Annotated in this window: 858 protein-coding genes, 15 tRNA genes, 2 pseudogenes and 2 riboswitches (2 of these 877 only partly in view); of the genes and pseudogenes, 483 read left to right on the top strand and 392 right to left on the bottom strand. The window is 70.0% G+C overall.

From position 1 onward, the window contains the following. Together ACR3ZA_RS05715 and acs are read right to left on the bottom strand one after the other, a co-directional pair. Window positions 1–696: the 5' portion of an endonuclease domain-containing protein gene (locus ACR3ZA_RS05715; protein ID WP_473661002.1), read on the bottom strand. The gene continues 237 nt to the left of window position 1, outside the view; only the first 696 of its 933 coding nucleotides appear in the window; it begins with the start codon at window positions 694–696; the stop codon falls past the left edge of the window. A gap of 282 nt (window positions 697–978) precedes the next feature. Next, the gene (gene acs, locus ACR3ZA_RS05710) at window positions 979–2,958 is read right to left on the bottom strand and encodes an acetate--CoA ligase (RefSeq protein WP_473661000.1); all 1,980 of its coding nucleotides are present in this window, start codon (window positions 2,956–2,958) and stop codon (window positions 979–981) included. Between the two features lie 506 nt (window positions 2,959–3,464). Here acs and ACR3ZA_RS05705 point away from each other — a divergent pair. From ACR3ZA_RS05705 to ACR3ZA_RS05670, 8 genes and pseudogenes are all read left to right on the top strand, one after another. Further along, window positions 3,465–4,475 carry a TadA family conjugal transfer-associated ATPase gene (locus ACR3ZA_RS05705; RefSeq protein ID WP_473660998.1) on the top strand — a complete coding sequence of 337 codons (1,011 nt, stop codon included), beginning with the start codon at window positions 3,465–3,467 and terminating at the stop codon, window positions 4,473–4,475. Then, entirely contained in the window at window positions 4,472–5,380 is a 909-nt protein-coding gene (locus tag ACR3ZA_RS05700) for a type II secretion system F family protein (protein ID WP_473660996.1), read from the top strand. Before ACR3ZA_RS05705 ends, ACR3ZA_RS05700 begins: the two co-directional genes overlap by 4 nt. A 66-nt stretch (window positions 5,381–5,446) precedes the next feature. Next, a complete protein-coding gene (locus ACR3ZA_RS05695; protein WP_473660994.1) occupies window positions 5,447–6,721 on the top strand; it encodes a HupE/UreJ family protein in 1,275 nt (424 codons plus the stop codon). Beyond that, window positions 6,718–7,422, top strand: coding sequence for a hypothetical protein (locus tag ACR3ZA_RS05690; RefSeq protein ID WP_473660992.1), 705 nt, complete (start codon window positions 6,718–6,720; stop codon window positions 7,420–7,422). Before ACR3ZA_RS05695 ends, ACR3ZA_RS05690 begins: the two co-directional genes overlap by 4 nt. A 101-nt stretch (window positions 7,423–7,523) precedes the next feature. Continuing rightward, window positions 7,524–11,786 (top strand): metallophosphoesterase, encoded by a 4,263-nt coding sequence (locus ACR3ZA_RS05685; protein WP_473660990.1) that lies wholly within the window; start codon window positions 7,524–7,526, stop codon window positions 11,784–11,786. Window positions 11,787–11,969: 183 nt separating this feature from the next. Then, window positions 11,970–12,209, top strand: coding sequence for a DUF4244 domain-containing protein (locus ACR3ZA_RS05680; RefSeq protein WP_473660988.1), 240 nt, complete (start codon window positions 11,970–11,972; stop codon window positions 12,207–12,209). Beyond that, on the top strand, window positions 12,187–12,534 hold the full coding sequence (locus ACR3ZA_RS05675; RefSeq protein WP_473660986.1) for a TadE family type IV pilus minor pilin: 348 nt from the start codon (window positions 12,187–12,189) through the stop codon (window positions 12,532–12,534). Before ACR3ZA_RS05680 ends, ACR3ZA_RS05675 begins: the two co-directional genes overlap by 23 nt. After that, a pseudogene (locus tag ACR3ZA_RS05670) lies at window positions 12,441–12,809 on the top strand (Rv3654c family TadE-like protein); the annotation flags it as partial. The gene ACR3ZA_RS05675 and the pseudogene ACR3ZA_RS05670, both read left to right, overlap by 94 nt. Window positions 12,810–12,919: 110 nt before the next feature. On the opposite strand, the gene ACR3ZA_RS05665 reads toward ACR3ZA_RS05670, so the two are convergent. Further along, window positions 12,920–14,368, bottom strand: coding sequence for an InlB B-repeat-containing protein (locus ACR3ZA_RS05665; RefSeq protein WP_473660984.1), 1,449 nt, complete (start codon window positions 14,366–14,368; stop codon window positions 12,920–12,922). 178 nt (window positions 14,369–14,546) lie between these two features. Here ACR3ZA_RS05665 and topA point away from each other — a divergent pair, with 178 nt between their 5' ends. The 10 genes from topA to ACR3ZA_RS05615 all read left to right on the top strand — a co-directional run bounded on the left by topA (window position 14,547) and on the right by ACR3ZA_RS05615 (window position 26,174). Further along, window positions 14,547–17,288 carry a type I DNA topoisomerase gene (gene topA / locus ACR3ZA_RS05660; protein WP_473660982.1) on the top strand — a complete coding sequence of 914 codons (2,742 nt, stop codon included), beginning with the start codon at window positions 14,547–14,549 and terminating at the stop codon, window positions 17,286–17,288. A gap of 1 nt (window position 17,289) precedes the next feature. Beyond that, complete coding sequence (tmk, locus tag ACR3ZA_RS05655) at window positions 17,290–17,910, top strand: dTMP kinase (RefSeq protein WP_473660980.1); 621 nt, start codon at window positions 17,290–17,292, stop codon at window positions 17,908–17,910. A gap of 9 nt (window positions 17,911–17,919) precedes the next feature. Further along, on the top strand, window positions 17,920–19,059 hold the full coding sequence (locus ACR3ZA_RS05650; RefSeq protein ID WP_473660977.1) for a DNA polymerase III subunit delta': 1,140 nt from the start codon (window positions 17,920–17,922) through the stop codon (window positions 19,057–19,059). Then, complete coding sequence (locus tag ACR3ZA_RS05645; RefSeq protein WP_473660974.1) at window positions 19,056–20,588, top strand: alpha/beta fold hydrolase; 1,533 nt, start codon at window positions 19,056–19,058, stop codon at window positions 20,586–20,588. The genes ACR3ZA_RS05650 and ACR3ZA_RS05645 overlap by 4 nt, the downstream gene beginning before the upstream one ends. Before the next feature lie 67 nt (window positions 20,589–20,655). Further along, window positions 20,656–20,731: transfer RNA gene (locus ACR3ZA_RS05640), tRNA-Thr, on the top strand. A 316-nt stretch (window positions 20,732–21,047) separates the two neighbouring features. Beyond that, window positions 21,048–21,875, top strand: coding sequence for a hypothetical protein (locus tag ACR3ZA_RS05635; protein WP_473660972.1), 828 nt, complete (start codon window positions 21,048–21,050; stop codon window positions 21,873–21,875). Window positions 21,876–21,983: 108 nt separating this feature from the next. Beyond that, on the top strand, window positions 21,984–22,967 hold the full coding sequence (locus ACR3ZA_RS05630) for a Gfo/Idh/MocA family protein (RefSeq protein ID WP_473660970.1): 984 nt from the start codon (window positions 21,984–21,986) through the stop codon (window positions 22,965–22,967). 91 nt (window positions 22,968–23,058) lie between these two features. Then, window positions 23,059–24,639, top strand: coding sequence for a D-alanyl-D-alanine carboxypeptidase (locus ACR3ZA_RS05625; RefSeq protein ID WP_473660968.1), 1,581 nt, complete (start codon window positions 23,059–23,061; stop codon window positions 24,637–24,639). 9 nt (window positions 24,640–24,648) lie between these two features. Continuing rightward, on the top strand, window positions 24,649–25,227 hold the full coding sequence (locus tag ACR3ZA_RS05620; protein WP_473660966.1) for an isochorismatase family protein: 579 nt from the start codon (window positions 24,649–24,651) through the stop codon (window positions 25,225–25,227). A gap of 143 nt (window positions 25,228–25,370) precedes the next feature. Further along, complete coding sequence (locus ACR3ZA_RS05615) at window positions 25,371–26,174, top strand: TrmH family RNA methyltransferase (RefSeq protein ID WP_473660964.1); 804 nt, start codon at window positions 25,371–25,373, stop codon at window positions 26,172–26,174. Between the two features lie 82 nt (window positions 26,175–26,256). Here ACR3ZA_RS05615 and ACR3ZA_RS05610 read toward each other — a convergent pair whose 3' ends face one another. Continuing rightward, window positions 26,257–28,134: an ABC transporter transmembrane domain-containing protein gene (locus ACR3ZA_RS05610; protein WP_473660962.1), complete on the bottom strand. Its 1,878-nt coding sequence runs from the start codon at window positions 28,132–28,134 to the stop codon at window positions 26,257–26,259. A gap of 118 nt (window positions 28,135–28,252) precedes the next feature. Between ACR3ZA_RS05610 and ACR3ZA_RS05605 the strand changes: the two genes are divergently transcribed. The 3 genes from ACR3ZA_RS05605 to ACR3ZA_RS05595 are packed head-to-tail and all read left to right on the top strand — an operon-like array spanning window position 28,253 to window position 30,812. After that, window positions 28,253–29,179, top strand: a complete 927-nt coding sequence (locus tag ACR3ZA_RS05605; RefSeq protein WP_473660960.1) for an ATP-binding cassette domain-containing protein — start codon at window positions 28,253–28,255, stop codon at window positions 29,177–29,179. Continuing rightward, a complete protein-coding gene (locus tag ACR3ZA_RS05600; protein WP_473660958.1) occupies window positions 29,176–30,000 on the top strand; it encodes an ABC transporter permease in 825 nt (274 codons plus the stop codon). Before ACR3ZA_RS05605 ends, ACR3ZA_RS05600 begins: the two co-directional genes overlap by 4 nt. Continuing rightward, window positions 29,997–30,812, top strand: coding sequence for an ABC transporter permease (locus ACR3ZA_RS05595; protein ID WP_473660956.1), 816 nt, complete (start codon window positions 29,997–29,999; stop codon window positions 30,810–30,812). The genes ACR3ZA_RS05600 and ACR3ZA_RS05595 overlap by 4 nt, the downstream gene beginning before the upstream one ends. 37 nt (window positions 30,813–30,849) lie before the next feature. Here ACR3ZA_RS05595 and ACR3ZA_RS05590 read toward each other — a convergent pair whose 3' ends face one another. The 10 genes from ACR3ZA_RS05590 to ACR3ZA_RS05545 all read right to left on the bottom strand — a co-directional run bounded on the left by ACR3ZA_RS05590 (window position 30,850) and on the right by ACR3ZA_RS05545 (window position 40,654). Beyond that, entirely contained in the window at window positions 30,850–32,238 is a 1,389-nt protein-coding gene (locus ACR3ZA_RS05590) for an MFS transporter (RefSeq protein ID WP_473660955.1), read from the bottom strand. Between the two features lie 167 nt (window positions 32,239–32,405). Next, window positions 32,406–32,888: a 6,7-dimethyl-8-ribityllumazine synthase gene (ribH, locus tag ACR3ZA_RS05585; protein WP_473660952.1), complete on the bottom strand. Its 483-nt coding sequence runs from the start codon at window positions 32,886–32,888 to the stop codon at window positions 32,406–32,408. 2 nt (window positions 32,889–32,890) lie between these two features. After that, a complete protein-coding gene (gene ribA, locus ACR3ZA_RS05580; RefSeq protein ID WP_473660950.1) occupies window positions 32,891–34,156 on the bottom strand; it encodes a GTP cyclohydrolase II in 1,266 nt (421 codons plus the stop codon). Beyond that, the gene (locus ACR3ZA_RS05575) at window positions 34,153–34,782 is read right to left on the bottom strand and encodes a riboflavin synthase (protein WP_473660948.1); all 630 of its coding nucleotides are present in this window, start codon (window positions 34,780–34,782) and stop codon (window positions 34,153–34,155) included. Before ACR3ZA_RS05575 ends, ribA begins: the two co-directional genes overlap by 4 nt. Window position 34,783: 1 nt before the next feature. Further along, on the bottom strand, window positions 34,784–35,857 hold the full coding sequence (ribD, locus tag ACR3ZA_RS05570; protein ID WP_473660946.1) for a bifunctional diaminohydroxyphosphoribosylaminopyrimidine deaminase/5-amino-6-(5-phosphoribosylamino)uracil reductase RibD: 1,074 nt from the start codon (window positions 35,855–35,857) through the stop codon (window positions 34,784–34,786). A gap of 81 nt (window positions 35,858–35,938) precedes the next feature. Beyond that, a riboswitch (FMN riboswitch) is annotated at window positions 35,939–36,068 on the bottom strand. A gap of 237 nt (window positions 36,069–36,305) precedes the next feature. After that, window positions 36,306–37,028, bottom strand: a complete 723-nt coding sequence (locus tag ACR3ZA_RS05565; RefSeq protein WP_473660944.1) for an HAD-IA family hydrolase — start codon at window positions 37,026–37,028, stop codon at window positions 36,306–36,308. Beyond that, complete coding sequence (locus ACR3ZA_RS05560) at window positions 37,025–37,597, bottom strand: GNAT family N-acetyltransferase (protein WP_473660942.1); 573 nt, start codon at window positions 37,595–37,597, stop codon at window positions 37,025–37,027. Before ACR3ZA_RS05560 ends, ACR3ZA_RS05565 begins: the two co-directional genes overlap by 4 nt. Then, complete coding sequence (gene trpS / locus ACR3ZA_RS05555) at window positions 37,594–38,598, bottom strand: tryptophan--tRNA ligase (protein WP_473660940.1); 1,005 nt, start codon at window positions 38,596–38,598, stop codon at window positions 37,594–37,596. The genes ACR3ZA_RS05560 and trpS overlap by 4 nt, the downstream gene beginning before the upstream one ends. 111 nt (window positions 38,599–38,709) lie before the next feature. Then, window positions 38,710–39,543, bottom strand: a complete 834-nt coding sequence (locus tag ACR3ZA_RS05550; protein ID WP_473660938.1) for an exodeoxyribonuclease III — start codon at window positions 39,541–39,543, stop codon at window positions 38,710–38,712. Between the two features lie 10 nt (window positions 39,544–39,553). Further along, window positions 39,554–40,654 (bottom strand): YhjD/YihY/BrkB family envelope integrity protein, encoded by a 1,101-nt coding sequence (locus ACR3ZA_RS05545; RefSeq protein ID WP_473660936.1) that lies wholly within the window; start codon window positions 40,652–40,654, stop codon window positions 39,554–39,556. A 217-nt stretch (window positions 40,655–40,871) separates the two neighbouring features. Between ACR3ZA_RS05545 and ACR3ZA_RS05540 the strand changes: the two genes are divergently transcribed. Further along, complete coding sequence (locus ACR3ZA_RS05540) at window positions 40,872–42,455, top strand: sigma-70 family RNA polymerase sigma factor (protein WP_473660934.1); 1,584 nt, start codon at window positions 40,872–40,874, stop codon at window positions 42,453–42,455. Window positions 42,456–42,630: 175 nt separating this feature from the next. On the opposite strand, the gene ACR3ZA_RS05535 is transcribed toward ACR3ZA_RS05540, so the two are convergent. The 5 genes from ACR3ZA_RS05535 to ACR3ZA_RS05515 all read right to left on the bottom strand — a co-directional run bounded on the left by ACR3ZA_RS05535 (window position 42,631) and on the right by ACR3ZA_RS05515 (window position 47,314). Then, window positions 42,631–43,395 carry a succinate dehydrogenase iron-sulfur subunit gene (locus ACR3ZA_RS05535; RefSeq protein ID WP_473660932.1) on the bottom strand — a complete coding sequence of 255 codons (765 nt, stop codon included), beginning with the start codon at window positions 43,393–43,395 and terminating at the stop codon, window positions 42,631–42,633. After that, a complete protein-coding gene (gene sdhA / locus ACR3ZA_RS05530) occupies window positions 43,395–45,179 on the bottom strand; it encodes a succinate dehydrogenase flavoprotein subunit (protein ID WP_473660930.1) in 1,785 nt (594 codons plus the stop codon). Before sdhA ends, ACR3ZA_RS05535 begins: the two co-directional genes overlap by 1 nt. Window positions 45,180–45,182: 3 nt before the next feature. Beyond that, on the bottom strand, window positions 45,183–45,617 hold the full coding sequence (locus tag ACR3ZA_RS05525; protein WP_473660927.1) for a succinate dehydrogenase/fumarate reductase transmembrane subunit: 435 nt from the start codon (window positions 45,615–45,617) through the stop codon (window positions 45,183–45,185). Further along, the gene (sdhC, locus tag ACR3ZA_RS05520; RefSeq protein WP_473662283.1) at window positions 45,617–45,952 is read right to left on the bottom strand and encodes a succinate dehydrogenase, cytochrome b556 subunit; all 336 of its coding nucleotides are present in this window, start codon (window positions 45,950–45,952) and stop codon (window positions 45,617–45,619) included. Before sdhC ends, ACR3ZA_RS05525 begins: the two co-directional genes overlap by 1 nt. A gap of 207 nt (window positions 45,953–46,159) precedes the next feature. Next, on the bottom strand, window positions 46,160–47,314 hold the full coding sequence (locus ACR3ZA_RS05515) for a glycosyltransferase (protein ID WP_473660925.1): 1,155 nt from the start codon (window positions 47,312–47,314) through the stop codon (window positions 46,160–46,162). Window positions 47,315–47,415: 101 nt separating this feature from the next. Here ACR3ZA_RS05515 and ACR3ZA_RS05510 point away from each other — a divergent pair, with 101 nt between their 5' ends. From ACR3ZA_RS05510 to ACR3ZA_RS05480, 7 genes are all read left to right on the top strand, one after another. Next, window positions 47,416–48,540 (top strand): sugar phosphate nucleotidyltransferase, encoded by a 1,125-nt coding sequence (locus ACR3ZA_RS05510; protein ID WP_473660923.1) that lies wholly within the window; start codon window positions 47,416–47,418, stop codon window positions 48,538–48,540. A 191-nt stretch (window positions 48,541–48,731) separates the two neighbouring features. Further along, a complete protein-coding gene (locus tag ACR3ZA_RS05505) occupies window positions 48,732–49,832 on the top strand; it encodes a BMP family ABC transporter substrate-binding protein (RefSeq protein WP_473660921.1) in 1,101 nt (366 codons plus the stop codon). Between the two features lie 96 nt (window positions 49,833–49,928). After that, a complete protein-coding gene (locus ACR3ZA_RS05500) occupies window positions 49,929–51,443 on the top strand; it encodes an ATP-binding cassette domain-containing protein (RefSeq protein WP_473660919.1) in 1,515 nt (504 codons plus the stop codon). Then, window positions 51,440–52,723 (top strand): ABC transporter permease subunit, encoded by a 1,284-nt coding sequence (locus ACR3ZA_RS05495; RefSeq protein ID WP_473660917.1) that lies wholly within the window; start codon window positions 51,440–51,442, stop codon window positions 52,721–52,723. Before ACR3ZA_RS05500 ends, ACR3ZA_RS05495 begins: the two co-directional genes overlap by 4 nt. Then, entirely contained in the window at window positions 52,720–53,997 is a 1,278-nt protein-coding gene (locus tag ACR3ZA_RS05490; protein WP_473660915.1) for an ABC transporter permease subunit, read from the top strand. The genes ACR3ZA_RS05495 and ACR3ZA_RS05490 overlap by 4 nt, the downstream gene beginning before the upstream one ends. A 2-nt stretch (window positions 53,998–53,999) precedes the next feature. Further along, window positions 54,000–54,404 carry a cytidine deaminase gene (locus ACR3ZA_RS05485; protein ID WP_473660913.1) on the top strand — a complete coding sequence of 135 codons (405 nt, stop codon included), beginning with the start codon at window positions 54,000–54,002 and terminating at the stop codon, window positions 54,402–54,404. Further along, complete coding sequence (locus ACR3ZA_RS05480; RefSeq protein ID WP_473660911.1) at window positions 54,401–55,696, top strand: thymidine phosphorylase; 1,296 nt, start codon at window positions 54,401–54,403, stop codon at window positions 55,694–55,696. Before ACR3ZA_RS05485 ends, ACR3ZA_RS05480 begins: the two co-directional genes overlap by 4 nt. Before the next feature lie 121 nt (window positions 55,697–55,817). On the opposite strand, the gene uriH is transcribed toward ACR3ZA_RS05480, so the two are convergent. Beyond that, window positions 55,818–56,756 carry a uridine-preferring nucleoside hydrolase UriH gene (uriH, locus tag ACR3ZA_RS05475; protein WP_473660909.1) on the bottom strand — a complete coding sequence of 313 codons (939 nt, stop codon included), beginning with the start codon at window positions 56,754–56,756 and terminating at the stop codon, window positions 55,818–55,820. Between the two features lie 66 nt (window positions 56,757–56,822). On the opposite strand from uriH, the gene ACR3ZA_RS05470 reads away from it, so the two are divergent. From ACR3ZA_RS05470 to ACR3ZA_RS05460, 3 genes are read left to right on the top strand one after another with little or no spacing between them, the layout of a single operon-like run. After that, window positions 56,823–57,935 carry an adenosine deaminase gene (locus ACR3ZA_RS05470; RefSeq protein WP_473660907.1) on the top strand — a complete coding sequence of 371 codons (1,113 nt, stop codon included), beginning with the start codon at window positions 56,823–56,825 and terminating at the stop codon, window positions 57,933–57,935. Next, a complete protein-coding gene (locus tag ACR3ZA_RS05465) occupies window positions 57,935–58,417 on the top strand; it encodes a PTS sugar transporter subunit IIA (protein WP_473660905.1) in 483 nt (160 codons plus the stop codon). Before ACR3ZA_RS05470 ends, ACR3ZA_RS05465 begins: the two co-directional genes overlap by 1 nt. Further along, the gene (locus ACR3ZA_RS05460; protein ID WP_473660904.1) at window positions 58,414–58,686 is read left to right on the top strand and encodes a PTS sugar transporter subunit IIB; all 273 of its coding nucleotides are present in this window, start codon (window positions 58,414–58,416) and stop codon (window positions 58,684–58,686) included. Before ACR3ZA_RS05465 ends, ACR3ZA_RS05460 begins: the two co-directional genes overlap by 4 nt. Window positions 58,687–58,942: 256 nt before the next feature. On the opposite strand, the gene ACR3ZA_RS05455 is transcribed toward ACR3ZA_RS05460, so the two are convergent. Together ACR3ZA_RS05455 and ACR3ZA_RS05450 are read right to left on the bottom strand one after the other, a co-directional pair. Then, a complete protein-coding gene (locus ACR3ZA_RS05455) occupies window positions 58,943–60,550 on the bottom strand; it encodes a phospho-sugar mutase (RefSeq protein ID WP_473662282.1) in 1,608 nt (535 codons plus the stop codon). A gap of 38 nt (window positions 60,551–60,588) precedes the next feature. After that, window positions 60,589–61,425, bottom strand: a complete 837-nt coding sequence (locus ACR3ZA_RS05450) for a purine-nucleoside phosphorylase (RefSeq protein ID WP_473660902.1) — start codon at window positions 61,423–61,425, stop codon at window positions 60,589–60,591. A gap of 55 nt (window positions 61,426–61,480) precedes the next feature. Between ACR3ZA_RS05450 and ACR3ZA_RS05445 the strand changes: the two genes are divergently transcribed. Further along, window positions 61,481–62,917: an NAD(P)H-quinone dehydrogenase gene (locus ACR3ZA_RS05445; RefSeq protein ID WP_473660900.1), complete on the top strand. Its 1,437-nt coding sequence runs from the start codon at window positions 61,481–61,483 to the stop codon at window positions 62,915–62,917. A 199-nt stretch (window positions 62,918–63,116) separates the two neighbouring features. Beyond that, a complete protein-coding gene (locus tag ACR3ZA_RS05440; RefSeq protein ID WP_473660897.1) occupies window positions 63,117–64,085 on the top strand; it encodes a hypothetical protein in 969 nt (322 codons plus the stop codon). Window positions 64,086–64,137: 52 nt separating this feature from the next. On the opposite strand, the gene ACR3ZA_RS05435 is transcribed toward ACR3ZA_RS05440, so the two are convergent. Together ACR3ZA_RS05435 and ACR3ZA_RS05430 are read right to left on the bottom strand one after the other, a co-directional pair. Beyond that, complete coding sequence (locus ACR3ZA_RS05435; RefSeq protein WP_473660896.1) at window positions 64,138–65,898, bottom strand: ATP-binding protein; 1,761 nt, start codon at window positions 65,896–65,898, stop codon at window positions 64,138–64,140. A gap of 70 nt (window positions 65,899–65,968) precedes the next feature. Beyond that, window positions 65,969–66,640 (bottom strand): Maf family nucleotide pyrophosphatase, encoded by a 672-nt coding sequence (locus ACR3ZA_RS05430; protein ID WP_473660894.1) that lies wholly within the window; start codon window positions 66,638–66,640, stop codon window positions 65,969–65,971. 21 nt (window positions 66,641–66,661) lie between these two features. On the opposite strand from ACR3ZA_RS05430, the gene ACR3ZA_RS05425 reads away from it, so the two are divergent. From ACR3ZA_RS05425 to ACR3ZA_RS05410, 4 genes are all read left to right on the top strand, one after another. Then, entirely contained in the window at window positions 66,662–67,972 is a 1,311-nt protein-coding gene (locus ACR3ZA_RS05425; RefSeq protein WP_473660892.1) for a class I SAM-dependent RNA methyltransferase, read from the top strand. Between the two features lie 85 nt (window positions 67,973–68,057). Next, window positions 68,058–68,765 carry a response regulator gene (locus ACR3ZA_RS05420; protein WP_473660890.1) on the top strand — a complete coding sequence of 236 codons (708 nt, stop codon included), beginning with the start codon at window positions 68,058–68,060 and terminating at the stop codon, window positions 68,763–68,765. 70 nt (window positions 68,766–68,835) lie between these two features. Beyond that, entirely contained in the window at window positions 68,836–70,038 is a 1,203-nt protein-coding gene (locus ACR3ZA_RS05415) for an ATP-binding protein (RefSeq protein WP_473660888.1), read from the top strand. Continuing rightward, on the top strand, window positions 70,035–71,093 hold the full coding sequence (locus ACR3ZA_RS05410; protein ID WP_473660886.1) for a hypothetical protein: 1,059 nt from the start codon (window positions 70,035–70,037) through the stop codon (window positions 71,091–71,093). The genes ACR3ZA_RS05415 and ACR3ZA_RS05410 overlap by 4 nt, the downstream gene beginning before the upstream one ends. 403 nt (window positions 71,094–71,496) lie before the next feature. Here ACR3ZA_RS05410 and ACR3ZA_RS05405 read toward each other — a convergent pair whose 3' ends face one another. The 3 genes from ACR3ZA_RS05405 to ACR3ZA_RS05395 are packed head-to-tail and all read right to left on the bottom strand — an operon-like array spanning window position 71,497 to window position 74,160. Further along, window positions 71,497–71,718: an acyl-CoA carboxylase epsilon subunit gene (locus ACR3ZA_RS05405; protein WP_473660884.1), complete on the bottom strand. Its 222-nt coding sequence runs from the start codon at window positions 71,716–71,718 to the stop codon at window positions 71,497–71,499. After that, the gene (locus tag ACR3ZA_RS05400; RefSeq protein WP_473551431.1) at window positions 71,715–73,313 is read right to left on the bottom strand and encodes an acyl-CoA carboxylase subunit beta; all 1,599 of its coding nucleotides are present in this window, start codon (window positions 73,311–73,313) and stop codon (window positions 71,715–71,717) included. Before ACR3ZA_RS05400 ends, ACR3ZA_RS05405 begins: the two co-directional genes overlap by 4 nt. Window positions 73,314–73,323: 10 nt before the next feature. Continuing rightward, window positions 73,324–74,160, bottom strand: coding sequence for a glycosyltransferase (locus ACR3ZA_RS05395; protein ID WP_473660882.1), 837 nt, complete (start codon window positions 74,158–74,160; stop codon window positions 73,324–73,326). Between the two features lie 68 nt (window positions 74,161–74,228). Here ACR3ZA_RS05395 and ACR3ZA_RS05390 point away from each other — a divergent pair, with 68 nt between their 5' ends. Genes ACR3ZA_RS05390 through ACR3ZA_RS05380 form a run of 3 tightly spaced genes read left to right on the top strand, consistent with a single transcriptional unit; the run spans window position 74,229 to window position 76,891 of the window. Further along, window positions 74,229–75,035 (top strand): biotin--[acetyl-CoA-carboxylase] ligase, encoded by an 807-nt coding sequence (locus ACR3ZA_RS05390; RefSeq protein ID WP_473660880.1) that lies wholly within the window; start codon window positions 74,229–74,231, stop codon window positions 75,033–75,035. Beyond that, window positions 75,032–75,529 (top strand): PH domain-containing protein, encoded by a 498-nt coding sequence (locus ACR3ZA_RS05385; protein ID WP_473660878.1) that lies wholly within the window; start codon window positions 75,032–75,034, stop codon window positions 75,527–75,529. Before ACR3ZA_RS05390 ends, ACR3ZA_RS05385 begins: the two co-directional genes overlap by 4 nt. A 48-nt stretch (window positions 75,530–75,577) precedes the next feature. Beyond that, a complete protein-coding gene (locus tag ACR3ZA_RS05380) occupies window positions 75,578–76,891 on the top strand; it encodes a nucleotide sugar dehydrogenase (RefSeq protein WP_473660876.1) in 1,314 nt (437 codons plus the stop codon). Here the strand turns inward: ACR3ZA_RS05380 and ACR3ZA_RS05375 are convergent. Beyond that, window positions 76,790–77,401, bottom strand: a complete 612-nt coding sequence (locus ACR3ZA_RS05375; protein ID WP_473660874.1) for a GtrA family protein — start codon at window positions 77,399–77,401, stop codon at window positions 76,790–76,792. The two genes, ACR3ZA_RS05380 and ACR3ZA_RS05375, sit on opposite strands and share 102 nt — an antisense overlap. A 140-nt stretch (window positions 77,402–77,541) precedes the next feature. Between ACR3ZA_RS05375 and ACR3ZA_RS05370 the strand changes: the two genes are divergently transcribed. From ACR3ZA_RS05370 to ACR3ZA_RS05360, 3 genes are read left to right on the top strand one after another with little or no spacing between them, the layout of a single operon-like run. Then, window positions 77,542–78,633, top strand: a complete 1,092-nt coding sequence (locus ACR3ZA_RS05370) for a 5-(carboxyamino)imidazole ribonucleotide synthase (RefSeq protein ID WP_473662281.1) — start codon at window positions 77,542–77,544, stop codon at window positions 78,631–78,633. An 8-nt stretch (window positions 78,634–78,641) separates the two neighbouring features. Continuing rightward, window positions 78,642–79,151: a 5-(carboxyamino)imidazole ribonucleotide mutase gene (gene purE, locus ACR3ZA_RS05365; RefSeq protein WP_473660872.1), complete on the top strand. Its 510-nt coding sequence runs from the start codon at window positions 78,642–78,644 to the stop codon at window positions 79,149–79,151. 13 nt (window positions 79,152–79,164) lie between these two features. Continuing rightward, window positions 79,165–80,514, top strand: coding sequence for an LCP family glycopolymer transferase (locus ACR3ZA_RS05360; RefSeq protein WP_473660869.1), 1,350 nt, complete (start codon window positions 79,165–79,167; stop codon window positions 80,512–80,514). 19 nt (window positions 80,515–80,533) lie between these two features. On the opposite strand, the gene rfbD is transcribed toward ACR3ZA_RS05360, so the two are convergent. The 5 genes from rfbD to ACR3ZA_RS05335 all read right to left on the bottom strand — a co-directional run bounded on the left by rfbD (window position 80,534) and on the right by ACR3ZA_RS05335 (window position 85,863). Then, window positions 80,534–81,379, bottom strand: coding sequence for a dTDP-4-dehydrorhamnose reductase (rfbD, locus tag ACR3ZA_RS05355; RefSeq protein WP_473660867.1), 846 nt, complete (start codon window positions 81,377–81,379; stop codon window positions 80,534–80,536). An 8-nt stretch (window positions 81,380–81,387) separates the two neighbouring features. Further along, complete coding sequence (gene rfbB / locus ACR3ZA_RS05350) at window positions 81,388–82,383, bottom strand: dTDP-glucose 4,6-dehydratase (protein WP_473660865.1); 996 nt, start codon at window positions 82,381–82,383, stop codon at window positions 81,388–81,390. Between the two features lie 22 nt (window positions 82,384–82,405). Beyond that, complete coding sequence (locus ACR3ZA_RS05345) at window positions 82,406–83,728, bottom strand: hypothetical protein (protein ID WP_473660863.1); 1,323 nt, start codon at window positions 83,726–83,728, stop codon at window positions 82,406–82,408. Between the two features lie 150 nt (window positions 83,729–83,878). Beyond that, window positions 83,879–85,345 (bottom strand): hypothetical protein, encoded by a 1,467-nt coding sequence (locus tag ACR3ZA_RS05340; protein WP_473660861.1) that lies wholly within the window; start codon window positions 85,343–85,345, stop codon window positions 83,879–83,881. Next, window positions 85,342–85,863: a hypothetical protein gene (locus ACR3ZA_RS05335; protein ID WP_473660859.1), complete on the bottom strand. Its 522-nt coding sequence runs from the start codon at window positions 85,861–85,863 to the stop codon at window positions 85,342–85,344. Before ACR3ZA_RS05335 ends, ACR3ZA_RS05340 begins: the two co-directional genes overlap by 4 nt. 133 nt (window positions 85,864–85,996) lie before the next feature. On the opposite strand from ACR3ZA_RS05335, the gene ACR3ZA_RS05330 reads away from it, so the two are divergent. Then, window positions 85,997–86,941: a glycosyltransferase family 2 protein gene (locus tag ACR3ZA_RS05330; protein ID WP_473551397.1), complete on the top strand. Its 945-nt coding sequence runs from the start codon at window positions 85,997–85,999 to the stop codon at window positions 86,939–86,941. 10 nt (window positions 86,942–86,951) lie between these two features. Here ACR3ZA_RS05330 and ACR3ZA_RS05325 read toward each other — a convergent pair whose 3' ends face one another. The 3 genes from ACR3ZA_RS05325 to ACR3ZA_RS05315 all read right to left on the bottom strand — a co-directional run bounded on the left by ACR3ZA_RS05325 (window position 86,952) and on the right by ACR3ZA_RS05315 (window position 90,274). Continuing rightward, complete coding sequence (locus ACR3ZA_RS05325; RefSeq protein ID WP_473551393.1) at window positions 86,952–88,187, bottom strand: polysaccharide pyruvyl transferase family protein; 1,236 nt, start codon at window positions 88,185–88,187, stop codon at window positions 86,952–86,954. Between the two features lie 80 nt (window positions 88,188–88,267). Then, window positions 88,268–89,218: a lysylphosphatidylglycerol synthase domain-containing protein gene (locus ACR3ZA_RS05320; RefSeq protein WP_486179543.1), complete on the bottom strand. Its 951-nt coding sequence runs from the start codon at window positions 89,216–89,218 to the stop codon at window positions 88,268–88,270. A gap of 33 nt (window positions 89,219–89,251) precedes the next feature. Continuing rightward, window positions 89,252–90,274 carry a nitroreductase family protein gene (locus ACR3ZA_RS05315; RefSeq protein WP_473660855.1) on the bottom strand — a complete coding sequence of 341 codons (1,023 nt, stop codon included), beginning with the start codon at window positions 90,272–90,274 and terminating at the stop codon, window positions 89,252–89,254. Between the two features lie 185 nt (window positions 90,275–90,459). Here ACR3ZA_RS05315 and ACR3ZA_RS05310 point away from each other — a divergent pair, with 185 nt between their 5' ends. The 7 genes from ACR3ZA_RS05310 to ACR3ZA_RS05280 all read left to right on the top strand — a co-directional run bounded on the left by ACR3ZA_RS05310 (window position 90,460) and on the right by ACR3ZA_RS05280 (window position 98,142). Next, a complete protein-coding gene (locus ACR3ZA_RS05310; protein ID WP_473660853.1) occupies window positions 90,460–91,389 on the top strand; it encodes a class I SAM-dependent methyltransferase in 930 nt (309 codons plus the stop codon). Between the two features lie 77 nt (window positions 91,390–91,466). Further along, the gene (gene rfbC / locus ACR3ZA_RS05305; protein WP_473660851.1) at window positions 91,467–92,069 is read left to right on the top strand and encodes a dTDP-4-dehydrorhamnose 3,5-epimerase; all 603 of its coding nucleotides are present in this window, start codon (window positions 91,467–91,469) and stop codon (window positions 92,067–92,069) included. A 59-nt stretch (window positions 92,070–92,128) separates the two neighbouring features. Next, complete coding sequence (locus tag ACR3ZA_RS05300; RefSeq protein ID WP_473660849.1) at window positions 92,129–93,421, top strand: glycosyltransferase; 1,293 nt, start codon at window positions 92,129–92,131, stop codon at window positions 93,419–93,421. A 71-nt stretch (window positions 93,422–93,492) separates the two neighbouring features. Continuing rightward, on the top strand, window positions 93,493–94,362 hold the full coding sequence (gene rfbA / locus ACR3ZA_RS05295) for a glucose-1-phosphate thymidylyltransferase RfbA (protein WP_473660847.1): 870 nt from the start codon (window positions 93,493–93,495) through the stop codon (window positions 94,360–94,362). Next, window positions 94,352–96,511, top strand: coding sequence for a glycosyltransferase (locus ACR3ZA_RS05290; RefSeq protein ID WP_473660845.1), 2,160 nt, complete (start codon window positions 94,352–94,354; stop codon window positions 96,509–96,511). Before rfbA ends, ACR3ZA_RS05290 begins: the two co-directional genes overlap by 11 nt. Before the next feature lie 69 nt (window positions 96,512–96,580). Beyond that, window positions 96,581–97,399, top strand: coding sequence for an ABC transporter permease (locus tag ACR3ZA_RS05285; protein WP_473660843.1), 819 nt, complete (start codon window positions 96,581–96,583; stop codon window positions 97,397–97,399). Next, entirely contained in the window at window positions 97,396–98,142 is a 747-nt protein-coding gene (locus tag ACR3ZA_RS05280; protein WP_473660841.1) for an ATP-binding cassette domain-containing protein, read from the top strand. Before ACR3ZA_RS05285 ends, ACR3ZA_RS05280 begins: the two co-directional genes overlap by 4 nt. Before the next feature lie 6 nt (window positions 98,143–98,148). Here the strand turns inward: ACR3ZA_RS05280 and ACR3ZA_RS05275 are convergent, their stop codons facing one another. Next, the gene (locus ACR3ZA_RS05275) at window positions 98,149–99,051 is read right to left on the bottom strand and encodes a glycosyltransferase (RefSeq protein WP_473660839.1); all 903 of its coding nucleotides are present in this window, start codon (window positions 99,049–99,051) and stop codon (window positions 98,149–98,151) included. 43 nt (window positions 99,052–99,094) lie between these two features. Between ACR3ZA_RS05275 and ACR3ZA_RS05270 the strand changes: the two genes are divergently transcribed. From ACR3ZA_RS05270 to ACR3ZA_RS05260, 3 genes are read left to right on the top strand one after another with little or no spacing between them, the layout of a single operon-like run. Continuing rightward, window positions 99,095–100,132 carry a glycosyltransferase gene (locus ACR3ZA_RS05270; protein ID WP_473660837.1) on the top strand — a complete coding sequence of 346 codons (1,038 nt, stop codon included), beginning with the start codon at window positions 99,095–99,097 and terminating at the stop codon, window positions 100,130–100,132. 33 nt (window positions 100,133–100,165) lie between these two features. After that, window positions 100,166–101,524: a glycosyltransferase gene (locus tag ACR3ZA_RS05265; protein ID WP_473660835.1), complete on the top strand. Its 1,359-nt coding sequence runs from the start codon at window positions 100,166–100,168 to the stop codon at window positions 101,522–101,524. Further along, window positions 101,521–103,032 carry a DUF2142 domain-containing protein gene (locus ACR3ZA_RS05260; protein ID WP_473660833.1) on the top strand — a complete coding sequence of 504 codons (1,512 nt, stop codon included), beginning with the start codon at window positions 101,521–101,523 and terminating at the stop codon, window positions 103,030–103,032. Before ACR3ZA_RS05265 ends, ACR3ZA_RS05260 begins: the two co-directional genes overlap by 4 nt. Here the strand turns inward: ACR3ZA_RS05260 and ACR3ZA_RS05255 are convergent. The 3 genes from ACR3ZA_RS05255 to ACR3ZA_RS05245 are packed head-to-tail and all read right to left on the bottom strand — an operon-like array spanning window position 103,029 to window position 105,268. Continuing rightward, window positions 103,029–104,159: a glycosyltransferase gene (locus tag ACR3ZA_RS05255; protein WP_473660831.1), complete on the bottom strand. Its 1,131-nt coding sequence runs from the start codon at window positions 104,157–104,159 to the stop codon at window positions 103,029–103,031. The two genes, ACR3ZA_RS05260 and ACR3ZA_RS05255, sit on opposite strands and share 4 nt — an antisense overlap. Before the next feature lie 6 nt (window positions 104,160–104,165). Beyond that, a complete protein-coding gene (locus tag ACR3ZA_RS05250; RefSeq protein ID WP_473660828.1) occupies window positions 104,166–104,537 on the bottom strand; it encodes a DUF2304 family protein in 372 nt (123 codons plus the stop codon). Window positions 104,538–104,566: 29 nt separating this feature from the next. Further along, window positions 104,567–105,268, bottom strand: coding sequence for a glycosyltransferase (locus ACR3ZA_RS05245; protein WP_473660826.1), 702 nt, complete (start codon window positions 105,266–105,268; stop codon window positions 104,567–104,569). 40 nt (window positions 105,269–105,308) lie between these two features. Here ACR3ZA_RS05245 and ACR3ZA_RS05240 point away from each other — a divergent pair, with 40 nt between their 5' ends. Further along, window positions 105,309–106,469: a glycosyltransferase gene (locus ACR3ZA_RS05240; protein WP_473660824.1), complete on the top strand. Its 1,161-nt coding sequence runs from the start codon at window positions 105,309–105,311 to the stop codon at window positions 106,467–106,469. Here the strand turns inward: ACR3ZA_RS05240 and ACR3ZA_RS05235 are convergent. Next, window positions 106,444–107,349 (bottom strand): glycosyltransferase family 2 protein, encoded by a 906-nt coding sequence (locus ACR3ZA_RS05235; protein ID WP_473660822.1) that lies wholly within the window; start codon window positions 107,347–107,349, stop codon window positions 106,444–106,446. The two genes, ACR3ZA_RS05240 and ACR3ZA_RS05235, sit on opposite strands and share 26 nt — an antisense overlap. Next, the gene (locus ACR3ZA_RS05230; RefSeq protein ID WP_473660820.1) at window positions 107,346–108,644 is read right to left on the bottom strand and encodes an oligosaccharide flippase family protein; all 1,299 of its coding nucleotides are present in this window, start codon (window positions 108,642–108,644) and stop codon (window positions 107,346–107,348) included. Before ACR3ZA_RS05230 ends, ACR3ZA_RS05235 begins: the two co-directional genes overlap by 4 nt. Window positions 108,645–108,786: 142 nt before the next feature. On the opposite strand from ACR3ZA_RS05230, the gene ACR3ZA_RS05225 reads away from it, so the two are divergent. Together ACR3ZA_RS05225 and galE (ACR3ZA_RS05220) are read left to right on the top strand one after the other, a co-directional pair. Continuing rightward, entirely contained in the window at window positions 108,787–110,550 is a 1,764-nt protein-coding gene (locus ACR3ZA_RS05225) for a cell wall-binding repeat-containing protein (protein WP_473660819.1), read from the top strand. A 19-nt stretch (window positions 110,551–110,569) separates the two neighbouring features. Next, window positions 110,570–111,529 (top strand): UDP-glucose 4-epimerase GalE, encoded by a 960-nt coding sequence (gene galE, locus ACR3ZA_RS05220; protein ID WP_473660817.1) that lies wholly within the window; start codon window positions 110,570–110,572, stop codon window positions 111,527–111,529. Window positions 111,530–111,536: 7 nt separating this feature from the next. Here galE (ACR3ZA_RS05220) and ACR3ZA_RS05215 read toward each other — a convergent pair whose 3' ends face one another. The 4 genes from ACR3ZA_RS05215 to ACR3ZA_RS05200 all read right to left on the bottom strand — a co-directional run bounded on the left by ACR3ZA_RS05215 (window position 111,537) and on the right by ACR3ZA_RS05200 (window position 116,502). Then, complete coding sequence (locus ACR3ZA_RS05215; protein ID WP_473660815.1) at window positions 111,537–112,835, bottom strand: O-antigen ligase family protein; 1,299 nt, start codon at window positions 112,833–112,835, stop codon at window positions 111,537–111,539. After that, window positions 112,832–114,103, bottom strand: coding sequence for an O-antigen ligase family protein (locus tag ACR3ZA_RS05210; protein ID WP_473660813.1), 1,272 nt, complete (start codon window positions 114,101–114,103; stop codon window positions 112,832–112,834). The genes ACR3ZA_RS05215 and ACR3ZA_RS05210 overlap by 4 nt, the downstream gene beginning before the upstream one ends. 10 nt (window positions 114,104–114,113) lie before the next feature. Next, complete coding sequence (locus ACR3ZA_RS05205) at window positions 114,114–115,241, bottom strand: glycosyltransferase (RefSeq protein ID WP_473660811.1); 1,128 nt, start codon at window positions 115,239–115,241, stop codon at window positions 114,114–114,116. A gap of 82 nt (window positions 115,242–115,323) precedes the next feature. Continuing rightward, complete coding sequence (locus tag ACR3ZA_RS05200) at window positions 115,324–116,502, bottom strand: acyl-CoA dehydrogenase family protein (protein ID WP_473660809.1); 1,179 nt, start codon at window positions 116,500–116,502, stop codon at window positions 115,324–115,326. Between the two features lie 109 nt (window positions 116,503–116,611). Between ACR3ZA_RS05200 and manA the strand changes: the two genes are divergently transcribed. Beyond that, the gene (gene manA / locus ACR3ZA_RS05195; protein ID WP_473660807.1) at window positions 116,612–117,712 is read left to right on the top strand and encodes a mannose-6-phosphate isomerase, class I; all 1,101 of its coding nucleotides are present in this window, start codon (window positions 116,612–116,614) and stop codon (window positions 117,710–117,712) included. A 13-nt stretch (window positions 117,713–117,725) separates the two neighbouring features. Here the strand turns inward: manA and ACR3ZA_RS05190 are convergent, their stop codons facing one another. Next, entirely contained in the window at window positions 117,726–118,679 is a 954-nt protein-coding gene (locus tag ACR3ZA_RS05190) for a helix-turn-helix domain-containing protein (RefSeq protein ID WP_473660805.1), read from the bottom strand. Between the two features lie 207 nt (window positions 118,680–118,886). On the opposite strand from ACR3ZA_RS05190, the gene galE (ACR3ZA_RS05185) reads away from it, so the two are divergent. The 4 genes from galE (ACR3ZA_RS05185) (at window position 118,887) to ACR3ZA_RS05170 (ending at window position 124,916) form a co-directional block, all read left to right on the top strand. Further along, a complete protein-coding gene (galE, locus tag ACR3ZA_RS05185; RefSeq protein WP_473660802.1) occupies window positions 118,887–119,867 on the top strand; it encodes a UDP-glucose 4-epimerase GalE in 981 nt (326 codons plus the stop codon). A 130-nt stretch (window positions 119,868–119,997) separates the two neighbouring features. Next, a complete protein-coding gene (locus ACR3ZA_RS05180; RefSeq protein ID WP_473551313.1) occupies window positions 119,998–120,327 on the top strand; it encodes a WhiB family transcriptional regulator in 330 nt (109 codons plus the stop codon). Between the two features lie 94 nt (window positions 120,328–120,421). Further along, window positions 120,422–123,268, top strand: coding sequence for a glycosyltransferase (locus ACR3ZA_RS05175; protein WP_473660800.1), 2,847 nt, complete (start codon window positions 120,422–120,424; stop codon window positions 123,266–123,268). Between the two features lie 94 nt (window positions 123,269–123,362). Then, on the top strand, window positions 123,363–124,916 hold the full coding sequence (locus ACR3ZA_RS05170; RefSeq protein WP_473660798.1) for a DUF5719 family protein: 1,554 nt from the start codon (window positions 123,363–123,365) through the stop codon (window positions 124,914–124,916). A 38-nt stretch (window positions 124,917–124,954) separates the two neighbouring features. Here the strand turns inward: ACR3ZA_RS05170 and ACR3ZA_RS05165 are convergent, their stop codons facing one another. After that, window positions 124,955–125,398 (bottom strand): metallopeptidase family protein, encoded by a 444-nt coding sequence (locus ACR3ZA_RS05165; RefSeq protein ID WP_473660796.1) that lies wholly within the window; start codon window positions 125,396–125,398, stop codon window positions 124,955–124,957. 42 nt (window positions 125,399–125,440) lie between these two features. Between ACR3ZA_RS05165 and ACR3ZA_RS05160 the strand changes: the two genes are divergently transcribed. Together ACR3ZA_RS05160 and ahcY are read left to right on the top strand one after the other, a co-directional pair. Further along, window positions 125,441–125,656, top strand: coding sequence for a DUF3499 family protein (locus tag ACR3ZA_RS05160; RefSeq protein ID WP_473551298.1), 216 nt, complete (start codon window positions 125,441–125,443; stop codon window positions 125,654–125,656). A gap of 55 nt (window positions 125,657–125,711) precedes the next feature. Further along, window positions 125,712–127,193 (top strand): adenosylhomocysteinase, encoded by a 1,482-nt coding sequence (ahcY, locus tag ACR3ZA_RS05155; RefSeq protein WP_473660794.1) that lies wholly within the window; start codon window positions 125,712–125,714, stop codon window positions 127,191–127,193. 18 nt (window positions 127,194–127,211) lie between these two features. On the opposite strand, the gene ACR3ZA_RS05150 is transcribed toward ahcY, so the two are convergent. After that, on the bottom strand, window positions 127,212–128,084 hold the full coding sequence (locus ACR3ZA_RS05150) for an RDD family protein (RefSeq protein ID WP_473660792.1): 873 nt from the start codon (window positions 128,082–128,084) through the stop codon (window positions 127,212–127,214). A gap of 19 nt (window positions 128,085–128,103) precedes the next feature. Between ACR3ZA_RS05150 and ACR3ZA_RS05145 the strand changes: the two genes are divergently transcribed. Beyond that, window positions 128,104–129,099 (top strand): stage II sporulation protein M, encoded by a 996-nt coding sequence (locus tag ACR3ZA_RS05145; RefSeq protein ID WP_473660790.1) that lies wholly within the window; start codon window positions 128,104–128,106, stop codon window positions 129,097–129,099. A 74-nt stretch (window positions 129,100–129,173) separates the two neighbouring features. Here ACR3ZA_RS05145 and ACR3ZA_RS05140 read toward each other — a convergent pair whose 3' ends face one another. The 6 genes from ACR3ZA_RS05140 to ACR3ZA_RS05115 form a co-directional block, all read right to left on the bottom strand. After that, entirely contained in the window at window positions 129,174–129,878 is a 705-nt protein-coding gene (locus ACR3ZA_RS05140; protein ID WP_473660787.1) for an aquaporin, read from the bottom strand. A gap of 71 nt (window positions 129,879–129,949) precedes the next feature. Next, the gene (locus ACR3ZA_RS05135) at window positions 129,950–131,263 is read right to left on the bottom strand and encodes a DUF58 domain-containing protein (protein ID WP_473660786.1); all 1,314 of its coding nucleotides are present in this window, start codon (window positions 131,261–131,263) and stop codon (window positions 129,950–129,952) included. A gap of 4 nt (window positions 131,264–131,267) precedes the next feature. After that, a complete protein-coding gene (locus ACR3ZA_RS05130; RefSeq protein ID WP_473660783.1) occupies window positions 131,268–132,227 on the bottom strand; it encodes an AAA family ATPase in 960 nt (319 codons plus the stop codon). Between the two features lie 5 nt (window positions 132,228–132,232). Continuing rightward, a complete protein-coding gene (locus tag ACR3ZA_RS05125; protein ID WP_473660781.1) occupies window positions 132,233–133,456 on the bottom strand; it encodes a DUF4350 domain-containing protein in 1,224 nt (407 codons plus the stop codon). Next, entirely contained in the window at window positions 133,453–134,118 is a 666-nt protein-coding gene (locus ACR3ZA_RS05120; protein ID WP_473660779.1) for a DUF4129 domain-containing protein, read from the bottom strand. Before ACR3ZA_RS05120 ends, ACR3ZA_RS05125 begins: the two co-directional genes overlap by 4 nt. Window positions 134,119–134,121: 3 nt before the next feature. Then, window positions 134,122–135,315 carry a DUF7847 domain-containing protein gene (locus ACR3ZA_RS05115; RefSeq protein ID WP_473660777.1) on the bottom strand — a complete coding sequence of 398 codons (1,194 nt, stop codon included), beginning with the start codon at window positions 135,313–135,315 and terminating at the stop codon, window positions 134,122–134,124. Between the two features lie 134 nt (window positions 135,316–135,449). Between ACR3ZA_RS05115 and mtrA the strand changes: the two genes are divergently transcribed. The 6 genes from mtrA to secA all read left to right on the top strand — a co-directional run bounded on the left by mtrA (window position 135,450) and on the right by secA (window position 143,971). Beyond that, window positions 135,450–136,130, top strand: a complete 681-nt coding sequence (mtrA, locus tag ACR3ZA_RS05110; protein ID WP_473660775.1) for an MtrAB system response regulator MtrA — start codon at window positions 135,450–135,452, stop codon at window positions 136,128–136,130. Window positions 136,131–136,140: 10 nt separating this feature from the next. Further along, entirely contained in the window at window positions 136,141–137,757 is a 1,617-nt protein-coding gene (mtrB, locus tag ACR3ZA_RS05105; RefSeq protein ID WP_473660773.1) for an MtrAB system histidine kinase MtrB, read from the top strand. Then, window positions 137,754–139,424, top strand: coding sequence for an LpqB family beta-propeller domain-containing protein (locus tag ACR3ZA_RS05100; RefSeq protein WP_473660771.1), 1,671 nt, complete (start codon window positions 137,754–137,756; stop codon window positions 139,422–139,424). The genes mtrB and ACR3ZA_RS05100 overlap by 4 nt, the downstream gene beginning before the upstream one ends. A 62-nt stretch (window positions 139,425–139,486) precedes the next feature. Further along, entirely contained in the window at window positions 139,487–140,203 is a 717-nt protein-coding gene (locus tag ACR3ZA_RS05095; RefSeq protein ID WP_473660769.1) for a phosphoribosyltransferase family protein, read from the top strand. A 153-nt stretch (window positions 140,204–140,356) separates the two neighbouring features. After that, window positions 140,357–141,034, top strand: a complete 678-nt coding sequence (gene hpf / locus ACR3ZA_RS05090; protein ID WP_473660767.1) for a ribosome hibernation-promoting factor, HPF/YfiA family — start codon at window positions 140,357–140,359, stop codon at window positions 141,032–141,034. Between the two features lie 117 nt (window positions 141,035–141,151). After that, entirely contained in the window at window positions 141,152–143,971 is a 2,820-nt protein-coding gene (secA, locus tag ACR3ZA_RS05085; RefSeq protein WP_473660765.1) for a preprotein translocase subunit SecA, read from the top strand. Here secA and ACR3ZA_RS05080 read toward each other — a convergent pair. Then, on the bottom strand, window positions 143,968–144,417 hold the full coding sequence (locus tag ACR3ZA_RS05080; RefSeq protein WP_473660764.1) for an Rv3235 family protein: 450 nt from the start codon (window positions 144,415–144,417) through the stop codon (window positions 143,968–143,970). The two genes, secA and ACR3ZA_RS05080, sit on opposite strands and share 4 nt — an antisense overlap. 148 nt (window positions 144,418–144,565) lie before the next feature. Between ACR3ZA_RS05080 and ACR3ZA_RS05075 the strand changes: the two genes are divergently transcribed. Further along, entirely contained in the window at window positions 144,566–145,165 is a 600-nt protein-coding gene (locus ACR3ZA_RS05075) for a hypothetical protein (RefSeq protein WP_473660762.1), read from the top strand. Here ACR3ZA_RS05075 and ACR3ZA_RS05070 read toward each other — a convergent pair. Continuing rightward, window positions 145,159–145,434 (bottom strand): helix-turn-helix domain-containing protein, encoded by a 276-nt coding sequence (locus ACR3ZA_RS05070; protein WP_473660761.1) that lies wholly within the window; start codon window positions 145,432–145,434, stop codon window positions 145,159–145,161. The two genes, ACR3ZA_RS05075 and ACR3ZA_RS05070, sit on opposite strands and share 7 nt — an antisense overlap. 123 nt (window positions 145,435–145,557) lie before the next feature. Between ACR3ZA_RS05070 and ACR3ZA_RS05065 the strand changes: the two genes are divergently transcribed. The 3 genes from ACR3ZA_RS05065 to ACR3ZA_RS05055 are packed head-to-tail and all read left to right on the top strand — an operon-like array spanning window position 145,558 to window position 148,956. Next, window positions 145,558–146,181: a CpaB family protein gene (locus tag ACR3ZA_RS05065; protein ID WP_473660759.1), complete on the top strand. Its 624-nt coding sequence runs from the start codon at window positions 145,558–145,560 to the stop codon at window positions 146,179–146,181. Continuing rightward, complete coding sequence (locus ACR3ZA_RS05060) at window positions 146,178–147,455, top strand: CpaE/TadZ family protein (RefSeq protein WP_473660755.1); 1,278 nt, start codon at window positions 146,178–146,180, stop codon at window positions 147,453–147,455. Before ACR3ZA_RS05065 ends, ACR3ZA_RS05060 begins: the two co-directional genes overlap by 4 nt. Window positions 147,456–147,459: 4 nt before the next feature. After that, window positions 147,460–148,956: a histidine kinase N-terminal domain-containing protein gene (locus ACR3ZA_RS05055; protein WP_473660753.1), complete on the top strand. Its 1,497-nt coding sequence runs from the start codon at window positions 147,460–147,462 to the stop codon at window positions 148,954–148,956. 21 nt (window positions 148,957–148,977) lie between these two features. Here the strand turns inward: ACR3ZA_RS05055 and ACR3ZA_RS05050 are convergent, their stop codons facing one another. Next, a complete protein-coding gene (locus tag ACR3ZA_RS05050) occupies window positions 148,978–149,226 on the bottom strand; it encodes a WhiB family transcriptional regulator (RefSeq protein ID WP_294179310.1) in 249 nt (82 codons plus the stop codon). Window positions 149,227–149,431: 205 nt separating this feature from the next. On the opposite strand from ACR3ZA_RS05050, the gene ACR3ZA_RS05045 reads away from it, so the two are divergent. Continuing rightward, the gene (locus ACR3ZA_RS05045; RefSeq protein ID WP_473660751.1) at window positions 149,432–149,824 is read left to right on the top strand and encodes a hypothetical protein; all 393 of its coding nucleotides are present in this window, start codon (window positions 149,432–149,434) and stop codon (window positions 149,822–149,824) included. 12 nt (window positions 149,825–149,836) lie between these two features. Here the strand turns inward: ACR3ZA_RS05045 and bcp are convergent, their stop codons facing one another. Further along, window positions 149,837–150,316: a thioredoxin-dependent thiol peroxidase gene (bcp, locus tag ACR3ZA_RS05040; protein WP_473660748.1), complete on the bottom strand. Its 480-nt coding sequence runs from the start codon at window positions 150,314–150,316 to the stop codon at window positions 149,837–149,839. Window positions 150,317–150,405: 89 nt separating this feature from the next. On the opposite strand from bcp, the gene ACR3ZA_RS05035 reads away from it, so the two are divergent. Continuing rightward, a tRNA-Lys gene (locus ACR3ZA_RS05035) sits at window positions 150,406–150,478 on the top strand. Between the two features lie 73 nt (window positions 150,479–150,551). On the opposite strand, the gene ACR3ZA_RS05030 is transcribed toward ACR3ZA_RS05035, so the two are convergent. From ACR3ZA_RS05030 to ACR3ZA_RS05015, 4 genes are all read right to left on the bottom strand, one after another. Next, window positions 150,552–151,313 carry an alpha/beta hydrolase gene (locus tag ACR3ZA_RS05030; protein WP_473660746.1) on the bottom strand — a complete coding sequence of 254 codons (762 nt, stop codon included), beginning with the start codon at window positions 151,311–151,313 and terminating at the stop codon, window positions 150,552–150,554. 28 nt (window positions 151,314–151,341) lie between these two features. Continuing rightward, a complete protein-coding gene (locus ACR3ZA_RS05025) occupies window positions 151,342–152,025 on the bottom strand; it encodes a hypothetical protein (protein WP_473660743.1) in 684 nt (227 codons plus the stop codon). A 125-nt stretch (window positions 152,026–152,150) separates the two neighbouring features. Continuing rightward, window positions 152,151–152,342, bottom strand: a complete 192-nt coding sequence (locus ACR3ZA_RS05020; RefSeq protein WP_473660740.1) for a hypothetical protein — start codon at window positions 152,340–152,342, stop codon at window positions 152,151–152,153. A gap of 26 nt (window positions 152,343–152,368) precedes the next feature. Further along, on the bottom strand, window positions 152,369–153,271 hold the full coding sequence (locus tag ACR3ZA_RS05015; protein ID WP_473660739.1) for a TIM barrel protein: 903 nt from the start codon (window positions 153,269–153,271) through the stop codon (window positions 152,369–152,371). A 127-nt stretch (window positions 153,272–153,398) separates the two neighbouring features. On the opposite strand from ACR3ZA_RS05015, the gene otsA reads away from it, so the two are divergent. The 12 genes from otsA to ilvC all read left to right on the top strand — a co-directional run bounded on the left by otsA (window position 153,399) and on the right by ilvC (window position 167,197). Then, a complete protein-coding gene (gene otsA / locus ACR3ZA_RS05010) occupies window positions 153,399–154,856 on the top strand; it encodes an alpha,alpha-trehalose-phosphate synthase (UDP-forming) (protein ID WP_473660737.1) in 1,458 nt (485 codons plus the stop codon). Next, entirely contained in the window at window positions 154,853–155,638 is a 786-nt protein-coding gene (gene otsB / locus ACR3ZA_RS05005) for a trehalose-phosphatase (protein ID WP_473660735.1), read from the top strand. Before otsA ends, otsB begins: the two co-directional genes overlap by 4 nt. A gap of 71 nt (window positions 155,639–155,709) precedes the next feature. After that, complete coding sequence (locus ACR3ZA_RS05000; RefSeq protein WP_473660733.1) at window positions 155,710–158,640, top strand: Na+/H+ antiporter subunit A; 2,931 nt, start codon at window positions 155,710–155,712, stop codon at window positions 158,638–158,640. Beyond that, entirely contained in the window at window positions 158,637–159,107 is a 471-nt protein-coding gene (locus ACR3ZA_RS04995; RefSeq protein ID WP_473660732.1) for a Na(+)/H(+) antiporter subunit C, read from the top strand. The genes ACR3ZA_RS05000 and ACR3ZA_RS04995 overlap by 4 nt, the downstream gene beginning before the upstream one ends. Further along, entirely contained in the window at window positions 159,104–160,666 is a 1,563-nt protein-coding gene (locus tag ACR3ZA_RS04990; RefSeq protein WP_473660729.1) for a Na+/H+ antiporter subunit D, read from the top strand. The genes ACR3ZA_RS04995 and ACR3ZA_RS04990 overlap by 4 nt, the downstream gene beginning before the upstream one ends. 10 nt (window positions 160,667–160,676) lie before the next feature. Next, entirely contained in the window at window positions 160,677–161,231 is a 555-nt protein-coding gene (locus ACR3ZA_RS04985) for a Na+/H+ antiporter subunit E (protein WP_473660728.1), read from the top strand. Next, window positions 161,228–161,524 carry a monovalent cation/H+ antiporter complex subunit F gene (locus ACR3ZA_RS04980; protein WP_473660727.1) on the top strand — a complete coding sequence of 99 codons (297 nt, stop codon included), beginning with the start codon at window positions 161,228–161,230 and terminating at the stop codon, window positions 161,522–161,524. The genes ACR3ZA_RS04985 and ACR3ZA_RS04980 overlap by 4 nt, the downstream gene beginning before the upstream one ends. After that, on the top strand, window positions 161,521–161,898 hold the full coding sequence (mnhG, locus tag ACR3ZA_RS04975; RefSeq protein WP_473660726.1) for a monovalent cation/H(+) antiporter subunit G: 378 nt from the start codon (window positions 161,521–161,523) through the stop codon (window positions 161,896–161,898). The genes ACR3ZA_RS04980 and mnhG overlap by 4 nt, the downstream gene beginning before the upstream one ends. Window positions 161,899–161,942: 44 nt before the next feature. Then, complete coding sequence (gene ilvD, locus ACR3ZA_RS04970; protein WP_473660724.1) at window positions 161,943–163,664, top strand: dihydroxy-acid dehydratase; 1,722 nt, start codon at window positions 161,943–161,945, stop codon at window positions 163,662–163,664. A gap of 60 nt (window positions 163,665–163,724) precedes the next feature. Beyond that, window positions 163,725–165,536: an acetolactate synthase large subunit gene (locus ACR3ZA_RS04965; RefSeq protein ID WP_473660723.1), complete on the top strand. Its 1,812-nt coding sequence runs from the start codon at window positions 163,725–163,727 to the stop codon at window positions 165,534–165,536. A gap of 3 nt (window positions 165,537–165,539) precedes the next feature. Next, window positions 165,540–166,049 carry an acetolactate synthase small subunit gene (gene ilvN, locus ACR3ZA_RS04960; protein ID WP_294181318.1) on the top strand — a complete coding sequence of 170 codons (510 nt, stop codon included), beginning with the start codon at window positions 165,540–165,542 and terminating at the stop codon, window positions 166,047–166,049. Between the two features lie 122 nt (window positions 166,050–166,171). After that, window positions 166,172–167,197 carry a ketol-acid reductoisomerase gene (ilvC, locus tag ACR3ZA_RS04955; protein ID WP_473551126.1) on the top strand — a complete coding sequence of 342 codons (1,026 nt, stop codon included), beginning with the start codon at window positions 166,172–166,174 and terminating at the stop codon, window positions 167,195–167,197. A 222-nt stretch (window positions 167,198–167,419) separates the two neighbouring features. Here ilvC and ACR3ZA_RS04950 read toward each other — a convergent pair whose 3' ends face one another. Further along, window positions 167,420–168,193, bottom strand: a complete 774-nt coding sequence (locus tag ACR3ZA_RS04950; protein ID WP_473660722.1) for an FAD-binding oxidoreductase — start codon at window positions 168,191–168,193, stop codon at window positions 167,420–167,422. A gap of 7 nt (window positions 168,194–168,200) precedes the next feature. Then, window positions 168,201–168,794, bottom strand: coding sequence for a molybdopterin-dependent oxidoreductase (locus ACR3ZA_RS04945; protein ID WP_473660721.1), 594 nt, complete (start codon window positions 168,792–168,794; stop codon window positions 168,201–168,203). An 89-nt stretch (window positions 168,795–168,883) separates the two neighbouring features. On the opposite strand from ACR3ZA_RS04945, the gene moaA reads away from it, so the two are divergent. Both moaA and ACR3ZA_RS04935 read left to right on the top strand, forming a co-directional pair. Then, window positions 168,884–169,951 (top strand): GTP 3',8-cyclase MoaA, encoded by a 1,068-nt coding sequence (moaA, locus tag ACR3ZA_RS04940; protein WP_473660719.1) that lies wholly within the window; start codon window positions 168,884–168,886, stop codon window positions 169,949–169,951. Continuing rightward, the gene (locus ACR3ZA_RS04935) at window positions 169,948–170,205 is read left to right on the top strand and encodes a MoaD/ThiS family protein (protein WP_473660717.1); all 258 of its coding nucleotides are present in this window, start codon (window positions 169,948–169,950) and stop codon (window positions 170,203–170,205) included. The genes moaA and ACR3ZA_RS04935 overlap by 4 nt, the downstream gene beginning before the upstream one ends. Window positions 170,206–170,209: 4 nt before the next feature. Here the strand turns inward: ACR3ZA_RS04935 and ACR3ZA_RS04930 are convergent, their stop codons facing one another. From ACR3ZA_RS04930 to ACR3ZA_RS04910, 5 genes are read right to left on the bottom strand one after another with little or no spacing between them, the layout of a single operon-like run. Further along, window positions 170,210–170,923: an SDR family oxidoreductase gene (locus ACR3ZA_RS04930; RefSeq protein ID WP_473660716.1), complete on the bottom strand. Its 714-nt coding sequence runs from the start codon at window positions 170,921–170,923 to the stop codon at window positions 170,210–170,212. Window positions 170,924–170,967: 44 nt separating this feature from the next. Continuing rightward, entirely contained in the window at window positions 170,968–171,417 is a 450-nt protein-coding gene (locus ACR3ZA_RS04925; RefSeq protein ID WP_473660715.1) for a molybdenum cofactor biosynthesis protein MoaE, read from the bottom strand. After that, on the bottom strand, window positions 171,410–172,486 hold the full coding sequence (gene moaCB, locus ACR3ZA_RS04920) for a bifunctional molybdenum cofactor biosynthesis protein MoaC/MoaB (RefSeq protein ID WP_473660713.1): 1,077 nt from the start codon (window positions 172,484–172,486) through the stop codon (window positions 171,410–171,412). Before moaCB ends, ACR3ZA_RS04925 begins: the two co-directional genes overlap by 8 nt. Beyond that, the gene (locus ACR3ZA_RS04915; protein WP_473660712.1) at window positions 172,483–173,697 is read right to left on the bottom strand and encodes a molybdopterin-binding protein; all 1,215 of its coding nucleotides are present in this window, start codon (window positions 173,695–173,697) and stop codon (window positions 172,483–172,485) included. The genes moaCB and ACR3ZA_RS04915 overlap by 4 nt, the downstream gene beginning before the upstream one ends. A 2-nt stretch (window positions 173,698–173,699) precedes the next feature. Then, window positions 173,700–174,794 (bottom strand): ThiF family adenylyltransferase, encoded by a 1,095-nt coding sequence (locus tag ACR3ZA_RS04910; RefSeq protein ID WP_473660710.1) that lies wholly within the window; start codon window positions 174,792–174,794, stop codon window positions 173,700–173,702. A gap of 305 nt (window positions 174,795–175,099) precedes the next feature. On the opposite strand from ACR3ZA_RS04910, the gene ACR3ZA_RS04905 reads away from it, so the two are divergent. The 10 genes from ACR3ZA_RS04905 (at window position 175,100) to ACR3ZA_RS04860 (ending at window position 184,520) form a co-directional block, all read left to right on the top strand. Further along, on the top strand, window positions 175,100–175,513 hold the full coding sequence (locus tag ACR3ZA_RS04905) for a TOBE domain-containing protein (protein WP_473660709.1): 414 nt from the start codon (window positions 175,100–175,102) through the stop codon (window positions 175,511–175,513). After that, entirely contained in the window at window positions 175,510–176,316 is an 807-nt protein-coding gene (modA, locus tag ACR3ZA_RS04900; protein ID WP_473660708.1) for a molybdate ABC transporter substrate-binding protein, read from the top strand. Before ACR3ZA_RS04905 ends, modA begins: the two co-directional genes overlap by 4 nt. After that, window positions 176,306–177,118, top strand: coding sequence for an ABC transporter permease (locus ACR3ZA_RS04895; RefSeq protein WP_473660707.1), 813 nt, complete (start codon window positions 176,306–176,308; stop codon window positions 177,116–177,118). Before modA ends, ACR3ZA_RS04895 begins: the two co-directional genes overlap by 11 nt. Then, a complete protein-coding gene (locus tag ACR3ZA_RS04890) occupies window positions 177,115–177,852 on the top strand; it encodes an ATP-binding cassette domain-containing protein (RefSeq protein WP_473660705.1) in 738 nt (245 codons plus the stop codon). Before ACR3ZA_RS04895 ends, ACR3ZA_RS04890 begins: the two co-directional genes overlap by 4 nt. Window positions 177,853–177,988: 136 nt before the next feature. Then, window positions 177,989–179,047, top strand: a complete 1,059-nt coding sequence (locus ACR3ZA_RS04885; protein WP_473660703.1) for an acetamidase/formamidase family protein — start codon at window positions 177,989–177,991, stop codon at window positions 179,045–179,047. Beyond that, window positions 179,044–180,585 carry an AtzH-like domain-containing protein gene (locus ACR3ZA_RS04880; protein WP_473660702.1) on the top strand — a complete coding sequence of 514 codons (1,542 nt, stop codon included), beginning with the start codon at window positions 179,044–179,046 and terminating at the stop codon, window positions 180,583–180,585. The genes ACR3ZA_RS04885 and ACR3ZA_RS04880 overlap by 4 nt, the downstream gene beginning before the upstream one ends. A 55-nt stretch (window positions 180,586–180,640) precedes the next feature. Then, window positions 180,641–181,867, top strand: coding sequence for an aminotransferase class V-fold PLP-dependent enzyme (locus tag ACR3ZA_RS04875; protein ID WP_473660700.1), 1,227 nt, complete (start codon window positions 180,641–180,643; stop codon window positions 181,865–181,867). Continuing rightward, window positions 181,864–183,156, top strand: coding sequence for an allantoate amidohydrolase (locus ACR3ZA_RS04870; protein ID WP_473660699.1), 1,293 nt, complete (start codon window positions 181,864–181,866; stop codon window positions 183,154–183,156). Before ACR3ZA_RS04875 ends, ACR3ZA_RS04870 begins: the two co-directional genes overlap by 4 nt. Before the next feature lie 102 nt (window positions 183,157–183,258). Continuing rightward, the gene (locus ACR3ZA_RS04865) at window positions 183,259–184,173 is read left to right on the top strand and encodes a hypothetical protein (protein ID WP_473660697.1); all 915 of its coding nucleotides are present in this window, start codon (window positions 183,259–183,261) and stop codon (window positions 184,171–184,173) included. Beyond that, window positions 184,170–184,520 carry a GntR family transcriptional regulator gene (locus tag ACR3ZA_RS04860; RefSeq protein WP_473660696.1) on the top strand — a complete coding sequence of 117 codons (351 nt, stop codon included), beginning with the start codon at window positions 184,170–184,172 and terminating at the stop codon, window positions 184,518–184,520. The genes ACR3ZA_RS04865 and ACR3ZA_RS04860 overlap by 4 nt, the downstream gene beginning before the upstream one ends. Before the next feature lie 79 nt (window positions 184,521–184,599). On the opposite strand, the gene ACR3ZA_RS04855 is transcribed toward ACR3ZA_RS04860, so the two are convergent. After that, window positions 184,600–184,914, bottom strand: coding sequence for a hypothetical protein (locus tag ACR3ZA_RS04855; RefSeq protein ID WP_473660694.1), 315 nt, complete (start codon window positions 184,912–184,914; stop codon window positions 184,600–184,602). Between the two features lie 3 nt (window positions 184,915–184,917). Next, complete coding sequence (locus ACR3ZA_RS04850) at window positions 184,918–185,544, bottom strand: methyltransferase domain-containing protein (protein WP_473660692.1); 627 nt, start codon at window positions 185,542–185,544, stop codon at window positions 184,918–184,920. Between the two features lie 50 nt (window positions 185,545–185,594). Here ACR3ZA_RS04850 and ACR3ZA_RS04845 point away from each other — a divergent pair, with 50 nt between their 5' ends. From ACR3ZA_RS04845 to ACR3ZA_RS04815, 7 genes are all read left to right on the top strand, one after another. After that, window positions 185,595–186,287 (top strand): hypothetical protein, encoded by a 693-nt coding sequence (locus ACR3ZA_RS04845; RefSeq protein WP_473660691.1) that lies wholly within the window; start codon window positions 185,595–185,597, stop codon window positions 186,285–186,287. A 51-nt stretch (window positions 186,288–186,338) separates the two neighbouring features. Next, window positions 186,339–186,743, top strand: a complete 405-nt coding sequence (locus ACR3ZA_RS04840) for a DUF6855 family protein (protein WP_473660690.1) — start codon at window positions 186,339–186,341, stop codon at window positions 186,741–186,743. A 292-nt stretch (window positions 186,744–187,035) separates the two neighbouring features. Then, entirely contained in the window at window positions 187,036–188,097 is a 1,062-nt protein-coding gene (locus ACR3ZA_RS04835; protein ID WP_473660688.1) for a substrate-binding domain-containing protein, read from the top strand. Further along, the gene (locus tag ACR3ZA_RS04830; protein WP_473660686.1) at window positions 188,094–189,752 is read left to right on the top strand and encodes an FAD-dependent oxidoreductase; all 1,659 of its coding nucleotides are present in this window, start codon (window positions 188,094–188,096) and stop codon (window positions 189,750–189,752) included. Before ACR3ZA_RS04835 ends, ACR3ZA_RS04830 begins: the two co-directional genes overlap by 4 nt. Window positions 189,753–189,762: 10 nt before the next feature. Then, window positions 189,763–191,046 (top strand): extracellular solute-binding protein, encoded by a 1,284-nt coding sequence (locus ACR3ZA_RS04825; protein ID WP_473660685.1) that lies wholly within the window; start codon window positions 189,763–189,765, stop codon window positions 191,044–191,046. Next, complete coding sequence (locus ACR3ZA_RS04820) at window positions 191,046–191,999, top strand: ABC transporter permease subunit (RefSeq protein WP_473660683.1); 954 nt, start codon at window positions 191,046–191,048, stop codon at window positions 191,997–191,999. The genes ACR3ZA_RS04825 and ACR3ZA_RS04820 overlap by 1 nt, the downstream gene beginning before the upstream one ends. Continuing rightward, window positions 191,989–192,888, top strand: coding sequence for an ABC transporter permease subunit (locus ACR3ZA_RS04815; RefSeq protein ID WP_473660681.1), 900 nt, complete (start codon window positions 191,989–191,991; stop codon window positions 192,886–192,888). Before ACR3ZA_RS04820 ends, ACR3ZA_RS04815 begins: the two co-directional genes overlap by 11 nt. A gap of 105 nt (window positions 192,889–192,993) precedes the next feature. On the opposite strand, the gene ACR3ZA_RS04810 is transcribed toward ACR3ZA_RS04815, so the two are convergent. After that, window positions 192,994–193,563 (bottom strand): NTP transferase domain-containing protein, encoded by a 570-nt coding sequence (locus ACR3ZA_RS04810; RefSeq protein WP_473660679.1) that lies wholly within the window; start codon window positions 193,561–193,563, stop codon window positions 192,994–192,996. A gap of 16 nt (window positions 193,564–193,579) precedes the next feature. Between ACR3ZA_RS04810 and uraD the strand changes: the two genes are divergently transcribed. After that, window positions 193,580–194,089, top strand: a complete 510-nt coding sequence (gene uraD, locus ACR3ZA_RS04805; RefSeq protein ID WP_473660678.1) for a 2-oxo-4-hydroxy-4-carboxy-5-ureidoimidazoline decarboxylase — start codon at window positions 193,580–193,582, stop codon at window positions 194,087–194,089. Continuing rightward, window positions 194,086–194,412 carry a hydroxyisourate hydrolase gene (gene uraH / locus ACR3ZA_RS04800; protein ID WP_473660676.1) on the top strand — a complete coding sequence of 109 codons (327 nt, stop codon included), beginning with the start codon at window positions 194,086–194,088 and terminating at the stop codon, window positions 194,410–194,412. The genes uraD and uraH overlap by 4 nt, the downstream gene beginning before the upstream one ends. A 5-nt stretch (window positions 194,413–194,417) precedes the next feature. On the opposite strand, the gene ACR3ZA_RS04795 is transcribed toward uraH, so the two are convergent. From ACR3ZA_RS04795 to ACR3ZA_RS04740, 12 genes are all read right to left on the bottom strand, one after another. Beyond that, window positions 194,418–194,915, bottom strand: coding sequence for a deaminase (locus tag ACR3ZA_RS04795; protein WP_473660674.1), 498 nt, complete (start codon window positions 194,913–194,915; stop codon window positions 194,418–194,420). A gap of 89 nt (window positions 194,916–195,004) precedes the next feature. After that, window positions 195,005–195,922 carry a factor-independent urate hydroxylase gene (gene pucL, locus ACR3ZA_RS04790; RefSeq protein WP_473660672.1) on the bottom strand — a complete coding sequence of 306 codons (918 nt, stop codon included), beginning with the start codon at window positions 195,920–195,922 and terminating at the stop codon, window positions 195,005–195,007. Between the two features lie 12 nt (window positions 195,923–195,934). Continuing rightward, a complete protein-coding gene (allB, locus tag ACR3ZA_RS04785; RefSeq protein ID WP_473660670.1) occupies window positions 195,935–197,290 on the bottom strand; it encodes an allantoinase AllB in 1,356 nt (451 codons plus the stop codon). Further along, window positions 197,287–198,315, bottom strand: a complete 1,029-nt coding sequence (locus ACR3ZA_RS04780) for a methylenetetrahydrofolate reductase C-terminal domain-containing protein (protein ID WP_473660668.1) — start codon at window positions 198,313–198,315, stop codon at window positions 197,287–197,289. Before ACR3ZA_RS04780 ends, allB begins: the two co-directional genes overlap by 4 nt. A 211-nt stretch (window positions 198,316–198,526) precedes the next feature. Beyond that, window positions 198,527–199,123 carry a pyridoxamine 5'-phosphate oxidase family protein gene (locus tag ACR3ZA_RS04775; protein ID WP_473660666.1) on the bottom strand — a complete coding sequence of 199 codons (597 nt, stop codon included), beginning with the start codon at window positions 199,121–199,123 and terminating at the stop codon, window positions 198,527–198,529. Next, window positions 199,120–199,908 (bottom strand): creatininase family protein, encoded by a 789-nt coding sequence (locus tag ACR3ZA_RS04770; protein ID WP_473660664.1) that lies wholly within the window; start codon window positions 199,906–199,908, stop codon window positions 199,120–199,122. The genes ACR3ZA_RS04775 and ACR3ZA_RS04770 overlap by 4 nt, the downstream gene beginning before the upstream one ends. Beyond that, window positions 199,905–201,242, bottom strand: a complete 1,338-nt coding sequence (locus ACR3ZA_RS04765) for an FAD-binding protein (protein ID WP_473660662.1) — start codon at window positions 201,240–201,242, stop codon at window positions 199,905–199,907. The genes ACR3ZA_RS04770 and ACR3ZA_RS04765 overlap by 4 nt, the downstream gene beginning before the upstream one ends. A 26-nt stretch (window positions 201,243–201,268) precedes the next feature. After that, a complete protein-coding gene (locus ACR3ZA_RS04760) occupies window positions 201,269–202,015 on the bottom strand; it encodes an SDR family oxidoreductase (protein WP_473660660.1) in 747 nt (248 codons plus the stop codon). Window positions 202,016–202,062: 47 nt separating this feature from the next. Beyond that, complete coding sequence (locus tag ACR3ZA_RS04755; protein WP_473660658.1) at window positions 202,063–203,235, bottom strand: substrate-binding domain-containing protein; 1,173 nt, start codon at window positions 203,233–203,235, stop codon at window positions 202,063–202,065. Between the two features lie 64 nt (window positions 203,236–203,299). Continuing rightward, window positions 203,300–204,124, bottom strand: coding sequence for an ABC transporter permease subunit (locus ACR3ZA_RS04750; RefSeq protein ID WP_473660656.1), 825 nt, complete (start codon window positions 204,122–204,124; stop codon window positions 203,300–203,302). After that, window positions 204,121–204,894 carry an ATP-binding cassette domain-containing protein gene (locus tag ACR3ZA_RS04745; protein WP_473660654.1) on the bottom strand — a complete coding sequence of 258 codons (774 nt, stop codon included), beginning with the start codon at window positions 204,892–204,894 and terminating at the stop codon, window positions 204,121–204,123. Before ACR3ZA_RS04745 ends, ACR3ZA_RS04750 begins: the two co-directional genes overlap by 4 nt. A gap of 2 nt (window positions 204,895–204,896) precedes the next feature. Next, window positions 204,897–206,147 carry an amidohydrolase family protein gene (locus ACR3ZA_RS04740; protein ID WP_473660652.1) on the bottom strand — a complete coding sequence of 417 codons (1,251 nt, stop codon included), beginning with the start codon at window positions 206,145–206,147 and terminating at the stop codon, window positions 204,897–204,899. A 208-nt stretch (window positions 206,148–206,355) separates the two neighbouring features. Between ACR3ZA_RS04740 and ACR3ZA_RS04735 the strand changes: the two genes are divergently transcribed. Next, window positions 206,356–206,958, top strand: a complete 603-nt coding sequence (locus tag ACR3ZA_RS04735) for a helix-turn-helix domain-containing protein (RefSeq protein ID WP_473660650.1) — start codon at window positions 206,356–206,358, stop codon at window positions 206,956–206,958. Between the two features lie 35 nt (window positions 206,959–206,993). Beyond that, the gene (locus tag ACR3ZA_RS04730; RefSeq protein WP_473660648.1) at window positions 206,994–207,953 is read left to right on the top strand and encodes a 2Fe-2S iron-sulfur cluster-binding protein; all 960 of its coding nucleotides are present in this window, start codon (window positions 206,994–206,996) and stop codon (window positions 207,951–207,953) included. Window positions 207,954–208,122: 169 nt separating this feature from the next. Here ACR3ZA_RS04730 and ACR3ZA_RS04725 read toward each other — a convergent pair whose 3' ends face one another. Then, window positions 208,123–209,418: an amidohydrolase family protein gene (locus tag ACR3ZA_RS04725; RefSeq protein WP_473660646.1), complete on the bottom strand. Its 1,296-nt coding sequence runs from the start codon at window positions 209,416–209,418 to the stop codon at window positions 208,123–208,125. 38 nt (window positions 209,419–209,456) lie between these two features. Between ACR3ZA_RS04725 and ACR3ZA_RS04720 the strand changes: the two genes are divergently transcribed. Then, the gene (locus tag ACR3ZA_RS04720) at window positions 209,457–210,425 is read left to right on the top strand and encodes an XdhC family protein (RefSeq protein ID WP_473660644.1); all 969 of its coding nucleotides are present in this window, start codon (window positions 209,457–209,459) and stop codon (window positions 210,423–210,425) included. Between the two features lie 266 nt (window positions 210,426–210,691). Here ACR3ZA_RS04720 and ACR3ZA_RS04715 read toward each other — a convergent pair whose 3' ends face one another. Continuing rightward, on the bottom strand, window positions 210,692–213,379 hold the full coding sequence (locus ACR3ZA_RS04715) for a molybdopterin cofactor-binding domain-containing protein (protein ID WP_473662280.1): 2,688 nt from the start codon (window positions 213,377–213,379) through the stop codon (window positions 210,692–210,694). Between the two features lie 2 nt (window positions 213,380–213,381). Beyond that, window positions 213,382–214,224 carry an FAD binding domain-containing protein gene (locus ACR3ZA_RS04710; RefSeq protein WP_473660642.1) on the bottom strand — a complete coding sequence of 281 codons (843 nt, stop codon included), beginning with the start codon at window positions 214,222–214,224 and terminating at the stop codon, window positions 213,382–213,384. Window positions 214,225–214,280: 56 nt separating this feature from the next. Here ACR3ZA_RS04710 and ACR3ZA_RS04705 point away from each other — a divergent pair, with 56 nt between their 5' ends. Both ACR3ZA_RS04705 and ACR3ZA_RS04700 read left to right on the top strand, forming a co-directional pair. Beyond that, the gene (locus ACR3ZA_RS04705) at window positions 214,281–214,790 is read left to right on the top strand and encodes a hypothetical protein (protein ID WP_473660640.1); all 510 of its coding nucleotides are present in this window, start codon (window positions 214,281–214,283) and stop codon (window positions 214,788–214,790) included. Next, window positions 214,787–215,092: a hypothetical protein gene (locus ACR3ZA_RS04700; RefSeq protein ID WP_473660638.1), complete on the top strand. Its 306-nt coding sequence runs from the start codon at window positions 214,787–214,789 to the stop codon at window positions 215,090–215,092. The genes ACR3ZA_RS04705 and ACR3ZA_RS04700 overlap by 4 nt, the downstream gene beginning before the upstream one ends. On the opposite strand, the gene ACR3ZA_RS04695 is transcribed toward ACR3ZA_RS04700, so the two are convergent. Next, entirely contained in the window at window positions 215,085–217,898 is a 2,814-nt protein-coding gene (locus tag ACR3ZA_RS04695) for an FAD-linked oxidase C-terminal domain-containing protein (protein ID WP_473660636.1), read from the bottom strand. The two genes, ACR3ZA_RS04700 and ACR3ZA_RS04695, sit on opposite strands and share 8 nt — an antisense overlap. Window positions 217,899–217,947: 49 nt before the next feature. On the opposite strand from ACR3ZA_RS04695, the gene ACR3ZA_RS04690 reads away from it, so the two are divergent. The 8 genes from ACR3ZA_RS04690 (at window position 217,948) to ACR3ZA_RS04655 (ending at window position 227,720) form a co-directional block, all read left to right on the top strand. Next, window positions 217,948–218,598, top strand: coding sequence for an FCD domain-containing protein (locus ACR3ZA_RS04690; RefSeq protein WP_473660634.1), 651 nt, complete (start codon window positions 217,948–217,950; stop codon window positions 218,596–218,598). A gap of 76 nt (window positions 218,599–218,674) precedes the next feature. Next, entirely contained in the window at window positions 218,675–219,946 is a 1,272-nt protein-coding gene (locus ACR3ZA_RS04685; RefSeq protein WP_473660632.1) for a RuBisCO large subunit C-terminal-like domain-containing protein, read from the top strand. Then, a complete protein-coding gene (locus ACR3ZA_RS04680) occupies window positions 219,946–221,181 on the top strand; it encodes a four-carbon acid sugar kinase family protein (protein WP_473660631.1) in 1,236 nt (411 codons plus the stop codon). The genes ACR3ZA_RS04685 and ACR3ZA_RS04680 overlap by 1 nt, the downstream gene beginning before the upstream one ends. A 13-nt stretch (window positions 221,182–221,194) precedes the next feature. Next, window positions 221,195–223,189 carry a beta-L-arabinofuranosidase domain-containing protein gene (locus ACR3ZA_RS04675; RefSeq protein WP_473660629.1) on the top strand — a complete coding sequence of 665 codons (1,995 nt, stop codon included), beginning with the start codon at window positions 221,195–221,197 and terminating at the stop codon, window positions 223,187–223,189. Between the two features lie 29 nt (window positions 223,190–223,218). After that, on the top strand, window positions 223,219–223,869 hold the full coding sequence (locus ACR3ZA_RS04670; RefSeq protein ID WP_473660627.1) for an aspartate/glutamate racemase family protein: 651 nt from the start codon (window positions 223,219–223,221) through the stop codon (window positions 223,867–223,869). An 8-nt stretch (window positions 223,870–223,877) separates the two neighbouring features. Then, window positions 223,878–224,846: a sugar-binding domain-containing protein gene (locus ACR3ZA_RS04665; protein ID WP_473660625.1), complete on the top strand. Its 969-nt coding sequence runs from the start codon at window positions 223,878–223,880 to the stop codon at window positions 224,844–224,846. A gap of 117 nt (window positions 224,847–224,963) precedes the next feature. Further along, on the top strand, window positions 224,964–226,556 hold the full coding sequence (serA, locus tag ACR3ZA_RS04660; protein WP_473660624.1) for a phosphoglycerate dehydrogenase: 1,593 nt from the start codon (window positions 224,964–224,966) through the stop codon (window positions 226,554–226,556). Between the two features lie 159 nt (window positions 226,557–226,715). After that, window positions 226,716–227,720 carry a hypothetical protein gene (locus ACR3ZA_RS04655; protein ID WP_473660622.1) on the top strand — a complete coding sequence of 335 codons (1,005 nt, stop codon included), beginning with the start codon at window positions 226,716–226,718 and terminating at the stop codon, window positions 227,718–227,720. A gap of 24 nt (window positions 227,721–227,744) precedes the next feature. Here ACR3ZA_RS04655 and ACR3ZA_RS04650 read toward each other — a convergent pair whose 3' ends face one another. Beyond that, window positions 227,745–227,960, bottom strand: coding sequence for a DUF6458 family protein (locus tag ACR3ZA_RS04650; RefSeq protein ID WP_473660620.1), 216 nt, complete (start codon window positions 227,958–227,960; stop codon window positions 227,745–227,747). A gap of 216 nt (window positions 227,961–228,176) precedes the next feature. Between ACR3ZA_RS04650 and ACR3ZA_RS04645 the strand changes: the two genes are divergently transcribed. From ACR3ZA_RS04645 to gltX, 5 genes are all read left to right on the top strand, one after another. Beyond that, window positions 228,177–229,229, top strand: coding sequence for a 3-isopropylmalate dehydrogenase (locus ACR3ZA_RS04645; RefSeq protein ID WP_473660619.1), 1,053 nt, complete (start codon window positions 228,177–228,179; stop codon window positions 229,227–229,229). A 70-nt stretch (window positions 229,230–229,299) separates the two neighbouring features. Beyond that, window positions 229,300–230,403, top strand: coding sequence for a branched-chain amino acid aminotransferase (locus ACR3ZA_RS04640; RefSeq protein ID WP_473660617.1), 1,104 nt, complete (start codon window positions 229,300–229,302; stop codon window positions 230,401–230,403). Window positions 230,404–230,409: 6 nt separating this feature from the next. Further along, a complete protein-coding gene (locus tag ACR3ZA_RS04635) occupies window positions 230,410–231,198 on the top strand; it encodes a fumarylacetoacetate hydrolase family protein (protein ID WP_473660616.1) in 789 nt (262 codons plus the stop codon). Next, window positions 231,195–232,451 carry an MFS transporter gene (locus ACR3ZA_RS04630; RefSeq protein ID WP_473660614.1) on the top strand — a complete coding sequence of 419 codons (1,257 nt, stop codon included), beginning with the start codon at window positions 231,195–231,197 and terminating at the stop codon, window positions 232,449–232,451. Before ACR3ZA_RS04635 ends, ACR3ZA_RS04630 begins: the two co-directional genes overlap by 4 nt. Window positions 232,452–232,462: 11 nt before the next feature. Then, window positions 232,463–233,977 carry a glutamate--tRNA ligase gene (gene gltX / locus ACR3ZA_RS04625; RefSeq protein WP_473660612.1) on the top strand — a complete coding sequence of 505 codons (1,515 nt, stop codon included), beginning with the start codon at window positions 232,463–232,465 and terminating at the stop codon, window positions 233,975–233,977. A 7-nt stretch (window positions 233,978–233,984) separates the two neighbouring features. Here gltX and ACR3ZA_RS04620 read toward each other — a convergent pair whose 3' ends face one another. The 5 genes from ACR3ZA_RS04620 to ACR3ZA_RS04600 form a co-directional block, all read right to left on the bottom strand. Then, window positions 233,985–234,893 carry a cytochrome b/b6 domain-containing protein gene (locus ACR3ZA_RS04620; RefSeq protein ID WP_473660611.1) on the bottom strand — a complete coding sequence of 303 codons (909 nt, stop codon included), beginning with the start codon at window positions 234,891–234,893 and terminating at the stop codon, window positions 233,985–233,987. 29 nt (window positions 234,894–234,922) lie between these two features. After that, window positions 234,923–235,342, bottom strand: coding sequence for a pyridoxamine 5'-phosphate oxidase family protein (locus ACR3ZA_RS04615; RefSeq protein ID WP_473660609.1), 420 nt, complete (start codon window positions 235,340–235,342; stop codon window positions 234,923–234,925). After that, window positions 235,339–235,797 (bottom strand): BON domain-containing protein, encoded by a 459-nt coding sequence (locus ACR3ZA_RS04610; RefSeq protein WP_473660608.1) that lies wholly within the window; start codon window positions 235,795–235,797, stop codon window positions 235,339–235,341. Before ACR3ZA_RS04610 ends, ACR3ZA_RS04615 begins: the two co-directional genes overlap by 4 nt. A 66-nt stretch (window positions 235,798–235,863) precedes the next feature. Next, window positions 235,864–236,493 carry a response regulator gene (locus ACR3ZA_RS04605; protein WP_473660606.1) on the bottom strand — a complete coding sequence of 210 codons (630 nt, stop codon included), beginning with the start codon at window positions 236,491–236,493 and terminating at the stop codon, window positions 235,864–235,866. Beyond that, the gene (locus ACR3ZA_RS04600) at window positions 236,490–238,229 is read right to left on the bottom strand and encodes a GAF domain-containing protein (protein ID WP_473660604.1); all 1,740 of its coding nucleotides are present in this window, start codon (window positions 238,227–238,229) and stop codon (window positions 236,490–236,492) included. Before ACR3ZA_RS04600 ends, ACR3ZA_RS04605 begins: the two co-directional genes overlap by 4 nt. Window positions 238,230–238,324: 95 nt before the next feature. Between ACR3ZA_RS04600 and ACR3ZA_RS04595 the strand changes: the two genes are divergently transcribed. Next, entirely contained in the window at window positions 238,325–239,215 is an 891-nt protein-coding gene (locus tag ACR3ZA_RS04595) for a universal stress protein (RefSeq protein WP_473660603.1), read from the top strand. Beyond that, window positions 239,212–239,409 carry a hypothetical protein gene (locus tag ACR3ZA_RS04590; protein ID WP_473660601.1) on the top strand — a complete coding sequence of 66 codons (198 nt, stop codon included), beginning with the start codon at window positions 239,212–239,214 and terminating at the stop codon, window positions 239,407–239,409. Before ACR3ZA_RS04595 ends, ACR3ZA_RS04590 begins: the two co-directional genes overlap by 4 nt. Window positions 239,410–239,603: 194 nt before the next feature. On the opposite strand, the gene ACR3ZA_RS04585 is transcribed toward ACR3ZA_RS04590, so the two are convergent. From ACR3ZA_RS04585 to ACR3ZA_RS04560, 6 genes are all read right to left on the bottom strand, one after another. Then, window positions 239,604–240,725 carry an acetate/propionate family kinase gene (locus ACR3ZA_RS04585; protein ID WP_473660600.1) on the bottom strand — a complete coding sequence of 374 codons (1,122 nt, stop codon included), beginning with the start codon at window positions 240,723–240,725 and terminating at the stop codon, window positions 239,604–239,606. Beyond that, window positions 240,722–242,827 carry a phosphate acetyltransferase gene (pta, locus tag ACR3ZA_RS04580; RefSeq protein ID WP_473660598.1) on the bottom strand — a complete coding sequence of 702 codons (2,106 nt, stop codon included), beginning with the start codon at window positions 242,825–242,827 and terminating at the stop codon, window positions 240,722–240,724. The genes ACR3ZA_RS04585 and pta overlap by 4 nt, the downstream gene beginning before the upstream one ends. Before the next feature lie 18 nt (window positions 242,828–242,845). Continuing rightward, the gene (locus ACR3ZA_RS04575) at window positions 242,846–245,362 is read right to left on the bottom strand and encodes an FAD-dependent oxidoreductase (protein ID WP_473660596.1); all 2,517 of its coding nucleotides are present in this window, start codon (window positions 245,360–245,362) and stop codon (window positions 242,846–242,848) included. Between the two features lie 128 nt (window positions 245,363–245,490). Then, the gene (locus ACR3ZA_RS04570) at window positions 245,491–246,192 is read right to left on the bottom strand and encodes a CAP domain-containing protein (RefSeq protein ID WP_473660594.1); all 702 of its coding nucleotides are present in this window, start codon (window positions 246,190–246,192) and stop codon (window positions 245,491–245,493) included. A gap of 99 nt (window positions 246,193–246,291) precedes the next feature. Beyond that, window positions 246,292–247,059 carry a M48 family metalloprotease gene (locus ACR3ZA_RS04565; RefSeq protein ID WP_473660592.1) on the bottom strand — a complete coding sequence of 256 codons (768 nt, stop codon included), beginning with the start codon at window positions 247,057–247,059 and terminating at the stop codon, window positions 246,292–246,294. 5 nt (window positions 247,060–247,064) lie between these two features. Then, complete coding sequence (locus tag ACR3ZA_RS04560) at window positions 247,065–247,427, bottom strand: BlaI/MecI/CopY family transcriptional regulator (protein ID WP_473660590.1); 363 nt, start codon at window positions 247,425–247,427, stop codon at window positions 247,065–247,067. A gap of 172 nt (window positions 247,428–247,599) precedes the next feature. On the opposite strand from ACR3ZA_RS04560, the gene ACR3ZA_RS04555 reads away from it, so the two are divergent. The 6 genes and pseudogenes from ACR3ZA_RS04555 to ACR3ZA_RS04530 all read left to right on the top strand — a co-directional run bounded on the left by ACR3ZA_RS04555 (window position 247,600) and on the right by ACR3ZA_RS04530 (window position 254,765). After that, a complete protein-coding gene (locus ACR3ZA_RS04555; RefSeq protein ID WP_473660588.1) occupies window positions 247,600–249,168 on the top strand; it encodes a cytochrome ubiquinol oxidase subunit I in 1,569 nt (522 codons plus the stop codon). A gap of 22 nt (window positions 249,169–249,190) precedes the next feature. Next, window positions 249,191–250,237: a cytochrome d ubiquinol oxidase subunit II gene (gene cydB, locus ACR3ZA_RS04550; protein WP_473660586.1), complete on the top strand. Its 1,047-nt coding sequence runs from the start codon at window positions 249,191–249,193 to the stop codon at window positions 250,235–250,237. A gap of 5 nt (window positions 250,238–250,242) precedes the next feature. Beyond that, window positions 250,243–251,607: pseudogene (locus ACR3ZA_RS04545) on the top strand (ABC transporter transmembrane domain-containing protein); the annotation flags it as partial. Between the two features lie 384 nt (window positions 251,608–251,991). Beyond that, window positions 251,992–253,686, top strand: coding sequence for a thiol reductant ABC exporter subunit CydC (gene cydC, locus ACR3ZA_RS04540; protein WP_473662279.1), 1,695 nt, complete (start codon window positions 251,992–251,994; stop codon window positions 253,684–253,686). Between the two features lie 33 nt (window positions 253,687–253,719). After that, window positions 253,720–253,791: transfer RNA gene (locus ACR3ZA_RS04535), tRNA-Gln, on the top strand. A 149-nt stretch (window positions 253,792–253,940) separates the two neighbouring features. Beyond that, entirely contained in the window at window positions 253,941–254,765 is an 825-nt protein-coding gene (locus ACR3ZA_RS04530) for a TSUP family transporter (RefSeq protein WP_473660584.1), read from the top strand. Window positions 254,766–255,088: 323 nt separating this feature from the next. Here ACR3ZA_RS04530 and ACR3ZA_RS04525 read toward each other — a convergent pair whose 3' ends face one another. Genes ACR3ZA_RS04525 through ACR3ZA_RS04500 form a run of 6 tightly spaced genes read right to left on the bottom strand, consistent with a single transcriptional unit; the run spans window position 255,089 to window position 260,747 of the window. Beyond that, complete coding sequence (locus ACR3ZA_RS04525; RefSeq protein WP_473660582.1) at window positions 255,089–256,102, bottom strand: ABC transporter substrate-binding protein; 1,014 nt, start codon at window positions 256,100–256,102, stop codon at window positions 255,089–255,091. Window positions 256,103–256,154: 52 nt separating this feature from the next. Next, the gene (locus ACR3ZA_RS04520; RefSeq protein ID WP_473660581.1) at window positions 256,155–256,976 is read right to left on the bottom strand and encodes an ATP-binding cassette domain-containing protein; all 822 of its coding nucleotides are present in this window, start codon (window positions 256,974–256,976) and stop codon (window positions 256,155–256,157) included. Next, window positions 256,973–258,043: an iron chelate uptake ABC transporter family permease subunit gene (locus tag ACR3ZA_RS04515; RefSeq protein WP_473660579.1), complete on the bottom strand. Its 1,071-nt coding sequence runs from the start codon at window positions 258,041–258,043 to the stop codon at window positions 256,973–256,975. The genes ACR3ZA_RS04520 and ACR3ZA_RS04515 overlap by 4 nt, the downstream gene beginning before the upstream one ends. Further along, complete coding sequence (locus ACR3ZA_RS04510) at window positions 258,040–259,098, bottom strand: iron chelate uptake ABC transporter family permease subunit (protein ID WP_473660577.1); 1,059 nt, start codon at window positions 259,096–259,098, stop codon at window positions 258,040–258,042. Before ACR3ZA_RS04510 ends, ACR3ZA_RS04515 begins: the two co-directional genes overlap by 4 nt. Beyond that, on the bottom strand, window positions 259,095–260,075 hold the full coding sequence (locus tag ACR3ZA_RS04505; protein WP_473660575.1) for an SIP domain-containing protein: 981 nt from the start codon (window positions 260,073–260,075) through the stop codon (window positions 259,095–259,097). Before ACR3ZA_RS04505 ends, ACR3ZA_RS04510 begins: the two co-directional genes overlap by 4 nt. Window positions 260,076–260,114: 39 nt before the next feature. Then, entirely contained in the window at window positions 260,115–260,747 is a 633-nt protein-coding gene (locus ACR3ZA_RS04500; RefSeq protein ID WP_473660574.1) for an MBL fold metallo-hydrolase, read from the bottom strand. A 34-nt stretch (window positions 260,748–260,781) separates the two neighbouring features. Here ACR3ZA_RS04500 and ACR3ZA_RS04495 point away from each other — a divergent pair, with 34 nt between their 5' ends. The 6 genes from ACR3ZA_RS04495 to ACR3ZA_RS04470 all read left to right on the top strand — a co-directional run bounded on the left by ACR3ZA_RS04495 (window position 260,782) and on the right by ACR3ZA_RS04470 (window position 266,155). Further along, window positions 260,782–261,750 carry an acetylxylan esterase gene (locus ACR3ZA_RS04495; protein WP_473660572.1) on the top strand — a complete coding sequence of 323 codons (969 nt, stop codon included), beginning with the start codon at window positions 260,782–260,784 and terminating at the stop codon, window positions 261,748–261,750. Between the two features lie 52 nt (window positions 261,751–261,802). Further along, entirely contained in the window at window positions 261,803–262,084 is a 282-nt protein-coding gene (locus ACR3ZA_RS04490; RefSeq protein ID WP_473660570.1) for a metal-sensing transcriptional repressor, read from the top strand. A gap of 1 nt (window position 262,085) precedes the next feature. Then, window positions 262,086–264,173 (top strand): heavy metal translocating P-type ATPase, encoded by a 2,088-nt coding sequence (locus ACR3ZA_RS04485; protein WP_473660568.1) that lies wholly within the window; start codon window positions 262,086–262,088, stop codon window positions 264,171–264,173. Window positions 264,174–264,386: 213 nt separating this feature from the next. Then, window positions 264,387–265,310: a diacylglycerol kinase family protein gene (locus ACR3ZA_RS04480; RefSeq protein WP_473660566.1), complete on the top strand. Its 924-nt coding sequence runs from the start codon at window positions 264,387–264,389 to the stop codon at window positions 265,308–265,310. A gap of 52 nt (window positions 265,311–265,362) precedes the next feature. Continuing rightward, a tRNA-Glu gene (locus ACR3ZA_RS04475) sits at window positions 265,363–265,438 on the top strand. Between the two features lie 84 nt (window positions 265,439–265,522). Next, the gene (locus ACR3ZA_RS04470; RefSeq protein ID WP_473660565.1) at window positions 265,523–266,155 is read left to right on the top strand and encodes an SOS response-associated peptidase family protein; all 633 of its coding nucleotides are present in this window, start codon (window positions 265,523–265,525) and stop codon (window positions 266,153–266,155) included. Window positions 266,156–266,161: 6 nt separating this feature from the next. On the opposite strand, the gene ACR3ZA_RS04465 is transcribed toward ACR3ZA_RS04470, so the two are convergent. Continuing rightward, complete coding sequence (locus ACR3ZA_RS04465; RefSeq protein WP_473660563.1) at window positions 266,162–266,464, bottom strand: 2TM domain-containing protein; 303 nt, start codon at window positions 266,462–266,464, stop codon at window positions 266,162–266,164. Between the two features lie 178 nt (window positions 266,465–266,642). On the opposite strand from ACR3ZA_RS04465, the gene ACR3ZA_RS04460 reads away from it, so the two are divergent. After that, window positions 266,643–267,698: a TerC/Alx family metal homeostasis membrane protein gene (locus tag ACR3ZA_RS04460; RefSeq protein ID WP_473660561.1), complete on the top strand. Its 1,056-nt coding sequence runs from the start codon at window positions 266,643–266,645 to the stop codon at window positions 267,696–267,698. Here the strand turns inward: ACR3ZA_RS04460 and ACR3ZA_RS04455 are convergent. The 3 genes from ACR3ZA_RS04455 to ACR3ZA_RS04445 are packed head-to-tail and all read right to left on the bottom strand — an operon-like array spanning window position 267,695 to window position 270,551. Then, the gene (locus ACR3ZA_RS04455) at window positions 267,695–268,738 is read right to left on the bottom strand and encodes a hypothetical protein (RefSeq protein WP_473660560.1); all 1,044 of its coding nucleotides are present in this window, start codon (window positions 268,736–268,738) and stop codon (window positions 267,695–267,697) included. The two genes, ACR3ZA_RS04460 and ACR3ZA_RS04455, sit on opposite strands and share 4 nt — an antisense overlap. Then, window positions 268,735–269,892 (bottom strand): ATP-binding protein, encoded by a 1,158-nt coding sequence (locus tag ACR3ZA_RS04450; RefSeq protein WP_473660558.1) that lies wholly within the window; start codon window positions 269,890–269,892, stop codon window positions 268,735–268,737. The genes ACR3ZA_RS04455 and ACR3ZA_RS04450 overlap by 4 nt, the downstream gene beginning before the upstream one ends. After that, a complete protein-coding gene (locus ACR3ZA_RS04445) occupies window positions 269,889–270,551 on the bottom strand; it encodes a response regulator (RefSeq protein ID WP_473660556.1) in 663 nt (220 codons plus the stop codon). Before ACR3ZA_RS04445 ends, ACR3ZA_RS04450 begins: the two co-directional genes overlap by 4 nt. A gap of 236 nt (window positions 270,552–270,787) precedes the next feature. Between ACR3ZA_RS04445 and leuC the strand changes: the two genes are divergently transcribed. Genes leuC through ACR3ZA_RS04425 form a run of 4 tightly spaced genes read left to right on the top strand, consistent with a single transcriptional unit; the run spans window position 270,788 to window position 275,096 of the window. Further along, window positions 270,788–272,326: a 3-isopropylmalate dehydratase large subunit gene (gene leuC, locus ACR3ZA_RS04440; protein WP_473660554.1), complete on the top strand. Its 1,539-nt coding sequence runs from the start codon at window positions 270,788–270,790 to the stop codon at window positions 272,324–272,326. Beyond that, on the top strand, window positions 272,326–272,931 hold the full coding sequence (gene leuD / locus ACR3ZA_RS04435; RefSeq protein WP_473660552.1) for a 3-isopropylmalate dehydratase small subunit: 606 nt from the start codon (window positions 272,326–272,328) through the stop codon (window positions 272,929–272,931). The genes leuC and leuD overlap by 1 nt, the downstream gene beginning before the upstream one ends. A gap of 33 nt (window positions 272,932–272,964) precedes the next feature. After that, complete coding sequence (gene murA, locus ACR3ZA_RS04430; protein WP_473660550.1) at window positions 272,965–274,347, top strand: UDP-N-acetylglucosamine 1-carboxyvinyltransferase; 1,383 nt, start codon at window positions 272,965–272,967, stop codon at window positions 274,345–274,347. A gap of 2 nt (window positions 274,348–274,349) precedes the next feature. After that, entirely contained in the window at window positions 274,350–275,096 is a 747-nt protein-coding gene (locus ACR3ZA_RS04425; protein WP_473660548.1) for a 1-acyl-sn-glycerol-3-phosphate acyltransferase, read from the top strand. A gap of 71 nt (window positions 275,097–275,167) precedes the next feature. On the opposite strand, the gene ACR3ZA_RS04420 is transcribed toward ACR3ZA_RS04425, so the two are convergent. Further along, window positions 275,168–275,983, bottom strand: a complete 816-nt coding sequence (locus ACR3ZA_RS04420) for an EI24 domain-containing protein (protein ID WP_473660546.1) — start codon at window positions 275,981–275,983, stop codon at window positions 275,168–275,170. Window positions 275,984–276,076: 93 nt separating this feature from the next. Here ACR3ZA_RS04420 and ACR3ZA_RS04415 point away from each other — a divergent pair, with 93 nt between their 5' ends. Continuing rightward, window positions 276,077–277,150: an NAD(P)H-dependent glycerol-3-phosphate dehydrogenase gene (locus ACR3ZA_RS04415; RefSeq protein ID WP_473660544.1), complete on the top strand. Its 1,074-nt coding sequence runs from the start codon at window positions 276,077–276,079 to the stop codon at window positions 277,148–277,150. Next, window positions 277,150–278,241, top strand: a complete 1,092-nt coding sequence (locus ACR3ZA_RS04410) for a D-alanine--D-alanine ligase (RefSeq protein ID WP_473660543.1) — start codon at window positions 277,150–277,152, stop codon at window positions 278,239–278,241. Before ACR3ZA_RS04415 ends, ACR3ZA_RS04410 begins: the two co-directional genes overlap by 1 nt. Before the next feature lie 9 nt (window positions 278,242–278,250). On the opposite strand, the gene ACR3ZA_RS04405 is transcribed toward ACR3ZA_RS04410, so the two are convergent. Beyond that, complete coding sequence (locus ACR3ZA_RS04405) at window positions 278,251–278,790, bottom strand: DUF3515 family protein (RefSeq protein ID WP_473660541.1); 540 nt, start codon at window positions 278,788–278,790, stop codon at window positions 278,251–278,253. Window positions 278,791–278,813: 23 nt separating this feature from the next. Here ACR3ZA_RS04405 and ACR3ZA_RS04400 point away from each other — a divergent pair, with 23 nt between their 5' ends. Next, a complete protein-coding gene (locus ACR3ZA_RS04400; protein ID WP_473660539.1) occupies window positions 278,814–279,797 on the top strand; it encodes a thiamine-phosphate kinase in 984 nt (327 codons plus the stop codon). Window positions 279,798–279,848: 51 nt separating this feature from the next. Beyond that, window positions 279,849–280,784, top strand: coding sequence for a DUF4862 family protein (locus ACR3ZA_RS04395; protein ID WP_473660537.1), 936 nt, complete (start codon window positions 279,849–279,851; stop codon window positions 280,782–280,784). Here ACR3ZA_RS04395 and rsmD read toward each other — a convergent pair. Continuing rightward, complete coding sequence (gene rsmD, locus ACR3ZA_RS04390; protein WP_473660535.1) at window positions 280,744–281,337, bottom strand: 16S rRNA (guanine(966)-N(2))-methyltransferase RsmD; 594 nt, start codon at window positions 281,335–281,337, stop codon at window positions 280,744–280,746. The genes ACR3ZA_RS04395 and rsmD overlap by 41 nt on opposite strands. Window positions 281,338–281,458: 121 nt before the next feature. Here rsmD and ACR3ZA_RS04385 point away from each other — a divergent pair, with 121 nt between their 5' ends. Both ACR3ZA_RS04385 and coaD read left to right on the top strand, forming a co-directional pair. After that, window positions 281,459–283,666 (top strand): DEAD/DEAH box helicase, encoded by a 2,208-nt coding sequence (locus tag ACR3ZA_RS04385; protein ID WP_473660533.1) that lies wholly within the window; start codon window positions 281,459–281,461, stop codon window positions 283,664–283,666. Window positions 283,667–283,708: 42 nt separating this feature from the next. After that, window positions 283,709–284,197 carry a pantetheine-phosphate adenylyltransferase gene (coaD, locus tag ACR3ZA_RS04380; protein ID WP_473660531.1) on the top strand — a complete coding sequence of 163 codons (489 nt, stop codon included), beginning with the start codon at window positions 283,709–283,711 and terminating at the stop codon, window positions 284,195–284,197. 12 nt (window positions 284,198–284,209) lie between these two features. On the opposite strand, the gene glpK is transcribed toward coaD, so the two are convergent. After that, on the bottom strand, window positions 284,210–285,721 hold the full coding sequence (gene glpK / locus ACR3ZA_RS04375) for a glycerol kinase GlpK (protein ID WP_473660529.1): 1,512 nt from the start codon (window positions 285,719–285,721) through the stop codon (window positions 284,210–284,212). Between the two features lie 104 nt (window positions 285,722–285,825). After that, window positions 285,826–286,794 carry a sugar-binding domain-containing protein gene (locus ACR3ZA_RS04370; protein WP_473660527.1) on the bottom strand — a complete coding sequence of 323 codons (969 nt, stop codon included), beginning with the start codon at window positions 286,792–286,794 and terminating at the stop codon, window positions 285,826–285,828. A gap of 107 nt (window positions 286,795–286,901) precedes the next feature. On the opposite strand from ACR3ZA_RS04370, the gene ACR3ZA_RS04365 reads away from it, so the two are divergent. The 3 genes from ACR3ZA_RS04365 (at window position 286,902) to ACR3ZA_RS04355 (ending at window position 291,102) form a co-directional block, all read left to right on the top strand. Beyond that, window positions 286,902–288,611 carry an FAD-dependent oxidoreductase gene (locus ACR3ZA_RS04365; protein WP_473660525.1) on the top strand — a complete coding sequence of 570 codons (1,710 nt, stop codon included), beginning with the start codon at window positions 286,902–286,904 and terminating at the stop codon, window positions 288,609–288,611. Between the two features lie 203 nt (window positions 288,612–288,814). Continuing rightward, window positions 288,815–290,665, top strand: coding sequence for a dienelactone hydrolase family protein (locus tag ACR3ZA_RS04360; RefSeq protein WP_473660523.1), 1,851 nt, complete (start codon window positions 288,815–288,817; stop codon window positions 290,663–290,665). Window positions 290,666–290,802: 137 nt separating this feature from the next. Continuing rightward, complete coding sequence (locus ACR3ZA_RS04355; RefSeq protein ID WP_473660521.1) at window positions 290,803–291,102, top strand: YciI family protein; 300 nt, start codon at window positions 290,803–290,805, stop codon at window positions 291,100–291,102. A gap of 13 nt (window positions 291,103–291,115) precedes the next feature. Here ACR3ZA_RS04355 and ACR3ZA_RS04350 read toward each other — a convergent pair whose 3' ends face one another. Together ACR3ZA_RS04350 and ACR3ZA_RS04345 are read right to left on the bottom strand one after the other, a co-directional pair. Beyond that, on the bottom strand, window positions 291,116–291,349 hold the full coding sequence (locus tag ACR3ZA_RS04350; RefSeq protein ID WP_473660520.1) for a DUF4287 domain-containing protein: 234 nt from the start codon (window positions 291,347–291,349) through the stop codon (window positions 291,116–291,118). A gap of 73 nt (window positions 291,350–291,422) precedes the next feature. Further along, window positions 291,423–291,854, bottom strand: a complete 432-nt coding sequence (locus tag ACR3ZA_RS04345; protein ID WP_473660518.1) for a nitroreductase/quinone reductase family protein — start codon at window positions 291,852–291,854, stop codon at window positions 291,423–291,425. Between the two features lie 63 nt (window positions 291,855–291,917). On the opposite strand from ACR3ZA_RS04345, the gene fgd reads away from it, so the two are divergent. Further along, the gene (gene fgd / locus ACR3ZA_RS04340; RefSeq protein WP_473660516.1) at window positions 291,918–292,940 is read left to right on the top strand and encodes a glucose-6-phosphate dehydrogenase (coenzyme-F420); all 1,023 of its coding nucleotides are present in this window, start codon (window positions 291,918–291,920) and stop codon (window positions 292,938–292,940) included. A 36-nt stretch (window positions 292,941–292,976) separates the two neighbouring features. On the opposite strand, the gene ACR3ZA_RS04335 is transcribed toward fgd, so the two are convergent. After that, the gene (locus ACR3ZA_RS04335) at window positions 292,977–293,408 is read right to left on the bottom strand and encodes a winged helix-turn-helix transcriptional regulator (protein WP_473660514.1); all 432 of its coding nucleotides are present in this window, start codon (window positions 293,406–293,408) and stop codon (window positions 292,977–292,979) included. A 108-nt stretch (window positions 293,409–293,516) separates the two neighbouring features. On the opposite strand from ACR3ZA_RS04335, the gene ACR3ZA_RS04330 reads away from it, so the two are divergent. Then, window positions 293,517–293,882 (top strand): DoxX family protein, encoded by a 366-nt coding sequence (locus ACR3ZA_RS04330; protein ID WP_473660512.1) that lies wholly within the window; start codon window positions 293,517–293,519, stop codon window positions 293,880–293,882. 7 nt (window positions 293,883–293,889) lie between these two features. Here the strand turns inward: ACR3ZA_RS04330 and ACR3ZA_RS04325 are convergent, their stop codons facing one another. Further along, window positions 293,890–294,360, bottom strand: coding sequence for a GNAT family N-acetyltransferase (locus tag ACR3ZA_RS04325; RefSeq protein ID WP_473660510.1), 471 nt, complete (start codon window positions 294,358–294,360; stop codon window positions 293,890–293,892). A gap of 171 nt (window positions 294,361–294,531) precedes the next feature. On the opposite strand from ACR3ZA_RS04325, the gene ACR3ZA_RS04320 reads away from it, so the two are divergent. From ACR3ZA_RS04320 to ACR3ZA_RS04295, 6 genes are all read left to right on the top strand, one after another. After that, entirely contained in the window at window positions 294,532–295,569 is a 1,038-nt protein-coding gene (locus ACR3ZA_RS04320; RefSeq protein WP_473660508.1) for a TIGR03557 family F420-dependent LLM class oxidoreductase, read from the top strand. Then, entirely contained in the window at window positions 295,566–296,357 is a 792-nt protein-coding gene (locus ACR3ZA_RS04315; RefSeq protein WP_473660507.1) for a coenzyme F420-0:L-glutamate ligase, read from the top strand. The genes ACR3ZA_RS04320 and ACR3ZA_RS04315 overlap by 4 nt, the downstream gene beginning before the upstream one ends. Before the next feature lie 110 nt (window positions 296,358–296,467). Then, window positions 296,468–297,799 carry a DUF222 domain-containing protein gene (locus ACR3ZA_RS04310; RefSeq protein WP_473660505.1) on the top strand — a complete coding sequence of 444 codons (1,332 nt, stop codon included), beginning with the start codon at window positions 296,468–296,470 and terminating at the stop codon, window positions 297,797–297,799. A 251-nt stretch (window positions 297,800–298,050) separates the two neighbouring features. Continuing rightward, entirely contained in the window at window positions 298,051–298,971 is a 921-nt protein-coding gene (locus ACR3ZA_RS04305; RefSeq protein ID WP_473662278.1) for an AAA family ATPase, read from the top strand. Window positions 298,972–298,984: 13 nt separating this feature from the next. After that, window positions 298,985–300,277 carry a DUF58 domain-containing protein gene (locus ACR3ZA_RS04300; RefSeq protein ID WP_473660503.1) on the top strand — a complete coding sequence of 431 codons (1,293 nt, stop codon included), beginning with the start codon at window positions 298,985–298,987 and terminating at the stop codon, window positions 300,275–300,277. Window positions 300,278–300,350: 73 nt separating this feature from the next. Beyond that, window positions 300,351–302,516, top strand: a complete 2,166-nt coding sequence (locus ACR3ZA_RS04295) for a transglutaminaseTgpA domain-containing protein (RefSeq protein WP_473660501.1) — start codon at window positions 300,351–300,353, stop codon at window positions 302,514–302,516. On the opposite strand, the gene ACR3ZA_RS04290 is transcribed toward ACR3ZA_RS04295, so the two are convergent. The 4 genes from ACR3ZA_RS04290 to ACR3ZA_RS04275 all read right to left on the bottom strand — a co-directional run bounded on the left by ACR3ZA_RS04290 (window position 302,513) and on the right by ACR3ZA_RS04275 (window position 306,926). Further along, window positions 302,513–303,337: an ATP-binding cassette domain-containing protein gene (locus ACR3ZA_RS04290; RefSeq protein ID WP_473660499.1), complete on the bottom strand. Its 825-nt coding sequence runs from the start codon at window positions 303,335–303,337 to the stop codon at window positions 302,513–302,515. The genes ACR3ZA_RS04295 and ACR3ZA_RS04290 overlap by 4 nt on opposite strands. After that, window positions 303,334–304,329, bottom strand: a complete 996-nt coding sequence (locus ACR3ZA_RS04285; RefSeq protein WP_473662277.1) for a putative F420-0 ABC transporter permease subunit — start codon at window positions 304,327–304,329, stop codon at window positions 303,334–303,336. Before ACR3ZA_RS04285 ends, ACR3ZA_RS04290 begins: the two co-directional genes overlap by 4 nt. 98 nt (window positions 304,330–304,427) lie before the next feature. Further along, window positions 304,428–305,468, bottom strand: coding sequence for a putative F420-0 ABC transporter substrate-binding protein (locus tag ACR3ZA_RS04280; protein ID WP_473660497.1), 1,041 nt, complete (start codon window positions 305,466–305,468; stop codon window positions 304,428–304,430). A 138-nt stretch (window positions 305,469–305,606) separates the two neighbouring features. Then, on the bottom strand, window positions 305,607–306,926 hold the full coding sequence (locus ACR3ZA_RS04275; RefSeq protein WP_473660495.1) for an aminotransferase class I/II-fold pyridoxal phosphate-dependent enzyme: 1,320 nt from the start codon (window positions 306,924–306,926) through the stop codon (window positions 305,607–305,609). A gap of 133 nt (window positions 306,927–307,059) precedes the next feature. Here ACR3ZA_RS04275 and ACR3ZA_RS04270 point away from each other — a divergent pair, with 133 nt between their 5' ends. The 12 genes from ACR3ZA_RS04270 (at window position 307,060) to mutM (ending at window position 318,231) form a co-directional block, all read left to right on the top strand. Next, entirely contained in the window at window positions 307,060–307,908 is an 849-nt protein-coding gene (locus ACR3ZA_RS04270) for a nitrilase-related carbon-nitrogen hydrolase (protein ID WP_473660493.1), read from the top strand. A 19-nt stretch (window positions 307,909–307,927) separates the two neighbouring features. Beyond that, on the top strand, window positions 307,928–309,364 hold the full coding sequence (gene hydA, locus ACR3ZA_RS04265; protein ID WP_473662276.1) for a dihydropyrimidinase: 1,437 nt from the start codon (window positions 307,928–307,930) through the stop codon (window positions 309,362–309,364). Window positions 309,365–309,367: 3 nt separating this feature from the next. Continuing rightward, window positions 309,368–310,396, top strand: coding sequence for a TIGR03842 family LLM class F420-dependent oxidoreductase (locus ACR3ZA_RS04260; protein ID WP_473660491.1), 1,029 nt, complete (start codon window positions 309,368–309,370; stop codon window positions 310,394–310,396). Further along, on the top strand, window positions 310,393–311,304 hold the full coding sequence (locus ACR3ZA_RS04255; protein ID WP_473660489.1) for an ABC transporter permease subunit: 912 nt from the start codon (window positions 310,393–310,395) through the stop codon (window positions 311,302–311,304). Before ACR3ZA_RS04260 ends, ACR3ZA_RS04255 begins: the two co-directional genes overlap by 4 nt. Beyond that, window positions 311,301–312,119, top strand: a complete 819-nt coding sequence (locus tag ACR3ZA_RS04250; RefSeq protein ID WP_473660487.1) for an ATP-binding cassette domain-containing protein — start codon at window positions 311,301–311,303, stop codon at window positions 312,117–312,119. The genes ACR3ZA_RS04255 and ACR3ZA_RS04250 overlap by 4 nt, the downstream gene beginning before the upstream one ends. Further along, a complete protein-coding gene (locus ACR3ZA_RS04245) occupies window positions 312,116–312,886 on the top strand; it encodes an ABC transporter permease subunit (RefSeq protein ID WP_473660485.1) in 771 nt (256 codons plus the stop codon). The genes ACR3ZA_RS04250 and ACR3ZA_RS04245 overlap by 4 nt, the downstream gene beginning before the upstream one ends. A 51-nt stretch (window positions 312,887–312,937) precedes the next feature. Then, window positions 312,938–314,101 carry an ABC transporter substrate-binding protein gene (locus tag ACR3ZA_RS04240; RefSeq protein ID WP_473660483.1) on the top strand — a complete coding sequence of 388 codons (1,164 nt, stop codon included), beginning with the start codon at window positions 312,938–312,940 and terminating at the stop codon, window positions 314,099–314,101. Window positions 314,102–314,355: 254 nt separating this feature from the next. Beyond that, window positions 314,356–315,690 (top strand): aminotransferase class III-fold pyridoxal phosphate-dependent enzyme, encoded by a 1,335-nt coding sequence (locus tag ACR3ZA_RS04235; RefSeq protein ID WP_473660481.1) that lies wholly within the window; start codon window positions 314,356–314,358, stop codon window positions 315,688–315,690. A 61-nt stretch (window positions 315,691–315,751) separates the two neighbouring features. Continuing rightward, window positions 315,752–316,270, top strand: coding sequence for a YceD family protein (locus ACR3ZA_RS04230; protein ID WP_473660479.1), 519 nt, complete (start codon window positions 315,752–315,754; stop codon window positions 316,268–316,270). A gap of 63 nt (window positions 316,271–316,333) precedes the next feature. Further along, complete coding sequence (gene rpmF, locus ACR3ZA_RS04225; protein ID WP_473660477.1) at window positions 316,334–316,537, top strand: 50S ribosomal protein L32; 204 nt, start codon at window positions 316,334–316,336, stop codon at window positions 316,535–316,537. A 95-nt stretch (window positions 316,538–316,632) separates the two neighbouring features. Then, window positions 316,633–317,334, top strand: coding sequence for a ribonuclease III (rnc, locus tag ACR3ZA_RS04220; RefSeq protein WP_473660475.1), 702 nt, complete (start codon window positions 316,633–316,635; stop codon window positions 317,332–317,334). A 6-nt stretch (window positions 317,335–317,340) separates the two neighbouring features. Then, on the top strand, window positions 317,341–318,231 hold the full coding sequence (mutM, locus tag ACR3ZA_RS04215; protein WP_473660474.1) for a bifunctional DNA-formamidopyrimidine glycosylase/DNA-(apurinic or apyrimidinic site) lyase: 891 nt from the start codon (window positions 317,341–317,343) through the stop codon (window positions 318,229–318,231). On the opposite strand, the gene ACR3ZA_RS04210 is transcribed toward mutM, so the two are convergent. Further along, a complete protein-coding gene (locus ACR3ZA_RS04210) occupies window positions 318,232–319,065 on the bottom strand; it encodes a methyltransferase (RefSeq protein ID WP_473660473.1) in 834 nt (277 codons plus the stop codon). Further along, window positions 319,062–320,138: a GNAT family N-acetyltransferase gene (locus ACR3ZA_RS04205; RefSeq protein WP_473660472.1), complete on the bottom strand. Its 1,077-nt coding sequence runs from the start codon at window positions 320,136–320,138 to the stop codon at window positions 319,062–319,064. Before ACR3ZA_RS04205 ends, ACR3ZA_RS04210 begins: the two co-directional genes overlap by 4 nt. 115 nt (window positions 320,139–320,253) lie before the next feature. Between ACR3ZA_RS04205 and ACR3ZA_RS04200 the strand changes: the two genes are divergently transcribed. Then, window positions 320,254–323,943 (top strand): AAA family ATPase, encoded by a 3,690-nt coding sequence (locus ACR3ZA_RS04200; RefSeq protein ID WP_473660471.1) that lies wholly within the window; start codon window positions 320,254–320,256, stop codon window positions 323,941–323,943. Here the strand turns inward: ACR3ZA_RS04200 and ACR3ZA_RS04195 are convergent. After that, the gene (locus ACR3ZA_RS04195) at window positions 323,940–324,503 is read right to left on the bottom strand and encodes a histidine phosphatase family protein (protein WP_473660470.1); all 564 of its coding nucleotides are present in this window, start codon (window positions 324,501–324,503) and stop codon (window positions 323,940–323,942) included. The genes ACR3ZA_RS04200 and ACR3ZA_RS04195 overlap by 4 nt on opposite strands. Window positions 324,504–324,650: 147 nt before the next feature. On the opposite strand from ACR3ZA_RS04195, the gene ACR3ZA_RS04190 reads away from it, so the two are divergent. The 3 genes from ACR3ZA_RS04190 to ftsY all read left to right on the top strand — a co-directional run bounded on the left by ACR3ZA_RS04190 (window position 324,651) and on the right by ftsY (window position 329,119). Beyond that, window positions 324,651–327,044, top strand: a complete 2,394-nt coding sequence (locus tag ACR3ZA_RS04190) for a cell wall-binding repeat-containing protein (RefSeq protein WP_473660469.1) — start codon at window positions 324,651–324,653, stop codon at window positions 327,042–327,044. Between the two features lie 72 nt (window positions 327,045–327,116). Next, complete coding sequence (locus tag ACR3ZA_RS04185; protein ID WP_473660467.1) at window positions 327,117–328,217, top strand: cell wall-binding repeat-containing protein; 1,101 nt, start codon at window positions 327,117–327,119, stop codon at window positions 328,215–328,217. A gap of 32 nt (window positions 328,218–328,249) precedes the next feature. After that, window positions 328,250–329,119, top strand: a complete 870-nt coding sequence (ftsY, locus tag ACR3ZA_RS04180; RefSeq protein WP_473660465.1) for a signal recognition particle-docking protein FtsY — start codon at window positions 328,250–328,252, stop codon at window positions 329,117–329,119. On the opposite strand, the gene ACR3ZA_RS04175 is transcribed toward ftsY, so the two are convergent. Next, on the bottom strand, window positions 329,120–329,755 hold the full coding sequence (locus ACR3ZA_RS04175) for a hypothetical protein (protein ID WP_473660463.1): 636 nt from the start codon (window positions 329,753–329,755) through the stop codon (window positions 329,120–329,122). It lies immediately after the preceding gene. 7 nt (window positions 329,756–329,762) lie between these two features. Further along, window positions 329,763–330,290: a DapH/DapD/GlmU-related protein gene (locus tag ACR3ZA_RS04170; RefSeq protein WP_473660461.1), complete on the bottom strand. Its 528-nt coding sequence runs from the start codon at window positions 330,288–330,290 to the stop codon at window positions 329,763–329,765. 124 nt (window positions 330,291–330,414) lie between these two features. Between ACR3ZA_RS04170 and ACR3ZA_RS04165 the strand changes: the two genes are divergently transcribed. The 3 genes from ACR3ZA_RS04165 to ACR3ZA_RS04155 are packed head-to-tail and all read left to right on the top strand — an operon-like array spanning window position 330,415 to window position 333,154. Next, window positions 330,415–330,735 carry a hypothetical protein gene (locus ACR3ZA_RS04165; protein ID WP_473660459.1) on the top strand — a complete coding sequence of 107 codons (321 nt, stop codon included), beginning with the start codon at window positions 330,415–330,417 and terminating at the stop codon, window positions 330,733–330,735. A gap of 20 nt (window positions 330,736–330,755) precedes the next feature. Further along, entirely contained in the window at window positions 330,756–332,318 is a 1,563-nt protein-coding gene (gene ffh / locus ACR3ZA_RS04160; protein WP_473660457.1) for a signal recognition particle protein, read from the top strand. A 44-nt stretch (window positions 332,319–332,362) separates the two neighbouring features. Beyond that, complete coding sequence (locus ACR3ZA_RS04155) at window positions 332,363–333,154, top strand: LLM class F420-dependent oxidoreductase (RefSeq protein WP_473660455.1); 792 nt, start codon at window positions 332,363–332,365, stop codon at window positions 333,152–333,154. Between the two features lie 2 nt (window positions 333,155–333,156). Here ACR3ZA_RS04155 and ACR3ZA_RS04150 read toward each other — a convergent pair whose 3' ends face one another. After that, window positions 333,157–334,416, bottom strand: coding sequence for a glutamyl-tRNA reductase (locus ACR3ZA_RS04150; protein WP_473660453.1), 1,260 nt, complete (start codon window positions 334,414–334,416; stop codon window positions 333,157–333,159). A gap of 67 nt (window positions 334,417–334,483) precedes the next feature. On the opposite strand from ACR3ZA_RS04150, the gene hemE reads away from it, so the two are divergent. The 13 genes from hemE to rimM all read left to right on the top strand — a co-directional run bounded on the left by hemE (window position 334,484) and on the right by rimM (window position 346,238). Continuing rightward, window positions 334,484–335,566: a uroporphyrinogen decarboxylase gene (gene hemE / locus ACR3ZA_RS04145; protein ID WP_473660451.1), complete on the top strand. Its 1,083-nt coding sequence runs from the start codon at window positions 334,484–334,486 to the stop codon at window positions 335,564–335,566. Between the two features lies 1 nt (window position 335,567). Then, window positions 335,568–336,791, top strand: coding sequence for an FAD-dependent oxidoreductase (locus ACR3ZA_RS04140; RefSeq protein WP_473660450.1), 1,224 nt, complete (start codon window positions 335,568–335,570; stop codon window positions 336,789–336,791). Between the two features lie 62 nt (window positions 336,792–336,853). Beyond that, window positions 336,854–337,540 carry a hydrogen peroxide-dependent heme synthase gene (hemQ, locus tag ACR3ZA_RS04135; RefSeq protein WP_473660448.1) on the top strand — a complete coding sequence of 229 codons (687 nt, stop codon included), beginning with the start codon at window positions 336,854–336,856 and terminating at the stop codon, window positions 337,538–337,540. Beyond that, entirely contained in the window at window positions 337,537–338,748 is a 1,212-nt protein-coding gene (locus ACR3ZA_RS04130; protein ID WP_473660446.1) for a ferrochelatase, read from the top strand. The genes hemQ and ACR3ZA_RS04130 overlap by 4 nt, the downstream gene beginning before the upstream one ends. Then, window positions 338,745–339,686: a hydroxymethylbilane synthase gene (gene hemC, locus ACR3ZA_RS04125; RefSeq protein WP_473660444.1), complete on the top strand. Its 942-nt coding sequence runs from the start codon at window positions 338,745–338,747 to the stop codon at window positions 339,684–339,686. The genes ACR3ZA_RS04130 and hemC overlap by 4 nt, the downstream gene beginning before the upstream one ends. Next, window positions 339,683–340,492, top strand: coding sequence for a uroporphyrinogen-III synthase (locus ACR3ZA_RS04120; protein ID WP_473660442.1), 810 nt, complete (start codon window positions 339,683–339,685; stop codon window positions 340,490–340,492). The genes hemC and ACR3ZA_RS04120 overlap by 4 nt, the downstream gene beginning before the upstream one ends. Then, a complete protein-coding gene (hemB, locus tag ACR3ZA_RS04115; protein WP_473660440.1) occupies window positions 340,489–341,463 on the top strand; it encodes a porphobilinogen synthase in 975 nt (324 codons plus the stop codon). Before ACR3ZA_RS04120 ends, hemB begins: the two co-directional genes overlap by 4 nt. Beyond that, a complete protein-coding gene (gene hemL, locus ACR3ZA_RS04110) occupies window positions 341,451–342,803 on the top strand; it encodes a glutamate-1-semialdehyde 2,1-aminomutase (protein ID WP_473660438.1) in 1,353 nt (450 codons plus the stop codon). The genes hemB and hemL overlap by 13 nt, the downstream gene beginning before the upstream one ends. A 77-nt stretch (window positions 342,804–342,880) precedes the next feature. Beyond that, a complete protein-coding gene (locus ACR3ZA_RS04105; RefSeq protein ID WP_473660436.1) occupies window positions 342,881–343,699 on the top strand; it encodes an LLM class F420-dependent oxidoreductase in 819 nt (272 codons plus the stop codon). A 46-nt stretch (window positions 343,700–343,745) separates the two neighbouring features. Continuing rightward, window positions 343,746–344,693 (top strand): EamA family transporter, encoded by a 948-nt coding sequence (locus tag ACR3ZA_RS04100; RefSeq protein WP_473660434.1) that lies wholly within the window; start codon window positions 343,746–343,748, stop codon window positions 344,691–344,693. Window positions 344,694–344,872: 179 nt separating this feature from the next. Continuing rightward, window positions 344,873–345,313 carry a 30S ribosomal protein S16 gene (rpsP, locus tag ACR3ZA_RS04095; RefSeq protein ID WP_473660432.1) on the top strand — a complete coding sequence of 147 codons (441 nt, stop codon included), beginning with the start codon at window positions 344,873–344,875 and terminating at the stop codon, window positions 345,311–345,313. 5 nt (window positions 345,314–345,318) lie between these two features. Then, window positions 345,319–345,558, top strand: coding sequence for an RNA-binding protein (locus ACR3ZA_RS04090; RefSeq protein ID WP_294179190.1), 240 nt, complete (start codon window positions 345,319–345,321; stop codon window positions 345,556–345,558). Beyond that, on the top strand, window positions 345,555–346,238 hold the full coding sequence (rimM, locus tag ACR3ZA_RS04085; protein WP_473660430.1) for a ribosome maturation factor RimM: 684 nt from the start codon (window positions 345,555–345,557) through the stop codon (window positions 346,236–346,238). Before ACR3ZA_RS04090 ends, rimM begins: the two co-directional genes overlap by 4 nt. A 164-nt stretch (window positions 346,239–346,402) precedes the next feature. Here rimM and ACR3ZA_RS04080 read toward each other — a convergent pair whose 3' ends face one another. Beyond that, window positions 346,403–347,287 carry a type IV toxin-antitoxin system AbiEi family antitoxin domain-containing protein gene (locus ACR3ZA_RS04080; RefSeq protein ID WP_473660428.1) on the bottom strand — a complete coding sequence of 295 codons (885 nt, stop codon included), beginning with the start codon at window positions 347,285–347,287 and terminating at the stop codon, window positions 346,403–346,405. Between the two features lie 280 nt (window positions 347,288–347,567). Between ACR3ZA_RS04080 and trmD the strand changes: the two genes are divergently transcribed. After that, window positions 347,568–348,272, top strand: coding sequence for a tRNA (guanosine(37)-N1)-methyltransferase TrmD (trmD, locus tag ACR3ZA_RS04075; protein WP_473660426.1), 705 nt, complete (start codon window positions 347,568–347,570; stop codon window positions 348,270–348,272). On the opposite strand, the gene map is transcribed toward trmD, so the two are convergent. Then, complete coding sequence (gene map / locus ACR3ZA_RS04070; protein WP_473660424.1) at window positions 348,269–349,039, bottom strand: type I methionyl aminopeptidase; 771 nt, start codon at window positions 349,037–349,039, stop codon at window positions 348,269–348,271. The genes trmD and map overlap by 4 nt on opposite strands. 207 nt (window positions 349,040–349,246) lie before the next feature. Here map and rplS point away from each other — a divergent pair, with 207 nt between their 5' ends. The 10 genes from rplS (at window position 349,247) to ACR3ZA_RS04020 (ending at window position 357,165) form a co-directional block, all read left to right on the top strand. Continuing rightward, entirely contained in the window at window positions 349,247–349,594 is a 348-nt protein-coding gene (gene rplS / locus ACR3ZA_RS04065; protein ID WP_473550619.1) for a 50S ribosomal protein L19, read from the top strand. 255 nt (window positions 349,595–349,849) lie between these two features. Beyond that, entirely contained in the window at window positions 349,850–350,596 is a 747-nt protein-coding gene (lepB, locus tag ACR3ZA_RS04060; RefSeq protein ID WP_473660422.1) for a signal peptidase I, read from the top strand. Between the two features lie 9 nt (window positions 350,597–350,605). Then, a complete protein-coding gene (locus ACR3ZA_RS04055) occupies window positions 350,606–351,298 on the top strand; it encodes a ribonuclease HII (RefSeq protein WP_473660420.1) in 693 nt (230 codons plus the stop codon). A gap of 18 nt (window positions 351,299–351,316) precedes the next feature. After that, window positions 351,317–351,640, top strand: a complete 324-nt coding sequence (locus ACR3ZA_RS04050) for a DUF2469 family protein (protein WP_473550611.1) — start codon at window positions 351,317–351,319, stop codon at window positions 351,638–351,640. A 6-nt stretch (window positions 351,641–351,646) separates the two neighbouring features. Next, window positions 351,647–351,790 carry a hypothetical protein gene (locus ACR3ZA_RS04045; protein ID WP_473660418.1) on the top strand — a complete coding sequence of 48 codons (144 nt, stop codon included), beginning with the start codon at window positions 351,647–351,649 and terminating at the stop codon, window positions 351,788–351,790. A 173-nt stretch (window positions 351,791–351,963) separates the two neighbouring features. Next, on the top strand, window positions 351,964–352,329 hold the full coding sequence (locus tag ACR3ZA_RS04040) for a YraN family protein (protein WP_473660416.1): 366 nt from the start codon (window positions 351,964–351,966) through the stop codon (window positions 352,327–352,329). Next, on the top strand, window positions 352,329–353,864 hold the full coding sequence (locus ACR3ZA_RS04035) for a YifB family Mg chelatase-like AAA ATPase (RefSeq protein WP_473660414.1): 1,536 nt from the start codon (window positions 352,329–352,331) through the stop codon (window positions 353,862–353,864). Before ACR3ZA_RS04040 ends, ACR3ZA_RS04035 begins: the two co-directional genes overlap by 1 nt. Further along, window positions 353,861–355,153, top strand: coding sequence for a DNA-processing protein DprA (gene dprA, locus ACR3ZA_RS04030; RefSeq protein ID WP_473660412.1), 1,293 nt, complete (start codon window positions 353,861–353,863; stop codon window positions 355,151–355,153). The genes ACR3ZA_RS04035 and dprA overlap by 4 nt, the downstream gene beginning before the upstream one ends. A 35-nt stretch (window positions 355,154–355,188) precedes the next feature. Further along, window positions 355,189–356,157, top strand: coding sequence for a metallophosphoesterase (locus ACR3ZA_RS04025; RefSeq protein WP_473660410.1), 969 nt, complete (start codon window positions 355,189–355,191; stop codon window positions 356,155–356,157). A gap of 99 nt (window positions 356,158–356,256) precedes the next feature. Continuing rightward, complete coding sequence (locus ACR3ZA_RS04020) at window positions 356,257–357,165, top strand: tyrosine-type recombinase/integrase (RefSeq protein WP_473660407.1); 909 nt, start codon at window positions 356,257–356,259, stop codon at window positions 357,163–357,165. A 21-nt stretch (window positions 357,166–357,186) separates the two neighbouring features. On the opposite strand, the gene ACR3ZA_RS04015 is transcribed toward ACR3ZA_RS04020, so the two are convergent. Then, entirely contained in the window at window positions 357,187–357,672 is a 486-nt protein-coding gene (locus tag ACR3ZA_RS04015) for a MarR family transcriptional regulator (RefSeq protein ID WP_473660405.1), read from the bottom strand. 60 nt (window positions 357,673–357,732) lie between these two features. Here ACR3ZA_RS04015 and ACR3ZA_RS04010 point away from each other — a divergent pair, with 60 nt between their 5' ends. Next, the gene (locus tag ACR3ZA_RS04010) at window positions 357,733–359,874 is read left to right on the top strand and encodes an MMPL family transporter (protein WP_486179546.1); all 2,142 of its coding nucleotides are present in this window, start codon (window positions 357,733–357,735) and stop codon (window positions 359,872–359,874) included. Here ACR3ZA_RS04010 and ACR3ZA_RS04005 read toward each other — a convergent pair. Continuing rightward, window positions 359,807–360,274, bottom strand: coding sequence for a peptidoglycan DD-metalloendopeptidase family protein (locus tag ACR3ZA_RS04005; protein WP_473660401.1), 468 nt, complete (start codon window positions 360,272–360,274; stop codon window positions 359,807–359,809). The genes ACR3ZA_RS04010 and ACR3ZA_RS04005 overlap by 68 nt on opposite strands. A gap of 327 nt (window positions 360,275–360,601) precedes the next feature. Between ACR3ZA_RS04005 and rpsB the strand changes: the two genes are divergently transcribed. Continuing rightward, a complete protein-coding gene (gene rpsB / locus ACR3ZA_RS04000; protein WP_473660399.1) occupies window positions 360,602–361,558 on the top strand; it encodes a 30S ribosomal protein S2 in 957 nt (318 codons plus the stop codon). 94 nt (window positions 361,559–361,652) lie between these two features. Further along, window positions 361,653–362,480 (top strand): translation elongation factor Ts, encoded by an 828-nt coding sequence (gene tsf / locus ACR3ZA_RS03995; RefSeq protein ID WP_473660397.1) that lies wholly within the window; start codon window positions 361,653–361,655, stop codon window positions 362,478–362,480. A 56-nt stretch (window positions 362,481–362,536) separates the two neighbouring features. Here the strand turns inward: tsf and ACR3ZA_RS03990 are convergent, their stop codons facing one another. Next, window positions 362,537–363,448: a CPBP family glutamic-type intramembrane protease gene (locus ACR3ZA_RS03990; RefSeq protein ID WP_473660394.1), complete on the bottom strand. Its 912-nt coding sequence runs from the start codon at window positions 363,446–363,448 to the stop codon at window positions 362,537–362,539. Window positions 363,449–363,594: 146 nt separating this feature from the next. On the opposite strand from ACR3ZA_RS03990, the gene pyrH reads away from it, so the two are divergent. The 9 genes from pyrH to ACR3ZA_RS03945 all read left to right on the top strand — a co-directional run bounded on the left by pyrH (window position 363,595) and on the right by ACR3ZA_RS03945 (window position 369,609). Next, entirely contained in the window at window positions 363,595–364,323 is a 729-nt protein-coding gene (gene pyrH / locus ACR3ZA_RS03985; protein WP_473660392.1) for a UMP kinase, read from the top strand. Then, complete coding sequence (locus ACR3ZA_RS03980; protein ID WP_473660389.1) at window positions 364,320–364,658, top strand: hypothetical protein; 339 nt, start codon at window positions 364,320–364,322, stop codon at window positions 364,656–364,658. Before pyrH ends, ACR3ZA_RS03980 begins: the two co-directional genes overlap by 4 nt. Beyond that, entirely contained in the window at window positions 364,651–365,523 is an 873-nt protein-coding gene (locus ACR3ZA_RS03975) for a DUF3097 family protein (RefSeq protein ID WP_473660387.1), read from the top strand. The genes ACR3ZA_RS03980 and ACR3ZA_RS03975 overlap by 8 nt, the downstream gene beginning before the upstream one ends. A gap of 66 nt (window positions 365,524–365,589) precedes the next feature. Beyond that, on the top strand, window positions 365,590–366,144 hold the full coding sequence (gene frr / locus ACR3ZA_RS03970; protein WP_473550551.1) for a ribosome recycling factor: 555 nt from the start codon (window positions 365,590–365,592) through the stop codon (window positions 366,142–366,144). After that, on the top strand, window positions 366,144–367,187 hold the full coding sequence (locus tag ACR3ZA_RS03965) for a phosphatidate cytidylyltransferase (protein WP_473660384.1): 1,044 nt from the start codon (window positions 366,144–366,146) through the stop codon (window positions 367,185–367,187). The genes frr and ACR3ZA_RS03965 overlap by 1 nt, the downstream gene beginning before the upstream one ends. Window positions 367,188–367,233: 46 nt before the next feature. Further along, complete coding sequence (locus ACR3ZA_RS03960; RefSeq protein WP_473660382.1) at window positions 367,234–367,779, top strand: DivIVA domain-containing protein; 546 nt, start codon at window positions 367,234–367,236, stop codon at window positions 367,777–367,779. A gap of 115 nt (window positions 367,780–367,894) precedes the next feature. Further along, entirely contained in the window at window positions 367,895–368,512 is a 618-nt protein-coding gene (locus tag ACR3ZA_RS03955) for an aggregation-promoting factor C-terminal-like domain-containing protein (protein ID WP_473660380.1), read from the top strand. A gap of 33 nt (window positions 368,513–368,545) precedes the next feature. Then, window positions 368,546–368,845: a hypothetical protein gene (locus ACR3ZA_RS03950; protein WP_473660378.1), complete on the top strand. Its 300-nt coding sequence runs from the start codon at window positions 368,546–368,548 to the stop codon at window positions 368,843–368,845. A gap of 8 nt (window positions 368,846–368,853) precedes the next feature. After that, complete coding sequence (locus ACR3ZA_RS03945; protein ID WP_473660376.1) at window positions 368,854–369,609, top strand: alpha/beta hydrolase; 756 nt, start codon at window positions 368,854–368,856, stop codon at window positions 369,607–369,609. On the opposite strand, the gene ACR3ZA_RS03940 is transcribed toward ACR3ZA_RS03945, so the two are convergent. Then, on the bottom strand, window positions 369,606–370,667 hold the full coding sequence (locus ACR3ZA_RS03940; protein WP_473660373.1) for an AI-2E family transporter: 1,062 nt from the start codon (window positions 370,665–370,667) through the stop codon (window positions 369,606–369,608). The genes ACR3ZA_RS03945 and ACR3ZA_RS03940 overlap by 4 nt on opposite strands. Window positions 370,668–370,784: 117 nt before the next feature. After that, on the bottom strand, window positions 370,785–372,653 hold the full coding sequence (locus ACR3ZA_RS03935) for a coiled-coil domain-containing protein (RefSeq protein ID WP_473660370.1): 1,869 nt from the start codon (window positions 372,651–372,653) through the stop codon (window positions 370,785–370,787). A gap of 310 nt (window positions 372,654–372,963) precedes the next feature. Between ACR3ZA_RS03935 and ACR3ZA_RS03930 the strand changes: the two genes are divergently transcribed. Further along, window positions 372,964–374,715 carry a DUF8094 domain-containing protein gene (locus ACR3ZA_RS03930; protein ID WP_473660368.1) on the top strand — a complete coding sequence of 584 codons (1,752 nt, stop codon included), beginning with the start codon at window positions 372,964–372,966 and terminating at the stop codon, window positions 374,713–374,715. Between the two features lie 38 nt (window positions 374,716–374,753). Beyond that, on the top strand, window positions 374,754–375,722 hold the full coding sequence (locus ACR3ZA_RS03925; RefSeq protein ID WP_473660366.1) for a tetratricopeptide repeat protein: 969 nt from the start codon (window positions 374,754–374,756) through the stop codon (window positions 375,720–375,722). A 13-nt stretch (window positions 375,723–375,735) separates the two neighbouring features. Here ACR3ZA_RS03925 and glgB read toward each other — a convergent pair whose 3' ends face one another. Further along, complete coding sequence (glgB, locus tag ACR3ZA_RS03920) at window positions 375,736–377,904, bottom strand: 1,4-alpha-glucan branching protein GlgB (RefSeq protein WP_473660364.1); 2,169 nt, start codon at window positions 377,902–377,904, stop codon at window positions 375,736–375,738. After that, the gene (locus ACR3ZA_RS03915; RefSeq protein ID WP_473660361.1) at window positions 377,904–379,928 is read right to left on the bottom strand and encodes a maltotransferase domain-containing protein; all 2,025 of its coding nucleotides are present in this window, start codon (window positions 379,926–379,928) and stop codon (window positions 377,904–377,906) included. Before ACR3ZA_RS03915 ends, glgB begins: the two co-directional genes overlap by 1 nt. Window positions 379,929–380,361: 433 nt before the next feature. Between ACR3ZA_RS03915 and ACR3ZA_RS03910 the strand changes: the two genes are divergently transcribed. The 11 genes from ACR3ZA_RS03910 (at window position 380,362) to ACR3ZA_RS03860 (ending at window position 395,416) form a co-directional block, all read left to right on the top strand. Then, window positions 380,362–380,862: an alternate-type signal peptide domain-containing protein gene (locus tag ACR3ZA_RS03910; RefSeq protein WP_473660358.1), complete on the top strand. Its 501-nt coding sequence runs from the start codon at window positions 380,362–380,364 to the stop codon at window positions 380,860–380,862. Between the two features lie 141 nt (window positions 380,863–381,003). Further along, on the top strand, window positions 381,004–381,537 hold the full coding sequence (locus ACR3ZA_RS03905) for a hypothetical protein (RefSeq protein WP_473660355.1): 534 nt from the start codon (window positions 381,004–381,006) through the stop codon (window positions 381,535–381,537). After that, window positions 381,534–383,552: an RICIN domain-containing protein gene (locus ACR3ZA_RS03900; protein WP_473660352.1), complete on the top strand. Its 2,019-nt coding sequence runs from the start codon at window positions 381,534–381,536 to the stop codon at window positions 383,550–383,552. The genes ACR3ZA_RS03905 and ACR3ZA_RS03900 overlap by 4 nt, the downstream gene beginning before the upstream one ends. Beyond that, a complete protein-coding gene (locus tag ACR3ZA_RS03895; RefSeq protein WP_473660349.1) occupies window positions 383,549–384,388 on the top strand; it encodes a hypothetical protein in 840 nt (279 codons plus the stop codon). The genes ACR3ZA_RS03900 and ACR3ZA_RS03895 overlap by 4 nt, the downstream gene beginning before the upstream one ends. Next, window positions 384,385–385,050: a signal peptidase I gene (locus tag ACR3ZA_RS03890; RefSeq protein WP_473660347.1), complete on the top strand. Its 666-nt coding sequence runs from the start codon at window positions 384,385–384,387 to the stop codon at window positions 385,048–385,050. The genes ACR3ZA_RS03895 and ACR3ZA_RS03890 overlap by 4 nt, the downstream gene beginning before the upstream one ends. A gap of 41 nt (window positions 385,051–385,091) precedes the next feature. Next, window positions 385,092–387,644, top strand: a complete 2,553-nt coding sequence (glgP, locus tag ACR3ZA_RS03885; RefSeq protein ID WP_473660345.1) for an alpha-glucan family phosphorylase — start codon at window positions 385,092–385,094, stop codon at window positions 387,642–387,644. A 256-nt stretch (window positions 387,645–387,900) separates the two neighbouring features. After that, the gene (locus tag ACR3ZA_RS03880; RefSeq protein WP_473660342.1) at window positions 387,901–389,100 is read left to right on the top strand and encodes an ROK family protein; all 1,200 of its coding nucleotides are present in this window, start codon (window positions 387,901–387,903) and stop codon (window positions 389,098–389,100) included. Between the two features lie 38 nt (window positions 389,101–389,138). Next, entirely contained in the window at window positions 389,139–390,503 is a 1,365-nt protein-coding gene (locus tag ACR3ZA_RS03875; protein WP_473660340.1) for an extracellular solute-binding protein, read from the top strand. 116 nt (window positions 390,504–390,619) lie between these two features. Continuing rightward, window positions 390,620–391,444: an ABC transporter permease subunit gene (locus ACR3ZA_RS03870; protein WP_473662275.1), complete on the top strand. Its 825-nt coding sequence runs from the start codon at window positions 390,620–390,622 to the stop codon at window positions 391,442–391,444. After that, a complete protein-coding gene (locus ACR3ZA_RS03865) occupies window positions 391,441–392,328 on the top strand; it encodes an ABC transporter permease subunit (RefSeq protein ID WP_473660338.1) in 888 nt (295 codons plus the stop codon). The genes ACR3ZA_RS03870 and ACR3ZA_RS03865 overlap by 4 nt, the downstream gene beginning before the upstream one ends. Before the next feature lie 61 nt (window positions 392,329–392,389). Then, the gene (locus tag ACR3ZA_RS03860; RefSeq protein ID WP_473660336.1) at window positions 392,390–395,416 is read left to right on the top strand and encodes a glycoside hydrolase family 38 N-terminal domain-containing protein; all 3,027 of its coding nucleotides are present in this window, start codon (window positions 392,390–392,392) and stop codon (window positions 395,414–395,416) included. Window positions 395,417–395,432: 16 nt separating this feature from the next. On the opposite strand, the gene ybaK is transcribed toward ACR3ZA_RS03860, so the two are convergent. From ybaK to glgX, 3 genes are all read right to left on the bottom strand, one after another. Next, complete coding sequence (ybaK, locus tag ACR3ZA_RS03855; protein ID WP_473660334.1) at window positions 395,433–395,900, bottom strand: Cys-tRNA(Pro) deacylase; 468 nt, start codon at window positions 395,898–395,900, stop codon at window positions 395,433–395,435. A gap of 8 nt (window positions 395,901–395,908) precedes the next feature. Further along, on the bottom strand, window positions 395,909–396,439 hold the full coding sequence (locus ACR3ZA_RS03850; protein ID WP_473660332.1) for a DUF2510 domain-containing protein: 531 nt from the start codon (window positions 396,437–396,439) through the stop codon (window positions 395,909–395,911). Between the two features lie 63 nt (window positions 396,440–396,502). After that, window positions 396,503–398,554 carry a glycogen debranching protein GlgX gene (gene glgX, locus ACR3ZA_RS03845; protein ID WP_473660330.1) on the bottom strand — a complete coding sequence of 684 codons (2,052 nt, stop codon included), beginning with the start codon at window positions 398,552–398,554 and terminating at the stop codon, window positions 396,503–396,505. A gap of 19 nt (window positions 398,555–398,573) precedes the next feature. On the opposite strand from glgX, the gene ACR3ZA_RS03840 reads away from it, so the two are divergent. From ACR3ZA_RS03840 to gatA, 6 genes are all read left to right on the top strand, one after another. Continuing rightward, window positions 398,574–399,764 carry an aminotransferase class V-fold PLP-dependent enzyme gene (locus tag ACR3ZA_RS03840; RefSeq protein WP_473660328.1) on the top strand — a complete coding sequence of 397 codons (1,191 nt, stop codon included), beginning with the start codon at window positions 398,574–398,576 and terminating at the stop codon, window positions 399,762–399,764. Window positions 399,765–399,882: 118 nt separating this feature from the next. Further along, window positions 399,883–401,022, top strand: coding sequence for a tRNA 2-thiouridine(34) synthase MnmA (mnmA, locus tag ACR3ZA_RS03835; protein WP_473660326.1), 1,140 nt, complete (start codon window positions 399,883–399,885; stop codon window positions 401,020–401,022). Between the two features lie 45 nt (window positions 401,023–401,067). Next, window positions 401,068–403,446, top strand: coding sequence for an NAD-dependent DNA ligase LigA (ligA, locus tag ACR3ZA_RS03830; RefSeq protein ID WP_473660325.1), 2,379 nt, complete (start codon window positions 401,068–401,070; stop codon window positions 403,444–403,446). A gap of 256 nt (window positions 403,447–403,702) precedes the next feature. After that, window positions 403,703–405,208, top strand: coding sequence for an alpha/beta hydrolase (locus ACR3ZA_RS03825; RefSeq protein WP_473660323.1), 1,506 nt, complete (start codon window positions 403,703–403,705; stop codon window positions 405,206–405,208). 131 nt (window positions 405,209–405,339) lie between these two features. Continuing rightward, window positions 405,340–405,639: an Asp-tRNA(Asn)/Glu-tRNA(Gln) amidotransferase subunit GatC gene (gatC, locus tag ACR3ZA_RS03820; RefSeq protein WP_473660321.1), complete on the top strand. Its 300-nt coding sequence runs from the start codon at window positions 405,340–405,342 to the stop codon at window positions 405,637–405,639. Window positions 405,640–405,683: 44 nt separating this feature from the next. Then, window positions 405,684–407,150: an Asp-tRNA(Asn)/Glu-tRNA(Gln) amidotransferase subunit GatA gene (gatA, locus tag ACR3ZA_RS03815; RefSeq protein WP_473662274.1), complete on the top strand. Its 1,467-nt coding sequence runs from the start codon at window positions 405,684–405,686 to the stop codon at window positions 407,148–407,150. 95 nt (window positions 407,151–407,245) lie between these two features. Here the strand turns inward: gatA and ACR3ZA_RS03810 are convergent, their stop codons facing one another. Further along, window positions 407,246–408,256, bottom strand: a complete 1,011-nt coding sequence (locus ACR3ZA_RS03810) for a substrate-binding domain-containing protein (protein WP_473660319.1) — start codon at window positions 408,254–408,256, stop codon at window positions 407,246–407,248. 196 nt (window positions 408,257–408,452) lie between these two features. Here ACR3ZA_RS03810 and ACR3ZA_RS03805 point away from each other — a divergent pair, with 196 nt between their 5' ends. The 5 genes from ACR3ZA_RS03805 (at window position 408,453) to ACR3ZA_RS03785 (ending at window position 414,109) form a co-directional block, all read left to right on the top strand. After that, window positions 408,453–409,481: an ABC transporter substrate-binding protein gene (locus ACR3ZA_RS03805; RefSeq protein WP_473660317.1), complete on the top strand. Its 1,029-nt coding sequence runs from the start codon at window positions 408,453–408,455 to the stop codon at window positions 409,479–409,481. 118 nt (window positions 409,482–409,599) lie between these two features. Further along, entirely contained in the window at window positions 409,600–410,388 is a 789-nt protein-coding gene (locus ACR3ZA_RS03800) for an ATP-binding cassette domain-containing protein (protein WP_473660315.1), read from the top strand. Further along, window positions 410,385–411,986: an ABC transporter permease subunit gene (locus tag ACR3ZA_RS03795; RefSeq protein ID WP_473660313.1), complete on the top strand. Its 1,602-nt coding sequence runs from the start codon at window positions 410,385–410,387 to the stop codon at window positions 411,984–411,986. Before ACR3ZA_RS03800 ends, ACR3ZA_RS03795 begins: the two co-directional genes overlap by 4 nt. A gap of 24 nt (window positions 411,987–412,010) precedes the next feature. Then, a complete protein-coding gene (deoD, locus tag ACR3ZA_RS03790) occupies window positions 412,011–412,715 on the top strand; it encodes a purine-nucleoside phosphorylase (RefSeq protein ID WP_473660311.1) in 705 nt (234 codons plus the stop codon). Beyond that, a complete protein-coding gene (locus ACR3ZA_RS03785) occupies window positions 412,715–414,109 on the top strand; it encodes an amidohydrolase family protein (protein ID WP_473660309.1) in 1,395 nt (464 codons plus the stop codon). The genes deoD and ACR3ZA_RS03785 overlap by 1 nt, the downstream gene beginning before the upstream one ends. On the opposite strand, the gene ACR3ZA_RS03780 is transcribed toward ACR3ZA_RS03785, so the two are convergent. Both ACR3ZA_RS03780 and ACR3ZA_RS03775 read right to left on the bottom strand, forming a co-directional pair. Further along, complete coding sequence (locus ACR3ZA_RS03780; protein ID WP_473660307.1) at window positions 414,097–414,228, bottom strand: hypothetical protein; 132 nt, start codon at window positions 414,226–414,228, stop codon at window positions 414,097–414,099. The two genes, ACR3ZA_RS03785 and ACR3ZA_RS03780, sit on opposite strands and share 13 nt — an antisense overlap. Before the next feature lie 93 nt (window positions 414,229–414,321). Continuing rightward, window positions 414,322–415,053, bottom strand: coding sequence for a creatininase family protein (locus ACR3ZA_RS03775; RefSeq protein WP_473660305.1), 732 nt, complete (start codon window positions 415,051–415,053; stop codon window positions 414,322–414,324). A 215-nt stretch (window positions 415,054–415,268) separates the two neighbouring features. On the opposite strand from ACR3ZA_RS03775, the gene ACR3ZA_RS03770 reads away from it, so the two are divergent. Further along, complete coding sequence (locus ACR3ZA_RS03770) at window positions 415,269–416,540, top strand: amidohydrolase family protein (RefSeq protein WP_473660303.1); 1,272 nt, start codon at window positions 415,269–415,271, stop codon at window positions 416,538–416,540. A gap of 157 nt (window positions 416,541–416,697) precedes the next feature. Here the strand turns inward: ACR3ZA_RS03770 and ACR3ZA_RS03765 are convergent, their stop codons facing one another. The 5 genes from ACR3ZA_RS03765 to add all read right to left on the bottom strand — a co-directional run bounded on the left by ACR3ZA_RS03765 (window position 416,698) and on the right by add (window position 421,252). After that, window positions 416,698–417,093, bottom strand: coding sequence for an HsmA family protein (locus ACR3ZA_RS03765; protein ID WP_473660301.1), 396 nt, complete (start codon window positions 417,091–417,093; stop codon window positions 416,698–416,700). Window positions 417,094–417,214: 121 nt separating this feature from the next. Continuing rightward, the gene (locus ACR3ZA_RS03760; RefSeq protein ID WP_473660299.1) at window positions 417,215–418,894 is read right to left on the bottom strand and encodes a DUF222 domain-containing protein; all 1,680 of its coding nucleotides are present in this window, start codon (window positions 418,892–418,894) and stop codon (window positions 417,215–417,217) included. Between the two features lie 184 nt (window positions 418,895–419,078). After that, window positions 419,079–419,243, bottom strand: coding sequence for a hypothetical protein (locus ACR3ZA_RS03755; protein WP_473660297.1), 165 nt, complete (start codon window positions 419,241–419,243; stop codon window positions 419,079–419,081). 63 nt (window positions 419,244–419,306) lie between these two features. Next, on the bottom strand, window positions 419,307–420,128 hold the full coding sequence (locus ACR3ZA_RS03750) for a methyltransferase domain-containing protein (RefSeq protein ID WP_473660295.1): 822 nt from the start codon (window positions 420,126–420,128) through the stop codon (window positions 419,307–419,309). Continuing rightward, on the bottom strand, window positions 420,125–421,252 hold the full coding sequence (gene add, locus ACR3ZA_RS03745) for an adenosine deaminase (protein ID WP_473660293.1): 1,128 nt from the start codon (window positions 421,250–421,252) through the stop codon (window positions 420,125–420,127). Before add ends, ACR3ZA_RS03750 begins: the two co-directional genes overlap by 4 nt. A 133-nt stretch (window positions 421,253–421,385) precedes the next feature. On the opposite strand from add, the gene ACR3ZA_RS03740 reads away from it, so the two are divergent. Next, on the top strand, window positions 421,386–421,769 hold the full coding sequence (locus ACR3ZA_RS03740) for a DoxX family protein (protein ID WP_473660291.1): 384 nt from the start codon (window positions 421,386–421,388) through the stop codon (window positions 421,767–421,769). Window positions 421,770–421,778: 9 nt separating this feature from the next. Then, window positions 421,779–423,299, top strand: coding sequence for an Asp-tRNA(Asn)/Glu-tRNA(Gln) amidotransferase subunit GatB (gatB, locus tag ACR3ZA_RS03735; RefSeq protein ID WP_473660289.1), 1,521 nt, complete (start codon window positions 421,779–421,781; stop codon window positions 423,297–423,299). 275 nt (window positions 423,300–423,574) lie between these two features. Here gatB and ACR3ZA_RS03730 read toward each other — a convergent pair whose 3' ends face one another. The 4 genes from ACR3ZA_RS03730 to ACR3ZA_RS03715 form a co-directional block, all read right to left on the bottom strand. Next, entirely contained in the window at window positions 423,575–425,980 is a 2,406-nt protein-coding gene (locus ACR3ZA_RS03730; protein WP_473660287.1) for an AAA family ATPase, read from the bottom strand. Then, entirely contained in the window at window positions 425,977–426,537 is a 561-nt protein-coding gene (locus ACR3ZA_RS03725) for a hypothetical protein (protein WP_473660285.1), read from the bottom strand. The genes ACR3ZA_RS03730 and ACR3ZA_RS03725 overlap by 4 nt, the downstream gene beginning before the upstream one ends. Beyond that, a complete protein-coding gene (locus ACR3ZA_RS03720) occupies window positions 426,534–428,147 on the bottom strand; it encodes an SIR2 family protein (RefSeq protein ID WP_473660283.1) in 1,614 nt (537 codons plus the stop codon). Before ACR3ZA_RS03720 ends, ACR3ZA_RS03725 begins: the two co-directional genes overlap by 4 nt. 527 nt (window positions 428,148–428,674) lie before the next feature. Next, complete coding sequence (locus tag ACR3ZA_RS03715) at window positions 428,675–429,157, bottom strand: MarR family transcriptional regulator (protein WP_473660281.1); 483 nt, start codon at window positions 429,155–429,157, stop codon at window positions 428,675–428,677. A gap of 355 nt (window positions 429,158–429,512) precedes the next feature. On the opposite strand from ACR3ZA_RS03715, the gene ACR3ZA_RS03710 reads away from it, so the two are divergent. The 7 genes from ACR3ZA_RS03710 (at window position 429,513) to ACR3ZA_RS03680 (ending at window position 435,981) form a co-directional block, all read left to right on the top strand. Next, a complete protein-coding gene (locus tag ACR3ZA_RS03710; RefSeq protein ID WP_473660280.1) occupies window positions 429,513–430,442 on the top strand; it encodes an ABC transporter permease subunit in 930 nt (309 codons plus the stop codon). Then, window positions 430,442–431,278: an ABC transporter permease subunit gene (locus ACR3ZA_RS03705; RefSeq protein ID WP_473660278.1), complete on the top strand. Its 837-nt coding sequence runs from the start codon at window positions 430,442–430,444 to the stop codon at window positions 431,276–431,278. Before ACR3ZA_RS03710 ends, ACR3ZA_RS03705 begins: the two co-directional genes overlap by 1 nt. Window positions 431,279–431,306: 28 nt before the next feature. Then, a complete protein-coding gene (locus tag ACR3ZA_RS03700) occupies window positions 431,307–432,623 on the top strand; it encodes an extracellular solute-binding protein (RefSeq protein WP_473660276.1) in 1,317 nt (438 codons plus the stop codon). Between the two features lie 153 nt (window positions 432,624–432,776). Then, entirely contained in the window at window positions 432,777–433,988 is a 1,212-nt protein-coding gene (locus ACR3ZA_RS03695) for a sulfatase-like hydrolase/transferase (protein WP_473660274.1), read from the top strand. Window positions 433,989–434,018: 30 nt separating this feature from the next. Next, the gene (locus tag ACR3ZA_RS03690; protein WP_473660272.1) at window positions 434,019–435,011 is read left to right on the top strand and encodes a LysR substrate-binding domain-containing protein; all 993 of its coding nucleotides are present in this window, start codon (window positions 434,019–434,021) and stop codon (window positions 435,009–435,011) included. A 135-nt stretch (window positions 435,012–435,146) separates the two neighbouring features. Further along, a complete protein-coding gene (locus tag ACR3ZA_RS03685) occupies window positions 435,147–435,548 on the top strand; it encodes a hypothetical protein (RefSeq protein ID WP_473660270.1) in 402 nt (133 codons plus the stop codon). Window positions 435,549–435,645: 97 nt separating this feature from the next. Continuing rightward, entirely contained in the window at window positions 435,646–435,981 is a 336-nt protein-coding gene (locus ACR3ZA_RS03680) for an alpha/beta hydrolase fold domain-containing protein (RefSeq protein ID WP_473660268.1), read from the top strand. A 27-nt stretch (window positions 435,982–436,008) separates the two neighbouring features. On the opposite strand, the gene ACR3ZA_RS03675 is transcribed toward ACR3ZA_RS03680, so the two are convergent. Both ACR3ZA_RS03675 and ACR3ZA_RS03670 read right to left on the bottom strand, forming a co-directional pair. Next, the gene (locus tag ACR3ZA_RS03675; protein ID WP_473660266.1) at window positions 436,009–436,404 is read right to left on the bottom strand and encodes a hypothetical protein; all 396 of its coding nucleotides are present in this window, start codon (window positions 436,402–436,404) and stop codon (window positions 436,009–436,011) included. Then, window positions 436,367–437,485, bottom strand: a complete 1,119-nt coding sequence (locus ACR3ZA_RS03670; RefSeq protein ID WP_473660264.1) for an AI-2E family transporter — start codon at window positions 437,483–437,485, stop codon at window positions 436,367–436,369. The genes ACR3ZA_RS03675 and ACR3ZA_RS03670 overlap by 38 nt, the downstream gene beginning before the upstream one ends. Before the next feature lie 178 nt (window positions 437,486–437,663). On the opposite strand from ACR3ZA_RS03670, the gene ACR3ZA_RS03665 reads away from it, so the two are divergent. Continuing rightward, the gene (locus ACR3ZA_RS03665) at window positions 437,664–438,428 is read left to right on the top strand and encodes an AzlC family ABC transporter permease (protein WP_473660262.1); all 765 of its coding nucleotides are present in this window, start codon (window positions 437,664–437,666) and stop codon (window positions 438,426–438,428) included. Then, window positions 438,421–438,753: an AzlD domain-containing protein gene (locus ACR3ZA_RS03660; protein ID WP_473660260.1), complete on the top strand. Its 333-nt coding sequence runs from the start codon at window positions 438,421–438,423 to the stop codon at window positions 438,751–438,753. The genes ACR3ZA_RS03665 and ACR3ZA_RS03660 overlap by 8 nt, the downstream gene beginning before the upstream one ends. Before the next feature lie 31 nt (window positions 438,754–438,784). Here ACR3ZA_RS03660 and ACR3ZA_RS03655 read toward each other — a convergent pair whose 3' ends face one another. Continuing rightward, window positions 438,785–439,426 (bottom strand): NAD(P)-binding domain-containing protein, encoded by a 642-nt coding sequence (locus ACR3ZA_RS03655; protein ID WP_473660258.1) that lies wholly within the window; start codon window positions 439,424–439,426, stop codon window positions 438,785–438,787. A 127-nt stretch (window positions 439,427–439,553) separates the two neighbouring features. On the opposite strand from ACR3ZA_RS03655, the gene ACR3ZA_RS03650 reads away from it, so the two are divergent. From ACR3ZA_RS03650 to ACR3ZA_RS03600, 11 genes are all read left to right on the top strand, one after another. Further along, complete coding sequence (locus ACR3ZA_RS03650) at window positions 439,554–440,108, top strand: TetR family transcriptional regulator (RefSeq protein ID WP_473660256.1); 555 nt, start codon at window positions 439,554–439,556, stop codon at window positions 440,106–440,108. Between the two features lie 15 nt (window positions 440,109–440,123). Then, window positions 440,124–443,084, top strand: a complete 2,961-nt coding sequence (locus ACR3ZA_RS03645; protein WP_473660253.1) for an MMPL family transporter — start codon at window positions 440,124–440,126, stop codon at window positions 443,082–443,084. Beyond that, window positions 443,081–444,841, top strand: a complete 1,761-nt coding sequence (locus tag ACR3ZA_RS03640; RefSeq protein ID WP_473660252.1) for a YhgE/Pip family protein — start codon at window positions 443,081–443,083, stop codon at window positions 444,839–444,841. Before ACR3ZA_RS03645 ends, ACR3ZA_RS03640 begins: the two co-directional genes overlap by 4 nt. Before the next feature lie 354 nt (window positions 444,842–445,195). Continuing rightward, window positions 445,196–446,425 (top strand): ROK family protein, encoded by a 1,230-nt coding sequence (locus tag ACR3ZA_RS03635; RefSeq protein WP_473660250.1) that lies wholly within the window; start codon window positions 445,196–445,198, stop codon window positions 446,423–446,425. A gap of 37 nt (window positions 446,426–446,462) precedes the next feature. After that, window positions 446,463–447,272 (top strand): ABC transporter permease subunit, encoded by an 810-nt coding sequence (locus ACR3ZA_RS03630; RefSeq protein ID WP_473660248.1) that lies wholly within the window; start codon window positions 446,463–446,465, stop codon window positions 447,270–447,272. Further along, on the top strand, window positions 447,269–448,087 hold the full coding sequence (locus tag ACR3ZA_RS03625) for an ATP-binding cassette domain-containing protein (protein WP_473660246.1): 819 nt from the start codon (window positions 447,269–447,271) through the stop codon (window positions 448,085–448,087). The genes ACR3ZA_RS03630 and ACR3ZA_RS03625 overlap by 4 nt, the downstream gene beginning before the upstream one ends. Before the next feature lie 20 nt (window positions 448,088–448,107). Beyond that, window positions 448,108–449,112: an aliphatic sulfonate ABC transporter substrate-binding protein gene (locus tag ACR3ZA_RS03620; RefSeq protein ID WP_473660244.1), complete on the top strand. Its 1,005-nt coding sequence runs from the start codon at window positions 448,108–448,110 to the stop codon at window positions 449,110–449,112. A gap of 26 nt (window positions 449,113–449,138) precedes the next feature. Continuing rightward, window positions 449,139–450,611 (top strand): sulfatase-like hydrolase/transferase, encoded by a 1,473-nt coding sequence (locus ACR3ZA_RS03615; RefSeq protein WP_473660242.1) that lies wholly within the window; start codon window positions 449,139–449,141, stop codon window positions 450,609–450,611. Window positions 450,612–450,613: 2 nt separating this feature from the next. Next, on the top strand, window positions 450,614–452,059 hold the full coding sequence (locus tag ACR3ZA_RS03610; RefSeq protein ID WP_473660240.1) for a sulfatase-like hydrolase/transferase: 1,446 nt from the start codon (window positions 450,614–450,616) through the stop codon (window positions 452,057–452,059). Next, window positions 452,056–452,832, top strand: coding sequence for a TSUP family transporter (locus tag ACR3ZA_RS03605; RefSeq protein WP_473660238.1), 777 nt, complete (start codon window positions 452,056–452,058; stop codon window positions 452,830–452,832). The genes ACR3ZA_RS03610 and ACR3ZA_RS03605 overlap by 4 nt, the downstream gene beginning before the upstream one ends. Window positions 452,833–452,843: 11 nt before the next feature. After that, window positions 452,844–453,743: an SUMF1/EgtB/PvdO family nonheme iron enzyme gene (locus tag ACR3ZA_RS03600; RefSeq protein WP_473660236.1), complete on the top strand. Its 900-nt coding sequence runs from the start codon at window positions 452,844–452,846 to the stop codon at window positions 453,741–453,743. Between the two features lie 124 nt (window positions 453,744–453,867). Here ACR3ZA_RS03600 and ACR3ZA_RS03595 read toward each other — a convergent pair whose 3' ends face one another. After that, window positions 453,868–454,401, bottom strand: a complete 534-nt coding sequence (locus ACR3ZA_RS03595) for a hypothetical protein (RefSeq protein WP_473660234.1) — start codon at window positions 454,399–454,401, stop codon at window positions 453,868–453,870. Further along, entirely contained in the window at window positions 454,398–454,955 is a 558-nt protein-coding gene (locus tag ACR3ZA_RS03590) for an RNA polymerase sigma factor (RefSeq protein ID WP_486179542.1), read from the bottom strand. The genes ACR3ZA_RS03595 and ACR3ZA_RS03590 overlap by 4 nt, the downstream gene beginning before the upstream one ends. Before the next feature lie 277 nt (window positions 454,956–455,232). On the opposite strand from ACR3ZA_RS03590, the gene ACR3ZA_RS03585 reads away from it, so the two are divergent. Further along, the gene (locus tag ACR3ZA_RS03585; protein ID WP_473660231.1) at window positions 455,233–455,961 is read left to right on the top strand and encodes a response regulator; all 729 of its coding nucleotides are present in this window, start codon (window positions 455,233–455,235) and stop codon (window positions 455,959–455,961) included. Further along, window positions 455,958–457,430, top strand: coding sequence for an ATP-binding protein (locus ACR3ZA_RS03580; protein WP_473660229.1), 1,473 nt, complete (start codon window positions 455,958–455,960; stop codon window positions 457,428–457,430). Before ACR3ZA_RS03585 ends, ACR3ZA_RS03580 begins: the two co-directional genes overlap by 4 nt. Here ACR3ZA_RS03580 and ACR3ZA_RS03575 read toward each other — a convergent pair. Continuing rightward, window positions 457,427–458,473, bottom strand: a complete 1,047-nt coding sequence (locus tag ACR3ZA_RS03575; RefSeq protein ID WP_473660227.1) for an NYN domain-containing protein — start codon at window positions 458,471–458,473, stop codon at window positions 457,427–457,429. The genes ACR3ZA_RS03580 and ACR3ZA_RS03575 overlap by 4 nt on opposite strands. A 27-nt stretch (window positions 458,474–458,500) precedes the next feature. After that, window positions 458,501–460,618, bottom strand: a complete 2,118-nt coding sequence (locus ACR3ZA_RS03570; RefSeq protein ID WP_473660225.1) for a UvrD-helicase domain-containing protein — start codon at window positions 460,616–460,618, stop codon at window positions 458,501–458,503. A 173-nt stretch (window positions 460,619–460,791) separates the two neighbouring features. On the opposite strand from ACR3ZA_RS03570, the gene ACR3ZA_RS03565 reads away from it, so the two are divergent. From ACR3ZA_RS03565 to ACR3ZA_RS03550, 4 genes are read left to right on the top strand one after another with little or no spacing between them, the layout of a single operon-like run. After that, on the top strand, window positions 460,792–461,385 hold the full coding sequence (locus ACR3ZA_RS03565; RefSeq protein ID WP_473660223.1) for a DUF3500 domain-containing protein: 594 nt from the start codon (window positions 460,792–460,794) through the stop codon (window positions 461,383–461,385). A 37-nt stretch (window positions 461,386–461,422) separates the two neighbouring features. Then, window positions 461,423–461,917 (top strand): cation:proton antiporter regulatory subunit, encoded by a 495-nt coding sequence (locus ACR3ZA_RS03560; RefSeq protein ID WP_473660221.1) that lies wholly within the window; start codon window positions 461,423–461,425, stop codon window positions 461,915–461,917. A gap of 9 nt (window positions 461,918–461,926) precedes the next feature. Continuing rightward, window positions 461,927–463,123: a cation:proton antiporter domain-containing protein gene (locus ACR3ZA_RS03555; protein WP_473660219.1), complete on the top strand. Its 1,197-nt coding sequence runs from the start codon at window positions 461,927–461,929 to the stop codon at window positions 463,121–463,123. Between the two features lie 30 nt (window positions 463,124–463,153). Then, window positions 463,154–463,357, top strand: coding sequence for a hypothetical protein (locus ACR3ZA_RS03550; RefSeq protein WP_473660217.1), 204 nt, complete (start codon window positions 463,154–463,156; stop codon window positions 463,355–463,357). 12 nt (window positions 463,358–463,369) lie between these two features. Here the strand turns inward: ACR3ZA_RS03550 and ACR3ZA_RS03545 are convergent, their stop codons facing one another. Next, window positions 463,370–463,864 (bottom strand): FBP domain-containing protein, encoded by a 495-nt coding sequence (locus tag ACR3ZA_RS03545; RefSeq protein ID WP_473660215.1) that lies wholly within the window; start codon window positions 463,862–463,864, stop codon window positions 463,370–463,372. A gap of 146 nt (window positions 463,865–464,010) precedes the next feature. Here ACR3ZA_RS03545 and ACR3ZA_RS03540 point away from each other — a divergent pair, with 146 nt between their 5' ends. From ACR3ZA_RS03540 to ACR3ZA_RS03525, 4 genes are all read left to right on the top strand, one after another. Continuing rightward, entirely contained in the window at window positions 464,011–464,403 is a 393-nt protein-coding gene (locus ACR3ZA_RS03540; protein ID WP_473660212.1) for a VOC family protein, read from the top strand. After that, window positions 464,400–465,836: an MFS transporter gene (locus ACR3ZA_RS03535; RefSeq protein WP_473660210.1), complete on the top strand. Its 1,437-nt coding sequence runs from the start codon at window positions 464,400–464,402 to the stop codon at window positions 465,834–465,836. The genes ACR3ZA_RS03540 and ACR3ZA_RS03535 overlap by 4 nt, the downstream gene beginning before the upstream one ends. 29 nt (window positions 465,837–465,865) lie before the next feature. Further along, window positions 465,866–467,401 carry a DUF7059 domain-containing protein gene (locus tag ACR3ZA_RS03530; RefSeq protein ID WP_473660207.1) on the top strand — a complete coding sequence of 512 codons (1,536 nt, stop codon included), beginning with the start codon at window positions 465,866–465,868 and terminating at the stop codon, window positions 467,399–467,401. Between the two features lie 80 nt (window positions 467,402–467,481). Beyond that, the gene (locus tag ACR3ZA_RS03525) at window positions 467,482–468,033 is read left to right on the top strand and encodes a hypothetical protein (protein WP_473660205.1); all 552 of its coding nucleotides are present in this window, start codon (window positions 467,482–467,484) and stop codon (window positions 468,031–468,033) included. Window positions 468,034–468,039: 6 nt separating this feature from the next. Here ACR3ZA_RS03525 and ACR3ZA_RS03520 read toward each other — a convergent pair whose 3' ends face one another. Beyond that, window positions 468,040–468,261, bottom strand: a complete 222-nt coding sequence (locus tag ACR3ZA_RS03520) for a hypothetical protein (protein ID WP_473660203.1) — start codon at window positions 468,259–468,261, stop codon at window positions 468,040–468,042. Between the two features lie 370 nt (window positions 468,262–468,631). Here ACR3ZA_RS03520 and ACR3ZA_RS03515 point away from each other — a divergent pair, with 370 nt between their 5' ends. From ACR3ZA_RS03515 to ACR3ZA_RS03480, 8 genes are all read left to right on the top strand, one after another. Then, complete coding sequence (locus ACR3ZA_RS03515) at window positions 468,632–469,342, top strand: peptidoglycan DD-metalloendopeptidase family protein (RefSeq protein ID WP_473660201.1); 711 nt, start codon at window positions 468,632–468,634, stop codon at window positions 469,340–469,342. A gap of 19 nt (window positions 469,343–469,361) precedes the next feature. Then, window positions 469,362–469,874 (top strand): GNAT family N-acetyltransferase, encoded by a 513-nt coding sequence (locus ACR3ZA_RS03510; RefSeq protein WP_473660199.1) that lies wholly within the window; start codon window positions 469,362–469,364, stop codon window positions 469,872–469,874. A gap of 9 nt (window positions 469,875–469,883) precedes the next feature. Continuing rightward, complete coding sequence (locus ACR3ZA_RS03505) at window positions 469,884–470,702, top strand: glycosyltransferase (RefSeq protein ID WP_473660197.1); 819 nt, start codon at window positions 469,884–469,886, stop codon at window positions 470,700–470,702. A gap of 190 nt (window positions 470,703–470,892) precedes the next feature. Next, window positions 470,893–471,516, top strand: a complete 624-nt coding sequence (locus ACR3ZA_RS03500; protein WP_473660195.1) for an ECF transporter S component — start codon at window positions 470,893–470,895, stop codon at window positions 471,514–471,516. A gap of 8 nt (window positions 471,517–471,524) precedes the next feature. After that, a complete protein-coding gene (locus tag ACR3ZA_RS03495; RefSeq protein ID WP_473660193.1) occupies window positions 471,525–473,021 on the top strand; it encodes an ATP-binding cassette domain-containing protein in 1,497 nt (498 codons plus the stop codon). Then, the gene (locus ACR3ZA_RS03490; RefSeq protein ID WP_473660191.1) at window positions 473,018–473,812 is read left to right on the top strand and encodes a CbiQ family ECF transporter T component; all 795 of its coding nucleotides are present in this window, start codon (window positions 473,018–473,020) and stop codon (window positions 473,810–473,812) included. The genes ACR3ZA_RS03495 and ACR3ZA_RS03490 overlap by 4 nt, the downstream gene beginning before the upstream one ends. Further along, the gene (locus ACR3ZA_RS03485) at window positions 473,802–474,392 is read left to right on the top strand and encodes an AAA family ATPase (protein ID WP_473660189.1); all 591 of its coding nucleotides are present in this window, start codon (window positions 473,802–473,804) and stop codon (window positions 474,390–474,392) included. Before ACR3ZA_RS03490 ends, ACR3ZA_RS03485 begins: the two co-directional genes overlap by 11 nt. 35 nt (window positions 474,393–474,427) lie before the next feature. After that, complete coding sequence (locus ACR3ZA_RS03480) at window positions 474,428–474,946, top strand: nucleoside/nucleotide kinase family protein (RefSeq protein ID WP_473660186.1); 519 nt, start codon at window positions 474,428–474,430, stop codon at window positions 474,944–474,946. Here ACR3ZA_RS03480 and ACR3ZA_RS03475 read toward each other — a convergent pair. From ACR3ZA_RS03475 to ACR3ZA_RS03450, 6 genes are all read right to left on the bottom strand, one after another. After that, complete coding sequence (locus ACR3ZA_RS03475; RefSeq protein ID WP_473662273.1) at window positions 474,943–475,224, bottom strand: metallopeptidase family protein; 282 nt, start codon at window positions 475,222–475,224, stop codon at window positions 474,943–474,945. The genes ACR3ZA_RS03480 and ACR3ZA_RS03475 overlap by 4 nt on opposite strands. A gap of 68 nt (window positions 475,225–475,292) precedes the next feature. Then, on the bottom strand, window positions 475,293–475,775 hold the full coding sequence (locus ACR3ZA_RS03470; protein ID WP_473660184.1) for a DUF2017 family protein: 483 nt from the start codon (window positions 475,773–475,775) through the stop codon (window positions 475,293–475,295). Beyond that, the gene (gene clpS / locus ACR3ZA_RS03465; RefSeq protein ID WP_486179545.1) at window positions 475,772–475,963 is read right to left on the bottom strand and encodes an ATP-dependent Clp protease adapter ClpS; all 192 of its coding nucleotides are present in this window, start codon (window positions 475,961–475,963) and stop codon (window positions 475,772–475,774) included. Before clpS ends, ACR3ZA_RS03470 begins: the two co-directional genes overlap by 4 nt. Window positions 475,964–476,052: 89 nt before the next feature. Beyond that, a tRNA-His gene (locus ACR3ZA_RS03460) sits at window positions 476,053–476,125 on the bottom strand. Between the two features lie 28 nt (window positions 476,126–476,153). Beyond that, window positions 476,154–476,735, bottom strand: a complete 582-nt coding sequence (orn, locus tag ACR3ZA_RS03455) for an oligoribonuclease (RefSeq protein ID WP_473662272.1) — start codon at window positions 476,733–476,735, stop codon at window positions 476,154–476,156. Between the two features lie 88 nt (window positions 476,736–476,823). Then, window positions 476,824–477,603 carry a GDSL-type esterase/lipase family protein gene (locus ACR3ZA_RS03450; RefSeq protein ID WP_473660181.1) on the bottom strand — a complete coding sequence of 260 codons (780 nt, stop codon included), beginning with the start codon at window positions 477,601–477,603 and terminating at the stop codon, window positions 476,824–476,826. 145 nt (window positions 477,604–477,748) lie between these two features. Between ACR3ZA_RS03450 and ACR3ZA_RS03445 the strand changes: the two genes are divergently transcribed. Genes ACR3ZA_RS03445 through ACR3ZA_RS03435 form a run of 3 tightly spaced genes read left to right on the top strand, consistent with a single transcriptional unit; the run spans window position 477,749 to window position 479,558 of the window. Continuing rightward, window positions 477,749–478,153: a BP74-related protein gene (locus ACR3ZA_RS03445; protein ID WP_473660178.1), complete on the top strand. Its 405-nt coding sequence runs from the start codon at window positions 477,749–477,751 to the stop codon at window positions 478,151–478,153. 36 nt (window positions 478,154–478,189) lie between these two features. After that, a complete protein-coding gene (locus ACR3ZA_RS03440) occupies window positions 478,190–478,450 on the top strand; it encodes a thioredoxin domain-containing protein (protein ID WP_473660176.1) in 261 nt (86 codons plus the stop codon). Between the two features lie 46 nt (window positions 478,451–478,496). Next, window positions 478,497–479,558, top strand: coding sequence for a serine hydrolase (locus tag ACR3ZA_RS03435; RefSeq protein ID WP_473660174.1), 1,062 nt, complete (start codon window positions 478,497–478,499; stop codon window positions 479,556–479,558). Here ACR3ZA_RS03435 and ACR3ZA_RS03430 read toward each other — a convergent pair. Continuing rightward, window positions 479,545–480,993, bottom strand: a complete 1,449-nt coding sequence (locus tag ACR3ZA_RS03430; RefSeq protein WP_473660172.1) for an AMP-binding protein — start codon at window positions 480,991–480,993, stop codon at window positions 479,545–479,547. The two genes, ACR3ZA_RS03435 and ACR3ZA_RS03430, sit on opposite strands and share 14 nt — an antisense overlap. Window positions 480,994–481,109: 116 nt before the next feature. Between ACR3ZA_RS03430 and ACR3ZA_RS03425 the strand changes: the two genes are divergently transcribed. Further along, entirely contained in the window at window positions 481,110–482,756 is a 1,647-nt protein-coding gene (locus ACR3ZA_RS03425; protein WP_473660170.1) for a choice-of-anchor Q domain-containing protein, read from the top strand. 83 nt (window positions 482,757–482,839) lie between these two features. Beyond that, a tRNA-Arg gene (locus ACR3ZA_RS03420) sits at window positions 482,840–482,912 on the top strand. A 179-nt stretch (window positions 482,913–483,091) separates the two neighbouring features. On the opposite strand, the gene ACR3ZA_RS03415 is transcribed toward ACR3ZA_RS03420, so the two are convergent. The 4 genes from ACR3ZA_RS03415 to ACR3ZA_RS03400 all read right to left on the bottom strand — a co-directional run bounded on the left by ACR3ZA_RS03415 (window position 483,092) and on the right by ACR3ZA_RS03400 (window position 486,081). Next, window positions 483,092–483,715, bottom strand: a complete 624-nt coding sequence (locus ACR3ZA_RS03415; protein WP_473660168.1) for a hypothetical protein — start codon at window positions 483,713–483,715, stop codon at window positions 483,092–483,094. A gap of 104 nt (window positions 483,716–483,819) precedes the next feature. Continuing rightward, on the bottom strand, window positions 483,820–484,089 hold the full coding sequence (locus ACR3ZA_RS03410) for a hypothetical protein (protein ID WP_473660167.1): 270 nt from the start codon (window positions 484,087–484,089) through the stop codon (window positions 483,820–483,822). A 9-nt stretch (window positions 484,090–484,098) separates the two neighbouring features. Further along, entirely contained in the window at window positions 484,099–485,067 is a 969-nt protein-coding gene (locus tag ACR3ZA_RS03405) for an EamA family transporter (protein WP_473660165.1), read from the bottom strand. Next, window positions 485,068–486,081: an aldo/keto reductase gene (locus ACR3ZA_RS03400; RefSeq protein ID WP_473660163.1), complete on the bottom strand. Its 1,014-nt coding sequence runs from the start codon at window positions 486,079–486,081 to the stop codon at window positions 485,068–485,070. 103 nt (window positions 486,082–486,184) lie between these two features. Here ACR3ZA_RS03400 and msrA point away from each other — a divergent pair, with 103 nt between their 5' ends. From msrA to ACR3ZA_RS03375, 5 genes are all read left to right on the top strand, one after another. After that, the gene (gene msrA / locus ACR3ZA_RS03395) at window positions 486,185–486,712 is read left to right on the top strand and encodes a peptide-methionine (S)-S-oxide reductase MsrA (RefSeq protein ID WP_473660161.1); all 528 of its coding nucleotides are present in this window, start codon (window positions 486,185–486,187) and stop codon (window positions 486,710–486,712) included. Window positions 486,713–486,764: 52 nt separating this feature from the next. After that, the gene (locus tag ACR3ZA_RS03390) at window positions 486,765–487,625 is read left to right on the top strand and encodes an alpha/beta fold hydrolase (protein ID WP_473660159.1); all 861 of its coding nucleotides are present in this window, start codon (window positions 486,765–486,767) and stop codon (window positions 487,623–487,625) included. Continuing rightward, on the top strand, window positions 487,618–488,214 hold the full coding sequence (locus tag ACR3ZA_RS03385; RefSeq protein WP_473660157.1) for a WHG domain-containing protein: 597 nt from the start codon (window positions 487,618–487,620) through the stop codon (window positions 488,212–488,214). The genes ACR3ZA_RS03390 and ACR3ZA_RS03385 overlap by 8 nt, the downstream gene beginning before the upstream one ends. 99 nt (window positions 488,215–488,313) lie before the next feature. After that, window positions 488,314–488,526 (top strand): methyltransferase, encoded by a 213-nt coding sequence (locus ACR3ZA_RS03380; RefSeq protein ID WP_473660155.1) that lies wholly within the window; start codon window positions 488,314–488,316, stop codon window positions 488,524–488,526. 198 nt (window positions 488,527–488,724) lie between these two features. Continuing rightward, window positions 488,725–489,237, top strand: coding sequence for a single-stranded DNA-binding protein (locus ACR3ZA_RS03375; protein WP_473660154.1), 513 nt, complete (start codon window positions 488,725–488,727; stop codon window positions 489,235–489,237). Between the two features lie 22 nt (window positions 489,238–489,259). Here ACR3ZA_RS03375 and ACR3ZA_RS03370 read toward each other — a convergent pair whose 3' ends face one another. Continuing rightward, window positions 489,260–489,622 (bottom strand): hypothetical protein, encoded by a 363-nt coding sequence (locus ACR3ZA_RS03370; protein WP_473660152.1) that lies wholly within the window; start codon window positions 489,620–489,622, stop codon window positions 489,260–489,262. A gap of 83 nt (window positions 489,623–489,705) precedes the next feature. Between ACR3ZA_RS03370 and ACR3ZA_RS03365 the strand changes: the two genes are divergently transcribed. Together ACR3ZA_RS03365 and ettA are read left to right on the top strand one after the other, a co-directional pair. Then, a complete protein-coding gene (locus ACR3ZA_RS03365; RefSeq protein WP_473660150.1) occupies window positions 489,706–490,176 on the top strand; it encodes a DUF6993 domain-containing protein in 471 nt (156 codons plus the stop codon). A 51-nt stretch (window positions 490,177–490,227) separates the two neighbouring features. After that, entirely contained in the window at window positions 490,228–491,910 is a 1,683-nt protein-coding gene (ettA, locus tag ACR3ZA_RS03360) for an energy-dependent translational throttle protein EttA (protein ID WP_473660148.1), read from the top strand. A 117-nt stretch (window positions 491,911–492,027) separates the two neighbouring features. On the opposite strand, the gene ACR3ZA_RS03355 is transcribed toward ettA, so the two are convergent. From ACR3ZA_RS03355 to ACR3ZA_RS03345, 3 genes are all read right to left on the bottom strand, one after another. Then, complete coding sequence (locus ACR3ZA_RS03355; protein ID WP_473660146.1) at window positions 492,028–492,945, bottom strand: glycine betaine ABC transporter substrate-binding protein; 918 nt, start codon at window positions 492,943–492,945, stop codon at window positions 492,028–492,030. Between the two features lie 90 nt (window positions 492,946–493,035). After that, window positions 493,036–493,941 carry an ABC transporter permease subunit gene (locus ACR3ZA_RS03350; protein WP_473660144.1) on the bottom strand — a complete coding sequence of 302 codons (906 nt, stop codon included), beginning with the start codon at window positions 493,939–493,941 and terminating at the stop codon, window positions 493,036–493,038. Then, a complete protein-coding gene (locus tag ACR3ZA_RS03345; RefSeq protein ID WP_473660142.1) occupies window positions 493,941–495,263 on the bottom strand; it encodes a betaine/proline/choline family ABC transporter ATP-binding protein in 1,323 nt (440 codons plus the stop codon). Before ACR3ZA_RS03345 ends, ACR3ZA_RS03350 begins: the two co-directional genes overlap by 1 nt. A 296-nt stretch (window positions 495,264–495,559) precedes the next feature. On the opposite strand from ACR3ZA_RS03345, the gene ACR3ZA_RS03340 reads away from it, so the two are divergent. Next, window positions 495,560–496,045, top strand: a complete 486-nt coding sequence (locus tag ACR3ZA_RS03340; protein ID WP_473660140.1) for a thioesterase family protein — start codon at window positions 495,560–495,562, stop codon at window positions 496,043–496,045. Here the strand turns inward: ACR3ZA_RS03340 and ACR3ZA_RS03335 are convergent. Both ACR3ZA_RS03335 and ACR3ZA_RS03330 read right to left on the bottom strand, forming a co-directional pair. Next, the gene (locus ACR3ZA_RS03335; RefSeq protein WP_473660138.1) at window positions 495,975–497,021 is read right to left on the bottom strand and encodes an EamA family transporter; all 1,047 of its coding nucleotides are present in this window, start codon (window positions 497,019–497,021) and stop codon (window positions 495,975–495,977) included. The genes ACR3ZA_RS03340 and ACR3ZA_RS03335 overlap by 71 nt on opposite strands. Continuing rightward, a complete protein-coding gene (locus tag ACR3ZA_RS03330) occupies window positions 497,018–497,893 on the bottom strand; it encodes an acyl-CoA thioesterase domain-containing protein (protein ID WP_473660136.1) in 876 nt (291 codons plus the stop codon). The genes ACR3ZA_RS03335 and ACR3ZA_RS03330 overlap by 4 nt, the downstream gene beginning before the upstream one ends. A 20-nt stretch (window positions 497,894–497,913) precedes the next feature. On the opposite strand from ACR3ZA_RS03330, the gene ACR3ZA_RS03325 reads away from it, so the two are divergent. Further along, window positions 497,914–498,618 carry a DUF8185 domain-containing protein gene (locus tag ACR3ZA_RS03325; protein WP_473660134.1) on the top strand — a complete coding sequence of 235 codons (705 nt, stop codon included), beginning with the start codon at window positions 497,914–497,916 and terminating at the stop codon, window positions 498,616–498,618. A gap of 9 nt (window positions 498,619–498,627) precedes the next feature. Here ACR3ZA_RS03325 and ACR3ZA_RS03320 read toward each other — a convergent pair whose 3' ends face one another. From ACR3ZA_RS03320 to ACR3ZA_RS03300, 5 genes are all read right to left on the bottom strand, one after another. Continuing rightward, on the bottom strand, window positions 498,628–499,164 hold the full coding sequence (locus tag ACR3ZA_RS03320; protein ID WP_473660132.1) for a hypothetical protein: 537 nt from the start codon (window positions 499,162–499,164) through the stop codon (window positions 498,628–498,630). Between the two features lie 53 nt (window positions 499,165–499,217). Next, window positions 499,218–500,873 carry an FAD-binding dehydrogenase gene (locus ACR3ZA_RS03315; RefSeq protein WP_473660130.1) on the bottom strand — a complete coding sequence of 552 codons (1,656 nt, stop codon included), beginning with the start codon at window positions 500,871–500,873 and terminating at the stop codon, window positions 499,218–499,220. Between the two features lie 78 nt (window positions 500,874–500,951). Continuing rightward, a complete protein-coding gene (locus ACR3ZA_RS03310) occupies window positions 500,952–501,278 on the bottom strand; it encodes a hypothetical protein (protein ID WP_473660128.1) in 327 nt (108 codons plus the stop codon). Window positions 501,279–501,417: 139 nt separating this feature from the next. After that, window positions 501,418–501,846 carry a globin domain-containing protein gene (locus ACR3ZA_RS03305; RefSeq protein ID WP_473660126.1) on the bottom strand — a complete coding sequence of 143 codons (429 nt, stop codon included), beginning with the start codon at window positions 501,844–501,846 and terminating at the stop codon, window positions 501,418–501,420. Then, window positions 501,843–502,853, bottom strand: a complete 1,011-nt coding sequence (locus ACR3ZA_RS03300; RefSeq protein WP_473660124.1) for a mechanosensitive ion channel domain-containing protein — start codon at window positions 502,851–502,853, stop codon at window positions 501,843–501,845. The genes ACR3ZA_RS03305 and ACR3ZA_RS03300 overlap by 4 nt, the downstream gene beginning before the upstream one ends. Before the next feature lie 68 nt (window positions 502,854–502,921). Between ACR3ZA_RS03300 and ACR3ZA_RS03295 the strand changes: the two genes are divergently transcribed. From ACR3ZA_RS03295 to ACR3ZA_RS03285, 3 genes are read left to right on the top strand one after another with little or no spacing between them, the layout of a single operon-like run. Next, window positions 502,922–504,580 (top strand): FAD-dependent oxidoreductase, encoded by a 1,659-nt coding sequence (locus tag ACR3ZA_RS03295; protein ID WP_473660122.1) that lies wholly within the window; start codon window positions 502,922–502,924, stop codon window positions 504,578–504,580. Window positions 504,581–504,599: 19 nt separating this feature from the next. After that, window positions 504,600–504,908 (top strand): rhodanese-like domain-containing protein, encoded by a 309-nt coding sequence (locus ACR3ZA_RS03290; protein WP_473660120.1) that lies wholly within the window; start codon window positions 504,600–504,602, stop codon window positions 504,906–504,908. Beyond that, the gene (locus tag ACR3ZA_RS03285) at window positions 504,905–505,177 is read left to right on the top strand and encodes a metal-sensing transcriptional repressor (RefSeq protein WP_473660118.1); all 273 of its coding nucleotides are present in this window, start codon (window positions 504,905–504,907) and stop codon (window positions 505,175–505,177) included. Before ACR3ZA_RS03290 ends, ACR3ZA_RS03285 begins: the two co-directional genes overlap by 4 nt. 18 nt (window positions 505,178–505,195) lie before the next feature. Here ACR3ZA_RS03285 and pepN read toward each other — a convergent pair whose 3' ends face one another. Both pepN and ACR3ZA_RS03275 read right to left on the bottom strand, forming a co-directional pair. Next, entirely contained in the window at window positions 505,196–507,745 is a 2,550-nt protein-coding gene (pepN, locus tag ACR3ZA_RS03280; RefSeq protein WP_473660116.1) for an aminopeptidase N, read from the bottom strand. A gap of 88 nt (window positions 507,746–507,833) precedes the next feature. Continuing rightward, complete coding sequence (locus tag ACR3ZA_RS03275; protein ID WP_473660114.1) at window positions 507,834–508,532, bottom strand: hypothetical protein; 699 nt, start codon at window positions 508,530–508,532, stop codon at window positions 507,834–507,836. 106 nt (window positions 508,533–508,638) lie between these two features. Between ACR3ZA_RS03275 and ACR3ZA_RS03270 the strand changes: the two genes are divergently transcribed. From ACR3ZA_RS03270 to ACR3ZA_RS03250, 5 genes are read left to right on the top strand one after another with little or no spacing between them, the layout of a single operon-like run. After that, on the top strand, window positions 508,639–509,157 hold the full coding sequence (locus ACR3ZA_RS03270) for a hypothetical protein (protein WP_473660112.1): 519 nt from the start codon (window positions 508,639–508,641) through the stop codon (window positions 509,155–509,157). Between the two features lie 2 nt (window positions 509,158–509,159). Continuing rightward, a complete protein-coding gene (locus tag ACR3ZA_RS03265) occupies window positions 509,160–509,645 on the top strand; it encodes a ribose-5-phosphate isomerase (protein ID WP_473660110.1) in 486 nt (161 codons plus the stop codon). A gap of 6 nt (window positions 509,646–509,651) precedes the next feature. Then, the gene (locus ACR3ZA_RS03260; protein ID WP_473660108.1) at window positions 509,652–510,623 is read left to right on the top strand and encodes a DNA-formamidopyrimidine glycosylase family protein; all 972 of its coding nucleotides are present in this window, start codon (window positions 509,652–509,654) and stop codon (window positions 510,621–510,623) included. Between the two features lie 10 nt (window positions 510,624–510,633). Continuing rightward, window positions 510,634–511,257: an FMN-binding negative transcriptional regulator gene (locus ACR3ZA_RS03255; protein ID WP_486179541.1), complete on the top strand. Its 624-nt coding sequence runs from the start codon at window positions 510,634–510,636 to the stop codon at window positions 511,255–511,257. Further along, window positions 511,254–512,729 (top strand): amidohydrolase family protein, encoded by a 1,476-nt coding sequence (locus tag ACR3ZA_RS03250; protein ID WP_473660104.1) that lies wholly within the window; start codon window positions 511,254–511,256, stop codon window positions 512,727–512,729. Before ACR3ZA_RS03255 ends, ACR3ZA_RS03250 begins: the two co-directional genes overlap by 4 nt. Window positions 512,730–512,903: 174 nt before the next feature. Here the strand turns inward: ACR3ZA_RS03250 and ACR3ZA_RS03245 are convergent, their stop codons facing one another. From ACR3ZA_RS03245 to ACR3ZA_RS03230, 4 genes are all read right to left on the bottom strand, one after another. Beyond that, window positions 512,904–513,392 (bottom strand): ferritin-like domain-containing protein, encoded by a 489-nt coding sequence (locus ACR3ZA_RS03245; protein WP_473660102.1) that lies wholly within the window; start codon window positions 513,390–513,392, stop codon window positions 512,904–512,906. A gap of 76 nt (window positions 513,393–513,468) precedes the next feature. Further along, window positions 513,469–517,050, bottom strand: a complete 3,582-nt coding sequence (locus ACR3ZA_RS03240; RefSeq protein ID WP_473660100.1) for an SCO7613 C-terminal domain-containing membrane protein — start codon at window positions 517,048–517,050, stop codon at window positions 513,469–513,471. 140 nt (window positions 517,051–517,190) lie between these two features. Further along, window positions 517,191–517,391 (bottom strand): DUF2510 domain-containing protein, encoded by a 201-nt coding sequence (locus ACR3ZA_RS03235; RefSeq protein ID WP_473660098.1) that lies wholly within the window; start codon window positions 517,389–517,391, stop codon window positions 517,191–517,193. Between the two features lie 146 nt (window positions 517,392–517,537). After that, entirely contained in the window at window positions 517,538–517,708 is a 171-nt protein-coding gene (locus ACR3ZA_RS03230; protein ID WP_294179788.1) for a DUF2510 domain-containing protein, read from the bottom strand. A 245-nt stretch (window positions 517,709–517,953) separates the two neighbouring features. On the opposite strand from ACR3ZA_RS03230, the gene ACR3ZA_RS03225 reads away from it, so the two are divergent. Beyond that, entirely contained in the window at window positions 517,954–518,910 is a 957-nt protein-coding gene (locus tag ACR3ZA_RS03225; RefSeq protein ID WP_473660096.1) for an L-lactate dehydrogenase, read from the top strand. Here the strand turns inward: ACR3ZA_RS03225 and ACR3ZA_RS03220 are convergent. Then, on the bottom strand, window positions 518,907–519,803 hold the full coding sequence (locus tag ACR3ZA_RS03220; protein ID WP_473660094.1) for a protein kinase domain-containing protein: 897 nt from the start codon (window positions 519,801–519,803) through the stop codon (window positions 518,907–518,909). The two genes, ACR3ZA_RS03225 and ACR3ZA_RS03220, sit on opposite strands and share 4 nt — an antisense overlap. A gap of 99 nt (window positions 519,804–519,902) precedes the next feature. Here ACR3ZA_RS03220 and ACR3ZA_RS03215 point away from each other — a divergent pair, with 99 nt between their 5' ends. From ACR3ZA_RS03215 to ACR3ZA_RS03205, 3 genes are all read left to right on the top strand, one after another. Beyond that, complete coding sequence (locus tag ACR3ZA_RS03215; RefSeq protein ID WP_473660092.1) at window positions 519,903–520,712, top strand: alpha/beta fold hydrolase; 810 nt, start codon at window positions 519,903–519,905, stop codon at window positions 520,710–520,712. Then, window positions 520,709–522,082, top strand: coding sequence for a diguanylate cyclase domain-containing protein (locus tag ACR3ZA_RS03210; protein ID WP_473660090.1), 1,374 nt, complete (start codon window positions 520,709–520,711; stop codon window positions 522,080–522,082). The genes ACR3ZA_RS03215 and ACR3ZA_RS03210 overlap by 4 nt, the downstream gene beginning before the upstream one ends. Window positions 522,083–522,188: 106 nt before the next feature. Next, window positions 522,189–522,255, top strand: a riboswitch (guanidine-III (ykkC-III) riboswitch). Between the two features lie 14 nt (window positions 522,256–522,269). Then, complete coding sequence (locus tag ACR3ZA_RS03205; protein ID WP_473660088.1) at window positions 522,270–522,542, top strand: CBU_0592 family membrane protein; 273 nt, start codon at window positions 522,270–522,272, stop codon at window positions 522,540–522,542. 318 nt (window positions 522,543–522,860) lie between these two features. Here the strand turns inward: ACR3ZA_RS03205 and ACR3ZA_RS03200 are convergent, their stop codons facing one another. The 3 genes from ACR3ZA_RS03200 to ACR3ZA_RS03190 form a co-directional block, all read right to left on the bottom strand. Beyond that, the gene (locus tag ACR3ZA_RS03200) at window positions 522,861–524,081 is read right to left on the bottom strand and encodes a DNA sulfur modification protein DndB (protein ID WP_473662271.1); all 1,221 of its coding nucleotides are present in this window, start codon (window positions 524,079–524,081) and stop codon (window positions 522,861–522,863) included. A gap of 363 nt (window positions 524,082–524,444) precedes the next feature. After that, window positions 524,445–524,840, bottom strand: a complete 396-nt coding sequence (locus tag ACR3ZA_RS03195) for a tyrosine-type recombinase/integrase (protein WP_473660084.1) — start codon at window positions 524,838–524,840, stop codon at window positions 524,445–524,447. A 24-nt stretch (window positions 524,841–524,864) separates the two neighbouring features. After that, the gene (locus tag ACR3ZA_RS03190) at window positions 524,865–525,476 is read right to left on the bottom strand and encodes a uracil-DNA glycosylase (RefSeq protein WP_473660082.1); all 612 of its coding nucleotides are present in this window, start codon (window positions 525,474–525,476) and stop codon (window positions 524,865–524,867) included. Between the two features lie 58 nt (window positions 525,477–525,534). On the opposite strand from ACR3ZA_RS03190, the gene ACR3ZA_RS03185 reads away from it, so the two are divergent. Next, entirely contained in the window at window positions 525,535–525,756 is a 222-nt protein-coding gene (locus ACR3ZA_RS03185) for a helix-turn-helix domain-containing protein (protein WP_473660080.1), read from the top strand. A gap of 3 nt (window positions 525,757–525,759) precedes the next feature. On the opposite strand, the gene ACR3ZA_RS03180 is transcribed toward ACR3ZA_RS03185, so the two are convergent. The 4 genes from ACR3ZA_RS03180 to ACR3ZA_RS03165 all read right to left on the bottom strand — a co-directional run bounded on the left by ACR3ZA_RS03180 (window position 525,760) and on the right by ACR3ZA_RS03165 (window position 529,120). Beyond that, complete coding sequence (locus tag ACR3ZA_RS03180) at window positions 525,760–526,479, bottom strand: hypothetical protein (protein ID WP_473660078.1); 720 nt, start codon at window positions 526,477–526,479, stop codon at window positions 525,760–525,762. Between the two features lie 30 nt (window positions 526,480–526,509). Then, window positions 526,510–526,583 (bottom strand) — tRNA-Gly (locus ACR3ZA_RS03175). Between the two features lie 55 nt (window positions 526,584–526,638). Then, window positions 526,639–527,007, bottom strand: a complete 369-nt coding sequence (locus ACR3ZA_RS03170; RefSeq protein ID WP_473660076.1) for a nuclear transport factor 2 family protein — start codon at window positions 527,005–527,007, stop codon at window positions 526,639–526,641. A gap of 67 nt (window positions 527,008–527,074) precedes the next feature. Then, window positions 527,075–529,120 carry an acyltransferase family protein gene (locus ACR3ZA_RS03165; RefSeq protein ID WP_473660074.1) on the bottom strand — a complete coding sequence of 682 codons (2,046 nt, stop codon included), beginning with the start codon at window positions 529,118–529,120 and terminating at the stop codon, window positions 527,075–527,077. Window positions 529,121–529,329: 209 nt separating this feature from the next. On the opposite strand from ACR3ZA_RS03165, the gene ACR3ZA_RS03160 reads away from it, so the two are divergent. The 3 genes from ACR3ZA_RS03160 to ACR3ZA_RS03150 all read left to right on the top strand — a co-directional run bounded on the left by ACR3ZA_RS03160 (window position 529,330) and on the right by ACR3ZA_RS03150 (window position 531,369). After that, window positions 529,330–529,404: transfer RNA gene (locus ACR3ZA_RS03160), tRNA-Pro, on the top strand. Window positions 529,405–529,442: 38 nt separating this feature from the next. After that, window positions 529,443–530,816, top strand: coding sequence for a trigger factor (gene tig / locus ACR3ZA_RS03155; RefSeq protein ID WP_473660072.1), 1,374 nt, complete (start codon window positions 529,443–529,445; stop codon window positions 530,814–530,816). A gap of 34 nt (window positions 530,817–530,850) precedes the next feature. Then, window positions 530,851–531,369 carry a DUF1697 domain-containing protein gene (locus ACR3ZA_RS03150; protein ID WP_473660070.1) on the top strand — a complete coding sequence of 173 codons (519 nt, stop codon included), beginning with the start codon at window positions 530,851–530,853 and terminating at the stop codon, window positions 531,367–531,369. 3 nt (window positions 531,370–531,372) lie between these two features. On the opposite strand, the gene ACR3ZA_RS03145 is transcribed toward ACR3ZA_RS03150, so the two are convergent. Together ACR3ZA_RS03145 and ACR3ZA_RS03140 are read right to left on the bottom strand one after the other, a co-directional pair. Continuing rightward, window positions 531,373–531,939, bottom strand: coding sequence for a hypothetical protein (locus ACR3ZA_RS03145; protein ID WP_473660069.1), 567 nt, complete (start codon window positions 531,937–531,939; stop codon window positions 531,373–531,375). 131 nt (window positions 531,940–532,070) lie between these two features. Next, window positions 532,071–532,862 (bottom strand): SDR family NAD(P)-dependent oxidoreductase, encoded by a 792-nt coding sequence (locus ACR3ZA_RS03140; RefSeq protein ID WP_473660067.1) that lies wholly within the window; start codon window positions 532,860–532,862, stop codon window positions 532,071–532,073. 83 nt (window positions 532,863–532,945) lie between these two features. Here ACR3ZA_RS03140 and ACR3ZA_RS03135 point away from each other — a divergent pair, with 83 nt between their 5' ends. The 3 genes from ACR3ZA_RS03135 (at window position 532,946) to ACR3ZA_RS03125 (ending at window position 534,982) form a co-directional block, all read left to right on the top strand. Then, a complete protein-coding gene (locus tag ACR3ZA_RS03135) occupies window positions 532,946–533,545 on the top strand; it encodes a WHG domain-containing protein (protein ID WP_473660065.1) in 600 nt (199 codons plus the stop codon). Between the two features lie 144 nt (window positions 533,546–533,689). Continuing rightward, a complete protein-coding gene (locus ACR3ZA_RS03130; RefSeq protein WP_473660063.1) occupies window positions 533,690–534,280 on the top strand; it encodes an ATP-dependent Clp protease proteolytic subunit in 591 nt (196 codons plus the stop codon). A 33-nt stretch (window positions 534,281–534,313) separates the two neighbouring features. Next, window positions 534,314–534,982: an ATP-dependent Clp protease proteolytic subunit gene (locus tag ACR3ZA_RS03125; RefSeq protein WP_473660061.1), complete on the top strand. Its 669-nt coding sequence runs from the start codon at window positions 534,314–534,316 to the stop codon at window positions 534,980–534,982. 258 nt (window positions 534,983–535,240) lie between these two features. On the opposite strand, the gene ACR3ZA_RS03120 is transcribed toward ACR3ZA_RS03125, so the two are convergent. The 3 genes from ACR3ZA_RS03120 to ACR3ZA_RS03110 form a co-directional block, all read right to left on the bottom strand. Further along, window positions 535,241–535,828: a copper resistance protein CopC gene (locus ACR3ZA_RS03120; protein ID WP_473660059.1), complete on the bottom strand. Its 588-nt coding sequence runs from the start codon at window positions 535,826–535,828 to the stop codon at window positions 535,241–535,243. After that, complete coding sequence (locus ACR3ZA_RS03115; RefSeq protein ID WP_473660057.1) at window positions 535,825–536,532, bottom strand: DUF1775 domain-containing protein; 708 nt, start codon at window positions 536,530–536,532, stop codon at window positions 535,825–535,827. Before ACR3ZA_RS03115 ends, ACR3ZA_RS03120 begins: the two co-directional genes overlap by 4 nt. A gap of 95 nt (window positions 536,533–536,627) precedes the next feature. After that, on the bottom strand, window positions 536,628–537,248 hold the full coding sequence (locus ACR3ZA_RS03110) for a hypothetical protein (RefSeq protein ID WP_473660056.1): 621 nt from the start codon (window positions 537,246–537,248) through the stop codon (window positions 536,628–536,630). Between the two features lie 130 nt (window positions 537,249–537,378). Here ACR3ZA_RS03110 and clpX point away from each other — a divergent pair, with 130 nt between their 5' ends. Further along, on the top strand, window positions 537,379–538,656 hold the full coding sequence (gene clpX / locus ACR3ZA_RS03105; protein ID WP_473660054.1) for an ATP-dependent Clp protease ATP-binding subunit ClpX: 1,278 nt from the start codon (window positions 537,379–537,381) through the stop codon (window positions 538,654–538,656). Window positions 538,657–538,677: 21 nt separating this feature from the next. Here the strand turns inward: clpX and ACR3ZA_RS03100 are convergent, their stop codons facing one another. The 8 genes from ACR3ZA_RS03100 to ACR3ZA_RS03065 are packed head-to-tail and all read right to left on the bottom strand — an operon-like array spanning window position 538,678 to window position 547,828. Then, entirely contained in the window at window positions 538,678–540,150 is a 1,473-nt protein-coding gene (locus ACR3ZA_RS03100; RefSeq protein WP_473660052.1) for an FGGY family carbohydrate kinase, read from the bottom strand. Continuing rightward, window positions 540,147–540,947, bottom strand: a complete 801-nt coding sequence (locus ACR3ZA_RS03095; protein WP_473660050.1) for a BtpA/SgcQ family protein — start codon at window positions 540,945–540,947, stop codon at window positions 540,147–540,149. Before ACR3ZA_RS03095 ends, ACR3ZA_RS03100 begins: the two co-directional genes overlap by 4 nt. After that, a complete protein-coding gene (locus ACR3ZA_RS03090) occupies window positions 540,944–541,738 on the bottom strand; it encodes a DeoR family transcriptional regulator (RefSeq protein ID WP_473660048.1) in 795 nt (264 codons plus the stop codon). The genes ACR3ZA_RS03095 and ACR3ZA_RS03090 overlap by 4 nt, the downstream gene beginning before the upstream one ends. Further along, a complete protein-coding gene (locus ACR3ZA_RS03085; RefSeq protein WP_473660046.1) occupies window positions 541,738–543,078 on the bottom strand; it encodes an amidohydrolase family protein in 1,341 nt (446 codons plus the stop codon). Before ACR3ZA_RS03085 ends, ACR3ZA_RS03090 begins: the two co-directional genes overlap by 1 nt. After that, window positions 543,075–544,619: an ATP-binding cassette domain-containing protein gene (locus ACR3ZA_RS03080; RefSeq protein ID WP_473660044.1), complete on the bottom strand. Its 1,545-nt coding sequence runs from the start codon at window positions 544,617–544,619 to the stop codon at window positions 543,075–543,077. Before ACR3ZA_RS03080 ends, ACR3ZA_RS03085 begins: the two co-directional genes overlap by 4 nt. A gap of 38 nt (window positions 544,620–544,657) precedes the next feature. After that, window positions 544,658–545,734 (bottom strand): BMP family ABC transporter substrate-binding protein, encoded by a 1,077-nt coding sequence (locus ACR3ZA_RS03075; protein WP_473660042.1) that lies wholly within the window; start codon window positions 545,732–545,734, stop codon window positions 544,658–544,660. A 7-nt stretch (window positions 545,735–545,741) separates the two neighbouring features. Further along, a complete protein-coding gene (locus ACR3ZA_RS03070; protein ID WP_473660040.1) occupies window positions 545,742–546,716 on the bottom strand; it encodes an ABC transporter permease subunit in 975 nt (324 codons plus the stop codon). Then, window positions 546,713–547,828, bottom strand: a complete 1,116-nt coding sequence (locus tag ACR3ZA_RS03065; protein ID WP_473660038.1) for an ABC transporter permease subunit — start codon at window positions 547,826–547,828, stop codon at window positions 546,713–546,715. Before ACR3ZA_RS03065 ends, ACR3ZA_RS03070 begins: the two co-directional genes overlap by 4 nt. Window positions 547,829–548,127: 299 nt before the next feature. On the opposite strand from ACR3ZA_RS03065, the gene ACR3ZA_RS03060 reads away from it, so the two are divergent. From ACR3ZA_RS03060 to ACR3ZA_RS03030, 7 genes are all read left to right on the top strand, one after another. Continuing rightward, window positions 548,128–548,922, top strand: coding sequence for a hypothetical protein (locus tag ACR3ZA_RS03060; RefSeq protein WP_473660036.1), 795 nt, complete (start codon window positions 548,128–548,130; stop codon window positions 548,920–548,922). Window positions 548,923–549,092: 170 nt separating this feature from the next. Beyond that, on the top strand, window positions 549,093–550,322 hold the full coding sequence (locus ACR3ZA_RS03055) for an ROK family protein (RefSeq protein WP_473660034.1): 1,230 nt from the start codon (window positions 549,093–549,095) through the stop codon (window positions 550,320–550,322). Further along, entirely contained in the window at window positions 550,319–551,275 is a 957-nt protein-coding gene (locus ACR3ZA_RS03050; protein WP_473660032.1) for an ABC transporter permease subunit, read from the top strand. Before ACR3ZA_RS03055 ends, ACR3ZA_RS03050 begins: the two co-directional genes overlap by 4 nt. Then, window positions 551,268–552,128 (top strand): ABC transporter permease subunit, encoded by an 861-nt coding sequence (locus ACR3ZA_RS03045; RefSeq protein ID WP_473660030.1) that lies wholly within the window; start codon window positions 551,268–551,270, stop codon window positions 552,126–552,128. Before ACR3ZA_RS03050 ends, ACR3ZA_RS03045 begins: the two co-directional genes overlap by 8 nt. A 53-nt stretch (window positions 552,129–552,181) precedes the next feature. Further along, the gene (locus ACR3ZA_RS03040) at window positions 552,182–553,420 is read left to right on the top strand and encodes an extracellular solute-binding protein (RefSeq protein ID WP_473660028.1); all 1,239 of its coding nucleotides are present in this window, start codon (window positions 552,182–552,184) and stop codon (window positions 553,418–553,420) included. A 181-nt stretch (window positions 553,421–553,601) separates the two neighbouring features. Next, window positions 553,602–554,726, top strand: a complete 1,125-nt coding sequence (locus tag ACR3ZA_RS03035) for a glycoside hydrolase family 15 protein (protein WP_473660026.1) — start codon at window positions 553,602–553,604, stop codon at window positions 554,724–554,726. Continuing rightward, a complete protein-coding gene (locus tag ACR3ZA_RS03030; RefSeq protein ID WP_473660024.1) occupies window positions 554,723–556,927 on the top strand; it encodes a TIM-barrel domain-containing protein in 2,205 nt (734 codons plus the stop codon). The genes ACR3ZA_RS03035 and ACR3ZA_RS03030 overlap by 4 nt, the downstream gene beginning before the upstream one ends. Here ACR3ZA_RS03030 and ACR3ZA_RS03025 read toward each other — a convergent pair. Then, on the bottom strand, window positions 556,924–558,948 hold the full coding sequence (locus ACR3ZA_RS03025) for a M3 family metallopeptidase (protein WP_473660022.1): 2,025 nt from the start codon (window positions 558,946–558,948) through the stop codon (window positions 556,924–556,926). The genes ACR3ZA_RS03030 and ACR3ZA_RS03025 overlap by 4 nt on opposite strands. A gap of 79 nt (window positions 558,949–559,027) precedes the next feature. Between ACR3ZA_RS03025 and ACR3ZA_RS03020 the strand changes: the two genes are divergently transcribed. From ACR3ZA_RS03020 to ACR3ZA_RS03010, 3 genes are read left to right on the top strand one after another with little or no spacing between them, the layout of a single operon-like run. Next, window positions 559,028–559,660: a helix-turn-helix domain-containing protein gene (locus tag ACR3ZA_RS03020; protein WP_473660018.1), complete on the top strand. Its 633-nt coding sequence runs from the start codon at window positions 559,028–559,030 to the stop codon at window positions 559,658–559,660. Continuing rightward, window positions 559,657–559,893, top strand: a complete 237-nt coding sequence (locus ACR3ZA_RS03015) for a hypothetical protein (RefSeq protein WP_473660015.1) — start codon at window positions 559,657–559,659, stop codon at window positions 559,891–559,893. The genes ACR3ZA_RS03020 and ACR3ZA_RS03015 overlap by 4 nt, the downstream gene beginning before the upstream one ends. A gap of 29 nt (window positions 559,894–559,922) precedes the next feature. Then, a complete protein-coding gene (locus ACR3ZA_RS03010; RefSeq protein ID WP_473660013.1) occupies window positions 559,923–561,167 on the top strand; it encodes a benzoate/H(+) symporter BenE family transporter in 1,245 nt (414 codons plus the stop codon). Here the strand turns inward: ACR3ZA_RS03010 and ACR3ZA_RS03005 are convergent. From ACR3ZA_RS03005 to valS, 3 genes are read right to left on the bottom strand one after another with little or no spacing between them, the layout of a single operon-like run. Continuing rightward, window positions 561,122–561,352, bottom strand: coding sequence for a hypothetical protein (locus ACR3ZA_RS03005; RefSeq protein ID WP_473660011.1), 231 nt, complete (start codon window positions 561,350–561,352; stop codon window positions 561,122–561,124). The two genes, ACR3ZA_RS03010 and ACR3ZA_RS03005, sit on opposite strands and share 46 nt — an antisense overlap. Then, window positions 561,352–561,792, bottom strand: coding sequence for a GNAT family N-acetyltransferase (locus tag ACR3ZA_RS03000; RefSeq protein ID WP_473660010.1), 441 nt, complete (start codon window positions 561,790–561,792; stop codon window positions 561,352–561,354). The genes ACR3ZA_RS03005 and ACR3ZA_RS03000 overlap by 1 nt, the downstream gene beginning before the upstream one ends. A gap of 5 nt (window positions 561,793–561,797) precedes the next feature. Continuing rightward, window positions 561,798–564,398, bottom strand: a complete 2,601-nt coding sequence (gene valS / locus ACR3ZA_RS02995; RefSeq protein WP_473660008.1) for a valine--tRNA ligase — start codon at window positions 564,396–564,398, stop codon at window positions 561,798–561,800. Window positions 564,399–564,514: 116 nt separating this feature from the next. Between valS and ACR3ZA_RS02990 the strand changes: the two genes are divergently transcribed. Further along, entirely contained in the window at window positions 564,515–565,240 is a 726-nt protein-coding gene (locus tag ACR3ZA_RS02990; protein WP_473660006.1) for an NAD(P)H-dependent oxidoreductase, read from the top strand. 2 nt (window positions 565,241–565,242) lie between these two features. Here the strand turns inward: ACR3ZA_RS02990 and ACR3ZA_RS02985 are convergent, their stop codons facing one another. Together ACR3ZA_RS02985 and ACR3ZA_RS02980 are read right to left on the bottom strand one after the other, a co-directional pair. Continuing rightward, on the bottom strand, window positions 565,243–565,764 hold the full coding sequence (locus ACR3ZA_RS02985) for an immunoglobulin domain-containing protein (protein WP_473660004.1): 522 nt from the start codon (window positions 565,762–565,764) through the stop codon (window positions 565,243–565,245). A gap of 93 nt (window positions 565,765–565,857) precedes the next feature. After that, window positions 565,858–567,153, bottom strand: a complete 1,296-nt coding sequence (locus ACR3ZA_RS02980; RefSeq protein ID WP_473660002.1) for an MFS transporter — start codon at window positions 567,151–567,153, stop codon at window positions 565,858–565,860. Window positions 567,154–567,308: 155 nt separating this feature from the next. On the opposite strand from ACR3ZA_RS02980, the gene ACR3ZA_RS02975 reads away from it, so the two are divergent. From ACR3ZA_RS02975 to ndk, 6 genes are all read left to right on the top strand, one after another. Beyond that, entirely contained in the window at window positions 567,309–567,662 is a 354-nt protein-coding gene (locus ACR3ZA_RS02975) for a GntR family transcriptional regulator (protein WP_473660000.1), read from the top strand. Beyond that, window positions 567,659–568,660, top strand: coding sequence for a DUF1648 domain-containing protein (locus ACR3ZA_RS02970; protein WP_473659998.1), 1,002 nt, complete (start codon window positions 567,659–567,661; stop codon window positions 568,658–568,660). Before ACR3ZA_RS02975 ends, ACR3ZA_RS02970 begins: the two co-directional genes overlap by 4 nt. 294 nt (window positions 568,661–568,954) lie before the next feature. Then, on the top strand, window positions 568,955–572,176 hold the full coding sequence (ileS, locus tag ACR3ZA_RS02965) for an isoleucine--tRNA ligase (RefSeq protein ID WP_473659996.1): 3,222 nt from the start codon (window positions 568,955–568,957) through the stop codon (window positions 572,174–572,176). After that, window positions 572,173–573,564 (top strand): Mur ligase family protein, encoded by a 1,392-nt coding sequence (locus tag ACR3ZA_RS02960; RefSeq protein ID WP_473659994.1) that lies wholly within the window; start codon window positions 572,173–572,175, stop codon window positions 573,562–573,564. The genes ileS and ACR3ZA_RS02960 overlap by 4 nt, the downstream gene beginning before the upstream one ends. Beyond that, window positions 573,561–574,013, top strand: a complete 453-nt coding sequence (locus ACR3ZA_RS02955) for a DUF4233 domain-containing protein (RefSeq protein ID WP_473659993.1) — start codon at window positions 573,561–573,563, stop codon at window positions 574,011–574,013. The genes ACR3ZA_RS02960 and ACR3ZA_RS02955 overlap by 4 nt, the downstream gene beginning before the upstream one ends. Next, complete coding sequence (gene ndk, locus ACR3ZA_RS02950) at window positions 574,010–574,435, top strand: nucleoside-diphosphate kinase (protein WP_473659990.1); 426 nt, start codon at window positions 574,010–574,012, stop codon at window positions 574,433–574,435. The genes ACR3ZA_RS02955 and ndk overlap by 4 nt, the downstream gene beginning before the upstream one ends. Window positions 574,436–574,460: 25 nt before the next feature. Here ndk and ACR3ZA_RS02945 read toward each other — a convergent pair whose 3' ends face one another. From ACR3ZA_RS02945 to ACR3ZA_RS02935, 3 genes are all read right to left on the bottom strand, one after another. Beyond that, window positions 574,461–575,228 (bottom strand): thioredoxin domain-containing protein, encoded by a 768-nt coding sequence (locus tag ACR3ZA_RS02945; protein ID WP_473659988.1) that lies wholly within the window; start codon window positions 575,226–575,228, stop codon window positions 574,461–574,463. Next, window positions 575,228–576,097 (bottom strand): thioredoxin domain-containing protein, encoded by an 870-nt coding sequence (locus ACR3ZA_RS02940; RefSeq protein WP_473659985.1) that lies wholly within the window; start codon window positions 576,095–576,097, stop codon window positions 575,228–575,230. Before ACR3ZA_RS02940 ends, ACR3ZA_RS02945 begins: the two co-directional genes overlap by 1 nt. An 84-nt stretch (window positions 576,098–576,181) precedes the next feature. Beyond that, window positions 576,182–576,778 (bottom strand): vitamin K epoxide reductase family protein, encoded by a 597-nt coding sequence (locus tag ACR3ZA_RS02935; RefSeq protein WP_473659983.1) that lies wholly within the window; start codon window positions 576,776–576,778, stop codon window positions 576,182–576,184. Window positions 576,779–577,113: 335 nt separating this feature from the next. On the opposite strand from ACR3ZA_RS02935, the gene ACR3ZA_RS02930 reads away from it, so the two are divergent. Continuing rightward, window positions 577,114–579,543 carry an Rne/Rng family ribonuclease gene (locus ACR3ZA_RS02930; protein WP_473659979.1) on the top strand — a complete coding sequence of 810 codons (2,430 nt, stop codon included), beginning with the start codon at window positions 577,114–577,116 and terminating at the stop codon, window positions 579,541–579,543. 46 nt (window positions 579,544–579,589) lie between these two features. On the opposite strand, the gene ACR3ZA_RS02925 is transcribed toward ACR3ZA_RS02930, so the two are convergent. Further along, window positions 579,590–580,114, bottom strand: coding sequence for a redoxin domain-containing protein (locus ACR3ZA_RS02925; RefSeq protein ID WP_473659977.1), 525 nt, complete (start codon window positions 580,112–580,114; stop codon window positions 579,590–579,592). Window positions 580,115–580,237: 123 nt separating this feature from the next. Here ACR3ZA_RS02925 and ACR3ZA_RS02920 point away from each other — a divergent pair, with 123 nt between their 5' ends. From ACR3ZA_RS02920 to ACR3ZA_RS02910, 3 genes are read left to right on the top strand one after another with little or no spacing between them, the layout of a single operon-like run. Then, window positions 580,238–581,272 carry a permease gene (locus ACR3ZA_RS02920; RefSeq protein WP_473659975.1) on the top strand — a complete coding sequence of 345 codons (1,035 nt, stop codon included), beginning with the start codon at window positions 580,238–580,240 and terminating at the stop codon, window positions 581,270–581,272. Further along, window positions 581,262–582,110, top strand: coding sequence for a TIGR03943 family putative permease subunit (locus ACR3ZA_RS02915; protein WP_473659973.1), 849 nt, complete (start codon window positions 581,262–581,264; stop codon window positions 582,108–582,110). Before ACR3ZA_RS02920 ends, ACR3ZA_RS02915 begins: the two co-directional genes overlap by 11 nt. Further along, window positions 582,082–583,449 (top strand): Ig-like domain-containing domain, encoded by a 1,368-nt coding sequence (locus ACR3ZA_RS02910; RefSeq protein ID WP_473659971.1) that lies wholly within the window; start codon window positions 582,082–582,084, stop codon window positions 583,447–583,449. Before ACR3ZA_RS02915 ends, ACR3ZA_RS02910 begins: the two co-directional genes overlap by 29 nt. 19 nt (window positions 583,450–583,468) lie before the next feature. Here the strand turns inward: ACR3ZA_RS02910 and ACR3ZA_RS02905 are convergent, their stop codons facing one another. Continuing rightward, a complete protein-coding gene (locus tag ACR3ZA_RS02905; protein ID WP_473659969.1) occupies window positions 583,469–583,753 on the bottom strand; it encodes a DUF4031 domain-containing protein in 285 nt (94 codons plus the stop codon). Between the two features lie 45 nt (window positions 583,754–583,798). Between ACR3ZA_RS02905 and ACR3ZA_RS02900 the strand changes: the two genes are divergently transcribed. The 10 genes from ACR3ZA_RS02900 to rsfS all read left to right on the top strand — a co-directional run bounded on the left by ACR3ZA_RS02900 (window position 583,799) and on the right by rsfS (window position 591,579). Continuing rightward, window positions 583,799–584,377, top strand: a complete 579-nt coding sequence (locus tag ACR3ZA_RS02900; protein ID WP_473659967.1) for a hypothetical protein — start codon at window positions 583,799–583,801, stop codon at window positions 584,375–584,377. 131 nt (window positions 584,378–584,508) lie between these two features. After that, window positions 584,509–584,817 (top strand): 50S ribosomal protein L21, encoded by a 309-nt coding sequence (gene rplU, locus ACR3ZA_RS02895; protein ID WP_294179961.1) that lies wholly within the window; start codon window positions 584,509–584,511, stop codon window positions 584,815–584,817. An 11-nt stretch (window positions 584,818–584,828) separates the two neighbouring features. Beyond that, entirely contained in the window at window positions 584,829–585,083 is a 255-nt protein-coding gene (rpmA, locus tag ACR3ZA_RS02890; protein ID WP_294179962.1) for a 50S ribosomal protein L27, read from the top strand. A gap of 86 nt (window positions 585,084–585,169) precedes the next feature. After that, entirely contained in the window at window positions 585,170–586,711 is a 1,542-nt protein-coding gene (gene obgE / locus ACR3ZA_RS02885; RefSeq protein WP_473659966.1) for a GTPase ObgE, read from the top strand. Then, entirely contained in the window at window positions 586,708–587,493 is a 786-nt protein-coding gene (gene proB / locus ACR3ZA_RS02880; protein WP_473659964.1) for a glutamate 5-kinase, read from the top strand. Before obgE ends, proB begins: the two co-directional genes overlap by 4 nt. 47 nt (window positions 587,494–587,540) lie before the next feature. Further along, entirely contained in the window at window positions 587,541–588,809 is a 1,269-nt protein-coding gene (locus ACR3ZA_RS02875) for a glutamate-5-semialdehyde dehydrogenase (protein WP_473659963.1), read from the top strand. Between the two features lie 47 nt (window positions 588,810–588,856). Further along, window positions 588,857–589,045, top strand: coding sequence for a hypothetical protein (locus tag ACR3ZA_RS02870; protein ID WP_473659961.1), 189 nt, complete (start codon window positions 588,857–588,859; stop codon window positions 589,043–589,045). Between the two features lie 68 nt (window positions 589,046–589,113). Next, window positions 589,114–589,677 carry a nicotinate-nucleotide adenylyltransferase gene (gene nadD, locus ACR3ZA_RS02865; RefSeq protein ID WP_473662270.1) on the top strand — a complete coding sequence of 188 codons (564 nt, stop codon included), beginning with the start codon at window positions 589,114–589,116 and terminating at the stop codon, window positions 589,675–589,677. Between the two features lie 110 nt (window positions 589,678–589,787). Next, window positions 589,788–591,155, top strand: a complete 1,368-nt coding sequence (locus ACR3ZA_RS02860) for a cell envelope integrity TolA family protein (protein ID WP_473659959.1) — start codon at window positions 589,788–589,790, stop codon at window positions 591,153–591,155. Between the two features lie 37 nt (window positions 591,156–591,192). After that, window positions 591,193–591,579 (top strand): ribosome silencing factor, encoded by a 387-nt coding sequence (gene rsfS, locus ACR3ZA_RS02855; protein ID WP_473659957.1) that lies wholly within the window; start codon window positions 591,193–591,195, stop codon window positions 591,577–591,579. Here the strand turns inward: rsfS and ACR3ZA_RS02850 are convergent. Beyond that, a complete protein-coding gene (locus ACR3ZA_RS02850; protein WP_473659955.1) occupies window positions 591,539–592,093 on the bottom strand; it encodes an antibiotic biosynthesis monooxygenase in 555 nt (184 codons plus the stop codon). The genes rsfS and ACR3ZA_RS02850 overlap by 41 nt on opposite strands. 99 nt (window positions 592,094–592,192) lie before the next feature. On the opposite strand from ACR3ZA_RS02850, the gene ACR3ZA_RS02845 reads away from it, so the two are divergent. After that, window positions 592,193–592,265 (top strand) — tRNA-Ala (locus ACR3ZA_RS02845). Window positions 592,266–592,299: 34 nt separating this feature from the next. Here ACR3ZA_RS02845 and ACR3ZA_RS02840 read toward each other — a convergent pair. Further along, window positions 592,300–593,382, bottom strand: a complete 1,083-nt coding sequence (locus tag ACR3ZA_RS02840) for a glycosyltransferase (protein WP_473659953.1) — start codon at window positions 593,380–593,382, stop codon at window positions 592,300–592,302. Next, window positions 593,382–594,341 (bottom strand): phosphodiester glycosidase family protein, encoded by a 960-nt coding sequence (locus tag ACR3ZA_RS02835; RefSeq protein ID WP_473659950.1) that lies wholly within the window; start codon window positions 594,339–594,341, stop codon window positions 593,382–593,384. Before ACR3ZA_RS02835 ends, ACR3ZA_RS02840 begins: the two co-directional genes overlap by 1 nt. A 153-nt stretch (window positions 594,342–594,494) precedes the next feature. On the opposite strand from ACR3ZA_RS02835, the gene ACR3ZA_RS02830 reads away from it, so the two are divergent. The 3 genes from ACR3ZA_RS02830 (at window position 594,495) to ACR3ZA_RS02820 (ending at window position 597,404) form a co-directional block, all read left to right on the top strand. After that, entirely contained in the window at window positions 594,495–595,982 is a 1,488-nt protein-coding gene (locus tag ACR3ZA_RS02830) for a carbohydrate-binding domain-containing protein (protein WP_473659948.1), read from the top strand. Window positions 595,983–596,062: 80 nt separating this feature from the next. Next, the gene (locus tag ACR3ZA_RS02825) at window positions 596,063–596,734 is read left to right on the top strand and encodes an arsenate reductase/protein-tyrosine-phosphatase family protein (protein WP_473659947.1); all 672 of its coding nucleotides are present in this window, start codon (window positions 596,063–596,065) and stop codon (window positions 596,732–596,734) included. Between the two features lie 13 nt (window positions 596,735–596,747). Beyond that, window positions 596,748–597,404, top strand: coding sequence for an arsenate reductase/protein-tyrosine-phosphatase family protein (locus ACR3ZA_RS02820; RefSeq protein WP_473659944.1), 657 nt, complete (start codon window positions 596,748–596,750; stop codon window positions 597,402–597,404). An 18-nt stretch (window positions 597,405–597,422) separates the two neighbouring features. On the opposite strand, the gene ACR3ZA_RS02815 is transcribed toward ACR3ZA_RS02820, so the two are convergent. Further along, the gene (locus ACR3ZA_RS02815; protein WP_473659942.1) at window positions 597,423–598,448 is read right to left on the bottom strand and encodes an LLM class flavin-dependent oxidoreductase; all 1,026 of its coding nucleotides are present in this window, start codon (window positions 598,446–598,448) and stop codon (window positions 597,423–597,425) included. Window positions 598,449–598,532: 84 nt separating this feature from the next. Here ACR3ZA_RS02815 and ACR3ZA_RS02810 point away from each other — a divergent pair, with 84 nt between their 5' ends. The 3 genes from ACR3ZA_RS02810 to ACR3ZA_RS02800 all read left to right on the top strand — a co-directional run bounded on the left by ACR3ZA_RS02810 (window position 598,533) and on the right by ACR3ZA_RS02800 (window position 601,300). Further along, the gene (locus tag ACR3ZA_RS02810; protein WP_473659941.1) at window positions 598,533–598,730 is read left to right on the top strand and encodes a hypothetical protein; all 198 of its coding nucleotides are present in this window, start codon (window positions 598,533–598,535) and stop codon (window positions 598,728–598,730) included. A 104-nt stretch (window positions 598,731–598,834) separates the two neighbouring features. Then, window positions 598,835–599,896 carry an Atu2307/SP_0267 family LLM class monooxygenase gene (locus ACR3ZA_RS02805; protein ID WP_473659939.1) on the top strand — a complete coding sequence of 354 codons (1,062 nt, stop codon included), beginning with the start codon at window positions 598,835–598,837 and terminating at the stop codon, window positions 599,894–599,896. Between the two features lie 18 nt (window positions 599,897–599,914). After that, the gene (locus ACR3ZA_RS02800; protein ID WP_473662269.1) at window positions 599,915–601,300 is read left to right on the top strand and encodes an MFS transporter; all 1,386 of its coding nucleotides are present in this window, start codon (window positions 599,915–599,917) and stop codon (window positions 601,298–601,300) included. Here ACR3ZA_RS02800 and ACR3ZA_RS02795 read toward each other — a convergent pair. Continuing rightward, window positions 601,297–602,127: a UbiA family prenyltransferase gene (locus ACR3ZA_RS02795; protein ID WP_473659936.1), complete on the bottom strand. Its 831-nt coding sequence runs from the start codon at window positions 602,125–602,127 to the stop codon at window positions 601,297–601,299. The genes ACR3ZA_RS02800 and ACR3ZA_RS02795 overlap by 4 nt on opposite strands. Before the next feature lie 45 nt (window positions 602,128–602,172). On the opposite strand from ACR3ZA_RS02795, the gene ACR3ZA_RS02790 reads away from it, so the two are divergent. Then, a complete protein-coding gene (locus tag ACR3ZA_RS02790; RefSeq protein WP_473662268.1) occupies window positions 602,173–603,354 on the top strand; it encodes a glycoside hydrolase family 3 N-terminal domain-containing protein in 1,182 nt (393 codons plus the stop codon). Window positions 603,355–603,358: 4 nt separating this feature from the next. Here ACR3ZA_RS02790 and ACR3ZA_RS02785 read toward each other — a convergent pair whose 3' ends face one another. The 3 genes from ACR3ZA_RS02785 to ACR3ZA_RS02775 all read right to left on the bottom strand — a co-directional run bounded on the left by ACR3ZA_RS02785 (window position 603,359) and on the right by ACR3ZA_RS02775 (window position 605,727). After that, window positions 603,359–603,679, bottom strand: coding sequence for a hypothetical protein (locus ACR3ZA_RS02785; RefSeq protein WP_473659934.1), 321 nt, complete (start codon window positions 603,677–603,679; stop codon window positions 603,359–603,361). Window positions 603,680–603,866: 187 nt separating this feature from the next. Further along, window positions 603,867–604,643 (bottom strand): methyltransferase domain-containing protein, encoded by a 777-nt coding sequence (locus ACR3ZA_RS02780; protein WP_473659932.1) that lies wholly within the window; start codon window positions 604,641–604,643, stop codon window positions 603,867–603,869. 31 nt (window positions 604,644–604,674) lie between these two features. Next, on the bottom strand, window positions 604,675–605,727 hold the full coding sequence (locus ACR3ZA_RS02775) for a phosphatase domain-containing protein (protein ID WP_473659930.1): 1,053 nt from the start codon (window positions 605,725–605,727) through the stop codon (window positions 604,675–604,677). A gap of 81 nt (window positions 605,728–605,808) precedes the next feature. Between ACR3ZA_RS02775 and ACR3ZA_RS02770 the strand changes: the two genes are divergently transcribed. The 5 genes from ACR3ZA_RS02770 (at window position 605,809) to ACR3ZA_RS02750 (ending at window position 609,786) form a co-directional block, all read left to right on the top strand. Next, window positions 605,809–606,471, top strand: a complete 663-nt coding sequence (locus tag ACR3ZA_RS02770) for a TetR family transcriptional regulator (protein ID WP_473659928.1) — start codon at window positions 605,809–605,811, stop codon at window positions 606,469–606,471. 141 nt (window positions 606,472–606,612) lie between these two features. Beyond that, window positions 606,613–607,434, top strand: a complete 822-nt coding sequence (locus ACR3ZA_RS02765; protein ID WP_473659926.1) for an ATP-binding cassette domain-containing protein — start codon at window positions 606,613–606,615, stop codon at window positions 607,432–607,434. 1 nt (window position 607,435) lies between these two features. Beyond that, on the top strand, window positions 607,436–608,098 hold the full coding sequence (locus tag ACR3ZA_RS02760) for an ABC transporter permease subunit (protein WP_473659924.1): 663 nt from the start codon (window positions 607,436–607,438) through the stop codon (window positions 608,096–608,098). Beyond that, on the top strand, window positions 608,095–608,862 hold the full coding sequence (locus ACR3ZA_RS02755; protein WP_473659922.1) for an ABC transporter permease subunit: 768 nt from the start codon (window positions 608,095–608,097) through the stop codon (window positions 608,860–608,862). The genes ACR3ZA_RS02760 and ACR3ZA_RS02755 overlap by 4 nt, the downstream gene beginning before the upstream one ends. A gap of 12 nt (window positions 608,863–608,874) precedes the next feature. Further along, complete coding sequence (locus ACR3ZA_RS02750) at window positions 608,875–609,786, top strand: glycine betaine ABC transporter substrate-binding protein (RefSeq protein ID WP_473659920.1); 912 nt, start codon at window positions 608,875–608,877, stop codon at window positions 609,784–609,786. Between the two features lie 77 nt (window positions 609,787–609,863). Here ACR3ZA_RS02750 and ACR3ZA_RS02745 read toward each other — a convergent pair whose 3' ends face one another. Together ACR3ZA_RS02745 and ACR3ZA_RS02740 are read right to left on the bottom strand one after the other, a co-directional pair. Beyond that, window positions 609,864–610,550: a VTT domain-containing protein gene (locus tag ACR3ZA_RS02745; RefSeq protein WP_473662267.1), complete on the bottom strand. Its 687-nt coding sequence runs from the start codon at window positions 610,548–610,550 to the stop codon at window positions 609,864–609,866. A 5-nt stretch (window positions 610,551–610,555) separates the two neighbouring features. Beyond that, window positions 610,556–611,353 carry an aminotransferase class IV gene (locus ACR3ZA_RS02740; RefSeq protein ID WP_473659918.1) on the bottom strand — a complete coding sequence of 266 codons (798 nt, stop codon included), beginning with the start codon at window positions 611,351–611,353 and terminating at the stop codon, window positions 610,556–610,558. An 11-nt stretch (window positions 611,354–611,364) separates the two neighbouring features. Between ACR3ZA_RS02740 and ACR3ZA_RS02735 the strand changes: the two genes are divergently transcribed. The 8 genes from ACR3ZA_RS02735 (at window position 611,365) to ACR3ZA_RS02700 (ending at window position 620,603) form a co-directional block, all read left to right on the top strand. Next, window positions 611,365–612,726, top strand: a complete 1,362-nt coding sequence (locus tag ACR3ZA_RS02735) for a chorismate-binding protein (RefSeq protein WP_473659916.1) — start codon at window positions 611,365–611,367, stop codon at window positions 612,724–612,726. Window positions 612,727–612,825: 99 nt separating this feature from the next. Next, a complete protein-coding gene (leuS, locus tag ACR3ZA_RS02730; protein WP_473659914.1) occupies window positions 612,826–615,414 on the top strand; it encodes a leucine--tRNA ligase in 2,589 nt (862 codons plus the stop codon). A 60-nt stretch (window positions 615,415–615,474) separates the two neighbouring features. Further along, entirely contained in the window at window positions 615,475–616,077 is a 603-nt protein-coding gene (locus ACR3ZA_RS02725; RefSeq protein WP_473659912.1) for a helix-hairpin-helix domain-containing protein, read from the top strand. 3 nt (window positions 616,078–616,080) lie between these two features. Further along, entirely contained in the window at window positions 616,081–616,863 is a 783-nt protein-coding gene (locus tag ACR3ZA_RS02720) for a hypothetical protein (protein ID WP_473659910.1), read from the top strand. Window positions 616,864–617,181: 318 nt separating this feature from the next. Beyond that, entirely contained in the window at window positions 617,182–617,850 is a 669-nt protein-coding gene (locus ACR3ZA_RS02715) for a hypothetical protein (protein ID WP_486179540.1), read from the top strand. 54 nt (window positions 617,851–617,904) lie between these two features. Beyond that, window positions 617,905–618,651, top strand: coding sequence for an ABC-three component system protein (locus tag ACR3ZA_RS02710; protein ID WP_473659906.1), 747 nt, complete (start codon window positions 617,905–617,907; stop codon window positions 618,649–618,651). Beyond that, window positions 618,644–618,892 (top strand): hypothetical protein, encoded by a 249-nt coding sequence (locus ACR3ZA_RS02705; RefSeq protein ID WP_473659904.1) that lies wholly within the window; start codon window positions 618,644–618,646, stop codon window positions 618,890–618,892. Before ACR3ZA_RS02710 ends, ACR3ZA_RS02705 begins: the two co-directional genes overlap by 8 nt. Continuing rightward, window positions 618,876–620,603 carry a DUF2326 domain-containing protein gene (locus tag ACR3ZA_RS02700; protein ID WP_473659901.1) on the top strand — a complete coding sequence of 576 codons (1,728 nt, stop codon included), beginning with the start codon at window positions 618,876–618,878 and terminating at the stop codon, window positions 620,601–620,603. The genes ACR3ZA_RS02705 and ACR3ZA_RS02700 overlap by 17 nt, the downstream gene beginning before the upstream one ends. Before the next feature lie 13 nt (window positions 620,604–620,616). On the opposite strand, the gene ACR3ZA_RS02695 is transcribed toward ACR3ZA_RS02700, so the two are convergent. After that, on the bottom strand, window positions 620,617–620,763 hold the full coding sequence (locus tag ACR3ZA_RS02695; protein ID WP_473659899.1) for a hypothetical protein: 147 nt from the start codon (window positions 620,761–620,763) through the stop codon (window positions 620,617–620,619). 145 nt (window positions 620,764–620,908) lie between these two features. Here ACR3ZA_RS02695 and ACR3ZA_RS02690 point away from each other — a divergent pair, with 145 nt between their 5' ends. Both ACR3ZA_RS02690 and ACR3ZA_RS02685 read left to right on the top strand, forming a co-directional pair. Beyond that, on the top strand, window positions 620,909–621,373 hold the full coding sequence (locus tag ACR3ZA_RS02690; RefSeq protein WP_473659897.1) for a DUF6998 domain-containing protein: 465 nt from the start codon (window positions 620,909–620,911) through the stop codon (window positions 621,371–621,373). A gap of 119 nt (window positions 621,374–621,492) precedes the next feature. Beyond that, the gene (locus ACR3ZA_RS02685; protein ID WP_473659895.1) at window positions 621,493–621,846 is read left to right on the top strand and encodes a hypothetical protein; all 354 of its coding nucleotides are present in this window, start codon (window positions 621,493–621,495) and stop codon (window positions 621,844–621,846) included. Between the two features lie 9 nt (window positions 621,847–621,855). On the opposite strand, the gene ACR3ZA_RS02680 is transcribed toward ACR3ZA_RS02685, so the two are convergent. Then, the gene (locus ACR3ZA_RS02680) at window positions 621,856–622,074 is read right to left on the bottom strand and encodes a helix-turn-helix domain-containing protein (RefSeq protein WP_473659892.1); all 219 of its coding nucleotides are present in this window, start codon (window positions 622,072–622,074) and stop codon (window positions 621,856–621,858) included. 165 nt (window positions 622,075–622,239) lie between these two features. Between ACR3ZA_RS02680 and ACR3ZA_RS02675 the strand changes: the two genes are divergently transcribed. After that, window positions 622,240–623,649, top strand: a complete 1,410-nt coding sequence (locus ACR3ZA_RS02675) for a recombinase family protein (protein WP_473659890.1) — start codon at window positions 622,240–622,242, stop codon at window positions 623,647–623,649. A 60-nt stretch (window positions 623,650–623,709) separates the two neighbouring features. Here ACR3ZA_RS02675 and ACR3ZA_RS02670 read toward each other — a convergent pair whose 3' ends face one another. Then, complete coding sequence (locus tag ACR3ZA_RS02670) at window positions 623,710–624,384, bottom strand: DUF2290 domain-containing protein (RefSeq protein WP_473659887.1); 675 nt, start codon at window positions 624,382–624,384, stop codon at window positions 623,710–623,712. Then, complete coding sequence (locus tag ACR3ZA_RS02665; protein WP_473659885.1) at window positions 624,377–626,551, bottom strand: ATP-binding domain-containing protein; 2,175 nt, start codon at window positions 626,549–626,551, stop codon at window positions 624,377–624,379. Before ACR3ZA_RS02665 ends, ACR3ZA_RS02670 begins: the two co-directional genes overlap by 8 nt. Window positions 626,552–626,772: 221 nt before the next feature. On the opposite strand from ACR3ZA_RS02665, the gene ACR3ZA_RS02660 reads away from it, so the two are divergent. Continuing rightward, complete coding sequence (locus ACR3ZA_RS02660) at window positions 626,773–627,372, top strand: GNAT family N-acetyltransferase (protein WP_473659883.1); 600 nt, start codon at window positions 626,773–626,775, stop codon at window positions 627,370–627,372. Window positions 627,373–627,401: 29 nt separating this feature from the next. Beyond that, on the top strand, window positions 627,402–628,403 hold the full coding sequence (locus ACR3ZA_RS02655; RefSeq protein WP_473659881.1) for a hypothetical protein: 1,002 nt from the start codon (window positions 627,402–627,404) through the stop codon (window positions 628,401–628,403). Between the two features lie 42 nt (window positions 628,404–628,445). On the opposite strand, the gene ACR3ZA_RS02650 is transcribed toward ACR3ZA_RS02655, so the two are convergent. From ACR3ZA_RS02650 to ACR3ZA_RS02640, 3 genes are read right to left on the bottom strand one after another with little or no spacing between them, the layout of a single operon-like run. Beyond that, complete coding sequence (locus ACR3ZA_RS02650; protein WP_473659879.1) at window positions 628,446–629,204, bottom strand: MBL fold metallo-hydrolase; 759 nt, start codon at window positions 629,202–629,204, stop codon at window positions 628,446–628,448. Continuing rightward, window positions 629,201–630,097 (bottom strand): NAD(P)-binding domain-containing protein, encoded by an 897-nt coding sequence (locus ACR3ZA_RS02645; RefSeq protein ID WP_473659877.1) that lies wholly within the window; start codon window positions 630,095–630,097, stop codon window positions 629,201–629,203. Before ACR3ZA_RS02645 ends, ACR3ZA_RS02650 begins: the two co-directional genes overlap by 4 nt. Then, window positions 630,094–630,657, bottom strand: a complete 564-nt coding sequence (locus ACR3ZA_RS02640; protein ID WP_473659875.1) for an alpha/beta fold hydrolase — start codon at window positions 630,655–630,657, stop codon at window positions 630,094–630,096. Before ACR3ZA_RS02640 ends, ACR3ZA_RS02645 begins: the two co-directional genes overlap by 4 nt. A gap of 236 nt (window positions 630,658–630,893) precedes the next feature. Between ACR3ZA_RS02640 and ACR3ZA_RS02635 the strand changes: the two genes are divergently transcribed. From ACR3ZA_RS02635 to holA, 6 genes are all read left to right on the top strand, one after another. After that, a complete protein-coding gene (locus tag ACR3ZA_RS02635) occupies window positions 630,894–631,511 on the top strand; it encodes a hypothetical protein (protein WP_473659873.1) in 618 nt (205 codons plus the stop codon). Beyond that, entirely contained in the window at window positions 631,508–632,236 is a 729-nt protein-coding gene (locus tag ACR3ZA_RS02630; RefSeq protein ID WP_473659871.1) for an SDR family oxidoreductase, read from the top strand. Before ACR3ZA_RS02635 ends, ACR3ZA_RS02630 begins: the two co-directional genes overlap by 4 nt. Next, entirely contained in the window at window positions 632,236–633,621 is a 1,386-nt protein-coding gene (locus ACR3ZA_RS02625) for a CoA transferase (RefSeq protein WP_473659869.1), read from the top strand. Before ACR3ZA_RS02630 ends, ACR3ZA_RS02625 begins: the two co-directional genes overlap by 1 nt. Before the next feature lie 40 nt (window positions 633,622–633,661). Further along, window positions 633,662–634,291, top strand: a complete 630-nt coding sequence (locus ACR3ZA_RS02620) for a TetR/AcrR family transcriptional regulator (RefSeq protein WP_486179539.1) — start codon at window positions 633,662–633,664, stop codon at window positions 634,289–634,291. Window positions 634,292–634,630: 339 nt separating this feature from the next. Further along, the gene (locus ACR3ZA_RS02615) at window positions 634,631–636,187 is read left to right on the top strand and encodes a ComEC/Rec2 family competence protein (protein ID WP_473659865.1); all 1,557 of its coding nucleotides are present in this window, start codon (window positions 634,631–634,633) and stop codon (window positions 636,185–636,187) included. Between the two features lie 31 nt (window positions 636,188–636,218). Continuing rightward, window positions 636,219–637,244, top strand: coding sequence for a DNA polymerase III subunit delta (holA, locus tag ACR3ZA_RS02610; RefSeq protein ID WP_473659864.1), 1,026 nt, complete (start codon window positions 636,219–636,221; stop codon window positions 637,242–637,244). Window positions 637,245–637,321: 77 nt separating this feature from the next. Here holA and rpsT read toward each other — a convergent pair whose 3' ends face one another. Next, window positions 637,322–637,582 carry a 30S ribosomal protein S20 gene (rpsT, locus tag ACR3ZA_RS02605; protein ID WP_473659862.1) on the bottom strand — a complete coding sequence of 87 codons (261 nt, stop codon included), beginning with the start codon at window positions 637,580–637,582 and terminating at the stop codon, window positions 637,322–637,324. Between the two features lie 151 nt (window positions 637,583–637,733). Beyond that, the gene (locus ACR3ZA_RS02600; RefSeq protein ID WP_473659861.1) at window positions 637,734–638,210 is read right to left on the bottom strand and encodes an NUDIX domain-containing protein; all 477 of its coding nucleotides are present in this window, start codon (window positions 638,208–638,210) and stop codon (window positions 637,734–637,736) included. A 72-nt stretch (window positions 638,211–638,282) separates the two neighbouring features. On the opposite strand from ACR3ZA_RS02600, the gene lepA reads away from it, so the two are divergent. Genes lepA through ACR3ZA_RS02585 form a run of 3 tightly spaced genes read left to right on the top strand, consistent with a single transcriptional unit; the run spans window position 638,283 to window position 641,277 of the window. Further along, a complete protein-coding gene (gene lepA, locus ACR3ZA_RS02595; protein ID WP_473659859.1) occupies window positions 638,283–640,136 on the top strand; it encodes a translation elongation factor 4 in 1,854 nt (617 codons plus the stop codon). Beyond that, window positions 640,133–640,516: a hypothetical protein gene (locus ACR3ZA_RS02590; RefSeq protein WP_473659857.1), complete on the top strand. Its 384-nt coding sequence runs from the start codon at window positions 640,133–640,135 to the stop codon at window positions 640,514–640,516. The genes lepA and ACR3ZA_RS02590 overlap by 4 nt, the downstream gene beginning before the upstream one ends. Before the next feature lie 32 nt (window positions 640,517–640,548). Further along, on the top strand, window positions 640,549–641,277 hold the full coding sequence (locus ACR3ZA_RS02585; RefSeq protein WP_473659856.1) for a ZIP family metal transporter: 729 nt from the start codon (window positions 640,549–640,551) through the stop codon (window positions 641,275–641,277). A gap of 13 nt (window positions 641,278–641,290) precedes the next feature. Here ACR3ZA_RS02585 and ACR3ZA_RS02580 read toward each other — a convergent pair whose 3' ends face one another. Both ACR3ZA_RS02580 and ACR3ZA_RS02575 read right to left on the bottom strand, forming a co-directional pair. Next, on the bottom strand, window positions 641,291–641,671 hold the full coding sequence (locus tag ACR3ZA_RS02580) for a hypothetical protein (protein ID WP_473659854.1): 381 nt from the start codon (window positions 641,669–641,671) through the stop codon (window positions 641,291–641,293). 144 nt (window positions 641,672–641,815) lie between these two features. Further along, complete coding sequence (locus ACR3ZA_RS02575) at window positions 641,816–642,658, bottom strand: NAD-dependent epimerase/dehydratase family protein (RefSeq protein ID WP_473659852.1); 843 nt, start codon at window positions 642,656–642,658, stop codon at window positions 641,816–641,818. 64 nt (window positions 642,659–642,722) lie between these two features. On the opposite strand from ACR3ZA_RS02575, the gene ACR3ZA_RS02570 reads away from it, so the two are divergent. From ACR3ZA_RS02570 to ACR3ZA_RS02560, 3 genes are read left to right on the top strand one after another with little or no spacing between them, the layout of a single operon-like run. Next, window positions 642,723–643,406, top strand: coding sequence for a DUF1990 family protein (locus ACR3ZA_RS02570; protein ID WP_473659850.1), 684 nt, complete (start codon window positions 642,723–642,725; stop codon window positions 643,404–643,406). Continuing rightward, the gene (gene hemW / locus ACR3ZA_RS02565; RefSeq protein WP_473659847.1) at window positions 643,403–644,632 is read left to right on the top strand and encodes a radical SAM family heme chaperone HemW; all 1,230 of its coding nucleotides are present in this window, start codon (window positions 643,403–643,405) and stop codon (window positions 644,630–644,632) included. The genes ACR3ZA_RS02570 and hemW overlap by 4 nt, the downstream gene beginning before the upstream one ends. A 10-nt stretch (window positions 644,633–644,642) precedes the next feature. Continuing rightward, the gene (locus ACR3ZA_RS02560; protein WP_473659845.1) at window positions 644,643–646,070 is read left to right on the top strand and encodes an aldehyde dehydrogenase family protein; all 1,428 of its coding nucleotides are present in this window, start codon (window positions 644,643–644,645) and stop codon (window positions 646,068–646,070) included. A gap of 1 nt (window position 646,071) precedes the next feature. Here the strand turns inward: ACR3ZA_RS02560 and ACR3ZA_RS02555 are convergent, their stop codons facing one another. Beyond that, window positions 646,072–646,449 carry a magnetosome magnetite crystal formation protein family gene (locus ACR3ZA_RS02555; protein ID WP_473659843.1) on the bottom strand — a complete coding sequence of 126 codons (378 nt, stop codon included), beginning with the start codon at window positions 646,447–646,449 and terminating at the stop codon, window positions 646,072–646,074. Window positions 646,450–646,511: 62 nt separating this feature from the next. Beyond that, the gene (locus tag ACR3ZA_RS02550) at window positions 646,512–646,886 is read right to left on the bottom strand and encodes a magnetosome magnetite crystal formation protein family (RefSeq protein ID WP_473659841.1); all 375 of its coding nucleotides are present in this window, start codon (window positions 646,884–646,886) and stop codon (window positions 646,512–646,514) included. A gap of 227 nt (window positions 646,887–647,113) precedes the next feature. On the opposite strand from ACR3ZA_RS02550, the gene hrcA reads away from it, so the two are divergent. From hrcA to era, 8 genes are all read left to right on the top strand, one after another. Further along, a complete protein-coding gene (hrcA, locus tag ACR3ZA_RS02545) occupies window positions 647,114–648,136 on the top strand; it encodes a heat-inducible transcriptional repressor HrcA (protein ID WP_473659839.1) in 1,023 nt (340 codons plus the stop codon). A 28-nt stretch (window positions 648,137–648,164) separates the two neighbouring features. Continuing rightward, a complete protein-coding gene (gene dnaJ / locus ACR3ZA_RS02540; protein ID WP_473659837.1) occupies window positions 648,165–649,265 on the top strand; it encodes a molecular chaperone DnaJ in 1,101 nt (366 codons plus the stop codon). Window positions 649,266–649,270: 5 nt separating this feature from the next. Next, entirely contained in the window at window positions 649,271–650,011 is a 741-nt protein-coding gene (locus tag ACR3ZA_RS02535; RefSeq protein ID WP_473659835.1) for a 16S rRNA (uracil(1498)-N(3))-methyltransferase, read from the top strand. Between the two features lie 23 nt (window positions 650,012–650,034). Continuing rightward, entirely contained in the window at window positions 650,035–650,391 is a 357-nt protein-coding gene (locus ACR3ZA_RS02530; protein WP_473659833.1) for an HIT domain-containing protein, read from the top strand. Between the two features lie 70 nt (window positions 650,392–650,461). After that, window positions 650,462–651,499, top strand: coding sequence for a PhoH family protein (locus ACR3ZA_RS02525; protein ID WP_473662266.1), 1,038 nt, complete (start codon window positions 650,462–650,464; stop codon window positions 651,497–651,499). Then, a complete protein-coding gene (ybeY, locus tag ACR3ZA_RS02520) occupies window positions 651,496–651,960 on the top strand; it encodes an rRNA maturation RNase YbeY (RefSeq protein WP_473659831.1) in 465 nt (154 codons plus the stop codon). The genes ACR3ZA_RS02525 and ybeY overlap by 4 nt, the downstream gene beginning before the upstream one ends. Next, complete coding sequence (locus ACR3ZA_RS02515; protein ID WP_473659829.1) at window positions 651,960–653,264, top strand: CNNM domain-containing protein; 1,305 nt, start codon at window positions 651,960–651,962, stop codon at window positions 653,262–653,264. The genes ybeY and ACR3ZA_RS02515 overlap by 1 nt, the downstream gene beginning before the upstream one ends. Further along, window positions 653,261–654,154, top strand: coding sequence for a GTPase Era (gene era / locus ACR3ZA_RS02510; RefSeq protein WP_473659827.1), 894 nt, complete (start codon window positions 653,261–653,263; stop codon window positions 654,152–654,154). Before ACR3ZA_RS02515 ends, era begins: the two co-directional genes overlap by 4 nt. A gap of 2 nt (window positions 654,155–654,156) precedes the next feature. Here the strand turns inward: era and ACR3ZA_RS02505 are convergent, their stop codons facing one another. Both ACR3ZA_RS02505 and ACR3ZA_RS02500 read right to left on the bottom strand, forming a co-directional pair. Further along, window positions 654,157–655,137 carry a hypothetical protein gene (locus ACR3ZA_RS02505; protein ID WP_473659825.1) on the bottom strand — a complete coding sequence of 327 codons (981 nt, stop codon included), beginning with the start codon at window positions 655,135–655,137 and terminating at the stop codon, window positions 654,157–654,159. A gap of 70 nt (window positions 655,138–655,207) precedes the next feature. Beyond that, window positions 655,208–656,326 carry a polyprenyl synthetase family protein gene (locus tag ACR3ZA_RS02500; RefSeq protein WP_473659823.1) on the bottom strand — a complete coding sequence of 373 codons (1,119 nt, stop codon included), beginning with the start codon at window positions 656,324–656,326 and terminating at the stop codon, window positions 655,208–655,210. Between the two features lie 88 nt (window positions 656,327–656,414). On the opposite strand from ACR3ZA_RS02500, the gene ACR3ZA_RS02495 reads away from it, so the two are divergent. The 24 genes from ACR3ZA_RS02495 to ACR3ZA_RS02380 all read left to right on the top strand — a co-directional run bounded on the left by ACR3ZA_RS02495 (window position 656,415) and on the right by ACR3ZA_RS02380 (window position 682,994). After that, complete coding sequence (locus ACR3ZA_RS02495) at window positions 656,415–656,786, top strand: DUF3040 domain-containing protein (RefSeq protein ID WP_473659821.1); 372 nt, start codon at window positions 656,415–656,417, stop codon at window positions 656,784–656,786. A gap of 266 nt (window positions 656,787–657,052) precedes the next feature. Beyond that, on the top strand, window positions 657,053–657,487 hold the full coding sequence (gene mraZ / locus ACR3ZA_RS02490) for a division/cell wall cluster transcriptional repressor MraZ (protein ID WP_473659819.1): 435 nt from the start codon (window positions 657,053–657,055) through the stop codon (window positions 657,485–657,487). A 99-nt stretch (window positions 657,488–657,586) separates the two neighbouring features. Then, complete coding sequence (gene rsmH, locus ACR3ZA_RS02485) at window positions 657,587–658,540, top strand: 16S rRNA (cytosine(1402)-N(4))-methyltransferase RsmH (RefSeq protein ID WP_473659817.1); 954 nt, start codon at window positions 657,587–657,589, stop codon at window positions 658,538–658,540. Beyond that, window positions 658,537–659,184, top strand: coding sequence for a cell division protein FtsL (gene ftsL, locus ACR3ZA_RS02480; protein ID WP_473659815.1), 648 nt, complete (start codon window positions 658,537–658,539; stop codon window positions 659,182–659,184). Before rsmH ends, ftsL begins: the two co-directional genes overlap by 4 nt. A 43-nt stretch (window positions 659,185–659,227) precedes the next feature. Beyond that, window positions 659,228–661,024: a penicillin-binding transpeptidase domain-containing protein gene (locus ACR3ZA_RS02475; protein ID WP_473659813.1), complete on the top strand. Its 1,797-nt coding sequence runs from the start codon at window positions 659,228–659,230 to the stop codon at window positions 661,022–661,024. Between the two features lie 48 nt (window positions 661,025–661,072). After that, the gene (locus ACR3ZA_RS02470) at window positions 661,073–662,629 is read left to right on the top strand and encodes a UDP-N-acetylmuramyl-tripeptide synthetase (protein WP_473659811.1); all 1,557 of its coding nucleotides are present in this window, start codon (window positions 661,073–661,075) and stop codon (window positions 662,627–662,629) included. Next, window positions 662,626–664,026 (top strand): UDP-N-acetylmuramoyl-tripeptide--D-alanyl-D-alanine ligase, encoded by a 1,401-nt coding sequence (locus ACR3ZA_RS02465; RefSeq protein WP_473659809.1) that lies wholly within the window; start codon window positions 662,626–662,628, stop codon window positions 664,024–664,026. Before ACR3ZA_RS02470 ends, ACR3ZA_RS02465 begins: the two co-directional genes overlap by 4 nt. Next, window positions 664,023–665,141 (top strand): phospho-N-acetylmuramoyl-pentapeptide-transferase, encoded by a 1,119-nt coding sequence (mraY, locus tag ACR3ZA_RS02460; protein WP_473659807.1) that lies wholly within the window; start codon window positions 664,023–664,025, stop codon window positions 665,139–665,141. The genes ACR3ZA_RS02465 and mraY overlap by 4 nt, the downstream gene beginning before the upstream one ends. Continuing rightward, the gene (locus ACR3ZA_RS02455) at window positions 665,126–666,181 is read left to right on the top strand and encodes a Mur ligase family protein (RefSeq protein WP_473659806.1); all 1,056 of its coding nucleotides are present in this window, start codon (window positions 665,126–665,128) and stop codon (window positions 666,179–666,181) included. Before mraY ends, ACR3ZA_RS02455 begins: the two co-directional genes overlap by 16 nt. 106 nt (window positions 666,182–666,287) lie before the next feature. Continuing rightward, window positions 666,288–667,535 carry a putative lipid II flippase FtsW gene (gene ftsW / locus ACR3ZA_RS02450; protein WP_473659804.1) on the top strand — a complete coding sequence of 416 codons (1,248 nt, stop codon included), beginning with the start codon at window positions 666,288–666,290 and terminating at the stop codon, window positions 667,533–667,535. Continuing rightward, window positions 667,532–668,626 carry a glycosyltransferase gene (locus ACR3ZA_RS02445; protein WP_473659802.1) on the top strand — a complete coding sequence of 365 codons (1,095 nt, stop codon included), beginning with the start codon at window positions 667,532–667,534 and terminating at the stop codon, window positions 668,624–668,626. The genes ftsW and ACR3ZA_RS02445 overlap by 4 nt, the downstream gene beginning before the upstream one ends. Next, a complete protein-coding gene (murC, locus tag ACR3ZA_RS02440; RefSeq protein WP_473659800.1) occupies window positions 668,623–670,065 on the top strand; it encodes a UDP-N-acetylmuramate--L-alanine ligase in 1,443 nt (480 codons plus the stop codon). Before ACR3ZA_RS02445 ends, murC begins: the two co-directional genes overlap by 4 nt. Beyond that, window positions 670,062–671,048, top strand: coding sequence for an FtsQ-type POTRA domain-containing protein (locus tag ACR3ZA_RS02435; protein WP_473659798.1), 987 nt, complete (start codon window positions 670,062–670,064; stop codon window positions 671,046–671,048). Before murC ends, ACR3ZA_RS02435 begins: the two co-directional genes overlap by 4 nt. 158 nt (window positions 671,049–671,206) lie before the next feature. Continuing rightward, a complete protein-coding gene (ftsZ, locus tag ACR3ZA_RS02430) occupies window positions 671,207–672,352 on the top strand; it encodes a cell division protein FtsZ (protein ID WP_473659796.1) in 1,146 nt (381 codons plus the stop codon). After that, window positions 672,349–673,032 carry a YggS family pyridoxal phosphate-dependent enzyme gene (locus ACR3ZA_RS02425; RefSeq protein WP_473659794.1) on the top strand — a complete coding sequence of 228 codons (684 nt, stop codon included), beginning with the start codon at window positions 672,349–672,351 and terminating at the stop codon, window positions 673,030–673,032. Before ftsZ ends, ACR3ZA_RS02425 begins: the two co-directional genes overlap by 4 nt. A 32-nt stretch (window positions 673,033–673,064) precedes the next feature. Further along, window positions 673,065–673,523 (top strand): cell division protein SepF, encoded by a 459-nt coding sequence (locus ACR3ZA_RS02420; RefSeq protein ID WP_473659792.1) that lies wholly within the window; start codon window positions 673,065–673,067, stop codon window positions 673,521–673,523. A 67-nt stretch (window positions 673,524–673,590) separates the two neighbouring features. Continuing rightward, the gene (locus tag ACR3ZA_RS02415; protein ID WP_473659790.1) at window positions 673,591–673,893 is read left to right on the top strand and encodes a YggT family protein; all 303 of its coding nucleotides are present in this window, start codon (window positions 673,591–673,593) and stop codon (window positions 673,891–673,893) included. A 167-nt stretch (window positions 673,894–674,060) separates the two neighbouring features. Next, window positions 674,061–674,948 carry a DivIVA domain-containing protein gene (locus ACR3ZA_RS02410; RefSeq protein ID WP_473659788.1) on the top strand — a complete coding sequence of 296 codons (888 nt, stop codon included), beginning with the start codon at window positions 674,061–674,063 and terminating at the stop codon, window positions 674,946–674,948. Next, on the top strand, window positions 674,935–675,540 hold the full coding sequence (lspA, locus tag ACR3ZA_RS02405; RefSeq protein WP_473659786.1) for a signal peptidase II: 606 nt from the start codon (window positions 674,935–674,937) through the stop codon (window positions 675,538–675,540). The genes ACR3ZA_RS02410 and lspA overlap by 14 nt, the downstream gene beginning before the upstream one ends. Then, entirely contained in the window at window positions 675,537–676,460 is a 924-nt protein-coding gene (locus ACR3ZA_RS02400) for an RluA family pseudouridine synthase (RefSeq protein WP_473659784.1), read from the top strand. Before lspA ends, ACR3ZA_RS02400 begins: the two co-directional genes overlap by 4 nt. 111 nt (window positions 676,461–676,571) lie before the next feature. Next, window positions 676,572–680,036 carry a DNA polymerase III subunit alpha gene (gene dnaE / locus ACR3ZA_RS02395; RefSeq protein WP_473662265.1) on the top strand — a complete coding sequence of 1,155 codons (3,465 nt, stop codon included), beginning with the start codon at window positions 676,572–676,574 and terminating at the stop codon, window positions 680,034–680,036. Window positions 680,037–680,060: 24 nt separating this feature from the next. After that, on the top strand, window positions 680,061–681,368 hold the full coding sequence (gene hisD, locus ACR3ZA_RS02390; protein ID WP_473659782.1) for a histidinol dehydrogenase: 1,308 nt from the start codon (window positions 680,061–680,063) through the stop codon (window positions 681,366–681,368). 66 nt (window positions 681,369–681,434) lie between these two features. Then, complete coding sequence (gene nrdR, locus ACR3ZA_RS02385) at window positions 681,435–681,953, top strand: transcriptional regulator NrdR (protein ID WP_473549757.1); 519 nt, start codon at window positions 681,435–681,437, stop codon at window positions 681,951–681,953. Between the two features lie 12 nt (window positions 681,954–681,965). Continuing rightward, on the top strand, window positions 681,966–682,994 hold the full coding sequence (locus tag ACR3ZA_RS02380) for a quinone-dependent dihydroorotate dehydrogenase (RefSeq protein ID WP_473659780.1): 1,029 nt from the start codon (window positions 681,966–681,968) through the stop codon (window positions 682,992–682,994). 22 nt (window positions 682,995–683,016) lie between these two features. Here the strand turns inward: ACR3ZA_RS02380 and ACR3ZA_RS02375 are convergent, their stop codons facing one another. Further along, window positions 683,017–683,580 (bottom strand): DUF3043 domain-containing protein, encoded by a 564-nt coding sequence (locus ACR3ZA_RS02375; protein WP_473659778.1) that lies wholly within the window; start codon window positions 683,578–683,580, stop codon window positions 683,017–683,019. A gap of 40 nt (window positions 683,581–683,620) precedes the next feature. On the opposite strand from ACR3ZA_RS02375, the gene ACR3ZA_RS02370 reads away from it, so the two are divergent. The 6 genes from ACR3ZA_RS02370 (at window position 683,621) to ACR3ZA_RS02345 (ending at window position 689,073) form a co-directional block, all read left to right on the top strand. Beyond that, window positions 683,621–685,042 (top strand): M20/M25/M40 family metallo-hydrolase, encoded by a 1,422-nt coding sequence (locus ACR3ZA_RS02370; RefSeq protein ID WP_473659776.1) that lies wholly within the window; start codon window positions 683,621–683,623, stop codon window positions 685,040–685,042. 10 nt (window positions 685,043–685,052) lie between these two features. Beyond that, on the top strand, window positions 685,053–685,442 hold the full coding sequence (locus ACR3ZA_RS02365; RefSeq protein ID WP_473659774.1) for an iron-sulfur cluster assembly accessory protein: 390 nt from the start codon (window positions 685,053–685,055) through the stop codon (window positions 685,440–685,442). 202 nt (window positions 685,443–685,644) lie between these two features. Beyond that, entirely contained in the window at window positions 685,645–686,460 is an 816-nt protein-coding gene (gene ctaC, locus ACR3ZA_RS02360) for an aa3-type cytochrome oxidase subunit II (protein WP_473659772.1), read from the top strand. Beyond that, entirely contained in the window at window positions 686,460–688,181 is a 1,722-nt protein-coding gene (ctaD, locus tag ACR3ZA_RS02355; protein WP_473659769.1) for an aa3-type cytochrome oxidase subunit I, read from the top strand. The genes ctaC and ctaD overlap by 1 nt, the downstream gene beginning before the upstream one ends. A gap of 3 nt (window positions 688,182–688,184) precedes the next feature. Next, a complete protein-coding gene (locus tag ACR3ZA_RS02350) occupies window positions 688,185–688,646 on the top strand; it encodes an aa3-type cytochrome oxidase subunit IV (RefSeq protein WP_473659767.1) in 462 nt (153 codons plus the stop codon). Window positions 688,647–688,653: 7 nt separating this feature from the next. Further along, window positions 688,654–689,073 (top strand): GNAT family N-acetyltransferase, encoded by a 420-nt coding sequence (locus tag ACR3ZA_RS02345; RefSeq protein WP_473659765.1) that lies wholly within the window; start codon window positions 688,654–688,656, stop codon window positions 689,071–689,073. Between the two features lie 203 nt (window positions 689,074–689,276). On the opposite strand, the gene qcrB is transcribed toward ACR3ZA_RS02345, so the two are convergent. The 4 genes from qcrB to ctaE are packed head-to-tail and all read right to left on the bottom strand — an operon-like array spanning window position 689,277 to window position 693,455. Beyond that, window positions 689,277–690,842: a cytochrome bc1 complex cytochrome b subunit gene (qcrB, locus tag ACR3ZA_RS02340; RefSeq protein WP_473662264.1), complete on the bottom strand. Its 1,566-nt coding sequence runs from the start codon at window positions 690,840–690,842 to the stop codon at window positions 689,277–689,279. Window positions 690,843–690,898: 56 nt separating this feature from the next. Continuing rightward, window positions 690,899–691,960 carry a cytochrome bc1 complex Rieske iron-sulfur subunit gene (gene qcrA / locus ACR3ZA_RS02335; RefSeq protein ID WP_473659763.1) on the bottom strand — a complete coding sequence of 354 codons (1,062 nt, stop codon included), beginning with the start codon at window positions 691,958–691,960 and terminating at the stop codon, window positions 690,899–690,901. A 41-nt stretch (window positions 691,961–692,001) separates the two neighbouring features. Next, entirely contained in the window at window positions 692,002–692,811 is an 810-nt protein-coding gene (gene qcrC, locus ACR3ZA_RS02330) for a cytochrome bc1 complex diheme cytochrome c subunit (RefSeq protein ID WP_473659761.1), read from the bottom strand. Window positions 692,812–692,852: 41 nt separating this feature from the next. Further along, the gene (gene ctaE / locus ACR3ZA_RS02325) at window positions 692,853–693,455 is read right to left on the bottom strand and encodes an aa3-type cytochrome oxidase subunit III (RefSeq protein WP_473659759.1); all 603 of its coding nucleotides are present in this window, start codon (window positions 693,453–693,455) and stop codon (window positions 692,853–692,855) included. Window positions 693,456–693,593: 138 nt separating this feature from the next. On the opposite strand from ctaE, the gene trpD reads away from it, so the two are divergent. Beyond that, the gene (gene trpD / locus ACR3ZA_RS02320) at window positions 693,594–694,652 is read left to right on the top strand and encodes an anthranilate phosphoribosyltransferase (RefSeq protein WP_473659757.1); all 1,059 of its coding nucleotides are present in this window, start codon (window positions 693,594–693,596) and stop codon (window positions 694,650–694,652) included. A 62-nt stretch (window positions 694,653–694,714) separates the two neighbouring features. Continuing rightward, window positions 694,715–696,157 carry an argininosuccinate synthase gene (gene argG / locus ACR3ZA_RS02315; RefSeq protein ID WP_473659755.1) on the top strand — a complete coding sequence of 481 codons (1,443 nt, stop codon included), beginning with the start codon at window positions 694,715–694,717 and terminating at the stop codon, window positions 696,155–696,157. A gap of 7 nt (window positions 696,158–696,164) precedes the next feature. Here the strand turns inward: argG and ACR3ZA_RS02310 are convergent, their stop codons facing one another. From ACR3ZA_RS02310 to ACR3ZA_RS02295, 4 genes are all read right to left on the bottom strand, one after another. Further along, complete coding sequence (locus tag ACR3ZA_RS02310; RefSeq protein ID WP_473659753.1) at window positions 696,165–697,109, bottom strand: hypothetical protein; 945 nt, start codon at window positions 697,107–697,109, stop codon at window positions 696,165–696,167. A 65-nt stretch (window positions 697,110–697,174) separates the two neighbouring features. After that, entirely contained in the window at window positions 697,175–697,471 is a 297-nt protein-coding gene (locus tag ACR3ZA_RS02305; protein ID WP_473659751.1) for a Dabb family protein, read from the bottom strand. A 38-nt stretch (window positions 697,472–697,509) separates the two neighbouring features. Beyond that, window positions 697,510–698,961, bottom strand: a complete 1,452-nt coding sequence (locus ACR3ZA_RS02300) for an SDR family NAD(P)-dependent oxidoreductase (protein ID WP_473549704.1) — start codon at window positions 698,959–698,961, stop codon at window positions 697,510–697,512. A 57-nt stretch (window positions 698,962–699,018) separates the two neighbouring features. Beyond that, entirely contained in the window at window positions 699,019–699,942 is a 924-nt protein-coding gene (locus tag ACR3ZA_RS02295; RefSeq protein ID WP_473659749.1) for an AraC family transcriptional regulator N-terminal domain-containing protein, read from the bottom strand. Window positions 699,943–700,082: 140 nt separating this feature from the next. Here ACR3ZA_RS02295 and ACR3ZA_RS02290 point away from each other — a divergent pair, with 140 nt between their 5' ends. Beyond that, window positions 700,083–701,030, top strand: coding sequence for an SDR family NAD(P)-dependent oxidoreductase (locus ACR3ZA_RS02290; RefSeq protein ID WP_473659747.1), 948 nt, complete (start codon window positions 700,083–700,085; stop codon window positions 701,028–701,030). Window positions 701,031–701,180: 150 nt separating this feature from the next. Here the strand turns inward: ACR3ZA_RS02290 and ACR3ZA_RS02285 are convergent, their stop codons facing one another. Genes ACR3ZA_RS02285 through ACR3ZA_RS02275 form a run of 3 tightly spaced genes read right to left on the bottom strand, consistent with a single transcriptional unit; the run spans window position 701,181 to window position 702,921 of the window. Then, window positions 701,181–701,660 (bottom strand): heme-binding protein, encoded by a 480-nt coding sequence (locus ACR3ZA_RS02285; RefSeq protein ID WP_473659745.1) that lies wholly within the window; start codon window positions 701,658–701,660, stop codon window positions 701,181–701,183. A gap of 7 nt (window positions 701,661–701,667) precedes the next feature. Beyond that, a complete protein-coding gene (locus tag ACR3ZA_RS02280; protein ID WP_473659743.1) occupies window positions 701,668–702,138 on the bottom strand; it encodes an NUDIX domain-containing protein in 471 nt (156 codons plus the stop codon). Window positions 702,139–702,141: 3 nt separating this feature from the next. Beyond that, complete coding sequence (locus tag ACR3ZA_RS02275; protein WP_473659741.1) at window positions 702,142–702,921, bottom strand: SDR family oxidoreductase; 780 nt, start codon at window positions 702,919–702,921, stop codon at window positions 702,142–702,144. 105 nt (window positions 702,922–703,026) lie between these two features. On the opposite strand from ACR3ZA_RS02275, the gene ACR3ZA_RS02270 reads away from it, so the two are divergent. The 4 genes from ACR3ZA_RS02270 (at window position 703,027) to ACR3ZA_RS02255 (ending at window position 705,793) form a co-directional block, all read left to right on the top strand. Further along, window positions 703,027–703,533 (top strand): NfeD family protein, encoded by a 507-nt coding sequence (locus ACR3ZA_RS02270; RefSeq protein WP_473659739.1) that lies wholly within the window; start codon window positions 703,027–703,029, stop codon window positions 703,531–703,533. A 23-nt stretch (window positions 703,534–703,556) separates the two neighbouring features. Continuing rightward, window positions 703,557–704,468, top strand: a complete 912-nt coding sequence (locus tag ACR3ZA_RS02265; protein WP_473659737.1) for an SPFH domain-containing protein — start codon at window positions 703,557–703,559, stop codon at window positions 704,466–704,468. Further along, window positions 704,469–705,242 carry a glycerophosphodiester phosphodiesterase family protein gene (locus ACR3ZA_RS02260; RefSeq protein ID WP_473659735.1) on the top strand — a complete coding sequence of 258 codons (774 nt, stop codon included), beginning with the start codon at window positions 704,469–704,471 and terminating at the stop codon, window positions 705,240–705,242. It begins immediately after the preceding gene. Between the two features lie 176 nt (window positions 705,243–705,418). Next, the gene (locus ACR3ZA_RS02255; protein WP_473659733.1) at window positions 705,419–705,793 is read left to right on the top strand and encodes an RNA polymerase-binding protein RbpA; all 375 of its coding nucleotides are present in this window, start codon (window positions 705,419–705,421) and stop codon (window positions 705,791–705,793) included. Between the two features lie 68 nt (window positions 705,794–705,861). Here the strand turns inward: ACR3ZA_RS02255 and lnt are convergent, their stop codons facing one another. The 9 genes from lnt to ACR3ZA_RS02210 all read right to left on the bottom strand — a co-directional run bounded on the left by lnt (window position 705,862) and on the right by ACR3ZA_RS02210 (window position 715,695). Continuing rightward, window positions 705,862–707,469 carry an apolipoprotein N-acyltransferase gene (lnt, locus tag ACR3ZA_RS02250; RefSeq protein WP_473659731.1) on the bottom strand — a complete coding sequence of 536 codons (1,608 nt, stop codon included), beginning with the start codon at window positions 707,467–707,469 and terminating at the stop codon, window positions 705,862–705,864. Then, on the bottom strand, window positions 707,470–709,938 hold the full coding sequence (locus tag ACR3ZA_RS02245) for a DEAD/DEAH box helicase (RefSeq protein ID WP_473659729.1): 2,469 nt from the start codon (window positions 709,936–709,938) through the stop codon (window positions 707,470–707,472). A 9-nt stretch (window positions 709,939–709,947) separates the two neighbouring features. Beyond that, on the bottom strand, window positions 709,948–710,703 hold the full coding sequence (tatC, locus tag ACR3ZA_RS02240; RefSeq protein ID WP_473662263.1) for a twin-arginine translocase subunit TatC: 756 nt from the start codon (window positions 710,701–710,703) through the stop codon (window positions 709,948–709,950). Window positions 710,704–710,748: 45 nt separating this feature from the next. After that, window positions 710,749–710,958, bottom strand: a complete 210-nt coding sequence (tatA, locus tag ACR3ZA_RS02235; protein WP_473659727.1) for a twin-arginine translocase TatA/TatE family subunit — start codon at window positions 710,956–710,958, stop codon at window positions 710,749–710,751. A 74-nt stretch (window positions 710,959–711,032) separates the two neighbouring features. Next, window positions 711,033–712,016 (bottom strand): WYL domain-containing protein, encoded by a 984-nt coding sequence (locus ACR3ZA_RS02230; protein WP_473659725.1) that lies wholly within the window; start codon window positions 712,014–712,016, stop codon window positions 711,033–711,035. Beyond that, the gene (locus tag ACR3ZA_RS02225) at window positions 712,009–713,004 is read right to left on the bottom strand and encodes a WYL domain-containing protein (protein WP_473659723.1); all 996 of its coding nucleotides are present in this window, start codon (window positions 713,002–713,004) and stop codon (window positions 712,009–712,011) included. Before ACR3ZA_RS02225 ends, ACR3ZA_RS02230 begins: the two co-directional genes overlap by 8 nt. A 28-nt stretch (window positions 713,005–713,032) precedes the next feature. Then, a complete protein-coding gene (locus ACR3ZA_RS02220; protein ID WP_473659721.1) occupies window positions 713,033–713,962 on the bottom strand; it encodes an FKBP-type peptidyl-prolyl cis-trans isomerase in 930 nt (309 codons plus the stop codon). A gap of 63 nt (window positions 713,963–714,025) precedes the next feature. After that, complete coding sequence (locus ACR3ZA_RS02215) at window positions 714,026–715,018, bottom strand: class I SAM-dependent methyltransferase (RefSeq protein ID WP_473659719.1); 993 nt, start codon at window positions 715,016–715,018, stop codon at window positions 714,026–714,028. Further along, complete coding sequence (locus ACR3ZA_RS02210) at window positions 715,015–715,695, bottom strand: HAD-IA family hydrolase (protein ID WP_473659717.1); 681 nt, start codon at window positions 715,693–715,695, stop codon at window positions 715,015–715,017. The genes ACR3ZA_RS02215 and ACR3ZA_RS02210 overlap by 4 nt, the downstream gene beginning before the upstream one ends. A gap of 70 nt (window positions 715,696–715,765) precedes the next feature. Here ACR3ZA_RS02210 and ACR3ZA_RS02205 point away from each other — a divergent pair, with 70 nt between their 5' ends. After that, on the top strand, window positions 715,766–716,629 hold the full coding sequence (locus ACR3ZA_RS02205) for a PAC2 family protein (RefSeq protein ID WP_473659715.1): 864 nt from the start codon (window positions 715,766–715,768) through the stop codon (window positions 716,627–716,629). Window positions 716,630–716,639: 10 nt separating this feature from the next. Here ACR3ZA_RS02205 and ACR3ZA_RS02200 read toward each other — a convergent pair whose 3' ends face one another. Both ACR3ZA_RS02200 and ACR3ZA_RS02195 read right to left on the bottom strand, forming a co-directional pair. Beyond that, the gene (locus tag ACR3ZA_RS02200; protein ID WP_473659713.1) at window positions 716,640–717,494 is read right to left on the bottom strand and encodes an undecaprenyl-diphosphate phosphatase; all 855 of its coding nucleotides are present in this window, start codon (window positions 717,492–717,494) and stop codon (window positions 716,640–716,642) included. A gap of 32 nt (window positions 717,495–717,526) precedes the next feature. Then, the gene (locus ACR3ZA_RS02195; protein ID WP_473659711.1) at window positions 717,527–718,828 is read right to left on the bottom strand and encodes a M20/M25/M40 family metallo-hydrolase; all 1,302 of its coding nucleotides are present in this window, start codon (window positions 718,826–718,828) and stop codon (window positions 717,527–717,529) included. 99 nt (window positions 718,829–718,927) lie between these two features. Between ACR3ZA_RS02195 and ACR3ZA_RS02190 the strand changes: the two genes are divergently transcribed. From ACR3ZA_RS02190 to ACR3ZA_RS02170, 5 genes are all read left to right on the top strand, one after another. Next, window positions 718,928–719,010: transfer RNA gene (locus ACR3ZA_RS02190), tRNA-Leu, on the top strand. 195 nt (window positions 719,011–719,205) lie between these two features. Beyond that, complete coding sequence (locus ACR3ZA_RS02185; protein ID WP_473659709.1) at window positions 719,206–719,802, top strand: helix-turn-helix transcriptional regulator; 597 nt, start codon at window positions 719,206–719,208, stop codon at window positions 719,800–719,802. Next, window positions 719,799–721,604 (top strand): sulfatase-like hydrolase/transferase, encoded by a 1,806-nt coding sequence (locus tag ACR3ZA_RS02180; RefSeq protein WP_473659707.1) that lies wholly within the window; start codon window positions 719,799–719,801, stop codon window positions 721,602–721,604. Before ACR3ZA_RS02185 ends, ACR3ZA_RS02180 begins: the two co-directional genes overlap by 4 nt. Window positions 721,605–721,654: 50 nt before the next feature. Then, window positions 721,655–723,064: an MFS transporter gene (locus tag ACR3ZA_RS02175; protein WP_473659706.1), complete on the top strand. Its 1,410-nt coding sequence runs from the start codon at window positions 721,655–721,657 to the stop codon at window positions 723,062–723,064. A 136-nt stretch (window positions 723,065–723,200) separates the two neighbouring features. Next, entirely contained in the window at window positions 723,201–725,495 is a 2,295-nt protein-coding gene (locus ACR3ZA_RS02170; protein WP_473659703.1) for a glycoside hydrolase family 3 C-terminal domain-containing protein, read from the top strand. Between the two features lie 93 nt (window positions 725,496–725,588). Here ACR3ZA_RS02170 and ACR3ZA_RS02165 read toward each other — a convergent pair whose 3' ends face one another. Beyond that, on the bottom strand, window positions 725,589–727,958 hold the full coding sequence (locus tag ACR3ZA_RS02165) for a phosphoketolase (RefSeq protein ID WP_473659700.1): 2,370 nt from the start codon (window positions 727,956–727,958) through the stop codon (window positions 725,589–725,591). A 76-nt stretch (window positions 727,959–728,034) separates the two neighbouring features. Between ACR3ZA_RS02165 and ACR3ZA_RS02160 the strand changes: the two genes are divergently transcribed. The 5 genes from ACR3ZA_RS02160 to ACR3ZA_RS02140 all read left to right on the top strand — a co-directional run bounded on the left by ACR3ZA_RS02160 (window position 728,035) and on the right by ACR3ZA_RS02140 (window position 732,019). After that, complete coding sequence (locus ACR3ZA_RS02160; RefSeq protein ID WP_473659698.1) at window positions 728,035–728,661, top strand: DUF1294 domain-containing protein; 627 nt, start codon at window positions 728,035–728,037, stop codon at window positions 728,659–728,661. Between the two features lie 58 nt (window positions 728,662–728,719). Beyond that, on the top strand, window positions 728,720–729,022 hold the full coding sequence (locus ACR3ZA_RS02155; protein ID WP_473659697.1) for a DUF1905 domain-containing protein: 303 nt from the start codon (window positions 728,720–728,722) through the stop codon (window positions 729,020–729,022). Beyond that, window positions 729,019–729,588, top strand: a complete 570-nt coding sequence (locus tag ACR3ZA_RS02150; protein ID WP_473659694.1) for a YdeI/OmpD-associated family protein — start codon at window positions 729,019–729,021, stop codon at window positions 729,586–729,588. Before ACR3ZA_RS02155 ends, ACR3ZA_RS02150 begins: the two co-directional genes overlap by 4 nt. Before the next feature lie 56 nt (window positions 729,589–729,644). Beyond that, window positions 729,645–730,391, top strand: coding sequence for a hypothetical protein (locus tag ACR3ZA_RS02145; protein ID WP_473659692.1), 747 nt, complete (start codon window positions 729,645–729,647; stop codon window positions 730,389–730,391). A 71-nt stretch (window positions 730,392–730,462) separates the two neighbouring features. Then, window positions 730,463–732,019, top strand: a complete 1,557-nt coding sequence (locus tag ACR3ZA_RS02140) for a Y-family DNA polymerase (RefSeq protein ID WP_473659690.1) — start codon at window positions 730,463–730,465, stop codon at window positions 732,017–732,019. Window positions 732,020–732,026: 7 nt separating this feature from the next. On the opposite strand, the gene ACR3ZA_RS02135 is transcribed toward ACR3ZA_RS02140, so the two are convergent. Next, entirely contained in the window at window positions 732,027–732,629 is a 603-nt protein-coding gene (locus ACR3ZA_RS02135) for a GNAT family N-acetyltransferase (protein WP_473659689.1), read from the bottom strand. Between the two features lie 44 nt (window positions 732,630–732,673). On the opposite strand from ACR3ZA_RS02135, the gene ACR3ZA_RS02130 reads away from it, so the two are divergent. Beyond that, complete coding sequence (locus tag ACR3ZA_RS02130; RefSeq protein WP_473659687.1) at window positions 732,674–736,210, top strand: error-prone DNA polymerase; 3,537 nt, start codon at window positions 732,674–732,676, stop codon at window positions 736,208–736,210. Between the two features lie 184 nt (window positions 736,211–736,394). Here ACR3ZA_RS02130 and ACR3ZA_RS02125 read toward each other — a convergent pair whose 3' ends face one another. Continuing rightward, window positions 736,395–737,324 (bottom strand): oxygenase MpaB family protein, encoded by a 930-nt coding sequence (locus ACR3ZA_RS02125; RefSeq protein WP_473659684.1) that lies wholly within the window; start codon window positions 737,322–737,324, stop codon window positions 736,395–736,397. A gap of 38 nt (window positions 737,325–737,362) precedes the next feature. Between ACR3ZA_RS02125 and ACR3ZA_RS02120 the strand changes: the two genes are divergently transcribed. Next, a complete protein-coding gene (locus ACR3ZA_RS02120) occupies window positions 737,363–738,190 on the top strand; it encodes a Cof-type HAD-IIB family hydrolase (protein WP_473659681.1) in 828 nt (275 codons plus the stop codon). On the opposite strand, the gene ACR3ZA_RS02115 is transcribed toward ACR3ZA_RS02120, so the two are convergent. The 3 genes from ACR3ZA_RS02115 to ACR3ZA_RS02105 form a co-directional block, all read right to left on the bottom strand. After that, window positions 738,174–739,946 carry a DEAD/DEAH box helicase family protein gene (locus ACR3ZA_RS02115; RefSeq protein WP_473662262.1) on the bottom strand — a complete coding sequence of 591 codons (1,773 nt, stop codon included), beginning with the start codon at window positions 739,944–739,946 and terminating at the stop codon, window positions 738,174–738,176. The genes ACR3ZA_RS02120 and ACR3ZA_RS02115 overlap by 17 nt on opposite strands. 120 nt (window positions 739,947–740,066) lie before the next feature. Continuing rightward, window positions 740,067–741,305 (bottom strand): DNA polymerase IV, encoded by a 1,239-nt coding sequence (gene dinB / locus ACR3ZA_RS02110; RefSeq protein ID WP_473659679.1) that lies wholly within the window; start codon window positions 741,303–741,305, stop codon window positions 740,067–740,069. Window positions 741,306–741,514: 209 nt separating this feature from the next. Further along, on the bottom strand, window positions 741,515–741,781 hold the full coding sequence (locus tag ACR3ZA_RS02105; RefSeq protein WP_473659677.1) for a GlsB/YeaQ/YmgE family stress response membrane protein: 267 nt from the start codon (window positions 741,779–741,781) through the stop codon (window positions 741,515–741,517). Between the two features lie 205 nt (window positions 741,782–741,986). On the opposite strand from ACR3ZA_RS02105, the gene ACR3ZA_RS02100 reads away from it, so the two are divergent. Then, the gene (locus ACR3ZA_RS02100; RefSeq protein WP_473659675.1) at window positions 741,987–742,766 is read left to right on the top strand and encodes a GDSL-type esterase/lipase family protein; all 780 of its coding nucleotides are present in this window, start codon (window positions 741,987–741,989) and stop codon (window positions 742,764–742,766) included. A gap of 7 nt (window positions 742,767–742,773) precedes the next feature. Here the strand turns inward: ACR3ZA_RS02100 and ACR3ZA_RS02095 are convergent, their stop codons facing one another. Both ACR3ZA_RS02095 and ACR3ZA_RS02090 read right to left on the bottom strand, forming a co-directional pair. Continuing rightward, window positions 742,774–744,051: a D-alanyl-D-alanine carboxypeptidase family protein gene (locus ACR3ZA_RS02095; protein WP_473659672.1), complete on the bottom strand. Its 1,278-nt coding sequence runs from the start codon at window positions 744,049–744,051 to the stop codon at window positions 742,774–742,776. A gap of 9 nt (window positions 744,052–744,060) precedes the next feature. Further along, window positions 744,061–744,864: a TrmH family RNA methyltransferase gene (locus ACR3ZA_RS02090; RefSeq protein WP_473659671.1), complete on the bottom strand. Its 804-nt coding sequence runs from the start codon at window positions 744,862–744,864 to the stop codon at window positions 744,061–744,063. 105 nt (window positions 744,865–744,969) lie between these two features. On the opposite strand from ACR3ZA_RS02090, the gene ACR3ZA_RS02085 reads away from it, so the two are divergent. The 3 genes from ACR3ZA_RS02085 to ACR3ZA_RS02075 are packed head-to-tail and all read left to right on the top strand — an operon-like array spanning window position 744,970 to window position 746,957. After that, window positions 744,970–745,827, top strand: a complete 858-nt coding sequence (locus tag ACR3ZA_RS02085; RefSeq protein ID WP_473662261.1) for a Sir2 family NAD-dependent protein deacetylase — start codon at window positions 744,970–744,972, stop codon at window positions 745,825–745,827. A 36-nt stretch (window positions 745,828–745,863) separates the two neighbouring features. Continuing rightward, a complete protein-coding gene (locus ACR3ZA_RS02080) occupies window positions 745,864–746,499 on the top strand; it encodes a histidine phosphatase family protein (RefSeq protein WP_473659668.1) in 636 nt (211 codons plus the stop codon). After that, window positions 746,496–746,957, top strand: coding sequence for a YbaK/EbsC family protein (locus ACR3ZA_RS02075; protein ID WP_473659665.1), 462 nt, complete (start codon window positions 746,496–746,498; stop codon window positions 746,955–746,957). Before ACR3ZA_RS02080 ends, ACR3ZA_RS02075 begins: the two co-directional genes overlap by 4 nt. On the opposite strand, the gene ACR3ZA_RS02070 is transcribed toward ACR3ZA_RS02075, so the two are convergent. After that, window positions 746,926–748,017 (bottom strand): glycosyltransferase, encoded by a 1,092-nt coding sequence (locus ACR3ZA_RS02070; RefSeq protein ID WP_473659663.1) that lies wholly within the window; start codon window positions 748,015–748,017, stop codon window positions 746,926–746,928. The genes ACR3ZA_RS02075 and ACR3ZA_RS02070 overlap by 32 nt on opposite strands. 4 nt (window positions 748,018–748,021) lie before the next feature. After that, window positions 748,022–748,924 (bottom strand): alpha/beta fold hydrolase, encoded by a 903-nt coding sequence (locus ACR3ZA_RS02065; protein WP_473659660.1) that lies wholly within the window; start codon window positions 748,922–748,924, stop codon window positions 748,022–748,024. A 39-nt stretch (window positions 748,925–748,963) separates the two neighbouring features. On the opposite strand from ACR3ZA_RS02065, the gene treS reads away from it, so the two are divergent. From treS to ACR3ZA_RS02050, 3 genes are read left to right on the top strand one after another with little or no spacing between them, the layout of a single operon-like run. Next, the gene (treS, locus tag ACR3ZA_RS02060) at window positions 748,964–750,694 is read left to right on the top strand and encodes a maltose alpha-D-glucosyltransferase (protein ID WP_473659657.1); all 1,731 of its coding nucleotides are present in this window, start codon (window positions 748,964–748,966) and stop codon (window positions 750,692–750,694) included. A gap of 35 nt (window positions 750,695–750,729) precedes the next feature. After that, window positions 750,730–751,416: an exonuclease domain-containing protein gene (locus tag ACR3ZA_RS02055; protein WP_473659654.1), complete on the top strand. Its 687-nt coding sequence runs from the start codon at window positions 750,730–750,732 to the stop codon at window positions 751,414–751,416. Then, window positions 751,413–751,814: an NUDIX domain-containing protein gene (locus tag ACR3ZA_RS02050; RefSeq protein WP_473659652.1), complete on the top strand. Its 402-nt coding sequence runs from the start codon at window positions 751,413–751,415 to the stop codon at window positions 751,812–751,814. The genes ACR3ZA_RS02055 and ACR3ZA_RS02050 overlap by 4 nt, the downstream gene beginning before the upstream one ends. Window positions 751,815–751,896: 82 nt before the next feature. On the opposite strand, the gene ACR3ZA_RS02045 is transcribed toward ACR3ZA_RS02050, so the two are convergent. The 3 genes from ACR3ZA_RS02045 to glgA form a co-directional block, all read right to left on the bottom strand. After that, window positions 751,897–752,151, bottom strand: a complete 255-nt coding sequence (locus ACR3ZA_RS02045; RefSeq protein WP_473659650.1) for a type B 50S ribosomal protein L31 — start codon at window positions 752,149–752,151, stop codon at window positions 751,897–751,899. Between the two features lie 77 nt (window positions 752,152–752,228). After that, complete coding sequence (locus ACR3ZA_RS02040) at window positions 752,229–753,014, bottom strand: ATP-binding cassette domain-containing protein (protein ID WP_473659648.1); 786 nt, start codon at window positions 753,012–753,014, stop codon at window positions 752,229–752,231. A gap of 12 nt (window positions 753,015–753,026) precedes the next feature. Beyond that, the gene (gene glgA, locus ACR3ZA_RS02035; protein ID WP_473659646.1) at window positions 753,027–754,211 is read right to left on the bottom strand and encodes a glycogen synthase; all 1,185 of its coding nucleotides are present in this window, start codon (window positions 754,209–754,211) and stop codon (window positions 753,027–753,029) included. A 45-nt stretch (window positions 754,212–754,256) separates the two neighbouring features. Here glgA and ACR3ZA_RS02030 point away from each other — a divergent pair, with 45 nt between their 5' ends. Both ACR3ZA_RS02030 and serB read left to right on the top strand, forming a co-directional pair. Next, a complete protein-coding gene (locus ACR3ZA_RS02030; protein ID WP_473659644.1) occupies window positions 754,257–755,495 on the top strand; it encodes a glucose-1-phosphate adenylyltransferase in 1,239 nt (412 codons plus the stop codon). A gap of 52 nt (window positions 755,496–755,547) precedes the next feature. Then, window positions 755,548–756,189 (top strand): phosphoserine phosphatase SerB, encoded by a 642-nt coding sequence (gene serB, locus ACR3ZA_RS02025; protein ID WP_473659643.1) that lies wholly within the window; start codon window positions 755,548–755,550, stop codon window positions 756,187–756,189. Here the strand turns inward: serB and ACR3ZA_RS02020 are convergent. Next, a complete protein-coding gene (locus ACR3ZA_RS02020; protein WP_473659641.1) occupies window positions 756,186–756,893 on the bottom strand; it encodes a 3-oxoacyl-ACP reductase FabG in 708 nt (235 codons plus the stop codon). The two genes, serB and ACR3ZA_RS02020, sit on opposite strands and share 4 nt — an antisense overlap. Window positions 756,894–756,951: 58 nt before the next feature. On the opposite strand from ACR3ZA_RS02020, the gene ACR3ZA_RS02015 reads away from it, so the two are divergent. The 3 genes from ACR3ZA_RS02015 (at window position 756,952) to ACR3ZA_RS02005 (ending at window position 758,296) form a co-directional block, all read left to right on the top strand. After that, window positions 756,952–757,236 carry a DUF3099 domain-containing protein gene (locus tag ACR3ZA_RS02015; RefSeq protein ID WP_473659639.1) on the top strand — a complete coding sequence of 95 codons (285 nt, stop codon included), beginning with the start codon at window positions 756,952–756,954 and terminating at the stop codon, window positions 757,234–757,236. Between the two features lie 65 nt (window positions 757,237–757,301). Further along, window positions 757,302–757,466, top strand: coding sequence for a hypothetical protein (locus tag ACR3ZA_RS02010; protein WP_473659637.1), 165 nt, complete (start codon window positions 757,302–757,304; stop codon window positions 757,464–757,466). Next, complete coding sequence (locus ACR3ZA_RS02005) at window positions 757,463–758,296, top strand: SURF1 family cytochrome oxidase biogenesis protein (protein WP_473659634.1); 834 nt, start codon at window positions 757,463–757,465, stop codon at window positions 758,294–758,296. Before ACR3ZA_RS02010 ends, ACR3ZA_RS02005 begins: the two co-directional genes overlap by 4 nt. Before the next feature lie 16 nt (window positions 758,297–758,312). Here ACR3ZA_RS02005 and ACR3ZA_RS02000 read toward each other — a convergent pair whose 3' ends face one another. Then, complete coding sequence (locus ACR3ZA_RS02000) at window positions 758,313–759,911, bottom strand: ATP-binding cassette domain-containing protein (protein WP_473659632.1); 1,599 nt, start codon at window positions 759,909–759,911, stop codon at window positions 758,313–758,315. 115 nt (window positions 759,912–760,026) lie between these two features. On the opposite strand from ACR3ZA_RS02000, the gene ACR3ZA_RS01995 reads away from it, so the two are divergent. Beyond that, complete coding sequence (locus ACR3ZA_RS01995; protein WP_473659630.1) at window positions 760,027–760,653, top strand: biotin transporter BioY; 627 nt, start codon at window positions 760,027–760,029, stop codon at window positions 760,651–760,653. Window positions 760,654–760,774: 121 nt separating this feature from the next. On the opposite strand, the gene ACR3ZA_RS01990 is transcribed toward ACR3ZA_RS01995, so the two are convergent. From ACR3ZA_RS01990 to sufB, 5 genes are read right to left on the bottom strand one after another with little or no spacing between them, the layout of a single operon-like run. Beyond that, entirely contained in the window at window positions 760,775–761,104 is a 330-nt protein-coding gene (locus ACR3ZA_RS01990; protein ID WP_294179029.1) for a metal-sulfur cluster assembly factor, read from the bottom strand. Between the two features lie 47 nt (window positions 761,105–761,151). Then, window positions 761,152–761,907 carry a Fe-S cluster assembly ATPase SufC gene (gene sufC / locus ACR3ZA_RS01985; RefSeq protein ID WP_473659628.1) on the bottom strand — a complete coding sequence of 252 codons (756 nt, stop codon included), beginning with the start codon at window positions 761,905–761,907 and terminating at the stop codon, window positions 761,152–761,154. 16 nt (window positions 761,908–761,923) lie between these two features. Beyond that, entirely contained in the window at window positions 761,924–762,250 is a 327-nt protein-coding gene (locus ACR3ZA_RS01980; protein ID WP_473659626.1) for a Rieske 2Fe-2S domain-containing protein, read from the bottom strand. Beyond that, a complete protein-coding gene (sufD, locus tag ACR3ZA_RS01975) occupies window positions 762,247–763,437 on the bottom strand; it encodes a Fe-S cluster assembly protein SufD (RefSeq protein WP_473659625.1) in 1,191 nt (396 codons plus the stop codon). The genes ACR3ZA_RS01980 and sufD overlap by 4 nt, the downstream gene beginning before the upstream one ends. Further along, entirely contained in the window at window positions 763,438–764,856 is a 1,419-nt protein-coding gene (sufB, locus tag ACR3ZA_RS01970; RefSeq protein ID WP_473659623.1) for a Fe-S cluster assembly protein SufB, read from the bottom strand. It lies immediately after the preceding gene. Window positions 764,857–765,109: 253 nt separating this feature from the next. Here sufB and ACR3ZA_RS01965 point away from each other — a divergent pair, with 253 nt between their 5' ends. Further along, on the top strand, window positions 765,110–766,039 hold the full coding sequence (locus tag ACR3ZA_RS01965) for a COX15/CtaA family protein (RefSeq protein ID WP_473659621.1): 930 nt from the start codon (window positions 765,110–765,112) through the stop codon (window positions 766,037–766,039). A 15-nt stretch (window positions 766,040–766,054) separates the two neighbouring features. Here the strand turns inward: ACR3ZA_RS01965 and ACR3ZA_RS01960 are convergent, their stop codons facing one another. Further along, window positions 766,055–767,008 (bottom strand): heme o synthase, encoded by a 954-nt coding sequence (locus ACR3ZA_RS01960; protein WP_473659618.1) that lies wholly within the window; start codon window positions 767,006–767,008, stop codon window positions 766,055–766,057. Between the two features lie 282 nt (window positions 767,009–767,290). On the opposite strand from ACR3ZA_RS01960, the gene tkt reads away from it, so the two are divergent. Genes tkt through pgl form a run of 6 tightly spaced genes read left to right on the top strand, consistent with a single transcriptional unit; the run spans window position 767,291 to window position 775,496 of the window. Then, entirely contained in the window at window positions 767,291–769,390 is a 2,100-nt protein-coding gene (tkt, locus tag ACR3ZA_RS01955) for a transketolase (RefSeq protein ID WP_473659616.1), read from the top strand. Window positions 769,391–769,437: 47 nt separating this feature from the next. Next, a complete protein-coding gene (gene tal / locus ACR3ZA_RS01950) occupies window positions 769,438–770,553 on the top strand; it encodes a transaldolase (RefSeq protein ID WP_473659613.1) in 1,116 nt (371 codons plus the stop codon). Next, window positions 770,550–772,148 (top strand): glucose-6-phosphate isomerase, encoded by a 1,599-nt coding sequence (locus tag ACR3ZA_RS01945; protein ID WP_473659610.1) that lies wholly within the window; start codon window positions 770,550–770,552, stop codon window positions 772,146–772,148. Before tal ends, ACR3ZA_RS01945 begins: the two co-directional genes overlap by 4 nt. 33 nt (window positions 772,149–772,181) lie before the next feature. Then, complete coding sequence (zwf, locus tag ACR3ZA_RS01940; protein ID WP_473659608.1) at window positions 772,182–773,720, top strand: glucose-6-phosphate dehydrogenase; 1,539 nt, start codon at window positions 772,182–772,184, stop codon at window positions 773,718–773,720. Beyond that, window positions 773,717–774,682: a glucose-6-phosphate dehydrogenase assembly protein OpcA gene (locus ACR3ZA_RS01935; RefSeq protein WP_473659605.1), complete on the top strand. Its 966-nt coding sequence runs from the start codon at window positions 773,717–773,719 to the stop codon at window positions 774,680–774,682. The genes zwf and ACR3ZA_RS01935 overlap by 4 nt, the downstream gene beginning before the upstream one ends. A 10-nt stretch (window positions 774,683–774,692) precedes the next feature. Beyond that, a complete protein-coding gene (gene pgl, locus ACR3ZA_RS01930) occupies window positions 774,693–775,496 on the top strand; it encodes a 6-phosphogluconolactonase (protein ID WP_473659602.1) in 804 nt (267 codons plus the stop codon). A 54-nt stretch (window positions 775,497–775,550) separates the two neighbouring features. Here the strand turns inward: pgl and ACR3ZA_RS01925 are convergent, their stop codons facing one another. The 13 genes from ACR3ZA_RS01925 to ACR3ZA_RS01865 form a co-directional block, all read right to left on the bottom strand. Next, on the bottom strand, window positions 775,551–775,916 hold the full coding sequence (locus ACR3ZA_RS01925) for an RNA polymerase-binding protein RbpA (RefSeq protein ID WP_473557865.1): 366 nt from the start codon (window positions 775,914–775,916) through the stop codon (window positions 775,551–775,553). A 38-nt stretch (window positions 775,917–775,954) separates the two neighbouring features. Further along, the gene (secG, locus tag ACR3ZA_RS01920; RefSeq protein ID WP_294179003.1) at window positions 775,955–776,206 is read right to left on the bottom strand and encodes a preprotein translocase subunit SecG; all 252 of its coding nucleotides are present in this window, start codon (window positions 776,204–776,206) and stop codon (window positions 775,955–775,957) included. Between the two features lie 51 nt (window positions 776,207–776,257). Then, a complete protein-coding gene (tpiA, locus tag ACR3ZA_RS01915) occupies window positions 776,258–777,043 on the bottom strand; it encodes a triose-phosphate isomerase (protein WP_473659600.1) in 786 nt (261 codons plus the stop codon). Continuing rightward, a complete protein-coding gene (locus tag ACR3ZA_RS01910; protein ID WP_473659598.1) occupies window positions 777,043–778,263 on the bottom strand; it encodes a phosphoglycerate kinase in 1,221 nt (406 codons plus the stop codon). The genes tpiA and ACR3ZA_RS01910 overlap by 1 nt, the downstream gene beginning before the upstream one ends. Before the next feature lie 19 nt (window positions 778,264–778,282). Then, the gene (gene gap, locus ACR3ZA_RS01905) at window positions 778,283–779,290 is read right to left on the bottom strand and encodes a type I glyceraldehyde-3-phosphate dehydrogenase (protein ID WP_473557848.1); all 1,008 of its coding nucleotides are present in this window, start codon (window positions 779,288–779,290) and stop codon (window positions 778,283–778,285) included. Window positions 779,291–779,395: 105 nt separating this feature from the next. Beyond that, on the bottom strand, window positions 779,396–780,022 hold the full coding sequence (locus tag ACR3ZA_RS01900) for a Fe-Mn family superoxide dismutase (protein WP_473659596.1): 627 nt from the start codon (window positions 780,020–780,022) through the stop codon (window positions 779,396–779,398). Window positions 780,023–780,130: 108 nt separating this feature from the next. Beyond that, window positions 780,131–781,108, bottom strand: a complete 978-nt coding sequence (gene whiA / locus ACR3ZA_RS01895; protein ID WP_473659593.1) for a DNA-binding protein WhiA — start codon at window positions 781,106–781,108, stop codon at window positions 780,131–780,133. Window positions 781,109–781,125: 17 nt separating this feature from the next. After that, window positions 781,126–782,001, bottom strand: coding sequence for an RNase adapter RapZ (gene rapZ, locus ACR3ZA_RS01890; protein WP_473659591.1), 876 nt, complete (start codon window positions 781,999–782,001; stop codon window positions 781,126–781,128). Further along, on the bottom strand, window positions 781,998–783,911 hold the full coding sequence (uvrC, locus tag ACR3ZA_RS01885; RefSeq protein ID WP_473659589.1) for an excinuclease ABC subunit UvrC: 1,914 nt from the start codon (window positions 783,909–783,911) through the stop codon (window positions 781,998–782,000). Before uvrC ends, rapZ begins: the two co-directional genes overlap by 4 nt. After that, entirely contained in the window at window positions 783,908–786,799 is a 2,892-nt protein-coding gene (uvrA, locus tag ACR3ZA_RS01880) for an excinuclease ABC subunit UvrA (RefSeq protein ID WP_473662260.1), read from the bottom strand. Before uvrA ends, uvrC begins: the two co-directional genes overlap by 4 nt. A 24-nt stretch (window positions 786,800–786,823) precedes the next feature. Then, window positions 786,824–787,336, bottom strand: coding sequence for a nitroreductase family deazaflavin-dependent oxidoreductase (locus tag ACR3ZA_RS01875; protein WP_473659587.1), 513 nt, complete (start codon window positions 787,334–787,336; stop codon window positions 786,824–786,826). Further along, the gene (gene uvrB / locus ACR3ZA_RS01870; protein WP_473659583.1) at window positions 787,333–789,399 is read right to left on the bottom strand and encodes an excinuclease ABC subunit UvrB; all 2,067 of its coding nucleotides are present in this window, start codon (window positions 789,397–789,399) and stop codon (window positions 787,333–787,335) included. The genes ACR3ZA_RS01875 and uvrB overlap by 4 nt, the downstream gene beginning before the upstream one ends. Window positions 789,400–789,436: 37 nt before the next feature. Continuing rightward, window positions 789,437–790,297: a LysR family transcriptional regulator gene (locus tag ACR3ZA_RS01865; protein ID WP_473659581.1), complete on the bottom strand. Its 861-nt coding sequence runs from the start codon at window positions 790,295–790,297 to the stop codon at window positions 789,437–789,439. 67 nt (window positions 790,298–790,364) lie between these two features. On the opposite strand from ACR3ZA_RS01865, the gene ACR3ZA_RS01860 reads away from it, so the two are divergent. After that, entirely contained in the window at window positions 790,365–791,240 is an 876-nt protein-coding gene (locus tag ACR3ZA_RS01860) for an EamA family transporter (RefSeq protein WP_473659579.1), read from the top strand. On the opposite strand, the gene coaE is transcribed toward ACR3ZA_RS01860, so the two are convergent. Next, window positions 791,163–791,834 carry a dephospho-CoA kinase gene (gene coaE / locus ACR3ZA_RS01855; protein ID WP_473659577.1) on the bottom strand — a complete coding sequence of 224 codons (672 nt, stop codon included), beginning with the start codon at window positions 791,832–791,834 and terminating at the stop codon, window positions 791,163–791,165. The genes ACR3ZA_RS01860 and coaE overlap by 78 nt on opposite strands. Before the next feature lie 54 nt (window positions 791,835–791,888). On the opposite strand from coaE, the gene ACR3ZA_RS01850 reads away from it, so the two are divergent. Further along, the gene (locus ACR3ZA_RS01850) at window positions 791,889–792,527 is read left to right on the top strand and encodes a DUF4126 family protein (protein WP_473659575.1); all 639 of its coding nucleotides are present in this window, start codon (window positions 791,889–791,891) and stop codon (window positions 792,525–792,527) included. A gap of 51 nt (window positions 792,528–792,578) precedes the next feature. Here ACR3ZA_RS01850 and rpsA read toward each other — a convergent pair whose 3' ends face one another. The 4 genes from rpsA to polA form a co-directional block, all read right to left on the bottom strand. Then, on the bottom strand, window positions 792,579–794,060 hold the full coding sequence (gene rpsA / locus ACR3ZA_RS01845; protein WP_473659573.1) for a 30S ribosomal protein S1: 1,482 nt from the start codon (window positions 794,058–794,060) through the stop codon (window positions 792,579–792,581). 105 nt (window positions 794,061–794,165) lie between these two features. After that, the gene (locus tag ACR3ZA_RS01840) at window positions 794,166–795,137 is read right to left on the bottom strand and encodes a DUF1731 domain-containing protein (protein ID WP_473659571.1); all 972 of its coding nucleotides are present in this window, start codon (window positions 795,135–795,137) and stop codon (window positions 794,166–794,168) included. Continuing rightward, window positions 795,134–796,822, bottom strand: coding sequence for a DUF885 family protein (locus ACR3ZA_RS01835; RefSeq protein ID WP_473659569.1), 1,689 nt, complete (start codon window positions 796,820–796,822; stop codon window positions 795,134–795,136). The genes ACR3ZA_RS01840 and ACR3ZA_RS01835 overlap by 4 nt, the downstream gene beginning before the upstream one ends. A gap of 31 nt (window positions 796,823–796,853) precedes the next feature. Continuing rightward, the gene (polA, locus tag ACR3ZA_RS01830; protein ID WP_473659567.1) at window positions 796,854–799,514 is read right to left on the bottom strand and encodes a DNA polymerase I; all 2,661 of its coding nucleotides are present in this window, start codon (window positions 799,512–799,514) and stop codon (window positions 796,854–796,856) included. A 47-nt stretch (window positions 799,515–799,561) separates the two neighbouring features. Between polA and ACR3ZA_RS01825 the strand changes: the two genes are divergently transcribed. Further along, window positions 799,562–799,987, top strand: coding sequence for a hotdog fold thioesterase (locus ACR3ZA_RS01825; protein WP_473659565.1), 426 nt, complete (start codon window positions 799,562–799,564; stop codon window positions 799,985–799,987). Between the two features lie 3 nt (window positions 799,988–799,990). On the opposite strand, the gene ACR3ZA_RS01820 is transcribed toward ACR3ZA_RS01825, so the two are convergent. Beyond that, window positions 799,991–800,599 carry a response regulator gene (locus ACR3ZA_RS01820; protein ID WP_473659563.1) on the bottom strand — a complete coding sequence of 203 codons (609 nt, stop codon included), beginning with the start codon at window positions 800,597–800,599 and terminating at the stop codon, window positions 799,991–799,993. Window positions 800,600–800,657: 58 nt separating this feature from the next. Between ACR3ZA_RS01820 and ACR3ZA_RS01815 the strand changes: the two genes are divergently transcribed. After that, window positions 800,658–800,740: transfer RNA gene (locus ACR3ZA_RS01815), tRNA-Leu, on the top strand. 3 nt (window positions 800,741–800,743) lie between these two features. Here ACR3ZA_RS01815 and ACR3ZA_RS01810 read toward each other — a convergent pair. The 53 genes from ACR3ZA_RS01810 to ACR3ZA_RS01550 all read right to left on the bottom strand — a co-directional run bounded on the left by ACR3ZA_RS01810 (window position 800,744) and on the right by ACR3ZA_RS01550 (window position 856,511). Further along, window positions 800,744–801,391, bottom strand: a complete 648-nt coding sequence (locus tag ACR3ZA_RS01810; RefSeq protein WP_473659561.1) for a DUF2510 domain-containing protein — start codon at window positions 801,389–801,391, stop codon at window positions 800,744–800,746. An 82-nt stretch (window positions 801,392–801,473) separates the two neighbouring features. Next, complete coding sequence (gene pyk, locus ACR3ZA_RS01805; protein WP_473659559.1) at window positions 801,474–802,931, bottom strand: pyruvate kinase; 1,458 nt, start codon at window positions 802,929–802,931, stop codon at window positions 801,474–801,476. A 70-nt stretch (window positions 802,932–803,001) separates the two neighbouring features. After that, a complete protein-coding gene (locus ACR3ZA_RS01800) occupies window positions 803,002–804,459 on the bottom strand; it encodes a glutamate synthase small subunit (protein WP_473659557.1) in 1,458 nt (485 codons plus the stop codon). After that, the gene (gene gltB / locus ACR3ZA_RS01795; protein ID WP_473659555.1) at window positions 804,452–809,029 is read right to left on the bottom strand and encodes a glutamate synthase large subunit; all 4,578 of its coding nucleotides are present in this window, start codon (window positions 809,027–809,029) and stop codon (window positions 804,452–804,454) included. Before gltB ends, ACR3ZA_RS01800 begins: the two co-directional genes overlap by 8 nt. Window positions 809,030–809,135: 106 nt before the next feature. After that, window positions 809,136–810,179 carry a prolipoprotein diacylglyceryl transferase gene (gene lgt / locus ACR3ZA_RS01790; RefSeq protein ID WP_473662259.1) on the bottom strand — a complete coding sequence of 348 codons (1,044 nt, stop codon included), beginning with the start codon at window positions 810,177–810,179 and terminating at the stop codon, window positions 809,136–809,138. Between the two features lie 57 nt (window positions 810,180–810,236). Beyond that, window positions 810,237–811,055, bottom strand: coding sequence for a tryptophan synthase subunit alpha (gene trpA / locus ACR3ZA_RS01785; protein ID WP_473659553.1), 819 nt, complete (start codon window positions 811,053–811,055; stop codon window positions 810,237–810,239). Continuing rightward, window positions 811,052–812,263, bottom strand: a complete 1,212-nt coding sequence (gene trpB / locus ACR3ZA_RS01780; RefSeq protein ID WP_473659551.1) for a tryptophan synthase subunit beta — start codon at window positions 812,261–812,263, stop codon at window positions 811,052–811,054. The genes trpA and trpB overlap by 4 nt, the downstream gene beginning before the upstream one ends. Further along, window positions 812,260–813,054 carry an indole-3-glycerol phosphate synthase TrpC gene (gene trpC, locus ACR3ZA_RS01775; RefSeq protein WP_473659549.1) on the bottom strand — a complete coding sequence of 265 codons (795 nt, stop codon included), beginning with the start codon at window positions 813,052–813,054 and terminating at the stop codon, window positions 812,260–812,262. Before trpC ends, trpB begins: the two co-directional genes overlap by 4 nt. A 1-nt stretch (window position 813,055) precedes the next feature. After that, window positions 813,056–813,286 (bottom strand): DUF6704 family protein, encoded by a 231-nt coding sequence (locus ACR3ZA_RS01770; RefSeq protein WP_473659547.1) that lies wholly within the window; start codon window positions 813,284–813,286, stop codon window positions 813,056–813,058. A 36-nt stretch (window positions 813,287–813,322) separates the two neighbouring features. Then, window positions 813,323–813,913 carry a Trp biosynthesis-associated membrane protein gene (locus tag ACR3ZA_RS01765; RefSeq protein WP_473659545.1) on the bottom strand — a complete coding sequence of 197 codons (591 nt, stop codon included), beginning with the start codon at window positions 813,911–813,913 and terminating at the stop codon, window positions 813,323–813,325. Next, window positions 813,913–815,436, bottom strand: coding sequence for an anthranilate synthase component I (locus ACR3ZA_RS01760; protein ID WP_473659543.1), 1,524 nt, complete (start codon window positions 815,434–815,436; stop codon window positions 813,913–813,915). The genes ACR3ZA_RS01765 and ACR3ZA_RS01760 overlap by 1 nt, the downstream gene beginning before the upstream one ends. Continuing rightward, complete coding sequence (gene hisI, locus ACR3ZA_RS01755; RefSeq protein ID WP_473659541.1) at window positions 815,433–815,804, bottom strand: phosphoribosyl-AMP cyclohydrolase; 372 nt, start codon at window positions 815,802–815,804, stop codon at window positions 815,433–815,435. Before hisI ends, ACR3ZA_RS01760 begins: the two co-directional genes overlap by 4 nt. After that, a complete protein-coding gene (gene hisF / locus ACR3ZA_RS01750; protein ID WP_473659539.1) occupies window positions 815,801–816,562 on the bottom strand; it encodes an imidazole glycerol phosphate synthase subunit HisF in 762 nt (253 codons plus the stop codon). Before hisF ends, hisI begins: the two co-directional genes overlap by 4 nt. A 37-nt stretch (window positions 816,563–816,599) precedes the next feature. Further along, a complete protein-coding gene (gene hisG, locus ACR3ZA_RS01745) occupies window positions 816,600–817,439 on the bottom strand; it encodes an ATP phosphoribosyltransferase (RefSeq protein WP_473659538.1) in 840 nt (279 codons plus the stop codon). A gap of 42 nt (window positions 817,440–817,481) precedes the next feature. After that, window positions 817,482–817,745, bottom strand: a complete 264-nt coding sequence (locus tag ACR3ZA_RS01740) for a phosphoribosyl-ATP diphosphatase (RefSeq protein ID WP_473659536.1) — start codon at window positions 817,743–817,745, stop codon at window positions 817,482–817,484. A 27-nt stretch (window positions 817,746–817,772) separates the two neighbouring features. Continuing rightward, window positions 817,773–818,141: an FKBP-type peptidyl-prolyl cis-trans isomerase gene (locus ACR3ZA_RS01735; protein ID WP_473659534.1), complete on the bottom strand. Its 369-nt coding sequence runs from the start codon at window positions 818,139–818,141 to the stop codon at window positions 817,773–817,775. Between the two features lie 12 nt (window positions 818,142–818,153). Continuing rightward, entirely contained in the window at window positions 818,154–818,819 is a 666-nt protein-coding gene (gene rpe, locus ACR3ZA_RS01730) for a ribulose-phosphate 3-epimerase (RefSeq protein ID WP_473659532.1), read from the bottom strand. Beyond that, window positions 818,816–820,222, bottom strand: coding sequence for a transcription antitermination factor NusB (locus ACR3ZA_RS01725; protein WP_473659530.1), 1,407 nt, complete (start codon window positions 820,220–820,222; stop codon window positions 818,816–818,818). The genes rpe and ACR3ZA_RS01725 overlap by 4 nt, the downstream gene beginning before the upstream one ends. Beyond that, window positions 820,219–821,148, bottom strand: a complete 930-nt coding sequence (fmt, locus tag ACR3ZA_RS01720; RefSeq protein WP_473659528.1) for a methionyl-tRNA formyltransferase — start codon at window positions 821,146–821,148, stop codon at window positions 820,219–820,221. Before fmt ends, ACR3ZA_RS01725 begins: the two co-directional genes overlap by 4 nt. Window positions 821,149–821,176: 28 nt before the next feature. After that, entirely contained in the window at window positions 821,177–823,129 is a 1,953-nt protein-coding gene (locus ACR3ZA_RS01715) for a primosomal protein N' family DNA-binding protein (RefSeq protein ID WP_473659526.1), read from the bottom strand. Window positions 823,130–823,142: 13 nt separating this feature from the next. Next, entirely contained in the window at window positions 823,143–824,279 is a 1,137-nt protein-coding gene (gene metK / locus ACR3ZA_RS01710; RefSeq protein WP_473662258.1) for a methionine adenosyltransferase, read from the bottom strand. Window positions 824,280–824,397: 118 nt separating this feature from the next. After that, window positions 824,398–825,588, bottom strand: a complete 1,191-nt coding sequence (gene coaBC, locus ACR3ZA_RS01705) for a bifunctional phosphopantothenoylcysteine decarboxylase/phosphopantothenate--cysteine ligase CoaBC (protein ID WP_473659523.1) — start codon at window positions 825,586–825,588, stop codon at window positions 824,398–824,400. A gap of 12 nt (window positions 825,589–825,600) precedes the next feature. Further along, window positions 825,601–825,858, bottom strand: coding sequence for a DNA-directed RNA polymerase subunit omega (gene rpoZ / locus ACR3ZA_RS01700; RefSeq protein WP_473557625.1), 258 nt, complete (start codon window positions 825,856–825,858; stop codon window positions 825,601–825,603). Window positions 825,859–825,891: 33 nt separating this feature from the next. Then, the gene (gmk, locus tag ACR3ZA_RS01695; protein ID WP_473659521.1) at window positions 825,892–826,794 is read right to left on the bottom strand and encodes a guanylate kinase; all 903 of its coding nucleotides are present in this window, start codon (window positions 826,792–826,794) and stop codon (window positions 825,892–825,894) included. After that, a complete protein-coding gene (pyrF, locus tag ACR3ZA_RS01690) occupies window positions 826,782–827,666 on the bottom strand; it encodes an orotidine-5'-phosphate decarboxylase (protein ID WP_473659519.1) in 885 nt (294 codons plus the stop codon). The genes gmk and pyrF overlap by 13 nt, the downstream gene beginning before the upstream one ends. Beyond that, window positions 827,663–830,965 (bottom strand): carbamoyl-phosphate synthase large subunit, encoded by a 3,303-nt coding sequence (gene carB, locus ACR3ZA_RS01685; protein WP_473659518.1) that lies wholly within the window; start codon window positions 830,963–830,965, stop codon window positions 827,663–827,665. The genes pyrF and carB overlap by 4 nt, the downstream gene beginning before the upstream one ends. Beyond that, window positions 830,965–832,113: a glutamine-hydrolyzing carbamoyl-phosphate synthase small subunit gene (gene carA, locus ACR3ZA_RS01680; protein WP_473659515.1), complete on the bottom strand. Its 1,149-nt coding sequence runs from the start codon at window positions 832,111–832,113 to the stop codon at window positions 830,965–830,967. The genes carB and carA overlap by 1 nt, the downstream gene beginning before the upstream one ends. Continuing rightward, window positions 832,110–832,619, bottom strand: a complete 510-nt coding sequence (locus ACR3ZA_RS01675) for a PH-like domain-containing protein (protein ID WP_473659513.1) — start codon at window positions 832,617–832,619, stop codon at window positions 832,110–832,112. The genes carA and ACR3ZA_RS01675 overlap by 4 nt, the downstream gene beginning before the upstream one ends. Then, entirely contained in the window at window positions 832,612–833,919 is a 1,308-nt protein-coding gene (locus tag ACR3ZA_RS01670; protein ID WP_473659511.1) for a dihydroorotase, read from the bottom strand. Before ACR3ZA_RS01670 ends, ACR3ZA_RS01675 begins: the two co-directional genes overlap by 8 nt. Then, window positions 833,916–834,893, bottom strand: coding sequence for an aspartate carbamoyltransferase catalytic subunit (locus tag ACR3ZA_RS01665; RefSeq protein WP_473662257.1), 978 nt, complete (start codon window positions 834,891–834,893; stop codon window positions 833,916–833,918). Before ACR3ZA_RS01665 ends, ACR3ZA_RS01670 begins: the two co-directional genes overlap by 4 nt. Before the next feature lie 5 nt (window positions 834,894–834,898). After that, the gene (gene pyrR / locus ACR3ZA_RS01660; protein WP_473659509.1) at window positions 834,899–835,450 is read right to left on the bottom strand and encodes a bifunctional pyr operon transcriptional regulator/uracil phosphoribosyltransferase PyrR; all 552 of its coding nucleotides are present in this window, start codon (window positions 835,448–835,450) and stop codon (window positions 834,899–834,901) included. A gap of 164 nt (window positions 835,451–835,614) precedes the next feature. Beyond that, window positions 835,615–836,520, bottom strand: coding sequence for an ABC transporter permease subunit (locus tag ACR3ZA_RS01655; RefSeq protein WP_473659507.1), 906 nt, complete (start codon window positions 836,518–836,520; stop codon window positions 835,615–835,617). Window positions 836,521–836,525: 5 nt separating this feature from the next. After that, complete coding sequence (locus ACR3ZA_RS01650) at window positions 836,526–837,545, bottom strand: aliphatic sulfonate ABC transporter substrate-binding protein (protein WP_473659504.1); 1,020 nt, start codon at window positions 837,543–837,545, stop codon at window positions 836,526–836,528. A 52-nt stretch (window positions 837,546–837,597) separates the two neighbouring features. Next, a complete protein-coding gene (locus ACR3ZA_RS01645) occupies window positions 837,598–838,452 on the bottom strand; it encodes an ATP-binding cassette domain-containing protein (protein ID WP_473659501.1) in 855 nt (284 codons plus the stop codon). An 87-nt stretch (window positions 838,453–838,539) separates the two neighbouring features. Next, complete coding sequence (gene phnE / locus ACR3ZA_RS01640) at window positions 838,540–839,409, bottom strand: phosphonate ABC transporter, permease protein PhnE (RefSeq protein ID WP_473659499.1); 870 nt, start codon at window positions 839,407–839,409, stop codon at window positions 838,540–838,542. Then, on the bottom strand, window positions 839,406–840,221 hold the full coding sequence (gene phnE, locus ACR3ZA_RS01635; RefSeq protein ID WP_473659497.1) for a phosphonate ABC transporter, permease protein PhnE: 816 nt from the start codon (window positions 840,219–840,221) through the stop codon (window positions 839,406–839,408). Before phnE (ACR3ZA_RS01635) ends, phnE (ACR3ZA_RS01640) begins: the two co-directional genes overlap by 4 nt. Continuing rightward, window positions 840,218–841,021: a phosphonate ABC transporter ATP-binding protein gene (gene phnC, locus ACR3ZA_RS01630; protein ID WP_473659495.1), complete on the bottom strand. Its 804-nt coding sequence runs from the start codon at window positions 841,019–841,021 to the stop codon at window positions 840,218–840,220. The genes phnE (ACR3ZA_RS01635) and phnC overlap by 4 nt, the downstream gene beginning before the upstream one ends. 75 nt (window positions 841,022–841,096) lie before the next feature. Further along, window positions 841,097–842,056: a phosphate/phosphite/phosphonate ABC transporter substrate-binding protein gene (locus tag ACR3ZA_RS01625; protein ID WP_473659493.1), complete on the bottom strand. Its 960-nt coding sequence runs from the start codon at window positions 842,054–842,056 to the stop codon at window positions 841,097–841,099. Between the two features lie 131 nt (window positions 842,057–842,187). Then, entirely contained in the window at window positions 842,188–842,853 is a 666-nt protein-coding gene (locus ACR3ZA_RS01620; protein WP_473659491.1) for an HAD family hydrolase, read from the bottom strand. Between the two features lie 4 nt (window positions 842,854–842,857). Further along, window positions 842,858–843,271: a transcription antitermination factor NusB gene (gene nusB, locus ACR3ZA_RS01615; protein ID WP_473659490.1), complete on the bottom strand. Its 414-nt coding sequence runs from the start codon at window positions 843,269–843,271 to the stop codon at window positions 842,858–842,860. Then, window positions 843,271–843,834, bottom strand: a complete 564-nt coding sequence (gene efp / locus ACR3ZA_RS01610; RefSeq protein WP_473557536.1) for an elongation factor P — start codon at window positions 843,832–843,834, stop codon at window positions 843,271–843,273. Before efp ends, nusB begins: the two co-directional genes overlap by 1 nt. Window positions 843,835–843,916: 82 nt before the next feature. After that, window positions 843,917–844,357 (bottom strand): type II 3-dehydroquinate dehydratase, encoded by a 441-nt coding sequence (locus ACR3ZA_RS01605; protein ID WP_473659488.1) that lies wholly within the window; start codon window positions 844,355–844,357, stop codon window positions 843,917–843,919. Window positions 844,358–844,387: 30 nt separating this feature from the next. Beyond that, window positions 844,388–845,710: an FAD-binding protein gene (locus ACR3ZA_RS01600; RefSeq protein WP_473659486.1), complete on the bottom strand. Its 1,323-nt coding sequence runs from the start codon at window positions 845,708–845,710 to the stop codon at window positions 844,388–844,390. A gap of 73 nt (window positions 845,711–845,783) precedes the next feature. After that, window positions 845,784–846,872 carry a 3-dehydroquinate synthase gene (gene aroB / locus ACR3ZA_RS01595; protein ID WP_473659484.1) on the bottom strand — a complete coding sequence of 363 codons (1,089 nt, stop codon included), beginning with the start codon at window positions 846,870–846,872 and terminating at the stop codon, window positions 845,784–845,786. Next, window positions 846,854–847,357 carry a shikimate kinase gene (locus tag ACR3ZA_RS01590; RefSeq protein WP_473659482.1) on the bottom strand — a complete coding sequence of 168 codons (504 nt, stop codon included), beginning with the start codon at window positions 847,355–847,357 and terminating at the stop codon, window positions 846,854–846,856. Before ACR3ZA_RS01590 ends, aroB begins: the two co-directional genes overlap by 19 nt. Continuing rightward, window positions 847,354–848,559 carry a chorismate synthase gene (gene aroC / locus ACR3ZA_RS01585; RefSeq protein ID WP_473659480.1) on the bottom strand — a complete coding sequence of 402 codons (1,206 nt, stop codon included), beginning with the start codon at window positions 848,557–848,559 and terminating at the stop codon, window positions 847,354–847,356. The genes ACR3ZA_RS01590 and aroC overlap by 4 nt, the downstream gene beginning before the upstream one ends. Window positions 848,560–848,572: 13 nt before the next feature. After that, window positions 848,573–849,418, bottom strand: coding sequence for a shikimate dehydrogenase (locus ACR3ZA_RS01580; protein ID WP_473659478.1), 846 nt, complete (start codon window positions 849,416–849,418; stop codon window positions 848,573–848,575). Next, window positions 849,411–850,748: an endolytic transglycosylase MltG gene (gene mltG / locus ACR3ZA_RS01575; protein WP_473659476.1), complete on the bottom strand. Its 1,338-nt coding sequence runs from the start codon at window positions 850,746–850,748 to the stop codon at window positions 849,411–849,413. Before mltG ends, ACR3ZA_RS01580 begins: the two co-directional genes overlap by 8 nt. A 3-nt stretch (window positions 850,749–850,751) precedes the next feature. After that, the gene (ruvX, locus tag ACR3ZA_RS01570) at window positions 850,752–851,213 is read right to left on the bottom strand and encodes a Holliday junction resolvase RuvX (protein ID WP_473659474.1); all 462 of its coding nucleotides are present in this window, start codon (window positions 851,211–851,213) and stop codon (window positions 850,752–850,754) included. 1 nt (window position 851,214) lies between these two features. Then, complete coding sequence (alaS, locus tag ACR3ZA_RS01565; protein ID WP_473659472.1) at window positions 851,215–853,872, bottom strand: alanine--tRNA ligase; 2,658 nt, start codon at window positions 853,870–853,872, stop codon at window positions 851,215–851,217. Window positions 853,873–853,946: 74 nt separating this feature from the next. Beyond that, window positions 853,947–854,174, bottom strand: coding sequence for a hypothetical protein (locus tag ACR3ZA_RS01560; protein ID WP_473659470.1), 228 nt, complete (start codon window positions 854,172–854,174; stop codon window positions 853,947–853,949). A gap of 198 nt (window positions 854,175–854,372) precedes the next feature. After that, complete coding sequence (gene rpsD, locus ACR3ZA_RS01555; protein WP_473659468.1) at window positions 854,373–855,002, bottom strand: 30S ribosomal protein S4; 630 nt, start codon at window positions 855,000–855,002, stop codon at window positions 854,373–854,375. Window positions 855,003–855,176: 174 nt separating this feature from the next. Next, complete coding sequence (locus ACR3ZA_RS01550; RefSeq protein ID WP_473659466.1) at window positions 855,177–856,511, bottom strand: AAA family ATPase; 1,335 nt, start codon at window positions 856,509–856,511, stop codon at window positions 855,177–855,179. Window positions 856,512–856,625: 114 nt separating this feature from the next. Between ACR3ZA_RS01550 and ACR3ZA_RS01545 the strand changes: the two genes are divergently transcribed. The 3 genes from ACR3ZA_RS01545 (at window position 856,626) to ACR3ZA_RS01535 (ending at window position 859,398) form a co-directional block, all read left to right on the top strand. Then, window positions 856,626–857,411 carry a peptidylprolyl isomerase gene (locus ACR3ZA_RS01545; protein WP_473659464.1) on the top strand — a complete coding sequence of 262 codons (786 nt, stop codon included), beginning with the start codon at window positions 856,626–856,628 and terminating at the stop codon, window positions 857,409–857,411. Window positions 857,412–857,489: 78 nt separating this feature from the next. Then, window positions 857,490–858,722 (top strand): DUF349 domain-containing protein, encoded by a 1,233-nt coding sequence (locus tag ACR3ZA_RS01540; RefSeq protein ID WP_473659462.1) that lies wholly within the window; start codon window positions 857,490–857,492, stop codon window positions 858,720–858,722. A 79-nt stretch (window positions 858,723–858,801) separates the two neighbouring features. Beyond that, window positions 858,802–859,398 carry a type IV toxin-antitoxin system AbiEi family antitoxin gene (locus ACR3ZA_RS01535; protein ID WP_473659459.1) on the top strand — a complete coding sequence of 199 codons (597 nt, stop codon included), beginning with the start codon at window positions 858,802–858,804 and terminating at the stop codon, window positions 859,396–859,398. Here ACR3ZA_RS01535 and ACR3ZA_RS01530 read toward each other — a convergent pair. The 8 genes from ACR3ZA_RS01530 to ACR3ZA_RS01495 form a co-directional block, all read right to left on the bottom strand. Continuing rightward, window positions 859,385–861,637, bottom strand: coding sequence for a RelA/SpoT family protein (locus ACR3ZA_RS01530; RefSeq protein ID WP_473659458.1), 2,253 nt, complete (start codon window positions 861,635–861,637; stop codon window positions 859,385–859,387). The genes ACR3ZA_RS01535 and ACR3ZA_RS01530 overlap by 14 nt on opposite strands. Window positions 861,638–861,706: 69 nt before the next feature. After that, window positions 861,707–862,714 carry a protein translocase subunit SecF gene (gene secF, locus ACR3ZA_RS01525; protein ID WP_473659456.1) on the bottom strand — a complete coding sequence of 336 codons (1,008 nt, stop codon included), beginning with the start codon at window positions 862,712–862,714 and terminating at the stop codon, window positions 861,707–861,709. After that, entirely contained in the window at window positions 862,714–864,441 is a 1,728-nt protein-coding gene (gene secD, locus ACR3ZA_RS01520) for a protein translocase subunit SecD (RefSeq protein ID WP_473659454.1), read from the bottom strand. The genes secF and secD overlap by 1 nt, the downstream gene beginning before the upstream one ends. A 99-nt stretch (window positions 864,442–864,540) precedes the next feature. Further along, window positions 864,541–864,951: a preprotein translocase subunit YajC gene (locus ACR3ZA_RS01515; RefSeq protein WP_473659452.1), complete on the bottom strand. Its 411-nt coding sequence runs from the start codon at window positions 864,949–864,951 to the stop codon at window positions 864,541–864,543. Window positions 864,952–865,026: 75 nt separating this feature from the next. Beyond that, window positions 865,027–866,067, bottom strand: a complete 1,041-nt coding sequence (ruvB, locus tag ACR3ZA_RS01510; protein WP_473659450.1) for a Holliday junction branch migration DNA helicase RuvB — start codon at window positions 866,065–866,067, stop codon at window positions 865,027–865,029. Beyond that, window positions 866,064–866,660: a Holliday junction branch migration protein RuvA gene (gene ruvA, locus ACR3ZA_RS01505; protein ID WP_473659448.1), complete on the bottom strand. Its 597-nt coding sequence runs from the start codon at window positions 866,658–866,660 to the stop codon at window positions 866,064–866,066. The genes ruvB and ruvA overlap by 4 nt, the downstream gene beginning before the upstream one ends. Continuing rightward, complete coding sequence (gene ruvC / locus ACR3ZA_RS01500; protein WP_473659446.1) at window positions 866,657–867,217, bottom strand: crossover junction endodeoxyribonuclease RuvC; 561 nt, start codon at window positions 867,215–867,217, stop codon at window positions 866,657–866,659. Before ruvC ends, ruvA begins: the two co-directional genes overlap by 4 nt. Window positions 867,218–867,283: 66 nt before the next feature. Continuing rightward, window positions 867,284–868,045 (bottom strand): YebC/PmpR family DNA-binding transcriptional regulator, encoded by a 762-nt coding sequence (locus tag ACR3ZA_RS01495; protein WP_473557405.1) that lies wholly within the window; start codon window positions 868,043–868,045, stop codon window positions 867,284–867,286. Window positions 868,046–868,120: 75 nt separating this feature from the next. On the opposite strand from ACR3ZA_RS01495, the gene ACR3ZA_RS01490 reads away from it, so the two are divergent. Next, on the top strand, window positions 868,121–868,576 hold the full coding sequence (locus ACR3ZA_RS01490) for a hypothetical protein (protein WP_473659444.1): 456 nt from the start codon (window positions 868,121–868,123) through the stop codon (window positions 868,574–868,576). A 4-nt stretch (window positions 868,577–868,580) separates the two neighbouring features. Here ACR3ZA_RS01490 and ACR3ZA_RS01485 read toward each other — a convergent pair whose 3' ends face one another. From ACR3ZA_RS01485 to ACR3ZA_RS01430, 12 genes are all read right to left on the bottom strand, one after another. Continuing rightward, window positions 868,581–869,183: a hypothetical protein gene (locus ACR3ZA_RS01485; protein WP_473659443.1), complete on the bottom strand. Its 603-nt coding sequence runs from the start codon at window positions 869,181–869,183 to the stop codon at window positions 868,581–868,583. 40 nt (window positions 869,184–869,223) lie between these two features. Continuing rightward, entirely contained in the window at window positions 869,224–869,841 is a 618-nt protein-coding gene (gene pdxT, locus ACR3ZA_RS01480; RefSeq protein WP_473659441.1) for a pyridoxal 5'-phosphate synthase glutaminase subunit PdxT, read from the bottom strand. Further along, a complete protein-coding gene (pdxS, locus tag ACR3ZA_RS01475; protein ID WP_473659438.1) occupies window positions 869,838–870,737 on the bottom strand; it encodes a pyridoxal 5'-phosphate synthase lyase subunit PdxS in 900 nt (299 codons plus the stop codon). Before pdxS ends, pdxT begins: the two co-directional genes overlap by 4 nt. A gap of 66 nt (window positions 870,738–870,803) precedes the next feature. After that, complete coding sequence (locus ACR3ZA_RS01470) at window positions 870,804–871,382, bottom strand: HIT domain-containing protein (protein WP_473659436.1); 579 nt, start codon at window positions 871,380–871,382, stop codon at window positions 870,804–870,806. Further along, entirely contained in the window at window positions 871,382–873,340 is a 1,959-nt protein-coding gene (gene thrS, locus ACR3ZA_RS01465) for a threonine--tRNA ligase (protein WP_473659434.1), read from the bottom strand. The genes ACR3ZA_RS01470 and thrS overlap by 1 nt, the downstream gene beginning before the upstream one ends. Window positions 873,341–873,400: 60 nt before the next feature. Then, window positions 873,401–874,576, bottom strand: a complete 1,176-nt coding sequence (locus ACR3ZA_RS01460; protein ID WP_473659432.1) for a hypothetical protein — start codon at window positions 874,574–874,576, stop codon at window positions 873,401–873,403. Further along, complete coding sequence (locus ACR3ZA_RS01455; protein WP_473659430.1) at window positions 874,573–876,468, bottom strand: glycosyltransferase; 1,896 nt, start codon at window positions 876,466–876,468, stop codon at window positions 874,573–874,575. Before ACR3ZA_RS01455 ends, ACR3ZA_RS01460 begins: the two co-directional genes overlap by 4 nt. 71 nt (window positions 876,469–876,539) lie before the next feature. Then, the gene (locus ACR3ZA_RS01450; RefSeq protein WP_473659428.1) at window positions 876,540–877,718 is read right to left on the bottom strand and encodes a hypothetical protein; all 1,179 of its coding nucleotides are present in this window, start codon (window positions 877,716–877,718) and stop codon (window positions 876,540–876,542) included. Next, window positions 877,715–879,547 carry a glycosyltransferase gene (locus ACR3ZA_RS01445; RefSeq protein WP_473659426.1) on the bottom strand — a complete coding sequence of 611 codons (1,833 nt, stop codon included), beginning with the start codon at window positions 879,545–879,547 and terminating at the stop codon, window positions 877,715–877,717. Before ACR3ZA_RS01445 ends, ACR3ZA_RS01450 begins: the two co-directional genes overlap by 4 nt. 242 nt (window positions 879,548–879,789) lie before the next feature. Beyond that, window positions 879,790–879,864: transfer RNA gene (locus ACR3ZA_RS01440), tRNA-Val, on the bottom strand. A 33-nt stretch (window positions 879,865–879,897) separates the two neighbouring features. Beyond that, window positions 879,898–879,968 (bottom strand) — tRNA-Cys (locus tag ACR3ZA_RS01435). 54 nt (window positions 879,969–880,022) lie between these two features. Next, a tRNA-Gly gene (locus tag ACR3ZA_RS01430) sits at window positions 880,023–880,094 on the bottom strand. A gap of 132 nt (window positions 880,095–880,226) precedes the next feature. On the opposite strand from ACR3ZA_RS01430, the gene ACR3ZA_RS01425 reads away from it, so the two are divergent. Together ACR3ZA_RS01425 and ACR3ZA_RS01420 are read left to right on the top strand one after the other, a co-directional pair. Then, a tRNA-Val gene (locus ACR3ZA_RS01425) sits at window positions 880,227–880,299 on the top strand. 118 nt (window positions 880,300–880,417) lie between these two features. Beyond that, a complete protein-coding gene (locus tag ACR3ZA_RS01420) occupies window positions 880,418–881,086 on the top strand; it encodes a leucine-rich repeat domain-containing protein (RefSeq protein WP_473659424.1) in 669 nt (222 codons plus the stop codon). Window positions 881,087–881,119: 33 nt separating this feature from the next. Here the strand turns inward: ACR3ZA_RS01420 and ACR3ZA_RS01415 are convergent, their stop codons facing one another. From ACR3ZA_RS01415 to ACR3ZA_RS01405, 3 genes are all read right to left on the bottom strand, one after another. Further along, window positions 881,120–881,848 (bottom strand): DUF2071 domain-containing protein, encoded by a 729-nt coding sequence (locus ACR3ZA_RS01415; protein ID WP_473659422.1) that lies wholly within the window; start codon window positions 881,846–881,848, stop codon window positions 881,120–881,122. Beyond that, window positions 881,845–882,873, bottom strand: a complete 1,029-nt coding sequence (locus tag ACR3ZA_RS01410) for a hypothetical protein (protein WP_473659420.1) — start codon at window positions 882,871–882,873, stop codon at window positions 881,845–881,847. The genes ACR3ZA_RS01415 and ACR3ZA_RS01410 overlap by 4 nt, the downstream gene beginning before the upstream one ends. A gap of 145 nt (window positions 882,874–883,018) precedes the next feature. Further along, a complete protein-coding gene (locus ACR3ZA_RS01405; RefSeq protein ID WP_473659418.1) occupies window positions 883,019–884,242 on the bottom strand; it encodes an ammonium transporter in 1,224 nt (407 codons plus the stop codon). Between the two features lie 268 nt (window positions 884,243–884,510). Between ACR3ZA_RS01405 and ACR3ZA_RS01400 the strand changes: the two genes are divergently transcribed. Next, window positions 884,511–885,695, top strand: a complete 1,185-nt coding sequence (locus tag ACR3ZA_RS01400; protein ID WP_473659416.1) for a Na+/H+ antiporter NhaA — start codon at window positions 884,511–884,513, stop codon at window positions 885,693–885,695. Window positions 885,696–885,713: 18 nt separating this feature from the next. Here the strand turns inward: ACR3ZA_RS01400 and zapE are convergent, their stop codons facing one another. Beyond that, the gene (gene zapE / locus ACR3ZA_RS01395) at window positions 885,714–886,718 is read right to left on the bottom strand and encodes a cell division protein ZapE (protein WP_473659414.1); all 1,005 of its coding nucleotides are present in this window, start codon (window positions 886,716–886,718) and stop codon (window positions 885,714–885,716) included. A gap of 129 nt (window positions 886,719–886,847) precedes the next feature. Between zapE and ACR3ZA_RS01390 the strand changes: the two genes are divergently transcribed. Together ACR3ZA_RS01390 and ACR3ZA_RS01385 are read left to right on the top strand one after the other, a co-directional pair. Beyond that, window positions 886,848–887,747 (top strand): rhodanese-like domain-containing protein, encoded by a 900-nt coding sequence (locus ACR3ZA_RS01390; RefSeq protein ID WP_473659412.1) that lies wholly within the window; start codon window positions 886,848–886,850, stop codon window positions 887,745–887,747. Then, on the top strand, window positions 887,744–888,169 hold the full coding sequence (locus tag ACR3ZA_RS01385) for a SufE family protein (RefSeq protein ID WP_473659410.1): 426 nt from the start codon (window positions 887,744–887,746) through the stop codon (window positions 888,167–888,169). The genes ACR3ZA_RS01390 and ACR3ZA_RS01385 overlap by 4 nt, the downstream gene beginning before the upstream one ends. Here the strand turns inward: ACR3ZA_RS01385 and ACR3ZA_RS01380 are convergent. Next, window positions 888,135–889,340 carry an alpha/beta fold hydrolase gene (locus ACR3ZA_RS01380; RefSeq protein ID WP_473659408.1) on the bottom strand — a complete coding sequence of 402 codons (1,206 nt, stop codon included), beginning with the start codon at window positions 889,338–889,340 and terminating at the stop codon, window positions 888,135–888,137. The two genes, ACR3ZA_RS01385 and ACR3ZA_RS01380, sit on opposite strands and share 35 nt — an antisense overlap. 93 nt (window positions 889,341–889,433) lie before the next feature. Here ACR3ZA_RS01380 and ACR3ZA_RS01375 point away from each other — a divergent pair, with 93 nt between their 5' ends. The 4 genes from ACR3ZA_RS01375 (at window position 889,434) to ACR3ZA_RS01360 (ending at window position 894,727) form a co-directional block, all read left to right on the top strand. Then, the gene (locus ACR3ZA_RS01375) at window positions 889,434–890,030 is read left to right on the top strand and encodes a DUF3000 family protein (RefSeq protein ID WP_473659406.1); all 597 of its coding nucleotides are present in this window, start codon (window positions 889,434–889,436) and stop codon (window positions 890,028–890,030) included. Further along, entirely contained in the window at window positions 890,023–891,258 is a 1,236-nt protein-coding gene (locus tag ACR3ZA_RS01370) for an HRDC domain-containing protein (protein ID WP_473659404.1), read from the top strand. Before ACR3ZA_RS01375 ends, ACR3ZA_RS01370 begins: the two co-directional genes overlap by 8 nt. A gap of 110 nt (window positions 891,259–891,368) precedes the next feature. After that, window positions 891,369–892,565 carry an acetyl-CoA C-acyltransferase gene (locus ACR3ZA_RS01365; protein WP_473659401.1) on the top strand — a complete coding sequence of 399 codons (1,197 nt, stop codon included), beginning with the start codon at window positions 891,369–891,371 and terminating at the stop codon, window positions 892,563–892,565. A gap of 5 nt (window positions 892,566–892,570) precedes the next feature. After that, window positions 892,571–894,727 (top strand): 3-hydroxyacyl-CoA dehydrogenase NAD-binding domain-containing protein, encoded by a 2,157-nt coding sequence (locus tag ACR3ZA_RS01360; RefSeq protein WP_473659399.1) that lies wholly within the window; start codon window positions 892,571–892,573, stop codon window positions 894,725–894,727. A 74-nt stretch (window positions 894,728–894,801) separates the two neighbouring features. Here ACR3ZA_RS01360 and ACR3ZA_RS01355 read toward each other — a convergent pair whose 3' ends face one another. The 3 genes from ACR3ZA_RS01355 to acnA all read right to left on the bottom strand — a co-directional run. Further along, a complete protein-coding gene (locus tag ACR3ZA_RS01355; RefSeq protein ID WP_473659397.1) occupies window positions 894,802–896,301 on the bottom strand; it encodes a DHA2 family efflux MFS transporter permease subunit in 1,500 nt (499 codons plus the stop codon). Between the two features lie 119 nt (window positions 896,302–896,420). After that, complete coding sequence (dxs, locus tag ACR3ZA_RS01350) at window positions 896,421–898,370, bottom strand: 1-deoxy-D-xylulose-5-phosphate synthase (protein ID WP_473659395.1); 1,950 nt, start codon at window positions 898,368–898,370, stop codon at window positions 896,421–896,423. Window positions 898,371–898,379: 9 nt separating this feature from the next. Next, window positions 898,380–900,535, bottom strand: partial view of an aconitate hydratase AcnA gene (gene acnA, locus ACR3ZA_RS01345; protein WP_473659393.1) — the 3' portion only. Its footprint extends 661 nt past the window's final position; the window shows 2,156 of its 2,817 coding nt (coding positions 662–2,817); its start codon lies off the right edge, out of view; the stop codon is at window positions 898,380–898,382.

The following is a 900,535-nucleotide window of genomic DNA, read 5'->3' as shown; positions in this document are numbered from 1 at the left end:
CAGGTCGACCTCGCCCACGCCCTCGACGTGCGGATGGACGAGCACCGGCACGCCGCGCTCCCGTAGCCACAGGCGCACGATCGACTCGAGCCCCGAATCGGCGCGTCCGTCGATGAACGGCTCCAGCTCGCGTGCGGCCCTCGGGAGCCGTCCGATGACGAAGCGCAACGCGGATGCGTCGATCAGCCCGCGGTGCAGCGCGCTGTCGGCGCAGGCGACCGCGGTCGCACGATCGGCCCGCACGAGAACCTGCGCGAGCGTCTGCTCAACCGACTCACGCCATACCGAGCTCGGCGGCTCGATCGTGTCGCGCAGGAGGGTCCAGTAGGGCACGATCGGATTCCCGTCGACCTCGAGCGGGCCGGGGTAGGGGAGTTGCTTCCCGGGCACTGCCACGTTTCCGTGTGCAGGCCAGCTCACGTGGATACCGTGGTCGAGCCCCACCCACATTCCGTAGCTGCGGGCGGCCGAGAGCGAGCCGAGGCGCCCGCCGAGGGTGACGGCGATGCGGGCGTCGAGCGGCGCATCCGGTGTCGCGTAGTTGGCGCGGCGCAGTCGGATCAGTGTGCCGCGATGCGCGGCCGCCGCGATCTGGCGCGGTGAGCACCCCGCGTCGAGGAGCTGCTGACGCAGGACGATCGGTCCGATGGTGCGGGCAGCGGCGCCGGCGTCGCGGCGGGGGATCGGGGAGGCCACGCATCCACGCTGGCGCTGGCGTGCGGCCCGCGGGCTGACGCGGCTCGGCCGGTGGATCTGGGCGTGTGCGGCGCGCCGGGGAGGATGCGACCGCCCGGATGGGTGCTCGCCGCGGTGGCGCCTTCGGCCGCCGCCCCGCCCTCAGTGCGACGCTTCTCCGGAGAAAACACCCTCTGCGCCTGACTTGGGCCCGAAAACACGGGGGCTGCGGGCAAAACCTCCGGAGAAACGACACACTACGCGCGGGCGGGGCGGTGCGCGGCGCGGCCGCGGGGCGCGGCCCTAGGCGCTGCCGAGCTTGTCGGAGATGACCTGCATCACGCTGGTGTCGGCGAGCGTGGTGGTGTCGCCCACCTCGCGGCCCTCGGCCACGTCGCGCAGCAGTCGCCGCATGATCTTGCCCGAGCGGGTCTTGGGCAGCTCCGCCACGATGTAGATGTCGCGCGGGCGGGCGATCGCGCCGATCTGCTGGGCGACGTGCGAGCGCAGCAGCACCGGGGCATCCACCGCCATCTCGTCGGCGAACTCCTGCCGAAGAATCACGAACGCGACCACGGCCTGCCCGGTCGTCTCGTCCGCGGCGCCCACGACCGCCGCCTCGGCGACGGAGGGATGCGCGACCAGCGCCGACTCGATCTCGGCCGTTGACAGGCGGTGCCCCGACACGTTCATCACGTCGTCGACGCGTCCGAGCAGCCAGACGTCGCCGTCCTCGTCGTAGTGCGCGCCGTCGCCGGCGAAGTACATCGGCCCGCCCTCGACCTCGGCGAACTTCGACCAGTAGGTCTCGCGGAACCGCTCCGGGTCGCCCCAGATGCCGCGCAGCATCGCCGGCCACGGCTCGGTCGCGACCAGCAGTCCGCCGCTGCCGTGCGGCACCGGCGTGCCGTCCTCATCGAGGATGCCGATCGAGATGCCCGGCACCGGGCACTGCGCGCTTCCGGGCTTCAGCTCCGTGATCCCGGGCAGCGCGCTGACCATGATTCCGCCGGTCTCGGTCTGCCACCAGGTGTCGACGATGGGGGCGCTTCCGCCGCCGATGACGTCTCGGTACCAGATCCACGCCTCCGGGTTGATCGGCTCGCCGACGCTGCCGAGCACGCGAATGCTCGACAGGTCGAAGCGATCCGGGATCTCCCGACCCAGCTTCATGAACGAGCGGATCGCGGTCGGCGCCGTGTAGAAGATCGACACCTTGTACTTCTCGATCAGCTCCCACCAGCGGCCGGGGTGCGGCGTGTCGGGGGTGCCCTCGTACATGACCTGGGTGGCGCCGTTGGCGAGCGGGCCGTAGACGACGTAGCTGTGCCCGGTGACCCAGCCGACGTCGGCGGTGCACCAGTAGACATCCGTCTCGGGGTGCAGGTCGAACACGTTCTTGTGCGTGTAGGCGACCTGGGTCAGGTAGCCGCCGCTGGTGTGCAGGATGCCTTTCGGCTTTCCGGTGGTGCCGGAGGTGTACAGGATGAACAGCGGGTTCTCGGCCTCGAAGCCGCGCGGCTCGTGCTCGGCATCCGCCGCCTCGAGCGCGTCGTGCCACCAGACGTCGCGGCCCTCGGTCCAGTTGACCTCGTTCTCTCCGCGACGCACCACGAGCACGTGCTGCACGGTGCTCGGGTTGCCGTCGATCTCGTCGGCGGCCAGCGCCGTGTCGACGGTGCCCTTGAGGCCGAACACGCGACCCTTGCGCCAGCCGCCGTCGGCGGTGATGACGAGCTTCGCCTCGGCGTCGTCGATGCGGGCGCGCAGACTCTCGGCGCTGAACCCGCCGAAGACGACCGAGTGCACGGCGCCGAGGCGCGCGACCGCGAGCATCGCGATGACGGCTTCGGGGATGACCGGCAGATAGATCGCCACGCGGTCGCCCTGGCCGATGCCGAGCGCTTCGAGCGCGTTGGCGGCGCGCTTCACCTCGGCGGTGAGCTCGGCGTAGGTGAGGCTGCGGGTGTCGCCCGGCTCGCCCTCCCAGTGGATGGCGACTCGGTCGCCGTTGCCGGCGGCGACGTGCCGGTCGAGGCAGTTCTCGGCGACGTTCAGCTTGCCGTCACCGAACCAGCGCGCGAACGGCGCGTTCGACCAGTCGAGGGTCTCGGTGAAGGGGGTCTGCCAGTGCAGGAGCTGCCGGGACTGCTCGGCCCAGAAGCCGAGCCGGTCGGCCGCGGCGGCCTCGGCGAGCTCGGTCGAGGCGATCGCGTTGGCGGCGAACTCGGCGCTCGGCGCGAACCGGCGGTTCTCGTGCATCAGGCTGTCAATCGAATTCATGGACGTCGTTATCCTCGCTCGACCCGCGACCGTGCCTGGCGATCGCGTGGAATCATCTGGTGAACGCGACGATCCTATCGGGCGCCGCGGGCCGGGCCGCGGGGCGTGTGACGTCGTGTTTCGCGCCCGAACGGCGCCCCGGAGCGACATCGTCATCGAGTTGTCATCAACATCAGAGATTTCTCGGGGAATCTCCGTTGCGGTGTCCTCCTTTTGGAGTACACTCAAGCCATCCGGGCGCAAGCTCGGCATGCGGCGCACAAGATTCCCCCCAATCCTGCGCTGCTGTGGCGGCGCCCGTTCCCCCCAATGGGCGCCGCCCCTCTGTTTAACCGGCCCGTTGCGGGGTCGTGTTTCGCGGGAGCGAGTCCCGGCAGCCGCTGCTGCGGCGACCCGGCGTCGCGGATTCGGCGCGTCGCCTCGTTCCCGGCCGCGTTCTGGGCGAAAAACCCACGAATCCGCGGCTTTCGGCCCCGAATCGGCTCGATTTCGCACACGGTGTCGACGTGGATGCACGGGCGGCCGGGTCGGAGGAGCGCTTCGTCGCGCGCCCCACGCGTGCCGCCGCCGAGACGTCGCGCGCCGGCCCGGCGCCACCGCGCGCGATCTGGGGGCCGCTGGCGGGCCTGCTCGACCCGGAGATGACCGATCTCTTCGTCAATCCCGACGGCAGCGTCTGGGTCGATCGGGGTACAGGCGCAGAACTCGTGCCGGGACTGCGCCTCACGCCGCGCGAGGCGCGCGAGCTGGCGATCCGACTGCTGGCCCAGGGCGACCGGCATGTCGACGAGGCGACCCCGTGCGCCGATGCGGCGCTCGACGGCACACTGCGCGTGCACGCCGTGCTGCCGCCCGTCAGCGTCGGCGGCGCGGTGCTCTCGATTCGCCAGGCGCGGCCCGAGCGCTGGAGCCTGGATGAGCTCGCCGAGCGCGATGTCGTCGCCGCGGCGGACCTCGACCGGCTGCGCGAGTTGGTGGCGCGCCGGGCGAACCTGCTGATCACCGGCGCCGCGGGCACCGGCAAGACGACTCTGCTCGCGGCGCTGCTGGCCGAGGCGCCGCCGAGCGAGCGCATCGTCGTCGTGGAGGATGTCGCCGAGCTGCGGGTCGCGCATCCGCACGTCGTCGCCCTCTCGGCGCGCCAGCCGAACCTGGAGGGGCGCGGCGCGATCGGTCTCGACCGACTGGTGCGGGAGGCGCTGCGGATGCGTCCGGACCGGCTCGTGGTGGGCGAGTGCCGCGGTCCCGAGCTGCGTGAGCTGCTGATGGCCCTGAACACCGGGCACGACGGCGGCGCGGGCACCCTGCACGCCAACTCGCTCGCCGACGTGCCGGCGCGGCTGGAGGCGCTCGGAGCGCTCGCCGGGTGGGAGCCGGTGGCGCTCGCCCGCCAGGCGGTGAGTGCGTTCGACGCGGTGATCCACCTCACGCGGGCCCCCGACGGCCTCCGGCAGGTCGAGGCGCTCGGCCGACTCCGGCTGGGCGCGCGCGACCGGCTCGCGGTGGAGGAGTGGTGAGCGACGCCGGCGCCGCCCTGGATGCGCACGCCGAGCTGGTCGAGCGCCTCGCCGTGCTGCTCGAGGCGGGGCTCGCCCCCGGCGCGGCCTGGCGGGAGCTGGCCGCCGACGCCCCCGACTCGTTCGCCGGGCTGGTGGCCGAGGGAGGGGCGGAGGCGAGTGCCGACCGCGTGCTCGCGGCACTCGGTGAGCGGCCGAGCGTCGAGCACGACAGCCTGCGCGCGCTCGCCGCCGTGTGGCGCGTCGCGACGGAGGCGGGCGCCCCGCTCGCGCCGACCCTGGCGCGACTGGCGGAGGTGCTGCGCGAACTCGCGCAGGGTGAGCGCGAACTCGAGACGGCGCTCGCCGGACCGCGTGCCACCTCACGCATCGTGCTGGCGCTGCCGCCCCTCGGTCTGCTGCTCGGCGGGGTGCTCGGCATCGACGGGCTCGGAGCCCTGGTCGGCAGCGGCCTGGGCTGGGCGTGCCTCGTGGTCGGCACGGGCCTGCTGCTGCTCGCCGTGCGTTGGAATCGTCGCCTCTGGCGGGCGGCGTCGGAGCGCAGCCCGGCGCCGGGGCTCGCGCTCGACCTGCTCGCGGTCGCGCTCGCCGGGGGAGCGCCCCCGGGGCGGGCGCGGCGCTGGGTGCTCGACGCGCTCGCCGAGGCCCGACTGCCCGCGGAGGCGGCCGAGCTCGACCGCCAGCTCGCCTTCGCGACGCGGGCGGGCATCCCGGTCGGTGCGCTGGCGCGCAGCGCCGCCGTCGCCGAGCGCCGCCGCGCTCGCGCCGGCGACGCCCGACGCGCGGCCGAGTTCGCCACCCGCCTCGTGCTGCCGCTCGGGCTCTGCATCCTGCCGGCGTTCGTGCTGCTCGGCGTGGTGCCGATCGGCATCGCGATCGTCTCCTCCACCGAGCTGCTCGGCTAGCGCCGTCGTTCTTCGCCGACACCGAGCGTTCACTTCCGATTCACGCGCGCGCTCGACACTCCGCAGATGCGATCTCGCCTTCCTGTCCTCCGCGGCGCCATCGCCGGGCTGGGGCTCATCGCGGCGGTCACCGCGTCGCAGGTCCACGCTCCGCCGGCTCATGCCCATCCGACCGGCAGCAGCGCCCTGCTGATCGAATTCACTGACGCCGGTCTCGACATCGAACTCCAGGTTCCCCTCGATGACTTCGAAGGCGCGACGGGGGTGCGGGTCGACCCGAGCAGTGCGAACGGTGACGCGGTCGCGGACGCCATTGTCCGCCAGCTGCAGTTCCACGACTCCGACGGCGTGCCCTTCGATACGGCCATCGAGAGCGTGGTCATCGAGACCGTGAACGGCCTCGAGACGGTGGTCGCCGCCGGCTCCGCGGCGGCACCCGGCGTGCCGTCACCCGTCACCGTCAGTGCAACGCTCGTCATCGAGGACGATGACCGCCACGCGATCTACGTCTCGGCGCTGCGCGACTCCGGCAGCCGTGAGCTGGTCGGCATCCTCACCGGAGCCAGCGCCACGGTGACGATCGCCGCGGCGGCCGCCTCGGCCACCGTCGCCGACATGCTCGCGTACGGCATGCAGCACATCGCCCACGGATACGACCACCTGCTGTTTCTCGCGCTCCTGCTCCTCGTCGCCCCGCTCTCGCTCTCTCGAGCCCCGACCCGCTGGGTTCGCGACCCGAGGCAGACGTCGCGCGGGACGCTGGTGCGCGTCGCCCAGACCGTGACCGCGTTCACGTTGGGGCACTCTTTGGCGCTCGCGGTGGTGGGGCTCGGCTGGGTGGCACTGCCCGTGCGCCTCGTCGAGTCGGCCGTCGCGGCGACGATCGTTCTGATGGCGATTCACTGCGTCCGCCCGATCCTTGGTCGGAGGGAGGCCGTCCTGGCGGGCGTCGTCGGGCTCGTCCACGGCTCCGCGTTCGCCACCACGATCGTGGAGCTGGATCTGCCGGTGTGGGATGCGGTGCTGGCGATTCTCGGTTTCAACCTCGGGATCGAACTCGCCCAACTCATCGGTGTCGTGCTGACGGTGCCGTTCCTGGCGGCCGCGGCGGCGAGCCCGGCATACATGGTGCTGCGCATCGTGGTCGGCGTGGTCGGCGTCGCCGCGGGCCTTGCGTGGTTCGTGGCGCTGCAGGTGGACGCCGATTCGATCCTGGAGCCCGCGTTCGGGCTGATCTCGGCCGCCCCGATCGTCGCGTACGGGCTGTTCCTGGTGGTGATGCTCGCGCTCGCGTGGCCGCGGCGAGCATCCGGTGATGCGATGCGCGGGGCCGTCACATGACCGTGCGGGGGAGCGCGAGCCGTGCTCTCGCGGCGGGCGCGATCGTCGTCGCATCGGTGGCGCTCGCCGGTCCGGCGGCCGCGCATCCCGAGGGGCCGCCCCAGACGGTTCTCATCTCGACGGCGGGCGCGACCGTGACGCTGCACTGGACGAGCGCGGTGGACGACCTGAGCGCTCTGGGATTCCGGCTGGGGGCAATCGATGCTGAGAGCACGTTCGTCTACGACGAGACCGGCACGCTGATCGCCGAAGAGTCGGACGTTGACGACATGACCGTGCTCGGGGCGGATCCTGTCTTCGCCGAGTACCTTCTCGACACGCTTCAGGTCGTGCAGGCCGGGGCGCCGTGCGCCGGAGTGGTGGGCGACACGTCCGCGCTGGGGTCGGCCGGGGTCTCGGTGCGCTTCGAGTGCGCGACCGACATCGCCGATCGCTCCGAGGTGGAGATCACCGCGACCCTTCTGATGGATCTCGATCCCCGCTACGAGGTGCTCGCGACGAGCGAGGGCGGGGAGAGCTTCATCTACACCGAGGCGGATGACGTCCACACCTGGCAGCTCGCATCGCCGGTGGCGACGGCCGGCGGTGGCGGCGAGGTGTCGTGGGCGGCGGCGGCGGTGGGAGCGCTGTGGGTGGCGGGTCTGGTCATTCTCGGTCTCGTGATCCCGCGAATTCGCGACCGCGGACGCCCCCGGGTCTGAGTTGTTGAGCTTCCGTTTACTTGGCATCCAGGTGCGGGACATGAGGGATCAGCACGATCGGGCGAGCTTGCCCGTTCGATCCCCCTGACGAAAGGCCCCCCGTGTTCCACTCTCTTCGCCGCTCTCTTCACCGAGGGGTCGCGCTCGTTCTCGCGGTCACGGTGCTCGGCCTCGGCCTCGGTGTCGCGGCCGCCGACTCCTCCGAACCCGCGGCCGCGGCCGGCGAGGTCGTTCCCGGCGGCAAGGTGACGATGGAGGTCACGAGCTACGACCTGCAGTGGTCGTACTCGCTGTCGGTGAACGGTGCGGACGTCTCGATGCCGAGCGTGCAGTCGGCGGGCGTGGGTTCGACGCCGACGCTCATCGAGAGCGCCTCGTTCGCGGCGGGGACGCTCGAGGAGGGGGCGAACACGATCGTGTTCACGCCCGGCATGAACGGGTCGGGCGTTCCGGATCGGGTCTATCTGACCAACATCAAGGTGGTGCTCGACGACGGTCGCGTCTTCGAGGATTCGGGTTCCGCCGGCACGATCATCAACGTCGGCTACGACCGGGTGCCGCACGAGTTCTCATACAGCTTCGACGTCGATGTGACTGCCGCCGACGCCGTTCCCGGCGGCAAGGTCACGATGGAGGTCACGAGCTACGACCGGCAGTGGACCTACTCGCTGTCGGTGAACGGCTCGACCGTCGCGCTGCCCTCCGTGCAGTCGACCGCGGCAGGCTCGACGCCGACGTTGATTGAGAGCGAGTCGTTCGCGGCGGGCACGCTGGACGAGGGTGTCAACACGATCGTCTTCACGCCGGGCATGAACGGCTCGGGTCTGCCCGACCGCGTCTACCTGAGCAACATCAAGGTGGTGCTCGATGACGGCCGAGTGTTCGAGGACTCCGGTTCGGCCGGCACGATCATCAACGTCGGCTACGACCGCGTGCCGCACGAGTTCTCCTACAGCTTCGACATCAACGTGACCGCCGAGACGGTCGTCGCGGGCGGCAAGGTCACGATGGAGGTCACGAGCTACGACCGGCAGTGGACCTACTCGCTGTCGGTGAACGGTGCGGACGTCTCGATGCCGACCACACAGTCGACCGGCGCGGGAGCGACGCCGACGCTCATCGAGAGCGGGTCGTTTGCGGCGGGAACGTTGGATGAGGGGGTCAACACGATCGTGTTCACTCCGGGCATGAACGGCTCGGGTCTGCCCGACCGGGTCTATCTGACGAACATCAAGGTCGTGCTCGACGACGGCCGCGAATTCGTCGATGCCGTCTCCGCCGGGACGATCATCAACGTCGGCTACGACCGCGATCCGCACGAGTTCTTCTACAGCTTCGACATCAACGTGACGGCCGCCGGCGGGCCCGGCAGCAGCGGCGAACTGTCGCTCTCGCTCGCCGAGGGCGAGCTGGTCTCCGGGTCGATCCCGGTCGTGGTCGACGGCGCCGCCCCCGTGACCCTGGTGATCGACGGCACCGAGCGGTCGCTGGAGCCCGCGATCAGCGGCGGCAAGCTCCTCGTCGACGTCAACAGCTACGACGGCGGCAAGACCGACTACAGCATCCTTGTCAACGGCGTCGAATTCGCGATGCCTGCGGTCGATGCGGCACCGGGCGGCGGCGGCGTCGGCTCGTTCGTCACGCTCGAGAGCTCGGCCTTCCCGACCGGAACGCTGAGCCCGGGCAGCAACACCGTCTCGTTCGTCTCCGGCCCCAATTCCTCCGGGGTCCCCGACCGCGTCTATCTCCGCAACCTGAAGATCGTGCTCGACGACGGCACCGTCTACACCGACGCGGAATCGGCCGCCGAACGGATCGATGTCGGCTACGACCGGAACCCGTACGAGGAGTCGTATCCGTTCACGTTCACCGCCGCGGCGCCCGACGCCTCGTCCCGCCTGCACTACGCGTGGGACACGACGACGACACCCGACGGAGTCCGCACGGTCACGGTGAGCGATGCGGAGGGGGAGCTCTCGGTCGAGGTGGTCGTCGACAACACCGCGCCTGCGCTCGAACTGCGTCGCCCGGCTGCGGGAGCCACGTACTCGATCTTCGATGACCTCGTCGTCGACATCGCCGGCTCCGACGCCACCGACGGGTCGGTGCCCGTGGCGATCACGGTCGACGGCCTCGCCGTCGAGAACGGCGCGTCGCTCGCCGGTCTGCTGGAGCTCGGCTCGCACGAACTGACCGCGACCGCGGAGGATGCAGCAGGCCACCGCACGAGCGAGACGATCAGCTTCGAGCTCGGCACGTATGTCGCCACGGACCCGTCGCCTGCCGCACACGCCGCGAGCGTGTCGCCGAGTGACGTGGAACTGAGCGTCATGGTGTCGACGCCCGGCGCCGATGTCGACGTCCGCTTCGCCGAGGCCGAGGTGGTCTCCGGCGTGGAGGCGGGCCACATCGACGCGCGCGGCGGAACGACCACGGACGGCAGTCCGTCGCCCGGTGCCGGCGCCGAACTCGACGCGGGCGTTCTGGGGCGGCTCGACAGCATCGACGCCGAGACCGTCGAACAGGGCTCGACGGCGGCCTATCCCTTCCAGCAGTTCGAGATCGCCATGCCGGAGGGGACAACGTCCAACAGCGTCGTCGAGATCTTCTGGCGGGGTGACGCCCCGACCGGCCAGCGCGTCGTGCTGTCGGCCTGGGACTTCGCGTCCGAGGAGTGGGTGACGGTCGACGAGGCGCCCGACGGCGGCGCGTACACGAACCTCGAGGGCTCGGTCCCCGCGGCCGACGTCGTCCGCGATGGTCGCGCGATCGCCCTGGTTCAGGTGCGCCCGGGCTACATCGCGCCGACCACCGACGGAGTCGTCAACTTCGCCTGGGTCACCGACACGCAGTACTACTCGTCGCGTGACGCGGCGTCGTACGCGGCCATCACCCAGTGGATCGCCGACAACAGCGATGCGGACAAGATCGCGTACACGGTGCACACCGGCGACATCGTCGACATCCCGTCGAGCGACCCGCAGTGGGTGAACGCGGACGCCGCCATGAGCATCCTGGATGAGGCTGGCGTTCCGTACGGCGTCGTCTCGGGCAACCACGACTACGAGAGCGGCTATGCCCACTACCGCGAGTACTTCGGCGAGCATCGATTCGCCGACAACGCCTGGTACGGCGGCACCATCAGCGACAACGTCCAGCACTACGACTACGTGTCGACTCCGGAGGCCGACTACCTCTTCGTCTACCTCACCTGGTCGGCGACCGACGAGGAGTGGGAGTGGGTCAAGGACGTCATCCGCACGCATCCGGATGCGAACGTCATCATCGGGACGCACGAGCAGTTCAGCGATACCGGGGTGCTGCTCGGTCAGGGTGAACGCTTCATGAGCGAGATCATCCAGCCGTTCCCGAACGTGCGCGCGATTCTGTCCGGCCACAAGAAGACCTCGTACGTCTGGGTGCATCGCCTCGACGACGGTCGTGTCGTTCTGCAGGTGCAGGGCAACTACCAGCACGTCGACAACGAGTACTCGACCGAGGGCGGCGGCTATATGCGCTACCTCAAGCTGGACCCGGCCGCGCAGACCTTCACCAACGAGACGTTCACTGTCTTCGACACGGCGAACACCCACGCGTGGGACGAACTCGGCTGCGAATCCCGCACCGAGGCGCCGGACGTCGAGATCGAGATGACGGAGGCCTGCATCGGCGCGGAGAACTTCGTGCGTGACGTCACCCTCGAGCCGACCGAGCGCTCGGTGGCGACGGACTTCGTCGCGGCGACGGTGCGCACCGGTGCCGAACTCGGCACGGTGCACGATGTCGAGCCCGGAACGCGGGTGTCGGTGCCGGTGGTCGATGTGCCCGTCGACGGATCCCTGCACTGGTATGTCGACATGACCGACGCGGCGGGCAACACCGTCTCGTCGCCGGTGTGGTCGTTCACCACGTCGGCCTCAGGAGGCTCGGACGGCTCTGCGGGGGTGCCGCCGACCGGAACGCCCGATCCGATCGCGGATGACGAACTCGCCGGAGACAGCGGCGACGTGACGCTGTCGCTTGATGGGCGGAAGGTCACGATCACCCTGCCGGCGGAGTACGCCGACTCGTGGGTCGGGATGTTCGTCCATTCGACGCCGCAGTTCCTGGGCTGGCACCAGACCGGCGCGACGGCGACGGCGACGGCGACGCTGCCCGACGATCTCGAACCGGGCGTGCACCGTGTCGTGGTGGTCGATCGCTCCGGGGAGCTGATCGGCTGGGCCAGCTTCACCGTCGACAGCCACGGCAACGTCCTCGCCACGACGGGGCAGACGGTGTTCCTGCCGCTGCTGGTGGTGGCGGCGGTGCTGCTGCTCGCCGGGGGCGCGGCGATGCGTCTGCGCGGTCGCAGCGCGGTCTAGTTCGACGCTGCGGACGAGGAGGCGCTCCGGGCCGGGCGCCTCCTGATCGGCTCCGCTGCACCGTTCCTCCCCAGCGGGACTCGGAGTGCGACCATGCCCGCACTGATCGCGTCACACCTCGTCGCGTGATCACGGTGGGCAGGCTGGTCTCACTCGTGCCGCCGACCCGACCTGGAGGTTCGAATGTACGACCACCCGCTTCCCGCAACCCGCGGCACCCGCGGCACCCGACTCGCCAGCGCGCTCTGCGCGCGCTGGCGAGCCCTCCGCGACGACGACCGCGGCGCCGCGACCGCCGAGTATGCGATCACGATCATGGCCGCCGTCGGCTTCGCTGGCCTTCTGGTGGTGATCCTGCGCTCCGGCGAGGTGCAGCAGATCCTCACCGACCTGGTGCGCAGTGCGCTCACCGTGGCGGGCTGACCGCGGCAGCGTCGTCGCCGAGTTCGCGGTCGCGCTGCCCGCGGTGCTGCTGGTGTTCCTCGCGCTCATGTCGGGCATCCAGTTCGCGGCGCTCGCGGTTCGGCTGAACGACGCGGCGGCGGATGCGGCGCGCGGTCTTGCGCGCGGCGACGCCACGGCGTCGGTCGCAGCCCGCCTCGCCACGCAGGTGCCGGGGGCGGGTCTTCAGCGGGGGTCGGAGGGCGACCTGGTGTGCGCCGAGCTGGCGGTGACGCCGGGCGGAGTGGGCGGGCTGCTCGGCATCCGCCTGGAGGCGCGCAGCTGTGCGCTCGCGGGTGGACTGTGAGTCGTCCCGATGTCGCCTCCGAAGCGGGCGCGGGCTCGGTGCTCGGGTTCGCGCTGCTCGGCGCGCTCGTGGTGCTGGCGCTCGCCGCGCTCGGCCTGGGCGGGGCGCTCGCCGAGCGGCAGCGCGTCATCGGCGCGGCCGACAACGCGGCCCTCGCGGCGGCGGATGCGGCCCGCGGGCTGGTGCCCGGCTCGCCCTGCCCGGTCGCCGAGCAGGTGGCGGTGGCCAATCGGGCGCAGCTGCGCTCGTGTGACGTCGATGGCTACGTCGTCACCGTCGAGGTCGAGGGCACCGTGTGGGGCGTGCTCGTGAGGGCGCGCGCGACCGCAGGGCCGCCGCGGCGCGCCGTCGGCCGTGGGAGCGGCCGGCCTTGTCGAGCGCCTCCCTACGCTTTCGTGCGGCGCCGCAGGAGCACGAGCAAGACTCCGGCGATCACGAGCACGCCCGCGATGCCAAGCAGCAGCTCGCCGCTCACTCCGGTGGCGGCGAGCACGGCGACCCAGGTGGCGGTGAGGCTGAGCGGCCCTGTCGCGGTGGCAGGCAGCTCAAAGGCGTCGCCGTCGACCGTCCAGCCGGCGAACTCGTAGCCGTCGCGCGTCGGGTCGGCGGGAGCGGGGATGGTGTCGCCGTCGTTGACGGTCACGCTGGCAATGCTGGTGCCACCCGCCGTGTCGAAGCTGATGAGGTAGTGGAATCCGACCGTGATCTGCCCACCGGTGCCGACCGTGGCGGTGGCGGCCGAGTAGCCGACCCCCGCGGGAGTCGTCGAGTTGGTGATCGTCGGAGCGTTCGGGTTTCCGCCGTCGGTCGCGGCGCCCGCATCCGGGGTGCCGTGGATGTCGAGAGTGCCGGGCGTGCCCGGGGGAGCGCCCGCACTCGGTGCGCTTGTTGTGCCGCCTCCGCCGATTCCGGCGGCGTCGGTGCCGCCGGTGGCGGTGATGTTGCCGCCGGTGAGGGTGATGGTGCCGCCGTCGCCGTAGTCGCCGCCGCCGATGCCGGCGCCGGAGAATCCGCCGGTTGCGGTGGTGTCGCCCCCGGAGATCGTCACGCTGCCGCCGTCGCCGTTCCAGCCGCCGCCGATGCCCGCGCCGAGGCCGCCGCCGGTCGCGGTGACGTCGCCGCCCGAGATGGTGATGGTGCCGCCGTCGCCGCTCCAGCCGCCGCCGATGCCTGCAGCGTTGCCGCCGCTCTGCGACACGACGGTGCCGCCCGTGATGGTGATCGTGCCGGCATCGCCGGAGTAGCCGCCGCCGATGCCGGCTCCGAAGTCGCCACCGATTCCGCTTCCGACGCCGAAGGAACCGGGCGTGACGGTGACAGCTCCGCCGTTGATCTCGATGCGGCCGCCGTTGCCGTTCTCACCGCCGCCGATGCCCGCGGCATAGTCGCCGCCGGTGGCCGTGACGGTGCCGCCGTTGATGACGATCGTGCCGCCATCTTCCTCGTCGCTGCCGCCGATTCCGGCCGCGAAGCGCTTGCCGACCGCGGTGAGAGCGCCGGCGCCGTCGCCAGTGTCGTCGATCGTGAGGGAGGCGGTGCCCGCCACGTGGATCGCTGCCGTGTCCGCAGCGGGATCGTCCACCGTGAGGGTGTGCCCGCTCAGGTCGAGCGTGATGCTCTCGCCCGCGTCGACGGAGAGGTTCGCGCCCGCGGGGGCGGTGATGTCGGCGCCGAGCACGACGGTGTCGCCGTCGACCGCGAACGCGGCCTGCAGGTCGCCCCAGGTGGTGACGGTGACGGTCGCGGCCGAGGCGGGCGCGGCCGTGAGCACTGCGAGCGGCAGCGCGAGGGCGGCGGCGAGGGCCGCGCGGCGCACGAGCATCGAGTGGGTCACGAGCGGGCTCCGGGATCCCGGGCCGAGGCGGCGCGACCCGTTGAGGTTCCCTCGACCGTAGCAGGAAGCGACACCTATATAAGGAGAATCAGCACGCAGACTGTCGATCGCCGCCGTGCGGCGCGAAGCAGAGCCTCGGCGCGAATGTGTATGGTGTGCCTCGGACGGAAGGAGTCCGGTGTCAGACAGCAGGAAGCTTGTCATCGTCGAGTCGCCCGCAAAGGCGAAGACGATCGCGCAGTACCTCGGCGAGGGATATGAGGTACAGGCCTCGGTGGGTCACATTCGTGACCTGATCGAGCCCAAGAACCTGCCGCCGGAGCTCAAGAAGGGGTCGCTCGGCAAGTTCTCGATCGACGTCGAGGGCGGATTCCTTCCCTATTACGTGGTCAGCGACGCCAAGAAGCGCACCGTCACCGACCTCAAGAAGGCACTCAAAGACGCCGACGAGCTCTACCTCGCCACTGATGAGGACCGCGAGGGGGAGGCGATCGCCTGGCACCTGCTCGAGGTGCTGAAGCCCAAGGTGCCCGTCAAGCGCATGGTGTTCCACGAGATCACCAAGGAGGCGATCGAGGCCGCCCGCAACAACCCGCGTGAGCTCGACACCGCCCTCGTCGACGCGCAGGAGACCCGCCGCATCCTCGACCGTCTGTTCGGCTTCGAGATCTCGCCGGTGCTCTGGCGCAAGGTCGGGCCGGGCCTGTCGGCGGGCCGTGTGCAGTCCGCCGCGACGCGCCTCGTCGTCGACCGTGAGCGCGAGCGACTCGCCTTCATCTCGGCCTCCTACTGGGACCTGACCGCGGGGCTCGCCCCCGGTGCCGACGCCGAGCAGGCCGGCAAGCGCTTCGACGCCCGCCTCGTGCGGCTCGACGGTCGCCGCGTCGCCAGCGGTCGCGACTTCACCGACCGCGGCGCCCTGAAGGGCGAGGCGGTCGCACTCGACGAGAAGGCCGCCGAGGCGCTCTCGGCCGCCCTCAAGAAGGACGACGCCCGGTTCACCGTGCTGAGCGTCGAGTCGAAGCCGTACACGCGCCGACCCGCCGCCCCGTTCACCACCTCGACCCTGCAGCAGGAGGCCGGCCGCAAGCTGCGCTTCACCGCGCGTCAGACCATGTCGGTTGCGCAGAGCCTGTACGAGAACGGGTACATCACCTATATGCGAACGGACTCGCCGGCGCTCTCGCAGCAGGCGATCCAGGCGGCTCGCGCCCAGGCCTCCGAGCTCTACGGCGCCGACTCGATTCCCGAGAAGCCCCGCGTGTACACCGGCAAGTCGAAGAACGCGCAGGAGGCGCACGAGGCGGTGCGCCCCTCGGGCGACGTGTTCCGCACGCCGTCCGAGCTGGCTGGCACGCTGCGCGGCAACGACTTCAAGCTCTACGACCTGATCTGGAAGCGCACCGTCGCCTCGCAGATGGCGGATGCCCGCGGCCAGACCGCGACCGTCACCATCGAGGGTCGACCGGCCGACGCCGCCGAAGCCGGGGCGAGCGCCGCCGAATTCACCGCATCCGGAACCGTCATCACCTTCCGCGGCTTCCTCGCCGCGTACGAGGAGGGCCGTGACGAGGAGCGCGACGAGGCGGAGGCCGCCGCCGAGCGCGAGACCACGCTGCCGCCGATGACCGAAGGTCAGGTGCTCACCCTCGCCGAACTCGAGGCGAAGGGCCACGAGACCAGCCCGCCCGCGCGCTACACCGAGGCGAGCCTGGTCAAGAAGCTCGAAGAGCTCGGCATCGGGCGCCCCTCCACCTACGCGAGCATCATCTCGACCATCATCGACCGCGGCTACATCAGCCCGCGCGGCAGCGCCCTGGTGCCGAACTGGATCGCCTTCAGCGTCGTGCGCCTGCTGGAGGAGAACTTCGGCGAACTCGTCGAATACGACTTCACCGCCGAGATGGAAGAAGACCTCGACCGGATCGCCGGCGGCGAGCAGGACCGCGTCGAGTGGCTCAAGGAGTTCTACTTCGGAGGGGGAGAGCACCGCGGTCTGCGCGACACCGTCGAGAACCTCGGCGAGATCGACGCGCGCGAGATCAACTCGGTGCGCATCTCCGACGACATCACACTGCGCATCGGCAAGTACGGCCCCTACCTCGAGGTGCCCGCCGGCGAGGGCGAGACGCCGCGTCGCGTCAACGTGCCCGAGGAGTTGGCCCCCGACGAGCTGACCGCCGAGAAGGCGCAGGAGCTCATCGACGCGCCCGTCGCGGGCGACCGCGAGCTCGGCGTGAACCCCGAGACCGGCAAGATGATCGTCGCCAAGGACGGCCGCTACGGCCCCTACGTCACCGAGCTGGAGCCCGAGCCTCCTGCCGCCGAGCCGGTCGTCGACCCGGCCACCGGTGAGGTGCTCGAAGAGAAGCCGAAGCCCAAGAAGAAGGCCGCTGCGCCCAAGCCGCGCACCGCATCCCTGTTCAAGGACATGGATCCGGCGACCGTCGACCTGGAGACGGCGCTCAAGCTGCTGAGCCTGCCCCGCATCGTCGGTCAGGACCCGGAGAGCGGTGAGGACATCACCGCTCAGAACGGCCGCTACGGGCCGTACCTGAAGAAGGGCACCGACAGCCGTTCGCTCGAGAGCGAAGACCAGATCTTCTCGATCGAGCTGCCGGGGGCGCTCGAGATCTTCGCGCAGCCGAAGTACGGTGCCCGTCGCCCCTCGAGCGCGCTCAAGGAGTTCGACGCCGACCCGGTCAGCGGCAAGCCGATCAAGGTGCGCGACGGCCGCTTCGGCCCGTACGTCACCGACGGCGAGACCAACGCGACCATCCCGCGCGGCGAGGATGTGGAAGCCGTCGACTTCGACCGCGCTGTGCAGCTGCTCGCCGACAAGCGGGCGAAGGGACCGGCGAAGAAGCCCGCGAAGCGCAAGCCCGCGGCCAAGCGCGCCCCGGCGAAGAAGAAGAGCTGAGGTGCGCGGGCTCTTCCTCACCTTCGAAGGTGGCGACGGATCCGGCAAGTCGACGCAGGCCGCGCTCCTGGAGGAGCACCTCGTGGGCCTCGGTCGCGAAGTGGTGCGCACCCGCGAGCCGGGCGGCACCGACCTCGGCGTCGAGCTGCGCGAGATCGTGCTGCATCGGCGGGGCGAGATGGAGCCGCGCGCCGAGGCGCTGATTTACGCCGCCGACCGCGCGCACCACATCGCGACGCTGGTGCGCCCGGCGCTTGAGCGCGGCGCGATCGTGCTGCAGGATCGCTACCTCGACTCCTCCGTCGCCTACCAGGGCGCCGGGCGGGTGCTCGATCCGACCGAGATCCGCGACCTGTCGTTGTGGGCCACCGGCGGGCTGCTGCCCGACGTGACAGTGCTGCTCGACCTCGACGAGACGGTCGGTCGCGAGCGCCTCGACGGGGCTCGCACCCGGTACGACCGGCTCGAGGCCGAGGCGAGCGACTTCCACGCCCGGGTGCGCACCGCCTACCTGGAGCTGGCCGCCGCCGAGCCCGAGCGCTTCCTCGTGCTCGACGCGACGCTCCCCGTCGACGAACTCGCCGCGGCAATCCGCGACCGAGTGTCGGACCTCCTCGACTAGCGTGGAGTCGTGTTCGACGAGGTGACGGGGCAGCCCGAGGCGATCGCGACCGTGCGCGCCGCGGCCGCCGGCGATGGCCTCGCCCACTCCTGGCTGATCACCGGCCCGCCCGGATCCGGGCGCTCCACCCTCGCCTACGCCTTCGCGGCCGCCCTGCTGGCGCGCCCGGGCGACGAGGAGGCGACCGCCGCGCAGGTGGCGGCCCGCACGCATCCCGACCTCGCGGTGCTCGCCACCGAGAACGTCATCATCAAGATCGACGACGTGCGCCGACTCGTCACCGCGAGCCAGTTCTCGCCCTCGGCCGGGCGCTACCGCGTGATGATCATCGAAGACGCCGATCGCATGACCGAGCGCACGTCCAATGTGCTGCTCAAGGCGCTCGAGGAGCCGCCGCCGCGCACCATCTGGATTCTGTGCGCCCCGAGCGAAGCCGACTTGCTGCCCACGGTGCGCTCGCGCGTGCGGATGCTGCGCCTGCGCGTGCCCACCATCGACGAGGTCGCCGAGCTGCTTGAGCGTCGCGACGGGGTCGCGCGCCCGGACGCGCTGCGCGCGGCGCGCGAGGCGCAGTCGCACATCGGCATGGCGCACCGCCTGGCGACCAGTGACGAGGCGCGGCGCCGCCGGGCGCGCACGCTCGAGGTGGCGCTCGGCATCCGCTCGGTATCCGGGGCGGTGCTGGCCGCGGCCGAGCTGCTCGACGTGGCCAAGGCCGACGCCGAGGCGATCACCGCCGAACGCGACGCCGAAGAGCGCGATCAGGCGCTGCGCTCCCTCGGCATCGAGCCGGGCGGGACGGTGCCGCCGGCACTGCGCGCCCAGCTGAAGGCGCTCGACGAGGACCAGAAGCGTCGCGCCACGCGAAGCCTGCGCGACGGGATCGACCGCATCCTCGTCGATCTGCAGTCGCTGTATCGCGACGTGCTGCTGCGTCAGCTGGGCGCGGAGCTCGAGCCGGTCAACCTCGCGATCATGGCCGAGCTCGAGCGCGCTGCGGCCGAGGCGACGCCCGCGGAGACCCTCGCCACGCTCGACGCGATCGCCGAGGCCCGGCACCGCATCGAAGGCAACGTCGCGCCCGCCCTTGCCCTGGAAGCCATGCTGGTCAGCGCCGTGCGCGCGCCCCGGCCCGAAAGGATCGCATGACCCGCCGTCGTTCCCCCTGGGTGGCCGCCGTCGCGCTGGCCACCGCCGCCGTGCTGACCGGATGCGTGAGCTGGTTCCAGCCGCCCTCGCCGGAGGTGACCTCGACACCGACCGGTGAAGACGTCGCAGCCGAGCTCGTGCCGTACTACCACCAGGTGCTCACCTGGGAGTCGTGCGGCACCGGACTGCAGTGCACGACGGCGACCGCGCCGCTGGACTGGGACGACCCGGCGGCCGACTCCATCGAGCTCGCCCTCATCCGCCAGCCGGCCACCGGCACCAAGCTCGGCTCGCTGCTGATCAACCCGGGCGGCCCGGGCGGCTCCGGCTACGAGTTCGTGCGCGACAGCATCGACTACGCCACCAGCGCCCGACTGCAGTCCAGCTACGACATCGTCGGCTTTGACCCGCGCGGGGTGGGGCACTCCTCGGCGATCGACTGCTACGACGACCCGTCCGAGCTGGACGAGTACAACTACGGCATCATCCCGGGTGTCGAGGGCAGCGATGAGTGGATCGCGGCCGTGCGCGCCGACAATGCGGCCTGGGGTCAGGCGTGCCTCGAGCACACCGGTGCGCTGCTCGGGTTCGTCGACACGACGAGCGCCGCCCGCGACCTCGACCTGCTGCGAGCCGTGCTCGGCGACGAGAAGCTCAACTTCCTCGGCTACTCCTACGGCACCTTCCTTGGCGCGACCTTCGCCGAGCTCTACCCCGCCACCACCGGCCGACTGGTGCTTGACGGCGCCGTGGACCCCGCGACGAGCGAGTTCGAGGTGACGCTCACCCAGGCCGTCGGCTTCGAGAGCGCGTTCCGCGCCTACCTCGAGGACTGCCTCACGCGCACCGACTGCCCCTTCGGCGGCACCGTCGATCAGGCGATGGCGTACACCGGCGACCTGCTCGACCTGCTGGTCGCGAGTCCGCTCACCCACAGCGACGGGCGGCAGCTCGGCGCCGACACGATGTTCATCGCGATCATCCTGCCGCTGTACAGCCAGGAGAACTGGCCCTACCTCGACATCCTGTTCAGCGAGGTGTCGCAGGGGCTCACCGACACCGCGTTCCTGCTCGCCGACAGCTACAACGAGCGGAACCCGGACGGCAGCTACGCCTCCAATTCGACGGAGGCGTTCATCGCGATCAACTGCCTCGACTACCCGAGCGAGAGCGACGTCGCCACGATGCGCGAGCAGGCCGCCGAGCTGCAGGCCGCCGCGCCGATCTTCGGGCCGCGCATGTCCTACGGCGGCACCGGCTGCGCCGACTGGCCGTTCCCGTCCACGCGCGAGCGCGGCGAGATCGCGGCGCCCGGTTCGCCCGACATCCTGGTGATCGGCACGACGAACGACCCGGCCACGCCCTACGTCTGGGCCCAGAACCTGGCGAGCCAGCTCGAGAACGGGCACCTGATCACCTACAACGGTGAGGGGCACACGGCCTACAACAAGTCGAACTCGTGCGTGAACGACGCCGTCGACGACTTCTTCATCGACGGAACGGTGCCGACGAGCGACCCGAACTGCTGAGCGGCACGAGAGCCCTCGGCAATCGACTATGATCGGAGGTCGTGCCGCGCATCCTGTGCGCGGCCCGGCCGCCTTAGCTCAGTTGGCAGAGCGATTCACTCGTAATGAATAGGTCGTGGGTTCGATTCCCACAGGTGGCTCCACACATTCCGCCGGTTGAGTAGCCGCCAAGCGGCGTATCGAAACCGCAAGGCTCTGCGGGTTGAGTAGCCGCGAAGCGGCGTATCGAAACCCACGAAACCCCGCCCCAACCTGGGAAAACCTCCACTTTCGCCCGTCCCCCCAGTCCGGGGGCAAACTCCCCGTTTGGGCCCCGATCGGCTTGCCCCGGCCGCACAGCAGGGCATAGCCTCCCAACCACAGCGCCGCTCTGAGGGGGGATGGCGTCTTCGAGATCTCGGGGGGGATCGCGTGACTATTGGACGACCAGTTGTACTCGGTGCGGTCTTCACCACCGTCATGACCGTCGCGCTGCCGTTCCTCGGCGGCGGCGGTCCGGCCTTGACGCCGTCCGCGGAGGCCGCAGGGATCGGGATCGCTCCGATCGTGTCCACGTCGCTCGTGGCGCAGGGCCAGAGCATCGCCAACCCGGCCGCCGCGCTCGCCGCGGTCACGCAGCCGGTGGCGAGCATCCTCGAAGTCGAGAAGCCGAAGATCGACCTCAGCGTCGACGTCGAGCACCTCGCGCAGAAGCCGGTTCCGCCGCCTCCGCCGCCCGTCGTCGTGAGCGCCGCGAGCATCGCCAGCGGCACCGCGCAGCGCCAAGCCGCCCTCGCGGCGAAGGGCGCCTCGTGCCCGTCGAATGTGGGCGGCTCCACCGGCTCGGCTCCCGGACGCACCAGCTCCGGAGGCGTCGCCGGCACGACCACCAGCGACATCGCCTCGTTCGCCGCGGCGTACAACGCGATCCGCGTCGCCAACTGCCTGAACCCGGTTCCGATGGCGAACTTCCGCTACGACTCCTGCATGGAGACCCGCCTGTTCTGGATGGCGGAAGACCCGAGCACGAACCCGTCGAGCGCGTGGGGCCACACCAACACGGCCAAGCGCAGCGACGGCAAGAAGATCGAAGGCTGCGACGGCAACCTCGCCGGCGGCTCGGGCAACACTGGCGCCACCGTGGCCCAGAAGTGGTGGAACTCGACCGCGCACCGCAACTCGCTCTACCGCCCCACCTACACGGGAGGCACCGGCGGCGTGTGCATCTACCTCGCCATGACGCACGGTGGCGTTCCGAACGAGCCCTACAGCTTCACGCGGGCCGCCGCCCGCTGGGGGAGCTGCTAGGAGCGCCCAAGACCCGCCGGGGCGCGCATCTCAGCGCGCGCCCCGGCGTTGGCGTTCTCGCGCATCCTCGCGGCCAGATGGAGCCGCGCACCTCAGTAGGGTGAAGGCATGAGCGAACGACTGCGATGGGGCATTCTCGGACCCGGCGGCATCGCCGCCTCGATGACGAAGGACCTGCAGCTGGTGGGTTCCCCCGTGGTCGCCGTGGGGTCGCGTTCGCTCGAGCGCGCCACCGAGTTCGGCGAGCGGTTCGGAATTCCGAACCGTCACGGCAGCTACGAGGAGCTCGTCGCCGACCCCGAGGTTGACGTCATCTACGTCGCGACCACGCAGAACGCCCACGCGCAGCACGCCATCCTCGCCTTGAATGCGGGCAAGCACGTGCTGCTGGAGAAGCCGTACACGATCACCGCGACCGAGGCGCAGGCGGTCGTCGACGCCGCCGCGGCCAACGGCGTCACCGTGCTGGAGGCCATGTGGACGCGGTTCCTGCCGCACATGGTGCGCATCCGCGAAATGATCGCGGCCGGCACCATCGGCGAACTGCGCTCGCTCACCGCCACCCACGACCAGCAGCTCGCCAACCGCCCCGGCGGTCGACTGCTCGACCCGGCGCGCGGCGGCGGCGCCCTCCTGGACCTCGGCATCTACCCGGTCGCGCTCGCCTGGGACCTGTTCGGGGAGCCGGAGTCGACGACCGCGGTCGGAACGCTCAACGACGACGGGCTCGACCTTCAGACCTCGATCGTCTACCGCTACGCCGGCGGTGCGCACGCGGTGCTGCACACGCAGATGGATGGCGCCGGATCGAACCGCGCGACCATCGTCGGCTCGGAAGGTCGGATCGAGGTCGACCATGTCTGGTACATGCCGAGCACCGCGACTGTGGTCGCGAACGACGGCGAGGTGCTCGAGCGCATCGAGATCGCCGTGGAGGGGCGCGGGATGCAGTTCCAGGCTCTCGCGCTGGAGGGCATGATCGCCGCCGGCGTCACCGAGACGCCGGAGATCACCCCCGCCGAGTCGGTGGCCATCATGGCGAGCCTCGACGAGATCCGTGCGCAGATCGGCCTGCGGTTCCCCGGAGAGTGACCCGAGGCCCGGGGCGCAGAGCTGCCGGGCGTGACCGCCCGCGGCGGCTCTCGCGAGAGAACCTCGGGACGTCGTCGCCTATCATGGCCGAGTGAGCGACGAGCCCCCGATCAGCCGCCGAGCGGCACGCGAGGCCGCCGGGCGCCGAGGCGGATCCGCCGAGACGCCGGGCAGCGAACTGGCAACCGTCGTGCTGCCGACGGATGCGGCTCAGGCGGAGCCGGAGCCCCGGGTGGGGCTCGTCGGCGGCATTCTCCGAGCCATCCGCGCGCATCCGACCACCTGGCTGATCTCGGCCATCGTCGTCGCCTTCGTCGGCCTCGGCACCGGCGCGGTGTTCACCGGAATCGCCGTCGCCTCCAACGTCGAGGTGCCGGTCGTGATCGAGACCGAGGAGCCCATCGCCGAGCGCGAACTGCCCGCCGAGGTCGCCGACTCCGTGCTGTTGCGGACGTGCTCGGTGGCCGATCAGGTGAGCGACGACCGACTCAAGAAGGTCTACATCTCGGCGACGCTGATCGACTCCGACGACTCGGTCGAGCTGCTGGCGCGTCGCAGAGGCACCGCCGTGCGCGTCGGCAGCGTCATGAAGGTGTACACGGCCGCCGCCGCCATCGCCGTGCTCGGCCCCGACTACAAGCTCACGACGCAGGTCGTCGACGGCAACGTGCCCGGCACGATCGTGCTCGTGGGGCGCGGCGACGCCACGCTGAGCGCCCTCCCGGAAGGCTCCCAGAGCTACTACCCGGGTGCGGCCAAGCTCTCCGACCTCGCGGCGCAGGCGATCGCCAAGTACCAGACGGAGCATCCCGACGTTCCGATCACGCAGGTGATTCTCGACGCGACCTACTGGAACCCCGCCGACAACTGGGACTCCAGCTGGGCGCGCAGCGAGCAGACCACGGGCTATCACTCGGAGGTCACGGCGCTGCAGGTCGACGGCGATCGCGCCGACCCGACGAAGGCGGTCAGCCCGCGCGGCACCGATCCCGTTGCGACGGCCGGTGCGGCGTTCCTCAGCGCGCTTCGTGCGGCCGACCCGGGCGGGGTGCTCGCCGAGACGGTCACCACCTCGAGCGGTTCGGCGCTGTCGGGCGCCACGGTGCTCGGGCAGGTGTCGTCGCAGCCGGTCTCCGTCCTGATCAAGCAGATGCTGCTCGACAGCGACAACACGCTCGCCGAGGTGCTCGCGCGCGTGGTGTCGAAGAACTCCGGACTCGACGGATCCGCCTCGTCCCTGCGCTCCGCGATCCCCAGCGCTGTCGGCTCCTTCGGTGCCGACACGAGCGGCATGGTCGTGGCCGACGGCTCGGGGCTGAGTGCCAACAACGCGGTCAGCATGACCCAGGTCGCCGAGTTCATGGCGCTGGTCTGGGAGGGCAACGACGGGCTCAGCTATGTGCGCGACGGCCTGTCCCTGGCGGGGGTCACCGGTTCGCTGCGGGATCGCTTCGGCGGCGACAACGCGGATGCCCGGGGCAACGTCTACGGCAAGACCGGCTGGATCACCACCGCCTACAGCCTCGCCGGCATCGTCGAGGCCAAGGACGGCTCGTTGATCGCCTACTCGGTCTCGGCGGTGCGCGACGGCATCAGCTCCGATGCGAAAGACGCCATCGACAGTCTGGTGACGGGCTTCTATCGTTGCGGAAGCAACCTCGCCAACTACTAGGAGGCACCCATGCGCGCGCTGTTCATCATCGACGTTCAGAACGACTTCACCGAGGGCGGCGCGCTCGGGGTCGACGGCGGCGCGGCGGTCGCGGCGGGCATCACGGAGTACCTGGAGGCGCATCCCGATCGCTACGACGTGGTGATCGCCTCGCGCGACTGGCATCACGGCGACGACGACAACGGCGGCCACTTCGCCGTCGACGCGGAGCCCGACTTCGTCACCACCTGGCCGACGCACTGCGTCGCGGGCACGCCGGGTGCGGAGTACCACCCGGCGCTGGATGTGTCGCTCATCGATGTGCACATCAAGAAGGGCCAGGGCGTGCCCGCCTACTCGATCTACGAGGGCACCACCGACGACGGGCAGACGGTGCCGCAGGTGCTGGACGCGCACGAGGTCACCGACATCGACGTCGTCGGCATCGCGACCGACTACTGCGTGCGCGCGTCCGCGCTCGATGCGATCGACGGCGGCTGGCGGGTGCGCGTGCTGACCGACCTGGTGGCCGGGGTCGCGCTGGCGTCCAGCGCCGCCGCGCTCGAGGAACTCGAGTCGGCCGGAGCGGAGCTCGCGGTCGTCCGCTGAGTCGCCGGGCCGTCGCGGTGAGTCGCGTATCCGCGGGCGGTGATGGGATGCTGGAGTCATGATCGCCCGCATCCTTCTTCCCCTCGCCGTGCTCGGCGCGCTCGCGCTCGCCGTCGCCTTCGTGTTCGTCGTCTTCGTCTGACGTGCCCGTCGTTGAGCTGTCGGAGCTCAGCGACCCGCGGCTGAACGACTTCGCGCGCCACACCGATGTCGAGCTGCGCGGGGCGCGAGGCACCGAGAACGGGATCTTCCTCGTCGAGTCGCTGCTCGTGCTGGAGCGCGCGCTGCGGGCGGGCCACACGCCGCGCGCGGTGCTGTCGCTCGCCTCGTCGGTGGAGGAGTCGCTAGCACTGCTGGGCCCGCACGCGGAGCGCGTTCCGGTGTTCACCGGGCCGCCTGAGCTGCTCGCCGAACTGACCGGCTATCAGGTGCACCGCGGGGTGGTCGCCTCGCTGGAGCGCCCCGCGCTGCCGTCGCCGGAGTCGCTGCTGGCGGGCGCCCGCCGGGTGGTCGTGATCGAGGACGTCGTCGACCCGACCAATGTGGGGGCGATCTTCCGCTCGGTGGCGGGCATCGGGGCGGATGCCGTGTTCGTGACGCCGCGCTGTGCGGACCCGTTCTACCGGCGCTCGCTGCGCGTCAGCATGGGGACGGTGCTGCAGGTGCCGTGGACGCGACTGCCGGCCTGGGAGCTCGCGGCGCCGGTGCTGCGCGACGCCGGTTTCGAGATCGCCGCGTTGGCGCTCACCCCGGAGGCGGTGGCGCTGCGCGACTACGCTGCTCGTGCACCGGAGCGGGTCGCCCTGCTGCTCGGCACCGAGGGTGCGGGCCTGTCGCCCGAGGCGCTCGCCCACGCCGACGTGCACGTGCAGATCCCGATGCACCACGGCATCGACTCCCTCAACGTGGCCGCCGCCTCCGCCGTAGCCCTCTACGCCCTCGTCTGACGGGGCGCCAGGGATGCATCCCTGACGCAACCGAGTGACGCGCGCGGCACTCCTCGGCGCGCGGGATGCATCCCTGCCGCTCTTAGACGAGGAGTTGGTGGTGGGCTAGGTCGCGATACAAGGGCGTCGAGGCCACCAGCTCGGTGTGGGTGCCGGTGCCGACGACCTGGCCGTGGTCGAGCACGACGATGCGATCCGAATCCACCACCGTCGACAGGCGGTGCGCGATCACCAGCAGCGTGCGACTGGTCGCCGCCGCGTCGATCGCATCGCGCAGCAGCTGCTCGTTCGTGCCGTCGAGGGATGCGGTCGCCTCATCCAGCAGCAGGATCGGCGCCTTCGTCAGCAGCGCCCGCGCGATCGCGAGCCGCTGCCGCTCGCCGCCGGAGAGCATCACGCCGTCCTCGCCGACCGCCGCGTCCAGCCCCGCCGGGTCGCGGTCGAGCACCTCGCCCAGGTTGACGGTGCGCAGCACCTCGATGCAGTCCTCGTCGCTGGCGTCCGGCGAGGCGAGCGTGAGGTTGTCGCGGAGGCTTCCGGCGAGCACCGGCGCGTCCTGCTCGACGTAGCCGATCTGCGCCCGCAGCTCGAGCCGGTCGAGCGCCCGCACGTCGACACCGCCGAGTCGCACCACGCCGCCGGTCGGGTCGTAGAACCGCTCGATGAGCGAGAGGATCGTGCTCTTGCCCGCCCCCGACGGCCCGACGAGCGCCACCCGCGCCCCGCGCGGCACCTCGAACGACACCCCGCGCAGCACCTCGCGGTCGGCCTCGGCGCCCTCGATCTCGGCGAGACCGTCCTCGCCGATCACCTCGGCGATCGCCTTCTCGCGCTCCGACTTGTGCGCCTGCTCCGGGTAGCGGAACCGCACCTCCTCGAACGAGATCGCGGGCGCCGCGGCCAGGTCGGCGAGGTCGGCGGCGGGCGTCAGCGCCGCATCCCCCTCGTCTTCGCTCGGCAGCGCGATGACCTCCTGGATGCGCCCGAGCGCCCCGAGCGCCTGGTTGACCGAGTTGATGGCGCCGAAGGCCTGCCCGAGCGGCATGATCATCAGGAACAGGAACAGGATGAACGCCACCAGGTCCGCCACCGTCAGCTCGCCGCTGGCCACCCGGAAGCCGCCGACGCCGAGCACCACCAGGAACGACACCTGCATCGCGATTCCGGCAACGGGCACGACGAGCGCCGAGATCTTGGCCAGCTTGACGCCGGCGCGGTAGGCGCCTCGGGCATCCGCTTCGACGTTGACGCTTTCGCGCTCGGTGGCGTTGGAGGCGCGCACCGTGCGGATGGCGCTGATCGCCCGCTCGACGGCGGCCGCGAGGTCGCCGACCTTCTCCTGCTGCTGCTTGCTGGCGAGGCGGATGCGCTTGCCGAGCAGCGTGACCGTGGTCACCGCGACCGCGACGACGAGCACGGTGAGTCCGAGCAGCACCGGGTCGATGATGAGCATGGCGACGAGCGCGCCGAGGAACAGCACGGCGCCGCCGACCGCATCCAGGAGTCCCTGGGTCATCACCGCGTAGAGCAGGGTGGTGTCGCTGCCGACGCGCGAGACCAGGTCGCCGGTGCGGCGCTGGTCGAACTCGGCGATCGGCAGGCGCAGCATCCGGCGCACCAGCTGCCGCCGGGCGGAGAACACGACGCTCGTGCCGGTGCGCTGCAGCAGGTAGTGCTGGAAGCCGTTGATGAGTCCGGAGGCGACGACCAGCCCGACGAGCGCCCAGACCAGGATGCCGAGGGCGCCGCCCGATTCGACGATCTCGATCACCTGGCTGACCAGCAGCGGCTGCGCGAGCGAGGCCCCCGCGCCGAGCAGGCTCAGCACGACGACGACGGCGAGCACCGCGCGGTGCTCGGTCAGGTAGGGGAGCAGCTGGCCGAAGCTGGCGCGCGGGCCGGTCTCATCGGTGCCGGGGCGCCGCATCAGTCCGCGGCGTGCGGGGGCGGGGGAGGACATGGTGACTTCTTCCGAGAGGGGCGGGCCGGGCGGCGGGCCGAGTTTCGCCGGAACGAGCCTAACCCGGCGCCTCCGGCTTTCGCCGCCGCGTCGGCCGGGTGACATAGGCTCTGATTTCGTGTCAGCACCTGTGATCCGCGCGTCGGCCCTCGTCAAGAAGTACGGCGATCTCGCCGCCGTCGACGGCATCGATTTCGAGGTCGCCCCCGGCGAGAGCTTCGGCCTGCTCGGACCGAACGGCGCCGGCAAGTCGACGACGATGCGGATGGTCGGGGCGGTCTCGACGCGCACCAGCGGCGACCTGCAGATCCTGGGCCTCGACCCGAACGAGCACGGCCCCGAGATCCGCGCCCGGCTCGGGGTGGTGCCGCAGCAGGACAACCTCGACCACGACCTGCGGGTGCGCGACAACCTGCTCGTCTACGGCCGCTACTTCGGGCTGCCGCGCGCCGAGGTGGCGAAGCGCGCCGACGAGCTGCTCGCCTTCGCGCAGCTCACCGAGAAGGTCACCGCGAAGGTCGACGACCTCTCGGGCGGCATGAAGCGCCGCCTCACGATCGCGCGTTCGCTCATCAACGACCCGTCGATCCTGCTGCTGGATGAGCCGACAACGGGGCTTGACCCGCAGGCCCGGCACATCCTCTGGGACCGGCTGTTCCAGCTGAAGGAGCGCGGCACCACGCTGGTGCTCACCACGCATTACATGGATGAGGCCGAGCAGCTCTGCGATCGCCTCGTCGTGGTCGACCACGGTCGCATCATGGCCGAGGGCAGCCCGGCCGCGCTGATCCGCGAGCACTCCAGCCGCGAGGTGCTGGAGGTGCGCTTCGGCTCGCAGCGGAACGCGGAGGCGGCGACGAAGCTTGCGGGCATCGGCGACCGGATCGAGGTGCTGCCCGACCGCATCCTGATCTACTCCTCCAGCGGCGAGGAGGCCCTCGTCGAGCTGACGCACCGCGGTCTGGAGCCGATCACGAGCCTGGTGCGCCGGTCGAGCCTGGAGGACGTGTTCCTGCGCCTGACCGGGCGGAGCCTGATCGAATGACCACCATGACCGAGCAGGCGATCGCCTCGGCGGTGAAGCCGCGGCGCTTCGGCGCCTGGTACATCACCGAGCACAAGCTGCGGGCGATGCGCGCCTACCGTTGGACGATCGTCGCGACCGGGATCGGCACGCCCCTGTTCTACGTGTTCGCCTTCGGGGTGGGGCTCGCGGTGCTGGTGGGTGCCAACGCCGGCCCGAACGGCATCGACGGCGTCTCCTACCTCGTCTTCGTCGCGCCCGCGCTGATGGCGATGGCGGCGGTGCCGGTCGCGCTCGAAGAGTTCATGTTCGGCATCTTCGTCGGGTTCAAGTGGAGTCCGATCTTCACCGGCATGAACGCCGCCCCGATCACGGGACGCCAGATCATCGACGGCGTGTTCCTGTTCGTGACGATTCGCCTGGCGATGACGAGCACGCTCTACTACCTGGTGCTGCTGCTGTTCGGCGCGGTGCAGCTCGGGTGGAGTGTGCTGATCATCCCGGTGGCGATGCTCACCGGTCTCGCGTTCAGCCCGATCGCCGCGCTCACCGCCTCGTTCCGCGAGGACAGGAGCCAGTTCGCGATCATCCAGCGGGTGGTCATCATGCCGCTGACCCTGTTCAGCGGCACCGTCTTCCCGCTCACCCAGCTGCCGATCTTCCTGCAGTGGATCGGCTGGCTCTCGCCGCTGTGGCACGGCTCCGAGCTCGGCCGCGAGCTCAGCTACGGACCGAGCGAGCCGATTTGGCTGACCGCCACCCATCTGGCGTTCCTGTTCGCGATCGCGATCGCCGGCTGGCAGGCCTGCGTGCGGATCTCGGTGCGGAGGCTCGACAAGTGAGCGCCCTGACGAGGCCCCAGACGAAGCCCGGCGCGCGCGCTCTCTACGCGGGCAACGCCCGCTCGGTGATGGCGCGCGGCCTGCTCGCCACCCGCTCCACCAACTGGGTGATCGTGCTCTCGGGCGTCTTCGAGCCGATCTTCTACCTGCTGGCGCTCGGCATCGGCCTGGGCTCCTACATCGGCGATGTGACGGATGCGCAGGGCACCCCGGTCTCCTACGCCGCCTTCATCGCGCCCGCGCTGCTGGCCGTCGCGGCGATGAACGGAGCCGTGTACGACTCGACGTGGAACGTGTTCTTCAAGATGCACTTCGGCAAGCTGTATCAGGGCATGCTCGCCACCAGCCTCGGCCCGCTCGATGTGGCGCTCGGCGAGGTCGCGCTGGCGCTGCTGCGCGGCGCCGCCTACGGCACCGCGTTCCTGCTGGTGATGCAGGTGCTCGGGTTGAACCTGGCCTGGACGGCGATCCTCGCCCTGCCGGCGCTGCTGCTGATCGCGTTCGGCTTCGCGAGCCTCGGCATGGCGATCACGAGCTACCTGAAGACGTTCCAGCAGATGGACTGGGTGCAGTTCGCGCTGCTGCCGATGTTCCTGTTCTCGGCGACGTTCTTCCCGATCACGGTGTACCCGGAGGCGATCCAGTGGTTCATCATGGCGCTGCCGCTCTGGCACGGGGTCGAGCTGATCCGCGGGCTGACGACCGGTGCGATCGGGCCGGAGCTGCTCATCCATGTCGGGTACTACCTCGGCATGGTGGCGATCGGTCTGGTGTTCACGACGCGGCGACTGCGGGCCCTGTTCCTCGACTGAGGTTCACGGGCCCGAGCCGCCGCGCCGCAAGCGCGACCTAGGGGAGGGGCAGCGGCTCCTCGATGAGCGCGTCCTCGCCGACCTCATCCAGCGAGATGTCCTTCGTCTCCTTCGTGAGCAGCAGGGCGATGAGCGTGAGCCCGGCCGCACCGCTCAGGTAGACGCCGACCCAGAACGGGCTGCCGCCGCCCGCCGTCCACAGCGCCACGGCGATGAAGGGGGCGAGTGCGGCACCGATGATCGAGGCCACGTTGTAGGAGATCCCGGATCCGGTGTAGCGCACGCTGGTCGGGAACAGCTCGGGCAGCAGCGCCCCCATCGGCCCGAAGGTGGCGCCCATCAGGATGAAACCGACGATCAGCCAGGCCTGCACGCCGACGAAGCCGGCGGCGAGGAACGGCACCCAGAGCAGGCCGAACACGATGATCGCGACGGTCACGACGATGAGGGTGCGGCGGCGACCGAAGCGGTCGGCCCACGGTCCCGACACCAGCGTGAAGATGCCGAAGAACACGACGCCGACGATCATCATCAGCACGAAGCTGGTGTAGTCGTAGCCGAGGCCCGGCAGCCCCGCCTCGGGGGAGATCGGCGCGCGCCCGTAGCTGAGCGAGAACGTCGTCATCAGGTAGAACAGCACGTAGGTGGCGAGCATGATGAACGTGCCGAGCAGCAGCTCACGCCAGTGCGAGCGGAACACCGTCGCCAGCGGCAGGCGCTGCAGCGTGCCCGCCGCCTTGCTGCGCGAGAAGACGGCGCTCTCCACCAGGCGCAGACGCACCCAGAGGCCGACGACCACCATCACGGCGGAGAACAGGAACGGGATGCGCCATCCCCAGTCGAGGAACGCCTGCGAGGGCATGCTGGGGTCGCTCGAGGGCAGGATCGCGGCGATGATCAGGAACAGACCGTTCGCGAGAATGAAGCCGAGCGGAGCGCCCAGCTGAGGGAACGTGCCGTACCAGGCGCGCTTGCCCGCGGGGGCGTTCTCGGTCGCGACGAGGGCCGCGCCGCTCCACTCGCCGCCGAGAGCGAAGCCCTGGCCGATGCGAAGGATCACGAGCAGCAGCGGCGCGAACCAGCCGACCACCGCGTAGGTCGGCAGCACGCCGATCAGGAAGGTGGCGATGCCCATCGTCAGCAGCGCGCCGACGAGGGTCGCCTTGCGGCCGTGACGGTCGCCCAGGTGGCCGAAGACGATCGAGCCGAGCGGACGGGCCACCATCGCGGCCCCGAAGACGGCGAACGACGACAGCAGCGACGTGGTCGGGTCATCCGAGGGGAAGAACAGGTGCGGGAAGACGAGCACGGCCGCGGTGGCGTAGACGTAGAAGTCGTAGAACTCGATCGTGGTGCCGATGAGGCTGGCGAAGATGACCCGCGAGCGCGGGTTGGCGGGCGCAGACGGCGCCGTGGTGCTGGTCACTGTGAAGTACTCCGAGAGTTGTGCGGAACGCGTCAGACCAGTCGGAGTTCGCGGGGTGCGGCGGACGCTCCGTGGTGTGCGTCGTCGCAGGTGAGATTTGGGGCCGCTTCTGGCGGCCCCGTCGAGTGTACGCCGTTCCCCGCGCGGGTTCTTCGGCGTCGAACGGGTCAGCCGCGCAGCTCGCGCAGGGTCAGCGCCGTCGTGATCGCCGCATGTGCGGCCTCGGCGCCCTTGTCCTCCTTCGAGCCGGCAAGACCGGCGCGGTCGAGCCCCTGCTGCTCGTCGTCGAGGGTGAGCACGCCGAAGCCGACCGGCTTGCCGGTGTCGAGCGCGACCCGGGTGAGTCCGTCGGTGGCGGCGGCGCTCACGTACTCGAAGTGCGGGGTGCCGCCGCGGATGATCACGCCGAGGGCGACCACCGCATCCGCTCCCGCATCCAGCGCGACCTTCGCCGCGACCGGCAGCTCGAAGCTGCCCGGTACGCGCACCTCGGTGACGTCGGCGTTCGCGGCGACGAGCACGCGGTGGGCGCCCGCGAGCAGACCGTCGGCGATCGCGTGGTGCCACAGGCCCGAGACGATCGTGACCTTCAGCCCGGTGGCGTCGGGGATGGCGGAGGATTCGAGGGAGGGGGCGCCGTGTCCGGCCATGGTCAGTCCAATCCGTTCGGGAGGTGGGCGGGCAGCGAGTGGCCCATGCGGTCGCGCTTGGCGTCGAGGTAGCCCTCGTTGAATTCGCCGACGCCGACGACGAGCGGCACCAGTTCGGTGACCTCGACGCCGCGCTCGGCGAGCTGACGGGCCTTCTCCGGGTTGTTGCTGAGCAGGCGCACCGACTCGATGCCAAGGTCGTGCAGGATCGCGGTCGCGGCGCCGTAGTCGCGCGCATCCGCGGGAAGGCCGAGCGCGAGGTTGGCGTCGAGCGTGTCGAGGCCGCCTTCCTGCAGCTGGTAAGCCTTCAGCTTGTTGATCAGGCCGATGCCGCGACCCTCGTGTCCGCGCAGGTACACGACGACGCCGCCCTCGGCCTCGATGCGGTCGAGGGATGCCTGCAACTGCGGGCCGCACTCGCACTTGAGCGAGCCGAACGCCTCGCCGGTCAGGCACTCGGAGTGCAGACGCACGAGCGGCGGGGTGGGGCTGCCCGCCGGGTCGCCCGAGATCCAGGCGACGTGGTCGGCGCCGGTCGAGCGGTCGCGGTAGGCGCGCACCCGGAACGAGCCGTGGGTGGTCGGGATCGTCGTCTCCACCTCGAACTCGACGCGGGAGGTCTCCGGGATCTCGGGGATCGCCTCCGGGTCGCCCTCGCAGCGCTGCTCCTCCAGGAACCGGATCAGCTCCTCGATGGTGATCACGGGCACGCCCTCGCGCTCGCCGAGTCGGATCAGGTTCGGCAGGCGCATCATCTCGCCGTCCTCGTCGACGATCTCCGAGATCGCGCCGACGGGCCGCAGGCCGGCCAGTTTCATCAGGTCGACCGCCGCCTCGGTGTGGCCGTCGCGCTCGCGCACACCGCCGTCGACGGCGCGCAGCGGCAGGATGTGGCCGGGGCGCAGCACGCTGGCCGGCGTCGAATCCGGGTTCGCCAGCACGCGCAGCGTGTGGGCGCGGTCGCCCGCGCTGATGCCGGTGCTGAGGCGATCCGCCGCATCGACGCTCACCGTGTAGGCGGTGCCGCGGGGGTCCTCGTTCATGCTGACCATCGGAGGCAGGTTGAGCGCGTCGGCGATCTCGTTCGTCATCGGGGCGCAGATGAAGCCGGAGGAGTTCTTGACCATCCAGGCCACCCACTCCTGGCTCGCGCTCTCGGCGGCGAGGATGACGTCGCCCTCGTTCTCGCGGCCCTCATCGTCGGCGACGATGATCGGGCGGCCGGCGCGCAGCGCGGCCACCGCCTCGGGGATGCTTGCCAGGCTCATGCCGGCTCCTTCGATCGGAGGGACTCGACGGCGAGCAGGCGCTCGACGTGGCGAGCGAGGATGTCGCTCTCGAGATTGACGGGGGTGCCGGGCGTCGCGGCGCCGAGTGTGGTGGCGGTGAGGGTCTCCGGGATCAGGCTGACCTCGAACCACGGCTCCGGCTCGCCCGCGTCGCTCACGGCGCTGACGGTGAGCGAGATGCCATCGATCGCGATCGAGCCCTTGCGGGTGACGAGCGCCTCCAGCTCGGCGGGCAGGGCGACGCGCACGACGCTCCAGCGCTCACCGGGGGTGACGCTGAGCACCGTGCTGGTGGCATCCACGTGCCCTTGCACGATGTGGCCGCCGAGGCGCGAGTTGACCGCCGCGGCGCGCTCCAGGTTGACGCGCGAACCGGGGGCGATCCGCGACAGGGTGGTCTGGGCGATCGACTCGGCCATGACATCCGCGGTGAACCAGTCCGGCCCCTGATCGATGACGGTCAGGCACACGCCGCCGACGGCGATCGAGTCGCCGTGGCGCGCGTCGGAGGCGGCGAGCGGCGCCTTCACGGTGATCCGGGCGGCGTCGGCGCTCGGCTCCCAGGCGAGAACCTCGCCCTGCTCTTCGATGATTCCGGTGAACATGTCAGTGCTCCTTGGGGGTGGCCGCGTGAGGCGTGGCCGCTCGCGGCGCGGCCGAGATGAACAGGTCGTCGCCGAGCTGCTCGACGGTGGTGAGGTGCAGGCGGCGCGCGTCGCCGATGGTCGGGATGCCGAGGTCGCCGAGGGCGAGCTTGTCGCCGCCGAGCAGCGCCGGGGCGAGGTAGATCGAGAACTCGTCGGCGAGGTCGGCGGCGATCAGCGCGCTCGCGAGCGTCGGACCGCCCTCGACGTAGACGCGGCGGATGTCGCGCTCGTGCAGCTGGCGCAGCACCGCGTGCAGGTCGCGCGTGCCGGTCTCGAGCACCCCGGCGGGGTGGTCGTGCAGCTTCGCGGTGCTCGGGATGCGGCGCTCGCCGACCACGACCGGCAGCGGCTGATGCGCCAACAGCTCGCCTCCGTCGCCGCGGGCGGTGAGGCTCGGGTCGTCGGCGAGCACGGTGCCGGTGCCGACCAGAATGGCGTCGGAGGCGGCGCGCTCCTCGTGTACCCGCTGGCGGGCAGTCGTGCCGGTGATCCACTGGCTGCTGCCGTCCGCGGCGGCCGCGCGGCCATCCAAGGTCGACGCCCACTTGACCGTCACCCAGGGGCGGCCGCGGCGCACGGCGGTCAGCCACGGATGCAGCAGCGCCTCGCCCTCGGCCGTCCGCGGGCCGAGGGTTGCCGGCACGCCCGCCGCGGCGAGGTGGGCGGCCCCTCCGCTCGACGCGTCGCCCGGGTCGGGCACGGCGTAGTGCACGGCAGCGATGCCGGCGGCCAGCAGCGCCTCGCTGCACGGGCCGGTGCGACCGGTGTGGTTGCAGGGCTCCAGGGTGACGACGGCGGTGAGGCCGCGGGTCTCGATCCCGCGGGCCCGCGCATCGTACAGCGCCGCCACCTCGGCGTGCGGCGTGCCGGCGCCGCGGTGCCAGCCCTCGGCGACGATGGTGCCGCGGGAATCCAGGAGCACGCAGCCGACCTGCGGGTTCGGGCCGGTCGCGGGGCCGCGCCGCGCGAGCTCCAGGGCGCGACGCATGGCGGCGTCGGGCGTGGTGCCTGGGGCGCTCTCGGTGTTCCGCATCCGGTCCTCGGTCTGTTCTCAGACGGTTCCGGGGGTGCCGAGAGGTCGGCGGTTCGCGGGCGCGACGGGCGCACCTGCGAACTCGTGCATCCTCCCATCCGGACTTTCACCGTCGGTACTGGAGTTCCACCAGTTCGGCCCGCCGAGTTGCCTCGACGAGTTCGCGGACTTTGACCGCCGGCGCGGAATTTCACCGCCCCCGGAGCACGTGCTACGTGTTCACAGCCTACAACGCGGCCCTCGCGCGCCGCATTCCCGCGCGCCTCCCGCCCTATCGCCCGCGCCGCCGCCCCGCCGCCCCTGCCCGCGCCCCTGCACGTTTCTCCGGAGGCTTCGCGCGCATCCCCCGGACTTCCGGGCCAGTCGCCGCGCTGCGGGACGAAAACTCCGGAGAAACGACACACTGCGCGCGCCGCGCCGCGCCGCTCAGCGCTGGTGCGGGGAGGGGCTACGCGAGCAGTGCGGGCAGCTCCTCGAGCGAGCGGATGACGGGAACCCCCGCCGCGTCCGCTTCGGCCCGGTGCTCCGCCGTCGCGATGCCGGGGCGATCCAGCCACACGCCCAGCAGCCCCGCTCGCGCCGCCCCGATCGCGTCGGTGTGCAGCCGGTCGCCGATGTACGCCGCCCGCGCGGGCTCCACGCCGAACAGCTCGCACGCGTGCTCGAAGATCCGCGCGTCGGGCTTCGCGACGCCGACCGCCCCGCTGGCCACGAAGTGCTCGAACGCGCCGTCGAGACCGATCGCGCGCAACTTCGCTGTCTGGAACGGAACCTCGCCGTTGGTGATGATGCCGAGGCGCCGATCCGCGAGCTCCGCGAGGCAGGCATCCACGTCCTCGTGGCGGCTCCACGAGCGTTCATACTGCAGAAGGTATGCGTCGAACCAGGCGAGCGCGGCCTCGTCGTCGAGCATCACCCCGTGCGGCTCGAGGAAGCCGCGGGCGCGCGCTCGGCGCTGCTCGTGGAAGTCGATCTCACCCGAGAGGTACCGGTGGTAGTGCCGCTCCTCGAGGTCGTTCCAGCGGGTGAACTCGGCATCGGGCTCGGCGGCCGCGATCGCGTCGCCGAGCGTCGCACGGTGCGCGTGCAGGCCGAGCTCCACCGAGCGCCGGTGCGCGAAGAGGGTGTCGTCGAGGTCGAACAGGACGACCGAGACGGGTCCGCCGCTCACGCGGGCCACCCCGGTTTGAGGCTCCGGTCATCCGTCGCGGTGAGCACCGCGTGCCAGCCATCGGGGCGCGTCGTGCCGTCACGGAGCGGCATGCTGAGCGGGGCGCTGCCGGTGAAGGTGAAGCCGGCGGCGCGTGCGGTGCGCGCCGAAGCGTCGTTGCCGATGACGCACTCCCAGCCGACCGCATCCGCATGGCCCTCGCGGAACACCCAGTCGACGACCGCGGTGAGCGCTTCGCTCATGATCCCGCGTCCGCGGTGGGGAGCACCCAGCCAGTAGCCGATCATCGAACCGGGTCGGCGCCAGCCGATCACGCCGAGCAGCTCGCCTTCGCGGTGCGCATCGCCCGCGGCGCCACGAATCGCCCAGGTGCACTCCTCGTCGGACTCCCAGCCGCTGGGCACGTACTCGCGCACGAACCCCTCGGCGTGCTCGCGCCGGTACGGCCACGGCGTCGTCACGAAACGTTCGAAAAGCGGATCCTGGCAGTGCTCCGTGATCGCGTCGACATCACCTTCGCCCGGCTGATTCAGCAGGAGCCGGGCGGTGGTGAGCTCGACCGGCGTCATGCGCGGCGCAGGAACCCGATCGCGTCATAGACGCGCGACAGCGTCGCGTCGGCGATCGCCTCGGCGCGCTCGGCGTTGCCGGCGAGCACGCGGTCGAGCTCGGCGGGGTCGTCGAGCAGCTCCAGCGTGCGGGTGCGGATCGGGTCGAACGCGGCCACGACGGCTTCGGCCGTTGCACCCTTCAGGTCGCCGTAGCCCTTGCCGTCGAACTCGCTCTCCAGCGAGGCGATGCTCGAGCCGCCGAGCACCGAGAGCAGCGTCAGCAGGTTGGAGACGCCCGGCTTCTCGGTGGGGTCGAAGCGGATCTCGCGGTCGGCATCCGTGACCGCCGACTTGATCTTCTTGGTGAGCGCCTTCGGCTCGTCGAGCAGCCACAGGATGCCCTGCGGGCTCTCGCCCGACTTCGACATCTTCGAGCCCGGGTTCTGCAGGTCGTAGACCTTCGCCGTCTCCTTGAGGATCGACACCTCCGGCACCGCGAAGGTCTTTCCGAAGCGCGAGTTGAAGCGCTGCGCGAGGTCGCGGGTGAGCTCGATGTGCTGGCGCTGGTCTTCGCCGACCGGCACCACGGCGGCGTCGTAGAGGAGGATGTCGGCCGCCTGCAGGATCGGGTAGGTGAAGAGGCCGACGCTGGCCGCATCCGTGCCCTGCTTCTGCGACTTGTCCTTGAACTGGGTCATGCGGCTGGCCTCGCCGAAGCCGGTGATGGTGTTCAGCACCCAGGCGAGCTCGGCGTGCGCGGCGACGTGCGACTGCACGAACAGCGTGGATGCGCTGGGGTCGATCCCGGCGGCGATGTACTGCGCCGCGGTGCGCCGGGTCTGCTCGCGCAGGGCGGCCGGGTCCTGCGGCACGGTGATCGCGTGCAGGTCGACGACGCAGAAGACGGCGTCGTGGGTGGTCTGCAGCTGCTTCCACTGCAGGAGCGCTCCGATGTAGTTGCCCGCGTGAAGCGAGTCGGCGGAGGGCTGCATGCCGGAGAACAGACGCGGAAGGCTCATCCCCCCATCCTCCCATCCCCCGCGAGCGCTACCGAAACTCACGAGCGCCACCGGATCTCCGGTAGCGCTCGCAAGTTTGGGTAGCGCTCGGCGGGGGGCGGGCGGAGCCCGCTAGAGGGCGTAGTCGACGACGACGGGGGCGTGGTCGGACCAGCGGGTGTCGTAGGCGGAGGCGCGGTCGATCTCGTAGGCGACGGCCGCCTCCGCCAGCGCGGGTGTGGCGAGCTGGTAGTCGATCCGCCAGCCGGTGTCGGTGTCGAACGCCTTGCCGCGCTGCGACCACCAGGTGTACGGGCCCGGCACCTCCGGGTGGAACCGGCGGTGCACGTCGACCCAGCCGAGCCCGGCACCGCGGTTGTAGTCGGCGTCGCCTTCGGCGCCGAGGAAGCGGTCGAAGTAGGCGCGCTCCTCGGGAAGGAATCCGGCGTTCTTGAGATTGCCCTTCCAGTTCTTGATGTCGAGCGTGCGGTGCCCGACGTTCAGGTCGCCGACGATCACCGAGCGGGGGTTGTGCGCCGCGAGCTGCGGGAGGCGCTCGGACATCGCGTCGAGGAACTTGTACTTCTCGACCTGCTTCGGGGTGTCGACGGCGCCCGCGTGCACATACGTCGAGACGACGGTGACCAGCGTGCCGTCGACGTCGAAGTCGGCCTCCAGCCAGCGTCCCGCCGAGTCGAAGTCGTCGGCGCCGAAGCTCACCCGGTGGATGTCGGCGGCGCGCCGACTGGCGATCGCGACTCCCGCGCGACCCTTCGCCGTGGCGGCATCGTGCAGCACGTTCCACTCCGGGCCCAGCAGCTCGGTGATGTGCTCGGTCTCGGCCCGCACCTCCTGCAGGGCGAGGATGTCGACGTCGCGGGCGGCGAGCCAGTCGCCCATGCCCTTTCGGTAGGCGGCGCGAATTCCGTTGACGTTGACTGAGGCGAGGCGAAGCGGTTGAGGCATGCCTCCGAGCCTAGTTCTGCTCGCTGACCTGCCGACGGCTCCGACGCCGCGCCAGCCAGCGCACCGCGCGCGGGAGAGCCGCCTCCAGCTCGGCGCGCACCTCCTCCTCGATCTCGAGACGCAGTCGCGCCTCCAGCTCGCGTCGCTCGCGCTCGCCGACCGGGTCGAGCGGCACGCCGTCGTCGGTCGCCGTGACGACGAGCCAGGCGGCGGCGATGAGGATCACCTGGCAGATCAGGTTGAACCAGATCAGCAGACCGATGATGACGGCGAAGGAGGCCAGCAGCGGGTTCGAGGATGCCCCGCCGAGCAGTGTCGTTCCCAGGATCTTCAGCACCGCGAGGCCGGCCGCCCCGAGCAGGGCGCCCTGCATGAGCGGACGCGGCGGGATCTTCACGCCGGCGAGGATGCGGTACAGCGTCGCGAGGATGGCCGCGTCGAGGGCGAACATCAGCGTCAGGCCGATGATGCGGGCCGCGATCGCGGCGATCCGCGAGTCGGTATCGACGCCGATCGCCGGGAAGATCCATTCCAGGGCCTGGGTGCTGGCGAACAGCAGCGCCGCCGAGAGCAGCACCGCGGCGCCGAAGGCGAGGGCGAGCCCCAGGTCGCGCAGTTTGAGCAGCAGGAAGTTCGCCGGGGGCGAGGGCAGCTGCGCGATCTCGCGCACGGCGTTGCGGGCGGAGCCGAGCCACGCGACCGCAGTGAACAGCGCGCCGACCAGCGCGAGGGCGCCGGTCCAGCCGATCGCGGCCGCGTCAAGCAGTTCGTCGGGGTCGATCGCGCCGCCGTCGCCGAGGTCGAGAAGTCCCGGCACGGAGAGCCGGATCACGCGGAACAGTGAATCGCGCAGTTCGGCATCGGCGCCCAGCACGAGTCCGATGATCGAGAACCCGACCCAGACGGCGGCGAACACCGAGAAGATCGCCTGGAAGGAGAGCCCGTTCGCCAGGAGCGCCCCGCGCTGCTCGCCGAAGTGCTGGAGCACCCGAACCGGCTTCCACCCCTGCGCTGTCTCGGCGAGAGCCTTCGCGCGCTCAAGCGTTCGCTGCCCCCAGGCTTTGACGCGGTGGGGGAGCCCGGCCTCAGCCGCATCCTCCGAATCGGTCATGCCTCGACCCTATCGAGGGCCGTCGGCGGTGCGCCGGAGCCTCTCCGTTTCCCCGGTGTTCGCAAATTGAGGATGTTTTTTCGCGGACTGCCGTCATATCCTGCTGGGAGGCCCGTCTCTCTGGGTATGGAGATGCAAGGGAACCGTCGTCACGGCGATCTTGCGTGTGTTCCATTCCCGGGAGGCTTCAGAGGGGCCGGGGGAGTGGTTCAGGGGGATGAACAGCCACAACGCGAAGGCATTGACTTCGGACGGCGAGTGCATCGAGCGAGCGCGCGCGGGGGACACGAGCGCGTTCGCCGAACTGTGGCGCCGTCACTACCGTTCTGCTGTTCGCGTCGCCCGCCAGTTCACGTCGATCGACGCCGATGACCTCGTCTCTGAGGCTTATGTGCGCATCTATCAACGTGTTCTGGCGGGTGGCGGACCGACCGGGGCGTTCCGGCCGTACCTGTACACGACGATTCGGAACCTCGCGAGCAGCTGGGGGGCAGCGTCGCGAGATGTTCAGGTCGACGTGATCGAGGACTTCCAGGACGAGCGGATTCCCGAAGACCCGACGGTGTGGGCGCTTGATCGCACGTTGACGGCGACGGCATTCCGAGCACTTCCGGAGCGCTGGCAGACGGTGCTCTGGTACACCGAGGTCGAAGGCATGGACCCGCACGAGGTCGCCCCGATCATGGGGATGAGCCCGAACGGGGTCGCGGCGCTGTCGTATCGGGCCCGTGAGGGCCTGCGCAAGGCCTGGCTGCAGGCGCACATCAGCGATGAGGGGCTCTCGGACGAGTGCCGTTGGGCGATGGCGCGGCTCGGCGAGAACGCGCGCAACGGCTTGGGCAAGCGCGAGAAGTCACGATTGGATGCCCACCTGCCCGGCTGCACCCGCTGCTCGATCGTGGCCGACGAGGTCGACGAGGTCGGCTCGCGGCTCGCGCTGGTGCTCCTGCCGATGATGCTCGGCGGCGTGGCTGGCGGCTCGCTGCTTGCCGCGTTGGCCTCCAACTCCGCGCCCGTCACCGACCTGGCGATTCCGCCGATGCCGGAGGCGGTGGACGCGGTCGTGCAGTCGTCTCTCGCGGCCGCGCCGGTGGTCGGCGGTGTGGCTCTGGGAGCCAGCGCCACCGCGGGTCCCGGCGTGCTCGTCGGGGGAATCGCGGTCGTCGCGGTGCTGGGCGGCGGGCTGGTGCTCTCGGGCTCCACGCCGACCGACCCGGACCCGGAGCCGCCCACCTCGAGCTCGTCCGCCGACGCGACGACACCGGCCCCCGGGGAGGACATCCTGGCGTCTCTGGACGTCGAGGAGCCGGAGGAGGAGCCGGTCGACCCGAGCGACATCGGGACCGACAAGACCGCCGACGGCGGCCTCACACAGACCGTCGAGGGCGTCGTGGGCGGAGTCGGCGGTGTCGTCGGTGACGTGGTCGGCGGCGTCGGCGAGGTCGTCGGCGGGGTCGGCGACGTCGTCGGCGAGGTCGTGACGGCCGATGTCACTCTGAACCTGTCCGGCACTGCAACCCCGGGCGCCACGGTCTCGCTAACGGCGGCGGGCAGCATCCTCGCCACGACGACGGTCGCCGCCAATGGCACCTTCCAGCTCTCGGTGAGCGGACTTCCCGGCGACACGGCCGGTCTCACGCTGTCGCAGAGCGTCGACCGCGGCTACCTGGAGTCGCTGCTCGGGTCGCAGGGCATCCTGGGCAGCCTGCTGCGTCCGCTCGACTCGCTGGTGAACGACCTGATCGCACCGCTGCGGCTGAGCTCCACCCCGGCGCTGCCGGTCACGCTGCAGACCAGCTGACCTGCGAAATCTTCTCAGAGAACCGGCGTCATAGCCGGGCCGGTCTCCGGTCTCTTCCACGGAAGGCCGTTTCGGCCTTCGCCTCCGGATCCCTACGGGGGCGCAACGGAGTGGCCGGTCTCGCAGCAATCCCAGCAGCTGCGGACCGGTCCCTCTGCGCGGATGCGCGGGCGGGCTATGCCTTGCCGCGCAGGACCGCCTGCTTGACCTCGGCGATCGCCTTGGTCACCTCGATGCCGCGCGGGCACGCCTCCGAGCAGTTGAAGGTCGTGCGGCAGCGCCACACGCCCTCCTTGTCGTTGAGGATGTCGAGGCGCACCTGCGACCCCTCGTCACGGCTGTCAAAGATGAAGCGGTGCGCGTTGACGATCGCGGCGGGGCCGAAGTACTGGCCATCCGTCCAGAACACCGGGCAGGAGCTCGTGCACGCGGCGCACAGGATGCACTTGGTCGTGTCGTCGAAGCGCTCGCGCTGGGCGACCGACTGGATGCGCTCCTTGCCGCCCTTCGGCTTCGAGTCGGCGATGAGGAACGGCTGGATCTGCTTGTACGACTCGAAGAACGGCTCCATGTCGACGATGAGGTCCTTCTCGAGCGGAAGGCCCTTGATCGCCTCGACGTAGATCGGCTGCGAGATGTCGAGATCCTTGATCAGCGTCTTGCAGGCCAGCCGGTTGCGGCCGTTGATCCGCATCGCGTCGGAGCCGCAGATCCCGTGCGCGCAGGAGCGGCGGAAGGTGAGCGTGCCGTCCTGCTCCCACTTGATCTTGTGCAGCGCATCCAGCACACGATCGGTGGGGAACATCTCGACGTCGAAGTCCTGCCAGATCGGCTCGTCCATCGTCTCCGGGTCGAAGCGGCGGATGATCAGCGTGACCGTGAACGACTGGATGGGCGCCTCGGGAGCGGGCGCGGGAGCCTCGGCGGTTGCGCTGGCCATCAGTACTTCCTCTCCATGGGCTGGTAGTTGGTGATGACCACCGGTTTCCAGTCGAGCGTGATGTGGTCCGAGGCGTCGGGCGAGTGCGGGTCGCCGGTGAGGTACGCCATCGTGTGCTTCATGTAGGTGGCGTCGTCGCGATCCGGGTAGTCGTCGCGCATGTGCCCGCCGCGGCTCTCCTTGCGGTTGCGCGCCGAGTACACGACGACCTCCGCCAGGTCGAGCAGGAAGCCCAGCTCGATCGCCTCGAGCAGGTCGGTGTTGAAGCGCCGGCCCTTGTCGTGGATGCCGATGTTCTTGTAGCGCTCGCGCAGCTCGAAGATCGTGTGGGTGACCTTCTCGAGCGACTCGTCGGTGCGGAACACCTGCGCGTTCTTGTCCATCTCGTCCTGCAGCTCCTTGCGGATCGCCGCGATCCGCTCGGTGCCGGTCGAGTTGCGCAGCTGCTCGACGAGGTCGGTCACGAAGTGCGCCGGGTTCTCCGGCAGCGGCACGAACTCGGCGGTCTTCGCGTACTCGACGGCGTAGTTGCCGGCGCGCTTGCCGAAGACGTTGATGTCGAGCAGCGAGTTGGTGCCGAGGCGGTTCGAGCCGTGCACCGAGACGCAGGCGCACTCGCCGGCGGCGTAGAGGCCGGGCACGACGGTGTCGTTGTCGCTGAGCACCTCGGCCTTGATGTTGGTCGGGATGCCGCCCATCGCGTAGTGCGCGGTCGGCATGACCGGCACCGGCTCGTGCACCGGGTCGACGCCGAGGTAGGTGCGGGCGAACTCGGTGATGTCGGGGAGCTTCGTCTCGAGGACCTCGGCGCCCAGGTGGGTGCAGTCCAGCAGCACGTAGTCCTTGTGCGGGCCGGCGCCGCGACCCTCCGCGACCTCCTGCACCATGCAGCGCGAGACGATGTCGCGAGGCGCGAGGTCCTTGATGGTGGGGGCGTAGCGCTCCATGAAGCGCTCACCGGAGGCGTTGCGCAGGATCGCGCCCTCGCCGCGGGCGCCCTCCGTGAGCAGGATGCCGAGGCCGGCCAGGCCGGTCGGGTGGAACTGGAAGAACTCCATGTCCTCCAGCGGCAGACCCTTGCGCCAGATGATCCCGACGCCGTCACCGGTGAGGGTGTGCGCGTTCGAGGTGGTCTTGTAGATCTTGCCGAAGCCGCCGGTGGCGAAGACGATCGACTTCGCCTGGAAGACGTGGATCTCGCCGGTCGCGAGCTCGTAGGCGACGACACCGGCGGGCTTGCCGTCGTTCATCACCAGGTCGAGCGCGTAGTACTCGTTGAAGAAGTTGACGCCGAGCTTGACGCAGTTCTGGAACAGCGTCTGCAGGATCATGTGGCCGGTGCGGTCGGCGGCGTAGCAGGCGCGGCGCACCGGCGCCTTGCCGTGGTCGCGCGTGTGACCGCCGAAGCGCCGCTGGTCGATCTTGCCCTCGGGCGTGCGGTTGAACGGCAGACCCATGTTCTCGAGGTCGAGAACCGCGTCGATCGCCTCCTTGGCGAGCACCTCGGCCGCGTCCTGGTCGACGAGGTAGTCGCCGCCCTTCACGGTGTCGAAGGTGTGCCACTCCCAGCTGTCCTCCTCGACGTTGGCGAGGGCGGCGGCCATGCCGCCCTGGGCCGCGCCGGTGTGCGAGCGGGTCGGGTAGAGCTTGGTGATGACCGCCGTCTTGGCCTTCGGTCCGGCCTCGATGGCGGCGCGCATCCCGGCGCCTCCGGCACCGATGATGACGACGTCGAACTGGTGGTAGTGGACGCCGTCAATGACGTCACCGTCGGTGAACTCCATGTCTTACTGTGCCTCGCAGAGCTCTTGGAGACCGGTCGACGCGGGGTCGCCGATGCAGGGATCGAAGGTGGTCAGCACGAGCGTGCCGAGAACGAGCAGCACGATCGTCGAGACGAGCAGCGCGCCGAGCAGGACCTTCCGCAGGCGGCCGTGCGCGTAGTCGTTGACGAGGGTGCGCATGCCGTTGGAGCCGTGGATCAGCGCCAGCCAGAGCAGCAGCAGATCCCAGACGATCCAGAACGGATCCGCGAGCTTGCCGGCGACGAAGGCGAAGTCGATCGCCTTGACGCCCTCGCCGAGGAACAGGTTGACGAGCAGGTGGCCGAAGATCAGCACGACGAGCAGCACGCCCGAGACGCGCATGTACAGCCAGCCCCACTTCTCCCAGTTGATGCCGCGCCGGGCCGGGCGGGTGTTGGGCAGAGGAACCGTGGTCATCACTCGCCTCCGAACACGTGCATCAGGTGGCGGGGGGCGAAGCCGACGAGCAGCAGCACCCACAGTGCGATGACGATCCAGAACATCAGGCGCTGGTGGCGGGTGCCCCAGGAGAAGAAGTCGATCGCGATGATGCGCAGGCCGTTCAGCGCGTGCAGGCCGATCGCGGCGACGAGTCCCAGCTCACCGAGCCCCATGATGGGCGTCTTGTAGGCGCCGATCACCGCGTCATAGGCGTGCGGGTCGATCCGGATCAGCGCCGTGTCGAGGATGTGCACCAGCAGGAAGAAGAAGATCGCGGTCCCGGTGATGCGGTGCAGCACCCACGACCACATTCCTTCGCGTCCGCGATACAGCGTCCCAGCAGGACGTCGCGGGGCGGGAACGGGGACAGTGGGAGCCGCCGCGGGACGCGCAGCGGAACTCGACACGGACTCCTCCTCGGGGTCTCCGTCGCGGTCGACGGGTGGCACGCCGGTCGCATTGCTTCGGACACGACCAGTCTAGTGCGCTCGCACCGGCAGCCGCTTCTGAGGTGGACCTTACTTTGTCTTGATGTCGAGAGATGTGGCGGCGCCGCGGCGCGCCGCGATCACCTCGTCGTAGTGGCCGAGCAGCTCGTCGCACAGCCGGCTCCAGGTGCGGCCGATGACCTTGCGTCGCCCGGCCTCGCCGAAGCGCGCTCGCAGCGCCGCGTCGGCGATCAGGGGGTGCACCGCCGCGGCGAGAGCCCCGTCCACCGCCGGGTCGTAGAGCAGCCCGTCGACGCGGTGCTCGATCAGGTCGATCGGGCCCCCGGCGCGCGGCGCCACCACGGCGAGGCCGCTCGCGTGGGCCTCCTGCAGCGTCTGGCCGAAGGTCTCTTCGGTGCCGGTGTGCACGAAGACATCGAAGCTCGCGTAGGCGGCCGACAGCTCTTCGCCGCGCAGCTCGCCGAGATAGGTCACCGGCATCCCGTCAAGCGCGCGGCGGACGCTCGGCATCGCCGGGCCGCCGCCGACGATCACGATGCGGATGCCGGGGATGCCCGCCAGTTCGGCGAGCCGTTCGAGGCTCTTCTCCGGGGCGATGCGCCCCACGTAGCCGAGGATGACCTCGCCGTTCGGGGCGAGCTCGGCGCGCAGCTCGCGGGCGCGGGCGGTGAAGCGGTGCCCCGGGTGGTAGCGGTCGGTGTCGACGCCGCGCCCCCAGCGCTCCAGTCGAGGCACGCCCGCCTCCTCGAGCGCGGCGATCGCCGTCGAGGACGGGGCAAGGGTCAGGTCGGCGCCTTCGTGGATCCAGCGCACGATCCGCCAGGCGAAGTTGGAGGCGACGGCCAGTCGGTTGCGGCGTGCATAGCCGGAGACATCCGTCTGATAGATCGCCACGGTCGGCACGTCGAGGCGGTTGGCCGCCGCGATCGACTGGGCGCCGAGCAGGAACGGTGAGGCGACGTGCACCACGTCGGGGCGGAAGCGCGTCAGCAGTCCGCTGATCTGGGAGTTGGGCAGCCCCACCGGGAACTGCCGGTAGGCGAGGGCGGGAACCTCGTGCACGGGGAAGCCGGCGAACTGCCGCGGCGACCCTGCCGCCGGCACGATCAGCATCGCCTGGTCCCCACGATCGGCGAGGTGCTCCAGCAGCTTGATGACGCTCGTCGTCACGCCGTTGAGGGTCGGAAGGAAGCTCTCGCTGACGACCGCGACTCGACGTCCCATGATCCACCTCCCGGCTTTCCTCGACGCTAAGGAGCACGGGTAACGCGCGGGTGTACGCACCCTGTCGTTTTGCGTTAACACAAGGTGCGTAGGGTGGTCGCATGGCTGAGCGATCGTCGGCGTTGGACCGGTTCTACAGTGTCATTCCTGCGGGCGGAGTGGGCTCGCGCCTGTGGCCGCTCTCGCGCGCCGACGCCCCCAAGTTCCTGCACGACCTCACCGGCTCGGGGCAGACGCTGCTGCGCGCCACGTGGGAGCGGCTGGCGCCCATCTCCGGCCCCCAGCGGGTGATGGTCGTGACGGGCCGCGCGCACCGCGCCGCGGTGGAGGAGCAGATTCCCGAGCTGACCGACCCGAACGTGGTCCTCGAGAGCGAGCCGAAGGATTCGACGGCCGCCATCGGGCTGGCCGCCGCGATCCTGCGCCGCCGCGAACCGGACGTCATCATCGGCTCGTTCGCCGCCGACCACGTCATCCATGAGCCGGCCAAGTTCCGCGCCGCCGTCGAGCAGGCCGTGATCGCCGCCGACGCCGGCTACATCGCGACGATCGGCATCGCCCCGGATGAGCCCGCGGTCGGGTTCGGCTACATCCACTGCGGCGAGGCGCTTCAGATCGACGGCGCCCCCGACGCGCTGCGCGTCGAGAGCTTCGTCGAGAAGCCCGACCTCGAGACGGCGCGCCGCTACGTGGACGAAGGTCATCACCTCTGGAACGCGGGCATGTTCATCGCGCGCGCCGACCGGCTGCTGGAGGAGATCGGCGCGACCCAGCCCGAGCTGCTGGCGGGGCTGGAGGAGCTGGCGGAGGCCTGGGACGAGCCGGCGCGGCGCGGTCCGGTCGTCGACCGGGTCTGGCCGAAGCTGACCAAGATCGCGATCGACTACTCGGTCGCCGAGCCGGCGGCGGAGGCCGGCCGCCTCGCGGTCATCCCCGGCCGCTTCGGCTGGGACGACGTCGGCGACTTCGCATCGATCGCCAAGCTGCACTCCGGCGGACGCCCGGCCAACCTGGCGATCCTCGGCGAGAACGCGCGGGTGCTCTCCGACTCATCCAGCGGCATCGTCATCTCCACGACCGAGCGGATCATCTCCCTCATCGGCGTGCAGGACATCGTCGTGGTCGACACGCCGGATGCGCTGCTGGTGACGACGAGCGAGCATGCGCAGCGCGTGAAGAGCGTCGTCGACGCCCTCAAGCTGTCGGGTCGCGACGGCGTTCTGTAGCGCAGGATTTCGCCGTTTCGAGCCGGAAAACTGTGTTGACGGTCTCAACATTTCGGAATCGTTTCGCTGTCGTCCCAGGTTTGTAACGCTTCGACCATCACTCGGCCGAGGCGGTCGGCAGACGGCCAGGTTTTGGGTAACGTGAGGAAAACGCTCGGCATCCTGCCGTGCGCGCATTCTTGGAGGACACCGTGACAATCACTTTCCGCAAGACCGGTCTCGCCGGTCTCGCCGTGCTCGGCACGAGCGCGCTCGTGCTCGCCGGCTGTGCGTCGGCACCCGAAGACGGCAATGGCGAGACGCCGGAGCTCGACTTCCTGGCCTGCATGGTCTCGGACGCCGGTGGATTCGACGACAACTCGTTCAACGAGCTCGGCCTGACCGGCCTCGAGGCCGCGGTCACCGACCTCGGCATCACCGAGATCCACTCCGAGTCGGCCAGCGAGGACGACTACGCGCCGAACATCGAGAGCCTCGTCGGCGAGGGCTGCGAGATCATCGTGACCGTCGGCTTCCTGCTCTCCGCCGCCACCATCGAGGGCGCGCAGAACAACCCCGATGTCGAGTTCGCGATCATCGACGACGGTCTCGACACCGACTTCGACGGTGCGTCCGACGTCGAGAACGGCAAGCCGATTCTCTTCAACACGGCTGAGGCCGCGTTCCTCGCGGGCTACGCCGCGGCCGCCTACTCGAAGACCGGCGTCGTCGGCACCTTCGGTGGCATCCCGATTCCGCCGGTGACCATCTTCATGGATGGCTTCGTCGACGGTGTGGCCTACTACAACGAGGTCAACGGCACGAGCGTCGAGGCGATCGGCTGGGACAAGGAAGCGCAGACCGGAACCTTCACCGGTGGCTTCGCCGCGGGTGTCGAGGCCAAGACCTCGGCGCAGGGCCTGCTCGACCAGGGTGCTGACGTGCTGCTGCCCGTCGGTGGACCGATCTACATCTCGGCCGCGGAGGCGATCCGCGACACCGGCGACGACACGATCGCGCTGATCGGTGTTGACGCCGACGTGTACGTGACCGACCCGTCGGTTGCCGACCTCCTGCTCACCTCGGTGCTCAAGGGCGTCGACGCGGGCGTCTACGACGTCGTGACCGCGGCGGCCAACGGCACCTTCTCGAACGAGGCCTACGTGGGCACGCTCGAGAACGGCGGCGTCGGTCTTGCCCCGTTCCACGACTTCGAGTCGAAGGTTCCGGCCGAGCTCGCGCAGCAGATCGAGGACCTCAAGGCCGCGATCATCGCGGGCGACGTCGTCGTGACCTCGCCGTCGAGCCCGTAAGGACTCACGCGAAGTTCTGACAGAACTGAACAGCACGGGGAGGTCGGCGAAGGCCGGCCTCCCCGTGGTCGCTTAACTGGGAATAGATTGGGTGGCATGAAGCTCGAACTCCGCGGCATCACGAAGAAGTTCGGTGCCCTGGTCGCGAACGACCACATCGACCTCACCGTCGAGGCGGGTGAGATCCACGCGCTGCTCGGCGAGAACGGCGCCGGCAAGTCGACGTTGATGAACGTGCTGTACGGCCTGTACCGGGCCGACGGCGGGGAGATCCTCCTCGACGACACGGTGCAGCACTTCGCCGGTCCCGGCGATGCGATGAATGCCGGCATCGGCATGGTCCACCAGCACTTCATGCTGATCCCCGTGTTCACCGTCGCCGAGAACGTCATGCTCGGCCACGAGTCGACCAAGTTCGGCGGGGTGCTCGATCTCGACGGCGCGCGCCAGAAGGTGCGCGAGATCTCGGCCCGCTTCGGCTTCGACGTCGACCCCGACGCCCGCATCGAGGACCTTCCCGTCGGCGTGCAGCAGCGCGTCGAGATCATCAAGGCGCTGTCGCGGGATGCCCGGGTGCTCGTCTTCGACGAGCCGACCGCGGTGCTCACCCCGCAGGAGACCGACGAGCTGATGGCGATCATGCGCCAGCTCAAAGAGACCGGCACCTCCATCGTGTTCATCACGCACAAGCTGCGCGAGGTGCGCGAAGTCGCCGACCGCATCACCGTCATCCGGCTCGGCAAGGTGGTCGGAGAGGCCGAGCCCACCGCCACCAACGCGGAACTCGCCTCGCTCATGGTCGGTCGCGCCGTCGACCTCATGGTCGACAAGGGCCCGGCCAAGCCCGGCGATGAAGCGCTCGTCGTGCGCGACCTCTCGGTCATCGACGCTCACAATCAATACGTCGTCGCGCACCTGAACTTCGAGGTGCGCCAGGGCGAGATCCTCGCGATCGCCGGAGTTCAAGGCAACGGCCAGACCGAGCTGACCGAAGCGATCATGGGGCTGCAGCCCCGCGTCGAGGGCTCGATCACCCTCGAGGGCGAAGAGCTCGTCGGTCGAACTCCCCGCCGTGTGCTCGACGCGGGCGTCGGGTTCGTGCCCGAAGACCGGCGCGAAGACGGACTCGTCGCCGCGTTCACCATCGCCGAGAACCTGATGCTCGACCGTTCGCACAGCGAGCCGTTCGTCAAGCGCGGGACCCTGCAGCTCGAGACGCTGGCGGAGTTCGCGCGCGAGAAGCTCGAGGAGTTCGACATCCGCGCCCCCGGCATCGAGACCCACGTCGGCAAGCTCTCCGGCGGCAACCAGCAGAAGGTCGTGCTCGCCCGCGAGCTCAGCAAAGAGGTCAAGCTCGTCGTCGCGGCGCAGCCCACGCGCGGCCTCGACGTCGGGTCGATCGAGTTCGTGCACAGCCAGATCGTCGCCGCGCGCGACGCCGGTGTGCCCGTGATCGTCGTCTCCACCGAGCTCGACGAGGTCGTCGCGCTCGCCGACCGGATCGCCGTGATGTATCGCGGCGGCATCGTGGGCATCGTCCCCGGTGACACCCCTCGTGACGTGCTCGGCCTGATGATGGCGGGCGAAACCCCGAAGGAGGCCGCCGCGTGAGCAGCAGCCAGAGTCCCGCCGCACCTGGCGCGGACGCCGAAACCCCTGTCGTGGCCGACGAACCGTCGCGCGCGCACCAGATCCTGCGTGAGATCGTCACCGGCAACGCCCTGCTGTCGTTCCTCGCGATCGTGCTCGCCCTGCTGATCGGAAGCGTGCTGATCGCCGCCACCGACGACGGGGTGCAGACCTCGCTGGGGTACTTCTTCTCCCGTCCCGGCGACACCTTCGTCGCCATCGGGCAGTCGATCGGCGGCGCCTACGACGCGCTGTTCCGGGGGGCGATCTTCAACATCAATCGCACCTCGTTCGTCGACCAGATCAAGCCGCTCACCGAGACGCTCACCTTCGCGACCCCGCTCATCGCGGCCGGTCTCGGTGTCGCCCTCGCGTTCCGGGTCGGCCTGTTCAACATCGGTGGGCGCGGCCAGATCATCATGGCCGCAGCGCTCGGCGGCTGGATCAGCTGGTCGTTCGATCTGCCGGTCGTCATCCACATGGTGCTCGCGGTGGCCGGCGCCATCGTCGGCGGCGCGCTGTGGGGTGGCCTCGCGGGCCTGCTCAAGGCGCGCACCGGGGCGCACGAGGTGATCGTCACGATCATGCTCAACTACGTCGCCTACTACCTCGTCTTCTACCTGCTTCGCACGCCCGGGGCGCTGCAGGCGCCGGGCTCCAACAACCCGAAGTCGCCCGCCGCGCTCGAGACGGCCGTGCTGCCCAACCTGAGCGACCTGATCGGCGTGGGGTCGTTCCGGCTCCATCTCGGCTTCGTGCTCGTCATCGCCGCCACGATCTACGTCTGGTACCTGCTCAACCGCTCCAGCATGGGCTTCCGCTTCCGCGCCGTCGGTGAGAACCCGAACGCCGCCCGCGTCGCCGGAATCAACGTCAAGTCGGTCTACGTCGCGGCCATGCTGTTCGCCGGCGGACTGATGGGCCTCGCGGGCGCATCCCAGGTGCTCGGGACGACGACCAGCGGGTTCTCGGCGGGCGTGGATGCCGGAATCGGATTCGATGCCATCACCGTCGCGCTGCTCGGCCGCTCGCGGCCGTGGGGGGTGTTCTTCAGCGGCATCCTGTTCGGTGCGCTCAAGGCCGGCGGCTACACGATGCAGGCCTCGCAGGGCGTGCCGATCGACATCATCCTCGTCGTGCAGTCGGTCATCGTGCTGCTGATCGCGGCGCCGCCGCTCGTGCGCTCGGTGTTCCGGCTGCCCGCCCCCGGCTCGAAGCCGCGGCGACGAGCCGCCCGCCTCGCGGAAGGAGCGGCCAAGTGACCACGACAGCGGAGCTGAACGCCAGCCGCGAGATCGCCCGCGTGCGGGATCTGAAGACCCCGATCGGCCTGGGCGTCTTCGCGATCGCCGCCCTCCTGATGGGCTTCGCCTTCCCCGGTGAGGGCGAGACGACCTTCCGGCTCTCGACCAGCAGCGACTTCATCCAGCTGCCCGCGCTCGTCGTCCCGACCGTCGGCTTCGTGGCCACCGTCGCGGTGCTCCTGGTGCTGATGGTGTTCGGCGCGCTCGCGTTCTCGTTCCTGCACCCGCGCGGCAAGTCACCGCTCTGGCTCGTGATCGTGTTCGTCGCGCTGGCGCTGTTCGCGTTCCTCACCTGGGCGGCGGCCGGAAAGACCATTCCGCTGCCGGGGCTCCTGATCGGCGCCCTCGCGCTGAGCACGCCGATCGTGTTCGGCGCCCTCGGCGGCGTCGTCTCCGAGCGCGTCGGCGTCGTCAACATCGCGATCGAAGGACAGCTGCTGTTCGGCGCGTTCTCGGCCGCGGTCGTCTCCTCGGTCACCGGTCAGCCGCTGCTCGGGCTGCTGGCGGCGATGATCGCGGGAATGCTCGTCTCGCTCGTGCTCGCCGTCTTCGCGATCCGTTACATCGTCGAGCAGGTGATCGTCGGCGTCGTGCTCAACGTGCTCGTAATGGGGCTGACGAACTTCCTGTACTCGACGGTGCTGACCGCCAACACGGCGCAGTTCAACTCGAGCGTGCGCTTCCCGTCGCTCGAGATCCCGCTCCTGTCGCAGATCCCGATCATCGGGCCGGTGTTCTTCCAGCAGACGATCATCGTGTACCTGATGTACATCGCCGTGTTCGGCGTCTGGTTCGGGCTGTTCAAGACCCGCTGGGGCCTGCGCGTGCGCTCCGTCGGCGAGCACCCGACGGCGGCCGACACGGTCGGCATCGACGTCAACCGCACCCGGTTCTGGAACGTGCTGCTCGCCGGCGCGATCGCGGGCATGGGCGGGGCGTACTTCACGCTCGACTCGGTGAGCGCCTTCGGCAAGGAGATGACCAACGGCATGGGCTTCATCGCTCTCGCCGCGGTGATCTTCGGACGCTGGCATCCGATCCGCGCCACGCTCGCGGCGCTGCTGTTCGGCTTCGCCACCAGCCTGCAGAGCGTGCTCGGCATCATCGGCTCGCCCGTGCCGAGCGAGTTCATGCTGATGCTCCCGTACCTGGTGACGATCTTCGCGGTCGCCGGACTCGTCGGGCAGTCCCGCCCGCCGGCCGCCGACGGCAAACCGTACATCAAGAGCTGACGATGTCCGAGATCGACTGGGATGCGCTGCGGGCCGCGGCTCGTGACGCCCTGAGCCACTCCTACTCGCCGTACTCGAACTTCCCGGTCGGGGTCGCCGCGCTCGTCGACGACGGGCGGGTGGTGACCGGCGCGAACATCGAGAACGCCTCCTACGGGGTGACGCTGTGCGCCGAGTGCTCGCTGGTGTCGGCGCTGTGGATGTCGGGCGGCGGCAAGCTGGTCGCCTTCACCTGCGTCGACGGCCACGGCAACGCGCTGATGCCCTGCGGGCGGTGCCGGCAGCTGCTGTTCGAGCACTCCGCCGACGGCATGCTGCTGGACACCGTCTCCGGGATCAAGACCATCGATGAGGTGCTGCCCGACGCCTTCGGGCCCCGAACCCTGCAGGAGTACCGCGAATCATGAGCGTCGAACCCTTTGACGTCGTGGACCTGATCCGCACCAAGCGCGACGGCGGCGAGCTGTCGACGCCGCAGATCGACTGGCTCATCGACGCCTACACCCGCGGGTACGTCGCCGACGAGCAGATGTCGGCGATGACGATGGCGATCTTCCTGAACGGGATGGGCCGCGACGAGATCCGCGACCTCACCCTGGCGATGATCGCGAGCGGCGAGCGGCTCGACTTCTCCGGGCTGTCCAAGCGCACCACCGACAAGCACTCGACGGGGGGAGTGGGCGACAAGATCACTCTGCCGCTCGCGCCGCTGGTCGCCTCCTTCGGCGTCGCGGTGCCGCAGCTCTCCGGGCGCGGCCTCGGCCACACCGGCGGCACGCTCGACAAGCTCGAATCGATCCCCGGCTGGCGAGCCGCGCTCTCCAACGAGGAGTTCATGGCCCAGCTCGAGGAGGTCGGTGCCGTGATCTGCGCCGCCGGATCGGGGCTCGCCCCCGCCGACGGCAAGCTGTATGCGCTCCGCGACATCACCGGCACGGTCGAGTCGATTCCGTTGATCGCCTCCTCCATCATGAGCAAGAAGATCGCCGAAGGCACCGCCGCGCTGGTGCTCGACGTCAAGTTCGGCTCCGGCGCCTTCCTGCAGGACCCGGCGCGGGGGCGCGAGCTCGCCGAGACGATGGTGCGCCTCGGCACCGACGCGGGCGTGGCCACGCGCGCGCTGCTGACGAACATGAACGTGCCGCTCGGGCTCGCCATCGGCAACGCCAACGAGGTGCGCGAATCGGTCGAGGTGCTCGCCGGCGGCGGCCCCGCTGACGTGCGCGAGCTGACGCTCGCCCTCGCCCGCGAGATGCTCGATCTGGCCGGCGTCCCCGATGCCGACGTTGAGGGGCAGCTCGCCTCCGGCAAGGCGATGGACACCTGGCGCGCGATGATCCGGGCGCAGGGTGGCGACCCCGACGCGGCGCTGCCGAGCCCGCGCGAGACCCACGTGGTGCGCGCCGAGCGCGACGGCGTGCTCGTCGAGCAGCAGGCGCTCCCGTTCGGGATCGCAGCCTGGCGGCTCGGGGCCGGCCGGGCGCGGGCGCAGGATCCGGTCATCCACTCGGCCGGCGTCGACCTGCACAAGAAGCCGGGCGACGAGGTGCGCGCAGGCGACCCGCTGTTCACGCTCGGCGCCGAGGATGCGGCGCGCTTCGACCGCGCCCTCGAGGCCCTCGACGGCGCCTACCGCATCGGCTCTCCCGGCGACGAGATCCTCACCGGCGGCCCCCTCATCGCCGACCGCATCGCCTAGCCCCCGCCGCGTCCCTCCGCCGAGCGCTACCGAAACCTGCGGGCGCTACCGAACCTCCGGGCGCGCTCGTGAGTTTGGGTAGCGCTCGGCGGAAGAGGGCGGGCGCGGGGCGGGGCGGGGGCTAGCCGATGCGGCGGAGGGCGGAGACCACGAGGTCCCAGAAGCGGTCCTGGTCGAGGCCGAGCGAGACCTGCGTGCGGCAGTCGGCCGGCGCCGGCATGCGCAGGTCGGCGACCGTCATGCCGAGCGTGAGCGTCCCTGACAGCTCGACGTCGAGCGGCGCCTTCACGACGTGCAGCACGCTCGGGTCGATCACATACGCGACCGCCACCGGATCGTGCACGGGCGGATACGTGAAGCCCTGCTCGCGGCGGTAGGTGTCGGCGAAGAAGTCGAGCAGCTCGAGGGTGAAGCGACCCGGCACCGTGTCGAGCTCGCTGATCGCGGCGCGGACCGCATCCGTCGCGAGCGCCTGGTGCGTCACGTCGAGGCCGACCATGGTGAGCGGCCAGTCCTCGTTGAACACGATGTGCGCGGCCTCGGGGTCGATGACGATGTTGAACTCGCTCGTCGCGTTCCAGTTGCCGACGTGCACGCCGCCGCCCATCAGCACCACCTCGCGGACGCGAGGGACGATGCGCGGTTCGAGCCGCGCGGCGAGGGCGATGTTGGTCAGCGCCCCGGTCGGAACCAGCGTGATCTCGCCCGGCTCGTGCGCCATCACCACGTCGATGATCAGCTGCGCCGCTGAGCGCGGATCGAGCTCGATCTCCGGTTCGGGCAGCTCGGGCCCGTCGAGTCCCGAGTCGCCGTGGATGGTCGGCGCGTACTCCGTGCGCCGCACGAGCGGGCGCGCGGCCCCCGCGGCGAACGGGATGCCGGTGATACCCGCGATGCGCGCCACCGACAGTGCATTGCGGGTCACATTCGCGAGCGACGCGTTGCCCGCGACCGTGGTCACGGCGACCAGCTCGACCTCGGGGCTGCCGTGCGCGAGCAGCATCGCGATGGCGTCGTCGTGACCGGGATCGCAGTCGAGGATGATCTTTCGTGCCGTCATGTCTCGAGCGTAATCCCCACCGGATCCGGGGGAATTTTCAGGCGACTCCCAACTACGCTGGTACCCATGAGCGATGTCGCGGAACCGTCTGTCCTGAAGGCCCTTCCGAAGGTGTCGTTGCATGATCACCTCGATGGTGGGCTGCGCCCGGCGACGATTCTGGAGCTCGCCGATGCGCACGGCATCGCACTGCCCGGCGGCGCCCCGGTCGGCGACGCCGACGCGCTCGGCGCCTGGTTCGCCGAGAAGAGCGACTCGGGCTCGCTCGTCGAGTATCTGAAGACCTTCGACGTCACCACCTCGGTGATGCAGACCGCCGACGGCCTGGAGCGGGTCGCGCGGGAGTTCGTCGCCGACCTCGCCGATGACGGCGTCGTGTGGGGCGAGATCCGCTGGGCGCCGGAGCAGCACGTCAGCGCGGGGCTCAGCCTCGACGCGGCCGTCGAGGCCGTGCAGGCGGGACTGGATGCCGGTGTCGCCGCCGCACGCGCCGCCGGATCGCACATCCGCGTCGGCCAGCTGGTGAGCGCGATGCGCCACCTGGACCGGGGCCTCGAGATCGCCGAACTGGCGCTGCGCCACCGCGACCGCGGCGTGGTCGGCTTCGACATCGCCGGGCCCGAGGCGGGCTTCCCGCCGTCGCGCATGAGCGACGCCTTCGACCTGCTGGCGCGTGAGATGTTCCCCGCCACCATCCACGCCGGCGAGGCGGACGGGCCGGACAGCATCCGCAGCGCCCTCGTCGACGGCCACGCCCTGCGACTGGGGCACGGCGTCCGGGTCGCTGACGACATCACCGTGGAGTCGCGCGACGACGACAACGACTACGTCTCGCTCGGCCGCGTCGCCCAGTGGGTGCGCGACCGCAGCAGCGCGCTCGAGACCAGCCCGAGCTCGAACCTGCAGACCGGTGCGATCGCCGCCTGGGGCACCGAGATGTCGGCGCACCCCTTCGACACGCTCTATCAGCTCGGCTTCCGGGTGACCGTCAACACCGACAACCGCCTGATGAGCGCCACCACGCTCACCCGCGAACTCGGACTGCTTGTCGATGCCTTCGGCTACGACCTGCAGGATCTGCTCGCGTTCCAGCTCAACGCCGCCGAGGCCGCGTTCCTGCCGCTCGACGAGCGCCAGGAGCTCATCGAGCTGATCGAGGGGGGCTTCGAGGCCGCGTGATGTCGCTCCCTCCGCTTCCGGATGCGGCCGTCGCGCTCGGCGCGGTGGCCGCCGATTGGCGTGCCGCGGTGGCGGTCGTCGGCGCGGGCCTGGTGGCCACGGGCGCGGCGAAGCCGGAGTACACGGAGTCGATGGTGCGCATGATCGAGGAGCACGGGCCGTACGTGGTGATCGCGCCGGGCCTGGCGCTGGCGCACGCGCGACCCGGCCCCGAGGTGCACTCGGACGGCTTCGCGGTGGCGACTCTGGCTGAACCGGTCGCGTTCGGCCACCCGCACAATGACCCGGTGCGCGTCGTGCTCGGCCTGTGCGTCACCGCGAACGATCGGCACATCGGATTCGTCGCCCAGCTGGCCAACACGTTCAACGATTCGGATGCGGTCGAGCGCATCGCCGCCGCGACGACCGCCGACGAGGTGCGTTCGATTCTGAGCGTGCCGCCGCTCGACGCCGAGGGCGCCGCCGGACAGGAGCTGTCATGAAGATCGTCGCTATCTGCGGGGCCGGCGTCGGCACGAGCGGCATTCTCAAGGTGAACGCCGAGCGCGTGCTCGGCAGGCTCGGCATCGAGGCGACCGTGGTCGCCACCGACCTGGCGTCGCTGCACGGCGAGGCCGACGACGCGCAGGTGATTCTGACCAGCCCCGAGTTCGTGACCGCGATCGGCAAGACGTACGCCGACGTGGTCGTCGTCGAGAACTACTTCGACACCGCGGAACTCACCGCCAAGCTCGAGAAGGCCCTCGGCTAGCGCGCCCCGAAACGGGGCGCGGCGCTGCAATTGATCAGGGCATCACAGCGCCGCGCGCGCCCGGTTACCAGCCGGACGCGTCCCGCATCCGAAGGATTCGGGAATCCTCTACGTTAACCCGGATTTGCGGCAATGTTCGCCATCTCAACACCCCCAGATTTTGGGGGACCGAAGTGACGTCATAGCTGAGCGAGAAACCGGTCTCTGGCGCGTCATGAGGCCGGATCTCGACGCGCGCCGCGGGCCGCGGCGGCGGTCAGCGCAGCAGTTCCCGCATCCCCGCATCGAGGCGGGCGAGCGTCGCCTGCGCCGCCGCGACGCGTTCGGCGCCGCTGCCCTCGTGAGAGAGCGCATCCAGATAGCACTTGAGCTTCGGCTCGGTGCCGCTGGGGCGCACGATCACGCGACCGCCGCCGTCGAGCCGGAAGCGCAGGATGTCGCTGCGCGGGTAGTCGCCGACGCCGGAGAGGAAGTCCTCGACGGCGGTCACCGCGATGCCGCCGATCTCTCGCGGCGGGTCCGCGCGCAGCGCGGCGCTGAGTCGCGAGATCTCGCTGAGGTCGGTCACTCGGATCGAGATCTGGCCCGACGCGTAGCCGCCGAACTCGGCGGCGAACTGCTCGAGCCGGTCGGCGAGCGTCTCGCCACGGCCGTGCAGCTCCGCCGCGAGCGACAGCACCGCGAGCGCGGCCGAGATGCCGTCCTTGTCGCGAACGGTGTCCGGGTTGACCAGATAGCCGAGCGCCTCCTCGTAGCCGAAGACGAGTCCGGGTGCGCGCGAGATCCACTTGAAGCCGGTGAGCGTCTCCGCGTGCTCGAGCCCGTAGCGCTCGGCGACGGCGCCGAGCGCGGGGGAGGAGACGAGCGAGTTGGCGAGCGTCCCGCCGTCAGCGGCGCGGGCCGCCTCCCAGCCGAGCAGCCAGCCGACCTCGTTGCCGCTGAGACGCTGCCAGCCGTTCGAGGTGGGGATGCCCACGGCGACGCGGTCGGCGTCCGGATCGTTGGCGATCGCCAGATCGGCGTCCACCTCAGCGGCCAGCGCGAGCACGAGGTCCATCGCGCCCGGCTCCTCCGGGTTCGGGAACGCGACGGTCGGGAAGTCGGGATCCGGCTGCGCCTGCGCCTCGACGACGCGGGCGGCAGGGAACCCCGCCGTCGCGAGCACGCGTTCGAAGGTCTCGAGACCGACGCCGTGCATCGGGGTGTAGGCGATCGTGAGCGGCGCGACGTGGCGTGCGGCGTGCGCGGTGCGCTCCACGTACTCGGTGATGACCGACTCGGGAGCCGTCGCGTACTCGGTCGACCGGGTCAGGTTCGAGACCGAGCCGCTCGCGACTCGATCGATCTCGGCCGCGATCAGCCCGTCGGCGGGCGGCACGATCTGGGAGCCGCCGTCGGCGCCGCCCAGGTACACCTTGTAGCCGTTGTCGGCGGCCGGGTTGTGCGACGCCGTCACCATGATGCCGGCGCTGGTTCGCAGCTCCCGCACCGCGAAGGCCAGCACCGGGGTCGGAAGCATCCGCGGCAGGACGGTCGCGGCCACCCCGAGGCCCTGCAGGATCTCGGCCGAGTCCTCCGCGAACACGCGCGAGTTGTGGCGTCCGTCGTAGCCGATCACGACCGAGGGATTCGGTTCGCGGGACTTCAGAAAGAACCCGAGCCCCGCGGCGGCCTGCGCCACGACGACGCGGTTCATGCGCTGCGGGCCAGCGCCCATGGCTCCGCGCAGACCGGCGGTGCCGAACTGCAGCCGGCCCGAGAAGCGCTCGGCGAGATCGGCCGCGGCCTGCTCGCTGCCGGTGTCGACGAGGGCGAGCAGTGCATCCAGTTCGGCGCGCGTCGCCTCATCCGGGTCCTGCGCCATCCACTCTCGTGCCCGCGCGATGAGCTCCGTGCGCTCGCTCACAGCTGCTCCACGATGCGCGCCAGCAGCTGCGTGATCACCGGCTCGGCGTCCTTGCCGGCCTGCAGCACCTCGGCGTGGCTGAGGGGCTCCGGCGAAATGCCGGCGGCAAGGTTCGTGATCAGCGACATGCCGAGCACCTCCATGCCCGCCTCGCGCGCCGCGATCGCCTCCAGCGCCGTCGACATGCCGACGATGTGGCCGCCGATCGTCTTCGCCATCTGCACCTCGGCGGGGGTCTCGTAGTGCGGCCCGCGGAACTGGCAGTAAACGCCCTCGTCGAGATCGGCGTCCACCTCGTGGGCGAGGTCGCGAAGGCGCCGCGAGTACAGGTCGGTGAGGTCGACGAAGGTGGCGCCCTCGAGCGGCGAGTCGGCCGTCAGGTTGATGTGGTCGCTGATCAGCACGGGCGTGCCCGGCGTCCAGTGGTCTTTGATGCCGCCGGCGCCGTTGGTGAGCACCATGACCTTCGCCCCCGCCGCCGCGGCGGTGCGCACCGAGTGGACGACGCGACGCACGCCGTGACCCTCGTAGTAGTGGGTGCGGGCGCCGATCACCAGCGCGTGCGTGCCGGAGGCGAGCCGGATGCTGCGCAGCGTGCCCGAATGCCCGGCGACCCCCGAGGTGCTGAAGCCGACGATCTCGGTCGCGGGGACCTGCGCGACCGTCTCGCCGAGGAGCTCCGCGGCGGCGCCCCAGCCGCTGCCGAGGGTGAGCGCGATGTCGTGGCGCTCGACGCCCGTCGCGGAGGCCAGCTGCTCGGCGGCGAGGCGGGCGATCTCGAACGGGTCGGCGGCCGGGTCGTCGAGGGGATTCGTGGTGGGTCGTGCAGACATGACACTCACTTTACGGTGGCTCACGGCATCCGATCGATGCACAAGAATGGGGGGCATGTCGTCCCACTTTGAGCGCACTCAGCGGATCGCCATCCTCGGCGGCGGTCCGGGCGGATTCGAGGCAGCCCTGGCCGGAGCTCAGCTCGGCGGGGAGGTGACGCTGGTCGAGCGCGTCGGGGTCGGCGGCTCGGCCGTGCTGACCGATGTCGTGCCGTCGAAGTCGCTCATCGCGACCGCCGAGGCGGCCAGCGCGATCGGCGAGGCGGCCGATCTGGGCGTGCAGTTCTTCACCCGGACGGATGCGGGCCGCGCCGTCCGTCCCGAGGTCACCGTCAATCTGGCCGCCGTCAATCAGCGCCTGCTGATGCTCGCGCGGCAGCAATCGGAGGACATGCGCGCGCAGCTCATCCGGGCCGGCGTCAAGATCGTCGCCGGTGACGGTCGGCTCGACGGCCCGAACCGGATCGTCGTCTCGACCGGCAAGGGCAAGGCGCGCACCGACTTCGACTCGATCGAGGCTGACACGATTGTGGTGGCGGTGGGGGCCAGCCCGCGCGAGCTGTCGACCGCGAAGCCCGACGGCGAGCGGATCTTCACCTGGAAGCAGCTCTACTCGCTCGAGGCGGTGCCCGAGCACCTGATCGTCGTCGGATCCGGTGTCACCGGTGCCGAGTTCGCCTCCGCCTACCGGGCCCTCGGCGCACGGGTGACCCTGATCTCGAGTCGCGACCAGGTGCTGCCCGGGGAGGATGCCGACGCGGCCGCGGTGATCGAGAAGGTCTTCACGCGCAACGGCATGACGGTGCTCTCCAAGTCGCGCGCCGACCAGATCGACCGCACCGAGGACGGCGTGCGGGTGACGCTCTCCGATGGCCGCACCGTGGAGGGCTCGCACTGTCTGATGGCGGTCGGCGCGATCCCCAACACGGCGGGAATCGGCCTCGAGGAGGCGGGCGTGCAGCTGACCGACTCGGGACACATCCGCGTCAACCGCGTCGCGCGCACCTCCATGCCGTCGGTCTACGCGGCGGGTGACTGCAGCGACTTCCTGCCGCTCGCCTCGGTGGCCTCGATGCAGGGACGCAGCGCGATCTTCCACGCGATGGGGGATGCGGTGTCGCCGACCGAGCTGCGCAACGTCACCTCGAACATCTTCACCCAGCCCGAGGTCGCGACCGTCGGCTGGAGCCAGAAGCAGATCGAGGACGGGATCGCGCAGGGCGAGATCTACAAGCTCGACCTGCCGTCGAACCCGCGCGCGAAGATGATGGGGATCAAGGACGGCTTCGTGAAGCTGTTCGCGCGCACTGGCTCGGGAACGGTGATCGGCGGGGTGATCGTGGGGCCGAAGGCATCCGATCTGATTCTGCCGATCGCGCTCGCCGTCGAGCACCGTCTCACGGTCGACCAGCTCGCGAGCGCGTTCAGCGTCTACCCCTCGCTCTCGGGCAGCATCACCGACGCCGCCCGCGCCATGCACATCGTCGGCTGACCCCGCTCCCCTTCCGCCGAGCGCTACCCGAATGCGCGAGAGCTACCGGAACTCCGGTGGCGCTCGTGAGTTTCGGTAGCGCTCGACGTGTGGCGCGGGGGGCGCGGCTCGTCGTGCACAGGTCTGCCGGTGTGGGGCTGTGCACGGATGCGCGGGGGCGCCTGTGCCTCGCAGCGGCGGGATTGGGAGCCTGCCGGTCGTGGACTCCGTGCTCGCCCTCGCCTGGTTCGACGACTTCGTGCTCGCGAGCCGCACCCCGCCGGCCGAACTGCAGCGACTCGCGCGGTCGGGAGCCATTCAGCGGGTGCGCAGCGGCGTATGGATCCGCACGGAATGCGCCGAGGGCATGGACGATCGGATGCGTCACATCGTGCGGATGCGGGCGGCGGTGCTGGCGCGCTCTCGCGATCTGGTGTTCTCGCACGAGTCGGCCGCGGCTCTCTGGGGCGTGCCGATGCTGCGCCCCTTCGGCGACTCCGTCCATGCGCTGGGTGATCGCGCGGGTGGCGGTCGCTCCGACGACGACCTGATTCGACACTGCGTCGACGTGCCGCGCTCGATCGAGAGGATCGACGGGCTGCTGGTGACGACTCTGGCGCGCACCGTCGTCGACCTCGCTCGAACGCTCGAGTTCGATGCGGCGGTGGTTGCTGCCGACGCCGCGCTCGCGGGGCGCTGCGGCGAGACGCCGGTCGAGCCGGGCGAGCTGCGCGAGCTGCTGGGCCCCCGCGGGCGGCGCGGCGTTGCTCGTGCGGATGCGGTCCTCCGCTTCGCGGACGGCCGATCCGGCTCTCCGGGCGAGAGCGTGAGTCGCTGCGCAATCGCCGCGCTCGGCTTTCCCGCGCCCGAATTGCAGGCGAGCTTCCGCGACCGTGGCGGACAGCTGTTCGTCGACTTCTGGTGGCCCGGATGCCGCCTCATCGGAGAGTTCGACGGCGTCGCAAAGTATGTGCGCGAGGAGTACACGGCCGGGCGCAGCGCGGCCGAGGTGGTCATCGACGAGAAGCGCCGCGAGGACAGGCTGCGCGCCCACGACACCCGCGTGGTGCGCTGGGGGATGCCGGAGGTCCGTTCTCCCCACCGCCTAGCGCGCCTCCTCCTCACCGCCGGCCTCCGCCCCGACGCCGAGCGCTACCCGAACTGGCGAGCGCTACCGAAGATCCGGTAGCTGTCGTGAGTTTGGGTAGCGTTCGGCGGAATTGGGAGGGGGAGGGGAGGGATCAGTCGTCGATGGAGAGGAGGACGTGGCCGGCGGAGACGGTGGTGCCGACGGCGGCGTCGATCTTGCCGACCGTTCCGTCGCGGTGCGCCGTCAGCGGCTGCTCCATCTTCATCGCCTCGAGCACGGCCACCAGGTCGCCCTTGACGACGGTGTCGCCCTCCGCGACGGCGATCTTGATGATCGTCGCCTGCATGGGCGCCTTCACGGCGTTGCCGGTCGCGGTGACGAGCCCGCCGCCGCCCGCACGCCGCTTGGGCGCGGGCGCCGCGGAGACGGATCCGGCGGTCGGCAGCAACTGCGTCGGCAGCGACACCGACACGCGCTTGCCTTCGACCTCGACGACGACGCTGTGGCGCTTCTCGGGCGCGGCCGCGTCGGCGAGGATGCCGCCCCACGGCTCCAGGTCGTTGTCGAACTCGGTCTCGATCCAGCGCGTGTAGACGCCGAAGTGGCCGTCCGGCGCGGTGAACGCCGGATCGCGCACGATCTTGCGGTGGAACGGCAGCACCGTGGGCAGGCCGGCGACCTCGAACTCGTCGAGGGCGCGGCGCGCGCGCTCGAGCGCGTCTTCCCGCGTGTGGCCGGTGACGATCAGCTTCGCCAGCAGCGAGTCGAAAGCGCCCGAGATGACGTCGCCGGTGGTGACGCCGGAGTCGACGCGCACCCCGGGGCCGCCGGGGAAGCGCAGCACGTGCACCGGCCCCGGCATGGGCAGGAAGCCGCGACCGGGGTCTTCGCCGTTGATGCGGAACTCGATGGAGTGGCCGTGCGTCTCGGGGTCGTCGTAGTCGAGGAGGCCGCCCTCGGCGATGCGGAACTGTTCGCGCACCAGGTCGATGCCGGTGACCTCTTCCGAGACGGGGTGCTCGACCTGCAGACGCGTGTTCACCTCGAGGAAGGAGACGGTGCCGTCCTTGCCGATGAGGAACTCGCAGGTGCCCGCGCCCAGGTAGCCGACCTCCCTGAGGATCGCCTTCGACGAGGAGTAGAGCAGGTCGCGCTGCTCGTCGGTGAGGAAGGGCGCGGGGGCCTCTTCGACCAGCTTCTGGTGGCGGCGCTGCAGTGAGCAGTCGCGCGTGGAGACGACGACGACGTTGCCGGCGGAGTCGGCCAGGCACTGGGTCTCGACGTGGCGGGGCTCGTCGAGGTACTTCTCGACGAAGCACTCGCCGCGACCGAACGCGGCGACGGCCTCGCGGGTCGCCGACTCGAACAGCTCGGGCACCTCGTCGCGGGTGCGGGCGACCTTGAGGCCGCGCCCGCCGCCGCCGAAGGCGGCCTTGATCGCGACCGGCAGGCCGACCTGGTCGACGAACTCGAGCACTTCGGCCGCGTCCGAGACGGGGTTGAGCGTGCCGGGGGCGAGCGGGGCGCCGACCTTCTCGGCGACGTGCCGCGCGCTGACCTTGTCGCCGAGCCGCTCGATCGAGTCGGGCGACGGGCCGATCCAGATCAGGCCCGCGTCGATGACGGCGCGCGCGAAGTCGGCGTTCTCGGCGAGGAAGCCGTAGCCGGGGTGCACGGCGTTCGCGCCGGAGCGGCGGGCGACCGAGAGCAGCTTCTCGATGACGAGGTAGGTCTCGGCCGAGGTGGCGCCGTCGAGCGCGTAGGCCTCGTCGGCCAGCTTCACGTGCCGGGCATCCCGATCCTGGTCGGCGTAGACGGCGACCGTAGCGATACCGGAGTCGCGGGCGGCGCGGATGACGCGCACGGCGATTTCCCCCCGGTTCGCGATGAGGACCTTCGAAATGCGAGCCATAGTTCTTCAGCCTATTGTGCGCGGCGCCCCTCGCCGTTGTCCGGTGGGAACAAAAACGGCGTGATCCGCGCTAGCGATTCCACAAGTCGTGCCAGGAGTAGCCGAGTTCGCGCACCAGGGTGCGCAGCAGCGGGATGCTCAGACCGACCACCGCGTGCGGGTCGCCGTCGATGCGCTCGATGTACCCGGCGCCTTTGGAATCGATGGTGAACGCCCCGGCGACGGCGAGCGGCTCGCCGGTGGCGACGTAGGCCTCCAGCTCGTCGTCGTCGATGTCGGCGGCGAACTGGACGCGCGCCACCGCGGAGGCGCCGACGGCGGCGACCGCTCGGCCCTCGTTCATCTCGATCAGCCAGTGGCCGGAGTGCAGATCCCCGGACCTGCCGCGCTGCGCCCGCCAGCGCTCAAGCGCCACCTCCGGGTGGTGCGGCTTGCCGTGGATCTGGCCGCCGATCTCGAACGCCGAGTCCCCGCCGAGGACGAGGCCGCTCAGCGGGACCCCGGCCGCATCGACCGCGCGGTCGGCGACCGCTTCGGCCTTGAGGCGCGCGAGCAGCTGCACCATGTCGGGAGCCGCGAGCGGCCCGCCGCCCGCCGCCTCGGCGGCGTGCACGGCGGCCTCCTCATCGACGCCCGGCGCGAGGGCGATCGGCTCGATGCCGACGGCGCGGAGCGTGGCGAGTCGGGCGGGGGAGGTGGAGGCGAGGTAGAGCCGGAGGGGCGCGCTCAGGGATCCGGACACGGCGACTCCTATGCTCATGGAATGAGTTCCACGCGATCGACGACGGCCACCCACGACTCGGCACCGCCCCGGGAGGTCGAGCTCGACGTTACCAACATCGCCCACGGCGGCGTCGCGGTCGCGCGTCACGAGGGTCGCGTGGTGTTCGTTGCCGACGCGATTCCGGGCGAGCGCGTGCTGGCGCGCATCACCGACGACTCGAAGGACAAGTTCTGGCGCGCCGACACCGTCCGCGTGCTGGAGGCGAGCCCGCACCGTCAGGCGCACGTCTGGGCCGAAGCCGATGTCGACCGCGATCCGGCGATCCGCCCCGGCGGTGCGGAGTTCGGGCACATCTCCCTCGCCCACCAGCGCGAGCTGAAGGCGTCGGTGCTGCGCGAGGCGCTGGCCCGCATGGCGAAGCTCTCGCGCGAGGTCGAGGTGGAGGCGCTGCCCGGCAGCGCCGACGGCACCGGATGGCGCACCCGCGTGCGCCTGCACGTCGCCTCTGACGGCACGGTCGGCCCGTTCGCGTCTCGGTCGCACCGCGTGATCCGGGTGTCTTCGCTGCCGCTGGCCACCGAGGCGGTGCGCGAGGTTGCTCCGCTCGACGAGCGCTACCCGGAGCTCGGCAGTGCGCCGGCGCCGAAGCCGCGCGGTCGTCGACGCGGCCCGGCGAGCGACGAGGCCCACATCGACGTGCTGGCGCCGAGCGTCGGCGGCGCACGCCTGATCATCGGCAAGCAGGCGCGCAGCGTGATCCGCGAGCGGGTCGGCGACCGCGAGTTTCGCGTCGACGACGCCGGTTTCTGGCAGGTGCACGAGGCGGCCCCGCAGACGCTCACCGAGGCGGTGCAGTCGGGGATCGTCGAGGACCTGTTCGACCCGAAGGCGGCCAACCTCGACCTCTACGGCGGCGTCGGACTGCTGGCGGCCGCGGTCGGCGACAAGTTCGGCAGCACCCTGCGCATCACGAGCGTCGAATCGGATGAGCGGGCGACCGAGCACGCGGCCGAGAACCTGGCCGACTGGATCGGCGCCCACACCGTGACGGCGCGCGTCGAGCAGTGGGTGCGCTCGCTCGCGGATTCGTCAGCGACGGAGCGGGCCCGGCTGTCGGCCGCCACCGTCGTGCTCGACCCGCCGCGCAGCGGCGCCGGGCGCGCCGTGCTCGACGCCCTCACCGAACTTCGTCCGGCGCAGTTCGTCTACGTCGCCTGCGACCCGGTGGCGTTCGCGCGCGATGTCGCGACACTGCAGGACTCCGGCTACCGCCTGGACCGACTGCGCGCCTTCGACCTGTTCCCCAACACCCATCACGTGGAGGCGGTCGGCACGCTCGTGCGCGTGTGACCCGAGCGGGGGCCGCCGCGCCCGTCGAGCATCGGGGTACGATAGCGCGACGAGCGATGCGTCGTTCAGGAAGGCTGGGAACCGTATGGACGTCTCGAAGACGATCGAGCGCGAAGACGGCGGAGCCTCGACGGCACCGGTTCGGGTGGCCGTGGTTGATGATCACGAGGCCGTGCGTCTCGGACTGAAGGCCGCGTTCCTGGATGAGGGCCACGACTTCGTGCTGGCCGCCGGAACGGTCGCCGAGCTTGTCGAGGGTCTGGCCGGCCGCGAGGTCGACGTCGTGGTGCTGGACCTGTCGCTCGGCGACGGGTCGCTCGTGACGGAGAACGTGAAGGCGGCGCAGGGTCTGGGCGCGGCCGTGCTGGTGCACAGCATCGCCGATCGAGTGACGCTGGTGCGCGAGGCGCTCGCCGCGGGGGCCGCGGGTGTGATCCCGAAGGCGTCGTCGATGCGCACGGTGATCACCGCGGCGGCCACGGTCGCGCGCGGCGAGGTGCTGAACAACCTGGAGTGGGCGACGGCGATCGACGCCGACCGCGACTTCGCGAAAGCGCAGCTGGGTCGACGCGAGCGCGAGATCCTGCACCTGTACGCCTCGGGTCTGCCGCTCAAGCTGGCGGCGGAGAAGCTCGGAATCGGGTACTCGACGGCGCGCGAGTATCTTGACCGCATCCGCGTGAAGTACGTGGAGGTGGGGCGTCCCGCCCCCACGAAGGTCGACCTGCTGCGTCGCGCGGTCGAAGACGGCATCCTTCCAGGGCTGGATGCCGACGGCGGCGATGCCCGCTAGTCGGGCCCCGAGCGAGGTACTTGGCGGACCTCCCAGCCGGCAGGTTCGCAATCCGCTGAGCCGGGTGCGCGTGGAGCGCGCGATTGCGCGCTCGGCGGCCGGGTTCGGTGTCGCGTTCTTTCTGCAGTCCATCGGCGCGATCGTCGACCAGGCTCCGAATCTGTCGCCCACGTGGCTGACGTGGATCATCTCGGCGCTGGTGGCGAGCCTGGTGATCGCCGGCATCGCCTCGATCCGCGGCCGAGCCCTGGCGTCCTCGAACGCCCTGTTCCCCTTCGTGTACCTGGTCGCGCTGATCAGCTGGCCGTTCGCCGTCATCGATGTCGAGGCGGCGCCGACGTCGAGTTTCTGGCTGTACTTCCTGCTGACGGTGGCGACGGTGATGGCGACGCTCGCGCTGCCGCTGCTGTGGGCGACGGTGTACCTGTTCGCGGTGCCGATGCTCTACGGCATCGTGCGGGTCACGCCGGCGGGCGGCGCGGTGTCGCTCGATCTGGCCATGCTGGACTCGATCTACGCGATCCTGCTCGGCGGCTTCGTCACGATCGTGACGACGATCCTGCGGGATGCGGCCCGGACGGTCGACCGCGCGCAGTCCACCGCGCTCGAGCGCTACGGGCACGCGGTGCGCGAGCATGCGACGGAGGCGGAGCGGATCCAGGTGGACGCGATCGTGCACGACAGCGTGCTGACGACGCTGCTGACCGCGGCGCGCGCCTACACCGCGGAGTCGAAGACGCTCGCGGCCACGATGGCGGGAAACGCGATCGGGTTCCTGCGCGACGCGGTGGCGGTCGGCCGCGATTCGGAAGCCCTCGTCAGCGGCCCCGCGCTCGCGAGCCGCATCGAGGCGGCCGCGGCGAAGATGTCGACGTCGATCCGGATCAGCGTCGCCGACGTCCGCGCGAGCTCGATCCCGCTGACCGCGGCGGAAGCGCTGTTCAGCGCCGCGATGCAGGCGGTCGTCAACAGCCTCCAGCATGCGGGCGATGACGCGTCGCGGTGGATCGAGATCCGCGGCGACGCGTCGGGCGCGATCGTGGTGGAGGTCGGCGACTCAGGGCCGGGCTTCGTGTTGGATGAGGTTCCCACCGAGCGGCTCGGCGTGCGGGTGTCGATTCTGGAGCGCGTGTCGAGCGCGGGCGGCGTCGCAGAGATCGTCTCCGCTGCCGGCGCTGGCACCCGGGTGCGGCTGGTGTGGCCGGACCCTCGGGATCCGTCGGATGACGAAGGCGTCCGCGTGTCGGATGAGGCCGAGGGGGTCGCCCCGTGATCGGCGTCCCGCGCTATCTGATCGTCGCGCTGGCGGCGCTGTTCTCGACCTATCACGTGGTGCTGGCGCTGTACTCGCTGACGGGGAGCTTTGCGAGCGACCCCGCCCCGGTGTTCGTGGCGATGGGGCTCTACGCTCTGGCCACCGTGGTGGCCCTGGCGCCCGGCCGCTCGGCGGCGCTGCCGCTGTGGGCCGCGGCGTTCGCGGTGGCGGTGTCGCTCTCGGTTCCGGTGCTCGTCGCGTCGGTGCTCGACCCGAGCCGCCCCGGCGGCAACGGCTACGCGACCTGGTACGTGGCGGCGGTCGGAACCTTGATGGCGATCGTGTCGGTGCGGCGGCGCCCGGGCTTCGCCTGGGTGGGTGTCGGCCTGCTCGTCGTGCAGACGGTGCTGTGGAGCGGACCGGCAGGGCTGGCAGCCCTCGGCGTGGTCGGAAGCGTCAGCTGGGTCGCGGTCGCGCACATCATCACGAGCACGCTGGCGAAGGCGGCGCGGGATTCGCAGCGCTTCGCGCGTGCGGAGCGCGAGGCCACGGAGTGGCAGGCTGCCCAGGAGGCGCACCTCAACGAGCGGCAGTTCCGGCTCGGCCAGACGAGCCTGATGGCGCTGCCGATGCTGCGCATCATTCAGCGCTCAGGCGGCGAGCTGACGCCGGAGCAGCGCGCCGAGTGCCTGCACCTGGAGGGTGCGATCCGCGATGAGATCCGCGGTCGTCGTCTGCTGAGCGACGCGGTCCGGGAGCAGGTGATGCTGGCCCGCCGACGCGGGACGACGGTGACGCTGCTGGACGAGGGCGGGATCGACGATCTTCCGGAGGAGGAGCTCACCCGGGTGCTGGATGAGCTGGCGCGGGCTCTGCGCTCGGTCTCGGCCGACAAGGTGGTGATCCGGACGGTGCCGGAGGGGTCGGACATCGCCGTCACGGTGGTCGGTCTGCGGACGAGCGATGACGGCAGTGCGAGCCTGCTGGCGCAGGATTCTCTGGAGGACGACGAGATCGCGCTCTGGCTGGAGATCCCGCGCGTCGCCCCGGAAACGGCGGACGCCGCCGAGTAGCGGCCCTCCGCGGCCCGCGGAGCCGGCTCGATGTCGGGGAATGCCGCCCGAAATGGAGCCGAGGGCCGGACACTCCGTCCGACCCTCGCTCACGTCCGAGTCAGGGCGACAACCCGAATGTCGTCCTGACTCGCCCCCAAAGCCTTCGGCGCCTTACCCTAGAGCGCCGAAGGGGTGATGTATCAACAGGGATACACCGTGTAGTCCAATTCTTGATTCCGTGCGACGGATTCGGTAGTCGCCATTTCGGCTGACTTTCGGGGTACATTTTGCGAGCGTCGCCCGGTTTCGCGGGCGTCTTCTGGTGGAGGCCGACGTCGTTTTCGCCCAGACGCGCGCTTGCAGAGGCTGGTCGCAACGAAAAGCGTGGTGAATCGTTAGAATCGCAACGGAATCCGTTGATTCAGCGCCGGGGGAACTGCTTCCACTCGCCCCACGTCAGCGGGCGACGCAGGCCGCGCTGCGAGCGCTGCCAGCCGTTCAGGCCCGTCTCGACGGGGCGATCCTCGCCCGCGAGCTGCTCGAGGGCTGCGCTGAGCACGGCGGTGACCGCCGCGACCTGCTCGGGGGAGGGGTTGCCTCCCGTGATGCGGATCTGCGGCGCCGTGCCCTCGTTCTCGCTCACAGCGGGATGTTCCCGTGCTTCTTCGGGGGAAGCTCCGCGCGCTTGGTGCGCAGAGCCCGCAGCGCCTTGACGACCACGATGCGTGTCGCCGCGGGTTCGATGATGCCGTCGAGCTCGCCGCGCTCGGCGGCGAGGTACGGAGAGGCCACGTTGTAGGTGTACTCGTTGGCGAGGCGGGTGCGCACCGCGTTGACGTCCTCGCCGGCCTCCTCGGCCTTCTTGAGGTCGCCGCGGTAGAGGATGTTGACCGCGCCCTGGCCGCCCATCACGGCGATCTCGGCCGTCGGCCAGGCGTAGTTCAGGTCGGCGCCCATCTGCTTGGAGCCCATGACGATGTAGGCGCCGCCGTAGGCCTTGCGGGTGATGACCGTGACCAGCGGCACGGTCGCCTCCGCGTAGGCGTAGAGCAGCTTGGCGCCGCGGCGGATGACGCCCGTCCACTCCTGGTCGGTGCCGGGCAGGTAGCCGGGCACATCCACGAGCGTGAGGATCGGGATCGAGAACGCGTCGCAGAACCGGACGAATCGCGCGGCCTTCTCGCCCGCGTCGATGTTGAGCGTGCCGGCCATCTGCTGCGGCTGGTTCGCAATGATGCCGATCGAGCGGCCCTCGACGCGCGCGAAGCCGATCACGATGTTCGGCGCGAACAGCGCCTGGATCTCGAGGAAGTCCTCGTTGTCGACGATGTGCTCGATGATCTCGCGCACGTCGTACGGCTGGTTCGGCGAGTCGGGGATGATCGTGTTCAGGCGACGGTCGGCGTCGGTGATCTCGAGCTCGACCTCGCTCTCGTAGACCGGAAGCTCCGCGAGGTTGTTGTCGGGCAGGAACGAGACGAGGGCGCGCGCGAAGTCGAGCGCATCCGTCTCGTCGTCGGCGAGGTAGTGCGAGACGCCGGTGCGCTGGCTGTGCGTGTAGGCGCCGCCGAGCTCGTCCATGCCGACGTCTTCGCCGGTGACGGTCTTGATGACGTCGGGGCCGGTGACGAACATCTGGCTGGTCTTGTCGACCATGATCACGAAGTCGGTGAGCGCGGGACCGTAGACCGCGCCACCGGCGGCCGGGCCCATGATGATCGAGATCTGCGGGATGACGCCCGAGCTGGCGGTGTTGAGGCGGAAGATCTCGCCGTACTTGCCGAGCGCGACGACGCCCTCCTGGATGCGCGCGCCGCCGGAGTCGAGCATGCCGATGATCGGCACACCGGTGCGCAGCGCGAGCTCCATCACCTTGATGATCTTCTCGCCGGCCACCTCGCCGAGCGAGCCGCCGAAGATGGTGAAGTCCTGCGCGTACACGGCGACCTGGCGACCGTGGATGGTGCCGGTGCCGGTGACGACCGCGTCGCCGTAGGGGCGCTTGTTCTCCATGCCGAAGGCGTGGGTGCGGTGGCGCACGAACTCGTCGAGCTCCACGAAGGAGCCCTGGTCGAGCAGTTCGGTGATCCGCTCGCGCGCCGTCTTCTTGCCCTTGGCGTGCTGTTTGGCGATGGCGGCTTCGCCGCTCGCGGTCACCGCCTCGTGGTATCGGGCCTTGAGATCGGCGAGCTTGCCTGCAGTCGTGTACAGGTCGGGGGTCTGATCGTCGGCGCTCACGCCGTTCAGCCTAGCGAGCGCCGCCCGGCGCGTCGCCTTGAGGGAATCCCCCAAGTGTCGGCCGATTCCTGGTGACCTTCCCACGGATGCCCCGCCCGAGCAGGCGCGCGAGCCCCCAGCCGGTCACCCGCCACATCGCCTCGAGCACGATTCGGGCGTTCATCTTGGAGGCGCCGTGCACGCGATCGTGGAACGTGATCGGGATCTCGGCGAGCCCGAAACCGGCCGCATCGACGCGGCGGGCGAGGTCGATCTGGAAGCAGTAGCCGTGCGATTGCACGACGTCGTCGACGGCGGCGTGCAGCGCGGCGGCGCGGTAGGCGCGGAATCCGGCGGTCGAGTCGCGCACGGTGAGCCCGAGCAGCACCCGGGCGTAGGTGTTGCCGGCTCGGCTGAGGACGCTGCGGTAGCGCGGCCAGTCGGCGATACCGCCGCCGGGGATCCAGCGCGAACCGATCACCAGACCGAGCGCGTCGTCGGAGAGCAGACGATCGCGGAGCGCGGGCAGGGCACTCGCCGGGTGCGAGCCGTCGGCATCCATCTCGATGATCACGTCGGCGGCGAGCGCCGGGTCGCGGAACACGGCGGCGAACCCGGCGAGGTAGGCGGCTCCGAGACCCTCGCGGCCGGCGCGATGCAGCACGTGAACGCGGTCGTCGTCGGCGGCGAGCTCGTCGGCGAGTCGTCCGGTGCCGTCGGGGCTGGCATCGTCGACGACGAGCAGCCGCGCTTGGGGGAGCGCCGCGAGCGCTGCGCCCACCACCGCCTGGAGGTTTTCGGCCTCATTGAACGTGGGCATGACGATGACGACGCGCGCGGGCGCGTCGGAGGCAGGCGAAGCCGTCATGGTTCGTCAACTTTACGCGGGGGCGCGCGGCTCCTCGTGCGCGCGCGATGTCGCTCTAGGCTGGCGGCATGACGAGTTGGCGCGCGTGTCGCGAAGTCGTGCCGGAGCTGCTCTGGCGTGACGAGAGCGCGTCGACGAACGCCGACCTGGTGACGCTCGCGGCGGCGACCGAGCTGGCCGAGTTCACGACGTTGCTGACCGACACGCAGACGGCCGGACGCGGGCGTCTCGACCGCAGCTGGGTGGCACCGCCCGGCGCGTCCCTCGCTATCTCGATCTATCTGCGCCCGCGGGACTCCCGTGGGGCGCCGCTGGGGCTGGAGCGCTTCAGCTGGATTCCGCTGGCGGCGGGCGTCGCCATGCACGAGGCGCTCGCCGCCGTGCTTCCGCAGCTCGACGCCGGACTCAAGTGGCCGAACGATGTGCTCGTCGACGGCCGAAAGCTGTGCGGGATCCTCGCCGAGCTCGTGCCGACAGGGGATGCCGCGGTGCTCGGTCTCGGCATCAACACCGCGATGACGGCGGCGCAGCTGCCCGTGCCGACCGCGACCTCGCTCGCGGTGCTCGGCGTGGAGGTGACCGACGAGCTCCTCGACGCGCTCGTGGCGGAGTACCTGCGTCGGCTCCGGGCACTCGTCGAGGCCTACGCGCGGGCCGATGGCGATGCCGAGGCGAGCGGGCTCGCCGAGCGGGCGACGGCCGTGTGCGCGACGCTCGGCCGCGCGGTGCGCGTCGAGCTGCCCGGGGATGCGCTGCTCGAAGGCACCGCGGTGGGCCTGGATGCTGCGGGACGACTGCGTGTCGCGCCCGCCGACGGCGCGGCGATCGTGGCCGTGGCCGCGGGCGATGTCACGCACGTGAGGCACCCGTTATGAGCACCGCCGAACCGGAGGTCGTCGTCGCGCGGCTGCGCTCGCACGGCCGTGCGCTGTTCTGGCCGAGCGTGCTGCTGGTCGTCGTCGCCGGCGCCACGAGCTTTTTCGCGGGCAACCTGCCCGAGCCCTGGTACGACACGGTGCTGTTCGCCGGCGCCGGGGTTCTCGTCGTCGTCGGGGTGCTCGTGCCGGTGGTCTCCTGGCTCAATCACAGCTACATCGTCACGACACGGCGTATCGTGGCGCGTCGCGGCGTGGTCGTGCGCACGCGGCAGGAGCTTCTGCACTCGCGCAGCTACGACGTCACCGTTCGCCAGGCCGGACTGCAGTTCGTGTTCGGCAGCGGCGACGTGCGCATCAACACCGGGTTGGAGCATCCGTTCGTGCTGCGCGACGTGCCGCACGCGGCGGTCGTGCAGTCAGCACTGAACGACCTCATGGAGGAAAGCCTCAACCCCATCGCGGCGAGGCGTCAGCAGGGCGAGGCGGGCTGAGATCCGGCTGGTCATCGGGGCCCGAGCGGTCGGGCAGAATAGGGCATTGTGAAGCTTTCGGTTATTGGTTGCGGTTATCTCGGCGCGGTTCATGCGGCAAGCATGGCGTCGCTCGGTCACACGGTCGTCGGCGTGGATGTCGACGTCAACAAGATCGAGATGCTCGCGAGCGGCACGGTGCCGTTCTATGAGCCCGGCTTCGACGAGCTGCTCCGCGAGCAGCTCGCGTCGGGCCGCCTGACGTTCTCGACCGACTTCGCGGCGATCGCCGACGCCGAGGTGCACTTCCTCGCGGTGGGCACCCCGCAGCGCGCCGACGGTCACGGCGCGAACCTGACCTACGTCGACGCGGCCTTCGAATCCGTGCTTCCCCACCTCGCCGAGGGCGCTCTCATCGCGGGCAAGTCGACGGTGCCGGTCGGCACCGCGGCGCGCCTGGACGCGATCGTGCGCGAGAAGGCGCCGCACGCGGCACTCGCCTGGAACCCCGAGTTCCTCCGCGAGGGCTTCGCGGTCGAGGACACGCTGCGCCCCGACCGACTCGTGTACGGAGTTCGCCCCGGCGACGAGGGCGCCTCCGCCGTCGCGCAGCTCGACGAGGTCTACGCGACCGCGATCGAGAGCGGCATCCCGCGTCTGGTGATGGACTTCGCCACCGCCGAGCTCGTCAAGGTCAGCGCCAACGCGTTCCTCGCGACCAAGATCTCGTTCATCAACGCGATGGCCGAGATCGCCGAGGTCACCGGCGCCGACGTCACGCAACTCGCCGACGCGATCGGCCACGATGCGCGCATCGGCCGTCGCTTCCTCAACGCCGGCATCGGCTTCGGCGGCGGCTGCCTGCCCAAGGACATCCGCGCCTTCTCGGCCCGCGCCGAGGAGCTCGGCGTCGGGCGCGCGGTCGGCTTCCTGCGCGAGGTCGACGAGATCAACATGCGTCGCCGCGATCGCGTGATCGAGCTCGCGCTGAACGCCTTCGATGGTGACCTGACCGGTCGCAAGGTGGCGGTGCTCGGGCTCGCCTTCAAGCCGGATTCGGACGACGTGCGCGATGCGCCGGCGCTTGACGTGGCCTACCGGCTGCACGACCTCGGCGCCGACGTGCGCGCGACCGACCCCGAGGCGATCGAGACGGCGCGCCGCGTCCACCCGGAGCTGAACTACGTCGCCGAGATCGACGACGCGCTGGACGGTGCCGAACTGGTCATCGTGGCGACGGAGTGGCGCAACTTCCGCGAGCTGGATGCGGCCGTGGCCGCCTCACGCGTCGCGCGGCCCCACATGATCGACGCCCGCAACTGCCTCGAGCCCGCGACGTGGCGCGCGGCCGGCTGGACCTTCCAGGGACTCGGCCGCCCGTAGCGCGGTCTCGCGCGGCTCGGACTCGGGCCGCGCGGGCGCGCCGCCGTACTCGGCCTGGTCGGGGAACAGCGCCGGCGCGGTGTCGGTGCGGTGCGGGGCGAACACCCACGCTCGGTAGAGGGCGAAGCGGAACGCGGTGCCGAGGCCGAGGCCGACGACGTTGCTGGCGATGTTGTCGGCGAGCACGCTCGTGAAGCCCAGCGCGTAGTGCGACACCCACAGACAGGCCAGCCCGATCAGCATGCCGCCGACGCTGACCAGCGCGAACTCGACGCCTTCGCGCACGAGCTGACGCCCCCGGTGCTCGCGGAAGGTCCAGAGCCGATTGCCGACCCAGTTCGCGGCGATCGCGATCGTCGTGGAGATGATCTTGGCGATCACGGGCCCCTCGTGCAGCTCATCGGGGCTCAGCACGGTGAGGCGCAGCAGGTTGAAGATGCCGATGTCGATGACGAGCCCGATCGCGCCCACGAGCCCGAAGCGCGTGAACTGTCCGAACAGCTTTCGCACGCGGCATTCCTCGCTTCGGGGTTGGCGCCCGATGCGGGCAACTAGGGTCGTAGAGGCGGCAGTCTAACCGGACTGCGTGGGGCGATCCTGGAGGAGTATCGGTGAGAGTCGGCGTGATCGGCGGCGGGCAGCTCGCCCGCATGATGGTGCCCCCGGCGGTGGCGCTGGGGATCGACATCCGGGTGCTGGCGGAGGCTCCGGGAATGTCGGCCGAGATCGCTGCAACGGCGGTCGGCGACTATCGGGATGCCGAGACCGTGTTGGCCTTCGCGGCCGAGGTCGACGTCATCACCTTCGATCACGAGCACGTGCCGCAGCCCGTCCTGGCCGAGCTGGTGGAGCGTGGGGTCTCGGTGCACCCGGGCCCGGTTCCGCTCGCTGTAGCGCAGGACAAGCTCTGGATGCGCGAGCGGCTGAGCGAGTTGGGCGCCCCGGTTCCCGACTGGGCCGCCGTGCACGACGAGGCGGAGCTGGCCGAGTTCCTGGAGGCGCACGGCGGCGCCGCGGTGGTGAAGACGCCGCGCGGTGGCTACGACGGCAAGGGCGTGCGCGTGGTGCGCAGCGCCGACGCGGTCGCCGACTGGTTCGCGGTGGTCGACGAGCACGCCTCGGGCGGGGCCCTGCTGGTCGAGGAGCTGGTCGACTTCCGGCGCGAGCTCGCCCAGCTGGTGGCACGCCGACCGAGCGGCGAGCTCGCGTCCTGGCCGCTGGTCGAGACGGTGCAGCGCGACGGGGTGTGCGCGGAGGTCACCGCGCCGGCTCCCGGCGCCTCGGCCGAGCTCATCGCTGAGGCCGCCGCGCTCGCGGAGACGATCGCCACCGGCCTCGACGTCACCGGCGTGCTCGCCGTGGAGTTGTTCGAGACCGCCGACGGCCGGCTGCTGGTCAACGAGCTCGCCATGCGCCCGCACAACACCGGCCACTGGACGATCGACGGCTGCGTGACCAGCCAGTTCGAGCAGCACCTGCGCGCGGTGCTCGATCTGCCGCTCGGCGACACGCGCCCGCACGCGGCGTGGAGCGTCATGGTCAACGTGCTCGGCGGCCCCGTCGGGGCCTCGATGCCGGAGCGCTACGGGGCGGCGCTCGCCGCCGAACCGGGCGTCAAGTTCCACTCCTACGGCAAGCCGTCGCGTCCCGGACGCAAGGTGGGGCATGTGACGGCGGTGGGCGACGACCTGGAGGCCGTCCGCGCCGGTGCGCGCGCCGCAGCAGGGTTCTTCGAGGGCTGAGTCGTAGCATGGGCGACGTGCCAGAAGTCAAGCCGCTCGTTGCCGTCGTCATGGGGTCCGACTCGGACTGGAACGTGATGAAGGATGCCGCCGCGGCGCTCGCCGAGTTCGACATCCCGCACGAGGTGGAGGTCGTCTCGGCGCACCGCACCCCGCACCGCATGATCGAGTTTGGCACCGAGGCGGCGGGCCGCGGCCTGCGCGCGATCATCGCGGGCGCCGGCGGTGCCGCGCATCTGCCGGGCATGCTCGCCTCGGTGACGACGCTGCCGGTGATCGGCGTGCCGGTGCCGCTGGCGAAGCTCGACGGTCTCGACTCGCTGCTGTCGATCGTGCAGATGCCGGCCGGGATCCCGGTGGCGACGGTGTCGATCGGCGGGGCGCGCAATGCGGGCCTGCTGGCCGCCCGCATGCTCGGCGCGACGGATGCGGCGCTCGCCGCCCGGCTCGCCGACTATGCCGCGAGCCTGGAGACCCTCGTCGCCGAGAAGAACGCGAAGCTCCAGCGCGAGCTGTGACGCGGACTTCGGCGTGAGCACCACCAGCCCCGTCCGCAACCCGGACCTTCGTTCCCCGGAGATCATGACGCGCCGCGCGTGGTGGCTCGTCGGACTGAACCTTCTCGTGCCCGGCTCGGCGCAGGTGCTCGCGGGCAGTCGTCGCGTCGGCCGCTTCGGCCTCGCCGCCACGATCGTGTCGTGGCTGCTGGCGCTGGGCGCGGTCGCGGTGTATCTGGTCGACCGCTCCCTCCTGATCGGACTGATCACCAGTCCGATCGCGCTCGGGGTCCTGGTGGTGGTGCTGGCGTTCTACGCGACGCTGTGGGTGGTGCTGACGCTCGACACGCTGCGTCTGGTGCGCTTCGTACGGGTGGCGGGTGCCGCCCGCGCCGGCGTCGCTCTGCTGGCCGTCAGCGGTCTGGTGATCGCCAGCGGCGGGGCCGGGTTCGCCGCGGTGAACGCCGTCTCGGCGATGTCGCTGCTGACCGGCACGTTCTCGAACGGCGAGATCGCCGAACCGGTCGACGGCCGGTACAACATCCTGCTGCTCGGCGGCGACGCGGGGCCGGATCGGGTGGGGCTGCGCCCCGACAGCATCTCGGTGGTCAGCATCGACGCGGCGAGCGGCGCGGTCACCATCTTCGGCGTTCCGCGCAACCTCGAGAATGCGCAGTTCTCGGCCGACTCCCCGATGCTCGAGGCATTCCCCGACGGCTACAACTGCGGCGTCGAGTGCCTGATCAGCTACCTGTACACCTACGGGCAGGAGCACCCGGAGCTGTATCCGGTTGCCGAGGCGGCCGGCAGCAACGCCGGCATCGAAGCGATGCGCGACGCCGTGTCGGGAACGCTCGGCCTCTCGCTGCAGTACTACGTGCTCATCGACATGGAGGGCTTCGAAGAGCTGATCGACGCGCTGGGCGGCATCGACATCGATGTCGCCGAGCGCCTGCCGATCGGCGCGAACACCTTCGATGACGGAACTCCCGCCGATCCGATCGGGTACATCGAGGCGGGGCGTCAGCACATGGACGGCGAGACGGCGCTCTGGTACGCGCGCACGCGGTACGGCTCCAACGACTACGAGCGCATGGAGCGTCAGCGCCAGGTGCAGGAGGCGATCCTCGCGCAGGCGAACCCCGCCAACGTGATCGTGAACTTCCGCGCGATCGCCGAAGCTGGCGGCGACGTGGTGTCGACCGACATCCCCTCCTCGATGCTGAGCTACTTCGCCGAACTCGCCGAGCTGTCGCGCGAGCAGCCGATCGCGACGGTCGACTTCGTTCCGCCGGAGTTCGATCCGGATGTCCCTGACATCGAGGCGATCCGGGAGCGCGTGGCCGAGGCTCTCGCCCCGGCGACGCCCGCGCCGGAGGAGTGACCGGCAGGTCGCACGAAGGTCAGCCGGAGAAGGTGCCGGCGCGCACCGCGGCCTCGAGGGCCGCACGCCATTCCCGCGGGGCCGCCAGCCCGGCCGCGGCCCAGGCATCGTGCCCGAGCACCGAGTACGCCGGTCGCGGCGCCGGGCGCGGGAACGCAGAGCTGTCGGTCGGCAGCACGCGCGCGGGGTCGAGCCCGTGGAGCTCGAACACCGCGCGTGCCAGGTCGAACCAGCTCGCCTGACCGGAGTTGGTGCCGTGATAGATGCCCGCGGGAGCCTCCGCGTCGATGAGAGCGACGATCGCGTCGGCGAGATCCCGGGTCCAGGTGGGCTGACCCAGCTGATCGGTCACGACGCTGACGGTGTCGCGATCGGCGGCGAGGCGCAGCATGGTGGCGGGGAAGCTGGCGCCGTGACGACCGTAGAGCCATGCCGTGCGCACGAGGTGCGCGGCGGGGTGATGCTCCTGGACGAGTTCTTCGCCGCGCGCCTTGGTGCGGCCGTAGGCGCTCTGCGGGTCGCGCGGTGCGGACTCGGAGTAGGGGCTGCTGGCGTCGCCGCGGAACACGTAGTCGGTCGACACCTGCACGAACCGGGCGCCGACCGCGGCTGCCGCGGCTGCGAGGTTGCCGGCGCCGGTGGCGTTGATCGCGAAGGCGGCATCTTCGTCGCTCTCGGCGTCGTCGACCCGGGTGTAGGCCGCCGCGTTGATGACGACCTGGTGGCCGTCGACGGCGCGACGGCACGCCTCGACGTCGGTGATGTCGAGGTCAGTGCGCATCGCGGGTGTGACGGAACGGCCCTCGAGGGTTGCCTGCAGATCGCGCCCGAGCATCCCGCCCGCGCCGGCGATGAACCACCGCACCGCCGAGCTCACTGGCCCTGCGCGCGGTAGCGGGCTTCGACGCCGTCCTTCTGCGGTGCCCACCAGGCCTCGTTGGCGCGATACCACTCGATCGTGGCGGCGAGTCCGGCCTCGAAGTTGTCGAAGCGGGGCAGCCAGCCGAGCTCGGTGCGGAGCTTGGTGGAGTCGATTGCGTAGCGCAGGTCGTGGCCGGGGCGATCGGTGACCAGATCGTAGGCGTCGGCGGGCTGGCCCATCAGCTCCAGGATCAGCTCGACGACGGTGCGGTTGTCCTTCTCGCCGTCGGCGCCGATCAGGTACGTCTCGCCGATGACGCCGCGCTCCAGGATGGTGAGCACCGCCGCGGAGTGGTCTTCGGCGTGGATCCAGTCGCGCACGTTGTGCCCGGAGCCGTAGAGCCGCGGCCGCTCGCCGCGGATCACGTTGGTGATCTGGCGCGGGATGAACTTCTCGACGTGTTGATAGGGCCCGTAGTTGTTGGAGCAGTTCGAGATGGTCGCCTGGATGCCGAAGGAGCGCACCCACGCCCGCACCAGGAGGTCGCTGCCCGCCTTCGTCGACGAGTACGGGCTCGACGGGTTGTAGGGCGTCGCCTCGGTGAAGCGCTCGGGATCGTCGAGTTCGAGGTCGCCGAACACCTCGTCGGTGGAGATGTGGTGGAATCGCGTGCCGTGGCGACGCGCGGCCTCCAACAGGGTGAACGTGCCGACGATGTTGGTGTCGAGGAAGGGCCGCGGGTCGTGCAGCGAGTTGTCGTTGTGGCTCTCGGCGGCGAAGTGGACGAGGGCGTCGTGGCGCGGCATCAGCTCGTCGACGAGCGCCGCGTCGCCGATGTCGCCCAGCACGAACTCGAAGCGATCCTCGGGAAGACCGTCGAGCGAGGCGCGGCTGGCGGCATAGGTCAGCTTGTCGAGCACCGTGACGCGGTGGTCGCTGTGCGCGAGCACATGGTGCACGAAGTTCGAACCGATGAATCCGGCGCCACCGGTGACGAGCAATTTCACGAGTTCAGCCTACCGGCGAGGCTCAGAACCGGTCCGCCTCGAAGCCGACGTCGATGGCGACGAGCCCGCCGAGCATGTTGATCGCCGTCTGATCGTGGGAACCGAAGAAGAGCTGCTCGACTCGGTCGATGAGCTCGGGGCGCACCACGCGGCGGCCGCGGAGCCGGCGCAGGCTCTCGCGCAGCATCAGCGGGAGGCTCTCGTTGTTGCGCGAGCAGCTGTAGGCGTCGAAGTGGTGCAGCGGATTGCGGGGGAGCTCGACGCCGTCGGGCACCGCCACGAGCGGGTCGAAGCCCTTCAGCCCGTACATGCGGTCGCGGCGCGCGCGGCGCAGGAGCTTGCCGTCGAGGTCGGGATCGAGGCCGACCAGGTCGGGGAAGAGGTCGGCGGGCAGCGAGCGCACCAGTCGCATCCAGCGGTTCTGTCCGGCCAGCTCGTCGGGGGTGCGGTTGAACCAGTATCCGAGCCAGCGCGGGTCCTCGTAGGGGGTCACGAAGGTCGCGGCGGCAGAGGGTGTCGGCTTGAGCCGCGACTCCTGGCGGTACCCGAGGTCGATCTGGCGGTAGGTGTCGAGCTCGTAGTCGTCCGAGACGGCCGCCGTCGGAACGAGGCTCCGGACGAGGCGCGGCGACATCAGCGACTGCAGCGAGAAGCCGTCGTTGCGCAGGGCGAACGCATCACGGGGGTCTTCGACGGCCGCCCCGGGCCGCTTCTCGCGGTTGTCGCCGGAGATCACGTCGTTGAGGTAGCCGTTGACGTCGCGGCGGCCGGGGTGGCGCTCATCGAACACGAGGCGGGTGATCGCCAGGGGTGTCAGCTGCAGATTGGCGCTGATCCGCGCGTAAGCGTCGAGCGTGTCGAGACTCCACTCCCAGGTGTTGGTGTCGATCATCTCGATCTCGAGGCCGCTGTGCGCGCGCACATACTCGACGACGTCGTAGTCGATGTTGCCGTGCTGGCCGATCGAGTACATCGTCGCGGTCTCGCCGAGCTCGCGCAGTGCGTAGGTCAGCGGGCGCGAGTCGAAGCCCCCGCTGATGCCCTGCGTGAGCGGACCGTCGCCCGAGGCGGCGAGCGCGTCGCGGACGACGGTGACCAGGAGCTCCGTGAGCTCGGCGTCGCTCAGGTCGTCGCCGCCGCGCGTGTCGGCCCAGTCGCGCCGCGCTGCGTCGGCGACGGCGATGCCCGTGGCCGCGGCGGCCTCGTCGACGAACAGCCCGAGGGCGGCGAATCGCAGCAGTGCCTCGTTGCGGGCGTGCTCGCCGATCAGGAACCACGGCGCGTCGGAGCGAGACAGCCGCGGCGTGCGAGGAAAGCGCTCGAGCGGATGGCGGCGGCTAGACATCGGTCATCACGCGTCGAACCTACCGGTAGGTGGGCATCGAGCTCAGCGGCCATGGTGCGAAGGCTCGGGTCGCCGCGTCGGGCCGCGGCCAGATCGAAGGCGTGTCGAATCCCCACGCCCTCGCCGCCAGTCGGTTCCCGGGTGCAACCACTACGCCGGCAGCGACGCGGGCTCCTTCTCCTCGGCGCCGATCGCCTTCTTCTGCCACCGCCACTGCGCCCCGACGCTGGCGACGAGGGCGGCAAGGGCGAGCGGGAGCACCTGAATGATCATCCGGGTGAGGGAGTCTGCTTCGGCGAATCGGTACGCGGCGTCGCGGAGGTACGCGAGGAGGTACGCAAGCGGGATGAACGTCGTGACGGCGTAGCGGAGATACAGTCGCGAGGGCATCTTCGTCACCAGGATCACAACGGCAGCGAGCGCGATCGTGACGGCGAACGCGGGCCCCCACCCTCCGAGCATCACGTTCTGCCATGTCGCCTTGAGCGAGGCGGTGAGCACCTGCGGCTCGCGCACCGCGAGGCCGATCAGAGCGAGCCAGAGCAGAGCTTCAGTCGCGAGCAGCCAGACCTTGGCTCGCCCGTCCACCCAGTTGCGCCCGACCAGAGGGATCACGGCGAGCGCGACGACGCCTGCCGCGATCATGCCCATCATGGAACGCGTCAACTCGCCCGCGATGACGTACGTGACGCTGGCGAGCCAGATCTGCCAGACGAGGATGGCCACACCCAGAGCGCCGAGCAGGAGCCGTCGCTCGCGAGTTGAACGCGAGCTGTCGAGCAGCGTGGGAAGGAGCGCCAGCCCCGCAATGATCGAGCCTTCGGGGCGAGTGACGACCATCGCCGCGACCATCAGGGCCTGCACGACCGTTGCGGCGCGGCTGGAGATCATCGGCGATGAGGTTGCGACGAGCCACGAGAGCCCGGCGAGGACGAGAACGCAGACGCCGAACAGCAGGTGGCCGTTGAGGTAGAACGCGTGGAACCACACTCGATTGATCGAGAGCAAGGCCGCCACGGTGGCGGTCGCCAGGACCACAGTCGCCCAGGTCGGGAAGCTCGCTCGGCGCGCGGACGCGACCGCGATCGCGACGAGCACGGCAACGCATCCCGCGGCGATCATCGGGGTGACGCTGACAAGGAAGTCCTCGCCGAGCAGGCCAGCGGGCGAGTGAAGGACTCCGAGCGCGAGCTGGCGCTTCTCGAGCTGGAAGAACGAAACGCCCTCGATCAGGCTGCCGTTCTGCAGCAGCAGACCGATGGTCAGGTACTCGAACGTGTCGGAGTGCACATTGATGCGGTCGATCGCGGCAAAGGCCGCGGCCAGGGCCGTGCCGGCTGCGACCACCAACGCGGCCGAACGAAGTTCGGGCGCTGAGATCGCGCGGCGGCGAGCAACAGCCGCGAACGCCGGGATGAACGATGTGAGGAGCAGGGTGGCGACGGGCCACTGCTGAAGGGTGAGGATCGCCTGTGCCGACCCGACTGTGATCATCACAGCGAGTCCGGTCGGGATGGTCAGTGCGATCAGCGCCAGCCGGCTGCGCACTCCCGCGGCGAGCAGCGTGAGCACCCCACCAGTGAGAATGGCGACCGCGGTCACGAGTTCGATGATCACAGGCCGTACTCCTCGGCTAGGGCGTCAGGGATCAGCCGACGATCGACGAGAAGCCACTCGAACTCGGCGAGTTCAAGGAGCACGATCGTCTCGGGGTTGTCGTCCAGGACCGCAAGAACGTAGCTGCCTCGCCCATCCGCGTAGGCCCCTTCTGCGGCGACGAACTCGTCGAGTTCGAGTTCAGCGGCGATCGCGACGGAGTCGTAGTCGAACGACTCGAACGTCGAGGCGCGGGCAAGGCCGAGGATGCGACCGGTGATGTTCCCCTTGAACGGCGTGGGGCTCACGAATGCGGCGCCGGCGGCGTGCTCAGAAAGCGCAAAGTAGACGCCGTACCGGGCGGTTGAGAACGACGCGCGTTCGACGTCGCCGCCGTTGTCGACGAAGCCGGCCCGCCACGAACTGTCGACGCGATCGTCGGCGGCGACGAATCCTGTCGCGTTCGCGACCGTTGCTCCGGCGAGGAGCGCAATCACGAGAACGGGGATCGCGCTCAGCACGCGCGGGGAAGTCGTCATACCAGTCTGCAGCTCTCCTCGATTGGACCAACCGCTACTGTAGCCGCCGCCGTGCGCGATCGTGGCTGCAAGGATGCCCGGTACGCTTGCATCCGGGGCAGGTAGCCCTCCGACAGCTTTTCAGAGGTGCGCCATGAAGGTCTTCGTGCAGGTCCCCTGCCTCAACGAGGAAGAGACTCTCCCGCTGGTTCTGTCCAGCATCCCTCGCGAGATCGAGGGCGTCGACGAGCTTCATCTTCTGGTGGTGGACGACGGGTCCAGCGATCGCACGGTGGAGGTCGCGCGCGAGCACGGCGTGACTCACTTCGTGCACCATGTTCGCAATCGCGGCCTTGCCCGCTCCTTTGCCGACGGCGCGAACTACGCACTCGCCCACGGCGCCGACATCCTGGTCAACACGGACGGCGACAACCAGTACCCACAGGATCGGATTCCTGACCTCATCGCGCCAGTGCTGCGCGGCGAAGCCGACATCGTGGTGGGCGACCGTCAGACCTCGACGATCGCCCACTTCTCGCCGCTGAAGAAGCTGCTGCAGCGGATGGGAAGCTGGGTCGTCAACAAGGCCGCCGGCACGAACGTGCCGGACGCCGCGAGCGGCTTCCGCGCGTACTCTCGCGAAGCGCTGTTCAAGCTCAACATCGTGACCGAGTTCAGCTACTGCATGGAGACCATCATCCAGGCTGGGCACAAGCGCCTGAAGGTGGCAAGCGTCCCGATCGTCACGAACCCGAAGACGCGCGAGTCGCGACTTTTCTCCTCGATGTGGCAGCACATCCTCGAGTCGGGTCGCGCCATCGTCCGCAGCTACCTGATGTTCCGCCCGCTGGCGTTCTTCGTGCCGCTCGGCGTGGTGTTCCTCATCGGCTCCGCGATCCCCTTCGTGCGCTACCTCGTGCTGTGGCTGAGCGACACGGCCGGCGACCACATCCAGTCGTTGATCCTCGGCAGCGCATTGCTTGTCGGGGGGCTGCTCAGCTTCGCACTCGGGCTCTTGGCGGACCTCCTGCGGATCAACCGCGTCCTGCTTGAAGACGGGCTCGAACGGTCGAAGCGCCTGCAGTACGACGCGCGCTGACCCGCGGGCGCTACGCGCGGGGTGAGCGGCGAGCCACCTCGGCGATCAGGTCTGCCTGAGACAGCGACAGCTCCTTGACCGAAGGCAGAGCGCCGGCGATCGCCGAGCGCACGTCGGCATCGTGCTCGGCGAGCCGGCCCAGCTCGGAGGTGATCTTGTCGGCCGAGAACTCGTCGCTGCCGAACGCCCACTCGCTGAGCCCGAAGAGGTCAAGGACCTCTTTGTACTTGTGGCTCCACCCGATCACGACGGTCGGGACCGCCATCGAGAGGCTCGAGATCATGGCGTGGAATCGGCTCGTGACGAAACGAGTGCACAGGCCGATCAGGTAGCGCAGCTGTTGGGAGCTCAGGTCATCCTCGACGAACAGCACGTTCTCGCTGACGCCGACCTGCTCCGCGATGACGCGGCACAGCGGCAGGTCGTTGTTGTGGGTCTTGTCGGTGTTCACCCGCACGCTGTGCGGGATGATGGCGACCCGGTGGCCCTTGGCGAGTTCGGCACGGATCGCCTCGACGATTCCGCCCACGTAGTCGCCGCCGCGGGCATCGACCTTCTTCTGCATGACGACGCTCGGCGAGAAACCGATGACCGGAGCCCCGGCCTCGAAAAAGCTCAGATCGACGAGGCGCTCGACCTCCGCCCGCTCTGTCCCGTCCAGCTCAAGCGAGAAGGCGTAGTCGGCCCCGCGGGCGGTATTCGTGAGCCCCAGGCCGTCCGCGAAGTCGTGCGTGATGGCGCCGCGCGTCACGATCAGCTCGGCCTTCGGGAGGAAGACCTTCGACACGGCGCGATTGAGCTTGCCCGTGAACGGGCCGATCGCCTGGGCGCACTTGATCACCGGCGTCTGCGTGTTGAGCGCAGGGAGGATGGAGGCCACGTTGTACAGCAGGAACTTCTCGCGACCATCCGAGAAGGTGATGCCGCCCTGGTCGAGCAGCGCCGCGGCACGCGTGAGGGCGCGGATCGACGCGGATCGCTTGCGGAGAAGCGGCCGAACCGGGGGAAGCACGCGGTAGGTCAGCGCGAGCAGGTTGATCGTCACTCCCAGTTGGCGCGGGGTGGCAGGAACGATTTCCACATTGTGGTTCCGGTTGAGTCGGGCGTCCTCGCGCGGGTACATGCTGAACAGCGTGAAGGTCGGGTCGTCGACGCGTTCGCTCAGCGTGGCGATCGAGCTCTCGAGCATGGCGGCGGCACCCTTGTTGCCCGCCAGGGCCGATCCGATAATGACGAAGTGGGTCATGCGGGTCTCTCTGGTGGTGGTCGTGGCGCCGACGCGGGCGCCCGTGAACAGATTAGGCCAGCTTCGGCGCCGACGTTTCCTCAGTCCGGTGTGGAGCTGCCTACCGGCGAAGCGCCGGGGGTGCGGGGCCGGAGAGCGAAGTACGCGGCCGCGACGAAGCCGTCGGCGAGCGTCGCGTAGAGGCGCGCGAGGACGGACAGCACGATCGCATCCGCGACGGGAAGGTACTGCGACGCGATGAGGACGATGACAGCTTCTCGTACCCCGAGCCCGGACGGCACGAAGATCGCCAAGATCCCGATCGCGCCCGCCAGAACATACGCGGCGGCGAGCGGGAGAACTGCCTCCGCGGGCACGTCGGTGATGTCGGTGGCGATGAGGACGAAGCCCGCGCCGTTGAGCAATCTCGGGACCGTGTAGCCGGCGATGAGACCGAGAGTCCGTCCTGTTGGCAAGAACAGACCCGGATCGACATCGCGCCGGAGCACTCGCCGCGCCACCCACACCGTGAGCGGCCGGAATACCGGGCCGATGGCCACGATCGCGAGCGGGACGAGCACCAGAAGCGGCAGCACGAGCGTCACGGGGTTGTCAAGGAACAGCTCGCCGCCGAGCGACAGAAGCAGAATGATGACCGACGGAACGATCGACGCGATCTGCAGGAAGACGTTCTCGTAGATGAAGGACACGCTGACGAGCGCTCGGCTGATGCCGCGTTTGGTGGCCCACAGCACTTTGTTCGCGAACGAACCGAGCTGGCCCGGGATGTACTTGAGAACCCACGAGAGGCAGTGCGTGGCGATCGCGTCTCGGCTCGTGAACTCGGCGTTCGGATCCATCGCTCGCATCGTCGCGCCCCAGAGCCACCCGGAGACGAGCACCGCCGCCACCCAGATCGTCACTCCCAGGATGGTGGCGGGGCCGATCGTGATCTCGATGTCCTGGACACGGTCCCAATTGGCGATCAGCGAATTGGCGAAGAACCACACGACGACGCCGATGACGATCGCGCTGAGGGAGTACCGCAGCACGGAGCGCGCGTTGGCCGAGCGGAAGGCCACCACTCAGCCCAGTCGGTTGTAGTTGCGGATGGTGCCGAGCTCCTTCTTGACCGACCGCGGGATGACCCCCAGCGGGTCCGCGTAGCCGACCGCGATCAGCATCACCACGCGATCTGTTGTGCGCAGACCCAAGGTCTTCTCCATGCGACGTTCGAGAGGCTCGAAGTCGGGCCAGTTGATGACGCTCGACGAGAGCCCTTCCGTCTCAAGAGCCAGCATGAACGCCATCGCGGCGAGCGACGCATCGATGTAGATCGCGTGCCGGTCGCGCGGACTGAAGTAGGAGTCGAGCTTGCCGATGACGGTGATGATGACCGGGATGTTCTGCGAGTAGCCCGCAGCGCCGAACGGGATCCCTGCAACCTTTCGGACGAGTTCCGGCTCATCGAAGATGCGGAACTCGTACGGAAGTCGGTTGCATGCGGTTGGCGACTGGACTCCGACCGCGAGGGCCGCGTCGATCTTCTCGCGCTCGACGGGGCGCTGCTCGAACCAGCGCACCGAACGCCGTCGCATCGCCAACTGGCTCAGCTGCTCCAGGGTCACCGACGACTCGATGCTCTCCTGGCGAGTGAACGGCGCAAGCGCGTGCCCCTCGTGCTCGATCGGCGACAGACTGGCGAAGCGCGCGCGCGCATCGTCGAGCGCGGGAGCGGACCCGGTGCACGCGGCGAAGTAGGCGTCCAGAACATCGTGCGCCCACCTCAGTTCGCTGGAATCCATCTCCGAAGTCCCCAGGCGGCTCTGCTCGTGCGCGTGCTCGTAGAACTCGATCGTTTCACCGATGTAGTCCAGCGCGAAGACATCGCGCCGCGGCCGCATCGTGAGTCCCTTTTCCAAGCGGTGGATGTTTCGGCGGAGTTCGACGCTGCTTCGCCGGGAGCGGCTGCGCTTGTTCCGGTAGTAGTCGCGTCGACCGCGCACGACGGCGGCTTGCTCGCGATTGAAGCTCACCGGCCAGACGAAGTACAGCAGGTGTGTGAGCACGCGGCTCGAGCCGAAGACCTCAAGGGTGACAGTGTTCACGACTTCGTAGCTGCGGCGAATCCACGTGATTGCGAGCAAAGTCTTTGCGAGGTTTTTGAGACGACTGAGCATGAGGGGGTCCTTCGGCGCGATGACGGCGTGTGGCACGCACGACGTGCAGAGCCTAGCCGACGCGGGAACCGCGGTCCTCCTGCCCGAGGCGTCGACGCCGTAGGGTGAGAGCCATGTCGTCTCGTCGTTTTCAGCAGCTGCTCGCCGTCGCCGCCGTCGGGCTCGCGCTCGGCGCGGCAGCCGCGATCGCCGGGGGCGCTACCGGCGCTTCGCTCCTTCGCACGCTCGGCTGGCTGGTGGTGGCGGCCGTGCTCGCGGGGCTCCTCGTCGTCGCAATCGTGATCGCCATTCGGGTCGAGTCGCGGGTGGCCGCGAACGCGCGCGGGGTCGAAATCCTTCAGGCCGATCTCAAGCGAGTTCGTCGCCTGCTGAGCAGTGAACCCGGCTCCCTTCAGAGCAGGCTTCGGCACGATGTGCTTCGCGACGCCTCGGCGCTGCGCACCCTGCACGACAGCTTTCCGAGCGAGGCGGAGCACGTCCCGCTCACGAGCTACTCCGCGCTTCCCGGCACGGCACTGCTGCTGACCGAGTACGTGCGCGAACTGCCATCCGGCTCCACGGTGCTCGAGCTCGGGAGTGGCGCCACGACCCTCTGGATGGCGCTCGCCGCCGCTCGTCGCGGTGGCGATGTCCGAATCGTGTCGCTCGACACCTCGGAGGAGTGGGCCGAGGTGACACTGCGCGCGCTTGAGCGAAATGGCGTGGCTGACCGGGTTGAGCTCCGGATCGCCCAGCTGTCACCGGTGGCGACCGCCGAGGGGCAGCAGCTCTGGTACGACGAATCCGGATGGGGTGACCTCACCGAGATCGCATTGCTGTTTGTTGATGGGCCTCCCGGTTCCACGGGGCCGCTCGCGAGGTACCCCGCTCTCGAGCTGCTCGGGAATCGGCTCGCTCCGGGTGCCACGATCGTCATCGACGATGTCGATCGCCCAGACGAGCGCGAGATGGTCGAACGCTGGCTGGCAGCCGAGCTTCCGGCGGGCACGGTCGTTGCGCGCGAGCAGCGGGAGCGCACCGCGAGCCTCACGTTGCGGGCCTGAACTGGCGGAGGTGTCGTGCGCACTGCCGAAGCGAGCACGCCAACGAGAGCGGTGCCGTCGGTTGTTAGGCTCCTGACGTGCTGATCACCCCGCTTTCGATTCCGGATGCCAAGCTCATCCAGCCGCGCATCTTCGGCGACGAGCGGGGGGCCTTCCTGGAGTCGTTCCGCGCCGATCGGCTCGCCGAGGCGACCGGTCGCACGATGCCGGTCGTGCAGACCAACACCTCGGTGTCGGCGCGCGGCGTCGTGCGCGGCATCCACTTCGCCGAGGTGCCCCTCGGCCAGGCCAAGTACGTGACCGTCGCGCGCGGCGCGATCATCGACTACGTCGTCGACCTGCGTCTCGGCTCGCCCACCTTCGGCCAGTCGGACTCGGCCGAGCTCTCCGACACCAACCGCGCCGCGCTGTTCGTTCCCGAGGGCTTCGGACACGCCTTCGTGGCGCTCGCCGACGACACCGTCGTCACCTACCTCGTGAGCGACGTATTCCGTCCCCAACGCGAGCACGGCATCACGCCGTTCGACGCCGACATCGCCCTCGATCTGCCGTTCGCGCGCGACGAGCTGCAGCTCTCGCCGAAGGATCTCGACGCGCCGACGCTGGCCGAGGCGCGCGAGTCCGGCCTGCTGTCGACCTGGGACGACTGTCAGGCGCGCTACCGCGACCTCGCCCCCTGATGCGCGTCGCGTTCGTCAGCCATCAGTCGTCGGCGCACCTGGGGGGCGCCGAGCGATCGATGCTGGCGATCATCGACGCCTGGCGGGCCGCCGACCCCGAGCTCGAGCCGATCGTGATCGGCCCGACGCCCGCGGCGGCGCTGGCGGACGAGGTGCGCCGGCGCGGGTGGGAATCGGTCGACGTGCCGATGACCGGCTGGGCGGTCTGGGACGTCGACGGCGGCGCGGCGCAGCGCCGACTGCGCGACGCCGAGAACGCCGCCGCGACCGCCGCGATCCGGCGCCTGCTCACCGAGCGCGAGGTCCGGCTCGTCGTCACCAACACGCTCGTCGTTCCGTGGGGCGCCATCGCGGCCGCGGCGCTCGGCATCCCGCACGTCTGGTTCGTGCGCGAGTTCGGCGAACGCGTCCAGGGCTTCTTCTACCCGGGCGGCCGTGAGGCGGCCCTGCGCGAGATCGGGGAGCTCTCGCACGCCGTCGTCGCGAACTCCTTCGCGGTGAAGGCGATGCTCGACGAGCACATGCCGCCCGAGAAGGTCTTGGTCGTCTACCCGCCCGTCGACCTCGCCGCGGTCCGCTCTCGGGCCCTCGACCTCGACGAGGCGGCGCCCGAGGAGTCGCCGTCGGCGCTGCGGGTGTGCGTCCTCGGCCGGGTCACCCACAGCAAGGGGCAATGGCGGGTCATCGAGGCGCTCGGCTCGACGACGCACGACCGCATCGACGTCACCTTCGTCGGCGAGGTTCTCGATCGCGGGGCGGATGCGGCGCTCACCCGGCGCGCGCAGGCCATCGCGCCGACGGCGCGCGTGCGCTTCGCGGGGGAGCGGGAGAACCCGTTCCCGACGGTCGCCGCCGCCGACATCTGCGTGATCCCCTCCGAGAAGGAGGCGTTCGGGCGATCCACCCTCGAGTGCCTCGCCCTCGGACGGCCGGTCATCGCGACCAGCTCGGGGGCCGGCGCCGAGCTCATCGTCGACGGGGAGAGCGGGCGCCTGGTCGCGCCCGACGACATCGCCGGCCTCGCGCGCGCGCTCGATGACTACGCGGCGGATGCCGACCTGGTCGCGCGGCACGGCCGCGCCGCCGCCGTTCGCGCCGAGACGATCGCGTCCGGCGCCTTCACGCTTCCCGCCGCCATCAGCACCCTCACCGCGGCGCTCAGCGCGCCGCCGGCGCCGCTTCCGGCGCGCTGGCAGGACTGGTGTCGCAACCTCGACGACATCGCCGCGCCGCGCGGCACGCGCGCCCTGCGCGCGCGAGCGCGCGCCACGCGGCTGGTGCGCCGCGGCCTGCGCGCGGTGCGACACCCGGTGCGCGCCGCGCGGGCGCTGCGGGCGCTCCTCGCGCGCTGACTCACAGGCTGGTTCCCCGTGCGTCGATACGATGTCCGAATGGACTCTCGCGATCACCTGGCGACACGCTGATGCGCGGCATCATTCTGGCGGGCGGCTCCGGCTCGCGGCTGTGGCCGATCACGCAGGGCATCTCCAAGCAGTTGATGCCGATCTACGACAAGCCGATGATCTACTACCCCCTGTCGACCCTGATGACGGCGGGGATCCGCGACGTGCTCGTCATCACCACTCCCGAGCACCGCGATCAGTTCGAGGCCCTGCTCGGCGACGGCTCGCGACTCGGCATGACGATCGAGTACGCGGTGCAGCCGAGCCCCGACGGGCTCGCGCAGGCCTTCATCATCGGTGCCGACTTCATCGGCGACGACAGCGTCGCGCTCGTGCTCGGTGACAACATCTTCCACGGCGCCGACCTCGACCGTGCCCTCGACGCCTCGACCGAGCTGGTCGGTGGGCTGATCTTCGCCTACGAGGTGGCCGATCCGACCGCCTACGGAGTGGTCGAGTTCGACGCCGACATGAACGCGCTCTCGATCGAGGAGAAGCCGGTCAAGCCCAAGAGCAACTACGCCGTTCCCGGTCTCTACTTCTACGACAACGACGTCGTCGAGATCGCGCGCGGCATCACGCCGAGCGCGCGCGGCGAGCTCGAGATCTCGTCGGTCAACGAGCACTACCTGCATGCTGGCCGTCTCGCCGTGCGCCCGCTCGCGCCCGGAACCGCGTGGCTCGACACGGGCACCATCCACTCGATGATGGAGGCGGCCGAGTACGTGCGCGTGATCGAAAGCCGTCAGGGCCACAAGATCGGCTGCATCGAGGAGATCGCCTGGCGGTCCGGCTGGATCGACGATCAGCAGCTGGCCGAATTGGCCGAACCGCTCCGCAAGAGCGGGTATGGCGTCTACCTCGAAAGGCTCCTGCACCGTGCGCGCTGAGATCAAGAAGCTGCTGGCGCCGCTCTTCCGCTTCAGCCGCGCCGAGATCCTGACGATCCTCGCGCTCGTCGCGCAGCCGTTCGTGCTGATCCTGCTGGCGCTCGTGATCGCCGCGATCGAGTACCCGTGGCTGCTGCTGGTGTGGTTCCTGCAGTTCGCCGCGGTGTGCACGGTCGCTCTCGTGTTCCTGCGGCGCCGGCTCTCGACGCGCGTCGCGGCGCGGCACAATCCCCAGGTCACCGGATTCCTCTCGCCCGACTTCCTCGACGACCCCGCTCAGAGTGCCGTGCTCAGCGGCGCCCCCGCGGCCGCCCGCCGCTCCATCAACCGGCTGATCGCCACCGCGACCCACGATGAGCTGCTCGCCTATGCCCTGCACGCGGGCACCCGCCCGGTTATCGACGCGCTCGCGCTGCGTGCCACGAGCGGTGCGCTCGATGTCGCGGCGCTGGTCGCGCTCGGCGGTCTCGCGGCGCCGGAGCGCTCGCGGGCGCTGGGAGCGGCCAACGCAGATCTGCTCGTCGGCCTCGCCCGCGTCGCCGAGATCCACGACCTGGGAGAGTCGGCCGCGGCACGCCTGCTCGACCTGGCCGTGGATCGGAGCGCCGCCGCGAGCGACGCCACGCGCGTTCGGCTCGCCGAGCTGTGCATCGGCGCCCGCCGCTGGGATGACGCCGCGCGCGTGCTCGACCTGGTCGAGACCGACCTGTGGCAGCGCCGCCTCCTGCTCGCCGACCTGGTGAACCCGGTGGCCCCCGGCGCCGGCCCCGAGCACGAGGCCGCCTGGCTCGCGCTCGTCAACCCGTCGTTCGCCGCCTCGGGACTCGAGCCGGTGGCGCTGTCGAGCAACACCGGCGTCGCCTTCGACCGGCTCTCGGCGCCCACGGCGATCCCCTCCAGCACCTCCGGTCCGCGCGTCACCGTGATCATGAGCGCCTTCCGGCCCAACGAGGACACCATCCACGCGGTCCGGGCGATCACGCACCAGACCTGGCGCGACTGGGAGCTGCTCGTCATGGACGACGCCTCGGGCCCCGAGTTCGACGACATCTTCGCGCGCATCGCCGCCCTCGACGAGCGGATCACGGTGGTGCGCTCCAAGGTCAACGCTGGCACCTACGTGCGGCGGAACGAGGCGCTGAACCTCGCCACCGGCGACTTCGTCACGATGCAGGACTCCGATGACTGGAGCCATCCGCGGCGCCTCGAGCTCCAGGTGCAGCACCTGCTCGCGCACCCGCACGAGCCCGCGAATCTCACCTCGGCGCTCCGGGTGACGAGCGACCTGCTCTTCACCCAGGGTCGCGGCCTGTATCTGCGACTGAGCGAGCCGTCGCTGATGTTCCGTCGCGAGCTGGTGGTCGGGCGCATCGGCTACTTCGACTCCACCCGCAAGTCGGCCGATTCCGAGTACCGCGTCCGCATCGGAGAGGCGTTCGGCCACGAGGTTCCTCACCTCACCTCGCGCGGGCCTCTGATGCTCATGCGCTTCGACCTCGCCTCGCTGAGCGGATCCGATCTCGCCGACGGCTGGACGCATCCGGCACGGGTCGCCTACCGCAGCTCGTACAAGAACTGGATCGAGTCCGGCGGCACCCGCCCGACCGGTCTTCGCGTGCCGTTCCCGCTCGAGACGCGACTGTGCGGTGCTCCCACCCGCATCACTGGGGAGAGCCCCGAACGCGGCGAGGTCGATGTGCTGCTCGTCGTCGACGCGCGGCGCGGCGGCACGCTCGACCACAACGGCGCGGCCGTCCGCGCGACCGTGCGCGCCCTGACCGGCAGCGGTCGACGCGTCGCGATCATGCATGCCCCGGGGTTCATGCACGGCGGGCAGGAGAAGCTCATGTGCGCGCACTACCACCGGCTGATCGAGGAGGACGGCGTCGTCGAGTTCATCTCGCGCGGCGAGACGATCCGCGCCCGCACCGTCGTCGTGCTCGGGCGCGGGGCCATGCTCGGCGTGCCGGAGGACGTGGGCGTGACGGCCGACGACACCGTGCTCATCACGGGTGTGGACGACCCGATCGTCACCGATCCCTTCGCGGCGCAGCTGTGCGCCGCCCGCTTCGGCCACGCGCCGGCGCGACTCAGCCCGGCCGAGCTGCGCGAGCGTCTCGCCGTGAGCGAGGTCGACGTCGAGAACTGACCGTGCACGGGCGCCCCTCCGAGGTCGCCTACACTGTGACCTGACTTTTCGGCTGGCTGAAAGCGCACAATGAACTACCTCAAGGAGCTGCTCGCGACGCGCGAGCTCCTCATCAACCTCACCATGCGAGAGGTCAAGGGGCAGTACCGGCGCACCGTATTCGGGCAGCTCTGGTCGCTTCTCAACCCGATCGCGACGATGCTCGTCTACACGGTCGTGTTCTCGGTGATCTTCCGTGCGCGCCCCGACCAGGGTGATCCCAGCGGACTGGATATCTACCCGCTGTGGCTGATGTGCGGTCTGCTGCCGTGGCTCTACTTCAGTCGCGTCATCAACGGCGGACTCACCACGATGGTGACCAGCGCCAACCTCATCAAGAAGGTCTACTTCCCGCGCGTGCACCTGCCGCTCTCGGTGATGCTGTCGGTCGGGTTCACCTGGCTCATCGAGATGGGCGTGCTGGTGCTCGCGCTGTGGATCTTCGGCGGCTTCCCGCTGCCGTGGATTCCGGTGGCGCTGCTGTTCATGGCGCTGCTGGCGCTGATGGCGGTCGGCTTCTCGATGATCTTCGCGATCCTGAACGTGCACTTCCGTGACACCCAGCACTTCGTCACGATCATCCTGCAGATGTGGATGTATCTGACGCCGATCATCTACCCCGTCAGCCTGGTGGCGGATGTCGCCGCCGAGCGCGGCTCGTGGATCCTCAGCGTCTACCAGCTGAACCCGATGGAGCGGTTCGTCCAGGTCTTCCGCAACCTGCTGTACGACAATCGGTTCCCGGAGCTTGCCGACACTCTGTACTGCGTGGGAGCGGCGGGGCTCGTGTTCACCCTCGGATTCCTGGTGTTCGCCAAGAACGAGAAACGATTGGCGGAACTGCTGTGAGTGAAGAACCTGCCGTCGTCGTCGACCACCTGTCGAAGCGATTCCGGCTCTACCGCGAGCGCAACCAGACGCTGAAGTCGGCGATCATGCGCGGCCGCAAGACCGTTGCCGACGAGTTCTGGGCCGTCAAGGATGTCTCCTTCACAGTTCCGCACGGCGAGACCTTCGGCATCATCGGCCGCAACGGCTCGGGCAAGTCGACGTTGCTCAAGACGCTCGCGCGCATCTACTACCCCGACAAGGGGTCGGTGAAGATGAACGGCAAGGCGGCGTCGATGCTGGAGGTCGGCTCCGGCTTCCACCCCGAGCTGAGCGGGCGCGAGAATGTGTTCCTCAACGGCTCGATCCTCGGACTCAGCCGCAAGCAGGTCGCGGCGCGCTTCGATGAGATCGTCGAGTTCTCGGGGGTCGAGAAGTTCATCGACCAGCCGGTGAAGAACTACTCCTCCGGCATGTATGTGCGCCTTGGGTTCTCGGTCGCCGTGCACACCCAGCCCGACATCCTCGTCGTCGATGAGGTTCTCGCGGTCGGTGACGGGGCGTTCCGCGAGAAGTCGCGGCAGAAGTTCCTCGAGTTCACCGGCGAAGGTCGCACCGTCATCTTCGTCTCGCACTCGCTCACGCAGGTGCGCGAGATGTGCCAGACGGTGGCCTGGCTCGACAAGGGCGAACTGCGCGACATCGGACCGGCCGACGAGGTCACCGCACGCTACGAGAAGTCGCTCGAGGCCGACGCGGCCTGAGGCTGCTCAGCCGGTGCGCGACTGCTTCTGGGCGCGACGCGCGACCCAGGCGCTGCGCAGCGACAGCCCGATCGACAGCGCTGCCCGGATCGGCCACAGGTACCAGCGCGAGTACTTCCGCGCCAGGAACCGGCGGGCGGAATCGTGGTGGGCTCGCACCATCGCCGCTGACTCGGTGGCCGTCGACTGGGCGCCGAGATGCATGACGGCGACGCCGGGCTCGTAGCGGTTGACGAAGCCGGCCTGCCCGAGGCGATAGCCCAGGTCGACGTCTTCGAAGTACATGAAGTACCCGTCATCGAAGCCCGAGACCGCATCGAAGGCGGAGCGGCGCACTAGCAGGCACGACCCCGAAAGCCAGCCGGCGTTTCGCGCGGTCGGCGCCCCGGTCGTCTCGCTCCGGTACCGCCGCGTCCAGGGGTTCGCGTGCCAGAGGTTCGCGAACAGGGCATGCCCCACCCCGGTGCGCAACGAGGGGACGGAGCGGGCCGAGGGGTAGATGCTGCCGTCGGAGTTCAGCACGGCCGGGCCGACGGCGCCGATCCCCGCGTCGGCTTCGCCGGAGGCGCGCAGCGCGTCGATGACTCCCGCCGCCAATTCGACGTCGGGGTTCGAGATCAGGATCCACTCGACCGAGGCCGGCAGCAGGGCGACGCCCGCGTTGATGGCCGCGCCGTAGCCGGGGTTCGAGGGCATCGGCACGTAGGTCGCGCCCGCAAGCTCGGTCAGCTCCCGCGTGCGGGGAACCGGGGTCGGGGAGTTGTCGACGACGATGCACGCGACGTGCTCGGTCGATGACCCGGGCAGCGTGTCGAGAAAGGCCTTCAGCACCTCGTCGGCGCGGAAGGCCACGGTGACGACGCCGATCCGCGGCGACGTCGCATCCGGGAGCGGCGCGGGGGAAGACATCGTGGGGACGATTCTACTGGTGCGCCTCGCCTAGGCTGGCGTCGTGAATGCGGGCGACCTTGCGACGCTGCCGACGGTCTCGGTGGCCCTGTGCACGCACAACGGCTCCCGCTTCGTCGCCGAGCAGGTGCGCAGCATCCTCGCCCAGGTTCCGGCGCCGATCGAGATCGTGCTCGGCGACGACGACTCGAGCGATGACACCGTGGCGATCGTCGAGCGGATCTTCGCGGAGGCGCGCGCGACCGACCCCGCGTTCGCGACCGAGCTCGTGGTGCGACGGCACACGCCCGCGCTCGGCGTCGTCGGCAACTTCGCCGACGCGATCGCCGCCTGCCGAGGCGACCTGATCGCCTTGAGCGACCAAGACGACGTGTGGCACGCCGAGAAGCTGGGCACCATCGTGCCGCGCTTCGCGGGCGACGCGAGCCTGCGCTTCGTGCACTCGGATGCCCGACTCGTCGACGCCGACGGCCGGCCGCTCGGTCTCACCCTGCTGGACGCGCTGGAGGCCACCGCCGCGGAGCGGGAGGGTCTGGCGCGCGGCGACGGGTTCGGGGTGCTGCTGCGACGCAACCTGGTCACCGGGGCGACCGCCGTGTTCCGCCGCGAGCTCGCGGCGGCGGCCGCGCCGTTCCCGGAGATCTGGGTGCACGACGAGTGGCTCGCCGCGATCGCAGCCGGGTCCAGCGCCGAGCCCGGCGTCCTGAGACTCATCGAGCAGCCGCTCATCGACTACCGCCAGCACGGCGCGAACGAGATCGGCGCGCGGCGACCGACCATGGCCGACCGGTGGGCCAAGCTGCGCGAGCCGCGGGACGAGCGCGCCCCCAAGCTCGCCGAGCGCACGCGGCTGCTCGCCGAGCGCCTCGCGGCGCTGGGCACGCCGCCGGAGCAGCTCGCCCGCGCCGAGGCGAAGCACCGCCACGAGGCGTGCCGTCGCGACCTGTCGCGCTGGCGCATCGCCCGGCTGCCCTACCTGATCAGCGGCGCGCTCTCGGGGCGTTACGCGCGCTACAGCCGAGGACCGATCGACATCCTGCGCGACCTGGTTCAACCTGCCCGCGGATCAGGGCGCCCCTAGGATGGAGCGGCGGCACATCCGGAAGGGGATTCGATGACGCGCGTCGTGATCCTGACCGGCGATCCGGTCGGCGAGCGCATGGCGGGGCCGGCGATTCGGGTCTGGAACATGGCGCTCGAACTGCAGCGTCACGGGCACGAGGTGCGGATCGTCTCGACCGATCGCGTCGAAGCGTCGGAGGGCGCCGTTCCGGTCTTCGCGGTTGCGGCGGGCGATGATCGAGCCTTCCGCCCGCACGAGCGCTGGGCCGAGGTGATCGTCTTCCAGGGCTACGCGCTCGGCCAGTTCCCGTCGCTGCGCTCCACGGACCGGTGCCTGGTTGCCGACGTGTACGCGCCGATGCACCTGGAGACGCTGGAACAGGGCACCGGCCTCGCGCCCGCCACCTGGGACCTGCGGGTGGCGACGGCGCGCGACTCGCTCAGCGACCAGCTCGCCCGGGCCGATTTCATCGTCTGCGCCAGCGAGCGCCAGCGGCAGTTCTACCTCGGCCACCTCGGTGCGCTCGGACGGATCTCCCCGGCGACCTACGCGGGTGACCGCGATCTGCGCGGGCTCCTGGATCTGGTTCCGTTCGGGCTCGAGCAGACACCGCCGACGGCGGGCCCGGCGCTGCGCGGGGTTCGGTCGGGGTTCGACGACGCGTCACAGGTCCTCATCTGGGGCGGCGGCGTCTACGACTGGTTCGATCCGCTGTCGCTGATCCGCGCGGTCGCGCGCGTGCACCAGCAGGTTCCCGAGGTGCGACTGTTCTTCCTCGGAACGCGACACCCGAAGGTTGACGAGATGGGGATCGTGCGCGAGGCGGTCGACCTGGCGACGGAGCTCGGGGTCGAGGGGACCGCCGTCGTGTTCAACGACACCTGGGTGCCGTATGCCGAGCGCGGCGCGTATCTGCTCGATGCCGACTGGGGTGTCAGCACGCACTTCTCGCACGTCGAGACCACCTTCGCGTTCCGCACCCGGATCCTGGACTACCTGTGGGCCGGGCTGCCGATGATCGTCACCGACGGCGACGCGTTCGCCGATCTGGTGCGCGACGAGGAGTTGGGACTGGTGGTTCCCGCCGACGACGTCGACGCGCTGGCCGACGCGCTCCTGACGGCGTTCGGCGACGCGGAGGCGCGCGAGCGCTACCGCGCCAACGTTGCGCGCGTGCGGGAGCGCTTCGCCTGGTCAGTGGTGCTCGAGCCCCTCGTCGCGTTCGTCGACGACCCGCACCACGCGGCTGACTACCGTGCTGGCCGCGACCGGATGGGACTCGGACGCGGCGGTGGGCGCCGCACCGCCGGGCCGCTGCACAACGCCCGCATGGCGCTGCACCACCTGAAGCATTCGGGCCCGCGTGAGGTTGTGCGCCGCATCCGAGCCCGCCGCGGAGCCGGTTCATGAGCGGAGCGCGACGCGTCACCCTCCGGCGCCGTCTGCTGGCGATCCTTGTGCCGGTGCTCGCCGCGCTCTCCCTGCTGGCCTGGGTGTTCGCGTCGCCGGTCGGCAGCGCGCCCGATGACGACTACCACCTGACGAGCACCTGGTGCGCCTCGCCGGGCTCCGACCAGTGGTGCAGCGAGCCGGCGGGCGCAGAGCCCGGCGAGCGGACCGTGCCCGGGGCGCTCGTGCACATCGCGTGCTACGCCTACGACCCGGAAGAGAGCGCGAGGTGCCAGGGCGCCGAGTTCTCGTGGGCTGTCGCCGATACCGTCGACACGCGCCGCAGCAACGTCGGCGGCGGCTACCCGCCCGGCTACTACGCGGTCAACGGGCTGCTCGCCTCGAGCGACATCCAGACCTCCGCGGTGCTCATGCGGGTGCTCTCGGTGGCCCTGTTCCTCGGGCTCGGCGCGGCGCTCTGGTTCCTGCTGCCCGCCTTTCGTCGCCCCGCCCTGGTGTGGGGATGGCTCATCACCGTGGTTCCGCTGGGGCTGTTCCTGATCGCCTCCAACAACCCCAGCGCCTGGGCCGTGATCGGGGTCGGAACGAGCTGGCTCGCCCTGCTCGGCTACGTCGAGAGCACGCAGCGGTCGCGCACCATTCTGCTCGGCATCACGTTCGCGGTCGCGGCGCTCATGGCGGCGGGCTCCCGCGGCGACGCGGCGCTCTACGTGGGCCTGGCGATCGTCGTCGTCGCCATCCTCACCGCCGAGCGGACGCGCCGTTGGGCGCTTCGGGCTCTCCTTCCCGCCGTCATCGGGCTCATCGCGCTCGCCCTGTTCGCCACGTCGCGCCAGTCGCTGAGCGGGCTGCAGGGATTCGGCGGCGCCCCGGCGCCGACGGGCGGCCTTGAGGCGGTCATCACCGGCCCGGCGCTGCTGGCGTACAACATCCTGCATCTGCCGTCGCTGTGGTCCGGCATGCTGACCGAGGGCGGACTGGGCTGGCTCGACACCCCGATGCCGAGCCTCGTCTCCTACGCCGTCGTGGGGGTGTTCCTGGCGCTCGTCTTCGTCGGCCTCTCCCACATGTGGTCGCGCAAGGCGATCGCGCTGGCGCTCGTGGGGGGAGTGCTCATCGCCCTTCCGCTGTACGTGCTCCAGGCGGGGGGAGACCGGGTCGGGCAGGAGGTGCAGCCGCGATACCTGCTGCCCCTCGTCGTGCTGTTCGCGGGCGTCGCGCTGCTCACCCGTGACCGCGGGCACGCCATCCGACTCACGCCGCTGCAGGCGTGGCTTCTCGCGGCCGCGCTCGCGGGGGCCAATTTCGTCGCGCTGCAGGTGACGATGCGGCGCTTCATCACCGGGATCGACGGGGCGAGCATCGACCTCGCGGCGGGTGCCGAGTGGTGGTGGACGGGAGTCGTGAGCCCGAACGTCGTCTGGATCGTGGGCGCCGTCGCGTTCGCCGGCCTGATGGCCCTCGCCACGCGACTCGTGATCGCACCAGCCGGCGACCGAGCCGACTAGCGCCCCGGTCGCGGCGCCGCCGGTCGCAGGCGCAGCGAGAGCAGCAGCATCGCGGCGACCCAGCGCAGCGGCGCGTCGCGCCGCAGCTGGTCGCGCAGCCGCGGCGTCAGCATCACCGACACGGGGCGGAAGCGCCACCAGGCGTCGAGCGCGCGGCGGATCCGCGGCGACGAGGCCGGTTCGGCTCGAACCAGCGAGCACAGTCGCGCGTCGCGGACCGAGAGCGAGCGCTCGAAGCCCGGTGCGGCGCTCTCAGCGAGCGCGAGGAAGTCGGCGGCATCGCGGCAGGCGGCGGCCCGCAGCTCGTCGGTCGCGGGCGCCTGGGTGCGCAGCGCGAGCCCCGGCAGCAGATGAACTCGAACGAACTTGGTCGCGATCAGACGGCGGTCTGCGGCCTCGAGCCGAGCGAACCACTCGCCGCCGAGCAGCTCGCGCGTGGCGGCCATCTCGTCGACCAGCGGTCGCGGTGCGCGCGTGACCCGGTCCTGGGCGTCGTCGCCGAGAACGTAGGCCGGAGTGCGCGTGGCGAAATGCACGGGGCGACCGGAGAACCAGTAGCCGAGCGTGAACGCGAGGTCCGAGCCGTTGCCGGACGTCGTTCCGAACCCGATTCCCAGCTCGTCGGCGGTGCGGCGGGAGAACAGCCCTCGCAGGGCGCTGCGATACGGGAGACGGTCGAGTCGGGGATCGAGCGCGCCGCGGTGCCAGGGTCGCAGCGGCGGGTTGCGCACCGGTCGGCGGCTCGCGTGGCGCTCCGGGGCGATGATCGCGGCCGCGTCGTGCCGCTCCGCGAGCGCCAACCAGGAGGTCAGGGCCCCCGGCTCCAGCCAGTCGTCGGAGTCGATGAAGCTGACGAAGCGCGCCCGCGACGCGGCGACGGCGGCCGCGCGGGGCCCGGCGGGGGTCGACCGGCCGTCGTGGCACTCGAGCAGCTCGACGTCGGCGCGCTCGTCCGGCGCGAGGGAGTCGGCGATCACCTGGGCCGCCACGTTGTGGCACACCACCGTGATGCGGAGCTTCTCACCGAGCGCGGCCGCGTCGGGACGCAGCGAGCGCAGTGTTCGACCGAGCGGCCGGGAGGCATCGTGCACCGGAATGATGACCTCGACGGCGGGAGTGCGGCTCACGAGCGGTCAGCCCCGGTCGTCGAGCCGGGTCTCGAGCTCGCGAATCCGATCGCGCAGCTTCGCCTCGGTGAGCGCCAGCTCGCGCGCCAGCTGCGTGTTCGCCCGCGCGAGCCGAACCGAGCGCTTGTACTCGTTGACCGCGTAGAGCAGCCCGCCGAGGATCGCGAGGTAGAACAGCAGGTCGGAGCCCCGACCGACCCCGGCCAGGCGCGCGAGCGAGGTCAGCAGGTCGGGCCAGATGATGGCGACGATGCCCGCCAGGAGTCCGGCGAGCATGACGAGGCGACGGATGGCCAGCTGGCGCGGGCCGGGCGTCGAACGCAGCAGATACGCCGCGATCACGAGGAGTGCGACGACGAGGACGATCTGGAACCACATCTGTCAGAGGTCTCTTTCGAGGTCGGGGGTCAACTCGTGAGGAGGTCGACGAGGATGTTCACGGAGTTGAGGAGCGACTGGCCCTTCGCCCGCGAGTAGTCGGTGTAGATCACGTGGACGGGGTGCTCGGCCCACGGCAGACGCGTTCGTCCCAGTTGGACGACGATCTCGGTGGCGTGGGCCATGCGGTCCTGGACGAGGTTGAGGCGCGCCGCCGCGTCTCGCCGCAGCACCCGCAGCCCATTGTGGGCGTCGGTCAGCTTGAGCCCGGTGCTGAGGTTGGTGATCGTGACGGCGGTCTTGAGCACGAGCGTCTTCAGCGCGCCCGGCTTGGTGCGCTGGTCCAGGAACCGCGAGCCGAAGACGATCGCGAGGTTCTCCTCGCGAGCCCGGGCCACCATGGCCATTGCGTCGTCGACCCGGTGCTGGCCGTCGGCGTCGAAGGTGACGATGAACTCGGCGCTCGGATCGCTCAACGCGTAGCTGATGCCGGTCTGCAGCGCGGCGCCCTGGCCGAGGTTGCGGGGGTGGCGTACGACGCGGGCCCCCGCGCGTGCGGCCGCCTCAGCGGAGCCGTCACTCGATCCGTCATCGACGCACACGACGGTGCCGAAGTGCTCGCGGAGCTCGGTCACCACGTCGCCGATGATGGTCGCTTCGTTGTAGAGCGGGACGACCACCCACACCGCCGCATCCGCGGCGCGCTGAGGCGAGGAAGAGGTGCTGGGCATGGGTGCCATTCTGACAGAGGACGCTAGCCTGATCGGTGCCATGCGAATCCTGATTGCGACGAGGCTGTTCGTCCCCGAACCCGGCGTCGCCGCGGTGCGGCTCGCCGCCCTGGCCCGGGAGCTCGTCGCCCGCGGGCACAGAGTCGACGTCGCCACCTCGCGGCCGCCGCGCGGACTCGCTGCCACCGACGAGCCAGGCATGACCATCCGACGCTGGCCGGTGCTGCGCGACCGCAGCGGCGCGGTGCGCGGCTATGTCTCGTACCTGAGCTTCGACCTGCCGCTGTTCTTCCGGCTGCTGCGCGCCCCCCGCCCGGACGTCATCGTCGTGGAGCCGCCGCCGACGACCGGGACGGTCGTGCGCTGGGCGGCCAGGATCCGGCGCATCCCCTACGTCTATTACGCCGCCGACATCGTCTCGGATGCGGCCGCCCAGGCCGGCGTGCCCGGCGTCATCGTCGCGGCGGTCCGCTGGATGGAGTCCCGGGCGCTCCGGCACGCGGCCCGGGTGCTCGCCGTGTCGTCGGTGTTCGCGGAGCGGGTGCGCGACCTCGGAGCCGCGCCCGACCGGGTCGTCGAGATCGGCAACGGCGCGGACACCGCGATCTTCCGCCCCGAAGGTCCGCGTCAGAACTCCGAGACGCCGTACGCGCTCTACGCGGGCACCGCCTCGGACGCGCACGGCGCCGAGATCTTCGTCGACGCGATCGGCCGGGTCGACGGCCTGCGGCTGGTCTTCCTCGGCTCGGGGTCGCGCATCGAGGCGATCCGCGCGCAGGGGCGCCTCCTGGAGCCCGGCAAGGTGACCGTGATCGCACCGGTGTCGCCGGAGGAGGCCGCGACCTGGCTTCGCGGGGCTGCGGTGGCGCTGTCGAGCGCCGCCCCGCCGTCGGGGAGCCGCGCCGCGTACCCGTTCTTCCCCGCGAAGCTGCACGCCGCGGTGGCCACCGGCACGCCGGTGCTGCACGCCGGCGGCGGCGCCGGAGCCGCCTTCGCCGACGAGGCTCCGCTCGGTGCCGCGGTGCCCTACGACGCGACCGCGATCGCCGAGGAGCTGCAGCGTCGAGCGCGCGCCCTCGCGGCCGAGCCCGACCGTGTCGCGCTCGCCGCCTGGGCCGCGCCCCGCGTCGCGCTGACGGCCGTGGCGCAGGCGGCCGCGGATGCGGTCGAGAGCGCTACGCCGACCGCGAGGCGCGGATGAGCTCCAGCACCTCCGGGGTGTAGGTCGCGCGCAGCTGCGGGTCGTTGCCGCCCTGGCGCAGGTTCGTGGCGAACAGCGACACCTTCTGGCTGCCGGGGATCTCAGGGAAGTGGCGCGGCAGGCGCGACAGCTGATGGATCGACGCACCCGTGGAGACGGAGGTGAAGTGCAGCCAGACATCGTCGCTGCGCGGGGCCGTGTCGAGGAACGCCTCGCCCGCGGCCGCCAGGGCGTCGAGCACCCGCGGCGGGTAGAGCACTCCGGAGACGCCGGTCGGGAAGTGGTGCAGGCCCGGGCGAATCGAATAGCACAGCGGCCACGTCGAGTACGAGGTCAGGTCGGTGCCCTCGAACGAGAACTCGCGGGCGCGATAGCAGTGCACGTCGTCGGGGGCGGCGCGGTGCGCGGCGACCAGCCGCTCGAGCCACCTGCGCGGGTAGAGGACATCGTCGTCGGCCGTGACGAGTGATTCGCCGGGCTCGCGCAGCGCCAGCGTCGGATAGAACTTCTTGTACGGCCCGAGGTCGCGCGTCGCCCGCACCTCCAGGCCGCGGTCGCGAAGGCGGCGGAGCTCCTCCGGCGGTTCGGTCGCGGTGGCCTCGTCATCGACCCACAGGATGAGTCGGCGCGGTCGCAGCCGGCCGGCCGCGATCGACTCGATCGTGAGGTGCACCTTCGCGAGTCGCGCGCCGTAGGTGGTGAGGCTGACGACGACGGGCGCGGTCCCGGTGACGGGGGAGGTCGACGATCGGTTCTGACGCGAGAACCGGCGGGCCAGGCCCGGCGCGCGCAGGATCCCCAGTGCGCTCTCCGCCGTCGAGGCGAGACGCCAGAAGCGCGCGCCGAGGCTGAGTCGCGGGGTCGGGCGGGGGTCGCTCACGAGGTGGCCTTTCTGCGCAGCAGGTTGTTCAGCATCACACGGAGTTCGCGCAGGTCGCTCACCCGGAAGGCGTAGAACGACCGGATCGGCACCCCGAAGCGGCGGCGCAGGAACACCATGCACAGGTTTCCGGCGACGACGTTCCCGGCGAGGGTCGCGAACGCGACGCCGAGCGCGCCGAACGGGGCGGCGAGAAGCGCCACCAGCACCACGTTCACCGCGACGGCGATCGCCAGCGCCGCGCTGCGCAGCTCCGGTTTGCCGCGGGCGCTCAGCGCCACGCCGGCGACGGAGCCCGGGTTTCCGAGCACGACCGCCAGCAGCAGAACCCACAGCACGGGAACGCCTGCGGCGAAGCCCTCGCCGAACAGCAGCGGGAACGCCCACGGCGAGACGACGGCGATCCCGAGCGAGATCGTGAAGGTGATGAGCGTCGATAGCCGTGAGGCGAGCGCGATGCGGCGCTCCTGCGGGGTTTCGGACTCGGCGGAGAACAGCACCTCGCGGATTGCCGTGTTGAACACCAGCGCCACCTCGCTGACGCTCGCGGCCACGGCGTACAGTCCCAGCTGCTCAAGCGTCGACAGCGGGGTCATCACGACCTGATCGACCCGCGCCATCAGCGCGCCCGCCGCGGTGCCCAGCCAGATCCGGAATCCGTAGCTCACCACCGAGACGCGCTCCCCGTCTGCGTCGGGGAGAGGGGCCTCCGCGGCGGCTCCGCGCCGCGGCCACAGGAAGACCACACCGCTCAGGAAGTTCGTCACGGCGAACACGATCGTGGCGGTCAGGGGGGTGAGCAGCCCCGGGAGGAACAGCACGAGCACCCCGATGAAGCGGAGGATGGCGCCGAGGATGCGCTCGAAGGCGATCCGATGCCAAAGGTGGTGACCCGCCGCGATCCCGCGCAGCCCGGAGACCAGGAGCGACGGAATGATTCCCGCCCCGGCGATCGTGATCAGGGCGGCGAGTCCCTCTTCGTCCTGCGCGAGGACGGGCGCCAGCACGGCCACGAGCCCCGAGCCGAGCACTCCGGCCAGCGCGAGCACGATGAATCCGCGCCGGACGAGCTGCCGGGCGCCGCCGACGCGGCGCGCAATGTAGTGGGTGAACGCGTCGGGCACCCCGAAGGTCAGGATCGCGGTCACGAGCATGAGCGGCGCCGTGGCGGCCGCGAGCTCGCCACGGCCGGAGACCCCGAGACCGAGGGCGAGCAGGGGCTGCGTCGCGAGCGCCAGGACGGGCGGGATCAGCTTGCCAACCGAGTTGATCGCGATGCTGCGGCTGACTGACACCTCGAACCCATCCTGCGGGCTGCTTGGACGCCCCGCACAACTCTACCGACCCGCCGCTGTGCCCCGAAAAGGCGCCTGTTGGAATTGTGACACGTGGGGTTATTGTTGTTTCGGCAGTACCGAAACCTGGGGAGGGGGCGACATGCTGCGATCTCGCTCGTCGTCTCGCGCCCGTTTCTCGGTGGTGAAAGCCGTTGCTGGCGCCGCCGCCGCGGCGCTGCTGGGCACACTGCTGACCGTTGCCGGACCGGGGGCGACGGAGGCTGACGCCGCCGTCGCGAGCGAGTTCGACCCGGGCTACATCATCAGCGACGACCTGTTCTTCGACGACGACGCGATGACCGAGGCGCAGATCCAGTCGTTCCTGGAAGCCAAGTCGGGCACCTGCAGCAACTCCTCATGCCTCGACATCCTCCGCGTCGACACCAGCGACAAGTCGTCGAGCTGGGCGTGCAAGGCCTATTCGGGTGCCGACAATGAGCGCGTCTCGACGATCCTGTACCGGATCCAGACCCTCTGCGGAATCAGCGCGCGCGCGCTGCTCGTGACGCTCGAGAAGGAGCAGGGGCTCGTCTCGTCGCGCGCTCCCACCTCGGTTCAGCTCAAGATCGCGATGGGCTACGGATGCCCCGACACCGCCCCGTGCGACACCGCGTACTACGGCATCGACAATCAGATCTACTGGGCCGGTCGCGCCTTCGGCTACTACCGCATCCACAACCCCAACGCCTCGGGCGAGTACCGCGGATCCGATGGGCACGAGGTCGGCACGCAGGCGGTGCGCTACCACCCCTCGGCCAGCTGCGGCTCGAAGACGGTGACGATCCGCAACGAGGCGACGGCCGCGCTCTACAACTACACGCCGTACACCCCGAACTCCGCGGCGCTCGACAACCTCTACGGCACCGGCAACTCGTGCTCGTCGTACGGCAACCGCAACTTCTGGCGGATCTACACCGACTGGTTCGGAAGCCCCACCGGTCAGCTCTCGTCCGATGTGACTGCATCGCGGGTCTACGGCGACGACCGGTACGAGACCTCGGTCGCGGTCTCGCAGAGCGCCTATCCTGACCCGGAGTCGGTCTCGGTCGTCTTCGTCGCCAGCGGCGAGAACTTCCCGGACGGCCTTGCCGCGGGCCCCGCGGCGGCGATCGCCGGAGCTCCGCTGCTGCTCACAGAGAAGTCATCGCTTCCCTCGGTGACTCGCGCCGAGATCGAACGACTCGCGCCCGACATCATCTACGTGGTCGGCGGAACGCCCGCGGTCTCCTCCTCGGTCGCCTCGAAACTCGGCGCAATCGCTCCGGTGACCCGCCTCTCGGGTGATGATCGCTACGCCACCGCGCGGGCGATCGCGCGCGCCGCGTTCCCGGACGGCGCGGACGAGGTCTTCATCGCCATCGGCAACAACTTCCCGGATGCCCTGGCGGCGAGCGCGGCGGCCGGCATGCTGGGCGCCCCGGTCATCCTGGTGCCGTCGCTGGCGAGCTCCGCGGATTCGGCCACCCGAAGCCTCATCGCCGACCTGGGGGCCACGCGAGTGGTCGCCGCGGGAAGCAAGAGCGTCATCAAGAGCAGCTATCTCACCTCGCTCAAGTCCGGCACCTCGGTCACCGAGCTGATCCGGCTCGGCGGCGACGACCGCTACGACACGGCCACGCTGATCAACGAGTACGCCTTCCCGGACGCGACCTCCTCGTATCTCGCCTACGGTGTGAACTTCCCGGACGCGCTCTCGGCGGCCGCCGTGGCCGGTGCTCAGGGCGCCGCGCTGCACCTGTCGCCGGGCTCCTGCCTGACCTCCTCGTCGGTCGCGCACCTCACGTCCGCGGGCGTGGAGCAACTGATCTTCGTCGGCAGCAAGAAGGTTCTCACCTCCTCGGCGTACAGCTTCAAGCCCTGCTGAGTCGGTTAGTCTCGGCGTCGTGCGCGTTCTCGTCACCGGGGGATCCGGCTACATCGGGGCGCACGTCGTTCGCCTTCTCGCCGAGCGCGGCGATCAGCCGGTCATCGTCGACGACTTCGTCTCCGGCGTGCGCGACCGCGTCGCCGGTTGGCCGCAGCTGACGTGCGACCTCGCTGAGGAGACGGCGACGGAGGCCGTGTTCGAGTTCCTCGTCGAGCACCGGGTCGAGGCGATCATCCACTTCGCCGCGCGCAAGCGCGTCGACGAGTCGGTCGAGCGGCCCGACTGGTACCGCGCGCAGAACGTCGGGGGGCTGACCCACCTGCTCGCCGCGGCCGAGCGGGCGCGCGTGTCGCGCCTGGTGTTCTCGTCGACCGCGGCCGTCTACGCCTCCGCCGAGCGACCGGTGCGAGAAGACGACGAGACGCGGCCCGCCAACCCCTACGGCGAGACCAAGCTGGAGGGCGAGCGGCGCGTCGCCGAGTTCGCGGCGCGCACCGGCGCGCGGGCCGTGAGCCTGCGCTACTTCAACGTCTCCGGCGCCGCCAGCCCGGAGCTGGCCGACGTCGGCGCCTACAACCTGGTGCCGATGGTGTTCAACCGCCTCGATGCGGGGCAGGCGCCGCTGATCTTCGGCGACGACTACGGCACCCCCGACGGCACCTGCGTCCGTGACTACATCCATGTCGAAGACCTCGCCGAGGCTCACCTCGTCGTGCTCGATGCTCTGGCGGGCGAGACGGCGACCTCGCCGGTGTACAACGTCGGCACGGGCCACGGCGTCAGTGTGCGGGAGATGGTCGACGGCATGCTGCGGGTGAGCGGATCGTCGCTGTCGGCGGAGGTGCGCGATCGTCGAGCCGGGGATCCGGCGATCGTGGTCGCCGATCCGTCGCGGATCCGCGACGAGCTCGGCTGGACGGCACGCTTCGATGTCGACGACATCATCCGCTCCGCCTGGGCGGCGCGTCAGGTCTGAGCCGTCATCAGGCCTGTGCGGTCGGAGCCGAGCTGAGCGCGGTGCGCCAGCTGAGCTCCTGCGAGGCCTTCATGCAGCAGACGACGAAGATCAGCCAGCCGAAGTCGACCAGCATGGTGCTCTCGGCCGCCGAGAGGACGATCAGGGCGACCAGCACCGTGGCCGGCCAGGCGTAGACGACGCTGCGGCGGCGCCCGGCCAGCAGCCAGGAGCGGGCAGCCGCGAGTCCGACGAGCCCGGTGAAGAGCGCCAGGCCGACGAGGCCCAGCTGGAACCAGACATCGACGAACGCGTTGGAGGCCGACAGCGGGTCGCGCGCCGTCGGCGTGGTGATGGCGACGAAGGGCACGAGCTCGCGATCCCAGCGTCCGATCCAGCCCCAGCCCTCGAGCGGGTTGGCGTTCGACAGCGCCGAGACCTGGCGCCAGATCGTGAGGCGGTAGTTGATCTCGCCGCTCGCGTAGAGCAGGTCGACGATCCAGGATCTCGCGAGCCAGGCGACGATCGCGATCACGGCACCGACGCCGAGGACCGAGAGCTGCCAGGCGGGACGTCGCTCCGGGCGGACGCGGCGCACCAGGTAGACGCCGGCGGCTCCGAGCAGTGCCACGGCCGCCGCGACGTAGATGATGGGCGATGCGGTGAGTCCCAGGGTGAGGAGCGCGGCCGCGCTCGACAGCGCGCCGACGAGCGGCGTCACCGATTTGGTGCGCCACTCCACGACGAAGGTGACCGCGCCGATGATCGCGAGCAGCCCGAGCTGGTTTCGGGTGGAGGCGATCCCGGTGATTGGCCCGAGCTCGGCGATGCGCCCATCGATGGCGAGGAAGGCGATCGGGGCGTCGATCAGGATGCCCGAGAACACCTCCAGGATGAGCGAGGTGGCGAGCATGACGCGCAGCACATCGCCGGTCGCCCGAACGATCTGGATCGTGTCGCGCGACAGCGCGATGTAGAGGGCCAGCAGCGTGAACGCGCCCAGATAGGCCAGCCCGCCGAGGGTCGCCCACTGGTATTCGCTCCAGAGGAGCGACAGCACCGCCCAGCCGAGGAATCCCAGCAGCGACAGCGGGAGCACACCGCGCCAGGCGATCTCACGGCGGCGCGCGAGGAACGAGCCGGCCATCAGCAGACCGAGGGTCACCAGAATCGCGACGAGCCCCGGCCAGCCGATCAGACGTCGCACCAGGAACGTCGAGGCAGCGACCCCGATCGCGGCGGTCGTCAGCGCGGCGGTGACCCGCGGCGACGCGGCGAAAGCGATCAGCGTCGGCGCGAGCCGCACCGGCCACCGCGGGGGCGTCACCGTGCGCCCACCCGAACGCGCGTCAGGCTCGAGGTGCCGAGCGCGACCACGACGAGCAGCGCCCAGCCGAGCTCGGTGAGCAGCCTGCTCTCGGCCAGGCTCTGCAGCAGCAGAGCCACCAGGAGCAGCAGCGGGGCCAGAGCGGTGGCCGCCGGGGCATCCGCGTCGATCGCGGTGAGCCACGCCCGCAGCGTCGTCCAGCCGACGAGCCCCAGGAACGCGACGAGCCCGAGAACGCCCAGCTGCAGGAACACATCGACCCAGGCATTGTGCGCCTGAAGGTAGGTGACGCCGCGAATCACGACCAGGTCGTTCAGGGGCTCAGCCCACGGTGCCCAATAGCCGACCCAGCCCCAGCCGGCGACGGGGCGCTCGAGAGCCAGCCCGGTGACGGACTCCCAGATTCCGAGACGATTCGTGAGGTCGGGGCTGCGGCCGAGCAGCTCGAGCAGGGGTGCGCGGAACACGACGGCGGCCGCGGTGCCGAGCGCGGCGAGGGTGACGCCGGAGAGAACCAGGATGCGGCGCGCCGTGCCGCGGCTGCGGCGAACGAGGAGCACGAAGACTGCGACGGCGGCGACGGCGAGCCCCGCAATGATCACGGTCGTCGACCGCGTCAGTGCGAGAGTGCCGAGAGCCACGAGCCCCCACAGCACGAGCCATGCGGGAGAGGCGTCGCGGGCGGCGAACTGAACGGCGAACACCACCACGGCGAGGAGCGCGATCATCGCCAGCAGGTTCGCGTTGCCGACGATCCCCTGGATGCGGTCGCCCTCCAGGAGCGCGTTGCGCGACCAGTAGAACGCCGCCGGGATCTTCTCGAGTCCCGACCAGTCCACCCAGAACGGCAGCACGCGCTCGCGAATGACCGTGGAGACGACGACCTCGAACACCAGCGAGAGCCCGAGCACCCAGCGCAGCGCCGCCCCCAGCGCGGCGAGGGCATCGCGTCGCGGCAGGGCTGTCGCGACGAAGACGGCGAACGCGGTCGTGGCCAGCAGCGCGGCGACGCCGGCGGCGCTCGCCGTCGGGTATGCCGACCACGCGATCGAGACGGTGGCGAGCCCGACGAACACGAGCAGCGTCGCCGGCAGGTCGCGGAGTTTGAGGCGCAGTCGAACGAGTTCGATCACCACCGCGACCAGGAGCAGGGCGACGATCGCGCCCCAGCCCCACCAGGACAGCAGGTTGCGCCAGAAGTCGCCGGCGGCAAGGGTGAAGAAGCCGAAGGTGGCGAGGACGCGGTGGTAGGTGCTCGCCTGTTCCATGGTGTTCAGGCTATCGGGGTGCGGCCCCCGCCGGGCCTCGGTCGACCAACGCGTCGAGCAGTTCCGCGAACTCCGACGACATCATCTGCGGTGTGTAGCGACGGGCATGCTCCAGCGCGCTGCGACGGGCGCGCCGCGACCGGTAGAAGCCGCTGCGCAGCAGTTCCGAGATGCTCGCGTCCGCGTCATCGATGTCGAAGAAGCGCACCCATGCCTCGTTCGCGAACGCGTCGACCAGCTGCGGCAGCCGCGGCAGGATGCTCGGCACCCCGTAGGTGGCCGCCAGCTCGACGGAGCCCGAGTTGAGCACGCGCCGGTACGGCACGACCATGACGTCGGCGGCCGAGAACCACGTTGCGACCTCGTCGTCGGGAATCGAGGCGGGCAGCACGGTGCGCGGAAACGAGGCGTGCTCCAGCCGGCGGAGGGTCTCCGTGACGTCCGGGGTCGGCTTCCCGGCGACCAGAAGCTGGCCGCGATAGCCGTCGGCGCGCGCCCGCTCCATGGCCGAGACGAGCAGCTCGACACCCTTGTAGGGACGGATGCGCCCGAAGAACAGCACCGCGTCCCGGCCCCGCTTCGCGCCGAGTGCGCGCCGCGCCGCGAATCGTCGGCGGCGCGGGCCATAGACGCCGAGGTAGCTCGAGTGGGGAATCCGCGCGACGGCGCGCGGTACCACGCCCGTCAGCGCCTCAGCGATCCCGGGGGCTCCGAGCACGTGGACCGTCGAGGCCAGCCCGCACAGCTCGCGCTGGAGGGAGCGCGCCGCCTCGGCGAACCGCGCATCGTGCGGGAGCTCGTTGTGCACCGTCCACACCACCTGGGCGCCGCGATCGCGCGCGCCGCGAAGCTCGGCGGCGAAGAGACCGGCGCGGCGCAGCGCGTCCGCGTCGTCCGTGGCGCCTTCCGTGATCGGGCCCGGCGAATGCAGGTGGAGCACGGTGGTCGACGTGGCCGCGCGGATCTCCTCCAGAAGGATCTCGGGGAACCGTGTGCCGCGGACCTCCCACCCGTCGGCGCGGACCTGCGTGCTCAGCAGGCGCTGGTACGGGTTTCCCTGCCATTCGGGGAAGGTCACGAGCGTTCGCGGCGCGCCCGTCGCCGCGGTGAGCGAGTCGAGTCGGGCGGGTCCCGTCATGCGAGGAGTCTTTCGGGTCGTCGAAAGCGTCGGCCCCCATTATCCGACATGCCCGCGCGGCCCGTCGAGCGCGCGGCGTCGGCTACACGAAGGCGGCGACCCCGGTCAGGGCGCGCCCCACGATGAGCGAGTTCATCTCCTTCGTGCCCTCGTAGCTGTAGAGCGCCTCGGCGTCGGCGAAGTGCCGCGCCGCACCGTAGTCGAGCACGATGCCGTTGCCGCCCATCGACTCCCGGGCCCAGGCGACGGTCTCACGCATCCGGCTGGTGGCATACGCCTTCGCCAGGGCCGCGTGCTCATCCTTCTGGGTGCCCTCGTCCTGCATGATCGACACCCGCGTGCACATCGCGATCGAGGCGGTGATGTTGCCCATCATGTTGGCGAGGTGCTGCTGGATGAGCTGGTGGTGGGCGATCGGCGTCCCGAACTGCTCGCGCTCGGTCGAATAGCGCAGCGCCGCCTCGAACGCGCCCACCGAGACACCCACGGCGGCCCACGCCACCTCGGCACGGGTGAGACGCAGCACGGCCGCGGTGTCGCGGAACGAGTTCGCGTTCTGCAGCCGCAGCTCTTCGGGGACGCGCACGTCGGTGAGGGTGATGTCGGCGTTCTGCACCATGCGCAGCGCGATCTTGTTCTCGATCTTGGTGGCGACGTAGCCGGGCGTCGAGGTGGGGACGATGAAACCCTTGACCTGACCGTCGGCGGTGTCCTTCGCCCAGATGACGGTGATGTCGCTGAAGGTGGCGTTGCCGATCCAGCGCTTGGCGCCGTTCAGCACCCACTCGTCGCCCTCGCGGGTGGCGGTGGTGCGAAGCCCGCGCGCCGAGTCGGAGCCGGAGAGCGGTTCGGTCAGCCCGAACGCGCCGATCACCTCGCCCCGGGCGAGCCGGGGGAGCCACTCGGCTCGCTGCTCGGCGCTGCCCGCGACGCCGATCGAGCCCATGGCCAAGCCGTTCTGGACGCCGACATAGGTCGAGATCGAGGCATCCACCCGCGACATCTCGAGCGCCGTCCAGCCGCGGTACAGAGCCGAGTTGTCGAAGCTCTTCGTCTCATCCCACTGCATGCCGAACACCGGCTGGGCGTGGAAGGCGGGAAGAAGGTGGCGCGGGAACTCGGCGCGCTCCCAGTGCTCGTCGACGATCGGCGCGACGTCGGCTTCGAGCCAGCTGCGCAGACCCGCGAGCGCCTCCTTCTCGGGCGCACTGAGCTGCTCCTCGAATCCGTAGAAATCGCTCACGAGGGGACTGAATGTCATGGTGGCCTCCGCCAGTGTCATCGTCGAACATCGGGAGCCTACGCGCGCGGCCCGGGCCGCCCAAGGGGATTGGTACTTTGGTGCAACGCCATCCGCCTGAGGAGACTCCGTGTTCGTCGAAATCACCAACACTCCGCGCGACTACGCCTGGGGTTCGCGCACCGCGATCGCGGAGCTCCTCGGGCGCGAGGCCAGCGGGGGGCCGGAGGCCGAGCTGTGGCTGGGGACCCACCCCGGTTCGCCGGCGCGCGTCGTGGGCGAGGAGCGCACGCTCGCCGAGGCGGTCGACTCACCGCTGCCGTTCCTGCTCAAGGTCCTTGCCGCGGGCGCACCGCTGTCGTTGCAGGCGCATCCGACGCCGGAGCAGGCGCGCGCCGGCTTCGAGCGGGAGAACGCGGCGGGCGTGCCCGCGGACGCGCCGTTCCGCAACTACAAGGACGTGCACCACAAGCCCGAGCTGATCTTCGCGCTGTCGCCCGAGTTCCGTGCGCTGAGCGGGTTCCGCACGGTCGCCGAGACGCGGTCCGTGCTCGCGCCGGTCGCCGAGGATGCCCGGATCGCCCCGCTGATCGAGCGGCTCGGTGACGACGGGGCGCTGCGCGAGGTCTTCGAGTGGCTGATCACGCGCGGCGATGGCGTCGACGAGCTGATCGCGGCCGTCGTCGAGGCGTCCGCCGTGTGCGAGGGCCCGTCGTGGCACACGGTGCGGAGCCTTGCCGAGCACTACCCGGGGGATCCGGGAATCGTGATCTCGCTGCTGCTGCACACCGTGGTGCTGAAGCGCGGCGAGGTGCTCTACCTGCCGGCCGGCAACATCCACGCCTATCTCGAGGGTCTCGGGATCGAGCTGATGGCCGCGAGTGACAACGTGCTGCGCGGCGGTCTCACCCCCAAGCACATCGACGTGCCCGAGCTGCTCAGCGTGCTCGACTTCCGGCCGCTGCCGGCGCCCTACCTCGCCCCCGAGGAGCCCGAGCCCGGGGTGCGCGTGTTCCGGCCCGACGTGCCCGACTTTCGACTCACGGTCGTGGATGAGGCCGCGCTCGGGCGCGGTGTGACGCTCCCGCTCTCGGGGCCGGCGATCGCGCTCGCCCTCGACGGCGAGATCCGACTCGGCGAGCACACGCTGGCCTCGGGTGCGAGCGCCTATCTGGATGGCGAGAGCCGGCTCGCGGCGTCCGGAGAGGGGATGCTGATTCTCGCCTCCTGACGGCGGGCGCGGCTCAGGCCGTGGCCTGCTCGCCGAAGGCGCGCCGGTAGCCGGTCGGGGTGGTCTGCAGGGTCTTCAGGAAGTGGTGGCGCATCACTGCCGCCGTGCCGAAGCCGACCCGCTGCGCGATCTGCTCGAGTCCGTTGTCGGTCTGCTCGAGAAGCTCCCGGGCGCGCAGGATGCGCTGCGCGTTGATCCAGGCCGCGGGGGTCTCGCCGACTTCGGCGCGGAAGCGCCGCGCGAAGGTGCGGGTCGACATCAGCGCGCGGCGCGCGAGCTGGTCGATCGTGAGGTCGTCGTCGAGGTGGCCGAGCATCCACTCCAGCACGCCGGCAAGCGAGTCGTCGGCGACCTCGACGACGGGGGTCGGGATGAACTGCGCCTGTCCGCCGTCGCGCTGGGGCGGAACCACCATGCGCCGCGCGATCACGTTGGTCGCGGTCGCCCCGTGCTCGACGCGCACCACATGCAGTGCGGCGTCGATGCCCGCCGCGGTGCCGGCGCCGGTGACGACCTTGCGGTCATCTACGTAGAGCACATTCGGGTCGACGGTCGTGTGCGGGTACTCGCGCTCGAGTCGATCCGAGTACATCCAGTGGGTCGTCGAGCGCCGTCCGTCGAGGATGCCCGCCTGGGCGAGCACGAACGCGCCGCTGCAGACGCTCAGCACCCACGCGCCGCGCGCCTCGGCGGCGCGGAGGGCGTCGAGGTAGCGCTCATCGATCGGTCCGATCGCCTGGGCAGTGACGGCGACGAGGTCGGCGTCGGCCGCTGCCGAGAGGTCGTCGGTGATCACCATGTCGAAGCCGAGGCTGGTGCGGACCGGGCCGGGTTCCGCGGTCGCGATGGTGAACTCGAAACGGGGGGCGCCGCTCGCGCTGCGATCGATCCCGAAGACCTCGCAGATGACACCGAACTCGAACGGCGCGACGCCGGGGATGGCGAGCAGGACGACTTTCTTGAGCACGATGCCTCCTGGCGGGAAATCGACGAACAGTGGCGATTCTGCCACTCGCGGCAGTTCTTCGCAATTCATAGATTTTCTGCCATGACCACGATTCTTCTGCTCCTGCTCGGCGCCGTCTCCCTCGTCTCCGTGATCGCGACGATCGTCGCGACCGCCCGCGACGGATATCGGCGGATTCCGACGCGGCTGCCCCGATAGCCTGGAGCCATGACCTGGCTTGTCACCGGCGGTGCCGGCTACATCGGCGCGCACGTCGCGCGCGCACTGCTCGAGGCTGAGATGGGGTGCGTGGTGCTCGACGACCTGTCCAGCGGCCGCGAGAGCTTCGTCCCCGCTGGCACGCCGTTCGTCCGTGGCAGCATCCTCGACGGCGGTCTCGTCGAGCGCACCCTCGACGATCACGACGTGACCGGCATCATCCACCTCGCGGGGTTCAAGTACGCCGGGGTCTCGGTGCAGCGGCCGCTGCACACCTACGAGCAGAACGTGACCGGGTTCGCCCGACTGCTCGCCGCCGCCGTCGATCGCGGCGTCGACCGGGTCGTCTTCTCGTCGAGCGCCGCCGTGTACGGCACGCCCGATGTCGACCTCGTCACCGAGGACACGCCCAAGGCTCCGCAGTCGCCGTACGGCGAGTCGAAGCTCATCGGCGAATGGATGCTGCGCGATCTCGCGGTGTCGAACGGTCTGCGCCACACCAGCCTGCGCTACTTCAACGTGGTCGGCTCGGGCGACCCGGCGGTCTACGACACGAGCCCGCACAATCTCTTCCCGCTGGTGTTCGACGCGCTCGTCGACGGCCGCACCCCGCGGATCAACGGGGAGGACTACCCGACTCCCGACGGCACCAACGTGCGCGATTACATCCACGTCGCCGACCTCGCGCTCGCCCATGTGGCGGCCGCGCGGCGTCTGGACGCGGGGGAGTCGCTCGAGACCGCGTACAACCTCGGCAGCGGAGACGGCGTCTCGGTTCGCGAGATCATGACGGCTGTCGCCCGCGTCACCGGCATGGACTTCGAGCCCGAGATCGGACCGCGCCGTGCGGGCGATCCGGCGCGGATCGTGGCCGCCGGCGAACTCGCCGCTCGCGACCTCGGCTGGCGGATGCGGCACTCCCTGGAGGAGATGGTGGAGAGCGCGTGGCGGGCTCGGCTCGCCGCAGCCGACACGCCCGGCGCGTCGTAACGGGCAAAACCCGTGCGACTAAATATGATGCGCGACTTGACGTGGGCTAATCACAACGGTGTAATTATCACCAACGATGCAGCGCCCGAACGGGAGCAACCATGGGGGAGCGTCGCGAGAGGAGGGTGACATGGCCGCGAACGAGTATCGCCCCAATGTCCCCAATGACTGGTTCGTCGATCCGGTGCGCCTGGGGGTGCCGGGACTGCGACCGATCGCTGCCGACGACGACGAGAACGCCCTCTCCTGGCAGAGCGACGCGCTCTGCGCCCAGACCGACCCCGAGGCCTTCTTCCCGGAGAAGGGCGGCTCGACCCGCGACGCGAAGAAGATCTGCACCACCTGCGAGGTGAAGGCCGAGTGCCTCGAGTACGCCCTCGCCAACGACGAGCGCTTCGGCATCTGGGGCGGCCTCTCCGAGCGTGAGCGCCGCCGCCTTCGGCGCAGCCGCACCGCCTGACCCGTCCCGAGATGCGGCGTCCGCGCGCTGAGTGATCTCCCGGCCGTGCGTGTCGTCCGGTCCGCGCGGCGCGCACCCGCTTAGCCTTCACTCGATGCAACCCCGAGTCACCGCGATCCTGGTCGTCCGCCGCGACGATCGCGGCCTCGACCGCGCGCTCGCGGCGATCAGCGCCCAGACCCGACGGCTCGACGCCCTCATCACGGTGGATGCGGCGGTCGACACCCACATCACCGAGTCGCTCGCGACGGCCGCCCCGACCCGTCAGGTCTCGGCGCGCGGCACCGCCCTCGGTGACGTGCTGGCCCCCGCGCTGCGCGCCCTCGGGCCGGTCGAGTCGCGCGACGAGTGGCTGTGGCTGCTCACCGACGACAGCATCCCTGCACCCGACGCGCTCGAGCGGATGCTGGCCGCACTCGAGATCGCGCCCTCCGTCGCCGTCGCCGGTCCCAAGCTCGTCGACCCTGACGATCCCGACATGCTGCGCTCGTTCGGTGAGACGGTGTCCCGCTGGGGCGCGACCGTCCCGCTCGTCGAAGACGAGCTCGACCAGGCGCAGTACGACCGCGGCCCCGACGTGCTGGCCGTCCAGACGTCGGGCATGCTCGTTCGTCGCGCGGTCTTCGATGAGGTCGGCGGGTTCGATCCTGGGCTGCCGCACGTGGATGCCGGTCTCGATTTCTGCGTCCGTGTCCGCCTCGCCGGCCATCGCGTCATCCGCGTCGCGGGAGCCCGCGTGGGGCGCGCGGTGCGGCCGGAGGACGCGGCGCGGCGCTCGCCCGCCTCCGCCTCGACGCGTCGTCGACTCGCTCGCGTCGCACAGCTGCACCGTCGACTGGTCTGGGCACCGGGCTGGGCTCTTCCCTGGCTGTGGCTCGCCCTGGTGCCGACGGCGTTCGTGCGCGCCCTCGGTCAGCTGCTGGCCAAGCGCCCCGGCGCGGTGTTCGGCGAGATCGGGGCCGCGCTGCGTGCCGCTTTCGACGGAACGGTGCCCGGAGCCCGCATCCGACTGCGCCGCGGTCGGCGGGTCGGCTGGGCCGCGATCGCGCCGCTGCGCATGTCGTGGGCCGAACTGCGCGAACGCCGAGCGGCCTCGCGCGAGCGCCAGCGCGAGGCGCGCGGGCAGAAGCTCGAGATCGTGCGCACCGGCTTCGTGGCGGGCGGCGGGGTGGCGCTGCTGGTGGTGTTCGCCGTGCTCGGGACGGCGATGCTGTGGCGACTGGTCGGCGCCGACGCGCTCACCGGCGGCGCGCTGCGCCCCCTGAGCGCGACCGTCGAGCTCCTCTGGTCGAACGTCGTGGGCCGATCCGCCGACACGGTCCTCGGCTGGGCGCCCGCCGATCCGTTCACCGTCGTGATCGCCGTCCTCGGGTCGCTCACCTGGTGGAATCCGTCCCTCGCACTCGTCGCCCTGTGGTTCGCCGCGATGCCGCTCGCCGCACTCGGGGCGTGGTGGTGCGCGACGCGAGTCAGCGAGCGGGTGGCGCCTCCGCTGGTCGCCGCCGTGCTGTGGGGCCTCGCGCCCCCGCTGATCTTCGCGCTCGCCGACGGGCGGCCCGGTGCATTGCTCGCGCACGTGCTGATCCCGTGGCTGGTGTTCGCCGGCATCGAGGCGGTGCGCTCGTGGAGCGCCGCTGCCGGGGCCGCACTGCTCTTCGCGGCGGTCGTGGCGTGTGCGCCCTCGCTCACCCCGGCGCTCCTGCTGCTGGTGCTGCTGGCAGCCGCCCTGCGTCCCCGCTCCGCCCTGCGGCTGGTCGGAATCCCCGTGCTCGGCCTGGTGATGCTCGCGCCGCTCGCCGTCGTGCAGGTCACGCGCGGCACCCCGTTCGGGATCTTCGCCGACCCCGGTGTCGCGGCGACGTTCGCGCCGCCGAGTGGCTGGGAGCTGCTCCTCGGGCGTCCCGCCGGGGGACTCGACTCCTGGGGCGCGGCCCTCGGGCTGGTCGGTGTCGACGGATCGCTTGCCGCGCTGGCGAGCGTCGCGCTGCCGGCGGTGCTGCTGATGCCGCTCGGGCTCGTCGCCCTGCTCGCCGTCGTCCTGCCGGGAGCGCGTCGCGCGATTCCGGCGCTCGGCATCGGGCTGGTCGGGCTGGCGACCGCGGTCGCGACCGCCCACCTGACCGTCGCCACCGCGGGCGCCGCCGCCGTCACGCCGTGGCCCGGTTCGGGGCTCAGCCTCTACTGGTTCGGGCTCGTCGCCGCGGCCGTGCTGGCGATCGACGCGCTCCGACCGATCTCGGTGGTCGCGGCGACCGTGCTCATCGCCCTCGCCCTCGTGGGGGTGGCGCCCGCCATCGTCACCCTGGCCCTGGATGACTCCGCCGTCGTCAGCGCGGGGGAGCGCACGCTGCCAGCGCTCGTCGCCGCCGAGGCGGCGGGGGATCCGAGTCTCGGCACCCTCGTGATCGAGGCCCAGGCCGACGGCTCGATCGCGGCCCGCATCGAACGCGGGGCCGGCACGACGCTGGATGCCACCTCGACTCTCGATGCAACCGACCTCGCCGATGACGCGGCGCTGCGCACCGACGAGGAGCTGCTGCTGGCGGAGCTGGCCGGCAATCTGGCCTCGTTCGGAGGGTTCGACCCCGCGCCGGCGCTCGAGGAGTTCGGAATCGGGTACCTGCTGCTGCCGACCGCCGAGGGAGCCGCGGCGTCGACCGCTCAGCGCGTCACGGAAGCGCTCGATGCGAATTCGCAGCTGGTGGCGATCGGAGAGACGTCATCCGGGGCGCTGTGGCGCACCGAGGTTCCGCGCGCGACGGCGGCAGAATTCGAGTGGGCGGGCACGGTCTCGCGCGGCGTGCTCGCGCTGCAGGCCGGCATCCTCCTGATCGCGCTGCTGCTGGCGCTGCCGACGGGCCCGCGTCGTCGCGTGGTGAGCCCTGCCGTGCTGCCGGGCGAGGATCCGGCGGACACGTTCGCGGAGGACGACAATGCCTGAGACGACGGGGCCTGAGACGACGCAGCCCGGGACCACGGAGCCCGAGACGACGCGGCCTGAAACGACGCGGCCTGACGCGACGCGGAGCGACGCGGTGCCGCCTGAGCTCGCGGAGGCCCCGGCCGAGCGACACGACTCCGGCGCCGTTCGCCGCGCGGTCCGGCTGGGCGGTCGCATCGCCGCCGGTGCCGTCGCGCTCGCCGTCGCGGCCGCGACCGTCGCGGTTGTCGGGCTCTTCCCGCTGCCGAACCTCGGGGCGACCCCCGCCGGGATCGTTGTCACTCCGGAGCCCGCCGACCAGTTGCGGGTCTGCTCCGGCGGGCTCGTGCGGTTCGGCGACGAGACGGGCGGGAACGCCGAGACGGCGGTCGCGGTGTCGAGTGCGGAGCTGGTGGCGGCGGCGGTCGGCGCTGCGGTGAGCGAGACCGCTCTCGCCGATCCGGGCCTCGACCTGAACGGTCTTGATGCCGCGCCCATCGTCATCTCGGCGCCCGCCGGCGAGGGGGTGCTGGTGGCCGGCGCCACCGCGCAGACCTCCGCGGTGGCCGGCTTCTCGGGGCTTGCGGCCTCGCCGTGCGTCGAGCCGAGCGGCTCGACCTGGCTGGTTGGCGGCTCCTTGAGCGTCGGGCGCAGCACGGCCCTCGTGCTCACCAACCCGAGCGACGTCGATGCCGAGGTGACGCTTCGGCTGTGGGGCGAGACCGGCATCCTCACCGCGCCCGGACTCAGCGGGATCTCCGTTCCCGCGGGGGCGCAGCGCGTGGTGTCGCTCGCCGGTTTCGCGCCCGGGGTCGCCTCGCCCGTGGTCGAGGTCGAGGCGCGCGGCGGGCGGATCACGGCGGCCCTCCAGCAGTCGATCGTGCGAGGCCTGGACGACGGCGGCGTCGAGATCATCGGGTCGACGGCTGAGCCGAGCACCTCGCTCGTGATCCCCGGCGTGCGGATCGAGGACTCGCTGGGTGTGAGCCGGGCCAGCGCTCGCGACGACTGGGGTGACGCGACCGCAGCGATTCGGCTGCTGATCCCTGGCGAGGTGGAGGGCTCGGTCACCGTGCGCGTCGTCGCGGAGGCGAGCGATGACGCCGCAGCCGAGGTGGTGTCGACCTTCGAGCTCGACCTGGATCCTCAGCGGGTCGCCGAGGTCGATCTCGGCGCCGGGATCGCCGCCGAGGCGCTGTCCGCGCTCCCCGACGGCCTCTACACCGTCTACGTCGATTCCGAGGTTCCCATCGTTGCCGCGGCACGAGCGACGACGGCGGTCGACACGGGCTCGGGCGACGACGAGGACGCGCTCAGCCCGGTCGTCGCGGCGCCGGCGAGCGACTTCGCCTGGTTCGCCGCCGCACCGGCGCTGCCGGCCGACCTGCTCGTCGCGGTCGCGGATGCGGCACGACCGATGCTGACGCTCGTGAACCCGACCGACGGCGCCGCCGCCGTCACCGTCGCCACGGTCGGCGGAACCGCGGCGGAGTACGACGTCGCGGCGGGCTCGTCGGTCTCAGTGTCCGTGACGGCGGGCGCCACGCTTCGGGTGAGCGGCACCGCCGGGCTGAGGGCTTCGCTCAGCTACGCCGACGCGGGCGAACTCGCCTCGGGCGTACTCGTCGGGTCGCGGCCGCTCGCCGACCCGATCACCGTCTACCCGTAGCGGTTGGCCGGCGCGCGAACGCGACGGCGCAGCGGGGCTCAGAAGTGGCGGTAGCGCTCGGGAGCGATGTCCCACGGATCCTTGCCGAGCAGTTCGGCGACGGCGCGGAACACACAGCTCTCGATGAGCGAGCGACGATGCCAGTCGTCGTCCCGGTGCAGCCGGGTGAGACGCTCGATGGGGATGCGGTAGAGCACGATCGCCCGCGCCCGCCGGTCGACCTGCCAGCGATCCACGCCCGAGGTCGCGAGCGGCCCGGTGGGCGCGTTGGCGATGTGCACCGTCACGTTCGCCAGCTCGTTCGGCCACAGGTCCCGCACGTATTCCAGCGCCGACGACACGCAGTTGTCGAAGAACCCGACCCGCGACCGCAGCAGCGGAAGATGGGGGCCCGTCACCGCGGAGCGCAGTCCGCGCCCGTGCCGGTCGCGGCCCCGACCACGGGCGACCGAGTCGAGGGAACGGGAGACCGGGCGGGGCATGTCGCCAGTGTACGACGCGGATCGCGGGGTAGCCTGGCACTCGTGACGAGTCGGCCGTGCAGCAAGGTCGCCTGCGGCGAGGACGCCGTGGCGACGCTGACCTACGACTACGCGGACGCGATGGCGGTGCTCGGCCCGCTCGCCGGTCGGCACGAACCGCACAGCTACGACCTGTGCGCGCGCCACGCGGAGCGGCTCTCGGCCCCGCAGGGCTGGCAGGTCGTGCGGCACTCGATCTCGCGCAACACGGTCGCCTGAGGCGGCGTCGGGGCCGCGCAGGTAACACGGCGCAGAACCTTGCGAGAATAGGCACATGACAACGCCCGCTGCCTCCACCCGTTCGCCGTTCAAGGTCGCCGATCTCGGTCTCGCCGAAGCAGGACGTCACCAGCTCCGGCTCGCCGAGAACGAGATGCCCGGGCTCATGGCCCTGCGCGAGGAGTTCGCCGAGAGCGCGCCGCTCGCCGGCGCGCGCATCGCGGGCTCGCTGCACATGACGGTGCAGACCGCCGTGCTGATCGAGACGCTCGTGGCGCTCGGAGCCCAGGTGCGCTGGGCGAGCTGCAACATCTTCTCCACGCAGGACGAGGCGGCCGCCGCGGTCGCCGTCGGCCCGACCGGCACCGCCGAAGCCCCCGCGGGCATTCCGGTGTTCGCCTGGAAGGGCGAGAGCCTGGAGGAGTACTGGTGGGCGACCACGCAGATCTTCGACTGGAGCGCCGAGGCCGCTGCCGTGGGCGAGGACTTCGTCGGCCCGAACATGATCCTCGACGACGGTGGCGACGCCACGATGCTGGTGCTCAAGGGGCGCGAGTTCGAGCTCGCCGGGTCGGTGCCGCAGCCGGAGGCCGACGCCAGCGGCGAGTGGCGCGTGTTCCTCGAGACCGTGCGCCAGACGATCGAGGCGGAGCCGGGTCGATGGACGCGCGTCGCGGAGGAGATCCAGGGCGTCACCGAGGAGACCACCACCGGTGTGCACCGCCTCTACGAGCTGCACCGCGAGGGCGGGCTCCTGTTCCCGGCGATCAACGTCAACGACTCGGTCACCAAGTCGAAGTTCGACAACAAGTACGGCATCCGGCACTCACTGCCCGACGGCCTGAACCGCGCCACCGACGTGCTGATGGGCGGCAAGGTCGCCTTCGTCGCCGGTTACGGTGACGTCGGCAAGGGCAGCGCCGAGGCGCTGCGTGGCCAGGGCGCGCGCGTCATCGTGAGCGAGATCGACCCGATCAACGCCCTGCAGGCGGCGATGGACGGCTTCCAGGTCGCGCGCCTGGAGAGCGTCATCGACCAGGTCGACATCCTCGTCACCGCGACCGGCAACAAGGACGTGGTCACTCTCGACCACCTGCTGGGGCTCAAGCACCAGGCGATCGTCGCGAACGTCGGCCACTTCGACAACGAGATCGACATGGCCGGTCTCGAGTCGCTGCCGGGCGCGGAGCGCATCCAGATCAAGCCGCAGGTCGACGAGTGGCGACTGCCGCACGGTCGCAGCATCCTCGTGCTCAGCGAGGGCCGGCTGATGAACCTCGGCAACGCGACCGGCCACCCGTCGTTTGTGATGTCGAACTCGTTCACGAACCAGGTGCTCGCCCAGATCGAGCTGTACACGCGCGGCGAGGAGTACCCGGTCGGCGTGTACGTGCTTCCCAAGCACCTCGACGAGAAGGTGGCGCGTCTGCACCTGGATGCCCTGGGCGTCGAACTGACCCGCCTCACCCCCTCGCAGGCCGCCTACATCGGCGTGGAGGTCGACGGCCCCTACAAGGTCGACCACTACCGCTACTAGGTCGCGCGGCGGCTCGACTCAGCCGCGCTCGGGAAAGCCGTGCGGGCGATCCCGCAGCGCGGCGTCGAGTCGGTGCAGCCGCTCCGCCTCGAGGGCGAGCGCGGCGGCCTCCCGTTCGCGGCGCACCACCGTGACGCCGGCGAGCAGCAGCTCGGGGTCGACGTCGGGAATCGGCGACACGTAGACGGCGATCTCGGCGGCGAGCCCCTGCGCGACGGCGGTCCGCCGTTCCGGCGTGAACTTGCCCGCGTGGGCGAGGAACTGCGCGATGCGTCGTGAGAGGGCGTCGGGCAGCCGGGCGACGTCGGCGACGCTCGCCCACGCGGTGAGCTCCGCCGGCACGCCGAATACCGGGGTCACGGCGCGGTCGACCCGCTCGTACTGCGCGTAGGTTCCGGCGAGCAGATCGCCGAGCCGCTTGCTGCGCTCGCTCAACAGTCCGACGATGGCCGCCAGGCCGCCGAGGGTCATGTAGGTCTCGAGCACGCCGACCAGTGCGCGGATGGCGGCGTGGCGGAACCCGATCGCACCCCCGTCGTCGCGCACGATGCGGGCGCCCACGGCGAGCTTGCCGAGCGACTTGCCTCGGCTGAGCGTCTCGACGAGCACCGGGATCACGACGATGCAGAGCACGAGCGACGCGATCGCGATGATGGTGAACACGGCCTCCTCGGCCCCCGACTCGGAGGCGAGGAAGGCCAGGCCGAGCCACAGCACCAGATAGACCAGCACCAGTGCGACGAAGTCGATGATGGCTCCCGCCGCCCGCAGGGCGAAGCCCGCCGGTCGAAGGTCGAGCCCCACCGCCTCGCCGGTCAGCAGCTCGCGGCGGTCGAGGTCGTCGACGGGCTCGTCGGAACCAAGGTGAGTCGGTGTCACCGCGCGTTCCATGTGGTTATCCTGACAGCAGATGGACCTCGACGCCTACTCTGCCGCCCACCGTGCGGACTGGGATCGGCTTGCCCAGGTGGCGAAGCAGCGGACGCTCGACGGGGCTGTGGCCGACGAGCTGATCGAGCTGTATCAGTCCGGGGCGACGCAGCTGTCGGCGATGAAGACGACGGTCGGTGAGTCCGTTCCCGCAACGCGGCTGTCGCTCGCGCTGTCGCGCGCGCGACTGCGATTCACCGGAGCTCCGAGCAACCCGCTGGAGCAGGTGACCCGCTTCTTCGCGCTCCAGCTTCCCGCCGCGCTGTACCGGATCCGCTGGGCGACGCTCGCGGTCGCGTTCGCGACGGTCGCGATCGCCGCGGCGTACGCGGTGTGGGTGGCGAACGATCCCGCCGTGTTCGCCTCGCTCGGCCCGGAGGCGACGCTCCGGCGCTACGCCGAACAGGAGTTCGTCGCCTACTACTCGAACAACTCCGAGGCGGCCTTCGCCGGGCAGGTCTGGACGAACAACGCCTGGATCGCGGCCCAGTGCATCATGTTCGGGATCGTCGGCGTCTGGGTGCCGTACGTGATCTTCAGCAACGCGCAGGGGCTCGGCATCACCGCCGCGATCATGGACCACTACGACCGGCTGGACCACTTCTTCCTCTACATCGCCCCGCACGGCCAGCTCGAGCTGTACGCGATCTTCCTCGCGGCGGCCGCGGGGCTGCTGATCTTCTGGTCGTGGGTCGCCCCCGGCGGTCGCACGCGCGCGCAGGCGCTCGCCGAGGACGGCCGCGCCTTCTTCACGATCGTCGTGGGGACCGCGCTGGCGCTGCTCATCTCGGGGGTCATCGAGGGCTACGTCACACGGCAGGACTGGCCCTGGGCGATCAAGATCGGCATCGGCACGGTCGCGCTCGCCGTCGTCGTCTTCTACCAGTGGGGTGTGGGCCGCCGTGCCGTCCGCGCGGGGGAGACCGGCGATCTCACGGAGTTCGAGTCGGGGTCGCGCGAGATCGTCAGCGCCTGAGCCGCGCCTCGGCCGCGCCACGACGACGACGGGCCCGACGCTCGCGCGCCGGGCCCGTCGATGGTCAGTCGGTGCTACTTGCGGCCGAGCACGGCCTTGAAGGTCGCGCCGGCGACCAGACCGCCGAGCACGGGGACCAGCAGGAACACCCACAGCTGCGCCAGCGCGTCGGGACCGCCGAAGGCGGCGGTCGCCAGCGAGCGCGCGGGGTTCAGCGAGGCGTTCGAGACCGGGATCAGCACCAGGTGGAACATGGTGAGCGCGAGTCCGATCGCCAGCGGCGCGAAGCCGGCGGTCGTCGCCCCGGGCGCGGTCACGCCGAGGATGACCCAGACGAAGATCAGCGTTGCCACGAACTCGGCGACGACGACGGCGACGACGTCATAGCCGCCGGGCGAGAACGCCCCGAAGCCATTCGAGACCGCGCCGAAGTTCGGGCTCGTGCCGGTGCCGGATCCGATCACGAACAGCACGACGGCGGCGAGAAGACCACCGACGAACTGCGCGCCCAGGTACGGAGCGACGTCCTTCCACGGCATCCGTCCGGCGGCGGCGGCGCCGAACGAGACGGCCGGGTTGAAGTGCCCGCCCGAGATGTGGCCCACCGCGTAGGCCGAGACCATGACGGCGAGGCCGACGCCGAGGGCGACGGCGAGCGGGCCGGTGGCGCTCGAGATGAACAGCGCGGCGCCGATGACGCCGAAGACGAGCATGAAGGTTCCGAAGGTCTCGGCGATCAGGCGCGAGAGCATCGAGGGGGACGAGGTGGCGTCAGCCATGAATGATTCCGTTTCTACGTGCTGGATTGAGCGCGCCCAGGCTACCGCCCGTCCGGGCGATTGCCGCAGCGTCAGAGCCGTCCGGCGGCCTTCAGCTCAAGGTAGCGGTCGGCGACGGCCGGCGGCAGCTCGGCAGGGGTCGAGGTGACGACCTCGGCGCCCGACTGACGGATGGCGGCGGCCACCCGTGCCGCGTCGAGCAGCGCGCGCTCGGCGGCCGCGGCACGGTACACCTCGCTCCGGCTTCCACGCTGCGCGGTTGCCGCCTGGATCTCCGGGTCGGTGACCGAGGCCACGAGCACGGTGTGGTGACGGGTGAGCTGCGGCAGCGCCGACAGCAGGGCGCGCGAGGAGCCCGGGGTGTCGATGGAGGTGAGCAGCACGACCAGGGCGCGGTGCGGGGTGACATGTCGCACCAGGCCGGGCACGGCGCTCCAGTCGGTCTCGATCAGGTCGGGCTCGATCGGCGCCATCACGTCGACCATGCGCGACAGCAGCTCCGGACCGGTCGCACCCTGAACCCGCCCGCGCACCCGGCGATCGAAGACCACGAGGTCGACGTGGTCGCCCGCGCGGCTCGCGAGCGCGGCGAGCAGGAGGCTCGACTCGAACGCCGTGTCCAGGCGCGGCTCACGGTCGATTCGCGCGGCCGAGGTGCGACCGGAGTCGATCACGATGACGACGCGGCGGTCCCGCTCGGGTCGCCAGGTGCGCACCACGAGCTGTAGACCGCCGCCCGCCGGGTCGCGCCGCCGGGCCGTCGCCCGCCAGTCGATCGAGCGCACGTCGTCGCCGCGCACATACTCGCGCAGCGAGTCGAACTCGGTGCCCTGCCCGCGCAGCATCACGCTGGTGCGCCCGTCCAGCTCGCGCAGCCGGGCGAGGCGCGACGGCAGATGCCGACGCGAGTGGAACGGCGGCAGCACGCGGATCGCACCGGGGGCCAACAGCGTCGCCTGGCGGGCCGCGAGTCGCAGCGGTCCGAACGCGCGCACGGTCACGTGGGCGGCGCGGCGCTCCCCGCGGCGCGTGGGCGTGAGGGTCGTCGTGAGAGCGCGGCGTTCGCCCGCGGGGATCACGACGCGCCGACGGGCGGGGGAGGCTCCCGCGGAGGGCTGCCAGGCATCGCGCACGATGCCGTGGATCGCGCGCCGGCCCTCGTTGGCGATCAGCAGGCTCGACGGAGCAGACTCGCCCAACCGCACCCGCGCCGGGGTCTCGCGCGAGATCCGCAGCGCGCGGGGCGACCCCGCCGCGAGCAGATCGACGGCGGCGAGCGCGACGCACAGCGCGAGCCAGCCGAGCAGGCCCCAGGGGCCCCCGACCGCGACCGTGGGAACCGCTCCCAGCGCGAGGAGCGCGACGAACCATCCGGAGAGAGCCATGCGCTTAGATCGGAACCTGGACCTGCTGCAGGATCGAGCGCAGCACGGAGTCGGCGGCGACGCCCTCCAGCTCGGCCTCGGGTCGCAGCTGGATGCGGTGGCGCAGCACCGGGATCGCCATCGCCTGGATGTGATCCGGCGTCACCCCGCTGGAGCCGGTGAGCCACGCCCAGGCGCGGGCGGCGGCGAGCAGTGCCGTGGTGCCGCGCGGGCTGACGCCCAGCCGCACCGAGGGGCTCTGGCGCGTCGCGCGCGCCAGGTCGACGGCGTAGCCGAGCACCTCGGGCGCGACGGTCACGGTGCGCACGTCGGCCTGCGCGGCGGCCAGCCCGGCGGCGTCCAGCACCGGCCGGACCCCGGCCGCGTCGAGGTCGCGCGGGTTGAACCCGGCGGCGTGGCGTGCCAGCATCTCCGTCTCGTGGTCGCGCTCGGGAAGCTCGAGCACCAGCTTCACCAGGAACCGGTCGAGCTGCGCCTCCGGCAGCGTGTAGGTGCCCTCGTACTCGATCGGGTTCTGGGTGGCGGCCACCAGGAACGGCTCGGGCAGGGCGCGCGTCACGCCGTCGGTCGAGACCTGCCGCTCCTCCATCGCCTCCAGCAGCGCCGACTGCGTCTTCGGCGGGGTGCGGTTGATCTCGTCGGCGAGGAGGATATTGGTGAACACCGGCCCCTCGCGGAACTCGAACTCGCCGGACTTCGGGTCGAACACGACCGAGCCGGTGATGTCCCCGGGCATCAGGTCGGGGGTGAACTGCACGCGGTGCGTCTGCAGGTTCAGCGTCTGGCTGAGGGTGCGCACCAGCAGGGTCTTGGCGACCCCCGGCACGCCCTCCAGGAGCACGTGGCCTCCGGCCAGGAGCGCGATCAGGATGCCGGTGACGGCGCCGTCCTGACCGACGACGGCCTTGCCGACCTCGGTGCGGACCTGCGCGAAGGCGTCACGGAGCTGAGCGGAATCGGTCATGGTCCTCATTCTTTCGGGCTGGTGCGGGTGTGCGGAGCAGTGGTGAACCGGGCGATGTCCTGCTCGAGCCGGTTCAGGTCGTCGGAGAGCCGGAGCAGCTCGGCATCGGAGTGCGGCAGGGCGCCGACGAGCAGGTCGCCGAGCTCGGAGCGGTCGCGGCCGGTGAGCGCGGAGACGGCGGCCACAATCTCGTCCACGGTGGCGGTGCGCGACAGTCCGACGCGCGCGGCGAGGCGCCCGAGGGCGGCCATCCGCAGCGCGTCCAGCGCGTGCAGGCGCGCGTTGGCACGCTCGTACAGCCGTGCGCGCCCCTCCATCGTCTCGCTCGAGCGCACGATCACCGGCAGCCGTTCGCGCACCAGCGGGCCGAACCGGCGACCGCGCCAGACGCCCGCGGCGACGGTGACCAGCACGGCGAGGATCGCCAGCGGCGTGACCCAGGTCGCCGTGAGGTCGAGAATCGTGGGGAGCTCGTCGCCCGCCCGCAGGTCGTCCACCCCCGGCACGTACCAGACGAGCGTCGCATCCTCGCCGAGCAGATTGAGGGCGAGGGCCGCGTTGCCGGAGAGCAGGATCTCGTCGTTGGTGAGCAGCGAGGTCGCCCCCAGCAGGACGAGCTCGCGGTCGTCGCGGGGAATCTCGATCAGGGCGACGATGTCGTCGTCGGTCGTGAAGCAGCCGACGGCACCCGAGGCGGCGTCGAGGATGCGGTAGCCGAATCCGCTGCCGCGGATCTCGCCCGCGCGCTCCGCGGCCGACACGGTGCAGTCCGCGTTCAGGCGCTCGTCGGAGTCGAGCGCGTTGCCGGCGAGCCCGATCTCGGGCGCGAGATCGGCGGTCGCGGTGAGTCCCGGCTCGAGGACGACGAGTCGGGCGGTCGTGCGCGCAACGCGCGCGCGCTGCTCCTCGTCGAGCACCGCGTCGCGGTCGTGCAGGACGACGGTGGCACTCTCCGCCGCGTCGACGAACCCGCGCATCTCGGTGAGGCTCGTCGCGAGGTGCACCGTGACCCCCTGCTCGCGGAGCACCTCCACGAGCGCACGCGTTCCGTCGGGGGCGGCGCTCTCCGGATCCAGCCAGTTCGCCCCGGTGCTCGCGCCGCGTTCGGTGAGAAGCGCCACGACGCCGACCAGCACGATCAGCGCGACTCCGACGATCCAGAACCGGGCTCGCGCTCCCGTTCGGCGAAGCGTCGGGGTGAGCACCTTCGGTGCGGTCGCCGCGCTCACGCGGTCGGTCCTGTCGTCTCGGGCGCGGCGACGCGGGCGGCCCGCAGCTCGTTCTCGAGCGCGCGCAGCGCCTCCCACTGGGTGCGCGTGCCGGGCTGGTCGAGGTAGCGCACGGCATCGAAGTCGCTCGCGCTCGACTCAAGGCGGTCACGCGCCGAGGGGAACACCGCGCCGGCCTGCGCGGCGAAGCCGTGCGCCGTCGTGCCCGGGAACAGCGAGACGAGAGTGCGCTCGCTGAGGCCGCGCGCGAGCGCCCGGTAGAGCTCGGCCAGCGCCAGCGTGAAGTCTCCCCGGGCGGCGGCCTGCTCGGCGGCGCGCCGCAGCGCGGCGGAATCGCGCGTGTCCTCGTCTCCGAACAGCGATTCGGGCGCGGCGCTGCGCCGGTTCCGGCGAGGCGCCCCATAGATCCAGAACGCCACCAGCACCACGAGCAGCACGATGGCGAGCAGGACCACCAGCCACCAGGGGAAGCCGCCCTCGCCGGGGGTGAACCGGAGCGATTCGAACCACTCGCGCACCTGCTGAGCGAGCAGGTCGAACCACGTCGGGCGCGCGGCCTCGTACGCCGGGTCGGCGAGCTCGCGCAGCAGCCAGTCGCGCGCTTCCGGTGCGTCCGGGTCGACGGGGACTTCCCGCGGACCTGCGCCGAGCAGTCGGTGCATGCCTCAGCTCGCGGCCGGCGAGCCGAACGACGGCGAACCCGGGGCGGGCGCCGCGTACGGGTCGGCGACGCTCTCGCCGCGCTGGCGCGCCTCGACGGTCCGCGCCAGCTCCAGGTCGAGTCCCTCGGTGCGGAAGCGCAGGTCGAGGTACAGCAGCGAGGAGGTCGCCGTCTGCACCACGAGGGTGATGGCGCCGACGACCGCCGAGACCAGGAAGAGCACGAGGTAGCTGATGATCGTGATCGCGATGAACCCCGACTCGTCCATTCCGGACGGGGCGATGAACGTCGTGCCCAGCCCGAACAGCAGACTCACCGGAGTCGTCACGACCTGGCCCGCGATCGAGAGCATGACGCTGACCAGCAGAACGATGCCGAACACGCGCCAGAACGAACCGCGGATGAGGGTCCACGATCGCGTGACGGCGGCCGCCAGGCGGCGCCGCTCCAGCACCAGCGCAGCCGGCACGAAGAGCAGCTTGGTCGACAGCCAGGCGACCAGCACGGCCCCACCGAGGAACGCGATGATGCCGACCAGCACGCTGAGGATGACGCCCGCGTCGCCGAGGAGGCTGAGGCCCGCGATCAGGACGATCACGACCAGCACCGCGACCGCCAGCGCCGAAGCCAGCACGAACGCCCACCCGATGAGTGCGCCGAGGCGGCCTCGAAGGTGCGCCCAGAGGCCGCGGAAGCCGAGCTTCTCCCCGAGGGTGGCGCGTGCCACCTCGGCGACGATGATGCCCTGCAGCACCGCCGTTCCGATGATCGACAGCAGCACCGCGAGCAGCACGCCGACGACGCCGAGGGCGACGCCGCCCGCCACGAGCGCGTCCTGGTCGGCCGCGGACTGCGCCGACTCGATGCGTCCGATCGACCACGCGGTGACCGCGCCGGTCACCAGCAGGGTGAGCAGCACCGTCGCCAGCGAGATGAGCAGCGCCGGCCCGAGCGTCGGCTTCGGGTTGCGCCGCAGCACCTGGAACGAGGCGCCGAGGATCGTCCCGAGGGTCATCGGGCGCAGCGGCACGAGTCCCGGCTTCGGCGGCGGGGCCCAGCCGTTCGCGCCGCCGGGCGCGGCGGCCGCCGGCCCGGAGGCGCCCGCGGTCGCGGCACCCGGATCAGGGGTCGCGTGATACGGCGAGGCTGCGGGCTCTCGCGGCGCATCCGGGGCATGCCACTGATGGTCGTCGGTCACGGCGGTCCCTCCCGTGGGCAGAATCCCGGCTGATGCGGGCAACACTCACGTTCATGTTCTCACGCTCGACTACGCTGGAGCGAAAGTTCAACGCGATCCGAAACCCCGGGTCGCCTTGGGAATCGGCGAGGTTCATGAGCGCGCGCATCCTGGTGGTCGACGACGACCCGGCGATTGCCGAGATGATCGGCATCGTGCTGCGGGGCGAAGGCTTCGAGCCGTCCTTCGCGGCCGACGGCACGTCCGCGCTCAGCATCTTCCAGGAGGTGCGTCCCGACCTCGTCCTGCTCGATCTGATGCTGCCCGGCATCGACGGCATCGAAGTCTGCGCGCGCATCCGCGCCGAGAGCGGCGTGCCGATCATCATGCTCACTGCCAAGGGCGAGCCGACGGATGTGGTCGTCGGGCTGGAGAGCGGCGCCGACGACTACGTCGTCAAGCCCTTCAACCCGAAAGAGCTCGTCGCGCGCATCCGCACCCGGCTGCGTCCGACCCTGCCGACGACGAGCGAGACGGTGGAGATCGGCGACCTGACGATCGATGTGGCGGCACACGAGGTGCGACGTGGCGACGACAAGCTGTCGCTGACGCCGCTCGAGTTCCAGCTGCTGCTGGCGCTCGCCGCGAAGCCCCAGCAGGTGTTCACGCGCGAGATGCTGCTCGAGCAGGTCTGGGGCTATCACTACAAGGCCGATACGCGCCTGGTGAACGTGCACGTGCAACGCCTGCGCGCCAAGGTCGAACACGATCCCGACAACCCCCGCATCGTCACCACCGTTCGCGGCGTCGGCTACCGCGCGGGCGCCGTGAGCTGAGGAGAACCCGGTGCGGTTCGACGGGCGCGAATGGCTCGAGCGTCTGGGGCGGCGCTGGCGCGGCTCGCTGCAGCTGCGCACGATCTTCCTGACGGTGGCGCTGTCGACGCTGGCGGTCACCATCATCGGCCTGTTCGTCACGGCGAGCGTCCGCTCGAACCTGTTCGAGTCGCGCCGCGACCTCCTGCTGGATGAAGCCGGGCGCGCCACCCTGCTGGCGCAGCAGGAGTTCACGCAGGCGGGGGAGTCGACGAGCGACGGCGACCTGGTCGGCGCCCAGGAGTCCGCGATCCTGGCGGTGCGGAACACCGTCTCGACCGACCCGCTGATCGCCTTCCTGCGCGTGCCCGGCCAGGAGGGCCCCGTGCTGCTGGAGGGGGCGCAGAGCCCCAACTTCAGCGACACGCTCGTCTCGACCGAGCTCGCCGAGAGCACCACCGGCTCGGCCGGAACCGAGCTGTCGTGGCAGTCGATCGTCATCCCCGACGGCGTCGGCGACGAGACCACCCCCGGCATCATCGTCGGCAGTCTGCTCACGGTTCCGCAGGCCGGGCTCTACCAGCTCTACATCGTCTACGACCTCGCCGACGTGCAGGGCACCCTCGACTTCGTGCAGCTCACCCTCGTCATCGGCGGCGCCGCCCTCGTGCTGCTGATCGGCCTGGTCAGCTACCTCGTGGTGCGATTGGTGGTCGGGCCGGTGCGCGTCGCGGCCGCCACCAGCGAGAAGCTCGCCGACGGACAGCTCGAGGAGCGTCTGCCCGAGCGCGGCCAGGACGAGCTGGCGACGCTGGCGCGCTCCTTCAACCGGATGGCGGACAGCCTGCAGCGCCAGATCCGCCAGCTGGCCGAGCTCTCGCGGCTCCAGCAGCGCTTCGTGAGCGACGTCTCGCACGAGCTGCGCACCCCGCTGACGACGATTCGGCTCGCCGGTGATGTGCTCTACGACAAGCGCGCCGCCTTCGAGCCGGCGACCGCCCGCACCGCCGAGCTGCTGCACGCCCAGACCGAGCGCTTCGAGGTGCTGCTGGCGGACCTGCTCGAGATGAGTCGCTACGACGCGGGGGCGGTCACGCTCGAGACCGAGCCGACCAACCTGGTGCGCCTCGTCGAAGATGCGATCGAGGCGATGACACCGCTCGCGGCGGAGCGCGGCAGCGACATCCGCCTGGTCGCCCCCGGCGGCTACTTCGAGGCCGAGGTGGATGCGCGCCGCATCCGCCGCATCCTGCAGAACCTGCTCGGCAACGCCATCGACCATGGCGAAGGCCGACCGATCGTCGCCTACGTCGACAGCGACGCGACCGCGATCGCCATCGCGGTGCGCGACTACGGCGTCGGCATGGAGCCCGAGCAGCTCGATCGGGTGTTCGACCGCTTCTGGCGCGCCGACCCCTCGCGACAGCGCCGCACGGGCGGCACCGGGCTCGGGCTCGCGATCTCCCTCGAAGACGCGGTGCTGCACGACGGGGTGCTCGAGGTGTGGAGCGAGCCGGCCCAGGGCACCTGCTTCCGGCTCACGCTGCCCCGGTCTCCCGGCGACCGCGTGCTCGGATCGCCGCTCGACCTTCCGCCGGACGACTCGGTCGAGCTGCGACCGACCGACGGACTGGAGGCGCCGAAGTGAGCCGGACCCGTTCTCGCTGGTGGTGGCGCGCGCTCGCGGCGCTCGCGGTCGTCGGCGTGCTCTCCGGATGCGTCCGCATCCCCGACTCCAGCGGCGTCAGCACGGTCGCGATCCCCGACGAGGGAGACACCGAGGCCCTGCTTCCGGTTCCGGAAGGGCCGGCGGTCGGCGCCACCCCGCGCGAGATCCTGATCGGCTTCCTCCGCGCCGGCCGTGGTCCGCAGAACAGCTATGCCGTCGCCACCGAGTACCTGACCGACTCGTTCGCGGCGGAGTGGCGACCGAACGCGGGCGTGCTCGTCAGCACCTCGGCGGTCGTCCCCACCGAGACCGACACCGGGCTTCAGGTGAGCCTCGAGGTGACGGCCGAAGTCGACTCCACGGGGCACTATGACCTCGCCGGCGCGGGCTCGAGTCGCCAGCTGGCCTTCGAGTTCGTGCAGGAGGACGGCGAGTGGCGCATCTCGGCGGCTCCCGATGGGACGGTGCTGTCGCCGACCTTCTTCGAGCTGCTGTTCGAGCCGGTCGAGCTGTACTACTTCTCGCCCGACTTCCAGTTCCTGGTTCCCGAGCTGCGCTGGTTCCTGGTGTCGCGGACGATCTCCAACCGGATCGTCGATGAGCTCATCGCGGGCCAGTCTCCGCTGCTCGACTCCGGGGTGCTCATCACGGCCGTCCCGAACGGCCTGGAGCGTCTCGAGAGCGTCGACATCGAGTCGGGCACCGCGACGGTCACCCTGAGCTCCGACATCCTGGCGGTCTCCAGCTCGACCCAGTGGCGCATCCTGCAGCAGCTCACGGCGAGCCTGGGCTCGCTCAGCGATGTGCACAGCGCCGCCGTCATCTCGGGCGGCTTCCCCGCCGATATCTCGGAGGCCGGCGGCACTGCCGACCGCTTCCTCCAGGTGGACCCGATTCCGGTCGGGATGCTGGCGGGCAGCTTCGGCTCGATCGGCGAGTCGGAGGTGCGGCCGTTGGATGAGATCGGCACGGCGATCGACTCGCTCGGCGCCACGGCCGCCAGTGTCAGTCGCGATCGGTCGACGGTCGCCGTGCTCACCGCCGACGGCGTGAGTCGCGTGACCGCCGACGGCGTCGAGCTCGCCGCCGCGGGCACGGGGCTGATCGCGCCCGCCATCGACCCGTGGGGCTACATCTGGACGGGCCCCGAGGATCAGCTGGAGCAGCTCTTCGCGATCTCGCCGGAGGGCGTCGCGCTGCCGATCGGCATCGGGATCGAGGGACGCGTGATCGGCGTCAAGGTGTCGCGTGACGGCACCCGTGTGGTCTTCGCCGTCGCGACCGACGACGGATCGCGGCTGGTGGTCGCCGGCATCGTGCGGGATGCGAACGGTGCTCCGATCGCCATCGTCGAGTCCACCCTGGTCTCCGTCGGGTCGGGCGAGCTGCTCGACCTGAGCTGGGTCGACGGCACGACGATCGCGCTGCTGCTGCGCTCGGGGCAGTCCACGACGGTCTCCACGGCGACCCTGGGTGGTCGGCTGGAGAGCCTGGGCTTTGTCGAGAACGGCGTGCAGATCGTCGGCGGCAACGGGGTCGAGGGAATCCGCGTGCTCGGCGCCGACGGCATCGTCTCTCGACCCAGCGGCGACTCGAGCTGGCTCGACACGGGACTGCGCGCCTCCTTCCTCGCGACGCAGCAGTAGCGGTCTCCCCACCTGCTCTCGGCTCTGCGCCGACCGGGCGCACCCGTGGCGACACTCGGGGCATGACAGCTCGACACCGCAGCGCACCGCTCGTCGAGGCGCTTCTCGACGCCGTCGCGCTCGTTCTGCCGGTGGAGTGCGCCGGATGCGGCGTCACCGACCGCGAACTGTGCCGAGACTGCCGTGCGGCGCTGAGTCCGCGGCCCGTGCTGCTGCCCGGGGCGCTTCCCGTCGTCGCGGGGGCGAGCTACGCGCGGGAACTGCGCGCCGTCATCCTCGCGTTCAAAGATGGCGACCGACCGGGGCTCGCGCGGGCGCTCGCCCCGGTGTTCGCGGCGGCGCTCGAAGGCGCGCTGCGCGTGGCGCGTACCAGCGGAGACGACGACACCCTCGTGCTGTGCCCGATCCCGGCCAGCGCGGCAGCGCGGCGCCGTCGGGGGTTCCGGCCGGTCGAGCGGCTCGCACGGGCCGTCGGCGTGCGCGGCGAGCGGCTGCTCGTGTCGGCGCCCGGGACCCGACGCGGTGCGCAGAAGACGTTCGGGGTGAGTGAGCGGGCCGAGAACGCCCGCGGTGCCTTCCGCGCGACGGGGCGGGCGCGAGGGCGCCGCGTGGTGCTGCTCGACGACGTCGTCACCACCGGCGCCACGCTACGCGAGGCCGCTCGCGAGCTCGAGCGCGCGGGAGCGATCGTGGTCGCGGCGGCCGTGGTGGCAGCCACTCCGCGGCGCATTCCGAATCGAAAGGAGACACCCACCGAACTCCCACCGAGTCACTCGTGACAACCCGCGCGCACGGGACTACGGTGGGGCCAAAGGCGCTCAAACGCCTGACGGGAGAAGCGCCAAGCAAGACACGGGGCTCCCCCTGGTGCCCCGGTCTGAACGGGTTGCACGAGTCCGTGCGACCCGAGTGACAACTGACTGGAGGGTCCCATGGACATCACGATCACCGGCCGCGGAGTCGACGTTCCCGATCGATTCGAGGACTACGCGACGGAGAAGTCCGAGAAGATCGAGAAGCTCGCCGAGCGAGCCCTCGCCCTCGAGATCAAGCTGGTTCGCCACCACGAATCGCGGGGCCAGTCGGGCGATGATCGTGTGGAGCTCACCCTGATCGGCCCGGGACCGCTGGTGCGGGCCGAGGCAGCCGCGGCCGACAAGTACGCGGCATTCGACCTCGCGTTCGACAAGCTCGTCGAGCGCATCCGCCAGGCCAAGGACCGCAAGAAGGTCCACCGCGGCCAGCACCGCCCGCCGTCGATCCAGGAGGCGATGAGCTCCGGTCGCGTCGGCGATGTGGTGCCCGCCAGTGTGGCGACGCTCGAGCGCGTGGCGACGGGCGCCATCCCGACGGTCGAGAGCGACGAGACGGAGGACTGGAGTCCGGTGGTCATCCGCCGCAAGGTCTTCCCGGCCGAGCGGATGACCTCCGCCGACGCGCTGGACCGCATGGAGCTGGTCGGGCACGATTTCTTCCTCTTCATCGACGCCGAGACCGACCGGGCGAGCGTCGTGTACCGGCGCACCGGCTGGGACTACGGCGTGATCGCGCTCGACGAGGAGTCCGACAGCGCCGATGAGCTGGCGAAGGCGCGCGCGCGGCGGCGGTAGGTTTTCCGCCGCTCCGCACACAGCCGAGCCTCAGGCGCCCGCCGCACTACCATTGCTAGAGTTACGCGCTGGTAACGGCGGGCGCCGTCGTGCCCCGCACGAGGAGTGGAGTCATCCGTGGCAAATGTGCTGGAGAGAGTTCTCCGCGTCGGCGAGGGGCGCACGCTGCGTCGCCTCAAGAACTATGCCGAGGCGGTCAACCACCTCGAGGAGGCGTTCTCCGAGCTGACGGATGAAGAGCTCCGCAACGAGACGGCGGAGCTGCGCGAGCGCTACTCCGACGGCGAATCGCTCGACGATCTGCTCCCCGAGGCCTTCGCCGCCGTCCGCGAGGCGGCCAAGCGCACCCTCGGCTTCCGCGCCTTCGACGTGCAGGTGCAGGGTGGCGCGGCGCTGCACCTCGGCAACATCGCCGAGATGAAGACCGGTGAGGGCAAGACGCTCACCGCCGTCCTTCCCGCCTACCTCAACGCGATCACGTCGCGCGGCGTTCACATCATCACCGTGAACGACTACCTGGCCAGCTACCAGTCCGAGATCATGGGGCGCATCTTCCGCGCCCTCGGCATGACGACGGGCTGCATCCTGAGCGGCCAGACGCCGGAGCAGCGTCGCGAGCAGTACGCGGCCGACGTCACCTACGGCACCAACAACGAGTTCGGCTTCGACTACCTCCGCGACAACATGGCCTGGCAGGCGAGCGACATGGTCCAGCGCGGCCACCACTTCGCGATCGTCGATGAGGTCGACTCGATCCTGATCGACGAGGCGCGCACGCCGCTCATCATCTCGGGCCAGGCCTCGGGTGAGGCCAACCGCTGGTTCGGCGAGTTCGCCAACATCGCCAAGCGCCTCGTCGAGGGCGAGGACTACGAGGTCGACGAGAAGAAGCGCACCGTCGGCGTGCTCGAAGGCGGCATCGAGAAGGTCGAGGATTACCTCGGCATCGACAACCTCTACGAGTCGGCCAATACGCCGTTGATCTCGTTCCTCAACAACTCGATCAAGGCGAAGGCCCTGTTCAAGCGCGACAAGGACTACGTCGTGATGAACGGCGAGGTGCTCATCGTCGACGAGCACACCGGCCGCATCCTGGTCGGCCGTCGCTACAACGAGGGCATCCACCAGGCCATCGAGGCGAAGGAGGGCGTGCAGGTCAAGGCCGAGAACCAGACCCTCGCCACCGTCACGCTGCAGAACTACTTCCGGCTCTACTCGAAGCTCTCCGGCATGACCGGTACCGCCGAGACCGAGGCTGCCGAGTTCATGGCGACCTACAAGCTCGGCGTCGTCGCGATCGAGACCAACCGTCCGATGATCCGCAAGGACCAGGCGGATCTGGTCTACGCGAGCGAGACCGACAAGTTCGACCAGGTCGTCGAGGACATCGTCGAGCGCCACCGCGCCGGCCAGCCGGTGCTGGTGGGAACCACCAGCGTCGAGAAGAGCGAGTACCTCTCGCGACTGCTCGCCAAGCGCGGCGTGAAGCACGAGGTGCTCAACGCGAAGAACCACGCGCGCGAGGCCTCGATCATCGCCCAGGCCGGTCGACTCGGCGCGGTCACCGTCGCCACCAACATGGCCGGTCGCGGTACCGACATCATGCTCGGCGGCAACGCGGAGCACATCGCCGTCGCGCGGATGCACGACAAGGGCCTGAGCCCCATCGACACGCCCGACGAGTACGAGGCCGAGTGGGATGCCGTCTTCGAGACGGTCAAGAGCGAGGTCGAGGCCGAGGCCGAGAAGGTGCGCGAGGCGGGCGGGCTCTACGTGCTCGGCACCGAGCGCCACGAGTCGCGCCGCATCGACAACCAGCTGCGCGGTCGTTCCGGCCGTCAGGGCGACCCCGGTGAGAGCCGCTTCTACCTGTCGCTGCAGGACGACCTGATGCGCCTGTTCAACGCGGGCGCCGCCGAGGCGCTCATGGCCCGCGCGCCGAAGGGCACGGCCATCGAGTCGAAGACCGTGTCGCGGGCGATCCGGTCGGCGCAGTCGCAGGTCGAGAGTCGCAACGCCGAGATCCGCAAGAACGTCCTCAAGTACGACGACGTCCTCAACCGCCAGCGCGAGGCGATCTACGCCGACCGTCGGCACATCCTCGAGGGCGACGACCTGCACGAGCGGGTGCAGAGCTTCCTCAGCACCGTGCTCGACGAGGTCATCGACGAGTACACCGCCGAGGGCACGAGTGACGACTGGGATCTGGAGGCGCTCTGGACGGAGCTGAAGACCCTCTACCCGGTGTCGATCACGATCGACGAGGTTCTGAGCGAGGCCGGCAGCAAGGGCCGCCTGAGCGTCAAGGACCTCCGCGCCGAGATCATGTCGGATGTGACCCTCGCCTACCAGCGCCGCGAGGAGCAGCTCGGCTCACCCGCGATGCGCGAGCTGGAGCGCCGCGTGGTGCTGAGCGTCATCGACCGCCGCTGGCGTGACCACCTCTACGAGATGGACTACCTGAAGGACGGCATCGGCCTGCGGGCGATGGCCCAGCGCGATCCGCTCGTCGAGTACCAGCGCGAAGGCTTCTCGCTCTACCAGAACATGATGGGTCAGATCCGCGAGGAGTCGGTCGGCTTCCTGTTCAACCTCGAGGTCGAGGTGACCTCGGCCGACGGAACGGCGCGTGTCGCCGCGAAGGGACTCGGCGGCCAGGCGGCCCCGCCGCAGGGGCTCCAGTACTCGGCGCCGACCGCCGACGGCGAGGTCGAGGTGCGCAACCAGCGCGGACAGCTGCAGCAGGCCGCCACGGCGCGGGCGCAGCAGCAGCAGGCAGCGGCCGCGCAGCCCGCGCGTCCTCCGCAGGCTCCGCAGCAGGCGGCCCCCGCGGCGCCCGCGCAGCGGGGAGCCTTCGGGCAGCGCACCGAGGGCGGTCAGGGCGCGGATGCTCCGCTCAACCGCGCTCAGCGCCGCGCCCAGGACAAGCGCCGCTAGAGCACGTGGATGGCGCTCGCGCGCCAGCGGTGGTCCAGGCCTTCGAGCCGGATCGCCACGGCGCGCGTGCGCGCCCGTCCGCGCACGATCACGGTGGCTTCGATGACGCCGTCGCGCGGTTCGCAGATGCGCGTGCCGCCGATCGCGAAGGTCGGCCGGACCGCCGTCTCGCCGCGGGCCTGTCGCGCGCGCGTCGAGAGCACGACCCGCTTCAGCAGGTGGCGGTAGACGTCGTCGGTGACCCAGCGCGCGATCTGCTCGAGCTCACGGGCGCCCGCGAGGATCTCGACGACGCAGCGCGTCAGGTTCTCGAGCAGCGGGCCGGGGTCGGGCAGGGCCGTGGTCGGCGTCGGCTGGCGACCGAAGAAGTCCTCGGGGTCGAATCGCATGCGCGCGGCGCGGGAGGCTGCGTCGGAGGGCAGGTGATCGGTCGCGAGATCGCTCATCGTCGGTGACTCCCCGGGGGATCGGAGCAGGAGTTGACCCCCATCCGGGGGTAGCCACACTCAATCACGCGCCTGTCGCCATGTCTAGAGTTTTTGTCGATTGTGGATAACCGGCGTCATCTCCCGGGTGCGCGGTTAGCGTCTCGCCATGCGCTGGGACCGACTCTTCGACGACCTCGAGTCGCAGCTGGAGCACGAGCTCGATGCCGAAGAGACCGACCTGGTGGCGGAAGAGGGGCGGCTCCGCCTCGCGCGGCTGACGCTGCGCGACCGCATGCTCGCCATGGCCGAGCCCGAGCGGGCCGACCGCGAGCCGCTCGTCCTCGAGCTGATGACCGGCGCCGTCTGCGTGCTGCGTGCGAGCGTGCTCGGCCGTGACTGGATCGCCGGCGACCTCGTCGCCGATGCCGGACCACGCGCCGCCGCCGTGATCCCCCTGACGGCGATCGTCGCCCTGCGCCCGAGTGCCACCCAGCTGGTGCGGGGTCTGGAGGCCGAACCGGTCGCGGTGCCGACCGCGTCGCTGTCGGCACGCCTCGGGCTCGCCTTCGTGGCGCGCGACCTCTGCCGTCGCCGTGTTCCCGTGGAGATCGTGACCACGCGCGGTTCGCACTTCGGCACTCTCGATCGCGTCGCGCGCGATCACCTCGACCTCGCCGAGCACGAGCCGGGTGAGCCGCGACGGGCTTCCGCGGTGCGCGGGGTTCGGCTCGTGCCGTTCGGCCAGCTCGCCGCGATCCGCTACTGAGTGCGTTCGGGAGCGAAGAGCTCGGCGACGTCGGCGAAGTTCGCCTGGCGCCAGCGGGCGAGGTGCCGCGACTCCTCGTACTTGGCGGCGATGTAGCTGTCGAGCATCGCCCGCTCGACTCGCCAAGCTCCTCGCGCGCCGATCTGAATCGCCGGCAGTTCGCCCGAGCGCACGAGCGAATAGGCCTGGCGCGGCGAGATGTTGAGGACTTCGGCGGTGTCCGCGAGGGTCAGAAAACGACCCAGGTCAGGGGTGTCGGACGTCGTCATGCCTCGATTATCGTGCGCCGCCCCCGGCCCGGACGGTGATGTGGATAAGTCGCCGCGATGACGGAAACGAGCGGTCAGCATGGCACCGTCCGATCCGCGTCGATCTTCTGGAGAGGAGCCGCGATGTCGAGCCTGACTCGCCGCCGTGCCGCCGACCCGCGGCTGTTCATCGGTCTCGCCCTCGTGATCGCGTCGGTGCTGGGGGTCGTCGGGATCGTGTCGGCGTTCGACCAGCGTTCGAGCGTCTACGCGGCGACCGCGACCCTGCAGCCGGGTGATCGCATTCTGGAGGCCGACCTCGTGGAGCGGCGCGTCGACCTCGACGGCGGCGAGGGGCTGTATCTCGCGGTCGGTCAGCTTCCCGAGCAGGGATTGGTCGTCACCGAGTCCATTCGCGCGGGGGAGCTGGTGAGCGTCTCGGCCCTCGGCGACGCGAGTGCAATCGGGTCGACGGCGCTCGTGCTGACGCTCGCAACACCGGTCAGCCGATCCTTGGAGCCCGGGAGTCGGGTCGATGTCTGGATGGCCGCGGCCGTCACCGACGGCCGGGCGGCGCCGCCTGCGGTGCTGGTCGCGGATGCGGTGCTCGTCGAGGTGCGCGAGAGCGACGGATTCGTCGCGTCGGAGCAGGGAGCGACCGTGGAGGTGCTCGTGCCGCGGGCGCGCGTCGCGCGCATCCTGCAGGCGATCGCGGACGAGGTGGAGCTCGCGGTGGTTCCCGCGGGCCTGGCCTGGACGGCACCGTGAGCGAGCCGGTTGAGCCGCACCCCCGCGGCGGGGTGGCGCTGTGTCTTCCGCTCGACGACGAGCAGCGACTCGAGGCGAGCGCGCGGCGGCACGGGGTGCGGGTGGTCGCGCGCTGCTCGGGTGCGAGCGAACTGGCAGCGCGCCTCCCCGCGCTGCGACCGGACGCGGTCGTGGCTGCGGCGCAGCCGCAGTACCTCGACGCGACGCTCGTGGCCGCGTGCGACGAGCACGGAGCGAAGCTGATCGTCGTGGCGCTCACGCGGGACGAGCAGCGGCTCGCCGCCGAGCTCGGCGTCATCGACACGCTCGCGGAGCCGTTCGAGTGGGATGCACCCGCCGGTCCGGCTCCCGCGGAGGTCGCCGCCGAGGCTCCCGCGACCGCGACCGCGACCGCGACGGCGCCCGCGGCCACGCGTGGCGAGGTGATCGCGGTGTGGGGGCCCGCGGGAGCGCCGGGCCGCACCAGCATCGCGGTGGCGCTCGCGGCCGAGCTCGCCGTGCGCGGCGGCGTCGTCGGTCTCGCCGACGCCGACACGCACGCCGCAGCCATCGCGCCCTCGCTCGGACTCCTCGACGAGGCTCCGGGGTTCGCGGCCGCGTGTCGTCTTGCCGGAAACGACGCCCTCACCCGCGACGAGTTCGAACGGGTCGCCGAATGGGTTCCGCTGTCGCGCGGCGGCATGTCGGTGCTGACCGGCCTCGGCCGCGCGACGCGCTGGCCCGAGCTGACCGCGGAGCGGGTGACGGCGACGATCATGGCCGCGCGCTCCTGGGTGTCGACGCTCGTGCTCGACACCGCTGCGAGCCTCGAGCACGACGAGGAGATCTCCAGCGACCTGCAGGCCCCGCGACGCAACGCGGCGGCGCTCGCGGCGGTGCGCGCCGCCGACCGGGTGCTCCTCGTCGGTGCGGCCGATGCGATCGGTCTCGCGCGACTGGTGCGTGCACAGCTGGAGCTCCTCGAGCACGTGCCGCCGGAGCGCGTCACGGTCGTCGTCAACAAGGTGCGCGCCAGCGCGATCGGTGTCAACCCGGGGGCGCAGATCCGGCAGTCGCTCGCGCGCTTCGCCGGGATCGACGACCCGGTGCTGATCCCGTGGGATCCGCGCGGCTTCGATGCGGCGCTGCTGTCGGGCCGGCCGCTCGGCGAGGTGGCGCCGCGCTCGGCGGCGCGTGCCGCCCTCGGGGCGCTGGTCGACGACCGCATCCTCGACTCCGCCGCGACGCGTCCCGGTCGGCGCGGATTATTCACCCGGGAGAGGCGACTAGCCTGAGAGCATGTCGACGCTCACCGACCTCGTTCAGGCTCAGGGACGATCGTCCGAGGCGGACGCCGAGTGGCTGCAGCTTCTCGTCGGCGACGGTCAGCTGATCGCCGACCTGGCCTTCGCCGACGTCGTCGTCTGGGTGCCGACCGAAGACGACGGCTTCCTCGCGGTCGCGCACTCGCGCCCGAGCTCGGCGGCGACCATCTTCTACCGGGACATCGTCGGGCAGCAGATCAAGCCCGAGTGGCGCGCTCAGGTGACCGAGGCCTTCACCACCGGCAAGATCGTCGACACCGCGAACCCCGACTGGTACGAGGAGACGCCCACGCGCGTGCGCGCGGTGCCGGTGCTTCGGCGCCTGTCGCCGTCGGGTGCCCAGACGACCGAGCATCCGATCGCGGTGCTGACGCGGCACAGCAACCTCAGCGAGGCGCGCACGCCGGGTCGTCAGGAGCTGACCTTCAACCAGTGCGCCAACGACCTGCTCGGCATGATCGCCTCGGGGGACTTCCCCGACCTGGCCGCCCCGTCCGGCCCGCGCCGTGGCGCCCCGCGCGCCGCCGATGGCCTGATCCGGCTCGACCCGGGCGGCATCGTCACCTTCGCCAGCCCCAACGCGCTCTCGGCGTTCAACCGGGCCGGGTTCTCGGGCGAGCTCGAGGGGGAGTCGCTGGCGGACGTCACCACCCAGATCCTTGCCGGCCGCCTCGAGGTGGACGAGTCTCTGCCGCTCGTCGTGACCGGTCGCGCCCCGTGGCGGGCCGACATCGAGGCGCGCGGCGTCACCGTGACCCTGCGCACCATCCCGATCCGCGACCGGGGAACCCGCACCGGCGCGATCGTGCTGGTGCGCGACGTGACCGAGGTGCGGCACCAGGAGCAGGAGCTGATCACCAAGGACGCGACGATTCGCGAGATCCACCATCGGGTCAAGAACAATCTGCAGACGGTGGCGAGCCTGCTGCGCATCCAAGCGCGGCGCGCGCACAGCGACGCCTCGCGCGAGGCGCTCACCCAGGCGATGCGGCGCGTCGCGGCGATCGCGGTGGTGCACGACACGCTCTCCGGCGGGCTCGACCAGAACGTCGACTTCGACGACGTGTTCGATCGGGTGCTGCAGCTCGTGGCCGAGGTGGCCTCGACCCACAACACGACGGTACGCCCGAAGAAGACCGGCTCCTTCGGCATCCTGCCGAGCGAGTACGCGACGCCGCTGTCGCTGGCGCTCACCGAGCTGGTGACGAACGCGGTCGAGCACGGCCTGGCCGGCCGCGACGGCGAGGTCGAGATCTCGGCCCGTCGTCAGGACGGCGAGCTGAGCGTGCGGGTGCGCGACGACGGCGTCGGCCTGGCCGAGGGCAAGGTCGGCGCGGGGCTCGGCACGCAGATTGTGCGCACGCTGATTCAGGGGGAGCTGGGCGGCACCATCGACTGGCACACGCTCGAAGGGGAGGGGACCGAGGTGACGATCAAGGTTCCCCTGCAGTGGCTGCGCGCGGAGCGCTAGCCGGTGCGGCGGGAAAGCGCCTCAGGAGGCGCGGCGGGCGCGCGCGGCGCGACGCTTCAGGGCGCGGCGCTCGTCTTCGCTGAGGCCGCCCCAGACGCCCGAGTCCTGGTTGGTCTCGAGGGCGTACTGCAGGCACATCTCGGTCACCGTGCATCGACCGCACACCGCCTTCGCCTTGTCGATCTGGTCGACGGCGGGTCCGGTGTTGCCGACCGGGAAGAACAGTTCCGGGTCAACGGTCAGACAGGCGGCTTTGTCACGCCAATCCATAGTGGTGCTCCTTCGAGATGGTGCTGGACGCGGTCGCACCGCGGAACTCCGAGGAGAACCGCGCGCGCGCGGTCGAGAGTGACCGAAAAGGCAATGGGGTGTGGGATTTCGGGACTCGCCAACCTCGATGTCGGCGTCACATCAACCGTGGACAAGGTTTACACAGATGTAACGTGGAATCAATAGTTTTGAATGGGATGACCCTGTGAGTTCTCGACCTCGTCCGGCCGCCGTCTGGACCCTTCTGTCTATCCTCCTTGCGGAGTTCGCGCTCGTGGCCGGCTACACCGTGTTCCTGGTGTTCGAACTGCTCGTCGATCGACCGGACTCCCTGTCGTCGGCGATCGCCCTCACGGTGGTCGTGGCGATCGCCGCGATCTGGGTCGGCGCGATCGTCGTCGGCATGTGGCGCGGCGCCGGGTGGAGTCGTTCGGCGGCGCTCGTCTGGCAGGTGCTGCAGTTCGCGGTCGGGGTCGGCGCCCTGCAGGGCGTGTTCGCGCAGCCGGGCTGGGGCTGGCCCCTCGTGCTCGGCTCCGCGCTCGGCTTCCTGCTGCTGATGTCGCCCGTGACGGGTCGCTGGCTGGCGCCGCGAGACTAGACGCCTGCCGCGCTAGGCGGCGAGACCGAGCTTCTTGCGGAGCATGTTCACGTGCCCCGTGGCCTTGACGTTGTAGAGCGCGAGCTCGATGACGCCCGCCTCGTCGAGCACGAAGGTCGAGCGGATCGCCCCGGTGACCGTCTTGCCGTAGAGCTGCTTTTCGCCGAAGGTGCCGTACAGGTCGTGCACGGCGTGGTCGGGGTCGCTCAGCAGCGGGAAGGTGAGGTGCTCCTCGCGGGCGAAGCGCTCCAGCTTGGCGACCGCATCCCGGGAGATCCCGATCACTCGGTAGCCGGCCCCGGCAAGCTCGCCGAGGCTGTCGCGGAAGTCGCAGGCCTGGGTCGTGCAGCCCGGGGTCATGGCCTCGCCATAGAAGTACAGGATCGTCTTCTGCCCGCGCAGGTCGCTCAGGGTGACGCTCGCGCCCTCGTGATCGGTCAGCGTGAAGTCGGGGGCGAGGGTTCCGGGTTCGAGGCGGAGCGGAGCGGTCACGGGGGCCTTTCGGTGCGGGCAGACGGCGCGTTCGCGAGGCCGTCCTGGAGGTGCTATCGTAGTCCCTCGGTCCGGTCTTTCCGGATCGCGCACCTCTAGCTCAATTGGCAGAGCAACTGACTCTTAATCAGTGGGTTCCGGGTTCAAGTCCCGGGGGGTGTACGGAAAACCCCGGCTATCTCTCGCCAGATGCCGGGGTTTTTTGCTGTCGGGACGCGGGCCGAGACCCGCGCGGTCAGCGGGCGCTGGCCAGGAATGCGGCGATGGACGCGGCGATCGCCGCGCGCACCTCCGCATCCGTCGTTGTCGCCTCGCCGTCGCCCGGCTGCTCGCCGTAGTCGCCGAACTGGGCGTGGGTCGCACCGGGGATCTCCACGAACTCGGTGTCGGCCGGCAGCAGGTCTGCGGCGTCGGCGATCTTCTCGGCGGTGCTCAGCCCGTCGTTCTCGCCGGCGAGGCTCAGCACGTCGAGGCCGGAGTCCGCGAGGTCGCTCGCGCAGTACGAGCCGAACAGGATGAGCCCCGCCACCTCGTCGAGGCCGTCGGCCGCGTACTGGCAGGCGCGCACGCCGCCGAGCGAATGTCCGCCGAGGTACCAGGTGTCGACCGTGGGGGCGCTCGCGGTGAGCACGTCCAGGTCGCGCGTCTCGAGAATCGCGAAGTTCAGCGGCACCTCGGCGATGACCACGGTGATGCCGTCGTCGGCGAGGGCGGAGAGCTTCGACTCGTAGGCGGCCGGCGCCACGCGCGCGCCGGGCAGGAACACCAGGCCGATGCCGGACGGCTCCGCGGGGTCGAGCACGATGACGCCGTCGCCGTCGATCACGGTGAGCGACGGGTCCGCCGCGACCGCGGCGAGCGGTTCGGGCTCGGCGGGCATCGGGTTGGCGGCCCAGACGATGGCTCCGCCGAGGGCGGCGATGCCAAGCGCGAGGGCGATCAGACCGGTGCGGCGCACGAGGCGGCGAACCCGGGGGGCGCGCGTATCGGAAGTCACGCTCGCACTCTACGGGGCGACGGCGGGGCTAGCCCCAGGCGCTCGCCGGCGCGGTCACGACCGGCACCTCGACGTAGCTCCAATGCGCGCCATCGTTGTAGTGCCCGGTCGCCCAGGGGCCGAACCAGATCTCGTTCTCGATCTCGGCGGCGGAGGCGCCGCGTTCGAAGGCGGCGCGCATCCCCGCGTAGCCGGCGTAGGTGGTCAGCGCGTTGGCGACATCCTGCGCGGCGTCCACGAGGTCGGGGTTGCCGCCGAGGAAGGTTCCGCCGTCGGCACCCCAGCCGTTGTTGAGCGGGTTGTTGCGCAGCCACCAGTTGTCGACGTAGTTCTCCTGGCGCATCCAGCGCGTGATGACGGTGACGCTGTCCTCGGTGACCGGGAAGTCGGCGAACAGCAGCACCATCGTCGCCCAGTCGTAGTTGGTGCCGCTCGCCTTCAGCGTCTCGATGCCCGGGGTCGCGTCGTAGCTGTCGCGCACGATCTCCGGCGTCTCGACGGTCGACGGCACGGTGAGCGACTGGCCCCAGCGGTCGTTGTACGCGGCGATGAGCTGCGCATCGGTGGCGGGGGCGGGCGGCGCGTTCACGACGATCATCGCCAGGCCGAGGATGGCGGCGACGGGCGCCAGCAGCAGGGGCAGGCGGAAGCGCGTGCGCGGGGCGTGCCGCTGCACGCGCGCGACGTAGTGGGGGCGAAAGAAGGTGGCCATAGGCGAAGGGTGGTCGCGCTCACGGCGAGTGCGAACTGGGCGACGCTAGCAACCGACGCTGGGATGTGTCTGGGGTTTCGCTGTGCCCTCGTCGCCCCCGCGTCTGCGCGCTCGCGACGCCGGGGCTAGTACTCGTCGAGCTCGTGCTCGCGGCTCGCCTCGACGACGGTGCCGACGGCGATCGCGACCGAGATGGCCCAGCTGATCCACATCAGGATCAGACGCCAGTCGCGCGGGCCCTCCTTGGTCTGCTTGGCGATGCCCACAGCACCGAAGACCGAGCTCAACACGCTCGTGTTGAAGAGGAACTTGCGCATCGACGCCTCCTGACTGTTACTCCACGCTATCGCGCATCGCTGCCGGGCGGGGGCGTGAGCGTCGAACTCGTCTCATCGGCGCGGCGTCGACCGAAGCGCGGGGAAGCTCCAGCCAGCAGCGGCTCGCGCGTCGCGTGCTCTTGACCGACATGGTGCTTCGCGAACGCGACGGTCTCGATCAGCTGCGCGAGACGCTTGGCGTCGCTCGTCGACTTCGCGGGCTTCACCTCGGCGACCACCGATCCCGCCCAGCCGCTCGTGGCGAGCCACGCGAGCGTCTCGGCGACCGGCTGCGTTCCGCGGCCGGGAAGCAGGTGCTCGTCGAAGACGGTGCCGTCCTCGACCGATCCGCGTCCGTCGCAGAGGTGGAGGTGACGCAGTCGGTCGCCCATTGCCATCGCGATCTCGAGCGAGTCGCGTCCGGCCAGCGAGGCGTGCGAGAAGTCGAGAGTCATGGCGTCGACGTCGAGGTCGAGCGGGTCGGGGCTCGGCGCGTAGGCGGTGAGCTGTCGGCCCGCGATCTTCCACGGGAACATGTTCTCGACCGCGATCTCCACGCCCGCCTCGGCGGCGGTGCTGCGCACGATCCGCTCGAAGTCGGTGGCGTAGTCGGACTGCCAGCGGAACGGCGGGTGCACGACCACGCTCGGCGCGCCCAGTGTCGCCGCGAGCTCCGCCGAGCGCTGCAGCTTCACCGCGGGGTTCCGGCCCCAGACGAACGGGGTCAGCAGCAGCACGGGGGCGTGAATCGACAGGATCGGAAGCTCGTACCGCTCGCTCAGAGCACGGAGGGCGGAGCCATCCCGCGTGACGGAGTCGCTCGTGACCATGACCTCGATGCCGTCGAAGCCCGCAAGCCGGGCCAGGCGGAATGCCTGCTCGACGCCGAGAGGGAACACGCACGAAGTGCTCATTCCGATGGCGATCATGGCGGCACGCTATCGAGCCAACATGTCGTGGATGTGTCGCTCATGCGAAGGTTTTCGTCACTCGCCCACCCACCGGACCCGGGGAGTTCTCGGCTTTGGCGCAGGGGCCGGCTGATACCGTATCGGCATGGACGATGAACTGTATTCCTTTGTTGTCGTCTCGAATCGTCTCCCCGTCGACCGCGTCGTCGACGAGTCGGGTGCGACGACCTGGAGGCAGTCTCCCGGCGGTCTGGTCACGGCGCTCGAGCCGGTGATGCGCGCCGCCGACGGCGCGTGGGTCGGCTGGGCCGGTCAGCCGGATCTGGAGCTGGCCCCCTTCGACAACGACGGAATCCGCATCGTGCCGGTTCCGCTGTCGGTGACGGACATCGAGCTCTACTACGAGGGCTTCAGCAACGACACGATCTGGCCGCTGTACCACGACGTCATCGCGCAGCCGAGCTATCACCGCGAGTGGTGGGACCGCTACGTGCACGTCAACCGCCGGTTCGCCGAGGCGACCGCCGCGGTGTCGGCGGAGGGGGCGACGGTCTGGGTGCAGGATTACCAGCTCCAGCTCGTTCCTCGCATGCTGCGCGAGCTGCGCCCCGATCTCACGATCGGCTTCTTCAACCACATTCCGTTCCCCGCATACGGCATCTACTCGCAGCTGCCGTGGCGGCGCCAGATCATCGAAGGCCTGCTCGGCGCCGATGTGATCGGATTCCAGCGCGTCGCCGACGCCGGGAACTTCACCCGGGCAGTGCGTCGGCTCTTCGCCTACAAGACGAGTTCGACGTCGATCGAGGTGCCGCGCACCGACGACGGCGAGAAGCGCCAGGTGATCGCGAAGGCCTTCCCGATCTCGATCGATGCGAAGTCGTTCGAAGAACTCGCCCAGCGCCCCGAGGTGCAGGCGCGGGCCGCGCAGATCCGCAGTGATCTGGGCAACCCGACGACGATCATGCTCGGCGTCGACCGGCTCGACTACACCAAGGGCATTCGGCACCGGATGAAGGCCTTCGGCGAGCTGCTCAGCGAGCAGCGCATGACCGTGGAGGATGTCGCCCTGGTGCAGGTGGCGAGCCCGAGCCGCGAGCGCGTCGAGGCCTACATGCAGCTGCGCGACGAGATCGAGTTGATGGTCGGGCGCATCAACGGAGACTTCGGCACGATCAGCCACCAGCCGATTCACTACCTGTACCACGGGTATCCGCGTGAGGAGATGGCGGCGCTCTACCTCGCCGCTGACATCATGCTGGTCACCGCGCTGCGCGACGGCATGAACCTGGTGGCGAAGGAGTACGTCGCCGCCCGCAAGGACGAAGACGGCGTGCTGGTGCTCAGCGAGTTCGCCGGCGCCGCCGATGAGCTGAAGAGCGCGCTGCTGGTCAACCCGCACGACATCGAGGGACTGAAGGACACGATCATCCGCGCCGCCGCGATGCCGCGGGCGGACCGTCGCAAGCGGATGCGCGCCATGCGGCGTCGCGTCAACGAGAACGACGTCGCCAACTGGTCGGCGAAGTTCCTGCGCGTGCTCGAGGCGACGAAGGGGCGCGACGCCGCCGACGCGGCCCCGGAGCAGGTCGCGGCATCGTGAGCGCCGAGGTTCCCCCCGCTCTGCGTGACGCCCTGCGCGCGATCGCCGGGGTGCCCCGACTGCTGGTGGCGCTCGACTTCGATGGCACCCTCGCGCCCGAGGTCGACTCTCCCGAGGATGCCCGGGCGATTCCGGCGGCGCAGGCCGCCGTCGACCGACTGCTGGCTCTGCCGGAGACCCGGGTCGCCTTCATCTCCGGCCGCGCCTTGGAGAGCCTTCAGCACGTGACCGGCGCCACGTCCGAGACGCTGCTTGTCGGCTCGCACGGGGTCGAGTACCGGCTCGACGCTGACGGCGACGGCGACCCGCTCGAACCGCACGAGCTGGAGCGTGTCCAGGTGCTCCACGAGGTGCTTGAGGGCGTCGTCGCCGACATCGATCAGGTCTGGCTGGAGCACAAACCGGCCGGATTTGCGGTGCACAGCAGACTCGCGTCGGCCGAGGACGCCGAGCGCGCGCAGCGCGAGACGCGTGCGCGAGCGGAGGAGCGCCTCGACGGGCTCACGGTTCGCGGCGGCAAGAACGTGCTCGAGTTCTCGGTGCGCTCGGCCAACAAGGGCGAGGCGGTCGAGCACCTCCGTCGGTACACGCACGCCGACGCCGTATTCTTCGCCGGCGATGACGTCACCGACGAGGACGCCTTCCGCGTGCTCGGCCCCGGTGACCTCGGGCTGAAGAGCGGCGCGGGCGAGACCGCGGCGAGCTTCCGGGTCGGCGGCCCCGACGAGGTCGCGCGCGTGCTCGACGAGCTCGCGACCCTGCGAAGCGCGGTCGGAGGGTGACCGCAGTGGCTGTGCGCTTCTTCTCAGGCTCCTCTCAGTAATCTGGAATCCGGCGGCGCGGAAGGGACGGGATGCTCTCCATCTTTCTCGCGTTCATCGTCGCCGCTGTCCTGCTGCCCGGCCTGGCGCGCTGGATCGGTCGGGGAGTCTTTCCGCTCGCGGCACTCGTGGCCGCCGCCGGATTCGCGCAGGCGCTCGTGCACGCCCCCGAGGTCGCCGACGGCCGGGTGTTCGTCGAATCGACGATCTGGATCGACCAGCTCGACCTGAGCGCCTCGTTCGTGATGGATCCGCTGGGCCTTCTGCTCGCGCTCGTCGTGACCGGAGTCGGCGCGCTCGTGCTGCTCTATTGCACGCGCTACTTCCGCGGTGACGATGCCCGCATCGGGGCGTTCGCGGGAACGTTCATGGCGTTCGCCGGGGCCATGTACGGTCTCGTCCTGGCCGACGACGTCTACCTGCTCTTCATCTTCTGGGAGGCGACCAGCGTCTTCTCCTACCTGCTCATCGGCCACTCGCACCAGAAGCGGGCGAGTCGAAGCGGCGCCCTGCAGGCCCTGCTGGTGACGACGCTCGGCGGGCTCGTGATGCTCGTCGGCTTCGTGCTGCTGGTGGCGGAGGGCGGCACCACCTCGCTGCGCGAACTGATCGCCGCGGCGCCGAGCGGTCCCGTCGTGACCGTCGCGATGATGCTCGTGCTGGTCGGCGCGCTCTCGAAGTCGGCGATCTTCCCGTTCCACTTCTGGCTGCCCGGCGCGATGGCCGCCCCGACCCCGGTGAGCGCGTACCTGCACGCCGCGGCGATGGTGAAGGCGGGCATCTACCTGGTGCTGCGCCTCGGCCCGGGCTTCGCGTCGACTCCCGGGTGGAGCGAGGTGCTCGTCACGCTCGGGCTCGTCACCCTGCTGCTCGGCGGCATTCAGGCGCTGCGGCAGACCGACCTCAAGCAGGTGCTCGCGCACGGCACGGTCAGCCAGCTCGGCATGCTCATCGTGATCGCCGGCTTCGGCACGGCCGAGGCGGCGCTCGCCGGCATCGTGCTGCTGCTGGCGCATGCGCTGTTCAAGTCGGCGCTGTTCCTCATCGTCGGCATCGTCGACCACCGCATGGGCACCCGCGACCTGCGCGAGATCACGGGGCTGGGGCGCCGCGCACCGGTCCTCGCCGCCGCCGCGATCATCGCGGTCGCCTCGATGGCCGGGCTGCCGCCGCTGTTCGGCTTCGTGGCCAAGGAGGCCGTGTTCGCGGCCGTCCTCGAGGTCGCCGAGGCCGGGGACCCGGCGGCGTGGCTCGTGCTCGCCGGGCTCGTCGCCGGGGCGGTGCTGACCCTCGCCTACGGCTTCCGCTTCGTCTGGGGCGCGTTCGCCGACAAGCGGCCCGAGCAGCTCGTCTCGCGCGAGACCGGCGCGCTCCGCACGATGCGCGCGCCGAGCAGGTCGGAGCTCGGCTTCATGCTCGCGCCCGCGGTCGTGCTCGTGGCGATCACCGCCGCGCTCGGCCCGTTCGCCGCGATCCTCGACCCGCTCGCGACGGCGAGCATCGCGGGCTACGCGGATGCCGCCGAGGCGCCGCACGTCGAGTTCTGGCACGGCGTCGGACTCGCGCTCGCGGCCTCCGGTGTCAGCATCGCGCTCGGTCTCGGCCTCGCCGCCCTGCTGCGACGGCGGGAGGAGCGCGAACCCCGGGCTCCGCTCGCCGAGCGGGTGTACCGCGCCGTCGTCGGCGCGACCGACCGCGTCGCGGCATGGCTCACGGCGCAGCTGCAGCGCGGGTCGCTGCCGTTCTATCTCGGCGTGATCTACCTGGTGGTGGCGCTCGCGCTCGTCGGGGCGCTGCTGGGCGTCGAATCGTGGACGCAGAACTGGGAGCTCGCACAGGGGCCGGTTCAGTTCGCCGCCGGCCTCGTCATGGTCGTCGGCGCGATCGCGGCGGCGCGCGCGCAGAAGCGCTTCGCCGGCGCGATCCTCGTCGGCGTCACCGGCACCGGAATGGCCGCCATCTTCGCGACGCAGGGCGCACCGGATCTGGCCCTCACGCAGCTTCTCGTCGAGGTCGTCACCCTCGTCGCATTCGTGCTGGTGCTGCGCCGACTGCCGGCGCGCCTCGGTGAGCACAACGGCAGCACCAACCGGCTCCCGCGCGCGCTGCTCGGGGTGACGGTGGGACTCGCGATGGCCGCGCTCGCGATCGTCGCCACCGGCGTGCGCGTCGACGAGCCCATCTCACTCGCCTGGCCCGAACTCGCCTATGTGCAAGGTCACGGGCGCAACGTCGTCAACGTGGCCCTGGTCGACATCCGGGCCTGGGACACGCTGGGCGAACTGTCGGTCGTGATCGCCGCCGCGACCGGTGTCGCCAGCCTCATCTTCGTCAGCTCGCGCCGCGACGACCTGCCGCGCGTGGGGCGGCGGGCCGCGCGCGCCTCGATCCGCAAGCGCCGCTTGCAGCAGGAGGAGCCGCTGCACGTGCCGGTCGCCCGCGGTTCGTGGCTGCTGGCGGGGCGCACGCTCTCGCCGGAGAACCGCTCGATCCTGCTGGAAGTGGTCGTCCGGCTCATCTTCCACGCGCTCATCGTCGTCTCGGTGTACCTGCTGCTGGTGGGGCACAACGCCCCCGGCGGCGGGTTCGCGGGAGGCCTCGTCGTCGGCCTCGCGCTCACCGCGCGCTACCTCGCGGGCGGTCGCCGCGAGCTGGGGGCTGCCGCGCCGTTCGATGCGGGCGTCATCCTCGGGGTCGGCCTGCTCACCGCGTCCGCCACCGCGGTCATCCCGCTGTTCTTCGGCGTCGACGCGCTCACCTCGACGTGGGTGACCCTGTCGCTCGGCGTGTTCGGCGAGATCGACCTGGTCACCTCGATGTTCTTCGACATCGGCGTGTACCTCGTCGTCGTCGGGCTCGCCCTCGACGTGCTGCGCAGCCTCGGCGCCGAGGTCGACCGGCAGAGCGAGGACGCCGAGGCGGGGACGGCAAGCCGACGCGCGTCCGGGGAGGTATCGGTATGAGCGTCTCACTCGTGCTGCTCGTGGTCATGGCCGTGCTCTACGCCTGCGGCGTGTACCTGCTGCTGGAGCGGAGCATGACGCGCGTGCTGTTCGGCTTCCTGCTGGTCGGCAACGCGACGAATCTGCTCATCCTGATCGTCGCCGGGCGCCCGGGCGCCGCGCCGATCTACGACGAGGAGAGCACCGAGGCGATGAGCGACCCGCTTCCGCAGGCGCTCATCCTCACCGCGATCGTGATCACCTTCGCCGTCTCGGCGTTCCTGCTCGCGCTCATCTACCGGTCGTGGCTGCTCTCCCGCGCCGACACGCTCTCCGACGACGCCGACGACCTGGCGATGCGCGCCGGCACCGCCTCGACGGCGGGAGAGCAGACCGAGTACGGCGAGGATGTCGCGAGCGAGTCCAGCGAGTTCGGCGAAGGCGACGCCGAGACCCCGCCGGCCACCGAGGCGGAGGTGACGCGATGAACGCCCCCGTGGCGCTGGTGCCCCTCGTGGTGCTGCTCCCGCTGATCGGCGCCGGAGCCGCGCTCGCCCTCGGTCGCCGTGCCCGGGCGCAGCGCGTGCTCGCCGTGGCCGCGCTGGTCGGCATGCTCGCCGTGAGCATCGTCATGCTCGTCGCGGCCGACACCGGCGGACCGCTCGTGATGGAGGTCGGGGGCTGGGCGGCGCCGTACGGCATCGTCCTCGTCGTGGACCGGCTCGCCGCACTGCTGCTCGCGATCTCGGCCATCGTGCTGCTCGCGGTCCTGCTGTTCTCCGTCGGACAGGGTCTCGCCGACGGCGACGCCGAGACCCCCGTCACGATCTACTATCCGACCTATCTGATCCTGGCCGCGGGAGTCGCGATCGCCTTCATCGCCGGCGACCTGTTCAACCTCTACGTCGGCTTCGAGGTGCTGCTGGTCTCCAGCTACGTGCTCATCACCATCGGCGGCACCACGGAGCGCATCCGCGCCGGCACCACCTACATCGTCGTCAGCCTGGTCTCCTCGGCGCTGTTCCTCGGCTCGATCGCGATGATCTACGGGGCGACCGGCACCGTCAACATGGCGCAGATCGCCGACCGGCTCGACACGATCCCCACCGACGTGCAGATCCTCCTGCACGTGATGCTGCTGCTCGGCTTCGGCATCAAGGCCGCCGTGTTCCCGCTGTCGTTCTGGCTGCCCGACTCCTACCCGACGGCGCCCGCGCCCGTCACCGCCGTGTTCGCCGGATTGCTGACCAAGGTCGGCGTCTACGCCATCATCCGCACCGAGACGCTGCTGTTCCCGGGGCCCGAGCTGAACCCGCTTCTCCTGACCGTCGCGACGATCACCATGGTGGTGGGTGTGCTCGGCGCCGTCGCGCAGAGCGACATCAAGCGGCTGCTGAGCTTCACGCTCGTGAGCCACATCGGCTACATGATCCTCGGCATCGGGCTCGGAACCGTCGCCGGAACGACGGCGACGATCTACTACGTCGTGCACCACATCGTCGTGCAGACCACGCTGTTCCTCGCCGCGGGACTCATCGAGCGACTGGCTGGCAGCACCTCGCTGCCGAAGCTCGGGGGACTGCTCGCGATCTCGCCGTTGGTCGCCGGCATCTTCCTGATCCCCGCGCTGAACCTCGGCGGCATCCCGCCGTTCTCCGGATTCCTCGGCAAGATCGGCCTGTTCACCGCGGCCGTCGAGGCGGGCGAGCCGCTCGCGCTCGTCGGGGTGGCGGCGGGCGCGCTTGTCTCGCTGCTCACCCTGTACGCGCTCATCCGCGTCTGGAACGCCGCGTTCTGGCGTCCCGCGCCGGAGGGCGCCGCGGCGCCGGTCGACGAGCAGTCCGCTCCGACCGGCGCGGTCATCACGGCGCCGGTCGCCACCACGACCCCGCGCATCATGACCGGCGTCACGATCGCGATGGTCGGCGTGGGGCTCGCGCTCACCGTCTTCGCCGGACCGCTCTACGACCTGAGCGAGCGGGCCGGACAGAACCTCGAAGGCGACTTCTATCAGGACGCCGTCTTCCCGGAGGGTCTCGATGAGTGAGCCTGAGGAGATGACCCCACACACCGTGACCCGCAGGGCGGTGCGGTTCCGGCTGCTGCAGCAGCTTCCGCTGCTCGTCACGCTCGTGGTGCTCTGGATGCTGCTGTGGGGCACCGTGTCGTGGCTCAGCCTGGTCAGCGGCGTTCTCGTCGCGGTCGCCGCCACCCAGTTCTTCTACCTGCCGCCGGTCGAGCTCTCGGGGCGCTTCAACCCGTTCTGGCTGATCGTGTTCCTCGCCCACTTCGGCGCCGAGCTGTTCGTGGCTTCCTTCGCCGTCGCCGCGCGGGCCTTCGGGCCGCCGATCCGCAGCAACGCGATCATCGAAGTGGATCTGCGCTCGCACTCCGACTTCGTCGTCACCCTGACCGCCACCGCGATCTCGCTCGTGCCCGGCTCGCTCGTGATCGAGATCGACCGCGACCGCGCGGCGCTGTTCGTGCACGTGCTCGGGGCGCGCACCGAACGCGACCTCGACCGGGCGCGCCGGACCGTGCTCGACACCGAGGCGCGACTCGTGCGCGCCGTCGGATCGCGCGACGACCTGGAGAGGTGCCGAGCATCATGACTGTTCTCATCACCATCGCGGGCGTGATCTTCTCCCTCTCCGCCGTCCTCGCCGTGATCCGGGTCGTCCTCGGCCCGACGGTGCTCGACCGCATGATCGCGGCCGACGTGCTGCTGACCATCGTGCTGCTGGTCGTGGGCGCCGAGATGGTCGTCTCGGGTCACACCCGCAACCTCGTCGTCATGCTCGTCATCGCCGTCTCGGCGAGCATCGCCACGATCGCCGTCTCGCGCTTCGTGTCGCAGCGTCCCGTCGAAACGCAGCCCGCCGACCAGCCGGAGGTCGACCGATGATCGATCTCGACCTCATCCTCGACCTCGCGGCGGGCGTCTGCCTCGTGCTCGCCTCGCTGCTCTCGCTCGGCGCCGCCGTCGGTCTGCTGCGGTTCCCCGACTCGCTGAGCCGGCTGCACGCCGGCACCAAGCCGCAGATCCTCGGCCTGATCCTGGTGATCATCGCCATCGCGCTCGCCACCCGCACCTGGGCGACGCTGCTCGCGCTCGTGCCGATCGCGATCTTCCAGCTCTTCACGGCGCCGGTGGCGGCGCACATGATCGGTCGCGCGGGCTACCGAACCAAGAACGTGCGACGTGACCTGCTGATGCGCGACGAGCTCGTCGACGACGTCTCGCGGGCCGAGGAGCGGGAGTCGCGCGAAGGCTCCTGAGTCCGCGGGCCATGCGAACCGCGCCGACGCGATACCCTCGACACATGCCGGAAACATCTGCCGATTCGGGCGCGCCCGCAATCGATCACAAGCCCCGTTCTCGCACCGTCACCGATGGCATCGAAGCCACGACGAGTCGCGGTATGCTGCGCGCCGTCGGCATGGGCGACGCCGACTGGGACAAGTCGCAGATCGGCATCGCCAGCTCGTGGAACGAGATCACCCCCTGCAACCTGAGCCTGGGGCGTCTCGCGCAGGCAGCCAAGGAGGGCGTGCACTCCGGCGGGGGATACCCGCTGCAGTTCGGCACCATCTCCGTCTCCGACGGCATCTCGATGGGCCACGAAGGCATGCACTTCTCGCTCGTCTCGCGTGAGGTCATCGCCGACAGCGTCGAGACCGTCATGCAGGCCGAGCGGCTCGACGGCTCGGTGCTGCTCGCGGGCTGCGACAAGTCGATCCCCGGCATGCTGATGGCGGCGGCGCGACTCGACCTCGCCTCCGTGTTCCTCTACGCCGGATCGATCGCCCCCGGCTGGGTGAAGCTCTCGGACGGCACCGAGAAGGACATCACCATCATCGACTCCTTCGAGGCGGTCGGCGCGGTCAAGGCCGGCAAGATGAGCGAGGCCGACGCCAAGCGCATCGAGTGCGCCTTCGCGCCCGGTGAGGGTGCCTGCGGCGGCATGTACACCGCCAACACGATGGCCTCCGTCGCCGAAGCGCTCGGCCTCTCGCTGCCCGGCAGCGCGAGCCCGGCCGCCGCCGACGCGCGCCGCGACTACTTCGCCCACCGCTCTGGCGAGGCCGTCACCAACCTGCTGCGCCTCGGCATCACCGCGCGCGACATCCTCACCAAGAAGGCGTTCGAGAACGCCATCGCGGTCGGCATGGCGCTCGGCGGCTCGACGAACATCGTGCTGCACCTGCTCGCGATCGCGCACGAGGCCGAGGTCGAGCTGACCCTCGACGACTTCAACCGCATCGGCTCGAAGGTGCCGCACATCGGCGACCTCAAGCCCTTCGGCCAGTACGTCATGAACGACGTCGACCGTCACGGCGGGCTGCCGACCCTGATGAAGGCGCTGATGGATGCCGGGCTCATGCACGGCGACGCCCTCACCGTCACCGGCAAGACCCTGGCCGAGAATCTCGCCGAGATGGACATCGACCCGCTCGACGGCAAGGTGCTGCGCGCGCTCGACAACCCGATCCACGCCACCGGAGGCCTGACGATCCTGCACGGCTCGCTCGCCCCGGAGGGTGCGGTCGTGAAGACCGCCGGCTTCGACGCCGAGACCTTCGAGGGCCCGGCGCGCGTGTTCGAGCGCGAGCGCGCCGCGATGGATGCGCTCACCAACGGCGAGATCACCGCCGGCGACGTCGTGGTCATCCGCTTCGAAGGCCCCAAGGGCGGCCCCGGCATGCGTGAGATGCTCGCCATCACCGCCGCCATCAAGGGGGCAGGCCTCGGAAAAGATGTACTACTCTTGACCGACGGCAGATTCTCAGGCGGCACAACCGGCCTGTGCATCGGCCACGTCGCTCCCGAAGCGGTGGACGCAGGTCCGATCGCATTCGTCCGCGACGGTGATCTGATACGGGTCGATATCGCCGCCCGGTCCATTGACCTACTGGTCGACGAGGCCGAGCTGGCAGCCCGCCGCGACGGCTGGGCTCCACTTCCTCCGCGCTATACCCGTGGCGTTCTCGCGAAGTACTCGAAGCTCGTGCATTCCGCTGCGGAAGGCGCGGTCACCGGGTAGCTTGCGCTCCCGATCTGCCGGCCGGCGGATCGATCAGACACTTTTCGAAGGACCTCATCCATGACTGCGGACTCCGCACCGGCCCCGGCAGCGCCGGGCAAGGCCGGCCCGCCCGAGCTCACCGGCTCGGGGCAGATCCTCGCCTCGCTCGAAAAGCTCGGCATCACCGACGTCTTCGGACTTCCCGGCGGCGCCATCATGCCGTTCTACGACGAGCTGATGGCCTCCACCGCGATCCGGCACATCCTGGTGCGCCACGAGCAGGGCGCCGGCCACGCGGCCGAAGGCTACGCCTCGGCCTCCGGCAAGCTCGGCGTCTGCATCGCCACCTCGGGCCCCGGCGCCACGAACCTCGTCACGGCGATCGCCGACGCCTACATGGACTCGGTGCCGCTGTTGGCGATCACCGGCCAGGTGTTCTCCACCTCGATGGGAACGGATGCGTTCCAGGAGGTCGACATCGTCGGCATCACGATGCCGATCACCAAGCACTCGTTCCTGGTGACCAAGCCCGAAGATGTGCCCGGCGTGCTTGCCGCGGCCGTCGAGATCGCCACCACCGGCCGCCCCGGCCCGGTGCTCGTCGACATCACCAAGGACGCGCAGCAGAAGTCGGCGCCGTTCATCTGGCCGCCCAAGGTCGAGCTGCTCGGCTACCGCCCGGTGACCAAGGCGCATGGCAAGCAGATCGTCGCCGCCGGCGAGATGCTCGCCGCCGCGAAGAAGCCGATCCTGTACGTGGGCGGCGGAGTGATCCGCGGCCGTGCCGAGAAGGAGCTGCTGAAGCTCGCCGAGAAGACCGGCACCCCCGTCGTCACGACGCTCATGGCGCGCGGCGCGTTCCCCGACTCGCACCCGCAGCACCTCGGCATGCCCGGCATGCACGGCACGGTGCCCGCGGTGCTCGGCCTGCAGGAGAGCGACCTGATCATCGCGCTCGGTGCGCGGTTCGACGACCGCGTCACCGGCAAGGTGGCCGACTTCGCCCCCGAGGCGAAGGTCGTGCACGTCGACATCGACCCGGCCGAGATCGGCAAGATCCGCACCGCCGATGTGCCGATCGTCGGCGACGTGAAAGAGGTGCTGCCCGAGCTGCTGGCGGCCTACACCGCCGCGTCGAAGAACGTCACCCCCGACTACTCGGAGTGGTGGACGCGTCTCAACCAGCTGACGGCGAACTTCCCGCTCGGCTTCGTCGACGACCCCGACGACGGGCTGCTCGCCCCGCAGGGCATCATCCAGCGCATCGGCGAGCTCTCCGGCCCGGAGGCGATCTACGCCGCCGGCGTCGGCCAGCACCAGATGTGGGCCGCGCAGTTCATCAAGTACGAGCGGCCGATGTCGTGGCTGAACTCCGGCGGCGCCGGAACGATGGGCTACTCGGTGCCCGCCGCGATGGGCGCCAAGGTGGCCCAGCCGGACCGCCTGGTGTGGGCGATCGACGGCGACGGATGCTTCCAGATGACCAATCAGGAGCTCGCCACCTGCACGATCAACGACATCCCGATCAAGGTCGCGATCATCAACAACTCGAGCCTCGGCATGGTGCGCCAGTGGCAGACGCTGTTCTACGACGGCCGTCACTCGTTCACCGACCTCAACACCGGCTCGACCTCGGCCACCGAGCAGACCCGCATGGTGCCCGACTTCGTGAAGCTCGCCGAAGCGTACGGTGCCCTCGGCATCCGCGTCACGAAGCCCGAAGAGGTCGATGCGGCGATCAAGCTCGCGATCGAGACCAACGACCGGCCCGTCGTCATCGACTTCGTGGTCAGCCGCGACGCGATGGTGTGGCCGATGGTGCCGCAGGGCGTCGGCAACTCGCAAGTGCAGTACGCCCGAGATCACGCTCCCGAGTGGGAGGAGGAGTAAGCCATGTCGCGTCACGTTCTCTCCCTGCTCGTCGAAGACAAGCCCGGCCTGCTGACCCGCGTCGCGGGACTGTTCGCCCGCCGCGGCTTCAACATCGAGTCGCTCGCGGTCGGCCACTCCGAGCTGGAGGGCCTCAGCCGCATCACCGTCGTGGTGGATGTGGACGCCCTCCCGCTGGAGCAGGTCACCAAGCAGCTGAACAAGCTGATCAACGTGGTCAAGATCGTCGAGCTCGACCCGACACAGGCGGTCGAGCGCGAGCACCTGCTGATCAAGGTCCGCGTCGACAACACGACCCGCTCGCAGATCCTCGAGGCGGTGAACCTGTTCCGCGCGCGCGTTGTCGACGTGGCACCGGATGCGCTGGTCATCGAGGTGACGGGCGACTCGGGCAAGGTGCAGGCCTTCCTGCGCGTGCTCGAGCCCTACGGGATCAAGGAGCTCGCGCAGTCGGGCCTCCTCGCCATCGGTCGCGGTGCGAAGAGCATCAGCGAGCGCGTCCTCAAGAACTGAAAACCCAGCTGGTTGAGGAGCGGCCGAAGGCCGCATATCGAGACCAGCACCCCGTACGACGGGTTCCGATACGCCCGCTCGCGGGCTGCTCGACCCACACAAGAAGAAAGAGAAACCCCCTCATGGCAGAGCTCTACTACGACAAGGACGCCGACCTCTCCCTCATCCAGGGCAAGAAGGTCGCGATCGTCGGCTACGGATCGCAGGGCCACGCCCACGCGATGAACCTCCGCGACTCGGGCGTCGAGGTCAAGATTGGTCTGAAGGACGGCTCGAAGTCGGCCCCCAAGGCCACCGAAGAGGGCTTCGAGGTGCTCAGCGTCGCCGACGCCGCCGAGTGGGCCGACGTCATCATGATCCTCGCGCCGGACCAGCACCAGCGCGCGATCTACAACGAGAGCATCAAGGACAAGCTGACCGCGGGCAAGACCCTCGCCTTCGCGCACGGCTTCAACATCCGCTTCGGCTACATCGAGGCGCCGTCCGACGTCGACGTGATCCTCGTCGCCCCGAAGGCCCCGGGCCACACGGTGCGTCGCGAGTACGTCGCCGGCCGTGGCATCCCGGACATCATCGCGGTCGAGAACGACGCCTCGGGCCAGGCCTGGGACCTCGCGAAGTCGTACGCGAAGGCGATCGGCGGCACCCGCGCCGGCGTCATCAAGACCACCTTCACCGAAGAGACCGAGTCGGACCTGTTCGGCGAGCAGGCCGTGCTCTGCGGCGGCACGTCGCAGCTGGTGCAGTACGGCTTCGAGACCCTCGTCGAGGCGGGCTACCAGCCCGAGATCGCCTACTTCGAGGTGCTTCACGAGCTGAAGCTCATCGTCGACCTGATGTGGGAGGGCGGCATCGCCAAGCAGCGCTGGTCGGTCTCCGACACGGCCGAGTACGGCGACTACGTCTCCGGCCCGCGCGTCATCGACCCGAGCGTCAAGGAGAACATGCAGGCCGTTCTCGCCGACATCCAGTCCGGTGCGTTCGCGAAGCGCTTCATCGACGACCAGGACGCCGGCGCGCCCGAGTTCATGTCGCTGCGCGAGAAGGGTGCCCAGCACCCGATCGAGAAGACCGGCAAGGACCTCCGCGCCCTCTTCGCGTGGAAGCAGCAGGACGCCGACTACACCGACGGCTCCGCCGCCCGCTAGTTTTTGGCGCCAGGGATGCATCCCTGACGTAAGGGAGTGCCGCGCGCGGCACTCCCTTACGTCATTTCGGCGTCCGTTGGGTGCGTGCTCCCGTCACGGGTTCGCGGATGCGAAGGCGGCCTGTGCTCGCGGGATGTCGGCAGGGATGCATCCCTGACCCAACCGTGTGACGCGCGCGGCACGCGGCGGCGCCCGGGATGCATCCCGCGCGCCCACAGGGGGTTAGGCGCCGCCGAAGCGCTCGGCTCGGATTTGGGCGGGGTCGTGGCCGGCCTCCACGAGCCACATGGAGACCATCTCGACGAAGGGCGTCGGGCCGCAGAGGTAGATGCGGGGCATCTCCTCCGGCGGGATGCTGTGATCGGCGAGCGCCTCGCGCGTGATCCGCGCGGGGGCCGTCGGCCAGCCGTCCGGCGCCTCGCGCGTGTAGATGTAGTCGACCTCGAGCGGTCCCGGGCAGCGCCCCGCCGCCTCGGCCAGCTCCTCGCGGAAGAACACGTGCGCGGGGTCGCGCACCGAGTACAACAGTCGGAACCGCGTCATGTCGCCCGCCTCGGCATGCGCGGCGGCCATCGCGAACAGCGGCACGATGCCGGAGCCGGCGCCGATCAGCTGCACCGGCGGCAGCTGTGCGCCGTCGCCCTCGGTCGGCGGATGCCAGAGGAAGAACCGCCCCAACGGCCCGTGCACCTCGAGCTGGTCGCCGACCCGCAGCTCGTCGACGAGGAACGGCGAGACCTCGCCGTACTCGAGCCGGTCGACGACGAGGGTGAGGCGGGTCGCGGCCCCCGCCGACGCGATCGAGTACGCGCGCGAGGCCTGATAGCCGTCGGGCGCCGTCAGCCGGATGTCGAGGTGGGCTCCGGCATCGTTGCCCGGCCAGGTGGGCACGTCGAGCACCAGTCGGCGCGAGTTCGGCGTCTCGGGCGAGGTCTCGGCCACGGTCGCCAGGTGCCAGGCCGCGCGGTGCACCGCGATCCGGTCGGTGACCTTCATCGTCGGATCACCAGTACCGCTCCTCCTGCCACGGGTCGCCGTGCAGGTGGTAGCCGTTCTGCTCCCAGAAGCCGGGGTCGTCGCGCGGCATCATCACCAGCCCGCGGATCCACTTGGCGCTCTTCCAGAAGTACAGGGCGGGCACGAGCAGTCGCGCGGGGCCGCCGTGCTCGGGGCTGAGCGGCTCGCCCTCGGCTTCGGTTGCGATCCAGGCCTGCCCGTCGAGCAGCTCATCGAGCGGAATGTTGGTGGTGTAGCCGCCGTAGCTGTGCGCCATCACGTAGTCGTAGCTCGACTCGACGTTCTCGAAGAACTTGTCGAGACTCACGCCACGCCAGGCCATGTCGAGCTTCGTCCAGTGGGTCACGCAGTGGATGTCGGTCTGGATGTCTTCGACGCCGAGCGCGAGCATCTCGTCCCAGGTCCACACGTGCTTGGCCCCGGTCTCGTCGGCGATCGTGAACGTCCAGTCCTCGGTCTCGAGCTGCGGGGTGGCGCCCGCGGAGAGCACCGGCCAGTCTTCGACGAGCGTCTGCCCGGGTGGGAGTCGGGGGTCGCGGTCGCCGCCGCGACCGGTGAAGCCTCGTGTGATGAACGACATGCGCATCCTCCCGAAACATGAGCGAACTCTGGGTTCAGAGTAGACCGCACGGCGAGCATTGTCAGGAGCGGCGACCCTAGGCTGGTGGCATGACTTCTCTCGGGCTCGGGATGCCGGCGGTGCGCCGCGACCCGAGTGCGGCGCCGTCGACGGCGGGACGCCCCGACACGGATGCGCTGATCGACCGCTTCGGACGCGTCGCGCACGACCTGCGGGTCTCGATCACCTCCGCCTGCTCGCTGCGCTGCACCTACTGCATGCCCGCCGAGGGTCTGCCCGTGATCCCGAAGAACGAGCTGCTGAGCGCCGCCGAGATCGCCCGGCTGGTCGGCATCGCGGCGCGCGACCTCGGGGTGCGCGATGTGCGCTTCACGGGCGGCGAGCCGTTGACCCGCGCCGACCTGGTGGAGATCATCGCGCTGTCGCGCGCGGCTGCGCCCGGGGCGTCGCTCGCGATGACGACGAACGCGATCGGTCTCGACAAGCGCGCGGCGGCGCTGCGCGACGCGGGCCTCGACCGAATCAACGTCTCCCTCGACACGATCGACCGCGCCCACTTCGAGCGCCTCACCCGGCGTGACCGGCTTCCCGCGGTGCTGCGCGGCATCGCGGCGGCGCACGCGGCGGGCCTCGGCCCGCTCAAGGTGAACGCGGTGCTCATGCGCGAGACGCTCGGCGACGCCCCCGCGCTGCTCGACTGGGCGATCGAGCACGGGGCCCGGCTGCGCTTCATCGAGCAGATGCCGCTCGATGCCGACGAGGCCTGGCAACGCGCCAACATGGTGCCCGCCGCCGAGCTGCTCGAGGTGCTCGGCACCCGTTTCCGGCTCACCGAGGTGGGGCGCGAGGATCCGTCCGCCCCCGCCGAGGAGTGGCAGGTGGATGAAGGACCGGCCACCGTCGGCATCATCGCCTCGGTCACGCGCTCCTTCTGCGCCGCCTGTGACCGCACCCGACTGACCGCCGAGGGCACCGTCCGCTCGTGCCTGTTCGGCGACGACGAGACCGACCTGCGCGCGCTGCTGCGCGGCGGCGCGAGCGACGCCGAGATCGCCGACCGCTGGCGGGCGGCGATGTGGGGCAAGCAGGCCGGGCACGGAATCGACGCGGCCGACTTCGCGCGGCCGGTGCGGTCCATGGGGGCGATCGGGGGATGACGGCGGTGCGCTCGATTGCCGTGCGCTATTTCGCGGCGGCCGCGGACGTCGCCGGTCGCGAGGACGAGACGCTCGTGCTGCCGGCCGCGGCGACCGTCGGGCATCTGCGCGCAGCGCTGCGCGAGCGCTACGGGGCCGAGATGGACCGGGTGATGACGGCCGGATCCTTCCTCGTCGATGGGGTCGTCTCGCGCGACGACGCGCGCACTCTCGGCGACGCGGTGGACGTGCTGCCGCCGTTCGCCGGCGGCTGAAGGCTCAGTCGAGCACGCCGCGCAGCTTGTGCCCGGTGGCGATCTGCTCGCCCGAGATGCCGCCCGCGAAATGCGACGTCAGGAACACGATGAGTGCCGCGACCTCCGCGTAGGTCGACTCGCCCGGGAGGCCGCGGCCCGGCGACGCGTGCTCCGTCTCGTCGCGCACCGGGCCCGGGTTCACGACGTTGACGGTCACGCCGGTGCCGGCGGCGGCATCCGCGAGCGACTTCGCGATCGTGTTCAGCGCGACGTTGCGCACCGAACCGGTCATCGTCGTCGTCATGCGCGCGATCTGACCGCTCACGCCGACGATGCGCCCGTACCTGGCGGCCGTCATGTGCGGCAGCAGCGCGTTGGCGACGCGCAGGAAGCCGAGCGCCTTGCCGTCGATCGCCTCGACGAGGTGGGCGGGCTCGTGATCCCGGCTCGCGTCGAGGCTCCCGGCGGGCGGCGCCGCGGTCAGCACGGCGACGTCGATGCGCCCGTGGCGGGCAAGCACCTCGTCGATCGCGGATGTCACCGAGGCGTCGTCGGCGGCGTCGAGCACCACCGAGTCGACCCCGAGCTCGGCCGCGAGAGCGGAGAGCTTCTCTGCGTTGCGAGCCGCGAGCACCACCGTCGCCCCTTCGTCGACGAGCTGGCGCGCGGTGGCGGCGCCGATGCGGCCGGTTCCGCCGACGACGAGGGCGACACGATTCTGCAGTCCGAGATCCATGCGTCCATTCTGCCGCGCGCGTGCCCGCCCTGGCGGGACCGCGTCTACAGGCCGACCCACTCCGAGACGCCGTCGACCAGGTGCTGGCGCTTCCAGATCGGCACGCGCTGCTTGATCAAGTCGACCAGGCGCGCGCAGGCGTCGAACGCCTCGGCGCGGTGCGGGGCGGCGACCGCCGCGATGAGCGCGGCATCCCCGATCTCCAGTCGTCCGACCCGGTGCACGGCGGCTACCCGCAGGCCTGTTTCGGCCGCGATCTCGGCGCAGGTCTCGCGCAGAAAGCGCTCCGCCTCCGGGTGGGCACGGTAGTCGAGGGCGAGCACGCCGTCGCCGTGATCGTGATTGCGGATCACTCCGGCGAAGCAGACCACGGCGCCGTCGGCGGCGGTCACCACCGAGTCCTCGATCCGGGCGCGGTCGAGCACGTCTTCGGTGACCTGCGCGAGCGCGACGAGGCCGGGTGCGTCGTCGGCCGCGCGTGCGCCGTCAGTCATGGTCGCCGCCGGCGAGTTGATCGAGCAGGTGCGGCAGCAGCGGTTCGAGCACGGCGAGCCCGTCGCGCACGCCGCCGGCGGAGCCGGGCAGGTTCACGATGAGCGTCGAGCCCGCGACGCCCGCGAGGGCGCGGCTGAGTGCGGCGGTCGGGGTGGCGGCGCGGCCCGCGGCGCGCAGGGCCTCGGCGATGCCGGGGAGTTCGCGGTCGAGCACGGCGGCGGTCGCCTCCGGCGTGCGGTCGGTGGGCGAGATACCGGTGCCGCCGGTGGTGAGGATGAGCGCCGGTTTCTCGGCCAGCGCCTCGGCGAGGGCGGCCGGGAGGTCGGCGTCGGCGACGATGCGCGGGGGAGCGGCGGTGAAGCCGTGGGTGTCGAGCCAGGCGGCGATCAGCGGGCCGGTCGTGTCGTCGCGAGTGCCGGCGGCGGCGCGGGTGGAGGAGACGAGGGTGAGGGCAGTGGGTCGAGTAGCCGACGGAGTCGGCGTATCGAGGCCCGCGGATGCGCCGAGCGGTTTCGATACACGATCCTGCGGATCAGGTCTCGATACACCGCCTTCGGCGGCACTCGACCCGCCTTCGGCGCTCAACCCGCTGGACTCGCGGGTCCAGTGGCCGTGCTTGCCGCCGGTCTTCTCGAGCAGCCGGATCTCGCCGAGCTCGGCGAGCGGGTCGACCGCCTTGATCATGTCGTGCAGGGTGAGCCCGGCGACGGCGACGGCCGTGAGCGCCTCCATCTCGACCCCGGTGCGTCCGGTGACGGCGGCGGTGGCGCGGATCTGGATCTCGCGCTCGCCGAGCTCGAAGTCGACGTCGACCGAGTCGAGTCCGAGCGAGTGGGCGAGCGGAATCAGCTCGTCGACGCGCTTGGCGCCCTGGATGCCCGCCAGCCGCGCGGTCGCCAGCACGTCGCCCTTCGGCATCCCCTCGCCGCGGATCAGGCCGATCACCTGGGGGCTGGTCAGAAGCCGGCCGCCCGCGAGCGCGACGCGGCGGGTGATCGGCTTGGCGCCGACGTCGACCATGTGCGCCTGACCGGCGGCGTCGAGGTGGGTGAGCTTTGGCTGGGTCATAGTTCGACAGTCTCCACGATGTCGCCGGGGTCCAGGCGGGTCACGTGCTCCGGCACGACGATCAGCAGCTCGGCGGCGGCCAGCGCGGCCACCAGGTGCGAGCCGGGGCCCGCGACGGTCGCGACCCCGGCGGCGCTTCGGACCCCGCGCAGATACTGGCGCTTGCCGGCGATCGAGTCGAGCGCGTGCGCGACCGGCTCGCGGCCGTGCACCGCTGCCGGCAGTGCGGCGATCTCGCGCAGCACGGGCGCGGCGAACAGCTCGAACGACAGCTGTGAGCTGACGGGGTTGCCGGGGAAGCACAGCACCGGGATGCCCTCCCACTCCGCGGTGCCCTGCGGTCCGCCCGGCTGCATCGCCACGCTTCCGACGAGGGCGCCGCGCGGCTCGAGCACCTCGCGCACGACCTCGTGCTCGCCCATGGAGACGCCGCCGCTCGTGACGATCAGCTCGGCACCGGCGTCGCAGGCGGCATCGAGCAGCGCCACGAAGTCGTCGGCGTCATCGCGCACCCGACCGCTCAGCACGACCTCGGCGCCCAGGCTGCGGGCGGCTGCGGCAAGAGCTGGACCGTTGGCGTCGAACAGCTCCCCCGGGCCCGCCACGGTTCCGGGGGCGACCAGCTCGCTGCCGGTCGAGATGATGGCGACGCGCACCCGCGTCTGCACGTCGACGTGGGTGAGTCCGGCAGCGGCGAGCGCGGCGAGGTGGCGCGAGCGCAGGCGGCGCCCGGCGGGCACGAGCTCGGCTCCTGCGGTCAGGTCGGAGCCCGCCTCCCGGACATACAGGCCGGTTGCTGGGGCGACGAGGATGGCGACCTCGGCGCCGCGATCCTCGGTGTCTTCGACGCGCACCACCGCATCCGCGCCCGCCGGAACGGGGGCACCGGTCATGATGCGCACGGCGGTGCCGGGGGAGAGCGGCGCGGGTTCGCCGGCGGCGGCCGCGACCTCGCCGACGAGCGGCAGCAGCACGGGGGATTCGGGTGCGGCGTTCGCGAGGTCGGCGGCGCGGACGGCGATGCCGTCCATCTGCGAGTTGCGGAACAGCGGCAGGGCGACCGGCGAGGTCACCGCGTGGGCGGTCACGCGATCCAGCGCGTCCTCGATCGGCACGCTCTGGTGTGCGCGCTCGCGCACCGGCGCGAGCAGCGCGCGCACGGCGTCGGCGTGCTCCTCGACGGTGCGGCGGAAGGCGGCCGAGCCGGGCATCGTCAGTACCTCGGCATCGCCGGGTCGACGGCGCGGGCGTAGGCGTCGATGCCGCCGGTGAGGTGGCGCACGCGCGTGAAGCCGAGCGTCTGCATCGAGGCGAGCGCCTGCCCGGAGCGCACACCGTGGTGGCAGTAGAGCACGATGTCGGCGTCGCGATCGAGCGGATCGACCCCCGCGAGGATGTCGCGCAGCGGGATGAGCGTCGAACCCGGCAGCGCGACGAAGGAGTGCTCGTGCGGCTCGCGCACGTCGATCAGCATCGGGGGCTCGTCGCTGGCGAGCTCCGCGGCGAGAGCGGGGGAGTCGATCGAGGTGGAGCCGTCGAGCTCGCACTCGGCGGTGCGCTCCTCGATCGAGCCGGGACGCACGACGCCCGGCTCGCGCTCGTAGCGCACCTCACGCATGCTGCCGCTGCGCGCGTCGAAGATGGCGACGCGGCCGAGCAGCGGCTCGCCGATGCCGGTCAGCAGCTTGATCGCCTCCGCCGCCATCACCCCGCCGATGACGGTGCAGACCGGGGGCAGCACGCCGACCAGTTCGCAGCTGAGGCTCTCGGCATCCGGCGCTTCGGGAAAGAGGTCGCGGTAGTCGACGCCGCGCTCGTCCCAGGCGACCCCGGCCTGGCCGGTGTAGCGGACCGCCGAGCCCCACACCAAGGGGATGCCGCGCACCGCCGCGATGTCGTTGCACAGGTAGCGGGTGGGCGCGTTGTCGCTGCCGTCGATCAACAGGTCGGCGTCGAGCAGCAGGTCGAGCGCGTTGCGTCCGGTGAAGCGCTCGGCGACCGGGTGGATGACGGTGTCGGGCGACATCGCTCGCAGCGCCTCGGCCGCCGATTCGACCTTCACCCGCCCGACGTCCTCGGCGCGGTGCAGGGTCTGGCGGTGCAGGTTGCTGACGTCGACGGTGTCGTCGTCGACGATCGTGATCGTGCCGACCCCGGCGCCGACGATCGCGGGCAGCACGGCCGAGCCGAGTCCGCCCGCGCCGACCACGACGACGTGCGCGGCGGCGAGGCGTTCCTGCGCGCTCGCGCCGAAACCCTCGAGGACGCGCTGGCGCGCGAAGCGCGGCGCGGCGGGGTCGAGAGGCATGCAGCGATTCTTCCAGGTCGCGGGTCGTGGCACCGGGTGGGTGCGGTCGTGACGGTGGGCGCGGCGCAGTCCGCGCCCGCTCGAACGCGCGTCGCGCGCCCCTCCTCCGAAAGTCGGCGATCCGGCGTCCATGTCCACGAGTCGTGGACCAACCGCCCGAATCTCCGACTTTGCGCTCGGGTGGCGGGTGTCGCGGTGCGGGTGGGGGTCGCCGGAGGTCGAGGCAGGCCAGTACTTTTCAGCAGATGCGGTTAGATTTGATGAATTGAAACGCAGATGCGGAGATATGCACGAGGAGGGGCGAGATGAGCGAGTTCCGAGTGAGCGAGGCCGCGGCCCTGCTCGGGGTCAGCGACGACACGGTGCGCCGCTGGGGCGACAGCGGGCGTCTGCCGATCCGGCGGGGTGAGAATGGCCGCCAGGTGATCGACGGTGCCGAGCTCGCGCCGCTCATGGCCGAGCTGGCTGCCGAGTCTCCGCTGTCGGATGCCTTCCCCGCCGCCCGCGTCTCCGCCCGCAACCGCTTCACCGGCATCGTCACCGCGGTGACACGCGACGGGGTGATGGCGCAGGTCGACATCCAGGCGGGGCCGTTCCGGGTGGTCTCGCTGATGAGCCGTGAGGCGGCCGACGAGCTCGGGCTCGAGGTGGGCGTGCTCGCGGTGGCGAGCGCGAAGGCAACCGTGGTGACGGTCGAGCGCCCCGAGGAGCGCGCGTGACCCGCGCGACCCGCGGGTTCACGGCCGCCCGCGCCCGCCGCGTTCGTGGCATCGCGCTCGGAGCCGCGAGCGCGCTCCTGCTTGCGGGATGCGCCGCGCCCGCCGAGACCGACGCCGACGAGGGTGCGCCCGGCGGAACCCTGACCGTCCTCGCGGCCGCCTCGCTCACCGAGGTCTTCGACGGGGCGGCCGCCGCGTTCGAGGCCGAGAATCCGGGTGTCGAGGTGATCGTGAGCGTCGGCGGCAGCGGCGCCCTCGCCGAGCAGATCCTCGCCGGGGCGCCCGCCGACGTGCTTGCCGCCGCGAACGAGTCCGCGATGGCGCGCGTGGTCGACGCCGGGCTGGCGGGCGCGGCGCCGATCTTCGCGACCAACACACTCGAACTCGTGGTGCCGGCGGGCAACCCCGCGGGCGTTCGGGGCCTGGCCGACCTCGCCCGCCCTCAGCTCGCGATCGCGCTGTGCGACGAGACCGTGCCGTGCGGCGCCGCGAGCGCCGAGCTGCTCGCGCTCGCCGGAGTGACCGCCGCGCCCGACACCCTCGAATCCGACGTGAAGGCGGTGCTCACCAAGGTGCTGCTCGGCGAGGCGGATGCCGGACTCGTCTACCGCACCGACGTGCGGGCGGCAGGCGCCGCGGTCGTCGGCATCGAGATCCCGGACGCGGCCGCGGTGGTCAACAACTACCCGATCGCTGCGCTCGCCGAGGCACCGAACCCGGATGCCGCATCCGCCTTCGTCGCGTTCGTGCTGTCGGCGGCGGGGCAGGCGCTCCTTCAGGAGGCGGGTTTCGGTGCCCCGTAAGAGCTCCCGGCGCCGCGCACTCCCGCTCCTCGTCGTCGTCGGCGCGGGGCTGGCGCTCGCCCTGCTGGTGCTGCCGCTCGTCGCGCTCGTGCTGCGCGCGCCGTGGGATCGCGTGGTCGAGATCGTGACGGGCGAGGTGGTCGGCCCGGCGCTGGCGCTGTCACTCGGCACCGCCGCGCTCTCGACGTTGATCTCTCTGCTGCTCGGGGTCCCGCTCGCGGTCGTGCTGGCGCGCTCGCACGGCTGGCCGGTGGTGCCGCGGCGCCTGCTGCGCGCGGCGATCACGATTCCGCTCGTGCTGCCGCCGGTGGTCGGCGGCATCGCCCTGCTGCTGCTGCTCGGGCGCAGCGGTGTGCTCGGCGGCTGGCTCGGTGAGCTGGGCATCGGCATCCCGTACACGACGGGCGCGGTCGTGATCGCGCAGGTGTTCGTCGCGATGCCGTTCCTGGTGTTCGCCGTCGAGGGCGCGCTGCTCTCGGCCGACCGGCGCACCGAACTCGCCGCCGCCACCCTGGGGGCGAGCCGCGCGCAGGTGTTCCGACTGGTGACTCTCCCGCTCGTCGGCCCCGGCGTGGCGGCCGGCGCGGTGCTCTGCTTCGCCCGCGCGCTCGGCGAGTTCGGGGCGACGATCACGTTCGCCGGCAGCCTGCCCGGGGTCACCCGCACGCTGCCGATCGCGAGCTACCTGGCGCTGCAGTCCGACCCGGATGCGGCGATCGTGCTGGCGCTGGTGCTGCTCGTCGTGGCGCTCGCCGTCATTCTCGCGCTGCGCGACCGGTGGATGCCGGGGGTGCGCGCGTGAGTGGCGAGACGCCCGCGGGCGGACTCATCGCGCACCTCGAAGCGCACCGCGGCGACGTCGACCTGCGGCTCACCCTGACGGCGACGCCGGGTCGTCCGGTTGCGCTCGTCGGACCGAACGGGGCGGGCAAGTCGACGACGCTCGCGGTGCTGGCGGGTGCGCATCCGCTGGAGGGTGGGCGCATCGAGCTGGCCGGGCGCGTGCTCGCGGGCGACGGCATCGATCTGCCGCCGGAGCGCCGCGGCATCGGTCTCGTGTTTCAGGATTACGTGCTGTTCGGGCACCTCAGCGTCCGTGACAACGTCGGCTTCGCGGTGCGCGTGCGCAGCGGGCGCGCGGCCGGGCGCGCAGCGGCGGAACCGTGGCTGGAGCGCTTCGGGCTCACGGCGCTGGCCGACCGGCTCCCGGCCGAGCTCTCGGGCGGGCAGGCGCAGCGGGTGGCGCTCGCGCGGGCGCTCGCCGCCGAGCCGGGCCTGCTGCTGCTCGACGAGCCGCTGGCGGCGCTCGACGTCGAGGTGCGCGCGGAGGTGCGCGCCGAGCTGGGGGAGCTGCTGCGCGGGCTGCCCATCCCCTCGGTGATCGTCACCCACTCGCGCGCCGATGTGGAGGCGCTCGGCGACGAGGTGCTCGTGCTCGAGGCGGGCACGGTGACGCAGCGCGGTGCGGTGGCCGAGCTGCGCGCGCATCCGGCGACCCCGTACGTCACCCGACTGTTCAGCACCCCGCCCGAGTGACGTGCGGCAGCGCGTGCGCAGAGTGTGCCGTTTCTCCGGAGTTTTCGCGCTGTCGGCGGGAACGCATCCCAGAAACACGGATGCGGTCGTGGAGAACTCCGGAGAAGCGACGCACTGCGCGCCGTAGTCTGGACTGATGCTTGAGATTCTGCAGCCGGGGGTCGGCCCGCACGGGGATGGGCCGTATCTTCCGGCCGATCCGCGGCACGTGTTCTGGGGCGTGCTGCCCTGCGAGACCGATACGCCGGTGCTCTCGATCGACTCGGGCGACGAGGTCACCATCGACACCCTCAGTCACGAGGGGCTGCTCGACGACCAGGGTTCCGACCCGGCGGCGTTCTTCGCCGGCCACGGGGTACCGCGCGAGCAGGTGCTCGACGACGCGGTCACCCTCGTCGCGACGCGCCAGCGCGGCGCCGACGACGGCCCGCACGTCGTCACCGGCCCGATCGAGGTGCGCGGCGCGGAGCCCGGCGAGCTGCTCGCGATCGACGTGCTCGAGACGATCCCGCGCGTGCCCTACGGCGTGATCTCGAACCGACACGGACGCGGCGCGCTGCCCGGCGAGTTCCCGCGCGGCGAGACGAACGTCAGCGTCTTCGCCGCTGCCCGCGACGGGCAGGGCTGGGTTCCGCGCGTCGAAGGCGGCGACGCCGACGTGCACTTCCCGCTCGACCCGTTCCTCGGCATCATGGGCGTCGCCGTTGCGGGCGACACCCGCCCGCACTCGGTGCCGCCCGGCCGTCACGGCGGCAACATCGACGTGAAGCTGCTGACCGTCGGCAGCACGCTCTACCTGCCGGTGCAGGTGGCGGGCGCGCTCGCCTTCGTCGGCGACCCGCACTTCGCGCAGGGCGACGGCGAGGTCGCGCTCACCGCGATGGAGGCCTCGCTGCGTGTGCGCCTGCGGTTCCGGCGGGTGCATTCCGACCATCCGCTCGCGCGTGTCGCGCGCCGCCACGGCCCGATCATCGAGACCCCCGAGTTCCTGGTGCCGACCGGGATGGATGCCGACCTGGGCGAGGCGAACCGCGCGGCCGTGCGCGCCGCGATCGACCTGCTGGGCGAGGTGCACGGCATGGACCCCGAGCACGCCTTCGCCTACCTCAGCGCGGCGACGGACTTCAACATCTCGCAGGTGGTCGACCGGGTCACCGGCGTGCACGCGCGCATTCGAAAGGCGGACTTCCAATGACGGTGTCGGTGAGCCTCCCGCAAGGAGTCGAGGAGCCCGACGGGCTCGTGGAGGCGGTGCTCGCCTACGAGACCGCCCTGATGTCGGACGACGTGGCGGCCCTCGATGCCGCCTTCGCACCGGGCTCGAGCACGCTGCGCGGCGACGCCACCGGGCTGCTGGTCGGACACGACGCGATCGCCGCGTTCCGGCGCGGACGCGGGGGAGCGCCGCAGCGCCAGCTGCTCGCCCTGCACGTGCGCCCGGTCGACGGCGACAACGCGCTCGTGGTGGCGGAGGTCGCGGCGCGCCGCGGCGGACGCGGGCTGCAGACCCAGCTCTGGCGTCGCGACGCCGAGCTCGGCTGGGTGGTGTCGGCGGCGCATGTGAGCGCGCCCGCCCCCGCCGTTGATGCGCGCATCTGGCGCACGGTCGGCACTCCGCTGGTGGCACCGCACGGCGACGGCGTGCTGGATGGGGTCGGCATCGCGGTGAAGGACCTGTTCGAGGTGAAGGGCTTCGCGCTCGGCGTCGGGAATCCGCGGTTTCTGGAAACCTCGAAGCCGGCCAAGCGCACCGCCCGGGCGCTGGAGGCGCTGCTGAAGGCGGGAGCCCACGTGACGGGCATCGCCCAGACCGACGAGTTCGCGTATTCGATCGCGGGCGCCAACGCGCACTACGGCACCCCGCCGAATGCGGCCGTGCCGGGCGCCCTGCCGGGCGGCTCCTCGAGCGGCCCCGGTTCGGCGGTGGCCAGCGGGCAGGCCGATCTGGGGCTCGGTACCGACACGGCTGGCTCGATCCGCGTTCCCGCCTCCTATCAAGGGTTGTGGGGCCTGCGGCCGACCCACGATGTGGTCTCGCTCGACGGCGTCTGGCCGCTCGCGCCCACCTTCGACACCGTCGGCTGGCTGACCCGCGACCCGGAGACCCTGCACAACGCGGTCGAGGCGACGCTCGGGGCGACCGAGCAGCGACTCGCGCCCGAGTTCGTCGTGGCCCCGTCGCTGCGCCGCGACCTCGACGCCGAGGTGCTGGAGGCCTTCGACGCGAGCGTGGCGCGCTTCTCGCCCGCCGAGGTCGACATCCCGGAGCCCGATGAGCTGCTGACGATCTTCCGCACCATCCAGCCCGCCGAGGCCTGGAAGAGCGACGGCGAGTGGGTGACGGCGAACCCCGGCACGCTCGGGCCGGGCGTGCGCGAGCGCTTCGAGATCGCGCAAGGCATGAGCGCCACGAGCGAGGCGGCCGCCCGCGAGGCGATGGCGGTGGCGCGCGAGCGCCTCGACTCGATCCTCGGGGATCGCATCCTGCTGCTGCCCTCGGCATCGTCCGCCGCGCCGAGCGCGCTGGCTTCGGCGGAGGAGCTGGAGGCGGTGCGCGGGGCGACGCTGCGGCTGTGCAGCGTGGCGGGCGTCGCCGGCCGACCCGCGCTGAGCGTGCCCGTGCTGAGCGCGACCGGTCCGACCGGTCGCCCCGCGCCGCTGGGTCTGTGCCTGGTGGGCCCTCGTGGCAGCGACCTCGCGCTCGTCGAACTGGCGGCCGACCTGTTCGGTTGATTCGAATGTTGCTCTGATCAACATCCCCGAAACATTCCCTTCCTAAGATGGGGCAGTGACCACTGCCTTGCCGATCAACCCGCCCGCCCGCCTCCTGATGGGTCCCGGCCCGATCACGGCCGACCCGCGCGTGCTGCGCGCCATGAGCGCCCAGCTCGTCGGGCAGTACGATCCGGCGATGACGGCCTACATGGCCGAGACGCAGGAGCTCTACCGCGGCGTCTTCGCGACCCGCAACGACGCCACCCTGCTGGTCGACGGCACCAGCCGCGCCGGCATCGAGGCGGCGATGGTGTCGCTGCTGGAGCCGGGGGACAAGGTGCTCGTGCCGGTCTTCGGGCGCTTCGGTCACCTGCTGCGCGAGATCGCGGAGCGCTGCGGCGCCGAGGTGCACGTCATCGAGCGTGAGTGGGGCACCGTCTTCACCACCGCCGAGATCGAGAAGGCGCTCATCGAGGTCAAGCCGAAGCTGCTCGCCGTCGTGCACGGCGACACCTCCACCACGGTCGCGCAGCCCTTCGACGAGCTCGGCGCGCTCGCCCACAAGCACGGCGCGCTGCTCTACAGCGACACCACGGCGAGCCTCGGCGGCAACACCTTCCTCACCGACGAGTGGGAGGTGGATGTGGTGAGCGCGGGCCTGCAGAAGTGCCTCGCCGGCCCCTCGGGCTCGGCCCCCATCACGATCTCGGATGCGGCGCGCGCCGTCATCGAGGCCCGCAAGTCGATTGAGGCGGGCATCCGCAGCGAGGGCGACCCGGTGCTGGCGAACCCGATCCGCTCCAACTATCTGGACCTGGCGCAGATCCTCGACTACTGGGGCCCGAAGCGCCTCAACCACCACACCGAGGCCACCACGATGCTGTACGGGGCGCGCGAGTGCGCGCGCATCCTGCTGGAGGAGGGCCTGGAGGCCACCGTCGAGCGGCACCGCCTGCACGGCGGCGCGATGGCGGCGGGCCTCGCCGGGCTCGGCTTCGAGATCTTCGGCGACCAGAGCGTGCGCATGAACAACGTGATCGGCGTGCACATCCCCGAGGGGATCGACGGCGACGCCGCGCGCGCGGCCATGCTCACCGACTACGGCATCGAGATCGGCACGAGCTTCGGCCCGCTGCACGGCAAGGTGTGGCGCATCGGCGTGATGGGCTACAACGCCCGCCGCGACACGGTGCTGACGACCCTCGCCGCGCTCGAACAGCTGCTGCGCCGCGGCGGCGTGACCGTTCCGGTCGGCGGCGGCGTGGATGCGGCGCTCGAGGCGTATGGGAGTGCCGCGTGACTTTGGGACTCGACGGAACCCCCGCGATCGACTCACTGCCCGCCGCGGAGCGCGTGCTGGCGCGCGCCGACGAGCTCGCGCGCCACTCCTCGATGGAGGACGGCATCGAGCGCGTCTACCTGAGCCCCGAGCACGCCCGCGTGAACGCGATCGCCGCCTCGTGGATGCGCGAGGCCGGCATGCACTCCTGGCAGGACGCCGCCGGCAACCAGTGCGGTCGCCGCTCCGACGACCCGGAGGGCATGCCCGCGCTGGTGCTCGGCTCGCACCTCGACACGGTGCCGGGCGCGGGACGCTACGACGGCATCCTCGGGGTGCTGGTGGCGATCGAGGTCGCCGAGCGGCTGGAGCACGTCGACCTGCCGTTCGCGCTCGAGGTGGTCGCCTTCGCCGACGAGGAGGGCACCCGCTTCGGGGCGACGCTGCTCGGCTCGCGCGCCTTCGCCGGCGGCTGGAAGTCGGAGTGGAACGAGCTGCAGGATGCCGAGGGCACGACGCTGCACGACGCGGCGCTGGCCTTCGGGCTCGACCCGGAGCGCATCCCGCTCGCCGCGCGCAAGCCGGAGGACGTGGTCGCCTACCTGGAGGCGCACATCGAGCAGGGCCCGAGCCTGGAGCGGCTCGACCGCGCGCTCGGCGTCGTCACGTCGATCGCCGCGGCCGAGCGGCGGCTGATCCGCGTGGTGGGGGAGTCCCGGCACTGCGCGACGCCGTGGGAGATCCGCCGCGACGCGCTGCAGGGCGCCAGCGAGATGATCCTCGCGATCGACCAGATCGCGCGCGACCACAACAGCCCGGCGACGATCGGCCACATCTCGGTCGAACCGGATGCGGTGAACGTCATCCCCGGTCTCGCCGAGTTCAGCCTCGACCTGCGCGACGCCACCGCGGAGGGGCGCGACATGACGTGGGAGGCGATCCGCCGCCGCATCCGCGAGATCGCGCTCGACCGCAGCCTGTCGCTCGAGGTCGAGTCGACGCACGCCGCGCCCGAGATGGTGTGCGCGCCGCACCTGCGCGAGTCGATTGCGGCGGGCATCCGCTCGACCGGCGACGAGTCGCCGCTCGACCTGTTCAGCGTGGCCGGCCACGACGCGATGGCGGTCGGCGAGCTCACCGACGTGGCGATGCTGTTCGTGCGCTGCGCCGGGGGCATCAGCCACCACAAGGACGAGTCGGTGCGACTCGACGACGTGGCGGCCTCGATCGACGCGATGCACGCGGCGGTGCTCGACGTGGCGCTGCGCTACTCGGCGGGCGACGCGGATGCGCCGGGACTGGTGCCGTAGGGCTCCTTTCGCTGGTCGCCCGTGATCGCGGCGATCGCCAGGTGTATCGTCACCGTGTTACATTTCAGTGTATCTGGCAGCTGACACACTTCTGGAGGCGTTGTGACACTGGTATTTCTCCTGCTGGTGTTCGGGCAGTCGCTGTTGGGTCCTGTCGCGGCCCTTGTCTGGTGGGCGGCATACGGCCGGCGCCGTGGCGGCCTGCGAGGGGCCGCCGCCGTCACGGTCGCTGTCGCTGCCATGGTCGGTCTGCTGGGAGACGGGATCGGTCGCATCGTCGGAGCGGGGCTGTCGTGGTTGATCCCGGTCGACCTGCCGGCATCGTTCTGGGACCTCTACGGGGACTTCCGGTTCCTTGTTCCGCCGATCGCGGGCCTGGTCGCCATGATCGTGCTGACCTTCCCGGTCATCGGCCGAAGAACGTCCACCACGGCCGTCCTGACGCCGCGGGGCCCGTTGAGCTTCATCCGCCCTCGCTGGCTGATCGCCCCCGGCATCGTCCTGGCGCTTCTCGTGATCCTCACGATCTGGTGTGGGGCGGTCTCGCAGCCCGAAGAGGGCACCGGCAAGTACACGATGTGGCTGATCGAGATCGGCGGCGAGTATGTCATCGGCACCAGCATCTACGGCTGGTTCTACTCGCTCCCCGTGCTCGCCGTCCTGGGCGTGATGCTGATCGTCGCCGGGATCAACCTCGCGCTGATCGCGAGACCCGCGTTCGCCGAAGACATCGAAGCCGATCAGCGGAGTCGAGAGCTGCGCTCCCGCAACGTGATCGCAGCGATCACCGCGACGCTGTTCCTCAGCCTGTCCCAGGCGCTGGGGCTCGTCGCGGGCGCGGCGAGCCTGCGCGGGAGCTTCGGGGCCTTCAGCTCGTGGACTCCCATCGCCGCGCTCGAACCCGTTCTGGGTGCCACGTCGTACATCGCCGCCGCGCTCGGCGTCGCCTTCTGGGTCAGCATCGCGCTGACCGCCGTGCCGACCCGCGCACGAACCCTTGCCCGGGCCACGACATGAACATCACGCTGGCCGGCGCGGCACCGCCGACGGAACAGATCCGAGATCAGCTCCGCGGCCTCATCGCCTCAGGACAGCTCGCCGCGGACCAGCGCCTCCCCTCGGTTCGACAGCTCGCGGCTGACCTCGGGGTCGCACCCGGAACCGTCGCCAAGGCGTACCGCGCCCTCGAAGCCGACGGCCTCCTGGCCACCCGCATCGGCGCGGGCACGCGCGTCGCGACCAGCGCCACCACGATCTCTCGCGCCGTCCTCGATGCGGCACACCGCTTCAACTCGGCGAGCACGGAAGCCGACCTCGACCTCGACGAGGCCATCCGGGTGCTGCGTGCGATTTGGCGCGACTAGGGCGCCCCTCCCGCATCCTCGGCCTTACGGTGGCGGTCTGGTTCCGCAGCTGGGTTGAGGGGTCATTCGCGACCCTGCGTCACACCTCGACGCGGCCGCGCAGCGCCTCGAGGATCTGCTCGCGCGTCGGGAGCCCGGCGAGACCCGCAGGCGTGCGATAGACGCGGCACGCGAGGTCGTTGGTCGCACCGTCGGAGGGGAACAGGTCGGTGCCGTCGACCTCGATCGTCGGCGAGCCGGCGAAGGCGGTGCCGATGGTGTCCTCCGGCGTCGCGAGCAGTTCCACCGCGATGGGGATGTCCGAGAGGCCGAGCTCATCGAGGGCCGCGCGCAGTCGCACCTCGGCGTCGGCCCAGTTCGGGCACGCGTCGATGTGCAGCAGGCGGATTCGCACGAGCTACTCCGCGAGTCTCCGCACGATGACGACCGAGTCGAGGAGCACCGCCGACTCCCCGTCGGGGCCGGTCGCCGGGCGCTCGCGCACCTCGGCGGCGACCGTCTCCCAGTCATCCGCCGACAGGTCGAGCGCGGCGAGCTCCTCGGCCGGGGTCGGCATCTCGGCGTGGAAGTGCTTCGACCACGGCGGCGGCGCCGCGTGCGCCACCACGAGCAGGTGCCCGCCGGGGGCGACGAGGGTGGCGGCGTGGCCCAGGATCGCCTCGCGCGAGAGCGTCACGTTCGACTGCAGAAAACAGGCGCTGACCAGGTCAAAGCGCAGCTCGGTGGTCCACGTCTCCAGGTCGGCCGCGACCCAGGTGTTGCGGTCGGCGGGGATGCCGCGGCGGGCCGCCTCGTCGGCGCCGCGGCGCACTGCGGTCGGCGAGATGTCGACGCCGGTGACACGCCAGCCCTGTTCGGCCAGCCACAGGCTGTCGCCGCCTTCGCCGCATCCGAGATCCAGGGCGGTGCCCGGGGTCAGCTCGCTCGCGGCGGCGACGAGGGAGGCGTTGGCGCGGCCCGACCACACCTGGGTGGCGGTCGAGTAGCGCTCTTCCCAGTACTGGGCGGCTTCGTTCTGAGACATGACGTTGAGAATACGCGCGACGACGCCTTCCGGCTGGCACAGTGAAGTGCATGCGACCACCGGGATGCGCCGTCTGCGGCGAGCTGCTGGCGGAGCCCGCCGGAGGGCTGGTGCGCTTCCAGCCCACCGACGAATCGCGCGCCTGGCGGGAGCGCTCCGCGGCGGAGGGATTCGTCGGTCACCCGCCCGATGAGGAGTGGTTCTGCGCGGTGCACGCCGCCGCTGCCCGCGACCTCGCCGCCACGCACACCCGCCCTGCTGCGCTCCGGCGCATCGCCTTCGACGCGCGCCGTGCTGCGAACAGGCTGCCGCCGGTCGTGACTCGCCCGATCTCACCCCTCGACATCGACGAGCTCGGGCAGGCGTTTCGCGGTCTGGTTCCGGCGCTCGCCGAGCTTGTCGGGGTGCCGGTGCCCCGGTTGGAGCGGGTGAGCACGCGCACCTGGCATCCGATGGATGGCGCTGTCGCCCCGGACTGCCCGTACGCCGACGACATCCGGTGGACCGACCCCGACGCCCCCATCGGCGTCTCCGGCGACCGCGCCTGGTGGAACGACCGCGATCTCGGGCGCGCGAGTGAAACCCTGTCGGTGCGGGTGCCCCGGCGCGGCATCGATGTGAGCATCGTGGGCGCGATCCCCGCCGACGGCTCGACACGGCAGGTCAGCGAGCTGATGATTCTCCGCGAGCTGCCCGACGACGTCGCGGCGCTGCTGGATGCCGCCGTGCCGCCCGCGCCCTAGCCCCCGGCGGGGTCGCAGAGTAGCGTCGAATCAACGACGGAGGAGACGGCGATGAGCGGAAGCGGCACCAAGGACGAGCCCTGGGAGCTGACCACCGCGCCCGGGTCGAGCGCGTACACGATGTACCGCGACTTCGATGCCGACCCGCCCGCCCTCGTCTGCCAGGTCGGCTCAACGAAGCTGTCGTACCACGTGAGCGCAATCGACGACCTGTACGCGTGGCTGCGCGAGCAGGGGGACTGGGTCGACCTCGGGGCCGCCGACGAGAAGAAGGAGCCCGCCCCTGGCACGGTCGAGGCGTGGGGGCGTGACGCATCCAATCCGGTCGGCGGCTGGTACGGCCTCCGGAAGGGCTACCGCGGGCGCTTCGGCATGTACCTGCCTCCGCTACTCGAGGCGCTCGGCCTCGCCGAGCTGACCCACGAGGCCCGCAACAACCGCGTCCGCGCCATCTAGCCCCGCCCCCCTTCCGCCGAGCGCTACCGAGATCCACGACCGCGCCCGGTTCTTCGGTAGCGCTCGCGTATTTGGGTAGCGCTCGGCGGGGGCCGGGCGGGGGCCGGGCGGGGCCGGGCGGGGGCCGGGCGGGGACGGCGCGGGGGCCGGGTTGACAGGGGGCGGGATGGGCCGCGTATACTCGCCCGCAGTGCTAATGCGCATTAGCAGATCGACAGCAAGGTGCTAATGCGCATGAGCGCCCCACGACACCGCACCACCGGCATCGCCGCCGAACAGAACGAGGACTTCGATGACGAACCCGCAGAACGGCTCGCAGCGCGTCACCCAGCGCCGCATCGCCGAGCTCGCTGGCGTGAGCCAGTCCACGGTGTCGCTGGTGCTCAACGGCAAGGCGGATGCGCTCAGCCGCATCCCCGCCGAGACCCGCGAACGCGTCGAGCGCGTGCTCCGCGAGGCCGAGTACGTCGCCGACCCCGCCGCGCGCCGCCTCGCCGGCGTCGGCAACCGGCTCATCGGCGTCTTCACTTACGAGCCCGCCTTCCCGAGCGCCAGCCTCGACTTCTACGCAGCCCTGCTCACCGGCATCGAGTCCGAAGCCGAGCAGCTCGGCTACGACCTGCTGCTGTTCACGAGCGCCCCCGTCAGCGGCGGGCGTCGCAGCCTGTTCCACGAGAGCAACCGACTCCGTCTCGCCGACGGCTGTCTGCTGCTGGGTCAGGAGATGGACAGCAGCGAGCTCGAGCGGCTCGTCGAGAGCGGCTTCCCGTTCGTCGCGATCGGTCGACGCGACGCCGCTGGCGTTCCCTACGTCGCCGCCGACTACGTCACGGGCACGGCCGAACTGGTCGCCCGCAGCTGGGAGCTCGGCCATCGGCGCATCGCGATGCTGCACCTCGACAGCACCGGTGAGTCGGTGCTCGACCGCCGCGCCGGACTCGTCGACGAGCTCGCCCGCCGCGGCACCGAACCGGTGCTGCTGCGCGCCAGCGACGGGCACGACCTCGACGCCGACTGGGCTGCCCTCCGTGACTCCGGCGCCACCGTTCTCTTCGTCGAAGCCCCCGCCCACGCGCTCGCGATCTCCCGCCGTGCTGAGGCGGAGGGTCTTGAGATTCCGCGCGACCTCTCGATCATCGCCCTCGCCGACCCGTCGCGCGGCACCGAGATCGGTCCCGACTTCACCCGGTTGAGCCCGCCGCGCACGCAACTCGGCTCCGAAGCTCTCGCCCTGCTCGGGCGCATCCTCGACCCCCGCACGGAGGTGCCCGCAGACGAGCTGCGCATCACCCTGCCGTGCGCCATCACCGACGGCGCCACGCTGGCGGCGCCGCGAACGGAGACCACTCGATGACCACCGACACCGGACTGGGCGCCCCGGCGCGCGGCGGACACCGCGACGAGCTCGCCTGCGACATCCTCGTCGTCGGGGGAGGGCTCGGCGGAGTCGCCGCGGCGATCGCCGCCCTCGACGCCGGCCGCACGGTCGTGCTCACCGAGGAGTACCGCTGGCTCGGCGGGCAGCTCACCAGCCAGGGCGTGCCCGCGGACGAGCACAGCTGGGTCGAGCAGTTCGGCGTGACCGCACGGTTCCGGGCGCTCCGCAACGGCATCCGCGACTACTACCGTCGCCACTACCCGCTGACCGCGGCGGCACGCGCGCTGCCGACCCTGAACCCGGGCAACGGACTCGTCGGCCGGGTCTGCGCCGAGCCGCTCGCGAGCGTCGCCGTCCTCGACGAGATGCTGGCGCCGTATCGCGCCACCGGCCGCCTCATCGTGCTGCAGCCGGCCGTGCCGGTCGCCGCCTCCGTCGCGGATGACCGGGTCGACTCCGTCACCGTGCGTCTCACCGACGACGACCGCGACGTCACAATCACGGCGGGCTTCGTGCTCGACGCCACCGAGCTCGGAGACCTGCTGCCGCTCGCCGGAGCCGAGCACGTCACCGGCTTCGAGTCCCGCGCCGACACCGGGGAGCCGAGCGCTCCCGACGAGGCCCAACCGCTCAACCAGCAGGCCTTCAGCTGGTGCTTCATCGTCGACCACGTCGAGGGCGATCACACCATCGACAAGCCCGCCAACTACGACTACTGGCGCGCACGGCAGCCCGAGTTCTGGGGCGCCCCGATGATCTCGCTCACCGGCCCCGACCCGCGCACCCTCGAGATCTTCACTCGCACCTTCACGCCGAATCCGGCGCCGCTCGGCGACCTCGTTGCCGACCAGGGCAAGGATGCCGGCGACCGCGAGCTGTGGACCTTCCGCCGCATCATCGACCGCACCAACTTCGTCGACGGCACCTACCCGAGCGACGTCGTGCTCGTGAACTGGCCGATGATCGACCACATCGACGCGCCGCTCGTCGGCCCCGGCGTCACCGCCGAGGACGCCGAGCGAGCCATGCAGTCCGCCCGCGAGCAGTCGCTCGCGATGCTCTACTGGCTGCAGACCGAGGCGCCGCGCGCCGATGGCGGCACCGGACTGCCGGGGCTGCGCCTGCGCGGCGACCTCGGCCAGGGCCCCGACGGCCTGATGATGGCGCCGTACATTCGCGAGTCGCGCCGCATGCTCACCGTCGGGCGCCTCACCGAGAACGAACTCTCGATCGCCGCATCCGGGCAGTCCGGGCCGTACACCACCGACGACAGCGTCGGCGTGGGCATGTACCGCATCGACCTGCACCCGACGACGGGCGGCGACAACTACCTCGACATGGAAAGTCGACCCTTTGAGATTCCGCTGGGCATTCTCATCCCGCAACGGATGACGAACCTGATTCCCGCGGGAAAGAACGTCGGTACCACCCACATCACCAACGGGGCCCTGCGGCTCCACCCGGTGGAGTGGAACATCGGCGAGGCGGCAGGAACGCTAGCAGCCTTCTGCCTGGATCGCGCGGTTGGCCCCCGCGCGGTCCACACCGCTCCCGCACTGCTGCGGGAGTTCCAATCCCTGCTCACCCAAGGAGGCGTCGAGCTGCACTGGCCCGACGTCACCGGTTACTAGGAGAACACCAATGAGATCAGCAAGGAAGCTGACGGGGGTCACCCTGCTAGCAGCGAGCGCGCTCGCACTGACGGCCTGCACGAGTGCCGGCCCGGCCGAACCCACCGAGGACATCGACCTCCGGATGACCATCTGGTCATCGAACGAGGCGCACCTCGAGCTCTTCAACGGGATCGCCGACGCCTACATGGCAGACCACCCCGAGATCGCGTCGATCACCTTCGACCCGCTGCCCTTCGACGGCTACACCAGCACCATCACCACCCAGATCGCCGGCGGCAACGCCCCCGACCTGGCGTGGGTGCTGGAGAACGCCGCGCCCGACTTCGTCGCGAGCGGCGCGCTGCTGCCGCTCACCGAGACGCTGCAGAGCGTCGAGGGCTACGAGTACGACGACATCTCGCCGAGCGCCGCGGGCCTCTGGATGAGCGGTGACGACCTCGTCGCCTACCCGTTCAGCACCTCGCCGTTCGTCGTGTTCGTCAACGACGATCTGCTCGCCGAAGCCGGACAGCCCTCGGGTGCCGAGCTGCTGGCAAGCGGCGACTGGAACTGGGAGACGGTCAGTGAGATCGGGTCCGCAGTGAACGGCGCGACCGGCAAGGCCGGATTCGTCATCCGCGACTTCGAGTACCTCAACTGGGACTACCTCAGCACCGTCTGGAACGGCTGGGGTGCCGCGCCGTGGAGCGACGACGGCGCGCAGTGCACCTTCGACGCGCCCGAGATGGTGGAGGCGTTCGAGTTCCTGCACGCCGCCGCGTTCGAGCAGAACTCGATGCCCGGCCCGGGAACGACCGCCGACTTCTTCGCGGGTGAGGCGGCCTTCACGGTCACCCAGATCTCGCGAGCGAGCCTGCTCGCCGACGGCGGCTTCGGGTGGGACCTGCTCCCGCTGCCGGAAGGCCCCGAGGGCGAGTACTCGGTGACCGGCCAGGCCGGCATCGGCGTGCTCTCGCAGAGCGCCAACACCCAGGCCGCGGCCGAGTTCCTGGCGTTCTTCACGAACCCCGAGAACTCGAAGCAGCTCGCCGCGTACTTCCCGCCGCCGCGCGAGTCGCAGCTCAACGCCGAGACCCTCTCGGCCGCGAACCCGCTGCTCACGCCCGAGCAGATCGAGAACGTCGTCGTGCCCGGCATCGCGACCGGTGAGGTGCGGCCCAGCCACACCGACTCGGCCGAGATCAGCCAGCAGGTGCGTGCCGCGCTCGACGCCATCTGGACGGCCGATGCCGACATCGCGTCCGTGCTGGCGACGACCTGTGGCGACATCGAGTCGCTTCTCGCGGGCTGATGACCGCATCCACCCCTCCGGTGCTTCCGGCTCGGGCTTCGGCCCGGGCCGGGGGCGCCCCCGGCCGGCGGCGGTTGGGTCACCGTCAGCGTGATGCGCTCGTCGGCTACCTCTTCGTCGCCCCGCAGCTCATCGGCATCACCCTGTTCGTGCTGGTGCCGCTCGGGCTGATCTTCTACTACGCCTTCCACGAGTGGAACGTGCTCGCGGGCACCTTCACCTTCGTCGGACTCGACAACGTCGAGAAGCTGTTCACCGATCCGCGCCTCGGCCCGGTGCTGCAGGCCACCGGCATCTTCTCGGGCGGTCTCGTGGTGCTGAACCTCGGGCTCGCGCTGCTGCTCGCCGTGCTGCTCAACCGCCGCTGGCGGGGGATCACCGCCTTCCGCACCATCTTCTTCTCGCCCGTCGTCGTCTCCCTGGTCGCCTGGACGATCGTGTGGGGCTTCCTGCTGCAGGACAACGGAGGCATCAACGGCCTGCTCGCCGTCGTCGGCGTCGATGGACCGAACTGGCTGCGCGAGGGGTGGACGGCGATGCTGGCCGTCATCATCGTGCAGGTCTTCAAGAACGTCGGACTCAACATGGTGCTCTTCCTCGCCGCGCTGCAGGGCGTTCCGCAGGAGCTGCAGGAGGCGGCCCGGGTCGACGGTGCCGGACGCGCCACCATCTTCGGGCGGATCATCCTCCCGCTCATCTCGCCCACCATCCTGCTCACGCTGATCATCACGATCGTCGGATCGCTGCAGGTCTTCGCTCAGATCGCCGTGCTCACGCAGGGCGGCCCGGGCATCTCCACGACCGTGCTCGTCTACTACCTCGTGCAGCAGGCCTTCGACTTCCATCAGTTCGGCTACGGGTCCGCGCTCGCGATCCTGCTGTTCCTGATCGTGCTCGTGCTGACGATCGTGCAGTGGCAGCTGCGCAAGAAATGGGTCTTCCATGAGAACTGAGCTCGCTCCGAGCCCGCTGCCGGTCGCGACGCGGGTCCCGCCGACCCGCCGCGTGACCGTCGCGCCCGCCCGCCGTGTCGTCTTCTACGGCGTGCTCAGCATCCTGGCGGTGCCGTTCGTCTCCCCGACCTGGTGGATGATCACCTCCTCGTTCAAGCCGGTCGGCGAGATCTTCGCGTTCCCGCCGACGCTGTGGCCCGCGAACCCGACCCTGCAGGCCTACGTGGATGCGTTCACGCTGCAGCCCTTCGCGCAGCAGTACTTCAACAGTCTCTACATCGCCGCGTTCGTGACGCTCGGCACGATGCTCATCTCGTCGCTCGCCGGCTACGCGTTCGCGCGGATCACCTTCCCCGGCCAGAACGCGCTGTTCCTCGTCGTGCTGACCGGGCTGCTGATTCCGAGCGAAGTGACGATCGTGCCGCTGTTCCAGATCTTCAACACCTGGGGTCTGATCAACACGCACTGGCCGCTGCTGCTGGTGACCACCTTCGGTGCGCCGAGCGTGCTGGCGACGTTCATCATGCGGCAGTTCTTCATCACGCTGCCGGTAGAGCTCGAAGAGGCCGCGCGCCTCGACGGCCTGGGGCGCTTGGCGATCTGGTGGCGGATCGCGATGCCGCTGGCGCGCACGGCGCTCGCCGCGGTGGCGATCTTCACGTTCCTGAACGTGTGGAACCTCTACCTGGAGCCGACCGTGTATCTGCTGTCGCCGGAGCTGTTCACGCTTCCGCAGGCGCTCACCCGCTACACGGATGCCTACGGCGGAGAGATGTGGAACGTGCAGCTCGCGGCGGCCACCATGACCGCGCTGCCCGTGCTCGTGGTCTTCGTCTTCGCCCAGAAGCAGTTCGTCGAGGGCCTCGCCCAGACCGGCCTCAAGGGCTGACCCCCGCCCGCGCTCTCCCGCCGAGAGCTACCGAAACTTGCGAGCGCCACCGGAGAACCGGGCGCGGCCGTGAGTTTGGGTAGCGCTCGCCGGGTCAGGCGGGGGTCAGGGCGGGGTGTCGAGGTCGGCGCCGGTCCAGAGGTCGGCGCAGTCGATCTCGCGGGCGGCGTGGGCGCGCAGGTAGGGGCCCGCGCCGCGGTCGCCGTGCGCCTCGGCGGCGGCGGCCCAGTGATCTCGACCGAGGAGCACCGGATGCCCGGGGCGCCCCGCGAACACCGCGCGAGCGAGCGCGTCGGCGCCCGGCTCCACGCTCGCGAGCACGCGCGACACCACCTCGGCGGGCAGCCCCGGCAGGTCGACGAGCGTGAGGAGGGCGGCCGAGGCGGGGGAGGTGTCGAGTGCGTGCAGTCCCGCGCGCAGTGAGGCCGAGAGCCCCTGCGCCCAGTCGTCGGCGACGACCACGGCGACGCCGTCCGGCACGAGCGCGCGCGCCTCGTCGGCACTCGCCCCGAGCACGACGGTGACGTCGGCGCATCCGCCCGCCCGCAGCGCGGTCACGGCGAGGTGCAGCCATGGGGTGCCTGCCTCGTCGCGCCGCAGCGCCTTCGGCCCGCCCGCGCGGGTGCCCGCACCGGCGGCGAGCACGAGACCCGACACGCGCGCGAAATCCACCATGACTACAGTTGAGCACATGAGCAGTGCACGCCTGATCGGCGAAGACGACAACGCGCTGCGTGCCGGACTGACGGCGGCGCTCGGCGTGCGGCGCTGGGTGGATGAGGTCGCCTCGGCGGCCCCGTTCGCCGACCTGGCCGAACTGCGCTCGGTCGCCTCCGCGGCGGGCGCCGACCTGAGCGATCGCGAGATCGAGGAGGCACTGGCGCACCACCCGCGCATCGGCGAGAAGCCGGTCGGCGAGGGGGCGGCGCAGGCGTTCAGTCGCCGCGAGCAGTCCTCGGTCGACGCCGACGACGCCGAGATCAATGAGCGGATCGCCGCGGGCAACGCCGCCTACGAGGCCCGCTTCGACCGGGTCTTCCTGATTCGCGCGGCGGGCCGCTCGCGGGCCGAGATCCTCGCCGAACTCGACCGCCGCATCGAACTCGACCACGAGTCGGAGCTGCAGAACGTGCGCGAGCAGCTGCTCGAAATCGCGTTGCTGCGCCTCGACCAGATGTTCCACGAGGGAGTGCTCGGATGAGCCGCATCACCACCCATGTTCTCGACACCGCCCACGGGATGCCCGCCGCGGGCGTGCCGGTGCGGCTGCTCGACGGCGACGGCGCCACGATCGGCACCGGCCACACCAACGCCGATGGGCGCGTCAAGGAGCTCGGCCCCGAGGAGCTCGCAGCGGGCATCTACACGCTCGTCTTCGACACGCAGCGCTACTTCGACCTGATCGAGGTGGAGGCGTTCTACCCGAGCGTCACCATCGCGTTCCATGTGCGCGACCCCGACGAGCACTTCCACGTGCCGGTGCTGCTGAACCCCTTCGGCTTCAGCACCTACCGCGGCAGCTGAGCCGCTCAGTAGTCGGTGCGGGCCTCGTTGGCGCGCCAGGCATCGAACGGCGCGACGGCGTCGTCGGTGCGCACCTCATCGACGCTCGGGTGCTGCCACTCGGAGCTCGGCTGCTCGAACATCGCGTAGAACGCGGAGTCGTCGAAGCCGCCCTCGGCAGCGTCGTGCCGGTTCGCGGTGAACACCACGCGGTCCAGGCGCGACCAGAGCGCCGCCGAGAGGCACAGCGGGCACGGCTCGCAGCTCGTGTAGAGGGTGGCGCCCGCGAGCGAGAAGTCGCCGACCGTCTGGCAGGCGGCGCGGATCGCCATCACCTCGGCGTGCGCGGTCGGGTCGAGGTCGCGCGTGACGCGGTTCTGACCCTCGCCGAGCACGGTGCCGTCGGCGGCCACGATGAGGGCGCCGAAGGGGCCGCCGCCGGCGGCGACGTTCTCGGTGGCGAGGGTGACGGCGCGGGCGAGGTGCTTCGCGTCGGATTTCGATACGCCCTGCGGGCGACTCAATCCGCTGTCGGGTTTCGATACGCGACCCGAAGGGTCGCTACTCAACCCGCTGTCGGATTTCGATACGCCCTGCGGGCTACTCAACCCGCTCATGCGAGGCCTGCCGAGTGGCGCCAGGCGCTGCCCGCATCCGGGGCGTCGTCGCGTGCGATGGTCGCCTCGATGAGGCCGTAGGGCCGGTCGTCGGCGTGGAAGACCTCGTTGTTGTTCTCGAGGCCGAACGGCGCCAGGTCGACGACGAAGTGGTGCTTGTTGGGAGCGACCAGGTGGATCTCGACCAGCTCGGGGAAGGTCTCGAGCACCGCCTTGCCCATGTGCCACAGCGTCTGCTGCAGGGCGAGCGACTGCAGGGTCGCGAACTCGCGGATCATGACGGCCTTCACCCCCGGGTAGAGCGCCTCCCAGTCGACACTGTCGACCGCGGCCGGGTCGACCCGCCACTTCGCGGTGAGCGAGGTCGCCATCACGCGGTCGGTGGTCGGCTGCAGGGTCGTGTACTCGTCCACCAGGAAGTCGTGGAACTCGGAGCCGGTCGACTTCAGGATGATGAAGTCCTTCAGGCCGCCGACCACGTGCGTGACCGTCTCGCCGGCCTCGCCCGGCTCGACCGTGATCGCGGCGGTGCGCACCTCGGGTCCGGTGCGGGTCCAGGTGTGGGTGTGCTCGACGCCCTCGATCACGGCACGCTGCCAGGTGAACTCCTCGATCTCGACGCGCGCGCCGACGACCGGCTCGACGTCGTCGACGAAGTGGCGGGCGAGCGTGACGCCGTAGGCCTCGGGGGAGGCCACCCCGTGCTTCTTCGCGAACGCGTAGGCGGTGTTCTTCTGGGTGTCGGTCGGCAGCACGAGCGACTGGTCACCGGTCAGGTATGCCTCGTCGAACGGGCCGCGCAGCGCCGTCGACACGTTGAGGTCGCGGATCTCGTGACGGGCCGTGTCGCGGACGATGCGCACGAGGTGCGTCTCGGCCTTGCCGTACTGGTGGTTCGTGAGGGAGATGGCCATGGGTGAATCCTCTCAGGCTGTGGGGGAGGTGTCGGGGGCCGGGCGCTCGAGCATGTTGCCTGCTCCCGCCGCGGGGGCGACGCCGCCGACCCAGGTGCGGCGGATCTCGCCGCGCACCTCCAGGCCGTCGTAGGCGGTCACCGGGTTCTTGTGCAGCAGTTCGCCCGCATCCACGACGCGCCAGGCGTCGGGGGCGAACACCGCCAGGTCGGCGTCGGCGCCCACCGCGAGCCGCCCCTTGCGCTCGAGCCGGGCGAAGTCGGCGGTGGCGCGCGCCATCAGATCGACGACCTTCGACAGCGGCACCCCGGCCACCGACGCGGCCGTCCACACCGCGGAGAGCCCCAGCTGAAGGCCGGCGATGCCGCCCCACGCCTGCCCGAAGTCGCCGTCGCCCTTGAACTTCAGCTCCGCCGTCGAGGGGGAGTGGTCGGTGACGATGATGTCGATCGTGCCGTCGACCAGCGCCTCCCACAGCGCATCCCGGTTGGCGGCGTCGCGGATCGGCGGGGCGCACTTGAAGCTGGTCGCCGCATCCGGAACCTGCTCGCTCGTGAGCGACAGGTAGTGCGGGCAGGTCTCCACCGTCAGCGGCAGGCCTTCGGCCTTCGCGGCCCGGATCGCGGGCAGCGCGGCGGCGCTCGAGAGGTGCAGGATGTGCGCCCGGCAGCCCGTCTCGCGCACCCCCGCGATGACGCCCTCGATCGCCGAGACCTCGGCGTCGTCGGGGCGGCTGGCGACGTAGTCGGCGTAGTGCGTTCCGCCGGCGTTCTCGTGGTCGTGCAGCACGTGCGGGTCTTCGGCGTGAACGATCAGCAGGCCGTCGAAGGCGGCGATCTCGACCATCGCGGCACGCAGCTGCTCCGCGTCGAGGTGCTCGAACTCGGGGACGCCGCTCGGGGCGAGGAAGCACTTGAAGCCGAAGACCCCGGCGTCGTGCAGCTCGCGCAGGTGTCCCAGGTTCTGCGGAACGGCGCCGCCCCAGAATCCGACGTTCACGCTCAGCTGGCCGTCGGCCGCCGCGCGCTTCGTCGCCAGATTCTCGGGCGTCGTGGTGGGCGGCACCGAGTTCAGCGGCATGTCGATCACGGTGGTGACCCCGCCCGCGGCGGCCGCGGCGGTCGCGCTGAGGAAGCCCTCCCACTCGGTGCGGCCCGGCTCGTTGATGTGCACGTGGGTGTCGACGAGGCCCGGCAGCAGCACCTCATCGGCGGCCAGGGTGACCGTCTCGGTGCCCGACATGACCGGGGCATCCGGGGCGTGCTCGGCGATCGCGACGATCGTGCCGTCGGTGACGCCGAGCTCGACGTCGGTGAACGCGCCGTCGATGAGACCGCGCCCGCGGATCACCAGGTCGTAGTTCGTCATGCCGTCACCCCGATCCGGTCGGCGATCTCGGCGAGAGCCTCGGCGAAGGCGAGCTCCTGGCCGGGGCCCGCGCCTCCGGACAGGTCGACGCCGACGACGCCCTCGAGCTCGAGGAAGCGCGTCGAGAGCTCGGCCGCCGCAGCGATGCCCGCCTCGCGGGGGTCGTCCGCCGCCAGAATGCCGTCGAGGTAGCCCTCGGGCAGGGCGAGCGAGGTGAAGCCGCGAATGAGTTCGGCGCTGCCGCGGTCGACGATGATGGGCACGCACGGAATGTACCCGACGGAGACGTCAAGAGCCCGAGCCGACGTGATGAACTCCCGCACCGGCCCGACGCCGCCCGCGTGGTTCACGAAGCAGATGTCGGCGCCCGCGTGCTGCTTCTGCAGCAGCCGGGCGGGGCGCTGATCGGTCGGTGGCGACAGCGGGGCCTCGGCCACCGACACCAGGTGGCCGGCGCGCTTCGCGAGGGCGGCGATCTCGGTCGAGTCGAGGTCGAAGACGGCGGCCGCGTCGGGGCGCGAGCCGATGCGCGGGTGGTCGCCGGTGACGGAGTGCACGCCCGCGGCGCCCGCGTGGGCGAGGGCGGCGAGCTCGGCTTCGAGCGCGACGCGGTTGCGGTCGCGAGCGTTGACGCCCATCCAGGCCGCCAGACCCTCGGACTGGATCAGGGATGCCCGGTAGGCGGGCGGGAACTGCACCCGGGCGGTGCCCGAGTCGCCGGCGAGCACGACGTCGACGTGCCCGCGCAGGGCGCGTGCGCAGTCGCGCAGCGAGTCCGCGTCGAGGGCGCGCGCCGGGAAGTCGGCGATGACGATCGGGCGGGTCGCGATCAGTTCGCGCATCGCCTCGCCGCCGGCGGAGGGGACGGGATCGGGCACCGGGTCGGCCATCATGCGCGGAGGTTCGCGGTGCGCGGGGGCGATGCCGCGCCAGGTGACGGTGGCGGCGTCGACGAACACGCACGCGTGGTCGGCGACTTCGCAGGTGCCGTCGAACTCGACGCCGCCGCAGGGGCCGTACTCCATGCTCTTCGGGCACGCGAAGCTTGCCGGTTGAGTAGTCGGCGAAGCCGACGTATCGAAACCGCGGGCGTGCTGGGCGGGTTGAGTAGTCGGCGCACCCGACGTATCGAAACCGCCTGAGGGGTCTCGATACGCGCCTGCGGCGCTACTCGACCGGCTCACAGTTGCGGGTTGAGTAGTCGACGGAGTCGACGTATCGAAACCGCGGTCGTCGTCAGCCGGCAAGGAGCTTCACCGTCCACTGCGGGTCGGTGACGCTCGCGCGCGTGTAGTCGACGCGGCGGCTCGCCGTCTCGGCGCTGCCGATCCAGAAGCTCAGCCGCAACGGGCGGATCAGGTGCCCGATCCAGGTCGGGGGCTGCCCGATCCCGTCGGCGTGCGCGGCCTTGAACGCGCTCCACGACTCGATGCGGTCCTCCTGCGGCAGGCTCGCGAACTCGATCGTGTTCTGCCACGCCAGCTGCTGCAGGTATTCGGAGCGGTTCGCGTAGGCGCGTGCCTGCTCATCCGCGGAGGCGACCTCGGCGAGACCCTGGATCACGAGCTGCCGGGCCTCCTCGGGGAAGCGCGCCACGATCGCGGCACCCGGGTTCGCGGCCAGCTGCGCGACCTTGCGCGAGCGCGAGTCCTCGTGGATGTAGAAGCCCTGCTCGTCGTATTCGCTCAGCAGTTGCGTGCGGGCGTCGGGGATCCCGTCCAGGCCGATGGTCGCCACCGTGACGACCGGGCGCTCGGGGTTCTCGTTCGAGGGCAGCCACTCGCGCAGCAGCTCCCACGGGTCGGAGGGAACGTCGTGCAGCTTGAGGTTCATCGCGCCGCTCCGGGGAAGAAGCGCGAGATCTCCTCCAGCGCGGCGACGCCGTCGGCGACGAGCTCGTCCGCCACGCGCGCACCGACCTCGGCGCTCGAGCCGGTCGGATCGCCGACGACCCCGGCGGAGTCGAAGTCGTCGCTCAGCCAGCCGATCTGCACCGGCTTGCCGGCGAAGCCGATCCGGCTGAAGTCGGCGATCTGGTCGGGAACGGCGCGCTCGGCGAGGTCGAGGTGGACCAGGTCGGGGCGCAGGTGCATGACGAGTGACGTCTCGCCCCAGCCGCCGTGGATGCCGAAACCGCGCTCGTCGGGACCTTCGACTCCGTCGCCGGCGGGCACCGCCACGTTGATGAGGAACGTGCGCAGCCCGTGCAGCCGGCGGAGCTCGCGCAGCGCCACCTGCAGCAGCGCCACGTTGCCGCCGTGCCCGTTGTAGAAGACGACGGTCTTTGCGGGCGTGTTGGCGATCGAGGCGCCGATCTCGCGCAGGGTGGCGAGCAGCGTGTCGGCGCCGATCCACGCCGTGCCGGGCGCCCAGTGGTGCTCGTCCGACTTGGTGTACGCCAGCGGAGGCATCCGCCAGACGTCCAGGCCCGTCTCGACCGCAGCATCCACGACGCGGGCCGACATCTCGTCGGCCATCAGCAGATCGGTGACGAGCGGCAGGTGGGCGCCGTGGTGCTCGATCGAGCCGACCGGCAGCACGATGATCGAGTCGGCGGTGAGGGTGGTGGCGAGCGCCGGGCCGGAGAGCTCGGCGAGTTCGCGCGTGCTGCCGCTCACAGCTGGCTGCCGGTGGCGACGGGCGCCGCGCGCTGCAGCTTGCCCGGGTTCAGTAGACCCTGCGGGTCGGTCGTCTCGGCGAGCTCGGCGGTGCGCACGGGCTCGTAGTCGACGAACCACTGGTGCGGGTTGTGGTAGCCGATGCCGAGCGCTTCGAGCTTCGCGAAGCCCGCGTAGACGTCCTCGGCGCTGGTGTAGCGACCGGCGAGCATGCCGATCGGGCGGTCCTTCTGGCCCTCGATGTGCAGCATGCCGCCCTCGTAGACGGCGTGAACCTCGTCGATGCGGGTGGTGAGCGCGTCGCCCGCGACCTCGACGTGGAAGTAGGTGTTCGGGTACGCCTTCTGCAGCCACTCGATCGGGTGGTTGTAGCTGGTCATGCTGAGCTTCACGGTCGCCTGGGCGCCCTCGCGGACATCCTCGACCCGGCCGCCCGCGGCCTCGACGAGCGCGCGCGCCTCCTCGACGGAGGTGACATCGAGGATCGCGCGCAGGCTCGCACGGCCGGCGGGGATCGCCGGATCCTTCGGCAGCGCCTCGGCGAGGGTCGCCAGATCGCCGGAGACCAGACGCGGCGTCGGCTCCAGCTTCGAGAACGGCGTGATCAGGTCGAGCACCTGCTGGAAGTCGTCGAAGCTCGCCAGGAACGCGCGCCACTCCTGCAGCGGCTCCAGACGCAGCGTGATGCGCGCCAGGATGCCGGCGGTGCCGTAGTTGTGGATGTACGGCTCGGTCGCCTCGCCCTCCAGGTGCACGAGCGTCGCGTCGGGCACCGCGTGCACGACGTCGAGTGCGGTGACGAAGCCGGTGTGCAGCATGCCGTTCTTGATCGACCCGGTGCCGCCGGAGCCGCCCGAGACGAAGCCGCCGAGCGTGGACTGCGCGGTCGAGGGGTACATCGGCAGCTGCTGGCCGGTCTTGGCCGCGGCCTGCTCCAGGGCGATCATCGTCGCACCGGCGTCCGCGATCAGGTAGCCGTCGCCGACCTCAATGATCGAGCGCGCCTTCGAGGTGTCGAGCACCAGCCCACCGGACATCGGGATGCCCTGGCCGTAGTTGCCGGTGCCCTTTCCGCGCGGGGTGATCGGCACGCCGTGGCGCACGGCGGCGCCGACGACCTCGGCGATCTGCTCGGCCGAGGTCGGGAACGCCACCAGCTGGGCGCGGCCCAGCGGCAGCTGCTCGCCGATCACCGGCGAGAGGTGCGAACCGTCGATGGAGGCGCGCTCGAGGCTCGCCTCTTCGTCGCTCACGCCGAGCTCACCCAGCAGGGTGCGCAGTTCGGCGGCGAGGGCGTCGACGCGGGCCGTGTCGACGGCGGGGAGAGTGCTCATGGTGGGGGTGGTTCCTTTCGGTGCTGCTAGTGCATCACCATGCCGCCCGTGACATTCAGGGCTTGGCCGGTGAGGTAGGAGGCCTCGGCGGAGGCGAGGAAGAGCGCCAGGCTCGCGACGTCGTCGGGCACACCGAGTCGGCCGAGCGGGGAGTAGCTCGTCCACTCGGCGATCTGCTCCTCGGTGCGGGTGGCGGCGCCCATCTCGGTGAGGATGTAACCGGGGCAGATCGAGTTCGCGCGGATGCCGTGCTCGCCCCATTCGAGGGCGGCGGCGCGCGTGAGGGCGACGACGGCTGCCTTCGATGCGGCGTAGTGGCCCTCCATGGCGCCGCCCTTCTTGGCGGCCATGCTGGCGAGGTTGATGATCGATCCGCCGGTGCCTGCGTCGATCATGCTGCGTGCGGCCGACTGCATCGTCGTGAGCATCGCGCGGGTGTTGATGGAGAACATGGTGTTCCAGTCCTCGACCGTGATGTCGAGAAGCGGAATGAGCTTGAAGATGCCGGCGCTGTTGACGAGGACGTCGACGCCCCCGAGCGCCGCGAGCGCCTCATCCATCGCCCGCGTGATGTCGTCGGGCTTCAGGAGGTCGACCTCGATGAAGCGGCCGCCGATTGCGGCGGCGTGGGCGGTGCCCTCCGGCACCAGCCGGTCGAGGATGCAGACGTCTGCACCCTCGACCGCGAGGCGGGCCGCGATGGCACCGCCGATGCCACGGGCTCCCCCGGTGACGACGACTCGGGATCCCGAGAGTCGGGGAGTGGTCGTCACCGAGGGAGCGTTCATGGCGTTGTGCTGTGTTTCTTGTTCGGTGGAGCTCAGAAGCCGATCGACGGGTCGATGAACGAGTCGTCGAACATGACATCGGCCGTCAGGTCGGTGACGATGCCCTTCTCCTCGTCAGCGCCGTACATCTCGGTGGCGATGTCGATGAGCGACTGCAGACGCTCCGGGTCGATGTTTCCGACGATGTCGTCGTGACCGTTGCCGGCCAGACCGAGCTCGAGCTGAGCGGCGACCGAGAACTCGGCAACCTCGGCGCTGTACACCCAGAAGGTGTTGTAGGCCTCGACGGCGTCCAGGATGAGCGCGTTGGTCTCAACCGGGTCGGCGTAGTAGTCGACCGCGGCCTGCTGCAGCACCGGCACGAGGGCGGTGAGGCAGTCGGCGTACTCGGTGATCGTCTCCGGCTTGACCGAGACGACGGCCGGGTACTTCGGGTAGCCCGCGTCGTTGATCAGCTCGAACGCGACCGGCTTGCCCCAGGCAGCGATCTCGTTCTCGTAGATGTACGGCTCGGCCGAGGCGAAGCCCTGCTGTGCGATCGTTCCGCCGGCACCGACGAACACGTCGGGCGCGCCGTCGTAGGTGGAGTCGATCTGGTCGGCCGACAGCACTCCGGTCGACACGAAGTAGTCGATGTAGTAGCCGCCGGGGAAGACGCGCACGGGCACGTCGGCCTCGCCGAGGTCAGCGATGGTCTCGACCTCGGGGAGCGTCTCCGGGTCCCACATGATCATCTGCGGGTCCTTCTCGAGCGGCGCGAAGACGCCGACCGTCGGGTAGGTGCCCGAGTGCACAACGGCCTCGTCCGAGCCGACGTAGCCGGCGAAGATGTCGTCCTCGGCGTACAGCATGCCGTCGGGCTGGAGGAAGTCGGGACGCGCCGATCCACCGGAGACGATCGTGATGTCGACACCGGTGTACTCGCCGCTGGCCACCAGCGGGCCGGTCACCGAGTACTCGCTGGCCGCCTCGAAGGTCGGGTTGTCGCCGACGAGCTCGTACAGGTGGCCGTGCTCGGCCTCGGGGAACCAGTCAGTCGCGATCTTGATGTCGGCAGGGCAACCGGCCGCAGCGAGGTCGATCGAGCCGATGGTGAGTTCGCTGGTCTCCTCCGTCGGGGTCGCCTCGGTCGCGCAGCCGGCAAGGGCGAGCGACGAGATGGCGACTCCGGCGACAACGACACCGCGGGTGCGGGTGATTCGCATGGGTACTCCTTCGAGATGTGGTGTGGTGCAGTGGATGGTGCGGGGTGGTGCTAGGACCTCGGGGTTAGCCGAAGTCGTACCATCGGCCAACCGCGAGTCGCGCGATCAGACCGAAGACGAGGAAGACGACGACGCCGAGCAGCGAGGCGAGCAGCACCGAGGCGAAGAGCTCGTCGGTCTGCAGGCGTGCCTGGTAGCGGCGGATCAGGGCGCCGATGCCGATGACGCCCTGCTGGAAGAAGAAGTCGCCGACGACCGCGCCGACGACCGAGAGGCCGGCCGAGATCCGCAGACCAGCGAAGATCGCGGGGGAGGCGGCAGGCAGCTGCAGCTTGGTGAGCACCACCCAGCGGGTTGCCTTCTGCAGTTGGAACAGCTCGCGGTGGCTGCGATCGACCGACTGCAGGCCGAAGTAGGTGTTCGACACCATCGGGAACAGGGCGATGAGCAGACAGACCACGCTGCGGGCGTAGAAGCCGTCGTCGATCCAGAAGGCGATCAGCGGCGTGATGGCGAGAATCGGGATGCTCTGCAGCACCACTGCGTACGGGTAGGTCGAGCGCTCGATCCACTTCGCCTGGCTCATCGCGATCGCCCACACGATGCCGATGACGGCCGCGAGCAGGAGACCGAAGAGCGTGGTCTGCAGGGTGACGCCGAGTCCGGCGAAGATCTCTTCGCGGGTCGAGTCGCGCAGGAACACGCCGAGCACCTGGTGCGGCGGCGGCAGGATGAAGCTGCGCTGCCCGAGCGAGGCCGAGATGGCGTACCAGAGGCCGAGCACCCCGGCGAAGACCAGGACGGGGGGACCCCAGATGCCGATCTTCGCGGGGCCGGCGCTGCGGCCGGAGGTGACGCGCGGGGCGACCGCGGTGGATTCGGCGCTCATGAGTGTGCTCCTCGGAGTGCGTGAGAGACCTTGCCGACGAGTTCGGCGAATTCGCCCGTGAACCGGATCTCCGGGTCGCGCGGCATGTCGAAGGGGACCTCGAACTCGTCGACGATCGTGCCGGGGCGGCCCGACATGACGATGACGCGGGTCGAGAGGTACACGGCCTCGGAGACCGAGTGGGTGATGAACAGTCCGCCGAACTGCTTCTCGGCGAAGAGCTTGATGAGCTCGTCGTTGAGACGCTCGCGGGTGATCTCGTCGAGCGCGCCGAACGGCTCATCGAAGAGGAACAGCTCCGGCTCGAGGGTGAGTGAGCGTGCGAGCGAGGTGCGCATCCGCATGCCGCCGGAGAGCTGCTTCGGCAGGTGCTTCTCGAAGCCGCTCAGGCCGACCAGGTCGATCGCCTCCTGGGCCTTCTTGCGCCGAACCGCCATCGTGTCCCACTGCAGCTCGGCGAGCAGTTCGACGTTCGCCATGACGTTGCGCCACGGCAGCAGCGTCGCGTCCTGGAACACGTAGCCGATGCGGTCGGTGCTCAGCGTGGCGGTGCCGTCGCTTGCGCTCTCCAGACCGGACGCGATGCGCAGCAGCGTGCTCTTGCCGCAGCCCGAGGGGCCGACGACCGTCACGAACTCGCCGGGGCGCACCTTCAGATCGACGGAGTGCAGGGCGACCGTGCCGTTCGGGAACGTCATCTCGACGTTCTCGAAGTCGAGCAGCGGCTCGCCCGTCGCGGTCGGGGTCGGGCTGGGGTTTGTTTGCGCCATGACTATCGCGCTCCCGTCGGGGTCAGGTGGGCAGAGGGGACGGCAACGTCGGTGGAGACGGTGGTGCGCGCGACGAGGCGACCGCGGTGGATCACCAGGCGCTCGGCAGAGGCCTCGGCGACGACCTCGGGCAGGCTCGCGCCGCGCACGGCCAGCAGCTCGGCGGCAGCACCGACGGTCACGCCCGCGGTCGGCAGCGCGAGCACCTCGCGGGCGCCCTCACTCACCGCCGTCCAGGCCTCATCGACGGTGAGATGTCCGGCGGTCACGAGCAGCATCGCGGTCTCGAACGGGTCGGAGCGGCCGAGCGGGTTGAAGGGGTCGCGCACATTGTCGGCGCCAGCGGCGAAGCGGGCCTTCGCATCCACCAGGGCGCGCACCGCGGTGAGGCCGCGCGGGGTGGCGACGTCGTCGCCCCAGCCCTGCAGGTAGAGGTTCGTGATCGGGTTGGCGATGACGCCGATGCCGGCCGCGACGACGGCGCTCACCAGCCCGTCGCGCTCGGTCGCCGGCAGAGTGCCGAGGCGCACGCAGTGACCGGCTGAGGTGTTCTGGGTCCAGGTCGCCACGATGCGGGCGTACTCGCCGAGCGTGACCGCGCCGTCGAGGCTCTCGTCGGTGTGCAGGTCGACCGGCAGTCCGCGGCGCTCGGCGATCGCGAGCAGTCGACGCAGGTCGTCCAGCGGCTCGGGGGCGAGGTGCGGGGCGCCGCCCACGACATCGACGCCCGCATCCAGCGCTGCTTCGACCGCCGCGCTGTCGATGTCGGGTCCCGGCAGGGCGACGATCTCAATGTCGATCAGGTCGGCGAGCTCGTCGCGAACCCGCAGCAGCGCGTGCACGCCGCGCAGCGGCTCGTCGCCGAGCAGGATGTCGACGTGGGTGCGGATCGCGGTCGTGCCCTTGGCGAGCATCGCGAGCGCCTGCGTGCGGGCCCGCGCGGCGACATCCGCGACCGTCATGGTGGCCGCGTAGGCGCGCCACGACTCGATGGCCAGCTCCAGGTCGCCCATCGGAGGGCGGATGGCATCCCACGAGCGCGTCTTGTCGAGGTGGGCGTGCGGTTCGGCCGCCGCCGTCAGAAGCAGGAAGCCGTCGAGGTCGAGCACCGTCGAGGCGTCTGCCGGAACAGGAGCGGTGCCGGCGGGAAGGATGTCAGCGACCGTCGCGCCCTCGATCACGACATCGACCTGCTGACCGTCGGCAAGGCGCGCGCGTCGCAGCAAGGCGATCGGTGCAGGCAGCAGGCTCACGGGTCAGGTCTCCTCAGGGGGAAGTCGGAGGCCGCGTCGACGCCGATGGCGAGCGGGGGAAATGTTGATAGCTTCAACATGCTTCAAGTTAGGGTCGGCGCGTTTCCGTTGCGTAACGCGGCAGTTTCGCCGTGTTAACTCAGGCTCGCTCAGTTCGTGGCGGCGCCGCGGGCTGTGGTACCCCTTGCTGGAGCAGAGAGGAGGAGCCGTGTCGTCGATCGAGACCGCGCCGACGTCCGGACCGGACGTTCAGGCCGAACGAATCGGGGGACGCATCCGGCAGCTGCGCCACGCGCGCGGGCTGACGCTCGTGCAGCTGGCCGACCGGGCCGCCCTCTCGCACCCGTTCCTCTCGCAGCTGGAGCGCGGGCGTGCCCGCCCCAGCATCTCGTCGTTGGAGAAGATCGCCCGCGCGCTCGGGTCGAGCCAGGTCGAACTCCTGGCAGGTGCCGGCGACGCCGAAGGCGATGCCGACGCCCCCGTGTCGCTCGTCCGATCGGTCGGAGGGACCCGCGGGCACTACGCCGAAGGTGAGGCGCGGATGCTCGTCACCGGTGATTCCGCCCGCTTCCACCCGATGATGGTCACCGGATCCAACCCCGAATTCGGCGATGCCTTCGAGCACGCCGAAGACGAGTTCCTGCACGTCGTCGACGGCCGCATCGAGATCGATCTGGGCGAGCGCGGCACCTTCCAACTCGGCGAGGGAGACTCGCTGTACTACGTGGGCGGCACGCCGCACCGCTGGCGCTCGCTCGCCGACGGCGGCTACCGCCTGTTCATCGTGAAAGAGCACCCCGCGACGCTCTGAGTCGCTGCACCATCGCACACCCCTGAGAGGCACCTATGTCACGCCCCCGCGCCGCCGACGCCGAGGTCACCGTCGTTTCCCGAGTCGCGGCGACCGAGTCGGTCGCTCTGCTCGAGCTCGCGTCCGTCGACGGCGCCCCTCTTCCGACGTGGGAGCCCGGCGCCCACATCGACGTGCTGATGCCCTCGGGGCTCGTGCGGCAGTATTCGCTGTGCGGCGACCCGACCGCGGCGAACTGGCGGATCGCGGTGCTGCGCGAGGAGGCCAGTCGAGGCGGATCCGAGTGGATCTGCTCCTCCGTCGACGAGGGCGCCGTGCTGCGCCTCGCCGGGCCGCGCAACCACTTCTCGTTCGCGCCGAGCGCCGGCGCCCCGGTCCTGTTCTTCGCGGCCGGCATCGGCGTCACCCCGATCGCGCCGATGGCGGCGGCCGCCGCGGCGGCGGGGCTCGACTACCAGGTGCACTACTCGGGTCCCACCCGTGAGCGGATGGCGCTGCTCGACGAACTCGAGGGGCTGCACGGTGAGCGACTCGTCGCGCACGTGTCGAGCGAGGGAACGCGGGTCGACCTCGCGGCCGTGCTCGGCTCGGCGTCGGCGGGCACCGTCGTCTACGCCTGCGGTCCGGGGGAGTATCTCGACGCCGTGTCGGCCGCCGCGACGGAGGCGGGGCTCGAGCTGCACCTCGAGCACTTCGAGGCCGTCGAGGCCGCCGCTCCCGTGTGGGAGGGCTCCTTCGAGGTCGAGCTGGCCCTCACCGGGGTGACGGTCGAGGTGCCGCCGGGGCGCAGCATCCTCGAAGTCGCGGAAGAGAACGGAGCCTTCGTGCTCTCGTCGTGCACCGAGGGCACGTGCGGCACCTGCGAGACCCCCGTGCTCGAGGGCGAGATCGACCACCGCGACTCGATCCTCACGCCGCAGGAGCGGGCGCGCGGAGACGTGATGTACGTCTGCGTCTCACGGGCGGCCTGCCCGAAGCTCGTCCTCGAGCTCTAGCGCCCTCGGGCGCCTTACGCCCGCGCGCTCTCCGCCCAGTGTGTCGTTTCTCCGGAGGTTTTCCCCGCGCGCCCCGGAAGCACGGGGCATCAGGTTGGGCGCGCGGCAGTTTCTCCGGAGAAACGACACACTGCGGTGTGGGGCGGGGGAGCAGGGCGGGGTGTGCGGGTCAGGCCGTGAACTCGCGCACGGCTGCGGCGAGGGCCGCGGGGTCGCCGGTGACCAGCTCGTAGTCGCGCACCACGACGCGTCCGGCGACGATCACGTGACGTGGTCGTCGGCCGGGGTTCGCCCACAGCAGGCCGGCCACCGGATCGGCGACGCCGGCATCCGCGACCCCGGAGACATCCCAGACGCAGAGATCGGCGGCGGCGCCCGGGCGCAGGTGCCCGAGCTCGTCGCGTCCGAGGCCGGCGGCGGATCCGGCGGTCGCCATCGCGATCACCTCGCGGGCCGGAAGCTGGTCGCCGACGAGACCCGAGACCTGCATCGCCAGGCGCGCGTCGGCGAGCAGGTGACCCGCATCGTTCGAGCCGCCGCCGCTCGTGCCGAGACCGACGGTGATGCCCGCATCGCGCAGGCGCGCGACGGGGGCGATTCCCCAGCCCATCGGCACGTCGCAGCCGGGCGCGTGCGTGGCGGTGACGCCCGCCGCAGCGAGCCGCGCGATCTCGTCGTCGGTCACGTCGCACAGGTGCGCGAGCGTCACGTCGGCGGCGAGCCAGCCCCACTCCTCGAGCAGGTCGAGCGGGCGCGCGCCGTACTTCTCGATCGCGATCGCCACATCGACCTGCTCATTCGCCTGGGTGCGGCGGCGCAGGCCGTGCCGCGCCGCCACCTCGCCGAGCAGCTCGAAGGTCTCGCGCGAGTCGCTGTGCACCCCCGCCGGTCCGATGGCGAGCTGCAGCATCCCGTCGTCCGACAGGCCACCGGATGCCTCCGGCAGCAGCGCCTGCACGATCGCCTCCGCGCTCGCCGCGGCCTCGTTCGGGTCGTCGCGCGCGGCGCCGCGCACGAACACGAGTCGACCGCCCAGCTCGCGCGCCGCCTCGGCGGTCGCGCGGGCGAGCTCGACGGTCTGGTCGGTCGGCATGCCCGCGGGCCAGCTCAGGTGGTGGTCGGCGACCGTGGTCACCCCGAAGAGCAGCCCCTCGGCGACTCCGACCGACGCGGCCGCCCGCATGAGTTCGGGAGTGATGCCGACACGGGAATATGCCGCGGCCATCGTGGGCAGCCACTGCGCCATCGGCACCCCGCGCGTGCCCGGCAGGGTGCGGAACGCCGACTGCATCAGGTGATGGTGCGCGTTGACCAAGCCGGGCGTGACGACGCATCCGGAGACGTCGAGCGTTTCACCGGCGGGCTCGGTTCCTGGTTCGGCGACGACCGCGCCGTCCAGAACGAGCTCGCCGCTCGACTCGGTGGCGGCGTCGTGCAGGATCGCGGTCGCGTTGATCAGAATCACGAAACGATCCTGACATCCGAATGTGTCACGCTGATGTCGTGCTTGAGCTCGCGGATCGCCTCCTCGCCCGGCTGCACGCCGGCCGCGAGCTCGTCGTGGCGACCGTGGTCGGCGTCGACGGGTCCGCGCCGCGCACCCTCGGCACCTCGATGGCATGGGACGGGGAGCGCGTCATCGGCTCGATCGCGGGCGGCTGCGTCGAAGGCGCCGTGCTCGACGTCGCCGACCGCGTCCTGGATGACGGCGTGACGCGCGTCATCGAGTTCGGCGTCCCCGACGACGGTGCGGCGGGGGAGCTGGCGCTCGAGGCGGGCCTCAGCTGCGGCGGGGCGCTGACCCTGCACCTGGCGCTGCTGAGACCCGAGGATGCGGCACTCGCCGCGTTGGAGCGGGCTGCCGCGGGCGGTTCGTCCCGCATCCGGCTGACCGACGCGGGCTTCGCCGTGGACGAGTGCGAGAGTCTGTTCGTCGACGAGAGGGTTCCGCCCGCGCGACTGGTCATCATCGGCGCGATGGAGTTCTCGGTCGCCCTGTCGGCGGCGGCGCGGCCGCTCGGCTACGCCGTGACGGTGTGCGACCCGCGCGCCGTGTTCATGACCCCGGAGCGCTTCCCCGGTGCCGAGCTCATCGTGCAGTGGCCGACCGAGTTCGTGCGCGGCGCCGAACTCGATGAGCGCAGCGTTGTCTGCCTGCTGAGCCACGACGACCGCTTCGACGCGGAGACCCTGCTGCTCGCCCTGCGCTCAGCCGCGCGCTACGTCGGCGCGATGGGGTCGCGCCGCACGGATGCGCGTCGCCGCGCGCGCCTCGCGGAGCTCGGTGCGAGTGCTGACGAGCTCGAGCGGCTGCACTCGCCGATCGGCCTCGATCTGGGTGCATCCACCCCCGAGGAGACCGCGATCTCGATCCTCGCCGAGGTGCTGCAGTCGCGTGCGGCTGCGAGTGGCCGTCCGCTCACCGAGCTCGACGGCGCCATCCACGCCCGCCCGGCGCAGCCCGCGCGCTGACCCGCACCCCGCGCCCCCAGCGAGCGGTGCGAAAAGTGGGGTGTGGGCGCGCGGGATCGCACGTTTGGCACCGCTCGCGGGGTGTCAGGCGCGCGTGTGGCGCGCGGGCGCGACCGCCCCGTGCGGCGCGCCGGGCGTGCACACTGCCCACGGGTGTGCAGCTTGACGCACGCGAGCGGTGCGAAAAGTGGGGTGTGGGTGCGCGGGATCGCACGTTTGGCACCGCTCGCGGGGTGTCGGGCGTGCGCGCGGCAGGCGCGCGAGCCCTAGGCGCGACCCGCGGCGAGGCGCCAGACGCGGTCGCGCGACATCGGGATCTCGACCGGGCGCACGCCCAGCGCATCGCGGATCGCATTGGCGACCGCGGGGGCGACCGGGTTGTACGGCGCCTCCGACATCGACTTGGCGCCGAGCGGCCCGAGCTCCGAGTGCGTCTCGGCGAAGAGCACCTCGGTGCGCGGCAGGTCGGCGAACTGAGGGATGTGGTAGTTCCGGAACACGTCGGTGGTGATCCGGCCCTCCTCCAGCATGACCTCCTCGTAGAGCGCCGAGCCGTAGGCCTGCGCCGCTCCGCCCTCGATCTGACCGCGCAGCTGCTCCGGGTTCAGCACCGTGCCGGCATCCGCGGCCTGAATCGAGCGCAGGATGCGCACCTCACCGCTGCCGGGATCGACGGCGACGCGCACCCCGTGCACGTTGAACGCGACCGTGCGGGGCGTTCCGTCGTGGGTGGCGGTGGCAACGCGCTCCCCGCCCTCGGCGAGCTGGGCGGCCAGCGCGTTCGCTGCGGCGAAGACGGCCTTGCCCGCGACGACGACGCCGGTCGAGCCGTAGGCCCCGGTGTCGTGCCGCGCGCCGGCGACCGCCGTGTCGGACTGGCGGATGCGCACCCGGTCGGGCGTGGTCCCGAGCGCCGTGGCGGCGAGCTGGCCGTGCACCGTCGTCGTGCCGTTGCCGAACTCGGCGGTGCCGACCTCGACCTCGTAGAGCGCGCCGTCGGGCTGCTCGTTGTCGAGGGCGCGCACGGTCGCCTCGGCGAAGTGCCCGCGCGGGGGGATCGTGGCGATCATGGCGAGGGCGATGCCGTTGCCGATCCGCCAGTCGCGGCCCGCGTCGAGCGAGCGCATGCCGCGGCCGAGCTGGCCGAGCTCCGGGCCGTCCTGATCGAGCGCCGCCTCGACGAGGTCGAGGCACTGGCGCAGCCCGTCGGCGCCGTCGTAGACGACGTCTCCGGAGTCCTCCTCGATCGTGCGGATTGGATCCCCGGGTCGTACGCCGTTGCGCCGGCGCAGCTCGAACGGCGACATGCCGAGCTCGCGGGCGAGCTCGTCCATCGCGGACTCGATGGCGAAGATCACCTGGCCGAGACCGTAGCCGCGGAACGCGCCCGAGGGTGGGTTGTTCGTGTAGACGGACTGCGCATCCACGCGCACGTTGTCGCAGCGGTAGGTCGCCACCGACTCGTGCACCGAGTGGAACATGACCCCGACACCGTGGTTGCCGTAGGCGCCGGTGTCCATGATCTGGTCGATGGCGAGGGCGGTGAGGGTGCCGTCGCGGCGGGCTCCGAGGGTGACCCCGACCCGCATCGGATGCCGGCCCGGCGCGATGCGGAACTCGTCGGTGCGCGTGAACTCGTACTGCACGGCGCGACCGGTCTTCAGCACCGCGAGGGTCACCAGGTCTTCGGTCAGCAGCTCCTGCTTGCCGCCGAAGCCGCCGCCGACGCGGGTGGCGAAGACGCGCACCTTCTCGCGGTCGAGGTCGAAGATGCGGGCGACCTCGTCGCGGATCAGGTACGGCACCTGGGTGGAGGTGCGCAGCACGAGCGTGCCGGTGCGATCCAGCCAGCCGCGGGTCGCGTGCGTCTCGAGGGCGGCGTGCGCGACGCGCGAGGTGAAGAACCGGTCGGAGACGGTGACGTCGGCCTCGGCGAGGGCCGCGTTGACGTCGCCGCGCTCGCCGTGCACCTCGGCGACGGTGTTGCGGGTCGCGTCGGCGATGCGCGACGACGCGGGCTTCTCGGCGTGCAGCAGCGGGGCGCCGGGGGAGCGCGCGTCTTCGGGGTCGAAGACGGCGGGCAGCAGCTCGTACTCGACGTCGATCAGGTCGAGCGCGCGCGTCGCGATGCCGACCGTGTCGGCGACAACCGCGGCGACGCGCTGCCCGTAGTGACGCACCACGGTGTCGAGCACGAGGGTGTCGTCGGGGTCATCGGTGCGCGCCTCATGGCGACCCGTCGAGAACAGCGTTGTCGGCGAGTCCTCGTGGGTGAGCACCGCGTGCACGCCGTCGAGCGCGAGCGCGCGGCGGGCGTCGATCGACAGGATGCGCGCGTGCGCGTGCGGCGAGCCCAGCACCGCGAGGTGCAGCAGGCCGGTCGTCGTCGTGGCGGCGTCGTCCGGGTCGGCGGACTCGCCGATGGCGGCGTCGAGCGTGTACGCCTCGCGCCCGCTCACGACGCGGCGCGCGGCGGGCGGGGCGACGGATCGTCCGGCGGCGGCCCCGCTCGTCACGGTCTCGGTGTTGGCCGTGCCGCACACGGCATCCTCGATCGCACGGTAGCCGGTGCAGCGGCACAGGTTGCCCTTGAGCGCGTTCGGCAGGTCGGCGCGCTGCTCGTCGGTGAGGGCGGAGGCGGTGACCACGAATCCGGCGGTGCAGAACCCGCACTGGAAGCCGCCGGCGGCCACGAAGGCCTCCTGCACGGGGTGCGGATGCTCGGGCGTTCCGAGCCCGGCCGCGGTGGTGACGGTGCTGCCGTCGGCTCGATGGGCCGGGGTGATGCAGGAGTGCATCGGGGTGCCGTCGACGAGCACGCTGCACGCGCCGCAGTCGCCCGCGTCGCAGCCCTTCTTGACGTTGAACACGTCGGCCTCGCGCAGCAGCGTGCGCAGCACCTGCCCGGGGCGCGGCTCCAGCTCGCGCTCCTGACCATCGACGACCACCCGGATGCTCACGGCGCCTCCTCCGCTGTCAGTTCGAGGCGCAGCTCTTCCGCCATCGCGAGGGTGCGCGCGCGGCGCCAGTCGGGGGCGCCGTGCGCGTCGTCGTACCAGCCTTCGCCCGCGGCGACGCTCGCCTCGATCGCGTCGCGCAGCTCGTCGGCGGTGGGAGGCGCGGCGAACCAGACGCGATGCGGGCGGGTGGTGGCGGCGGTGACGGTGGCGACGAAGCTGCCGGCGGCATCCCGGCGCGCGATCACGATCGCGCCCGAACGGCCGAGCGGCGCCAGCGCGGAGCGCCGGAATCCGACGCGGGCGCGCAGCGCGTGGGCGGGAAGGTCGATGCGCCGCAGCACCTCGCCGACGCCGAGAGCGGTCGTGCGGACCCCGGTGACGAACTCGGTGATCGGGAGTCGGCGCTCCCCGCCGTCGGCCTGCCAGATGAGCGCCTCGCCGTCGAGCGCGGAGGTCAGGCTCGTCATGGCGCCCGCGGGCAGTGCCATGCAGACGTTGCCGCCGACGGTGGCGGCGTTCCAGATCTTCCATGAGGCGACGAGCGACTCGGCGGCGCGACGGAACAGCGGGGCCACGCCCGGACCCCACGCGGGGTCGGCGGGGTGCGCGAGCAGCTGCGCGATCGTGCAGGTCGCGGCGACCTGAAGTCCGCCCGCCTCGTCGGCGTCGACGGGCGTCCAGCCGAGGGTCATCAGATCGACGAGCTCCTCCAGGCCGGGCTGCGGTTCGGAGTACAGCCAGGTGCCGCCCGCGAGCGGGCGGACGTGCTCGTTCACGCGCAGGTCGTCGCGCGTGCGGGCGGCGCGCAGGGCGCGCACCTCGATCAGGTCCATGTTCATAGAGTCAACATCACGCGTGTGTCGGATATGTAACGCCGGACCGTGACAATGGGACGGTGAGCACGCGCGATTCCGCCCCCGCCGACGGGGCCGACGACCTGGACGACGAGGCCCTGAGCTGGGCCGGCGATGAGGACCGCGGCGGCATCGCGCCGCGCCGCTCCCGCGCTGCGGCGCCCGACCCCGCGAGCGGCGCTGCCGCGGCGGATCCGACCGACGCGGAGCCGGGCGACGAGGCGGATGCCGAGGAGGCCGCACCGACGCCGAGCAGTCCCGCGCGCACCGCCGCCACGGCGATCTTCGCCGTGCTCTACCTCGCGATCGTGCTCGGCTGGGTGCTCTCGGTGCAGTCCACCTCGTCGGGCTCCTCGGAGCTGTTCGTCGACGTGACCTGGCAGTTCGGCGAGTTCATGGCCTTGGTCGCGGGCGTGCTGTGGTTCGGTGCCGTGCTCACCCTGACGCGCGCCCGCGCGACGCTCGTGCGCGTCGGCTGGTGGGTGCTCGGCGCGGCGATCCTGGTGCCGTGGCCGCTCGTCTTCGTCGTGATCGCGGAGGCCTCCGCATGATTGCCGTCGTGCTCGTCTTCGCAGCGCTGTTCGGGCTCGCCGAGTTCACCGCGATCTCGAATCTGCTGGTGTTGCCCGCCTACTACGAAGTGCTCGGGATCGGCGCCGCGACCCCGTGGCCGCTGCTGATCGCCGGAGTCGCGATCCCCCCGCTGTTCTTCGGGCTCGCGCTGCTCGTGGGCCGTCGCTGCGCCGCGGTGTTCGATCGCGCCCTGATCCTCGCCGTGGCGCTCGCCGCGACGCACGCGCTCGCGCTCAGCGCGGTGTCGCTGGCGAGCGCGATTCAGCCGGCGATCAGCTGAGCGGTCGCGTCACCTCTTCGACCAGTTCCAGCACGTGGCGGTAGGCCCGTCCCGTCGCGCGCGTCATCCCGACCTCGCAGGTGCGGTTCGCCGACACGTGCGCATCGGCGTCGATGGCGCGCACCTCGGCGGCTTCGCGCTCGGTGGCGGAGGCGGTGAGCTCGGGATGCAGCATGCCGCGGTCGCCCGCGAACGCGCAGCATCCCCAGTCGAGCGGCTGGATCACCTCATCGGCGGCGAAGGCGGCGAGCGCGGCGAGGTCGCCGTCGGCGCCGAGCGCGGCGGTCGAACAGGTGCGGTGCACCACCACGCGACCCACGCGCCGCGGTGCGGGCAACCGGTCGAGGAGCTGCCGCGCGAAGGTGGTCGCGTCGACGAACCGCAGCGGAGCTCCCCGTTCACCTGCCGCGTGGCGGAGGGACTCGAGGCCTTCGGTGCAGCTGGCGGCGTCGCAGACGATCGGCAGGCGTCCGCCGTCGCTCGCGGCGAGCAGCGCCGGAATCGCCCGGTCCGCCATCGCGTGGTGGCCGTCGACGAACCCCTTCGACTTCCACGGCGTGCCGCAGCACAGGGACGCGAGACCCTCGGGAATCGCCAGGCCGACCTCGGCGCGGGTGGCGAGACGGAGGAGGGCATCGGTCGCCCCGATGCCGTCGGTCTCAGGGCCGAACATCTCGCCGACGCACGCCGCGAAGAGCACCGCCTCCGGATCACCCGGGGTCCCCGTGAGTCGCCGACGCGCGGGCCCGCCTGCGGGCAGGCCGCCGTCGTAGGCGGGAACGACGTCGCGGCCGAGCAGTGCGCGACCGACCGACGTGACCGCCGAGACGAGGGGCGCCGGCAGTGACGCGGCGAGCGACAGTGCTCTCGATCCGCCGCGGGTGGTCAGGGCCCACCCGCGCTCCGCGGCCGACCAGCCCGCGTTCAGCACGGGGGAGCGCGACTCGGCGCGGAGGCGTCGCACCAGATCGCCGGTGTTGATGTCGACCGGGCATGCGATCGCGCAGAGCCCGTCGACGGCGCACGTGTCGACGCCGTCGAAGTCGTAGTCGTCCCTCAGCTCGGTGACCAGCGCGCGGTCGCCCGCGGCCTCGGCGGTCGCGATGTCGCGACGCAGCGCGATGCGCTGCCGCGGGGTCAGGGTGAGGTCTTTGCTGGGGCAGGTCGGCTCGCAGTAGCCGCACTCGACGCACCGATCGACCTCCGCGTCGACCGTGGGCACGAGCTTCAGGTCGTCGAGGTAGGAGCGCGGCTCGTCCGAGAGCACCACTCCGGGGTTGAGCACTCCGGTCGGGTCGAAGAGCCGCTTGATCTCGCGCATGATCTCGTAGAGCTCGTCGCCGTACTGGCGACGGACGAACGGCGCCATGATGCGACCGGTGCCGTGCTCGGCCTTGAGGGAGCCGCCCTGCCCGAGCACCAGTTCGACCATGTCCTCGGTGAACCGCTCGTAGCGCGCCAGCGACGCGGCGTCGTCGAAGCGCTCATTGAGCAGGAAGTGGATGTTGCCGTCTTTCGCGTGGCCGAAGATGACCGAGCCCTCGTAGCCGTGCAACTCGAACAGCTCGATGAGGCGCTCGCAGGTCGGGAGCAGTCGCTCGACGGGCACCACGATGTCTTCGAGCAGCGCGGTGGTCCCCGAGGGTCGGGCGCCGGCGACAGCCGTGTAGAGCCCCTTCCTGACGTGCCAGAGCGCGGCGCGCTCGGCCGCGTCGGTGGTGAGTGCCGGCTCCGCCACGAGGGGGAGCGATGCGAGCAGCGGTTCCGCGGAGGCCACGGCCGCGGCGAGCGACTCGACCGTCGCGGCGTGGAATTCGACCAGCAGTGCGGTGTGGCTGTCGAGGGCGAGGTCGGTGATCGCGGCCGGGGCATCGGATGCGCGCTGGGCGACGCGGAGCGAGGCCGCATCCATCAGCTCGATCGTCGCCATGCCCGCCTGGACGAGTGCGGGCAGCGCCGCGGTGGCGTCGTGGAGGGTGGGGAAGACGAGCAGGCCCGTGGCGATCTGGGGCTGGATCTCGATCGTGTCGAACACCGCTTCGGCGACGAAGCCGAGCGTGCCTTCGCTGCCGACGATCAGGTGGCTGAGGATGTCGAGCGGCTCGTCGAAGTCGAGCAGGGCGTTGACGCTGTAGCCCATCGTGTTCTTCATCGAGAACAGGTGGCGCACGCGCTCGACATCGGCGGGGGAGCGCTGCAGGCGGGCTCGCAGCGCCCGCAGTCCGTCGTGAAGCTCGGGCTCGGCGGTCCGCAGCGTGTCGTGCGCGGCCGGGTCGGCGGTGTCGAGCACGGTTCCGCTGGGCAGAACGACGGTCATCGAGCGGAGTGTCTGGTACGTGTTCTGCGTGATCCCGCAGGCCATGCCGCTCGAGTTGTTGGCGATCACCCCGCCGATCGTGCACGCGATCTCGCTGGCGGGGTCGGGGCCGAGGCGGTAGCCGTGCCGGCTGAGGTGCGCATTGACCTGCCGCACCGTGGCGCCGGGCTGAACGCGCACGCGCCGGCCGCCGTCGTCGACCTGGATGCGTCGAAAGGCGCTCCGCGTGTCGACGAGCACGCTGTCGGTGACTCCCTGCCCGGAGAGGCTGGTTCCGCCGGAGCGAAAGGTGACGGTGTGACCGGCGCGCCGCGCGGCGGCGAGCACGTGGGCGACCCCGGCGGCGTCGGAGGGCACGACGACGGTGCGGGGAACCAGCAGATAGTGCGAGGCGTCGTGCGCCCGCGCGAAGCGGTCGATCGCACGCTCGGCCACGGTGACGTCGGCTCCGAGCCACTCCGTTGCGGGGGCGGCGGCAGGCGATGACATGGCACTCCTTCGGGCGCGGTCAAAATTGTCTGACAAGTATACTGACGGCATGCCCATGCGCGTCCAGGTGACCGGAATCGTCGATGCCGTTGCGGCCGAACTGCGTGCGCTCGTCCTGGCGGGAGAGCTGGGGCCCGGTCGCGCCGTGACCGAGGCGATCGTCTCGGAGCGCTTCGCGGTAGCGCGGCCGAGCGCCAAGGCGGCGATCGAGAAGCTTGTCGCGGAGGGGCTGCTGGAGCGCTCGGCGCACCGCAGCGCCCGGGTGCCGCGACTCGATGCCGAGGCCGTCCGCGACGTCTACGCGACCCGGCGACGCATCGAGAGCAGTGCCCTGCGCGAACTGGCGGCCCGCCGGTTCGTGCCCGCGGCGGCACGGGCTGCCAACGCCGAGATCGCCGCCCTGGCAGCCCGTGCTCCCGAGCTGATCGTCGACCCCGACATGCGCTTTCACGCGGCGATCGTGGATGCCCTGGAGAGCCCGCGCACCAGCCGGGCCTACTCATCTCTGCTCGGCGAGGTGCGGCTGTGCATGGCGCAGGTGCAGGGGCAGCGGCTGATCCCGGTCGAGCTGATCCACCGTGAGCACGCCGAGGTTCTCGACGCCCTGGAGGCGGGAGACGAGAATCGAGCGATCGAGGTGCTCTCGGCGCATCTGGGGCGGGCCGGCGAACGATTGGCCGAGGCGGCTCGCATCCGGTAATGTGCATGTACATGCGCTGGTGCATGAATACCCAGATCGGGTCGGGCCTCGAAATCGCCCGCGCGAAAGGACTCCGGTGAACGAGATCGTTCGGGCCGTCTACGAGATCGAGACGGCGCTCCCTCTGGAGCAGGTGGCGGCCGTGATGGCGTCCGAGCAGTCCTCGGGAACCTTCGTCGCGATCGCGCGCGAGACCGCCGAGCTGAAGGCCCGCCATGCGGCCCAGGTGGCCGAGATCGTCGAGCTGCCGCCCTCCGGCCGCCCGCCGCTGCCGGGAGCGTCCGGCGACTGGAGCGCTGCGCGTCGCGCGCGCGTGACGATCGAGTTCCCGTTGCGCAACTTCGGCCCCTCGATCCCCAACCTGCTGGCCGCCGTCGCCGGCAACCTCTACGAGATCCGCGAGGCCGGCGCGCTCAAGCTCATCGACCTCGAGCTTCCCGACGCGTTCGCCAAGGTCTACCCGGGCCCCGCCTTCGGCGTCGCCGGCACGCGCCGCCTCGCCCAGTGCGCCAGCGGACCAGTGATCGGCACCATCGTGAAGCCGAGCGTCGGACTCAGCGGCGAGCAGCTCGCGCAACTCGTCACCGAGCTCGCGGAGGCCGGAATCGACTTCATCAAGGACGACGAGCTGCAGGGCGACCCGGCGCACCTTCCCTTCGCTGAGCGGGTGCGCGTCGTCATGGAGGCGCTGCACCGCGTCGCCGACCGCACCGGCAAGCTCCCGATGTACGCCTTCAACCTGACCGGCGAGATCGACGATCTGAAGCGTCGGCACGACCTCGTGCGCGATGCGGGCGGCACGTGCGTGATGGCGGTGATTCCGGCGATCGGGCTCGCGGGTCTCGCGCATCTGCGACGGCACAGCGAGCTGCCGATCCACGGCCATCGCGCGGGATTCGGCGGTCAGTCGCGCTCACCGCAGACCGGCATCGGCTTCCGCGCCTTCCAGGCACTGGCCCGGCTCGCGGGCGCCGACCACCTGCACACTAATGGGGTGGCCAACAAGTTCTACGAGTCCGACAGCGAGGTCCTCGACTCCATCCGCGCCGTCCGCACGCCGCTGCTGGGCGGCTACGAGATGCTGCCGGTGCTCTCCTCCGGTCAGTCGGCGGGGCTGGCCCACGCGACCTATGCCGCCACGGGGACCGATGACCTGCTCGTGCTGGCCGGCGGAGGAATCCACGGCCACCCGGGCGGCTCCGGTGCCGGCGTGCGCGCCATGCGTGAAGCGTGGGATGCCGCGCTGTCGGGGGAGTCGTTGGATTCGCGCGCCGCGGCCGTGCCCGAGCTCGCGGCCGCCGTCGCGACCTTCGGCCGCCTCGACGCGGCGGTGACTGAGGCCCACTGATGCCACGATTCGGGTTCTACGGCGACGACTTCACCGGCTCGGTGGACTCCTTGCTGCAGTTCCGACGCGCGGGGCTCGACGGGGTGCTCGTCACCGACCCCGACGCCGCGCTGCCCGACCCGATCCCCGACGTCGTGGGGATCGCCGGAATCGCCCGGTCGCTTCCGACCGGGTCGATCGACGCCGAGGTGCGGAGTCCGCTGGAGCGACTCCGCAGCCTCGGCGCTGACGTCGTGCAGTACAAGGCGTGCTCGACCGCCGACTCCTCGGCGACGGTCGGAAGCCTCGGGCGGGTTCTCGAGATCGGGCGCGAGGTCTTCGGTGCCCATCCGGTGCCCGTGTCGTTCGCCCAACCCGACTTCGGGCGCTACACCGTGTTCGCGCACCACTTCGCCCGCGACGGCGACGAGATCTTCCGACTCGACCGCCAGCCGACGATGCGCAACCACCCGGTGACGCCGGCCACCGAATCCGATCTGCGCGTGCACCTGCGGGCGCAGACCGAGCTGCCGATCGGCGCCGTGAGCTGGATCGACTACGACGAGCCGGATGCCGTGTCGGCGGCGCTCGCGGGCGAGCTGGGCGCCGTGGTCGTCGATGCCCTGACCGATGCGCACCTGGACGTGGTGGCGCGCGCGATCCTCGCCGCGGGGAATGCGCCGCGCTTCGTTCTCGGCTCCGGCGGCATCAGCGGTGCGCTCGGCCGCGCCGCCCGCGTCGACGAGCGCCTGCCCGCTCTGCCGACGACCGCGTCGCCCGCGTCCGCCCCGGTGCTCGTCCTGAGCGGCAGCGCCTCGACGCGCACGCGGCACCAGCTCGAGCTCGCCGGCTGGCCGGTGCTGGATCTGTTCGCCGACGATGTGGAGGCGCGCGCCGCCGCGGTGCTGCGCGAAGGCGGTGATGTCATCGTCAGCTCGACGCTCGACCCGCGTCGCCAGGTCGCCAGCAGCGAGGTCGAACAACGGCTCGCCGCCGTCGGCGATGCCTGCCTGCGCTCGGCGCGCGTCGGCCGGACGATCGTCTGCGGCGGAGACACCTCGAGCAACGTGCTGCGGCGCCTCGGCATCACGCGGCTCGCGATTCTCGCCCAGCCGTGGGGGAACGCGCCCCTGCTGCGCGGCGGCAGCGATGCGGCGCACCTCGATGGACTCGAACTCGTGCTCAAGGGCGGGCAGGTCGGGCATCCCGGGCTGCTCGCCGACGTCAAGACCGGAACGCCGCTCGCCGCGGCCTGACCCAGAAAGCGCCATGCTCACCGACACCAGCGCCAGCCCCCACGCCGTGATGACCTCGCTCCCCGCCGGGGCGGCGACGATCGCCGGCGACAGCGCGCTCGCCCTGCTGCGCGCGCGCGGGCTCGCCATCACGATCCCCACGATGGGCGACATCCTGTTCGACGCCGAACGCGGGCACGCCTACGAGAATTTCCGCGTCGCATCCGGCGCCAGCGCGGGAACGCACGTCGGCCCCGGATTCGTCGACGGCGACTTCTACAAGTGGCTCGAAGCCGCCAGCGTTGCGGCGTCGCTGGATCCGGACAGCCCGCTCGCCGACTCGCTTCGCGTCGCCGCCGAGGCGATCGCGGAAGCCCAGGAGCCCGACGGGTACCTCCAGACCAAGACGCGGATCGCGCAGTCGGAGGGCCTGGACCGCGTCCGCTTCGAGCGGCCGATGGATTTTGAGACCTACAACACCGGTCACCTGATGACGCTCGCGGCCATCCACTACCGAGCGCACGGCGACGACAGCTTCCTCCAGATCGCGCGCCGGGTGGCTGACTACCTGATCCGGGTGGCCGACGAGAACCCGGAGTGGCTCTCGCACTGCAACATCTGTCCCGCCCACTACATGGGCGCGGTCGAGCTGTATCGCACCACCCGCGACGAGAAGTACCTGCACCTGGCGGGCCGGCTGCTCGAGCTGCACGGCGGCAAGGGAGCCGCGGGCACCGACGACAATCAGGACGTGATCGCGGTGCGCGAGCAGCGGCAGGCCGTCGGCCACGCAGTCCGGGCGAACTACCTCTACGCCGGCATGGCCGACTACGCGCTCGAGACCGGCGACCAGGAGCTGCGCACGGCGCTCGACAGCATCTGGAACGACCTGGTCGGCTCGAAGCTCGCCGTCACCGGCGGCGTCGGGGCGCTCTACGACGGCGCCTCGCCCGATGCCGGCCTCAACTACTGGACGATCACGCGCACGCATCAGGCCTACGGTCGGCCGTACCAGCTGCCGATGGTGACCGCCTACAACGAGTCGTGCGCCTCACTCGGCTTCGTGTTCTGGGCATGGCGGATGCTCACCCTCACCGGGGACTCGCGCTACGCCGACGAGATCGAGCGGGTGCTGTTCAACGCGCTCCCGGCGATGATCGGCACCGACGCCGAGACCTACTTCTACACCAACCCGCTGCGTCAGGTGCGCGATCTGCCGTTCCCGATGCGCCGCCCGGGCGACCCCGCGGGGTCGCAGCCGCCGCCCTCCCACGAACGGCACCGGCAGGCGTTCATGAAGGGCAGCTTCTGCTGCCCGCCGAACATCGCGCGGGTGCTCGCCGAGCTGCCCTACTACGGCTACTCCGAGAACGGGCGCGATGTCTGGGTGCACCAGTTCGTGCCCGGCACCGCCCGCGTGCGGATCGGCGGGGTCGCCGCGACGCTCGAGCAGACGACGTCCTACCCCGCCGAGGGCACCGTCACCCTCCGCGTGCGCAGCGACGCACCGACCCTGGGGGCGCTCCGCATCCGGATCCCCGGCTGGGCGGGGCGTGCGCGCATCACCGTCGCGGGCGAGGAGGTGTCGCGCGTGGAGCGCGGATACGCCGTGATCGAGCGGGAATGGAGCGACGACGTCGTCGCGATCGAGTTCGACATCGCCCCGCGCCTGCTGGCCGCGCATCCGCTGGTCGAAGAGGCCACCGGACAGGTCTGCGTCGTGCGGGGCCCGATCGTCTATGCCCTCGAGTCGGCCGACCTTCCGGCGCACGTCAGCGTCACCTCGGTGGGGCTGCCGCACGACATCGCCTGGACCCTCGAGCGCGGAGACGGGGAATTCGCCGGTCACACGATGCTGCGCGGAACGGTGGCGCTCCTCCCGGTGCCCGCACCGACCACCGGCGTCCCGCTGTACGCCGAGTTCGACGCCACCGACCCGAGCCCGCTCGAGATCCGGCTGGTGCCGTACGCCGTCTGGGGAAACCGGGGCCCCGGCGAGATGACCGTCTGGATGCCCGTCCTGCGCTGATCGGGACAGAACGAGAGAAGAGAGACCCCATGACCCGCATCGCCATGCTGCACACCGGAGCCGTCGTCATCCCGACGTTCTCCGCGCTCGCCACCGAGCACCTTCCGGGCGTCGAGATCCAGCACCTCCTCGACTCGACGATCGTCGGCGACCTGGGCGGCGGGGCCGGCCACGATCAGATCGCCCAGCGGCTCTCGGCGCTCGGCCGGGCGGCTAAGGCCTCCGGGGCCGAAGCCGTCGTCTTCACGTGCTCCTCGATCTCGGGCTACGCGGCCGAGGTCGCCGCAGACATCGGCCTGCCGGTGCTCCGCATCGACGAGGCGATGGCCGACGAAGCCGTCGCTGCCGGAGCGCGGATCGGAGTCGTGGCCACGCTCGAGACCACGCTGCGGCCCACGGCGGCGCTGCTGCGCGAACGCGCCGAACTCGCCGGACGCGAGGCGGAGCTGGCCGAGGTTGTCGTGGCCGGTGCCTTCGATGCGGTGGTCGCCGGCGATCGTGCGCGACACGACGAACTGGTGGGCGCGGCGCTCGTCGAGCTCGCCTCGCGCACCGACGTCATCGTGCTCGCGCAGGCCTCCATGGCCTCGGCCGCCGCCGCCGTCGAGGTGCCGGTTCCGGTGCTCACAAGTCCCGAACGGGGTGTTCGTCGGGTGGCGGACGCCGTGCGTGCTCGATAATCGCTGATGTGAACGATCGACTATCGGGTGCCCCCGGCGGCAAGATGGCGCTGCTCGTCAAAGCCGCACGGATGTACCACGAGGAGGGCATCCTGCAGCCCGAGATCGCCGATCGCCTCGGCGTCTCGCAGTCCCGGGTGTCCCGGCTGCTGAAGGAGGCCCAGCGGCTCGGGGTGGTGCGCACGGTGGTCGTGTCCCCGCCCGGACTGCATATCGAACTCGAGCGCGCCGTGCGCGAGCGGCTTCAGCTGCGCGATGTGGTGGTCGCCGAATCCGCTTCGGATGACGACGCGGTCGTGCTCTCGGCGATCGGTGCGGCCGCCGCCGCCTACCTCGAAGAGACGGTGCGCTCCCACGAGCGCATCGGCATCTCCTCGCGGTCGGCATCGCTGATGGCCGTCGTCGAGACGCTCTCTCCGACCACGGGGCGAGCCGAGACGGTCGTCCAGACTCTCGGCGCCGTCGGAAATCCGGCGATGCGAGCCCAGGCGACGCGTCTCGCCGACCGGCTCGCCGAGCTGACGGGCGCCGCGGCGATCTACCTGCCCTCGCCCGGCGTCGTCACGAGCGGCGTCGTGCGCGACGGACTGCTCTCCGATCCCGCGCTCGCCGAAGCGGTCGACGCGTGGGGCGAGCTGACCCTGCTTCTCACCGGAATCGGCGCGCTGCGCTCGTCGCCCATGCGCACCTCGTGGGGCAGCGCGATCTCGAGCGACGACCTCGCCCGCCTGGACGGGCTGCACGCCGTGGGCGACGTCTGCCTGAACTTCTTTGATGCCGAGGGCAACGTGGTCGACGGCGGCCTGCGCGAGCGCATCGTCGGCATCGGTCCCGAGGAGCTTCGCGCGGTGCCCCGGCGCGTCGGTGTGGCGGGCGGATCGCTGAAAGACGACGCGATTCGCGCCGCGGCGCTCGGGGGCTGGATCGACGTCCTGATCACCGACCAGCACACGGCGCGTCGGCTTCTGGAGCTCTAGCGCGGAACACGGGCACGCGGCGGCTCACGCGTCCACTAAACTCGGTACCGCCGCGCCCGCCATCGCCGAGGCGCACTCTTGCGGCCAGCGGGCCGCCGAACCCCGAGGAACGACCACGTGGCCAAGCCGATCGTCCTGATCGCCGAAGAACTCTCTCCCGCAACCGTCGAGGCTCTCGGCCCCGACTTCGAGATCCGCTCCGTCGACGGCACCGACCGTCCGGCGCTGCTCTCGGCGCTCGCCGAGGCGCACGCGATCCTGATCCGCTCGGCGACGCAGGTCGACGCCGAGGCGATCGCCGCGGCACGCCAGCTGAAGGTCGTCGCCCGCGCCGGCGTCGGACTCGACAACGTCGACATCAAGGCCGCGACCGAGGCGGGTGTGATGGTCGTCAACGCACCGACGTCGAACATCATCAGTGCCGCCGAGCTCACGGTCGGGCACATCCTGAGCCTGGCGCGCCACATCCCGGCGGCGCACGCGAGTCTTGCGGCGGGGGAGTGGAAGCGCTCCAAGTACACCGGCACGGAGCTGTACGAGAAGACCGTCGGCATCATCGGCCTCGGCCGGATCGGCGCGCTCATCGCGGCGCGGCTCCAGGCGTTCGGCGTCGAGATCGTCGCGTACGACCCCTACGTCACCGCCGCCCGCGCCCAGCAGCTGGGCGTGCGCCTGGTTGAGCTCGACGAGCTCATCTCGACGTCCGACTTCGTCACGATCCACATGCCGAAGACGCCCGAGACCACCGGCATGATCGGCGAGGCGCAGCTCAAGGCGATGAAGCCGACCGCCTACGTCGTCAACGTCGCGCGCGGCGGGCTCATCGATGAGGCCGCGCTCGCGCAGGCGCTCCGCGACGGCGAGATCGCCGGCGCCGGCATCGACGTCTTCACGAGCGAGCCGCCCACCGACGACCTGCTCACCAGTGCCCCCAACATCGTCGTCACCCCGCACCTCGGCGCCTCCACGGCGGAGGCACAGGAGAAGGCGGGCGTGTCGGTCGCCAAGAGCGTGCGCCTCGCGCTCAGCGGCGAGCTTGTTCCGGATGCGGTCAACGTCGCGGGCGGTGTCATCGACCCGCAGGTGCGCCCGGGCATCCCGCTTATGGAGAAGCTCGGCCAGGTCTTCGCCGGTCTCGCGGATGACCCGCTCGCCTCGATCGACGTCGAGGTGCGCGGTGAGATCGCCGACCTCGAGGTCGGCGTGCTCAAGCTCGCGGCGCTCAAGGGCGTCTTCACGAACGCCGTGACCGAGCACGTGAGCTACGTGAATGCGCCGCTGCTCGCGGAGCAGCGCGGCATCGCGGTGCGCCTGATCACCGATCCGGTGAGCGAGGAGTACCGCAATGTGCTCACCATCCGGGGTGCCACGAGCGACGGAACGCAGCTCTCGGTGAGCGGAACGCTGACCGGCACGAAGCAGATCGAGAAGATCGTCGAGATCAACGGCTACGACGTGGAGGTGCCGCTCGCTGAGCACTTCGTCGTGATGCTCTACACCGACCGTCCCGGCATCGTCGCGGTCTACGGTCAGCAGTTCGGCGACGCGGGCATCAACATCGCCGGCATGCAGATCGCGCGCCACCGCGCGGGCGGTGAAGCGCTTAGCGTGCTGACGATCGATTCGCCGGCTCCCGAGGGGCTGCTGGAGTCGGTGCGCGAGGCGATCGACGCCACCCTTTTGCGCGAGATCGACGTCGTCTCCGACTAGTTTTCCCTGATCGCGCGGCGGTCTCCGCCCCGCAGGCGGACAGGTCTGTCGATTGTGATGATTCCTCCGGTGCGTTAGCGTGAGCTGACGCGAGTATGCCTCAACCCGAAATTCAGGCTGCTCGCGGTACCCATGCTCGCCTTCCCCCGGAGGAACTCGATGCTCACTGCTGAGCGCTCTGCCCATTCATCGACCCTGCGGCGGCGCGTCGGCGCCATCGCGCTCGCCGGCGGTGCGCTGGCGCTGCTGGCCTCGCCGATCGCCGCTCATGCGGCAACAAGCGAGGCGTATGACGCGATCCCGGACACGCTCGCGCCGTCCTACGTCAGCCTGGGCTATCAGGCGACACAGACCGCGGAGTTCGGCGACCTCGTGGAGCTGTCCGGCGCCGACCGTGACCTCGAGACGGTCTCGATCGTGATGGTCAACTGGGCGTGCGAGACGGGGAGCGGCGCCACCTGCGAGACGACGCCGGGGGCGAGCTTCAGCCACCCGATCACGGTGAACATCTACGCCGAAGGTGCGGACCCGCTCCCGGGTGCGCTGCTCGCGACGGTCACGCAGGACGTCGACGTGCCGTACCGGCCGTCCGCGGACGTCGTCAACTGCACCGACGGGCGCTGGTTCCACGAGGCAACCGGGAACTGCTCCAACGGATTCGCGTTCGAGGTTCCGTTCGACTTCTCGAGCCTCGCGGTGACGCTGCCGGATCGGGTCGTCGTCTCCGTCGCCTACAGCACCCAGACCTATGGAGCCGCGCCGCTCGGCGTCGGCGGTCCCTTCAACTCGTTGAATGTGGCGCTGGCCACGACCGCTCCGACCGTCGGCACCGACGTCGACCCGGGAACGACCTACTGGAACACGCTCAAGGCCGACTGGTACGGCGACGGCGGTGCCGCGGGCGCGGGCATTCTCCGCAACGACGGCGGCGGGCTGGGCGGCACCTACGGGCTGCTGTTCTCGATCACCGCGTCGACGCCCGAGACCGAACTTCCGACGCTTCCGCTGGACGGCGGCGAGGCGGCGCCCGCCGAGCTCGCGGCCACCGGGACCAGCGAGTCTCTGATCGCGGCGGCGGTGCTCGGCGCCGGGGCAGTGCTGGCCGGCGCGGTGGCGCTCTCGGTGCTCGCGCTGCGTCGCTCGACTCGGCACCGCACGCGCTGATGCGTCGTCGCGGCGGGGTCGGCCCTAGCGGTCGACCTCGTCGCGGTGCGGCGTCTCGTCGCGGACGACGGTCGCGCGGCGTGTCGAGAACAGCACGATCCCGATGATCGTGGTGACAGCTCCGGCTCCCATCAGCAGGTAGCCGACGAGCGTCAGGTCGATCCAGTCGAGTCCGACGTTCAGCGCGAAAGCCAGGATGGCTCCGAGCACGAAGAGAAAGATTCCGAATCCGATACTCAAGGTGTCTCCTTTTTCCTCGAAATGCGGGCAGCCTTGTGAGGCCCGGCATCGTCTTGACGCTAGCGGCGGGTTCTCGACGGAGGGCGAGCGCGCCCGCAGCGGCCCGGCGACGCGGCTAGGCTGGGAGGGCTGGAAACCCCCGGAATGCTGGGCGACGTCGCCTTTTCTGGGAGTAATCCGGGAACAACCTGGACGTCCCTGAACTTTGGAGCTTGAGTGACCCGCACCCTGGACCTGGCCGTGATCGCTGGCGATGGCATCGGCCCCGAGGTCATGACCGAGGCGGTGCGTGTTCTGACCGCCGCCGTCGGCGACGAGGTGACGGTCGCGACCACGCCCTACCCGTTCAGCGCCGCGCACTACCTGGAGACCGGCCGTATCCTCGAAGCCGAGGACATGGAGGCGCTCGCCCAGCACGAGGCGATCCTGCTGGGAGCCGTCGGCGGCGACCCGCGCGACCCGCGGCTCGCGGGCGGCATCATCGAGCGAGGGCTGCTGCTCAAGCTGCGCTTCGCCTTCGACCACTACGTCAACCTGCGTCCCTCGAAGCTGCTGCCGGGCGTCGTCAGCCCGCTCGCGAACCCCGGCGAGGTCGACTTCGTCGTCGTGCGCGAGGGCACCGAGGGGCCCTACGTCGGCAACGGCGGCGCGATTCGCGTCGGCACGGATGCCGAGATCGCCAACGAGGTGAGCATCAACACCGCGTACGGCATCGACCGAGTGGTGCGCTTCGCGTTCGAGCAGGCCGAGAAGCGGCGCAAGAAGCTCACGCTCGTGCACAAGACGAACGTGCTGACCTTCGCGGGCTCGCTCTGGGCGCGCACCGTCGAGCGGCACGCGGCCAATCATCCCGACGTGGCCTGGGACTACCTGCACGTGGATGCGGCGACCATCTTCCTGGTGACCGATCCTGCTAGATTCGACGTCATCGTCACCGACAATCTCTTCGGCGACATCCTCACCGACCTGGCCGGCGCCATCAGCGGCGGCATCGGACTGGCAGCCTCGGGAAACATCAACCCCGACGGCACCTTCCCCTCGATGTTCGAGCCCGTGCACGGGTCGGCTCCCGACATCGCGGGACAGCAGAAGGCCGATCCCACGGCGGCCATCCTGTCGACGGCCCTGCTGCTCGACCACCTCGGTCTCGAGGAGGCGGCGCGGCGGGTCGAGGCAGCGGTCGCCGCGGACGTCGCCGCGCGAGGCACCGCGCCCCGCCGCACCGACGAGATCGGCGCCGCCATCGCCGCGGCGGTGGCCGCTCCCTAGCGGTCGCTCCCTCTCCGGCGCAGACTAGTTCCACTCCGACAGATCGGCCAGCGAAATGCAACTTCTCCCGATGGCGAACCAGGACCTCGCATTCCAGGTGACCCCGAACCCCGCCGCACTCCCCGCCGACGAGCGTGAGGCGATCCTCGCCAACCCCGGATTCGGGCAGAAATTCACCGACCACATGGTCGACATCTGCTGGTCCGAGCGCGGCGGCTGGCACCGTCCGCGGGTCCAGGCCTACGGCCCCATTCAGCTCGACCCGGCCGCCGCCGTGCTGCACTACGCGCAGGAGATCTTCGAGGGTCTGAAGGCGTACCGGCACGCGGACGGCTCGATCTGGTCGTTCCGACCCGAGAAGAACGCCGAACGGCTGCAGCGCTCCGCGCGCCGCATGGCGCTGCCGGAGCTGCCGACGGAGTACTTCCTCGACTCCCTGCGCCAGCTCATCGCCGTCGACGGCGCGTGGGTGCCGTCGGCTCCCGAGACGAGCCTGTACCTGCGCCCGTTCATGTTCGCCAAGGAAGCCTTCCTCGGCGTGCGTCCGGCGAAGAAGGTCAACTACTACCTCATCGCCAGCCCCGCGGGGGCCTACTTCCAGGGCGGCGTCGCACCGGTGTCGATCTGGCTGTCGACCACCTACGCCCGCGCGGGCAAGGGGGGCACGGGTGCGGCCAAGACCGGTGGCAACTACGCTTCATCGCTGATCGCGCAGCAGGAGGCCTACGATCAGGGCTGCCAGCAGGTGCTGTTCCTCGATTCGGCGGAGGAGAAGTACCTCGAGGAGCTCGGCGGCATGAACGTCGTGCTCGTCTACCGCGACGGCACGCTCGTCACGCCGCAGAGCGAGTCGATCCTCGAGGGCATCACCCGCGACTCGATCCTGCAGCTCGCCGAAGACGCCGGCCACACGGTCGAGCGTCGCCAGGTCTCGATCGACGAGTGGCGCGAGGGCGCCGCCTCGGGCGAGATCGTGGAGGCCTTCGCCTGCGGCACCGCGGCGGTGCTGACCCCGATCGGAACGCTCAAGGCTGCCGACTTCACGATCGAGATGCCGACGCCGGAGGACGGCGTCGCGCTCGCGCTGCGCCGGGCACTCACCGACATCCAGTACGGTCGCGCCGAGGACCGTCACGGGTGGATGATGCGGCTCGACGCCGAGGCGTCTGCGTAGTCCGGGATGAAGGTCGCACGGTTCAGCTCAGCGGGGGAGGACCCGCGGTACGGCATCGTCGATGACGATGAGATCGTCGTGCTCGCGGGGGATCCGATGTTCGCGGGCTTCCAGCCGACCGGCGAACGCGTCGCTCTCGCCGAGGCGCGCCTGCTGGCCCCGGTCATCCCGCGCTCGAAGGTGGTCTGCGTCGGTCTCAACTACGCCGCCCACCGCGGCGACATGGCGAACATCGACGCGCCCGAGAACCCGCTCATCTTCTTGAAGCCGAACACCGCCGTGATCGGCCCCGGCGACGCGATCAGGATTCCGCCCGTCGAGGGGCGCATCACGCACGAGAGCGAACTCGTCGTGGTCATCGGACGCATCGCCAAGCAGGTGCGCGAGGAGGACTGGGCCGACTACGTCTTCGGCTACACCGTCGGCAACGACGTCTCGGCTCGCGACCAGATGTTCGCCGACGGCCAGTGGGCCCGCGCCAAGGGCTATGACACGTTTGCTCCGATCGGACCGTGGATCGAGACCGAGCTCGACCCGTCGAACCTCGAGATCAACAGCTGGGTCGATGGGGAGCCGCGCCGCCACGGCAACACGTCCGAGCTGCTGCACTCCATCCCGAAGCTCATCGCCTACATCTCGGATGTCTGGACGCTGCTGCCGGGCGACATCATCATGACCGGTACGCCGTCGGGGCTCGGCGGCTTCGTCGCGGGGCAGACCGTCGACATCGAGATTGAAGGAATCGGGCGCCTGACGAACCCCGCCGAGGCGCGCGACGCCGCATCGGGCGCATGACCGAGCCAGCGGCTGGAGACCCGCTGCTGAGCGACGAGCAGGTCCGCCGCGCGCAGAGCCGGACTCGGGGTGTGCTGATCGCGGGCCAGGTGCTTGCCGGCATCGGCATGGGTTCGACGCTGTCGGCTGGCGCGCTGCTTGTCACCCAGGTGAGCGGATCGCCCGCCTGGTCGGGCATGGCGGCCACGATGACGACGGTGGGGGCCGCGCTCGCGTCGGTGCCGCTGGCGCGACTTGCGCGGCGCGCCGGTCGCGCGCCCGCTCTCGCGACCGGCGCCGCGACGGCGGCGCTCGGCGCCGTCGTCGGCATCATCGCGGCCGTGCTCGTCTCGCTCCCGCTGCTGCTTGTCGCGCTGGCGCTCATCGGCGTCGGCACCGCGGTCAACCTGCAGTCGCGCTTCGCGGCGACCGACCTGTCGGAGGCCCGGCACCGTGGACGTGACCTGGCTCTCGTCGTCTGGGCGACCACGGTCGGGGCGATCGCGGGCCCCAATCTGATCGCGCCGGCCGATGCGGTCGGCATCGCGGTCGGTCTGCCCGAGCTCTCCGGGCCGTTCCTGTTCACCCTGGCGGCGCAGACGATCGCGAGCGCCATGTACCTCGTCGCCCTGCGTCCCGACCCGCTCAAGATGGCCGAGCGCCTGCGCCTCGAGCGTCCGGTCACCGCGGTGATCGAGAACATCGCCGATGCGAACGGCGTGCGCACCGGCCTCATCGCGCTCGCGCTCAGCCACGCGACGATGGTCGCCGTCATGTCGATGACCCCGGTGCATCTCGTGGCACACGGCGCCACGCTCGTCGTCGTCGGAGTCACCATCAGTCTCCACGTGGCGGGGATGTTCGCCCTCTCGCCGGTCTTCGGCATCCTCTCGGACCGTCTCGGACGAGGTCGCACGATCGCGATCGGCCAGGTGATGCTGCTGGCGAGCCTGCTGACGACGGCGCTCGGCGCCGAATCGCAGGCCGCCGTCGTGGTCGGGCTGGTGCTGCTCGGACTCGGCTGGAGCGCCGCGACCGTGTCGGCGTCGGCGCTCGTCTCGGAGTCCGCCCCGGCCGACCGGCGCACCATCATCCAGGGTCGCTCCGACCTGCTGATGAGCGCCACGGGGGCCGTCGGCGGTGCCCTCGCCGGGCCGGTGCTCGCTCTCGTCGGCTACGCGGGTCTCGCGCTCAGCGCGCTGCTGCTCGTCGTCGTGGTGCTGGTCGCGCTGACCTGGCGAGCGGTTCGCCGCACCCCCGCCGCGCGCAACTAGACTCGATCCCGATGTCGCTCCCGTTCTCTGCCGCCTCGGGCTCCGAGGTTCGCGTTCGCTTCTGCCCCTCGCCCACCGGCACCCCGCACGTCGGCCTGGTGCGCACCGCCCTGTTCAACTGGGCCTACGCCCGCCACACCGGCGGCAAGCTGGTGTTCCGCATCGAAGACACCGACGCCGCCCGCGACAGCGAGGAGAGCTACCGGCAGCTGCTGGACGCGATGCGCTGGCTCGGCCTCGACTGGGATGAGGGCGTCGAGACCGGCGGACCGCACGAGCCGTACCGGCAGTCGCAGCGCGGCGAGATCTACCAAGGGCTGATCGAGAAGCTGACCGAGGCCGGCTACCTCTACGAGAGCTTCGTCACGCCCGAGGAGATGGAGGCGCGCAACCTCGCCAACGGCCGCGACCCGAAGCAGGGCTACGACAACTTCGAGCGCGACCTTAACGAGGACGAGCGCGCCGCGTTCCGCGCCGAGGGGCGCCAGCCCGCGCTGCGCCTGCGGGTGCCCGACGACGACCTCAGCTTCGACGACCTGGTGCGCGGCGAGATCACCTTCCCCGCGGGCAGCTTCACCGACTTCGTCGTGGTGCGCCCGAACGGCGCCCCGCTCTACACCTTCGTGAACCCCGTCGACGACGCGCTGATGGGCATCACCCACGTGCTGCGCGGCGAGGACCTGCTCTCGAGCACGCCGCGCCAGATCGCGCTCTACGCCGCGCTCATCGCGATCGGCGTCACCGATTCGGTGCCGCGCTTCGGCCACCTGCCCTATGTGATGGGCGAGGGCAACAAGAAGCTCAGCAAGCGCGACCCCGAGTCGAACCTGTTCCACCACCGCGACCGCGGCTTCGTGCCGGAGGGGCTGCTCAACTACCTGTCGCTGCTCGGCTGGTCGATCGCCGCCGACCGCGACGTGTTCTCGCGTGACGAGCTCGTCGCCGCGTTCGACGTCGAGAGCGTCAACCCGAACCCGGCCCGCTTCGACCTGAAGAAGGCCGAGTCGATCAACGGCGACCACATCCGCCTTCTCGGCGCGGAGGACTTCGCGGCGCGGATCGTGCCGTACCTCGAGGGGCTCGTCAGTGATCCGCCGACGCCCGCCGAGCAGGCGATCCTGCGCGAGGCGGCCCCGCTGGTGCAGGAGCGCATCAACCTGCTGGGCGAAGCGCACGGCATGCTGGCGTTCCTGTTCACCGCCGACGACCAGATCGAGTTCGAGGCCGACGCGCTGCCGAAGCCGAACGCGGTCGACGAGGCGCGACTGGTGCTGGATGCGGCGGAGGCGGCGCTGTCGCCGTTGACCGAGTTCGGCCGCGTCGAGATCGAGGCGGCGCTGCGCGCGGCGCTCACCGACCCGGTCGAGGACGGCGGTGCCGGGCTCAAGCCGCGCGTCGCGTTCGGTGCGCTGCGCACCGCGGTCAGCGGACGCCGGGTCAGCCCGCCGCTGTTCGAGTCGATGGAGATCCTCGGCAAGGCCTCCACGCTCGCCCGTCTGGAACGGCTCCGCACGCACCTCGCGTAGCGGCGGCCTAGCGGACGGTGCTGCCGAGCAGCGCGATCCTCTTCTGCACCGGCACCCGAAGCGCCACCCAGGCGACCAGCATCACCACGAGCGAACCAGCGAAGACGAGCGCGCCGATCCAGGAGTCGTCGTTGCGCCCCGCGTACATGGTGTTGAGGTTTCGCAGCGCCCCGGTGGTGAGCACCAGGCCGACGTGCACGATCGTGAACGCGATGAAGTACACCAGCACCGCGAAGTGCAGGGATCGCGCGAGCTTCTCGGTGAGCAGCCGGTTGACGCGCCACTCGTGCTTCCACACCGGCGACAGCCGCAGCCCGGTGAGCAGGGCGAGCGGCCCCGCCAGGAACACCGTCGCGAAGTAGCTCAGCAGCTGCAGCGCGTTGTAGTGCACCCAGCCCTCGTGCGCCGGCCAGTCGAGCGAGAGGTACTGCACTCCGGCCGTGACCGCGTTCGGGATGACATCCCAGCCGAGCGGGACGACGCGCACCCACTGCCCGCTGGCGAACAGCAGCACGACGTACACGACGCCGTTCAGCACCCACAGCGTGTCGACGACGAGGTGCCACCAGACGTGGATGCTCAGCCGGCGCGGGGCGCCGTTTGTGCGGAGCAGGCCGTCGTTGCGGCGCGTCACGAACGCGGGCGGGCGCTGCTTGCCGCGAATCAGCAGCGCGGAGCGCACGATGAACAGCAGGAAGAACGAGTTCAGGAAGTGCTGCCAGCCCAGCCACGCGGGAAAGCCCACGGGGGAGCCGGCGGGCAGCTCGGTCGTGCCCGGAAAGCTCGCGGCGAAGTCGAGCCCGCCGGGGGTCTCTCGCAGCCAGCGCGCCGCCAGCACGAGCACCGCGAGCAGCACGAGTGCCGTCGGAATGAGCCAGACGAGCGGGAACCAGCGGCGCTCGCGAAGTCGTGTCACGCTCCTACGCTAGCGGCCCCGGACGGGCTTCAATCGCGCTGGGGCTCGGGCCCGCGCACGAAGGCGCGGCCGCTCACCGTCTCCGGGTGGATGCGCACCCACCGGTACTTGAGCGTGGGAACCCACGGCTCAAGCCCCAGCTGCTCGGCGGCGTCCATCTCGGACTGCAGCTCGACGCGCTCGGCGCGGCCCTTGACCACGACGCTCATCGCGTCGGTGTCGCTGACCCGATCCACCTCGAGCGCGACGTGCTCGTTAATGCTGAGCTCGAGCAGCTTGGTGCCGGGCGCGGTGCGCAGGTAGATCACGTTGTCGTCGTCGACGACAAAGTTGATCGGGAAGATGTCGATCTCGCCCGCCACGCACAGCGCCAGCCGACCGAGCGACGTTCGACGGAGCTCCTGCCAGCTCTCCTCGGCGTCGAGTTCGCGAACCGGGTCGTCGGTCATGATGATTCTCCTTGCACTCGCAACTGGTTGTGGACGAAATGGACTCCGCGGATGCGCTCCACGCGGTGCCGCAGCCGCTGCAGCGCGGCGCGGTCGGGGACCGTGCCGGTCAACGTCACGACGTGCTGCTGCACCGTCACCTGGACGTCGACCGCTGCCGCCGGCTCGCGCGCGAGCGCCCACCGCACGGAGCGGGCGATCGCGTCGTCGCTGCGCCGCCAACCGGTCGCGACGGGGGCGACGAGGAGCTCATCCACGACGCGCGAGACGCCGTCGACCTCGCAGGCGAGGGCGCGGGCGAGCACCCGGGCCGAGTGGGCCCGAACCGCACCGCGCAGATGAACGACGTTGTCTTCGATGACGACGCGGATGCGCGTGGCATCCAGATCCGGACAGGCCTTCAGCGCGCGACGCACGCGAGCCGCGCGTTCGCGCTCTCGGCTTTTCGTCACCATCGCCGATCCTTCCGTCACCGCCAGTGTGCGCGCGGATCGCGGAGATCGCGAGGGTCGAAGGTCCTGTTAGGCCTCGATGTCGCGCTTGACGGCGTACACCGCCGCCTGGGTGCGCCGTTCGAGCCCGAGCTTGGCGAGCAGCCCCGACACGTAGTTCTTGACGGTCTTCTCGGCGAGCTCGAGCCGTTCGCCGATCTGACGGTTGGTGAGGCCCGCGCCGATCAGGTCGAGCACCTGGCGCTCGCGCAGCGTGAGCTCCGGCCCCCCCTCCGCCTCGGCCGGCGCCAGCCTCGACACGACGCGCTCCGAGACCGAGCGCGTGATGAGGCTCCCGCCGCCGGCCACGAGTCGGATGCCGTCGATCAGATTCTTGCCGCGGATGTCCTTCAGCACGTATCCGGACGCCCCGGCCAGCACCGCCGCCTCGCTCGCCTCGTCGTCGTCGAAGGCGGTGAGCATGAGGCAGGCGATCTCGGGGTGCTCCGAGCGGATGGCGCGGCACACGTCGATGCCGGACCCGTCGGGCAGGCGCACGTCCAGCACCACGACGTCGGGCCGGGTGGCGCCCACTCGGCCGAGCGTCTGCCCGGCGGTGCCGCACTCGCCGACCACCTCCAGATCGCGCTCGGCATCCACGATGTCGGCGATGCCGCGACGCACCAGCTCGTGGTCGTCAACCAGAAAGACTCGAATCACGCGTCGGCTCCATTCGGGGTCGTCGACAACGGTACCGACCAGGTCGCGATCGTGCCGTGCGGGCGAGCATCGGCGACCTCGAAGGTGCCGCCGCGCTGCCGGGCGCGCACCCCCAGATTGTCGAGTCCGCTGCGGCGGGTGACGCTGCCGAGTCCCTGGCCGTCGTCCTCCACCCGCAGCGTGAGTGCCTCCTCGGTCACGCGCAGGTCCAGCGCGCAGGTCGCTGCCTGCGCGTGGCGCACCACGTTGCTGAGAAGCTCGCGCGCCACCGCCACGACGTCATCGGCCAGATCGTCGGCGACCAGCAGGTCGACAGCGCCGCCGAAGGTCAGTCGGGGGGCCGACTCGAGGCTCTCGGTGACCTCGCCGACCAGGTCGAGCACGCGGTGGCGGAGAGACGGAGCGCGCGAGGCGGAGCGGGTGCGCAGGGTGAACACGGCGGTGCGGATCTCGGAGATCGCGTCGTCGATCGCCTCCACCTGGCGCTCCAAGATCGTCCGCTCCGGACCGCCCGCCGAGGCGGCGACGCTCTGCAGCGTCAGGCCGGTCGCGAAGAGCTGCTGGATGACGTGGTCGTGCAGATCGCGGGCGATCCGGTTGCGGTCCTCGATCAGCTCGAGCTTGCGCGAGTCGGCCTGCATGCGCGCAAGCTCCAGGGCGACGCTCGCCTGCGTCGCGAATTCGGAGGCCATCTCGAGGTCCGCCTCGGTGAACCGCAGCGAGCCGGGCCGCCGGCACAGTGTCAGCACGCCGAGCGGGTGTCCCGAGGCGGCGAGCGGAACCGCGATCACGGGACCGACGTCGACGGCGCCGCCGAACATCACCCCGTCGTCGCTGTCGTCGGTGGCGATCGCGCGGCCGCTCTCGATGGCGCGCGCGGAGATCGAGCCGGCGGCGGGGAACCGCAGCGCCGTGAGCGCTTCGGCGCCCTCGCCGCGGGCGGTGTCGACGAGGAAGGTCTCCCCGTCATCGCTTGGGATGACGACCGAGACGAGGTCGGCGTCGACGAGCGAGGCGACCCGGTCGGCGACGACATGGAGCATGTTCTCCGAGCTGCCCGAGAGCAGCGCGGAGCTGACCTCGGCGAGGGCCGCGCTCCAGCGCTGTCGGCGGCGCGTCTCGCCGAACAGGCGGGCGTTCTCGATCGCGATGCCCGCGGTCGCGGCGAGCGCCGTCACGAGCTCCTGATCCTCGGCGCTGAACGGTCCGCTCGACCGGTTGGTGAGGTAGAGGTTGCCGAAGACCTCGTCGCGCACGCGGATCGGCACCCCCAGGAACGAGTCCATCGGCGGGTGGTGGGCCGGGAACCCGACTGAGCGCGCGTCGTCGTGCAGGTTTTCGAGGCGAATCGGGGTCCCGGTGTCGATGACCGCGCCGAGCAGCCCGTGGCCCTCGGGAAGGTGGCCGATCGACTCCGCATCCGAGTCCGACATGCCGACGTGGATGAACTGCTCGAGCGAGCCGTCCGGGGCGATCACGCCGAGCGCGCCGTAGCGGGCATCCACGAGAGCGACGGCGACCTCCGCGATGCGACGCAGGACCTGGGCGAGTTCGAGCTCCTCGACGACGATCGTCGTCGCGGCCAGCAGATGGCGCAGGCGCCCTTCCGTGTCGAGCACGCGCTGTGCGTGCTCCAGCATCTCCCCGATCGAGCGCTCGAGTTCGGAGCGCGGGGCATCCGGAAACCCGAGGTTTCCGGGAGCGGGCGCGGGTCGGGACTTCTGGTCATCCGGCACGCCGCGAGTTTATCGCCGTGCTTGGGACCTTCGGCACTACTCGTCCACTGCCGGGTGGCGTGGAATCGAGGCAGACCACAGGAGTTGAGGCTGACATGACGGATTTCGAGCCGCGAGGGCGCATCGTCGTCGGGATCGACGGCACGGCGCCGAGCCAGGCCGCCCTGCGCTGGGCACTGCGTCGCGCGGAGCGCGACGGCAACGAGCTGGTCCTCGCCCACGTCGTCGACGACGACTTCGGCGAGATGGGCTCGACCTATGGCGCGGACGCGCGAAACGCCGCCCGCCAGCTGCTGGATCGCACCCGGGCCGAGGTCGCCGTCGACCACGCGCACGTCAAGATCTCCAGCGTTCTCACCGACGGCAGCGTCGCGTGGGCGCTCGCGCACGCGGTGCACCCCGACGACCTCCTCGTGATCGGCACGCACAAGACCGGCTACCTGCACGGTCGGGTGCTCGGGTCGCGGAGCGTTCAGATCGCGACCGCGGCGCCGTGCGACGTCGCCGTGATCCCCGATGTCGAGCTTCGGTTCCGGCGCGGTGTGGTCGCGGGAATCGATCGGGCGGTGACCGCCGAAAGCGTGGCTCGGGCGGCGGCGCTCGAGGCAGCCGGGCTCGGCGACGAGGTGCTGTTCCTGCACGCGACGCCCCGGATCCCGGGTGCCGCGGCCGAGGCCGCGCGCGCTGACACCGCGCACAACGATGTGGTGACCACCGCGGTGCGCGCCGCGCGTCTGGTGCAGCCGCAGCTGGAGATCCGGGCGCGCATCGCGCACCGTGATCCGGCCGAGGTGCTGCTCGACGCGGCGCGTGACCGTGCACTGCTGGTGCTCGGCCCGGGCTCGCTCGAGCCGACGCGCTCGCCGATCGGCTCGGTGCTGCACGATGTGCTGCTGAACGTCAACGCGCCCGTGCTGATCGCTCGCACCGGTTCCGGTCCTGCCGTTCTGGACGCCGACGCTCATGTCGGGGCGACCACCCGATGACCCAGCGCCGTTCGATGGATGACGCCTCCGGCCTTCCCGGCTGGCTGCCCGGCGCCGCGGATGCCGCCAACGCTCCCGGTCCCCGTGAGGTTCCGGTGCGCGTGTGGCGACGACTCAAGGCCCACACGGCGAGCAACCTGCAGCGCATGCAGCCGCCGATCGATCGCGTCGAGCCGCCCGAGTACTTCGACTAGCTGAGCTCCTCCCGCGCGCGGCAGCGCGTGCCGCGGACGCCGATGGCGGCGCCTCGCCCCGCGCAGACTCGGACATCCGGCGCGGATGTCCACGGCTCGTGGACGAGGTGCCCGATTCTCCGACTTTGCGCGAGGATGCGCGAGCGCGCCCGCTGCCCGTTGCTGGCGGGTTCCGGCTCCGCGGCAGCGCGCGCTTAGTCGACGAACGCCGCCGACTGCTCGGCGATCTCGCGCTCCTCGTCGGTCGGCACGACGAGCACCGCAACGGGCGCGTCGTCGGGGGAGATGCGCCGGGCCCCGCGGGCGCCCGACTCGTTGAGCGCGTCATCGACGTAGAGCCCCAGGAAGCCGAGCCGGTCGACGGCGCGGCGGCGCAGCTCGGCGTCGTTCTCGCCGACGCCGGCCGTGAAGACCAGGGCATCCAGGCCGCCGAGCTGGGCGGCGTACGCGCCGATGTAGTGCCGCAGCCGGTGCACCACGATGTCGAGGGTCGTGCGGGCGGCCTCGTCGCCGGCATCCGCCGCCGCGTGGACGTCGCGCATGTCGGCGTGGCCCGAGAGCCCGAGCAGCCCGCTCTCGCGGTTGAGCATCGTGTCGAGCTCGTCGATCGTGAAGCCCTCGGTGCGCGCCAAGTGCACGAGCACGGCCGGATCGATGTCGCCCGAGCGGGTGCCCATGACCAGGCCCTGCAACGGGGTCATGCCCATCGAGGTGTCGATCGATCGACCGCCGGAGATGGCGGCAGCGGAGGCGCCGTTGCCGAGGTGCAGCACGACCATGCGCAGCTCGTCGAGCGGTCGGTCGAGGAGCGCCGCCGCCTGCCGCGACACGATCTGGTACGAGGTGCCGTGGAAGCCGTAGCGGCGCACCCCGGCGCGCGCGGCGAGCTCGCGATCGATCGCGTACTCGCGCGCCTCCACCGGCAGGGTGGCGTGGAACGCCGTGTCGAAGACGGCGACGTGGGGGACATCCGGAAACGCGGTGCGCGCGCCGCGGATGCCGAGCAGCGCGGGCGGGTTGTGCAGCGGCGCGAGCACCGCGAGGCGCTCGATCGCCGCCTCCACCTCGTCGTCGATGAGGGCCGGGCCATCGAAGATCGCGCCGCCGTGCACGACGCGGTGGCCGATGACATCGACGGGAGCGTCGCCGAGCTCCTCGCGGATGCGCCGCAGCGCCTCGCCGTGGTCGGCGACCCCGGAGTCGGGAACGCCGATTCGCTCGATCATGCCGGATGCGAGCACCTCGCCGCTCGGCAGCTCCAGCAGTCGGTACTTGATCGACGAGGAGCCGGTGTTCACAACGAAGACGTGGGTCACGCGTCGGGCTCGCTTCCGTGCTGGGCCTGGATCGCGGTGATCGCGATCGTGTTGACGATGTCGCGCACGAGGGCGCCGCGCGAGAGGTCGTTGATGGGCTTGTTCAGACCCTGCAGCACGGGGCCGATGGCGAGGGCCCCGGCGCTGCGCTGCACGGCCTTGTAGGTGTTGTTGCCGGTGTTGAGGTCGGGGAAGACGAACACCGTCGCACGGCCGGCGACGTCGGAGCCGGGCATCTTGGAGGCGCCGACGGTGGGGTCGGCCGCGGCGTCGTACTGGATCGGGCCCGCCACCGGCAGCTGCGGCTCGCGCTCGCGCACCAGCGCGGTGGCCGCGCGCACGCGGTCGACCTCGGCGCCCGATCCGGACTCGCCGGTCGAGTAGCTGAGCATGGCGACGCGCGGGTCGATGCCGAACGTGCGTGCGGTGTGCGCCGCCGAGATGGCGATGTCGGCGAGTTGCTCGGTCGTCGGCTCGGGGATCACGGCGCAGTCGCCGTAGACGAGCACCCGGTCGGCGAGCGCCATCAGGAACACGCTCGAGACCACCGAGACGCCGGGAGCCGTCTTGACGAACTCGAAGGCGGGGCGGATGGTGTGCGCGGTCGTGTGGGCGGCGCCGGAGACCATGCCGTCGGCGAGCCCCAGGTGCACCATCATCGTGCCGAAGTAGGAGACGTCGGTCATGGTGTCGCGCGCCTGCTCGAGCGCGATGCCCTTGTGGGCGCGCAGGCGCGTGTACTCGAGCGCGAACTGCTCGTGCAGCTCGGGGTCGCTCGTCGAGACGATCGCGGTGTCGCCGAGGTCGACGCCGAGCTCGGCGGCGCGGGCGCGGATGCTCCGCTCGTCGCCGAGAATCGTGAGCCTCGCGATGCCGCGCGCCACCACCAGTCCGGCCGCGCGGAGGATGCGGTCGTCGTCGCCCTCCGGGAGCACGATGTGGCGACGCTGGGCCCGGGCGCGCTCGAGCAGCGAGTACTCGAAGCGCACGGGGGTCATCACGGCGGTCGGCGCGAGGCTCAGCGCACTCACGAGCGCCTCGGAGTCGACGTGACCGTCGAAGAGCGCGAGCGCCCGCGCGTACTTCTGCGGGGAGTCGGCGGCCAGGCGGCTGTGGGCGTTCGTGATGCGCATCGCGGTGTCGTAGGTGCCGAGCGGCGTGCGGGCGATCGGGAGCGAGGAGTCCAGACCCGCGAGCAGCGTCTCGATGGAGGCGGCCACCGGGAATCCGCCGTTCAGGACGACGCCCGACAGCGACGGGAAGGTCTCCGACATGTGAGCGACGACCGCGCCGACGAGCACGTCGGAACGGTCACCGGGGACCACGATCACGGCGCCCTCGAGGAGCCGGGGCAGCACGTTCTCGAGCGTCATGCCGGCGACGACGACGTCGAGCACGGGGCGATCCAGCAGCTCGGCATCGCCGCGCAGCAGTTCGGCCTCGGCGGCGTGCAGCACGGTACGCAGCAGCGGGGCGACCAGTTCCGGATCCTCCGGGATCGCCCAGGTCGGCAGGTCGTGGTTGCGCGTCGAGCGGCGCACCGCCGACACCACCTCGTCGAGGCGCTCCGGGTCGGCCCGGTTGACGACGATCGCGAGAACGTCGGCGTGCTCCGAGTGCAGCTCGCCGGCGGCGATCGCCGCCACCTCCGCGATGTCCTCGGGGGAGCGGGCCTCGTCGCTGTCGGCGCGGCGACCGCCGACCACCAGCAGCACGCTCGCGGCCAGGTTGGCGGCGATCCGGCCGTTGACGCCGAGCTCGGTCGGAGTGCCGACGTCGGTGTAGTCCGAGCCGAGGATGACGACGGCGTCGCAGCGCTCCTCGATGCGGGCGAAGCGCTCCACGATGCGGGCGAGCGCCGCATCCGGATCGTCGTGCACCTGGCCGTAGGTGGTGCCGAGGCACTCCTCGTAGTCGAGGTCGGCGCTCGCGTGCTCGAGCAGCATCTCGAGGATGTAGTCCGGCTCGGTCGTGGAGCGCGCGATCGGCCGGAACACGCCGACCCGCTCGACGCTGCGCCCGAGGGTGGCGACGAGCCCCACTGCCACGGTCGACTTTCCGGTGCCGCCTTCGGCGGAGCTCAGGTAGATCCGAGTAGCCACGTCGCCCACGCTACGCGACTAGATGAAGAGAGTCGTCGTGGACTCGGCGGCTTCACCGAGGAAGGTGGCGACGCCACCCAGCTCGACGTCGTCGATGAGGTCCGATTCGGCGATGCCGAGCAGATCCATCGTCATGGTGCAGCCGATGAGGCGGGCGCCGCCAGCCTGCGCCGAGGCGATCAGCTCGGGCAGCGAGTGCACGCCGTTCTTCTTCATGACGCTCTTGATCATCGCCGTGCCCGCGCCCATCATGTGCATCTGCGAGAGGGTGAGCTTCTCGGCGCCGCGCGGCATCATCGCCCCGAACATCTTGTCCATGACGCTGCGGTCGCGCTTCGGCGGGTCCTCCCGGCGCAGGGCGTTCAGGCCCCAGAAGGTGAAGAACATCGACACTTCTTCGCCCATCGCCACCGCGCCGTTGGCGATGATGAACGCCGCGATGATCTTGTCGAGATCTCCCGAGAACACCACGAACGACAGCTTGGGCGCGGTCGGCGCCGCGGTGGCGAGCTGACCGGCGGCCGCGGGTGCCGCACCGCCCTTGCGGATGGTGGCGACATAGCCGGGGCCCTCCGGGGTGATGTCGACGAGCTCGTGCCCGTTGCGGCGCACCCAGGCGGGAGCGTCGAGCGCGAAGCCCGGGTCCGAGACGTGCACGACGACCTCATCGCCCGCGTTCAGGGTCTTGACCTGGTCGGCGAGCTTCATGATCGGGCCGGGGCAGGCGAGCCCCGTGCAGTCGAGGTCGACAGAGATGCCGCTGCCCTCGGCCACGATCTTCGCCTGCGCGATGGCCGCGTGAAGCTCGGCCGATTCGGCGTAGGGCATCAGGGCGGGGGTCGGCTCGGCGGTGTCGGGGGCGAGCTCGTGCCAGGAGCGGAACGTCTCCGATCCGCCGGAGAGGGTCGTGACGTCGGTGAAGCCGCGCTGCACGAGCGAGCGGTGCGCGAGGTAGCTGCGGAAGCCGACCGCGCAGTACAGGCGCAGGGGAGTGGCGCGATCCCAGGCCTCGGAGGCCTCGCGGATCGTCGCGAGCGGCACGTTCTCGGCGCCGGGGAGGTGCCAGATGGAGAACTCCTCGGGCGTGCGCACGTCGATCACCCGGGCGCCCTCGACCGCTGCCGGGTAGTCCTGGGCGTACCAGAGGTCGAAGTCGCCGAGGAGCACGTTGCCGGCGACGAATCCGGCCATGTTGACCGGGTCCTTCGCCGCGCCGAACGGCGGCGCGTAGGCGAGTTCGAGCTCCTGCAGATCCCACACGGTCATGCCGGCGCGCAGGGCGGTTGCGAAGACGTCCAGGCGCTTGTCGACGCCGTCGAAGCCGGCGACCTGGGCGCCCAGGATGCGTCCGTCGCTCGGCGCGAACAGCAGCTTCATGTTCATCATCGCCGTGCCGGGGTAGTAGCCGGCGTGGCCGGACGGGTGCACGTGGACGGCGCGGTAGTCGACGCCGTCGGCGATGAGCTGACGCTCGGTCGCGCCGGTGCCGCCGGCCACCATGTCGAAGACCTTCACGATCGAGGTGCCCTGCGTGGAGCGGTATTCGGTGGTGCGCCCGCAGATGTTCTCGGCGGCGACGCGGGCCTCGCGGTTGGCGGGACCGGCCAGGGGTGCGAGGAAGCTGCCGGGCAGGACCGTGTGCGGCGTCTCGACGCTGTCACCGGCCGCCCAGATGTGCGGATCGGAGGTGCGCATATGGGTGTCGACGGCGATCCCGCCGTGCGCGCCGAGGTCGAGCCCCGCCGCCACCGCGAGCTGGGTGGAGGGGCGCACGCCGGCGGAGAGGATGACCAGGTCGGCGGGCAGGAACACCGAGCTGTTCAGCTCGACCGTGAGCGATCCGTCGTCGTTCGGGGTGAAGGCGGCGGCCGCGGTTTTCAGGTGGAGGCCGATTCCGCGACTGCGCGCGTGGCGCTCGAGCGGCACCGAGATCTCGTGATCCAGCGGGGGGAGGATCTGGTCGGCCATCTCGACGACCTCGACGAGCGCGCCGCGATGCTTCAGGTTCTCGGCCATCTCGAGGCCGATGTAGCCGGCGCCGATCACGACGCAGCGCACGGGACCGCGGTCGCCCGCCTCCGCGGCGGCGAGGGCGGCGTCGAGCTGGGCCTTGATCTGGTCCATGTCGCCGATGCGGCGCAGCACGTGGATGCCGGGGAGGTCGATGCCGGGCAGCGGGGGCCGAATCGGTTCGGCGCCGACGCAGAGCGCGAGGGCGTCGTAGCTCTCGGTGTACTCGCGTCCGGTCTCCAGCTCGTGCACCGTGACCGTCTTGGCCTCGCGATCGATCGCGGTCACGTCGCTGCCGACGCGCACGTCGATGTCGAGCGACTCGCGCAGGCTCTCCGGGGTCTGCAGCAGCAGCCGCGAGCGATCGGAGATGACCTCGCCGATGTGGTACGGCAGGCCGCAGTTGGCGAAGGAGACGTGGTGGCCGCGCTCCAGCACGATGATCTCGGCGTCCTCGTCGAGACGACGGGCACGGGCTGCCACGGATGCTCCGGCGGCGACGCCGCCGACAACGACCAGCTTCACGATGTTCCTCCACCTTCCGGGGAGCCGGCGGTCGCGACCGTCGCGAGCCGACTCGTCCCAGTCAAGGGCGGCGGCGGGCGCGCAAACAGTGCCGAAGGTCCCTCAGCGGTGAGAAGCGGGCCGAGCGGTCAGCACGGCGTGCCGAACACCTCGGCCCAGTACACGGTCCCGTCGGCACCGACCGCCTTGGCCAGCCCCATCTCGGTGTTGGCGCTCAGGATGTTGGCGCGGTGGCCGGAGGAGTTCATCCAGCCGGTGTGCACGGCCGAGGCCGAGGTGTATCCGGCGGCGACGTTCTCGGCGACGGCGCACCACGTGTAGCCCGCCGCACTCACGCGTGCGCCGAGGCCCCCGCCTCCGTCGTGGGTCATCTGCTGGGTGCTTGCCTGATGCACGGCCTGCGCACCGGCGGCGGACGACAGCTTCGAGTTGATCGCCATCGGCGGCAGTCCCGCGTCGGCGCGCGCCGAGTTCACGAGCGCCAGCGCGGCCTTCTGGTCGGAGAAGTCGGCCGTCGGGCCCGAGGGAGCCGCGCTTCCGGAGTCCGGGGTCGACGGTGTGCTCGGCTCGTCGGCCGCAGCCGGAGCCTCCGGCGCAGGCGAGCCGTCGGCGTCGTCGGCATCGGCGTCCGCAGCACGCAGGATCGCGTCGCGATCGACCCCGTAGCCGGTGAACCGGAAGGCGCTGGTCGCCGGTGTCGAGCTCGGGGTCTCGGCGCCGGGCGCCGCCGCGGTGTTGCCTGAGCCGGGCGCGAGCAGAAAGATGCTGCCGACGACCAGCACGCTCGCGCCCACCGCGGTGGCGGTGGAGAGGAGGACGTGTCGCAACATGGGGGCATGTCTAACACGGGGTTTCTGCGAGTTCCGTCACATCGCGGTGCGCGGGCTCTCGCCCGCGGGGCTCGGCGGTGCGCGGGGCGGTGACGCGAGCTAGCCGACGAGTCGGCGAACTCGGTCGGCGGAGCGATCGGAGCGGCGGCGGGCGTCGAGGTCGATCACGCCGTCGCCGCGCGCATCCGCCACGGCGAGGATCGCGCGGGCGAGCACCTCGTCGCTGGCGGTGCGCCGGGCGCGGTCATCGGCGAGGATTTCGACGAGTACCGCCACCTCGGATTCGGCGCGCACGGCGATCGGAAACCACGGCAGGGCGCTGCGCCAGGCGCGGAACGCGAGCAGCAGCAGGTCGTGCCGCTGCTCGACGTGGGCGCGCTCGTGGGCGATGACGGCCGAGAGCTCGGCGGGGCTCAGGCGGTCGAGCAGCCCCTGCGAGAGCACGGTCAGCGAGCCGACTCCCCGTGGAAGGCAGTAGGCGACCGGGGCAGAGTCGTCGAGCACACGGGTCTGCGCGCGGGTGGGGTGCGGCGAGGTCAGCAGATCGAGCAGGGCGTGATGGCGTCGACGCTGTCTCGTGACGATGACGACGGTGGCGACCAGGTGGCCCAGCAGGTATCCGGTGAGCGCGAGCGCGGCGCCGAAGGCGATCCCGGCGCCGAGTCGCGAGGTGGGGAGGATGCCGTAGCCGAGCGCCACGAACGCACCGATCATCGAGAAGCCGCCCGCGAGGCCGATCGCCTGCCACAGCAGCAGGGCGCGCACCGGCGCGGCGCTCGGCCACGTGGCGCGAGCGAGCGCGATCGGCACGGGCACCGCGAGCGCGACCGCGAACAGCGCCAGGCCGATCGACAGGGCGAAGAGCATCGGACTCAGCTGCTGCCGGCCAGCAGTCGGCGCAGCACGGCCGCGTCGTCGTCGGAGACCCCGCCGATGAAGCGCTCCAGCACGGCCCCGCGGTCGGCGGCGTCGCCGAGCACCTCGTGCATCAGCTCCGCGACGTGGTCGGCGCGCGAGGCGGTCGCCGAGTAGCGATGCGGGCGGGACGAGCGGTCGCTCGCGACGAAGCCCTTCTTCTCCAGCCGGGAGAGCACCGTGAGGATGGTGGTGGCCGCCAGCGGACGGCCCGAGTCGCCGGCATCGAGGCGCTCGAGAACGTCATACGCGGTGACCGGCACGGGGGAGGCCCACACCGCATCCATCACCGACCGCTCGAGCTGTCCCAGTCCTGCCATGCTCCGATTCTACGCCTCGTCGAACTACTTCTACAGCGCGTAGAAAAACGGGTATCGTGGAACGCGGAACAGCGGACGGGACCTTCGGCCCTACGTCGACGACGCGCTCGCCGCCAACCTGGCTCAGGGCCGCGAGGCGCGGACCCGTCGTTCGAGAAGGAGCAGCCCCCACGTGGATCCCCTAGATATCGCCCGTTGGCAATTCGGAATCACGACGGTGTACCACTTCCTGATGGTGCCGCTGACTCTCGGACTCGGTGCGACCGTCGCGATCATGCACACCGCCTGGGTGCGCACCGACAACCCGCAGTACCTTCGCATGACGAAGTTCTGGGGCAAGCTCTACCTGATCAACTTCATCGTCGGCGTGGCCACCGGCATCGTTCAGGAGTTCCAGTTCGGCATGGCCTGGAGCGAGTACTCGCGCTTCGTCGGCGACGTCTTCGGCGCCCCGCTCGCGATGGAGGGCCTGCTGGCGTTCTTCGTCGAGTCGACCTTCCTCGGCCTCTGGATCTTCGGCTGGGGCCGCCTGCCCAAGAAGCTCCACCTGGCGACCCTCTGGGCCGCCGTCATCGGCTCCTGGCTCTCGGCGTACTTCATCATCGCGGCCAACTCGTGGATGCAGCACCCGGTCGGCGTCGAACTGATCGATGGGCGCCCGGTGCTCGTCGACATCTGGGCCGTGCTCGGCAACAACACCGCGGTCGCCGCCTACACGCACACGCTCGCCGGCTCGCTCGCGGTCGCCGGTGGATTCCTGCTCGGCATCTCCTGGTACCAGCTCTGGCAGCGCCGCAAGGACGGCATCGACACCGTGGATGCCACCGGCCGCGTCGTCGTCGGCGAGGCCCCCGAGATCCCCGGCCGCGACCGCGCCGACCACAAGGTGTGGTTCACCTCGCTGCGCCTCGGCGCCGTCGTCGCCATCATCGGCTTCGGAGCCGTCGCGATCAGCGGTGACCTGCAGGCGAAGCTCATGTACGAGCAGCAGCCGATGAAGATGGCCGCCGCCGAAGGCGCCTGCCACACCGGAACCGCGTTCTCGATCCTCACCCTCGGCGACGTCGGCGCGACCGACTGCTCGAGCGTCACCACGCTCATCGAGGTGCCCGGTGTGCTGTCGTTCCTCGCCAAGGGCGACTTCGTCACCGACATGCCCGGCATCACCGACCTGCTGCCCTACTACCAGGAGACCTACGGCGCGACGCTGTCCGACGACGGTCTCTACGGAGACCGCGCTGGCAGCGAGATCCAGTACGTTCCGCTGCTCTGGGTCACCTACTGGGGCTTCCGCATGATGATCGGCTTCGGCGCGATCTCGGCGTTCGCCGCGGCCGTCGCGCTCTGGCTCACCCGCAAGGGCACCGTCCCGCGCTCGCCGTGGATCATGCGCCTCGCGGTGCTCGGCATCCTGGCGCCGTTCGCCGCCAACTCGGCGGGCTGGATCTTCACCGAGCTCGGTCGCCAGCCCTTCGTGGTGGCGCCGAACCCGGACCCCAGCGGCATCGACGGGGTGTTCATGTTCACCGCCGCGGCCGTCTCGCCCGGGGTGACCGCGGGAGAGCTGCTGTTCTCCACGATCTCGCTCACCCTCGTCTACGGTGTGCTGCTCGCCGTCGAGCTCTGGCTGCTCGTCAAGTACGTGCGCGGCGGCGTCGTCTCGGCGATGCCCGAGCTCGCGCCGCACGATGATCCCGACGACCCGGACAAGCGCTCCGACGTCCTCTCCTTCGCCTACTGACCCGGAATCGGAAGACACTGACATGGATGTTCTGCCCACGGTCTGGTTCATCGCCATTGCCGCGCTCTGGATCGGCTACCTGCTGCTCGAAGGATTCGACCTCGGCGTCGGCATGCACATGCTGGTCGGCGTGCGCGGCACCGCCGCCGAGAAGGACCGCCAGCGCCGGGTCATGCTCAACACGATCGGCCCCGTCTGGGACGGCAACGAGGTGTGGCTGCTGACCGCCGGCGCTGCGACCTTCGCCGCGTTCCCGCTCTGGTACGCCTCGCTGTTCTCGACGCTGTACCTTCCGCTCACGCTCGTGCTGCTCGGCCTGATCTTCCGTGCCGTCGCGATCGAGTTCCGCGGCAAGCACCACACGGCCAGCTGGGCGCGGGTGTGGGACTGGGCGATCGGCCTCGGCTCCTTCGTCAGTGCCTTCGGCATCGGCGCGGGCCTCGCCCTCACCACGACGGGGCTCCCGATCGACGCCAACGGAGACCGCGTCGGCGGACCGTTCGTGTTCCTCACCCCCATCGCGGTGCTCGGCGGGCTCGCCGTCATCGGCTTCGCCCTCGTGCACGCGGCGACCTTCCTCGCGCTGAAGAGCGACGGCCCGGTGCGCGAGCGCGCCGGTCGGTTCGTCAGCGGCTGGGGCATCCTCGCGCTCGTGCCGATCGTCGGCTGGGTGCTCGTGGTGCAGTTCCAGAGCGGTGGGGTCGCCTCCTGGACGCTCGTCGCCGTCGCCGTGGTGGCGGTGCTCCTCGGCTACGTCGCCGCGCGGGCTGGACGCGAGGGTCGGGCCTTCGTCGGGATCGCGGTGTTCCTGGTCGCGGGGGCGGCCTCGATCTTCACCGCCGCCTACCCGGTGGTGCTGCCCTCGACGATCGACAGCGCCTTCAGCCTGACAATCTCGAACGCCTCCAGCGGCGACTACACGCTCGGCGTGATGACGGTCGTGACGGCAGTGGCGCTGCCCGTCGTGCTCGTCTACCAGGCCTGGAGCTACTGGGTGTTCCGCAAGCGCATCTCGGGTGAGCACATCCCCGCGGTGCACGAGATCCTTCCGGCGGTGCGCCAGCCGTGAGCCGGATGCGCGCGCGACTCGGTCAGCTGAGAGCGCGGTTCGAGGAGGCGGGCCTGGGCGTTGGGGGGTCAGGCCCGCTCGTCGCGCTGACGGTGCTGGCCGTGCTGCGCGCGGTCGCGCTGGTCGTGATCGCCGAGTCGATCGCGATCGGCGTGACAGCCCTCGCCGACGGGACGGACGCCTGGCGAGACGCCTCGGTGTTCGGGGCGGCCGCGGTGCTCGCCCGCGCGGCGCTCGGCTGGGCCTCGCAGACCGTCGCCGCGCGCCTCGCGATCCGCTCGACGCAGCGGCTGCGCCGCGACGTCGTGGAGCGCGCGCTCGCCGCACCGGGGGAGGCCCGCGGCGGCACCGTCGTGCTCGCCACGAGCGGCCTTGACGAGCTGGATGCCTACTACCGCCAGGTGGTGCCCGCGGCGGTCTCCGCGGCGGTCGTGCCGCTCGTCATCGGTCTGCGCATCCTCGGCACCGACTGGCTGAGCGCCCTCATCATCGTTCTCACCCTGCCGCTGGTGCCGCTGTTCATGGCGCTCATCGGCATGCACACCCGCGATCGCGTCGACCGCGCCACCGGCGCGCTGGAGCGTCTCGGCGACCATCTGGTCGAACTCGCCCGCGGGCTGCCGGTGCTCGTGGGCCTCGGCCGCGTGGGCGAGCAGACCCGCGCCCTGGCGCGCATCCAGGACGAGTACCGCGAACGCACCCTCGCCACCCTGCGCGTCGCGTTCCTCTCGGCGCTCGCCCTCGAGCTGATCGGCACCATCTCGGTCGCACTCGTCGCCGTCGCCATCGGCCTGCGGCTCGTCGAGGGGCAGCTCGGGCTCGAGGTCGGGCTGGCTGTGCTGATCCTGGCGCCCGAGGTCTACGCCGCCGTGCGCGAGGTCGGCGTCGCCTTCCACGCCGCACAGGGCGGTCTCGGCGCGCTCCGTCGCGCCCGCGAGGTGGTGCGCCAGCCCGCGGACGCCGCGTGGCGGCGCGAGGGCAGCGCGAGTGCGCACGTCGAGGCGCTCACCGTGCACTATCCGGGCCGCGACGATGCCGCCGTCTCCGGCGTGAGCGCCGAGTTCGCCCCGGGCACCCTCACCGCGCTCACCGGCCCGAGCGGAGCGGGCAAGTCGACCGTGCTCGCCGCGCTCGTCGGGGCGCTCACTGCCGATGCCGAGGTGCAGGGGGCCGTCCGGGTGCCGCGCGGCGCGATCGCCTACGCGGCGCAGGCGCCGAGACTGGTCGCCGCGACCCCCGCCGAGGAGCTCGCCCTGACGGGGGCGTCGGCCCACGAGATCGAGCGGATGCTCGCGGTGCTCGACCTTGAGGCGGTGGCGGGCCGGCATCCGGCGCTGCTGAGCCCGGGCGAGCGTCGCCGCGTCGCCGTCGCCCGCGCCCTGCTGCTCGCGCCCTCCGCCGCGCTGGTCGTGCTCGATGAGCCGACCGCGCACCTGGATGCGGCGCACGCCGAACTGGTGCGGCTCGAGATCCGCCGCCTGCGCACCGACGCGCCGATCGTGCTCGTCTCGCACGAGCCCGAGACGGTCGCCCTCGCCGACCTCCGCATCCCGATCACCCCGCCCGCAGTGGTTCGTTTCTCCGGAGGATTTGCGGATGAGCGTCCCACTGCCCCGGAGGTTTCGGCGCACCGCGCCGAAACCTCCGGAGAAACGACACACTCGGCGGCGAGCTCGGTGGCGGGTTCGGCGAGCTCGGCTGCGGGGCACGGGGAGTCCGAGCCGCCGCGCGAGGCAGCCATTGAACCGCCGCGGATGCCGATCCTCGCCCGCGCCGCCCTCGCCATCCTGCTGGGGCTGGCCGCCACCGGCTTCGGCATGGCGCTGTCGGCCGTCTCCGGCTGGCTGATCGTGCGGGCGAGCGAGCAGCCCGACCTGATGTATCTGCTGGTGGCGATCGTCGGGGTGCGCTTCTTCGGCATCGGCCGCGCGGTCGCCCGCTACGCCGAGCGTCTCGTCACCCACGACGCCGTGTTCCGCGCCAGTGATGCCCTGCGCCTGCGGGTGTGGCGCGCCATCGCCGCCCGCGGGGCGGCATCGGCGCGTCTGCGGGAGGGCGGCACCGCGGTCGACTATCTCGTCACCCTCGTGCATGAGGTGCGCGATCTGGCGCCGCGCGTCATCGCCCCGATCGTCGTCGGCGTGCTCAGCGTGATCGGGGTCGTCATCACGACCGCGTTCGTGCTGCCCGAGCTCACGCTCGTGGTTGCGCTCGCTCTCGTCGTCGGGGTGGGCCTGGCCGTGCTGGTGACCGCGCTCAGCGACCGCCGCCGCGCCGCCCCGCGGCTCGAGGCGCGCTCGGCCCACACCGCGGCGCTTGCCGCGCTGCTGCGCGGTTCCGACGAGGTGCGGGTGTCGGGACTCGCACCCGCGGCACTGACCGAGCTCGACCGACTTGCCGACCGCTCGTCGCGCCTCGCGCAGCGCGCTGCCCGCGCCGAGGGCGCCGGTGCGGCCGTCGCCGTCGTCGCCCTGGTGGGGCTTGCCGTCGCCGTCCCGAGCCTTGCGGCTCCGCTGGTCGCGGCCGGAGTCACCAACGCGCCGACCGTTGCCGTCATCGCGCTGCTGGCGCTCGCGACCCTCGACCCGGCGCTTGCGCTCGTGGAGGCCACGCGGCTGTCGCCGCGCCTGCTCGTCTCCTGGCGTCGACTCTCGACGCTTCGTGCGCCAGCGGCAGACGCTGCGGCGACGGCTTCCGATGAGACGCCGTCCGCGGACGCTGCGCGCGGCCTCGTCCTCAGAGACCTCGCCGCCCGGTGGCCCGGCGCCGACGAGCTCGTGTTCGAGCACGTCGGCACGCACGTCGACCGCGGCGACTGGCTGCAGGTGAGCGGACCTTCAGGCGCCGGCAAGTCGACGCTGCTGACGGTGCTGCTGGGCGGACTGCGTCCCGCATCCGGAGCGGTCCGTCTCGACGGAGCGCCGATCGAGGTGCCGTCCGATGAGGCGATCGCGGGGGAGGAGCGCCGCCAGGTGGCCTGGTGCCCGCAGGATGCGCTGCTTTTCTCGTCGACGATTCGGGCCAACCTGCGCATCGCGCGGCCACGCGGCCAGGAGCCGAGCGACGAGAGCATCCGCGAGATGCTCGATCGCGTGGGGCTGGGACGCCTTGTCGCCAGCATGCCCGCCGGTCTTGACACGCGGGTCGGCGCGGGGGGTGCGGCGCTGTCGGGCGGCGAGCGTCAGCGACTCGCCGTCGCCCGCGCCCTGCTCACCGACGCCGAGGTGGTGCTGCTCGATGAGCCGACCGCCCACCTGGATGCCGACGGGGCCGCTGCGCTGATCTCCGACCTGCGTCGGGCGACCGCCGATCGCATCGTCGTGCTCGTCTCGCACCGGGCTGCCGACGCCTCTGCGCACGATGCGCGCATCCTGCTCGGGCAGCCCGCGGAGGGGGCCGCTGCGGAGTCGGCTCCCGCTCGATTCGAACCCCTCGCGTCGGTACGGTAGAGTGACTCGTCGGCCCCACTGCGGTGAGGCCATTGGGGTATGGTGTAATTGGCAACACGGCTGATTCTGGTTCAGTTGTTCTTGGTTCGAGTCCAGGTACCCCAGCAGTAGCTCGAAGATTCTCGCCCCGTCCGCGGGGCGTTTCTTTTTTCTCGGCACGCGCCCGCGGCTCGGCGGCCGCGACAGGGGCCGTGCCGAATCGCCCCTAGGGTGAAGGGAGTCTTTTCTTCTTCCCAACCCCGCAGGATGCCTTCATGACGACCGATTCCGCCACCCCGTCTCCCGTGCGCCGCTATCTGGCGCTTGCCCTGGTGGGGGTGATCGGCGGCGCGCTCTCCGGCGCCTTCGGCGTCGGCGGCGGCATCGTGATGGTGCCGCTGCTGATCTGGCTGGCGGGCCTCGACCAGCGTCACGCGGCCGCCACCTCGCTCGTGGCGATCCTGCCGACCGCGATCGCGGGTGCGGCCAGCTACTTCGTTCAGGGCGAGGTCAACGTGCTCGCCGGTCTGCTGGTCGCCGCCGGCGGCATCGTCGGCTCGATCATCGGCACCCGACTGCTCAAAAAGCTGCCGATCGGCTGGCTGCGCTGGCTGTTCATCGCGCTGCTGCTGGTGGTCGCCGTGCAGACGATCCTCGAGCCCCCGGCCCGCGGGGTCGACCTCGAGCTCACGACCTGGACGATCGTCGGTCTCGTCGGCCTCGGTCTCGCGATGGGAATCGCGGCAGGGCTGTTCGGCATTGGCGGCGGCGTCATCGCCGTTCCCGTCCTGATCGCGCTGTTCGGGATGGGCGACCTGGTTGCCAAGGGCACCTCGCTGCTGGCGATGATCCCGACGGCCACCACCGGATCGATCGCGAACCTCCGCAATCGTCTCGTGCGGCTCTCCGACGGGCTGGTCGTCGGCGTCTTCGCGACGGGCGCGAGCTTCGGCGGTGTCGCTCTCGCGTTCTGGATGGAGCCGCGCGTCGCCGCGATCCTGTTCGCTCTGCTGGTGCTCTTTGCCTCGGTCCAGCTCTCGATTCGTGCCATCAAGGCGCACCGCGACGCGCGCAAGGACAAGCCCGACACTGACGCGTAGTCGCGCGGGCGGTGCCCGCGTCCGTCGGGCCATCGCCCCGCCCGCTCATCCGCCTGCCGCTCCCGTCCTGTCGCGCGGTGTGTCGGTTCTCCGGAGAATTCGCACACTCTGCGGCGTGTAGCCCCGGAAGCGCGGCGCGCGCAGCGGAAACCTCCGGAGAAACGACACACTCGCGCCGGATGCGGGGCGGATGCGCGGCGGACGCGCGCTCGCGCGGCCCGCAGGCGCACGAGAAAGCGCCCGCAGGCGCACGAGAAAAAGCCCGCAGGCGCACGAGAAAGGGGGGCGGAACCGATCGGTTCCGCCCCCTTTCTCCGCTGCGACTACGGTCCGGCGACCGCGAGGCTGAGCGCGGCGACAACGTCCGCGAGGCCCCAGCTGAGCGAGAGCGCGGTGGGCGGTGACACGGCCGAGATCAGCTCGGTGCCCGTGACGGTCGCGACGTTGCCCGCCACGACCGCGGGGATGAGCTGGGCGTAGTCGGCGTTCAGGAACGCGTCCTGCTCCTCGGCGCTCGAGGCGTAGCTGACGATCACGTCGGCCACCAGCAGGTCGAGCTGCTCCTGGCTGAGCGTGAAGTAGAACGTCGACTCGTCGGTGTCGAGCTCGTCGACGGCGGGGGCGTTCACGAAGCCCAGATCGAGCATGAACTGCACGCGCGGGTCTTCGTCGGCGTAGACGTAGAACGTCGTTCCGCCCCAGACGGCCGCGAGCGTCTTGCCCTCGAACTCGGGATGGGCGGCGGCGGCCGCCGCGATCTCCGCGTCGATGCCGTCGAGCACCGCCGCGGCCTCGGCGTCGCGACCGAGCGCGGCGCCCGCGATGGTGATGATGTCGCGCCACGGGGTGCTCCAGGCGACCTCCGGGTAGGCGACGACCGGCGCGATCTCGCTGAGCAGTTCGTACTGCTCTTCGGTGATGCCCGAGTAGCTGGCGAGGATCACATCGGGTGCCAGTTCTGCGATCTCCTCATAGGGCGGGGCCTCGCCGTTGTTGGTGAGCACGGTGGGGGTCTCGGCGCCCGCCTCGGCGATGGCCTCCTCGATCCAGGGCAGGATGCCGTCCTCGCCGCCGGCGTAGCTCTCGAACGGGATGCCGACCGGGATCACGCCGAGCGCGATCGCGGCGTCGGCGCTCGCCCAACCCCAGGTGACGACGCGCTCGGGAGCGGTCTCGATGACCGTCTCGCCGAAGGCGTGCTCGATCGTGACGGGGAAGGTGCCGTTGCCGGCGTCGACGCTGCCGGTGTCGCCGGTCTCGGGTGCGCACCCGCTGAGGGTGAGGGCGATCGCGGCCGCGGCGGCGGCGAGCGTCAGGGGGAGCCGAGTTCTCGGCATGGATGCCTCCAGTCGTACAAAGGTTAGGTGAGGCTATCCTAACCCGATCGAGTCAGGCTGTCGAACCGACCGCAACAGGGAGGACCAGCGGCGTGCCGGTCACCGGATCGGGGATCACGCGCGCCTCGATGCCGAAGGCGGCGCGCACGAGCTCCGGGGTGAGCACCTCGGCGGGCGCCCCGTGCGCCAGGACTCGGCCCGCGCTCAGCACGACCAGCTCATCGGCGTAGCGCGCCCCGAGGCTCAGCTCGTGCAGCACCATCACGACGGTCGTGCCGCGCTCGCGGTTGAGCCGGGCCACGAGCTCGAGCACATCCAACTGGTGGGCGATGTCGAGGAAGGTCGTCGGCTCGTCGAGCAGCAGGATGTCGGGGTCCTGCGCGAGCGCCATCGCGATCCAGACGCGCTGGCGCTGACCGCCGGAGAGCTCGGCGACATCGCGCTCGGCGAGCTCCAGCAGATCGGTGTCGGCGAGGGCGCGCGCCACGATCCGCTCATCGGCGCCGTTCCAGCGCCGGAACCAGCCCTGATGCGGCGAGCGGCCGCGCGCCACCAGGTCGGCGACCGTGATGCCGTCGGGGGCGATCGGCTGCTGGGGGAGCAGGCCCACGACGCGGGCGATGCGGCGGGGAGGAATGCTGCCGATGTCGACACCGTCGAGCGTGATGCTGCCGCCGCGCGCCGGAAGCAGGCGCGCCAGCCCGCGCAGCAGCGTCGACTTGCCGGAGGCGTTGGCTCCCACGAGCACGGTGACCGCGCCCGGCGTGATGCGCAGGTCGACGCCGTCGACGACGGTGCGATCGTGATAGCCGAGCCGCAGCCCGGTGGCGACGAATTCGTGCTGCCGGGCGAGCGGCGGGTGCGGGGAGTTCATCGGATCCTCCGTCCGGTTCGACTGCCGAGAGCCAGCAGGATCAGCAGGTACGGGGCGCCGATCGCGGCGGTGATGATGCCGACCGGCACCTGGATGTCGTTCGGCAGCAGTCGCTGCCCGACGAGATCGGCGAACAGCACGACGGCCGCGCCGGTCAGCGCACTCGCGGTGAGGGCCAGGCGCCCGCCGCCGACCAGGCGCCGCGCGATCGGCGCCGAGACGAACGCGACGAACGCGACGGGACCGGCGACCGAGGTGGCGACGGCGGCGAGTGCGACCGAGAGCGCCACGGCGGCGATGCGCACCGGGTCGGCGCGCACGCCGAGCGCGCGGGCGGCGTCGTCGCCGAGCTGCAGCAGCGCGAGCGGACGGGCCACGGCGATCAGCCCCGGCAGCAGGACCGCGAGCACCACCGCGACGAGCACGACGTCGGCGGCGCTCGCATCCGCGATGCTGCCGACGATCCAGGTCAGCGCGCCCTGGGCCTCACGCACCTGGGCACGCGAGAGCAGGAAGTCGATGATCGAGCGGGTCAGGAACGCCAGGGCGATGCCGACCAGCACGAACCGGGCGCCGGTGATCCCGCCGCGCCAGGCCAGCAGCACGATCGCGATCGCGGCGAGGCTCGCCCCGGCGAAGGCGGAGGCGGCGACGACCGGGCCGCTCGCCCCGAGCAGGAGCAGCGCGGTGACGGCCCCGACGCTGGCGCCGCCGGAGATGCCCAGGATGTCGGGGCTCGCGAGCGCGTTGCGGGCGACGGACTGCACGAGCGCCCCCGCGACACCGAAGGCGAGCCCGACCACGATGGCGAGGAGCAGGCGCGGCACGCGCAGCCGGAAGATGATGAACTCCGCCCCGCCGGTGCCCTGCCCGAACAGCGTGGCGGCCACCTCGGCGGGCGAGAGCGAGTTGTCGAGCAAGAGGGCGAGCGCGCTGCCGACGAGGAGCGCCGCGCCGAGCGCCGCGATGACGAGCGCCTCGCGACGCTGACCGCGGCGACGCACCGCACGGAGGGTCGCGCCGGCCGCATCGGCGGCCGGCGCGAACGTCGAACCGAGCGCGGTCACAGCGAACCCACCCGACCGCGGCGCACCAGCGCGACGAGCAGTGGAGCGCCGACGGCGGCGACCACGATTCCGGCCTCCAGCTCACCCGGGCTTCCGAGGAACCGCCCCGCGACATCGGCGACGAGCAGCAGGGCGGCGCCGGCGACCGCGGAGAGCGGCAGGATCCAGCGATAGTCGGCGCCGACCAGACCGCGCACCAGGTGCGGACCGACGAGGCCGACAAACACCATCGGGCCCGCGATCGCGGTCGCGCTGCCGCACAGCAGCAGCACGCCGAGCGCGGCGACGGCCCGGGTGACGGCAACGCGCTGGCCGAGCCCGCGCGCCAGGTCGTCGCCGAGGGCGAGCGTGTTGAGGGCGCGCCCCGAGGCGAGGGCAGCCAAGGCCCCGAGCGCGACCGGGAGGGCCACCGCCCCGGCCGCGTCGAGGGGGCGGGCGGCGAGCGAGCCGATCGTCCACAGGCGGAAGCGGTCGAGCGCATCCAGGTCGGTCAGCAGCAGGAGCGTCGTGAACGAGCCGAGCGCGGCGGTCAGCGCGGCGCCGGCGATGACGAGTTTCGCGGGGGTGGCGCCCTCGCGGCCGAGCGAGCTGACCCCGTAGACCAGGGCGGTGGCGGAGGCGGCCCCGGCGAGCGCGAAGCCGATCAGGCCGGCGCCGGAGCCGATCCCGAACACCGACAGGCCGAGGACCACGAACAGCGCGGCCCCCGCGTTGACGCCGAGCAGACCCGGATCGGCGAGCGGGTTGCGCGTCACGCCCTGCATGAGCGCGCCGGCGAGGCCGAGCGCGGCACCCGCGAGCAGCCCGATCAGGGTGCGCGGCACGCGCAGGTCGCGCACCACGATCGCGTCGTTGCCGGCGAACGCAGGGTCGACGAGTGACTGCACGACGGTGGCCGGGTCGATCGGACGGGAGCCGAGCGCGAGGCTGGCGAGCACCACGGCGACGAGCACGCCGATCAGGAGGGCCGCAACCGCGGCGCGGCGTGCGGCGTGCGGCCGCCGCGCCGGAGCGCTCCGGCGCGCGGACGCGACGGAGCGGACGGCGGTGCTCACTCCTGGCGCTCGGACTGCCCGGCGCGCCAGTAGCCCATGAAGGCGACGGCGTGGCGGTCGATGCCGGTCTCGGTGACGAGGAAGCGCCGCAACCGCTTGATCATGGCCGACTCGCCCGCGATCCAGGCGTAGAAGCGGCGTGGCTCATCGATCGGGGAGTCCCAGAGAATCTCGCGGTCGACGTCGAGTGCCTCCAGCTGGGCGAGCTCGTCGAGCGAGCGCACGGCCGCGAGCGACGGGGCGATCACCGAGCGGTGGGTGTCGACCCAGGCGCGGACGGCGGCGTCGAGCAGTGAACCGCGCTCGGCGCCGTCGCGCGGGAGCCAGTGGATCGCGTCCGCGCGTCGCTCGGGTCCGATCGCCTCGGCCGCGGTCGGGGTCTCGATGAACGCGCGCGCGGTCACCTCGTTCGGCAGCGCTTCGAGAATCGCGCAGATCGCGGGCGCGGCGGTCTCGTCGCCGGCGAGCAGCACTTCCCGTGCCGTGCCCGGATGCCAGTCGATGCCGATGCCGGAATGGACGCTGCGCGCATCCGGCCCGACGATGACCAGCTCGTCGCCGACGGCGGCGGTGGCGATCCAGCGCGCCGCCGGCCCCTCGCTCTCGCCGGCGCCGGCGGGGTGCACCACGAAGTCGATCTCGAGCTCGCGCGCCTCCGAGCGGATCCGTCGCACCGTGTAGGTGCGGAAGGGGTGACGTTGCTCGGGCGGCAGGGCGCGCAGGCGTGCGTGCCAGGTGCCGGCGATCCATGACTGCTCGTCGTCGATCCCGAAGTCGAGGTAGCCGCCGCTCGCGCCGGGGAAGACGATCTTGACTCGCTGGTCGCGCCCGTCGGTTCCGAAGAGCGCCAGCGCATCGCTCACGAAGGTCACCCGCCGCAGGTGCGGGCTCAGCGCATCGATCCGCGCGACGCGCGTGCGGAAGGGGCGATAGGCGGGCCGCTCGTCGCGGACAACCTCTGCAGCTAAGGTAAGCATTACCTAAGCTTCGCACGAAATGGCCCGGGGGCCAAAGCGCTACAGCGCGGTGGATTCTCCCGGTGCGAGGACGAAGTACTCGCCGCCGCGCTCCGTCGTCGCGCGCTCCAGGCGCGGGCTGTGGAGACCGAAGCCGGCCACCGAAAGGGTCATCTCGTGGATCGGGAAGACGCGCTTCGCTCCGACCGCGAGCACGTAGTCCATCGCCTCGCCGATCTTCAGCCACGGTGCCCCGACCGGGGCTGCGAGGGTTCCGACCGGCACGTCGGGCACGGTGTACGAGTCGCCCGGGTGGAACAGCTCGTCATTCACGAGCACGCCCAGGTTGTCGACGACCGGGATCGAGGAGTGGATGACGTTGTGCCGCCCGCCGAAGAACTGCAGCGTGAACGCGCCGATCTCGACGGTCTGCCCGGCCGTCACCACCTCCACCTCGAACTCGCTCGCCGCATCCGCGACCCCTTGCGGTCCGAAGATGCGCGCCTCGGGGCTGTCGTCCAGGATCCGACGCAGCTGCTCCGGGGTCCAGTGGTCGGCGTGCTCGTGGGTGATGACCACCGCGACCGCACCGTGGAAGTCCGGCGGGGTGAGAAACGAGCCGGGGTCGATCACGAGCAGGTCATCGGTCCGCTCGATCAGCAGAGTGGCGTGTTCGAACTTCGTCACCTTCACACTGCGAGCGTACCCGCGCCGCTAATGTGTCGGTGTGTTTGTCGACCTTCCTGAAGCCCAGCTGCGCCAGTACCAGAGTTCGCAGGTTGATCCGGCCGATTTCGACGAGTTCTGGGCTCGGACGATCGGCGAGGCCCGCGACGCGGGCGGCGAGGTCACGCTCGCCCCGGTCGACACCGGACTGACCACCGTCGAGGTCTTCGATGTCACCTTCCCCGGCTTCGGCGGCGAACCGGTGAAGGCGTGGCTGCGTCTGCCCGCGCAGCACAGCGGCCCGCTGCCCGCGGTCGTCGAGTTCGTGGGCTACGGCGGCGGTCGCGGACGTCCCACCGAGAACCTGCTGTTCGCCTCGGCCGGGTTCGCGCACTTCCACATGGACACCCGCGGCCAGGGATCGACCTGGTCGCCGGGCGCGACGTCGGACTCGGCGGCGGCCGGTCCCCAGATCCCCGGATTCATGTCGCGCGGCATCGAGAGCCGCGAGACCTACTACTACCGGCGGGTGTTCACCGATGCCGTGCGTGCTGTCGATGCGGTTCGCTCCCTCGACTCGGTCGATGCATCCCGTGTCGCCGCGCTCGGCGGAAGCCAGGGGGGCGGCATCACGCTCGCGGTCGCCGGTCTCGTGGACGGGCTCGCGGCGGCGCTGCCGGCGGTGCCGTTCCTGTGCGACTTCCCCCGGGCGATCACGATCCACGACTCCGACCCGTACCACGAGCTGGTGCGCTACCTGCGGACTCACCGCGAGAAGGTCGAGGAGGTGCTGGAGACGCTCTCCTACTTCGACGGTGTCAACTTCGCGCGGCGCGCCGCGGCACCGGCGTGGTTCTCGGCAGCCCTGATGGACGAGATCTGCAAGCCGTCGACCGTCTTCGGCGCCTTCAATGCGTACGCCGGCGACAAGCAAATCGACGTCTGGCCGTTCAACGGGCATGAGGGCGGCGGGCCCGACGGCCTCGCTCGCGCGGTGCGAGTGCTTCACGAGGTCTTCCAGGCTGCCTGAGCATCCGCTGGAACCACCGGCGCCGAGTACCCCCTAGGGGTATCATCGGTCTGTGATCGATGAGCTGAAGAAGCGCGCCCTGCACCGCACCAAGATCCTGCAGGGTCAATTGCGCGGCGTTGAGAAGATGATCGAGAACGAGGACTACTGCGTCGACATCATCACGCAGTCGCTCGCGATCCAGAGTTCGCTGCGCAGCCTCAACAAGCTGCTGGTCGAGAACCACCTGCGCACCCACGTCGGGGAGATGTTCGACGCGGGCGCAGAATCACGCGACGCGGCCGTCGCCGAGCTGCTGACGGTCTTCGAACTCCAGAACAACCGAGGGAACTGAGATGGCACGCGACACTGCCACGAACGAGCACGAGCACGAGCATCACGACATGGCGGATCACGGCGACCATGGGGCCCACGAGCACGGCGCCCACGACCACGGTGCCCACGACCCGGCGCGGTTCAAGCGGCTGTTCTGGATCACGCTCGTCCTGACCATCCCGACGCTCGTCTTCTCGACCGGCCTGCAGGACATCCTGGGGCTCTCCGGCCCACGCTTCCCCGGCAGCCAGTTCATCCCCGCCGCCTTCGGCCTGGCGATCTTCGTCATCGGCGGACGCATCTTCCTGCAGGGCGCCTGGCACGAGCTGCGCGCCAAGTCGCCGGGCATGATGACCCTCATCTCGCTTGCGCTTGTCGTCGCCTTCGGCTACTCCGCCGCCGTCACGCTCGGCTTCGAGGGCATGGACTTCTGGTGGGAGCTGTCGACCCTGGTGGTCATCATGCTGCTCGGGCACTGGATCGAGATGAGCGCTGTCATGGGCGCCCAGAACGCGCTCGGCGAGCTCGCCAAGCTCGTGCCGGACACCGCGGAGCGTGTGCGCGATGCCGAGCATGCGGCACCGGACGCCGAGAGCGAGCGGGTGCCGACGACCGAACTCCGGGTCGGCGACCTGCTGATCGTGCGCCCCGGCGAGCGCGTTCCGGTTGACGGCGAGATCGTCGACGGCGAGGCAGAGCTCGACGAATCGCTGCTCACCGGGGAGTCCGCCGCGGTGGCGAAGAGCGCGGGCGACGCGGTCGTCGGCGGCAGCGTCGTCGCGGGCGGTGCCCTCGTGATCAAGGTCACCAAGCTCGGCGACGACACGGCGCTCGCCGGCATCATGCGGCTCGTCTCGGAGGCGCAGTCCAGCAAGTCGGGGCAGCAGCTGCTGGCCGACCGGGCCGCAGCGCTGCTGTTCTACGTCGCCGTCGGCGCCGCCGCGATCACGCTCCTCGTCTGGTACCTGGTGATGCCGGATGACCCGGCCTTCGTCATCAACCGCGTCGTCACGGTGCTCGTGATCGCCTGCCCGCACGCTCTCGGGCTCGCCATCCCGCTCGTCGCGCAGCTCTCGACCTCCATCGGGGCCCAGCGGGGCATCCTGATCCGCGAGCGCGCGGCGCTCGAGACCGCGCGTGAGATCGACGTCGTGCTCTTCGACAAGACCGGCACGCTGACCCGGGGAGAGCTCGCCCTCTCGCGCTGGGTACCATCGCCCGGGCAGGACGAGCAGGAGATCCTGCGGCTCGCGGGAGCCGTCGAATCGCGGTCGGAGCACCCGATCGCCCGCGCGATCGTGACCGCGGCACGTTCGCGGAGCCTCAAGCTCGGCCGGCCCAAGGGCTTCAAGGCCCTCGCCGGCCGAGGCGCGAGCGCCATCGTCGACGGGCGCGAGCTGCGCGTCGTCAGCGGGCGCCAGATCACCGGCGCGGGCCTGCGACTTGAGAACGGAATGGTCAACGAGCAGCGCGAGCTCGCCGCCAAGGGGCACACCCTCGTCTACCTCGTTGAAGACGACCAGGTGCTCGGCCTCTTCGCGCTCGCCGACGCGGTGCGCGACGAATCCGCCGAGGCGGTGGCGCTGCTGAAGCAGCGCGGCATTCGGGTCGCGATGATGACCGGCGACTCGCATGCGGTCGCCGACTGGGTGGCCGCGCAGCTCGGCATCGACGAGGTCTACGCGGAGGTGCTGCCTGAGCAGAAGGCGGCGACCGTAGCCCGCATCCAGAACGGCGGGATGCACCAGGTGGCGATGGTCGGCGACGGCGTCAATGACGCCCCCGCTCTCGCGACCGCCGACCTCGGGATCGCGATCGGCGCCGGCACCGACGTGGCGATCGAGTCGGCGGGCATCGTGCTCGCCTCCAGCGACCCGCGCGGCGTGGCCGACGCGATCGCGCTCAGTCGGGCGACCTACCGCAAGATGCTGCAGAACCTGGGGTGGGCTGCCGGCTACAACGTGATCGGGCTGCCGCTCGCGGCGGGCGTGCTCGCCGGGGTCGGCTTCCTGATGCCGCCCGCGGTCGGCGCCATCGTGATGAGCGCATCCACCGTCGTGGTGGCGCTCAACGCGCAGCTGCTGCGCCTCGTGCGCTTCGCGCGCTAGCCCGCGCGCGCGCCGCGCTAGCCCGCGCGCGCCCGCCACGCGCGCACCGCACCCGCGCATCCGCAGTGTGTCGTTTCTCCGGAGGTTCTGACCCCGCGGGGGAGCGCACCCCCGGAATCCCGGGCGCTGCGCGCCAAAGCTCCGGAGAAACGACACACTGGGCTGCGGACGGGCCGGGCGGCCGGTGAGCGGGCCGGCTGGCATACTCGGGGGATGGTGACGACGCAGGCGAAGCACCTTGTCGTCGCCATCAATCCCTCCGCCTCGTTCGGATCGACCAAGAGCGTCGGGCCGAAGGTCGTCGACGCGCTGCGGAAGCTCGGCCACACGGTCACGGCCCTGACCGAAGCGGATGCCGAGTCGCTTCTCGCGGCCGCCCGCGCCGCGGTCGCCACGCGCCCCGACGCCTTCATCGTCGTCGGCGGTGACGGCATGGTGAACTTGGGCGCGAACCTGGTGGCCGGCACCGAGGTGCCGCTCGGCATCATCCCCTCCGGAACGGGGAACGACATGTCACGGGGGCTCGGGATCCCGCTCGACGATCCGGATGGCGCGATCGACGCGCTCGTCGCCGCGCTGCAGAAGCCCGCGCGCGTGATCGACGCGGTGCGAGCCACGTGGCTGGCGACGGATGCCGAACCGGCGGGCGAGCGCTGGTCGGCCGGGTCGATGAGCGCCGGCTTTGACGCCATCGTCAACGAGCGCGCCAACTCGATGCGCCACCCGAAGGGCCCCAGCCGCTACATCCTCGCCCTGCTCGTTGAGCTCACTCGCCTCGCCCCGATTCGCTACCGGCTGACCCTCGACGAGGAGGTGCTCGAGGTCGAGGCGCTGATGGTCTCGGTGGGCAACAACGTCTCGCTCGGCGGCGGCATGAAGATCACCCCCGACGCGAAGCTCGACGACGGACTGCTCGACGTGATGATCGTGACGCCGCTGTCGCGGCTCGCGTTCTTGCGCATCTTCCCGCGCGTGTTCGCGGGCACGCACGTCACCGATTCGCGCGTCGTCATGCGTCGGGCGAAGCGCATCCGGATCGAGGCGGAGGGCATCGTCGCCTACGGCGACGGTGAGCGTTTCGCACCTCTGCCGCTTGAGCTCGAGGTCGTTCCCGGCGCGCTGAAGGTGCTCGCCTGAGCCGATTTGGGAGAGCCGCGGATGCTGTGGCATACTCGTACGGTTGTCGTCCGGCCCCATCGTATAGCGGCCTAGTACGCCGCCCTCTCACGGCGGTAACGCGGGTTCGAATCCCGCTGGGGTCACCAACACGAAAGCCCTCGGTTCGCCGGGGGCTTTTTCGTTGCCGCCGTTCTCGGCGCGACGTCGGCTGCACGCGGCAGACTGTCGGCATGTGCGCGAGCTACGGTTTGCAGGTCACCGCCGACGAACTCCACGACGCCTTCGACACGCTCGATGAGCGCGGCAGCGCCCCGGCGCTCTCGGCGTGGCTGGAGCAGTACGCCGACAAACCGGCGAAGCCGACCGGCGTGCACGCGCTGAACCTCAACCCGATCGTGCGCGAGCGGGAGCGCGACGGGGAGCGCCGGCGCACCATCGACCTCGCCTGGTGGAAGCTGTGGGTCGGCGGCCAGCCAGCCAAGTTCCCGGCGATCAACGCTCGGGTCGAGAAGCTGCTGTCCTCCGGGGCGTGGTCGGGGCCGACGAGGTCACGGCGGGTGCTCGTGCCGGTGACCTCGTACCTGGAGAAGGGGCGGTCGTTCGAGCTGCCCGAGGGCCTGTTCGCGCTCGCCGGCATCTGCAACGTCACACAGCGGCCCGACGAGAGCTGGATGATCTCCTACGCGATCGTCACGCGGCCGGCCGCGCCGAACGTCGCCGACATCCACGACCGGATGCCGCTGATCGTGCGCCCGGAGCTCTACGACGAGTGGCTCGACCCGACGCGGGTCGGCGATCAGGGTCTCGTCGACGAGGTGCTCGCCGCCAGCGACGACCCATCGCGGCGGCTCGAGGTGGTCTGAAAGGCGCTACGGCTTGCGCCGCGTCATCTTCGCGACCTCGGCGTCGATGTCGGCCTCGGTGATGTGGCGGCGGGTGATGCCGAAGGCATCCAGCCCCACGAACACGGCTGCGATCGACATGCCGAAGATCGGCCAGATCGGCCAGAAGTAGGACGTGGGACCGCTCGAGAAGTACCAGACGGCGATCAGGATCAGCACGACGACGCCGAAGATCGCGAGCATCGTCCAGAAGTCGTTGCGGGCCTTCAGGCGCTTGCGCGCCTCGGCCCGGATCTCATCATCACTGTGGAGGACACCGTCGTTGCTCATCTTGTGAGTTTATTCCCGTAGAGTGGGCGACGCGAAGGGGAGTATCCCACCTCATCGCGGCCGTCATCACGGGTTGCAGCGCTGGAACCCCGGTCGCGATCGCGATCACTCCTCGGAGTGCTTGCGCGGGAGAGACGTTCGAGGCCCCGCTGTCTCTTCTCCTCGTGAAAGGTCCCCTGTGGAACTCGCTCTTCCCCTCTGGTTCGAAGTCGGATCGCTCGTCGCACTCACGCTGATCCTCGCCTTCGACGTGTTCCTGGCGTTCCGTCGCCCGCACATCCCGTCGACGCGCGAATCGGCGCTCTGGATCGGCTTCTACGTCGCGCTCGCGATCGTCTTCGCGCTGCTGATGCTGTGGCTCGGCGACGCCGAGCACGCGGGGCAGTTCGTCGCCGGTTGGCTGACCGAGTACAGCCTGTCGATCGACAACCTGTTCGTTTTCCTGATCATCATGGGCCGCTTCTCGGTGCCGCGGAAGTACCAGCAGGAGCTGCTGATGATCGGCATCATCCTGGCGCTGCTGTTCCGCGGGATCTTCATCCTGCTGGGCGCCGCGCTCATCGAGAACTTCTCCTGGATCTTCTACATCTTCGGCGCCTTCCTGATCTACACCGCCTTCAACCAGGCCTTCACCGGCCACGAAGAGGAAGCCGACACCGAGAACAAGCTGATCGCGTTCTTCCGTCGGCGCATCGCGATCACCGAGGAGTTCGATGGGGCCAAGATGCGCACCACGATCGACGGCAAGCGCGTCTTCACCCCGGTGATCATCGTGCTGATCGCGCTCGGCACCACCGACGTCGTGTTCGCCCTCGACTCGATCCCGGCGATCTTCGGTATCACGCAGAGCCCGTTCATCGTCTTCACCGCGAACGTGTTCGCGCTGATGGGGCTGCGCCAGCTCTACTTCCTGCTCGGCGATCTGGTCGACAAGCTCGTGTACCTCAAGTACGGCATCGCGTTCATCCTCGCCTTCATCGGCGTCAAGCTCGTGCTGCACGCCCTGCACGAGAATGAGCTGCCGTTCATCAACGGCGGGCAGCACCTGGATGCGGTGCCCGAGATCGGCACCTTCACCTCGCTCGCCGTCATCGTCGTCGCCATGGCGATCGCGGTCATCGCGAGCCTGGTCAAGATCCGCCTCGACCACGGTCGGATCCCGGAGCCGCACATCCCCGGCGCCAACGGCAACGGGGACGCCGCGCTGCCGGTGGACACCGACGCGAAGAGCTAGCCCGCGACATGCTCCCGGCGCGTGCGCGTCGTGAGCGTGCCGTTCGCCACCACGGTCAGCTGCCAGGTCTCGGGGCCGCCGCTCAGGCGCACGGTCATCATGCCGTCGGGCTGACCGTCGAGCACCTCGGCGGCCTCGGCGAGACCGTCGGAGAGCCAGTCGGCGGGGGCGGGGGCGGCCGCATCGTCGAGCAGCAGCACGGTGATGCCGCGGCGGCGGGCCGCGTCCACCGAGGCGCGAAGACGCGGCGATTCGAGGCCGCGACCGCGAATCCGGTCACGCAGACGCGCCTCGAGCACCAGCAGATCGGTCGGGGTGCGCGAGGCCACCCCGTTCGCGATGTCGCGCAGCGGCTCGGCGACGACGGCGCGCACGCGCGCCAGCTCGCGTTCGCGCTCGTCGGAGCTGGCTGCGTCGGCGGCGGACTCGACGGCCCGGCGGTGCTCGACCTCCTGCAGACGCGCGATGGTCTGTGAGGTCCGCTGCATGCCGATCGCGAAGAACGTCACCGGCACGTTGATCGCCAGGTGCATGTACGAGAGCTCGAAGCCGAGCAGCGGGTCGCCGGCGGTGATCGTGCTCCAGCTGATCGCGATGGCGGACATGAGCGCGAGCCCCACCCACGACCACAGGATGTGACCGAGAAGTGCCACCGCGATCATGACGAGCGCCGTCATGCCGAAGTTCCACGACGCCCATCCGGGCCACTGACCGGGTACGAACTGCCAGGTCATGGCCGCATTGCAATACGTCGTGAGCGCCAGGATCGCAGCGACGCGACCCGGAGTGAGCGTGTCGGGGCCGGGGCCGACGGACAGACCGGCTGCCGTCACGAGCGCCGCCGCCGCGGTGAGCCCCCACGCGGTCTGACTCGTCGGACCGGTGTTGACGACGAACGCCACCATGGTGAGCGTGAACAGGGTCAACAGCGTCCAGCCGGCGATGGCGTCCACGTTGAGGAGGCGGATCGGGTCGCCGGGCGCGCCGGTGAGGGGGGCGGTCCGCCGCGCGGCGAGGGCGGGCTCGCGACTCGCCATCACGACTCGCTCCACTCGAGCCGCACGCGCGTGCCAACCCCGGGTTGCGAGGCGATCCGCGCGGTGCCGCCGACCGCGGCCATCCGATCGATCACGCTCACCCGGATGCCGAGTCGGTGCGCGGGAACCTGCCGCGGGTCGAACCCGGCGCCGTCATCGACGATCTCGACCCGGATGCGTGCCCGCTCGGCCGTGATCACCACGATCCGCTGCGCCGCGACGCCCGCGTAGTCGCGGCTGTTGCGCAGCGCCTCGGCGCTCGCCTCCTGCAGCGCTGCCGCCGCCTCCGGAGGCAGCGCGTGGTCGAGGTCACCCGAGATGACGACATCGCCGGACGGGGTGATCTCGGTCGCCGCGGCCTGAATCCGCCAGGCGGCGTCGCGGAAGGTCTGGGCCGCCTCGCGGTCGACGCCGTCGGCCTCCAGCACCGCGAGGGCGCGTCGCGCCAGGGGAGCGGCCGCATCCTCCTCGCCCGGGTCGGCCCGGGCCGCGCTCAGCAGAGCCACCAGCACCGTGTCGTGCACGAGTGCTCCGACACGGGCGGTCTCCCGAGCGCGCGACTCGGCCCGTGCGGCGCTCGCCGTCTCGGCCGCCGCCAGCGTGAAGGTATCGTCGAGAACCCGGGCGCGGCGACGCAGCAGCAGCGCGAGTGCGACGAACGCCCCGTTGAACAGCAGCGTGTAGGCGGTGTCGATGACGAGGAAGCCCGCGTCGAAGTACGGCCAGCCGAGCGCGGTGCGCACACCCTCCACGGCGGCGACGGTCGCCACGAGATAGGCGACGGCGAACGAGGGGCGCCACCAGACGGCGGCGATCGAGGAGGCGAGCGCCGAGATGGTCAGCGGCCAGGGGGTGCCGAGCGACTCGATGGCCGCGCCGTCGGGGACGGCGAGCAGGGCGGTCGCCCCCGCGGCCAGAAAGCTCAGCACGCTGAGGTTCGCGAGCACCGCGGCGACGCGCAGTCCGAGGATCGGGGTCAGGGTCAGGGCGGCCGCGGGAAGGATGAACCCGCCCGCCGCGAGCACCGTCCACCAGGGCGCCATCGTCGACGCCTGATCGAGGGCGAGCGGTGCACGGATGAGTCCGAACACGACGCCGGCCGAGCCGACGCCGGCCGACATCGCGACATAGACGGGCGTCGCCAGGGTGCCCCTCATCGTGGCGGGCTTTCGGCGGCGTCGACGCGGTCGGAGAACGGCAGGAAGTCGTCGTCGTGGATGCGGGCGAACAGGTCGTTGCGGCGGGCGGGAGCGTGAAGTCGCGCATACTTCTCGCGCAGAGTCGCGACAGCCTCATCGACTTCCGCTGCGGAGAGGCCGAGAGCGTCGACCACGTCGTCGCGGCCGAACCCGGCGGCGAACAGCTGAAGCACGCCGCGTTCCTGCGGGAGCAGCCCGGCCTCCGCCAGCCGAGGGTCTGCGTCGATCGCCGCGGCCCAATCCGTGGACATCACGATCGCCCCGGACGCGCAGGCCCGCACCGTGTCGAACAGCACGGCGACCGGGTCGGACTTGCGCACGATCCCGACGACGGCGCTGCCCGCGATCATGCGGAGGTGCTCCGGATCCTCGGCCGAGGTGTAGACGACGACCTTCGTGCCCGCGTTGACCAGCCGCTCGACGTTGCGCCGCGGCGAGGAGCCGTCGGCGAGCCGCAGGTCGAGCAGCACCAGGTCGACCGACTGGCCGGCAGCGAGCAGCTCGTCGACCGTCTCGACGCCCATCGCGTACTCGAGGTCGTCATCGCGGGCCAGTGCTTGGCGCAGGGCCAGCCCGACGGCTTCGTGATCGTCAACGAGTGCAATGCGGTGCGGCATCCGAACCTCGACTTTCGGCGATACCTGAGCGTATCCCAACACTTCGCCGTGAGCCGGTCACCGACGGCGGCGCCCAGCGTCCCGGTGCTACCCTGATCGAATGCTGTTCGATCGGCTTCTTCTCCTTCGTCGCCGCGACGAGGCCTAGTCACCCACCGGCCTCCCTCGTCGCGGAGACCGTCACGCCCTGACATCCGGCCGATTCGACATTCAGCGAAGAAGGAACCGATACAGCTATGAGCGCAAAGACCCTTGCCGAGAAGGTCTGGGCCGACCACCTCGTCACCCGCGGTGAGAACGGCGAGCCGGATCTCATCTACATCGACCTGCACCTCGTGCACGAGGTCACCAGCCCGCAGGCCTTCGACGGGCTGCGGACGGCCGGACGCCCCGTGCGCCGGCCCGACCTGACGATCGCGACCGAGGACCACAACACCCCGACCCTCAACATCGACAAGCAGATCGCCGACCTCACCAGTCGCACCCAGATCCAGACGCTGCGCAACAACGCCAAGGAATTCGGAATCCGTCTGCACTCGCTCGGCGACAAGGACCAGGGCATCGTGCACGTCGTCGGCCCGCAACTCGGACTCACCGTGCCCGGCAGCACCGTGGTGTGCGGCGACAGCCACACCTCCACGCACGGCGCGTTCGGCGCGATGGCCTTCGGCATCGGCACGAGCGAGGTCGAGCACGTGCTCGCCACCCAGACCCTGCCGCTGAAGCCCTTCAAGACGATGGCGATCACCGTCGAGGGCGAGCTGCGTCCCGGCGTGACGGCGAAGGACATCATCCTCGCCGTGATCGCGAAGATCGGCACCGGCGGCGGCCAGGGCTACGTGCTCGAGTACCGCGGCAGCGCGATCCGCTCGCTGTCGATGGACGGCCGCATGACGATCTGCAACATGTCGATCGAGGCGGGCGCGCGCGCTGGAATGGTCGCCCCCGACCAGACCACCTACGACTACCTGAAGGGGCGCCCGCACGCGCCCGAGGGTGCCGACTGGGATGCGGCGGTCGCCTACTGGGAGACGTTGCGCACCGACGACGACGCGGTCTTCGACGCCGAGGTGTACCTCGACGCGAACGAACTCGAGCCCTTCGTGACCTGGGGCACCAACCCCGGCCAGGGCGTCTCGCTCTCGGAGACGGTGCCGGACCCGGCGACGATCGCCGACCACAACGAGCGCGCCGCGGCCGAGCGCGCGCTCGAGTACATGGACCTCGCCGCGGGGACCCCGATGAAGGAGATCGCGGTCGACGCGGTCTTCATGGGGTCGTGCACGAACAGCCGCATCGAGGACCTGCGGGCCTTCGCCTCCGTCATCAAGGGCAACAAGAAGGCCGACGGCGTGCGCGTCATGGTCGTGCCCGGTTCGGCGCGGGTGCGACTCGAGGCCGAGGCCGAGGGGCTCGACAAGGTGTTCGAGGAGTTCGGCGCCGAGTGGCGCTTCGCGGGCTGCTCGATGTGCCTCGGCATGAACCCCGACCAGCTGGCACCGGGGGAGCGCTGCGCCTCCACCTCGAACCGCAACTTCGAGGGTCGGCAGGGCAAGGGCGGGCGCACCCACCTGGTCTCGCCTTTGGTCGCCGCCGCCACCGCCATCCGCGGCACCCTCTCCTCCCCCTGGGACCTCGAAGCCGACGCGCGGGATGCATCCCTAACGCCGGCGAGTGCCGCGCGCGGCACGCGCTCGGGGCACCAGGCACTCGCCAGCGACGGGCAGAGCGCCCACGACGGAGAACTGGCCCACGACGAGACGGGAGCCCGCTGATGGAGAAGATCACCCAGGTCACCGGCGTCGCCGTGCCGTTCCGTCGTTCCAACGTCGACACCGACCAGATCATCCCGGCGGTGTTCCTCAAGCGGGTCACCAAGACCGGCTTCGATGACGCGCTGTTCCACTCCTGGCGCCAGGACGAGAGCTTCATCCTCAACCAGCCCGCCTACCAGGGCGCGCGCATCCTGTTCGCCGGCCCCGACTTCGGCACCGGCTCCAGCCGCGAGCACGCGGTCTGGGCGCTGCGCGATTTCGGCTTCGCCGCCGTCATCAGCCCGCGCTTCGGCGACATCTTCCGCGGCAACTCCGGCAAGCAGGGCCTGCTCACCGGCACGATCACCGAGGAGCAGATCACCACGATCTGGGAGAAGCTCGAGGCGAACCCCGGCATGGAGGCGACCGTCGACCTCGTCGAACGCACCGTCACGGTCGGCGACTTCACGGTTCCGTTCGACATCGACGACTACACTCGCTGGAGGCTCCTGGAGGGGCTGGATGACATCGGACTGACGCTCCGCAGCGAGGAGCGCATCACCGCATTCGAGGCCTCTCGCGCGTCGTGGCGACCGACGACTCTCCCGGCGAAGACCGCCTCCTAGCCGTCGGTGCCTGCAACAGAAAGAAGCAAAGTGGTGGATTCGATCGCGACGAACGACCTCGCGAATGATGCCCGCAAAGCGGGCGAGCGCGTCGGTCTGACGGGTGACACCATTGTCATCCGCGGTGGCAAGCCGCTGCGCGGCACGGTCGACGTGCGCGGGGCCAAGAACCTCGCCACGAAGGCCATGGTGGCGGCGCTGCTCGGCGAGACCCCGAGCATCCTGCAGGATGTGCCGGCGATCAGCGACGTGCAGATCGTCTCGCGCATGCTCGAGGCGTACGGTGTCGCCGTGACCAGCCCCGAGGACGGCGTGCTGGTGCTCGACCCGGTGAATGTCGCCCGCGCGCACTTCGCCGAGATCGACGCGCTCGCCGGCAGCAGCCGCATCCCGATCCTGTTCTGCGGCCCGCTCCTGCACTCGCTCGGCGAGGCGCTCATTCCCGACCTCGGCGGATGCCGCATCGGCGACCGTCCGATCGACTTCCACCTGGATGCGCTGCGCGCCTTCGGCGCCGTCGTCGACAAGAGCTACGAGGGCATCCGCATCACCGCCCCCGACGGCCTCTCCGGCGCGAACATCGAACTGCCGTACCCGAGCGTGGGCGCCACCGAGCAGGTGCTGCTGACGGCGGTGCGGGCCAGCGGCGTGACCGAGCTGAAGAACGCGGCCATCGAGCCGGAGATCATGGACCTGATCGCGATCCTCCAGAAGATGGGCGCGATCATCTGGACCGAGCCGAACCGCACGATCTTCATCGAGGGCGTCGAGCACCTGAAGGGCTACACGCACCGCGCGATCTTCGACCGCAACGAGGCCGCGAGCTGGGCGTCGGCCGCACTGGTGACCGGCGGCGACATCTTCGTCAAGGGCGCCAAACAGCTCGAGCTGATGACGTTCCTGAACGTGTACCGGAAGGCCGGCGGCGAGTTCGAGGTGGCCGAGGACGGCATCCGCTTCTGGCACCCGGGCGGTGCGCTCAAGGCCGTGCAGGTGGAGACGGATGTGCACCCCGGCTTCATGACCGACTGGCAGCAGCCGCTCATCGTCGCCCTCACCCAGGCCGAGGGCATCTCGACCGTGCACGAGACGGTGTACGAGAACCGCTTCGGGTTCACCGAGGCGCTCGTCGAGATGGGCGCGAACATCGTCGTGCACCAGGACGGACTCGAGTCGCTCACGCGCCGCGTCCCGCGCCGCAAGCTCGAGCAGGCCGCCGTGATCACCGGGCCGACGCCGCTGCACGCGGCCGACGTCCGCATTCCCGACCTGCGCGGCGGGTTCAGCTACCTGATCGCCGCGCTCGCTGCCGAGGGCACCTCGCGCGTGAGCAACCTGGGGCTGATCAGTCGCGGCTACGAGCACTTCGTCGACAAGCTGACCGATCTCGGCGCCGACTTCACCGTCGAGGCCTAGGCGTGGCGAGAGCTCGGTCGGAGAAGTCCTTCGGGTGGCGGGTCATCGCGGCGTTCGTGCTGCCCCTGCTGCTGTTCGTGGCGCGCTACCGGATCCGCAACCCGGAGCGCATTCCGAAGTCGGGCGCGTTCGTGCTCGCCCCGAACCACGTCACCAACTTCGACCCGCTGGTGACCGCCTACCTGCTCTGGAAGCTCGGACGCGTGCCGCGCTTCCTCGCGAAGGCTGGCCTGTTCAAGATCCCGATCATCGGCGGACTGCTGCGCTACACCGGCCAGATTCCGGTGGAGCGTCAGGGCCGCGGCACGGCCGACCCGCTGTCGGCCGCCTCGCGGCTGGTGGACGACGGCCTCGCCGTCATCGTCTACCCGGAGGGCTCGCTGACGCGTGACCCGGAGCTGTGGCCGATGCGCGGCAAGTTCGGTGCTGCTCGGCTGGCCCTTGCGCACGGCATCCCGGTGGTCCCGGTCGCGCATTGGGGGGCACAGCAGGTGCTGCCGCGCTACTCGAAGAAGTTCAGCCTGTTTCCGCGCAAGACGATCGAGTTGAACGTGGGCGAACCGGTGGATCTCTCGGCCTGGGAGGGCCGCGCGGCCGATCCGACGGCGCTCGCCGAGGCGACCGCGGAGATCATGCGCCGCGTGACGCTGCTGTTGGAGGAACTGCGCGGCGAGGCCGCGCCCGCCGAGCGCTGGGACCCGGCCAGCAAGGGCCAGTCCGAGATCGGCCGCTTCGACGACCGCACCTAGGCCGCCCGCCGCGCCCCCGCGCCCCGCGCGATTGCCGAGCGCTACCCAAACTCACACGCGCGCCCCGTTCTTCAGTCGCGCTCGTGTGTTTCGGTAGCGCTCGCCGGAGGGGTGTCGGCTTCGCCGAGGACGTCGCGGACGAGGAGGATTGCGCCGGCGGCGGCGGCCGGCATCGCGATGATCGCGCCGAACGGAATGAGGAAGCACGCCTGCACGGCGACGCCGAAGCCGAAGCTTCGGGCACGGCGGCGGCGCAGCGCCGCCCGCGCCTCCCGTCCGACGAGTCCGCGAGTGCCGAACGGGGCGAGCGTCAACTCCCAGCTGAGCGCCCGGGCGGTGGCGAGAAAGCCGAGCACCGCGGCGCCGACCGTGCCGATCACCGGGATCACGCCGACCAGGGCGACCACGATGCTCGCGCCGATCGACAGCAGCACCAGCACGAGCGTGTCGCCGACGCTGCGCCAGACGCCGGGGGAGCGATCCGGGGGCACGGCACCGCGCGACTCGTCGGCGGCCCGCTGGATGCGGTCGTAGAACGGCGCGCCGATCAGCAGCGTGAGCGCCGTGAAGACGCGTGCCGCGAGGGCGAGGGTCGCGATGATGAGTGCGATCGCGATCACGATCTGCAGGGCGCCGCGCCAGCCTGCGTCCCAGGCCTCGGCGAAGAACGTGGCCGCGCTGGTGATCGGCTGCAGGAAGGCGCCGAGCAGCACGATCGCCGTGAGCAGAGCCGCGCCGACGAGTACCGCGGGCAGCAGCCCGAGCGCCATCAGTGCGGGCCGAACCGACCAGAACGCGAAGCCGCGCCCGAGCAGCGCAACCCCGCGGAAGAACTCGGGCACCGCGCGCAGCGGCCGCGTTGCGGCGGCGGCGACCCGGTTGCTCACCCCTCCAGGGTAGGCGGGATGCGGGCGCGAGCGATCGGACACGGCAGAATGGGGGCGGTGGTCTTGCGAGGGCGAGACCCGGAAGGCGGATGCGTGACCCAGACCCAGGCCGATGGCGCCACGGCATACCCTCGGACCACGCCGTTGCCGGTTGTTCCGCCGGGGACGCGCCGCGTCGCGGTGCTCGGTGCCGGCTCGTGGGGCACGACCTTCGCGAAGATTCTCGCCGACGGCGGCTCGAGCGTGTCGATCTGGGCCCGCCGCCCGGAGCTCGCGCGCGAGATCACGCAGTCGCGCCGCAACTCCGACTACCTGCCCGGCGTGAACCTGCCGCGCGGGCTGTGGTCGAGCTCGCGCCTGCCGGATGTGCTGGAGGGCGCCGAGCAGGTGTACCTGAGCGTGCCGAGCCAGTCGCTGCGCGAGAACCTGCGCATCGTGCGCGAGCTGATCCCCGAGGGGGTGCCGGTCGTCTCGCTCATGAAGGGGGTCGAGCGCTCGACGCGGCAGCGCATGAGCGAAGTCATCCAGCAGGAGCTCGAGATCTCACCCGACCGCATCGCCGTGGTGTCGGGGCCCAACCTGGCGCTTGAGATCGCCAAGGAGCAGCCGACGGCCGCGGTCGTCTCGTCCACCAGCCTGGCCACGGCGACGGAGGTCGCCAAGGCGGCGACGAACCGTTACTTCCGCTCCTTCGTCAACACGGATGTGATCGGCACCGAGTTCGGCGGCGTGCTGAAGAATCTGATCGCCGTGGCGATCGGCATCGTGGACGGCGTCGGCTACGGCGAGAACACGAAGGCCTCGATCATCACGCGCGGCCTCGTCGAGATGACGGACTTCGCGGTCGCCTTCGGCGCCCGCCCCGAGACCCTCGCCGGCCTCGCGGGGCTCGGCGATCTGATCGCCACCTGCGAGTCGCCGCTCAGCCGCAACAACACGGCGGGACGTCTGCTCGGGCAGGGCTACGACTACCACGAGGTGATCGCGCAGATGAATCAGACCGCCGAGGGCATCGGCTCGGTCGCGCCGGTGCTGGAGCTCGCCGCCTCACGCGGCGTCGACATGCCGATCGTCTCGCAGGTGGCGGAGGTGCTCGCCGGAACCCTGGCTCCGAAGGACATCGCCCCGCATCTGACGACCGACGGCGGCGAACCGGAGGGCGAGTGATGACCACCTCACGGATCCGCGTCGCGCTGTTGTTCGGCGGTCGCTCGAGCGAGCACGCGATCAGCTGCGCGACCGCGGGCGGGGTGCTCGGCGCGATCGATCGAGACCGGTTCGAGGTGATCCCGGTGGGGATCACGCGCGAGGGCGCCTGGACGCTGCATCCCGACGATGCGGCCTCGCTCACCCTGCACGGGATGCCGGAGGTCGCCGACGACGGGTCGCGGGTTCACCTGCCGGATTCGGCGGCCAGCCGCGAGTGGACGGTCACCGACGCGGACGGCGTCACCCGGTCGCTCGGTGAGGTGGATGTCGCCTTCCCGATCCTGCACGGCCCGTTCGGCGAGGACGGCACGATCCAGGGCGCCCTCGAGCTGCTCGGGGTGCCCTACGTCGGCAACGGCGTGCTCGCCTCGTCGTTGGCGATGAACAAGCACTTCACCAAGAGCGTGCTGCTCGCGGCGGGCGTGAACGTCGCGCCGTGGGTGACGGTGACACGGGCGGCGCTCGCCGCTGACGCGGTGCTCTGGGATCGGCGCGTGCGCGCGCTCGGCCTGCCCGTGTTCGTGAAGCCCGCGCGCGCCGGGTCGAGCGTGGGCGTGACGAAGGTCTCCGACTGGGATGCCCTCGACGCGGCGCTGGAGATCGCGTTCGCGGAAGACCACCAGGTGCTCGTCGAGCAGGCGATCGTCGGCCGGGAGCTGGAGTGCGCCGTGCTGGAGGGGCGCCAGGGCGCCCCGACGCGGGTCAGCGTCGCGGGCGAGATCGTGGTCACCGGCCGCGCGTTCTACGACTTCGACGCCAAGTACCGCGATGTTCCCGGCGTCGAGCTGATCTGCCCGGCGGAGCTGGGCGAGGCAGAACTGGCGGAGATGCAGCGCATCGCCGCACGCGCCTTCGACGCGCTCGGGGGCGCGGGCCTGGCGCGGGTCGACTTCTTCTTCACCGGCACCGACTTCGTGGTGAACGAGGTCAACACGATGCCCGGGTTCACCCCGATCTCGATGTTCCCGAAGTGCTGGCTGGCGAGCGGTCTGAGCTACCCGGAGCTGATCGACGAGCTCATCGGCCTCGGGCTCGAGACCGCACGGTAGCGCGCGAGCCTACGGCGTGGGCACGGGTGTCGGTTCGTCATCGAGCTCGGCGTCGAGGTCGTCACCGGTGACGGTGTCGGCGAAGCCGGTGCACTCGCGGCCGTTCAGCGGGGTGAACGAGACCGCATTGGCGAGGTCGTCGAGGGCGACGCCCGCGCTGATGATCTCGGTGTTGACGGCGACCGAGACGGCGGGGTCGCGCCCGTAGCTGGTGTAGCGGTAGTTGGGGGCATCCGAGTCGTCGAGCAGCCACGAGATGCCCGTGCCCGGGATCTCGATGCACAACTGCGTCGACGGGCCCGGCACCTCGACGCCGCAGCGCAGGATGACGGCGACCGGATCCCCCCAGGCGCCGGTCGCCTGGGCGTCGGTCTCGAGCGCGTCGAGCGTGCCGACGGTGTCGGGCAGACGGACCGTGACGTTGGCGCAGTCGGGGTTGTTCGCATCCGGGGCCGCGTCGAGGCTGACCGTGGTGGCGCAGCCGCTCAGCGCGACGAGCAGCGGAAGAAGGAGCGCGAAACCGAGCGCGCGAGAGCGGCGTGAAGACATCCCGTTCAGGCTAGCGTGGGCAGATGGACACTCTCGGCTCGGTCGGCGAGATCGCGGTGCTGCAGCGCCTGTTTCCGCGCCTGCCCGAGGCGGAGTCGACCCTGGTCGGGCCGGGCGATGATGCCGCCGTGCTCGGGGTGCCGGACGGGCGCATCGTCATCACCACCGACACGATGGTGCAGGGGCCGGACTTCCGCCGCGCCTGGTCGGGGCCGTTCCAGCTGGGCTGGAAGGCGGCGGTGACGAACCTGTCCGATGTCGCGGCGATGGGCGCGCGCCCGACGGCCCTGCTGGTGGCGCTCATCGCGCCGGCCGACACCCCCGTGACCGAGCTGGAGGAGCTGGCTGACGGCTTCCGGGAGGCGTGCGACGCGCTCGCGCCCGGCTGCGGGGTCGTCGGGGGAGACCTCTCGGTCGCGGACTCGCTGACGCTCGCGATCACCGCCTTCGGCAGCCTCGACGGGCGCGCGCCGGTGCTGCGCTCGGGCGCGCGACCGGGCGACGTGGTCGCGGTGAGCGGTGCGCTGGGGCTCGCCGGGGCGGGCATCCGGCTGCTCTTCGAGCGCGGGGTGGATGCCGAGGGCGAGCCGAGTTCCGCCGCGGCGACCGCGCTGCGCCCCGAGTTCGATGCGGTGCTGGATGCGCAGCTCACTCCGCGCTCGCCGATCGGCGACGGTGCGCTGGCGGCGGATGCCGGAGCGACGGCGATGCTCGATGTGAGCGACGGCCTCGTGCTCGACGCGCGCCGCATCGCGCGTGCCTCCGGGGTGCGGATCGACTTCCGCGCCGCCGACCTCGACACCGGGGTCGTGGCGCTGGAGCGGGTGCTGCACGGCGGCGAGGATCACGCCCTGCTGGCGACGTTCCCCCCGGGCGCGCGCCTGCCCGGCGGGTTCCGCGCGATCGGCTCCGTCGTGGACGGCGACGGCGTCACCCTCGACGGCGAGGCGCTCGACGAGCGCGGCGGCTGGGATCCCTACGCCGACTGGGACGGCGCCTCGGGCTGAGCCGTTGCGGGTGCGGCGTGCATAGGATCGCTTCGGGCCCGGTGCGGGCGCATGACAGATCGGTGGGTTCTCGTGACGTTCATGGTGAGTGTGTATCCGCTCGCGGGTCGTCGGTCGCCTGACGAGGTGCGCGAGATCCTGCGCGCCGCGAGCGAACTGCCCGAGCAAGATCCGTGGGAGGTCGCCTGGCTCTCCAGTGGCTGGGGGGACCTGCCGTGGGTGGACGCGCTCGGCGAGCAGCGCGAGGTGGTCGTGACGACGATGCCGCGCGTGGTGGCCGAGTTCCGTTCGGGTGCTGGCATCGCCGCGAGCGACTCGGAGCAGCGGACCCGCGGCCTTGCGACCGTGGCCGAACTGCGCGATGCCGTCGCGAAGCTTCATGACTCCGTTGGCCGCCGGATGGTGCGCGGCGTGATGGTGCATGCGGCACCGCGTCGCGAGACATGGTCCGCGGAGGCACTCGCCGCCTCGCTCGCCGAGATCGCCGGCTGGGAATGGGAGGGCGCCGAGCTGATGCTCGAGCATGTGGACGCACTGATGCCCTCGCACGAGCCGGCGAAGGGGTTCGGGCCGCTCAGCTCCGAGGTTGCGGCGATCCGAGATGCCGCGGTGCCGATCCGGATCGCGTTGAACTGGGGCCGTTCGGCGATCGAGCTGCGGGACGGGGATCTCGTTCGCCGGCACATCGACGAGGTGCGCGACGCCGGACTGCTGGCGGGGGTGATGTTCTCCGGGGTGAGCGACGAGAGCAGCGGATGGGGCGCGCCTTTCGCCGACGGTCACCTCCCCTCCGAGCTGACGGAGCCCGCGTCGATCCTGACGGCGGAACGCATCACGGCTGCCGTTGAGGCCGCGCAGGGTGAGGGCTTTGTCGGGGTGAAGATGACCTGGCCGCAGCTCCCCGCAGCCGACGCCGTGGCGGCGCTCGGGGCCGAGATCGATCAGCTCAGGCGGATCGCGGCGCCGCTGGATCGTCGGCGCGACTGACCCAGTAGAGGGCGGTCTCGCCGTAGTTCTTCTGCCGTTCGAGCTCGAACCCGCTGGGCCACTCCGGTTCCGGGTCGCGGGCCGAGCGCTCGATCACGACGATCGCGTCGGGTGCGAGGCGCGGGGCGAGCAGTTCGAGGTCATGTCGCAGGGCCGCGTTGTCGAGCTCGTACGGCGGATCGATGAACACCAGATCGAACGACGCCGCGGCGCCCACGAGATAGGCGGTGACCGACTGGCTCGACACCGTGATCTCGGGGCTCTCGCCGCGCGGCGCGGCCCGCGTGATGGTCGCCGCATTGGCCCGCATCACGCGCGTCGCGGCGGGCGACTTGTCGACCAGCACGACGCGGCGGGCGCCGCGGCTGGCCGCCTCGAGGCCGAGCGCACCGGAGCCGGCGAACAGATCGAGCACCTGGGCGCCGTCGAGGGCATCCCGCGCCTCGAGCGCCGAGAAGATCGCCTCGCGCACCCGGTCGCTGGTGGGGCGGGTGCCGCTCGTCGGAACCGTCAGCCGAAGGCTCCCCGCGAACCCCGCGATGATGCGCGTCATGCCCCCACGCTACCGGCGCGGCCCCCTCCCATTTCGATGGTGCCAATTCAGCTTGGCGCCAAGCTCAATTGGCACCATGTTTTCGGGGGTGCGGGTCGGCGGGCGCCGGTAGCCTCGAAGCGTGGATGCGTCGGGAGCGGACCCGCTGGAGCAGCGGCTGGTGGCGGTGCTCGGCGACCGCACCGCGAAGGCGCTCGAGAAGGCCTTCGGGTATCGCACGGTCGGCGAGTTCCTGGCCCACTACCCGCGGCGATATGCCCGCCGCGGCGAGCTGACGGCGATCAGCGAGCTCGCCCTCGACGAGTCGGTCACCATCGTGGCCGAGGTGCGCAGCGTGCAGGAGCGCTCGATGCGCAACCGCAAGGGCAGCATCCTCGAGGTGGTGATCAGCGACGGTCGCAGCCACCTCACCCTCACCTTCTTCAACCAGGGCTGGCGCGCGAAGGAGCTGCAGCCCGGGGCGCGCGGCATCTTCGCCGGCAAGGTGGGGGAGTACCGCGGGGCGCGGCAGCTTGCCCACCCCGACTACGAGCTGTTCGAGGAGGCGGATGCCGCCGGCGGCGCGCTCGCGACGACGACCGCGGGCGCCGAGCAGCACGCACGTGCGTGGGCGGAGCAGCCCATCCCGCTGTATCCCGCGACCTCGACGCTCGCGAGCTGGCAGCTGCAGCGCGCGCTCGGCGTCATTCTCGACACCCTTCCTGAGCTCGACGACCCGGTGCCGGCGTCGGTGCGCGAGTCCCGCAGACTGCTGACCTTCCGCCGGGCGCTCGAGCTGGTGCACCGGCCGAGCACCGACGCCGAGTGGCGGGCGGCGCAGGATGCGCTGCGCTTCCAGGAGGCCTTCGTGCTGCAGGCGGCGCTGCTCGCCCAGCGCGCCGAGAGGCGAGCCGAGGCGGCGACGCCGCGCGAGCCGGGACCGCGGGTGGCCGAGTTCGAGGCAGCGCTGCCGTTCGAGCTGACCGGCGATCAGCGCGCCGTCGGCGCGGAGATCCAGGCGGAGCTGGCGGCGGGCATCCCGATGAATCGTCTCGTGCAGGGCGAGGTCGGCTCCGGCAAGACGCTCGTGGCGCTGCGGGCGATGCTGACCGTGGTCGACGCGGGCGGGCAGGCGGCGTTCCTCGCCCCCACCGAGGTGCTCGCGGCGCAGCACCTGCGCTCGATCGTGGCGAGTCTCGGCCCCGACCTGGCGGCCCGGGTGCGGCCGATCCTGCTGACCGGTCAGCTGCCCGCCGCCGACCGCAAGCGCGCGCTGCTGGCCGCGGCCTCCGGAAGCGCCGGGATCGTCGTGGGCACGCACGCGCTGATCGGCGACACCGTCCAGTTCGCCGACCTCGGCCTGGTGGTGGTCGATGAGCAGCACCGCTTCGGGGTCGACCAGCGCGAGGCGCTGCGCCTGAAGGGACGCAGCCCGCACGTGCTCGTGCTGACGGCGACGCCGATTCCGCGCACCGTGGCGATGACGGTATTCGGCGATCTCGACGTCTCGACGATCCGCGAGCTCCCCGCCGGGCGCACGCCGATCGCGAGCCACCTGGTGGCGCTCGCCGAGCATCCGCAGTGGGAGCAGCGGATCTGGCAGCGGCTCGCCGAGGAGCTCGCGCAGGGCCGTCAGGGCTTCGTGGTGTGTCCGGCCATTGACGCGACCGAGGTCGAGGAGCAGCCGGTGGAGGCAGCCGATGCGCAGGCCTCTGCGGAGGGAGCGTCGCCTCGCCCGCCCGCCGCGGTGGAGACGGTGCTGGCCGAGCTCCGGACGCATCCGGCGCTGGCAGGGCGCCGCATCGAACCGCTGCACGGGCGCATGTCGAGTGAGCAGAAGGACGCCACGATGCGCGCCTTCGCCGCGGGCGAGATCGACGTGCTCGTCGCGACGACGGTGATCGAGGTCGGTGTCGATGTGCCGAACGCCTCCACCATGGTCGTGCTCGACGCCGACCGCTTCGGGGTGGCGCAGCTGCACCAGCTGCGCGGCCGGGTGGGTCGCGGCGGCGTTCCCGGGCTGGCACTCTTCGTCACGCACGCCGAGCCGGAGTCGATCGCGCTGGAGCGCGTCGCGGCGGTCGCTGCGACCATCGACGGCTTCGAGCTGGCGCAGGTCGACCTCGAGCTGCGCCGCGAGGGCGACGTGCTCGGTCGGGCGCAGTCCGGCGGACGCTCGTCGCTGAAGCTGCTGCGCGTCGCACGCGACGGCGACCTCATCGCCGAGGCGCGGGAGCTGGCATCCGAGGTGCTGGAGGCGGATCCGACCCTGCAGGGGCAGCCGGCGCTCGCCGCCGCGCTCGCCCGGCGGCTCGACGATGCCGAGCGCGCGTTCCTCGCGAAGTCGTAGTCGGTCACGAACAGGTCACGGCGACCGGCTAGGGTGTGACGCATGAAGCGCATCGCGGTCGTCCCGGGCTCATTCGATCCGGTCACGCTGGGGCACATCGACGTGATCGAGCGTGCGGCGAACATGTTCGACGAAGTGCACGTCCTCGTCGTGCACAACCCCGACAAAGCGGCCCTGCTGCCGATCGCGCAGCGCGTCTCCCTGATTCAGGAGTCGATCGCCGAGGCCGAGCTGACGGGGAACATCCTCGTCACCAGCTGGAGCGTCGGGCTGCTCGTCGACTACTGCACCGATGTCGGGGCGAGCGTGCTCGTGAAGGGCATCCGCTCGCAGGTCGACGTGGCGTACGAGACGCCGATGGCGATCGTCAACCGCAACCTCGCCGGCGTCGAGACGGTGTTCCTGCTGCCCGACCCCGCCCACGCGCACGTGTCGAGCTCGCTCGTGCGCCAGGTGGCGGCGCTCGGCGGCGACGTCGCGCCGTACGTGCCGCGCGCCGTCGCCGACTTCCTGCAGTCCGAGCGCGAGTAGCGCCCGCGGCCGCTACGCCGAGGCGGGGTCGACCCAGTCGAAGGTGCGGGTGACGGCCTTGTGCCACTCGGCGAGCCGGCGCGCGCGCTCGGGCTCCTCCATCGCCGGCTCCCAGCGCTTGTCCTCCTGCCAGAGCGTGCGAAGCTCGTCGAGGTCCTTCCAGAACTCGACGGCGAGCCCGGCCGCGTAGGCGGCCCCGAGCGCGGTGGTCTCGGCGACGACGGGACGGATCACCGGAACGCCGAGGATGTCGGCCTGGAACTGCATGAGCGCTTCGTTGGCCACCATGCCGCCGTCGACCTTCAGCTCGGTCAGCGGGACCCCGGTGTCGGCGTTGGCCGCGTCGAGCACCTCGCGGGTCTGGAACCCGGTCGCCTCGAGCGCCGCGCGCGCGATGTGGCCCTTGTTGACGTAGCGGGTGAGTCCGACGATCGCGCCGCGGGCGTCCGGACGCCAGTAGGGGGCGAACAGCCCGGAGAAGGCGGGAACGAAGTACACGCCGCCGTTGTCCTCGACGCTGGCCGCGAGCGTCTCCACCTCCGGCGCGGAGGAGATGAGTCCCAGGTTGTCGCGCAGCCACTGCACGAGCGAGCCGGTCACCGCGATCGACCCTTCGAGGGCGTAGCGCGGGGCCTCGTCGCCGAGGCGGTAGGCGACCGTCGTGATGAGTCCGTGCGTCGAGTTGACGATCTCGTCGCCGGTGCCGACGATCAGGAAGTTGCCGGTGCCGTAGGTGTTCTTCGACTCGCCGCGCTCGAACGCCGCCTGGCCGAAGGTGGCGGCCTGCTGGTCGCCCAGGATGCCGGCGATCGGCACCCCGCGCAGCAGGCTCGACTCCTCGACGTCGCCGTACACCTCGGAGGAGGAGCGGATCTCGGGCAGCATCGCGCGCGGGATGTTGAAAGCCTCGAGCAGCTCGTCGCTCCAGGAAAGCGTCTCGAGATCCATCAGGAGCGTGCGGCTGGCGTTCGTCACGTCGGTGGCGTGCACGCCGCCGTCGGGTCCGCCGGTGAGGTTCCAGAGCAGCCAGCTGTCGGTCGTGCCGAACAGCAGCTCGCCGGTCTCGGCGCGCGCACGGGCACCGTCCACGTTGTCGAGGATCCAGGCGATCTTGGTCGCCGAGAAGTAGGTCGCCAGGGGCAGCCCGGTCTGCTTCTTGAACCGGTCGGTGCCGCCGTCGGCGGCGAGGGCGTCGACGAGGTCCTGGGTGCGGGTGTCCTGCCAGACGATCGCGTTGTGGATCGGCTTGCCGGTCTTGCGCTCCCACACGACGGCGGTCTCGCGCTGGTTGGTGATGCCGACCGCGGAGATGTCGTGGCGCGTGATGTCGGCCTTCGAGAGGGCGATGCCGATGACTTCGCGCGTGTTCGTCCAGATCTCGGCGGCGTCGTGCTCGACCCAGCCGGCCCGGGGAAAGATCTGCTCGTGCTCGCGCTGTCCGCTGGAGACGACGCGGCCGGCGTGATCGAACACGATGGCGCGGGTGCTCGTGGTGCCCTGGTCCAGGGCGACGATGTACGACATGCGGCGGAAACTCCTTTGTCTGCGAGTGCTGGCGCGAGCGAGCGTTGGGGCCAAACTACCCATGTCGGAATCTGTGCACCACCTGGTGCACGGATGTGCAGCGACTACGCATCACCGACGAGTCGACGGGCGAGGCCTTCGTCGATCACGAGGTCGGTCATGAGCTGCGCGGCGAGCGCCCCGCGCAGACTTGCGAGCTTCTGCGAGCCGGAGACGACGCACACGCGTCGCGCGACGCGGCGCAGCCGATCGAAGTGCACCCCGGTTCCGCGGGCGTTGAGCGCCACATCCTTCCAGCTGCCGTCCTGGCGGTAGAAGACAGTCGCGACGTCGCCCACGACCTTGTCGGCGCTGAGCGAGCGGTAGTCCTGGGAGTCCAGATAGCCGCCGATGTAGACGTGGCTCGGCACCTCGGCGAACGGGGATCCGAGGCCGAAGACGGCGACGTCCATGCGGGACTGGATCTCGAGCACGCGCTTGGTGCTGCGCTCGCGCCACAGCGCCTCCTTGGTGCGCGGGTCGTCGAAGAAGGCCGGCACGGGGAACTGCTGGATCTGCGCCGAGAACGTCGACCCGAAGCGCTGCAGGATCTCGCTGGCATAGTCGATGCCGGTGGTCTGCGTGTTGCCGGCGCCGTTCAGCTGCACGATCACGGTGTTGTGCGTCTCTTTGCGCACCAGGTGCCGGCTGATGGCGCTCAGCGTCGATCCCCAGGCCACGCCGACCGTCATGTTGGAGTCGACGTAGCGGTTCAGCAGTCGTGCGGCGGTCATGCCGACGCGTTCCAGGCGGTCGACGTCGCTCGTGGTCTCGGGGATCGGGACGACGTGGGTCGTCACCTTGAAGCGCCGCGCGATCTCCTGCTCGAGCTGCCCGCCGCGCTCCAGGGGCGAGTTGATCTGGATGTCGACCAGGCCGGTGTCGCGGGCGTGGGCGAGCAGTCGGGAGACCGAGGATCGCGAGGTCTTCAGCTCGCGCGCGATGGCGTCCATCGTGAGGTTCTGCAGGTAGTACATCTGGGCCGCGGTGAGCGCGGCGCGCACTTTGAGGTCCTCCGCCGACTGTGCTGGCATGGCGATCCTTCCCGGTTCTGCACATCCGTTCACGCGGCTTGCGCGAATGTGCTCGGGTTCCCACGATAGACGACGACAGTGCCCACACTCCGAGGACGAGGATCGCAATGAAGCACGTGCCCACACCCGAACGCTCCGCCGTCACCTCTCTGCGAGCCGCCGGCCGCACGAGCGTCCTGATCGTCGGGGGCGGGATCAACGGCATTGCGACGTTCCGCGATCTGGCGATGCAGGGGGTCGATGTCGTGCTCGTCGAGCGCTCCGACTTCGCCTCCGGCGCCACCGCGGCCTCCAGCCACATGATCCACGGCGGCGTGCGCTACCTCGAGAACGGCGAGTTCCGGCTGGTGCGCGAGTCCGTGCAGGAGCGCAACTCGCTGCTCAAGATCGCGCCCCACTTCGTGCGGCCCCTGCAGACCACGATCCCGATCTTCTCGACCTTCTCGGGCATCCTCTCGGCGCCGCTGCGCTTCCTGCGTCACGGCTCGGGCCGACCGCAGGAGCGCGGGGCGGCGCTCATCAAGGTCGGGATGATGATCTACGACCTGTTCTCACGCGACGGCGGCAGCGTGCCGCGTCACAGATTCCTCGGCCGCGACGCCTCGCGTGCCGCATTCCCCGAGCTCGACCCGCGCGTCAAGTACACGGCGACGTACTACGACGCCTCGGTGCACGACCCGGAGCGACTGGCCCTCGACGTGCTCCTGGACGGCGTCGCGGCGCACAAGCGCGCGCACGCCGTCAACTACGTCGAGGCGATCGGCCTGGGCGCCAACGGCGTGCGGCTGCGCGACCAGGAGACCGGCGAGGAGTTCACGATTGCCGCCGATGTCGTCGTCAACGCGTCGGGGCCCTGGACGGACCTCACCAACGACGCCTTCGGGCGCTCCACCGAGCTGATGGGCGGAACCAAGGGCTCGCACATCGTGCTCGACAACCCCGAACTGCTCGCCGCGACCCACGGCAATGAGATCTTCTTCGAGCACTCCGACGGGCGCATCGTGCTGATCTACCCCCTCAAGGGCCGCGTGCTCGTCGGCACGACCGACATCGAGGCGGATCCTCGCGAGCGCGCCGTGTGCACCGAGGAGGAGGTCGACTACTTCTTCGACCTGATCGGTCACGTCTTCCCCGGCGTCGCGGTCGATCGCTCCGACATCGTGTTCCGCTACTCGGGCATCCGACCGCTTCCCAACCACGGCGATCTCGCACCGGGATTCGTGTCGCGCGACTACCACGTGGCGCTCGACCAGGTGGAGAATCGTCCGCCCGTGCTGAGCCTGGTCGGCGGCAAGTGGACGACCTTCCGGGCGCTCGGCGCCGAACTCGCCGACCGCGCCCTTGAGGTGATCGACCGCCCGCGCTCCGGCTCGACCGTGGGGGTGCCGATCGGCGGCGGGGCGGATTACCCGACCTCGCCGGAGGCGCGCCGCGAGTGGATGAGTCGGCACCTGCCGCGGCTCGACTCGGTGCGGCGCGAGGTGCTGTTCGAGCGCTACGGCACGCGGGCCGCCGCCGTGGCCGCCTTCATGGATGCAGGGACCGACACCCTGCTCGTCGGTGGCGCGCTGTCGAGGCGCGAGCTTGAGTACCTGGTGCGGCGTGAGCACGTCGTGCACCTGACCGATGTCGTGCTGCGCCGCACGAGCCTGGCGTTCACGGGCGGCGCGACCGCCGCCGTGCTCGACGAGCTCGGGCGCGCACTCGCCCCGATCCTCGGCTGGGATGACTTCGCGCTCGATCGCGAGATCGAGCAGTGCGCGGCCGAACTCGAGCGCTACCACGGCGTCGCCGTGCACGCGGCGACCGCCCCGTAGACCCCCAGACCCCGCGCTGCGTGCACGTTCGTGCATCTTCGCTGGAATGATGCCCAGTCCGGCGTCCCGCGGCAATAGCCTGCCGCAGGACGGTCGGAGCTGGACACCGGTTCGCACCGCGGTGCACCCCGCCGCGGACCGGAACACCCCAACCGCCGACGCGAGCGTGATCGCGTCATCCATAACAAGGGAGTTAGAGACCTATGAAACAAGGGCTGCTGAAGCGCAACAGCTTCTGGCTTGCACTATCACTCGTGGTCATGCTGGTGTCGGCGATCGTCGCCTCCGCCGTGCAGACCGCCGGCGGCACCGTCGCCGTCAAGGACCTGCAGTGGGAGACATCCTCCGGTCGCACGCTCAACGCGCTGCTGTTCAAGCCGGACACGGCCACCGCTGACAACCAGGCCCCGGCGATCATCGTCAGCCACGGCTGGTGGAACAACCGCGAGATGCAGGACGCCAACTACGTCGAGCTCGCGCGCCGCGGCTACGTCGTCATGTCGATCGACATGTACGGGCACGGCAACTCGGACCCGCTGCCCGCGGCCGAGCTCGCGGTGAACGGAACCGGCATGTACGACGCGGTCAAGCTGATCGCCGACCTGCCGTACGTCGACGTCGACCGCATCGGTGTCACGGGCCACTCGAACGGCGCCCGCGCCGCGAACTGGTCGGTGCCGATCGACAACGAGGCCGAGCAGCAGCTCATCGCCGCCGTGCTCCTGGTCGACAACGACCCGGTGTACTGGGATGCCGACTTCGCGTACACGAACATCTACGGCTCGCGTGATGTGGGCGTCATCGCCGCTCAGTACGACGAGTTCTTCTTCCGCAGCTACAGCCCCGAAGGGGCCGTTCTGACCCCGCCGCGGGAGTACCTGTCGACCGCCAACGCGCAGTCGTTCCTGCACTTCGGAACCGACCCGGCCGAGGCCGGCGACGTCCGCGAGGCCGGCGAGGTCTACACCGAGACGATCGACGGCGAAGAGGCGATGCGCGTCATCTACTCGATGCCGCAGACCCACCCCTGGTCGACGATCTCGTCGGGCGCCGTCGGACACCTCCTCGACTTCTTCGACGAGGCGCTCGGCGCACCGGAGGACATCGACTCGGGCTCGCAGGTCTGGCAGGTCAAGGAGTTCTTCACCGCTCTCGGCCTGGTCGGCTTCGGGATCTTCCTGGTCGCCTTCACCCGCGCCATGCTGTTCACGCGCGCCTTCGCGGCGCTCAAGGTCAGCGAGGCTCCCGCGATCGCGGCGCCGACTCGCAAGGGTCTCGCGTGGTTCTGGGGCGGCCTCGCCGTGTCGGCCGTCATCTCGGGCGTCAGCTACGTGTGGCTCAGCCAGCAGACCTGGCTCTACGGCACGTTCTTCAACTCGGCTCCGTCGATCTTCCCGCAGGGCGCGGTGTTCTTCATCGCCTTGTGGGCCGCGATCAACGGCGTGCTGGGCGCGATCATCATGGCGATCTCCTACGTCGCCTTCGGTCGCAAGAACGGCCTGAACCTGCGCGAGGCCGGCATGCTGCCGGGCTGGGGCAAGTTCTTCCACGGCGTCAGCCTCGCTGCGCTCACCGTGACCGCCGCCTTCGGTGTGGTCTTCGTTCTTGACTACTTCTTCAAGACCGACTTCCGCCTCTGGGTCATGGCGATCAAGTGGTTCCCCGCGGACAAGATCGGCTACGCGCTCATCGTGCTGCCGCTGTTCTTGATCTACTTCGTGGCGAACTCGGTTGCGATCAACGTGTTCAACCGCGTGACGCTTCGCGGCAAGGAGTGGCTGAACACGCTCCTGCTGGGTGTGTTCAACTCGCTCGCCCCGATCGTGCTCGTGGTGGCGCAGTACACGACCTTCGCGATCACCGGCTACACGATCGACGGCTTCGGCGGGATCTTCAGCATCTGGCTGTTCCCCGTCATCGTCATCCTGTTCGTGACGGCGGTCATCTCGCGCAAGATCTACCGCGCGACCGGCAACCCGTACATCGCGGGCATCATCAACGCGACCGTGGTCGCGCTGATGTCGGCGTCGAACACGCTGGTCACCACCTTCTAACTGAATAGCTCCGGTGGTGGCACCGGAGAGAAGGCCCCGGGCGCGTGAGCGTCCGGGGCCTTCGTGCGTCGTGGGCGGGCATTGCATGCGACGACCGCACGTCCTACGTTTCACACAGGCCTTCGAAGGAGCAAGCGATGCGTTTCATGATGTTCGTCTGTCCGCGCCCCGACTTCGAGCCGAGCGACGACCTCGGTCGCCGAACGGATGACTGGGTGGCGCGATTCGACGCGAGCGGACAGCGGGTGACCGGCGACATTCTTGCGGGCGAGGCGGATGGCGCGATCGTCGGCGACGGACCGCCCGACGCGACGGTGCACATCGCCGGCTTCGACATCCTGGAGTGCGCCAGCCTCGCCGAGGCGACCGACGTGGCGCAGGCGCATCCGATGGCCGAAGCCGGCTCGATCGTGGTCCGACCGTTCTGGGGTGGCTGAGCGCGCCCAGGGGCTAGTAGCCCTCGGGCTTGGTGGCGACGCCGTCGAGCCAGAGGTGGTTCTTCGGATCCGAATGGCTGCCGCCGCTGCCGACGTGCGCCTCGCTGATCGCCGCCCCGTTCTTGATGACGTGCACCATCGCCATGCCGTGCCCGCGACCGAGCCCGTACTCGTCGGCGAGCCAGGCGAGGATGACGCCCGCCTTCACGTCAGGGGAGTCGTAGCCGCGCGCCTGGCCGAGTTCCATCAGCGCGCGCGGGGTGAGGCCGGTCTTCGCCTCGACCGTGTCGAGGTACGCCTGGAAGGACGTGAGGTCGACTCTAGGTGCGGGGTTCGAGCCATACCAAGGGGATCTCGCGACGCGTTCTCGACTGGTAGCCGGCGTAGTTGCGGTGATCTCCGGTTACGATCGGCCACAGCTCCGCGCGCTCGGCGGGTGTGGCGACGCGGGCGTGCATCGTCTGGGGCTCCCCGCCCGTGAAAACGACCTCGACCTCGGGGTTCGCGACGAGGTTGAGATACCACGCCGGGTGCCGGTCGTCGCCGCCGCGGGAGGCGACGACGAGGATCGCGCCGCCGCGCTGCAGCGGCGAGCTCAGCATGGTCGCGCGCCGCTGCCCGCTCGAGCGGCCGATCGTCGTGAGCTCGAGCATCGGCATCCCGCTCGCGCGCCAGCCGAGGCGGCCGCCGGTGACCGCGAGCAGGAGGCGGTGCATCCGATTCATCAGATGCAGTGAACGATCGGCTGGCATGAGGATCCTTCCGCGAGGCGACTCTGCGAGACTAGAGGTTCGACCTGTTCGGAAAGGAACGCCATGGCTCCGCTCACCCTCGGCTACAAGGCCTCGGCCGAACAATTCGGTCCTCGCGAGCTGGTGGAGATCGCCGTCGCGGCCGAAGCGCACGGCATGGAGAGCGTCGCGGTGAGCGACCACTTCCAGCCGTGGCGGCACGAAGGCGGGCACGCGCCGTTCTCGCTCAGCTGGATGGCGGCGGTCGGGGAGCGCACGTCGAAGATCCGCATCGGCACGAGCGTGATGACGCCGACGTTCCGCTACAACCCGGCCGTGCTGGCGCAGGCGTTCGCCACGATGGGCGTGCTCTACCCGGAGCGCATCTTCCTCGGGGTCGGCTCGGGGGAGGCGCTCAACGAGATCGCCACCGGGTTCCGCGGCGCGGGCGAGCAGGACTGGCCCGAGTTCAAGGAGCGCTTCGCGCGCCTGCGCGAGGCCGTCGACCTGATGCGCGAGCTCTGGACGGGCGACCGGGTCAACTTCGCGGGCGAGTACTACTCGACGCACGATGCCTCGATCTACGACGTGCCCGAGGGGGGCATCCCCGTCTACATCGCGGCGGGCGGCCCGATGGTGGCGCGCTACGCCGGTCGCGCCGGCGACGGCTTCATCTGCACCTCCGGCAAGGGAATGGACCTCTACACGGAGCAGCTCATCCCCGCCGTGAAGGAGGGCGCCACGAAGGCTGAGCGCTCCTTCGATGCGATCGACCGGATGATCGAGATCAAGCTCTCGTACGACACCGACTACGACACCGCCCTGAACAACACGCGCTTCTGGGCGCCTCTCGCGCTCAGCAAGGAGCAGAAGCACGACATCACCGACCCGATCGAGATGGAGAAGGCGGCGGATGCGCTGCCGATCGAGCAGATCGCGTCGCGCTGGATCGTCGGCAACGATCCCGACGCGGTGGTCGCCGAGATCGCGCAGTACGTTGACGCCGGGCTCAACCACCTGGTCTTCCACGCGCCCGGTCACGACCAGCGCCGCTTCCTCGAGCTGTTCGAGCGCGACCTGGCGCCGCGTCTGCGCGCGCTCGGCTAGGCGCTCCGCCGCGCGCGCTCGGTCGAACTCGCGCGGCTACTCGCTGTGCTCCGCGTCGTACCGCTCGCGGTGGGCTTCGAGTTCGTCGATGTGGGTGTGCGCCCAGCGCACGAGGCCGAGCGCCGCGGGGATGAGCGTGGCGCCGAGCGGGGTCACGGTGTACTCCACGCGGGGCGGGATCTGCGGGTAGCTGATCCGCGAGATGAGCCCGTCGCGTTCGAGTGTGCGCAGCGTGAGGGTCAGCATGCGCTGCGAGATGCCCGGAATCGCGCGGTGCAGCTCGGTGAAGCGCATCGTGCCGGGTTCGAGCGTCGCGATCACGAGCAGGCTCCACTTGTCGCTCAGGCGGTCGAGCACGGCGCGCACGGGGGCGCTGTCGCGCGGCTCCCGGCCGCAGACCTGCTCCATGTCGATCTCGCGGGCGTCGCTCTCGGTGGCCGTCGGCTCGGCGTTCGGCTGTTCGGCCATTTCTTACCTCCGTGTGCGTCAGGCACCCTGCAGTGCGGTGAGGGCGTCGTGTAGGAATGTCTTTCGTTACTAACCGTAACTGACTCACGAAACGTAAGGAAACCCCGCATGGAAATCGCCGCCTGGATCACCTCCGGACTGCTCGCCGCCCTCTTCCTCATGGCCGGCGCGATGAAGCTCGCCACCCCCTTCGAGAAGCTGTCGACCCAGATGACCTGGGTGGCGCGCGCGAGCAAGCCGCTCGTGCGGTTCGTCGCCGTCGTGGAGGTGCTGGGAGCGATCGGGCTGATTCTGCCGCGCCTGACGGGCATCCTGCCGTGGCTCTCGGTGGCCGCGGCCGTGGGGCTGGCGCTCGTCCAGGTGCTCGCGATCATCGAGCACATCCGCTACAAGGAGTACAAGCTCCTGCGGACGAACTTCATCCTGTTGGTGCTCGCGGTCTTCACCGCCATCGCGCTGATCGTGGTGCTCTAGACCACGGTCAGTCGAGCTCGCGCGCGTAGTAGTAGGCGCGCTCGCCGGTCACCGGTTCGACCCCGTGGAAGCCGTGACGCTCGTAGAAGCGCTGCGCATCCACATCGGGCGCGTCGACCAGGATCTCGATCGCCGCGACCTGCGCGGCGGAGGCGTCGGCCAGGATGCGCTCGATGAGCGCGCCGCCGATGCCCTCGCCGCGCACCTCCGGCTCGACGTACAGATCGTCGAGCAGCCAGACCGGGGTCGCGTACCAGACGTTCGGGCGGCTGGTGAGAAGAGCGACGCCGCGGGCGGGCTCGCCGCCGAGGTAGGCGAGCGTGCCGTCGGTCGCCAGCATCTCGGAGAGCCGCTCGGTCAGCACCGGGATGCCCGGACTCTCGGTATCGAACTCGGTGTTGAAGTCGTGCAGGAGCTTCGCGACGGTCGCGGCCTCGGCGGGACTCGCGCGCTGGACGGGGGACGGCGTCGGTGCCATGCCCCCAGGGTACGTCGCACCCGCCGGTTGGGCCGGGAGCGCGGGTTGAGCCTGTCGAAACCCGCCGGTCTTGCCGGTTGAGCCTGTCGAAACCCGCCGGTCTTGCCGGTTGAGCCTGTCGAAACCCGCCCGCACCGCGCACCGCGCCCCGCAACGCGCCAGAATGGAGCAATGCCCCCCGAGACCGGCGCGTCGTCCCGCGCCGCGAACACGCGCCCCCACATCGGCTACGCCGCGCAGCTCGAGCAGTTCGCGCCCGCCGAGGCGGTCGCGCTCGCCGCGCTCGCCGAGCAGCACGGATTCACCGGCACCTCGGCATCCGACCACTTCCAGCCCTGGACCCCGCAGCAGGGGCAGGCCGGCTTCGTCTGGAACGTGCTCACCGCCGCCGCGGAGCGCACCGCGGGCGACATCGGCACCGGGGTCACCGCGCCGACCTTCCGCTACCACCCGGCGATGGTGGCCCAGGCCTCCGCGACGCTCGCCGCGATGTACCCGGGCCGGCACTGGCTCGGCGTGGGCAGCGGCGAGGCGCTCAATGAGCACGTCGTCGGCCAGTACTGGCCCGAGGCCCCCGAGCGCATCAACCGGATGTTCGAGGCGGTCGACGTCATCAAGAAGCTGTTCTCCGCCTCCGCAGCCGGGCGCGACGTGAAGCACGCGGGGGAGTTCTTCACCCTCGAGTCGACGAGGCTCTGGACGATGCCCGAGCAGGCGCCGCCGATCTACGTGGCCACCGCGGGGCCGCTGACCGCGCGCCGGGCCGGCCGCACCGTCGACGGGCTGATCACGGTCGGCTCGCCGGCCGAGAAGATCGCCCTGCTGTTCGAGCGCTTCGCCCAGGGCGCGCGCGAGGCGGGCCGCGATCCGGCGACGATGCCGCGCATCCTGCAGCTGCACGTCTCGTGGGCCGAGACCGACGAGCAGGCGATGACCAACGCGCTGACCGAGTGGCCCAACGGGGCGATGCCGTTCGGCAAGAGCGACGTGCGCTCGCCGTACGAGTTCATCCAGATCGCCCGGCTGGTGCGCCCGGAGGACTTCGAGGGACGGATGCTCGTGAGCTCCGATCCGGACGTGCACCGCGCGCACCTGCAGCGCTACCTCGATCTCGGCTTCGACCGCATCTACCTGCACAACGTCGGGCGCAACCAGCGCGAGTTCCTCGAGGTCTTCGGCCGTGAGGTCCTGCCGGGGCTGAGCCGATGAGCGACATGCGGCTGGAGGTATGGGGGCTGCCCGGCATCCCCGAGATCACGGTGGGCGACGATCTCGCGGCGATCATCGGCGACGCGCTGGATGCCGCAGGCGGCATGCGGGACGGCGACATCCTGGCGGTCACCTCGAAGGTCGTCTCGAAGGCCGAGGGGCGCGCGATCGCGGCGGCCGATCGCGAGGACGCGATCACCGCGCAGACGGTGCGGCTCGTCGCCTCGCGCCCGCACGCGAAGGGCGTGACGCGCATCGTCGAGAACCCGCTCGGGCTCGTCATGGCGGCGGCCGGCGTCGACGGCTCGAACGCCCCCGACGGGGTGGTGCTGCTGCTGCCGGAGGACCCCGACGCCTCCGCCCGCGCGCTCTGCGCCGCGCTGCGGGAGCGCTTCGGAGTCGAGCTCGGCATCGTGATCACCGACACGCTCGGACGTGCCTGGCGCATCGGCCAGACGGATGCGGCGATCGGCGCCGCAGGCCTCCGCGTCGTCGAGGACTGGCGCGGTCGCACCGACGCCAACGGGGTCGCCCTGGAGGCGACGATCGTGGCGGTGGCCGATGAGATCGCGGCGGCGGCCGACCTGGTCAAGGGCAAGGCGTCGGCGGTGCCGGTCGCGGTGGTGCGCGGCCTGGGGCACCTCGTGGGCGCGCTCGACGAGCCGGGCGCGCGGTCGCTGGTGCGGCCGGCCGAGGAGGACCTGTTCCGCGTCGGCTCGGACGAGGCCTGGAACGAGGGCTACGCGGCGGGAGTCCGCGACGCCGAGGGGCATCCGGTCGAGGAGTAGGGCAGCGCCTCGCGAGGGTGCGGGATGCGCATCGTCTCCTCCACAGCATCAAATGTGAGAACTTGTTCGAAACTCTCGAACATATGTTCGAACAGTGAGAAAATGGGGTCATGTCAGGCTCCCCGTCCTCGGTTCTTGCGGCCCCGCGCGTTCTGCGCGTGCCGCCCACCGAGGCGCTCGACCGGCTCACCGATCCGGAGCTGCTGGATCGTCAACGCGAGTTCGCGGCGCTGCGGCGCGAGATCGATGCCGGGGCCGCGCGGGTCGCCGCCGAGGTCGCCCGCCGCTCGGCCCGCGAGTTCGGCTACCAGGGCCTCGCCCAGCGGGAAGGGGCGCGCTCGCCGGAGCAGCTGCTCGAGCGTCTCGCGGGGGTGACGGCGGGGGAGGCGCGAGCCTTGGTGCGCGTCGGCGAGCTGATGGCGGCCTCGCAGGAGGCCGAGAGCGCGCCGCCTCTCATCGTGGCCGTCGACGCGGGGGAGCTGTCGGTGCGGGCGGCGGACGCGATCCGCTCCGGGCTCGGCGAGCCGGGCGACTCGGTCGACGCCGAGCGGCTGGCGGAGGCCGAAGCGCTGCTGGTGACCGTCGCCCCGGAGCTCTCGGTGCGGCAGCTCGCCACGGAGGCTCGCGCGATGCGCGACACGCTCGACGCGGACGGGGTGTCGAACCGCGAAGAGGCGCTTCGGCGGCAGCGGTTTCTGCGTCTGAGTCCGCAGCACGACGGCATGACCAAGCTGTCGGGGCTGCTCGACCCGGAGTCGGCCGCGCTCGTGACCGAGGCCTTCGACCTGGTGACGGCGCCGCGCCGCGGCGGTCCGCGATTCGTCGATCCCGAGGCGGTCGCGCGCGCCGAGACCGTGGTGCGCGATCCGCGCACCACCGGCCAGTTGATGCTCGACGCGTTCGTCGACATGGTGCGCATCGCGGGAGCCGCCGACCGCGGACGGGTGTTCGCCCAGCGGAGGCCCGGGGTGAGCATCCACGTCGACCGCCAGGCGCTCGTCTCCGGCGTCGGCGCCGCCACGCTGGAGGGCAACCGGGCGCGGGTCTCGATCGCCACCGCACAGCGGGTTGCCTGCGCGTCCGGTGCTGTCCCCATCGCCTTCGACGGCGACCGCGTTCTCGACGTGGGCCGCACCCAGCGCCTCTTCACCGAACGGCAGCGCGTCGCGCTCGCCGCGCGAGACGGCGGATGCCGCTGCCCCGGCTGCGACCGACCGCCGTCGTGGTGTGAGGCCCATCACCTCGACGGCTGGGCGGGCGGCGGACGAACCGATGTTGATCGGGGCGTGCTGCTGTGTAGGTTCCATCACCTCCTCGTGCACAACCAGGGGTGGCGGATCGATGAACGACCTCGCGCGGGCGGGCGGCCGGGCGAGCGAGAGCTTGTCGCGATTCCGCCACCGGAACGGCGGGAACCACCCCTGCCGATGCCGCGGCGGTAGCGGCGGTGTGCGAGGAATGGTCACAGAATTTGCCGAGTATCCACCCAGATTCGTTGTTGGCCTCCCACCTCGGTGGCAGACTCGCGAGGGTGAGAACCGAGCCTCAGGAGTCGGGTCGCGCGCGCAGCACTGCCGCTGACGACCGCTATTCGAACCCGCGTCCCGTCATCGTTCACGAGACCGAAAGCGGCGAGAGCGACGACGACGCGCTGGTCGGCGTCGCCGAGTTCGCCCTCGACGGTCGCGCGGTGATGGACGCGATCGAGACGGTCGTCGACGGCAAGCGCGAGGTCATCGAGCTCGCGGTGACCGTCCTGCTCGCCGAAGGGCACTTGCTGGTCGAGGACGTGCCCGGGGTCGGCAAGACGATGCTCGCCCGCGCACTCGCGAAGAGCGTCGACGGCACCATCTCGCGCATCCAGTTCACGCCTGACCTGCTGCCCTCCGACATCACCGGCGTCTCGATCTACGACCAGTCGCGCCACGAGTTCGAGTTCAAGCCCGGTCCGATCTTCGCCAACCTCGTCATCGGCGACGAGATCAACCGCGCGAGCCCGAAGACGCAGTCCGCCCTGCTGGAGAGCATGGAGGAGCGCCAGGTGAGCATCGACGGCACCAGCCGCGAGCTGCCGGACCCGTTCATCGTGATCGCCACCCAGAACCCGATCGAGATGGAGGGCACCTACGCGCTCCCCGAGGCGCAGCGCGACCGCTTCATGGCTCGCGTGACCATGGGGTATCCGGATGCCGCGAGCGAGGCCGCGATGCTGCGGCATCGCGCAACGCACAGCCCGCTCGCCGACCTGCAGCCGGTGATCTCGCTCGCACATCTTCGGCACATGGTCGAGACCGCGCGGAGGGTGTTCGTGAGCCCCGCGATCCGCCACTACGCGGTCGCCCTGGTCTCGGCCACGCGCAGCGAGCGCGACGTCCGCCTGGGCGCGAGCCCTCGCGCCACCCTGCAGCTGGCCCGGGCGGCCAAGGCCCGCGCGGCGCTGAACGGCCGCGACTTCGTCCTCCCCGACGACATCGATGCGCTGGCCGCCCCGGTGCTCGCGCACCGGCTCGTGCTCAGCCGCAGCACCGGCGCCGACCGCGCTGCCCAGACGGCGATCGAGATCGTGCAGCGCCTCGTCGCCACCACCCCCGTTCCGCTGGGCGGCGGAAGCTGACGGTCGGGCGACGATGACCGCCCGACGACCCGGTCGCTCGCGAGGCCTGCGACGGCGTCTCTCCATTCGCCTCACGACGCGCGCCGTCGTGACCCTCGCCCTGGTCTCCGCGGCGACCGTCGCCGGTTATGCGACCGGGCGCGCAGAGTTCCTGACCATCGCCGCCGCGGGCAGCGCGCTGCTGCTGGGGGCGCTGGTGTATCTGCGGATGCGTCGGCCACGGCTGCGCATTGAGCGCGAGTTCGATCCCGCGATCGCCGTCGCGGGCGACCCGGTGGAGGTGACGGTGCTGCTGCACAACACCGCCGCGGCACCCGCGCCGACCCTGGACTGCGAAGACGCGGTGCCGTGGGACGACGACCTCGTCGCGGTTCTCGTTCCGTCGATTCCGACCGGGTCGCCCGAGCGGCGCATGCGGCGGATGCGCTACCGCGCGCGTCCGCCACGGCGAGGTCGCTTCGAGCTCGGGCCGCTCATCGTCGAGTACGGCGACCCGTTCGGCATGGTGCGCGCGGTGGTGGCGACAACGGGCACCCATCCGCTCGTGGTGGTGCCCGATGTGGCTGACCTGCCCGCCGGGGGTCCCGCCTTCGCGGAGGGGGAGGGCGGCGCCCAGCTCGCCCAGCACCGCGCCCAGGGCAGCCATGACGATCTGACGACTCGCGAATACCGCTCGGGTGATGCGATTCGCCGAGTGCACTGGCGGGCCTCGGCGCGGCACGGCGAACTCATGGTGCGACACGAGGAGCAGCGCAGCCACCCCGACGTGCGGCTGGTGCTCGACACGCAGCGCGACGGCTACCCCGACGCGCTTCCTGATGGCGACCCGGCGCACGACGAGGCCTCGAGCGAGTCGTTCGAGTGGGCGGTCCGGATGCTCGCCTCCGTCGCCATCCACCTCGACGAGGAGGGCTTCACCGTCGCGATCGAAGAGACCACTGCGGCGCAGCTCGCGCCGATCGGATCCCGCTGGGAGGGGCGCGGCCGGATCGACGACTTCCTCGTCAGCCTCGCGGGCGTCGAGACGCGCTCCGGGCAGGGCCACCGGCCGTCCGCCGACGCGGAGGCGCTCGGCCCGGTGATCGCGGTCCTCGGCAACCCCGACCACGGCACGGTCGACTGGCTCGTTCGGCGGCGGTCGCCGCGGGATGCCGGGGTCGCCGTGCTGGTGGAACCGGCCGAGACCGTGCTGCTGAGGCTCCGCGAGGCGGGCTGGGCGACGGTGGTCGCGCGCGTCACCGACGACCCGGCGGAGGTCTGGGCTCGCGTGAGCGGCTCTGTGGAGTTCGCCGATGTCGACGACTGAGCGGAGGCCCGCGCGGCCGACCGTGCGACGAGCCCCGCGGGGTTCGCGCGTCGTCGTCTCTCGCGTGGCGCTGGTGAGCGCGACCCTGCTTGTCGCGGTCGGCGGTCTGCATCCGCTGCTGCAGGGGCTCGGCTGGTTCTTCGCCGTGGCCTCTCTCATGCTCGTGCCGATCATCGTGGCGACCCTGGCGCGGGCGATCGGGGTGCCGACGGGCGTGGCGCCGCTGCTCGCGCTGATCGCGGCGGGCCTTGCGCTCGTCGCCGGTTTCGCCCCCGCCACCGCCGTGCTCGGGGTGATCCCGACCGACGAGACTTGGCGCCAGCTCGGGGCGCTTCCCGGCGAGGGCTTCGCCTCGATCGCCGCCCAGCGGGTGCCCGCCGAGGCCGACGCGGGGATCGTGTTCGTGCTCGCTCTGCTCGGCATCGCCGTCGCGATCGCCACCGAGAGCGTCGCTCTGGGGCTTCGCCGGCCCGCGTTCACGGTGCTGCCCGTCGTCGGCATCCTGGCGATTCCGGTGATCGTCGCTCCCGGTCTCGCGGATCCGGTGGTGTTCGTCCTGGCCGCGATCGGCTCGCTTGCGCTGCTGCGACTTCCCGCACCGCGCAGCACGGTCGTCGCCACGGCGACGATCGGAGCGGTCGCCGTCGTGGCGGCGATCGTTGTGCCGCCGGTCGCGCTCGCCGAGCCGGGGACGCGCGGTTCGGTGGTCGGCTACGCGACCGGCATCAATCCGCTCATCTCACTCGGTCGCGACCTTCGCCGGGCCGATCCGGTCGAGGCGGTCGTCTACTGGACCGACACCGGCGCGGGATCGTATCTGCGACTGACCACCCTGCCGGTCTTCGCCGGAGACGCCTGGCGCGCCACCGACGTGACCGACGCGCTCGAGGAGATCGACGGCGCCCTTCCCGGTCCGGTCGGCCAGAGCGAGGAGGTGCGCACCGCGGACCGCACCGGCACCTTCACGGTCGGGGAGATCAGCAGTCGCTGGGTGCCCGTCCCGTACCCGGTCACCGAGATCGACGGACTCGACGGCACCTGGCTGGTCGAGAGCGACGGGCTGTCGATCCGCACCTCCTCGGGCAACGCCTACCGGCAGACCTATCAACTGGGCTACCTCGATGTGCTGGCGACGAGTTCGCAGCTGCGCGCCGCGGCCGAGCCCGGTCCCGGGCTGGAGCGTCAGCTCGCGCTGCCGGAGGAGATCCCGGCGAACATCATTGAGACGGCGCTCGCCGTCGCCGGCGGCGCCGACACCGACTACGACGCCGCCGTGGCGCTGCAGAGCTATCTGCGCGGCCCCGACTTCGAGTACTCGACCGAGACGCCGCTGGAGCGCAGCGGCGACGGCGCGAGCCTCGACGTGGTGTCGGCGTTCCTCGACGAGCGCTCGGGCTACTGCGTGCACTTCGCCTCGACGATGGCGATCATGGCGCGCACGCTGGGGATTCCCTCGCGGCTCGTGGTGGGCTTCCAGCCGGGCAGCGAGACGCTCATCACGCTGGAGGACGGACGCGAGCGGCTCGCCTACGTCGTGACGACGCACGATCTGCACGCCTGGCCGGAGCTCTACTTCGAGGGAGTCGGATGGACGCGCTTCGAACCGACCCCGAGTCGGGGATCGGTGCCCAGCTACCCGGAGACGCTGCCGAGCGACGGCGTCACGACACCGGGGACCGGGCCCACCAATCCGCGTGATTCGCAGGATGTGACGCGGCCGACGCTCAACCCGCGCGACGACGAGTTCGACGTCGACGATCCGGCCGCCGCGCAGGTCGACGACGGGCTCTCCGCGCTTCCGGCCGTCACCGGCATCGTGCTCGTCGTGCTGGTGGCGGCGGCGGTCACGCCGATGACCTGGCGCATGCTGCGGCGACGCTGGCGGGTGCGACGGATCCGTCGCGGTGACGGCGCCGCCCAGGCCGCGTGGGACGAGCTGCGCGACACGGCGCGCGACATCGGCTGGTCGGCCCCCGACTCGGAGACGCCCCGGGCGTTCGCGGCGAGGCTCGGCATCGTCCTGGCGGCCGAGCGGGAGGCGCTCGACCGGGTGCGCGACGACGTCGAGCGGGTGGCCTTCGCACCGGACCCGACGGCGCCCCTCGATGACCGCGCGGTGCTGGAGGTGCGACGCGCCATCCTCGCCTCCGCCGACGGATGGCCGCGTGCGAGGGCGCTGCTGCTGCCGCCGTCGCTGATCGGCGGCGCTGCGAACGTCGACGCCGAGCCGCAGGCCTAGCCGGAGACGCGGTCGGCGACCGGGTCGGGCGGCGCGACGGCGAGCAGCGGGCGCCCGGTGAGCGGGTTGTCCAGCCAGACGGCGCGCACCCCGTACACCTCGCGCACCAGCTCGGGGGCCAGGGTGGCGCGAGTCGGCCCTTCGGCGACGACGCGACCGTGCTGCACGATCACGACATGATCGGCGAACGCGGCGGCGAGGCTCAGGTCGTGGAGCGCGGCGACGACCGTCATGCCGTTCCCGCTGAGGCTCTCCAGAAGGGTCAGCACCTCCAGCGCCGCCGCGACGTCCAGGTGGTTCGTCGGCTCGTCGAGCAGCAGCAGCCGCGGGTCCTGGGCGAGTGCGCGGGCGAGGAACGCGCGCTGACGCTCGCCGCCGGAGAGACTCGGCACCGTGCGATCGGCGAACGCCATCGCCCCGGCCAGCTCGAGCGCCTGGTCGACGATCTCGAACGCATCCGGGTCGTCGCCGCCGAGCCACGACTCGTGCGGGGTGCGCCCCAGTCGAGCCGTCTCGCGCACCGTCACGGCGAGGTCGGTGGAGGAGTCCTGCTCGACGAGGGCGACCCGGCGCGCTCGCGCTCGGCGGCCGAGCTCCGCGAGATCGTCTCCCCCGAAGCGGACCTCGCCCGCATCGGGGCGCTCGACGCCGGCGACGGCCCGCAGCAGCGTCGACTTGCCCGCGCCGTTGGGCCCCAGCAGCGCCGTCAGGGCGCCCGCGGGGGCGCGGAAGGAGACGTTCGCCAGCAGCGTCGTGTGGTCGCGCACCACCGTGATGCCGCGGGCCTCGAGTCCGGGGCTCGCCCCCTGCGCTGAGCTCATGCCTCGGCCTTCCGGCGTGCGAGCAGGATCGCGAACACGGGCGCGCCGATGAGCGCGGTGACGATGCCGACGGGAAGCTCGCGCGGGTCGAACGCGGTGCGCGCGAGCGTGTCGGCCCACACCAGGAAGATGCCGCCGGTGAGCGCCGACAGCGGCAGGAGCGCGCGGTGCCCGGGCCCGGTGAGCAGCCGAACCGCGTGCGGCAGCACCAGGCCGACGAAGCCGATCGAGCCCGACACCGCGACGAGCGCGCCGGTGAGGAGGGCGGAGGCCGCCAGGAGTGTCCAGCGCAGGCGCTGCACCGGGATGCCGAGCGAGGCCGCCGTGGCGTCGCCGAAGACGAAGGCATCGAGGAGACGACCGGTGAGCATCAGCGGAATCCCGATCACGATCAGGGCCGTGCCCGCGATCGCGACCGAAGACCAGCGCGCCCCGGCGAGCGATCCGAGCAGCCAGTTCAGGATCTCGCGATAGGAGTCGCCGGTCACCGACCAGAAGATGACGAAACTGGTGAGGGCACCGGCGAGCGCCGAGACCGCGAGACCGGCGAGCACGGTGCGGGTGGGGGTGATGCGTCCCAGCGAGTTCGCCAGCGCCAGGGTCGCCGCCAGCGCGAGCAGGGCGCCGGCGAAGGCTGCCAGCGGCAGCACGATCGCCACCCCGAGCAGCAGCACGCTGACGGCGCCGAGCGATGCGCCCGACGACAGCCCCAGCAGGTACGGGTCGGCGAGCTGGTTGCGGGTGAGGGCCTGCATGACGGCGCCGCAGAGCGCAAGGCCCGCGCCGACGGCCGCCGCCGTTAGCACGCGCGGAAACCGCAGCTCCCACACGATCGCGTCGCGCGTGACGCTGAGACCCGAGTCGCCGCCGGTCAGGTGGGCGCCGACCGCCGCCGCGACCTCCTGCAGGGAGAGCTCGGCCGGGCCGATCGTCACGGCGATCGCGATCGAGGCGACCAGCCCTGCGCCGAGGATCGTCGAGACGAGCAGCAGGCGGAGGCGTCCGGTCGCGCGCGCGGAGGGGCGGCGAGCGCCCCCGCGGGACGAGCCTCGAAGGGTCCGTCCCGCGGAGAGCCGCTCGACGCCCGGACTCACGGTGCCGTCAGGCTGGCCAGTTGCGCGGACAGGTCACTCGCGGCGGAGACGCTGCGCACGCCCGCCTCGCTCGCCGCGAACGGCACGATCAGGTACCGCTGGCCGAGCACCGCCGTCAGCTGTGCGGTCGCGGGGTTCCCCTCGAGCTGGGCGATCTTCTTCTCGGCGCTGCCCCAATCGGACTCGACGAGCACGATGACGCTCGGGTCGGCCTCGATGACGGCTTCCCAGCTGAGCGAGGTCCAGCCGCCCTCGATGTCGCCGGCGATATTCCGCAGCCCGATCGCGTCGAGCACCATCTGCGGCGCGCCCGTCCCGGCGCCCACGTACGGGGTGTCGGAGCCGGAGGAATACCAGAGCGCGGTCAGCCCGCGCGAGTCGGGCACGATCGCGTCGAGCTCGGCGCGCTGCGACTCGATCAGCTCGGTCGCGTCGACGTCGAAGATGGCGGCCACCTCGGCGATCTCGCGGAAGACCTCCTCGAAGTCGAGCTCATCCGGCACGTCGGCGCTGCGGCACGCGGCGGGGGAGACATAGGTGTCGATGCCGAGCGCGGCGAGCTCGGCGCGCTCACCGACGCCGTCGGCGGAGAAGTTCGACTCCCACCCGGCGTAGATGAAGTCCGGCTCCAGTTCGAGCACGGCCTCCTCGCTCGGCACCCGGTCGCTCAGCAGAGGCAGGTCGGCGGCGGCCGTCGCCCACTCCTCCGGAACGGGTCCGTCGGGGAAGGCGGTGCCGATGATGCGATCGCCGAGTCCGAGCGCGAGCAGCATCTCGGTCGACGTCGACTTGATCGTGACGACGCGCTCCGGGGGCGCGTCGATCGTGACGGCGACCCCGCAGTTCGACAGTTCGAGTGCCGCGGCGGTGCTTCCCGCGTCGGGGTCGACGCCGGACGCGGGTTCGGGTGCGCAGCCGGCGAGCGTCAGCGCGCCGAGGGCGATCACGGCGGACGCCATCAGAGGTCGGGCGGCACGGCGAGCCCGCGACTCGAGGGCGGCGCCGGTCGTCGGCGAAGAGGTGGGGGTGAGAGGCATGGGATTCCCGGGGGTCGAGGTGGTCGGCAGGGCGCACAAAGAGGCTGCGCGGGCCGTGCCGCCCGAAAGCACCGGGCGACGCACCGGGGCAAGAGCGCCCCGGGGGTCCGTCTGCCCATCGTAGCGGGGGCGCAGCTCTCAGCTGCGCGCCGCGGTCGCGAGCACGGCGGCCACATCGTGGGCGGTCTCGACCGGCACGACGCCCGCCGTCACCCGCAGCCGCGGCAGCGGCTCGCCCGCCTGGAACGGCGAGCCGGGCGCCACCTGGATGCCCGCCGCCGCCAGGTGCACCATCGCCTGGCGCTCGTTGTCGACCTCGAGCCAGATGTTGATGCCGTCGGCGGCGGGCGCGTCGACGCCGTGCCGCGCGAGCCCGGCGGAGAGCGCCGCCTGGCGCGCCGCGTAGCTCTCGCGGGCGACATCGAGCTGGGCGATCGACTCGGGGTCGGTGAGCAGCTCGAAGAGCAGAGCCTGCACCATGCGCGAGGTCCAGCCGGGCCCGAGGAGTCGTCGCGCCACCACGCGGTCGATGAGGGTGCGCGGGCCGCCGAGGGCGCCGATCCGCAGGTCGGGCCCGTGAGATTTGGAGAAGCTCCGCACGTGCAGCACGCGCTCCGGCAGCCAGGTGGCCAGCGAGACGTCGGAGGCGCTGGAGATCATCGCCGAGTGGTCGTCTTCGATGATGACGGTGCGCTCCGCCATGCGGCTGCGGCGCACCAGCGCGGCCAGCCGCTCGGCGCGCTCGGCGCTCATCGAGGCGCCGGTCGGATTGTGCGCCCGCGGCTGCAGCAGCACGAGTGCGGGCCCCCGTGACAGGGCGCGCGCGAACTCCTCCGGTCGCATCCCCTCGGCGTCGACGGGAACCGGAATCGCCTCGAGGCCGTACAGCTCGACGAGGTCGAGGAACGGGGGGAAGGTGGGGTCCTCCAGCACGATCCGATCGCCGAGTCGCACGAGTGCGCCGAGCGCCCGGTCGATCGCGTCGAGGGCGCCGTTGGTCACGGTGAGGGACTCGACGGGGGCGGGCCAGGTCGCCCGCAGCAGGTCGTGGAGCTCGGGGATGTCGGGCTTCGACTGGTAGCTCACCGGGGAGGCGCGGTCCGAGACCCGGGCGAGGGCGGGGCCGATCTCGGGCAGCAGCGCCGGGTCGGGGGTGCCGCGCGAGAGATCGAGTCGGGCCGCGTCGCCGCCCTCGAGCCCGCGGTAGCGGGTCGGCAGCCACTCGCGCGGCGCGGAGCGCACAAAGCTGCCGCTGCGCCCGCGACTGGTGATCAGTCCGGCGGCGGCGAGGGTCTGCCAGGCGTGGCTCACCGTGGCGGGGCTGACGCCCAATTCGGCGGCGAGGTCGCGCACCGTCGGAAGCCGATCGCCGGGGGCGAGATCCCCGCTCGTGATCAGCCGGGCGAGGGCGGCCGCGATGCCGCGTGGAGTGCGCTCGTCGAGCTCGAGGGCTACCAAGTTGATGCGTCCCGTCGTAGATTGCGAATGAGGCCGAACACCCGATGCTGAGTTTTACGCCGCTGTCACGTGCAGAAACGTCAGAGAAATGTTTTCGGCGAACAATAACAAAAGCACGACCGAGGGAGCCAGCATGTCGATCATTCGCGCCGCGATCACCCAAACCACCTGGACCGGTGACAAAGAGTCCATGCTGGCCAAGCATGAGGGCTTCGCCCGCGAGGCCGCGGCGCAGGGCGCACAGGTCGTCTGCTTCCAGGAGCTGTTCTACGGGCCGTACTTCGGAATCACCGAAGACAAGAAGTACTACGCGTTCGCCGAGCCGGCCGACGGCCCGATCGTGCAGCGCTTCGCGGCGCTCGCCAAGGAGCTCGGCGTCGTCATGATCCTCCCGATCTACGAGGAGGACATGACCGGCGTGTACTACAACACCGCGGTCGTGGTGGATGCCGACGGCACCATCCTCGGCAAGTACCGCAAGCACCACATCCCGCACCTCGACCGCTTCTGGGAGAAGTTCTACTTCCGTCCCGGCAACGGCGGCTACCCCGTCTTCGACACCGCCGTCGGCAAGATCGGCGTCTACATCTGCTACGACCGGCACTTCCCGGAGGGCTGGCGCGAGCTGGGTCTGAACGGCGCGCACATGGTGTTCAACCCGAACGCCACCAAGCCGGGGCTCTCCAACCGCCTCTGGGAGGTCGAAGGCCCGGCGGCGGCCGTGGCCAACGGCTACTTCGTGCTCCAGCCCAACCGCGTCGGTCGCGAAGACAACGAATACGGCGACCTCGCGGTCGACTTCTACGGCACCAGCCAGGTCATCGACCCGCGCGGCAACTTCGTCGGCGAGCGCGGCTCGGGCGAGCACGAGGAGATCCTGATTCGCGACCTCGACCTCGACATGGTCAAGCAGATGCGCGACGATTGGCAGTTCTACCGGGACCGTCGTCCGGAGTCCTACACGTCGATCCCCCAGCCGTAGTCCGGATCCTCGGGAGGACATCATGAAGACCCTCATCATCAACGGCACGGTCGTCTCCGCCACGGGGCGCGCGCAGGCCAACGTCCTGATCGACGGCGAGACCATCGTCGCGGTGCTGCAGCCCGGGTCGACCGCGCTCGGCGTCGACCTGGAGAGCAGCGTCGACACGGTCATCGACGCGAAGGGCAAGTACGTCATCCCCGGCGGAGTGGATGCGCACACCCACATGGAGCTGCCCTTCGGCGGCACCGCCGCCTCCGACACCTTCGAGACCGGAACGCGCGCCGCCGCGCACGGCGGCACCACCACGATCATCGACTTCGCCGTGCAGACCTACGGTCAGCGCGTCTTCGACGGACTCGAGGCCTGGCACACGAAGGCCGCCGGCAACTGCGCCATCGACTACGCCTTCCACCAGATCATCGGCGGCGTCGACGAGGACTCGCTCGCCGCGATGCCGAAGCTCGTCGACGAGGGCATCTCCAGCTTCAAGCTGTTCATGGCCTACCCGGGCGTCTTCTACTCCGACGACTCGCAGGTGCTGAAGGCCATGCAGGTCGCCCGTGACACCGGGCTGCTGACGATGATGCACGCCGAGAACGGCCCCGCGATCGATGTGCTCGCCGAGCAGCTCGTGGCGCAGGGCAAGACCGACCCCTACTACCACGGCATCGCGCGCGCCTGGCAGATGGAAGAAGAGGCCACCCACCGCGCGATCATGCTCGCCAACCTCACCGGCGCGCCGCTCTACGTGGTGCACGTGAGCGCCAAGCAGGCGGTCGAGCAGCTCGCCTGGGCGCGTGACAAGGGGCAGAACGTCTTCGGCGAGACCTGCCCGCAGTACCTCTACCTCTCCCTCGAGGAGCAGCTCGGTGCCTCCAGCGACGAGGCCGGCGCCTTCGAGGGCGCCAAGTGGGTGTGCTCCACACCGCTGCGCTCGCGCGCCGAAGGCCACCAGGACTCGATGTGGCAGGCGCTGCGCACCAACGACCTGCAGATGGTCTCCACCGACCACTGCCCGTTCTGCATGAAGGATCAGAAGGAGCTGGGCCTCGGCGACTTCCGCAAGATCCCGAACGGCATCGGCTCGGTCGAGCACCGCATGGACCTCATGTACCAGGGCGTCGTCACCGGCGAGATCACGCTGGAGCGCTGGGTCGAGCTCACGAGCACGACACCTGCGCGCATGTTCGGCCTGTACGGCAAGAAGGGTGTCATCCAGCCCGGGGCCGACGCCGACATCGTGATCTACGACCCGAACGGGCACACCAGCATCGGCTACGAGAAGAAGCACCACATGAACATGGACCACTCCGCGTGGGAGGGCTTCGAGATCGACGGTCGTGTCGACACGGTGCTCAGCCGCGGCAAGGTGATCGTCGACGACGACACCTACCTCGGCACCAAGGGCGACGGCAAGTTCGTCAAGCGCGGCCTGACGCAGTACCTGGTGTAGACGATGGACTTCGGAGCAGTACTTCAGACCAACCCGCCGGCCAGCCGGACGGTTCACCTCGCCAAGCTCGCCGAGCAGTACGGGTTCAGCCACGTCTGGACCTTCGACTCGCACCTGCTGTGGCAGGAGCCCTATGTGATCTACAGCCAGATCCTCGCCGAGACCCGGCGTGTCACGGTCGGGCCGTTCGTCACCAACCCGGCGACGCGCGACTGGACGGTCACCGCCTCGGTCTTCGCCACCCTGAACGAGATGTACGGCAACCGAACGGTGGTCGGCATCGGGCGCGGCGACTCGGCGGTGCGTGTCACCAACGGCAAGCCGACGACGCTCAAGGAGCTGCGCGAGTCGATCCACGTCATCCGCGAGCTCGGCAACAGCCGCGAGGTCGAGTACAACGGCTCGCAGCTGCGCTTCCCGTGGAGCGTCGGCAGCGAGCTCGAGGTGTGGGTGGCGGCCTACGGTCCGCTCGCGCTCAAGCTGACCGGCGAGGTCGGCGACGGCTTCATCCTGCAGCTGGCCGATGTCGACATCGCCAAGTGGATGATCGCGGTCGTGCGCGACGCCGCCGAGAAGGCGGGCCGCAACCCCGACGACATCACGTTCTGCGTCGCAGCGCCGTTCTACATCACCGACGGCACCGACGAGGGGCTGGTCCACGCCCGTGAGCAGTCGCGCTGGTTCGGCGGCATGGTCGGCAACCACATCGCCGACATCGTCGCCAAGTACGGCGATTCGGGTGCCGTGCCGCAGGCCCTGACCGACTACATCAAGGGCCGCGAGGGCTACGACTACAACTCCCACGGCAAGGCCGACAACGACCACGTCGACTTCGTGCCCGACGAGATCGTCGACCGGTTCTGCGTACTCGGCACCGCCGAGGAGCACATCGCCAAGCTCGAAGAGCTGAAGGCGATCGGGGTGCACCAGTTCGCCGGCTACCTGCAGCACGACAACAAGGAAGAGACACTGCGTGTCTATGGCGAGACCGTGATCCCGGCACTCCAGGATCACCTCACGGCCAAGGCATGAGTCGCTCCCGGGGCTCCGCGCGTCGGGGGGTGGCCGCGCTCTGGGGAGCGCTGGGCGTCCTCGCGGTCGGCCTGCTCTGGGAGGGCTACAAGTTCCTCGGCCCCGCCGAGGGCGTCACCCTCGGCGCCGTCGAGGGCGAGACCGGCTCGGGCGTCATGATCCTGCCGCGCACCCACGATCGCGCGATGCCGCACATCTCCGACATGTTCACCCGGCTGTTCGAGTCGACCAGCGGGGGAGACACCCCTCCGCTCATCGTCCCGGTCATCACGGCCGCGCTCACCACCTTGGGGATCGCGGCCGTCGGCTGGCTGATCGGGGTCGCCGTGGGCGCCCTTCTCGGGGCGCTCATGCAGCGCTGGCGGGTCGTCGAGTGGGGCCTGCTGCCATGGATCGTCGTCAGCCAGACGGTGCCGCTCATCGCCTTCGCCCCCGTCATGAACAGCATCGGCCTCCAGATCGACCGCGACGTGATGCCCTGGCCGCAGTGGCTCTCGGTCGCCGTGATCGCCTCCTATCTGGCCTTCTTCCCCGTCGCGGTGGGGATGCTGCGCGGGCTGGAGGCGCCGGACCGCATCCACGTCGACCTGATGCGCAGCTACGCGGCCGGCTACTGGCCGACGCTGCTGCGTCTGCGCCTGCCGGCCGCCGTGCCGCACCTGCTGCCGGCCCTGCGCCTCGCGGCGGCCAATGCCGTGCTCGGCGCCGTCGTCGCGGAGGTCTCGATCGGCATGCGCGGCGGCATCGGACGCATGCTCATCCAGCTCGCCGGTCAAGCCTCCAGCGACCCGGCCGCACCGTGGGGCCCGACCTTCGGCTCGATCGCGCTCGGCCTCATCGCCGCCGGCTCGGTCGCTCTGGTCGGACTCGGACTCAAGAACTACCGCAGGGGAGAAGCTGCCGCATGACCACTCACGAGACTCCCCAGGCCTCCGCGCCCGCCGTTCGCGCCGCCGGCGTCGGGCGCGTGTTCCCGACCGCCTCCGGCGACGTGACCGCCCTCGGCGGGGTCGAGCTCGAGGTCGCGGCGGGAGAGTTCGTCTCCCTCATCGGCCCCTCGGGATGCGGCAAGTCGACCCTGCTGCGGCTGATCGCCGACCTCGACCAGGCCTCCAGCGGCGAACTCGAGATCTTCGGCAAGCCCGCCGCGCGCGCCCGGATCGATCAGGACTACGGGATCGTCTTTCAGCAGGCGGGCCTGCTGCCCTGGCGCACCGTCGGGGCGAACATCGCGCTGCCGCTGGAGCTGCACAAGGTCGACAAGGCCGAGCGCGAGGCACGGGTCGCCGAACTCGCGGAGCTGGTCGGCCTCACCGAGTTCATCGACCGGTATCCCGACCAGCTGTCCGGCGGGATGCAGCAGCGCGTCGCCATCGCGCGCGCCCTCGCCGCGCGCCCGCGCCTGCTGCTGATGGACGAGCCCTTCGGCGCGCTCGACGAGATGACGCGCGAATACCTGCAGTCGGAGCTCACCCGCATCGCCGCCGAGACCGGCGCCGCCGTCGTCTTCGTCACGCACTCGATCCCCGAGGCGGTGTTCCTCTCCGACCGCGTCGTGGTCATGAGCCCGCGCCCCGGCCGCATCACCGAGGTGCTCGCGACCGGCTTCGGCGATGTGGTGCGCGACGAGGCGCTGCGCGAGTCGCCCGCCTACTTCGAACGCGTCACCGCGGTGCGCGAGGCGCTGCACGGCGCCCCCGTCGAGAGAGCGAACGAACGATGACGGCGCGCGTGCTGCCCTCCTGGCTGCGGGTCGCCGCGCCCATCGCCGTGGGCGTCGTCGGGGTGGCCCTGTGGATCGTCTACGTCGACGTGCTCGGCGCCGCGCCGCGCATGCTGCCGAGCCCCGCGGCGATCGGCTCCGAAATCGTCGAGCGCTGGGGGATCATCAGCGACGCCATGCTCATCACGGCGACGAACGCCCTCATCGGCCTCGTCATCGGGGCGGTCGTGGCGATCGTGTTCGCAGCACTCGCGGCCGCCGTGAAGCCGATCGATGGGATGCTGGCCCCGATCGTGGCGGCGATCGCCGTCGTGCCGATCGTGGCCCTCACTCCCATCCTCAACACGATGTTCGGCGCCTCGAGCCAGTTCGGACGGCAGGCGGTCGCGGCGCTCGCCGCCTTCGTGCCGGTCTTCGTCAACGTGCTGCGCGGCCTGCGCCAGACCACGCCGGTGCATCGCGACCTGCTGCGAGCCTCCGCCGCCAGCCCCGGCCAGACGTTCCGCGTGCTCACGCTGCCGACGGCGCTGCCGTACCTCATGACGGGGCTGCGCATCGCGAGCTCGCTCGCGGTCATCGCCGCCCTCGTCGCCGAGTACTTCGGCGGTCCCGCCGACGGCATCGGCACCGCGATCGCGACCTATGCCAAGTCGGGGCGCGCCGCCCTGGCCTGGGCGTTCGTCGCGGGAGGCATCCTGATCGGCCTCGTCTTCTTCCTCGTCACCTCGCTTCTGGAGAAGCTGGCGACGAGGCGCCCGCCGGTCTGACCGGCGGGAACCCCCTGCACCACCCGGCACCACCCACCTGAAAGGAACACCATGAGACACAGCACTCGCCGCGGCCTCGCGGCCGTCGCCGCTGCGGCCGTCACGGCGCTCACCCTCGCCGCGTGTACCACCGCCGAGACCGACACGACCGACTCGGGGGAGTTCGAGCCCATCACCTCGGTCAAGCTGCAGCTGCAGTGGCTTCCGCAGGCGCAGTTCGCGGGCTACTACGTCGCCCTCGACCAGGGCTACTTCGAGGAGGAGGGCTTCGACAGCGTCGAGGTCGTCCCGTCCGGCGGTGACATCGTTCCGCAGGATGCGCTCGTCGCCGGTGACGTTGACTTCGCCATCGCGTGGGTTCCGAAGGTGCTCGGCACCCTCGAGGCCACCGGTGTCGAGCTGACGAACATCGCGCAGGTCTTCCAGAAGTCCGGCACGCTGCAGGTCTCGTGGGCCGACAGCGGCATCAGCTCGGTCGCCGACTTCGAGGACAAGCGCATCGGCTCGTGGGGCTTCGGCAACGAGTGGGAGATCTTCGCGGCCATGGCCGACGAGGGCCTCGATTCGACCTCGGTCTCGATCACGACCCAGGACTTCAGCATGAACGCGCTGCTGGACCGGGATGTCGACGCCGCGCAGGCGATGACCTACAACGAGTGGGCGCAGATCCTCGAGGTCGTGAACCCCGACACCGGTGAGCTGTACCAGCCGGAGGACTTCGACGTCGTCTCGTACGAGGACACGGCCGGAGCGATGCTCCAGGACGCGATCTGGGCCGACACCGAGCGCCTCGAGGACCCGGCCTACGCCGACGCCGCCGTGCGCTTCCTGAAGGCCGTCACCAAGGGCTGGATCTTCGCCCGCGACAACCCGGAGGAGGCCGCGGCGATCACCTACGACGCCGCGATCAACGCCGAGGCGGCCTTCCCGGTGGGTCCGACCCACCAGCTGTGGCAGATGAACGAGGTCAACAAGCTCATCTGGGCCGGCGGCGACTTCGGTCTCGTCGACTCGGCGGCCTGGGACAAGACGGTCGCGGGCGCGCTCGCGGCGGTCAACCAGGACGGCCTGAACCTCATCACCACGGAGCCCGCGGCCTCCGCGTACTCCAACATCTACATCCAGCAGGCGCTGGACGCGCTCGCGGAAGAGGGCATCGTCGTCGGTGGCGAGTACACGCCGATCGACGTCGTCCTCACCGAGGGCGGCCAGTAAGCACCACCTGGCCGGTCGAGTAGCCCGGCAGCACCACCCAGCCGGTCGAGTAGCCCGCAGGGCGTATCGAGACCCCCCACGAGGTCTCGATACGCCGCTCCGCGGCTACTCGACCGGCTCGCACGATTCAGCTGGTCGAGTAGCCCGCAGGGCGTATCGAGACCATATTCTGGCCTCGAGGCACCGCGACGCGGCTCCTCGACCCGCTCCACTCCCGGTCGACATCGACCCCCCTTCACCCGCAAGGACGCACCATGACCACGCACCTCGACCCCGCCGACGGCATCCGCGCTCACGATCTCGACCGGGCGCACGTCTTCCACTCCTGGTCGGCGCAGGGGGCCCTGAATCCGATGGTCATCGCGGGCGCCTCCGGCAGCGAGGTCTGGGACTTCGACGGCACCCGCTACCTCGACTTCTCCAGCCAGCTGGTCAACGTCAACATCGGGCACACGCACCCGAAGGTCGTCGCGGCGATCCAGGAGCAGGCCGCGATCCTGCCGACGATCGCGCCGCCGCATGCCAACCTCGCCCGCGGCGAGGCCGCGAAGCGCATCGTCGAGAAGGCCGGTCCCGGCTTCGAGAAGGTGTTCTTCACCAACGGCGGTGCCGACGCCAACGAGAACGCGATCCGCATGGCCCGGCAGTTCACCGGCCGCGACAAGGTGCTGAGCCATTACCGCAGCTACCACGGCAACACGGGTGCCGCGGTCGTCGCCACCGGCGACTGGCGCCGGATTCCGAACGAGTTCGCCCGCGGCCACGTGCACTTCTTCGGCCCGTTCGCCTACCGGAGCGAGTTCTGGTCCGACTCCGTGGAGCAGGAGTCCGAGCGCGCACTGCACCACCTGAAGCGCGTCATCCAGTCGGAGGGGCCGGGCTCGATCGCCGCCATCATTCTCGAGGGCATTCCCGGAACCGCCGGCGTGCTGGTGCCGCCGCCCGGCTACCTCTCCGGGGTGCGGCAGCTGGCCGACGAGCACGGCATCGTGCTGATCTTCGACGAGGTGATGTCCGGCTTCGGCCGCACCGGCGACTGGTTCGCCTGGCAGAACCAGAGCGTGAATCCGGACCGCATCGTTCCCGACCTGATCACCTTCGCCAAGGGCGTCAACTCCGGCTACGTGCCCGCCGGCGGCGTGATCATCTCGCCCGCCATCGCGCACAGCTTCGACGACAAGGTCTTCCCGGGTGGACTCACCTACTCGGGTCACCCGCTCGCGATGGCCTCCATCGTCGCCACGATCGACGCCATGGAGGAGGAGGGCGTGCTCGAGAACGCCGCCCGCATCGGTCGCGACCTGCTCGGACCGGGCCTGCGGGCGCTGGCCGAGAAGCACTCGATGATCGGCGAAGTGCGGGGCCTGGGCGTCTTCTGGGCGCTGGACCTGGTGACCGATCCCGCGACGCGCGAACCCGTTCCGGCGTCCGTGATCGGGGCGCTCAAGGCCGAACTGCTCGCCCGCGGACTGCTGCCCTTCGTCGCCGACAACCGCGTGCACGTCGTGCCGCCGTGCGTCGTGACGGATGACGAGGTCGCCCGCGCCCTCGCGATCTACGACGAGGCCTTCGCCGCCGTCTCCGCGTGACCGGCGCTCCCGCCCGCCGCGCGCGGGCGGGAGCGCCGTCGGGCGCGTAGAATCGGCGACCGTGGCCACCCCTGCATCCCCGTTCCTGATCCCCGTCCATGAGCTCATGCACCGCCCCGGCGCGATGCGTGAGCTGGACCTGGATCTTGTCGCGCCCGAACAGCTCGGCGCGGGTGCCGCCTACGTGCGCGAGGGCGACTCGGTTGAGCTCGACCTGCGGCTCGAGGGCCTGCACGACGGCATTCTCGTGAGCGCCGACATCCGCACCACCGTCTCCGGGGAGTGCGTTCGCTGCCTCGACCCGGTCAGCCTCGACCTCGAAGTCGAATTTCAGGAGCTTTTCGCGTACTCTGAGGACGAAGCTTTCGACTTCCAGGTTCAAGAAGATCACGTGAATCTTGAACCGGTCGTGCGGGATGCGGTGGTCTTGGCACTGCCCTTCCAGCCGGTCTGTCGTGAGGACTGTCCAGGACTCGACCCGGAAACGGGCGAAAAGCGGACCTCCTCGTCCGAAGGACCAGCGCGCGAGGAAGTCGACCCCAGGTGGGCCGCCCTCGAAGGCTTCCAGACCGAAGAGTGAGGCTCGCAAGGGCCACCCAGACGTGTGCGGTGCGACCGCGCGCCGCGAAGAAAGAAGAAACCCATGCCGGTTCCCAAGCGCAAGCAATCGCGTTCCAACACGCGCAGCCGTCGTTCGCAGTGGAAGGCCGAGGTCCCCACGCTCGTCAAGTCCGTCGAGAACGGCAAGACCGTCTACAGCCTGCCGCACCGCGCCAAGGTCGTCGAGGACTCCGCGGGCACCCCGCTGTTCCTCGAGTACAAGGGCCGCAAGGTCGCCGACGTCTGATTTCCCGCTCGCCCGCTGGGCGACGCGAATGAATCGTGGGCATGAGTAGATCTGCCGACGCGGACGCGCCTTCGGGCCCTGTCGCGTCGGTCGAGGTGAGCGAATCCGCAGCAGTGCTGCGCGCCCAGCTCATCGATCAGCTCGGCCTTGAGATCGCGCCCGAGCTCATCGAGCTCGCACTCACGCACCGCTCGTTCGCCTACGAGAACGGCGGAATCGCGCACAATGAGCGCCTCGAGTTCCTTGGCGACTCGATCCTCGGGCAGTCGGTCACGGTGATGCTGTACCGCGACTTCCCGCACCTCGATGAGGGGGAGCTTGCCAAGCGTCGCGCCTCGCTCGTCAGCGCGGTGGCGCTGGCCGAGGTGGCGCAGAACATCGGACTCGGCGCGCACGTGCGCCTCGGCCGCGGCGAAGAGCTCACCGGCGGCCGCGAGAAGGGGTCGATTCTCGCCGACGCCGTCGAGGCGATCATCGGCGCGGCCTACCTGTCGGCGGGTCAGGAGGCGGCCAACACGCTCGTGTTGCGCCTGATCGCTCCGCTGCTGGACGACCCGGATCGCTTCGGTGCCGCCATGGACCCCAAGACGAGCCTGCAGGAGCTGTCGACCCGCCTCGGCAAGGGACTGCCGAGCTACGTCGTCGCCGACAGCGGGCCCGACCACTCGAAGCGCTTCCACGCCACCGTCGTCGTCGCCGGCGAGAGCATCGCGACAGGCGACGGCTCCAGCAAGAAGCAGGCGGAGATGGCCGCCGCGCTCGAGGCCTGGACGCGCCTGCAGCCGCGCAAGCGCTGAGCCGACATGCCGGAACTGCCCGAGGTCGAGGTGGTTCGCCAGGGGCTCGCCCCGGCGGTCACCGGTTCGCTCGTCCGCGCCGTCACGGTGCTCGACGAGCGCTCCCTGCGCCGGCACGCCGGCCCCCGTGAGGACTTCGTCGACCGCGTCACCGGCGCGCGCCTGAACGCCCCCGAACGCCGGGGCAAGTTCCTCTGGATCCCGCTCGCCGCGCCGCGTGCCGACGAGGCCGTGGTGGTGCACCTCGGCATGAGCGGCCAGGTGCTGCTGCGCTCACCCGAGGCGCCCCGGGACCGGCTCACCCGCATCGTGCTCGACCTCGAGCACCCCGAGCACGGCCCCCTGCGCGTCGACTTCGTCGATCAGCGCATCTTCGGATCGATGGCGCTCGACGACGTGGTGCCGACGCGCGACCGCCCCGAGCAGCGCATCCCGAGCCAGGTGGCGCACATCGCCCGCGACCCGCTCGACCCGGACTTCTCGGAGCGCGCCTTCTTCGCGGCGCTCGCCCGCAAGCGCACCACGATCAAGCGCGCGCTGCTCGACCAGACGCTCGTGAGCGGCATCGGCAACATCTATGCCGATGAGGCGCTCTGGGCGGCGCGCATCCACTACGACCAGCCGACCGAGACGCTGTCGAGGCCGCGCGCGCGGCGTCTGCTCGCCGAGGTGCGCGTCGTGCTCGCCAAAGCCCTCGCCGAGGGCGGCACGAGCTTCGACGCGCAGTACGTCAATGTGAACGGCGCGAGCGGTTACTTCTCTCACTCGCTGAACGCCTACGGGCGGCACGGCGAGCCGTGCCCGCGCTGCGGTCGGCCGATCGTCCGCGAGGTGTTCATGAACCGCGGTTCGCACTTCTGCCCGAGCTGCCAGCGCCTTCGCGCGGTGCGCGTCTGATCAGAGCTTCCGCGCCTGCACCGTCCAGCTGAGGGGCAGCCGCGGGCGGTCGCCGCGCATCCGGAACTCGCCGTCGGGGCCGGGCCCCGTCATGTGCCCTGGCAGCGCGAGCCACGGCACGCTGTCGTGCTCGGCGATCGCCTCCAGCTGCAGGCCTTCGTCGAGGAGAGCCTGCACGGTCTCGGCGAGGCCGTGGTTCCACTCCATCGTGCGGGTCGCCGTGATGGTGCCGGTCGTCTCGACGTAGGTCTCGGCGCTGTCGAAGACGAGGGGCTCGCCGTGCTCGAAATAGCCGTAGCGCGTCGTCACCCGATCCTCGTCGCTCTCGTCGAGCGTCCACATCAGCGGATGCCCCTCCCGCATGAAGAACCGGCCGCCGGGCTTCAGCAGGGCCGCGACGGCCGCCGCCCAGGGGCGGATCTTCGGCAGCCAGCCGATCGCGCCGATGCCGGTGTAGACGAGGTCGAACGCGCCGGGCTCCAGCACCTCCGCTGCGCGGTAGACGTCGGACTCGACGAAGTCGATTGCGGCGCCCGTGTCGGCGGCGAGGCGCCGGGCCTCGGCGAGCGAGACGGGGGAGAAGTCGAGGCCGGTGACCTCGGCGCCGAGCCGGTGCAGCGACAGCGTGTCGGTGCCGATGTGGCACTGCAGGTGGACCGCTCGGAGTCCTGAGATGTCGCCGAGCCGTGGAAGGTCGAAGCGCACGACATCGGAGAGGTGGGCCGGGTCGGCGCGGAAGGCATCGAGACGGTAGTCGGGCGAGGCGGCGTGCAGCGGGGCGCGCGCATCCCAGTTCGCGCGGTTCACGTCGAGGTAGTTCGCGTCGTCCGTCATGCCAGGTCCTTTCGCCAGGCGCCTTCGAAGACGATCGGCGCGAACCCGACCGCCTCATTGACGTCGAGCATGAAGCGGTTCTCTTCCGCGTTGAAGGTGATGATCGAGGGGTGGCCGGGAAACACCCGTTGCAGCTCCTGGATGTTCGCCACCTTGAGCAGCATTCCCAGTCGGTGCCCGCGGTGCTCGCGCAGCACGAGGGTGTCGTCCTGGTCGACGGGGCGGCCGAGCGAGGGCGGAACGATCAGCAGCGAGTAGCCCACGAGCGTGGCCGTCGGCACGTGCTCGACGACGGCCATGAGCTGGTGCCGCGGATCCTTCGCCCAGCGCTCCTCGGCGTGGAGCAGTCGCTCAACGGTCCAGACGTCGGCGGGCTCCTCCATGCCGGCGCTCGGGGCATCGGTGCTCATGCGCGTCATCAGCATCGCCCGGTCGGCCCGCCAGCGCTCCGGGGTGCGATCCACCCAGTGGTGAACGCGGTAGTCGACGCCCGCGTGATCCTCGGCCTCACGGCGCTGCGCGGTGAGGAGGTCGTCGTCGACCGGCAGCGCCAGTCGGCTGCCGCGCTCGACCTGCTCCAGGCGGAACCCGCGAGCGCGCAGAAAACGCACTTCCGGGTTCTCCGCGGGCAGCGCCCCGTGCCCGGTGGGCGACGACAGCCGGGGACCCGATGCCGGGGGAGACGCCGCCCAGCCGAGGATCCGGCGCTTGCCCTCCGTGCGCGCCAGGTCATCCAGATGCGCGGCCAGTGCCGTGCCGATGCCCCGACCGCGGAAATCCGGCAGCACCCGCACGTTCTGCCACGCCGTGTCGATGCCCTCGCCCTCCGGCTTGGTCTGATGGAACGCGTGCGCGACGATGCGACCGTCGACGCGCACGGCGAAGGACCGTCGGCGCGTGTACACCTGGTCGAGCCAGCCGGGGAGCTCCTCCTCGGCCGGATACGCGAAATCGGCGCTGCCGAAGCTGAGGGTGTCGACGGTGTTGCGCACCTCGGCGCAGGCGAGGAAGTCCCGCGCCGCGGCTGAGTCATCCAGCTCGCGGGGAATCTCCAACTCCTCCACGGTGACCATGGCAGCCCTTTCCGCCGCCGACAGGGCAGCCGATCAGCCTACTGCTCCCCGGATTGAGCGCAACCCTCCGGTACCGTAGACCCAGCACGCCGAGCGGAGCCGGAAAGGGGAGCAGGTGTATCTGAAGAGCCTGACCCTCAAGGGCTTCAAGTCGTTCGCCCAGCCCACGACCTTCGCCTTCGAACCCGGCGTCACCTGTGTCGTCGGCCCCAACGGCTCCGGCAAGTCGAACGTCGTGGACGCGCTGGCCTGGGTCATGGGCGAGCAGGGCGCCAAGACGCTGCGCGGCGGCAAGATGGACGACGTCATCTTCGCCGGCACCTCGACCCGCGGGCCGCTCGGCCGCGCCGAGGTCAGCCTCACGATCGACAACAGCGACGGGGCGCTGCCGATCGAGTACACCGAGGTCACCATCACGCGCACCCTGTTCCGCAACGGCGGAAGCGAGTACGCGATCAACGGCGAGCAGTGCCGCCTGCTGGATGTGCAGGAGCTGCTCTCCGACTCCGGCCTCGGCCGCGAGATGCACGTCATCGTCGGCCAGGGTCAGCTCGACCAGGTGCTGCGGGCCACCCCCGAAGAGCGCCGCGGCTTCATCGAAGAGGCGGCGGGCATCCTCAAGCACCGGCGTCGCAAAGAGAAGACCGTGCGCAAGCTCGAAGCGATGCAGACCAACCTGACGCGGTTGAACGACCTCGCGGGTGAGCTGCGGCGCCAGCTGAAGCCGCTCGGGCATCAGGCCGAGATCGCGCGCGAGGCGCAGTCGATCGCGGCGATCGTGCGCGACGCCAAGTCGCGCCTGCTCGCCGACGAGGTCGTGCAGCTGCGCGCGGCGATCGCCGATGTGGGACGCAGCGAGAGTGAGCGCAAGACCGAACGGCTGGTGCTGCAGGAGCAGCTCGACCAGTCGAAGCTGCGCCAGGCGCGGCTGGAGCAGTCGCAGAACTCCGAAGGCGTGGATGAGGCGCGGCGCGTGGCGTTCGCCCTGGAGCAGGTGCAGGATCACCTGCGCTCGCTGTTCACCCTCGCCAACCAGCGCCTGACGCTGCTCAGCCAGCAGGCCGAGCTGCCGGGCATGTCGACGACGATCTCGCCGCGCATGGTCGAGGAGGCCCGCGAGGAGGCGGTGCGGCTGCAGGCCGGCGTCGCCGAGGCGGAGGCCGAGCTCGGTCGGGTCAGCGCCGCGACCGCCACCGCGCGGGCGAGCCTCGATGCCCTCGACGAGGAGATCAGCGCGCAGAGCGCGCTCGTCTCGCAGCACGACCTGGAGAAGGGGCGGCTGCAGGGTGTCGTTGCGGCCGCCGAGTCGCGCCTCACCGCCACCCGCACCGAACTGGAGCGTCAGCGCACCGCGCTCGCCGAAGCGGAGCAGCGCCGCGAGGCCGCACGCGCCGAGCTGCTCGAGGTCGAAGGCGACTCCGAGGTGGATGACGACAACGCGGGGCTGCAATCCGCGGTGGTCGCCGCCGAGGAGGCCGTGCGCGAGCGTCAGGCCGAGGTCGAGACGCTGCGCGAAGAGCTGCACACCGCCGAGCGCGAGCGCGACGCGCTCGCCGCCCGCACGAGCGCCCTCAGCATGGCGGTCGACCAGCGCGACGGCTCGGCGTCGATCGCGTCGGCCGAGGGCATCCTGGGCCGCGTGGCCGAGCAGATCAAGGTGACGCCGGGCTTCGAGGCCGCGATCGCGGCGGCGCTCGGCACGCTCGCCGACGCGGTGCTCGCCTCCACGCGCGATGCCGCCAGCGACGCGCTCGTGGTCGCACGCGACGCCGACGTCGGACGGGTCGAGATCGTGGTGGCCGAGGCGCGCGAGCCCGAGCTGCTCGCCGCTCTGCCGGCCGGCGTCACCGCCGCGACCGAGCTGGTGACCGGCCCCGCGGGGGTGCGCGGGCTGCTCGCCCGCGTGGTCGTCGTCGATGATCTTTCCGCGGCGCGGGCCGCCTGGCCGAAGCTGCGCGAGTTCGACGCCCTGACGATGATCACGCGCGACGGCGACGTGCTCACCGAGTACGTGCTGCGCGGCGGCGCCGGGGGTGCGCGCAGCATGCTCGAGCTGGTCGCCGAGCGGGATGCGGCCGAGGAGCGCCTCATCGAGGTCACCACCTCGATCGAGCGCGGCCGTTTCGCGCTCGCCGAGAAGCGCGAAGCGCTCGACGTGGCGCAGATCGATCTGGCGCAGGCGCAAACCGCCCTCAAGGAGTTCGACGCCCGGCTCGCCGAGCGCAGCGAGGCGCTGGGGCGCTCGCGCGTTCAGCTGGAAGCCGCGTCGGCCGAGGGCGAGCGTCTCGCCGCCGCCGTCCGCGAGCTCGAGCAGTCGGTCGCGACCGCCGAGGCCGCGTTCGACCGCGCCACGAACGAGCGCGACGGCCACGCCGCCACCCCGCGGCCCATCCTCGACGTCTCCGCGCGCGACGAGCTGTTCGCCGAGCTGGAGTCCGCGCGCCAGGCGGAGGTGCAGGCGCGCATCGGCCTCGAGACCGCCCGCGAGCGCGTGCGCGCCCAGCGCGCCCAGGCCGACACCCTGCAGCGTCAGCTGGAGGCGGAGCGCGCGGCGGCCGAGGAGGCCGCGCGTCGCGCCGTGATCCGCGAGCACCAGGTGGCCGCCGCGACGCGCGTCATCGAGGCGCTTCCCGCGGTGCTCGACACCGCCGACCGCTCGCTGTCCGAGGCGCGCGTGCAGTTGTCGGCGGCGGAGGCCGAGCGCACCAAGCACAACGAGGAGCTCTCGGAGCTGCGCCGCACCGAGGCGAGCCTGCGCGAGCGGCTCGCCGCCCTCAATGAGAACGTGCACGGGCTCGAGATGCAGTCCTACGAGAAGAAGCTGCACCTGTCGACGCTGCTGGAGCGCGCCGCCGAGGAGCTCGGGCTCGACGAGGACGTCCTCGTCGCCGAGTACGGCCCCGACGTGCCCGTGCCGCTCGACGAGGCCACCCCGCCCGCCCCCGCGCGCGACGAAATGCAGGAGATCTCGACGCCGGATGCCGGAACCGCGGGCGCGAGCGCGTCGCCGGAGGCATCCGATCCTGCATTTGGTGAAAGTGCGGCGGCGGGCGCGGCGGGCGCGGCGGATGCGGCGGATGCGGCGGGCGACGAGGCAGGGGAGACGGCCGCGGAGGCGCGACCGACGGAGCCCTTCGACCGGAAGCGTCAGGAGACCCGGCTCGCGCGCGCCGAGCGCAAGTACGCCCAGCTGGGCCGGGTCAACCCGCTCGCGCTGGAGGAGTTCGCCGCGCTCGAGCAGCGCCACAAGTTCCTCACCGAGCAGCTCACCGACCTCGCCGCGACCCGCAAGGATCTGCTGACGATCATCGACGAGCTCGACGCCAAGATGCAGGACATCTTCGGCAGCGCCTTCGACGACACCAAGGCGGCGTTCAACCAGGTCTTCCCGATCCTGTTCCCGGGCGGCACCGGCAGCCTGCACCTGACCGACCCCGAGAACCTGCTCACCACGGGCATCGAGGTGACGGTGAAGCCCGCCGGCAAGAAGATCGAGCGCCTCTCGCTGCTCTCCGGCGGCGAGCGCTCCCTCGCCGCGGTGGCGCTGCTGATCGCGATCTTCAAGGCGCGCCCCAGCCCGTTCTACATCATGGACGAGGTGGAGGCGGCGCTCGACGACGCCAACCTGGGGCGTCTGCTCACGATCATGAAGGACCTGCGGCAGAACTCGCAGCTCATCGTCATCACCCACCAGAAGCGCACGATGGAGATCGCGGATGCGCTCTACGGCGTCTCGATGCGCCAGGACGGCGTGAGCGCCGTCGTCGGCCAGCGGGTGGTGGCGGAGGAGGAGCGCGCGAGCTAGCGCTCCACCGCCAGCGGAGCGCCGTTCACCGTGAGCACCCGCCACGCGCCGCTCTCCAGCGCGACGCGCGAGATGGCCCCGTTGCTGATGCTCTCGAGCTGGCGCCCGACGATCGACTCGAGCGTGTAGCGGATGATCGAGCCGTGGCTGACGATGATGACGTCGCGCTCGCCGTACTCGGCCGCGATCGCGTCGAGGGCGGCGCGTCCGCGTTCGGTGACCGACTCGAAGCTCTCGGATCCGGGGTAGTTCCGCTCGGGGTAGCGGCGGCGGCACTCGGCGTCGCTCAGCCCCTCCACCTCGCCGTAGTCGCGTTCGACGAGGCCCGGGTAGGCGGGGCCGAGTTCGAGTCCCAGGTCACTCGCCACGATCTCGGCGGTCTCGCGGGCGCGCTGCAGCGGGGAGCTGACGATCACATCCCAGCGCTCGCTGGCGAGGCGCTCCGCGGCCTCGTGCGCCTGCGCGCGTCCGGTGTCGTTGAGGGGGATGTCGCTGGAACCCTGGAGGCGACCGTTCAGGTTCCAGTCGGTCTGGCCGTGGCGGATGAAGGCGTAGCTCACCCCTCCAACCTAGGCGGCGGCGCCGCCTCGTCGCGCGCCGGGCCGGGTGCGCGCCTCGCGCGCCGGGCCGGGTGCGCGCCTCGCGCGCCGCGAACGGGGGGCGCGTGACGGGGGTGTCTTCCCTTACATTCGTTGAGGGGGTACATCGTGAAAACGCAGGTTCGAGGCGCCACGGCGCTGCTCGTGGGCGCCGCCGTCGCGATGTCGGGAGCGCTGTCGGCGGCTCTGCCGGCGGTCGCCCGCACGCCCGATCCGCTCGATGATCTGCCCCGGATGAGCACGCCGGATGCGCGTGACTTCGAGGCGGCCGCGGACCTGCTTCCCGAGGGCCTGGTCGAGGCACTCGAGCGCGATCTCGGCATCGATGGGGCCGACTACCTCGCCTCGGCGGAGGCGGCGGTCGACGCCACGCTGGTCGTCGACGCGCTCGCGGAGGCGGGTGTCGAGGTCGTGGGCTCCGAGATCGATGGCACCGAGCTGACGGTGTGGGTGCGCGACGACGCGGATGCCGCGATCGTGGAGTCGGTCGGGGCGACCGCGATCGTCGGCGAGCAGACCCTGCCCGATGTGAGCGAGGTGGTCTTCGAGGCCGCCGACGACCTGTACGGTGGCGCCGGCTGGGCCTACGAGACCAGCTCCAGCGGATCGTACGTGACCTGTTCGCTCGGATTCTCGGGTTACGACGCCGCCGGCGCCGACGTCATGGTGACGGCGGGACACTGCTTCGACAGCTACAGCGGCCGCGGCGATGATCCGCGCTCTCTCAACTGGACCAAGCCCAAGGAGTACGGCGGCACGGCCTCGCTCGGCGGCGACATCGGTCTTCGGGTGTCGGGGTCGGCGCAGTACGGCGACGGCTACGACGTCGGCCTGCTGAAGGCGAGCGCCTCGGGCGCCGTCGCGCGTCCCTCGGTGCTGTCGTGGGGCAGCGACGGCCGGAGCGCACCGCTGTCGGAGAGCCCGGTGGCGATGACCGGCGCGACCGCGGCCACCGTGGGCGCCCCGATCTGCAAGAGCGGCGCGACCTCGGGCTGGACCTGCGGGGAGGTCACCCACGTCGACCAGCTCGTCATGGTCAGCGACGAGCTGGTGAATGTCATCATCTCGGATGCCTGCATGCTCCCCGGCGACAGTGGCGGAGCCGCGGTCATCGGCACGGCCGCCGCGGGGATCAACTCGGGTTCATCGTTCAGCGCGACGAGCGGCAGCGCCGACGACTGCGACGTCTCCGGCGAGAGCTCGGTCTTCTTCCCGATGGTCTCCGCCGGCGGCTACGAGAGCGTCGAGGAGCGCTACGGCGCGAGCTGGACGCTGTGCACCGGGCCGGTTCCCGTGGTGACCTCCGAGCCCGGCGGCTACTACGCCGACCCCGATCCGCTGGCCGGCACCCTGCCCTGCGCGCTCGCGGGCACCGCCCCGACGATGACGCTGTACGTGGACGGCGCGCTGACGCCGACGGCGTCGACGAGCCCGGCCGCCTCCAACTCGGCGTGGAGCTTCTCGCTCGACGGCATCGCGCTCGGGTCCCACGACTACGTCGTGAAGGCGATCTGGGCCACCGAGGAGTCGGTCGCCGCGACCGGGAGCTTCACGATCACCGACGTGCCCTCGCTGCCGACGCGCATCGCGGGCGACGACCGCTACGAGACCGCGGTCGCGATCGCCGAGGTGTGGGATCAGAACTTCGACGCCGACGTGGTGTTCATCGCCACCGGAGAGAACTACCCGGACGCGTTGAGCGCGGCGGCCGCGGCGGCACGCCTGGGCGCGCCCGTGCTGCTCACCCCGAAGAGCTCGCTGCCCTCCAGCGTGCGGGCGGAGCTGCTCGAACTCGATCCGGATCGCGTGGTGGTGCTCGGCAGTTCGGCGGCGATCTCGTCGTCGGTCTACAACACGCTGAAGTCGATGTTCGGCTCGTCCAACGTCAGCCGCATCGGCGGAACCGACCGCTACGACACGATGCGCAAGATCGTCGAGTACGCGTGGGACGACGGCGTGGGGGGCCTCGACCAGGCCGCGACGGTCGTCGTTGCGACCGGCCGCAACTTCCCGGACGCGCTGTCGGCCGGGCCCGCGGTGGCGACCGACGGCGGCGCGGTCATCCTCGTCGACGGCGACGCATCGAAGATCCCGTCGTCGACGCTCGCGCTCATCCAGGACCTGGCGCCTGAGAAGGTCATCGTCGCCGGAAGCTCGAGCGTGCTCTCCAGCGGCATCTACAACCAGTTGAAGAGCACCTTCGGCTCGTCGAACGTGGCGCGGGTCGCGGGCTCGGACCGCTACGAGACCAGCTGGCGCCTCGTGGACTACTTCTTCGAGGAGGCCGACGCCGCGTTCTTCGCAACCGGAGCGAACTTCCCGGATGCGCTCGCGGGGGCCGCGCTCGCCGGCGGTCTCTCAGACCCGTTGCTGGTGACCGCCAAGTCGTGCGTCTCCTCCGGAACCAAGTCCACGGTGGTGGCGCTCGGCGCCGATGACAAGGTTCTGCTCGGCAGCTCGGTGGTGCTGTCGTCGAAGGTCGCCAGCCTGAAGACCTGCTGACGCGGCCCGACATCCCCGCGGCATGATCTTTCGTCGCTTTTGCTAGGCTCAGCGTGACAGAAGCGGGGAGCGATGGGGTTGCGTACTGTTCGGCGGATCGGCATCGCTCTGATCCTGGGTCTGGCCGCCTCGGCGCTGACGCCGCTCGGCGCATCGGCGCAGGTTTCCCCGCTGCCGGCCGCGAAGACCGCGGCCGCGGTGGCGGCGGCAGGGTCGTTCGCCTCGATTCCGGGGCGGATCGCGGGCGATGACCGGTACGGGACAGCCGTCAAGGCGGCGCAGGTCTGGGACGACTTCTTCACCGCCGACATCGTCTTCCTGGCGACGGGCGAGAACTTCCCGGATGCGCTGAGCGCGAGCGCGGCAGCCGCGCGCCTCGGCGCGCCGGTCCTGCTCACGCCGAAGCGGTCCCTGCCGACCAGCGTGCGGAACGAGCTGCGCGCGCTGGATCCCGACCTGGTCGTCGTGCTCGGCAGCACCGCGGCGATCTCATCCTCGGTCGCTCGCGCGGTCGGCGACATCGTCGGCGCCTCGAACGTGCTGCGGATCGCGGGCGAGGACCGCTACGACACGATGCGGCAGGTGATCGAGTTCGCCTGGTACGACCCGGTGTACGGGCTCGCCGTGGCGCCGACCGTCGTCATTGCGACCGGGCGCAACTTCCCCGACGCTCTCGCGGCGGGGCCCGGTGTCGCTCTCGACGGCGGTGCCGTCGTGCTCGTCGACGGCTCGTCGTCGAAGGTGCCGGCGGCGACGATGGCGCTGCTGCGCGATCTGCGCCCCTATGAGATCGTGATCGCCGGCAGCAGCGTCGCGGTGTCCAACGGCATCGAACGCGCGCTCGAGCGGGAGTTCGGCGAGAGGACGGTCGTCCGTGTGGCCGGCTCCGACCGCTACGAGACGTCGCGCAAGCTCAACATCCGGCTATTCGAGGGGCGGCTCGCGACCCACGTCTTCCTCGCCACCGGCGAGAACTTCCCGGATGCGCTCTCCGGCGCCGCACTCGCCGGGAGCCTCGGGGCGGCCCTGTTCACGACACCGGGAGACTGCATGTCGCGGCAGCTCGGCATGACCGTGAGCCTCGGGGACTCGTTCTTCGCGGGCGAGAGAACGCTCCTGGGGAGCAAGGCGGTCCTGAGCTACCAGCGTGACGGCTGGCCCGGGTGCGAGTGAGCGAGCAGGGGCGCGCTCGGTAGGCTTGCCGCATGGCAGCATCCTGGTCTCTCGGTGGCGCGCTCCGCGGCATGTTCCAGCGCGCGACGATCGACGAGACGACGTGGGAGCAGCTGGAGGACGCCCTCATCGGCGCCGACTTCGGACCTGACCTCGCCGATCAGCTCGTCGAGGAGCTGCGCGGTCAGGTGGCGAAGTTCCGCACGACCGACCCGGCCGACCTGCAGCGGATGCTCCGCGAGGCGCTCGAGGAGCGCTTCGCCCGGCTCGACCCGACACTGACCCTGAGCGCGCGCCCCGCGGTGGTGCTCGTGGTCGGGGTGAACGGCGTCGGCAAGACGACGACGATCGGCAAGTTCGCGAAGTTCTTGACCAACCACGGCCGCAGCGTGCTCGTCGGCGCCGCCGACACGTTCCGCGCGGCCGCGGTGGAGCAGCTGGCCACCTGGGCCGAACGCGCCGGCGCCACGATCGTGCGGCCCCAGGCGCAGGGTCAGGATCCGGCCTCCGTCGCCTTCCAGGCGGTCGAGGCCGCCCAGCGCGACGGCGTCGAGATCGTGCTGATCGACACGGCCGGGCGCCTGCAGACCAAGAGCGGGCTGATGGACGAGCTCTCGAAGGTGCGACGCGTCGTCGAGAAGCTCTCGCCGATCGCCGAGGTGCTGCTCGTGCTGGACGCCACCACCGGCCAGAACGGGCTCGCGCAGGCCGAGGCGTTCATCGAGCACGCCGGGGTCACCGGGCTCGTGCTCACCAAGCTCGACGGCAGCGCCAAGGGCGGCTTCGTGCTGGCGGTGCAGGAGAAGACGGGCATCCCGATCAAACTCGTCGGCCAAGGCGAGGGGATCTCCGACCTCACCGGCTTCAACCCCACGTCGTTCGTCGCGCAGCTCGTCGGCTAGCTAGCTCGCCGTGGCGACCGACACCAGGTAGCCGATCGCCGCCGCGAGCGCGAGCGTGATCGCGAGCGCCGTGAAGACAACGGTGCGGATCGGGTGCTCCATGGCGATCGGCAGGGCGCCGGGGTGCCGCGCCGTGAGCTCCTCGACTTTCGCCCGCTCGTAGCGCGCGACCGTCGCGTGGGGGAGGGCCGCGATCACCGCGGCGAGCTGCTCCTGCGTCCACCGGTCGCCGCGCAGCGCGAGGGCGAGTCTCCCGTCGCGGTCGACCACGCTCACCAGACGGCGCCGCAGCGGCGGATGCTCGGGATCCCACCACGGGGGCTCCACGCGATCGACATCGACGATCTCGACGAGCTGATCCCGACGCCACGTCGTCGTCGAGCCCCACACGGCGCGGAACTCGAGCGTGTCGGAGCTGAGGCGGATGCGCGGCACGAGCACGTGCAGACAGGCCAGTGCTGCGAGGCCGACGACCACGAGCACCGCAGGCACGGCGACCACGAGCTCGCCCGTGCCGATCGCGCCGATGATGCCGAACACCAGCACGGCACCGAGCCCGAGCGCGAGGCCCAGCCAGCGGGAGTCCTGGTTGACCGCGGTGCGGAGGGTTCGCCACCTCGGCCGAAGCTCGATCATGGCGCTGCTACTCCTCCCCGCCCGCACTCTCGGAGGCGTACACGGCCGCGCGCTCGACATACCGCTCGGAATTGCCGTGCAGCCCCGCGACCTCTTCGTCGCTCAGCTCGCGACGCACCTTCGCGGGCACGCCTGCCACGAGCGAGCGCGGCGGCACGATGGTGGCTTCCAGCACGACCGCGCCGGCCGCCACGAGCGAGTCGGCACCGATGACGGCGCCGTTCAGCACCGTCGCGTTCATGCCGATCAGGCAGCCGTCCTCGATGCGGCAGCCGTGCACGACGGCGCCGTGGCCGACGCTCACGTTGGCGCCGATGACGGTCGGCGAGCCGAGCTCGGTGTGCACGACGACGTTGTCCTGCAGGTTGCTGCCGGGGCCGAGCACGATCTCGTCGATGTCGCCGCGCAGCACCGCGCCGAACCAGACGCTCGCCGAGTGCTCGACACGGACCTTGCCGATCAGGGTCGCGGTGTCGGCCAGCCAGGCGTTCGCATCCACGCTCGGGGTGGTGCCTTGGAAGGGAATGAGAGGCATTCCATCAGGGTAGACCCGCGCCCCGGTGAAGAACCGGCCCCGGGCAGGTGGCCACGCCCTAGACTGCGGGCAACGAGCGCACGGTGCGCTGTCGTGCCGTGCGATCCAGGCTGGGAGGCATCCGATGTCCGAGACCGCGCTTCACCGTCAGCAGGCGCCGCTGCTTCCGCCGCTTCTCGCGATCCTGCTCGCGGTGATCGGCACCTCCACGATGCTGTGGACCTTCGTCGAGATCATCGATCTCGCGCTCGGCGGCGGCGGCACGCTCGGCTTCTCGATCTTGTTCTTCCTCGGCGCCGGAATCGACCTGGTTGCGCTCGTGATCGCCGTCATCGGCATCGTGCGCGGCCGTCGCCGCGGGCTCTCGTTCATCGCGCTCGGGTTCGCGCTCGTGCCGGTCGCGCTGGTGGCGCTCACCGCGGTCGCCGCCAACGCCACCGTCTGAGCGGTTAAGCTGGGTCAGTCATGGCCACTTTCGGTACTCTCTCGGATCGCCTCACCGCGACCTTCCGCAATCTCCGCACCAAGGGCAAGCTCACCCCGGCGGACGTCGACGGAACGGTGCGGGAGATTCGTCGCGCCCTGCTCGACGCCGACGTCGCCCTCGAGGTCGTCAAGGCCTTCACGGGTCGCGTGCGCGAGCGCGCCCTCGGCGACGAGGTCAACAAGGCGCTCAACCCCGCCCAGCAGGTCGTCCAGATCGTCAACGACGAGCTGGTGCAGATCCTCGGCGGGCAGCAGCGTCGGCTCGAGTTCGCCAAGAAGCCGCCGACCGTCATCATGCTCGCCGGTCTTCAGGGTGCGGGCAAGACGACTCTCGCGGGCAAGCTCGCCAAGCATCTGAAGAAGGAGGGGCACACGCCGCTGCTGGTCGCCTCCGACCTTCAGCGCCCCAACGCGGTCACCCAGCTGCAGGTGGTCGGCGAGCAGGCGGGAGTGCCCGTCTTCGCCCCCGAGCCCGGCAACGGCGTCGGCGACCCGGTGAAGGTCGCCAAGAACGGTGTCAAGGAGGCCGAGCGCAAGCAGTACGACACGGTCATCGTCGACACCGCGGGCCGCCTCGGCATCGATGCCGAGATGATGAAGCAGGCCTCCGCGATCCGCAAGGCGGTCAGCCCCGACGAGGTGCTGTTCGTCATCGACGCGATGATCGGCCAGGACGCCGTCACGACGGCGCGCGCCTTCCAGGACGGGGTCGACTTCACCGGCGTCGTGCTCTCCAAGCTCGACGGCGACGCGCGCGGTGGCGCGGCGCTCAGCGTCGCGAGCATCACGGAGCGGCCGATCATGTTCGCCTCGACGGGGGAGGGGCTCGACGACTTCGAGCCGTTCCACCCCGATCGCATGGCCAGCCGCATCCTCGACCTCGGTGACATCCTCACCCTCATCGAGCAGGCGCAGTCCGCGTTCGATGAGGAGACCGCGGCCAAGACCGCGGAGAAGTTCGCCACCGACAGCTTCACGCTCGAGGACTTCCTCCAGCAGATGCAGCAGCTCAAGAACATGGGCTCGCTCAAGGGCATGCTCGGCATGCTGCCCGGCGCGCGCGGCATGAAGGACCAGCTGGAGAACTTCGACGAGCGCGAGATCGTGCGCACCGAGGCGATCATCCAGTCGATGACGCCCGCCGAGCGCCGCACGCCGAAGCTGCTGAACGGCTCCCGCCGACTGCGCATCGCCAAGGGCTCCGGCGTCACCGTCACCGAGGTCAACCAGCTCGTCATGCGCTTCGAGCAGGCCGCCAAGATGATGAAGACGGTCGCCAAGGGCGGGGTGCCTCAGGTGCCCGGCATGGGTCCGATCCCCGGCGGAACCTACGGCGCCGGCAAGCGCGCGGCGCAGGCCAAGAAGAAGAAGGGCTCACGCAGCGGCAACCCCGCGAAGCGCGCCGCGGAGGAGGCGGCCCGCGCGAGCGGCGGGGCCCCGGCGACCTCGGGCGGCAGCGGTTTCGGTCTGGGCGCGCAGGGTGCTCCGGGCGGTCCGAGCCCCGAAGAGCTCGAATCGCTGCAGAAGTTCCTCGGGCGCTGATGTCGTGCCAGCGCGCGGCTGCGGCCGCGCGATAGCGTCGAGCAATGACTTCTCGCCCCGTCCGACTCGGCGTGCAAATGGCGCCGCAGCACACCCTCTACCCGCACATCCGCGACACCGTTCTCGAGCTGGAGCAGCTCGGTGTCGACGTGCTGTTCAACTGGGACCACTTCTTCCCGCTCTCCGGCGACCGCGACGGTCTGCACTTCGAGTCGTGGACGGAGCTGGCCGCCTGGGCGGAGCTGACCAGCCGGGTCGAGTTCGGGGCGCTCGTGAACTGCAACAGCTACCGCAACCCCGATCTGCAGGCCGACATGGCCCGCACGATCGACCACATCAGCGCCAAGGACGGCACCGGCCGCTTCATCTTCGGAACCGGCTCGGGCTGGTTCGAGCGGGACTACGTCGAGTACGGCTACGAGTTCGGCACGGCCGGCTCGCGTCTGAATGATCTGGCGGCGGCGATGCCGCGCATCGAGGAGCGCTGGGCGAAGCTGAACCCGCCACCCACGCGCAAGATCCCGGTGCTCATCGGCGGCGGCGGCGAGAAGAAGACGCTGCGGATCGTGGCCCAGCACGCCGACATCTGGCACAGCTTCGCGGCCCCCGCCGACCTGCAGCGCAAGCTCGGCATCCTGGCCGAGCACGGCGCCGCGGTCGGCCGCGACGTCTCCGAGATCGAGATCTCGAACGAGCTGCGGAACCGCGACGAGCACGAGGCGGACGCGCTGCGCGAGCTGGGCGTGAGCCTGTTCACCATCGGGATCACCGGTCCCGACTACGACGGGCAGACGGTGCGCCGCTGGCTCGCCTGGCGCGACGCCGCGAACGGGTAGCGCTAGCCGGCCGCGGCGTCGAGGCTGCCGCGGCCGCGGCGCTCGGAGCGGTCGACGGTGACGTCGAAGAGCGTCTCGAGTGCCGCATCCACGCGCTCCGCCTCGCCCGCCCGGGCGTGCTCGCGGGCCCGCACCGTCGGCTCGTGCAGCAGCACGCCGGCGAGGTGGCGGAGCGCCGCCGCGACCTCCGGTCCTTCGCCGCGTGCGGCGGAGCGGGCGAGCTCGGCGTCGAGAATGCTCGCCATGTGGCGGTGCAGGGCCGAGATCGCCGGAACGGCAGCGAGCTCGCGGGACTCGGCGGCGAAGCTGTCGGTGGCGTGCGAGACCAGGGCCCGCGCGTCGTCGGAGACGGCGAACTCGTCGAGGCCCGCGTGCAGGCGCACCGTCTCCAGGTCGAGCAGGGTGATCTCGGCCAAGGTCGAGATCGCCGGGTCGACGTTCCGCGGCAGGCCCAGGTCGACGATGAGCTGCGGGTGGCGCTGCGCGAAGCGGTCGCGCGTGCTGGCGTGCTCGGCGGCCTCGACGACGATGTCTCCGGTCGAGCAGGTGACGATCACGTCGGCGGCCGCGAGCGCGGCGGGCGCCTCCTCGTGCTCGAGCGGGGTGAGCCCGCGCGGGATCCCGAAGGCGGCGGCGCGGCCCGAGCGCGAGTGCACCGCGATGTCGCGCGCCCCGCGACGACGCAGCGCGGCGACAGCGACGCGCGCGTACTGCCCGGTGCCGATCAGCACCACGCGTGCCGTCTCCCAGGAGTCGATGCGGCTCGAGGCCAGCTCGAGCGCGAGCTCGGCGAGCGAGCGTCCGACGGTCTCCAGCCCGGTCGCGGCGCGCACGCCGCGCGAGGTCTGCGAGGCCTGCTGGAAGGCGCGCTCCAGATCGCGTGAGGTCGTTCCGGCGCGGCGGGCCTGCTCCAGCGCGCTGCGCACCTGTCCGGCGATCTCGGTCTCGCCGACGACGACCGACTCGAGGCCCGAGGCGACGGCGAACAGGTGCTCGACCGCGCGCATCCCGGTGTGCACCTGCAGCGAGGGCTCGAGATCGGCCAGCGGGACCCCGCTGCGCTCGCTGAGCTGCTCCAGCACGATCTCGAAGCCGATCTCGCTCGCCGGACTGAGCGGCTCGTCGAGGTCCAGGTAGGCCTCGAAGCGGTTGCAGGTCGCCACCACGATCGCGCCGTTCACGCAGTCGAACTCGGCGACCAGCTGCTCGGCGATGCCGTCGTGGTCGCTCGCCAGCTTCTCGAGAATGGGGAGGGGCGTCACACGATGATGGGCGGTAACGCAGGCGAGCACCGGCAAAGTCTAAGTCACGGGATGCGAGACTTTACTGATGCCATCCGACGCCCTGCCTCCGACCCATCCGCTGCGCTCCGGAGTCGTCGCCGACTCCCCGCTGCTCGCCGCGATGCGAGGCACCCGCCCCGACACCCTGCCCGTCTGGTTCATGCGCCAGGCCGGTCGCTCGCTGCCCGAGTATCGGGAGCTGCGGGTCGGGCACGCGATGCTGGATGCCTGCCTCACCCCCGAGCTGGCGGCCGAGATCACCCTGCAGCCGGTCCGGCGCCACGGCGTCGACGCGGGCATCTTCTTCAGCGACATCGTGGTGCCTCTCAAGCTTGCCGGGCTCGACGTCGAGATCGTCGCCGGCCGCGGGCCCGTGTTCGCCACCCCGGTGACGAGCCGCGCGCAGGTCGACGCGCTGCCGGATCCCGAGACCGTCGACATGGCGCCGATCTCGGCCGCGGTCGCCCTCACGGTTGCCGAGTTGGGGGCCACGCCGCTCATCGGCTTCGCCGGCGCCCCGTTCACCCTGGCCGCCTACCTCATCGCGGGCGGCCCGGATCGCGATCAGCTGCAGGCGCGGCGACTGATGCACGCCGAGCCGGAGACCTGGGATGCGCTCGTCGACTGGCTGGCGCGCCTCACCGGGCGATTCCTTCAGACACAGCTGGATGCCGGCGCGAGCGCACTGCAGCTCTTCGACTCCTGGGCGGGCGGGCTCTCGCTCGCCGACTACGAGCGGTTCGCCGCCCCGGCCTCGCGTCGGGCGCTCGACGTGGTGCGCCCGGCGCTCGGCGCGGGGGCGGACCGGGCACCGATCGTGCACTTCGCGACCGGCAGCTTCGAGCTGCTGCCCGCGATGCGCGACGCGGGCGTCGATGGCGTCGGCATCGACCACCGCATCCCGCTCGACGTCGCGGTCTCGCGCCTCGGCGCGGGCGTGCCGGTGCAGGGCAACATCGATCCGGCGCTGCTGACGGCCCCGTGGGAGGTGCTCGAGGCGCACGTGCGCGACGTCGTGCGGCGCGGTCAGGCGGCGCCGGCGCACGTCGTGAACCTCGGTCACGGCGTTCCCGCCGACACCGACCCGACGGTGCTCACGCGCATCGTCGAGCTCGTGCACTCGCTCTGACATGCCGCACGCGAGAGTCATCGGGGGCGGCATCGCGGGCCTCGTCGCGGCGCGCGAGCTCGCCGAACGCGGCTGGCAGGTCGCTCTGCACGAGGCGAGCGACCGGCTGGGCGGCACGATCCATGCGATCCCGGTTCCGGACGGGCTCGGCGGCGAGGTGCTGCTGGATGTCGGCGCCGAGAGCTTCGCTACTCGGCAGGGCACGGTCGCGGCGCTGCTCGACGAGCTGGGGCTCGCCTCGCGCATCGTCGCGCCGTCTCCGCGCAGCGCCTGGCTGAGCGGGCCCGCGGGCGATCTGCCGCTGCCCGCGACGGGTGTGCTCGGCATCCCGCAGAGCGTGCTCTCCCGTGACGTGCGCCGCGTCATCGGGCTTCGGGGCGTGCTGCGCGCGCTCGGCGACGCCGTCACGCCGTTGGGCGAGGTGAGCGGCGAGGAGACCGTGGATTCGCTGGTGCGACGCCGGGTCGGCGCGCGCGTCGCCGACCGGCTCGTCGCGCCCATCGCCGAGGGGGTGTACTCGCGCTCGCCGGATCAGCTGCGCGTGCGCGACGTGCTGCCCGAGATCCTGACCCAGGGGCGCACGCGTTCGCTGCGCGCCGCCGTGCGCCGGATCCGCGAGAACCGCCCCGCTGGTGCCGCCGTCGCCGGGCTCGATGGCGGCACCAGCGTGCTGGTGCAGAGCCTCGAGGCGCGGTTGAGCGAGCTCGGCGCGCAGATCCGGCTCGAGGACCCGCGCGAGGCGGGGGAGCCGGGCGACGATCTCGTCATCGACGCGCGCCCGGGGCCGGCGGCCAGCCGCACCACCGTCGTGACGCTCGTGCTCGACGCCCCCGAACTCGATGCGGCGCCGCGCGGAACCGGGGTGCTCGTCACCCGCTCCGGCGGCGACGTGCCGCGCGCGCTCACCCACTCCAGCGCCAAATGGCCGTGGCTCGCCGCCCGGCTCGCACCGCACCGCCACGCGCTGCGCGTCAGCTACGACGGCCACCGCACCGACGACGCCGCGCTGCGCGCCCGGGCCCTCGCCGACGCGTCGAGGCTGCTCGGCGTCGAGCTCGGCGGCCGCGAACCGGTCGCCTCGCACGTTGCGCACTGGAGCCAGTCCGAACGCGCGACGCCCCCGGATTCCGCCGGCGTGCTGCGCGTCGGCGCCGCGGTCGCCGGCTCGGGGCTGGCGCGGGTGATCGCGCACGCCCGCGCCGTCGTCGCCGCCCGAGCCGACTAGGCCGATCGCCCCCGACTCCGTCTCACCGTTTCCGCCCACCTCGCCATGAAAGAATCGCCCCCATGCCGTCACCGTCATCGTCGTCCTCCGGCTTCGCGCTCTGGGCGGTGTTCCAGCGTCCGCCGCTCACCGCGCCGAACGTCGCCGATCCCGCCGAGGTGGCGGAGCGCCTCGATTCCGCCGTGCGGGATCTCGCCGCGGCCGAGGTGGTGACCCGCGGCATCTATGACGTCTCCGGGCTCCGCGCCGACGCCGATGTCATGATCTGGCTGCACGGCCCGAGCGCTGAGGGCCTGCAGCGCTCCCTGCGCGAGCTGCGCCGCCGCACCGTCCTGGGTGAGCTGCTCCCGGTCTGGAACGCGATGGGCGTGCACCGCGACGCCGAGTTCAACCGGGCCCACGTGCCCGGCTTCCTGCGCGGCGAGCACGCCCGCGAGTGGCTCACCGTCTACCCGTTCGTGCGCAGCTACGAGTGGTACCTGCTGCCCGAGGCCGAGCGTCGCACCATGCTCGCCGAGCACGGGCGCGCCGGCGCCGCCTTCACGAGCGTCATCGCCAACACCGTCGCGTCGTTCGCGCTGGGCGACTGGGAGTGGATCCTGCCGATGGAGTCCGACTCGCTCACCGACCTGGTCGATATGATGCGCGACCTGCGCGCCACGGATGCGCGCCGCCACGTGCGCGAGGAGGTGCCGTTCTACACCGGACGCCGCATCGCCTCGGCCGAGCTCGCGGAGGTGCTCGCGTGAGCGCCGAGAACCTCGGATCCACCGGCACCCCGCCGCGGGTGCTCGCCGCGAGCCAGCCTGCGGCCGACGGCCCCGAGCACGTGGCGACCCCGGTCGCCTACGACGCGATCCTGCTCGCCGGGTTCGGCGGACCGGAAGGCCAGGACGACGTGATCCCATTCCTGAAGAACGTGACCCGCGGGCGCGGAATCCCGGAGGAGCGCCTCGAGGAGGTGGCCCACCACTACCGCCACTTCGGCGGGGTGAGCCCGATCAACGACCAGAACCGTGAGCTGAAGGCGGCGCTCGAGGCCGAGCTCGCCCGGCGCGGCATCGACCTGCCCGTGTACTGGGGCAACCGCAACTGGGACCCGTACCTCGCCGACGCCCTGCAGGCGGCGCACGGCGACGGGCACCGCACCCTGCTCGGCATCGCGACCAGCGCCTACAGCTCGTTCTCGAGCTGCCGCCAGTACCGCGAGGACTTCGCGCTGGCCCTCGAGACGACGGGGCTGCACGGCGAGGTGACGATCGACAAGGTGCGCCAGTACTTCGACCACCCGGGTTTCGTGGAGCCCTTCATCGAGGCTCTCACGACCGGGGTGCGCGACCTTCTGGCGCGGCTGGGAGATGACGCGGATGCCGCCCGCGACATCCGCGTGCTGTTCGCCACCCACTCGATCCCCACCTCCGATGCCGAGCGCAGCGGTCCGCGCGACCGCGACTTCGGCGAGGGCGGCGCCTACGCGGCGCAGCACCTGGCCGTCAGCGAGGTGGTGGCGGCGGAGGCCGCCCGTGCGCTGGGGCTCGACCGGCTCAACTGGGAGCTCGTCTACCAATCGCGCTCGGGCCCGCCCACGCAGCCGTGGCTCGAGCCGGACATCAACGACCGCATCGCCGAGCTGCCCGCCGAGGGGGTGCGCGCGGTCGCGATCGTGCCGGTCGGCTTCCTCTCCGACCACATGGAGGTGCTCTGGGACCTCGACAACGAGGCCACCGAGTCCGCCGAGGAGGCGGGGCTGCTCTCGGTCCGCGTGGCGACGCCCGGATCGCACGCCGCCTTCGTGCGCGGACTCGTCGACCTGGTGCTCGAGCGGCGCGACGGCACCCCTCCCGCCGCGCGTCCGGCGCTCACGGAGCTCGGTCCCTGGTTCGATGTGTGCCGACCGGGGTGCTGCGAGAACGTCCGCGCCGGCTTCAAACCGGCGGTCTCCGGGGTCGCCCCGTGACCTCCGTGCGCATCGGGACGCGCGGCAGCGAACTCGCGCTCGCGCAGAGCGGTCAGGTGGCCGAGGCGCTCGCGGGCGTGCTCGGCGCCGACGTTCCGCTGATCCCGCTGCGCAGCGAAGGCGACGACCTTCGCGGCCCGCTCACCGGACTCGGAACCACCGGGGTCTTTGCGACGCGGCTGCGGGAGGCCCTGCTTGCCGGCGCCTGCGAACTGCTCGTGCACTCGTTCAAGGATCTGCCGGTCGCCCCGTACCCGGGCCTGAGCGTTGTGGCGGTGCCGAGTCGTGCGGACGCCCGAGACGCGCTCTGCACCCGAGACGGTCAGACGCTGGCGGAGCTGCCGCCGAACGCGCGGGTGGGAACCGGCTCGCCGCGCCGTGCCGCGGCGCTGCTGCGGCTGCGCCCCGACCTGCGCATCGAACCGATCCGCGGCAATGTCGGCACCCGTCTCGGCAAGCTCGACGAGGGGCTGGATGCGGTCGTGCTCGCCGCGGCGGGGCTGTCTCGGCTCGGACGTCTCGACGCCGTCGGCGAGTTCTTCGACCTCGACGCCCTGATGCCCGCCCCCGCGCAGGGAGCGCTCGCCCTGGAGGTGCGCGACGACGCCGCGGCCGACCTGCTGTCCGCCCTGGGCGAGGTGGACCACCCCGAGGCGCACGCCGCGGCCGTGGCCGAGCGCGCCGTGCTCGCCGAGCTGGAGGCGGGCTGCTCCGCCCCGATCTCGGCGTGGGCCGAGGTCCGCGACGAGCGGCTTCGGCTGCGCGCGCGGGTGATCAGCCCCGACGGGACGGCGATCGCTGAGGCCGCGGCAGAAGCCGACTGGGTTCCCGCCGCCGAGCAGCGCGAGCTCGCCGTGGCGCTCGGACACCGCGTGGGTGCCGAGCTTCGCGAGCGCATGCGCGCCGACGCCGCCCTCGACGGGCTGGTGGCCTCATGACCGGGGCACTCGACGGCCGCCGCGTCCTGATCGCCGGCTCGCCCCAGTTCGGGCAGGAGCTCGCCGCCGAGCTGGAGGCGCGCGGCGCGCACCCGGAGCTCGCCCCGTTCATCCGCACCGCAACCGCCGCCGCCCAGCCGTGGCGCGATGCCGTGACCCAGCTCGTCTCGGGCGGCTTCGACTGGGTGATCGTGACCAGCCAGGCGACCGTGCGTGCGCTCGCCGCGCTCGACCTCGACATCCCCGAGAGCACGCGCGTCGCCGCCGTCGGCCCCGCCACGGCGCGCGCGCTCACCGCCACCGGGCTGACCGTGTCGCTGGTGCCCGCCGAGCATTCGGCGCGCGGACTCCTGGCCGACCCGAGCTTCGCCGCGACCACCGGGCGACGCATCCTCGTGCCGCAGTCCGAGCTCGCCGCCCCGCTGCTCGCCGACGGCCTCGCCGAGCTCGGGCACGAGGTCACCGCGCTCGTCGCCTACCGGATCGAGGCGGTTCCCGCGCCGCCGCGCCTCGTCGAGCGCATCCGCGCGGGCGAGTTCGACGCTCTGGTGGTCAGCTCCGGCAGCGTCGGGCACGAGGTGCAGAGCCAGTGCGCACCGCTTCCCGACACGACGCACCTGATCGCGATGGGGCCCGCGACCGCCGAGGCCACGCGCGATGTCGGTCTCCGCGTCGACGGCTTCGCCCTCGATCGCACCCCCGTGGCGCTCGCCGATGCGGTCGAGGAGGTGCTCGCCGGGCGGTGGACGCCGCCGGAGGCGAGCGAGCGCCGCCCCGCCCACGACCGAGAGGACGACTCCGCATGAGCGGACCCACGATCCGACCGCGCCGACTGCGCCGCACGCCCGCCGTGCGCGCACTCGCGCGCGAAACCCATGTCGCGCCCTCGCAGCTGGTGCTGCCGGTCTTCGTGCGCGAAGGCATCGCCGAGGCCCAGCCGATCCTGTCGATGCCGGGCGTCGTCCAGCATCCGCTCTCCGAGGTCGGCCGGCTCGCAGTGCAGGTGGCCGAGGCGGGACTCGGCGGCATCATGCTCTTCGGGGTGCCCGAAACGCGCGACGCGACCGGCTCGGGGATTCTCGACCCGAACGGCATCCTCAACCGGGCGATCCGCGCCGCCGTCGTCGAGGTCGGCGACGCCACCGTCATCCAGGCCGATCTCTGCCTCGACGAGTTCACCAACCACGGTCACTGCGGCGTGCTCGGAGCCGACGGAGCGGTCGACAACGATGCCACCCTCGAGCTGTACGCCCAGGCTGCGGTCGCGCAGGCCGAGGCCGGCGCCCACCTTCTCGGCCTCTCCGGCATGATGGATGGCCAGACGGCGGTCGCCCGCCACGCGCTGGACGCCGCCGGACACACCGACGTCGGACTGCTGGCGTACTCGGCGAAGTACGCCTCCGCGCTCTACGGGCCGTTCCGCGACGCGGTCGACTCGCAGCTGCGTGGCGATCGGCGCAGCTACCAGCTCGACCCTGCGAACGGCCGTGAGGGGCTGCGCGAGGCAGCGCTCGATGTCGCCGAAGGCGCCGACATCGTCATGGTGAAGCCCGCGAGCTTCTACCTCGATGTGCTCGCCGACGTGGCGGCCGAGAGCCCCGTTCCGGTGTGGGCGTATCAGGTCTCGGGGGAGTACGCGATGATCGAAGCTGCCTCGGCGAATGGCTGGATCGACCGCCGTCGAGCCATCGAGGAGTCCGTCATCTCCATCCGTCGCGCCGGCGCCGATGCCGTGCTCAGCTACTGGGCGCTCGAGCTGGCGGAGTGGGCGAAGTGACCGCCCGCGAGCCCTCGCGCTCCGAGCAGCTGTTCGACCGTGCGCGTCGCATCCTGCCCGGCGGGGTCGACTCCCCGGTTCGTGCCTTCGGATCGGTCGGCGGCACCCCGCGCTTCCTCGCCTCCGCGCACGGCGCGTACGTCGTCGATGCCGACGGCACCGAGCTCGTGGACCTCGTCGGCTCGTGGGGCCCGGCGCTGCTCGGGCACGCGCATCCGGAGGTCGTCGACGCGGTGCAGCGCGCCGCCTCCCGCGCGCTCTCCTTCGGCGCCCCGACCGAGGGCGAGGTCGAGCTCGCCGAGCTGATCGCCGAGCGGTTCGTGCGCACCGGTCCCGACGGGGTGCGGCTCGCGCCGATCGAGCGGCTGCGGCTCGTCTCCACCGGCACCGAGGCGACGATGACGGCGATCCGCCTGGTGCGCGGGGCCACCGGCCGTGACCTGGTCGTCAAGTTCGCCGGGCACTACCACGGCCACTCCGACGGACTGCTGGCCGAGGCGGGGTCGGGGCTCGCGACGCAGGCGCTCCCCGGGTCGGCGGGCGTCACCGCGGCGACCGCGGGCCAGACGATCGTGCTGCCGTACAACGATCTCGACGCGGTGCGCGCGGCGTTCGCGCAGCACCCGGACCAGATCGCCGGGATCATCGTCGAATCGGCGGGCGCCAACATGGGCGTCGTCGCTCCGACCCCGGGTTTCACCCGCGCGCTGCGGGAGCTCTGCCACGAGCATGGCGCGCTGCTCATCGTCGACGAGGTGCTCACCGGGTTCCGCTCGGGCCCGGCCGGCTACTGGGGCGTCGAGGTCGACGCGGGCGAGGGATACCTGCCCGACCTGGTCTGCTTCGGCAAGGTGATCGGCGGGGGGCTTCCCGTCGCCGCGATCGGCGGCCGCGCCGATCTGCTCGAGCTGCTCGCGCCGCTCGGCCCGGTGTATCAGGCGGGAACCTTGAGCGGCAACCCGGTCGCGGTCGCGGCGGGGTTGGCGACGCTGCGCCTCGCCGATGACGCCGCCTACGCGCGACTGGCGAGCGCCGCCGATGCCGTGGCCGCCGGTGTCTCCGCCGCGCTGATTGCGGCGGGCGTCGAGCACGTCGTGCCCCGGGCGGGCACGCTGTTCTCGTTCGCCTTCCGCGGCGAGGTGCCGCGCAGCTACCGCGAGGTGCAGGACCAGCGCGCCGACCGCTACCCGGCCCTCTTCCATGCGTTCCTCGACAGCGGCGTGATGCTTCCTCCGAGCGTCTTCGAGGCGTGGTTCGTGTCCGCGGCGCATGATCAGGCCGCGATTGGCCGTATTCTCGATGCGGCCCCGGCCGCAGCGCGCGCCGCGGCCTCTCGCTGATCGCGGCTCGCCGCGATCCGAACGCCGTGAGGTGCCGCATTACCGAGAAAGTCTCAGGGACCGATTACGCTGGATCCGTGACGGCAGCAAGGACCGATCGAGTGCGTATCGGGGTGCAACTGGGGCTTCAGAACGCCAGCTTCGCGCAGGTGCGCGATGCCGTGCTGCGCTTCGAGGAGCTCGGTGTCGACTCGATCTTCGTCTCGGATCACTTCTTCCCGGTCGGGCCCGGCGGTGACGGCCGCCAGTTCGAGGCGTGGATGACCCTCGCCTCGATCGCGGAGCTCACCCATCGCGTCGAGTTCGGGCCGCTCGTCTCGTCCACGGCGTACCGGAACCCCGACCTCCAAGCCGACATGGCACGGACGATCGACCACATCAGCGCGCACGCCACCGGGATCGGGCGGTTCATCTTCGGCACCGGGTCCGGCGGCCAGGAGCGTGACTTCCGCGGCTACGGCTACCCCTTCGAAGGGCCCGCCGCCCGCGCCGAGCGACTCGCCACCGACGTCGCGCGCGTTCGAGCCCGCTGGGCCGCCCTCACCCCGCCGCCGACGCGGCCGATCCCGCTGCTCATCGGCGGGCACGGCGAGAGCACGACGCTGCGCACCGTCGCCGAGCACGCCGACATCTGGCACTCCTTCAGCGACCCCGACACCTTCGTGCGCCGACTCGGCGTCGTGCGCCACTGGTGTGCCGAGATCGGCCGCGATCCGCGGGAGATCCGCCTCGCCACCGGAACCAGTCTCGGCGGCGCCGGCATGCTCGACTCCGCCTCGCTGCGCGCCTACCATGCGCTCGGCGTGCGACTGTTCGTTCCGGCCCTCGACGGTCCCGAGTTCGACCCGGCGCCCGTGCGTCGGCTGCTGTCCTGGCGCGAAACGCTCGAGAGCTGACCGTTCTCATGCGGAGCCCGTCGCCCGCACCGCCTAGCCTGATCTCGTGAATCAGTCGCCCGGCCCGAGGTCCACCGGCAGTCCGGCCATCGTGGCCGCGATCGTCGTCACCCTGCTGGCCTGGGCGAGCGCCTTCGTCGTCATCCGCGATGTCGCGCCCGAGATCGGCGGCGGCGCGCTCGCGCTGGGTCGGCTGCTCGTCGGCGCGGTCGCCCTCGGGCTGCTCGTCGCGGTGCGCCGCACGTGGGTGCACCCCACCCGCCGCGAATGGCTGCTGCTGGCCCTGTACGGCATCGCCTGGTTCGGTGCCTACAACGTGGCCCTCAACCTCGCCGAGCACACGCTCGACGCCGGCACGACCGCGATGATCGTCAACATCGGGCCGATCCTGATCGCACTCGGGGCGGGAGTGCTGCTGGGGGAGGGCATTCCGCGGTGGCTCGTCATCGGCGCGCTCGTCGCCTTCTCGGGTGTCGTCGTCATCGGGCTCGCGTCCAGTCTCGCCGTGCCCGGTCGCGAGGTCGACGTTCCGGGGATGCTGTGGGCGCTGCTCGCCGCCGCCACCTATGCCGCCGGGGTGATCGCCCAGAAGCCGGTGTCGCGGCGGATCCCGGCGATCCAGACCACGTTCGTCGGCTGTGTCGTCGGCGCGCTGGCGACCCTGCCCTTCCTCGGACAGCTCGTGAGCGAGGCGAGCTCCGCGAGCGCAGCCGCGCTCGTCGGAGTCGTCTACCTCGGCGTGGTGCCCACGGCGCTCGCGTTCACGACCTGGGGCTACGCCCTGGCTCGGATGCCCGCCGGGCGTCTCGGCGTCTCCACCTACATCGTGCCCCCGCTCGTCATCCTGCTCGCCTGGATCGTGCTCGGCGAGGTTCCGGCGATCCTCGCCGTCGTCGGGGGAGCGATCTGCCTGTTCGGGGTGGCGCTCAGCCGTCGGCGGCCGCGTCAGCCCGCCGCGCCGCCGCCTGCCGCGGTGCCGCCCGCCGCCACCTGATCCTGCGCATCCGCCGACCTGTTCACAGTTGCCGCCGAAATCTGCCAGAATAGTTCTTTGGGTCCCCGCTGCCCGACCCTCTATCCGGTCGCGGACGATCCCCCTTCAGAACTTTCCTGCCGAGTGTGCCCCACGCGCACGGGAGCAGTTCGACCTTCATTCAACGTTTCAGGAGAATCGTGGCTGTCAAGATCCGCCTCAAGCGCCTCGGAAAGATCCGTGCGCCGTACTACCGAATCGTCGTTGCCGACTCGCGCACCAAGCGCGACGGTCGCGTCATCGAAGAGATCGGGAAGTACCACCCGACCGAGGAGCCCTCGTTCATCGAGATCGACTCCGAGCGCGCGCAGTACTGGCTGAGCGTCGGCGCGCAGCCGACCGAGCAGGTCGCGGCGCTGCTCAAGCTCTCGGGCGACTGGGGCATGTTCAAGGGCGAGAAGGGTGCCAAGAGCACCATCAAGACCAAGGAAGCGCCCGTCGCGTTCGTCGTCGACGAGAAGAAGAAGCCGGTTCTCAAGCCCAAGGCGGAGAAGAAGGCCGAAGCCAAGGCTGAGGCGGCCGCCGAGGAGGCTCCTGCGGAGGCTCCCGCCGAAGCTCCGGCCGACGCCGACCAGGCGTAGTCATCATGCTGGCATCCGCTCTGAAGCATCTCGTCACGGGGATCGTCGAGCATCCCGACGATGTTCAGGTGGATTCCTCGAGCTCTGCTCGTGGGGAGGTCCTCGAGGTGCGCGTGCACCCCGAGGACCTCGGCCGCGTGATCGGCCGCGCCGGTCGCACGGCCAAGGCACTGCGCACGCTCGTCAACGCCCTCGCCGATGGCCGACGCGTTCGCGTTGACGTCGTCGACACCGACGAGGCGTGAGCCCCACAGCTCCCCGACCCGGTGGAGGGTCCGGTCCGCGCGCCGGCGTCACGCAGCTCCGAGTCGGGCGGCTGACGAAAGCGCACGGGCTCAAGGGCGCGCTCAAGATCGAGCTGTACACCGACGACCCGGATCGCCGGTTCGCGCCGGGATCGAGCTTCTCGCTGCAGGTTCCGTCGTCGTCGCCGTGGCACGGCAAGACTCTTGAGCTCATCGAGCTGCGCTGGTACAACGCGCAGCCGGTCGGCTTCTTCGTCGGCGTCAACGACCGCACTGCCGCCGAGACGCTCGTGAAGGCCATCCTCTGGGTCGACCAGGAGACCGCGGAGCTTCCCGAAGAGAAGGACGCCTGGTACGACCACCAGCTCGTCGGACTCAAGGCCTTCCGCGACGGGGTCGAGATCGGCCGCGTCGTGCGCGTCGACCACTTCCCGGCGCAGGACCTGCTCGCCATCCGCACCGACGAGCGCGAGGTGCTCGTGCCCTTCGTGGCGGCGATCGTTCCCGAGGTCGACGTCGCCGCCGGCCGCGTCACCGTGACGCCGCCCGCGGGACTCTTCGAAGACCTGCCCGAGGAGCCCGAACCGGCCGCGTCTCCCGCGTCTTCCGATTCGACCGACTCCGCTGTCGAGACCGACGCCGCCCAGACAGCCGACGCCGAGACTGACGCCGCCGAATAGCTCCGCCTCCCCTTTCGCAAAGTCGGAGATTCGGCCATCTCGTCCACGACGCGTGGACGACTGCGGCTGGGTTCCGATCTTGCGCGGAAGCGCGCCCCCGAGCGCGCACCGGCACCGACGCAGCGCGGCCCGTCGGCACACCCGCGGCGGGCGTTGGCGAGCGGTCACCGAGTTCGCGATCGCCGGTAGGCGCGCGGTGCGTGCCCGTCGTCTGCGTCACGGGCGCGCCACAGGTGCTCGCGCCGACGCACCAAGCCGAGCAGCAGCGCTTCGCACGCTGTCCACTGGTCCATCACCTGGCGGTAGCTCAGCCGGATGACGACGTAGCCCCGGGCGATCAGGGCGAGATCTCGTGCGCGATCCTGTTCGAACCGCTCGCCGCCGTGCCACTGCTCACCGTCGAGCTCAAGCACGAGTCGGTCGCCGATCAGCAGGTCGACGATGCCGATCCCATCGATCCGGACCTGCGTTCGCACGCCGACTCGTCGACGTTGTAGTGCCAGGCGCGCCAGGGATTCGAGTCCGGATTGGCTTGAACCGTCGACATGCCGAGCAGCCCGGCGTCCGGTCCCGGTCGTGGACAGCGCCCGCAGCACCTCCGTCTGCGTGGCCAGGCCGAGGTTCAGGATGGAGTCGGCGGCGACGACGATCTCGGCGAGGCTCCCGCATCGGCAGAGCTGCGCGAGCGCGTCGGGGGTCGAGTCGAGGGGCGCTCCGCCCTGAAGCGGAGTCCCGTGCCAGTGGAGGCGCGTGCCCGCGACGCGGCGGCCTCGCGCCCCCGGCCACAGTGCGACATGCGCGGTGGACGGGCGAAGCACCCATACGCCGCGCAGTGCCAGCGCGCTCGCGCAGGTGAGTCGCCCGCCGCACTGGGCCGCGCGCACCACGTCCGGCGGAGCGAAACGCGTCGCATACCACCCGCGGGCGATCCGTCGGATGGTCCCATCGGCGAGTGCGCGGGCGATCTCCGCTCGTGAGATGCCGGCGTCGCGCAGTGTGCGGGTCGACGCGACGCCCGAGCCATGTTCCATCACCTGCAGGATTCGCATCGGCCGAGTGTGGCGCTCGGACCGTGTTGAGGCACGGTCGTCGCCGCGCTCAGGGGAGAACTTCGCGCCGACGTCGGAGTGAAGGGCCCGAAAGTCGGATGCGCGGCGCTCTCATCCACGAGCCGTGGACGAAGCGGCCGAATCTCCGAGTTTCGGAAGCAGGGGCGGAAGGAGAAGGCCGCCGCAGCGCCGTCCGCCGCCGCGGAGCAGCGCAGATCGGCGCCGACGCCGCGGAACGACGCCGAGTAGCGTCGCCCGCCGAGGTGGCTAGGCTCAACGGGTGCGCATCGACATCGTCACGATCTTCCCGGAGTTCTTCTCCGTGCTCGACGTCTCCCTGCTCGGCAAGGCGCGCGCGACAGGCCTGATCGACGTCCGCGTGCACGACCTGCGCGACTTCACGCACGATCGTCACCGCACTGTCGATGACACGCCCGCCGGCGGCGGCGCCGGCATGGTCATGAAGCCGGAGCCGTGGGGCGAGGCGCTCGATGCGGTGCTCACCGACGCCTCCGATGCGGTGCTCATCTTCCCGAGCCCGGCCGGCTCGCTGTTCACCCAGGCCGCCGCGCGCGAGCTGAGCGACACCGCGCACCTGGTGTTCTGCTGCGGCCGCTACGAGGGCATCGATCAGCGGGTGATCGAGCACGCCCGCACCCGTCCGGAGGTCGCGGAGGTGCGGGAGGTCAGCCTCGGCGACTACGTGCTGAACGGCGGCGAGGTCGCCGTGATGGCGATGGTCGAGGCGATCGGCCGTCTCGTGCCGGGCATGGTGGGAAACCCCGAGAGCCTTGTCGAGGAGAGCCACGAGGACGGCCTGCTCGAGTACCCCAGCTACACCAAGCCCGCCGTCTGGCGGGGCCTGGAGACGCCGCCGATCCTGCTCAGCGGCAACCACGCCGCGATCGCCGCCTGGCGTCGCGAGCAGCAGGTGGAGCGCACCCGGCGTGTGCGGCCGGAGCTGCTGCCGCCGACGGAGTCCTAGCTCGAGCGCTGCGTCAGGATGACGGGGCCGTCGTCGGTGATCGCCACCGTGTGCTCCGCGTGCGCGCCGCGGGAGCCGTCGCGCGAGCGCAGCGTCCAGCCGTCCGCATCCGTGTAGATCTTGTTGGTGGTGTGCAGGAACCACGGCTCGATCGCGAACACCAGGCCGGCGCGCAGCGGCAGACCGCGTCCGCGGCGCCCGTCGTTCGGGATGTGCGGGTCGCCGTGCATGATGCGACCGACGCCATGCCCGCCGAAGTCGAGGTTGATCTTCAGCCGGTTCGCCTTGGCGACCTCGCCGATCGCGCCGGAGATGTCGCCCACTTTGTTGCCGACGACCGCGGCCGCGATTCCGGCCTCGAGCGCCTTCTCCGTGATCTCGATCAGGCGCAGATCCTCCTCGCGGGGCGTGCCGACGGCGATCGTCAGGGCAGAGTCGGAGACCCAGCCGTTGAGGCCCGCCGCGAAGTCGAGCGTGAGCAGGTCGCCGTCCTGCAGTGCGTAGTCGTGGGGGAGGCCGTGCAGCACGCCGTCGTTGACCGAGGTGCAGATGACCTTGCCGAACGGCGAGCCGCCGAACGACGGGTGATAGTCGATGTAGCAGGATTCGGCGCCCGCGGAGCGGATCATGTCGTGCGCGAGCGCGTCGAGCTCGAGCAGGTTGACGCCGACGGCGGCCGCGTCGCGCGTGGCCTCCAGAACGCTCGCCACGAACGCGCCGGCGGCGCGCATCTCATCGATTTCGGCCGGGGTGCGCAATTCAATCACCGGATGAGCCTAGCCACTTCGGCCGTCGCCAGCGCGGCTCGGCGCCAGCCGGTTTTCCGAGAGGTCCCGAATGTGGCAGAATAAGCGTTTGTGCCCGGCGCGACTCTGCCATAGGGGAGTCGCGGTTCTGCCGAACAGCACAACATTTCTTCTTCATCACCGATACCCCGCGTCCCGACCTGTGGCGAACGCAGAGAGCGAACTGACATGCACATTCTCGACTCCGTCGACGCAGCCAACCTGCGCAGCGACATCCCCGACTTCCGTCCGGGCGACACCGTCAAGGTGCACGTCAACATCGTCGAAGGTTCGCGCTCGCGTATCCAGGTCTTCCAGGGCGTCGTCATCGGCCGCTCCAACGAGGGCATCCGCGAGACCTTCACGGTCCGCAAGATCAGCTTCCAGGTGGGCGTCGAGCGCACCTTCCCGGTGCACTCCCCGGTGATCGATCACATCGAGATCGTCACCCGCGGTGACGTGCGTCGCGCGAAGCTCTACTACCTCCGCAACCTGCGCGGCAAGAAGGCGAAGATCAAGGAGAAGCGCGAGAACTGAGTTCTCGAGCTGTCCCGCTCGAATCCCGGCCCGGTCCTCCGGCGCCGGGATTCGTCGTTTCACGGTCGGTGAACCGTGAGTGCGACTCGACACACGTGGTGAGTGCTACCGCCGTGTGAGCGCAGTTGCAACCTATGCTTGCTTCGAGCCAACCGAGGTGCAATGTATTCAGAACGACCGCGATCCGAGCGATCCCTTCCGCTGGCGCCTCCCTCCGAGGCCCCAGAGTCCGAACGACCGCGTCGCGGCTCCGGAGTGCTGCGCTTCCTGCGCGACGTCTTCATCATCCTTGTCGCCGCGGTCGTCATCTCGTTCCTCATCAAGACGTTCCTGATCCGCTCGTTCTACATCCCGTCGGAGTCGATGGAGTCGACGCTGCTGGTCAACGATCGCATCATCGTCAACGAGCTGGTGCCCGAACTGGTGCCGATCTCGCGCGGTGACATCGTCGTGTTCCAGGATCCGGGCGGGTGGCTCGTCCCGCAGCCGACGGTGGAGCAGGAGCCGCTCGCGGCCGCCTTCGACTGGGTGCTGTCGTTCGTCGGTCTGACGGCGCCGGACAGCAACGATCACCTCATCAAGCGCGTCATCGGCCTGCCGGGCGACGTCGTGACCTGCTGCGACGAGTACGGCCGCCTCTCGATCAACGGGGTCCCGATCGACGAGCCCTACGTGAAGCTGCCGGACGGGGTGACCAAGGTCTCCCGCGACGACTTCACCGTCACGGTGCCGGAGGACTCGCTGTGGGTGATGGGCGACAACCGCTATGAGTCGGCCGATTCGCGCTACAACCGAGACAAGCCGGGCAACGGCTTCGTCCCGTTCGATCACGTCGTGGGGCGCGCCGTCCTGATCTCGTGGCCGGTCGATCGCTGGACGTGGCTCGACAACCACGAGTTCGCGTTCGCCGGTGTCGACGACGCGGTCTCGACGCCGTCCGGCGACGACGAGACGGACGAGAGCGGGACCCCGAGCCCGCAGGCCACGACGGGCGGCGAGTGATCCGCCGCGATGGCTGTCGCTGAGCCGACCCTGGAACGGGAGCGCGCCCTGTTCGCCGACGGGGCTTCGCTCGTCATCGGCTGCGACGAGGTGGGCCGCGGCGCGATCGCCGGTCCCGTCGCCGTGGGGGTGTCGGCGGCCTCGCTCGACGAGCTCGATGCGGCCCCGGTGCCGGCGGGGCTTCGCGACTCCAAGCTGCTGAGCGAGAAGCGGCGCGACGCGCTCGAGCCGCTCGCCCGCGCCTGGCTGCCCCGTTCGGCGGTGGGACTGGCGACCCCCGCCGAGGTGGAGGCGCGCGGGATCATCGCGGCGCTCGGCCTCGCGGCCAGTCGCGCTCTCGGTGAGCTGCACGCATCCGGTGTCGACTTCCAGGGCGCCGTCGTGCTGCTTGACGGCTCGCACGACTGGCTGACGGCCGCCCTGCCGCGGCGCAGCGTGCTGCCGCGGGTCATCACGCAGGTCAAGGCCGACCGGGACTGCGCGGTCGTGGCGGCCGCCTCGGTGCTCGCGAAGGTGCACCGCGATCGCCTGATGATCGCGGCCCACGAGGAGGCTCCCGAGTTCGGCTGGGCGAGCAACAAGGGCTACGCGAGCGCCGCGCACTATGCGGCCGTGGAGGCGCGCGGTCCGCATCCCCTGCACCGTCGCTCGTGGCTACGCGAACCCACGCTGGATGTCGCGGTCGAGTCGCCGGGCGCATGACGAACTAGACTCGCAGCCGTGGATGACGACGAGTTTGAGGACTACGACCGTGAGGTCGAGTTGGCCCTCTACCGCGAGTACCGCGACGTGGTGGGACAGTTCAAGTACGTGGTCGAGACGGAGCGCCGCTTCTACCTCGCGAACGAGGTGTCGCTCGAGCGCAAGGACACCGAGCATGACTTCTATTTCGAGCTGACGATGAACGACGTCTGGGTGTGGGATGTCTACCGCGCCGACCGCTTCGTGAAGAGCGTGCGCGTGCTCACCTTCAAAGACGTCAACGTCGAGGTGCGCGGCGACAAGGATCTGGAGCTCCCCAAGGAGCTCGCGCTCGACGAGTAGGCATTCGTGGATCTCTACCTCCCGATCGTGCTGACGGTCACCCTGGTGATGGTCGGCCTCGTGATCGGCGTCACCTGGGCGCTGACGCGCGCCGCGCAGCGGCGGCGGCGCGAGCTCGAGGAGTCCGGAGACCTCGGCTCGCCCGAGTAGCCGCGTAGCCGCGTAGCCGAGAAGCCGAGTAGCCGAGTAGCCGCGCGGCGGGCGCTCGGAGCGGTCTCGCGCCGCCGTGCGGACGACTCCTCCGCAGACCTCGTTTCGACGCCAAGTGCGCCGATCCTGTTCCGGCTCGTTCGCGCCCGGGTGCGCGCGCGCATCCTCGGGGCATGGCAGCCAAAGACGAACTCGGGCGGCGCGGTGAGCGCATCGCGGAGCACCACCTCACCGAGCGCGGGCTGGTCGTGCTCGATCGCAACTGGCGCTGCCCGAGCGGCGAGATCGACCTGGTGCTGCGCGACGGCGACGAGACGGTGTTCGTCGAGGTGAAGACGCGCGCGGGGCTCGGCTACGGGCATCCGCTGGAGGCGATCACCATGGTCAAGCTCGCGAGGCTCCGCCGGCTCGCGGGGGAGTGGTGCGAGCACCGGCGCGCCGCCGGCCTGCCGGTGGGCCGGATCCGCATCGACGCGGTCGGGGTGATCGCGCCGGTCGACGCGCCCGCGCGCATCGACCACCTCGAGGGGGTGTTCTGATGCCGGTCGGGCGCGCCCACGCGATCGCGCTGCTCGGCATCGACGGCGCCGTGGTGGAGATCGAGGCCGACATCTCGCAGCAGCTTCCCGGCTTCGTGCTCATCGGGCTCCCCGATGCGGCGCTCGGGGAGGCGCGCGATCGCGTGCGGGCGGCGGCCCAGAACTCGGGGATCCCACTGCCGTCGCGCAAGCTCACCATCAACCTCTCGCCCGCGGCGCTGCCCAAACACGGCTCCGGCTTCGACCTCGCGATCGCCATGGCTGCCTTTGCGGCCGACGGCGCCGTCTCGGCCGACTCGGTCGCGGGAGTGGTGCACGTCGGCGAGCTCGGGCTCGACGGGCGGCTCCGCCCGCTGCCGGGAGTGCTGCCTGCGGTGCTGGCGGCCCGGCGGGCGGGGTTCGCCACTGTGCTGGTGCCGGCGGGCAACGCGGCGGAGGCGGCGCTGGTCCCCGGAATCCGGGTCGTGTCGATCGCGAGCCTCCGCGACGCGGCGATCTGGCACGGCGCCGAGCTGGAGCCCGTCGAGGTCGAGCCGCTCGCCCTCGCGCCGATCGCGCACGAGGCAACCGAGGAGCGGGCCGGAGACCTCTCTGACATCCTGGGCAACCGTGACGCGGTCGAGGCGCTGCAGGTCGCCGCCGCGGGCGGGCACCACATGTTCCTGCTGGGGCCGCCCGGTGCGGGCAAGACGATGCTCGCGGCGCGACTGCCGGGCATTCTTCCCGATCTGGAACCGGCGGAGGCGCTCGAGGTCTCCTGCATCCGTTCGCTCGCGGGGCTGCCCGTGGCCGGGGAGCTGCCCGTGCGTCCGCCGCTGGAGGCCCCGCACCACACCGCGAGTGCGGCGGCGATCGTCGGCGGCGGCAGCACGCTGATCCGGCCGGGTGCCGCGGCGCGGGCGGCGCACGGAGTGCTGTTCCTCGACGAGGCCCCGGAGTTCGCCCCCGGTGCGCTGGATGCGCTGCGGCAGCCGCTGGAGTCGGGAGTCATCCGTATCGCGCGCGCCAACGCGACCGCGCAGTTCCCGGCCCGGTTTCAGCTCCTGCTGGCGGCCAACCCCTGCCCGTGCGGCAACGCGGGCGCCCGCGACCTGGTCTGCACCTGCACGGCGATGGCCCGGCGACGCTATCTCGGCCGGCTCAGCGGACCGCTGCTGGATCGGGTCGACATCCAGCTGCGTGTTCCTCGGATGACGGCCGCCCAGCTGCGCCTGTCGGGATCTCAGACGACCGACTCGGCGCACGCCCACGCTCGCGTCGCGACGGCGCGCGAGCGGTCCCGGAGCCGACTGCGCGGCACCCCGTGGCGGCTCAATGCGCACGTGCCCGGAGCCTGGCTTCGCACCGACGCGGGCCGTCCGTCGCCCGGCGCCACCGGGGTGCTCGATCGCGCGCTCGAACGCGGGGCGATCACGATGCGCGGCTTCGACCGCATCGTGCGCGTCGCGTGGACCATCGCCGACCTCGACGGCGTCGACCGACCCGGCTCCGATCAGGTGGGTCGGGCACTTCTGCTTCGAAAGGCGGCGGCATGAGCATCGCAGGTGTGGACGACGAGGTGGCAGGCCCGCTCGTGCGCGCGGTGAGCGCGCCGGGAACCGCAGCCGCGCCCGACGAGACGGCGGAGCGGTTCGCTCGGGCCGCGTGGAGCCACCTCGCCGAACCCGGGGATGCGCTGAGTGGGCTGCTGGTGCAGACCTTCGGCGCACCGGGTGCCCTCGAACGGCTCGTGCGGCTCGGTGACGACGAGAAACGCGCCGCGCGCGAGCTCTCCGCGGAGCTGACGGAGGCGGTGGGGGACTCACCCGGCGTCAAGCTGCTGCGCGAGGCGGTGCTGCGCTGGAGACCGCGCCGATCCTCCCACCAGGTCATCCGCGCCCTCAGCCAGGCGCAGCGCTTCGGCGTGCAGCTGGTGGTGCCGAGCGATCCGGAGTGGCCCGCGCTGCTCGACGATCTGGGAGCGCACGCGCCGCACGCGCTGTGGCTGCGCGGTCGGCGCGAGGCGCTGCACGCGCTCGAGAACTCGATCGCGATCGTCGGCGCGCGCGCCGCCACCGGCTACGGCGAGCACGTGGCGGTCGAGCTGGCCAGCGGCTTGGCCGAGCGCGGCTTCGCGATCGTCTCGGGTGCCGCCTACGGCATCGACGGCATCGCGCATCGCTCCGCGCTAGCGAGCTCCGGCGACACCATCGCGGTGCTCGCGGGCGGGCTCGACCGGTTCTACCCGAGCGGCCACGAGGCGCTGCTGACGCGCGTCGTCGAGCGAGGCGCCGCGATCGCCGAGGTGCCGTGCGGCACGGCCCCCACCCGCTGGCGCTTCCTGCAGCGCAACAGGTTGATCGCCGCGGCGACCTGCGCGACGGTCGTCGTGGAGGCGGGTTGGCGCTCCGGCTCGCTCAACACCGCCCACCACGCCCTCGCACTCGGTCGTCCGGTCGGCGTCGTCCCCGGGCCGGTCACCAGTTCGGCGTCGGCGGGCTGTCACCGGCTGCTGCGGGAGGCGCCGGTGGTGTGCGTGACGAATCCGGGCGAGGCGGCCGAGCTCGCGACGGGAGAGAGCACCGCCGCGGCGAGCGGCAGCGTGCCGAGTGCTCCGGACTCGGCGGCATCTTCCGACGTGAGCGGCCTCGAGTCGCGGGTGCTCGACGCCCTCAGCGAGCGGAGCCCGCGCACGATCGACAACGTCGCCGCGGCCGCCGGGCTCGCCGTCGACCAGGTGCGTGCAACGCTCGGCCTGCTCGACCTCGACGGGCGGGTGCGTGAGCGCCCCACCGGATGGCTCAAGGCCGCGGCGGACCGCCGGGAGGTCGCCCGTGCCGACTAGAGTTCCCCCGAGTGCACGCGACGGTGGGAGGCAACATGGTGGGATCCGAGGCGCCGGGGTTCGTTCAGCTGGGTCACTATCCGGCTCCGCGGCACACGCTCGTGCACATCAGCGACACGCACTTCCTCGCCGGCCACGCGCCCCTGTACGGGGCCGTCGACACCGACCTCGCGCTGGGCCGGGCCTTCGAGCAGCTGGAGCGCTCCGGGGTGCGCCCCTCGGGCATCGTCATCACGGGTGACCTCGCCGACCTCGCCGAGCCGGATGCCTACCGGCGGCTCCGCGCCCTCATCGAACCGGCCGCGACGCGGCTCGGGGCCGAGATCATCTGGGTGATGGGCAACCACGACGAGCGCGGACCGTTCGCCGCCGAACTGCTCGACGAGGCCAACGGCGGCGAACCGCTGGACCGCGTCCACCAGCTCGGCGGGCTCCGCGTCGTCGTGCTCGACTCGACCGTGCCCGGATTCCACCACGGCGACATCACCGACGAGCAGCTCGACTGGCTGCGTCGGGTGCTCGCCACCCCCGCACCGGATGGCACCATCCTCGCCCTGCACCACCCGCCGCTGCCGAGCCCCGTGGAGCTGATGGCGATCCTCGAACTCGACAACCAGCCGCAGCTCGCCGATGTGCTGCGCGGCAGCGACGTGCGCGCGATCCTCGCGGGCCACCTGCACCACTCGACGCACGGCACGTTCGCGGGCATCCCGGTCTCGGTGGCTGCCGCCACCTGCTACACGATCGACGTGAGCGCGCCGCGCGGCACCCTGCGCGGGATCGACGCGGCGCAGTCGGTCAACGTCGTCAACGTCTACGACTCCGGCGTCGTGCACTCGATCGTGCCCATTACCGAGGCGCCGCAGGTCGCCGGCTTCTCCGACGCTGTGCTGGAGCGGCTGGCGGCGATGACCCCGGAGGAGCGCCGCGCCGCGTTCTCGGACAAGTCCTCCACCTTCAACGTCGCCGACGCGGACGCCTCGGGCGGGGCCAGCTCGAGCTGAACGCTGCGGCGTGTGCCACGATCGGCGCGGCGGCGTCGGCGTCGCCCGATGCGGCGTGGCCGCACGGCAACGCGGCTCCCGCGCGCGACCATGGAACCCATGCAGGTGTCCGCTGCGATCGACCGCTTTGCCCGCTCCCTTGAGACCGAGCGGGGTCTGTCGGCGCACACGGTGCGCGGCTATCGCACCGACCTGACGGAGCTGGCGGAGGTCGCGGCCGAGCGCGCGGTCACCGAGGTCGCGGGTCTCGATCTTGAGCTGCTGCGCGAATGGCTCTGGCTCTCGGCGCAGCGCGGCCTCGCGAGCGCGACCCTGGCGCGCCGCACCGCTGCGGTGCGCGCCTTCACCGCCTGGCTCGTCGACCACGGTCAGCTGGCAGCCGACCCGGCGGCACGGCTGCGCGCCCCGCGACCGGACCAGCATCTGCCCCGCGTTCTGACCCGTGCGCAGATGGACGACCTCTTCTCGGGGCTCGCCGCCCGGGCCGCAACGGGCGACGCCGTCGCCATCCGCGACCTGGCGATCGTCGAGCTGCTCTACGCCTCCGCCATCCGGGTGAGCGAGCTCGCCGCGCTCCGTCCCGAATCGCTTGATCCCGCCCGTCGCACCGTGCGGGTGCTCGGCAAGGGCGGCAAGGAGCGCGTCGTGCCGTATGGGGGGCCCGCGGCGCGCGCCCTCGACGCCTATCAGACGCGTTCGCGGCCGGAGCTCGTGCGCGATCGCGTCGACTCCGGCTCGCTGTTCGTCGGGGTGCGCGGCGGCGCGATCGACACCCGGTCGGTGTACCAGGTGATCGCCCGGCTGCTCGTCGACCTGCCCGGCTCCGGTCCGTCCGGTCCGCACACGCTGCGGCACACCGCGGCGACGCATCTGCTCGATGGGGGAGCCGATCTGCGCGCCGTGCAGGAGCTGCTCGGGCACTCCAGCCTGTCGACGACGCAGATCTACACGCACGTGTCGACCGAGCGGCTGCGCGAGAGCTACCGGCTCGCGCACCCGCGCGCCTGAGGCGGCGACGCCGGGCCGTCGCTACTCGAGCTGCGCGCGATACACCTCGAGCACGCGCGAAAGGTAGCGCGTGACGATCTCCTGATCCTCGGGGGTGAACTCGTCGAGCACCCGATCGATCCCCATGATCATCGGCATGATCGCGGCCATCGCGCGATCCACCGAGGCCGGCTTCGGCACGACGACCACGCCGCGCCGGTCGGTCGGATGCGGTTCGCGCGTCGCGTGGCCGACCGCGACGAGGCGGTCGACGACGGTCGTCACCGCGGCGGTCGACATGCCGAGTCGCCGCGCCAGCTCGGTGGGGGAGAGGTTCCCGTGCATGACGAGGTGCTCCATCGCCTGCATGTCGGTGTGGTTCACCTCGAGCTGCTTGCCGACGTGCGCCTCGAAGTCGGCGCTCACCTCGAGCAGCTCTCGCACGTGCATCGTCGCGTCGCGCACGCCGACGCGGGGCACGCCGTCGCGCGGCGCGGCATCGCGGGCGCGGGGTCGAGTGCTTGGCATGAGGTGAGTTTATCGCTATGTTGTTCGAAGTCCTAGTATTTAGAAAATCGAATGAGAGCCATGCACGCCGTCACGCGCTTCATCACCTCCCGTCGCACCTCCTGGATCGTTCTCGTCGTCGCCGGCCTGCTCGCGGGCGGACTGTTCGCGATGGGGAGCGGATCCGAGGGCGAACTCTCGCCGGGGGTCGGCCTTCCCGACTCCGCGGAGTCGGCCCGGGCGGCGGCGCTGCAGGACACGCTCGCCGGCTCAGACTCGACGAGCGCGCTGCTCGTGTTCTCGCGCGAAGGCGCGGAACTCGACCAGGCCGATATCGCCGCGGTCGTCGAGCGCAGCGTCGAGCTCGCCGACCTCTCGAGCGGCGGCTTCGTGCCGCCGCCGACCGTGGCCGATGACGGCTCGGCGGCGCTGCTGGTGGTTCCGCTCGACGTGCTGGAGGATGCCGGCGAGCAGGCCGAGCGCGCCGACGAGCTCCGGGAGATCGCGAACACCGACCTCCCGGCCGGTCTTGAGGGTCTGCTGACCGGCCCGGAGGGCTTCGCCGTCGACATCGCCGCGGTCTTCGAGGGCGCCGACTTCACACTCCTGTTGACGACCGTGATCGTCGTGGCGGTGCTCCTGCTCGTGACCTACCGCAGCCCGTGGCTCTGGCTCGTGCCGCTCGTCGTCGTCGGCACCGCCGATGGGCTCGCGAGCGTTGTGGCCACCCGTGTCTCCGCGGTCTTCGGGATCGCCCTCGATGCCTCGGTGACCGGGATCCTGTCGGTGCTCGTCTTCGGTGCCGGCACCAACTACGCCCTGCTGCTGATCGCGCGCTACCGCGACGAGCTGCGGGTATTCGAGGATCGCCGTGAGGCGATGGCGCGCGCTCTGCGCGGAGCGGGCCCCGCGATCATCGCGAGCGGCGGCACCGTGGTGCTGAGCCTTCTGACGCTGGTCTTCGCGGAGCTCGCGGGCAACCGCGCCCTCGGCATCGCCTGCGCCACCGGTGTGGTGATCGCGATGATCTTCGCCACCGTCGTGCTTCCGGCGGCGCTCGTCCAGTTCGGGCGCGGGCTGTTCTGGCCCTACATCCCACGCGTCGGCAGCGAGGGCAGCATGAACCGCGGTCTCTGGCACGGACTCGGCGTGCGGGTCGCCCGCAAGCCGGCGGTCGTCGCGACTATCGGCGTCCTGCTGCTCGGCGGGCTCGCCCTGGGTGGGACCCAGCTGCGCGTCGGTCTCGCTCAGACCGAGCAGTTCACGGCCGTCCCGGAGGCGGTCGTCGGCCAGGAGATCATCGCGGAGGCGTTCTCCGCCGGCAGCGGATCGCCGGTGGTCGTGATCGCCGAGGCGGACGCCGCCGAGCAGGTCGCGGAGCTCGCCGAGGGCACCGACGGCGTCGAGTCCGTCGCGATCGGCGAGAGCGACGGCACCATCACGCAGCTCAGTGTCGTGCTTGACGCCGCCGCCGAGACGCCGGAGTCGTTCGCGACGGTCGAAGCGCTGCGCGCCGCCTTCGCCGAGCTGGTCGGCACCGGGATCGACGGCGACGCCATCGACGACGCGGTGGCGCTCGTCGGCGGACTGGATGCGCAGGCCCTCGATGTCAGTGACGCGCAGGAGCGCGACCAGGCGCTCGTGATCCCCTTGATCCTGGGCCTCGTCTTCCTCGTGCTCGTGATCCTGCTGCGCGCCCTCGTCGCCCCGGTGCTGCTGCTGGCGACCGTCGTGGCGTCGTTCTTCGCGAGCCTCGGCGCCAGCTGGCTGCTGTTCGACAGCCTGTTCGGCTTCCCCGCGGTGGACACCAACGTGGTGCTGTTCAGCTTCCTGTTCCTGGTGGCGCTCGGCGTGGACTACAACATCTTCCTGGTGACGAGAGCGCGGGAGGAGGCGTTCGAGCACGGGACGCGCCAGGGCATGATCCGCGCGCTCGCCGCGACCGGCGGCGTGATCACGAGCGCCGGAATCCTGCTCGCCGCCGTGTTCGCTGTGCTCGGCGTGCTCCCTCTCATCACGCTCACGCAGATCGGCATCATCGTCTGCATCGGCGTGCTGCTCGACACCCTGCTCGTGCGCACCGTGATCGTGCCGGCGCTGGCCTTCCTCACCGGCGAGCGATTCTGGTGGCCGGGTCGCGCCGTCTCGGCCGAACTCAAGGTGGTGCCCTCGTCGGCAACAACACGGATCGGGGGAGACCCCCGAGGAACAGCAGCGGGTTGACGTAGTCGCCGCCGATGCGCGCTCCCAGGTGCAGACAGGGGAGCGCGCAATGGCCGGCCTCGAGGTGGCCGACCAGCTGCCCGCGCCGCACCGAGTCGCCGGCGGCCACGACCGCGACGACCGGTTCGAAACTCGAGATGACGCCATCCGCATGTCGGATCGACAGCACCGGCCGGTCGACGACGACGCCGGCGAAGTGCACGACGCCGTCGGCGGGGGAGCGGATCTCGGCCCCCTCGTCGGCGCGCAGGTCGACCCCGCGGTGGCCCGCCCCGTAGGGCGTGGCGGGAGCCAGGTAGGGGCGCGCGAGCACGATCGGATCCGCGACCGGCCAAGCCCACACCGCAAGGGTCAGCAGGGCCGCCGCGGCGCGGGACGCGCGGGCCGGAACGGGGATCATCGCTCGAGTCTCGCGAGCCGTGACGCGGCGCGCGGCGCACGCCCGAGGTCGGGGGAGAGCGGCTCCGCGGCGCGCCCTGGGGAGGCGGAGTTCGCAGTGCTACACTCATCCCAGCATCTCGCCTCGGCGAGGTGACTTCGCGTGCCCATCCGCGCTCAGCCGAACTCGGCGAAGCGCTGGCCGCCGCATCCATCAGTCCTCACCCCGGTTCTCCGGTGCGAGGTGGATGTCTGGCCAGGGCACCAGGGCTCGCCCCAACCGGGTGCGACACACAACTGAGAACCGCAGGCCGCGGCATGCCGCGCCTGCCAGAAAAGGAGCACGGCCATGGCCGTCGTCACGATTCGCCAGCTGCTCGACAGCGGCGTTCATTTTGGACACCAGACCCGTCGGTGGAACCCGAAGGTCAAGCGCTTCATCCTGACCGAGCGCAGCGGCATTCACATCATCGACCTGCAGCAGTCGCTGGCCTACATCGACAAGGCCTACGAGTTCGTCAAGGAGACGGTCGCCCACGGCGGCACCGTGCTCTTCGTCGGAACCAAGAAGCAGGCCCAGGAGGCCATCGCCGAGCAGGCGCAGCGCGTGGGTCAGCCCTACGTCAACCAGCGCTGGCTCGGGGGACTCCTCACCAACTTCCAGACGGTGTCGAAGCGTCTCGCGCGCATGAAGGAGCTCGAGGAGCTCGACTTCGAGGACACCACCAAGGGGTTCACCAAGAAGGAACTCCTCATCAAGAAGCGCGAGCTCGACAAGCTGCACAAGTCGCTCGGCGGTATCCGCAACCTCACCAAGACCCCGAGCGCCATGTGGGTCGTCGACCCCAAGCGCGAGCACCTCGCGATCGACGAGGCGCGCAAGCTCGGCATCCCGGTCATCGGCATCCTCGACACGAACGCCGACCCGGACGAGCTCGCCTACCCGATTCCGGGCAACGACGACGCGATCCGCTCGGTCAGCCTGCTGACCCGCATCATCGCGGACGCCGCGGCCGAGGGCCTCATCCAGAAGCACCAGAAGCCCGAGGCCGAGGGCAACGTCTCCGCCGTCGAGCCGCTCGCCGAGTGGGAGCGCGAGCTCCTCGAGGCTGGCAAGGCCGAGGAAGCCAAGGCTGAGGAGCCCAAGGCTGAGGAGCCCAAGGCCGAGGAAGCCAAGGCTGAAGAGCCCAAGGCCGAGGAGCCCAAGGCCGAGGAGCCCGCCAAGAAGGCGCCCGCCAAGAAGGCGCCCGCCAAGAAGGCCGCCGCGAAGACCGAGGCCGAGCCGGCCGAGGCCGCCGCCGAGTAATTCCGTGAGCCGGGCGGGGATCACACCCCGCCCGGCCATCCCGGCATCTTCTGCCGTTCATCTGTTTCACACTCAAGCCAGTTAGGAAGCATCCATGGCCAACTTCAGCCTGGAAGACGTCAAGGCCCTGCGCGAGCGCCTGGGCACCGGAATGGTCGACACCAAGAACGCTCTCGTCGAGGCCGATGGCGACATCGAGAAGGCCGTCGAGATCCTGCGCCTCAAGGGAGCCAAGGGCAACGCGAAGCGTGCCGACCGCTCCACGAGCGAAGGCCTCATCGCGGTCGTCGAGTCGGCCACGGCCGTCACGATGATCGAGCTCGCCTGCGAGACCGACTTCGTCGCCAAGAACGAGAAGTTCGTCGCGCTCGCCGAGAAGGTCGTCGCCGCGCTCGCCGACTCCGGCGCCGAGACGGTGGATGCCGCGCTCGCGGTGGCCGTCGACGGCGGCACGGTGGGCTCGCTCATCGAGGACCAGGCCGCGACCATCGGCGAGAAGGTCGAGCTCCGCCAGGTCTCGCGCATCGCCGGCGAGAAGTTCGCCGTCTACCTGCACCGCACCAGCAAGGACCTGCCGCCGCAGATCGGCGTCGTCGTCGCCTACACGGGTGACGACGCCGAGACCGCGCGCAGCGTGGCCCAGCACATCTCGTTCGCCGCGCCGGTGTACCTGTCGCGCGAGGACGTGCCCGAGGCCGAGGTCGCCAACGAGCGCCGCATCGTCGAGCAGATCAGCCGCGAGGAGGGCAAGCCGGAGGCCGCCCTTCCGAAGATCGTCGAGGGTCGCCTCGGCGCCTTCTTCAAGCAGGTCTCGCTGCTCGAGCAGGACTACGCGCGCGACAACAAGCTGTCGATCAGCAAGGTGCTCGCCGACGCCGGCCTGACCGTGACGGGCTTCGCTCGTTTCAAGGTCGGCGCCTAGTCACCGCGAATCGCCACGGCGCCCCGCAGATCTTCGGATCCGCGGGGCGTCGTGCGTTAAGCGCTCGCGGGGGCGGTGCTCGTGGCCGGGCGGAACTGGCCCGTCGCGATGAGCACGATCACCAGCACTGCGGGGACGATCCATCCCGACCAGCCGAGGATGGTGGCCTGGGTGGTGTCGACGATGTCGCCCGCGGCGCCGAGCAGCAGCGAGAGTCCCGCGGCGGCGTTGAAGGCCCCGTGGGCGAGGGCGGCGGGCCAGACCGAGCCGGAGCGGATGCGCAGCCAGCCGAACACGCCGCCCACCACGATGCACATGCCGCACATGCTGAGCACGCCCAGCCACCCGGGTGCGGTCGGGTAGTTGTACCCGAGCAGGATGAGCGGGGCGTGCCAGAGCCCCCAGATCACGCCCGAGATGAGGATCGCGGGAACGGGGCCGAGCGGCATCAGCCGGGGCAGCAGCCAGCCCCGCCAGCCGAGCTCTTCGCCGAGCGCGGGGATCGTGTTCAGCAGCGCGGCGGGAACGATCGACACCGCCTGCAGGAGGATCAGCAGCTCGATCGGCATCGGCAGAGGACCGGCCTCGGCAATGAGCGGCTCCAGGTAGGCGCGGAAGCCCGAGAACCCGACGAGGTCGGCGCGGTACAGGCCGAGGGCCGCGCTGGTGAGCAGCGCGGCGACGATCATGCCGAACGCGAGGATCATGGCGAGCACCAGGAAACCGGCGAACCGACGACCGGGGCCGGGCGCGCGGAGCCCGAGCGCGGTGCGCCAATCGGGTTCGCGGTCGACGACCCGCACCACGATCACCGCGGCGGCGGCGGGCGTGATCATCATGACGATGGCGTAGGCCGTGAACCAGGGATTGGCGAGCCCGCCGGTGAACCAGAGCGGGAGCGCGACGAGCCACGCGCCGCCGAGCGCGAGCAGCGTGAAGATGACGATCGAGCGGACGGGTGGGCGCATGGGACTTCCTCACTGTGCCGAGGTTTGTTCTAGTGAAACTATAACTAATCTCGCGTGCGAGGGCGAGCCTCGTGTCGACGTGCGCCGGGATGGCGCTCGGCGCAGGTATTCTGAAATGGCATCCCCCACACTCTTGAGGAAATCCCATGTCGAGTCGCCGCCGTGTCCTGCTCAAGCTCTCCGGTGAAGCGTTCGGCGGTGGACAACTCGGGGTCAACCCCGACATCGTGAGCGCGATCGCCCGCGAGATCGCCGTCGCGGCGCCGAAGCACGAAGACGATCCCGACGGCGTCGAGGTCGCGGTCGTCGTCGGCGGCGGCAACTTCTTCCGCGGAGCCGAGCTCAGCCAGCGCGGCATGGATCGCGGCCGCGCCGACTACATGGGAATGCTCGGCACCGTCATGAACGCGCTGGCGCTGCAGGACTTCCTCGAACAAGCGGGTGCGCAGGTTCGGGTGCAGTCCGCCATCGCCATGACCCAGGTCGCGGAGCCGTACATCCCGCTGCGCGCCGAGCGTCACCTCGAGAAGGGCCGCATCGTGATCTTCGGCGCCGGCGCCGGGCTGCCCTACTTCTCGACCGACACGGTGAGCGCTCAGCGCGCCCTGGAGATCGGCGCCGACGCCGTTCTGGTGGCCAAGAACGGCGTCGACGGCGTCTACACCGCCGACCCCCGCACGAATCCCGATGCCGTGCGCCTGGACGAGCTGAGCTATCAAGAGGCGCTCGTGCAGGGCCTCAAGGTCGTCGACTCCACGGCGTTCAGTCTCTGCATGGACAACGGCATGCCGATGCGCGTCTTCGGCATGGAGCCGGCCGGCAACGTCACGCGGGTGCTGCAGGGCGAGCGCATCGGCACGCTCGTCCGACCGTGACGGGCCCGCGCGCGCGCAGCGTCTGGGACGTCGCGCTGTCGATCCTGCTGCTCATCCTGACCGCTCTCATCGGACTGTTCGGCGCTGTGCTGGCCACCGTCACGTTCGCCACGCTCGACACGTGCGTCGGCGGATGCTCCCTCGACGGCGCCACGAGCGCGCTGTTCCTCGCCGGAGCCGCCGCGGTGATCGTCGTCGTGGCCGGGGTGATCGGAACCGTCGTCAGCCTGGTGCGCCGCCGCCGCGCCTGGTGGGTGGCGCTGCTCACCCTCGTCGGCGTCATCCTGGTCTGGGTGGCCGGGTTCCTGCTCTACGGCGTCGCGATCAGTGGCTGATATCGACCCGTACGGCGCGGACGTGCTCGCAGGGGACTGGCGCTCCCGCGGGAAGGTCAGCGTTCCCCGTGTGGCCGTCGAGCGCGGCCTCGTCGTCGAGCTCGCCCCCGAGATCGACCCCGGCGGATGGGTCGGCGCGATCGTCGGCGTCGAGAAGGGCCAGGTCGCACTCGAGGACCGCGCCGGCCGGGTGCGCTGGTTTCCGCTCGGCGGCGGGTACCTGATCGACGGTGCCCCCGTCGTGCTCGATCCGCCGGTGGCCGCCCCACGCGCCGCCGCGCGCACGGCCTCGGGCGCGCGCGCGGTCGAGCCCGCGAACCCGAACGCGGCGCGTCGCGCGCGCGTCGCCCGCGCCAGCCGCATCCTCGTCGAGGGGCGTCACGACGCCGAACTGGTCGAGAAGGTCTGGGGCAGCGATCTGCGCGCCGAAGGCATCGTCGTCGAATACCTCGGCGGCATCGACGATCTGGGCGCCGTCATCGCCGAGCGTCAGCCCGGACCCGGCGCACGGCTCGGCGTGCTCGTCGACCACCTCGTCCCCGGATCCAAGGAGAGCCGCATCGCGCAGGCGATCCGGCACCCGCACGTGCTCATCGTGGGGCATCCCTTCGTCGATGTCTGGCAGTCGGTTCGGCCCGAGCGACTCGGCCTGACGCGTTGGCCCGAGATCCCGAGGGATGTCGAATGGAAGCATGGCATCTGTCAGGCGCTCGGCTGGCCGCACGCCGACCAGGCCGACATCGCGGCCGCCTGGCAGCGCATCCTGAGCTCGGTGCGCACCTATGCCGACCTCGAGCCGAGCCTGCTCGGTCGGGTCGAAGAGCTGATCGACTTCGTGACCTTGCCCGACGTGGCAGCGTCGTAGGCCGCGCGCCGCGCGCCGGACTAAGCTGGACGAAGGCCGAAACGGTCGTCGTTGAAGGAGTGTGCCGTGATTAGTGACGTTCTCGCCGAGGCCAAGGAGAAGATGCACTCGGCTGTGGATTACGCGAAGAATGACTTCGCGACCGTGCGGACGGGGCGTGCGAACCCCGCGCTGTTCGAGAAGATCATGGTCGAGTACTACGGGACGCCGACCCCGCTGCAGCAGCTCGCCAGCCTGCAGAACCCCGAGGCGCGCACGCTCCTGATCACCCCGTACGACAAGACGGCGCTCAAGGAGATCGAGAAGGCGATCGTCAACTTCCCGAACCTGGGCGCGAACCCGTCGAACGACGGCGAGATCATTCGCGTGACGATGCCGGAGCTCACCGAGGAGCGCCGCAAGGAGTACGTCAAGATCGTCCGCACGAAGGGTGAAGACGCGAAGATCGCCATCCGCAACGTGCGCCGCAAGGCGAAGGACGACCTGGATGCGCTCAACGGCGAGGTCAGCGAGGACGACATCGCGCGTGGCGAGAAGGAGCTCGACGCGCTGACGAAGGCGAACGTCGACGCGGTCGACGAGGCGCTGAAGCGCAAGGAAGCCGAGCTTCTCGAGGTCTGATGACGTCGCACTCCGATGACGAGCCGTCGGCGGAGCCCGGCTCCGCCGAGCCGAACGCCGCGCGCCGTCACGCCTCCCCGTTGAGCGAGTTCGAGGAACGCGCGCACGCCGCACGTCTCGACCTGGAGGAGCGCGCCACCGCGGCCCGCGCCGACATCGAAGAGCAGCTGCATCACGCGCGCGCCCAGTTCGACGCCACGAACGAGAAGATCCAGGCGCGCACGGGGCGCAACCTGCTCGCTGCCATCGGCATCGGCATCCTGCTCGGCGGCGCCTTCCTGGCCAGCCTGATCGTGCTCAAGTGGGTGTTCATCCTCTTCGGCGCGGCACTGATCGCGTTCACCACGCTCGAGCTCACGCAGGCGCTGCGCCAGGCCGGTCGCACGATCCCGCGCATCGTCTCGGCGATCGTCGGCGTGGCGATCGCACCGCTCGCCTTCTTCTTCGGCATCGAGGCGCTGTGGATCTCGCTCGTCGGTGCGATCGCGGTCGTCACGCTGTGGCGCGTCGCGGAGCTCGCCCTGCCCTCGCACCGCGCCCCCGCCCGCGCGGTGCTGCTGGACATCGGCGCGGGAGCGCTCGTGCAGATCTACGTCTCGCTCATGGCCGGGTTCTACCTGGTCGTGACCGGGAGCGAGGGCGGCGAGTGGTGGACGCTCGCGGCGATCATCATCGTCGTCTCCACCGACATCGGCGCCTACGCCGCGGGACTCAGCTTCGGCAAGCACAAGCTGGCGCCCACGATCAGCCCCGGCAAGACCTGGGAGGGCTTCGCGGGCGCCGTCGCCGCGGCGCTGCTGGCCGGCGGTCTGCTCGGGGTGCTGATGCTCGGCCAGCCGTGGTGGGTGGGGCTCGCCCTCGGCGCGGTGCTGGTGATCGTCGCCACCATGGGGGATCTGACCGAGTCGATGATCAAGCGCGACCTCGGCGTGAAGGACATCTCGAGCTGGCTCCCTGGCCACGGCGGGTTCCTCGACCGGCTGGACTCGGTGCTGCCGTCGGCCATCGTGATGTACGCCTTCTTCCTGGTCTTCGCGGGCTGATGCGGCGCGGGACGGAAGCACAGCCGGCGTTCGTTAGAATCGCCGCGTGAGTACGACGTTCCCGCGCACGCGCGGCTCCCAGCGCGGCTACGACATCGACGAGGTCGAGGACTTCCTCGAGGATGCCCACCGTGCCTACACCGGCGAGGCGACGTCGACGGTCATCACCTCCGACACGGTCCGCCGGGTCGCTTTCACGATGCGCCGCGGCGGCTACCAGCCGGACGCGGTCGATGCCGCGCTCGAGCGGCTGGAGGATGTCTTCGCCCAGCGTGAGCGCGAGCAGGCGCTGAGCGAGCGCTCCGAGGAGTGGTACTCCGACGCACGCGCTTCCGCGCAGGTGATCCTCGACCGATTGGTGCGTCCGCGCGGTCAGCGCTTCCGTCGGGTGGGGGCCTTCACCGGCGGCTATTCGGTGCGCGAGGTCGACGCTCTGGGCGATCGCATCACCCGGTACTTCCAGGAGGGCACCCCGATCGAGCTGGAGCAGCTGCGGACGGTCGCGTTCTCGGCCCAGCGCGGCGGCTATCTGGAGCCCCAGGTCGATCTGCTGATCGACCGCGTGACGCAGGTCATGCTCGCGGTGCGCTGACCTCCGCGCGCCGGAAGCACGCTGCGCCCGCTGCCGGTGCCGCCGCTGATCCCCGAACTGGGGGCCACGCGAGTCTCCCCGGACTCCCAGGGGCCGTCAGTAGACTGACGGAACTGTGAGCGGGTACCGGCGACGAGGTGTGGCGGCTCGTCTGCACCCTCCGGTGCCGACGCCGGAGAGGCATGCCCGCACCGCTCGCTCGCTGCCGATCTTCGCGGCCCTGGTGTCGCTCGCCTTCGTCTCGGTTGCCGGGGTTCCCCACGCCAGCAGCCAGACGCTCGGCGACCCCGCCACGGCCGCCGTCACGGCACCCGTGCAGGAGTTCGTCGTCGGAGATGCCGTCGAGTCGCGCGTGGAGCGCGACGGCTACGACGTGACCGATCCGCCGCCGCCCGCGGCGGTGACCGCGCCCGCGGTCGGAACCCCCGACCCGGGCAGCGCGCAGGCGATCGCCTACGACATGGTGCTCGCCCGCGGCTGGAGCGAGAGCGAGTACTCGTGTCTGGTCGCCCTCTGGACCCGCGAGTCGAACTGGAACCTCTACGCCGAGAACCCGACGAGTGGTGCCTACGGCATCCCGCAGGCGCTGCCGGGCAGCAAGATGGCGACGGCGGGAGCCGACTGGCAGACGAACGCCGCGACGCAGATCACCTGGGGGCTCGGCTACATCGCGGGACGCTACGGCACGCCGTGCGCCGCATGGGAGTCGAGCGAGACGCGCGGCTGGTACTGAGCATCGCGGCGGGGCCTCTCCTACAATCGAGGAATGGCCCGGTCCTCTCGTTCGCGCGCTCGTCGGCGTGACGCCGAGCCGGAGCCGCTCGATCTGGAGCGCATCCTGGCCGGAGCGCGCCGCGTCGAAGCCAAGCGCGACGGCAGCTGGAACGTGCAGCCGCAGGCAGCGAACGCCGCGGTGAAGAGCTATGTCTGCCCGGGCTGCGGTCTCGAGATCGCCCCGGGGACGGCGCACCTCGTCGCCTGGCGCGCCGACGGGCTGTTCGGCGAGGCGGACGACCTGGCCGCGCGCCGCCACTGGCACTCGCACTGCTGGAAGACCCGAAGCTGAGGACCCCTGTGACCGAGCCCACCCCGATTCGCATCTCGTCGAGCGTCGTGCTGCCCGCGCGTCGCGAGAACATCGAGCTGCACACCGCCGACGGGCTGCGCCTCGTGGGCGAGCTCTCGCTGCCCGAAGCGCGCACGCCGGTCGCCACGCTGGTGTTCCTGCATCCGCTTCCGACGGCGGGCGGGTTCATGGACTCCCACATCATCCGCAAGGCGGCGGCCCGGCTGCCCGCGCTCGCCGATCTCGCGGTGCTGCGCTTCAACTTCCGCGGCGTCACCTCGCCGCGGGGCGCCTCGGAGGGCGCCTTCGGCGACGGGATCGCCGAGGCGGAGGATCTCGCCGCGGCCCTGGCCTTCGTCGCCGAACGCGGACTGCCGGCCCCGTGGCTGGTGGGCTGGTCGTTCGGCACCGAGGTGGCGCTCAAGCACGGACTCGAGCACCCGATCGCCGGAGCCATCCTGCTGTCGCCGCCGCTGCGCCGCACCACGAGCGATGAGCTCGCCGCCTGGGCGGGGCGCGGGGTGCCGCTCGTCGCGGTCGTTCCCGAGTTCGACGACTTCCTGCGCCCGGACGAGGCGCGCCAGCAGTTCGCGGTCGTTCCCGAGGTGGACTTCGTGGCGGTGGAGGAGGGCAAGCACCTCTGGGTGGGCGAGAAGCAGACGTTCCGCGTGCTCAGCGAGATCGTCCAGCGGGTGAACCCCGCGGCTCTGCCGCTGCCGACCGAGTGGCCGCCGCCGGCGGCTCAGCCGGACACGTCCCGCTAGAGCTCGTTCTGCCGCGGCACGATGACCTGCTTGACGATGAGCAGGATCGAGGCGGCGACCGGGATCGCGATGAGCGCCCCGAGGATGCCGAGCAGCGTTCCGCCGGCGAGGGCCGCCACCACGACCACGGCGCCGGGGATCTTCACCGCGCGGTTCATGATGTTCGGGCTCAGCACGTAGGCCTCCACCTGCATGTAGACCAGGTACCAGATCCCGACCACGATCACGGCGGGAACGCCGTTGAAGAGCCAGACCGCGAGCGTGATGATCACGGATCCGGAGATGGTTCCGACCAGCGGGACGAGCGAGAACAGGAACGCGATGAACGCCAGCAGTGCGGAGTACTGGATCGGCTCGCCGAGGATCAGGCCGAGCACGCTCAGGAAGATGAAGGTGAGCACGCCGTTGGAGAGGCCGAGCAGCGCCTGACCGATGACGAAACGACCCACCGACTTGGAGATCTGCTCGGCGAGGTCGATGAAGCGCTCGCGCTTGGAGGCCGGGACGAGCTGGTAGAGGCCGCGCTTGATGCTCGCCAGCGAGGCGACGAAGTAGAGCGTGAGAATCAGGACGATCAGGATGCCGAAGGTGCCGGTCGCGATCCCGATCGCGGTGTTGAGCACGCCACCGGTGATCGCGCCGATGTTCTCGGTGAAGAAGTCCTCCACGTTGGCGACGACGTCGTCGAAGGCCAGCCAGGGGAGGGTCTGCGCCCACCAGTCCTGGATCACCTGGGTGTCCTGCACTGTCGTGACGATGTCCGGAATCGACTCGATCAGCTTGTTGACCTGGTCGACGATGACCGGGATGATCGCGAGCACGAGGCCCGCGACGACGGCGAGCACGCCGACCAGCACGATCAGGATCGCGAGCGGGCGCGACACCTTGTGGCGCTGCAGCCAGGAGACGGCCGGGTCGATGCCGAGGGCGAGGAAGATCGCTGCGCCGATGTACGTCAGGATCGTCGCGAGGTTCGCGACCGAGGCGCCGACCAGGAGCGCGACCAGGACGCCGAGTCCTCCGAAGAGCCCGAGGCTGAACGCGTTGTTGATCTTCACCGAGAGGCACCTTTCACTGTGAACGGGGGCGCGTCGCCGGGGCGCCAGCGCACGTCAGGCGCCCGGGACGGTTGCAGTCGTTGAGCGAAGAGTACCGAACTCGAGCGATGCGCCGAGTCAGGCGCTGTGCTCGTGTTCTGAGATCGCGGCGTTCTCGTCGCCGTCCATCGGGTCGTCATCGCGCTCGGTCGGGAAGTCGCTGTTCTCCTGCGTGACCGGCGCGGTGGTGGCGAGAACTCCGCGCAGACCCTCGACGTAGCTCGCAATCGACTCGCGTTCCAGTCGCAGCTGCTCGAGTCGCTTCTCGGCATCCCCGACGAGTTCTGCGGCGCGGGCCTCGGCATCGGAGACGAGCGCGGCGGCGCGCTTCTCGGCGTTGCCGAGCACCTCGGCGGCCTGGGCGCGGGCTCGTTCCGCCGCGTCCGCGGCGGCCGCCTTCGCGTTCGCCTCGAGGGCGTCCGCTTCGGCGCGCTTGGCAGCCGCGCGCTCGGTGGCCTCGGTGAGCTGGGCCTGCGCCTCGTCGAGGTAGCGCTGCGTGGCGGCGGCCGCCTCCTGGTGCTTGAGCTGGTATTCCTTCTCGGCGGCGTCCCGACGGGCCGTGATCTCGACCTCGAGGTCGGCACGGGCCTGCTCGGCCGTGGTCACGAGCGTCGCGGCGAGCTCCTGCGTGTCGTGCGCGATGCGGGCGCGAGTGGTCTCGACCTCCTGGGCCAGCTCCGCGCGCTGGGCCGCGATGTCGCGCTCCAGATCGGTGCGCTGCTTCTCCAGCTCGGCGGCGACGGCGGCGCGCTGCTGCGCGAGCTCGTTCTCGGTGGCGGAGCGCAGCCCCGACAGCTCGGCGGCCAGCGACTCGCGCGCGCCGCGGACTTCGGCCTCCCACGCGGATCGCGCTCCCGCGAGCTCCGACTCCTGGGCGGAGCGCGCCGCGTCGAGCTCGGTCGCGAGCGAGGTGCGGGCGGTCTCGAGCTCGCTCTCCAGCTCGGCGCGCCGCGTCGTGATCTCGTTCTCGAGCTCGGCCCGGCGCGAGGTCACCTCGTGCTCGAGCTCGCTGCGGGCGGTCGACAGCTCTGCTGCCAGTCGCGCGCGGGTGGCTGCGGTGCTCGCCTCGAGCTCCGCAGTCGCCTTCTGGGTGGCCGCCGCAAGCTCGGCGCGGCTCTGCTCGGTCTCGGCCGCGAGTGCCGCGTTGGCCGCCTCGGTGTCGGCGTCGAGGGCGGCGCGGGCCTGCGCCATGTCGCGCTCGAGGTTCGTGCGCGCCTCTTCGAGCTCGCGCTCGAGGTCTTCGCGGCGGCGGAGGCTCTCGGCGTCGAACTCGGCGCGGCTCCGCTCGGTGTCGCGGGCCAGCGCGGCCGCGGCCTCACGGGCCTCGGCGACCTCGCGTTGGGCGACGACCTTCAGCTCGGCGATCTCGCGCTCGCCCTCGGCGCGCAGCGCCGCAGCATCGCGCTTGGCGGCGGCGCGCGCCTCCGCGGTCTCCGTCGCGACGGCCCCGCGGGTGGCGGCGGCTTCGCGGAGCGCATCCTGAATCGTGGTCTCGGCTTCGGCGGCGGCACGTTCGGCGGTGCTGGTCGCCTCGGCGCGGGCGTTGTCGACGATGTGGGCGGCGTCGGTGTGCGCGGTCTCCACGAGGCGCTGCGCCTGTTCGGCGGCCTCGGCGCGTTGAGCCTGCACCTCCTCGGCGACGGTCGCGCGGAGGCGCTCGACGTCGATGTCGGCCTGGGCGATCAGTCGGGTCGCCTGCTCCTCGGCGACGCGCAGCGTGCTCTCCAGGCGCGTCCCGAGCCCGGCGTAGGTCGGCCGGCCGACCTCGTCCAGCTCGGCCTGGAGGTCGTCGGTGACGGCCTGCAGCCGTTTGACGTCCTTGCTGAGATCCGTCTTGGCCTGGTTGGCCTTGATGAGGTCGCGCCGAAGCTCGCCGAGAACCCGGTCGACCTCGTCCTTCTTGTAGCCCCGGAGTTCGGTGCCGAATCCCGCGTCGTCTACCGCCACTGCGCTTGCTCCTCAGTTCGTGTTGTCCCGGCTCGCGCGCTGGGCTGCGAACGGGTGTCTCAGGGAATGGGGGCCCCGGGAGGGGAAGATCGTTCCCGAGTCTAGGGCGTGACGCACGCCCGCGCACCGCGAACAGCGGCGGCCTCGTACGGGGTTCTTTCGGAGTTCGTCCAGCTTTCCCCGGGTTGCCGTGGACCCGGTCGGCTACTCTGAAATGTCTTGTCCGCAGTCTCGCGCCACGGATTTCGTGTCTGGATCACGAAGTCTCACCCGGCGGCGCGAGGTCTCCGCGGCCTGAGAGGAGTCATCCGTGCGTTTCGTCTTGGCGATCGTGTTGTTCGTCGTCGCCTTCGTCGGCATCGGCCTGGGGATCGCGCAGCGCACCATTCTGGCGGGCCCGGACCATGTCACGGTCGAGACCACGACCAGCGGCACGGCCCCGGTGACCGTCATCGACGGCTCTATTCTCAACGCGCTTCCCGGCACGCAGACCATCGACGCCTCCGGCAGCGAGACCGTGTTCCTCGCCTACGGGCGCACCGCCGACGTTCTCGCCTGGGTCGGTGACGCCTCGTACAACCTGCTCGAGTGGGACACCGAGACGCAGACCCTCGGCTCGAGCGTCGAGACGGGGATCGAGACCGTCGTTCCCGCTCCCTCCGGCTCGGACCTCTGGGTTCAGGAGTTCAGCGGAGTCGAGGAGCTCACGCGCAAGATCAACGTGCCCGCGGACGCCTCGATCCTGATCGTCGGAGACGGCGAGACGCCGGCCCCGAGCTCGATCTCGATCACCTGGCCGCTGGACAACAGCGCGCCGTGGTCGGGGCCCCTGATCGTCGGCGGCGGACTCGCGCTGCTGGCCGGGCTCGCCGCGTTCGTGTGGGCGCTGCTGCACGCCCGCCGCGCTCGCGGCCCGCGGCGCAAGCAGCCGAAGCTTCCGAAGCCGCCGAAGCCGCCGCAGCTGCGGCCGGCGAAGCAGCGCAAGGCCATCGAGGCCGCGCCGCAGCGCGGGCGCCGCCGGCTGTTCGCCGCCACCGGCGTCGCGATGGTCAGCGCGCTCGCGCTCGGCGGGTGCACCTTCTCGGGAACTCCCGAGCTCTTCCCCGTCGAGACGCCCACGGCGAGCCCGACGCCCGGCGCCGCGGGAACCGAAGACCTCCCCGCGCCCGCGGTCACGCGACCGCAGCTGGAGCGCATCATGGAGCGCATCGAGACCACGATCGCCGAGGCCGACGCGGAGGGCGACGAGGATCTTGCCGAGACGCGGCTCGCGGGCCCGGCTCTCGAGCTGCGCGCGGCGAACTACGAGATCTTGAGCAGCGACTCCTCGCAGGCCGCGGTGCCGGTGCTGCCGCAGGGCCCGGTCGAGGTGATCCTGCCCCAGCAGATCGACACCTGGCCTCGCACGGTGTTCGCCGTCATCAAGGATGAGAACGCGACCGTCGCGCCGGTTGCGGTGATGCTGATCCAGGACACGCCGCGCGACAACTACAAGGCGCACTACGTCATCTCGCTCGGGCCGAGCACGACGCTGCCCGACATGGCCGCCACGGCCATCGGCGCCCCGCGTGTCGGCACCGACGTCGCCCTGGGCGTGCTGCAGCCGAGCGAGCTCGCGGCGGCCTACGGCGACATCCTGCTGAAGGGCGACGAGAGCGAGTACGCCGCGTTCTTCGATGCAGAGACCGACACCCTCCGCGAGCAGATCGGCGCCGAATACAAGGCGGGCGTCAAGTCCTCGCTCCCGGCCACCGCCAAGGTGACGTTCAGCAATGTGGCGGGCGACGAGGATCCGATCGCGTTCGGCACCAACGACTCCGGGCTGCTGGTCGCGGTCGAGCTGGTCGAGATCGAGAAGGTCACTCCCGTCGAGGCGGGAGCCGCGATCAACCCGCGCGATCGGGTGAAGGCGCTGCTCGGGCTCTCGCAGACCACCAAGGGGGTCGAGGCGCGCTACGGCGTGCAGCTGCTGTTCTACGTGCCGCCGGTCGCCGAGGAGGGCGCGCTCATCCAGCTGCTCGGCTACTCGCAGGGTCTGATCAGCGCCGACGAGGTCGACTAGGCGCGGCGACGGCTGGCGCCTCGTGGCAAAGTAGAGACGTGACTTCCGTACCTCCCGGCCCCAGCCTGCGCGGCGCCGTCGACCTGTCCTCGCTCGTGCAGCGTGCGGCCTCGACGCCGACGGGCGCTCCGACCGAGTCGGCTTCGCCGACGGCTCCTGCGAACGGCGCGGCGACGCCCGGCTCACCGCTGGTCGTCCCTGCGAATGACGCCAACTTCACCCGGGTGCTGGAGCTGTCCTCGACCGTCCCGGTCGTGGTCGAGTTCATCGCGCCGGGACTCGAGCCGGCGCTCGGCTCGATCATCGAGTCGTACGGCGGACGACTGGTGCTCGCGGTGGTCGACGGGCAGGCGAACCCGCAGCTCGCGCAGGCGTTCCAGATCCGCGAGGTTCCCGCCGTCGCCGCGGTCGTCGGCGGACGGCCCGTCAACCTCTTCCTCGGCATGCCGCCGGAGGCCGAAGTGCGGCAGGTGCTGGACGAGCTGCTGCAGCTCGCGGCGCAGAATGGCGTGACCGGGCAGGTTCCCGTGAACGGTTCCGGCGGGCAGGGCGACGCGGGCGACGGCGAGGCTGCCGCACCCGAGGAGCCGCCGCTTCCGCCGCTGCATCAGGAGGCGTTCGACGCGATCTCCGAGGGAGACTTCGCGGCCGCCGTGGCCGCGTACGAGAAGGCGCTCACGCAGAATCCGCGCGACGCCGACGCGATCGCGGGGCGCGCCCAGGCCTCCCTGCTGCTCCGGCTGAAGGGCGCCGATGCGGAGACGATCCGCTCCGCCGCGGGCCATGCTCCGCGAAGCGTGGCAGCCCAGCTCGCCGTCGCGGACCTCGACGTGAGCGGCGGGCACCTGGAGGACGCGTTCGCGCGGCTGCTCGAGCTCTTCCCCGAGCTCGATGCCGACGGCAAGGCCGCGGTGCGAACCCGCCTGCTCGAGTACTTCGAGATCGCCGGCTCTGACGACGAGCGCGTCGCGGTGGCACGTCGCCACCTCACCGGGCTGCTCTACTAGGAGCCGCGGCGCGTCACTGGGGCGCGGGAGCGAGCCGCAGCCACACGGCGGCCAGCGGCGGCAGTGTCAGCTCGACCGAGGCCGGGCGACCGTGCCAGGGGGTCTCTCCGGCGTCGATGCCGCCGAAGTTCCCGACGCCGGAACCGCCGAACTCGAGAGCGTCGGTGTTGAGCACCTCGTCCCAGCGTCCCGCCGACGGCAGTCCGACACGGTACGGGCCGACGGGGTTCCCGCCGAAGTTCACCAGGCAGGCCATGGTCTCGCCGTCTCGCCCGCGACGCAGGAAGGCGACGATGTTGTGCTCGGGGTCGTTCGCGATCCACTCGAAGCCGGCCGCGTCGTTGTCCACCGACCAGAGGGCCGCGTTCTCTCGATAGACGCGATTGAGCTGGCCGACGAGTCGCGAGAGCCCCTGGTGTGCGGGCTGGTCGAGAATCCACCAGTCGAGTCCGCGCTGCTCGCTCCACTCCGAGGGCTGCCCGAACTCGCTGCCCATGAACAGCAGCTGCTTGCCGGGGTGCGCCCACATGAAGGCGAGATAGGCGCGCACGTTGGCGAGCTTCTGCCACTGATCGCCCGGCATCTTCGACAGCAGCGAGCCCTTGCCGTGCACGACCTCGTCGTGGCTGATCGGCAGCAGGAAGCTCTCGCTGAAGGCGTAGAGGAAGCTGAAGGTGATGTCGTTGTGGTGATGCGCGCGCCACATCGGGTCCTCGTGCATGTACTGCAGCGAGTCGTGCATCCACCCCATATTCCATTTGAGGCCGAATCCGAGCCCGCCGCCCTCGGTCGGCTTCGTGACGCCCGGCCATGAGGTCGACTCCTCGGCGATCATCACGACGCCGGGGTTGCGGCGGTAGGCGGTCGCGTTCACCTCCTGCAGGAACGAGATCGCTTCGAGGTTCTCGCGCCCGCCATGGACGTTGGGAACCCACTGCCCGGGCTCCCGTGAATAGTCCAGATAGAGCATCGAGGCGACCGCGTCGACGCGAAGCCCGTCGACATGGAACTCCTCGAGCCAGTACAGCGCGTTCGCGACGAGGAAGTTGCGCACCTGTGAGTCGCCGAAGTTGAACACCAGCGTGCCCCAGTCCGGGTGCTCGCCGATCCGCGGGTCCGAGTGCTCGTAGAGCGGTTCGCCGTCGAAGTTGGCGAGCGCCCACTCATCTTTGGGGAAGTGCGCCGGCACCCAGTCGACGATCACGCCGATCGACGCCTGATGCAGCCGATCGACCAGGTAGCGGAAGTCGTCGGGATGCCCGAAACGGCTGGTCGGGGCGTAGTAGCCGGTCACCTGGTAGCCCCACGAGCCGCCGAACGGGTGCTCGGCGACCGGCAGGAACTCGACGTGGGTGAACCCCAGCTCGTGCACGTACTCGATCAGCTGGTCGGCGAGCTCGCGATAGCCGAGGCCGGGCCGCCACGAGCCCAGATGCAGCTCGTAGATGCTCATCGCCGAGTTGTGCGCATCGTGTGCGGCGCGCTGCGCGAGCCAGGTGCCGTCGCGCCACTCGTACTGGCTGCGGCCGACGACCGAGGCGGTGGCGGGCGGGCGCTCGGTGTAGCGCGCCATCGGGTCGGCGCGCTTGACCCACTCGCCGCGGGCCGTCAGCAGCTCGAACTTGTAGGTGGTTCCGGGGTCGAGGGCGGGAACGAACAGCTCCCAGACGCCGTTGTCATCGAGTCGACGTAAAGCGTGCTGCTCGCCGTTCCAGTTGTTGAAGTCGCCCACGATGCGCACGGCGCGGGCGTGCGGCGCCCATACCGAGAAGCTGGTGCCCGCCACGCCTTCGTGCTCCTTGACGTGCGCCCCCAGCCAGTGCCAGAGCTGCTCGTGGCGTCCCTCGCCCCAGAGGTAGAGGTCGACCTCGCCGACGGTCGGCACGAAGCGGTACGGATCGTCGGCCGTCCAGGCGGGTCCGTCACGGTAGGTGGTCTCGAGCCGGTACGCCTGCCCGGCGCCGGGGGCGAAGCCCTGCCAGAGTCCCGCGGAGGCGTGGGCGAGCGGAATGCGCGAGCCATCCTCGCGGAGGGCGGTCACGGTCTCGGCGAGCGGCCGAACGGCGCGAATGACGTGACCGCCGTCGACCGGGTGCTGACCGAGCCAGTCGTGCGGTCGCGCATGCTGGCCGGTGGCGAGCTCGGCGACGAGTGCCTCGTCGAGCGGGGGGAGGGTCTCCATCAGCGCACCTTCGAGTAGTCGATCGCGAGAATGTGCACCGGCTCGCTGAAGGCGTCGAGGCGCACGTAGTTGTCGGCCCCCCAGTTCCAGCGCTCGCCCGAGATCAGGTCGCGCACCTCGAACTGGGCGTCCGGCGCCAGGCCGAGCTCACGCAGGTCCAGGTGGACGATGGTCTCGCGCACGGAGTGCGGGTCGACGTTCGCGACGACGATCAGTCCGTCCGGCTTCTTGCCGCCGGTGAACTCGGCGGCGAGATGCTTCGTGTAGACGAGAACCGCGTCGTCGTCGCTCCAGTGGACGCGCAGGTTCCGAAGCTGCCGGAGCGCCGGATGCGCGGCGCGGATCTCGTTGAGGCGCGTGAGGTAGGGCGCGAGCGTCTTGCCGGTGGAGGCCGCGCGCGCCCAGTCGCGCGCCTTGAACTCGTACTTCTCGTTGTCGATGTTCTCTTCGCTGCCCGGGCGGGCGACGTCCTCGAAGAGCTCGTACCCCGAGTAGACGCCCCAGGTGGGGGCGCCGGTGGCGGCGATGGCGGCGCGCACGCGATAGGCGGCGGGGCCCCCGAACTGCAGGTATTCGGTGAGGATGTCGGGGGTGTTGACGAACAGGTTGGGGCGCAGGTAGTCGGCGCTGCGTCCGGCCAACCCGGCGAGGAACTCCTCGAGCTCGGCTTTGGTGTTGCGCCAGGTGAAGTAGGTGTACGACTGGTGGAAGCCGGCGCCCGCGAGCGAGTGCAGCATGGCGGGCCGGGTGAACGCCTCGGCGAGGAAGACAACCTCCGGATGCTCGCGGGCGACCTCGGCGAGCAGCCACTCCCAGAAGTCCAGCGGCTTGGTGTGCGGGTTGTCGACCCGGAAGATCTTGATGCCGCGGGAGATCCAGAGCTCGACGATCCGCAGCACCTCATCGCGGATGCCCTCGGGGTCGTTGTCGAAGTTGATCGGGTAGATGTCCTGGTACTTCTTCGGCGGATTCTCGGCGTAGGCGATCGACCCGTCGGGCCGCGTGGTGAACCAGTCGGGGTGCTCGGTCACCCAGGGGTGATCCGGCGAGCACTGCAGAGCCAGGTCGAGCGCGATCTCGAGGCCGAGCCGGTCGGCCTCGGCGACGAACGCGGCGAAGTCCTTCGCCGTGCCGAGGTCGGGGTGGATGGCGTCGTGGCCACCGGGCGTGCCGTCGGCAAGCGGACCGCCGATCGCCCAGGGGCTGCCCGGGTCGTTCGGGCCCGCGGTGGTCGAATTGTTGGGCCCCTTGCGATGGGAGACGCCGATCGGGTGGATCGGAGGCAGGTAGACCACGTCGAAGCCCATCGCGGCGACCGCGGAAAGCCGGGCGGCAGCGGTGCGGAATGTGCCGCTCGTCCACGTCCCGTCCGGATGCCGCTTCGCGCCCTCGGAGCGCGGGAAGAACTCGTACCATGATCCGACGGCGGCGCGGGCGCGTTCGACGCGCAGCGGCTTCTGCTCGGAGACGCTGGACAGCCAGGCGATGGGACGGGTGCGGATGAGTCGCGTCAGGCGCGTCTCGCGCGCGGCCGCGAGGCGCTCCTCCGGGGCGAGGCTGGTGTTCAGGAGCGCCGCGCGCGCCTCGACGCACGCCTTGGCCGTGCGGCCGGCGAGCAGCTCCGCGCCCATCGCGAACACCAGCTCGAGGTCCTGACCCGCGGCGACCTTGATCTCGGCGTTGTGCAGCCAGGTCGCCCAATCGTCGGTCCAGGCCTTCACCCGCCAGAGCCAGGTGCCTTCGGCATCGAGGCGAACCTCGGCCCGCCAGCGGTCGGTGCCGGGTGCGATGCTGCGCATCCGGTGGGTCTGCTGGCGCCCTTCCGGATCGACCAGCACGAGCTCGACGCCGAGCTCGCCGTGGCCTTCGCGGAACGCGGTCGCTTCGAAGGGGACGACTTCGCCGCGGAACGCCTTGGCAGGCCAGCGCTCTTCCGGCTGCGCGGGCGTGAGGTCGCGAATCGGGATGCGTCCGATGCGCGCGCGGGGGTGCCCGGGGGAGGGAGTTGCCGCCGCTGTTGCCACGTTTCCCACCGTAGTGCCGGAGCCTTGGGAAACACGGTGCAGGGGTCGCGAACGGCGGGCGTGGCGCGAGGAGTGGTCAAACCTGTCTATCCCTCGAAAAGACTCGCCGTCCCCCGGGCGACGGCGCAGGTGTTCGTGAAAAAGCCTGATCAGGCCCACATGGAACGAACAGTCGCCCCCCTCTCATGGGTCCCCCACAGTGGGGGCTGTGCGGGGGACAGATGCGAACGATGGTCAGGTCTAGCGTTCTTCGTGGGGGGAATACCTCGAGCGTTGTTCGGTTTCGCTGGACGGCGCACTAACCGAAAACCGAAACGTCTCGAGCACCGGGCGGCACCGCGACCCTAGCGCGGTGTCGCCCGGCTTCCGGGACACGGGCTCTGGCTCGTGCACCGGTCGACCTGAGTCGGATCGAACCCGAAAGGAACCCGAAATGAACAGCTTCGTCAAGGGCGGCATCGCCGCTGCGGCGGGTCTCGCGCTCCTCCTGGGCGGCGCCGGCTCGCTGGCCGTGTGGACCGACTCCGCAACGCTCGACGCGGGCACCGTGACCGCCGGATCGCTCGACATCGTCTCGAACGCCGCCGGCGCCTGGTCGTCGGACATTGACTTGATCGTCCCCGGCGACTCGGTCACCTACACCGAGAACTTCACGGTCACGGCGGAAGGCGACAACCTGAGCGGCAACCTCACGAGCAACATCGCTGGGCTGAACTCGGACACCGCCGAGCTCGACGTCACCACGGCTTTCACCGTGAAGAAGGACGGCATCACGATCAGCCCCGAGGCCGGCGGGGAGTACCTCTTCTCCGAGGGCACCTACACGGTCACGGTCGAGATCACGGTCGCCTTCGACCAAAACGCGACCGGAAACATGGACACGGTCGTCGACCTCGCCGACGTGACGATCACTCTGACCCAGGTGGTCAGCTAACGACGCACAGCTCTGGCGGGGGGTCGGCTCCCCGGCTCCCCGCCAGCTCTGCACCGCAGCACCACCGCACCACCGCAACACCGCAGCTCTGCACCACCGCAGCACCCGCCGCACCGACCCGAACCAGAGGGGGTGAACCCCGTGCGAACCCACCGACCCGCCGCCACGACCGTCACCGGCGCCGGCGCGCGCCGCGCTGGCAGCACCCGTCTTCTGCTGATCGGGGCGCTCCTGATCGGGGTCACGACGACGACCACCGCTGCCACCTCCGAGGGCACCTCGGCCGCGTGGCGCGACGAGGCGTCCGTCTCCGCCAACGTCATCCAGTCCGGCAGTGCCGAGCTCGCCATCGTCGGCAGCCTCGCGTCTTCCGCCTGGAGCAATCTGCTCGTGGGCGAGTCGGTTCGGCAGTCGATCGTCGTCGAGAACCGCGGCACCACCGCGCTCGACCTCGACGCCACCGCGATCGCCCCGGCTGCCCTCGAGGTGAGGGCGGCGGCCGGCGCGTGCACCGCCTCGCTGACCGGGCCCCTCGCCACCACCGCGCCGATCTCGCTCGGAACCCTCGCTGCCGGCGGCTCGCTCACGGTCTGCGTGCAGGTCACTGTCGGGCCGAGCGCGACGCCCGGCCTGAGCGCACCGCTCACCGTCACCGTTCGCGGAGTCCAGTCGTGACCGGCCGCGGACTCCGGGCTCGGATCGCCGCCGCACTGGTGGCGACCGCTGCGCTCGTGCTCGGATCGACGCTCTCGGCGGCGGCCGTCTGGGTGGTGCAGTCGCAGACGACCTCGACCGCCAGCACGGCCTCGGTCGGCGTCACCGCGACGGCGCAGCCGGGTTTCGCGCTCGACCACACCTACACGCTCACCGCGACGGCGGCGGTCGGTGCCGTCACGATCACGAACACCAGTTCGCGCGCTGGAACAGCAACGCTCGCCGTCTCGGCGAGCAGCAGTCCCACCGCGATGCGCTCGGTCGTGTCGGTCGAGATCGGCACCGCCGCCAGCTGCACCGTCGGCGCCACCCTGGCCTCGCCGACGACAGGCACGCTCGCCGGCACGGTGACCGCATCGACGAGCCTGGCGGCGGGCGCGAGCGTCACCTGGTGCGTGCGCACCTCGATGACGACCGCCAACATCCTGCTCAACGGCGAGAGTGCCCTCACCGGAACGATCGCGTCCGCGGTTCAGATCGGCACCTGGAGTGCGACCGGCAGCCCCATCGGCTTCGCGCAGTCGGTGCCCGAGATCGTGCCCAACCCGGCGTCGTCGTACTGGATCTGGACGGTTGCCGACCCCGACCAGTGCCTCGAAGCCGAGAAGCTCTCCAAGGGCAAGATCGAGGCCGCGTACTGCGCCGACTTCGGCGGGGCGAGCGAAGACAACGAGCAGTGGAAGTTCGTCCAGACCACTCCCGGGTACTACATGATCGTCGCCAAGTTCAACACCGCTCTCGGCTGGTCGGTCGACAAGATCGAGTCTGGCAAGAAGTTGAGCCTCGAAGACAACCCGCTCAAGTTCACCGAGTGGTGGATGGTGCGCGACGCCAGCGGAGAGATCCGGCTCTCGCCCAAGGGCGACCTGACGCTGTGTCTGGCGCTCAAGAGCACCAGCCCGGTCGAAGGCACCGAGCTCGAGCTGCAGAACTGCAACTCGACGAGCCTCGCGCAGCGGCTGCGGCTCGACAAGCAGGAGTCGACGCTGCCCCCCGTCGTCGTCACGCCGAGCACGACCGCGAGCTACCTGCTGTGGACGGCCCTCGACGCCAGCAAGTGCCTCGAAGCGAAGGATGCCGGCGACAAGCTCCGCGTCGACGGATGCTCGTCGACGAGCCCCGCGAACACGGAGCGGTGGAGCTTCGTGGCCACGAGCACTCCGGGGTACTTCCAGATCCGTGCGGTCTTCGATACGAGCTACGCGTGGGGGATCGACGACGAGACGGACGGCAAAGAGATCAAGCTTCGCACCCAGGCGAACAAGATCACCGACTGGATCATGATCCAGCAGACCGACGGCCACGTGGTGATCCACCCCCGAGGCAACGCGGGCCTCTGCGTCACCGTCGACAAGCCGACCGATCTCCTCGACTCCAAGCTCAAGGTCGAGGACTGCGTCGTGGGCAGTGAGGCGCAGCACTTCGGCCTGCAGGCCGTCGTCGCGGCCGCCGCGTCCGCGCGGCTCAGCCTCAGCTCTGAGGACTCCCTCGCCGACCCCGCGGACGCCGAGAGCGGCAGCGACGACCCAGCGGACGAGGATGCCACGGCCGTGTCGGACGGGTCGCCGACGCCCACGCCGGCGCCCACCGCCACGCCGACGCCGAGTGCGACGCCGACACCGACGCCGACACCGACGCCGGGTCCTGCCGCCGCCGAGCCGACGTCGCCTGCCGCACGCGAGCCCCTGGTCTGCGTGGAGAGCTCGGACGGCGTGAGCTACACGTGGACCGCTCCGGAGGGCGCCAGCCGGGACACCGTCTACCGCGCCCTCGTCGGGGCGCGGCTGCTGCCCTCCGGTGCGGGAGCGGTGAGCGGGCTCTCGATCCGATTCCTGACCGCCGACCTCCTCGCGGCGGTGGGCTCGGGTCGCCACGCGGTGGAGGTGCAGCACGCGACGTCGGACGGCGCGTGGAGCACCACCGGCAGCGGCGTGCTCGCCGTCGATCCGACGCTGTCGCGCATCGGGTGCGGGTGATCGCGGTGGGTGCCGGTCGCGGTCAGAGCGTCGTCGCACGGGCGGCCTGGCAGTCGCGCGCCGCTTCGGCGGGCGTCGCGCTGGCGTTCGCGCTGCTCGGCTCGTTCGGCAGCGGCATCGCCGCGCACGCGTCGACGCCCGATCCTGAACCGGCGGCCGTGAACCTCGGTGGCGACATCGCGGATCCGTCGACCGGTCCGCTGTTCGTCACGATTCCGGTCCTGGTGCCATCCGGGCGTGCGCAGACGACGGTGCAGATCCGCAACGCCGGGGACGTCGCTGGCGTCGTGACGATCGATCTGCGGGACGCCGTCTGGTCTGACGCCGACTTCGCTCGCGCGCTCCGTGTTCGCGCCTCGATCGGCTCGACGGTCGGCGCCGCGCCGGCGGTCATCGACGCTGCCGGCTGCGTCCCGATCCTCGGCGATGTGACGCTGCCAGCTGGCGCCACGGCCACGATCGTGGTGGAGGTGCTGCTGGGAGATCTCGACGGGAGCGAGGGCCAAGGGGCGTCCGCCGACTTCGCACTCGGCGTCACGCTGTTCGGCGCCCCGGCCCCGAGCTCGGCGTGCGGCGACGAACCGGACATCGTCGTGAAGACCACTCCCGGCGACGACGGCTCGGCGGGGGTGACCGTCGCGCCCCCGGGGTCGGCTGCCGCCGAGGAGTTCGCCACCGGGGCGCCGCATCCGCCCGTGATCGCGTGGGTGCCGATCGGAGCCAACTCGATCGCCGACTGGTTCGTGCAGTTCATCATCGTCGTGGGCGGAACGCTCACGGGAATCGTGCTCTGGTTCGTCGTCCGACGCCGCCGCACGCAGGAGGAGGAGTCATGACCGCAACACTCGAGCCCTCGACGACGCGACGTGTCGGCGAGCAGTCCTCGACGACGGGTGGCCCGCAGCGCGGCACTCCGCTGCGCGAGCGCAGCCTGCTCTCCCTGCTGGGGCTCGGGCTCAGTGCGGGGCTCTTCGCCGTCATCCTGCTGCTCGGCGTTGTCGCGGTCGGCGTGCCCGCGGTCACCGGATCGACCCCGATGACGATTCTGACCGGGTCGATGAACCCGACCTACCCGCCCGGCACACTCGTGATCGTGCGGCCGACCGCGGTCCAGGACATCCGGATCGGCGATGCGCTCACCTATCAGCTGCGCTCCGGCGAGCCGGAACTCGTGACGCACCGCGTGATCGCGATCTCCCACTCCGGCGGCGAGAAGCGGTTCACGACCCAGGGAGACGCGAATTCGGTGGCCGACCCGGAGCCGGTGCGCGAGGTGCAGATCCAAGGGACGGTCTGGTACAGCATCCCGTATCTCGGCTGGGTCAACACGCTGGTCAACGGGGAGCAGCGCGAGGTCATCGTCACGGTGATCGCGCTGACACTGTTCGGCTACGCCGGCTTTTCCATCGCTCGGGGGGCGGCTGCGACCGCCCGCCGCCGACGCCTGCGGGGGGCAGAGTCCGCGTCGACGGCGGGCGGTCGATCTCGGGAGAGCTGAGGCGTAACCGCCCCGACATGTCGCTCACCTAGAGTGACGCCGTGAAGGCCATCCGTCGGTTTACCGTTCGCACCGTCGTTCCCGAGTCGCTGGGCGCCCTCGACGAGCTCGCCGCCAACCTGCGCTGGTCGTGGCATCGGCCGACGCAGGAGCTGTTCCGCGACATCGCGCCCGAGCTCTGGGAGAGCTCGCGGAAGGATCCCGTCGCGCTGCTCGGCGAGGTCGGCCGCGAGCGCCTCGACGAGCTCGCGGCCGACGAGGCCTTCGTCTCCCGGGCGCAGCACCTCGCGCAGGAGCTGCGCGACTACCTGACCGCCCCGCGCTGGTATCAGTCGCTCGGCGACGATCTGCCCGCGGCGATCGCCTACTTCTCGCCCGAGTTCGGCATCGCGGCGGCGCTGCCGCAGTACTCGGGGGGCCTCGGAATTCTGGCGGGCGACCATCTCAAGTCGGCCTCCGACCTCGGGGTGCCGATTCTCGGCGTCGGCCTCTTCTATCGGTCCGGCTACTTTCGCCAGTCGATCTCGCGCGACGGCTGGCAGCAGGAGTCCTACCCCGTCTCCGACCCCGACGGACTGCCGATGGCGCTCGTCCGCCGACCCGACGGAACGGCCGCGACCGTCACTCTCGCGCTGCCCGAAGGCCGGGTGCTCAATGCGCGCATCTGGCGTCTCGCCGTGGGCCGGGTCACTCTGCTGCTGCTGGACACCGACACCGCCGAGAACGAGCCCGCGCTGCGCGGGGTCACCGACCGGCTCTACGGCGGCGGCGGCGAGCACCGGCTGCTGCAGGAGCTGCTGCTCGGGATCGGGGGAGTCCGGGCGATCAAGCGCTATGCGGAGATCACCGGCGCGCCGGTGCCCGAGGTGTTCCACATGAACGAAGGGCATGCCGGGTTCCAGGGGCTGGAGCGCATCAGCGACCTCATCGGCGAGGGGCTGAGCTTCGACGCCGCGCTCGAAGCGGCCCGTGCCGGCACGGTCTTCACCACGCACACGCCGGTGCCCGCCGGGATCGACCGCTTCGACGCGGGGATGCTGGCGCGCTACTTGTCGAGCGAGCTGCTCCCGGGCGTCGACCCCGCCGCGGTGCTCGCGCTCGGTGCCGAGGAGGGCGGCACGGCGCCGGGCACCTTCAACATGGCGGTGATGGGACTGCGGCTCGCGCAGCGGGCGAACGGCGTCTCCCAGCTGCACGGGGCTGTCAGCCGGGGCATGTTCGGGGCACTCTGGCCCGACTTCGACGAGGCTGATGTGCCGATCGGCTCGGTCACCAACGGCGTGCACGCGCCCACCTGGACCGACCCCGCGGTGCGCGCGCTCGCCGAGTCGCGGCTCGGCACCGCCGACACGACCGCGTGCGACTGGGCGGGTGAAGCCGTCAGCGACGCCGAGCTCTGGGGCCTGCGCGATCATCTGCGCGCGCAGCTCGTGGCGGACGCCCGACGTCGGGTCGCGGCTGAGTGGGCCGAGCTCCATCCCGGAGCCGACGGGCCGAGCTGGCACGAGACGCTGCTGAGTCCCGAGGTGCTCACGGTCGGGTTCGCGCGGCGCGTGCCCACCTACAAGCGGTTGACGCTGATGCTGCACGATCCGGACCGGCTGCGGGCGCTGCTGACGCATCCGGAGCGCCCGATTCAGCTGGTCATCGCGGGCAAGTCGCACCCGGCCGACGACGAGGGCAAGCGGCTCATCCAGCAGCTGGTCGAGTTCTCTCAGGACCCCGCGGTGCAGGGGCGCATCGTGTTCTTGCCCAATTACGACATCGGGATGGCGCAGCTGCTCTACCCGGGGTGCGACGTCTGGCTCAACAACCCGCTGCGACCGCTGGAGGCGTGCGGCACGTCCGGCATGAAGGCGGCACTCAACGGCGTGCTCAACCTCTCCATTCTCGACGGCTGGTGGAACGAGTTCTACGACGGCGACAACGGCTGGGCGATCCCCTCGGCGGACAGCGCAGGGGATGCCGCCGAGCGTGATGCGCTCGAGGCGGGCGCACTGTACGACCTGCTCGAGCACCAGATCGCGCCGCGGTTCTACGACCGTGACGTCGACGGCGTGCCGGCGAAGTGGGTGGCCGACATCCGCCACACCCTCGCCACCCTGTCACCGGCGCTGTCGGCCGATCGCATGGTGCGCGAGTACGTCGAGTCGTACTATCTGCCCGCGGCGCACGCCGAGCGCGCGGTGAGCGCGGATGGCTTCGCTCCCGCCGCCGAGCTTGCCGCGTGGAAGCGCCGCGTGCGCGCCGCCTGGCCGGGCGTCTCGGTGGTGCACGTCGAGTCGGGCGGCGTGGAGTCGAATCCGCATGTCGGCGAGACCCTTCAGGTGCGGGCCGCCGTCGCGCTCGGCGAACTGAGCACCGAGGATGTCAAAGTGGAGCTCATCTCCGGCCGCGCGCAGGAGGGGGACGAGCTGAGCGACACGTCGCGGCTGGCGCTGACCCTCGAGTCGGCCGCGCCGGGGACGCCGTCGATCTGGACGGGGCGAATCGCGCTGGAGCGCGCGGGCAGCTTCGGCTACACGGTCCGCGTGGTGCCGCGGCACGCCCTGCTGGCGACGCCGGCGGAGCTCGGCGTGGTGGCGGTCGCCTAGCGCGGCGGCATCATGAACCCTTGTATCGTGGCCAGCGGGGCAGCGCTCCCTCGGTCTCCGCGTGGGCCCCGCGCCGACGAGGTGCGAATTTTTTGCCCAATGAATGGAGATATTGTCCTAGGCTGGCGCACAACCAGCTCCAGGTGTCCCGCTGCGGTGACGCCGACGCGATCTTCGAGGGGTGGATGAAGTGCCAAGCGCGCGAAACCAGAACTCGCAGCCCGCTGCCTCACGTCGCGGAACGAACCTGCCGGCGATGGGGGACTTCAACCAGTCGGTCATCCTCGACGCGATCCGGCGGGCCCGCACGGGGCTGAGTCGCGTCGAGCTCGCGGCCTCGACGGGCCTCTCCGCCCAGACCATCTCGAACATCTGCCGGCGGCTCCTGGAGCGCGGCTTCATCGAGGAGGCCGGCAAGGAGATCACCGGCCCGGGCAAGCCGCGCACCATGCTGCGGCTGAACCCGACCGGGCGCTTCGCGCTCGGCGTCCACCTCGACCCGACCGTCACGACGTTCGTCATGCTCGACCTCACCGGCTCGATCGTGGCGCGGTCGCGCCGGCCCACGCCCACCTCGAACGACCCCGCCGTGATCATCGAGAGCCTCGTCGCCGAACTGGATGACCTGGTCGCGATCTCGGGCGTCGACCGCGATCGGATCGCCGGCGTCGGCATCGCCGCTCCCGGCCCGATCGATACCGTGCGCGGCGTCGTCGTCAATCCGCCCCACCTCACCGGGTGGCGCGATGTCCCGCTGCGTGACGCCCTGGCTGAGGGCACCGGTCTTCCTGTCATCCTCGACAAGGACGTCACCGCCGCCGCCATCGCGGAGATGTGGGCCGGGGGGCCGAGCGGCTCGGGGAGCTTCATCTTCTTCTACATGGGCACCGGAATCGGTGCCGGACTCGTCGTGCATGACGACGTGGTGCGCGGCAGCTCCGACAACGCGGGTGAGATCGGCCACATCGTCACCGACCCGGACGGGCCGGAGTGCTTCTGCGGGCTGCGCGGCTGCGTCCTCGTGGCCTGCATGCCGCAGGCGCTGGTGCTGGAGGCCGAGCAGGCGGGGATCTTCCCGGCCGCGGGCGGCGCGCTGGACAACAACACCGTCGACGCGCGGTTCACCCAGCTCTGCGAGGCCTCGGCGGCGGGAGACGCGACCGCACGGGAGATCCTCGATCGCTCGGCGGTCCGGATGACCACCGCGATCGCCGTCATCGCGAACCTGCTCGACGTGGATCACGTCGTCTTCGGCGGCCCGTTCTGGGAGAGGCTCTCGGAGCACTACATGCGCAGCGTCCCGGCGCTGCTCGGCGAGCGGCTCGCGGCCCGCAGCATTCACGATGTCGCCGTCATGGGCACCGGAATCGGCGAGGATGTCGCCGCCGTCGGGGCGGCGTGCCTGGTGCTCAACCAGGGGCTCGCCCCGAACCCGAAGGCGCTGATGCTCGCATGATCGGCGCCGCAACGTCCACAGTGGAGCAAAGGAGCACCATGCGAACGACCACACGACTGGGCGCGGTGGCGCTCACGCTCGGATCCCTGCTCGGGGTCGCCGGCTGCACGTCCGCCGCGGACGATGGCACCGCCGTGCTGAAGGTGACCTACATCAAGACCGACGCCTTCACGGCGCTCGATACGCTCTTCACCAACGTCAAGGCGGAGTTCGAGGCCGCCCACGAGGGGGTCACCGTCGAGCTCCTCCCGGTCGCCGGAACGGACAGCGACTACACGACCAAGCTCGCGCTCTCGCACCGCTCGGCGGAGACCGCCCCGGACGTGTTCTACGAGGACACGATGGCGCTGCGCGCCGACGTCGAAGCCGGATTCCTGTTGAACCTGGATCCCTACGTCGCCGAATGGGACGACTGGGCGCAGTTCGATGATGCCGCGAAGGCCGCCGGCGCGGGCGACGACGGGAGCATCTACGCCGTCTCACTCGGCACCGACACGCGCGCCATCTGGTACCGGACGTCGGTGTTCGAGGCCGCCGGGATCGCGGTGCCGTGGCAGCCGCAGTCGTGGCAGGACATCCTGGATGCGGCGGCCGCCATCAAGGCCAGCCAGCCGGAGGTCGTGCCGTTCAACCTGTACGCGGGCACGGCGACCGGCGAGGGCTCCAACATGCAGGGCTTCTACCAGCTGCTCTACGGCACCGAGCTCGGCGCCGACGCGCTCTACGACTCGGCGACCTCCCGGTGGGTGGTCGGCTCGGCCGGCTTCGTCGAGTCGCTCGAGCTCATCGAGACGCTCTACGCCGAGGGCTACGCGCTCAGCGTCGCCGAGGCGCTGGACGGCAACATCTGGCAGGAGGTGTTCGGAACCATGTTCCCCGGCGGCACGCTGGGCGCCACCGTCGAAGGCTCGTACACGCCGTCGTTCTGGATCGAGGGCGGCTCGTTCGAATGGCCCGAATACGCCGAGGAGATGGCGACCGCGGCCTTTCCCACCCAGCACGGGCAGGAGCCCGGCGGCGTCAGCATGTCGGGAGGCTGGACGCTCGCCGTCGGAGCGCAGACCGAGCACCCCGACCTGGCCTTCGAGTTCCTCACGATGGCGCTGAACTTCGAGAACTCTCTCGCCTACGTCAACGAGAACTCGCAGATCGCGGTGCGAGCCGACGTGGCCGCCGACCCGAGCTACACCGCCGCCAACCCCTTCGTGGCGAGCGTCACCGAGCTGGTGGAGGTGACGCACTTCCGCCCCGCCACCGCCGAGTACAACCAGATCTCGGTGGAGATCCAGAAGGCGACGGAGTCCGTCATCACCGGGACCGCCACGCCCGCCGAGGCGGCGGCCGCGTACGACGCCGCCGTCGAGTCGATCGTGGGCGCCGACCGCATCATCAACAAGGGATAGGCCGCGACGGTCCGCCGAGCGACCGCCCGCGAGCGATCAGAGAGAGCCGAATCGTGACGGTGGCATTCAGGAGCACGGCCGTGCGGGCGCTTCCGCTCGTGCCGGCGGTGATCCTGATGGTGGTGTTCCTTCTGGGCCCGATCGTCTGGTCTCTGTACGGCTCGCTCACGAACGCGGCGCTCACCGGCCGCGCCGCGGCCGACCCGCAGTGGGTCGGCCTCGACAACTATGCGCGGCTTCTCTCGGACCCCGCCTTCCCGCAGTCCGTCGGGCTGACGGTGCTCTTCACCCTGGTGTCGGCGGTGCTCGCCCAGACGTTCCTGGGCCTCGGGCTGGCGGTGGTGATGACGCGGGCCAGCCGGCGGCTCGGCGCGGTCGTCGCGACCGTGATCGTCGCGGCGTGGATCCTGCCGGAGCTCGTCGCGGCGTTCGTCGCCTACGCGTTCTTCAGCCAGGACGGCACCCTGAATCAGCTCCTCGCCGTGGTCGGCCTCGACGGTCCGAACTGGCTGTTCGGCTTTCCGATGATTGCCGTGATCGTCGCCAACATCTGGCGGGGAACGGCCTTCTCGATGATGATCTACCAGGCGGCCCTCGACGATGTGCCGCCGGACATCATCGAGGCCGCGATGCTCGACGGTGCGAACGGGGCGAAGCGGCTGCTCTACGTCACCCTTCCGATGATCCGGCAGACGATCACGACGACGCTCATGCTGATCACGCTGCAGACGCTCTCCGTCTTCACCCTGATCTGGGTGATGACCGCGGGCGGGCCCGGCAACGACAGCACCACCCTGCCGATCTACGCGTTCAAGGAGGCGTTCCGCTTCGGCAACATCGGCTACGGCACGGCGATCGCGACCGTGATGCTCGTGGTCGGGGCGATCTTCTCGGTCGTCTACATTCGCGCGCTGCGTGCCCCGAAGGAGCGGGTCGCATGAGCGCCCCGGCCGCCACACGCCGCCGCAGTACGACCGCTCGTCGGCCGCGCTCGGTCGCGTCGCCATCGAAGCGGACGGTCGCGCTGCTTGCGAACACCTCGCTGCTGCTCGTCGCCGTCTGCTTCGCGCTTCCGCTCGCCTGGCTGCTCTTCGCCGCATTCGACGGCGCGAGCAGCTATCAGACGCGACTGCCCGCCGAGCTCACGCTCGACAACTTCACGGCCGTGCTGACGCCCGAGCTCACGTTCCTCCCGATGTGGAACAGCCTCGTCATCTCCGTCTCGACGGCGGTGCTCACCGTCGTGCTGGCGCTGCTGGCGGCCTACCCGCTGTCGCGCTACCAGGCCCGCTTCACCCGGTCGTTCATGTACATCGTGCTGTTCGGCACCTGCCTGCCGGTGACCGCGATCATGGTGCCGGTCTACGCGCTGTTCGTCGCCTTGCACCTCTTGGACTCGGTCGCGGGAACCGTGGCGTTCCTGGCCGCCTCGTCGCTTCCGGTCGCGATCTACATGGCCAAGAACTTCATGGATTCGGTGCCGATCGAACTCGAGGAGGCGGCGTGGATGGACGGCGCCTCGGCGATGCGCGCCCTGCGCACGATCGTGGTCCCGCTCATGCGTCCGGGCATCGCGGTCATCTCGATCTACGTGTTCTTCGCCGCCTGGGGCAACTTCTTCGTGCCCTTCGTGCTGCTGCTCTCGCCGAGCAAGCAGCCGGCCGCGATCAGCATCTACAGTTTCTTCGGGCAGTACGGCACGGTCGCCTACGGCCAGCTGGCCGCGTTCTCCCTCATCTACGCGGTTCCGGTGATCTTCCTCTACGTTCTGGTCGCGCGCGGCATCGGCGGATCCTTCGCCCTGGCCGGCGCGGTGAAGGGCTGAGAGATGCTTCGACCCACCCGCCGACCGCTGCTGACGCCCACCACCGCCACCGGGAGCACCCATGCATGACAACCGAGGCCTCGTCGAGGCGCGCATCGACCGCTTCACGCGGGAACGGCTGATTCCCGCGATCTACCGCCAACGGGCCCCGTTGGCGATCGCAGCCTGGGAGGCTCCCGACGAGCCGGTTCCGTTCTCGGAGGCGCGCGAGCAGGAGTTTCGGCCGTTCGCGGTTGGAACCTCGTGGGGCAGAGCGTGGAGCACCGCCTGGTTCCGCGCCACCGGGGAGGTCCCCGCGGCGTGGACGGCCGACGGCACGCGGGCCGAGATCATCGTCGACCTCGGCTACGACCGGACCACGCCCGGCTTCCAGGCCGAAGGCATGGCCTACCGCCCCGACGGCTCGATCATCAAGGCGATCGAGCCGCTCAACAGCTATCTCCCGGCCGGACCGGCCGGCGCCGCGATCGACATCTACCTCGAGGCGGCGGCCAACCCGAATGTGGCCGGCGATTTCACGTTCGCTCCGACCCCGCTGGGCGACAAGTCGACGGCGGGGCCGGAGCACGCCTACGTGCTGCGCTCCCTGGAGCTCGGACTGCTCGACGTGGTCGTCTGGGAGCTGGTCCAAGACGTCTGGACCCTGACCGGGTTGATGCACGAGCTGCCCGCCGAACTTCCCCGTCGCGCCGAGATCCTGCACGCCCTCGACCGGATGATCGACGCGGTCGATCCGCACGACGTCGCCGGCACCGCCGCGGCGGGGCGCACGGCGCTCGCCGCCGTCCTCGCGCGCCCGGCGCACGCGAGCGCGCACCGGCTCGCCGCGGTGGGGCATTCGCACCTGGATTCGGCCTGGCTGTGGCCGGTGCGCGAGACCGTCCGCAAGGCGGCGCGGACGTTCTCGAACGCCCTCGCGCTGATGGAGGAGGATCCGAGCTACACCTTCGTCGCCTCCAGCGCGCAGCAGTACGCCTGGGTTCAGCAGCACTACCCCGAGCTGTTCGAGCGGCTGAAGGCGCAGGTGGCGGCCGGCCGCTTCGTGCCGGTCGGCGGGATGTGGGTCGAATCCGACACCAACCTGCCCGGCGGCGAGGCGATGGCGCGTCAGTTCGTGGCGGGCAAGCGGTACTTCATCGAGCAGCTGGGCGTCGAGCCGCGCGAGGTCTGGCTGCCGGACTCGTTCGGCTACTCCGCATCCCTCCCGCAGATCGTCGCGGCCGCCGGCTCCCGATGGTTCCTGACCCAGAAGATCTCGTGGAACGAGACCAACCGGATGCCGCATCACACCTTCTGGTGGGAGGGCATCGACGGAACGCGGGTGTTCACCCACTTCCCGCCGGTCGACACCTACAACTCCGACGTCTCCGGCGCCGAGCTCGCCAAGGCCTCGCGCCAGTACGCGGAGAAAGGCGTCGGCACGATGTCGCTGCTTCCCTACGGCTGGGGTGACGGCGGCGGGGGACCGACCCGCGAGATGCGCGCCGCGATCGCCCGCACCGCCGACCTCGAGGGCTCGCCCCGGGTGAGCACCGCGACCCCGCACGAGTTCTTCACCGCGGCCGAGGCCGAGTACGCGGAGGCGCCGGTCTGGTCGGGCGAGCTGTACCTCGAGTTCCACCGCGGAACCTACACCTCGCAGGCGCGGACCAAGCGCGGCAACCGGCGCAGCGAGCACCTCCTTCGCGAGGCGGAGCTGTGGGCGACCGCGGCGGCGCTCGCCGGCCTCGACTACCCCTACGACGAGCTCGAGACGGCGTGGCACACGGTGCTGCTGCAGCAGTTCCACGACATCCTGCCCGGCTCCTCGATCGCCTGGGTGCACGAGGAGGCCGAGCGCGGCTACGCCGAGGTCGCGCGGGTGCTCGAGGAGATCATCGCGCGCTCGATCGCCGCGCTCGCCGGATCCGGCGACGTGCCGCTGACCTTCAACGCCGGGCCGTACGCGCGCGACGGCGTGCCCGCGCACGCGGCGGCTCCCGCCAGTCCCGCCGCGCCGGCGGCGGTGACGCGTGACGGCGACGACCACGTGCTGGACAACGGACACGTCCGGGTCAGGGTCGATGCGCGCGGGCTGGTCGTCTCGATCTTCGACCTTCGGGCCGAGCGGGAGGTGATCCCCGCCGGGGCGGCCGCGAACCTGCTGCAGCTCTTCCGCGACACCCCCAACCAGTGGGATGCCTGGGACATCGACGAGAGCTACCGGCGCGGCGGGCAGGATCTGACCCGGGCGGATGCGGTCGAGCTCACCGAGGACGGACGCGGCGTTCGCGTGTCGCGCTCCTTCGGGAGCTCGAGCGCCGTGCAGGAGCTCCGCCTGCTCGGCGACGCGCCGACGCTCGACATCAGCACCGTCGTCGACTGGCACGAGACGCAGAAGCTGCTCAAGCTCGCCTTCCCGCTCGACGTGCACGCCGACCGAGCCGCGTCCGAGATCCAGTTCGGCCACGTCCACCGGCCCACTCACACCAACACCTCCTGGGATGCGGCGCGGTTCGAGACCGCCGCGCACCGCTGGGTTCACGTGGGCGAGCCCGGCTACGGGGTCTCGATCAGCAACGACGCCAGCTACGGCCATGACATCCGCCGCATCGAGTCGTCGAACGGGGCCACGGCCAGCGGGGGAACCGCCACCGTGGCGCGGGTGTCGCTGCTGCGGGCGCCGCTGTTCCCCGACCCGGGCGCCGACCAGGGTCGGCACGAGTTCCGGGTGGCGCTCTCGGTCGGTGCGGGCATCGCCGATGCGGTCGAAGAGGGCTACCGCCTCAACCTGCCGCTGCGGACCGTCCTCGGGGCCGGTCCCGTCGCCCCGCTCGTCTCGGTGAGCTCGCCGGCGATCGTCGTGGAGGCGGTCAAGCTCGCCGAGGACCGGTCCGGCGATGTGATCGTGCGGCTCTACGAGGCGCACGGCGGTCAGGCGCGGGGTGAGCTGCGCACCGGCTTCGACTGGGCCGAGGTCAGCGAGACCGACCTCCTGGAGCGGACCGTCGACGCGCGCGCGGTCACGCGGGCGGCGGAGGGGTCGGTGGCGCTGGTCCTGCGGCCGTTCCAGCTCGTCACGCTGCGCTTCCGTCGCGGGGCGCGGTAGGGCACGCCGCCGAGCGTCAGCGCGCGATGTCGGCGATCACGGCGTCGGTGATCCGCTGCAGGTCTGCGGGGGCGAGCTCAATGTCGAAGCCGCGGCGGCCGCCGCTGACGAAGACGGTGTCGAAGAGCTCGACCGTCTCGTCGAGGACGGTCGGCAGGGCGGTCTTCTGGCCGATCGGGCTGATTCCGCCGACCAGGTAGCCGGTCTTGCGCTCCGCCACCGCCGGATCCGCCATCACCGCCTTCTTCCCGCCGAGCGCGGCGGCGAGCGCCTTCAGATCGAGCTTGCCACTGACCGGCACGACGGCGACGGCGAGGCGCCCGTCGACCTCGGCGAGGAGCGTCTTGAACACCAGCTCCGTGTCGAGCCCGAGCTGCTCGGCGGCCTCGGCGCCGAAGTCGCGCGAGGCGGGGTCATGCGTGTACGGGTGCTCGCGGAACGCGATTCCGGCGGCGCGCAGCGCCACGGTGGCGGGAGTGCTCATGCCGATCCTCAGCTCGTCGCGAGGGTCGTCGGCAGCAGCGTGGTGAGACCGACGACCAGCCAGATGAGCATCCACCCGAAGAAGCTGAGACCGCCGATCACGACACCCGCGATCGCGATGCCGCGGCCCGTGCGCGCCGAACCCGCGGCGGCGAGTCGACGCGCGCGAGGCAGCGCCAGCAGCGACACGATCGCGCCGGCCAGGCTGAGCAGGCCGAACACGCTCATCACGATGCCGACGAGTGACATCACGAAGCCGACGGTGGCGAGCGAGTTGGGGTTCGTCGCGCCGGTCGGGGCGCCGAACCGCACCCCCGACGCGCCGACCCGTGCGCCGTCGGCGCTCGGGCGACCGGACCGCGCGTAGGGGTCCGGGCGGGAGGAGCGAGTCGGCGCCGCGATCACGGTCGGCGTCAGATGCGTCGAGTCGTGAGTGCGGCGCGCGCCCGTCCAGGCCTGGCCATCCCACCAGCGATCCTCGCCGGGTCGGTTCGGATCCGGATACCAGCCCGCGCCGGTCGTTCCGGGGCCGTCAGTCATGCTTCGAGGGTACCGAGCGCGCGGCCCGCGCGCCGGTCAGCGGCGCCGTGGTGGCGTCGCGCCTCAGTCGTGCGCCCGGAACAGCTTCATCGAGGTCGGGCCGACCGCGAGATCATGGCCCGGCACGAACTCTTCGGCGCGATCGGCGACGTCATCGTGGGTGGAGTCCCAAAGCAGCGTGTAGCCGCTCACGCCCGCGTGCTCGGGCAGGGTCACCGTCACGTCGGTCTCCAGCCCGTGCACGACCAACAGGATCCGGTTCGACGACTCGTGCTCGGGGGTGGAGGCCGCCAGGTACTGCAGGGTGCGCTCGGCGGGGGAGTCCCAGTCCGCTTCGCTCATCGCGAGGCCTTGCTTGTTGTACCAGTCCATCTGCGAGGCGCTCGGCGTCGTCTCACCCCACCGGCCGAAGCGCACCGGACGCAGGGCCGGATTCTCGCGCCGCAGTCGGATCAGCTCGCGCACGACGGCATGCAGCTCCTGCTGCCAGGGCTCGCGGTCCCAGGCCATCCAGGTCAGCTCGCTGTCGTGACAGTAGGCGTTGTTGTTGCCGCGCTGGGTGCGCCCGAATTCATCGCCTGCCGTGATCATCGGCACCCCCGCGCTGAGCAGCAGGGTGCCGAGCAGATTGCGGATCGCGCGGCGGCGCGTGCGCAGGATCTCCGGATCGCTGGTGCGGCCCTCGACGCCGTGATTGAACGACTTGTTGTCGCTGGATCCGTCGCGGTTGTCTTCGCCGTTGCCGAGGTTGTGCTTGTCGTTGTAGGCGACCAGATCGGCGGCGGTGAAGCCGTCGTGCGCGGTGATGAAGTTGACGCTCGCGAGCGGGCCGCGCTCGATCGAGAACACGTGGTTCGATCCGGCGAGTCGGCGGGCGAGGGAGCCGATCCCTTCACTCGGCAGACCGTCGGTGTGGCGCGCGGCCGCGATGTCGCGCAGCCAGAAGTTGCGCATCCGGTCGCGGTAGCCGTCGTTCCACTCCGAGTACCCGTCGGGGAAGTTGCCGACCTGCCAGCCGCCGAGTCCCACGTCCCAGGGCTCCGCGATCATCTTCACGTCGCGCAGCGCCGGGTCGTCGATGATGCCGGCCAGCAGCGGGTGATCGCGCTGGAACTCGACGTCGCCGTCGCGGCCGAGCGTCGCGGCGAGATCGAAGCGGAAGCCGTCGATCTGCACCTCGTTCGCCCAGTAGCGCAGCGAGTCCAGCACCAGCCGCTGCGCGACCGGGTTCGAGAAGTCGAGCGTGTTGCCGCAGCCCGTGACGTCGATGTAGTGGCCGCGCTCGTCCTGACGGTAGTAGCTCGAGTTGTCGAGACCGCGGAAGCTCGAGGTCGGACCGCCCGGCCCTTCCTCGGCGGTGTGGTTGTAGACGACGTCGAGGATGACCTCGAGACCCGCCTCGTGCAGTCGCCGCACCATCCCCTTGAACTCGCGCAGCACCGCGCCGGCGCCGCCGGTCTGCGCCGAGCGCGAGGCGTAGCCGGCGTGCGGGGTGAAGAAGTTGAGGGTGTTGTAGCCCCAGTAGTTGACCAGGCCCATCTTCTGCAGGCGCTCTTCGCTCACCGACTGGTGCACGGGCAGCAGTTCGACGGCGGTGACGCCGAGATCCTTCAGATACGCGATGGTGCTGTCGTGGGCGAGGCCCGCATAGGTGCCGCGCAGCTCCTCCGGGATCTCGGGATTGAGCTTGGTGAGGCCCTTCACGTGCGCCTCGTAGATCACGGTGTGATCCATCGGCACTCGGGGCTTGGCCACGCCGCGCCAGTCGAACTCCTCGTCCGTCACGAAGGAGCGCCACTCGCCCTGCGTGCTGCGCGCGAGTCCGCGCGCGTACGGGTCGATCAGGTCGCGGCCGGCGTCGAAGGCGTGGCGGGGGCCGCTCGGCCCCGCCGCGCGCACCGAGTAGTAGGTGCCGGTGGTCAGCTCGGGGCTGGTCGCGCTCCAGACGCCATCGTCGTCGCGGGTCATCGGCAGCGTCGAGGTCACCCAGTCGCGGTCCGTCGCGTCGAACAGGCACAGCTCGAGTGCGGTCGCGTTCGCGCTCCAGACGCGGAGCTCGCCGCCGCCGTCGGTGCGCCGCACGCCCAGGGGCGCAGGGGTCTCAGAGGGCGACATGCGTTCTAGGTTAGGACCCATGGGCATCTATCTTGACCACGCGGCAACCGCTCCCATGCCGCCCGCGGTGAGGGCCGCGTTCCTGGATGCGCTCGGCGAGGTCGGCAATCCGTCCTCAATCCACGCCGCGGGCCAGCGCGCACGCGATGTGCTGGAGCACGGGCGCGAGCGCGTCGCGGCGTCGATCGGCGCGGATGCGGTCGAGATCGTGTTCACCGGGGGCGGCACCGAGGCGGTCAATCTCGGCGTGAAAGGCCTCTACTGGGCGCGCGCCCCGCGCCCGCGCATTCTGACCACGCGGGCCGAGCATCACGCCACCCTCGACAGCGTGCAGTGGCTCGAGCAGCACGAGGGCGCCGAGGTCGAGTGGATTCCGGTCGATGAGGTCGGGCGCATCCGGTTGGATGCCCTGGAGGCGGCGCTCGCGCGCGATCCGGAGACGATCGCGCTCGTCACGGCGCTCTGGGCGAACAACGAGGTCGGCACCCGGCAGCCGGTCGACGAGATCGTGGCGCTCGCCGCGGCGCACGGCGTTCCGGTGCACCTGGACGCGATCGCCGCCTTCGGGCAGGTGCCGCTCGACGTGCGCGCGGTGCCCGCGGCCGCGGTCAGCATCTCGGCGCACAAGATCGGCGGTCCGGTCGGAATCGGCGCGCTCTACGTCGCACGGTCCACGGTGCTCGAACCGCTGCAGCACGGCGGCAGCCAGCAGCGCGCCCGTTCCGGCACGCAGGACGCCGCCGGGGCGGCCGCGTTCGGCCTGGCCGCCGAACTCGCGACGACCGGGCTCGACGCGCGCGCCGGCGCGCTGGCGGTACGACGCGATCGACTGGTCGCGGGCATCCTCGACACGGTGCCGGGGGCGGAGCTGCGCGGCGATCCGGACCCGGCCGGCCGCCTGCCGGGCAACGCCCACCTCACCTTCGAGGGCTGTGAGGGCGATTCGCTGCTGTTCCTGCTCGACCTCGCGGGGATCCAGGTCTCCACCGGCTCGGCATGCCAGGCGGGAGTGCCCGAACCCTCCCACGTCGTGCTCGCCCTGGGGTTCGACGAGGCGACCGCGCGCGGGGCGCTGCGGTTCACCCTCGGCGACGAGACCACGGATGCCGACGTCGACCGTGTGCTCGACGTGCTGCCCCGCGTGGTCGCGCAGGCGCGCGAGGCGGGGCTGGCGGGGCGCGCCCCGCGCCTGGGCGGGTCGCTGCACTGATCGCGCCGGCTGGCGGCGCCTCGCGCACCCGAACCGAATCGTCGACCGCCGTGTCGCGGCCGGGTGCACCGCCGCGCGCACCCGGTGCGCACGGCCGGGCTCCCGTACCCTGGAGCGCATGAAGGTTCTTGCGGCGATGAGCGGCGGCGTCGACAGCGCCGTGGCGGCCGCGCGCGCGGTCGACGCGGGGCACGAGGTCGTCGGGGTGCACCTCGCGCTCAGCCGCCAGCGCGGCACGCTTCGCACCGGCTCGCGCGGATGCTGCACCGTGGAGGACGCGCTCGACGCACGTCGCGCCGCGAACCTGCTGGGCATCCCGTTCTACGTCTGGGACTTCTCGGAGCGCTTCGCCGAAGACGTCGTCGACGACTTCATCGCCGAGTATCAGGCCGGCCGCACGCCGAACCCCTGCATGCGCTGCAATGAGCGCATCAAGTTCGCCGCGGTGCTCGAGAAGGCGCTCGCGCTCGGCTTCGATGCGGTCGTCACCGGGCACTACGCCGACATCCGCGAGGACGCCGAGGGCCACCGTGAGCTGCACCGCGCCGCCACCTGGGCGAAGGACCAGTCCTACGTGCTCGGCGTGTTGACCGCCGAGCAGCTCGCGCACTCCTGGTTCCCGCTCGGGGCGACCCCGTCGAAGGACGAGGTGCGGGCCGAAGCCGCCCGGCGCGGGCTGACCGTCGCCCAGAAGCCCGACAGCCACGACATCTGCTTCATCCCCGACGGCGACACCCGCGGCTGGCTCGCCGACAAGGTCGGCGCCGAGGAGGGCGACATCCTCGACCGCGAGGGCAACCGTCTCGGAACCCACGCGGGCGCTGCGGCCTTCACGGTCGGCCAGCGCAAGGGCCTCAACATCGGCTACCCGAGCCCGGACGGCCGTCCCCGCTTCGTGCTCGAGGTGCGTCCGAAGACCAACGAGGTCGTGGTCGGCCCCAAGGAGGCGCTCACAATCTCCGAGCTCGCCGGCAGCAAGCACACCTGGGCGGGCCAGCCGCCGGCGGATGCGGAGAGCTGGTTCGACTGCGAGGTGCAGGTGCGCGCGCACGGCGACCCGGTCGCGGCCGAGGCGCGCGTCGTGCGCGGCGACGACGATGCTGCCAAGGAGCTGGTGGTGCGGGTGCTCGAGCCGCTTGACGGCGTCGCCCCCGGGCAGACGGCGGTGCTCTACGTCGGCACCCGTGTGCTCGGGCAGTGCACGATCGATCGCACCGTGAGCGCGGTGCCGGTCGGGGCGGGCGCCCCCGCCTCGTAGCTTGTCTCTCGCGCAAGTGTCGCCCCCGCGATCTAGGCTGAGTGCGTGGCAGACGAGCTGGAACAGACCCCCGTCGAGAGCCTGAGCCTCGAGGCGGCGCGCGACGAGGCCGCCGCGCTCACCGAGCGCATCCTGACGCTCCGCGAGGACTACTACGCGCGCGATGCGGCCGTCGCGAGCGACGCCGAGTACGACGCGCTGATGCACCGGCTCGAGGCGATCGAGCATGTCTTTCCCGAGCTGCAGGGGCAGGACAGCCCCACCCAGACGGTCGGCGGTCGCGCGCAGACCTCGCTGTTCGATCCGGTCACCCACGCCGAGCGCATGCTGAGCCTCGACAACGTGTTCAGCCGTGACGAGTTTCTCGAGTGGGCGGCGCGCGTCGAGCGTCTCGCCGGTCGCCGCATCCAGTACCTCTGCGAGCTGAAGATCGACGGGCTCGCGCTCAACCTGCGCTACGAGAACGGCCGACTGGTGAGTGCCGCCACCCGCGGCGACGGCGTCGTCGGAGAAGACGTCACCGAGAACGTGCGCTACATCACGAGCATTCCCACCCGGCTCGACACCGACAGCCCGCCGCCGCTCGTCGAGGTGCGCGGCGAGGTGTTCTTCCCGGTCGAGGCCTTCGACAAGCTCAACGCGGCGCAGGTCGCGGCGGGCGAGCGGGTGTTCGCCAACCCCCGCAACGCCGCCTCGGGGAGTCTGCGGCAGAAGGAAGAAGGCAAGAGCACGGAGGCGCTCGAGCGGATGCGCGCCCGCATCGGCCGTCTCGAGCTGCTCGTGCACGGCATCGGCGCCTGGTCCGACCCGCGGGCCGACGACGGCACCGCGGTGCGCAGCCAGAGCGAGGTCTACGCGCTCCTGGCGCGGTGGGGGCTTCCGACGAGCCGGCATTTCGAGGTGCGGGAGACCGCCGAGGGCGCGGCCGACTTCATCGCGCACTATGGCGAGCATCGTCAGGGCACGAAGCAGCACCCGGTCGAGCACGAGATCGATGGGATCGTGGTCAAGGTCGACGAGCTCGCGCTGCACGACGAGCTGGGGGCGACCAGCCGCGCGCCGCGCTGGGCGATCGCCTACAAGTACCCGCCCGAGCAGGTCAACACGAAGCTGCTCGACATCGTGGTGAGCGTCGGTCGCACCGGTCGTGCGACGCCGTATGCCGTCATGGAGAAGGTGCGGGTCGCCGGCAGCGAGGTGCGTCAGGCGACCCTGCACAATCAGGACGTCGTCAAGCTCAAGGGCGTGCTGATCGGCGACACGGTCGTGCTGCGCAAGGCCGGCGATGTGATCCCCGAGGTGCTCGGCCCGGTGGTCGAGCTGCGCGACGGCACCGAGCGCGAGTTCGTGATGCCAGCGAACTGCCCCGAGTGTGGCACTCCGCTCGCGCCCGCCAAAGAGGGCGACATCGACCTGCGCTGCCCGAACGCGCGCACCTGCCCCGCGCAGGTGCGCGGTCGGGTCGAGCACATCGCCAGCCGGGGCGGGCTCGACATCGAGGCGATGGGCGAGGTGGCAGCCGCCGCGCTGACCCAGCCGCTGCATCCGGCCGAGCCGCCGCTGCCCACCGAGGCGGGCTTGTTCGATTTGCGGATCGATGACATCTTCCCGATCGAGGTCATCGTCCGCGACTCCGAGACGGGGCTTCCCAAGCAGGTGGATCCGGGGGAGCCGGGCCGCGACATCACGACCGCCGACGGGGTCGTGATCCGGGTCAAGACCGACACCCCCTTCCGGCGTCAGCGCAAGAAGAGCGGCAAGAGCGCCGACCCCGAGTTCGATCCCGCCGCCACCGGCGAGGAGTGGTTCGGCGACGCCGAGTACGTGCCGTCCAAGGTGGCGGGCGAGATGCTCGCCAACATCCAGGCGGCGAAGACGAAAGACCTCTGGCGCTTCCTCGTCTCGCTCAACATCCGCCACGTGGGGCCGGTCGCGGCGCGAGCGCTGGCCGGCTGGTTCGGGTCGCTCGACGCGATTCGCGCCGCCTCCCGCGAGGAGCTCGCGGCCGTCGACGGCGTGGGCGACATCATCGCCGAGGCGGTGCTCGCCTGGTTCGAGGTCGACTGGCATCGCGAGATCGTGGAGCGCTGGGCCGCGGCCGGGGTGCCGTTCGCGGTGCCCGGGCATCCGGGCCCCGGCAATGCGGCTGCGGCCGACGGTCCTCTCGCCGGGCTGACGGTCGTCGCGACCGGCACTCTGGAGGGGTTCACGCGCGAGGGAGCGCAGGAGGCGATCATCCGGGCCGGCGGCAAGGCGGCATCGAGCGTGAGCAAGAAGACCGACTTCGTGGCGGCCGGTCCGGGTGCCGGCTCGAAGCTGCAGAAGGCCGAAGAGCTGGGAATCCGCGTCCTGGATGCGGCGCAGTTCGCACTCCTGATCGAGGGCGGCCCGGCGGCGCTCGACGCGGCCGACACCGACCAGTAGGTCCTCCTCCTTTCGGAGGACACGGGGCGCCACGCGGCGCGTCGCGAGGTGCAGTCTGACCAGGGATTCCGACACGAGACGCGGTTTTCTGCCCCCCATTGGGGGTACAAACCGTTGTTTATCGAACAAATTCACAAATCGGACACATTCGGCCCCCATTTGGGGCGCATGGGGAACATAGAATGCACCCGTGCGGTCATAGAAGATTTCTAGGGACCCGACCGCACGCTGGGGCGAGGGGACAACCGTCTTGCTGGTGGAGATCACCGCAATCCTCACTACCTCGGCGGCCGTGACGGGCGTCGCCGAGGCCTTCGGCATGTTCGACCGCGCCGTGGCCGTCACCCCGGCCTCCGCCGTCAGCTCCGCGGTCGCCCCCGCCGCATCCTCTGCCGATCGGCTCGCATTCGAATCGATGCTGACCGGCGCCGCGCCCACCGCCACGGGCACCGGATCTGATTCGCCCTGGATCGGCTCGCCCGACCCGTTCATCGGCCCGCGCGCGGTCGTGGGGGCGGGGCAGTCGACCTCGCTCGCCAACCTGCGCGGCGTCGCCCTGCTCAGCCAGTTGACCGCGCTGCCGCGGGTCGAGCTCGAGCTGTTCGTCGCCGAGAACCCCGCGATCATCGCCGAGACCCTCGCCTCGCCGCCGCTCGCGCGGGACGTGGTGCTCTGGTGGGAGTCCACCGCGGAGGCCGAGCGGGCCGCGCTGATCGAGGTTGCCCCGGAGCTCGTCGGGGGGCTCGACGGCGTCGAGTACGCGGCCCGCGACCTGGCCAACCGAGCGCGGCTGGGTGCGGCGGTCGACGAGATCGAGTCGCGCCTCGCCGAGCAGCCCGGACGCGCGGAGGCCGCCGAGCTGGAGACGCGTCTGCACATGCTGGAGCAGATCGTCGCGGCGCTCGAACCCGGCGACTCGGGACTGCCGCGCACGCTCATCCTTCTCGACACGATGGACGACGGCCGGGCCGCGATCGGCATCGGCGAGCTCGAGAGCGCCGACTACGTCAGCTACCTGGTGCCGGGCATGTTCTTCGGCGTCGACGCGCAGCTCGTCGCCTGGACCGAGATGGCCGATGCGCTCGCCGCGGAGCAGAACGAATGGCTCTCGCGACTCGCCCCCGCTCCCGAGGTCTCCGCCGACGCGGTCATCGCCGGAGCCGGCTACACGCCCCAGGCGGCCACGATCTCGTGGATCGGATACCGCACGCCGTCGCTGCTGAACGTGGCCTCGATGGACCTGGCCCGCGAAGGGCGTGACACCCTCACCTCGGCGCTTCAGGGCTTCGAGGCGCTGCGGCCGACCGGCGCGTTCGTCTCCGTGTTCGCACACTCCTACGGTTCGACGGCCGCCCTGCTGGCGCTGGAGGAGAACAACGTCACGGTGGACGCGCTGGCACTGCTCGGCTCGCCGGGAAGCCCGGCGAAGACCGCGAGCGACCTCAACGTGCGCGATGCCAATGTGTGGGTCGGCGTGGCGCCGTGGGATCCGATCCCGTCGACGGGAGTCTTCGGCAGCCAGCCCGCGAGCGAGGCGTACGGCGCGAACCACTTCGCCGTCGACGGTGCGACCGACCCGATCACGGGCGAGACGCTCGGCGGCGCGTTCAGTCACAACGACTACTTCACCCCCGGCGGTGAGTCGTTCCGCAACCTCGCCCTCATCGGCATCGACCGCACCGACCTGGTGATCGCGGCCGGTTCCGACGGAACCGAGTACGCGTCGAGCGCTGCGGTCGCCAAGAAGGTCGGCTCGATCTGAGCTCGGCCGCGTCCTGCTGAGCCGCGGTCTCGGCTCGAGGGTCGGCCCGCGGCACGAGACGTGCGTCATGCCCGAATAGACTGGAGGCGTCCCGCAAGAGCGCATCCGCCGTCGATCGTCCGGAGTTGTCTGTGTCTGAAATTACCCCCGAGGTGGTGCGCCATCTGGCCCACCTCGCCCGGATCGGCTTGACCGACGACGAGATCGGTCACCTCACCGAAGAGCTCGGTGCGATCGTCGACTCGGTGGCCAAGGTCAGCGAGGTCGCGACGCCCGACGTACCCGCCACGAGCCACCCGATCGCGCTCGGCATGGTGACGCGCCCCGACGTCGTCGGCGAGACGCTCACCACCGAGCAGGCGCTCGCGGGTGCGCCCGCGCACGACGGATCCCGGTTCAAGGTCAGCGCGATCCTGGGAGAAGAGCAGTGAGCGCCGCCGATCTGACGCGTGCCACCGCCGCCGAGCTCGCCGGGATGCTGGCATCCGGTGAGGTGTCGAGCGTCGACGCCACCCGGGCCCACCTGGATCGCATCGCCGCGGTCGAGGGCGACGTGCACGCCTACCTGCACGTGAACGACGCCGCGCTCGAGACGGCGGCCGCGATCGATGCCCGCCGCGCGGCGGGGGAGGCCCTTCCCGAGCTCGCCGGTGTTCCGGTGGCGATCAAGGACGTGCTCTGCACCCTCGACATGCCCTCGACCGCGGGATCCAAGATCCTCGAGGGCTGGGTTCCGCCGTACGACGCGACCGTCGTCGCGCGCCTGCGCGCCGCCGGACTGGTGCCGCTCGGCAAGACCAACATGGACGAGTTCGCGATGGGCTCCTCGACCGAGCATTCCGCCTACGGCCCGACGCGCAACCCCTGGGACCTGGATCGGATCCCCGGCGGTTCCGGCGGCGGCTCGGCCGCGGCGGTCGCCGCCTTCGAGGCGCCGCTCGCGCTCGGCTCCGACACCGGCGGCTCGATCCGTCAGCCGGGCGCCGTGACGGGAACCGTCGGCATGAAGCCCACCTACGGCGGAGTGTCGCGCTACGGCGCGATCGCGCTCGCCTCCTCGCTCGACCAGGTGGGCCCCGTGACCCGGACCGTGCTCGATGCAGGTCTGCTGCACGACGTGATCGGCGGCCACGACCCGCGCGACTCGACGTCGATTCCGGATGCCTGGCCGTCGTTCGCCGACGCGGCGCGCGCCGGACAGCGCGAAGGTGCCGTCACGGGCCTGAAGATCGGCGTCCTGAAGGAGATGTCGCAGGAGTCGCAGGGCTTCCAGTCGGGCGTGCTGCAGCGCTTCCACGAGTCGCTCGCGGCGCTCGAGGCGCAGGGCGCCGAACTCGTTGAGGTGAGCGCTCCGAGCTTCGAGTACGCCATCTCGGCGTACTACCTGATCCTCCCGGCGGAGGCGTCGAGCAACCTCGCCAAGTTCGACTCGGTCCGCTTCGGCATGCGTGTCGAGGTGCCCGGCGGCACGGTCGAGGACGTGATGGCGGCGACGCGCGAGGCGGGCTTCGGCCCCGAGGTGAAGCGCCGCGTGATCCTCGGCACCTACGCGCTGAGCGCCGGCTACTACGACGCCTACTACGGCAGCGCGCAGAAGGTGCGCACGCTCATTCAGCGCGACTTCGACGCCGCCTTCGAGCAGTGCGATGTGCTGGCGACGCCCTCGGCGCCGACCACCGCGTTCAAGCTGGGCGAGAAGCTCGACGACCCGCTCGCCATGTACCTGAACGATCTGACGACGATCCCGGCGAACCTGGCCGGCGTGCCCGGGATCTCGATCCCGGCCGGGCTCGCGCCCGAGGACGGGCTGCCGGTCGGCATCCAGTTCATGGCGCCGGCGCGGCAGGACGCTCGCCTCTACACGGTCGGTGCGGCGCTCGAGCAGTCGCTCGTCGACAGCTGGGGTGCGCCGCTGCTGAGTCGCGCGCCGAGTCTCGGCTAGCGGATCCTGCAGCGCGGCACACGGCTGGTCGCGGTCACAGCCGTAGCCGTCGAAGCCGTCGCCGCAGACGCGGCGGGGTGTGCCGCGCGCCGCGGCTATCCGGCGACGGGTGCCGTGGTCTCGCGCACGATGAGCTCCACGGGCAGCACGACCGACTCCACCTCGGTCTCGCCTTCGAGCCGCGCGATCAACAGCCGGCCCGCCTGACGGCCGGTCTCGACGAGGTCCTTGCGCACCGTGGTGAGGCCGGGGGAGACGAGCGAGGCCACGTCGACATCGTCGAACCCGATGACGGAGACGTCTTCGGGCACGCGCAGGCCCTCTTCGCGCAGGCGCCGGATCGCGCCGAGCGCCATCAGATCGTTGTGCGCGAAGATGCAGGTGAAGGCGACCCCGTTGGCCAGCAGATCGGAGACGATCGCGTAGCCGGATTCGTGCTCGAAGTCGCCGTAGAGGGTCAGCGCGCGGGGGAAGAATTCGCGGAAGGCGTCGCGGCGCTCGACCGTCGACGCGAGGCTCGGGTATCCGGCGACGACGACGGCTCGGGTGTGTCCGAGCGCGGCCAGGTGCGCCCCGGCCGCTCGTGCGCCCTCGGCGAGCGTCGAGCTGACCGACGGAATCTCGCTGAGCGAGGGCACCGTCTCATCGGCGAACACGAGCGGTGCGGAGCGGGCGTGCCGGACAAGGTCGTCGATGTCGGAGTTGGAGCGGCTGGAGGTGTACACCAGGCCGTCGGCGGCGCGGGTGCGCAGCAGGTTGACGTAGCGCTTCTCACGGCGCGGATCCGCGTTCACGGTCGAGCAGACGATCAGCCCGTAGTCGGCGGCATCGGCGGCGAGCTCGACCCCGCGGGCGATGCGACCGAAGTACCAGTGGGCGATGTCGGGAACCGCGAGGGCGATCACGCCGCTGCGGCCGGACTGCAGTCGCACCGCGCCCGAGTTGGGCACGTACTCGAACTGCTCGATGAGCTGCCGCACGCGTGCCGCGGTCTCCGGGTTGACCGGGCGCTTGCCCGAGATCGTGTGCGAGACCGTGGTCGTGCTCACGCCGGCGGCGTCAGCGATCTGCTGCATCGTCCAGGGTCTCGTTGGCGGGCTCTCCACGCTGCGAGATTACCGCAGCGCCGGGCACGAATTGCGCGATTTGCAAAACGGTTTTGTATCAGGGAGGCTCATTTTACGCGCTGGAAACATTGAGAAATCTGGGTGACACGGCGGCGGCATAGGTTCGGCGCAAGAACCACGCAACACGTTTTGCATCACACCCCTGACAATGTCCCCGATGACAAGGACCGTACGCATGACACACCGCACCTCCTCCCGACTTCGACGCGCGGGGCTCGCCGCCGCTGCTGTCGTCTCCGCCACCGCTCTGCTCGCCGGCTGTGCCACCGAGGCCGACGACGCCGAGCTCACCTCGCTCAGCTACCAGACCTCGTGGATTCCGATGGTTCAGTTCGGCGGCACCTACGTCGCCGCCGAAGAGGGCTACTTCGAGGAGGAGGGTGTCGATCTCGAGATCCTGCCCGGCGGCCCCGAGGTCGACGGCATGGCCCTCCTCGAGTCCGGCGCGGCTGACATCGCGGTGACCAACACCGACTTCGTCGCCCGGGCCAACGCGGCCGGCGCCGACCTCGTCATCGTCGCCGCCGGGTTCCAGAAGAGCCCGCTCGCACTGCTGTCGCTCGACAGCAACCCGGTCACCGAGCCCGACGACATCGCCGGTGCCCGCATCGGCGTGCCGCTCGGCGACACCGCCACCCACGACGCCTTCGTCGACGTCAACGGCATCGACGTCTCGGCCACCGAGATCGTGCCGATCGGCTTCGACGTCTCGCCGCTGCTCAGCGGTGAGGTCGACGCGCAGTACGTCTTCTACACCGAGCAGCCGATCGCGGTCGAAGAGGCGGGCCTCGTTCCCGAGACCATGCTGCTGGCCGACTACAACCTGAACATCTACGCGCAGGTGTACGTCGTCACCCGCGACACGCTCGAGACCAAGCGTGACGCGATCATCGGCTTCCTCACCGCCGAGATCAAGGGCTGGCAGGACTTCGTCGCCGACCCGACGCTCGCGGTCGAACTGGCCGTCAACGAGTACGGCGCCGACACCGGCCTGACGATCGAAGCGCAGACCAAGCAGGCGATCCGTCAGTACGACATCCTCATCACCCCGGTGACCGAGGCGAACGGCCTGCTCTGGATGGGCGCCGACGACATCGCGTCGAACGTCGAGACCGTGCACGCGCTCGGCATCGAGATGGACGCCAGTGTGTTCGACACCTCGCTGCTGGAAGAGATCTACCAGGGCGCGTCGACGATCGAGTAGACACGTCGAGGCGGCGCGTCGATCCGGCGCGCCGCCTGAGCCCGTCGAGTCGTCCGGCTCGACAGGTCGTCACCCGACGACCATCGCACCACACCCCTGAACCGAGGAGGACCCCCGCGTGAACGAGAGCGGCTTCGAGCTGACCCAGCTCAGCAAGCGATTCACGAGTCGAAAGTCGGATGTGCTCGCACTCGACGACGTCTCGCTCTCCGTCCCGCGGGGGTCCTTCACGGTGCTCCTCGGCCCTTCCGGCTGCGGCAAGTCGACGATCCTGCGCATCCTTGCCGATCTCGAGCAGGCGTCCTCCGGCACCGCGACGATCCACGGCGAGACGCCGCACGCGATCCGCACCTCGCACCGACTGGGTCTCGCCCTGCAAGACCCCTCGCTGCTGCCCTGGCGCTCGGTGCGCGATAACATTCGGCTGCCCGGTCAGGTGATGGGAACCCCGATCTCCTCCGCCCGCGTGGATGCGCTCATCTCGCTGATCGGCCTGGACGATTTCGCGGATGCCCGCCCCGGCCAGCTCTCCGGCGGCATGCGCCAGCGCGTCGCGATCGCTCGCGCGCTGTCCACCTCGCCCGACATTCTTCTGCTCGACGAGCCGTTCGGAGCGCTCGACGAGATCACTCGCCAGCGCCTCAACGAGGAGCTGCAGCGACTCTGGACGGCCACCTCGGCCACCACGCTGCTCGTCACCCACTCGATCTCCGAGGCCGCCTTCCTCGCCGACCGCGTCGTCGTCATGTCGCCGCGTCCGGGTCGCATCGTCGGCGAGGTCGAGATCGACTTCCCCCGGCCGCGTCGACGCGAGCTGCTCACGAGCCCCGAGTTCCACGAGGTGTGCGATCAGCTCAGCGTCATGCTGCACGGCGCCTCGACCGGCTCCGCGGGGAGCGCGGCGTGAGCTCGACCGCGCAGGCCGCTCGGGCGCGAATCGCACTCCCGCGCTGGGCCGCCACCGCCCTGATCAGCCTCGCGCTGCTCGTGGTGTGGGAGGCGGCCGCCCGCATGGGGCTCGCGCGCCTCGGCGTGATCGCCCCGCCGACCGAGATCGTCGCCGAGTTCTTCGAGCGGCCCGAGCTCTATCTGCGAAACTTCGCCACCACCGCCTGGGTGGCGGTGCGCGGCTGGCTGTTCGGCAACCTCGCCGCGATCCTGGCCGGAATCCTGTTCGTGCAGTTCCGCGCGGCCGAGAACCTGTTCCTGCGGCTGGCGCTCACCATCCACGTGCTTCCGCTGGTCGCGGTGATGCCGCTGCTGCAGCTGAGCTTCGAGCCCGACCTCGCCAAGGTGATCCTGGCGGCGCTCGCGGTGTTCTTCACCACGCTCGTCGGAACCATGCTCGGGCTGCGTTCGGCCGAGGGCGGCTCGCTCACCATGGTGCGCGCCTGGGGCGGCGGCATCTTCTCCGCGCTTCGGTTCGTTCGCCTGCCCTCCTCGATTCCGGCGGTCATCACGGGCCTTCAGATCGGTGCCGCGGCGGCGACGCTGGGCGCGATCTTCGGCGAGTTCATCGGGTCGAGCAGCGGGCTCGGCGTGGTGCTCATCAACGGTCTGCAGATGCTCAACCAGGCCCAGGTCTACGCGGTCGCCGTCGTGGCGACGCTCATGGCCGCGGTGCCGTATGCCCTGCTGGGCATGCTCGGTCGGGTGCTGGTGCCGTGGTCGACGAGCCTGACGGCGGCCGCCGCCGTCACGAAGCCCGTGGCCGGCTCGCCCATCCGCCGACTGGTCAACGCGCTCGCCTGGGTGCTCGGCTCGATCGTCGTCGTGCTCTCGGCGTGGTGGCTCTACCTGATCGTCTTCGACGTCTCCAACTTCGTCGGCAAGACCCCGGTCGACGTGTTCAACTACCTGGTCACGATCCCCGAGGCGGCCGAGAACCGCGACGTGCTGCTGACCGCCCTCGGCGAGACGCTGCTGCACGCGGGCGTCGGCTACATCGCCGGGCTGGTGCTCGGAGTCGGGGCCGCGATCGCGTTCGCGCTGTTCCCGGTCGTCGAGACGGTGTTCACCCCCGTCGCGGTCGCGCTGCGCTCGGTGCCGATCATCGCGCTCATCCCGGTGCTGATCCTCGCGTTCGGCCGCGGGCTCGGGGGAGTCGTCGTCATCACCGCGATCGTCACCTTCTTCCCGACCCTCGCCAATACGCGGTCGGGCCTCGACCGGGTTCCGCAGGACGCGCTGCTGCTGCTGCGCAGCTACGACTCCTCGCGGCTCAGCACCCTGTGGCGCCTGCAGCTCCCGGCCACGCTGCCCGCGATCTTCGCCTCGGCGCGCATCGCCGCCCCGACGGCGGTGCTCGCCGCGACCCTCGCCGAGTGGCTCGCCACCGGCGACGGGCTCGGCTACTACATCGTCGTCTCGCGCGTGTACTCCGACTACACGGGACTGTGGGCCGGCGCCGCCGTGCTCACCGCCGTCTCGCTCGTCTTCTACAGCCTCGTCAGCGTGGCCGAGCGCGCCGTGCTGGCGCGCTTCGCTCCGTCTCAGCTCGCCTGAGCGCCCCATCGAAAGGAACACCCCATGCCCACCCCTCACATCGGCGCTGCCGACGGCGACTTCGCCCCCGACGTCCTCATGCCGGGCGACCCGCGCCGCGCGACCCTGATCGCCGAGCAGTACTTCGAGAACCCGCGTCTGGTGACCGAGGTGCGCGGCATCGTCGGCTACACCGGCACCTACCAGGGGCGCCCGATCTCGGTCATGGCCTCCGGCATGGGCATGCCGTCGATGACGATCTACGCGACCGAGCTGATCCGCCACTATGGCGTCAAGCGCATCGTGCGCGTCGGCACCATGGGCGGCGCGCAGGACTACCTGAAGCTCGGGGATGTGGTGGCCGCCTCCGCCGCCCACACCGACTCCGCCATGACCGCGGCCCGCATCCCGGGCGTCAACTTCAGCCACGCGCCGAGCTTCCCGCTGCTGCGCAAGGCCGTCGAGTTCGGTGAGCGCGAGAACAAGCAGCTCTACGTGGGTCCGGTCTTCACGACGGATGCCTTCTACCAGCCCGACCCGGAGCTCGCCATCAAGCTGGCGGCCCACGGCACCGTCGCGGTCGAGATGGAGGCGGCGGCGCTCTACGCCGTGGCGGCGGCGGAGGGCATCGAGGCTCTCATGCTCGGCACGGTGAGCGACCACGTGCTGAAGACTGAGGAGATGAGCGCGGAGGACCGCGAGAAGACCTTCCAGACCATGGTCGAGTTCGCGCTCGCCTCGCTCGCCTGATGAGCGACGCGTCCGTTCGCCTCAGCCCGCGCGATGCCGTCGCGCCCGCGGGCGGCCGCGACGTTTACATTCGCGACGCCACCGTGCTCGTCCATGCCGAGGACGGCATCCGTTTCGATGAGCACCAAGACGTCGTCGTTCGCGACGGGGTGATCGTCGCGGTCGAGCCCACCGCCGGTGCGCATTCGTCCACCGAGGCGGAGGTCATCGATGGTCGCGGGCGTCTCGTGATGCCCGGGTTCATCAACTGCCACAGCCACGCGCCGATGGTGATGTTCCGCGGCGTCGCCGAGGATGTGCCCGCCGAGCGCTGGTTCAACGAGCTGATCTGGCCGATGGAGGTGAACCTCACCCCGGAGGATGTGGAGCTCGCCACCCGGCTCGCCGCCGCCGAGATGATCCGCGCTGGCGTCACGACGTTCGCCGACCACTACTTCTCGATGGACCGCATCGCGAAGGTCACCGCCGAGACGGGTCTGCGCGGCGTGCTGGGCGACACCTTCTTCTCGACCGACGGTCCCGCCGGGCTGCAGCGTTCGCTCGACTTCGCGCTCGAGTGGCGGGGTGCCGCCGAGGGACGCATCACGACGGCGCTCGCGCCGCATGCCACTTATACGGTGACCGACGACGATCTGGGGGCGACGGCCCGCACGGCGATCGAGCACGACCTGCTCGTGCACGTGCACGCCTCCGAGAGCCGTGAGCAGACCCGGCACAGCTTGGAGCGCACCGGGCTCACCCCGATCCAGGTGCTCGAGCGCTCGGGGCTGCTCGAGGCGCGCACCCTGATCGCGCACGGCATCGGGGTCGTCCCCGAGGACGTTCCTGCGCTGCGTGCCGCAGCCGAAGCAGGTCGCGTCGGTTTCGGCAGTGCGCCGAAGGGATATCTGAAGCACGGCTTCGCCACCACGCCCGCACGGCTGCTGGCCGCGGCCGGGGTGCCGGTGGGGCTTGCCACCGATGGTGCCGCCTCGAACAACACGCTCGACGTCTGGGAGAGCATGACGTACTTCGCGCTCGTGCAGAAGGCGACCGAGGCCGACCCCTCGTACCTGACCGCGCGCGCGGTGCTCGATCACGCGACCACGCAGAGCGCGGCCGCCGTCGGGCTCGCCGGGGTCGTCGGTCGGGTCGCGCCCGGCTACCGGGCCGATCTGCTCGTCGTCGATCTGGGGGCGCCGCGTCTGCAGCCGATCCACGACCTGGCGGCGGCGCTCGTCTACAGCGGACGCAGCGACGACATCGAGACGACCATCGTCGACGGACGCGTGCTGATGCGCGATCGCCAACTGCTCACCGTCGACGTCGAGGCGATCGTCGCCGAGCTGCGGCCGCGGCTCGCGCGCCTGACCGACCGCAGCCACGGTACAAGCATCCAGGACTACCAGGCGTGACGTGCGGCGGCGACCGGGTTCGCCCCGCTGCCGGCACGCCATCGCGCGACCCGGTTGACCGCGGGCCGACGTCCGACGGCGGCCGCCCACGCCACCTGGATGGCGTGCCGCCACGTCATCGCGCGGGCCGTGGGCGTCACGGTCCCGTCGCGGGCAGATCGCGCGCCGTCGACGGTTGCCGAGCCGGACGGCTCCGCGGTGCTCCGGTGCGGCTAGTCGGCGGCGAGGAGCTGTTCGATCTCGGCGGCGCAGCCGGCGACCGTGCCGGCGAGGATGTGCTCGCCCTTGGCCGCGCTCGCGTGGCTCGGGTCGCCGAAGACCCCCGTCGTCGAGATCTCGTCGAGGCGAATCGGGCGCTGCCCGAAGTCGTCCGGGAACTGCGGGTAGTCGGCGGCGTAGCGATCCGTGCGCACCGTCTCGGGGTCGAGCGCGAGCATCGTGCTCGTCTCGGCTTCTTCGGCGTGCGCGATCATCGGGTGTGCCGACGGAGCCTCGCGCACCTCGGCGATCGCCGCATCCATGCCCGGGTAGTCGAGCACGACGGCGCGGATCACGCCCTCGTCGGTGAGCGTGCGGGCGGCGGCGTGCAGCGGGGCGCGGTTGCCGAAGTCGCCGTTGACGATCACGTACCGGCGCGCGCCCGTCGCGGCGAGGGAGCGCCCGATGTCGGTCGCGATCGCGGTGACGGTGTCGGGCGCCAGCGAAATCGTGCCGGGGTACCCCGACGTCAGCCAGGTCTCGCCGTAGTGGACCGGCGGCAGCAGTACCGCGTCGAACTGCTCGGCCAGGCGCCGTGCGACCTCGATGGCGGCGGCGGTATCGGTTCCGAGCGGCAGGTGCGCGCCGTGCATCTCGAGGGCGCCGAACGGCAGCAAGGCCAGACCGTGTCCGCCGCGCAGGTGGGCAGCGACGTCGGGCCCGGGGGTGCGGTAGGCGTCGATCATCAGGGGAGCTCCAGTCCGGCGGTCGGGGTGTTCGCCCCGGCGGTGCGGCGCGCTTCCAGAGTACCCAGCACCATCGGCGCCGGTCGGCCGGGCGCCGAGCACGAGAGGGCAGCTGGTTGGCCAGGCGTCGACCGTGAGAGGGCAGCTGGTTGGCCAAGCGTCGACCGTGAGAGGGCAGCCGGTCGGCCGGGCGCCGACCGCGAGAGGATATGAGTATGAGCATCACGACAACGGGCGACTCCGCCGGCGGCCTGGGCGGCATCCACATCTGGGACGGCACGGCATACCGCGGTGTCGGCCGCCTCGACTGGGAGTCCGGCCGGTTCACCTCCGTCGCGGCTCCCACGGCGGATTCCGCGAGCGCGTCCTCCCTCGAGGGCCAGTCCGGGCCCGACGGCGACGCTGTCGAGACGCGCGCGCTCACGGTCATCCCCGGTCTCATCGACACGCACGTGCACCTGGTCGGCAACGCCTCCGATCAGCCCGCCGACTTTCTCAGCTGGCCGCTCACCACCCGCCCCGAGGAGCAGGTGCTGCACGGGCTCGCCCACGCGCAGCGCGCCCTCCGCGGTGGGGTGACGACGGTGCGCGACCTGTCGGCCGACGAGGTGCAGTTCTCGCTCGCCCGCGCGCTGCGCGCGGGTCTCGTCACCGGACCGCGTGTGCTCGCGCACGGCATGGTCAGCATGACGGCCGGTCACGGCGACCTGTTCACGCCTCCCGCGGTCACCGATCGCAAGCCGGTCGCCGACGGGCCGGACGCCTGCCGCGCTCTCGTGCGTCACTGGGCGCGTGCCGGGGCCGACGGCATCAAGATCGCGACGAGCGGGGGAGTGCTCTCGGTGGGCGACAAGGCGGAGTGGCGCAACCACACCGACGCCGAGCTCGAGGCGATCGTCGACGAAGCGCACGCCCTGGGCATGCGGGTCGCTGCCCACGCCCACACGGCGGCGGGTGTCGACCGCGCGCTGGATGCCGGTGTCGACTCGATCGAGCACGGCACGCTGCTGGAGCCCGCGCAGTCATCCCGGCTGGTGGAGCTCGGCGTGACCGTCGCGCCCACGCTGCTGATCAACATCCGCATCGCGCAGGGCGTGGCGGCGAACGCGGAGCAGGCGGAGAAGGCGCAGGAGCTCGTCGTGCGGCGTGACGCGCTGCTGCGGGCCGCGGCCGATTCCGGCGTCGACTTCGTGCTGGGCACCGACGCCAACGGCGCTCATGTCGCGTTCGGCGATCAGATGGAGGAGATCCGCCGGATGGCCGAGACCTTCGGATGGTCCCCGGAGCGCGCGCTGCAGTCGGCGACCTCGCGGGCGGCCGCCGCGATCGGCTGGGGCGACACCGTGGGCACGCTGCGCGACGGTGCGGCCGCCGACTTCGTGGTGCTGCGCGGGCGGCCGTGGGAGCGCATCGACGACCTCGACACGTCGAACATCGTCGCCGTGGTTGCGGCCGGTCAGGTCGTGGCGGGCACGCTTCCGGAATAGCGGCGAGCGGCCGAGCGGCGTGCTTGGGGTCGCGTGCTCCGGTGCTCGCGGCCTCGGGTGCGCGCGTACCTCGCTGGCTACGGGCTCTGACGCTCGCGGACTCAGATGCGCGTTCGTTCGGGTCGCGCGGAGCCGGTCGACCGAGGGCCGGGGCGGGTCAGCCGATGTTGGCGCCGATAGCGCCGGCGAGGTACGGGATCAGCCAGATCGCCCAGACGACGACCGAGAACTTGTGGAAGCTCTGGCGCTCGGCGGGTCGGTTGCGCACAAGGACGACGACCGCCCACACCAGGTGAACCGCCATCAGCAGGATCGCGATCGTTCCGGTGATCGCCATCACGGTGCCGAGGACGGCCGCGACGCCGGTGTCGGTGTCGGGGCTGCTGGCGGCGATCTGCGTCATCATCAGGGTCGCCGTCACGTCGGCCGCCAGGCCGAGTCCGAAGAACACGGCGTGCCAGGGACGCAGATCGCGACGGATCCGCTCGGCCCAGACTCCGATCGTGTAGAAGACGAGCGCGGCGGTGATGAGCACAATGGCGGGAATCAGCATGAGCCCACTCTGAGGGACGCTCACCCCGCCGCCTAGGGACCGAAGTCCCGTCGCGGTTCGATCAGGCCGAATTCGCGAGGCGGTTCACCTCGCGAGGCGGTTCATCCCGCGAGGCGACACCTCACCCCGCGAGGCGGCGTGCGGCGGGGCTGCGCGACGGCATCGGGATCGGGTGCTGGGCGGGGTCGAGTGATCGCGGTGGGATTGCTGAGTAGTTCGCCCCGTCGCGCGTGATGCGCCAGCCGTTGTCGTGCACGAGCAGATGATGGTGCCGGCACAGCAGAACACCGTCCGAGATGTCGGTCCGCCCGTGTTCTCGATGCCAGGGCACGATGTGGTGCGCCTCGCACCAGGAGGGTGGTCTCTCGCAGCCGGGGAATCGGCATCCGCCGTCGCGCGCCGCGAGGCCGATGCGCTGTCGGGAGGTGAACAGCCGCTGATCGCGCCCGACGTTGACGACCTGGCCGTCGGAGTCGAAGTGGATCGGCACCGTACCGTCGGCGCAGATGCGGCGTTCGACCGAGGGGATCGAGATCGGTGCGCTCTGCCCCTCGAGGTGCCCGGCTCCGCGGCGGCGGGCCAGGTCGGCGTCGGTGACGAGCACCCGCACGGCCGGGGTGCGGGCGCCGAGGACCGTGCCGTCGTCGGCGGTCGTTCCGAGGCGAATCAGCTCGACGAGCGCGTCGAGTGCGATCTGGTCGGTCGCGCGCGGGTCGCGAACGAGTCGTTCGGCGCGTTCGGTTGCCGTGAGGTCAGCCGCCGAGCGGTCGGCCGCAGACCGCGCAGGCGCAGATTGCGCGGCCGCAGATTGCTCAGCCGCGGTGAGCCCGAGAGTCATGTGTTGGGCCGCCAAGAGCCGACCGTCGGAGAGCTCTGCCGCCGCGCTGGGCTTGCCGATTCGCCCGGCGCGACGGGCGAGCGAACTGCTGTCGACGAAGCGCGGCCCGCCGCGTCGCGGTGACGTGGCCGCATCGACCGAGGCGACGACGATCGCCGCCGACTCGGGGTCGAGCAGGCCGTGCACCCGCGTCATGCCGTCGGGCTGCGGCACGAGGCGCAGGTACCGGCGCTCGCGCAGTTCGCGCTCCCGTTCCTGGACGCCCGCTTCGTCGAGCGCGGCCCGCACGTCTCGTGCCCGCGCCGCCAACTGCTCGGGGGTGAGACCCGCGGCATCGGCGATCAGCCCGGCCACGGCGGCGTTGAGCGCCCCGACGCTGACCTCGGGGCCCGGCGCACGAAGCGCGGTGCGGATCGCATCGGCCGCGCCGACCGAGAGTCGCCCGGCATTGACGGCGTGAGCCACGGGATGCAGCCACGGCGTCGGAGTCGAGTCCGAGCCAGAGCCCCAAGTCGAACCCGGGCCCGAGTCTGTGCCCGAGTCTGTGCCCGAACCCGTGCCGCCGCCAGCCGCGGGGTCGGCGTCGCCGAGCGGCCCGGACGGGCTGTCGTCGTCGACGGTGGGCCGCGACTCGAACTGTTCCGCGTCGGCGACCAGAGAACCGACCCGGACGAGCGCGGCGGCCTCGCGCGTCGACGATCCGGTGACCCGTGCGATCAGCGCCTCGGGGGTGCGAGCGCCGAGCCGCTGCGCGAGCCCCTCGAAGCCGAGGTCATGCCGCGAGCGGCGGGCCAACTCTCCGGCGACCGCCGACGACACCGCATCGACGCGTCGCCGCAGCTCGCCGAGGGTGCGCTGCAGGTCGACCACGGCCTCGTCGCTGAGGTCGCCGAAGGATGACGGGGTGGGGGCGACGAACGGCACCGTCGGGTCCGCGAAGGCGGGGAAGGTGGTCGTCGTCATGGGGCAATTCTCCCAATATTCGAAGATATGTACTAGTACAAGTTCTTCGCGAAACCGAGCCTGTGGAGGAGTCGACGGTCGCAATGCACGGCACCCCGACCGCCGATCGGCGAGCGGGGTGCTGTGCGAGAGGTGGGGCGAGGTGCGACCCGGACGGTGGGCTCGCCGTGGCCGGTCGGGCGCCTCAGTAGTTCGTGCCTGACATGATCGCGATTCCCTGCGCGAGCATCAGGAAGAAGCCTCCGGAGCTGAGCATGAGGATCGCGAGGATGCCGGGAACGGCGTACCAGGGCAGGTCCTTCACGGAGGCAGCGGCGGTCGTGTTCGCGGTGGTGTGGGTGGTGGACATGACATCTCCTAGTCAGTGGGTTAATTAGTACAGTAACTAACCAACCAGGATGCCGCCCCGATGTCAAGTGTTGCCGCAACCCCGCCGCAACCCCCGCCGCAACCTACGCCGCACCCCCGCCACGAGCACCGCCTCGACCGGATACCGCAGCACCGGCCCGAGACCCGCCACCCGCTCCCGATACGCAAGCTCGATCGCCGCGCGCCCCGCATCCGTCGTCGCCGCGTACGCCTGCCCGATCGTGCCGAGGCCCGCCGCGACGCCTGCCCACAGGTCGTCCGCCGAAACGGTGAACTCCCACGACACCCGCCGCGCTTCCCGCACCGCGAACCCGCTGGCCGCGAGCAGCCCCGACACCCCGTCTTCGGTGCGCGCGAAGTCGCTCGCCTCCGGCATCACGAACCCGCCCTCAGGCTTCGTGCCGGTCTCGTCGATGATCGCCGCCCACAGCTGGTTCAGCTCGGTCGGCTGCCATGGCCACACCGTGACCGCGATCGGCGCGCCAGGCCTGGCCACCCGCCGCAGCTCCGCGAGACATCGATCCGGATGCCCCACATGGTTCACCGCGAAGTTCGCCACCACCGCGGCGAACGTTTCATCCCCGTACGGGAGCCGCGCCAGCTCACCCACCTCGAACCGCGCCCCGGGCACCCGCTCCCGCGCGAACGACACCATGCTCTGTTCGACATCCACGCCGGTGACCTGCCAGCCGCGAGCGACGGCTTCGGCGGCGGCGACGCCGGTGCCGCATCCCGCGTCGAGGAGAGCGTCCCCGCGAGCCGCAGGCATCCCCACTGCATCCAGCAGCGCCGGCACCGCGCCCGCGCACATCAAACCGAATGAGCGGTCGTAGTCGGCGGCGATCCCGGCCCAGCTGACGGTCATGCCTCGACGCTAGTGGGAGGGGCGTCCGGCGGAGCGTCCGGCGCCGAGGCATCCGCCACCGAGGCGCCCGGCACTGACCCGCCCGGCACCGAACCGATCCACTCCTCAAGCGCAGCCTCGAACCGCGCCCGCACCGGCGCACAGAGCGACGGCACCCGCAACCCGTTCCGCGCGATCGCCGCAATCCCCGCGTCGTCGATGCCCCACACCCGGCGCGCGATTTCGTACTGGGCGGTGATGTCGGCGCCGAACCAGAGCGGGTCGTCGGCGTTGAGGGTGATCGGCACGCCCGCGGCGAGCATCGCGGGCGCGGGGTGAGTTTGGAGCGATGCGGTGACGCCGAGGGCGACGTTGGAGGCGGGACAGATGTCGCACACGATGCCCTCGGCAGCGAGCCGGGCGAGCAGGTCGGGGTCGTGGATGGCGTGCACGCCGTGCGAGATCCGGGTGGCGCCGAGAACGTCGAGGGCCGCCCGAACGCTCGCCGGCCCGTCGATGGGGCCGCCGGTCTGCCCGGCGTGGATGACCACCTGAAGTCCCGCATCCCGCGCGATGCGGGCGGCGCGCTCGAAGCGGTGCGGGCCGGTCGGGTCGTCCGGTCCGGCGGTGCCGAATGCGGTGATCCCGGCGCCGACGAACCGGGCGGCGAGCCGGGCGAGCTCTTCGGCGAGCCCTGCCTCCAGCCCGGTGTTGACGGTCAGGTTGGCGCCCACCTCGATGCCGGTCTCGGCGGCCCCGCGCTGCAGCGCGTCGACGATGGTGCGGGTGACGGTGTCGAGGTCGCCGAGCCGCGGGCTGTAGAGCTGCGGCTCGATCGACGGTTCGAGGTAGAGCACCCCGGCCTGCGCTTCGGCGTGCACGAGGGCGACGCAGAGCTCGGCGAGATCGTCGAGGTCGCGCACGAGGGCGGGCACGGTGCCGTAAGCGGTGAAGAATTCGCCCGCGTCGCGGAACCGCGCGGGCCGCTCGAACGAGCCGCCCTGCGCCCGCGCGAGCCGCTGCACGGCCGCCAGCGGGTAGCCGCCGTCGAGGTGCAGGTGCGTGTGCGCCTTCGGCAACGCGGCCAAGGCGCGCACGGCGCGCAGCGAGCGCGCGGCGGCGTCGGGATGCGACGGGTCGGTCACGCGGAACTCCTGTGCGGCGGGCGGTCGAGGTGAGGTCGTCCATCGGAAGCGTAGCCGCCGCGCCCTCCAGCCCCCGCGTGATCCACCCCCGCGTCATCCAGCCCCCGCCCAGCCGCATCCCGATGATGGGAACATGACCGCCGCTCGCACCACCACCCGCATCCTGCTCGGCTCCGCCCTCGCCTTCGCGGGCGTTGCGCATCTGACCTTCGCCCGTCGCGAGTTCCAGGCGCAGGTGCCGCCGTGGGTTCCGCTCGACCCCGACACGACCGTGGTGGCATCCGGGGTGGCCGAGATCGCGCTCGGCAGCGCGCTCGTGGTCGCGCCCGCGAAGGCCCGCCCGTGGGTGGGGGCGGCGGTGGCGGCGTTCTTCGTGGCGATCTTCCCCGGCAACATCTCGCAGTGGGCGAACCGCCGTGACGGCTTCACCCTCGACACGGATGCGAAGCGCCTGGCGCGGCTGCCGTTTCAGCCGGTGCTCATCGCCGCGGCAATCTGGAGCACCCGCGCCAAATAGACTGGGGTCATGGCCAAGCCCGACCTCATGGACTACGACAAAGCTCTCGAGATGTTCGAGCCGGTGCTCGGCTTCGAGGTGCATGTCGAGCTCGGTACTCAGACGAAGATGTTCTCGGATGCGCCGAACCCGGCCGCCGCCGGTCGCGACAGCCACGACGAGACCCCGAACACGTACATCACGCCGGTCGACCTGGGGCTTCCGGGCAGCCTGCCGGTGGTGAACCAGACGGCGGTCGAGTATTCGATCAGCCTGGGGCTGGCGCTCGGCTGCGAGATCGCGCCGCGTTCCACGTTCAGCCGCAAGAACTACTTCTACCCCGACCTGGCGAAGAACTACCAGATCAGCCAGTACGACGAGCCGATCGCGATGGAGGGCAGCGTCGAGATCGAGCTGGAGGACGGCACCGTCTTCACCATCCCGATCGAGCGCGCGCACATGGAGGAGGACGCCGGCAAGCTGACCCACATGGGCGGCAGCACCGGACGCATCCAGGGTGCCGAGTACTCGCTCGTCGACTACAACCGGGCCGGCGTGCCGCTGGTGGAGATCGTGACGAAGCCGATCTTCGGCGCCGAGCACCGCGCGCCCGAGGTGGGCAAGGCATACGTGTCGACGATCCGCGACATCGTGCGCGGCCTCGGCATCAGCGAGGCGCGCATGGAGCGCGGCAACCTGCGCTGCGACGCCAACGTGAGCCTGCGCCCGCGCGGTCAGGAGAAGCTCGGCACCCGCACCGAGACGAAGAACGTGAATTCGTTCCGTTCGGTGGAGCGCGCGGTGCGCTACGAGATCCAGCGTCAGGCGGCGATTCTCGCCAAGGGCGGCACGATCACGCAGGAGACCCGCCACTGGCACGAGGACACCGGCACGACGAGCGCGGGGCGCCCGAAGAGCGACGCGGATGACTACCGCTACTTCCCGGAGCCGGATCTGCTGCCGGTGGAGCCGTCCGCCGAACTGATCGAGAGCCTGCGCGCCGCACTGCCCGAGCCGCCGGCCGCGAAGCGTCGCCGTCTGCGCGACTCGTGGGGGTTCACGCATCTCGAGTTCCAGGACGTCTACAACGCAGGCCTCCTGGTCGAGGTGGAGGAGACGGTCGCCGCGGGCGCGTCCCCGGCGCAGGCCCGCAAGTGGTGGACGGGCGAGATCGCCCGTCTTGCCAATGCGGCGGATGCCGAGCCGGCATCCCTGATCTCGCCCACCCAGGTGGCGGGCGTGGTGGCGCTGGTCGATGAGGGCGTCGTGAACGACAAGCTCGCGCGTCAGGTGATCGAGGGCGTCATCGCGGGGGAGGGGACTCCCGCCGAGGTGGTGGAGAAGCGCGGTCTGAAGGTCGTCTCGGATGACGGCCCGCTGATCGCCGCGATCGACGAGGCGCTAGCCGCCCAGCCCGACGTGCTGGAGAAGATCCGCGACGGCAAGGTGCAGGCCGCCGGTGCCGTCATCGGCGCCGTCATGAAGGCGATGCGCGGCCAGGCCGACGCGGCTCGCGTGCGCGAGCTCGTGCTGGAGCGCGCGGGGCAGTAGCGAGTTGCGGAAGCGTCATCTGTCGGGTCCATCGAGCAGGCACCGTTGCCAGCGTCTACGTCGCCAGTAGGGATTGCGGACGCTCTGGTCCACGCGTGTGTGGCGGTTTCGCCGAGCGCGACTCGCCGTGTGGTGGGCACATTGTTGGTTCGAACCGGCATATCGCAACCCCGTGCCGCTCCATCCGGGCCTAGCGCAGGCACATCGTGCTCGTGCGAGCCGACTGAATGAGCGCACTTGGCAACGCCGGGTGCCGGGCGCGATGCGCGGGGTAGTTACTTCGGTGGGGCGATCCTGGATGCATCGAACACCCCACCCGTCTCTAGGCGCGAGGGGTGTTCCGGGAGAGCGACAGTCCGCGACCGGTGCTGTTCGAGGGAGTACGCGTGAGTTATTTCGTGCTGAGTGTGTGGCCCCAACTCTAGGCGGAGATAATCAAACAAGGCCCGGTCATGGACGGCAATCAGGACCTGCCGCCTGTGCGTGAAGGCTATTTGCCGAATGAGCGCCGCGAAGTTCGAGACATGGAGATCATCCATGGACTGAACTGGATCGTCGAGGACAATCAATGGCGGTGCGGTGCTTGAGGCAAAGTTGAGAGCGATGAAAAGTGAAAGTGCAGCCGAGTTCGCGTTCCCGTAGCTCAAGACTCTAGATGGGCTGCCCGGCACTGACCCCTTCGGGCCTCTTGTTGTCACCCGTATGCCGAACTTCCTTCCCTCGCTGCCGATCTTCTCGAACATTGGGACGAACGGTTCAGTTGGCGCGAGCCGTTGGAACAGCGCTCCCCACGTCTCATTCAGCGCCTTATCGAACACGCGAGTGATCATGTCCGAGCGAAGTGACGCGGCTTCATTCCTCAACTGACTGGCCTTGTTCTTGAACGACTTGGCGGACCGCAGAAACTCGTCCGTCAATGCCTGCGCGTTCGTGTCGGCCGCCAGGGTTTCTTCGAGCCTCGACACTTCGCGGCTCACGAGATCCGCTTCGGCGAGGAGCTGAAGGTCTTCGTTGGCCTCCCGCTGGCGTTTCGCCTCAAGTTCAATCTGCTTCGTGAGATCCTCGCGAAGGGCCGCTACGTGCTCGCTGATGTCGATCGCGATGGACGCGCGCGGGCTCTCACGAAAGAGGTTCGCGTCGATGAGCTCAACTTCAGACCGCAACTCGCCGATCATTGCGGCGCGGGCCTTCACTCGTAGGGCCTCACCTTCGAGCTCATCCATGTGTGCCTGGGCCGTCTTGAGGTCTGCAACCGTCGGTGCCAAACGGCGCAGCAGGTGGTGCGCGTCACGGAGACGGCCAATGCGTTCCTCGCTGTCAGCGGGCATCGCGCTAAGACGCTCGGCGACCTGAATCATCTCAGCGGACTTCCGGGATTGGCGCTCGGTCAGGTCGGACTGCGCGGCCGCGAGCTGAGAAAGCACGGCGGTTGTAGCTTGGAACGTGTGCAGTCGTTGGCGGAGATGCGCCGAAAGGTCTCCAGGGAAAGGTTGTTCGCATACAGGGCAAGAGCCGCGCGGTCTAAGAACCAGCGCGCCGGAGAGCGCATGCTCCAAGTCGGACCCTGTGCTTTCGCGTTGGAGCTTTTCCAACTCAGAGCGTTTGTGCTCTTGTGCAGTCGCGATGGCAGCCAGCTCGCTCGTGATCGACGACATCTGCGACGATAGCTCGGAGCGCTCACGTTCCCGAGACTCGGCCCTTGCGAGTTCCGCGGAAGTCGCATCGAGCATCCGGTCGAAGTCGGCCAATACTTCGGCTGGTGTTGGCCCGGCCGACGAGAAACCGAGGGTGTGGGCATGCGCCGCTGCTTCTAGAACTTGAGTTGCATGCTCACGCCACATGCGCTCAAAAGTCGCGGTGGCGGTGAATGCAGCGTCTTCGGCGGCGGTGATGTTCTTCGCACCGTCCTGTGCAGCGGGTAGCTGAAGCGCCACAGCACCGAGGCGAGACTCAAATGCCCTTAGCCGGTCTAGGTTGTCTGCTGCTTGCGTCGCTCGCGACTCGACTTCGACGCGACTGCCAATGGGCGTCGATACCCTTCTGAGCAGTGCGTCTCGTCGAACAGACGCGTTCGCCAACAAGGCACGCGTCTCGGTGAGCCGCTTGGTCAGCCGTTGAGAATCGCTCTCAAGCGCTTGCCAGATAGGACTACCTTTGCGCATGTTGCGAACGTCACGGGCTTTATCGGTTCCTTCGACGACGGCGTCGAGTCGGTCGACCCCGACAAGGCTCTTGACGAACCTCACCAATGGCGCGCCGTCCTGCGCGATCCCGTCCGGAGCCGAGTCATCCAGAAATCGCCCAAGTAGCGTTTGGCTCAGTATGGAGCGCTCGAACGCCTCCTCGGATTCAGCGCCCTCAAGTATTGGCGCGCTCGAAGCACGGTGGTTGGCACCGAACTTGAGCCTCGCGTGACGCGACAAGCCGTCGAAAGACGCGTGTAGCTCCACTTCGCCTTCGGAGGCGAGGAAATGAACGAGTTCGGCCTGATCAGCTGACTGACTTGGCTGGCCCAGTTGGCTCTGTCCAGTGAGGGCGAGCTCTAACGCTGAAATTATGCTCGTCTTGCCAACGCCGTTGAGACCGTGCAACAACACAATGTCGGCGTCGAGATCTAGCGCAACATCCCCTAAGACGCTACGGAAATTTGAGACACGGATTGACTTCAGGGGCCTGCTCACTCGTTCCACCTTCGCAGGGAATGCTCCAAGAGACTGAACATCGACTCCTCGACAGCTGCCGCACCTCGCCCTGCAGCCTCGACCAACGGCGCCAATCCCAGTTGGAGGGCGGACTCGCGTAATTGTGCGAGCGACTCGTCTTCTGCCATCTTGGAAGACGGCGGGATGGCAAGAGGCAACAGCGGCCCGAGCTGCACTTGGACATCTCGCTCCTCGGTAGCGTCGACCAGGAGAGTGCGTGCAAACTCCGAGAGCTTGACTGCGTCGCTGTTGAACTCGATGTCTGGGCTCACGAGGACGACCGAGATGCCGACGCCTGACGTCGACAGGTCGAGCAGGCGAGCCAGTTGCTCGACTTTCCAAATGAATCGGTGCATCTCGTCAATCGTCTGCGACCCGTCTTGGACCAGGACGATCGCCCCCTGGTTTCGGGCGTAGTACGCCCTGTCGAATCGGGCGTTCCCTCCTGCGATGGCGATTTCATCGAGCCGCGTGTACCCGGCGCCTGTCAGCAGCCTGTCAACCAAGGCGAGGCGCGGATTCAAGGGTTTGTTCACAGTGCCATTGCCTCCCGAGTCGCGTCGACGGGGTCGGCATGGTTGAGCAACTCCGAGACCCATATTTCAAGGTGGTTCATCGACGAGTTAGCGCGGCGGCCGGGGGCGCGGCTCGGACTCCGCTGTGCCCGATTCGGGCGGGAGCCTGTGGTGTGCACCAAGACTGCGATGGAGTGCTTCGAGTTGCCTTCGATCGCCGCCCAAATTGCGTCCTCAGCAAGAGCCGAGTCCCCGACGAACACGAGGTCGCGCTTGAGCGCGGCACGGTGCAGTCGAAGCTTCGGGATGCCGTTCGCTGAGTGCCGATTGGACCAGTCGACCTCAATGTCGCGCCCAGCGGAAGCGGCACCGATGAGCGAAAGCGCGGTCGAAAGCTGACTTGCCCGGTCGTGTCTGGCGGGACCCGCCGCCTCAATGGCGTCAAGAGTCGATTCTGATAGTGCCCGGTATTTGCCCAGGACAAGCTTGCTGCCCGAGTGTGCCGCGCCAAGTTGCGCCAACCAGTCGACTGCCCATTCAAGGAGCTGCCTAGAGTCCGAATCGACCATATTCGCGACGCTTTCGAAAAGCCAGTCAAGACCCGTCGCGGAGGATGAACGGGAAAAGCCAGCGAGGGCGGTCAGCTTGATCCTGACCACTTCGAGGTATAGCGCGCCGACCCCGGGATCGGCGTAAAACGGAAACTGAGATGACTCGAAGACGGCCTGAATGTCGGGAGATGACGATGCCCCAAGCCTGTACTCGTGCGTGAGTAGAACCTCGTGGTCTGCGCCTAGGTTTCTGTCCATGACAATCATTGCCTGGTTGCCCGGATCCCACGTCCAAGTTAACTCGCCGTCGGCTCGCGCGAACCTCTCTCTAATGTTGTGGTCCTGGGCAGAAAGCCCCAACACGATCGCTCTGCGGGTGGCGGCTAGAAGGCCCGTCGTGTTCACTAGCTGTCGACGTGACGGTTCACTCGCCCACGAGTCGATCTGCGGCTTGGTTGCGACCAAATCACTGCGGAACGCCGCGTCTTGAGTGGCGAGTCGAGCACACCCGTGGATCTTGTAGAGCGACGTGTTGGCGGGCTCCAACAAGTGCTCGTCTCGGGTCCGGATTCCGATTGGCGCGGCAATCTCAGAAATAGTCTCCGCAGCGTGCTCCAGAAGCGCGTCCCAGTTGGTCGTTACGATATCGCGCAGCACCCCTTCTTCGGCGAGGAGAGCTAACAGTTCGTGATCGAGCTTTGGCTTCAGCGATGGGTTCTCGTACTGTGCGCGAACGTCGAGCACCTCCCAGAGTAGGTAGTCGGGTTCGCGACGCCCGACGCGGGTGCCCAGTATCTGCGAGTACTCCTGAACTACGCTCTTGACCTCGGCTTCTGTCCAGTCGCGAGCGGTCCAACTGCTCGGCGAACCGTCGAATCGATCGAGCTCGAATGTCACGCAACGCTCAAGGATTTGGCGAAGTGCGACGTAGTGCTCGTCGGTCGAGTCGTGCTCCTTGATCCGTTCGTGGAGCCCCGCGAGGATGATTTTTATGACCGTTGCGAGTCGAGGCGTCGCGCCGGTCGAAATCCCTGAACCGACCCAGAAGACGACTCTCCCCTTGGCGACCTGCCGCGCCAACTCGGGGAATCGACTTCGCAGATCGCTGATGGCTTCTTGGATGGGTGGCAACTCGACTTCGGCTTTCGCGTGCGGACAACGCATCCGCGTGGGTTCCGGATGGTTCCTCAGAATATCTGGGATGTCGTTCTCGGGCGCACTAGCTTTTGCCGTGTCCTTTAGTACTGCTCGCCGAAGTAGTCACCGTGACGCCCAATGGCGAGGGGTAGAGGTCACCCCCCGCGCAATCTCGATGCGTGTGCGGCCCTCGTGATGGGACTCCGACTGCGTCGGCGGAACCACGAGGTTGTGGCGGGCAGATTGGCGCCAGGCGTGTTCCTGCAGGTCGGTGGGCCGGCGCGCCGACCGCGCGCTCTCGAAGAACTGCTCACCGGGGCCTCGGCGAGCCATCACGCGTGCGCCATGGTGACGGGAACGCCACGTCGCCAACGCGCTTCGCGACGGTTAGTTGACGGTCTGGCGTCGACGGACTTGGCGTTCGGCAGCCGACGTGGACTCCTTGAGCCGCAACGGTGCGCCCTGTCCCGCTACAGCTCCCCATCCGCCGGCCGCACCCGCCGCTGCCGCACCGCTTCGACTCCGCCCGCCGCCTCCAGCAATGCGCCGAGCGCGCGCTTGGCTGCGGCCAGGTCTCCCACCTCGGCGGCGACTCGGGCCTCCAGGTCTCGACGGATCCGGCGGGAGGCCTCAAGCAGAGCTTCGCCGTGCGCGGTGAGGGCGACGCGGCGCACGCGGCTGTCGCGGGCATCCGCTTCGCGGTGGGCGATGCCGAGCGATTCCAGCTCGGTAACGGTCTTTGAGATCGCCTGCTGTGTGACGCCGAGGCGGGCGGCGAGCTCGCCGACGCTCGGGCGCTCGTCGACGAGCGCCTGCAGGAGGTAGCCGTGCGCCGCGCGCACCCCGGTGAAGCCGGAGGCGCGCAGCTGGTCGAGCAGGTGCGCGTTGGCGGCCTCGGCGGCGAGGGCGGCGATCGTCGGCAGATCGAGGTCGGCGGGGTCGAGGGAGGGCATCCCCACAGCATCGCAGGTTGACAACCTCAATTGCACAACTTGATTTGTGATCTGCGCGGCCACGGCCTTGCGCTCGGAGTGCTCCTGGCCGGTGCGCCGAAGCCGGTCGATCCGGTGAGGAACCGCGCTCGCGGTAACGGCTGCCGACGAGTAGCCCGGCGTCCCCCGGCTCTGTCGGCCCGCACGCGTCGTCCACGGTCTCGCAGATCCGTGCGCTGCCTCCTCCGTGGCCTCATCGAACCATCCGAATTTCGGATAGGCACGTTCCCAACTACGCATTGGACAGATCGCTTCACCCGCCTTAGCGTTGCCCATGGTCAGAACTTGGCCGACGGAAACGACAGTGAGGTTGTTGATGACGAACGTCGCGATGCGATCGAGCGGCACCCGAGGGCGCGCCCCCGGACGCGGAGGCTGGTGGCGCAATCGAGGGTTCGCAACCGTCGCCCTCCTGCCCTTCGCTCTCTTCGGCATCGTCTTCGCCGCCTACCCGCTCGGACAGGTCGGGCGCATGGCGGCCAGCGCCGTCGAGATCCGAGGGGGACAGTTCACCTGGGAGTGGAACCTCCCGCAGAACTTCGTCAAGGCGTTCGAGGAAGCGGCCGCGTGGCAGGCTCTCGGCAACACCGTCGCGTTCATCGCCGCCACCGTGATTCTGTCGCTGCTGGTCGGTCTCGGCCTTGCGCTGCTCGTGGACCGCGCGGTGACGCTGCTGCCGGTCGCGCGAAACGTCCTGATCTGGCCGGCGGTGGTTGCCCCCGTTGTCGTCAGCCTCATGTGGCTGCTCATTCTGAGCCCGACCGCCGGTGGGCTCAACAAACTCTTCCGTTCCGTGGGCCTCCCCGAGCAGGGCTGGCTCGGCAGCGGGCCCGGCGCGTTCGCCAGCATCGTCGTGGTCGACGTGTGGCACTGGACCCCGGTTGTTTTCCTCTTCCTCTACACGGCACTCAAAGCCATCGACACGTCGACGCTCGAAGCAGCGCGAGTCGACGGCGCGAATGAGCGTCGCGTAATCCGCCACGTCATCCTGCCGGCGCTGGCTCCCGCCATGGCTGCGGTCGTTCTGGTGCGCATCATCATGGGCGTCAAAGCGTTCGACGAGATGTATCTGCTGACTCGCGGCGGCCCCGACGGCGCCACCACACTCGTGTCGCAGCACATCAAGAGTCTGTTCTTCGATCGGCTCCTGCTCGGCGAGGCCTCGGCGTTCAGCCTCGTCGTGGTGCTCGCCACGGCGATGGTGCTCGGCGTGTTCTTGTTCATCCGTTCACGGAAGGAGGCGTGATGCGCGCCCGCACCACCCGCGCCCGCGGCGCGCTCGGAGTCGAGATCGCGCTCGGCGCGACACTGGTCGCCACCACGCTGCCGATCGCATGGACCGTCGTTCTCGCGTTCCTGCCGAACCGGGCGATCGTGGCCAGCGACTGGCAATTCCCGTTCTGGCTTGGCAACTTCGAGACACTCTTCGCCGACGACACGTTCGTACGACAGGTGCTCAACAGCATCGTGATCTCGCTCGGCGCCGTGCTCATCTGCCTCGTTCTCGGTGCTCTGTCCGGGTACTCGCTCAGCAGGCTCAACCCGCCGCGTTGGCTCTCGATTCCGGCGCTGATCGTCGCGGGCTTCGTTCCTCTGCTGTCGCCCATGACTCTCGTTCCCGGCTTCTACGTGCTGCTGGGGGAGCTCGGACTGTTGGGATCGATTCCCGGACTCATCCTCGTCAACGCGTTCTTGAACGCGCCGTTCGCGACGCTGCTGATGTCGTCGTACTTCCGCGGCATCCCGGACGAACTACGAGAGGCAGCGATGGTCGATGGGTCGAGCGAGTGGGGAACCTTTGCGCGCATCATGCTCCCGCTCGTGCGTCCAGGCCTCGCGGCGGTGGGCATCTTCACCGGGATCATGACCTGGAACGAATTCATGATGGGTCTCACGCTGACCTCCGGAGGCTCGACCGCACCCGTCACCGTCGGCATCGCGGGCCTGCTGCAGCCGTATGCGGTCACCTGGGGCGAGATGGCTGCCGCGGGAACCGTTGCCGCAGTCCCCATCATCGCGATGGCGATCATCGCCAACCGCCACATCGTCGCTGGCCTCACCGCCGGCGCTGTCAAGGGTTAGCACCCACAACCTGCAAAGGAGCACATCAATGCGAAAGAGGCACCAGATCGCCATGGCCGTCGCGGGAGTCACCGCGCTGGCACTGACCGGATGCACCGGAGGTGGCGGTGGCGCGCTCGGCTCGGGCGAAACCGTCACCATCATCACCAGCCAGGCGCCGTGGAACCCGGCGTATGACGCCGTCATCGACGCCTACGAGGAGGCCACCGGCGTCACTGTCGACGTGCGCGCCTTCCCGAACGACGAAGTCAAGACTCAGATGCTCAACGATGCTCAGACCGGCAATCACGCGTTCGACGTGTACCAGGTGAACGAAGTCGACATGGCAGCGTTCAACGCGGGTGGACTCCTGATGCCGCTGACCGACATCGACCCTGACTTCGCGCTCGACGCGGAGGTGTTCACCTACGACGGACTTCCGTATTGGGACTCGGCCGCGGGCATCTTCTCCGAGGACACCGGCGAGCTGACATCGATCCCCTTGATGGGAAACCTGCAGATCCTCGTCTACCGCTCCGACATCTATGAGGAGCTCGGTCTCAGCGAGCCGAGCAGCTGGGAGGACGCGATCGCCAACGGTCAGGCCGCAATCGACGCGGGCCTCGCCCGCTACGGCTCGGTGGTGCGAACGCAGGGAGTGCCCGGCGCCGCCGGCGTCACGTACGACTTCATGGGATTCTTCCTCGGCGAGGGAGCTGAACTGTTCGCGGACCCGGGTACCGACTGGACGCCGACGATCGACTCCCCGGAAGGCATCCGCGCGGCCACGCTGTTCCGCCAGATCGCCGCACAGGGCCCCGCCGACCCGAAGACGGTCGGACAGGCCGAAGCGATCGCGGCGATGCAGGCCGGCGACGCGGCTCAGCTCGATGTCGTCGCCGCTGCAGCCGCTGCGATGAACGACGAAGCCAACTCCAACGTCGTCGGCAAGGTCGCGTTCGCGCCGCTGCCGCAGGCGACGTCGGCAACCGGGACGTGGAACCTGGGGATCCCGGCGGACCTGCCGGAAGACCGGCAGGGACCGGCTCTCGACTTCGTGCGCTGGGTGACATCGGAGGAGGGCATGGAGGTCTTCGCCGAGAACGGCGGGATCCCGACGCGGTCCGATGCCTACGACGCGCCGGGAATCTCGGCCGACGCGCAGGAGTACCTCGACGCCGTGGCCGCTTCGGCGCCGACCGCCCGGGGCGTGTTCCGGTTCGCGTTCATCGGTGAATTCCTGAACGTCTCGGAGCCCATCATCGGCAGCATCGCCGCGGGCGACGTTTCGCCTGAGGACGGGATGCGCCAACTGCAGGAGGCCGTGACCAAGGTCGTCGCCGACGCCGGCTACCCGATGGGCTGACGCCCGAGTCCGGGCGGCTCAGCCTTGCGGCTGGGCCGCCCGCGACTGCATCCATCCGACTCGTACAGAAAAGCCAGGGAATCCGTGACCTCTCGCCCGCATATCGTTCTGATCCACTGCCATGACCTGGGCAGATGGTTGTCCTGCTACGGCATGTCCTCCGTGCCGAGCCCCCACCTGCAGCGCTTCGCCGACGAGTCGATCGTCTTCGACCGTGCCTTCGCGACCGCGCCGCTGTGCACGCCGGCACGTTCGTCCATCTTCACGGGCCTGCTGCCGCACCAGAACGGACTGATGGGGCTCACCCACGCCGGCTGGACCTACCGGCCGGGTGTTCGGACGCTCCCCGAGCGGATGCGAGACGCCGGGTATCACTCAGCGCTGATCGGGCTCCAGCACGAGGACTTCGACGCGCGTGTGCTCGGCTACGACGAAGTGCACGGTCTTGGCTTCATTCCGCGGGCTCACGAGGTGGCGTCGCGCCTCGAGTGGTGGCTCGGTCGGGACCTGCCAGACGCTCCGCTGCTGCTGACGGTCGGTCTGTGGGAAGTTCACCGGCCGTGGCCCGCGGAGGATTACGAGCCGGCAGACCCGGCGACGGTCGACGTTCCCGGATTCCTTCCCGACAACGCGCACACTCGTGAGGACATCAGCCACTTCCACGGGGCGATTCGCCAGATGGATGAAGCGGTCGGGCGCATTCTCGCGGCGATCGACTCGTCGCCGATCGCCGACGATGTGCTCGTCGTGTTCACGACCGACCACGGGGTCGCGTTCCCGCGGGCGAAGAGCACGTTGTACGACTCGGGGGTGGGCGTCGCGATGATCGCCCGTCCTCCACGTAGCTGGAAGGTGCCAGCCGGGCGTCGTGACGACCTCGTGAGTCACCTCGATCTTGTTCCGACAGCGGTCGAGCTGGCGGGTGCGGAGGGCGATGCGAGTCTGGAGGGGCGCAGCCTTGCGCCGTTGCTGCGTGCCTCTGCCGAGCACCCGGAAGACCGCCAGCTGGTTCTTGAGAAGACCTATCACGATCGGTACGACCCGATTCGCGCCATCCGATCCGACAAGGTCAAATACATTCGCAACTATGCGGAGGGCCCGTGGCTTCCCATGCCGCTTGACCTGGAGGAGAGCGCCACGCGCAGAGGGCTCGGCGACGAGCACCTGGCACCGCGCCCGCACGAGGAGCTGTACCTCCTCGACGACGACCCGTGGGAGCTCTCCAACGTGGCCGATGACGCGCGTTTCGCCGATCTGAAGGCACAGATGTCGGCGCGCCTCGACGAGGAGTTGCGGCGAACGCATGACCCGATCCTCGACGGAGAGATCGGCGCACCCGCACTCGTGTCGCGGGATCTGCGCTGACGCGGCGAACGTCGGGCATCATAGGGAACGATGGAACTCGCATGGTGCCGGTCTTTTGTGGCCGTGTACGAGCTCGGGGGCTTCTCTGCGGCAGCCCGCTCTCTTCATCGCGCCCAGTCTCGGATCAGCGCGCACGTCGCCGCGCTGGAGCAGACCGTCGGCTCGCCGCTGCTGAACCGTGATGTCCACCCGCCGACGCTGACTGCGGCAGGTGAGCAGTTCTTGCCGCACGCTCGCGCCACGATCGCCGAGTGGAGTGCCGCGGTGGCAGCCGTGGCCTCCGAGTCGGGGCGCATTTCCGGCACCCTGTCGTTGGGAAGTGTGCCGAGCGTGAGCTCGCAGATCCTCGCCCCGCTGCTCGCCGAGTTCGCTGCGGGCCATGAGCAGGTGCAGTTCGAGATCCACGAAGGCCCGAACAGTTGGCTGGATGATGCGTTGGCGCATCGCACCATCGAGGTGTGCGTGCGGCCGATCGTCGAAGGGCGCACGCATGCGGGCGTCGAGCGCCGGTCTCTCATCGATGACCCGTTCGTTGCGCTCGTTCCTCGAGATCATCCTCTCGCCACGGCGCGATCGCTGAAGCTCGCCGAACTCACCGGGCAGTCGATCATCACGACCGGGGAGGCGGGCCTTGATCCGCATGTCGGGCTCGAGTACCGAGGCATACTCTCCGGCGTCGACTTCGACCGCCAGCGGAGCATGACGGTATCGCAGCCGACGACGCTATTCGCGCTTGTTGCGGCAGGGCTCGGCATTGGATTGCTCGGGCGTCTGCCGTCACAGATGCTGCGCGGCGACGAGTTCGCGATCGTGCCGATCGAAGAGCACGAGGCTCGGCGCACGATCGGCGTGTATTGGGCGGGGACCCGTGTTCTTTCGGCCGCAGCGCGAGCGTTCGTCTCGTCGTTGACCGCTTTTGTGGAGCAGGGGATAGCCGCGGGGACGCTGCTCGCTCCGCCTGGTCATTCAGACATGGACCGAGCAGACGGCGTGCCGCGAACAGTGCTTCGTCGCGGGAGATGAGAGTGGCGCGGCGCGCACCGCCATTGCTGGCATCCGCGATCGACTGAGAAAGGCGAGCTCGCCAGCACTTCGAGGGCGGGCATCCCCACATCCCTGCAGGTTGACAACCAGCATTGCACAACTATGGTTGTGAATATGACGACACCGCTTGACGCTCTGAGATCCCTTCACCGCAGTCTCGAAGCCGGTCGTTCCGGTGAGGAGCTGCGCCCGCACTGGCACCCGTCGGCGAAGATCCGCGAGTACCCCAACGCGATCGCCCCGCAGGGCGCGCTGCGCGACCTCGACGACACCCTTGCCGCCTCCGAGCGGGGGGCGGGGCTGCTGGCATCGCAGACCTACGAGGAGGTCGAGTCGTTCGAGCTCGGCGACCGCGCGATGATGCGACTCACCTGGACCGGCGTCGTCGGCGCGGCGGTCGGCCCGTTCGCAGCCGGGCAGAAGCTCGTCGCGCACATTGCGCAGTTCGCCCGCGTCGCCGACGGGCAGGTCATCGAGCTCGCCACCTACGACTGCTACGAGCCTCTGGCGGGCTGAGCGCGGGCGGCAGGCGCGCCGGAGGCCTGGGCGCACCGCTCCGGCTGGGCCCGAAGTGAGCCGGCTCGCGGTCGCCGGCGACTCCGTCGGCGGAGACATGAGCGCGGCCCTGACGATCATGGCCAAGCAGCGCGGCGACGTCACCTTCGTGCATCAGTCGCTCTACGACCCGGTGACGGATGCCGCTCAGGACACCGAGAGCTACCGCACCTACGCCAACGGCCCGTTCCTCTCGGCGAAGGCGATGGCCTGGTTCTGGGACGCCTACATCGAAGACCGCTCACTCGACGGCCAGCGCGGCGAGGTCACCGCGTCGCCGCTGCGGGCGAGCCTGGAGGATCTGGCCGGACTTCCCGAGACCTTTTCGGCCCGCGTGCGTCGGCATCCCCGCGGGCCCACTGTCCGGGTCACCCGAAGTTCACGTCGCAGGTGAACTCGAACGGGCTGTCCCGAACGCAGCTCAGAGACGACTTGTGTGTCGCGCCCGCGCGGCGAGAATGAGCGCAGCGATCAGCGCCAGAAGTGCGGCCGCCATGAGGATCGCCGGCGCCCATGACGGGTGCGATGACCCGTGCGCTAGGCCGTCCGCGGAGACGTACTCGCAGACGAGACCTGGAGGCAGAACCGAGATGTGCCCCGCGGAGGTGTAGGTCTCCGGGCTGCTCGCGAGCACGTTCGGCGGCACGTTCACCCCGAGGGCGCAGGCCGTGTCGGGGCCCCCGCCGATATGGATCAAGGGGTACAACGACGCGGCAACCAGAAGGAAGCTGACCAGCGCCGCGACAACGGCAAAAGCAGCCAGCATCGCCACGCCGAGCTCACTCGCGCCGCATTTGCGAAGCTTCATCGCCCGCATCCCACACCTTCACAATCGCCCACGCTGTCGCAGCGATCGGCACCGAGAGCACCGCGCCGACGATGCCGCCGAGGATGGTGCCGGCGCTCAGCGCGAGCAGGATCACCAGCGGGTGCAGCTTGAGGGACTGCGCCATGACGACCGGCTGGAGCAGGTTTCCCTCCAGCTGGTTGACGCCGATGACGACGATGATCACGATCAGCGCCACCACGGGCCCGTTGGCGACGAGGGCGACGAGGGCGGCCAGTGCGCCGGCGACCGTCGCACCCACGATCGGCACGAACGCGGCGACGAACACGATGACGGCGAGCGGCAGCGCGAGCGGCACCTGCATGATCGCCAGCGCGATGCCGATGGCGACGGCGTCAACCGCGGCGATGATCGCCGTGCCGCGCACGTAGCCGCCGAGGGTCGTCACGGCGGTGCGGCCGATGCGCTCGCCGCGGTCGCGCCCGTGACGGTCGAACGGGCGCATCAGGAAGCGCCAGATCGCATCCCCGTCCTTGAGGAAGAAGAACAGGATGACGATGAAGAGCAGGAACCCGGCGACGAACTCGCCGACGGCGACCGCGCTCGACACGGCACCGGTGCCGAACTGCGAACTCGTGACGAAGTCGATGACGTCGGTCTGGAGTCCCTCGAAGTCGAATTCGTCGAGCGGCAGCGGCAGTGTCTGAAGCCACTCGAGCAGCTGATCGAAGCCGGACTGCGCCTGCTCCCAGAGCGAATCCCACTGGCTGCGCACCGCGAACACGATCGCAGTGATGACGCCCCCGAGCACGAGCAGCGAGCCGATGAGGGCGATCCACGCGGCGAGCATCGAGGGCACGCCGCGGCGCCGCATCCACATGACGAGCGGACTGAACGCGGCGGCGATGATCACCGCCAGCAGCACCGGAATGACGGCGATTCGCAGCTGCACGAGCGCGAACACGACGACCGTGGCGAGCGCGATCGTGATCAGCACCTGCAGGCTTCGGGTGCTCACGACGCCGAGTCGGTCGGTCCAGAGCTTTTCGACCTTCGGAACCACCTGTGTGGTCAACGCGGATTCGGGCGTGGCGCGGCGGCGCGAGAACATGGCTGGCTCCTTGGATGCGCGGAAGTGCGGTTTCGAGCATTTCACGGACGCGCCCGCCGGTCGAGTAGCGGTGAAGCCGCGTATCGAGACCCCGTCGCTCTCGCCGTGCTCTCCGATCCCGGCCACGCATCCGGATGCGGCCCGCGCGCCCGCCGCGCGCACCTGGCAGACTCGCCCCGTGACCGCCGAGCCCCCGCTGACCGACCGCGCCCGTGACCGCACGGCGACGCTCGCCGGCATCCGCGACGCGGCGCTCATCGTGCTCGGCTACATCCCCTTCGGGCTGGCGGCCGGCGCCGCGATGTCGCAGACCGGGGTCGACCCGGCGTGGTCGATCCTGTCGAGCCCGATCATCTTCGCCGGCGCGTCTCAGCTGATCGCCGTGCAGCTGCTCGGCTCGGGGGCGGGCATCGCGCTCGTCGTCTTCACCGTCTTCATCGTCAACGCGCGGCATCTGCTCTACAGCGCCTCGCTCGAACCGCACCTCGCCGATTGGACCCGCGGGCAGCGCCTCGCCGGGGCGTTCCTGCTGGCCGACCCGGTGTACGCGCTCGCGATCTCGCGCTTCGAGCGGCCGGGCGGGGCGGGGGCGCGCGCCGAGCAGCTCGGCTACTACTTCGGCGCTGCGCTGACGGCCCTCGTCGGCTGGACGAGCCTGATCTCCATCGGGGTGCTGCTCGGTGGGCTGGTGCCCGCCTGGGTGCCGCTCGAGCTGGCCATTCCGCTGACGTTCCTGCTGCTCGCACTGCCGCTCATCAAAGATCGCGCCGGTCTGGTCGCGGCGGTCGTCGGGGGAGTGGTCGCGCTGCTCGCGCAGCCGCTGCCGTTCGGCGCGGGGCTCATCGTCGGAGCGCTCGCGGGCCTCGTCGCCGGCGGCCTCGTGCTGGCGCGCAGCGCGCCTCCGACAGCACCGAGCGTCGAGGAGGTGATCGCGGATGCTTGACGGCCTTGCGATCCTGCTCTCCGGGGTCGTCACCTACCTGACGCGGATGCTGTTCCTGGTCACCAAGAAGGTGCGACCGCCGCGCCGCGCGCTGCGCTACCTGCCGCTCGTCGGACCCGCCGTGCTCGGCGCCATCGCCGTGCCCGGACTGCTCGCCCCGCGCGGCGAGATCTCGCTCGTCGACACGGTCCCGGCACTGATCGCCGCCGTCGCGGCGACGCTGCTCTGGCGGTGGAAGCGGGAGATGGCCTTCGGGCTGCTCGGCGGCCTGCTGGTGTGGTGGGCGATCGTGTTCGCCCTGGTGCAGCTCGGGCTGCGCGCCTGAGACTCGCCGCGCAGCCCGATCCGTCGGCCGACTAGGGGAGGCGGTTCGCCGCTGCTGTGTTGGCGAGCATCTGCTCGCGGGTCTGCCGGGTGCCGTAGCCCGGGCGGTCGCGCTCCAGGCGCCACGACTCGCTGAGCGGCCCGAGGTCGACGGTGTCGAAGCCGAGCTCGTCGTAGAGCTTCGCGGTGAAGGCGCTCGCCTCCGGGTGGTCACTCGCCGTGCCGAGTGCGCGACGGTTCGGCGTCCCCGCCGGGCTGCCGTCGGTGGTGATCTGGCTCCACACGATGTTGTTGAAGGCCTTCGCCACCTTCGAGGTGGGCAGGTGCTCCTGCAGCAGGCCCGAGGTGGTCGCCTCGCCGCGATCGAGCGCGTCGATGTGGCCGTCGCGCTCGAAGTAGTAGTTGTTGGTGTCGAGCACGATCTTGCCGGCGAGCGGTTCGACCGGGATGTCGGCGAGTGCCTTCAGCGGCACCGTCACCACGGCGACCTCCGCCGCCTCGGCTGCCTCGACGGGGGTGGCGGCGCGGGCGTTCGGTCCGAGCTCGGCGATCAGCTCGGTGAGCGTCTCAGGCCCTCGCGAGTTCGCGATCACGACCTGGTGGCCGTTCCCGATGAGTGCCCGGGCGACCTGGCTGCCGATGTGGCCTGCTCCGATGATTCCGAAAGTTGTCATGTTCGAGGTCAACGCGCGCACCCCCGGCGTATTCCAGATGTCCGGAAAGTGACGGATGTCTGAGCGTTCGCCGACAATCTGACCGTTCGGTCAGAACCTGACCGATCGGTCAATTACCGTCGAAAGCATGGCCACCTCCGACGAACTGCGACGCATCGCGCTCGAGCAGTTCTCGAGCTCCGGCTACCTCGCCACCTCGCTGCAGAACATCGCCGACGCGGCGGGCGTCTCCAAGGCCAGCGTGCTGTACCACTTCGCCAGCAAGGAGTCCCTGCTCGGCGCCGCCCTCGCCCCCACGGTCGACGCGCTGGAGGTGATCGTCGCCTCGCTCGAAGGCGTCGACACGTCCACCGCGGCCCGGCGGGCGTTCCTCACCGAGTTCGTCGACTTCTTGCTCGAGCACCGGCTGGGCGTGCACATCTTCGTCAACCAGGCCGAAGCGCTCGAAGACGTCGCGATCATCGAACGCGCCAACACGCTCGTCGGACGGATCGCGGCGCACTTCGAGCGCCAAGGCGGCTCCATGGAGGAGCAGGTGCGCTTCGGCATCGCGCTTGCCGGAGCGGCGTTCCTGCTCGCCGCTGCCGGCCGATTCGGCCAGGCCTCCATGCTCGAATCCGACGAGCTCCGCCCGATTCTGACCCGCATCCTCGGCGAGCTCATCGCCCGACCCGCCCGCTGACCGGAGTTCCTCACTGTGGCTACCCTTCTCTTCCGTCTTGGACGCTTCGCCTACCGCCGCGCGTTCCTCGTCATCGTCGCCTGGCTGATCGCGACCGCGGCCGCGCTCGGCGGCGGACTGCTGCTCGGCGGCACGCTGCAGGACTCGTACGAAATCCCCGGCACCGAATCGCAGGAGGCCATCGACCTCTTGGCCGCGGTGTTCCCGCAGACGGCGGGCGCGAGCGCCCAGATCGTGATCCACGACGCCGACGGCGCCTCGCTTGAGACGGTCGCCGCGGACGAGATCGAGACCCTCGTCGACGACCTGAACGACATCGACGGCGTCGCCCAGGCGGTGTCGCCGTTCAGTGACTTCGCGAGCGACGCGGTGAGCTCCGACGGTGACACCGTGCTCGTGCAGGTGCAGTTCGACAGCTCGATGGAGGACGTCACCTCCGCCTCGCTCACCGAGCTTCGCGCCGCGACCGAGTCGCTGCAGGCGGACGGCTACGAGATCGCGTTCGGCGGCAACGTCTTCGAGTCGTTCAGTTTCGGCCTCACCATCGTCGAGGTCTTCGGCGTCATCTTCGCCGCGCTCGTGCTCATCGTCACCTTCGGCTCGTTCGTCGCCGCGGGCCTGCCGCTGCTCTCGGCGTTCCTCGCGCTCGGGGTGTCGCTCGGCGCCGTGCTCGTGACGGCCGCGTTCACCACCATCTCCACCACCACGCCGATGCTCGCGCTGATGATCGGGCTCGCGGTCGGCATCGACTACGCCCTGTTCATCCTCAACCGGCACCGACAGCAGCTGGCGACCGGCATGGATGCGGAGGAGTCCGCCGCCACCTCCGTCGCCACCGCGGGCGGCTCGGTCGTGTTCGCCGCGATCACCGTCGTCATCGCGCTCGCCGGGCTGCTGGTCGTCGGCATCCCGTTCCTCGGAGTGATGGGCGTCGCCGCAGCGCTGTCGGTCATCACGGCGATGCTGGCGGCCCTCACCCTGCTGCCCGCGGTGATGGGGCTTCTGAAAAACCGCCTCGCCCCGCGTCCGCGCTCGCGGGTCGCCGCACGGGCTCGCGCCGCGCTCGCGGAGTCCTCCGGCGAGGAGGTTCCGAACCACCAGCCGACGCTGGGGGAGCGCTGGGTCGCTCTCGTGGTGAAGGCGCCGATTGTCGCGATCCTCGCCGTCGTCGGCCTGCTCGGAACGCTCGCGATCCCCGCCTTCTCGCTGCAGCTCGCCCTGCCGACCGGAGCGCAGCAGCCCGAGGGCAGCGACATGCGCATCGCCTACGACCTCATCGCCGAGGAGTTCGGCGAGGGCAGCAACGGCCCCCTCATCGTGACCGTCGACATCACGCAGACCACCGAGATCTTCGAGCAGCTGGAAGACATCTCTGACGAACTCGCCGAGCTCGACGGCGTCGCCTCGACGAGCGACGGCGTGCCGAACGAGACCCTCGACACGGGCATCATCCAGGTGATTCCCGAGACCGGTCCCGCCGACGCGGCGACCACCGAGCTCGTGAACGCGATCCGCGACCTCGCGCCCGAGCTGGAGGAGCGCTACGACACCCAGATCTCGGTCACCGGCACCACCGCGGTGCAGATCGACATCTCGCAACGACTCGACTCAGCGCTGCTGCCCTTCGGCATCATCGTCGTCGGACTCTCGATCGTGCTGCTCACGATGGTGTTCCGCTCGATCCTGGTGCCGATCAAGGCCGCCGCGGGCTATCTGCTCTCGCTGCTCGCCGGCATGGGGGCGAGCGTCGCCGTGTTCCAGTGGGGCTGGGGCGCCGAGCTGCTGCACGCCGAGGCCGGACCGATTCTGAGCTTCATGCCGGTGCTGCTGATGGCGATCCTGTTCGGGCTGGCGATGGACTACGAGCTCTTCCTGGTCTCGGGCATGCGCGAGTCGTACGTGCATCAGGTCGCCGGTCGGCACCTCACGCCGAGTCAGGAGAACCGCATCGCCCGAGACTCCGTGGTGCGAGGCTTCGCCGGCGCGGCGCGCGTGGTGACGGCCGCCGCGCTCATCATGTTCTTCGTCTTTGCCGCGTTCGTGCCCGAAGGCAGCGACGTCATCAAGGTGATCGCGCTCGGCCTCGCCGTGGGCATCGCCGCCGACGCGTTCCTGGTGCGCATGACGCTGGTGCCCGCGGTGATGGCGCTCGCCGGCCGCTGGGCGTGGAAGATCCCGCGCTGGCTTGACCGGATCCTGCCCGACCTCGACGTCGAAGGGGCGGGCCTTGCGCAGCACCGCGAGGAGGTCGACTGGGCGCACGCGCGCATGGCGCATGGCGAGGCCGTCGCCCTCGACGACCTGACGATCGGGTCCGAGCGCGACGCCGTCGGCCCGTTCCGGCTCGCCGTGCCGCTCGGCGCGATCGCCCTGCTCGACACCGGGCGGGTGGATGCCGCCGAGCGTCGCCTGCTCGCGGCCACCATCGCGGGTCGCATCCCGCCGGTCGCCGGGCGCGCCCACGTGCTCGGGCATCCGCTGCCCTCGGAGTCGTCCCGCGCTGCGCGCCGCGTCGCCCTGAGCGACCTCGACGGCCCGGCCCGCGCCGACGTCGCCGCCGAGCTCGGCCCGCTGCTCGTGGAGCGGATCCGCGTGACCGGGTCGCTCGCCCGCGCGGTGCGTGCGCACCACACCGCCGAGGCCCGCATCGCGCGCCTCAACGCGGCGCTGCGCGAGCTCGGGCGCCGTGGCGACCTCGATGCCTCGACCTCGCTCGCCGAGCTGCCGCAGCTCGAGCGTGCCTTCGCCCTCGCGACGGTCGCGCTCGCCGAGGACGCGCCGCTGGTCATCCTCGACGCGATGGACCCCTTCGCCGACCCCGGCGACGCCGTCGCGTTCGTGCGCGGGCTGGACCGGCTCGCACCGGTGTCGACGACGGTGATCGTCGGCGTGCCCGGCCTGGTGGTCGGCGCCGCCGCGCCGGCCCGCGTCATCACCTCGGTTTCCCTTGCCGCGATTGAAGGAGTTGCGCGATGAGCGCCCTGGTTCCCGTGTCGGCGTCGCGCCGCATCCGCTCGTGGCGCGTCGCCGCCGTCGTCGCGGTCGTTCTCGTTCCGCTCGCCTTCGCGGGCCTGTTCCTCGCCTCGGTCGGCGATCCGGCGGCGGGCCTCGAGCGGGTTCCCGTCGCGATCGTCAACGACGATGAGGCGATCATCCAGACCGGTGACGACGGCGAGGAGCAGTACATCCTCGCCGGTCGGCAGCTGGTGACCGAGCTGACCGGCTCCGACTCGCCGGCCGACCTCGACTGGCAGCTGACCAACGATTCCGACGCCGCCGAGATGCTCGCGGCGGGCGAGGTGTACGCGATCCTCACGGTGCCGGCGGACTTCTCCGAGGCGATCCTGTCGACCGGCGGCGACGACCCCGAGCAGGCCTCGATCGAGATCCGCACCGACGACGCCCACTCCTACGTCTCCGGTGCCGTGGCCTCCGCGCTCGGCGACGGCATGGTGCGCGCCTTCGGCAGCGAGATCACCGAGCAGTTCATCGTGGGGGTGTTCGACGAGGTCGGCAACTCGCTGATCGAGGCGGCGGATGCGGCGCAGCAGCTGGCCGACGGTGCCGCCGAGGCAGCATCCGGGGCGGTCGAGTTCGCCGACGGGGTCGGCTCCTACACGGGCGGCGTGGCGTCGCTGGCGAGCGGAGCGCGCGAGCTCGACGCGGGAGCCGGCGAGCTCGACGCGCTCGTCTCGGGCACGCAGGAGTACACGGCCGGAGTCGCCCAGCTCTCCGAGCAGATCGCGGCGACCACGACGGCGCTGCAGTCCGACCCGACCAACCCGACGCTGCTCGGCACGCTCGCCTACCTGTCGGCACTGCTCGAGGACGCCGCCGACGGCGGCAGCGAGCTCGTCGCGGGCACGTCGAGCGCCGTCACCGGGATCCAGGGCGGCATCTCCGAGCTGGCCTCCGGGGCGACGACGCTCGCCGACAACGGTGCCCCGCTCGCGACGGGCGCCGACGAGCTGGCCGACGGAATCGGCGAGCTGGCCGACGGCTCGGATGAGTTCGCTGTCGGGCTCGACGAGGGCGCCGAGGCGTTCGTGGGCGACGAGGGCTCGACCGAGGCGCTCGCGGCGGTCGCCGCCGACCCGGTCGGCTACGAGCTCGCCACCGACAACGAGGTGGAGGGCGCCATGCAGGCGATCGCCACGCCGCTCGTGCCGCTGGCGCTGTGGATCGGTGCCATTGTGAGCTTCCTCGCGCTGGCTCCGCTGACCCGCGGCATGCTCGGCTCGTCGGCCGCCTCGGGCCGCCTGCTGGCGACGACGCTGGTGCGCGCGAGCGCCGTCACGGCGGCGCAGGCGGCGCTGCTCGTGGGGCTGCTGCACGTGGTGGCCGGCGTCTCGTGGGCCCTGCTGCCCGCGACCCTCGTGTTCTCGCTGCTCGTCGCGGTGGCCTTCACGGCGTTCCACGCCGCCTTGACGATCGCGTTCGGGCGCCCCGGTCTGATCGGCTCGTTCATCGTGCTCGCGGTGCAGCTCGCCGCGATGGGCATCGTGCCGACCGAGGCTCTCGCGCCGCCGTTCGCCGCGATCAGCCCCTACCTGCCGCTCACCTGGGCGACGACGGGACTGCAGCAGATCATCACGAGCGGCTCGGCGTCGGTCGTCGTGGGGATGGCGGTGGCGCTGCTTGCGTTCGGTGCGCTGAGCGCGGCGGTCGCGGCGTTCGCACTCGGCCGCACACGTCGCGCTGTGGCGTTGGGGCTGCTGCCCGCGAACGCGTAGGGGAGGCGGCGCACGCGGCTCTTAGCCGGTCTGCGCGCTCGCCCGCTGGCACCGATTTCTCAAGGCTCGCTAGCCCCGGCTCCCTCGGAGTCCGCCAGTTCCGGGTCGGAACGCGCCCACGCTCCCTGCGAGCGCCTCCTTGTCGTCGCGTTCGTTGTCGCCAGAGCTGGCAGAGCATCGCCGCGCCAGGCGGGGCGCGGAGAGGACGCCCAGCAGGGGCAGGCGGTCTGTTCCGGCGCACCAGTTCCCACTTGTGCTCCGCCGAGGGAGGTTTGTGTGCACCATCCGCACGAATGTCGGAATTTTTTTGTCGGACTGTTGACGGAAAAATTGCCCGCTCCGTAGCGTTGCCTCATGCCCACGCCCAACGGAGTGCATGCTCTCGTCCGACGGACGCATGAAGACCGCGTTCTCCGTGCTCTTCGCGCCCACGGCGCGCTGAGTCGTGCCGAGATCGCCGAGCACGTCGGGCTTTCTCGCACGACGTTGTCCGAGATCACGAGTTCGCTTCTCGCGCGCGGCGCGATCGTCGTCGTCGACACGGATGCCTCCGCGCGCGAAGGCAGCGGACGTCCCGCGGCCCGCCTCGCGCTCGACCCGCGCTCGGGACAGTTCATGGGAGTCGACTTCGGCCACCGTCGCGTCACGATTGCAATCGCCGACGCTGCCCACGAGATCATCGCGAGTGGCACCGGGCGGTATCACGACACCGACGCCTGGCCGTCGCGACTCGATGTCGCCTTCGAGCTCATCGATCAGCTCTCCGTCGAGACCGGCGTGCACTTCGGAGCGCTTCAGGCGATCGGGATCGGAGTGCCTGGCCCGGTAACGACAAGCGGATTCACGACGAGGGAGAGCTGGGGACGCATCGAGTCTGGAACGACCATCGATGCGATCTTCCGCGAACGGTTCGGCGCGGCCGTCATCGTCGACAACAACACGCGATTCGCAGCCCTCGCTGAAGCGATCACCGGGCCGAGCGGCGCGTCGGAGGACGTGCTCTACGTGCGGCTCTCTGATGGCGTCGGAGGCGGCTTGGTCGTGGGCGGTCGGCTGGTGACCGGTTCCGTCGGACTTGCCGGCGAGCTCGGTCACGTCCGGGCGGTCCCGGACGGCCGGGAGTGTCGTTGCGGCAAGACCGGTTGCCTTGAGACCATCGCCTCGGTGCCGGAGATTCTCGCCGAGTGTCGCCGCCGCGGCGCTCACCTCGAGACCCTCGAAGACCTCGCGCGCGAGGTCGATCGCGCACACCCCGTTGTCGACGACGTTCTCCGTGACGCTGCAACGGTTCTCGGACGGACGCTGGCGGCGGCTGCGATGGTCCTCAATCCTGCGCAGATCGTGATCGGTGGCGAGATCGTGCATGTCGCGCCCCCGATCCTCCACTACGCCCGCGGCGTTCTGCGCTATGAACTGCTGCCCGCCCCGGACGCTGCACCGGTCGTGCGAGCGGCCGATCTCGGCAACGAGGACGGCGCCCTCGGCGCCATCGCCGCCCTGTTCCACCAATCGCCGTTGCTTGCCGGTTATCCAGAACCCGCGGCGGCAGACCGTACGACCGACCAGCGAAGGAGCTTCTCGTGACTCGACCCTGCACATGCTCGATCGGTGGTGAACACGCATGACGACGACCGACACCCGCATGATGGCGACGGCCGCGGCGAAGACGCGCGGCCGCGGACCCAACACTCGTGCCCTGTTGCTCACGCTCAACGCGATCTCGATCGTCGGCGGAATCGGCATCTGGTGGTTCCTCGCGCTCAACGGATTCCAGTTCCCCACTCCGGACGAAGTCGTCGCCAAAGCGGTCGCCCTGTGGAGCAACGGAACGCTTCAGGAGGACATCCTGGCGAGCCTCGGTCGGGTATTGGCTGGGTTCTTGCTCGGTTCGGCGGCCGCGATTCCGGTCGGCTTCCTGATGGGGTGGTACACGGTGGGTCGCGGGCTGTTCGAGCCCTGGATCCAGTTCTTCCGCACGATTCCGCCCCTCGCTCTCCTTCCCCTCGTCCTCGTACTTCTCGGCATCGGTGAGGTCCCGAAGATCTTCGTGATCTTTCTCGCCGCGTTCCTCGCGTGCGTGATATCGACCTACCAGGGTGTCGTGACCGTCGACAAGACGATGATCAATGCCGCGCGCGTCCTGGGCGCCAAAGACGGCACGATCTTTGCGCGCGTGGTGGTCCCTGCGTCGACTCCGTACATCCTCGTCGGCATGCGGGTCGGGCTCGGCTCGTCGTGGGCAACCCTGGTCGCCGCCGAACTGCTCGCTGCGCAGGCCGGTCTCGGCTACCGGATGCAAAACGCGCAACTTTACTACGACCTCGCGACGATCTTCGTCGGAATCGTGCTGATCGGGATCTTCGGCCTGGTCATGGATCGACTGCTTCTTCTCGCCGAGACGAAGCTGACCGGATGGCAGGAGCGCCGATGACCACCCCGACCACCGCCGCCAAGATCTCGGTTCAAGAGGTCTCGAAGGTCTTTCCGCTCAAGAACGAAGAGTTTGTCGCGCTCGACCATGTCTCGCTCGACATCGCCGACAACGAGTTCGTCACCGTTGTGGGACCTTCCGGTTGTGGCAAGAGCACCCTGATGAACATCCTTGCCGGGCTGGAGACGCCGAGTGGTGGTCTCGCGCTCGTCGACGGGAAGCCTGTCAGCGGACCTGGTCCGGAGCGCGGCGTGATCTTCCAGCAGTACGCGCTGTTTCCATGGTTGACGGTGCGCCAGAATGTCGAGTTCGGCTTGACCGTCGCTCGGGTCTCGGCGGCCGAGCGACGGGATCGGGCCGACTACTTCATCCGGATGGTCGGCCTCGAGCAGTTCGCGGATGCGCTTCCGAAGATGCTCTCGGGCGGCATGAAGCAGCGCTGCGCGATTGCGCGCGCGTATGCGGTCAATCCATCGATCCTGCTCATGGACGAGCCATTCGGCGCCCTCGACGCCCTCACGCGCGTCAAGTTGCAGGAGCAGCTCCTCGATACCTGGAGTCAAGAGAAGCGCACCGTCATGTTCATCACCCATGACGTCGACGAGGCAGTCTTCCTCGCCAATCGGGTCGTCGTCATGGCGGCGCGGCCCGGGCGCATCTTCGACGTGATCGACGTCGACCTTCCCTACCCGCGCACGGAGGAGGTGCGGCTCAGCCCGGAGTTCGGGGAGCTGCGCAACCGCGTGTGGCACTCGGTGTACCACCAAGAACCCGGCGCTAGCGCCGGAAACGCGTCGTCCGTCCGGACGGCCTGACCCCTGAAAGGGACCATGCAATGACATTCACCAAGAAGATGCTCGGCACCGTCGCCGTCGGCGTCGCGGTGGCGCTCGTGGCCACCGGCTGCGCGGCCGAAGCTCCCGCTGGCAACGACGACGTCGAGATCATCGACGTCAACTTCGGCTACATCCCCGACTTCAACGGGACGAGTCTGCTCGCGATCGCGGAAGATCAGGGCATTTGGGAAGAGCACGGACTCAACGTCAGTACCCTTTCCTTCACGAACGGGCCGCTGCAGATCCAGGCGCTCGGCACGGGAGACCTCGACTTCGGATACATCGGCCCGGGCGCTATGTGGCTTCCCGCATCCGGTCAAGCCAAGGTCGTCGCCATCAACACGCTCGGGCAGGCTGACCGCGTGGTCGCCCAGCCCGGAATCGAGTCGATGGAAGACCTTCGTGGCAAGACCGTCGCCGTGCCAGAAGGCACGTCGGGTGACATGATCTTGACGCTCGCACTGGCGAACGCCGGGATGACCAAGGACGACATCGAACTTGTCCCGATGGAGCCGGCGGCAATCGTTGCCGCCCTCTCGTCGAAGCAGGTCGACGGAGCGGGCTTCTGGTACCCGGCGCTCGCGACGGTCAAGGAGCAGGTGCCAGATCTGGTCGAGATCGCCGACAACAGCGACTTCGTCGAGCAGGTCGCGTTCCCGACCGCTTTCGTGGCTGGCAACGACGTCGTCGCCAACGAGCCGGAGAAGGTGCAGCGTGTGTTGGCTGCGCTCCGCGACGCGATCGACTTCCGTGCGACGAACATCGACGAAGCTGTGCAGCTCACCGCCGACTTCCTTGCGCTCGACGTGGCACAGGTCGAGGGAGATGTTGCGAACGTGCAGATCTTGACGCTCGCCGAGCTCGACGAGCTCACCGAAGACGGCACGATCGACACCTGGTTGAGCGGCATGGTCGACTACTTCGTCGGCGCAGGCAAGCTCGAATCGCCGGCCGACCCGGCCGACTTCTACACTGGCGACCTGTTCCGCGAGGCCGCCGAGTGACTGAGCCGAGGAACATCCTTTTTCTCATGACCGACCAGCACCGGGCGGACACGCTCGGGGCGTACGGGAACCCGTCGGCGGCCACGCCGGTGCTCGACCAACTTGCGAGCACCGGAACCCGCTTCGACCGGTGGTACACACCGACGGCGATCTGCACGCCGGCGAGGGCCAGTCTGCTCACCGGGCAGGCGCCGTTCCGACACAAGCTCCTGGCGAACCACGAGCGCAATGTCGGGTACATCGAGGACCTCGCCGACGGACAGTTCACCTTCTCCCAGGCTCTGCAGGACGCGGGCTACAACACCGGTCTGGTCGGGAAGTGGCATGTGGGTACGCACAAGACGGCGGCCGATTTCGGCTTCGACGGTCCTGAGCTGCCTGGCTGGCACAATCCGGTTGAGAATGAGGACTACCTCGGCTACCTGGCAGAGAACGGGCTGCCGCCCTATGCGATCAGCGATCGCATCCGCGGAACGCTGCCGAACGGCGGGCCGGGCAACCTGCTCGCCGCTCGGCTGCACCAGCCGGAAGAGGCAACATTCGAGTACTACCTGGCGACGCGCGCGATCGAGCAGCTCGAGCGCTATGCCGACGAGTACCGCGAGGGCGGCCGCCCGTTCTTCCTTGGCCTGCACTACTTTGGGCCCCACCTGCCGTACATCCTCCCCGACGAGTACTTCGACATGTTCGATCCGGAACTCGTCACGCTGCCCAAGTCCATCTCGGAGACTTTCGAGGGCAAGCCGCCGGTCCAGCGCAACTACAGCGCCCATTGGACGTTCGACACGATGCCGATCGAGGTCTCACGCAAGCTCATCGCCGTCTACTGGGGGTACGTAGCCCTCATCGACAAGCAACTCGGGCGAGTCATGGATGCGCTCGAACGCCTCGGTCTGGTCGACTCGACCGCCGTGTTCTTCACCTGCGATCACGGCGAGTTCACCGGCTCGCATCGCCTCCACGACAAAGGCCCGGCGATGTACGAGGACATCTACCGGACACCGGGCATCGTCCGTGTCCCGGGGTCACCGGAGGGCGTCGTGCGCACCGAGTTCGTCAGTCTTCTCGACTGCACGGCGACCATCCTCGATCTTGCGGGTCTCGACCCGGCACCCGCCGTCGACTCACGCAGTCTGTTGCCGCTGATCGCCGGCGAAGTGCCAGAGTGGGATTCGGATATCATCTGCGAGTTCCACGGTCACCACTTCCCGTATCCACAACGCATGCTGCGCGATGAGCGTTTCAAGCTCGTCGTGAATCCGGACTCGGTCAACGAGCTCTACGATCTGGTGATCGACCCGGACGAGCTGCTGAATATCTACGAGCATCCCGAGATGCGCGAGATCCGGACGCGGATGATGACCCGGCTCTACCGTCAGCTTCGCGCTCGAGGGGACAAGTTCTATCACTGGATGACGACGATGTACGACGTCGGGGAGGTTGACTACGACCCGACGCAAAGCGGTCTCGACGAAGCGACCTATCACACGGGAGTCTGAGGATGTCCCGCCGCCCGAACATCGTCGTGATCCTCACCGACGACCACGCCGCGCACGCCATCGGCGCGTACGGTTCGGTCGTCAACACGACGCCGCGCATCGACGAGCTCGCCGAGAACGGGGTGCGATTCGACAATTGCTTTGCGACCAACGCGCTGTGCTCGCCGAGCCGGGCGAGCATCCTGACCGGCACCTACAGCCACGTGAACGGCGTGTCGACCCTGGTGACCCCGATCGACGCGAGCCAGCCGACCTTCATCTCGCAACTGCGCTCTGCCGGGTACCTCACCGCGATGGTCGGCAAGTGGCACATGGGGCATGGCGAAGGTCACGACCCGGAGAACTTCGACTACTGGGATGTGCTCACCGGCTCGGACGGCCAGGGGGAGTACTGGAATCCGGAGTTCACGTCGGCCGAGGGCACCCGCACCGTCGAGGGGTACGCGACCGATCTCATCACCGACATGTCGCTCAACTGGGTGGAGTCCCTGCCAGGCGACAAGCCGTGGTGCGTGCTCATCTGGCACAAAGCCCCGCATCGCTCGTGGGAGCCAGACGTCAAGCACGCCGGGCTCTACACCGACCCGATCCCGGTCCCGGCGACCTTCGACGACGACTTGGCGACGCGGTCGACCTCGGCGCGACGAGCCGCCATGCGCATCGCCGAGCACCTCACCGCGGGAGATCTGAAGGTCGACCCCCCGATGGGCCTCAGCTACGAGGAAGAGGCGCTCTGGAAATACCAGCGCTACATGGAGGACTATCTGCGCTGCGTCGCGAGCGTCGACGACAACGTCGGGCGTGTCACGGACTGGCTGCGTGCACGTGGCGAGTTCGACGACACCGTCGTCATGTACTCCTCGGACCAAGGCTTCTTTCTGGGTGAGCACGGCTGGTTCGACAAGCGATTCATGTACGAAGAGTCGCTGCGCATGCCGCTCCTGCTCTCGTATCCGCGCGCGGTTGATGCCGGTCAGGTGCACGACGGCATCATCACCAACGTCGACTTCGCGCAAACCATTCTCGACTTTGCCGGGGTCGATGCAGTCGATCGGATGCAGGGGCGCAGCTTTGCTGGCGACATCACGCCCGAGATTCCGGCGTTGCCGCCTGCTGAGGGCATGTACTACCGCTATTGGGAGCACGATGACGTCTTTCACAAGGCTCCCGCGCACTATGGCTACCGCACCGCGCGCTACAAGTTGATCTACTACTACAACGACGGGCTCGGGTTGCCGGGCACCGGGTCGTTCACATACGCGGGGGAGTGGGAGCTCTTCGACCTCGAGTCGGATCCGGCGGAGCTCCGCAACGTCGCGCACGATCCGTCGTATGCGAGCGTGCGGGCGGACCTGGAAGAGCGGATGCGGCGGGCGCAGCGCGATCTCGGCGACGAGCCGCATCGCTCGCAGGTGTCGGCGGTGGGCGCCCCGACCGTCGAGTCGTGACGCCCGAGCTTGTCGGAAGTGCAGGACTCCTGGTCCCAGTGCTGATCGTGGTTGCGGCGTTTGCCGGGGCGGTGCTGCAGAGCATCACCGGGATCGGCTTCGCGCTGGTCGTGGCGCCGTTTCTGGTGCTGCTCCTCGGCCCGGTCGAAGGCGTGCTGCTCGTAAACATTCTCGGTGCGTTTACGACGGCGCTCATCTTGAGCCGTCACCTGCGTGAGGTGGAGTGGCGTCGCTACCTGCTCCTCGCGCCTCCGGCGATTGTGGGGATCGTGTGCGGGACCGTCATCGTGGCCGTTGTGCCGACGGCCGCGCTTGACCTCGGTATCGGCGCGCTCGTGGTCGTTGCGGTCGTCGCGCTCATTGCGGGCGGAGGCTGGGTGCTCCCCCCGCGCCGCCGCTTCGGCCTGGTCGCCGGATTCGTCAGCGGAGTGATGAATACGACCGCGGGCGTGGGGGGTCCGGCCATCTCGGTCTACGCGCTCGCGAGCCGCTGGGATGCGGCGACCTTTCGTTCGACCATGCAGGCCTTCTTCCTGACCATCGCGCTCGGTGCATTGCTGGCCAAGTCGCTGTCCGGCGCGGCGGAGACTCCGGCGCTCCACCCTGCGGTCTGGATCAGCGTTCTGGCCGCGTGCGTGCTCGGCATGCTGCTCGGTAGCGCACTGACCCTTCACGTGCGCGAGGGATCAGTGCGCTGGACGATCCTCGTACTCGCGTTCATCGGCGGGATCGCCACGATCGTTCGCGGCGCTGTGGCGCTCGCGTTCTCTTAGACTGGACGACAATGACGATTCGCAGCGACGACATGGTTCGGCTCGACGGCGGCACGTTTCGGATGGGCTCCGAGGCGTTCTACCCGGAGGAAGGGCCCGTGGTCGAGGTCACGGTGAAGCCCTTCGAGATCGATCGGTACGCGGTCACGAACCGGCAGTTCGCCGAATTCGTCGACGAGACCGGGTATGTGACGGTCGCCGAGCGACCGCTCGACCCGGTCGACTTTCCGGGCGCCGATCTGGCCAGCCTCGAACCGGGCTCGCTCGTCTTCACGCCGACCGACGGCCCCGTCGACCTCCGCAACTGGCGGCAGTGGTGGCGCTGGGTTCCTGGGGCGTCGTGGCGGCATCCGCAGGGCCTCGAGAGCACGATCGACGACCGGCTCGAGCATCCGGTGGTGCAGGTCGCGTACCCGGACGCCGCGAGTTACGCCGCCTGGGCGGGCAAGCGCCTGCCGACGGAGGCCGAGTGGGAGTTCGCCGCGCGCGGGGGCCTCGACGGTGCCACCTTCTCGTGGGGTGAGGAGGCGAACCAGCGCGAGGAGCCGTTCGCCAACACCTGGCAGGGGCGCTTCCCCTACCTCAACACCGGCGCGCGCGGCTGGGTTGGCACGGCGCCGGTGGGCTCGTTCCCGCCGAATGCCTTCGGTCTCTACGAGATGACCGGAAACACCTGGGAGTGGACAGCGGATGCGTGGGAGGACACCCACACGGCGCCCGCGACGTCGTGCGGCTGCGGCCCGGCGCCCGCCGCGGTGAGCGACCGTCCCGATCCGCGCTCGCGGCGTGTCACCAAGGGCGGATCGCATCTCTGCGCACCCGAGTACTGCCTGCGCTACCGTCCGGCTGCGCGCTCGGCACAGACGGAGGACTCGTCCACCACGCACCTCGGCTTCCGCTGCGCGCGCTGATCCACTGTCTCCCCGCGACGGGAGATCTCGGTCGGTGCCCGCCGCCGTGGCCCTGATCCACGGGGCGGGCACCGCCTTTGCTCTGCGAAGACCGAGAACTGGGCTCGATTTCCGGCTAGATTCCTCACACCCCTGAGTCGGAATCCCATGCCGCGAGACCCAGGGTCCCGCAGAGTTCTTCGGGCGTCAGGCCTCTCCTGCTCGGAAAGACCAACGCCAGTCGTGTCGATTGCGCGCAGGCGACCAGAGCGGGTGTCCCGCGCGTCGCCGGTTCATGTGCGGAGCGACTGAGCTCGCCCGACTCCCAGAACTCGGCGCACAGCTCCGTCGGCGACGTCGAGGCGAGCCGGTCGGCGACGCCGATGAACTGTGCGGCGGCGCGGGAGTCGATGACTTCGATCGAGCGCGATGAGAGGTCGGGCGCCTCGTAGCACCAGGCCGTCGTCGTGGCGTCGTGGTAGACGTTCGCGACGCCGATGGCACCCACGGTCAGGGCCACCGCGGCCGCGGCGGCCACGCCGAGGGCGAGCAGTCGGCGCCGACGACCGGGGAGCGGCAGGCCGACGACGGTCGACTCGGCACGCGCCGCGGCGAGCACGCGGGCGCGCACCGGGGCCAACTGGCTCTGGATCTCGTTGTCGTTCGGAAGGTGGGTCACGAGACGCCCTCCTCTTCCGCGACCGCGCGCTGCCGCCGCAGGCGCTCGCGACTGCGCTGCACGCGCTTGGTGACGTTGCTCACGGTGATGCCGAGCTCGTTGGCGGCTTCGCGGTACGAGCGGCCCTCATACAGGCACAGCTCGACGACGCGGCGGTCGGTCGCGCTCAGCTGGTTGATCGCCTCGAAGACCCACTCGAGTTCTTCCACGTGGGCGAGGTGCTCACGGTTGAGTGACTCCGCCCCGCGATTGGCGATGTGCTCATCGAGTGGGAGGCAGTCGTGCTTCGCCATGATCCGGCGCAGGTTCTGGGCGTGGTAGCGGCAGGTGACGAGGAGCCAGGGCAGCATCGAGGCGTCGATGAGCCGGATGTCGGACAGCTTCTTCCACGCCGTCACGAACGTCTCCTGAACGAGCTCCTGCGCGCTCACCACGTCGTGGGTCTGTGCGTATGCGAATCGGTACACAGCGATGGAATGCCGGTCGAAAAGTTCGCCGAAAGCCCGATCGTCGCGCGCGAGTGCGCGGCGGATCAGGTCGACGTCGGGGTCCACGTCTTCACCTCCACTATGTAGTGTCCCGATTTCTTCGATCGTGACAGCTGGTGGGCGAATATCTCAAAGAAGTCTCACAGATTCTGTGAGCCCCCGTCACCAATTGGGCAATTCGATTGACTAATTATGCCTTCTTTCACCGCACACCCTGGTGGTGGCGATGACCGGCGGCAATCTCGCGACGGCGACGAACGGGCATGCCGCGAGTCGGCGTCGTCGGCCGGGGTGGCAGAACTCGGCACAGTTGATTCATAGAAAGCTGCGCTTGGGTGTCATCATGACACTCGCAGCACCCGCCTTGCGGCACCCCGATGGTTCGCCCGTTCGCGCCCTGGTCGTCGACGACGAAGCCAGCCTCGGCGATCTGATGCGCATGGCGCTGCGCGCCGAGGGATGGGAGGCGCGCGCGGTCGAAGATGGACACACCGCACTGCGGATCGCCCGCGAGTTCAACCCCGACGTGATCGTTCTCGACGTGATGATGCCCGGAATCGACGGGCTCCAGGTGCTGCAGCGTCTTCGCGCCGCGGGGAACGACGCGCCGGTGCTCTTCCTCACCGCGAAGGACGGTGTCGACGACCGCATCGCGGGCCTCACCGCCGGCGGCGACGACTACGTGACGAAACCCTTCAGCCTGGAAGAGGTCGTCGCCCGACTGCGCGGCCTCGTTCGGCGCACCATGGTCGGCGCGACCCTCGACAGCGGCCCCGAGATCCGCGTCGGAGACCTCGTGCTCAACGAGGAGAGCTATGAGGTGCGCCGCGGCGAGGTGTCGATCGACCTCACGGCGACCGAGTTCGAGCTGCTGCGCTTCCTGATGCGCAATCCGCGCCGAGTGCTCAGCCGCGAGCAGATCCTCGATCGGGTCTGGAGCTACGACTTCGGCGGCAAGTCGAGCGTCGTCGAGCTCTACATCTCGTACCTCCGCAAGAAGATCGATGTGCTCGGCGAGCCGATGATCCACACCGTTCGCTCGGTCGGCTACGTCCTGAAGCCGGCCTCGTGACGACACGTCGACCCTGGTCGCTGAGGCGACGACTCGTCGCCGGGATCCTGGCGCTGATCGTGGTGCTCGGAGTCGCCATCGGAGGCGTCAGCACCGCCGTCCTGCAGAACAGCCTGATCGATCGTCTCGATCGACAACTCGAGGCCTCGGTCGGACGATCGGGCACCGCCCTCGGGCGGCCGGGCGGCGTCGAAGACCGCGACGATCCGCCGCCCGTCGGCGGCTTCGTGCTCGGCGAGGCGGCGGGCGCCATCGGCGTGCTCGTCATCGACGGCGTGCTCGTGCAGGCCGGGTACCTGACCGTGACCGGCGAGGACCAGTCGCTCACCGACGTGCAGAGCGTCGAGCTGCTGTCGATTCCGGTCGACGGCGAGCCCTACACCGTGGATCTCGGCGGCGACCTCGGTCGATACCGCGTGATCGCCGAACCGTTGAACTCGACGACCACCGTGATCGTCGGTCTCTCGCTTGAGGACGTCGATGAGACGGTCACCCAACTGGCGATCACGATCGCCTTCGTGACCGCGCTCGCGCTCGGTGCCGCCGCCGCCCTCGGCGCCGTGGTCGTGCGGATCGCACTGCGCCCCCTGGACCGCGTCGTCGCCACCGCGACACGGGTCTCCGAGTTGCCGCTCGACGAAGGCGAGGTGCAGCTCGCCGAGCGTGTTCCCGAGTCGGCGACGGCACCCGGCACCGAAGTCGGGCGCGTGGGCTCAGCGCTCAACCGACTGCTCGGCCGCGTCGAGACGGCGCTGACGGCGCGCCAGGAGAGCGAAGACAAGCTGCGCCGCTTCGTCGCCGACGCCTCTCACGAGCTGCGTACCCCCCTCGCCTCGATTCGCGGCTACTCCGAGTTCGTGCGAACGAAGGCACCGGATCTGGATCCCGACTTCGCGCGGTCGCTGGAGCGCATCGACTCCGAGTCGCAGCGCATGACCTCGCTCGTCGAGGACATGCTGCTGCTGGCGCGCCTCGACGCCGGGCCCGTGCTGCACAGCAACCCGGTCGATCTCTCGCGACTGCTCGTCGACGCGGTCAGCGACGCGCACGCGGCGGGGCCGGGGCACCAGTGGGAGCTCGACCTGCCGGAGGAGCCGGTGACGATTCCGGGTGATGCCGGGCGGTTGCACCAGGTGATGACCAACCTCCTGGCCAACGCGCGCATTCACACGCCGGAAGGCACCCGTGTCCGCGTGTCGGTCGATGCCGATGACGAGTTCGCGCGCGTGCGCATCGCCGATGACGGCCCCGGAATTCCGGAGGCGATCCTGCCCACCCTGTTCGAGCGCTTCGTGCGCGGTGACGACTCGCGCGCTCGTGCTCGGCAGGGCAGCTCCCCGGGCGGCAGCACCGGCCTCGGGCTCGCGATCGTTCGCGCGATCGTCGAGAGCCACGGAGGGAGCGTTCAGGTCGACAGCTCGCCCGCGGGCACCGAGTTCGTCGTCGAGCTGCCGCTCGCCGCCGCCTAGTCGGTGTCCGGCGACGCCGCGGGCTTGCGGGCGCGGCGCGAGCGCGGCGCGGCCTTCACCGGCGGCTCCGGCTCGGCAGCCGGCGTCTCGCGCTTGCGCACGCTGCGCTGACTGCCGTCCACCTTCACCTCGGCGATCTCCTCGTGCGCGAGCACGAAATCGGTGAAGGTCTTGAAGCCCAGGAGCTTCTCGTTGAACGACGGGTTCATGCGCTTGATCTGCGACTTGACCGCCGAGGGGTTCAGCCACTCGACGTCCTTGGCGTGGCCGAGCTCGAGCGCGCGGTCGAGCAGGCGTGCGGCCGCCGTGGCGCTCAGCTCACGCGACTCGCTCTCGCCCTCGGTGTCGCCGGCCGACTTCTCGGCGTCGGGCTCAGCGGATTTCGCCTCGGGGTTCTCGGCTTCCGCCGCCGGCTCCGACTTGCTCGCCGACTTCCCGCCGCGTCGGCGTGCCGGCGCGCTGGGGGCGGCCGGCGCCTTCTCGATGCCGGGGATCGCGTCGTACATCTCGTACTCGTCGCACGCGGCGATGAGCGCCGGGCTGGTGCCGCCGGTGACGCCGATTCCGATCACGAAGCGACCGAGTCGCTTGCAGCGCTGCGCGAGGGCGATGTAGTCGGAGTCGCCCGCCACGATCACCACGTGGGTCAGATCGGGAAGGCGGAACAGGTCTTCGAGCACATCGACCGAGAGGCGGATGTCTCCGCCGTTCTTGCCGGCCTTGGTGGTCTGGAACATCTGTGTCAGATCGACCGCGCGGTCGACGAGCTGGCTGCGATAGCTCGCGTTCGCGGGAACGGACCAGTCGGCATAGGCGCGGCTCAGCGCCACCGTGCCGAAGCTCGAGGCGTAGTCGAGGATCGCGCCGACGTCGACCGTGGCGGCCGCAAGCTTTCCGCTGAGCTCGCCCTTGTCGCTCGGGCGGGCGTCGCGCGCGTTCTCGCTGCGCCAGGCCCCCTTGCCGTGGAGCTGGTCGAACCGAGAGATGACGATGTTGTCGAAGTCGATGTAGACGGCGACGCGTGGATCAGTGGGGGAGGCCATGGCCACAGTCTTGCCGCTTCCGGGGCGCTATGCGACCCCGACCCACAGACCGTGTCGTGCTCGGGTCATCGCGACGTAGAGTTCGCGACGCTGAAACTCGCGCGTCTCGGCGGTGCCGTCGTCGCCGTCCGAGTCGGTGGGCAGGTCCAGCAGCTCGCCGGGCGCCTGCACGACGATGACCTCGGCGAATTCGAGTCCCTTGGCTCTCTTGATGGTGCCGACGTGGACGGCGTCGGTGCGGGCATCCGTCTGCTGGAGGTCCTGGGTGCGGATGCCTGCGGCCTCGAGCGCCATGATCGCGGCGCGACCGTTCCACCGTGTGAGGGCGAGCACCGCGATGTCGCTGGCGCGGAGCCCGGTGTCACCGGCCAGCAGGTCATGGATGTGGCCGATGAATGACGCGTCGTGCTCCGCTCGCGACGGGAACACGCGGAGGACGGGCGCCGGTCCGCGGCGGGCGAGCTCGGGGAGCTCGACGGGACCGGTCGTGAGCGCGCCTTCGATGTCGAGGTACTCATCGCCTTCGATCAGCTCGTGGGCCGCTGCGAGGATCTCGGAGGAGTTCCGGTAGTTGTTCGTCAGCACCACTCCTCGACCCGCGATCGCGACGCCCGCCTCGGCGAGCGTGTAGCCGCCGGGGTAGAGCGTCTGCTGCCCATCGCCGACGAGGTGCAGCCCGTCGGGTCGATCGCCCACCAGGGCGTGCAGCATGCGGATCATCGCGCAGGAGAGGTCCTGCGCCTCGTCGATCAGCACCGCACCGAACGCGGTGCTGGGGGTTTCGCGCAGCGAGGCCTCGGCCGCCAGCACCAGATCTTCGAAGTCGACGACGCCGCGACGCGCGAGGGCCGCCTCGTAGGCGAGCGCGAGCTCCCACACTTCTCGGCGCAGGTCGGGCCCGAGCGCACGTCGACGGCCCGTGCGGGCGAGCGCCGCGTACTCCTCCCAGCTGCGAAGACCGCGTCCTTTGATCACGTAGACGATCTCGTCGCGCCAGTAGACGGGGTTCGCGTCGGCGCGGGCGAGCGCACCCGTCGCGCCCACCTCGGCCCAGGCCTCGTGGAAGGCATCCCGTGCGAGCTTGCCGTCGAGTCGCGGCTGCTGCCCGCGCTCGGCCAGGAGCCGGTAGGCGAACGAGTGGACGCTGTGGAATTCGACCCGATCGGCGACGTCGGGCGCCAGGGCGCGGAACTGCGCCGAGAGCACGTGCGGCAACGTCTTGACGTAGGTGGTGACCAGCACGCGCTGACCGGTGGTGCGCGCCAGGTAGGCGGCCCGGTGCAGGGAGACCAGCGTCTTGCCGGTGCCGGTCGCTCCACGGATCCGGCTCGGACCGGAGAAGCTGCGGCGGACGGCCCGCGCCTGTGGCGGATCCAGGAGCCCCACCCTCGGCGCGGCCGGGCGTGAGCACGCCCCGGCCAGCAAGTCCTCGAGCACCTGGTTGGGGGGCAGGCGCTGCTCGAGCTGCTGGCCGGGGCCGCTGGGGGCGTCGGCTCGAGGAGCCGACGAGGACACGCTGAGCGTGTCGATCTGGGGCCTGACGACGGGGATGGGCCCGGTCGTGAGGGAGGGGAAGTGCGCTTCGAGCTCGGTGCGCACGCGGGCGACCTCTTCCGCACTGAGGAGGTGGGGGAGACGCGCGATCGTGCGCAGTGCGAGCGCTTCGGTGCCGAGGATCCTCACGCCGAAGATGAGCTCGTCGGGTTCGGTGCTGTCGGAGCCGACGAGCACGCCGTGCACGGAGGTGGCGGGGAGGCCGATCTCGGCCAGCTGCTCCTGCAGCGAATAGACCAGGTCGCCGGTGGCCGCGACGTGCTCGGTGACCTCGGCGTCGCCCGCCCACACCGTGTCAGCCTGGAGGCGCACCGCGCGCCACGGCACGAGGCCGAGGACGATGACGCCGCCCGGACCGACCAGGATCGCGTCGATGCTGGTGGCGGTTCGCTCGGGCCAGCGGCGGTGGGTGAGGAGCGTCCAGCCGAGCGGCTCGAGCTCGAGCAGAGCGTCAGTGAGTCGTGTCGACGGCGACGAGGCGGACTGGAAGGCGCGCGCGACCTGCGCCGCGACGCCCGCGCAGCGCGCGCGCTCGTCGACCCCGAGTGTGCTGCGCGCCGGTTCGACGGCAGATTGATGTCCCGCTGCCACGGTGTTCCCCCTCGTGTGCGGATGCCGGAGCCCCCCGGCTTGCATCCGTGCACCCCAGCATGGCGCGACCTGTCTACCCCCGCAATCCGCGCGTTCGGGGGGCACTTGCTTCTCTCGGCGCACACCCAGCCGGTCCAGAAGGCTCGCACAGCCCCCCACGGCTGAATGTCCTCATGAGCACGAACGACACCCGGCCAGACCGGTCCGACGCCTCCCGGACCGGGTCGCCCAGCCCCGCGGATCTTCGGTTCCACCGCGGCGTTCTTCGCCAGCTCATCGGCGCGATCGCGACCCTGGCTCTGATCGGCGGACTCTCCGCCGGCGGGGTTGCCGCCGCCGCAACCGCGTCGACGACATCCAGCACGGTGCAGGAGCGGGATGTCGTCGACGCGGAGCTCACCAGCACCCTGGAAGACGTTCTGGCGGAGCTCGACGCCGAACAGCTCGCGCGCCTCACCGATGCGGCGACCGGGATCCGACTGGGCGATCTGACCGCGACGGAGCGCATCGAGATCCTGTCGCTGTTCCGAGCTGTGCTGAGCCCCGATGCCTACTCGCACCTGCTCGCGATGATGAACGCCGATGACGCGCTGGACGCGGCGGCGGGCGGCGGCACCGCGTGGAGCTCCGACGAGTACACGGTCACCGTCCTGTTCGACGATTCCACCGGCAGCGTCTTCTTGCAGCTCTCGGGAACGCAGCTCGCGATCTCGGTCGTCGTCGCAGAGGATGCCATCTTCGTGGAGCCCGAGGTGCTCGACGCCTGATTCAGGCAACTCCTGGCCTGCGCCCTAGGCTGTCGGCATGGCCGCACGCATCGAGAAGATCGATCTCCCCGGGATCGGCACCCGCCACGACCTCGTCACGGAGTCCGGCAGCCGCATCGGGGTCGTCTCGCAGCGCTCCGGAGAGCGCCAACTCGCCATCTTCGACGGCGCCGACCCGGATGCCGCCCTCGGCACCGTGGATCTCACCGAGGCGGAGGCGGTCGGCCTCGCCGACATCCTGGGCGCTTCGGTCATGCTCGGCCAGCTCGCCGCGATCTCGACTCAGGTAGCCGGCCTGTTCACCGAGCAGCTGCTGCTGCCGCTCACCTCCCCGTTCGCGGGAGGGGTGCTCGGCGACACCCAGGCGCGCACGCGCACCAAGACCTCGATCGTCGCGATCATTCGCGGCTCCGACATCATCCCGTCGCCGACGCCGGACACGCCGCTCAAGGGAGGCGATACGATCATCGCCGTCGGCACGCGCGCCGGACTGGAAGCCCTGGCACGACTGCTCGACCGCGGCACGGAATAAGGTTCCGCCGTGCATGAGTCGACCCTGCTCTTGATCGAAATCGGGGCGCTCCTGCTCGGACTCAGCGTGCTCGCGCGCGTCGCGAACCGCTTCGGATTCTCGGCGATTCCGCTGTATCTGATCGTCGGCCTTCTGCTCGGTGACGGCGGGGTCCTGCCGATCCACGCCGGAGAGGAGTTCCTCGAGATCGGGAGCGAGCTCGGCGTCATTCTGCTGCTGCTGATGCTGGGACTGGAGTACACCGCGCCCGAGCTCGTTGCCAGCCTCAAGCAGGCGCGCACCGCGGGTCTGCTCGACCTCGTCATGAACGCGGCGCCGGGGGCGATCCTGGCGTTCGCGCTCGGCTGGGGGCCGCTCGCGGCGCTCGCGCTCGCCGGCGCCACCTGGATCTCCTCGTCGGGGGTGATCGCGAAGGTGCTGCGCGATCTTCGCCGTCTCAGCAACCGCGAGACGCCGGTCATCCTGTCGGTGCTCGTGATCGAGGACCTGGCGATGGCGTTCTACCTGCCGGTGCTCTCGGCGCTGGTGATCGGCGCCGGGGTGCTCGCCGGGGCGACGGCGCTGGTCATCGCGGTCGTGGTCGTGCTGGTGATCCTGTTCGCGGCGCTGCGGCACGGCCGCAAGATCTCGGCGGCGTTCTCGTCGACGCACTCCGAGTCGCTGCTGCTGGGCGTGCTCGGTCTGACGATGCTCGTGGCGGGCCTCGCGCAGCAGGTCAACGTGTCGGCGGCCGTCGGGGCGTTCCTGGTGGGCATCGCCATCTCCGGCCAGGTGGCCGAGCGTGCCGAGGAGCTGCTTGCGCCGCTGCGCGATCTGTTCGCCGCGATCTTCTTCGTCTTCTTCGGCCTCTCCACCGACGCCGCGGCGATCATTCCGCTCCTGCCGATCGCCGCCCTCCTGGCGCTGGTGACGATGGGTACGAAGGTGTTCAGCGGCTACCGCGGCGCCGCGATGGCGGGGATCGGAACGCTCGGGCGCTGGCGCACCGGTTTCGCCCTGGTGCCGCGCGGCGAGTTCTCGATCGTGATCGCGAGTCTCGCCGTCAGCGCGGGCATCGAGCCGCAGCTCGCTCCGCTCGTCGCCGCCTATGTCTTGATCACCGTGATCGCCGGTCCGCTGCTGGCGCGCGTGCCGGATGCGGGCTGGTTCCGTCGCCGTGTCGCGCCCACGCCGCCGACCGTGACGACCGCCGAGTCGCGCGGCTAGGGTCGCGTCCGGATTCGCTAGGCTGGGGTCATGAAGGTCTTCTGGTTCGTGGTGTCTTTTGCGCTGTTCGTCGGCTCGTTCGCCCTCTTCGGCTACGCCTTCCTGGGGCAGGAGATCTTCGCGTCGCTGGGTGCTCCGGGCTTCCCGTTCGAGGCCACGCTGTTCATCCTCGGCGTCATCGTCGCGTCGATCGCGTTCGCGATCCCGTTCCACCTGCTCGAGAAGTTCGACTGACGCCCGTGCCGCTCAGGCGGCGGCGTCGAGCACGCGCGTCGTGAAGGCATGCAGTCGCGCCTTCAGCGTCGCGGAGCGACGCGCGATCAGCACCTCGGGCTCGGGCTGGAGCTCGTAGGGCGGCGGCGCGATCCGGATCAGGATCGAGCATGCCAGGTCGGCGCAGATGTAGGTTCCGACGGTGTTGCCCGCGCGACCGGCGTCTCCCGCGCGCGCGGCCGAGAACATCGTCACCTGTCCCGACGGCTGTGCTGTCGCGCAGAGGGAGCACATCGCCGATCCGACGCGACCGCGGTTCTCCGCCGCGCGCAGCACGAGTCCCACCGGCTCGTTGTCGCGCCAGACCACGAGATACCCGCGCTGCGGCGCGCTGTGGTCGCGCCAGCCGAGGTACTCGCGCTCGTCCCAGACGACCTCGTGCAGTCCCGGCATCGGAACACGGTCGATCTCGCCTCGCGTGGCATTGACGAACGAGGCGCGGATCTCGGCTGCGCTCAACGGCTTCATGTGCCCTCCACCCTAGGCGGCTCCGCGCGCCTCTGCGCGGGATCGCCGGGGTCAGCCGCCATCCAGATGGCGTGGGGAGGATATCCACCGACGCGCGATCGTGGCATCGTGAGCGCTGTACGCATCCATTCGGAAGGATCTGACCCATGCTGACCACCACCGGCGCCTTCTCCAGCTTTTCGGTCAACGACCTCGATCAGGCGCTGCCGTTCTATCGCGATCGGCTCGGACTCGCGATCGTCGAAACTCCGATGGGGCTTGAGCTGACGCTCCCCGGTGGGGAATCCGTCTTCATCTACGACAAGGGAGAGCGGCACGCCGCCGCGAGCTTCACGGTGCTGAACCTCGTGGTCGCGGACATCGATGCGGCCGTGGCGGAGCTCGCCGTCGCCGGAGTCGAGCTGCTGCGCTATCCCGACTTCCCCGGTCAGGGCGAGGACGGCATCGCTCGCTCGGATTCGCCCGAGCACGGTCCGACGATTGCGTGGATCGCCGACCCGGCGGGCAACGTCGTCGGGATCATCGAGGAGCGCGAGTGACGGAAGACCTGGGGGCGCAGCGCCCGCGGCGCGGGCGACGCTCGTCGCGCGCGCCGATCCGTGCGATGCGCCCGTTCCTCGAGTCGCGCTACCGGATCCTCGCCGTGGCGCTGGTTCTGTCTCTCGCCGGGACGGGCGTGTGGCTCGTCGCGTCGGTGTTCCAGATTCGCGAACTGGGCGGCGGTCCCGTCGACCTGTCCTACGTGGCGACGGCGAACGCGGTCGGCCTGCTGCTCGCCGTGCTGTTCGGCGGCGCGGTCGCCGACCTGATCCCGCAGCAGCGCATCCTGCTGACGATCGAGCTCACGAAGGCTCTCGTGGCGGGCGCGATCGCGGCGCTGGCGCTGACCGGCACGCTGCAGATCTGGCACCTGGCGGTGGTCGGATTCGTGCTCGGCGTCGCGGACGGCTTCTTCTATCCGGCGTACTCGGCGCTGCTTCCCGCGATCCTTCCCGCCGATGACCTTCTTGCGGCGAACGGCGTCGAGGGCACGCTGCGGCCCACAATCATGCAGGCGGCGGGACCGGCGCTGGCCGGTGCTGTGATCGCGGCGGCATCGCCCGCGCTCGCCTTCGTCGTGGTCGCGGCAGCGCAGTTTGCGGGCGCCCTGGTGCTGACACGCCTGAAGCCGACGCCGCTGCGGCGCTCCGAACCCGAGCCCGGCGACGAGGTGGCCTTGGGTGCCGACGCCCCCGCACCTCCGTCCGCGCGCAGCGCCGTGGGAAGGCTGCTGAAGGACATCGCCGAGGGCTTCCGCTACATGGTGCGCACCCCGTGGCTTCTGGCCACGCTCGTCTTCGCCTCGCTGCTGGTGCTGGTCATCATGGGGCCGATCGAGGTGCTGCTGCCCTTCGCGGTCACCGATCAGACCGGCGGCGGAGCGGGCGCCTTCGCCCTCGTGCTCGCGGCCTTCGGCATCGGCAGCGCGATCGCCTCGCTCGTCGTCGCCTCGCTGCCGCTGCCGCGCCGCTATCTCACGGTGATGAACCTGGCGTGGGGTCTCAGCTGCCTGCCGCTCGTCGTGATCGGGTTCACCGACCAGCTCTGGATCATGGTGATCGCGGTGTTCATCGTGGGTGCCGGGTTCTCGGTCGGCCAGGTCATCTGGGGCACGCTGCTGCAGCGGCGCATCCCGCCCGAACTGCTCGGCCGCATCTCGAGCCTCGACTTCTTCGTCTCACTGTTGTTCATGCCGGTCTCGATGGCGATCGCCGGGCCGATCGGCGAGTGGATCGGCTTCGGTCCCGCCTTCCTGATCGCCGGTCTCGTTCCCGCGGTGCTCGCCGTGCTGGTGATCGTGCTCGCGAAGCTGCCGGAGGACGAGCGGCGCCACCCGCTGGATGCCGCGGGCGATGCGCGCGACGAGGGCATGACCGGGCTCGGGGCCACCGAACTGCTGTCGCGCGAACCCGGTCCTCCGCCCGCGAGCTGACCGGGTCGGACTCGGGTTGAATGGGGGGCATGCACGCGCACCTCCTCGCCGCCCTCCGCACCGATCTCTCGGCGGCGTCGTTCCGCGTCGATGCGCTGCGGGAGCTCTGGGGTCCGACGGCGGATGCGGCGCTCGGTCGCGGCGACCGCGTTCCGGCGGCCCGCGCGCTGGAGTCGCGCGACGAACCGGCGGCGGTGCTGGCGCGGCTTTTCGTGCTCGGGCTCGAGGTCGATGCGGCGGAGCTGGCCGCGGCGCTGCCGACTCTCGGTGCTGCGGGGGCGCTTGAGGCGGGGCTGATCGAACGACACGGCGGGCTGTGCGTCGCGACCCTCGATCTGCGCCCCTACGACGTCATCGACGGCCGCGGAGCCGCGTGGTGGTGGCTCGCGAGCGACCTGGGCGAGTTGGCCACCGGCAGCGCGCTGCGCCCGGACCACGTGCTCGGCGTGGGCGGTGCCTCCTCGACGCTCGCGGGGCTTCAGCTGCCCGGCCCGGTCGGTCGTGCCCTCGATCTCGGAACCGGCAGCGGAATCCAGGCGCTCCATCTGGCGCGCGAGGCGGAGGAGGTCGTGGCGACCGACATCTCGGCACGGGCGCTCGAGTTCGCCGCGATGACGGCGGGCCTGAACGAGGTGACGCTCGATCTGCGCCTCGGCAGTCTGTTCGAGCCGGTCGCGGGGGAGCGCTTCGATCGGATCGTCTCGAACCCGCCGTTCGTCATCACGCCGCGCCGGCCGGGTGTTCCCGAGTATGAGTATCGCGACGGCGGACGGGTGGGCGATGCGCTGCTCTCGGAGGTCGTCGCCGGGCTCGCCGACCATCTCACCCCCGGCGGCATCGCCCAGCTGCTCGGCAACTGGGAGTACGGCACCCGCGACGGGCTGGAGCGCGCGGTGGGGTGGGCCGAGAGCGCCGGCCTCGAGTACTGGGTGATCGAACGCGAGACGCAGGATCCCGCGGCCTACGCCGAGACGTGGATCCGGGACGGGGGCACGAGGCCGGGGCATCCCGACTACGAGCCCCTGGTGGATGCCTGGCTCGACGACTTCGAGGCGCGGGGCGTCCGGGCGATCGGCTTCGGCTATCTGCTGCTTCGTGCACGGAGCCACCGCGTGGGGTCCGCCGCAGCGCTTCGCCCGCTGGCGCGCGCCGAACGGCTCGACGCCGCGCTCGGGGATGCGGCGGCCGGCCTGGGCGGACACCTCGCCGACGTGCTCGCCGTCCACGACGCGATCGCCGCCCTCGACGACGACGGGTTCGCCGAGCTCCACCTTGAGGTGGCACCCGATGTGACCGAGGAGCGCCACTACTGGCCGGGCGACGAGCATCCGACGGTGATCACCCTGCGGCAGGGCGGGGGCTTCCGGCGCGAGTTCCGCGTCGGCACGGCGCTCGCCGCGGTCGTCGGGGCCTGTGACGGCGAGCTGTCGCTTCGCAGCATCCTCGTCGCAGTCGCGGCGCTTCTCGACGTCGACGATGGCGCCCTGCGCGCCGAGATCCTTCCGGAGGTGCGTGAGCTCTGTCTCGGCGGGCTGCTCCGCGTGCACGAGGACTTCGCCTCGTAACCACACCGTTATCCCGTATACAGCGTCGTTTCAGCGCGCACCCAGACGGGGTTCGTAGCCTTGTCCCCGAAAGGACGGACATGGGACTCTTCGAACGGCTGTTCGGCGGCGTTGAGCAGTCGGCGGGAGCTGCGTCACCTTCGCGTCGCGCGTCGTCGACGGCGGACGAGCGTGCGCTTGAGCGCTATCGCTACCTGATTCGCACAGCACCCCCGGAGACGATCGAGCAGGTGCATGTCGAGGCCTTCGGCAAGCTGACCGATGAGCAGCGGGCCGTCATCTACGAAGAGCTCAGCCGCGGAGCCGGAACCGGCGAGCGCCCTCTCTCCAGCGAGCCCGCGACACTGGCTCGAGCCGCGACGCGCGCCGAGATGCGATCGCCGGGCTCTCTCGAGCGCTCGCTGACCGCGTCGCAGTCGGCGCCGAGCTTCGGCTCCATGGTGGCGAGCACCCTGTTGGGGACGGTTGCCGGCTATGTGATCGGCTCGGCGCTGGTGAGCGCCTTCCTGCCGTGGGATGCGGCCTACGACGCGCAGGACACGAGCGGCGACGGGGGCGTCGACGGTGCAGGCGTCGACGACGGCTCGTTCGACAGCGCGTTCGGCGCCGACTTCGGCGGCTTCGACTTCTAGGCCGGCTTAGGCCCGAGCCACGCGCTCGGCCGCCGTCTCGAGGTCCAAGCACTGGGCCACCTCGACCGCGGTGTTGTACACCGGACCGGAGAGCGCCACGTAGACGCGACCCGCGCAGACGACGTAGCCGATGGTCGCCGTTTCTCGCTCGATGCGGTAGATGCCCTCGACCGCCTGCGTGACGAGCAGCTCCGCGCCCCGCGTGTCGTGCCCGATGGTGTCCTTCATGGTGCCTCCCGGCTCGTCGTCGTGCCGGTGCGAAGTGTGGACTCCGCGCCGATCCGGAATCACTTCCATGACACACCCGGAGTCGGCGCAGGGCAAGACCTGAAGCCGAGTATTCACCGAGACTCCGTCGACGAGGGCGCCCATGCGGCACCCAGAAGCCCTCCAGAACCTGTCCAGGTTGATGCCGCAGTATCGATCTGGGCCCAGCAGGGCGCGGTGCGTGTATTCCGCCGTGATCATCCGCTGCTGAGCCCCACACCCCCTCGTAGGACCGCCACAGATGGCTTCTCGGCGCGCAGCGCGCGTAGCGCACTGCTGTGCGCCCGATCGAAAGTGCTCTCCTTTGTTCCACACCCATGTTCCGCCCGCAGTGCCCCTGCCCCACGACCCCGATCTGCTCCCCAACGTCGAGCTCGAAGAGCACCACGTCTTCGGCAGCCGCCGCACGTTCCTCGATCTCAGCCGCCGCAAGCTCGCCGTCGGCGCCGCCGCGGTCTGCATGATGAGCTTCGGCATCAACGAGCTCCCCGCCGCAGCGACCACGGTTCAGGTCGAGGAGGCGGAGGCGAGTCTGCAGACGTTCTCCACCGGGACCGTGGCGGCGCCGGAGATCGAGCGCAGCGGCTACGGCGTCTCGACGTTCACCGTCGTGCAGTGGCCGATCAACCCCGGCACCGCGATCAGCGACTACTTCGGATCGCGGGTGGCGCCGTGCGCCACCTGCTCGACCTATCACCTCGGCATCGACTGGGATGCGGAGTCCGGCAGCTCGGTCGGAGCGATCGCCGCGGGCACCGTCGTCGGTCTCGACAGCATCTCCGGCGACCTCGGCGTCCACGTCGTCATCGAGCACGAGATCGACGGGCAGATCGTGCGGAGCGTCTACGCGCACCTGCTGTCCGGAAGCGTGCCGCTCTCGGTGGGCGACACCGTGTCACCCGGAGAGACCGTCGGAAGCGTCGGCAACACCGGGCTCAGCACCGGCACCCATCTGCACTTCGCGATGATCGACGTCGACGGGACGTTCTTCGACCCGCTGACGTGGCTGCAGTCGCACGTCAACGTCGAGTGGGGCCAGTAGCGGCGAGTAGCCTGTCCCGGTGACCGAGCCCCGCATCCGCCCGTACTCGCGCGACGACCTCGACGCTCTCGTCGCGATCAACGATGCCGCGTACCCTGCCGTCCCGATCACCGGGCGCGACGACCTCGCCGCGCTGGCCGACCTCGCCTCCCCGCGGCTCGTCGTCGATGACGGCGCTCCGGCCGGGTTCCTGCTCGCGCTGCCTCCGGGCTGCGATTACGACAGCGAGAACTACCGTTGGTTCAGCGCGCGGGCCGCGCAGACCGGTCGGGGATTCCTCTACGTCGATCGCATCGTGCTGGCTCCGCGCCTGCAGAGCCAGGGCTTCGGGCCCCGACTGTACGCGGCGGTCTTCGATGCGGCGCGGGCGCTCGGCCATCCGGAGGTGCTCTGCGAGGTCAACGTGGAGCCGCCGAATCCCGGATCGCTCGCCTTCCACCGACGGCTCGGGTTCCAGGAGGTCGGACGCCAGGCGACGAAGGGCGGGCACGTCGAGGTCGCGCTGTTCGCCGCCGAGGTTCCCGCGGCATAGCATCAACCCATGAGCACCCCCTCGCCCACGGTGTCGATCGTGATCCCGGCCTACAACGAGGAATCCACGATCCGCGCCTGCGTCGTCGCCGCGATCGAGCAGACGGTCCCCGCCGACGAAATCCTCGTGATCGACAACAAGTCCACCGACGGCACGCTCGCCCTTCTGCACGGCCTGATGCAGGATTTCCCGGACGCGCCGCTGCGGGTGTTCTCGCAGGATGCCGAACAGGGGCTCGTGCCGACGCGGAACTTCGGCATGGACCGGGCCCTCGGCGAGGTGATCGGGCGCATCGACGCCGACTCGGTGCTCGAGCCAGACTGGGTCGAGCAGGTCAAGGCGCTCTTCACCGACCCGACCGTCGGCGCCGCGACGGGGCCGGTCATCTACTACGACATGCCGCTGCGGCGCTGGGGTCACCGCGCCGACGACACACTGCGCCGCGGGATCCTGAAGCTGGCGCGCGACTACCACTTCGTCTTCGGCAGCAACATGGCGGTGCGCGCGAGCGCCTGGCGCGACATCCGCGACGTCGTCTGCCGCGACGAGGCGGACGAGATGCACGAGGACATCGACATCAGCATCCACCTCTTCGACCGCGGACACCGCGTCGTGTACGGCTCGAAGATGGTGGCGGGGATGTCGGCGCGCCGACTCGACGACAGCCCGCGCGACTACTTCTACTACGTGCGCCGTTTCGACCGCACCTACGACGCCCACGGGATCACGAACCCGGCGCTCCGAGCCCCGATGGTGATCTTCTCGGCGATCTACCCCGTGCTGCACGGAGTGCGCTGGTCGAGAGCCCGTCGCGCCGCCCTGCGCTGACGGCGCGAGGCGCACGCGCTATGCTCGGGGACGAACACGGGAGTCCGGTAGGCCGGGCTGAGAGGAAGCTCATCAAGCTTCGACCGTCGAACCTGATCCGGATCATGCCGGCGCAGGGAGGCATCTCTGGTTGATCGCCCATCGCGCGATTGATCGCCCGTGCACTTTCCTCAACGAAAGGGCACGAATCGTGACCACGCAATCCACTCTTCCCACCACCGCGAAGCGGACGATCGTCTGGCGCTGGCGCGTCGTCGACATCGTCGTGGCCGCCGTCATCGGCGTCGCCGCGGGAGTGGTCTTCTGGGCCTTCGGGCTCGCCTACTCGATCCCCGGCGATGCTCTCGGCGCGCTCCTCCCCGGGGCCCAGGGTCTGCTGTACGGGGTCTGGCTGTTCGCGGGTGTGCTCGGCGGCATCATCATCCGCAAGCCCGGAGCGGCGCTGTTCACCGAACTCGTCGCGGCGAGCGTCTCGGCGCTCATCGGCACCTACTGGGGGCCGCTCACGCTCGTCTCCGGCCTCGTGCAGGGCCTGGGCGCCGAACTGGTGCTGCTCGCCTTCCTCTACGCCAACTGGCGTGTCTACGTCGCGATGCTCGCCGGCGCGGGTGCCGGCCTCGCGGCGGCACTGAGCGAGTTCGTCATCTACTACGTCGGTGTCGAACCCGCCTTCATGGTCGTCTACGCGATCTGCTTCTCGATCTCCGGCGCGGTGATCGCCGGACTCGGCTCGTGGCTGCTCATGCGGGCGCTCGCGGCGACCGGGGCGCTCAGCCGCTTCGCCGCCGGACGCGAGCGCACCGCCGAGGTCTAGGCGCGCTCGTGACCCCACCTGTGACGCGCTCGGGCACCGCGACGCACCTCGGTGCGCCCGCGCGTCTGAGCGCGCACGGGTGGGGCTGGCGGCACGCCGGGCGACGCGCCTGGGCGGTGCGCGCGCTCGACGTCAGCATCGAGCCGGGGGAGCGGGTGCTGCTCCTCGGACCCTCGGGCTCGGGGAAGTCCACGCTCCTCGCGGCCCTCGCCGGGGTGCTCGGCGGTGCGGAGGAGGGCGAGACCGAGGGGACGCTGCGCGTCGACCGGGATCAGCCCGCCGCCGCGCGCGGGCGCGTCGGCCTGGTGCTGCAGGACCCGGAATCCCACGCCGTCATGGCGAGGGTCGGTGATGACGTCGCCTTCGGGCCCGAGAACCTCGGGGTGCCGCGCGACGAGATCTGGTCGCGCGTGGACGCGGCGCTGGAGGCGGTCGGGCTCGGCGTCGGACGCGCGCACTCCACGTCGGCGCTTTCGGGCGGGCAGAAGCAGCGCCTCGCGCTCGCCGGGGTGCTCGCCATGCGGCCGGGGGCGCTGCTGCTGGACGAGCCGACCGCGAATCTCGACCCGGCGGGTGCCCGGGAGGTTCGTGATGCGGTGACCGAGGTGCTCGATCGCACCGGGGCGACACTCCTCGTCGTGGAGCATCGAGTGGAGCTGTGGCACGACCTCGTCGATCGCGTGCTGGTGCTCGGCGCCGACGGCTCGCTCATCGCCGACGGCACGCCGGCGCGGATTCTGGAGGAGCGCGGCGCGGAGCTGGCGGCCGGCGGAGTCTGGGTACCGGGACGGGAGCCGCGGCTCGCACGTCGGCCAGCCGGGTCTGCCGGGCCTGGCATGATCTCGGCCACGGCGCTGCGCGTGGCCCGGGAGCGCGGTCGTCCGCTGCCCTGGACGCTCGACGCCACGTTCTCCGCGGGCGAGACCGTGGCGCTGACCGGGCCGAACGGGGTCGGCAAGTCAACCCTCGCGCTCACGCTCGCGGGGCTCGTTCCTCCCGCCGCGGGCGACGTCGTGCCCAGTCAGGAGCTCGCTGCCGGGCTCGGCCCGGCACCGCACCGCTGGCGCTCCCGCGACCTTCTGACGCGCTTCGGAATGGTCTTCCAGGCACCCGAGCACCAGTTCGTCGCGGCGACCGTGCGCGAGGAGCTCGCCGTCGGTCCCCGGAGTCTGGGGCTGGCCGGGGCGGAGGTCGAGGCGCGCGTCAGCGGCCTGCTCGAGCGACTCGGCCTGGCCCCGCTCGCGGGCGCGAACCCGTTCACGCTCTCGGGCGGGCAGAAGCGCCGGCTCTCGGTCGGCACCGCCCTCGCGACGCGCCCGCGGGTGCTGATCCTCGACGAGCCGACCTTCGGACAGGATGCGCGGAGCTGGGCCTCCCTCGTCGAGCTCATCGACGAGGTGCGTGCCGAGGGAAGCGCGGTGATCGCCGCATCGCACGATGAGCACTTCGTGCGCGAAGCCGCCACGACGCAGCTTCGGCTGACGGCATCGGGGGCGGAGTCGTGACGGCGACGCTCGCGCCGGCGACCGGACTCGTCACGACGTCTCCGCTCGAACGGATCAACCCGGTCGCGCGGCTGCTCGCGGCGCTGCTGCTCGCCGCGGTGCTCGTCATGTCGATCGACCCGGTCTCGGCGGGGGTGGCGCTCGTCCTCGAGATCCCGCTCGTGCTGATGAGCGGCCTCGGCTGGCGCGGCTTCTGGGCCCGCACCTGGCCGGTCTGGATCGCGGCGCCGTTCGCGGGGCTCACGGTGGCGCTGTACGGGCGCGCCGGGGGCACGGTGCTCGTCGAGTGGGCGCTGATCCGCATCAGCGAGGGCTCGCTCCTGCTCTCGCTCGCGACCGTGCTGCGCGTGCTGGCGATCGCGCTGCCCGGCATCGTGCTGTTCGCCCGCGTCGACCCGACCGATCTCGCCGACGGGCTGGCGCAGGTGCTGCGGCTGCCCAGCCGTTTCGTGCTCGGGGCGCTCGCCGCGTTCCGCCTGCTGGGGGTGCTCCGCGACGACTGGCGAGCCCTCGAACTGGCCCGGCGCGCGCGCGGAATCGCCGACCGCGGACGGATCCGTCGATTCGCCGGCATGGCGTTCGCGCTCCTCGTGCTGTCGATCCGGCGGGGGAGCACCCTCGCCACCGCGATGGAGGCGCGCGGATTCGGCGGCGACACCCCCCGCACCTGGGCTCGCGAGTCCCGCTTCGGCGCGAACGGCTGGCTGCTGCTCGCGGCCACCGCGCTGGTGGCGGGCATCGCCGTCGCGGTCGCCGTCCTGACGGGAGCGTGGACGTTCGTTGTTCAATGACCTCGACCAGCTCAACGAGTCCCTGCTGCGTGAGGTGGCGCGCGCGTGCCTCAGCTCCGCACCTCGACCCGTCGTCCTCATCGACGGCGGCTCCGGCGCCGGCAAGACCACCTTCGCGCGACGTCTGGTCTCGCTGGTGGCGACGCCCGCCGGCCAGGCGCAGCTGGTGAGCCTCGACGACTTCTATCCGGGCTGGGACGGGCTGCGAGAGGGCAGCGAGATGGTGCGCACGGATGTGCTCCGTGCTCGTGATCCCGGCTGGCGAGGCTGGGACTGGGTGGCGAACCGGTCAGCCGAATGGCATCCGCTCGACCCGCAGCGGCCGCTCGTCATCGAAGGATGCGGGGCGCTGAGCGCCGCCAACCGCCGCCGTGCGAGCTTCGGGATCTGGTTGGAGCTGGAGCCTGCGGAGCGCAAACGGCGGGCGCTGGCGCGCGACGGCAGTCTGTACGCTCCGCACTGGGATCGCTGGGCTGCGCAGGAGTCCGCTTTTCGCCTCGATGAGCCCCCGGCGCCGCTCGCCGATCTGGTGATCGATCTGAACTCCTCGCCGTCTCGATTCTCGCTACTGTGGGAGTGATGGCGCGGGGGAGAGAACGTCGACCGGCCCAACTCGTGGTCGAAAGAATCCGTGCGGCGACGCGCGGACGCACCGTCGTGCTGATCGATGGACCGTCCGCTGCGGGCAAGTCGACGCTCGCGGGTGAGGTCGCCTACGAGCTCAATGCGCAGCTGCTCTCGATGACCGCGTTCCGTCCGGGCCCCGGCGGGCTCGAGGTTGCGAGCGCGCTCGTCGCCGGGTCGGTGCTCGCCGACGACTCGCCCGGGTATCACCGCTGGGATGAGGCCACAGGTCAGGCGGCCGAATGGCACAAGATCAACCCCAAACGCCATCTCGTGATCGAGGGGGCGGGCGCCCTGAGCGCCGCGAACCGGGAGCGCGCGAGCTTCGGCGTCTGGGTGCATCTGCCGTTCGAGGAGCGCCGCCTGCGCCAGTTCCAGCGCGACGGGTTCCACGATGCCGACCTTTGGGAGTACTGCACGCTGCAGGAGCGGGCCTTCTTCCAGCGAGAGCGCCCCGATCAGCTGGCCGACGTCATCTACGACAGCGGCGCCGACATCCTCGTCGACTAGGCCCATCCGAGGCGGTGCAGCTCGGCGTCGTCGATGCCGTAGAAGTGGGCGATCTCGTGGACGAGCGTCACGTGGATCTCGTGGCGCAGCGCATCCAGGTCGTCGCAGATCGCGAGAAGCGGCTCGCGGAACAGCACGATCCGATCGGGGAGCTCGCCGAAGCCGTACTGATCGCGATCGGTGAGGGCGACGCCTTCGTAGACGCCGAGCAGGTCGAGCGAGCCATCCTCGGGGCGCGCCTCGGTGACGAACACCAGGTTCTCGAGCCCCTCGACCATCTCGTCGGGCAGCGCATCGAGCTCGTCGACGACGAGAGACTCGAACTCCTCCTCGCTCAGCTCGAGGCTCACGTCGAGCTCTCCGTGGTCGCGTCGAGGGCCTCGACCAGATTCCACTGCAGCGCACCCACCCAGTCGTAGACCTCCGCCATCAGCCCTTCGCCCTGATCTCCATCGTGATGGATGCCGAGACGCTCGGCGAGCACCATGCGCAGGTCGCTGAGCACCGGCAGCCACCGCTCGACGCTGTCGGCCGCGGCGCGCACCGCACTGCCAGCGTCGAGGGCGAGCAGCAGCGATGCCGCGGCCGAGGACTTCCGCTCGACGAGTCCGTCGCGCGTGTAGCGGGCGAACTCCGCGGCCGCCTCGGGGTCGTCGCGATAGCCGTCCGGGAAGAGCCGCTGAACGGCGGGATCGTTCCCGCTCTCATCGAGCACGAGGCTCATGTACTGCTCGACCAGGCTGCGCAGCAGTGCGAGCTCGGGTTCGCTGAGCCGCAGTTCGAGCTCGGTGCTCTCGTCGGTGCGGATCACGTGCACCTCGACGCTCATGCATCCGCCTTCTGCACGCTTGCCCAGAGACCGTACTCGTGCATCGCCTCGGTGTGCCGCTCCATCTCTTCGCGCGGTCCGGTGGCGACGACGGCCCGGCCCTCATGATGAACGAGCAGCATGAGACGCTCCGCTTCGGGCCTCGAGTAGCCGAAGTACGTCATGAAGACACGCGTGACGTACGCCATCAGGTTCACCGGGTCATTCCAGACCACGGTGCACCAGGGCACATCCAGGGTGACGTCCGGGGCGATTTCTTCGACCAGGACGGAATCGGGGCGACCGACGGGACTCGAACCCGCGACATCCGGCACCACAAGCCAGCGCTCTACCAACTGAGCTACGACCGCCATATGCTGCTTACGCAACTCAACGATTCTAGGGCATCCGAGACGCCCACTCGTCCACGACTCTCGTCGAGGCGGTGAGAGCCTGTTCACTCGTCGGCCCGGGAGCGGGAACGAAGACCGCGCGGCGGTAGTAGTCGAGCTCGCGGATCGACTCCAGAATGTCGGCGAGAGCCCGGTGTCCGCCGTTCTTGGCCGGCGACTGGAAGTAGACCCGCGGGTACCAGTGGCGCGACAGCTCCTTGATCGAGGAGACATCGACGCTGCGGTAGTGCAGGTGCGAATCGACGCGGGGCATGTACTTCGCGAGGAACATTCGGTCGGTGCCGATCGTGTTCCCGGCGAGGGGGGCGCTCTGGTGATCGGGGACGTACTTCAGGATGTACTCGAGCACCTGGTACTCGGCATCGGCGAGCGTGACGCCGTTCGGGATCTCGTCGATCAGCCCGCTCTCACGGTGCATGTTCGTCACGAACTCGTTCATGTTGTCGAGCGCCGACTGATCCGGCTTGATCACGATCGTGAACCCGGGGTCGACCAGATTCAGGTCGTAGTCGGTGATGACGACGGCGACCTCGACGAGTTCGTCGACGTCGACATCGAGTCCCGTCATTTCGCAATCGATCCAGACGAGCAGATCCGCTCCAGCAGCCACGCGCCGAGTCTAGTCGGCCCGGCCGACGGGCTTCCGAGCCGGACCGCTACGGCCGGGCGTCGACCGGCCGCGGCTCGGGCAGCTTCGGCCCCATGCCGTCGCCGCTGGACACGCGGCGGAGGCGTCGGCCGAGCCACGGCAGGCCGTGCCGGCGCACCCAGTCGAGCGTCGAAATCGGCACGCCCGCGCTGCTGCGCTCATCCGGGTGGCTCGGCATCGCGTCGACGCCGAGCTGCGTCGCGGCGGTGCGTGCGATGGCGAGATGCCCCGGGGTGGAGGGGTGGATGCGGTCCTCCGACCAGGCGGAGCGATCGCGGAGCGCATCGAGCCCCCACAGATCGAGGAGCACGCAGCCGTGGCGTGCGGCGATCGAGCCGAGATGCGCGTTGAACAGGGCGGTGCGCTGGCGCAGCACGCGGAGCACGCGTGCGCGACCGGGGTCGAACACGGTGGCGAGCAGCACCGTGGCGCCGGTGCCTCGCAGCTCGGCGATGCACGGCTCGAGGCTCGCGGCGAGCTCGTCCGGGTCGATGCGGAATGACATGAGGTCATTGCCGCCCACCTGGATCGAGACCAGATCGGCGCCCATCGCCCGCGCCGCAGGTGCCTGCTCCTCGACGACGTGACGCACCCGCCGCCCGCGCACGGCGAGGTTGGCGAACTCGAGGCGGGGTCCGCCTGCGGCCCGACTGTCGGCGTCGAGGGAGAGCGCCAGCCGGTCGGCCCAGCCGAACCACGGCGCCCCATCGCCGACGACCGGATCGCACCAGCCCTCGGTCACGGAGTCACCGAGGGCGATGAAGCGGGTCCAGGTCCGGGCTGCCACGATCACAGTGTCGCGAGGGGCGGGCCTGGTTTCCAGAGGGTCGAGTCAGGGTTTCTCGGAACGTCGACGAGAGTTCACGAAGCGGGCCGAATGTTCGAGAACGCGTCACCGTCACGTCGGCGTTTTCGGTCGATAGCATGACGGAATGACGACGGGATCCCGGCTCGGACGATATGGCGCGGCGGGCGCGATTGCTCTTGCCGTCGCTCTTGCGGGATGCGCGCCGGGCGACGCATCGAACCCGGTGGCCACCTTCCAGGTCGCGGGTGGGGAGACCTATCGAATCGAACTCGCAACGCCGGAACTCGTCGATCACGCCGAGCGGCTTCTCGCGGGCGAGCAGATCGCAGCCATTCCCGTCGGCACCGTCGTCCGAGATGACGCGGGGGTCAACGAACCGTGGTCGTGGCACATCGACCCGGCGACGTTGGAGTTCGCTGAGATCACGATCGAGGTGTGCGACGGCCTGCCGAGCTACGTCGAGGACATGACGATCACGAGCGACCAGTTCTGCCCGTGGTCGGCCCAGGTGATCGCGGTCGAGCGATGAGGAAATGCGCCGCGGGCCGCGCACGTTGAGAGTCCTGTGATCGTCGACTTCTACAGTTCCGCGTTCTGCGGCTCATGTCACGCCGCGCGAGCGACGCTCGCCGAGGCCGCGCGATTGGTGCCGCAGGCATCCGTCGTGGAGCGTGACGTGGTCGCGTTCGCGGACGACGCGGAGCGGGAGGGCATCGTCTCGACGCCGACGGTGATCGTGCGCCGCGATGACGGAACAGAGGTGTTCCGCGCCGCCGGGGCGCCGCCGCTCGACGCGGTGCTGCGCGCGCTCGCGCTCGCCCTCTGAGCGGATCTGGTCGCCCGACGACCGCGCGATAGGGCACGCTGTCGAGATGACGAGCTTCGAGGAACGGCTGACGGCCATGTGCGAGCGTGCCAACGCGCGCGCCGACGTGAGCGAACTGTCATTGCGGGTGACCGACCGCTCGGGTGAGATCGACTTCGCGTGGAGTGCGCCCGGATCACGGCCCACGCACTGCATCGCGAGCAGCACGAAGCCGTTCGCGGCCGCGCTCATTCTGCGGCGGATCGCGGCGGGCGAGCTCGACCTCGACCAGCCGCTGGCGAGCATCGTTCCGCGCGACGAACTCGTGGGCCTCAACCGGTTCGGCGGCATCGATCGGGTCGACGAGCTGACGCTTCGTGATGTGCTCGCCCACACCTCGGGCATCCCGAACTACTACGCCGCGAAGGCGCTGGATCCGAACAGCGACATCGCCGCCGTGACCGCGGTGGATCCCGGGTGGAGCTACTCCGATGCTCTTGAGATCGCCCGCGGCATGGAGGCGAAGTTCGCGCCGCACAGCGGGCGCGCCGAGTACAGCTTCACGAACTACCAGCTGGTGACGCGCGTGATCGAGGTGGTGACCGGGGTGACGCTCGCCGAGGCGCTGACGCGCGAGATCCTCGAACCGATGGGCCTTCGCGACACTGCGCTTCTCACGCCGGAGTCGCTGGAGCTGTTCGACGCGGCGTCGCCGATTCTCTCCCGTCGGCAGTCGTATCGCGGGGCGCGTCGGCTCGCCTCGCTCGGCGCCGAAGGCGCCCTGGTCTCGAGCACGGCCGACACGATGCGGTTCCTGCGCGCGATGCTCGACGGCGAGGCCCTCGGCGACGGCATGCGAGAGCGCGCGCTGTCCGACCGGCTCCCGATCTTCCCTGGAGCAACCTACGGCCTCGGCGTGATGGCGCTGAAGCTGCCGAGGCTGATGACCGGCCTTCCGCGACCCGGGCTGCTGATCGGTCACGCCGGCATGACGGGGCACTTCATGTTCGGCGACCCCGCCAGCGGGCTGGCCGCCGTCGGCACCACCAATCAGCTCGCCGATCCGCGGCGCTCGATTCGGGTGCTGATCGGTGCGCTGCGTGCGGCGCGGTCCGTCAGTCGAGGCTGAGCCGCCGCCGGAACTCGTCGGTGAGCCGTCGGCGCTCCACCTTGCCCATGCGATTGCGGGGGATCGTGGCAACCCGTCCGAAGACGGTCGGATGCTTTCCGGGCAGCCGCTGGCGAAGCATGCGGTCGAGCGCGCGCAGGTCTCCGTTCGCCTCCGCAACGACCGCGAGGCCCAGTTCGGGAACACCCGCCCGTCGCTCGATGACGAACGTCGCCGCATCGATCACGCCCGGGAAGCCGTCGACGACGGCGTCCACGCTCGCCGGGTCGATCTTCACCCCGCCCAGATTGATGAGCTCGGAGTCGCGGCCGTCGAGAACGAGGTGACCGGATGCGCTCAGCATCCCGCGGTCGCCGGGGTGGAACCAGCCCGCCCGAAAGGATTCGTCGGCTTCATCGGTCAGGTACCCCGACGCGAGCCCCGGGCCGCGATACCGGATCTCTCCTGAGGCGCCGACGGCAACGCCGACTCCGTCCGCGTCCACGATCTCGAGCTCGATGCCCGGAAGAAGCGCGCCGGTGTCGGACAGGTCGTCGCCCTCGGCCAGGAGCGTCATCGAGATCCCGCCGCCCTCGGTCGACCCGTAGACGCTCTTGATGGGGACGCCGTGGTGCTCGGAGGCGGCCGCCAGGAAGGCCGGTGTCGGGGCGGCGCCCGCGGTGCGGATCTCCCGCAGCGCGGGCAGTGCGATCGCGTGCTCGCGCAGCAGCCCGAGCGCGTGGCCCACCTGGACGGGAGACCCGGCGAGCACGGCGATCTCCATCGCCGCGGCGGCCCGCAGCGTGCGCGGGTCGATCGAGTTCATCGCCAGGTACGGCACGCCGTGTCGCAGCGCGGCGAGCGCGGTGTGGAAGCCGCCCGTCGTCGAGAGCGTCATGAGGTTCAGCTCGAGCCTGTCGTCGGTCCAGTACTTGTCGAGGTTGCTGAGCCGGTGCTCGACGGCACCGACCGAGAGCATCGCGGCGCGCGGCTCACCGGTGGTGCCGCTGGTCAGGATCAGTCGGCACGTCGAATCGGGGCGAGGAAAGTGCACCGCGGGCGGTGCGGGCTCTCCCACGTCGCGATACTCGGCCACGGCATCGTCGAGCCAGAGGCGGTCGATCACCACGGTCTGCGGCGCCGTGGCCAGTGTCCGAGCGGGCCCGGTGAGCAGCACATCGGCACCCAGAGTGATCGGCTCCACGAGTCCGCTCAGCGACAGCGAACGCGCGGCGAGCCGGAAGAGGGCGAGGGTGACGATCCAGTCGAGTGCGGGCTCGAGGTCGATGGCGACGAGCTGCCGCGGACGGATGCCCGCCTCGCGAAGTCGGGTCGCGACGGCGGCAACGGCAACGTCCAATTCGGAGAAGCTCCACGTCCGGTCCACCGCTACCAGCGCCAGACGCTCGCCGTCGCCATCGGCGTGGGCTCGCAGCTGATGCACGGAAGAAAACATGACGCTCCGGTCCTCGGGTGTCGCTGGTGTCCGCCCCCACTGTAGGGTGAACCGACCTGCTCGTGAGTCGTCCCCCCGATTCACGTGTCCACCCCGACGCTCTGTGAGGAGCCCCCGTGGCCGAGGCTGTGCCCCCGACGACCGCTTTCGGACCGGTGGCGCGCCGCCGCATGTCACGGACGGCTGCTGCCGTCGCCTCCAGCGGGCTGCTGGTCGGCATCGGCGCCAGCCCGGCGTGGGCGGCGACCGCGGATGACTGCGATGTCGCGAACACGGTGACGGCTCCCGGGGAGGGGGCGGCCGAGATCCAGGCACTCCTGGATGCGGACACGGCGACGGTCTGCCTGTCGGGCACCTTCACCCTCACGGCACCGCTGACCTTCGACCACGACCTCGTCATCTTCGGCCTCGACTCCGCGGTTCTGGACGGCGACGGGGCGACGAACATCCTGGAGGGCACGTCGGGCGCAAGCCTCTCGGTGGGGAACCTCTCCTTCGTCAACGCGGTCGGCACCTCGGGTGGCGCGATCACCGTCGACGGCGACCTGGCCGTCGGCTCCTCCTCGTTCACGGGCAACCTGGGGACCGGGGGCGGCGGCGCGATCTTCGCGGACGGCGACAGCAGTCTCGATATCGAGATCTTCGACTCGACCTTCACGAACAATTCGACGGGGTCGAGCGGCGCTCCCGGTGGCGCGGTCTTCGCCGACGGGGACAGCGCCATCTACATTTTCGATTCGACCTTCGACGGCAATACGGCGGGTGAGTTCGGCGGTGCGGTCGCCGGGTATGTGGTGCTGGCCGAGACGTCGACGTTCACCGACAACGAAGCGGAGTTCGGCGGCGCGCTCTACGGCTTCGCGACTCTCACGCTCGAGTCGACGTTCGTTGACAACGCCGCGGCGCAGGGAGGGGCGAATGCCTCCCTGTACTACGCCGCCGTCGTCGACTCGACCTTCGTCGACAACACCGCCGAAGACGCCGGTGGCGCGCTCGTCGCGGCCGACTTCGCCGTCATCCAGAACTCGACCTTCGTCGACAACGATGGGGGCGAGGTTGGCGGCGCGATCGCGACGGCGGGCGGCTCGATCACGTTCTCCACGTTCCTCGGCAACGAGGCCGACGAGGCCGACGCAGTGATGCTCTTCGAGGAGGGCTTCGGCTTCGGCGACTTCGACGACATGCAGCTCGGCGGCAACATCTTCGCCGGGACCAGCGGCAACGCCCAGCTCGGCCTCGACGTCCCCGGCGGCGACTCTGCCGTGTTCACCGACCTCGGGGGCAACGTCTTCAGCACGTCTCGCGCCGTCGAGTCGGATCTCGAGCCGGCGCACGAGAGCTCGCTGTTCTCGCGTTCGGTGGACGACATCTTCGGCCCGAATCCCGCGCCGACCGACAACGGCGGTGCGACCGAGACGGTGGCGCTTGTCGCGGGAAGCCCCGCAATCGACGCGGTTCCCGACATCGACATCGACTGGGTGTTCACCGCAGACGAGATCTTCCTGGAGGACTTCGCGGCGTCCAGCGACTCCTTCGCTGCGGTCGACGACTACTTCTCGGTGGCCGACGACGACGTGACCTACGATCAGCGCGGAGTCGAGCGGACGGCTCTCGCCGATGCCGGCTCGTTCGAGTACGGTGTCGCGGAGCTGGCGTCGACGGGTCCCGAGAACGCGTCGCAGGCGACCTGGTTCGCCGCGGTGCTGGTCGCGCTCGGCTCGCTCGTGGTGCTCATGGCACGCCGCAGCCGGCGCGTCTCCTAGCCGCCGGAATCCGGCTCTCCTCGGGGGCGCGCGCGCCGGGGCGTGCGGGCCGAGCGGGGAGCCCTGCGATACCCTGGCGAGGCGCCCTCGTAGCTCAGCGGATAGAGCAGGAGCCTTCTAATCTCTTGGTCGCAGGTTCGATTCCTGCCGAGGGCACATCCCGAATGGTCGCCCAGTTGCGTGCCGTGTCACGCCGCGAACCGCGATGCGGTGCGGGTTCGATTCCTGCCGAGGGCACATCCCGAATGTCTGCCCAGTTGCGTGCCGTGTCGCGCCGCGCACCGCGATGCGGTGCGGGTTCGATTCCTGCCGAGGGCACATCCCGAAGTCGTGCCTCAGCGCGACGCGGTCTCCGGCTCGATCTCGCCCTCGAGCACGATGTCGCCGTTCGCGTCGCGAGAGGCGGCGGCGGACTGCTCCGCGGCCCAGCGCTGCTGCTCGGCGACGACCGGGTCGACCGGGTCCGTCTCGTACTTCCAGCGCTCGAGGTCGAGCCCGAACAGCTTCTTGGCGCGGCGCGGGTGCGCGACCCATTCGACGAGCCGCTCGCGGTACTCGCGCAGGCTCTGCTCGGCCTGGAAGCTGAAGCTCACCGAGTTGACGCGCATGTCGGCGAGCTCGTGCGCGGCCCAGTCGGCCGCCATCGCGGCGCCGGAGATCGGGAGGAGACGCACCTGGATGTCGGCAGCGGCAGCCAGCTGCTGCGAGTGGTCCTTCGCCGCGGCCGACTGGCTGTGCCAGGTCGCGGCATGCGTCGCCGAGGTGACCAGGGCGGCGACGGCCGCGGCACGCGTCTCGCGATCTCGCTGGAGCACGAGTCGACGGGTTGCCGAGCGGCCGATGGCCGCCCCCATGAACCCCGCGATCAGGACGGCGAAGAACGGCAGGGCCGTTCCCGTCACGAACTGCTGGCCGTCGGCCGACCAGAACCAATCCACGAAGCTGTTCCACCACTGCATGGCCGCACACTATCCCTGGAGAGCGCCACATCCCGGTTGATTCGTTCGAGCGCGTCGAACTCTCGGGTTGCATCCAGTGACGAGACCGGCGCAATTTGTCGGTCTCACCCGTAGCGGAGAGCGTCGATCGCCTCATCGACGGAGTCGAACTCGCCGAGCTCGGTCAGCTGCGCCGCGCCTCGGGCGAGTCGCTTGCTGACCCAGCGCGCGCCCGGCTCCGACGCCTCCCGGGGGTCGAGGTAGCCGAGGACCTCGCCCGAGCCGAGCACGACGCGATGGAGCCCGCTTGCGAGCGCCACCACGCGGATCCCGTGGCGGAGGTGCCGGGGCGCGAGCTCGCCGAGCGCCGGCATCCGTTCCCGCAGCAGGTTCATGAGGGCAGGCTAGGTCGAACCACCGACGATCGGGATGCTGGCGGTCGACGGCGGCAGCGCGAGATCCGCCGCCACCACCGTCTTGGCCGCACGCGCCGTCTGCGCGAGGACGATGGCCACGAGCACGATGGCGGCGCCGACCAACTGGATCGTGTCGAGCGTCTCTCCGAGCCAGAGCCAGGCGAAGAGGAACGCGAACAGCACCTCGCTCGAGGCGACCACGCCGGCGGCGGTGGCGGGAAGGTACTTGAGCGCCGTGAATGAGAGCAGGAACGTCACGAACGAGCCGCCGATCGCGGTGACGATCAGCGGAATCCACAACGGCAGTTCGAAGCTGCCGTGCGTGCCCCCGAGCTCGGTCGGCTGCACGAAGACGGAGAGCTCGAGCTCCCACCAGCCGCTGAAGATCGCCCAGAACAGGGTCGCGAAGGTGCCGGTCCAGAAGGCGACGGCGAGCGGCGAGGTTCGCGTGACCTGCCGCTCGCCGATCACGAAGTAGATCGTGAGGGATGCCGCCGCGCCGAGGCCGAAGAGCACCCCGAGCGGGTTGAGGCTGCTGGCCCAGACCTGGGCGACGAGGGCGAGCCCCGCGAGCACGAGACCGATGGCGACCCACAGCCGTCGCCGCACTTTCTCACGAAACACGAAGAAGGCGACCAGGGCGACGAACAGCACCGCGAGGTACTCCAGCAGCAGCGTGATGCCGACCGGGAGCAGTGCGAGCGCCGCGGCGTAGCTCGCCTGCAGCAGCGCCAGCCCGAACACGCCGAGAACGGCCATGACGGCGAGCCCGCGCCAGCCGACGCGGAACCCGCGGGGGTTCACGATCAGCAGGGCGATGCCGGCGCTGAGGGCGATGCCGAGGGTGCGCAGCAGGGTGAGCTGGGGTGCGCTGAGCGCTGTCTCCAGGATCAGCTTCGTCAGGCTGCCGTTGGCTCCGAACAGGACGGCCGCGAGCAGCGCGTAGACATACCCCATCTAGACCCGGCCCGTGCCCTGCACGGCGAACGGCTCGATCGCGGCGAGCTCGTCGGCGCTCAGCTCGACGTTGTCCAGGGCGCCGAGGCTCGATTCCAGCTGCGCGACGCTCGAAGCGCCGATCAGGGCGCTCGTCACCTGCGGATGCCGCAGCACCCAGGCGAGGGCGAGCTGGGCGAGCGTCTGCCCGCGCGCCTCGGCGATGCGGTGCAGGCCGCGCACGCGCTCCAGATACTCGGGTGTGAGGTTCTTCTCGGTGAGCCAGCGTCCTTCGGCGGCGCGCGAGTCGGCCGGCACCCCGTTCAGGTAGCGGTCGGTGAGCAGGCCCTGGGCGAGCGGCGAGAACACGATGCTGCCCGCGCCGACCTCGTCGAGCACCGGTAGGAGCCCGTCCTCGACGGGGGCGCGATCGAACATGTTGTAGCGGGGCTGATGGATGAGCAGGGGGATGCCCTCGGCGGTGAGCGCGGCCACGGCCGCGCGCGTCTGATCGGGGGCGTAGTTCGAGATGCCCGCGTACAGCGCCTTGCCGCTGCGCACCGCGTGCGCGAGTGCCCCCATCGTCTCCTCGATCGGCGTCTCGGGGTCCGGGCGGTGGTGGTAGAAGATGTCGACGTAGTCGAGGCCCATGCGGGCGAGCGAGGCGTCGAGCGAGCTCAGCAGATACTTGCGCGACCCCCACTCGCCGTACGGTCCGGGGTGCATGTAGTACCCGGCCTTGCTCGAGATGACGAGCTCGTCGCGGTAGGGCGCGAAGTCCTCGGCGAAGATGCGTCCGAAGTTCGCCTCCGCGCTTCCTGCGGGCGGGCCGTAGTTGTTGGCGAGGTCGAAGTGCGTCACCCCGAGGTCGAAGGCACGTCGCAGGATCGCGCGCTGCGTCTCGATCGGGCGATCGTCTCCGAAGTTGTTCCAGAGGCCGAGCGAGATGCGGGGGAGAAGCAGTCCGCTGCGCCCGGTCCGGGCGTAGCTCATCGAGTCGTAGCGCGTGTCATCGGCGACATAGGGGGGAGGCATCCTGAGCATGGTCTCAGCGTAGAACCCGCGGGGGCGGAACGAATCACCTGTCGACGCGGTTGTACCTGGATGTCCCACCATGTTCGGAAAGTAAGGTCACTTCATGCGCACATTCGTTCTTGCCGGTGGTTGCTTCTGGTGCCTCGACGCGGTCTACCGCACGCTCAAGGGCGTGCACGATGTCGTCTCCGGCTACACCGGCGGCGACCTGGCGAATCCCAGCTATGAGGCCGTCTGCACGGGCCAGACCGGCCACGCCGAGGCCGTCAAGGTCGTGTTCGACGAGGCCGTGATTCCGGCGGAGGTCATCCTCGACGTCTTCTTCACGCTGCACGACCCTCGACAGCTGAACCGCCAGGGCAACGACGTCGGCACCCAGTACCGCTCGGCGATGTTCTACGCGGATGACGCGCAGAAGGCCGAGTTCGAGTCGGCACTCACGCGAGCGGCCGAGTACTGGGACGGCGGCATTGTGACGCAGCTCGAGCCCCTGGGTGTCTGGTTCGATGCGGAGGAGTACCACCAGGACTTCTTCGCCAAGAATCCGACCCAGGGCTACTGCCTTGCGGTCGCTCTGCCCAAGGTCAACAAGGTGCGTCGCTCGTATGCGGAGTTCGTGCTCGCGACGTAGGTGACGAGAAACAATGCTTGCGCCCATTGGCTAATGGCATTAGCCTTTGGCTATGGATATTAGCCACACCTTGGAGTCCCGCGTCCTGGTTCGTCCGGGCGCACGCATCGCGTACCGCGTTGCCGGCGACGGCCCCCTCGTGGTCGCCGTCCCCGGAATGGGAGATCTCGCGTCCAGCTACCGTGATCTCGCCACCGAGCTGCTCGCGGCCGGTTACCGCGTCGCGGTCACCGAACTCCGCGGCCACGGCGAGTCCTCGGCCGACATCACCGACCAGGGCGATGAGGCGACGGCCGGCGACCTCGTGGCCCTCATCGAGGAGCTCGGCTCGCCCGCTGTCGTGATCGCGAACTCGATGGGGGCGGCGGCCGCCGTTCTCGCGGCCGCCGATCGACCCGAGCTCGTGCGCGGGCTCGTGCTGTCCGGCCCCGTGCTGCGCGACGCGGAGGCGTCGCCCGTCGCGACCGCGGCAACACGCCTCCTGCTGCGGGTGGCGCTCGCACGCCCCTGGGGTGCGCGCGCCTGGAGCTCGATGTACCGCAGCTACTTCCACCGCGGTCGCGCCGCCGCCTGGCGCGACCAGCACGCCGAGGCGATCCGCGCCTCGCTCGATGCCGCGCACCTGCGTGCGTTCCGCGCGCTCACCCAGGTGCTCAGCCATCGGGCGGCGGAGCAGCGTCTTGCCGATGTCGCTGTGCCTGCCCTCCTGGTCGTCGGGTCGCTCGATCCGGACTACGCAGATCCGGCCGCCGAGCTCGACTGGATGTCGAGTCGGCTCTCCGGACGCGCCGAGCTCATCGAGGGCGTCGCGCACTACCCGCACGTGCAGGCGCCCGAGCTCGTCACGCCGTGGACTCTCGAGTTCCTCGCGTCGCGTCGGTCTGGGCAGAGCTGGGCGGGCATCGATGCCTAGGGCGGGGCTGACGCCGGCTGCTGTCGTCGACCTCGCGGTCCAGGTCGTCGACGACCGCCGCGACGGACTCGAGGCGCTCACGCTCGCCGCGATCGCGGCACGTGCCGGCGTTGCCGTTCCGAGCCTCTACAAGCACGTCGCCTCGCTCGATGAGGTGCGCCGCCGCGTCGCCCTGTTCGCGGTGCGCGAGCTGGCGCAGCGCGTACGCGAGGCCTCCGCGGGCGCAGTCCCCGACGAGCGGTTCCGGGCGGTCGCGCGCGCGATCCGGCGCTTCTCGCACGAGCATCCGGGTCTCGCCAGCGCGGCGCAGGCCAGCGGCGATCGGCACGGAGACGAGCTGGATGCGGAGATCGCCCGAGCGGGCGGTCAGGCGGTCGCTGTCGTGACCGATTCGCTGGCACACCACCCCATTCCGCCGGAGGGCCTCGTCGACGTGGTTCGTACCGCGAGGTCCGCCGTGGTCGGCTTCGTCGGTCTGGAGAGCTCCGGCGGCTTCGGGCTTCCGCGCGATGTCGACGCGAGCTTCGAGGCGATGCTCGACCTCATCGAGGCGGGGGTCGCAGCGCAGTATTCGCCGAGATCTGCCTGAGCGCGACCTTCGCGTTGACGGGCAGTCAGTCGACGACTCTGGCGCGACGCGAAGGTTCGGCGTAGCGTGCGAAGTGCACCGGAAAGGAGCTCTTCAAAGATGAACGACAAGATGATGACCGGTCAGCGCTGGGTCGCCTTCGGGCCCGCAGGAGCGGTCGGTTCGATCGAGCACACCGAAGACGGCTACACGGTTCGGATCTTGGAAGACGATGAGCCGCGGGGCACCTACCCGACGCTTCAGGTCGCCAAGAGCGCGCTGCACGCCAGCATGACTCCGGGTTCCGACTGGCCGGAGTTCCACGAGCACTGAGCACCCATCCCGGGGGCGACTCGTTCCCCGGGAGCACAGGCCCCGGTCCCTCCACATTGCGAGGGTGCCGGGGCCTGTGTCGTGTGCGACGGAGCCAGCATGGTCGCACGGATGCCGGGGTTCCCTCCGGCACGAACGGCACCCCGGCATCCCGTCGATCTCGCACTCGCGAGACGAACTGCCTCGAAGGAGCCGACCATGTCCGACCAGATCACCGTCACCGGCCTCGTGGCCACCGTCCCGCGTCACCTCGTGACCGGCGAGGGGCTGCCGATCACCTCGTTCCGTCTCGCCAGCACGCAGCGCCGTTTCGACCGCGGCCAACAGCGCTGGATCGATGGCGACACCAACTGGTTCACCATCACCTCGTTCCGCCAGATCGCGCTCAACGTGAACGCATCGGTGCAGAAGGGTCAGCGCGTCGTCGTGTCGGGCCGCCTGCGGGTGCGCGACTGGGAGAGCGGCGAGAAGGTCGGCACCACCGTCGACATCGACGTGGACGCGATCGGTCACGATCTCGCCTGGGGCACCGCCAGCTTCACCCGCTCGGTCGCGAGCAGCGTTGCCGCGGAGGCCGCCGCTGACCCGCGGCCGGAGCCCGAGTCGGGCGACGAGGAGGGCACGGCGGCCTCCACGGCACCGGAACGGGAGGGCTCGGACGAGCCGTCGCCGGAGGGTGTGTCTCGCGAGCCCGTCGCGACGCCGTTCTAGGCGCCGCTTCGGGGGCGCGGGCTCAGGGGTAGTACGAGCCCGAGCCGGCGCCCGTGATCGCGATCGCGACGACCCACCACACGGTCGTCAGCACGATCAGAGCGATCGTGGCGTAGCCGAGGCTGAAGCCCGTGATGCCCATCGCCTTGCCCGTGCCGCCCATCGCCTTCGACTTGGCGACCCCGATGTGTCCGAAGATGACGGCCAGCACGGCGGGCAGGAACGCCAGGAACGCCGCGACGAGCCCGACGATCGGGACCAGCGCCCAGATGCCGATCACGATCGCCGCGATCCCGAGGGCGAGCCCGGCGATCGCCATGCCGTTGGACGGCGTGGCGGGAGCGGGAGCGTAGGCGGGCGGCGTCGGCGGTGTCGGAGTCGTCATGACCGAGAGCGTAGGGAAGTTCGCGAGCGAGGCCAAGCCTCGCGCCGGTGCGCCGGACGCGAGCATCGCTCTAGGCTGTGAGCATGACTTCGGCTGTCCGCTCTCGTGTCGCGGCCGTGGTGGTCGCCGTGGCGCTGGCGTTCACCACCGCCGCCTGCGCTGCCGACGAGCCCGCGCCGATTCCCACGATGACGGCGAGCGCGCCGCCGACGGCGATCCCGAATCCCGATCCCACCCTGCGCCCCGACGGCTCGGCGCTGCAGAATCTCGACTACTTCGAGTTCGTGCTGACGGCCGCGGTCGACGACGGTGCCGACACGGGACCTGCCCTCCTGGATGCGCTCGTGGAGGCGGGCTTCGACCGCTCGGCGATGGAGGTGACCGCCGATCGCACCACCGTCAACCTTGACGCCGACAGCGTCCAGTTCTCGGTGCTGATCAACGACACCTGCCTCGTCGGCCAGTACGGCGCCGACATGGGACTGCACGTCGCGGCGTTCTCGGTGCTCGCCACCGGCACGTGCCTGGTCGGGGAGACCGAACCCGTCGGCTGACCGGCCACCCGGGCGTCAGGAACACGGCCGCGGCTTCCGTAGACTCGACGCATGGCCGAATTTGTTTACTCGATGATCCGCGCCCGCAAGACGGTGGGCGAGAAGCTCATCCTCGACGACGTGACCATGTCGTTCTACCCGGGCGCCAAGATCGGCATGGTCGGTCCGAACGGCGCGGGCAAGTCGACCATCCTCAAGATCATGGCGGGGCTCGACCAGCCCTCCAACGGCGAGGCGACCCTCAGCCCCGGCTACAGCGTCGGCATCCTGATGCAGGAGCCGGAGCTCGACGAGTCGAAGACCGTCCTCGAGAACGTCCAGGAGGGCGTTGGCGAGATCAAGGCCAAGATCGACCGGTTCAACGAGATCTCGGCCGCGATGGCCGAGCCCGACGCCGATTTCGACGCGCTGCTGGCCGAGATGGGAACCCTGCAGGAGGCCATCGACGCCGCCGACGCCTGGGACCTCGACTCTCAGCTCGAGCAGGCGATGGATGCGCTGCGCACCCCGCCGGGAGACTGGCCCGTCTCGAACCTCTCGGGTGGTGAGAAGCGCCGCGTCGCGCTCTGCAAGCTGCTGCTGCAGAAGCCCGACCTGCTCCTGCTCGACGAGCCCACCAACCACCTCGACGCCGAGAGCGTGCTCTGGCTCGAGCAGCACCTGCAGAAGTACACCGGCGCCGTCATCGCGATCACCCACGATCGGTACTTCCTCGACAACGTCGCCCAGTGGATCGCCGAGGTCGACCGCGGCCGGCTCTACCCGTACGAGGGCAACTACTCCACCTACCTGGAGAAGAAGGCCCAGCGCCTCGAGGTGCAGGGCAAGAAGGACGCCAAGCTCGCCAAGCGCCTCGCCGAGGAGCTCGACTGGGTGCGATCGAACGCGAAGGGCCGCCAGGCCAAGTCGAAGGCGCGTCTGGCGCGCTACGAGGAGATGGCGACCGAGGCCGAGCGCACGCGCAAGCTCGACTTCGAGGAGATCCAGATCCCCGCGGGTCCGCGTCTCGGCAATGTGGTGATCGAGGCGAAGAACCTCAAGAAGGGCTTCGACGACCGCGTTCTCATCGACGGGCTGAGCTTCAGCCTTCCGCCGAACGGCATCATCGGCGTCATCGGCCCGAACGGTGTCGGCAAGACCACCCTGTTCAAGACGATCGTCGGCCTCGAGCCGATCGACGGGGGCGAGCTGAAGATCGGCGAGACGGTCAAGATCAGCTACGTCGACCAGTCGCGCGCGAACATCGACCCGAACAAGAACCTGTGGGAGGTCGTCTCCGACGGCCTGGACATCATCACGGTCGGCAAGACCGAGATCCCGTCGCGCGCCTACGTCAGCAAGTTCGGCTTCAAGGGTCCGGACCAGCAGAAGAAGGCCGGCGTGCTCTCCGGTGGTGAGCGCAACCGCCTCAACCTGGCGCTCACGCTCAAGGAGGGCGGCAATCTGCTGCTGCTCGACGAGCCCACCAACGACCTCGACGTCGAGACCCTGCAGAGCCTCGAGAACGCGCTGCTCGAGTTCCCCGGCTGCGCCGTGGTCATCACTCACGACCGGTGGTTCCTCGACCGGGTCGCGACCCACATCCTCGCCTACGAGGGCACCGAGGAGAACCCGTCGAACTGGCACTGGTTCGAGGGCAACTTCGCCGCCTACGAAGAGGACAAGATCAAGCGCCTCGGCCCGGATGCGGCGAACCCGCACCGCTCGACCTACCGCAAGCTCACGCGCGACTGACCGCTCACCGCGATTGTTCGCAATCGCGAGCGCACACGACAATGGCCGCCCCGGAGAACCGGAGCGGCCATTGTCTGTTCATCGCGCGGCGCGAGCCGCGGTCACGAACGAATCGCGTCAGTTGGCGAGAAGGCCTTCGAACGCGTCGGGGTACTGCTCGAGCCATGCGTCGATCGCCTCGGCGTACTGGCCCTCGCCGTACTCGTTGACGACCAGGTTCTCGAGCGCGCCGTACTGAGCGTCATCGAGCTGGATGTTCGCGATCAGCTCGGCGGCCTCGGGGTGCTCCTCCGAGAAGCCGGCGGTGCCGAGGAAGTGAAGGCCCTCGGAGCCGCCCATGGCGCCTTCCGGGTCCTCGAGCGTCTTGATGTCGAAGGCCGCGTTGGCCCAGAACGGACGCCACAGCGTCACGACGATGTCCTCCTGCGCGTCGATCGCGTTGCCGAGCTCGGTGAGCATGGCGGCGGTCGACGAGGTGACGAGCTCGTACTCGCCCTCCAGGCCGTAGGCCGGGATCATCGTGTCCTGCGTGATGGCGGTGAGGCCCGCGCCCGGCTCGATGCCGGTGATCTTGCCGTCGAACATGTCGCCGTTGCCGGCGAGCTCCGCGATCGAGTCGATCTCGGTGTAGGTCGGGACCGCGATCGTCAGGCTGGCGCCCGCGTAGTAGGTGCCGAGGTCTTCGATGTCGTCCCCGTACTCCTCCATGTAGGCGGCGTGGGTGACCTCGGACCATGCCGAGGGGTAGATGTCGACGTCGCCGCCGGCGAGACCGATGTAGAGCGGAGCCGCCTCGGTGAGGGTCTCCATCTCGACGGTGTAGCCGAGCTTCTCGAGCTGGTCCTCGAGGAGGTACGCGGTGCTCAGGCCGTCGGTCCATCCGGGGATGAAGCCGAGGGTGATGGTTCCCATCGAGTCACCGTTGTCGGATCCGGCGTCACCGGTCTCGGCGGTCGCGCAGCCGGCGAGGCCGACCGTGAGGGCGAGCGCACCTCCGATGACGGCGCTACGGCGCACAGTGTGTCCATTCAGCATGTGAATGTCCTTTCTCTGGTTGTTCCCGGCGATGCGGGCATGGCAGCGCTCCACGGAAGCTCCGTCGAGCGCGGATTGGGGGAGCGGCGCCTAGCTGGCGCCGCGGGCCACGAGCTCGGCGCGCGCGCTGCGACGGCGCGCAGCGATGGCTCGCAGCGAGTGCGGGTGCTCGGCGGGGGTGCCCAGTGCCGAGGTCACGCGGTCGAGGAAGATCGCGAGGATCACCACGCCGAGTCCGGCTTCGACACCCATCGGCACGTTCAGGGTCGAGATCGCCGCAACGACGTCCTTCCCCAGGCCGTCGGCGCCCGCGATCCCGGCGATGACCGCCATCGAGAGCGACAGCATGATCACCTGGTTGATGCCACCCATGATGGTGGGCGCCGCGAGGGGCAGCTGGATGCCGCGCAGAATCTGTCCGGGCGTCGCGCCGAAGGCCTGGCCGGCTTCGACGCGCTCGGCGTCGACTCCGCGGATGCCGAGCTCGGTGAAGCGCACCCCGGGCGGGAGCGAGAAGATGATCGTCGCCACGACGCCCGGAACCACGCCGATGCCGAAGAAGATGATCGCGGGGATCAGATACACGTAGGCCGGCATCGTCTGCATGAAGTCGAGCACCGGGCGCAGCACGGCGCGGGCTGCGGCGTTGCGCGCCATCAGGATGCCGAGCGGCACCGCGATCACGATGGCGATGAGAGCCGCCACGAGAACCAGCGCGAACGTCTGCATGGCAGAGGTCCAGACGTCCATGCCGAGAATCAGCAGGAACGAGATGACCGTTCCGAGCGCGAGCTGCCACGAGCGCAGCGCCCAGCCGATCAGGGCGAAGACCGCGATGAGCACGAGCGCCGGGATCACGAGCAGCAGGTCGGTCAGCGAGGTGACCATCCAGTCGAAGCCGGTGTCGAGACCGTCGAACACGATCGCGAGGTTGTCTTTCGCCCAGTCCAGGCCGGTGTCGAACCATTCGCCGACGGGAATGCGGAACCAATCCATCAGCGGGTCTCCTTCGCTTCGGTCGCGGGGGCTTCGTCGGCGGCTCCTGCGGCAGTGGCGAGCAGTTCATCGATCTCCGCGGCGGGCACGGGGATGACGATCTCGCCAGTTGCGGCCTCGCCGGGGCCGAGCGCGGCCAGCAGCGTCACGCGCGGGATCACGCCGACGAGGCGTCCGTCAGAGTTGACGACCGCGAGCGGCAGCGGCGACTCGACCGAGGGAACGAAGAGGTCCATCAGGACCGCGTCGACCTCGACCGACTGCGGCACCGGGCGGATCATGCCGGCGAGCGAGCGCTCGCCCTTCTGCACGAGCTTCATGGCGTCGCGGTCGCGCACCATTCCGAGCAGCTTGTGGTCCCGGCCGGTGACGTAGACAGCCGAGGAGTAGCCCTCGCGCATCGCCTTGAGCGCCGTGCGCGGGCCCGCGGACTCCGAGACGGCAAGCCGCGGCCGCTCCATCACGTTGCCGGCGGTGAGCACGCGCGCACGGTCGACGTCCTGCACGAACTGCTCGACATAGTCGTTGGCGGGGTCGGTGAGGATGTCCTCCGGCGTGCCGATCTGCACGATGCGACCGTCGTGCATGACCGCGATGCGGTCGCCGAGGAACATCGCCTCGTTGAGGTCGTGCGTGATGAAGATGATCGTCTTCTGCAGCGTCTCCTGCAGTTCGAGCAGCTGCTCCTGCATTTCGCGGCGAATGAGCGGGTCGAGGGCGCTGAACGCCTCGTCCATCAGGAGCACGTCGGTGTCGGCGGCGAGGGCGCGGCCGAGGCCCACGCGCTGCTGCATTCCACCCGAGAGCTCGGAGGGGTACTTGTCCTCCCAGCCGGCGAGCCCGACGAGCGCGGTGGTCTTCCGGGCGCGCTCCAGGCGCTCCTCACGCGGCATGCCCTGGATCTCGAGGCCGTAGGCAACGTTGTCCAGCACCGTGCGGTGGGGGAGCAGGGCGAAGTGCTGGAACACCATCGAGATGCGCTTGCGGCGGATCTGGCGCAGCTGCTCCGCCGAGATGCCCGTGATCGGGTCGCCGCCGACCGTCACGGTGCCGGCGGTCGCGTCGAGCAGACCGTTCAGCATCCGGATCAGGGTCGACTTGCCCGAGCCGGAGAGGCCCATGACGACGAAGATCTCGCCGCGCTTGACCTCGAAGCTCGCGTCGATCACGGCGGCGGTGGTGCCGAGGGAGACCTCGTCGCGGTGCGCGCCGGTGCGGAGTCGTTCAACAGTTTCGGTCGTTCGGCGGCCGAAGACTTTGAAAAGTCCGTCCGCCTTCAATGCAACAGTGTCGGTCACGTCATCCTGTGCCTGCGCGCGCATGGGCGCCAGGTCTCGGGTTGCGGTCCGGGCACGCCACGCGGGCGTCTGCGATCAATCGCAGACGTGGGACATCACATCGAGTGATGTCGCGCATCGACATGCCATACGCTCGCCGCCACGGGGGCGGCGCTCGCGGCCTGGGTGTCAGGGGCTCACTCCACGGTCGTGTCGGACGCGTCGCCGGGAGGCCGTCAACTAACGTAACAGAGCCGGGCAAGCCCTGGCCAACCGCGGGCGCCATCGAGTCCGGATCGAGACATGGCGTTCACTTCGCGTTTCGAACGGAGCCGTCCACCATGACCCGACTTCACGTGCCGATCGCCCTGCGCTGGGCCGACCTCGACGCCTACGGCCACGTCAACAACGCGGTCATGCTGCGACTGCTGGAGGAGGCCCGCATCCAGGTGTTCTGGGCGGACGGCGCGGCCGGCGATGACGCGAGCGATGCTCCCGCGACCGCGCTGATCGACAACGGCGACGGCGCGCAGACGCTCTCGCTCATCGCGCGGCAGGAGATCGAGTACCTCGCTCCCGTCCCGTATCTGCGAAAGCCCATCGATGTGCAGCTGTGGATCGGCCGACTCGGCGGGTCCAGCCTCGAGGTCTGCTACGAGGTCTGCTCGCCGGTCGGCGCGGAGCCGCAGACCGTGTTCGCGCGCGCGAGCACGACGATCGTGCTCGTCGATGCGACCACGATGCGACCGCGCCGCCTCACCGACGCCGAGCGCGAGACCTGGTCAGCCCACGCGGAGGAGCCGATCGTGTTCGCGAACCGGCGCTGAGCTGCTGCCCGGGCAGCGTCGCGATGACGATGCCGACCAGCGCCACGGCGCCGCCGAGCGCCTTCACCACGACGAACTGCTCGCCGAGCACGATCGCGCTCGCGTAGCCCAGGACAGGGATGCCGGCGATCGCGATTCCGGTGATCGCGGCCGGGATCCGCTCCGCGCCGTAGTTGAACAGCACGAGCGTCGGCGCCGTGATGACGAACGCCAGAAACAGGATGCCGCCCCAGCCGGCCGGCCCCGCGGGCATCCGCGCCACGCCGGCCGCGATCTCCCAGCCGAGCCACGGAACCATGAAGAGGGTTCCCCACACCCCGGTCGCGGTGGCGAGCGTGAGGGAGTCCGGCGCCGTGCGGGCCGGCGGTGGCTCGACGGGGTGCTCGAGACTCGGAAGCGTGATGGCGCCGGTGTCCGGGGTCGGGCCGATGCCGACCGCCGGCTGGGAGTACTTGCGCAGCAGCACGGTGTAGACGGCGTAGGCGAGCACTCCGAGCAGCGCGAGCACGATTCCGATGTCGATGGTGAAGCCCTCGGCCACGACGAGGGTGACGCCGAGGGTGGCGAACACCAGCCCGACGATGGTGCGCGGCGGAAGGTGCTCGCCGAGCAGCACCACGGCGAGCAGGGCCGTGAGCACCGGCAGCGCGGCCGCCAGAAGGGCAGCCGTTCCCGCCGTCGTCACCTCGAGCGCCAGGTTGGTGGGGGCGTAGTAGAGCGTGACCCCGGTCAAGCCGAGCAGCATCGTGCGCGGTCGGCGCAGGGTGGCGGCAAGGCCCGCGCGCCGCGGATCGCTGCCGCGCACCACGACCAGGATCGCCAGCAGCGGCACGGCGAGGACGAATCGGCCGACGGAGAGCACGGCCGCAGACGCGGTGTCGAGGACGAGTTCACTGACGACGTAGGCGGTGGACCACAGCAGGACGGAGAGCCCGACGGCGCCGAATGCGAGGGCGCTGCCCCCGCCGCGCGTCACTCGCGGAACTCGGGCACGCGGAGCATGCCCTCTTGCGCCACGCTCGCGGCGAGAACCCCGTCGCGGGAGTAGATCCGACCCTGAGCGAGCCCGCGCCCGCCGATCGCCGTGGGCGACTCCTGAACGTACAGCAACCACTCGTCGGCCCGCGCGAAGCGGTGCCACCACATCGCGTGGTCGAGGCTCGCGACCTTGAGCCCGGGGTTCGACCAGGCGACGCCGTGCCGGCGGAGCACGGGCTCGAGGATGGCGTAGTCGCTCGCGTAAGCGAGGGCGGCGCGGTGGATGTTCGGGTCGTCGGGCAGTGCGTCCTGGGCGCGCATCCAGATCACCTGGTGCGCCGCCTTGTTGCCGTCGGGTGTCAGGTAGATCGGCTCCTCGACGTGCCGGATGTCGAAGGCGCGGCGGTTCGCCCAGGCGCGGGCGAGCGGGTGCTCGATGTTCTTGAGCACCTCCGCCGTCGACGGCAGCGTCTCCGGGTCGGGAACGCCCGCCGGCATCTCGACCTGGTGATCGAAGCCCGGGTCGACATCCTGGAAGGAGGCGATCATCGACATGATCGGCTCGCCTGACTGGTACGCCTGCGTGCGGCGGGTCGAGAACGAGCGACCGTCGTGGATGCGGTCCACCGAGAACGTGATCGGCTGCTGCACATCGCCCGGACGCAGGAAGTAACCGTGCATCGAATGCACGAACCGGTCCTCGGGCGTCGTGCGGATCGCCGCCATCAGCGACTGGGCGAGCACCTGCCCGCCGAACACACGGCCATTGGGCATCCACTCGCTCGGTCCGGTGAAGATGTCTTCGCGTGTGCGGGCACCCGTGTCGGAAAGATCGAGGGCGGCCAGAAGTCCCGACACGGCATCGCTCATGGGTTGTAGTTTAGGAGCAGATGAGCCGTTCCTTCACGCTGACAGACCTCCCCGCCCTCGACGATCTGCAGACCTTCCTGGCGCGCGCCGCGCGCATCGAGGACGGTTCCGTGCGCCTGGTTGCCGCCAACGGGGTGCTCGCCGTCTACGTCGCGATCTTCTACCCGGTCGGTCTGACCGACGACGCGCCCACGGTGCTGGGGCTGCGGGTCGCCCGGATCTCCGGTGATGACAGCTTCGACGCCGTCGTGCCGCTGGCCGCCCTGCGCCAGCGTCTCGAGAACGTCCAGGCGGAGGCAGCCCGCGCCGCCAATCCGGAGCTCTTCACAGCGCGCCTGACGCTGCCGATGGAGGCTCCGAGCGTCACCTGGGCCGCGATCTCGCCGCCGCGCGGCGGGTGGGCGCCGATCGGATCCATCGAGTCAGGCCTGCTCGACGCCGCCGCCCGTGCGGGGATCGACCAGGTTGCGCAGGCGCTGCCCGAAGGTGCCGGGGAGCAGATCGTGCGCACGGTGCGCACCGAGGTCTGGGGGCGCGAGATCGCCGGTGCCGAGCACATCCCGGCGGGCGCCGCCTTCGCCGCGCTCAGTCTCGGGTTCCTCGGCGGCGCGGGCGCGGCCTCGTCGGCGCCGATCGAGGTGTTCGAGACGGGCACCTGGACGCGCCTCAGCTCCCCGCGCGGCCACGTGCTCGTGAAGCGACGCGCCTGGACGCTCTCGCGTTAGACCGGCCGTTCAGCCGTAGTAGCTGACGAACTCGAACACGGTCGAGAAGACGATCGACATGATCACGACGCCGACGATGAGCGAGACGGCGTGCACCGCGATCGTCGCCCAGAGGGGGGCGAGTCCGCCGCCGGTGCGACGACGCACCACGACCGAGCGCCCGATCACGTAGACGAGGTTGCCGCCGGCGACGAACACGACCAGCATCCACGGCCACGCGAAGGGCTGCGGGACGCCGCGGGCGGTGAGCTCCTTGTGGTCGAAGTACGCGCCCGCGATCAGCAGCGCGGTGACGACGAAGCCCAGCAGCAGGGTGGCCAGATAGCCCGGGTCGGTGAACATCGCGAACTGTGCCCGCGGGTCGTAGGTCGCCGAGAGCGAGGCCGCCATGATCCCACGCCAGTCGATGAACAGCGCGGGGAGCACGCTGGCCAGGGGAGCGAGCGCGATCACCCAGATCCAGGGTGTGCTCGTGCTGATTCCGGCGGGGGCGCGAAGCGCGGCGGCGGTGGTGGCGTCGACGGTGTACGGAGTCTGTTCGGTCACGCGCCGAGCCTAGAGGCGGAGACGCGCCGCGCTCGTGCGCACACGCGGCACAGTCAGAGCTGCGCGGCGACCGTGCGGCCGGCGGTGCGGCCGGTGAACAAGCACCCGCCGAGGAAGGTCCCCTCGAGCGAGCGGTACCCGTGCATGCCGCCACCGCCGAACCCGGCCGCCTCGCCCGCGGCGAAGAGGCCCGGAATCGGCGTGCCCTCGGCGGTGAGCACCTGACCGGTCAGGTCGGTCTGGATTCCGCCGAGGCTCTTGCGCGTGAGCACGTGGAGTTTGACGGCGATGAGGGGCCGGTGCCGAGCGTCGAGGATCTTGTGGGGCTTGGCGACGCGGATGAGGCGGTCGCCGCGGTAGCGGCGCGCACCGCGCGTGGCCGTGACCTGCGCATCCTTGCTGAACGGGTTGTCGAGCTCTCGATCGCGTGCCTCGATCTCGCGGCGGATGGTCTTGGTGTCGAGCTTGATCCCGGGCGAGAGCCGCTTCATTCCGGCGAACAGGTCGTCGAGGGTGTCGGCGACGACGAAGTCCTCGCCGTGCTCCTTGAATGCCTCGACCGGGCCGGTGGCGCCCTTGCCGAGGCGCTGGCGCAGCAGTTCGAGGATGCTCTTGCCGGTCAGGTCGGGGTTCTGCTCGCTGCCGGAAAGCGCGAACTCCTTCTCGATGATCGACTGCGTCAGCACGAACCAGGAGTGGTCGTGGCCGCTCTGGCGCAGGTATTCGAGCGTTCCGAGGGTGTCGAATCCGGGGAAGAGCGGAACCGGCAGACGGTTGCCGGTGGCGTCGAACCAGAGGCTCGACGGGCCGGGCAGGATCCGGATGCCGTGGTCGGCCCAGACCGGATCGAAGTTCGTGATGCCTTCGACGTAGTGCCACATGCGGTCGCCGTTGATCAGCCGCGCGCCGGCGCTCTCGGAGATCGCGAGCATGCGTCCGTCGACGTGGGCCGGGACGCCGCTCAGCATGTGCTTCGGGGGAGCGCCCAGCCACTCGGGCCACTGCGCGCGAACCAGGTCGTGGTTGCCGCCGATGCCGCCGCTGGCAACGATCACGGCGCTGGCGTCGAACTCGAACGGCTCGATCTCGTCGCGACTGCTCGCGGCGCCTCGTGCGGCGTCGTCATCGGCGAGGATCTGCCCGCGCGCGCCCACCACCGCGCCGTCGCGCGTGATCAGCTCGTCGACGCGGTGACGGAAACGCAGCTCGACGAGACCCGCCTCGACGCCCTCGCGCACGGCGCGGATGAACGGCTCGAGGATGGCCGGGCCGGTTCCCCAGGTGACGTGGAAGCGGGGAACGGAGTTGCCGTGTGCCGTCGCGGTGTAGCCACCGCGCTCGGCCCATCCGACGACGGGGAAGAACGAGACGCCCTTCTCGCGCAGCCAGGCGCGCTTCTCGCCCGCGGCGAAGGCGAGGTAGGCCTCTGCCCAGCGGCGGCCGTGCTCATCCTCGTCGCGATCGAACTCGGCGCTCGCGAACCAGTCCTGGCGGGCGAGCTCATGGCTGTCGCGAATGCCCATGCGTCGCTGCTCGGGGCTGTCGATGAGGAACAGGCCGCCGAAGGACCACCATGCCTGACCGCCGAGGCTCGCCTCGGGCTCCTGCTCGAGCACGATCACCTTCTTGCCGGCGGCAACCAGTTCACTCGCGGCGACGAGTCCCGCGAGTCCGGCTCCGACAACGATCGCGTCCGCCTGATCCGTCACGCGCGAACCCCCCACTTCCTCGATGCTCGATGGCGTTCAGAGACTATCGGGGTGTGCTGAACGGGAGGCTGGGCGCGCCTAGCCGCCGGCGATTGACAGGTGCAGAGTGTCGCCGTCGACGCGATCGAGCTCGCTCGGGGTGACGAAGAGGTCGTGGTGCAGCAGTCGGTGAACGCGAACGAATCCGGCGCGCAGCAGGTGGTGGGCTTGTTCATCGGGAATCGCGTCTCCGCCGAGGATCGAGCGGAGCTCGTTGAGCATGTCGAAGGAGCTCTCATCGAAGTGCTGGCCCTCATCGGTGACGGCCTGCGGGTCGCCGATGCTGACCGCGCTCACCGTGCCCACGCGCTCGCCGGTCATGTCGACGACGGTCATGCCCTCGCGCACCTGATCGATGGTGTTCAACGCCCTGACGTCCTTTCGGGCCGCTGTCGTGCGACTTCGCACGATGTCCTCACGATAAGCGGTGCGCATCACGTGCTCCGATCTTGACGGTCGCTCAGCAGGCGTTACTCAGCGCGCAATCAGATTAGCGGAGGAATTCTCAGGCGTCGAGAGTGTTGACCATCGCGTGGGCGGCGCGCTCGAGGTAGCTCCAGAGGGTCGCCTCGTGGAGCTGCGAGAGCTCGAGGCTCTTCATCGCCGTGTGCATGTGGGCGAGCCAGCGGTCGCGCGCATCCGGGTTGACCTTGAAGGCGGCGTGGCGCATGCGCAGCCGCGGGTGGCCGCGCTGCTCGCTGTAGGTCGTCGGTCCGCCCCAGTACTGCTCCAGGAATCCGGTCAGGCGCTGGATTGCGCCCTCGAGGTCCTCCTCGGGATACATCGGACGCAGCACCTCGTCGTCCTTCACGCCGACGTAGAAGGCGCGCACGAGCTTCTCGAACGTCGGTCGGCCGCCGACCTGCTCCCAGAAGTTGCCGCCGACGGCTTCGCCGCTCGGGCCGGATCGGAGGGTGACGGGGTTCTCGGTCATGATTCCTTCGAGGTCGAGCGGCGGCCGGGGGACGGCCGCGGGATCGGGACCTGGGCGGTCTTCGGCGGGCGGGCGCCTCGCACGGAGGCGGCGCCCTCGTAGCCGGTCAAGATCGTGGTTGACAGCGCAGGAAGGCGAACGCCGAGCTCGTCGAGCGAGCGCTTGAGCCGGGCGCGCAGTTCGCGGGCGACGTCGTCCTTGCTGCCCGAGTGAGTCTTGACGACGAGGCGGACGACGATGCCGTCGCCGGAGATGGACTCGATGCCCCAGAGCTCGGGCCGCTCGAGGATGAGCCGCTTCCACTTGGGCTCCTCCGAGAGCCGGACGGCGGTGGCGAGCATGTGATCCTCGACCGTGTCGATGTCGGCGTCGTAGGGCACCTGCAGGTCGAGCACGACGCGCGACCAGCCCTGCGAGAGGTTGCCGACGCGCGTGATCTCGCCGTTGCGCACGTACCAGAGCGTGCCGTTGACGTCGCGGATGCGGGTGACGCGGATCTCGACCGACTCGACGATGCCGGTGGCGGGGCCGAGATCGACGACGTCGCCGACCCCGAGCTGGTCCTCGGCGACGAGGAAGATGCCGCTCAGGATGTCGCGGACGAGGTTCTGCGCGCCGAAGCCGAGGCCCGCGCCGAGCGCCGCGGTGATCAGGGCGAAGGCCCCCGTGGCGTTCGGGTCGATGGCGGAGATGATCAGCACGAGGGCGACGATCACGATGACCGCGGTGATGATGCCGGTCAGGATGCCGCCGAGGGCGCGGGTGCGCTGCACGACGCGCGCGGCCGCGACAGGGGAGGCGGGGAGAAGCTGCGTGTCCTCGATGCCCTGGCTTTTCTTCACGCCGCTGACGACGCGGTGGACGACGCGTCGGATGACGAAGGTCAGCACGACACGCACGATGATCGAGCCGACGATGATGGCGACGATGGAGATGGGCGTGCCGAATCGGCCGTCGAGGATGGCCTCGACGCTGGCCCAGAACGCGCCCCAAGAGCTGAAATCCATGTTGGCGCTCAGCCTAGTTCGCCTTTCCGCGAGTTGCTCCCGGATACCCCTGGGGGTATAGTCGGTGCATGACTTCGAAACGTGTTCTGATTATCGGCGGTGTCGCGGGTGGAATGTCGGCCGCGACGCGGATGCGTCGACTCGACGAGTCCGCCGAGATCATCGTCCTCGAGCGCGGGGGAGAGGTGTCGTTCGCGAACTGCGGCCTGCCCTACCACCTGAGCGGCGTCATCGCCGAGCGGTCCTCGCTCGTGCTGCAGACCCCGCGGGCGCTGGGCGCACGCTTCCGGCTCGATGTGCGGGTGCGCTCCACCGTGACCGCGATCGATCCCTCGACGCGCACGGTCTCGGTGCTCCCCTCCGACGGCGCCGCGTACGACGTCAGCTACGACAAGCTCATCCTCGCGACCGGGGCCTCGCCGATCCGACCCGAGATCCCGGGTGCGGAGCGGGCGCACGTGCTGCGCGACCTTGACGACCTCGACCGCATCGTGACCGCCCTCGACCAGTCCCCGCGCACCGCGGTCGTGCTCGGCGCCGGCTACGTCGGACTTGAGGTCGCCGAGAACCTTGCGCACCGCGGAGTGGCGACCTCGGTCGTGCAGCGCGACCCGCAGATCCTCACCGGGTTCGATCCCGAGATGGCGCAGCCGGTGGCCCGTCAGCTCGAGGACAACGGGGTGCGGCTTGTCACGGGCGCGACCGCCATCCGCATCGACGACGACTCGGTCACGCTCGACGACGGAACCGAGGTGCCCGCCGAGCTCGTGATCTCCGCCATCGGCGTCCGCCCCGAGACCGACCTCGCCGTGCGCGCCGGGCTCACGATCGGGCCGCGCGGCGGCGTCGCCGTCGATCACGAGCTGCGCACGAGCGATCCCGACATCTACGCGATCGGCGACGCAGCCGAGAAGGCGGATGCGGTCTTCGGCGGAACGCGCCTCCTCGCGCTCGCCGGCCCCGCCAACCGACACGGTCGACTCGTGGCCGACTCGATCGCCGGGCGCCCGATCTCGGCGCGCCCGTCCTTCGGCGTCGCCATCGTCTCCGTGTTCGGCCTCGCCGCCGCCTCGGTCGGCGCCAACGAGAAGCAGCTGCGCGCGGCGGGGCGCGCCTACCGTGCGATCCACACGCATCCGCAGCAGCACACCGGGTACTACCCGGGGGCTCGGCCCATCTCGCTCAAGCTGCTGGTCGACCCGGTCGACGACGCCATCCTCGGCGCGCAGGCCGTGGGGATGGAGGGTGCCGACAAGCGCATTGACGTGATCGCGACCGCGATGTCGAGCGGCCGCACCGCCAGCGAGCTCGCGGAGCTCGAGCTCGCCTACGCACCGCAGTTCGGCTCGGCCAAGGACCCGGTGAACATGCTCGGCTACGTCAACGAGAACCTGCGCGACGGGCTCGACCGCACGCTTCAGTGGCACGAGCTCGAGGACGCGCTCGCGTCCGGCGCGCGACTGGTCGACGTCCGGGCGCGCGGCCAGCTCTCCGAGGGCGCGATCCCCGGCAGCACCTGGATTCCGGTCGAGGAGCTCCGCGCGCGCGCCGACGAGCTGAAGGGCGGCCCGATCGTGATCCACTGTCGTGTGGGGCAGAGCGCTCACACCGCCGTTCGGCTGCTGACCGAGCTCGGCGTCGACGCCGTCAACTTGGACGGCGGCTACCTGACCTGGCGCGACGGAACCGCCGCGCGCGCCGCGGCCGCGACCCTCGCGGCCGCCTGACCCACCCGAGAGGACCACCATGCAGAGCATCACCCCCACCGACCTCGCCGCACTCGGCGACGCCGCCACGATCGTGGATGTGCGCGAACGCGACGAATACGATGCGGCGCACGTGCCGGGCGTCATTCACGTCGCCCTCAGCGAACTCACAACTCGCTTCGCCGAGCTGCCCGATGACCGTACGCTCTACGTCATGTGCCTCTCGGGCGGACGCAGCGTGCAGGCGACCAACTTCCTGACCGCTCAGGGCCGCGACGCCGTCAACGTCCTCGGCGGCATCACCGAGTGGTACCACGCCGGACTGCCGATCGAGAGGAACGCAGCATGAGTGACCAGGCCGACGCAACGCGGGCCATCGTGAACCGTCTGAAGCGTGCCGAAGGGCAGCTTCACGCACTCGTGACCGCGGTCGAGAACGGCGGCGACTGCCGCAGCGTCGTGACGCAGCTGTCGGCGGTGTCGTCGGCGCTGGATCGTGCCGGTTTCGCGATCATCGCCGCCGCGATGACGAACTGCGCGACGCTGGACGAGACGGAACCCGGTCCTGACGGTCTGAGCCGCGCCGAGCTGGAGAAGCTCTTCCTCACGCTCGCCTGAGACCGGGTTCCTCCCGAACTACTGCGCCTGGCTGTCGCGCTCCTGCGCCTTCAGGGCGCGCTCGACGCCGGCGAGCTGCTCGATCACGAGCCGACGCAGCGCGGGCACCTCGGGGTGCGCCTCCAGCCAGCGGTGCGTGGTGTCGACCAGCTCCTGGCTGACGACCGGCGGGTAGAAGCCCTGGATGATGTACGACGCGATCTGGTAGCTGCGGTTCGTCCAGACGTCGACGAGCGCGTCGAAGTAGGGCTCCATCAGGCCGGCGAAATCGCTCGTGTCATTGACGTGCTGGTAGCCGACGCCGGAGCTGCGCAGCACGACGTTCGACATCGACGCGTCCGAGATCGCCGACTCGAGCGCTGCCCGCTTCCCCTCAAAGGTCGCGATGGTCGCCCGTGCCCGCGCGGCGGCCTGCTGGCCGTTCGCAGTGTTGTCCTTCTCCAGCGCCGCCGCGATCTCGGCCTCGCCGGCCTCGCCGACGAGCACGAGCCCCTCCAGGAGCTCCCACGCGAGATCGGTGTCGATCTCGAGGTCGTCCAGCGCGATCGACCCGTCGAGCAGCCCGCGCAGCGCCTCGGCGTGCTCGGCGGTGGAGGCAAGGTTCGCGAAGAACTTGACGAACTGGAACTGGGCGTCCGAGCCGGCATCCGCCTCGCTGGCGAGCGTCCACAGCGCGTCGCCGACCTGGCGGATCGTGTCGTCGCGGATCTCCGGCGCGACATAGGCGCGTGCCGCCGTCGACAGCTGCGTGAGAGCGAGCCGCATCGTGGTCGACTCGGTCTCGGTCGCGATGTTGTTGAGCACCAGCTGCACGTAGTCGCGCGGGGCAGCCTCGGCGTCGCGGGTCGCATCCCACGCCGCACCCCAGACGAGCGCGCGCGCGAGCGGGTCGTCGATGTCGGCGAGGTGTGCGATGGCGGTGTCGAGCGACTCGTCGTCGAGGCGGATCTTCGCGTAGGCGAGGTCGTCGTCGTTCAGCAGCACCAGGGCGGGCTTGGCGAGCCCGACCAGCTCGGCGACCTCGGTCTCGGCGACCGCGTCGAGGTCGAGCTCGATCCGGTGGGTGCGCACCAGCTTCGTGCCGGCCCCGGTCTTCTCGTAGAAGCCGACCGCGAGGCGGTGCGGGCGCAGCGTCGGGTAGTCGGGGTGCGCCGACTGCAGGATGCGGAAGCTCGTGATGCGGCCGTCGGCATCCGTCTCGATCTCCGGCTTGATCGTGTTGACCCCGGCGGTCTCCAGCCACAGCTTCGACCACGTGGTCAGCTCGCGCCCGCTCGTGGTCTCCAGCTCGCGAAGCAGGTCGACGAGCTCCGTGTTGCCGTACTCGTGCTTGCGGAAGTAGGCGCCGACCCCGGCGAAGAACTCGTCGATGCCGACCCACGCGGCCAGCTGCTTGAGCACCGAGCCGCCCTTGGCGTAGGTGATGCCGTCGAAGTTGACCTGCACGTCTTCGAGATCGCTGATCGTGGCCACGATCGGGTGCGTCGAGGGCAGCTGGTCCTGGCGGTAGGCCCAGCTCTTCTCCATCGCCTGGAAGGTGGTCCACGCCTCGGTCCACTCGGTGGCCTCGGCCGTCGCGATGGTCGAGGCCCACTCGGCGAACGACTCGTTCAGCCACAGGTCGTTCCACCAGCGCATGGTGACCAGATCGCCGAACCACATGTGGGCCAGCTCGTGCAGGATCGTCACGACGCGGCGCTCGCGGATCGCATCCGTCACCTTCGAGCGGAAGATGTAGGTCTCGGTGAAGGTGACCGCGCCCGCGTTCTCCATCGCGCCCGCGTTGAACTCGGGCACGAAGAGCTGGTCGTACTTGGCGAACGGGTACGGGTAGCCGAACTTCTCTTCGAAGTACGCGAAGCCCTTCTTCGTGATGTCGAAGACGTAGTGCGCGTCGAGGTATTGCATGAGCGACTTGCGCGCGTAGACGCCGAGCGGGATGGTGCGCCCGCTCGCGCTCTCGAGCTCATCGTGGACGGACTCGTAGGGGCCCGCGATGAGCGCGGTGATGTAGCTCGAGATGCGCGGGGTCGGCTCGAAGCTCCAGGTCGCGGTCTCGCCGTCGACGACCGGCTCGGGGCTGGGGGAGTTGCTCACCACGCGCCAGGTGGCGGGAGCCGTCACCGTGAACTGGAAGGTGGCCTTGAGGTCGGGCTGCTCGAAGACCGGGAAGACCCGGCGGCTGTCGGGCACCTCGAACTGCGAGTAGAGGTACACCTCGCCGTCGACCGGGTCGACGAAGCGGTGCAGGCCCTCGCCGGTGTTGGTGTACGTCATGTCGGCGACGACGCGCACGACGTTCTCGGCGGCGAGACCGTCGAGCTGGATGCGGGTGCCGTCGGCGGCGCTCGTCGCGATCGACTCGCCGTTGAGCTCGATCGAGTGCACCGCGGTGGTGATCGCGTCGAGGAAGGTGCTGGTGCCCTCGGACGCGCGGAAGCGAATCGTGGTGTCGGCTCGGAACGTCTCAGCGCCGGTCGTCAGATCGAGGGTGATCTCGTAGCTGTCGGTCTGCACCTGCGCGGCGCGTTCCTGGGCTTCGACTCGGGTGAGGTTGTCGGCGGGCACGCGGGACTCCTTCGGATGCGTTCAGGCGGCGCACATCGCGCCGAGGATTCAGCCTAATCGCGCGAACCCGAGAAGTCGTGACGATGCGTCAACGGTGCTGAGCGAGTCGCTCCTCCGCGGATGCGACCGCCTCGGGCGCGGCCGCGGCAGTGTCGTTCCGCTGCGTCGCGAGGATCTGCTCGACATCGTCGAGGGTGCTGCGCAGCATCGCCACCAGTCGCGCGTCGGCGTCGGGGACGCAGGCCTCCGCGACGCCGAGCACCGCCGTGCGCACAATCGAGGTGGCGCCATGCCGAGCGAACTGTGTGCGGTTCACCCGCACCTGGGCGAGATGGAACTCGGCCCACGCGTGGGCGTCGGGCACATCGTCGAGCACGGCTTCGGCCTCGTCTCGCACGGTGGTCGGCAGCTCTTCCCGCTCGCTGAGCTCGCGCATCAGCAGCAGGATGCCGACCGCGAGTGCGTGCTGTCGGTCCATGCTGGCCACCGGAAGCGCCGAGATCGCCCCGCGCAGCGCGATGCGGAGCCCCAGCACGTCGTCTCCGCGGGCGCCGACGACCCGAGGGATGTCGTGAATCAGCTGGCCGCGATGCTCATCGTCGACCAGATCGTTGACCCCGCGGGCCATCGCCGCCAGGACTGGGTCGGTGCACTTGGGATGGTCGCTCCAGCGCTCGCCCGCCAGGAACGACGCGAACTCCATGAAGCAGGCGCCGGAACGCGGAGTGAAATGCCGGCCGCGCGACAGATTCGGCAGCAGCTCGGGAACGAAATCGGTTCTACGCATGGGGTTCTCCCGTCGTCCGTGACTCGATTCTCCCCCCGCGCGGGGGCGCTGACAAGGGGGCCTTCGGCCCCGCCCCTAGACTGAAAACAGCAACCGAGGGAGCAGGATGGCCACCGACCAGCCGATCGTTGCCGAGCCCGTCGAGGAGTCGGGCCCGGAGCGTCGCCGTCGTTCGGCGCTGCCCTGGATCCTGCTCGCGGTGGGTGGGGCCCTGCTGCTCGCCCTCGGCATCGCCGTGGTCGCCTTCCTCCTGCCGACCGCGGTCGGCACGGCCAGCGATCCGACGGTGAGCGTCGAGCAGTTCGATCGCGCCTATGCGACCGTCGACTGCGACCTCTTCACGTCGGTGACGACGGAGGAGTTCCGCGAGATCTCCCACGGCAGCGACGACCACGGCATCTTCGACTGCACGACGTGGGAGGCGATCGCCGCCGAGTACACCGTCGACGGGGAGTATCTCTACGAGCTCGAGGTGCTCGACGCCGCGACGGAAGCCGACCGGGCCATCGTGCACACCCACGAGACCAACCTGCGGGATGCCGCAGAGTACGACTACACCTACACCCTGGTGCCCAACGTCGACGGCGTCTGGGTGATCGACTCGATCGTTGAGACGGAGAACTGAGCGTGCGGATCCACATCGCCACCGACCATGCGGGGCTCGACTTCAGTCGGGAACTGCAGGAGCATCTGCGTGCGCAGGGGCATGACGTGATCGACCACGGTCCGCAGAGCTATGACCCGCTGGACGACTACCCCTCGTTCTGCATCGGCGCGGCGCGCGGAGTCGTGCGCGACCAGTCCGTCGGCGTCGAGGCGCTCGGGATCGTGTTCGGCGGCTCCGGCAACGGGGAGCAGATCGCGGCCAACAAGGTCGAGGGGGCGCGGGCGGCGCTGGTCTGGAACCAGTCCACCGCGCAGCTCGCGCGCGAGCACAACGACGCCAACGTCATTGCGATCGGGGCACGCCAGCACGAGTTCGACGAGGTCGTCGCGCTGATCGACACGTTCATCTCGACGCCGTTCCCGGGCGAGGAGCGCCACGCGCGTCGCATCGCGCAGCTCGCCGAGTTCGAGACCACGGGCGCGATCGCCGGGCACGAGATCTCCTAGCCGACCGTGCCCGAGGGCCACTCCGTTCACCGCATCGCGCGGCAGTTCGCGCGCCACTTCCTCGACGAGCCGGTCGCGGTCTCCTCTCCCCAGGGCCGCTTCGCCGCGGGCGCCGCGCAGCTCGACGGCCACACGATCGTCCAGTCGCGCGCCGTCGGCAAGCAGATGTTCCTGGAGTTCGATCACGGACTCTGGCTGCGCATCCATCTCGGCATGTACGGCGCGTGGGACTTCGCCGGCGAGATCGACGTCGACGACACGCTCGCCTCGGCGAACGGACGGATGGGGCAGACCAACCAGCGCGGCACGGTGGTCGGCAGTCACGAGGACTCGCCCTGGTCGATCGGGGCGCCGCGTCGGGCCCGACTGCGCATGTCGGAGTCGGAGAAGCTCGGCGCGGAACTCGAGACGTTCCCCCCGGAGCCGGTGGGGCAGGTGCGCGTTCGACTGCTGACCTCGAACACGGTCGCCGATCTGCGCGGCCCGACCGCGTGCGAGGTGCTGACCGCCGAGGAGGTCGATCGGGTGCTGGCGAAGCTGGGCCCGGATCCGCTCGTCGACGATCTCGCGGAGGCCGAGGAGAGATTCGTCACCACGGTGCGCAAGAAGCCGACGGCGATCGCGCTGCTGCTGATGGATCAGTCGGTCGTCGCCGGGATCGGCAACGTCTACCGGGCCGAGCTGCTGTTCCGGGCGCGGCAGAGCCCGTTCACGCCGGGACGCGACGTGCCGGAGCGCACCGTGCGGGAGCTCTGGCGCGACTGGGTGCACCTTCTGACCATCGGGGTCGAGACCGGCCAAATGCTCACGATGGACGGTCTCGACGACGAGGCGCACGCGCGGGCGCTCGCCAGCCGCGACGACCGGCACTGGGTGTACCACCGCACGGGAGAGCCGTGCCGCGTGTGCGGCACGCCGATCGCCATGCGCGAGCTCGGGGGCCGCAAACTGTACTGGTGCCCCACCGACCAGGCCTGAGGAGTCTGCCGTGCGCTACACCCCGTACTACCTGATGACGGACCCCGCTGAGGTCGCCCGTCTCGTGCGTGAGAACCCGTGGGCCACCTGGACCTCGCCCGCCGCGAACGGCCTCGTCGCCTCGCACTACCCGACGCTGCTCGACGAGGAGGCGACCGCCGCATCCGGTGAGCTCGTGCTGCTCACCCACTTCGGGCGCCCCGACGAGCGCGCCCACGAGCTCGGGCAGCACGAGGTGCTCGTGATCGTGCAGGGGCCGCATGGCTACATCTCGCCCAGCTGGTACCCCGACCCGAGCGACATGGTGCCGACCTGGAATCACGTCACCGCCCACCTGTGGGGCGTGCCCGAGATCCTGAGCGACGACGAGAACTTCGCCGTGCTCGGCCGGCTCGTCGACCACTTCGAGCAGCACGTGCCCGAGCCGCGCTCGCTGCAGCTCGACGAGGCCAGCGCGCGCCACATCGCCACCGGCACGATCGGCGTGCGCCTGCGGGTGACGCGATTCGACGCGCGCGCCAAGCTCAGCCAGAACCGCACCGCCGAGGAGCGTGAGCGGATCACCGCCGAACTCCGCGGCGACGGCCACTACGCGCATCCCGGCCTCGCCGACGAGATGGCGCGCCACGCATGACGCTGCTGCTGCGCCGTGCCCGCCTCGTCGGCGCCGGGGATGCGCTCGTCGACCTGCTCGTGCGGGAGGGGCGCATCACGGCCCTCGCCCCGCGGGTGGAGGCCGATGCCGCGACCGAGGTGATCGACCTCGACGGGCGCTTCGTGCATCCGGGGCTCTGGGACGGTCACGTCCACTCCGGCCAGGTCTCGATGGCGGCGCGTCGGCTCGACGTGAGCGGAGCGGACTCGGCGGCGGAGGTGGTGGCGCTCGTGCGGGCCCGCCTCGACGTCGCTCCGCCGGCGCCGGGCGACGTGCTGCTCGGCTTCGGGTTCCGCGACGGGCTCTGGCCCGAGGAGCCGCAGCCGGAGGATCTCGAACTGGGGGAGCATGCCGTCTCGCTGGTGAGCGGCGACGTGCACACGGTGTGGAGCAACCGGGCGGCGCTCGCCACCATCGGGCGGGGCCCGGACGACTGGTGGCTGCGCGAGCAGGAGGCGTTCGATGCCAACATCGCCTTCTCGGTGGTGCCGGAGGCGGTGCTCGACCGCTGGGCGATCGAGGATGCGGCCGCGTGGGCGCGACGCGGCATCGTCGGCATCCACGACCTGGAGATGGAGGATGCCCCCGGAGCCTGGGCGCGGCGGGTTGCCGCCGGGTTCGGCGGACTGCGTGTGCGTGCCGGGGTCTACCCGGCGGGGCTGGAGGCGGCGGCCGGTGTTCGCACCGGGGTTGCGATCGAGGGCACGCGCGGTCTCGTCGAGGGCGGCAGCTTCAAGCTCTTCACCGACGGTTCGCTCAACACCCGCACCGCCTGGTGCGCCGAGCCCTACCCGGACCTCGAGGGCGCCGACGCGTTCGGGCTGGCCACCTACGAGCTGGACGAACTGGTGGCGCTCGCTCGCGAGGGGCTCGCGCGCGGTCTGGTGCCGACGATCCACGCGATCGGCGACCGCGCCGTCACGATGGCGCTCGACGTGTTCGCCGCGCTCGGCTCGCTGCCCGGCGGCGCGCGCGGCCGACTCGAGCACGCGCAGCTGGTCGCCGCCCGCGACCTGCCGCGCTTCGCCGAGCTCGGGGTGGTGGCGAGCGTGCAGCCCGCGCACGCCCTCGACGACCGCGACGTCGCCGACCACTTCTGGGCGGGCCGCACCGACCGCGCGTTCCCGCTGCGGGCGCTGCTCGATGCCGGAGCCGAGCTCGCGCTCGGCTCCGATGCGCCGGTCGCCGCGCTCGATCCGTGGCTGACGATCTCGGCTGCGGTGTCGCGCACCCGCGACGGGCTCGCGCCCTGGCACCCGGAGCAGCGCATCACGACGGCCGAGGCGCTCGCCGCCTCCGTCGGCGGCGGGCCGGCGCGCGTGGAGGTCGGGGGAGTCGCCGACCTGATCGTCCTGGAGGCCGACCCGCTCACCGCATCCGGCGATCAGCTGGCCTCGATGCCGGTCGCCGGCACCCTGCTCGGCGGGGACTGGACCCACCGCGCCCTCTAGCCCCGCCCCGCCCCGCAGTGTGACGTTTCTCCGGAGGTTTCACGTCTGGGCGTGGGGCTGCCCCCGTGATTCCAGGGGCGCGAGCAAAAACCTCCGGAGAAACGACACACTCCGGGGGCCGCAACGACGAAGGCCGCACCCCCGGGAGGGGCGCGGCCTTCGTGCGTGTGGGTGCTACTTGGTCGCGAGGTGCGCGAAAAGGAACCAGCGGTCCTTCTCGAGCCCGCGGGCGATCTCGATCGCCACATCCTGGCTGACCAGGTCGAGCTCGTCGAGCTCGTCGATCGCGGTGCGCACGGTCTTCAGCGTCGCGTCGATCGCGGCGATCACCTCGGCGATCGTGGCGTCCGCCTGCTGGAATCCGGCGCTCAGCTGCGGGGTGGTCGTCTTCGAGCCGACCGTCTGAATGCGCGCGTCCAGCGGCAGGCCGAGAGCGACCACGCGCTCGGCGGCGCTGTCGGCATACTCCTGCGCGTGCGCGACGACCTCGTCGAGCAGCTCGTGCACGGCCTGGAAGTTGGCGCCGCGTACGTGCCAGTGCGCCTGCTTGCCATCGATGGCGAGAGCCTGCAGATCGACGACGATCGGAGCGAGGAACTGGGCGACGCCCGACGACACGTCGGGGTCGATGGAACTTTCGGGGACTGCCTTCACGTCTGTCATGTTCGCTCCTTGTGGGTTGACGACAGATACAACGCTAGCCACCGCGGAAGATTCCGCAACGAAGGCAAGGCAGTCCTCAGCGGAGTTGCCGCACACTCCGAGCAATCGTCCGGACATTGTTCAGGCGCTGCTCATATCGGATCGCGGCGGCGATGAGCAGCGCACCCGCGATCCCGACCCACACCCACCACGGCACCGCGTTGTAGACGAGGGTGAGTTGGTTCCAGAACTGGGTGACCAGATGCCACAGCAGCACGACGCCGCCGATCACGAACGGCGCCTGGAGCTTCGCGAACAGGCCGACGGCCAGCACGGCGAAGGAGACGACGCCGATGCCGATCACGCGCCACAGCGGGTCCTCGTCGTAGGCGGCCAGCAGTGACGGTACGAGCAGCACCGCCAGCCCCGCTCCGAGCTGCGGCCAGCTGCGTGACTCGGGGCGACGGCGCAGGGCGATCGACCCGCGGCTGAGCAGGGCCGCCGCGAGCGGAACGGTCACCCACTCGAGCGGATCCGCGACATCCGTCGTGATGAGGACGAGGCCGCCCAGCGCGCCGAGCCCGAACGCGGACCAGGAGAATGCCCGGGCACCGTGTGCGGGCGGCAGAACGAGGACGAGCAGCGAGATCGCGGCGAGCGTCGCCACCGAGGCGAGAGCGATCGGGTCGAGGGCGGCCGGGGAGTTTCCGATCGCCCCCGCGAGCAGGGCGACGACGGTCGCCGTGCCGACGAGGTAGCCGACGAACCGGTCGGCGTGGGTGCCGATGTGCGACGAGTCGGCGCCGGAGACCGCCCCGAGTGCGAGCGCGGCGAGCGCCGCCAGTGCGACGACGAGCGTGCGGGCGGGCGACGCGTCGGTGGTGACGATCGCCGAGGGCACCAGCGCCAGCAGCAGTGCGGCGGCGATCAGATACGCGACGCTCGGCGGGGCGACGGCGGCGTCGCGCCGCGGCGCACGCCAGTGGATCAGGGCAGCGATCAGCAGGACCGCGCCCGCGACGGGCAGCGTGTACGGCTCGACCTGCATGGTGTCGCTCTGCCACAGCCGCGACCACAGCGCGGCGGCGCCGAGGGCGAGGGCGACCCAGCCGAGGTGCCTCCGGGGCGAGCTCGACTCGAACAGCCCGTCGGGCGAGATGGCGACAACCAGCGCGATGACGGCGGCGGGAAGCAGCACGACCCACGGGTCGACGCGAGGATCCGCGATCGGTGTCACCAGGGCCACGACCGCGATCGCCCCCGCGCCGAGGTCGGATGCGAGCCGGAGCCGGCCGTGTCCCCCGATCGCGAACGCGAGCCCGGCGACCACGGCCGCGAGCAGTGCGAACTCGACGCTCAGCGCGATGGCCCCCTCCGGGATCCGAGCGGCGGCGGCGAGCGGCCAGACGATCGCCACCGCGACGCCGGGCAGCAGCAGCGCGGCGACGAAGCGCTCAGGGGCGAAGCGCACGGTCCGGCGATGCGACACCCAGACGATGAGCCCGACGAGCATCGCGGCGCCTGCGGCCGCCATCAGCCGCAGCGCGTTCGCATACTCGCGGCCCACGCCGCCGATGCCGGTGGTGAGCATCATCGCGGCCAGGCCCGCGCCGGTCGCGACCCAGAACATGGCGCGTCGTTCGACGGCGCCCAGGACGCGATCCGGAAGCGTGGCGCACAGCACGACGGCGAGCGCCGCGACCGCGGCGACCGCGGCGGCCGTGGCCGTGTCGAGCACCGGGGCGGCGCGGAAGCCGCTGAACTCGCGCACGAGGGCTCCGGCGAGCACCGCGCCGATCGCCAGCATGGCGGCGTCGGGGAGGATCCGAACGTCGCCTCGAACCAGCCACCGGCCGACCCCGAGGGCGCCGATCGCGAGCAGGCTGCTGGCGATCCACGCCTCCGGTGTCGTCCACGAGGCGAGGTAGGCGAGGGTCGCGCCGATGATCGCGCCGCTCGCCAGCGAGACGCGGGCCCGCTCCGGATGCGCGCGTCGCACGACGAGCACCACGATGGATGCCGCGGCGATCACCCACCACACGAGCAGCACCAGGCCATGAATCAGGGCGAGCGGTGCGGCCAGGGCGGCGACGACGAGGGCGCCCGCGACGAGCGCGGCACGGCGCCGGACGAGCACCCGGTCGATCAGCCACACCGCCGCAGTGAGCGCGACGACACCGGCCAGGCCCAGGATGCTGGCGACGGATTCGCTCTCGACCGCATCCGCACGCGTGCCGAGGGTGACGCCCTCGCGGCCGAGGAGGGCGAACTGGGTGCCGGCGGCGAATGCCGCGATCGTGAACGCGACGAGGGCGGCGAAGCTGCCGAGCCCGATCGCCACGAACATTCCCGCGGCCGCGACGCCGCGGCGCCCCGCGCGCACCCGCCGCAGAATCAGATCGCCGAGGATGGCGAGCGTCGCAGCGACGAGCAGCGGCCCTGCGAAGGCGAGGTCGAGGTTGTCGTCGCGCGCCGCGGCGTTGAGCGGGGCGACGATCAGCACCGCGACGGTGCCACCCACGGCGACGCCCGCCAGAACGCGCGTCGCCGGGCGCGCACCCCGCACGCTCAGTGCGGATGCGGCGAGTGCCCCGAGGGCGAGCGCGACCCCGACGAGGGCGAGCGCGCCGACGAACTCGCGACCGGGCTCGTCGACCGCGACGAATCCGCCCGCGATCGCCGCGATGAGCCCGAGCAGCAGAGCGCCGATCATCATCAGGATGCGTTCGGCGACCCCGGCGCGGCCGCGCTGGCGCTCATCGCTCGGCATGAGCAGACGGTGCGCGAGGGCCGCGAGGATTCCGGCCACGGCGGCGCTGTAGCCGCGGAGCGCGTCATCGTCGAGCGGCAGGATCTCGGTCGTCACCCCGAGGCCGAAGACGAACACCGCCGGCGCCACGAGCGCGTGCCCGGCGATCGACGGCAGGCGCAGCAGGGCGACGCGGCTCCACACGATGAAGAACGCCGCGCACAGGGCGAGCGCGGACCCCCAGTACAGCGCCCCGTCGGTCTCCGCGACGCCGAAGAAGTCGTTCTCGCGGATCGCCCAGGCGTCCAGCACCACGAGCAGGGCGCCGAGCGCGGCGATGCCCTCGGCGGTGCTGGTGAGACCGCGTCGGCGCAGCGTCGAGGCGACGACGATCGCGGCGACGGTGACGGCTCCCACGATGAGGGAGCGTGCGACGACCCCGTAGTTGATGAACGCGTAGACGAGCCCGAACACCGCGAAGGTCGACAGCAGCGAGACGCCGATGACCACGAGCGTGATCTGCACGCTCGAGCGCCGCGGCCGTGCCGGGGCGAGTGGCGTCGGCGGGGTGGCTGCGGCGGGTTGTCCTGCCGCGGGTGCTGCTGCGGGCGCCTCCGCTGCCGGCTGGGGAGCCGTCGTCGGTTCGGCCGCCGCTGCAGGCTCAGGACCAGCTGCGGGCGCGGCGTCGCGGCGGGCGGCGCGCATCCGCGCAATGAGGGCCGCGCGCTTCTCCAGCGCGGAGGCGGCGTCCTCCGAGGCGGCCGCGAGTTCGTGCGCGAGCGGGTCGTCGAGGTTCAGCCCGCACCTGCCGCAGGTGAGCGAGGTGAGGGGCGCCAGGCACGCGGGGCATCGACCCAGGTCGCGCAGTTCTCGCGCCCGGGTGGCCAGCTGCGACTCGCTCAACGGTGACGATGAGTTTGGCTCGGTCATCACCGCTCACGTTAGCCCGCGCCGTGCGAAAGCGCGTCAGATTTCTCGTGCGTCGGCACCGCTGCTGCGGCGCGATGACGGAGCGCGCCAGGCGCGCGACCGTCGTCGGGGTGCGGCGGTGCGGTCAGGCAACAGTGATCTCAGGCGGCGGTGTGGCGGCCGGCGCGACGATCCATCGCGTCATCGCTGTAGTCGATGCTCCACGTCTGGATCTCTGCGCGGTCTTCCTGGATGCGGTTCGTCCAGGCGATGCCGTTCCACCAGCGCAGCTGGGGGATTCCGAGCGGGTCGCGGTACCAGCCAGCGGGAATGGCGGGGGCCGACGGGGTAATGGTCGTCACGGGGGTGCTCCTTCGCGGGAGAAGCGGGAGTGGAGTGTCCACGACGGGGATCGTGGTACTCGGCATGCTATACCCCCCTATACGGGGGACGCGAGAGCTATGTGGGAATTTCTCAGCGACGAGCGTGCGTGATTCCGCGGCGGAGACTACGCGACGGCACCCGCGAGGTCGTGCGACCAGGTCTGGAACTCGGCGCGGTCTTCCTGGATGTGGTTGGTCCACGCGATGCCGTTCCACCAGCGCAGCTGGGGAATGCCGAGCGGGTCGCGGTACCAACCGGCGGGGGCGGCGGGCGTCTGGGGGGTGACGACAGTCATGAGGGTGCTCCGGGGGGACGGGCGCCACGCGATCTGGGGGAGCGTGGCGAGGGGGGTGAACGTCTTCGAAGTTACTCCGGGGGAGACAGAGTCCCCCATCCCCAGAGCGGGGGGCAAAAAGGGGGACGATTCGGGGTACAAAAGCGCCACGGGGTGCCGAATAGCCGAGCGAAGCCCGGATCTTGCCGTGTTCCGTGGGACTTCCGTCCCTCGGATTCCGGGGCCAGTTCGGCGACGATGGGGGCATGGCCGTCATCGAAAACTCCAAGCTCGCGATCATCGGCGCGGGCGCCGTCGGGACCTCACTCGCGTTCTCTGCGCTGCTGCGGGGCAGCGCGCGCGAGGTCGCCCTCTACGACATCCGCACCGACAAGGTCGAGGCCGAGGTGCTCGACCTGGCGCACGGGACCGCGTTCACGGGGGCGTCGCGGATCACCGGCGGCTCCGACATCGGAGTCGTGCACGGCGCGAACGTCGTCGTCGTGACGGCGGGCGCCAAGCAGGAGCCGGGCCAGTCGCGCCTCGACCTCGCGGGCGCCAACGTGGCGATTCTGCGCAAGCTCATGCCGGCACTCGTCGAGCAGGCGCCGGACGCGATTTACATGCTCGTCACGAATCCCTGCGACGTTCTGACGGTCGCGGCGCACCGCTTCGGCGGACTGCCCGCCAACCGCGTGTTCTCCTCGGGCACGGTGCTCGACTCCTCCCGCCTCAAGTGGCTGTTGGCCGAGCGGGTGGGCGTTGCCCCGTCGAGCGTGCACGCCATGATGGTGGGGGAGCACGGCGATTCGGAGTTCCCGCTCTGGTCGCAGGCCCGCATCGGGCCGATCCCGATCCGCGAGTGGGCCCCAGCGGGCCGGCGCGCGCTGGACGCCGCCGAACTGGACCGCATCGCCGACGACGTCGTGCACGCCGCCTACAAGGTCATCGCGGGCAAGGGGGCCACCAACTACGCGATCGGCGTCTCGGGCGCGCGCATCGTCGAGGCGATCCTGCGCGACGAGCACGCGATCCTGCCGGTGAGCTCGATCCTGACCGACTACCACGGCGTCTCCGACGTCGCACTCTCGGTACCGACCATCGTCGACTCGTCCGGCATCTCGGAAGTGCTGCCGCTGCCCTTCAGCGACGACGAGACAGCGCGCTTCCAGGCGTCCGCGGAGGTCGTCGCGAACTCGATCCAGACGCTGGGGCTCGACTAGCGCCGACGCGCACGGAGCAGACGTCGCGAGGACTCCAGCACCGCTGCGGCGTCGGGGCGCCGCGCAGGCTCTCGCGCCGTCATCTCGCGAAGCAGGGGCCGCCAGGCGCGAGGCACGCCGCGTTCGACGACCGGATCGCGTTCGAGCCGTGCGGCCATCGACTCCCGGAACGGACCCGGGAACTCCCGGCGCCCGGTGAAGAGCTCGAGCAGGACGAGACCCAGCGAATAGATGTCCGTCGGGGCGCCGACGCTCTGCCCCGTCGCCTGCTCCGGACTGAGGTAGGCGGCCGTGCCGACCGCGACATCCGAGTCGCCGGGGGTCGATCCGCCGATCACCGCGATGCCGAAGTCAGTCAGTCGGGCTCGGCGCCGCAATGCCGGCGTCCCATAGTCGACGAGCATGATGTTCGTCGGGGTGACGTCGCGGTGCACGACCCCGTGGGCATGAATGTAGGCGAGCGTCTCGGCGACCTCGAAGCCGAGCTCGCCGATGGCGCGCGTGCTCAGTCGGTGGGCTTGAGCGGCATCCTGCAGGGTCATTCCCGAGACGTACTCCATCACGAGGAACGGCCGCGGGTCGTCTCGCTGCGAGAGGTCGATCCCGGCATCGATGATCCCGACGATTCCGTGATGGGCCAGCCCGGCGAGCGCCCGGAGCTCGTCCCCGTGGCGTTCGAGTTCGCGTGCCGTGCCGGCGTGGAACAGCTTGATCGCCACCGGGCGATCCAAGGTCTCGTCGACCCCGCGGAACACCGTGGCGCTGCCCCCGCGTCCGATTCGCTCGAGTGGGCGGTAGCGGCCGAGCAGCAGCGGCGCGTCGAACGTCCCCGGCGCATCCGTGCGCTGGCTGAGGTCTTCGTGGGGCTCGCCGGCTCGCACCGATCGACTCACCCCCCCAGCTTGACGTGGCGCCGTGCGAAACGCGAAGCGCCTTGGAAGACTAACTTCCTGAGGCGGCGTCGACTAGTCTCGCGATGCGAAGGGGGCACCGTGTCAGCAGCAGCAGCCGATGTTCGACGGCGCAACAACGTGCGGGTTCGCGGCCGGGCCGACGCGCGACCGATCGTGTTCGCGCACGGGTTCGGATGCAGCCAGGAGATGTGGCGGCACGTCGAGGTGGCCTTCCGGGATCGGTTCATGACGGTGACCTTCGATCACGTCGGATCGGGCGGCTCTGATGTGAGCGCCTACGACCGGGGCAAGTACGACTCGCTGCACGGCTACGCGGATGATCTGCTCGAGATCCTGGATGAGCTCGACCTCACCGATGTTGTCTTCGTCGGGCACTCGGTGAGCGCGATGATCGGCGTCCTCGCCGCGACCCGAGACCCCTCGCGGTTCGGTTCGCTCGTGCTCGTCGGTCCGAGCCCGCGCTACGTCGACGACGGCGACTACGTCGGCGGGTTCACCGAATCCGACATCGACGGCATGTTGGACACGCTCGACGCGAACTATCTGGGCTGGTCGTCGGCGATCGCGCCGGTGATCATGGGCAATTCGGAGCGTCCCGAGCTCGGGGAGGAGCTGACGGCGAGCTTCTGCAGCGTCGACCCCGAGATCGCTCGGCACTTCGCCCGTGTCACCTTCCTCTCCGACAACCGGCTCGACCTCGCCGAGGTGACCACGCCGACGGTCGTGCTCCAATGCACCGACGACGTCATCGCGCCGGATGCGGTCGGCGAGTACGTCGCGGACAACATCCCCGGTGCGCGACTCGTCCGTCTGGATGCGCGCGGGCACTGCCCGAACCTCTCGGCGCCCGAGGAGCTGGCCGCCGCGATCGCCGAGTCGGTGGGATGAGCGAACGCGACGAGCCGACCGAGGATTCGAGATACCACCAGGCCCCGTGCGGGCTGATGTCGACCACAATCGACGGCGCCATCCTCGGCATGAACGTCACTCTTCAGGAGTGGCTCGGTGTGTCGGCGGATGGCTTGGCGGATCTCACCTTCTCGTCGCTGCTGACCGCCTCGGGCCAGCTCTTCTACGACACGCGATACCTTCCCGTGCTGCGCCTGCGCGGAGCGGTCAGTGAGGTCGCGCTGACGTTCGCGCGGTCTGACGGCTCGGAGCTGCCGGCCTTCGTCTCTGCCCGGTGGTCGAACGCCGAGGGCGAGCCGTCGAGCGACGTGCAGGTGGCCGTCTTCGATGCGCGCGAACGGCGCGATTACGAGCGCGAGCTGCTGGCGGCGCGCCGTGCTGCCGAGTCGTCGGCGGCCCGCGTGCGCGTGCTTCAGGAGGCCGGCGTGGCGATCGGCGATGCGCCCACGGCTGCGGAAGCCGGCGGTGCTCTGGCGGACGCGGTGCGCCGGGCGTTCGACGCGACGGCGGTGTCGGTCTCGTCGCTCGGCACGATGGGCCTCGAGGCGCTCGCCGGCGAGCGTCGCGTCGACGGGTGGCTGGCGATCGAGAGCGCGGCACTCGTCACCGGTGCCCTGGAGGTCGCCCACGTCGCCGACGAGCGGGATCCGTCGACCGCGGCGGCGCTTCGCCGTGGGCGCGTCGAGACCGTCGTCGCGGCGCCCCTCGTCGGCGAGGCCGAGACGCTCGGCATCACCACGATCTGCTTCGGTCGACGGCGCGACTGGACCGATCAGGACGGCGAGCTTCTGCAGGCGCTGGGGCGCATTGCCGTCAATGCGCTGGACCGCATCGCCCTGCACGAGCAGCTTCGTCACGGTGCCACGCACGATCAGCTCACAGGGCTGGCGAATCGACGGCTGCTCGCCGACGCGGTCGACGAGGTCGCGCGGCGCTCCCGCGACGCGCACGAGCCGTTCGCGGTGATCGTGATCGACCTGAACGGCTTCAAGCAGGTCAACGACCGTCACGGGCATCTCGCCGGCGATGCCGTGCTGCAGGCGGCCGCCGCACGGCTGCGCGCGGTGGTGCGCGACCACGATGTGGTCGCGCGGATCGGCGGCGACGAGTTCGTCATCGTGTGCGGCGGGGTCGACGTCGCCGAGGCCGAGCTGGTCTCCGAACGGGCGCAGCGGGCGCTCGCCGAGTCCGTGGAGGCTGCTCCCGGAGTCGAACTCGGGGCGAGCGTCGGCGTCGCCGTGTGCGCGCCGAACGACCCGCGCACGATCGAGGAGCTGTTTCGCGACGCGGACGCGGCGATGTACCGCGCGAAGACGAGTGCAGCGGGGCGGCCGGGGCGCACCTCGTAGCGGGCCACGAGAATCGTATCCGCGTCGCGAGTTGTCGATGCTCGCGACGACGATCCTGAGCACCGTCCCGGAGTTTCGTTTCCTCGACCGAACTGAGAGAATTGTCGCGATGCCGACGCACGGTCGGCCTCCCGGACGAGACGCGCCGTACCCGGACCGCACGACGACGCTCCCCGAGGGGGCCGTCATGCTCGACCAGATCGTCCAAATCGCAGGATCGCTGCTGATTCTCACCGCCTTCGTCGCGGCTCAGCGCCGCTGGTTCACCCCGCAGTCACGCCGGTACCTCGTGCTCAACCTCGTCGGCTCGGCCGTCCTCGCCGTCGAGGCGGCGTTCGGCGGCCAGTGGGGATTCCTGCTGCTGGAGGCCGTGTGGGCAGTGGTCTCAGCCGTCGCCTTGGTCAAGGCCGTGATCGGCGGCGTGCAGCGCAAGCGGGAGCGGTCGCTGGCATCGCGCTGAGTCGGGCTTCGTGTGGAGGGGATGACGGGAATCGAACCCGCGTAATCAGTTTGGAAGCCGCTCCTCAAACTGTTAACGCTCCTTGCCGCCGTCGACCGACTTCGCCCTCGCTCGGCTGCCGTGCCCAGTGATTTTGGGGCTCCTCGGGCCGTTCGACTTTTCGCAGGTGGTCGCCTTCGGTCGGCCTTGGATCGCCCCGGCGGAGCGCGGTCGCCCTCTCTTGGCCCTCTCGCGCCCACCTGAGCTCGATCGGGCGATGCGCGTGAAGCAGCCGCGCCCCGCCGAGTCTTCTCGGCGGGGCGCGGAACGTGCGCGTCCCTAGGAGAGCCACTCCGGGTTCGTCTCAGCCCACTTCACGAGCGTGTCCCGGAGCTGCTTGAGGTCCTGACGGCGGGAGCGAGGTGCTAGTGCCCCGACCGCGAATACGTCATCGCCCATGTGGGCAATCCAGATACCATCATCCTTCGCCGAACCAGCCATATGAGGTGCGAGCCTCGAGAAGTAGTCCACGACGTCGTCGTCGTCGAAGGCGCGGCGGTCGGTGAGCTCGGTGTAGACACCTGCGAGAACGCGGAGCATCACTGTCGATCCGAGCATGTTCGACTTGCGCAAGTCCTCTGGAGTCAGTTCTTCGTCCGCTACCTGCGCCAGCGGCGGGAACGACTCGAGAAGGACGTCGAAGAAGTCGTTCGACTTCTGTACGAGCGCGTCTTCGCTGAGCTCATCCTCTAGACGCCGTCCGATCCGCCCGTCGATCCCGACGACCAGGGTCCGGACGATCTCTGCAACCTGCTTGGCGCCCATGAGGTTCGGGTTGTTGCGGCCCATGCGGTCCTGCTCGGGATCGACCCGTCCCTTAAGGAGAGCGTGCTTCATGACTGCTTCGAGACTGCGGTTTACTACCTTCCGGCTGTCGAACCGCGCGCGAACGGATGAAGTGATGCCGAGCGCGTTGTCCGCGATGTCGAAGAACATCTGCTTGTACGCCTGCTGGTCATCTTCCACAAAAATCTGGAGCGACGTGCGCTCCTTCGAGAAGCGTTCACGCTGAGACATGAGCTCGTCGACCCGGCCCTGGAGCTTTCCGATCACGTCGGGAATATCCTCATTCCGCTTGGCTGCGGCGACAAGGGTTCGCGCTTTCTCAAGGTCGTCGGCGATTCCCTGAATCGCGAGATGGATCCCGAGAATCCGATGCTGTCCGTCGAGAATGCGGAGGTCCGTGGCCGCGAGCTTCGGGAACGCCAGGACGCCGAACTCCGTCCCGCCGATAGTCTCGCGAACCTCAAACTTGAAGATGTCAGGTGCTCGAAGGACGAGGGCGGGAGCCACCCAGTCTTTCTTCGTTCGGACGTATTCGCCGAAGGCGCGTGCGTGCGCTTCCTTGACCATTCGGTTCCCCTCGGCGGCCTTGCCCGCGGTCGGGGGCGGGATAAGTGACGCGATCTGGGTCAAGGACAGGTCGAGCGAAAAGACAGTTCGCTGCCCCTGCCGGTAGCGAGTCGCGTAGAAGCGCTCGTCGGGGTCGTATCCGGTCACATCCAAGGTGAGCTCCTAACTCTTGTCGGGCTGAACAAGAGACAGAGTACGGAATTAAGATTTTGTTTGTCAAGTGGGAATCTTGTCGACTCTTAGGGCGCATCGGGAGCGGCGGCTTCCGGCGGTGGAACGTGTAGCCGAAGCCGCGGGCCAGGCGGGTGTCGAGCCAGATCGCCTCGACTGTGCGGTTCCAGGCATCACTTTCGACCTCGCCCAGCACAACGACGACGTCACGGTTCTGCAGGTCGTCCATCGTCACCGAGTGACCCTCGGGCAGGTCGGCGACCATCCGCCGATACAGCGCTTCGATCTCGGCGTGGTGCGCGAGGGCGACGGCGCGCAGGGCGTCGCGGGGTGTCATGGTCACGCCTCCGCCGTGCGGGTGAACGCCTCGAAGCGCTCGACCTCCGCCGAGTAGTCGCTGACGTAAGTGTGCCCGTACACGCGCCCGACGAGTTCGAGCGACGAGTGCCCGAGCCATCGGCTCACCTGAAACGGCTGGAACCCTGCCGCCAGCCACAGGCTCGCTGCCGTGTGCCGGGTGTCGTGGTTGCGGATGTGCTCGACGCCGACCGCCTGCGCTGCGGGGAGCAAGTAGTAGTTCAGGAAGCCGCTCATGGCGATGGGCCGCGTCCATTCGAGGCGGCGGGAGCCGTTCTCGCGAGCGGGCCAGAACAACGCCTTGGGGACGCCCGAGTTCGGGTTCGCCAGCAGCACCTTCCGCAGGTCGGCCACGAGCGCCTTCAACAGGATCGGCACGTCGCGCGTGCTGCGTGAAGGCGTCTACGCCAACAGGGCAGCGGCTCGCCCGACGGCGGCGGCGAACTCCGCTCGACGGGTGACGAAGTTCAACGACCCCGCGCTCAGGCGATGCGACTCAGTGACTGCGGGGCCGGGGCCGTCGAACAGTCCCGCGATGTAGCGCCGCCGCCCCTGACGTGCGTAGCCACTGCACAGGACAACGACCGCGAGTCTCGGTAGCAACTCGATCACGTACCGGAGCTGGATCGCGCCGTCTGCCAACTCCAGTGGGGTCGGCTTCACTGATGCGGCGCCGAGGTACCAGGGGACGATGTTCGCGTGCAGGCAGTCGTCCAGTAGTCCGGCTTCGGTGCGCGCCTGCCAGAGGTTGGCTGCGGTCTGGACGTTGTTGTCGGCGCTGATGAATCCAGAGCCCTTCCCGGCAGCCGCCTTCGGCCCCGGCGCTTCGAGCACGAACAGCACCCCGGCATCCGTACCCGCGTCGGTCGGGTCGAATGATGGCGCGTCTCTGCCTCGGATCGGCAGGTCTCCGACATAGTCACGCAGAGTGGCGAGTGCCGTGCCTTGCCAGAGCCTCCGACGCTCGGCCACCGCCTCGGGATCGCGCAGCGAGCGAGGTCCGGTGGCATCCACGCCGCGACATTGCTCATCGTCGTTGGAGACGATGAGTCAACACGCCCAGGTTTGAAGGGTGCCGAAATCAGCCCCGCCCCAGCCTTGGCGGGTCGACCTGGGATCGCGTGTGCGGAAACTCCGAGCCGAGCGGAAGTGGTCGCAGGAGGCCTTTGCTGAACGGGTCGAAGTCCACACCACCTATGTCAGCGGTATTGAGCGTGGGCGACGCAACGTCAGCATCGATACTCTGTATCGCCTGGCCGTCGCATTCGGCGTGGAGATCCGCGACTTGTTATGAGCCCTACGCCGTTTTCTCGCGGGAGAGACGCCAGCGCCAGTGCTCAGTCCGGAATGGGTATCTCGGGCGCCTGCCCCATCCATTCCAGAGCGGCGGAAGCAACATGTCCATGTTGACGTCGCTATTCGGATGCACGATGTTGTGGCGCAGCGTATCCCCGGGGCGGAACATGTGCCCGTATCTCGGGCCGGGGTCCTTCCCCTCCGCCCAGCCCGCGAGCCGGTTCGGGCGAGGCAGGATGTAGCCAGCGCTTTCGACTCGCTCACCTCGTTCGTCTTCGACGCATGCTTCGCCTTCAGCTTCGAACGGGATGAGTTGCCAGCCCTCGGGGTGGGGGCTTCGTGGGAGTCCGCTGTTGTTGAGGTACTCCAGAGGATCCCAGAAGCCGGCGTAGAACTCGGCAGCTGTCCAGAAGGCAACTTCCTCTTCGCCGCGTACGAACAGGTCAAGCGCCGCCACCGTGATGTCGTCGTACTCGCGCCTAGCTGTATCCAGTGGCGTCGTTGAATCTGCGATAAACGCCTCGTCGTACAGGCCGTCGCGAATTGCGCGAAATGCGAGCGAGCGAGCTCGGCCGAGTAACGAAACAATCTTGCGGCGCCGAGCCTTGCGCGCGCGACTCCATTGAATGCACGCGCGAACCCAACCTGTGATGAGCCAAAGCGCGATGCCGACCATTAGGGGCGCGCCGACGACCGTCCAGAGCGCGGCAGGATCCAACACGACTTCATCCTGGCGGATACTGCGTCAAAGTGGAGGGGATGACGGGAATCGAACCCGCGTAATCAGTTTGGAAGACTGAGGCTCTACCATTGAGCTACATCCCCGTCGGCCGTCGGAACGGCCGGGATTGAGTGTAGCGCAGGAGCGCGGCGCCCCCGTTCAGGACGGGGTGGCGTGGTCCATCCACCACTCGGTGAACGAGGTGGCCGTCTTGTCGGCGGCGAGCCGGATCAGCCAGAGGTTCGAGTAGGCGCGGCCGTCCGCGTAGCGGGTCACGCCTTCGACGATCGCGAGGTCGCCCTCGGTTGCGACGACCTCGTGCTCGAAGGTCCACGAATCCGCCGCATCCTGACGGCGCAGCCATTCGGCCACGATCGCCTCGCGGCCGACCACCGCATCGCTGAAGGCATCGAAGCGGTACTCGGCCTTCTCGGCGAAGAGAGCCCCGATCTCGGCGGGATCGTTCGACTTCCAGGCCCGCAGGTATCCGGCGACCCAGTCCTTGGCCGCGCGACGTGACTCGCCCATGACGTCAAGGATGCCCCTCGCAGCGAAGAAACAACACCCGCGACCCGCGGGGTGCTCGTCGGCGGCTCTATCGTTGGGTCGCGACGACGTCCGCCGCGCGTTCCGCCAGATACGGTCCCAACGTCGTGACGAACGTGCGCGTCAGGTGCCCGCTGCTGCGGTACGCGATCGCGTTGCCGACGATCGGCGTGCACGGGTCCCCGGGGCAGATGAGGTCGTTAAGGTCGACGACGGCAACGTGGGCGGTTGAGGCGGCCGCGACGGAGAGCGCGTCGATGTCAGAAAGCGCCTCCGTGCGATCGAGCGAGCACTCCTCGTTGATCGAGTCGGGATGGTCGTTCAAGCACGAGATGTACCCGTTGCGAGTCCGTGGCGGTGAGGCGATCGCGATGATCAGCGTCTCGTCGGAGGCGTGCCTCTGCCAAGTCTCCTGATATCCGGCGACGAGGGTGTCCGAGGCGACGCGACCCGATGCCGTGGTGAAGATCACGTCATACGGCTCCACCTCGTTGAGGTATTCGTCGACGAGGTCATTCCACAGCAAGCATTCCTCACTCCGGGATGCGTTCGTCGGTGCCGAACTCCACGAACAGCTTCGCCGCGAGGCGACGTCGATCCGCCAGTTGTTGAGTTCCGCGGTGGTCTCGTAGGCGGCGACCAGTGCGCCATTGAACGAATCGCCGAGCGCGAGCACGCGGAGGTCGTAGCCCGACGTCGGCCCAAGCGTGCACACGTTCACCGTGGGCGGTGAGTCGCCGCTCCAGCACTCCGATCGGTTCGAGTCGTCGGTGCGCAGCACCTCAAGCGGCGGAAGAACGGGGCCGTCCATGTCTGTCGAGCAGGAGAGGGCGGGGTCGGCGGACGCGGCACCCAGGCACCCCAGATCGCCGGACTCGAGTCGGTCGATGTAGGCGAGCAGCTCGTCTCGTTCTCGCTCGGTCACGGTGACCCCAGCCCACGCGACGCCCGCGACGAGAGACATCGCGGCGACTGCCGCGACGACGACCGTGCGCTTTCGCAGGCGGAGCGAGCCAAAGGCCGTGGCGAAACGTGCGGGATCCTCGATCGTCCGCTTCGTGGCCCAGGCCAAGGCGAGTGTCCCGGCGATGATCACCGCCTTGGTGACAATCCCCATCTGGTCGAGCTCACCTGGGGTGAACTGGATGATCGGCCAGTGCCACAGATAGATGCCGTACGAGATGCCGCCCGCCCACAGCACGGGGGTGAAGGAGGAGATCCGCCCGAACCACGACTCATTCCCGGCCGCGATCACGGCCAGCGTGCCGACGACGGGGACAAGAGCGACCCAGCCGGGAAACGGGGTCTCCTCGGTGATGAAGAACGCTGAGAGGACGATCGCGACGGCGCCGCCGGCGGCGACGAGTGTCGACCAGCGCTGCGGGACGCGCACGGACACGAACGCGGCGAGGCCGCCTGCGAGGAACTCCCACAGACGCAGCGGGGTCGCGAAATATGCCGTCTCGGGAGCCGTCGAGGAGAAGATGACGCTCGCGATCAGGCTCGCGGTGAACAGCGTGACGAGGAGAATCAGGATCGCCTTGTTCCGTTGCCTGCTGAGGCGCCCCGTCGCCAACACGACCAGCGCAAAGAGCACCGGGAGCAGCAGGTAGAACTGCTCTTCGACTCCGAGCGACCAGAACTGCTGCACCGGCGACGGGTCATAGTCCGCGCGGAGGTAGTCGATCGCGTTGTAGGCCAGAAGCCAGTTCTCTGAGAAGAACACCGCGGCGATGACTTCTTGCAGGTACTGGATTCGGTCCTCGCCTTGGGCGAGGAGCCACGAAGCGATCGCGGTCGCGAACAGAACGACAAGGGCGAGGGGCAGGATGCGCCGGATTCGGCGGGTCCAGAAGCCAGCGAGGTCGATGCGTCCGGTGTCGCGGAGCTGGCGCACGAGATGCCCGATGATCAGATAACCGGAGATGACGAAGAAGATGTCGACCCCGATGAATCCGCCGGGGATCCGTTCGGGCCACAGATGGAATGCGAAAACGAGGCCCACCGCTACGGCGCGGAGGCCTTGGATCTCGGGAAGAAGCCCGTCGCTCTTGCGCACATCGGGCACAGTGGGGCGCGCAAGAGAAGTCGACACAGAGTCCATTATCGAGGGCGCCGGACGCGGTTCCCGGCGCCGCTGCTCAATTCGAGCATGCGCGCGGCGGTGAGCGCCCGGGTTCGCAAAGAACACCCGCAGTCACTCTCGGCTAGACTTACCGCGGCCATTCGTCGGTGAGCCGTGCCCGCACGTCACTCACGGTGCCGCCCCGCCCGCCGCGAACATCGGCGGCGGGACGAAACATCCGGGGCGTAGCTCAGCTTGGCTAGAGCGCCCGCTTTGGGAGCGGGAGGTCGCAGGTTCAAATCCTGTCGCCCCGACGAAGCCCATCCAGACACCTTCAGGAGATACCAGACCTATGGTCAGCACGACCGTCGAGAAGCTTTCCCCCACGCGCGTCAAGCTCAGCATCACCGTGACGCCCGAGGAACTCAAGCCCTCCATCGACCACGCCTACAAGCACATCGCCGAGTCGGTCAACATTCCCGGCTTCCGCAAGGGCAAGGTTCCGCCGCCCATCATCGACCAGCGCGTCGGCCGCGCCGAGGTGCTCAACCACGCGGTGAGCGAAGGCCTCGACCGCCTCTACCGCGAGGCAGCGCAGGAGGAGAAGCTCCGCCCGCTCGGACGCCCCTCCGCCGACGTCACCCAGTGGCCGAGCGAGAAGGACTTCTCCGGCGACCTGCTCGTCGAGGTCGAGGTCGACGTTCGTCCCGACTTCGAGCTGCCCAAGTACGACGGCCTCAAGCTCGAGGTCGAGCCCGTCAGCGTCTCGCCCGACGACGTCGAGACCGAGCTTGAGAACCTCCGCACCCGCTTCGGCACCCTCGTCACCGTCGACCGTCCGGCCAAGAAGGGCGACTTCGTGTCGCTCGACCTGACCGCCACGATCGGCGGCACCGAGGTCGACACCGCCTCCGGCATCAGCTACGAGCTCGGCTCGGGCGAGCTGATCGACGGCATCGACGACGCCGTGGAGACCCTCACCGCGGGCGAAGAGACCACCTTCGAGTCGGAGCTGCTCGGCGGCGACAACGCCGGCGAGAAGGCGCAGATCGCCGTGACGGTGCTCGCCGTCAAGGAGCGCGAGCTGCCCGAGGCCGACGACGAGTTCGCTCAGATCGCCAGCCAGTTCGACACCATCGGCGAGCTGCGTGCCGACCTGCGTGAGCAGCTCGAGAAGTCCGCCACCTTCGGTCAGGGCGCCGCGGCGCGTGACAAGATCGTCGACGTTCTCCTCGAGAAGGTCGAGATCCCCGTCCCGCAGCAGCTGATCGACGACGAGGTGAACCGCCACCTCGAGAACGAGAACCGTCTCGAGGACGACGAGCACCGCGCCGAGGTCGCCGTCTCCAGCGAGAAGACCTTCCGCACCCAGATCCTCCTCGACGCGATCGCTGAGAAGGAAGAGATCAAGGTCAGCCAGGACGAGCTCACCCGCTACCTCGTGCAGGCCGCCAGCCAGTACGGCATGGAGCCGGGCGAGTTCATCCAGGTGCTCGACCAGAACGGTCAGATCCCGGCGATGGTTGGCGAAGTCGCCCGCAGCAAGGTGCTCGCGGTCGTGCTCGGCAAGGCCAAGGTCGTCGACACCAAGGGCAAGGCCGTGGATGTCTCCGCCTTCACCGCCGCGGTTCTCGGCGAGGGCGACGACCCGTCGAACGGGGCCGCCGACCTGCTCGCGGCCGCGAACGCGGGTGCCGAAGACGAGCACGCGGGCCACAACCACTAAGACGAACGTCTGAGAAGGGCGGCACACTGGGTTCATGACCCGGTGTGCCGCCCTTCTTCGTGGAGTGAACGTCGGCGGGGTGAAGATCCGCATGGCGGAGCTCGCCGAACTCGTCGAAAGCCTCGGTTTCACCGAGGTGCGCACGGTGCTCGCCAGCGGCAATGTGCTCTTCACGACCGACGACGATCCGGATGCCTCAGCAGCCCGCCTCGAGACGGCGCTGCGCGAGCGGTTCGGCTACGAGGCCTGGGTGCACGTGCTCCCGCTGGACGCGATCCGCCGAATCGTCGATGCCTACCCCTTCGAGCGCGGACGTGACGGCTGGCACGACTACGCGATCGTCGCCGTGCGTCCGGAGGTGCGTGATGCGCTTCTCGCCGTCGAGCTCGACCCGGCAGCCGAACGGGCCGCGCCGGGGGAGGGAGTCATCTACTGGACGGTGCCGCAGGGATCCACGATCGACTCGCGGCTGGGCAAGGCGCAGGCGGCGGCACGGTGGAAGCCGTGGATCACGACCCGCAACTTCAACACGCTCGAGAAGCTGCTGCGCTGAGCGCTAGTCGACGACCGCGGCGACGACGCTGAAGTTCGAGCCGTCGAACTCGGTGATCGAGACGGCGGCCTCCCCGAAGCCGCCGTCCTCGAATACGAGACCGCAGCGGAAGGTGTTGCCCTCGAAGATCTCGATCTCCTCGTCAGGGCACAGCACCGCGGCGATGACGCCCTGCTGCCCGAGCGAGCCCGCCGCGAGTTCTTCGATCTCGCTCGCGGGAACCGTCGGATGCTCGCTCGGCGGATTTCCGCTGGTGTCGACGACATCCAGCACCTCCAGGTCGAAGTCGTCACTACTGCGGATCGAGGCGATCCCGAAGACGACCGTTGCCGAGTCGTCGCTGTCGGGATCCGTCATCGCGCACTCCGCCTCGGAGCCGACCTCGAACGGAATCGACCCGCTGCCGCACTCGACATCCGCGGCGACACCGGTGAGTTCCAGGGCGAGCGACTCAGCCTCGAGCTCGAAGGCATCCAGTGAGATCGACGGGCTCCCGCTCGGAAGAAACGCGCACCCGCTCAAGCCGAGGGCGAGCGCGGCGACGGTGGTGACGGGCAGGAAAGTCTTCATGTGAAGCTCCTTGGCTCGGTACGGCCACCGTAACGCGGTGCTCGCAGAAGCGCCATGGAAGATGTGAGCGAACGTCGTGGAACGCCCGGGCAGCGGGCCGAGCGAACGCCCGTCGCGGCCGCGGGCTGGTCTCACACCGGGTTGCGCAGCGCGACCTGCCCCGAGAGCTTCGCCGCGAGGCGACGACTCACGAGCCGGACCGACCACGCGGTCGCACGGTTCCGTGTGCCCGAGACGATGCTCGGCGGAGGGCTGCGGCGGTCGAGCGTGCGGAGAGCGAGATCGACAACTTGCGTCGGCGTCTGGAAGTCGCCGACCTGAGCGTCCTCGCCCGCGATCTCGAAGAACTCCGTCGAGGTTGCGCCGGGGGAGAGGCACAGCACGCCGAGCGCGCGATCCCGGTTCTCGAACCAGAGAGCCTCGGTGAAACTCAGCACGAACGCCTTCGTGGCGCCATAGACGGCCATCAACGGCACCGGCTGGTACGCCGCCGTGCTCGCGACGGTGATCAGGGCGCCTCGGTCGTTCGCCTGCAACTGGTCGTAGAAGACCTTCGTGAGGTCGACCACAGCGCCGACGTTCAGATCGACCTCCTCGGCGATTCGGGCGGCGTCCTCGTTCTCGAAGCGGTTGCGCGTTCCGAAACCGGCGTTGTTCACGAGCGTGGCGATGCTGATGTCGCGCTCGGCGAGCTCGGCGGCCAGCCGGGATGCGGCATCCGGTGCGGCGAGGTCGGCGGCGATCACGGTGACGGTTCGTCCCGTCTGGCGCAGTTCGTCGGCGAGGGACTGCAGGCGATCCTCGCGGCGGGCGACCAGCACGAGGTCGGCGCCACGGGCGGCCAGCTGTCGGGCGAACTCCGCGCCCAGGCCCGAGCTTGCGCCGGTGACGAGTGCGGTGGTGCCGGTGTAGTCGATGCTCACGGGGTGTCCCTCAGTTTTGGGTGAACGAGTGTTCACCGGTGTAGGTTTACACATGTTCAGTGAAATGTCGAACGGAGGTGGGGATGGCACGGGATCCGAATCCGCGCGGCACGGGCGAGCAGCTCCGTGCTCAACTCGTCGCCGCAGCCAGCACCCTCCTCGTCGACCCGCAGTCGGTTGCGCTCCCATCGCTTCGCGCCGTCGCGCGCGCCTGCTCCGTTTCGCCTGCCGCCGTCTACCTGCACTTCGACTCCGCGCAGGCGCTCACGGCGGCCGTGTTGGACGCACAACTCGACGACCTCGAGAACGCGATCCGCTCGACGCTCCCCGACGGCGCTCCGCCCCGCATGCGGCTCGCCGCCCTCGGCAACGCCTACGCGCGGTGGGGGCTGACTCATCCGGGGGCCTACCAGCTGCTCTTCGAGAGCGCCGACCGACTCGACCTGCCCGAACACGAACACGATCGCTGGAGCCTCATCGACGAAGCGGCCCAACTGATCGCTGCCGAGAGGCAGATGACCGAGGCGGAGGCGACGGAGACCGCGCTGCGACTGTGGACGATGCTCCATGGCCTCGTGTCGCTGCGCATCCACAAGCACCTTCTGCCGTGGCGCCCCGTCGAATCCGAGATCGACGAGACGATCGCTCGGTTCGTGCCGGCGCCGAACCCCCACGGCGGATAAGTCGGCTTGTTCGTCGTGCGCTCACGCCCACGGCGGTTGCGCTGCCCGGTTCGCCGTGCGCTCACGCCCACGGCGAACATGCCCAAGTCGAGGCGGGCTCGCCGGTAGATTCGAACTCGACACCACAGAACAGGAGTCTCTTCCATGGCTGAAACGGCATTCCCGCCGAGCGTCTTCGACCGCCTTCTCAAAGACCGCATCATCTGGCTCGGATCCGAGGTGCGCGACGACAACTCGAACGAGATCGCGGCGAAGCTTCTGCTGCTTGCCGCGGAAGACCCCGAGAAGGACATCTACCTCTACATCAACTCGCCCGGTGGCTCGATCACTGCGGGCATGGCGATCTACGACACGATGCAGTTCGTGCCGAACGACATCGTCACGGTCGGCATCGGCATGGCGGCCTCGATGGGGCAGCTGCTCCTCACCGCCGGCACGAAGGGCAAGCGGTACATCACCCCCAACGCGCGCGTGCTGCTGCACCAGCCGCACGGCGGATTCGGCGGAACCAGCTCCGACATCCAGACGCAGGCCGCGCTCATCCTCGACATGAAGAAGCGCCTGGCCGAGATCACCGCCGAGGCGACCGGCAAGACCGTCGAGCAGGTCAATGCCGACGGCGACCGCGACCGCTGGTTCAACGCGCAGGAAGCGCTCGAGTACGGGTTCGTGGATCACATCCGTGAGTCCGCCTCCGACGTCGTCGGCGGCGGCGGCACGAACGACAAGAAGTAGCCGGCGAGCCCGAGACGAAGGACGACAACTCAGATGGAAACCCCGAACTTCTCCGCGGCCGGCGACCTGGCACAGCGGATGCCCGGCTCGCGCTACATCCTCCCCAGCTTCGAGGAGCGCACCGCCTACGGCTTCAAGCGTCAGGACCCCTACGCCAAGCTCTTCGAGGACCGCATCATCTTCCTCGGCGTGCAGGTGGATGACGCCTCCGCCGACGACGTGATGGCGCAGCTTCTCGTGCTCGAGAGCCAGGACCCGGATCGCGACATCGTCATGTACATCAACTCGCCCGGTGGATCCTTCACCGCGATGACCGCGATCTACGACACGATGCAGTACATCCGCCCGCAGGTGCAGACGGTGGTGCTCGGCCAGGCGGCCTCGGCCGCCGCGGTCATTCTCGCGGCGGGCACGCCCGGCAAGCGCCTCGCGCTGCCGAACGCGCGCGTGCTGATCCACCAGCCCGCCGTCGGCGAGGCCGGTCGCGGGCAGGCGTCCGACATCGAGATCCAGGCCGCCGAGGTGCTGCGCCTGCGCACCTGGCTGGAGGAGACGCTCTCGAAGCACTCCAACCGCACCCCCGAGCAGGTCAACACCGACATCGAGCGCGACAAGATCCTGTCGGCTGCCGAGGCGCTGGAGTACGGTCTGATCGACCAGGTGCTCACGAGCCGCAAGACGGGCAACGCGCTCGTCAAGTAGCACGACTCACATCACGCAGGTGGCCCCGGACTGAGTCCGGGGCCACTCGTGCGTCAGCACCCCGCCCGCGAGTGTGTCGTTTCTCCGGAGGTCGTGTGACCCGCCCCGCCCGCGAGTGTGTCGTTTCTCCGGAGTTCTCGCCGGTCAATGCCGTGCTGGCAGGGCATCCGGGGCCGTTTGATGTGGATTCTCCGGAGAAAGGTCCCACGGGGCGGTTGCGCGCCTCCGGGATCTCCGGAGAAACGTCGCACTGGGGTGCTAGGCGGGGCGGCGGCGGGCCAGCAGCAGGGTGACGACGACGGTGAGAGCGATGGCGCCGACGGTGCCGAGGATCCACCACGCGTCCGAGCTGATCGCGCCCGGTTCGGATGCGGAGGCCTCCGGGGATGCCTCGACCGGTTCCGCGTCGACCCCGCAGGTGGGCGCGGTCGCGCTTCCCTCCGCGGCGGCGAACGCGTCGGCGGGAGCCCAGGTGAAGCCGTAGCTCCCGCTGATCGTGTGGCCGTCGGCCGAGACCAGCTGCCAGGTGATCGTGTACTCGCCCGGCGCCCCGACCGCGGCCGTCGTGAACATCGACGAACCCGAGATCCGGGTGCAGCCGTCGCCGTAGTAGAGGCCCGCCGCATCCTGCACCTGGAAGGCGAAGCCGTTGCCCTCGCCGCCCAGGTCGAGGAGAGCTTCGTTCGTCCGGATCTCGAAGCTCTCGGGCAGCTCGGTCACCACCGCACCCTCGGCGGGGTTGGTGAAGACGACCGAGTTGTGCGCAAGGGCCGGGGAGGCGAGGCCGAGCACGGCGGCAGCAGCGAGCGCTGCCACCGCCATGCCGGCACGTCGTGACCGGGTCATGATTCCGATCGAACGCCGCGGCGCGCGACGACGGCCGCCACGATGCCGGCGGTGCCGACGACGAGACCGCCGATGCCGAGCACCCGGGCGAGCACGTCGGTCGAGGCCGCGGCGCTGGCGTCGGCCGACGCGTCCGTCTGCTCGTCGGTGTCCGTCTCGTGCGCGTCGTCGTCCTCATCGTGCCCGTGCGCGTCGACCACAGCGGCGCTGAGCGTCACCGTCGGGGTGTCCTCGCCGTCCCAGACGGTCTCGCCGACCGCGCAGGTCTGCGTGACCGGGAACGAGAGCGTGGTTCCCGCCTCCAGATCGGGCAGCAGCGCCTGCACATCGAACTGCTGGCGGTAGCCGTCGGGGAGTCCGCCGTCGGTCGCCGTGTAGACGACTTGCGCGACGCGTTCGGTCACCTCGTTGCCGTGGGCATCGGTGGTGGCGGCGACCTCGACGGTCACCTTGGATGCCTCCCAGCCCGCGACGACGGTCGGGGTGGCGGCGGTGATCTCCTCGGGCCATTCGATCGAGATCGCGGTGGTGGGCGAGCCGTCGCAGCCGTGCGGCACGCTGAACGAGAGCAGAGCGTACGAGCCGGCGGCCGTGGTCGAGGCGCTGACGCCGACGTGGGCGCTCGCGGGCAGCGCGCCCACGAGGGCGAGCAGGGTTCCGGCGCCGAGGGCGATGCCGGCCTTCGTGAGGGTGGTGTTCGTCATAGGGAGTTCAGGTCCAATTCGTCGTGGTGCGCACGCGCGCACGCGGCCGGGAACTCAGGTCACCGGCCAGAAACAAGGGAAGCGTGTGCTCGGGACTAGCCGAGCGCGACGAGAACCGGAGGACCGCGCCGCTGCAGCCGATGGCGCAGGATCGCGAGCGGCGACGGCAGCGACGGCGCGCTCACCAGGCGAGGGGCGCGAGCGCGCGGTGCCACCGACGGCGACGTGCGGAACGCGCGGATCAGGAGCTCGGCACCCGCCGACAGGGCGGCGAGGATGAGGGCCCACCCGCCGCGCAGCAGACCGAAGCTCGCAAGGGCTGCGATCACGTGATGCGCGCCCATGCCGAGACCGACAGCCGAGGACTCGGCCCCGAGCGCGAAGGTCAGCACCGGGTCGTGATGCGCGTGGCTGGCACCGGGGAGCGCGGTGGCGGCGCCGACGGTCGCGAAGAGCACGTGGAAGACGAACTGGTCGACCGCGACGGCGGCGGCGACGCGCCAGCCGCGCATCCGGGTGCCGACCACCGGGGTGGTGAGGAACGTCGACAGCACGAGGGCCGCGATGAGGGTGACGACGTTCGGCCAGCCGCCGCCCGCGGTCGCGTGCGCCACGGCCGCGATCAGTGTCGACAGGCCCGCGACGACCACCGCATGTCCGACGCGGCGCGCGCGGACGCGCTGTCGGGCAGTCGTATCGGGGGGCGCAGTCGTCATGGCGATCGCCTCCAGCCTATCCGGCACGATGACGGCGAATGACGGCGCGCCGAGCCGAAAACGGGCGTGGGACAGGCCAGCATCGCAGGATCGGGTTAGGCTCAAGACACGCTCATTGGGAGGAGTCAAGATGGCGCGCATCGGCGAGAGTGCCGACCTGCTCAAGTGCTCCTTCTGCGGGAAAAGCCAGAAGCAGGTCCAGCAGCTCATTGCGGGACCGGGCGTCTACATCTGCGACGAGTGCGTCGAGCTCTGCAACGAGATCATCGAGGAGCGACTCGCCGAGGCCGGCGAAGAGGCGACGAGCGAGTTCGATCTGCCGAAGCCGAAGGAGATCTTCTCGTTCCTCGAGGAGTACGTCATCGGGCAGGAGCCGGCGAAGCGTGCCCTGAGCGTCGCGGTCTACAACCACTACAAGCGCATCCGGGCCCGGTCGACGATCGCGTCGGCCGACACGCTCATCGACGACATCGACATCCAGAAGAGCAACATCCTGCTGATCGGTCCGACCGGATGCGGCAAGACCTACCTCGCGCAGACCCTCGCCAAGCGCCTCAACGTTCCGTTCGCGGTGGCGGATGCGACGGCGCTCACCGAGGCGGGCTACGTCGGCGAAGACGTCGAGAACATCCTGCTCAAGCTCATCCAAGCCGCCGACTACGACGTCAAGCGCGCGGAGACCGGCATCATCTACATCGACGAGGTCGACAAGATCGCCCGCAAGGCGGAGAACCCCTCCATCACGCGCGACGTCTCGGGGGAGGGCGTGCAGCAGGCGCTGCTGAAGATCCTCGAGGGCACGACCGCCTCGGTTCCCCCGCAGGGCGGCCGCAAGCACCCGCATCAGGAATTCATCCAGATCGACACGACGAACGTGCTGTTCATCGTCGCGGGCGCCTTCGCGGGGCTCGAGGAGATCATCTCCGCGCGCGTCGGACGCCGTGGGATCGGCTTCGGGGCGCCGTTGCACTCCAAGCGCGACGAGGCGGAGATCTTCAGCGAGGTGCTGCCGGAGGACCTGCACAAGTTCGGGTTGATCCCCGAGTTCATCGGTCGTCTGCCCGTCGTCACCACGGTGTCGCCGCTCGATCAGCACGCGCTGATGCAGATCCTCACCGAGCCGAAGAACGCGCTCGTCAAGCAGTACCAGCGCATGTTCGAACTCGACGATGTCGAGTTGGAGTTCGAACGCGAGGCGCTCGAGGCGATCGCCGACCTCGCGGTGCTGCGTCAGACGGGTGCGCGCGGTCTGCGGGCGATTCTCGAAGAGGTGCTCGGGCCGATCATGTTCGAGGTGCCCTCCAGCGAGGAGGTCGCGCGCGTGGTGGTCACCCGCGACGCGGTCATCGACAATGCGGCGCCGACGATCGTCCCGCACGCGCCGCGTCGCGCCGAGAAGTCGGCCTGACGCTCTCGCGTCGGGGTCCGGCTAGCGCCGGGCCAGCGCCCGCATCGTCGTCGCGGTGACGTCCGACAGCTCGCGCCAGAGCGCGTAGGCCTCGTCGTAGCGCTCCACGAGTCCGGGCTCCGGGTCGACGGTGTCGCCCGGGATCACGAATCGCTCGATCTCCGACCAGTCGGAGAGCGCGCCGACCCCGATCGCGGCGGCGACGGCCGCGGCGAGCGAGGCTCCCGGGTGCTGCTGCACCGTGCGCAGCGGAGTGCCGAGCACGCTCGCGTGGATCCGCTTCCAGAACAGCGAGGTGGCGCCGCCGTTCGTCACCGTCGCCTCGGTGAGCTGGATGCCGCGGTCAGCGAGCACGTCGGCGTTGTGCCGGAAGCCGAACGCGATGCCCTCCAGGGCAGCCCGGTACAGGTCGAAGCGGTCGTGGCCGAGGTGCATGCCGGCGAACACGCCGCGCAGGGCCGGGTCGTTCAGCGGCGACTTCTCGCCGAGGAAGTACGGCAGGCACAGCACTTCGGCGGCGCTGCGCTGATCGGCCTCGGCATCGAGGGCGGCGAGGTCGGTCTCGCGCAGGACGCCCTGCACCCAGCGCACGAGGCTGCCGCTCGTGGCCATGCATCCGTTCGGAAGCCACAGGCCGTCGACCGGGTGGTCGTCGAGGTAGAAGCGCGCGTCGGTGATCGGCTCCGTGCTGACCGCGAGGATGTCTCCGGCGCCGCCGAGCTTGACGAGCCAGTCGCCCTGTTTCGAGAGCCCGGCGCCGACGGCCGAGAGCACGTGATCGGCCCCGCCGACCACGATCGGGATGCCCGCGGGCAGGCCGGTGAGTCCGGCGGCGGCGGCGCTCAGCGCGCCGACGACCTCACCCGGTGAGGCGATCGGCGCCACTCGCTCGCCGAGGTTCGCCGCCGCGATCGCCGGAGCAAACGGGCTGCCGTCGAGGTCGAACAGGCCCGACTCGATCGCCCAGTTGCGCTCGACGTGCGGCCGTGCGCCGAGCGCCATCGCGACGAAGTCGTACGAGCCGACCAGCACGTGGCAGGCAGCCCACATCTCGGGCTCGTGCCGTGCCAGCCAGAGCGCGGTCGGTCCGACCGACTGCTGGGTGACCGGGGAGCCGGTGAGCGCGATGACGTCGTGCTCGGCCAGCCGCGCCGCCGCCTCGACGACCTCGGCGGTGGCGCGCGCATCGTTCTGCAGGATCGCTCGGCGCAGCGGGGCGCCCGAGGAGTCGAGAGCGACGACGGCGGGCACCATTCCGGTGGTGGCGATGCCGACCACCCGCGCGGGCGTCACCGCGGGGTGCGCGGCGAGGGCCGCGAGCACGGCGTGAGCGTTCGAGATCCACTGCGCCGGGTCGGCTTCGGCCCATCCGGCGTGCGGGGAGTGCAGTTCGTTCGAGCGGGTCACCTGAGCGAGCAGGCCGCCCTCGAGGTCGAGGGCGATGCCTTTCACCCCGGTCGTGCCGATGTCGAGCCCGAGGGTGATCGCGCTCACGACCGGGCGGCCTCCACGAAGCGGCGCGCGCGGTCGGGGTCGACCGGGTTCCAGGTGTGGCCGTCGAGCTTGAGCGAGGAGCCGACGATGCACCCATCCGCGATCGTCAGCATCTCGCCGATCGTGTCGGCGCGGGCGCCGGTGTTGAGGAGGACGGGAACGTCCGAGGGGACCGCGTCGCGGACGCCCTTGAGCGTGCTGGTCGACGGGCCCGCGCCGGCCATCGGGCCGGAGACGAGGATCGCGTCGGCGAGGCTCGAGACGACCGTGGAGCGCGCCGTCTCCGCCGCGTCGCGGCGCCCGATGGGGGAGGCGAACTCGGGGGTGATGTTCATGAAGATCGCGAGATCCTGGGCGTCCAGGCGGCGGCGCTCGCGCAGCGTGTGGGCAGCATCGGTCGTCCACAGTCCCATGTCGGACTCCCAGACGCCGGTGACGACCTCGCGGATGAAGCTCGCGCCGGTGGCGACGGCCGCAGCGAGGGCGATGCGCGAGTCCCAGAGGAAGTCCACGCCGAACGGGATCGAGTCGGGGCGGCACTCGGTGACGACGCGGGCCATCACGGCGGCGGATTCGGGGCCCGCGTGCAGTTCGTAGGGACGGTCGTTCTCGTTGCAGAACATGACCGCGTCGAAGCCGGCGTCGACGAGGAGCGCGACATCGCTGCGCACCTGGTCGACGAGACCCTGGATGCCCGCCTTCTCGTCGTAGAGAGGCGTACCCGGCAGCGCGGGCACGTGCGCCATCGCGATGAGCGGCTTGTCGACGCCGGGGAAGATTGAGGCGAAACGGGTCACGGGGTGTCTCCTGGATTGGTGCTGGGCGGAACGAGGACAACGTCGGCTCCCGCCGCGCGTGCGGCGGTGACGACGGGATCTGTGGGGTCGCCGTCGGTGACGAGCACGGTCACGTCGGACAGCGGGGCGATGGTCACCAGGTGCACGCGGCCGAGCTTGGCGGAGTCGGCCCCGACGATCACACGCCGAGATGCGTGGAGGGCGGCGCGCTTCACGCTGGCCTCCTGCGGGTGGTACTCGGTCAGACCGCGCTCCGCATCGACGCCGGCGACGCCGATGACGAAGGTGTCGCAGTTGTAGCGCGCGAAGGTCTGCTCGGTCTCGGAGCCGATCAGGCTCAGTTCGCCCGGTCTGACGGTGCCGCCGGTGAGGATGATCCGGGTGTCGGGCTCATCGGCGAGCGTGGTGGCCACGGCGATGCTCGGGGTGACCACGGTCAGCCCCAGGTCGCGCCCGCGGATCGCGCGCGCGACCGAGGCGACCGTGCTGCCGCTGTCGAGCACGACCGTCTCGCCGGGCTTCAAGAGGGCCGCGATCTGCTCGCCGATGTGGTCCTTGCTGGCCGTCGCCTGGCCGGCGCGCAAACCGTAGCTGGGCTCGAACGCCGTGCCGGTGATCGAGATCGCGCCGCCGGAGACGCGGCGCACGATGCCCTGCGCCTGCAGGGCCTCGATGTCGCGGCGCACCGTCATCTCGGAGACGTCGAAAGCCTCGGCGAGTTCGCCGAACGAGACCTCTCCCGTCTTGATCACCCGCTCCTCAATGAGCGTGCGGCGTTCTGCGACATCCATCAGGCGCTGTCCTCCTCGGCAGACCCCGCGCGCATCCTCGACACCAGGGTGTCGAAGTCCCGCTGCTGTTGCGAGAGCGCGTCGGCGACGTCGAGTGTACGCACCTGACGATCTGTCATGAGCCACTGCCCGTCGACCATCGAGTGGCTGACCGAGGCGCCGGAGGTGCCGTAGACGATCGCGGCCTCCACGGACTGGGCGCCGACGGGTCCTCGGGACACCTCGGAGAGCGGGATGGCGATGAGGTCGGCGACCGCGCCCGCCACGAGCTGTCCATCATCGACGCCACCGTCGAGGGCCCGCTGGCCGCCGCGCGTCGCGATCGACAGGATCTCGCGGGGCGTCACCTGGTTGGGCGTGTGCGAGGCGAACGCGGCGAGCTTGCCGAGGATGCGCATCTCCTCGAACAGGTCGGTGTTGGTGTTGTTGCACACATTGTCGCTGCCGAGGGCGACGAGCACCCCGGCGTCGAGTGCCTCGCGCACCGGGGCAGCGGGCACGCCGCTCATCATCGCGACCGACGGGATCACCGTGAGCGCGGCCTTGGTGCCGGCCAGCAGCGGAAGCTGATCCACGGGAACCGTGTTGCAGTGCGCCAGGATCGTGGGCACGTCGAGCATGCCGGTCTCGCGCAGCACCTCGAGCGCGGGCTTGCCGTACTCGGCCATGCACCAGTCGTCCTCCTCGCTCGAGGTCGAGAAGTGCACGTGCAGGCCGGTGCCGAGGCGCTTCGCGAGTGCGAGCTCGGCCTCCATCGCCTCCGGAGTGTTGTCGACGAAGTAGGCGTGCGGCCCGACCCAGCCCTGGACTCGCGTGCCCCCCGCCATGCTCTCGGCGAAGGCGGCGGCGGCGGCGAGTTCGCGGGCGCGGGCCGTGTCATCGCCGAGTTCGACGATTCCCCAGCCGATGCGGGCCCGGAGTCCCGAACGCTGCACGGTCGGGGCGATCTCGTCGGCGAAGAAGTACTGGTCGGCGAAGGACGTGGTGCCGTGCCGGATCATGTCGGCGCACGAGACCGCGACCGAGGCGGGGACGAGCTCGGGCGTGAGGTGCTCCTCGTGGGTGCGGAGCACTGCGAGGAACCCCTCCATGGTCAGCAGCGAGTGGCCCTCGGCGACGCCGCGGATGAGCGACATCGGGGTGTGGGCGTGCGCGTTGACGAGTCCCGGCATCACGAGGCTCGCGCCGAGATCGGTCACCCCTTCGCCGCTCGGGCGGGGGCCGGTGACGGGGGAGACCGAGTGGATGACGCCATCGATGACCTCGATGACGCCGGGAGAGAGCACCGTTCCGGCGTCGTCGTTGAGGTAGACCTGGTCGGCGACGATGAGCTCGGTCACGGCGTCTTCTCCACTCCGCCAGCCATGAGCTGGCCAATCCGGTCGCGATCCACCTCGGATCGGTCAAAGGGCCCCAGCAGCTTCCCGTCGTACATCACGGCAATGCGGTCCGAGAGGGCGAGCACCTCGTCGAGCTCCGCGGAGACGAGCAGCACGGCGCTGCCCTCCGATCGCGCGTTCGACAGCGCCTTGTGCACGAATTCGATGCTGCCGACGTCGAGACCGCGGGTCGGCTGATTCGCGAGCACGACGCGGGGGTCGCCCGACAGCTCGCGCCCGATGACGATCTTCTGCAGGTTGCCGCCGGACAGCGACTCGACGACGCGCGCCGGGGCGGCGCCGCGCACCTCGTAGTCGGCGATCACCTGTTCGGCGAAGCGGCGCCGGGCGCGACGGCGAATGATTCCCGCACGGCTGAAGCGACGACTGCGGAACGAGGTCGAAACCGCGTTCTCCTCCAGCGTCGCCTGCAGGTTGAGGCCCACGTGCATGCGATCGGCCGCAATGTGGGCGACACCCGCCGCGCGCATGGCGGCGGGGGAGGATCCGGTCAGGTCGGTGCCCGCGATGGAGACCCGGCCAGCTTCGAGTTTGCGCAGTCCGGCGACCGCCTCGACGAGCTCGTCCTGGCCGTTGCCGCTGACGCCCGCGATTCCGACGATCTCGCCGGCGCGGACGGCGAGCGCCACATCGGAGAGACCGGTGCTGCCGTCGGCGCTCGGATCCGCCATCGCACCCTCGACCTCGAGCAGGGTCTCGCCCGCCGAGCCGGTGCCGGGCTCGGCGGTGAGGAGGACGTCGCGACCGACCATCAGGCGGGCGAGCTCCGAGTCGGTAGCGCCGCCGCGCGGCACATCGCCGACGACGCGACCACGTCGCATGACGACGATGCGGTCGGCGACGGCCTGGACTTCGGGAAGCTTGTGGGAGATGAACACGACCGAGCGGCCGGTCGCGGCGAGCTGGCGCACCATCGCGACCAGGTCATCCGCTTCGGCGGGCGTCAGTACGGCGGTCGGCTCGTCCAGGATGAGCAGCTGTGCATCCGCGGCCAACGCCTTGAGGATCTCGACGCGCTGCTGGGCTCCGACCGGCAGGTCGGCGACTCGGCGTCGCGGATCGAGGTCGAGGTTGGCGTCGGCGATCAGCGCCGCGACCTGCCGTTCGGCGGCCGCATCGTCGTAGAAGCCGCGGCGGGCGGGCTCGCGGCCGAGCAGCACGTTCTGCGCGACGGTGAAGGAGGGCACCAGCTCGAAGTGCTGGTGCACCATTCCGAGCCCGTGGGAGATGGCATCCTGCTGGCTGGAGATGTCGGCGCGAACGCCGTCGATGTAGACCTCGCCGGCGTCGGGCTGGTGCACGCCGAAGAGGAGGTTCATGAGCGTCGTCTTGCCGGTTCCGTTCTCACCGATCAGCGCGACGACTTCCCCCGCTCCGACCTCGAGCGAGACGTCGTCGACGGCGAGCACGCCGGAAGCTGCGAAGTACTTGCGCAGGCCGCGGATCTCGAGTCGGGGCGTCTCGCCCGAGGTGGGAGTCATGGGATCTCTTTCTGTGGTTCTTGCTTACCGGGTGGCGATCAGCTGGAGACGCCGAGCGCGACGCAGGCGTCGCTCGTCGGGTCGTTGAGCGCGTCGCAGACGGCGATCTCGCCGGCCAGGATCTGCGCTTCGAGAGCCGCGACCTCCTCCATCAGTCCGGCGACGAGCGCGGCCATGTCGGCCGGGCCCTGCTCCTGGAACACGGTGGAGCCGTCGGCCCACGAGAGGCCGGTGACGCCGTCGGCGAGGCCCGCCGCGACGAAGCCCGATTCGAACTCGCCGGCGAGGGTCGACTTGATGAGGTTGTAGGTCGTCATGTCGACGCGCTTCATGACCGATACGATGACCGTTCCGGGGGCGTCCCCATCCTGGTTCGAGTCGACGCCGATCGCGAAGGCGCCCTCCTGCTCGGCGGCGCTGAACACGCCCTGGCCGCTGAGGCCCGCCACCGCGTACACGATGTCGTTGCCGGCCTGGTAGAGCGCGAGCGCGGCCTCCTGGCCGACGGTCGGGTCGCTGAACTCACCGTTCAGGTAGCTCGGGGTGACGGTGCAGTCGGGGCACGCCGCGAGCACACCCTGCTTGTAGCCGTAGTAGAACTGGTTCAGCCCCGGGTTGTCGAGACCGAGCACGGCACCGACCTTCTGGGTGGTGGTCATGCTTCCGGCGATGTAGCCGCCGAGGAAGCTCGACTCGTGCACGTTGATCGCGTAGGCCTGCACGTTGTCCGGCAGCTCCGACACGAAGATGTCGCTCGGCACGCCGAAGAGCTGGTCCGGGTTCTCGAGAGCGACCGCGAGCAGCGAGTCGGGGTCGAGACCGGGCGCGAGGATGATGTCGGGCTGGGTGGCGACAGTCGAGCGGATGACGCCCTCCTGCTGCGCGACCGACTCGGCTTCGACGACGCGCCCGGTCACGCCGAGCTCGGTCTCGGCGAGAGTCGCACCGGCGACCGCCGAGTCGATGAATCCGCCGTCACCGGCGGAGCCGGGCGTGATCAGCGCGTAGCTGAAGGTGTCTTCGGCTTCCGCGGTCGTGGTGTCGGCCGAACAGCCGGCCAGCAGGGTCAGCGACGCCGCAGCAACAGCTGCGACGGCGATCTTCGAGGGGCGCATGGGTCTCCTAGGTGGGTGTGTTTTCGGACTTCTGGGCGGTGCGAGTGGAGCTGCGCGACCGGAGGCGAATCCGGCTGCTTTGTCGCCACAATCGAGCGACGTTCCCGCGCGACTGGGCGCGGAGACCAACCAGCACGAGCGCGACGAAGGCGGCGCCCTGCGGGATGAACTGGGTGAGATTCGGGGGCACATCGAAGGCCTGGAGGCGGATGCTCGCCGCGCTCGCGAAGCCGAATACGGCCGCGGCTGGGACGATGAACGCCGGGCGGTTGAGCGCCAGCAGCGCGGCGGTGATGCCGATCCAGCCGCGGTCGGCGCTCATGTTGCGGGTGAAGATCCCGAGATCGCCGACCGAGAGGAAGGCGCCGCCGATTCCCGCGATCGCACCCGCCGTGACGAGGGCGAGCATCTGCGTCCGTCCGACGTTCAGTCCGGCGGCGGCGGCCGCGATCGGCGCCTCGCCGACCGCGAGCAGGTGTCGGCCGCTGCGGGTGCGGAAGTACATGCCGAGCAGGATCGCCAGCGTGAACGCGAGATACACCAACGGGTTGAGCCGGTCGAGGAGCTGACCGACGAACGGCAGGTCCGTGAGGAACGGCACCTCGACCTCGTCGATGCGCTCGACGTCAGGGGAGTAGATGCCGACGCCGCCGAGGTACGACCGCATCAGGAAGACCGTGAGCTGCAACACCAGGATGTTGAGGCCGATGGCCAGGATCACCAGGTCGACGCCGATGCGGTGCGCGGCGGCCATCAGGAGCCCGATGAGTGCACCCGCGACCGCGGCGGCAAGGATCCCGAGGTTGTTGTCGCCCGTGGTGGCGGCGACCAGGATCCCCACGAACGCCCCGGCGAGCACCTTGGATTCGATTCCGAGGTTCAGCACGCCCGCGCGTGCGCTGATCAGCGAGGCGATGGCGGCGAACAGGATCGGGGTCGTCAGGCGGATGCCGCTGTTCAGGAAGTCGGCGACGACGTTCATGCGGTCCCCTTTTCTGCGCTCAGCTCGACGGCGGCATCGTGTCTTCGGTTCGCTCGGCGTCGATCGATCCAGCGCTCGAGTCGGGTCAGCAGCGGTGCCTGCACGGCGATCAGGACGATCATGAGCGCGAGGACCGTGGATCCGATCTCGCGGGGCACACCCAGCACGATCTGGAGCCCGTTGACGGCGCCGACGGTGATGCCGGCGTACAGCACGCCCGCGATCGCGGCGCCGATGGCGGTGGTGCCGCCGAGAATCGCGGCGGTGAGGCCGGTGAACCCGGTGCCGTCGGAGAAGCCCTCGATGACGCGGTAGTTGACGCCGAGCACCTGGACGCCGCCGCCGATGCCGGCAAGCGCGCCGCCGAGCAGACCGGCGCGGAGCACGCTGCCGGTGCTCGACATGCCGGAGTAGCGAGCGAAGAGCGTCGCCTCACCGGACATCCGCTGCTCGTAGCCGGCGGTCGTGCGGCTGAGGAAGAACCAGACGCCGATCACGGCCACGATCGCGATAATGAACGAGACGCCGAACTTGGTCGAGATGTCGAACAGGGGCAGGCGAGCGGTCTCGGCGACGACGTGCGTGTAGCCGACCGTGGATGCCTCGGCGCGCAAGGGGTAGTTGACGAGGAAGTCGACGAGGAGTCCGGCGATCGCGTTGAGGACGATCGTGATGATGAGTTCGTTGACGCCGAGGTAGATCTTGAGGATCGCGGGGATCACGCCCCAGATCGCTCCGACGGCGCCGGCGGCCGCGAGGCAGACGATCGGGTGGATGCCGGCGGGGAGCAGGATGCCGTAGCCGACGACGGCCGCGGCGAGACCGCCGAGGGCGTACTGGCCCTCCTGGCCGATGCTGAAGAGCCCGGTGCGGAGCGCGACGACGGCGCCGAGCGCGGTGAGGATGATCGGCGCGGCGAGGGTGAGGCTTCCGCCGACGTTGCAGTAGCCGGGGTCGCAGCTGAACCCGGCCTGGATGACGGTCTGCGCGGCCGCAAACGGCGACTGGCCGAGTGTGGCGACGAGAATGCCGCCGATGGCGAGCGCGACGACCGCCGCCGCGACCGGGAGCCCGATGCGGCGCAGTGTGCGCTCGATACTGTCGCGATCCATCGGACCCCCGGTCGGTGTGGTGCTGGGTGTGAGTGTGTTCATCCTGGGGTGCCGGTGTTACAAATTCACAGTCACCGTGTTTCTTGCGTGTTACAAATTCACATGACGAGTTCTCGGGTCCGTCTCGGCCCCGTTCGGAGCACCCGCACCGCCGCCGGCCGCGCGCCTCCTCCTGTCACGAAATGCAGGAGATGCGCGGCCGCTGCGGTGCCGACTCGTGGCGAACGCGGGGGATGCGTCGAAAATCTCCTGCATTTCGTCACTGGGGCGGGGGAGGGGGGGCGGCGTAGCATGAGCGCATGGTCGTCGAGGAGGACGCAACACCCGGAGTCGTGCGCGGCGCGCGGCGCGCGGCGATCATCGCCGTGGTGGTGTCGCTCGTCATCGCGGCCGCGATCGGGATCATCGCGCTGGTCAGCGGCGACTTCGGCGAGCTGCAAGGCCGGGTCATCCTCTCAACACTGACGGTCGCCGCCTTCGGGACGACCTCGCTGTGCCACCTGGCGATCGTGGCGCGCGCGGTGCGCGTGGTCGGGTTCGTCGGCATCGCGGCGAGCCTGTTCGCCGCGGTGAGCGCGTTCCTGCTGATCTGGACCGATTGGGATGAGCTCGTCGACGGCGACACGCTCGTCAAGGCTCTGCTGGCCTCCGCGATTCTGGCCGCGAGTCTCGCGCAGGCCAACCTGCTGCTTCTGCTCGCTCGTCAGCGCAACGTGCTCATTCGTCTCGGGCTCGGCGTCACCCTGATCGCCGTCGCGACCGTCGTCGTCATGCTGTGGCTGACGATCTTCACCGACGGCGACATTCCCGGCGACGAGGGCTCGGCCTACTGGCGCGCGCTTGGCGTCGTCGGCATCGTGGATGCGCTCGGCACGATCGCCCTGCCGATCGTCGCGCTCATTCTGCGGGCGCGCACATCGCCGCGTGCCGACACGAACGAGGCACTCGGCGCCGGGAGCTCGAGCGTGACCATCCCGCTCACTCCGGAACTCGCTTCGCGCCTCACGGCCGACGCGAGCGCGCGAGGCGTGAGCGTCGAGTCCGCCGCGCGCGACGCGCTCGATCGCGGGCTCTCGCCCCGAGAAGGTCTCTGACTGGAGTCAGCCAACCGGTGCCGCTCGGCGGCGCGGTCGTGGCTGCGCGTGTGTGCTCGCCCTGGGCGCTCCCGGCCGCCGGTCTCGACGTGCGGAGTGGTTGACACGCCCACGTTCTTCCTTCTATGGTTTATTTAGTCCTAAATAAAGGGCTGTACCAAGGAGATTCGATGGCGAACCGACCGAGCGCACGCACCGATGTGAATCGCTCTGCGATCCTGGCCCAGTTGGGGGCGCAGGGACCCGCATCGCGCGCCGATCTCGCGCGTTCGCTCGGGGTCTCGCCGGCGCTGATGACGCAGCTCACCAAGGACCTTCTCGCTGACGGTCTCATCGTCGAACTCGAGAACTCGCCGTCGCAGGGCGGCCGGCCGGCCCGGATGCTCGGCCTCGCCGCGACCGGTGACCGCGTCATCGGCGTGAAGGTGGTCGCCGACCACGTCGCCTTCGTCGAGGTCGGACTCGACGGTTCGGTGCAGCGCTCGGCGAGCGAGCCGTTCGATGCGGCGGCGACGACGGTGCTTGCCGACCTGGCGCGCCTGCTCAAGCACTTCATCTCGGGCGGATCGACGCGCCTGCTCGGCGTGGGCGTCGGCGTCCCCGGCTCCGTTGACCGCCAAGGCAACGGCGTCGTCGACTCGCCGCAGCTCGGCTGGAACCGCGTCCCGCTCGGCGAGGCGCTGCAGCGCGAGCTCGGCCTGCCGATCATCGTCGAGAACAATGTCAACGCGCTCGCCATGGCCGAGCGTCTCTACGGCGTCGGACGCCGTCACAACAGCTTCCTCGTCGTCACGATCGGAACCGGAGTGGGCGCCGGGATCGTGGTCGACGGGGTCGTACTTCGCGGTGCCGCCGGCGGCGCGGGCGAGATCGGGCACACCCCCGTGCTCGAGAACGGCCCGCGCTGCATGTGCGGCAACCACGGCTGCCTCGAATCACTCATCGGCGAGGCCGCCCTCGTGCGCATCGCGCGCGAACGCGGTGTGATCTCCGCGAGCGCCGGCATCGCCGCGCTGCGCACGGCCGCCGACGCGGGCGACGCGGGGGCGACGGCGATCTTCAGCGAGGCCGGTCACCTGCTCGGCCGCACGCTCGCCGGTCTCGTGCACACCCTCGACCCCGAGATCGTCATCCTCCTCGGGGAGGGCACCGTGTCGTGGCCGCACTGGTCGTACGGCTTCGAGCCCGCCTTCCGTGCGAGCCTGCTGCCCGCGCGCCGCGGCGTCGGCGTGGCCGTCGAGACCTGGCAGGACGCGAGCTGGGCGCAGGGCGCCGCGGCGCTCGTGCTGGCCACGCCGTTCGACGCCGACGGCGTCTCGGGAGACCAGGGACAACTGGTGCGCGACCGGCTCGTCGCCGGCAGCGCCATCCAGGTCACCGAGCAAGGCGCGGACTCGTGAGTCTGCGCGCAACCGGAGCGACGGCGCTGCCGCCGGCCACCGAGGCGCCCCGACCGTCGATCGCCGGATCGTCTCGGCGCAGCCGCCGCGTGAAGTACGCCCTCACCGTGCTGGCGTTCATGCTTCCGAGCGCGATCCCGTTGACACTGTTCGTGCTCGGGCCGATGGTGGGAGCCGCCTGGGTCAGCCTCACCGAGTGGAACCTGCTCTCGCCCGCCACGTTCGTCGGCTTCGACAACTACGTCAGCCTCTGGAACGACCCCGAGACGGCCGAGGTGTTCCTGCACACGATCTACTACATCGTCGGCTATCTCCCGCTCGTCTACATCGGCGGACTCGCCCTGGCGCTCGCCCTCAACGCGGGCCTCAAGGGCCGGTCGTTCCTGCGCGGCATCTACTTCCTGCCCGTCGTCACGAGCTGGATCGTCGTCGCCCTGGTCTGGCGCTGGCTACTCAACCCGAGCACCGGCGTGGTGAACACGGCGCTCGCGTGGTTCGGCATCGACGGCCCCGGCTGGTGGACCGATCCCGCCTGGGCGATGCCCTCGATCATCATCGCCTCGGCCTGGAAGGACCTCGGCTTCGTCATGGTGATCCTGCTCGCGGGGCTTCAGGCGATCAACACCGAACTGCTCGACGCCGCCCGCGTCGACGGGGCCGGCTGGTGGCGCCGACTGTTCAGCGTGGTGCTGCCGCTGCTGAGCCCGAGCACCTTCTTCGTCATCGTGATCTCGCTCATCAACGGATTCCAGGTCTTCGACCAGGTGTACGCGATGACCGGCGGCGGCCCCGGTGGGGCCACCCAGGTCGTGGTGCAGCAGATCTACGACCTGACGTTCCGCTACGGGGCTGCGGGGGAGGCATCCGCCCTCAGCTGGATGCTGTTCGCCGTGGTCCTCGGAGTCACGGTCATTCAAATCATTGGTCAGAGGAGGTGGGTGACGTATGGCTGAGCGCACCACGGCTCGAGCGCGACCCCGCCTCGGCATGCGGCCCGGGCTGACGGGACTGATCGTCCTGCACGTCGTCGTCATCCTCGGCGCGATCGCGATGTTCTTCCCGTTCCTGTGGACGATCATCACCTCGATCACGCCGGGGGCGGGCCTCACCGTCGCCCCGGCGCTGATCCCGGCCGACCCGTCGCTGGATGCCTACCGCCAGCTGTTCGAGGAGCGCCCGTTCGCTCGGGTCGCCCTCAACAGCATCGGACTGGCCACCGTCACGACGCTGGTGCAGCTGTTCACCAGCGCCACCGCGGCGTACGCCTTCAGTCGTCTGCCGTTCCGGGGACGCGGCATCGTGTTCGCCGTGTACCTCGCGACGATGATGATCCCGCTGCAGGTGCTGATCGTTCCGCTCTTCGTCGAGCTGAAGGCGTTCGGCCTGATCAACACCTACCTGGGCGCGCTGCTGCCGACCTTCGCGAGCGCCTTCGGCATCTTCCTGCTGCGGCAGGCCGTCCACCAGGTTCCGCGTGAGCTCGATGAGGCCGCGACGCTCGATGGCGCCGGACATTTCCGGATCTTCTTCTCGGTGATCCTGCCGAACATCCGTCCCGCGCTCGCGACCCTCACCGTGTTCGCGTTCATGGGCAGTTGGAACAACTTCCTCTGGCCGCTCGTTGTCCTGCGCTCGCCCGAGCTGCACACCCTCCCGGTGGCGCTCGCCGGGCTGCAGGGGCAGTACACGACGCAGTGGGACATCGTGATGGCCGGATCGGTCATCAGCGTGCTCCCCATGCTCGCCCTCTATCTGTTCGCCCAGAAGTACGTCATTCAGGGCGTCGCAAGCTCCGGACTCAAGTGAGTTCGGTCGCCCACACCCTCGCACCAAACCCCATCGAAGGAGATAGGCACACCATGAAGCGCAATCTGATGACCGCAGTCGGCCTCGCCGGCGTCGCGGCATTGACCCTGGCGGGATGCACCGCGGCCGCCGACAGCGGTCCCGTGACCATCACGTACACCAACTTCATTTCCAACGGCGGAAACGAAGACAACCTGCAGGCGATCGTCGACGCGTTCGAGGCCGAGAACCCGAACATCACCGTCGAGGTCACCACGCTGCCCTACGGCGACTACGGCACCGCGCTGCAGACCGACCTGGCCGCCGGCACCGAGAGCGACGTCTTCGACATCGAGTACTCGAACTACGCGCAGTACCAGGCGAACGGCGTTCTCGCGCCGATCGAGGTCGCCAACCCGGGCGCCTACAAGGAGTCGCTGCTCGAGGCCTACGCGACCGACGGCGTGCAGTACGCGCTGCCGAGCTCGTTCTCGGACGTCGTGCTCTACTTCAACAAGGAGCTCTTCGACGCGAACGGCCTCGACTACCCGACGCAGGACTGGACCTGGGCCGACGAGAAGGCCGCCGCTGAGGCGATCACCGACCAGGACGCCGGCATCTGGGGCGACCACCAGCCGGTCAGCTTCTACGAGTACTACAAGGCTCTCGCGCAGAACGGCGGCGAGTTCCTGAACGCCGACGGCACCGCGGTCGCGTTCAACACGCCCGAGGGCATCGAGGCGGCCGAGTGGCTCGTGAACAAGAGCGGCACCGTGATGCCGACCATCGAGCAGGGCCAGGGCACGGCCGACTTCGACACCAACCTCTTCAAGGAGGGGAAGCTCGGCATGCTGCACAGCGGCATCTGGATCTTCGGCGCCCTCGCCGACGTGACCTTCGAGTGGGACATCGCGGTCGAGCCGGGCAACACCCAGCAGGCCAGCGCGGTCTTCTCGAACGCGATCGGCGTCAGCGCGAACTCGGAGAACGTCGAGGCCGCGGCGAAGTGGGTCGAGTTCATGACCTCCTCGGACACGATGGTTGACATCCGCCTCGACTCGGGCTGGGAGCTCCCGCCCATCTCGGACGACGCGAAGCTCGCCACCTACCTCGAGAAGGGCGCGCCGGCGAACCGTCAGGCCGTGTTCGACTCGCTCGATGGCATCGCGCTGCCCCCGGTCGTTGCCAACGGCCAGGCCGAGATGCAGGACATCCTCGGCGAGGAGCTCATCGAGGCGCAGGCCGGCCGCAAGTCGGTTGAGGAAGCCCTCGCGAGCGCCGAGGAGCGCATCAACGCCGTCATCGGCGGCTAGCAGTTCGCTGGTCGAGTAGCCGCGCAGCGGCGTATCGAGACCGCAGACAGGTCTCGATACGCCGCCCGGGGCGGATACTCGACCGGCACAGCCGCCGCCCGGGGCGGATACTCGACCGGCGCACCCCGCACCACCGATTCACCCGTTCGACCGCCCACCTGATCCAAAGGATCCCCTCGTCATGACCAACGCCCCGGCTCTCGCCGATCGCGCCCACCTGGCTGCGATCGCCGAGCAGGGACGCGCTCTGATCCTCTCTCTGCAGGATGCGAGCGGCGCCTACCCCGCGAGCCCCACCTTCTCCGCCTATCGCGGCTACTCCTGGTTCCGCGATGGCGCCTTCATCGCCGACGCGATGTCGGCCGCGGGCGAGGCGGCGTCGGCGTCCGCCTTCTTCGATTGGTGCGCGCGCATGCTGACCGACCGAGCCGACGACGTGCGCCGCATCGTCGCAGCCGCGGCGGCGGGCACCCCCGTCGCCGACAGCGACATGCTCCCGACGCGGTTCACCCTCGACGGTCGTGAGGGCGACGACGACTGGTGGGACTTCCAGCTCGACGGCTACGGACTGTGGCTGTGGGCGCTCGCCGAGCATGTGCGGCGCCACGACCTCGACCCGAGCCCCTGGCTTCCGGCCGTCGAGCTCACCATCGACTACCTCGTCAGCTCCTGGCAGCGCCCCTGCTACGACTGGTGGGAGGAGCACGTCGAACGCGTTCACGTGTCGACTCTCGGCTGCATCGCGGCCGGCTTCCGCGCCGTTGCCGCGTTCCCGACGCTCGACTCCGCGCATTCGGCTCAGGCGTCCGACTCGGCCGTCGCGGTCGAGGACTTCATCCGCACCCACGGCGTGCGCGAGGGGCACCTCATCAAGTGGCTCGGCAGCGACACCGTGGATGCGAGCCTCGCCTCGCTCATCGCGCCGCTCGGGCTGATCGACGCGGCGTCGCCGCTCGGCGCATCCACGCTCGCCGAGCTGGATCGGAAGCTCGTGGTCGACGGAGGCATGCACCGGTTCCTCGCCGACACCTACTACGGCGGCGGCCAATGGCCGCTGCTCAGCTGCTTCCAGGGGCTCGCCGCGCTTCGCGCGGGCAACCGCGACCGCGCCCTGGAGCTCCTGCGCTGGTCGGCCGCAACCGTCCGCGAGAGCGGCACCATGCCGGAGCAGGTCGCCGATCATCTGCTCGACGCGTCCTTCGTCGCCGAGTGGATCGAACGCTGGGGAACGAGCGCTGACCCGCTGCTCTGGTCCTACGCCATGTACCTTCGTCTCGCCCTCGAACTCGGAGTCATCGAATCATGATCCGTCACCGCCCCTTCGGCTCCGGTCACCCGTACTCGGTCGACACCGACCAGCGCCACCCCGTCGACCCGGTCGCGGGGGAGACCCTCAACCTGGGTGTGCGCAGCTCGCCCGGGGTCACCCGCGTCGACCTCGAACTCGTGCGCGACGGCGGAGCGCCCTCGGTGATGCCGCTGGCCCCGGTGACCCGCCGCGACCGCGGGCAGGTCGTCGACGGCGGCCACCTGGCGTCCGCGCAGGCGCGTCTCGCGCGCGCCAGCGGCGGCTGGAACGCCGAGCTCAACGATCTGCGGGTCGGCGAGACGCTGCGCTACCGCTTCGTGGCTCCCGACCAGCGGACCCGCTGGTTCGAGACCACCGTGAGCGGCTGGATCGACGGCGCCCCCGGGCTTCAGCAGGTCGGCACGCCGCGGGTGGTCGAGGGGTCTGCGCGCTCGCTCGGCGACGGGTCTCAGGTGCACCGCATCCGCTTCGCCATCCCGCTGGCGCCCGGTGAGCGGGTCGCCGGTTTCGGCGAACGCTACGACGCGCTCAACCAGCGCGGCACCGAACTCGATTCCGTCGTCTTCGAGCAGTACAAGAGCCAGGGCGCCGAGCGGAAGACGTACCTTCCGATGCCGTTCGCGCACGTCGTCGGCGGAAGCGGCTGGGGTTTCCACGTGCGCACCAGTCGTCGCGTCTGGTTCGATGTCGGCGCCCGCGACGAGAACCTGCTGTGGATCGAGGCCGAGACCGATGCAGCCGGCAGCCTCGAGATCGCGTTCTACGACGGCTCGCCCCGTGAGGTGCTGGCGGAGTTTTTGGCCGAGGTCGGCCAGGCGGAGGAGCTGCCCTCCTGGGTGTTCCGGCTCTGGGCCAGCGGCAACGAGTGGAACACGCAGGCCGAGGTGATGCGCCAGATGGATGCGCACCGCGACCACGACATCCCGGTCGGCTCGGTCGTCATCGAGGCCTGGAGCGACGAGAGCACGTTCACCACCTGGCGCGATGCGACGTCGGAGATCGTCGACGGCGCCCAGCCGAAGCGACTGTCCGACTTCGAGTTCCCGGAGGACGGCGCCTGGCCGGACCCGAAGGGGATGACCGACGAGCTGCACTGCCGCGACATCCGCCTGCACCTCTGGCAGATCCCGCTGCTCAAGATGCGTCCGCATCCGGCGGGGCAGCTGAAGGCCGACGCCGAGGCGGCGATCCGCGACGGTGTGCTCATTCAGGAGCCGGCGCCGGACGGATCGCTGCGCCCGTACCGCAACCGCGGCTGGTGGTTCCCGCTCGGGCTCATGCCCGATCTCACCGACGATCGTGCCGCGCGGTGGTGGACCGAGAAGCGCCGCTACCTGGTCGAGGAGATTGGCGTCGACGGGTTCAAGACCGACGGCGGCGAGCACGCCTGGGGTCGTGAGCTGGTCTACCGTGACGGCCGGTTCGGCGACGAGAAGAACAACACCTTCCCGGTGCACTACGCCAAGGCCTACGGCGACCTGCTTCGCCGCAACGGCAAGGCGCCGGTCACCTTCAGCCGCGCCGGCTTCAGCGGCAGCCAGGCGCACGGCGCATTCTGGGCGGGCGACGAGAACTCCACGTGGGAGGCGTTTCGCTGGTCGCTGTTCGCCGGTCTCAATGCCGCCTCCAGTGGCATCGTCTACTGGGGCTGGGACCTCGCCGGCTTCAGCGGCGACATCCCGACCGCGGAGCTGTACCTGCGCTCGACGGCGGCCGCCGCGTTCGTGCCGATCATGCAGTACCACTCCGAGTTCAACCACCACCGCACCCCGTCGCGCGACCGCACGCCGTGGAACATCGCCGAACTGACCGGCGACGACCAGGTGATTCCGGTCTTCCGTCGGTTTGCGAAGCTGCGCGAGAAGCTGGTGCCGTACCTGACCGCGGAGGCGCGACGCGCCGTCGAGTCCCGTGAGCCGCTCATGCGGCCGCTGTACTTCGACCTTCCGAACGACGAGGAGGCGTGGGCGCACCCGCTGCAGTGGATGCTCGGCGACTCGATCCTGGTCGCGCCGGTCGTCGACGAGGGAACCGAGGTCGCGCGCGTCTTCCTGCCGGCGGGGGACTGGGTGGATGCCTTCACCGGCGCCGCCGTGTCGGGCGGTCAGCTGCTCGACCGGGTCACGCCGATCGACGAGCTTCCCGTCTACGTGCGCGCCGCCGACTGGCCGTCGCTCGCGGAGGTCTTCGCGAGCTAGGCCTCTCCGAGGCCGCGGCGTTCGAGCAGGGGTTCGATGACGGCGTCGCGGCCCCGGAACTCCCGGTACGCCTCGAGCGGGTCCTTCGAACCTCCGACGCCGAGCACGAGCCGGCGGAACGTCTCGCCGTTGGCGCGGGTGAGCCCGTCGTTCTCGTGGAACCAGGCGACGGTGTCGGCGTCGAGCACCTCGCTCCAGATGTACGAGTAGTAGCCGGCGTCGTAGCCGCCGGCGAAGATGTGGGCGAAGTAGGTGCTCGAGTAGCGCGGCGGGATCGCCGGGTGGTCGAGTCCGGCCGCCGCGAGGGCCTTCGCCTCGAACTCGGTGACATCGGTGACGGCGGCGGCCTCGTCGGGCGTCAGTGTGTGCCAGGCCTGGTCGAGCATCGCCGCGGCCAGGTACTCGCTCGTCGAGAAGCCCTCGTTGAACTGCTCCGAGGCGTGCAGCCGCTCCACGATCGCGGGGTCGATCGGCTCACCGGTTTCATAGTGCTTGGCGTAGTTGTTCAGCACCTCGGGCCAGAGCATCCACATCTCGTTGACCTGGCTCGGGTACTCGACGAAGTCGCGGTAGACGTTGGTGCCCGCCAGCTTGGGGTAGGTGACGCGGGCGAACAGGCCGTGCAGCGCGTGCCCGAACTCGTGGAACAGCGTCGCGACCTCGTCGAAGGTGAGCAGCGTGGGCTCGCCCGCGGCGGGCTTGGGCACGTTGAGGTTGTTGGTCACCACGACCGGCTGCCCGAGCAGCGAGTTCTGCGAGACGAGCGAGTTCATCCAGGCGCCGCCGCGCTTGCTGTCGCGCGTGTACAGGTCGAGGACGTACAGGCCGACGGGGGAGGCGTCCTCGTTCTTGACCTCGAAGATCCGGGCGTCGGGGTGGTAGTTCACCAGGTCGCGACGCTCGTGGAAGGTGATGCCGTACAGCCGGGTGGCGGCGTAGAACACCCCGTCCTGCAGCACGCGCTCGGCTTCGAACCACGGCCGCAGTGCGGCGGTGTCGACGTCGTAGCGCTCTTGTCGCTCCTTCTCGGTCCAGTACGCCCAGTCGGCGGCGCCGACCTCGCCGCCGGCCTGGCGCTCGAGCGCGGCATGCTCGGCGGCGGCGTTGCGGGCGGCGGCCGGAGCCAGTCGGCCGAGCATCTCGGCGACAGCCTCGGGCGTTCCCGCCGTCTCGTCGGCCGTCACCGCGGCGGCGTGATTCTCGAAGCCGAGCAGCACGGCGCGCTCAGCGCGCAGCCGAACGATCTCGAGCACCAGCTCACGCGTGTCGTGCTCGCCGCCGCGCGTGCCGCGCGAGCGGGATGCCTCGAGCAGGCGAGCGCGCACGTCGGCGTTCGTGAGGTCGGAGAGCGCGGGCTGGCCGGTCGGCAGGATGAGGGTGAGCAGGTAGCCGTCGAGCCCGCGTGACTTGGCCGCTTCGGCCGCGGCGGAGATCTCGCCCGAGGAGAGGCCGTCGAGCTCGCTCTCGGAGTCGAGGTGGACGGCGAGGTCGTTGGTGTCGGCGAGCAGCGACTTCTCGAACCGCGTCGTCAGCGTCGAGATCTTCTGGTTGAGTTCGCGCAGACGAGACTTGGCCTCCTCGTCGAGGCCTGCACCGGCCTGCGTCATCTCGACGTGCCAGCGCTCGACCAGATAGCGCTGCTCGTCGGTGAGCGACTCGTCGCTCTCGTGCACCGCCGTGATCCGCGTGTAGAGCGCGTGGTCGAGCATGATCGCGTCGTGGTGCTCGGCGAGCTTCGGAGCGAGCTTCTCTTCGAGCGCGTTGGTGAAGTCGCTGGAATGCGACGAGCTGAGGTGGAAGAAGACGTGCGAGACGCGCGCGAGGATCTGCCCGCTGCGTTCCAACGGCTCGAGCGTGTTGGCGAAGGTGGCCGGCGCCGCCGTGTCGGTGATCGCGGCGAGCTCCTCGAGCTGCTCACGCATCCCAAGTTCGAAGGCCGGCTCGAAGTGCTCGTCGGTGATGTCGGCGAACGGCGGGAACGCGTAGGGCAGCAGGCTGGGCGTCAGAAACGGATTGCTCACGAACTCAGCCTAGATGGCCGTCGCGACACGGTGCAAAGAAAAACTTGCAAAGGATATGTTGCAAAGGTATCTTTGCGTTATGACCGACGACCGGACCCCCCGCAGTCTTGATGTCAACGACCTCAAGGCCCTCGCGCACCCGCTGCGCGTGCAGCTGCTCGACGCGCTGTCGACCTACGGGGCGGCGACCGCCAGCGGACTGGGGGAGCGGCTGGGTGAATCCAGCGGGGCGACCAGCTATCACCTGCGCCAGCTCGAGAAGCACGGCTTCGTTCGCGAGGTCGAAGGCAAGGGCAGCGCCCGCGAACGCTGGTGGGAGCGCGTGCCCGGCGGCCTCATGCTCGAGGCGAGCAGCTTCGACCCGGAGTCGCCGGAACGCGCCGCCAGTGAGCTGCTGCTCGGCGAATGGGAGCGCAATCGCCGTCGACTGCTGAGCGACTTCATGGCGCGCGGCGAGGCACTCGGGCACGACTGGCTCGAGGCCAGCACCCTGACGACCACGAATCTGAGGCTCACGCACGCGCAGCTGGCCGACCTGCGCGACGCGCTGATGACGGTCGTCGAAGACTACGTGTCGCGCTACCGCAGCCACGACGCGCCCGGTGCGCGCCCCGTGCAGCTTCAACTCAATCTGTTCCCCGTCGTCGACGGGACCCCGACCCCGGAATCCGACGACACCATCACTCCGCCCGCCAAGGAGGCGAGGTCATGACGACACAGCCGATCACCGTATTCCCGTCCATGGCGCTGGGCCGCTCCGGCGCGCGACGTCCGAGCATGCGACGAGCCGCGATGCTCCTCGGCGTCGCGCTCGTGCGGTGGGGGCGACGCGGCACGCGTGCGATGACCCGGGACGAGATCCAGGCGCGTCGCGCCCTCGAGCAGCAGCTGCAGGCCACCCGGCTCCAGGGGCTGCGGCTCGCCGCCGACCACGGGCCGCGGTAGCCGGTGCCGAGGGGCACTAGGTTGTGGGAATGCAGACCTCCACGCCCTCGGGAGCGCCGGTGCGCATGAACGATCTGGGGCATCCGATCGCTGCCGGGGTGATCGCCGCCCTCACGGGTTTTGCGAGCTCGTTCACGCTCGTCATCGCTGGACTGGTGGCGGTCGGCGCCACTCCCGCGCAGGCCGCGTCGGGGCTTTTCGCCCTCTCGCTCGGCCAGGGCATCCTGTGCATCGCCCTGAGTGTCGCCTTCCGGCTGCCGCTGGCCTTCGCCTGGTCGACGCCCGGCGCCGCCGTGATGATCGCGGCGGGCGGGCTCACCGGCGACTTCGGAAGCGCGATCGGCGCGTTCCTGGTGTGCGCCGCGCTGCTGCTGCTCACGGGGGCCTGGCCAACGCTGGCCCGCGCGATGACCCGCATTCCTCCCGCGATCGGCAGCGCGATGCTGGCGGGGATCCTGGTGCCGATCTGTCTGGCGCCGGTGCAGGCGGCCGTCGAACTGCCCGCGCTGGCGCTGCCAGCCATCATCGTCTGGGCGCTGCTGGCGCGACTCGCGCCGCGGTGGGCGGTGGCCGGGGCGGTGATCGCCACGATCGCCGCGATCGCGATCTCGGGACGCGCGGCCGGATTCGGCGACTACTCGCTCGCCCCGACGCTGGAATTCGTGATGCCGCACTTTGACCCGCTCGTGATCGTGAGTCTCGGCGTTCCGCTGTATCTGGTGACGATGGCCGGGCAGAACGTGCCCGGATTCGCCGTGCTGCGCACCTTCGGCTACCACGAGCCGCCCGCGCGCGCGATCCTGCTGAGCACCGGCGCCGCCTCGGCGATCATCTCGCCGTTCGGCGGCTACGTGCTGAACCTCGCCGCGATCACGGCGGCCATGATGGCGGGGCCCGACGCGCACGCAGATGCGCGCCGGCGCTGGATCGCGACCGTCACCTGCGGCATTGCCTACCTTCTGCTCGCGTTCGGCGCGAGCGCCGCCAGCGCGCTCGTCGCCGTCGCGCCGCCGATCCTGATCACGGCGGTTGCGGGGCTGGCCTTGTTCGGTGCGTTCGGGTCGTCGATCGCCGACGCGCTCCGCGAACCGGCGCACCGGGTCGTCGCGGTGCTGACGTTCCTGGTCGTCGTCTCCGGCGTCACGATCGCCGGGATCGGCTCGGCCTTCTGGGGCCTCGTGGTGGGCGCGCTCGCCTATCTCTGGCTGGTGCTCTCGCACCGCCCTCGTCAGTCGGCGGGCGACACCGTCGCTGCGTCCCCGACCGGGTCGTAGCGAATCGTCGTGCCGTCGTCGAGTTCGACGACGGGGCGGCCCTCCAACCAGGTGAGGGTCCAGCGCCACTGACTGGTGTCGAATGAGGCGACCTCGGCCTCGACGCTGCCGATCGCCGCGATCACGGCGTCGGGGAGCGAGGCGGGGGCCTGTGCGCCGACCGCCCACCGCGTGCCGAGCTGCATCAGATGCCCTTCTCGTAGGTCACCCAGGTGGTGCGGGTGGCGATCTTGTCGTAGACGCGCTGCGCGCGCTCGTTGTCGGCGGCGGTGATCCAGCGCAGCTTTCCCCCCTCGCCCGATTCGCGGGCGAGCGCGGTGAGCGCCTCGATCAGAGCCGTGCCAGTGCCGGTGCCGCGCGCATCCGGGTCGACGTAGAGGTCGTCGAGGTACCAGTCGGTGCCGCCCGTGAAGGTGTCCGGGTGACGTCGGTAATGGGCGAACCCGACGAGCGCACCGTCATCCTCGGCCACGATCGCGTCGATGCCGGACCCGGGCGCCAGCAGGATCCCGCCGACCCGGTCGAGCACATCCTCGGAGAACTGCGTCTCGTAGAACACGCCGTAGGCGCGAAACAGCTCCCGCCAGGCGGGGAGGTCGTGCACGGTGAGCTCGCGGATCTGCACGGCGATCAGGCCTCCGGCTGCTCCGCGAGCACGATCTCGGTCACGGCGACCTCCTCGGCCTCGACGAGCGTCAGCTCGGCGATGCGGCCCACGGCGCGCAGGTCGTCGACCGCCTCGGCCAAGAGTGCGGGGCCGGCGAGCACGGCCGAGAGCACCTCGGTCTTCTGCGAGGCCTTGGCGTCGGTCTTGGCGCGGCGGATGCCGATGAGCGCGGCGCTCACCTCCGGCAGTAGCCCACGGGCCGCGCCGAACTCGGCCAGCTCGGTCGCCTGCGGCCACGCGGCGGCGTGCACCGAGGTCGCGTGGGTCCAGCGCCACACCTCTTCGGTGGCGAACGGGATCACCGGGGCGAGCAGGCGCAGGAACACGTCGATCGCGAGGCGCAGCGCCGCCACGGCACTGGCCTGCGGCGCGCCGGTGCCGGTGTAGGCGCGCTCCTTCACGAGCTCCAGGTAGTCGTCGCAGAAGGTCCAGAAGAACTGCTCGGTCACCTCGAGCGCGCGCGCGTGATCGAACTCGGTGTAGGCCTTCGTCGCCAGTCGCACGACCTCGCCGAGCTCGGCGAGCATGTCGCGGTCGAGCGGTTCGGTGATGGCGCTGGTCTCGATACGGCCCTCGGGGCCTACCCGACTCGCGTCGAGCGGGAACGAGTAGACGAACTTGGAGGCGTTCAGCACCTTGATCGCCAGGCGCCGGCCGATCTTCATCTGCTTCGGGTTCTGCGGATCGAAGGCGGCGTCGGTGCCGAGGCGCGAGCTGGCGGCCCAGTAGCGCACCGCATCCGAGCCGTGCTCCTCGAGCAGGCCCGCGGGGGTGACGACGTTGCCCTTCGACTTCGACATCTTCTTGCGGTCGGGGTCGACGATGAAGCCGGAGATGCCGGCGTTCTTCCACGGCACCTGCCCGTGCTCGAGCTCGGCGCGCAGCACCGTCGAGAACAGCCAGGTGCGGATGATGTCCTGACCCTGCGAGCGCAGGGCGTAGGGGAACACCAGGTCGAACAGCTCGGGGTCGCGCTCCCAGCCGCCGGCGATCTGTGGCGTGAGGCTCGAGGTCGCCCAGGTGTCCATGATGTCGAGCTCGCCCTCGAAGCGGACGCCCCGGTCTGCCTCCGTGTAGCCGGGCGGGACGTCGCTCGACGGGTCGATCGGCAGCGACGCCTCGTCGGGGACGATGACGCCGGTGCGCTCGCCCTCGGCATCCAGCTCGTACCAGACCGGCAGCGGCACACCGAAGAAGCGCTGGCGCGAGATCAGCCAGTCGCCGGTGAGACCGCCGACCCAGTTCTCGTAGCGCACCCGCATGAAGTCGGGGTGGAAGTCGATGCTCTTGCCCGCGGCGAGCAGGCGCTCCTTGAGCGCCTCGTCGCGCGCACCGTTCGAGATGTACCACTGGCGCGTCGAGACGATCTCGAGCGGCTTGTCGCCCTTCTCGAAGAACTTCACAGGGTGGGTGATCTTGCGCGGCTCGCCGTGCAGGTCACCCGACTCGGCGAGCAGCTCGACCATGCGGGCCTTCGCGCTGAACACGGTCTTGCCCGCAAGCTCCGCGTAGGCGGCGCGGCCGGCCTCGCTGAACAGCTCCTCGGCGGGGGCCTCGGCGATCAGGCGGCCGTCGCGGCCGATGACGGTGCGGTTGGGGAGGTCGAGCTCGCGCCACCACACGACGTCGGTGACGTCGCCGAAGGTGCAGATCATGGCGATGCCGGAGCCCTTGTCCTGCTGGGCGAGGCGGTGCGCGACGACCGGCACCTCGACGCCGAACACCGGCGTCGTCACGGTTGTGCCGAACAGACCCTGGTAGCGCTCATCGTCCGGATGCGCGACGAGCGCGACACACGCGGGCAGCAGCTCGGGGCGGGTGGTCTCGATCTCGACGGTGCCGCCGTCGGGCTTGTGGAACGAGACCCGGTGGTAGGCCGCGGGCTGCTCCTTGTCTTCGAGCTCGGCCTGGGCCACCGCGGTGCGGAAGGTCACGTCCCACAGGGTGGGGGCATCCGCCTGGTAGGCCTCGCCGCGGGCGAGGTTCCGCAGGAACGCGCGCTGCGCGGTGGCGCGCGAGTGCTCGTCGATGGTGCGGTAGGTCAGCGACCAGTCGACGCTGAGCCCGAGGGTGCGCCAGAGGTCTTCGAACTGCTTCTCGTCTTCGACGGTGAGCCGCTCGCAGAGCTCGACGAAGTTGCGGCGGCTGATCGGCTGCTGGTCGGCGGCCTTCGTGCTCGAGCCCTCGCCGCCGTCGTGCGGGGGAGTGAAGTCGGGGTCGTAGGGCAGCGTCGGGTCGCAGCGCACCCCGTAGTAGTTCTGCACGCGGCGCTCGGTCGGCAGGCCGTTGTCGTCCCAGCCCATCGGGTAGAACAGGTGCTTGCCGTTCATGCGCTGGAATCGCGCCGCGAGGTCCATGTGGGTGTAGCTGAACACGTGGCCGATGTGCAGGCTGCCGGAGGCGGTCGGCGGAGGCGTGTCGACGCTGAAGACGGCGTCCTTGCCCGCGGCCAGCGCGGCCGTGCGATCGAACCGGTGGGTGCCGTCGACCTCCCAGGTCTCACCCCACTTCGCTTCGAGGCCCTCGAGTGCGGGCTTGTCGGGAATGGGGGCGCTGGCGTTCACGCGGACTCCGGTTCGATTTCGACGGCACCGAGTCAATGCCCCGAATCCGGGGCGAGGTGCCTGAGTGTGAGGTGTGATCTGAGTCTACCGACTCCGTCCGGGAGTACGGTCGGCGCATGGCCGCCGCGACGCCTCCCGCTCGGTATGACGATCTGCATGCCGCTTTCGTGAACTGCACGCTCAAGCGCAGTCCCGAGATCAGCCACACTCACGGCCTGATGAGACGCAGCATCGCGCTCATGCAATCCCAAGGGGTGTCGGTCGACCAGATCCGGCTCTCCGATCACGATGTCGCCGACGGGGTGTACCCGGACATGCGCGAGCACGGGTGGGAGTTCGACGAGTGGGTCGACCTCTGGCCGCGCATCCGTGACGCCGACATCCTCGTCGTCGGAACCCCGATCTGGCTGGGGGAGCCGTCGTCGATGCTGCGTCGCTTCATCGAGCGGCTGTATTCGATGAGCGGCGAGCTCGCTGAGAACGGCCAGTACGTCTACTACGGCAAGACCGCAGGGGTGCTGGTCACCGGCAACGAGGACGGCGTGAAGCACTCGGCGATGTCGACGCTCTACAGCCTGCAGCACATCGGCTACACGATTCCACCGGCCGCCGACGCGGGCTGGATCGGCGAGGTGGGGCCGGGCCCGAGCTACCTCGACGAGGGCTCCGGTGGCCCCCAGAACGACTTCACCAATCGCAACGTCACCTTCATGACCTGGAACCTGCTGCACCTCGCGCGCATGCTGAAGGACGCGGGCGGGATTCCGGCCTACGGCAACCAGCCCGAGCGGTGGACGCGGGGCGAGCGCTGGGGGTACTCGGCGAACCCCGAGTACCGCTAGCGCTACTCGCTGACGAGAATCGTGTCGCGTGCGATGATCTCGGAGCCGAGGAAGACGGCGATCGAATACTGCTGCCACCCGGTCGGCTGACCGCACTGGTAGTCGACGGTGATGGTGCCGACGGCGGGGAGGCCCGTCTCGTAGGGCTCGGCGTCGGCCGCCTCGGTCCCGATGCCGAACGACACCGTGGTGCCCGCGGTGTCCCAGGTGAAGGTCAGCGGAACGGAGCCGCCTGCCGTGCAGTTCACCTCGGTGGTCGACGACTCGAAGCTGCGGATCGGCGACGGCGGCAGTGTCGGCTCGGCGCTCGAGGTGGCGGTCGGCGTCGCGCTCGGGGTGGGGCTCGCCGACGGGGTGGTTGTCGCGCTCGGGGTGGGCGTCGGCACGGGGGTGCTCGCGTCCCCGTCGTCGGTCAGCAGCACGACGATGAGCGCGAGCACCGCGACGAGGAGCAGGCTCGACGCGGCCAGCAGGGCGATCACGAGCCGCGAAGGCCGCCGCCGCTCGCCGAAGTCGCTGTTCATCGAAGCCCGCCCGTGATCCGCCTCAGGTCGTGGCGGGGCTCGTCGCCCCGCCACGAGTTCTGAGCGTCACTCTAGGCTCCGCCGCCGCGCGCTTCAAGCGGCGGGGGCGTCGTCCCTGTCGACGCGGATGCGCTGCGCGATGAGCGCGCTCACGAGCGTCACGAGCGACAGCGTCGCGAGCACGAGCCCGGGGTGCCACCACGCCTGCTCGGTCGCGACACCGAGGCCCGCCGTCACGGTGGGGATGAAGCCCGAGACCACGGCCGCGAGGGCGTAGGCGAACCCGAGAGCCGAGTAGCGGTAGCGCTCGTGGAACAGCTCGGTGAAGATGCCGCCGAGGGCGGCCCAGCTCATCGTCGGCAGGATCCCGCCGATGATCATCATCGCCACGAGGAACTCGAAGCTGGAGAACTGCAGCGCGTAGTAGATCGGGAACGCGACGAGGAGGGTTCCCAGCGCGCCGATCGCGACGACGCGGGCCGACCCGATGCGGGTCGCCCACCAGCCGAACAGGGGGATCGTGACGAGCTGCAGGAGCCCGCCCGCGGTTGTCGCGATGAGCAGCTGGTAGTAGTCGTAGCCGAGCACGCCCGCGCCGTAGTTCAGCGTGTAGGTGTTCATGAGCGAGTAGGAGCCGATGCCGAGCAGGGCGACGCCGATGGCGACGAGGATCGTCGCCGGCTGGGCGCGCAGCAGTGCCGCGATCGGCACGCGGGGTCGCAGTCCCTGCTCTTTCACGGCGGTGAAGACGGGAGTCTCGGTGATCGCGAGGCGCAGGTAGAGCGAGATCGCCAGCAGGGGGAGCGCGGTCAGGAACGGCACCCGCCATGCCCATGCCGAGATCTCGGGGGCGCTCAGGGTCAGCGTGAGCCAGAGGAACGCGGTGGCGGCGAGGATCGAGCCGATCGGCGAGCCGAGCTGCGGCATCGCGGCGGCGAAGGCGCGCTTGGCGCGGCTCTCATGCTCGGTCGCGATGAGCACCGCGCCACCCCATTCGCCGCCGAGCGAGACGCCCTGGGCGACGCGCAGGGTGACCAGCAGGATCGCCCCGAGCCAGCCGGCCTGGTCGAAGGTCGGCAGGACGCCGATGAGGCCGGTCGCCACGCCCATGATGGTCACGGTGACGATCAGGGTGGTGCGGCGGCCGAGTCGGTCGCCGAGGTGCCCGAACAGGATCGCGCCGAGCGGGCGTACGACGAACGCGACGCCGATGGTGGCGAGAGCGGTGAGATTCGCCCCCACCGGTCCGAGCGGCTCGAAGAACAGCGGGCCGGCGAAGAAGGCCGAGAAGTAGGCGAACAGGTAGAAGTCGTACGACTCCAGGGAGGTCCCGACCAGCGAGGCCCAGCGGGCCTTGCGTGCGGTGCGGGGGTCGGAGGGAGCGATCACGGAGGCACGGGTGCTGTCCGTGACCGACGGGGACGTGGTTGGCACTTTGCCACGAGTTTCGTTGGTCACAAGTCCAGAAGCGTAGTGGCGTGCGGGCGACCGCGCCCGACGGCGCACAACTTGTTCTATAAGAAATAGAAATATATGCTGGCGGCATGCTGTTTCGCATCGACCCTTCCTCGGCGGTGCCGCTGTTCGCCCAGCTCGCCGGGTCGGTGCGCGGCGCGCTCGCGCGCGGGGAGCTCCGCGAAGGCGATCGCCTCCCCAGCGCTCGCGAGGTGGCCACCGCGCTCGACATCAACATCCACACGGTCCTGCGCGCCTACCAGGAGCTGCGTGATGAGGGTGCCGTGGAGCTCCGCCGCGGGCGCGGTGCGGTGATCACGGCGCAGGCCGGGACGCGCATCGACATCGCCCCTGCCGTCCGCGATGTGGTCGCTGCGGCACGGGAGGCCGGAATCGGTCGCGAGACCCTCATCTCGCTCATTCGAGAGGAATACCCGTCATGACCGCACGGTCCGCGACGTCCTACCGCGTCATCATCATCGCCCTCGGGGTTCCCCTGATCATCACCGCCCTCGGACTCGTCCTCGTCTCGGTGTGGTCGTCCGAGCTTCCGTCGACGGTCGCGATCCACTGGGGATTCGACGGCGTCGACGGTGTCGGGCCGCTCTGGATCATCCCGATCCTGCTCGTCGCCGTCGGCATCGGCGTCCCGGGAATCCTGTACGGCGTCCTGGCGGCGGCGGGCGGACGCGGGGAGTTCACCCTCGTCCACAAGCTGCTCGCCACCGTCGCGTTGGCGGTGTCGGTCCTCATCGTCACGATCGGGGTCGGGTCGCTCTGGCTCCAGCGCGGTCTCGCCGACGCGCGGGAGGCGGGCGACATCCTGCCCGTGATGGGGATCGCCGCAGCCTTCGCGCTCGTCGCGGGCGCGATCGGCTGGTTCGTGCTGCCCGCCGCCGCTCCGGCCCGCGCCGCTGCGCCTCAGGACGCGACCCCGCTGATGGTCGGTGAGGGCGAACGGCTGGCGTGGGTCGGCGGAACCCGGCTCAGCCGGCCGCTCGCCTTCGCGGTCGTCGCGGCCGTGCTGTTCGCGGCGCTCGCCGTCGGAACGGCCGTCATCGCGAGCGACGGCGCCTACGCCGCACTCTTCGCCATCCCGCTCATCCTGCTGCTCGCCGTGCTCGCGACCCTGCATTTCACCGTCCGCGCCGACCAGCGCGGCCTCACGGTGACCGGCGGCGTCGGCTTCCCCCGCTTTCGCGTGCCGCTCGACGCGATCGAGAGGATCTCGGTGGTGCAGGTGAACCCGCTCGCCGAGTTCGGGGGCATCGGCATCCGCCTCGGTCTCGACGGCCGATTCGGCATCGTGCTCCGACGCGGTGCGGCGCTGCAGCTCGAGCGCCGCGGAGGTCGCACCTTCCTGGTGACCTGCGAAGACACCGAGACGGCGGCGCGCGTGCTCGCCACATTGCATGCGCGGTCGCATCGGTCCGGAAAGTAGCTGCACGGCCCGCAGATTCCGGCCGTGAAACCGCTACGATGAAGGCAGCAACTGCGATCCGGCCATCACCGGGGAGTTCCGGGAAGAACGCGCTTCGGCGTCAGTAGAACCCGGCGGGTCAGCCCGTCACAGCGAGCAAGAGCGGCGGAGGTTTCTCGCCGGTCGAGTAGCGGCAACGCCGCGTATCGAGACCGCGACGCACCCCCGCAAGCGAGGTGGTACCGCGGTTTCTGTTCGATGCGAACGGGAGCCGTCCTCGTGGAGATCGAACACCCGCCACGAGTTGAGGACCAGATGCCGTACCCCGCGATCCCCGCCTCTCCGGACTTCCCGGCCATCGAGCAGGGCATCCTCGCCTTCTGGAAGGGCGACGACACCTTCCGCGCCTCTGTCGAGCAGCGCGAAGGCTGTGACGAGTGGGTCTTCTACGACGGCCCGCCGTTCGCCAACGGTCTGCCGCACTACGGGCACCTGCTCACCGGCTATGCCAAGGACCTGTTCCCGCGCTACCAGACCATGCGCGGCAAGCAGGTGCACCGCCGCTTCGGCTGGGACACCCACGGTCTGCCCGCCGAGCTCGAGGCGATGCGCCAGCTCGGCATCACCACGAAGGACGAGATCGAGGCGATGGGCATCGAGGCCTTCAACGCGAAGGCTCGGGAGTCGGTGCTGCGCTACACCGGCGAGTGGGAGGAGTACGTCACGCGCCAGGCGCGCTGGGTCGACTTCGAGAACGACTACAAGACGCTCGACGTGAGCTTCATGGAGAGCGTCATCTGGGCCTTCAAGCAGCTGCACGAGAAGGGCCTCGCCTACGAGGGCTTCCGCGTGCTGCCGTACTGCTGGAACGACGAGACCCCGCTGTCGAACCACGAGCTGCGGATGGACGACGACGTCTACCAGATGCGCCAGGACCAGTCCGTGACCGTGACCTTCCCCCTCGTCGGGGAGAAGGCGGAGGCGCTCGGTCTCACCGGCGTCAACGCGCTCGCCTGGACGACCACCCCGTGGACGCTTCCCACCAACTCGGCGCTCGCCGTCGGTCCCGAGATCGAGTACGCGCTCGTGCGCAGCGCCGACGGAGCGCACGAGTACCTGCTGGCTGCTGACACCGTCGCCGCCTACGCGAAGGAGCTCGGCTACGCCTCCGCCGCCGAGATCGAGGTCGAGCGCATCGTGCGCGGTGCCGAGCTCGACGGCGTGCAGTACGACCGGCTGTGGGACTTCTACGTCGACGTTCCCGGCATGGAGAACGCCTGGCAGATCCTCGTCGCCGAGTACGTCGCCACCGGCGAGGGAACCGGCATCGTGCATCAGGCCCCCGCCTACGGTGAGGACGACCAGATCGTCTGCGCCGCCGCGGGCATCCCCGTCGTGCTGTCGCTCACCGACAGCGGTCGCTTCCTGCCGGAGGTGGAGCCGGTCGCCGGTCAGCTCTGGTCCGACGCCAACAAGCCGCTCGTGCAGCTGCTGCGCGCCGAAGGGCGGCTGTTCCAGCTGAAGAGCTACGAGCACAGCTACCCGCACTGCTGGCGCTGCCGCAACCCGCTCATCTACAAGGCCGTGTCGAGCTGGTTCGTGCGCGTGCCCGAGTTCAAGGGGCGCATGGGCGAGCTCAACCAGCAGATCAACTGGGTGCCCGACAACGTCAAGGACGGCCAGTTCGGCAAGTGGGTGGCGGGCGCACGCGACTGGTCGATCAGCCGCAACCGCTACTGGGGCAGCCCCATCCCGGTGTGGAAGAGCGACAACCCCGAGTACCCGCGCATCGACGTCTACGGCTCGCTCGCCGAGCTCGAGGCCGACTTCGGGACCCTGCCGAAGAACGACGCCGGTGAGCCCGACCTGCACCGCCCCTTCATCGACGAGCTGACCCGGCCGAACCCCGACGACCCGAGCGGCCAGTCGACGATGCGCCGCATCGAGGATGTGCTGGACGTCTGGTTCGACTCCGGCTCGATGCCCTTCGCCCAGGTGCACTACCCGTTCGAGAACGCCGAGTGGTTCGACTCGCACAACCCGGCCGACTTCATCGTCGAGTACATCGGGCAGACGCGCGGCTGGTTCTACACGATGCACACGCTCGCGACGGCGCTGTTCGACCGACCCGCCTTCAAGAACGTCATCAGCCACGGCATCGTGCTCGGCAACGACGGGCAGAAGATGTCCAAGAGCCTGCGCAACTACCCGAACGTCTCCGAGGTCTTCGACCGCGACGGCGCCGACGCGATGCGCTGGTTCCTGATGTCGAGCTCGGTGATCCGCGGCGGCAACCTCATCGTCACCGAGGAGGGCATCCGTGCGGGGGTGCGCGAGCTGCTGCTGCCGCTCTGGAGCACCTACTACTTCTTCACCCTCTACGCGAACACCGCCCCCAGCGGCGAGAGCGGGTTGAGTAGCGCCGAAGGCGCGTATCGAAACCCCGGTTACACCGCAACCTGGCGCACCGACTCGACGAACGTCCTCGACCGCTACCTCCTGGCGAAGACCCGGCAGCTCATCGTCGACACCACGAGCGACCTCGACGCGCTCGACAGCCCGTTCGCGGCCGCGCGTCTGCGCGACTTCGCCGACGTGCTGACCAACTGGTACGTGCGGCGCAGCCGCGACCGGTTCTGGGAGGGCACCGACACCGACGCGTTCGACACGCTCTTCACCGTGCTCGAGACGGTCACCCGCGTCGCCGCACCGCTCATCCCGCTCGTCACCGAGGAGATCTGGCGCGGGCTCACCGGCGGGCGCAGCGTGCACTTGGAGGACTGGCCGGACGCCTCCGCCTTCCCCGAGGATGCGGCGCTCGTCGAGACGATGGACCGCGTGCGCGAGATCGCCTCCGCCGGGCTGGCGCTCCGCAAGGCCCGCCAGCTGCGGGTGCGACTGCCGCTGGCCCGGCTCACCGTGGTGAGCGATGCCTCGGCCGGCCTCTCCGACTTCGCCGAGATCCTCGCTGACGAGCTCAACGTCAAGGACGTCACGCTCGAGCCGCTCGTCGAATCGAGCCTCGCCGACTTCGGGATCACGCGCCGCCTCAGCGTCAACGCGCGCGCCGCGGGCCCGCGCCTCGGCAAGCAGGTGCAGCAGATCATCCAGGCCGCGAAGGCGGGGGACTGGTCAATCGACGGCGACGCCGTCATCGTCGGCGGAGTTCCGCTCGTGGCGGGCGAGTTCGAGCTCGAGCTCGAGGTCGCCGACGCGTCGAACGCGATCGCGTTCCTGCCCTCGGGAGGCTTCGCGCTTCTCGACACCAATGTGACGCCCGAACTGGCGGCCGAAGGACTCGCCCGCGACGTGGTGCGCGCCGTGCAGCAGGCCCGCAAGGACGCCGGACTCGAGGTCAGCGATCGCATCACCCTGACGCTCGGCGCCGACGACTCGGCGCTCGCGGCGATCACCGCGCACCGCGACCTGATCGCCGCCGAGACGCTTGCGACCACCGTCGAGACCCACGAGGCTGGAGACGGAACGATCGCCGTCGGCGAGGGTTCCCAGATCTCGATCGGAGTGGAGCGCGCGTGAGCGACGACACGGGCGGCGCGGCCGTCCCCGAAGACGACTTCGACGACGAGTTCGCCGACGACGCGGCGGAGGTGTACCGCGAGCTGCTCGGCCGCATCGGGGAGTCGAACCCGCAGCCGCGGCTCGAGCCGACGCGTCGTGCGGTCGAGCTGCTCGGCGACCCGCACCGCGCGGCCCCGGTGATCCACGTCACCGGCACGAACGGCAAGACTTCGACCGTGCGCATGATCGAGTCGATCCTGCGCGCCTCGGGGCTGCGCACCGGCCTCCTCACGAGTCCGCACCTGGTGCGCGTGAACGAGCGCATCGTCATCGACGGTCGCCCGGTCTCCAACGAGGCGCTCGTGCGCAACTGGGCCGACATCGCTCCGTACCTGGTGATGGTCGACGCCGAGCTGGTGACCGCCGGCGAGGCGCCGCTCACCTACTTCGAGGCGCTCACCGTGCTCGCGTTCGCGATCTTCGCCGACGCCCCGGTCGATGTGATGGTGCTGGAGGTCGGGATGGGCGGCGAGTGGGACTCGACGAATGTCGCCGACGGTCAGGTCGCGGTCTTCGCCCCCATTGCGCTCGATCACCAGAACCGCCTCGGCGACACCGTGGCCGAGATCGCGCGCACCAAGGCGGGCATCATCAAGCCCTCGGCCTCCGTCGTGAGCGCGATGCAGTCGATCGAGGCGCTCGATGAGCTGCTCGCCGCGACCGAGCGCTTCGAAGCGACCCTCGCGGTCGAGCGCCGCGACTTCGCCGTCACCTCGACGACGGTCGCGGTCGGCGGTCAGCTGGTGAGCGTGCGCGGTCGCGCGGGCGAGTACAACGACCTGTTCCTGCCGCTCTACGGCGACCACCAGGCGCAGAACGCGGCCGTCGCGATCGCCGCCGTGGAGTCGTTCCTCGGCGACGCGACGGTCGCTCTGGACGCCGACATGCTCGCCGAGGGGCTCGGCACCGTGACCTCGCCCGGCCGGCTGCAGCTCGTCGGCGTGGAGCCGACCGTGCTGGTCGATGCCGCGCACAACCCGCACGGCGTCGCGGCCCTGGCGGCCGCCCTGCGCGAGTACTTCGACTTCGACGAGTTCGGCATCGTGCTGGGCGTGCTCGGCGACAAGGACGTGCACGGCATCGTCGAGGAGCTCTCCCCGGTCTCGACCCGTTTCTTCGTGACGCGCTCGCACTCCGACCGGGCGATCTCGGTCGACGACCTCGCCTCTCGGGTCGTCGCGGTCACCGGCCGCGAGGGCGTCACGACGCACGAGGAGCTGGGCGGAGCACTGGATGCCGCGCGCGGCTGGGCGAGCGAATCTCCCCGGCGCGCGGTCGTCGTCGCCGGCTCGATCACGCTCGTTGGCGAGGCGATCGAGCTCGCCGAGACGGGACAGTGGAAGTGAGCGAATCGAGTAGCGCGCAGCCCACCCCGAGCGGGTCGAGTAGCGCGCAGCGCGTATCGAGACCCCGCCGCACCCGCGGCGTCACCGAAGCCCTCCTCACGATCGTCCTCGGCCTCGAAGCCTTCCTGATGTTCTTCGTGACGCTCGTGGTCTTCGGTCTGCGCATCGTCGAGCCCGTCGTCGCCTTCGCCGGCGGGGGAGCGCTCCTGATGATCCTCGTCGTCGTCGCCGGGCTCCAGCGCCATCGCGCCGGGGTGATCGCGGGCGCCGTGCTGCAGGTCGTCCTGATCGCCACCGGTTTCGTCTTCCCCGTGCTGTTCGCGCTGGGCGCGGTCTTCGCGGGGATCTGGCTGTGGGCGTTCCTGCGTGCGCGCGCCATCGAGAAGGCGCGCGCCGAATTCCTGGCCACCCATCCCGAGTTCCCAACCTCCGAAGGAGACCCAACGTGAGCAGTGAGACCGTTCAAGAGACCCTCGTCCTCGTCAAGCCGGACGGAGTCGCGCGCAACCTGACCGGCGAGATCCTTCGCCGCATCGAGGCGAAGGGCTACCAGCTGGTCGACGTGCGCATGCTGACGCCTGACCGCGAGCTTCTCGCCGCGCACTACGCCGAGCACGAGGGCAAGCCGTTCTACGAGCCGCTCATCGAGTTCATGCAGTCCGGCCCGGTCGTGGCGCTCCGCGTCGCCGGCAACCGGGTGATCGAGGGATTCCGCTCCCTCGCCGGTGCGACCGACCCGACGGCGGCCGCCCCCGGTACGATCCGCGGTGACCTCGGCCGCGACTGGGGCCTCAAGGTGCAGCAGAACCTGGTGCACGGCAGCGACGCGCCGGAGACCGCGGCGCGCGAGCTCGCACTCTGGTTCGACTAGAGCCTGACCGGCGGCTGCTCGGCGTCTAGCGGGCGTCGAGCAGCGCCAGCAGCTCGCCGTCGGTCGCGGGGTTCCAGCGCTCCCCGTCGATGACCACGGTCGGCGTGCCGAAGCCGCCGTTCTCGCCGGCAAGCTCCGCGCGCGACACGGTCGAGGCGGTGATCGCTGCCACCCAGTCGCGGAAGTCGCCGTTCTCGACGCAGCTGATGACGTCCGCGTCGGTGACGCCGATGATGCCGAGCAGCTCGACGAGCTGCGCGTCGTCGTAGCCGACGGTGCCCTCGTCGGGCTGCGCCGCGAAGAACCCGTACTGCACGGCGAGGAACGAATCCGGCTCGTGCTCGGCGACGCAGGCCGCGACGTTGGCGGCGCGGCTCGAGTACTCGCTGTCGAGGAAGGCGCGATCGAGGATCGCCACCGGGTGGACCTCGAGCACGAGTTCACCGGAGGCGACGCGGCCGGTCAGCTCCTCCGAGTAGGCGCCCTCGAAGTCGCGGCAGATCGGGCACGACCAGTCGACGTACAGCTCGACGGCCGTGGCCGCCGTCTCGCCGTTCGGGTCCGCGACGACCACCGCGCCATCGACACCCTCGAAGCGGATCCCGCCGTCGGACGTCATGCTCGCCGGGGCGCTCACCTCGAGACTCTCGACGTCGGCGGGCTCCTCCCGCAGCGCGAAGATCACCGCGACGATCACGATGATCGCGATCGCCATCAAGGCGCCGACCACGGTCGGCACCACCCACGGCGGCGTCGGACGCGGAGCCGGGGCGGTGTCGACCGGGTCGGTCATTACTCGGTCGTCTCGGTCTCGGCCGGCAGCAGCGCGGCGAGGAACGCCGCGAACTCGGAGACGTCGCTGACGCTGCCCGTGTAGCGCTCACCGTTGGCGAAGACGGTCGGCGTGCCGAAGTATCCGCTCGAGGGGTTCACCAGGTCGGGGTCGCTGGTCGCGCGGTCGGAGGCGGCGGTCACCCAGGACTTGAACGACTCGTCGTTGATGCAGCTGCTCACCGTCTCTGACGTGATGCCCGCGCCCTCGAAGAGGCTGACGATCTCGGAGTTGGAAAGACCCGTGGTGCCTTCGTCTGGCTGGTTGGCGAAGAGCGTCGAGTGCGCGGTCCAGAAGGAGTCGGGCTCGTTCTCGGCGACGCAGGCGACCGCGTTCGAGGCGCGCGAGGAGTAGCGGGTGCCCGACGACGCGCGGTCCAGGATCGAGACCGGGTGGATCTCGATGGAGGCCTGGCCGGTGGTCACCAGCGACTCGATCAGCTCGGCGTTGGCGTCCTCGAAGGCGCCGCAGACGGGGCAGAGGTAGTCGACGTACATGACGATATTCAGGTCGACGTCGAGGTCGGAGGTGTCGGTGTCGGTCGGCTCGCCGTCGGCCGGGATCGCGGCGGTGGGAACCGCCTCCATCTCCTCGCCGATGAGCACGATGCCGTCGCTGGCCATGTTGAGCGGCCCGGGGCCCGCCGGCTTGACCGAGTTGAAGATCACGAGTCCGACGATCGCGACCACCGCCACGATTCCCAGCGTGACGCCGCCGCGCACGAGCACGGAGTTGATGGTGTCGCGTCGCTTCTGCTTGGCACGCGCGAGCCGCGCCGCTTCGCGCGCCGCCTCGCGGCGCTGGTCCTTGGTGAGTCGCTCTTGGGGCACTGGGAAACCTCGAAGTGTCGGGGCGGAATGGACGGTGGTGAGTCTAGTGGGCACGCGCCCGGCGCTGCCTGGACGTGCGCCTCGCTAGAGGTAGGCGATGACGTCGAGCCGCACCTGGGCGATGATCGCGACGATCGCGTAGCTGCCGATCGTGATCGGCACCACCCAGGAGCGCATCGCCGCCCCGAAGCGGCGCGGGCCTTGCCCGTACACGCCTTCGGCGAGGTTGCGGAAGGTGAGTGACCACCAGAGCGGAATGGTGACGCTCCACACCACCATGCACCAGGGGCAGAGGGTGAACAGGGCGAAGATCGACTGCGAGATCAGCCAGATGACGAAGCCGAGGGCACCGGTCACCCCGACATGGAAGGCGATCCAGAACCACCGGTCGAAACGAGCCCCGGCCAGCAGGGCGACGCCGACCGCGATCGGGGCGACGAATCCGGCGAGTCCGAGAATCGGGTTCGGGAATCCGAACACGGAGCCCTGCCAGGACTCGAGGTTCTTGCCGCACTGCACCAGGATCGAGAAGTCGCAACCGAGAACCGCCTCCGGGTTCTCAAGCAGGTGGAACTTCTCGACGGTGAGCTGGAAGGCGGCCCACCAGCCGACGACTCCGGCGAAGATGAAGAATCCGGCGAGGACCCAGGGGCGGCGTGCGGGTGCTTCGAAGCTGGTCACCTCGCGATTATGGCAAGTCCGACTCGTGAAATCCGGGTCTTTCGTCCTGACGTGCGATAATTTGAGCGAGTTGAGGCGGGCCGCGCTCGCATCAACGCCACAGAAGGCTTACCGGGCATACCGGGCCACGAGGTGCCGACGACCGTCGTCGGGCACCGTGTCGGATCGCCAGTTCCGAATTTCGCGTCGTGAGAGGGCGCCCGAGCAGCTGGGCCCGCGGATCGCGGACGCTGCTCCCAACAGAACAGGATTTGCGAGACACGCGTTTTCGCGTCTCGCTCGAGAGTACCCGGCAGGTGGCGCGGCCATTTCGTCGGATGAGGAGCACACCAGCGATGGTGGATGACAACCCGAATAACGAAGCTGGATCAGAAAAGGCCCCGAAGGCGCGCCGCTGGCGACCGCTGAAGTCGAAGAAGGTCGACGCGCCCGAGGCCGTCGCCGACGCCCCCGTGGCGGACGCGGCCGCGACCGTGGCGGCCGAGAAGCCGGTAGCCGAGAAGCCGGCGGCCGAGAAGCCGGTAGCCGAGAAGTCGGCAGCTGAGAAGCCGGCGGCCGAGAAGCCCGCAGCGGCGAAACGTCCCGCCAAGAAGGCAGCCGGCGCCGCGCCGGCCGCGTCGAAGGCGGATGCGGCAGCGTCAGACGCGCGGCCTGCCGTCGCGCCGACCACCGCGCTGCTCTTCCAGGCGCCCGACCTGCCGCCGATGCCGGAGCGGCCCGCCGCCTCCGAGGAGCCGGCCGCCGAGACCTCGCGTCGTCGTTCGCGCCGTCGCTCCAGCGACGCGCCGCGTGATGGCGACGACGCTCCCGGCACGACCGTTCGGGTGCGTCAGCCGCGCCCGAAGGAGGAGATCACCGAGCCGCAGCGGGTCAAGGGTTCGACGCGCCTCGAAGCCAAGAAGCAGCGTCGCCGCGACGGTCGCGACGCCGGTCGTCGTCGTCCGGTCGTCACCGAGGCCGAGTTCCTCGCGCGGCGCGAGAGCGTCGACCGCGTCATGGTGGTGCGCAGCAAGTACGGGCGCATCCAGATCGGCGTGCTTGAAGACGGCGTGCTGGTCGAGCACTACGTGGCCCGGGCGCAGGATGCGAGCCTGATCGGCAACGTGTACCTCGGTCGCGTGCAGAACGTGCTGCCGAGCATGGAGGCGGCCTTCGTCGACATCGGTCGCGGACGCAACGCCGTGCTGTACTCGGGCGAGGTCGATTGGGAGGCCGCCGCGGCCGCCTCCGCCGCGGAGGGCGAGCCCGCGCCGAAGAATCAGGCCCGTCGCATCGAGCTGGCGCTCAAGCCCGGCGACCGCGTGCTGGTCCAGGTCACCAAGGACCCGGTCGGCCACAAGGGCGCCCGCCTCACGAGCCAGGTGAGCCTTCCGGGCCGCTTCCTCGTCTACGTGCCCGGCGGATCGATGAACGGGATCTCACGCAAGCTTCCCGACACCGAGCGCGCGCGGCTGAAGAAGATCCTCAAGGAGGTCCTCCCGGACGACGCGGGCGTCATCGTGCGCACCGCGGCCGAAGGCGCCACCGAGGAGCAGCTCACGCTCGACGTGCAGCGGCTCACCGCGCAGTGGGCGCACATTGCGAAGACCGTCGAGTCGGGCAACGCTCCGCAGCTCCTACACAGCGAGCCCGACCTGCTGATCAAGATCGTGCGCGACGTCTTCAACGAGGACTTCCAGAAGCTCGTCGTCGAAGGCGACGACGCGATGGAGACCATCTCCGTCTACCTGGGCGCGGTCGCGCCCGACCTGATGGGACGCCTGGAGCGCTACACCGGCGAGGTCGACTCCTTCGACCACTACCGCATCGCCGAGCAGATCGAGAAGGCGCTCGAGCGCAAGGTCTGGCTGCCGTCGGGCGGCTCGCTCGTCATGGACCGCACCGAGGCGATGACGGTGATCGACGTCAACACCGGCAAGTTCGTCGGCTCCGGCGGAAACCTCGAAGAGACGGTCACGAAGAACAACCTCGAAGCGGCCGAGGAGATCGTGCGTCAGCTTCGCCTGCGCGACATCGGCGGCATCATCGTGGTCGACTTCATCGACATGGTGCTCGAATCCAACCGCGACCTCGTGCTGCGTCGGATGATCGAGTGCCTGAGCCGTGACCGCACCAAGCACCAGGTCGCCGAGGTGACCTCGCTCGGCCTCGTCCAGATGACCCGCAAGAAGCTCGGCCTCGGGCTGGTCGAGTCGTTCAGCGAGGCGTGCGACACCTGCGCCGGGCGCGGCATCGTCGTGCACCACGAACCGGTGTTCAAGCACCGCGGCGGCGGCAACGACTCGTCGTCGCAGGGTGGCTCGAACTCGGGCGGCTCGTCGCGCCGCCGTGGCGGTCGCGGAGGCTCCGGCAACTCGGGGGGAAGCACCGCACCGAAGCAGAGCAGCGGATCCAGCGGAACGCACGCGCTGACGGAGGACGTGCGCAACGCGATCGCGCAGGTCGCGAAGAGCACCGTCGCGCACGACCACGAGCACGACACGAAGGCCGCCTCGGGAGAGACGACGGCAGCGCCGTCGATCACCAAGATCGAGCAGGCGGCCGAGGCCGCGGCCAACGCCGCCGTCAAGGTTCTTGATCTTCCGATCGAGAAGGCGCCGCGCTCGGGACGTCGCATGGATCCGCACGCCGCCGAAGAGATCCTCGGCTCGGTGCTCGAGGCCCTTCCCGAGCCTCCGGCCCCCGGGGCGGGTCGGTCGCGTCGGTCGCGTCGCGCCTCGTCGAAGGGCGAGGTCGTGACCCCTCAGGACGGTCCCGCGAGCTGACCACGCGAGCGGTGGGCGCACGATCGGTGAGCCCACCGCTGTGCGCTCAGGCGGCGCCGCGCGCCGGGTAGTTCTGGTCCTGGGCCCAGCGGACGCCCGAGATGATGTCATCGACGGCCGGTCGCGAGAACGGCATGCTGGCGACCGAGCTCCAATAGACCGTGCCGTCGGCGTCGAGCAGGAACGCCCCCGGCTCGTTGAAGCGCGCCGGCTCGCTCTCCTTGATCGCCTCGGAGATGAACAGGCCCCACGCGCGCGCGTCGGCTTCGCTGAGGCTGTGGGCGACCGGCAGCGTGCCGATGCGCCATGATTCCACGGTGGTGGCCGCGCGCTCGGCGTCATCCATGCTGATGGCGACGACGCGGCCGACGCCCGCCTCACGGAGGTCGTCGAGCCGGCGATCCAGTTCGGCGAGCTGGCGACGGCACGCGGGGCAGTGCAGTCCGCGGTAGAACACGACGAGCGCGAAGCGACCGTCAGCGCCGGTCCCGAGTTCGAGGTCGTCGGTCGAGCGTCCGTCGACGAGGGGCAGGGTGAGGCGAGGAGCAGGGGCTCCGGGAATCAACGTCATGCTCGTCCCAACGTGAGCCGAGCGGCGAGCATTCCGCCGCGTCGGAATCGGTGAGGCACCGGAGCTCGCGCCGCTCCCGCCACGCCGAGCTGTTGCCCGGTTGCGTGCTGGCAGAATGTGCGAATGCCGTCCCGCCTCCGAGTCGACTCGCGACCCGATCCGGCGGTCGCTCCGCGGAGCCGCCGCGGGGTGCTCCTCGCCGTGGCGCTGGGGCTGGTGACCGGGCTCGTGGTCGCCCGCATCGCCACGGCCGGGTGGGTGCCGAAGGGTCTGCTTCCCGATCAGGTCCAGGACCTGGTGACGCTGGCGACGAGTCTGCTTGTCGAGTCGCTGCCGTTCGTGGTGCTCGGCATCGCCCTCTCGGTGGTGGTTCGGGTGTGGCTCCCGGAGGGGCTGATCGTTCGCGTGCTGCCTCGCACGCCGGTGCTCCGGCGCGCCGCCCTCTCGCTGGTCGGCATGTTCCTGCCGGTCTGCGAGTGCGGCAACGTGCCGCTGGCTCGCGGCTTCGTCGTGCGTGGGCTGACCGTCGGCGAGTCGATGACGTTCCTGTTCGCGGCCCCCATCATCAACCCGATCACGATCGTGACGACGCATCAGGCGTTCGGCTTCGATGACGGCATTCTCGTCGCGCGACTCCTGGGCGGCTTCCTGATCGCCAACCTGCTCGGCTGGCTGTTCAGTCGGCATCCCGATCCGTCGTCGCTGCTGACGACGCGCTTCAACGCGGAATGCGCGACCAGCGAGGGAAGCACCGCATCGCGCTGGAGCCAGAGCGTGGACCTGTTCGTGCGCGAGTCGGCGACGCTCCTTCCCGCTCTGACGGTCGGCGCGGTGGTCGCCGGCGCCGTCCAGACGGTCGTGCCGCGCTCCGTGCTCATCGCGCTCGGCTCCGACCCGCTCTGGTCGGTGCTGGCGCTGATGGCGCTCGCGCTGGTGATCTCCGTCTGCTCGAACGTGGATGCGTTCTTCATCCTGCCGTTCGCGAGCACGTTCATGCCGGGGTCGATCGTCGCCTTCCTGATCTTCGGAGCGCTCGTCGACATCAAGATGCTCGCGCTGCTGCGCACCACGTTCACGGTGCGCACGCTCCTGATCGTGACCGGCATCGTGGCGCTGGCGAGCGCCGCCATCGGATGGGGGGTCGACCTTGTGGTCTGAGCTGCATCGACTGCGCGGCGTACTGATCGTGCTCGTGGTGGCGGTGCTGACCGTGTGGCTGGCCGCCACCGGACAGCTCGCCCTCTACATCCATCCGCGCTACGACCTCTTCACGATCGCCCTCGCCGCGGTCGCGATCGTGGGCTGCGTCGCCGCGCTGGCCGGCGCGCTCCTTCGGCGTCGCGCCGCGCGCGCTCTCGCTCCGGGGGACGAGCCGCACCGCGCTCCGCTGCCGCTGCTGACGGACGACCACGACCACGACCACGACCACGATGAGACGGCGGCCTCCGACTCGCGACTCACGCGACTCGCCGGGGTGCTCGCGATCATCGTGAGCGCGAGTCTCGCCCTCGCCATGATCGTGCTGCCGCCGGCCACGCTGTCGAGTGCGACGGCGATTCAGCGTGACATCACCTCGCAGACCGGATCGCTGGACCCCGCCGCGGACGCGGCCGCGGTCGCCGAGGCCGAGACCGCCCCCGATGAGCTGTTCGCCGGTTTCACGGTGCGGGAATGGGCGACCCTGCTGCGACAGACCTCCGACCCGACGTTCTACGAGGGCAAACCCGTCGACGTCGTCGGCTTCATCACGGCCATCCCCGACCAGCCGGATGCGTTCTACGTCTCGCGGTTCGCGATCACCTGCTGCGCGGTCGACGCGCAGCCCTTCGGGGTTCCGGTGGTGCTGCCCGGCTGGGAGACCCAGTTCAGCGCCGACGACTGGGTTCAGGTGACCGGTGAGTTCGTGCCGAGCGGATCCCTCGACATCGGTGCGATCGTCCTCGAGCCTTCGGGGGTGACCGGCGTCGATGAGCCTGACCAGCCGTATCTCTTCTGACTGGCGTCGTCGGCAGGCGCTTCGCGGCTACCGGGTTCGCGTCGTCGCCGTGTTCGCCGTGCTCGCGCTGGCGGCGGTGACGCTCGCGGCGCTCGCGAGCACGCAGGGGCCGCGGGTGCAGTCGGTGCGGGTCGATCCGGCCGCCCTCGTCAGCGCGCCGGGGGGAGTGGCGGAGCTCGTCTTCACGCGACCGATCGCCTCGGTCACCGAGGCCGAGGTGCGCATCGAGCCCGAGGTGCCTTTCACGGTCGAGGTCTCGGGGTCGACCGTCATCCTGCGCTTCTCGACGGCGCTGCGCGCCTCCACGGAGTATCGGGTCGTCATCGACTCGGTGCAGGGCGCGACGGGCGGCGCGCGCGGAGTGGCCGAGGCGGGCTTTCAGACGGCCGCGCTGACCGTCGAGACGCTCACGACGTCGTCTGAGGGGCAGCCGGTGGCGGTCGTGAGCACTGAGATCGGCTCGGGGGTGCAGCAGGAGCTGGCCCAGGGCTCCGGAATCCGGGAGTTCGTCCGCTTCGATGACGTGGTGGCCCTGGTTCAGGATGTCGATCGCGAGCGCAGCACGCTCGCCCTGCGCGATCTGAGCGGAGCTGGCGTCCAGGAGTTCGTGCTGCCCGAGGAGGGGCGCATCGAACAGCTCGGCCGGGTCGACACGGCGCTGCTGTTCACGCTGAGCAGCGCGGACGCGGATCCGCTTCCGAACTTCGATTCGACCCTGATGCGCAGCGACCTGGCGGGCGACCCCACTCCGACCGCCGTGCTGGGCCTCGACGGGGAGCCGATCGCGACTCGCGCCTGGTTCTCGATTCCGACCACCGCCGACATCCTGATCGCGGCGCGCGACGGCTCGGTGCTGCGCGGGGATCCGTCGGGCCTCACCCCCTTCGTGCCGCTCGGCAGCTACGTGGACGTCTACGGGATCACGCCGGACGGGACCGGTTTCGTCGCTGCCGACGCGTTCGGCCCGGTGCTCGTCGACCTCGCCTCGGGAGCGCCGTCGCGCCTGACCGCCTCGCTCATCGACGGGGTCGAGCCGTACGTCGGGGCGGTCGCGATGGTCGATGCGGAGCGCCGGGTCGCGAAGGTCGCCATTCCCGACGCCGAGGGCGGCTTCACGACTGGACTCGCGCTCGACGACGGCTCGACCTCGACGCTCATCGACCTGGGCGCGTCAACGGCCTCGATCGCCGACTTCCGCGTCTCGCCCGCGGGTCAGTATCTGTTCGTCGTGCTCGACCAGGGCGCCGCGGGGGAGGCGACGACCGGGCCGACGCTCGTCGTCGATCTGGACACCCTCACGGTGCTCGAGACGCTTCCGGGCGTCGACCCGCAGTGGTGACGCGGCCCCGAGGGACGACTCAGAGGCGCCGGGCCCGCTCGGCCTTCTCGCGCTGCGTCACCCGGAGCCCGGCTTCCTGAAGTCGCCGCAGCAGCTCGCGCCCGGTCACCGGTTCGGCGCCGCGCGCCACGAGCTCGTTCCAGCGCTCGCGCGGCACGTCGTAGTGGTCATGGTCGAAGCCGCGGGCGGGGATTCCCGCCTCGGCGGCGAAGGCGTGCAGCTCGTCGAGCGATGAGTCGCTCACGAGGTGCGCCCAGACGGTGCCGTGGGCCGGCCAGATAGGCTCGTCAATCAGCACGGTCATCTGGAGATCATAGGCGCGAGGGTGGACGCGATGTCGGGAAACGGGATGTCAGAGGCGATGAAGCGGGCGCTGCGGCGGCGCGGTGCGCTGCAGGCTCTTCTCGTCGCGGCCGGGGTGTTCGCCGCGCTTCTCGCGCAGGGCGTCGCGTTGGGCTTCATCGGCTCCCTCTCCCTGGTCGGGCTGCCTGGGCAGACGGGCGACTCGCTCGTATACCTGTGGACCGGCCAGCTGCAGGGCTCGGTCTTCGGAACGCTGCCGCTCTCGATCGGCGTGTTCTTCGCCCTGTGGCAGCTTGCGCCGATCGTTCCGGAGTTGCGACTCGCGCACGTGCTCACGCGCGGCGCCCTGGCCACCGCGATCGGCATGCTGCTCATCATCGCCGTCGTCGTGATCTGGGAGGTCGCCGGGGCTCTGATGGGGGCGACGTTCTTCGCCAACTCGTTCCCGGACCTCGCCGGCGCGTTCCGCGGGGCGTGGATCGCGATTCTGCAGGGGGTGACCGGGGCCTTCCGGACCTTCGTGCTCGACGTTCCGATCGTGCTGCTGGCAGTCGTCCTGCTCTGGGGATGGCAGCAGCGACACCCCCCTCGACATGAACTCGGCGGCGCCCTCGATGACGTCTAGAATCGACGGGAGCGACACGGCCAGCCGCGTTTGACCGGATGGCCTTCTCTCGGGTATCGTTGCTCCTTGGTGTCCGCCGCCGTTGGCGTCGCGTTCGACACCGAGACTTCCCTCATACGTAAGGATTTTCCGTGGTTTACGCAGTTGTGCGCGCCGGTGGGCGGCAGGAGAAGGTCGAGGTTGGCTCGATCGTCGTCCTCGACCGTGTTCAGGCCGACAAGAACGGCAACATCGAGCTGGCGCCGGTGCTCTTGGTCGACGGTGACACCATCACCCACGACGCCAAGGCGCTCGCCAAGGTGAAGGTCACGGCCGAGGTCGTCGCCGACCTGCGCGGCCCGAAGATCACGATCCAGAAGTTCAAGAACAAGACCGGCTACAAGAAGCGCCAGGGCTTCCGTGCGGACCTCACGCGCGTGAAGATCACCGGGATCAAGTAAGGGCTGCAGCAATGGCACACAAAAAGGGCGCATCGTCCACCCGCAACGGACGCGACTCGAACCCCCAGTACCTCGGCGTGAAGCGCTTCGGCGGCCAGGTCGTCAAGGCGGGCGAGATCCTCGTTCGCCAGCGCGGCACGCACTTCCACCCCGGCGCCGGCGTCGGTCGCGGTGGCGACGACACGCTGTTCGCGCTTGAGGCGGGCTCCGTGCAGTTCGGCACCAAGGGCGGCCGCAAGGTCGTCAACATCGTCCCGGCGGCGTAACCCGCCCGACGACTCAATCCTCGACAAGGGCGGGCTTCGGCCCGCCCTTTTCGTCTGCTCACAACCCGAGACCAGAGGAGGCAGCGATGACGACATTCGTCGACCGCGTCACGCTCCACCTGCGCGCCGGCCACGGCGGCAACGGCTGCGTCTCGGTGCGCCGTGAGAAGTTCAAGCCCCTTGCCGGCCCCGACGGCGGCAACGGCGGCAACGGCGGCGACATCGTGCTCGTCGCCGACCCGCAGGTCACCACCCTGCTGAGCTACCACCGCGGCCCTCACCGGTCCAGCGGCAACGGCGGCCCCGGCATGGGCGACCACCGGTCCGGCTACCAGGGCGCACCGCTCGAGCTGCCGGTTCCCGTCGGCACTGTCGTCTACTCGCCCGACGGCGAGCAGCTCGCCGATCTGGACGAGCCCGGCATGCGCCTTGTCGTCGCGCCCGGCGGACAGGGCGGCCTCGGCAACGCCGCGCTCGCCAACACCAAGCGCAAGGCGCCCGGCTTCGCCCTGCTCGGCACGCCCGGCTGGGAGGGCGACGCCGTCCTCGAGCTGAAGACCGTCGCCGACGTCGCGCTGGTCGGCTACCCGAGCGCGGGCAAGTCGAGCCTGATTGCGGCGCTCAGCGCCGCGAAGCCGAAGATCGCCGATTACCCGTTCACGACGCTTCACCCGAACCTGGGTGTCGTCGAGGCGGGCGAGTTCCGCTACACGATCGCCGATGTTCCGGGCCTCATCGAGGGCGCGAGCGAGGGCAAAGGCCTGGGGCTCGAGTTCCTGCGCCACGTCGAGCGGTGCACCGCGCTGCTGCACGTGCTCGACTGCGGAACGCTGGAGCCGGGTCGTGATCCGCTCACCGACCTCGACGTCATCCTGGGCGAACTCGCCGCCTATCCGGTGCCCGATGGGCAGGTGCCGCTGCTCGAGCGCGCCCAGCTGATCGCGCTGAACAAGGTCGATGTGCCTGACGCCCGCGAGCTCGCCGAGTTCGTGCGCCCGCAGCTCGAGGAGCGCGGCTACCGCGTCTTCGAGGTGTCGGCCGTGAGCCGAGAGGGCCTGCGCGAGCTGTCGTTCGCTCTCGCCGAGCTGGTGGAGGCCGACCGCGCCGCCAAGGCTGCGGCCGCCATCGCGAAGCCGCGTCTGGTGATGCGCCCGCGCGCCGTCAACGAGGCGGACTTCCGCATCGTCGTCGAAGGCGGCACCGAGACGATCTATCGGGTGCTCGGCGCCAAGCCGGAGCGCTGGGTCGCCCAGACCGACTTCGAGAACGACGAAGCGGTGGGCTACCTCGCCGATCGTCTGGCCAAGCTGGGCGTCGAGGACGCCCTGTTCGCTCACGGTGCCACCCCGGGTTCGGCGGTCGTCATCGGCGCGAACAGCTCGCGTGTGTTCGACTGGGAGCCGACGCTGACCTCGGCCGCCGAGCTGATGACGAGCCCGCGCGGAACCGACGCGCGACTCGACGAGAACCGTCGTCTGACGCGCAACGAGCGCCGCGAGGCATACTTCGAGCGGATGGATGCCAAGGCGGCCGCCCGCGCCGAACTCGAGGCCGAGCGCGCAGCGGGCGTCTGGACCGAGCAGTGGGAATCCGACCACGAAGACGGCGAGGAAGCGGAGGAGCGGTGACGGGACCGCACGCGAGCGTGCTGGGCGCGAAGCGCATTGTTGTCAAGGTCGGCTCGTCGTCGATCAGCGGCGCCAATGCCGCGCAGATCACACCGCTGGTCGACGCCCTCGCGGCCGCGCACGGCCGCGGATGCGAAATCGTGCTCGTCTCCTCGGGCGCGATCGCGACCGGCATCCCCTTCCTCGAGCTGGATTCGCGACCCAACGATCTGGCGACGCAGCAGGCCGCGGCCGCGGTGGGGCAGAACGTGCTCATGTGGCGGTATCAGACCAGCCTCGACCGGTTCCCGATCATCGCCGGGCAGGTGCTCCTCACCGCTGGCGACCTCGACCACCCGACGCCGCGCGGCAACGCTCAGCGGGCGATGGAACGTCTGCTGGACCTGCGCATCCTGCCGATCGTCAACGAGAACGACACGGTGGCGACGCACGAGATCCGCTTCGGTGACAACGACCGACTCGCCGCGCTCGTCGCGGAGCTCATCGGAGCCGACCTGCTGGTGCTGCTGAGCGACGTCGACGCCCTCTACACGCGACCTCCGCACGAGCCGGGCGCACGTCCGATCCCGTTCGTCGCGCACAGCGACGACCTTGCGGGCGTCGAACTCGGCGATATCGGCGCCGCAGGAGTCGGGACCGGGGGAGCGGGGACGAAGATCGCTGCCGCCAAGCTCGCCGCATCGAGCGGAACTCCCGTGCTGCTGACCTCGACCAGCCGCGTCGGCGAGGCGCTCTCCGGCGTCGAGCTCGGCACCTGGTTCGAGGCGTCCCCGCGCCCCTGAGCGCGCATCGTCGGCGGCGTTCCTGCCTCGCGCAGTATTCTCGAGGCATGTCCGAGACGCTCACCGCCGCCCGTTCGCTCGAAGAGAAGCTGGTCGCCGCGCGGACGGCCTCCCGGGCGCTGGCGACCGTCTCCACGGCCGAGAAGGACGCCGGCCTCCGTGCGATCGCGCGGGCCGTCGAAGAGAACGCCGCACGCATTCTCCCGGCGAACGAGCTCGACCTCGCCAATGGGCGCGAGAACGGGCTCAGCGCCGGACTGCAGGATCGCCTGCGTCTCGACGACGCGCGTCTGGCCGGACTCGCGACCGCGGTGCGTGACATCGTCGCCCTGCCCGACCCGGTCGGCGGCGTGGTGCGCGGATCGAATCTGCCGAACGGCCTCAAGCTCAGCCAGGTGCGCGTGCCGTTCGGGGTGATCGGCGCGATCTACGAGGCACGACCGAACGTGACCATCGACATCGCCGCGCTCGCGTTGAAGAGCGGCAATGCGGTCGTGCTGCGCGGCGGAAGCGCCGCCGAGAACACGAACCGCGTGCTGGTCGAACTGCTGCAGGAGGCACTCGCCAGCGTCGGGCTGCCGGCCGACGCCGTCCAGACGATCGACGAGTTCGGTCGTGCCGGAGCCACCGAGCTGATGCAGGCGCGCGGATTCGTCGACGTGCTCATCCCGCGCGGCAGTGCCCAGCTCATCGAGACGGTCGTGAGCGAGTCGAAGGTGCCCGTCATCGAGACGGGGGCCGGCATCGTCCACATGTTCCTCGACCAGGGTGCCGACGAGCAGATGGCGATCGACCTCGCGGTGAACGCCAAGGTGCACCGCCCAAGCGTGTGCAACGCGCTCGAGACGCTGCTCGTCGATGCGCGCGACGCCGACAGGCTGCTTCCGCCCGTGCTCGCCGCGATGCGCGAACAGGGCGTGACGATCCATGCCGACGAGCGGGCTCGGGCGATCTTCGCCGATGCTCTGCCCGCCACTGACGAGGACTTCGCGACCGAGCACATGAGTCTGGACCTGTCGGTCGCGGTGGTGGACGACCTCGATGCGGCATTGGCGCACATCCGCCGCTTCTCGACGCGCCACACCGAGTCGATCGTGACCAACGACATCGCGCGCGCCGAACGGTTCCTGGCGGAAGTGGATTCTGCCGTGGTGATGGTGAACGCCTCGACGCGCTTCACCGATGGCGGCGAGTTCGGCTTCGGTGCGGAGGTCGGAATCTCGACGCAGAAGCTGCATGCCCGCGGACCGATGGGCCTGCCCGAGCTCACCAGCACGAAATGGATCGTGCGCGGCGCGGGTCAGGTGCGCGGCTGAAGGTTGCGGATCGATAGACTGGCGACACGCCGTCGGGAGAGGACCCCATGCTGTACACCCTGTTGACCGAGACCGAGCACGAGCTTGCGCCGATCATCATGCACCCTCTCGCCTTTGCGGGAATCGCGGCCGCGATCTTCGTCGTCCTGGGCTTCGTCACCTGGAGCTACCGCGACGTGTCGAACCGCCACAGCCACAAGACCGGTTCGGCTCCGGCCGACCACGGCCACCACTAGGTCGACCTCTGTCGATCGTGCCGACCCCGACCTCCGACCGCGCCGGTGCGCGCGTGCGGCTGGGAGTGATGGGCGGCACCTTCGACCCGATCCACCACGGCCACCTGGTCGCCGCGAGCGAGGTGGCCTCGCGGTTCGACCTCGATGAGGTCGTCTTCGTTCCCACCGGCCAGCCGTGGATGAAGGCGGATGTGTCGCCCGCCGAGCACCGTTACCTGATGACGGTCATCGCGACGGCCTCCAATCCGCGTTTCACGGTGAGCCGCGTCGACATCGACCGCGCCGGCCCGACGTACACGATCGACACCCTGCGCGACCTTCGTGCGGCGCGTCCCGAGGCCGAGCTGTTCTTCATCTCGGGCGCCGATGCGGTCGCGCAGATCCTGGAGTGGAAGGACGAGGCCGAACTCTGGGAACTTGCCCACTTTGTGGCGGTATCTCGCCCAGGACACCGCCTGAACGTTCGCGGATTGCCGACGCAGGGCGTAAGCTCCCTTGAAGTGCCCGCGCTGGCGATCTCATCGACCGACTGCCGGGCGCGCGTGGACCGGGGGGACCCGGTCTGGTACTTGGTCCCTGACGGTGTCGTGCAGTACATCTCCAAGTATCAGCTCTACCGGAGTTCGACATGACGACCTATCACGAGCCGCCGCTGCAATCGCGGCGTGCGGCGAGGGAGAGCGAGCGGGCGGAACGCCCCCCTCTCCCGCTTGTCGACCCCACCATCAGCGTGCCGCCTCTGGTGACGCCGCAGCCCGCGCCCGGTGCGGACGCACCTCAGCCGGCACCGCAGTCGCGGGCGGAGGCGCGAGCACGTCAGGCCGAGGAGCAGCGCACCGAGCAGCAGCGTACCGAGCAGCAGGTCGCGCAGCGTCAGGCCGAGCAGCGGCACGCCGAGCAGCGCGAGGCGGCGCGGCGTCTGGCCGAGCAGCGCCAGGCCGAGCTGCGCGAGGCAGCGCAGCGCCAGGCCGAGCAGCAGCAGCCTCCCGCCCCGCAGCCTGCCGCCCCGCAGCCTCCCGCAGTCCGCGAGCCTTGGGCTCCGGCGGCGCGGACGCCGGATCCGCTGGCGCCCGCGGCCTTTGCTCCGCCGCAGGCTCGTCCGGCGGCGTTCGCCCCGGTCGAGCCCCCGCGCGTCGAGGAGCCGCGCGCGGACGACATCGATTCCGTCGAGCGCACGCTCACCCGTCGCGAGCTGCGTGCGCTGCGCGAGCAGCAGGGGGACGCCGCTCCCTCGCAGCAGCCGCGGCTGGGCGACCGCACCGCGAGCTACGCGGAGCTCGACGCCCTTGTCGCCGACCGCCGGTCGGCCGCCGCACCGCCGCCCCTCGTCGAGCCGCCGACCACGCGCGGTCGTCGTTCCGCGGATCCCGTCGCCGAGGCTCCGGCCACGGCGGACGCCCCGCCGGCGACCAGCGTCGCAGCGCCTCCCGTCGAGCCGTCGGTCGCTGAATCGTCGAGCGCGCCCACGCCGCCGGCGCCGTGGGCGCCGGAGGCACCGGCACCGGCTCCGAACGTGTCCTCGATTCTCCCGGCTGCCGCAGAGCAACCACCCGCGCCCGCGGAACCCATCGTTCTCGCTCAGCCGATCGCGCCCGCCGAAACGACCGGCTCGGGCGAGATCGCCACCGCGTCGAGCCGCGTGGGTCACTGGAGCACGCAGGCCGAACTTGACGACAGCGAGCAGTCGGGCGTCAGTGGCGGAGGCCGCGGCGTCGGCGGCTACAGCCCGCTGACGACGAGTGCCCTGATTCTTCCTCCCGCCATGGACTCGGGTCTTGGCGGCGCGATCTCCGATACCGGCGAGGTCTTCATCACGGGGTCGGTGCAGCTTCCGCGCAGCTATGCCTCGCACGGCGCGTATCCGGAGCAGCTCGAGTCGGCCGATCTCGATCACCTGCTGGACCCGAGCGACTACCAGGTCACCATGACCGATTCGCAGCCCGTGCGGGCGATGCGCGCGGTCAGCACGCACACCGCGACCAGTGCGGTCATGGCCGCCCAGCGCCCGCCGAGCAACCGCGGGCTCACCATTCTGATCATCGCCGCGGCCACCATGGCCGCGCTCGTCGGGACGATCTTCGTCGTCGCCATTGCCTCCGGGCAGCTGTGACGCACGCTCGACCCCGCATCACCCCCCGAAGGAACTCGTGACCGCCACTGACCGCGCCCGTGAACTGCTCGACATCGCCGCTGCGGCGGCCGATTCGAAACAAGCGGTCGACCTGGTGGCGCTCGACGTCTCCGGGCCGCTGCCGTTGACCGATGTCTTCCTGATCGCGAGCGGGCGCAACGAGCGCAACGTCATCGCCATCGCGGGCGAGATCGAAGACAAGCTGATCGAGCACGGCGTGAAGCCGCTGCGTCGCGAGGGTCGCGCCGAGGGTCGCTGGATCCTGCTCGACTTCGGTGACATCGTGGTGCACGTCTTCCACGAGGAAGACCGGATGTACTACTCGCTGGAGCGTCTGTGGAAGGACTGCCCAGTCATCCCGATCACCGACCGCGAAGAAGCCACGGGCGCAGCGCCCGCGTGACGAACGGCAGCGCCAGGTAGGTCATCACCGGCGTCACCAGTACGACGGCGAGGAGCACGCGCGCCCACAGGTCCCAATCCGGGATCAGCCAGCCGAGCAGCGCGTTCGACCCGAGGCTCAGCGGGTAGAAGACCAGGAAGATCGACACCATCTGCTTCCAACGCGGGGGAGTCGGCTGCGGTGCGGGCAGAACTTCGACGCTCGCCGGCTCGTCGAACCAGCCCTCGATGCCCGTGCGGAGCTCCTGTCGGCCGTCTTCGACGATCCCTTGCGCGGAAGCGGCCCACCAGGCGCGCTCGGAGGAGCGCTGCCACGTCTCCAGGCTCTCGGCATCCGCGAATCGGAAGAGCATGTGCCAGACCGGGCTCGTCGGATCGGGGCGCACCCATCCGGAGCCCAGATACCCGGGGCTTGCGGCGAGCAGGTCCTGGCCAGCGCGCGCCCACGCGGTGGCCTCCTTCTCCCGTTCGGGGTCGACGCGGCGGGTGATCGAGATGGTGACGGGTTCGCTCATGGTCCTTCCAGTCTGCCCTCCGCAGAGCGCGGGCGCCGACGCGTTCGGCGGCGGCTCCGAGATGTAGTAATCTAGACGGGTTGCTCTCCGGAGCAGTCAGGGTCTGTGGCGCAGCTGGTAGCGCACCTGCATGGCATGCAGGGGGTCAGGGGTTCGAGTCCCCTCAGATCCACCCATTTCACTTCTCGTTCGCCTTCGTCGATGTGTCACGGCACGCGGCGGGGGACGAGCACCGCGGCGACGGGGATCGGCGTTTCGCTGCCATGCGCCGTGCTCCCGCGTCGGGCGAAGACGATCGAGCGCTGCACCGCGAAGCTCACGATGTAGAGCGAGACCTCGGTCACGACCTTCGAGAGCAGCAGCGGAAGCCCCGCGCCGACCAGCGCAGCCAGCCACACATAGTTGGCGCCGAGCAGCACGAGGGCGAGCGCGAGGTAGCGAGGCACGGCGTGACGCAGCGGCACCCGGTGCGCGCCGAAAGCGCGGCGGTTGAGGGCGAAGTTGACCGTGCCGCTGACCACGCGGGCGACGACCACCGAGGCGATCAGCGAGTCCGTGAGCCAGAACACCAGGGCGAGCAGCGCGGTGTCGATGGCGAAGGCGGTCAGCGAGGAGGCGCCGAAGCGCAGCACCGGCCGGAGCACCCGGGCAGAGTCGCGGATCGGGCGGAAGTGCGACGAGGCGTTGTGCTCGAGATAGATCGTCGCGATCGGCTCCTCGACGACCCGCACCCCGGCGTCGCGGGCGCCGAGCAGCACCTCGAGCTCGTACTCGAACCGCTCACCCGGCACCCGCGCGAGCCATTCGAGGGCGCTGGCAGGAAGCCCGCGCAGCCCGGTCTGGGTGTCGGTGACCGCAAAGCCGGCCGCGACCTTGAAGGCCGCGGCGGAGACGGCGTTGCCGAAGCGGCTGCGGGCGGGCACGTCGCCGTGGAAGTCGCGCGCGCCGAGGACAATCGCGTCGCTCTCGGAGCGGAGTCGGAACGCCACCCGCAGGATGTCATCGACGGTGTGCTGCCCGTCCGAGTCGGCGGTGACCACGTCGTGGCCGCGGTGAAAGGCGAGCACGTGGCGCAGACCCGCCTTGAGGGCGACGCCTTTGCCCCGGTTCTGCGGAAAGGCGAGCAGCTCCGCGCCCAGGTCGAGCGTCTCCTCGAAGACGTCGGTGTAGGCGGGGCCGCTGCCGTCGTCGACGACGACGACCCGGATGTCGGGGGCTGCGGTCGTGAGCTCGCGCACCAGCTGCGGCAGCCGGTGGTTCGGCTCCAGGGCGGGAATGAGGACGATCATCACTGCTCCGATCCGGCGATGTAGAGGATGTCGGAAGTGCCGCGTTCGCCGCCGTTGGAGGGCGAGTTCACGACCTCTCCGTTGAAGTACAGGGTCGATGAGCCGCCGCCGTCGAGGTTGTAGGCGGTCTCGGCGCCCAGCGAGAGCATGATCTCGGCGAGCTCGGTCATGTCGACGCCGGCGCTGTAGCCGGTCTGGCGGCCGTCGACGACGACGAACACGAGATGGTTGTCGTCGACGACGCCGACCGCGGTGCGCGGCTGATCGCCTTGGATGGAGTGGTTGCCGATGTTGGTGTCGACCTCCACCTCGTCGATGCCGTCGAGGATCTCCCCGTCTTCGACGAGTGCCGGACCGAAGCTCAGCGTGTTCCAGACGCCGTCGGCGAGCAACTGCTCGGCGCTGGTGCTGGTCTCGTCGTAGACCTCGACGCTGCCGTCGAGGAAGAAGGCGAGGCCGGCGCGGGCTCCCTCATCGCGGTAGATGACGCCGTTGCGGATCACGATCCCGGTGTCACGGAACCCGTAGTAGTCGCCGTTGATGGCGAAGACGGCGTCATGGGCCTCCGCGATCTCGGAGGTCGTCTCGGTGATGTTCTCGCCGAACGTGTCTTCGGCGAAGGCGGACCGCAGCGCGGTCGCGTCGCTCAGCACGACGTCCGCGACGTAGTAGGTGACGGTGTCGTCGCCGCTGCCGGTCGTCACCGTGCTGATGGTGATGTCGGCGTAGTCGGAGTCGTAGGAGGTTGCCGTGGTGACGGCGTTCGAGTCCTCGGTCGACACGCTCTCGACCGTGGAGTTCTCGGCCTCGTAGGCGGTGGCGCTCGAGATCTCGACGTGCGGGATCACGAACCGGTCGAGGGCCCACCAGGCGCCGCCGCCGACGACGAGCGCGAGGGCGCTGCTGCCAGCGATGACCGCCGTGCGGAGGCGGCGTCGGGGAGGTGTCGTTCGGTCCATGACCACACCGTGCGGGCGAACTCTATGAGCGCCGACTGCGCAGCCTGACAAACGCCCGAGGCGGACGACCCTTGCGGTCAGCGCGTAGCGAAGGCATAGGAATCGCATAGCGAGCGGGGGCTGGATGGGGGCATTCGATCGAAAGGATTGACGATGCGCACACGACGCTTCCTCCTCCCCGCTGCGGCCTCCACCTTCCTGGTGGGAGCCGTCGTGCTCACCGGCTGCACCGTCGCCGAGACCACCGCCTCCGCCGAGGTCGCCGCCGAGGAGACCGAGTCCGAGGTGGTGCTGACCGCCGCGTTGGCGGCCGCCGACGAGATCCTCGCCGCGAACGAGAACGCGACGACGGTGAACCCGGACGAGTGGGATCCGGACCCCGGAACGACGATCGCTCTCGCCGGCACCACCGCCACGGTGGACGGCAGCGGCGCGAGCGTCTCCGGCGACACGGTCACGATCACCGCGGCCGGCACCTACCTCGTGACGGGCGCGCTCGATGGTCAGCTCGTCGTCGACGCTCCGGAGGACGCCGTCGTCGCCCTCATCCTCGATGACGCCACGATCTCGTCGGCGACCTCCGCGGCGGTCTCGGTCGTGAGCGCGGATGACGTGGTCATCTCGCTCGAGGGCGACAGCTTCCTCAGCGACACCGCCTCGTATTCCGACGACGCCGATGTGAATGCCACGCTGTTCAGCGAGGCCGACCTCACGATCACGGGCGAGGGGTCGCTCACCGTCGTCGGCAACGGCAACGACGGCATCACGAGCGAAGACGATCTCGTCATCTTGAGTGGAACGCTGACCGTCGACGCGGTGGACGACGGCGTGCGCGGCAAGGACTCGCTGACCATCGAAGGCGGAGCCCTGGACGTGACGGCGGGCGGCGACGCGCTGAAGAGCGACAACGAGGAGGAGGAGACGCGCGGCTACATCCACCTCGCGGGCGGCACGCTCGAGCTGGTAGCCGGGGATGACGGGGTCGACGCGACCACTGACATCGTCGTCACGGGCGGGGAGACCACCATCGAGGCCGAGGGCGACGGTCTGAACGCCAAGGCCGTGCTGTTCGTGGCCGAAGGCGTCATCGACGTCGTCGACTCCTACGAAGGCCTCGAAAGCTCCGCGCTCACGATCGCCGGTGGCACCGTCGACGTGGTCTCCTCCGATGACGGGCTCAACGGCTCGACGAGCAGCGCGACCGGCGGGCAGGGCGGCGGCTCCGACGGGTCGACCATTCTCATCTCCGGGGGAACCGTCACGGTGTTCGCGGGCGGCGACGGCATCGACTCGAACGGCGATGCCGAGGTCACCGGCGGCACCGTGATCTCGACCTCCCCGTACACCGGACCAGAGGCGGCGATGGACACCTCGGGCGACTTCTCGGGCAGCGGCTTCGTCTGGACGAACGTCGAGGCGGCGGTCGGCGACGTGGTGCAGGTGGTCGCCGAGGACGGCACGGTGGTCGTCGAGTACACGACGGTGCAGGAGACGGCGTCGATCTTCATCGCCTCCCCGCAGATCGAGGCCGGCGCCAGCTACACGATCACGGTCGCCGGTTCGGAGGCGGTCTCGGTGACCGGCGACGAGGTGCTCGAGTTCGACGACAGCCGTGGCGCAGGCGGCGGCCAGCGTCCGTAGTCCGACACGGAGCCGCGCCGATCGGAGATCCCGGTCGGCGCGGCTTGACGCCGTGAATTAACTCAGTCATCATTGACTCAATGAACGCTGAGCAAAGTGAACGACAGCGCCGCGCGGCCCACCACGCGGCGCTGGCCGATGTCACCCGACTTCACATCGTCGACCTGCTGACGCTCGGCGATCAGTCGCCGACGGAGCTTCAGGCTGCCCTCGGGGTGCCGTCGAACCTGCTCGCGCATCACCTCAACCTGCTGGAGCAGGCGGGCATCGTGCGGCGGTCGAAGTCCGAGGCCGACGGGCGGCGCAGCTACGTGCGGCTGGTGACCGGCGCGCTCGACGGTCTCGTGCCATCCGAGCGCCGCACCGCCCGCCGCGTGCTGTTCGTGTGCCGAGGCAACTCGGCCCGATCCCAGCTCGCCGCGGCGCTGTGGAGCACCGCGAGCGCGATCCCCGTGGTCTCGGCCGGCACACATCCCGCCGAGCGCATCGCGCCGGGGGCGGTGGCCGCGGCCGAGCGCCACGGACTGGCTCTGGCATCGGCGACGCCGCAGGCCATGAGCGCGGTGCGCGCGCCCGACGATCTCGTCATCGCCGTGTGCGATGACGCCCACGAAGAGCTCACCGGCGTGCCCGCCATCCACTGGTCGGTTCCCGACCCGGTGCGCGTCGGAACCGAGGCGGCCTTCGACGCCGCCTTCGAAGACATCGCGAGGCGCATCCGCGAACTCGCGCCCCGGCTCACTGCCGCCTAGAGAAAGAGCGAACATGACCATGCAGCAGCCGCGGGCGACCGTGACCATCGACCAGCAGGCGGCCCTCGGCACCTCGGCGGCACGACTCGCGCGTGAGTTCGAGGGCACCTTCGGCCTCGAGACGATCGAGCGCTTTCTGCACAGCTCGCACGAGAAGCTCGCCGCGACCGCGACCGTGCCGAACTTCCTCCCGGTGCTCGCCGAGAAATTCGCGCGCCAGCGCCTGCGCGCGCTCGCCCGCGCCGACGGATTCGAGGTCGACGGTGCGCCGACCGTGCTGTTCCTGTGCGTGCACAACGCGGGGCGATCGCAGATGGCCCTCGGATTCTTCGAGCACTACGCGGGTGCGGCGGCCGTCGGCTGGTCGGGCGGTTCGGAGCCCGGTGACAGCGTGAACCCGGTCGCGATCGAGGTCATGGCCGAGAAGGGCATCGACATCGCCGGGGAGTACCCGAAGCCCTGGACCGACGAGGTCGTGCGCGCCGCCGACGTCGTGATCACCATGGGCTGCGGCGATGCCTGCCCGATCTTCCCCGGCAAGCGCTACGAAGAATGGGTGCTCTCCGACCCGGCCGGCTGGACCGCCGACGAGGTGCGCCCGGTGCGCGACGAGATCGAACAGCGCGTGCTGAACCTGCTCGGCGAGCTCTCGATCACGCCCGCCCGCTAGGACATCGTGCGGGCGCTCTCAGCGCCAGCCGAGACCCGGCGCGACGTGCGTCAGGATCGACTCGAGCACGTGGGCGTTGTAGTCGACGCCCAGCTGGTTGGGGATCGTGAGCAGCAGCGTGTCGGCGGCGGCGATCGCCTCGTCGGCGCGCAACTGCTCGATCAGCCTGTCGGGCTCGTCGGCGTAGCTGCGGCCGAACACCGCCTTGAAGCCGTCGAGGTTTGCGAAGGTGTCGGAGGCATCGCGCTCCCCACCGACGAAGTAGCGTCGATCCTCGTCATTGGTGAGCGCGAAGATCGAGCGGCTCACGGAGACGCGCGGCTCGCGCTCGTGCCCCGCCTCGGCCCACGCCGCGCGGTAGCGCTCGATCTGCTTGCGCTGCTGCACGTGCAGGGGCTCACCCGACTCGTCCTCCTTGAGGGTCGAGCTCATGAGGTTCATGCCGAGCTTCGCCGCCCACTCGGCGGTCGCGTCCGAGGCGGCACCCCACCAGATCCGGTCGCGGAGTCCCGGTGACTGCGGCTCGATGCCGAGCGGGCCCGGGTGCGGATTCGGGAACATGGGGCGCGGATTCGGCTCGGCGAAGCGGGCGCCGTCGATCACCTTGAGGAACACCTCGGTGTTCTCGCGCGCCACATCCGCCATCGTCGAACCCTCGGGTGCGACGTAGCCGAAGTAGCGGGCGCCGTCGATCACCTGCTCGGGGGAGCCGCGGCTGATGCCGAGCTGCAGCCGGCCGTCCGAGATGAGGTCGGCGGCGCCGGCATCCTCGGCCATGTAGAGCGGGTTCTCGTAGCGCATGTCGATCACGCCGGTGCCGATCTCGATGCGGGAGGTGCGCGCTCCGATCGCCGCCAACAGCGGGAAGGGGGAGGCGAGCTGCCGGGCGAAGTGGTGCACGCGGAAGTAGGCGCCGTCGGCGCCCAGCTCCTCGGCCGCCACGGCCAGGTCGATCGACTGGTGAAGCACGTCCGCGGCGCTGCGCGCCAGCGAACCCGGCGACGCCGACCAATGCCCGAACGACAGGAATCCGATGCTCTTCACACCAGAGTCAACGCGCGCGGGCGGCGCTGGCATTCCCCTCGACCCCGGCCTACGCTGGGGAGCGAACCTCGTGAGGAGGACATCGTGGCGAGCAATCGAGGCAGAGTCGTCGAGCAGGCGGGCCCGTGGGGCTTCGTGTTCTTCCTGGCCTACATCGGCGCGGCGATCTACTTCATCTCCGAGTCGAACGGCAGCTTCTGGGGCGTCATTCTCGGGCTGCTGCAGGCGGTCGTCTGGCCGGTCTACGTGATCTTCTGGGTGCTGACCGAGATCGGGGCGTAGCCGCCGCTTCTGGTCGGTGCGAATCGGGAATGCTCCGCGCGCGGGCGCGGTTGACGGTAAAGATGCGAACGCATCGAAACGGATGACCGGGCAGGATCAGTGACATGAACGACGTGCAATTCGGGCTCGACACCTTCGGTGACGTCACCGTTGACCTTGACGGGCAGCGGGTGCACGACGCGGTGGCGATCCGCCAGGTCGTCGAGCAGGCCGTTCTCGCCGACCAGGTGGGCGTCGACTTCTTCGGGGTGGGGGAGCACCACCGCGACGACTTCGCGGTCTCGGCCCCCGAACTCGTGCTGGCCGCCATCGCCGCTCGCACCGAGCGCATCCGGCTGGGCACCGCGGTGACGGTGCTGAGCTCCGACGATCCGGTCCGGGTGTACGAGAAGTTCGCCACGCTGGATGCGCTGTCCAACGGCCGCGCCGAGATCATCGCCGGTCGCGGCTCGTTCACCGAGTCGTTCCCGCTGTTCGGCTTCGACCTCGCGCAGTACGAGGTGCTCTTCGAGGAGAAGCTCGACCTGCTCACCCAGCTGCTCGACGAGGGCGAGGTGTCGTGGACGGGCACGACGCGCGCGCCGCTCATCCATCAGTCGGTGTATCCGAAGACCGAGTCGGGGCGCATCCGCACCTGGGTCGGGGTCGGGGGCAGTCCCGAGTCGGTCGTGCGCGCCGCGCGCCATGCGCTGCCGCTCACGCTCGCCATCATCGGCGGCGCGCCGGAGCGCTTCGCCCCCTACGTCGACCTGTTCCACCGAGCCGTCGCGCAGTTCGGCCACGATCCGCTGCCGGTCGCCGTGCACTCGCCCGGTTTCATCGCGGCCACCGATCAGGAAGCGGCCGACCTCTACTACCCGCACCACAAGGTCATGGCCGACCGCATCGGCGCCGAGCGGGGCTGGCCGCCCGCGAACCGCGCGCGCTTCGATGCGGAGCTGGTCGACGGCGCCCTGCACCTGGGCTCTCCCGAGACGGTGGCGCAGAAGATCGCGCACACCGTGCGCACGCTCGGGATCCAGCGCTTCGACCTGAAGTACTCGGCGGGAACGCTCCCGCACGAGCACCTGATGACCGCGATCGAGCTGTACGGCCGTGAGGTGATCCCGCGGGTGCGTGAACTACTCGCCGAGCGCGCACCAGCCGAAACACGCGCCGAGGACTAGCCTGACCGCGTGGCTGCCATGACCCGCGAACAGCGCCTGGTGCTCACGATCGCCGTTCTGGCGAGCTTCGTCTCGTTCCTCGACGGCACGATCGTGAATGTCGCCCTGCCCGCGATCGTGCGCGAGCTCGGCGGCGGGATCGCAACCCAGCAGTGGGTCGTGGATGCCTACCTCATCACGCTCGGCGCGCTCATCCTGGTCGCCGGCTCGATCAGCGACCTCTACGGGCGCATCCGTGTCATCCGCATCGGCCTGATCGGCTTCGGCCTCACCTCGGTGGCGATCGCCGCGGCACCCACCGCCGAGCTGCTGATCGTCGCCCGCGCGCTGCAGGGCGTCGCCGGGGCGCTGCTCGTGCCGAGCTCGCTCGCCCTCATCACCTCCAACTTCCGCGGCGCGGCGCAGGGTCGCGCCATCGGGATCTGGACGGCGATGACGAGCGGTGCGATGATCGCCGGGCCGGTCATCGGCGGCGTGTTCGTCGACCTGCTGTCGTGGCGCTTCGCGTTCCTCATCAACGTGCTGCCCATCGCCGTGACGCTCGTGCTGCTGGTGATGCTCGAGCAGCGCGACGTGCGCCGCCTCGGCGTGCGCATCGACTACCTCGGCGCGGTGCTGTGCACCCTCGGCCTCGGCGGCCCGGTGTTCGCGCTGATCGAGCACCAGAGCCTCGGCTGGGAGCATCCGGCGATCTGGCTCTCGATGTCGCTCGGTGCCCTTTCCTTCGTCGCGTTCCTGCTCCGACAGCGGGTGGCAGCCAACCCGATCATGCCCCTGGGGCTCTATCGGGTGCGCAACTTCTGGACCGGCAACGTGGCCACGGCGCTGATCTATGGCGCGCTCTCGCTGAACGGTTTCGTGGTGAGCGTCTACCTGCAGCAGGGTGCCGGGCTTCCGGCGACCCTCGCCGGGCTCGCCAGCCTGCCGATCACGATCATCATGATTCTCGGCAGCTCACGGGTGGGGGCGCTCGCGGGCCGATTCGGGCCGCGCCTGTTCATGACGCTCGGGCCGCTTGTGATGGCGGTCGGCGCGCTGCTGCTCCTGTCGGTGAGCACGCAGTTCGACTACTGGTGGCAGGTGCTGCCCGGGATCCTCGTCTTCGGTGTGGGCATCACCCTTACCGTCTCGCCGCTCACCTCCGCGATCCTCGGCGCGATCGAGCCGGAGCGCTCCGGCATCGCCTCCGCGGTCAACAACGCCGTTGCGCGCGTCGCGGGGCTCATCGTGATCGCCCTGCTCGCCGTCATCATCGGCGGGGAGCTCGACCTCGATGGCTTCCACCGGGCGGCGATCGTGACGGCCGGAATGATGGCGGCCGGGGGCGTCATCAGCTGGCTCGGCATCCGGAATCCGGCGCAGCCGCGAGCCGAGCAGGAGAGCGCCGACGCACCCGTGGCCTAGCCGGCGATGAGCGCCTCGCCCGCGGTGACGAGCGCGACGACGATCACGAGCGCGGCGAGCATGATGAGGCGAAACGGGGCGCGCGTCCGGCCGCGTCCGAGCGGCGTGGTCAGACCGACGAGACCGAGAACCAGCGTCGCCACGGCCGCGGCGACGCTCGCGGGCGTGACGCCCCAGCCGAGCAGCAGCGCAGCGACCGCCGCGGCGAGACCGACCCAGGTCAGCGCGATCGACCGGCGGCGCCCGAGAAGCTGCGGAAGGCCTCGGATGCCCTCCCGCGCGTCGTCCTCGAGATCCGGTGCGGCGTTGGCGAAGTGGGCGGCACCGCCCAGCAGTGCCCCGACCGCGACAGCCCACCAGGCGGGCCACGCCGGCTCGGCGCGAGACAGCGTGGCGATCGCCGGCAGGCTGCCGAAGCCGACCAGGTAGGCCAGCAGCGACGCGGGCGTGGATTTCAGCCGCAGGTTGTAGCCCCAGCCGGCCGCGAGGTTGACGGCATTCGCCGCGAGCGCGAGAACGCCCAGCGGCAGCGCCGCCGCGAGACTCACGACGAGCGACGCGAGCGCGGCGGCGCGAACCGCACCGACGGAGACGGCGCCGCGCGCGATCGGCTTGTCGGTGCGGCCGGCGCGGCGGTCGCGATCGGCGTCGAGCCAGTCGTTCGACAGTCCGACCGAGAACTGGTTGAACAGCATGACGACGCCGACGAGCACGACCCGCACCCCGTCGAGCCCAGCGGCGACGGCCAGCGCCACCGCGACCGTCGTGACGACGGCGCTCGGGCCCGGATGCGTCGAGCCGAGCAAGGCGAGTCCGCGGCGCAGCATGGCACCACAGTACGGGAGCCGGGTACCATCGCGAGGGTGGCGACGATGCGCAGGGCCCGGGTCGCGTTGGTCGCGACCGCGGCGGTGGCGCTCACACTCAGCGCCTGTTCGGCGCCGCCCGTCACGCCGCCCGAACCCTGGGCGCCGGAGCCCGCCGCCTCGGCCATCGATCCGCTTCAGGACTACGTCGAGGCGCGTCTGGCGAGCATGACGCTGCGCGAGAAGGTCGCGAGCATGCTCATGATCCACGTCGGCGGGCTCGACGCGGGTGCGCTGCGCGCCCAGTTGGAGCGCACCGACGCGGCGGGACTCATCTACATGGGCGACAACGTGCCCGACTCGGTGCCGCGGCTGGCGGAGACGACGGCCTCCCTGAGCGTCGACCCGGGTTTCCCCGTGCTCGTCGCGATCGATCAGGAGGGCGGCATCGTGCGGCGTCTGCCCGGCGATGACGCCGCGGCGCCGTCACAGCTGCGTGACCAGCCTCCCGCGGCCGCGGAGGCGGCGTTCGCCGAGCGGGCGCAGCTGGTCGCCTCCGCGGGGGTGAGCATCAACTTCGGGATCGTCGCCGACGTGACGGCCGACCGGTCCGCGTTCATCCACCCGCGGGTGTTCGGAGATACGGCGGCCGAGGCGGCGCCGCGGATCGCGGCGGCCGTCGCGGGGGAGCGCGGGATCGTCGCGTCGACGCTCAAGCACTTCCCGGGCCACGGCGCCGTTGCGGGAGACTCCCACTCCAGCCTTCCGGCCACCTCGATGAGCGAGTCCGCGTGGCGCACGACGCAGGCGCCGCCGTTCGCCGCCGGCATCGAGGCCGGGGCCGAGTTCGTCATGTTCGGGCATGTGGTCTACACGTCGATCGATCGTGAGCCGGCGACGCTGTCTCCCGAATGGCATCGAATCCTGCGCGACGAGCTGGGCTTCGACGGCATCATCGTGACCGATGACATGGCGATGCTGCAGAATTCCGGGGTTCCGGAGTACGCGGACCCGATCCGCAACGCGGTGGCGGCGGTCGCGGCGGGCAACGATCTGCTGCTCTACGTGGGTCCGGTCGACGTTGCTGATGTGGCCGACGCCGTCGCCGACGCCGTCGAGCGAGGAGACATCGCGGAGGCGAGCATCGACGAGTCGGTGCGTCGACTGATCGAGCTTCGACGCGCGCTGTCCGGGCGCACCGGCCCGTTCATCACCTGCGGCGGCGACTGCCGCGAACTGGTGAGCTGACGAGTCAGTCGTCGATGCCCAGGGTCGGCAGCTGCACGTCCCACTCGTCGTCCGCGTCGACGACGACGTACGTGTTGCCGGTCGCCGGCGTCGCCTGTGCCGACGTCGGCGACAGTGCGAGGACGCCGCCAGCGGCAACCCCCACGACTCCGAGTGCCAGCGCTCCGGTCAGCAGTCCGCGGCCGAGGGTCAGTCGCGAACTGCGGTGCAGTGCGGTGATCATCATGCCGAGAGCCACGAGCGCGGTGACCCCGACGGCGACCACCAGGGCAGCAGGGAACCCCGCGCTGGCGACCTGGGGGGCGGCCGCGAGAACAGCGGACATCGACTGTTCCTCTCGGGGGGAGAGAACCGCATGTCTTGGGGGACATCGGCACTGGTGATGGGGTACACGGCGTCCGCAGAATGGGGGACTCGACGAACGCCTTCCTGAGAGTAGCGCGCCGCCGCGGGGGCAGCAACCACCTCGCGCACATTTCTACCCCACCTTCGGGGGTCGAGGCAAGAAAAACTCAGCTGGGGCGAGCGACGACCAGGCGAAGGCCCACGTCGAACTCGTCGAGCGTGCGGAAGCGGCCCCAGGTCGCGTCCCACGCGCCGGACTCGAGGTCGGCACCCAGTTCGCGCACGTAGCGGTCGACGATCGCGGGGTCGAGGAAGCTCCACGCCGACATCGCACGACGAACCTCGGGCTCGAGGGTGCGCTCCGGTCGGGCGAAGAACGCTTGACCGAAGCCGTCGGTGCAGTCCGCGGGCACGGGCACCTTCTGCACCTCGACCGCGCCGCCGAGCGCGGCGGCGATCCGCTCCATGCTCGGCATCCGTCGTGCCTCGACCTCGAAGAGCTCGGGCACGTAGACCGGCTGCCACCAGGGCTCGGGAACAACGGGATCGAAGGTCAGAATGACGACCGGGCCGCGTGCGACGCGGCGCATCTCGCCCAGGCCCTTCTCCAGCTCGGGCCACTGGTGGATCGTCACGCTCGCCATGGCGGCATCGAAGCTATCGTCGGCGAAGGGGAGCGCATCGGAGGTCGCATCGATCGCGCGGGAGCGGTGCGGAGGCCGCTCGGCACGCATCGATGCCGAGGGTTCGACCGCGGTGACCTCGAGGTCGTCGGGCTCGTAGCTCCCGGCGCCGGCCCCGACGTTGACGACGGTGCGTGCGGCGCCGAGCGCCGCGCGGATCCGCGCTTCGATCCGCGGATCCGGCTGGCGGATGCTCGCGTAGCCGCGGCCGATCTTGGCGTAGTCCGCGTCTCCTGCCGAGCCGTCCTCGAATCTCGTCACGTTCATCACGCTACCCGAGACAGCGGCTGTGTTACGGGCGCGGGTCGAGAAGGCCGAGGCCGCGCAATTGGGTGCTCAGTCCCGCACCATCGGGCGCGAAGACCCACGGAGCGCTCTCGGTCTCCTGGTCGGGTCGCCGGCTGCGGCCACCGGCCAAGACCGCCTCGCCCGTGGTCAGCTGACGGATCGCGATCGCTGCCACGTTCTGCGGGTACTCGGCCGCGAACGAGGCGTACAGGTCCTCGTCGTGCTGCCCGTCGTCGCCGACCAGCAGCCACCGGATCTCCGGGAACTCCTGCGCGAGCCGTGTCAGGCTTTCGCGCTTGTGCTGTTGGCCGCTGCGGAACCAGCGGTCGTGGGTGGGGCCCCAATCGGTGAGCAGGAGCGGCCCGCGCGGGTAGAGGTTGCGGTGCAGGAAGCGGCTCAGGGTGGGCGCGACGTTCCACGCGCCGGTCGACAGATAGAACACCGGGCAACCGGGGTGCCGCTGAGCCAGCCGCTCGTACAGGACGGCCATTCCGGGCACGGGGCGTCGCGCATGCTCGTCCAGGACGAACGTGTTCCAGGCGGCCAGGAACGGGCGGGGGAGCGCGGTGACCATGACCGTGTCGTCGATGTCGGACAGGATGCCGAAGCGGTGCTCTCCGCTGACCACGAAAATGGGCGCCTCGACCTCCTCGCCCCCATTCACGCGCAGTCGAACCGTGTTCCAGCCCGCCGGCAGCGACAGCTCGACGTGCGCATCGAGCACGCCCCCGCGATCGGCGCGCAGCTGTTCCGCATCGGCTCCGCTCGTCACGGTCACCTCCGCGTACGCCGCGTGCACGCTGGTGAAGCTCCGCCAGCCGCGCACGCTGCGGCTCGGGTCGCTCGCGCGCGCCGGGTCTTCGTAGACGACCCGTCCCAGGATGCGGACCCAGCCGTCGCCGCCGTACCCGGTGAACGGGATGACCGTCGCGACGCGGCCGCGGCGTCGTGCGCGGCGCGCGCGGCGCTCGTGGATCCAGTCCTCGATGCGCGCCGCGATGTGAAGAGTTGTCGATTCCGCGGGGCCGTCAGCGGGCTCAGAACGGCTCGACGTCATCGTCCCAGTGTGTCACGGCGAACATCCGGGCTAGCCACAGTAACGGAAGGTATGCTCACCGAATCGAGAAGGAGAACCCCTGTGTCCCACATCAAACTCTCCGATCACCAGGTTGATCCCGCTGCGCTCATCCGCAACGAGCCGGTTCAGGCGCGAAGTACCGCGCGCCTGGCGGCACTGCTGGATGCAGCGGCCGAAGTGATCGATGAAATCGGCTACGAGCGCCTGACCACGGCGATGGTGGCTGATCGTGCCGGTGCCTCCATCGGCACCGTGTACCGCTATTTCCCCGACCGGATCGCGGTGCTGCAGAGCCTCGCGGCTCGCAACGCCGAGCGCATGAACGAGCGCGTCATGGCCGCGGTTCGCGACGAGCAGCACGAGGATTGGTTCGCTGCGCTGTCGGCGGGCGTCGCCGTGCTGGTGGACGCCTACCGCACCGAGCCCGGGTTCGCCTCACTGCGACTCGGCGACGTGCTCGACCTGCGACCGGCCACCGGCGCGTCGGCGAACGCTCTGCTTGCGTCGCACATGTACGACGCTCTCGTCCAGCGCTTCGAGCTTCCGGGCTCCGACGAGGCGCGCGTGGCGTTCGAGGCAGCCAGTGCGGCGGGCGACGCGCTCGTGGCGCGCGCATTCACGCGCGACCCCGAGGGCGATGAGCAGTTCATCGCGCTGTCGAGCGACATCTTCGTCGCGCTGATGTCGCCGTACTTCGCCGTTCCCGCAAACCACTCCCGCTGACGCGTCCGGGGATTGCCTTGGCAATCCCCGGCGCTCTCCGCTCCGAATGTGTTGAGATGGTGAGGAGCCTTCGCGAGTGCGCGCGGGCTCTGCACCGGCAACGATCCCGTCACGGGGCGACCGAGGGAGAGCGGACAGCGCATGATCGAGTTCCGAGGCGTTTCGAAGCAGTTCCCCGACGGCACGATTGCCGTCGACGACTTCAACGTCGTCATGCCGTCCCACCAGGTCACCGTGCTGGTGGGCTCGAGCGGCTCGGGGAAGACGACCCTGCTGCGGATGATCAATCGCATGGTCGACCCGAGCGCCGGCGCCGTCCTCATCGACGATGAGGATGTCGCGACCACCGAGCCGGTGCAGCTGCGGCGACGCATCGGCTACGTCATGCAGAATTCGGGACTTCTCCCGCATCGCCGGGTCATCGACAACATCGCGACGGTTCCGCGTCTGGTCGGGACCTCCAAGGCCGAGGCTCATGCCCGGGCGCTCGAACTCATGGATGTCGTCGGACTCGAACGCGACCTGGCGACGCGCTACCCCTCGCAGCTCTCCGGAGGCCAGCAGCAGCGCGTCGGTGTCGCCCGCGGGCTCGCGGTCGATCCGAACATCCTGCTGATGGATGAGCCGTTCGGCGCCGTGGATCCGATCGTGCGCGCCGAGCTGCAGCAGGAGGTCCTGAGACTTCAGCAGGAGCTCGGCAAGACGATCGTCTTCGTCACGCACGACATCGACGAGGCGTTCCTGCTCGGCGATCAGATCGTGCTGCTGGAGACGGGAGGGCGCGTCGCGCAGAAGGGCTCCCCGGAGCAGCTGCTCGCGCACCCGGCCAACGACTTCGTGGCCAGCTTCGTCGGCGCCGATCGCGGCAAGCGCGCCCTGACTGAGAAGGTGGTCGACGGTCGCACCATCCTGGTCGACTCCGACGGCCGTGCGGCGGGTGTGCTCAGCGAGGCGCGGCGCTGACATGAACTGGATCGTCAACAACCTCGGACTGATCGGGGAGCTGACGCTCGAGCACCTCCGCTTGAGCGTCGTTCCGATCGTTCTCGGCTTCGTCATCGCGATTCCGCTCGGCTGGGTCGCGTGGCGGTACCGGGTGACGCGCGGACTCGTGCTGACCGTCGCCGGGCTGCTCTACACGATCCCGTCGCTCGCGCTGTTCGTGGTGCTGCCGCCGCTGCTCGGGATCCCGTTCCTCAGCGAGCTCAACGTCACGATCGCCTTGACGCTGTATGCCGTGGCGCTCATGGCTCGCGCGGCGGCGGACGCGTTCGGCTCGGTCGACCCCGGTGTTCGGCAGTCCGCGACCGCGGTCGGGTACTCGGCGTGGCGGCGATTCTGGGAGGTCGAGTTCCCGCTCGCAGGACCGGTGCTGCTCGCCGGACTCCGGGTGGTCGCGGTCAGCACGATCGCGCTCGTGACGGTCGGCATCCTGATCGGCGTCGAGAGCCTCGGCTATCTGTTCACGAACGGTCTTCAGCGTCGCATCGTGGAAGAGGTGTTCGCGGGAGTCGTCGCCACCGCGGCCCTCGCGCTCGTCGTCGATGCCGCGCTTCAGCTGCTCGGACGGGTGCTCATGCCGTGGGCGCGACGCGCCCCCGCGCGAACGCGGGCGGTGTCGACATGACGCTCTTCATCGAGGCATTCGCCTGGATCGTCGCCAACCTCGGTCCCGCGGGCGAGGGCGAGCTGTGGGCGCGGATCGGCGAGCACATGTTCTACACGCTGGTCTCGGTGGCGATCGCCGCGGCGATCGCGATTCCCGCCGGTTACCTGATCGGGCACACCGGCCGGGGGCGCGAGATCGCGGTCGCGGTCTCCGGAGCTGCGCGCGCTCTGCCGTCGTTCGGCCTGATCCTGTTCTTCGTCCTGCTGCTCGGCACCTTCGGCGTCGGACTCGGGGTGCGGGTCGCCGCGGGTTCCTACATCGCGTTCGTCATCCTGGCGATCCCGTCGATCCTCGCGGGCGCCTACGCGGGTCTGGAGGCGATCGACCGCTCGACGATCTCCGCGGCGCGCGCCATCGGCATGACCGAGTGGCAGATCCTCTGGAAGGTCGAGGTGCCGCTCGGGCTGCCCCTGCTGATCGGGGGGCTGCGCAGCGCGACGCTGCAGGTCGTCGCGACCGCCACCCTGGCGGCGTACGTCAATCTCGGCGGGCTCGGCTTCGACATCATCCAAGGCCTCCCGTTGCGTCGCTACGACCAGATGCTCGGCGCGGCCCTGCTGGTGGTGGCGCTTGCCTTCGCGCTCGACGCGATCTTCGGGCTCGTGGCCCAGATCACCGAGCGCATGATTCCGGACGGGCGCAGCGCGCCGCGTCCGCGACCACGTCGTGCCCAGCCGAGTCGGCTGCGCACGAGTTCGGTGGGGACCCCCACCAACAACTAGGTAAGGAAGATCATGTTGAACACAGCAGGGAACAAAGGCCGGCTCGCCCTGGGCGCAGCCGTGGTTGGGGTTGCATTGGCCCTCTCAGGGTGTGCGCAGGGCGATCCGCTGAGCCCCGATGAGGGATCGGGCAGCACCGACACCATCGTGGTCGGCTCGCAGGCGTACTACTCGAACGAGATCGTCGCCGAGATCTACGCGCAGGCGCTGGAGAACGCCGGCTACGACGTCGAGCGCTCGTTCCAGATCGGTCAGCGTGACGCGTACATCCCCGCGCTCGAAGCCGGTGAGGTGGATGTCTTCCCCGAGTACACCGGAAACCTCCTCCAGTACTACGCGGCCGACACGACCGCGACGCAGTCGGACGAGGTGTACGCCGCTCTTGCCGACGCACTGCCGGACAGCCTGGCGGTGCTCGCCCAGTCGTCCGCGAGCGACCAGGATTCGTACACGGTCACGCAGGAGTTCGCCGACGCGAACTCGCTGAGCTCCATCGGTGACCTCGCGAGCGTTGAGGGTGTCGTGCTCGGCGGTCCGCCGGAGCTCGAGGAGCGTCCGTACGGCCCTGCGGGGCTCGAGAGCGTGTACGGCGTCACCGTCAGCTTCGAGGCCACCGGTGACACCACCTTCGATGCGCTCATCGAGGGCGTCGTCGACGTCGCCAACATCTACACAGCCGACCCGCGCATCCAGACCTCGGGCCTGGTCACCCTCGACGACCCGGAGGGTCTGTTCCTCGCGTCGAACGTCGTTCCGCTCGTGAACGCCGACCTCGCCGACGAACTCGCGTCGGTGCTCGACCCGATCAGCGCCGCGCTGACCGCTGACGGCCTCATCGCCCTCAACGTGCAGAGCGTCGAGGATCAGCTGTCGAGCGCGCAGATCGCGACCGAGTGGCTGACGGCGAACGGCTTTCTGAGCTGATTCGCTGAGTCATCAGCGGGGACGGGTGCGGATCGCGCCCGTCCCCGCCGTCGTCTGCGACGGCCGTCGCGGCGCTCTCAGGGCGCCGTCAGATCGTCGTCGATCGTGTTGGCGTCGCCGTCGCCCGGCTGGTCCCAGTGGCGACGCTCGGAGCGCACCAGCAGCCACTTGACGAGCACGACCCCCAGGGCGAACGCGACGATCACCCCGACGAAGATGTACCCGGCGACGTGCAGCTGATCTGCGAGCTCGCGGTAGCCCACCGCCGCCACCGAGCCGAATGTGACATAGGCGACCGCCCACACGATGCAGGCGGGAGCTGTCCACGCGAAGAAGCGGCGGTAGCTCATCGCGCTCATGCCGACCGTGAGCGGCACGAGCGAATGGAACACGGGCAGAAAGCGCGAGATGAAGACGGCGGGGCCGCCCCTCCGATCCACGTAGTACTCCGCGCGCCGCCAGTTGGCGCGGCCGATCCAATGGCCCAGGCGGGAGTCCCGGATGCGAGGACCGAACAGCCGCCCCAGGGCGAACCCCACGCTCTCGCCGCCGAGCGCGCCCACGATGACGGCGACCAGCAGCGAGATGTATCCCAGGGGCGTCTCGACGGCGGTGCTGGCGACGATCACGATCGAGTCGCCCGGCACGACGAGCCCGACGAGCACGCTCGTCTCCAGGAACATCCCGACGCCGGCGAGCGCGGTGCGCAGCACCGGATCGACCGACGCGACCAGCTCCAGGATCCAGGTGAGCGCAGCGTTGATGTCCATCAGGCGTGCCGATCACCGATCGGCCGGCGCAGCGCGTCGAGGCGGTCGCGCCAGCGCTGCAGTCGGCCCGGCTCCTCGGCGAGGGAGGGTCCGTCGATCCACTCCGTGACGATCCGAATGCCGTGCAGCGAGTTCAGTGCCCACACCTCGAGCCCGTCGAGCTCGTCGGGGGTGACCTCTTCGTGCAGCACGTCGACGCCGAGCGCCGTTGCCAGCGCGAGCACGCTGCGCAGGGTCACCGAGTCGATGCGGGGGAGCTCCGGGTCGGGGATCGCGAGCGCATCGCCGCGCCACCACGCGAAACAAGTCGTCGAGCCTTCGACGACGAAACCCTCCGCGCTCAGCAGCACCGCCTCATCGGCACGGCGCGACTGAGCCTCGGTGCGCAGCCGCAGCATCGCCTCCAGGTCGGGGCCCTTCACGAGCGGCACGGTGCGCGGGTCGCGCCCGAGGTGGGTGGCGACGGTGACCGAGCGGCGGCGCTCGGGGGCCTCGCGCAGCAGCAGACGCAACTCGCGTCGGTCGTGCCGTCGACGCGCCTCGACGCGCGGGAACCAGGCGCCGGTGCGGGGGAGGGCGGCGATCGCCGCCGTCCAGAACTCGTCGAGCTCGGACGGCTCGAAGCCTTCGGCCTCGGCGGCGTCGGCGAAGCGCGCGCGATGAAGGTCGAGCGCGAGGGTCAGGGCCTCGTCGGTGAGCCAGGAGTCGGCGGCGACGAGTTCCACCGGGCCGGGGGTGCAGTCGACGACGGGCTCGAGCGCGCCGCCGTGCCACAGGAGGGTCGTCGTTGCGCTCATAGGATCAGGGTATGCGCCTCTCCTCCGTCCGGCTGGAAACGTCGCCGCGACGAGTGCTGGAGCATCCGGTCGGCATCGTGGCGGACGTCGCCGCGGCGTTCCGGGCGCTCGTCGGCGAGGCCGACGGCTTCTGGCTCGACAGCGCCGCCCCGGAAGCCACCGGGCCGGGAGCGGGCACCCACTATCTGGGACGCGGCGAGCGAGTTGCCATCACCGGGCGGGTTCTCGATACGCTGCGCGCCGAATTGGCGGTTCGCCCGATCGAGGCGAGCGAGGATCTCCCCGCGTTTCGGCTCGGGCTGGTCGGCTGGCTGGAGTACGAGCTCCGCGGCGAAACGCTCGGACAGCCGTCCGTTGCGGGTCCGTCGCCGGCAGCACTTCTGCGTGTCGACCGGATGCTGGCCGTCGACGCCGCCACCGGCGAGGGCCGCCTGATCGCACTCGGCGACGACTGGAGCGGTGAGCTGGCGATCTGGCGCGATGCGGCGGTGGCAGCACTCACGGAGCTCGCCCCCGTCGAGCCCGCCCCGGCCGCCCCCGTCGAGGCACGCTGGCTCGACGACGATGTGACGTATCTCGAGCACATCCGCTCCTGCCAGGAGGCGATCCGCGAGGGGGAGGCGTATCAGCTGTGCCTGACGACGCGCGTCGAGGTGCCGGGTGCCCACCCGGACCCGGTCGAGCTGCTCGCGGCGCTGCGTCGCAGCAGTCCCAGCCATCACGCCGGACTGGTCCGCATCGGTGACACGACCCTCGTCTCGGCCTCGCCCGAGCGCTTCCTTAGGGTCGATGCGCGCGGACGCGTCGACACGAGCCCGATCAAGGGCACCCGTCCGCGCGGGGCCGACGCCGCGAGCGACGCGGCGGCGCGGGCGGAGCTGCTCGACAGCGAGAAGGAGCGTGCCGAGAACCTGATGATCGTCGACCTGATGCGCAACGACCTCTCGCGCGTGTGCGAGGTCGGCAGCGTCGCCGTCACCCACCTCCTCGAGGTGGAGAGCTACGCGCAGGTGCATCAGCTGGTGAGCACCGTCGAAGGACTGGCGAGGGAGGGGCTCGACGTCGTCGATGTCGTCGCGGCCTGCTTCCCGGCCGGGTCGATGACGGGCGCCCCCAAGCGGCGGGCGACGGAGCTTCTGCACGAGCTCGAGGCGCGGCCGCGGGGCATCTACTCGGGGGCCTTCGGCTGGTTCGGCTTCGACGGCGCCTGCGATCTGGCGATGGTCATCCGCAGCATCGTCCTGGATCCCTCGGGCGCCTCGATCGGCACCGGCGGCGGCATCACCGCACTGTCCGACCCTGCCGCCGAGCTCGACGAGATCCGGGTCAAGGCGGCGCCGCTGCTGCGCGTCCTCGGCGCGCCCGCCTCCTAGTTCGGCGCGCTGGCGAATGTTGCCGAGGTCGGGAACGACGGAACATGCCCGCGCGTTGAGTAACCTGGACGATGGATCGCGACGTCCGCCCGCCGTGTGATGGCGCGGGGCACGATCCGGCACCTGACGAATGAGAGTTCTGTGACCCAGCACGACGACGCCCCGAACGAGTACGACTTCACGCGCATCCAGGAGAAGTGGCAGGCGCGATGGGATGAGCTGCGCCCGTTCGCGACCGATGACCCCACGGATGCGCGCCCGCGCAAGTACGTGCTCGACATGTTCCCGTACCCCTCCGGCGACCTGCACATGGGCCACGCCGAGGCGTACGCGCTCGGGGACGTCATCGCGCGCTACTGGCGGCTGCAGGGCTTCAACGTGCTGCACCCGATCGGCTGGGACAGCTTCGGCCTGCCGGCCGAGAACGCGGCCATCAAGCGCGGGGTCGACCCGCGCGCCTGGACCTACGACAACATCGAGCAGCAGCGCCAGTCGATGAAGCGCTACGGCGCCTCGTTCGACTGGGACCGCGTGCTGCGCACGAGCGACCCCGAGTACTACAAGTGGAACCAGTGGCTGTTCCTCAAGCTCTACGAGAAGGGCCTCGCGTACCGCAAGGCGAGCTGGGTCAACTGGTGCCCGCACGACCAGACCGTGCTCGCCAACGAGCAGGTGGTGGACGGGCGCTGCGAGCGGTGCGACAACATCGTCGTGAAGAAGAAGCTCACCCAGTGGTACTTCAAGATCACCGACTACGCCGACCGGCTGCTCGATGACCTGAACCAGCTCGAGGGCTCGTGGCCGAGCAAGGTCATCGCGATGCAGCGCAACTGGATCGGCCGCAGCGTCGGCGCCGACGTCGACTTCGTCATCGAGGGCCGTGCCGAGAAGGTCACCGTCTTCACGACGCGCCCTGACACGCTCTTCGGTGCCACCTTCATGGTGGTCGCCCCCGACTCCGACCTCGCCGCCGAACTGGTGGCGGATGCGGATGACGAGACCAAGAAGAACTTCGCCGCCTACCTCGAGCAGGTGCAGAAGTCGACCGAGATCGAGCGCCAGGACGCCACTCGCGAGAAGACCGGCGTGCCGCTCGGCCGCGTCGCGATCAACCCGGTCAACGGGGAGCGCATCCCCGTCTGGGCGGCCGACTACGTGCTCGCCGACTACGGCCACGGCGCCGTCATGGCCGTGCCCGCGCACGACCAGCGCGACCTCGAGTTCGCGATCAAGTTCGATCTGCCGGTGCGCGTCGTCGTCGACACGAACGCCCCGGTGACCGGGGCGATCCCGGTGATCACTCCTGAGATGCTCGAGGCCGGCGACCTGCTGCCGCCGGACCCGGTGCAGACCGGCGAGGCGCTCGCGGGCGAGGGACGCCTGATGAACTCGGGCCCGCTCGACGGGCTCAGCAAGTCGAACGCCATCAAGCGCGTCATCGAGCTGCTGGAGGAGGCGGGCACCGGCCGCGCCGCGAAGACGTACCGTCTGCGCGACTGGCTGATCTCGCGCCAGCGCTACTGGGGCACCCCGATTCCGATCCTGCACACCGAGGACGGCCGCGAGATCCCCGTCGAAGAGTCGGCGCTGCCGGTTCAGCTGCCGCCGAGCGAGGGTCTCGACCTGCAGCCGAAGGGCGCCTCGCCGCTCGGCGCCGCCGAGGACTGGGTCAACGTGACGCTGCCCGACGGCACCGCGGCGCGTCGCGACCCGGACACGATGGACACCTTCGTCGACTCGTCCTGGTACTTCCTGCGCTTCCTGAACCCGAACGACGACACTCAGGCCTTCGACCCGAAGGAGGCCGAGAAGTGGGCGCCCGTCGACCAGTACGTCGGCGGCGTGACGCACGCGATCCTGCACCTGCTGTACGCGCGCTTCATCACGAAGGTGCTGTTCGACCTCGGCTACGTCAGCTTCACCGAGCCGTTCAGTGCGCTGCTGAACCAGGGCATGGTGCTGATGAACGGCTCCGCGATGTCGAAGAGCCGCGGCAACATCGTGCGGCTCTCGGAGCAGCTCGATGAGCACGGTGTCGACGCGGTGCGCCTGACGATGGCGTTCGCCGGTCCGCCGGAGGACGACATCGACTGGGCCGACGTCTCGCCCGCCGGTTCGGCGAAGTTCTTGGCGCGCGCCTGGCGCATCACGGGTGAGGTCACCTCGAGCCCCGAGGTCGAGTGGAAGGGCGGCGATGCGGCCCTGCGTCGCCAGACGCACCGTCTGCTCGCCGACGCGCCGGGCCTGGTCGAGGGCTTCAAGTTCAACGTCGTCGTCGCGCGGCTCATGGAGCTCGTGAACGCGATCCGCAAGACGATCGATTCCGGCCCCGGTGCCGGTGATCCGGCCGTTCGCGAGGCGATCGAGATCGTCACGAAGCTGCTCAGCCTGTTCGCGCCGTACACGGCCGATGACATGTGGGAGCGCCTCGGCTACGAGGGCAGCGTCGCCACGACGACCCTGCGCAAGGCCGACCCGACCCTCCTGGTGGAGGAGTCGGTGACGGCGATCGTGCAGGTCGACGGCAAGGTGCGCGACCGCTTCGAGGTGGCACCGACGATCGACACCGGTGCGCTGGAGATCCTGGCGCGCGGCTCGGATGCGGTGGCCCGCGCGGTCGGCGATCGCGAGATCGTCAACGTGATCGTGCGAGCCCCGAAGCTCGTCAACATCGCGACGAAGCGCTAGTCGCTCACAGCCGGGAGCATCCGCGGGACCGCGCGAGCGGTGCCGACCTAACCTGACGCCGTGAGCGCGCGTCTCGACCCCGACCCCCGCCGCGCCCGCGTGCGGGTCGGGGTCGGGGCCGCGCTCATGCTCGCGCTGGCGGCGCTCGGCGTCGCGGTGTTCATCACCGCCGTGACCCCGCGCGGCACCAGCGCCGTGATCGAGGCGCCCGCCCCCGACGAGACCGCCGCGGCCCCAGGCGGCGCGAGCGCGACGATCTACGTGCACATCCTGGGGCTCGTCGCGCGCCCGGGTCTGTACGAGCAGCGCGAGGGCGCTCGCGCGGTGGACGCGGTCGCGGCGGCGGGCGGCTTCCTGGACGGGGCCGACCCCGAGGCCGTCAACCTGGCGAGGTTCCTCGTCGACGGCGAGCAGCTGGTCGTCTACGCCGAGGGGGAGGCGCCCGCCGCCGGCTCGGGCGCGGTCGTCGGCGGCAAGGTGAACCTCAACACCGCCGATGCGGCGACCCTCGAGACGCTGCCGCGGATCGGGCCCGCGATGGCGGAGCGCATCCTGCAGTGGCGTGAGACGAACGGGCGGTTCACCGCGATCGAGGACCTGCTCAGCGTCAGCGGAATCGGCGACAAGACGTTCGAGGGTCTGCGCGACCTCGTCACGGTCTGAGCCGTGCGCGGCGACTACCGTCTCGTGCCCGCGGCCCTCGTCGCCTGGTTCGCCGCGATCGTCGGAGTCGGGGCCGCGGAGGCCTCGGCGCTGCTCGCCGCGGCGGTCGCGGGCTGGGCGGTGGTGCTCGGTGTCGCGGCGACGCTGCTCAGGGGTCGCGAGGCCGTCAGGCCCGCGGTGCGCCTCCGGCTCGGCGCGGTGATGCTCGCGACCGCAGTCGGCGCCCTCGTGCTCAGCGCCACCGCGAGCGGGGTCGCCGCGCGCACTCCGTCCGAGCTGGCCGAGGCCGCGGGGTCGGGTCGCAGTCTCGACCTCGAACTGGATGTGACGGCCCGGCCGCGCGAGGGGCGGTTCGAGGCGACGCTGCGGGCGCTGGGCGACGCGCCGGGGCGCGAGCTCGCGGTGCCGGTGCTCGTGTTCGCCCAGCCGGATGACCCGGCCCTGCCGAACATCGTGATTGGCGCGACGGTGCACCTCATCGCCTCCGTCGACGCCGCCGAGCCGGGGGATGACCGCGCCCTTCTGGTGTTCGCGCGCGGCGCGCTGCACGACATCCGGCCACCGCCCGTGCTGCTGGAGGCGAGCGAGGCGCTGCGCGCGGGGCTCCGGCAGGCGACGGGCGCGCTGCCGCAGCCGGGCTCCGGGCTGCTCCCGGGGCTCGCGATCGGCGACACGACGGAAGTCGGCGCGGCGCTCGACCGCGACATGAAACGCAGTTCACTCAGCCATCTCACTGCCGTCTCGGGGGCCAACGTTGCTATTCGACCTGTTCAGGGCCTTCTATGACTGAGAATCAGCCTACTTGAGTGCGCCCAGCCGCCTCTCGGAGCCCGGAATCAGTGAACCTGTGCGGATTCTGCATAGGTTGCCCAGGCGGCCATCAACTACCCGGAGGCGCCGGGCAGTTGACCTCTCCAACTCGCAAGCATTCCTTGCGAGTTGTTCTCAAGGCCCGCGACCTACCGAGGATCCTGCGCTAGTTCGCGCGTCCGCGACCTGTCAGGAGTCCTTGCAGGTTGCGAAGCCGCGCGGTCGCGAGGCGAGGCGTTCTTCCAACTCACAAGAGTTCCTTGTGGGTTCGACGGGCTGACCCCATCGGCCCACTTGTCGGTGGTCGCCACGAGGATCTCTCTTCCGCACCTGAGAAAGGAATCCACGGAGAGTCTCGACGAAGTCATCGGTCGCGAGCACGCGTTGGAATTGTCGTTCGACAGCCCGTATGGCGCGGGCAATGTCGAACGCTGGTACGCCCAGTTCTGGCTGCTCGACTACAGCGACGAAGACGCGGATGAGCCCGCTCGGACGCTCGTTGCGTCCGCCCGTTTGGTGCGCGTTGGCTTCGACGACGACTGGGTCGACTCGCTCGACGCGGAGGCCGGCGACCTGAGCGCCATCGCCGCCGCGCTCCGTGACATTGACGTCCTCTTCGACATCGACGTCGACGCTCTCGCGGCGAACAGCTTGCTCATCATCGACTTCGTGGGGGTGCCCGACGAGCATCGTGGACGGAAGGTCAGCCACGCGTTCGTGCGCGGCCTCGCTCATGTCTTCCGTGGAGAGGTTGTTGCCCTCCTCCCGGCGAGTTTGTCGACCGACGAGCACGGGGAGCTCCGCAAGGACAAGGAGAAGCTCGCGGCGTTGACGAAGCACTGGAAGCAGTGCGGCTTCGTGAAGTTGCCGAAGACCAAGGTGATGGTGTTGCCCCGGATTCAATCGATAAGTGTCCCGAAACGCGCCGCCTCGCAAAGAGAGAAATCAACACCTTTGCGCTGATAATCTCCCTTTGTGGCTCAGGCTAATCGCGACAAGCCACCTCCCACTTCGCAGGTGAAGGTGCTTCTCGCGAGAAGCGGCGGTCAGTGCGGATATCGGGGATGTGGCCGGGAGCTTTCAATCGACGCTCCGACCGTTGGTGACCCTGCAAAGCCCATCGGCAAGATCGCCCACATCTGTGCCGCCAGCGAGGGCGGGCCGCGCTTCGACCCGTCCATGACGACACAGCAGCGAGGCTCCGCTGCGAATCTCTTCTACCTCTGCGGCGACCACCACGATGCCGTGGACACCTTCATCGCCGAGCACCCAACGGAGCTTCTGCTCGAGATGAAGGCAGAACACGAAGAGACAGTCAAACGTGCGATGAAGTTCGCGCTCGGCGACGTGACTTACGCGAGCTTGGCGTTGGTCTGCACTGTAGTCGCCGCGCAATCCTCGACAACCGAACTCGACGAAATTGAGCTATCCCTGCCGACGCAGCAGAAGATCGATCTGAACGAGCTGGGCGAGTCAAGTAGACAGCTCATTGAAACTGGACTGGCGCAATCAGGACGTGTCCAGGCTTTCATCGCGTTCCAGTCAGGCGAGGTCGCGAACTTTGAGCGCCGACTCGTCGCCCGAATGCGAGCTGACTACGAGGAAGGCGTTGCGAGCGACCTGAGTTCTGACGAACTCTTCGACTTCGTGCTTGGTAAGGCAATCGCCGGCGCTGGCCCCCGCGACAGTCCAGAGGTCCGAGCAGCCGCCCTCGCAGTTGTTGCCCTCATGTTTGAGATCTGCGAGATCTTCGAACGTGAGTGAGCTGCTTCCAACGAAATTGACGCCCGTTGCGAGGACCGTGTTGGGGCACGGTGCATCGCTGATCCAACTGCTCGGCGAAAGCGCCGTGCTGCCCGGTCAGCTTTGGGTATCCGCACGAGAAAGTCACCCAACGATGACCTACGTCGACTTCGTCGATGCCTTGACAATGCTGTTTGCCGTTGGACTGATTGACGAAGAGAACGGTTTGATCCTGGGGGGTTCGAGTGCTTCGGCGACTTAGCGCAAACGACGAGCGCTTCAAGCCCATCTATTTTCACGAGGGCTTCAATGTCATCCTCGCTGATCGAGACCCGAGCGCGACCAATCAGCAAAGCCGAAATGCACGGGGCAAGACCTCACTGCTGTTGGTCATCAACTTCATGCTCGGCGGTAGCCTGCACGACAGCCTGAAGCCGCTCGCTGATGGGGGATGGGAGTTCACCCTCGCCCTGGATCTCTTCGGACAGCAGGTAACGGTCTCTCGCAACCTAGCCGCCGGGAGCAAGCTCAAGATCAACTTCCCGGACGCCTTGCAAGGTGTGCTTGGCCAGTATGTCCAGGAGGGAAGGATCTCCCTTGACGACTGGAAAGATCTACTGGGGCTTGCCCTCTTTAGGCTCGAGCCAGCACCTGAGGGGTCGACTGAGCAGCTCTCCGCCCGTACGCTGCTCAGCTACGTAGTGCGCGCAACAGCTCCTTCCGACCCCTTGAAGTTCTTCAACGGCCAGCCCGCTCTGTCTGTACGAAAGCACATTGCGTTCCTCGTGGGGTTGGACTGGACCATCGTCCGTGAGCTCCAGATCGTCAACCGTCAGATCGATGACCTAGCGGCCGTCGGGCGGACAATGCGAGACGGCGTGCTCGATTCACTTCGCCCCGCTGAGCAGCTGGAGCTCTCCCGCTCCGCCGCTCAGAACGCAGTCGATGCCCTGCGGGCGCGAGTGGGCGAGTATCGCGTGCTTGAGGATCCGGACGAGATGCTGACCCGTGCCGACGCACTCACAGCGGAGATCGCTGTTCTTCGCGATCAGGGGTACGTCGACCAGCGAATGGAGTCGCTGTATGTGTCGGCCTTGAGCGAAGACGTGGTTCGAGAGGGCGCCGATGAGACAGAGGTTGTCGGGATCTACGAGGCTGCCGGCGCGACGTTCAGTAGCGCGGCACTTCGCCGGCTCGAGACTGTCCAGGCATTCCGAGAGAACCTCCTAGCGAATCGCAGACAGTTCCTCGAGAACGAACTTCACGTCGTGCGGGACAGGCTAACAAGCGCTCGACAGGCTCTCCGCTCGCTCGATGAACAGCGGGAAGAGATGATGCGCGCACTCCGAGCTGGTGGAGCTCTAGACGAGTTGATGGCGATGCAATCCGAGTTGGCCAGCCTCGTCGCAGAGGTTGGGCTACTAAACGCGCAGATCGAGCAGTCGCGCGAGGTGGCTGTTTCCGTGGACGAGATGAAGGCCGCGAAGGCCCAGATTCGAACCGATGCCTCGCAGAAGCTGGTCGACGATCGCGACAAGCTTGATCAACTGAGCGACCGATTCAGAACCAAGATGAAGCAGCTCTACGACGTGGATGCGGTCATCTCGGTCACCGTCGACGGCGAGGGGTATCTGTTCTCAGTGGTGGTTGCGAGCGGTGCGAGCAGCGCTGTCTCGCGGATGCGACTCTTCTGCTTCGATTTGACGCTCCTCGAGGAGGGCGTCTCGACTGGTCATCACCCCGACTTCCTAGTGCACGACTCGAGCGTGTTCGACGGAGTGGACCCGCGCCAGCGAGCCTCGGCTTTGAAACTCGCAAACACCATTGCCTCGGACATTGGCGGACAGTACATCTGCACAATCAATAGCAACGACGTGCCCGAGGACGTCGCCGAGGAGGACTGGTTCGTCGACGGAACCGTGCGCACTGTGCTCGACACAGACGAAGGCGGTCTGTTCGGACTGCGGTTCTAGAGCAGCCGCGGCCTCACACCTCGAACGGATCCACCACGCAGTGCATCCCGTGAGTCTCGCAGCTGAACGCGACCTTGAGATGACCGTCGACGTCGAAGGGCTCCGGCGGACAGTCGGCTCCGCATTCGGGACACGTGCGGTGCGACTCGTCCTCGAACATGCCGAGATTCTGCATGAAAACGGCAGCACGTGGGGGCCCGGTTCACAGGTGCAGCGGAGAGCGGCCCCAGCGGATCAACGTCCTCGGTCACTGCCAGGATGGAAGGCACGACAGGGAGGGCCGCGTGGGTATCAACACTTCGACCATGAGCGTCAGGGAGCTGCTCAGTGCCTACGTCGCCGTGCTCGATGAGCTTCTAGCTCGGGGCATCACCCGGACACGGAATGCCCCGCTTGGGGACCTAGCCGAACACATCGCGTGGCGGGCCTATGGCGGCCACATCGAGATGAACTCGAAGAAGAGCTACGACGTCCTCGATGCCGATGGTCGCAAGATCCAGGTCAAAGCTCGACTGGTCGAGGGCGCCAAGGACACGGACTTCTCCGCCTTCCGAAGCTTCGACTTCGATGCTGCTGTCTTCATGGTCCTAGACGTTCGGACATATGAGGTTGTGTGGGCGCGAGAGCTATCGCAAGCGGAGACCAAGTCCCTCGGCCGTCATGTCGAACTGACGAACAGTCGCTCGATTCGCACCCGCCACGTGCTCCCCGTCGGCATCGACGTGACCGAACGCATTCGAACCGCCTACGCAGAGATGGACCAGAAGTGAGCGGGCACGACCTCTCTGACATGCCACTCTCTGAGCTACTCGCGCTGCGTAGTGCCATCAACGCCGAAATCACGAAGCGTGGACACATCAGGACGGCCACCTCGCTAGAGGGGGAGCTGATGGAACGCGTCGTTGCGGATGCTTACGGCGGGGCGCTCACCCCGCCCACGAACAAGTCAGTCGATGTGGTGCTCCAGGATGGCACCGGGATCCAGGTCAAAGTTCGGTCGCTGCGACGAGGGGAGACTCGATTCTGGTCGTTCGAGGACTTTGAGTTCGATAGCGCTGTCGTGATTTCGATGGACCGCGACACATCCGAGATCATCTTTGCTCGCGAGCTAACTCGCGCCGAGATGCAAGAGCACTCGATGCTTGCGGCCTCCGGCGACTACCGCCTCAGAATGGGCAAGGCACGCGGCCTCGGTGTCGACGTCACCGCGCGTTTGCGCGCCGCATACGACCGCCTTCAGTAAGTGTCGACGCTATCCGGCGAGAAGCTCGAGCGGATCCACGCCCAACTGCTCGGCGAGCTTAGAGAGCGTGTCGAGCGAAAGGTTGCGTTCGCCGCGTTCGATGCCGGCGAGATAGGTCCGGTCGTACTCGAGCTCGTGGGCGAGAGCTTCTTGCGAGATCCCGCGTGAGACGCGCAGCGCGCGGAGGTTCTTGCCCACTCTCTGGTTGAGGGGACCGCGCGTTGCCATGGTCCCAGATTCGGCCGATGGTACTCAAACGTCCACGGACTTATAGGTACCGCGCGACGGGTGCCGTCGCTACGATCAAGGGGGCGAATCGAGACGAGGGAGTAGGACATAGACGCCCTCATCTTCGCTCGCGTCTCGCAGGACAGCAGCGGTCTCGGCAGATCTGTGGAAGAGCGGGTCGCTGACGGCCTGCGGTGGGCTCAGCAAGAGGGTTGGAACGTCTCTCGCGTCATTCGAGAGACCGGTTCGGCGAGTCGTTTCTCGTCGCGGCGCGACCGCGCAGAGTGGACCGAGGCCCTCCGACTGATCAATGAGAGGCGCATCGGCATTCTCCTCACATGGGAGAGCAGTCGTGCGACGCGTGACCTTGCTGGCTTCGCGGAGTTGCGCGACGCATGTGCCCGCGCCGGCGTGCTCTGGGGTTACGGGCGGAAGGTCTATGACCTTGCGAGCCGCGACGACCGTTTTCGCACCGGCTTGGACGCGCTGCTCGCCGAGGACGAGGTGGCGAGGACGAGCGAGCGCATCCGTCGAGCGGTCGAAGCGAACGCGACCGCCGGACGGCCACACGGCCGGAACTTGTACGGGTACCGCCGCGTCTACGACACTTCGACGCGGCAGCTGCTCTATGTCGAAGAGGAGCCGGGGACTGCGGACGTCGTCCGCAACGTGTTCAAGATGGCCGCGGAAGGCGGGACGCTCTACGCCATCGCGAAGACCCTGAACAGTGGCGGCATCGAGCCGCGGAACCCGAAGCGCATGGAGCATCGCCAAGGTGAGGGTTGGACGCCTGGCGCCGTCAAGCAACTGCTGTCCACGCCCGGCTATGCGGGACTCCGCCAGTTCCGCGGGCAGATCGTGGGAGACGCCGCATGGCCGGCGCTCGTCAGCCTCGACGAGTGGGCGTCGGTGCAGGTTCTGTTGAGCGCTGCTGCGCGTCCGCGCGAGGAACGTCCCGAGCTCCGCTACCTGCTCACAGGTATCGCTCGGTGTGCGACCTGCGGTTCCGTCCTCCGAAGCGGGCGCAGCGCGAAGCGGATGGTTGGCGGCAGTCAGACCCAGCACCTCAGCTACAACTGCCCCGCACACCACACGTCGATCTCGATGAAACACCTCGACCTCATCGTCGACGAGCACGTCGTCGCCAAGCTCTCGGAGCCTGACTTCCTCGACACGTTCCCGCAGTCCGGGGGAGTGGCGGCTGAAGACCGGCGCCGCCTGCTCGAGGAGGTCAACAAGCTCAAAGAGTGGCTCGAGAAGGTCCGAGTGCTCGCTCTCGCCTCCGACCTACCCGAGATGCTTCTCGCACAGGAGCGGCTCGTTCAGCCGAGGATTGACGAGAGCGTTCGGCAATTGCGGTTGCTCACCGAGATCCCGCTGGTCACGGAGCTCGCCGAGTCCGGCGACGTCGCCGGACGCTGGGCACAGATGGAACTGACCGAACGGCGAGCGGTCATCAGAGCGGTCCTGACGATCAGAGTGCGGCCGGCGCCGTACCGCGGGGTGCGTGGGATCTGGCAGACGGTTGAGCGGACCGAGGTTGAGTGGAGGGGGCCCGAGGCTCAGGCCGAGTAGGAGAGTCGCTCGCGTGAGGCCATGGAGCCGAAGCGTTCGGCCGACCTCGGCCCACACTCATCATCGCCGTCCGGGGCTGATCAGGTGCAACGCTTCGGGGTCGACGGCTGGCACCGCTAGCTGGAAGGCCAGGTCCAACTCGCGATCCAGGGTGACTTGACTCATGTCTGGCGTTCTGTAGAAGTGCCGAACTATGAAGTCGATGAAGACTGCCGGTGTTACTGGAGCGCTCACCGGTATCCGGCAATGCTTGTACTGACCGAGTGTGAGATGGGCAGCGGGATGCTCTCCACCGACTTCTACGCCCTCTCGGATGTCGAAGTCGAAACGGACGGGCACAGTGACCACCTGTAAGCCCACGACCTCGGCGAACGGAATGTCATGTAGGTACAGCTCGGGCAGATTTTGGAAGTCAAGCAGTCGCGGTGACGGCAAGTACGCAAGGCGATGCCGGATGAGCTTTCCCTCCGCAAAGGAGTAACTCATCTGTATGAGGGCACCGTCGAGCAGGATTGCGTTGAATGCTCTACGTCTGAGTTGGTCGTCGTAGAGGTCCTCGTAGGAGACATCCCGCAGCACGCTGGAGTCGACGGCGTTCATGGTCGTGATCGCGCCCGAGTGTTCGTCTCCAACGAGCTTTGGCCACTCTTGTTCGTCGGCCAGACCTTGAGCGACGAGCCAAGTAGTCAGAACCGTGATCGACCTAATGACCTGCTTCGGAGTGGGTTCAGCCATCCACATCGCCTTTGAGTAGACGAAGCAAGCGCTCGCGCACGTCAGGATCAAGATCTTCGGCGTAGGCGCGTGCGTCTTCGAGCCCCGCGAGGAGGTCGCTGGCCAGTTTCCGCTGTTGGTTGATGTCTTTGGCCTGCGCCGCGGTGAGCTCTCGGTGCACGAGATTCAACTTCTCTCGTTCGGCTTCCGACGGGTACCGGAACTGCAGTGTGAACTCCTTCGCTTTCACCTCCTCAAACTCCGAGAGGAGTTGATCCATCTGCGGACCGAATCCGAGCACTCGAACCCAGCCCTTGCTGCGCGTGATGGCAGTAAACAGTCGATTGCGCACCGCCGCCTGGTTCGCGATCTGATCCAAGCCCTCGTGCGCGTTAACGACGTAGACCATGCCCGCTTCGTTGCCCTTCGCGCGATGAATGCCAGTGAAAGTAACTGACTCGCGACCACGCGCAAAGAACTCGGTGGGAGATGTGTCGACTCCAGCCATGTGGTTCGGGACGCCAGCCTCCAACAGCTGAGCTCGAAGCGGCGGCAAGTTGTTCCGTGCAGTCAAACCGTTCGGATTGACAACGATGATGTCGTCATATCGCAACTCGTCCTCTTTGAGGTTCTTCACGATCTCAGCGGCGACCCAATCGTTCTGTTCGTCGGCGCTCTGGAAGGCCTGAAAGTGCACGAGGTCAGCGATCGGCGAATGCTGTTCCAAGAATGGTGGGCTCGAGTCGTTAGTGCGAGCGAGCACGACGTCCTCGTCAGCACGGAGTTGGCCATCCCGGACCTCGTAGCCAATGTCTTGCCAAAGACCAGGGCTCTGAAAGAGTTGCACGAGGCCCGATTGTCGTCCGGCGGGCGGCTCGCGATAGACGCCAAAGCCGAGCGCGTGTGCGGTCACAAGTACGGGACGCGAGTTTCGGTAGCACTTCTGGAGCACGATGTCGTGCGAGCTGGCAGTGCCGCTTGCTGAGTCAAACGTCACTCTTTGACGACCGTCTGGATCGCTCCCGAAGATGACATCGGGAGTCGGCAGACTGCGCCCATCCAAACTCTGAAGCTCGTCGTACGCATAGACGAGTCGCTTCTCTTCCCCGAGCATGAAGTAGCACATGCGGAGAAACGCTGAGGGTTGATCCTGGGCTTCATCGACGAGGATCGCATCGAACGAGTCGACCTCGGCGTCACCGGAGGTGTTGAGTGCTTGCTCACAAGCCCAGCGGAAGGCGTTGGCGTTCGACCCGGCGTTCGCCCCAGCAGAGCGGAAGTTGTAATACGGGACACCCGCCGCCTCGCAATAGAGGCTATACATGCCTGACTTTTCGGTGCTACCTGGGCTGCCCCAAGCATTCAGGACCCTGAGCATTGTCCAGTCCGGTTCAGCACCTGTTTGCTCAATGGTGAAGTTGCGGATGAGGCGCACAAACTGGTCATGCAACGAATGCGTGTTGTACGTAACCGCGATTCGCCAATCTGGATGTAGGGCATGTAGATAGGCGGCCTTGAGTGCCAAGACGATCGTCTTGCCGCTGCCGGCGAGTCCTCGTATTCGCTGGACGCCGTCCACAGTCTGAATGACGGCTTCGCTCTGTTGCTTGTCGAGCGTCGCAATCGATCCTTCGAGCTTCACGAGCCGCGCGCCACGTGAGTCTGGGTCCTTGACCACTCGAGGCACTCGGCTCTTACCTAGCGCGCTCAGCGTCTCGATCGCCGAAAGCACCTGCTCGAAGATCGTAGTCTGCGCGATTTCGACTGGCAGGTCGGAAATGGTTGACGCGAGCGTCCCAGTGTCGGTGAGGTAGTAGTCCTCCTCGACCTGAACGCCATCGACAACGGCACCCGGCGCGAACGTGACTGCCGTGATTCTGGGGATCAGCACCCGCTTCTTCACAAGTTGCTGATGTTGCAGGAGACGAGATTGCATCACTCGAACGAGCTCGTCTTGCCTTGCCTGAAAGTCGCCGAGCTCGGTGCCCTCGACGAGATCGAAGATGACGACCCCTCGGTCCCGGTCTACCAGCAGCGCGTCCGCAAATCCCACATCCGGTTGCGCAGGCAAGATCGGGAACCCCGTGAACAGCTCGCCATTGAGCTGCGCCTCATCCTTCAGTGCGTCCACGAGCAAGCCCGTGGACACTGGCTTGCTCGTGCTGCCCCGCACGACGTTTATGGTCATGCCTCATCGTATTCGGCGCAGGTTCACGAGCAGCAACGATCTACTGTCGCGGCGTCGCGGATCGAAGCGGTGAGAGTGTGGCGCTGAAACAGAAAACGACAAGCTGCGCCAAAGGGACTCCTCGATTACTCGAGTACCGATGACCCAGCGCGCTTCGGAAGAACATCGCGGCGGCTCCTGGATGGGTTTCGGGTCGAAGGTAAGTTGAAGGCGTGGCGGATATGGCTGAGCGTGAATATGTCGGACAGGCTGGCCCGCGCGACGTCCAGGAAATTGTGGAGCTGAGCATCACGGAGTTGCCAACTATGACCGCTCTCCACAGCGTCGAGGGGTGGCGTACGCACGACCGTTTTGGACGCGGACGAGAAGTTCGCGGAAACTGCACTGCAGTGCTTCGAGACGGAGGTCCCTCTGGCCCCTTGATTGGGTTTATCTGGGCGGACTCCTCGATGCTCATTGACTATCAGCTCGATGTGCGCTGGTGGTGCATCAACGCTGTGGCGGTCTCTCCCGCCTACCGCCGAGCCGGCCACGGGGCACGACTCGTCTCGCTGGTGGAGCAGGTTGCAAATGACGTGGGGGTTGAACTTCTCTACGGCCAGAGCGTTCCTGACGGCGTCAGCTTTTGGCGAGAACTCGGTTGGGACGTCGGTGAGCTCGAGGAGCCGGTTCGGTCCCCGCGAGCAGTGCGCCGGCTGAATGGCGACACTGTCATGTTGAACTTTCAGCCAGGTCCCGGTGATCGGTGGTTGCTTAAGCACACTGCACACACCCCTGAGCCTGCGGGGCTGATACTCGATTCCCGGTTCATCGTGCAATGAGCAGATCCCGGTCTAGTACGAGCAGGAGAGTGCAGGCTGCGAAGGTCGCTGCTCGCAGCACTCAGGCCTCTGGCGTGATCAAGTGCTACGTCGAGTCTTACGACCGACCCGACGGTTTGCGCGACCTGCGGCTCCGCGAGAAAGCGTCGCGCCGGATTGTCAGAGTGCTCACAAGGCAAACGATCTTGCAGCATGTCGCGCCGCTTTCGAACCTCTTGCAAGACTGTTACGGCCACGGCGGTGAGCTAGTAGCTCCGCGGGGTCGCAAAGAGTACGTTGCTGTCTCCGGATCGATTGTCAGTCAGAGCGACCACGAGATCGCTGTGTCGTTCGATGGTCGTTTCGCGGTCGAGGTCATTATTCAGATGGCAAGCATGGCCTCGCCGCCCGTATCGGTCTGGTGCTACATCGAGAAGTATGCGGGCGAGGGCAGCGATCTCGGCCTACGTCTTCGACAGAAGGCAACCGGGCGCAAAGTTGAGATGTACGGTCGGGACAAGGAGCATCTCACTCAGTTCCTCGCGAGCCCACAGATCACCGGCAGCGAGGAGTTGCTGCCGAACCTCTACGAGCAGCACGGTTATGCCGACTACGTCCTGGTCTCCGGCGGCACGGCTGTCGACTCCTTCGACGTGATTCGCTTCGAAGACGGCGCCGAACTGACCTATCTACTTGGGCCAACCCCCGACACCGCGTACCGGGACGCCTTCCGTCCTTTGAATGATGTGGCAGCGGCCATGGCGCACTCGCGAACGGCGGTGGGGCACCTCACGGACGGACGCTACAGAGAAGCAATCCTCTCTGCCCGCCTAGCGGTCGAGGTGGCTTCCGGTGGGCGAGGTCCCGACGTGAGAGATCGACTGGCGGGTGCACCGCCAGACGTGGAGAAGTCGGCCGCACTTCTCAGAGACAAGCGCAACTTGGCAGTTCACGAGGGCAACACTCGAATCGAGCAGAACGACGCGGAAGAAGCCATCGAAGCTATGGGCCACGTCCTTGACTTCATTGGACGTGCCGCCGCTCAACCGTGACGCTTCTCATGCTCCGCTCGCCCTTTGCCGCCTTGAGCGGCTCTAAACAACGGCCATCATGCCGTCGGACGCACACAGGATCGGACCCTTGAACTCCCCTTCCGCGGCCTTGGCCGCATATTGCGGTGTGGCTGTTGGGCCTACGTGAGTGATCATGAGCTGTCGCGCAGCTGCGCTTCGGGCGAGTCTGCCTGCGGCGCTCGCCGAAAGATGTACTGCTTCTTCGGCATCGCTGAGTTGAACAGCTTGGGCCTCGCAGATCAGGAGGTCGGCATTGTCTGCGAGGTCGAGTAGGGCTGGGCATTCTGCGGTGTCGCCGGTGTAGGCGACGACGGACCCTTCAGAGCCCGCGCGGAGACCGTACGCCTCGACTCCATGGTTGACGGCGCGGGTGATGAGGTCGAGCGAACCTATTCGAAAGCCGATGCCGTCGCGAAGCGGGCGGAAGTCGATGAATGGCTCGGCGAACCTGGTCGAAAGGTCTTTGCCGAGGTAGGAAGCCACCCGAGTCGGAAGGCCCGCCGGTGCGTAGACCCTTAGGGGCCCGTGGGGGCTGGCGAGGCCCCCGTCATCGAGGGCATACAGCAGGGCAAGCACATCGGCGGCGTGGTCGGCATGGAGGTGTGAGATCCAGACGGCGTCGACGCGGTCGAGCGTCGTGTGCCTGAGTAGGTTGGCCAAGACGCCGAATCCGAGATCGACGACGACCCGAGCGTCCTCGGTCTCCAGGAGATACCCCGAGCACGCCTGGCCGGGGCGCGGGTGAGGACTGCCCGACCCGAGGACGGTAACGCGGATCACTCTGTCGCTTCTCGGTCTGAAGGCGTGCTGAACCCTTCAATGACCGCTGCCATGTCCGAGGCGCCGAATCCAAGATCCGCGGCGACGGAGTACAACGCCGTAGAGGCGTCGAGAAGAGGGGTACTAGCGTCGCGTGTGCGTGCCGCGTGCGCCGCCAGTCGGGCATTTTTGAGGACGTCGAGGATCGCGGCCTGCGCTTCGTAGTCCGCAGACACGATCTTCCGGGTCTTTCCGCGCGACACCACCGATGCCATCGGTCCGGCGTGGAGTACGGCTTCCAATGTGGCGAGGTCGAGTCCGGCCTTAGCGGCGAAGTGGAATGACTCGGCCAGCCCGGTGACCATCGTGATGAGGAAGATGTTGACCGCGAGCTTCATCTCGAGTGCTGACGGGACGTCTCCGCACACGACCTGTGTGGCGCACATTGGTGCGAGGATTGGCTCGATGGCGGCGAGGGCTTCGGTTGGTCCCGCAAGCATGCTCACGAGCTCGCCGTTCTCGGCCGGCACGCGAGAACCCGAGACAGGGGCCTCCACGTAGCGTCCTCCGTTTATGGAGATGTCACGCGCCAGAGCGACAGAGTACTCCGGCGACACCGTTCCCATCTGGACGATGATTCGACCTGCCACAGCCTCGAACGTTGGGGTGCCGCGTCCCAGAACCTCATCGATCGCCTTTTCGTCGGCGAGCATCAGGATGACGATTCCACATTCGCGCATCACCTGCGCCACGTCCTTGGCGGATTGCGCGCCGGCGTCGGCGACATCGGTCGCTCGGTCGGGATTGCGGTTCCAGACAAGTGGTCGAAGTCCGGCGCGCGCAAGACGCACCGCCATTGGCTGTCCCATGATGCCGAGGCCTATAAAGCCGACGCGGTCGGCGGGTGCAATCAAGGCCGGCTCCCATGTGGGGAGGGGAGACCGTCAACAAACTCATCGAGGAGTCGGCGTCCTTGTGGCCAATTTCCAAGGCCACTCGTTTCATTGATATGTCCTAGCTCGCCGACGGAGACGTACCTCGCTTGCCAATCCTCGGCGATGCCCTCCTGGTAGTGAGAGCTGCCGAACGGGTCGCTCGTGCTTGCAACGACGAGGCTCGGGAACGCTAGGGGACTGCGGGGTGGGCGTGCAAACTGCGCTGCTGGGCCAGGAAATGCAGGTCCCGTCGGGTCGGGTACCGACACCAGGAATGCTCCTGAGACCCGAGCGTCCGTCCGCGCGGCCCAGTGTGCGACGACTAGACATCCGAGGCTGTGCGCCACGAGCACGGCCTCGGGGAGCGCCCGAACGGCCTCCTCCAAAGCTGAACACCAATCGTCGAGTTGGGGATAGGTCCACGACGTCGGCTCGAACCTCGAGAAGCCTCTCTCCTGTTGTTCCCATCGCGTCTGCCAGTGTTCTGCGCCTGACCCATCGATTCCTGGAATCGTCACGAATCCCGCCTGGTTTGACATCAATCGTCCGCCCCTTCTCTCGTATCGAATGGTCGTCGACCGATAGTGCGATCCGGGACACGCCTGTATCCATCACGGCGAACGGTCCGAATCGTCGCGGCGACGGAGACGACCGATAGAACCCCGATCGACCAAAGCAAGACCTCGGCCATATTGCTCCTTAGTTGTACGATCGTATAAGTTGAGCGTCAACTTAGCAGAGAGTCAGAAGGTGCCGGGAGAGTGGATCAGCAGCCGTGACAGACAAACCTCGACGTATTCCTGCCAGTGGGTCCAAGGTCGATCCGATCTACGGGGACGGTGCCACCGTGGTCGAGAAGAACCTGGCTCGCTTCGGCGGTCTCGCTGGCGCAATCTTCGTCGTTGTGCAGACCGCGGTCTCACACCCAGAGCTCTGGACCCCGTGGCAGTACGGATTGGCCGCCGTGCTCGCATACGACCTCATTGGCGGCGTCGTGGCGAATGGACTGGCGTCCGCGAAGCGAGGCCGTGAAGCACCGGTTCGATCTACCGACACTCTTCTCGTCCGACTCGTCAAGCGACCCATCGCCTTTGGATTGGTCCATATTCAGGCGCTGATCGTCGCCCTTGCTTTCCCAGGCGGATCTTGGGTGTGGGGCGTGGTCTGGTATCTCGCGACGGTCATCGCGATCGTCATCGTGACAACGGTGCCGCGCGAGCTCGCTCGGCCGACGGCTCTCGCATTCGCCGCAGCAACAGCACTCGCAGCTCCGCTTGCCACGGCGCCGACCGGATTTGAGTGGGTTCCGGTCATACTTGCGCTCAAGCTCGTGGTCGCCCACGCGGTACCTCGGGACATGCCGACGGCACTTGTCAAGGAGGTCGCGCCGTGACTGCACACATTCTTGTCACGGGCGGCTCGCGAGGCATCGGCGCGTCGACGGTCCGCCGTGCGGTAGCTGCAGGCCATCGAGTCACGTTCACCTACGTGCGAGACAGTGAGGCGGCAGCCTCACTCGTGGAGGACCTAGGTTCGGCCGTCCGCGCGATTCGGTCGGACGTATCCTCTGATCTCGCCGACGCCGTTGTCGCCGAAGCGGTCGAACGGTTCGGACCGCTCCATGCGCTCGTCAACAACGCCGGCGTCACCGGGCCGCTTGGAGGGTTCGGCGGCCTTGCTCCGAGCGCGGCCCGTCAGATCTTCGATGTCAATGTGCTCGGGCTCTTGGCCATGAGTCAGGCGGCGATCGCGCACTGGCGCGCGCTCGGCCTTCCGGGTGTGATCGTCAACCTCAGTTCTGTCGCGGCCGCGACGGGTGCGCCGGGGGAGTATGTGGCCTATGCAGGATCCAAGGCCGCAGTCGAGGCGATCACCCGCGGACTCGGCCGAGAACTTGGGCCTGAGCGAATCCGCGTTGTGGGGATCGCACCTGGGACGACCGCGACCGAGATTCACGCCGCGGCGGGTGACCCCGAGCGGCCGAGACGGGTGGCCAGTCGAGTTCCTTTGGGTCGTATCGCCGAACCTGACGAGGTAGCTGAGGTGATCCTCTGGGCCCTGTCCGATCAGGCCGCTTACCTGACCGCGACGACAATCAGCTTGACGGGTGGCGTGTGATGGCGGCATTCGCGTTCCCGCGCAGCGAACCTGTCTCTTTCCTGCCCGCGATGTGGCATGCGACCGGTGAGTCGGGGCCGGTTCCGTCGGTCGACCCCGGTTCAGTGCCGAGATTGCGATCACGGTTGCACTCTGGCGAGCTCGTCCGCGACGCCGTTGCGATCGCAAGCCTCGCAGCAGCACGACTGTGTGGCAGCGGTGCTCCAGAGATCGACGCAGACAGAGTCGCCACGGCAGTCACGAGCGAACGACACTTCCGCATCGATGGGATCGCACCGGACGTCTGGGCTGAGCACTCTGGCTTCTTTCTCACCCGTGACGGGTGGATCCGCACGCACGCCAACTACCCACACCACCGAGCACGGTTGCTGGCCGCTCTCGACCTTCCGAAGGATGCTGGTCGAGGTGAACTCGCACTCCGGCTGTCCGAACTCGACGCGGAATCCGTCGAACGAGTGGTTGTCGAAGCGAGCGGCGTCGCCATCCGAGTGCGCGAACTCGAAGAGTGGAAGTCCTCCCCGCACGCGTCTGCCGTTGCGGAAGAGCCTTTGCTTCGCACTCGACTTCGAGCCCACCACCCGCACAACTCGCGGATGCCAGCACACGGAACGCGCGACGCGCCCCTTACGGGGATCCGAATACTCGATTTCACTCGAGTGATCGCCGGACCCGTCGCGACCCGTACTCTGGCTCTCTTGGGCGCCGACGTCCTACGGGTCGACGACCCTCGACTCCCGGAGGCGGAGTGGCAACACCTCGACACCGGAGCAGGGAAGCGATCAACGCTGCTCGATCTTCGCACGCCCGATGGAGCGAAGAAAGTCCGCGAACTGCTGCAGAGAGCCCACGTCGTGGTCCTCGGCTACCGACCTGACGCGCTCGCGCGATTCGGCCTTGCCATCGAGGGGCTCGCAACAGACCATCCCGACCTCATCATCGCAACTGTCAGCGCTTGGGGACTCACTGGGCCCTGGGCCAACCGACGAGGTTTCGACAGCGTCGTGCAAGCGGCTACGGGCATCGCCCGAATCGAGGCATGCGGAGACGAGAAGCCCGGTGCCCTGCCAGCACAAGCTCTCGATCACACCGCCGGTTACCTCCTCGCGGCGTCAATCATGTCCGCAATCAGGCGGCGACAGGAAGCCGGACCGGCGAGCACACTGAGTGTCTCGCTGGCACGAGTCGCCCACGAACTCCTCGCGAAGGGCGTCCGCTCGGAAGACGAACCAGGTCCGCCTCCTTTCGTCCCAACCACCACCACCATCGAGTCCACGGTGGGTACCCTCTCCCTTGCCGTACCGGCCCTGTCCTATCCCGGAGGGCCCGACCGCTGGTCCCGCGCCCCGATTCCGTTCGGATCGACATCAGCCTCCTGGGCGAGTTGACCCAGGCCGATTCCCTGCTCCTTGCTAGCCTTCAGCGGGCATGATGACCACTCCCGACGACCCGAGCGCAATCCCGACTGCGGCCAAGAGAAGCGCACGAGGCGATCGCCGCCGCAACGAGCTCCTCGCCGCTGGAATGGCGTGTCTCGCCAGCGACGGATGGCAGGGACTCACCCATCGACGAGTCGCCCACGCTGCAAGCGCGACCGTCGGCCTCGTGCGCTACCACTTCGGAAACCTCGCCGGTCTTCGGGTGGCCATCGCAAGCGAGGCAAGCAGTCGACTGATAGCGCCGATCGCCGACGCCCTCGTGGCAACGTCGACGACGGATGAGCTCGTCGCCACGGTGGTCGAGATGGTCGGGGCGACCGTCGGAGATCGAACCGAAGCGATCCTTCTTACCCACGTGGTGCTTGGAGTCGCGCACTATGACGAAGTTGCCGGAGTGGTCGTCGCTGAGATCGAACGAGTGATCACTCGATTCGCAGACCATCTCCGTGTGCTGGACGAGAGATGGACGCAAGAGGGTGCGGTGCTCGCGGCCGAGCTGTTCATGGCGACAATTGACGGGCTCCTCCTAAGCTCCATCCCTCGAGCGAACTCGATCGCACTCCCAGAAGCGGCGGCGAGTCTCGAAGCGCTGTTCCGCGCCATTCTTGTGAGCCGCTGAGCTCGACGAGAGCCATTCGATGAGATTGAAGCCGACCGGCACGAGCTCGCGCACGAAAGTGTCGGATTCATGATTGACGTGGACTGGACGCCAGATCACAACTTGCTCACGGACATTCGCGCGATCGCCCGCGACCTCGACCGATTCCGGGAGGACATCGAAAGACCGTGGCGTCTGCGATGTCGACGGAGCCGCGCACCTGGTTGACGCTGCGTTGATGACATCACTGCTGAAGGCGTTGCGTCGGCAGTGGAACAGCTCACGGGCAGTTGCCTTCTGGGAGCAGAACCTCCGCGCAGTTCGTCTAGAGCGGACAATTCAGGGGCGAACTGCGCCGTCGTGGTGGCCCTCGTCTTCGGCTTGTGCCGGCTGCTCGGGGCGCCGCGGGCGGTGCGCGTCGGCTGCTCGCTCGTCGCGCTGCTCGGCTTCGTGGTGCTCGTCACGCCCGAGCCGAGCGTGCTACGGGCGAGCGTCATGGCCGGCGCCGCGCTGCTCGGCCTGGCGCTCGGGCGCGCCTCCCGCGGCATGCCGCTGCTGTGCCTGAGCGTCGTCGCGCTGCTGACGGTCGACCCGTGGCTCGCCCGCAACTACGGGTTCGCCCTCTCGGTGCTCGCGACCGCGGGGCTGCTCGTGCTCGCCGGGCCGCTGACCGAGCGGCTGTCGCGGGTGCTGCCGGGCCCGCTCGCTCTCGTGATCGCCGTCCCGACGGCGGCCCAGCTGGCGTGCCAGCCGGTCCTGCTGCTGCTCGACCCCTCGCTCGCGGTCTACGGTGTTCCGGCCAACGTGCTCGCCGCACCCGCGGCGCCGGTGGCGACCGTGCTGGGCCTGGTGGCCTGCCTGCTCCTCCCGATCGCGCCGTGGCTCCCGTCCAGCTGGATCGCGGCGGTGGCGCAGACCGCCGCCGCGCTTCCGGTCGCGCGCGGCCCCTGGCCCGACGGCGTCGGCGGGGTAGTGCTGCTCGCCGCCGTGACGCTGGCGGCGGCGCTGCTGATCCTGCCGACCGGGGGCCGCGCATCCGCGATCCGCCGGGTCGCGGCAGGGCTGCTCGCCCTCGCACTGCTTGCCTACCCCCTCACGCTGCTCGCGGGCCGGGTGGGCGACGCGCTGGGCCGACCGGGCACGTGGCAGTACGCCGCCTGCGATGTCGGGCAGGGCGACGCGACCCTGATGCGCAGCGCCGGGCAGATCGCGCTCGTCGATGTCGGCCGCGAGCCGGAGCCGCTCGCGGCGTGTCTCGACGAACTCGGTGTCACGCGCATCGACCTTCTGGTGCTCACCCACTTCGACGCCGACCATGTGGGCGACCTCGACGCGGTGCTCGGACGGGTGGATCGCGCCCTCCTGGGAGTCCCCGCGGATGCCGCCGACGCGGCGATCGGCGAGAGGCTGCGCGTGCACGGGGCGAGCGTCGAATCGCCGGAGCGCGGCGCGCGCGGGGTGCTGGGCGAGCTCGCCTGGGAGGTCATCTGGCCGCCGCCGCGCGGCGGTGACCCCGGCAACGACGCAAGCCTCGTGCTCGAGCTGGGGCCGGTGGGGGAGTGTCGCACGGGATGCCTGAGCGCGATCCTGCTCGGCGACCTCGGCGAGCAGACCCAGGCGCGGCTGCTCGCGAGCGTGCGCCCCGCGTCCGTCGATCTCGTCAAGGTCTCGCATCACGGCTCGGGCGACCAGTCGGCGGCGCTGTACGCGGCGCTGGCCGCTCCCGTGGGGCTGATCGGCGTCGGGGCGGACAACGACTACGGGCATCCGACCGAGAGCGCGCTCGGCGTGCTCGCGGCCGCCGGAACCGCCGCCTACCGCACCGATCGGCACGGCATCGTGCTGGTGGCGCCGGGGGAGCGCGCGGGCGAGCTGCTGGTCTGGACGCAGCGACCCGGTGACGGTGCCGGCGGCTAGGCTGGCTTCGGTTCACGACCGAGGGGATGGCATGCCGGCAGCACGTTCGACGGGTCGCGCGCGCAGCAAGGTCGCGATTCCCCAGCTCGCCTGGGATGCGGTGCGGCCCGCGCCGATCGTGCTGGTGTCGGGACCGGAATCGGTGCTCGCCGATCGCGCCATCCGCCTGCTGCGCGACACGCTGCGCGCCGAGGACCCGGCCCTCGAGGTGTCGGACCTCGACGCCGCCAGCTACGCGCCCGGGGAGCTGATCACGCTTGCGAGCCCGTCGCTCTTCGCTGAGCCACGGCTGATCCGGGTCGACAACGTGCACAAGTGCGCCGACGCCTTCCTCGAGGAGGCGCTCGCCTACATCGAGAACCCGGCCGACGAGACCTACCTCGTGCTGCGCCACGTCAGCGGGGTGCGCGGCAAGAAGCTGCTCGATGCGATCCGCGGCGGCGCCGGCGACGCCATCGAGATCGTCTGCGCCGAGCTCAAGCGGGATTCCGACAAGCAGGACTTCGTCGTCGCCGAGTTCCGTGCCGCCCGGCGCCGCATCACGGCGGGAGCGCAGCGCGCGCTCGTCGGGGCATTCTCGGACGACCTCGCCGAGCTCGCGGCCGCCTGCCGCCAGCTGCTCGCCGACTCGAGCGAAGAGATCACCGAGCAGATCGTCGACCGCTACTACGGCGGCCGTGTGGAGACGAGCGCGTTCGCCGTCGCCGATGCGGCGATCGCGGGGCGCCACGGCGAGGCGCTGCGACTGCTGCGCCATGCCCTGGCCACCGGCGCCGACCCGGTGCCGATGGTGGCGGCCTTCGCGAGCAAGGTGCGCACCATGGCGAAGCTCGCGGGCGCCCGCGGCTCGGCGGGAGACCTGGCCCGCCAGTTCGGCCTGGCCCCGTGGCAGGTGGAGCGCGCGCGGCGCGACCTCTCCGGCTGGGACGACGCCGGACTCGGCCGCGCGATTCAGGCGCTCGCCAGCGCGGACGCGCAGGTCAAGGGCGCCGGGCGCGATCCGGTGTTCGCCCTCGAGCACCTGGTCGGCGTGATCGCCGCGCGCGGCCGCGCCTAGTCCGCGCCGCGCTCCGCGGGCATGAGAAAGGCCCCGGAGCTGAAGCTCCAGGGCCTTTGTCGAGACGGTGTGGCGACTTAGAGGGCCGCGACCTGCTTGGCGATCGCGCTCTTGCGGTTCGCGGCGTTGTTGGCGTGGATGACGCCCTTGCTCGTGGCCTTGTCGAGCTTCTTGCTCGCGACCTGGAGGGCCGCCGTGGCCTTGTCCTTGTCGCCCTCGGCGATCGCGGCGCGCGTGGCGCGGATCGCGGTCTTGAGCTCGCTCTTGACCGCCTTGTTGCGCTCCTGCGCCTTGAGGTTGGTCTTGATGCGCTTGATCTGCGACTTGATGTTCGCCATGGGAATTCCTTTAACTGTTGCGGAACGAGTGGATAGTGCCGTTCCGGTAGAGGGGCCGTTCCGGCGAATCGCGCGCTGTGGGACACGCGGAAACCAAGGGTCTACGTTACCAGGTCGCGCGCGAGACCAGCAATCGTGCTCCGGTGCGTCGTCAGGCGGTGAGGAAGCGCGCGGCGAGCTCGTTCGAGAGCGCCGCATCGAGGCGACGACGGTACTCCTCGCGCAGCGGAGGAAGCGCGTCGAGCGCGAACCACTCGACCGCGCTCGCCTCGCCATCGGCGGGCCAGGGGTCGCCCCCGAGGTAGCGGCAGCGGAACGTGAGATCGAGGTAGCGCGAGCGGTCGCCGTTCTCGTAGACGACCTCGGGGGTGACGGCGACCAGCGCGAGACGTTCGACGGCGATCGTCACGTTCGCCTCCTCGAGGGCCTCGCGCGCGGCCGCGACCGCCGGCTCCTCGCCGGGGTCGATGATGCCGGTGACGGGCGACCAGTCGCCGTTGTCGGCGCGGCGCTGCAGCAGCATCCGCTCGCCGCGGTCGTCGAGGATGACCGCGGTCACCCCGGAGAGCCACAGGGGCGCCGTTCCGATCGATTTGCGGAGTTCGAGAACGAAGTCGGGGGCCGGCATTCTTCGAGACTAGAGCGCGGCCCAGCGCACGGTGTGCGAGTCGAGCCCGCTGGTCTGAGAGAATGTTCCGACATGTCTCCCCGTGCCCTGAAGCCTCTCGAACCGGCCGCGACCGATCCCTCGCGCATCCGGAACTTCTGCATCATCGCGCACATCGACCACGGAAAGTCGACGCTCGCCGACCGGATGCTCGGCATCACCGGCATCGTCTCCGACCGTGACGCGCGCGCCCAGTACCTGGATCGCATGGACATCGAGCGTGAGCGCGGCATCACGATCAAGAGCCAGGCCGTGCGGATGCCGTGGCAGGTCGGCGGTGACACCTTCGCCCTCAACATGATCGACACCCCCGGGCACGTCGACTTCACCTACGAGGTGAGCCGCTCCCTTGCCGCCTGCGAGGGCGCCATTCTGCTCGTCGATGCCGCGCAGGGCATCGAGGCCCAGACGCTCGCGAACCTGTATCTCGCGCTCGACAACGACCTCGAGATCATCCCGGTGCTGAACAAGATCGACCTGCCGGCCGCCGACCCGGACAAGTATGCGAAAGAGCTCGCGAGCCTTATCGGCGGCAAGCCGGAGGACGTGCTGCGGGTCAGCGGCAAGACCGGCCAGGGGGTCGAGGAGCTGCTCGACCGCGTCGTCGAGCTGATCCCGGCGCCGGTCGGCGATCCGACCGCTCCGTCGCGCGCGATGATCTTCGACTCCGTCTACGACTCCTACCGCGGCGTCATCACCTACGTCCGCATGGTCGACGGCGCGCTCAAGCCGCGCGAGAAGATCCAGATGATGTCGACCCGCGCGGTGCACGAGCTGCTCGAGATCGGGGTCTCCTCGCCCGAGCCCACGCCCACGAAGGGGCTCGGCGTCGGCGAGGTCGGCTACCTGATCACCGGGGTGAAGGACGTGCGCCAGTCGAAGGTCGGTGACACCGTCACGAGCGCGCGCACGCCCTCGACCCAGCCGCTGCCCGGCTACACCGACCCGAAGCCGATGGTCTTCTCGGGGCTGTACCCGATCGACGGCAGCGACTATCCGGTGCTGCGCGAGGCGCTCGACAAGCTGAAGCTCTCGGATGCCTCCCTCAACTACGAGCCGGAGACCTCGGTCGCGCTCGGCTTCGGCTTCCGCTGCGGATTCCTGGGCCTGCTCCACCTCGAGATCGTCACCGAGCGCCTGGAGCGCGAGTTCGGCCTCGACCTGATCTCGACCGCGCCGAGCGTGACGTACGAGGTGACGACGGAGGACCGCAAGGAGTTCACGGTCACCAACCCGAGCGAGTTCCCGACCGGGGCGAAGATCCACAGCGTCACCGAGCCGATGGTGAAGGCCGCGATCCTGGCGCCGAAGGACTACGTCGGCACGATCATGGAGCTGTGCCAGTCGCGCCGCGGCACCCTGCTCGGCATGGACTACCTGGGCGAGGATCGGGTCGAGATCAAATACACGATCCCGCTCGGTGAGATCGTCTTCGACTTCTTCGATCAGCTCAAGTCGAAGACCGCGGGCTACGCCTCGCTCGATTACGAGCCGAGCGGTGACCAGGAGGCCGACCTGGTGAAGGTCGACATCCTGCTGCAGGGCGAGGCGGTCGACGCGTTCAGCGCGATCGTGCACCGCGACAAGGCCTACGCCTACGGCGTGCTGATGACCGAGCGGCTCAAGAAGCTCATTCCGCGCCAGCAGTTCGAGGTGCCGATCCAGGCGGCGATCGGGGCGCGCATCATCGCCCGTGAGTCGATCTCGGCGATGCGCAAGGATGTTCTGGCCAAGTGCTACGGCGGTGACATCACGCGCAAGCGGAAGCTCTTGGAGAAGCAGAAAGAGGGGAAGAAGCGCATGAAGATGGTCGGCCGCGTCGAGGTTCCTCAGGAGGCGTTCATCGCGGCGCTCTCCGGCGACGTCGAGACGAAGGACAAGAAGTGACGGCCGCCGCCGCGGTGGTCTTCACGGTCCTCCTGGCGGCGCTCGCGATCTTCCAGATCGCCCTCATCGCCGGCGTGCCGTGGGGGCGTGCGGCGTGGGGCGGTGCCGACGAGGTGCTTCCCGCCAGCAAGCGCATCGGCAGCATCGTCGCGGTGGTGCTCTACGTCGCCTTCGCCGTGCTCGCGCTGATCCGGGCGGGTCTGCTCGGCGACGCCGGGGAGGCGCTCGGCTTCGTGATCGCCATGTGGGTGGTGTTCGGCTACCTCGCGCTCGGTGTCGTGATGAACGCGATCTCGCGCAGCAAGCTCGAGCGCTTCATCATGACCCCGGTTGCGCTGGTGCTCGCGATTCTCGCCCTCGTGGTCGCGCTCGGGCGCTAGCGTCAGTCTCGACCGCCGAGAAAGGGGTCGACATGCCGGAGTGGGGTCTTGCCGTCATCGGCGGCATCGCGGCGGGTGGCGCGCTGGTGCTCGGAGCCGCCATCGCCTGGTTCGTGCGCGTGCCGGATCGGGTGACCGCGACCGTCATGGCCTTCGGGGCGGGGGTGCTGATCTCGGCGCTCGCTTTCGATCTGGTGCTGGAGGCCGAGGAGACGTCGGGCCTGCTGCTGACGAGTACCGCGTTCCTGGCGGGCGCGGTCGTGTACGTGGCCGCGAATCTGACGCTGCACCGACTCGGGAAGCGCGCCAAGCCGGGCACGAAGGCCGACTCCACCGGTTCCGGGATCGCGATCGGCGCGCTCCTGGACGGCGTGCCCGAATCGGCGATCCTGGGGCTGACCGCCGCCGCCTCGGGCGCGCTGAGCATCCCGCTGCTGGTCGCGGTCGGCATCTCGAACGTGCCGGAGGGACTGTCGAGCACGGCGGCGATGAAGGAGTCGGGCAGCACTCGCGCCTCCGTGTTCCGGCTGTGGGGGACGATCGGCGCCGTGTGCGCCGTGTCCAGCCTGGCGGGCTACTTCGTCCTCGGGGCACTCGACGAGCACGCGCGCTCGGTGACGCAGGCGGTCGCCGCGGGCGCGATCCTGGCGATGATCTGCGACACCATGATCCCGGATGCCTTCCGCCGCACCGGCGCGTTCACGGGGCTGGCTGCGACGGTCGGGTTCCTCGGCTCGTTCATGCTCCACGTCGCCGTGTAGCCGAAGGAGACGCTCAGGCGTGGACGGCGACCCGCGGTCGGGCGATCCGCACCACCGGGTAGAGCGCGGCGCGCATCCGCACGAGGCGTTCGAGGGTCTGCGGGCGCACGATGAAACCGCCGAGTTCGCGGTCGGCCTCGACCACCAGCCAGACGCGGATGTCGTAGTGCTCGGCGAGCGCGGCGAAGGCGTCGACGTGGGAGGAGAAGCGCTCGGCGAGGCGGTCCAGGCAGGCCAGCGCCAGCGGGTCGCCCTCGGTCGGGGTCGACTCTCCCTCGTCGAAGGTCCAGGAGGAGCTTGCGGCGATCTGACCCTCGGCGGCGAAGCGCGGCAGCGGATGCGGAACATCGGCCTCGAGCGCGAGCGTGGGCGCGACCCGCAGGGTGGCCGACACGCGCGACGCAGTATCGAACGCAGTCTTGCCGTACAGACTCACGCTCGCGCTGGTTCGGGTAACAGCCACCCCCTGAGAATGGAGCTTCCGCGAGGGAGAATCAAGTACACGGCCCTGTCTGTCCCACCCACTGGGGTGACCCGTCTAGGGGGTCTGGCGCCAGCCGAACTGCGGCTCGTAGCCGAGCTCGCGACGTGCCTTCTCGATCGAGAGCAGCGTCTCGTGGCCGGTCAGCTCGCGCGTCAGCTCCACGTTCGGGAAGAACGTCGCCATCAGCTCCGCGCTCGGGGTGTCGACCACCGTGTCGGCGTTCGCGATGATGTAGGTCTCGAACCCCGGCTTCGCCGTCTCCAGCGCGCGCAGCACCGCCTGGGCGCCGTCGCGGGCGTCGATGTACCCCCAGAGGTTCCAACGGCGGCTCGACGGGTTCTCCGAGTAGTCGGGGAACTGCGCGTAGTCGTCGGGGGTCATCACGTTGGAGAAGCGCAGGCCGGTGATGCTGAGCTCCGCATCCCAGCGCACGAGCTTGCGGGCGAGCTCCTCCTCAAGGTGCTTCACGATCGCGTAGGTGGACTCGGGGCGGGAGGGGTACTCCTCGTCGAGCGGGGCGTACGGCGGATCGATGTCGAAGGGGATGCCGAGCAGCGTCTCGCTGGAGGCCATCACGATGCGGCGGATCCCGGCGCGGATCGCGCCCTGCAGCACGTTGTAGGTCGCGGCCATGTTGTTGTGGAAGGTCGCCGAGTCGGGGGCGAGCCCGCTCGCGGGAATCGCGCCGAGGTGAACGACGGCGTCGAAGCCGGCCGCCCGGTCGACCCCGTGCAGGGCGTCGATGACCTGCCCGTAGTCGGTCAGGTCGGTCTGCACGAACCCGGGGGAGCGCTGCCCCGTGCGATCGAAATTGGTGACGTCGTGGCCCGCCGCGCGCAACGACGAGACGACCGTCGTGCCGAGTTTTCCGCTTCCGCCGGTGACTGCGATTCTCATGCCCGCATCCTCGCAGGTGCCCGCGCGAGATGCTGGCCTGCCGGGAATCGGCGACAATGGTCGGATGCCCGCATCGCACCCCGCCCCGAACTCGGAGACGCCGCTCTGGCTCGTCCCCGTCACGTACGGTGCGGTCGGCGGCACGCAGGCGGCCGATCTGCTGCGCTACCCGCCGAAGGGCTACCGCCCGGTCGAGCGCCGCGTTCGCCTCGGCCACGGCGCGGAGCGCTTCGAACACGCCTGGATGCAGACGCTGACCTGGGGCATCCAACGGCGGTCGGGCTTCCGCGTCCGCGTGATCGACGCCCCGCCCGAGGTGACGGACGCGACGTACACGCCGGTGAGCTTCGAGCCCGATGGCACGCCGATCGAGCCGGCGAGTCTCGCCGCCGACGGCGAGCAGGTGTTCTCGCCGGAGGGCGAGCCGCTGCTGCGCTCGGGCGACACGGCGCTGCTGCGGCTGCTGCTCTGGCCCGTCGACGTGCCCTGTCGTGTGGTCTACGTCGTCGACGAGCCGACGCGCAAGGGCTTCGCCTACGGCACCCTGCCCGGGCACCCGGCTCGCGGTGAGGAGTCATTTGTCGTGGAGCACCGCCCCGACGACTCGGTGTGGCTTACGATTCGGGCGTTCTCGCGTCCGTCGGGCTGGCTGTACTGGGTCGGGTATCCGATCTCGCGGCTCATGCAGGCGGTCATCACACGTCGCTACGAGCGCGCCCTCACCGGTCCGATCGCGGACGCGCGGTGAGCCCGTCCGCGCTTCCGCTCGGCGACCCTGCCCCGGCGGATGGGGCGCTCCCGGCGTCCGTCGCCGAGGGCGCCGCCGGGCGGGACTTCGGGGTGTATCTGCATGTGCCGTTCTGCCGCGTGCGCTGCGGCTACTGCGACTTCAACACCTATACGGCCGACGAGGTCCGCGGCGTCAAGCAGAGCGACTACGCGGGCCAGGCCCTCGACGAGCTCTCGCTGGCGCGGCGGGTGCTCGAAGAGGCGGCGGTCGGTGCTCGCCCGGCCTCGACCGTGTTCTTCGGCGGCGGCACGCCCACCCTGCTGCCCATCTCCGACCTGGCGCGCATGCTCGACGGCGTGCGGCAGGCGTGGGGCCTGACCGCCGACGCCGAGGTCACGACCGAGGCGAACCCCGACTCGGTCGACCGCGACGCGCTGTTCGAACTCGCGGACGCCGGGTTCACCCGGGTGTCCTTCGGCATGCAGTCCGCCGTGCCGCACGTGCTGGCCACGCTCGAGCGCACCCACGATCCCGCGCGCGTGCCGCTGGTCGTGCAGTGGGCGAAGGAGGCCGGGCTCGCCACCAGCCTTGACCTGATCTACGGCACGCCGGGGGAGTCGCTCGACGACTGGAGCGCGTCGCTCGACCTGGCGCTCGCCCAGGAGCCCGATCACCTCTCGGCCTACGCCCTCATCGTGGAGACGGGCACCAAGCTCGCACGTCAGATCGCGCGCGGCGAGGTGGCGCAGCCCGACGACGAGCTGCACGCCGACATGTACGAGCTCGCCGAGGCGCGACTGGCGGCCGCGGGCTACGACTGGTACGAGCTCAGCAACTGGGCCCGTGTGCCGACCGAGCACTCGCGGCACAACCTCGCCTACTGGACGGGTCAGGACTGGTGGGGGATCGGTCCCGGCGCGCACAGCCACGTCGGCGGTGTGCGCTGGTGGAACGTCAAGCATCCCGCGGCCTACGCACAGCGGCTGGCCGCGGGGGAGTCGCCGGCGGCCGGCCGCGAGACCCTCGACGACGACACTCGGCGGGTGGAGAGCGTGCTGCTGCAGAGCCGACTTCGGAGCGGTCTCGCCACGGAGCTTCTCGACCCCAAAGGGCGCACGGCGGTCGCCGGACTGATCGCGGATGGGCTGATCGACGGCCGTGCGGCCCTGGCCGGACGGGTGGTGCTGACCGTGCGCGGACGGCTTCTTGCAGATGCGGTCGTTCGACGCCTTCTGCCGGACTAGATTTCATCTCATGGAGTTCTTCGCGGATCTGTTCATCGACGGCGAGTGGCGTGCGGGCGCCGGGGGAGAGCGGTTCGGGGTCACCGATCCGGCTACCGGAGATACCCTCGCCGAGTTCGCGGTGGCGACGATCGATGACTGCCTTGCCGCCGTCGACGCCGCCGAGCGGGCCTTCTCGGAGTGGGCCGCCACCGCCCCGCGCGTGCGCGCCGAGATCCTGCGCCGCGCCTTCGAGATCCTCACGGCCGAGAAGGAGACGCTCGCCGAGCTGATGGTGCTCGAGAACGGCAAGGCGTGGCCCGACGCGATGGCCGAGGCGGGCTACGCGACCGAGTTCTTCCGCTGGTTCAGCGAAGAGGCTGTGCGGGTGCGCGGCGACTTCCGGCTCGCGCCCGCCGGCGACAAGCACATCATCGTCGATCACCAGCCGATCGGCGTCTCGGTGCTCGTGACGCCGTGGAACTTCCCCGCCGCGATGGCGACCCGCAAGCTCGCCCCGGCGCTGGCGGCAGGCTGTACCGTCGTGCTGAAGCCCGCGAGCGAGACGCCGCTCACCTCCGCCTACGTCGTCGAGGTGCTGCGTCGCGCCGGGGTTCCGGCGGGAGTGGTCAACCTGGTCACGCCGCGCCCGACCGGTCCCGCGGTCAGCGCGATGCTGCACCATCCGGCCGTGCGCAAGCTCTCGTTCACCGGCTCGACCGAGGTTGGGCGCCAGCTGCTGCACGAGTCCGCGGACACCGTGCTCAGCACCAGCATGGAGCTCGGCGGCAACGCCCCGTTCCTCGTGCTCCCCGGAGCCGATCTCGATGCCGCGGTCGAGGGCGCCCTCATCGCCAAGATGCGCAACGGCGGATCGGCGTGCACGAGCGCGAACCGCTTCTACGTGCACCGCTCGCTGCACGACGACTTCGCCCGCGCGATGAGCGAGAAGCTCGGCGCTTTCAAGGTGGGCTCCGGCCTCGATCGTGAGAACCAGCTGGGCGCGCTTGTGTCGGTGGGCGAGCGCGACAAGGTCGCCGACCTCGTCGACACCGCGGTGGCCGAAGGTGCGCACCTGGAGCTCGGCGGCCAGAAGAGCGCGCAGGGCGCCTTCTACCCGCCCACCGTCCTCACCGGCGTCGAGCACGGTGCCACGATCAATGCCACCGAGATCTTCGGGCCGGTGACCGCGATCGTCGCCGTCGACGACGTCGAGGACGCGATCCGCATGGCCAACGACACGATTTTCGGCCTCATCGCGTACGTCTACGGCGAGAAGGGCGAGGCGCTGCGCGTGGCGCGCCGGATCGACGCGGGCATGGTCGCGGTGAACCGTCCCGTGATCAGCGACCCGGCGGCGCCGTTCGGCGGCATGAAGCAGTCCGGTCTCGGCCGCGAGGGCGCGAGCGAGGGCATCCTCGAGTTCCTCGAGGAGAAGTACCTCGGCGTCGAGCTCTGACTCAGTTGATGAACGGGATCGCGAGCGGGTACTTGTAGCCCTGGCCCTTGTTGGCCGCGACCGCAGCGATGATCGCGAACACGATCGAGTACACCCAGACCGCGAAGTAGGTCAGGAAGCCGATCAGCACGAACATCAGCACCCAGGACACGACGTAGCCGATCAGCACCGTGAGCTGGAAATTGAGGGCCGTGGCGGAGTGCTGACGCACCAGCGGGCCGCGGTCCTTGAGGACCAGGTAGCCGATGAGCGGCACGAGGAAGCCGAAGAAGATGCCGCCCACGTGGATGAGCGTCGCCCAGAGCCGTTCGTCGGACGGGCTCAGCGGGGAGGGTGCCGCGGCGTACGGGTTGACGGGGGGCGGGGTCTGCTCGGTCATGGCGCCATTAAACCAGCAAGCCGGGCCCCGAAGGGCCCGGCTTGCGGTGGTGCGTCGCGCGCTTACTTGATGAAGCGGAACGTGGCCGGGTAGCGGTACGAGCCGCCGCCGTTGACCTTGACGCCACCGAGGATCGAGAAGATCACGGCGAGGACCCACAGCACGAACACGAGGAACGAGAACAGGAATCCGATGAGGATCACCGACAGGACGATCGCGAGGATGTTGAGGACGACGTAGCCGATCGTGACGGTGATCTGGAAGTTCAGCGCCTCCTTGGCCTCGACGTTCACCTTCGCTCCGCGGTCCTTGAGGATCAGCCAGATGAGCAGGGCGGGGAGGAAGCCCAGAACGCCGCCGAAGTGCGCCAGCGACGCCCAGAGCTTGTCGTCGGACTCCGAGAGAGGTGCGGCCGCTGCGGGTGCGGATTCAGTCATGGTCTTTGCATACCTTTCGAAGGTGTCTGGTCTCGATCCGCAGCCTCGCGGCGACGGATCCATCAACTCACCATGGCAAACGGCCATCGTGAGCACACGGCCACGGTATCGGTCGTCACGGGCGCGTGCAACGGTTTCGGCACACCCGCTCGCGCTACAATTGGCAGTCAAGTTGCCGGAGTGCTAAATGCGGGCGGTCGGGTCCGCGGTCGAGAGGCGGTGTCGTCATGGTTTCCGAGCGCGGTCTTGAGGTGCTTCGGGTCATCGTGCAGGACTACGTCGCCTCCCGTGAACCGGTGGGCTCGAAGTCGATCGTCGACCGGCACTCCTTCGGGGTCTCGGCCGCGACGATCCGCAACGACATGGCGCTGCTGGAAGAGGAAGAGCTCATCACGGCGCCTCACACCTCCTCCGGTCGGGTGCCGACCGACAAGGGCTACCGCGTCTTCGTCGATCAGCTGAGCGACCTGCGCCCGTTGAGCGCGGCGCAGCGCACCGCGATCGAGACCTTCCTCGGCGAGGCGGTCGATTTCGATGACGTGCTGGCGCGCACCGTGCGGATGCTCTCCCAGCTCACCAACCAGGTGGCGCTGGCCCAGTATCCGAGCTTCGGCACGGCGCGGGTGCGCCACATCGAATTCGTGGTGCTGGCGCCGTCGCGCCTGATGACGGTGCTGATCACCGACACCGGGCGCGTCGACCAGCGGCTCGTCGAGACGGGCACGACGCTGACCGACGACGCCGTGGCCGACCTGCGCGCGCGCTTCAACGGCGAGCTCGGCGGGCTGGCGCTCGCGGAGGCGGCGACCCGGCTCGCCGACATCGCGGGGGGCGTCGCGCCGGAGCATCGCGCGCTGGCCGAGAAGCTCGCCGAGAGCCTCGGCGAACAGGTGGCGGCGAACCGTCAGGACCGCCTGGTGATGGCCGGGGCGGCGAACCTGGCCCGCACCGAGCGGGACTTCACCGGCAGCATCTCCTCGGTGTTCGACGCGATCGAGGAGCAGGTGACGCTGCTTCGGCTCTTCGGCGAGATGCAACTGGAGCACGACGGCGTCCGTGTCAGCATCGGGCGCGAGAACGACACCTTCGGCCTCGGCGAGACGAGCGTGCTCGCCACCGGCTACACGGCCACGGGCGGCAGCACCGCCCACGTGGGGCTTCTCGGCCCCACCCGCATGGACTACTCGAGCAATATCGCGGCGGTGCGGGCGGTTGCCCGCTACCTGACGCGGCTGCTCGGTGACGACTGATCATTCGACAACCTAAGGATTACCTGGTTTGACTGACCACTATGAGGTCTTGGGCCTCGAGCGCACGGCGACGCCCGAGGAGATCAAGAAGGCGTACCGTCGGCTGGCTCGAGAGCTGCACCCCGATGTGAACCCGAGCGAGGATGCGGCCGAGCGATTCAAGCTCGTGACGCACGCCTACGACGTGCTGAGCGATCCAGACCAGCGCGAGCGCTACGACCTGGGCCCGCAGGCCGGGTTCGGCGGCGGCGCGGGCAACTTCGGCTTCGGCGACATCTTCGACTCGTTCTTCGGCGCATCGCAGGCCCGCTCTGGCCCGCGCTCGCGCCGGGAGCGCGGCCAGGATGCGCTTCTGCGCATCGACGTCTCGCTCGACGAGGTGATCTTCGGCACCGCCCGCGAGCTCGACGTCGACACCGCCATTCTGTGTGCCACCTGCGAGGGCTCGTGCTGCGCACCGGGCACCTCGCCGATCACCTGCGACATCTGCCGCGGCACCGGTCAGATCCAGCGGACGATGCGCTCGCTGCTCGGCAACGTGATGACCTCGAGCCCGTGCGGGACGTGCCGCGGTTACGGCACGATCATCCCGAACCCGTGCCCGACCTGCGCCGGCCAGGGGCGCGTGCGCGCCAAGCGCACGGTCACGATCGATGTGCCGGCCGGCGTCGACACCGGCATGCGTCTGCACCTCGCGGGGGAGGGCGAAGCCGGCCCCGCGGGCGGCCCGAACGGTGACCTCTACCTCGAGGTCAAGGTCAAGCACCACGACACGTTCAGCCGCAACGGCGACGACCTGCTCGCCACGCTCGAGGTGCAGATGACGGATGCGGTGCTCGGCACCACCGTGACGCTCGAGGCCCTCGACGGCGATGTCGAGATCGAGGTGAAGCCGGGCACGCAGAGCGCCGATGTGATCACGGTGAAGGAGCGCGGCGTGACGCGGCTGCGCGGCGGAGGTCGCGGCGACCTGAAGGTCGGCATCCAGGTGGTGACGCCGGTGCGTCTGAACAGCAAGGAGCAGCAGCTCATGAAGCAGTTCGCGCAGAGCCGTCGCCCCGTGCCGCCCGAGTTCTCGACCTTCCAGCAGGGCATCTTCGCCAAGCTGCGCGACCGTTTCCTCGGCTGACGGTCATGGCGTCGCTGTACCTCACGACCGCGGCGGACCTCGCCGAGGGTGTCGCCGCGGGGCGCGTCCGTCTGACCGGCGACGAGGCCCGGCACGCGGCCCAGGTCGCGCGGGTGCGCGTCGGCGAGCACATCTCGGTCGGTGACGGCGAGGGAACCATCGCCAGCGGCGAGGTCGAGCAGGTGGCGCCCGGCGAGGTGCTGGTCCGCGTCGAGGTGGTGCGCACCGATGACGCCCCCCGTCCGGCTCTCTGGCTCGCGCAGGCGCTGGCGAAGGGCGATCGTGACGAGCTCGCGATTCAGGCCGCGACCGAGCTCGGGGTCTCCGGCGTGATCCCGTGGGCGGCCGAGCGCTCGGTCTCGCGCTGGTCGGGCCCGAAGGTCGAGAAGGGGCGCGCGCGCTGGGAGACGATCGTGCGCGAGGCGAGCAAGCAGGCGATCCGGGCGCGGGTGCCCGAGGTCGCCCCGCTTGCAGCGACGCGCGACCTGACAGCCGGCACCTCGGAGCACGAGCTCGCTCTGGTGCTGGATCCGACCGCCGAGATCGGCATCGGCGAGGTGGAGGTGGCGCACCTCGATCGCATCACGCTCGTGGTCGGCCCCGAGGGCGGCATCTCGCCGACGGAGCTGTCCAGCCTGGAGGCGGCCGGCGCACGGCGCGTGCGGCTCGGCGCCGAGATCCTGCGCACCTCGACGGCCGGTCCGGCCGCGCTGGCGGTGCTGAATGCGCGCCTCGGGCGCTGGTAGCCCGGGCCGCTTAAGATGGGAACATGAGCACCGCCGAGCCGACGATCTTCGAGCGCATCGTCGCGCGCGAGATCCCCGCTGACATCGTCTTCGAGAACGAGCGGATCATCGCCTTCCGCGACATCGCGCCGAAGGCCCCCGTGCACCTGCTGGTGGTGCCGAAGACCGCCGCATTCGCGAACGTCGTCGAGCTCGCGGCCGGCGACCCCGAGATGCTCGCCGAGATCGTCGCGGCAGCGGGGCAGCTCGCGGCCGAGCACTGCGGCGGCGAGTTCCGCTTGATCTTCAACACCGGCGCCGCGGCCGGTCAGACCGTGTTCCACGTGCACGCCCACGTCCTGGGCGGCACCCTCCCGGAAGGCAGCCTTGGCGCCGAATGACCCGACCCCGCCCGACGCGCCCGTCGAGAGCGCCCTCGGGCATGCCGAGCTCGAGGTCGACGGTCTCGCGATGGTGCGGCTGCTCGGCCCGCAGGACCGGCTGCTGACGCGTCTCGAGCACGAGTTCCCCGGTGTCGAGGTTCATGTGCGCGGCAATCGGGTCGCCCTTGATGGGGAGCCGAGCCAGGTCTCGGCAGCCGAGCGCCTCGTGCGCGAGCTCGTCACGATGGTGCGCGACGGCGTGGATCTCGGCCCGAGCGATGTCTCGACCTCGGCCCGCATCCTGGAGCGCGGTGAGACGACGCCCGCGGAGGTGCTGAGCCAGGCGATCATCTCGGCGCGGGGCAAGAGCATCCGCCCGAAGACGCTGGGCCAGAAGGCGTACGTCGACGCGATGGACCACCACACCGTGACCTTCGGCATCGGTCCCGCCGGAACCGGCAAGACTTACCTCGCGATGGCGAAGGCCGTTCAGGCTCTGCAGCGCAAAGAGGTCGACCGGATCATCCTGAGCCGTCCCGCGATCGAGGCGGGGGAGCGGCTGGGGTTCCTGCCGGGCACCCTGACCGACAAGATCGACCCGTACCTGCGCCCGCTGTACGACGCGCTCAACGAGATGATGGATCCGGAGATCGTCCCCAAGCTCCTGGCCACCGGAACCGTCGAGGTCGCTCCGCTGGCCTACATGCGCGGGCGCACGCTCAACAACTCCTTCGTCGTGCTCGACGAGGCGCAGAACACCACGCCCGAGCAGATGAAGATGTTCCTGACGCGTCTCGGCTTCGGCACTCGGATGGTCGTCACCGGCGACATCACGCAGGTGGATCTGCCGCTCGGCGCGAGCGGCCTCCAGCTGGTCTCCCACATCCTCGACGGCGTCGACGACATCTACTTCGCCCGGCTGACGAGCGACGACGTCGTGCGACACTCCCTGGTCGGGCGCATCGTCGACGCGTACACGCGCTACGACGCCGAGCAGCAGGCGCGCCAGCACGCACGCGAGCTGGGGGGCGACCCGGACGGCGCCAACCGGGCGGCACGCCGCGGTCGCGCCGCCGCCGATTCCACCGCCCGCGGGCATGAGCACAAAGGACGTCGACGCTCGTGAGCATCGAGATCAACAACGAGTCGGGCATCGAGGTCGACGAGGCCGCGATCCAGCGGCTGGCGAGCTTCGCGCTCGATCACGTCCGAGTGCACGCCGATGCCGAGCTGGCGATCCTCTTCGTCGACGAGGCCGCGATGGAGCAGCTGCACGTGCAGTGGATGGACGAGCCGGGCCCGACCGACGTGCTGAGCTTCCCGATGGATGAGCTGCGCCCGGGGACGGACGACGACATCACGCCGCCCGGGCTGCTCGGCGATCTGGTGATCTGCCCGCAGGTCGCGATCGCGCAGGCCGAGGAGGCCGGGCATTCGCCGATCGAGGAGATGACGCTCCTGACGGCGCACGGCATCCTCCACCTGCTCGGCTTCGATCACGCGGAGCCCGACGAAGAGAAGGAGATGTTCGGCGTGCAGCGGGACATTCTCATCGGCTTCTCGCTCGCCGAACGCCGGAGGCCGTAGTGGTCGTCGCATTCGTGGCGATCTCGGTGCTGCTGGTCGCGTTCGGCGGCTTCCTGGCGGCCGCCGATGCCGCGCTGAGCGTCCTCAGCCGCGGCGACCTGGGCGAGCTCGCCGAGCGCTCGCGGGCACGCCGCTCGCTGCAGGCGATCGCCGCCGACATCGGCGCGCACCTCAACGCCACCAACTTCATGCGCATTGTGGCCGAGACCACCGCGGCGGTCTTGGTGACGCTCTCGCTCGCGACGGTGTTCGTGGAGCGCTGGTGGTGGTCGCTGCTGGTGGCGGCGCTGATCATGACCGGAGTGTCGTTCGTGCTCGTCGGGTCGAGCCCGCGCTCGGTCGGACGCGCGCACGCCCGCACCATCGCGCGCGCCGCGGCGATCCCGGTCCGCATCATCCGTGTGATCCTCGGCCCGTTCGCCGACGCGCTCGTCGCGATCGGCAACTGGGTGACGCCGGGCCGGCCGAAGGCGGTCACCTTCTCCAGCGAAGAGCAGCTGCTCAGCATGGTGGACGAGGCGACCGAGGCGGACGTGCTCGAGGAGGGCGACCGCGAGCTGATCCACTCGATCTTCGCCTTCAACGACACCCTCGTGCGTGAGGTCATGGTGCCGCGTACCGACATGGTCACGATCGATGCGGATGCGTCGATCGCCGCCGCGATGAGCCTGTTCCTCTCCTCGGGTGTCTCGCGCATGCCGGTGGTCGGCGGCGACGTCGATGAGGTCGTCGGCATCCTGTACCTGCGCGACCTCGCCCGCTACAGCCACGAGCAGCCCCTCGACGCAGCGAACGTCCGCGCGAAAGAGCTCTCGCGCGAGGCGCTCTTCGTCCCGGAGTCGAAGAAGGCCGACGATGCGCTCCGGCAGATGCAGCTGGAGTCGACCCACCTCGCGATGGTCTTCGACGAGTACGGCGGGATCGCCGGTCTCGTGACGCTCGAGGATCTGATCGAAGAGCTGGTCGGCGAGATCTCCGACGAGTACGACCGTGACACGCCCGACGCGAGCGCGCTCGGCGGCGGCGTCTACCGGATCAGCGCACGCCTGCCCACCGACGAGCTCGGCGAGCTGTTCGGCGTCGAGCTCGACGACGACGATGTCGATTCGGCCGGTGGCCTGCTCACCAAGGCGCTGGGGCGGCTGCCCGAGCGCGGGGCCTCCGCTGTCGTGTCCGGGATCTCGCTGCGCGCCGAGCGCGTGGAGGGCCGCCGGAAGCTGCTGCGCACCCTCATCGCCCAGCGCGACGCCACGCTCGACCCGCCTGTGCCCCCCGCCCCCGAGAAGAGCGAGCGAAGCCGATGACCGAGAACTTCCGTGCCGGATTCGTCTCGTTCGTCGGGCGGCCCAACGTCGGCAAGTCGACCCTGACCAACGCGCTCGTGGGCGAGAAGGTCGCGATCACGTCGTCGAAGCCGCAGACCACCCGGCACGCGATCCGCGGCATCGTGCACACCCGCGACGGCCAGGTGATCATCGTCGACACGCCCGGCATCCACCGGCCGCGCACCCTGCTCGGCGAGCGCCTCAACAGCGTTGTCACCGCCACCCTCGGCGATGTCGACGTGATCGGCTTCTGCATTCCCGCGGGCGACCGGATCGGGCCCGGGGATCGGTTCATCAACGAGCAGTTGGATGCCTTTCCGCGCGCGAAGAAGGTCGCGATCGTGACGAAGACCGACTCGGCGAGCAAGAGCCAGGTCGCCGAGCAGCTCGTCGCGGTGAGCGAGCTTCGCGAGTGGGAGGCGATCGTGCCGGTCTCCGCGCACAGTCGCGTGCAGCTCGACATCCTGCACTCCCAGCTGTTGGGACTGCTGCCGACCTCGCCGCCGCTGTACGACGCCGACACCACGACCGACGAGACGCTCGAGAAGCGCATCGCGGAGCTCATCCGCGAGGCCGCGCTCGAGGGCGTGAGCGACGAGCTGCCGCACTCGCTCGCGGTCACGATCGACGACATCGTCGACCGCGACGACAAGGACCTGGTCGACATCTACGCCAACGTCTGGGTCGAGCGCGACAGCCAGAAGGGCATCATCATCGGCAAGGGCGGGGCGCGTCTGCAGGAGGTCGGCGCGCGAGCTCGCGCCGCCATCGAGCCGCTCGTCGGCTCGCAGGTGTTTCTCTCCCTGCGGGTGAAGGTCGCCAAGGAGTGGCAGCGCGACCCGAAGCAGCTCGGCCGCCTGGGCTTCTAGCTTCAGCCGGTGGTGAGCGTGACGGCGCCCGCGAAGGCGTCGCCCGTCAGGTGCTCCCCGCGCGGCGCGACGACCGCGCAGTCGACCGGGTAGCTTGCCCCGTCGACCCGGGAGCCGTCGAAGAACGCCCAGCCGTCGGTCGGCCACACATCCGCCCACACCGAGATCTCGTCGCCGAGCGCTCCCTCGGCCAGCACCTGGCCGATCAGCGTCGCGCACACTTCGTCGGCTGCGCTGTACTCGGCCGGCTGCCCGGTGACGGGGTCGACGGCTTCGACCCAGTCGGTGCCGAGCGCCGCACCCGCGTCGAAGCGCAGGATCGACTGGCCGGTGTGCGCGCTCTCGCACGTCACCGGGGTCCGCTGGTCGTCGTCGAGCAGCTCGAAGCACTCGCGCAGTTCGGTCGGGATCGCCCCGGTGAGCAGATCGGCGATCGTGGCGCCGGCCTCGAAGCTCACGGTGCGAAGCTCTGCGGCCTCGTCGAGCCAGCCGACGGCGCAGACGACCGAGTCGTCGTCGAGTCCGAACCGCGCGGCGGTGTCGAGGGAGGCGGTGAGCCAGGTGGGAGATGCCACCTCGAGGGCGAGGTCGTCACCGATGAGCTCGCCCACCATGACGCCCGAGAGGCCGGTGATGGCGCGGAACGCGCGTTCGCACTGCGGCATCGCCCAGTCCGTGAAGGCGACGACGAGCTCGTCGCTCGGGTCGCCGAACACCAGTCGCTCGTAGACGCTCGCGGCGTCGCTGGCGGCGATCGCCTCCTCGGCACCCGGCCATGCGCCGAGGCCCGCGACGATGTCGAAGCGGTGGGGTTCGCTGCACTCCACGACGGTGTCGCGCACCGGCTTATGGTTGAACTCCTCGGCCACGCAGTCGCCCGCGTCCAGCATCACGGCGTCCGGCGTCGTCGCGCATCCCACGAGCAGAAGGGTGAGGGCCGCGGCGAGGGAGGCACCCGGCAGGATGCGGTGGCGTCGGGGCATGCGGGGGATCCTCCTGATGGCGTTCGCTTGCTCGCTGAGCGTACCTCGCCGGTGCGGTCGAGTCGGCGCCTCAGCTGACGCGATCGGTGGCGGCGACGGCGAGCTGCCGGAGCTCGTCCCGCGCGCCGCGCGCGAGGGGCGCCTCGTCGAGGGCGGCGAGGGCGTCGGCCACTTCGCGCGAGATCATGCGCTCGACATGATCGACCGCCCCGGAGTCGCGCACCGCGGTCTGCAGCATCGCGATCTGCTCGGCGGAGAGATCGGGATCGCCGACGAGCTCGTCGAAGATCCGCAGTGTCGAGCTGGGCAGCTGCTTGCGGGTCAGGGCGATCAGCATCGTGCGCTTGCCCTCCCGCAGGTCGTCGCCCGCGGGCTTGCCGGTCTTCGCCTCGTCGCCGAAGACGCCGAGGATGTCGTCGCGGAGCTGGAACGCGACCCCGAGAGGCAGACCGAAGTCGCGGAGTGCGCTCACCTGCGCCAGGGAACCCTCGGCCAGGGCCGCGCCCAGAGCCAGGGGCGCCTCGACGCTGTACTTCGCCGACTTGTAGACGACCACGCGATGGGCGCGCTCGAGGGAGGCGACATCGTCGTGGTCGCGCCAGGAGACCTCGTCGAGCATGTCGAGGTATTGACCGAGCGTCACCTCGCTGCGCATGGTCGCGAACTCGGCACGCGCCGCGGCCGCCGCCGAGGCGGGCAGTGCGGTGAGTCCCCGCTCGAAGAGATCGTCGCTCCAGCCGAGCAGCAGATCGCCGAGCAGCAGCGCCGCCGCGCGTCCGTAGCCCGCTGCGTCGCCCGACCAGCCGGACTCGATGTGGAATGCCTCGAAGCGGCGATGCAGGCTCGGCTGCCCGCGGCGCAGGTCCGAGTTGTCCATGATGTCGTCGTGGGCGAGGGCGGCCGCATGGAACAGCTCGAGGGAGGCGGCTGCCGCGACCACCGCGTCGAGTCGGTCGTGGACGGCGGACTCATCGGCCGGGTCGAGCGAGTCGGTTCGCATGGCGATGGCTGCCCAGCCCCAGTAGCAGAATCGCGCGCGCAGGCGTTTGCCGCCGGCCAGGAACTCCCGCGCCGCCGTCGTGAGCTCGGCGAGTTCGGGCGAGACGCGGCGGAGTGCCGAGTCCTGCTCATCGAGGAAGCCGACGAGACAATCGTGGACGAGATCGACTAATCGCGGACTCTCAGGCACGCGCCTAGCCTAGCCGTGGCGCGGAGGCTTAGAATGGAGTTTCAGCAGGAGATCGACCGATGACCGGTCGTTCACGAGGGAGCAGCAGATGCCACTTTCCGAACAGGAGCAGCGCCTCCTCGACGAGATGGAACGCAGCCTCTATCACAACGAGGCCGACGATGTCACGACCGTCGGAGCGCCTCGAGGTCGCGCGAGCTTCACCGCCATCCTGCTCGGATCGATCGCCGGTGTTCTCGGGCTCGGGCTCCTGCTGACCGGCGTCATCGCCCAGCAGCCGATCATCGGCGTGCTCGGGTTCGCCCTGATGTTCGGCGGAGCGGTCTTCGCGATCACGCCTCCGCTTCGCTTCCGCGTTCTGCCGTCGGGGCGCAGCGCGGCTCCGCGAGCCGAGCGCGCGAGCTTCATGGATTCGCTCAACGATCGCTGGGATCGCCGCACGGACGAGCGGGACCGCTAGCCTCCACTTTCCTCCACGGCGCATCACCCGCGCCGCGCACTCGGGGTCGACCATTCGGTCGGCCCCTTTTTCTGTGCCCTCGCGGTCGATGAACGCCGCTTGAGCGGGACTATCCTCCATTCTCCTCCACGTGTTTGACCAGGAATTTTCCTGCATATCTGAGGCCTGCTTCGCATTTCTCGGTGAATTTCGTAGACGAGTGGAGTGCTGTGGAGTAAAGTGGAGGAAACCCTGCATCTGGCCGGAGAGTGAGGGGGGTGGCCCACATGCTTCTTGGCACATTCGTCCCCAAGCTCGACGACAAGGGCCGTCTCGTTCTCCCGGCCAAGTTCTGGGACGAGTTCGCCGGTGGCCTGGTGATGACCCGCGGCCAGGAGGGCTGCGTGTACGTCTACAGCCAGCGCGAGTTCGAAGCCCTGCACGAGCGGATGAGCGCGCAGGCGCCCGCCCTGGGCAAGAAGGGACGCGACTACCTGCGTCTGTTCCTGAGCGGCGCGGCCCAGGAGATCCCCGACTCGCAGCGCCGGATCACGATTCCCGCGGCGCTGCGCGACTACGCGCACCTCGATCGCGAGCTCACCGTGATCGGCGCCGGCACGCGCGCCGAGATCTGGGACACCGAAGCCTGGAACGAGTACTACAGCGCCACCGAAGCAGAATTCTCCGACGCCGACGGGGAGGTGATTGCGGGCCTCTTCTAGCGCCTGGGCTTCGACCCTCAGCCGCGCTCCCTGACTCACCTTCCCCGGTGTCAGGTCGCAGCGGATGGGGATCAGAACTCAGGGGCTCGCCCCGACGAGATGACGAACAACCCACTTCACATCCCGGTGCTGCTGGAACGCTGCATCGAACTGCTCGCCCCCGCTCTCGAGCGTCCCGGGGCGGTCCTGATCGACGCCACGCTCGGGCTCGGAGGGCACGCCGAAGCGTTCCTTCAGCGCTTCCCCGAACTGCACCTCGTCGGGCTCGACCGCGACACCGCGGCGCTCGCGCTGACGGCCGAGCGGCTGGCGCCGTACTCGCACCGGATCGATCTGGTGCACACGATCTACGACCGGATTCCCGAGGTCCTGGAGGAGCTCGGCATCGAGCAGGTCTCCGGGGTGCTCTTCGACCTCGGGGTCTCGTCCATGCAGCTCGACCAGGCGGAGCGCGGCTTCGCCTACTCGCAGGATGCCCCGCTCGATATGCGGATGGACCCGACGGCGGAGCTCACCGCCGCTCGGGTCATCGCCGAGTACGACGAGGCGGAGCTGCGTCGGATCTTCTACGAGTACGGCGAGGAGAAGCTCGCACCGCGCTACGCCAGCCGCATCGTGCAGCGTCGGGCCGAGTCGCCGCTGCGCACCTCCGCCGAGCTGGTCGAGGTGCTCATCGCGGCCACGCCCGCGGCCGTGCAGCGCGCCGGTCACCCCGCCAAGCGCGTCTTCCAGGCGCTGCGCATCGAGGTGAACCAAGAGCTTGTTGCCGTCGAGCGCGCCATCCCGGCCGCTCTCGACGCCCTCGAGGTCGGCGGGCGCATCGTGGTGCTCGCGTACCAGTCTCTGGAGGACCGCATCGTCAAGCGCGTGCTCGCCGCGCGGTCGCGCTCGACGGCTCCGCGGGGCCTCCCCGTCGAGCTTCCCGAGCACCGTCCCGAGTTCCGTCTCCTGGTGCGCGGTGCGGAGCTGGCCAGCGACGACGAGAAGGCGCGCAACTCCCGGGCGGCACCGGTGCGGCTCCGCGCCGCCGAACGACTCCGAGGCGCCGCATGAGCCACGCCACCCTCGGAGCGACCGCGCTGGCCTCGCCGCGCCCGAACGATCGGCCCTCGACCCCGCCACGGCGCCACCTCGAGGTCGCGCCGACCCGCGCACAGCGCCGCCAGCGCCCGAAGCTCGTCCACGCTGTCGTTCTGCTTGCGGGCGTCGTTGCCGTGCTCCTGGCCCAGCTCGGTCTCAGCATGGCGGTCGCCGATGGCGCCTACCAGATCTCGAGCCTGCAGATCGAGCAGCGCGACCTGCTGCGCGAGAGCGAAGCGCTGGCCGAGAACCTGGAGAGCCTGCAGTCACCGCAGTTTCTGGCCAGCAATGCCGAAGCACTCGGCATGGTCGCCAGCGGTACCCTGCCGCACATCGATGTGTCGACCGGCAGCGTGAGCGGTCGCGCGGGCGACACCGGCGGGAGCGTGCTCGGGCGCAGCGGAGGGGAGATCGGCAACGTGACGCTGGCCGGCATTCCGCTCGTCAGCGCATCCCAGACCACCTCGACCGAGACGGCGTCGTCGGGCTCCCCGGCGAACGGCGGCCTCACCGTCGTGGGGTCCAATGGCGAGAACGCGGGCGCGTCGACGGCGCAGACCGGCGCGGGGGAGTCATCCTCGACCTCAGGAACCCTGCCGTCGCCGAAGACCCGGTGACCGCGGAGCCTGGATCGCGCGAGACGGAAGCGGGAGGGCGATCGTGATCAATCCACGCAGCACGCGTCGCCGCTTGGCGCTCAGCGTGCTCCTGGTGTTCGCCGTCGTGGTCGGGCTGGGCGTGCGGCTGGTCGACATCCAAGTGGTGCGGGCCGAGGAGATCTCGGCCGGGGCCTCCGACCACCGGTCACGACAGGTGACCGTCTACGGCACCCGGGGGAGCATCGTCGACAGCAATGGCGTCGTGCTCGCCGACAGCGTGCAGCGCTTCGACATCACCGCGTCGCCGCGCAACGTGGACTTTGTGACGACCTCGATCCTTCGCGACGACGATGGCGATGGGGAGGCCGAGCGCGTCACCGTGCCCACCTCCGAGGCGATCGCCGCGATCGCGGCGATCACGGGCGACGATCCGGCCGAGCTGACCGCCGCTCTCAACGATGCTCTGGCCGATGATCCGCTGGCCGATTTCGCCTACCTGAGCCGCAAGGTCAAGCTCGAGCAGTTCGAGCAGGTCAAGGCGCTCGGGATCTCGTGGGTCTACAACGAGCTCCACCCGGCGCGCAGCTACCCGAACGGCGCCGTGGCGGGCAACCTGGTCGGCTTCCTCGGCACCGATGAGCCGCTCGCCGGCGTCGAGAACTATCTGAACGAGTGCCTTGCCGCCACGAACGGCAGCAGCCTCTACGAGGCCGGAGCTGACGGGGTCGCGCTGCCGGGGACCAGCTACGTCGACTCCGAACCGGTCGACGGCGCCACGGTTCGGCTGACCATCGACTCGGACCTGCAGTGGTTCGCCCAGCAGACCCTCGCCTCCAACGCGGAGGCGCTCGGCGCCGACTGGGCGACGGCGATGGTGGTGCGGGTCTCGGACGGGCACATCATGGCCGCGGCCGACTGGCCGAGCGTCGACCCGAACGACCTCAACTCGCTGCCCCCAGAAGACATGGGTGCGCGCAGCTTCACGAGCCCCTACGAGCCCGGCTCGATCATCAAGCCGTTCACCTTCGCCTCACTGCTGGATGCCGGCAAGGTCTCGGTGACCGAGAACATCCTGGTGCCGGCGAGCTACACCGAGGGGCTTCCCGCCGGCAAGGTCATCACCGACGCCTGGTGGCACGGCGAGGTGCGCTGGACGGCGGCGGGAATCCTCGCCGACTCGTCCAACATCGGCACCTCGATGCTCTCGACGCGGCTCGACGCCGCGGAGCGTCGCGACTACCTGCTCGACTTCGGCTTCAACACGCAGACCGGTGTCGACTTCCTGGGCGAAGAGCCGGGAACGGTGCTGACGCTCGATCGGCTCGACTCGATCACCAACGTCACGCAGCAGTTCGGTCAGGGCATGGCGGCGACCAGTGCGCAGGTGGCCAGCGCCTATCAGGCGCTCGGCAACGGCGGTGTGCACGTGCCGCTGACGCTCGTGGAGGGCTGCGAGTGGCCCGATGGCACGGTCACGAACACCCCGGACGTGGAGCCGACGCGCGTCGTCAGCGAGAGCGCCGCGAACGAGACCGTGAGGGTCATGGAGCAGGTCATCACGCAGGGCTCGCTGTCGACGATCGTGAGCTTCCCGGGGTACCGGGTCGCCGCCAAGACCGGCACGGCTGAGATCGCCGAGAACGGCGTCTATGGTGACGAGCGCATCGTCTCGATCGCCGGGCTCGTTCCCGCCGACGACCCGGAGTACGTCGTGGTCGTGACGATCGCAAAGCCCGATACCATGAGAACTTCCGCGGCCGCGGCCCCGGCTTTCGAGACGATCATGCAGCAGGTCATCAAGGCCTTCCGCATCGCCCCGTCGAGCAAGTCGGCGCCGTACATCCCCCTCACCTGGTGAGTGCGGTCGCGTTCAGTCCCTGTCATCGAGCACCCCGAGGAGCGGCGCGTGAGTTCGCGGATTCCCCCGGTCCTCCGCCCAGAGCACCCCACCCCGCGCGCCGTCGCCCTGCTGGCGCACGAGTTCGGGCTGGGTGTCGACGGCTCCCTCGATGGGCTTGAGATCACCGGCGTGACCCTCAGCACCAACGAGGTGCGTCCCGGAGACCTGTACGTCGGCGTCCGCGGCGCGCGCAGCCACGGTGCCGCCTTCGCCGCGGCCGCGCGGGAGGCCGGCGCCGTGGCGATCCTCACCGATGCGGAGGGGGCGGCGCTCGCCTCGGATGCGGGACTGCCGGTGCTGCTTGTCGAGGATCCGCGCGGGGCGCTCGGCGAGATCTCGGCCTGGATCTACCGCACCCACGAGGACCCGCCGCTGCTGTTCGGCACGACCGGCACGAACGGCAAGACCTCGACGTCGTACCTGCTCGAGGGCATCCTGCGTCAGCTGGGACTCGTCACCGGCCTCAGCTCGACCTCGGAGCGCCACATCGGCGAGCTGTCGATCGTCAGTCGGCTGACGACGCCGGAGTCCAGTGAGATGCACGCACTGCTGGCGCGGATGCGCGAGGCGGCGGTGCGCGCCGTCGCGATCGAGGTGAGCGCCCAGGCGATGTCGCACCGTCGCGTCGACGGTCTCGTCTTCGACGTGGTCGGGTTCACGAACCTCAGCCACGATCACCTCGACGACTACCCGGACTTCGAGGCGTACTTCGCCGCCAAGCTGGCGCTCTTCACTCCTGAGCACGCGCGCCGCGGCGTCGTGTGCCTCGACACCGAGTGGGGGGCCCGCGTCGTCGACGGCTCGCACATCCCGGTGACCACGATCGCGACGATCGGCCACGCCGCGAACGCGGAGGACGCCGCCTGGACGGTCGAGATCCTCGAGAAGGCGGCGACGTTCACCGAGTTCCGGCTGACCGGCCCGGATGGGCGCTCGCTCGTGACCCGGGAGCCGCTGATCGGCTGGCACATGGCCGCCAACGCCGCGCTGGCGATCGTCATGCTCGTCGAGGCCGGCTTCGAGCTCTCCGCGATCGAGGCGGCGCTGGACGCCGACGGCGGCGTGCGCGCCACGCTGCCCGGCCGGACCGAGCTCGTCTCGGGGGAGCGCGGCCCGCGGGTCTACGTCGACTTCGGCCACAGCCCTGCCGCCTTCGAGAACACCCTGGCGGCGGTGCGCGAGTTCACCCCGGGCCGCACGATCATGGTGTTCGGCGCCGACGGCGACCGTGATGCGACCAAGCGCCACGAGATGGGGCGGGTGGCGGCCGAGAATTCCGACATCCTGGTCATCACCGACCACCACCCGCGATTCGAAGACCCCGTTTCGATCCGCAAGACCCTTCTGGAGGGCGCGGCGCTCGCGGAGCACCAGCCCGAGATCCACGAGGTCAGCCCGCCGGAGGCGGCGATCCGCACGGCGGTGGGGCTCGCGCGCGAGGGCGACTCGATCCTCTGGGCGGGTCCGGGGCACCAGGACTATCGCGACATCCGCGGCGTGCGCACCGAGTACTCCGCCCGAGACGAAGCGCGCGAAGCTCTGCGCGAGGCGGGATGGGCATGATCTCACTCACGGTGGCCGAGATCGCGACCGCGATCGGGGCCGAGGCTCCGGCCGACGCAGCCGAGCAGGTCGTCGGCGGTTCGGTCGAGACGGATTCGCGGCTGGTCGGGCCGGGCTCGGTCTTCTTCGCCCTCCCCGGCGAGGTGACCGACGGGCACCTCTTCGCGGAGGGAGCCGTCGCGAACGGAGCGGCGCTCGTCGTCGCCGAGCGGCCGCTCGACCTCGACGTGCCGGTGCTCGTCGTCGACGACGGGGTGACCGCCCTCGCCGCGCTGGCGCGCGACGTCGTCGCCCGCGTGCGCGCGCTCGGTCGGCTCCGGGTCGTTGCCGTCACCGGCTCCAACGGCAAGACGACCACCAAGAACCTGATGCGCGCCATCTTCGCGGCGGAAGGCCCGACGGTGGCCCCCGAGGGCTCGTTCAACAACCATGTCGGCGCCCCGATCTCGATGCTGCGCGTCGATGAGAGCACCGAGTACCTCGTCGTCGAGATGGGGGCGAGCGGTGTCGGCGAGATCGCGCGTCTCATCTCGATCGTGACCCCGGACGTCGGAATCGTGCTCAAGGTGGGGCTGGCGCACGCGGGCGAGTTCGGCGGCATCGAGCAGACCGAGCGCGCCAAGTCGGAGATGGTGCGCGACCTGCCGCCGAGCGCCGTGGCGGCCTTGAACGCCGATGATCCGCGTGTCGACCGCATGTCCGAGCTCACGCAGGCCCGGGTTGTCCGCTTCGGTCACGGGCCCGAGGCCGACCTCCGCGCGGTCGACATCGCCTCGAGCATCGCGGGTACCAGCTTCACCCTCGAAGTGGACGGCGCGCGTCACCCCGTGCGGGTGCGCATCCTCGGCGAGCACCACGTCTCGAACGTACTGGCGGCGCTGGCTGCCGCGCGCGAGTTCGGGGTTCCGATCGAGCGCGCGATCGCGGCGCTCGGCGAGGTCGCGCGCGCGGAGCGGTGGCGGATGGAGCTGCTGGAGCCCGGTACCGGCATCACCGTGATCAACGACGCCTACAACGCGAGCCCCGACTCGATGGCGGCGGCACTGCGCACGCTGGCCCAGATCGTCACCCCCGAGCAGCGCTCCGTCGCGGTGCTCGGCGAGATGGCCGAGCTCGGAGAATTCGCTCTCGAGGAGCACGATCGGATCGGGCGCCTCATCGTCCGGCTCAACATCCACAAGCTCGTCGTCGTCGGCCAGGCGGCTCGGCACATCCATCTCGCCGCGGGCCTCGAAGGTTCGTGGGATGGGGAGTCGGTCCTCGTCGACGACATCGATGCGGCATACGATCTGTTGCGTGAAGAACTTCGAGACGGCGACGTCGTGCTGGTGAAGTCATCCAAGTCGGCGGGCCTTCGCTTCCTGGGTGACCGCCTGGGCGGGGTGACCGGCTCGTGATCGCGCTGCTCATCGCGGGCGGGTTCTCGCTCGTCTTCACCCTGCTGCTGACGCCGCTGTTCGGGCGGCTCTTCAAGAAGCTCAGCTGGGGCCAGTTCATCCGCGACGACGGGCCGGAGTCGCACCACTCCAAGCGCGGCACGCCGACCATGGGCGGCATCGTCTTCATCGTCGGCAGCATCCTCGGCTACCTCGCCGGACACGCCGTCTCGGGTGTGCCGTGGACGATGGTCGGGGTGCTCGTGCTGGGGATGATGGTCGGTGTCGGCTTCATCGGCTTCATCGACGACTTCCTGAAGACGCGCAAGCAGCAGAGCCTCGGGCTCGGCGGGTGGTCGAAGATCGCGGGCATCGTCGTCGTGACCACCGTCTTCGCGTTCTTGGCGATCCACCCCGAGTTCCTCGACGAGAACCGCCTGACGCCGGCCTCCACGTTCATCTCGGGCTGGCGCGACATCGACTGGCTCAACCTGTTCACGTTCGGGCCGGTGATCGGGATGGTGCTGTTCATCCTCTGGGTGAACCTCATCACCGTGAGCGCCTCCAACGGCGTCAACATCGCGGACGGCCTGGACGGCCTCGCCAGCGGGGCCTCGATCTTCGCCTTCTCGGCGTACATCTTCATCGGCTTCTGGCAGGCCAATCAGTCGTGCTTCAACGACCAGATCGACCCCGTGGTGCTCTACAAGTGCTACGAGGTGCGCGATCCGCTCGATTTGGCCGTGGTGGCGGCGGCGATCGCCGGAAGCCTGGTGGGCTTCCTGTGGTGGAACACCTCGCCCGCGCAGATCTTCATGGGTGACACGGGGTCGCTCGGTCTCGGTGGCGCGCTCGCCGCTCTCGCGATCCTCACGCGGACCGAGCTGCTGCTGATCCTCATCGGCGGGCTGTTCTTCGTCGTCACCGGCAGCGTCGTCGTGCAGCGTGTCTACTTCAAGATCACCAAGTGGACGCTCGGGCAGGGGCGTCGTGTGTTCCTGATGAGCCCCTTGCACCATCACTTCGAGCTCAAGGGCTGGGCCGAGATCACGGTCGTCGTGCGGTTCTGGATCATCGCCGCCCTGTTCGTCGCCGCGGGCGTCGGAGCCTTCTACCTCGAATGGGTCAGCCGCTGAGCGCCGGAGGCGCCGCGCACCGGCTCGCGACGCTCGCGAGCTGGGACGCCGACTGGTCGGGCCTGCGGGTCGTCGTCGTCGGCCTCGATGACGCCGGGTTCTCGATCATCGACACCCTGGTCGAGCTCGGCGCGTCCGTCGACGTGGTTCCGGTGGCGGCGACGCCGCAGCTGCACGAGCTGGCGACGGTGATCGGGGCACGCATTCAGCTCGGCGTCGCGGAGGAGACCGGGCTCGACTCGGTGCACGAGCCCGAGCTGGTCGTGGTCAGCCCGCGAGTGCGCCGGGATCATCCGGCGCTTCGCGCGGCGGGCGATCGGGGCCTCCCGATCTGGAGCGACGCCGACCTCGCGTGGCGCCTCCGTGACAAGACCGGAGAGCCGGCGCGCTGGCTGACCATGGCCGGAGGCTCGCCGACCACGCAGGTCGCCTACTTGGTGGCGTCGATGCTGCGGGAGGCCGGTCTGCGCGCGGCTCCGGCCGGGGGAGCGGGCGTTCCGATCCTCGATGCGATCCGCGACCCCTCCGGCTTCGATGTGCTGGCGGTCGAGCTGTCGAGCCGTCAGCTGCACTGGTCGGATGTGCGCACCGCGCACGCGATCGCACCCGAAGCGAGTCTGTCGCTCGACGTCGTCGCCGATCCCAGCGGCTGGCACGGCGACGAGGTCGCCCATCGAACCGCCCTGGCGAAGGTCTACGAGAACACGCGCGTGGCCTGCGTCTACAACCTCGGCGACGTCGCCACCCGTGACGCGGTCGAAGAGGCTGATGTGCAGGAGGGCGCCCGAGCGATCGGATTCGGGCTGGGCATCCCGGGCCCGAGCGACGTCGGGGTCGTGGAGGGGATTCTCGTCGACCGTGCGTTCCTCGACGAGCGTCGCTCGCACGCGCTCGAGCTCGCCACCACCGACGACCTCGCGGCGGCCGGCCTGTCGACCCGCGAGGAGTTCCGCGACGTGCTCGCGGCGGCCGCCCTGGCGCGCGCCGCCGGGGTCGAGCCGCGCGCGGTGCGCGAGGGGATCCTGCGTCGCGTGCGCTGAGGGTCGACCGCGGTTCCGGCGACACGCGCTCTCGGCGCGGAGAGTCGAGGCGACGCGGCCGCAGACTGAGACCGCACAACGTGTCGTGCGTTCGAGAGGAGCGGCGGTGACTTCCACCCGAGCTGGTCGGCCGTCGGCGCCGGGCACCCCGCCCGAGCAGCCGGTGCGCAGGGCCGTCGTCGCGGTCCGCTGGCTCTTCGCGGCCGAGACGCGCGAGTACTTCGTGCTGCTCGGAACGACCATCTTCCTGGTCGTCTTCGGCCTGGTGATGGTGCTGTCGTCTTCCTCCATCCAATCGCTCGTCGATGACGGCGACGTGTTCTCGCGCGCCGCCCGGCAGGCGGTCTTCGCGGTCCTCGGCATTCCGCTCATGCTGTTCGCCGCGCGCGCGCCGATCACGTTCTGGAAGAAGTGGGCCTGGCATGCGCTCGGTCTGGGCCTCCTCCTGCAGCTGCTGGTGTTCACCGGGCTCGGCGCCAGCTACGGCGGCAACACCAACTGGCTGAACATCGGCGGGTTCAGCCTGCAGCCCTCCGAACTGGTCAAGCTCGCGCTCGTCGTATGGCTGGCGTACATCCTGACTCGGAAGAGCGCGCTGCTGAACGAGTGGCGGCACGTCGCCCTGCCGATCCTTCCCGTCGCCTTCGGCTCGATCTTCCTCGTCCTGCTGGGCAATGACCTCGGAACGGCGGTGATCCTGCTCGCGCTGACCCTCGGGGCGTTGTTCTACGCGGGAGTGCGGCTGAGGATTGTGGGCGCCCTGGCGGTCGGCACGGCGCTGCTCGGCGTGATCTTCGCCCAGGGCAGTGCGTCGCGCCAGCAGCGAATCGAGGCGTGGCTGACCGGCTGCACGCGCCCCGAGGACTACGAGCTGCACTGCTGGCAGACCATCCACGGCTGGGAGGCGCTGGCCAACGGCGGCGTCTTCGGCCGCGGCCTGGGCAACTCGCAGTACAAGTGGCTGTGGATCCCGCACGCCGAGAGCGACTTCATCTTCGCGATCGTGGGGGAGGAGCTCGGCCTGGTCGGCGCCATCCTGGTACTGGTGCTGTTCGCCGTGCTCGCGGTCACGTTCGTCCGCATCGTGCGCATGAACCGCGACCCCTTCGCCAAGATCGCCACCAGCGCGGTGATGGTCTGGATCGTCACCCAGGCCTTCGTCAACATCGCCGTGGTGCTCGGCGCGCTCCCCGTGCTCGGCGTGCCGCTGCCCTTCATGTCGGCGGGCGGATCCGCGCTGATCTCGTCGCTGCTGGCGATCGGCGTCGTGCTCTCGTTCGCACGTCGGCGCCCGGATGCCGCAGAATCGTCTCGCGCACCCCGGCGCTCGACCCCAGGAGTTTCTCGCTCGTGACCACGTACCTTTTCGCGGGCGGCGGCACCGCCGGCCACGTCAACCCCCTGCTGGCGACCGCCGACCGGCTGCGCGACCTGGAGCCGGAGGCGGAGATCCTCGTGCTCGGAACCGCCGAGGGGCTGGAGGCGCGTCTCGTGCCCGAGCGCGGATACGAGCTCCTGACGATTCCCCGCGTGCCCTTCCCTCGTCGCCCGAACCGTGCGGCGCTCGGGTTCCCGGCCGCGCTGCGTGCCACGATCGCGCGCACCGAGGAGCTGATCCGGGAGCGCGGCGTCGAGGTGGTCGTCGGTTTCGGCGGATACGCGGCCGCTCCGGCGTACCTCGCGGCGCGCCGCGTGGGCGTGCCGATCGCGCTGCACGAGGCGAACGCTCGGCCGGGCATGGCGAACCGCCTCGGCGCGGCGCTCACGCACTTCGTCGGGGTGACCTTCGAGGGCACCCGGCTGCGGCATGGCCGGGTGGTGGGGCTGCCGTTGCGGCGCGAGGTCGAGAAGCTGGATCGAGCGGCGGCACGGCGCGAGGCGCTCGAGCTCTGGGGACTCGACCCCACGAAGCCGGTGCTGCTCGTGACAGGCGGCTCGACGGGCGCCCGTCGCATCAACGAGACCGTGTCGGTGAGCGCGTCGGAGATTCTCGGCTGCGGATGGCAGATCCTGCACATCACCGGGTCGCGCAGTCCGGTCGACGATCCGCATCTGGACGGGTACCACCTGCTCGAGTACTGCGACCGGATGGAGCTCGCGCTGGCGGTGGCCGAGCTTGCGGTCTCGCGCTCGGGTGCGGCGACGGTGAGCGAGCTGGCCGTGGTGGGCGTTCCTGCGGTGTTCATCCCGTATCCGGTGGGCAACGGCGAGCAGGCCTGGAACGCACGCGAGGCGGTGACGGCGTCGGGGGCGGTCGTGACCGCGGACGCGAACTTCACCCCCGCCTGGATCCGCCGTGAGCTGGTCCCGCTCCTCCTGGACCGCGCCCGGGTGGCGCGCCTGGCCGCGGGAATGGCCTCGACGGGGGTGCGCGACGGCGCCGACCGGATGGTCGCGCTGGTTCGGGAAGCGCTCTCGACCGCGTCGGCTAACGTGTCATCGTGATCAAGCCTGACCTGTCCCTGGAGCTGCCCGCGACGCTCGGAAGGCTGCACTTCGTCGGGATCGGCGGCTCCGGGATGAGCGGAATCGCTCGCGTGTTCCTGGAGTCCGGCTACGAGGTCTCGGGGTCGGATCGCAGCGACTCGGCGACCGTCGAGGGACTGCGCGAGCTCGGCGCCCAGATCTTCATCGGGCACGACGCCGCACATCTCGGCTCGGCCGACACGGTCGTCGTCACGGGCGCCCTCTGGGAGGACAACCCCGAGTATCAGGAGGCCCTGCGCCGCGGGCTCCCCGTGCTGCACCGCGCCAACGCGCTCGACTGGCTCATCCGCCACCACGGCGACGCCGCGCGCCGCAGGCTCGTCTCGGTCGCCGGCGCGCATGGCAAGACCACCTCGACCGGCATGGTGGTCACGGCGCTGGCCGCGTTGGGCGCCGATCCGAGCTTCGTCAACGGCGGCGTCATTGCGGGGCTCGGGCGCAGCTCCCGGGCGGGTTCGGGCGAGTTCTTCGTGGTCGAGGCCGACGAGTCCGATGGCTCCTTCGAGCTCTACGACACCGCGGTCGCGCTCATCACCAACGTCGACGATGACCACCTCGACCACTACGGCACGAAGGCCGCCTTCGAGGATGCCTTCGTGCGCTTCGCCGACGCCGCGAGCGAACTGGTGGTGATCTCCAGCGACGACGCCGGCGCCGTCGCGGTGCATCGCCGCCTCGCGCATCCGCGCGTCCTGACGTTCGGCGCAGCGGAGAGCGCCGACGTGCGGGTCCTCGACATCGTCGCGGACGGGCCGGTCAGCTTCACGGTGCGCTACCTCGGCGCCGAGCACCGGATCGCGCTGCGCGTGCCGGGCCCGCACAACGCGCTCAACGCGGCGGGCGCGTTCGCCGTGCTGGTGGGGCTCGGCTTCGACCCGGCCGAGACGGCGCGCGCCCTCGAGTCCTTCGACGGCACCGGGCGCCGGTTCGAGCTGCATGCGTCCGTGCGCGGCGTTCGGGTCTTCGACGACTACGCGCATCACCCGACCGAGGTCGCGGCCGCCCTGGCGACGGCGCGCTCCGTGGTCGGGTCGGGTCGCGTGATCGCGGTGCACCAGCCGCACCTGTACAGCCGAACGCAGGCGATGGCAGGTGAATTCGCCGAGACCTACGAGCGCCTCGCCGATCACACGATCGTGCTCGACGTGTACGGTGCGCGCGAGGATCCGATCGACGGCGTGACGGGCGCGCTTGTCGCCGACCGCTTCCGTGACGCCTCGCGGGTGGATTTCGTTCCCGACTGGCAGGCCGCGGCCGACCGCGTCGCCGAGATCGCCCGCGACGGAGACCTCGTGATGACGCTCAGCTGCGGCGACGTCTACCGGATCATTCCGCAGGTGCTCGCCTCGCTCGGGGCCTCGGATCCGGGCCCGTCGACGGGGAGCGCTTCGGCGTGAAGCGGCCCGAGGGCTTCGACCGCGCGCCGCAGCAGCCGGCGCGACGGGGCGCGGGAACCCCTGCCGACCGTCCGCGCCGCACGCAGTCGACGCCCGCCGCCGCCCCGACCCCGCCGACGGGGACGGCGCGACCCGAGCGCGCGAGTGCCGACTCCGCCTCGCGCGCCACGGCGTCCACCCCCGCCCGACCGAAGCCCGGTGCGTCGCGGCGCCGCACGGCCCGCGCCGAGATCCGGGCCGCCGCGCGCGCCCGGCGGCGCGAGGAGCGGGCCGAGGTTCGCCGATTCACCGCCGCGACCCGTCGCCGCCGCACCGTCGTGCTGGGGGCGCTCGGGGTGGTGGCGGCCGCGGTGGGCCTGGTCGCCTTCGCGGTGTTCTCTCCGCTGCTCGCGCTGCGCGAGATCGTCGTGGCCGGAACGCAGCGACTCGATCCCGACGTGATCGCGACGGCTCTCGAGTCCGAGCTCGGGACTCCGCTCGCCCTGCTCGACGAGTCGCGCATCGCCGACGACCTCTCGGAGTTCACCCTGATCCGCAGCTTCGTCATCGAGCTGATTCCCCCGAACACGATGCGGGTGGAGATCGATGAGCGCGAGCCGATCGGCGTCGTGGTGAGCGACACGGTGTTCCAGCTCGTCGATCCGGCGGGCATCGTGATCGAGGAGACGCAGGAGCGCCCCGATGGCGTGCCGATCCTGGATCTGCCGCGGGGCGATGACGGGACGGTCCGCACGGCGGTGTCGGAGGTGCTGCTGGCGCTGCCCGAGGACGTGCTCGCGCGGGTGGATCGCATCACGGCGACGACGCGCGACGATGTGAGCTTCACCCTGCGCGATTCGAAGCAGAGCGTCGTCTGGGGCTCGGCGGAGTCCTCGGATCGAAAGGCCGTCATCCTGGCTGCTCTGCTCACGCAGTGGGGCGACTCGGGGGCGGGGGAGTACGACGTCTCGGCGACCGGCAGCGCGGTGTTCCGCGAGGGATGATCGCGCGGCCCGGAAGTTGTCTGGGGATTCGCCACGACACGCGCCGTCTTCACGGTCGCGCCGTTCCCGGGCACGTACCTTGTGAACGAATCAGAGTACTGAGAAAGACTCCAAACCTCAAGTAGAGGTTGAGACTTTCATCCGCACGGAGGCCGAACGTGACATCCAACCAGAACTACCTCGCGGTGATCAAGGTCGTCGGCATCGGCGGTGGCGGCGTCAACGCCGTCAACCGGATGATCGAACTGGGCCTCCGTGGCGTCGAGTTCATCGCCATCAACACCGACGCCCAGGCACTGCTCATGAGCGACGCCGACGTCAAGCTCGACGTCGGGCGTGAGCTCACGCGCGGTCTCGGCGCTGGCGCCGATCCCGAGGTGGGCCGCCGTGCCGCCGAGGACCACGCGGAGGAGATCGAAGAGGCGCTCGCAGGCGCCGACATGGTCTTCGTCACCGCGGGTGAGGGCGGCGGCACCGGAACGGGCGGCGCCCCCGTCGTCGCGCGGATCGCCAAGTCGATCGGCGCGCTCACGATCGGTGTCGTCACCAAGCCGTTCGCCTTCGAGGGCAAGCGCCGCTCCGCGCAGGCCGACACCGGGGTGATCGCCCTCAAGAACGAGGTCGACACCCTCATCGTCGTGCCGAACGACCGCCTGCTCGAGATCAGTGACCGCGGCATCAGCATGCTCGAGGCCTTTGCCACCGCTGACCAGGTTCTGCTCGCCGGCGTTCAGGGCATCACCGACCTGATCACGACGCCCGGCCTCATCAACCTCGACTTCGCTGACGTCAAGAGCGTCATGCAGGGCGCCGGCTCCGCCCTCATGGGGATCGGCGCCAGTCGTGGCGCGGACCGTGCGATCAAGGCGGCCGAGCTGGCGGTCGCGAGCCCGCTGCTGGAAGCCTCCATCGATGGTGCGCACGGAGTGCTGCTCTCGATCCAGGGCGGCTCGAACCTCGGCATCTTCGAGATCAACGACGCCGCGCGCCTGGTCCAGGAGGCGGTGCACCCGGAGGCGAACATCATCTTCGGCGCCGTCATCGACGACACGCTCGGCGACGAGGTCCGCGTGACCGTCATCGCCGCCGGATTCGACGGGGGCGAGCCCAGCGTGCGACCGTCGAGCGAGCGGCGCTCGAACTTCGTCGAGGCGCCGGTTCCGGTTGCCGTCGCGGCTGAGACGTCGACGGGCGAGTCGACCGGCTGGTCGGCCGAGCCCGAGACGCCGACCGGTGCCGTCCCCGTCGACCACGACTTCGACGACGACGACAGCGAGCTCGACATTCCCGACTTCTTGAAGTGACGCACGAGTCGAGCCTCGCCGAGCGGCTGGCCCGCGTCGACGCGGCGATCGCCGACGCCGCGCGCGACGCTGGCCGGTCGGCGGACGAGCTCACCCGGATCGTGGTGACGAAGTTCCACCCCGCGGCGCTCGTGCGCGAACTCGTCGAGCTCGGCGTGCGCGACGTCGGCGAGAACCGCCACCAGGAGGCCGTTGCCAAAGCCGCCGAGTGCGCCGAACTCGATCTGCGCTGGCACTTCGTCGGCCAGCTGCAGAGCAACAAGGCGCGTGCGGTCCGGCGCTATGCGAGCGCCGTGCACTCGGTCGACCGGGCGTCGCTCGTGCGCGCTCTCGCCGCCGACGACGCGCCAAAGCTCGACTGCTTCCTCGAGCTGAACCTGACCGACGATCCCGGCCGCGGGGGAGTCGACCCCGACGGGCTCGCCGAACTCGCCGAGCTCGCCCTGGAGACGCCCGGCATCCGGCTTCGCGGCGTGATGGCGGTTGCGCCCCTCGGCGAGGAGCCGCGCGCCGCGTTCGCTCGCGTCCGCACCCTCTCCGAACGGCTGCGCACGATCGCGCCGGAGGCCACGGCGATCTCCGCGGGGATGTCGGGCGACTTCGCCGCTGCCATCCGCGAAGGCGCGACACACCTTCGCATCGGGACCGCAATCACCGGAAAACGACCGGACCGCGGTTAATCTCAACTCGAAGGTTCGATCCGGAGGACGACATGGCAAACCCGCTGCGCAAGACGATGGTCTACCTCGGCCTGGCCGATGAAGAGTATGACGACGTGCTTCCCGCTGCGCCCGTCGCGCCGGTCTCCGCGCCCGCGCCCGCATCCGCGACGCGCGCCCCCGTGACTCCGCTGCGTCGTCCGGCGGTGCGGCAGGCCGCTCCCGCCGGAATGAACGAGATCCTGACGGTGCACCCGCGCCAGTACCGCGACGCCCAGACGATCGCGGAGAGCTTCCGGGAGGGAGTTCCGGTGATCATCAACCTCTCGCAGATGAGCGAGCCGGACGCCCGCCGTCTGATCGACTTCGCCAGCGGTCTTTCGCAGGGCCTTTACGGCAAGATCGAGCGCGTCACCAGCAAGGTGTTCCTGCTCTCGCCCGAGCACGTCGCGGTCAGCGGCGACGCGGCCGAGATCGAGCCCGAGGTCGACGCCGGATTCTTCGGACAGTAGTCCGCGCATCCCCGCGCCCTCCTCGCCGCTGGCGCGCGGGCGCTCGCGTCCCTGAGAGAATGGTCACGTGATCTTCTCCATCGTGGCTCTGGTTCTTCGTGTCGCGCTCACCATCTTCTTCGTCCTGATGTGGGTTCGCTTCGGCTTCGACTGGGCACGCGTGCTCGCGCCGCGGTGGCGTCCCACCGGGGCGATGCTTGTGCTCGCCGAAGCCAGCTACACCGTCACCGATCCGCCGATCCGTGCCGTGCGCAAGGTGGTGCCGCCACTGCGGCTCGGCGGCGCGGTGCTCGACCTGGCGTGGAGCATCGTGCTGCTGCTCAGCTTCGTCGGGTTCTCTCTCGTCGCGGCGATCGCAACCCTGGGGTAAATCCCAGAGCGGGGCTGTACGCTGGGCTGAACGATCGGGGGCAGCGCGACAGCGCGGCGGAGATCGTCAGACTCTCACCTTCTGGGTGAGGCCGAAACTTGCTAGTTTTATGGCAGCGCGAGCGGGGAGGGTTCTCCCCTTGATGGAAAGTGGACGAGGTGGCGCACATGGCACTCACACCGGAAGACGTGGTCAACAAGCGATTCCAACCCACGAAGTTCCGTGAGGGCTACGACCAGGATGAGGTCGATGACTTCCTGGACGAGGTCGTCGTCGAGCTTCGACGCCTGAACCAGGAGAACGAAGAGCTCCGTCAGCGTCTCGTCGCGAGCGACAGCAAGATCGCCGAGCTCCAGCGCTCCGGCGGAGCCGCCCCCGCGCCCGCCGCGCCGGCCCCCGCCGCTCCGGCGCCCGCCGCCGCGCCGATGGCCGCGCCCATGCCGGCCGCGGTTCCCGAGCCGCAGTTCGCCCAGTCGATGGATCCGAGTTCGATGGATCCCGGAAACACCAACAACCTCCTGCAGCTCGCACGTCGCCTCCACGAGGAGCACGTCCGCGAGGGCATGGAGAAGCGCGACCAGCTGGTCGCCGAGGGCCAGGCCCAGGCGGCGCGCATCGTGGCCGAGGCCGAGCAGTCGCAGCGCGAGCAGATCGGCCAGCTCCAGCAAGAGCAGGCGATGCTCGAGCGCAAGGTCGAAGAGCTTCGGATCTTCGAGCGCGAGTACCGCGAGAAGCTCAAGGGCTACATCGAGGGCCAGCTGCGCGAGCTCGAGAGCAGCAACGCGCTGAGCGGTTCGAGCGCGCCGCAGGCGGACGCTGCCCCGGTGGCGCCGCCGCAGCCGAGCTACGCCGAGCAGCCCGCGCCCGCGTACACCGGCCCGTCGGTTCCGCAGCAGACGTACCCCGAGCAGCCGGCCCCGCAGCAGCAGGGCTACCCGGCGCAGCCGGCCGCGCCGCAGCAGGCGCCCAGCGTTCCGCAGGGCTACCCGGCGCCGTCGAACGACTTCGCCGCGTACCCGCAGCCCACCGAGTACCCCGGTTTTGGCGGCAACTGAGCCGGTCGAGATCGAGCCCGAACGGCCCGCCGCTGCGGGCCGTCGGCGTCCGAGCATTCGCGTGCTCGTGCTGCTCGGTCTCGTCGCGCTCGTCGTCTGGGCCCTGGACCAGCTGACGAAGTACCTGATCGTCACCAACCTCGATCTCAACGAGATCGTGCCGGTGCTCGGAGAGATCCTCCAGTTCCACTACGTCAAGAACCCTGGCGCGGCGTTCTCGATCGCGAGCGGGTTCACCTGGGTGCTCTCGCTCGTGGCGCTGGGCGTCACGGTCGTGATCGTCTGGTTCGCTCCCCGCATCCGCTCGCTCGCGTGGGCCGTGATGTTCGGGCTCGTGCTCGGCGGAGCGTTCGGCAACCTCACCGATCGCCTCACCCGAGAGCCGAGCTTCGGTGAGGGACATGTCATCGACTTCATCCAGGTGATCTACTTCCCGGCGATCTTCAACGTTGCCGACATCGCGATCGTCTCCAGCATGGGACTGTTCATCCTGCTGTCGCTGCGCGGCGTCGGCCTCGACGGCCGCCGCACCCCGGCGCGTCCGAAGGACTCGACGTCCGACGCCGACGACCCGCCGATGCCCGCCTCGTGACCGAGCGCCGCACTATCCCCGTGCCCGACGGTCTCGACGGCGAACGCGCCGACGCCGCCGTCGCCAAGCTGCTCGGCTTCTCGCGCACCTTCGCCTCGGAGGTCGTCGCGGCTGGCGGCGTCGAGTTGGATGGCGCCGTCGTCGCCAAGTCGGATCGCGTCCGGGCGGGCGCCTGGCTGACGGTGGAGTGGACGCCGAAGACCGAGCCGCGCATCGTGCCGGTGCGCGTTCCCGACTTCCGCATCGTGTTCGACGATGACCACATCGTGGTGATCGACAAGCCCGTCGGGGTGGCGGCTCATCCGTCCGTGGGGTGGGAGGGGCCGACCGTTCTCGGCGCTCTCGCCGACGCGGGGTTCCGTATCTCGACCTCCGGCGCCGCCGAACGCGCGGGCATCGTGCACCGACTCGACGTGGGAACGAGCGGACTCATGGTCGTCGCCAAGAGCGAGCGCGCGTACGCGGGGCTGAAGCGCGCCTTCCACGACCGCGAGGTCTCCAAGATCTACCACGCCGTCGTGCAGGGGCACCCCGACCCGTTCTCCGGCACCATCGACGCACCGATCGGCCGACACCCGAGCGCCGGCTGGAAGTTCGCCGTCACGGCCGACGGCAAGCCGAGCGTCACGCACTACGACACGCTCGAGGCGATGCGTCGCGCAACCCTGCTCGAGGTGCACCTCGAGACGGGCCGCACGCACCAGATCCGGGTCCACATGGCGGCCCAGAAGCACCCGTGCGTGGGCGATCCGCTCTACGGCGGCGACCCGACGCTCGCGGCGAGGCTCGGCCTCACGCGACAGTGGCTGCACGCCATGCGCCTCGGGTTCCGGCACCCCGCGACGCACGAGCCGGTGGAGTTCGAGTCGGTCTACCCGCCGGATCTTCAGCACGCGCTCGATCTCTTGCGCGCCGACTGAGCCGGATGCCGCGCGGCGGTTTACCCTGGGGGAGTCCCCGTCCGATCGACCGGAGAGCGCGTGTCTGACAGCGATTCCTTCGTGCACCTGCACGTTCACAGCGAGTACTCGATGCTGGACGGAGCAGCGCGCGTCGCCGACCTGATGTCGGCCGTCGCCGAGCAGGGGATGCCCGCCGTCGCGATCACCGACCACGGCAACAACTTCGGAGCGTTCGACTTCTGGAGCAAGGCGCGCGACGCCGGCGTGAAGCCGATCATCGGCACCGAGGCCTACCTGACCCCCGGCACCCACCGCAGCGACAAGACCCGGGTGCGGTGGGGCAACGGCGGCGGCGACGACGTCTCGGGTTCGGGCGCCTACACGCACATGACGCTGCTGGCCGAGAACACCGCCGGCATGCACAACCTGTTCCGGCTCTCCAGCCTCGCCTCGATCGAGGGCTACTACTTCAAGCCCCGCATGGACCGCGAACTGCTGCAGACCTACGGCAAGGGTCTCATCGCGACCACCGGCTGCCCGAGCGGCGAGGTGCAGACGAGGCTGCGGCTCGGCCAGTACCGCGAGGCGGTCGCGGCAGCGGCCGAGTTCCGCGACATCTTCGGCAAGGAGAACTACTTCGCCGAGATCATGGATCACGGCCTCGGGATCGAGAAGCGCATCATGTCGGATCTCATCCGACTCTCGAAGGAGCTCGGTCTCCCGCTCGTCGCGACGAACGATCTGCACTACACGCACCCGCACGACTCGGCGGCGCACGCGGCGCTGCTGTGCGTGCAGTCAGGTTCGACGCTCGACGACCCGAACCGCTTCAAGTTCGACGCCGACGAGTTCTATCTGAAGACGCCGGCCCAGATGCGGCAGCTGTTCCGCGACTATCCGGAGGCGTGCGACAACACGCTTCTGATCGCCGAGCGCTGCGAGGTCGAGTTCAACACCTCGGCGAACTACATGCCGCGCTTCCCGGTGCCCGAGGGGCACACCGAGGACTCGTGGTTCGTCGCCGAGGTCGAGAAGGGCCTGCACTATCGCTACCCGGCGGGCATCCCCGACGCGGTGCGCAAGCAGGCCGACTACGAGGTCGGCGTCATCGTGCAGATGGGCTTCCCGGGCTACTTCCTGGTCGTCGCCGACTTCATCAACTGGGCGAAGGAGAACGGCATCCGCGTCGGTCCCGGCCGTGGTTCCGGTGCCGGGTCGATGGCCGCCTACGCGATGCGCATCACCGACCTCGACCCGCTGATGCACGGCCTGATCTTCGAGCGATTCCTGAACCCCGATCGCGTGTCGATGCCCGACTTCGATGTGGACTTCGACGAACGTCGTCGCGGCGAGGTCATCCGCTACGTCACCGAGAAGTACGGCGACGAGCGCGTCGCCCAGATCGTCACGTACGGCACCATCAAGGCCAAGCAGGCGCTCAAGGACTCGAGCCGCGTGCTCGGCTTCCCGTTCGGCATGGGGGAGAAGCTCACCAAGGCGATGCCCGCGGCCGTCATGGGCAAGGACATCCCGCTGTCCGGCATCTACGACAAGAACCACGAGCGCTACAAGGAAGCCGGCGACATCCGCGCCGTCATCGACTCCGACCCGGATGCGCGGCGCGTGTTCGAGACCGCGCGGGGCCTCGAGGGCCTGAAGCGCCAATGGGGCGTGCACGCGGCCGGCGTCATCATGTCGAGCGAGCCGCTCATCGACATCATCCCGATCATGAAGCGGGAGCAGGACGGCCAGATCGTCACGCAGTTCGACTACCCGGCCGCCGAGTCGCTGGGCCTGATCAAGATGGACTTCCTGGGGCTTCGCAACCTCACGATCATCGACGACGCCCTCGACAACATCGAGGCGAACCGCGGCTTCCGGCCGGTGCTCGAAGAGCTCGACCTCGACGACCGCGCCGCGTATGAGCTGCTCGGCCGTGGCGACACGCTCGGAGTGTTCCAGCTGGACGGCGGCCCGATGCGGTCGCTGCTGCGCCTGATGAAGCCCGACAACTTCGAAGACATCTCGGCCGTCATCGCCCTCTACCGACCCGGTCCGATGGGGGCGAACTCGCACACCAACTACGCGCTGCGCAAGAACGGGCAGCAGGAGATCACGCCGATCCACCCGGAGCTCGCCGAGCCGCTCGCGGACATCCTGGATGCCAGTTACGGCCTGATCATCTACCAGGAGCAGGTCATGGCGATCGCCCAGCGCGTCGCTGGCTTCTCCCTCGGCCAAGCGGACATCCTGCGACGCGCGATGGGCAAGAAGAAGAAGTCCGAGCTCGACAAGCAGTACGAGGGCTTCAGCGCGGGCATGAGCGCGAACGGCTACTCGTCGGCCGCCATCAAGACCCTCTGGGACATCCTGCTGCCGTTCTCCGACTACGCCTTCAACAAGGCGCACTCGGCCGCGTACGGCGTGCTGAGCTACTGGACCGCCTATCTGAAGGCGCACTACCCGGCCGAGTACATGGCGGCGCTGCTCACCAGCGTCGGCGACGCTCGCGACAAGCTCGCCATCTACCTCAACGAGTGCCGCCGCATGAAGATCAACGTGCTGGCGCCCGACGTCAACGAGTCGATCGGATACTTCGCGGCCGTTGGCGACGACATCCGCTTCGGCATGGGCGCCGTGCGCAATGTCGGCTTCGGTGTCGTCGAGCACATCAGAGCCGCCCGCGAGCGCGAGGGCGCCTTCACGAGCTTCCACGACTTCCTGCGCAAGATCCCGCTGGCCGCGGCGAACAAGCGCACCGTCGAGTCGCTCATCAAGGCTGGCGCCTTCGATTCGCTCGGATCGACCCGGCGCGCGCTGATCGAGATCCACGAGTCGGCGGTCGAGCAGGCCGTCAGCGAGAAGCGGGCCGCCGCCAACGGCCAGGTCGGCTTCGACTTCGACAGCCTGTGGGACGAGCCCGAGCACGCCGTGCAGTCGGTGCCCGAGCGGCCCGAGTGGACCAAGCGCGACAAGCTCGCCTTCGAGCGCGAGATGCTCGGGCTGTACGTCAGCGATCACCCGCTCGCGGGCCTGGAGAACCAGCTCGCCCGCCACGCCAGCACCACGATCGCCGAGCTGCTGGACTCCGACGCGCCGATGGACGGCGAGAACGTGACCGTCGCCGGACTGGTCACCAGCGTGCAGCACCGCACGGCGCGCAACTCAGGCAACCAGTACGGGATCATCCAGCTGGAGGACTTCAGCGGCGAGGTCACCGTGATGTTCCTCGGCAAGACCTACCAGGAGTTCTCACCGGCGCTCGTCGGCGACTCGATCGTCGTCGTGCGCGGGCGCGTGAGCGTCCGCGACGACGGCATGAATCTGCATGCCGTGTCGCTGTTCCAGCCCGAGATCGGCCAGAGTCTCGGCTCGGGCCCGCTCGTCATCTCGGTTCCCGAGACCCGGGCGACCACCGAAGTCGTCTCCAAGCTCAACGACGTGCTGATCCGGCACGCCGGCGACAACGAGGTGCGACTGCGGCTGGTCCGCGGCGACAACGCCCGCATGTTCGAGATCCCGTACCCCGTCACGGTCACGGCCGATCTCTACGGCGAGCTGAAGGGCCTTCTCGGCCCCAACTGCGTCGTCTGACAAGACGACTAGCATGGTCGAGCCATGATTCAGACCCTCGACCTCCGCGGTCGCCACCCTTCCCGCGCCGAACTCGCCGATCTCGTCCCGCGTGCTCGCGTCGACGTCGCCGTCGCGAGCGAGGCCGCCGCAGCTCTCATCTCTGATGTTCGAGACCGTGGGGAGGCGGCGCTGCGCGAGCAGGCCAGCCGCTTCGACCGCGCCGAGCCCGACAGCATTCGCGTCGACCCGGCCCGCATCACCGCCGCCGTCGTCGCCCTCGATCCGGCCGTCCGTGCCGCGATCGAGGAGGCCATCGCGCGCGTGCGCGTCGCCAGCCAGGCGCAGGTGCCCGCGGCGGCGGTGACGGCGCTCGGCCCCGGGGCCGAGGTCATTCAGCGCTGGCAGCCGGTCACCCGTGTCGGGCTCTATGTTCCCGGCGGCAAGGCCGTGTATCCCTCGAGCGTCGTCATGAACGTCGTTCCCGCCCAGGTCGCGGGTGTGCGCTCGGTCGTGGTGGCCTCGCCGCCGCAGGCCGAGTTCAACGGCGAGGTGCACCCGGTCATCCTCGGAGCATGCGGCCTCCTCGGCGTCGAAGAGGTCTACGCAATGGGCGGCGCCGGGGCGATCGGCGCCTTCGCCTACGGCGTGGCCGATGTCGCGCTCGACCCGGTCGACCTGATCACCGGACCGGGCAACGTCTACGTCGCCGCCGCCAAGCGCCTCGTGCGCGGGGTGGTCGGCATCGACTCCGAAGCGGGCCCCACCGAGATCCTGATCATCGCCGATGAGCACGCGGAGGCGCGCCTCGTCGCGGCCGACCTGATCAGCCAGGCGGAGCACGACGAGATCGCCGCCGCCGTGCTGGTCACCGATTCGGAGGCTCTCGCCGACCGGGTGCGTGCCGAACTCGCCGTGCAGGCACCCTCGACCCGACACGCCGACCGCGTCGCAGAGGCGCTCTCCGGCCCGCAGTCGGCGATTGTGCTGGTCGACGACCTCTCCGCCGCGGCCGCCGTCAGCAACGCGTACGGTCCCGAGCACCTCGAGATCCACACGACGAACCTCGGCGAGACGCTGGATCTGATCACCAACGCGGGCGCGATCTTCTTGGGTGCCGACTCCCCGGTGAGCCTCGGCGACTACCTCGCCGGCTCGAACCACGTGCTGCCGACGGGCGGGCAGTCGCGGTTCTCGGCGGGCCTCGGGGCCTCGACCTTCCTGCGGTCGCAGCAGATCATCCGCTACACGCACGAGGGGCTTCAGGAGGTGGCGCCGCTGATCCGCAACCTGAGCGACGCCGAGCACCTTCCCGCGCACGGCGACGCCGTCGACGCGCGATTCGCCGACTAGTCGCGCGGGGCTGGCGCGGAGAGCCTCCCAGCCAAGCCCGAGCCGGGGCAATATCCTGGGGGCACCATGTTCTGCCCTTTCTGCCGTCACCCCGACAGCCGCGTCATCGACTCCCGCACGAGCGATGACGGGCTCGCGATCCGCCGCCGTCGGCAGTGCCCGGAGTGCGGCGGACGGTTCACGACGACGGAGACGGCGAGCTTGAGCGTCGTCAAGCGCAGCGGCATCATCGAGCCGTTCAGTCGCGACAAGATCGTCGTGGGCGTGCGCAAGGCGTGCCAGGGGCGCCCGGTCACCGACGCTCAGCTCGCGCTCCTCGCCCAGACCGTGGAAGAGACGATCCGAGCCACGGGCGTGTCACAGGTCGATGCCAACGACATCGGGCTGGCGACGCTGCCGCCGCTGCGCGAGCTCGACGAGGTCGCCTACCTGCGCTTCGCGAGCGTGTACCAGGCCTTCGACTCGCTCGACGACTTCGAAACGGCGATCACGCTGCTGCGGGTCGAGCGCGCGAGCTCCCAGCAGCCCGACGGCACCCCGGCCGATGGTGCCGCGAGCGCCTCGGCGGGCACCGAACAGCGATAGCCTGAGAGCGGTATGTACCGCACTCTCTTTCGCGTCGTTCTCGCGCGCCTCGACCCCGAATTCGCCCACCACCTCGCCTTCGTGGTGATCCGAGCGCTGCCCTTCGTGGGGATCGGTGCCTGGCTGTCGAGCACGGCTCCGCGCGACCCGCGGCTGCGCGTCCAGACGCTCGGCCGTGATTTCGACACGCCGTTCGGCCTCGCGGCGGGGTTCGACAAGGACGCCCGCGGGATCCGCGGTCTGGGGCAGCTCGGCTTCGGCCATGTCGAGGTCGGCACCCTCACCGCCCAGCCGCAGCCCGGCAACCCGAAGCCGCGACTGTTCCGCCTGATCCGCGATCGCGCGGTCATCAACCGGATGGGGTTCAACAACGGCGGCTCGGCGGCCGCGGCGCCCCGACTCGATCGTGAACGCCGCCGCCGACGGCGTCCGGTGATCGGCGTGAACATCGGCAAGTCGCGGATCGTCGACGTCGCGAATGCCACGGCCGACTACCTGGAGAGCGCGCGCATTCTGGCGCCGCGGGCCGACTACCTCGTGGTGAATGTCAGCTCGCCGAACACCCCCGGTCTTCGAGGGCTGCAGGAGCTGGATCAGCTCGCGCCGCTGCTCGCGGCGGTGCGCTCGGCTGCGGGGGAGACCCCGGTGCTGGTGAAGATCGCGCCCGACGTCACCGATGAGCAGGCGCTGCGGATCGCCGAGCTGAGCGTCGAGCTCGACCTCGCCGGAGTCATCGCCACCAACACGACGCTGTCACGCGACGGGCTCGTCACCGATCCGGCTCGCGTCGCCGAGATCGGCGCGGGAGGTCTCTCCGGCGCCCCGCTCGCGGCGCGCTCGCTCGAGGTGCTTCGCATCGTCCGATCGGCGCTCCCGGCGGATCGCTGCCTGATCTCGGTCGGCGGCGTCGAGACCGGCCGCGATGTCCGCGAGCGACTCGACGCGGGCGCGACCCTGGTGCAGGGCTACACCGGATTCCTCTACCGCGGCCCGCTGTGGGCGCGTCAGATCACGCGTGAGCTGATCGCGACCTTCGACTGAGCGTCGCGCGGGCGCTCGAGAGCTACTTGACCTCGTCGCCGCGCTTGACCTGCGGCTTCGGGAGGCGCAGCGGGCGCATCTGCAGCGCACGCATCGCGGCGTACCAGCGGTACCCCTTCTCCACCTTGCTCTCGCCGAACTTCTCGCCGAGGCGCTTCTTGAGGCGCACGCCCATCAGCACGCTGTCGATCACGACGAGGAAGAAGAACGCCCAGACGGCGAGGATGCCGTACTCGGCGACGCCCTCGTAGGGAATGAACGAGATCACCAGGAACAGGGCCACCAGTGGGAGCATGATCTCGCCGGGGCTGAAGCGCGCATCGACGTAGTCGCGCACGAACTTCTTCTGCGGTCCCTTGTCGCGGAGGGGAAGGAAGCGCTCCTCGCCGTTGGCCATGCCGATGCGGGCGCGCTCACGCTGTGCGTTGAGACGCTCGCGGCGCTCCTTGGAGGCGGCGCGGCGGTCGTTGGGCACGAGGGGACGCTTGCGAGCCGCTTCGCGCTCCGCACGCGTGGGCGTCGGGCGCCCCTTGCCGACGGCGATGCTCTCGTCGTCTTCTTGCGGGGTCTGCGGGGTCTTGGCCACGGGGGTTCCTTGCTCTCGGGGTCTGCTTAAGATTAGCCGCATGGCTTCCGACTCCTCCGCACCCGCCTCTCCGCCCGCCGACGCCCTGCGCGAGGCGGTGGACGCCGGCCTTCCGCGCGCGATCGCCGAGCTCTCCGATCTGGTGCGCATTCCGTCCGTCTCGTGGGACGGCTTCGACGTCGAGCACGTCCGCCGCAGCGCGGCGCGCGTCGCCGAGCTGGCGCGCGAGACGGGCGTCTTCGACACGGTCGACATCTTCGATGCGCCGATTCCGGGGACCGACCGTCGCGGCAAGCCCGCGGTGCTCGCCACCCGCGCCGCGCGCAACGGCCGACCGACGGTGCTGCTCTACGCTCACCACGACGTGCAGCCCGAGGGCGATCCCGAGGTCTGGGACTCGGAGCCGTTCGAGCCCACCCTGCGCGGTGACCGCCTCTATGCTCGCGGCGCCGCCGACGACAAGGCCGGGGTGCTCAGCCACCTCGCCGCCATCCGCGCGCTCACCGCGTCGAGCACCGCAGACCTCGACCTCGGCCTCGTGCTGTTCGTCGAGGGCGAGGAGGAGTTCGGCTCCCCGTCCTTCTCCAGCTTCCTCGCCGAGCACCGCGATGCGCTCTCCGCCGACGTGATCGTCGTTGCCGACTCGGGCAACTGGGACCTCGACACCCCGGCGCTCACCGTCGGGCTGCGAGGTGCGGTCTCCTTCAACCTGACCGTGACGACGCTCGGCCATGCCTCGCATTCGGGCATGTTCGGGGGAGCGGTGCCCGACGCGATGCTCGCCGCGATCCGGACCCTCGACTCGCTCTGGGATGAGAACGGCTCGGTCGCCGTGCCGGGGCTGCGCAGCCGCGAGGCGACGACACCCGACTACGACGAGGCGCGCCTGCGCGCCGAGACCGGACTCCTCGAGGGCGCGCAGCCGGTCGGCACCGGCACGATCCTGTCGCGCATCTGGGATCAGCCGTCGATCACGGTCACCGGGATCGACGCGCCGACCGTGCGCAACGCCTCCAACACTCTCGTTCCCTCCGTGCGCGTGCGGGTGAGCGCGCGCGTGGCTCCCGGCCAGAGCGCGGGGGAGGCGCGCGACGCGCTCATCGCGCACCTGCAGGCGAATGCGGCGTTCGGCGCGACGCTCGAGTTCGGCGAGATCGAAGCTGGTGAGGCCTTCCTGGTCGACACCCGCGGCTGGGCGGTCGCCGACGCGCTCCAGACGATGGAGGAGGCGTACGGGGCAGAGCCCGTGCAGATGGGGGTGGGCGGATCCATCCCGTTCATCGCCGAATTGGTGGAGGTCTTCCCGGAGGCGCAGATTCTGGTCACCGGCGTCGAGGATCCGGACTCGCGAGCCCACAGCCCCAACGAGTCGCTGCACGTGCCGACCTTCCGGCGCGCGATCCTCGCCGAGGCGCTTCTCCTGGCCCGCGTGAATCAGCGCTCGACCAGCGGTGCCGCGTAGAATGGCGGGCATGACCGACACGACGACTGCCGACACGACGACCGCTGCCGCGACGAATGGCGCCGAGCCGTCCGCTCACGGTGTCGCCCTCACCGACGTGGCCGCCTCCAAGGTGCGCGCCCTGCTCGAGCAGGAGGGTCGCGACGACCTGCGGCTCCGCGTCGCCGTCCAGCCGGGCGGCTGCTCGGGCCTGATCTATCAGCTTTACTTCGACGAGCGTCTGCTCGACGGCGACGCCACGCGCGATTTCGACGGGGTCGAGGTCGTCGTCGACAAGATGAGCGTGCCGTATCTCGACGGAGCGTCGATCGACTTCGAGGACTCGATCCAGAAGCAGGGCTTCACGATCGACAACCCGAACGCCTCCGGCAGCTGCGCCTGCGGAGACAGCTTCCACTGATCGGCTTTCGCGCGAAAGAAGCGCAATAAATGACGCGCCACGGGCCCCGGACGGAAAGTTCGGGGCCCGTCGCATTGCTAGGATGACTTCGAACATGCGTCGCAATTCCGAGAGGTTCCAGGTGCGCTCCCATCGCTCCCCGCGTCGGCTTGGCCGATCCCGTCTGGCCCGCTGGGCCGCAGTGCCCATCGGGGGTGCCGCAATGCTGGTACTCGCCGGATGCACGCAAGAGCAGGTCCAGGGCTTTCTGCCCGGTGGTCCTGACGTCACGAACCACACCGAGGGGATCATCAACCTCTGGGTGAACTCCTGGATCGTGCTCCTCGTGGTCGGCCTGATCACCTGGGCGCTCATCATCTGGGCAGCCGTGGCCTACCGTCGCCGCAAGGGGCAGTCCGGCATGCCGGCGCAGCTGCGCTACAACATGCCGATCGAGATCTTCTTCACGATCGTTCCGCTCATCCTCGTGCTCGGCTTCTTCGCCTTCACGGTGCGCGAGCAGGTCTCGATCGAGACCGACCCGGGCGACCCCGACGTGCAGATCGAGGTCTACGGCAAGCGCTGGGCCTGGGACTTCAACTACCTCGACGAGAACGTGTACTCGCCCGGAATCCAGGCGCAGGACCGCCTGAACCTGGACGGCAGCCTCGACGAGTCGCAGCTTCCGACGCTGTACCTGCCGGTCGGCCAGAAGGTGCAGCTCAACATCGAGTCGCGCGATGTCGCGCACTCCTTCTGGGTCATCGACTTCCTCTACAAGAAGGACATGATCCCGGCCAAGACGAACTACATGTACTTCGTCCCCGAGAAGGAGGGCACGTACGCCGGCAAGTGCGCCGAGCTCTGCGGTGAGTATCACGCCGACATGCTCTTCCAGGTGAAGGTCGTGTCGCAGGCCGAGTACGACGCGTACATCGAGTCGCTGCGTGACGCGGGCTTCGAGGGTCGCCTCGGGGCCGACCAGAACGTCAACCAGAACCTGCCGGGAACCGGCGGAACGAGCGAGGACGAGTCCTGATGAGCACCGCGACCGCAACTCCGACGTCGACGGTCGGAACGCCTTCTGTCGAGCGCAAGGGCAACGTCTTCGTCAAGTGGATCACCACCACCGACCACAAGACGATCGGCTACCTGTACCTGATCACCTCGTTCATCTACTTCCTGATCGGCGGCGTGCTCGCGCTCGTCATCCGCGCTGAGCTCTTCACGCCCGGTGTCGACCTGGTGCAGTCGAACGAGCAGTACAACCAGCTGTTCACCATGCACGGCACGATCATGCTGCTGATGTTCGCGACGCCGCTGTTCGCCGGCTTCGCCAACGTCGTGATGCCGCTGCAGATCGGCGCGCCCGACGTGGCGTTCCCGCGACTGAACGCGCTCGCGTACTGGTTCTACAGCTTCGGCTCGCTGATCGCGGTCGCCGGTTTCTTCACCCCGCAGGGTGCGGCGGGCTTCGGCTGGACGGCGTACACGCCGCTGTCGAGCACGACCTTCAGCCCGGGCGTCGGCGGAAACCTCTGGGTCTTCGGCCTCGCGCTCAGCGGTTTCGGAACGATCCTCGGTGCCGTCAACTTCATCACCACGATCATCACGATGCGTGCGCCCGGCATGACGATGTTCCGGATGCCGATCTTCACCTGGAACACGCTCGTCACCTCGATCCTGGTGCTCCTGGCGTTCCCGGTGCTCGCGGCGGGCCTCTTCGCGCTCGGCGCTGACCGCGTCTTCGAGTCGCACCTGCTGGATCCCGCGAACGGCGGGACGATCCTGTGGCAGCACCTGTTCTGGTTCTTCGGCCACCCCGAGGTGTACATCATCGCGCTGCCGTTCTTCGGCATCGTGAGCGAGGTCCTTCCGGTCTTCAGCCGCAAGCCGATCTTCGGATACAAGACGCTCGTGTACGCGACGATCGCCATCGCGGCGCTGTCGGTCACCGTCTGGGCGCACCACATGTACGTCACCGGCTCGGTGCTGCTTCCCTGGTTCGCCCTGATGACGATGCTCATCGCGGTGCCGACGGGTGTGAAGATCTTCAACTGGGTCGGCACGATGTGGCGCGGCTCGGTGACCTACGAGACGCCGATGATCTGGGCGCTGGGCTTCCTCGTCACCTTCACCTTCGGTGGTCTGACGGGCGTCATCCTGGCGAGCCCGCCGCTCGACTTCCACGTCTCGGACTCCTACTTCGTCGTCGCGCACTTCCACTACGTCGTCTTCGGCACGGTCGTGTTCGCCATGTTCAGCGGCTTCTACTTCTGGTGGCCGAAGTGGACGGGCAAGATGCTCAACGAGCGTCTCGGCAAGATCCACTTCTGGCTGCTGTTCATCGGCTTCCACACGACCTTCCTCGTTCAGCACTGGCTCGGTGTCGAAGGTATGCCGCGTCGCTATGCGTCGTATCTGCCCGAGGATGGCTTCACCTGGATGAACGAGGTCTCGACGATCGGCGCGTTCCTGCTCGCCGCCTCGGTGCTGCCGTTCGCCTACAACGTCTGGATCACGGCTCGCAAGGCGCCGAAGGTCACCGTCGACGACCCGTGGGGCAACTCGCGGTCGCTCGAGTGGGCGACCTCGTGCCCGCCGCCGCGCCACAACTTCACCTCGATCCCGCGCATCCGTTCGGAGTCGCCGGCGTTCGACCTGCACCACCCCGAGGTGGGCGTGGCTTTCGGTGTCGGACCGGCCAAAGACGCCCCCGACGCCCCGGTGATCGATGTTGCTGACGGGAAGGTCAAGTAACCCATGCGCGCCAACTACGCGATCTTCTGGCTGCTGAGCCTGTTCTTCGGCATCTCGGCGGTCATCTACGCCCTGTGGACGATGGCGGACACCGCCGCGCCGCAGATCGTCGGCTCCGGCATGAACGCCGAGCTGGCGGCCCAGCCCGAGTGGGTGGGCACGGTCGCGCTCACGCTGTCGTCGATTCTGGCGACCTTCCTGGGCTTCTACCTGGGCCTCATCCGCAAGTCGACCGGCGGGGAGCTGCCGGAAGACCGCGGTGACGCCCTCATCGACGACGCGGACCCCGAGATGGGTCACTTCAGCCCGTGGAGCTGGTGGCCGCTCGTGCTGTCGGTGGGCGTCGCGATGGTGTTCCTCGGCCTTGCCGTGGGCGTGTGGATCGCCCTGATCGGCGGTCCGATCGCGGTGATCGGCATCGTGGGCTGGAACTACGAGTACTACCGCGGAAACTTCGCGCGCTGAGCACCCCGTGATCCGCGTCGCCGTCACTGAGGACCGCGAGTCAGTTTTCCGGCTCGTCGGCCAGCTGTCGCACGCGATTCCACTGCAGCGCGCTGCGTTCGATCAGACCTGGGATCGGTACTTCTCGGGCGAGGATCCGGTCATCCTGCTCGTCGCCACGGGGGAGAACGGCGACGTCGAGGGCTATGCGCTGACGACGGTCGTCCCGCTGCTCTCAACCAACGGCCCCTCGGCGCAGCTGCAGGAGATCGTGGTCGACGAGCAGGCGCGCGGCCAAGACCACGGCACGGCCCTCGTGCGCGCCGTGGAGGCCGCCTGCGTCGAGCGGGGCGTCACGCAGCTCACGGTCGCCAGTCGGCGCGCGGGTGGCTTCTACGACCGTCTGGGCTTCCACGAGAGCGCCGAGTACATGCGGCGGTTCTTCTAGGCCCGTTCCTCGGCCGCGCCGGTCGTCTCTCCGCGGCAAGGTGCTGCAAAGCGAGCGGGGGAGTGCTGCGCTGTCCTCCGTCATCGCGCCGAGCGTGCCACGTCGAGGGCACACGTGCATGTTGACGCGCCCTCGACCGGGCCCCGCAGACGACAACGCCCGCGGCTCCGTGAGGAGCGCGCGGGCGTTGTTCGCGATGCGGATCAGTGGTGCTTCGAGGCCTCGATCTCGCCCTTCGTGACCGGCGCGATGCGGTCTTCGAAGAACCAGCGGGATACGACGGCGCGAGCGCGCTCGCTGACCGTGATCTTGCCGCGCTTGTTCGGGCGAAGCATGAGCGGCTGGTAGTCGTCGTAGCTGACGAGCTTCCAGCGCTCGTAGTCGGAGAGCTGCTCGTGCACCTCGACGTACTCGCCGCCGGGCAGGCGCACGATGCGTCCGGACTCGAAGCCGTGCAGTGCGATCTCGCGGTCCTTCTTCTGCAGTCCGAGGCAGATCCGCTTCGTCACGATGTACGCGACGATCGGGCCGAGGAACAGCAGCGCCTGGAGGGCATGCGTCACCGACTCGATCGACAGCTTGAAGTGCGTGGCGATCAGGTCGGAGCTCGCCGCAGCCCACATCACCGCGTAGAACGTGACGCCGGCGGCACCGATCGCGGTGCGGGTCGGCGCGTTGCGCGGGCGCTGCGTGATGTGGTGCTCGCGCTTGTCGCCCGTGACCCAGGCCTCGAAGAACGGGTAGAGCATGACCACGACGATGAAGAGGCCGAGCACCAGCACCGGAGCGAGGATGTTGAGCGACAGCGTGAAGCCGAAGATCACGAACTCCCAGCCCGGAGGCACGAGGCGCAGCGCGCCATCGGCGAAGCCGATGTACCAGTCGGGCTGCGTTCCCGCCGAGACGGGGGAGGGGTCGTAGGGGCCGTAGTTCCAGATCGGGTTGATCGTCACGAGCGAGGCCGTGAGGGCGATCACGCCGAAGATGATGAAGAAGAACCCGGCGCCCTTGGCCGCGTACACGGGCATGATCGGCTCACCGACGACGTTGTCGTTGGTGCTGCCGGGGCGAGCGAACTGCGTGTGCTTGTTGACCACAACGAGGATCAGGTGCACACCGAGGGCGGCGACCAGGATCGCCGGCAGGATCAGGATGTGCAGCACGTAGAGGCGGCCGACGATGTCGAAGCCGGGGAACTCGCCGCCGAACAGCAGGTACGAGATCCAGGTTCCGACGATCGGGATGCCCTTGAGCAGGCCGTCGATGATGCGCAGGCCGTTGCCCGAGAGCAGGTCGTCGGGGAGCGAGTAGCCGGTGAAGCCCTCACCCATCGCGAGGATGAACAGGACGAAGCCGATCACCCAGTTGATCTCGCGCGGCTTGCGGAACGCGCCGGTGAAGAACACCCGGAGCATGTGCAGGCCGATCGCGGCGACGAACAGCAGCGCAGCCCAGTGGTGGATCTGACGCATCAGAAGGCCACCGCGGATGTCGAAGCTGATGTCGAGCGTCGACGCCATGGCAGCCGACATCTCGAGCCCCTTGAGCGGAACATACGAGCCGTCGTAGTGGACCTCGGCCATCGACGCCTGGAAGAAGAACGTCAGGAAGGTTCCCGAGATCAGGATCGTGACGAAGCTGTAGAGCGCGACCTGGCCGAGCTCGAACGACCAGTGGTCGGGGAAGACCTTGCGGCCGAACTCCTTGACGGCGCCCGAGATGCTGGTGCGCTCGTCGATGTAGTTCGCGGCCCAGTTGGTGAAGCGCATCCCCGTGCCCGGGGTCTGCGCCTCGCTCGTGGTCGCGGGGGTTTCGGTCTGGACGGTCACAGCGAGCGCTCCCAGTAGCTCGGGCCGACGGGCTCGGTGAAGTCGCTGCGCGCGACCAGGTAGCCCTCGGCGTCGACGGTGATGGGCAGTTGCGGAAGCGCGCGCTTGGCGGGCCCGAAGATGACCTCGGCTTCGCGCTTGATGTCGAACTGCGACTGGTGGCACGGGCACAGCAGGTGGTGGGTCTGCTGCTCGTAGAGCGCGACCGGGCATCCGACGTGGGTGCAGATCTTCGAGTAGGCGACGATGCCCTGGTAGTTCCAGTCCTCGCGACCCGCCGAGATCGTGAGGTCCTCGGGCTTCAGACGCATCAGGAGGACGGCGGCCTTGGCCTTCTCCTCAAGCTTGTGCGACGACTCGTCGAGTCCCTCGGGGATCACGTGGAAGGCGGATCCGATGGTCACATCGGAGGCCTTGATCGGCGTGCCGTCGGGGTCGCGCGTCAGACGCACGCCCTCATCCCACATGGTGTGCTTGAACAGCTCAACCGGGTCCTCGTCCGGGGCGAGCCCGCGGAACAGCACCACGGCGGGCAGCGGGAAGATCGCCAGCGCGCCGATGAGGGAGTTGCGGATGAGCTTGCGGCGCGTGAAGCCGGACTCCTTGTTGCCGAGCTGGAAGATCTCGACCGCGCGGGCGCGCGTCTCTTCGGTGCCGCGCACCGGGTGGCGCTGCTCGACCGCGTGCTCGTTCGACATGAGCGACTTCGCCCAGTGGATCGCGCCGAAGCCGATGCCGAGCATCGAGAGCGCGATGCCCAGACCGATCAGCATGTTGCTCAGCTGCACCGACGCGGGGTTGCCGGGTTCGAAGGGGATCGCAATGTAGGCGACGATCGATCCGACGGCGCCGATCATCGACGCGAAGAACAGGCCGGCGACGCGACGCTCGTTCTGCTTCTCCTTCTCGGGCGAGAGGTCAGAGACACGCGGGCGGTGCGGCTCGAAGCCGGGGTTCTCCACGCGATCCGAGCTGACGACGGCAGTCCCGGAGGCCGCAGCGGGCGCCTCGTGCTTCTCGACAGCGGTGCCGGTATCGGCGCTGCCTTGCTCTGCCATGCGTTTCCCTTTCGTAGTGCGAGTTCGTGTGCGGTTGGTCGCTAGTTGGAGCGTGCGGTCAGCCACACGGTGATCGCGACGATGGAACCCAGCACGAAGATCCAGACAAACAGTCCCTCGGAGACCGGGCCCAGGCTGCCGAGGTTGAGCCCACCGGCCGACGGGTTGTCGTCGAGGTAGGCGAGGTAGGAGATGATGTCGGCCTTGTCCTCGGGCGTGATGTTGAGGTCGCTGAACACGGGCATGTTCTGCGGACCGGTCACCATCGCCTCGTAGACGTGGACAGGGTCGATGTCCTGCAGGTCGGGCGCGTACTTGCCCTCGGTGAGCGCGCCGCCCGCGCCGGCCACGTTGTGGCACATGGCGCAGTTGATGCGGAAGAGCTCGGCGCCGTTCGCGACGTTGCCCTCACCGGTCAGGTACTCGGCCGCCGGGATCGCCGGTCCGGGGGCCAGGCTGGCGGCGTACGCGGCGAGCGCGGCGATCTGCTCGTCGGTGAACTGGACCGGCTTGACCTCGGCCTGCGGGCCGCTCGCGGCCATCGGCATGCGGCCGGTGCCGACCTGGAAGTCGACGGAGGCGGCGCCGACGCCGATGAGGGTCGGCGCGTTGTCGGTTCCCTCGGCGCTCAGGCCGTGGCAGCTGGCGCAGTTCGCGATGAAGAGCTTCTCGCCCTCGTCGACGAGCGCCTCAACCGAGGCCGTCGACTGGGCGGTCGCGCTGGAGGTGAAGGCCGCGTAGGCGCCGCCGGTCGCCACGAGGCCGATCACGAGCAGCGCCACGGAGGCGAGCGGGGAGCGGCGACCCGTGGCGCGGGTGCGGCGGAGCGGGGCGGATTCGGAGTTCGCCATGATTGCGGTGCGTTCCGTTCTGGGCAGGTCGAGTCGGCGGTTTAGCGGAGGACGTAGATGACGAGGAACAGGCCGATCCACACCACGTCAACGAAGTGCCAGTAGTACGACACGACGATCGCGCTGACGGCTTCCTTGTGCGTGAAGTGCTTGACCGCGAAGATGCGGCCGATCACGAGCAGGAAGGCGATGAGACCGCCGGTCACGTGCAGACCGTGGAAGCCGGTCGCGAAGTAGAAGACCGAGCTGTACGCGTCGGTCTGGAATCCGATGTGCTCCGTGACGAGCTGCGCGTACTCGTAGACCTGGCCGACGATGAAGATCGCGCCGAGCACGAACGTGGCGTAGAACCACTCGACCGTGCCCCACTTCCAGAACTGCCAGGGGCCCCCGTTGCGGCGGGCCTGCAGGCGCTCGGCGGCGAAGACGCCGGCCTGGCAGGTGAACGACGACGACACGAGGATGATCGTGTTGATCAGCGAGAACGTGATGTTGAGCTTGTCCGACTGCTCTGCCCACAGCTCGGGCGAGACCGAGCGCAGCGTGAAGTAGACGGCGAACAGGCCAGCGAAGAACATGACCTCGCTGCCCAGCCACACGATCGTGCCGACCTGAGCGGTGTTCGGCCGGTTGATCGCCGTCATGGCGGGCGGGCTGGAAACAGACGTACTAGTCACCCGACCATTATGGCCGATATCGTTCCCGGCGTTTTCCCATCCGGGGGCCTGTCGGGGGCAACTTCGCTGAAATTTTCCTTTGTTTCCGCCGGTACGATGCTGGCCATGCCCACCGAATCGTCCTGGCCGACCCTGATCACCCGGCTTCTCGCGCGCGAAGACCTCTCGATCGCCGACGCGACGTGGGCAATGGAGGAGGTGATGGCGGGGCGCTGCACCTCCGCGCAGCTCGCCGCGTTCCTGGTTGCGCTGCGCGCCAAGGGGGAGACGGTGGATGAGATCGTCGGCTTCCGCGATGCGATCCTGGCGAATGCCGCGCCCATCGACATCGAGCCTCTCGCTCTCGACATCGTCGGAACGGGCGGCGACCGCTTCGGCACGGTGAACGTCTCGACGATGTCGTCGATCGTGGCCGCTGCCGCCGGCGCGAAGGTCTTGAAGCACGGCAACAAGGCGGCGAGCTCGGCCTCCGGCTCCTCCGACGTGCTGGCCGCGCTCGGGGTCGATCTGTCGATCGACGCCCCTCGGGTGGCGGAGATCTTCCGCGACCAGGGCATCGGCTTCGCCTTCGCGGCGATGTTCCATCCGGGATTCCGCCACGCCGGACCGACGCGCACCGAGCTCGGCATCCCGACGGTGTTCAACTTCCTCGGGCCGTTGTGCAACCCCGCTCGCCCCGAGGCCTCCGCGGTCGGCGTCGCCGATCTCGCGAAAGTGCCGTTGTTCGTCGGGGTGTTCCGCACGCGCGGCGCGACCGCGCTGGTGTTCCGCGGCGACGACGGTCTCGACGAGCTCACGACCACCGGCCACAGCCACCTCTGGGAGGTGACGCGCGGGGAGGTCCACGAGCACGATCTCGATCCGGCCGACCTGGGCATCGCGCGCGCCAGCATCGACGACCTGAAGGGCGGCGATGCGGCTCACAACGCGTCGATCGCCCGCGCCGTGCTGGCGGGGGAGTCGGGTCCGGTGCGCGACATCGTGCTGCTGAACGCCGCCGCGGGTCTGGTCTCGTGGGAGCTCGCCCAGGATCCCGCCCAGGTTCAGCGCGACATCCGCGAGCGCTTCGCTGAGAAGATCGTGGCCGCCGCCGCGACGATCGACTCGGGGGCAGCGACCGCCAAGCTCGATGCCTGGGCTGCCGCGACCCGCGAAGGGCGCTGACCCTCCGCGGCAAGGGACCTCGGTGTGCACGCGCGACCTCTGACGCAATCTAGGCTGGAGGCATGTCGAAGGTTCTGAGCAGTCTCCCCATCGGTGAGCGAGTTGGCATCGCGTTTTCGGGAGGGCTCGACACGTCGTGCGCCGTGGCGTGGATGCGCGAGAAGGGCGCCATTCCCTGCACCTACACCGCCGACATCGGGCAGTACGACGAACCCGACATCGACGCGGTTCCGAGCCGCGCGGGGGAGTACGGCGCCGAGCTCGCGCGCCTCGTCGACGCCAAGACCTCGCTCGTCGAGGAGGGCCTCGTCGCGCTGCAGTGCGGCGCCTTCCACATCCGCTCCGGCGGCAAGACGTACTTCAACACGACTCCTCTCGGTCGTGCCGTGACCGGCACCATGCTCGTGCGCGCCATGAAGGAGGACGGCGTCGACATCTGGGGCGACGGCTCCACCTACAAGGGCAACGACATCGAGCGCTTCTACCGCTACGGTCTGCTCGCCAACCCGAAGCTGCGCATCTACAAGCCGTGGCTCGACAGCGAGTTCGTGAGCGAGCTCGGCGGCCGCACCGAGATGAGCGAGTGGCTCGTCGCCCGCGGCTTCCCGTATCGCGACGCCACCGAGAAGGCCTACTCGACCGACGCCAACATCTGGGGAGCAACCCACGAGGCGAAGAACCTCGAGGAGCTCAGCTCGGGTCTCGACATCGTCGAACCGATCATGGGCGTCGCGTCCTGGCGTGAGGACGTCGAGATCGCCACCGAGGAGGTTTCGGTGCGGTTCGAGGCCGGACGCCCGGTCGCCATCAACGGCGTCGAGTTCACCGACCCGGTCGCGCTGGTCCTCGAGGCGAACGCGATCGGCGGACGTCACGGGCTCGGCGTCTCGGACCAGATCGAGAACCGGATCATCGAGGCGAAGAGCCGCGGCATCTACGAGGCGCCGGGCATGGCGCTGCTGCACATCACGTACGAGCGGCTGCTCAACGCGATCCACAACGAAGACACCGTCGCGAACTACCACAACGAGGGTCGGCGACTCGGGCGTCTCATGTACGAAGGTCGCTGGCTCGACCCGCAGTCGCTCATGCTGCGCGAATCGCTGCAGCGCTGGGTCGGCTCCGCCGTGACCGGCGAGGTCACGCTGCGCCTGCGGCGCGGCGACGACTACACGATCCTCGACACGACCGGGCCGGCGCTCAGCTACCACCCCGGCAAGCTGTCGATGGAGCGGGTGGGGGATGCCGCCTTCGGTCCCGACGACCGCATCGGCCAGCTCACCATGCGCAACCTCGACATCGCCGACTCGCGAGCGCGCCTCGAACAGTACGCGGCCGCGGGGCTCATCGGCGGACCGACCGGCGACCTCGTCGGGCGGCTCGAATCGGGCAGTGCGTCCGACATCCTCGACCCGGCGGAGGAGCACTCGAAGGCGGAAGACGAGCTCGAGCGCGCGACCGACGCCGCGAACGAGGGCGCCGCCTTCGACTCCGGTACGGACTAGTCCGCGACTACTGCGAGATCGTGCGGTACTGCACGCCGAGTTCGTCGACCCATGAGTTGATGACCTTGCGCTGCCCGCTGTCGCACACCTTGCCGTAGCCGTAGCTGATATCCCAGTACTGGTACGCGCTCGTCCAGACCCGGCGGTCGAGGGTCCAGCTGCCCATCGCGTCGAGGGCGTAGCAGTCGGCCATGAACTCCCAATCGCCCCCGAAGCTCTCCAGGGCGGCGTCGGTTGCTTCGGGGTTGGTGAACTGCAGCACGTGCGCGTACTCGTGGAGTGTCACGAGTTCGCGGCCCCAGTCGTCCACGGAGGGGTGCTCCAGGTCGCCGCGATCGAGGTGAACGACGTACGGGTCATCACCTGTGACGCAGCCGATGACGTCCTGTTCGCACAGTTTGTCGGCGTTGTCGTAGGCGAGCCGGGCGAAGCCGTCGCTCACGTCGTCGAGCACGCGCTCTGCCGTCGTGCCGGTCGAGTTCTTCGCCGCTTCGGACTCGGCGGCGGCCAGGATCTCGCTGAGTTCGGCCGTGTATCCCCGGATCTGCTCGGTGTGCTGCGCGACCATGGCGGGGGACCGGCGGTTCGCCCAAGCCGTGCTCGCGACGCGCTCGTACTCGTCGAAGGGCACCAGCTCGGCCATCTGGGCACCGTCGAGCGCCAGCGCGGTATCCATGAGCTCGTCCATGGCGGCGCCGAAGACCTCTTTGTTGTCGAGGAGGTCGTTGAGCTCGCCGATCTCGTCCTCCTGCTCGGCGATCTGCTCCTGTGCGTCGAGGAACTGCACGACGAGGTAGCCGAGGCCGCCCAGGCTCGCGACCAGGAGAAGCGCGAGGGCGATGATCCACCCGCGTGCACGTCGGGGACGTCGAGGGGGAGCGGGCGAGGCTCCGTCAACGTCGAGCGCGGCCGTGCTGAGCGGCGGTGGGGGCGGCGGATCGGCGTGACTCACGCGAACAGTCAAGCATGCCGAGGCGACTGAGAACTACTCGACTCACGTCGTTCCCGGCGACGGCCTCAGGCGACCGGGACGAGATCCCACTCTTGGAACTCGACGACCTCCGGCACCCAGCGGGACTGCACGAAGTCGACGTGGTCCGGGTGCTCGTTGTACGCCGCGTAGGCGACATCATCGACGAACCGCATCGAGAAATGCCAGGTCAGAGGGGACTTCTTACCCACCTGCTCCGAGACGGTGAAATCCTCCACGCCGGGGATCGAGGCGAGGATGCGGCGCCCGGCGGCCAGGAAGTCCGCCTCCGCTTCGCTTCCGCGGGGGTGAGTCAGGCGAAAGGCCACGGTGTGCTGAATCATTGTTCTTCTCTCTGTCGCGACGCTGCGGGGGAGGGTGGCTACCAGGAACCGGGGGAGTAGTCCTTCAAGAAGACGCCGAACAGATCTTCTCCGGCCTCGCCGCGCACGATCGGATCGTAGACGCGCGCGGCGCCGTCGACCAGGTCGAGCGGGGCATGGAATCCTTCCTCGGCGAGACGGACCTTGGTCGGGTGCGGCCGTTCGTCGGTGATCCAGCCGGTGTCGACGCTGGTCATCAGGATCCGGTCGCTCTCGAACATCTCGCGCGCGCTCGTGCGCGTCAGCATGTTGACGGCGGCCTTGGCCATGTTGGTGTGCGGGTGTCCGGGGCCCTTGTAGCCGCGGCCGAACACGCCCTCCATGGCGCTCACGTTGACGACGTAGGTGCGTCGCGCAGGGGAGGCCGCGAGCGAGGCGCGCAGCTTCGAGATGAGGATGAACGGCGCCGTCTCGTTGGCGAGCTGCACCTCGATCATCTCGAGCGGCTCCACGTTGTCGACGCTCTGCGTCCACGAGTTGATGTGCGCGAGGTCGGGCACGAGCCCGCCGGCATCGATCGCGGTGCCGGCCGCGAGCCGGTCGAGCGAGGAGGAGCCGGCCGCGAGCGCCGCCTCGGTGAGCTCCTCGGCCTTCGCAGCGGCCGCGGCGAGGATCGGATGCGCCGCCACCGACTGCGCGAGCGCGAGCGGGTGCGGGTCGTTCGTGTGGCCGAAGGTCTCCAACTCGGGCAGCGGGCCGTCCGGGAGCGGGGCGAGTTCGGCATCCACGAGCGGCTGGTAGGCGCCGGGGGAGCGCCGCACGGTCTGCGCGGCGTTGTTGATCAGGATGTCGAGCGGTCCCTGCGCGGCGACCGACTCGGCGAGGCCGATCACCTGCGACGGGTCGCGCAGGTCGATGCCGACGACGCGGAGCCGATCGATCCACTCGGCCGAGTCGGGGAGGCTCGTGAAGCGGCGCACCGCGTCGCGCGGGAAGCGCGTGGTGATGGTGGTGTGGGCACCGTCGCGCAGCAGGCGCAGCGCGATGTACATGCCGATCTTGGCGCGGCCGCCGGTGAGCAGCGCGCGCTTGCCGGTGAGGTCGGTGCGCGCGTCGCGCTTGGCGTGGCTCATGGCCGCGCAGCTCGGGCAGAGCTGGTGGTAGAAGGCGTCGACGAGCGTGTAGTCCTGCTTGCAGATGTAGCAGGCGCGCGCCTTCTTCAGGACTCCCGCGGTGGGCGCGGTCGTCGCAGTCGAGATCGGGATGCCGCGCGTCTCATCATCGATCCGGTCGGGGGCACCGGTCGCGGTCGCGGCCACAACGGCGCGGTCGTGCTCCTGGATGCGGGCCCGCGTCTCGAGCTTGCGCTCGCGCTTCGCATCCTTGAAGAACTTCGCCGTGGCACGTCGCACGGTCTGGAAGTCGGGGTGCTCGCGGTCGACCTTCGAGAGCTGGCCCAGGACGCGCAGCGTGACCTCGAGCTCGGCGGGGTCGATCCCGCTGGGGGGCATGGGGTCGTCGGAGGGCACAGAGCATTCTCTCACCGCAGAGAGGGCGCGCGACGCCGTTCAGCGTTCGCCCGAGGACTGGACGTCAACGGGACGGCCGGAGTTGGCCCAGTCGCGTGGGGTCGTGCCGAAGTGGCTCTTGAACTCGCGACTGAACTGGGAGGCGCTTGTATAGCCAACGCGCGTGGCGGCGTGGGTGATGCCGGCGCCGTTCGTGATGAGCATGGCGGCGTCGTTGAGTCGGAGCGACTTGAGGTACTTGAGGGGGGAGAGGCTCGTGGTTGCCTTGAAATGGCGGTCGAACGCGGCCCGGCTCATGCCTGCCCGATCCGCGAGGTCCTCGATGGCGAGCGGTCGGTCGAGGTTGGTGCGCATGTAGGTCAGCACGCTCGTGAGCTCGTGTGACGGGCCACCCAGGGCGCCGAGAACGGCGCCACCGGCCGGGCCGTCGAGCACTGCGTAGAGCAGTTCGCGGAGACGCCCCGGACCGAGGATGTCGAGAGCCGCCGGCTCGTCGAGAATCTGGATCGCGCGCAGCAGTGCCGTCTCGAAGCGGTGATCCCAGTCGGCCACGATCAGTCCGGCCGGCTTCTCCGACGCTCGACGTGAACGAGGCCGCGCGGCCCGGAACGCGATCAGCAGCTCCGCCATCGTCCGGCTCTCCAGATCGATCAGGACGCCGAGGACGGGATCGTCGGTCGTCGCGACCGGAACCTCGGCTTCGAGGGGGGTCGGCATCGTCGCGCAGAGGTAATGGTCGGGGTCGTAGGTGTGGGTGCGGCTGTCGTGGTAGGCGTGCTTCGAGCCGGCCACGACGACACACACGCTCGGGTCGTAGACGCCGGGAACTCGTTCAACCGGCGACGAGACGCGGAAGAGTCGGACCCCGTCGAGAGGGGTCTGGTGGACGCCGTCGCCAGGGGCATGGCGAGCCACCAGGTCTCGGATCTCCGTCCGGAGATCGGATGCATCGTGGGTGATCACTGGAATCAATCTGAGGGAAACGGGCAACTATTCGCGGCAAAATCGCTATATATGGCCGCGTGCTGAGGCTTAGCGTATAGCCATCGACCCCGCAGGGCAACCATCCGCTCGTTGTCCTGAACCCACTGCAAAGGAATCACATGACCACGATCGATGCCCTTCCCGGCTGGACACCCGACCACCTCGACTCCCTGGAGGGCAAGACCTACCTGATCACCGGCACGACCGCCGGTGCCGGCTACGAGGCCACACGAATCCTGCTGTCCAAAGGGGCGAAGGTCGTGATGCTGAACCGAAGTGCCGAGAAGTCCGCGGATGCCGTCAGTCGGTTGAAGCAGGAGTTCGGCACAGATGCCGACGTGAGCTCGATTCGCATGGATCTTGCCGACCTCGCGAGCGTGCGCGCGGCGGGGGAGGAGATCCTGGCGACCGTGCCGCGGATCGACGCGCTGATCTGCAACGCGGCGATCGCGCAGGTGCCGACGCAGAAGCTCACCGTGGACGGCTTCGAGAGTCAACTCGGCACCAACCACTTCGGGCACTTCGTCCTGGCGGGGATGCTGTTCGACCGCATCGACGAATCGCACGGGCGAATCGTCGTCGTCGCCAGCCTCGGCTACATGATGGGGCTCAAGACGATCAAGTTCGACGACATGAACTGGGACAGCGACTACAACGCCAACAGCGCGTACAGCCAGAGCAAGCTGGCCCAGATGATGTTCGCGTATGAGCTGCAGGACAGGGTGAAGGCCGCCGGCAAGAATGTCGAGGTGTACGTCTGCCACCCCGGATCGTCCGCCACCTCGCTCATCAAGACGAGCGGGAACCTGGCGATGCGGTTCACGTTCTACCTCATGACGCTGTCGCCGCTGGTGCAGTCGGCCGAGAAGGGCGCGTACCCGGAGGTGATGTGCGCCACGGCGGACGGCCTTGAGCAGCGCGCGCTGTACGGGCCGACCGGACGCCGCGAATGGGTTGGGCCGGTCGGCAAGGGAACGCTGAAGCCGTACGCCTACGACAAGGCCGTGATGCAGCAGCTCTGGACGCGCTCCGAGCAGGCGACGGGATTCCACTGGAACCCGGCCTGACTCGAGGCTGTCGACCCGCGGCGCGCGATCGCTCAAGCGCGCCGCGGGCTCGGCAAGGGAGAGCGAGCGGCCGGTGAGAACTTCCCTAATCTGACATAATGGAGATTATCGGATACCCGATGAGTGCCCGAGAGGGCCGTTGTGGCGAGATCAGGCGCGTCGGGCTGCCTGTTCCGCACTCAGTCCGCGCAGCGCCGTCACCGCGACCTGATGGTCTTCGAGATCGGTCAGCCCCGAGACGGTGATCAGGCCAACCTGTGCGCCGCCCGCCATCAGAATCGGCACGCAACCGCCCGCCAGAACGTAGCCTTCGGCGCGCAGCCACTCGTACGAGCCGTCGACGTCGTTGCGGGCTCGCGCCAGCAGGCTCGGAGTGCCCAGCCGTCGCGTCAGGCGGATCTTGTGCGCGATCCAGGCGTCGTTGTCTGCCGAGGTGCCGCTCGTCGTGCTGGCGAACACCAGCTGGTCGCCACGGTCGATTCGGATGCTGACGCCGCGCTCACAGGCCATGCCTGCCTCGCGTGCCAGGATTCCGAGACGCCAGGCGTCGTCGTGGCTGAACCGGTCGAGAATCAGGCGCGCCGCCTCATCTCGGAGTTCGATGATCTCGTCGAGCGTCACAGCTGACATAACGAAGTCAGCTCCCCGAGGCAGGCGACTGATCGCGACCCGTGCGAACGAGCTCTGCCAGGTGCGACGGCTCCAGTTCGAAGCCGTCGACAACGCCGCCGGCGAGCTCAGCGAGCGGAATCCACCGCCACTCGACGATGTCGACCCGCTCCTCGTCGGTCCACTCCTCGCGCGACGGCTCGAAGCTCTCGACGCGCTCCAGATACCAGGCCCAGTGACCGGTCTGGTACGGGTGCCAGCGCTGATCCGGGTCGAAGTCTTCGTCGAGGAAAGCCGCGCCGACGGTCTCGAGGCGCAACCCCGTCTCTTCGTAGACTTCGCGTCGCGCCGCGTCGTCGTGCGTCTCGCCGGGGTCCACTCCCCCGCCCGGGGTGATCCAGCGCGGCGGGACGTCTCGCGTCTTGCCGTACTGAAGAAACATCAGCACCCGGTCCTGCTCATCGACGAGAAGGACGCGCGAGAGCGCCCGGTGCGCCATGCCTCAGGCCTTCTGGAAGCCGCTCACGTCGCCGACATAGCGCGTGTTGTCGGCGGGAATCGGGTCGATCGCCGCGTGGGCGACCTCGGCCGCGAACTCGGAGACGGTGAACAGCTTGCCCGCCTCCTCGCGACGCGCCTCGATGGCGCCGGGGCGGGCCCGGTCGAGCAGCGTCGCGGTGATGGTGCCCTCGATCATGTCGCCGGAGACGACGACGAACTCGATGCCCTTCTCGGTGAGCATCGGCAGCCGCTCGCGCAGGGCGTCCTCGCCCGCGCGCTTGCTGCGTGCAACCGGCTCGTACTCGGGCATCGTCGGGACCGTGTTGATGAAGTGCGCCTGGTGGCTGGTGACGAAGACGACGCGACCGCCCGACTTCATGAGCGGCAGGGCCGACTCCAGCACGTTGACCTGGGCGTCGCGGTTCAGGCGCAGCGCGTAGTCCTCGCCCATGCCGCTCTCCATGCCGCCGGAGGCATTCAGGACGAGCAGGTCGAACCCGCCCCAGGCCTCCTTGATCGTTCCCATCATGGTGGCGACCGACTCCGGGGACGTCAGATCGGCGCCGACGGCGAGGGCCTCTCCCCCGGCATCCACGATGCTCGCGACGACCTTGTCGGCGCGCGGCGCCTTGGCACGGAAGTTGATGACGACCTTGGCGCCCGCGGCGGCGAGATAGCCCGCCGTGTCGGCGCCGATCCCTCGGGAGGATCCGGTGACGAGGGCGCGAACGCCGTCGAGAGAGGCGGGCGGAAGGACGGTCGAGTCTGCGGCGCTGTTCACGAGTCTCGACTGTAGCAATCCCACGGCGAGAACTCGTCCCCGCCCGGTGACCTCGGGGGTGATAGCGTCGAGCTGACGTCGGAAAGCGCCGACGGAGCACGAAGGGTGAACGCGCCGATGTGGCTCGATCTGACGCAGTATCTGTGGATCGTCTGGTTGGTATTCGTCTTCCTGTTCATCGTCGTCGAACTGCTCACCCTTGAGTTCACGTTCCTCATGATCGCCGCCGGCAGTCTGCTCGGCGGACTCGGCACGAATCTTCTGGGCGGCCCGTGGTGGCTGCAGATCGGCCTCGCTGCGGTCATCTCCGGGCTGCTGATCTTCACAATCCGTCCGCTGCTGCTGAACGCGCTCAAGAAGAGCGCCGATCCGGCCAAGAGCAACGTGGATGCGCTCTTCGACCTGGGCGGTCGCGTCATGACGCGCTTCGTCGAGGGCGCGGGCCTCGTCAAGCTCGACAACGGTGAGACCTGGACGGCACGGCTCGCTCGTCAGGTTGCCGACGCCGCGCTGGACGAGGGCGACAGGATCGTCGTCACCCGCGTCGACGGGGCCACCGTCGAGGTCGCCCCCGAAAGCTCCGCCACAGCGCCCGGCTCCCCCGGCGCCTGAGTTCACCCGCGAAAGGATCTCTCATGGAATTCGGTGACTTCATCGGGCAGCTGTTCATCATCGCCCTGCTGGTGGTGCTCGGCATCTTCGTGCTCACCACGCTGTTCCGCGCGATCCGGATCATTCCGCAGGCCTACGCCGGCGTGGTGGAACGGCTTGGCAAGTACCACAAGACCCTCTCCCCCGGCCTCAACATCCTGGTGCCGTTCATCGACCGGGTGCGCCCGCTCGTCGACATGCGCGAACAGGTCGTCTCGTTCCCGCCGCAGCCGGTGATCACCGAGGACAACCTCGTGGTCTCGATCGACACGGTCGTGTACTTCCAGGTGATCGACGCGCGCGCCGCCACCTACGAGATCGCCAACTACCTCGGCGCCGTCGAGCAGCTCACGACCACGACGCTCCGCAACGTCGTCGGCGGTCTCAACCTCGAAGAGGCGCTCACCAGCCGCGACAACATCAACGGCCAGCTGCGCATCGTGCTCGACGAGGCGACCGGCAAGTGGGGCATCCGCGTCGGCCGCGTCGAGCTCAAGGCGATCGATCCGCCGCACTCCATCCAGGACTCGATGGAGAAGCAGATGCGCGCCGAGCGCGACCGTCGCGCGGCGATCCTGACCGCGGAGGGCACGAAGCAGTCGGCCATTCTCGAGGCGGAGGGCTCGCGTCAGGCGGCGATCCTGCAGGCCGAGGGTGACGCCAAGGCCGCGGTGCTGCGCGCCGAGGGTGAGGCGGAGGCGATCCGCACCGTGTTCGAGGCGATCCACAAGGGCAACCCCGACGAGAAGCTGCTCGCCTACGAGTACCTGCAGATCCTGCCGAAGCTCGCGAACGGCGACTCGAACAAGCTCTGGATCATTCCGAGCGAGCTCACCGAGGCGATCAAGGGCATCGGCAATGGGTTCCTCGGCGGGGCGACCCCGCCGTCGAAGTAGGTGGCGAGAGGTACGGGGTCGTCGATCTTCTTCGACGCCCCGACGCCGCGCGTCCTCGCCCATCGCGGGCTGGCCGTCGACGCGCCGGAGAACACCCTGCTCGCCTTCGCGCGCGCGGTGGCGCTCGGCGTCACCCACATCGAGACCGATGTGCACGTCTCGGCGGACGGCGTCGCGATCGTCAGCCACGACCCCGACCTGACGCGCGTCGCCGGTCGCGACGCCGCCGTCGCGCAGCTGACGGCGGCAGAGCTGGCGCAGGTGCCGCTCGGCGAGGGGCAGGGATTCGTGACTCTTGCTGATGCGCTGGATGCCTTCCCCGACACGTGCTTCAACATCGACATCAAGACGGCGGGCGCCGCACGTCCCACGGCGGCGGCGATCCGAGACCGCCGTGCCACGGGGAGGGTGCTCGTCACCTCCTTCAGCGAGTCCCGACGCCGCGCGGCCGTGGAGGAACTCCCCGGGGTCGCGACCTCGCTCTCGGCAAGCCGCGCGATCCCCGCGGTGCTCGCGGCCCGCGCCGGCGCGATCGGACCGTTGCGGGGCATCCTGGGCGGTGTCGACGCCGTGCAGTTCCCGCTGCGCATGGCCGGGATCCCGGCCATCACCGCCCGTTCGGTCGAGAGCTTCCACGCCGCCGGCATCGAGGTGCACGTCTGGACGATCAACGACGCCCCGACGATGACGCGGCTGCTCGCGATCGGCGTCGACGGGCTCGTCTCCGACCGTGCGGACACGGCGCTGTCCGTCGTGCGCGACCGCGCGTCCTGAGCGACGCTCGGGCCAATCTCGCAATCCGTCACGAGGCGGCTGTGAAAGGTCTGTAAACGCACCCGTCGAGGCATGTTCCTCGCCACGCTGACGTTATACATGAGTGCCGGATCGGCGAGCGTGCGGTAATCCGCCGGCGCCCGCGCGATCGGGTGAGCGCAGAGGGAGGCCACACGATGGCAGATCGTAGTTTGCGCGGCATGCGACTTGGTTCACAGAGTCTCCAGACGGAGGACGGTGTCGAGTTCTCGCCGCGAAAGAAGAGCATTTACCGCACTGACGACGGCAAGACCTTCGAGGTCACCTTCTCGTCTGACGCCGAGGTGCCGGAGACGTGGGAGTCGCCGCGCACCGGGCTCGAGGGGCGACTCGTCGCGGAGGACGGCACGCTGGTGCAGTCCGAGGAAGCCGAGACGAAGGCTCCGCGCACTCACTGGGACATGCTGCTCGAGCGCCGGACGCGGCCCGAGCTGGAGGAGCTCCTGCAGGAGCGCCTCGAATACCTCCGCGCGCGCCGCGGAGCTTCGAAGACCGGTCGCAAGACGGCATAGGTCTCCCGCCGAACGACGGGTCTTCGCAGGGCCGCTGTCCTCCTGGGGCAGCGGCCCTTTTTGCGCGCTCAGCGGCGTGTGACGCGCCGACCGGCGAACGCGGCCAGCAGAAGCCCGGCGAGTCCGAGCCCGCTGACTCCCCACTCGAGCTGACGGCCCAGCAGCACGGCAGGAGTGATTGAGGTTCCGAGCGGGACGTCGACCACCATCGCGTCGGCGGTGTACCAGGTCAGCTCGTCCAGGATCGTTCCGTCAGGGGCGATGATCGCGCTCGTGCCGACCGTGGAGATGTTGACGACCGAGCGGCCCAGCTCGATCGCCCGGATGTGCGCGATCGCGAGCTGCTGCACGCTCTCGTCGGTGCGACCGAAGTCGGCGTTGTTGGTGGGGGCGAACACGAGGTCGGCACCCTCGCGGACGGTGTCGGTCATGATCTGGTCGTCCACGATGTCGAAGCAGATCGCGACGCCCGCCAGCAGACCGTCGTCGAGTTCGAGCACCGTGTCGGTGGTGCCCGGCGTGTACTCGCGCCCGATCAGGTCGATCAGATCGGGGGCGAACTGGCGCCAGAACTCCCGATCGGGAACGTACTCGCCGAACGGCACCGGGTGCTTCTTGTCGTAGTAGTCGCCCGCACCCTGGCCGTCGCGCCAGACGACCGCGGTGTTGAAGTACTCCGTGTCGGTTTCGGGGTCGCCGCCCTCCGGCAGGCGCGCGGTGATGATGCCGGAGACGAGCGGCGCACCGGCGCGCTGCGACACCTCGTCGAAGATCCGCGCCGCCGAGGCGCTGCGCAGCGGATCGAGGTCGCTGCCGCCCTCGGGCCAGACCACGACATCGACGTTCGCGTCGTAGATCGGCTCCGTCGCGGCGACCTGCGCCAGCAGATTGTCTCCGGTGCGCTCCGGCGGATCGAAGTAGCTGGTCTTGCCGTTGCCCTGCACCGCGGCGACGCGGATGCTGCCGTCCGTGGCCGAGGGGAAGGCAGGGAACACCATCGTCACGAGCAGCAGGGCGAGGTAGGCGGTTCCCAGCCTCAGTGCCGAGAGCCGTGCGACCCCGCTGCCGGTCGCCGGCCCGCCGGCCGCGAGGGCGCGCCACGCCTCCTGAGCGAAGGCGAGCCCGGCCGCCGCGAGGAAGACGAGGAGGAAGCTCACACCGGATACGCCGAGCCAGCCGAACAGAGCGGCGAACGGGCTTTCCGACTGCGAGAACGCGACCCTCCCCCACGAGAATCCGCCGTACGGCCACACGCTGGCGATCGCCTCGCGCGCGGTCCACAGCCCTGCCACGATCGCCGGAACCAGCAGCAGCCGACCCGCCAGGCCCGACCAGGCCCGCGGCGCCCAGCGGTAGATCAGGCTGATCGCGGCGGTGCCGAGCATGACCCACAGCGCCATCAGCGTCGACAGCGCGGACCACGGGATCGGCCCGAGGAACAGCGTCGCCCACTCGATGTGCGGGAAGTAGAAGCAAGCGCCGAAGACGAGCCCGATGAGAAGAGCCGAGCCGGGCCGGCGGCCCTGAGCGGCGAGCAGCACGAGAGCGACGGCGGGCACCGCGAGCGGCCACCAGTTCCGGTCGGGGAACGCGGCGTCGAGGATCGGCCCGGCGGCCGCGGCGACCACCAGCGCGACTCCCAGCGGAAGCGGCGCGCGTGCTGCGTCGGGCTTCATTCAGGCGACTCCGGAGTACGCGACGATGCCACGCCGGATCCCGTCGATCGACTGACGCGCCGTGCGACCGAGCTCTCCGTCGGCCACGAGCGACAACTGGTCGAGAAGGTCGACGGCCTGCTTCATCCAGCGGATGAAGTCACCGGCGGCCAGATCCGCGTCACGCAGCACCGCATCGAGCGAGGCGCCCTGAGCCCAGCGGTAGGTCGCCAGGGACAGGCCGTGCGACAGCGGACCGGTGCTCGGCAGCCGTCGATCCTCCTCCATGATCGACAGCTCGGCCCAGATCGTCTCGGTCGCGTCCTTGGCGGCGCGGAACGGCCCGCGGGGCAGGTCGCGGTCCTGGATGTCGCGCTCCTCGCGCCGCGGCTCGAAGACGAGGGAGCTGGCGAGCGCCGCGAGAGCCGGGGCGTCGAGCCCGGTCCAGGCGCCGCGGCGGAGGCATTCGGCGACGAGCAGGTCGCGCTCCCCGTAGATCCGGCGCAGCGCCCGACCGGGGGCCGTGGCGCCCCAGACGCCGTCCTTCTGCTCCAGGTAGCCGAGGTCGAGGAGCAGGTCGCTGATGCGGTCGAACACGACCGAGACGGCGCCGGTGCGTCCGCGGATCTGCGAGCTCAGCTGGTCGTTCTCGCGCTTGAGCCGCCACCAGCGCTCGGCCCACCGCGCGTGGGCCTCGCGGTCGTTGCAGCTGTGGCAGGCGTGCTGCTTCATGCGGCGGCGGAGGTCGGCGATCTGTCGCTGACGGCGGTCGCGCACGCTGCGGCTCTCGCCGCCCAGGTCGGCTCCGCGCTGGCCGCCGCGCCCCTCGCTGCGCGCGTTCTTCCGCTCCAGGTCGCTCAGCTCGCGGCGCAGCTTCGAGTACTCGGGGAAGTCGCCGAGATGGCAGGTCATCGCCTCGGCGTAGCCGCGCAGCGCATCCTCCTGCTTGCGGACGCGGCGCGCGAGGTCGACGACCGCCCGGTCGGCCTGGAACTGCGCGAACGAGCTCTCGAGGATCTCGCGCGTGCGCTCGCGGCCGAACTGCTCGATCAGGTTGACGGCCATGTTGTAGGTGGGGCGGAAACTGGAGTTCAGCGGATAGGTGCGCCGGGAGGCGAGCGAGGCGACCGCCTGCGGGTCGAGCCCCGCAGCCCACTGGATGACCGCGTGCCCTTGGGTGTCGATTCCGCGGCGTCCGGCGCGCCCGGTGAGCTGGGTGTACTCCCCCGGCGTGATCGGCACCCGCGCCTCGCCGTTGAACTTCTCCAGCTTCTCGAGCACCACGGTGCGGGCGGGCATGTTGACGCCGAGCGCGAGCGTCTCGGTGGCGAACACGGCCTTCAGGAGCTTGCGCTGGAAGAGCTCTTCGACGATCTCCTTGAAGGCGGGGAGCATTCCGGCGTGGTGTGCGGCAACGCCGCGCTGCAGCCCGTCGAGCCACTCCCAGTAGCCGAGCACGCCGAGATCCGGATCCGGAATCGGTCGGGTGCGCTCCTCGACGATCGCCCGGATCTCGTCGCGCTCCCAGCGCTCGGTGAGGCGGATGCCGGACCCGACGACCTGCTTGACCGCCGCATCGCAGCCGACACGGCTGAAGATGAAGAAGATCGCGGGCAGCAGCTCACGAGACTCGAGCAGGCTGATCAGCTCGGGGCGCCCCAGCCGGTCTCCCCCGCGATCGCGGAAGCCCCCTCCGGAGCTGCGCCGATAGCGGTCGCGGCCAGGGTGCTGACGGGGATACGGTGCCCGACCGCCGCTCGCGGCGAGACGCACGAGCTCGGGGTTCACGCGCAGCGCCGTCGAGTCCGCCGTGCCGTCGAAGAGGTCATGCAGCTTTCCGCGGACGAGCACGTGCTGCTCGAGCGGTACCGGGCGCTCCTCCGACACGATCACCTCGGTGTGACCGCGCACCGCCTGAAGCCAGTCGCCGAACTCCTCGGCGTTCGAGACGGTCGCGCTGAGCGACACGAGCCGCACGGCGGGCGGGAGGTGGATGATGACCTCCTCCCAGACCGCCCCCCGGAAGCGGTCGGCGAGATAGTGCACCTCGTCCATGACGACGAAGGCGAGGTCGGTCAGGAGCGCCGAGTCCGCGTAGAGCATGTTGCGCAGCACCTCGGTCGTCATCACGACGACGCGAGCTCCCGAGTTGATGTTGCTGTCGCCGGTCAGCAGGCCGACCTGGGCGGCGCCGTGCTCGGCCGCCAGCTCGTTGTACTTCTGGTTGCTGAGCGCCTTCATCGGCGTCGTGTAGAACACCTTGGCGCGCGGGTCGCGCAGCGCGAGGTGCACGGCGAACTCCGCCACGATCGTCTTGCCGGCACCGGTCGGCGCGGCGACGAGCACGCTGTTGCCCGCCTCGAGCGAGGCGCACGCATCGCGCTGGAACGGGTCCAGGTCGAACTCCTGGCGGGCGCGGAAGCGCTCGACCTCGGGGCTGCCCTGGCGCGCCTTCGCCCGGGCGTAGCGCTCGGCGGGTGTCAGGCTCACGCGTTCACGCTAGCTCTCGCCGATGAGCGCCGCTTGGCGCTTCGCGATCCGGCGGTCGTGGAGGAGGGCGATGCCGACGGCGATGAAGTAGAGCGCGATCATCGGGATCGCCAGCAGGAACATCGAGATCACGTCGGCGGCGGGCGTGACGATCGCCGTGAAGATGGTGATCGCCAGGATCGCCCAGCGCCAGCCGGCGAGGATCGCCCGACCGGAGAGCACGCCGACGAAGTTGAGCAGGACGAGGAACACCGGCAGCACGAAGGCGATTCCGGCCGCGATGACGAGCTTCAGCACGAAGTCGAGATAGGTGCGGGCATCGAAGAGGGAGGTCGACTCCGCCGGGATGAAGCTCGCCATGAGCTCCACGATGTGCGGCAGGATGAACCAGCCGGTCGCGCAGCCTCCGAAGAACAACGGCACCGCGGAGAAGAAGAAGCCGAAGGTGTAGCGCTTCTCCTTGCGGGTGAGGCCCGGCACCAGGAACGCGAAGATCTGGTACAGCCACACCGGGCTCGAGATCACGAGCCCGACGACGATCGAGATCTGCAGATGCTGCTCGAAGCCACCCGTGATCGTGCCGTAGTTGAGGTTGACCTCGGCCGCATCGATCCCGCGCGCCGCGGCGATGCGCACGATCGGGTCGTACAGCGCCGCCCAGACCGGGTCATAGAGGAACCAGCCCCCGATCGCGCCCAGCACGATCGACCCGGCGGCGCGCATGAGCCGCTTGCGCAGCTCGATGAGATGTTCGCCGAGCGACATCCGGCCTTCGGCCGTGCGACCGCGCCGCGTTCGAGCGGCCACCGGCTACTTCGAGTCGGACGACTTCTGGTCGCCGTCGTCCGTGGCCGAGGAGGCGTCGGGGGTGGGCGTGTCGTCGCTCTTGATCTCGTTGCGGAAGATCTTCATCGACTGGCCGACGCTGCGGGCCAGGGCGGGGAGCTTCGTGGCGCCGAACAGCAGCAGCACAACCACGAGCACAATGAGGAAGTGCCAGCCGGAGAGGTTGCCGAGCATGGACGATGTCCTTCCGTTGGGAGGGCCGTCGAAGGATCCGACGTCCGTGACGTTCTCAGGCCATTCTAGGCCTGTCAGCGGTAGCGGGCCGCGCCTTCAGCGGCCCACGCGCGGACCGCTTCGCGCGCCTCGGGCGGAGACACCACGTGCACCATGCCGGGAAGACCCGCGACCAGGCGCTTCAGGCCGTGGAAGTGCGAGACGCGGAGGGTCGCGCGGACGCGATCGCCGCGGACTTCGGCGGCGGCATCGTCGTGCAGGTAGTCGTCGAGCAGCGGCATGGCGGCTGCGGCGACCTCGATCGTCACCTCGAGGTCGTCGGGCGAGGTCTCGAACAGCGTCTCGGGAACCTGAAGCTGGCCGGTGTGGTGCTCAATCGGCTCGTCGGTGACGACAGCATTCGCGATCCGGTCGAGGCGGAAGATCCGAATCGCCTCGCGCAGATGGCACCAGCCGCGCAGGTACCAGTCGGCGTCGGCGGATTCGACCCGCAGCGGGTCGACCCGGCGGCGTTCGCGGTCACCGCGCGCATTGAGGTAGTCGAACTCCAGCTGGGTGCCGCGATCCAGCGCGGTGCGCACGAGGCGGAGCGTCGCGTCCGAGCGGGCGGAGGCATCCACTGCCAGCGCGCTGGGCGCCGACGAGGCGCTGCGCGAGAGCTTGGCCATGAGCGAGTTGAGCGCCTCGCGGTCGGCGTTCTCGGGCACCGCCGACAGGTACTGCAGGCCGGCGATCACGGCCGCCGCCTCCCGCGCCGAGAATCGAGGCGAGCCGTCGATCGCGACGCGGTGGGTCAGCACGATCTCGTCGTCGTCCTCGAAGGAGTCCCACGAGATGTCGAACAGGTCGCCGTGCTGGTAGAGCGCGGTCTCCCCCGGTACGCCGCTGACCGCGATCAGTCGCACCGCCTCACGGATCTGCTCGGGTGTCATTCCGAAGTGCTCGGCGGCGTCACTGACCGAGACGCGCTCGTGGTCGACCAGCCAGGGCACGAACGACAGCAGGAACGTCAGCTTGTCGCGGGCCACGAGCGGTGGGTTCTTGCGGGGCTCAGCCATGTGCTTCCGCCGTTCGCTCGAGTCGCTCGCGCACGGCCTCGCGCAGTTCCGGCGGAGAGAGCACGAGCACCTCGGGGCCGAATCCGCTGAGCTCGTCGGCCAGAATCGCCTGGTCGATGAAGCGCAGCCGCAGCCGGTCGGGTCCGGCCTCCTCGGCCGTCGCGCGGTGAGCGAGCCGCAGGGCGGCGTCGGAGCCGGGGCTCACCTCGACCTCGGCGATCTGCTGGGCGGCGACAGCGTCCAGCCGCGCCATGGCTTCCGCAGCGTGGTCGCCGGGCGGGACGGAGACCGGACGGCCCAGCGTGACCTCCCCCACGATTCGGCGCAGCAGGAACATCTTGGGAATGCCGGTGTCCAGCTCGCGACTGGACAGATGCCAGCGCCCCTCGTAATTGACCAGCGCCAGCGGCACCACCGCGCGCTCGCGGGCCGACTGCTCGCCCGGCTTGAGGTAGTCGAAGCGCACGCTGACACCCTGGTCGATGGCATTCGTCAGGGGGGTGAACGCCGCATCGCCCAGGCGCACCCGCGGTGCGAAGCCGATCACCGGCTCGGTCGCGGCGACCCCGAGGGAGCGGAGCTTGATGAGCGCGCGGCGCGACTCGGCGGAGAGCGAGCCCTCGCGCCAGACGCGGGCAGCGAGCGTGAGCAGCGTCGACTCCTCCGGGGTGAAGGTGATGTCGTCGGGCAGCTCGTAGCGTCCGCGCGGAATGCGGTAGCGCTTCAGCTGGTTGTTGCCGGGATCGCTCGGCGAGTCGATCGTCTCGAGCGGCACACCGAGGTCGCGGATGTCTTCCTTGTCGCGCTCGAACTGGCGCTCCAGATTGGCGTTGCTTCCCCCCGCCGAGTAGCGCTGACTGTAGCCGTGGACCGTCGACAGGATCTCGTTCTTCATCAGCCCGACGTCGGTCGCCAGGAGCGCGAGGACGAGGCTGAACAGCCGCTCCTCGACCGGAACGCGAGCGGGTTTGGAGGACACGGCTGTCATCCTAGAGCGCGCGGGGCCGGGCTGAGTGCTACTCGACGATTCCGAGAAGGTCGATCACCATGATCGTGTTCGACTCGCCCTCGGCCGCCGGCGGGCTGACCACGAGCAGCTGGGAACCGACGGTCGCGCCGGTCACGGCGGCGAGGAAGCCCTCGGGGAGCTCGTCCGGGCTCACAGTGAACGTGGCGGCGGCGCCCTCCGACCAGGACGAGGTCGAGGCGGTGGCCTCCCCGCCGGCGGCGGGCCAGTTCCAGACGGAGTAGTGGGCGACGATCTGATCGCCTTCGGCGACGGTCGCGCCTCCGCCGAGCTTGATGGTCGCGATCTGCAGTTCGGTCGGCGGTGCCGAGGTCGGCACGCTGATCCCCGGAGTGCCATCGACCGCGGTGACGACGATCGGCATGCCGTCCACGGGAAGCTGGTTCACTCCGTCGGCCTTGCCGAGGTACACCGCGGCGACGTCGAAGACGAAGACCAGCGTGTCGTCGTCGGCGATGCCGCTGGTTTCGAGCGTTCCTTCGCCGTAGGCCTCGGCCGCGGTCATGGTGACCGCCAGGCGCTCGCCCGCCTGCGCGCAGATGAGCGCCGCGGGGACAGCCGTGTCGGTCGCCGCGGGAATGAGGGTCGGGCTCGATGCGTCGTAGCTGGTGCCGCCGAGCGGAACGACCGCGCTGCCGGCGTAGATCGTGAACTCCGCGGCCACCTGCGAGCCTTCGGCCGCCGGGGTGCCCGAGCCCTCAACGAGCGTGACGCGCTGAGCGCCATCGGTCACCAGCGGCGTCGGGAAGTCGACCTCCGGAGCTGAGCCGAGCGCACCGGTTGCGGTCACCAGGTCGGCCGTCGCGCCTCCGTCGTAGGCGGGCGTGCAGCCGTTGACGGTCGCCGGGCCTGCGGCGGTGCACGCCGACAGCGTCGCGACGAGAGCAGTGGCGGCGAACAGCGCGGGAATCTTGCGCACGGAGAGATCCTGCTTTCTGGGTGCTAACTCGGTGGACGGCCGTGGGGCTGAACCGCCACCACTCTAGTCGTTGGGCTGTGTCTGCTCGGTCGCCGCGCGCGCCTCGGCGATCGCCCCGGCCTCGCGCACGACCTTCCGCAGCCGCTTGTCGCTCTTGACGCGGTCGCCGACCGCGCCGGGGGTCCACAGCTCGACGTCCTCGTCGCCATACTCGGTCTTGGAGGCGCGGCGTGCGACGGGCGGCAGCACAGCCCCGGGGGCGAGTCGGCGAGCCGTGATGAGGAAGGCGGTGTGGCCCACCATGCGGTGATCCGGTCTCACGGCGAGCCCCTCCACGTGCCAGCCGCGCACGATGGTCTCGCTCGACTGCGGGTCGGTGAAGGCGCGGGTGGCGCGGATCGCCTCGGCGACGCGCGAGAGCTGCGTGACGGTCGCGACGTAGCAGAGCAGCACGCCGCCGGGCACGAGTGCGTCGAGGGCGACGTCGAGGCATTCCCAGGGCGCGAGCATGTCGAGAATCACCCGATCCACGGAGGCGGGCTCGACGGCACGGGGCAGCGCGTCGACCAGGTCGCCGATCTCGATGCTCCAGTTCTCGGGGGTCTCGCCGGTGTGCGCGGTGACGTTGGCGCGAGCCACGTCGGCGAACTCGGCGCGGCGCTCGAACGAGATCAGCTCGCCGCGGTCGCCGATGGCGCGCAGCAGCCACATCGAGAGCGCCCCCGAGCCGACGCCGGCCTCGACGACGCGCGCGCCCGGGAAGATGTCGGCGAGGGCGAGGATCTGGGCGGCATCCTTCGGGTAGATGATGGCCGCGCCGCGCGGCATCGACATGACGAAGTCGGACAGCAGCGGGCGCAGCGCCAGGTACTGGTCGCCGTTGCTCGCGCTCACGACCGAGCCGTCCGGCGCCCCGATCAGAAGGTCGTGATCGAGCATGCCGCGGTGGGTATGGAACACGGCGCCCGGCTGGAGCGAGATCGTATGCAGACGTCCCTTCGGACCCGTCAGCTGAACGCGCTCGCCCACGCGGAACGGGCCGGAGAACCGGGTCATCGCGCGACTCCGCTCGAATGGGCCTCGAGGATCGCGGTGAGGTCGCTCGGCACGCGACCGAGCAGCCCCTCCGGCCAGACCGTGTAGGCGGCGCTCGGCGGAAGCGGGATGTGCAGCGGGACCGCCACGGTGGCGACGCCGGCCGCGACCGCCGAGGCGACGCCGGGTTCGGAATCCTCGAAGGCGACACACGCGCGCGGATCGACGCCGAGCAGCTCTGTGGCGCGCAGATACGGCTCCGGATGCGGTTTCGGCTCCTCGACCTGGTCGCCGGCGACGACGACGTCGAAGGCGTCGAATCCGATGGCGTCGGCGACGAGGTGGGCCATCCGGCTGATCGACATCGTCACGAGCGCGGTGCGCACTCCCGACTCCCGCAGTGCCAGCAGGAACTCGCGAGATCCAGGGCGCCACGGAACCTCGGCGCGGATCTGCTCGGTGACCCGGTCGGTCATGGTCTGGATGATCTCCTCGACGGAGAGCGCCACCCCTCGCGAGCGGAGGATCAGCGCGGAGTGCTCGAGGCCCTGTCCGACGAGCTGGATCGCATCCTCATGAGTCCAGACCCCGCCGTGCTCCGCGACGAGGTCATGTTCGGCACGCATCCAGTACGGCTCGGAGTCGATCAGGGTTCCATCCATGTCCCACAGGACGGCGGCAGGCGAGGTGGCGGTCACGAGCACTCAGTCTAGGTGCGGCCTATCCTGGTGGGGACGCGAGCGAACCGGCCCGCGGGAGGATGTGAGAGTGACTGACGCATCGGGTTTCGACGACGGCTCTGTGCTGATCGTCGCCTTCGAGGGCTGGAACGATGCGGGTGAGGCGGCCAGTGGCGCCGCGCGGGCCGTGCGCGATCAGCTGGAACTCGTTCCGCTCGTCGAGGTCGAGCCCGAGGACTATTTCGACTTCCAGTTCAATCGGCCGACCGTCTCGTTCGACGAGTCCGGCGATCGGGTGCTCGAGTGGCCGAGCGTCACGCTCTACGGACCGGCTGGCGGTGGCCCGGGCATGCACGTGCTGCTCGGAACGGAGCCGTCGCGCGGATGGAAGACCTTCGCCGGTGAGGTGATCGACGCCCTCACGACGGCGGATATCTCGGGGATCGTGTTCCTGGGTGCGATGCTCGCCGATGTGCCGCACACGCGGCCGATCTCCGTGTTCGTCAGCAGCGAGAGCTCGGAGCTGCGGGCCGAGTTCGACCTGGAGCGCAGCACCTACGAGGGCCCGGTGGGCATCATCTCGGTGCTGTCGATGGCCGCGCAGGCGGCCGGCATTCCGAGCATGTCGATCTGGGCCTCGGTGCCGCACTACGTGCACAACGCGCCCTCCCCCAAGGCTCAGCTGGCGCTGATCTCGCGTCTCGAGGATTTCGTTCCGATCGTCGTCGCGCGCGGGAACCTGGTCGAGGAGTCGGCGGCCTGGGAGAGCGGAATTGATGCGCTCGCGGGCGATGACGACGACATGGCCGCCTACATCGCGCAGCTCGAGCAGGCGCGCGACACGGTCGACTCCCCCGAGGCCAGCGGCGATGCGATCGCCGAGGAGTTCGAGCGCTACCTGCGCAAGCGCGACGGCAAGGCCGGCGGCGAGGACCGTCCCGGCGGGCCGTAGCTCCTCGTCGTCAGTACGGCTGGATGATCCCGAGCGACAGCAGCACCAGAAGCGCGCCGCCGAGCACGATGCGGTAGATCACGAATGGCAGGAACGAGCGAGTCTTGATGTAGCGCATCAGGAACGCGATGATCGCCAGTCCCACGCCGAAGGCGACGACGGTCGCGAGGATCGTCTCCGGCCAGCCGTACGGCGACTCGTCCGGTTCGCGCAGTGCTGTCACCAGTTCGTAGAGCCCGCTGCCGAAGACCGCCGGAACGGCCAGCAGGAACGAGAACTCGGCCGCCGCAGTTCGGGTGTAGCCCAGTGCGAGCCCGGCGCTGGTGGACGCTCCGGAACGTGAGACGCCGGGGATCAGCGCGAGCATCTGCGCGAATCCGATGGCGATGCCGTGACCGTAGCCGAGGTCTTCGAGATGCCGGGTGCGGCGCCCGAGCCAGTCAGCGACACCGAGCAGGATGCCGAACACGATCAGCACGATCGCGACGAGCCAGAGCGAACGGAATGCGCCGCGGATGTACTCCTGGCCGAAGTAGCCGACGATGACGATCGGGATGGTGCCGAGGATGATGAGCCAGCCGAGGCGCACATCGGCGTCGCCCTTGAGGATTCCGGCGGAGTGCGAGCCGCCGCGCGCGCCGAATGAGCGGAACCACTTCGAGATGATGCGCCCGATCTGCTTGCGGAAGAAGATCAGCACGGCGAGCTCGGTGCCGAGCTGCGTGATCGCGGTGAACGTGGCACCCGGATCGGTGGCGTTCGGCAGGAACTCCCCGACGATGCGCAGGTGAGCGCTCGACGAGATCGGAAGGAACTCGGTCAGGCCCTGGACAAGGCCGAGGATCAACGCCTCGAGATAGCTCACGAGGGACGATTGTGTCAGGAGTGCCGCTCAGATCAACAATCGAGCAGGAAGTCGCGCAGCACGGCGTGTCCGAACGACAGCGCATCGAGCGGAACGCGTTCGTCGACTCCGTGGAACATCGACGGGAAGTCGAGGTCATCCCCCAGCTTCAGCGGCGCAAAGCCGTAGCCTTCGATGCCCAGTTTGGCGAGCGCCTTGTTGTCGGTTCCGCCGCTCATCAGGTACGGCAGCACGGGTGCGCCGGGGTCGTGCCGATGCAGCGCCGCCACCATCCGGCCGACGAGGTCGCCGTCGAACGGGTTCTCCAGCCCGACATCGTGGTGCACGATCTCGATCTCGATGTCGGGGCCGATGAGCTCGCGAATCTGGGCTAGCACCTCGTCCTCCTGCCCGGCGAACGGGCGGACGTCGATGAGCGCCTCGGCGCGATCCGGGATCACGTTGTGCTTGTAGCCGGCCGAGAGCAGTGTCGGGTTGCTCGTCACGCGCAGCGTGCCGAGCAGAAACCCGGCGGCCGAACCGCTGCGCTCCACCAGCTCGACCGGATCGGTGTCCGGCGAGACGCCGTGCATGTGCGCCAGCTCCGCCAGGAGCGCGCTCGTCGTCGTGGTGAGGTGCAGCGGCCACTCCCGCTCCCCCAGCTTCGTCACGGCCCGCGCGAGCTTCGTGACGGCGTTGTCGTGGATGACGCGGGAGCCGTGCGCCGCGACACCGCGGGCCACCAAGCGGATCCAGATGAGCGCCTTCTCGCCGGTCTGCAGCAGGTAGGCGCGCTGGCCGGCCACGTGCACCGAGTAGCCGCCGACCTCGCTCACCGCCACGGTCGCGCCGGCGAACAGCTCCGGCTTGGTGTCGACGAGGAAGTGCGAGCCGTACTCGCCGCCGTTCTCCTCGTCGGCGAAGAACGCGACGATCAGCTCGCGCGCCGGCAGCTGGCCGCTGCTCAGGATGTCGTCGAGGCTGCTCAGGATCATGGCATCCATGTCCTTCATGTCGACCGCTCCGCGACCCCACAGCATGCCGTCTTGGATCTCGCCGCCGAACGGGTCGACGCTCCAGTTCGCCGGGTCGGCGGGCACGACGTCGAGATGGCCGTGAAGCACGAGCGCAGGCCGGCTGCTGTCGCGGCCCGGCACACGGGCAATCACGCTGGTGCGGCCGGGAGCAGAGTCGAACAGTTCCGGTGCCAGGCCCAGGCGGCGCAGCTCGGCCTCCACATACTCGGCGGCGATCGTCTCGCCAGCCGACTTGCCTTCGCCCCAGTTGGTGGTGTCAATCCGGATCAGATCGCGCGCGATCCGAGCGGTGGCATCGAGCTCCATGTCCGCGGTCATGGCACCACGCTAGCCCGCCTCGGGCGTCACGCGGTGCGTCCCGGGCGTGCTAATCTCGTTCCTCGGTGCTCCTCGCGGGGCGCCGAACGAAAGATACTCGCGCGGGTGGCGGAATGGCAGACGCGCTAGCTTGAGGTGCTAGTGCCCGAAAGGGCGTGGGGGTTCAAGTCCCCCTCCGCGCACGCGAGTGTGCTGAGATCTTTCTCACACAGAATCAACAAGCAGTTGGCAAGGGCCGACTCGGTGGAGACACCGAGTCGGCCCTTGTTTTTTGCCTGCGTGTCGACTTGCCGCGCTTGACACGTCTCCGAATCCCTTGCTATAAAACAATTCACATATGTGCAACTGCACATAGTCTCGATGACGAGGGAGCGGACATGAAGTTCGAACACATTCTGCTGGGACTGCTCGCGATGAACCCCGTCAGCGGATACGACCTCATGAAGTGGTTCGACACCGAGGGACAGTTCCTCCGCTCGAACACCCACCACAGCCAGATCTACCGTGAGCTTGGGCGCATGGTCCGTGACGGCCTCGTCGAGTTCGAAGTCGAGTCGCGAAGCAGCGGCCCCGACGCGAAGGTCTACCGGATCACCGAGATCGGCCGCGACGTGCTGCTGGACTGGGCCCGCTCGCCGTACGTGCCGACGAGCCGCTTCCAGGATGCGGACTTCAACACTCGGCTGATCTTCACGACCGCGCTCGATGCCGAGGCGGCGCTTCGCGTCGTCGACACCGAACTTGCGTATCGGCGCGACCAGGTCGCCAAGAGCCGCGGGCGTTCGCGGGCCATCGTCGGGGTCGCCCCGATCCCCGAGTTCGACGCGCGCCGATACCGCGACATCGCTGGCCAGATGCACCAGTACGGCGCCGACGCCGTGGACCGGTGGATGGAGTGGCTCGAAGAAGTCCGCTCTGCGCTCGTCGCGGAGATCGAAGGCGCTCACACCGACACCGAGGAGGCGACGGCATGAGAGCCATCATGGTGATGTTCGACAGCCTGAACCGCAAGATGCTGCCGAACTACGGCGGCGACTGGGTCCACGCCCCCAACTTCGAACGGCTCGCCGCGCGGACCGTGACCTTCGAGAACTGCTACGGCGCCAGCATGCCGTGCATGCCGGCACGGCGCGAGATGCACACCGGCCGCTACAACTTCCTGCACCGCTCGTGGGGGCCGCTCGAGCCGTTCGACGACTCCGTGCCGGCCATGCTCACCGACGCCGGCATCCACACCCACCTCGCGACCGACCACCAGCACTACTGGGAGGACGGCGGCGCGACTTATCACAACCGCTACTCGACCTATGAGTTCTTCCGCGGCCAGGAGGGCGACCCGTGGAAGGGCCAGGTCGCCGATCCCGAGATTCCCGATTCGATCGGCATGGCGAAGGACATCAAGGGCAAGCTCTGGCGTCAGGACTGGATCAACCGGGCGTTCCTGCAGAACAAGGCGGATCACCCGCAGACGCTGACCTTCGATGCGGGTGTCGACTTCATCCAGCGGAACAAGGACGACGACTCCTGGTTCGTCCAGATCGAGACCTTCGACCCGCACGAGCCCTTCTTCAGCTACGCCGAGTACAAGGAGCACTACGCGACCGGCTACGACGGGCCGCACTTCGACTGGCCCGACTACGCCAAGGTGACCGAGGTTCCCGAGGCCGTCGAGCATGCGCGCGCCGAGTACGCAGCCCTCTTGACGATGTGCGACGAGTCGCTGGGGCGCGTGCTCGATCTGATGGACGAGAACGACATGTGGGACGACACCATGCTGATCGTCTGCACCGACCACGGCTTCATGCTCGGCGAGCATGGCTGGTGGGGAAAGAACGTCCAGCCCTGGTACGACGAGACGATTCACAACCCGCTGTTCGTCTGGGATCCGCGTGCGCAGGTCGCGGGCGAGCGCCGCGGGGCGCTCGTGCAGACCATCGACTTCGGGCCGACGCTGCTCGACTTCTTCGGAGTCGACGCCACGGCCGACATGCAGGGCGCCTCGCTCTCCGGCGTGGTCGCGGACGACAGCCCGGTGCGCGAGTACGGCCTCTTCGGGATCTTCGGCGGTCACGTTTGCGTGACCGATGGGCGCTACGTGTACATGCGCGCCAGCGCGACGCCGCAGAACCAGCCGCTGCACGAGCACACCCTCATGCCGACGCACATGAGCGGGTTCTTCGCCCCGGGCGAGCTGGCGACCGCCGAGCTCGTCGACCCGCTCCCGTTCACGAAGAACCTGAAGGTTCTGCGGACGCGGGCGCAGTCGTGGGTGAGCCCGTTCGCGTTCGGCACGCAGCTGTTCGATCTCGAGAGCGACCCGGGCCAGACCGCCCCGATCAAAGACCCCGAACTGGAGCTGCGCCTGGCGGCGGCGCTGCGCGATGCGCTCATCGACTCCGACGCGCCCGCCGAGCAGTTCGAACGGCTCGGGCTGCCGGCGACGGGGGCCGTCGGGCCGGAGCACCTCCTGATCGAGGCGCAGTGGCCGATGCTGCAGGCCTCGCTCGCCCCCGCGTCGCGCGCCGAGGACTTCGGTGCCGACGGACCGGTGCTCGAGCGGCCAGTTCGTGAGCTGATCGCCGACGCGCGCACGCGCGCCGTGCTGCTCGAGCGGGCGCCGATGCTCGCGGGCGGTCCGATGACGGCCATGGCCGGCGGACTCACCCTGCTCCAGATCGCCGCCATGATGGTCGGCCTTCTCCCCCGACCCGTCCTCGCCTCGCTCGCGGCCGACCTCACCGCTGCCAGCGGCGCAGACTCCGGCAGCGCGACGTAACCCAGCCTTACCCCTCGCAACATCACCAACTCACAAAGGAGTGAACTGACATGTCAACCAGCACGAGCGCCCCGGGCACCAAGCCCGACGGGGTGCCCACCGTTACGGCGGCGATCCGCACCGGCGGCCTCGACAAGAAGGGCGGCGTTCCGCGCCGCAAGACCAACCTCGTCATTCTCGGCGGCTCGATGGTCGCCGACGGCGGCGAGGGCAGCATGGCCACCACGCTGTTCCCCGTCATCGCGGCCGCACTCGGCCTCGCGACGAGCGCCCTGGGCATCCTGGCGGCCGTGGGCCGCATCGTCGGGGTCGTCGCCGGTCCCGCCTGGGTCTACCTCGCCAAGAAGATCGGCCGCAAGGCGGTGCTCGCGATCGCGACCGGCTTCTGGGGCGTCTGGGCCGTCGCCGCAGGCCTGTCGCAGGACTTCACTCAGCTGCTGGTGCTCTACGGCATCATGGCGGCGGGCACGATCGCGGCGCACGTCATCGTGCCGGAGGTCATCGGCGACTCCTTCGAAGACAAGAAGCGCGGCCGCGTCGTCGGCTGGCTGTACGGAGCGACGGCGGCCGTCGCGAGCCTGCTGGCGCCGCTGATCGGCCAACTCGCCAACATCGAGGACGGCTGGCGCTACGGCTTCTTCATCTTCGGTGGCATCAACGTGTTCTTCGGTCTGATGATCCTGCTCTTCTACAAGGACCCGGGAACGGGCGGTGGCGAGACCCAGCTGAAGACCTTCACCGCGGAGGAGCGCGAAGCGGCATCCAAGATCACCTGGGCCAAGGTCCGCTCGCTCGTCACCATCCGCAGCTACCTGATCCTGCTCGGCAGCCGCATCCTCTCGAGCCACCTTCTGCTGGCCACCTTCGGCGTCGTGCTGCTGGTGCAGGAGTTCGGGTTCGACACCGCGGTCGCAGCGGTCGTGATGGCGCCGTTCGGCATCGGCTATCTCGCCGGTACGATCGTCGGCGGACTCGTCTCCGACGGGCTCAACAAGCTGAGCCCGAACTACGGCCGGGTGGCCATGCTGCAGGCGGCGCAGTTCCTGTTCGCGATCGCCGCCTTCTTCACCACGCAGGTGGTCTACGACGGCATCACCCCGTACCTGGTGCTGTTCGCCATCGTCGGACTCAGCATGGGGCTCAACCCGGGCGTCAACCGTCCCCTCGTGATGGCGGTCGTGCCGCCCGAGCTCCGCGGCGCGGCGTTCGCGATCTTCGTGTCGATCATCGAGTCGGTCGGGTTCGCGATCTGGACGCTCAGCGCGGGCTTCCTCGCCGACGGCGTCGGGCTCCAGACCGCGATGTTCTGGCTCGTGTGCGTCGTCATGGTCGTCAACGGCGTGTTCCTCACGCTGCTGTACCGCCCCTACAAGAAGGACCGTCTCGCGCTGGAAGCGGAACTCGTCGCCCGGCGGGAGCAGATCCTCGACGCCAAGGCGAACGAGGTCGCGTCGAGCTGACATCTCGGGGGTCACGGTGTCGCCTCGACGCCGTGACCCCCACCTCCCGGGGCGTGCCGCCCCACCGTGAACTCCGAATCGGCGACCTAGGTCGCCACCTCACCCACCGCCGCACTCACACGTAAGGACCATCGCCATGACCGATCAGACGTCGACGCAGGCCGCGCTCGCCGCCCTGACGCTGGAGGAGAAGGCGTCGCTCACCAGCGGCGCGAGCTTCTGGCGCACCAAGCCCATCGACCGTCTCGGCATTCCGTCGATCATGGTCACCGACGGACCGCACGGGCTGCGCAAGCAGCGCGAGGGCGGCGATCACCTCGGCATCGGCGACAGCGTGCCGGCGACCTGCTTCCCGCCCGCCGTCGGCCTCGGCTCGTCCTGGGATGTCGAGCTGATCGGGCGCGTCGGCGCCGCCCTCGGCGTGGAGACCTCGATCGAGGACGTCGCCGTCCTGCTCGGCCCGGGAGTCAACATCAAGCGCTCGCCGCTGTGCGGTCGCAACTTCGAGTACTTCTCCGAGGACCCGATCGTCGCCGGGGTGCTCGGCGCCGCGATGGTCAACGGCATCCAGTCGCAGGGCGTCGGCACCTCGCTCAAGCACTTCGCGGCCAACAACCAGGAGGCCGACCGGATGCGCTCCTCGAGCGACGTCGACCCCCGGCCGCTGCGGGAGATCTATCTGCGCGCGTTCCAGCGCGTGGTCGAGGACGCGCAGCCGTGGACGGTGATGTGCTCGTACAACCGCATCAACGGCGTCTATGCCTCGCAGGACCCGTGGCTGCTCACCACCGTCCTGCGCGACGAATGGGGCTTCGAGGGTCTCGTGGTCTCGGACTGGGGCGCCGTCAATGAGCGCGTGCCGTCGATCGCCTCCGGCATGGACCTCGAGATGCCCGCCAACGGCGGTGTCACCGACGCGCAGATCGTCGCCGCGGTGCAGGCCGGCGAGCTCGACGAAGGCGTCGTCGATGTCGCCGCCGGTCGCGTGCTCGACCTTGTCGCCAAGTCGCAGGCCCGCGCCGGAACGATCGCCGGCCCGCTCGATGTCGAGGCGCACCATGCGCTCGCCCGCGAGGCGGCCAGCGCCTCCATCGTGCTGCTGAAGAACGACGACGCCGTTCTCCCGCTGGCGAAGAACGCCCGGTTGGCCGTGATCGGCGAGTTCGCGACGGCCCCTCGCTACCAGGGAGCGGGCTCCTCGATGATCAGCCCGACCAAGCTCGACAACGCTCTGGACGAGATCCGCGCTCTGGCGAGCACCGAGGTTGCGTACGCGGCCGGCTTCAGCACGGCGCTCGACGTCTCGGACGCGGACGCCGCACGCCTTCACGACGACGCGGTGGCCGCGGCGAAGGCCGCCGACGTGGCGGTCGTCTTCCTCGGTCTTCCGGCCCGTCTTGAGTCCGAGGGCTACGATCGCGCCGATATCGACCTGCCCGCCAACCAGCTCGCGCTGCTTGACGCGGTCGTCGCCGCCAACCCGCGCACGGTCGTCGTGCTCTCCAACGGCGGCGTCGTCGCGCTTCCGTTCGTCGACCGCGTGCCGGCCATCCTCGAAGGCTGGCTCCTCGGCCAGGCCGGCGGCGGCGCCACCGCCGACGTGCTGTTCGGCGACGTCAACCCGTCGGCCAAGCTCACCGAGACGATCCCGTGTCGGCTCGAGGACACCCCCGCCTTCCTCGACTTCCCGGGCGAGTTCTCGCACGTCCGCTACAGCGAGGGATTGCATGTGGGCTACCGCTGGTACGACGCGCGGCGCATTCCGGTCGCCTTCCCGTTCGGGCACGGTCTGTCGTACACGACCTTCGAGTACGGCGCACCGACCGCGGCGGTGCGTGCCGATGGCGACGTGGCGGTGACGCTCACGGTCACCAACACCGGTGCGCGGGCGGGCCGCGAGGTCGTGCAGGCGTACACCTCGCTCGACGGATCCGCCGTGCAGCGCCCGATGCGCGAGCTCAAGGCGTTCGCCTCGGTCGCCCTCGAGCCCGGCGAGAGCCGCGAGGTGACGCTCGTGGTTCGTCGCAAGGACCTCGCCTACTGGGACATCCGCACCGAATCCTGGGTTGTCGAAGGCGGCGAGTACACCGTCGATGTGGCCGCCTCAAGTCGCGACGTGCGCTCGAGCGTTCGCGTCGCCGTGGAGGGCGACGCGATCCTGCTGCCGCTGAGCCGCACCTCGTCGCTCGCCGAGGTGTTCTCGCACCCCGTCGCCGGCCCGATCGTGCAGGGCGCCCTGGCCGACATGGTGGGCAGCATGGACGAGAGCGCCGCCTCGCTCATGCCGGACGGGGTCGACATGATGCAGATGATGGGCTCGATGCCGATCGGCCGGCTCGGCATGATCGCCGAGCTCACCGGCGGAGGCGGGTTCAGCGCGGAGTCGATCGACGGCCTGATCGCGATGGCGAACGCGCCGCAGCAGGGCTAGTCGCCACGAAGTCCTGCTGTGGGACGACAACCCCCGACTGCTCACCCGCGGGTGACGCAGCCGGGGGTTCGTCGTCCGTCGACACCGGGAGGGTCAGTTCCAGGCCCAGTCGGCGACCTCGGGGATGTCGACGCCGAACTCGCGCGTGTAGTCGCGAGCGCGCTGACGCGCATCCTGCATCTCCTGGCGGAGTCCGGCCTGGGCGACACCGAGCCCGGGGGTCCGATCGATCACGTCCATCACCAGGTGGTAGCGGTCCAGGTCGTTGAGCATCACCATGTCGAAGGGCGTGGTTGTGGTGCCCTTCTCCTTGTAGCCGCGCACGTGCAGGTTGGCGTGGCCGTGGCGGCGGTAGGCGAGGCGGTGGATGAGCCACGGGTAGCCGTGGAAGGCGAAGATGATCGGCTTGTCGGCGGTGAACACCGCGTCGAAGTCGTCATCGCTCATGCCGTGCGGGTGCTCCCCCTGCGACTGCAGCCGCATCAGGTCGACGACGTTGACCACGCGCACCCGCAGCTCGGGCAGCCTCTCGCGCAGGATCTTCGCCGCCGCGAGAGTCTCGAGCGTCGGCACGTCGCCCGCGCAGGCGAGCACCACGTCGGGGTCCTCCCCCGGGGTCTCGGTGCCGGCCCAGGGCAGCACACCCAGGCCTCGGGTGCAGTGGTCGATCGCCGCATCCATGTCGAGCCACTGGTGCTCGGGCTGCTTGCCGGCGACCACCACGTTGACGTAGTCGACGGTGCGCAGGCAGTGATCCATCGTCGACAGCAGCGTGTTGGCGTCGAAGGGCAGATAGACCCGCACCACGTCGGCGCTCTTGTTGACCACCACGTCGAGGAACCCCGGGTCCTGGTGGGTGAAGCCGTTGTGGTCCTGCCGCCAGACGTGGCTCGAGAGCAGATAGTTCAGGCTCGCGATCGGCGCGCGCCACGGGATGTCCTTGCTCGCGTCGAGCCACTTGGCGTGCTGATTGAACATCGAGTCGACGATGTGGATGAACGCCTCGTAGCTGGTGAACAGGCCGTGGCGCCCGGTCAGCAGGTAGCCCTCCAGCCAGCCCTGGCACTGGTGCTCGCTCAGCATCTCCATGACGCGGCCGGCGCGGGCGAGGTTCTCGTCGCTCGGGTGGTACTCGGCGTTCCACTGCTTCGCGGTCACCTCGTACACGGCGGGCGCCAGGCGATTGGAGGCGACCTCGTCGGGACCGAACAGTCGGAAGTTGTCGGGGTTGTGCCGGATCACCTCGGCGAGCCAGGTGCCGAGCGTGCCCGTCGCCGAGGCGATCTCTGCCCCGGGCGCCGCCAGGTCGACGCGGAAGTCGCGGAAGTCGGGCAGATCGAGCTCGCGCCGCAGCAGTCCCGCGTTCGCGACCGGGTTCGCGCTCATCCGGCGCTCGCCGACGGGAGCGAGCGCGACGGTCTCGCGGCGCGGCGCCCCCGCCTCATCGAACAGCTCCTCGGGGCGGTACGAGCGCATCCACTCCTCCAGGAGCGCGCGGTGCTCGGCGTTCTCGCGCACGCCCGCGAGCGGCACCTGGTGCGCACGGTAGTTGCCCTCCACCGGATGCCCGTCCACCTCGCGCGGGCAGGTCCAGCCCTTCGGGGTGCGCAGGATGATCATCGGCCAGCGGGGACGCTCCGTGTGGCCGTCGGCGGCATCCGCGCGAATCTGACGGATGCGGTCGAGCACCGTGTCGAGCGTCGTCGCGAAGCGCTCATGCACCGCCCTCGGATCCTCTCCGTCGAACCCGCCGGAGACCAGGAACGGCTCGTGGCCGTAGCCGCGCATCAGCTCGAGCAGCTCCTCGTCGGGGATGCGGGCGAGCACGGTCGGGTTGGCGATCTTGTAGCCGTTCAGATGCAGGATCGGCAGCACCGTGCCGTCGTGCACCGGGTCGAGGAACTTGTTCGAGTGCCATGCCGTCGCCAGCGCCCCGGTCTCGGCCTCGCCGTCGCCGATCACGCAGGCGACCAGCAGCTCGGGATTGTCGAAGGCGGCGCCGTAGGCGTGGCTGAGGGCGTAGCCGAGCTCGCCGCCCTCATGGATCGAGCCGGGGGTGTCGGGGGCGGCATGGCTGGGAATGCCACCGGGGAACGAGAACTGGCGGAACAGCTTCCGCATCCCCTCCTCGTCGCGGGTGATCTCCGGGTAGAGCTCGCTGTAGGTGCCGTCGAGGTAGGCGTTCGCGACCATGCCGGGACCGCCGTGGCCGGGGCCGGTGATGTAGAGCGTGTCGAGGTCGCGCTCGCGAATCGCGCGATTCAGGTGCGCGTAGAGGAAGTTGAGGCCCGGGGTGGTGCCCCAGTGGCCGAGGAGGCGCCGCTTGAGATGCTCGGGCGAGAGAGGTGCTTTCAGCAGCGGATTGTCGAGCAGGTAGATCTGCCCGATGCTCAGATAGTTGGCGGCCCGCCACCAGGAGTCGATGCGGTCAAGGGTCTGCGGATCCAGTGGTGTCTGCTCCATGCGCGCGACGGTACGCGCGGGGGCTCCAATGCGCCTGAGTCCTTGGTCCTTCGGCGACTAGAGTGCGAATGTGGCGATGAGCAAGGCTCGGTTCGAGGGCGAACTCGTGCGGTGGGATGACGACCGGGGGTTCGGGTTCATTCGACCCCACGACGGCAGTCCCGACGTCTTCGCCCACGTGCACGCGTTCGTCGACACGTCTCGGCGGCCCAGCCTCGGTGACGTGGTGACCTTTCGCGTTGAGCTGGCTCCCGATGGTCGAAATCGTGCGACCGAGGTAGAGCCGCGGTATCGCCGGGTGCCCGCGACGGCGCGACGGGCCCGACGAGCCGGACGCGGCGTCGGTGTGCTCCTGGCGATCCTGCTGGTTGCCGCGTTCCTCGGCTTCGCCGCGCTGATCGAGACGCGGTGGCCGGTTCCCGCCTGGATCCCCGTTGTCTACATCGCCGCGAGCGTGATGACGGCACTCGTCTACGCGGCCGACAAGTCGGCGGCACGTCGCGGCGCGTGGCGCACCTCCGAGTCGACCCTGCACGTGCTTGCGCTGCTCGGCGGCTGGCCGGGAGCGCTGCTGGCGCAGGCGGTGCTGCGCCACAAGAGCACGAAACTGACGTTCCGGATCGTCTTCTGGATGACCGTGACAGCGAACCTGCTGTTCTTTGTCGGTGTGTGCGTCGTGCTCGCGGCGGCGACCTCCAGATAGCGGCTGGTGCCCGGGAGGCGATCCGGTGGTCGTCGCCCGTGTGTGGCACAGTGTCGGCATGATCGTCGAGTTCGAATCGGAGCTGTGGATCTGGGATGCCGAGGGCAAAGGATCCTGGACCTTCGTCACCGTGCCCGCCGAACTGAGCGCCGAGATCGCCGAGTTCCAGGACGGCCCCCGGCGCGGCTTCGGCTCGGTGCGGGTGCGTCCCCGGATCGGGGCGACCGAGTGGGCGACCTCGATCTTCCCGTCGAAGACCGAGTCGGCGTACATCCTGCCGGTCAAGAAGTCGGTGCGCGACGCCGAGCACCTCTCCCCCGGTGATCTGGTGACCGTGCGGCTCGAGGTGATCGACAGTTGAGCGCGGCACCCGAACCGTTCATCGTGGCCGATGCCGCCGCCTGGCGCGCCTGGCTCGACACCCACGAAGACAGCTCCGACGGCGTCTGGCTGATGCTCGCCAAGAAGGGCACCATGACGCCGACCGCTCTCCGCTACGACGAGGCGCTCGACGAGGCGCTGTGCAGCGGGTGGATCGACGGTCAGAAGCGCAGCTTCGACGAGACGACGTTCCTGCAGCGTTTCACCCCGCGTCGGGCCCGTTCGCTCTGGTCGCAGCGCAACCAGGAGCACGTGGCACGGCTGACCGCGGAGGGTCGGATGCGCGAGCGCGGCCAGCGGGAAATCGACCGCGCGAAGGCGGACGGCCGATGGGAGCGTGCGTACGCGGGTGCCGCGACGGCCCTGGTTCCCGATGACCTCATCGCGGCGTTGCGGGTCGTGCCGGCGGCGAAGGAGCGCTTCGAGGCGCTGAACTCCTCGGAGCGCTTCGCGGTGCTGCATCCGCTCATGACGGCGCCCAACGAGGTGGTGCGACAGCGGCGTCTGGCGAAGATTGTCACGCAGCTCTCGCAGAGTGAGAGCTGAGCGCACCGACGTCGGTCGTCGTTGACACACTCGAACACATGTTCGAGACTGGGAGCATGCACGCCTCCCCCGCCGTCGCCCTGCGGGCGGAGCCGATCGAGAGTGACGCCCCGCACCGCGATGAGGTGGTGCGCGCTCTGCAGGAGCGGATCCGGGGCATGCAGCGCACGCGCCTGGACTCCCGCGCGCTGCCCACGCACGAGGCGCTGACGGGGCTGCTTCCCGGCGGCGCGCTCGCGGCGGGCGGCAGCTACGCGGTGGAGGGGTCGACGACGCTCGCGCTGGGTCTCGCGCAGGGGCCGAGCGCTGCCGGGGCGTGGTGCGCGATCGTCGGCATGCCCGACCTCGGCGTCGAGGCGACCGCCGGTCTCGGGCTCGACCTGGAGCGCGTGGTGCTGGTGCCGCATCCGGGCGAGCAGTGGCTCTCGGTGGTCTCGGCCCTGGTCGACGTGGTGACCGTGGTCGTCGTGCGACCGCCGCGGCGGGCGAGCGGGGCGGCGAAGCTCAGCGACTCTGCGGCGAGCAAGCTGTCGGCGCGGCTGCGGCAGCGCGAGGGGGCGCTCGTGAGCATCGGCGACTGGCCGGGGGCGGATGCACGCCTGGCGGTCACGGCGAGCAGCTGGGCGGGTCTCGGTTCGGGCTTCGGGCATCTGCAGGCGCGGCAGGTCAGCGTGAGCTCCAGCTCGAAGTCCTGGGCGGGCAGGCCCCGGTCGCGGCGGCTCTGGCTTCCCGACTCCGATCAGCACCTCGCGGCGGTCGAGCCGCGCCTCGAGCGGACGAACCGGGTCAGCGCGGTCGGGTAGGCGCGATCGCGAGTGTCGGTCGCGTTTGACACAATCGAACACATGTTCGAAACTGGATTGTGGAACGCGACATGAACACGACCGACGCCCGGATGGCCGTGCTGTGGTGCCCCGACTGGCCCGTCGTCGCCCACGCGCGCGCCGAACGGCTCTCCCCGAGCGAGCCGATCATCCTCATCGACAAGGGCGTGGTCTTCGCCGCCAACCAGCCGGCGCGCGCCGAGGGGGTGCGGCGCGGCATGCGGCAGCGCGAGGCCCAGTCGCGCTGCGCCGCCGTGCACGTGCTCGCCTACGACCGCTCCCTCGACGCGCGGGCCTTCGAGCCGGTGCTCACCGCGCTGGAGCAGTCGGTGCCGGGCTGGCATCCGCTGCGTCCCGGCCTGGTGGCGGTGCGCGCCCGCGGGGTGGCGCGCTATTACGGCGGTGAGCGTGCGGCGGCGAGAACCCTGCTGACGATCGCCGAGGGGCTCAAGCTGCCAGCGGCGGTCGGCATCGCCGATGGGCTGTTCGCCGCCGAGCTGGCGGCCCGGCGCACCCCGATCGACGAGCGCACCCGCATCGTGCCCGCGGGCGAGGCGGCGGCCTTCCTCGCGCCGCTGCCGATCACGCTGATCGACGACCCCGAGCTCGTCTCCCTCCTGCCGCGCCTCGGCATCCGCACGCTCGGCGGCTTCGCCGAGCTGACCGCTTTCGACGTCGTGTCGCGCTTCGGCGAGAACGGCGCCCGCTGGCACGCGCTCGCCCGCGGGCGCGATGCGCGCGCCGCCACCCCGCGCATCCCCCCGCGCGACCTCGACGCCGTCGTCGACTTCGAGCCGCCGCTGGAGCGCATCGATCAGGTGGCCTTCGGCATGCGCGTGGCGGCCGACGACTTCGTCGCGGCGCTGCTGGCCGAGACGCTCGTCTGCACGGCGCTGCGCGTCGAGTTCACCGGAGAGGACGGCGAGACCAGCGAACGGGTGTGGCTGCACCCGCGGTCGTTCGCTCCCGCCGAGGTGGTGGACCGCATCCGCTGGTCGCTTGAGGCGCAGACCGGCTCGGATCGCGACCACGGCCTGCGCTCCCCCGTCGCGCGCGTGCGCCTTGCCCCGGAGTCGGTCGACCCGGTCGGCGCGCACGAGCGCGGCCTGTGGGGCTCGGGGCCCGAGGAGCAGGTGCATTCGGTGCTGTCGCGCGTGCAGGGCATGGTCGGGCATGCGGGGGTCGTCACGGCGACCCGGGAGGGCGGGCGCTCCCCCGCCGAACGGCAGTCCTTCGTGCCGTGGGGCGATCGCCCGGTGGTGCGGCGCGACGTGCGGCGGCCGTGGCCGGGCGCCGTGCCGCCGCCCGCGCCGGCGACGGTCTACGAGGTGCCGCGGCCGCTGCGGGTCGAAGACGCGCGCGGCCGCCCGGTCGCGGTGGATGCGCGCGGCACGCTCAGCGCCTCCCCCGCGGTGCTGGTCTCCCAGACCGGCGCGCGACGCGATCTGACGGCCTGGGCGGGCCCGTGGCCGCTCGACGAGCGCTGGTGGGATCAGTCCGCCGCGCGTCGCATCCAGCGCTTCCAGGCGGTCGACACGGCCGGAGAGGCCTGGCTGCTCGAGCTCGACGAGGCCGGGGAATGGTGGGCGGCGGGCCGCTATGACTGAACTGCGTTCAGACCTCGCGCCGCATGAGCCAGCGGTCTCGATGCGCGAGGTGAGAATCCGTGAGCATGACGCGCGTGAAGCCCGCCTCCTCGAACAGGCTCGTCCCGCCGACGTAGCCCGAGATCGTGTCGACGCGTCCCTCCTCGTCCGAGACCGGATACCCCTCCAGCACTCCTCCGCCGTGCGCACGAACGTGCTCTATCGCGCCGCCGAGAAGAGCCCGCGCGACCCCCTGCTTGCGATATCCCGCCCGGACAACGAAGCACACGATCGACCAAGGGTCGCGCTCGTCGATCTCCAGCTTCTGCAGGTTCGGAATGGTGCGCGAGTTCATCAGCCTGCGGTAGCTGGAGCGCGGAGCCACCGAGCACCAGCCCGCCACGACACCCTCGATATAGGCCAGTACCCCCGGCCCCGGCTCGGTGGCGCACTCGTTCTGCATGTGCGCGATGCGGTCGTCGAGCCCCTTGCGGGCATCGCGATAGCTCATGCACCAGCACCCGGGTGTTCCGGGCGTCTTCGGGCCGACGACCGCCGCGAAGTCATCGAAGGCGCCGCGCGCGGGCCGCACCTCGATCGGGCGGCCGTCACGCGTCATCCACGTGCTCATGCCCTCACCCTAGATGCGACACCGGGCACCAGAAAGAGGCCCTGATGGGCTGGCAGAACCCGCCGATCCAGTGGAGCGAGCTCGAGCGCACGCTCTCGGGGTCGCGCCCGGTCGCCGCGCTCGACACGCCCCTCTCACGCAAACGCGGGCCCTACGTCGCGCCGTCGGAGCGCGTGCGCGACGACGGCGCCGTGCCCTACGCCGAACTGCACGCGCACTCCAGCTTCAGCTTCCTCGACGGCGCCTCCAGCCCCGAGGCGCTGCTCGAGGAGGCGGAGCGGCTGGGGCTCCGCGCGCTCGCGATCACCGACCACGACGGCTTCTACGGCATCGTGCGGTTCGCCGAGGCGGCCGAGACGGCGCAGGTCGCGACGGTGTTCGGGGCCGAGCTCTCGCTCGGGCTCTCCGGCCCGCAGAACGGGGAGGCCGATCCGGAGGGCACCCACCTGCTCGTGCTGGCGCGGGGGCTCGAGGGCTACCACCGGCTCGCGGCCGCCATTACCGAGGCGCAGCTGCGCGGCGCCGAGAAGGGGCGCCCCCTCTACGACCTCGACGACCTCGCCGTCGCCGCCGACGGCCACTGGGCGATCCTCACCGGATGCCGAAAGGGGGCGGTGCGGCAGGCGTTGGGAGATGACGCAGCGCAGGCCGCGGCTGCTCCGCACCCGGCTCAGGTCGAGGCCGCCGGGGCTGAGCTCGACCGTCTGGTGGCGCTGTTCGGAGCCGAGAACGTGAACGTCGAGCTCATCGACCACGGGCTGCCGCTCGACAGCGCCCACAACGACGTTCTCGCCGGCCTCGCCGCCGAGCGCGGCCTGCCGGTGGTGGCCACCGGCAACGTGCACTACGCCCGCCCCGAGGATCGCCGGCTCGCGACCGCGATCGCCGCCGTGCGCGCGCAGCGCAGCCTCGACGAGCTCGACGGCTGGCTTCCCCCCGCGGGCAGTGCGCACCTGCGCTCGGGGGCCGAGATGCGGGCACGGTTCGCGCGCTACCCCGGCGCCGTCGAACGCAGCGTCGAACTCGCGGAAGAGCTCGCGTTCCCGCTGCGCCGGGCCAAACCGGCCCTGCCGAAGCAGCAGGTGCCCGAGGGGCACACCCCGATGTCGTGGCTGCGCGAACTGGTCTGGCGCGCGGTGCCGCAGAAGTACCCGGACCTATCGGAAGAGGATCGGCAGCGCATCGAGAACGAGCTCGCGGTGATCGAGAAGAAGGACTTCCCCGGCTACTTCCTCATCGTGCACGACATCGTCGCCTTCGCCCGCAGCCGCGGCATCCTCTGCCAGGGGCGCGGCTCCGCCGCCAACTCAGCCGTCTGCTATCTGCTCGACATCACCGCGGTCGACTCGATCTACTACCGGCTGCCGTTCGAGCGCTTCCTGTCGAGCCTGCGCGACGAGGAGCCCGACATCGACGTCGATTTCGACTCCGATCGCCGTGAGGAGGTCATCCAGTGGGTGTTCGAGAAGTACGGGCGGCGCAACGCCGCGCAGGTGGCGAACGTGATCCAGTACCGGCCCAAGAACGCCATGCGCGACATGGCGAAGGCGCTCGGCTACTCCACCGGGCAGCAGGACGCCTGGAGCAAGCAGGTGGAGGGTGGCGCGCTGGAGCTCAGAGCGGAGGCCATTGCTGGCCTCCGCCGCGACGCCAGCGCTGACGGCCGTCCCGGCCGTCAGGTCGGGTCGAGCGGGGACACGATCCCGGAGCGGGTCGTCGAGCTCGCCACCGAGCTGCTGAAGGCGCCGCGGCACCTCGGCATCCACTCCGGCGGCATGGTGCTCACCGATCGGCCGGTCGGCGAGGTGGTGCCGATCGAGCACGCCCGCATGGAGAAGCGCACCGTCGTGCAGTGGGACAAAGACGACTGCGCCTGGATGGGCCTGGTCAAGTTCGATCTGCTGGGCCTCGGGATGCTGTCGGCGCTGCAGCACTCCTTCGACCTGATTCGCGGGTCGACGGGCGAGCACTGGGAGCTCTCGACCATCCCGAAAGAGGATCCCGAGGTGTACGACATGCTGTGCGCCGCCGACTCGATCGGGGTGTTCCAGGTGGAGTCGCGCGCCCAGATGGGGTTGCTGCCGCGGCTTCGCCCGCGCCGGTTCTACGACCTCGTGGTGCAGATCGCGATGATCCGCCCGGGGCCGATCCAGGGCGGCGCGGTGCACCCGTTCGTGCGCCGTCGGCTCGGCAAGGAGCCGATCACCTACCTGCACCCGAAGCTCGAACCGGTGCTCGAGCGCACCCTCGGGGTGCCGGTGTTCCAGGAGCAGCTGATGCAGATGGCGATGGCGGTCGGCGACTGCACGGGCGAAGACGCCGACCTGCTGCGGCGGGCGATGGGCTCGAAGCGGGGGCTGGAGCGCATCGACAGCCTGCGCGAGAAGCTCTACGCGGGCATGGCGCGCAACGGGCTGAGCCAAGAGGACTCCGACACGATCTACCGGCAGATCCAGGCGTTCGCCAACTTCGGCTTCGCCGAGAGCCATTCGCTGAGCTTCGCGCTGCTCGTCTACGCGAGCTCGTGGGTGAAGCTGCGCTACCCGGCGGCGTTCCTCGCCGGGCTGCTGCGCGCCCAGCCGATGGGCTTCTACTCCCCCGCGACCCTGGTGGCGGATGCCCGCCGCCACGGCGTCGAGGTGCGCCGCCCCGACGTGCAGCTCTCCGACGCCCAGGCCACCCTCGAACCAAGCGGGTTGAGTAGCGCCGAAGGCGCGTATCGAAACCGCGCCAGCGGGTTGAGTAGCGCTGAAAGCGCGTATCGAAACCCAGAAGGCGAGCCCCGCGGCTTCGATACGCCGCCACCGGCGGCTACTCAACCCGCAGAGCCTTGCGGCTTCGATACGCCGCCGCCGGCGGCTCCTCAACCCGCAGGCTTCGCCGTGCGGCTGGGGCTCGCTGGCGTCACCCGGATCGGCGCGAGACTCGCCGAGCGCATCGTCGCCGAGCGCACCGAGCGCGGCCCCTTCGCCTCGATGGAGGAGCTCGTGCACCGCACCGGGCTGAACACCGCCCAGTTGGAGGCGCTCGCCAGCGCGGGTGCCTTCGAGACGCTCGGCATCGGCCGTCGCGACGCGCTCTGGCGCGCCGGCAGCGCGGCGCAGCATCGGGCCGAATACCTGCCCGACACCGCGGTGACGGTTCAGCCGCCGTTGTTTCCCGATCCCAGCTCCTTCGAGGTCCTCGCCTCCGACCTGTGGGCGACCGGGCTCTCGGTCGACGACCACCCGCTCTCCCACTTCCGTTCCGAGCTCGACGAGCGCGGCGTGCTGACCGCGGCCGCGATGCGCACCGCGGAGGACGGCCGCCGCGTCGAGCTCGCCGGCGTCGTCACCCACCGCCAGCGCCCCTCCACCGCGAGCGGCATCACCTTCCTCAACCTCGAAGACGAGACCGGGGTGATGAATGTGGTCTGCTCGATGGGCGTGTGGGGGCGCTATCGCCGCGTCTGGCGCGAAGAGCCCGCCCTGATCGTGCGCGGCATTCTCGAGCGCTCCCCGGAGGGCGTGGTGAACCTGCTCGCCGACCGCGCCGAACCGCTGCGCCTCGGCGTGCGGCACACCTCGCGCGACTTCCGCTGACCTGAGCGGGTTGAGTAGCGTCGAAGGCGCGTATCGAAACCCCAGGGTGCGCGCGCCGCGGTTTCGATACGCCGCTGCCGCGGCTACTCAACCCGCAGGGCCTTTCGGTTTCGATACGCCGCCATGGGCGGCTACTCAACCCGCATACGCCGCTGCCGCGGCTACTCAACCCGCAGGCGGCTGCTCAAGACGTGGCGGGGGCGATGCCCAGGCGGCGCAGGCGCTCGCGCGCGACGTCTTGAGAGCGCTGCCCGCCCTCGAGGGTTCGGCGCGCGCCCCAGAGCGCGAGCCGCGTCGCCGTGATCGCCGGCCACCAGGCACGGCGCACCCCCAGCAGGCGCCGGAACTCGAGCGGGATGGTGGCCACAGCGCCCGCGAACAGCACCCGGTAGGCCAGCCCCATCGCGCCGGGGAACGGCGGTCGACGCAGAAAGCGCACCACCTCCGCGACCCGCTCATCGTGTCGCAGCTCACCCCGGTCGAGATACCCCCGGAGCGCGCTCCGCAGCTCGGCCGCGCTCTCGGGTGGCTCGGTGACCCCCATCAGTCGACCCGCGGTCGCCCATTCGCGCACGTACGCGTCCGCGCCGCCCGGAATCGGCTCGCCCCACTGCTCGTGGCAGGAGAGGAACGCGTCGGCGAAGGCGACATGCACGAACGCCGACAGATCCGCATCCGCGGCTGAGTACGGTGCTGTTCGGCCAGCGCCGTCGACGTAGTCGCCGGTGACGTGTTGGTGGTAGCGCGCGACCCGCGCCACCTCGCGCGTCGCCTGCTCGGTCGAGCCGTAGGTGAGGCAGATCACCCAGCGAACCGTGCCGACGAGTCGCCCCGCGGTGTCGTGTCGATATCGGGAGTGATCGTGCACGCCCGCCATCGGGCCCGGATGGAGCGCCTGCACGAGCAGTGCGCGGATGCCCGCGACGAGCGTGCCCATGCCCCCGTGCACCGTCCACGCCGCGCCGCCCTCGGGGAAGTAGCCGGCGTCGTCGCCGTCGCGCAGTTCGCGCACCCACGACGGCTGGCCGTCGGCATCGCCCGAGAGCACGGTCAGCAGGCGGCCCCGAGCCCCACGGCGACGACGAGGCTCCGTCGAGGGGCCCGTGCGCGTCATGGTTCGAGGGTACGTCGCAGGGCTGAAAGAATTGGCCGGTGACCTCCCCCGCTCTTGGACTCCTGCTCGACGTCGACGGCCCCATCGCCAGCCCCGTCACCCGCACGGTGGCGATCGATTCGATCGCCCGTGATCTGGCTGCGCTGGCCAACGCGGGCAACCCGGTCGTCTTCAACACGGGGCGGTCGGATGCGTTCATCCGCGATGTGGTCCTCGAGGTGATGGTGGCCGCGGGCCTGAAGCCAGGTTCACCGGTGCATGCGATCTGCGAGAAGGGAGCCACCTGGTTCTCGATCGTCGACGGGGTGGCCGGTACGACGCAGATCGACCCGGAGCTGCAGGTGCCCGCCGACCTCGGTGCGTTCGTGCGCGTCCTGGTCGAACAGCGTTTCAGCGACACGATGTTCTGGGACGACACGAAGCTCACGATGATCTCCGTCGAGCAGCGCGTCGAGGTGCCGAGCGAGACGTACCACGCGGCGCAGGCTGAGTTCAACGCGATTGTCGCCGATCGAATGCGTGAGCAGGGCCTCGACTCCCGGCTTCGACTCGACCCGTCGATCATCTCAACCGACGTCGAGGATGCGCGGGTCGGCAAGGACATGGGGGCCCGCCGCGCGATCGAGCTGCTGCAGGCCTCCGGGGTGCCGCAGGTCTGGCGCACCGCCGGGGATTCGCGCAGCGACTACGCGATGGCCGATTGGCTGCACGAGGCCGGCTACGACGTTGAGCACCTCGACGTGCGCCCGGCCGACGGGGTGCCGCAGACGCCGTACGCCGTGCGGATGCATGACTCGCTCATCCACGACGATGCCGCCGCGGTGTTCCTCACCGAGTGGCGCGGCGAGTTCACTTTCCCGCGCTGAGTCGGCCGCGGATCCAGTCGATGCGCGCCTGAAGCTGGGCGACGGTCGCGCGCGCGACCTCCGGCCCGCCGCAGGCGCGCCGCACCTCGGCGTGCACCATCGCGTGGGTCTGCCCGGTGCCACGGGCGCGGATCGAGACGAGCGAGTTCAGCAGCTTCCGCTGCTCGGCGATGGTGCGGTGCAGCGGCTGCGGAGCCGGATCCGGTGTCGTGCTGGCGCCGCTCCCCTCCCCGTGGAAGGCCGCGCGGCGCGCTTGGCGGGCCTGGCGGTGCTTGAGAAGCTCGCTGACCTGCTCGGGCTCGAGGATCCCGGGGAGCCCGATGAAGTCCCACTCCTCGTCGCTGCCCGGCTGCGCGAGCGCGCCGTACTCCTCGCCGTCGTAGAGCACCTTCTCGAAGGTGGCCTCCGAGCCGAGTGCCGTCCACTCGTATTCGTCGAGCAGCTCCGCCGAGGCGGTGTCGCCCTGCTCGGCGCGTTCCAGGAGCGAGTCGTCGAGCAGGTCGTCGCCGGAGGACTCGCGATCCAGCGCGTGATCGCGCTCGCGCTCCAGTTCGCTCGCCAGCCGGAGCAGCACCGGCACGCTTGGCACGAAGATCGAGGCGAGCTCGCCGCGGCGCCGGGCGCGCACGAAGCGGCCGATGGCCTGCGCGAAGAACAGCGGCGTGGAGGCGCTGGTCGCGTAGACGCCAACCGCGAGTCGCGGCACGTCGACCCCCTCCGACACCATGCGGACCGCCACCATCCAGCGGTGCGTGCTCGCCGAGTACTCGGAGATCCGGTCGCTGGAGGCCTTCTCGTCGCTGAGCACGACGACGGGCGCCTCGCCGGTGAGGTTCTCGAGAATGGTGGCGTAGGCGCGGGCCGTGGTCTGGTCGCTCGCGATCACGAGGCCTCCCGCATCCGGCACCGACTGCCGCACCTCGCTGAGGCGCTTGTCGGCGGCGGTGAGCACCGCGGGCATCCAGTCGCCGTCCGGGTCGAGCGCGGCGCGCCAGGCCTGCGAGGTGACGTCCTTGGTGTCGTCCTGTCCGAGGGTCGCCTCCCACTCCTCGCCCTGCTTCGTGCGCCAGCGCATCGAGCCGGCGTAGCTGAGGAACACGACCGGTCGCACGACGCCGTCGCGCAGAGCCCGCCCGTAGCCGTAGGCGAAGTCGGTCTGCGACAGCCGCACCCCGCGCTCGTCGCGCAGGTAGCGCACGAACGGGATCGGCGCCGTGTCGGAGCGGAACGGCGTCCCCGTCAGCGACAGGCGGCGCTCGGCCGTCTCGAAGGCTTCACGGATGGCGTCACCCCAGCTGAGCGCGTCGCCGCCGTGGTGGATCTCGTCGAGGATCACCAGCGTGCGCGCCGACTCGGTGAGCTGGCGATGCAGGCCCGCCCGCACCGCGATCTGCGCATAGGTGACGACGACGCCGTGGTACTGGCGCGACTCGCGCGAGTGCCGATTGCTGAAACGCGGATCCAGACGGATGCCGGCCCGGTGCGCCGCATCGGCCCACTGCGTCTTGAGGTGCTCGGTGGGGGCGACGACCGTGACCCGGTCGACGACGTGGCGCTGCAGGAGTTCGCTCGCGAGTCGCAGCGCGAACGTGGTCTTGCCGGCGCCGGGGGTCGCCGACACGAGAAAGTCGCGGGGGCCGTTGCCGTCGCCGCGACCGTCGTCGGTCTCGAAGTAGGCGGTGAGCGCCTCCTCCTGCCAGGCGCGAAGGCGACCGGCGGTGCCCCAGGGGGCGCGCTGCGGGTAGCTCGGCGGCAGATGCTCGGCCGCGGCGGCGGCGCGGAAGGTGCTCCCGGCGTCGACGGACGCACGCGAGGCGGCGTCGAATTCGGCGGAAGTACTCACTTGAAAAGACGATACCGCGCGCCGCCGACGGCGTCAGTCGCCATGGCCGAATCGCCGCGTTCGCGCGCCGCGCAACAGGGCAGCGGAGCGCACACTGCCGTCGCCGAACCGCGCATTGAGCTCGTCCATCGTCGTCTCGGCCTCGCGCCACGCCTCGTCGTCGTCCCACAGGCTGAGCCGGGCGACGTCGCCGGTGAGCTGCTCGGCGCGCACCCCCACCAGCCGCACGGGTCGCCGCTCCGGGTTGGCGGCGTCGTACAGCGCCCGCGCCTCCTCAGAGAGGCGACGCCCCACGTCGGTGGGGTCGGCAAGCGTGCGCGAGCGGGTGATCGTCGTGAAGTCGGAGAAGCGGAGCTTGAGGCTGACCGTGCGAGCGCGGACCCCGGCGCGACGCAGGCGAATGCCGACGCTGTCGGCGAGCTGCAGCAGGGTGCGGTGGATCACGTCGCGCTCGAGCACGTCGGTCTCGAACGTCGTCTCGTGGCCGACGGACTTCTCTTCCCTGCCCGGCGCGACCACGCGCGGGTCGCGACCCCAGGCGAGCTCTTGAAGGCGTGTCGCGCCGACGTCGCCGATGCTGTGCCGGAGCGTGTCGATCGGCAGTTCGGCGAGGTCGCCGATCGTGCGCAGTCCGAGCCGCCTGAGCTGCTCCTCCGTCTTGGCGCCGACGCCCCACAGCGCCGAGATCGGCTGCGGGTGAAGAAAGGCGAGAGTGTCGGCGGCCGGGACGATGAGCTGGCCGTTCGGCTTCGCGCGGCCCGAGGCGAGCTTCGCCACGTACTTCGTCGCGGCGGCACCGACAGAAGCGTTCAGCCCGGTCGCCTCGAACACCGCAGCGCGCAGTCGGGCTGCGATCTGCCACGGGGTGCCGAACAGCCGGCGCGCGCCGGAGATGTCGACGAACGCCTCGTCGATGCCGAGCGGTTCGACGAGCGGCGAGATCTCGCCGAGCGCCGCCATGAACAGCGCCGAGTAGTGCTGGTAGCGCTCGAAGTGCGGCTCCAGCACGATCGCCTGTGGGCAGCGCTGCCGCGCGAGCGCCATCGACATCGCGGAGTTGACCCCGAACTGGCGCGCCTCGTAGTTGGCGGCGGTCACCACCGAGCGCGCGCTGGCGTGCCCGACGATCACCGGCCTGCCGACGAGCTCGGGACGTTCGAGCAGTTCGACCGAGGCGTAGAACGCATCCAGGTCGACGTGCAGGATCGTCGCTGTCTCATCGTCGACGGGCGCGTCGCTGACCAGCCGGTTGCGCCCATCCTGCTTGCTCACCCGGCTATCCTGCCACCGCCCGCCGACAGCGGTGCGGCCGCGACGAAAGGGGCCCCGACGACGCTGTCGAGGCCCCGGCCACGGAAGACTCGGAGCGTCCGCGTGGACGTGCTCCGCGCAGAACTGAGGGCGGCTCCGAAGTGGAGCCGCCCTCAGTCAAGCAGTGCGGGGCGTGAGCGGCAAGACGTTGCCAGCCCCGCGGGTGATGGTCAGGCGCGACGCGAACCTCGCGTCACGAGCCCCCAGATCAGCAGCACGATGATCGAGCCGCCGATGGCGAGAAGCCAGGTCTGGATCGAGAAGAACTCTTCCAGCCCCTCTCCGAAGATGAGTCCGCCCAGCCAGCCGCCGAGCAGTGCCCCCACAACGCCGAGCAACAGCGTCGCGAGCCAACCGCCCGCTTGCCGTCCCGGCAGAATGAGCTTCGCGATGGCTCCGGCGATCAGCCCGAGCAACAGGAATCCCAAGAACCCCATGTCAACCTCCCAGTCGATAGAGGAATCACTCCGGGTCTCGAAGTGACCACTCCACGATGCGTGACCCCCGAACGAGGGTCAAGCCGGAATCTGCTGACCGTTTTCTGTGCCGTTCCTGAGCGTTATTGGAGTGCGGGGTGAGAGGGTGTACGGCGCGTCCGCGGGTCCGCTTGCCGAAAGCACGTCCCGCGGGCACGCTAATGACATGAGCGTTCAACACCCGTGGTCTCGCTATGTCGCCATCGGCGACTCCTTCACCGAGGGCATCGGCGATCCGGAGGAGCGCAGCCCGGGCGGCCACCGGGGCTGGGCCGACCGCGTCGCCGAGGTTCTCGCTGAGCAGACCGAAGACTTCGCCTACGCCAACCTCGCCATCCGCGGCCGGGTGCTGCAGCAGATCCTCGACGAGCAGGTGGATGCGGCCCTCGAGCTGCGACCCGACCTGATCACGATCTCGGCGGGCGGCAACGACATCATCCGCCCGCGCACCGACCCGGATGACGTCGCCGCTCGCATCGAAGGCGGCATCGCGCGACTGCGCCGCGATCGCGCCACGGTGGTGCTGTTCAACGGTCCCGATATCGGCGGCACGCCGGTGCTCGGACGCATCCGGGGCAAGGTCGCGATCTACAACGAGAACCTGCGCACCATCGCGCAGAAGCATGACTGCGTTGTGGCCGACATGTGGTCGCTGCGCGAGCTCACCGACCCGCGCATGTGGGCACCGGACCGCCTGCACTTCTCCCCCATCGGCCACCAGACGATCGCGCGCATGGTGCTGGCCGCCCTCAACGTGGAGAACAGCCTCGAGCCCTTCGCGGCCGAGCCGCTGCCGCCGCAGTCCTGGCGGCAGGCGCGCATCGACGACATCGGCTGGGCGCGCGAGCACCTGGCGCCGTGGATTCTGCGCCGGATTCGGCACCAGTCCTCCGGCGACTTCATCGAGCCGAAACGGCCGACCGCGGGGCGCGTCAGCGAGGGCTGAGCCCCGGCTACGGGTTCCCCGTGATCAGGCCCGGGTGCGTGAGCCGCCACCACGGCCCCGGATCGCCCAGCGCGGCGGTCGTCTCGAGCTCCACGCGCAGCGCCGCCTCGACGCTGTCGCCAGTGCCCTCGAACACGAGCGTGCCGACGCGTTCGCCCGCCTCGACGAGCGTCACCTCGTCGGTCTCGATGCGTGCCGTGAAGACCGCGTCGCCCCAGACGAGCGCCTCTGCCGTCTCGGTGGTGACAATCGTGGTGTCGGCCTCCCACAGCGTGGCGAACGAGCCCAGCTCGACGCCCGGCTCGATCAGGGTGATCGCGGCGAGGTTCGCGAAGGCGCTGTCGAGGAGATCCTCGACATCGCCATTGAGCACGTCGTGATCGGGCGCCCCGAGGATCACACCGATCACGGTGACCGGCTCGACGCGTCCCTCGATCTCGCGTTCGGCCGAGAACAGGAGATTCGCGCCGAATGAGTACAGCGTTCCGGTCTTGATCCCGTCGACGCCGTCGGTGCCGAGGAGCGCGTTCGTGTTCTCGATCGTGCCGCGGTTGCTCACCGTCTCACTCGCGCTGCCGACGATGTCGGCCACGAGCGGATCGGCCAGCGCCAGGCGACCGAGTTCGATCAGATCCGAGACCGTGCCGACGTTCGCGTCGTCGATCCCCGTCGGCTCGACGATCGTGATCGAGTCGAGGCCGTGCTCGGCGAGCCAGGCCGCGGCGGCCGTGCGGAAGGCGTCCTCCGAGCCGAAGGCCCACACGGCGAGGCTGGTCGCGAAGTTGTTCGCCGACTTGATGAGGGTGAGTTCGAGCAGATCGCGCTGGGTGTACCTCTCCCCCGCCGCCACGGCCGTGACGCTGCCATTCATGGCGAGCTGCTGCGAGTAGTAGCTCACGTCGGTCGAGCTCATCGTGATCGTGGGCCCGTCATCTCCGAGCGACAGCGGATGGGCGTGCAGCACGGTCAGTGCCGTGACGACCTTCGTGATGCTCGCCAGCGGCAGCGCCCGCTCGGAGCCGTCCTGCGCGCGCACCTCCGGCAGCTCGACGACGCCGAGGGCGCTGGCGCCGTAGTTCGGCCAGTCCAGCTCGGGCGCGTCGATCGTCACAGTGGCGGGCACCGCGGTCTCGGCAGCGATCGCCGGGAGCGGCGCCAGCAGCGTCATCGGCACGTAGAACCCGACGGCCAGGGTGGCGAGCGCGATGACCGCCGCCGCGAGACGCCGACGGACGTACACCGCACGGGAGTGCCGCTGTCGCGGAGTCGTCGCGGTCCGGCTCACCCGGCAATGCTAAGCGACCCGCAACGCCCAGAGCGCCACCGCGGAGGCGGCGGCGACGTTGAGCGAATCCACGCCCCCGGACATCGGAATCGTCACGGTGACATCGGCCGTGCTCAGCGCGCGTCGGCTGAGCCCGTCCCCTTCGGTGCCCAGCAGGATGGCGACGCGCTCGGGCGGATGCGCGGCGAACTCGTCGAGTCCGACCGCCTGGTCGTCGAGCGCGAGCGCCGCGACGGTGAAGCCAGCCGCCCGGAGCTGGTCGAGTCCCCCGGGCCAGGCGTCGAGCCGCGCCCAGGGCACCTGGAGGACGGTGCCCATGCTGACGCGCACCGAGCGGCGGTAGAGCGGATCCGCGCATCCGGGGCTGATCAGCACCGCGTCGGCGCCGAGACCCGCGACCGCGCGGAACACCGCGCCGACGTTGGTGTGGTCGACGATGTCCTCGAGCACGACGACGCGCCGCGCGGAGGCCAGCAGCGTCGGAATGTCGAGCGGGGCCGGACGGTGGAACGAGGCGAGGGCTCCGCGATGCATCGCGAAGCCGGTGAGCTCTTCGAGCACGCCGGGCTCGGCGAGATACACGGGCACGTCGTGGCCCGCCAGTAGCGGCTCGATGTCGGGCAGCCACTTCTCCTGCAGCAGCACCGATCGCGGGCGATGGCCGGCCGCGAGGGACCTCGCGATGACCTTGCTGGACTCGGCCAGGTAGAGTCCGCCGGCCGGTTCGAGCAGTCGGCGCAGCTTGCCATCCGTGAGGTCGCGATAGTCGCGCAGACGCTCATCGCCGGAGTCGCTGATGGGAATGATCTCCATGTCGCATCCCTTCACCGCTCGCCGGGCTGACAGCCCCCGGAAACATATCGGAAAACTCAGGGCCGTACGCTGGGGGCACCGGCACAGGAGGTGTGCGTGACGACGATTCCCGTGGCGACGACCGCTGCGGCCGAAGGCCTGGGCGATCTCGACCGTGACATCGAGCGGGTGCTCGACGTGCTCGCGGGGCGACGGATCTCGGTGCTGACCGGCGCGGGTGTGAGCACCGACTCCGGCATTCCCGACTACCGCGGCACGGGCGCACCGGTGCGCTCGCCGATGACGTTCCAGACCTTCATCGCCGATCCGCGCGCACGCCAGCGCTACTGGGCGGGCAGCCACCTCGGCTGGCAGCGGTTCGCCACGGCGGCGCCGAACGCGGGGCATCGTGCGCTGGCCGAGCTCGAGAACCGGGGCATCGTCAACGGCCTCATCACGCAGAACGTGGACGGGCTTCACCTGCGCGCCGGATCGCGTCGGGTGGTCGATCTGCACGGTGCGCTCGACCGCGTGCGCTGCCTGACCTGCGGCCAGAGCTTCGACCGCGGCAGCATCGCCGACCGCATGGCCGCGGCCAACCCGTGGCTGGCCGAGCCGGGCGCGCTCGAACTGAATCCCGATGGGGATGTCAGCGTCGAGCATGTCGACGAGATGGTGGTGCCCGATTGCACCGTGTGCGGCGGTGTGCTGAAGCCCGAGGTCGTCTTCTTCGGCGAGTTCGTGCCGACCGAGAAGTACACCGAGGCACGTGCCCTGGTGCGCTCGTCGGATGCCTTCCTGATCGCCGGCTCCTCACTCGTGGTGAACTCGGGGATCCGCCTGCTCGACCAGGCCGTCAAGAAGCGGCTGCCGGTGGTCATCGTCAACCGCGGTCAGACGAAGGGCGATGCGCGCGCAACCCTTAAGATCGAGGCGGGCACGTCCGAGATCCTCACCGCGCTGCGGGACCGACTCGCGGGCTGAGCGAGATCCGCCTCCCGGCTGCCTGGGAGACCTTCTGTGACCGAGCTGTTTCTTGTCCGCCACGGCGAGACCGAGTGGAATCGCGAGCGACGCATCCAGGGCCGCACCGACATTCCGCTGAACGAGACGGGTCGGGCGCAGGCGCGCGCGACGGGGGCGCTGCTGGCCCGGCGCCGCTGGGATGCGGTGCTGTCGAGCCCGTTGTCGCGCGCCCGGGAGACGGCGAGCCTGATCGCGGAGGAGCTCGGGCTGCCGGGTCCCGAGCTGATCGAGGGCGTGATCGAGCGCAACTACGGCGAGGCCGAAGGCCTCAATTTCCGCGAGGTCGACGAGCGATTTCCCGAGGGCACCCACGTGCCGGGTCGGGAGTCGCGGGACGAGGTCGCCGAGCGCGTCGTGCCGGCTCTCGTCGAACTGGCACGTCAGCGCCTCGGGCAGTCGCTCGTCGTCGTGAGCCACGGCGGCGCCATTCGTGCCGCACTCTCGGTCGCCGAGCCGGGCATCTCGCACGGCATGATCACCAACGGCTCGGTGCACAGCTTCCGGGTCATCGACGGCACGCTGCGACTGATCGCCTTCGATGACCCGATCGAGGACGAGTCGATCGGCGCCGACACCGGTGCCCTGAGTGTGCAGAACGCCGTCGAGGCGCGGGACCGGGAGCTCACATGAACGCCGCCACCGAACGCTTCATTGCCGCGGTCGCGCCGCACGGCCTCGACCCCGAGGTGCGGTTCTTCGACGAGAGCACGCACACGGCGGCGGAGGCAGCCGCCGCGATCGGCTGCGAGGTGGCCGCCATCGTGAAGAGCCTCGTCTTCGTCGCGGACGGGGAGCCGCTGCTCGTGCTGGTCTCGGGTCCGCGGCGCATCGACACCGCGGCGCTCGGCGCGCGCATCGGCGCGGAGATCGGCAAGGCGGATGCGGCGCTCGTGAAGTCGGCGACCGGCTACAGCATCGGCGGGGTTCCGCCGCTCGGGCATCCGGAGCCGATCCGCACCCTGGTCGACGAGGGGCTCCTGGAGCTGGAGGAGCTGTGGGCGGCTGCCGGGAGCGCCAACTCGGTGTTCCCGATCGCACCGGCGCGTCTGGTGGAGCTCAGCGCCGCCCAGGTGCTGCGCGTCGACTGACGACCCGTTCGACGAGTTCGAGCAGCTCGGCCGCGCTGCGGTCCCAGTCGAAGTTCGCGGCCTGCGCGCGGGAGGCGCTCGACGCGCGCGCCCAGGCGTCGGCGTCGGCGAGCTCGCGCACCGCCGCGGCGACGGCGGAGGCATCCCTCGGCGGCACGAAGCGCGCGGCCTCGCCGCCGATCTCGCGGAAGATCGGGATGTCGCTGACGACGACCGGGGTGCCGAGCGACATCGCCTCGACAAGCGGAATCCCGAAGCCCTCATCCAGTGAGGTGCTGAGCAGCGCCGTCGCGCGCGAGAGCACCGCCTGATATTCCTGGTCGCTCGCCCCGTTGTGGAAGACGAGCGCGCCCTCGGGGGCGAGTTGCGTCAACCGGGCCCGGTCGGCATCGCCGATGCGGCTCATCAGGTGCAGGCGGTGGTCCGGGAGCTCGTGCAGCGCGCGCGCCAGCGTCTCCACGTTCTTGTAGGGCATGAATGAGCCCATGTAGACGAGTTCGCGGTCGGCGTCGCCGCTCGGGGCCGAGCGCGGCGTCGCGGGCGCCGGGTCGGCGGCGTTGCGCACCACGGTGATCGGGCGGCGGGTGAGCCGGTGCTGTTCGATGAGCGTCTTGCTGGTCTCCGAGACGGTGGCCACCTCATCGGCGCGGTTCAGCAGTAGACGCTGCGGCCACCAGGCCAGGTGGTAGAGCCGCCAGAGCAGCCGGATCACCGCGGGCAGGTCGCGCGGAGGGGTCCGGTTCCGGTAGTAGATCAGGTCGTGGAGCGTGAGCACGAGTCCGTAGCGACGCCCCCACGACCCCATGGTCTGCATCGGGGTGAACACGACGTCCGGGCTCAGCCGGTTCACCTGGCGCGCGACGAACAGCTCGCGCACGCTCGTCGGCGAGGAGATCTTCACCCAGGGCAGATCCGGCAGCATCTCCAGTTGCCGTTCATCGCTGATCAGCATCGTCACCGGGTGCCGGCGAGCGACCGCCTCGGTCACCCGCGCCGCGTAGCGGCTGATGCCGTCGTGGTGGCCGAGCCGCGTGTAGCGGCAGTCGATGACGAGCTTCATCTGTTCAGGCCCGGTCGTGCTGCTCGGCCAGGAACTCTCGGATCGCCGCGGCCGCCTCGTGGCGCGCCTCGTAGTGGATCAGGTGCCCCACCTCGGGGAGCACGATCAGGCGCGCATCCGGGAACTTCTGCACCGTCTCACGCTGGCCGTCGACCGGAGTGATGCGGTCCACTCCCCCGGCGATCATGAGTGTCGGGACGGCGACCTTCGGCGCAGCATGGCCCACCTGGGTGCTGAGGGAGGCGTCGAAGGCCTCGGCGACCGTGGCAGGGTCGGAGAAGCCGCTGAAGTAGCGGTGGTGCTCCTCGTGGATCCAGCGGCGCAGCCGGCGATCCGGCGTCGTCACCAGCGACATGCTCATGAACTGCACGACCAGCCAACTGCCGAGCAGCGCCCGCCCGAGCCGTTCGGGAAGCTTGCGGGCGACGTCGTAGTAGAACTTCGTCAGCCGGGTGATGCCGACGCCGGCCCCGGTGAGCGGATCGCTCGAGATCGGGTTCACGAGGATCAGCGCGGGCGTCTCCAGCCCGGCCGCCACCGCGTGACTGGTCACCATCGAGCCGAACGAGTGCCCGAGCACGATTGCGCGACCGCGCAGCTCCAGCGCGTCCAGGAATCCGGCGTACCAGTCGCCGTAGCCGGCGATGTCGTGCGGGCGCTCGGTCATCGGGGTCGAGGCGCCGAAGCCCGGCAGATCCGGTCCGATCACCCGGACCTCCGGCAGCAGCGCGATGACCGGTTCGAGACCGTGGTGGTCGCCGCGGTAGCCGTGGCAGATCACGATGGTGTCGCGGGCATCCGCGGGACCGTACTCCCAGTAGCGGGTCGCGCTTCCCAGCACCTGAACGGTGTTCTCGCGGACCGGAATCCTGGCCAGCTCGTCGGCGTGGGGGGCGGGAACAGTCATCGTTCCCATCCTAGGCGCGAGCACTCGTAGACTCGGACGGTGTCTTTCACCGCACCCCACACCCTGCCCGGTCTCACCCTCGACCCGCACTGGTACCGTCGTGCGGTCTTCTACGAGGTCATGGTCCGCTCGTTCGTCGACTCCAACGGCGACGGTTCGGGCGATCTCGGAGGTCTGATCTCCAAGCTCGACTACCTGCAGTGGCTGGGCGTCGACGCGCTGTGGATCCCGCCGATCTTCGACTCCCCGCTGCGCGACGGCGGCTACGACGTCTCCGACTACCACTCGATCCTGCCCGAGTTCGGCACGATCGAGGAGTTCCGCGAGTTGGTCACCAAGGCGCACGAGCGCAACATGCGCGTCATCATCGACCTCCCGCTGAACCACACCTCGGATCAGCACGAGTGGTTCCAGCAGTCGCGGCTCGACCCGGAGGGTCCGTACGGCGACTTCTACGTCTGGAGCGACTCCGACGAGAAGTTCGACAACATCCGCATCATCTTCACCGACTACGAGGAGTCCAACTGGGCCTTCGACTCGGAGCGGCGCCAGTTCTACTTCCACCGCTTCTTCTCGCACCAGCCGGACCTGAACTACCACAACCCGGCCGTGCACGAAGCGGTGTTCGAGGTCATCCGGTTCTGGATGGACCTCGGCGTCGACGGCTTCCGGCTCGACGCGATCCCCTACCTCTACGAATCGGAGGGCGGCACCGGCGAGAGCGAGCCGGAGACCCACGAGTTCATTCGGGCCGTGCGTCACATGATGGACACCGAGTACCCCGGCCGCGTCATGATCGCCGAGGCGAACCAGTGGCCGTCCGAGGTCGTCGAGTACATGGGCACGAACGAGGAGCCGGAGTGCCACATGGCCTTCGACTTCCCCGCCATGCCCCGCATCTTCTACTCGCTGCGCTCGCAGTCGGCGCAGGAGCTCACGCGCGTTCTCTCCGAGACCACCGAGGTGCCGGACGGCGCCGGGTGGGGCGTGTTCCTGCGCAACCACGACGAGCTGACGCTCGAGATGGTGAGCGAGGAGTACCGCCAGGCGATGTACGGCTGGTACGCCTACGACCCGCGGATGCGCGTCAACGTCGGCATCCGACGCCGGCTGGCGACCCTGCTCGACAACTCGCGCGCCGAGCTCGAGCTCGCCCACGCGCTGCTCTTCTCGCTGCCCGGTTCGCCGTTCCTGTACTACGGCGACGAGATCGGGATGGGCGACAACATCTGGCTGCCCGACCGCGACGCCTCGCGCACGCCGATGCAGTGGACGCCGGACCGCAACGCCGGATTCTCCACCGCCGACCCGGGCAAGCTGTTCCTTCCGGTCGTGCAGTCGCTGGTCTACAACTACACGCTCGTCAACGTCGAGTCGCAGCTGGCGCAGTCCCGCTCGCTGCTGCACTGGGTCCGCAACGTGATCCACGTGCGCAAGCAGCACCCGACGTTCGGCCTCGGCTCGATGCGCGTGCTGCGCACCGACCACGAGTCGGTGCTCGCCTTCGTGCGTGAGTACGCGGGGTCCGGGAGCCAGTTCGGTGACGCGCCGGAGCGCATCGTGTGCGTCTTCTCGTTCGCGCACAACCCCGTCGCGGTGAACATCGAGGTGGGCGAGGAGTTCGCCGGCCAGCCGCTGTACGACCTGTTCGGCGGAGCGGAGTTCCCGCGCGTCGCCGAGGACGGGACGGCGACGCTGACGATGGGCTCGCAGGGCTTCTTCTGGCTGCACCTCGGCGAGGCGCGGTTCCAGGGAGGCGGCGCCCGGTGACGCCTGCTGTCTGCGGCACCCCCTAGCCTGGTCGCATGAACAACTGGGGCGGCCGGCTCGGCGTATTCGATCTCGAGACGACGGGCGTCGATGTGCGCACCGCCCGCATCGTCTCAGCCTGCGTGGCGGTGCTGGATCCCGAGGGCAACGTGCTCGAGCGCCGCGACTGGATCGCCGACCCCGGCGTCGAGATCCCGGAGCAGGCGGCTGCCGTGCACGGGATCACGACCGAGCGCGCCCGCGCCGAGGGTCGCCCCGCCCGCGACGTGGTGGCCGAGATCACCGACTCGCTGCGCCAGCAGCTCGGCGGCGGGACGCCCGTGACGGTCTACAACGCGCCCTACGACCTGTCCCTGCTGGCGCACGAGTGCATGCGCCATGCGGTCGCCCCGCTCGCCGCGCTCACCCCGATCATCGATCCGCTGGTGCTCGACAAGGCGGTCGACCGGTACCGGCGCGGCAAGCGCACGCTCGAGGTCACCGCGCAGCACTACGGTGTCGCGCTGGACGATGCGCACGACGCCGGAGCCGATGCCATCGCAGCCGGGCGCGTCGCGCAGGCCCTGGTGAAGGCGTTCCCCGCCGAGCTCGATCTCGACCCGCACGAGCTCCACACCCGCCAAACGGCCTGGTTCGCCGAACAGGCGGCGAGCTTCGAGGAGTACATGCGCCGGGTCAAGGATCCGTCGTTCGTCGCGTCGCGCGGGTGGCCGGTTCGGTGAGTCCGACCGTGTTGCGGATCGCGGCCGCGGTCATCGAGAACGAGGCCGGGCAACTGCTCTTCGTGCGGAAGCACGGGACCGTCGCGTTCATGCAGCCCGGCGGCAAGATCGAGTTCGGCGAGTCCCCGGCCGAGTGCCTGGTGCGCGAGCTCGAAGAGGAGCTCGGTCTGGTGCTCTCCCCCGCCGGCCTGACCGAGATCGGACGATTCGACGCCGACGCGGCCAACGAGCCCGGGATGACGCTCGATGCCTGGTGCTACCGCGCACCGTTGACCGGGGTGCCGGCGATCGCTGCTGAGATCGCCGAGGCCATCTGGTGGGATCCCACGCAGCCGCTGCCGTCGATGGCGCCGTTGAGCCGCGACTACCTCGTCCCGTTCGTCCTCGCCGCGCGCTAGACCCGCTCCGGGCGCGCCCGGGCGCGGTTCCGCCGCACAACGACGAAGGCCCCCGCCGGAGCGGGGGCCTTCGAGGGACGACTTACTTGGAGCCGCCGAAGCTCTTGAAGCGCTGGTTGAACTTCTCGACACGACCGGCCGAGTCCATGATGCGCTGCTTGCCCGTGTAGAACGGGTGCGAGGCGGACGAGATCTCGACGTCGATGACCGGGTAGGTCTGACCGTCGAGCTCGATCGTCTTGTCGCTCGTGACCGTCGAACGCGTGAGGAACGTCTCACCGCTCGCGAGGTCGCGGAACACGATGGGCGCGTACGCCGGGTGAATGTCGGACTTCATGGGAAACCTCGGAAGTAAATGGAAGCTTGAATGGCCAGAGCGGACCAAGGGACGACTATACCAGGTGACGGGCCCGTTCAGACCGCACGCGCCGCGAAACGGCCCGAGTCGCTGGTGCTGACCTCGAGCCGGAGCCCGAATGCCTCCGACAGGTTATCGGCGGTGATGACCTCGGCGATCGGCCCGGCCGACTGGATCCGGCCGTCGGTCAGCAGCATGGCGTGCGTGAAGCCCACCGGGATCTCCTCGACGTGGTGCGTCACCATCACCATCGCGGGTGACTCGGGATTCTGCGCGTAGGCGCCGAGCAGTCCGACGAGCTCCTCGCGCGAGCCGAGGTCGAGGCTCGCCGCGGGCTCGTCGAGCAGCAGCAGCTCGGGATCCGTCATCACGGCGCGGGCGATCTGCGTGCGCTTCTGCTCGCCGTCGCTCAGCGTGCCGAAACGGCGATCCTGGAGGTGGTCCAGCTTCCATTCGGCGAGGACGCGGCTGGCGCGCTTGCGGTCGACGGGGTCGTAGTTCTCGTTCCACCGGCCGGTGACGGCATAGGCGGCGGTCATGACGACATCCAGCACGGTCTCGTCGCCGGGGATGCGGCGGGCGAACGCCGTCGACGCGAAGCCGATGCGCGGGCGCAGCTCGAAGACGTCGGTCTTGCCGAGCTTCTCGTCGAGCAGAACGGCGGTGCCCTCGGTGGGGTGCACGTTCGCCGAGGCGATCGACAGCAGCGTGGTCTTGCCCGCCCCGTTCGGCCCCAGAATCACCCACCGCTCGTCAGGATTGACGACCCAGTTGATGCCGTCGAGGATGCGATTGCCGTCGCGAATGACGGCGAGGTCGGAGAGCGTGAGCACCGCAGACATGATGCCCCTAGCCTACGGCAGGAGCGAGTCGTAGATTCGCCGCGTGCGCTCGGCGATCGACGTCCACGAGAAGTGCTCCTCGGCGCGCTGCCGCCCCGCCTCCCCCATGCGCCGAGCCGTCTCCGGGTCGCTGGTGACCTCGGTCAGCACCTCCGCGAGATCGGCGATGAAGCGGTCGGGGTCCAGCGGCGTGCCGGTGCCGTCGTCGAGCTGCTCGATCGGCACCAGCCGGCCGGTGATCCCGTTGCTGACGACCTCGGGGATGCCTCCGGTCGCCGTGCCGACGACCGCGGCGCCGCAGGCCATCGCCTCGAGGTTCACGATGCCGAGCGGTTCGTACACCGAGGGGCAGACGAAGGTGGTGGCGTTCGACAGGATCGCCGACAGCTCGGGGCGCGGCAGCAGCTTCTCGATCCACACCACGCCGCTGCGCTCGCGCTGCAGCTCGGCGACGCCGGCCTGCACCTCGGCGAGGATCTCCGGCGTGTCGGGGGCGCCGGCGCACAGCACCAGCTGCACCTCCGGCGGCAGCAGGCGCGCCGCGGCGAGCAGGTACGGGAGCCCCTTCTGACGGGTGATGCGGCCCACGAAGACGACGCTCGGCCGGTCGGGGTCGATACCGAAGCGCTCCAGCGTCGCGGGGTCGTCGTGGCGGTGCCAGCGCTCCAGGTCGATGCCGTTGTGCACGACATGCACGCGCGCCGGGTCGATGGCCGGATAGCTGCGCAGGATGTCGGCGCGCATCCCGTCGCTCACGGCGATGACCGCATCCGCCGCCTCGTAGGCGCTCTGCTCCACCCAGCTGGAGATCCGGTAGCCGCCGCCGAGCTGCTCGGCCTTCCACGGCCGCAGCGGTTCGAGGCTGTGCGCCGTCACCACGTGCGGGATGCCGTGCAGCAGCTTGGCGAGGTGTCCCGCCGCGTTGGCGTACCAGGTGTGCGAGTGCACCAGATCAGCGCCCGCGACGTCGCCGGCGATCAGCAGGTCGGTGCCGAGGGTGGTCAGCGCCGGATTGGCGCCGCCGAGCTCTGCGGGCACGCCGTAGGCGTGCACTCCCGTCTCGTCGCGCGGCGCGCCGAAGCAGCGCACCTGCACGTCGAGGCTCGCGCGGAGGGCGGCGACGAGTTCGGCGACGTGGACGCCCGCCCCGCCGTAGACCTCCGGTGGATATTCCCTGGTAATCACATCGACTCGCACGTCTTGACGCTAGTACAGGCGCGGTGGCTGACCTACTGTAAGGACATGGCAGCGAAGAAGGTGTTCGGGATCGTTCTCGCCGGGGGCGAGGGTAAGCGGCTGATGCCGCTGACGGCGGACCGGGCCAAACCCGCGGTCCCCTTCGCGGGGGGCTATCGACTCATCGACTTCGCGCTGTCCAACCTCATCAATTCGGGGCTGCGCCAGGTCGTCGTGCTGACCCAGTACAAGTCGCACTCCCTCGACCGTCACGTGTCGCAGACCTGGCGGCTGTCGGGGCTTCTGGGCAGCTACGTCGCGTCCGTGCCCGCGCAGCAGCGCCTCGGCAAGCGCTGGTTCAGCGGCTCCGCCGACGCGATCTTCCAGAGCCTGAACCTGATCCGCGACGAGAAGCCCGACATCGTCGTCGTGGTGGGCGCGGACCACGTCTACCGCATGGACTTCAGCCAGATGATCGACGCGCACATCGCCTCCGGCCTCCCGGCCACGGTGGCCGCGATCCGCCAGCCGTTGGAACTCTCCGACCAGTTCGGCGTCATCGAGGTCGATCCTGAGAACCCGGAGCTGATCTCCGCCTTCCGCGAGAAGCCGAAGGACGCGGTGGGTCTCGCCGACTCCCCCGGAGAGTTTCTGGCGTCCATGGGCAACTATGTGTTCGATGCCGACGCGCTCATGGCGGCGGTCGAGCGCGACAGCGAGCTCGCCGGATCCAGTCACGACATGGGCGGCGACCTGATCCCCGACTTCGTCGCGCGCGGCGAGGCGGGCGTCTACGACCTCATCAAGAATGAGGTGCCCGGATCGACCGAGCGCGACCGCTTCTACTGGCGTGACGTGGGAACGATCGATTCGTTCCTCGACGCGCACATGGACCTGGTCTCGGCGCTGCCGGTGTTCAACCTCTACAACCGCGACTGGCCCATCTTCAGCCAGCAGCTCAACGCGCCGCCCGCGAAGTTCGTCCGCGACGACAAGAACGCGATCGGCACGATCATCGACTCGATCGTCTCGCTCGGCTGCGTCGTCTCCGGTGGGCACGTCGAGCGCAGCGTGCTCGGACCGTGGACGAACGTCGAGTCGGGGGCCAAGGTCGTCGACTCTGTCGTCTTCGAGCGGGTGACGGTCGGCGCGGGAGCGATCGTGCAGCGCGCTATCCTCGACAAGGACGTGGTGGTCGAAGCCGGCGCGACGGTGGGTGTCGATCACGACGCGGATCGCGCGCGAGGCTTCACCGTGACCGAGAGCGGCATCACCGTGGTCGGCAAGGGCCTCCTCGTCAGCTGATTCGCTCTGACCGGATGCCGCATCCGGCGCCGCTTCCGGAAGGCTCCCCTGCATGGCACGCTTCCTCGTTGTGCTCGACGTCGACTCCACCCTGATCGAGCAGGAGGTGATCGAACTGCTCGCCGAGGAGGCCGGGGTGCTCGACGAGGTCGCCGAGATCACGTTCCGCGCTATGAACGGCGAGCTCGACTTCGAGCAGAGCCTGCGCTCGCGCGTCGCGACGCTCGCGGGGCTCGACGCCCAGGCGATCGCCCGGGTGCGCGAGCGCGTCACCGTGACCCGCGGGGTGCCTGAGCTGGTAGCTGGCGTGCAGGCGGCCGGCGGGGCCGTCGCAGTGGTCTCGGGCGGCTTCCACGAGGTGGTCGACCCGATCGCGGCACAGCTCGGACTCGACGAGTGGCGCGCCAATCGCCTCGAGGTGGCCGACGGGCGTCTGACCGGCGCCGTGATCCCGCCCGTCGTGGATGCGGCCGCCAAGGCGCACGCGCTCGAGGAGTGGGCGACCGCGCGCGACATCCCGCTGTGCCAGACCGTCGCCATCGGCGACGGCGCCAACGACCTTGAGATGATGGCGCGCTGCGGCCTCGCGATCGGTTTCGACGCCAAGGCGCCGGTGCGCGACGAGGCGCACGTGATCCTCGACGAGCGCGACCTCGCGCTGGTGCTGCCGCTGCTGGGGCTCCCCCGGGCCTAGTGGCCCATGCCGAGTCCGCCATCCACGGGGATGACGGCTCCGGAGATGTAGCCGGCGTCGTCGGAGGCGAGCCAGGCGATCACCTTGGCCACCTCGGAGGGCTGCGCGAAGCGTCCCGCCGGAATCGATTTCTTGTACTCGGCCTGCTGGGTCTCGGGCAGCTCCGCCGTCATGTCGGTCTCGATGAAGCCCGGAGCCACGACGTTCGCCGTGATCCCGCGACCGCCGAGCTCGCGCGTGATCGACCGCGCCATGCCGACGAGGCCCGCCTTCGAGGAGGAGTAGTTCACCTGGCCGGCGCCGCCGAACAGGCCGACGACGCTCGAGACGAGAATGATGCGGCCGAAGCGGGCCTTCAGCATTCCCTTGCTGGCGCGCTTGACCACGCGGAACGCGCCGCCGAGGTTCGTGTCGACGACCTGCTCGAAGTCGTCGTCGCTCATGCGCATGAGGAGCGTGTCGCGGGTGATCCCGGCGTTCGCCACGACCACCTCGACCGGTCCGAGCTTCTCCTCCACCTCGGTGAAGGCGGCATCCAGTGCGGCGCTGTCGGTGACGTCGGCGCGCACCGTGAGCGTTCCCTCGGGGCCTTCGCCGGACCGTGCGGTGACCGCGACGCGATGGCCTTGGGCCACGAACTCCTCCGCGATGGAGCGGCCGATGCCGCGGTTGCCGCCGGTCACGAGGATGGTGCGCGTAGTCATACCTGGGAGCCTACCGAGCCGACGACGATGCCACGACGCGCGTAGGCTTGAGTCAGCCATGCGAACCCCTGCCCCCACGATCACGATGCTCCCGCCGTCGCCTGATGACGAGCGGCGCGGACGCATGATCAAGTACATGATCGCCATGGCGATCCGGGTGGTCTGCATCATCCTGTGCATCGTCGTGCCGGGCTGGTGGGTCGTGATTCCGGTGCTCGGCGCGGTGTTCTTGCCGTACTTCGCCGTGCTCATCGCCAACTCGACGACCTCGAAGTCCGGCTCGATCGAGTCGCCCGGCGGAGTCGTGGTGCGCGTCGCCCCCTCGACGAACGAGTCGGCGTGATCGGCTTCGGTGAGACCGCGGTCCGGTGCTCGGCATCCGGGTGCAGCGCCCCGGCGGCGTGGCGCGTGAACTGGCGCAATCCGCGGATTCACAGCGCCGACCGCGTGAAGGTCTGGCTGGCCTGCGAGTCCCACCGCGGCACGCTCGACGACTATCTGACGACCCGGGGGTTTCCGACCCTGGTGACCGCACTCGATGACGTGCCCGAGCTCGTGCCGGACCGTGCGTGAGTGAGGCGAAGCGGCCCTCCGCTCCCACGGGAGTGCAGCGCTGGGGCGGATATGTTGCGTTCGTGGTCGTCTTCGCGATCGCCTGCGGGCTGCTGTCGTGGTGGCAGTGGGCGCGCCGCGACGAGGCGGTCGGCGAGATCGTGCGCGTCGAGACCAACTACGACGCGCCTGCCGAGGCCGTCGAGCGGGTGCTGCCGACGCTCGACACCGCCGACGAGGAGCTCGAGTGGCTGCCGGTCGTGCTGCGTGGCGAGTACCTCTCCGAGTACGAGCTGCTCGTGCGCAACCGTGTCCGCGACGGACTGCCCGGATTCGAGGTGCTGGTGCCGTTCCAGCTCGAGAGCGGCGATGTCGTCATCGTCGACCGGGGCTGGGTCCCGCTCGCGGCAACCGGCTCGCTCCCGGAGACCGTCCCGGCGGCGCCGAGCGGCGAGGTCGAGGTGATCGCACGACTTCAGCTCGGCGAGCCCGAGATCCCCGGCCGCAGCGCCCCCGACGGGCAGATCGCGACGATCGAGCTGCCGGCGATCGACGACCTCGTGCCGGCCTCGGTCTACACCGGGATGTACGGCCTGCTCGCCAGCGAAGACCCGGCACCGACGGAGACGCCCGCGCTGGCCGTCAAGCCGGAGGCCGACGAGGGCCCGCACGCCTCGTACGCGCTGCAGTGGATCCTGTTCGGCATCATCGCGATCGTCGGACTGGTGTGGGCCTACCGGCGGGAGCGCCGCATCGCCGCGCTCCCGGTCGAGGAGCAGGCCGCGGCCCGCGCCGCGCGGCCCCGCTCGGCGGATGCCGAGGAAGAGGACGCGATTCTCGACCGGCTGTAGCGCGCTCGCTCGGGCCTCAGGCCAGCGAGATGAGCTCGGCGTAGTCCGGCGTCCAGTGGTCCTCGACCCCGTCGGGCAGGATCAGCACGCGTTCCGGGTTGAGAGCCTCCACGGCTCCCTCATCGTGGCTGACGAGCACCACGGCGCCGGTGTAGCCCGCGAGAGCGCCGAGGATCTCTTCACGGCTCGCCGGGTCGAGGTTGTTGGTCGGCTCGTCGAGCAGCAGCACATTCGCGCCGCTCACGACGATCATCGCGAGCGCGAGACGGGTCTTCTCGCCACCCGACAGCACCCCAGCGAGCTTGTGCCCGTCGTCGCCGGTGAACAGGAACGAGCCGAGGACCTTGCGCGCCTCGGTCTCGGTGAGGTTGGGGCTGGCGGCGACCATGTTCTGCAGCACGGTGCGCTTCACGTCGATGGTCTCGTGCTCCTGCGCGTAGTAGCCGATCCGCAGCCCGTGCCCCGGCTCGACCTGTCCGGTGTCCGGCTTGTCGACGCCCGCCAGAATGCGCAGCAGCGTCGTCTTTCCCGCACCGTTGAGGCCGAGCACGACGACCTTCGAGCCACGATCGATCGCCAGGTCGACGGCGGTGAAGATCTCCAGGGAGCCGTAGCTCTTGCTGAGCCCGCTGGCGGCCAGCGGCGTCTTTCCGCACGCGGCCGGGTCCGGGAAGCGCAGCTTGGCGACGCGGTCGGCGGCGCGGACCTCGTCGAGGCCGGAGAGCATCTTCTCGGCGCGCGCGACCATCTGGTGCGCGGCCGCCGCCTTGGAGGCCTTGGCCCCGAAGCGCGCGGCCTGCAGCTGCAGCGCGGTCGCCTTCTTCTCGACGTTGGCGCGCTCCTTCTTGCGGCGGTCCTCGTCGGCCTCGCGCTGGCGCAGGTAGTGCTTCCAGCCCATGTTGTAGACGTCGATGACCTGCCGGTTCGCGTCGAGGTAGAAGACCTTGTTGACGACCTCCTCGACCAGATCGACATCGTGGCTGATCACGATCACCCCGCCCTGGTACTGCTTCAGGAACTCGCGGAGCCACACGACGCTGTCGGCGTCGAGGTGGTTCGTCGGCTCGTCGAGGATCATGGTGTCGGCGCCGGAGAACAGGATTCGCGCGAGCTCGATGCGGCGGCGCTGACCGCCGGAGAGCGTCTTGAGCTGCTGGTCGAGGATGCGGTCCGGGAGCGCCAGGTTCGAGGCGATCGCGGCGGCCTCCGCTTCGGCCGCGTAGCCGCCCAGGGCGAGGAAGCGATCCTCGAGCTTCGCGTAGCGAGACATCGCGGCGTCGCTGATGGCGGCATCCGGGCTCGCCATGTCGACCGTCGCCTGCTGGATTCCGATCACCAGACTGCCGAGGCCTCGCGCATCGAGGATGCGGGTGCGGGCGGTCTGCTCGGGGTCGCCCGAGCGCGGGTCCTGCGGCAGGTAGCCGATCTCGCCGTGGCGATCGATCCTGCCGCCGCTCGGCACGGTCTCCCCCGCGAGCGTCTTGGTGAGGGTCGTCTTGCCCGCCCCGTTGCGACCGACCAGCCCGATCTTGTCGCCCTTGTCGACTCGGAAGGTCACCTCCTCCATGAGGAGGCGGGCCCCCACACGGATTTCGAGGTCTTGCACGGCGAGCACTGTGACGTTCCGTTTCTTCGGGAGGTTTTCGACAAGAGGCTGGAAGAGCCAGCCCGCTAGTCTAACCAGTGAGGCGCCCGCCTTACTTCCACCGACGAACGCCAAGGAATTCGATATGACGTCTCTCGTCCCTGCCGCCCCGCGCATCGTCCTCGCGGACCGCCTCGTGTCGCGCACGCTAACCACCGACGTGGTGCTCGTCGCCGCCGGTGCCGCGCTCACCGCGATCCTCGCCCAGGTCTCGATTCCGATGTTCCCGGTGCCGATCACCGGTCAGACGCTCGCCGTGCTCCTCGTCGGCGCCACGCTCGGCGCGGTCCGCGGCGCCTCCTCGCTCGCGCTGTACGCCGTCCTCGGCCTCGTCGGACTGCCGGTGTACGCGCCGCAGGCCGACGGCAGCCACCTGACCGGCTTCCTCGCGCTGGCCGCCCCCAGCTTCGGCTATATCGTCGGATTCGTGTTCGCGGCCGCGGTCGTCGGCTGGCTCTCGGAGCGCACCTGGGACCGCAAGTTCTTCAAGGCCCTGGCGACCTTCGTCGGCGGCTCGGTCGTCGTGTTCGCGTTCGGCCTTCCGTGGCTCGCGTTCGTGCTCGGTGCGAACCTCACCCAGACGCTCGAGTGGGGTCTGTACCCGTTCATCATCGGCGGCGTCATCAAGGCGGCGATCGCCGCGGCGCTGCTGCCCGCTGCCTGGTGGGGCGCCGACAAGCTCGCCGAGCGCCGCGCAAACGACGCCGCGTAGCGCTTCGTCCACGCGAAAGGGCCCCGGAGAAATCCGGGGCCCTTTCGCGTTGCGGGCTGTCAGGTGCTGAAGCCGATCCGCCTGTCGGCGGCGCGATCGGCACTGACAGCCCACCGGGCTGTCAGATGCTGAAGCCGATCGCGCGCATCATGTCTCGACCGTCGTCGGTGATGCGCTCCGGGCCCCACGGCGGCATCCAGACCCAGTTGATGCGGAAGCGCTCGACGATGCCGTCGAGCGACTGGCCGATCTGCTCCTCGATGACGTCCGTCAGCGGGCAGCCAGCCGAGGTGAGCGTCATCGAGATCACGAGCGCGTCGTTCTCGTCATCCCAAGCGAGATCGTAGATCAGACCGAGGTCGACGATATTGACACCCAGCTCGGGGTCGATGACGTCCTTGAGTCCCTCTTCGACCTGGTCGAAGAGCTTCGGTTCGAGGGCGGTAGGCATGGCTTCAGGCTACGCGGTTCGTCGGGAAAACGCCGAGAGACACCTGATCAGGCCTCGACGAGGTAGCGGTCGTAGCCCTCTTCCTCGAGACGCTCGGCCAGCTCGGGTCCGCCCTCCTCGGCGACCCTGCCGTCGACGAAGACGTGCACGAAGTCGGGCTTGATGTAGCGCAGGATCCGCGTGTAGTGCGTGATGAGCAGGATGCCGAGGCCGGTCGTCTCGTGGGCGCGGTTGACGCCCTCGGAGACGATCTTGAGGGCGTCGACGTCGAGACCCGAGTCGGTCTCGTCGAGCACCGCGAACTTGGGCTTGAGCAGTTCGAGCTGCAGGATCTCGTGGCGCTTCTTCTCGCCGCCCGAGAAGCCCTCGTTGACGTTGCGCGCCGCGAAGTCGCCGTCCATGCGGAGGTTCTTCATCGACTCGCGCACCGTCGTCGTCCAGCCGCGGATCGCCGGCGCCTCGCCGTCAATCGCGGTCTTGGCCGTCCGCAGGAAGTTCGAAACGGTCACGCCGGGGATCTCGACCGGGTACTGCATGGCGAGGAACAGTCCGACGCGGGCGCGCTCGTCGACGCTCATCGCGAGGACGTCTTCGCCGTCGAAGGTGATCGTGCCGCCATCGACGTTGTAGCGGGGGTGGCCGGCGATCGTGTACGCCAGCGTGGACTTGCCGGAGCCGTTGGGGCCCATGACGGCGTGGATCTCACCGGAGTTGATGGTGAGGTCGACGCCCTTGAGGATGGGCTTCTTGCCGGCATCGGTGTCGATGCTGACCTGGAGGTCGCGGATCTCGAGAGTGCTCATGTGTGGGTTCCTTGCTTCAGACCGCGAGCCGCTGGCTCGCGTCGATGTAGACGTCGCCGTCGATGACCTCGACAGCGAAAACGGGAACCGGCTCGTAGGCCGGAAGGGTGAGGGGCTTGCCGGTGGTCAGCTCGAACTTCGAGCCGTGGGCCCAGCATTCGAGGGTGTCGTCTTCAACGAACCCTTCGGAGAGCGAGATGTCGCCGTGCGTGCAGGTGTCACCGAGCGCGTGGACGGCACCCGCGGAGTCCATCACCACGGCGATGGCGACGCCGTCGACGACGACCTTCTTGGCGGTGCTCGGCGAGAGTTCGCTCACCGGGCAGACCTTCGTTGCGCTCACGCGGCACCCTCCAACTCGTTCTCGAGGGCCTCGATGAGCCGCGACTCGAGCGCCGGTTCTCCGATCTTCTGCACGACCTCCACGAGGAAGCCGAGCACGACGAGTCGGCGGGCCTCCTTCTCGGTGATGCCGCGCGACTGCAGGTAGAACAGGTGCTCGTCGTCGAACCGGCCGGTGGCGCTGGCGTGACCCGCACCCGCGATGTCGCCGGTCTCGATCTCGAGGTTCGGGATCGAGTCGGCGCGGGTGCCCTCGGAGAGCACCAGGTTGCGGTTCTGCTCGTAGCTGTCGGTGCCGGTGGCGTCGCGCCCGATCAGCACGTCGCCGATCCAGACGGTGCGCGCGCCGGCGCCGTTCAGGGCGCCCTTGTAGGTCACTCGGCTCACCGTGTGCGGGGCGATGTGGTGCACGAACACCTGCTGCTCGAGGTGCTGTCCCGAATCGGCGAAGTAGACGCCGAGCGATTCGACCTCGGCGCCCTCCTCGGCGAGAGCGGTGCTGGGGTTCACCCGCACGACTCCCCCGCCGAGCGAGACGACGATGTGCTTCAGCTTGGCGTTGCGCCCGACGCGAGCGAACTGGCTCGAGAGGTGGATCGCCTCGTCGTTCCACTCCTGCAGGCTCACCACGGTGAGCTGCGCGTCGTCGCCGACGATGATCTCGACGTTCTCGCTGAGCTGGGCGGCGCCCTGGCTGTCGAGGACGATCAGGCCCGAGGACTGTGCGGCGGCCTCGATCAGCACGTGCGCGGCGCGCGGCGCCTCGCCGAGCGAGTCGCGCGTCACCGTGAGGACCTCGCCCTCGCCCGCGACCGAGATGTGCAGCGCGTGCTCGAAGGTGGACCAGGCGTTGGCGGACGCCTTGTCCTCCGGGGTTCCGGCGCTGCCGATGCGGGCGTCGTCGCGGCCGATCCACTCGACCGAGACTCCCTCCACCTCGGGGTACAGCACCGCGTACGGGCTGCCGTCGAGCTCGCCGTCGATCAGCGGACGGAGCCGCTCGACGGGTGAGAGCTTCCATTCGGCCTCGCGGCCGGTGACCGCGGGGAACGCGGTCGGGTCGGTGGAGGCGAAGCGCTCGGAGCGCGTCTGGACCGGGGCCGTGCCGGGGCCGTGCGAATGCTCCGCCAGGCCGTGCTGATTCGGCGCGACGGCCTCATCGGTGGTCGTCGTGGGAACTGCGGACATCTAGCCGACGCTGCCTTCCATGCTCATCTCGATGAGCTTGTTGAGCTCGAGTGCGTATTCCATCGGGAGTTCGCGCGCGATGGGCTCGATGAACCCGCGCACGATCATGGCCATCGCTTCATCCTCGGGGAGGCCGCGCGACTGCAGGTAGAAGAGCTGCTCCTCGCTGACCCGCGAGACGGTCGCCTCGTGGCCCAACTGAACGTCGTCGACGCGAATGTCGATGGCCGGGTAGGTGTCCGATCGCGAGATCGTGTCGACCAGGAGCGCGTCGCAGCGGACCGTGTTGGCCGAGTGGTGAGCGTTCTCGGCCACGCGAACCTCGCCGCGGTAGCCGGCGCGCCCGCCGCCTCGGGCGATGGACTTCGAGACGATCGACGACGTCGTGTACGGCGCCATGTGGATCATCTTGGCGCCTGCGTCCTGGTGCTGGCCGGGGCCGGCGAAGGCCACCGAGAGCGTCTCGCCCTTGGCGTGCTCGCCGACGAGGAAGATGCTCGGGTACTTCATCGTGACCTTGGAGCCGATGTTGCCGTCGATCCACTCCATCGTCGCGCCCTCGTGCGCGACCGCGCGCTTGGTGACGAGGTTGTAGACATTGTTCGACCAGTTCTGGATCGTCGTGTAGCGAACGCGAGCGTTCTTCTTCACGATGATCTCGACGACGGCCGAGTGCAGCGAGTCGGACTTGTAGATCGGGGCGGTGCAGCCCTCGATGTAGTGAACGTACGAGCCCTCGTCGGCGATGATCAGCGTCCGCTCGAACTGGCCCATGTTCTCCGTGTTGATGCGGAAGTAGGCCTGCAGCGGGATCTCGACGTGCACGCCCGGCGGAACGTAGACGAACGAGCCGCCCGACCAGACGGCCGTGTTGAGCGCGGCGAACTTGTTGTCGCCCGAGGGGATCACGGTGCCGAAGTACTCTTGGAAGAACTCGGGGTGCTCGCGCAGCGCGGTGTCGGTGTCCATGAAGATGACGCCCTGGGCCTCGAGGTCTTCGCGGATCTGGTGGTAGACCACCTCGGACTCGTACTGCGCGGCGACGCCGGCGACGAGGCGCGAGCGCTCCGCCTCCGGGATGCCGAGCTTCTCGTAGGTGTTGCGGATGTCCTCGGGGAGGTCCTCCCAGGACTGCGCCTGCTTCTCGGTGGAGCGCACGAAGTACTTGATGTTGTCGAAGTCGATTCCGGTGAGGTCGGCGCCCCAGGTCGGCATCGGCTTCATGCCGAAGATCTTGAGCGCCTTCAGGCGCATCTTGAGCATCCAGTCGGGCTCGTTCTTGAGCTTTGAGATCCCGGCGACCACGTCTTCCGAGAGCCCGCGCTTGGCCACCGAGCCCGCGGCGTCGGAATCCGACCACCCGAACTCGTATTGACCGAGGCTCGCAAGCTCTGGTCGGTCGATGAGCACGTCTGACATGCGTTACCTCTCTCCTGCCGAAGCGGACTGTTCTGCCCGTGTCGGTATCTCGGTCCAGGCTCGCGCGCGAATGTTCGGCGACCCGAGCGCAGCGCTGCGGTGCGCCTGAACCACTCGATCTTACAGGCACCACCTGCCCGTCCGCCGAGTGGCGCGGGGCTTGTCGCGTGTGTTCGGGCCAGATGCCCGACCTAGACTCGGATGCGCGTCGATCCCAGGCGCGGCAACGTCAGAATCGGAAGGCACTCCGCCCGTGACCCTCGGCACCTCGTCGGCTCTCCCCCTGTCCGCCCGCATCCGCGGATGGCTCCCCTCGACCGCGGACGATGTGCGCATCCGCGTGGCCGCCTGGGCCTCGTTCGTGGCGGAGGTGCTGATCATCGGCACCGGCGGTGCCGTCCGCCTCACGGGCTCCGGTCTCGGCTGCCCGACCTGGCCGACCTGCACCGCGGATTCCCTCGTCTCGACGCCCGAGATGGGCATTCACGGCATCATCGAGTTCGGCAATCGCACCCTCACCGGGCTGGTGGGCATCCTGGCACTCGCGGTGGTCGTACTGGTGTGGCGGATTCGCCGGGAGCGCCGCGACCTGTTCGTGCTGGCGCTCGTCGTCCTCGGCGGTGTCGTCGCGCAGGCGATCGTCGGCGGGATCACGGTGCTCACCGGGCTGAACCCGTTCATCGTCGGATTCCACTACGTGGCCTCGGTCGCGCTCGTCGCCGTCGCCGCCACCTTCCTGGCGCGGCGCACGCAGGCCCCCGGCCCGCGGGAGCTCGCGGTGCCGCGCTGGTACGCGCTCGTCTCGCGGATCACCGGCCTCGCGCTGGTGGTCACGATCTTCGTCGGCGTGCTGACCACCGGTGCGGGACCGCACTCCGGGGACTCGGACGCCGGCCGCAACGGCTTCGATGCGGAGCTGCTCTCGCACTTCCACTCGTGGCCCGGATACGTCCTGCTCGCGCTGACTGTCGTGCTCGCCGTCGTCGCGTGGCGCGCGAAGCTGGCCCCCGCGGGCTGGATGCTCGTCCTGCTGGCCGTGGAGGCCGTTCAGATCAGCGTCGGCCTCTACCAGGCGCGCAACGGACTTCCGGAGCTCGCGGTCGGCATCCACATGGTGCTCGCGGCTCTCGCCGCGGCGGCGTTCACGGTCGCCAGCACGCGGTTGCGTCGGCCGCGCGCCTAGCCCGCGGCGGGACGCCTAGAAGCCGATCGGCAGGTACAGCAGCGGGTCGAGGCCCACGGCGAGGAAGACGACCGTCAGGTAGCTGATCGAGGCGTGGAACACGCGCATCGGCTGCACCTCGCCGTCGCGGATCGCCCGTGAGTAGAGGCGGTGCGATTCGAGCACGAACCACGCGCCGGCGAGCGTCGCCGCCACCGCGTAGAGCGCGCCCATCGGCGCGATCGGGATGAGCAGCAGCGAGCAGGCAACCGTGGCCCACGCGTAGAGCACGATCTGGAGGCCGACCACGGTGCGGCCGCGCACGACCGCCAGCATCGGAACCGAGACGGAGGCGTAATCGGCGCGGTAGCGCATCGAGAGCGGCCAGTAGTGCGGCGGAGTCCAGAGGAACACGATGCCGAACAGGATGACCGGCGCCCAATCGAGCGAGCCGGTGACCGCAGCCCAGCCGATCAGCACGGGCATGCAGCCCGCCGCGCCGCCCCAGACGATGTTCTGCGGAGTGCGGCGCTTCAGCACCAGGGTGTAGACGAGCACGTAGAAGAGGATCGCCGCGAGCGAGAGCACGGCCGCGAGCCACGTGGTGAACACCCAGAGCCAGGCGATCGACACGACGCCGGTCACCCAGGCGAAGACGAGGGCCTCGCGGTCGCTCAGCTCCCCCGTCACGAGCGGGCGCTTCTGGGTGCGCTTCATGACGCGGTCGATGTCGCGGTCGATGTAGCAGTTGAACGCGTTGGCGCTTCCGGCCGACAGCGAGCCGCCGACGAGCGTGGCGAGCACGAGCCACAGGTTCGGGATGCCCTGGGCGGCGAGCACCATCACGGGGGCGGTCGTGACGAGCAGCAGCTCGACGACGCGCGGCTTGGTCAGCGCGACGTACGCCTTGATCTTCTGCACGACCCCGATGCGCCGCGGGTCAGCGGTCCGCTCGGCGTTCAGGGCGGACGTGTCGACGACTCCGGACATAGCTCCTCGGATGGTGTTTCGGCGGGTTCAGTCTAGGCGACGCGATCACCGCCGACCGACCCCTGCCCGATGCCGCGGGGCCGGGCGCGCTCCCACGGCCACCTCGACGCGACGATCGGAGCGATTCCCTATACTCGTAGCGTTCCCTGGCCGCGAGCCGGACTCCCCCACACATCGTGACCGTGGGTGCCGGTTGCCGCGGTGCGCCAATGATGTCGGTCGGTGGAACCTGCACTGCAGGAGCTTCCGCCTCCTGCCCGGTTATCGAAAGGTCTTTACCTCGTGGCACCACTTTCCTGGGATGAACTCGACGCGAAGGCCGTCGACACCGCTCGTATCCTCGCCGCGGACGCGGTGGAAAAGGTCGGCAACGGCCACCCGGGTACCGCGATGAGCCTCGCGCCGGCCGCGTACCTGCTGTTCCAGAAGGTCATGCGCCGCGACCCGAAGGACCACAGCTGGCTCGGCCGCGACCGATTCATCCTCTCGGCCGGTCACTCCTCCCTCACTCAGTACGTCCAGCTCTACCTGGGTGGCGAGGGCCTCGAGCTCGACGACCTCAAGGCGCTGCGCACCTGGGGCTCGAAGACGCCCGGACACCCGGAGTACGGCCACACGGACGGCGTCGAGATCACCACCGGCCCGCTCGGTCAGGGCCTCGCTTCCGCGGTCGGCTTCGCCTACGCGGCGCGCTACGAGCGCGGCCTGTTCGACCCGGAGGCGGCGGCGGGCACCAGCCCGTTCGACCACTTCGTCTACGTGGTCGCCGGTGACGGCGACATCCAGGAGGGCGTGACCGCGGAGTCGGCTCCGCTCGCCGGCCACCAGAAGCTCGGCAACCTGATCGCGATCTACGACTCGAACCAGATCTCGATCGAGGACGACACGCAGATCGCCTTCAGCGAGGATGTGGCAAAGCGCTACGAGGCCTACGGCTGGCAGGTCCTCACCGTCGACTGGAAGAAGACGGGCGAGTACGTCGAGGACGTGCACGCGCTGTACGAGGCGATCGAAGAAGCCAAGGGCGAGACCGACAAGCCGTCGCTCATCATCCTCAAGACCATCATCGGCTGGCCGAGCCCGAAGAAGCAGAACACCGGCAAGATCCACGGTTCCGCTCTCGGCGCCGATGAGCTCGCCGCCGTCAAGCAGGTGCTCGGCTTCGACCCCGAGAAGACCTTCGACGTTGCTGACGAGGTCATCGAGCACACGCGCAAGCTCGCGGAGCGCGGCGCGGCCGCCCACGCCGAGTGGCAGGTCGCGTTCGACGCCTGGGCTGCGGCGAACCCGGAGCGCAAGGAGCTGCTGGATCGGCTCGAGCGCGGTGAACTGCCGGAGGGCGTCGACGAGGCGCTGCCGAGCTTCGACGCGGGCACCGACGTGTCGACGCGTGCCGCGAGCGGGAAGGTGCTGACGGCGCTCGGCGCTGTCATCCCGGAGCTCTGGGGCGGCTCGGCCGACCTCGCCGAGTCCAACAACACCACGATCGGCGGCGCGAAGTCGTTCGTGCCGGCCGAGCACTCGACCCACGAGTGGACGGGCGACCCCTACGGTCGCGTCCTCCACTTCGGCATCCGCGAGCACGCGATGGGCTCGATCCTGAACGGCATCGTGCTGCACGGCAAGACGCGCGCCTTCGGCGGCACGTTCCTCATCTTCAGCGACTACATGCGCCCGGCGGTTCGTCTGGCCGCGCTCATGCAGGTGCCGTCGATCTTCGTCTGGACGCACGACTCCGTCGCGCTCGGTGAGGACGGCCCGACCCACCAGCCGGTCGAGCAGCTCACCACGCTGCGCGCGATCCCGGGCCTCGACGTGGTCCGCCCCGCGGACGCCAACGAGGTGGGCATTGCCTGGAAGACGATCCTGGAGCGCCGCAGTGCGCCCGCGGGCATCGTCCTCAGCCGTCAGAACCTGCCCGTGTTCGAGCGCGGGGCCGCCGAGGCGGCCGGCGAGACCTTCGCGTCGGCGGAGCTGGTCAGCAAGGGCGCGTACATCCTGGCGGAGGCTCCGAACGGCACGCCTGACGTGATCCTCCTGGCCTCGGGCTCCGAGGTGCAGTTCGCCGTCGAGGCGCGCGCCGCACTCGCTCAGGAGGGCATCCAGGCGCGCGTCGTCTCGGTGCCGTGCCAGGAGTGGTTCGCCGAGCAGAGCGCGGAGTACCGCGAGTCGGTGCTGCCGGCGAGCATCCAGGCGCGCGTGTCGGTCGAGGCCGGCCTCGCGCTCACCTGGGCGCCGTTCCTCGGCGATGCCGGCCGTTCGGTCTCGATCGAGCACTTCGGCGCCTCGGCCGACTACAAGACCCTCTACCGGGAGTTCGGCATCACCACGGAGGCGACCGTCGCGGCCGCCAAGGAGTCGCTCGCCGCCGCGAGCAACTGACACCGTTTCGGTCCACCACTTTTCACCACACACGGAAGATCACGCTCATGGCAGACAACACCTCCCCCACCGCCCAGCTCTCCGAGGTCGGCGTCAGCATCTGGCTCGATGACCTCTCGCGGGAGCGCATCTTGACCGGCGGCCTGCAGAAGCTGATGGCCGAGCGGAACGTCGTCGGGGTCACCACCAACCCGACGATCTTCGCCGCGGCGCTCGCCAAGGGCGAGGCCTACGACGCTCAGGTCGCGATCCTCGCGGCCGCGGGTGCGAGCGTGTCGGAGGCGGTCTTCGAGATCACCACCGACGACGTTCAGGCGGCCTCGGACATCTTCCGTCCGGTCTACGACGCGAGCAACGGGGTCGACGGTCGCGTGTCGATCGAGGTGGCGCCGGATCTTGCGCACGATGCGGCGGGCACGATCGCTGAGGCGAAGCGGCTCTGGGCCAAGGTCGACCGCCCCAACGCGATGATCAAGATCCCCGCGACGATCGCGGGCCTCGAGGCGATCACCGAGGTCATCGGCGCCGGCATCAGCGTCAACGTCACCCTGATCTTCAGCCTCGCGCGTCACCAGGCCGTGATCGAGGCCTACCTCGCTGGTCTCGAGAAGGCGAAGGCGGCGGGCATCGACCTGTCGACCATCGAGTCGGTGGCGTCGTTCTTCGTGTCGCGCGTCGACACCGAGATCGACGCGCGCCTCGAGGCGATCGGGACTCCGGAGGCGCTCGCGCTGAAGAGCAAGGCGGGCGTCGCCAACGCGCAGCTCGCCTACCAGCTGTTCGAGCAGCAGTTCGCGACCGAGCGCGCCCAGGCGCTGCTCGCGGCGGGCGCGAACAAGCAGCGTCCGCTCTGGGCCTCGACCGGCGTCAAGGACCCGTCGCTGCCGGACACCCTCTACGTCACCGAGCTCGCGGTGGCCGGCGTCGTCAACACGATGCCGGAGAAGACGCTCGAGGCGACCTTCGACCACGGCGTCATCGAAGGCGACCGTGTCACCGTCTCCTACGGTGAGGCTCAGCAGGTGCTCGACCAGCTCGCCGCCGTGGGTGTCGACTACGACGACGTCACGGCCCTGCTCGAGAAGGAGGGCGTCGAGAAGTTCATCGTCTCGTGGAACGAGCTCCTCGACACCGTGACGGCGGCGCTGGAGGCCTCGAAGTGACCGTCACGGTCCACGCCACGGGTGCGGCGGCCGAGGCCGTCGCACGCGTCGTGCCGCAGCTCGTCTCGGACGGGGTCGCGAGCGGAATCACCTCGCTCGACGCCACGCTCTGGGGGCCCGAGGCCGAGGCCGAGGCCGCCGTCCGGCTGGGGTGGACCGAAGCGGTCGCCCTGTCGACCCCGCTCGTCGACGACATCCTCGCGCTGCGCGACCAGCTGCGCGCGAACGGCGTCGACCACATCGTCCTCGGCGGCATGGGCGGCTCGTCTCTCGCTCCCGAGGTCATCACGAAGACCTACGGCGTGCCGCTCACGGTGCTCGACTCGACCGATCCGGCGCAGGTGCGCTCGGCGGTCGGCGACCGTCTGGCGCAGACCGCGGTCGTCATCTCGTCGAAGTCGGGTTCGACCGTCGAGACCGACAGCCAGCGCCGCGCCTACGAGCAGGCGTTCCGCGACGCCGGAATCGACCCCATCTCGCGGATCGTGATCGTGACCGACCCGGGTTCGCCGCTGGATGTCTCCGCGCGCGAGACCGGCTACCGGGTGTTCAACGCGGATCCGAACGTCGGCGGGCGCTTCTCGGCGCTCACCGCATTCGGTCTCGTTCCGAGCGGCCTCGCCGGCGTCGACATCCAGCAGCTGCTGTACGAGGCCGAGGCGGTCTCACTCGAGCTCGCCCTCGACTCGGCGAGCAACCCCGGGCTCGTCCTGGGCGCCGCCATCGCCGGCACGCGTCCGCTCAAGAACAAGCTCGGCATCGTCGCCGATGGCACGCACATCGTGGGCTTCGCCGATTGGGCCGAGCAGCTGATCGCGGAGTCGACCGGCAAGAGCGGAACCGGTCTGCTGCCGGTGGTGCTCGAACCCGACGCGCCCGAGCTCTCGATGGATCTGCCTGATCTGCAGATCGTGCGACTCGTCGCCGACGCGCGCGCCACGCGCGAGGTCGCCGAGGGCGAGATCGAGATCTCCGGCAGCCTCGGCGGCCAGATCATGGTCTGGGAGTACGCCACGGCGGTCGCCGGTCGTCTGCTCGGCATCGACCCGTTCAACCAGCCCGACGTCGAATCCGCGAAGGTCGCCGCGCGCGCCCTGCTCGACGCCCGACCCGAGCCGACGGAGCCCGTCTTCGTCGCCGACGGCATCGAGGTGCGCACGGCCGGACCGCTCGCGATCGAGACCGCGACCCTCGCCGGCGCGATCGACGCGCTGCTGGCGACGCTTCCCGCCGACGGCTACCTCTCGGTGCAGGCCTACCTCGACCGCATCGCGCACCCCGAGCTGGAAGAGCTGCGTGCGCTGCTCGCGGCGCGCGCCGGACGCCCGGTCACCTTCGGCTGGGGACCGCGCTTCCTGCACTCCACCGGTCAGTTCCACAAGGGCGGACCCGCGATCGGAGTGTTCCTGCAGCTCGTCGGCACCACCGCGGAGGACCTCGAGATCCCGGAGCGCCCGTTCACCTTCGGTCAGCTCATCCAGGCTCAGGCCGTCGGCGATGCGACGGTCCTGGCCGAGCACGGTCGCCCGGTGCTCTCACTCACGGTCGACGACGTCGCGAGCGCGGCCGCGGCGCTGCGCGCCGCGATCGGCTGACCCTCCTCGCCCGTACGACGTCAAGGAACACGCATGCCTGTCGAGATCACGCCGGACTTCAACCCGCTCCGGTTGGCGTCGGACCGTCGCCTCAATCGAATCGCCGGACCGAGCGGACTGGTCATCTTCGGTGTCACGGGAGACCTCTCCCGCAAGAAGCTGATGCCCGCGGTCTACGACCTCGCCAACCGCGGCCTGCTGCCGCCGGGCTTCGCGCTCGTCGGCTTCGCGCGTCGCGAATGGGAGAACGAGGACTTCGAGAAGGAGGTGCACGACGCGGTCAAGAAGCACGCGCGCACGCCCTTCGACGAGGACGTGTGGCGCCAGCTCAGCCAGGGCATCCGCTTCGTGCAGGGCGATTTCGATGACGACGCGGCCTTCGACCGGCTCAAGGCCACCATCGAGGACCTGGATGCCCACCGCGGCACCATGGGCAACCACGCGTTCTATCTGTCGATTCCCCCGAAGTCGTTCCCGCTGGTGACCGAGCAGCTGCGCCGCTCCGGCCTCGCCGAGCAGATCGACGGGCAGTGGCGTCGCGTCGTCATCGAGAAGCCCTTCGGCTCCGACCTGACGACCGCGCGAGAGCTGAACGACGTCGTCGAGTCGGTGTTCCCGCCGGACAGCGTGTTCCGCATCGATCACTACCTCGGCAAGGAGACCGTCCAGAACATCCTGGCGCTGCGCTTCGCCAACCAGCTGTACGAACCGATCTGGAACGCGAACTACGTCGACCACGTGCAGATCACGATGGCCGAAGACATCGGCGTCGGCGGCCGTGCCGGCTACTACGACGGCATCGGCGCCGCGCGCGACGTCATCCAGAACCACCTCCTTCAGCTGCTCGCCCTCACCGCGATGGAGGAGCCGGTGTCGTTCGACGCCGCGGACCTGCGCGCCGAGAAGGAGAAGGTGCTCTCGGCGGTGCGCCTCCCGAAGGACCTCGGGGCGGCGACCGCGCGCGGCCAGTACTCGAGCGGCTGGCAGGGCGGTGAACGGGTTCCCGGCTTCCTCGAGGAAGACGGCATGAACCCCGACTCGGTCACCGAGACCTTCGCGGCGATGCGCCTCGACATCAACACGCGCCGGTGGGCCGGGGTGCCGTTCTATCTGCGTGCCGGCAAGCGCCTCGGCCGCCGGGTCACCGAGATCGCCGTCGTGTTCAAGCGCGCGCCGCAGTACCTCTTCGCCGAGAGCCAGACGAGCGCGCTCGGCCAGAATGCGCTCGTCATCCGCGTGCAGCCCGACGAGGGCGTCACGATCCGATTCGGATCGAAGGTGCCCGGTGCGGGCATGCAGGTGCGCGACGTCACGATGGACTTCGGCTACGGCCACGCCTTCACCGAGGCGAGCCCCGAGGCCTACGAGCGTCTCATCCTCGACGTGCTGCTCGGCGATCCGCCGCTCTTCCCTCGGCACGAAGAGGTCGAATTGAGCTGGAAGATCCTCGACCCGATCGAGGAGTACTGGGCGACCCAGGGCCAGCCGGAGCAGTACCGGCCGGGCACTTGGGGACCGTCCTCCGCGGATGAGCTATTGGCCCGCGACGGCCGAGTCTGGAGACGCCCGTGATCGTCGATCTGCCCGCCACGACCACCAGCCAGGTGTCGAAGGCGCTCGTCAAGATTCGTGAAGAGGGCGGCGCGGTCGCGCTCGGCCGCGTGCTCACCCTCGTCATCGCCGCCGTGCACGGCGCCGAGGAAGAGGCGATCGAAGCCGCGAACGACGCGTCGCGCGAGCACCCGATGCGTGTCATCGTGCTCTCGCGCAGCGCCAACCCGGAGGCCGAGGAGGCCCGACTCGACGGCCAGATCCGCGTCGGCGGGGATGCGGGCGCAAGCGAGGTCGTGGTGCTGCGCGCCTACGGCGCCGTCGGCGGCGACGAGGAGGGACTCGTCACCAGCCTGCTGCTGCCGGATGCTCCGGTCGTCGTCTGGTGGCCCACCGCGCATCCGGACAACCCGGCGAAGTCGCCGCTCGGACGGATCGCACAACGACGCATCACCGACTCCGCAGCGGCGGGTCACCCGCTGGAGTCGATGACGACGCTCGCGCGCAACTACGCGCCCGGCGACACCGACTTCGCGTGGACCCGTCTCACGCTGTGGCGCGCGCAGCTCGCCGCGGTGCTGGACCAGCCGCCGTACGAGCCGGTGACCGCCGTCTCGGTGAGCGGCGCCGCCGACTCGGCCTCGACGTCGCTGCTGGCCGCCTGGCTCGGGCTGCAGCTGCAGGTCGACGTCGCGCTCGAGATGAGCAACCATTCGCACGGCTCGAGCGGCATTCATGGCGTCTCCCTGACGCGCGCCTCCGGCGAGATCGTGCTGGAGCGCGGTCAGCCGAACGTCGCCACGTTGACTCAGCCGAACCAGCCCACGCACGACATCTCGCTTCCCCGACGGAACCTGCGTGATTGCCTGGCCGAAGAATTGCGTAGGCTCGATCCTGATGACCTCTACGGAGAGGTCCTCACGCAAGGAATCGGACACATGGATGCGATCGCGCACGACGCGACGCCGTCCCGTGGCAAGTGAGGCTGAACCCATGACCAACGAACGGCGAGTCCTCGTCCACCCCGACAAGTCATCCTTGGCGGGCAGTGTGGCAGCGCGCTTCATCACGAAGATCATCGACGTGATCGAAGAGCAGGAGTTCGCCAACGTGTGCCTCACCGGCGGCACGATGGGCGCCGCGGTGCTGGCGGCGATCAATTCGTCGCCGGCGCGTGACAGCGTCGACTGGAGCCGCATCACGTTCTGGTGGGGCGACGAGCGCTACCTTCCGCGCGGCGACGCCGAGCGCAACGAGACCCAGTCCCGCGAGGCGCTGCTGGATCACCTGCCGATCGACGAGTCCCAGATCAAGTCGTTCCCGGCTCCCGGCGAGCACGCCGACATCGACGAGGCGGCGCGATACTTCGAGACCGTGCTCGCTGAGGCGGCCCCCGAGGGACGCCGCTACCCGCGATTCGATGTCACGTTCCTCGGTGTCGGTCCGGACGGCCACATCGCCTCGCTGTTCCCTGACCACGTGTCGGTGCACGAGACCGACCGCGTCGTTCTCGCGGAGCGCGACTCCCCCAAGCCGCCGCCGGAGCGCCTGACGCTCACGCTGCCGGTGATCAACGCCTCCGATCGCGTCTGGCTGGTGCTCGCGGGCGCCGACAAGGCGGGTGCGCTCGGGTTGACGCTCGCCGGGGCGAGCATCAACGACGTTCCCGCCGCGGGCGCCGAAGGGCGCAAGCGCACCGTCTTCTTCGTCGACCAGGATGCGGCGGCCGAGGTGCCGGAGGCGCTCATCGCCCCGAACTCCTACTGGACCGCGGCGCACGACCTGCCGTCGAACTGACGCGCTTCGCGCGCCAGCGGGCGGTCCCCGCGTCAGCGGGAGGTCCGCCGAGGCTCAGGAGGCGGCGGCGGTTCCGCGGCGCTCGCGCAGCTGCTGCAGCGCGTCGGTGAGGATCTGCTGCGCCTCATCGTCGCTGCGGCGCTCCTTCACGTAGGCCAGGTGCGTCTTGTACGGCTCCATCTTGGAGACCGCGGGAGGGTTCGCCTTGTCGCGACCGGCCGGGAGACCCGAGGCCGGGCAGTCGATCGTCTCGGGGATCTCCTCATCGGGAAGATTCGCTGCGAAGTAGCGCACCGTCTCGTTGCCGAGGGCGTCCCAGTACGAGATCGCGACACGGTCCGCGTGGTACCCGCGGTCCTGCTCCCCCATCGGACCGGATCCGACGCGGGATCCTCGAATCGCGCTGCCGCCAGATGCCATGATGCCTCCGTATGAAGTGGGTGATCGGGTCCGGCGACTCAGGCGCCGGTGTCGAACTTGATGATGAGACCCAGCACGACGATGCTGGCGACCCACACAAGCGCGAGGATGACCGTGATGCGGTTGAGGTTTCGCTCTGCGACACCCGATGAACCCAGGTTCGACGTCACGCCGCCCCCGAACATGTCGGAGAGACCGCCACCGCGACCGCGGTGGAGCAGGATCAAGAGCGTCAGGAGCAGGCTGGTGATGCCCAGCACGACCTGCACGGCGACTGTCAGAAATTCCACGCGAAACCTTTCGATGCCGAAACTCGGCCGGGGGTCAGTATATCGGCTGGTCTACAGGCCGACGTGCTTCTGGAAGCGCACGATGCTCGCGAACTCCTCGAGCTGAAGGCTGGCGCCGCCGACGAGGGCTCCGTCGACATCCGTCTCGCGCATGAACCCCGCGATGTTCCCGGACTTGACCGAACCTCCGTAGAGGATGCGGGTCGCCTGGGCGACCTCGTCTCCCAATTCTTCGGCGAGAGCGACCCGGAGTGCGGCGCAGACCTGCTGAGCCTGCTCGCTGGTCGCCGCCTGGCCCGAGCCGATCGCCCAGACGGGCTCGTAGGCGATGACGATCTCTTTGCCCTTCGCGGCGCCGGCCAGCGCTGCGCGCATCTGGGCGACCGGCACGGCGCTCGGGCCGTGCTTCTCGAGATCCTCTGCGGTCTCGCCGACGCACAGGATCGGAACCAGGCCGTGGCGGTGGGCGGCGGCGACCTTCTCGGCGAGCTGCTCATCGGTCTCGCCGTGATACTGGCGGCGCTCCGAGTGCCCGACGATGACGTACTCGGCGTCGAGCGCGGCAAGGAACGCACCCGAGATCTCACCGGTGTAGGCGCCGTTGTCGAAGCGGGAGAGGTCCTGCCCGCCGAACTTGATCGGCAGGTCATCGGCGCCGACGAGCGTCTGCACCGAGCGGAGGTCGGTGTACGGCGGGAACACCGCCACCTCCACCGCACCGAAGTCGTGTCCCGCGTCCTTGAGCGTCCACGCCAGCTTCTGGACGAACGCGATCGACTGCAGGTGGTCGAGGTTCATCTTCCAGTTGCCCGCAATGAGCGGAGTGCGGCCTGCCATCAGTGGTGCTCCCATCCCAGAACTTCAAGGCCCGGGAGCTGCTTGCCCTCCAGGAATTCAAGACTTGCTCCGCCGCCTGTCGACACGTGGCCGAACTGGTCATCGTGGAAGCCGAGCTGACGGATCGCCGCAGCGGAGTCTCCCCCGCCGACGACGCTCAGGCCGTCGACGACGGTCAGCGCCTCGGCAACCGCGCGGGTGCCGCTGGCGAACGGCGCCAGCTCGAACACGCCCATCGGACCGTTCCAGAAGACCGTCTTCGACCCGGCGATGATCTCCGCGAACTTCGCCGAGGTCTCCGGGCCGATGTCGAGGCCCAGCCCGCTCGCGCCGAACGGCGTGTCTTCGATCGCGTCGGCGGCGGCCACGACGTGCTCGGCGTCGGCCCCGAACTTGGAGGCCACCACCACGTCGGTCGGCAGCACGATCTCGACGCCGCGCTTCTCCGCCTCGGCGAGGTAGCCGCGCACGGTCTCGATCTGGTCGGCCTCCAGGAGGCTCGAACCGACCTTGTGGCCGAGCGCCGCGAGGAACGTGAACAGCATTCCGCCGCCGATCAGCAGCGTGTTCACACGCGGCAGAAGGTGACCGATGACGCCCAGCTTGTCGGAGACCTTGGAACCGCCCAGAACGACCGCGTACGGCCGCTCCGGCTTGCTTGTCAGACGCTCCAGCACGTCGAGCTCGGCCGCGATCAGCGTTCCCGCGGCGCTCGGAAGCGTCTCGGCGAGCTCGAACACGCTCGCCTGCTTGCGGTGCACGACACCGAAGCCGTCTTCCACGACCACATCGCCGAGCGCCGCGAGCTTCGCCGCGAACTCGGCTCGCTCCGCCGCATCCTTGCTGGTCTCCCCCGCGTGGAAGCGGAGGTTCTCCAGCAGCACGACCCCAGGCTCGCTGAGGCTCGCGATGGCCTCCTCGGCGCCGGGCCCGAAGGTGTCGCCGGAGAAGACCACCGGGCAGCCCAGCAGCTCGCTCATGCGCTGCGCGACCGGAGCCAGGCTGTACGCGGGGTTCGGTTCGCCGTCCGGCCGTCCCAAGTGCGACATCGCCACGACCGTCGCACCGGAGTGCAGCAGCGCGTTGATGGTCGGCAACGAGGCGCGGATGCGCCCGTCGTCGCCGATCACACCGTCTTTGAGCGGAACGTTGAGGTCGCAGCGAAGCAGAACGACCTTGCCGGAGAGCTCACCGAGGCTCTCGATTGTGCGGAGCGCCATGGTGTCGTGTCCTCGAGACTTAGAGGCGCGCGGCGACGTACTCGGTGACGTCGACGAGACGGTTGGAGTAGCCCCACTCGTTGTCGTACCACGACGCGACCTTGACCTGGTCGCCGATCACCTTAGTGAGACCGGCGTCGAAGATCGACGAGTGCGGGTCGCCCGCGATGTCGCTCGAGACGATGTCGTCCTCGGTGTACTTGAGGATCCCCTTCAGCGGGCCCTCGGCGGCGGCCTTGTACGCGGCGTTGATCTCCTCGACCGTGACCGACTTCGACGCGGTGAGCGTGAGGTCGGTGATCGAGCCGGTGATGACCGGGACGCGCAGCGCGTAGCCGTCGAGCTTGCCGACGAGCTCCGGGATGACCAGGCCGAGCGCCTTGGCGGCACCGGTCGAGGTGGGGATGATGTTGGCGGCCGCGGCGCGGGCACGACGGAGGTCGCCGTGCGGGCCGTCCTGCAGGTTCTGGTCGGCCGTGTAGGCGTGCACCGTGGTCATCAGACCGCGCTCGATGCCGAAGTTGTCCATGAACACCTTGGCGAGCGGCGCGAGGCAGTTCGTGGTGCAGGACGCGTTCGAGATGATCGAGTGGACGGCCGGGTCGTAGCTGTCCTCGTTGACGCCGAGCACGAGGGTCGCGACGTCGTCACCCGTGGCGGGAGCCGAGACGATGACCTTCTTGGCGCCGGCAGCGATGTGCTTGGCGGCATCCGTCGACTTGGTGAAGCGACCGGTCGACTCGATCACAATGTCGACGCCGAGCTCGCCCCAGGGCAGGTTCGCGGGGTCGCGCTCTTCGAAGACCTTGATGGCCTTGCCGTTGACGATGATCTGCGTCTCGTCGAACTCGACCGTGCCGTCCAGACGACCCGTGATGGTGTCGTACTTGAGGAGGTGAGCAAGCGACTTGTTGTCGGTGAGGTCGTTGACAGCAACGATCTCGATGTCGCTGCCCTTGGCGAGGGCGGCGCGGAAGAAGTTGCGGCCGATACGGCCGAATCCGTTGATACCGATCTTGACGGACACTGGGTCTCCTAGCTGCAGCGCGCGCACGCGCATCCGGTTTTGTGGTGGTTGTGGTGGAACATTCTGGGGGATGCGTGAGGGGCCGGAACTCACCTCACGAAACCCTTACGACAGTAGCAGGAGCCCGTCACCGGTCTTGCGCGCGCTCTCGAAGCGCGCACCGGCGTCGGCCCAGTTGGCGATGCTCCAGAACGCCTTCACGTAGTCCGCCTTGACGTTGACGTAGTCGAGGTAGAACGCGTGCTCCCACATGTCGAGCTGAAGGATCGGGATGACGCCGAGCGGGGTGTTGCCCTGCTGGTCGTAGAGCTGGTGGATGAGCAGGCGCGACCCCACCGGATCCCAGGCGAGCACGGCCCAGCCGGAGCCCTGCAGACTCATCGCCGCGGCGGTGAAGTGCGCCACGAACTTGTCGAACGAGCCGAAGAACTCGTCGATCGCGGCCGCGAGCTCGCCGACCGGCTTGTCTCCGCCGTTCGGCGAGAGGTTCTTCCAGAAGATCGAGTGGTTGATGTGGCCGCCGAGGTGGAAGGCGAGGTCCTTCTCGAGCTTCGGAATCGATCCGAAGTTGCCCGTGTCGCGGGCCTCGGCCAGCTGCTCGAGCGCGGTGTTGGCGCCCGCGACATACGCCGCGTGGTGCTTGTCGTGGTGCAGCTCCATGATGCGCGCGCTGATGTGCGGCTCGAGCGCTGCGTAGTCGTAGGGAAGTTCAGGAAGCGTGTAAACGGCCATCGATTGTCTCTCCTCGCGTTCGGTCTCCGAGGGCGCCGAAACGGCACCGCGGGGACGGTTCCAGTCTAGGGATGCGCGCGGGCGCGCGCAGGACGGTTGGGCTGCTGCTCAGTCGGCGAGCTCGGCGGGAACGCCGAACTCGGTGCCGGGGATTCCGCGATCGCTCGCGGACTTGTCGGCCATCGCCAGCAGGCGGCGGATGCGTCCTGCCACGGCGTCCTTGGTCATCGGCGGGTCGGCATGGTGACCGAGCTCGTCGAGACTGGCGTCACGGTGGCTCAGCCGCAGTTCGCCGGCGTAGCGCAGGTGGTCGGGCACCTCGTCGCCGAGGATCTCCAGGGCTCGCTCGACGCGGGCGCACGCGGCGACCGCGGCCTGCGCCGAGCGGCGGAGGTTGGCGTCGTCGAAGTTGACGAGGCGGTTGGCCGTGGCGCGCACCTCGCGGCGCTGCCGCAGGGCCTCCCAGTCGGCGAGGGTCTTCTCGGCCCCGATCGCGCGCAGCATGTCGGCGATCGCCTCCGTCTCGCGCACGATGACCCGATGCACTCCGCGGACCTCGCGGGCCTTCGCGGAGATGCCCAGTCGTCCGGCGGCGCCGACGAGCGCCATCGCGGACTCGTTGCCGGGGCAGGAGATCTCGAGCGCCGCAGAGCGCCCCGGGTCGGAGAGCGATCCGGCCGCCAGGAACGCGCCGCGCCAGATCGCGGCGAGCTCTTCGCGCGAACCCGTCGTGAGCCGGTTCGGCAGCCCGCGCACGGGCCGGCGACGGGCATCGAGAAGCCCGGTCTGGCGAGCGAGCGTGTCGCCGCCCTCCATGACGCGCACGAGGTAGCTGTTCGAGCGTCGCGCGTTGCTCCCGGAGATCACCGAGACGTCGCTGCGGATCCCGTAGAGCTCGGCCAGATCCTTGCGGATGCGCCGCGCGATCTGCGGGGAGTCGACCTCGGCTTCGACCGCGATCCGGTTGGAGATGATGTGCAGTCCCCCGGCGAATCGCAGGAGTGCGGTCAATTCTGCGGCGCGAACGGTTGTCTTTCCCAGTTCGACGGCCGTGAGTTCTTCTTTCACGTCGGAGGTCAGTGCCACCGGATGCCCTTCGTCTTCTATTCGCGACCGAGGTCGCGGTGCTTCACGCTGACGGCAACGCCGGGCAGGGCGTTCATGCGTCGAGCGAGCTCTTCAGCGACGGCCACCGAGCGGTGCTTTCCACCGGTGCAGCCGATGGCGATCGTCGCGTGTCTCTTGTTCTCCTTACGGTACCCCGTGAGCACGGGACCCAGCGCGGTCAGATATGCCGTGATGAATGTATCCGCATCGGGCTGACCGAGGACGTAGTTGCGCACCTCGGCGTCCTGACCGGTGTGCGGACGCAGCTCGGGGATCCAGAACGGGTTCGGCAGGAACCGGCAATCGGCGACGAGATCGGCGTCCGGCGGCAGCCCGTACTTGTAGCCGAAGCTCATGACCGTGACCCGGGTCTCTTTGCTGGCCGCGTCTCCGAAGTGGTCGTTGACGACCCGGGAGAGCTCGTGGATGTTGAGGTCCGACGTGTCGATGATGAGGTCGCTGGCGGCGCGCAGCGCCTGGACCCGGCGGCGCTCCTCGGCGATGCCGTCCAGCAGGGTGCCCTGACCTTGCAGCGGGTGCGGCCGGCGCACCTGCTCGAAGCGGCGGACCAGCACGGCGTCGGTGGCGTCGAGGAACACCACGCGCACGGCGGCCGAGCCGCGCAGCAGCTCGAGCGCGGCCTCGACGTCGGCGAAGAGCTTGCCGCCACGAATGTCCACGACGGCCGCCACCCGCGGAATCGCCTCACCGGTGTGCTCGGCGAGCTCGACGAGCGGGCGCAGCATCTGCGGCGGCAGATTGTCGACGACGTACCAGCCGAGGTCCTCCAGGGCGTTGCCCACGGTGGATCGGCCCGCGCCGGACATGCCGGTGACGAGGAGGATCTCGCGCTCGGCTCGGGTATCGGTCATGCGCTGTGCTGCTTTCCCTTGGGTGGGTTCAGCCTACCGACGATCGTCTCCGCCAGGGCGGGGCCGATTCCGCGGACCTCTGCGACCTCGGTCGCGCTCGCGGCTCGCAGCTTCGCGACCGAACCGAAGTGGGTGAGCAGCTCCTTCACCCGCGCCGGGCCGAGTCCCGGGATCTCTGACAGCGTGGACGACACGCTCGCTCGGCGCTTCTGCCGCTGGAAGGTGATCGCGAAGCGGTGCGCCTCGTCGCGCAGCCGTTGCACCAGGAACAGCGCCTCGCTGTTGCGGGGCAGGATCACCGGGAAGTCGCTGCCCGGCTGCCAGAGCTCTTCGAGACGCTTCGCGATGCCCACCACCGGGATGTCGTCGATGCCGAGTTCGTCGAGAACCCGGGCGACCGCCGCCACCTGCGGCTGGCCGCCGTCGACGAGCAGGAGGCCCGGTCGATAGGCGAATCGACGTCGTGGCGCCTCCCCCGCGGCGTCCCCGTCGCTCGGGTCCTCCTCGAGGCGGGCCAGCCGTCGCCGCATCACCTGGGCGAGCGCGGCGGTGTCGTCGGCGTACTCGGCGATCGAGAACTTGCGGTAGTCGCTCTTCTTGGGCAGACCGTCCTCGAACACCACCATCGAGGCGACGATGCCGGTGCCGCCGAGGTGCGACACGTCGTAGCACTCGATCCGCAGCGGGGCCTCGGCGAGCCCGAGAGCGTCCGCCAGCTCGTTGAGCGCCGTGGTGCGGGCCACGTAGTCGGCGCTGCGCCGCGTCTTGTAGAGCGCGAGCGCCTGGCGCGCGTTGAGTGTCGCGGTCTCGAGCACCGCGGCGCGATCCCCCCGCTGCGCGGTGCGGATCGACACGCGTCCCTTGGCGCGGCGGCCGGTGAGCCAGGTCTCCAGGGCGGAGGCGTCGACGGGGAGCGCCGGCACCACGACCTCCTTCGGCGGCTCATCTCGGTCGTAGGCCCGCTCGAGCACCGACTCGACGAGCTCGTCGAGCGGCACGTCGAGCTCCTTGTCGACCACCCAGGAGCGCACGCCGCGGACGCGCCCGCCGCGGATCATGAACTGCTGCACGGCGGCGGCCAGCTCGTCGTGCTCGATGCCGAAGACGTCGGCGTCGGGAGCACCCGGCAGCACGACGGCGCTCTTCTCGAGCACGTTGTTGAGCGCGTGGATGCGATCGCGCAGCACGGCGGCCCGTTCGAAGTCGAGCTCGGCCGAGGCGGCCGCCATCTGCTTTTCCAGGTCGACGATGACGCGGCGGTCATGGCTGGACATGAAGGCGATGAACTGGTCGACGATCGCGCGGTGCTCGGCGACCGTCACCTTCTGCGAGCAGGGTCCGCCGCAGCGGCCGATCTGGCCGGGGAAGCACGAGCGGCCGGTCTGCATCGCCCGCTTGTAGCTGGCGTCCGAGCAGGTGCGGATGGGGAACGCGCGCACCATCTCGTCGATCGTCTCGCGCACGGCCCAGACCTTGGGATACGGGCCGAAGTACTTGGCGCCCGGAATCCGGTCGTTGCGGGTCACCATCACGCGGGGCGCCTCATCGGCGAGCGTGATCGCCATCAGCGGGTAGGTCTTGTCGTCGCGGAACTTGATGTTGAACGGCGGTGCGTACTCCTTGATCCAGCTGTATTCGAGCTGCAGGGCCTCGACATCGCTGCCGACGCTCGTCCACTCGACCGATCGCGCCGACAGCACCATGTGCCGGGTGCGCTCGTGAAGGCTCTTGAGCGGCTGGAAGTAGTTCGCCAGACGCGCCCGCAGGTTGATCGCCTTGCCGACGTAGAGCACCCGGCCGGTGCCGTCGCGAAAGCGGTACACCCCCGGACCGGTGGGGATCTCACTCGGCTTGGGACGCCAGGCGAGCGTATCGGCGCGCGGCGGCCGCGAACCCGGGGCTGCCATCATCCTGCCTTCCGGCCACCCGCTCCGCGGTCGGCCTCGAAGAGTTCACGCAGGAACATTCCGGTGTGGCTCTCGGCCACGGTTGCGAGGTGCTCGGGCGTGCCGACGGCGAGCACCTCACCGCCTCCTGCCCCGCCCTCGGGGCCCAGGTCGATGAGCCAGTCGGCGCTCTTGATCACATCGAGGTTGTGCTCGATGACGATCACCGTGTTGCCCTTCTCGACGAGCCCGTCGAGCACCAGGAGGAGCTTGCGCACGTCTTCGAAGTGCAGCCCCGTCGTCGGCTCGTCGAGCACGTACACGCTGCGCCCGTTGGAGCGCTTCTGCAGCTCGGTCGCGAGCTTGACGCGCTGCGCCTCGCCGCCCGAGAGCGTTGTCGCGCTCTGCCCGAGTCGCACGTAGCCGAGGCCGACGTCGACGAGCGTCTTGAGGTAGCGATGGATGGCCGTGATCGGCTCGAAGAACTCGGCGGCCTCGCTGATCGGCATCTCGAGGACTTCGGCGATGTTCTTGCCCTTGTAGTGCACCTGCAGCGTGTCGCGGTTGTAGCGCGCCCCCTCGCAGACCTCGCAGGCCACGTAGACGTCGGGCAGGAAGTTCATCTCGATCTTGATGGTGCCGTCGCCGGAGCAGTTCTCACAGCGTCCGCCCTTGACGTTGAAGCTGAAGCGGCCCTGCTGGTAGCCGCGGGCCTTCGCCTCGATCGTCTCGGCGAACAGGGCGCGAATGCGGTCGAACACGCCCGTGTAGGTGGCGGGGTTGGAGCGCGGGGTGCGCCCGATCGGCGCCTGGTCGACGTGGACGACCTTGTCGAGCTGATCGAGTCCCAGCACCCGCTTGTGCTTGCCGGGCACCTGCTTGGCGCCGTTCAGCTGGTTGGCGAGCACCTTGTAGAGGATGTCGTTGACCAGGCTGGACTTGCCGGAGCCCGAGACGCCGGTGACGGCGACGAACACGCCGAGCGGGAACTCGACGGTGACGTCCTTGAGGTTGTTGGCGCGGGCGCCCTCGACCGTGATGACCCGTTTCGGGTCGATGGTGCGGCGCTCGTCGGGGATCGCGATGGAGCGGCGCCCGGCGACGTAGTCGCCCGTGATCGAGCGACGGTTGGCGAGCAGTTCGTCGTAGCCGCCCGAATGCACGACCTCTCCGCCGTGCTCTCCCGCGCCGGGTCCGATGTCGACGATCCAGTCGGCGGTGCGGATCGTGTCCTCGTCGTGCTCGACGACGATGAGCGTGTTGCCGAGGTTCTTCAGCTTGACGAGGGTGTCGATCAGCCGACGGTTGTCGCGCTGGTGCAGGCCGATGCTCGGCTCGTCGAGCACGTAGAGCACGCCCGTGAGCCCGGAGCCGATCTGGGTTGCGAGACGGATGCGCTGCGCCTCTCCCCCGGACAGACTGCCGGCCGAGCGCGCCATCGTCAGGTACCCGAGGCCGACCTCGAGCAGGAACTCGAGGCGCACGCGGATCTCGCGCAGCACCTGCGCGGCGATGCGCGCCTCGCGCTCGGTCAGCTCGAGCTCCGCCATGAACTCGTACGACTCCCGCAGGCTGAGCTCGGCGACGTCGGAGATGCTGCTGCCGGCGACCTGCACCGCGAGGACCTCGGGCTTCAGCCGCTTGCCGTGGCAGACCGGGCACGGGATCTCGCGCAGGTACTCGCCGTAGCGCTGCTGCGACCAGTCGGATTCGGCCTCGTGGTACTTGCGCTCGATGTAGGGCATGACGCCCTCGAAGCCGGTGGAGTACTTCATCGTGCGCCCGAAGCGGTTGCGCCACTGCACCGAGACCTCGAAGTCGTTGCCGCGCAGAATCGCGGTCTGCACCTCCTCGCTCAGCTCGCCCCACGGGGTGTCGAGCGAGAAGTCGAGGTCGCGCGCGAGGCCTTCGAGCAGGCGCTGGAAGTAGCTGTAGAGGCCCTTGCCGCCCTGGTTCCAGGGCAGGATGACGCCCTCGTTGAGCGTGAGCTCGGGGTCGCCGATGAGCAGCTCCGAGTCGACGCTCATCTTGGTGCCGAGGCCCGAGCATTCCGGGCACGCGCCGAACGGCGCGTTGAACGAGAAGGTGCGCGGTTCGATCTCGGTGAGCTGGATCGGGTGCTGATTCGGGCACGACAGCTTCTCGCTGAAGGTGCGGATGCCTCCCGCGCCCTCGACGTCGACGAAGTCGATCATGACGATGCCGTCGGTCAGGCGCAGCGCGGTCTCGAGCGAGTCGGTCAGACGCGTCAGCAGGTCATCGGCGGCCACGAGCCGGTCGACGACGACCGAAATGTCGTGCTTGTACGACTTCTTGAGCGTCGGCGGTTCGGTGAGCTGGATCAGGTCGCCGTCGACGACCGCGCGCGAGTACCCGCTGGCGGCGAGCTCGGCGAAGAGGTCGACGAACTCGCCCTTCTTCTGGCTGACCACCGGGGCGAGCACCTGGTAGCGGGTGCCGGTCTCGAGCTCCATCAGCTGGTCGGCGATCTGCTGCACCGTCTGGCGCTGGATCCGCTCACCGCACTCGGGGCAGTGCGGGATGCCGATGCGCGCCCAGAGCAGTCGCATGTAGTCGTAGATCTCGGTGATCGTGCCGACGGTGGAGCGCGGGTTGCGGTTGGTGGACTTCTGGTCGATCGAGACGGCGGGACTCAGGCCCTCGATGAAGTCGACGTCGGGGCGATCGACCTGGCCGAGGAACTGCCTCGCGTAGGAGGAGAGCGACTCGACGTAGCGACGCTGCCCTTCGGCGAAGATCGTGTCGAAGGCGAGGCTCGACTTGCCGGAGCCGGAGAGCCCGGTGAACACGACGAGCGCGTCGCGCGGGATCTCGAGATCCACGTTCTTCAGGTTGTGGACTCGTGCGCCCCGCACACTCAGAACGGAATTCTGGGACGCTTTTCCGGGCACGGCAGAGATCGACACCCCGTGAGTCTACGGAGCACCGCTGTCATCCCGCTTGTCGGCGGGTGACGCTCCGGGCGAACGGCGCAGCTCCAGCGCGCCGACCTCGGCGGCGAGACGCCCGATCGCGTCCCGGTCATCGGAGAACTCGGCACCGAGAAGCCGACGGCCGAGAGTCGCGGCGACGCGCGGGTTGTCGCGCTGATAGTCGGTGAGGAGCTGCCGACGCTCGTCCAGGTCGAGCTCGTGAACCTCGGGGAGGAAGCGCTCACGGCCCGTGTCGACCAGTTTCGGCGGGCGGGCGAGGGCATTGAGATACCAGTCACTGGAGCGCCCCCACCCGGCGACAACCCAGTACCGTCCCGCTGCGCGATCGCCGCGGGCCACCTCGATGACGGTGCGCCGCACGAGACCCGACGTGCGTCCGAACGTCTCGAGCAGCAGCAGACGACCGCCGAAGATCCAGCCGAGGCGCGCGCGGAAGACGAGGATCGGGGTCTTCAGCAGCGCCCGAAGCAGAGGGTTCTGCGGGCCGGCGCTCATCGCACGTGGCCCGCGGCCTCCATCTGCCGCAGCTCCTTCTTGAGATCGCCGAGCTCATCGCGCAGCCGCGCCGCGAGCTCGAACTTGAGCTCGGCTGCGGCCTGCAGCATCTGCTCGTTGAGGTCCGCGATGATCGACTCCAGCTCGGCGGCTCCCGCCGCGCCGACGCCCTCGCGGCGAAGGCTCGGGGTCGGTGAGCGTCTCTTGCCGCCGCGCTCGGCCAGCAGCTTCGCCGTGTCGGCGCCCTCGCGCGCGAGCACCTCGGTGATGTCCGCGATCTTCTTGCGCAGAGGCTGCGGATCGATCCCGTGCTCGAGGTTGTAGGCGACCTGCTTCTCGCGGCGTCGGTCAGTCTCCTCCAGCGCCTGCTTCATCGAGTCGGTGAGGTTGTCGGCGTACATGTGCACCTGGCCGTCCACGTTGCGGGCCGCGCGGCCGATGGTCTGGATCAGCGACGTCGAGGAGCGCAGGAAGCCCTCCTTGTCGGCGTCGAGGATCGCGACCAGCGAGACCTCGGGCAGGTCGAGCCCTTCCCGCAGAAGGTTGATGCCGACGAGCACGTCGTAGACGCCGGCGCGCAGCTCGGTGAGCAGCTCCACCCGGCGCAGCGTGTCGACGTCGGAGTGCAGATAGCGCACGCGCACACCGTGCTCGTCGAGGAACGCCGTGAGCTCTTCGGCCATCTTCTTCGTCAGGGTCGTGACCAGCACGCGCTCGTCGCGGTCGGCCCGAACTCGGATCTCCTCGAGCAGATCGTCGATCTGGCCCGCGCTCGGTTTCACGACGATCTGCGGATCGACCAGACCGGTGGGGCGGATGATCTGCTCGACGACCCCGTCGGACACGCCGAGCTCGTAGCGGCCCGGAGTGGCCGAGAGGTAGACCTTCTGGCCGACCCGATCGAGGAATTCCTCCCAGCGCAGCGGGCGGTTGTCGAGCGCGCTCGGCAGGCGGAATCCGTGCTCGACCAGGGTGCGCTTGCGGCTCGCGTCGCCCTCGTACATGGCGCCGATCTGCGGCACCGTCTGGTGCGACTCGTCGATCACCACCAGGAAGTCGTCGGGGAAGTAGTCGAGGAGGGTGTTGGGCGGTTCGCCCGGCGAGCGGCCGTCGATGTGCCGCGAATAGTTCTCGATGCCGTTGCAGAAGCCGATCTGCTCCATCATCTCGAGGTCGAAGCTGGTGCGCATGCGCAAGCGCTGCGCCTCCAGCAGCTTGCCCTGCTTTTCGAACTCGGCGAGCCGCTCCGCGAGCTCTTCGCGGATCGTGCCGATCGCGCGCTGCATCGCCTCAGAGCTCGCCGCGTAGTGGGTCGCCGGGAAGACGGACACCGCATCCATCTTCTGGATCACCTCGCCGGTGAGCGGATGCAGCGAGTACAGCGCCTCGATTTCGTCGCCGAACATCTCGATGCGCACCGCGTGCTCTTCGTAGACGGGGATGATCTCGATCGTGTCGCCCCGCACGCGGAACTTGCCGCGACTGAAGTCGATGTCGTTGCGCTCGTACTGCATGTTGATGAAGCGGCGCACGAGACGATCGCGCGAGATGTGCTCCCCGACCTGCAGCGCCGTCATCGCACCGAGGTACTCCTCGGCGGCGCCGAGACCGTAGATGCACGACACGGTTGAGACGACGACCACATCGCGACGACTCAGCAGGGAATTCGTCGTGGAGTGACGCAGGCGTTCCACCTCCGCGTTGATCGACGAGTCCTTCTCGATGAAGGTGTCGGACTGCGGGACGTACGCCTCGGGCTGGTAGTAGTCGTAGTAGCTGACGAAGTATTCGACCGCGTTGTTCGGCATGAGCTCGCGGAACTCGTTCGCCAGTTGGGCCGCAAGCGTCTTGTTGTGCGCGAGCACCAGCGTGGGGCGCTGCAGCTTCTCGACGAGCCACGCCGTCGTCGCCGACTTGCCGGTGCCGGTGGCGCCGAGCAGCACGATGTCGCTCTCGCCCGCCGTGACGCGATGGGCGAGTTCGGCGATCGCGGCGGGTTGGTCGCCGCTCGGCTGATACTCGCTGACGACCTCGAAGGGTCGAACAGCACGGGTGGGCTCCATGGTTTCAGCCTACGGTCCGCCGGCGACAGTCGCCGGGTCAGCGCGCGTAGGCCTGCCGCAGGTGCGCGATCAGTCGCTCCCTCGCCGGGTGAAGGCTCCCACGCCGCCACACGAGGCGGACCCGAATCGGGTCGGCATCCTCGATCGGGAGGAAGACGACACCGGGGCGCGGCTGGTGATGCGCGGTCGCCACCGACGTGATGCCGATGATCCTGCCTTCTGCGATCTGGTCGAGCCATTCGTCGATGTCCTCGGTCATCGCAAGCTCGGGAGTGCGCTCCTCCCCCGCATCGAGCCACAGCTGGGGTGTCGTGGTGCCGGTCTGCGCATCCACTCCGACGACGTAGGGCACGGCGTCTCGCAGCGAGATGGCGCCGCGATCGGCCAACGGGTGGTCGATGGCGACCGCGCACTGTCGGGCTTCGAGCCCCAGGATCGCGCTGTCGAAGGCCCGCTCGGCGACGTGGTGCCGCACCACGGCGAAGTCGGTGCGACCGGAGGACAGACCGACGTCGCGCGCGGACGCGTGGACCATCCGCAGCGGCATCGACGGGTTCTCGCGATTCCAGCCGCGGAGCACCGCCGTCGTGTGGGCTCCGAGCGCCGCCCAGGCGTAGCCGAGGCGGATATCGCGCGGTACCCCGCGGATGTGGGCAACGGCGCGATCCAGCTCCTCGAGCGCCCGGCGCGCGGCCGCCACAACCTCCTCGCCCGCGTGCGTGACCTCGACGCTGCGCGTGGTGCGAGCAACGAGTGCCGCGCCGACCTCGGTCTCGAGCGCCGCGACCGACCGAGAGACCGAGGCCTGTGAGACGCCGCGAGAAGAGGCGGCCGCCGTGAACGAGAGCTCGTCGGCGACGGCGACAAGATCGCGCAGCTGGCGCGTAGTGATATTCATGCGTCAATCGTAACAATCCGGCGTGATTGCATTTCTGTTTCGCATAGTCACGACCTAGCGTGTGCACATGAATCGAGAGCGGATCGCCCCCGTCACCAGCGTCGCGGGGTCGATCTCGGTGCAGACCGGCGCGGCGATCGGCGCCACGCTCTTCCCGTTGATCGGTCCGCTCGGCGTCGTGGCCGTCCGCCAGGCCGTCGCGGCCGTCGCGCTGCTCGCGATCGCGCGACCACACTGGTCGAACCTGACCCGTCAGCAGCTCATGCCTGCCGCGGCTCTCGGCGTCGTCCTCGTGGTCATGAACCTGTCGCTGTACTCCGCCGTGGAGCGGGTGGGGCTCGGGCTCGCGGTCACGCTCGAGTTCCTCGGCCCGCTCGCCGTGGCACTCACGTCGTCGCGGCGAAGGGTCGACGGGGCGCTCGCCCTGAGCGCCGGCGTCGGCGTCGTGCTGCTGACCGGAAGCGTCCCCGGAATCGACCTCGCCGGGGTGCTGTTCGGACTCGTCGCCGCCGTCGCGTGGGCGGCGTACATCCTGCTGAACCAGCGGGTCGGCGTGCGGCTTCCCGGGGTGCAGGGCACCGCTCTCGCGAGCGCGGTCGCCGCGATCATCACCGCGCCCGTGCTGATCGGAGCGCTCGTGAGCGTTCCCGGCGAGCAGCTGCTCGTCATCGCCGCCGTCGGAGCGGTGGTGGGGATGCTCTCGTCGGCGGTGCCCTATTCGATCGACCTGATGGTGCTGCGGGTGCTGCGACGCGAGACCTTCGCGATCCTGCAGAGCGTCCACCCCGCCGCGGGGGCCGTAGCCGGTTTGATCGTGCTCGGTCAGGTCCTCACGAGCGCGCAGCTGCTCGGGATCGCGCTGATCTCAGGGAGCAACGTCGTCGCGATTCTGCTCGGCGCGAGGGCCGTCGCTCCCGCCGCGCGCGACACCGTCGACGCGTGAGCGCAGCGACGCCCACAGCGCGTCGGCCTGCGCTCGCGTGTCGGCGAGGGTGCCGTTCGCGTCGACCACCACGTCGGCGATCGCCAGTCGTTCGGCATCGCTCGCCTGGGAGTTGATGCGATGCCGCGCCTCCTCGCGCGTCATGCCCCGCAGGTCCACGAGGCGCTGGATGCGCGTCTCGCTGTCGGCCTGCACCACCACGATCAGATCGAACTCGCCGAGGCGCGCGCCGGTCTCGACGAGCAGGGGCACGTCGTAGACGACGATCGCGTTCGGGTCCTCGGCCGCGGCGGCCCGGAAGCGCGCGTGCGACAGCTCGGCCACCGCCGGATGGGTGATCGCGTTCAGCTCGTGCCGTTTGTCGGGGTCCTGGAAGACGATCTGCCCCAGCGCTGCCCGGTCGAGCGTCCCATCGGGCGCGATCAGGTGCGAGCCGAAGGTCTCGGCGATCCGCGCCAGCGCCGGTTCTCCCGGAGCGACGACGTCGCGCGCCAGCTGGTCGGCGTCGATGACTCGCGCCCCCAGCTCCCCCAGCCGCGCCGCGACGCTCGACTTGCCCGAGGCGATCCCCCCGGTGACGGCGACGAGCAGCATCCGGCCATGCTAGCGGTCCTCGCCCCGCCCGGAACCGGGTGCTAGCCTCGCCGCATGCTCGAGTTCCTGACCGGGACAGGCCTTGCCGCCGCCGCCGGCCTCAACGCGTACATTCCGATGCTCGTCTTGGGACTCTCGAGTCGGTTCTTCGACGCCGTCAGCCTCCCGAGCGGCTGGGCCTGGCTGGAGAACGAGTGGGTGCTCGGCATCCTGGCTGCCCTGCTGCTGCTGGAGATCGTCGCCGACAAGATCCCCGCCGTCGACACCGTCAACGACTGGATTCAGACCGTCGTGCGGCCCGCAGCCGGGGGCATCGTGTTCGGCTCGGGCAGCGCGACCGAGACCGCGGTGGTCACCGATCCGGCGGAGTTCTTCGCCAGCAACCAGTGGGTACCGGTCGTCATCGGCATCGTGCTGGCGCTCACCGTCCATGCCGGCAAGATGGCGGCGCGCCCGATCGCGAACGCCGCAACGGCGGGCGTGGCGGCCCCGGTGCTCAGCACCGTCGAAGACCTGTCGAGCCTCGTGCTCAGCGCCGTCGCGATCGTGATTCCGGTGCTCGTGATCGCCGGTCTCGCCAGCCTGGTCGTCGGCCTCGTGCTGCTGCGGCGTCGGATGCGGCGGCGCGCGTCGCGCCGCACGGAGGCCGAAAGTGCGTCCGCTCCGCCGATCCCGCCGCGCCGCAGCGCTTAAACGACCAGCGGGTCGAATGCCCGAAGGCATCCGACCCGCTGAGAACGTGACTTAGTTGTTGCTCGACAGCTTCTCGCGAAGCGCGGCCAGCGACTCGTCGTCGGCCAGGGTGCCGGCCGAGCTGGACTCGCTCGAGAACGCACCCGACGCCGAACCGGACGACGCCGCACGCGGCGCGCTCTCGGCGGCCGCGTCGGCGGCCTCCGCGGCGAGAATCTGAGCCTTGTGGGCCTCCCAGCGAGTCTGGGCGGCCGCGTACTCGGCCTCCCACGCCTCGCGCTGGGTGTCGAAGCCCTCGAGCCACTCGCCGCTGGTCGCGTCGAAGCCCTCGGGGAACTTGTAGTTGCCCTGCTCGTCGTACTCGGTGACCATGCCGTACAGCGCGGCCAGACCGGAGTCGAACTCGGTGCTGTTCGGGTCGATGCCCTCGTTGGCCTGCTTGAGGCTCAGCGAGATGCGGCGACGGTCGAGGTCGATGTCGATGACCTTGACGAAGACGTCCTCGCCGACCGACACGACCTGCTCGGCGAGCTCGACGTGCTTGCCGCTGAGCTCCGAGATGTGCACGAGGCCCTCGATGCCGTCCGCAACGCGCACGAAGGCGCCGAACGGAACGAGCTTGGTGACCTTGCCCGGAGCGATCTGGCCGATCGCGTGGGTGCGGGCGAACACCTGCCACGGGTCTTCCTGCGTCGCCTTGAGCGACAGCGAGACACGCTCGCGGTCCAGGTCGACCTCGAGGATCTCGACGGTGACCTCCTGGCCCACCTCGACGACCTCGCTGGCGTGCTCGATGTGCTTCCACGAGAGCTCGGAGACGTGCACGAGGCCGTCCACGCCGCCCAGGTCGACGAACGCACCGAAATTGACGATCGAGGAGACGACGCCCTTGCGGACCTGTCCCTTCTGGAGGTTGTTGAGGAAGGTCGAACGCGACTCGCTCTGCGTCTGCTCGAGCAGCGCGCGGCGGCTCAGGACGACGTTGTTGCGGTTCTTGTCGAGCTCGAGGATCTTCGCCTCGATCTCCTGGCCGAGGTACGGCGTGAGGTCGCGCACGCGGCGGAGCTCGATGAGCGAGGCCGGGAGGAAGCCGCGGAGGCCGATGTCGACGATGAGGCCACCCTTGACGACCTCGATGACCTGACCGGTCACGACGCCGTCGGTGTCCTTGATCTTCTCGACGTCGCCCCACGCACGCTCGTACTGGGCGCGCTTCTTGGAGAGGATCAGGCGGCCTTCCTTGTCCTCCTTCTGGAGAACGAGGGCCTCGACGCTGTCGCCGACGTTGACAACCTCGCTGGGGTCGACGTCGTGCTTGATCGAAAGTTCGCGGGAGGGGATGACACCCTCAGTCTTGTAGCCGACGTCGAGGAGAACCTCGTCACGGTCGATCTTGACGACGGTGCCTTCGATGAGGTCTCCGTCGTTGAAGAACTTCAGGGTCTTTTCGACCGCGGCCAGAAAGTCTTCAGCAGATCCGATGTCGTTGATGGCGACCTGCTTGGGGGCCGTGGCGGTCGTTGCGGTGGTCATGTAGTAGATGCTCCGAATGGGGACAAAATAAGGCCTGTGGCGGGTGTTGCGGGTTGTGATCGCCGCAGGCATGCGGACAGAACGTTGCGAAAGCAACACTCGAGTCTAGCGATTCTTGGCCCTCGAGTCCACGACCTCGCGCAGCGCGCCCTCCAGCTCGGGGTATTCGAAGGCGAAGCCTGCCTGTTGCAGCCGTCCCGGGATCACCCAGCGGCTCTTCAGCACGAGCTCGGTTTCGGTGCGGATCAGCCACGCGCCCGGTTCGAGCATCCAGCGGTGCATCGGGAGCCCGACGGGAACGCCGAGGACGCGACGCAGCGTCGCCATGAAGGTGCGGTCGTCCACCGGGTGCGGTGAGGAGAGATTGATCGGGCCCGCAAGCTCCGGGTGAGCTTCGAGGAAGCGGATCGCGCCGGAGACATCGGCGAGATGCACCCAGGAGAAGCGCTGTCGCCCGCCCCGTGTCGCGAAGCGATGCTCGGTGCCGAAAGCACGTCGACGACGACTCGGGAACCACGGGCCATCCAGATGCGCGCCGCCGAGCCCCAGCCGGGCAAGCCGGAACAGCGGCGTCAGCACGCCGCCGTCGCCGAGGACGATCGCCGTGCGCAGCGCCACCCGGCGGGTCGCCGGCAGCGCGAGCTCGAACAGCGCCGCCTCCCACGCGGTCGCGACATCGACCGAGAAGCCGGCGCCGAGCTCCCCCGTCGCTTCATCCTGCGGACGGTCATCGGCATGGCGATAGATCGTCGCGGTCGAGGAATTGATCCACAGCGCGGGCGGCGACGACGCCGTGGCGATCGCCGCGCCCAGGGCGCGCGTGGTGTCGATGCGGGAGTCCACGATCTCGCGTCGATTGCGCGCGGTGTAGCGGCAGTTGACGGTTCGTCCGGCCAGGTTCACGACGAGCGCGGCCCCGTCGACAGCGGAGCGGATGCCGGCCGAATCCGACCAGGGCACGTCGCTTCCGACGCCACGACCGATCGTGATGACCCGATCGCCCGAGGAACGGTAGTGCTCGACGAGGTGCCGCCCCATGAAGCCGGACGCCCCGGCGATGACGACGGTGCGGGTCACGACAGCAGTGCGCCCCGAAGGGTGTCGAGACCGACGCCGCCGAGGTCGAGCGCCTGCTTGTGGAAGTCCTTGAACGAGAAGGCGTCGCCAGCACGGCGCTGCGCGGTCGAGCGGATCTCCTCCCAGATCCGCTGGCCGACCTTGTACGACGGCGCCTGCCCGGGCCAGCCGAGGTAGCGGTTCACCTCGAAGCGCACGAACGCGTCGTTCATGTTGACGTTCTGGCGCATGAAGTCGAGCGCGTAGTCGTGATCCCAGACGCCCGAGCCGTCGAGGCGGGGCTTGCCCAGGTGCACGCCGATGTCGAGCACGACGCGCGCGGCGCGCATCCGCTGGCCGTCGAGCATGCCGAGCCGGTCGGCCGGGTCGTCGAGGTAGCCGAGCTCCTCCATCAGTCGTTCCGCGTAGAGCGCCCAGCCTTCGGCGTGGCCGCTCGTGCCGGCGAGCTGGCGCCGCCAGGTGTTGAGGGTGCCGCGGTTGTAGGTCGCCTGCCCGATCTGCAGGTGGTGGCCGGGAATCCCCTCGTGGTAGACGGTGGTCAGCTCGCGCCAGGTGTCGAACTCGGTGACCCCCTCCGGCACGCTCCACCACATGCGGCCGGGGCGCGAGAAGTCGTCGCTCGGGCCGGTGTAGTAGATGCCGCCCTCCTGGGTCGGCGCGATCATGCACTCGAGGCGACGGATCGCGTCGGGAATGTCGAAGTGCGTCTTCGCCAGGTCGGCGACGGCGCGGTCGGAGGTCTCCTGCATCCACTCCTGCAGCGCCTTCGTGCCGTGCAGCTTGCGCGCGGGGTCGGCCTCCAACGCTGCGATCGCCTCCTCGACAGAGGCGCCCGGGAGAATCTCGCCGGCGGTGCGCGTCTGCTCGTCGACCATGCGCTCAAGCTCGGCGATGCCCCACTCGTAGGTCTCGTCGAGGTCGATCTCGGCGCCCAGGAACGAGCGCGAGTGCAGGGCGTACATGTCGCGGCCGACGCCGTCCTGCTCCCCCGCGCTCGGGGCCAGCTCCTTCTCGAGGAAGTCGGCGAGCTCGGCATAGGCGGCGGAGGCGGCGGCGGCACCGGAGCGCAGCCCCGCACGGAGCGCCGCCGGCAGCTCGGCTCCGCCCTCGGCGGTGGCGCCGTCGGCGAACTCACCGAAGAATCCGGCCGGGTTGGCGTGCTTGCGTGCCTGCTTCGCCACCTCGGCGACCTGACGGCGTGCGGGCACGATGCCGCGGGAGATCCCCTCACGCAGGGTCTCGATGTAGCCGTTGACCGCCCCCGGCACGTTCGACATGCGCTCGGCGATGCGCTCCCAGTTCTCGTCGGTCGCGGTCGGCATCAGGTCGAAGGAGTCGCGGATGCCCTGGGCGGGCGAGGCGATCACGTTCAGGTCGCGGAGGTGCAGGCCGAGCTCGGCGCTCTCCAGCTCGAGGTTCAGCTGCGCCAACAGGTCGGTCTTCGTCACCTCGTCGACCGCGTCGATGGGCGCCTCCGCGCTCAGTTTTGCCGCGGTGGCCCGTGCGGCCGCGGTACGCGCCTCGTGGCCCGCGGGCGAGAGGTCGCCGTACTCGCCGGTGCGGCCCTCGACGCCGATCCAGATGGCGTAGTCGGGGTCGAGGTCGACGAGCGTGGTCACCCACTCCTCGGCGATCGCATCGATGGCGCTGGGCGTGCGGACAGGAGGAGTCGAAGCTTCCGTCATGTTCCCAGCGTAGTTCGCCGGATGCCGAAAATCAGTGCGCCGCGGCGTCCCAGTTCGGCCCGGTGCCGAGCTGCACGTCGAGCGGAACCTTGAGCTCGGCCGCGGTCGACATCCGCTCGGTGACGATCTTCGTCATCGTGTCGAGCTCGCCCTCGCCGATCTCGAAGACGAGTTCGTCGTGCACCTGCAGCAGCATGCGCGAAGCGAGACCTTGCTCGCGGATGTCGGCGTCGATCTGCAGCATCGCGCGTTTGATGATGTCGGCCGCCGAACCTTGAATCGGCGAGTTCAGGGCCTGACGCTCCGCGTTGTCGCGCAGCACCCGGTTGGGAGAGGAAAGCTCGGGGAAGGGCCGGCGGCGGCCGAAGATCGTGGTGGTGTAGCCGTCGATGCGGGCCTGCTCGACCACCCCGCGGAGGTAGTCGCGCACGCCCCCGAACCGGGCGAAGTAGTCGGTCATCAGCGCTTTCGCCTCGGACTGCTCGATGCGCAGCTGCTTGCTCAGACCGAAGGCGGAGAGGCCGTAGGCGAGGCCGTACGACATCGCCTTCACCTTGGTGCGCATCGTCGGCGTGACCTCGGCCGGGTCGACGCCGAAGACCCGCGAGCCGACGAAGCGGTGCAGGTCCTCCCCCGACTGGAAGGCCTCGATGAGGCCCTCGTCGTCGGAGAGGTGCGCCATGATGCGCATCTCGATCTGCGAGTAGTCGGCGGTGAGCAGCGTCTCGAAGCCCGCCCCCGACTGGAACGCGGCGCGCACCTCGCGGCCCACCTCGGTCTTGATGGGGATGTTCTGCAGGTTGGGCTCGTTGGAGCTGATCCGGCCGGTCGCCGAGCCGGTCTGCTCGTAGGTGGTGTGGATGCGCTCGTCGTCGCCGATGCTCTTCTCGAGGGTCTCGACGATCTGACGGATCTTCGTCGCGTCGCGGTGCTGCAGCACCAGCTCCAGGAACGGATGCGGGTGCTGATCCTGCAGGTCGGCGAGTGCCGCCGCATCGGTCGAGAACCCGGTCTTGGTGGCGCGGGTCTTCGGCATGCCGAGCTGGTCGAACAGCACCTCCTGGAGCTGCTTGGGTGAGCCGAGGTTGACCTCGCGGTCGATCGTCGCGAAGGCAGCCGCCTCCACCTCGGCCGCGCGCGCGGCAAGCCGCGAGTTCAGCTCGGCGAGCAGCTCGCGCGAGACGGTGATGCCCTGGCGCTCCATCCGCACCAGCACCGCGATGAGCGGCAGCTCGATGTCGACGAGCACCTCGCGCGAGCCGTCGTCGAGCTGGTCGGCGAGCTCATCGGCGAGGCGGCGCACGTACCACGCTTCGGTGGCGGGACTCAGCGGCTCGGTCTCGGGAACCAGCTGGTGCGGATCGGGCTCGGGAAGGGTCTCGCCGAGCTGTGCGTACACCAGACTCGCCAGGCTCTCGGACTTCGAACCGGGCTTCAGCAGCCAGGCTCCCAGGGTGACGTCGAAGGCGATTCCGTTCAGCTCGAGGCCTGCCTCAGCCATGACCGAGACCTGGCCCTTGCCGTCGTAGACGTGCTTGGGGGCGTCGCTCGCGAGCCACTGCTCGAGCGCGACGTAGTCGGGGCGCCCCGGCGCCCACGGCACCCAGGCCGAGTCGGTGCTGCTGGCGATCCCGAAGCCGGTGATCTCGCCGTCGAAGGTGGCGACGCGGAGCCCGAGCGGCTCGGTGCCCTTCTTCGAGGCGTCGTCGAGCCACTTGGCGAGCTCCTCGTCGACCATCGTGCGGATCGCGGGCACGGCCGCGCTCTCCGCCTCGGGTGCGCCCTCGCCGGTATCGGTGATCCCTTCCAGCTTGAACACTCGGTCGAGCAGCGTGCGGAACTGCAGGCGGCCGAAGATCTCGCGGATCGCGGTCGCATCCGGCTCGCCGCGCAGCAGATCGGCCGGTGCCACCGGCAGCTCGATGTCGGGCAGCAGTCGGTTGAGCTTGCGGTTGCGCACCACGCGATCCATCTGGTCGCGCAGGTTCTGGCCGACGACGCCGGTGATCTCCTCGGCGTGCGCCATGATCTCGTCGAGAGAACCGTACTTCTGGATCCACTTCACGGCGGTCTTCTCGCCGACCTTGTCGACCCCGATCAGGTTGTCGCTCGTCTCACCGACGAGCGCCGCGATCTCGGGGTACTGGTGCGGCTCGATGCCGTAGCGCTCGCGCACCGCCGCGGGGTCGTAGACCTTCAGCTCGGAGACGCCGCGCACGTTCGGATACAGCAGCGTGACCTCGTCGTTGACGAGCTGGATCGTGTCGCGGTCGCCGGAGACGACGAAGACCTGGAAGCCGTCGGCGCTGCCACGGGCCGCGAGGGTCGCGAGGATGTCGTCGGCCTCGTAATCCTCTTTGCTGAGGGTCTGGATGCCCATCGCCGCCAGCGCTTCCTCGAGCAAGGGGATCTGGCCCTTGAACTCGGGCGGCGTCTCGGCGCGGGTGCCCTTGTACTCGGGGTACTCGCGGGTGCGGAACGAGAAGCGCGAGATGTCGAAGGCGACCGCCAGGTGGGTCGGCTTGTAGGTCTGCAGCAGGTTCAGCAGCATCGAGATGAAGCCGTGGATCGCGTTCGTGTGCTGGCCGTCGCGGGTGACGAAACTGTCGACGGGAAGCGCGTAGAACGCGCGGAAGGCCAACGAGTGGCCGTCGATGATCAGAAGGGTAGGCTTTTCGACGCTGTCCGGCACGGAGTCAGCCTAGTCGCGGCTCCCGACACCTCAAGGAACGGAAGTTCATGACGAAGCTGCCCGCCGATCTGGATCCCGAACTCGTCGAACGGCTGACCGGCACCGGCGGCGGCGCGCTCGCCCAGAAGATGAACATCGAGTTCCTGGAGCTGTCGGCCGAGTACTCGGTCGCCACGATGCCGGTCGAGGGCAACACCCAGGTCATCGGCCTGCTGCACGGCGGCGCGCACGTGGTGCTCGGCGAGTCGCTCGGCTCGATCTCGTCGGCCGTTCACGCGGGCCCCGGACGTTACGCGGTCGGCATCGAGATCAATGCGACGCACTCGCGCTCGGTCACCGAGGGCCTGGTCACCGGCACCTGCCGTGCGCTCGTGCTCGGCCGCACGCTGTGCACGCACGAGATCGTCATGACCGATGAGCAGGGCCGTCGGCTCTCGACGGTGCGGATGACGAACCTGCTCCGCGACCGGTAGACGCTACTTCTTGGCGGCGAGCTGCTCGATGATCGCCTGGGCGACGTCGTGCATCGTGAGACGGCGGTCCATCGACGCCTTCTGGATCCAGCGGAACGCATCCGGCTCGCTGAGGCCCATCTTCTCGTTCAGGAGGCCCTTGGCACGGTCAACGAGCTTGCGGGTCTCGAAGCGCTCGACCATGTCGGCGACCTCGGCCTCGAGCGCGACGATCTGCTGGTAGCGGCTCAGCGCGATCTCGATCGCGGGCAGCAGGTCGCTCGGGGTGAACGGCTTGACGACGTAGGCGAGGGCGCCGGCTTCGCTGGCGCGCTCGACGAGCTCCTTCTGGCTGAACGCGGTCAGCAGAACGACGGGCGCGATGTGGTTCTTCGAGAGCCGTTCGGCGGCGGAGATGCCGTCGAGCTGGGGCATCTTGACGTCCATGACGACGAGATCGGGCTTGAGCTCGGTCGCGAGCGCCACGGCGGTCTCGCCGTCGCCGGCCTCACCGACGACCTCGAAGCCGTTGTCCCGGAGGATCTCGACGATGTCGAGCCGGATGAGCGACTCATCCTCGGCGACAACGACGCGTCGCGGAGCGGTGGTGGTGGTTTCCTGCGGGTCTGTCACCCGATCAGCCTACGGTATCGTTTGGCGTGCTGTGCTTCGCCTCGAGCGGGCCGCACAGGCCGGATTGGCGGAATGGCAGACGCGACCGACTCAAAATCGGTTGTCCGTGAGGACGTGTGGGTTCAAGTCCCACATCCGGCACCGCTACGGCGCGGCGTGCATCCAGACGATCTTCTCGCCCGCACCCTCGATGTGGGCGACGATCGCGAGCTTCTCCCCCGTTGACAGGGTCGCGGTGCAGGCGAACTCCGCGTCGGCCGTCCGCTCGGTGAGGTCGGGGCACTCGACGGACTCGACCGCGACCTCGTCGGCCTCGGCGATGCTCGTGACGAGCAGACTCTCGACTTCGGCTGCATACGAGCTCTTGGCGGCGGAGACGTCGGCGAGCGTCTCCAGCGCGCCGTTGCCCACGGCCACGGTCGCGCTGCCGACGAGCGCCAACAGAATGCCGGCCGCGAGGGCGACGGCCGCCCACGGACGCCGGCGACGGACCTCCGGCATGCGCTCGCGAGGCGGCAGGGCGGCGTGCGGCGCCACTCGAGGGATCTCCGCGGTGCGCGTCGCCTCGGCCACTTCGGCCATCCGGCGGAAGTGGTCCTCCGGCGCGGGAACGGCCGCAGGGGCGGGAGACGGCGTCTCGACCCGCAGCGACGGATCGACCTTCGGTGCGGGGGGCGCGCCCGCCCGCGAATGCTCCGTCCACACCGAGCCGTCCCACCAGCGCGAGAATCCCGGTTTCCAGGGGTCCGGATACCAGCCCGGGGCCGAGTGGCCAGCTGTCATCCGATTCATGTCACTTCCTGTGGACCGAGCACGTCGCCTCTACTTTGCCGGAGACGACGCGCTCGGTCGAGTGGATCTTCGCGAGGGTTGCTCAGTCGGCGTGGGCGCCGCTCTGCCAGGCCGGAGCCGCGGCGTTGACCGCGTCGCCGACGACGTGCACACGGAGGTCGTTCGTCGACCCGGCGATTCCGGGAGGGGATCCGGAGATCACCACGACCTTGTCGCCGACCTCGGCCAGACCGCGCGCGAGCAGCGTCTCGTCGACCTGCCGGTACATGGCGTCGGTGTGGTCGACTCGCTCGACGAGGAACGACTCGATGCCCCAGGTGAGGTTCATGCGACGGCGAATGGCGTCGTCCGGCGTGAAGGCCTTCATCGGGATGCGGAAGCGCAGACGCGACATGCGACGCGCCGAGTCACCCGACTCGGTGAACACGCACACGTACTTGGCGTCGACGAAGTCGGCGACCTCCGCAGCGGCGAGGGTGATGGCGCCGCCCTGCGTGCGCGGCTTGGTGCCGAGCTCGGGGATGCGCTCCAGGCCGTGCTCCTCCGTGGAGGCGACGATGCGAGCCATCGTCGAGACGGTGACGACGGGGTACTCCCCCACGCTGGTCTCGCCCGAGAGCATCACGGCGTCGGCCCCGTCGAGGATCGCGTTCGCGACGTCGGAGGTCTCGGCGCGGGTCGGCACCGGGCTCGAGATCATCGACTCGAGCATCTGCGTCGCCACGATGACCGGCTTCGCCATGCGGCGGCACAGCTCGACGGCGCGCTTCTGCACGATCGGAACGGCCTCGAGCGGAAGCTCGACGCCCAGGTCGCCACGGGCGACCATGATGCCGTCGAAGGCGTCGATGATCTCCTCGAGGTTCTCGACGGCCTGCGGCTTCTCGATCTTCGCGATGACGGGGACGCGGCGGCCCTTCTCGGCCATGATCTCGTGAACGCGCGTCACGTCGGCGGCGTTGCGCACGAACGACAGCGCGATGTAGTCGGCGCCGAGGTCAAGCCCCCAGCGCAGGTCGGCCTCGTCCTTCTCGGAGAGCGCCGGCACGTTGACCGCGACGCCGGGAAGGTTGATGCCCTTGTTGTTGGAGACGGGGCCGGCGACGATGACCTCGGTGCGCACGCGCGTGCCGTCCGTGTCGAGCACCTGGACCTTGACCTTGCCGTCGTCGATGAGGAGGAAGTCGCCGGGGGCGACGTCGTCCGGCAGGCCCTTGAAGGTGGTGCCGACGAGCTCTTTGGTTCCCGCGACGTCTTCGGTGGTGATGGTGAAGATGTCACCGACCTCGAGCATGTGCGGGCCGTTCTCGAACTTGCCGAGACGGATCTTCGGCCCCTGGAGGTCGACGAGCACGGCGACGGGCGCATCGAGATCAGCGGCAGCCTTGCGGACGTTCGCGTAGACCTCGTTGTGCACGTCGTAGCTGCCGTGGCTGAGGTTCATGCGAGCGACATTGACGCCGGCCTCGATGATGGCGCGGATGTTTTCGTAGCTCGATGTCGCGGGCCCTAGGGTGGCGACGATCTTGGCGCGTCTCATGACTTCCTTCGAATTGGTGGTGGTGGTGGGAGTCGAAGTCCCGCAGAGCGTTCGTGCGCCCTCCGAGTTCTCAGATCGTGATCCCTCGATCGCGCGGACGCACGGGCGAGGGCAACTGCGTCTCCCCTTCAAGGTAGCGGTCCACCGCGGCGGCCGCGGCACGGCCCTCGGCGATGGCCCACACGATGAGCGACTGCCCGCGACCGGCGTCCCCGGCGACGAACACGTCGGAGAGGGTCGTCTGGTAGTCGTCGTCGCGGACGACATTGCCGCGGTCGTCGAAGGGCACCTCGAGCTGTCCGGCGAGGTATTCCTTCTCCGGTCCGGTGAAGCCCATCGCGATGAGCACCAGATCGGCGGGGATCTCGCGCTCGGTGCCCGACTTCGGAACGCGACGACCGTCGAGGTACTCGGTCTCGGCGACGCGCAGCGCGCGCACCTCGCCCGCGTCGTTGGTCAGGAACTCGACCGTCGACGCGAGGAAGACCCGCTCGCCGCCCTCTTCGTGGGCGCTGGAGATCTCGAACAGCGTCGGATCCGTCGGCCACGGCTGGTGCTCCGGGCGCTCGTTGGGCGGCTGCACGCCGATCGCGAGGTTGGTGACGCTCAGGGCGCCCTGACGGTGCGCGGTGCCGATGCAGTCCGCTCCGGTGTCGCCACCGCCGATGACCACGACATGCTTGCCCTCGGCCGTGATCTGGTTGGGCACCGTGCCGCCCGCGACGACCTTGTTCTGCTGAACGAGGTACTCCATCGCGAAATGCACGCCGAGCGCGTCACGGCCGGGAATCGGCAGGTCGCGCGGGACGGTGGCGCCGGTCGCGACCACGACGGCGTCGTAGCGGGTGCGCAGGTCCTCCCACGAGATGTCGCGGCCGATCTCGACGCCGGCGCGGAAGCGGGTGCCTTCGGCCTGCATCTGGGCCAGCCGCAGCTCGATCTGGCGCTTCTCCATCTTGAAGTCGGGGATCCCGTAGCGCAGAAGTCCGCCGATCCGGTCGTCGCGCTCGTAGACGGCGACGGTGTGACCGGCGCGCGTGAGCTGCTGCGCCGCGGCGAGGCCCGCCGGGCCGGAGCCGACGACGGCGACCGTCTTGCCGGTGAGGCGCTCGGGCGGATGCGGGGTCACCCAGCCGTTCGAGAACGCCTGGTCGATGATCGAGACCTCCACCTGCTTGATGGTGACCGCGGGCTGGTTGATGCCCAGCACGCAGCTCGACTCGCAGGGCGCCGGGCACAGCCGTCCGGTGAACTCGGGGAAGTTGTTCGTCGCGTGCAGGCGCTCGATCGCCTGGCGGCCCTCGCCGCGCCACATGAGGTCGTTCCACTCGGGAATCAGGTTGCCGAGCGGGCAGCCGGCGTGGCAGAACGGAACGCCGCAGTCCATGCAGCGGCCCGCCTGCCGACGCAGCTGCGCCGGGTCCTGATTCTCGTAGACCTCTTTCCAGTCCATGATGCGGACCGGGACGGGTCGGCGCTTGGGGAGCTCGCGCTCCTGGGTCTTCAAGAACCCTTTGGGATCAGCCACCGGTCACCTCCAGGATTCGTTGCCAGGTCACGTCGCCGTCGGGGTCGAGACCCTCGTCGAGGGCGGCCTGTCGTGTCTTGAGTACCGCGGCGTAGTCGCGAGGCACCACCTTGACGAACTTGGTGATCGTCTCGTCGATGTCGTCGAGGAGCCGCGTGGCGAGTGCCGAGTCGGTCTCGTCGATGTGCTGGCGAAGCAGGTCGACGAAGATCTCCTTGTCGGCGCTGTCCAGCGGGTGCAGCTCCAGCTCGCCGCTGGCGATCGCGTCGCGGTTGACGCGCTCGGGCTTCAGGTCGTAGACGTAGGCCGTGCCGCCCGACATCCCCGCGCCGAGGTTGCGCCCCGTGCTGCCGAGGATGACCGCGAGGCCGCCCGTCATGTATTCGAGCGCGTGGTCGCCCACGCCTTCGACGACGGCCGTCGCTCCCGAATTGCGCACCAGGAAGCGCTCGCCCACGACGCCGCGGATGAACATGCTGCCCTGCGTGGCGCCGTAGCCGATCACGTTGCCGGCGATGACGTTGCGCTCGGCGGCGAGCACCGCGTCGCGCGGCGGGCGCACCACGATGCGTCCACCGGAGAGACCCTTGCCGACGTAGTCGTTGCTGTCGCCCTCGAGGCGCAGCGTGATGCCGTGCGGCACGAATGCCCCGAGCGACTGCCCCGCGGAGCCGCGCAGCACGACCTCGATGGTGCCCTCCGGAAGCCCGTGCTCGCCGTAGCGCTTCGTGACCTCGTGGCCGAGCATCGTTCCGACGGCCCGTTCGGTGTTCTTGATCGCGTACTCGAGCGCCACGTGCTCGCCGCGCTCGAGCGCGGCGGTGCTGTGACGGATCAGCTCCTGGTCGAAGTGGTCCTCGAGCTCGTGCTCCTGGTTGCGGCGGTGCGCACGCGGCTCGTCCTCGGCGAATGCCGGGCCCACGAGCACCGGCGTGAGGTCGAGGCCGTCGGCCTTCCAGTGGTTGACCGCGCGGTCGACGTCGAGCAGCTCGGCGTGGCCGATCGCCTCATCGAGCGAGCGGAAGCCGAGCTCGGCGAGGTACTCGCGCACCTCCTGGGCCAGGAACTCGAAGAAGGTCTCGACGAACTCGGGCTTGCCGGTGTAGCGCGCCCGAAGCTCCGGGTTCTGGGTTGCGACGCCGACCGGGCAGGTGTCGAGGTGGCACACGCGCATCATGATGCAGCCGCTGACGACGAGCGGAGCGGTCGCGAAGCCGTACTCCTCCGCGCCCAGCAGCGCCGCGATCACGACGTCGCGCCCGGTCTTCATCTGACCGTCCACCTGCACGACGACACGATCGCGCATGCCGTTGAGCATGAGCGTCTGCTGGGTCTCGGCGAGGCCGATCTCCCAGGGCGTGCCCGCGTGCTTGAGCGAGTTCAGGGGGCTCGCGCCGGTGCCGCCGTCGTGGCCCGAGACGAGCACGACGTCAGCGAGAGCCTTCGTCACGCCCGCCGCGACCGCGCCGATGCCCGACTGCGAGACGAGCTTGACGTGCACGCGCGCCTCAGGGTTCGCCCGCTTGAGGTCGAAGATCAGCTGCTTGAGGTCCTCGATCGAATAGATGTCGTGGTGCGGCGGCGGCGAGATCAGCCCCACGCCCGCGGTCGCGTGACGGGTGCGCGCCACCCAGGGGTACACCTTCGTGGGCGGCAGCTGGCCGCCCTCTCCCGGCTTGGCGCCCTGCGCCATCTTGATCTGGATGTCGGTCGCGTGCGTCAGGTACATGCTCGTGACACCGAAGCGTCCGCTCGCCACCTGCTTGATCGCGCTGCGACGCTCGGGGTCGAGAAGACGCTCCACGTCTTCGCCGCCCTCGCCCGTGTTGGAACGGCCGCCGAGGCGGTTCATCGCGATCGCGAGCGTCTCGTGGGCCTCCTGCGAGATCGAGCCGTAGCTCATCGCCCCCGTGTTGAAGCGCGACACGATCGAGGCGACCGACTCGACCTCATCGAGCGGAACCGGCGGGCGCACGCCCTCCTTGAACGTGAACAGGCCGCGCAGCGTCTTCAGGCTCTCGGCCTGCTCGTCCACCATGCGGGTGTACTCGCGGTAGATGTCGTAGCGCTTGGTCCGCGTGGAGTGCTGCAGACGGAACACCGTCTCCGGGTTGAACAGGTGCGGCGGGCCCTCGCGGCGCCACTGGTACTCGCCGCCCACATCGAGGCGTTCGTGCGCGAGCGCGGCGGAGTCATCCGGGTAGGCGGCCTTGTGCCGGGCCGCGTTCTCGCTCGCGATGACGTCGATGCCGACGCCGCCGAGCAGCGAGGTGGTGCCGGTGAAGTACTGGTCGACGAACTCCTGGCTGAGTCCGACCGCCTCGAAGGCCTGGGCGCCGGCATACGAGCCGACGACCGAGATGCCCATCTTGGACATGATCTTCAGCACGCCCTTGCCGAGCGCCTTGATCAGGTTCTTCTGCGCCTTCTCGGTGGTCAGTCCCTGGATCATGCCGCTGATCACGAGCCGCTCGGCGGTCTCCATTGCGAGGTACGGGTTGATCGCGCTCGCGCCGTAGCCGATGAGGAGGGCGATGTGGTGCACCTCGCGCACGTCACCGGCCTCGACGACGATGCCGACCTTCATGCGCGTCTCTTGACGGATCAGGTGATGGTGCACGGCGGCGAGCATCAGCAGCGACGGGATCGGTGCCAGATCGCGCGTCGAGTCGCGGTCGCTGAGCACCAGGAACTGCGCCCCCGCCTCGATCGCCTCGTCGGCCTCGTCGCACATCTCCTGCAGGCGCTGGGCGAGACCCTCGGCGCCGTCGTCGACGCGGTAGAGGCCGCGGATGATGTGCGCCGGGCGCCGTCCGCTGCGGGTCTCGAAGTGCTGGATCTTCGCGAGCTCGTCGTTGTCGATCACCGGGAAGTCGAGCACGATCTGGCGCGCGTGCTCCGGCGTCGCGTCGAGCAGGTTGCGCTCTGGCCCGAGCCCCAGCTTCATCGAGGTGACGACCTCTTCGCGGATCGAGTCCAGTGGCGGGTTGGTCACCTGGGCGAAGGCCTGGGTGAAGTAGTCGAAGAGCAGACGCGGGCGGTCGCTCAGCACGGCGATCGGGGTGTCGGATCCCATCGCACCGAGCGGCTCGACGCCGTTCTGCGCCATCGGCGTGATCATGATGCGCACCTCTTCTTCGGTGTATCCGAAGGTGCGCTGGCGGCGGCTGACCGAGGCGGGCGTGTGCGTGATGTGCTCACGCTCGGGCAGGTCGGCGAGGTTGATGCGGCCCTCGTCGAGCCACTCCTGCCACGGGCCGGAGGCGGCGAGCTCGGCCTTGATCTCGTCGTCCTCGACGATGCGGCCCTCGGCCGTGTCGACCAGGAACATGCGACCGGGACGCAGACGGCCCTTGCGGACGATCTTGTGCGCCGGGAAGTCGAGCACGCCGATCTCGCTCGCGAGCACCACGAGGCCGTCGTCGGTGACGAGGAAGCGGCCGGGGCGCAGGCCGTTGCGGTCGAGCGTGGCGCCGACGAGCGATCCGTCGGTGAAGACGAGCGCGGCGGGGCCGTCCCACGGCTCCATCAGCATGGAGTGGAACTCGTAGAACGCGCGCCGGGTGGGGTCGATGTCGACCTGGTTCTCCCACGCCTCCGGGACCATCATCATGATCGCGTGCGGCAGCGGCCGGCCGGCGAGTTCGAGCAGTTCGACGGTCTCGTCGAAGGAGGCCGAGTCGCTCGCGGCGTCGCTCACGATCGGGAACACCGGGCGCAGGTCGCCGAGCACCTCGGACTCGAGCTGCGACTGGCGCGCCCGCATCCAGTTGCGGTTCCCCTGCACCGTGTTGATCTCGCCGTTGTGCGCGATCATGCGGAACGGCTGCGCGAGCGGCCACGACGGGAAGGTGTTCGTCGAGTAGCGGGAGTGCACGAGCGCGAGCTTCGTCGCGAAGCGCTCGTCGGAGAGGTCGGGGTAGAACGGCTCCAGCTGGAGCGTCGTCACCATGCCCTTGTAGACGAGCGTGCGGCTCGACAGCGACGGCAGGTACGCCCCGAGCTCCCGCTCGGCGCGCTTGCGCACGCGGAACGTGATCCGGTCGAGGTGGATGCCCTCACGCGGCGTCGCGTCGGCGTCGGTGACGTCGTCGGCGAGGAACAGCTGCTCGAACGCCGGCGCCGCCTCGCGGGCCAGGTTTCCGAGGTGCGTCGGGTCGGTGGGGACCTCACGCCAGCCGAGCACCGTGAGGCCTTCGGCACGCGCGATGCTCTCGATTCCCGCCTTCTGCTCGGCCCGCTCGTCCTCGTCGAGCGGCAGGAAGGCCATGCCGACCGCGTAGCGGCCGACGGAGGGCAGCTCGAACGGCACGACGGCGCGCAGGAACTCGTCCGGGATCTGGGTGATGATGCCCGCGCCGTCGCCGGTGCCCGCATCCGAGCCGACCGCACCGCGGTGCTCGAGGTGACGCAGCGCGTCGAGCGCGTTCTGGACGATGTCGTGCCCCGCGGTGCCGCGCAGCGTCGCCACCATCGCGAGTCCGCACGCGTCGCGCTCACTGCGCGGGTTGTAGAGACCCTGCGCTGCGGGAACGCGGGAAAAAGAGCTGAAAGGGCTGCGTGGCGCCATGAGTACCGTCCTCACGATGGTGCTGGTGGTGGGACGTCGCTGGCCCAACAGGTGGAGGGGTGCCGGGCCGCCAGGGTGCGGAGTCCGACCTGTCGACGTGGTGCTCTTACTGCGAGCGGCGGGCGCTCCCACTTGTGGCGGGTGCCTCATCCACGTCCCCAGGAGCGCCGTCGATGTCGTCGGCCTCCGAGTAGGTGTCTTCGGAGTCTATCGCAGTCGACGGCGACCACTCGCGGCCGGGAGCGTAGACGCTCGGCTCCACACCGCGGTGGTTGCGCGACTGGTAGAGGATGATGAACAGGCCGATCACGATGCCGGCAAGAGCCGCCCAGACGTTCGATCGAACGCCGAGGAAGGTCTCACTCGGGTCGAGACGGATCGACTCGAACCAGGTGCGGCCGATGCCGTACCAGATCAGGTACAGACCGAGCACCTTGCCCCACTGCCAGTCGGCACGGCGCTCGAACTCGGGCAGCTTCTGACCCGCGACGAACCGGACGCGGTTCTCGATGAGCAGGATCACGGCCACCCCGGCGAGGTTCCAGAGCAGCTCGTACAGGAAAGTCGGGTGGAACAGCGCGTCGTCGGGAATGCCGACCGGGATCGCCGAGTTCGGCCGATCGATCTCCAGGCCCCACGGCAGGTCGGTCGGGAGCCCGAACAGCTCCTGGTTCATGTAGTTGCCGAGGCGTCCGATCGCCTGGGCGAGCAGCAGACCCGGAGCCAGGGCATCCGCGACGCTCCAGAAGCGCAGGCCGGTCATCCGGCAGGCGATCGCGATGCCGATCGCACCGCCGATGAGCGCGCCGAAGATGGCGTTGCCGCCGTCCCAGATCTGGACGATCTCCCACGGGTCCTTGCCCTCGCCGAAGTAGTCGCCGGGGTGGGTGACCACGTGGTACAGCCGCGCGAACACGATGCCGAAGACGACCGCCCACAGCGAGATGTCGATGATGATCCACGGCTCACCCCCGCGCTTGGTGAGGCGGTGGTTGGTGAGCACGACGGCCGCGAAGATGCCGATCAGGATCAGGATCGCGTACGCGTGGATGCGCAGCGAGAAGTCCTCCGGCACGAACGGCAGGAAGGACGCGAGCCACGCACCGAGATCGAAGTAGCGCCAATCAGACGGCGGGCTCGGAATACTCAGCGGGAACACGGCAGACCTTTCGGCGAGGAACGGAGGCGCGAAGCGCCGGGGTCGAGTCTAGTGAGCTTGCGGGATGGACGTGCCCGGGCGGAGCCCGGTCGCCAGCTCGGCGGCGGTGGCAGCGACACCCGCCACACCCCGCTCGGCGAGGGCCGTCACGAGCGCAGACCCCACGATGGCGCCGTCGGCGTACTCGAGCACCTCGGCGACCTGGTCGCCGCGCGAGATGCCGATGCCGACGCAGGTGTTCTCGGCCCCGGCCGCCCGCAGCCGGTCGACCAGGGTGCGGGCCGAGGCCGCGACGTCCGCACGAGCACCCGTGATGCCCATCGTGGAGACCGCGTAGACGAAGCCGCGCGAGTTCTCGACGGTGAGCTTCAGGCGCTCGTCGGTCGAGGACGGGGCGGCGAGAAACACGCGGTCAAGACCCGTCCGGTCGCTCGTGGCGATCCACTCCGCGGCCGAGTCCGGGGTGATGTCGGGCGTGATCAGCCCGGCGCCGCCGGCGTCGCGCAGCTGGTCGGCGAACCGATCGGCGCCGTACTGCACGACCGGATTCCAATACGTCATGACGAGCACCGGGGCATCCACCCGCGAGCGGACCGCCTCGACGGCGGTGAACACGTCGCGGATGCGGAAGCCGGCCGCCAGGGCGGTCTGCGTTGCCTGCTGGATCGCGATGCCGTCCATGACGGGGTCCGAGTAGGGCAGTCCCAGCTCGATCGCGTCGACGCCGTTCTCGACGAGCGCCACCGCGGCGTCGATGCTGGTCGCCAGGTCAGGGAATCCGACCGGCAGGTAGCCGACGAGGACGCCACGGCCCTCGACGCGTCGCTCCTCGATCCGGGTGCCCACCGACAGCGGGGTCGCACTCATGACTGCACCGCTCCCTCATCGAACAGACCGAACCACTCCCCTGCGGTCGCCACATCCTTGTCGCCGCGACCGGAGAGGTTCACCAGGATGATCGCGTCCGGGCCGAGCTCGCGGCCGAGCCGGAGCGCGCCGGCGAGGGCGTGGGCGGATTCGATCGCCGGAATGATGCCCTCGGTGCGGCTGAGCAGCCGCAGCGCCTCCATCGCCTCGGTGTCGGTCGCGGGAAGGTACTCGGCGCGTCCCGCATCCGCGAGGAAGGCGTGCTCCGGGCCGACCCCGGGGTAGTCGAGTCCCGCCGAGATCGAGTGCGACTCGATCGTCTGGCCGTCCTCGTCCTGCAGCAGGTAGCTGCGGGCGCCGTGCAGGATGCCCGGGCGTCCGCGCTCGATCGAGGCTGCGTGCCGCTCGGTGTCGACCCCGTCGCCGGCGGCCTCGAAGCCGTAGAGCTTCACGTCGGCGTCATCCAGGAAGGCGTGGAAGATGCCGATCGCGTTCGAACCGCCGCCGACGCACGCGGCGACCGCATCCGGAAGTCGGCCGGTGAGCGCGAGCACCTGCTCGCGCGCCTCCTCGCCGATGATCTTCTGGAAGTCGCGCACCATCGCGGGGAACGGGTGCGGTCCCGCGGCGGTGCCGAAGACATAGTTCGTCGTCTCGACGCTGGTCACCCACTCGCGGTAGGCCTCGTTGATCGCGTCCTTCAGCGTGCGCGAGCCGGTCGTGACCGAGACGACCTCGGCGCCGAGGAGCCGCATGCGGGCCACATTGAGGGCCTGACGCTGCGTGTCGACCTCGCCCATGAAGATCGTGCACTCGAGCCCGAACAGCGCCGCCGCCGTCGCGGTCGCGACGCCGTGCTGACCGGCCCCGGTCTCGGCGATCACGCGGGACTTGCCGATGCGCCGGGTGAGCAGCGCCTGGCCGAGCACGTTGTTGATCTTGTGCGAACCGGTGTGGTTGAGGTCTTCGCGCTTCAGGATGATGCGCGCGCCGCCGGCATGCTCGGCGAAGCGGGGCACCTCGGTGATGATCGAGGGGCGGCCCGTGTAGGTGCGGTGCAGCTCGGCGAGCTCGGCGTGGAAGGCCGGGTCGGCCTTGGCGGCCTCGTAGGCGGCCGCAAGCTCATCGATCGCCGCGATCAGCGACTCGGGCATGAAGCGCCCTCCGAAGTCACCGAAGAAGGGGCCGGGCTGGTCCCGCAGGCTCATGATTCTGCTCCGTGTGATCCGGCCGCGAGGAACGCCTCGAGGGTGGAGACCGGGTCGTCTCCGCGCACGAGGGCTTCGCCGATGAGAACGACATCGGCGCCCGCCGAGCGGTAGTGGGTGACATCGTCGGGGGCGAGCACGGCCGACTCGGCCACCCGCACGACGCCCGACGGAATGCGATCGGCGAGGCGACCGAAGAGGTCGCGATCCAGTTCGAAGGTGCTCAGGTCGCGCGCGTTGACGCCGATCAGGGAGGCGCCGACATCGAGCGCCCGCTCCACCTCATCGGCGGAGTGCGTCTCGACGAGCGGGGTCATCCCCAGCTGGACGATGAGGTCGTGCAGCTCGCGCAGCGTCGCCTGGTCGAGCGCCGCGACGATCAGCAGCACGAGGTCGGCTCCCGCCGCCCGCGCCTCGAACACCTGATACGGCTCGGCGATGAAGTCCTTGCGCAGCACCGGCACCTCGACCGCGGCGCGCACGTTCTCGAGGTCGGCGAGCGAACCCTGGAACCGGCGACCCTCGGTCAGCACGCTGATCGCACTGGCACCGCCGGTCTGGTACGACACGGCGAGTGACGCCGGGTCGGCGATCTCGGCCAGCGCGCCGCGCGAGGGACTGGCGCGCTTGACCTCGGCGATGATCTTCACCCGCTCGGAAGGAGCGAGAGCAGCGAGAGCGTCGAGCGCGGCGGGGCGAGCGAGCGCCTCCGCCTCGACGACAGAAAGACTGCGTGCCGCGCGCCGCTCCGAGGCGTCCGCGACGGCCCCGGCGACGAGATCGGAGAGCACTCTAGGAGTGCACCTTCTCGATGGACTCGTGAACCTTCTCGCCGAAGCCGAGCTTGTTCAGGAGTCCCCACAGGAGCGCACCGACCAGCAGCAGGCCGGCAAAAGCCCAGACCAGCCACACGATGGCGAACCAGAACGCGATCGTTCCTCCGGTGATCGCGACGAGCATCACCACAACCGAAGTCCAGGCGGCGACCGAGTGTCCGTGACCCGTCTCGTGTTCGTTGCTCACAGCGATGCTCCTTCAAGGTGTGTCGGCGTCACGAGTCTAGCGGTCGTCGCGGTGCGGATCGTGCGGATCAGTGGGGTCGTCGCCGTGGCTCAGGGCATCCCATTCGTCGATGGCGCTGCCGCCGTCTGCCGCCTCGAAGCGTTCGCGAGAGAACCGACGGCCCGAACTCGGCCAGCGCGGCGAGGTCACGATCACCGCGATCCCTGCGAGAGCGAGAATCGCGCCGACGACGACCGAGACCCACGGCCAGGCCGTCGCGCCGATGCCGTCGACGAGCTCGGTGAGTGAGGCGAGGCCCGAGATGCCGGACTGCTCGCTGAGGTAGGGGGCGACCGCCACGATCGGCTCGGCGAGCACGAACAGGGCCACCAGCACCACGGTGCCGCCCACGAGCGCCGTTAGGACTCCCAGCACGACGCGGAAGACCGGCCCGGCGAGGGCAAGAGCGGCGACCAGGGCGAACGCCGTCAGGGCGAGCGCCGCGAGGGCTCCCGCGGCGACATCGCCGCCGACCGGGTGCGCCGCACCCGACATCGTCACGAGGAACCAGTCCTGCGACCAGGCGAGCAGAAGCGCCGCGCCCGCCAGCACGATCGCCGTCAGCAGGAACGACTTGGGGCGCGCCATCACGAGCCGGCGCGACGCAGGGCGTTGGCGATCGCCACGGCGCGCAGCGGTGCCGCGGCCTTGTTCTGCGACTCGAGGTGCTCGCTGGCCGGATCGGAATCGGCCACCAGCCCCGCACCCGCCTGGACGCGGGCGAGTCCCCCGACGATCGTCGCCGTGCGGATCGCGATGGCGAGATCCGCGTCCCCGGCGAGACCGAAGTACCCGACGACGCCGCCGTAGACGCCGCGCTGCGCGACCTCCAACTCGTCGATGATCTCGAGCGCGCGGGGCTTCGGAGCGCCCGAGAGGGTGCCCGCGGGGAACGTCGCGCGGAACGCGTCGATCGCGGTCGCATCCGGGCGCAGGTCGCCCTCGACGCTCGAGACCAGGTGCATGATGTGGCTGAAGCGCTCCACCTGCATGAACTCGGTCACATCGACCGATCCGGCGACACAGACCTTGGAGAGGTCGTTGCGCGCCAGGTCGACGAGCATCAGGTGCTCGGCCTGCTCCTTCGGATCCGCCAGCAGCTCGTCGGCGAGCTCGCCATCGTGCTCCGGCGTGTCGCCGCGCGGCCGGGAGCCGGCGATCGGATGCGTGAAGGCGCGGCCGTCCTTGACCTTGACGAGCGCCTCGGGCGAGCTCCCGACCACCGAATACGGCTCACCGGCGGGCGACTCGAGTGCCAGCAGATACATGTACGGGCTCGGGTTGAGGATCCGCAGCACCCGATAGACCTCGAGCGGCGTCGCGGTGATCTCGTGGTCGAAGCGCTGCGAGATGACGACCTGGAACACGTCGCCGTCTCGGATGTACTCCTTGGAGCGCTCGACCGCGTCGAGAAAGTCCTGCTCCGCAACCCGCGCGATCGGCGCGGGCTCGGCGCTGAGATCGACGTCGCCGATCCACGCCTCGGTGGGTGCTGCCAGGCCCGACTGCAGCGCGTCGAGGCGCTCCTGGGCGGCGCTCCACAGCTCGTCGGCTGTCTCGAGACCGTCGTTGAGCGCCGTCGCGATCAGGGTGGCGGTTCCGGTGCGGTGATCGAGCACCACCAGTTCCGAGACGAAGCTCAGCGCCTGGCCCGGCACGACGTAGTCGGCGGGCGGCTGGTTCGGCAGCCGCTCCAGCTGGCGGATCGCTTCCCAGCCGACGAAGCCGACGAGACCGCCGGTGAGCGGCGGCTGATCGAGCACGTGCGGCGTCGACCACCGGGAGTACAGGTGGGCCAGAGCGTCCAGCGGGCCGGTCGGCGCGTCGTCCCCGAGTGCCCGCTCGGCCGAGATCCCGTAGTCGAGCCAGACGGCGCGGTCGCCGTCCTGGGTCAGCACGCCGAGCGAGCCGACGCCGACGAACGAGTACCGCGACCAGATTCCGCCCTGCTCGGCGGACTCCAGCAGGAAGGTCCCCGGCCGGCCCTCGGCGAGCTTGCGGTAGACGCCGACCGGCGTCTCGCCATCAGCGAAGAGGCGGCGCAGGACGGGAACGACGCGGTGCCCCGCGGCGATCGAGCCGTCGAAGTCGGCGCGCGTGGTGGTGGTCATTCGGTCTCTCCGAGAACGGGCTCGAGCGGGTCGACGTCGAAGCAGGCGTGCGCGCCGGTGTGGCAGGCAGGGCCGACCTGTTCGACCTGGAGCAGCAGGGTATCGCCATCGCAGTCCAGCGCGGCGCCGCGCACCAGCTGAATGTGGCCGCTGGTGTCCCCCTTGCGCCAGTACTCCTGGCGGCTGCGCGACCAATAGGTGACGCGGCCTTCGAGGAGCGTGCGTCGCAGCGCCTCGGCGTTCATGTAGCCGAGCATGAGCACCTCGCGGGTGTCGTGCTGCTGCACCACGGCCGGGAGCAGACCCTGCGCATCGAAGCGTGCGCGCGCCACGACCTCGCTGACGGTTGTCGCATCGAGCGTGCTCATCGCACCACCACTCCCTCTGCGCGCAGCGCGTCCTTCACCTGGCCCACCGTGAGCTCGGCGTTGTGGAACACGGAGGCGGCGAGCACCGCATCCGCCCCCGCCTGGATCGCCGGGGCGAAGTGCTCGAGCGCCCCCGCTCCCCCGCTGGCGATCACCGGGACGGTGCTCAGCTCGCGCATCGCGGCCACCATCTCGAGGTCGAAGCCCTGCTTGGTGCCGTCGGCGTCGATCGAGTTCACGAGCAGCTCGCCCGCACCGCGCTCGATCGCCTCCCGCGCCCAGGCGAGCGCGTCCAGGTCGGTCTCGGTGCGCCCGCCGTGCGTCGTCACCACGAACCCGCTCGCGGTGCGGTCGCTGCGCTTCACGTCGAGCGAGAGCACCAGCACCTGCGCACCGAAGCGATCGGCGATCTCGCCGAGCAGCTCGGGCCGCGCGATCGCGGCGCTGTTCACGCCGACCTTGTCGGCGCCGAAGCCGAGCAGCCGCCCGACATCCTCCGTCGAGCGCACGCCGCCTCCGACGGTGAGCGGGATGAAGACCTGCTCCGCGGTCGCGGTGACCGTCTCGTACATCGTGGAGCGGTCCTCGACCGTTGCGGTGACATCGAGGAACGTCACCTCGTCGGCGCCCTGCTCGTAGTACCGCTTCGCCAGTTCGACCGGATCGCCCGCATCACGCAGGTTGAGGAAGTTCACGCCCTTCACGACGCGGCCGGCGGCCACGTCGAGGCATGGGATCACGCGGGTGGCGACGCTCACCGGGTCACCTCGCCGAGACTCACAGCGTCGGGCATCGTCAGATCCGCGCGGCGTGAATGGAGCTGACCAGAATTGCGCGTGCACCCAGGCTGTAGAGCTCGTCCATGACCTGGTTGGTCTCGGCGCGCGGCACCATGACGCGCACGGCGACCCAGCCGGTGTCGCGCAGCGGCGACACGGTCGGGGACTCGAACCCGGGGGTGATGGCCGACGCCTTCTCGACCAGTTCCGCCGGCAGGTCGTAGTCCATCAGCACGTACTGGTGGGCGACCATGACGCCTTGGATGCGACGGCGCAGCGTCTGCAGGCCGGCGACCTCATCGTTCGCGGCGATCAGGACCGCCTGCGACTTGAGGATCACCGGGCCGAAGATCTCCAGCCCCTGCTTCTTGAGGGTCGACCCGGTCTCGACCACATCGGCCACCGCATCCGCGACGCCGAGGCGCACCGCGGACTCCACGGCGCCGTCGAGTCGCACGACGTCGGCCTCGACGTGGTGCGAGGCGAGGAAGTCTCGCACCAGTGCGTCGTAGCTCGTCGCCACCCGCAGCCCGGCGAGATCGCTCAGTTCGCTGAAGCGGCCCACCGGGCCAGCGAACCGGAACGTGGAGGCGCCGAAGTCGAGCTCATCGATCTCGACGGCCGGCGACTGCGAGTCCAGCAGCAGATCGCGGCCGGTGACGCCGACATCGAGCGCGCCGGAGCCGACGTAGGTCGCGATGTCGCGCGGACGCAGGTAGAAGAACTCGACGTTGTTGCGCGGGTCTGCGACGATGAGCTCTTTGGGGTCGCGCCGGGTGGCGTAGCCCGCCTCGCGAAGCATCTCGACGGCGGTCTCCGAGAGCGATCCCTTATTGGGCACCGCGATTCTCAGCATGATTCTGCTTTCTGGTGGTGAACGTGACGGCCTGGGCGACGTTCACAGATGTCGGTAGACGTCCTCGAGGCTCAGGCCCTTCGCGAGCATGAGCACCTGGAGGTGGTACAGGAGCTGCGAAATCTCTTCCGCGGTCTCGGCGTCGCTCTGGTACTCGGCGGCCATCCACACCTCGGCGGCCTCTTCCACGATCTTCTTGCCGATCGCGTGGACACCCGCCTCGAGTTCCGCGACCGTGCCCGAGCCAGCGGGGCGCGTCGCGGCCTTCTCGGCGAGTTCCGCGTAGAGCGAGTCGAAAGTCTTCACGCCTCCAGGGTACCGGCGCGCGGAGGCTTATCCGACGGCGAGGAGGTCGATCACGAAGACGAGGGTGCGACCCGAGAGCCGGTGCCCTCCGCCGACGGGACCGTAGGCGTACTGCGGCGGGCAGATGAGCTGACGACGGCCGCCCACCTTCATGCCGGGGATGCCGTCCTGCCAGCCCTTGATGAGGCCGTTGAGGGGGAACTGGATCGAGGCGCCGCGGTCCCAGCTGGCGTCGAACTGCTCGCCGGTCTCGAAGTCGACACCGACGTAGTGGACGTCGACGTTCGCGCCGGGCGTCGCCTCGGCTCCGTCACCCACCTCGAGGTCGGTGATCACGAGTTCGGTGGGCGCATCGCCGAGGGTCGGTTCGATCTCGGGCTTCGTCTTGTTGCTCATGAGAACAGTCAATCAGACGTGCGAATGTCCCGTGGCCGCGGCGCGCAACTCCTCGATCGCGGTCTCGACGTCGGCGGCACCGTAGACGCTCGACCCGGCGACGAAGGTGTCAGCGCCGGCCTCGGCGGCGATGCCGATCGTGTCAAGCGCGATGCCGCCGTCGACCTGCAGCCACACGGCGGACCCGGTCCGGGCGGCCTCGGCGCGCAGCAGGCGCAGCTTCGGCATCATGTCAGCCATGAAGCTCTGTCCACCGAAGCCGGGCTCGACGGTCATCACCAGGATCTGGTCGAACTCGGGCAGCAGCTCCAGGTAGGGCTCGATCGCCGTCCCGGGCTTCACAGCCAGGCCGACGCGGGGCCCGATCTCGCGGATCCGGCGCGCGAGCGCCACCGGGTTCTCGGTCGCCTCCGCGTGGAAGGTGATCGAGAAGCAGCCGAGCTCCGCGTAACCGGGCGCCCAGCGATCCACGTCGGTGATCATCAGGTGCACGTCGAGCGGGAGCGCCGAGACGTCCTGGATGCGTCCGACCATCTGCGGCCCGAACGTCAGATTCGGCACGAAGTGGTTGTCCATGACGTCGACGTGGACGCCGTCCGCGGCGCCGATCCGCTCGATCTCGGACTGCAGGTTGACGAAGTCGGCCGACAGGATGCTCGGCTGGATGCGCACGGTCACGACTCGAGCGTAGTCAGAAGCTGGATGAACATGGCGTCGGTGCCGTGGCGGTGCGGCCAGAGCTGCACGGCGGTGCCCGGCGGCAGCTCCAATTCGCTGGTGGCGATCTCCGAGACCACCGCGGGGGTGTCGACCGCACGGAGTCCGGGGTGGCGTTCGAGCGCCGCTGCGACCGTGTCGCGCGTCTCGGCGAGGTGCGGCGAGCAGGTCACGTAGGCGAGCAGACCACCGGGCGCCAGCGACGTGATCGCGGCGTCCAGGAGGCTCGCCTGCAGCGGCGCGAGCTCGGCCACATCGCTGCGCTGCTTGCGCCAGCGCGCCTCGGGGCGGCGGCGCAGGGCGCCGAGTCCGGTGCAGGGCGCGTCAAGCAGGATCCGGTCGTAGCGCCCCGCGGCCTCGGCGCCGGTGCCCGTGCCGAACCGAGTGCCGTCGCCCTCGAGCACGACCGGCGGCGCATCGAACACGCTCAGCGCGTTGCGGACGAGGCCCGCGCGCGCCGGGACCAGTTCGTTGGCGACGAGCTCGGCGCCGGTTCGCTGTGCCTCGGCGGCGAGCAGCGCGGCCTTGCCGCCGGGGCCGGCGCACAGGTCGAGCCAGCGCTCCCCCGCGCGCACCGGACGCGCCCGGCTGAGGGCCAGGGCCGCCAGCTGTGAGCCCTCGTCCTGCACGCGCACCCGTCCGCTCGCGACCAGCGGGACGGAGCGCGGATCGCCGCCCGGAGAGCGGACGGCAACCGGAGAGACTCCCCCGGCCCGACCGACCTCGGCGGGCTCGGCGAGGCCCGGCAGCGCCACCAGGCTCACTGCGGGGGGCAGGTTGTCGGCGTGCAGGAGCTCATCGAGCTCGTCGGTGCGGTTCTCCGCTCCGAGCGCGGCGCGGAACGCTTCCACGATCCAGCGCGGGTGGGCGTGCTCCATCGCGAGCCGCGCGTCACCGGTCAGCCCCGCGAGCGTGTCGGCGAACCAGTCCTCCGCCGGCTTCCGAGCGATCGAGCGCAACACTCCGTTCACGAAGCCGCTCGCCGAGCGGCGACCGAGGGCGACGGTCAGCTGCACGGACTCATCCACGGCGGCGTGCGGCGGAATGCGGGTCGAGAGCAGCTGGTGCACGCCGAGCCGCAGCACGTCGAGCACCTCGGCATCGATCCGGTGAGTCGGGCGACCGGCTGCCAGCTCGATGACGCGGTCATAGCGGCCCAGCCCTCGCAGGGTTCCGTAGGTCAGCTCGGTGGCCAGCGCCGAGTCGGCCGCGTCGAGGCCCGCCTCGGCGAGACGCACCGGCAGCAGCAGGTTGGCGTAGGCATCGCTCTCCCGCACCGCGGCGATCACGTCGTAGGCGACGCGGCGCGAGCTGGAGGCGCGCGTCGGGCGGGGGCGCTTCGCCCCGGTTCTCATCTCGGTCATGAGGCCACCGCCTCGGCGTCGACGGGGCGACCTCGCCACCAGTCGGCGGCGCGCATGGGCTTCTTGCCGGCGGGCTGAATCCGCACCAGCTCGATCGGATCGGTCGCGGTGCCGACGAGCACGGCGGAGCCGACACTGGCGAGCGCGCCCGGCGCGAACCGCACCGCGTCGCGCGCCGGCGCGATCTCGAGCACCTTGACCCGGTCGCCGCCGATCTCGGTGAAGGCGCCCGGCTCCGGGGTGACGCCGCGGATGTGCGCACTCACGAGGTCGGCGGGGCGACTCCAGTCGATGCGGCCATCCTCCAGCCGGAGCTTGGGCGCCGCGCTCGGCTCGCCGGTCTGCTCCGTCGCCTGCGCGCGTCCGGAGGCGAGGTCGTCGACGACTCTCGCGAGCTGGCGCGCGCCGGAGAGCGCGAGAGCCTCGAGCACGTGCCCCGCCGTCTGCAGCGGTGTGATCGGCACCGACTCGATGGCGAACACCGGGCCCGCGTCGAGCTCCTCGACGAGCTGGAAGACCGCGGTTCCCGTGGTGGTGTCACCGGCCATGATCGCGCGCTGAACCGGCGCCGCGCCGCGCCACTTCGGCAGGAGCGAGAAGTGCAGGTTGATCCAGCCGTGCCGAGGAGCGCTGAGCAGCGGCTCGCGGATCAGGCCGCCGTAGGCGACGATGACGCCGAGATCGGCGTCGAGGGCCGCGAGCTGCTCGGTCACCGGCCCCATCCGGTTCGCGCGGATCACCGGGATGCCCTCGCGCTCGGCGAGTTCGGCGACGGGGGTCGGCGTCAGCACCCGCTTGCGGCCCTGGGGCGAATCCTCCCGGGTCACGACCGCGACCACGTCGTGCGGGCCCGCGATGAGCGCCTCCAGGCTCGGCACGGCGGCGGCCGGGCTACCGGCGAAGATGAGGCGGAGCGGAACGGGCATTCGACCATTCTCTCAGCACGTGGCCGAGCTATTCCTCGAAAGGCTCCGGGTCGTCGAAGCGGGCCCGCAGAGGCAAGGGCTGACGGCCCCGACGCGGACTGCCGGGAACGGGCTTGCGTCGGCGTGTCGCGTGGCGGATGATCTCCCCGCGCACCGCGTGGGCGACCGCGGCACCCGCGGCGTAGTCGAAGCGCAGCAGCGCGCGACTGCGGCCGTCGTGCTCGGTGACGCCGAGCACGTCGACGGTCGGGGGCAGCTCCGCGACCGCCGCGGCCACGACATCGGGGAACCCGTCGAGCGTCGCCATCCGCACGGCGGGCGGGAAGCGCAGTTCGCGACGATCGGACAGCTCGGCGGAGGCGAGCGTGTCGAAGCGCCAGGTCACCATCGACGAGGCGAGGGCTCCGCCGACCCCGACGAGCACCACCACGCCGTCGTCGGCGGCCAGCGCCGCGGCGTCGGCCCACCAGCGAGCGCAGTCCTCCGCGACGCGCAGGCTCTCGCGCGCGATCATCCGCTCTCCGTCGAGCAGGAGCACAGCCCGATAGCCTCCCGCGGCGATCGGCTCGGCGCCGCGCGTCGCGATCACCAGGGTGGGGCGCTCGTCCACCTCGAGCACGGTGCGCTCGCCGTCGGCGATGATGACTCTCACCCCCGGGAAGGCTCGCCCGAGCTCATCGGCCGTCCTCCCCGCGCCGACGCCGCTGCGACGCAGACGCGTGGACTCGCAGGTCGGGCACCGCCAGGAGGTCTCCAGCGCGCCGCACCAGGTGCACGACGGCACCGCTCCGGCGGTTCGCTCGCGCAGCGGGCCGGCGCATGTACGGCAGCGGGCTGCCGTCCCGCAGTCCTGGCACCTCAGCCCCGGAGCGTAGCCGGGCCGCGCGACCTGCACGAGCACCGGCCCCTCCTCGAGCGCCGCCCGCGCCTGTTTCCATGCGAACGACGGAATACGCGCCTGAGCGGCGAGTCCGTCGTTCGCGGCCATGTTCGCGGTGGGGACGACCCGCGGATGCCGCGGCCGCTCTGGAGCAACCTCACCGAGCCAGCCCACCTCCACCAGTCGCTGCACTTCCGTGGAGCGCGTGTGCCCGGCGAGCACCAGGGCGCAGCGCTGCTGCTCCTGACGCACGAGCGCGGCGTCGCGCGCGTGGACGTACGGCGCGAGCGGCTCGCCGAGCAGCGGGTCGCCGTCGTTCCAGATCGCGATGAGGCCGAGCTTCGACGCGGGGGCGTAGATCGCCGAACGGTTGCCGACGATGACGACGGGGGCCGGTTCCCGGGCCCGCAGCAGGCCGCGATAGCGCTCCGGGTCGCTCTGCCGGGCGTCCGCGCGCACCAGCGCATCGGACGGCACCAGCTCGGCGAGCACCGCGGCGAGCTGCTCCTGATCGCGGTGGTCGGGCACGACGAGGATGGCCGACTCGCCCGCGGCGAGGGTGCGCGCCGCGAGCTGTCCCAGCGTGCGCGCCCAGCGGCCGACCCACCGCCCGTCGGCGGTGCGGGTGACGCCCGGTCGCACGCTCAGTGCGATCCGTCGTCGATCCGCGAGGGCGCCCTCGAGTTCGCCGGGCACATAGTCGGTGACCACGGGCGACTCGAACGTGGCGACGGGGGCATCCGCCTCGCGTGCCAGCCACGTCTTCTCCACGCGCGCCTGGCGCTTCGGGATCGCCAGGCGGAGCACGTCATTCGCCGACCCGGCGGCGCGGTCCGCGACCGCACGCGCGAGATGCCACACCTCGGGGGCGAGCACACACACGGGCGAGACCACCGCCGCGACGTCGCTGAGCGGTCCCGGATAGTCCCGCTGCTGCGTGATCTCGACCAGGAATCCGGTGGCGAGTCGGCCGGCGCTGCGCAGCGGCACGGAGACGCGTTGGCCCGGCTCGACGCCATCGAGGAGCTCGGGAATCCGGTAATCCAGCAGACGATCGAGCTGAGGCAGCGGCGAGTCGACGAGAACCCTGGCGATCCTCACACCGCGCGCTCCCTCAGAGACCGGCCGCGGCGCGGAGGTCGTCGACGCGATCGGTGCGCTCCCAGGTGAAGTCCGGCAGCTCGCGCCCGAAATGGCCGTACGACGCGGTCTGCGAGTAGATCGGACGCAGCAGGTCGAGGTCGCGCACGATCGCGCCCGGACGCAGGTCGAACACCTCGCGGATCGCCGCGATGATGCGCTCCTCCGGCACGTGCGCCGTGCCGAATGTCTCGACATAGAGGCCCACCGGCGCCGCGGCGCCGATCGCATAGGCGACCTGGATCTCGAGCTTGTCGGCGAGCCCGGCGGCGACGGCGTTCTTCGCCACCCAGCGCATCGCGTAGGCGGCCGAGCGGTCGACCTTCGACGGGTCCTTGCCGCTGAAGGCGCCACCGCCGTGACGCGCCGCCCCGCCGTAGGTGTCGACGATGATCTTGCGGCCGGTCAGGCCGGCGTCACCGTGCGGACCGCCGATCTCGAACTTGCCGGACGGGTTGATGAGCATGCGTGCGTCGCGCGAGGGCAGATCCACCGCGTCGAGCACGGGCCGCACGACGAGCTCTTCGATCTCGGCCCGCAGCGCATCCACCGCGATGTTCGGGGCGTGCTGGGTGGACAGCACGACCGTGTCGATCAGCGCCGGCACGCCGTTCTCGTAGCCGACGGTCACCTGCGTCTTCCCGTCGGGGCGCAGATAGTCGACGAGGCCTTCGTGCCGCACCTGGGCGAGACGCTCGGACATCCGGTGCGCCAGCCAGATGGGCAGCGGCATCAGACTGGGCGTCTCGCGCACGGCGTAGCCGAACATGATTCCCTGGTCGCCCGCTCCCTGCATGTCGAGTGCGTCGGCACTCGCGTGCTCCCGCACCTCGAGGGCGGTGTTGACGCCTCCGGCGATGTCGGGCGACTGCTCGCCGATCGAGATCGACACGCCGCACGATCGACCGTCGAACCAGACGTCCGAGGAGTCGTAGCCGATGTCGGTGATCGTCTTACGGACGAGACCCGGGATGTCGACGTAGCCGTGCGTCGACACCTCGCCGGCGACATGGACGAGCCCGGTCGTCACGAGGGTCTCGACCGCGACGCGCGCGTTCGGGTCCTGCGTCAGCAGCGCGTCGAGGATGGCGTCGCTGATCTGGTCGCACATCTTGTCGGGGTGCCCCTCCGTGACCGACTCGGAGGTGAACAGTCGCAGCGAGGACGAGGAGGAAGAAGTCACGGTCGGCCTGTCGGTCGAGGGGCGGGGATCAGCGCTGACCCGAAGCTCAGCGCGTGAGATCCAGGATACGGTGGGCCACCGACGCCTTGCTGCCGGAGGCCTCCTCCACGATAGACCCCGCGGAATCGAGCACGACGATCGTGTTGTCGTCCTGCGAAAAGCCCTCGTTCCAGCCGACGGCGTTCACCACCAGGAAGTCGCAGCCCTTGCGCTCCGCCTTGCGACGGCCCAGCTCAAGGAGCGCCTCGCGGTCTGGCTCGGTCTCGGCGGCAAAGCCGATGATCGTCTGGCCAGGGCGACGCGCATCCACGAGTTCGCGCAGAATGTCGGGGTTCTTCACCAGCCGCAGCTCGAGTGCATCGCCCTGCGTCTCCTTCTTGATCTTGCGATCCGAGACTGCGTCGGGGCGGTAATCGGCGACCGCGGCCGCCATGACGATGACATCGGCGGACTCGGCGGCCCGGTGCGCGGCGTCGCGGAGCTCGCGCGCCGTCTCGACCCGCACGACCTCGACACCGCCCAGCGAGCCCTCAAGCACTCCCGGATCGGTGTGAGCCGCGATCAGTGTGACGTCGGCCCCGCGAGCAACGGCCGCGCGCGCGATCGCCACGCCCTGCTTGCCGCTGGACCGGTTGCCGAGGAAGCGAACCGGGTCGAGGGGCTCTCGCGTGCCGCCCGCCGTGACCAGGATGCGCTGGCCGACCAGGTCGCGGGGGCCGACCGCTGCCAGCGCCGCCTCGACGATGTCGTCAGGCTCGGACATCCGACCCGGGCCGGAGTCGCTGCCGGTGAGCTGGCCCGAGGCCGGGCCGACGACCGTGACGCCGCGCTCTCGGAGCGTCGCCACGTTGGCGACGGTCGCCGGGTGATGCCACATCTCGGTGTGCATCGCCGGGGCGACCACGAGCGGCGCGGTGCTCGCCAGCACGGTGTTGCCGAGCAGATCGTCGGCGAGCCCCAGCGCCAGCTTGGCGAGCGAGTTCGCGGTCGCCGGCGCGATCACGATGAGGTCGGCGCGCTGGCCGAGCGCGACGTGGCGCACCTCGGCGACGCCCTCGTAGAGCTCGGAGTGGACCGGGTTGCGGCTGATCGCCTCGAGCGTCGGACGGCCCACGAAGCGGAGGGCCGCCTCCGTCGCGATGACCTGCACGTCGTGGCCCGCGAGCACGAAGGCGCGCACGACATTCACCGCCTTGTACGCGGCGATGCCGCCGGTGATCCCGACGACGATCCTCATCGCGGGACCGGATTACTCCGCGGTGCGCGTGAGGACGAGCTTGTCCTCGTTGATCTCGTGAAGCGCGACCGAGAGCGGCTTGTCCTCGATCGTCGAGTCGACGAGCGGTCCGACGTTGTCGAACAGCGAGCCCTCGTGAAGGTCGGCGTAGTAGTCGTTGATCTGGCGAGCGCGCTTCGACGCGAAGATCACGAGCTGGTACTTCGAGTCGACGCGCGACAGCAGCTCGTCGATGGGCGGGTCGATGATGCCCTTGCTCTTGTCAGCCATGGGTTTCCTTCCGGAGAGTCGTCGCGCCGCGGCTCAGGCGCCGGGCACTGCCAGCAATTCTACGACCTCGCGCGCCGCTTGGCCGACGTCGCGGTTCACAACGCGCACATCGAACTCGTCTTGGGCGCGCAATTCGACCTTCGCGGTCTCCAATCGGCGCGTCTGCTCGGCCGGTGGCTCGGTGCCGCGCCCGACCAGGCGGCGCACCAGCTCCTCCCAGCTGGGCGGCAGCAGAAACACCAGCAGGGCCTCCGGCATCGCCTGCCGGACCGCGCGGGCCCCCTGCAGATCGATCTCCAGCAGCACGCTGCGGCCCGAAGCCAGTGCGGCGTCGACGGGCGGCCGCGGCGTGCCGTAGCGGTAGGCGTTGTGCACCGTCGCGTACTCGAGGAACTCGCCGTCGCGCACCATGCGGTCGAACTCATCGTCGCTGATGAAGTAGTAGTGCTCGCCGTCGACCTCACCCGGGCGCGGGGCGCGCGTGGTCGCCGACACACTGAACATGACGTCGGGGTAGTTCTCGCGGATGAAGCTCGACACGGAACCCTTGCCGACCGCCGTCGGTCCGGCGAGGACGACGAGGCGGCTCTGCGGCGTCTCGATGCGCCCCTCGCGAGTCAGGAGGTAGTCGCGCAGCCGCGCGCGCTGCCGGACGCCGAGCCCGCCGACGCGCTTCGAGTGGGCGATGCCGAGCTCGTCGAGCGCGCGGTCGGCGCGCGTCGCGCCCACGGTGGGAATGCTCATCAGCAGTTCGCGGACCCGCAGGGTCGCCTCGGGCGCCGTCGGCTCGGCGGCCCAGCCGGTCTCGGCGACCTCCAGGGCGCGCTTCTCCCCCGTCGCGACGGCGTGCTTGATCGCGGCGCGGGCGCGGCGCGCGGCGACCGCCGCGCGGGAGGCGGCGACGCGGTCGACCTCGGGCGGGCTCAGCCGCGGCATGCGGTCTCGACCTCCGTCACGGCCGAGGCGACAGCCGCAGCCAACTCGTCGGGCCCGGCTGAGAGCACACTGCGCGAGGCGCTGGCGATGACCGCCCCGAGTGTGGGTCCGAACAGCGCGGGGAGCTCGGCGAACGTCGCCCCCTGGTGCCCGAATCCGGGCGCCAGAATCGGCGTGCGGACGAGTTCGTCCGGCGAGAGGCCGTAGTCCGTCAGATCGACGGTGGCGCCGACGACGACACCGAACTCGTCGAGCGGCGCGGCGGCGCTGGACTCGGTGCGCCGCGCGTGGAGCTCCGCGACCGTGGCCGCGGCGACGGTGCGTCCCTGCTGCCCGCCGGACCTGACGACGGCGGTCTGCACGTCGGCGGCTTCGGGATTCGAGGTGGCGGCGAGCACGAACACGCCCTTGCCGTGCGCCGACGCCTGGTCGAGCACCCCATCGAGGGAGCCGACGCCCTGGTAGGCGACCGCCGTCATCGCGTCGGCTTCGAGAGGCGAGCCCGGCGTCAGCCACGCCTGACCGTAGGCGTCGACGGAACTGCCGACATCGCCGCGCTTGACGTCGGCGATCACGAGGAGCCCGGCGGCACGCGCCGCCGCGAGCACCTCCTCGAGCGCGGCGAATCCGGCGGCGCCGTGACGCTCGAAGAACCCGACCTGCGGCTTGACGATGCCCGCGGTGCCCGCGGACGCGTCGACAACGCGCAGACCGAACTCCCGAACACCCGAAGCGGAGTCGGGCAGACCCCACGACGCCAGCAGTGACCCGTGCGGATCGATCCCGACGCAGAGTCGACCGCGCTCATCGAAGACGCGCGCCAGCCGAGAGCCGAAGCTCTCGACCTGCGTGCGGGCCGCCGGCGTGCTCACCGCGCTGCCTCCCGCACCGCGCGGTCGGCGGCGTAATCCTGCAGACTCCGCACCCGGATGTCGCCGCGCTTGATCTCGAACGCGGCCACGGCGGCCGCGAGCTGCGCGATCGTCGTGAACAGCGGCTTGTCGGCCGCGACCGTCGCGGTGCGGATCTCGAAGCCGTCGGCGCGCGCGGTGCGACCGCTCGGCGTGTTGATCACGACGTCGATCTCGCCCGCGTTGATCAGGTCGACCACGGTGGGCTCGCCGCCGTCGTCCACCTGGCCTTCGAAGTACTTGCGCACCGTGGTCGCCTCGATGCCGTTGCGGGCGAGCACCTCCGCGGTGCCTTCCGTCGCCACGATCTCGAAGCCGAGCTGGCTGAGGCGCAGGATCGGCAGCACGGTCGCGCGCTTGTCGCGGTCGGCGACCGACACGAAGACGCGGCCGCTCTCCGGAAGACCGCCGTAGGCGGCATCCTGGCTCTTGGCGAACGCGCGCGGGAAGTCGGCGTCGATCCCCATCACCTCACCGGTCGAGCGCATCTCCGGGCCGAGCACCGAGTCGACGACGTTGCCTTCGCGGGTGCGGAAGCGCTTGAACGGCAGCACCGCCTCCTTCACCGAGACCGGCGAGTCGAGCGAGACGACCGACCCATCGTGCTCGGGCAGCAGGCCGTCGGCGACGAGGTCACGCACGGTCTTGCCGACCATGACGAGCGAGGCCGCCTTCGCCAGCGGAATCCCGAGCGCCTTCGAGACGAACGGCACGGTGCGGCTGGCGCGGGGGTTCGCCTCGAGCACGTAGAGCACGCCCGCGCCGATCGCGAACTGCACGTTGATCAGGCCGCGCACGCCGATGCCTTCCGCGATCTTGCGGGTGGCGTCGACCACCTGATCCTGGATGCCGCGGCCGAGCGTCACCGGCGGCAGGGTGCACGCCGAGTCGCCCGAGTGGACCCCGGCCTCCTCGATGTGCTCCATGATGCCGCCGACGTAGAGCTCGGTGCCGTCGTAGAGCGCGTCGATGTCGATCTCGACCGCGTCATCGAGGAAGCGGTCGACCAGCAGCGGCGCACCGGGACCGATGATGGCGTGCTCGCGCACCCGCTCGAAGTAGTCCTCGAGGCTCGGCGAGTCGTAGACGATCTCCATGCCGCGGCCGCCGAGCACGTAGCTCGGGCGCACCAGGACCGGGTAGCCGATCTCCTCGGCGACGCGGATCGCGCTCGGCGCATCCGTCGCGGTGCCGTTGCGGGGCGCGACGAGGCCGGCGTCCCTGAGGATGCGCGAGAAGTGCCCGCGCTCCTCGGCGAGGTCGATCGCATCGGGGCTGGTGCCGAGGATCGGCACGCCCGCTGCCTCCAGACCCTTCGCGAGGCCCAGCGCGGTCTGGCCGCCGAGCTGCACGATGACGCCCACGAGCTCGCCGGACTGCGACTCGGCGTGGATGACCTCGAGCACGTCCTCCAGGGTGAGCGGCTCGAAGTAGAGCCGGTCGCTCGTGTCGTAGTCGGTCGACACCGTCTCCGGGTTGCAGTTGATCATGATCGTCTCGTAGCCGGCCGCCGAGAGCGCGAAGCTCGCGTGCACGCACGAGTAGTCGAACTCGACGCCCTGCCCGATGCGGTTCGGGCCGGAACCGAGGATGACCACCTTCTTGCCCTCGGACGGCGCCACCTCCGTCTCAGCGTCGTAGCTCGAGTAGTGGTACGGGGTGAGCGCCGGGAACTCGCCCGCGCAGGTGTCCACGGTCTTGAAGACCGGGCGCAGACCCAGCTTCCAGCGCAGCTCACGCACCTCCTGCTCGCCGAGGTCGCGCAGCTGCGCGATCTGAGCGTCCGAGAAGCCGTAGTCCTTCGCGAAGCTCAGCACCTCGAGGCTGAGCTCCTCGGCCGCCGCAACCTCGTCGGCAACCTCGTTGATCAGCACGATCTGGTCGAGGAACCAGGGGTCGATGCCGGTCGCCTCGAACATCTCGTCGACCGTGGCGCCGGCGCGCAGCGCCTGCTGGACGGTGACGATTCGGCCGTCGGTGGGCGTGCGGCTGATCTCGATCAGCTCGGCCTTCGTCCGGGATTCCTCGCCCCAATGGAAGCTGCTCCCCCGCTTCTCCAGCGAGCGGAGCGCCTTCTGCAGCGCGGTCGCATAGTTGCGACCGATCGCCATCGCCTCGCCGACGCTCTTCATCGTCGTGGTGAGGGTCGCATCCGCGCTCGGGAACTTCTCGAACGCGAAGCGCGGCACCTTGACCACGATGTAGTCGAGGGTCGGCTCGAAGCTCGCCGGAGTCACCTTGGTGATGTCGTTCGGGATCTCGTCGAGGCGGTAGCCGATCGCGAGCTTTGCGGCGATCTTCGCGATCGGGAAGCCCGTCGCCTTCGAGGCGAGCGCGCTCGAGCGCGAGACGCGCGGGTTCATCTCGATGACGATGATGCGGCCGTTCGCGGGGTCGATGGCGAACTGGATATTGCAGCCGCCGGTGTCGACGCCGACAGCGCGGATGATGTCGATGCCGATGTCGCGGAGCCTCTGGTACTCGCGGTCGGTGAGGGTCAGCGCGGGCGCGACCGTGATCGAATCGCCGGTGTGCACGCCGACCGGGTCGACGTTCTCGATCGAGCAGACGACGACCGTGTTGTCGGCGGTGTCGCGCATGAGCTCCAGCTCGTACTCCTTCCAGCCGAGGATCGACTCCTCCAGGAGCACCTCGGTGGTCGGCGACTGGTGGAGGCCATCGGTGACCATGCGCACCAGCTCGGCGCGGTCGTGCGCGAACCCGGAACCGAGCCCGCCCATGGTGAACGAGGGGCGCACCACGAGCGGGTAGCCGAGTTCGTCGGCCGCCTCCACGGCCGCGGGAACCGTCTTGACGACATAGCTGCGTGCGACGTCGGCGCCCGCCTCGATGACCAGGTCCTTGAAGATCTGACGGTCTTCGCCCTTGTTGATGGCCTCGACCTTGGCGCCGATCAGCTCGACGCCGTACTTGTCGAGGATGCCGTCGCGATCCAGCGCGATCGCGGCGTTGAGCGCGGTCTGGCCGCCCAGGGTGGGCAGGATCGCATCCGGCTTCTCGAGGGCGATGATCGCCTCCAGCGCCTCGGCGTTGATCGGCTCGATGTAGGTGGCGTCGGCGAAGTCCGGGTCGGTCATGATCGTCGCCGGGTTGGGGTTCACCAGGATGACGCGGACGCCCTCCTCGCGGAGGACGCGGCAGGCCTGCGTGCCCGAGTAGTCGAACTCGGCCGCCTGCCCGATCACGATCGGGCCGGAGCCGATGACGAGGACGGAGTTGATGTCGGGGCGCTTGGGCACTAGTTCTGGGCCTTCTTGCTCTGGTGGGCCACGACCATGTCGCGGAAACGGTCGAAGAGGTAATTGGCGTCGTGCGGACCGGCCGCCGCCTCCGGGTGGTACTGCACCGAGAAGGCGGGGATGTCGAGGGCGTTGAGGCCCTCGACCACCTGGTCGTTGAGGCCGATGTGGCTGACCTCGACCTTGCCGTAGCCGTTCGGGCTGTCGCTCGGGGCATCCAGCGGGGCGTCGACCGCGAAGCCGTGGTTGTGCGCGGTGATCTCCACCTTGCCGGTCGCCTTGTCGAGCACCGGCTGGTTGATGCCGCGGTGGCCGAAGGGCAGCTTGTAGGTGCCGTAGCCGAGGGCGCGGCCGAGCAGCTGGTTGCCGAAGCAGATGCCGAAGAACGGCAGACCCGCATCCAGCACCCCGCGCAGCAGCGCGACGTGGGCGTCGCTCGCCGACGGGTCGCCCGGGCCGTTGGAGTAGAACACCGCGACCGGGTCGATCGCGAGCAGCTCGTCGAGCGACACCGACTGCGGCAGCACGTGCACCTCGAAACCGCGCGCGGCCAGGTTGTTGACCGTGGCCTGCTTGATGCCGAGGTCGAGCACCGCCAGGTTGCCGATCCGCTCGCCCTCCGCAGGCGTCACCAGCGCGGCCTCCACGGAGACCTGGGCCGACAGGTTCTGGCCGGCCATCTCCGGCGCTTCGCGCACGAGTGCCAGCTGCGCCTCGGCGTCCAGCTCGGCGTCGGAGCCGGAGAAGATCCCAGCGCGCATCGAGCCGGTGTCGCGCAGGCGGCGGGTCAGCGCTCGCGTGTCGATGCCGCTGATGCCGACGATGCCGGTGCTGTCGAGTTCGTCATCCAGCGAGCGGAGCGCGCGGAAGTTGCTGACCACGCGGGAGGGGTCGCGCACGACGTAGCCGGCCACCCAGATGCGGCGCGACTCCGGGTCCTCGTCGTTCATCCCGGTGTTGCCGATGTGCGGCGCGGTCTGCACGACGATCTGACCGGCGTAGCTCGGGTCGGTGAGGGTCTCCTGGTAGCCGGTCATGCCGGTGGCGAAGACCGCCTCGCCGAGGGTGCGTCCGCGCGCGCCGTAGGCGTGGCCGGCGTAGCGCGTGCCGTCCTCCAGAACGAGAACGGCGGGGTCGTGGCGGATCATGAGGCGTCGCTTTCGGTTGAAACGGGAAGAAGAGCACCCAGCGCGTCGGCGAGCGTCGCCGGGTCGGAGGCGCGGAAGGTCGAGTCGACCGCGAGGTCCGCGTCGCCGAGCAGCCAGCGCACGAACACCAGCCGGTCGCCGCCGGAGGCCCGGTCGATGGTCCAATTGGCGCGGCCGGCGCCGACGATGCGCTCACGCGGGATGAACGCCGGGCCGGCGCGACCGCCGAGGTCGAGCTCGAGCCCGGCATCGTGGATGCGGAGCACCGCCTGGGCGCGGAAGCCGAGGCCGGGCACGGTGATCCGCTCCAGCGGGTGCTCGGCCTGCGTCGTGGCGAGGTACAGCGCCTCGAAGCTGACGCGTGCCTCACCGAGCTCGGCGGGCAGGGGCGGCAGAGAGCCGAGGCTCGCGTGACGACGCGCGCGCGCTCGCCAGGCGACCGCGAGCGAGCCGAACACCAGCGCGAGCACGGCGATGACGATCAGGGTCGGCAGGACCTTATCCATGCGACACCTCCTCGGCGGGGCGCAGCTCGCCGTCCAGCACCGTGGGCACGCCGCCGTGCAGCGTCGCGACGACGCGGCCCGGAAGCGACCGGCCGAGGTACGGCGAGTTGATGCCCTTGCCACGGAGCCGTGCGGTGCTGAAGTCGGAGCGGGCGCTCGGGTCATAGAGGGTGACATGCGCGGGGCTGCCCACCTCGAACGGCGCGTCGTAGCCGCCGAGAAGACCGATCTCGGCGGGCGCGCTCGAGAGCACGCGCGCGACATCGCCCCAGCCGAGCTGTCCGCTGTCGACGACGGCCTCCTGCACGACGCTGAGTGCGCTCTCCAGACCGACCATGCCGAAGCTGGCCTCCGCCCAGGCGCACTCCTTCGACTCGACGGGGTGCGGCGCGTGATCGGTCGCGACGATGTCGATGGTGCCATCGGCCAACGCTGCGCGCAGCGCCTGCACGTCCTCGTCACGGCGCAGCGGCGGGTTGACCTTGAAGCGCGGGTCGTAGCTCTCCACCAGCTGCTCGCTGAGCAGCAGGTGGTGCGGGGTGACCTCGGCGGTGACCTGGATGCCGCGCGCCTTCGCCCAGCGCACCACCTCGACGCTGCCCGCCGTCGAGAGATGGCAGATGTGCAGCCGGGCGCCGACGTGCTCGGCGAGCAGCACATCGCGCGCGATGATCGACTCTTCGGCGACGGCGGGCCAGCCGGCGAGCCCGAGGCGGCTCGAGAGCTCGCCCTCGTTCATCTGGGCGCCCTCGGTGAGGCGCGGCTCCTGGGCGTGCTGGGCGACGACGCCCCCGAACGTGGAGACGTACTCGAGCGCGCGCCGCATCAGCAGCGGGTCGTGCACGCACATGCCGTCATCGCTGAAGACGCGCACCTGGGCGCGCGACTGCGCCATGGCGCCGATCTCGCTGAGGCGCTCCCCGGCGAGGCCGACCGTGACCGCGCCGATCGGGCGCACCGTGACATAGCCGTGCTGCGCGCCGAGCGAGGCGACCTGCTCGACAACGCCCGCGGTGTCGGCCACCGGAAAGGTGTTCGCCATCGCGTGCACGGCGGTGAAGCCGCCCGCCGCCGCCGCCCGCGAGCCGGTGAGCACCGTCTCGCTCTGCTCGAAGCCGGGCTCGCGCAGGTGGGTGTGCAGGTCGACGAGGCCGGGCAGCGCCTGGAGACCGTTCGCGTCGATCAGCTGGGCGCCGGAGGCCGCGATCCCCGCCCCGCGCTCGGCGATCACGCCGTCGCGGACGAGCAGATCCGTCGTCTCACCGCTGGGGAGCGTGGCGCCCTGAATCAGGATGGTCATGCGCTGGGGCCTCCGGTCGTGGTGGGTGCGGTCGACGAAGTTCCCGAGAGCACGAGGTAGAGCACCGCCATTCGAATCGACACCCCGTTGGTGACCTGATCGAGAACCCGCGACTGCGGCGAATCGGCGGCCGCCGCCGAGATCTCGAGACCGCGGTTCATCGGTCCGGGATGCATCACTATCGTATGCGGCGAAAGCTGGGCGAACCGGGCGTCATCGAGGCCCCACTGGCGGGCGTACTCGCGCTCGTGCGGGAAGAAGGCGGCGTGCATCCGCTCCTGCTGGATGCGCAGCATCATCAGCACGTCCGGCTTCGCCGCGATCGCCTCGTCGAGGTTGGATCCCGTCGTCACCGGCCAGGAGGCGATGCCGGTCGGCAGCAGCGTCGACGGCGCAACCAGGTGCACGCGAGCGCCGAGCGTTGTCAGCAGCCAGACATTGCTGCGCGCGACGCGCGAGTGCAGCACGTCGCCGACGATCGTGACGCGGAGGCCCTCAAGGTCTTTGCCGCGGGAGGCGGCGCCGTGGCGGGCCTTGCGCATCGTGAACGCGTCGAGCAGGCCCTGCGTGGGGTGCTCGTGCGTGCCGTCGCCGGCGTTCACGACGGCCGCGTCGATCCAGCCGCTCGTGGCGAGGGTGTGCGCGGCCCCGGAGGCGCTGTGCCGCAGCACGACCGCGTCGATGCCCATGGCGGCGATCGTCTGCGCGGTGTCCTTCAGGCTCTCGCCCTTCGACACGCTCGAGCCCTTCGCGCTGAAAGTGATGACGTCGGCCGACAGCTTCTTCGCCGCCGACTCGAAGCTCAGCCGGGTGCGCGTGGAGTCCTCGAAGAACAGGTTGGCGACGGTGCGGCCGCGCAGCGTCGGAAGCTTGGGCACGGCGCGGGTGGCGACGTCGCCCATGTCCTCGGCGATGTCGAGAATGGCGATCGCGGTCTCGCGATTGAGCTGGTGCGCGCTCAGCAGGTGGCGCAGCTCGGTCATCGCGTCTCCTCCTCGTCGGGCGCCGAGATCGCGATCAGGTCGTCGCCGTCCGTCTCGGCGAGGTGCACGTTGATGCGCTCCGTCGTCGAGGTCGGCAGGTTCTTGCCGACGTAGTCGGCGCGGATCGGCAGCTCGCGGTGACCACGGTCGACGAGCACGGCGAGACGCACGGCGCGCGGGCGACCGTGGTCGTTCAGGGCATCGAGGGCGGCGCGGATCGTCCGGCCGGAGTAGAGCACATCGTCGACGAGCACGACCGTCTTGCCGTCGATGCCGCCGGCAGGGATCCGCGTCGGGTGCGGGGTGCGGGTCGGCTGTGCGGCGAGGTCGTCGCGGTACATGGTCACGTCGAGGGAGCCGACCGTGGCCGAGCCGGGCTCGAGCTTCTCGAGTGTGGCGGCGAGACGCTCGGCGAGGAGCACGCCCCGGGTCGGAATGCCCAGGAGCACGAGATCGGACGCTCCGCGATTGGCTTCGAGGATCTCGTGCGCGATGCGGGTGAGAGCCCTCTGGATGTCGTCCTGCTGCAGCACGGTTCGCGTGCGCATCCGGACCTCCTTCCCCGCCTCCCGGACGGACTTAAAGGATGTCGTGTTCCCCCGATGCTACACCCCCACCGCCGAGCGCTACCCGTGCACGCGAGAGCTACCGAAACTCCGGTCGCGCTCGTGAGTTTCGGTAGCGCTCGGCGGAAGGCGTCGGGCGGGGACGGCTAGCCCCAGCGGGAGAGGAGGGCGCGCTCGAGGAGGCCGATGAGGGCGTCGGAGAGCTTGCCGAGGATGGCGAGGACGATGATCGCGAGGAACAGGCGGTCGATGCGGCCGTTGTTCTGCGACTCAATGAGCAGGAACCCGAGTCCCATCGTCGAGCCGAGCAGCTCGGCGGCGACCAGGAACAGCCAGGCCTGCGCGAGCGCGAGCCGGAGGCCGGACACGATCGCCGGGATGACGGCGGGCAGCTGCACCGTGAACAGCAGCCGGATGCCGTGGAACCCGTACGCCCGCCCCAGCTCGACCAGGTGCGGGTCGACGTGCCGGAGGGCTCCCGCAACAGTCGTGTAGACCGGGAAGAGCGCCCCGATCGCGACCAGGGTGACCTTGGAGTCCTCACCGAAGCCCAGGTACAGAATGAGCAGCGGCACCCAGGCGAGCGACGGAACCGCGCGGGCTGCCCCGACGGTCGCCGCCAGGAAGCCGTCGGCGAGTCGCGACAGCCCGACCAGGGAGCCGAGCGCGAGGCCCGCGACGGCGCCGATGGCGAAGCCGAGGAAGACCCGCTGGGTGGAGATGCCGATGTGCTCCCAGAGCAGCCCGCGCTGGGCGAGGTCGACCGCGGCGACGACGAGCGACTCCGGCGTGGGCAGCTTGAACAGCGGCACCCAGCCGAGGTGCGAGGCCGCCCACCAGAGGGCGAGCAGCGCGAGCGGGATGATCGCGCCGAGCGCCGCCCGCGACCCGGCGCGACGGCCGGCGCGCGGGCGCTCGACCGCGGACGTGCCCTGACGGCCGACCGCGACGAGGGTGGCGGCCTCCCCCGTCACCTGAGGGTCGGCGGAGGGCCCGGCGCTGCCGCCGCGCACGACCGTCTCGCCGTTCAGGTATCTGGGGGAAGCCGCCATGATCCTCAGCCCACCCGGCTCGGGTCGGCGGCGTCGGCGAACGTCGTGTTGAACAACGTCTCGAGCGCGGCGTCGGCCTGGTCCTGCGAGGGGATGTCGCCGTTGGCGACCTGGATCGGTCCGACGACCTCGAGCACCGAGTACTGCGCGGCGCCCGGGGCGAAGTCGAGGTCGATCACGGTGCGCTCCAGGAGCACCACCTTGGCGACCTCGAGGTCGAGGCCCGAGACGTCGGCGAGCAGCTGCGCGGTCTCGTCCGGGTTCTCCAGCGCCCAGGCGCGGGCCTTCTCGTAGGCGTCGGCGACGACCTGCGCGAGGTCGGCGTTGTTGGTGATGAAGTCCTCGGTCGCGTTGAGGAAGCCGTAGGTGTTGAAGTCGACGTTGCGGTAGAACAGCTCCACACCGTCATTCAGCTCGTGCGCGGCCATCATCGGGTCGAGCCCCGACCAGGCGTCGACACTGCCGTTGACCAGCGCGACGCCGCCGTCGGCGTGCTGCAAGTTCTGGATGTCGACCTCGCTCGGGTCGACGCCCGCCTCGTCGAGCGCCTGCAGCAGGAAGAAGTACGGGTCGGTGCCGATGGTGACCGCAACCGTCTTGCCGCGCAGGTCCGCCACCGACTCGATGCCGCTGCCGGGCAGCGTGACGAGCGCCGACCACTCGGGCTGGGTGTAGATCCCGATGGTCTGGATGGGCGAGCCGTTGGCCCGCGCCAGCAGCGCCGCCGATCCGGCCGTCGAGCCGACGTCGAGGGCGCCGGCGCGCAGGCCTTCGTTCGCCTTGTTCGATCCGAGCGACTGGGTCCAGGTCACCGCGACGTCGTCGCCGAGGGTGTCTTCGATCCAGCCCTGCTCCTTGATGATCAGGCTGAGCGGGTTGTAGGTGGCGAAGTCGAGGCTGAGCGTCGACTTGCTCCACTCGCCGCCCGCGCCGGCGTCGGGCGTCGCGTTCTCGCCGGCGCAGCCCGTGAGGGCGAGCGAGGCGATGACCGCGGTGGCCGCGGCGGCCAGGAGGGTCTTCTTCATGAGGTGTCCTTTGTGCTGTGGGGAGGTGATGCGGATGGGGTTGGGGGTGCGATCAGTCGCCGCGCTGCGCGCGCTGCGCCTTGATCGCCTTGGTGATGTAGTTCTCGGGGTGGTGCGTCTCGACTCCGAGAAGGTCGAGAAGTTCGGCGCGGAGGATCGCGATTCCGGGGTCGGCACGGTCCCGCGGTCGAGGCTTGCCCACCTCGAGGATGCGGCGGATCGACGCGCCCGGATGCGCCTCCTGGGTGCCCAGCAGCACGATCCGGTCGGCGAGCTGCAGCGCCTCGTCGACGTCGTGGGTGACGAGCACGATCGTCGCGGGTTCTGCCGCGTGGATGTCGAGCAGCAGGTCCTGCATGGTGAGCCGGGTCAGCGCGTCGAGGGCGCCGAACGGCTCATCGAGCAGGAGCACCCCCGGACCGCGGGCCAGGGCGCGGGCAAGCGAGGCGCGCTGCGCCATGCCGCCGGAGATCTGACGCGGGCGGAGCTCCGCGGCGTGGTCGAGCTGCACGAGCTTCAGCAGCTCCGTCACGCGGGCCGTGCCTTCGGCGCGGTCGGTTCCGCGCGGCAGGCCGAGCTCGACGTTGCGCTGAATGGAGCGCCACGGCAGCAGCCGCGGCTCCTGGAAGGCGACCGCGCTTCGCTGGTCGACATCCGCCACCGGGCTGCCATCGATGCGCAGCTCGCCCGCGTTCGGCCGGTCGAGCCCGCTGATCAGACGCAGCAGGGTCGACTTGCCGCAGCCGGACGGCCCGAGCAGGGCGACGATCTCGCCGGGTCGGACCTCGAGGTCGACGTCGCGCAGGATGACGCGGGAGTCCCCGGCGTCGGTCGGGAAGCTGCGGCCGACGCCACGCAGCCCGACGCGGAGCGCGGGCGAGGTGGCGACGGAGGTGACGGCGGGCATGGCTGTGAAGTTACGGACATCGCCGCCCCAACTCAACGCGGCGTGTCACGAAGCGAAACCTTGCGTCACACTTCGTCTTTCACGGCGTCACACGACGGCGCCGGCACTCCCCGTGGGGGCCCCGGCGATGATGCGGTGGCGCACCGCCCCCGAGATCGCGTCGACGATCATCGTCACGAGAATGATCACGATGAGCGCGATTCCGATGCGATCCCAGTCGCGCTGGTCGAACACCCGCGACAGCAGCGAGCCGATTCCGCCGGCGCCGACGACGCCGAGGATCGCCCCGGCGCGGATGTTCACCTCGAAGCGGTACAGCCAGAACGCGATCACCTCGGGCATCACCTGCGGCAGGATGGCCCAGCGCATCACCTGCAGCGGATTCGCTCCCGAGGAGCGCACTGATTCGACCGGTCCGGTGTCGATGCCTTCGATCACCTCACTGGTGAGCTTGCCGAGCGTGCCGATCGAGCCGACGCCGAGCGCGAGGGCTCCGGGCAGCGGCCCGAGGCCGAAGATCGGCACCATGATGACGATCGCGAAGATGACGTCGGGCACGGTGCGGATGGCGTTGAGCACCTGCCGGGTCGGCACCACGATCCAGCGGGGCGCGGTGTTGGAGGCGGCGAGGAACCCGATCGGGAACGACAGCAGCGCGCCGATCACCGTTCCGACCCACGCCATCGCGAGCGACTGCCCCATGAACTCGAGCGAGGTGAGCCAGTACTCGGCGTAGGGCGCCTCGAACGGGTTGTTGAGCGCGCCGCGCAGCATGAGCCCGGTGTAGGTGACGAAGTTCTCGGGGAACTGCGCGAGCCGCTCCCACTTGATCTCGATCGCCGAGAGGCACAGCAGCACGATGGCGAGCGCGATCAGCTCGATCGTGATGACGCGCCACTTCTTGGGCGGCGCCGGGCGCGCAGTCTGCGGACGCGTCGCGGGCACGGTGGCGGTCATCGGGCCAGCCTCCGTCGCAGGTAGCCGGAGCTCTGATCGATCAGGAACACGACCACGAACAGCAGCACGATGATCGCCGAGAGGTTGTCGTAGTTGAACCGGGCGAGCTGCACCGCGATCTGCGTTCCGATGCCGCCGGCGCCAACGAATCCGAGCACCACCGAGGCGCGCACGTTGAGCTCGAACACGTACATCGAGTACGACACGTAGTTGGGCAGGATCTGCGGCAGCACGGCAACGCGGGAGCGCTGCACGACGTTCGCCCCGGAGGCGTCCGCCGCCTCCAACGGCCCCGGATCGACCGCGTCGATCGTCTCGGCCGTGAGCTTGGCGATGATGCCGATGTTGAACATGATGAGCGCCAGCACGCCGGCGAGGGCGCCGATGCCGACGAAGGCGACGAAGAGCAGCCCCCAGACCACGTCGGGAAGAGAGCGCCCGACCGACAGGATCAGCTTCGCCGCCCGGTACACGATCGCGTTAGGGTTCGAGACGGTCGAGGCGAAGAATGAGACCACGAGCGCGATGCCGGTGCCGACGACGGTCGCCACGACGGCAGTGGCGAGGGTGACCGACATCGGCTGGATGGTCTGGACGAGGAAGCTCCAGTCGGGAGCGAAGAACTGGCTGATGATGAACCAGCCGCGGCCCGTGTCGGTGAACAGCGGCAGGATCGTGAAGTCGATCGCACTGCCCGCCACGATCGTGACGATGACGGCGATCGCGATGAGCGACCACGCGCCGAGCGGGGGCCGCGGGCGTGCCGGACGCGCCGTTCGACTCGGCGCGGCAGAGGCGGTGGCCGCGGTCATGCGGTGGCGCCGGGAGCCGCGTCCGCCACCGCTCCCGCGTCGGGCAGCAGGTCTTCGGCGGTGAGCGAGCGTCCGTAGATCTCGGCGAACACGGCGTCGTCGGCATCCTCCGGCGGACCGTCGAAGACGATCTTGCCGCCGCGCATCCCGATGATCCGCTGCGCGTAGGTGCGCGCCAGGTCGAGGAAGTGCAGGTTGACGACCGTGGTGATGCCGAGGTCGCGGTTGATCCGGCGCAGGTCGCGCATGACCAGGTTGGCGGTGGGCGGGTCGAGCGAGGCGACCGGTTCGTCGGCGAGGATCACGTCGGGCTGCTGGGCGAGAACGCGCGCGATCGCGACGCGCTGCTGCTGGCCGCCGGAGAGCTGCGAGGCCCGGGTGTACGCCTTCTCGACGATGCCGACGCGCTCGAGGGCCTGGAAGGCGAGCTCGATGTCGGACTTGCGGTACCAGCCGAGCAGGGCGCGCCAGGTGGGCGTCGCGTGCAGTCGGCCGACCAGCACGTTGTTCAGCACGCTCGTGCGGGTGACGAGGTTGAAGGACTGGAAGACCATGCCCACCTTGGAGCGCAGGCGCCGCAGGGCGCCCTTCTTGGCACCGTCGACCCGCTGGCCCGAGACCTCGAGCTCTCCCCCGGTCGGGGTCACCAGACCGTTGATCGAGCGCACCAGCGTTGACTTGCCGGCCCCCGAGAGCCCCACCACGACGACGAACTGGCCGTCGGGGATCTCGAGATCGATCTCGTCGAGACCGATGGTCCCGTTCGGGTAGCGCACGGACACCTTCGCGAAGCGGATCACAGACCCATCCTCCCCCATCGAGAAACTCGGGGACAGCGCCGCAGCGCCGCCCCCGAGTTGCGGAACTTCTTCGGACTACTCGCCGAAGTTGGCCTCGACCTGGCGCGCTGCGTCGAGCGCGTCGAGGTCGGCGGGCACGAGTCCGTCGATGTTGTAGATGGCGTTGAGGATGGCGATGCCGTCCTCGGTGTCGGCAATGGCGAGGAACGCGTCGGTGATCGCCGTCTTCAGGTCCGCCGGCAGGTCACCGCCCACCGCGATGCCATCGTTCGGGATGTTGGTCGACCAGGCGAAGACGGTGACATCCGTGCCCACGGTCGGGATCTCCTCGACGACGTTGGAGCGCGCGTCGTTGTAGCTGGTTCCGACGGTGGCCTCGCCGCGGGCGACGGCGCTGACCGCGTTCGGGTGTCCGCCCGCGAAGAACGCGCCGGTCAGGTTGAACGGGTCGAGTCCGACTTCCTGGAGCTGCGTGGCCGGGTAGTAGTAGCCGGAGGCCGAGCCCTCATCGACGAAGGCGATGACCTCGTCCTCGGTGATGTTCGCGAGCGCGTCCTGACCGACGGGGCCGGACTCGGCGGTGTCGGTGCCGTTGCAGAAGGTGTAGCCGTCTTCGTCGGTCACGATGTCGGTCGTGCAGAAGCGGTCGGTGTCGTTGGTGAACCACTGCGTGACGTAGGTGCTCGATCCGAAGCGGACCGACTGCAGCACCGCTTCGGCCCCGGCCTGGTCGACGGCCTGCACGAGCGCGATCGGGCCGAACATGCCGACGTGGGCCTGGCCTGCCTGCATGGCGACGACGAGGGCGTTGTAGCTGTCGGTCACGATGACATCGACGGGCATGTCGAGCTGCTCCTCGAGGAGCCCCGCGAGCTCTTCGCCGTCGAGCACGAGCTGGTCGACGTCCTGCGACGGCACCAGGCCGACGACGAGCGTCTCGGGCGCCTCCGGCGCCGCGTTGTCGGTCGTCGCACACGCCGAGAGTGCGAGACCCGCGACCGCGACGGTCGCCAGGGTCAGGAACGATTTCTTCACGATGTCCTCCATGCCTCAATCGCCGCCGAGGTGCGGCGCTGGAATAGCTGCCCCGCAAACGGGGGCACCGTTCCACGTTAAGCGTGCCTCGGATTCCTGCTGAGCGCGAGACGTGAGAGTTTCCCCAACGTTTACATTGCGAGGGCGTCGGCCCAGTCGCGGATCGCCGGATACAGCTCTTCCGCCGTGGACGCGCGGCGGGTCGGCGTTCCGTCGCCCCGCTGGTGTCGATCGATCAGGAAGGTGACGCCGTCGCGCGCCTGGATCTCGGCGTGGTCGTTCTCCCAGATGTCGCCGAGACTCGCCAGCGCGGCGCCGGAGGCGTGCACGCCCGCACGATCGAGCGCAGCGGCCATGCCCACGGGCTTCCGGGCGTCGGTCACCACCTGGTCGAGCACGTCGGCGAGGCCGAGCCCGTCGATCACCTCGTCGAGTCCCCCGGCCGGCGAGTTGGTGATGAGGATGCGGGAGACGTCGTGCAGCTCGGCGAGCAGGTCGCGCATCCCCTCGGGGGCGCGCACCTCGCCGATCCAGCTGGCGATGTCGGCACGGCTGCGCTGGAACGCCTCCTGCAGCACCTCGCGCGGGACCTCGGCCTCGCGCGCGAGCGCCGCGACGGCCTGATAGCCGTCGCGGGCGGAGTCGAGCCCCCCGCCGCGGGCGAGGAAGGCATCCAGTCGCGACAGGCGCTCCGCACCATCGCGCACGTTCGCGAAAGCGTGGCGCGCGTACTCGCGCACGGGCGCATCGCCGACACAGAGCGTGCCGTCGAAGTCGAGGATGAGCGCGCCCCGCATGCCGCTACTCCTGGCTGCGCGCGACCCCGCCGAGCAGTCCGTTGAGGAACCCCGCGGAGTCTTCGGTGCTCATGATCGTGGCCGCCTCGACGGCCTCCGAGATCGCCACCGGGTTCGGCACCTCGGGGTTGAACAGGATCTCCCAGGTCGCCAGCCGCGCAAGCGCGCGGTCGAGCGCGGGCATCCGGTCCAGCTTCCAGCCCTGCGCGTGCTCGATGATCACGGCGTCGATCTCGTCGAGGTGCTCCTGCACGCCGGCCACGATCTCACGCGCGTAGAGCCACGACGACTCGCGCTGCGGCTGCGACGCCGCGCGCACCGACTCGTCGGCCAGGAGGTCGGCGATCGGAATACCGCGAACGTCGGCCCCGAACAGGATGTCGAGCGCGCGCTTGCGGGCCTTGGTCCGTGCGCTCACTAGTCGGTCACGCGACCGAGGTACGAGCCGTCACGCGTGTCGACCTTGACGCGGGTGTTTTGCTCGAGGAAGAGCGGAACCTGAATCTCGTAGCCGGTCTCGAGCGTCGCGGCCTTGGTGCCCGCGCTCGAGCGGTCGCCCTGCAGGCCCGGCTCGGTGTACGTGACCTCGAGCACGACGGAGGCGGGGAGCTCGACGTAGAGCGCCTCGCCGTCGTGGGTCGCGATGGTCGCGATCTGGTTCTCGAGCATGAAGTTGGCGGCGTCGCCGACGACGGCGGCGGGAATGGTGCGCTGGTCGTAGTCGCTCGTGTCCATGAACACGAAGTCTTCGCCGTCCTTGTACAGGAACTGGAAGTCGCGGCGGTCGACGGTCGCGAAGTCGATCTTGGTGCCGGCGTTGAACGTGCGGTCGACGGTCTTGCCGCTCATCACGTTCTTGAGCTTGGTGCGCACGAAGGCGCCACCCTTGCCCGGCTTGACGTGCTGGAACTCGATGACGTTCCAGAGCTGGCCGTCGATGGACAGCACGCTGCCGTTCTTGATGTCGTTGGTGGTCGCCATGTTTTGCCTCCTGGAGCGGGTCGGGTAGCCGAGAAGCGGCGTATCGAGACCCCGCAGTGCCGCAGTCGAGTGTAGACGAGCGTCAGTTCGCGCGACGAACCGCCGCGAGGGCGAGCACGTACGAGTCGAAGCCGAACCCCGCGATGACGCCCGAGGCGATGCCCGAGATCACGCTGGTGTGCCGGAAGGTCTCCCGCGCGTGCGGGTTCGAGATGTGCACCTCGACGAGCGGAAGGCCCGCCTTGGTGACGAGCGCGGCCGCGTCGCGCAGCGCGTAGCTGTAGTGCGTGAAGGCCGCCGGATTCAGGATGACCGGGGCGTTCGCGTCGACCGCCTCGTGCAGCCAGCCGATCAGCTCGCCCTCGTCGTCGGTCTGCCGCAGATCGATCTCGATGCCCTCTGCGCTCGGATCGCTCGCGAGCATCACGCGCAGCGCCGACAGATCCTGGTGCCCGTAGACCTCCGGCTCCCGGCTGCCGAGGCGGCCGAGGTTGGGGCCGTTGAGAACGAAGACGCGCGTCATGACTGCGAGCCTAGCGAAGGCGCGCGTGACTCAGACCGGGACGATGTTGTGATTGTGCGCGAATACGTTCTCCGGATCCCACGTCCGCTTGACGGCGCGGAGGCGTTCGAGCGTCGCGGCCGGGTACATCTCATCGAGCAGTGTGGGTGATCGATCGTTGCGGAAGTTCCCGTAGGTGCCGAGACTGCGTCCCCCGGTCGCAGCGCGCCACATCTCGTACACGCCCTCCGCCTGCGCGGCGGGCGTCCCGGGAGGGAAGAACGCGACCAGGAGGGCCAGCACGTCGGCGTCGCGATGGGCGAAGGCCGTCGCGTCGCTCGGGACGCGACTGTAGGCACCGCCGAGGCTGCGCAGCATGAGCATCGAGTTCTCGAACGTGCGATGGACGCGCACCAGCTCGTCGACGGTGTCGTCGTCGAACCTGCCGAAGAAGTCGGAGGTGAAGGCCATCAGCGGCGGCGGGCCATCCATCTCGAAGTCGTCGTCGAGAAGGGACCGGTAGGGCACCGCGGCGAGCTCGCCGCCTCGAACCCCCGGATGCTCGGCGAACGCGGCCGTCGCGGTGCGCGCCGCCGCGATCGAGTCCCCCGCCCAGGCGGCGATGATCTGCAGCGAGGCGGGCATCTCGGGGCCGAGGGCCGGCATCGAGACGAGCGTTGCGGTGAGCTCGTCCGGCGCCGCGGCCATCACGTCGCGCCACAGCCTCGTGACGGCGATGAGCTCGTCGAGCTCGTAGTCGAAGGTTCCGGCGATGACGCCGGTGAGGCGACGCGCGCGGAACTCGAATCGGGTCACGATGCCGAAATTGCCGCCTCCGCCGCGGAGCGCCCAGAACAGCTCCGAGTTCTCCGCGTCATCCGCGCGCACGACCTCGCCCGACGCCGTGACCAGTTCGACGCCGAGGAGGTTGTCGATGGTGAGTCCCTGCGAGCGGACCATCCAGCCGATGCCGCCGCCCAGGGCGAGTCCGCCCACCCCGACGCTCGCGGTGTCGCCCGAGGACAGCGCCAGACCGTGCTCGGCGAGGACGGTCGCCACGTCGCCCCAGCGCGCGCCGCCGCCGACGCGGACGACGTCGCCGACCACCTCGATGTCGGCGAGGTCGGCCAGATCGATCACGATGCCGCCGTCGTTGGTGCCCCAGGCCGTATGGCCGCCGCTGCGGACGGAGATCGGCAGACGCTCCCGCGTCGCCGCGCGGACAGCGGCCGCGACTCCGGCGGGCGTGCGCGGCCGCACGATGGCGAGTGGGCTGCCCACCCGGGATTCCGAGGTGGCGGCCACGAGGTAGCCGTCGTCACCCGGACGAATCACTGCACCCGGCTCGTCGCCGAGGAGGTCCTCAACGCTCATGGGGCCAGCGTAAGCACTTGCACCGCGGCGTCAAGAGGACCTTTTTGTCCACCCCTCTCGGGCGCGGGAGAAGCTACTCGGCGATCTCCTGGTACGCGGTGAACAGCAGCGACTCGTCGACGCCGTTGAGGGTCGTCGGACGGCCGATCCCGTCGAGCACGATGAAGCGCAGCATCGAGCCGCGCGCCTTCTTGTCGCGCTGCATCGTCGCGAAGAGCGTCTTCCATCGCCCGAGCGGGTAGCTGGTGGGAAGGCTCAGCGATTCGAGGATGCGGCGGTGCCGATCCACCTCCTCGTCGCTGAGGGAGCGAGTCAGTCGCGACAGCTCGGCGGCGAACATCATGCCGATCGACACGGCGGCGCCGTGCCGCCACTGGTAGCGCTCGGCGTGCTCGATCGCGTGGCCGAGGGTGTGCCCGTAGTTCAGGATCTCGCGCAGTCCCTGCTCGGTGAAGTCCTCCCCGACGACCCGCGCCTTGACGGCGATCGCGAGCTCGATGCACCGGCGGAACTCCGCCGCCGTCGGATCGGTCGCGGCATCCACATCAGCTTCCACGATGTCGAGGATCTCCGGCTCGGCGATGAACCCGGCCTTCACCACCTCGGCGTAGCCGGCGAGGATCTCGTTCTTCGGCAGACCGTTCAGCAGGTCGAGGTCGCAGAGCACCGCCCGCGGCGCGTGGAACGCCCCGACGAGGTTCTTGCCCTCCGCCGTGTTGATGCCCGTCTTGCCGCCGACGGCCGCATCCACCATGCCGAGCACCGTGGTGGGGATCTGGATGACGTCGACGCCGCGCAACCACGTCGCGGCCACGAATCCGGCGAGGTCGGTGGTCGCGCCGCCGCCCAGGCCGATGACGACGTCGCTGCGGGTGAAGTCGGTCTGGCCCATGATCTGCCAGCAGAACGCGGCGACCTCGACGCGCTTGGCGCCTTCGGCATCCGGGATCTCAGCGAGATAGACCTGGTACTGCGTGGACAGCTGCTCGCGCAGCGCCTCGGCGCGCGCGCCGAGCGTCGGCGCGTGCACGATGAGAACGCGCGCCACGGCGGCGCCGAGCTGGCTCGGCAGCGTGTCGAGCAGTCCGCGCCCGATGGTCACGTCGTAGCCGGGGGTCCCGGCCACGTGAATCGTCGTTGCACTCACGGCGTCTGCAGCCATGCGGCCACCTCCTGGGCGATGTCGTCGTTGCGGCGACCGTCGGTGGCGACCGTGAGGCGCGCGAGTCGCTCGTAGATAGGTCGGCGGGCGTCGAAGATGCGCTGCCAGCTCTCGATGCCGTCCTTCACCAGCGGACGGCTGCCGTCGACGAGCCTCGGCGCGACCGTCTCGGCGGTCACCGTCAGGTAGACGACGGGCAGCTCGCCCAGGTCGGCCTGCGTGTCGGAGTCGAGCACCGCTCCCCCGCCGAGCGAGACGACGTGGTCCGTCGCCAGAGCCGCGGCCACCGACTCTCGCTCGAGGCGGCGGAAGTGCGCCTCGCCGTGCTCCTCGAAGATCTCGGGGATCGGCCCGTGCGCGGCGACGACGACCTTGTCGGTGTCGGTGAAGCCGGTGCCGAGAAGCCGCGCGACGCGCTTGCCGATGCGCGTCTTCCCGGCGCCCATCGGACCGATGAAGACGGCCGCGGGGTGCACAGCGCTCACTCGGTGACCGTCGCGGAGGCGGTGCGAAGCGACTCGGGGATCGCCGCCAGGTACGCGTCGAGGTTGCGGCGCGTTTCGCCGATCGAGTCGCCGCCGAACTTCTCGAGCATCGCGTTGGCGAGCACCAGCGCCACCATGGCCTCGGCGACGACACCCGCGGCGGGCACGGCGCAGACGTCCGAGCGCTGGTGGTGCGCGGCCGCCTCCTCGCCGCTGGCGACGTCGACGGTGCGCAGCGCGTGCGGAACGGTCGCGATCGGCTTCATGCCGGCGCGGACGCGCAGCAGCGTGCCGGTCGACATGCCGCCCTCGGTGCCGCCGGCCTTATCGCTGAGTCGCCCGATGACGCCGTCGGCGGTGACGATCTCGTCGTGCGCCTGCGATCCGGGGCGGCGCGTGGTCTCGAAGCCGTCGCCGATCTCGACGCCCTTGATCGCCTGGATGCCCATGATCGCGGCCGCGAGCTGCGCATCCAGCCGACGGTCCCAGTGCACGTAGCTGCCGAGCCCCGGCGGGAGGCCGTAGGCGAGCACCTCGACAACGCCGCCGAGCGTATCGCCGTCGTCGTGGGCGCGGTCGATGCGCGCCACCATCTCAGCGCTCGTGGCCGCGTCGAAACAGCGCAGCGGATCCGCATCCAGGGCGTCCACGTCATCGGGCGTGGGCAGCGGGGCGCCGTCGGGCACGCGGACCGTCTCGATCGAGAGGGTGTGCGCGACCAGACGCACGCCGAGCTCGCCGAGGAAGGCACGAGCGACGGCGCCGAGGGCGACGCGGGCCGCCGTCTCGCGGGCGCTCGCGCGCTCGAGCACGTTGCGCGACTCGGGGAAGTCGTACTTCTGCATGCCGACGAGGTCGGCGTGGCCCGGGCGGGGTCGCGTCAGCGCGGCCCCTCGACCCTTCGGCAGGGTCTCCGGGTCGACCGGCGTGGCGCTCATCACGTCGACCCAGCGCGGCCACTCGGTGTTGCCCACGCGCAGTGCGACCGGACCGCCGACGGTCTTGCCGAAGCGGATGCCGCCCGAGATCGAGAGCTCGTCCTGTTCGAACTTCATGCGCGCGCCTCGGCCGTAGCCGAGCTTGCGACGCTGCAGGTCGTCTTGGATCTGTTCAGGCGAGATCGGCACGCCCGCGGGCATGCCCTCGAGAATCGCGACGAGTTCGGGGCCGTGCGATTCCCCGGCGGTCAACCAACGAAGCATGTCGTCGATTCTTTCAGGTTCCCAGCCCGACGGCCGACCGCATCGCATCGCGGACCTCGTCTTCGCGCTCTAGCGCGACATCGGCGGACCCCGAGACGAAGATGCGCACCTGCGCCACGGCCTGGTGCACGAGCATCTCGAGACCACTCACGACGCGCCCGGAGGCCTGCTGCCACGAGGTCGCCAGGGCGCTCGGCCACGGGTCGTAGGCGACGTCGAACAAGACGGCCCGACTCCGCAGCTCGGCCGAGAACTCGTGCTCGACCGCGGCACCACCGGGGAGGGTCGAGATGACCGCGTCCGGCAGCTGTGCGCCACGGGATTCACCGAAGCGCACCCGCGTGAGCTCGATTCCCAGTCGCTCGGCCAGCGGAATCAGAGACTCCGCACGGGCGACGTCGCGCACGGCGACCCGTGCGGCGCGCGCGCCCAGTTGGCCCGCCGCGACCAGGGCGCTCTGCGCGGTGGCGCCCGCACCCAGGATCTCAACCGTGTCGAGCGCCGTGACCCCGTGATCGCCGAAGGCGCGCACGATGCCCTCCACGTCGGTGTTGAAGCCGCGACGCGCCCCGTCGCCGAGGAGCAGCGTGTTGGCGGCGCCCACCACATCGACGAGCGGGTCGCGTTCATCGAGCAGCGAGAGCACCACATGCTTGTGCGGCATCGTCAGCGAGAGACCCCGCCAGGAGTCGTCCAGGCCCGCCACGAAATCTCCGAGCTGCGCCGCATCCAGCTCGATCGCCTCGTAGCTCCAGTCGAGCCCCAGCACGCGGTACGCGGCCGCATGCAGCGCCGGCGACTTCGAGTGCGAGATCGGCGAACCGAGCACCGCGAGGCGGAGCTCGGGCGACTCAGGCACAGTACGCCGCGTTCTCCGTGCTGGCAGCGCACCAGGCCTGGAGCTGCGCGACGGCGGCGAGGTGCTGATCAACGGTCTCCGAGAACACCGTCTCACCGGTCTTCAGGTTGATCGGAACGAAGAACATCCACGGGCCGTCGGCCGGGTTGAGCGCCGCATCGATCGCGGCCTCGCCGGGCAGGCCGATCGGCCCGATCGGGAGCCCGTCGTTGGCGTAGGTGTTGTAGAGGTTGCTCGCGTCGGCGCGCTCCGCATCCGTCGTCCAGACGGTGTGCGTGTTGCCGGTTCCGTACGCGACCGTCGCGTCGGACTCGAGGCGCCAGCCCTGGTCGAGCCGGTTCTGGAAGACACGCGCGACCTTGTAGAAGTCGTCGATGTTCGATCCGGCCTCGCGCTGCACGATCGACGCCTTGATGAGCACCTCGAGCCGGTCTTCGGGGTCAACGCCCAGGGCATCCAGGCGCGAGAGCATCTCGTCGACGAGCAGCTGGATCACCTCGTTCGCGGTGACCCCCGGATCCAGCGGGTAGGTCGCCGGAAAGAGCCAGCCTTCGAGATTCGGCGCCTCGGACGGCACTCCGAACGCCGTCGGGTCGGAGGCTGCGGCGAGCAGCTCGTCGACCGTGATGTCGGTTGCCGAGGCGATGAGGGCGAAGGCGTCCTCGTAGGAGGTGCCCTCGGGGATCGTCACCGTGTTGGTGATCTTGTTCGCAGGATCCAGCAAAGCGTCGAGGGCCGCCTGGGCGCTCATCTGCTCCTGCAGCAGGAAGTTGCCGGGTTCGAAGCTGACGTCCGGACGCGTCAGCAGCAGATCGTAGAAGGCGTCGAAGGTCATCGTGACCCCCGCCTCGTTGAGGGTCTTGGCGACATCGGAGCCGATGTCGCCGCTCTGGATCACGATGGTGACCTCGACGCCGTTGCCGGCGCCCTCGTAGTCATTGGGAAGCTCCCACCCGAGCACCTCGCGGACCTTGTCCTCGTAGAGCACCCACACGGTGGCCGCGCCGCCGATGCCGACCGCCAGCAGAGCGATCAGCACCCAGAGCCACCAGAGGCGCCGCGTGCGCCGGGGACCGCGTTCTCCCCCACCGCGCGCGCCGCCGCGCTGGGCGGCTTCCCGGGCCGCGCGGCGCGAGCCGGGCGTGACCGCGTCGTGTGCGGGCGTCGCGGCGAACTTCGGCGCGGCGGGCGCCACGTCCGGTGCCGCGTGCTCCGGAACCCGCGGCTGCTCGGGGAACGCCGGGGGCGCCGGGGTGTCGCCCGGGCCCGATCCGGGCGTCGGAGTTCCGCTCGGCCGGAAGATGTCGTCCCAGCTGGGTTCTTGAGCCACGAGTCAGAGTCCTTCGTCAGGGGCAACCGCGACACCCGCCGGGCGACCGGCCGAGCGCTCGAAGTCGAGGGCGTTCTGCAGGATGATAACAGCGGCCGCCTGGTCGATCACGGCGCGCGAGGTGCGCGTATTCCGCCCCGCCTGGTGCAGTCCGCGCTGCGCGCTGACGGTCGACATCCGCTCGTCGACGAGCCGCACCGGCGGGCCTCCGAGCGTCGTCAGCCAGCGTGCGAACTCCCGGGCGTCCGCCGTCGAGGGCGTGTCCGTGCCGGCGAGCGAGAGCGGCAGGCCGACGACGATCTCGACGGGTGCGTACTCCTCGATGAGCGCGCGGAATGCGCCCTCATCGTCCTTCCCCCGCGGGTGCGACACAACCGGCGTGGCGAGCAGCCCGTCACGATCGCACACGGCAACCCCGACGCGCGCGCGGCCGACATCGACGCCGAGTCGGACTCCCGGGCGCACGCTAGCCCTTCAGTGCGCGACGAATGCCGTCGAGAGCCGCGGGGATCGCGGCCGCGTTGGCGCCGCCGCCCTGCGCCATGTCGTCCTTGCCGCCGCCGCCACCGCCGAGCTCCGTCGCGGCGACCTTGACCAGGGCACCGGCCTTGGCTCCCGCCTCGCGCGCTGCGGGCGTCGTCGCGACGATCACGACCGGCTTGCCGTCGACACGAGCCGCCAGGGCGACCACCGCAGCCTGCGCCGCGAGGCGCTCGCGCACGCTCGTCACGAGCGAGCGCACCTCGTCGGCGGAGCTGAGTTCGCCCAGGTCGTCGACGACGGCGATCACGTCGCCGATCGGCGTGGCTGCGTCGGCGAGGGCGGGAACGCGGCCCGCCAGCTGGCGCGCCTCGAAGGCGGCGATCTTCTTCTCGGCGGCCTTGAGGTCGGCGACGAGCTGCTCGATGCGTCCGGGAAGCTGATCCTTGGGCGTCTTGAGCGCGCTCGTCAGCTGCGAGACAAGGGTGCGCTCGGCCGCCAGCTCACGGAACGCGTCGATGCCGACGAGCGCCTCGACGCGGCGGTTCGTCGCCCCGACGCTCGACTCGCTGACCAGGTTCACCAGGCCGATCTCGGCGGAGGTGCGCACGTGCGTGCCGGCGCAGAGCTCGCGCGACCAGGGGCCGCCGATGTCGACCATCCGCACCGTCTCGCCGTACTTCTCGCCGAACAGCGCCATGGCTCCCGCCTTGCGCGCCTCGTCCAGCGGCAGGATGCGCGTCGTCACCTCGAGGTTGTCGCGCACCGCGTTGTTGGCGATCTCCTCGATCTCGCTCCGGGTCGCCGGGCTGAGCGCCTGGTTCCAGGAGAAGTCGAGCCGCATGTAGCCGGCCTTGTTGAACGAGCCGGACTGGTGCGCGTCGGAGCCGAGCGTGTCACGCAGCGCCGCGTGGATCAGGTGGGTGGCGGAGTGCGCCTGCGCGGCCGAGTGACGGTAGACGGCATCCACGACCGTCGTCGCGACGTCGTCCACGGCGACCTCGCCGGAGCGCACCTGCACGGTGTGGCTGATGAGGCCCTTGACGGGCTTCTGCACGTCGAGCACCTCGAGGTCGAAGCCGTTGCCGACGATCGAGCCCTGGTCAGCCGACTGTCCACCGGACTCCGCGTAGAGCGAGGTCTCGGCAAGGATCACCTCGGCGATCTCACCCGCGCTCGCCTTCAGCACCGGCTGGCCGTCGACCAGGATGCCGAGAATGCGCGACTCGGTCTCGAGATACTCGTATCCCGTGAACACGGTCTCGCCCTCGGCGCGGAAGCCGGAGTACACGGAGAGGTCCGCGATCTGGCCTTTCTTGGCCTTCGCGTCGGCCTTGGCGCGCTGACGCTGCTCCTGCATGAGCGAGTCGAACGCCGCGCGGTCGACGGACAGCCCCGCCTCCTCCGCGACCTCCAGCGTCAGGTCGATGGGGAACCCGAAGGTGTCGTGCAGCAGGAACGCGGTGTCGCCGGGCAGCGCCTCGCCGCCCGCCTTCTTCGTCTCGGCGACGGCGGTGTCGAGGATGGTGGTTCCACCCGCGAGCGTGCGCAAGAAGGTCTCCTCCTCGCCGAACGCGAGACGCGAGGTGCGCTCCCAGTGCTCGGCGACATCCGGGTAGGCCGGCGACATCGCGTCGCGCGACGCGGCGAACAGCTCCGGGAAGCTGGTCGAGTCGACGCCCAGCAGACGCATCGCGCGCACCACCCGGCGCATCAGACGGCGCAGGATGTACCCGCGGCCCTCGTTGCCCGGCGTCACTCCGTCGGTCATCAGCATGAGACTCGAGCGGACGTGGTCGGCGATGACACGCATGCGCACATCGTCGTCGTGGTCCGCGCCGTAGCGCCGTCCGGACAGCGCCGCGGCGCGATCGAGCACCGGACGCACCTGGTCGATCTCGTACATGTTGTCGACGCCCTGCTTGAGGAAGGCGACGCGCTCCATGCCCATGCCGGTGTCGATGTTCTTCTTCGGCAGCTCGCCGAGCACCGTGAAGTCGACCTTGCTGGTCACATCGGTGAGCAGGTACTGCATGAACACGAGGTTCCAGATCTCGATGTACCGCGTGTCGTCGACGGCGGGTCCGCCCTCCGGTCCGAACTCGGGTCCGCGGTCGAAGTAGATCTCTGAGCAGGGGCCGCCGGGGCCTGGCTGGCCGGTGTGCCAGTAGTTGTCGGCGCGCCCGAGCCGCTGGATGCGCTCCGCCGGCAGGCCGGCGATCTTCGTCCAGAGCGCCGCGGCCTCGTCGTCGTCCTCGTAGACCGTGACCCAGAGATCCTTCTCGGCGAAGCCGAGTCCGCCGTCGGACTCGGAGCTCGTGAGCAGCTCCCAGGCGTAGGCGATCGCCTGCTCCTTGAAGTAGTCGCCGAAGGAGAAGTTGCCGTTCATCTGGAAGAACGTGCCGTGCCGGGTGGTCTTGCCGACCTCCTCGATGTCGAGGGTGCGGATGCACTTCTGCACGCTCGTGGCGCGCGGGAACGGCGCCGGAACCACCCCGGTGAAGTACGGGATGAACGGGACCATGCCCGCCACCGTGAACAGGAGCGCCGGGTCATCGCTGACGAGCGAGGCCGAGGGCACGACCGTGTGGTCGCGCTCTCCGAAGAAGGTCAGCCAACGGCGTTGAATTTCAGCGGTCTGCACGGGGTGATCCTGACGGGCACAGCGGTGCCGGGTTGATGAGGGTGATGACGGGGGCGCTGCGCCGGTGCGCGGCGCTACTTGGTGCGGTTGGTGAGGTCGTTGATGACCTCTTCGGCGTTGGCGACGGCCTCACGCAGCTCGGCTTCGCGGGCCTTGTAGCCGTCGACGACGGCCGAGCCGAAGTCCTTGGCCTTCGCGTCGACGTCGGCGAAGAACTCCTTGCCCTGCGGGGTCTTGGAGAACTGGTGAGCCGCAACGAACCCCACGGCGGCACCGACGATCAGCAGCAGAACGTTCTTCATGAGAGCGAATCCTTCCGTCGAAGTGATCGGACGCCGGTCATGGCGCCGCCCGTCCAGCCTAGTCGGCATCGACGGCACGGATGCAGAGAGTGCGCCGTGACGCACGGACGGTGCACCGCATCCCATACGGCGCCGGGAATACGCGAAGGCCCCGAGGCGAACCTCGGGGCCTTCGCCGAAACGCAGTGCGGCGTGAGCCTAGCGAGCCGCGTAGTACTCGACGACGAGCTGAACCTCAGCCGTCACCGGCACCTCGGCGCGCTTCGGGCGACGCACGAGGCGCGCCTGCAGCTTGTCGAGCTCGACCTCGAGGTAGCCCGGAACCGGGGGCAGAACCTCGGCGTGGCCACCGGCAGCGGCGACCTGGAAGGGCTCGGTGCCCTCGGAGCGCTCCTTGACGTGGATGAGCTGACCCGGCTTCACGCGGAACGACGGGCGGTCCACGATCTTGCCGTCGACCAGGATGTGGCGGTGCGTCACGAACTGGCGGGCCTGCGAAGTCGTGCGGGCGAAGCCGGCGCGCAGCACGAGCGCGTCGAGACGCATCTCGAGCAGCTCGACCAGGTTCTCACCGGTCAGACCCTGAGTGCGACGTGCCTCGTTGAAGACGATGCGCAGCTGCTTCTCGCGAATGCCGTACTGCTCGCGCAGACGCTGCTTCTCGCGCAGACGGACCGCGTAGTCGCTGTCGGCCTTGCGCTTGGTGCGACCGTGCTCACCCGGAGCGTACGGACGCTTCTCGAGGTAGCGGGCGGCCTTCGGCGTCAGCGGGATGCCGAGCGCGCGAGACAGACGGACCTTGCGACGGTCCTGAGACTTGGTAACCAAAAGGGAATCCTTCCACCACGTGGACGCGTCTTTCGCGCCTCACAGACGTCCATCCCGCTCCACCTGCCCGGCCGCACGTCGACACGTACCGGAGGTATGAGAGAGGGGGATGCGCTCGACGGTCTCGATCGACACTGGCAAGCCGGTCAAGACTACCAGACGGACGCGGCGGCACTACTCCCCGCGGAGGATCGCCCGGATCTTCTCCAGTCGAGCCGCCACGTCGCGCTCGTAGCCGTGCGTGGTCGGCTCGTAGTAGCGGGTTCCGCGCAGCTGCTCGGGCAGGTACTCCTGGGTGGCGATCCCGTGCTCGGCGTCGTGCGCGTAGCGATAGCCCTTGCCGTGACCGAGACGCTTCGCGCCGGGATAATGCGCGTCGCGGAGGTGGCTCGGGATTGTTCCGATGCGGCCCGCGCGGACGTCCGCGATCGCCGCATCGAGCGCCCGGTAGGCGGTGTTCGACTTGGGTGCCATCGCCAGGTAGACGACGGTCTCGGCGAGAAGGATGCGACCCTCCGGCATGCCGATCAGCTGCACGCCCTGAGCCGCGGCGACCGCGAGCGGCAGCGCCTGCGGGTCGGCCATGCCGATGTCCTCGGCGGCGAGGATCATCACCCGGCGGGCGATGAACCGCGGGTCCTCCCCCGCCTCGATCATCCGTGCCAGATAGTGCAGGGACGCATCCACGTCGCTGCCGCGCACCGACTTGATGAACGCACTGATGACGTCGTAGTGCTCGTCGCCCTGACGGTCGTAGCGCAGCAGTGCGCGATCGACCGTGTCGGCCACGATCTCGGCGGTGATCGAGGGTGGCGTCTCGGCATCGTGGGGCTCGGCCGCGGCAGCGACCGCGGCGGCCTCCAACGCGGTCAGGGCGCGACGCGCGTCGCCGGAGGCCAGCCGCACGAGGGATGCTCGCGCGTCCTCCGTGAGCTCGACGGCGCCCGCCAGACCGCGCGGGTCGCTGACGGCGCGGTCGACGAGCACACCCAGGTCGTCGTCGCTCAGGGTCTCGAGGGTCAGCAGGAGCGATCGGGAGAGCAGCGGCGCCACCACCGAGAAGGAGGGGTTCTCCGTGGTTGCGGCGACGAGAATCACCCAGCCGTTCTCGACGCCCGGCAGCAGGGCGTCCTGCTGTGCCTTCGAGAATCGGTGGATCTCGTCAAGGAACAGCACCGTCGAGAGCCCGTAGAGATCGCGGTCGGCGTGCGCGCGCTCCATCACCTCGCGCACGTCCTTGACGCCCGCCGTGACGGCCGACAGTTCGACAAAGCGCCGGCCTGAGCTGTGGGCGATGGCCTGCGCGAGCGTCGTCTTGCCCGTGCCCGGCGGACCCCACAGGATGACAGAGACCGATCCCGACTCCCCGGTGCGGTCGTTCGCGAGGTTCACCAGCGGCGATCCGGGTCGGAGCAGGTGGCGCTGACCGGCCACCTCGTCGAGCGAGGTCGGGCGCATCCGAACCGCGAGAGGGGTGGCGCCGGTTCGCAGTCCCGACGATGCGCTCATGGCTGTCATCGTAATCGGCACCGGCGCCCGGCCGCCCGCGTTTGGCGCCAAGCGGACCGCGCTGACTAGAGTTCTCGTGGACCGCGCGAGCGCGGCCAGATGGAGGAGCACCGCGTGGCATCGAAGAACAAGGACCGCCAGTCGCGAGAGGTGCGCGAGCGCCTCAAGGCCTACACGGCGCGGCAGCAGGTCCACGATCACGCCCGAGCGCGTCGCACGCGCGACAACGTGATCGCCGTGCTCGGCGTCACCGCCGTGGTCGCTCTCACCGCCGCCACGCAGTTCTTCTACTTCTCCGCGGGTCCGGGCGCTCCCACGCCGGAGCCCAGCGCCTCGGCCGTGGTGGGCGAGAACATCGGCGTGCCCTCGGCCGACTACGCCGAGTACCGTACGTGGACCGGCGAGCTGACGCTGAACGACGTCTCCCTGGAGATCGAGCTCGACGGCGCCGCGGCTCCGCAGGCGGTCTCGGCGTTCCTCTCCGACGTCGACACCGGCTACTACGTCGGCAAGACCTGCCACCGACTCGCCACCAGCGAGGGGTTCGAGCTGCTGCAGTGCGGTTCGATCGACGGCCTCGGCTCGAGCGACCCCGACTTCAGCTACGGCCCGATCGAGAACGCGCCGGCGGACGACTTCTACCCGGCCGGCACGATCGCGATGGCTCGCGCCAGCGGCGACGACTACAGCAACGGTCACCAGTTCTTCCTCGTCTACGGCGACTCCACGATTCCGTCGGATGCGGCTGGCGGCTACACCGTGCTGGGAACCATCACCAGCGGACTCGACGACCTGATCGACCAGATCACCTCGGCCGGGATCGATCCGGATCTGCTCGGAGCCGACGGCACGGGCGGCCCGCTGGTGGCGACCACGATCACACAGATCACCCTGCAGTAGGAGCGCGCGGACGGCCGTGCAATAGGCTGAGTCGGTCCGGCGAGAGGCCGCCGACGACGACGTGAGGTGAATTGACCAGTGGCGACTGACGAGAAGGCCCCGTGGGGCCGCGTCGACGACGAGGGAACGGTGTACGTCCGCGAGGCGGAGGGAGAGCGTGCGGTCGGGCAATACCCGGACGCAACACCCGAGGAGGCGCTCGCGTACTTCACGCGCAAGTTCACCGAGCTGGAGGGCCAGGTCGCACTGCTGGAGCAGCGCGTCCGCGGCGGAGCTCCCGCGAAGGACGTCGCGAAGGCGGTCGAGCACCTGAGTGACGCCGTCGCCGGGGCGAACGCGGTCGGCGACCTTGCGTCGCTGACGGAGCGTCTGCAGAAGCTCGGCGGCACGGTGGGCGAGCTCACCGAGAAGCAGCTCGAAGAGAACAAGGCTGCTGTCGCGGAGGCTCTCGTGGCGCGCGAGGCCCTCGTCGCCGAGGCGGAGGCACTCGCCGCAGCGGACCCCGCCAAGGCGCAGTGGAAGCAGGTGAGCGCGCAGCTTGATGCGCTGTTCGAGCGCTGGCAGGACCACCAGAAGAACGGCCCCCGTCTTCCCAAGAACGAGAGCAACGAGCTGTGGAAGCGATTCCGCGCGGCTCGCACCACGATCGAAACGCACCGCAAGGCCTTCTTCGCCGAGCTCGACTCCGTGCACAAGGAGGTCCGCGCCCGCAAGCAGGCGCTGATCGAGCGTGCCGAGAAGCTCGCCTCGCAGGGCGCCGACGCGATCCCGGAGTACCGCCGTCTGCTCGACGAGTGGAAGGCCGCCGGTCGCGCCGGCAAGAAGCTCGATGACGCGCTCTGGGCCAAGTTCAAGGAGGCCGGCGACGCGCTGTACGCCGCCAAGGCCGAGCTGATGGCGATCGAGGACGAGGAGTACGCCGGCAACCTCACGGAGAAGCTGGCCCTGCTCGAGGAGGCCGAGAAACTCCTCAAGGTCACCGACCGGACGGCCGCCAAGGAGACGCTGCTGGGCATCCAGCGCAAATGGGATGCGATCGGCAAGGTCCCGCGCGACCACTTCCGTGCCGTCGAGGACCGGCTGCGGAAGGTCGAGACGCACGTCCGCAAGCTCGACGAGGATCACTGGAACCGCTCGAACCCCGAGAAGCAGGCACGCTCGGAGGGGCTCGCCTCGCAGCTCGAGAACGCCATCGCGAAGCTGGAGGCCGAGCTCGCCGAGGCCAAGGCCAGCGGCGACAAGAAGAAGATCGCCGAGGCCGAGGAGGCCATCGCGGCACGCAAGGTCTGGCTCGGCGCGATCGGCAGCTAGTCGTCGTCCCCAGGCCGAGCTCTCCACGGATGCGCTCGGCGGGGCTCGGCACGGGTGCTCGAGACGGCAGGCTCGCCGCATGGCTGTCATCGACGTCTCGCGGTCCGAGGTCCCGGGCGAACGCCTGCCCGACGTGCTCACCTCTGAGCTTCCTGCCGCCGAATTGAGCGCGCTGCGGCTCGACGGGACGCTCTTCCCGTTCGCGAACGCGTATCTGGTCGCCGATGCTCTCGGCGACGCCGCCAATCGGATCCGCGCCGCTTTCGGCCGGCACTCCTCGCGGTTGATCGCCGAGCTGGACACGGCGGCCTGGGTGTGGGGCGTGCGCGCCGGTCTCCCCCGCCGGTTCGAGTTCTGTGCGAGCCTCGCCGAACGCGCCCGCCTCGCGCCGGGTGCCCTCGACGCGGTGCGCGAGGTCGCCATTGCCGACGGCGAGATCGTCATGATCGCGGGTCGTCGCGTCACCAGCCCGGTGCGCACCGCGATCGATCTGGCACGCTTCCGCGACGACGGCGAGTACTCCCCCGAGATCGTCGCAGGGCTCCTCGCGCTGGCCCGTATCGATGCCCGCACCGCACGCGCCGTACTGGACTCCCGACGTCACCTGACCCATGCCGAGCGGGCGCGGCGCCGACTCCGCGATCTCGCGCGCGAGCCCGAGCTCAGCCGCCGGTGACGCGATACGCGTCGTACACGGCCTCGATCCGCCGCACGGCGCTCAGCAACCGGTCCAGGTGCACCGTGTCGCCCATCTCGAAGACGAAACGACTGATTGCGAGTCGATCGGTCGAGGTGTTCACCGAGGCGGACAGGATGTTCACGTGGTGCTCCGAGAGCACCCGCGTCACGTCGGAGAGCAGCCCGGAGCGGTCGAGCGCCTCGATCTGGATCTGAACGAGGAACACGCTCGAGGAGGTGGGTGCCCACTCCACATCGATCATCCGATCGGGTTCGGCGAGCAGCGCGCTCACGTTGGTGCAGTCGCTGCGGTGCACCGACACCCCGGCGCCGCGGGTGACGAAGCCGACGATCTCATCGCCGGGAACCGGCGTGCAGCACTTCGCGAGCTTGACGAGGATGTCGTCGGCACCGCGCACCAGGACGCCCGAGTCGCTGGGGCGCAGCTGTCGAGCGCGGCCCTTCGGGGCGAACGGGACCTCGTTCTCGTCATTCTCGGGCGCCGCCTGCATCGAGGCGAGCACCTTCTCGATGACGTGCTGCGTCGAGACGTGCCCCTCGCCGACCGCGGCGTACAGCGCCTCGACCGACTCGTAGCGCATCTGCGAGGCGATCTCCGAGACCACATCGGCCGACATGAGACGCTGCAGCGGCAGGTTCTGCTTGCGCATCGCGCGCGCGATCGAATCCTTGCCCTGCTCGATCGCCTCTTCGCGACGCTCCTTGGTGAACCAGCCGCGGATCTTGTTGCGCGCCCGCGGGCTCTTGACGAAGTTCAGCCAGTCCTGGCTCGGCCCGGCATCCGGGTTCTTCGACGTGAAGACCTCGACGACATCGCCCGAGTTGAGCACGCTCTCCAGGGGAACGAGTCGCCCGTTGACCTTCGAGCCCATCGTGCGGTGCCCGACCTCGGTGTGCACGGCGTAGGCGAAGTCGACGGGCGTCGCGCCCGACGGCAGGCCGATGACCTTGCCCTGCGGCGTGAAAACGTAGACCTCTTTCGCCCCGATCTCGAAGCGCAGGTTGTCGAGGAACTCGCCCGGATCTGCCGTCTCGGACTGCCAGTCGCTGATGTGGGCCAGCCACGCCATCTCGGTGTCGGGGCCCGAGCTGGTGTCGGCGCGACCGTTGGCCATCCGCTCCTTGTACTTCCAGTGCGCGGCGACACCGAACTCGGCGCGCTGGTGCATCTCATGCGTGCGGATCTGGATCTCGACAGCGCGACCCTGCGGGCCGATCACAGTGGTGTGCAGCGACTGGTACAGGTTGAACTTCGGGGTGGCGATGTAGTCCTTGAACCGGCCCGGGATCGGGTTCCAGCGCGCGTGGATCGAGCCGAGGACCGCATAGCAGTCGCGGATGTTGTTGACCAGAACGCGAATCCCGACGAGGTCGTAGATGTCGCTGAACTCGCGACCGCGCACGACCATCTTCTGGTAGATCGAGTAGTACTGCTTGGGGCGACCGACGACCTGGCCCTTGATGCGGCTCTCGCGCAGATCCTCCGAGACGGCGTCAATCACCTGCTGGACGAACTCCTCGCGCTGCGGCGTGCGCTCGCGCACCATGCTCTCGATCTCGACGTAGAGCTTGGGGTGCAGGATGGCGAAGCTGAGATCCTCGAGCTCCCACTTGATCGTCTGGATTCCGAGTCGGTGCGCGAGCGGCGCGTAGATCTCCAGCGTCTCCTGCGCCTTGCGTCGCGCCGATTCGGCCGGAACAAAGCCCCAGGTGCGCGCGTTGTGCAAGCGGTCGGCCAGCTTGATGATGAGCACCCGGATGTCCTTGCTCATCGCGACGACCATCTTGCGCACGGTCTCGGCCTGGGCGCTGTCGCCGTACTTCAGCTTGTCGAGCTTCGTGACGCCGTCGACGAGCATGGCGACCTCGTCGCCGAAGTCGGCGCGCAGCTCCTCGAGTCCGTAGTCGGTGTCTTCGACGGTGTCGTGCAGCAGCGCGGCGGCGAGCGTCTTGGCCCCGATTCCGAGGTCAGCCAGGATCTGCGCGACGGCGACCGGATGCGTGATGTACGGCTCACCGCTCTTGCGGGTCTGGCCGGCGTGCGCCTTGTTCGCGACCTTGTAGGCCCGCTCCACGAGAGCCAGATCGGCCTTCGGGTGGTGCGAGCGGACTGTGCGCAGCAGCCGCTCCACCGAGCCGGCCGGCTGCGCGCGCGAGAACAGGCGAGGCAGAATCGTCCTCAGCGAGGCGGAGCTCTGTGCCTGCGTCTCGCTCATCGCGTGCTCATCTCCGCCCTCACAGGTTGATTCTACGAGTCACGAGGATGCCGAACCTGCGCGTCGCGACTACGCCGTGACGGTCTTCTCGCGCGCCGCGACCACGCGCTTGTCGCGCGTCACGATCTCGGGCTCGCTGCGGCGGAACAGCGCGTACAGCGGCGCCGCGATGAACGGCGTGGAGTACGTGCCGACCAGGATGCCCACCAGGAGCGCGAGCGAGATGTCACGAAGCGTGTCGGCGCCCAGCACGAAGGAGCCGAGGAACAGAATGGCGGCGACCGGCAGTGCGGCGACGACACTCGTGTTGATCGAGCGGACCAGGGTCTGGTTGACCGCGAGGTTGACGGTCTCGCCGAAGGTGCGGGGTCCGTCCGAGCCGAGTTCGCTGGTGTTCTCGCGGATCTTGTCGAAGACCACGACGGTGTCGTAGAGCGAGTAGCCGAGGATCGTCAGGAAGCCGATGACCGCGGCGGGGGTGATCTCGAAGCCGGAGGCGGCGTAGACGCCGATCGTGATGACGAGGTCGTGCAGCAGCGCCAGCATGGCGGCAGCCGACATCTTCCAGGTGCGGAAGTAGACCGCCATGATCAGCGCCGCCAGGAGCACGAAGGTGCCGAGTCCGACGAGCGCCTGCCGGGTGATGTCCGCTCCCCAGGTCGCACCGACGAAGGAACTCGTGATCGAGTCCGTGTCGTAGGCGACCTCGAGGGCTGCCGCGATCTCCTGCGTCTCCGCGTTGGTCACCTGCTCGGTCTGGATCCGAAGCCCGTCGCCGCCGACGGTGGTGACGCGCACCACCGTGTCCGGAACGATCTCCTGGATCGCGTCCTCGGCGATCGTCGGATCGGTGTCGGCGACGCCGAGCACCTGGAACTGCGATCCGCCGCGGAACTCGATGCCGAAGTTGAAGCCGGCCGCGTAGTCGCCGGCCCCGCGCACGAACGGGACGAGGACGGCGATCGCCATCAGCGCGACCGCGATCGAGAGCCAGATCTTGCGCTTGCCGACGAAGTCGACCGAGCGCTCACCGGTGTAGAGGTCATTGCCGAACCGGGTCAGCATGCTGGCCGCCATCAGGACTCCTTCCCGCCGTCGCGCGGAGTCCCGGCGAGTTCGGCGGCTTTGCGTTCGGCGATGGTCTGGCGACGCTGCGCTTCCCGGTTCGCGCCCGACTTGCGCGACTCCGCCGTGAAGCGGAACTCCGCCCGGCCGCGGTAGACCGCGCCGAGCGCCTGCGGGTCGAGCCCCGAGAGCGGATGCCCGCTCGAGAAGAAGCGCGTCGTGGCGAGCAGCTGCATCATCGGGTGCGTGAAGATCACGACGACGAGGACGTCGATGATGACCGTCACGCCGAGGGTCAGGGCGAATCCGCGCACGCTGCCGACGGCGAGGATGAACAGCACGATCGCGGAGAGCAGGTTGACACCCTTGGCCGCGTAGATCGTGCGAAGCGCGCGCTTCCAGCCGGACTCGACCGCCCCGACGAGTCCGCGCCCGTCGCGCAGCTCGTCACGGATGCGCTCGAAGTAGACGATGAACGAATCGACCGTGAAGCCGATCGCGACGATCAGGCCCGCGACACCGGCCAGTGACAGGCGGTAGCCATAGTGCCAGGACATGATCGTGATGACCGAGTAGGTCAGGGCCCCCGCGACCACGAGCGAGGCGATGGTGACCGAGGCGAGCGCGCGGTACTGGAAGAACGAGTAGACGACGACGAGCGCGAGGCCGATGAGACCGGCCAGAATGCCGCTCTCGAGCTGGTTGGCGCCGAGCGTCGCGTCGATCGTCTCCTGGCTCTCGAGCTGGAATCCGATCGGCAGCGCACCGAACTTGAGCTGGTCAGCGAGGTACTTCGAGCTCTCCTCGGTGAAGCTTCCCGTGATCTGCGGGCGCCCGTCGGTGATCGCCGCGTTCGTCGTCGGCGCCGAGATGACACGCCCGTCGAGCACGATCGCGAACTGGTTCTGAACGCCGGAAAGGCTGATCAGTCGGGTGGTCACCGCGGCGAACTGCTCGGTGCCCTCGTCATTGAAGACGATGTTGACGGCCCACTGGCCCGTCGAGGCACCCGTGGACGTCGTGACGAGGCCGTGCGTCGCATCCGAGATCGTCTCGCCGCTCACCTCGACCGGGCCGAGGATGTACTTCACCGAGCCGATGTCATCGCAGGTGATGAGGGGCTCATCGGCCGGCGCGATGTTCGTCTCGGCGGCGTCGATCGTGGTGCAGTCGAAGGTGTCGAACTCGGCCTGCAGCTCATCCGTGATCCAGGCGAGGTCGCTCGCATCGGTCGGCGTCGGATCCGGGGTCGGCTCCGTCTCCGTGTCCGTGGTCTCGCCGTCCTCGGGCGAGGCGGTCTCGGCGGGGTCGGGAACGACGACGTTGGAGGCCAGGTCCGCGGCGAGCACCGCGCGGAACTCGAGCTTGGCCGACGACTGGATGCGCGCGAGCGTCTCCGCGTCGGGCTCACCCGGGAGGCTGACGACGATCTTCTGCTCGGTGCCGACACCCAGCGTCGAGATCTCGGCCTCGGCCACACCTGCCGCATCGACGCGCTGGCGGATGATCGCCACCGCCTGGTCGAGCTGCTCCTGCGAGACCTCCTGCCCTTCCGCCAGCAGCGGAGTGAGGGTGAGGGCGGTGCCGCCCTCCAGGTCGAGGGCCAGCTTCGGCGCCCAGCCCCAGTTGGAGAACAGCGCACCCGCGCCCTGGATTCCGAACAGGACCGCGAAAATCACGACCAGCCAGATGAGCGATCTCCAGGCCTTGCGGACCGGGGTCGATCTCGTCGTCGTCACCACGGGGCGGCTCTGCTTTCTTTCAGGCGTGCATCGGGCACCCGGCACCAGCCGGGGGGCTCATCCCGATCGAACCGGGAGAGCACCTCAGGTTAGCGGCTACTCCGCGGCCTTCTTGCGCGGGGCGCGCTTCGGCTTCGCTTCGTCGGTGCGCTCACCGAACTCCGGCTCCGCCGGGATCGCGGTGTCCTCGTTGAGCGAGTAGCTCGGCTCCGAGGACTCGACCTCGGCATCGGCGTCCTCGACGACCTCGGGCTCAACGACGCGCGCGAGAGTCTGACGGTGCACGCGCAGCTGGGTGCCGGGCGTCGTCTCGATGATCGCTTCGTTCTTCTCCTCGTCGAGGGAGACGAGCGTTCCGTAGATGCCGTGCTGCGTCATGATCTCGGCACCGGGAACCATCTTGAGCGCGAGCTCCTCCGCCTCCTGGCGGCGCTTCCGCGAGTTGCGGAACATGAAGAAGATCATGACCGCGATGAGCGCGAACAGGCCGATTGTCAGTGGATCCATGGGGTGAAGAAGACCTTCCAAGTTGAGGGGGAACCGGTTCGGAGCATCAGAAATTGGCTCGACGGCTCCTGGAAATCATACGTCATCGTCGAAGAGCACTCCGGCCTCCGGCCGGGCCACCCCGAGATGCGACCACGCCTGCCGGGTCGCGACGCGGCCGCGCGGCGTGCGCGAGAGCAGCCCGATTCGCACCAGGAACGGCTCGACCACCGACTCGATGGTCTCGGCCTCTTCGCCGACGGAGACGGCCAGCGTACCCAGCCCCACGGGGCCGCCGTCGAAGCGTCGGACGATCGTGTCGAGCACCGCGCGGTCGAGTCGGTCCAGCCCGATCTCGTCAACGTCGTACAGCTCCAGCGCGGCGCTCACGTGCTCAAGCGCCGCCCGGCCGCGATCGGCCCCGTGGACGAGCGCGTAGTCGCGCACCCGACGCAGCAGCCGATTGGCGATGCGCGGCGTGCCGCGGCTGCGCGAGGCGATCTCGTGGCGCGCATCGGCGGGGATCTCGAGCTCGAGCAGCCGGGCCGCGCGATCCAGCACCCGCTCGAGCTCGCCGTCCTCGTAGAACTCGAGGTGCGCGGTGAAGCCGAAGCGGTCGCGCAGCGGGTTCGGCAGCAGCCCCGATCGGGTCGTCGCGCCGACGAGCGTGAACGGCGCGAGATCCAGCGGGATGCTCGTCGCACCGGCGCCCTTGCCGACCATGATGTCGATCCGGAAGTCCTCCATCGCGAGATAGAGCATCTCCTCCGCGGAGCGCGCCATTCGGTGGATCTCGTCAATGAAGAGCACCTCGCCGGGCACCAGACTCGACAGAATCGCGGCGAGATCGCCGGCATGCTGAATCGCCGGTCCGCTCGACATGCGCAGCGGGCGGCCGGATTCGTGGGCGACGATCATCGCGAGCGTCGTCTTCCCGAGGCCCGGCGGGCCCGCCAGAAGAATGTGATCGGGCGTGCGGTTCTGCAGGGCCGCCGCATCGAGCAGCAGCTGGAGCTGGCCGCGAACCTTCGCCTGCCCGACGAATTCGGCAAGCGAGCGCGGCCGCAGCGCCCCCTCGAAGGCGAGTTCGGCGTCCGACTCGGGTGTCGCCCGGGTCACCGCGTCGAACTCGCTCACGAGCGAGACCCCGGTCCGAGCTGGGCCAGGGCCAGTCGAAGCACGGCCGGCACGTCGGCATCCTCCGGTGCGGAGTCCACGACCTCGCTGACGACCTGCGCCGCGATCCGCTCCGACCAGCCGAGACCGATCAGCGCTGTGACCACGCTCTCGTCGATCCTGTGGGCCCGAATCGCGGGCGCCGCGTGGGCGGGAGCGTGCACCTTGCCGGCGAGTGACACCACGATGAGCTTGGCGGTCTTCGGGCCGATGCCCGAGACCTTGCGGAACGCGCCGTCGTCGTCGTTCGCGACCGCGACGGCGACCTCCGCGGGGCTGAGCGCGGCGAGCACGCCGATGGCGGACTTCGGTCCGACCCCGGAGACGCTGCGCAGCAGCTCGAACACCTCCAGCTCCTCCGCGGTGGGAAAGCCGACGAGAGCGAGCTCGTCGTCGCGCACCAGCAGCGCGGTGTGGAGCCGAGCCTCGTGACCGACCCGCACCGACAGGACGGCAGCGGGCGTCGTCTGCACGGTAAGGCCGATGCCGCCCACCTCAATCACGACGAGCGAGCCGGAGGCCGACAGCACGAGGCCGCGAACCGACGAGATCATGGCGCCACCTTACGAGGTCGGCTGCGCTCGGCGTCGCGCCACGCGCGCTGTGCGGGAGTCAGCACGGCAGTCGGCGCGTCGACGGCTCCCCCGCGCCAGGCGTGGCAGATCGCGATCGCCAGCGCGTCGGCGGCATCCGCTGGGGTGGGCACGGCGGCGAGCCCCAGCACGCGAGCGACCATGGCGCCGACCTGCGCCTTGTCGGCAGCGCCGTAGCCGGTGATCGCCGCCTTCACCTCGCTCGGCGTGTGAAGCCCGATCGGGAGCTCGTGCTCGGCCGCCACCAGCAGCGCGATGCCGCTGGCCTGTGCCGTGCCCATCACCGAACGGAGGTTGTGCTGCGCGAACACGCGCTCCACGGCGAGAGCCTCAGGACGGTGCTCGGCGACGAGGCTCCGCAGACCGGTCGAGATCGCCAGCAGCCGCTCCTCAAGCGCCATGTCGGGCGCGGTTCTGATGACTCCGACGTGCACGAGGCGGGCGCGCCGGTCAGCCGCGACATCGACGACGCCGACCCCGCATCGGGTCAACCCCGGATCGACTCCCAGAACGCGCATGGCTCGACGCTACCCGATGCAGTCGAACATATGTACGAGGGCGCGCCGAGCCGCGCGTCGGGGCGACTACTCGTCGGCGTCGAGCTCGGCCTGGACGTCGGCGGGGATGTCGAAGTTGCTGAACACGTTCTGCACGTCGTCGCTGTCTTCGAGGGCGTCGATCAGCTTGAACACCTTGCGCGCCGTGTCGGCGTCGACCTCGACCTGCAGGCTCGGCACGAACTCGGCCTCGGCCGAGTCGTAGTCGATGCCGGCATCTACGAGCGCCGTGCGCGCCGCGACGAGCTGCGAGGGGTCGGTGTGCACCTCGAAGCCGCCGCCCTGGTCGATGACCTCTTCCGCCCCGGCGTCGAGGACCGCGAGCAGGATGTCGTCCTCGGTCACCCCGTCGGTCTTCGTGATCGAGATGACGCCCTTGCGGCTGAAGTTGTAGGCCACGCTGCCGGGGTCGGCCATCGTGCCGCCGTTGCGCGTCATGAGGGTGCGCACCTCGGCCGCCGCCCGGTTCTTGTTGTCGGTGAGGCACTCCACGAGGAGAGCGACGCCGTTGGGGCCGTAGCCCTCGTACATGATCGTCTGGTAATCGACCGACTCACCCGACAGCCCCGCGCCGCGCTTGATCGCGCGATCGATGTTGTCGTTGGGCACCGAGGTCTTCTTCGCCTTCTGCACGGCGTCGACGAGGGTCGGGTTTCCCGACAGGTCGGCGCCGCCCATCTTCGCCGCGACCTCGATGTTCTTGATGAGCTTCGCGAACGACTTCGCCCGGCGCTGGTCGATGACCGCCTTCTTGTGCTTGGTCGTGGCCCATTTGGAATGCCCGCTCACGGTGCTCCTTCGCTGCTGGAAATCTCGCCCATTCTAGCGAGGCCTCGGCGACCGCCCGCCGACTATGCTCGCGGGGTGCCGTCACGCTGGTTTCGCATCGCCTACGCCGAGAACGCGTTCCGCCGCTTTCTCGACGGCCGGGGCACCTCGCTCCCGGGGCTGCGCATTCCCGAGGCCACCACGCTCGTGCTCGCCTTCTACCGCGAATACCGCGCCCAGCACGCCCGGATCACCGACGAGGGTGACGGTCTGCTCTGGCAGTGGGGTCCGGATGCCGACGCCGAGCGCTTCACCGTGGATCTCACGAGGCAGCTGGTCCGCGACGATGACGATGCGCCGATCGTGCAGCTCTCGGTGACGCTCGCCTATCGGTGGACGCCCACCCGCCGTGCGCTGGGCCGCGGCCATGCGTGGTGCTTCAGCCCGGCCGCGAGCACCGAGTTCGAGAAGAGCCTGCGCGCCTCGGCCGCGTATCGGGCGATCGCCACCGCCACGCCGGCCGCGATCTTCCTGCACACCGAGACGCTGTAGCGCGTCAGCGCAGCCGGACTCCGACTCGTCGGAGCTCGAGCTGCGCGAGACCGCGCACCGCGACCTCATCGCGGTCGCGCCAGGCTGTCAGCGGCTCGCCGTGCACCGTCACGAGCTCGCGGACAGGCCGCGTCGTGAGCGCGCGCAGCGCAAGAAGCTCGTGCCCGTCCGGGCTGTCCGCGAGAGCGCGCGCCTCCCGAGCACGGCGCGCCCCGGACAGCCGCGGCAGCAGCCACAGCACGAGCACCGCAAGAATCGGTCCCGCCGCGACGAGCACACCGGCGAGAAGCGCTCCCTGCGTGACGAAGTCCTGCTGTGCCTGACCCGCGTCCGCGAGGACAGCGCCGGCGTCGCTCGCGGTGTTGAAGGGAGCGCTGATGCCCGCACCGATGAGCGGAACCCCGCCGAGGTTCTCCCCCACCTCGGTCATGGTGTCGGCGAACCCGGACCCGGCCTCCTCCAGTTGTGCTCCGACATCGGCGAACGTCGCGATGAAGGCGTGCACCGAGACGCCGACCAGAATCGCGAGCACCATGGTGGCGATCGCGATGAGATCGCCGATGGTCTGCCAGGTTCGGCGGGCCGGGAAGTCCGAGTACCAGTTCATGCTTCCCAGCATGGCCGCTCGCGCGGCGCTTGGCGACCGGCTACGCCGCGGCGCGCACGAGCTGCAGGAAGCGCTCGTGGAACCGACGCTCACCGGTCACCTCGGGGTGGAAGGCCGTGCCGAGCAGATTGCCGTGCTCGACGGCCACCCCGCGCCCGTCCGGAAGCGCCGCGAGCACGGTCACATCCGGGCCGGTGCTCTCGATCGCTGGCGCGCGGATGAACACCGCGTGCACCGGCTCCTCGCCCAAGACCGGAATCGACAGGTCCGTCTCGAAGGAGTCGTTCTGGTTGCCGAACGCGTTGCGCCGCACCGTGATGTCAAGCCCGCCGAGGGTCTGCTGACCCTCGATGCCGTCGATGATCTGGTCGGCCAGCATGATCAGCCCCGCGCAGGTGCCGTACACCGGCATTCCGGCGGCGATCCGCGCGCGCAGCGGATCGGCAAGGCCGAATGCGCGGCTCAGCTTGTCCAACACGCTCGACTCGCCACCGGGAATCACCAGACCCTGAACCTCGGCGAGCTCTTCCGGGCGACGCACCGGGCGCGCGTCGGCGCCGAGCGAGCGCAACGAGGCGAGGTGTTCGCGGAAGTCGCCCTGGAGCGCGAGCACCCCGACCGTGAGTCCCTGGCCTGCGCCCGACGTCGCGGCTGTCACCACCCGCGCTCGGAGAGGCGGTGCGGTGCGGCGAGGTCGGCGACGTTGATGCCGACCATCGCCTCGCCGAGGCCCCGCGAGGTCTCGGCGATGACCGCGGGGTCGTCATAGAACGTGGTCGCCTTGACGATCGCGGCCGCGCGCTTCGCCGGGTTGCCCGACTTGAAGATGCCCGAGCCGACGAAGACGCCGTCGGCGCCGAGCTGCATCATGAGGGCCGCATCCGCCGGGGTCGCGACGCCGCCCGCGGTGAACAACACCACCGGCAGCTTGCCGGTCTCGGCGATCTCGACCACCAGGTCGTAGGGCGCCTGCAGCTCCTTCGCGGCGACGTAGAGCTCGTCCTTCGACTTCGCCTTCAGCGCGTTGATCTCGCCGGTGATGGTGCGGATGTGCTTGGTGGCTTCGGAGACGTCGCCGGTGCCGGCCTCGCCCTTCGAGCGGATCATCGCGGCACCCTCGGTGATGCGCCGCAGCGCCTCGCCGAGGTTGGTCGCGCCGCAGACGAACGGCACGGTGAAGGGCCACTTGTCGATGTGGTTGACGTAGTCGGCGGGCGAGAGCACCTCGGACTCATCGACGTAGTCGACACCGAGCGACTGCAGCACCTGCGCCTCGACGAAGTGGCCGATGCGGGCCTTCGCCATCACCGGGATCGACACGGTCGAGATGATCTCGTCGATCAGATCCGGGTCGCTCATGCGCGCGACGCCACCCTGGGCGCGAATATCGGCCGGGACGCGTTCGAGCGCCATGACGGCCACCGCCCCGGCGTCCTCGGCGATCTTCGCCTGCTCCGCGGTGACGACATCCATGATGACGCCGCCCTTCAGCATCTCCGCCAGACCGCGCTTGACGCGGTTGGTGCCGAACTCGGTGCTCGTGGTGTCGCTCATGGGGTCGATTCTACTTTCGTGACAGGGGCGCGGCGCCGTGCCGCAGGGAAGTGCGTGGCTTGATTCTCAGGCGGGCCAGGCCGCAGCCAGTTCGTCGCGGACCTCGCCGAGAAGCCGAGGAATCGACTTCGTCTGGGCGATGATCGGAAAGAAGTTGGCATCGGCGGCCCACCGCGGAACGACGTGCTGGTGCAGGTGCGCGGCGATGCCCGCCCCCGCGATCGCCCCCTGATTCATGCCGATGTTGAACCCGTCGGTCCGGGAGGTCTCACGAAGCACTCGCATCGCCGTCTGCGTCAGGCTAGCGATCTCGGCGACCTCCTCCGCGGTGGCGGCGTCATACGTCGCAACATGCCGATACGGCAGCACCAGCAGATGCCCGGAGTTGTACGGGAACAGGTTGAGGATGACGTAGGCGAGCTGACCGCGGTGCACGATGAGCGCCTCGGTGTCGCTCAGCGTCGGCGCGGTGCAGAAGACGCACTCGTCCTCCGCGGGGTTCGACTGTCCCGCCTGGATGTAGGCGATGCGGTGCGGCGTCCAGAGCCGTTGGAACCCATCGGGAACCCCCACGAAGGCTGCGGCGGGCTCCGCGTCCGGGTAGCGGGTCCCGTCGTAGTCGGTCGGTGCGGTCTCGTCGCTCATCAGACCTGCGCGTGCGAGTCGATCGCGTCCCGAACGCGACGCACCGCCTCGTCAACCGGAATCCCGTTGTCCTGCGTGCCGTCGCGGAAGCGGAAGCTCACCGTGCCGGCGTCGCGGTCCTGCGCACCGGCGATCAGCTGGAACGGAATCTTCGCGGTCGTCGCGTTGCGGATCTTCTTCTGCATGCGGTCATCGCTCGCGTCGAGCTCGGCGCGAACGCCCTCGGCGCGCAGCCGGTCAATGATGTCGCCGAGGTAGTCAGCGAACTCCTCCGCGACCGGAATGCCGACGACCTGCACGGGTGCGAGCCACGCCGGGAAGACACCGGCATAGTGCTCGAGCAGGATCGCGAAGAACCGTTCGATCGAGCCGAACAGCGCGCGGTGGATCATGATCGGGCGCTTCTTCTGCCCGTCGCGATCGGTGAACTCCAGACCGAATCGCTCGGGAAGGTTCGGGTCGACCTGAACGGTCGAGAGCTGCCAGGTGCGGCCGATCGCGTCGCGGGTCTTCAGGTCGATCTTCGGGCCGTAGAACGCGGCCTCGCCGGGAACCTCGGTGAGCTTGAGGCCACTGCGCTGCGCGACGCTGCGAAGCGCCTGCGTCGAGGACTCCCAGAACTCGTCGGAGCCGATCCACTTCGACTTCTCGTCATCGCGCATCGACAGCTCGAGCTCGAACTCGGTCAATCCGAAGTCGCGCAGCATCGAGATCACGAAGTCGAGCACCTTGCTGACTTCGCTCTCGAGCTGGTCGGGGGTCACGAACAGGTGCGAGTCATCCTGGGTGAAGCCGCGGACGCGGGTGAGGCCGTGCAGCGCGCCCGAGAGCTCGTTGCGGTACACGGTGCCGTTCTCGGCCAGGCGCATCGGCAGGTCCCGATAGCTGCGCGCCCGCTCCTTGTAGATCAGGATGTGCATCGGGCAGTTCATCGGCTTCAGGTAGTAGTCAGAGCCCTGCTTGGTGACATTTCCCTCGGCGTCGCGCTCCTCGTCCATGTGGATCGGCGGGAACATGCCGTCGGCGTAGGTGACGAGGTGGTTCGACTGCAGGAAGAGATCCGCCTTCGAGATGTGCGGCGTGTACACGTAGGTGTAGCCAGCCTCGCGGTGGCGGCGCAAGGCGTGCTGCTCGATGGCCTGGCGGATGATGCCGCCCTTGGGGTGCCAGACGCTCAGTCCGGAGCCGATCTCCTCGGGGAAGGAGAACAGGTCGAGCTCCTTGCCGAGCTTGCGGTGGTCGCGCTTCGCGGCCTCCTCCAGTCGCTCGAGGTAGGCGCGCAGCTCGTCCTTGCTCGGCCACGCGGTGCCGTAGATGCGCTGCAGCTGCGGATTCTTCTCCGAGCCGCGCCAGTAGGCGGCGGCGATCCGCATGAGCGAGAAGCCGGTGCCGATCGCGCCGACGTTCGGCACGTGGGGCCCGCGACACAGGTCCTTCCAGGCGACCGAGCCGTCTTTGGCGACGTTGTCGTAGATGGTGAGCTCCGCTCCCCCGACCTCGACCGACTCGCCATCGTTGCCGGACGCGGCCGAGCCCTTCAGCCCGATGAGCTCGAGCTTGTACGGCTCGTCGGCAAGCTCCGCGCGCGCCTCCTCCTCGGTGACGACACGGCGAACGAAGCGCTGGCCCTCGCGGATGATCGAGGACATCTCCTTCTGAATCGCCTTCATGTCGTCCGGGGTGAACGGCTCGGCGACATCGAAGTCGTAGTAGAAGCCGTCCGTGACGGGCGGGCCGATGCCGAGCTTCGCCTCGGGGTTGATGCGCTGCACCGCCTGGGCGAGGACGTGCGCCGCCGAGTGCCGCAGAATGTTCAGCCCGTCAGGAGAGCTGATCTCGACCGGCTCCACGACATCGTCCGGCGTGAGCGTCGTGGCCTTGTCCCGCAGTTCTCCGTTGACGCGCAGCGCCACCACGGATCGGTCGGGAAACAGGTCAAAACCGGACTGAGTGCTCACCCGTCGATCTTAGTTCCGCTCGCGTGCGGCGCAGGCCACGACCGCCCCGTGCACGCGGGCTCAGGACAGCATGTCCAGGATCGGCGTTCCGAGCGACGTCCACCAGTGGATGACGATGTCGCGGTTGAACGCCGCCGCCCACGCGATCGCGATCTGCCCGAGCGCGATCACGTCGACGAGACGCCTGCTCACCGGCCCGCGCGCCATCGGCATGAACGCGATGGCCATCAGGGTGAGCAGAATGAAGGTGTTGCCGGCGGACCCATCCGGCAGCAGCCCGAAGACGTAGGCGATGTTGATCGACGCGAAGACGAACGTCGAGATCAGGATCGCCATCGGACGCCGCACGACCAGAGCGACGAGCCACGCGCTCGCGACGGGGGCGAACAGGAGCCATCCGTTGAGGTCGCTGTAGACGAGCGGCAGCGATGCCAGTCGCTCCATCGAGCCCGTCGTAACGCGCGTGGCGAGCTCGCCGAGCGGGTTGCCGACGAAGATCGTGTTCAACAGCACGAGCGAGGCCACACCCACCAGCGTCGGGTAGAGGATGACGAGCAGGTTGGCCGCTCGAGCTCCCGGCTGACCCCGGCGCCCGAGGCGGAGGAATGAGGCCACCACGGCGGCGACGAGGACGTACAGGAGTCCGCTGAGATCCGACAGCGTGGCGAGCATCAGGAACAGCCCCGCACGGAAGCCCGACTGAGTGCTCTGCCAGGCGACGAAGCGCACGACCTCGGCGATGCCCAGTGCGAAGAAGGCCAGGCCGAGGAATGCCGCAAGGTTCTCGGTCACGGTGTAGGTGAAGAGCGGATTCGCCGCCAAGGCGATCAGGAAGATCGTCGCGGTCGACCGGGGGAAGCGCCGCTGGAGCATCAGCTCCAGCACCTTCTGCAGCATGACCCCCGCGAGCAGCGACCCCACCAGTGCCATGCCGACGCGTCCGCCTGGGATGGCTGCCGCCAGCAGCGTGGACAGCGGAGGGAAGATGTCCCCCACCCACGCGACGTCGGCGCTGGTCCAGTCCAACGTCGCCACATGGTCGAGGAGCTGCTGGTTGGGTGTGGCCAGATCGGCGCCGTCGCCCGCGGTCGCCCGCCAGGTGACGAACAGTCCTGGCAGGGCGAAGACGAGTCGCAGGGCCCAGCGCATCAAGGCGTCGCGGGGGAACGGGTCGAGCCGCCCGTGCGGGGCACGTCTCGTGCGCGTGCGCCGCGTCGCCTGCGTGGTGGCGCTCATCGGTCGGCCTCCGCGCCGGCAGGCGTCGCATCAGCCGGAGTCGCGTGGCTGAGTCCGTGCCGCGTCTTCTCCCAGTAGTGCGGCTTCGTCAGCAGCTGGACGAGCGCTCGGTAGGCGCCCAACGACTGCAGAAGCCAGAAGAACGGGTTCAGCACCGACCAGAAGATGAGATTGAACTGACTGCGCTTGTAGGGCCCCATCATCGAGATGTAGGCGATGGCGGCGTTGCCGACCAGGAAGTTGATGAACGAGAGCCACAGCAGGCCGACCGGGAACAGGGTCCCGAGCTGTTCGGTCGGCGCGAAGAACATCGCCGCCATCGCTGCCCACAGCGGGATCACGGCAAGCAGCGTCAGAGGCGTGCCCGCGACCAGCAGCACGAACGACGCGAATCGGCGCCACCCGATCTTCGCGATGAGCTGTCGCGGACGACGCAGATGCACGAGCGCGGTCTGCATGTAGCCCTTGACCCACCGGCTCCGCTGGCGCACGAAGTTCGCAACCGAGGTGTTGGCCTCTTCGAAGGTCGTCGAGTTGATCAGGCTGACGCGGTATCCCAGCGCGCTGGCGCGGATCCCCAGATCGGCATCCTCGGTGACGTTGTGCGGATCCCATCCGCCCATCTCGATGAGCGCCGACGTGCGGAAGTGGTTCGAGGTGCCGCCGAGCGGGATCGGAAGGTCGAGCGCGTCGAGCCCCGCGAGCATGTAGTCGAACCAGTAGCTGGTCTCGAGGGTCGACATCCGCGTGAGTGCCGTCTCGGTCGGGTTGAACGTCGAGAGCGAGGACTGGACGCAGACGAGGTTCTCGTCCCCGCGGCGGAACGCGATCAACGCCTTCTTCAGCTGGTCCGGGTCCGGGGTGTCCTCCGCATCGAAGATCGCCAGGTACTCCCCTGTCGCGAAGAACAGCCCCACGTTGAGTGCACGCGGCTTGGTTCGCGGCTCGCCGGGCGGGATCAGGATCACGCGGAAGTTCGCCGGCGGGGAGGCCGAGCGGATCGCCGTCCGAGTCAGGGAGTCGTCCTCTTCGACCAGCAGCAGGACCTCGAGCTTCTCCGTCGGGTAGTCGAGTCGGGCCAGGCTCGCAACGAGGCGCTCGACAATGTTCTCCTCGTGGAGCACTGGCACGAGCACGGTGTACCGAGGAAGCTCGCGGTCGCGGAGTTCGGCCACCGCGTCGTCAGAGACGCGCTGCACCATGTCGAAGCGTGCGCCGCGCACCGCCACGATGTACCGGTAGACGGTGCCGACGACGAAGATCGCACTCATCGCGGTGATCAGCCCGCCGACCAGCTGCACCGGCCACAGGACGCCCAGCGCGGTCAGCGCAAGGGCCGCCAGCACGAAGCCGAATGCCTGACCGCGCGAGAACACCTTCTTGGCCGACAGCAACGGATTGCGCTGATACAGGCCGTTCGCGGCCTCGTCGGCAATCTCGTGACGAAACACGTCGAGCGCGAACTGCCGAAGATCCCACTGGCTGACGGCGCCGAATTCGGCGGGCGCCCCCAGATCTGCCACGATGAGCGCTCGTCGCGTCGGAGTCAGGGGCCGCGAGGTCGCAACCACCACCCCGCCGTCGGGGTTGCGGCGCACCGGCATCCAGTGCTGTGCGAGAAGCTTCTGCCCCGACCATTGTCGGATGAACTCCTCGTCGCGATCCGTGGTGGCGAGATCCAGCACCGGGAGACCCCATTCGCGGGCGAGAAAACTCCGCAGGACCTTCTCGGACACGATGCCGAGGCTGACGAGAACTTCGTCGAACGGTGCGCCCGTCCGCGTCTCTGCGGCGCGTGCGATCTGCACCTGATGCTCCGTGACGAGCCCGGTGTCCAACAGCAGTCGCTCCAGGGCGTCCGCGTCCGCGTCGGGGAGCGCACCATATGCCATGCGCTCATCATTTTGCACGCGGGGGGTGAACAGCAAGTTCTGCCCCGGCGCGCCTCCATGCTGAGCGGAGTTCAGCCCCCGACCAGCCCCAGGAGGGGATGCCCGAGCGAATCCATCCACACCACGACGGACTCGCGGTTGAAGGCCGCCATCCATGCGATGACGATCTGCAGGAGCGCGACCAGGTCGATCAGGATGACGGTCAGGATCGACTTCGCGGTGGGGATCAGCGAGATCGCCAGCAGCGTCATCACGATGAACGTGTTACCGGCCGATCCACTGGGGAGCAGACCCGCCACGTACGCGAGGTTGATGGCCACGAACACGAGCGATGCGACGATGATCGAGCCGGGTCGCCGCACGATCAGAGCCACGAGCCACGCGCTCAGCACCGGAGCGACGATGAGCCATCCGTTGAGCGTCGAGTAAAGCTCGGGCAGGTACTCCCAGCGCTCCACGGTGCCCTCGAGGAGGCGAGCGCCGACCGTTCCCAAGGTGCTGCCCGTGAACACCCAGTTGAGGAAGAGCAGCGAGCTGAGTGCGGCAAGGGTCGGGAAGACCACCACGGTCACGTTCGCGCGTCGGATCCCGAGCATCTTGCCCCGCCCGAGCCGCAGGAACGGCGCCGCCAGCGCGGCGGTCATCACGTAGAGCAGCCCGCTCAGATCCGACAGCGTGGCCAGCATGAGCAGCATGCCGGCGCGGAACCCCGCCTGAGTGTTGCCCCAGACCACGAACCGGAGCACGTCGGCGATTCCCAGGCCGAAGAACGCCAGCCCCAGGAACGCCGCGAAGTTCTGGGTGGCGGTGTAGGCGAACAGCGGGTTGATCGAGAGGGCGATCAGCAGGATGACGGTCGTCGAGACCGGCACGCGGCGCTGCACCATGATCTCGAGGACCTTCTGCAGGAAGATCCCCGCCATGAGCGCCCCGGCGATCGCCAGGCCGGTGCGTCCTCCGGGAATCAGGGCTGCGAGCAGCGTCGACACCGGCGGGAAGATGTCGCCCACCCAGGCGATGTCGGCGCGCGTCCAGTCGATCGCCGCGACGCTGTCCAGCAGCTGCTGATTGGGTGTGTTCAGCTGGTCCGACGTTCCGGTCTGCGCCCGCCATCCCACCCAGAGCGTCGGGATCGCGAGGGCGAGGCGAGTTCCCCACCGCACGAGCCGATCGCCCGGGAACGCGTCGAGTCGCCGGCGGGCGCCTCGGTGCTCCGCGGGATGGGACGCCGGCGCCTCGATGACGCTCATGCGGACACCTCCGCCAGTTCGCGCGCGTCCGACGACGGGGTCGATGTCTGCGCGGTGAGACCGTGCTCGGTCTTCTCCCAGTAGTGCGGGCGGGTGAGAAGCTGCCACAGCCCCTTGTAGGCCGCAATCGAGTGCAGCACCCAGTAGAGCGGGTTCACAAGCGCCCAGAGCAGAAGATCGAACGTGCCCCGCTTGAAGGGCCCCATCATCGACAGGTAGACCATCACCGAGTTGCCGATGACGAAGTTGACGAGCGCAAGCCACAGCAGCCAGACCGGGAAGAACTGGCCGAGCTCCGGTGCGGGCAACACGATCGTGAAGAACGTGACGACGTAGAGCGGGATCACTCCGAGGAAGGTCGCGGGCGTCCCGCCGATGAGCAGCGCGAAGGCGAGAAAGCGGCGGAATCCGATCTCGCGGATCAGCTCGCCCGGACGGCGCGCGTGAACGAGCGTGGTCTGCAGATAGCCCTTGATCCAACGGCTGCGCTGCCGGATGAAGTTCGGGATCGAGGTGTTGGCCTCTTCCATCGTCGTCGAGTTGACGACACCGACCCGGTAGCCGAGCGCGCTTGCGCGAATGCCCAGATCGGCATCCTCGGTCACGTTGTAGGGATCCCAGCCGCCCAGTTCGCGCAGGGCCGACGTGCGGAAGTGGTTCGAGGTTCCCCCCAGCGGGATGGGCAGATCGAGCGCGTCGAGGCCAGCGAGCATGTAGTCGAACCAGTAGCTGTACTCGAGGGTGAACATGCGCGTGAGCACGTTCTCGTTGGCGTTGAAGTAGTTCAGCGAGGCCTGAATGCAGACGAGCTTCTCGCCTCCGCGACGAAAGCCGACAATCGCCTTCTTGAGCTGGTCGGGGTCGGGAGTGTCCTCCGCGTCGTAGATCACGAGATACTCGCCGGTGGCGAAGTAGAGGCCCACGTTGCAGGCGCGCGGCTTCGTCTGCGGGGTGCCGCGCGGCACGGTGATCACTCGGAAGTTCGGCGGCGGCGACGCCGACTGGAGCGCGTCGCGCGTCAGCGTGTCCTCCTCCTCGATGAGGATGAGAACCTCCAGCTTCTCGGCGGGATAGTCGATCGCGCCCAGGTTCTCGACGAGCTGCCCGACGATGTTCGCCTCGCGGAACACCGGCACCAGCACCGTGTACCGCGGCAGCTTGTCGTCCGCCAGCGCCTCCACCTGACTGCGGGTGACGCGCTCGACGACGTCGTAGCGGGCGCCGCGCATCGCGACCCGGAACTTGAAGACGGTTCCCGCCAGGAACACCAGGCTGACGATCGTGATGGCGGTGATGACGAGAGCGACGGGCCAGAGCACCAGCGCGACCAGCGCGACCAGCGTCAGGAGCACCAGTCCGATCTTCTGACCGCGGGAGAACACGACCCGTGCTGACATCACCGGGTTCTTGCGGAAGAGATCGTTGGCGGCCTCGTCGGCGATCGCGTGCCGGAACACGTCGAGCGCGAACTGCCGAAGGTCCCATTGGGTCGCGGCACCGAACTCGACGTGGCCGCCGACCGTGGCCGAGATGGCGGCGCGCCGCGCATCATCGACCGGGCGCGACGTCGCCACGACGACGCTGCCATCCGGATTGCGACGCAAGGGCATCCAGTGCTCGGCCAGCATCCGCTGCCCGGACCACTGCCGGATGAAGTCCTCGTCGCGCACCGAGGTGCGAACGTCGAGCACCGGCAGGTTCCACTCCCGTGCGAAGGCGCTGCGCAGCACCGCTTCCGTCACGAACCCGAGACTCACCAGGACCTCGTCCAGATCGCTTCCCGTGCGCGCGGCGGCAAGCTCTGCCTGCGCCAACTGCTGGTCTGTCAAAAGGCCGGTGTCGCATAGCGCCCGCACGTAGTCAAGCGTCACATCCCCCGGCACCGCTCCCCGTGCCATAGACACCATGTTCCGCCCCCCGCGCCGATTCGGCAAGTACCCCAAGCGCGGGTGGCTGGGAGCGCTCCCCCTCGCCAACCGGCGACGCACCGGTTCCGGTCGACTCACGTCGCAGCGAGACGACGGGGCGACGGCCGGACATGAAGAAACCCCCGGCGAACCAGGGGTTTTCTTGGTGGGCGATACTGGGATCGAACCAGTGACCTCTTCCGTGTCAGGGAAGCGCGCTACCGCTGCGCCAATCGCCCGCTGTCATCCCGAAGGATTTTGGCGGTTGAGTGAGGTGGCGACGGGATTCGAACCCGTGTGGACGGCTTTGCAGGCCGCTGCCTCGCCTCTCGGCCACGCCACCAGGTGTGCGGCTCCCCAGACCTCGGGGACCCGGCGAACCGTGAGACTTCACTCGAGCGGATGACGAGATTCGAACTCGCGACCCTCACCTTGGCAAGGTGATGCGCTACCACTGCGCCACATCCGCATGCACGATTCCTCGTGCTCACATGACTGTAGTCGATTCTGGGTCGAGGTTCCAAACCGGCGTCAACATCCGCGTGCCTCGCCTGTGGGGCGGGTCAAACGGGGCTCCGCCGTGCGCTAAACTCGTGGCTCTGGGCGATTGGCGCAGTTGGTAGCGCGCTTCCTTCACACGGAAGAGGTCATCGGTTCGAGTCCGGTATCGCCCACTCACGAAACACCGCAGAACCCCCGGGATCCCGGGGGTTCTCGCGTCTGGTGCGGCATTCTCGCGTCGCACGGGCCGTCGGGCTCGGCGCCGGCGAACATCTGCTTTCATGGGTGACCATGGTCAGCGAACGCGGTGCCCACGCCGACGACGCAGAGCTGCGCGCCGCGATCAACCGAGCGCTGGGGCGAAACGGTGACCTCCCGGTCAGCGTCGCGGACGCCCGCACCGTCACACGCCTTGACCTGGCGGGCTCTCACATTCGTGACCTCGCGCCGCTCTCCGAGATGACCGGTCTCGTCACCCTCGATGCGAGTGACACCAGCGTCTCTGATCTTGCCCCGCTCGCAGGATTGACGGGCCTGAATGTTCTGTACCTCAGCGAGACCCGCGTCGCCGACCTCAGCCCGCTCTCGGGACTGGCTGCACTGCACACGCTCTCCCTCTACAAGACCAACGTCGTCGATCTCACTGCGCTGACCGGGCTGTCGAAGTTGAAGAAGCTCGATCTGACCTACACGAGCGTGACCGACCTCACCCCGCTCGCCGACATGGCGGAACTGGTCGACCTCAATCTGGACTACACCAACGTCTCCGACCTCACCCCGCTGGCAGGTCTCCCTCGGTTGCATGCGCTCAGCCTCTTCAACACCCTTGTCACCGATCTCGCCCCGTTGGCCGGCATCACGAGTTTGCGGTCAGTCCGGCTCGCCAGATCCAGCACCCTCGACCTGGCTCCGCTGGCACGGCTGACCGACCTCGAGCTCGACTACCTCGGGCGCGCATGAGCGCGCGGCGGGAGGGCGAGACCGAGTCGCCCGTCATGCGACGCGGCGGGGGCTGCCGAATCGCGTCGTCACGCCGGGCGACCACAGCACCGAGTCCGGCGGCGTCGCAGCCAGCCCCGGGAACCCGGCGGCGCCGAGCAGCTCGTCATCGAGCTCCAGAAGCTCGGCGTCGTGCAGCACCCAGGGCTCGTGCTCGTTGGGCACGAACAGGGTGCGTCCGAAACGCCGCACGAACATGCCCCAGCGGGCCGTGAGAAACAGCTCGCGCTCCCCCGGTTCGATCGCGTCGCCGATACGAATGCGTGAGCGGTGGATCACCCCGGAGCCGTGACGCCGCGACTCCGCCGCGCGCTCGGCCGCGTCGACCCGAAGCCGGGTGCGCGCCCAGAAGTACGGCAGCGAGAAGCTCACCCGCGCGGCGAGCACCGCCAGCAGCCGGGAGGCCTCCAGGGAGCAGAAGACGACGCCGCGGCGCCCCTCGGCGTCCACCGCATACAGCCGCACGTTGATCTCGGCGAACTCGCCGACGTAGGGCACGGGCGGGCTCCCCCACAGCGTGGCGCGATCCAGGAAGAACGGAATCAGCCCGACCCAGGAGGCGCCCTCGCAGACATCCGGTCGAAGTCCGGGCGGAAGCAGCGGCGCGACGAGGTCGGGGTGCACCCGCCAGTGGACGAAGCACAGCTCGCTCCAGCGCTGCGAGGCGAGCACCGGACCTGCGAGGGGCGGAGCCGAGCTCGACAGCGGCTCGGCCTCCGTCATCGGCTGTCCACGAGGGACATCGCGTGGCGTCGCAGCAGCAGCCACGCCGGGGTCGACGCGATGATCGCGAACACCGAGACCCCCAGGAACAGGATGATCGGCATCGACAGCGCCGCGATCCGCGCCGAGAAGACGATCCCCACGGCATCGCCCGAGATCGGCGGCGCCAAGAATCCGATGGCGGCCGCGCCGAGCAGCGCGAGCGCCCAGCGCGCGACCTCTCCCGCGTCCGCCAGCGCCCGTGACGAGTGCACGACCGCGGCCGTCACCCCGGCCAGCAGGCCCACGATGACCGTCCAGGGGAAGTGCACGCTGACGGCGCCCGGCGCAATCGCCACCATGCCCGCGGCGACACCGCCCGACAGGATCCGCACCGCCGGCATCCCGCTGCCGCGCAGCCGATCGACGATCAGCCACCCCGCGACCGAGGCGAGCGGAGCGAGCGTCCCGGCAGCCAGAATGCGCCAGACGTAGGCATCCCAGGCGCCCTCGAGGTGGACCAGCCAGGTCAGGAACCCGACGACCATCAGGGCGAGCGCGACCGCGAGCCTCGCGCGGCTTCCGGCGCGCACCGCCCCCGGAACCACCGGGGAGATCCAGGTGAGTGCGAGGAAGGCCGCGGCGGAGACGAACAGCGGCAGCCCGCCGCCGAAGTCCTCCACCGCGCACTCCGGGCCCGGGCACGCCGCGACGACCCCCAACGGCACGAGCACGGCGACGGGGAACACGACGAGCCCCCAGGTGACCACCAGCACCCAGCGCGACAGCCGGTCGGCCCCCGCGGCGATCGCCGCCAACTCGACGAGCAGCGCGACCGGCACAGCGAACAGCACCACACCGAGGAGGTAGTGCAGGTCAGCCAGGTCGAAGGCGAGACCGAGCGAGACCGTGATGATCCCCGCGCCGAGAGCCGCCAGCAGCGCGCCGCGGAAGGCGCGCACCCCGCGATCTCGCCCCGCCAGAACTACGATCGCGACCGACGCGCTCAGCGCGCCGAGTGCGCCCAGCAAGGTGATGCCACTCATGTCGTGTCCGACTCCTCGGTCCCAGTCCGAATCCGTCGCCCGCAGTCTGACCCATGCGCCGGCTCACCGCGAGCACTCGCGAGCAGGATACGCGTGTGGGGCGCCACCCCCGAAGGAATGACGCCCCACAGCAAGGAGCCGGAATTTACTCGGCGATGGCGTAGCCCTCTTCACCGTGAACCACGGTGTCGACGCCAGCGATCTCGTCCTCGTTCTTGATGCGGAAGCCGATGGTCTTCTCGATCGCGAAGCCCACGATGTAGGCGACGACGAAGGAGAACACCAGGACGCCCACAGCAGCGATGAACTGAACCAGGAGCTGGCTCGCGTCACCACCGACGAAGAGGCCGGTGCCCTGGGCGAAGAAGCCCAGGTACAGCGTTCCGATGAGGCCACCCACGAGGTGGATGCCGACCACGTCGAGCGAGTCGTCGAAGCCGAGCTTCCACTTGAGCTCAACGGCCAGGGCGCAGACCGCACCGGCGACGACACCGAGCACGAGGGCCCAGATCGGGTCGAGGTTGGCACACGAGGGGGTGATGGCAACGAGGCCAGCAACCGCACCCGAGGCAGCGCCGACCGAGGTCGCCTTGCCGTCCTTGATCTTCTCGACGACGGCCCATCCGAGGATGGCCGCAGCCGTGGCGCCCAGCGTGTTGATGACGATCAGACCGACGACGGTGTCCTCGGTTCCGAGCGCACCCAGGCCCTCAGCACCGGCGTTGAAGCCGAACCAGCCGAACCACAGGATCGACGCGCCGAGGAGCGTCAGCGGCACGTTGTGCGGCTTGTGGGCGCCCTTCTGGAAGTTGACGCGCTTGCCCAGCACGAGGGCGAGGGCCAGAGCCGCCGCACCCGCGTTGATGTGCACCGCGGTACCACCGGCGTAGTCGATGACGCCGACGTCGAGACCCAGGTCAGAACCGAGGTTCATGATCCAGCCGCCGCCCCACACCCAGGCCGCAACCGGGAAGTAGACGAGGGTGGCCCAGATGCCCGCGAAGATCATCCACGAACCGAACTTCGCGCGGTCCGCGATGGCACCCGAGATGAGCGCCACGGTGATGATCGCGAAGGTCGCGCCGAAGGTCGCACCGAGCAGCGTGTCGCTGTCCGCGCCACCCAGACCGAAGTCCGCGAACGGGTTGCCCGCGAGGAAGGGCGAGTCGCCCTCACCGATGGCGGACATGTTCGCTCCGTAGAGAATCCACAGAACGGCGATGAGGCCCATGGCACCGAAGCTCATCATCATCATGCTGACAACGCTCTTGGCCTTAACGAGTCCGCCGTAGAAGAACGCGACACCGGGCGTCATGAAAAGCACGAGTGCTGTGGCTGCAATCAGCCAGGCTGTATTACCGCTATCCATATTTGTCGTTACCTCTCAATTTGCAATGGATGCACCCTTGGATCAGTCGCTCAGGGAGTCGGGGGCACTCCGCAGGTACGCCGCCAGTTTGTCGGCATGAGGTTTCACCGGCGCTGTCTCAATGTTTCGAGCAGGTTACGCGGGACTGGCCGATGTAAACATCGCGTTTCGGGCGTCCCCCGATTCGCTTCGAGTTCGCGGCAGGAACAACTTCTAGACTGGACGCGGGCGGATTCCTCCCGCCGTTGCCTAGTCTTTGGGGTCTTTCGTGTCGTTGTTGCGTTCTGAACGCGTTGCCGCCTTCCTGCTCGTCATCGCCGCCTTCGTGGGGCTGGTGGTCGCGAACTCCGCGTTCGGCGACGTCGCGGTGGCGGTGCGCGACTACCACCTCGCGATTCCGTTCCTCGGCCTCGATCTGTCGATCAGCCACTGGGTGAAGGACGGGCTGCTGGCGGTGTTCTTCTTCGTCGCCGCAATCGAGCTGCGCCACGAGCTCACGCACGGCGAGCTCGACTCCCGCCGGAAGGCGCTCATCCCGATGGTCGCCGCCGTCGGCGGCGTTCTGGTTCCGTCGCTCGTCTTCCTGCTGATCGTCACCGACCCGGTCTACGCCGTCGGCTGGCCGATCCCCACCGCCACCGACATCGCCTTCGCGCTCGGCGTGCTCGCCCTCGTCGGGCGCGGGCTGCCGTCGCGGGTGCGCGCCATGCTGCTGGCGCTCGCCGTGATCGACGATCTCATCGCGATCCTGATCATCGCTTTCTTCTTCACGACCGACCTCCAGCCCCTCGCCCTCATCGGCGCCGTCCCGCTGGTGCTCCTCTTCGGATGGCTGAGCTTCCGCGTTCGCAGCAAGCGGGCCCCGCTGGTCATCACGGCGATGATCGTGATCGGACTCGTCACCTGGGTCCTCGTCTATCACTCGGGCATTCACCCGACCATCGCGGGTGTCGCCCTCGGCCTCGTGATGACACCCGGCAGCGCGGAGCCGACCCGTCGGGGTCTCGAGCCCTGGACGAACGCCCTCGTGCTGCCGTTGTTCGCGCTCGTCGCCTCGATCGTGCTGATCCCGGACGTCGGCGTCGACGAGCTCAACCCGGTGTTCTGGGGCATCCTCGTGGCGCTCCCCGTCGGAAAGCTGATCGGCATCACGGCGGGAGCGCTGATCGCGCGACAGCTCGCACCGAAGCGGGAGCGCGCCGCCGCGCTCTCGATCGGCGACGTGCTCGTGGTCGCGTCGCTCGGCGGCATCGGCTTCACCGTCTCCCTGCTGATGAACGAGCTCGCCTTCGAAGCGGTGCCCGAGGTCGCGGCCGAAGGCACACTCGCCGTGCTGGGCGGATCGCTGTTCTCGATCATCATCGGCGTGATCATCACCGTCGTGCGCGTGCGGCAGCACCGCGCCAGTCACACTCTCGAACCCGACGAGGCGCAGGAGAACCCTGTCGCCTAGGGCGGGGCTCTCGGCGCCTCAGTCGGCGCCGGTGGTGAGCGCGATCAGCCGGGAGACGGCGCGCAGATACTTCTTGCGGTACCCGCCGCCGAGCATCTCGTCGCCGAACACCTGATCCAGCGGCACTCCCGTCGAGACGATCGGCACCTGCGCGTCATAGACGCGGTCGACCAGCGCCACGAAGCGCAGCGCATCCGACTGGTCGTGGAGGGTGCGCACGTCCCGCAGTCCGATGACCTCGAGACCCTCGACCAGTCGCACGTAGCGCGACGGGTGCACCCGCGACAGATGCCGCAGCACCGCATCGAACTCGTCATCGGTGGCGGCACCGGGCGCCTGCTCCAGCGCCTCGGCGTAGTCGGCAGCCTCGAAGGTCCGGGCGTGGCCTTCGATGTCGCGACGCCGGTAGTCGAGGCCGTCGATGCGGACGATGTCGAAGCGCGCCGAGAGAGCATGGATCTCGCGCAGGAAGTCGGCGGCGGCGAAGCGCCCCTCGCCGAGCGCGTTGGGCGGCGTGTTCGAGGTCGCCGCGATCCGCGTGCCGCCCTCGGCGAGCTCACCCAGCAGCCGAGTCATCACCATCGTGTCGCCCGGGTCGTCGAGTTCGAACTCGTCGATGGCGATCAGGCTCGCGCCCTTCAGCAGGGCGGATGCGCCCGCGAAGCCGAGCGCGCCGACCAGAGCCGTGTACTCGATGAAGGTGCCGAAGTACTTGCGCCCGGGCGCGACCTTCCAGAGCGCGGCGAGGAGGTGCGTCTTGCCGACACCGAATCCGCCGTCCAGATAGAGGCCCGGCTTGGCAGCGGGCGCCTTCTTGCGTGAGAAGAGGCCGGCGCTCTGCCGAGGTGCGACGAATGCCCGTGCCGCCTCCAGCGCCTCGGCCTGCGAGGGGAAGTCAGGGTCGGGCCGGTAGTTGTCGAGCGTCGCCTGCTCGAACTGTCGCGGAGGAACCAGGGACGCGGCGAGCTCCTCGCCGCTCATCTGCGGCGTGCGGTCGGTCAACGACGAAATGCTCGGCGGCATCGAGAGGGCCTCACTCACGAAGGAAGGTGTCGAACTCTTACCTGCCCTCGGCGCGTCTCCGAGCGACTGCATAGAGTTGATGATGCGGTTCGCTCCCAGCCTAGCGCCGCCCCCGCACCAGGAGACCTCATGACGATCCAGCCCGATCCCACCCCCGCTTTCGCCGAGTACGCCCACCCGGAACGCCTCGTGTCGACCGCGTGGCTCGCCGAGCACCTCGGCGAACCGGGGCTCGTCGTCGTCGAGTCCGACGAGGACGTACTGCTCTACGAGACCGGCCATATCGAGGGTGCGGTCAAAGTCGACTGGCACACCGAGCTGAACGACCCGGTCACCCGCGACTACATCGACGGGCAGGCATTCGCGAAGCTGTTGAGCGAGAAGGGCATCGCCCGCGACGACACGGTCGTCATCTACGGCGACAAGAACAACTGGTGGGCCGCCTACGCGATGTGGGTGTTCACCCTGTTCGGGCACGCCGACGTCCGGCTGCTCGACGGCGGCCGCGCCAAGTGGGAGGCCGAAGACCGGGCCTACACGACCGAGCGCGCCCAGCGCCCTAGCACCGACTACCCCGTGATCGAGCGCGACGACAGCACCGTTCGCGCCTTCAAGGACGAGGTCCTCGCTCATCTGGGCCGGCCCCTCATCGACGTCCGCTCGGCCGAGGAGTACTCGGGTGAGCGCACGCACATGCCGAACTACCCCGAGGAGGGTGCGCTGCGCGGCGGTCACATCCCGGGCGCGGCGAGTGTGCCGTGGGCGCGGGCCGTTGCGGAGGACGGCACCTTCAAGACCCGGGCAGAGCTGGATGCGATCTACCGCGACGAGGCGGGACTCGGCACGAGCGACACCGTGATCGCCTACTGCCGGATCGGTGAGCGCTCGGCGCACACCTGGTTCGTGCTCACCTACCTGCTGGGCTTCGAGAACGTGCGCAACTACGACGGCTCCTGGACCGAGTGGGGCAGCGCCGTGCGCGTCCCGATCGTGAAGGGCACCGAGCCCGGTCTGGTGCCGGCATCGTGAGCGGAGCCCTCGACGAGATCCGAGACGAGTTCCTCGCCATCGAGCAGCGCGAGCGACTCCAGCTGCTGCTCGAGTTCTCCCAGGAGCTGCCCGCGCTTCCCGAGCGCTATGTCGACCACCCCGACCTGCTCGAGCGGGTCGAGGAGTGCCAGTCCCCCGTCTTCATCTTCACCGAGGTCGACGAGGCAGCCCGCGTGCACCTGCACGCCACCGCTCCGCGCGAGGCGCCGACGACCCGCGGCTTCGCCTCGATTCTCGCGCAGGGGCTCGACGGGCTGAGCGCCGACGAGGTGCTCGCCGTGCCCGACGACTATCCGCTGACCCTGGGCCTCACCGAGGCGGTCAGCCCCCTGCGTCTGCGCGGGATGACGGCGATGCTCGCGCGGATCAAGCGTCAGCTTCGGGAGAAGTCGACGGCGTGAGCCGACCGAGCCACGCGCCGACGACGCGCTCCCAGCGCGCACGGTCGTAGTTCCAGAGCTTGGTGTGTCGCGCGACGTCGAACACCTCGAGCTGCACGATATCCGGCCGGATCGCGGCCAGCGCCCGCGAGGCGTCCGAGGGCACGAATCCGTCATCGTCGCTGTGCAGCAGCAGCACCGGAACGCTGATCTCACGAGCGCGCGCGACGAAGTCCATTCGCTCGAAGTCGAGCGGCTCGGCGAGCCCGGTGAAGAAGCGACCCCATCGTTCACGGAACAGAGTGAAGACGCCGAAGCGGACGATCCTCGGCAGGTGCCGCGACGCCGCCTGGAAGTCGAGCGTGACGAGCCAATCCACCACCGGTGAGTCGAGCACGATGCCGCGAAGGTGCTTCGCGTAGGCCGAGCGGGTCAGAGTCTGGAGCACCGTGGCCCCGCCCATCGACCACCCCATGAGCACGATCTCCCGAGCGCCGTGCGCGACCGCGTAGCGCAGTGCGGCTTCGACGTCGCGCCACTCGCGAGCGCCCAGCGCGTAGCGGTGGTCGGGGCTGCGTGGAGCGTCGCCGTCATTGCGGTACGAGATGAGCAGCGAGTCGTACCCGTGCTCGGCGAACACCGGGACGGCACGCAGGGTCTCGGCGCGCCGCACGGCGCGGCCGTGCACCTGGATCACCCAGCGTCGGTTCGAGACGGGCTGATCGCCCTCGTCCCACGTCGCAGGCACGTGCCAGGCGGGCGCGTCGCCGAGCGGCGTCGCGATCAGCACGTCGCGGGAGCGCACTCCGAGCTCATCGGGGTCGAGGTAGACCCAGCCGCTCAGCCGACCCGCTCGCGCCCGCTCGAGGTCGCCGAAGTTGACCTTCAGGAGGCGTCGTGTGACCGTGCCGGCGCCCGTGGCGACGATCTCCCCGAGTCGCGCGTGCCCGGTGTCACCGGCGAACCAGAAGCTGTACTCCCCCGGCAGGAGCGAGTCCAGGGTCGAGCCGAGCACGATGATGCCGTCCGCGAGATCGACGTCCAGGATCGGGATGTCATCCGGGCGTCGCGACGGAGGCGTGATCACCGTGCGGGCGGCGTAGACGCTCAGCGCTCCCGCGGTCACCGCCAGCGCCCCCACCACAGCCAGGGCGCCCACACCGAGAACGGCGGCGACGCGACCCGCCGTCACACCACGCGAATTCGAACGCATCCGTACCCCCAGGGGCTTCGTGAGTCGGCGTGGCATGTGACACCACGTCGACTTAAACCCTAGTCTGCGGGGGTGGCTGCTCCAGTGTCTGACCTCACGGAACCCGCGGCATTCCAGGCCGCGGTGACGACCGTGCGCAGCGCCACGGTGCGGTCAGAGCTCGTGCTCACCGAGATTCCGGCGCCGACCGGTCTTGCCCCCTCGGCCATCGCGTTCGCCGCCGACGTGCGCCCGTCCTCGCACGGTGTCGACTCAGTGCTCGGCACCGGACGGTTCATCCTGCTTCACGATCCCGACGAGCCCGAGGCGTGGGGCGGCCCCTTCCGCATCGTCTGCTTCGCGCAGGCACCGCTCGAGACCGACATCGGCCTCGACCCGTTCGTCGCCGACGTAGCATGGTCCTGGCTCGTGGACGCCCTGGCGGCGCGTCACGCTGAACATCTCGCCGAGTCCGGCACTGCGACGAAGATCTTGTCGACCGGCTTCGGCGAGCTCGCCGGGCACGGCGATGGTGCGCAGATCGAGATCCGCGCCTCGTGGACACCGCGCGGCGATGACTTCGACGCACACCTCGAAGCGTGGGGCGACCTGCTGTGTCTCCTGGCGGGCCTTCCCCCGTCGGCAGACGTCGTCGGGCTCTTCCCTCGACACCGGATGGCTCGTGACTGATCAACTTCCCCCTGAACCCCTGACGCCCGCTCCGGCCGCTCACCACGCCGTGATCGAGACCCGCGACGACTACCTCGCCGCGGTCGAGGCGCTGGCGGCGGGCACCGGCCCGTTCGGGGTGGACGCCGAACGGGCCTCCGGTTTCCGCTACTCGCAGCGCGCGTACCTCATCCAGGTCTTCCGCACCGGCGCCGGGACGTTCCTGTTCGATCCGCCGGCGATCGGCGATTTCTCGGAGCTTGCGGCCGTCATGGCGGATGAAGAGTGGATTCTCCACGCCGCCAGCCAGGACCTGCCCTGTCTGCGCGAGGTGGGGCTCGACCCCGCCCGCATCTTCGACACTGAGCTGGGCGCACGGCTCGCGGGCCTTCCGCGCGTCGGTCTCGGCGCGGTGGTCGAGCAGCTTCTGGGGATCCACCTCGCCAAGGAGCACTCCGCGGCCGACTGGTCGACGAGACCGCTCCCGCAGAGCTGGCTGGTCTACGCCGCCCTCGACGTCGAGCTTCTCCCCCGCCTGCGCGATGAGATCGCGGCCATCCTCGACGCGAACGACAAGAACGAGATCGCTCGCCAGGAGTTCCAGGCGGTGCTCGATCGCCCGGTCGTCGAACGCGCCGAGCCCTGGCGCCGGCTGTCGGGAGTGCAGTCGCTGCGCAACGCCCGCCTTCTCGCCATCGCGCGCGAGCTCTGGATCGCGCGCGATAGCTACGCGCAGGAGATCGACACCGCGCCGGGCCGACTCGTTCCCGACTCCTCGCTCGTCGCCGCCGCACGCCGCGCGCCCGCGACGAAGAAGGAGCTGGCGGGGATCAAGGAGTTCACGGGTCGCGCGAGCCGGAGCCAGCTCGACCGCTGGTTCGCGGCGATCGAGGCCGGGCGCACGACCGAGGATCTGCCCGCGGTGCGGCCCCCCTCGGATCAGCTTCCCCCTCCGCGCATCTGGGCCGACCGCAACCCCGAGGCCAACGCGCGGCTCAAGGCGGTGCGACCTGCGCTCGACGAGCTCGCGCAGTCGATGGCGCTCCCGCTCGAGAACCTGCTGACCCCTGATTTCGTGCGCCGCGTGGCGTGGACGCCGCCGGAGCCGCTCAGCGCGGAGACGATCGATCGAGCCCTCGAGGAGCTCGGAGCGCGACCCTGGCAGCGTGCGGCAACCGCACAACTCATTGCCGACATCTTTGTCGATCCGCCCCAAGAGCCCGCCGCCAGCGCCGAGAGCGATTCGTAGGAAGAATCAAAGGACGCGACGGAGTCGTCTGGCCTTCGTAAGATTCGGACTATTCCCGTCTGCGCCACCGCGGAAAGCCCGCGGTCGCTCGAGAACGCTCAGGAGGCATCGTGGCCCACGGAAAAGAAGTCGTCTTTGTAGATGGAGTTCGCACTCCATTCGGCCGAGCCGGCGAAAAGGGTCAGTACTGGGGCACCCGCGCTGATGACCTGATCGTGAAGGCGATGATCGGCCTTCTGGAGCGCAACCCCAACGTTCCTCAGGATCGCATCGACGACGTCGCGATCGCCGCGACCACGCAGCAGGGCGACCAGGGGCTCACGCTCGGTCGGACCGCCGCGATCCTCGCCGGCCTCCCGATCACGGTGCCCGGCTACGCGCTGGATCGCATGTGCGCCGGCGCCATGACGACCGTCACCACCGTGGCGGGAGCGATCGCCTTCGGCGCCTACGACCTCGCCATCGCCGGCGGCGTGGAGCACATGGGCCGTCACCCGATGGGTCTCGACGCCGACCCGAACCCGCGCTTCCTCTCCGAGAAGCTCGTCTCGCCGGACGCCCTCAACATGGGCATCACCGCCGAGCGCCTGCACGACCGTTTCCCCTCGCTCACGAAGGAGCGCTCGGACCGGTTCGGCATGGCCAGCCAGCAGAAGGTCGCCGCCGCCTACGACGCGGGCAAGATCCAGCCCGACCTCATTCCGGTCGCCATCAAGACCTCCGAGGGCTGGGGGCTCGCGACCAAGGACGAGGGCCTGCGCCCCGAGACGACGATGGAAGGCCTCGCCGGCCTCAAGACGCCGTTCCGGCCGCACGGTCGGGTGACGGCGGGCAACGCCTCCCCGCTCACCGACGGCGCCACCGTGTCGCTGATCGCCAGCGCGGACGCCGCGGCGGAGTTCAACCTGCCGGTCAAGATGAAGCTCGTGAGCTTCGGCTTCGCGGGCGTCGAGCCCGAGGTGATGGGCATCGGACCGATCCCGAGCACCGAGAAGGCGCTGCGCAAGGCCGGACTCACGATCGATGACATCGGGCTGTTCGAGCTCAACGAGGCCTTCGCGGTCCAGGTGCTCTCCTTCCTCGACCACTTCGGCATCGACGACGAGGACCCGCGCGTCAACCCGTGGGGCGGCGCCATCGCGATCGGACATCCGCTGGCCTCGTCGGGCGTTCGCCTGATGATCCAGCTCGCCCGCCAGTTCGAAGAGCGCCCCGATGTCCGCTTCGGCCTCACCGCGATGTGCGTCGGTCTGGGCCAGGGCGGCAGCGTCATCTGGGAGAACCCGCACTACACCGGAAAGAAGTAAGACGGATGGCCAAGACGACGACGACCGAGACCCCCGACTTCTCCAAGCTCCTGGGGCTCGACCCCGATGAGGTCGTCACGCACTCCTACGTGCGCGACGTTCCTCTGCCGAGCGGCAAGACTCTCGCGCTCATCACGCTCGACAACGACCGCGACTACACGCGCCCGAACACCCTCGGGCCACAGACGCTCGTCGAGCTGGGCGAGCGTCTCGATGAGCTGACCGCGCGCGCCACCGCCGGAGAGATCCACGGCGTGGCGATCACCGGCAAGCAGTTCATCTTCGCCGCGGGTGCTGACCTCTCGCGGGTCGGCGACATCCCCGATTTCGAGACGGGGCTGCTGATGGCGCAGCTGGGCCACCACGTGCTTGGCAAGCTCGGCGAGCTGGGCGTCCCGTCCTTCGTGTTCTACAACGGCCTCGCCCTCGGCGGCGGGGTCGAGATCGGCCTCAATGCGACCTACCGGACGGTCGACTCCTCGGTGCCGGCGTTCGCGCTTCCCGAGGTGTTCCTCGGCCTCATTCCGGGTTGGGGCGGCGCGTGGCTGCTGCCCAACCTGATCGGCATCGAGAACGCCCTCGAGGTGATCATCTCGAACCCGCTCAAGAACAACCGGATGCTCAAGGGCCCCCAGGTGTTCGAGCTCGGCATCGCCGACGCGATGTTCGGTCCGGCGATGTTCCTCGAGGAGTCGCTGCGCTGGGCCGACGGCGTCCTCAGCGGCACGGTCAAGGTCAAGCGACCGAACGAGCCGGGCAAGCTGGAGCGGGCCGTCAAGTGGGATGTCGCGATCGGCATCGCCGAGAAGACGCTCGCCAGTCGCATCGGGCGCGTCGCGAAGAGCCCCTACCGGGCACTCGAGCTCCTCAAGGCGGCGAAGAACACCGACAAGGCCACCGGTTTCGCGGCGGAGGACGCCGCGCTGGCCGAGCTGATCGCGGGTGACCAGTTCCGCGCCTCGATCTACGCCTTCAATCTGGTGCAGAAGCGCGCCAAGAAGCCCGCAGGCGCCCCTCCGAAGGAGCTGGCGCGGCGCATCACGAAGGTCGGCGTGCTCGGCGCGGGGCTCATGGCCTCCCAGTTCGCGCTGCTGTTCGTGCGCCGCCTGCAGGTGCCGGTGGTCATCACCGACCTGGATCAGGCGCGCGTCGACAAGGGCCTGGACTACATCCGCGGCGAGATCGATGCGCTCCACGAGAAGGGCCGGATCGGCTCCGACGAGGCGAACCAGCTGCGGGCGCTCGTGACCGGCACGACCGACAAGGCCGACTTCGCCGGCTGCGACTGGGTCATCGAGGCCGTGTTCGAGGAGGTCGGCGTGAAGCAGGAGGTGTTCGCCCAGGTCGAGCCCTTCCTCTCCGACGAAGCAATCCTCGCGACCAACACGTCATCGCTCTCCGTCGACGAGATCGGCGCGAAGCTCGCGCACCCCGAACGGCTGGTCGGATTCCACTTCTTCAACCCGGTGGCGGTCATGCCGCTCATCGAGGTGGTGAATGCGGCGAAGACCGATGAGGAGTCGCTCGCCACGGCCATGTCGATCGCGGCGAAGCTGCGCAAGACGGCGATCATCACGACTGACTCCCCCGGCTTCATCGTCAACCGCGTGCTGGCGAAGGTGCTGGGCGAGGCGATGCACGCGGTCGAGCAGGGCATGTCGTTCGATGACGTCGTGGAGGCGGTGCGTCCGTTCGGGATGCCGATGGATCCGTTCGTGCTGCTCGAGCTGGTCGGCCTGAAGGTGGGGGCTCACGTCCTCGACACGCACCACGCCGCCTTCCCCGAGCGGTTCTATGAGAGCGCGGCCCTGCATGAGCTCGCGGAGCACGGTCAGATCTTCGAGAAGGATTCGAAGGGCAAGACCAAGGGCTACGACAAGAAGGCGCTCGCGATCGTCGCGAAGCACCGTCCGGCCGACGCCCAGCCGCTCACGCCCGAGCAGCTGCGCGTTCAGCTGGAGGACGGCCTGGCCGACGAGATCAAGCGGATGCTGGACGACGGTGTCGTCGCGGCCGCGGAGGACATCGACCTGGCCATGATCCTCGGCGCCGGCTGGCCGTTCCAGATGGGCGGCGCGACGCCGTACCTCGACCGGGTCGGGGCGAGCGAGCGAGCCTTCGGCGCCGCATTCCACGAGCCTCGAGTCGCCGGCGTCAGCTGACCGCCGTCACCACGAGAGCGGGCCGTCTCCCTGGGAGGCGGCCCGCTCTCGTTGGTGTGCGACGCGCTCGGTGCTCAGTGATCCGCGGGGGCAACCGCTTCGAGCTCGGCATCGGTGACTTCCGGCCGCGCGGGGCGCCGCACGAAGAAGCTCGCGGGAATCAGGGCCAGCGAGACGATCGCCCCCGTGAAGAAGGCGAGACGCACGCCGACGGCGAGCTCGTCGGGCGTGGCGACGTTCGGGTCGGGGGCTCCGGTCGCGATCGTCCCGATCGTGAGGAAGGCGATGAAAAGGGCCGCACCCGCGGCACCCGCCACCTGCTGGATCGTCGCGACGGTCGCGCTGCCGTGGGAGTACAGGTGCGGCGGCAGCGCCCCCAGCCCCGAGGTGAACAGCGGCGTGAACAGCAGCGCGAGGCCCACACTGAGCGCGACGTGCGCCGCGACCAGGAGCCCGACCGGCGTGTCGGTCGAGATCAGGGTGAGCCCCCAGAACACCGCACTCACGATCACCGCGCCGGGGATCACGAGCGGTCGCGGTCCGACGCGGTCGTAGAGTCGACCGACGAGCGGCCCCATGAGCCCCATGATCAGGCCGCCGGGCAGCAGAATCATCCCGGTCTGAACCGCCTCGAGTCCCAGCACGCGCGCCGTGTAGATCGGCAGCACGATCACCATGCCGAACAGCGCGACCATGGCAATCGACAGCATCGAGATCGACACGGTGAAGGTGCGAGATCGGAACGTGCGAAGGTCGAGAAGGGGGCGGTCGGACCGCTGGAGCATGAGCTGCCGCGCGACGAACGCCGCCAGGAAGACGAGGCCGATCACAAGCGGCACGGTCGGCGGAACCAGCACCTCGCCCTCCGCCGCCTCGCCGAAAGTGGAGAGACCGTAGACGATCCCACTGAACGCGAAGGCCGACAGGACCACCGAGAGGCCGTCGAGCGGCGCTCGTCGCGGCTCCGAGACGTTGGGCACGCGCGCGATCCCGACGCCGAGCATCACGAGCGCGATCGGGAGCATCACCCAGAAGATCCCCCGCCAGGTGGAGACCGCGAGAATGAGTCCGGCCACGATCGGGCCGATGGCCGGCGCCATCGACATGACGATCGAGACCCGCCCCATGATGCGACCGCGTGACTGCATCGGGACGAGGCTCAGCACGCTGGTCATCATCAGCGGCATCATGATCGCCGTCCCACTGGCCTGAACGACGCGCGCCGCGACGAGCAGCCCGAAGGTCGGGGCGATCGCCGCGAGCAGAGTGCCGGCGCTGAACAGCACCATCGCGACGATGAACACCGGGCGGGTGTTGAGACGCTGCAGCAGCCACCCGGTGATCGGGATGACCACCGCCATGGTGAGGGCGAAGGCCGTCGTCAACCACTGGCCGAGGGCCGGTGTGACGTCGAGGTCGTCCATGATCTCGGGGATCGCGACGCTCATGGTCGTCTCGTTCAGGAACACGACGAAGGTCGCTGCCAGAAGCAGCACGAGGGCGAGGCGCGTCTGGGCCGACAGCGGCTCGACGCCCGACTGCGGCGTCGCAGCGGCAGGCGAATTGTGGGTCACGTGAGCACTCCGGAATGAGAGAGGAAAGGGGCCGAGACGGCCGAAGGCGCCCGCGCAGGCGGCGCACCAACAACGATAACCCGAGCAGCCGACAGATGATTCCCGGATTTACGCTCGGATTACTCTCGCTCGGCGTCGATCCGATCCGAGCCGAGCGTGAGCTCCTCGGGCAGCGGGCGTGCGACGGGGATCCGCGTGCCCAGCACCTGAGCCACGATGTCACGGGCGATGCGCTGGTCGGTCAGCCCGACCTGCTCGAGGATCTCATCGCGCGAGGCGTGGTCCAGGAACTCGTCGGGAAGCCCCAGCTCGTCCACGGCAGTGTCGACGCCGGCGGCCCGGAGGTCCTGACGGATCCGCGTGCCGACACCGCCGACCCGAATGCCGTCCTCGATCGACACCACGAGGCGGTAGGTCGCCGCCATCTCGATGACGCTCGTCGGCACCGGAACGACCCAGCGCGGGTCGATCACGGTCGCACCGATGCCCTGCGCGGCGAGCCGCTCAGCCACCTGCAGTCCCAGCTTCGCCATCGGGCCGACCGTCACGATCAGCACGTCGCGGTGACCCGCCTCGCGCAGCACGTCGACGCCGTCGCTGGTGCGGCGCACGGCTTCGAACTCGGTGCCGACGCTGCCCTTGGAGAACCGCACGACAGTCGGCGCATCCTGCACCGCGACCGCCTCGCCGAGTTCTTCGCGCAGTCGGCTGGCGTCACGAGGCGCCGCGATCCGGATGTTCGGAACGACCTGCAGGATGGCAAGATCCCACATGCCGTGATGGCTGGCCCCATCGGGCCCGGTCACCCCGGCGCGATCCAGCACGAAGGTCACGCCCGCCTTGTGCAGGGCGACGTCCATGAGCACCTGGTCGAAGGCACGGTTGACGAAGGTCGCGTAGAGCGCGACGACCGGGTGCAGACCGCCGAACGCGAGCCCCGCCGCGCTGGCGACGGCGTGCTGCTCGGCGATCCCGACATCGAGCACACGATCCGGGTACTTCTCGGCCAGCCGGTGCAGACCGGTCGGGCGAAGCATCGCCGCCGTGATGCCGATGATGCGCTCATCTCCATCGGCGAGATCGACGATCTCGTCGGCGAAGACGCTCGTCCACGACGGGCGACTCGCCGCATCCACCGGCTCCCCCGTCTCGGGGTCGATCTGCCCGACGGCGTGGAACTGGTCGGCAACATCGGCCAGGGCGGGCTCGTAGCCCCAGCCCTTCTGCGTGATCGCGTGCACGATGACGGGAGCGTCGTACTCCTTGGCCTGGCGGAACGCCTGCTCGAGTGCCCGTTGATCGTGGCCGTTGACCGGGCCGACGTACTTGATCTCGAGGTTCGAGTAGAGCGCCTCGTTGTTGCTGAAGCGCGAGACGAAGCCGCGGATCGCCCCGCGGGTGCCGCGGTAGACGGCACGGCCGACCGGACCGAGGTGGTTGAACAGCTCGCGACTCGTGAAGTAGAGGCGGCGGTAGGCGCGTCGGGTGCGCACACCGCTCAGGAAGCGCGCCATGCCGCCGATCGTCGGCGCGTAGGAACGACCGTTGTCGTTGACGACGATGATCAGGCGACGCGAGTTGTCGTCGCTGATGTTGTTGAGCGCCTCCCACGTCATGCCGCCGGTGAGGGCGCCGTCGCCGACGACGGCGACGACATAGCGGTCGGTCTGCCCGGTCATCGCGAACGCGCGCGAGATCCCGTCCGCCCAACTGAGCGAGCTCGACGCGTGCGAGCTCTCGACGATGTCGTGCTCGGACTCGGCGCGCTGCGGATACCCGGCGAGCCCGCCGCTCTGCCGCAGTCGCGAGAAGTCCTGTCGGCCGGTGAGCAGCTTGTGAACGTAGCTCTGGTGGCCCGTGTCGAAGATCACCGCGTCCCGCGGCGAGTCGAACATGCGATGGATCGCCATCGTCAGTTCGACCACGCCGAGGTTCGGACCGAGGTGCCCGCCGGTCTTCGAGACCTCGGACACCAGGAACCGGCGGATCTCCTCAGCGAGCTGCGAGAGCTCCTCCGGCGACAGACCGTCCAGGTCGCGAGGCGACCGGATGGACTCGAGAATCGACATGAGTCGAGCCTAGACGAGCGACCTCAGCACGTACTGGAGAATCCCGCCGTTGCGGTAGTAATCGGCTTCACCGGGGGTGTCGATGCGAACCACCGCGTCGAACTCCACGACCGACTTGCCCGCGGGCGAGTGCTCGCTCGGCGCGGCCGTCACGCGGACCGTCTTCGGCGTGGTGCCCGCGTTGAGCTCCTCGAGCCCGGCGATGCTGACCACCTCGGTTCCGTCCAGCCCCAGGCTGTCCGCCGTCTCGCCGGCCGGGAACTGCAGCGGCACGACGCCCATCCCGATCAGGTTGGAGCGGTGGATGCGCTCGAAGCTCTCCGCGATGACGGCGCGAACGCCGAGCAGCGAGGTGCCCTTCGCGGCCCAGTCGCGGCTCGAACCCGAACCGTACTCCTTGCCGGCGAAGATCACGAGCGGGGTGCCCGCGGCCTGGTAGTTCGTGCTCGCGTCGTAGATGAACGACTGCGGGCCGTCGGCCTGGGTGAAGTCGCGCGTGTAGCCGCCCTCGACGTCGTTGAGCAGCTGGTTGCGCAGACGGATGTTCGCGAAGGTGCCGCGGATCATCACCTCGTGGTTTCCGCGACGCGATCCGTAGGAGTTGAAGTCCTTGCGGTCGACGCCGTTGGCCTGCAGGTACTGGCCCGCGGGGCTGTCGGCCTTGATCGAGCCAGCCGGCGAGATGTGGTCGGTCGTGACCGAGTCACCGAGCTTGGCGAGCACGCGGGCTCCGGCGATATCGGCCACCGGCGTGGTCTCGAGCGTCATGCCCTCGAAGTACGGGGGCTTCCGCACGTAGGTCGACTGCGCGTCCCACTCGAACACCTCGCTGTCGGGCGTCGGCAGCGAGCGCCAGCGCTCGTCGCCCTCGAACACGCTCGCGTACTCGTGGGTGAACATCTCGGTGTCGATCGAGGAGTCGATCGTCTGCTGCACCTCGGCGGCGTCGGGCCAGATGTCCTTCAAGAAGACGTCGTTGCCGTCCTGGTCGGTGCCGAGCGCGTCGGTCTCGAAGTCGAAGTTCATCGACCCGGCCAGCGCGTAGGCGATGACGAGCGGCGGGCTCGCCAGGTAGTTCATCTTCACGTCGGGGCTGATGCGACCCTCGAAGTTGCGGTTGCCCGAGAGCACCGCGGTGACGGCGAGGTCGTTGTCGTTGATGGCCGCCGAGATCTCGTCGAGCAGCGGGCCCGAGTTGCCGATGCAGGTGGTGCAGCCGTAGCCGACGGTGTAGAAGCCGAGCGCCTCCAGATCGTCGGTGAGCCCTGCCTTCGCGTAGTAGTCGGTGACGACCTTGGATCCCGGGGCGAGCGTGGTCTTGACCCACGGCTTGGCCTTCAGGCCCTTCTTGTTCGCGTTGCGGGCGAGCAGGCCGGCCGCGAGCATGACGCTCGGGTTCGAGGTGTTCGTGCAGGAGGTGATCGCCGCGATGGCAACGGCGCCGTGGTCGAGGGTGAAATCGCGGCCGTCGGCCAGCGTGACCGCGGTCGGCTTCGAGGCCGAGGCGGGCGCGTGGCTCACGTGCACGTGCGAGAACTCGTGCGCCGAGTCCTCGTCCTGGGCAGTGAAGCCGATCGGGTCGGAGGCGGGGAAGGTTCCCTCGACGGCGGCGTCGACGCGCGAGTGCGCGTCGCCCGCGTAGGAGAGCAGGTCCTCTCCGAACTGCGTCTTGGCGTGGCTCAGCTCGACGCGGTCCTGCGGACGCTTCGGGCCGGCGATCGACGGCACGACGGTCGAGAGGTCGAGCTCCAGGTACTCGCTGAACTCGGGCTCGACCGCGGGGTCGTGCCAGAGCTTCTGCAGCTTCGAGTAGGCCTCGACGAGCTTCACCTGCTCCTCGCTGCGGCCGGTGAGACGCAGGTAGTCGAGCGTCACGTCGTCGATCGGGAACATGGCGGCCGTCGAGCCGAACTCGGGACTCATGTTGCCGATCGTGGCGCGGTTGGCCAGCGGAACGGCCCCGACGCCCTCGCCGTAGAACTCGACAAACTTGCCGACGACGCCGTGCTTGCGCAGCATCTGGGTGATCGTGAGCACGACGTCGGTCGCGGTGACGCCGGTCGGGATCGAGCCGGAGAGCTTGAACCCGACGACCTTGGGGATGAGCATCGAGACGGGCTGGCCAAGCATGGCCGCCTCGGCCTCGATGCCGCCGACGCCCCAGC

This window comes from Herbiconiux sp. J20-20 (genome assembly GCF_057365085.1).
The sequence above is the reverse complement of the archived record's forward strand: the minus strand, read 5'-3'. Positions and strand labels throughout refer to the sequence as shown.

What these genes read in the sequence shown, in the direction of transcription:
- hisG (WP_473659538.1), bottom strand. Translation starts at nt 817,439, where the DNA reads ATGCTGAGAATCGCGGTGCCCAATAAGGGATCGCTCTCGGAGACCGCC.
- ACR3ZA_RS03060 (WP_473660036.1), top strand. Translation starts at nt 548,128, where the DNA reads ATGGTCGTCGAGGAGGACGCAACACCCGGAGTCGTGCGCGGCGCGCGG.
- ctaC (WP_473659772.1), top strand. Translation starts at nt 685,645, where the DNA reads ATGCTGGTACTCGCCGGATGCACGCAAGAGCAGGTCCAGGGCTTTCTG.
- ACR3ZA_RS03475 (WP_473662273.1), bottom strand. Translation starts at nt 475,224, where the DNA reads ATGGTCGAGGGGCTCGAGAACCTGGTGTTCGTCACCGAGGCGCGCCCC.
- argG (WP_473659755.1), top strand. Translation starts at nt 694,715, where the DNA reads ATGTCGAAGGTTCTGAGCAGTCTCCCCATCGGTGAGCGAGTTGGCATC.
- ACR3ZA_RS01550 (WP_473659466.1), bottom strand. Translation starts at nt 856,511, where the DNA reads ATGAGCGCATCGTCGGGACTGCGAACCGGCGCCACCCCTCTCGCGGTT.
- ACR3ZA_RS04775 (WP_473660666.1), bottom strand. Translation starts at nt 199,123, where the DNA reads ATGAACCTCAAGCTGCACGACGTTCCCTCCGACCCGTGGGAGCTGCTG.
- ACR3ZA_RS05395 (WP_473660882.1), bottom strand. Translation starts at nt 74,160, where the DNA reads ATGACGGCTTCGCCTGCCTCCGACGCGCCCGCGCGCGTCGTCATCGTC.
- ACR3ZA_RS02920 (WP_473659975.1), top strand. Translation starts at nt 580,238, where the DNA reads ATGCCGTCCCGCCTCCGAGTCGACTCGCGACCCGATCCGGCGGTCGCT.
- ACR3ZA_RS02290 (WP_473659747.1), top strand. Translation starts at nt 700,083, where the DNA reads ATGACCACGATCGATGCCCTTCCCGGCTGGACACCCGACCACCTCGAC.
- ACR3ZA_RS02850 (WP_473659955.1), bottom strand. Translation starts at nt 592,093, where the DNA reads ATGAGCGAACCCGTCACCATCTCGATCACCCGCCGCGTCGACCCCGAA.
- ACR3ZA_RS04570 (WP_473660594.1), bottom strand. Translation starts at nt 246,192, where the DNA reads ATGTTGCGACACGTCCTCCTCTCCACCGCCACCGCGGTGGGCGCGAGC.
- ACR3ZA_RS04635 (WP_473660616.1), top strand. Translation starts at nt 230,410, where the DNA reads ATGAAGGTCGCACGGTTCAGCTCAGCGGGGGAGGACCCGCGGTACGGC.
- ACR3ZA_RS05165 (WP_473660796.1), bottom strand. Translation starts at nt 125,398, where the DNA reads ATGCCCCGCCCGGTCTCCCGTTCCCTCGACTCGGTCGCCCGTGGTCGG.
- ACR3ZA_RS02135 (WP_473659689.1), bottom strand. Translation starts at nt 732,629, where the DNA reads ATGAGCACGTGGATGACGCGTGACGGCCGCCCGATCGAGGTGCGGCCC.
- ACR3ZA_RS05600 (WP_473660958.1), top strand. Translation starts at nt 29,176, where the DNA reads ATGACCACCATGACCGAGCAGGCGATCGCCTCGGCGGTGAAGCCGCGG.
- ACR3ZA_RS04630 (WP_473660614.1), top strand. Translation starts at nt 231,195, where the DNA reads ATGACCGAGCCAGCGGCTGGAGACCCGCTGCTGAGCGACGAGCAGGTC.
- leuS (WP_473659914.1), top strand. Translation starts at nt 612,826, where the DNA reads ATGGCGCGGGGCACGATCCGGCACCTGACGAATGAGAGTTCTGTGACC.
- ACR3ZA_RS02755 (WP_473659922.1), top strand. Translation starts at nt 608,095, where the DNA reads ATGACGCTCTTCATCGAGGCATTCGCCTGGATCGTCGCCAACCTCGGT.
- ACR3ZA_RS05050 (WP_294179310.1), bottom strand. Translation starts at nt 149,226, where the DNA reads ATGGATTGGCGTGACAAAGCCGCCTGTCTGACCGTTGACCCGGAACTG.
- ACR3ZA_RS04525 (WP_473660582.1), bottom strand. Translation starts at nt 256,102, where the DNA reads ATGCCGAGAACTCGGCTCCCCCTGACGCTCGCCGCCGCCGCGGCCGCG.
- ACR3ZA_RS03400 (WP_473660163.1), bottom strand. Translation starts at nt 486,081, where the DNA reads ATGCCTCCCCCCTATGTCGCCGATGACACGCGCTACGACTCGATGAGC.
- ribA (WP_473660950.1), bottom strand. Translation starts at nt 34,156, where the DNA reads ATGAGCCTGGCAAGCATCCCCGAGGCGGTGGCCGCGCTGCGCGCCGGC.
- ACR3ZA_RS04155 (WP_473660455.1), top strand. Translation starts at nt 332,363, where the DNA reads ATGACTTCTCGCCCCGTCCGACTCGGCGTGCAAATGGCGCCGCAGCAC.
- ACR3ZA_RS01460 (WP_473659432.1), bottom strand. Translation starts at nt 874,576, where the DNA reads ATGAGCGCCACCACGCAGGCGACGCGGCGCACGCGCACGAGACGTGCC.
- ACR3ZA_RS05015 (WP_473660739.1), bottom strand. Translation starts at nt 153,271, where the DNA reads ATGATCGCCATCGGAATGAGCACTTCGTGCGTGTTCCCTCTCGGCGTC.
- ACR3ZA_RS04945 (WP_473660721.1), bottom strand. Translation starts at nt 168,794, where the DNA reads ATGTCGTTCATCACACGAGGCTTCACCGGTCGCGGCGGCGACCGCGAC.
- ACR3ZA_RS02230 (WP_473659725.1), bottom strand. Translation starts at nt 712,016, where the DNA reads ATGGCTGAGCCCCGCAAGAACCCACCGCTCGTGGCCCGCGACAAGCTG.
- ACR3ZA_RS03690 (WP_473660272.1), top strand. Translation starts at nt 434,019, where the DNA reads ATGGAACTCGCATGGTGCCGGTCTTTTGTGGCCGTGTACGAGCTCGGG.
- ACR3ZA_RS03700 (WP_473660276.1), top strand. Translation starts at nt 431,307, where the DNA reads ATGCGAAAGAGGCACCAGATCGCCATGGCCGTCGCGGGAGTCACCGCG.
- ACR3ZA_RS02195 (WP_473659711.1), bottom strand. Translation starts at nt 718,828, where the DNA reads ATGACCGCGGACATGGAGCTCGATGCCACCGCTCGGATCGCGCGCGAT.
- ACR3ZA_RS01560 (WP_473659470.1), bottom strand. Translation starts at nt 854,174, where the DNA reads ATGAAGAACGTTCTGCTGCTGATCGTCGGTGCCGCCGTGGGGTTCGTT.
- ACR3ZA_RS05575 (WP_473660948.1), bottom strand. Translation starts at nt 34,782, where the DNA reads ATGTTCACCGGAATCATCGAAGAGCAGGGCGAGGTTCTCGCCTGGGAG.
- ACR3ZA_RS05455 (WP_473662282.1), bottom strand. Translation starts at nt 60,550, where the DNA reads ATGGCGCAGGACCCGGATGAGGCGACGCGCGCCGAACTGGATGCACTG.
- ACR3ZA_RS05020 (WP_473660740.1), bottom strand. Translation starts at nt 152,342, where the DNA reads ATGCGCAAGTTCCTCTTCAACACGAGCGTGTTGAGCTCGGTCTTCGGT.
- ACR3ZA_RS04990 (WP_473660729.1), top strand. Translation starts at nt 159,104, where the DNA reads ATGAACGCCCCCGTGGCGCTGGTGCCCCTCGTGGTGCTGCTCCCGCTG.
- rsmH (WP_473659817.1), top strand. Translation starts at nt 657,587, where the DNA reads ATGACGAACAACCCACTTCACATCCCGGTGCTGCTGGAACGCTGCATC.
- ACR3ZA_RS02305 (WP_473659751.1), bottom strand. Translation starts at nt 697,471, where the DNA reads ATGATTCAGCACACCGTGGCCTTTCGCCTGACTCACCCCCGCGGAAGC.
- ACR3ZA_RS02870 (WP_473659961.1), top strand. Translation starts at nt 588,857, where the DNA reads ATGCTGTACACCCTGTTGACCGAGACCGAGCACGAGCTTGCGCCGATC.
- holA (WP_473659864.1), top strand. Translation starts at nt 636,219, where the DNA reads ATGCCGGCAGCACGTTCGACGGGTCGCGCGCGCAGCAAGGTCGCGATT.
- ACR3ZA_RS02765 (WP_473659926.1), top strand. Translation starts at nt 606,613, where the DNA reads ATGATCGAGTTCCGAGGCGTTTCGAAGCAGTTCCCCGACGGCACGATT.
- ACR3ZA_RS04205 (WP_473660472.1), bottom strand. Translation starts at nt 320,138, where the DNA reads ATGGTCACCGTGGAGGAGTTGGAGATTCCCCGCGAGCTGGATGACTCA.
- ACR3ZA_RS02350 (WP_473659767.1), top strand. Translation starts at nt 688,185, where the DNA reads ATGCGCGCCAACTACGCGATCTTCTGGCTGCTGAGCCTGTTCTTCGGC.
- ACR3ZA_RS04485 (WP_473660568.1), top strand. Translation starts at nt 262,086, where the DNA reads ATGGCACGCGACACTGCCACGAACGAGCACGAGCACGAGCATCACGAC.
- ACR3ZA_RS03120 (WP_473660059.1), bottom strand. Translation starts at nt 535,828, where the DNA reads ATGACCCGGTCACGACGTGCCGGCATGGCGGTGGCAGCGCTCGCTGCT.
- ACR3ZA_RS04690 (WP_473660634.1), top strand. Translation starts at nt 217,948, where the DNA reads ATGCCCATGCGCGTCCAGGTGACCGGAATCGTCGATGCCGTTGCGGCC.
- ACR3ZA_RS04140 (WP_473660450.1), top strand. Translation starts at nt 335,568, where the DNA reads ATGCCGCACGCGAGAGTCATCGGGGGCGGCATCGCGGGCCTCGTCGCG.
- ACR3ZA_RS04250 (WP_473660487.1), top strand. Translation starts at nt 311,301, where the DNA reads ATGACCACTCACGAGACTCCCCAGGCCTCCGCGCCCGCCGTTCGCGCC.
- ACR3ZA_RS02410 (WP_473659788.1), top strand. Translation starts at nt 674,061, where the DNA reads ATGGCACTCACACCGGAAGACGTGGTCAACAAGCGATTCCAACCCACG.
- ACR3ZA_RS05535 (WP_473660932.1), bottom strand. Translation starts at nt 43,395, where the DNA reads ATGGCCAGCGCAACCGCCGAGGCTCCCGCGCCCGCTCCCGAGGCGCCC.
- rsmD (WP_473660535.1), bottom strand. Translation starts at nt 281,337, where the DNA reads ATGACGCGCATCATCGCGGGGTTCGCGGGGAGCCTTCGGCTGACGGTT.
- ACR3ZA_RS04020 (WP_473660407.1), top strand. Translation starts at nt 356,257, where the DNA reads ATGCAGGTGTCCGCTGCGATCGACCGCTTTGCCCGCTCCCTTGAGACC.
- ACR3ZA_RS02030 (WP_473659644.1), top strand. Translation starts at nt 754,257, where the DNA reads ATGGCAGCGAAGAAGGTGTTCGGGATCGTTCTCGCCGGGGGCGAGGGT.
- lepA (WP_473659859.1), top strand. Translation starts at nt 638,283, where the DNA reads ATGTCTCCCCGTGCCCTGAAGCCTCTCGAACCGGCCGCGACCGATCCC.
- ACR3ZA_RS04995 (WP_473660732.1), top strand. Translation starts at nt 158,637, where the DNA reads ATGAGCGTCTCACTCGTGCTGCTCGTGGTCATGGCCGTGCTCTACGCC.
- hpf (WP_473660767.1), top strand. Translation starts at nt 140,357, where the DNA reads ATGGACATCACGATCACCGGCCGCGGAGTCGACGTTCCCGATCGATTC.
- ACR3ZA_RS03385 (WP_473660157.1), top strand. Translation starts at nt 487,618, where the DNA reads ATGCCTAGGGCGGGGCTGACGCCGGCTGCTGTCGTCGACCTCGCGGTC.
- trpA (WP_473659553.1), bottom strand. Translation starts at nt 811,055, where the DNA reads ATGAGTGCGACCCCGCTGTCGGTGGGCACCCGGATCGAGGAGCGACGC.
- ACR3ZA_RS03680 (WP_473660268.1), top strand. Translation starts at nt 435,646, where the DNA reads ATGAGCGCGGCCCTGACGATCATGGCCAAGCAGCGCGGCGACGTCACC.
- ACR3ZA_RS04270 (WP_473660493.1), top strand. Translation starts at nt 307,060, where the DNA reads ATGTCGATCATTCGCGCCGCGATCACCCAAACCACCTGGACCGGTGAC.
- ileS (WP_473659996.1), top strand. Translation starts at nt 568,955, where the DNA reads ATGCCGTACCCCGCGATCCCCGCCTCTCCGGACTTCCCGGCCATCGAG.
- ACR3ZA_RS02070 (WP_473659663.1), bottom strand. Translation starts at nt 748,017, where the DNA reads ATGAAGCTCGTCATCGACTGCCGCTACACGCGGCTCGGCCACCACGAC.
- ACR3ZA_RS03565 (WP_473660223.1), top strand. Translation starts at nt 460,792, where the DNA reads ATGAGCACGAACGACACCCGGCCAGACCGGTCCGACGCCTCCCGGACC.
- ACR3ZA_RS03345 (WP_473660142.1), bottom strand. Translation starts at nt 495,263, where the DNA reads ATGCGCGCGCAGGCACAGGATGACGTGACCGACACTGTTGCATTGAAG.
- ACR3ZA_RS03625 (WP_473660246.1), top strand. Translation starts at nt 447,269, where the DNA reads ATGACCACCCCGACCACCGCCGCCAAGATCTCGGTTCAAGAGGTCTCG.
- ACR3ZA_RS03390 (WP_473660159.1), top strand. Translation starts at nt 486,765, where the DNA reads ATGGATATTAGCCACACCTTGGAGTCCCGCGTCCTGGTTCGTCCGGGC.
- ACR3ZA_RS02255 (WP_473659733.1), top strand. Translation starts at nt 705,419, where the DNA reads ATGGCAGATCGTAGTTTGCGCGGCATGCGACTTGGTTCACAGAGTCTC.
- ACR3ZA_RS02975 (WP_473660000.1), top strand. Translation starts at nt 567,309, where the DNA reads ATGCTGTTTCGCATCGACCCTTCCTCGGCGGTGCCGCTGTTCGCCCAG.
- ACR3ZA_RS04780 (WP_473660668.1), bottom strand. Translation starts at nt 198,315, where the DNA reads ATGGAGTACGGCCCCTGCGGCGGCGTCGAGTTCGACGGCACCTGCGAA.
- ACR3ZA_RS05130 (WP_473660783.1), bottom strand. Translation starts at nt 132,227, where the DNA reads ATGACCGATTCCGCTCAGCTCCGTGACGCCTTCGCGCAGGTCCGCACC.
- ACR3ZA_RS04915 (WP_473660712.1), bottom strand. Translation starts at nt 173,697, where the DNA reads ATGCCCGGCTCGGCCGCCTTCCGCCGCACCGTCGAGGAGCACGCCGAC.
- ACR3ZA_RS01405 (WP_473659418.1), bottom strand. Translation starts at nt 884,242, where the DNA reads ATGGATAGCGGTAATACAGCCTGGCTGATTGCAGCCACAGCACTCGTG.
- ACR3ZA_RS02670 (WP_473659887.1), bottom strand. Translation starts at nt 624,384, where the DNA reads ATGGCTGAACCCACTCCGAAGCAGGTCATTAGGTCGATCACGGTTCTG.
- ACR3ZA_RS03780 (WP_473660307.1), bottom strand. Translation starts at nt 414,228, where the DNA reads ATGACGTGGCGGCACGCCATCCAGGTGGCGTGGGCGGCCGCCGTCGGA.
- ACR3ZA_RS03340 (WP_473660140.1), top strand. Translation starts at nt 495,560, where the DNA reads ATGACCCGACTTCACGTGCCGATCGCCCTGCGCTGGGCCGACCTCGAC.
- ACR3ZA_RS02045 (WP_473659650.1), bottom strand. Translation starts at nt 752,151, where the DNA reads ATGAAGTCCGACATTCACCCGGCGTACGCGCCCATCGTGTTCCGCGAC.
- ACR3ZA_RS03695 (WP_473660274.1), top strand. Translation starts at nt 432,777, where the DNA reads ATGTCCTCCGTGCCGAGCCCCCACCTGCAGCGCTTCGCCGACGAGTCG.
- ACR3ZA_RS02140 (WP_473659690.1), top strand. Translation starts at nt 730,463, where the DNA reads ATGAACACGACCGACGCCCGGATGGCCGTGCTGTGGTGCCCCGACTGG.
- ACR3ZA_RS04480 (WP_473660566.1), top strand. Translation starts at nt 264,387, where the DNA reads ATGGTGACGACGCAGGCGAAGCACCTTGTCGTCGCCATCAATCCCTCC.
- ACR3ZA_RS02570 (WP_473659850.1), top strand. Translation starts at nt 642,723, where the DNA reads ATGCCCGCATCGCACCCCGCCCCGAACTCGGAGACGCCGCTCTGGCTC.
- ACR3ZA_RS03415 (WP_473660168.1), bottom strand. Translation starts at nt 483,715, where the DNA reads ATGCAGTGGTGGAACAGCTTCGTGGATTGGTTCTGGTCGGCCGACGGC.
- ACR3ZA_RS04310 (WP_473660505.1), top strand. Translation starts at nt 296,468, where the DNA reads ATGTCAGGCTCCCCGTCCTCGGTTCTTGCGGCCCCGCGCGTTCTGCGC.
- ACR3ZA_RS01620 (WP_473659491.1), bottom strand. Translation starts at nt 842,853, where the DNA reads ATGCGGGGCGCGCTCATCCTCGACTTCGACGGCACGCTCTGTGTCGGC.
- ruvA (WP_473659448.1), bottom strand. Translation starts at nt 866,660, where the DNA reads ATGATCTCGTCGGTTCGCGGCCTCGTGCTGTCGGCCTCCGGCTCGCTC.
- ACR3ZA_RS04640 (WP_473660617.1), top strand. Translation starts at nt 229,300, where the DNA reads ATGGCGAACCAGGACCTCGCATTCCAGGTGACCCCGAACCCCGCCGCA.
- ACR3ZA_RS02535 (WP_473659835.1), top strand. Translation starts at nt 649,271, where the DNA reads ATGGCGTCGCTGTACCTCACGACCGCGGCGGACCTCGCCGAGGGTGTC.
- ACR3ZA_RS02215 (WP_473659719.1), bottom strand. Translation starts at nt 715,018, where the DNA reads ATGACCCGGTTCTCCGGCCCGTTCCGCGTGGGCGAGCGCGTTCAGCTG.
- dprA (WP_473660412.1), top strand. Translation starts at nt 353,861, where the DNA reads ATGAGCATCGCAGGTGTGGACGACGAGGTGGCAGGCCCGCTCGTGCGC.
- ACR3ZA_RS02300 (WP_473549704.1), bottom strand. Translation starts at nt 698,961, where the DNA reads ATGCCCCCCAGCGGGATCGACCCCGCCGAGCTCGAGGTCACGCTGCGC.
- ACR3ZA_RS02925 (WP_473659977.1), bottom strand. Translation starts at nt 580,114, where the DNA reads ATGACGTTGATTCCCGGAGCCCCTGCTCCTCGCCTCACCCTGCCCCTC.
- ACR3ZA_RS03285 (WP_473660118.1), top strand. Translation starts at nt 504,905, where the DNA reads ATGAGTGACCAGGCCGACGCAACGCGGGCCATCGTGAACCGTCTGAAG.
- ACR3ZA_RS03055 (WP_473660034.1), top strand. Translation starts at nt 549,093, where the DNA reads ATGGCGAACCGACCGAGCGCACGCACCGATGTGAATCGCTCTGCGATC.
- ACR3ZA_RS02760 (WP_473659924.1), top strand. Translation starts at nt 607,436, where the DNA reads ATGAACTGGATCGTCAACAACCTCGGACTGATCGGGGAGCTGACGCTC.
- ACR3ZA_RS05525 (WP_473660927.1), bottom strand. Translation starts at nt 45,617, where the DNA reads ATGACCACGGTTCCTCTGCCCAACACCCGCCCGGCCCGGCGCGGCATC.
- ACR3ZA_RS05370 (WP_473662281.1), top strand. Translation starts at nt 77,542, where the DNA reads ATGATGGTGCCCCCGGCGGTGGCGCTGGGGATCGACATCCGGGTGCTG.
- ACR3ZA_RS04965 (WP_473660723.1), top strand. Translation starts at nt 163,725, where the DNA reads ATGACTGCGGACTCCGCACCGGCCCCGGCAGCGCCGGGCAAGGCCGGC.
- ACR3ZA_RS04400 (WP_473660539.1), top strand. Translation starts at nt 278,814, where the DNA reads ATGGACACTCTCGGCTCGGTCGGCGAGATCGCGGTGCTGCAGCGCCTG.
- ACR3ZA_RS02525 (WP_473662266.1), top strand. Translation starts at nt 650,462, where the DNA reads ATGGTGCGGCTGCTCGGCCCGCAGGACCGGCTGCTGACGCGTCTCGAG.
- ACR3ZA_RS01455 (WP_473659430.1), bottom strand. Translation starts at nt 876,468, where the DNA reads ATGGCATATGGTGCGCTCCCCGACGCGGACGCGGACGCCCTGGAGCGA.
- ACR3ZA_RS02365 (WP_473659774.1), top strand. Translation starts at nt 685,053, where the DNA reads ATGACCGACACGACGACTGCCGACACGACGACCGCTGCCGCGACGAAT.
- ACR3ZA_RS05515 (WP_473660925.1), bottom strand. Translation starts at nt 47,314, where the DNA reads ATGGGACGTCGAGTCGCGGTCGTCAGCGAGAGCTTCCTTCCGACCCTC.
- ACR3ZA_RS03430 (WP_473660172.1), bottom strand. Translation starts at nt 480,993, where the DNA reads ATGTTTTCTTCCGTGCATCAGCTGCGAGCCCACGCCGATGGCGACGGC.
- ACR3ZA_RS04465 (WP_473660563.1), bottom strand. Translation starts at nt 266,464, where the DNA reads ATGAGCAACGACGGTGTCCTCCACAGTGATGATGAGATCCGGGCCGAG.
- ACR3ZA_RS04935 (WP_473660717.1), top strand. Translation starts at nt 169,948, where the DNA reads ATGACGGCGGTGCGCTCGATTGCCGTGCGCTATTTCGCGGCGGCCGCG.
- ACR3ZA_RS05275 (WP_473660839.1), bottom strand. Translation starts at nt 99,051, where the DNA reads ATGTCTTCCCCCGCGCCGCTCCCGGATGCGACGTCGCCGCGGATCGGC.
- ACR3ZA_RS03545 (WP_473660215.1), bottom strand. Translation starts at nt 463,864, where the DNA reads ATGAAGCCGTTGAGCGCAGCCGAGATCCGCGCCTCGTTCGTCAATGCC.
- ACR3ZA_RS01865 (WP_473659581.1), bottom strand. Translation starts at nt 790,297, where the DNA reads ATGAATATCACTACGCGCCAGCTGCGCGATCTTGTCGCCGTCGCCGAC.
- ACR3ZA_RS03660 (WP_473660260.1), top strand. Translation starts at nt 438,421, where the DNA reads ATGCTTGACGGCCTTGCGATCCTGCTCTCCGGGGTCGTCACCTACCTG.
- ACR3ZA_RS05265 (WP_473660835.1), top strand. Translation starts at nt 100,166, where the DNA reads ATGACGCGCGTCGTGATCCTGACCGGCGATCCGGTCGGCGAGCGCATG.
- deoD (WP_473660311.1), top strand. Translation starts at nt 412,011, where the DNA reads ATGCCCACCCCTCACATCGGCGCTGCCGACGGCGACTTCGCCCCCGAC.
- ACR3ZA_RS02175 (WP_473659706.1), top strand. Translation starts at nt 721,655, where the DNA reads ATGTCAACCAGCACGAGCGCCCCGGGCACCAAGCCCGACGGGGTGCCC.
- ACR3ZA_RS03875 (WP_473660340.1), top strand. Translation starts at nt 389,139, where the DNA reads ATGCGAACGACCACACGACTGGGCGCGGTGGCGCTCACGCTCGGATCC.
- ACR3ZA_RS03685 (WP_473660270.1), top strand. Translation starts at nt 435,147, where the DNA reads ATGACGACACCGCTTGACGCTCTGAGATCCCTTCACCGCAGTCTCGAA.
- sdhC (WP_473662283.1), bottom strand. Translation starts at nt 45,952, where the DNA reads ATGTGGTCGTGGGTGCTGCACCGCATCACCGGGACCGCGATCTTCTTC.
- ACR3ZA_RS03785 (WP_473660309.1), top strand. Translation starts at nt 412,715, where the DNA reads ATGAGCGACGCGTCCGTTCGCCTCAGCCCGCGCGATGCCGTCGCGCCC.
- ACR3ZA_RS03305 (WP_473660126.1), bottom strand. Translation starts at nt 501,846, where the DNA reads ATGACCGAGAACCCCGTCACCCTCCGATCCGGCCCGAGCGGCGAAGCC.
- ACR3ZA_RS01485 (WP_473659443.1), bottom strand. Translation starts at nt 869,183, where the DNA reads ATGAACTGGTACTCGGACTTCCCGGCCCGCCGAACCTGGCAGACCATC.
- ACR3ZA_RS02690 (WP_473659897.1), top strand. Translation starts at nt 620,909, where the DNA reads ATGAGCGTCAGGGAGCTGCTCAGTGCCTACGTCGCCGTGCTCGATGAG.
- ACR3ZA_RS01655 (WP_473659507.1), bottom strand. Translation starts at nt 836,520, where the DNA reads ATGGCGGCTTCCCCCAGATACCTGAACGGCGAGACGGTCGTGCGCGGC.
- ACR3ZA_RS02735 (WP_473659916.1), top strand. Translation starts at nt 611,365, where the DNA reads ATGCGCCTCTCCTCCGTCCGGCTGGAAACGTCGCCGCGACGAGTGCTG.
- ACR3ZA_RS01470 (WP_473659436.1), bottom strand. Translation starts at nt 871,382, where the DNA reads ATGAGCGACGAGACCGCACCGACCGACTACGACGGGACCCGCTACCCG.
- ACR3ZA_RS05300 (WP_473660849.1), top strand. Translation starts at nt 92,129, where the DNA reads ATGCTGGCGATCATCGACGCCTGGCGGGCCGCCGACCCCGAGCTCGAG.
- ACR3ZA_RS05095 (WP_473660769.1), top strand. Translation starts at nt 139,487, where the DNA reads ATGACAGCTCGACACCGCAGCGCACCGCTCGTCGAGGCGCTTCTCGAC.
- ACR3ZA_RS02265 (WP_473659737.1), top strand. Translation starts at nt 703,557, where the DNA reads ATGGAATTCGGTGACTTCATCGGGCAGCTGTTCATCATCGCCCTGCTG.
- ybaK (WP_473660334.1), bottom strand. Translation starts at nt 395,900, where the DNA reads ATGAGCACTCCCGCCACCGTGGCGCTGCGCGCCGCCGGAATCGCGTTC.
- hemQ (WP_473660448.1), top strand. Translation starts at nt 336,854, where the DNA reads ATGCCGTCACCGTCATCGTCGTCCTCCGGCTTCGCGCTCTGGGCGGTG.
- ACR3ZA_RS01645 (WP_473659501.1), bottom strand. Translation starts at nt 838,452, where the DNA reads ATGCCCGCCGTCACCTCCGTCGCCACCTCGCCCGCGCTCCGCGTCGGG.
- ACR3ZA_RS05070 (WP_473660761.1), bottom strand. Translation starts at nt 145,434, where the DNA reads ATGACGACGTCCGACACCCCTGACCTGGGTCGTTTTCTGACCCTCGCG.
- ACR3ZA_RS03295 (WP_473660122.1), top strand. Translation starts at nt 502,922, where the DNA reads ATGACTTCGAAACGTGTTCTGATTATCGGCGGTGTCGCGGGTGGAATG.
- ACR3ZA_RS04370 (WP_473660527.1), bottom strand. Translation starts at nt 286,794, where the DNA reads ATGCCAGCACAGTCGGCGGAGGACCTCAAAGTGCGCGCCGCGCTCACC.
- ACR3ZA_RS02555 (WP_473659843.1), bottom strand. Translation starts at nt 646,449, where the DNA reads ATGACCGAGCAGACCCCGCCCCCCGTCAACCCGTACGCCGCGGCACCC.
- ACR3ZA_RS02840 (WP_473659953.1), bottom strand. Translation starts at nt 593,382, where the DNA reads ATGATCGTCCTCATTCCCGCCCTGGAGCCGAACCACCGGCTGCCGCAG.
- rplS (WP_473550619.1), top strand. Translation starts at nt 349,247, where the DNA reads ATGCACATTCTCGACTCCGTCGACGCAGCCAACCTGCGCAGCGACATC.
- ACR3ZA_RS03015 (WP_473660015.1), top strand. Translation starts at nt 559,657, where the DNA reads ATGACGACACAGCCGATCACCGTATTCCCGTCCATGGCGCTGGGCCGC.
- ACR3ZA_RS02795 (WP_473659936.1), bottom strand. Translation starts at nt 602,127, where the DNA reads ATGCTGCGCCGCGGACTCGCCTTGCTCGGCTCGACGCATCCGGGCCCG.
- ACR3ZA_RS04845 (WP_473660691.1), top strand. Translation starts at nt 185,595, where the DNA reads ATGCGACCACCGGGATGCGCCGTCTGCGGCGAGCTGCTGGCGGAGCCC.
- ACR3ZA_RS04350 (WP_473660520.1), bottom strand. Translation starts at nt 291,349, where the DNA reads ATGGAACTCGGCCAGGCGCGCGGCTACGACTCCCCTGACGTGAAGGCG.
- sufB (WP_473659623.1), bottom strand. Translation starts at nt 764,856, where the DNA reads ATGTCAGACGTGCTCATCGACCGACCAGAGCTTGCGAGCCTCGGTCAA.
- pyrH (WP_473660392.1), top strand. Translation starts at nt 363,595, where the DNA reads ATGTCGAGTCGCCGCCGTGTCCTGCTCAAGCTCTCCGGTGAAGCGTTC.
- ACR3ZA_RS04930 (WP_473660716.1), bottom strand. Translation starts at nt 170,923, where the DNA reads ATGGATCTCGGACTGCAGAATCGTGTCGCCCTCGTCGTCGGCGGAACC.
- ACR3ZA_RS01860 (WP_473659579.1), top strand. Translation starts at nt 790,365, where the DNA reads ATGAATCGAGAGCGGATCGCCCCCGTCACCAGCGTCGCGGGGTCGATC.
- ACR3ZA_RS05645 (WP_473660974.1), top strand. Translation starts at nt 19,056, where the DNA reads ATGACCCGCCGTCGTTCCCCCTGGGTGGCCGCCGTCGCGCTGGCCACC.
- ACR3ZA_RS03275 (WP_473660114.1), bottom strand. Translation starts at nt 508,532, where the DNA reads ATGCGTAGAACCGATTTCGTTCCCGAGCTGCTGCCGAATCTGTCGCGC.
- ACR3ZA_RS04655 (WP_473660622.1), top strand. Translation starts at nt 226,716, where the DNA reads ATGCTCACTGCTGAGCGCTCTGCCCATTCATCGACCCTGCGGCGGCGC.
- ACR3ZA_RS01850 (WP_473659575.1), top strand. Translation starts at nt 791,889, where the DNA reads ATGCTCGAGTTCCTGACCGGGACAGGCCTTGCCGCCGCCGCCGGCCTC.
- ACR3ZA_RS04395 (WP_473660537.1), top strand. Translation starts at nt 279,849, where the DNA reads ATGACAGATCGGTGGGTTCTCGTGACGTTCATGGTGAGTGTGTATCCG.
- ACR3ZA_RS05140 (WP_473660787.1), bottom strand. Translation starts at nt 129,878, where the DNA reads ATGGCTGACGCCACCTCGTCCCCCTCGATGCTCTCGCGCCTGATCGCC.
- ACR3ZA_RS02900 (WP_473659967.1), top strand. Translation starts at nt 583,799, where the DNA reads ATGTCAGAGGCGATGAAGCGGGCGCTGCGGCGGCGCGGTGCGCTGCAG.
- cydC (WP_473662279.1), top strand. Translation starts at nt 251,992, where the DNA reads ATGCCGATCCTCGCCCGCGCCGCCCTCGCCATCCTGCTGGGGCTGGCC.
- ACR3ZA_RS05470 (WP_473660907.1), top strand. Translation starts at nt 56,823, where the DNA reads ATGAGCGATGTCGCGGAACCGTCTGTCCTGAAGGCCCTTCCGAAGGTG.
- ACR3ZA_RS02015 (WP_473659639.1), top strand. Translation starts at nt 756,952, where the DNA reads ATGCGAACCCCTGCCCCCACGATCACGATGCTCCCGCCGTCGCCTGAT.
- ACR3ZA_RS02620 (WP_486179539.1), top strand. Translation starts at nt 633,662, where the DNA reads ATGATGACCACTCCCGACGACCCGAGCGCAATCCCGACTGCGGCCAAG.
- ACR3ZA_RS03600 (WP_473660236.1), top strand. Translation starts at nt 452,844, where the DNA reads ATGACGATTCGCAGCGACGACATGGTTCGGCTCGACGGCGGCACGTTT.
- ACR3ZA_RS02495 (WP_473659821.1), top strand. Translation starts at nt 656,415, where the DNA reads ATGCCACTTTCCGAACAGGAGCAGCGCCTCCTCGACGAGATGGAACGC.
- ACR3ZA_RS05610 (WP_473660962.1), bottom strand. Translation starts at nt 28,134, where the DNA reads ATGTCCTCCCCCGCCCCCGCACGCCGCGGACTGATGCGGCGCCCCGGC.
- ACR3ZA_RS03010 (WP_473660013.1), top strand. Translation starts at nt 559,923, where the DNA reads ATGCAGACCTCCACGCCCTCGGGAGCGCCGGTGCGCATGAACGATCTG.
- ACR3ZA_RS03225 (WP_473660096.1), top strand. Translation starts at nt 517,954, where the DNA reads ATGGCCGTCATCGAAAACTCCAAGCTCGCGATCATCGGCGCGGGCGCC.
- ACR3ZA_RS03130 (WP_473660063.1), top strand. Translation starts at nt 533,690, where the DNA reads ATGGCTGAAACGGCATTCCCGCCGAGCGTCTTCGACCGCCTTCTCAAA.
- ACR3ZA_RS03380 (WP_473660155.1), top strand. Translation starts at nt 488,314, where the DNA reads ATGAACGACAAGATGATGACCGGTCAGCGCTGGGTCGCCTTCGGGCCC.
- ACR3ZA_RS02680 (WP_473659892.1), bottom strand. Translation starts at nt 622,074, where the DNA reads ATGGCAACGCGCGGTCCCCTCAACCAGAGAGTGGGCAAGAACCTCCGC.
- ACR3ZA_RS04245 (WP_473660485.1), top strand. Translation starts at nt 312,116, where the DNA reads ATGACGGCGCGCGTGCTGCCCTCCTGGCTGCGGGTCGCCGCGCCCATC.
- ACR3ZA_RS03880 (WP_473660342.1), top strand. Translation starts at nt 387,901, where the DNA reads ATGGGGGACTTCAACCAGTCGGTCATCCTCGACGCGATCCGGCGGGCC.
- ACR3ZA_RS04040 (WP_473660416.1), top strand. Translation starts at nt 351,964, where the DNA reads ATGGCAGCCAAAGACGAACTCGGGCGGCGCGGTGAGCGCATCGCGGAG.
- ACR3ZA_RS03560 (WP_473660221.1), top strand. Translation starts at nt 461,423, where the DNA reads ATGGCCGCACGCATCGAGAAGATCGATCTCCCCGGGATCGGCACCCGC.
- pdxS (WP_473659438.1), bottom strand. Translation starts at nt 870,737, where the DNA reads ATGAGCGACACCACGAGCACCGAGTTCGGCACCAACCGCGTCAAGCGC.
- ACR3ZA_RS03245 (WP_473660102.1), bottom strand. Translation starts at nt 513,392, where the DNA reads ATGACAGACGTGAAGGCAGTCCCCGAAAGTTCCATCGACCCCGACGTG.
- ACR3ZA_RS05055 (WP_473660753.1), top strand. Translation starts at nt 147,460, where the DNA reads ATGTCGACGCTCACCGACCTCGTTCAGGCTCAGGGACGATCGTCCGAG.
- ACR3ZA_RS05075 (WP_473660762.1), top strand. Translation starts at nt 144,566, where the DNA reads ATGCGCTGGGACCGACTCTTCGACGACCTCGAGTCGCAGCTGGAGCAC.
- ACR3ZA_RS02530 (WP_473659833.1), top strand. Translation starts at nt 650,035, where the DNA reads ATGAGCACCGCCGAGCCGACGATCTTCGAGCGCATCGTCGCGCGCGAG.
- ACR3ZA_RS03045 (WP_473660030.1), top strand. Translation starts at nt 551,268, where the DNA reads ATGGCTGAGCGCACCACGGCTCGAGCGCGACCCCGCCTCGGCATGCGG.
- ACR3ZA_RS03640 (WP_473660252.1), top strand. Translation starts at nt 443,081, where the DNA reads ATGAGCGCCCTGGTTCCCGTGTCGGCGTCGCGCCGCATCCGCTCGTGG.
- ACR3ZA_RS02130 (WP_473659687.1), top strand. Translation starts at nt 732,674, where the DNA reads ATGGGCTGGCAGAACCCGCCGATCCAGTGGAGCGAGCTCGAGCGCACG.
- qcrA (WP_473659763.1), bottom strand. Translation starts at nt 691,960, where the DNA reads ATGGCAGAGCAAGGCAGCGCCGATACCGGCACCGCTGTCGAGAAGCAC.
- ACR3ZA_RS03675 (WP_473660266.1), bottom strand. Translation starts at nt 436,404, where the DNA reads ATGCGGGCGATGAAGCTTCGCAAATGCGGCGCGAGTGAGCTCGGCGTG.
- ACR3ZA_RS02990 (WP_473660006.1), top strand. Translation starts at nt 564,515, where the DNA reads ATGGCCGCCGCGACGCCTCCCGCTCGGTATGACGATCTGCATGCCGCT.
- ACR3ZA_RS03865 (WP_473660338.1), top strand. Translation starts at nt 391,441, where the DNA reads ATGAGCGCCCCGGCCGCCACACGCCGCCGCAGTACGACCGCTCGTCGG.
- ACR3ZA_RS02970 (WP_473659998.1), top strand. Translation starts at nt 567,659, where the DNA reads ATGACCGCACGGTCCGCGACGTCCTACCGCGTCATCATCATCGCCCTC.
- ACR3ZA_RS03655 (WP_473660258.1), bottom strand. Translation starts at nt 439,426, where the DNA reads ATGACAACTTTCGGAATCATCGGAGCAGGCCACATCGGCAGCCAGGTC.
- ACR3ZA_RS04305 (WP_473662278.1), top strand. Translation starts at nt 298,051, where the DNA reads ATGGACGCGATCGAGACGGTCGTCGACGGCAAGCGCGAGGTCATCGAG.
- ACR3ZA_RS05345 (WP_473660863.1), bottom strand. Translation starts at nt 83,728, where the DNA reads ATGTCTAGCCGCCGCCATCCGCTCGAGCGCTTTCCTCGCACGCCGCGG.
- ACR3ZA_RS05635 (WP_473660972.1), top strand. Translation starts at nt 21,048, where the DNA reads ATGACCGTCGCGCTGCCGTTCCTCGGCGGCGGCGGTCCGGCCTTGACG.
- ACR3ZA_RS02665 (WP_473659885.1), bottom strand. Translation starts at nt 626,551, where the DNA reads ATGACCATAAACGTCGTGCGGGGCAGCACGAGCAAGCCAGTGTCCACG.
- ACR3ZA_RS05065 (WP_473660759.1), top strand. Translation starts at nt 145,558, where the DNA reads ATGTCGAGCCTGACTCGCCGCCGTGCCGCCGACCCGCGGCTGTTCATC.
- serB (WP_473659643.1), top strand. Translation starts at nt 755,548, where the DNA reads ATGGCACGCTTCCTCGTTGTGCTCGACGTCGACTCCACCCTGATCGAG.
- ACR3ZA_RS03470 (WP_473660184.1), bottom strand. Translation starts at nt 475,775, where the DNA reads ATGAGCGTCGAGGTGCACGTGATCCGCACCGACGAGAGCACCGAGCTC.
- ACR3ZA_RS04610 (WP_473660608.1), bottom strand. Translation starts at nt 235,797, where the DNA reads ATGGTGACGAAAAGCCGAGAGCGCGAACGCGCGGCTCGCGTGCGTCGC.
- ACR3ZA_RS05425 (WP_473660892.1), top strand. Translation starts at nt 66,662, where the DNA reads ATGAGTTCCACGCGATCGACGACGGCCACCCACGACTCGGCACCGCCC.
- ACR3ZA_RS01760 (WP_473659543.1), bottom strand. Translation starts at nt 815,436, where the DNA reads ATGACCACCACCACGCGCGCCGACTTCGACGGCTCGATCGCCGCGGGG.
- ACR3ZA_RS02090 (WP_473659671.1), bottom strand. Translation starts at nt 744,864, where the DNA reads ATGGAGATCATTCCCATCAGCGACTCCGGCGATGAGCGTCTGCGCGAC.
- ACR3ZA_RS05500 (WP_473660919.1), top strand. Translation starts at nt 49,929, where the DNA reads ATGAAGCTCGAACTCCGCGGCATCACGAAGAAGTTCGGTGCCCTGGTC.
- trpD (WP_473659757.1), top strand. Translation starts at nt 693,594, where the DNA reads ATGCCCACCGAATCGTCCTGGCCGACCCTGATCACCCGGCTTCTCGCG.
- ACR3ZA_RS04765 (WP_473660662.1), bottom strand. Translation starts at nt 201,242, where the DNA reads ATGAGCACTCTCCCCGCCGTCGACACGGCCCGCGTCGACGCCCTCGCC.
- ACR3ZA_RS03575 (WP_473660227.1), bottom strand. Translation starts at nt 458,473, where the DNA reads ATGGCCTCCCCCACTGATCCACGCGTCGCCGTCTACATCGACTTCGAC.
- hrcA (WP_473659839.1), top strand. Translation starts at nt 647,114, where the DNA reads ATGGTTTCCGAGCGCGGTCTTGAGGTGCTTCGGGTCATCGTGCAGGAC.
- ACR3ZA_RS04670 (WP_473660627.1), top strand. Translation starts at nt 223,219, where the DNA reads ATGACCCGCATCGCCATGCTGCACACCGGAGCCGTCGTCATCCCGACG.
- ACR3ZA_RS03020 (WP_473660018.1), top strand. Translation starts at nt 559,028, where the DNA reads ATGACCGACGACCGGACCCCCCGCAGTCTTGATGTCAACGACCTCAAG.
- hisI (WP_473659541.1), bottom strand. Translation starts at nt 815,804, where the DNA reads ATGAGCACGCTCGATGCGACAACCGTCAGCGAGGTCGTGGCGCGCGCA.
- ACR3ZA_RS05445 (WP_473660900.1), top strand. Translation starts at nt 61,481, where the DNA reads ATGTCGTCCCACTTTGAGCGCACTCAGCGGATCGCCATCCTCGGCGGC.
- ACR3ZA_RS05325 (WP_473551393.1), bottom strand. Translation starts at nt 88,187, where the DNA reads ATGACCCACTTCGTCATTATCGGATCGGCCCTGGCGGGCAACAAGGGT.
- ACR3ZA_RS04700 (WP_473660638.1), top strand. Translation starts at nt 214,787, where the DNA reads ATGATTGCCGTCGTGCTCGTCTTCGCAGCGCTGTTCGGGCTCGCCGAG.
- ACR3ZA_RS03585 (WP_473660231.1), top strand. Translation starts at nt 455,233, where the DNA reads ATGACACTCGCAGCACCCGCCTTGCGGCACCCCGATGGTTCGCCCGTT.
- ACR3ZA_RS03710 (WP_473660280.1), top strand. Translation starts at nt 429,513, where the DNA reads ATGACGAACGTCGCGATGCGATCGAGCGGCACCCGAGGGCGCGCCCCC.
- ACR3ZA_RS05240 (WP_473660824.1), top strand. Translation starts at nt 105,309, where the DNA reads ATGCGAATCCTGATTGCGACGAGGCTGTTCGTCCCCGAACCCGGCGTC.
- uriH (WP_473660909.1), bottom strand. Translation starts at nt 56,756, where the DNA reads ATGACGGCACGAAAGATCATCCTCGACTGCGATCCCGGTCACGACGAC.
- ACR3ZA_RS03445 (WP_473660178.1), top strand. Translation starts at nt 477,749, where the DNA reads ATGACGACGGGATCCCGGCTCGGACGATATGGCGCGGCGGGCGCGATT.
- zwf (WP_473659608.1), top strand. Translation starts at nt 772,182, where the DNA reads ATGCCTGTCGAGATCACGCCGGACTTCAACCCGCTCCGGTTGGCGTCG.
- ACR3ZA_RS03250 (WP_473660104.1), top strand. Translation starts at nt 511,254, where the DNA reads ATGACGCTGCTGCTGCGCCGTGCCCGCCTCGTCGGCGCCGGGGATGCG.
- ACR3ZA_RS03670 (WP_473660264.1), bottom strand. Translation starts at nt 437,485, where the DNA reads ATGTTCTCGCGCCGCCGCGCCACGCCCGAATCCGCGTTGACCACACAG.
- ACR3ZA_RS03525 (WP_473660205.1), top strand. Translation starts at nt 467,482, where the DNA reads ATGGGACTCTTCGAACGGCTGTTCGGCGGCGTTGAGCAGTCGGCGGGA.
- ACR3ZA_RS03300 (WP_473660124.1), bottom strand. Translation starts at nt 502,853, where the DNA reads ATGGATTTCAGCTCTTGGGGCGCGTTCTGGGCCAGCGTCGAGGCCATC.
- cydB (WP_473660586.1), top strand. Translation starts at nt 249,191, where the DNA reads ATGGATGTTCTGCCCACGGTCTGGTTCATCGCCATTGCCGCGCTCTGG.
- ACR3ZA_RS02830 (WP_473659948.1), top strand. Translation starts at nt 594,495, where the DNA reads ATGCGCACACGACGCTTCCTCCTCCCCGCTGCGGCCTCCACCTTCCTG.
- ACR3ZA_RS03755 (WP_473660297.1), bottom strand. Translation starts at nt 419,243, where the DNA reads ATGTCCACCACCCACACCACCGCGAACACGACCGCCGCTGCCTCCGTG.
- ilvD (WP_473660724.1), top strand. Translation starts at nt 161,943, where the DNA reads ATGCCGGAAACATCTGCCGATTCGGGCGCGCCCGCAATCGATCACAAG.
- ACR3ZA_RS04840 (WP_473660690.1), top strand. Translation starts at nt 186,339, where the DNA reads ATGAGCGGAAGCGGCACCAAGGACGAGCCCTGGGAGCTGACCACCGCG.
- coaE (WP_473659577.1), bottom strand. Translation starts at nt 791,834, where the DNA reads ATGCTGCTCGTCGCCGTCACCGGGGGGATCGCCTCGGGCAAGTCGAGC.
- ACR3ZA_RS04860 (WP_473660696.1), top strand. Translation starts at nt 184,170, where the DNA reads ATGAACATCACGCTGGCCGGCGCGGCACCGCCGACGGAACAGATCCGA.
- ACR3ZA_RS02380 (WP_473659780.1), top strand. Translation starts at nt 681,966, where the DNA reads ATGTACCGCACTCTCTTTCGCGTCGTTCTCGCGCGCCTCGACCCCGAA.
- ACR3ZA_RS03860 (WP_473660336.1), top strand. Translation starts at nt 392,390, where the DNA reads ATGCATGACAACCGAGGCCTCGTCGAGGCGCGCATCGACCGCTTCACG.
- ACR3ZA_RS05145 (WP_473660790.1), top strand. Translation starts at nt 128,104, where the DNA reads ATGGACCTCGACGCCTACTCTGCCGCCCACCGTGCGGACTGGGATCGG.
- mnhG (WP_473660726.1), top strand. Translation starts at nt 161,521, where the DNA reads ATGATCGATCTCGACCTCATCCTCGACCTCGCGGCGGGCGTCTGCCTC.
- mraZ (WP_473659819.1), top strand. Translation starts at nt 657,053, where the DNA reads ATGCTTCTTGGCACATTCGTCCCCAAGCTCGACGACAAGGGCCGTCTC.
- ACR3ZA_RS02740 (WP_473659918.1), bottom strand. Translation starts at nt 611,353, where the DNA reads ATGAGCGCAACGACGACCCTCCTGTGGCACGGCGGCGCGCTCGAGCCC.
- ACR3ZA_RS04730 (WP_473660648.1), top strand. Translation starts at nt 206,994, where the DNA reads ATGTCACGCCCCCGCGCCGCCGACGCCGAGGTCACCGTCGTTTCCCGA.
- ACR3ZA_RS02600 (WP_473659861.1), bottom strand. Translation starts at nt 638,210, where the DNA reads ATGCCGGCCCCCGACTTCGTTCTCGAACTCCGCAAATCGATCGGAACG.
- msrA (WP_473660161.1), top strand. Translation starts at nt 486,185, where the DNA reads ATGCGCACATTCGTTCTTGCCGGTGGTTGCTTCTGGTGCCTCGACGCG.
- ACR3ZA_RS04710 (WP_473660642.1), bottom strand. Translation starts at nt 214,224, where the DNA reads ATGAACATGGACCTGATCGAGGTGCGCGCCCTGCGCGCCGCCCGCACG.
- pucL (WP_473660672.1), bottom strand. Translation starts at nt 195,922, where the DNA reads ATGGCCATCTCCCTCACGAACCACCAGTACGGCAAGGCCGAGACGCAC.
- ACR3ZA_RS02945 (WP_473659988.1), bottom strand. Translation starts at nt 575,228, where the DNA reads ATGACCGACCCGGTCGACACCGCCCCGGCTCCGCGTCCGACGCCGCCG.
- obgE (WP_473659966.1), top strand. Translation starts at nt 585,170, where the DNA reads ATGACGACATTCGTCGACCGCGTCACGCTCCACCTGCGCGCCGGCCAC.
- leuC (WP_473660554.1), top strand. Translation starts at nt 270,788, where the DNA reads ATGAGCGCAAAGACCCTTGCCGAGAAGGTCTGGGCCGACCACCTCGTC.
- ACR3ZA_RS01875 (WP_473659587.1), bottom strand. Translation starts at nt 787,336, where the DNA reads ATGAGCGCCGGCCCGCAGAACCCTCTGCTTCGGGCGCTGCTGAAGACC.
- ACR3ZA_RS05390 (WP_473660880.1), top strand. Translation starts at nt 74,229, where the DNA reads ATGACGAGTTGGCGCGCGTGTCGCGAAGTCGTGCCGGAGCTGCTCTGG.
- ACR3ZA_RS04005 (WP_473660401.1), bottom strand. Translation starts at nt 360,274, where the DNA reads ATGATCCCCGTTCCGGCCCGCGCGTCCCGCGCCGCGGCGGCCCTGCTG.
- otsA (WP_473660737.1), top strand. Translation starts at nt 153,399, where the DNA reads ATGGACGATGAACTGTATTCCTTTGTTGTCGTCTCGAATCGTCTCCCC.
- ACR3ZA_RS05480 (WP_473660911.1), top strand. Translation starts at nt 54,401, where the DNA reads ATGAGCGTCGAACCCTTTGACGTCGTGGACCTGATCCGCACCAAGCGC.
- ACR3ZA_RS03355 (WP_473660146.1), bottom strand. Translation starts at nt 492,945, where the DNA reads ATGCTGAATGGACACACTGTGCGCCGTAGCGCCGTCATCGGAGGTGCG.
- efp (WP_473557536.1), bottom strand. Translation starts at nt 843,834, where the DNA reads ATGGCGACCACCAACGACATCAAGAACGGCAGCGTGCTGTCCATCGAC.
- ACR3ZA_RS04335 (WP_473660514.1), bottom strand. Translation starts at nt 293,408, where the DNA reads ATGGCCGAACAGCCGAACGCCGAGCCGACGGCCACCGAGAGCGACGCC.
- ACR3ZA_RS04410 (WP_473660543.1), top strand. Translation starts at nt 277,150, where the DNA reads ATGACCACCTCACGGATCCGCGTCGCGCTGTTGTTCGGCGGTCGCTCG.
- qcrB (WP_473662264.1), bottom strand. Translation starts at nt 690,842, where the DNA reads ATGCGCTTCACCAACTGGGCCGCGAACTACATCGACGAGCGCACCAGC.
- ACR3ZA_RS02185 (WP_473659709.1), top strand. Translation starts at nt 719,206, where the DNA reads ATGAAGTTCGAACACATTCTGCTGGGACTGCTCGCGATGAACCCCGTC.
- orn (WP_473662272.1), bottom strand. Translation starts at nt 476,735, where the DNA reads ATGACGGGACTCGATGTCGACGTCGACGAACTCGTCGAGGTCGCCGTC.
- ACR3ZA_RS02455 (WP_473659806.1), top strand. Translation starts at nt 665,126, where the DNA reads ATGGGTCAGCCGCTGAGCGCCGGAGGCGCCGCGCACCGGCTCGCGACG.
- ACR3ZA_RS05450 (WP_473660902.1), bottom strand. Translation starts at nt 61,425, where the DNA reads ATGTCTGCACGACCCACCACGAATCCCCTCGACGACCCGGCCGCCGAC.
- coaBC (WP_473659523.1), bottom strand. Translation starts at nt 825,588, where the DNA reads ATGAGGATCGTCGTCGGGATCACCGGCGGCATCGCCGCGTACAAGGCG.
- ACR3ZA_RS04745 (WP_473660654.1), bottom strand. Translation starts at nt 204,894, where the DNA reads ATGGCGCAAACAAACCCCAGCCCGACCCCGACCGCGACGGGCGAGCCG.
- ACR3ZA_RS02985 (WP_473660004.1), bottom strand. Translation starts at nt 565,764, where the DNA reads ATGAACAGCGACTTCGGCGAGCGGCGGCGGCCTTCGCGGCTCGTGATC.
- ACR3ZA_RS03325 (WP_473660134.1), top strand. Translation starts at nt 497,914, where the DNA reads ATGAGCCGTTCCTTCACGCTGACAGACCTCCCCGCCCTCGACGATCTG.
- ACR3ZA_RS03125 (WP_473660061.1), top strand. Translation starts at nt 534,314, where the DNA reads ATGGAAACCCCGAACTTCTCCGCGGCCGGCGACCTGGCACAGCGGATG.
- ACR3ZA_RS03110 (WP_473660056.1), bottom strand. Translation starts at nt 537,248, where the DNA reads ATGACGACTGCGCCCCCCGATACGACTGCCCGACAGCGCGTCCGCGCG.
- ACR3ZA_RS05620 (WP_473660966.1), top strand. Translation starts at nt 24,649, where the DNA reads ATGCGCGCGCTGTTCATCATCGACGTTCAGAACGACTTCACCGAGGGC.
- ACR3ZA_RS01670 (WP_473659511.1), bottom strand. Translation starts at nt 833,919, where the DNA reads ATGACCATCCTGATTCAGGGCGCCACGCTCCCCAGCGGTGAGACGACG.
- ctaE (WP_473659759.1), bottom strand. Translation starts at nt 693,455, where the DNA reads ATGACGGCGATCAACCGGCCGAACACCGCTCAGGTCGGCACGATCGTG.
- clpS (WP_486179545.1), bottom strand. Translation starts at nt 475,963, where the DNA reads ATGGCGTACGTCACGCGTGTCTTCATGACGTACTTCGGCTACTCGAGG.
- qcrC (WP_473659761.1), bottom strand. Translation starts at nt 692,811, where the DNA reads ATGGCGAACTCCGAATCCGCCCCGCTCCGCCGCACCCGCGCCACGGGT.
- ACR3ZA_RS04365 (WP_473660525.1), top strand. Translation starts at nt 286,902, where the DNA reads ATGAAGCACGTGCCCACACCCGAACGCTCCGCCGTCACCTCTCTGCGA.
- ACR3ZA_RS01515 (WP_473659452.1), bottom strand. Translation starts at nt 864,951, where the DNA reads ATGGATCCACTGACAATCGGCCTGTTCGCGCTCATCGCGGTCATGATC.
- ACR3ZA_RS04815 (WP_473660681.1), top strand. Translation starts at nt 191,989, where the DNA reads ATGAGAACTGAGCTCGCTCCGAGCCCGCTGCCGGTCGCGACGCGGGTC.
- sufD (WP_473659625.1), bottom strand. Translation starts at nt 763,437, where the DNA reads ATGTCCGCAGTTCCCACGACGACCACCGATGAGGCCGTCGCGCCGAAT.
- ACR3ZA_RS02825 (WP_473659947.1), top strand. Translation starts at nt 596,063, where the DNA reads ATGAACGCTGAGCAAAGTGAACGACAGCGCCGCGCGGCCCACCACGCG.
- ACR3ZA_RS04015 (WP_473660405.1), bottom strand. Translation starts at nt 357,672, where the DNA reads ATGCCAAGCACTCGACCCCGCGCCCGCGATGCCGCGCCGCGCGACGGC.
- ACR3ZA_RS03505 (WP_473660197.1), top strand. Translation starts at nt 469,884, where the DNA reads ATGAGCACCCCCTCGCCCACGGTGTCGATCGTGATCCCGGCCTACAAC.
- ACR3ZA_RS04980 (WP_473660727.1), top strand. Translation starts at nt 161,228, where the DNA reads ATGACTGTTCTCATCACCATCGCGGGCGTGATCTTCTCCCTCTCCGCC.
- ACR3ZA_RS02055 (WP_473659654.1), top strand. Translation starts at nt 750,730, where the DNA reads ATGAACAACTGGGGCGGCCGGCTCGGCGTATTCGATCTCGAGACGACG.
- allB (WP_473660670.1), bottom strand. Translation starts at nt 197,290, where the DNA reads ATGACGAACTACGACCTGGTGATCCGCGGGCGCGGTCTCATCGACGGC.
- ACR3ZA_RS03910 (WP_473660358.1), top strand. Translation starts at nt 380,362, where the DNA reads ATGAACAGCTTCGTCAAGGGCGGCATCGCCGCTGCGGCGGGTCTCGCG.
- ACR3ZA_RS01910 (WP_473659598.1), bottom strand. Translation starts at nt 778,263, where the DNA reads ATGGCGCTCCGCACAATCGAGAGCCTCGGTGAGCTCTCCGGCAAGGTC.
- ACR3ZA_RS05225 (WP_473660819.1), top strand. Translation starts at nt 108,787, where the DNA reads ATGCTGCGATCTCGCTCGTCGTCTCGCGCCCGTTTCTCGGTGGTGAAA.
- rfbA (WP_473660847.1), top strand. Translation starts at nt 93,493, where the DNA reads ATGCGCGGCATCATTCTGGCGGGCGGCTCCGGCTCGCGGCTGTGGCCG.
- ACR3ZA_RS03630 (WP_473660248.1), top strand. Translation starts at nt 446,463, where the DNA reads ATGACGACGACCGACACCCGCATGATGGCGACGGCCGCGGCGAAGACG.
- ACR3ZA_RS03805 (WP_473660317.1), top strand. Translation starts at nt 408,453, where the DNA reads ATGACACACCGCACCTCCTCCCGACTTCGACGCGCGGGGCTCGCCGCC.
- phnE (WP_473659497.1), bottom strand. Translation starts at nt 840,221, where the DNA reads ATGACCGCGGCCACCGCCTCTGCCGCGCCGAGTCGAACGGCGCGTCCG.
- ettA (WP_473660148.1), top strand. Translation starts at nt 490,228, where the DNA reads ATGGCCGAATTTGTTTACTCGATGATCCGCGCCCGCAAGACGGTGGGC.
- ACR3ZA_RS04280 (WP_473660497.1), bottom strand. Translation starts at nt 305,468, where the DNA reads ATGCCTCTCACCCCCACCTCTTCGCCGACGACCGGCGCCGCCCTCGAG.
- gatA (WP_473662274.1), top strand. Translation starts at nt 405,684, where the DNA reads ATGCTGGCATCCGGTGAGGTGTCGAGCGTCGACGCCACCCGGGCCCAC.
- carA (WP_473659515.1), bottom strand. Translation starts at nt 832,113, where the DNA reads ATGATCCGCCACGACCCCGCCGTTCTCGTTCTGGAGGACGGCACGCGC.
- ACR3ZA_RS04055 (WP_473660420.1), top strand. Translation starts at nt 350,606, where the DNA reads ATGGCTGTCGCTGAGCCGACCCTGGAACGGGAGCGCGCCCTGTTCGCC.
- ACR3ZA_RS02805 (WP_473659939.1), top strand. Translation starts at nt 598,835, where the DNA reads ATGAACGACGTGCAATTCGGGCTCGACACCTTCGGTGACGTCACCGTT.
- ACR3ZA_RS03205 (WP_473660088.1), top strand. Translation starts at nt 522,270, where the DNA reads ATGCTCGACCAGATCGTCCAAATCGCAGGATCGCTGCTGATTCTCACC.
- ACR3ZA_RS03540 (WP_473660212.1), top strand. Translation starts at nt 464,011, where the DNA reads ATGCTGACCACCACCGGCGCCTTCTCCAGCTTTTCGGTCAACGACCTC.
- ACR3ZA_RS03950 (WP_473660378.1), top strand. Translation starts at nt 368,546, where the DNA reads ATGGCCCGGTCCTCTCGTTCGCGCGCTCGTCGGCGTGACGCCGAGCCG.
- phnE (WP_473659499.1), bottom strand. Translation starts at nt 839,409, where the DNA reads ATGACCGCCACCGTGCCCGCGACGCGTCCGCAGACTGCGCGCCCGGCG.
- ACR3ZA_RS04175 (WP_473660463.1), bottom strand. Translation starts at nt 329,755, where the DNA reads ATGATCGAGCTTCGGCCGAGGTGGCGAACCCTCCGCACCGCGGTCAAC.
- ACR3ZA_RS03530 (WP_473660207.1), top strand. Translation starts at nt 465,866, where the DNA reads ATGCACGCGCACCTCCTCGCCGCCCTCCGCACCGATCTCTCGGCGGCG.
- ACR3ZA_RS01925 (WP_473557865.1), bottom strand. Translation starts at nt 775,916, where the DNA reads ATGGCATCTGGCGGCAGCGCGATTCGAGGATCCCGCGTCGGATCCGGT.
- ACR3ZA_RS02775 (WP_473659930.1), bottom strand. Translation starts at nt 605,727, where the DNA reads ATGACGTCGAGCCGTTCTGAGCCCGCTGACGGCCCCGCGGAATCGACA.
- ACR3ZA_RS04185 (WP_473660467.1), top strand. Translation starts at nt 327,117, where the DNA reads ATGGGGTTGCGTACTGTTCGGCGGATCGGCATCGCTCTGATCCTGGGT.
- uraH (WP_473660676.1), top strand. Translation starts at nt 194,086, where the DNA reads ATGAGCCGCATCACCACCCATGTTCTCGACACCGCCCACGGGATGCCC.
- ACR3ZA_RS03270 (WP_473660112.1), top strand. Translation starts at nt 508,639, where the DNA reads ATGGCCACCGACCAGCCGATCGTTGCCGAGCCCGTCGAGGAGTCGGGC.
- mnmA (WP_473660326.1), top strand. Translation starts at nt 399,883, where the DNA reads ATGAAGGTTCTTGCGGCGATGAGCGGCGGCGTCGACAGCGCCGTGGCG.
- tpiA (WP_473659600.1), bottom strand. Translation starts at nt 777,043, where the DNA reads ATGGCAGGCCGCACTCCGCTCATTGCGGGCAACTGGAAGATGAACCTC.
- aroB (WP_473659484.1), bottom strand. Translation starts at nt 846,872, where the DNA reads ATGGCTGCAGACGCCGTGAGTGCAACGACGATTCACGTGGCCGGGACC.
- ACR3ZA_RS01675 (WP_473659513.1), bottom strand. Translation starts at nt 832,619, where the DNA reads ATGGATAAGGTCCTGCCGACCCTGATCGTCATCGCCGTGCTCGCGCTG.
- ACR3ZA_RS05435 (WP_473660896.1), bottom strand. Translation starts at nt 65,898, where the DNA reads ATGGCTCGCATTTCGAAGGTCCTCATCGCGAACCGGGGGGAAATCGCC.
- ACR3ZA_RS02905 (WP_473659969.1), bottom strand. Translation starts at nt 583,753, where the DNA reads ATGACCGTGCTGATTGACGAGCCTATCTGGCCGGCCCACGGCACCGTC.
- ACR3ZA_RS01415 (WP_473659422.1), bottom strand. Translation starts at nt 881,848, where the DNA reads ATGACGGAGGCCGAGCCGCTGTCGAGCTCGGCTCCGCCCCTCGCAGGT.
- ACR3ZA_RS04290 (WP_473660499.1), bottom strand. Translation starts at nt 303,337, where the DNA reads ATGAGCTCAGCGCAGGGGGCGAGCCCCGGACTCGAGGCCCGCGGCATC.
- ACR3ZA_RS01835 (WP_473659569.1), bottom strand. Translation starts at nt 796,822, where the DNA reads ATGACGGAAGCTTCGACTCCTCCTGTCCGCACGCCCAGCGCCATCGAT.
- ACR3ZA_RS04905 (WP_473660709.1), top strand. Translation starts at nt 175,100, where the DNA reads ATGAGCGAGTTCCGAGTGAGCGAGGCCGCGGCCCTGCTCGGGGTCAGC.
- ACR3ZA_RS05000 (WP_473660733.1), top strand. Translation starts at nt 155,710, where the DNA reads ATGCTCTCCATCTTTCTCGCGTTCATCGTCGCCGCTGTCCTGCTGCCC.
- ACR3ZA_RS05335 (WP_473660859.1), bottom strand. Translation starts at nt 85,863, where the DNA reads ATGACGACTTCCCCGCGCGTGCTGAGCGCGATCCCCGTTCTCGTGATT.
- ribH (WP_473660952.1), bottom strand. Translation starts at nt 32,888, where the DNA reads ATGGCCGGACACGGCGCCCCCTCCCTCGAATCCTCCGCCATCCCCGAC.
- rpmF (WP_473660477.1), top strand. Translation starts at nt 316,334, where the DNA reads ATGCCGGTTCCCAAGCGCAAGCAATCGCGTTCCAACACGCGCAGCCGT.
- tatA (WP_473659727.1), bottom strand. Translation starts at nt 710,958, where the DNA reads ATGCTCGGCAACCTCTCCGGCTGGCACTTCCTCATTGTGCTCGTGGTT.
- ACR3ZA_RS01725 (WP_473659530.1), bottom strand. Translation starts at nt 820,222, where the DNA reads ATGACCGAGATGAGAACCGGGGCGAAGCGCCCCCGCCCGACGCGCGCC.
- ACR3ZA_RS04695 (WP_473660636.1), bottom strand. Translation starts at nt 217,898, where the DNA reads ATGTCATCGCCTGCCGCCGCCCCCGCAACGGAGTGGCTCGGAGCCGAC.
- ACR3ZA_RS04680 (WP_473660631.1), top strand. Translation starts at nt 219,946, where the DNA reads ATGCCACGATTCGGGTTCTACGGCGACGACTTCACCGGCTCGGTGGAC.
- ACR3ZA_RS03990 (WP_473660394.1), bottom strand. Translation starts at nt 363,448, where the DNA reads ATGCGCCCACCCGTCCGCTCGATCGTCATCTTCACGCTGCTCGCGCTC.
- ffh (WP_473660457.1), top strand. Translation starts at nt 330,756, where the DNA reads ATGGCCACTTTCGGTACTCTCTCGGATCGCCTCACCGCGACCTTCCGC.
- ACR3ZA_RS03030 (WP_473660024.1), top strand. Translation starts at nt 554,723, where the DNA reads ATGATCCGTCACCGCCCCTTCGGCTCCGGTCACCCGTACTCGGTCGAC.
- ACR3ZA_RS03615 (WP_473660242.1), top strand. Translation starts at nt 449,139, where the DNA reads ATGACCGACCAGCACCGGGCGGACACGCTCGGGGCGTACGGGAACCCG.
- ACR3ZA_RS05120 (WP_473660779.1), bottom strand. Translation starts at nt 134,118, where the DNA reads ATGCACCGACTGCTCGGCGCAGGTCCGCGGGAAGTCCCCGTCGACCCG.
- uvrC (WP_473659589.1), bottom strand. Translation starts at nt 783,911, where the DNA reads ATGATGGCAGCCCCGGGTTCGCGGCCGCCGCGCGCCGATACGCTCGCC.
- ACR3ZA_RS03090 (WP_473660048.1), bottom strand. Translation starts at nt 541,738, where the DNA reads ATGGATGTCGCAGAACGCCGCACGCTCATTGAGGAGCGGGTGATCAAG.
- ACR3ZA_RS02785 (WP_473659934.1), bottom strand. Translation starts at nt 603,679, where the DNA reads ATGTCCGCTGTTCTCGCGGCCGCCCCCCAGGTCGCCAGCGCGGGGTTC.
- pyk (WP_473659559.1), bottom strand. Translation starts at nt 802,931, where the DNA reads ATGAGACGCGCCAAGATCGTCGCCACCCTAGGGCCCGCGACATCGAGC.
- ACR3ZA_RS04315 (WP_473660507.1), top strand. Translation starts at nt 295,566, where the DNA reads ATGAGCGACATGCGGCTGGAGGTATGGGGGCTGCCCGGCATCCCCGAG.
- lnt (WP_473659731.1), bottom strand. Translation starts at nt 707,469, where the DNA reads ATGAAGCCCGACGCAGCACGCGCGCCGCTTCCGCTGGGAGTCGCGCTG.
- metK (WP_473662258.1), bottom strand. Translation starts at nt 824,279, where the DNA reads ATGTGCGACCAGATCAGCGACGCCATCCTCGACGCGCTGCTGACGCAG.
- ACR3ZA_RS02820 (WP_473659944.1), top strand. Translation starts at nt 596,748, where the DNA reads ATGACCATGCAGCAGCCGCGGGCGACCGTGACCATCGACCAGCAGGCG.
- ACR3ZA_RS03375 (WP_473660154.1), top strand. Translation starts at nt 488,725, where the DNA reads ATGTCCGACCAGATCACCGTCACCGGCCTCGTGGCCACCGTCCCGCGT.
- ACR3ZA_RS05310 (WP_473660853.1), top strand. Translation starts at nt 90,460, where the DNA reads ATGTCGTCTCGTCGTTTTCAGCAGCTGCTCGCCGTCGCCGCCGTCGGG.
- ACR3ZA_RS05485 (WP_473660913.1), top strand. Translation starts at nt 54,000, where the DNA reads ATGTCCGAGATCGACTGGGATGCGCTGCGGGCCGCGGCTCGTGACGCC.
- dxs (WP_473659395.1), bottom strand. Translation starts at nt 898,370, where the DNA reads ATGTCGATTCTCGAGTCCATCCGGTCGCCTCGCGACCTGGACGGTCTG.
- ACR3ZA_RS03610 (WP_473660240.1), top strand. Translation starts at nt 450,614, where the DNA reads ATGTCCCGCCGCCCGAACATCGTCGTGATCCTCACCGACGACCACGCC.
- ACR3ZA_RS04120 (WP_473660442.1), top strand. Translation starts at nt 339,683, where the DNA reads ATGACCGGGGCACTCGACGGCCGCCGCGTCCTGATCGCCGGCTCGCCC.
- rapZ (WP_473659591.1), bottom strand. Translation starts at nt 782,001, where the DNA reads ATGACCGATACCCGAGCCGAGCGCGAGATCCTCCTCGTCACCGGCATG.
- ACR3ZA_RS04255 (WP_473660489.1), top strand. Translation starts at nt 310,393, where the DNA reads ATGAGTCGCTCCCGGGGCTCCGCGCGTCGGGGGGTGGCCGCGCTCTGG.
- rpsA (WP_473659573.1), bottom strand. Translation starts at nt 794,060, where the DNA reads ATGACCACCGCAACGACCGCCACGGCCCCCAAGCAGGTCGCCATCAAC.
- ACR3ZA_RS03170 (WP_473660076.1), bottom strand. Translation starts at nt 527,007, where the DNA reads ATGGGCGAGTCACGTCGCGCGGCCAAGGACTGGGTCGCCGGATACCTG.
- ahcY (WP_473660794.1), top strand. Translation starts at nt 125,712, where the DNA reads ATGACAACGCCCGCTGCCTCCACCCGTTCGCCGTTCAAGGTCGCCGAT.
- mutM (WP_473660474.1), top strand. Translation starts at nt 317,341, where the DNA reads ATGCCGGAACTGCCCGAGGTCGAGGTGGTTCGCCAGGGGCTCGCCCCG.
- ACR3ZA_RS02835 (WP_473659950.1), bottom strand. Translation starts at nt 594,341, where the DNA reads ATGGACCGAACGACACCTCCCCGACGCCGCCTCCGCACGGCGGTCATC.
- ACR3ZA_RS03770 (WP_473660303.1), top strand. Translation starts at nt 415,269, where the DNA reads ATGAGCATCACGACAACGGGCGACTCCGCCGGCGGCCTGGGCGGCATC.
- purE (WP_473660872.1), top strand. Translation starts at nt 78,642, where the DNA reads ATGGGCGACGTGCCAGAAGTCAAGCCGCTCGTTGCCGTCGTCATGGGG.
- ACR3ZA_RS03240 (WP_473660100.1), bottom strand. Translation starts at nt 517,050, where the DNA reads ATGACCGAGCCAAACTCATCGTCACCGTTGAGCGAGTCGCAGCTGGCC.
- ACR3ZA_RS03635 (WP_473660250.1), top strand. Translation starts at nt 445,196, where the DNA reads ATGCCCACGCCCAACGGAGTGCATGCTCTCGTCCGACGGACGCATGAA.
- ACR3ZA_RS03850 (WP_473660332.1), bottom strand. Translation starts at nt 396,439, where the DNA reads ATGACTGACGGCCCCGGAACGACCGGCGCGGGCTGGTATCCGGATCCG.
- ACR3ZA_RS04010 (WP_486179546.1), top strand. Translation starts at nt 357,733, where the DNA reads ATGCACGCCGTCACGCGCTTCATCACCTCCCGTCGCACCTCCTGGATC.
- ACR3ZA_RS04345 (WP_473660518.1), bottom strand. Translation starts at nt 291,854, where the DNA reads ATGCCAGCCGATCGTTCACTGCATCTGATGAATCGGATGCACCGCCTC.
- ACR3ZA_RS04355 (WP_473660521.1), top strand. Translation starts at nt 290,803, where the DNA reads ATGCGTTTCATGATGTTCGTCTGTCCGCGCCCCGACTTCGAGCCGAGC.
- ACR3ZA_RS03370 (WP_473660152.1), bottom strand. Translation starts at nt 489,622, where the DNA reads ATGACGACTCCGACACCGCCGACGCCGCCCGCCTACGCTCCCGCTCCC.
- ACR3ZA_RS03890 (WP_473660347.1), top strand. Translation starts at nt 384,385, where the DNA reads ATGACCGCAACACTCGAGCCCTCGACGACGCGACGTGTCGGCGAGCAG.
- ACR3ZA_RS03765 (WP_473660301.1), bottom strand. Translation starts at nt 417,093, where the DNA reads ATGCTGATTCCCGCCATTGTGCTCATCACCGCCGCGCTCGTCTTCTAC.
- ACR3ZA_RS03365 (WP_473660150.1), top strand. Translation starts at nt 489,706, where the DNA reads ATGACTTCGGCTGTCCGCTCTCGTGTCGCGGCCGTGGTGGTCGCCGTG.
- ACR3ZA_RS04260 (WP_473660491.1), top strand. Translation starts at nt 309,368, where the DNA reads ATGGACTTCGGAGCAGTACTTCAGACCAACCCGCCGGCCAGCCGGACG.
- ACR3ZA_RS03065 (WP_473660038.1), bottom strand. Translation starts at nt 547,828, where the DNA reads ATGGATCGCGACAGTATCGAGCGCACACTGCGCCGCATCGGGCTCCCG.
- ACR3ZA_RS01530 (WP_473659458.1), bottom strand. Translation starts at nt 861,637, where the DNA reads ATGAGCGAGACGCAGGCACAGAGCTCCGCCTCGCTGAGGACGATTCTG.
- rpoZ (WP_473557625.1), bottom strand. Translation starts at nt 825,858, where the DNA reads ATGGCTGACAAGAGCAAGGGCATCATCGACCCGCCCATCGACGAGCTG.
- tal (WP_473659613.1), top strand. Translation starts at nt 769,438, where the DNA reads ATGGCAGACAACACCTCCCCCACCGCCCAGCTCTCCGAGGTCGGCGTC.
- ACR3ZA_RS05330 (WP_473551397.1), top strand. Translation starts at nt 85,997, where the DNA reads ATGAAGGTCTTCGTGCAGGTCCCCTGCCTCAACGAGGAAGAGACTCTC.
- ACR3ZA_RS02790 (WP_473662268.1), top strand. Translation starts at nt 602,173, where the DNA reads ATGCGCAGGGCCCGGGTCGCGTTGGTCGCGACCGCGGCGGTGGCGCTC.
- ACR3ZA_RS04925 (WP_473660715.1), bottom strand. Translation starts at nt 171,417, where the DNA reads ATGACTGACGGCGCACGCGCGGCCGACGACGCACCCGGCCTCGTCGCG.
- ACR3ZA_RS05260 (WP_473660833.1), top strand. Translation starts at nt 101,521, where the DNA reads ATGAGCGGAGCGCGACGCGTCACCCTCCGGCGCCGTCTGCTGGCGATC.
- ACR3ZA_RS02280 (WP_473659743.1), bottom strand. Translation starts at nt 702,138, where the DNA reads ATGGCGCACCGGGCGCTCTCGCGCGTCCTTCTCGTCGATGAGCAGGAC.
- glpK (WP_473660529.1), bottom strand. Translation starts at nt 285,721, where the DNA reads ATGTCGTACATCGTCGCCCTGGACCAGGGCACCACGAGCACCCGCGCC.
- ACR3ZA_RS02155 (WP_473659697.1), top strand. Translation starts at nt 728,720, where the DNA reads ATGATCGTCGAGTTCGAATCGGAGCTGTGGATCTGGGATGCCGAGGGC.
- ACR3ZA_RS05025 (WP_473660743.1), bottom strand. Translation starts at nt 152,025, where the DNA reads ATGGCCACCTTCTTTCGCCCCCACTACGTCGCGCGCGTGCAGCGGCAC.
- ACR3ZA_RS05420 (WP_473660890.1), top strand. Translation starts at nt 68,058, where the DNA reads ATGGACGTCTCGAAGACGATCGAGCGCGAAGACGGCGGAGCCTCGACG.
- ACR3ZA_RS03115 (WP_473660057.1), bottom strand. Translation starts at nt 536,532, where the DNA reads ATGACGAACACCACCCTCACGAAGGCCGGCATCGCCCTCGGCGCCGGA.
- ACR3ZA_RS02285 (WP_473659745.1), bottom strand. Translation starts at nt 701,660, where the DNA reads ATGTCAGCTGTGACGCTCGACGAGATCATCGAACTCCGAGATGAGGCG.
- ruvC (WP_473659446.1), bottom strand. Translation starts at nt 867,217, where the DNA reads ATGCGCGTTCTGGGAGTCGATCCGGGGTTGACCCGATGCGGGGTCGGC.
- hemE (WP_473660451.1), top strand. Translation starts at nt 334,484, where the DNA reads ATGCCATCCGACGCCCTGCCTCCGACCCATCCGCTGCGCTCCGGAGTC.
- ACR3ZA_RS02040 (WP_473659648.1), bottom strand. Translation starts at nt 753,014, where the DNA reads ATGTCTGCGGTGCTCACGCTCTCCGACCTCGCCGTCATTCGCGACGGC.
- ACR3ZA_RS02420 (WP_473659792.1), top strand. Translation starts at nt 673,065, where the DNA reads ATGGCAAACCCGCTGCGCAAGACGATGGTCTACCTCGGCCTGGCCGAT.
- ACR3ZA_RS04910 (WP_473660710.1), bottom strand. Translation starts at nt 174,794, where the DNA reads ATGCCTCTCGACCCCGCCGCGCCGCGCTTCGCGCGCCAGCGCGTCCTC.
- ACR3ZA_RS02585 (WP_473659856.1), top strand. Translation starts at nt 640,549, where the DNA reads ATGCCGGAGTGGGGTCTTGCCGTCATCGGCGGCATCGCGGCGGGTGGC.
- ACR3ZA_RS04885 (WP_473660703.1), top strand. Translation starts at nt 177,989, where the DNA reads ATGCTTGAGATTCTGCAGCCGGGGGTCGGCCCGCACGGGGATGGGCCG.
- rpmA (WP_294179962.1), top strand. Translation starts at nt 584,829, where the DNA reads ATGGCACACAAAAAGGGCGCATCGTCCACCCGCAACGGACGCGACTCG.
- ACR3ZA_RS01995 (WP_473659630.1), top strand. Translation starts at nt 760,027, where the DNA reads ATGACGTCTCTCGTCCCTGCCGCCCCGCGCATCGTCCTCGCGGACCGC.
- ACR3ZA_RS03070 (WP_473660040.1), bottom strand. Translation starts at nt 546,716, where the DNA reads ATGAACGTCGTCGCCGACTTCCTGAACAGCGGCATCCGCCTGACGACC.
- ACR3ZA_RS03435 (WP_473660174.1), top strand. Translation starts at nt 478,497, where the DNA reads ATGACGAGCTTCGAGGAACGGCTGACGGCCATGTGCGAGCGTGCCAAC.
- ACR3ZA_RS03035 (WP_473660026.1), top strand. Translation starts at nt 553,602, where the DNA reads ATGACCAACGCCCCGGCTCTCGCCGATCGCGCCCACCTGGCTGCGATC.
- coaD (WP_473660531.1), top strand. Translation starts at nt 283,709, where the DNA reads ATGAAGCGCATCGCGGTCGTCCCGGGCTCATTCGATCCGGTCACGCTG.
- ACR3ZA_RS04835 (WP_473660688.1), top strand. Translation starts at nt 187,036, where the DNA reads ATGACGAACCCGCAGAACGGCTCGCAGCGCGTCACCCAGCGCCGCATC.
- ACR3ZA_RS04405 (WP_473660541.1), bottom strand. Translation starts at nt 278,790, where the DNA reads ATGTCTTCACGCCGCTCTCGCGCGCTCGGTTTCGCGCTCCTTCTTCCG.
- tsf (WP_473660397.1), top strand. Translation starts at nt 361,653, where the DNA reads ATGGCCAACTTCAGCCTGGAAGACGTCAAGGCCCTGCGCGAGCGCCTG.
- ACR3ZA_RS04450 (WP_473660558.1), bottom strand. Translation starts at nt 269,892, where the DNA reads ATGAGGGGCACCCTGGCGACGCCCGTCTATGTCGCGATGTCGGCCGGC.
- ACR3ZA_RS01960 (WP_473659618.1), bottom strand. Translation starts at nt 767,008, where the DNA reads ATGTCCGGAGTCGTCGACACGTCCGCCCTGAACGCCGAGCGGACCGCT.
- mtrA (WP_473660775.1), top strand. Translation starts at nt 135,450, where the DNA reads ATGAGCGCGCGCATCCTGGTGGTCGACGACGACCCGGCGATTGCCGAG.
- ACR3ZA_RS05465 (WP_473660905.1), top strand. Translation starts at nt 57,935, where the DNA reads ATGTCGCTCCCTCCGCTTCCGGATGCGGCCGTCGCGCTCGGCGCGGTG.
- ACR3ZA_RS04595 (WP_473660603.1), top strand. Translation starts at nt 238,325, where the DNA reads ATGACGGATTTCGAGCCGCGAGGGCGCATCGTCGTCGGGATCGACGGC.
- ACR3ZA_RS04235 (WP_473660481.1), top strand. Translation starts at nt 314,356, where the DNA reads ATGACCACGCACCTCGACCCCGCCGACGGCATCCGCGCTCACGATCTC.
- ftsY (WP_473660465.1), top strand. Translation starts at nt 328,250, where the DNA reads ATGGCAGCATCCTGGTCTCTCGGTGGCGCGCTCCGCGGCATGTTCCAG.
- ACR3ZA_RS05180 (WP_473551313.1), top strand. Translation starts at nt 119,998, where the DNA reads ATGGCCGCGAACGAGTATCGCCCCAATGTCCCCAATGACTGGTTCGTC.
- ACR3ZA_RS01535 (WP_473659459.1), top strand. Translation starts at nt 858,802, where the DNA reads ATGGCTGTCATCGACGTCTCGCGGTCCGAGGTCCCGGGCGAACGCCTG.
- ACR3ZA_RS04090 (WP_294179190.1), top strand. Translation starts at nt 345,319, where the DNA reads ATGCTGGCATCCGCTCTGAAGCATCTCGTCACGGGGATCGTCGAGCAT.
- ACR3ZA_RS03760 (WP_473660299.1), bottom strand. Translation starts at nt 418,894, where the DNA reads ATGACGACGACCACCTTCCCCGCCTTCGCGGACCCGACGGTGCCGTTC.
- ACR3ZA_RS01825 (WP_473659565.1), top strand. Translation starts at nt 799,562, where the DNA reads ATGACGAAGCTGCCCGCCGATCTGGATCCCGAACTCGTCGAACGGCTG.
- tatC (WP_473662263.1), bottom strand. Translation starts at nt 710,703, where the DNA reads ATGTCGCTCGGCGAACATCTCATCGAGCTGCGCAAGCGGCTCATGCGC.
- ACR3ZA_RS05175 (WP_473660800.1), top strand. Translation starts at nt 120,422, where the DNA reads ATGCAACCCCGAGTCACCGCGATCCTGGTCGTCCGCCGCGACGATCGC.
- ACR3ZA_RS01900 (WP_473659596.1), bottom strand. Translation starts at nt 780,022, where the DNA reads ATGGCCGTTTACACGCTTCCTGAACTTCCCTACGACTACGCAGCGCTC.
- ACR3ZA_RS04530 (WP_473660584.1), top strand. Translation starts at nt 253,941, where the DNA reads ATGACGACCGATTCCGCCACCCCGTCTCCCGTGCGCCGCTATCTGGCG.
- ACR3ZA_RS05680 (WP_473660988.1), top strand. Translation starts at nt 11,970, where the DNA reads ATGTACGACCACCCGCTTCCCGCAACCCGCGGCACCCGCGGCACCCGA.
- ACR3ZA_RS02225 (WP_473659723.1), bottom strand. Translation starts at nt 713,004, where the DNA reads ATGACAGCCGTGTCCTCCAAACCCGCTCGCGTTCCGGTCGAGGAGCGG.
- secF (WP_473659456.1), bottom strand. Translation starts at nt 862,714, where the DNA reads ATGGCGGCCAGCATGCTGACCCGGTTCGGCAATGACCTCTACACCGGT.
- ACR3ZA_RS03145 (WP_473660069.1), bottom strand. Translation starts at nt 531,939, where the DNA reads ATGAAGACTTTCCTGCCCGTCACCACCGTCGCCGCGCTCGCCCTCGGC.
- ACR3ZA_RS02685 (WP_473659895.1), top strand. Translation starts at nt 621,493, where the DNA reads ATGGAACGCGTCGTTGCGGATGCTTACGGCGGGGCGCTCACCCCGCCC.
- galE (WP_473660802.1), top strand. Translation starts at nt 118,887, where the DNA reads ATGACCTGGCTTGTCACCGGCGGTGCCGGCTACATCGGCGCGCACGTC.
- ACR3ZA_RS01360 (WP_473659399.1), top strand. Translation starts at nt 892,571, where the DNA reads ATGGCCAAGACGACGACGACCGAGACCCCCGACTTCTCCAAGCTCCTG.
- ACR3ZA_RS05245 (WP_473660826.1), bottom strand. Translation starts at nt 105,268, where the DNA reads ATGCCCAGCACCTCTTCCTCGCCTCAGCGCGCCGCGGATGCGGCGGTG.
- ACR3ZA_RS01765 (WP_473659545.1), bottom strand. Translation starts at nt 813,913, where the DNA reads ATGGCGCGCCCCAAGTCGTTCCTGCTGACGGCGATCGTGCTGGCGGGC.
- ACR3ZA_RS02075 (WP_473659665.1), top strand. Translation starts at nt 746,496, where the DNA reads ATGAACGCCGCCACCGAACGCTTCATTGCCGCGGTCGCGCCGCACGGC.
- ACR3ZA_RS05630 (WP_473660970.1), top strand. Translation starts at nt 21,984, where the DNA reads ATGAGCGAACGACTGCGATGGGGCATTCTCGGACCCGGCGGCATCGCC.
- ACR3ZA_RS05540 (WP_473660934.1), top strand. Translation starts at nt 40,872, where the DNA reads ATGAACAGCCACAACGCGAAGGCATTGACTTCGGACGGCGAGTGCATC.
- ACR3ZA_RS04325 (WP_473660510.1), bottom strand. Translation starts at nt 294,360, where the DNA reads ATGGCACCGACGCCGTCCCCCGTCCAGCGCGCGAGTCCCGCCGAGGCC.
- rpsB (WP_473660399.1), top strand. Translation starts at nt 360,602, where the DNA reads ATGGCCGTCGTCACGATTCGCCAGCTGCTCGACAGCGGCGTTCATTTT.
- gmk (WP_473659521.1), bottom strand. Translation starts at nt 826,794, where the DNA reads ATGCCGCGGCTGAGCCCGCCCGAGGTCGACCGCGTCGCCGCCTCCCGC.
- ACR3ZA_RS04240 (WP_473660483.1), top strand. Translation starts at nt 312,938, where the DNA reads ATGAGACACAGCACTCGCCGCGGCCTCGCGGCCGTCGCCGCTGCGGCC.
- ACR3ZA_RS04320 (WP_473660508.1), top strand. Translation starts at nt 294,532, where the DNA reads ATGCCCCCCGAGACCGGCGCGTCGTCCCGCGCCGCGAACACGCGCCCC.
- ACR3ZA_RS04810 (WP_473660679.1), bottom strand. Translation starts at nt 193,563, where the DNA reads ATGGTGGATTTCGCGCGCGTGTCGGGTCTCGTGCTCGCCGCCGGTGCG.
- ACR3ZA_RS01600 (WP_473659486.1), bottom strand. Translation starts at nt 845,710, where the DNA reads ATGAGCGTTGAGGACCTCCTCGGCGACGAGCCGGGTGCAGTGATTCGT.
- fmt (WP_473659528.1), bottom strand. Translation starts at nt 821,148, where the DNA reads ATGCCCGTTCCGCTCCGCCTCATCTTCGCCGGTAGCCCGGCCGCCGCC.
- ctaD (WP_473659769.1), top strand. Translation starts at nt 686,460, where the DNA reads ATGAGCACCGCGACCGCAACTCCGACGTCGACGGTCGGAACGCCTTCT.
- ACR3ZA_RS03740 (WP_473660291.1), top strand. Translation starts at nt 421,386, where the DNA reads ATGACCGCCGCTCGCACCACCACCCGCATCCTGCTCGGCTCCGCCCTC.
- ACR3ZA_RS03075 (WP_473660042.1), bottom strand. Translation starts at nt 545,734, where the DNA reads ATGCGCCCCTCGAAGATCGCCGTCGCAGCTGTTGCTGCGGCGTCGCTG.
- moaCB (WP_473660713.1), bottom strand. Translation starts at nt 172,486, where the DNA reads ATGACCCAGCCAAAGCTCACCCACCTCGACGCCGCCGGTCAGGCGCAC.
- ACR3ZA_RS02145 (WP_473659692.1), top strand. Translation starts at nt 729,645, where the DNA reads ATGCACGCCTCCCCCGCCGTCGCCCTGCGGGCGGAGCCGATCGAGAGT.
- ACR3ZA_RS01605 (WP_473659488.1), bottom strand. Translation starts at nt 844,357, where the DNA reads ATGACGCGCGTCTTCGTTCTCAACGGCCCCAACCTCGGCCGCCTCGGC.
- ACR3ZA_RS03135 (WP_473660065.1), top strand. Translation starts at nt 532,946, where the DNA reads ATGGCACGGGATCCGAATCCGCGCGGCACGGGCGAGCAGCTCCGTGCT.
- ftsL (WP_473659815.1), top strand. Translation starts at nt 658,537, where the DNA reads ATGAGCCACGCCACCCTCGGAGCGACCGCGCTGGCCTCGCCGCGCCCG.
- ACR3ZA_RS01650 (WP_473659504.1), bottom strand. Translation starts at nt 837,545, where the DNA reads ATGAAGAAGACCCTCCTGGCCGCCGCGGCCACCGCGGTCATCGCCTCG.
- ACR3ZA_RS03550 (WP_473660217.1), top strand. Translation starts at nt 463,154, where the DNA reads ATGAAGGTCTTCTGGTTCGTGGTGTCTTTTGCGCTGTTCGTCGGCTCG.
- ACR3ZA_RS05545 (WP_473660936.1), bottom strand. Translation starts at nt 40,654, where the DNA reads ATGACCGATTCGGAGGATGCGGCTGAGGCCGGGCTCCCCCACCGCGTC.
- tig (WP_473660072.1), top strand. Translation starts at nt 529,443, where the DNA reads ATGGTCAGCACGACCGTCGAGAAGCTTTCCCCCACGCGCGTCAAGCTC.
- ACR3ZA_RS05205 (WP_473660811.1), bottom strand. Translation starts at nt 115,241, where the DNA reads ATGACGGGACCCGCCCGACTCGACTCGCTCACCGCGGCGACGGGCGCG.
- hemB (WP_473660440.1), top strand. Translation starts at nt 340,489, where the DNA reads ATGAGCGGACCCACGATCCGACCGCGCCGACTGCGCCGCACGCCCGCC.
- ACR3ZA_RS04985 (WP_473660728.1), top strand. Translation starts at nt 160,677, where the DNA reads ATGACCCCACACACCGTGACCCGCAGGGCGGTGCGGTTCCGGCTGCTG.
- hisD (WP_473659782.1), top strand. Translation starts at nt 680,061, where the DNA reads ATGATTCAGACCCTCGACCTCCGCGGTCGCCACCCTTCCCGCGCCGAA.
- ACR3ZA_RS02165 (WP_473659700.1), bottom strand. Translation starts at nt 727,958, where the DNA reads ATGGAGCAGACACCACTGGATCCGCAGACCCTTGACCGCATCGACTCC.
- ACR3ZA_RS05550 (WP_473660938.1), bottom strand. Translation starts at nt 39,543, where the DNA reads ATGCCTCAACCGCTTCGCCTCGCCTCAGTCAACGTCAACGGAATTCGC.
- ACR3ZA_RS01450 (WP_473659428.1), bottom strand. Translation starts at nt 877,718, where the DNA reads ATGAGCGTCATCGAGGCGCCGGCGTCCCATCCCGCGGAGCACCGAGGC.
- ACR3ZA_RS03775 (WP_473660305.1), bottom strand. Translation starts at nt 415,053, where the DNA reads ATGATCGACGCCTACCGCACCCCCGGGCCCGACGTCGCTGCCCACCTG.
- ilvN (WP_294181318.1), top strand. Translation starts at nt 165,540, where the DNA reads ATGTCGCGTCACGTTCTCTCCCTGCTCGTCGAAGACAAGCCCGGCCTG.
- ACR3ZA_RS02065 (WP_473659660.1), bottom strand. Translation starts at nt 748,924, where the DNA reads ATGACTGTTCCCGCCCCCCACGCCGACGAGCTGGCCAGGATTCCGGTC.
- ACR3ZA_RS04025 (WP_473660410.1), top strand. Translation starts at nt 355,189, where the DNA reads ATGGTGGGATCCGAGGCGCCGGGGTTCGTTCAGCTGGGTCACTATCCG.
- ACR3ZA_RS02575 (WP_473659852.1), bottom strand. Translation starts at nt 642,658, where the DNA reads ATGAGAATCGCAGTCACCGGCGGAAGCGGAAAACTCGGCACGACGGTC.
- uvrB (WP_473659583.1), bottom strand. Translation starts at nt 789,399, where the DNA reads ATGGAGCCCACCCGTGCTGTTCGACCCTTCGAGGTCGTCAGCGAGTAT.
- clpX (WP_473660054.1), top strand. Translation starts at nt 537,379, where the DNA reads ATGGCGCGCATCGGCGAGAGTGCCGACCTGCTCAAGTGCTCCTTCTGC.
- ACR3ZA_RS03350 (WP_473660144.1), bottom strand. Translation starts at nt 493,941, where the DNA reads ATGGATTGGTTCCGCATTCCCGTCGGCGAATGGTTCGACACCGGCCTG.
- ACR3ZA_RS04830 (WP_473660686.1), top strand. Translation starts at nt 188,094, where the DNA reads ATGACCACCGACACCGGACTGGGCGCCCCGGCGCGCGGCGGACACCGC.
- ACR3ZA_RS02910 (WP_473659971.1), top strand. Translation starts at nt 582,082, where the DNA reads ATGAGCCTGACCAGCCGTATCTCTTCTGACTGGCGTCGTCGGCAGGCG.
- ACR3ZA_RS03405 (WP_473660165.1), bottom strand. Translation starts at nt 485,067, where the DNA reads ATGGGGTATGTCTACGCGCTGCTCGCGGCCGTCCTGTTCGGAGCCAAC.
- ACR3ZA_RS05210 (WP_473660813.1), bottom strand. Translation starts at nt 114,103, where the DNA reads ATGGAACAGGCGAGCACCTACCACCGCGTCCTCGCCACCTTCGGCTTC.
- ACR3ZA_RS02560 (WP_473659845.1), top strand. Translation starts at nt 644,643, where the DNA reads ATGGAGTTCTTCGCGGATCTGTTCATCGACGGCGAGTGGCGTGCGGGC.
- acs (WP_473661000.1), bottom strand. Translation starts at nt 2,958, where the DNA reads ATGAATTCGATTGACAGCCTGATGCACGAGAACCGCCGGTTCGCGCCG.
- ACR3ZA_RS02505 (WP_473659825.1), bottom strand. Translation starts at nt 655,137, where the DNA reads ATGCCCCGACGCCACCGCATCCTGCCGGGTGCCTCCCTCGCCGCGGCC.
- nadD (WP_473662270.1), top strand. Translation starts at nt 589,114, where the DNA reads ATGGGCGGCACCTTCGACCCGATCCACCACGGCCACCTGGTCGCCGCG.
- ACR3ZA_RS02800 (WP_473662269.1), top strand. Translation starts at nt 599,915, where the DNA reads ATGACCCGCGAACAGCGCCTGGTGCTCACGATCGCCGTTCTGGCGAGC.
- ACR3ZA_RS04825 (WP_473660685.1), top strand. Translation starts at nt 189,763, where the DNA reads ATGAGATCAGCAAGGAAGCTGACGGGGGTCACCCTGCTAGCAGCGAGC.
- ACR3ZA_RS03210 (WP_473660090.1), top strand. Translation starts at nt 520,709, where the DNA reads ATGAGCGAACGCGACGAGCCGACCGAGGATTCGAGATACCACCAGGCC.
- ACR3ZA_RS04880 (WP_473660702.1), top strand. Translation starts at nt 179,044, where the DNA reads ATGACGGTGTCGGTGAGCCTCCCGCAAGGAGTCGAGGAGCCCGACGGG.
- ACR3ZA_RS02625 (WP_473659869.1), top strand. Translation starts at nt 632,236, where the DNA reads ATGGCGGCATTCGCGTTCCCGCGCAGCGAACCTGTCTCTTTCCTGCCC.
- nrdR (WP_473549757.1), top strand. Translation starts at nt 681,435, where the DNA reads ATGTTCTGCCCTTTCTGCCGTCACCCCGACAGCCGCGTCATCGACTCC.
- fgd (WP_473660516.1), top strand. Translation starts at nt 291,918, where the DNA reads ATGGCTCCGCTCACCCTCGGCTACAAGGCCTCGGCCGAACAATTCGGT.
- ACR3ZA_RS02465 (WP_473659809.1), top strand. Translation starts at nt 662,626, where the DNA reads ATGATCTCACTCACGGTGGCCGAGATCGCGACCGCGATCGGGGCCGAG.
- moaA (WP_473660719.1), top strand. Translation starts at nt 168,884, where the DNA reads ATGACTTCTCTCGGGCTCGGGATGCCGGCGGTGCGCCGCGACCCGAGT.
- ACR3ZA_RS03410 (WP_473660167.1), bottom strand. Translation starts at nt 484,089, where the DNA reads ATGAACCTGCTGCGGGAACGGATGCCGGCGCTCGGCGAGCTCGCGCCC.
- ACR3ZA_RS05510 (WP_473660923.1), top strand. Translation starts at nt 47,416, where the DNA reads ATGGCTGAGCGATCGTCGGCGTTGGACCGGTTCTACAGTGTCATTCCT.
- glgB (WP_473660364.1), bottom strand. Translation starts at nt 377,904, where the DNA reads ATGGAGACCCTCCCCCCGCTCGACGAGGCACTCGTCGCCGAGCTCGCC.
- ACR3ZA_RS04170 (WP_473660461.1), bottom strand. Translation starts at nt 330,290, where the DNA reads ATGCCTCTCATTCCCTTCCAAGGCACCACCCCGAGCGTGGATGCGAAC.
- uraD (WP_473660678.1), top strand. Translation starts at nt 193,580, where the DNA reads ATGAGCAGTGCACGCCTGATCGGCGAAGACGACAACGCGCTGCGTGCC.
- pgl (WP_473659602.1), top strand. Translation starts at nt 774,693, where the DNA reads ATGACCAACGAACGGCGAGTCCTCGTCCACCCCGACAAGTCATCCTTG.
- ACR3ZA_RS03870 (WP_473662275.1), top strand. Translation starts at nt 390,620, where the DNA reads ATGGTGGTGTTCCTTCTGGGCCCGATCGTCTGGTCTCTGTACGGCTCG.
- ACR3ZA_RS02180 (WP_473659707.1), top strand. Translation starts at nt 719,799, where the DNA reads ATGAGAGCCATCATGGTGATGTTCGACAGCCTGAACCGCAAGATGCTG.
- ribD (WP_473660946.1), bottom strand. Translation starts at nt 35,857, where the DNA reads ATGCGGAACACCGAGAGCGCCCCAGGCACCACGCCCGACGCCGCCATG.
- ACR3ZA_RS04950 (WP_473660722.1), bottom strand. Translation starts at nt 168,193, where the DNA reads ATGAAGGTCACCGACCGGATCGCGGTGCACCGCGCGGCCTGGCACCTG.
- glgX (WP_473660330.1), bottom strand. Translation starts at nt 398,554, where the DNA reads ATGTCGCCCTCTGAGACCCCTGCGCCCCTGGGCGTGCGGCGCACCGAC.
- zapE (WP_473659414.1), bottom strand. Translation starts at nt 886,718, where the DNA reads ATGCCGCCGAGCATTTCGTCGTTGACCGACCGCACGCCGCAGATGAGC.
- ACR3ZA_RS04675 (WP_473660629.1), top strand. Translation starts at nt 221,195, where the DNA reads ATGCTCACCGACACCAGCGCCAGCCCCCACGCCGTGATGACCTCGCTC.
- ACR3ZA_RS04560 (WP_473660590.1), bottom strand. Translation starts at nt 247,427, where the DNA reads ATGGCAGGACTGGGACAGCTCGAGCGGTCGGTGATGGATGCGGTGTGG.
- ACR3ZA_RS03330 (WP_473660136.1), bottom strand. Translation starts at nt 497,893, where the DNA reads ATGAGCGATGCCGTGTCGGGACTTCTGGCCGCCCTCGATCTTTCCGAC.
- sdhA (WP_473660930.1), bottom strand. Translation starts at nt 45,179, where the DNA reads ATGGAGTTCACCGACGGTGACGTCATTGACGGCGTCCACTACCACCAG.
- aroC (WP_473659480.1), bottom strand. Translation starts at nt 848,559, where the DNA reads ATGCTTCGTTGGTTGACCGCCGGGGAATCGCACGGCCCCGAACTCGTC.
- ACR3ZA_RS04330 (WP_473660512.1), top strand. Translation starts at nt 293,517, where the DNA reads ATGGAAATCGCCGCCTGGATCACCTCCGGACTGCTCGCCGCCCTCTTC.
- ACR3ZA_RS03965 (WP_473660384.1), top strand. Translation starts at nt 366,144, where the DNA reads ATGACGTCGCACTCCGATGACGAGCCGTCGGCGGAGCCCGGCTCCGCC.
- ACR3ZA_RS01810 (WP_473659561.1), bottom strand. Translation starts at nt 801,391, where the DNA reads ATGAATCGGATGACAGCTGGCCACTCGGCCCCGGGCTGGTATCCGGAC.
- ACR3ZA_RS03290 (WP_473660120.1), top strand. Translation starts at nt 504,600, where the DNA reads ATGCAGAGCATCACCCCCACCGACCTCGCCGCACTCGGCGACGCCGCC.
- ACR3ZA_RS03040 (WP_473660028.1), top strand. Translation starts at nt 552,182, where the DNA reads ATGAAGCGCAATCTGATGACCGCAGTCGGCCTCGCCGGCGTCGCGGCA.
- ACR3ZA_RS02550 (WP_473659841.1), bottom strand. Translation starts at nt 646,886, where the DNA reads ATGACTGAATCCGCACCCGCAGCGGCCGCACCTCTCTCGGAGTCCGAC.
- ACR3ZA_RS04565 (WP_473660592.1), bottom strand. Translation starts at nt 247,059, where the DNA reads ATGCTCTTCGCCCTGTCGATCGGCCTGGCGCTGTTCGCGGTCGCGCTC.
- ACR3ZA_RS03750 (WP_473660295.1), bottom strand. Translation starts at nt 420,128, where the DNA reads ATGACCGTCAGCTGGGCCGGGATCGCCGCCGACTACGACCGCTCATTC.
- ACR3ZA_RS03520 (WP_473660203.1), bottom strand. Translation starts at nt 468,261, where the DNA reads ATGAAGGACACCATCGGGCACGACACGCGGGGCGCGGAGCTGCTCGTC.
- ACR3ZA_RS04590 (WP_473660601.1), top strand. Translation starts at nt 239,212, where the DNA reads ATGACCCAGCGCCGTTCGATGGATGACGCCTCCGGCCTTCCCGGCTGG.
- leuD (WP_473660552.1), top strand. Translation starts at nt 272,326, where the DNA reads ATGGAGAAGATCACCCAGGTCACCGGCGTCGCCGTGCCGTTCCGTCGT.
- ACR3ZA_RS04360 (WP_473660523.1), top strand. Translation starts at nt 288,815, where the DNA reads ATGAAACAAGGGCTGCTGAAGCGCAACAGCTTCTGGCTTGCACTATCA.
- gltB (WP_473659555.1), bottom strand. Translation starts at nt 809,029, where the DNA reads ATGGCGCCACGCAGCCCTTTCAGCTCTTTTTCCCGCGTTCCCGCAGCG.
- ACR3ZA_RS04445 (WP_473660556.1), bottom strand. Translation starts at nt 270,551, where the DNA reads ATGCCGCACCGCATTGCACTCGTTGACGATCACGAAGCCGTCGGGCTG.
- ACR3ZA_RS04080 (WP_473660428.1), bottom strand. Translation starts at nt 347,287, where the DNA reads ATGCGAATCCTGCAGGTGATGGAACATGGCTCGGGCGTCGCGTCGACC.
- ACR3ZA_RS02100 (WP_473659675.1), top strand. Translation starts at nt 741,987, where the DNA reads ATGAGCGTTCAACACCCGTGGTCTCGCTATGTCGCCATCGGCGACTCC.
- ACR3ZA_RS04820 (WP_473660683.1), top strand. Translation starts at nt 191,046, where the DNA reads ATGACCGCATCCACCCCTCCGGTGCTTCCGGCTCGGGCTTCGGCCCGG.
- gatB (WP_473660289.1), top strand. Translation starts at nt 421,779, where the DNA reads ATGGCCAAGCCCGACCTCATGGACTACGACAAAGCTCTCGAGATGTTC.
- ACR3ZA_RS04755 (WP_473660658.1), bottom strand. Translation starts at nt 203,235, where the DNA reads ATGCGAATCACCCGCACCCGCGGTGTCGTTGTCGCCGGAGTCGCCATC.
- ACR3ZA_RS04165 (WP_473660459.1), top strand. Translation starts at nt 330,415, where the DNA reads ATGTCCGAGACCGCGCTTCACCGTCAGCAGGCGCCGCTGCTTCCGCCG.
- ACR3ZA_RS04750 (WP_473660656.1), bottom strand. Translation starts at nt 204,124, where the DNA reads ATGAGCGCCGAATCCACCGCGGTCGCCCCGCGCGTCACCTCCGGCCGC.
- gltX (WP_473660612.1), top strand. Translation starts at nt 232,463, where the DNA reads ATGTCGCTCCCGTTCTCTGCCGCCTCGGGCTCCGAGGTTCGCGTTCGC.
- ACR3ZA_RS04035 (WP_473660414.1), top strand. Translation starts at nt 352,329, where the DNA reads ATGCCGGTCGGGCGCGCCCACGCGATCGCGCTGCTCGGCATCGACGGC.
- ACR3ZA_RS05460 (WP_473660904.1), top strand. Translation starts at nt 58,414, where the DNA reads ATGAAGATCGTCGCTATCTGCGGGGCCGGCGTCGGCACGAGCGGCATT.
- ACR3ZA_RS02160 (WP_473659698.1), top strand. Translation starts at nt 728,035, where the DNA reads ATGAGCAAGGCTCGGTTCGAGGGCGAACTCGTGCGGTGGGATGACGAC.
- ACR3ZA_RS02750 (WP_473659920.1), top strand. Translation starts at nt 608,875, where the DNA reads ATGTTGAACACAGCAGGGAACAAAGGCCGGCTCGCCCTGGGCGCAGCC.
- trpS (WP_473660940.1), bottom strand. Translation starts at nt 38,598, where the DNA reads ATGAGCCTTCCGCGTCTGTTCTCCGGCATGCAGCCCTCCGCCGACTCG.
- ACR3ZA_RS01420 (WP_473659424.1), top strand. Translation starts at nt 880,418, where the DNA reads ATGGTCAGCGAACGCGGTGCCCACGCCGACGACGCAGAGCTGCGCGCC.
- ACR3ZA_RS03715 (WP_473660281.1), bottom strand. Translation starts at nt 429,157, where the DNA reads ATGCCCTCCCTCGACCCCGCCGACCTCGATCTGCCGACGATCGCCGCC.
- ACR3ZA_RS01410 (WP_473659420.1), bottom strand. Translation starts at nt 882,873, where the DNA reads ATGAGTGGCATCACCTTGCTGGGCGCACTCGGCGCGCTGAGCGCGTCG.
- trpB (WP_473659551.1), bottom strand. Translation starts at nt 812,263, where the DNA reads ATGAGCCTGCGGGACCAGCCCGGCCCCTTCTTCGGTGACTTCGGAGGG.
- ACR3ZA_RS04470 (WP_473660565.1), top strand. Translation starts at nt 265,523, where the DNA reads ATGTGCGCGAGCTACGGTTTGCAGGTCACCGCCGACGAACTCCACGAC.
- ACR3ZA_RS04520 (WP_473660581.1), bottom strand. Translation starts at nt 256,976, where the DNA reads ATGAACTCCCCGCACCCGCCGCTCGCCCGGCAGCACGAATTCGTCGCC.
- ACR3ZA_RS02875 (WP_473659963.1), top strand. Translation starts at nt 587,541, where the DNA reads ATGTCCGAGACGCTCACCGCCGCCCGTTCGCTCGAAGAGAAGCTGGTC.
- ACR3ZA_RS03840 (WP_473660328.1), top strand. Translation starts at nt 398,574, where the DNA reads ATGGGCATCTATCTTGACCACGCGGCAACCGCTCCCATGCCGCCCGCG.
- dnaE (WP_473662265.1), top strand. Translation starts at nt 676,572, where the DNA reads ATGCTGGACGGAGCAGCGCGCGTCGCCGACCTGATGTCGGCCGTCGCC.
- ACR3ZA_RS02640 (WP_473659875.1), bottom strand. Translation starts at nt 630,657, where the DNA reads ATGTCAAACCAGGCGGGATTCGTGACGATTCCAGGAATCGATGGGTCA.
- ACR3ZA_RS05385 (WP_473660878.1), top strand. Translation starts at nt 75,032, where the DNA reads ATGAGCACCGCCGAACCGGAGGTCGTCGTCGCGCGGCTGCGCTCGCAC.
- ACR3ZA_RS05690 (WP_473660992.1), top strand. Translation starts at nt 6,718, where the DNA reads ATGACCGTGCGGGGGAGCGCGAGCCGTGCTCTCGCGGCGGGCGCGATC.
- ACR3ZA_RS03005 (WP_473660011.1), bottom strand. Translation starts at nt 561,352, where the DNA reads ATGCAGCTCGGCACGCGGTGGGCGGTCGGCGCACAGGCCCCCGCCTCG.
- ACR3ZA_RS02105 (WP_473659677.1), bottom strand. Translation starts at nt 741,781, where the DNA reads ATGGGGTTCTTGGGATTCCTGTTGCTCGGGCTGATCGCCGGAGCCATC.
- ACR3ZA_RS02660 (WP_473659883.1), top strand. Translation starts at nt 626,773, where the DNA reads ATGGCTGAGCGTGAATATGTCGGACAGGCTGGCCCGCGCGACGTCCAG.
- ACR3ZA_RS03080 (WP_473660044.1), bottom strand. Translation starts at nt 544,619, where the DNA reads ATGACTCCCACCTCGGGCGAGACGCCCCGACTCGAGATCCGCGGCCTG.
- pyrR (WP_473659509.1), bottom strand. Translation starts at nt 835,450, where the DNA reads ATGCGCACGCGAACCGTGCTGCAGCAGGACGACATCCAGAGGGCTCTC.
- ACR3ZA_RS04300 (WP_473660503.1), top strand. Translation starts at nt 298,985, where the DNA reads ATGACCGCCCGACGACCCGGTCGCTCGCGAGGCCTGCGACGGCGTCTC.
- ACR3ZA_RS01735 (WP_473659534.1), bottom strand. Translation starts at nt 818,141, where the DNA reads ATGAGCAACAAGACGAAGCCCGAGATCGAACCGACCCTCGGCGATGCG.
- ACR3ZA_RS02930 (WP_473659979.1), top strand. Translation starts at nt 577,114, where the DNA reads ATGGTGGATGACAACCCGAATAACGAAGCTGGATCAGAAAAGGCCCCG.
- ACR3ZA_RS03650 (WP_473660256.1), top strand. Translation starts at nt 439,554, where the DNA reads ATGGCCACCTCCGACGAACTGCGACGCATCGCGCTCGAGCAGTTCTCG.
- ACR3ZA_RS02125 (WP_473659684.1), bottom strand. Translation starts at nt 737,324, where the DNA reads ATGACGCGCACGGGCCCCTCGACGGAGCCTCGTCGTCGCCGTGGGGCT.
- ACR3ZA_RS05285 (WP_473660843.1), top strand. Translation starts at nt 96,581, where the DNA reads ATGAACTACCTCAAGGAGCTGCTCGCGACGCGCGAGCTCCTCATCAAC.
- ACR3ZA_RS05135 (WP_473660786.1), bottom strand. Translation starts at nt 131,263, where the DNA reads ATGGCTCTCTCCGGATGGTTCGTCGCGCTCCTCGCGCTGGGAGCGGTT.
- ACR3ZA_RS03150 (WP_473660070.1), top strand. Translation starts at nt 530,851, where the DNA reads ATGACCCGGTGTGCCGCCCTTCTTCGTGGAGTGAACGTCGGCGGGGTG.
- ACR3ZA_RS03705 (WP_473660278.1), top strand. Translation starts at nt 430,442, where the DNA reads ATGCGCGCCCGCACCACCCGCGCCCGCGGCGCGCTCGGAGTCGAGATC.
- ACR3ZA_RS04210 (WP_473660473.1), bottom strand. Translation starts at nt 319,065, where the DNA reads ATGACGGACGACGCGAACTACCTCGACGTGAACCGCGCGAACTGGGAT.
- ACR3ZA_RS02370 (WP_473659776.1), top strand. Translation starts at nt 683,621, where the DNA reads ATGGCTTCCGACTCCTCCGCACCCGCCTCTCCGCCCGCCGACGCCCTG.
- ACR3ZA_RS05080 (WP_473660764.1), bottom strand. Translation starts at nt 144,417, where the DNA reads ATGAGCGATCTCGCGACCGATCACCTGCCCTCCGACGCAGCCTCCCGC.
- ACR3ZA_RS04850 (WP_473660692.1), bottom strand. Translation starts at nt 185,544, where the DNA reads ATGTCTCAGAACGAAGCCGCCCAGTACTGGGAAGAGCGCTACTCGACC.
- ACR3ZA_RS05695 (WP_473660994.1), top strand. Translation starts at nt 5,447, where the DNA reads ATGCGATCTCGCCTTCCTGTCCTCCGCGGCGCCATCGCCGGGCTGGGG.
- ACR3ZA_RS05150 (WP_473660792.1), bottom strand. Translation starts at nt 128,084, where the DNA reads ATGGAACGCGCGGTGACACCGACTCACCTTGGTTCCGACGAGCCCGTC.
- rpsT (WP_473659862.1), bottom strand. Translation starts at nt 637,582, where the DNA reads ATGGCGAACATCAAGTCGCAGATCAAGCGCATCAAGACCAACCTCAAG.
- ACR3ZA_RS05560 (WP_473660942.1), bottom strand. Translation starts at nt 37,597, where the DNA reads ATGACGCCGGTCGAGCTCACCACCGCCCGGCTCCTGCTGAATCAGCCG.
- ACR3ZA_RS03230 (WP_294179788.1), bottom strand. Translation starts at nt 517,708, where the DNA reads ATGACTGTCGTCACCCCCCAGACGCCCGCCGCCCCCGCCGGTTGGTAC.
- ACR3ZA_RS04505 (WP_473660575.1), bottom strand. Translation starts at nt 260,075, where the DNA reads ATGCTTACCTTAGCTGCAGAGGTTGTCCGCGACGAGCGGCCCGCCTAT.
- ACR3ZA_RS02020 (WP_473659641.1), bottom strand. Translation starts at nt 756,893, where the DNA reads ATGACTACGCGCACCATCCTCGTGACCGGCGGCAACCGCGGCATCGGC.
- sufC (WP_473659628.1), bottom strand. Translation starts at nt 761,907, where the DNA reads ATGAGCACTCTCGAGATCCGCGACCTCCAGGTCAGCATCGACACCGAT.
- ilvC (WP_473551126.1), top strand. Translation starts at nt 166,172, where the DNA reads ATGGCAGAGCTCTACTACGACAAGGACGCCGACCTCTCCCTCATCCAG.
- ACR3ZA_RS05200 (WP_473660809.1), bottom strand. Translation starts at nt 116,502, where the DNA reads ATGACATTCAGTCCCCTCGTGAGCGATTTCTACGGATTCGAGGAGCAG.
- ACR3ZA_RS02170 (WP_473659703.1), top strand. Translation starts at nt 723,201, where the DNA reads ATGACCGATCAGACGTCGACGCAGGCCGCGCTCGCCGCCCTGACGCTG.
- ACR3ZA_RS02695 (WP_473659899.1), bottom strand. Translation starts at nt 620,763, where the DNA reads ATGTTCGAGGACGAGTCGCACCGCACGTGTCCCGAATGCGGAGCCGAC.
- ACR3ZA_RS04615 (WP_473660609.1), bottom strand. Translation starts at nt 235,342, where the DNA reads ATGACCGACGACCCGGTTCGCGAACTCGACGCCGAGGAGAGCTGGCAG.
- ACR3ZA_RS05250 (WP_473660828.1), bottom strand. Translation starts at nt 104,537, where the DNA reads ATGTGGTTCCAGATCGTCCTCGTCGTCGCACTCCTCGTGATCGCGGCG.
- ACR3ZA_RS03620 (WP_473660244.1), top strand. Translation starts at nt 448,108, where the DNA reads ATGACATTCACCAAGAAGATGCTCGGCACCGTCGCCGTCGGCGTCGCG.
- ACR3ZA_RS01990 (WP_294179029.1), bottom strand. Translation starts at nt 761,104, where the DNA reads ATGCCTACCGCCCTCGAACCGAAGCTCTTCGACCAGGTCGAAGAGGGA.
- era (WP_473659827.1), top strand. Translation starts at nt 653,261, where the DNA reads ATGACCGAGAACTTCCGTGCCGGATTCGTCTCGTTCGTCGGGCGGCCC.
- ACR3ZA_RS01390 (WP_473659412.1), top strand. Translation starts at nt 886,848, where the DNA reads ATGACGATCCAGCCCGATCCCACCCCCGCTTTCGCCGAGTACGCCCAC.